This window comes from Pseudanabaena yagii GIHE-NHR1 (assembly GCF_012863495.1).
In the GTDB taxonomy this organism is placed as follows: domain Bacteria; phylum Cyanobacteriota; class Cyanobacteriia; order Pseudanabaenales; family Pseudanabaenaceae; genus Pseudanabaena; species Pseudanabaena yagii.
In genome coordinates this window covers 403,701-1,326,446 of the sequence record NZ_JAAVJL010000001.1, presented here as the reverse complement: position 1 = coordinate 1,326,446, position 922,746 = coordinate 403,701, and the positions used below count along the sequence as shown (strand labels likewise).

Genomic DNA, 922,746 nt, shown 5'->3' with positions numbered 1-922,746 from the left:
GAATCACACTTCCTGCGTAAATATCCTGCGATGGAATGTGGTTTGAGATCTGGTTTAGCAATCCCTGTGAGCGCAGATACTAAAGTTGTGGCGATCATGGCTTTCTTTACCCGATTTCCCAATGATGGCGATCAGCAATTGGTGGGGTTAATCGGCGCGATCGCTATGCAACTAGGGACATTGATGTTGCGGAAACGGGATGAGGAAGCCCTCCGTTTGATGAATGAGGAACTTTCCTTAGCCCGCGATCGCGCCCTCGAAGCAAATCGGACAAAAAGTACCTTTGTTGCCAATATGAGCCATGAGTTACGCACTCCTCTCAATGCGATTATCGGCTATAGCGAAATCTTACAAGAAGATGCCGAAGCATTAGGCTTAGAAGATTTTGTGCAGGATCTTCAGAAAATTTATCAATCGGGCAAGCATTTACTGGACTTAATTAACGACATTCTCGATATGACGAAAATTGAGGCAGGTAAATTAGAAATTCATTATGATGACTTTGACGTTCCCACTCTAGTACAGAACACAACTACATCCATTCAACCCTTGCTTCTCAAAAGCAATAACCACCTAGTTGTCAACTGCGATCAACAACTTGGGATTATTCACACGGACATGACCCGTCTCAGGCAAGTTCTGTTAAATGTTTTAAGTAACGCTTGTAAATTTACAAAATCAGGTGAAATTCAAGTCACGGTTGATCGCCAAATCTCTGAGCAGGGCGAATATTTCTGTTTTACTATTAGCGATACAGGAATTGGAATTAGTCCTGAAAACATCCAAAAACTCTTTCAGCCTTTTAATCAAGCAGATAGCTCCACAACTCGTCAGTATGGAGGAACGGGGTTGGGGCTAGCGATTAGTCATCGGCTCTGTAATATGATGGGAGGAAGTATTACGGTTCAGAGTGAGTTAGGGAAAGGATCAACTTTCACAATCTACTTGCCAGTCGATAGTGAACTAGCTAAATCATCAATCCATAAAAATAGTAGGCTGAATTTATCTAAGCTTCCTTCAGAATCAACAAAGTCTCAACTCAATGCAGAGAATGAAAAGCCAAGCTATCCATCGATTTTAGTAATTGATGACGATCCAACTATCCATCAATATACTAAATCAGGTTTGAGTCATCTCGGCTTATTTGTTTATTCCGCTTTTAATGGCGAAGATGGACTAGAGTTAGCACATCGAATTTTACCGAATGCCATTATTTTAGATGTGCAAATGCCTTCAATGAATGGTTGGGAAGTTCTCAAAGAGTTAAAGTCGCAACCTTTGACTTCAGGGATTCCTATTATTCTGCTAACAATTACACCTGATTACCATGAGAGCTATGAGATTGGAGCTAATGACTATCTGTTTAAACCAATCGATCGCGATCGCTTAGTCTCGACAATTGAGAAATATCGTCATGGCTCAGATTCACCGTTATCAGTCTTGATCGCTGAAGATAATATCAATGTCCAATCAATGCTGCGGCGGATGTTAGAAAAGGAAAATTGCATTGTTTGGGAAGCTCAGGATGGTTATGAGGCTCTAAATTTGCTATCCGATCACGTTCCTGATCTGATTTTGCTTGATTTAATGATGCCGAATATTGATGGATTTGAATTTATCCATCTCTTAAGATTGCGGCAAGATATTCAATCAATTCCTATCATTATTATCACTGCGAAGGATTTAACGGATGATGATTATGTGCGTTTGAGTGGTTCAGTCCAAAAAATCCTGCAAAAGACTAATTTTAGCTATATACAGCTTCTAGAAGAAATTGTGCAACGACTTTATAAGTTTGGCATCTTGAAAGATAGATGAATTCTTGAAAGCTTTACTTGGCAACACTTTCAAAAAACTTATTTGTTCCGATCTTGTCAATACTGATGTTACGTGGAAGTAGGATCGCCCCTCATCACCCAACCCCTTCTCCCGCAGGAGAAGGGGAGCAAAACCTAAATTATTTTCTTGTTCCCCTCTCCTGCTGGAGAGGGGCTAGGGGTGAGGGCTTTAGAAGACTTCCACGCAACATCAGTCGATATTGTTTTGGGGCTACTTGCAATGAATGATTGCTACACTATTGCAATAGACTAATGCTTACTTTGTTTATTTTGTTTGATTATTTTTGCGCCCCAGACTCTAGACCGAAATTTCAATGCCAAATACTAATATTACGATTCATCCCCGCGCCATCGTCCATCCTCATGCCAAAATTGGCGAAGGTACATCCATTGGAGCCGATGCTATTGTTGACGAGTTTGTGGAGATCGGCGATCGCTGCGAGATTAGGGCTAGAGCAATCATTACAGGACATACCAAGATTGGTAATGACAACCAAATTGGTTATGGGGCAATTATTGGTTCGGAACCGCAGGATACTTCCTATAAGGGAGCAGTAAGTTTTGTAGAGATTGGCGATCGCAATACATTGCGGGAATATGTCACCGTCAATCGTGGTACTAAGGAAGGCTCCGCAACAACCATTGGTAATGATAATTTGCTGCTGACAGGCGCTCATGTTGCCCATAACTGTCAAATTAGCGATCGCGTAGTTTTAGTAAATAACGTCTTGCTGGCGGGCTATGTCGAGGTGGCAAATAATGCCTTTATGGGTGGAGACTCGGTAGTACATCAGTTTGCCCGCATCGGAGCCTATGCAATGGTACGTGGTCAAACTCGCCTCGGTGTGGATGTACCGCCCTACTGTATGGCAGTTGATACCAATATGGTGTTGGGACTCAATCGACTTGGTCTACGCCGTAATGGGTTTAGTCCTGAACGTCGCCGCGCAATCCTCAATGCCTATAAGGTACTCTACCTTTCCAACCGCAATCGTAGCCAAGCGATCGAGTTCCTTAATAGCGATCCAGAATTTAAAAATAATCCTGACATTCAATTATTTTGTGAGTTTATCAAATCCAGTCGTCGCGGTATCTGTAAACATTATGAGCGTGGCGCAAGTCGCGTCGAAGACGAGTAAAACTTTGAGCGTTTCAGACCTGTCATACTGCGCTGCTAATCATGGGAATTATTACTAAACGTTCATCGAAAAAAGTTCGGGCTAATGAAATTCTCATTCGCCTGAAACGGCTATATCCCGACGCAACCTGTTCACTGGATTACGAAACCCCTGTGCAGCTTTTGGTGGCGGTAATATTGTCGGCTCAATGTACTGATGAGCGCGTAAATATGGTGACGCCTAAATTATTTGCACGATTTCCCGATGCGATCGCCTTGGCAAATGCCGATCTTGACGAACTCATGGCATTAGTACATTCCACAGGTTTTTATCGCAACAAAGCCAAAAATATTCGTGGGGCTTGCGAAATGATCATGCGAGACTTTGATGGGCAAGTCCCCAATACAATGGAAAAGCTGTTAAAACTACCAGGAGTTGCCCGCAAAACTGCCAATGTGGTCTTAGCCCATGCCTATGGAATCAATGCAGGTGTAACCGTTGATACCCATGTTAAGCGCTTAACGAAAAAATTGGGGCTAACCAAATTTGATGAACCTCTCAAGGTCGAGCGGGATCTCATGGCACTATTGCCCCAACGGGATTGGGAAAACTGGTCGATCAGGATTATTTACCATGGTCGTGCGGTCTGTAATGCTCGTAAACCCGCCTGCGATCACTGCGAATTAGCGGATTTATGTCCATCGGCATCCGTGAACTAAAGCCATTTGCGCCGCGCGAAGCGCGGCGCAAATGGCGATATCGAACTCACGTTAAGTAAAGTGACAAAGGTACTTTCTTAGGTCAGTGGTTGTGAAGTTTTCTAAAGATACTCACTCTTTATGCTGTGACATCAGCGCTTATTCCCTAAAATGAAGACAAAATTCTACCTGCAATCTTTACTTAATAAAGACTTATGACAGATTTTGTAAAACCTTTCAAAAATGATCCCCAACTAGGGAATTTGTCTACTCCTATCAGCGATTCGGCAGTTGTTAGAGCTTTTATCGGTAACCTTCCTGCTTATCGTACAGGCTTGTCTGCTAGCCGTCGTGGTTTAGAAGTTGGCTTAGCTCATGGTTATTTCATCTATGGACCTTTTGCCTATTTTGGTCCTCTTAGAGACACTGAGTTAGGTGGTCTTGCTGGTTTGTTTGCAGCAGCAACCCTAGTTTTGATCTTGAGCGTTGGCTTGTCCTTGCATGGTCAAAGTGTAACCACACTTCAGTCTAGCTCTGCTGTTGATGCACCCGCTGACTTGGGTACACCTGCTGGTTGGAGCGAATTTGCTAGCAGCTTCTTGGTTGGTGGTGCTGGTAGTGTTGCATTTGCTTACTTCCTCAACTACCTAGAGCCATTCCAAAAGTTTATTCCTTTAATTTGGTCTTAAGTAATCTGAGGTGTTGTTAACTGCATCACCGAGATTAATTTCATCCCAAATTAAATTCTGAAATAATTCATATTTACTCAAGGAACCTCATAACCATGACTGGATACTACGCTCACTACTACGTTTCTTACATCTTCGTACCCCTCTTTGGTGTAATTCTCCCGATCGCTGCTATGGGCTTACTCTTCAACTACGTTGAAAACTAACGCATCTTTAGTGCCATTTTTCTAACCTGTCCTTTGTAATTTATTTTTTCATTTTTGCTAAGGTGATCGCCTTACAGCCAAAAGAGAGCTAGTACTAAGTACTAGCTCTCTTTTGGTTAATACCTCAAAATTGGTGGCTCGGCTTTGCCGAGCCACCAATTTTGCTTCTTTATTAAATCGCAGAACCCTTAAGATAGGGACATCCCTCCTGCGCTGCAATATTTTTTACATCTATGTCATACCTACGCTTGGCAATTACGGCTATTTTCGCGATCGCCTGTTTACTGGTTTCTCCGATGAATGCTCAAGCGGAAACCCTCTCCTTCAGCCACGCTCAGTTAAAAGGCAGGGATTTCTCAGGTAGAGTATTAGCGGGTTCAGGCTTTGCCAATGCCAATATGGAGGGGGCAAATTTTGAAAATGCTGATTTACGCGGATCTGTTTTTAGTGCCTCAATTTTACGCAACGCTAAGTTACAAGGGGCAGATTTTTCAGGGGGACTACTAGATCAAGCTGATTTTGCTAAAGCTGATCTTAGTAATGCGGTGCTAGTTGAGACAATTTTATTACGCAGCACCTTTGATTTTGTGAATATTGACGGAGCAGACTTCACCGATGCAATTATGGATGGTGGACAGCGCAAGTGGTTATGCACTAAAGCAAAGGGTATCAATTCTAAAACAGGGGTTAGCACTAGAGAATCTCTAGAATGTGACTAGCATACAAATATAGATAATTCAAATAAGAACTACAGCTTCGACTTCGCTCAGCTAGCTTACACCGATGGCTGAGCGGAGTCGAAGCCCCTCTGCAAATTATTTAAAACAACTATATTTGAAAGCGAGACTTTGTCTCGCTTTCAAATATTTGTATGGTTTTTAATTCAGCGTGTTGCGCTGTAATTGAAAAGCGATCGCCTAAAATCTAAGATTTCGGGAAACCGTCTAGATTTCACCCATGACTACATAACGCATACACCTTAAACTATCCTAGTAAACTGACAGTATTGATATTGCCGATCAAGTTTGTCTTGGTTGAACATATTGAAATCTGGTGTAGATTGAGGCATTGCGCGAGGGTATTAGTATGGTGTTTAACTGGTTTCGGCGAAAGTTTGATGATGACAAAGATGCACAAAATCAACCTGTAGAGCCAGCCCAAACAGAAGAAAAAGCGCCAGAAGCTGCAACCGTAGAATCTAGCCCTGCTCCTTCCCCCGCATCCCAAGATTTACTCAATTGGGCAAAGGCCGCCTATGCCAATGTGCAGCAACAGGCAGAAGTTACTGAGAATAAAGCACCTGAAGCTAGCGAACCAGAAATTGCTGAGCCAGAGGCACAGGCTAAGGAACCAGAGATTGCTGAAGCTATACCAGAAAATATTGCACCAGAAGCTAAGTCCGAAGAGCAGTCTGCTGATCCAGAAATTACTCAACCTGAAGTCGCTGAAGCAGTTGAGCCAGAAAGTCCTGAGTCTGAAGTTCTTGCGCCTGAAGCAAAGATTGAAGAGCCTGAAATTGTCGAAACTACATCAGAAAGCCCTGAGCTAGTTACTTCCACACCTGAGCCATCTTTAGAAATAGCACCCGAAGTAGAATCAACACCTGAAGCTCTTACTCCTGTCCCAGCCGATTCCACTATCGATGAAGAAATCACCCCAGAAGCTGAATCTGTACCTTTTTGGATGCAGTCCGAAAGCGATCGCCTTGCGCGGATCGCTGCCCTCGAAGCCACGGCAATCATTGAGCCAGAGCCAGAGGTTAAACCTGAAGTCAAGGTCAGACGTAAACCCACCATCGAATTTGACGAGAATTTCATCTGGTCAGCCGAGGTCCTCGCCTCCCAAGGTCGCCGCCCCGAAGAAATCTCCGTCGAAGAAATTACATGGCTGAATCGTCTGCGCCAAGGTTTAGATAAAACTCGTTTATCACTAGTCAATCAACTAAAAGCGATCGTCGGACAAGGCCCCCTCAGTGCAGACTCCGTTGATGACATCGAGGCATTACTCTTGCAAGCAGATGTAGGGGTAAAGGCAACCGATCAGATTATCTCGAAGCTGCAAGACAAACTGCGTAAGGAAGTATTGCCCCCCGAAGAAGCGATCGCCTATCTCAAACAAATTTTGCGCGATATGCTCGATGTCACGGCTCAGACTGGTGCATCCAACAAAGGCGAACCAATCCCGATGTTGATCCCCGAAAAGAATCAATTAAATATTTGGTTGATTACGGGCGTAAATGGTGCAGGTAAAACTACAACCATTGGCAAGCTGTCGCACCTCAGTGTCAAGTCTGGCTACAAAACCCTAATCGCCGCCGCCGATACTTTCCGCGCTGCTGCCGTCGAGCAAGTCAAGAGTTGGGGACAGCGATCGAATGTTGACGTAATTTCTAACCCTGCCCAAAATGCTGATCCTGCCGCCGTTGTCTTCGATGCAATTAGCGCCGCCCAAGCCAGAGGCACGGAATTATTACTCGTCGATACGGCAGGACGCTTGCAAAACAAAAAAAATCTAATGGAAGAACTCAGCAAAATTCGCCGTATTGTCGATAAAAAATCTGCTGATGCCAAAATTGAATCTTTGTTAGTCCTCGACTCTACACTTGGGCAAAATGGACTTAAACAAGCCGAAGTCTTTGCTCAATCCGCAGGGATCACTGGGGTAATTCTCACAAAACTTGATGGCACAGCCAAGGGTGGTGTGGCGATCGCCGTAGTCCAACAACTCGGCTTACCAATTCGCTTTATCGGTGCAGGTGAAGGGATTGAGGATTTGCGCCCATTTTCAAGTTACGAATTTGTGGAGGCTTTACTAAGTAATTAAGTAGCTGGGCATAATTAAAACCCAGAGCCAAAACCTGTGGCGCACGCTGTGCGTGCGCCACAGGTTTTGAGGTTTTATATTTAATTGCACCCACCTACTTAACTAATTTTAAAAAGTGAGAGATGCCAAGCGCAGCTCAATTTTTAAAATTAATCGTATTTTTTGCTCAACTAAGGCTAAACTGTTTGACTAAATTAGCTTTCGTAATTAGCTTCCCTATAAACCACCTAGCGTTGCAGCATTGGTATGTCTCTATCATTGCCACCTAGAAATAGATCACTCCCACCACAGCCAGATTTAGATAATGCGTCTGTGATGGTGATGAAAGATCTCAAAGACCTGCTCAGACGCATGAGTCAGGATCAAAATAAAATCCATGAGCTGCTTAGCTTCTTGGGTTACGCTCTCCGCAGCTTTAGTAATCTCAATCAATTTCTTGAATTAATTCCCCTCATCGCCAGTCGTGTAACTGACTCCGATGGTGGTGCGCTGATTTTATTTAAGGCAAGCGGGCAAATGCGTCTAGAGTCGCTGCATTGTCCAGAGCGCAATCAAGGGGGGATGAAAGCACAACAGGTACGAACCGCGATCGAGCGAGCAATTCAACAGGTTTTAACAGGTAGTCCCACAGCCCTTGATGAAATGGTCAGTCGCTATTTGGGGGCAGATGTACATTTATTTGGTACATCGGTATTAGTCAAAAATTCGGTGCGTGGTCGTCTTTATATATTTAGTCGCAAGCCTGATTATGTCTGGACAGATAACAAGCGGACTTTGATGCGTCTTGTTGCCGATCAAACCTCAGTGGGACTCGAAAATCATGAACTCACAACCGAATTAATAAAAAAAGAGCGTCAAGATCGGGAAATGGAGATTGGCGCAGAGATTCAACGACAACTTCTGCCACGCAATTGCCCAAAAATCCAAGGCATTGAGATCGCTGCACGATGTTCGACTGCTAGCCGTGTTGGGGGCGACTATTACGACTTTATCCCGATGCAAAAGGGCGATCGCTGGAGTTTTGTGGTCGGTGATGTCATGGGCAAGGGTGTCCCCGCAGGGCTGATCATGACCATGACAAGGGGGATGCTCAGAGCGGAAGTATTAAATAATCATTCTCCTAGCAAAATTTTGGAACATCTCAATGAAGTGATGTATGAGGATCTCGAAAAATCCCATCGCTTCGTGACCATGTTCTACTCAGAGTACGATCCTGCAACGCAGATGCTTTCCTTTAGTAATGCTGCTCATACACCCGCATTACATTGGCGCTCTAAAACTCGTAGTGTGCACGCCCTTGATACGATGGGCGCTTTAATTGGTCTAGAAGCAGGTTCTAAGTATGAAGAGCGTAGTACCCATCTCAATGTTGGTGATGTCGTCATTTATTACACCGATGGCTTCACCGAAGCCGCAAGTCCTGAAGGCGATCGCTTTGACGAAGAAAATCTCCGCAAGGCGCTAGACTGGGCTTGTCAGAATTGCTTCCCTCTTTCTGACGATGTCACACGTCCTCAGATGATTCTTGACTACATCTTCCAAGAAGTGCAAAACTTTATCGGAGAAGGTCATACTCATACAGATGATATGACCCTAGTAGTTTTGCATATCAATGACAAAGCTACTGTAAATTAACCCAATCCCAAAATATTATGCTTGATTTAGCTCAACATCTAGTGACTAACACTGACCTATCAGTGATTACGCCCTCTTCAATAAATGTTATGGATCTACATTCATACATAAATATGGATTTGATTGCCCAACAATTTAAGCAAGATGTCATGGGTGACATTAGTAAAGGTTGGGATGGTTTTGTGAAATCTGGTCAGATTTGGGCACTTTTGATTGGCACAGTAATTGGCTACTTATTTAGAAGCATCACGTACTCATAAAAGAAATTCATAAAATAAAAGCTCTAGTTATTACATAACTAGAGCTTTTATTTTGTAGTAATGGCGGGGGACGGATTTGAACCATCGACCTTCGGGTTATGAGCCCGACGAGCTACCAGGCTGCTCTACCCCGCGTCGTTTGCGCTTAGCTAATATAACATAATTCTAGTTAAATGCAAGCACTTTTTGGGATTTATTTGAATGTGGTGGGAAATGCCCCTCCGCAACGCCGTCTTACCTCAGTTGTTTGACCCGGTAAAACCAGGTGGAGCCGAAGCGCTGCGCCTAACTTAAAGTGCCCAGATGCAAGTCTGGTTTACTGCGGCGAAGACTGCGAAGACTCCTTAAAAACGATTATCGATCAAGACACATTATCGGTAGTCACGCACGCCACAGAGGAGCTTATTAAAAGTATACATTAAGTAGAGATGACGATAGCCTCCTCTACTTATTAATGTCATTTCGGATTAAGCTAGCAAATTTTCAAAGTCCAAAAGTAAAAGCCTTGCTTAGCAAGGCTTTTACTTTTGGACTTTGAGAGAGAGCTTGCATAGCAAACCCTCTCTCAAAACCCATTTCAAATTATCCCGAACTTGCGTTACTTAATAATATTGTCGGCTAACCAATAGACTAGAGGGGCGATCGCTAAAGCAGGTAAAAAAGAAGCAACTCGGACTTTGGCTAACTCTAATAAATTTAAACCGAGTCCCAATAGCATCAATCCACCGACTCCAGTAATGATCAGTACTGGTTGAGCATTGGCAGGATCGGGTAGGCTTTGGGCTAAGTTTCCTGCAAGGACTGACATAAGCCCTTGATAAAACCCAACAGGTAAGGCGGAGAAACCCACACCGATTCCATAGGTGCTTGCAAATACGATTGAGATAAACCCATCAAGGGCTGATTTCAAGGCTAGCAGGTTGTTATCACCAGTCAGTCCATTATTGAGACTACCAATAATTGCCATTGGTCCAATACAAAACAATAAACTCGCCGCAACAAATCCTTCGGTAAATTTCCCCTTTCCCTTAAATTTTGCTTTTAACCAATCGCCAATATTTTCTAAATGCTTCTCAATCTGACTGAGTTCACCAATTATCCCCCCAATGATTAAGGCAATCAGCGATAGGATCACACCATCTAAAGCCCCTGCTTTGACCTTGAGTAAACTGTTTGCCATGTTGATACTGACAAACATGGTGATTAAGCCGATCGCTTGTTTGAGAATGGGTAACACTTGGGAAAGAAAGCGCCCACGCAAGATCAGGCCTAAACTTGTGCCACAGGCGATCGCAAAGATATTAATCCAAGTACCACTGGTCTTTGTCCAAAAATCTAGCATTGTCTATTGCTACTCGGCATTTCAATTTCAATATTATGAATCAGAGAGGACTTAGATTGTTTGTACTGTAGTGAAGCCACACTACAAAGCTTTTATAGACAAAAATCAATGCTTTAAACAGCTTAAAATCTATGGTTTGAGTATATTTACTGGCGATCCCCACATAACAATTTTAGTTTTTTAATACTCCTGTAAACCTTTGCAACTTTTTAACCAGTCTCTTAGTGTTAGTAAATATAGTAAAGAGAATTCATTTATTTAGATCGTGTTGCGATCGCCCAATTTTTGATATCAGTCAGGGCTTTGCCCTCTAGCCAATTCAGGGCATAGCCTTTTTAACAAATTAGGGATTTAGCCCAATAGGAGAGCAAAACATGGCTCTAGAGCCTTGCACAGAAGTTCCTGCCACCAATATTAAGAAGAGCAATACCGATCTCTCTGTACTTAAAGAAAGAGGACAGAGGGAAGTTTTTTGTGGCTTGACGGGAATCGTCTGGCTACATCGCAAAATGCAGGATGCGTTTTTTCTGGTGGTAGGCTCACGTACCTGCGCCCATTTGATTCAATCTGCGGCTGGAGTAATGATTTTTGCTGAGCCGAGATTTGGTACAGCGATCCTTGGTGAAAGGGATCTAGCTGGTCTTGCGGACGCAAATGAAGAGCTAGATCGCGTTGTCGATCAGTTATTAGAGCGTCGCCCCGATATTGGTACTCTCTTTCTAGTGGGATCATGTCCCTCTGAAGTCATTAAGCTCGATCTCGCCAAAGCTGCTGAACGGCTTAACCATCGCTTTTTCCCAAAAGTCAGAATCCTCAATTATTCAGGTAGTGGCATTGAAACGACCTTTACTCAAGGCGAAGATGCTTGTTTAGGATCGATGGTTCCTGTACTGCCCCATAGTCAAGACGAGCCTAGCCTAATGGTGGTAGGTAGTCTGGCGGATGTGGTGGAAGATCAGTTTCAACGACTATTTGACAAGTTAGGCATTGGTCCTGTTTATTTCTTTCCCCCTCGTCGTGCTGCCCAATTACCCCCCATTGGGAAAGGGACAAAATTACTATTAGCCCAGCCTTTTCTTAGTGATACTGTGCGATCGCTAATTTCCCGTGGTGCAACATTATTACCATCACCCTATCCTTTTGGTATTGAAGGTACTACTGCATGGCTGAAAACAGCAGCAGATGCTTGGAATATTGATCACGAGCGTTTTGAAGAAGCAATCGCCCCTCAAGTGAATCGTGCCAAAATTGCCCTAGAGCGCTACCGTCAAGCACTAACAGGTCGTAAGGCATTTCTCTTCCCCGATTCGCAATTGGAAATTCCTTTAGCACGTTTCCTCTCAAGAGAATGTGGCATGGAACTAGTCGAAGTAGGCACACCTTATATTGATCGCCTGTTAATGGATACCGAAATTAATCTATTACCAGTCGGTACGGCTCTTTCGGAAGGTCAGGACGTGGAAAAGCAGCTAGATCGCTGTCGTGAGGCACGACCTGATATTACTGTCTGCGGTCTAGGACTTGCGAATCCCCTCGAAGCTGAAGGTATGGCTACGAAATGGTCAATTGAATTAGTATTTTCGCCAATTCACGGTTACGACCAAGCCGCCGATTTGGCAGAGTTGTTTGCCCGTCCCCTTGAGAGACGCAGAAGACTCACTGTGTAAGTATTAGAGTACTTTGCGCTCTAATACTTTGTATGTTTTTTATTGAGATAAACTATGGAACTAACCCTCTGGACTTATGAAGGTCCTCCCCATGTGGGAGCAATGCGAATCGCTACAGGCATGGAAGGAGTACATTATGTACTTCATGCGCCGCAGGGCGATACTTACGCTGATTTGTTATTTACGATGATCGAACGACGCGATCGCCGTCCTCCTGTCACCTATACAACTTTCCAAGCTCGCGATCTTGGTGGTGATACTGCCGAGATGGTAAAGACCTCAGTGCGCGATGCTTACGAACGCTTTAAGCCTCAGGTCATGCTAGTTGGCGAAAGTTGCACAGCCGAATTGATTCAGGATCAACCAGGCTCATTAGCGAAGGGAATGAAATTACCGATCCCCATTGTCAGCTTGGAGTTGCCAGCCTATTCCAAAAAGGAAAATTGGGGTGCGAGTGAAACTCTCTATCACCTAGTTCGCACTTTACTTTTACCCCTTGTACCGCCCCCAAATACGCACAAACCTAAACGCGAAGCGCATATTCGTCCGAAAGCAAATATCATTGGACCTACAGCCTTAGGTTTTCGGTGTCGTGATGATATTCGGGAAGTAATTAAGTTATTGGCAGAAATAGGTGTCGATGTAAATGTAGTCGCACCGATGGGCGCAACCCCCGATGACTTGTTACGGATTCCCGATGCTGATTTTAATATTTGTCTCTATCCTGAAATTGCTCTGACCACTTGCAATTGGCTCCAGCGCAGTTTCGGACAGCCAACTATTAAGACTGTACCGATTGGGGTTGGCGCAACCCGTGACTTTATTGCCGAAATTGGTAAGGTTGTGGAGATTGATGTCAGTGAAGCGCTAAAGAGATCGCAATCTGACACTTTGGGGAACTGGGATGTTTCGCGCCTATCTTCAGCAAATAATCCTAATGCTTCACGGTTGCCTTGGTACTCGCGATCGGTGGATTCTACTTATCTGACGGGTAAGCGGGTATTCATCTTTGGTGATGCGACCCATGCCCTCGCCGCCGCCAGAATTGCCACCGAGGAATTAGGATTTACACTCGTAGGCATTGGCACGTATAGCCGTGAATTTGCGCGCGAAGTGCGCGAAGTTGCTAAAAAGCACGGACTCGAAGCCGTGATTAGTGATGACTATCTTGCTGTAGAAGCCAAAGTTGCTGAAGCCGCTCCAGAACTAGTGCTTGGCACTCAGATGGAGCGCCACATTGCCAAACGCTTGGGTATCCCTTGCGCGGTAATTTCTGCACCAATCCATGTTCAAGATGTACCTGCCCGTTACTCACCGCAAATGGGTTGGGAAGGTGCAAATGTGATTTTTGATAGCTGGGTACATCCTTTGATGATGGGTCTAGAAGAACATTTGATTGGGATGTTCCGTGAAGACTTTGAGTTTGCGGAAGGTCATATGAGCCATCTGCATACTGCTCCATCTCAGGATTCACGACGCGAATCATTAGTAACAGAACAGGCGATCGCTGCGACAGGTAGCTCTAACCAAGCTGTACTCACACCTGTTGCTCAAGCAGTTGCCCAAACAGTTGATGGCATTACTTGGAGTGTGGATGGTGAAGCTGAGTTGAAGAAGATTCCCTTCTTTGTACGCGGCAAAATCAAGCGCAATACCGAGAAGTTTGCGAGCGATCATGGCATTAGCACGATCACTCTCGAAACTCTCTACGAAGCAAAAGCAGCGATCGGTAAGTAACTTTATTGAGGCGCTATGCGCCTCAATAAATAAAAAATTATTTTTACATTAGGAGTTTATTTTGGTAGTTGCAAACGTTCGTCCCCCCGTTGTTAATAAAGGCGAAGATGGCGAAGGCAGTCTTCAAGTGCATCAAGACCCATCAATGGTGATTGAAGGAGCTTTGGTTATTGCTGTCTATGGTAAAGGCGGTATCGGTAAATCCACCACTTCCTCCAATCTGTCAGCAGCTTTCTCTCATCTAGGTAAGCGCGTATTACAAATTGGTTGCGATCCCAAACATGACAGCACCTTTACTCTCACCAAGAGAATGGTTCCTACTGTTATCGATATTCTTGAAACCGTTAACTTCCATTCCGAAGAATTACAAACTGATGACTTCATGTTTGAAGGTTATAATGGCGTAATGTGTATCGAGGCAGGAGGTCCCCCAGCAGGTACTGGTTGCGGCGGCTATGTCACAGGTCAAACTGTGAAACTTCTCAAAGAGCATCATTTACTCGAAGATACCGATGTGGTCATTTTTGATGTACTAGGTGATGTAGTCTGCGGAGGATTTGCAGCACCATTACAACATGCCCATTACTGTTTGATCGTTACTGCTAATGACTTCGACTCGATCTTTGCGATGAATCGGATTGTGGCGGCGATTCAATCGAAAGCGAAGAACTATCGTGTGCGTCTCGGCGGCATCATTGCCAACCGTAGCGAAGGAACTGATCAGATTGATAAGTTTAACGAGCGGGTAGGCTTGAAGACTCTGGCGCATTTCCGTACTGTTGATGCAATCCGTCGCAGTCGTTTGAAAAAATGCACAGTCTTTGAAATGGAACCCGATCCTGAGGTTTTAGAAGTCCAGCAAGAATATCTCAAGCTGGCGAAGGGGATGTTAGAAAACGCTGAGCCTTTATATGCTCAACCCCTCAAGGATCGCGATATTTTCGACCTCCTTGGTTTTGACTAATCATCAAAAAAGCCCTCGCTGAGCGAGGGCTTTTTGTTTTAGCAGAGATTTGATTGTTGTCTAACGCTTTTTGATATCTTTTGCCATATTCAGGAAGATATCCATGCTGGAATCCACGCGAGTGTTGCTTAGTTTTGGTTCAAATTTAGGGGTGGGAGCCGATTCAGAAGTTTTGCTGCTCGTAACTTCTAGTTCAGAACCTTCAGTCTTTTCGGTAGCAGAAACGATTTCTACAACTTTTGCTCCCTGAACACCATTAACGGTTGGGAATGTTTTTTTAACAGCCTTGGGTGTACGCATGTAGTCAATATCACCAAAGGTTTTAGCAGAATCTGCGTCTAAGAAGTATGAATCTCCTGATTTCTCAGAGTCATTGCTTTGATCTTTTTTGCCAAATAATCCGAAAAGTGCCATATATTTGTTCCTTTTGCCTAAAGTTATGGGGAATTTGTATTTATATTGCGGTATGTAACATTTTAGCAATATAAATCTATAAAAATAAATAAATTGACAAATAAAGCACGAAAACCCAGAACTTTAGACAACTACTAGATTTTTCTAGGAATTTCTATAGCAATGAAAGAGATAAACAAATCAAAAACAAAAAAACAAGTAGCGGCGCGATCACCGCTACTTGTTTTTTTGTTTAAACTTCACAAGCTTGAACTGACGCTACAGCGCGTTGCGCTGAATTAAAACCTAGAGTAAGTTTTGAAAGCGCAGCGAAGCTGCGCTTTCAAAACTTACTTTAAGCTTCAACAGGCTGTAATGAAATTTCTAATTGATTAGAGTTTGAAAATTCCAGTAATGCTTTAACCATTGCAATAATTCATCCTCATTAGTGGCAATACGTTCTAAAGGGACAAAAATCATCGGATTGAGCTTTGAGCCGATAAATGCAGCTCGTACGTCAGTATGTAAACCAATCAGTAATTTAGTCGGATGTTGAGTTGTTTTATTAGGTATAGGCAATACCAAGTTCAACACAAGCCCCTTCATCTGGAACACGACCATCGAGTACGAACAGGAATATGTCTGACTGATTGCCTGATTTTTGTAGTGTCAAGCTGAAACATAGTTAGCCTACGTTCCTCTTTTGACATTTGTTTATAGGGTGGTTGATCTCCCTTAACACCATCGCGCTGAGGCAAGAAAACTTGATAGCCAATTTGCTCTAACTTTGTAGTTAATGACTGATTAAAAGAGCATTCGGCTTGTGAAAATAGGGGAGCAGCGAAGTAAATGAGCATAGGCAGAATTAAAAATACAACCTATTGAGTAAAGATTTCTTGACCGTGAATCACAGTATGTAATTGCCAAGTGGATTCTGTATCGGGATAATCGAGGCGGAAATGTGCGCCTCGACTTTCAGTACGAAATAGGGCAGATTTGACTAGTAAGTAGGCAAAGTCAATTAGGTTATGGGTTTCTGCCCAGAGGCGCGTTTTGCTCCGCAAGGTGGAAATTTCTTGTTGTAGGTTTTGGATTTGGTCGATCGCAGTTTCCATCGCCTCAGCATTACGACAAATCCCTGCCGATCGCCATGTTAACTCCCGTAATTCTTGGCGAATAGTAGCGATTCGCTCTTGGGATGCCGCATTAGTATTAATGTCTGGAAACTTCAAGGCATCAATGGTGAAGTCAATCTGAGGATCACTGATTTGCTCGCTCTTTCGTTGAATCAAATCCTGAGCTACTTTTTCGGCGAGACGTACCCCAAAGACAAAACATTCTAAAAGGGAATTACTTGCTAGACGATTTGCGCCATGAACACCTGTGCTAGAGCTTTCACCAACTGCATATAAACCTGTAATGGAACTTGCTCCCCATGTGTCAGTCACGATCCCACCCATGCAGTAGTGAGCAGCAGGTGTGACGGGGATCGGTTGCGAGAAAAGATCAATATGCCATTTTTGACAAATTTTGATGATGTTGGGAAAACGATAGGCAATGTGATCGCGATCAATGGGTGACAAGTCTAAAAATACAGTCGGTTCGCCAGTCTTTTGTAAATGTTGAAAGATGGCTCGGCTGACAACATCGCGAGGTGCAAGTTCTCCCTGTGGGTGATATTCAAAGGCAAAGCGATCGCCATTGTGGTCTATTAAATGTGCTCCCTCGCCGCGCACTGCCTCACTAATTAAAAATCTCGGTGCGCCTTCAATGGCTAGAGCCGTGGGATGAAATTGCACAAATTCGAGATCCCGTACCTTCGCGCCTGCTCGCCATGCGATCGCAACACCATCACCAGTACTGGCAGGAGGATTAGTATTTTGTGAAAAGACCTGTGCGCCACCACCTGTTGCCAGAACGGTTACAGGAGCTAATAAACCGATTAATTTGTCAGGATCTTGTTTCAACTCAACGCAGGATACACCGACACAGCGATCGCCTTCTGGAGACTTCTCTAACAATAAATCCAGAACTAAAACCCCTTCTAAAACCTGAATATTAGGACGATCAACCACTCTTCTTGCCAAGGTGCTCACCAGTTCCCGTCCTGTGGCATCGGCAGCATGGAGAACCCTTCGCCGTGAATGCGCCGCCTCTAGCGTTAGGGCAAGCGACTTATCCTGTAAGCGATCGAAATCAACCCCAAATTCTAAAAGTTTATGGATTTGAGGCTTAGCTTTGCTAACTAAAACTTCAACAGCTTCGCGCTCACATAATCCTGCACCTGCGCGTAAGGTATCTTCGATATGAAGATTAATTGAGTCATTGCGATCAATTACTGCGGCAATTCCACCCTGAGCCCAGTCACTCGCGGAAATGGTCAAGTTGTCCTTGGTAATCAGCGCAATTTTCCAATCCTGTTCTTGAGTCGTAGGATGCTCTCCCAACGAGTCAGACAAAGACAGGGCAGTATATAAACCTGCTGCACCGCCACCAATTACAATTGCATCAAATTTTCTAAATTCCACGCTTGATCGCCCTTCATTGCGATCGCTACTATATAGCTTTTTGCAAATCCCTAGATTACAAAAATTTAAAAGCCTTGCTAAGCAAGGCTTTTAAATTTTTTCCTAATTGAATGCTGAATCAGCACTTAGACCTGACTCTTATTGTCTTGAAACAGAAATACAGCCTACAGAACTACAGTCTGTAGTTAGCATTGTTAATGCGCTCACGAACCATCGACTCATCGGGTCTCTTGAGGGTGAATTTGTCAGCGTTAGACTTGAGAATTTCTTTTTGGGTATCGCTCAATCCTGCAATGTTTAAAACCTCATCAAAGGATTGGTAGGGAGCGTTATCAATGATGATGCGTCCCAAAGTGGGATACATACCACGCACTTGACGGAAAGTGTTGATATTCGCATTATTTAAGTCAATTTTGCTAAGGTCTTGCGTATAAAAATTAGTTGGAGGTAATTCGTCGGCAAATGCAGCGTTACTACCAAAAGAACCTAAAAAGCCAGTTGTCCAAATTGACGCGATCGCCACTAATAAAACAGAAAAGCGTATCAGTGCTTTCATGCCTAAAATCTCTCTATTAAAAAAAATAATTTATTCACTTTCGAGATTAGCAGAAAATTGCAAACCCCTAGCCACAGGTTCTCCAAATCGATGATATGTAAACAATTATCTCTATTTGTTAACTTCTCTTTACAAATCTTCAAATAGACTCAAAGCTACTCAAATCAGCTAAATACCTGATGCTGTAATGATCCCAGTCTGAATTATCAGATTTCCTGCAATTGGCTAGGTTTAAGTAACTATAAATAACTGCAAACTCTCTAAGTGACCGTAGGTACAATGACTGTCTAGAAAATGGGTGGGTAATTACAACGGTTACTTTTGATTATGTTAAGTCTCGAAAACTTCCCTTGGCTCACGTTTATCATCGCCTTCCCCATACTTATGTCCCTCTTAGTTGCCTTTGTGCCAGACAAAGGGGACGGCAAAACCATTCGCTGGTTTTCGCTAGTTGTGGGACTGATTGACTTCGCGGCGATCGCCTATGCCTTCTGCACGAAGTATGACTACAGCAACCCCAATCTACAACTCGTCGAGAAATACGCATGGGTTCCCGATCTGGGGCTAAATTGGTCAGTCGGCGTTGATGGACTCTCGATGCCCTTGGTCATGCTGACTGGATTTATCACCACATTAGCAATCTTGGCATCCTGGCCCGTCACACTGAAGCCACGATTATTCTATTTCTTACTTCTATCAATGTATGGCGCACAGATTGCCGTCTTTGCCGTACAGGATATGCTGCTGTTTTTCCTGACATGGGAATTAGAGCTAATCCCCGTTTACCTCTTGCTATCGATTTGGGGGGGCTATAAGCGTCTCTACGCCGCTACCAAGTTTATTCTCTACACAGCGATCGGCTCTCTGTTTATCCTTGTTGCAGGGCTTGCCATGGCATTCTATGGCGATACGATCTCCTTTGATATGCAAACCCTTGCTAACAAAAACTATCCCCTCACCTTCCAGCTACTTGCCTATGGTGCATTCTTGATTTCCTACGGGGTCAAGTTGCCAATTTTCCCTCTGCATACGTGGCTACCTGACGCGCATGGTGAAGCGACAGCCCCCGTCCACATGCTCCTTGCAGGTATTCTTTTGAAAATGGGTGGTTATGCCCTGATGCGGATGAATGCAGGGATGTTGCCTGAAGCCCATGCGTACTTTGCCCCCATCCTCGTAATTTTGGGGATCGTGAATATTATCTACGCTGCTCTTACCTCCTTTGCCCAGCGCAGCCTCAAACGCAAAATTGCCTATTCATCAATTTCCCACATGGGCTTTGTGCTGATCGGTTTAGCTTCATTTACCGATCTCGGAACAAGTGGGGCAATGTTGCAAATGATTTCCCACGGACTCATCGGCGCAAGCTTATTCTTCCTTGTGGGAGCAACCTACGATCGCACGCATACCCTGATCCTCGATGAGATGGGCGGAGTCGGTCAGCAGATGCCGAAAATCTTTGCTATGTTTACCACTTGCTCCCTTGCATCCCTTGCGCTCCCTGGGATGAGCGGATTTGTTGCTGAGGTCATGGTATTTGTGGGCTTTGCCACTAGTGATGCCTATAGCGGCACTTTTAAAGTAATTGCTATCTTGCTCATGGCAGTGGGTGTCATCTTAACGCCTGTCTATCTGCTGTCGATGTTGCGTGAAATTTTCTATGGCAAAGAAAATACTCAGCTCACATCTCATCAAGAACTTGTAGATGCGGAACCTCGCGAAGTGTTTATCATCGCTTGTCTTTTGATTCCCATCATTGGTATCGGTTTCTATCCCAAAATCGTTACCCAAATGTACGATTCAACCACAACTCAGTTAGCTGGTGTCCTCCGTGATGCAGTGCCAGTATTAGCTAATAAACGTGACAACAAACGTTTAGCAGCAATACAAGCGCAACCTGCACCGAGCTTGACTAAATAACAACAAAGAAGGTTCGCTTAGCGAACCTTCTTTGTTTCTAACGGTAAATTTGTTGATCTGCGTACTTGCGCCATGTCTAAGCTGTTGAAATTTCAGTTTAAAAGTATTACCCATCGCTTGATCTTTAGCTGTGTGGTGTCAGCGATCGCTATTTATGGAATTTCCTATTGGCACGCCCGTCAATTGCTGAAAAGTACGTTAGACAATTGGGTGCTGGGGTTTGCTCAATCACGGGTTAATGAGATTGCCCATGAACTTGATAGCAAATTATTAGCGATCGAAAAACAAGCGCTTAATCTCACACGATCGCTTCAAGCTCCAACTGCAAATTTCAATCCTAATTCTCAAAATAATTTAGAGCCACAACTCCAAATTGCCCTAGATCAACTATTCGCGCAACCACAGGTACAGGCGATCGCCTTAGTTGATATTCCTCAAAGTATTACAGATACTGCCAACAAGGGTTGGCAATATAGTCGGCAAGAGCAATTTCGCAATCTCGATCAAAATCTAGCTACCAATTGGTTAGCTCGATGTCAAAGCGATCGCCATACAAATGATCAAATAAATTCTCAGGTTAAGCAGCAGGTTTTTTGGACAAAACCACATTCTCTCAATAATGGTTCAGCGCAATTCAGCACTACCTATTGCATCGTGCTAACCCAAGCGACCAATCCTGCTACGACCAGAATCTTAGCGATCACCATAGATTTGGATTGGCTCAAGGCAATGCTGAACCAGCAACCCTCCGTACAGTCCGATCAAGCATCCTATGAAACATCCGATTTGGAGGTTAGCGAACCTTTTGCGATCGCGCCATTAGCAGCACCAGATCAACAATGGCTAGTCAAACCTAACAACTCAGAGTTATTCAAATCTTTGCAATCTTCGCAACAGGCATTGGTTAATCATATTAATGACGCTCTTCGCCAAAGCTCGCAAATTTCAATCAATAATTTCCAAAATAAGGTTATTGCTAAAACTATCGATTCTACGGATTGGATCGTTGGCATTGTGATTTCTGAGGAAAAGTTAGAGAAATTACGACAGAAACATCTTTGGATCGTCATTTTCTCCATGTCTAAAGATATGGTGCTGATGTGTGTGGTAATTGCTTTGATCTCCCAATTGACCACTCGTCCCCTCCGCGCCTTAAATGCAAGTACGGAGGAAATGGCAAAAGGCAATCTTGATACTAATTTGCCCCCTGTTACTTCCAATGATGAAGTGGGGAGATTAACCCAATCATTTCGCCGAATGCGGGATTCTCTACAGCTTTATATCCATGATTTGCAAGAGACTACTGCTGCCAAACAGAAGTTAGAGAGTGAACTCTCGATCGCAGCTGAAATCCAGCGCACCATGCTACCCCGAACGAGTACTGTTAATAGTGTCAATTCTCCCTATGATATTTCCGCAGTCCTCAAGCCTGCAAGGATCGTAGGTGGCGATCTCTATGATTTCTTTTTGCTCGGTAGCGATCGCCTCTGCTTAATTATTGGCGATGTTGCTGACAAAGGTTTTCCATCAGCTTTACAAATGGCGCGTACCATCACCTTAATCCGCACCCTCAGTAAAGCTTTTAGTACACCCACAGAAATCCTACGGACTGTGAATATCGAACTATGTAAAGAGAATGAAGACTGCCTATTTGTGACAGTGTTTTGTGGTGTATTAGAACTGCAATCTGGTCGGTTTACCTATGCGAGCGGTGGACATGATGCACCGATATTAGTAAGCGATCGCCATGTACAGTATCTTGATTTGGAAACCATGCCCCCCTTGGGACTCTATGAAGATTCAGAATTTACCCAGCATGAATTTATGCTGCTACCTAATGATTTAATTCTGTTTTATACTGATGGGATTACGGAAGCATTGAACTCTGAAGGGGAGCTATTTTCAGATACAAGGTTATTGGAAATGATTACTTCCTATCCACCCACTAACCCCACCAAAGCGGTTCGCACCATTCAGCATTTTTGTCAGCAATTTGTGGGTAATGCTCCCCAATCCGATGATATTACGCTCTTGGCGATGCAGTACCTCCCATCAAATCCTTTTGCGGAAGTAGCTAATGTTATGGAATGGAACTTAACACTGAATAGTGAAATTACGGAACTAGAGGAATTAAAACAAAAGCTTGGACAAATTTTGCATGAGGCAGCGCTGCCAGTTGAGTTAATTGAAAATGCTCAGCTAATTGCTGAAGAAATTGTGGTCAATATTATTCAGTATGGCTATGACAATCGTAGGGATGGTTCAATTGACTTGCGGATTGAAATAACTGATCAAAAGCTAACTATGACTTTTGCCGACAGTGGCAAGCCTTTTAACCCTCTCACTGAGCTATCCACACCCGATTTAGAGCGTGACGATGATCAGCGATCGCTCGGTGGCTTTGGCTTTTTCTTAGTCCAAGAGCTATCTGATCATTTAGATTACGCCTACCGCAGTGGCAAGAATATACTGACGGCTAGTCAGTCAATTTGTAAATAGCCCAGCATAGTTATAAACCAAACCCAAATTGCTGTTTCGCACGCTATGCGAAACAGCAATTTGGGTTTGGGGTTTACTTATACCTAACTACTTTTGCTAACTGGAGTTTAGACTAAAAAAGGTAAAAAAGGCAGAGTAAAAGAGATACAAACTGCCTAAAGTAGATGAAAAGTAAAGAGACATCTACAGCCATGATTATTGATAAACTACAAGACTTTCGTCAACAGGTATATAGATTTTTAGGGAACGGACGGGATGCAATATTTGACTTGATGGATGCAGTATTGACCAGTCCGAGAGTGAAATCATTTGTAGAATTATCGTTATCCGCAGTGTATCGAAGAAAATGGTCAAGTCTGTATGAATCATTAAAAGACAGTCGCCCCAACCGAGGCAGGATAAGACGGTTATGTGTGGAACAAATACCCAAAGACATCCGCCCTTTGCTAGCAGGAGACCATACAGGATGGGGAAGACCCCATGCCAAAACGCTAAAAGACAGGAGTTTTGTGCATCAACCGAATTTGGTAGAAGGGAACAAACCGATCGTGTTAGGGCATGACTACAGCACCTTGGCATGGATACCAGAGATGACAGGGAGTTGGGCAATCCCGTTATGTCACGAGCGGATCAGTAGTTTTGAGACAGCAGGGCAAAGAGCCGCATTCCAACTGAGTCAAGTATGTCGAGATTTAACGGTAAGACCAATCGCTACTTACGACAGTGAATATGGCAGTGCCGTCTTTATGAATTTGACTGAGGATATCCCTGCCGATTTACTAATACGTCTACGTCCTAACCGATGCTTATACAAAGCCCCTGCGCCCTACAGTGGTTATGGTCGTCCTCGTAAGCATGGGGATAAATTCCAACTTGCCAATGCTGATAGTTGGGGAGAGCCATCGGCAACTTTTAGCTTAGAAGATGAGACGGTTGGACAGGTGCAAATCCAGCAATGGTCTAACTTACACTTTCGGCAAGCAGCCCAACGACATATTCAAGTTATTCGAGTTACACATTCTCATTGCTCTGGTTTGTGGTTAGCTTGGGTGGGTGAACAGATGCCGACTTTAGACTCCCTTTGGCGCTTGTACTTACGTCGTTTTGCCATCGACCATTGGTATCGTTTTGCCAAACAAAGATTACATTGGACTCTTCCCCATTTGTTGACTCCTCAGCAAGCTTTGCGTTGGAGTGACCTTATGCCTTTACTCTCTTGGCAATTGTGGTTGGCTCGTCAACTGGTTATTGATACTCCTTTGCCTTGGCAGAAACCTCAAACCAATCTTAATTTTGGTCGAGTCGCTCAGGGCTTTGCCGCACTTTTGGTCAGGATTGGCTCTCCTGCTTGTTCTCCCCAACCTCGTGGTAAGTCTCTCGGTTGGAAATCTGGACGCAAGCGTTCTCCTTTTTCTCGCTTTCCTGTCGTCAAAAAACGAGCTTCTCGCTCGAAAAAGGTCAATCAAGACTACCTTAATTCCTAACTTTCAATATTCTCTTTTTCTCTCTCTTGCTTTTTCTCAGTTCTCCGTTTTCTGGGTCACTTTTTCCTGCTCTTTTTCTGATTCTCTTAATCAACTTAGTCTAAATTCCAGATAGAGAGTTTGCTCAGCAAACTCTCTATCAAAGTCAGTTTTAAATGCGTTAATCTCCCAAATTTTGGGTACAAAAAAAGCCTCGCTAAGCAAGGCTTTGATTTTTTTCTTTTTTGATGGGCCGAGCTGGATTTGAACCAGCGTAGGCGTAGCCAGCGGATTTACAGTCCGCCCCCATTAACCACTCGGGCATCGACCCTTTGCTTAGATGTTTTCCAAGCGAATCTAATCATATACACTTATTGCACTACTGACAAGAGTAATTTCAAAAAAAATTAAAATACTTACCACCTCTATAAACAAAACCGAAAAGATGAGTGGCGGTGCTTCGCGCCGCCACTCATCTTTTCGGCAATCCTCGAAACCCGAGCGCGATCGCACTTAAGAAAATGATCCCCATTAAACCCGCTAGGGGATTACCATTTATCCCCGTCACCCACTCGGGTACAATCCCCGTGGGCTTGAGCAAATGCGTAGTATTGACGATGTAATAACACCAAACCAGACCGCCATGTAAACCGATCGCTACACCTAAACGTCCTTCACATCGCCACCTCGCCAACACCAGCGCAATACTGAGAATTACTAAACCTACAAATTGACTCCATGTAGCCAGTACAACATCTAGAGGTTTGATGAAATGCAGAATGGCAAAAAAAAGGCTTGCCGCAATAAGCGCAGTCTTTTGAGAATAGTCGCGCTCTAGTTCTGACAAGATCCAACCACGAAATAGCATCTCCTCCGCAAATCCCACCCCGATCGCTGTTAATAGTCCGGGTGCAATCGCGCCCTGCCAGTCCACAAAATACATCCCAAGGGTTGGTAACAATCTTGCTGATAAAGGTAGCCAGTTGACTGTTTGCAAAGTTAGCCAACCAAACCCCACTTGCAACGCCATAAAAACACATAAAGTGACGCTGCCCAAGCTCAGACCAAATAAAAAATCGCGTCCGTTTTTGACCGTAAAAGACAATCCGTAATAGCGGAAGGGATGGCTATATTTAGAGATCTTGTGACCCCACCACCAAATCAATCCTAAAAACTCGCAATACAACAAAATGGTCAGTGCTATCCCTACAGACTCTCCCCAAAGCAGATACATCGGTGCAGCGATCGGTAGCCAGATAGCCAGTAAGGTCAACAAAAATAAGATGATCCGCACAGGGGCTTGATAGGAATTTAAGCGAGAAATTAAGCGATCGAAGTTCACAACAAAATAAGGTAGGACTATTACTAAGAACAATCCTACCTTTTGGACAATCAATAAAAAGCTCTGATAAGGCTCTTGCGGATATAAAGATGCCCCACCAAATTTATCTAGCTTCGACTTCGCTCAGCTAACGTTGGCTGAGCGGAGTCGAAGCCATAGGTACTTCAATTAATAGCAAGTCCCTAATCAGCATTTTCCTTACTCTTCTGGCTCGATTGTGCTAGTTAATCCTTTACTTTGTAACCCTTCACAATAAAACTCTGCATGTTCTTGCACACAGGTAATTACTAATGCACAACCGTTAGAATGCGCCGCCATCATAATATCGACAGCCTGTGGTTGCGTTAAACCATTGACAACCTGCATTAAGGTTTGGACAACATATTCCATGGAATTGTAATCATCGTTATGCAGTAAAACTCGATATCTAGGGGCAATTTTGCGTATGGTTGTAGGACGAGTAATAGTTTCGGTAGACATAATCTAGGGTTTGCCTCCAGCAAGGATGAATTTATGGGTTTAAATAATTACGCAATTAAAGTTTGGTGCATTAAGAGGGATGAGAGTGTTTGCATATATGCGCTGTAGATAACACACCAGCCGATCTCATGTCTGCATAGTAGACCTGAACATTGAGATTTTAATAATACTTAATACATGACTACATATTATAAATACGAATCCCAAAAATGTGAAGTACAGATCGAGAGATCAATTTTCTTTAGGAATAGAGCAACCAGTCAAATTTGCCAATCCCTAAGCCAAAATATAAAGCGATCGCCACGATGAATAGCACAACGGAACCAATCATCAACACATAATCAGGGGTGGTTAATGCGGACTCATGTAAATAGGTACGCTGGGAACTCCCCGAAAAAGCTTTGGACTGGAGGACGATTTCTAGCTTTTGGGATTTAGAGAGAGAATTTAAAATTAAAGGTACAGCGACTTTCGCGTAAACCTGCGCCTTTTGAAATAATCCCATCTTCTCAAAATTGAGACCTCGCAATCGCTGTGACTCAATAATTGATTGCACTTCTTCTAAGAGCAATGGCACAAATCGCAAGGTTGACGAAAAAATAAACACAACTTTATAGGGAATCTTGGCACGTACCATCCCTACCGTCATTTGATTCACATCGGTCGTAAAAATTGCTAGGGGAATCACCAAAATCATCGTCAGGGTTTTAAAAACAATATTCAAACCATAGAGTGTTCCTTCTAAACTCATTTTCGCACTACCAATAAGCCACAAGGATTGCGGCAGGCTAAATAAAGGGGTTAATTCTGATTTATGGGCAAGGAGTTTTACCTGTTCCACATTAAAGAAGCCCATGCTTATAATCAGGAAAATATAAAAGGGAATCATCACCTTTAAAATGGTTCCTAAATAGTTGAGTCTGACTCCCGCAAGCACACAAGCAGCAATCACACTCAGCATCAGAATACCTCCCGCAATGGGACTTTCCCAAACGAAGGCAATGATCGTAATTGCAAGTATCGTCACTAACTTAGAGCGAAAATCTAAGCGTGTGAATAGAGAATCATATTTAACAGTTTGCAATTTCATAATAGATTCCTAGAAGCGTTGCTTACTCAGAAGATAGTTGCGGCGCTTCGCGCCGCAACTATAATAGATAATTCAAATAAAAAATAGGGCTTCGACTCCGCTCAGCCAACGTATATAGATGGCTGAGCGGAGTCGAAGCCTCTTTTAATTTATTTAGAACTTCTATATCTTCTGAGTTTTGTTTTTGTCCTAACATAACTGGTTACTCCTATAAGGTCTAATTTGGCATGAAGCTATTAGCGAATTCGGTGGGGGTGATGAGTGGATATTGCCGATCGCTAATTTTACTAAGATATTGCGATAACACAACTGATTGGGGTGGGGTTAGGTAAGTGGATTCTAGGAGATCAACTTGATGGTAGGCTTGACGCAATGGGGCATCGAGTAAAACAGTGCCTTTGCCCATGACGATCGCGCGATCGGCGTAGTCAGGCATCAGATATAAATGATGGGTAATCACAATTACAGTCTTGCCCATTTGGTGGAGTTGGCGACTGACCTCTAAAATGGAAGATGCGCCTTGATAGTCTTGTCCTGTGGTGGGTTCATCGAGAATGATAATCTCAGGATTCATCGCTAGGAGAGCCGCTATGACAATCCTACCGCGTTCTCCTTTGGGCAGAGATAGGGGATGGGCGTTGCGATGTTCCCATAGCTGCATCGCTTTGAGACTGTTGGTAGTTGCTTGCTCGATCGCTTTAGGGCTATAGCCAAGAAAGGGTAAAGCAAAGGAAACTTCCTTCTCAACACTGGTATTAAAGATTTGGTTGTCAGGATTTTGGGCGAGATAGCCAATGGATTGAGCTAGCTCACTCACCGATAGTTGGCTGGTATCGCGATCGCCTACGAGGACTTGCCCCTTAGTGGGTTGTAGCAAATTCAGAAAATGCTTGACTAGGGTGCTTTTCCCTGCACCATTCTGTCCAACAATCAGTACATATTCACCTGCGTGGATATCGATGGAAATATTTTTTAGTGCTTCCGTGCCATCAGCATAAATATGTTGGAGATTTTTCACGGAGAGGATGGGTGGTTTATCTAAGTTCGCTGATGAACTTGCAAAAACTGGTGGCGAAACTAGTTGCGATCGCGATCGCAATATCTCTAAATCTTTAATCCCCGATTCTAAAGTAACGGGAATCCGATCAAGATGAATCCCTGTTTGCTGAATTTTATGAAATGCTTGGGCAACTTCGGGAGGACGGAGTTTATTTTGCTGTAATAGCTCCACTTGACTATAAATTTCCGCAGGTGTGCCAAGTGCTTGCAATTTGCCATCCGCAAGCAAGGCAATGCGATCGCAAAACTCTGCCATCTCTTCCGCTGCATGGGATACCATCACAATCGATACGCCCAGATTCTCTTTTAACTCCTTGACCGTTGCAAACACCTCTTGAGAACCGATGGGATCGAGTTGTGAGGTTGGCTCATCGAGAATTAGTAAATCAGGCTGGAGAGCGAGGGCAGCAGCGATCGCTAATCTTTGTTTTTGTCCGCCTGATAGCTCCTGCGGATTCTTTTTCTCAAATCCCTCAAGGCGCACTGATTTTAAAACGATGGGAATGCGACGGAGAATTTCTTCACGAGGAATACAGAGATTTTCTAGGGCAAAGGCGATTTCATTTTCGACGGATGTGGCGGTAATTTGCACCTCAGGATCTTCAAAGACAATGCCAACATGTCGCGCTAATTCACTTACGGGATGCTCAAGGCTATCTAAACCCGCGATCGCAATTTTGCCAAAAAATCGTCCGCCATAAAACTGAGGAACGATGCCTGTTAAGGCTAAACATAATGTGGTTTTCCCTGCTCCTGTTGCGCCAATGATGCCAAGAAACTCACCTTTGTTAATCGTTAAGGAAATGTCTTTTAATACGGTTTCCTTGGCGTTGGGATAGATATAAGAAACTTTGTCTAAAACAGCGATCGCTTCCATAGAGTTGTGCATATCAGCATTAGGGTTCTGCAAATTTAATTTTTGTGGCATGGCGAAGCTACACCGCAACAATTAAGTTCGCTTAGGCAAAAGCTGTTGGATATCACTAGCTAGCTGTTTTAGTTTAACTGGTTTGGTGATGTATTCATTGGCTCCAGCCGCTAGACATTGTTCGCGATCGCCTGTCATTGCTAAAGCTGTAATTGCAATAATCGGAACATTGACTAAGTTGGGATCAAGCCGAATTTGTCTAGTTGCCTCTAGTCCATCGATCACGGGCATTTGAATATCCATCAAAATTAAGTCGGGACGATGCTCCTTCGCGATCGCGATCGCCTCTTGTCCATTTTTTGCTAAAAGTAGCCGATATCCCTTTGCCTCAAGATAAGCCGAGAGTGTACTGATATTTGCCTCATTATCATCAGCTATCAAAATCAATGGTGGAGCAGCTTTACTAGAATTGTATGTAGAAAGGCTAAATTCGGGATTTGATGATGGAGGAAGATTGGCTAAGGCATATGTCGCTGAGGCTTGGTATGGAAGATCGATCATAAAGCAGCTTCCAACCCCTAACTCACTAGTGAGGCTTACCTTACCTCCATGCAATTCTACAATCCTTTTAACTAGCGCTAGCCCTAAACCTGTACCTACATATTGGCGATTCAAGGCGCTATCGATTTGGATAAAGGGTTGAAATAGTTTTTGCATATTCTCGGCAGAAATCCCTATGCCTGTATCCATTACCGTAATTCTGAGATAATTCGCCGACTCAAGAGCAACAGATTCTGGAGAATGGGACACGGATAGGGTGATGGTTCCACCTTCAGGAGTGAATTTGACCGCATTATTGAGCAGATTGATTAAAACCTGTCTGATCCGCCGCTCATCCAACATCAGTTCGGGCAGGTGGGGGGGGATTCTGGCAATTAGTTTGATATTTTTAGCGGAAGCTTGTTGGTTGATAAATGTCATGCTCGATTGGCATAGATTCTCAATCGATATGTTATTTAGCTCTAGAGTCACTTTCCCTGACTCAATTTTGGCGACATCAAGAATGTCATTAATCAGTGCTAATAGATGAATACCGCTCGATTCCACAGTTTGCAAAGCCTTCATTTGCCGATCGCTCACTGCGCCAAAGACACCGTCGCGCATTCCCTCCGTCATCCCTAAAATGGCGTTGAGAGGAGTCCGCAGTTCATGACTCATATTGGCAAGGAAGTCATCCTTGAGTCTGGTTGCCCTCACCAAGTCTTCATTAGAAATAGCCAGCTTTTGATTGATCTCCGTTAACTTGGTTTCTGCTTGCTGGCGGACGGTGAGTTCCTGTTGTAATTGCTCAAACAGGCTGACCTGCTGAATAGCGATCGCTAACTGATTGGCGATTTGCTTGACAAGATCAATCTCCACATCTTGCCATACGCGGGGACTGGAGCATTGATGGATACAAAGCAATCCCCATAGTCCTTTGGCATTGAGCAGTGGCACTACTAAGTTAGCGCGTATTTGAAACTGAGCTAAAACCTGAACATGGCAATCCTGAAGTCCTGCATTGTAAATATCATGAACTGCTTGAATTCTACCTTGAGCATAGGAAGCCGAGTATTTTTGACCAAAGCAATGATCGTGAATTTTCGCAGCGATTGCGGAGTTAAATCCAGGTAAAACGAATTCCGCGACAAACTCACCATCATCAAAATTGGAGTCAGGATAGAATTTAAAAATACCAACTCGATCTGCATTCAGAAACTGTTGTATCTCCTGCACAGCCGTCTCAAAGGTGGTTTGCAGATTTAAGGACTGGCGAATGCGTTGGGTAATTTCTCTTAACAGAGATTCTCTTTCCGCCTGTTGCTGAACAACTTTATTAATTTGTTGACGCTCTTTCAGTTCGACTTGGAGCTGACTATAGAGATCGGATTGTTGAATAGCGATCGCTAATTGGCTTGATACCTGCTTAAGTAGATCAATTTCCCAAATTTGCCACTGACGAGGGCGATCGCATTGATGGGCAATTAACAATCCCCATAACTTTTGATTCTGGACAATTGGGACTACCAGTTTCGCTCTGGCTTGAATCTCCTTAAGGAACTCTACAAAACAGGGTAAAACAAATTGGTCAGGATCTTCGCTATCGCTCAGGGTATAGATTCTTCCTTGCACATAACGCTCATAGTTTTGTTCTGGAAATACCTCCTCTGGGAAAACAATATCTAAAACTTTGAGCCAATTAGGCGAAACCGACTCAGCAATGGCAGATCCCGTTCCCCCTGCAAACACGCGATAAACTAGCACCCGATCGCATTCTAAAACCTGATGTACTTCCTTAACTGTAGCATTGAGAATTTCTGTGAGATCCAACGATGACCGCATACTTTGCGTAATCGCACTCAGCAGATGTTCCTGTGTTACCTGTTGCTTTAACCGCAGTTCTGTCTGTTTGCGATCGCTAATGTCTTGGATGAGTGCCAGCAAATAGGACTTACCATCCTCGTCTAAGAGGGTCGTTCTAGACATCGAAATTATCAATTTACGTCCATCTTTGTGATAGATTTCCCATTCCTCGTTGCATAGCTGATGCTCTGTGGTGACAATATCCTCGTTATCACACAATGCTTGCGGCGAGACTGGCTTCAGGCTTTGCTCCCAACCTAAACGATTAATTTCGTCTAAGGTGTAGCCCGTGATTGTCTGCATTTGTCGATTCCAAACTGTGAAATGGAGAAAGGGATATTCCTCAATTTCATGGCAAACACATAGCCCTTCCGCCATGCTTTCCACAATTTGCTGACGGAAGTTATTTTCTTGCTGCAATCGCGCTTGCGTGAGCTTTTTAGCGGTTATATCATAACGAATTGCTAAATACTTAAATGGTCGTCCTTGAGCATTGATAAAGGGCACAACAGTGGTATCGACCCAATAGAGACTGCCATTCTTATGTCGATTGCATACTTCACCACGCCAAACCTCCCCTCTGGCGATCGTGCGCCACATATTTTGAAAAAAGCTATAGGGATGATAGCCAGATTTAAGAAGGCGATGGTTTTGCCCCATCAACTCATCATGGGAATAGCCTGAAATCTTACAAAAATATTCATTGGCATAGGTGATTGCGCCTTGAGCATCGGTAGTAGCCACGATCGCTGTTTGATCGAGGGCAAGTTTAAAAGCGGATAATTCTTGAAATAATTGCTGCTGTTGAATTTCGGCTTGCTTGCGATCGCTAATGTCCATCGCAATGCCAAATAAACGGCAAATTTGATTTGCGTCATTTTTAATGACTTCGATTTTGATAAAAATATAGGCTAAAGAACCATCATCGCGCCGAATCTGGAGATCTATTTCATCGGCTTCACCTTCGTTAATAGCGCGATCGATAAATTGGATCAAGCGATCGCGATCGTGACCAACAAAGTGATTGAGAAACTCCTCATAGCTTGGCTCTGGCAGATCCGACTCTAGACCAAAAATCCGAAAGATTTCTGCTGACCAAGTAATTTCTCGGGTTTGCACATCTAGTCCCCAACTCCCAAGATGGGCGATTTGTTGCGCCTCCCGCAATCGCATTTCACTTTGTTTCAACTCGGCGGTGCGGTTCCTTACTCGCTCTTCAAGCGTTTCATTGAGTTGTAGGAGCATCTCGATATTCTGTTTGCGTCCTGTGATATCTGAGTGTGTCCCAATCATACGGATTGGCTGTCTAGTTTCGCCCCATTCCACGACTTTTCCCCTAGCCAATACCCAGACCCATCCACCAATTTTGTGACGCATTCGGAATTCAACTTCGTACACTTCTATTTCATGGCGAAAATGTCGATCCAGCACTATTTCAGCTAGGGGCAAATCTTCAGGATGCACATTGTTCCGCCAAGTTTCTATGCTGATGGGTTGCAATTCATCAAGCGTGTAGCCTAACATCTCCACCCATCGACGATCTAAGGACACTGCTCCAGTTTCTACCCACCAGTCCCATAACCCAATACCTGAATTTTCGATCGCAAGTTGTAGGCGTTCTTTGGTTTGTTCTAGGTCTCGCTCAGCTTTCCGTCGTTCTAAACGGATATTTGCTTCCCTTAACTCGCGCCGTACTACTTCTGAGAGCCTTGCTAAATTGCCCTTTGATAAATAGTCACTTGCCCCCTGCCGCATCAAGCTTACCGCCAAAGTTTCCCCAATCATGCCTGAAACAACGATAAAAGGAACATCGCTCTGCCTTTGTTGGATGATATTGATTGCTGTTGGGGCATCCAGTTTTGGCAAACAATAATCAGAAATAATCACATCCCATCTCTGGCGATCTAAAGCTGCACATAGGGTTGCTTCGGTGTCTACTCGCTCCCAACTCACCTGAAACCCACCATGACGTAGCTCTCTTAACAACAAAAGAGTATCGTCTTCTGAGTCGTCAATGATTAAAGCATTGAGGTGGTCAGCCATAAAAATATTGCTAAAAATTTAGAGATAGGGATGGGTGCTGCTTAGCAGCACCCATCCCTATCTCTAAATTCTAATGGGATTATTAGGCAATGTAAAATAGATTGTTGCACCTTTTTCTACCTCTCCTTCAGCCCATACTTTGCCACCGTGACGATGGATTACACGCTGTACTGTCGCTAGACCAATGCCAGTACCCGGAAATTCATTGGTGTTATGTAAACGTTGGAAGACACCAAAAAGCATCTTGGTATAGTTCATATCAAAACCTGCACCATCATCACGGACAAAATAGACAGACTGCTCATTCTGCTCTATCATCCCAAATTCAATGCGTGTTGTGGCATGATGGCTGGTAAATTTCCAAGCATTTTGGATCAAGTTACTGATGATCACCCGCATGAGGGTGACATCAGCAGAAACGATAATTTCAGGAGCGATAACAGCTTCGACCTGTCGTTGCGGATCTGACTCTTGCAATTCACGGATTTGCTCTTGGACTAGGCTACTGAGATTGACTTTGCTATATTGCATTTCCGATCGCGAAACACGGGAGAGGCGCAGGAGATCGTCAATGAGCATTCCCATGCGTTGAATGTTGCGACGGATGCGCTCAAAGTAGTCACGCCCATCTTCATCAAATTTATCGCCATAATCCTCCATTAAGGCGTTACTGAAGCCATCGATCGCTCTTAATGGTGCGCGTAGATCGTGGGATACGGAATAGGCAAAGGCTTCTAGCTCACGGTTAGAGGCTTCTAGCTGTGCTGAGGTTTGCTGGATTAGGGCTTCTGCTTGTTTGCGATCGCTAATGTCAAAGTTAATCCCTACCATTCGTAGTGGTTCCCCTAGTTCATTACGCTGTACTAGAGAATAGGCCTTAATAAAGCGGCTAGTTCCATCAGGGAGGACAACTCTAAATTCAGGATCATATTCTTTTTCGCCACGCAAGGACTGTTGAATCGCATTTTCGGTATTGATGCGATCATCTGGATGTAAGGTGCTTGCCCAAGCTTCGTAGGCATTCGCAAATTGATCTGGTTTGAGTCCATATAGCTCATACATCCGATCATCCCATTGGAGAACGTTCTGGATAACATCCCAATCCCAAATGCCGATCTCTGCGGATTTAACAGCAAGGGTTAAGCGATCGGAGAGATTACGGAGAGCAGATTCGGCTTGCTTGCGATCGCTAATATCCTGAGCCGTGCCAATGGTCTGTTTAGGACGACCCTGCTCATCTCGACTAAATATAGAATCACGGCTATAGAGCCAGCGATATTCACCATTAGCATGACGCATCCGATATTCCAGTTCAAAGATATCACCATCTTGAGCCGCATTAATCTTTTGGTAATAGCCATAGATTTTGGGAAGGTCATTGGGATGCATCAAATTAGAAAAGAAGTCTGACCCCATAGCTTGAACCTCTGCGGCGGTATAACCAAGTACGGAGGCAACTTCGCGATTACAGTAAACATTGCGATGTTCTTGCAGATCATAGAGATAGAGGATATTGGGAGAGGCATCGGCAATTTTCTGAATAAAGCGCTGTTTTTCTAAAATCTCATCTTCAGCATATTTGCGATTCGTAATATCACGCGCAGCAGCATAGATCGAATTACCATAGGGGCGCGAATACCACTCGATATAGCGATAGGTTCCATCTTTGCATCGATAGCGATTGACAAAGGCGATTACTGCCTGTTGTTCACTTAAATTAGACATGACTTTTAGGGTGGCTGCAATATCATCGGGATGCACAAAGTCTAAGAACTTTTCGCCTTCAAGTTCCTCGAGGGTATAGCCCAAGGTGGTTTCCCAAGAGCGATTGAGCCGACAGAAATTACCTTCCATATCAGCAATACATAGTAAATCCAAAGCCACACTAAAGAAGCGCTCTAATTCTTCTTTAGACGCTCGCAATTGCTCCTCAGCCTGTTTGCGATCGCTAATATCAATATGACAACCAATCATCCGTATCGGATTGCCCTCAAAATCCCATTCGATCACCTGTCCTGAGCAAATTACCCAAACGGTGGAACCATCTTTATGACGATAGCGCACTTCAATAGAGTAAGGGATCTCACCATGACTCTGGACATGCCGTTCAAAGGCTTCCATAGCTTTGGGTAAATCTTCGGGAAAGATGATCTGCTGCCAACTTTCGGGGAGATTGGCGATCTCATGATCCTCGTAGCCAAACATCTGTTTAAAGCTGGGGCTGAGATATTCATAATGTTTAGGGATATCCCAATCCCAATAACCAGCTAAGACAATATCCAAAATATTCTCTAGCAGTTTGAGTTCATTTCGCACCTGCTCAGAGAGTAGGCGTTCTTTTTCTGCCTGCTTGAGGTCACTAATATCTCTAGCGATCGTCGAAAATTGATTGATATTGTTATCACTTCCACGGTGGCAAACAATCATTTGTAAAACAGGGATTTCTGTACCATCTCTGCATCGGAATATGGTTTCACCTGACCAAAATCCCTGCTGAATGCATTGGGGAAGGGCTTCCTGCAAAACAAATTCAGCAATATGGGGCGGATGATAATCAGGTATCTGTGTATTGTAAATATCTGTAGTAGATTCTAGACCCAATATCGACTTGCCAGTTTGATTGAGATATGTAATCCGACCTTCCCCATCTGCCGAAGCAATAATGTCACGGGCGGCTTCGAGAATATCTAGACGGTGTTTTGCTTGTTCTTCGGCAAGTTTGCGATCGCTAATATCGGTATGGGTTCCTAACATACGCAGGGCTTTTCCCTCCGCATCCCATTCTACAATTTTGCCAAGCGAGAGAATCCATTTCCATTCGCCACTATAGGTGCGTTGACGAAACTCTACCTTATATTCGGGAATATTGCCTGCTATATATTCTTGATAGATATTTGCCACCGTTATGTGATCGTCTGGATGTAGACGTTCAATCCAAGCCGCATTAGTTTCTTCAAAGGTTGCGGGATCGTATCCCAGCATGATGGCATATTCAGGGCTGACAATCACTTTTCCTGTTTGCACATTGAGGTCATATAGACCTTGATTGGCTGCCATTAATGCCAATCTCAGTCGTTCCTCACTCTCTTTTAGATTAACTTCTGATATTTTGCGATCGCTAATATCGGTGATCGTACCGACATAGCCGATGATGTCACCAATTTCATTGCGTTGGGACACCGATTGTCCATATACCCAAGTAATTTTTCCTGACTGATTTTGAAATCGATATTCTAGTTGAAAAGGTCGATTTTCTTGAACGGATGTATACCATTCCGCCGATACGAGTTCGCGATCGCTTAAATGTATCGCATTGACCCAACCGAACCCCTGAGCCTCTGATGCTGTTAATCCTGCAATTTGACACCAGCGCTCATTGACGTAGAGGCAATTTCCTTCAGGATCAGTACGAAAAATACCGACTGGGACGGCTGTTGCTAGCGAAGCAAATCGCTGTTCACTATCGCGGAGATTCGCTTCAGTTCGTTGACGCTCTAACAGTTCAGCTTGAACCTGTTGGTAAGCCATCGCTTGTTGAATTGCGATCGCAATTTGCACCGCCATGTCATCTAGTAGTTTGAGGTCATCTTCCATCCATTGGCGATAGTGATCACACTGATGACCGATTAGCAGTCCCCACAATTGACCAGATACTTGAATAGGAACGATGAGACTAGATTTGACCTGATACTTTTCTAGAAGTTGGACATAGCATTTAGGATAATCGACCCCATGGACATTGTTAATTGAGATCGTTCTACCTTTACTATATTTCGAGGTAGTATCACCACGAAAACAAGGATCATCAATTTCATCGTGTAATAATGATCGCCAACCATCTCCCACAGACTCAGCTACGATTATCCCTCTTCCCTCAGATGGGATTTGCCAAATGACTGTGCGATCGCATTCCAAAAAAGCTCTTGTTTCCTGTACTGTTGCTTCTAAAATCTCTGGCAAATGCAATGAATTTGCAATCTTGACAGAGATTTTAGAGAGAATCTTCTCTCGCTCAGCTTTGGCATTGAGCGCGGCAGTGCGCTCTTTTACTTGTACTTCTAGCTCATTGGCATAGCGTTCCATCAATTGGAGCTTTTCTTCTTCTAACTGCGATACCTTCTTCATTAAAATATTAGATAAGGTATATAGTTCTATCGGGTTGAGTGCCTGCAAGAGACTCGTTTGCGTCACCACGCCTACCAATGCACCGCGAGCATCTGTGACTGCCAAGCGACGAATTGATTGCTGCTCCATGATCTGCTGCACGACCATGAGTGAGTCTTCAGGAGACACCGAAAATACAGGTGTACTCATTACTACATGCACTTCAATGCTATCTAGGCTCAGTCCTAATGATTGGAACTGGACGATATCTCTCTCCGTAATGATGCCCAAGGGGATTTGGAAAGGGTTCCCATCGTGATCGACTTGAGTATCCACGATTAAAACTGAACTAATGTGGCGTTCTGTCATTAACTGGGCGATCGCTAGCATTAACGTCGATGGAGCCGCGCATACCACTGCTGCTGTCATCACTTCAGAGACTAAGCGTAAACGCAATAAATCTACTGGGCGAGCCAATTGACGTATGCTCTCATGGGTGACTATTCCCAACAAATGATCATCTTTGTCTACTATGGGTATATGCCGAATATGAAACTGTTGAAGTATATTTACCACCGAAAACAAATCAGTAAACTCTGATTCTTTTAAGGTGATCACTGGTGATGCCATGACCTCACGTACCGTTAAACTACTTAGCGATCGCTGTTGAGCACTTATCCTCACAATATCCCGTTCTGTGACGATACCAATTACTTTGGAGTCGTCCATAACTAAGACACAACTTGATCGCGCTTCTATATGAACATCATTTAGCTTCCCTTCCCCGTGATTTGCTGGACAAGATATTCTGACACTACTCATTTGCGCGATCGCGTCAATCACCATCAGATCAGCATTCACCACCAAGGGATTAGGAATGATTGCCGACTTCAAATCAATGGAAGCGAGAGAAGCTGCTATGGGAGACATAATGTTTGTTACATTTTGTTTAAAAGCTGTCGAATTGTTTGATCTAGCTGTTTCAAGCGTATAGGTTTAGTCAGATATTCATTCGCTCCTGATTCTAAACATTTTTCGCGATCACCTGCCATCGCGAGGGCAGTTAAAGCAATGATGGGAATATGCGCCAACTGGGGATCAAGCCGAATTCTCCTAGATGCCTCTAGTCCATCCATAAGCGGCATTTGGATATCCATCACAATCAAGTCGGGTTGATATTGCTTCGCGAGATCAATCACCTCTTTGCCATCTTTGGCTAAGATCATGCGATAACCCTTGGCTTCAAGATAACCAGAGAATGTAATTATATTAGCCTTATTATCATCAGCTATCAAGATTAACGGCGATTTACCTTCTGGTGGTTGTTCTAAAGCTGCGTTGGATGTCACAGTTTCAGTTGTTGGCGATTCTTCTTGTCTTGGCTCAGACTCATTGAAGGGAAGATCGACGCTAAAGCGACTACCTACATCCACCTCACTCGTTAGCCCGACCTTGCCCCCATGCAATTCCACAATACGTTTTACTAAGGCAAGCCCTAAACCTGTCCCCACATACTGACGGTTCAAAGCACTATCAATTTGAATAAATGGTTGAAAGAGTTTTTGAATATTCTCCTCTGAGATGCCAATTCCTGTATCAATCACCACAAAGCGCAGATAAGGAGGATTACCACTTTCTTTTACATGAGATACCTCTAGGGTGATTGTTCCACCTTCGGGGGTGAATTTCACAGCATTGTTGAGAAGATTGATCAGGACTTGGCGCATACGGCGCTCGTCCAATATTAGATCTGGTAAATATTTGGGAATCTGATGAATCACCTGAATTCGTTTGTTCAGCGCCTGTTGCCTAATAAATGTCAAACTCGATTGGCATAGATTTTCGATGGATGTAGATGCTAGATCTAGGTTGACCTGTCCCGACTCAATTTTGGAAACATCGAGAATGTCATTAATCAAGGCTAATAGATGTGTAGCACTACCTTCAATTGTTCGTAATGTTTTGCTTTGCCGTTCGTTGAGTGTTCCAAAGATCTGTTCCTGCAAGGCTTCATTTAGCCCCAAAATGGAGTTGAGTGGGGTGCGAAGTTCATGACTCATATTAGCAAGGAAGTCATCTTTCATTCTCGTTGCACGCATGAGTTCATCATTAGAAATGGCTAGCTTTTGATTGCTTTCAGTTAATTTCATTTCTGCCTGTTGGCGTTCGGCTAGCTCTTTTTGGAGACGCTCAACTAGGGTTGCTTGCTGAATAGCGATCGTTAGCTGATTGGCGATCTGCTGGACTAAATCAACCTCGACTGCCTGCCAAATCCTTGGTTCGTCACATTGATGAATACAAAGCAATCCCCATAAACCATCTAGATTTAGCAATGGAACTACTAGATTTGCCCTAATCTGAAACTGTTCCAATATCTGGATATGGCAGTCAGTTAAACCTGCCTGATAAATGTCATCTACATCCTGAATTTTGCCATTTTGATAGGCAAGGGCATATTTTTCACCAAAGCAGTGATCATGGACTTTAATGGCGATCGCTGAATTAAAAGGAGGCAATACTGACTCAGCGACAAATTCACCATCATTAAATTGAGCAGACGGATAAAACTGAAAAACACCCACCCGATCCGCATTCAAAAAGAGTCTTATCTCTTTAACGACTATTTCAAAGATAGTTTTCAGCTCAAGGGATTGGCGTATGCGTTGCGTAATTGCTAATAAAATCGATTCGCGTTGCGCCTGTTGCTGAATGAAGATTTCCGTCTGCTTCCGTTCGGCAATATCCGTAATTGTCCCGATCGCTCTGATGGCACGCTCATTTTCATCAAGTACGGCTTGTCCCCGTGACAAAAACCAATGGGGCTGACCATGCACGTCGATTAAGCGATGCTCACAGGTAAATTCTGCAACTTTGCCCTCTAAATGATTCTGTAAAGCTGTGGTAAATGCTTCGCGATCGCTACTATGCACATAGTCTAACCAAGACTGAAATTGGCAGGGACTAGACAAGTCTTGGTTGACATAGCCAAGCCAATGCTGAATACCTTGCTCAAATACAAATTGATCTGCCTGTATATCCCAATCCCACACCCATACTTTGGCGGCACTAGTAGCCAGTTCATAACGTTGGACTGCTTCCTCGTATTTGCGTTCAGCGCTGATCAACTCCATTTGCTTATAACCTTTAAGCTGCTCAAACACCGATGCAAAGGTTGAGCCGAGAAACCCAATTTCATTGGGAGGGAGTTGGGGCAAGTCAAAATTTTCCCTTTGTTCGCTATCTTTGATCGCGAGATGAATCTTTGCTAAAGGCGCGAGGACTAATTTACGGATTAGCCAACCCATAAATACCAAAATCAACCCCATGCTGATTACCATGACCAAAATCGCCAGTAGGGCATTTTGTAAAGCTTCTCGCTCGATTTGTTGTAGATCGAGAATAGCGATCGCGACACCACGGTATTGATTGAGTTCCGATGAAGTCTTACTTAACTTTTTAAATAAAGTGCTACTAAAGGGCAAAAACTGCACAAAAACGGGTTTTCCATGCACGACTGTCCGCAGATTTACTTCTGTACCATTACGGGATGCTTGTTGTAACGATGCTGCGAGATTGGGATGAATATTTGCATAAGTAGTAGTACCGATCTCCTTTATCTCGATGACATTGCTATGGGAAAGTATTAACCCATCGGGATCAACAATGGAGATCTCTAATACTGTGGGCAAGGTGGCATAGTTCTCGACAATGCGATCTAACAAAAATGCCTCTTTGTCTTCAATCAAGCCTTCAGTCGCAAACTCCAAGCCTTGGGTAATTGACATGGCACGTTGTTTGACTTGCTCCTTCAAATTAGATCTTAGATAGGCATAGGTAATCGATATAGCCGCAAAACCAATTACTGCAATGGATACACCAAATCCAATGAGTAATTGATTCGAGAGTTTATTTTTAGGCGATCGAAAGAGACTTTTCATGATTATTTCATGACCATACGGTAGATTGCATTGTAGGTAGGTTGACAACTTCCACCCTGTCCCGAAGCTTTACTTAAGTTTCCGCTTTCATCGGGGAAACTTAAGTAAAAAGCGCTATATTTTCCAGTTTTTAGTTGCTTTGGTGATTGGTGCAGCATTAATTTCGACATCTTCACGAATGTTGCGACCATGACGGGGATCAGATAACAACAATTGACGAGTTTGCTGATAAGCCTCACTTAAACGTCCACCCTCAAACATCCGACGATTCATTGCTAGGTCTCCTTTTTTCAGCCCTTGATAGTCAGTGGTAAATACTTCAGTGGTGACACCCAATTGCTTGGCAACGGAGGCAAAAACTTCCTGTGGCTTAGTTTCTACGGCTTTCATCACATCAAACCAAGTCTCGATAAATCTGACTAACTCATCTTGTTTGCTACTAATGATGCTAGAACGGGTTGCCAATCCATCAATGACAACGCTATCCACATCCGCAGTCGTATGAATCACTTTACCGCCAACAGCTTTTGCCACATCGGTCATGAGCGGTTCCCATAGGGTCGAGGCACTAATATCGCCCTTTTTGAGCATATTTGCGCCCCTTTCATTAATCACATCGACAATTTCAACATCTTCAGGTTTCAGTTGATTTGCCTTCAGTGCTTCCAACAAGACCAAATGAGAAACAGTACTGAGCTTGGCGCTAACTTTTTTGCCCTTTAAATCCTTGACAGATTTAATTTCTGGTCTTGCCGCGATCCCATCAGAGCCAGAGGAAATATCAACTACCATCACAAACACGGGCTTGTCCTGAGCCGTATCTACCTGCATTACCTCAGGTAAAGGGACAAAGCTCACATCCTGTGCGCCCCGCATGGTTGCCCGAATATTGTCTTGCTGATTGATAAAACGGATAAATTCTACATCTAAGCCATGTTTGCGAAATAGTCCTGCTTCTTTGGCATATAAGGCAATTTGATAGCCTGGCCAACTGTTGAGACCCACCTTAAATGGTTTCAGGGTAACTTCATTATTTAAGCTACAAGCTTTGATCGCGATCGCAGTTAAGCAAGTAAATATAATCAGCGAGAATATTCTTAAGAATTTAGATTTCATAGTGCTGTTAATTCTCAATAATGTGGCAAAGAATATCAATTAAAAATAGCGTCACTATAGCGCCACTATTTTTAAATTCATCTTTTAAATTCATAGAGGTTACGTTAAATCTATATAAATAAATTCCGTAAGTCTTTACCCACCCGTGCACCCTTTAACTTTTAAAGAGCTGTAATCATCCTACAATGAATGATATAGACAACTACTGTATAACAAATAATTTTGACAAGTTAAGAATGTCTTCAGTATCCGCCATTTCTATTGTATAGCTATAGCAATCCTAAATGGTTTGTGGAAGCGCACCCAAAAAATCTACAAATGATTTAGGAAACCCAGAAGAGAGTTGCGGCGCTTCGCGCCGCAACTCTCTTCTGGCTATATATCTAAGAAAGCCTGTATCTTTTGGGATAACATTTTTAGTCTCACAGGTTTAGTCAGATATTCATTCGCACCCGCATCTAGGCATTTTTCGCGATCGCCTGTCATTGCTAAAGCCGTCATCGCAATAATCGGAATATTCACCAAAGTGGGATCGCGTCGAATTTGTTTGGTTGCCTCGATTCCGTCCATAGATGGCATTTGAATATCCATCAAAATCAAATCTGGGTGCTGAGTTTGGGTAATTGCGATCGCCTCTAATCCATCCTTAGCAATCAAAACTTGATAACCATCCGCTTCTAGATAGTTTGCGATACTGTGAACATTCGCTTCGTTATCCTCTGCCAATAGGACAATGGGAGAATGCGCTCGACATTTGATGTCAGAGATAGTAGTTGCTTCTATTTGGGGTATTGCCTTTTCCACCTTGATGTGAGGATTACGGAAATCAACGCTGTAGGGCAATTCAATGGTGAAACAACTACCTACTCCCAATTTACTAGTTAAGCTGACACTACCACCATGCAATTCGACAATTCTTTTGACTAAGACTAGTCCTAATCCCGTTCCTTCGTAGCGTCTATTTAAAGCACTATCGATTTGGACAAATGGTTGAAAGAGTTTTTGGATGTTTTCTGGGGAAATACCTATCCCCGTATCACTTATGGAAATCTGGAGTTTATGCTCAGCAGCTAAATCTTGATCTGGAGCAGGCTTGACTGTGAGCGTAATCACTCCCCTCTCTGGAGTGAATTTGACGGCATTATTCAATAAATTAATCAATACCTGACGAATGCGCCGTTCATCAGCAATCAGGTTAGGCAAATTGTGTAAGAATCTAGTCTCTAGTTGAATATTCTTCTTCATCGCCTGTTGCCTGACAAAGACTAAACTAGATTGACAAAGACTTTTAATAGAAAATGATGTGCAATCTAGCTCTATTTGTCCTGATTCAATTTTGGCTAGGTCAAGGATTTCGTTAATTAACTCCAGTAAATGAGAGCTACTACGTTCAATAGTTTTTAATGCTCTGGTTTGACGCTCATTGGCAACACCATAGACTTGCTCCAGTAGCCCCTCAGTCATACCCAAAATTGCATTGAGAGGAGTGCGGAGTTCATGGCTCATATTAGCTAGAAATTCATCCTTGAGGCGGGTGGCGCGAATTAGCTCTTCATTTGTTCTTTGTAATGCTGCTGTGCGTTCTACCACTTTAGCTTCCAGTGCTTGGTTGAGTTGTTGGAGTTGTTGCTCAGCAAGTTTGCGATCGGTAATGTCACGAATAATAATTAGCACTTCTCGATCATTGAGGGGGGCAATGCGAACCTCTTCGTACAGTGGTGTGCCGTCAAAATCAAAGATTTGCTCATAAATCTGTAAGCTTCCAGTAGCGATCGCCTTTTTCGCATAGTCAAGACGTTGTTCTGCCTTGTCAGGTGGCAAAATGCTGAAGAGTTCTGTTATATCAGGTGATTGGCATGGTTCTTTTACATGCACATTTTTACCACCTGAAATCTGAAGATATCGACCCTCCACATCCATCTTAATTAATAGATCTGGCATGGTTTCTACGATAATGCGGTTTGTCAACTCACTTTCCCGCAGCGAGGCTTCCATTTGTTTGCGATCGCTAATGTTACGGATCATAAATAGGACTTCATCTTCGCCACTTTTGATCACTCTGACCTCCTCATATTGGAGGCGATCGCTGATTTGCAGTTGCTGCTCATAGACTTGCAAATCACCTGTAGCTAGGGCTTGGCGCAGGTGATACCACTGCCGCTCAGCTAACTCCTCAGGCAAAACACTAGCCATAGATAGCCCCGTGAGATTAGTTTCTGCGGCAACGAGCGCAAAGTCACGGGGCACAGTAAAAAAATCTCGATAAATCCCATCCTGATCCACACGAAATATCAGATCGGGAAGCGCAGATAGGACAGCACGACTATGGGCTTCGCTCTTTTGTAAGGCGGCTTCTGCTTCTTCGCGCTGTACCAATTGATCTTGCAACTTTTGATAATTGGCAGCCTGCTCAATGGCGATCGCATTACTAATGTATTTAGTAAATAAGGCGGCGATCATCACTGACAGTATCAAGCTCACCATCACTATTTGAATCCGCAGTACCTTAGCTTGCGATAGCGCCAGATCCACTTCAATTTCTCGCTGCTCTAGCAATTGCATATATGGATCTAAGCGATCGCTTAGATCCATAAACTTCACAAAGTTCGCATTCTCAAAGATTTTTTCTAACTGCAATTCTGCCACTCTTAGGGTTTGGGGTGACGCAGCCAATGGCTCTAATTTGGTAATTACTTTTTGGGTATCTTGCTTTAATTGTCTGACGAAAACCTCATTCTCTTCTAATAACGGCTGTAGTCCTACTATCGTCGATGGTTTGCCTGAAGCGTTATGAGTTTCTAAAATGGTCAGAACTTTTTGAATATGCTCAAGCAATTTCTTGCTCTCATCATGCAACTCCTCTGGACGTTGGAAATGCTGGGATAGCTGTTTGGCAGGACGATTATCCAAAATGCTGATTTTGAGAGCATCCAGAAATCTCCGTTCTTGAGATATTGTTTGGTTTCTTTGGAGAGCTTCTTGATGATAGTAATTACCAATTACAAAACCAGTCGTCGAACCCAAGAAGGTCATACTTAGGGCGATCGTATATCCATAAACTATTTTTTTGCTTATATACATGGTAATCGAAGCGCATTGCCCCAAGCTTAAGTTAATAGTTGCTGAATTAAGGTATGTAGTTGCTTTAATTTTACGGGTTTCGTAAGGTAATCATTAACACCTGCCTCTATACATTTTTCGCGATCATCGGGCATTGCCAAAGCGGTCAGTGCAATAATCGGAATATTTACTAATTCAGGATTGCGACGAATCTGCTTAGTTGATTCTAGTCCATCCATCACTGGCATTTGAATATCCATCAAAATTAAGTCAGGATGATGGTTGGTTGCCATAGTAATCGCAGATAACCCGTCTCTCGCTAAGAGAAGTTGGTACCCCTTAGCTTCAAGATAATTAGCGAGAGTATTTATATTAGCCTCATTATCCTCCACGATCAGAATAGTTGGAGATGATGTTGGTGCGATCGCCAAGGTCTCAGTAATTGTTTCAGAAGCTATTTCAGGTTGGCTACCACCATTGGACTCAAAATATATTGTAGGTTGGGTTGCCCCATTAGCTAATTTGGTGTTGGATGATTCAGGAATATAGGGAATGAAGATATCAAAGCAGCTACCCACATCTAATTCGCTAGTTAGGCGTACCTTACCACCATGAAGTTCGACAATGCGCTTGACTAGCACAAGTCCCAAGCCTGTTCCTGCGTACTTGCGATTTAGCGAACTATCAATTTGCATAAATGGTTGAAATAGCCTAGGGATTTTGTCACGAGAAATACCAATACCTGTATCTGCCACCGAAAACTGAATCCAAGAGGCAGGTTTAGTATCTTCTTGGTTTGCTGTTCTACGCACTGCTAAAGTGACATTTCCACCTTCTGGGGTAAATTTCACAGCATTATTTAGCAAGTTGATTAGTACTTGGCGCATTCGTCGCTCATCGACAAGAATATCTGAGCACATGGTCGGAATTTGTACATTAATCTTAATGTTCTTATGATTGGCTTGCTGTCTGATAAAAGCAAGACTGGACTGACAAAGATAAGTGATGGAAGTTGGGGTATAGTTTAATTCGATCTGTCCTGCTTCAATTTTTGCAACATCAAGGATATCATTGATCAATTCCAGCAGGTGCATACCGCTCCGTTCCACAGTCTGTAGAGCTTGGAGTTGGCGCTCATTAACCATTCCAAATATTTGTTCTTTCAGGCTCTCTGTCATACCCAAAATCGCATTAAGGGGAGTCCGCAATTCATGGCTCATTGTTGCCAAAAACTCATTTTTAAGTTGAGTTGCTCGCATTAGTTCCGCATTGGTTTTCTCTAGCCTTTGTTCGTATTCTTTTTGGACTCGCATATCCCGCATAATAAACGAGAAAAACTCGACTTCGCCTTGAGGGGATTTATGGGAGAGAATGAGCTGAGAAACGGGTATTTCCTGTCCTTGGGAATCCAATATAGCAGTCTCTCCCAGCCAACTACCTGTAGCGATCGCCGCAGGAAATCCTTCTTGGAAAATCAAGTCAGCTACCCATTGAGGATGACAGTCAGAGATCTTAAACTGCACGACTTCTTCTGCGTATGGGTCAATTCCACAGAGACTTTTTAACTGGGCATTTTTCCAGAAGACATTGCCATTTGCATCGATCATGCTGATGTAATCAGTTGAAGCTTCGAGAATAGAAATTAGACGATTTTGCTCTTGTTGAAGTTGCTTCCATTCGGTAATATCTTCCGCAGTGCCGATTGTCTGCTTTACCTGTCCATCTGCATCGCGACTAAAGACAGAATCACGGCTAAAAAGCCAACGCCATTCCCCATTGGCATGTCTCATCCGATATTCAGTTTCTATGACTTCCCCATCCTTAGCACCCTGTATGCGTTGATAGTAATTTGGGAGAGTTTCTTTTAAATCATCAGGATGGAGTAACTGTTGGATAAAGTTCGCTCCCATCGCTTGGATTTCTGCGGATGAATAGCCTAAGGTCGTAAAAATCTCGCGGTTAGTGTAGATATTACGATGTTCTTGGATATCGTAGAGATAGAGGATATTGGGTGAGGCATCGGCGATCTGTTGAATAAATCGCTGACTTTCTCTCAAGGCTAGTTCCGATTGCTTGCGATCGCGAATATCCACCATCGTTGCTCGATTATACAAATAGTTGCCCTGCTCATCTTTGACAGCAGTTGCACTGATCATGACGGGGAGAATTGCCCCATCCTTGCAAATCAAGTCATATTCGGCATTTTTGATCGCCCCCTGCTCTAGGAAAACCTGATAATTCCTAAAGAAGGCTTGACAGCTATCTTCTGTAAAAAATTTAATCAGAGGTTGCCCAATCATTTCCTCTCGTTTATATCCTAACCACTGTAACTCTGTCTCATTGACACGAATATATCTACCATTGGGATCGAGTGAATGATATCCACAGGGCGCATTATTGTATAGATCTTCTACTTCATAGGTATATTGCGCCAATATCTCTTCGGCATGTTTGCGATCGCTAATATCCATAACGATACAAATAGTTTGATCATGGGTATCTGGAAGCAGGGCTGCACCAATTAACACAGCAACTCGACTACCATCTTTACGATAATATTCTTTTTCCCAAGGATTGATCACACCATGCTGTTGGAGCTGCTCGATTGCGATTAGGTCATTAGCTACATGTTCAGGAGGAGTAAGATCATCCCAATGAATTGACCCTGAAAGTAATTCCTCTCTGGTGTAACCAATCATTTCTAGAAAGCGATCATTTGCTTCCAGTATATGCCCCTGAAAATCAGCAAATAACATTCCTACGACGCTAGACTCAAACACGCGACGGAAACGGATTTCACTTTCTCGTAACTTGAGTTCGGCTTGCTTCTGTTGTGTAATGTCATAATTGACTCCGATCATTCTGAGAGGATTATCTTGGGTATCTCGTTGAACGATCGCATGAGATTGCAGATAACGAGAACTTCCATCGGGCAATAGTACTCGAAACTCCGAGTCATATTCTTTTGCACCTGCAAGAGCTTGTCTCGAATCCTCTAGAGCATTCGAGATGTCTTCGGGATGGATTCTATTCATCCATGTTTCAGCAGTAATTTTTTTAGCAGGATTTACGCCATAAAACTCGTACATTCGCTCATCCCAGATTAAATCACCAGTTACGACATCCCATTCCCAAATACCGATGCGAGCTGCTTGCAAGGCAACTTCTAGGCGAGTGGAGATATTTTGTAATTGGAGTTCGGCTTGTTTGCGATCGCTAATATCTTGAATTTGAGCTACTAGATAGAGGGGGTTTCTATGTATATCTCTTACTATTGAGATACTGATAAAGCCCCAAACAACCTGTCCTTGCTTAGTGTAATATCGCTTTTCAAAGGAATGATTCTGAATCTCATCTGCAATTAATTTCCTTACAAGTTCCACACTGTTGGATAGATCATCGGGATGGGTTATATCTTGAAATGACAATTGCAGCAGTTCAGCTTCGCTGTAGCCGAAAAAATTACAGATCGCCGCATTGACCTTGATAAATCTGCCTTCGGGGGATACTAATGACATCCCGATAGCAGTCTTGTCAAAGGCACTACGGAACATCTCTTCACTTACTCGAAGGGCTTCCTCGGAATTTTTGCGATCATTAATATCGGTCAAAACACCTTGATAACCAATCACTCTCCCTTCAGAATCAAGAATGGATGTAGAATGGACTTTTACCCATATATACAATCCATTTTGATGAAGATGGCGAAACTCAGCTTTATTTGATCTCTGACCAGCTCTAGAATTTTGGATATAATCAGCTAGCGACGGAAGATCCTCCGCATGTATAAGCCCAATCATTGATTTCCCAATCCATTCACTAGGCTCCCAACCAAAGATATCTTTAAATTGTGGCGATAGATAAGTAAATACACCATCTTGATCCGCAGACCAAATTAAGTCATTAACTCCTTCCACCAAGTGCCGAAACTTTGCTTCACTCTTAGCTAACTCCTCTTCAATACATTTACGCGCACTGATATCTCTAAAAATTGCTTGAACTATGTGCTCACCTTCTAATTCAATGATTCTAGCTGTGATATCGACAGGGATCAGGCTGCCATCTTTCCGAACTACCAAAGTTTCAAGACTTGTAGCTGATTCATTTTGGACAATTTGCGTAAAATGTGCTGTCACAGCTTCGAGAGATTCAGGTGGATGAATCAGGGACATATGCAGATTTTTGATTTCCTCACGGCTGTAGCCTAAGAGAATCTCTGCCTGTTGATTGGCGGTAATGCCGTAACCCTGAGTATCTGACAAAAAAATCGCATCGCTAGCACCATCCATCAGAGCACGGTAACGTTGTTCACTTTTTTGGAGAGCAATTTCAGCCTGTTTGCGCGATGTGATATCTGTTAATGTCCCAACATAGCCAACTACATTATTGTCACTATCAATTTCCTGCACAACTTGCACATAAAACCAATTCGTACTGCCATCTGGTCGTAGATGCCGCCCCTCACTATGCACAATTACGCGATCATTGAAATTAGATTGAGTATAGTCTTGACTCCATTGAGCAAGCAGAGAATCACGATCATCAGGATGTAAAGAGTCTATCCATCCATTTCCCAAAGCGGATTCTTTGGGGCGACCACTCATTTCACTCCAGCGATCGTTAACATAGGTACAGTGAAATATTTCGTCAAATTTGAAAATAGCAACTGGAGCAGCAGCAGCTAAGCTTGAGGACTGGAGATCACTTGCTTGTCTAGATGATTCTATTTTTCTAATCTCCCTATTGTCCAAAAAACTTTGGGCTAATAGATCGGTGAGTCGATTTTTGTCTAATATCCCCACCACGCGATCGCCATCTAACACAGGTAAATGCTGAATGTGATGCTGCTGAAACAACAGAACTACAGCTTGTAAATCATCCAAGCTCGATTCTGATATGGTAATGACTGGCTGACTCATTATTGTCCGCACCGATATTTGCTCGAGCGGAGTAGACTGAAGACTAACGTGAATAATGTCTCTTTCAGTCACAATCCCCAGCAAGTCATGACTAGCGAGGTCAGTGCAATCCGACTCACTACGCTGCAACACCAATACGCAACTTTCCCCCGTTTCCCCCATCATGGTGATCGCAGATCTCACAGACTGATCCGATGTAATTGTCAAAAAATTACGGGCGATCGCAGATTGTAAATCTTGGGGGGTTAAGTGACTTACCTTGCTCATAAAAAGCACCTTACTCTGACCTAACAATACTGGCGATCACTATAGCTATCTCAATTATCTCATTAACTTTAATTCCAAATATCAAGAAAAGATTACACCTATAGCAATATAGTGCTTTTCAAGCAAGCGAGGTACAGAGGGTTGTGTCCCCGCCTTCGGCGGGGACACAACCCTTTACTTCACTAGATTGCTATACGCTATATAAGTTTTGCTTAGGACACAAAACCCAAAAGATGAGTGGCAGCACGAAGCGCTGCCACTCATCTTTTGGGTTCTAGATAACCATATTCTAACAACAAAGCCTTGCTTAGCAAGGCTTTGTTGTAACAAGGATTTATATTTTGGGTGTTGCGATTTAATAAAGAACCTGATTTTTGTTGGCGCTGCTTTGCCGCGCCAACAAAAATCAGTTCCTTATGCTGTGGTTACAGGCTCTTTAGCCAAAAACTTCTCAAGCTCAGTAATCGCTTCTGCATCAACCTTCTCTTGCATTGGACAGAACTTAGGCCCACACATCGAGCAGAATTCTGCGGTCTTATAAATATCCGCAGGCAAGGTCTCGTCATGGTATTCCTTAGCCCGTTCAGGATCGAGAGATAGCTCAAACTGCTTATTCCAATCAAAGTTGTAACGCGCAGTTGATAGCTCATCATCGCGATCGCGGGCATTAGGACGATGACGGGCAATGTCGGCAGCATGAGCTGCGATCTTGTAGGCAATCAAGCCATTACGCACATCTTCGGCATTGGGCAAACCAAGGTGTTCCTTCGGTGTGACATAGCAAAGCATAGCAGTACCATACCAACCAGCCATCGCTGCACCGATCGCCGAAGTGATGTGATCATAACCGGGGGCAATGTCAGTAACCAGAGGACCAAGCACATAGAAAGGAGCTTCGGAGCATTCTTCCATTTGCTTACGCACATTGAACTCGATCTGATCCATTGGCACATGTCCCGGACCTTCCACCATGACTTGAATATCATGTTCCCAAGCACGGCGAGTTAGCTGTCCGAGGGTTTTCAATTCTGCAAGCTGAGCAGCATCAGATGCGTCATGTAAACATCCAGGGCGGAGAGAATCACCTAAGCTAAAGGAAACATCATGCTTCTTGAAGATTTCGATGATGTCATTGAAGTGGGTATAGAGAGGATTTTGCTTGTGATGATGCAACATCCAACGCGCCAGAATACCACCACCACGGGACACAATACCTGTCAGGCGATTCTTTACCAGAGGCAGATGCTCGATCAAAATTCCTGCGTGAATGGTTTGATAGTCTACACCCTGCTCAGCGTGCTTCTCAATGATATGAAGGAAGTCGTCGGCTGTGAGGTTTTCCATTCTGCCATGCACACTTTCGAGCGCTTGGTAAATGGGAACTGTACCGATGGGAACTGGTGAAGCATTAATAATCGCAGTCCGAATCACATCCAAATCACCACCACCTGTGGACAAGTCCATCACGGTATCAGCGCCATATTTGACCGATAGATGGAGCTTGGCAACTTCTTCGTCAATATTAGAAGAGTTAGGAGATGCACCAATATTGGCATTGACCTTACATCGGAAGGCAATGCCAATTCCCATGGGTTCAAGATTGGTGTGATTCTTGTTAGCGGGAATAATTGCCCGACCTCTAGCAACCTCAGCACGTACTAATTCGACGGGAAGATTTTCACGCCATGCTACATACTGCATCTCTTCAGTGATGATGCCTTGACGAGCGCAGTGCATTTGCGTACCGCGATATTCCCCGCGCCTTGTGGGTGCAGAGTTAAGCTTTAGTCCAACTGTCATGTAAATTTCCTCAAATAATTTGCTTTCCTACGCCGATGTCAATCGGTTCAGGTTCTAAGGATTTGCTCTCAGTCTGGTTTTCACAGACACTCCTAGCATTTTGAGATCATAGCACTGTAAAGCTAGTGCTTATAGTTAGAGATAGGCTGGGCTATAAAAATTAATTATTGCCATACAGCGCGTTGCGCTACCAGATAAATTTTTGAAAGCGCCGCTTAGCGGCGCTTTCAAAAATTTATCTGTACTATGTTAGGTTGAAGACGCAAAGCGTCTTCAACCTATAGGGTTAGGTGAAATCAATATTGTCGTAAAGATCGGCTATTTGGATTTGCACATCTGCAAACTTTAGAGAAATCGTCACGGTCGGGTCATCATATTCCGAAAATAACCATTGATTAACCGCAGTTTTGACATGATGCTCTACATGAACACGATACTGATCAATTAATAAATATTCCTGAAAAGTATTAATAGTTCGGTAAGAGGCAAATTTTTCACTGCGATCGTAGTTTTGGGTGGATTTAGATAACACTTCCGTAATGAAGCACGGATTGGTAATTGTATCCTTACGACTATCCTGCATTTCCAAAGGTTTAGGCGCAACCATCACATCAGGATATGTATGCATCTTGAGGTCAGGAATCCAAAGTCGCTGATCGGCAGAAAATAAACGAAAAGGCTTACCGCGTAGGGCAATTTTGATAATTGACAATAAATTGACAGCGATTTCAGTATGGTTTGGTGTACCACCAGTCATTGGAATAATTTCTCCATTACGGTATTCGTTGCGAATGTCTGAAGCTATTTCTAGCTCTAGGTATTCGTCAACTGTGTAAGTTTTCTTGGCGAGTTGAGTAACCATAAATGCTTTAACGCCGATCGCGTCCTGATGAAATTTGTTTAAAGTAAGGCTCTGTCGAGTTAAGACATTCTTGCAATTCTGGTGTTACATCTGTAGCAGCAACGCCATCTTGCTCATAAACAAAACCTTCGCGCACAAAGCGCCCAACTAATTTGCCGAACGTAATTTTATTGGGGCTGAACCCATATTGTAGAATTGCGAAATTATCCAGATTGCCTTTCTTGGGAGCTTGCAAAGTATAAACTTCGTAATCAATCCCAGTCTGATATCGAGGAATTGCTAACTTGAGGGAAACAATTGTCGAGCCGTTGGGTGAAAATCCGTGATAGCAGATCCGCTCTTTGCGATCTTTTGATTCTGCTTGTTTGGCGATGCGAATATATCGCGAACCACCACCCCAATAAAGCCCTTCTTCGATCGCTTGGGCACGATCACTTATCACTAAGCTAGAACCGAGGCAACTAAGAGCGATCGCGGCTATACCGTACAAAACTTTTTTCATGTTTTTTATCTGAGCGCTATTCAAATAAACATCTACAGGCGACGCTTCGCGCCGCCTGTACTATTCAAAAATCTGGGATATTAGACAGGAAAAGTCTGGTAAAAGTGGCGATGTTAGAGTATCAGTTGCAAATAAAGTCATCTCTAATTTGAGAATGCCATTTTCGCGCCGATAAACTTGAATTTGTTTCGCTTGCCAATCCGCAATCCAATATTCCAATACTCCCCTTGATGAATAAAGTTTAAGTTTTACTTCGCGATCGCACTTTTCGTTATCAGTTCCTGCAGATAGCACCTCGATCACCAGCTCAGGCGCACCGCGAAAATGCCCCGTATCATCAATTAAAGCTGCATATTTCTCCTTACTCATCCAGATCACATCGGGAATGACATCATCATTGTCACCAAAGATCAATCCTGCTCCAATTACCGCGTATCCTAACCCCGATACTTTTGACCAAGCTTTAAGCTCATAATGAAAATTGCCACAGGTATCTTGATGTTTATTATGAGGCGCTCTAGTCACGTAAAGTTCTCCATTAATAATTTCATAACGGTTGCTATTGTCGGGCATGAGTTCGAGGTCAGCGCTAGTCCAAAGAAGTTGCCCTTCTGTGACAAGGGGATTGTTAGTGGTTTCAGGTATAGCAACGATCGCTTGAGTCATAATGTAGTCCTACGATGAGCGCGATATCGTAATAGTATAGCAAGGGGCAATTGATGGTAACAAAGATGATTACTCTGGTAACAGGCGCAACTCGCTCAGGTAAAAGTGAATGGGCAGAACATTTAGCAATGCGATCGCAAAAAAATGTAATTTATATCGCCACAGCGACTCGTTATCAAAATGATGCGGAATGGGAAGCTCGATTACAAAAACATAGTGATCGCCGTCCTGAAAGTTGGCAAGTTCTAGAAGTTCCTATTGAATTAGCTGTAACCATTTCAGAACTTGCTAGTAATTCTTCCAATTATATTCTGGTGGATTCACTCGGAACTTGGCTAGCCAATCTTTTAGATAAGAATGAGGACGAATGGGCAAAGATTGAGCATGAACTATTGCAGGTAATTCAAACCTGTATCGTTGAGAATGAGTTGTTACACGCTGTTAAAGGCTGCATCGTTGATATTACCTTTGTTGCGGAAGAAGTGGGTTGGGGAATTGTACCAGCCTATGAATTAGGTAGAACCTTTCGCGATCGCCTTGGTGGTCTCAGTCGCAAAATTGGTGCGATCGCTGATGCGGTCTACTTAGTCACTGGTGGATATGCAGTCAATCTCACTCAAATTGGCGAAAGATTACCCTGACTTTGTTCTCATAGAATGATTAGTCTCTTTAAATGACTTATACCAATTCATGAAGGTGTGACATTTTGTGAATTGCAAACTAAACCCAGTAAGGGTTTTTAAAACTAAAAATGGTTATGCTATTTTTAGTTTTGAGATTAGGACTGTTATAGCTCTGGACTAAATGTAAGGTTGCGTTACTTTCATCACCTATAGCGCGATCGCCCCAAATAAAGGTAGGATTTCCGATGGACAACTAACAGCATCAACAATACCGCAGTCATGGAAAACCCCAAAACCTTGGGCTATGCTCAGCCAGCCGAATGGCAACCCCATAGCGCATGTTGGCTAGCCTTCCCCAGCCATCGCGACCTGTGGTTAGAATATCTCGATATCGTCCAAGCGGAATTTGTTGCCCTTGCCAAAGCGATCTCCACATCCGAGCAGCTAGAGATTTTAGTCCTAGAGGAAACCGCCGCACTTGCTAAGCAATTGCTTGGCGACTTACCTGTGTGCTTCCATCAGATTCCCTTTGGCGATATCTGGATGCGCGACATGACTCCGATTTATATCAAAAATGCCGATGGGAAATTAGGGGCTTTGCATTTCCAATGGAACGGATGGGGGGGCAAATATATGCTCGAACATGACGATCGCGTAGCAGCTAATATTCTCCAAACCCTTGATTTTCCTACATTTGAATTTGACTGGGTACTTGAAGGTGGCGCGATCGAAGTCGATGGCGAAGGAACCTGTTTGACGACCAAGCAATGTTTACTCAATCCAAATCGCAATCCTCACCTCGATCAAGAAGCGATCGAATCTGGCTTAAAAATAGCTTTGGGCGTAGAAAAAGTTCTGTGGATTGAGGAAGGTCTGCTCAATGACCACACTGACGGACATATCGACACGATCGCGCGTTTCATCGCACCGCATACGATCATGTGCATGGAACCAACTTCTGAGGATGATCCTAACTATCAAGTTCTCAAGGATATCGCATCACAGTTAGAAACCATGACCGATGCTAAGGGCAGAAAAATAGATGTAGTGAGAATCCCTTCACCCAATCTTGTTCTCGATGACGAAGATGAAATCATGCCTGCTAGTTATCTCAATTTCTATATCTCTAACGATAGCGTAATTATTCCCATTTACGGTTCTCCTAATGATGAACTCGCAGTGCAAGCAATCGCTAAGCATTTTCCGAACCGCAAAGCGATCGGACTTTCTGCAAAACATATTCTCTTAGGTGGTGGTGCATTCCATTGCATCACCTGTCATCAACCCCAATAACAGATTCAGCGCTTTGCGCTGAATCTGTTACAGATGAAAATTAGTGCATAGCGCTGTGTTTTTAATACTGAGTAATAATTATGTCATGGATAGAACTGAGTATTGATACTACTAATGAAGCGGTAGATTGGGTCTGTACCTTGCTTGCCAAAGCGATCGCTGTTGAAGATATGCATATCAGCGAATATCAGGAAGAATCATCACAATGGACATTTACGATCCAAATGTACTTACCTGAGGATGCACGTATTCATCAACGGATTGATGAGATTGAGAAAATTCTCACACCACTGAATCGCACAGGTATGACTAGTGGATTACAAACCTTTATCCTTGACCATAAGCCCGTCCACATAGCATTGGAATCTCATACGGCAAGTTCTTTAATTAGAAAAATAGGCGATCGCTTTGTGGTTCTATCGGCGACATCAGACTATCAAGCCCATCCCCAAGAGATTGTGCTGCGTTTGCAAAATAGTCTTGCCTTTGGCAGTGGGCTACATCCCGCAACTATTCTCAGCTTGCGCTTACTAGAGCGCCATGTTAAGCCCAATCTCGACACCCTCGATCTTGGTTCAGGCTCAGGGATTCTCAGTGTCGCTATGGCAAAGTTAGGCGCAAAGGTGTTGGCGATCGATAATGATCCCATTGCGGTATCAGCAACTCAAGATGCAGTAGAGCGAAACCAAGTCACACAGCAGGTGACAGTCAAAGAGGCAAGCCTTGGCAGTGCTAGTCAATTGGGGCATTGGATGGGCGGTGATAGCATTGAGTCTGTTCCTGCAATTGCAGCTCAGAAACAATTCGATCTGATCGTTGCTAATATTTTTGCGCGAGTGCATATTTCCCTTGCCCCTGAATTTTACAAAGCGTTACGTTCCACTTCCACCCATTCAGGGATCTTAATCACTGCAGGATATACCAGCGATCGCTCCGAAAATGTATCTTCGGCAATGCTTGAAGCAGGTTTTCTAGAATGCGATCGCGCCCAAATCGATGAATGGATCGCGATCGCCTATCGTTTAGGTTAGTTGATACCCGTCGAAAGCAGTCATAGTGTTTTCCTACGGGTTTATTTTCCCGCCGAAGGCGGGAAAATAAACCCCTGTAACTCTCTTGATTAAAAAGCACTATGAGTATTACCACACTCGATTAAATTGAAATTAGATTAATTTTTTGCTTGTAAAACCAAGTAGCTGGGCATAATTAAAAAAAAGAATCAAAACCTGTGGCGCACGCTGTGCGTGCGTCACAGGTTTTGGGTTTTTATATTTAATTGCACCCAACTATTTATGAAATATCTACAACTATTACCGATTCTGAGTATTTTTGCTTTCCCTGCAATCGCTGTAGCCCAATATCCGATTATTTTTAATCATGTCAAGGATATTTCTATGAGTCAAGATGACTGTATCAGCAGAGCTGAAGAAGCAGTCAAAGAGGCTGGGTTTAATAGAAACTTTGAAACTCTACGCAGTGGAGCATTTGGCGTAAATGGTTCCTATAGCGTGTCTGTACGCTGTGAAGCGAAAAAAGGAATAGTTTTCTTTGCGGTGGCAGGTCCTGATAACAAAACTGCAAGCAATCTTGTTAGACGAGTACAAAAGATTTTCTAAGGTTAATCTTGCAATTGTAATTGAACTTAATAATTTTCTATATCTGGCTCAGTCTCAAAGATTGACTAAAGCACGATAATAGTAATTAGTTAGACCAGTAGTGATCGCTACTAAATCAAATGATGTCTTGTCTAGACTAAATACCAATTAAGAAACGAAATCACGTTTTTTAATTTTCTAACTACATAGAGGAGGTGGAGGATATATGGTGTATACCCCTTTGATTGGTTTCACTCTATTTATGATCCTATTTTTAGGAGTAGCGTTTATGCTCAGTTATTTCTGGTGGGCCGATCGCTACAAAACTCCAGAAGTAATTGCCGCAGAAGTAATGCAGTTTTCTGAGCAAATCACCAACGCATTGTCAGTTTTTGCAGTAGGAATGCTAGCCTTTGGCATCATGCTCATCTTTCTCAATTTTTCGCTTCGTGCTTCCTAAGAATCTACCCTTACAAAAGAATGGCGGCGCGAAGCGCCGCTATTCTTTATCTAAAATTGATGGTGCGGGGCAAAGCATCGCATTACCAATTCGGAATATAGAAAATTTATAAAAAGCCGACTGCTCCACCTAGCAATACACTCATCCCCGCGATCGCGATCGGATGAATTACCAAAGCCCAAATACTGGGAATCTTGATCCCATCGCAAAGGGGAAATACTAAACGGGCGATCGCTGCATTAACAATTAAAAAGACAATTGCCCAGAGGGGAATCAATCGTAAATTGAGAATAGCTAAGGCAAGCCAAATCAAGATATTAGCGATCACGACAGCACCGATACCCTGTACCCATGCTTTGCCCGACTCAATGGGGCGATCAGGCGACATCCAGACCAAGCCTAACCAAGTTAACCCTGCCAATAAACCACAGGCGATCGCATCAGTAAGAAATTGCATATATTTTCACAGCGTGAAACTAATTCAACAGAGTTGATTTTGAGTGGCTTTGCCACCCAAAATCAGTATTGCTACTCAATTCTGGCAGGAATCCCCTGACGACGCAATTGCTCGATCCGTTGTTGAGCCACATTAGGATCGCGATACGAGCCAACCTGTACTTGACCATCACTGGGGCGTACATAGGCATCGCGTTCGATCTGTTGAGCACTAGCCGCATAGCTATTTTCAACAACGACACGATAGCTACTTTGGGCTGGTGGAGTTGTGGCGGCAGATGAGATGGGGGCTGCATATTTCACAGCCGTGTTACTACGAGGCGCAACATATTCAGGAACAGGCGTAGGCGTTGTTGGCACTACCGAGACATTCCGTGATGGCTTGGGTGTAGAAGAAGAGTTAGAGCTAGGAGTACGGCTGGGTGCAGGCTCACTATAGGAACGTGTGGGTACAGGTTCGTTCCTAGGCATAGGTGCAGGTGTGTAACTCCTCTCCAAAGGTGCTAAAGCTGGTGGCAGTGGTGCAACCGACATGGGCGGTAAAGACATTGATGGCACTGTCCGCAATGGTGAACTTGGCACAAAAGCACTATTGGGAGCAAAGACCGATGAGTTTTTGGTTAATGTACTATTTTTGTTTTTATTGACAAAAGTAGGATCAGCGATCGCTTTACTATTTTTAGCGAGGCTATCGACATTAACCTGAGTTTTATCCCCCGCAAAAGGCACAAAGGATAAGTCATTAGATTTCTGCTGATTTTGTAAATTAATATCCTTGCCCAAATCATCATTGTTAGTTTGGGCTGCTTTAGTTTTTTGTTCTGGTTTAAATAACTTCATTACCCCAGAAGGATCGACCATCAAATAACCGATCGCTGCACTAGAGCAGAGCAGTAATAATAGTGAAATTATCCCCACAGGATTCATCAAACTGCGGAGGGCACTCTTTTCGGCTGGCGGAGCAGGATATGGATATTCTTGATTAACTGAATCTTGATAATTATCTGCGTAGTTATTGCTGTAATCATTAGCAAAACTCTGCAAGATTTCATCATCATCAGGGGCAGGAATCTGTGCCATCGTTGGCTCAATATTGGGTGCATCACTTGGCGAATTGATACCCATTGATGCGTCACCATAACCATGCAAACTTTGAGCATATGCAACTGCTCGGTCTAAATCTGCATTAATACCACTATGACTAGGGCTATCTAAGCTATCGAGATCTAGTCCTCTATATTGATGTAATTCCGCATTCGCGATCGCGTCGGTAGTATTTGTACCCAATGGTGGCATCACAGGCATTTGAATCGTGCGGCGATCGCTATTGACTTCTACAGGAGGCGTGAGAGGAGACAAAGCTTCCGACAAACTGGGCGATGTCCAGATGGATTGAGTAGATACTGCGCGAGGTCTAAAAGGATTGAGATAGGAAATGGTTTGACCATTCTCTTGCCAATGGCGGTAGCGATCTAGCTCATCATTGAGGCTCGCATCCAAACCAGCCAACGCTGTTTGCAAGACTGATGATTGAGCGATCGCAGGCAAAAAATCAGTCTCTGCGTCAGTGACCCTTGGGTTAGTTTGAGAAATTTTGGGTGAGATGGTTGGGGAGATGGTAGGACTCAATGTTTGCATAATTCTTTACCTCAGGCAGTAACGGCGGGTTGAGCTAGGTAAATGTCTCGGATATCTTCGGGCAGAGCATCTTCTAGGGCTTGATAGGCTCTGAATAGAAGTTGTTTTACATCGCTAGCAGAAATGCTTTCGCCCTCAGCATGTAAGTAGGCGGCGATGCGTGTATGGCTCCATTGAAAAGTTTGAGATAACAATAGTACCAGACGCAGGTTGCCTGCCATTTGATTTAGGGCTTGATTAAGGTAGCACCAAAATACAGGGGGGGTATCCTTGAGGGAATATTGAATTTCTTCAACGGGAGGTACTTCGGCACGATTAATCATCATCGCGGCAATATTGATTAGCCAACTTTGCAAGGATAGACGCGGCGTTGTCACCCGCAGGTCTAGCACTCGCATTTCGTGGTAGATATATTCCCAAGTTTTGACAAATAAATAGTCTGATTGCACGGGCGATCGCGTTGCCGTGCCAATCAAGGTATACAGCACTTGTCCATAGCGACAAAAAATCGCTGCAAAATATTGACCCTCTTCAGGATGCCTTTGAAATAGTGTCACGAGTTCGCGATCGCTTTTCTGGAAAAGCGCCTGAATCTTAGGGTGATGAATTTCGGGAAGGGGGGGAAGCTGCACGGTCACGGCTATTGCTAGCTCACTTTATAGGTTTTCATTTTTGATGCACACATACTAGCAGCAAAGTATGATAATGCAACCCGTAGTTCGTACTAAATAATTTCAGAGGGAGATCTTGGCATCTCGTGCTGGAAAGTAGGCTTTATGATTTACCGCAGTTTAACTGACATTAATATTTACGATTCCCCAATGCTCGATCGCCTTGCAACACAGATGGCAAAGGGTAGATATTTACAAGTATTAGAGGCTGAGCCAAATTTTCTAAAAATCCAGCTACTCGAAGATGACTATGAGGGGTTGCTTGATCGCCAAGATTTCCAAAAATTAGAGTCAAGCGATCACCAAAGTTTCATCGATAATTTACCACCAGCATTAAGTGCTGCCGAAATAGGCGATCGCTTGCCGCAAGTCATTGCTTTTATTCAACAAGCAATGGCAACACCAAATGAATATCTCTGGGGTGGGACAGTTGCGCCAAATTATGATTGTTCTGGACTAATGCAAGCCGCCTTTGCTTCAGTTGGTATTTTGATTCCCCGCGATGCCTATCAACAGGAAGCCTTTGGTGAACCCGTCTCTCTAGATGAGTTGCAAATCGGCGATCTGATTTTCTTTGGCACACCTGCTAAGGCGACTCATGTGGGTATATATATTGGCGATCGCGCCTATATCCATAGCTCTGGCAAAGACCATGGACATAATGGTATTGCTATCAGTGAAATCTCAGGCTCAGATCAGGTTTCACAATGGTATGCCAGCCAATTACGTGTTGCTGCAAGAATTACCAAAAGCTATAAAAACGAAAGTTCGGGATAATGTTCGGGATAATTATGCACAGCTACCTAAAATCGTAACTGACTAGAATGAATCACTCCCATTGAGCCACATACATCGGTGTAGTACCATTCTCCGTTTCTTCCATAAAGGTCAATGGTTTGAGGTGATTTCACCACACATAGGAGATTACCGTTAGGCGATACTCTCACATTTGATGGAGGATCAAAGACAAAGGCTGTACCTGTACGTGATGTCTGCGAATCGAAATTACAAACATAGTCCAGCATTTTTTCGGTTGCTGCAGATTGAGGACGATGGACAATACGTTCAGGAAAGGTAGTCCATACTAGGTCTTGACAATTTGCTTGGCTTTCAACGCGATCGCTGCCTAAGTAATAGACAAAGTTCACACTGCGATAACTAGCTCTCGAAATTGAACAAGTATCAATATTAATCGCTTGCCCATCCACGGCTCTACCAACGTAGTAGTTACAAGATTGTGCTGCGGTTGGTTCACTTACGATGAGGCTAGCTGCGATCGCTGTCAGTAGGATTAGACCAGAGGATACAAGAGGTTTCATACATACCTCCAAACTCCCACGAGTATATACACAATTGTATCATTTAATACAAATAGTTGTCTTTTGTATTAAGGGACTTGCTATTAATTAAAGTACCTGTGGCTTCGACTCCGCTCAGCCAACGTTAGCTGAGAGAAGTCGAAGCTAGATAACTTTGGTGGGTCATTTTTTATCCGCAAGTCCCTAAGCCTCTTTTTGAAAGCGCAGCTTCGCTTTGCTTTCAAATCAATAGGAGCAATCAACTCCAGTACAAAGTCTAGTAAACCAATTTTTCGCGATGACTCGTAGAGCAAAGTCATGCCCCAATCTGCCACCAGTAACTGCATAGCGCAGAGCAAAATCTAAATTTGAATTGTATTGATCCCTAACGATGGGGCGCAATCCCTTTAAATCAAAGACTGGAATTTTAAAATCGCTAGGAAGTTGCCCTAATTCTGATAACTCTTTGAGTGCAATCCATCGGTGATGCCCAGAATCTAGACGGATTTTGCTAGGATTTTGGCGATCGCGAATCATCAGACTAACAAGGGGGATACCCATCCAGCCATGAGCCAAGATACTCGATTTGTAGTCACTTACTAAATCTGACTTGTATTCGTCACAATTACCATACTGACTAAAAGCATTAAAAAAATCTTTTGGGGTAAACCAATAGGCAGAAACCAACATTTTGTGTACTGTCGTCACTGCATGTAGTTTGTGTTCTTCTGAGAATTTCCCCTCATCTTCCTCTCTAAAATGTTGCCATTGAAAATCAGTCCAATCTGCTGTTTTTAATGGCAATAATTCCTGATCAAAATCAAAGGCATCAGTTTGCGGAATAGCTTCAGACGCAATCGCGTTAAATTTTGGAACTCCCGCAACATTTGGGGATGCTTCTATGTTGACATTAGCCTGTTTGCGTTTAGAAGTTGATGATTGTTTCTTGTTTTGCCATTCAACGAATGAGGGATCGCTCAATACCTTGTTAACTCTTTCCAGACTGTAGAGCTTAAGTGGCGCACTTTTACTTTTAGTGTTTTTCTCGGTCTTATCACATTCACCCAAGAATTTCTTGATTGTGGGATCGGTAAAACCATGCAACTCTTTGAGTTCCTTGGAAGATATATATTCAGTTTCTGTGCCTGCAATAGTCACTTTTTTACCCTTGCCTTAATAATTTAGGAGCGTCAATTAAGTTGGTGGAATTTAACCGTAGGTTGGTTTGGCGATCAGTATTACAGCAACATTTTTAAAAGCGTGGCGAAGCCGCGCTTTTAAAAATGTTGCTGGGTTTCAAGTCATTGCACAGCACTGTAGCTCATGCTTAATATTTATATGTTATATTTAGAGCATAAGGGATCGTAAGGGTTTCGACGTGTTAGTAGAAGCTATCCCTTGATGCAGGTCGAGAGCGGGCTATCTCTCGTAAATCAATGGCTCAAACAAGTACATGCGAACAACATTGTATCTTTCTCTCGTAAAGCAGCTCCAGTAGCAGCCTAAGAACCAAACTTTTCGGTTTCGAGGAGTGGTGTATGACTCCGTTAAATGCCTCACTCAACCAATCAACGGATGCTGTGAATAGCTTTCTCTGGTAGGCTTTTCGCTTAAGACTTTATCAGTGCATCTCCCATTGCTAGAGATAAATAGCAGTTCCCTCCAAGAGGATTAGATTGGATAAACCTGTGAATGACTGGGAGGTTAGGCGCTAGTGCGGACGGCAGTTCGACTCTGCCCGATTCCATTAACCTAATAAAAAAGGCACTTGCTTAGCAAGTGCCTTTTTTATTTCACCATTACTACAGACGTAAAATAAGGAAGCAGATTTTTGATAGTGTGGCTTCGCCGCACCATCAAAAATCTGCTTCCTTATTAAATTGCAGAGCCATAACGTACATTGAAACAAGGATTTACAAGTTCTCAATATTTTAAGCAGCTAATTATTTTAGCTAGCCTGCCTGTGCTCGTTGGTATTAGCTTTGTGCAGATGATCCCCACATGGGAGATGTTCAAACCGATCGCCATATTAGTATTTTTGATCGTGACTATCTGGTTTGCGTTCAGGTGGCGATCGCAGACTGCGCGTAACCAGAGAGTTATCTTATTTCGCCCATTTATCTTTTTTCCATTTTTAGCAATTTTCACTCTAGCCGTTCCATTTTTTTTGTTGGTCAACTTAGCGATCGCCTATCTGGATTACCATCATGTCGCCACGTATCAATTTCAAGACTTACCCACAACTCTGTACATTTACGAAAATACTTGTTTTCCCCCTGATAGTCGGACTGAGTGCAATTATTATTCCACTGAGATTAGGAGTAGGGTATGGATTTTGCCAGTTACGACGACCTTACTCTCTTGTCCTTGCTTTTTTGAGAAGCCAATTCTCCGAGGTGATATCGCAACTTTTCCGATTGAAGCAAGCCGAGACACATCCAAAGTTGCAGTCTCTATAGATATGAGGTATGGCAAAGTAGTAATACCAATTCACAAAAGTGTGACTACACTTTTGTGAATTAAAAAATAAACCCAGTAAGGGTTTTAAAAACACAAAATGCGTAGCCATTTTGTGTTTTGGGATCAAGGTAGCTGATTAGAGATGAGGTAATCTTAATGCTGCAATCAGACTTAAAGCAAAATTTGCAAGGCGATCGCTCTAATACTCTCGTTGGCAATCAATCTATTAATCAATATGAACAAGATTTTTATGCTTGGACACAAGAGCAATCTGAATTATTACGTTTGGGGCAATGGCAGGGGCTAGATATTGAAAATTTGGTAGAGGAGATTTTATCGTTGGGTAGGCTGCAAAAGCAGGAACTCCGCAATCGTTTAGGAATTTTAATTGGGCATTTATTAAAGTGGGACTATCAACCAGAATTGCGTAGTAAAAGTTGGCGAGCCACTATTCGCGAACAACGGGATGAGATTTTAGAAATTTTGCAAGAGAATCCCAGCTTAAAGCCTTACCTTGATGAAGCGGTTCAAAAGGGATTTCGCCAAGGGATTAACTTAGTTTTAAAAGAAACGCCCCTTGATCTGCATGACTTACCCTCAGTATGTCCCTATGCGATCGCCCAAATTCTCGATCTACAATTTCCGTTTGAATAATCTATATAGCAACCGTGGAAGTGCCCCCGAAGGGGTGCGCTTCCTGACCAATCAGAGCATTTAGTGCGAAGCATGACAATTTCTCCCCTATTCCTTAAGGAGTGTCTTGTCATAGTTTAGGCAAATTCAAAAAATTTAAAATAAATTTAATTAATTAATAAAAACCTGAAAATCCTTGCTAAACATTGCGATCGCTCTATTACAAGCATCAGAAAAGCCTGTTAATTTTGCAGAGTTAACTTCTTGACGTTTCTATAAACTTTGCGTCAAACTGTCTAGTAACTCAATAGCTAGAACCAGCATGGAAACTCTGGAATTCATTATTTACCCAGATGGTCGGGTCGAAGAGCGTGTGACAGGCATTGTCGGTTCTAGTTGTGCTGAGGTGACAGCAGCGATCGAAGCAAAACTAGGGATAGTCGCTCATCGAGAGTTAACTTCCGAAAATTTTGCTCAGCAGCAACTTACATCTCAGTCGGCTACGCAACTCGATCGGGTGTCAGATATGGACGCTTCTAGATTTAGTCAATGGTAATAAAGCCCTGAAAATCCAAGTTTTCACCAGATTAAACAAAAAAATTTAAAAATCTCGTCCATTTGCCCATTAGATCGAAGTCAGGATAAACCCTATGTCACATTTTAGCCAAGTAAAAACCCAAATCCGTAGTTTAGAACCGCTTCAAAAGGCTCTAACTGATTTAGGAGTCAATTGGAAATCTGGAGCATCGCCCATGCGCGGTCATCAAGGTGCAACAACCGAGGCTGAAGTGGTAATCGCCCAAGACAATGGTTATGATGTTGGCTTTCAGTGGAATGGTTCTGAATATGCCCTAGTCGCCGATATGCAGTTTTGGCAACAGCCTTGGACTGTGGAAAGTTTCTTGCAAAAGGTCACTCAGCGCTATGCGATCGCTACAGTGATGAGCGAATCGAGCAATCAAGGATTTGCCCTCGCTGAGCAGCAAGTACGTGAAGATGGCTCAGTACGTTTAGTTCTCCAGCGTTGGAATGGATAATTTGCCCGTTCATACAGCAGAACCATTATCTACGGGTTTAGAGCCAGATATTAGTGATCGCTCTGGCTTTGAACCCGAACTGGGTGGTGAGTTGCGACAAAATGCAGTATTTGTCGATGAAACTGTATGTATTGGTTGTGGACATTGCGCCCATACAGCCAGCGGTACTTTCTTTTTGGAACAGGATTATGGACGCGCTAGGGTCATAGCCCAAGATGGCGATGAAGAAGATTTGGTACAGGAAGCGATCGATACTTGCCCAGTGGATTGTATTGCGTGGGTTAGCTACAACGACCTCAACAAACTAGAAGAAGCTAGAAAAAATCAAATTATCAGAAATCTAGGAATCATAGGTGATGGCTCAGCCCTAAGACGCTCCATTAACCAATAAAAAAGAGGGGGGGCTTTGCACCCCCTCTTTTTTTAATTAGTAACGACGACCGCCGCCACCAGAAGGACGACCACCGCCGCCCTTAAATCCGCCTCTGCCACCACCAAAGGAGTCAGAGCTTTCACGAGGCTTAGCCTTGTTCACTTTGAGTGAACGCCCCATCCATTCTGCTTCATCAAGCGCTTCAATAGCTGCATCTTCTTCGGTTTCTGCTGTCATTTCCACAAAAGCAAAACCGCGTGGACGACCTGACTCACGATCAATAGGTAGATGGACACGGGTGATTTTGCCATATTCTGCAAATACGGCTTTTAAATCATCTTCTGTAACCTCGTAAGAGAGATTACCAACATAAATAGACATAATACTTGCTTCAACAATCAGAGATGTGTAGAGATAGAGATTTCGGAAAGAAGCCTGCCACGATGAAACAGAAGACGACTGTCAATACTGAAAACAAACATGCGATCAAGAAATACTCATCCGCACATATTCTAGCGCAGTCATCTTCAATTATTGAATGATCTTAAAAATATTTCTTGAAAATATTATTTATGATTATTTAGGCAAGATGATTTGAGTAAGTAACTGGGTGTAATTAAATATAAAGCCTAAAAACCTGTAGCCTATGCTGTGATTACGCTACAGGTTTTTGATCTTGGTTTTAATTATGTCCAGATATTTATCTAATTAAAAACAAGAATTGGGGCATAACTTTTTGTTGGAAATATTGTTCAGAGTTGATAGTGACGGACTTGAGAGGATACTTCTACAGCATTGTCATCACGACTATGATGCTGAATAAAAAAGTGTTGTCCGATACGTTTTTATATAAATTAAAATAAATTTGGCTTATATATAATTTGCGATCGCCTATTTAGGGTTCTGCAATTTAATAAAGAACCAAATTTTTTGTGGCGCGGCTTCGCCGCGCCACAAAAAATTTGGTTCCTTAGTTTGAGAAATTATCAGAAAGTATCAATAATCTCTGGACTGTCATCTTCCTTAAGACATTATTAATGCAAAGTTAGGATAATTTAGAACAGGCTTTGAGAGAGGGTTTACTTAGTCATTCTCTATAAAATCCCAGAAAAAAAGCCTTGCTATGCAAGGCTTTTTTTCTGGCTTGTAAACTTTGCAAGCCTAAACTGAATTGAGGTTTTGTACCCAGCTATTTTCTATTTGCTGGAAATCTTGACCTTAGCCATCTGTGGGGTAGTGGACTCACCAGACAGTAATTTGCTCAGCATATTGTCAATTAAGGCATCGATCGCATATTTGCCACCACCGTAAATAGCGAAGAAGGCAAAGGATGCTGCATAAATCGAAGATAGTTCAATCGATGGGATAGAAAAACCACCAACTAAAATATGGTGATAGTTTGCCACCAGCATCGTTGTAAATAGCCCTAAAGCCGCAGGTCTAGTCAAAAAACCTAAAGCTAATAGAGGTGAAGCCACTAATTCCGTAATTGCTGCACAATATGCAAAAAAGATGGGAAATGGTAAGCCGATCACTTCGACATAGGCTTCTGCGAAACTAGGAATATCGGACAGTTTATCTAAACCGTTGTGGATCATTACTGTGCCAAGTACCACTCTGAGCAAGAGTAATGAAGCTTGGGTTAATGAGATAGGCGCAGAGTCGGAGCTCACGATGAGGCGACCAATGGAAGCAGCAAAGCGAATCGTATTATTCATTGGCTTACACCCTCTGTTAACAAAAAGTAATTTATTGAAATAATTTATGACATATATACATTAATCTTAACATAAAGATTTTTAGGGTGAATCATTAAGAAATTGCTAGAACTGAAAGCTTACATAGCGTCCCTCTGCTTTTGGTTGTGTTACGATCGCAAAACAATCTGTGTGTATTGCATCTCACATTCAACGTCATCCCAAATTATTCTTAGTAAATTCTTAGAGCAAAGCTTATGTCTGCATTGCCTGCAATTGCCGTACTTGCGATTCTGATATTGGTTCATGAACTCGGACACTTTATGGCTGCCCGTGTACAGGGTATTCATGTAAATCGATTTTCGATTGGGTTTGGACCTGTGCTGTGGAAATATCAGGGCAAGCAAACGGAATATGCGCTGCGGGCAATTCCCCTTGGTGGCTATGTCGGTTTTCCCGATGATGATGAAGATAGCGATATCCCGCCTAATGATCCCAACTTAATGAAAAATCGCCCCATCGTCGATCGCGCGATCGTTATCAGTGCAGGGGTTATCGCTAACTTTGTATTTGCCTATCTAGTTTTATTAGTCATGACCCTGAGCGTTGGTATCGGCACTGTCGATCAACCGGGGGTAAGAATCACGAAAATTCTTGAACCAAATGCACCTGCGGCAGTTTCAGGTTTACGCTCTGGCGATATTATCTTGGCGGCTAACGGTACAAAATTTGACACCAGTTTGACCACCTTGGATCGCTTTCAGTCCTTGATTGCCAAAAATGCCAATCAAACCGTAGATTTGCAGGTAATGCGCGATGGCAAAATGCTGCAAGTACCAATCTTGCCTGATGGTGAAGCTGGTAAAGGCAGAATCGGGGTCAGATTGGACTTTACAGGTAAGCCCCATCGTCGAGCTGTACATAATATTGGCGAAGCAATTGATAATGCAACTCAAAGTTTTGAGCGCTTAGTCGTGATGACTGTTCAAGGTTTAAAACAACTTGCCACCAATTTCCAAAATACGGCTTCGCAGTTGTCAGGACCTGTAGCGATCGTGGCGATGGGTTCAGAATTAGTTAAATCCGACGCGGCAGCATTATTTGATTTCACGGCAATCATTAGTATTAACCTCGCGATTATCAATATTTTGCCCTTGCCTGCTCTCGATGGTGGTCAATTGGTATTTTTAGCGATCGAGGCATTGCGTGGAGGTAAGCCCTTACCCGAAGAGTTACAAAATAATGTGATGCAGGGCGGAGTCGTGATTTTGCTGGGCTTAGGTGTGGTAATGATTTTCAAAGATTCCTTTAATTTGCTGCAACAGAGTGGGTTAAGTCCTTTGTAGTGCAATCACAGTCAAAAATACAAAAAGGCGGTGCATAGCACCGCCTTTTTGTATTGACAATTACTAATGCAAAGTTTTTTGACAAATTCGAGCATAATAGATAAAGAAATAATAAGTTTTTCGATCAACTCGATACATCACCCATGTCTCTCCCCATCCGCAACGTCGCCATCATCGCCCACGTCGATCACGGCAAAACCACTCTAGTAGACGCACTTCTCAGACAGTCTGGCGCTTTTCGTGAAGGTGAAGCCCTTGTCGAATGCGTGATGGACTCCAACGACCTAGAGCGTGAACGCGGCATTACCATTCTTTCTAAAAATACTGCTGTTAAATACAAAGATACGCTGATCAACATTGTTGACACCCCCGGACACGCAGACTTTGGTGGCGAAGTTGAGCGCGTACTGGGCATGGTCGAAGGCTGTTTGCTGATCGTTGATGCCAACGAAGGTCCTATGCCCCAAACTCGCTTTGTGTTGAAAAAAGCGTTGGAAAAAGGCTTGCGACCTTTAGTCGTTATTAATAAGATCGATCGCGAATTTGCTGATCCCCACGTTGCTGTCAGCAAGGTTCTGGATCTATTCCTCGAACTAGGTGCAGATGATGACCAGTGCGACTTTCCTTACCTATTTGCTTCAGGCATGGGCGGCTTTGCTAAGGAACAACTCGAAGATGAAAGTGTAGATATGAAGCCTTTGTTTGAGGCAATTATCCATCATGTATCTCCACCTGTGGGGAATCCTGATAAGCCTTTACAATTGCAAGTTACCACCCTTGACTATTCCGAATATCTCGGTCGGATTGTGATCGGCAAAATTCACAACGGCACGATTACTGCGGGACAGCAAGCTGCTCTGATCACTGAAGATGGCTCGATCGTTAAAGGTAAAATCACCAAACTCTTAGGATTTGATGGCTTAAAGCGCGTTGAAATGCAAACCTCATCCGCAGGTAACATTGTGGCGGTTGCAGGTTTTGCGACTGCCAATATTGGCGAAACCATTACCTGTCCTAATGAGCCTCTAGCACTACCAATGATCAAAGTGGACGAACCCACTTTGCAGATGACCTTCTGCGTTAATGACTCGCCCTTTGTTGGTCAAGAAGGCAAATTAGTCACTACCCGTCAAGTACGCGATCGCCTATTGCGCGAACTCGAAACTAACGTAGCGCTGCGTGTCACCGAAGATCCTGAATCTCCTGATCGCTTTGCGGTAGCTGGACGTGGTGAATTGCACTTAGGTATTTTGATCGAAACCATGCGTCGTGAAGGCTATGAGTTCCAAGTAACTCAGCCTCAAGTTATTTACCGCGAAATCAATGGTCAAAAGTGCGAACCCTACGAAGCTCTAGTCCTTGATGTGCCTGAAGATGCCGTCGGTGGATGTATTGAGCGCTTAGGTCAGCGTCGCGCCGAAATGATCGATATGCAAATGTCTAGTACTGGGCGCTCTCAGCTAGAATTCGTCGTTCCTGCACGGGGCTTGATTGGCTTCCGTGGCGATTTCATGCGTGCCACCCGTGGCGCTGGCATCATGAACCACAGCTTCCTCGATTACCGTCCTGCGGCTGGCGAAATTAGCGCCCGTCGGAATGGTGTACTGATCTCCTTTGAAGAAGGCGTGGCAACTGAGTTCTCCTTGAAGAATGCAGAAGATCGTGGTGTGTTCTTCATTAAACCTGGTACGAAGGTGTACAAGGGCATGATTATTGGAGAAAATAATCGTCCTCAGGATATGGAACTAAATGTCTGTAAGAGCAAGCAGCTTACTAACATGCGTGCGGCTGGTGCTGATGACATCGTGCAGTTGCAAGCTCCGATCGAAATGAGCCTCGAACGAGCCTTGGAATATATTGGTCCCGACGAAATTCTCGAGGTCACTCCTGAATCAATTCGTTTACGCAAAATGACCAAGAAATTTGCTAAGCGCTAATCACTAACTAAAAGGGGCGCATTGCGCCCCTTTTAGTTTGAGTTATTTGCTAGACTATTTAAAAATTTAGGGCTATCCAAACTCTATTCAAGCTATGCACCAAGTTGTCCTCGAAATTGCTGGCAGTCGTAAGGTTCATGTTATTTCTGAGCATGGAACTAAGGAGGAAGCTTTGGATAAATACATCAAGCTTGTAGAAGCTAATAAAGGTTCGCCTGTCACTAGCAAGGGAAAATATACAATTCGCAAAAAGCCTGATTAGCAACTGCGATCGCCTCTAAAATTTTAATGTGATTTAATGTGAGCTATCAAATGTGATCTGCTGTTTATCGTCAAATTTCACTTCATGCACCTATCCGAATGCTATCGACTTTTAGGAGTTCCCCGCAATGCAACCTTAGATGATATTAAGGTCGCCTACCGTCGTTTAGCACGTAAGTATCACCCTGACGTTAACCAGAATGATCCTACCGCCGCCGATAAGTTTCGCCTTGTGCAAGAAGCTTACAAAACGCTCAAGGATGCAGATAAGGGAGATTTAGAAAAAGAACTGTTTTCTAAAAATGTCGCTACGCGATCGCAAGCTAACTCTGCCCCACCACCTCCTCCAAAAACTTACAGTAAGCCACCTCAACCCCATCCCAAAATCAAAATTGAGGTGAAGCAGGTTAGCAATAAAGTCGATCCGATTAGTAGCAATCCAGAGTTAAAACTGAAACTGGATATGTTGCGGCGTGTGCAGGATTTGCTGAAGCAAAAAAAATATGTCGTAGCGATCGCTGTTGTAGAAGGAATGAGCGAGAGATTTCCTAATACACCAGAGGTCATCCATTGGCAAGCGGTAACTTACCATCGTTGGAGCAGTGAGTTAATTTTGAATGGGAAGTTACGGGAAGCAGAAATCTATCTCAATAAAGCACTAACAACCGATCCTAAAAATCGAGAATTAGCATTTGAAGTGAATCGTGATTTAGAGAGAATTAAACAACTTAAAAACAAGAGCTAAATTGATGTACTTTGACATTCAGTAGACTTTATTTGTAAAAAGTGACTACCTCAGGCTCTCATAACTAGCGATCGACTAGTCAATCAAACAGCGATCGCTATACCTTGACAGGGGGTAGACTTTATTTTTTATAAGAGTAAAGATGGAAGAAACGTTAACTTTTCTCCAAGATGCTCCGAATAACATTTACCAAAGAAGAAATAGATGCGCTACATTACGAAAGATTCCATCACCCGCATCCACGAGTGCAGAGAAAAATGGAAGCACTATACCTAAAAAGCCAGAAATACCCACACAAGGAAATTACGAAACTGCTAAGAATCAGTGAACCGACACTGTTGAACTATTTACGAGATTATAAAGAAGGTGGGATAAGCAAACTGAAAGAACTGACCTTTAATCGCCCCCAGAGTGAACTAAAAAAGCATCAAGAAAGTTTAGAGATATATTTTCGAGAACATCCACCTAAAACGCTGGCTCATGCAGCAGCAAAAATTACTGAGTTGACAGGGATTGTCCGTAGTCGAGAACAGGTGCGTCATTTCCTGAAATCGATGGGAATGAGTTGTCGTCGAGTGGGGCTAATACCTGCAAAGGCTGACCCAGCAGCACAAGAGGAATTTCTTAAAAAAAACTAGAACCGCGCTTAGAGGAAGCTAAATCTGGACAAAGAGCCGTTTTCTTTGTTGATGCTGCTCACTTTGTCCTTGGAGCCTATTTAGGCTTTTTGTGGTGTTTTGAACGCTTGTTTCTTAAATCTGGGACGGGAAGACAGCGTTTTAATGTCCTCGGTGCACTTAATGCTGTTACTCATGAGTTGACTGGAGTTTAGACTAAGTTGATTGAGATAATCAGAAAAAGAGCAGGAAAAAACAACTCAGAGAATGAAGAACTGAGCAAAACCAAGAGAAAGAAAACGAGAATATTGAGGATTAGGAATTAGGGTTGTCTTTGTTGGTCTTTTTTGGACGAGAAGGACGTTTTTTGATGATGGGAAAGCGAGGAAAAGGAGAGCGCTTACGCCCAGATTGCCAACCAAGAGACTTACCGCGAGGTTTCGGAGAACAAGCAGGAGAGCCAATCCTAACTAAAAGTGTCGCAAAGCCCTGAGCGACCCGACCAAAGGTGAGATTAGTTTGAGGCTTCTGCCAAGGTAAAGGATTATCAATGACCAGTTTTCGAGCGAGCCACAATTGCCAAGAGAGTAAAGGCATGAGGTCACTCCAGCGCAAAGCTTGTTGAGGAGTCAGTAATTGTGGCAGAGTCCAATGTAAACGCTGTTTGGCAAAGCGATACCAATGGTCGATGGCAAAACGACGTAAGTACAAGCGCCAAATTTGCTCTAAAGATGGCATTTGCTCACCCACCCAAGCTAACCACAAACCAGAGCAATGGGGATGGGTAACTCGCATAACTTGGAAATGTCGTTGGGATGCTTTTTTAAAGTGTAAATCAGACCATTGCTGGATTTGCACTTGTCCAACCGTCTCATCCTCTAAGCTAAAAGTTGCTGATGGCTCTCCCCAACTATCAGACTTGGCAAGTTGGAATTTATCCCCATGCTTACGGGGACGACCACAGCCACTATAGGGAGCAGGGACTTTGTATAAGCATCGGTTAGGACGTAGACGCAGCAGTAAGTCTGCGGGGATATCCTCTGTCAAATTCATAAAGGCGGCACTGCCATATTCACTGTCATAGGTAGCGATCGGTCTTACCGTTAAATCTCGACATACTTGCCTCAGTTGAAATGTAGCTCTTTGTGCGGCTGTCTCAAAACTACTGATGCGTTCATGACATAACGGAATTGCCCAAACTCCCTGTCATTTCTGGTATCCATGCCAAGGTGCTGTAGTCATGCCCTAACATGATCGGTTTGTTCCTTCAACCAAATTCGGTTGATGCACAAACTCCTATCTTTTAGAGTTTGGTCATGGGGTCTTTCCCATCCTGTATGGTCTCCTGCTAGCAAGGGTCGTATATCTTTGGGTATTTGTTCGACGCACAGTCCTCTGAGTCTCCCTCGTCTCGGACGGCTATCTTTTAACGATTCATACAAGCTTGACCATTTCCGTCGATACACTGCTGATAATGATAATTCTGCAAATGACTTTACACTTGGACTGGTCAATACTGCATCCATTAGGTCAAATATTGCATCTCGTCCGTTCCCTAAAAATCTATATACCTGTTGACGAAATTCCTGTAGTTTCTCAATAATCATGGCTGTAGATGTGCTTTTTCTTTTTCATCTACTTTAGGCAGTTTGTATCTCTTTTACTCTGCCTTTTTTCCTTTTTTAGTCTAAACTCCAGTGAGTTGATTACCTGATTGACTGACAAAAGTCTATGAAGCATAGTCGAGAGTAGAAGCATAGAACTCAATGCGGAATAATTTCTGAAGATGTTTTCGACGAGAAGCAATAGCAGGGTGAGAGTCAAGATAAGAAGTAAAAGAGTAGAAAGGCAAGAAAGCCCAGTTTTTAGTGATAGCGGTGTGAATCCAGTTCCAGCCAATCTTGAGATAACTAAGCCACGAAACCAATGAGGATCAACCAAACGACGATAGCCAGAATCAGCAACCGCCAGTCCTTGAGCCGTTAAAAACAAGGTGGTCAGTGCTATCACAAAACAAAGGCGAGAAATGGCAGGAGCCGAACGTAAACGCGAAGATTCTAAATCAAAGCCATTAGATTTATCATCCAAGAAATTCTCCTCAATATCGAATCTCAGACCATACTCCCAAAAAGTTTGGAGTGTGGTAGGTTCAGTACTGAGAATATACCAATACTCTCGGCTCCCAGATTCCCAAGCCGCCGCAATATGCACATCGGTAAGACGCTTGGACTCAGTTTTGTGAACTTTAACATTGTGGATCAACTTAGCTTCACCAAGACGAAGATGTAATTGTTTGACTGTTTGCCAGCCATGCTTGGGGGCATATATCCAGAAATTACCCTTGATCCGAATCCGACATTGCCATTTTAATTCCCACACATAGCGCACCAGTTCTGGATTAGCAAATGCTCGGTCTGCTAATAAAACTACTTTGACATTCACGGGCAACAGTTTCGATGCGCGTTTGAGCATGTCTTGATAGCTACTCATCTCCACACTACTACTGCGATGTTTGATTACACGCCAACATAACGGTAAAGCTCTTCCCTGATGAACTACACACAATCGGATCATGCTGTATTCTTCCCACAGTTGACTGGTATCAAAACTCAGATATATTTCTGGCTCTTTCCATTTAGCGATTAACTCTTTGATTACTGGACTGTATAGCTTAGCTGGATTTATGCGCGGATTGTTCAGCCATCTTGATAGTTGTCTTTGCGTGCTTTGGGCGATCAATGCTTTTGTGTTGATATGGCTTAACCACTTCGTTAAATTCACACTCCCTGTGGCGATCATTCCCACCATCATCCACGCCATTACTCCCAAATGGCGCACATCTGACCACTGGCTGTATTGACTCCCGAATTTTATTAGTTCATTATAGATACGTGAGGCGTTTTGGGTCATTTGTCCTATGCTCCTTTTTCTTCAAAAAACAGCATACGCCTCTTTTTTACTCAAATTCAATCTCTGTATACTTTCTCGCAACTTCTCTTACCACTTTTGTCAGTCAATCAGGTTGATTACTGTGACTAATGATTCTTACATCAATGCTCAAAGTGTTTGTGACTTACTCCACAAACTTGCGGCTTTGGGTTTGACTATACCCATTACTCTTGTCTTGGATAATGCTCGTTATCAAAAGTGTGTTTTAGTTTTTGAGTTGGCTCAGTCATTAAATATCGAGCTTCTTTATTTGACTACTTACTCTCCAAACTTAAACTTGATTGAGCGTCTTTGGAAATTTGTCAAAAAGCAATGTCTCTACTCAGTCTATTATCCTGATTTTGATTCTTTCAAATTTGCTATTGCTTCTTGCCTTGAGAATTCCCACACTACTTCATAAATCTGCTTTGGATTCTTTATTAACTTTGCGCTTTCAGTCTCTTAAAAATATTAAGTCTATTCCCTGTTAAGGTATAGATTATTCTCAATCAACTTCTTACGAATACTATACTCAGTCCCCCCACCCGACAAAGCCCCATTCGCCAAAATAAACCCTGCCACCCCATTCACCGACAGCTTAGACACAATATTCAAAATCCAAGCATAATTCGCATTACCAGTCGGCGGCACATCATAACCACTCCATCGCGGATCATCAACCAACTCATTCGCACCTCTCCATTCCTTCTGATTAAAAGGAGGATTCGCCATAATATAATCCGCCTTCAAATCCCGATGCTGATCCTTCCTAAAAGTATCTTCAGGCACATCACCCAAATTCGCCGAAATCCCCCTAATCGCCAGATTCATCTTCGCCAGCTTATAAGTAGTCGCCGTATATTCCTGACCATAAATCGAAATATCCTTTTGATTACCATGATGGCTCTCAATAAACTTAATCGACTGCACAAACATCCCACCCGAACCACAAGCAGGATCGTAAATTTTCCCCTTGTAAGGCTCGATCATCTCCGCAATCAAATTAACAATACTCTTCGGCGTATAAAATTCCCCTTTGCCTTTCCCTTCTGCCAAAGCAAACTTACTCAAAAAGTATTCATACACCCGCCCCACAATATCCTGTTGCTTATCCTGAAGCGTATTAATGTTATTGATCGTATCCAACAAAGAAGTCAACTTACTAACATCAAGATTCAACCGCGAATAGTAATTGTCAGGCAAAGCCCCCTTTAACGAAGGATTATTTTTCTCCACCGTAAACAAAGCCGTATCAATCTTGAGCGCAAGATCAGCCTGTTTCGCATTCTCCATCAAATAGCCCCAACGCGACAACTCAGGCAGATAAAACACATTCTTCATCGTGTAAAACTCCACCATATCCAAATACTTATCTTTCCCCTCAGCGATCAACTCCTGCTGTCTCTCCTCAAACTTATCACTCGCAAACTTGAGAAAGATCAACCCCAAAACAACGTGCTTATATTCCGAAGACTCCACCGAACCACGCAACTTATTAGCCGAATCCCATAGAGTTTCTTCAATGCTTTTTAGTTTAGTTTGCTTTGCCATATCAGTTTTTAAGCGATCGCATCCCCTAGCGAATAACAAGGATCTCTATTAAACCTCATATTTTGTTCATGGTCTAGCCACACTTTGCATAATATTCATGTCAATCCTGAAAGATGCTCAATAGGAAAGCCATAGCGTAAGGGCAATTCATGAATTGCCCTTACGCTATGGCTTTGCTGTATAATTGCCTAGCGCCTAGATACTCAAGACATAGCCAAATTCATGACCCTTCGCCTTTACAACACACTCAGCCGTCGCAAAGAAGAATTTATTCCCCTCGAAGCAGGGATTGTGAAAATGTATGTTTGTGGAGTAACGGTCTATGACTATTGCCATTTGGGTCATGCTAGAGCCTATGTAGTTTGGGACATGATTCGGCGCTATTTAGCCACCAAATATCAGGTCAAATTTGTCCAGAATATTACGGATATTGACGACAAGATTTTGAAACGGGCGCTAGAAAGAGAGACGACGATGCAGGCGATCGCCAATCAATATATCGCCACCTACGACGAGGACATGGCTAGGCTAAATGTTGAGAAAGCCGATGACTATCCTCGCGCTACGGAAACAATTTCTGAAATTATTGACCTCATTCAGAAGTTGATCGATCGCGATTATGCCTATGCTGCGGGTGGTGATGTCTATTACGCAGTGCAGAAATTCCCTAGTTATGGAAAGCTATCAGGGCGCAAGCTTGAAGATATGCAGGCAGGGGCAAGCGGTCGCGTCGATGAGCAGGAAGAACAAAAGCGCTATCCCTTTGACTTTGCCTTATGGAAAGCAGCTAAACCGAATGAACCATTTTGGGAATCACCTTGGGGGAAAGGTCGTCCGGGCTGGCATATTGAATGCTCGGCAATGGTGCGATCGCGTTTAGGAGATACCATTGATATTCATGCTGGTGGCTCAGATTTACAGTTCCCTCACCATGAGAATGAAATTGCCCAATCGGAAGCAGCTTCTAATCAGCCTTTGGCTAAATACTGGATGCACAATGGGTTTGTGAATATTGATGGCGAGAAGATGTCCAAATCGCTGAATAATTTCACAACTATTCGCGATTTGTTTGGCTATTTCGATCCGATGGCAATCCGTTTATTTATCCTTCAAGCGCAATATCGCCAACCCATTGACTTTACCGAAGAAGCGATTAATGCCGCTACTAAGGGCTGGGAAACAATTCGCGATGGTATGTTATTTGCAGCAGATTTTGGTAAGCAATTAGGTTGGGCAAGTAGTGAAGTTCCCTCAAGAGATGATGTTGCTAATGCGATCGCTTGTTTTGAAGAAGCGATGAATGATGACTTTAATACTTCTGTGGCGATGTCCCATGTATTTGAACTAGCCAAAAAATTACGTGCTGAGCGTAATTCTCTTTCGCATTCAGGCAAGACTGCTGCGAGTTCAGAAGTTCTCTTTCAAGATTGGCAAGCCCTTAGCTACATGGCCAATATTTTAGGTTTTGTGGCAAATATTAGCGATCGCCAAGTTCAAGAAGATAGTATCAGTGAGGCGGAAATTGAGGCTTTAATTCAGCAAAGGATTGAAGCGAAGAAGGCGAAGAACTATAAAGAAGGCGATCGCATTCGTGATGAGCTAAAAGCTTTAGGGATTACCCTCGTTGATCAAAAGGATGGTACAACTCGCTGGCTTAGAGCATAGTGTAAAACCAGCTAGAGAATTGTTTTCCCGCCGAAGGCGGGAAAACAATTCTCTAGCCTGAATTATGGGAGCAAAAAATATGGATAAATATCAACAGATCCGCGAAGTTGGTACAAATGGCGATAACTACGATCTAAGTACTGAAGATCTGATCGAACAGTTCCAATATTGGGATGCTCAGTATGGCATTGAATTGAGTGATATCGAATTTGATACCGTAACTGTGACCTTTAGTGATTTGCCTGAAGACTTAACAAAGCTTGCCGTCGAAATTTATGAGTTCTGTCCAGATGTCATCGATCAACATTTTGGTTGTATGGCTGATGCGATCGCCGTTGCCGAAGAATTTAATCAGCCTCTATCGGTCGAAATTCAAGTTTTGCTTAAAGATATCGATCTTACTGATGAGGACTATGGGTTTGAGCTACTCAAGCGATCGCTCTCTATCCATAAAGCCATTACACTATGGTGGGATTGATTAAATCAACTTTTTTGATTCGCGACTCAATTACATGGGAATCAACGCCATATTTTTCTGCGGCTTTCAACATTTTTAGGCGCAATAGTTCATCTTTTTCTAAAGGAATTGGATCTTGAGGCTGAATGATATTTATTCCTAAAACGGTGTGTAATTGATGGGCAACGGCTCTAGCTAATAGTGGTGGGACGGAATTCCCAATCTGACGAAACCCATGCCATTTCGTACTGTGAAAGCGAAACCAATCGGGATAGGAATGTAATCTCGCCGCCTCGCGGACAGTAATGCAGCGTGGTTGTTCAGGATGAATTGGGCGAGGTGCAGTAAATGCTCCTCGATTGCTAGGTGTGCCAGCCCTGAGGGTATTACAAATGCCTTGAGGATCGAGTTTGAGAAAGCGACTAATTTTCTCGGTTTCTCCATTGGCTGTAGCACTAAAACGGGCAATTGATGTGGGACAATGCGCGGTACTGATGCTAGATGTTAGTAATTGTGGGTTATATTTGCGAGGATAGGATAGGTTGCTCGGTTCTGTCTGTAATCCTCGGAGATATTCACTATAAATACTTTGGGGCTTTCGGTACTCGGCAATGCACCAATCATGATCTTGGAGTTCTTGGTATCTGGAAATATCTGGTAAATCGGCGATCGCATCACTTACAGTCGGGCTATTTGGTAAATTAGCAAGTTCTTTAGAAATGCGTTTAGCTTTAGCAGGTTTGGTAATGGGGAATGGATAACTGGGAAGTGGTAAATCTTGACGACAGCCGACGAGAAATAGTCTTTCGCGGTGTTGTGGTACGCCAAAATGAGAAGCATTTAGAACTTTATAGGGTTTGAGGATTTTATAGCCATGGTTCTCGAAATTGGCAATGACTTCATCTACAAACTGACTATGATTGCCTACGGTCAAGCCCTTCACATTTTCCATCACAAAATACTTAGCTTTTAGTTCTATGACTAACCGCATGAAGTGTGACACTAGCTCATTACGCGGATCGTCAAAGGCGCGTTTGCCCATTAGAGAAAAACCTTGACAAGGCGGTCCCCCGAAGACCACATCAACTTCGCGATCGCCTATGTCCGATTGCTGGCGAATATCATTCCCTGATATATCAGTAACACTAGCGCAAATCACTTTCCACATGGGGAAATTGTACTCATGGGTAGCGCAATGGATGGGATCAATCTCTACCGCCGCAAGGACATCAAATCCTGCTTGCTCGAACCCCAATGTCATCCCGCCCGCACCCGCAAATAGATCCACCGCGATCGGTCGTTGATTTCCCATAGTCTATAAGACATCTATATATCAGCACCTAGCAGTAGCCAATAAACTAATAGAGAGTTGCGGTACGAAGTACCGCAACTCTCTATTAGTTTGTGTTTTAGTTCTAACATTACTGGCTATAGCTATAGATACTCTATCCTATAGCGCTTTGCATAAAAAAACCTTGCAATGCAAGGCTTTTTTGTTTATTCATTTGTGCCTAAGGCTCCCGGTGAACCACTTAAAGTTCTACGGGGTGAACAGGTTGCGATCGTGATAATTAGCGTCATGATGTAGGGCGCAGCATTAAACAAATACCGATAGGAGCTAATGCCCACTGCTTGTAATGAAGGTCCGATCGCTTGAGCGCCACCAAACAATAGGGCAGCCCATAAACAATGGATCGGTTGCCATCTCGCAAAAATTACCAGTGCAACCGCCATTAAACCCTGTCCACTAGAAATACGCTCAGACCATAGTCCGGGGTAATACAGCGATAAACTCGCACCACCAATTCCAGCTAAGAAACTACCTGCCACGATCGCGCCCGTGCGTACACCTACAACGGAAATGCCCATTGCCCTTGCAGCGCTAGGACTGTCACCTACGGCGCGCACGTACAAGCCCCAACGGGTTGAACTAAAGAACCACTGCATTACAGGCGCAATCACAATACCAATTAGTAACAAAGGACTAATTTTGAGCGCATCCTGCACCTGTGGATAGCTACTCCAATTGCCTAGCTCAAATACAGGCAGAGGAATCGCTTTGGGTTGAATAAATGCCTTGCCAAAGAAAAACGCAATCCCACTACCAAAGATAATCATCGCAATGCCAACGGCGACATCACTGACCCTTGGACGCTGTGATAACCAAGCATGAATTAATCCCAGTCCGACACCAGCCAGCCCTGCGGCAAGCACACCCAACCAAGGCGATTTAGTCAAATAGGAAACTGCATAGGCAGTCATCGCCCCTGTGAGCAATGTCCCTTCCAGACCAAGATTGATTTTGCCAGCTTTTTCCGTAAGACATTCACCCAAGCTCACAAATAGAAATGGGGCGCTACCTCGGAACGTTCCTGCAACAATTGCCAGAGGCACGCTCATCCAACCAAGTGTATCGTCTGTCATAGTTTTGAATTTGGCTTTTAGCAATTAGCTGTTAGCATTTGGCTTTTATAGTTTTGATTTGGCTTTTAGCAATTAGCTATTAGCTGTTAGCTGTTAGCTTTGGGTTTGGCGATTAGCGATTAGCTTTTATCGTTTTTAGATATCATTTATGCTCTTTTTAAAAGCTAACAGCTAAGAGCTAATCGCTAACAGCCACTTAAACAACAGTTGCTGAAGCATCAATCTTTACTTCAGGCTCACGATCTTTAAAAAAGTCTAAACGACCGTAAAGAGATTCACTAAAGAGAATTGCAAGGAATACAATGCCTTGGAATAGGAGAACTGTGGCATCGGGTAATCCAAACGATCGCTGTAATGCGCTACCACTTGCCAAAATACCACCCATTAATACAGCGACCAGTACTGCGACTAGAGGATTTTGTCTGGCGATAAAAGCAACCAGAATGCCGCTATATCCATAGTCAGCATTGAGGGAAGCGTTAGCACTGCCATGAATTGCGGCAATCTCTACCATACCTGCTAAACCTGCACAGGAACCACCCAAAAAAGTCACAATTAAAGTGAGTTTACCCACTGGCAATCCCGCAATTTTGGCAGCGCGGATATTGCCGCCTACGGTGCGAACCGCAAAGCCAAAGGTGGTGCGATGAATTAGGAAATAAGCGATCGCACAGGCAACTAAGCCATAAATCAATCCATAATGCACTCGCGAGTTAGGAATGCTTTGCAGCATATTTACCGCCGCAAGAGGGAAACTGGATGGTTTATTTAAGCTAGAAGGATCGCGCATGGGACCTTCAACTAAGGTGTTGAGGACAGCGATCGCAATGTAGTTCATCAATAAACTACTAATGGTTTCGTTTACACCTCGGTAATACTTAATTGCACCGACAAACATAATCCAAAGTCCACCTGCGATCAGCCCAGCCATTGCCATCGCAATCTGTACCATGATTGGCGGTAATGATGACAGGGCTAACCCCATCGCGATTGCTCCTAAACCGCCAACGATTAACGCACCCTCGTTACCAATAATCGTCAATCCCAGCATGGCAGGTAAGGCTGTACATAAAGATGTCAGCATTAGGGGAGCAGCCCGAATTAATGTACCTTGCCAAGAAAAGCTATTACCAAATGCCGATTGATAGATAGTGCCGTAAATAGCGATCGGATTCTTTCCCTGCACAGCGCAGAAAATCCCAAAGACAACTAATGAAGCAAGTACTGCTCCAATCGGAATGAGAATATTCTCAGATGTTGAGCGCCAGCGATCGCGTAAATTCATATGCTTATAGCTGTTTTGCAATTGTTGATATCCCAATTGCAAAGAAGAAGCGCATGGCGCTTCTTCTTTGCAAAGTTGGAGTTAGCTCTTAACGTTACCGATAACTCCTTCCACAAACCAATCCATCTTTTCCAAATCAAGATCAGTTTGCTTATATTCTTTGCCCTTGGCAATTACGACCTTACCAGTATTGTCCTTAATCTCACCAGCATAGATCACCATGCTGCCATCCATGAACTTCGCCAGTACCTTCTCAGCTTCCTTCTTAGTTGCAGCACTGACAGCACTACCAAAAGGCGAAACTTTACAGAACTTCTCCTTGAGACCACCACGTACTAGGTGAGGAATACCTCCATCTGTTACTGATTTACCAGCCTTAAACCATTCCACATACTGAGTATATACACTCGTCCAATCCCATTCTGCGCCAGTCAAATAGCCATTAGGAGCAAGCTTCGACTGATTAGCATGATATCCAGTACAGAAAATCTTGCGTTTCTCCGCAGTTTCCATGACCACCTTGGGGCTGTCTACGTGACAGGTCAATACATCTACGCCTTGATCGACCATGCTATTCGCAGCTTCCGCTTCTTTAACAGGAACTGACCAATCACCTGTGAAAATAACTTGCACTGTTACCTTAGGGTTAACGCTGCGTGCACCAAGGGTATAGCTGTTAATATTGCGAACTACCTGTGGAATTGGCTTTGCTGCCACAAATCCTAACTTACCAGTTTTGGTGGTGAGTCCTGCAACCACTCCCGCAACATATTCAGCTTCGTCGATATAGCCATAGTAGCTACCAATGTTTTTAGGATGTTTCCCTTCCGTATACATGCCTCCACAATGGAAGAACTGCACTTTGGGATTAGCTGCCGCAACCTTCAAAATATGCGGATCGAAATAACCAAAAGATGTTGGGAAAAGAGCTGAGACATTATTTTGATTAATCATGCTCAACATCGTTTCTTGAACTGTAGCAGTTTCAGCAACACTAGCTTCACTCACAGTTTTGACGTTAGGCAACTTGGCGATCGCTGTTTCACCTTCATAATGAGCTTGGCTATAGCCAAAATCATCTTTAGGTCCAACATAGACAAACCCAATAGTTAATAAGGCTGCCGCAGGCGATCCTGAGGTACTTGGCGCTCCTGTATTGGCTGTATTCGTAGGGGCTTGCTCTGTGCAACCAGCCCACAGTTGAGAAGTTGCTCCAAAAGCTGCTGTAGCGATCGCGCCCCGAATAAACTTGCGACGTGGAATATAGATTGGACTCATGCCTTCACACCTTTCAAGGATTGAATGTTCTGGGAGTTAAGAAAAAACTATTAATAGAAATCTACACTGCTTAGAAGTTAGCAAACATCATTTGTAACAAATGTATCACCAACTACCTGAGTCAATACATAGCTATAGCTATAAAAACAGAAGGATACGCAAAGCGCATCCTTCTGTTTTTGGAGATTCTAACCTCTTAAATTAGAAGCTAAAGACTGCCTGCAAGTTACCAACAAAAACAGTTGGATTACTGTTGAAGTTATTGGGGCTGAAAATAGTATAGAAAGAAGGAACAAGAGAAATATTCTTACTGATTGGATAGACGTAGGACAGTTCCAAATCGTACTGTGTACCACCATCACCTGCGCCAGTAGCTAGAGAACCCTTGCCACTAGTAAAGTTAAAGGGCATTCCAAAGGAAATCAGAGCTTGAGCACCTTCCTTGAAGAGGTCAGGGAATGCTGCACCAACTTGGAATGTTTGCATCACGACATTGGTAGAACCGCCAGCAGTCAAGTTAACGTTGGTAGTACCATAGCCATAGCGACCAAACAAGCCAAATCCCTTAGATACCAACCAGTCAAAGTTAGCAACAAATACATCTGACTGACCATTGTTGGCATTAATTACAGTACCAGGAAGAGATGGAGTAAATCCAGCCCCACCAACTACTCCAGCATTAGCAGCAAGGTTAGTACGGCTGTAAAGCAAGCGGAACTTAAATGCATCACTTGGCTTGAAACCAAGCTCAGCAGTTAAGGCATTGTTACCACCAAATAGACCTTGGTTTGGATTAGACGCTGAACCATTGGTTCCAAATTCATTACTCTCAGCCAAGTAACCAATTTTGAAATCAAACTGGTTGCCTAGAGGAGTCAAGAACACAGCACCAGCACCACGCTTGGCGTTAGTCAACAATGTGCTGTTGATAGAGTTAAAGCTGGTATTCCAAGGATAGATAAAGCGAATATTGTCAAAGTATTTGTAGAAGTTGACACGAGGACCAACAACTAAGCTAGCCTTCTCAAATACTGGGAAGGTATAGGACAATTCACGCAATACAAAGAGGTTAGCTCCGGATCCAGCTTGCTGATCGGTGAATGGAACACCTGTAGTATTAAAGAGGCTACCAGCCGTGTAGTTATTAAATGGAGAATTACCATTACCAGCAGCTAGCTGAGTAACCAAAGAATCCTTACCAGTGAAGGATGTGTTTAGAGTCAGCCAAACTAGTCCACTCATGGTTATATTTGGAGTGGCTTGAGGAGCGCCAGCTGGATTTAAAACAGCATTATTACCTGTAGCCCCAGTGACGTTAAAGAATGCTAGACCACTTAATTTGGTAGTTGTGGAGAACTGCTGTGCTTCGAGCTTAGTTACCTTGGCATCTAGAGCATCGACACGACCACGGAGGGTTGCCAACTCGGCTGCAAATTCTTCTTGCAGTTTTTGCAAGGTAGCGAGGTCTTCTTTGCTGACCTTATCAGCTAGACCTGCGGAGATAATTTCGTTGATTTTGTCCAAACAAGCATTCAAACCTGCCGCAAACTCGTAGCGACTGGTTGCTTGTTTGCCACGGAAAGTGCGATCAGGATAACCTGCGATACATCCATAGCGCTCAACTAGAGACTGCAATGCAGTAAAAGCCCAATCTGTAGGCTTTACGTCGCTCAGTTGAGAAACAGAAGTAACATTTTGAGCTACTTCTTGTTTAGGACGGTTTAGTTCTGTATTGATTGCTCGAATAGTTTCCGATTCATTTACCTTTACCTCAGTTGTGGGTAAAGATGCCTGTAATACAGGAGTTGAAGAAGCTTTAGATTGAACTTTAGCTTGACTTTGATTTTCTGCACTTACGCCTGTAGCTGCTGCTAACACACTCAGTCCCAATAGAACTGAGAGATTACTGATTTTTTTCATACCATCACACCAATTAGAGAAGAATCTGCTACGTATGAACAACCTAAGCAAAATAATTATTTTTACAAAAATTGCTCACAGTAACAATACCGTAACTGATGAAAAACTAACAAAATTGGAAAGAAACAAATGTATTGTTAAATACATTCTAGCCCCAGTCATCATCCCAATCATCGTCGAAATCGTCTCTAAAACCTTGTTTTTTCTTTGTAGATGGATTTACAAATGAATTTTTTGATGACGTTTTTTGAGGTTCTGTTTGTCGCTTTTGGAAAGAGGGTTTTGTGTTAGGAACAGTGAATTTTGGAAGACTAGAAAATGAGACTTGGAGGGAGTTTTGAGAAAATTCCATGAATAGACTCATGGTTATTGAGCCTGCTCCTGTACAAAAAATAAGGACTAGCCCTAAAGGTAGTTTGATGGATTCAAATGTTCCTAATTTCACTGTGACAGGATAAATGTTTTGGCTAGCAAAGATCGCTAACCCCACAGAGCCAATCCATAAACAGAAGTAAAGTAATAAACGCAGCATATTTGGTTTTTATTCCATTGAATTGGAGAGATAATGACCAAATTCTGCAACAAAGCGATTATCAATAATTGCTTGACGCATTCTTTGTGTAAATCTGATAAGTTCAGTAATGTTATGGATAGATAGTAATGTATATCCTAAAATTTCCTGCGATCGCACTAAATGGCTGAGATATGCCCGTGAGAAATTTTGGCAAGTATAACAAGGGCAATCGCGATCAAGTTGTTCAAAGTCACGTTTAAATTTTTGATTTTTGAGATTCCAGCGATCGCCTCTTACTAGAGCAACATTATGCCTTGCTAGTCGGGTGGGAATGACGCAATCAAATAAATCTATACCTGCGGCAACTGCCTGTGCCATTTCCTTATATGTGCCAACACCCATCAAGTAACGGGGTTTATTGGTTGGCAATAGTGGGGTGGTCGCTTTCACAATTTTTTCGATGAGTTCGGGTGGTTCACCAACACTCACGCCACCGATTGCATAGCCAGGTAAGTCAAACTCAATCAGTTCTCGCGCCGATTTTTGCCGTAAATCGAGATAGACTCCACCTTGGACAATCCCGAATAGGGCTTGAACATCCTTGCGATCGTGAGCCTTAATGCAGCGCTCTAGCCAACGGGTGGTGCGTTCGCCAGCAAGCTTAACCGCTTCATAGGTGGCAGGGTAGGGAGCGCATTCGTCAAATGCCATGATCACGTCTGCTCCCAGTTGATTCTGGATTTGAATCGATTTCTCTGGGGTGAGATTGATCATGTTGCCATCACGGGGCGATCGAAACTGCACACCCTCCTCGCTAATGGAACGAATTTCGCTGAGGCTAAATACTTGAAATCCGCCTGAGTCTGTGAGGATAGGACCATCCCAATTCATAAATTTATGTAAGCCGCCAGCTTCCGCGACAATATCTTCACCTGGTTGTAGATGGAGGTGATAGGTATTGGCTAAGACCATCTCTGCCTTGCAGTCTTTAAGCTGAGCAGGGGTGACAGTTTTTACGTTTGCCAATGTGCCAACGGGCATAAACCTTGGTGTACTCACCACTCCATGTGGGGTGTGGAACTGCCCAACTCTTGCATCAGTGTGGCAGCACTGGCACTCTAATTTAAAAGTGAAGTTATTCAGAGCTTACAATCCTTATTACAAACTTAGACTTAAATCTATAAAATTCAATCGGTCTCTAATTGTATCCCAATCTCACTTTACAATTAAATGCTTTCTAGCACTTGTCTCATCATTAAAGAAATTTCTGGGAAAACATTGGAGATAATGAGATCGCTTTCTCTATAAACCTTCTCGATATAAACTCCATTCACCAAATTTAAAACCGTAAAAGTCCCCAACAAAAAATCAATAATCCAATATTCAGGAATACCAAACTGAGCATATTCCTCACGCTTTTCAATAGTGTCTACTGTGCGACAGGTTGGACTTACGATTTCAATTACTAGTAAACATGGATCACGCAGAATATCTGGCTGATTTCCCAAGCTTTTTTTCTGAGCGAGGGTCATTACCAAAACATCGGGTCTGCGAGTTCTTTTACCATTGAAAATTTCAGTGCTATTGACCCGAACACAGTATGGATGCTGAGAGCGATTTATTTCTGATTGCAAGAAAAATGCAAAAAACATCATCAAATCGTTATGAAATACTGTCGCAGGGGTCACTTCAACTAACTCCCCATCATTAAATTCATACAGTTTGTCAGTACCATCGTCATAGGTGAGATATTCCTCAAATGTCATTTTTCTAGCAGTAGTGACGGTCATACGTTTCCATCCTTACGATTAAATGGGGCTTTGGTAAGACTCAAGAAATAAGTCTTACCAAAGCGGATTTGATTAGTTCGATTGTAACAAAGCAATTTGCTTAAATTGGGTGTGGTTAGGCGCGATCGCATTTGCGGAACTGCTGATCATGTTAGTCGCCAAGTTGGGAATCAGTCCAAAGAAAACGATGATCAGGGCAAGGGCGATCGCAGGAAATTTTTCTTGCCATTGAGCAAAGGGGATCGAAGTAATAATTTTATCGCTACCATCTTTGCGAACGGAGAAGCGACCAAAAAACACGCGATCGAGCATGATCAGAAAGTAAACTGCGGTTAAGCCTGTACCTAACATGCAGAGAATTGTCTGTACAGGGAAAACGGCAAAGCTACTACGAAAGATCACAAACTCAGCAATAAAGCCCATCATCCCCGGAGTACCTGCACTAGCCATCGCTGCCAAAATCATTAAGGAACCTGTGATTGGTAAGCCCCGTTCAGGATTGAGCAAACCATTGAGGGAGTCAAGATTACGAGTTCCAGTCTTCTTATAGACAATACCCACCAAAATGAAGAGGAGTGCAGAAATTAAGCCATGACTGACCATCTGAAAAGTTGCGCCGACAAGGGAAAGCGGGGTAGCAGTGGCTAGAGCCAAAATAATATAGCCCATGTGACCAACGGAGCTATAAGCAACCATCTTCTTCATGTCTTTTTGGGTGATTGCTGTGAGACATCCGTAAATGACGCTGACTACTGCCCATATTGCTAAGAAAGGAGCGATCGCTTGCCATGCTTCGGGCAGTAAACCAAGACCAAAACGTAATAAGCCGTAGGTTCCTAATTTCAGTAAAACGCCTGCGAGTAAAGTTGAAACGGGAGTGGAAGCTTCAACGTGAGCATCTGGCAACCATGTATGTAATGGCACAATAGGAATCTTGATGCCAAATCCGAGTAACAGGAGAATCAGTAAAATTCCTCTAGTGCTTTTTGATACTCCTTCTAGATTTAAGTCTTGATAGTTAAAGGTGAAACCAGTAACATCGCCACTACCAAAGGCTGCCATTCCAAAGAATGCGGCTAAAATCAATACTCCTGAAATGGCGGTATAAATCAAGAACTTGGTTGCAGCATAACCACGTCTTTCTCCACCCCAAATTGCAATTAAGAGATAGAGAGGAATTAGTTCAACTTCAAAGAATAGGAAGAATAGGAGTAGATTTTGAGCAAGGAAAGCACCATTGACACCACCACCAATGAGTAATAGCAGAGGAAAGTAGAGATTGGGACGCTGAATATCTGTGCTGATATAGATTGCAATGCTTAGTAGTAATCCATTAAGTAGGACTAAGGGGAATGCTAAGCCATCTACGCCTAATCGATAACTAAGTCCGATTTGATCTAACCAAGCTAAGGACTCAGTTAACTGCATGGTGGCAAGACTGAGATCAAATTTTGTCAGTAGAAATAAAGACCACCCAAAATTAGCGATCGCTATTCCTAATGAGATGTTGCGTAATTTTTTGGAGTCAAGTATGCCGCTTAGTAAAGCAACTATTACCGCTCCAGCGATCGGGAACCAAATTAATGTGCTTAACATATTTGAGAAAGAAAAAGGAATTTATGTTATGAGTCCCTCTCATTGGCAGAGGCTATCATGCACACACAAGTCATAAAACCTAGCTAAGTCAACAATTAATTGCCCCCTAGCCCCCAATTCTGGGGGAACAAGAATTTTCAAAGTCCCGCAGAATTGGGGGATTTAGGGGGGGTGATAAATCAGAACGTAGACAGAGAGACTTGTGTGTAAACGTTAGATTGGGACAGGGGGGGGATGATGACGGTTAATTTAAGCCATAGAAGGCGGCGAAACCAATCAGAATCAGACCGATTAAGATTGTTAAAACGTACTGCTGTAATCTGCCTGTAACTGTATATTTCAGGCTCTCACCACTAAAAATGGAAGCAAAGCCCAAAAAGTTAACGGAACCATCAACTAAATAGCGATCGACCCAAGCTAGAAGTTTGGAACCACCACCGACGATTAAGACCACCGTATATTTGTAGATCGCTTGCACATATAGATCATAGGCAAGTAAATCCTGCACAACTTTCCATGCACTGCGAACCAACTTAGGAGGCATGGCAACAGAACTTACGGTTGAGTAATAGGGCTTGATATAGATATATGCACCCACACCAAAGCCAAGCAATCCTGACGCTGACAATATGGTTGTACCCCAGATATCCACTGTATCTAAATCAATATCTACAAATTCCCAAGATGGTAGGAGAATTGGCACAAGCAGTGTAATAACCGTCAGCGCTACGAGGGGTAGTGCTACCTGCCAAGCGACTTCGGGTGCACGTCGGGTTTTCTGCTGTGTAGGTCCTAAGAAGACCAGTGCAAAAATTCGGATTAAGCCAAAGGCAGTAATGCAGTTAACTAATAAAGCGATCGCAATTAGCCAAGGATCGCTATTCCAAAAAGTTTCTTCCCAACGTAGGAGCGTCCAAAATCCGCCAAAGGGCAATAGGGCAACTAGACTGAGGGAACCAATGATAAAGGAAACTAAAGTAGCGGGCATTCGCGTTTTCAGTCCGCCCATTTCCGTAAGATCCTGCGTCATTGTCGTCATCATCACTGCGCCAGAACTGAGGAATAGCAAGGACTTACTGATGCCATGACTAAAGAGCAATCCTAAGGCGAGGTCAGGTTGTTGCATCCCCACAGCGATGAAGACTAAACCTAAATAGCCACTAGTGGAGTGGGACAGGGCACGTTTGAGGTCGATTTGGGCGATCGCTACTAAACTTGCACCGATTGCTGTAATTGCCCCAATAATCACCGAAACTTCGGCGGCCACAGGGAACAGTGATAAAACTGGCTGAAACTTAATTAGTACATAGGCTCCTGCCCCCACAACCACCGAGTTTCGCAAAATCGAAGCGGGGTTAGGTCCCTCCATTGCCTCATCGAGCCAGAGGTGTAAAGGGAACTGGGCGCATTTACCAAGGGGTCCCGCGATTAGGGCTAGTCCTAATAAAGTGCCAAATTGTTGATGTTCTGAGAAATAGGCGATCGTTTGTGGATTAGCCGCCCATTCTTTTAAATCCGAGAAATTTAAGCTGCCAGTTAAGTTAGACAGCGCCACTACACCCATTAATAGGAATAGGTCACCGACCCGTTTTGTCCAGAACGCATCACGGGCTGCCGTGACTACGAGGGGCTGTGCGTACCAGAAACCCACTAATAAATAGGTGGACAGGGTGAGCATTTCCAGCAAGGCATAACTAAAAAAGAGCGAGTCACTAAAGGCAATTCCTGTAATCGCTGCCTCAAAGAAACCAATTAAGGCGCAAAATCTCGCGATCGCCCAATCAGTTTCCAGAGAGCCTAGTCCATAGACCTGTGAAATTAAGCTCATGGTGGCGATCAGTATCGATGCGCCCACACTAATTGTAGAAATATCAAAGGAAAAAACAAGATTTAAATCAAAGGCTTGAAACCAACTAAACTCAACCTGTTGAGCTGGTTCGCCCCAGATCGATGTCAGTAGCCAACAACTATGCACTAAGGCTAGTACAGTCATCAATATATTTAGGTAAGCCGCAGGACGTGGACCAGTGCGCCGCACTAACCTCAGTGACCAAGGTAGGGTGATTCCTGCGCCCAGCAAACCATAGCAAGGAAGTAGCCAAGCTGTTTCTAGGATCATTGATTCTACTATAGAGTTTTTACTATGTTTATATTAAAAAGTATCAAATATTTTAAAAGTTTACATCAAAATGTTTCGTGCCTAAGCTTGCCTGATTAACTAAGAATATTTGATATAAGGCATATCCATAGAGAATAGGTTAGGTTTCCACGCTGGGATTTTGTGGCGCGGCAAAGTCACGTTACAAAATTCGGATTTTAGCAATACCGCTTAATTTTTAGCCATTTGCTCGGCGCGAAGCGCCGAGCAAATGACTGATCGAACTCATGTTAAGTTTGAGTGCATTTGACAGTATTTTTTGAGCAAGACGAAGCGATCGCTAGCCTGTTGATGTCGCTTTTGCCAAGTATCAGGATTACGAGCGGTTTGTAACATGCTTAAGTCCACACCCAGCATTTTTAGCTGTTTATCAATTTCTACTTGCAAAGATAAATTGGGTGGCATGACCTCTAAATTAGTATTGATAATTTTGGATTGAAAAAAAGCTTGGATTTCCCGATGCGATCGCAGCCAGTCTTTAGCAAGTGAGGATGATGGTTCTACCTGTGATGCGATTAACCTTTGCAATATCTCTAACTGACTTTGCAAATCCTGAATTAAACCTACATAGTCTTGTGACACTTGTATCTCCCTAATTGTGCCTTGATATTGATATAGCAGTTCTAGAGATTCGCTCTTCGAGCGAATCTCTAGAACTTTCAGGAAATTTTTATTCTGTAGCTAAGCGATCACTTAAAAAGCGATACCAATTTGAAGCAATATTGACATCGGTAAACCTGATACTAGGCATCTCTCCAGTCTTTAATACCAGCTCCAGAGAAATTTGTTTGCCATTTAAAGGGAATTCTGCATCTTGATCATCAAAAAATTTACTATCAATCCGAAAGCGAATACGAGCAATATCAGCAAAGCTAACTGTTTGTAAATTTTGAGGATCTTTACGTGTCGGTTTGCCCCAAGTCAGGCGATCATCTTTTTGTCCTAACACGGAATAAATGTCATATTTATGGCGCTCAAATTGGCTTGCCCATCTCTTATAGGACTCAATTTTTTGGTATTCATTCCAGCCCGACCACGCTAGCCAAAAGAACACTACTAGCAGAGGCAACCACAAAAGTCCACGTTCCATAAAACCGAAAAGTTTAGTTGATTTGCTAACACCGATGACATCGCATTGTGCTTTATAACCCAATTAATGATAGTGGTGGCGCTAAGCGCCACCACTATCATTAATTGGATTTACGAGTATGGAGGGACTCGAACCCCCGACCCTCAGAACCGGAATCTGATGCTCTATCCAACTGAGCTACATACCCATACTTTGACAAATCATACCATAGGTTTCAGGTTTGTTTACCCGCCGAAGGCGGGTAAACAAACCCATACTTCACTCGATAATTTTATGAATTGAAAGAGAATCGGCGTACAGCTAATAAACTACCTAGCACGCCAATGACTGAACCAAAAATTAATAACACCAGCGGTAAAAGAAGTTGTACGCGGAAATCCGTAGTTAAACCAAGAGTTAGGGATTTGATCAGTTCAGGTTGATTAACGATCGCTTCTCCCAAGAGATTGAGACTTAGCATCAACATTACATAGGCAGTTGCCGCACCCGTAACCCCAAATACTACTCCCTGCAAGACAAACGGGAAATAAATCCATGTTGCCGTTGCCCCCACTAGTTGCATCACCTCGATTTCGCGTCGTCGCGCTAAAACGATGAGACGAATAGTGGTCGTAATTACAGCGATCGCAATAACAGTAAAAATCGCCACGATCGCTACACTGCTATTACTCACCGCACGGCGCAACTGACCAATACGCTCGACCACCTCATTGGTATACCAAACCTCATTGACACCCTTTAAGCCCGAAATTCGTTTGGCAATATCAGGCACGCGATCGCTAGATGTTGCCCGCACTTTAAACTCATCAACCAAAGGATTACCCCCTAATTGTTGTGTCGCCTGAGTCAGATCATTTTTACCGAGATCCTTCATCAAATTTTGCCATGCATCTTCCTTGGGGATCAGCTTTGCCGCAGCGACACCATCAACTAGCAGCAAGCGTGACTGCATCGACTCGCCCACCGTATTTTCATCTAAATACACCGAAATTTCTAATTGGCTGCCTAACTGCCCTAGAACATTTTCCAATTGCCAAGAAATTTGTAAGCTTGCACCAAACAAAAATAACAACACCGCTACCGTACTCACTGCCGCCCAGTTCATCCAACCACCACGCCGCAAACCGAGCAGAGTCTCGCGGAGCAAGTAGTCAATTTTCGTAAAGAAGCGAACGACGTTTTGAACCATAGCGTTAGAGGAGGAAAAAGGAAAAAGGAAAACAGAAAAAAATTTAAGTGATGCCAGCAATTACCAATCACCAAGCTAAAAGCCAATAGCTAAAAGCTAAAAGCCGATAGCCTAAACAATATAACCATTTTGCAAATGTAATACAGGATGATTGGCGGCTCTAACTAATTGCTCATCATGGGTAGTTAATAGGACGGTGACACCAAAGGAATTGAGCTTTTTCAGGATTTTAATGACTTGCCATGCATTGTCAGGATCGAGATTACCCGTTGGCTCATCGGCAAGAACAAGAGGTGGTGTATTAACGATCGCTCTGGCAATACTGGTTCTTTGCTGCTCACCACCAGAGAGTTCTTCGGGGAAGCAATGGGCTTTATGTAATAAACCCACCATTTTCAGGGCAGGCTGCACCCGACGCTGAATTTCCTTATAGGTATAGCCCTGAGCCATGAGTACAAAGGCAACATTCTCGGACACAGTACGACGGGGTACGAGCTTGTAATCTTGAAAGACAATGCCAATTTTGCGGCGCAACATCGCCAAATTCTTGCCTTTTAAGCCATTGAGGTTAAAGCCATTGACAAATATTTCCCCATCCGTGGCTTGCTCAGCGCCATATAGCAATTTTAGTAATGTGGATTTCCCCGATCCTGAATGCCCCGTAATAAATTTAAAATCCCCTTGATAAAGTTCGATACTGACATCTCGTAAACCCACAGCACCATTAGTGTAGGTTTTACGAACATTTTCTAATTTAACGATCACCGACTTTTTAGGATTAGTGGCATTGGTGTCAGGAGGATGATTGGGATTAGAGTTGGTTGCTGTCGGATTTGGCTTGGTTGGCAGTTTTAGCATGGGCGATCGCTTTTTTATTCTGAAAAAGTTGAGCATAGATATACCATGCTCGGTCTTTTGTACTTGAGATTATACAGATCTAGTCAAGGGATCAGCATCAGCTATTGCCCTAATCTAAAGAGTATTGACGCTATCTTTTTTAATACTCAGCGCAAAGCGCTTTATGCTACATTATTGCGGGTTTCCAAATCGTAAATGAGATTGAAAATCTGTAGTTAAAAATTTTTACTCATGGGATATCATGAGCGAAATTTATCAAAAAACTAGTAAGCTTTTATTGATCTGGTACTTTTACCTTAAAAACAAAGGCTTGCGATCGTTATCTTTTATAGAATCAGCTATCCTTGCAGGGACAGTAATGTAATAACTTAAGGAACTAGCTAACTACTATATATGTCCATTCACCAAACCAACTGAGGGGTTATCAGCAGTGGCAGCTCACAAGATACTAGTGATTGATGATAGTCGCGTAATCCGTAATATGGTGCGTGATATGCTCCCGCCAGCAAATTTTGAAGTAGTAGAGGCAGCCGACGGTATCAAGGGTCTGGAAATGATCCAGCAGCAACACCCTTGGATGATCATGCTAGATTTTTTACTGCCTCGGATGAGTGGCTTTGAGGTTTATGAGGCTTTGCAGCAAAATCCAGAACTCAGTCTCATTCCTCTAATTTTGATGTCTGGGCGCAAGGAAGAAGTAACGAGTAAAATCGCGGAACCTTTTGAAGACAAATATTTGGTGTTTATTGAAAAGCCCTTTGAACAAAAGGAATTAATCACAGCGATCAAAAGGGCAAAGGTTTTAGCGGACAAGCGCAAAGTTTCGGTTATTACGCCCAAGTCAGACATTCCTAATACAGAGAAAGATAGTAACTTGGTTAAACGGATTGAGGAGCTAGAAGCGAAGCAGAAGCACTTAGAGCAACAGTTGGTAACACAGCAGAAGCAGTTCCAGCAGCTAGTAGACTTTATCAAGAAGAAGCTAAAGTAAAAACTTAAAACAATGCGAGGCTTTGAGAGAGGGTTTGCTACGCAAACTTATCCAGTAACTGCTCAACCTAGAAGAATCAACAAAAAACAGTGTTCATATAACTGGCAAATTACTGATTATCTTTGTAAATTAATAAATAAAATAGTAATTTATCGTTTACTTAATGAGAATGGAATCATTTAGATGTTTTTTGATGCATCAAAATGGCTGAAACCTTTATTTCTTCTAGGTTGAGCAATTACCTTATCCAAAAGCCCCAAATCAAAAGCCTTGCTATGCAAGGCTTTTGATTTGGGGCTTTTAAAATTTGCCAACTTATAGTTGTTTTAAATAATTTGCAGAGGGGCTTCGACTCCGCTCAGCCATCGGTGTAAGCTAGCTGAGCAAAGTCGAAGCTGTAGTTCTTATTTGAATTATCTATAACTCGAACTGACGTTCTTCATGTGTGAATAGAGCCATCGGGCATCGTTGCCCCACTAAATTTTGTGTGATCGATTTTAGTTAAGCTCAGATCCGCTTTGAGGAGATTTGCCCCCTGTAAGTTGGCACGGCTAAGATCGGCTCTAGTCAAAATTGCTCCCCGCAGATCAGCTTTTTCGAGATTAGCTCGACTGAGATCTGCCCAGCCGAGATCGGCTCCTCGGAGATCGGCTCCACTTAAGTTAACGTGGGTCAAAATGGATTCGCTAAGGTCAATTCCATGCAAAGACACACCCTGCATATCGACATCATGCAAATGGGTTTGCTCAAAGTTACGATCGCCTTTAGCATAGCGATCGAGTAATTCAGCTTTGGTGAGCGCTGCGTGAGAAGGTAATGTCATAATCGGTTTCTGCAAATATTTAGAAGCACTTTGTACTTCTAATATTTATCCTAGAGTTGTATATATTCATTTTTATCATGACGGATTGGTTGCAACGTACAGAATTACTGATTGGTGCTGATGGACTGCACAAGCTCAAGCAAGCAAATGTGTTAGTTGTGGGTATGGGCGGTGTTGGTAGTTTTGCGGCGGAATTTTTATGTCGAGCAGGCATTGGGCGGATGACCATCGTTGATGGCGATCGCGTTGATCCTTCTAATAAAAATCGGCAGATTGTCGCGCTCGATAGTACCGTTGATGTCCACAAAGCAGATGTAATGTCCCAACGAATGGAGGATATTAATCCAGACATTCAGTTGACTGCCATTAAGGAATTTCTCACGCCTGACTTGATGATGGAGCTAGTCACGACCCAATTTGACTGGGTGCTAGATTGTATCGATAGTTTACAACCCAAGCTCTATTTCCTTGGGGCAGCAGTTACTAATGGGGTAAAGGTAGCAAGCAGTATGGGCGCAGGTGGTCGCATCGATCCTCAGAAGATTAGAATTGCCCCAATATTTGAAACGGACTGCTGCCGCTTTGCTTATAAAGTGCGAAAAGGACTAAGACGCAAGGGTTTTGGGAAAGCAAATATTATTGCCGTCTATTCGGAGGAGTTAGTAAATCGGGAGTCTCTGCAATTAACTGATGGCAGTAATTTCAAGCGATCGTATTACGGCACAATTTCTTATATTCCTGCACTATTTGGCATCAATATGGCAAGTATTGTCATTCGCGATCTTATGCAATAACTCTTATGCAATAACTCTTATGCAATAAAAAAGAGACTCGCAAAGCGAGTCTCTTTTTTATGTAAGCGAATGGCGGGAATCGAACCCGCAACATCTGCTTGGAAGGCAGAGGTTTTACCACTAAACTACATTCGCAATTGCATACTTTTCATACGCAGTTATTAACTATAGCAGCGATCGCGATATTGTCAAAGCATTTTTTAGAATTCACAATAGCCTTGATCCATTTCGATGCGATCGAGCACCTTTAATCCGCGTGGATCGCCCAGCTTCCGTAAGGCATTACGTGCATCGGTCTGCACACTGAGATCATCATCATCGAGTGCATAGATCAGCGCATCTACCGCATCATGATAAATTTCATCTTGAGCATCAAATTCACTACGTTTCTGGACAATCAGTTTGCCTAGTGACCATGCACAGTTACCACGCACAGCGGATACAGCATCTTGCGTTAAAGCTTCTACCAATGGCTCGATCGCTTCTATATCGCCCAACTGTCCTAGCGCACTCGCAGCCCATAGGCGTACTGCGGTAATGTCATATTTGAGTGCTGAAATTAGCGGTTTTAAACCTATTGCCGCACGACAAGTTCCCAATGCCCAGACGATACCTTTGCGAACATAACCATTCCAGTCTTGGTTGAGTTGCTCGATCAATGGGGCGATCGCTTTTTCACTCTTGTTGCGCCCAAGCGCATAGGCAACACTGACACGCACAAGAGGACATTCATCTTGAAGTAATTCGATTAGACGGGGGATGGCTCGCTCATCCTCTAATTCACAAAAAGCTCTAGCAGCCTGCATTCTCTCTAAGATTACATCTGAATTGAGAAGAGCTAACATCTCGTCAGGATCAGGAAGAGGCATTTCCTCTTCGGGGGGCAAGTCCAATGGGCTAAGTGGAGATGCTTCAATATCTAAAATTGTTAAGTCGTCATTGCGTGTCATGGCGATCGTCATGGCAAAAAGTCAGGCATAGTGGGGATGCCCCGATGTGTAGTTGTTATCTTACAGTGCTTTGTCCTGCTTTGTTAACTACGATTGTAAACACAGAGAATTGTACTGCCTGCTACGCAGGCAGTACAATTCTCTGTGGGTCACGCTGTGCGTGCCCCACAGCTTTGCTAAATACTAAAAAGGCTTCCAATCGGGCGATCGCAACATTTTAAAGTGTTCGAGACGATGGTGGAAGTAACTCTCGTCCAGTTTGCTGTGATTGTGGACAATTGCCGATTTGACACTAATTGCCCATGACCAGATTTGCGCGGCTTGCATCAATGGCTGCATACATTTTAATTCGATTTCCTCAAGGGGTTGCGCGGTCTGATAACCCTGCAAAAATGCCTTGCGAACACTAGGACTAATCCCCGCTTGCAAAGTCACTTGCAGAAACTTAGCAATATCAAAAGAGCGCCAACCATAGCCACATTGATCAAAATCAAATAGGGTAATCTCGTTAGTTTTCGTAAAATGTACATTGCCACTATGCGGATCACCCCAGCAAACACTCCACAGAGGAAATTCCTGTGGCAGATAACGAATTTGTTCTTTAATTTGGGCGATCGCTTCACTCATATAGTTACGTGCCACTTCATTAAAAAATGGAGACAGGTCGCGGAAGGAATCATCGAGTAAATAGTTAATGGTCAAATGGGGACGCGCCACATGGCATTGAAAATTTTGAGCAGTATTATGTAGTCTGGCTACAGTTTCACCAAGTTTTTGTGCTTGAGTTTTATTGAGATCCCCAACAGCGATTTGACCTTCGGCATGGGTGAATAGTGATGCATAGCGTTTACCCTCAAGGGCGGGAATCTCGATCGCTAATTGTCCATCCTCAGTCTCAAGGGGATAGGCAACAGGAATATAGTTGTTGTGTAAAAAGGTTAATAACTCTAACTCAAACTCAATTTCGGCTCTAGATCGCCAATGGGCGTGGGAAACACGCAAAACATAACGATTATTGTCAGTTTCCACCAAATAGATATCGCTCAATCCCCTCATCCAGAATACACAGCTAGTAATTTCTCCCACTGCGTAACGAGATAAAACGCGATCAACCAATGCTTGCGGGGCAAGAGTGGAATAGGTGATCGGGAAGATATGGTCAGTTGTACTTAGGAACTCCTTGAGAGACCAATCTGCGACAGGCATGGTGATCAACTGGGTGAATTTTGAGCGTTACTTCTAGATATATCGCAGACTCAAAATTGAAAGTGTTTACCAAAAACCAAAAGATATTTTTGTCTTTTACTTAGCAGCAATCAAAAAAGCAGTCCTAAATCATTCGTAGATTTTGGGGTTCATGGAAGCGCTCCCCTTCGGGGAGCGCTTCCATGAACTATTTAGGATTGCTATATTTTGTAGTTTTTGGCTATGCTAAATAATATGCAGCAGAACTCCTCAACCCCTCATAAAATTGTCAATGTCACCAATGCAGGTGAAGTCGTCGTCAATGTCAGCAATGAAAATGTGTCACGACGGGCGCGAGTACGGGAGCATGTCAATCCCCTCGCCAAAAAATACAGTGTCGCGATCGCACCGCCAGTATGGACAGAGATTTACGCTGATTGGTCAAAACCTCTCAGTCTAGATATTGGCTCAGCGAGGGGGCGCTACATTTTACAGATGTCGCAACTAAAGCCTGATTGGAACTTTTTGGGCTTAGAAATTCGCGAGCCACTAGTCGATCGCTGTAATGAAGTGCGTGACGAACTTGGTTTAACTAATTTGCATTACATTTTTTGCAATGCAAATGTATCACTGGCAGGTTTGCTAACTAAAAATTCACTGCATGAGGTCACTGTCCAATTTCCCGATCCTTGGTTTAAACGCCGCCAGCAAAAACGCCGCACTGTGCAACCCGAACTAGTAGCAACCCTAGCAGAGTTATTAGTGCCCAATGCGCCTGTGTTTTTGCAATCAGATATTTTGGAAGTTGCGGAGGATATGCGCCAACATTTTGAAGACAACGAGAACTTTATTAATCTTGCTGGGAAAGGGAATTTTGCCGATGACACTATTTTCCCTGAGCATATTCCTACGGAACGGGAAAGTTCTGTTCTATCACAGGGATTACCTGTATATAGAGCTTATTTAAAACGCAAGTAAAAGCTTGGAGAGGGTTGGCTACGCCAACCCTCTCTCAACAATGATGTTATTTAAATTGCGCTTGGAGTAATAAAGTTGCTTCGTGGGCAGGGACGGGGCGACTGAAGAGATAACCCTGTACTGCATCACAATTATGCGATCGCAAAAACTCTAACTGCTCTTTACGTTCTACACCCTCAGCGATCGCGATCAGATTAAGGTTATGCGCCATCGCAATAATAGCTGATGTAATTGCCGCATCCTCGTTATTTTGAGGGGTTTCGCGCACAAAACTAGCATCAATTTTGACTTTACTAACTGGTAATAGCCGTAAATAACTCAGCGAAGAATAACCAGTACCAAAATCATCGATCGATACGCGCATACCCAAGGACTGCAATTGACGCAGCATTTTGATAACCGTGTTTTGGTCTTGCATCACCAAGCTTTCGGTAATCTCTAGTTCCAGATACTGCGGCTCTAAATCTGTTTCTGCGAGAATTTGCATAATGCGATCACATAAATTTGGTGACTGGAACTGTTTGACCGAAAAATTTACGGCAACTCGAATATGAGGTAAACCATTTTTTTGCCAAGAGCGCGTTTGGCTACAGGCAGTTCGCAAAATCCATTCTCCCAATCTCACAATCAGACCATGCTCCTCTGCCGCAGGAATAAACTGATTGGGTGGAACCCAACCTAATTCGGGATGTAGCCACCTCGCTAAAGCTTCTACACAATCAATTTCACCCGTCGCCAGATTAATCTGGGGTTGATAAAACACCTGAAATTCGGAACGTTCAAGGGCTTGACGAATGCCATTCTCAATCGCCACATATTCCATAACCTGAGCGCCGATCGCATGGTTATACAATTGATAATGATTTCTACCCCGTTCCTTTGCCCGAAACATTGCTGTATCTGCATGTTTCATTAAGGTATCCTCATCCATCCCATCACTGGGATAAAGACTAATACCGATACTTGTGCCAATATATAGCGCCATTTCCTCCACAAAGAACGGAACTTCAAAGGACTGTAATATCAACTGGGCGAATTGCTGAATCGACTCTACACTCTGCAAATCGGACACAAAGATCATAAATTCATCGCCACCCATTCTGGCTAAGAAAGTACTTTCAAACATGCACTCACTCAGTCTTTTGGCGACTTCAATTAAAAGGCGATCACCTGCGGCATGACCCATCGTATCATTGACCAATTTAAAGCGATCGAGATCTAGAAATAAAACAGCAAGTAATGGAGGAATTAGTTTAATTTCTACCTCCTGCATTTGATCTAAATAGGAATGCAACTTTTCAGAAGAATTATTCAGGGCTTTGGAAAGGCGATCGCGGAATAGAACTCGATTTGGCAAATTGGTGAGCGAGTCATGGAAGGCAAGATGTTCAATCTCTGCTTTTGCGATTTTGCTGGCGGTAATGTCCTCCACTGTTCCTTCAAAATAGAGAATATTACCTGCTACATCATGAACTGCATATACATTTTCCGAAGTCCAAATGATTGCCCCATCCTTACGATAAACCTCGGACTCAAATAATTTCACATCCTCTTGTTCCTTCAAAAGGTTAATTAGTTCCAGTCTTCGTTGAGGATCAACATACAATTGGCTGCCAATATCAGTAAGATTCTCAATTAAATCTGTGGATGATTCATAGCCATAGATTTTAGCGAGCATCGGATTGGCAATTAAAAAACGTCCATCCACCGATGATTGAAAAATTCCTTCTATGGCATTCTCAAAAATACTGCGATACCTAGCTTCTGCTCTTTTAAGTGCTTCCTCAGCCTGCATCTTTTGCGTCACATCATTAATTAAAATCAGTTCGCATTTCCGATTGTTATAGATAAGGGTATGTGCTGAAACTGACACGATGATGTGACTTCCATCTTTTTTGCAATGCCGCCATACTTCAGACTCAGTAAAGCCTACCGACACCTTAGAAATCGCCTCTAGCAAACGAGGAATATCCTCAGGTGGACGAATATCCTGCAAAGTCATCGATAGAAATTCGGCTTCACTATAACCATAGTGATTAATGGCAGCTTGATTGACCGCTAAAAATCGCAATGTCTCGATATCATAAATCCACATTGGATTGGGATTATTTTCAAATAGATAGCGAGTCCGATTATCAGCATCTCGCTGGTTCTTCGCTGTTTGTTCCCAATCGGTTATATCCTCAAAGCGGTTAACGAAGTTTGGTTCCTTCGTATTGTCTACAGAGAGATCGGTACTCTGTAATACTTGGACAATTTGCCCATCTTCTCGAATATAACGCACATTCAAATAGCAATGATCGATTTCCCCCGATAGCAATCTCTCTTTGAGGAAGTAGTAGGCTGATAGGTCATCGGGATGGCAGATTTGCTCATATTTGAGTTGAGAGATTTGTGAAGCGCTATATCCTAACAAATCACAAAAGGATACACTCACCTCAAGGATTTGATCATCTAACGTGGTCTCAAAAACTCCAACCGTACTATTTTCGATACATTTAGCAATACGCATCAAGTTCTTAAGACGCTCTGCTTTGAGAATCTCTTGATAGATCGGATTCAGATTTTGATATCTTTCGGCCAACTTTTTTTACCTTGTCGGTCTTACTAAAATTATTGTATGTACTAAGTAGCTAGACATAATTAAAAAACAGAACCAAAAGCTGTGGCACACGCTGCGCTTGCGCCCCAGCTTTTGGGGTTTGATGGATTTTGCGCCTAGCTACTTAGATCATACTCAAAGCTAAATTTACAAGTTGCTCATTTGATAATGGTACTGGCAACTGTCGAATCTGCGCTCGATCGCTATAGGGTTTTAATTTATTCGCGATCGCTTCAGTAATGCCCCCTTCAGTTAAAAAATATGGTAATACGTTGATTCGCTCAATGCCTTGAGCAATCAGATGCTCAATTTGCGTTTCGACTTTGGGTTCAATTCCCCAATAAGCCGCGATCGCTTGACTCGACTTAGCTAGATTCTCCACTACTTGGTTCGCAACGGCTCGACGACTACCGTGGGAAACTAAAATTCTTGCTTGTTTTGCGGGGGAATGCTGATCCGCATATTTCTCAAACTGCTTCGCTAGTAAATCAGGAATTTGCGAATGTGTTCCTAAGTGTGAAAGTATCCGCAAGGTGATCTGATTTTGGAGTTTACTTTGGGCGATCGCTACCTCATGGGGAATATCCTCACTAACATGAATCCCTTCCAATAGTAATAATGGCAAAATAGCAATTGTCGAAACACCATAATCAGTGATTTCATTAGCAAACTTTTCTAATTGCTGAGCCAGTGTGAGGGGCTGTCCCTCTAGGCATCCGCCACTAATGTATAAATTGCTATGGGATCGCGCTACGGTCACGAGATCTTGTAATGCTGACCACGAACGGCGATCGCTACTACCATGCGTTACAAAAAAAAGCGCTGTGGCGTTCATAGTCTCTTGAGTATAATTATAAACACTGCCTTGAGAATCACAGGCAATAAAGAGCCAATTTGATGAGGTGCGACGAAGCTACATCACAACAAATTAAGTTCTTTATGAAATTGCTGAACTCTTAGCGGTGTTTATAATTATATCGAGTAACGCATATCGAAACTATTTACGGAAAAACCCAAGGACTAAAGGCTCATCAATTAAAACAATTGGATCGACTCTATCGATCGCGATTGCCACAAGATAGCCTCACCACTCCCGAACTCGCTCAACGCCTTGCTGTGGTCAGCGCTGAGCTAAAGGAATCTATCTGTATTTATATCAATCGGCGCGGACAGGTGATTCGTGTGGCGATCGGGACACCTAATCAAACCAAAATTCCGCCCTTAGAGTTGCCGCGCTATGGTAGCGATCGCCTCAGTGGTTTACGTTGCATTTGTGCCACTCCCGATACTGAGCCGCCAAATGTAACCGATCTCACCGCCATGTTAATGCAGCGTCTCGATGCCTTGGTAATTTTGCCTGTCAATCTCAAGGGCTATGCCGAACGTGGTTACTTGGCGCATTTATTGCCTGCAACCGATACAGAATTACCAGAAAAGCAGGAGGCTTGGCGCGTATCTAAGCCCATGACATTGGATGCTTTGTCCAAGCAGGATTTTTTAGAATTAGTTGAAGGCTTAGAAGAGGAATTTAGCCGCAATTTTGCGGGTAGGGCGACTGATGATAATCAAGATCGGGTGGTGCTAGTAGGCTTAATGCATCAAAAGGAGAAATCTGACTCGATGCCCTTTGCCCTCATTGAGCTTGGTCATTTAGTGGAAAGTGCGGGCGGCAAAGTCCTCGATGCTCTCTGGCAAAAGCGCGAACGTCCCCATCCGCAAACAGTGCTGGGTGAAGGTAAGGTTTTAGAATTAGCGATCGCCGCTCAAACTAAAGGAGCAAATCTGGTCGTATTCGATCGCGAACTGACAGCTTCCCAAACTCGTAATCTCGAAAGAATGATTGGTCTAAGAGTTAGCGATCGCACGGAAGTGATTCTTGATATTTTTGCTCAACGTGCCCAGACATCTGAGGGAAAGTTACAGGTTGAGCTAGCACAATTAGAATATCGATTACCACGTCTTGCTGGTCATGGGCAGGCGCTCTCTCGACTCGGTGGTGGTATTGGTACTCGCGGACCTGGAGAAACCAAATTGGAAACCGATCGCCGCGTGATCCAAAAACGGATTACGTTCCTGCAACAACAGGTCAATCGTTTGCAAGAACAGCGATCACGTATTCGCCAAAAGCGTATCGATCAGGAAGTACCCACAGTGGCGATCGTTGGTTATACCAATGCGGGTAAATCAACCTTGCTCAATGCGATGACAAGGGCTGATGTTTACGCTGCCGATAAGTTATTTGCCACCCTTGACCCCACTACACGCCGCCTCAGCCTCACGGGTGAAGATGACAAAATTCATACCGTTTTGCTTACTGATACCGTAGGCTTCATTCACGAACTGCCTCATTCCCTCGTTGATGCCTTTCGCGCCACCTTAGAAGAGGTATCCGAAGCTGATGTCTTGGTACATCTAGTCGATGCCTCCCATTCCGCATGGGAAGATCAACTTAAAGCGGTGGATAAAATCCTCAAGGATATGCCGATCGCGGTCGGTCCCACATTATTAGTCTTCAATAAAATCGATGCTGTCCCTGAGCCTCAGGCAATTCTAGAGAAATATCCTGAGGCGATCGCCATTTCGGCATTGAAGCGTCAAGGCTTTGAGCAAATGAGCAAGTCATTGCTAAAGCTAATTGAATATGCGATCGGTGAACTAAACTAATAAAAAAGCCTCGCAAAGCGAGGCTTTTTTATTAGGCGGATTCAGGTTTAGGCATTGATGCAGGATGTTGCAATATCTCGGCAGTTGATAAATTTTCGACCATGTCGCGAGTAATCAGACATTTGGTTACATCCTTACGCGATGGCAACTCGTACATCATGTCTAGCATCAACTGCTCGACAATACCGCGTAATGCTCTTGCCCCCGTTTTACGACGATAGGCTTCTTTGGCGATAGCCTGTACAGCATCGGGCTGAAACTCAAGCTGGACATTATCCATTTTTAAGAGTTTCTGGTACTGCTTAATCAGAGCACTACGAGGCTCAGTCAAGATTGCCATGAGGGCTTTTTCATCGAGAGGATCAAGCACAGCCGTTACAGGCACACGACCGATAAATTCAGGAATCATCCCAAACTTAACCAGATCATCGGGCTGCAAGTTTTTCAGAATCTCGGCAGTACGCTTTTCACGGGGAATCGATTCGCCCTGCTGCACAAACCCCATCGACTTTTTACCGATGCGTTGCTCGATCAGCTTTTCCATGCCCCCGAAGGCTCCACCGCAAATAAACAAAATATTTTTGGTATCAATTTGGATGCAGTCTTGATAAGGATGCTTACGTCCACCTTGGGGCGGCACATTAGCGATCGTCCCTTCTAGCATTTTCAGCAAGGCTTGTTGTACGCCTTCGCCTGACACATCACGGGTAATCGAAGTATTTTCACTCTTACGGGCAATTTTATCGATTTCATCAATATAAATAATGCCCCGCTGCGCCTCTTCGACATCGAGATCCGCAACTTGCAATAGCCGCAGTAAAATATTCTCCACATCTTCGCCGACATAGCCCGCCTCGGTGAGGGTGGTAGCATCAGCGACCGCAAAAGGCACATCTAGCATTTCGGCTAAGGTCTGCGCCAAAAGGGTCTTACCACAACCCGTAGGACCTATCAGCAAAATGTTTGACTTCTGAAGTTCAACCCCATCCTCAGACTGTCCCTTACTAGCTGACTCGATAAAGCTAAGGCGCTTGTAGTGGTTATATACAGCCACAGACAAAACCTTTTTAGCTTCGTCTTGCCCCACTACATTTTCATCGAGATAGCGTTTGATATCGCGAGGTTTGGGAATTTGGTTGAGATTGAGATTTGCCGCAGTTTTGGTTTTACGCTTTTCATTGGCAGGATCTTTACGCTGAGCAGCTTGGGGGGGAGCGCTATTAAATAGCTCCTCATCGAGGATTTCGTTACACAAATCCACACACTCATCACAAATGTATACCCCTGGTCCTGCAATTAGCTTGCGTACCTGCTCCTGCGATTTACCACAGAAGGAACATTTTAGATGAGAGTCATATTTACTGGGCATAAGCTATCTCGCTGTGGCTAGACTAGGGAGAGGACAGATGGCTGAGGGCCATTGGCATTGGTTAAAACGCGATCGATTAAACCATATTGCTGAGCTTCGGCAGGGGACATAAAGAAATCGCGCTCGGTATCTTGCTCGATCTGTTCAAGGGGCTTACCTGTATTTTCGGCTAACATCTCGTTCAGCGATCGCTTAATATACAAAATTTCTCTTGCTTGAATTTCGATATCCACTGCTTGACCTTGAGCGCCACCGAGGGGTTGGTGAATCATGATCCGTGCATTTGGTAGAGACATCCGCTTGCCCTTAGCACCAGCCGCAAGGAGGAATGCTCCCATGCTAGCAGCTAGACCCATACAAATGGTACAGACATCAGGACGGACATGGTTCATCGTGTCGAGGATCGCCATCCCTGAGTAGACAGAGCCACCGGGGGAGTTGATGTACAGATAAATGTCTTTTTCGGGATCTTCAGCTTCTAAGAATAAAAGCTGGGACATGATTAAATTGGCGCTGGTGTCATCGACTTGCGAACCCAAGAAAATAATCCGCTCTCGCAATAGGCGCGAGAAGATGTCAAATGCTCTCTCGCCTTTACCTGATTGCTCAACCACCATTGGTACAACCTGATTTTGGGTTGAAGCGATCGCGAATTGACTCGATGTTAATTGACTAGATAAAGGGAACATTCGTTTTGAATTCACCATAATTTTGACGCATTATCTCAGGCAATGCTTGAGTTTTACCATACCTATTTGAGAGCTATTATGACTCAAAAATCGTATTTGATGATGTTGTCATTCCTATTGTAATCTTTTCTGCAATCTGAATTTCTTAGCAAAGAGGGGGTGCGTTGCACCCCCTCTTTAGTTAACTAAGCTTCTTCAGATGTTGCATCAACCGTTACTACTCCATCAGCATCAATCTCTGGTTCAATGCTTTCGAGGGTTTCATCAGCTGGCGGCTTCAAAGAGCCTTGCTCAACTAGCTCGATCTCAGAATGTTCGATCAACCATGTGAGGGCATTTTCGGTCAAGATTTCTTCACGAATGACGGTTGCCAAGCGATCAGGATCGATATTTTGACCCTTGAGGGCTTCTAGCGCACCAGCAACTCTTTCGTTGAGGGTAGCTTCATCGGCAACAATTTTTTCTTGTTTGACGATTTCATCAAGGGCAACCTTACGTCTGAGGCGTTTCACAGCTTCTGGACGATTGAGGCGGCGCATTTCTTCGACCAACTCCTTGGTGAAGAGTTGCTTTGCCATCGCAGGATCAATGCGCTCTTGCAGATAGCTGGCTTGCTGTCTTACCAAGAAATCTAGTTCTTGCTGCACCAATGTCGCAGGTAAATCTACTTCGAGTTCAGCAGTGAGGGCTTCAAGGATAGCAGTTTCTTTGTTTGCCTTAGTCTTGGAATCAGCCTCATCAATAACGCGCTGTTCTAAAAGCTCACGCAATTCAGCGATCGTTTCCTTATCGCTGATGGATTTGGCAAACTCATCATCAAGGGCGGGTAATTCACGACCCTTAATTGACTTAACTGTAATTACATACTTAATTTCCTTACCGACATATTCTTCGGGGTAGTAGTCTTGGGGGAAAACTGACTCAACTTCCACCACATCGTCGATTTTTGCGCCAACCAATGCTTTGACAACTTCAGGGATAAATGCTTTTTCATCAACATCTACCTGAAAATCGTCTTCACCAGCATCAGGTAATTCTTCACCAGTTTCACGATCAAGTACTTTTAGATCAACTGTTGCGACATCATTTAATTCAATGGCGCGATCTTCGACGGGTACTAAGGTGGACTTACGCACTTGAAATTCATGTAAGGTGCGATCGACTTCCGTAAGATCGGGTTTGATTTCCTCAGCTTTAACGCTAAAACCTTGATACTTTGCAAGAGTAATTTCTGGCTCTACATCGATCGCTGCTTTAAAAGATAAATCTTGCCCAGGGATGAAGGTTTGGACAAGGGTTTCGAGATCAGTAATTAGCTGAAAGCCGCCTAGAGCTTTATCTTTTACTTCTTTATTTTCGGCGAGGGCTTCGTTTAAGGTTTTTTCTAGCAACTCTTCGAGAACATTTGCTTTGAGTCGCTGACTACCAACTTGTCTTAGTACAAGCTGTTGGGGTGCTTTGCCTTTGCGAAAACCGGGGACTTGGATCGTACGTGTCAAGTCTTTGACAACGCGATCGTATATTGCTTGAGACTTTGCCCCTTCTACTTGAATGTCAAAACCAATTTGACTAGCGGGAAGCTTCTCTAGAGTGACCTTCATTATTTAAATATGCCTAGATTAAGTATGCCTAGATTGAATATATCTAGAAATCAAAAAACATTTTTTGGTGTTTTGCCAACTTTTTAGCAAAACTGTCAGCAAGTGATAAGTTATGCCAAGTCTATAATATTACGATATCGACGCTCATATTTGTATAAAAAATAGATCGCCTAGATCGCCAAAAGATTACCAAAGCAGATGTAAAGGTGCTACAGCAAGCCACACCGAATTAGAGAAATTGCGGCTTCGCCACAATTTCTTTAATTCGATGCGTTTTGAGAGATGGTTGGCTTAGCCAACCATCTCTCAAAACGCAGAATCAAAAGCCTTGCTTAGCAAGGCTTTTGATTCTGCACTATTTACGGGGCATAAAAGTAGGACGATTATCGCTTGGTTTCTTGGATGTGACTGGCTGAGTGGCAGCAATCTGTTGGAGAGGGGTGGGAGATCCTGCCCCATCTAATAAAATTTGTAATTTTGGTCCCGTTGCTGCTAGTCGAATGGTGATCCCATCTTGTACTCGTTCTTTTTCGATGGGCTGATCGTTGATATATGTACCATTTGCACCAATATTGACGATTTCCCAATGTAGGGGATGACGGTGGATTTCGACATGGTAACGGGAAACAACTGAGCTATATAAAATAACGTCATTATCACCAGAGCGCCCAATCCGAATCACTGGCTCAGACTCAAATTTCCATGTTTGGATAGGAGTAGCCTCAATAGGATGCAGCAAGTTAAGCGTAATCACAGGCTTTCATGCAGAATTTTTACAGGGATAATCAAGATTTGACGACAAGTGCTCTACAGAATTTGCACTTTTGCAGTTTATTTCAAAAGTCTAACACTGACTTTCTCACAACTCGCTAAAATTTACGCATATCAGCAGCAAAAACCTGTGATGCATTTGCCGCCTGTGCCACAGGTTTTTGAGTTTTATATTTAATTGCGCTCAGCTATAGCAATCCTAAATGGTTTGTGGAAGTCCCCCTGCGGGGTGCGCTTCCACAAACCCAAAAATTTGCAAATGAAATAGGATTGCTATATGCAATGAGTTTTTAAGACATTCATGACAACTGTTACTATTGTTGGCTGCGGGGTAATCGGAGCATTAATTGCCTATGAACTAAGCAAGGATAGTCAGGCAAACGACCTTGATATAACTGTGATTGAGGCGAATAGTCAACCTGCTATGGGAGCAACAGGTGCTTCGTTAGGAGTTTTGATGGCGGCTTGTAGTGCTAAGGCAAAGGGGGACTTGGTCAAATTGCGTTTGGCTAGCTTAAGCAAGTACGATCGCTTAATTGCTGAGTTGACTGCTCAAACTAAACATGATCTTCTCTATAACCGTCATGGCATTTTGAGCTTGTATCGATCGCCCGACGCTGAGATGAAAGCGCGATCGCTGATCGAAATTCGCAAAGAACAGGGATTTGAGTTGCAATGGTTAGGAAAGTCTCAAATTGCTGAACAATTTCCCCAATGGCTCACAGATAGTGGTTTGCTCAGCCCTTGCGATCGCGCCCTGCATCCTCGCAAGTTTGCCCAAGCTCTGGTGGACGCGGCTACGCAAAATGGGGTGAAGTTTCATTGGAATACATCAGTTCAGAACTTAGAAGACCTATCTAGCGATCACCTTGTGATTACAGCAGGTCTTGGTTCTAATGCTCTCATTGCGCCATTGTTAAGAGAGCAGAAGCAAGATTTACTGCAACCAGTTGGTGGTCAAGCCCTGCGTGTAAAAGTCCCAAATCTCAATCTCAAAACGATTGTTCATGCTGAAAATGAGGATGGTTCAGATATTAATATTGTGCCTCTTGGAGATGATCAATATTGGCTTGGTGCAACCGTTGAGTTTGAGTACGAGCAATTACCGCGTGAGGAGAATATTGCCTTTTTGTTAGAACAGGCGATCGCATGGTGTCCTGCTTTTGCTAAGGCGGAAGTCCTAGAAACATGGGCAGGAGAACGACCTAGACCACAAGCGACAAGAGCACCCATTTTAGGATTTATCCCCAATCATCCCCAGATGTTGATCGCCACAGGGCATTACCGCAATGGGGTCATGATGGCTCCCGTCACTGCTCAAATTACCAAAGACTTACTATTAAATGGCAAAAGTGATTTACCTTGGCAACCTTTCTCACTGTAGCTGCTCTATCTGCCTGACCACAGTTAATGCTGAATAACTCACCCCTGCGGTTCCTTCTCCAGGATGAGTGGAATCACCGACTAGCCAAATGTTTTTGAGGGGAGTGCGATTAGCAAAACCGAAGGGTCCAAAGGTAGAAACACGCATTCCTACACCACCAACGATGCCGCGATCGCGTCCTGTATATCGCGCAAAGGTCTGGGGTGTAGCAGCTTCTACATGGATAATGGTTTGCTCATTGAGATGGAAGTAGGCACTCAACTGAGCGATCGCTCGTTCTGTAAATTTCTGTTTGAGAGTTAGGTAGTCATTATCTCCATACCAAATTGCTGCATCCGTAAATTCTGAAGCGATTATTGTTGCCTTGCCTTCAGGAGCACGTCCATCGCCTTCCTTGCTCACTGAGACAAATAGAGAATGGGGTTTATCAATAGGGGAACCTTCATATGCTTCCAAAAACTGCAAATGTGGTGGGCAGTCTTTGGGAATAGCGGCGCGATCTACTCCCAAATAAACGACAAAAGCAACGGAAGCAGGTTTGAGATGATTTACCCTCTGAGCATAACCCTTAGGAGTTGCATCGCCTAAAAGCTGCACAAAATTATTCACCGTCACATTTGCCACAACATGATCCGCCTCATCCCAAAAAGTTTCTGCTGTTTTGAGACTTTCCACCTTTACCTTTTTCCTTTTTCCTTTTTCCTTAATCTCGCTAACCCGATGCTGCATTAACACTTTTCCTCCATCTCGCTCAATACTTGCAACAAGGCGATCGCTCAATACCTGCATACTACCTTGGAGATGGAATAGCCCTAAAGGGGTTTGGGAAACTGCTAGTGCAGTTGCAGCATAGAGTAAAGCTGTTTCTTCAGCGTTGACCTGTGAATAGAGTTTTAACTGTAAATCGAGAAAGGTGCGTAATCTTTTGTCATTGGCTAATCCAAAACCACGTAAGGCATCACCCACTGTCGAAAAGGTATAGGGAACTGTTGCTAAGGTATCGATGCGTAAGGCTTTAATTAACTGCCATGCATCCCATAGATTGCGTGGTGGCAAAATCGGATCACGACTCTGGAATCGCCAACTACGCCAAAATAAGTCTTCGAGAAATTGCCAAAATGGTTCGCTATTGGGAAATTGTCTTTGACGCTCGTGTTTCCACTTTTGGCGATCGCGCCAGACATTAATCGGTTCGCTTTCATCGGGTAAAAATACGGCACAGGCTGGATCGCAATGGGTTGCTTCGGGAAGTTCAATTTCTAACTCACGAAAAATGCGATCGTGAATACCGCCAGATTCTAATCCTGCCACCTGTGTCGCGCCTACATCAAAGGTAAAGCCTCTTCGCTTAAATGTTGATGCACAACCACCTGCAACTAGAGCGAGATCGTAAACAATCACTTCGTAGCCCCGCTTCGCCAATAAAGCTGCTGCCGTTAAGCCACCGATTCCCGCCCCAACTACAATTATTTTCTGTTTGTTTTTACTGAGCACTTGAGATCGCTTAATTGATAAGTCCTCACCTAGTTTAAGCGATCGGCATATTGTCTATATCTATCTAAGTGGAGGGTTTCAAGAATTATTCATCAGCAAAAAAATCGGAATCAATTTTTTTAACTTCATACTGTGAAATGACTGATACGCCTAAATTATAATCAATCATATATTGCGTTAATTGTTCACCATCTAATAACACAATTTTAGTGTCTTTCATGTTGTTGGCATATTCTTGAGCTTCTCTTGAAAAACTAGAAGTCGTTATAAATACACCTTTTTTTGCACCCTGCCCCGCTAATGCGCCAACAAACTTTTGAATTTCAGGACGACCAACCGTTCCCTCCCATTTTTTAGCTTGGATATAAATTGCATCTAACCCAAGACGGTCTTCTTTAATAATTCCATCAATACCTTCATCACCACTTCTGCCAATAGCTTTTCCTGCATCTTGGATAGATCCACCATAACCCATTTTGACCAATAGTTTTACCACTAATCGTTCAAAAAAGTCAGGTGAACATTCTTTCACAAGAGTCAACAGATCTTGAGCTAAAGCTAACTTCAACTTCTGATAAGCGGAAGCTAAAGCCTCTTCTGGAGTGATTTGTTCAGTTAAATTGTCTTGCGGAGCTAAACTAGAATTCCCAGATGTATTAGCACCTGCAAATGCCACATATTCAGGAAACTGCTTAAGAAATTTGGCATTAATTTCTGTCGGATTATTTCTAAGGACTTCTTTGCCACGATCCGTAATTTGAAAGATTGCACGACGTGGAGATTCTAATAATCCTGCTTTGATCAAATGTGTTTTTGTCCAACCAACACGATTATCAAAGGTAGGTTGTTGCCCGCTAGGGAGTAACTCTTTCCTATCATCATCAGACAGCTTAAACAACTTTGCTAAATATTCCACACTATCTCTAAAAGAATGCTCTTTCCCATCGCTAGCCAGTTGCATTAATGGAAGCATAATTGATTGAAAATCTGGAATTGACATCTTAAACACATGAAATTCAAGCAATATATTTAGGATATACCACTGATAGAATAATAGACTCAATTTAGCTACTAAAATCATGAAGACTATTAAAAAATGGTAAGGCAAAGTAAATTTGGGGCAACAAACTATTAAATCAAAAAATATTCTGCTTTGCTAAGTTAGCTTAAAGATTATTAGGAATGAGCAGAAGTTACAATTTAGACAATGATAGTATTGTTTAATTTTATTATATGAACTTAAATTCTTAGGAGTAAAAATGTCAACAATATCCCTAAACGAAGCTCAAGTTAAACTTCAAGATCTGATTAATGAGGTTTCACAATCTCATGAGCCTATAATGATTTCAGGATCAACCTCTAATGCGTTCTTAGTATCTGAAGAAGATTGGAAGGGAATTCAAGAAACAATCTATTTACTTTCAATTCCTGAGGTAGGCACTTCAATTTTACAAGGTTTAGCAACTCCCATTAGTGAATGTAGCGAGACACTAGAATGGTGAAGTGGAAATTGGTATACACAAAGCAAGCTCAAAAGGATGCTAAGAAAATTGCTGCAACTAATCTCAAAGATAAGGTTACTGAACTTTTAGCCATAATTCAGGTAAATCCATTCCAAAATCCGCCACCCTATGAAAAGTTAGTTGGTGATTTAGCTGGTGCATATTCCCGCAGAATCAATATCCAGCATCGACTTGTTTATCAGGTGATCGAATCAGAGCAAACCATTAAAATAATCAGGATGTGGACACATTACGAGTAAGCGCGATCGCTATAATAGTTAAGCAAGATTGTAGTTAAAAGCATTACAATTTAACGCACTAGATATATTTGCCAAAAAGCATCTCAAAAGCACCCGTTATGACTGCAACCGCCACCAAGACAACAACCAAAACACAATACGAAGCTGTCATTGGACTAGAAACTCACTGTCAGTTGACCACGAACTCCAAGATATTTTGTAACTGTTCAACCCAGTTTGGCGCAACCCCAAATACTAATGTTTGCCCTGTTTGTCTCGGAATGCCGGGGGTGTTGCCCGTACTTAACGAAAAAGTTTTGGAATACGCAGTCAAGGCTGGACTAGCACTAAATTGTCAAATTGCCCCCCATAGCAAATTCGATCGCAAACAATATTTTTATCCTGACCTTCCCAAAAACTATCAAGTCTCTCAATACGACTTACCGATCGCAGAACATGGCTGGCTGGAAATCCAATTAGAAGATGGCAGCACGAAGCGTATTGGCATTACCCGCCTACACATGGAAGAGGATGCAGGCAAGTTAGTCCATGCAGGTAGCGATCGCCTCTCAGGTTCTAGTCACTCCCTCGTAGATTTCAATCGTACAGGTGTACCTTTGTGCGAAATCGTCTCGGAACCAGATATGAGATCGGGAGCAGAAGCGGCTGCCTATGCTCAAGAACTGCGACGGATTATGCGCTACCTTGGTGTTTGCGATGGCAATATGCAAGAAGGTTCGCTACGTTGTGACGTAAATATCTCTGTGCGTCCTATCGGACAAGAGAAGTTCGGCACGAAGGTAGAAATCAAAAATATGAACTCCTTTAATGCCATTCAAAGAGCGATCGATTTTGAAATTAATCGTCAAATAGAAGCTCTTGAGTCTGGTAGTGAAACCATCAAACAAGAAACTCGCCTTTGGGAAGAAAATAGTCAACGCACAATCAGTATGCGTTCTAAGGAAGGAGCTAGTGACTATCGCTATTTCCCTGAGCCTGACTTGATGGCGATCGAAATTCCCTTAACGACTTTGGAGAAATATCGTTCCGAACTTCCCACGCTTCCTGTGGCAAATCGTCATCGCTATCGCGATGAGTTTGGACTGACTCCCTACGATGCCGCTCTGATTGCCGACGATCGCAGTATTGCTGAATTCTTTGATGCAACAATTTTGACTGGTGCAGAACCTAAGCAAGTGTTTAACTGGGTGATGGGCGACATTACCGCCTATCTCAATGAGAATAAGCTCAAGATTGGTGACATCGCGCTTACTCCTGCGATTTTAGGCGAAATGATTGCTTTAATTGCCGATGGTACGATCAGCAGTAAAATTGCGAAGGACATCTTGCCTGAATTAATCGTCAAGGGTGGATCAGTCAAAGAACTTGTTGCATCTAAAGGTTTAACAGTTCTTGCGGGTGCGGAACTAGAGAAAATCATTGATGAGATTATTGCTGCGAATCCGAAGGAAGTGGAGCAATATAAAGCTGGTAAAACCAAGCTCTTAGGCTTCTTTGTCGGTCAAACCATGAAGAAAACCCAAGGACGCGCCGAACCTCAATCTACTAATAAATTGATTGCCGATAAATTGGCAGGATAAAGAAAGGCGGCGCAATGCGCCGCCTTTCTTTATTAAATTCCTATTTTTGTACAAGGAATCTGAAGTGGCAAAAGATATTTACCATAATGCTGTAAGAACAGCTTTAGAAAAGGATGGATGGTTGATAACTAATGATCCTTTGACCTTAAAAATAGGTCGTCGCAAAGCTCTAGTAGATTTAGGCGCGGAAAAACTATTGGCAGCAGAAAGGGAAGGTCAAAAAATTGCTGTAGAAATTAAGAGTTTTCTTAACCCATCACCGCTTCATGATTTAGAACAGGCTGTAGGACAATTTGTACTATACTCCAAGGTTTTAGCACAACAGGAGCCTGACAGGATACTATATTTAGCAATAACACGCCTAGTTTTTAGTGAGATTTTCTCAGAAGAAATTGGTCAACTTATGCTCAGCGAGACTGACTTGAGACTAATCATATTTGATCCCAATAAGGAGGAAATAGTCCAATGGAAACTCTAACTGAATATCAAAGTTTGTTACGAAAAATACTTGAGAAGTATACTCAGATACCCTACAGATATGGTGACATTACTACCACATTAATTATTAGTGAAGACCATAACCACTTTTTGTTAATGGATCAGGGCTGGGAAAAAGGATTACGGGTGCATGGTTGTTTATTTCATGGTCAGATTATTAACGATAAAATCTGGATTCATTATGATGGAATAGAAGATAGCGTAACTGAAGATTTGGTTGCTGCTGGTGTTCCTAAAGAGAGGATTGTTTTAGGATTTTATCCACCTGATGTAAGAGTACATACAGGTTATGCTGTTGTTTAGAAAAGATAACTAATTGTATAGCAGTGTAAGAGATAGATAGGACAAATCAAAACCCAAATAAGTGAAGGCGGCACGAAGTGCCGCCTTCACTTAGGTGTTGAGCTTAAAGTTCTGTAGATTCTTGGTTTAGTTAAGTAATTTCTACTAGAGGTTAAAGAAACTACTAATTGAATTCAAATATAAAGGCTCATTGGTGGCGGCATTATTGTTATGTCCGCCATTGGGAATGAAAACAATTTGTTTTTTGGTTGGTGTTGCATCGTATAAGCGCTGACTCATCATGGGGGGAATCAACTCATCGGCAGTACCATGAATATAGAGGACAGGTATAGCTAGCGATCGCACCTTAGCGATCGAATCAAAACGCTGATGAATTAATAGATCAATGGGGAAAATGCGATATTTGGGATCGAGTTGCGCCATGTCGCTCATCGAGGTAAATGAAGCATCTACAATCATGCCCAAGGCATCAGGATGTTTCAGCGCAAGATCGATCGCGATCGCACCACCTAGGGAATGCCCATAAATCATGATTTGATTTGGTTTGTAACCCTTTTCGATTAGATAGTCCCATGCTGTTTGGGCATCGGCATAAACTGAGGACTCAGTGGGGAAATCACCCTCACTTCTGCCATAGCCACGATAATCAATTACTAAGACCGAAAATCCCATTCGCATGAGGCGATTTGCGTGCTTGGCATTAGCACTAATATTTTTACCCTTACCATGCAGATACAAGATCACTTTGCGATCGCTAAGATTACTACTCTGAACCTGTTTGGCATTGGGTAGCCACCAGCCATGAATATTTTCACTTGTGCCATCGGTCTTTTTGACAGGAATTAAGACATCCTCATATTTCGCATTAAACTTGGCTGGCGTGGTCGTCAGTTCTTTTTCAGGAGAAAATACCAGTCTTGTTTGTCCAAACCATAGCCCTGCACAAACTGAACCATAAAAACTAGCGATCGCGATGCCTGTGATCGCGACGGGACGCAACCAATTTTTAGGCGATCGGGTTTGAGTTTGCTGATTTTGTGCTGATTCTAAAGATGATTCAGTCATGGGATTAATTTGCTGGATTTACCTATGAAACCGATGTTAAGGGTACTGTACCTATGGTACTGAATAGAGAGAGATGATGGGCGACGCTTCGCTTCGCCCATCATCTCTTAACTAGGTCAAGCATTGCTATAGTCTCAAAGATCAGGTTTGACTAAAAATATTGCATATTTGCACTATTGCTGTAATATAGTAAAGCACTTAACTGAAAAGCTAAATTGCAGTTGCGGTCATGGTGGAATGGTAGACACGCCATCTTGAGGTGGTGGTGGCGAAAGCTGTGAGAGTTCGAGTCTCTCTGACCGCATAATAAAAATCATAAAAAAAGAGCGCTCAGCGCTCTTTTTTTATTGCTCGTATAGTAGCCTTAAATTTTAGTTTATTCAATCCTTAACCTCATGTCCCGCCAAGTCAACTGTCAAGAAGAATGTACTAATGGCTGTATCCTCGGAGATCAATGCCCAAATTTAGAGTACTTAGCCAAAGCACGTAAGCTTTTACAAGAAACCTCCATTGATAAGTTGATCGAAATTTCCGATTCGCGATTTTTACCACCAGATGCCCCTGCTGCTAAATAAATCAATCCACGAAAGTGATGTCACACTTTCGTGGATTAAAAATCAAACCCAGCAAGGGTTTCTAAAACTAAAAATGGCTACGCCATTTTTAGTTTTGGTATAAGAAAAGCCACACAAAGCGCGACTTTTCTTATTTGAGCTTTTCCTTGGCTTGTTTCCAGAGATTGTCTAACTCCTCGGTAGTAAAGCTATCTATGGGGCGATCGCTTAAAGTCTCAATCGTTTCTAGACGCTGAATAAACTTACGATTTGTGGATTGCAACGCCTCCGAGGGATCAAGGTCATACCAACGTGCCACATTAATCAGCGTAAATAATAAATCACCTAACTCCGCCTGTTGATTTTCCTTTGATTCATGTTCTAGGGCATGGCGCAACTCATCTAACTCCTCATGAAACTTTGCCCAAACTCCATCGGCATTGTCCCACTCAAAGCCATTAGCAGCAGCTTTCTGGGAGATTTTCATACCAGCCGTTAATGGTGGTAGCGATCGCGCATAGCGTTTGAGTTTGTAACTCAGCTTTTGGGTTGCTGCCAAATCTTCACCCTTTTCCTCAGCCTTGATCTTTTCCCAATTTTGATAAATTTCCTCCATATTTTCGGCTTTCACATCACCAAAGACATGGGGGTGGCGACGAATTAGCTTTTGGGCAATCCCCTCGGCAACTTCGGCGATGCTAAAGTCCTGCGATTCACTGGCGATTTGTGACTGCAATACCACCTGTAGCAATAAGTCACCTAACTCCTCCGCGATCGCCTTTTTATCGCCGCCCTGAATCGCATCGACGACCTCATAGGCTTCCTCGATGATATAGGGGATCAAGCTTTCAGGAGTTTGCTCCAAATCCCAAGGACATCCGCCATCAGGCGATCGCAACTTTGCCACCACATCGATCAAATGTTGCAGTGCAACCAAGTTAGCCGAAGAATCAAAACTCATAGGATTTGTAAGATTTGTTTAATGTTAAGAAAAGTAACAAAATGCTATATTGTTTAGTATAAAAATAAATGCCTTTACGAAAATATATATAGCGCTGATAATGCTGCTAGACACTTACCTACATGAGTAATACCGCCAGCCCAGATCCTGAAATGCTCAGACAACTTCTAGAACCTTTGCTAGAAGACTTTACCTATTGGTTTGATCGTGCTCAGAAACTGCTTGCTAATGAACGCATCACTTTCTTAACTGAGGTAGAACAGCAAAACTTGTTGGCACAAGTTGAAAATGCTCTTAAAGAGGTTAGTGCCGCAACCTCTCTGTTTCGAGCTACAGGACATCAGATTGGGGTAGATATGGCAGCAATGAAACCTTGGCATAAACTACTTATGGAGTGTCAGAGCGTAGGGATGCGTTACTATCGTAATCAGTCAAATTAAAATTTTTACTCCTGATCTGCTAGCCTCACGCGGCGATCGCTTATAAAAAACTTTGTTATCACAACCTTGAGAACGTAGATTTTAGACATTCTTAGATCCGCGTTTGATATCTGCCCAATCTTCAAATCTAGACCCACTCACTCATTTTATATACTTTTTTAGGAAAGCAGACATGGTACAAATCATCTACATACTCGCTTTTACTATCCTCTCCATTTTTGCGATCAGCAATCTCATCCGTAGCATGATATCGCTTTCTCAAAATGATGCTCGTAGCTATCAAGACAATCGCCGCCGTGTATCTCCCCAATTTGCTCATCCTGAATTATGGGACAAAGATGGTAAGTATATCGATGAGCCATTAATGGTAATTAAATCAATTAATGTTGATGATGCGCGTTCTCGACTTGATGCTCTCTACAATTCTTCTCCTAATGGCGAAAAATCATAGATTTATCAAAAAATTTATCAAAATTAAGCCTCATTGTATGAGGCTTAATTTTTCTTGTGTATGGTATTGAGGCGTAAATGACCCATAGTTTATTAGTTTGTACTACCTGTGCGAGTACTTGGCAAAACGGCAAAAAGGTAGGTGTGAGTGGTGGCGAAATGCTACTCAAGGAAATTTCTCAGTTACATCAAGATTGGGATCGGCGATCGCAATTTGCCATCCGTCCTGTGTCCTGTATGAGTGCTTGTAGTCATGCCTGTGTGGTTACTTTTGCCTCTGAGGGTAAGTACTCCTATTTATTCGGTGATTTACCCATCGATAATGACAATATTCTCAATACTGCCTCAGCGATTTTGTCCTGTGCAGAGATATATAGCGATCGCGCTGATGGGATGCTGGCATGGAAAGAGCGTCCTGAACCTCTTAAAAGTGGTGTAATTGCTCGTATTCCACCGCTACAAGATAGTTAAGAATTAAGTGGGAGTTCTACTAAAAAAGCCTTAAAATCAGGGAGTATAACGAGATTCTGATAATGTAGACACATTAATCTATATATTCAAAGACACAAAAATTCCCCTTTATAACCACCCATGCAAGGCACGCTCAGAGAAATTGACGTATACACTATTATTCACCTGATTGAGCTTGGGCAGCGAACTGGCGAGTTATTGATTGAGTCAACCGCAGGGAAGTTTTGGTTTTTATTTTTTAGTCGTGGTGAGTTGATCTATGCAACTGATACTAATAGTAATCTGACTAGACTGCGAGATTACTTACATGGTCTAGGTTTAGAACACGCGATTGATCGATTAGCCACCTCCAAGCTAGGGATTAATGTCTTGGAATATGGACAAATTTGGTCACTGCTAGAATCCAACATTCTCAATCCTGCTCAGGCGAAGTCAATTATTGAAAGTACAATGCGTGAGGTACTTTTTGAGATTCTGAGTCTTTACCAAGGCACATTTGTTTTTGAAATTAGCCCTGCCCTGACACCAAGATTAACCCACCTCAAATTTTCTCAAATCAGTGCTGAATTTTCGCGACAGTTACAGACATGGCAGCAGTTTTATCCATTTATCCAGTCGGTTAATCAATGTCCCGTAATGCTATCCAATGATGCGTTGCCACACTTAAGTACTTGGATTGATGGCAAAACTACTATTCGCCAGTTATCCCGATATTCAGGATTAGATATATGCAAAGTTGGTCAGGCGATTTATGAGGCGATCGCTACTGGAGAGGTTACAGTTCCACCTTTAATGCTTAACGTCTTACCACAAGCTAAGGTGGAATCGCCACGGATTTTATGCGTTGACGATAGCATGACGATTTGTCGTGCTGTGGAATATATTTTGCATAATCATGGTTATCAGGTTACGGCAGTTTCTAGTCCTATTAAGGCTTTAAGTGTGATCTTTCAATATAAGCCTGATCTAGTTTTGTGTGATATCACTATGCCAGAGATAGATGGCTATGAGCTATGTGGAATGCTACGCCGCTCCAGTGCTTTTGCCAAGATTCCAATTATCATGCTAACGGGGAAAGATGGCTTTATCGATCGCGTTAAAGCGCGGATGGTTGGCGCGACAGAATACCTTACTAAACCCTTTGGGGAAAAGGAGTTATTAACAACCATCGAGAAACATAGCAAACGCTAAACATAATTTTTGCTAGAGTTATTGCTTTGTCAAAGGTGGAGCAATAACTCTTTTTGGTTAAGCTCGTAATTTTTACAAGACGAGAATTAAAAGCCTTGCTAAGCAAAGCTTTTAATTCTCGTCTTGATAGAGAATTTGCTACGCAAACCATCTATCAAGACAATTTTAAGCGTGTTATGTACAATGCTTGAAAAGTGTTATATAGCAATCCTCAATGGTTTGTAGAAGCGTACCCCAAAGGGAGTGTGCTTCCACAAAACCAAAAATCCACAAATTATTTAGAACTGTTATACACAAACATTAAGTTATATTAAGTCAGATTTAAGATTAACTTAACGATTTACATGCGTTTCAAGTATATTTACTTCTAAAAAATCGATTCTTAACCTTGATATAAACGCAACTTTAACTTGATCTCCTAGGCTTAAACCAAGTTGTGAGGGTTTACTTTGGAAGTTATTTTAGAGTTGATTAAAGCAATTACAGCAACGATGCTGTTACTTCTGTTAGGCGACTTTTTTTCAACATTTTTCTATCATGTACCTGAGCATGTATTTGGCAAGTTTCACAGCATTGTGCATCATGGTAAAAATCGTAGCTTTCTCCATTATGCTGTTTTAACCAGAAATCCTCTCGTGTTACTAGATGGTATTTTAGGTGCTGTTCCCTATTTCATATTTACACCTTGGCTATGGCAATTGTCGCCAGTAGGAACGGTTATTGGACTTTTACTAGGTGAGTTTCATGTAGTATGGCGACATGTTTCTATTCTGGAATGGAAAACACCTGAACCTATTAAAGCTTTTTGTGATTTCTTCTTTATCACTACTCCAGAAAGACATTGGCTCCACCACCAAAATGCTTTTGCAGCTTTCGGAGATATTTTCTCATTCTATGAGTACCCTGCGGAAAAGTGGTTGTTATTCTTACGCTTTGTCCGTCGCAAGTTTAAGCAATTAAACCAAGAGGTTTCACTGAACTAATTCACCAATATAATTAACTGGTTGTTATTAAGTGTAAAACCAAGAAACTGTTGCATACTCAAATTCTATGCAACAGTTTTATAATAATTTTTATTTAATTTCTTCCCCTTATAGCTCAATATACTAAATATTTCTATGGTAGTTTTAGTTGTTGAGCAGGAGTGAAAAATTGGCGTGTAACTAGAGTCGTTAATATTAAGGCTGTGATGAGATTAGCTGTAGTAATAGCGAATAAAATTACTAGCTGGTAGCGCACTGCTAATAATGGTGATGTACCACTTAAAATTTGTCCTGTCATCATTCCAGGTAAAGATACAACGCCAGCTACCATCATCACGTTAATCGTGGGAATCATGGCGGCTCTAATGGCATCGGTTTGATAGTTAGAAATTGCCTGTTGTGGGGTTGCACCTAAACATAAATGGGTTTCGATTTCCCGCGATCGCTTGACTAAATCCTGTGTAAATCTCTCGGCAGCGATCGCTGCACCATTCATCGAATTACCTAAGATCATGCCTGCGAGGGGAATTAGATATTGCGGTGAATACCAAGTATCGGGCTGAATCACTAAGAAAGTGGTGTAGGCAAGAATCGCGAGAGTACCAACAATTACCGATATCCACATAATCGGCAGAACGTAAGGTACTTTTTCACGCACACGGTTTTTGGCTTCACGGGCTGCCATTAGGCTCATTAAGAAAATGATGAAGAGAATGACGACGGGCTGCTTGATCTCAAATACGGCATCTAGCAAAAATCCCACCACAATCAATTGAATGATGCTGCGAAAAGTGGCGATGATTAAATTCTTAGCGATGTCTAATTTTTGCCAAACCGAGAAACTAGTAGCGATCGCAATCATACCGATCGCGATCGCCATTTTCGGAATATTCAGATCAATGACAGTGGTCATGAGTAATTCACCGTAGAAGATTGCAGCACTTCTATTATCCACAGATATCCCTAGAAATAAGAAGCCTCGCTTAGCGAGGCTTCTTATTTCTAGGATTGCAATGCTGCTAAGGTTTGGGAACCGAGGACTCCATCTACAGGCAAGCCATAAAAGGCTTGGGCTTTTTTGATCGCAGCCGTAGTTCGGGAACCTTGAATACCATCGATCGCACCATCATAAAAACCTAAATTGCTTAGGAGAGTTTGACCTTGCTTAATGGAATTATCGGAAACATTACTACTAGGCTGGGTTTCCGCAATCTTGACTTGGGGGACATTAGTATCTGCTTCTAACGCCGCAATGGTGATAGGTCCTGCAACACCATCAGGGATTAAGCCATAGGTTTTCTGGGCAAGAATAATCGCTTCTTGGGTCATGGGACCTTTAATGCCATCAATCGCACCACCATAAAAACCGCGATCACTCAGCAATTGCTGTACATTTTTCACCGCATCTGATGATTTGTGTTCATCTGGTGTTTTGTAATCAGCAGGAAGTGACTGGACAGAACCAGATTCGTAAGTGTCCGATTGCAAGGCGGCAAGAGTACCAGAGCCAACAACGCCATCAGCTTCAATCTTATAAAATGTTTGGGCAGCGACGATTGCCTCTCTGGTCGCAGGTCCCATAACTCCATCAATTGCTCCAGGGTTAAATCCTCGTCTTGCCAATAGTTGTTGAATACTGGCAATTTCTGGCGTATAGGCAAAGGCAGCAATTGGCATAGTGTTAAGAGCGATCGCGCCTGCTGCCAGTCCAACACATACAACGGACTTAGCATGATGGGATGATTTAGCGATCGAGTCTAGTAATTGACAATCTAAGGTTTGATCAATAGATTCGCCTTGCTGTAGGCGTTCAGAAATCATTTCACTGTGGAGATAAGCAACAAGTTCCATACAATTCAGCCTCAATAAAAAACGCCACTAGGCTAATCAATTGGCTCTTTTGTGTTCGTAAAAACATGATTTCGCTAGTTTTTGTAATTTCTCCCAGTTTAGAGTTCCACAATTTAATAGAGAACCAGATTTTTGATGACTTGGCTTCGCTAAGTCATCAAAAATCGATTTCTTATCTTATGGTGAAGCACTAAAGCAAGATTCAAATTACGTTCTTAAAAGAGCCTATGTATTTATTGTATGGAAAAAAGCTAGTAAATGTCAGAAATTGCTTGTTTTTGTAATGTTTAAAAACTGAGGTCAAGTGCTTTTGTACCTAACCTTTAATTAAGGATTTTGGCGATCGCTTCGGCTAAACCGTCTAGGGTATATTCCACAGCCTCACAATCAACTCGCCCCAATAACTCATCACAGGTTTTAGAGGTCTGAGGACCAATAGAAGCAATTTTTGCTGAGGCAATCCAAGTCTGCCAAGTTTCTCTAGCTGTTACACGATCCAGTAATTGACAAAAATACCTCACAGTCTTGGAGCTAGCAAAGGTAATTACATCAAGTTTTTGGCTTTGAATAGCTGCTAAGGCGACAGGATCGATCGCTTCAGGACAGCCCGACTCATAGGCAGGAATCGACTCGATAATTGCCCCATGTTGTTGCAACTGCTCCACTAAAACCTCACGCCCACCCGATTGCACTCGCGGGAATAACAACTTTTTGTCAGTTAAAACATGATTGCCTGTCAAAAAGGCATCAATCAAGGAATCGGCAATAAAATCTACTGGTACTAAATCGGGCGTAATTCCATAATTTGCCAACACTTCGGCGGTCTTGCGCCCCACTACGGCAACTTTCAGGGAATGCAAGGCACGGCTATCTTTGCCAGACTGTTGCAAGCGTCCGAAAAAACTCTCAACAGCATTTGCTGAGGTCAAAATCAACCAATCATAATTTGCAAGATCGGCGATCGCTTGATCCAACATTTCCCAACTGCTTGGAGGCACGATCGCTAAAGTTGGCATCTCAATAACTTCAAAACCTTGATTGGTGAGTAAATCTGTAAATTGGCTAGCCTGTGTCGCTGCCCTTGTCACTAAAATCCGTTTGCCCTGCAATGGTAATTTTTCCTTTTCTAGATCAACACTGGCTTCGACATCGCTCAGCCAACGTTGGCTAAGCGATGTCGAAGCCAACGTACTTTTTATAGGACTTGATGCCAAGTCTTGGAGAACACAATTTTCTAATAATTTCCTGTCAGGACGGGACAATTGCTCATGAAACTTTACGACTTCCCCAATAATAATCACCGATGGCGATAGAGATCCTTCAGGTAATTTTGACTGGATATCTGTCAAAGTACCTGTCCATACCTGCTGCTCAGGTCTCCCACACCAACGCACGATCGCAATTTTTGTATCCCCAGATTTTCCCTCTTGCAATTTTGCCAACAATCCCGCCAGATTATTTGTCCCCATCAAAATTACCAATGTCGGAATTTGAGCGATCGCATCCCAAGGCAGCCGCTCCAAATCATGTCCCGTCATCACCGCAAAACAAGAACTCGCCTCCACTTCTGTAAGTGGTATCCCAGCCAACATGGGAGCCGCGATCGCACTAGAAATCCCTGCGACTACTTCCCAATCACAATTAGCGGCTTGCAATGCTGATATCTCAGGTAGCGATCGACCAAATATCCAAGGATCGCCACTCTTGAGCCGCACTACTTGCTTACCCTGCAAGCAATATTCCACCAGCATTTGATTGATTTCTGCTTGCTTAATACTTTCCTGTCCACCCCGTTTACCCGCAATGATGCAATTACATTGTGGCGGCGCAAGGTCTAATAAAGTGCGATCGACTAGCGCATCACTAATAATCACTTCAGCAGTACATATCAAATCCCTAGCGCGAACTGTCAAAAACTCTACGCCCCCAATCCCTGCACCAACAATAAAAACTTTACCTTTCATTTTTCGGCTATTATGTTTTAAGACTGTATATGCTTTCAATACTAGTTAATACTAATCAATATTTGTACACACCTAAAAATCATTGTTTAGTTTGATTTATATTCATATCAAATCTATATTCTAAATCTAATATAATAGCCTATTAAATCTAGTTAATTTACTATTTGTAACAAGGGATAGTTACCATGAGTACAATCAAAAATCAATCACAAAAAAATGTTGATAATTATAAGCAAAATCAAATTTTTGAGGATGATGTTTTAGATGTTGAGATAGAAGAAGAACAGGAAATTATTGAGCCATTTGATCCTACTAAGATTAAAATTGATACAAGACAAATAACGATAGATTTAGTCCTCAACAGAATTAAATTTGGTGAAATTGAACTATCTCCAGATTTTCAACGTAATTCTACTATTTGGAATCCTGTCGCTAAAAGTCGATTGATTGAGTCCATGCTTATACGCATTCCATTACCAGCTTTTTATATTGATGCAACTGATGAGGATAAATGGAAAGTTATAGATGGACAGCAACGATTAACCGCTATTAAACATTTTGTGTTAGGTAAGGATGAAGAAAAAAATGATGATAAAGATATATTCCGATTGTCAAAATTAGAGTTTCTCACACAGCTTAACGGGAAATCTTATGAAGAGATACCAAGAAATTATCAGAGAAGAATCAACGAAACCCAAATCACCATTCACTTAATTGAAAAGGGGACATCAGAGGAATTTAAATTTAATATATTTAAACGTATTAATACTGGTGGTTTACCCTTGTCACCTCAAGAAATTCGTCATGCTATCAATCAAGGCAAAGCAACAAAATTTCTTGAAAAACTTGCTAAGACTGAAGAATTTAAAAATGCTACAGGAAATTCTGTCCGAGATGAGCGTATGGCAGATCGTGAGACAGTCCTACGTTTTTTGGCATTTAAGATCACTCATTTTTTAGAATATGATGCAGTTGATTTAGACACATTTCTGAATAATGCTATGAAAATAATGAATGATATGTCAGATGAACATCTTGACAATTTAGAATATGATTTTTTCAAGGCTATGTCTGCTGCGATAGATATCTTTGGCAATGAGGCATTTCGTAAACGGGCTGATAAAAATGCTAGGAAAATGCCTTTCAATAAAGCTTTATTTGAGGCTTGGTCTGTAAATCTAAGTTGTTTAAATTACGATCAAATAGAATTATTAAAAATGAGAAAAGATTCTCTTATAGAGTTATTTATTGAAATCAATGCAGATCGTCGATTTATTGATTCTATCTCTGAAGGAACTGGTTCTATTGGCAGGGTTAAATATCGTTTTAGCACAGTCAAATGGTTGATTGATAAAATTTTAAATATAAATATCAAGTAAAATAAGAACTTAATATAATAAAAAAGAAAATTGAACATGATTGAAACAATAGGATTAACAAATTTTAAATGTTTTGAAAAACAAACTCTAAAATTAGGTAATATAACACTTCTAACTGGTCTTAATAGTTCTGGAAAATCCACATTTATTCAATCACTTTTATTGTTGCGACAATCATATTATCAAGGACTTCTTCCTGATTCTGGCTTAGCACTTAATGGTGATTTAGTTACTATTGGCACTGCACAGGATGCACTATTTGAAGGGGCAGCAGAAGATCAAATTGGCTTTAAGGTTAGTTGGAAAGATGGCAAAGAAGGTGTATGGCTATTTAATTACAATAGAGTGGCTGATGTTTTGAAATTAAATTCAAAACCTATTTATCCTAAAATTTATAATACAAGCCTCTTTAATAACTCTTTTCAATACCTTACCGCAGAACGAATTGGTCCTCGTCCATTTTTTGAAACATCAGAATTTCAAGTGCGGCAACTTAGACAAATTGGCACTAGAGGAGAATATGCAGCACATTTTTTGTCAGTTTATAGAGATGAGAATATCCCCAACGTTGCCCTTAGTCACCCAAAAGCTGAATCCGATAGCTTAATTGAACAGGTCAGGGCTTGGATGGGAGAAGTTAGTCCGGGAACAAAGATTGAGAGAAAGTTAAGTCCTGATATGGGTTTAGTCAGTTTGCAATATTCCTATGGACTGAGCAATCCCTATCGAGCAACTAATGTCGGATTTGGGATTACCTGTACATTACCAATCCTTATCGCTATATTATCCGCACCAGCAGGTACACTCCTCCTTCTCGAAAATCCAGAGGCGCATCTTCATCCTCAAGGACAAGCAATGATGGGGAATTTATTGGCTATTGCAGCTAATTGTGGTGTGCAAGTTGTCCTAGAAACCCATAGCGATCATGTGCTAAATGGTGTTCGGCTTGCAGTACATGGAGGCAAAATCAAACCAGAAGACGTTTGCTTACATTTCTTTCAACGCATTGAACAAAATGATCAAGCATCTACTCAAGTATCATCACCTCGCATTGATCGAAACGGTCGAATTGATCAGTGGCCAGATGGCTTTTTTGATGAATGGGACAAAAGCTTAGATGCTTTGTTGGAGCCTGCTCAGGGGTGAAATATGGCTCTAGATATTGTCTTAAATGAGTTGTCTATAGAAACTCCTGCCCCAAATACATCCATAGCTCGTCAATGGATGTCTAACCTAATGCAAACTGTGAGATCTATAAACGCTGAGACTAAAAGTCGAGCTATCCTAATAACGCAATATGATTTTCACTTAACTTTATTAGCATCTGACTATACTTTACGTCGATGGTTGAATGACATTGATGTAGATAAGGAAGAACGGCGATTTATTAGATCTCTTAGTACAAAAGCTCCTTTTTCTGAAGGTGCACCAGATTCTGACGAAGTCCAATTACTTGAAAATAATAGAGGTTCTTATGAATTTCGATATCAGGGTAAACCCGCTCTCGGACTTGGTGTTGCTTACCTACTGGATATTATTTCAGTAAGTTTACTCTCAGAAATCTGTTGGGATTGCAGTTACTTAGATTTAGATGTTATCTCCATTGACGAAGATGATAAAAAAATAGCAATTGTTCATGCAAGTCGAAAAGAACATCTACAAGATCACATTGACTGGTTTAAGAATCGTATTCATAGCAATATTGATGGGAGAGATTTATGGAGCCAGAAAGATGATTTATTCCCAAATCTTCAATTTTGTGGTTCTGTAAAAAATCAGCTACAAAGTTTATCGATTGGTAATTTGATGCTTTCTCCAGTGACAAAAAGATTATTTGAGTTACAAAAATATTCAGAAGGTTGGACAGAAGGCAATTTTGATGCAAAAAAGTTAAGTAAAACTACTCCTGAAAGTGAGGCTACGCTACAAAAATATTCACAAGAACATACTTTTACCTGTCCCGACGGAAAAAACCGCATTTTTAGCTGGCATGTTCGACTTACTCCTTTAGCTTGGCGTATATATTTTTATCCAGAGCAACCACAAAAAATTATCATTGGATACATAGGAAATCACTTACCAACTGTCAAGTTTAATTAAATATCTAGGGGGGCTTAGAAACCTAATGTAATCAGCCATTTAAGATATTTCACTAAATAATTATGTAATGGATGGCTTGCCTTACCTAAATATTTAGCAAGTTCTAGTATGTTTTTGCCCAATGCGCCACATATTAGGACTCTAATCCATACGCTCAAGCGTTAAGATATTGATTGGTTCGTAGATGCGGTTTCTGGGTTTCCCAAATCAATGGCTGTTAAACTTGCGCTGGATGAAAAACAAGAAATACTTCGCCTTTATCGCGACTCTGACGCGACTACGGTTAACTTGGCGAAGCAGTTTGGCATTAGTACGAGTACAGTTTCACGACTGCTACAGGAGCTAATGCCTGCTGAGGAATATCGACAATTGGTAAGCCAAAAACAGGCTAAAGGGAAAAGAGGATCGCGAGTAAATCACGATCTTGGCAATTTTCAGGTAAATCAACTTGCATTGATTCCCGATGATATGTCAATTATTCCCGATGAGATTAACAACTTTGAGCAAGGTGAAGAAACGGCGATCGCAATGGATGACCAGCAGCTAGATGACAACCTGAATATGACCGTGGGCAACTTTGAAGACGTAGATCTAGAGGATGCAGATCTAGAAGATGAAGATCTAGAGGACGATGACGAATCTGAAGATGATCTAGTCGATGAAGATAATCTTGACCTGAGTGAAGATGAGCTAGATTTCTCCGAAGAAGATACCGAATCGAGCCTGACGATGTTTGCCGATTTGCATGGTACTCATAGTGCCAGCGATCACCTTGAAATTTTGCCACTAGACGAAGCTGATTTACCAGTGATTTGCTACATAGTTGTCGATCGCATTGCCGAGATTATCACCCGTCCCCTTAAGGATTTTAAGGATCTAGGTTCAATCCCTCCTGAAGAATCACTATCCAAGACCATCCCAATTTTTGATAACCATCGTGTAGCGCGGCGTTTTTCTCACCATAATCAGCGTGTGATCAAATTCCCCAGCGACCTCATTCATATTACGCGCCCTAAACTTGTGCAGAAAGGCATTACCCGCATTCTTTTTAGCGGTCAAGTATATACACTCAATTAATTTTAATGATCGTGTTAAGTCTTTCCCCCGCAAGGCAAAAGTTTTGGCAAATTGCCCATACGCCTGACTCTGAGATAACCATTAACCATTTGCTCGAAGGAGCATTGGCGATCGCATGGGAAGAATATCCCAAGATGGATCTCGGACATTATCGAGAAATTTTGGAACAGATGGTGGATGATTTGCAACCCCGTTTAGCCAAGACTCGTTATCCTCTCAAAATAGTACAAGAGATCAATCAATACCTATTTATTGAGAAAGCCTTCTGTGGCAATGATACGGACTATTACAATCCACGTAATAGCTTCATCAATGATGTTCTAGATCGTCGCCTAGGAATCCCCATATCGTTATCAATTATTTATATGGCAATAGGCGATCGCCTTGGATTTCCTATCGAAGGAATTAGTTTCCCTGGACACTTTCTGATCCGTCCTCAACATCCAGATCTAGAAATTTTTATCGATCCCTATAATAAAGGTGAAATTTTATTTCCTGAAGATTGTGAGAATAAATTAGCTCAACTATATGGCCAAAGAGTTCCTCTTCAGCCAGAATATCTGGAACCCGTCAGCATTCGCCGCATTCTAGACCGTTTGCTTAACAATTTAAAACTAATTTATTTGCGTCGCCATGAACCCAACAAAGCATTAGCAACTATCGAGCGATCTCTAATGCTGAATCCAAACGTGCCTACACAATGGCGCGATCGGGGTTTAATTTGCTATCAACTCGAACGCTTTACCGAGTCAAGAATAGATCTCGAAAACTATCTACAACATATCCCCTACGCTGAGGACAGCCAAGTTATTATGCAATTAATTAAAGAGATGCAAAATTAAATCTATAGCAATCCGAAATGATTTGAGAGAAGATTATAGTCACAGCAATTTCTAATCAAGTAAAAGCACTGCAGCTTAGTCAAAGTCAAAGATTTTCGCAAATGGATAATGATCGTTATCTCCTATGTTATCTTTTTGTCAAAAATATTCTCGCATTTTCTTCATAAAATCAAGTTAATGAATCTTATAAAATGATTCTGTAACTTAGTAAAAGACTTAGACAGTTAAATAAACTGATAAAAGTAGCAAAGTTCATCTATAACATCAAAAAATTATGATTAAAAACAGTTTTAAGAAACTTCTTCCATCATCTATTAAATATAGATATCGTATGAAGTTATCTCATTACTACAATGGATTATCAAGCTTAGGATCTAGCTACAAGGTCTTTTTAGCAAAGATCAAAAGACAATTTGTTCGTCCTCCTATCCCTGATTTAAATGGAAGATATAATTTGCATCTTGGATGTGGGGATATTAAACATAGTAAATTTATTAATGTTGATGGATTACCTGCTTCACACATCCACTATGTTAGAAATATTGATGATTTATCATTTTTGCCAGACAATAAAGTCGATTTAATTTATGCCTGTCACTGTTTAGAGCATTTTTCACATCATATTAGAGTTGAACTTGTATTGGCTGAATGGTTTAGAGTCTTAAAAAAAGATGGTATTCTTCGTCTTTCCGTACCAGATTTTGATCTGATATTAAATATTTATAAAGACAATGATAATAGTGCGAATTCAATTGTCGGCATACTAATGGGTGGACAAGATTATAAGTATAATTTTCACATGACAATATTTAATCAATCCAGCTTGACGGAAATATTACTTAAAGTTGGTTTTTCTCAAGTAAGAGAGTGGACACCAGGTACGGATGAGCTGACCACTTTTGATGATAATTCAGGACGCAAGCTTTTAGTAAATGGCAAATATTATCCTGTAAGTCTTAATCTTGAAGCTATTAAATAAACTGATTATTCCTATCATACCAATTCCATTATTTGATCTAGACATATTTAGGCTTTACATCTTAATGTGTTGAATGCGGGAAATACAAAAGAATTAAATGAGAGTCTTGATACCTCTAGAGATAATACGTAGCCCCATAAGAGCTTTAAAATGCTTTACTTATTTGTCTAAATCAATATGGATATGATATAAACTTTCTTTACTATTAAATCTTGGGTATCATTTAGTTAATAAATTTATTGATTCAAAAGTGGTGGCAGGTTTTAACTAAAGTCGGATAGCAGCTTGAGACAGATCGCGTACATTAACCTAAATATTCTTAACCACAAGTCCTATGAAGACATTTACCACATCCGTCAAAAATGCAAGTCTACTAGGTGCATTAGTTCTAATTGCAAGTAATACTCTGTCTTTCGGTTCTGCTCAAGCTATTTCACTAGTTAACCCCAGCTTTGAGGCTGACAGTGTTACAACGTTGCCTGTTATAAACGGTGATTCTCAATATGAATCATCTCCTGTAACGAGAACAGGTAGCAATTTTGTAGTTACTACCGAAAACAATATAACGGGATGGAGAACAACTGCAGCAGACGGTGGTATAGAGCTATGGCAATCTGGGTTTAGTGGTGGAGCACTAGTGCCAGTAACTGTAGCTAATACTGCCAATGGCAATCAGTTTGCTGAAATTAATGCAATTACTGCAGCTTCTCTATATCAGGAGATAGTAGCTCCAGTGACTGGCGGACAGACTCAGCTTTACTTCGATTTTTGGCATCGAGCAAGAGAAAATCAAGGTAATACCAATGTTGCTATTAATATCATTCAACTCACGATTACGGATATGACTGGTGCGACAACAGATGCCAATGGTGCAATAACTAGTGGGGGAACAACTCTTTTCCAGAGAGATTTTCTAACTAAGTTGTTAGACCCTGCAAATCCAGGAGCTAACAATGGGTGGTTTAATTATCAGTCATCTGCTTTTTCTGCATTTTTTGTAGATACTAGTACTTCTGCTAAGACTGTTAGATTTTCATATTCAGCATTAACATCAACCAACGGGCTTAATACTACAACGTCTGACGGTTCGACTATTGCTCAGAATGCTACTAATACTACTTCCTATGGAAACTTTATTGATAATGCACAGTTTTCTACCGCTCCAATACCTTTCGATTTTTCACCTAATTTAGGTATCGGTATTCTGGGTGCATTGTATTTAGGTAATAAAGCTATTCACTCCCTGAGAAACAAGAAAGATATTAATTCCTAGTTTCCGATAAATTGCCATACCTTCAACTCAACAAAAAAGCTCACACTAAGTGTGAGCTTTTTTGCTGATAAATCTATAAATTTTTGAGAGCAATTACCAATTTATCTTGATCTTTCCAACCTGTGAAAGCTGTGTAGATACATCGATCGATTGAACCTTGGTCTTCTGCAATACTGTCACTGACAAAAATATGAGTAACTTGCAGATAGTTTTTCCATACCCAAAGTTTTGTGTCATCTGGATAGGTTTTGATTACTTGAGCATATTGAAAACTTTGGTTATTGGTTTCGGTGAGGTCGATCGCTCTTAGTTTGGTTATTAATTGCGAAGCACTATCTGTTGGTAGGGGTGCAATTACTGGTCGATTCCAAAATTGGCGGATGGCTTCCGCAACTCTGGGATGATTTTTAAGTGTGGGATGACGTAACCCATCTAGATAGACAAGGCTTGCATAATTAAACTGCGAACAGCCTATAGGTACTGTGCCATCTGTGTGATTACCTACATTGCCAACGATGGATAATGTGGGGATTTGGGATGCGATCGCTTCAGCAATGGGGCGACGATTTGTGCCTAGGTCACGGGCAATTAGAGGAAATAAACGCAATGGATCGAATAATCTACCCAAATCAGAGCCACCAACAGGTGAGGCAACTAGGACTAGGCTATGGACTTTGTGCCACCATTCCTGATGGCGATTTAAAACTTCGAGCCAGATTAATCCACCCATCGAGTGACCAACAATGCGTAGGGGGAGATCTGGATATTGGGCGATCGCTTCTATTGCAATCCGTTCAACTTTATCGATTAGTGGAGTTATGGTGAGCCAAGTATTAATCCAACCAAGATCAGGCGTATAGATAGGAATATTTGATCTTGATGATTGATCTACTAATGCTTGAGCTAAGTAGTTAATGTCGTGATATGTATCCGCCCACCCATGCTGTGCAAATAATATGAAGTTTTGAGCTTGAGAGCACTCTTGCTGCGGTGAACTGTTAGACATGATTTAAGGGCTACTACCTTCTAATTCTAACGCCGCGATACATTATTGCTGTATCAGACTTAGTATCAACTTTCGGCTTATTGGTGATATCTGACTTTGAGTTTACATTAATTGCTTCAACGGGTGTCACCGCTACTGTCTTCTCTTGTGCCACTGTGGAGACTCCATCCATACTAATGGCTATTGCTTCTAGGGGGTGGGCAATTAATGAACAGCCAATTAAGGCAGTAACTCTTGCGATTTCAGAAATTAAATTATCTCTTGAGAGGCGTGGCAAGACATCAACTGCTCCTCTTCTTAATGCCCAGCTATGTTCGATATCTTTGATTCTTTCTTGACGAGGGTTAAATAAGACAACTTTTGTATCAGACTGTTGTTTTTTTACCCATTGACATACTGATGATGATTGCAAAGTTTCTGAGTTAGGGCTTTTGAGCGCTATATCCATCAGTAGAAGATTGGGAAGATTTTGGCGATCGCACTGCTCTAAATATTGCACAAGATCACAGTTAGGACTTTCCCAAGTTACCTCCAATTGCTGGGTTTCCAAAGCTGCTTGCCACAGTTGCCCTTGATATTGGTCAATGTGCACCATTAAAACAGCTTTTTTTTGCTCAGCCATACGCTCTACTTGCTTTCCTCATTAAGATGAGTTGACAATTTTAAATTTTAATGAAGTCAACTTAACTGATTTTAGGATTCTGATTTGTACCCTAGTTAACTAAAAATTGTGATTGTTGCCATTCCTTCTTGCCAATCAACGGGGCAAACCTCGTTTTCATGGATTTGGGTATGTTGAATTGCCTTGAGGGTGCGGATAGTTTCATCAATGCTACGTCCAAAGGCTAGGTTGTTGATAGTTGCGTGCTGGACAATTCCTGCTTTGTCAATGATAAATAATCCCCGCAAAGCTACGCCTGTAGATGGGTCAAGCACATTAAAAGCAGTGGCGATTGCCTTTGTTAGATCAGACACTAATGGACATTTAATATCTCCGCCCAGTCCACCATCAGCGAGTGGGGTTTGAATCCATGCAAGATGAGCATATTTGCTATCAACGGAAATACCGATTACTTCCGTATTTAATTTGGCAAACTCATCATAGCGATCGCTAAAGGCAAGCACTTCGGTAGGGCAAACAAAGGTAAAGTCAAGGGGATAAAAGAATAAAACAACGTATTTATTCTTTTGATAACTAGAAAGTTTAATTTTGGTGAATTCCTGATCGATGACTGCATCTGCTTCAAAATCTGGCGCAGGATTACCCACCCGTAAGTATTCAAGCATAAGCTATTTAACTAATAAACATAATAAATTTGTTGAGTATTTTGTTGCTAGATACAACATTATTTAGGGATTTTTTGATGGCTTTTAAATTTGATAAATCAAAGTCAAATTAATGATTAATTAAGCTGTGATTTAGGTCATCATGATTATTTGGCTTAGTGCTATTCTAGGAGCAGTTCAGCTTTCTAAGTTGCAAATTATGTCACCAGTAAAAGAAGCTCCTTCCGCGATCGCCAGTCTAGCCAATCTCAATGGGGAATCTGCTCATGCCACCGTAGAGAGACCTTGGGGATCATTTACTACGTTAGAGGAGGGACGTGGGTACAAAATTAAGCGTATTGAGGTTAAACCTGGTCATCGCCTCAGTTTGCAAATGCACCATCATCGTAGTGAACATTGGATCGTAGTTTCTGGTACAGCCAAAGTGACCTGTGCGGACAAAGAAACGATGATTAGTACAAATCAATCGACCTATGTACCTAAATGTACAGCGCATCGTCTTGAAAATCCGGGCATTATTCCGCTTATCTTGATTGAAGTGCAAAATGGCGAATATTTGGGTGAAGATGACATTATTCGCTTTCAAGATGACTATGCAAGGCATGAAAAGAAATAAACATACAACATTACCCTAAATTTGTTGTCGCACCACACAAACATTTGTGCAATGATAAAAGAAAGCCCACTGTTTCCAGTGGGACTAGCATTTTTGTGTTGAGTGCGGATATCTTAGATCATTTTGCGGTCAAAGATATTAAGTTTTTTGCCTGTTTAGGTGAATTTTTCGTGATTTTAGGTCACAAATTTTAAAAGATAAGTAGTAAAGCTCAGCATTGCTACTTATCTTTTAGTTTATATAAGGCATTCCTAAAAATGATTTGAGAGATTGCACACCGAAGGGGTGCAATCTCTCAAATCATTTAATCTCACATATGACTCAAGAAGATGACTGAAGAAGCTCAACTCCCATCTCCGTCTAACGAGACCCCCTCACCTTTTAAAAATCTCACAGGCGCAGCGATCGCTGCCACACTAGCCACCGGTCTCTACGCATTTACAAATATGGTGGCTCATAAGTTAGCGACTGCACCCTTGCAGACCACAAATACGCTAGCGAATCGTCTGTCTACCCTTGTCCGCACAGTCCTATTGGCGCTTGGTTCAGGCATAACGATGATTTTTGCAGTAATTGCCTTGGGACTGGTCTTACTAACGCTTAAGCAGGTATTTACAGCTATTTTTAGCAAACCACAAGATCTCTAATCATCAAGGCGGCGCAAAGCGCCGCCTTGATGACTTACCAATCAATTAATAAACCTTGCGATCGCAAATGGGATTGTAAATCACTAATTTTGCCGCGATCCAGAATTGCTTGAGGTGTTAACGATGGATCATCTTGCAAGATAATCCATGCGGCGGTCGCACCTGCGGCTGAGCCTGCTGCCCATTCGCCAACGTGTATACGAGTTGCGCCATTAACAATATGGCTAACAGCGATCGCCTTGCCGCCCATCAGCAAATTGTCAATGCGTTGAGGAATTAAGCTCTCCAAAGGAAAAATAATTGGACGGACTTTATCCTCATTGGCAGGAGCAGCGCTTGGCGATTTCGATGGTTCCCAGTTACGGTAGCGGCAACCATGCATATCGATCGCATAGTGGGTTAAGCCAATTGAAGTGGGATTAAAATTGCGCCCCCCATCCATATCTTTACGAATATCTTGCTCACGCATGAAAAATTCTTTTTGCCCATAGGCTTGACGCCCCAAAATTCGCCGACCTTCACGAATATAGGGATACATACTCAAACCAGATTGGGTAGGCATAGGACTATCGGGACCCGACATCATGCGTACAGGGAATTGGGGAGAGGCGTATTTGTCCATGATCCATTCTGCAAATAGCAGTGCATGATTTTCGCCATCCTTTAGTGCTGTAGTATTTAAACCACCCAACCAATTTTGTTGCTGTCCTGAATCACGGATTTGTTTATCCGTCAAAATTAAAGGGGGATTCATAACGCCCCAATCATTACCACGATTCCAGTTCACGACGGTCATATCACCTTTAGCAGGAATTGCTTTAAAGGGATCATCACGTTTCAGGCTGATAATACGGCGATAGTTGAACACACTATTTCCTTCAAACATGGGGAATCTACCCAAGTCGTAGTCCTTACGATGTTCTTCCCGTGAATAACCGGGCTGCACTTTGCGTAGTTCCTTCAGCGATTGCCCTTCGTCATCGGCTATTTTCAGCACAAAGGGGAATGTAAATGCTTGAGTACATTCAGGGTTATCGGCAACGGCATGGACTTCACCCGTTGTACTAAAACCTTCTGCACCGAGACGATGGGGTAAGTTTGCCCATGCAATTAACTCTCCTGTGTCAGAGGAATCAATTACGATCATCTGCTTGCCTGCGGGAGCCTGCAAACGAATTGCTTTTTTATCAAAGGTTTCGTCAGAGTTCCAGTTAAACCAGCTTTTCAGTTCGCGAGATAAGCGACCTTGAGGTAAGTAATTAGGATCGCGGGGAATTCTTCTCACACCATAGATAGCCGTAATGCGATCGCCCTTATCGTTAAAACTTGCCCCCTTAAAGGCAACTTGTGTTTCCCAGCGACTCTTAGGTGCAGATCGCTGTGACTCACGCAAAAATTCTTCGGCGGCTAATTCCCCTGAATAGGGAGTAAAGCAAAGATTACCAACCCAGCAACTATTGGTGTCAGCAACTACACCCCCTGGTTTGAGATATGAATATTTTTCGGGTAGGGCAGGCTGACTGGCAATAATATTTTTAAAATGCGTCCAACTGAGGGGAAACTGCTGACGATAGCGCATGAGTAGGGATTCATCGATCGCACTGACCCCTTGCGAACTCACCTGTCCACCGAGCATGGGGGTTAATTCAATTAAACAAGTCGTTGCCCCAGTTTTCATCGAATGATAGGCGGCAGCTACCCCCCCTAGGGAGCCACCAACGATCGCCACATCACATTCCCATACCTCTGCATCAGCAGGTGGTGGTGGAATTAAATTGGGAAAGCCATTGCGATCATATAGGGGGATTGCTGAATTCGGATCTTGAGCGATCGGTTCATTGGCTATTTTTTGCTGACCAATGATTTGCCAAGTTCTTGCGGCTGCTCCGCTCAGTACAACACCAAGAAATAACATCCCCAAAATATGACTGAGCTTTGGCTTCAAAGAGATTTTGGGTTGAACATCTTTGGTCTGATCGTTGCGATCGCTATTATTTTCTGGTTTTTCTGGTTGATCGCTCATAAACTTGCAATTACTACTTCAAGGTTTGCCTATTGTTAAGACAGGCAAGTACAGTCATCTTCCACAGTTTTAAGATTATCTTATATTGTCGATAAATTGACACATTTTAGTGTAAGTAAATTGGCTGACAAATTTATCTCAAATCTTCTTGCGATCGCATCGATTTCTTTCTATCAAAAATATAAGATTAGGCAACAATGTATGCCTAAATTCAAGGTATTTAGTTTGTCTAATAGTGTTTTTTGTCAAGACAACCCGTATACCAATCCATATTGATACTAAGTAATTGGGCATAATTAAAAATCAGAGCCAAAACATTTATGGCAAGCACAGCATGGTCTACAGGTTTTTAGCTTGTATATTTAATTGCATCCAGATATTTAGAAAAAAGATATTGATTAGATAAGCTTAAAATCATTGAAAATCAGAACAACATCCTGTGGTTTATGTGGCGCTTACACCACAGTTTTGGTGATTTTATATTTAATTACATCTAACTACCTATGTGCCAACTGCTCAAACAGCCACCATCTCTATAGAAAGATTAAATACCAATTTTCTAAACAGATTAATTAAGGAGATCCAGAGAAATTTTAGAGATTATTTTAATTGCTTAACAGTATTCTCAACAGTGTAAATACATTATTCCCAAATATCACAATCTTGATTTCATCGTAGCTCTCAAAAGACACTAATTACTCACAAACTGACGTAATTTGCTTAATAGAGCTATAAGATTTGTGATATTGCTAAGTAGATATAGCAGTTCCAAATCCTTGGTAGATTTTGGGTTTTGTGGAATCGCGCCCCGAAGGGGTGCGATTCCACAAACTATTTTAGGATTGTTAGGAACTTGCTATTAATTAAAGTACCTGTGGCTTCGACTTCGCTCAGCCAACGTTAGCTGAGCGAAGTCGAAGCTAGATAACTTTGGTGGGACATTTTTTATCCGCAAGAGCCTTATAAGCATAACTAAACAGGCAATTCTTGACCTAAAAAAGGCAATAGACTCTGGGCAAGGGTTACAGGGTCAACCCCCATTTCCGTGCGCTGTTTAGCGAGCCATATCGCGGCTTGGGAATGCCACAATGTTCCCGCGATCGCAACATCATTAGCTGCCATGCCTTGAGCTAATAAGCCCCCAAGCATACCTGCTAAGACATCACCACTACCGCCTCTAGCTAGGGCAGGAGTGCTTTCGGGATTGATCCATACCTGTGATGAGGTGTTGTGGGGAAAAGCGATCGCCGTCTTTGATCCCTTCAGTAAAATTGTGGATTGCGTGAGGGTTACGGCTCTCTGTAAAGCCTCTATGCGTTCAACTGTGCGTAAGTCAGGAAATAGCCGACAGAACTCGCCCCAATGGGGAGTAAGAATCACAGAATTTTTTCTATTCTGTAATTGGTCAAGCCCAGTGGCTCTGTCTAAAGAGGCTAAAGCATTTAGACCATCGGCATCAAGAATTAGTGGGCGATCGCTATCGATGATTTGCTTGACAACTGGCATAGCTTCAAGGGACAGCCCACAACCACAGGCGATCGCTTGATATTTCGCAAAATCAAGATTCGGTAATTCGGCGATCGCTCCCGCAGTTTCTGGGCAGCCAATGACAAGGGCATCAGGAACTTGGACGAGAATTAGCGGTTTTAGAGAATGGGGAACAGCGATCGATAACATTCCCACACCTGTTGCCTTTGCGCCCATCGCCGCGAGAAGAGCCGCACCACCATATTGTTGAGATCCGACAACTAGCAATAAATGGCCAATTTCATATTTGTGAGCGATGGGATTACGCACAATTGGTAGGCGATCGCGGAGTATCTGTGGCTCAATCCGCCAGAGAGGATGTTGATCCCCTAATACTTGATGTATAAATTGCTCAGGAATGTCAAACCCAATTCTTTCCAGCTTACCAACATAGGGCGTAGCCGATTCTGTCAGTAAACCCCGCTTCCATAGTCCCAAACAAAAAGTATGGGTTGCCCGAATCGCAATACCCATGACCTTACCGTGATCGGTGTGAAGCCCTGATGGTAAATCAATGCTGAGGATAGGAATTTGCCAATTGTTGATGGTGTGTATAGCGATCGCGACATCGCCAGTAACATCCCGTTCTAATCCAAATCCAAAGATGCCGTCAACAATCAAATCGCAATCCTGTAGTGCCTCTAGATCAACAAAGGGAATCCCTAAACTTTTGGCATAGCATCCATGTACTCGCGTTAAGGGTTTAGATTTGGCAAATGGTGTATAGATTCGCACCTGTCGCCCTTGGTGATGCAGTTCTCGCGCCACCACTAAGGCATCACCACCATTATGTCCAGAACCAACTAAGATGCCAATGCGTCTATAATTCCGAGCGGGATAGAGTTCCGTTAATCTTTGGGTAATCCGCAGCGCGACCTTTTCCATTAATGCGGCTACGGGCATTCCTGCTTGGAAGATCAGATTTTCGATCGCTTGCATCTGAGCAGCAGTAGCGATAGCTTGTGAAGAAAGGCAATCGATCATTGAGGAATTTGCCTTAGGAATTTGGTGGCACAAACTTTTTGAAGCTCGCAGGTACATGCTGACGAATCCAATCTTTTACCTGTGGAAACTGAAAAGCCGCTAAGCCACTCCCTAACAAGAGGGCAACTAAGATCAAAATAATCATGAAGGCTTTGTTAGTCTGTCTAGGCACTGCTAGTTCAGTTTTTGCCGATTCCAGATCGCTGGCACTCAAATTATCGGGGACATCTGTGGGTTCGCTAGATGAGCTATCAGCATCAGTAGTTGTGGTTGCTAAAGCACCTGCCTCTTCGTTGACATGATTGGGGTTGGGCAAAATATCTTCAGTATCTACATCATCTTCAGAACCCTCGGAAGAAGTCACCTGATGATCTTCATTTACGTTATCCTCATTAGGATCGGGAGGCGCAAACCGACAACGCATCAGGGCGACCGTAATATTGTCATGCCCATTCAATTCATTGGCTTGATCAATGAGATTTTGGCAACTGAGATTGAGGGGTTTGTCTTCAGTTAAAACTGGGAGCAAATATTTGTCATGGATCTGCTCAACGCGCTCAAAGTCACTCAAACCATCGGAACAAAGTAGTAGCAGACAATCTTCGTCGATAAAGAATCTTTGTACCCTTGGTACTAACATATCGGAGCCTCTAGTTCCCAAGGCTTGAATCAACGCGCCACCATCAATGCGTTGGGATGAATAGGCATAGAAGTTATAGCCCAAGGTAGTCTCGCGAGTTGCCACATCATCATCGAGGGTAACTTGGCGCAAATTATCTTTGCTAATGCAATAGAGGCGGCTGTCACCAACATGCACTACATAGACCTCATTGCTGGGCTGTCCATTGGGACGGGGAATTACTGCCATAACCAGAGTGGTTCCCATCCGTTGCTGGGCATGGCGTTGCTGTTGGTCGTTAATTGCCACAATTTGATTGTTGACAACACGAGCCACCATCTCTAACTGGGCAATAAATCCCTGCGCTGAGAAGTCAGGATCATTCTCAGCTTGATTAAGGAGGGTTTTGAGTTGTTGTTCGAGGGTTTTGATCGCTAGCGAACTTGCGACTTCACCACCATCATGACCACCAAGCCCATCACAGACGATCGCCAGACGATCGCGTAAACTCTCAGCCTGTTCGCTGCGTTTTTGACGCTTAGTGTCAGGATAGCAAGCATCCTCATTATGATCGCGCTGTTGTCCTACATCCGTGGCACTGGCTACGCGCACGGTGAAGGTCTGATCCTGCATCACCTTTAAGGTCAACTTATCGAGATAGGCGATCGCACTGTTTACATCGTATTCACCACGAGCCAAACTGTAGAAAAATTCAGCGATCGGTTCGGCAATTTCAGGCTTAGCCAGATCCAGCCACTGTACCCAAATGTCCCCTAATTGAGAGATATGCACTGCCGATACATCTGCTTGTAATTCCAACAGGCGCACCCACATGCCATCGACCCGCACCAATTTAGGTTCGATCAAGGTGCGCGTCATATTTTGTTCGGCGAGGGGTTCCCAGAGGTTGAGGACTTGCCAGAGTAAATTAATTTGGCGTAAAGCGGAGGCTTGTCCCCAACTCTCAGCTAAGGTCGGACAAAGATTGCCTTGGCGATCGATGGGGACATTTTCTAATAAAAATATTTCTGAAAGATTTAGCTCCTCACCTAATAAAAGCAAACCATAGGGACGGGGCAGGTGCAGGCTCAATCGTGATAGCTTGAGATAAGACACTACATAAGTCTGAAATTCAAGGGGTAGCTCAGGTAGTGTGAAGGCATCGGTATCAACAACAATTTGTGAGGATAGGACACGATAGCGATCGCCCAGTAACGATGCAGGCGGAAAGGACTCGGTATCTAGTCCGACTGCCCAAAGATATTGCTGCTCAACTGCCGTAGTTTGCTCTTGATTTTCCATGAAGATGTTAGTTACTTACCAAACTCAATGGTGAATATATAGGTGAAGCTGAGGTATGTCTAAGCCACTACAGTAAGGACTGTGATGATCGGAGAAACTACAGTATTAAATGTTTGGTCTATTTCTTCAAGAGACATTTGGCTATTGTAGCGAAACCAAGTCACAATTTTAGTGGATTTTGAGCTGTTCTGCGCCTAGCTAATCTCCAAAAATATCAACGTATATACAACTTGATACTGGATTTCTTTAGAATCTAGGTATAGAAATAGTTAAACTCTTAACTTATAGGAGTTAAATTTAACAATAAAAATTTAATACTTATTTAATGCTTGTTTAATACTTATTTTTATTCTGTTTAATTTGCAATTCATTTTGGCAATTTATCTTCGATTTTTATCAAAAAACCTTTATTTATTACCTTTTAGTACTTTTTGAACATTATTACATCGTCAGAGCCTATGAAAACTCAACTTACCCATCGTGAACAAAAAGTCCTTTGGGCAACCATCGATCACTATATCCAAACGGCGGAACCTGTTGGGTCAAAGGCTTTAGTGTCAGAGTATGACTTTGACATTAGCCCGGCGACGATCCGTAATGTGATGCATACATTAGATCGCAGTGGTTTACTATATCAGCCCCATACTTCAGCAGGACGTGTGCCTTCAGACTCTGGCTATCGTGTGTATGTCGATGAACTAATCGATCCTGCCAGCGAGCTGACCTATAGCACCCATCAGTTTATGGCAAGCAAAAGCGATCGCCTTGGTAAGTCCAGCCTCGATGGGGTACTGCGTGATGTTGCCCAAATTTTAGCGACTTTAAGTGGCTGTATCGCCGTGATTACGGCTCCGAATATGCAAACTATGCGAATTAGGCATTTGCAATTAGTCATGGTCGATCAACGCAAAATTATGGCGATCGCGGTTAGTGATACTTACCACACTGCCTCTGTAACGATGGATTTGCCTAGCGAAACTCAGCCTGATGTTTTAGAAGGTGAATTAAATATTCTCAATAATTTTTTAAATGAACATTTACGCGATAAAAGCTGGACAGAACTTGGCAGTGCGCTGCAATGGGATGATCTAGATCGACAGTTTCAGCAATATGCGGTGTTATTACAGCAGTCCTTGCAGCAGTTGATGAAACTATGCGATCGCACGGCTTTAGGGCAAATGTTTATTAGTGGCTTAACGGAACTATTACGTCAGCCCGAATTTTCTAATTTGCAACAGGTTCAGAATATTGTGCAGCTTCTTGAAGCTGATCGCGCTTCGTTAATGGCGTTAATTGTCGATCAAGCCCGATCTGCGACCAGAGCCGTCAGTATTTCCATCGGTTCAGAAATTTCTATCGAGCCAATTCAAAACTGTACTTTCATTTCTAGTACCTATCTCTGTGATGATAAGCCCGTTGGCACAGTCGGAGTTTTAGGTCCTACTCGTTTAGGCTATACCAGAGCGATCGCTTCAGTACAGGCAGCAGCTTTGCATCTCACCGATGCAATCAGTAAATGGTAGTTATCGAATAATCCATGGTAGTTATCGAATAATCCGCTGGCAAAGTGATCGCCTTCCACATCTTATCCATTTATCTCAATTGCGGAACATTTCACTAACTGAGTTAATGGAACAATTACAAATTTCCTTTCAATCAATCTGTTCTTAAAGATCGAGAAGAGATCGCTGCATTAATATAGCTAAAAATCTCATCCAGTTCAGCGATCGCTTCTAGCTCAAGATTTTCTGTAGCCGTAAGAGTATCAGCCTTTTTCTTGTCGAGTAGGGTTTGAAGGCGATCGCCAAGTTCATCAGTAAATTTAAAAAGCGTGAGATGGTTGATTTGCTGGATTCGCATTCCTTTGGGTAGAAGGGATGATAGTTTTAGCACTGTATTCATAATGATTAGATGCGATCTCTCTCAAATTGTACTGAGCCATACGCAAAATCTCCACCAAGCTTTTTCATCAACTTTCTTAGGGCTATCACTCTTGAGTCTACTTCGATGGATTTGGGATTGACGACTCTACTCACAACTGCTCTAGCAAAGACTTTCCCTGTAATTTTATATCTTTCAGTTTGAAAATACTTAATTGTCTGAGTTAGTTGCTCGACAGCAGAAATTAAATCTCGCCCCTTGAGTTCAATAAAGTATAAATCGGCTGATTCAGGACGACGTGACGCTTCAGCCTCACAGATTATCATGAGATAATCGCACTTTCTTTGCAGCAATTCTCATTATGAAAAATTAACTACTGTTGGGAGGGAGATCTAACTCCAAACCTTGAATCATAAAAGTCAAAAGATGATCCCAACTATCAAAAACAAGATATCGAGTCAAGGCGCGTAAATCGTTAAAAAAGGTTTTGCGGGTTGGCAAATGAGAGCGCAATAACTGGTACTTGTCATCGACCAATTCCAATAACGTGTGAAATAGTAGGGACAAAATATTGAGGGTGGCTAGGAATGAAGCAAGATGCTCCTTGCCATGTCCAAAGTTGTGTTCTAGGTTGTAGCCCTTAGTTTTGAGAGTATTGTTATTCTCATTTTCCACTTTCCAACGAGTACGACCAGCCAGCACGATTTCCACCACTGTTTGCTCAGTAATCAGGTGATTGGTGGCAAAAGAGTTTTTGTAAACTACCTTGCCATCAGGTCTAGTCACAGTTAGTTCACACCAGTTAACCAGCAAAGCATCGTCACCATCTTTGATAGCAGCAATTCTCATTATGAAAAATTAACTACTGTTGGGAGGGAGATCTAACTCCAAACCTTGAATCATAAAAGTCAAAAGATGATCCCAACTATCAAAAACAAGATATCGAGTCAAGGCGCGTAAATCGTTAAAAAAGGTTTTGCGGGTTGGCAAATGAGAGCGCAATAACTGGTACTTGTCATCGACCAATTCCAATAACGTGTGAAATAGTAGGGACAAAATATTGAGGGTGGCTAGGAATGAAGCAAGATGCTCCTTGCCATGTCCAAAGTTGTGTTCTAGGTTGTAGCCCTTAGTTTTGAGAGTATTGTTATTCTCATTTTCCACTTTCCAACGAGTACGACCAGCCAGCACGATTTCCACCACTGTTTGCTCAGTAATCAGGTGATTGGTGGCAAAAGAGTTTTTGTAAACTACCTTGCCATCAGGTCTAGTCACAGTTAGTTCACACCAGTTAACCAGCAAAGCATCGTCACCATCTTTGATAGGTAGCCCATTGACATATTGGTAGGTATAGGTCTCTTGAACTTTCCCTGTCCACTTATTGACAACCACCGTTGGCAAAGCAATCCCTTCTATATGCTCATAGATAGTGGGGTGAGATTCGGGCGGCAGACTAAGATGAAGTTGAACTGTTGCTCTAATAGCATTTGGCAGAGGGGTTGGCGAGAATAAAGGTCATCACCCAAAACAGTTACCTTGAATGCACTGTACTTACTGCCATGTTGTAACAACCATCTTTTGGCGGCTGTATTCTCACAGTCTTGCTTGTCATTTCCATCCTGCGGCACAATAAATTCTGGTACTAGGGGAATCACTTGCGATTGATGTGGACTGACGATAACTGGCGTAACTACGCTATGAAAATAATGAATTTCTCCTGATTTCATTTTCCTACTCGAACAATGGTGACAGTGTATTTGTTTTGAACTAAAGTACTCTGTCCCATCTAGCGCCATTAATAGATTGTTGGCGAATCCTCGAAATCCTTGCAGTTTCCCCTTTTGCTCTATCGTCTCCAAGATTGTCTCGAACACTGGAAACATTTCTTTAGGTTGCACTGGGTCTAGCAAGTCTCGGATATGGTTATCCGTTGGTATTTTATGCACCCCAAATAAACTTTGGGCGTTGCTTCGCCCTTTTGTCTGCTCCATTGTCCGCTGGTAAGACAAGAATGATGGACTTTGAGTGAAAAATACACTGAATGCACTCATGGCTGCATCTTCCATGCCATAGCGACTATTTTTGCCTGTCCGCTTGTCTGGCAATGATTCTAGTTGTTGTCGGAAAATTTCTACAATTCTGTCGAATGAGCCTTGTGCTTTCAAAGCTCTTCCCCTAAATCAATCATCATGTTATTTACAATATCCCTATATCAACGGTTTGACTAGCCTTCGTTCATAATGAGAATTGCTGCTTTCTTTGGCTTTGACTAGTAATTACGCAGTTATCAATTTCTACCTTACATACTTTTCTTCTGGATGGATTCTGAAGAATATATTTTATCTTCTTATTCTTCGCATCATATGCTGGAATTTCTGGATCTTGCTTGCAGACTGTACAACTAGAATAATTTTCCTGAAACTCTTGACAGTTCAACTTCATGCCTCAATCCTCAAGATCAAACAGTTGATTAAAGGTATCAACGATAATGTTTGAGGCTCTATCGATTTCGGCTGATTGAATCAATCCCATTTCGCGATCGACAATAGTTCGAGCAGTACCATCTTCTAAAATATAAGCGTCTAGCCTATCAGGATTAATCCATAAATGAGGATCTACAATATTTGCAACTTCTTTTTTATCTTCTTCCACTCCTAATTTATGAGCATAAAGAAGATTATTAAATGATGAAAGGATATAGGGGCTATGAGTAGTTAGAAGGATTTGATTTTTATTATGATTTGCAAAGAGCGATACTAAGTCAATAATTTGCTTTTGCGCTACTGGGAAAAGATGCGCTTCAGGCTCTTCAATAATCATAAACACCTTACGATCATTCAGCATTAGAATAACAATGATTAGTAAAATCCAAACAACTTCTTGCTGTCCTGAAGAAGCAAAATTTATTGCAGTACTCTTGCTATTAGAAAATTCAATTTTTTCAATTCCATTTTGATAACTATATGATCCCTTCAAGATTGAATTTACGAGATCTTGAGCAAGTTCAATTATTTTTACAGATGTATCATTGAGGCTATTTTTTTCTGAAATATAATTTTGGATTAAATTATCTATACCATTTTCACAGACTAGTTTAGCTTGATCAATAAGATTAATAAATTCTCTCATGAGATAATCAAGCTTAATTAAGCTATCTGATTGTAATTTGTTATCAGATAATAGCTCGTCCCCCATATCAATATTGTATCTTTGCTGAGATAGTGTTGTAATCAAACTTCGTCCAGCAGGTAAGTATATAACTTCTCTGTCATCTCCAAAAAGGTTGTCAAGCTGAATATTTATTTCTTCAAATAGAGCAGATTCTTTTGATTTAATAGTAATGGCTTCTTTTGAAGAAGAAAAATTAGATACCTTTCCATGTAGCTCAATTCGCAAATCTTTCAACTTATTGATTGTTTCATTGAAATTTATAGTGAAGGCTGAACTGAATTCACTATAAATAGCTTGACCATATAGACTAGTCCCAATTAATATCTCATTTTGGTCGCTATATATGTAAGTTAGCTTAGTATCAGGAGATAGCTGGGTAGTAGTAGAACCATAGAATTTTGTAAATTTCAGATTTACCAGTTTGCTAAACCTAGAAATAGGATCATCAAATTTATTTTGGTTATAGCAGTCAAGATAATATCGATACAAGTCATCTCTTAAGGACTTAAAAAAGAATATTGCTTTGCTAACAGTACTTTTTCCACTAGCTTGAGAGCCAATGAATACAAGGATATCATTCAGATCAAGCTTGATGTCTGAAACGGGACCAAATTGATGAATGGTTAGTTGTTGTGACATAAGAAAACAAGTAATACTTTCGTGAATTTTTAGGAAAGAAATGGAATATCAATTACTTTTGAAAGGGATCGCCTAGTTCATCGGTAAATTTAAAGAGTGTAAGATGATTGATTTGCTGGATTCGCATTCCTTTAGGGAGAAGGGATGATGGTTTTAAAGATGTACTCATGACATTTTTTAGGTTTGATATTCAGATTTTAACTTTTGTGTTTTACTTCGCAATTTGTTTCAAATATTTCAAGATGATTTTCTTTGAGAGCAATAGTTTTAAATTAGTTAATTATCATTTTTAAGATTTCCTTAATTGTTATTTTATTTGTCTAGTTTTATCTCAAATTTACTCCACCATTCACTTATTTCCGCACTCTCAGTCAATCCTTTAGGAGCATTACCTAAAAGCATTTCAATAATCGAATTTTTTAAAATTCTTGGAGCATGAAGTAAGACTTCTTTTAGTTTTTCACTATCTTTCTGCTTTAAGTCATTAATACTTTTCCCGTGAGCAAGCGCTGAACGAAAGCTATATAAATTTTTCGCGACATTAAAAATTCTTCTCTTTTTATCTAAAGTTTTCCCCAGCAAATTTGAAGCGCGTAAAGCAAGTCGATAATCAGGCTTTTTTTGGTAATTATCATTTAAAATTATTGCTTCAAATGCGAATGCTATATCAAGTAATCTTTCAGGATCATCAGGTAAATAACTCTCATAACTTGCCCTAAATCTTTTGATCGCAACATCCAAACCTTTAATATCATGAATTTCATAAGATGATACAAGGTTAGAAATAAGACTTAATTCTGCTTGCGATAGCGGTTCCGTTTGCTGAGTTTGAAAATAGAATCGTTTGGGAATAAAGATGGAAAGCTCAGGTTGATAGTCTTGTACGTAAGTTTTCCTGATATGTGGAGTAAAATCATCAATTGGAAACATTTCAAGCGCAATCACCCCGATATCTTCATCTCTAACAAGCCTGAGACAATTAACTAAGTCATCTGTATTCATTTCAGCTACAGTAAAACAATTTAAATAATGCTCAGATGTAGCATTTACATTTATTTCCTGCTTATACGTTATGACAGTATTGATTCCATCTAATCTAACGTCTCTATTATTGTTATAAAGCTTAGATAGTAATTCATCAGTTGCATACTGAATAGAAAACATACTTGCATTCCCAAAAAAGGAAATAGATGTATCCATGTCAATTACTGGTGCATTTAGAAAGATTACTACTTCGTAAACGTTATAATTTTTTTCTGCTATGGAATAAATATTTTCAGTAGTTGTATGAGCTATGTTATCCCATGTTTTAAAAGCTAGTTTTTTGCGCGGATCAAATCCTTGTGCATGAAGTTCATTTGCTAAAATTTTTGAAAGGAATAATTGCATCTCATAAAGGTGTAACAAATTTATGTCTTTAGACTTTATTTTCTCAGCTAACACATCTGGATCGTAGTGTTTATAGCCAAGAGATTCAGCAACTCTCTCAAGAAGGTTTGGGATAGTCGCAAATTTGCCAAATAATTTTTCTTCTAAATCTTTAATTCTTGCTTTTATCTCAATACAATCTTCATCAGTTTCTTCTTTGGCAAGCGAATCTATAACAAGCGACTTGATTAAACTCCTTGTCCTGTTATGAGAGTTATTTGTAACAACTACTCTTACTCCATCTGTACCACGAATTGGAAGTTGAGATTTTGGCAAAACTATTGCATTATCTTGTATTCTCGTTTCTACAATAGGTTCTCTATTTTCGTCAGAACAAACATAATTTTTCTTTTGCCAAAGAGACTCCATTTCTCGGCAAAGATCTGCAATTAATGTTTGTACCTCTTGTTTGCTCATCAGTGTTACAAAAGGTTGAAAAATGCTGAATCGATTTCGTAGCCGAGGCTTTGAGTCATTTGCTGTAACTTTGCCGTGCTTTCAATGCCGCGTGACTTGAGCCAGAGAGAAATTGTGAAGACCTTCTGCATTACAAAAAGCTCTAAGGCTTCAGGATTGTATTGCAACACATAGCCATCACCCTCGCGCTTAAACTCGTGGGGGACTAACATCGCGGCATAGCGACTGAGTTCTAAACGCCAGTCTAGGAGATAGCTAAACCAAGGATAGGTCGCATCGAGACGCACAAACCAGAGACGGACTTCCGAGATTTCTGACAATTCGCGAGGGTCGCCATCTTCCTTATCCCATACAAGTTCGATTTGAAATTGGCGATCGCTTTCGGGTGTTTCATCCCAATTGGCTAATAACTTCTCGATCGCAATTTTGGCAGGAGTAATATCGAGGGACTCAATGCAGGCTTGGCTGATATAGATGATGGTAGACATAGTAGTTTCTAGATAGATAATTAATGCGGCACGATGCGCCGCATTAATGGTTATTAATGATTATTTCTTAGGTAAATGTTCACGCGGATCGAAGGATTGAACTTTGAGTAATTGTTCGTAAAGTTCTCGTTCGCGATTGCTGGGATTTTTGGGGACGACGATCTGGATTTCGACATATTGATCGCCAAAGGTTCTGGCATCTTTAGGGAATCCTTTGCCAGAGAGGCGCAATTGTTGTCCCGACTTCACCGCAGGGGGAATCGTCAGTTTGACTAAGCCGCTTAGGGTTGGTACTTCCACTTGCACACCCAAAACAGACTCACTAGGAGAAATGGGTAATTGGCAACGAATATCGGAACCTTCGAGGGTAAAGAAGGGATGAGGTTTGAGGATAATTTTCAGATAGAGATCGCCGCCCGATGCGCCTTGACCCTTGAGGCGAATTCTCTGACCAGAGAGGACACCTGCGGGCATATTGACCTCTAGCGATCGCCCATCTTCGAGGCGGATTCTTTCACGACCACCCACATAGGCGCGTTCGAGGGGTAATTCTAAGACAGCTTCCGAATCGCGGCGAGGATTGGGACGGGGTGGGGCTTGGGTACTAGTGCGATAGGAGGATGCGCCACCTGTATCTTGGGCGCGTTCGTTAGTGCGAAATTTGCCCAGTAATTGATCGACAAATTCTTGGAAATCGTTGTATTGGCTAAAGTCCACATCGCCTGTGTAGCCACCACGTTCAAAATCGGGCGTGTAGGGTTCGCGGGATGAGGGAGCGCGTCCGCCTGATCCTTGGAATCCACCTTGTTTCCAATATTGACCAAAGCGATCGTACTGTTGCCGCTTCGTGGTGTCAGACAGTACCTCATAGGCTTCACCAATATCTTTAAAGCGTTCTTCGGCTGCCTTGTCATTTGGATTCAGGTCGGGATGATATTTCCGCGCTAACCTGCGATAGGAGCGCTTGATTTCGTCAGCCGTAGCTGTCTTCGGTACACCGAGGATTTCATAGTAATTGCGAAAGTTTTGCATATTTCCCGAACTGCAAACAAGGAGATAACTTAGCTTACCCTATGGTTGCTTTTGGAAACGCCGTTGGCGTTTTCAAAAGATTTTTAGATCCAGCTACGCAACCACATTAACATGGGTAAATAACCCGATGAGATCGGTAAACCGATATAAATCGGTAGCCAGAACAAAAAGGCGATCGCCACAATTGCAAAAATCCCACCACCGAGCGCCCGAATATTAGGTAAAGGCGATCGCCACAGGAGCGACACCAACAGGGCAAGGGCAGCAAAGGCAAATACGGAGGCGGGCATATAGTGATACAAAAAAATGCAGCGTTTGCTCAAGCTCCAAGGCAACCAATGTGCCAAAAAGCTAGTCGTCACATAAAACATCAACCAAAACAATTGCGATCGCTCCCGTAATGGTATCTGGGTGATGGCTTGAGGGGGAAACCTAAATTTCGAGGCAATGACAAAACTGAGACAAAGTAGCAAGGCGATCGCACTGAGCCAATACAACAAGGGGTTGCCCATCGCATGGACAAATTCCACCATGCTATTGGGACGGTTTTCAAAAAAGTAAGCGATTGGGCGAATTAATAACACCCAACTCCACCAAGGCGAGCAGTAGGGATGAATTGGTTCAGTTTTACCAACTCCTAAGTTTTGATGAAAGCCAATGATCTGACGATGCAATTCCCAAATATCGCGTTCGGGATTAATCATCAAATGGGGAATCCACTGCAAGAAATAAAAGGCGATCGGGACAATGATTAAGCCAATCACGATCTGAGCGGCATTTAGGGTTTGGCGATAGCGTGACCATGCATAACCAGCGATCGCCACTAGCCCAATAATATAAGCCAAGCCTGTCCATTTCACACTTATGGATGCGCCTAACATCAAGCCTGTGATGATCGTCCAGAACCAACGCTGACGCGATCGCTTTAGAGCCAAGACCATACATAACTGGCTGAGCATCCCAAAAAGCAAGATGTAAATATTGATCAAGCCAAACCGTGACTCCACCAATAGCAACCCATCCATCGCGATAAACCAACCCGTCAGCCATGCCCAACTGCGGCGATCGCTCAATTGCCACACAAATTCATAGGTAATTAAGGGCAACAGCGAACCCGCTAGTGCCGTCATGCAGCGATAGCCCAAGGGCGCATAACCCAAAAGTTGAATCCCTAAGGCAATGATGTATTTCGCTAGGGGCGGATGCGCGTCGAATAGCGTTTCACCACGGAGATAGTTTTGAGCAAACTTCGGATAGTAAACCTCATCAAAAACAATATCTGCCGTGCCATCGATATTCCAAAATCTTGTCCCAAAGGCAACCAATGCGATCGCCATTACTCCAAATACAGGATGCTCCGATAGCCAAATCAAGCGATCGGTGAAACGAGCAAGGGGAGTAATAAATTTGCTGTCTCTCCAATTGCTCATATCAAGGTCATATCAAGGTAATTATTTACCTGCCTTAATTTGAGCAACTAGTCCTTCTAAATCCTGAATATTAGGAACTCCAGAGAAAAACACTCCATTAATCACAAAGGAAGGTGTACCGCGTACTCCCAAAGACTTGCCAAGTTCAAAATCTTTCTTGAGGGATTCCTTAGCTTCATTACTCTTGCGATCGCGATTAAATTTATCGATATCAAGTTTTAAATTCTTGGCTAATTCCACATAAAACTCTTCACCCAATTTGCTCTGTTGCTCAAACAAAGCATCGTGATATTCCCAAAACTTACCCTGCTGAAAAGCTGCCCATGATGCAAGTGCCGCAGGTTCAGCCTGTTGATGAATTTGCTTCAGAGGGAAATGCTTGTATACCAAAGTGACATCATTGCCATTTTTTGCCATGAATTCCTTCACGACCTCATGAGCCTTAGCGCAATAAGGGCATTCAAAATCAGAGAACTCCGCCATGATGATTTTTTGGCTGGTTGAACCTGTGACAGGTGCATTGCGAAGTAATAGGCGTGGTTCTTGGCGAATTTGTGATAGCACCTTGTCGCGAGCTTGCTCTTCCTGTTGAGCTTGTGCCCTTTGATAGGCTTGCACTGAATCCAAAATCACCTGTGGATTTTTGCGAAGAATCTCTAAAACTTTTGCTTCAAACTGAGCATCAGACAATTGAGCGCTAGCGGATTGCCCTGACGAAGCACAGCTTGTCACAATTAGTAAGAGGGCAACTAAGGCTGATAGGAAATAGGGTTTGACACGCATCACAAAAATATCACAAGTAGGAGGTGTAATTCTTTCCGTCTTAGTTTATACCAATTCACCGAAGTGTCATCACCCTTCAGTGAATGGGAGCATCTCTCTTTGGCGCAGTCATTCTAGCAAGCCAAGAACAAGGGGCTTAAGCCCCTTGCCTTTACCCAAGGTTTAATACATTGCCGAAAAGTGCAATGGGCGATCGCTAAAAGCAGCAACATAACTTGTCTGCAAATACTAATGCTTGATTTTGGTAATTGTTCGATATTGGCATTAGCAAATCGACATTAGCAGAGGTATCGCATATGAGAATCGTAATTGGCTTTTTGATGAGCGCCTTGATTGCCCTCACCGTTATGTTTAGCAATCCTGCGATCGCTCAAAATCAACAGCAATTTGGCGATCAATCTTTTAACGAATACGAATCCTATCTCCATCCAGCCCAAGAACCTGATCCAAAACTGACTACTTCCGCAAGGGGCTATGGCAGATTGAAGTTTCCCGTAAATCTGAGTTCTGGTTCCGTAGAAGTCCAACTCTCTGGAATCGATCCTGCAAAAGTCACTGCTTTCCATATTCATTGCGGCACACCCGGAGTACTAGGACCAATCATTGTCAATTTTGGACAATATGGTGACTTCCAAAAAACGATCGCTAATGATCACTTTTCCGCAAATGTCACCAATGACAAATCAACTTTTGTCAAGCAGCCTCCTATTCCCCCAAATCTCTTTGCAGGTAAATTCACCCTGCCACTTCCTGAAGGCTGTCCTAGCGATATTAATTTCCCTGTGCAACAGGTCAATACAGTTGCAGGTTTAGATGCCTTAGCTCGCAAGGGCGCACTCTACTTCAATCTCCACACCGTCGGTCATGAGTTCTTTGGCGAATTGCGCGGTCAGATCTATCCCGTTGCCCCTAAAGTTGCAAGTTCTAAATAGAGTTTAGATTTGCGCTTTTGACAAAAACTTTTCAATTTCAAAAAGAAATTAATAAGAACCATGAGCATTATCGATACATTTACAAAAACCTACAGTGATCGCACCTATAGCTACACCACTACCGTGCGTCATCGTGGGACAGTGATTGCCTTTGCCCTCAGTAGCGATCGCCGCATTTACTACTCAGTCCTCGACTTTAACTCTAACTCCAATAGCTCCGAGCAAGACAGCGAACTAGATGTCAATGCATGGCTGGATGATCCCCTAGAGTTGAAGTTTCCCACGGAGATTGTGGAAGTTGGCGCAGAGATTGTCAATCCCCGAAAGATACCACTGGTCGATCAACTCAAAAATCCTGTTGACAACGCTGATGATGCGGACTCATTTTATTCCTCAACGGCTAGATTGATGGCACTAGCTCCCTTTCAGGTGTTGTCCGACAATCAATATCTGTATGTATTCCGACAGGCGATCGCTGCCGATCATCCTGATAACTTGAAGGTGAATAATCAGGCAATTGTGAATAATACTTTGCTATGCGATCGCTTCTTGTTGGTTGGCAATAGCATCAGCCCGAAAATGGAAGTTAGGTTTCAACGTAGCCGCAATAAGACCAATCCTCAGAGTAACAAGGATACGCTCGGCGCAAAGGATATGGACGAGCAGTTCTTTTATGAACCTACCCAAGAACTCAGTTTTGTTGAGAATATTAGTCGCTTTTCTGTCTTATTATTACCGACTGCGAATACAGAAGTACAACGCTGGCAGATTTTTACCATCAATAGCGTTACCAAAATGATTGATTCCTTCAATGTAGAGCGAGCGAAGGATGGTTTATTTAATACTCAAGGCACACAATTCTATACCAGTCCCGATCCTGAATATCAAAGTGCAGTTTTTGAAAGGGAGCCGGGGACTTGTCCATTTACACAGCAACCTCTCATTCCCATTCTCCAACAGTCCTACTATGCCGAATCCGCATTACAGTTTAATGGTACTAGTAGTTCGGTGAAGCTTGCCACAGCATCGCAGTTAGGACTTACCAATCAGAGCTTTACGGTAGAGGCTTGGATTAAAGGTTTGGACTTTCCTGTGGGGCAATATGCTGACAGCGTGATCATGGCAACAAATGAGAACACCGATAATAATGGATTGCATCTAGTCGTTAGGAACCAAAAAGCCTATATGGGCTTTTATAACAACGATCTGCAAGCAACCACAACATTAGTGAAAAATCGTTGGTATCACATCGCTTGGCGCTATGATATCGACACCCAAGAGCAAGCCATCTTTGTGAATGGAGTTTTAGATGGTAGTACTACTCAACATGGAGCTTTTCAAGGCACAGGTTCGGTATATTTAGGTTCTCGCTCTTGGGGCGATAATAAATTTTTTAAGGGTGTCATTGATGAAGTGCGAATTTGGAATCGTGCCCGTTCCGCTAGTGAACTCGCAAGGGATATGAATTCGCGCTTAGTAGGCAATGAGACGGGATTGAAAGCCTATTGGCGGATGGATGAAGGTAGCGGCAATCAAGTCTATGACCAAACTCGCAATGCCTTGCATGGTCAGATTACGAATCCGATTTGGATCAGTTCCGATGCGCCAGTCAGTGACCAGATCGGAATGCAACGCACGAGTTTTCGGATCGGCGATCGCGATGTGGTGACGGGGCTATCAGCATTGCTCTATTACCAACAGGGAAATGTTGCCATTGGTTACGATCAACAGGAGAAACCACTCAAGCAAAATGCAAGGGTAATGCTGACAATGGCAACCCTCGCGAGTCCATCGCAACCCGACGATAAGCCCTACATAGCGACTATTGATATGGGTATTTCTCGCGAGGGCAAACTAGCGCAACTGCCCGACAATCTCCAATTAGGAAATCCCTTGTCAGGAGCGAACAATAATCTCGTACTAGAAAACCTGCAAACCCTAGAAAGCAAAAGTGAAACCCTACGCGCCGAAATTGCCGAGCTAGAGAAGTTTGACAGTCGGAAACTGATTGCCCCTGATGGTAAAGCTGAGGATCGTTTTGGTGCACCGATCGCTGTGAGTGGTGATTGGGGAATGCTTGGCTCCAGATCGGGAGTCTATATATTTAGCACAAATACCAGTTCTACCAGCAGTCCCATCAAATTGCGTCCCAGCAATGCTGCCGACAATCGTGGATTTAACTCTAAGTTTGATATATCGACCAATTGGGCAGTGGTTGGCAGTTCCAATAGTCTATCAGCTCACTTTTTCCGCTTTGATGGAAGTATGAACAGTTGGACAAGCACGGCAACACAGAAAATCGCCATTTCCGACCAATACGATACTTCCTATGGTTGTGCCAGTGTGGCGATCGCTGGTGACTGGGCAATGGTTGCCAATGCTTTTGCGGATAGACAGGCAGGGATAGTCTATCTCTTGCACTGTGAAAATCAAATGCAATGGGTCACTAAAGGAACAATCCAAGCTTCTGACAAAGTTGCTAATACTTGCTTTGGTCGCAGAATTGCCATGAGCGGTGCATGGGCAATTGTGGCAAGTATCACTTCAGTTTATCTGTTTAATAATGTGAATGGTCAATGGAGCCAATCCGCTAAATTCCCGATTGTCAATGCTTCGGTCGCGATTAATGGCAACTGGGCGATCGCAGGTGATGGGGATAGTGGTGTGGTTTACCTATTCAATTGCCAAAATGGACTTTGGAAGCAGGTGACTAAGCTTAGTGTCGCCGTGGATGGATTTGGTACATCCGTCGCAATTAATGGCGATTATGCCGTAGTGGGAACGCGCAATCAAGCTTCTTATCTGTTCAAGTATAGAGGACAAACTTGGCAGCAGGTGGGTCGGATTGATGCTCCAAGTGATTTCCAGTCCGATGTCTCCCTTGGCTTTGGACAATTTGTAGCCGTGAATAATGACATCGCCATCATTGATGGTTTTCGTGATCGCAATACCAATGGACAAAATGCGGGAGCCGCCTATATCTTCAGTTGTCAATTGTTTGAGCTAAAAGCGGAATTGACCGAGACACAAGCAGCGATCGCCAAATTAAACAATCAGTACAATCAAAAAGCGATTCCTCTAAAATTGCTGCATACCGATCCAATGGGTTTTACGGTTACAGGTGGCTTGTTGAGTTTTGCGACCAGTACCAATACACCCCATTTATTTGATAGTGGTGCAGGCAAATTGGCTCTGTATTTTCGAGGCGATCGCGATCAATTCTATGCCGCCTATTTCGATACCTTGAATACGAAATCGGAATATACCTTAAGTGTCGAAGGGACAAGCAATACTATTTCTCTGCAATCGCGATCGGCAGAAGGCGATCTCAATCAGGCAAGTATCGCCATTAGTAACGGCAATTTCGACCATACCTGTAAAGTAATTATCGAGAATCCCACGACAAAATTTAAAGAAATCTGGTGCGATGTACCCAGACAAGCCGATCGCTTTGCCGCCGTGCTTAACGGTCGAGCAGGCGATGAGGTCTATATCGGTAAGCTCAGTCAAAGCATCTCAGGAGCGATCGCCAATTTACCATTAGCCAATGGTTCACGCCAAATTTTAAACTTGGGTGATGTGGTCAGAGTGGGGCAGAGCTACTTTACGGTTAGTGCCGATACTAGCACCAGTGCAACAGCGATCGCTGTGCAGAGTCAAACTGTTACGGAAGCGATCGCTCAAGATACGGAAATTTATTATGTGCCCTATGACTATCTCCATCAAACCAAGGTACAGCTAGTCAAATATCAATCACTTGCTGCCTTAGGCGCGAGTCTATCGGACATAGTGAATAGCCTCACCCTCTCTAGCACCTTAAAGCAATCTCTCTCGAAGGGTGACGTATTACTGATTGATGGGGTCAGGCTCAAAGTCAGTGCTGCTGTAGCTAAAAATGCCACGCAAATTCCCATTAGCAGTATTACTCTATCCCAACCCATTGCACAGGGAGAAAAGATTTATCTAGTCGGCACAGAGACCACTAGCCTCAGTCATAGTCTTCGCTATGGTTCTCTCAATTTAATTGCCGCTGCCTCAGGCTTAACCGATGCTGTAGTGAATGGGTTCGCGACTCTTACTACTTTGTCCACCCCCTGCGTTTGGGTAGCCGATTCCCCAGGGAGAGCCTTATCCTTTGATGGTGTGGATGATTATGTCAGCGATAAAAACAATGTTGCCGCCTTTGCTACCAATGGCGATCTCACCCTCGAAGCATGGGTATTACCCAAGAGTATCAAAACTCCGAGCCGCATTGTCCATCACTATCTCAGCAATCAATCGGGCTATACATTAGGCATCAGACCACAAATATTGCAATCAGCACTGATGTTCTCTAGTGCGAGTAACTACATTGCGATCAATAATCTCACCTATGAAGGAATGATTGAGGCAATTACGATTGAAGCTTGGGTGAAAATTACTAATCCATCAATGCAATCTGTCATTGCTTCATGGGATCGGAATGAATATTGGGAACTAGCGATCGGTAGTGATAGCATTCAAGGCAAAGTCGCTTGGTCAACAAGAGATAGCAATAGCACCAGTATTGATGAATGTGTTGGCACAACGGTGGTATCAAGTACCGCAGGTGAATGGCATTTTATCTCTGTCACCTATGAGTCGGTCAGCGGCAACAAATTTATCTATGTGGATGGACAACTCGATCGCCAAATTAAAGCCCATAATGGGGCAAAATTGGGTAGCAAGGTCAAGCGTTACGGCTTTATAGGTACAAGTTCCAAAGCAAGTACATTTAATGGCGATCACAATCCCAAAGGATGCCAAGGGGCGATCGATGAAGTGCGAATCTGGAACTATGCCCGCACAGCCAATGAAATCCAAGAGGATATGAGTCGCCGCCTCACAGGTGATGAATCGGGCTTAGTTGGCTATTGGCACTTTGATGATTTCAGTAGCGATCGCACATGGGTCAAGGACTATACCCAACATGGCTACGATGGCAAAGTCACAGGCAGCTTAACACCTATAAATTCACCACTTCCCGCTTACTCAGTCTTTGCGGGTGTAGGCAATGCCATTGGTGGCAAACTCAATAATCAATTCATTGAGTCCACTGCTAAATTAATCGGCAATAGTTGGAATCATCTAGCGATGATTTTCAATCAATCCTATGGCTTGAAATTTAGTGGTTCTGAAAAAGCCTATCTACGCACTGACAAGAATTCCACTCTCGATATTAACAGCGACCTCACGCTCGAACTGAACTTCGCCGTTAACAATCTGAATAATCCAGCAGGATTAATCTCTAAGGGCAAGCTCCAAGATGGCAACAATCAGTACTCTCCCTATAGTCTCTATATTGATCGCAATGGCAAAGTTGTCTTTGCGTTTGAGAATCAAAATGGCGAACTCAAGACCTACACCTTTAAGAATGTAACGGTGAAAACCGATGCCTTTTATAAGCTGGTACTAGTTCGCCAGAGTTTCTCCGAAAATAAGACAGGCAGTTCTACGGAAAGCTTTTCCTATGTGGATGAAAATGGCAATAACAAAACCATCACTGTACAGGTAGATAAACCCACGGGACAGCAAACCAATTACACCATTGATTGCTATCTCAAGGAACAACAAGCAGGTGCTGTCACCAAATACCAAAAGGCTGGTGATTCTTGGCTATTGGACAATACCAAAATTGGTAACAGTAGTGAATCCCTGCAAATTGGTCGTGTTGACAATAAGAATGAAGTCTATCCCTTCAAAGGCATTATCACAGAACTCAGGATTTGGAGCCGCGCTCTGGAAGATACAGAATTTGGTGCAAGTCTCACTGGTTCGGAACAGGGTTTAGTCGGTTGGTGGCAGATGCAAGAAAATGATGGCAATATTGCCTATGACAGCAAGAGTAACTCCCATCTCAAGCTTCAAGGAAATGTCAAATGGACGATTAATCCCGATCCCCTCGCTGCTAGTTTTAAGCTCTATAGCAATGGTGAAGCGATCGCTACGAAAAACATCCCTGCTGAAACTTGGGGCGATCCCCAATTTACCCTCGGCGGATTTTCCAACAATGCCAATTGGCAAAGCCCTTTTAATGGCATCCTCGAGGAAACTAGAATTTGGAAAACCGCACGCACTGAGGAACAGATTCTCGACAATCTCTTTACAAGACTCAAGGGTGAGAAAAAATCCCTGATCGCTTACTATCCCTTTGACCTTGAAAGTAATGCGAGCCAACTCACCGATGCGGGATTAGCAGGACTCAATCTCAATCTCGGCAGTGGCAATAATAGCCCTAGCATTGTCCTATCGACCGCGCCAATTAGTGATGATACGGCGATCGTGCGATCGGCGATCTCGCAAGTCCGCACCTCCTTCCATCGCACGATTAACAGCGCTCCTAGCGTGCAGGAATATGGAGATTTACAAAGCGATCGCACAGGGATGACGGGAGTTTTAAAACGCTGCTATAGCTTTATTCGCAACAATCAATGGCATCTGCTCACAGGCTACAAAGTTGGCAATCTGATCAGTGAATGGATTGGGCAAGTGCAATATGATCCGCAAATTGTGGGTTATGTCGAAGGTGCGCCGCCTGTCCCTAGCGAAAACTTAACGGTGGGTTCCGTGAGTCCTGAAGGTGATGATTATCTGGGCATTACTTCCCTCGAAATTACCGAAGCCGAAAGCGTCACCTATACCTTTGCAACTTCCAAAGAGAGCAGCTTTAATAGTGCCTTTGAATTAGCGATGACCAGTGGCTTTGAGCTGAAAATGGATACTGTGACTGCGCCCCTTGGCTTTGGCGTAATCTTTAAAGACGCAGCCGAAGCTTCTCTCAAAGGTAAGCTAGCAGGCAATCTCTCCACAGAAAATTCATGGCTCTCGGATTCATCCCATAGCTACGGTACAAACACCACAGACAATCTTACGGTTGCTCTTGATGGTACTTGGGAAGCTCCCGATCCTGAAAATGCAAATAAGGGATTAAATACAGGAATGCTCCGACGTTTTCAACCTGCCAATACAGGATTTGCGATCGTGGAGTCAGAAACTGCTGATGTCTTTGCTCTCCGCCTAGAGCACAATCACGCCCTGATCTCCTTAAATCTCACTCCCAATCCCGATATTCCCAAGGATCGCAATCTCATTCCCTTCCCGATCAATCCTCGCTACACCAAGCAGGGAACTCTTGATGGTGCAGTCGGCTATAACCCTCAAGGTCAGAAGCTACTCGATCCCGACTATGCCAATGCTAGCGGCTATGGTGAATATAGCTACTTCAAACCGATGGAAGCCTATGCCCTCAAACAAAAAATTCAGCGTGAGGAGGAAGAACTCCGTAATTATTATGAGAATTACGATACGTCATTTCTATCGAGCAGCAGCATCGCTGGTGGCACATCGGGTGCTGGAGAGATCGCAGGTATTGGCACTGGTGCTGGTTTAGCTAGTGCAGGTGTGGGCGGATTAGCCGCAGGTGCAGGTACGGGCGTTGTTGGTGCAGCAGCTTTCTTTGCCGCCAGTACAACCGCGACAATTACAGCGATCGCTCAAGGATTATCTAAAGACTTAAAACTAGACGATCAGTTTGCTAAGCGGAACCTAGTGAATACCGCCGTATGGACTGCCAGTGGCGGCTTTTACTGCGAGTCTACAGAAATTAGCTCAGTGCGTCAGGAAACCAAACAGGGTACGTTTAAATGGACAGCAACGGGTTCATCATCTTTACAAGCAGACTATAAGGCAGGGCTGTACTTTGGTTTAGAGCTAAATGGCACGATGGGAGGTGGTGCTACTTCAACAAAACAAAAGTCTGCGGAATCCTCTTCTTCCTTTGGCATTAACTTAACAGTGAACACCCCTACAAATATCCAAGCCTACGATGACAATCTAGAGCAGCAATATCAAAATGGGAAACCTGTCATTGCGGCTGGCAAGGTTGACGCTTATCGCTTTATGACCTTCTATCTCGATTCCACGGCTGACAATGGCGCAGATTTATTTAATAAAGTGATTGACCCGATATGGCTAGAACAGAGCAATTCCGCTAATGCCTTTGCCTTGCGCCAAGCTAAAGAAAGTAATGCTGCCCCTGATTGCTGGCGCGTATTCCACCGAGTCACCTTTATTAGTCGAATTCTCCCTGAGTTTAGCGATCCGACCGCACCTCCCGCCAATTTAGAGCAAGCGCTATCAAAATCACAAATTCAGAGCAACTGGCTATTAATCCAAAAGCTCAAGCCCTTTGTGGAAAATAAAACCACTAGCTTTAGTCAATTCCGTGATGCGCTATATCTTGCCCTAGAGCGCTATATGTCCGAATTTGTTGATTTCAAAATCGAGATCTTGGATTTATTGTCGGCATATTTCGGCGTGGTCAATGAGTTATAGCAATTACAGAACTTATGTTGCAGGCTATGTTGCAGGGCTTATTTCTTTTGGGCGCATTAGCAGCCATTATCCACCTACTGCAAAAATGTTGGCATTTGCGGTTACAACTCCTCGCGACCCAGCAAGAACTTCAGCATCAGCAACAAATCATCGCACAAACATCGGCAAATATTCATAATGGTTCGTTGCAGTTGTTGACCTACCTGATCCGAGAAGTCCAAACCCATGAATTACCACAGCAGGAAATGCTCAAGCATTTACATAGTGTTTACCAAGATGTGTTAGCAAATACGCAAAATTTAGAGCCATAGATTTAAGGTCAGTTCGCCAATTGCGCCGCGCTTCGCGCGGCGCAATTGGCGTTATCGAACTCACGCAAAATTTTAGAACCATCGATTTGGGTTCGGGGCAAAGCCTCGAACTCAAATTTTATGCAGCCGCTATTTTTAGCAAAATATCATTAACTACATCTGGCACTTCATCCTGCGGACAATGCCCTGCATTGGGAATATCAATAAATTCTTTAACACAGGCAAATTTCGTAAAAGACTCGCGCCCCAATGTGATCGGTTCCCAAGGATCGCGATCGCCCCACAAGACAATCGCCTCACAGGGCAAAATTGCCAACAAATCCTCTGGTCTGGGGCCTTGTGAATAGCGCACAAACGCCATAAACACATCTACAGCATTGGTATTTTGAGCGGGCTTCACTAATATTTCAATTAATTCATCAGTAATCGCTTCTGAGTGAATATAAGCTTGCGACAAAATTTGGCGCACTGATTTTGGTTGGCGCACTTGATCGAAAAATAATTTGGCGATCGCCCGCACACCCAAAATATTTTGGACGGCCTTCACACCGACACGCTTAAACCAAGGCATCGCCAATTGATTTTGTTCTTGCAATAGCCGCAAGGAACAATTAATTAATACAGTTTTAGTGATTAACTCAGGAGCATAGATCGCGGCTTGCATAGCAACCACTGCACCGATCGAATTGCCAACAAGGATGGCGCGATCGCCTACTACCTCGCGCACAAAATCAGCAATCTGTTGTCCCCAAGTTTCAAAGGTATAGGCTAGCTCACTAGGTTTTGGTTGTGCCGAAGATCCAAACCCGACCAGATCGATCGCATAGACCCTATGACATTCCGCCAAAACTGGGACATTTTTTCGCCAATGCCCCACTGATGCCCCGAAACCATGGATTAAGACAAGTGCAGGGCTATCTAAATTTTTCGCTAATCCTTCAGCACAATAACCAATCTCATAGCCTCGCCACGTCCAAAAGCGATCGGCGAACTTACGATATGCAAAAGTCATTAAGATTACTTATTGTTTACGAAATATAAAAGACTTTAAGATTCTTCTAACTCAATGGATTTTGCCAGTTTCAACGAGCTATCAGCAGACTGAAACTGGCACTCAAGGGTTAAAAAAGGTAAACTTATATGAAGCAAGTAGAACTAGCTAATTTCGCCTATCCTATCATTGACTAGAGGTTAGCCTCTTGTAATTTTATTTAGCTTATTTAGACCTGAACTCATTGTATTGTGGTTTTTACCTTGGCATGGACAAAGTAAAAACCTTAGATACAACCAAAATATGAGTTTTGCAGTTTTTGGGTTGTCTCCAACTTAGAAACTGCGGTAAATTTGGCAATAAGTATTTTTAGAACTTTTCGATAATATTATTTGGAGATTTAAACGTGGCGATTCCTTTATTAGAATACGCTCCAGCATCGCAAAATTCTCGCGTCGCTGGCTTTACAGTAGGTGGTGATGAAACACCTCGCATCTACACTACTAATAACTTGCTCTCTAAAACTGAGCTAGATGATTTGATCGAAGCTGCATATCGTCAAATTTTCTTCCATGCTTTTGCTGTAGATCGCGAAGTTACCTTAGAATCGCAATTGCGTTCTGGAAACCTCACCGTTAGACAGTTTGTGCGTGGTTTAGTGCTCTCTAACACCTATAGAACCAGCTTCTATGAAAAAAACAGCAACTATCGCTTCGTAGAGCAAACTGTACAGCGCGTTCTTGGTCGTGACGTTTACAGCGAACGTGAAAAAATTGCTTGGTCAGCAGTAGTTATGACCAAGGGTATTGAAGGCTTTATCGATGCACTCATCAACAGTGACGAGTATCTTGAAGCATTTGGTGATGACACATTGCCTTACCAACGTCGTCGGATTCTACCTAGCCAATCCGTTGGTGAAAGACCCTTCAACATCAAATCTCCTCGCTACGATGCTTACCATCGTGCACAGTTGGGCTTCCCTCAAATCATTTGGCAAAATCAAGTTCGTGGCTATACCCCTGCCGACAGAAAGCCACAAGCAGGCGATCCAGCTTTGTTCTTGAACTTAGCTCGTAGCCTCAATATTCCTGCATCTGCTGGAAGACTGGTCTCCGCTCAAAATCTTGATTACGAAAAGCTAGTTCCTTACCGCAAGAGCTAAATCAAGTTTTTAAGAGAAGCTGGGTTACAACTCTCTCTTAAAACAAAAAGGGGCGCATTGCGCCCCTTTTTGTTTTGGGAAATTGCTACCCGAATAAACATCAAGATTTGTGTCAAAATTGGTTAAGCCTTACTTTTTGCATTTTTTGCTTTTTTATTAGCTTTTAGATCAACTTTTGTTTTAATGGATATTCATCAATTTCTCGAACTCTTTGTCGGTCGTTGGCGATCGCAACGCAGCGATCATCAATTTGGTCAAGAAAATGGTAATGATGGTCGCTCTTTATTGGAAATCAATACACTAAGTGAGGATGATCCTGACTTAATCGCAATTTGCCAAAAATATGACATTGATCCGCATACCGCTCAACATGCTGTCAGGACATCATGGGAAGAAGAGTCATTAAGCAGCATTAAACCGAAAGGCAGTGCTGTAATCGTCCCAGTACCAAATCCTGACTCCCCACACAAGGGCTTGATTTTAAGTGGGCAAGGCAAAGGTATCTATGAGTTCGCGCAAGATGAGTCCTTGACCATTCACACCGTAACATCGCAAGGGGTAATCGAAGAACGCATTTGGTACGGAAATCCAAATCTGCGCTTCCGCGTGACTACTCTGTCGCAGGGTAACAATGCAGGCGATCGCCGCATTCAATCATCCAAGTTTTATTCAGAGATTCGCATTTCTCCAGCTAAACAATAAAACCAAGAAGGTCGCTTTAGCGACCTTCTTGGTTTTATTGTTTGAGGAAATGGGATATTAAAGTCCAGATTTCTAAACCGATAAAACCTGCCAAAAAAATAAAAATTGCAATATTTAAACCAGTCTTAATTTTTTCCATTTCTTCCCATACAGTTATAGCTTTGGTAATTTAATTAAAGAGGGGCGCAAAGCGCCCCTCTTTAATTTTTATGTTCTGCTATATTACATGCTTAAATTAACCAAATAATTTTGACTAGAAAAAACATCACTTGATCTAGTTGAGTTAAACTTAACCCTTATTACATTCAAGTGTGGGGATGTACTGCTGTGAATTGGCTCAAAAGGTTTAGTATTATCGGAACTACGGCGATCGCTTCCTTAGTGCTCGCGCATTCTGCATCGGCACGTTATGTAGTTTTTGTAGAAGGTAATGATTCTGGAACATTACAAAGAGTTAAGACGGTTTCGCCAACTGCTTTCGCGACCAAAATCAATGGACAACCTGCAATTCAGGCAGGTACTTTTAACTCTGAGACCAGTGCGAATAACTTAGTATCGGCTCTGAGCAACACTGGACTATCACCTCAAAAATATTTCAGTACTTCAGGAGGTAAGGAAAGTAATGTCCAAGCACCTTTTACGGACACAACAACTTTCGTCGCGCCCTTGTCGAATAATCCGCAGCAAGTGATTATTCAACAAACTCCAGCACCTCAGACAATAAATTTTCAAGCAGATCCGCAACCACAGATCTATACCTCTGCACCACAGCAACCGATCGCCTACACTAACCAGTATCAGCAGGTCACAACAAATACGATTGTGCCACAGGTACAGACGCAGCAGGTATTAGTCCCTCGTTGGCAACAGGTATTGGTTCCCGAAACTAGACAGGTTGTAACCCAAGCGGTTGTGCCCCAAACTCAGCTTGTCCAAACTGGTTATACCCAATCAAGCTACGTTCAACCAACTAGTTACGTCCAGCCTCAAACTGGATTTATCCAGCCAACTAGCTACGTCCAACCAACTACTAGTTATGTGCCGCCTCAAACTGGATTTGTACAGTCCTCAACAACAATGCTAGCGCCAGCCACATCCTACGATAGCTATGTTGCACCCAGTAGTAACTTATCGACTTTCCCAACCCAACCAGTAGCAAATGAGGTCACTGCTGAGCAACAATTACCTCAACAAACTGTAAATCCTAATTATCGTTATATTGCCGCCATTCCAGCCAAATTAAGCAATCAGTATTTGCTGACACAGGTACGGCAGTATGTCCCCAATGCATTTTTCACTAATTCTGGTCGGGGCACTTACATTCATGCAGGTGCTTATCAAAATCGTGACTCCGCCGAATCTGTGTCCCGCTATCTGCGATCGCAAGGGATTGACTCACGAGTGCTTTATTTCTAAAACCGATGACAGTAAGTAATCCTCCTGAATCTAAGCAACGAACATCTAAGCGACTGAAATGGCTTGAGCCTTTTGCCCTACTTTTCCCAAGTGGCTTTTGGCTCGTTTCATTTTTACTCGTCCCCACGATTTTTATTTTTATTCAGAGTCTTGTCCCCCTTGGTAAAACTGAGTTTGGCATAGACAACTATCTGAGAGTCTTCGAGTACGTTGGTGGTAACTTCATTTATCTAACCGTCGTATGGCGATCGCTACTTTATGCAGTAATTACCACAGGCTTTTGCCTCATCTTAGGTTTTCCTGTGGCTTACTGGCTAGCGGTGATCGCACCTAAGCGTTGGCGCAATATCTTATTACTATTATTTGTGCTGCCTCTGTGGACTTCATCTTTATTGAGATCCTATGCTTGGATTACAATTTTGCGACCAACGGGCGTTTTAAACACCTTTCTCAACTTCATTGGACTCTCAGGAATCAATGTCTTAAATAAGGCCGAGGGTGTAATCATTGGCATGGTCTATACCTATTTGCCCTATATGGTTTTAGTGCTTTATACCTCGCTGGAACGTCTTGATCTGCGTCTACTCGAAGCAGCGGCCGACCTTGGGGCAAACTCCAAGCAGACTTTTTGGCAAATTACAGTACCGCAAGTGTCCTCAGGCATTATTGCAGGAACGGCTCTAGTATCCATTTCTAGCTTTAGCGATTACATTAATCCCCAGCTATTAGGAGGGCCAGGTAGTCGCACGATCGCCTCAATCATTGAGTTGCAATTTTTAGGCGCAAGCAGTAACCGAGGTTTTGGATCAGCAATTAGCATGGTGCTGATTCTTGCTGTCACCATTGTGATAGCCCTGCTAATTAAATATGGCGATCGCCGCGTAGTCAGTGATAGCTAATCCCTTTTTTCCTTTTCCCCTTTTAAGTGATGGCTAACGCAATAAACGTCCCTCCAATCAAGCGATGGCAAACTTGGTACATGCTACTTGCCTTCTTTTACATGTACTTGCCCATCGGCGTTCTCACCATTTTTAGCTTTAATAAATCCCCATCCCCTTCACAATGGGCAGGCTTTAGTCTGGACTGGTACGCCAAATTCCTTCAAAACGAAATATTAAGAGCAGCATTAAAAAACAGTCTCAGCATCGCCCTAGCTTCTGTGTCCGTATCAGCAGTATTAGGAACCCTCACCGCAGTTGGTTTAGCCCGATATTATTTCCCTGGCAAGAGCCTCTATCGAGGAGTCACCTATTTACCCCTTATCGTGCCTGATATTGCGATCGCGGTAGCAACCCTCGTATTTTTTGCAGCGATTAAACTCCCACTAAGCCTTGGCACAATTGTAATCGCGCATATTGTTTTTTGCCTAGCCTATGTTGCAGTGGTAGTCTCCAGTCGCCTTGCTAGCATTGATCCCAAGCTCGAAGAAGCTGCCCTTGACCTCGGTGCTACCCCAGTCCAAGCATTTTTGCGCGTACTCCTACCACAACTTTTACCTGGTATTTTGTCAGGCTGTCTCCTTGCCTTTATTCTCAGCATGGATGATTTTGTGATCGCCTATTTCACCGCAGGCGTTGGCTCAACCACATTGCCGATCGCTATTTTTTCATCCCTGCGGAGTGGTGGTGTCACCCCTGAGTTAAATGCTCTCAGCGTCTTGCTAATCCTTGCCTCAGCCTCAATTGCCGCGATCGCTGAAGCGATTAGAAGTTGGGGAACTCATGATTAAATAGCAATTTGTGTGGCGTGGTAAAGCTACACAAATTGCTACATTATGTAAATAGGTAAGGATGGACGGCGCTTCGCGCCGTCCATCCTTACAACAATAAATCCTTTCGTTTTTATGTCTACCTATGCATCTCTATGATTGTTACCAAAAATTTATTGGTTTTACCTACATCCGTTGAAAACGTGTGGTATATTACATCTGGCAAAGCTAATCAAAGCTAAAGAATGACTCCCCATGAGTGAGAAGCCTTTAAAGCTGCGAATCTCAATTCCACCCGTTGAGGGAATCGAGGACATTCCCATCGCGGCAGTCGAAGTACTCGCTACAAAAATGGGGTTTAGTCCTAATGCTGTGCAAGACATCGTACAAGCTCTTACGGAAGCTTTAGTGAATGCGGTTCTTTACAGTACATCAGACCTTGACGTGGAGGTTGTTGTTTTCGCAGCGCATACCAGCCTAGTTTTAGAAGTGCATGATCGTGGCTCTGGCTTTGATGTTGATAGTGTGCCTCCGCCTGATTTTGATTTGATATCCGAGATTGGTGTCAAAAACGGCGGTTTCGGCATACATATGATCAAAGCATTGGTCGATAAGGTAGAAATCGAATCTACCGATCAAGGTACAACTGTCCGTATGAGTAAGTTTTTGTCTATCCCCAAACCCATTCTCCAACCATGACTCATTCCTCATTTTTACAAGATGAACTCAAGATCGTTGAACAAATTGATGGCGATCAAGTTATTCTCAAACTGAATGGTGCTTTGAGCGTAACCACTGTTCCATATTTTAGACAAGCAGTACAGCCATTTATTGATCAGAAGTTGGCAGCAATCGTTTTGGATTTTGAAGGTGTTACCAAGATTGTCAGTAGAGGCGTAGGTGCGGCGATCGACATGGCAGTGCAAGCCAAAAAGCAAGGTGGTAAACTACGCTTAGAGAATGTTGGCAAGTATGGTCGTTCTCTATATATTCAAGGTGTACATCTCGTTGCCGAAGTACCTGAACTAGAAGGTTTTGAACCATAATCATCCGTAATTTTTCATAAAGTCCATTAAGATTCAGCGCTTAGGTATAGACACTATATCTGGGTGCTAGTTTTTATTATCTGGGGGTAATTAATAAAAATGAAAATCGTTGGTCGTAAATCACTAGGGTTACAAGCTGTTTTTGATATCGGCTTAGCGCAGGATCACAATTTTCTGCTGGATAAGGGCTATATTGCCTCCAATTGCTTTAATAAATCCCATAGTGTCGCCTATGGCTATGTCACCTACCAGACTGCATATCTAAAGGCAAACTATCCTGTCGAATATATGGCAGCCCTTTTGTCTTCAGTCAGTGGTGATCAAGACAAGGTACAGCGCTATATTGCCAACTGTCGCAGCATGGGGATTCAGGTATTGCCCCCTGATGTAAATAGTTCTGGGGAAGACTTTACACCTCGTGGACAGCAAATTTTATTTGGCTTGGCGGCAATTAAAAATCTTGGTGCAGGACCGATCGCCGCAATTCTACAAGCTAGACAGCAGGATGGAGATTTTACCTCGCTAGCTGATTTATGTAGCCGCCTTGATTCGCGATCGCTCAATAAGAAAGCTTTAGAAGCATTGATCCAAACTGGGGCGTTAGATTTGCTAGAGCCAAATCGTCATCAGTTGATGAATGATCTTGATATCACGATGGAATGGGCATCACGCCGCGCCAAAGAGCTAGCATCAGGTCAGGGCAATCTGTTTGATTTCTTTGGCGAAAGTAGTAATACTAAGACCTTCGACACTGCTCCTACAACTAATCGTGTTCAGGACTATTCCTCTCAAGAAAAGCTACGGATGGAAAAGGAATTACTCGGTTTCTATATTTCCGATCATCCCCTTAGTGTCATCAGTCGTTCGGCGAGGGTAATGGCTCCGATTAATCTTTGCGATATTCCTGATTCCTCAGAAACTAAAACCGTTACAGCGATCGCATTGATTCTTGATATCAAAGCTGTAACTACCAAAAAAGGCGATCAGATGGCAATTTTGCAACTCGAAGATCTCACAGGTAGTACTGAAGCTGTCGTGTTCCCCAAGACCTTTGATAAGGTCAAGCATCTCTTAGAAAAGGATAAACGGGTGATGGTGTGGGGCAAGATTGATCGTCGCGATGAACAAACGCAATTAATTATTGACAATATGCAGCCGATTGAGGCGGTAAGAATGGTGCGGGTCGAGCTAACTCGTGAACAGGCTAGCGATCGCCAAGTCTTGCAGCAACTCAAAACTGCCTTAAATCCTAATCCTAGCTATAGCAACTCTAACCAAGGCAATTCCAACTACGGCAGAAATGAACCTGATACTTCTGCCAAAATCCCTGTAATTGCAGCGATCGAATATATGCCAAAGCTAGTGCGCCTAGGCAATCAATTCTGGGTCGAAGATGAAGAAACTGCCGTTAAAGCTTTACAGCAAGCAGGATTTAAAGCTAGTTACGATGCACTAGTTACTAAGTAACGTCATTTCGGATGAAGCTGGCAAATTTTAAAAAACCAAAAGCAAAAGCCTTGCTACGCAAGGCTTTTGCTTTTGGGCTTTGAGAGAGGGTTTGCGTAGCAAACCCTCTCTCAAAGCCAGTTTCAAATCATCCAGAACTGACGTTAGGAATTTAAAAAGAGGCGAACTCCTCTTTTTAAATTCCTAATTGTCGTCTGGCTTCAAATAAACCGAGGGCAGCACTCACGGAGAGATTGAGACTGCGGACGTTGGGATTTTCCATAGGGATATAAACCGCAGGATTATTGGCAAGGACTTCTTGAGGTAGACCACTGGATTCACTGCCAAATAATAGCCAATCACCATCTTGATATTGAAATTCTCGAAAATGTTTTGCTCCACGCGCACTAAAGCAAATCCACCTTCCCCCTTTGGATGCTTCGCGTAGGGATTCGATATTAGGATGCACAGTCACGTTTACATAGTCCCAATAGTCTATGCCTGCTCGCTTCAGTTGGCGATCGCTAATTTCAAAGCCCAGAGGCTCAACCAAGTGCAAATGGGTATTTGTGGCGGCACAGGTGCGAGCGATATTGCCAGTATTGGGCGGAATTTCGGGATAGATGAGAGCGACTTGCAGCATTGACGATTCAGGAAATTTAAAGACTGTGGTTGTAGCACAGTCTTTAAATATAGCAGTCCTAAATCCTTTGTAGATTTTTTAGTTTGTAGAAGCGCACCCCTTTGGGGTGCGCTTCTACTTAGACTGCTTGAACTAACGCTTTGTCCGTTCTTCGATGTCTTCTAGGGTTTGTAAAACTAGTCGCTTGGCCTGTAGTTGCCATCCCCACTTTTGCAATGCGATCGCGGCAACAGTGCCGATCCCCGTAGCGATAAAATCTAGGGGCTGTTCCATTGATATACCTAATAGCAGTCCTAGCCCTGCGATCCCCCAGAAAGGTAGAGAAATAGTCTGACGATTTTTTTCGACTACTTGGCTAATGTCATCGGTGGGCATTTCCGCAAGTAGTTCTGCTTTGGCTTGCTTTTGTTCAGCAACATTCAGAGATAAGCTGACTTTTTGGCGCAGTTTTTCGATCTTGCGAGTGGTGGTGCTGTACTGCACCAATTCATCTTCCGCCATCACAATGAGGCGTTCTAGCTTGGACATAGGTTACTAATTAAAGTGGCATTGATTGGAAAGCAAGTCTTATAGTAGCCGCCATAGAGTGATAGACATATCCCTCCTATAGTAGTTTTCGCGATGCCCTTGCTGAATTGGCGATCGCGATCAGTTTCTTAAAAAAATATTTGACAAAGAACATGACCGTTAGTTAATATATAAATCCTGAAGTCAGGGCGAATGGCGGAATTGGTAGACGCATCAGACTCAAAATCTGACGACAGCGATGTCATGAGAGTTCGATTCTCTCTTTGCCCATAAAAGCAAGAAAAGGTTTTCACTCTGTGAAAACCTTTTCTTGTTTATAGAGAAAGTTTTTGTAAAACTGAACTTGTAGAAACAATGTGGCGATCTAAGCCAAGTACTTTTGGATCAATGCCGATCGCTAAGCCAATTAATTGAGGTAGGTGCAAAATTGGGATACCCAATTTTTGACCAATGACCTTTTCAACTTCGGGTTGACGCGAATCAAGATTTAAGTGACAAAGAGGACATGGGGTAACAATACAATCTGCACCTGCGGCGATCGCGGCAGTCAAATGTCTTCCTGCCATTGAGAAGGATTCCTTGGGGGCATAGCTGGAAATCGGCCAGCCGCAGCACTGGACACGACCATCGTAATAAATAGGAGTTGCACCAACGGTGCGAAAAATGTTTTCTAAGGATTCTGGCTTAAAGGGATCATCAAAGCGCGTAACTTGCGATCGCAATAAATAACAACCATAAAAGGCAGCACATTTTAGATTGGCAAGCGATCGCGTGACTTTAGCCGCTATATTTTCTAAGCCATAGTCACGAATGAGAATCCAGAGTAAATGCAAAACTTCCGTCGATCCTTGGAAATGATGACCTTGCGTATTCAGTAAGGCATTAACTTCATCTTTGCGGCTAGGGTCAGAGCTTTTGAGCTTGTCATTGACACGACCGAGAACACCCTGACAGGTGCTACATTGCGTCATCACATTAAGATTCAATTCTTCGGCGAGAGAAATATTTCGGGCATTGACCACATCTTCCATTAGCTCATCGGTTTCCTTAAAGGTTCCCGAACCGCAACAGGTTGCCTTAGTTAATTCCACCAATTCAATGCCTAAGGCTTGAGCGATCGCTGTTGTCGATGCGTGGAGTTCTTTGCAAGCACCCTTGGCAACGCAACCAGAATAGTAGGCGTATTTCAATGCTTTCGTCTCTGTCATTACTCTTTAAAAAATAATATTTCCCAGCCTTAAAAAGGATTATCTTTAAAGCTACATATAACAAAGCTAAAAATAGAATGCCATTTTTAGCTTTTAAAAACCTTACTGAGGTTTGTTTTTAATTCACAAAAGTGCGTCAGAATTTTTGTGAATTGGTATTAAATATTCAGCAATTGCCACTGAATTATAACAACATTCTCAAGATTTCTTGAAAAATCAAAGTTTGCCTAGAATGAAAGTCTTTGAAATAGCTGATCAACAGCAAAACTAAACCCATTAATAACATCTTCTCCATCCAGACAATCACCACGTTTAAGGAGGCGATCGGGTTCTTGGGCAGAACGATAAACTAAGACATAGTGTTGGATAGGATTAATTACCCAAACTAACCTTGTCCCATTTTCAAAATATTCCACAAGTTTGGTACTAATTTCTTCGACCGTATTTCCAGGGGATAGGATTTCCACTGCTAGATCAGGTGCACCTTCTAAAAAGCCAATGGGCAGATCTGCAATCCCTTGAAATCTCTCTTTCGCAAAGAAAGAAATATCAGGGGAGCGTTTATTACCATTTTTCATCTTGAAGGCGGTGCTGGAATCAAATAACACGCCCAGCTTTTGCGGTGACACAATTGCAAACAAAGCTGAACTCAAAACAATGGAAATATAGCCATGTAAAGCACCTGAGTTGCCCATGACAACTAGTTCTCCATTTACAATTTCATAACGACATTCATCATCGGGAAGAGCCATGAATGCCCGATCTGTCCAGACTTTTGCGCTTGGTATTATGAGATCTTCTGTAACTGAAGCAGACATATTCTTTGCTCCTTTTCGCTGTTTATTCTCGTTGGGCAGAGCATTACATGACTTTAGCGACTTTTCAAGGATTTGAGAAGCCCACCACAGGCATCGAAGAGGAGATCGATAACATAATTAAAGCCATCCGCACCACCATAATAGGGATCTGGAACTTCTTTGTCATTGTGGGTTTGGCAATAGTCACACATCATTTTCACCTTGTCCTTGAATTTTCCCTGTGGATCAAGGGCAAGGATATTGCGATAGTTGTCTCTGTCCATTGCCAAGATTAGGTCAAATTCCCGTAAGTCCATCGCTTCAAATTGTCTAGCTGAACCAACAAAATTTAAACCACGTTCTTTGGCGGCAGCCCGCATTCGGCGATCAGGTGGTGCGCCCACATGCCAACCACCTGTACCTGCGGAATCACAAATAAAGCGATCGCTTAGTCCTTCCCGCTCAATCAGATGATTCATGATATTTTCCGCAGCAGGCGATCGGCAAATATTTCCGAGACAAACAAATAACAGTTTCTTAGTCATATTGATCAACATCAAAATAAATAGCTAAAAGTGCTGCATAGCAGCACTTTTAGAAGTTAAGCACAGAGCGCTAAAATTTGCTCGACAACTTTGGGTGTGACATCTTGATGTTCACCTAAAGCCACAAAGCCACGCTTCTCGAAGCGATCGGTGATTAAGGGAATGACATCTAAGCCCACACCATAGTCTGAAAGCTTAGTGCGAACACCGACGGATTCAAAAAAGTCGCGAGTTTTCTGAATCGCTTGATCAATTCTTGCGTCTTCATCACCATCGACCAGACCCCAAACGCGCTCAGCATATTGCAGTAGCTTTTCACGCTTGCGATCGCGTTTAATGCTCAGCATATTCGGTAAAACAATCGCCAAGGTTTGGGCATGATCCAGTCCATGCAGAGCTGTGAGTTCATGACCAATCATATGTGTTGCCCAATCTTGAGGGACACCGACACCAATCAGACCATTCAGAGCCATAGTGGCGCACCACATCACGTTAGCTCTGGACTCATAATCACGGAGATCTACTAAGGTTTTGGGACCTTCCTCGATCAAGGTTTGCAGAATTGATTCTGCCATCCGATCTTGGAGTGGGGCATTAACGGGATAGGTCAAATACTGTTCCATTACATGGGTAAAAGCATCAACAATGCCATTACTTACCTGTCTTGGAGGCAGCGAGAAAGTGGTTTCAGGATCTAGTACCGAGAATTTGGGAAATACAAGGGGACTAGAGAAAAATAGTTTTTCTTGGGTTTCCCACTTGGTTACTACAGAACTAGTATTCATTTCTGAGCCTGTTGCTGGCAGGGTCAAAACTGCACCAAATGGGATTGCCGCCTTGATGGGGGCATGTTTTGCCAAGATATCCCAAGGATCGCCATCAAAGGGAACTGCTGCGGCAATAAACTTTGTCCCATCAACGACTGAACCACCACCAACAGCTAGTAAAAAATTAATTCCTTCAGCACGAATCAACTCAACTGCCTTGAGTAATGTTTCCAGATGTGGATTGGCTTCAATCCCGCCGAATTCTAGAAAGGTTCGTCCTGTTAGGGCAGCTTTTACTTGCTCATAAACTCCATTGGTTTTGATACTGCCACCACCATAGGTGACAAGGATTTTGGCATCAACAGGAATTTCTGCTGCAATATTCGCGATTTGACCTTTGCCAAATAGAATTTTGACTGGATTATAAAAAGCAAAATTTTCCATGACTAACTCAAAAAACATTACAGTTGGTGCTTAGCACCAACTGTAATATAGCTAAAATGCCAAATCGTCTGATCGTGAACCAGAATAAATCATGCCTTTGCTGAAATTAATGCTCAGAGGTTCACCATCACGGATAAAGCCTGTGGCATTTTTGACCCCAACTAGGATAGGGATACCTAACCTTCTGCCAATGACCACTGCATGGGAATCAAGGTTGGCATCTTCAGTAATGACTGCTGCTGCCTTACGAATTACATCAATAAAGTCAGCATCAGTGCGATCAATTACAAGGATTTCCCCTTCGTTAAAATCACGCACATCGAGATGATGGAAAGCAACCCTAGCACGACCATGAACCATGCCAGAGCCAATGCTTAAGCCTTTGCCCACTACCGATGATACAAATTCAACCTTAATTAAGTCCGTTGAACCCGCCACATCCTGTAATGTACCTGCTGACATAACTACTAAATCACCTGCGGACAGTAGCTTCATTTCTTGAGCAAGGTTGAGAGCCGCTTCAAAGTTTTGTCGGGCGGATGGCAAGGAAACTAGAACTAAGGGCTGCACCCCCCAAACCATTTGCAAGCGTCTTGCCACTTGGACATTGGGCGTAACTGCCAAAATGGGAATCGGGGGACGGAATTTGCTGACGTTGCGGGCTGTTGAACCTGTTTTGGTCAAGGTCACGATCGCGGCGGCATTTAACTGCATGGCGATACTACCAACCGCTTGACTGATCGCATTAGGAACCGCACGTCCCATGCTTTCAAGGGGTTGCATTTGGAGATCCTGTTCTCTTTCGATACGAACAGCAATTCTTGCCATCGTTTCTACTGCCAAGATCGGATATTTACCGACCGCAGTTTCGTTAGAAAGCATGACAGCATCGGTTCCATCGATGATTGCGTTGGCTACGTCGGAAATTTCGGCACGGGTCGCACGGGGATTGTTCACCATGCTATCGAGCATTTGGGTAGCCGTAATGACGGGAATACCCAAACGATTAGCGGTTTTAATTAATTGCTTTTGGGCGATCGGTACATCTTCAGCAGGGATTTCTACACCCAAATCACCCCGCGCCACCATTACGCCATCACATACCGAGAGAATCGCTTCCATATTGGCGATCGCTTCATGCTTCTCGATTTTGGCAACGACGCTAGCCTTACGCCCCGATGCCGCAATTAAATCTTTAACTTCAAGTACATCTTCAGGTGTACACACAAAACTCAATGCTACCCAATCCACACCTTCCGACAGACCAAAGCGCAAATCTTCGCGATCCTTATCAGTCATGGCACTGACAGATAAGTGGACATTTGGGAAATTGACACCTTTGTTATTAGATAGTGTGCCACCAATAACCACACGACAATAAAGATCGCCTAATTCTGCATTCACAGCTTCGACGACCATTTCTACCTTGCCATCATCAAGCATGATGACCGCACCAACAGGTACTTCCTCAGCAAGGGTTTCATAAGTAATGCAGCTAATTTCAGAGGTTCCCGGAACTTGGCGGCTAGTTAGGGTAAATTTATCGCCTTTATTTAAAGTAATGGGTCCATCTTTAAATACCCCAAGGCGAATTTTTGGTCCCTGTAAGTCTTGTAAAATACCGACGGGTTGGTTTAGTTCGCTAGATACTTGGCGAATATTGCAGATGCTGCGATGGTGATCTGCATGGGTTCCGTGGGAAAAGTTTAAACGAAATGTAGTTGCACCTGCTTCAATAAGCTGGCGAATCATATCAGGGCTACTGGTTGCGGGACCAATAGTAGCGACAATTTTGGTGCGGCGAAATGTTTCTCTAACGGTCATGGATAGTAAGCTAACGGCGGGATCTCAAACATACCAGAATGTCATGACAAAAACTAAAATTTAGGTTTTGTCGCACCTATGGTGCGACAAAACCCAAAATTAGCGCTGAGATCACATCCCAGAATTGTGTCAAAATATTAAGTGTGAGAGTAATATTTGACCCAACCCAGATTTCCCGTCCTACTGCGATCGCCCTCGGTAACTTTGATGGCGTGCATATAGGACATCGCCATGTGATTGCGCCGATTTTGCCATCTGCTTTGAGCAATCACGATCAACATTTAACAAGTACCGTTGTTTCTTTTTCGCCTCATCCTCAAGAATTTTTTAGCAAACAACCGCGATCGCTACTTGCCCCTTTTGACGAAAAAGTTGCCCTACTTGAATCCCTTGGTGTCGAGCAATTAGTTTTGCTACCCTTCGATGCAGATCTTGCTAAACTCACGGCTGCGGAATTTATGCAGCAAATTTTGATTGACTCCCTCCAAGTGGAATTAATCAGCGTTGGTTTTGATTTTCATTTTGGGCAGAAACGCCAAGGTAATATTACCGATCTAAAAAATGTTTGGGGCGATCGCCTCACGGTAATTCCAGAACAGACGATGCTCCTTCATGATCCAACCCCGATCAGAATTAGTAGCTCAAATATTCGTGTTGCCCTAGCTAAGGGTGAAGTTGATCTTGCCAATGCCCTGCTTGGTCGTCCTTATAATCTGGTGGGCAAAGTCGTCCAAGGCAAGCAGTTAGGGCGCACCATCGGTTTCCCGACGGCAAATCTCGATCTACCAGTTCAAAAGTGTTTGCCCCGCGATGGTGTTTATGCTGTACAGGTAAGTATTAGCTCTAGCCCTAAACCCATATTTGGAGTGATGAATATCGGCTTAAGACCAACGGTTAATGGCGATCGGCGATCGGTGGAAGTGCATCTATTTGATTGGCAAGGTGATCTATATGATCAAGAGCTAAATGTAGATCTCGTTAAGTTTATTCGTCCCGAACAGAAATTTGCTTCCCTAGATGCACTCAAGGCACAGATTCAAGATGACTGTCAAACAGCCTTAAAACATTTTGCAGTTTCGGCATAACCCACTCTCCACAACAAATCAGAGGATTATAGGTTACCTAATTACGATTGTATCTATAACTGATTTCAAGTGCATTGCAAAAGCTATTAAGGCTATTCAGTAAAGCATTATAGTAAGGGTAAGCATCTTCTCGTTCTTCTTGGAGAAGAGCATACAAGGTTAGTTCTGGCTCTGATGCTAAGTAATATTTTGGAATATCTAAACCTGCTTCGGTTAAACGTGTTGAGGCGATCGCAACTAGTAAAGCCCCAGTTGTATTGGAATTACCACTATGAAGATCACTTAATCCAGGTAATATTATTTCGGCTCCTGGCAAATCATTGAGATTCATTATGGCTCCTGCCCTTCAAATCGTTCGATGAAGTTTTCGACTCTGCTTCTAAGTACGTCAGGGTTAAGAGAAGGGAAGCGAATTATTTCGGGTGCGATCGCCTCAAAGCAATCGCGCAGCGTACTCAGAGAGAATAATTTCTGAGCGTACATAGCTTCAACATCCTTAATATCACGATCAAATCCTCTGGATAGTTTAGAAAGAGCTTGGGCTGTAAAATCATAGTGATAAAATGAAATCTGCCCCCGTTTACCAATGAATACGCTTCTGTCACGCCATCTTGGAAGAGGTGGCAAGAAGTCCTGTGGAGAGGCAAGTTCAATATTTATGTTTAATTCTTGTTTGAGCTTGGCGATCGCTTGAAAAATTCCTGATGGTTCTGGATCTAGACGAATATCTATATCGACAGTAGAACTACGCCAACCAATGAGTAAAGCACTCGCACCGCCTGTAAAGTAGATACATCCTGAACTACGAGCTTCTTTGCCTAATGCTTCCATAAGTTGTTCGATTTTCTGAGAATCGACATTTAAACGCATAATTTGCCGTTAATGTTGGCTAACTTTTTTAATTTAACAGAGCGTTTGGCTTAGGTGTTTTTCTTGCAAATAATGATCGCTAGTAACTGTAGTAACGAATGCACGATTAATTAGCCAACAAGAGTAGCCTAACCCATTAATAACAAGCCTCAGACAAATCAAAAAGGTACATTTCATTAAAGTAACTCATGCGATTTAGATATAGAACTGCTGGAAGTTCATAGGAAACTGTGACAAGTTAAAGTTATGAAATAAATTATAGATATTTCTATAATTTATTTCATAAGAATTGATAGAATTAATACTAAAGAAAGCATTGATATGTATAGCAATGCATTGGGGAGCATGTCACTTTTGCAAAAAGGGAGAGAAAGGAGGGAAAATAGAATAATTTAGAGACCAGTAAAAGCATGACACCAAAACAAGCCAAGAAATTACAAGAACATGTGCAGGAGATCGCCAAAATACTTTACGCAAATACCGAACTAGAAGCGCTAAAGACATTTTCAGGGATCGAACAAGCCGTGCGAGAACAGATGCAACAGCATGTGATGCCCGAAGTAGGAATTTTTTTGTCTCAACAAGTACAGGAACAACAGAAGGACGAGAACGTAAGCTCAAAAGCATCCTTGGAGAGATAACTGTAACCACGCAACAAGCAGAGCAACTGGGAATTAAGGCACATACTCGTCTGAGTCCATATCTGGAGATGTGTTGTTTGCGAGTCAGTGCAAATAGCTCCTATGAACACACCGAAGCAGATGTGGCAATGTTTACAGGAATTCGAGTCCCAGCCAAGACCCAACAGCGTTTAGTCCATCGGCAAACCTTTGAATTACCCCAAGCAGAGCAAGAGATTACCGAACTGAGTGCAGATGGCGGTAAGATTCGCATCAGAACACCTGTGGGTGAAGAATGTCGATGGCTAGACTATAAAGGAGTGAGGTTGCATGAGTTTGCCACTGGAGCTTGCTTTCAGGACAATCAGCAGTTAGTCGATTGGGTACGTCAGCAACCTTTGAGTACGCCAATAACTTGTCTAGGGGATGGACATGATGGAGTATGGAATTTGATTAAGCCCATGGCTACTGAAGAGCAACGACGTGAAATTCTCGATTGGTATCATCTGATGGAGAATCTAGAAAAAGTGGGTGGTTCAATACGTCGCTTAAACGATGCGAAAGCTTTACTTTGGAAAGGTAATGTTGATGATACTATTGCTCTTATTGAACAGTGTAAACGTAGGCAGGCTGTTAATTTCTGTGCCTATCTCCGAAAACATAGACACCGTATTGTCAACTATGATTACTATCAGCGTCAGCTGATTTGTTCTATCGGTTCAGGTGCAGTTGAGTCTGCGGTAAAGCAGATTGACCGTCGCACTAAAATCTCTGGTGCTCAGTGGAACAAAGATAATGTCCCTCAAGTGCTTGCCCATCTTTGTGCTTATCTCAATGGTTTATTGGCTTGCTAGACTATCCCAAAAAAGTGACATGCTCCCAATGCATTGTGATACATGAAAGCAACTTGAAAAATTTCAGTGTACTTTATTATTCCTTTTACATTAAAGCCTGCACCAATTTTAGGTATATAAAAATCCCTGAAGTTTCTTTCCTTAATGGCTTGACTAAACTCTAAGCTCTGAAGATAATGCTCGATTTCATTATAACGACGAATATAAATTCTTTGAATGCTCCTGTAAGTAGAATCAAGTAGCCAGAAAAGGACTATAGCCATAGCACAAAAAAGCAAAAATAAGGGCTGTTTCTTGTCTGCTGCAAAGAAAATAAAGGTTGAGAAAATAGTAATCGCCCAACCCTTAATCGTAAAAAGGCTACTATCACAGTTCCTTATCCCACTTTGTAGTAAGTCAATTTCTTGTTTAACTAACTCAAATTTATACTGGAACTCATCATTCATTATTGAACTTCCTACCACTTATAAATTTTCAGGTTAATCTTGATGTTCATGGCTTATGACTCATTCGCAACTGTAGTATAATCATCAATTTACTTTCAAAATACTGCAAAATCATATTTTTTTGAGTAAATTTTGAAATGCGAAATTTTAAAATTTACTCAAGATAATTTTATTTCTATTGATATCTTGTCTGCATCCCCAGTGTCACAAATTTTCACAATTTGCAGTACCCACCTCAATTTATTCTCAATCACTACTAAAATTAAACTTAGTTACTAACTAACTTTCTAACTTTTCAAGGTGCTTATTGCTTTTACTGAAAATTCAAAAAGCGATCGCCTAGTTCTTCCCACGATCAAGCCTGTCTAAGTGTTGCAATAGTCAGGTTTGCTATAATCATGAGCACTCAACACCTCGCTTGAATAAGCTATGGTCAACCTCACCTACAGCAAGAACCGAATTCTTCCCACTGCCGAAGAATTGCCATCCTCAGACGAAACACCAGTGGATAATCAGTTACAGAACGACATTCCCAATCTCCTACTGAGTTTGTTAGCTGACATTTGGGCAGATCGCGATGATTGGTACTTCGGTGTGGATATGGCAGTTTATTACAATCCCGACGAACCAGCGATCGTCCCTGATGGCTTTTTAGCGATCGGCGTTAAGCATGATACGGGGGAACGAGGACGATTGAGTTATGTGCTGTGGGCGGAAGAGAATATTATGCCGATCCTGTCTTTGGAAGTTGTTTCCGAAAGATATAACAGCGAATATGAAGACAAGTTAGCCGACTATCAAGCCTTAGGGATTTTATATTATGCAATTTACAACCCTTTCAGTGGTCGCAGAGGAAGGTTTAAGCATAGACAGCGATTAGAAGTTTATCGACTAATTGCAGGAAAATATGAACTTTTGCCGATGCAAAATCATCAGGTTTGGTTGCCAGAAATTGGATTAGCGCTTGGCTATGAAAAGGGAGAGCATATTGCTTGGTATCGGGAATGGCTCTATTGGTACGATGCTTCAGGAAATCGCTATCTGACCGCTAACGAAAAAGTAGCTAATGCTGAGGCGATCGCCAATCAAGAAAGACTAATCGCTAATCAAGAAAGGCTCATTGCTAATCAAGAGCGACTTGCCAAACAACAGGCTGAGGAGGCACGACTTCAAGCTGAACAAAAAGCGCAAAGACTTATGGAAAAGCTCAGAGAGATGGGAATTAACCCTGAAGAAATGTAATTTGTGCTAATTCTAAGGGTTAAATACAATGATTTCTGATTAGTTATGTGCGGCGGCGCGATCGCGGACGGTTGCGTTCGGCTTTATCTCGTTCGTAATTGATCAGCCTACCGTAATATTCATGTTTAGCGAGATTTAGCGATAGAAAAACATGTTCTCTGGCATTGCCGAAACCTTTGCGATTAAAGAAATTAATGGCAGGCGTATTTGCAGGATCGGTATCAACCAGCATGAGTCGTACATTATCCTCAATCATGCGTTCGATGATCTTATCGACTAGGCGATCGGCTACTCCTCGCCGTTGGAAATTGGGATTTACACCCAGCCAAGTAATATAGCCATATTTCCAAGATGCCTTATTGATGATTGTGCCGAGAATGAAGCCTGCAAGCTGATCATCAATTTCGGCAACTAGGCAATATTCCGAATCAGTGTTATACATCCCGATCACCTCCCACTCGTCCCATGTGCGATAGAGGTATGGATATAAGTCACTGGTAAATAATTGCTCGCCTAAGTGAAAAATTGGCGCAATATCATCAATATTCATCTCGCGAATATCAACGCTGTTACCTTCATGGCGATCGCGATCGCCATCTTTCTCAAGGGACTTATCAGGTAAATCATTCATAAATTTAAGTTTTACTAGGTTGCTTGTAATAGAAGAGTGGCGGCGCTTCGCGCCGCCACTCTCTATTGGGTATTGTCCCATTGTAAATAAGTAGCTGGATTGTAAACATAGTGAAAAGATTGGGCTGGCGCACAGGGATTAATCTTAATTGCTACACCTAATTCAAAATGTAAATGTCTGATATCACTGCGTCCTGAGTTGCCCATGGTGCCAAGTACTTGACCACGAGGGATTCTCTGCCCAACTTTTACTTGAATGCTATCAGGGTAGAGGTGAGCATAACGGGAGAATAGTCCATTAGGATGCCGAATCACGATATGGTTGCCCCAATCACCACCACAGTCACGATGTAAACTATTTGGCTCAAAGGAATTTGATTGTGGGCAGTCACGACGCACATACATAACCGTGCCATCGGCAACCGATCGCACCAAAACCTGAGTAATTAACGGATTGCTATGAATAAAATCAATGCCTTCATGCTCCGCTAATTGATAGTCCTTGCCTACAAATGGATCGATTGCCGTAAATTCTGCGGGTAAAGCCCAAGCCAAAGTCAAGGTGCGATCGCTACGAACCGAGGCAACCCTTTGGGTTGGCGGATATTCTTCGTTATTGTTTGCCAGATTTGCCTGAGAATCTTTAGCGCAACCTTGAGCCAATAGAGGAGTCACACAAGAGCAGGATAGAGAAATCACAAAAACTGCTAATCTGAAGCACAAATGTATTTTCATGAAATGTATTTTCATGCAGGGTAATAAGCAGCAAGAAAACTTGCTTGATCTTGCTATATCTTTCTATATATTTAGTGAAACTTGTTAAAAACCGTCTTTAGGTTTGCCTACACTCGATCATAAGTATTAAAATAAGTTACAGCTATCAAAAAATTGTTAACTAGTTCAGCAATCTTGGGTTTTTCAATTACATGAGTAAAGTTTACGATTGGTTTAACGATCGCCTTGAAGTCGGGGCGATCGCCGAGGACGTTACTAGTAAGTACGTTCCCCCCCATGTCAATATTTTTTATTGTTTAGGTGGCATCACCCTCACCTGCTTCCTAATTCAGTTCGCGACTGGTTTCGCGATGACCTTCTATTACAAGCCCTCGGTTACTGAAGCATTTGACTCAGTCCGCTACATCATGACCGACGTTAACTTCGGTTGGTTGATTCGCTCAATCCACCGTTGGTCAGCTAGTATGATGGTCTTGATGATGATCTTGCACGTTTTCCGTGTGTACTTGACTGGTGGTTTCAAAAAACCCCGCGAATTGACTTGGGTTACTGGCGTAATCCTTGCCGTAATCACCGTTACCTTCGGTGTAACTGGCTACTCCTTACCTTGGGATCAAGTCGGCTACTGGGCGGTAAAGATCGTATCTGGCGTACCTGAAGCAATTCCTGTCGTTGGCGGAACCTTAGTTGAACTACTTCGTGGCGGTCAAAGCGTTGGTCAAGCAACCCTTACCCGTTTCTACAGCTTGCACACCTTTGTATTGCCTTGGTTGATCGCTGTATTCATGCTTGCTCACTTCTTGATGATCCGTAAGCAAGGTATTTCTGGTCCTTTGTAAGGTTTGTTATCTTACAACCAAATTTAGGATTTTCGTATTAGATAATTTTAGAAAAAATACATTGCAATAGTAGAGCAATAAAATGGCAAAGACTGAAAAGCTCCCCGATTTGAATGATCCAATCTTGCGCGCCAAGTTGGAAAAGAACATGGGTCACAACTACTACGGCGAACCAGCTTGGCCGAATGACTTGTTGTACATGTTCCCCGTTGTAATTACTGGCACGATCGCTTTGATTACTGGTTTGGCAGTGCTTGACCCCACCTTGGTTGGCGAACCTGCTAATCCTTTCGCGACTCCTTTGGAAATTTTGCCAGAGTGGTTCTTGTATCCTGCATTCCAAATTTTGCGGATCGTACCTAACAAGCTTTTGGGTGTACTACTCCAAAGCTTGATTCCCGTTGGCTTGATCCTCATTCCCTTCATCGAGAATGTCAACAAGTTCCAAAATCCTTTCCGTCGCCCTGTAGCGATGGCAGTATTCCTCTTTGGTACTGCTTTTACCCTTTACTTGGGTATCGGTTCTACCTTGCCCATTGACAAGTCTTTGACCTTGGGCTTGTTCTAATTAATTCAAACTAAGTTGCTTGGTAAACTTTATTTGAATAAAAAAGGATTTCGAGTGCTGCTCGGAGTCCTTTTTTATTGGAGATCGCGCCTTTCTTTTTTATGATGTATCTATGCCACGTTTTCAAAGCCGCCTCTTTAATTGGATCGATCAATCCTTGCCTGCCAAATTAGGACGCAGTGCAAGACGATTAATTGATCGCCAATTAAGGCAGATGCCCAGTGTGAAGGACTTACCGCGTTTGCTTGCCTATCAAGTAGCAAAAGCGGCTTTATATCCTGTGTATCTGGTTGCCTCGACGACTAAGCGGATTTTTCCTACACTGAGTCGCGCTAAAACTGAGGATAGGGAAAAACTGCGATCGCAACCTGAGTCCGTCGGATTATTATCGGAATCTGAAGCAAATACTGAAAATATTGAGCAGGTAATTGAGCAAGAGTTACCAAAGCCTGAAATTACTCCAGAAATTCCTTTACTCTTAAGACCTTTAGTCAAATTCTTAAATTGGATCGATCGCACCAAAATCCAACTAGATCGCAATATTGCTGCGATCGTCAAACGTCAACCTGATAATCTCGCGAACATCGATAATCCTGAATTAGAGCCAAGAATAATTGCTAATCGGATCTTCGCGGAAATCTGGCAGCAACAGGTGGAGCAACGCCAAGCTGAGGAGAATGCCTTAAAAGAAAGTAATGGTTTAGCGGAAAATGTCGCTCTAGGGAAAAATCGCAGTCTAGAGCAATTGCGCCGTTTGCTCGAGGCAGCGATCGCCTATTTCTTTGGTCATGGCAATCAAGCTAATGCTCAAGAACAAAATTTAGCTAGTGATGAAGAATTAACGGATTTATCAGGTACAGAATCTGATGCTTTACCCTCTAGTCCCAAATTGCGGCGACGACGTGCTAAATCAACGGGTGCAATCAAAGAAAATGCAACCTTAACTCAAAATACCAACTTAGAGCGATTACGAGAATTGATTGCTGCCGCGATCGCCTATTTTATCGGTAAGCGCGTTCTTGATGGCGAGGCAGTAACATCTAGTGATGTCCTTGGGGATTTTCAAGAAAAAGCATCAGAGTTTCTCTCGGGAGAAGCAGCCGATAAGCTCCAAACTAGTTCTCAGGACTCTCCAAACAAAGCCAAAAAATATAGTTCTGAAAGTTCTGATGAGCTCAAAGTTGACGATCAACTTGAACGTTTACAGAGATTGATTGCCGAAGCGATCGCCTATTTCTTTGGTAGACAGGTATCAAAACCTTCTCTAGATGAAACTTCTGATATAGCTCCCAGCGAGGAATCATGGCTAACAATGGAAGATGTCTTTGGTGATGATAATGGTCCTTGGCCGCTTCCTTTGGAATATGAGTCTCATGCCTTTACGAAGTCTCAAGATATGGCAGCAATTAACTCTTCAGGAGAGTTACAAAGTTTTGAGACCACAACCACACAAATTTCTCAAGATCGGATCGAAGGTAGTTTACTCTTTGAAGAAGAAACATTAGCCTATCAAAATTCAACTTCAGACACAGAAAATGAGCGCCCGTTAAAAGCATGGATTGAAGCTAAGGCAACGCTTTTAGGCTATGTCTATAATCCTGTAATGACTGTAATTTTTTGGTTAGACGCAATTATTCTCAAAATTGAGAACTTCTTTATTAGGTTGTGGAAGGGCTTGATCGGTTTACCAAAGCGGTTAGTTGATTTTATCCGTTACGGTAATAAACAGTCTAAATAGCTCGATTATAATTTTCATATTTTGGAAGCTCACATAAGTTGAATAATTTCCATTGTCTTAACGCTGACGGTGCAAACTCTTTGTAGTAAATCAATTACTTGTTCTTTGTAGTCAGCAAATTTGTAGGTATTGAAAAGTTTGGCAATGGTGGGATCTTTTGGTTTCTTTTCTTTGTATTGATCGAGTATCCATTCAAGGGCGGAACGGTTGCCGAGTTTGTATTCCCATGCGATCGCTGGTACACCTGTTAACGGGGTATTATCATCAATGCTTTTCACATCGTTAGTTTTATCGCCTTTGAGGTTGGCTTTGGGGTTGTCTTTGATGGCAATTTCGATTCGTTGTAGTCCGTTTAGTTCTATGGTTTCGTAGTTGAGATATAAGTCCATTAGAGCTTTTCCCCATGATGCCCATTGATGGAAGTCTTCGTAAAAGGGAAGTCTAGGAAATTCGCGTTTGAGGTTAAATTCGTATTTGGTGCGGTAGGCGAGATGGTGAAGGACGACGTAGGTGTAATGGACTATGCCGATTCGTGATTTGAAACCTGCCCTCAATTGCTTTGCTATACCTTAACAGGGAATAGACTTAACATTATCAAAAGACTGAAAGCGCAAAGTCAATAAAGAATCCAAAGCTGCTTTATGAGTAGTGCGGGAATTCTCAAGGCAAGAAGCAATAGCAAACTTGAAAGAATCAAAATCAGGGTAATAGACGGAGTAGAGACACTGTTTCTTCACAAATTTCCAAAGACGCTCAATCAAGTTTAAGTTTGGAGAGTAAGTAGTCAAATAAAGAAGCTCGATATTTAATGACTGAGCCAACTCAAAAACTAAAACACACTTTTGATAACGAGCATTATCCAAGACAAGAGTAATGGGTATAGTCAAACCCAAAGCCGCAAGTTTGTGGAGTAAGTCACAAACACTTTGAGCATTGATGTAAGAATCATTAGTCACAGTAATCAACTCATGAGTAACAGCATTAAGTGCACCGAGGACATTAAAACGCTGCCTTCCCGACCCAGATTTAAGAAACAAGCGTTCAAAACACCACAAAAAGCCTAAATAGGCTCCAAGGACAAAGTGAGCAGCATCAACAAAGAAAACGGCTCTTTGTCCAGATTTAGCTTCCTCTAAGCGCGGTTCTAGTTTTTTTTAAGAAATTCCTCTTGTGCTGCTGGGTCAGCCTTTGCAGGTATTAGCCCCACTCGACGACAACTCATTCCCATCGATTTCAGGAAATGACGCACCTGTTCTCGACTACGGACAATCCCTGTCAACTCAGTAATTTTTGCTGCTGCATGAGCCAGCGTTTTAGGTGGATGTTCTCGAAAATATATCTCTAAACTTTCTTGATGCTGTTTTAGTTCACTCTGGGGGCGATTAAAGGTCAGTTCTTTCAGTTTGCTTATCCCACCTTCTTTATAATCTCGTAAATAGTTCAACAGTGTCGGTTCACTGATTCTTAGCAGTTGTGTAATTTCCTTGTGCGCGTATTTCTGGCTTTTTAGGTATAGTGCTTCCATTTTTCTCTGCACTCGTGGATGCGGATGATGGAATCTTTCGTAATGCAGCGCATCTATTTCTTCCTTGGTAAATGTTATTCGGAGCATCTTGGAGAAAAGTTAACGTTTCTTCCATCTTTACTCTTATGAAAAATAAAGTCTACCCCCTGTCAAGGTATATCCTCTTTGAGGATCTTCTACACATCTAGTTTCTAGACTTTACACACTTTCCTTGATAGGCGAATATGGGGTAACAACCATACGCTTCACTAGAATGGGAAACGCTATATTCTCAAAGCTTTAGCAAGTAACAGTTTCGGTAAAAAGTCTTGAGTTTCACATGAGTCCAAATCGCTGTAAAATTCTAAGCAAAGTTAATAAATTTCTAAATTTCTTCTTAAAATGTCATATCCACAGCTACCTACAGTCATTATCACAGGCGCGTCTTCAGGAGTAGGGCTTTGGTCAGCCAAGGCTCTCGCCAATAGAGGTTGGTTCATCGTCATGGCTTGCCGCAATGTTGACAAAACCCACAAAGCGGCAGAATCCGTAGGCATCGCCAAAGATAGATACGAAGTCATTCAAGTTGATCTTGGCTCCTTGGTGAGTGTACGTGAGTTTGTGGCTAAATTCCGTGCTACAGGCAGATCCCTTGAAGCGATCGTGGTCAATGCCGCCATTTATACACCCCTGCTTAAGGAACCACAGCGATCGCCTGAAGGCTTTGAGCTAACCATGACCACCAATCATCTGAGCCATTTCTTACTCGTCAATCTTCTCCTAGAAGATATGAAAAAATCCACCTATGGCGATCGCCGTGTTGTCATCCTTGGAACTGTCACCCATAACCCTGACGAATTGGGCGGCAAGATTCCACCACAGCCAGATCTCGGTAATCTCGAAGGCTTCGAGAAAGGCTTCAAACCACCGATCTCAATGGCAAATGGCAAGAAATTTGAACCAGTTCGAGCCTATAAAGAAAGTAAGGTTTGCAATATCTTAACCATGAGAGAATTGCACCGTCGTTTCCATGAATCCACAGGTATTACCTTCACCTCGCTCTACCCCGGTTGTGTTGCCGATACACCTCTCTTCCGCAATCACTATCCTCTCTTCCAGAAGTTATTCCCCTTGTTCCAAAAGAACATCACTAAGGGCTATGTAACTCAAGAACTATCAGGCGAAAGAGTCGCTGCGGTAGTTGCCGATCCTGAATATCGTCAATCGGGCGCTTACTGGAGTTGGGGCAACCGCCAGAAGAAAGATGGCAAATCCTTTGTGCAAACAGTTTCACCTCAAGCTCGCGATGATGCAAGAGCAGAAAAAATGTGGGACTTAAGCGCCAAGCTAGTTAGACTCGTTTAATCAAGAAAAAGCGGTTCGTTATACGAACCGCTTTTTCTTGATTAGAGTTTGTTAGCTTCTCGACGCTTGAGTATACTTGCGCCTATAGCACCAGCAAAGGCAATCCCAATCAAGGCTGGGGGCACAGGGACAGGTCTAGCGCCTTGTAGTATCAATTCATAGTTACCAGTATGGGAAACCCCGTCATCAGCAGCAACTAGACCAGATGGGGTTGCCTTGAAGTTAAACAGATAGCCAGTCTGTCCGTCATAGCTATATTTGACTAACTCACTAGCCTGTATGGTTTTGCCTGATAATAGAGGCTGGAGAGTAGGGGGGACAATCGGAAAAAGTAGTGGAGTTGCATTGTAATGTCCCGCTAAACCAATACTAATTAAGCCAGTGGTATCATCCTGATTCACATAAGAAATATTAGGATCACTAAATCTTTGGAAACCACCATTACTCACAAACGAATTAAAAACTGAGGTAGCAGTAGCTGTGCCAACAAGAGCACCTAAACCGTTGCTGGTTAGAGCCTGATTAAACCAATATTGCCCTAAGGTTGTACCTAAATAGCTGGAATTCCAGTCTGACAGGGTGAGGCTGCTTAGAATTAGGCTTTTGCTACCAATTGTTCCTTGTAAAGTTGTGTTTTTGGTAAAGTCAAAGGTGCTTTGTTCACTACTTGCAGCTAACTCGACATTACCAGTAGGATTGCTAGCATTACCGTCTAAAACTCTTTGAACATCTGATAGGTTAGGCGATGGTATCCGTACAGTTTGGTTACTAGCATTGACATCATAAACATAAAAATCATTAGCAGCAGTGCCACCGATGACTACTCCTGTTATAGATGCCGCAGATACGGATGCGGGAGCTAGTGCAATTAAACTTGCTAGAGAGAAAGCGCCAAGAGATAGACTTTTAAGTAGTGTTTTCATAGATTAACCAATTTTATAGAGATGAATAAATAGCCAAAATTGAGAAAAGCTATCTTGCGCTTTGTGTAATTACTTTTCTCTAAAGCTGTAGGCACGGTATAAGCATACCCACTAATTTATAAACTACTGCAAGAGATGATCTAAACCTAAATTTTATTGTATAAAATTAACATTAAAATTTTATATTATTTATTTATTTATTTTCTATGCTATATGGACGGTATTGAATTACATAAATCTGATACATTTGGCGTAGTTAAACAGCAATTTTATTGGGTAAGCATCTGAGGTTGCTCTCATGGCACAAAATCCGATGATCGAACAAGCTAAGCAAGGCAATGTTAGTGCAATCACAGCATTAATGAACCGTTTGCTGAAGTCACAGGGAATGCTCGCCAATGTCGAGCGTGAAGGCGATCGCTTGGAAGTGCTAATCGAATCGGATCTGCGATCGCTAGATGATGAAGTGCGCGTTCCCAAGCGCCAAGTACTAGTGAGAATGCTGAAAAAATGGTTTCGTACCCTTGAAGTTCAAACCATCTCTAAAATCACCATTTCTTGGCAGCAGGCAGGATTTGATGCGCCAGCATGGACAGAAGAAATTTCTTTGTTAGATGACGATACTGATATTACTGACATCACCGATATTCCTCAAAATGGCGGAGGGGCTGCATCCCAAGAAAGACCTAGAATACCTCCTTTACCAATCTTTCCCCCCAAGTCTATGCGTAATGACGAACAGCGCGATCGCTCTAGTGAAAAGATATCGTCAACTTCTGAGACGGATCTAGATGAAATATTTGGTGAAGTGAGTCATCCTGTATCCTTACCAAATATTCCTACGAGGCAAAATTTCAGTTCTGAATCGGAATATAAGCAACCCTTTCCAGAAGCAGAACCATTCTTTTTAGCTGATGTCCCTGCAATTCCTGATAGTAGCCCTACAGATGAAGGAATTAGCGATTTTCAGTCTCCCAAATTTACCTTCAATCCTCGTACCTTAACGACCATATTCACTACACCCAGTTTTGCAATTCAACTCATCCAATACGTTTTGATTTGTGGAGTTATTATCCTGACTTTGCGGGGAATTCATGGTGTTTTTGGTGGTGGTAAAGCTCCCAAAGCCGCATCCATTGAAACTCACACTATTGTATGATAGCGATTTTCAAGGGAGATTATTTTGCAACCTCAATTTCATGTCTGCGTCACTTTGGGCACTCGTCCAGAAGCAATTAAGCTTGCACCTGTCATCCATTTATTTAGAAATAATCCTCAATTCCAAACTTCAGTTGTGTTAACTGGGCAGCATCGGGAAATGGTGGAGCAGGTGATGCAATTGTTTGACCTCAAGGCAGATTATGATTTGGGAATCATGCGTCCGAAGCAAACCCTCACTGAGATTACCTGCAATAGCTTAATTGGTTTAGAGAATTTATATAAAGAGATTCAACCCAATATTGTCTTAGTCCAAGGGGATACGACCACTGCTTTTGCGGCGGCTCTGGCGGCTTTTTATCAACAAATTCCGATTGGGCATGTGGAAGCGGGACTCCGCACCGATAATCTCTTTAATCCATTTCCTGAAGAAGCCAATCGTCGCCTAGTTTCTCAGATAGCTCAACTGCATTTTGCACCTACGACTGCTTCCGTGGCAAATCTCCAAACTTCAGGAGTAAAAGAAGGAATTCATCATACGGGTAATACAGTTATTGATGCGTTGTTGTACGTGTCAGGGCGATCGCCAAAGTGTGAGATCAAAGGTTTAGACTGGTCATCCCATCGGGTGATTCTTGCCACTGTCCATCGTCGTGAAAATTGGGGACAGCCTCTAGAGCAAATCATTCAAGCATGGTTGCTGATTTTGGCAGAATTTCCTGATGTGGCTTTAGTTCTGCCTATGCATATGAATCCTGTGGTACGGGAGCCGTTAATCGCTAAACTAGGCAATCATCCACGCATTTTCTTAGTGGAGCCATTGGACTATGAGCAATTGGTCGGCGCAATGCAGCACTGCTATTTGATCATGAGCGATTCAGGTGGCTTGCAAGAGGAAGCTCCTAGCCTTGGTAAACCTGTTTTGGTCTTGCGTACTACGACTGAGCGTCCAGAGGCAGTTGCCGCAGGGACGAGTAAGCTGGTGGGTACGGACACTCAAGAGATCGTGGCAGCAGCTTCTAAATTATTAGGCGATCGCAATGCCTATGAACAGATGGCAAATATTGCTAATCCCTTTGGCGATGGCAAATCGAGTCAGCGTATCCTAGATATAGTTCATGAGTTTTTAGCTTAAACAATCCCTCATATTTTGAGAAAAGATGGCTTTGCTATCTTTTCTCAAAATATGAGGCTATGGATTTAGTCCTATGAATCCACTTTCTCGACGGAAATTTATTGCCACCTTTGGGATTGCCGCCAGTACAGTCTTACTGAATAACTGTACATCTAAACCCTTGGCAAATGATTTATTACAACCAACGCCGATTACAAATATTTCCGATAATCCTGAAATTCAATCGGTGCGTCTAGGCATAATTCCCTCGTTTGAAGTTGCCCCTTTACTAGTCGCGCAACATAAAAAGCTATTTGCGAAATATGGCATGACCGATGTGGAGTTAGTTCCCTTTCAGTCATGGGCAGATATTAGCGATCGCACCGAAATTGGTACGGAACTAGGAACAAACAGCGATGGCATTGATGGTGGACATTTCTATAGTCCTTTGCCTGAGATGATGAATGAGGGAATTAATCCTAACAAGCGCAAAACTGCCATGTATATGCTGATGCGCCTGCATACCCATGGCGGATATATCGTTGTTTCTAAAAGACTAAAACCCTTTGGCATTCAAATACAACGCGCTCCCTTTTCGCCTTGGCAGGATGTGGCGAAGTTATTTGGTAGTCCCATGAATTGCGCGATCGCCGAACTCGGAACTAATTACGATCTCTGGTTACGTTATTGGCTCGCATCAATGAACGTTGTTCCAAAGCTCAATATTGATGTGCTAGCAATTCCCTTTGCTGAGATGAGTAATCAGATTAAGCGGAGTAGAGCCGATTTGCTATGTCTCGATAGCTGGCATATGTTGAAACTACTGGAAGCGAACTTAACCTATCCTGCGATCGCTACTGGGGAGATTTGGCGCAATCATCCGGGGGAATGCTTGGCAATGCGTGCCGATTGGGTGGATAAATATCCCATTGCCACGCAAGCCTTACTTCAAGGAATTATGGAAGCTCAGATCTGGTGCGATAATCCTGCGAATGAGAGAGAACTAAATACATTAATAGCATTGAGCTTTAGTAATGGAGCTAATTTGATTACGGAACCTCTAAAAATGTTCTCTCAGCTTTTTAAAAATAGTCCACAGCAGACTAAGGGAATACTAAGAGCAAATAGTTCTAAAAACTCTCCTAATCCACTCGCCATTAAGTATTGGTCAAATGATGGTATCTCCGTTTCTTATCCCTATAAGAGTCATGATCTATGGTTCTTAAATGAATATAGAAGATGGCAATTACTACCCGACAATTTTGAGATCAAAGAAACTATTGATGCGGTTAATCGCGAGGATCTATGGAAAAATGCAGCGAAAGCGATCGGCGTTCCTGATACGAATATTCCCATATCCACCTCAAGGGGAGTAGAAGTCTTTTTTGATGGCTCAAGTTTTGATCCGAATAGCTCTCAATAAGATTGTCGTGCTTCGCACGCCTCAAAGATGCGATCGCGTAACACAGAATACTGCATAGATTCCTTTTTAATAACACAATCTTTAAGTAAAGATAAAAAATATAAATTTATGCGTAACCAATTACTAGCATAGGAAATCTTGGCGATTTCCTCGTTGTAAGCCTTAGATTGGCATAGACAAGGCGAAAACCATAAATATGTAGGATAAATGGGATTTAGATTGAACAGTTGAAGGATGGAGGTAATACATGAAATTTGAGACACCTGTACAAAAGGCTTGCTATGAGAAGATTCAACCTTGGTTGAAGGACTTATATGACAATGTCTATTCACCTCCATACGACATGCCTGTATTTGTTTTGCCACTAGGTTCCGCAACAGCGACAGTTGAGGTTTTGCCTTGGGGAAGTTCTGAAGCAATTATTTCCACTTGGTCATATGTGGTTACGGGGGCGGAGATTACACAGGACTTAATGCGATTTTTACTTAAAAAAAATTCGGAACTTCAGTTTGGGGTATTTAGTATTGATGATGATGGGGATATTCGCTTTCACACAACTTTAGTTGGCTCGACCTGCGATCGCCAAGAATTACAAACTTTAGTATCTTCAGTCCTAGAAACTGCTGATCAGTATGATGATGCGATCGTCGCAACTTGGGGTGGTGAGCGCTCTTTAGATCGCAGCCTTTAATAAATGAAGGCGACGCGAAGCGTCGCCTTCATTTATTTGGGTTTTATGTCCTAAGCAAAACTTTCATTGCTATAAATAATTATTAAGAGAGGTATGCTCACAAAGGGAGTATACCTCTCAAGTCTTGAAAACTTCTGAGATTGGGTTAAACTTTTAGTGGTTTTGATCAATGGTAAATTTGAAGCGTGAATTTTCAGACAGAGGCACAAAAAAATTGTTATCAAAAAGTAGCTGATTGGCTACCAGAGCTTTGTGATCGCATATCCCATCCCGTCGCCCACAATCCTATTTTTAGCTTACAGTTTGGCTCCGCAACGGTTCTGGTAGAAATTCGACCTTTTTATGAAACAGAATCGATTATTTATATTTGGGCATATGTCGCAACGGAAGTGGAAGTGAGTGATGATCTGATGCTCTATTTGCTCAAACAGAATGATGTATTCTGTTTTGGGGGCTTTAGTATGCCAGAGGATGGGGATGTTAGATTTCATGTGACTTTGCTCGGTGCATCTTGTCAACAAAATGAGTTTAAGCTCGCGCTGACTGAGGTTTTAGAAAGTGCCGATCGCTATGATGATCTGATTGTGAAGCGTTGGGGTGGTAGAAGGGCAGCCGATTCTCTATTTGATATTTGAGGGATTTCATGCTTTTACCTTTACCACAGTCTAGTCGCGATCGCCATCCTAAACACCTTGCAGAGGTTGTGGTAACTTCCACCACAGAATTTCTCGCGCAGTGCCTTGAGCCTGATAATTTAGATTTTCCTGTGATGCCTGCTTTCGGCAGTTGGGTGAAATCCCAACAGGATGAAAATAGCGATATCGTCGCCTATGGGGTGGTTTATCATGCAACGACTGCACCGATTGATTCTGTGCATCGAGCAGTGGCTTTAGGTCTGAGCCTCCAAGAGTTACGCGAACAGCAACCGCAAATTTTTGCCATGCTCCGTTCGGAAATTAAAGTTGTACTACTCGGTTTTAGTACTGTTGGTAATGTCTATCAGCATCTTCCCTCACAACCACCACAAATCCATCAAGCTGTTTATGCTTGTGAAGAAGAGGAAATTGAGAACTTCACGGAAGAGTTAAATTTTTTGAGAACATTAGTCCAAATGACCAATGCTCCTGTCGATGAACTAATCGCCGCAGTCTTACGCAATGTCTATCAGGTGCGTAAATGCGATCGCAATTGGTTAGTCCAAGCAGGACGAAAGCTCAGCATTTTACTTAAAGACGACTACGATCGCCTCGGTGCAATTTTAGGTCAGGTTCATCCTTAAAAGTGAAAATCGCATCCTAGCTGACATAATTTACGCACCAAAGTTGATTAGGATCGATAATATAACAATCCTAGATTGGGTTGTGAGAGTATGCCTCCAAGGGAGCATACTCTCACAACCTATCCCAACTCAACTCAAGAATTAAAAATAACACCGTATGTTATCAGCCTACCGTGACCATGTTGCCGAACGTGCAGCCCAAGGAATTCCCCCTTTGCCCCTCAATGCTCAGCAAGCCTCAGCCCTGTGTGAGCTATTGCAAAATCCCCCCGCAGGCGAAGAGGAATTTTTACTAGCGTTACTACGCGATCGCATTCCCCCTGGAGTCGATCAAGCTGCCTATGTCAAAGCAGGATGGCTAACAGCGATCGCTAAGGGTGAAAGCACATCCCCTCTAGTTAGCCCTGCCTATGCGGTGGAACTGCTCGGCACGATGGTTGGTGGCTATAACGTGCAGACCTTAATTGATTTGTTAAGCAATGATGATTTAGGCGACTTGGCGGCAACGGCTCTCAAAAAGACCCTGCTCGTATTTGATGCCTTTAATCAAGTTCTTGAATTATCCAAAACTAACGCTAGAGCCAAAGCCGTCATTGATTCATGGGCTGCTGCCGAATGGTTTACCAGTCGTCCTGCTTTGCCTGAAACTGTGACCGTGACCGTATTTAAAGTCACAGGCGAAATCAATACCGATGATTTCTCTCCTGCATCTCAAGCTTTCTCACGTCCTGACATTCCTCTCCATGCTCTCTGTATGTTGGAGTCGCGCATTCCCGATGGTCTGCAAACCATTGCCGAACTCAAGCAAAAAGGTTATCCTGTCGCCTTTGTCGGTGATGTGGTGGGAACAGGTTCTTCCCGCAAATCCGCGATTAACTCGGTGCTGTGGCACATTGGCAACGATATTCCCTTCATTCCTAACAAGCGATCGGGTGGCGTAATTTTAGGAAGTACGATCGCGCCGATCTTCTTTAACACTGCCGAAGATGCAGGAGCCTTACCAATTCAGTGTGATGTCACCAAATTGGAAACTGGCGATGTGATTACGATCCACACTCGCGAAGGCAAAATCACGAACGCTGCAGGGGAAACTCTTTCCACATTCAGCCTCACCCCTGACACGATCACCGATGAAGTTCGCGCAGGTGGTCGCATTCCTCTCTTAATCGGTCGTAGCCTCACCGCCAGAACCCGTCAAGCTTTAGGACTTCCCGCCAGCGATGTCTTCATCCTTCCTGCCACTCCCGCCGACACAGGCAAAGGCTACACCCTCGCCCAAAAGATGGTGGGCAAAGCTTGCGGCGTAGCTGGTGTGCGTCCCTATACTTCTTGCGAACCCTTAATGACTACTGTTGGCTCTCAAGATACTACAGGTCCCATGACTCGCGATGAATTGCAGGAACTCGCTTGCTTAGGATTTAGCGCTGACTTAGTGATGCAGAGCTTCTGCCATACTGCCGCCTATCCCAAACCCACCGACATCAAAACCCATAAGGAACTTCCCGACTTCTTCTCCAATCGTGGCGGTGTAGCCCTCCGTCCTAACGATGGCATTATCCATTCTTGGTTAAATAGAATGCTCTTGCCCGATACCGTTGGCACTGGTGGCGATTCCCATACCCGTTTCCCCTTGGGTATTTCCTTCCCCGCAGGTTCAGGATTAGTCGCCTTCGCTGCTGCCCTTGGTATCATGCCTCTGGATATGCCCGAATCGGTCTTAGTCCGCTTCAAAGGCGAATTACAACCGGGGGTAACTTTGCGCGATATCGTGAATGCGATTCCCTACGTTGCCATTCAGCGTGGTTTGCTCACCGTTGAGAAGAAGAATAAAAAGAATGTCTTCGCAGGTCGGATTATGGAAATCGAAGGTTTGCCCGATCTCAAAGTAGAGCAAGCTTTTGAACTCACCGATGCCACTGCCGAGCGTTCCTGCTCTGGTAGCACGATCAAGCTCAGCACGGAGACTGTTGCCGAATACTTACGATCAAATGTTGCTCTCATGAAGAACATGATCGCTCGCGGCTATAGCGATGCTAAGACACTCTTGCGCCGTATCGCCAAAATGGAAGAATGGCTCGCCAATCCTGTATTAATGGAAGCCGATCCTGATGCCGAGTACGCGGAAATCATCGAGATCGATCTCAATGAAATCAAGGAGCCAATTGTCGCCGCACCTAACGATCCCGACAATGTGAAGTTGCTCTCAGAAGTAGCAGGCGATCGCGTGGATGAAGTCTTTATCGGTTCCTGCATGACCAATATCGGACATTACCGCGCCGCCGCCAAGGTTCTCGAAAAGGAAGCCGCCGTCAAAGCCCGTCTCTGGGTCGCACCACCCACCCGCATGGACGAGTTCCAACTCAAAGAAGAAGGAATCTACAGCACCTTTGGTGTCGCTGGAGCCAGAACCGAAGTCCCCGGATGCTCTCTCTGCATGGGTAATCAAGCTCGTGTTGCCGATGGCGCGACGGTCTTCTCTACTTCCACCCGCAACTTCAATAATCGCATGGGCAAGGATGCTCAAGTCTATCTCGGTTCCGCCGAACTCGCGGCAGTCTGCGCCTTACTAGGCAAAATTCCGACTGTGGAAGAATACCAAGCGATCGTCACTAAAAAGATTGATCCTTTTGCCAGTGACCTCTATCGCTATCTCAACTTCGATCAGATTGCCAATTTTGAAGATCAAGGTCGGGTGATTGCGTTGGAGGATATGCCTCGCATTGAGGACATTTTGGGTATGCCTGTGGGTGCAAAGTAGTTAGTTGATTTGCATATAATGTTAGGGTGAGTCTATAAACGGCTTGCCCTAATTTTTACTATTTGCAAGAGAATTGTTATGAGATATTGTGGTTTACATTGTGAAAGCGTTTATTTGGAGTGATGAAAAAAACAAATTGCTCCAACAGGAAAGAGGTGTATCTTTTGAAGATATTGTTGAAGCGATCGCTGATGGATATTTGTTAGATAGTATTGAGCATCCTAATTCTGATAAGTATGCTAATCAATCAGTTTTCATAGTCGCTGTTAAAGAATATGTGTATTGTGTACCTTATGTTGAGAGTGAATCAGGTGTTTTTCTAAAAACAATTTTTCCTAGCCGTAAAATGAAAAAGATATATTTAGGAGATTAGGAACTATGCAACATTTAGATATAGAAGAACAGGAATTACTAGAAAGTATCGAGAATGATGAATGGGTGAGTATTTCCAATAAACAAGAAGGGTTATCCCGTTTTCAAAATATGGCGAGGCAGCAAATTTTAAAGCAAAAGATTGAATTGCAGATGTCAACTCAAGATTCTGACAAAATTTATAGCTTAGCAAATCAACTTGGAATTTCGGTGTCTAACTTTGTTCAGGATATTGTCCATAAATATTTGCAAGGTGAGTTAGTTGAAAAAAGCTAAATCGCCGCTTGTTTGTTGATAGGTTTATGCTCGCCTATTAATTTCAAAAAAATTGTGCGTTACATTTCATTAACGCACCCTACCAAACTCTAATTTTTACAAGTAATTTTTAGAGCTAACTACAGCCACATGCTCCACAGGATGTACATTTATACCAACCGCATTTATTACATTGCATGTCACCGATACCAAGAGTGTCTTGGCAACTCCAGCAGTATGTAAATCTTGTTCTTTTCTCACAACGTCCTATAGCAATTAGTTCACTTATTTTAACCCACTCAAATCCCTCTTTAAAAAAGAATAATTTGCATGTGTGATTCAATACATTTCGATCACAGACTACTGCTACAGAGTAATTGTTTTTATTAAATACTATTGTTCCTAAAGGAATACCAACTCTCACGTAGCTAGTTGCTTCAACGCAATCTTTTCTTTGAAAGAAAATTACTGGTTTAATTCTATTGGGAATATATATCTGATTAATTTTATTAATATCTTCTTTCAAAGAATTAATCAAAAATATTCTTTCTGGCGAGAATTCTTGATTGTTCTCTCTATAGATTTGCCGAAGAAATCTTAAGATTTCTATGTATTTTTCTTTTTGGATTTCAACTCCAATATAATTATTAGATAACTCTTGTAAATCCCGAATAAGCTTTGGAACATTTTCATTACTGTTCATATCGAAACTCAGTAAAAAGTTTTAGATGCCTTTTGATATATTTTATCTAATCTTTCTAGGCAATTCCTAGGCTTGTAATTTTCAACCGCAAACTGAATAAGTCTGACATTATAGCACCTCTTTATTTTATCTAAAAATTAGCACTTAAGGTTGAGACTTGCAAGCAAAAATATTTTGAATGACGGCTAGAATCATGTATTACCAAGACTTTACAAGATCTGAAAATGATCATATAATTAGTTAAGTCAAACAAAATATGGTGAAACAATTGGAATATAAAGACATCAAAAATAACCAATATATTAATCTTGCGTGGGGGTGGATATTTAACAGTGATGGTAGTAGGGTATTGAGGTTGCGTATTGACTCTAATCCTCAGTCTTCAGAAGAAGTTTTTTTGTCTGTTATACAAGATGTAGTGTCAAGCTTGCTCATACAAAATCGATCAAAGATAATTGTAGATGGTTTGACAGCCCTGAGTAATTTTGTTACTACTCTGAACGACAAGTATAACTATCCTCTATTTTTAGAAGAAGTCATGGAAATAGGAAAAAAAGAGATTGAAACCGTAATGGGAAGCGCTCCAGTGGAATTCAAATAATCACATCAGTACTCATATCACACATCAGACTCTAATAAATGTGTAGTAATTAATTGATCTAACTCCAAAATATCTGAGTGGTGATTGCTGGCTAAGAGATGGATAGGTGATCGCTGTTTGACTTGTTTTTTAGAGGGGTGATCGCTGGTTGTGGGGATGGATAGGAGATCGCTGGTTGGTTTATTTTTTAGAGAGGCGATCGCTGTTTATGGGAATGGAGAGGCGATCGCTGGTTGGTTTATTTTTTAGAGGGGTGATCACTGTTTATGGGGATGGAGAGGCGATCTCACCTCACAAATTACTGCAACAAGTATCTATAATGAGAGTAAATTGAGTTTATTCACGATCTTTTTTCTTTTGCTATAGCCATGCCAGCCAAAGACATTTATCACGATGCCGTAAAAAATGCTCTCATCAAAGATGGCTGGTTGATTACGGCTGATCCTTATCTAATTCGATATAAGGATGTTGATTTGTTTGCTGACTTAGCTGCCGAAAAGCCGATCGCTGCTGAACGCCAAGGCAAAAAGATTGTGGTTGAGGTTAAAAGTTTTTTAAGTCCGTCACCAATGCGAGATTTTGAATTAGCATTGGGACAGTACATTCTCTATCGAAATTTAATCCGATTAACTGCTCCTGAATATGGTCTTTATCTGGCAATTAAAGAAAGCAGTTATCAAAACTTTTTTCTGAGAGACTCAATTCAAGATCTGATACGCATAGATTCAATTAAGTTATTGGTTGTGAATACAATGCAGGAGGAAATCTTACAATGGATAGATTAGATAAGTATCGTGATGTTATCAAAAAGATTTTGACCGAATATCATGGATGGGCTACTAACTCTAATATTAGAGAAAGAGAGAGTTGTCTAGTTTTTGACGAGGTTCACGATCAATATTTTTGGTTTTTAATGGGTTGGCAAAATAAGAGAAAATATAGAAATATTCAGGTGCATATCCGTATTAAAAATCAAAAGATTTATATCGAGGATGATTGGACTGAGGAGGGAATTGCTAATGAGTTGTTAAGGGAAGATATTCCGAAGTCTGATATTGTTTTGGCTTTTCATGATCTTGAGACTCGGAAGTTAACTGAGTTTGCGGTAGCTTAGCGATCGCTGTTTGATTTATTTTTGGGAGGGGCGATCGCTGGTTATGGGATGGATAGGCGATCGCTGGTTGATTTATTTTTTAGAGGGGCGATCGCTCTTTGTGGTGGTTGGATAGGCGATCGCTGTTTGGTTAATTTTTAGAGGGGCGATCGTTGTTTGTAGGGATGGATAGGCGATCGCTGGTTGATTTATTTTTTAGAGGGGCGATCGCTCTTTGTGGTGGTTGGATAGGCGATCGCTGATTGGTTTATTTTTTTGAGTGGCGATCGCTGGTTGTGGGGATGGATAGGCGATCGCTGGTTGGATGTTTTTTTGAGTGGCGATCGCTGGTTATTAGGGATTGGATAGGCGATCGCTGGTTGATTTGTTTTTTGAATGGCGATCGCTGTTTATGGGAATGGATAGGCGATCGCTGGTTGGTTTGTTTTTTAGAGGGGCGATCGTTGATTATGGAATTGGAGAGGCGATCGCTGTTTATGGGAATGGATAGGCGATCGCTGGTTGATTGATTTTTAGAGAGGCGATCGCTGTTTATGGGGAATAGATAGGCGATCGCTGGTTGGTTGTTGTTTTGAGTGGAGATCGCTGGTTATGGTTGATTGGATAGGCGATCGCTGCTTATGGGGATTGGATAGGCGATCGCTGGTTGATTAATTTTTAGATAGGCGATCGCTGTTTGATTGATTTTTTTGAGAGGCGATCACTGTTTATGGGGGATGGATAGGCGATCGCTGTTTGATTGATTTTTTTGAGGGGGCATAGAAGTTACGCATTGACAGAAGGGAGAAAATAGGCATAGAAATAGCCAGCAATAGCCATAGCAAAAATGAGGGAAATCAGCAAACCATCAACAGCCAAATGTGACATGAACAAGTACATCTTGTTTTTACTGCCAGAACCAAAGCAGGTAAGTTGTGTGAGGTTAGGCGAGATCATCAAAGAAGTGTCTCATGATAGTGTGAACCGATTTTTGCTACGGGAAAACTATACAGGAAAAGACCTCTACCAAAGTGTAGAGCCAAACATCAAGAAAGAGGGAGGAGTACTGAGTGTCGATGATACAGTGCTAGATAAACCCTACAGTAATACCAGCAAAGCACCGCTAATCAGCTATTTCTGGTCAGGGAAACACAAGAAAGTAGTGAAGGGGATTAATCTCATCACCCTGTACTACACCGATATTGACGGACGTGCTTTTCCTGTCAATTACCGTATTTATAACAAAGAAGAGGGCACTGGTTAGTTAAAGCGTGATTGGCGTATTTGCGTCAATTTTGTCGGCATGAAATGGTCGTTTCAGACCCTATCCCTGCTTAGCTGACCAATGCCAAGAAGAGGGCAAGACCAAGAATGAATATTTTCGGGAGATGCTTGCCGAAGTCATCGCATGGGGACTGAAACCAGCATTTGTCACAGGTGATAGTTGGTATGCAAGTGTCGATAATCTTGAGTACATCAAACACTATGGACTTGGGTTTCTGTTTGGCATTGAAAAAAATCGCTCACTCTCCTTGACCGCAGATGTAACCGTATATGCTCAGGTAGCAAACTGCGAAATTCCCTATACTGGATTAGAGATGCATCTTAAGGGGTTTGGTTTAGTCAAGGTGTTTAGAACGGTTTTCAAAAACGAATTCCGTCACTACATCATCTACCGACCAAACCCTGACAAAATTGCTGAGATTACGCGCACTCAATTTATGGACATCCATGCTCGGCATTGGCAAATTGAATCTTTCCATAGAGCCATTAAACAGGTTGCTAATATTGAGCGTTTTTTCGTTAGACAGACTCTGGCTATCTCCAATCATATCTTTGCGGCTATTTCCGCTTTTGTCCATTTGCAGTTGCGTTGTATCCACAACTTGATTGCGAATTGCTATGCTCTCAAACGTAATTTGTTTAATGATGTTATTCGCTCTTTTATCGTGGAAAATTTAGCTGATTATAGTTATCTCCTACCTGCAAATCTTCTCCCTTCTGTCAATGCGTAACTTCTAAACCACATTGGTGCGATTTGGAATTTTATTCATTACTACAACGCTTCTTTGCCTGCTCGTTCATCCTTTCCTTTTTAGGACTACCAATTATTAAGTCAAGATTGGGAAATTTCTAAAGATAACAAAATCTGAAACAGAGTTGCGCCGCAACTCTTCTATTGTAGATTTTTATCTAAGCTTACTTCGGACATAAAACCCAAGCTAAAGGTGGCGGTGCTTTGCGCCGCCACCTTTAGCTTGGGTTTTGATTTTTAGAGAACTTGAACTTGCATCTTTTCCCATTGAGAGAGGCTATAGGTTTTTAGCTGTAGGGCATGGATTGCGCCAGTGTCGAGATGTTCTTGAATTGCGCCATATACTAATTTGTGTTGCTTAATCATTGATAAGCCTTCAAACTGTTCAGCAACCACGATCGCAGCAAAGTGTTGACCATCATGATTAGGATCTTCAACCTGAACTTTGGCATTGGGTAAAGCAGTACGAATTAATTCGGCAATGTAGTTGTGAGAAATCATGTTGGGCAAACTCAAAATTTACAAAATCTAAATTGGGCTGTTCACATTGTGCCACATTGCTAGATTAGGGGCTTAGCATTTGTGCTACCTTGCTAAATAGCTGGACATAATTATCAAAAACTAAAACCTGTGGCGCACGTTGCGCGTGCGCCACAGGTTTTAACTCTGATTGTTAATTTTGCCCAGACACTTAATTTTATGAAAATTTTTGATTGGCAACAGAGATTTAGGGATTTAATGAAAATCGCAACTTGGAACGTCAACTCAGTTCGCACAAGGATCAATCATGTTTGTGATTGGTTACAGGCAAATCCTGATGTCGATCTGTTGTGTTTACAAGAGACCAAGGTAATTGATGCGGACTTTCCCCATCAGCCTTTTACCGATTTGGGCTATCAAACCTATATTTATGGTCAGAAATCCTATAACGGAGTAGCAATAATTTCGCGATCGCCTTTAGAAAATATTCAAACTGGCTTTGTTTCGGTATTGGGAGAAATTGCTGACCCTAGCCTAGATGACCAAAAGCGTTTGATTGCGGCTAAATTTGGCGATGTCCAAATTGTGAATATGTATGTCCCCAATGGCTCTGAGGTCGATAGTGATAAATATGCCTACAAGTTACGCTGGCTGAAGCTCTTAAAAGAATATTTGCAAACTTTGCTCAGCAAAAATGCTAATGTCCTGATTTGCGGCGATTTTAACGTGGCGATCGCTGATATCGACATTTATGATCCTAAGGGACGCGAGAAAAAGGTAATGTCCACGGATATTGAGCGAGAGGCTCTAGCAGAAGTCTTGAATCTGGGATTTAAGGATGTATTTCGGAAGTTTGAATCGGATGGCGGGTACTATAGCTGGTGGGATTATCGTTCTGGAGGTTTTTCACGTAATCGTGGCTGGCGAATTGATTATCATTTTTTGACGGAATCTCTCTACGAAAGGGCAACTGCTTGTGAAATCGATGTTGAGCCACGTAAGTTAACGCAACCGAGCGATCATACTCCCGTCATTGTGACGATTGATTAAATATGGTGATTTACGCTTTAATCAAAAATATTTTGTGGAAGAGTGATCCTTTGGGGCGATCTTCCACAATACCCAAAATCTCTAAAATTTAACTCTAAGAGAACTTTAGCTATGAAATATCGCATCTATTCGGCGATCGCGCTACTTATCATTTTGCTTTTGTTTCCCTTACCAGCAATAGCCGCGAACCCTAGCCATATTGTCAAGTTACAAACTATGCAAACCTGCCAAGTTTGCGATTTGACTGGGGCATATTTACCCGTTAGCAAATTAGACTATACGTTTATATTGTCTTCTGATCTGAGTAGAGCTAATTTAATTGGCTCTAGCATTACTTTCTCAAATCTGAGTCGCGCTAATCTGAATGGAGCGAATCTTAGCCATGTTAATTTCAAGCATACGAAATTGTTGCTTACTGATTTTACGAATGCAATTTTCGATAAGACTGATCTGACAGAAGCTGATCTCACCAGTGCAACCATTTCGGACTCGCAACTAGCAAAAGCAAAGTTGTGTAAGACAGTTTTACCCGATGGATTAGTTTCTGATCGTGACTGTTAAATGTTTTCATTGCACCATTAAATATAAAACCCCAAGATATGGCGTAAGAGCAACTTACGCCATATCTTGGGTCTATTTTTTAATTGGTTCTATCTACTTAAAGAATAGTCTGGATCTAGATATAGTGCTTTTCAGGCAATCGCGATACAGATCCACCGAAGACAGGCAAACAAACCCATACTTCATGGAAGCACTATATTGTAAAATGAGTTACTAGCGGATTGAAATACTGCTATATCAGCGATGAATAGTCAAAACCTACCAGAAGAAGGGCGTTTTACTCTAGTTACGTTTCCTGAAACTCAAAAAATACTCGAGTTAGTTTGGTGGACGGAAAAAGGAGCATTTCAGGGTTTGTTCTACTACGATAATGATCCCCTAACTCTTTATAATGGGCGCGAATTCATTGAGATTAGTGCCAGTGGAGGCAGTCTTTCAAGAACTAGTCAGCCAAAAAAGGTAAAGAGTATACCTTGCACCCAGTTAGTTCGCGATATTGTAAAACGACCAGCTTATTTCCCAGAGTACTTTAAGAATTACTCTGATTTAGATGGAAAGTTTAGTCTCAACTTAACCATATCCTCCAATATTGCAGAAGCAGACTGTCCCGCAGAATATTTCTCCATTGAAAAAGACTGCTACAACTTTAATTTTGAAGATAAGAGTTGTAGTTATAGTTACTGGGTTTATACGGACACATCTATATAGGTAGCTAGGCATAGGTAGCTAGGCGCAATTAAATATAAAAAAACAAAAGCTATGGCGCACGCTGTGCGTGCGCCATAGCTTTTGAATCTGACTTTTAATTATGCCCAGCTACTTATCTTAAGTAGCTAGTCATGTTAGGACAAAAACAAAAACCAGAAGAGAGTTGCAGTGCTTTGCACTGCAACTCTCTTCTGGTTTTTACTTGGCTAGAGCCATAACAGATGATTAACGGGAAATAAACGTAACATTTAGTTACAATAGGGTACTGACTAATTGCCTAAGTATTCCCCATAGCCCTATGACCCGTGACCTGCGATCGTTTCTCAAACTGCTCGAAGAGCGCAAACAACTACATCGTGTCAAAGCCCAAGTTGATTCCCAGTTAGAAATTGCTGAGATTAGTAATCGCCTATTGCAATCGGGGGGACCCGCACTGCTATTTGAGAATGTCAAAGGCTATAACGTACCAGTTGCTGTGAATTTATTGGGCACAGTAGAGCGCGTCTGCTGGGCAATGGGTATGAAAGAACAATCAGAACTAGAAGTTCTAGGTGAGAAATTGGGCAAATTACAAAGCCCAAAGCCACCGAAGAAAATTTCACAGGCGATCGAATTTGGGAAGATTCTCTTTGATGTGGTGAAGTCACGTCCCCAGAAGCTTCTCTTTGGGAATGCACCCTGTCAAGAAATAGTATTGCAAGGTGATGATGTAGATCTTGATCAGATTCCCATTCTCAAACCCTATCCTAAAGATGGTGGTCGTGCAGTGACGCTGGCGCTAGTGATTACGAAGGATGTTGAGAATGGGATTCCGAATGTGGGGGTTTACCGTTTGCAGCAGCAGTCCAAAAAAACGATGACGGTGCAATGGCTGTCAGTGCGTGGTGGTGCGAGGCATTTACGCAAGGCGACTGAGGCGGGCAAGAAACTCGAAATTGCGATCGCGATCGGGGTTGATCCAGTCTTAATCATGGCGGCTGCAACGCCGATTCCTGTGGATTTATCGGAATGGATTTTTGCAGGACTCTATGGCAATGAAGGCGTACAGCTTACCAAATGTAAAACCCTCGATTTAGAAGTTCCTGCCTGTGCGGAATATGTTTTGGAAGGAACGATTACACCCCATGAAGTGGGAACCGATGGCCCTTTTGGCGATCACATGGGCTATTACGGAGGCATTAATGATCAAGCGCCTCTGATTCGCTTCCATTGCATGACTCATCGCAAAGATCCCATCTATCTCACCACCTTTAGCGGCTTGCCTCCCAAGGAAGAAGCAATGATGGCGATCGCTCTAAATCGGATCTATACCCCCATCCTCCGCCAGCAAGTTTCAGAAATTACCGATTTCTTCCTGCCAATGGAAGCGCTGTCCTATAAAGCAGCAATTATTTCCATTAAAAAGGCTTACCCCGGACAAGCACGCCGCGCCGCTCTTGCCTTTTGGAGTGCCTTGCCTCAGTTTACCTACACCAAATTTGTGATCGTGGTTGACCATACGATCAATATTCGCGATCCGCGTTTAGTGGTTTGGGCGCTCAGTTCCAAGGTTGACCCCACCCGTGATGTGTTTATTCTGCCCGACAACCCCTTCGATTCCCTCGACTTTGCCTGTGAGAAGGAAGGACTAGGCGGACGCATGGGCATTGATGCCACTACCAAAATTTATCCTGAAACCGATCGCGATTGGGGTGATCCTTTAGAGAGCGATCCTGATGTGGCGGATATGGTTACAAGGCGTTGGGCAGAGTATGGTTTAGCTGACATTAAGCTTGATGGAGCTGATCCTAATTTATTTGGTTACGATATACATTAGTAGATATGCGGTGCTTTGCGCCGCATATCTAGATTTTAGGGATTTTTAAATCACCTTGCTCAATTCTTTTTAAGATATCACCAATTCCTTCTTTGCCACTTATCTGGACAGCGCGTAAGATTTCTAAACTGTCTTCCAGTAAAGTCTCGACATCTATGGATTGATAATCTGGAAGATATGCAGGTAAGCGACTTGTACCTTCTCCTAAGAGAATTGTGGCTCCATGCCAATTGTGATTTTGGAGATGATATAGACCGACGGCAATTTGTAAAATCCCCTGATAAAAAGCCCGATCGCTTTGCCAAGCATCATTCCAAATCGCTTCTAATGTATCGTGACAGGCGTAATAATCTCCATTATTAAACTGAGCGATCGCCTCGGCAAATAAAGGATCGACGGTGTTTGATTCAATCATTAGCGCGTACTTGGTCTAATATTTGGGCTAATACATTAGCGATCGCTTGTTTTTGCTCAGCGTCATATCCCCATTTTTCGAGAAAAGCGACATATTCACCAGTATTTGCAAGCGCGGTATCATGAACCTGTGTAGCAATTGCTCGCACTTCTAGAATATCTACCTTCTCAATCAAAAGTGCGGTACGCTTAGCCACGCGATCGGAACCTTCTGCTTGTTCAGTATTTCCTGCTCGGCGGTGGGTAATTGCCATTGCTGTGGACATGGCTAGATTTTTGACAAGGAGTTCCGCGATCGCATCAGGAGTCGATTGCAATGCACGAATTACAGGAGCGCTGGGTGCATCCGCGATTGTCCATTCTCCAGTTAAAAAGCACACAAAAAAACCTCTTGCACCATTAACGGTTTGCACAAGTGCGGCAATTTGGGATTCTAGTTTAGCCTCATCAAGATTGCTGTGGGAGAGTAAATCTTCGGTATATGCGATCGCTTCTTCAAAGGTGATATTTTCCATACATGACCAGCTATAGCGGTTTTCATTTTGCCGATAGCAAAACACAAACAGAGTAATATTTTAGATTTTAGGATGGGTGCAAAGTGCCAACCATCCTAAAATCTAAATATGATCTAAACAATGATTTGGTAAAAATGCTGTCCAGCCATTATCTAATTTGACACGGCAACTGACACTAATCACCTGCTCAACGATTCCCTTATGATTGGCATATTGCTGACGATTAGCATTTACACAGACGCGATCGCCAACTTTAAAAGTTTTATTTTTGGCGACGGCATCCTGTTTTTTGTCGGACACACTGGGGATCGCTGCCTTTTTGAGAGTTGGGGCAGAGTGAAAGGTCAGTGATGCAGCCTGTTGTCCATTCACTTGATAGTTATATCCCCTACCTTGAATAAGCTGTAAACTCCCGATCTGCACATTGGCAAGATATTGGACAAACCGATCAACGGATATTTCCATGATTTCGGCAATATCCTCAAACATGACAGGATAGCTCCAATAATTTTCGCCAACTTGGAGATCCGCTAACTCTTTCCATGCATCAAATAGTTTTTGTCCGAATTGTGGGGCGAGATCCTCAGGTGGCTCACCATAAGACTTGGCGCTAGACCTTGAGGATTCACTACTGGATATCAGGGTTTCTAATGTTTTAAGCAGATTTTGAGCAACGCGATCGCTTGCTTCTGTCCTTGCTCGGAGATATTCGAGAATCTGCTCAAACAAAGATTCACTAACATTAACAGCCATATGACTACTCGCACTAATCTTCTCTAAGAAATCTAAAAAACACTTGTTTTCACGCTGAGCAGATGAAGAATACCGTTTTTAGATAACTTTTGGATATTCTCTAAAGTAACACCAATAAGTTAACACCAATTTGTCATTGATCCTTATGTTGCATTTTTTTACACTTGACTGATTGATGCAGCATATTGTGCGGAATTAAAACCCAGAGAAAGTTTTAAAAGCGCAGCTTAGCTGCGCTTTCAAAACTTTCTCTAGTTTACTTTGGCTTTTATCGTTGATTTATTGAATCGGTATAAACCCCAGAAGAGAGTTGCGGCGCTTTGCGCCGCAACTCTCTTCTGGGGTTTGGTAATGCTATGTTTGCGAGAACTTATGCAAATTATTTAAGCCCAGCTTCCCAATTTTTTGGTAAAGGTTCGTGACAAAGCTGATGAATTTCGGTGATGCGTTCAAACAGCCAAGGATAGTCACGACGATAGGTGGGAATTAAGCCTAAGGGAGAAAGTAATGCTGCTGCCGCTAAGTCAGCGACACTAAAGCGATCGCCTACTAAGTAGCCATCTTGCCAAAACTTACTTAACATTGCGATCGCTTCATCGATCCTTTGAGCTGCTAATTTTGCCGAGTCTGCATTAATGCCATATTGCGATCGGACGATGGCAATTACCATCTGACTCATCCATGAAGGATCGATTTGCTTACCATCATTAGCACGAAACTGGTAATACACAAACCTTGCTGCCGTACCAATGGATTCATCAAAATAATCTTCCAATCTTAAGGCTTCTTGTTGTTGCAGATCATCTTCTAAATAAAGTGGGGGATTAGGCTGATAGGCTTCGAGAAAGCGAATAATTTCAGTGGAATCAGCAACTACGGCAGGACAATTTTTTTGTTGGGGAAGTAATACAGGCACAGTCTTTTTACCTGATAGTGGCTTAACCCTGAAAATATGTAAACCGGGAGTCAGGTTTTCGACTTGATAGGGAATTTGTTTATAGCCAAGAGCTAGACGTGCTTTGCGGCAATAGTGGGAAGTGCTGAACTGTAATAGAAGCATGATTTAATCTCTATTATTTGCCAAAATAAAATCCAACCCTTCAAGCATTAAGTAGCGGAACATAATTAAAAAACAGATTTAAAAACTGTGGTGCATGTGCAGTTTATGCCACAGTTTTTTGTTTTTATATTTAATTTTCCTAGCTACTTACAGCCTGTTGAAGTTTGAAGTAGTAAAGAGAGATTTTTGAAAGCTCGGCGAAGCCGAGCTTTCAAAAATCTCTCAAAATCTCAATACAGCGCTTTGCGCTGTATTGAGATTTTGAGGTGGTGTAAATCTCTGTAAAACTAATTTGGATAATGGTAATTGCTAAATTTTGAGCTTTAGTTAAACAAATCAGTTAATCATATGCTATAGTCGCGACTAAATTTTTTACAGTCTAAGGTGCTATCGCCTATGCAAGCCAATCCAGTCTCTAAACCTACAAACTCTCAATCTGGTTATCAGACCGCCCCATCTGGTTATCAGGCCTCAGTCCCTGTTACTGTGTATCGAGAACTGGCTGCGGAGTTGCAATCGACTCAAGCAAAGCTATCTTTTTTTCAGTTGCAAAATGAGCAGCTAGCTAAGCAAAATCAAATGCTATTGCAAGAGTTTGAGGCGATCGCCCAAGCCACGGATCGAGTGCAGTCGATTCTCACACAATCAAATTTGCCAGAGTCTAAACTCTCAGAAGTTTTAGCTGGTATTCGGGCTTCTTCCCAGATTAATCCTGCACCATCTCGGAGCAATCCACAGGGTCGTCCACCTGCGGCGAAACCCCGCACTGCTGATAAGCCTGCTCCAGCTAGTCCTCGTAAGGCTGCGGTACAGCAAACAACTAATGCTATTCAAGAGGCTATTTCTAGAGCCAGACAACTAGCTACGGACTCAGCGCCGCAAGCTGCTAATGAACCAGTATTAGGTGATACGTTGTATTACGACAGTTCTTTTGCTGCTTTTGATGCGCCGAATCCTGCCCCAACACCCGCACCGATTCCTAAAGTATTACCGAAGCTAGAAATTCGAGAAGAAGTATCTTCTCGACCTCTTCGCACTGAGGCTATGGAAGAGGCTAGTGAATCGACAGGATTAAGTGGTTGGGTTTTAACCTTAACAATTGTCGCGATCGTGCTGACTTCCTTTGGTGCTGGCTATCTGCTAATGCGCCCATTCGTGAAATAAGCTTAAACACTTTTAGGAAAAAGAGTGGAACGCTTAGCGTTTCACTCTTTTTCTGTTTTAATTGAGGAGTTATTAAATCCAGAGAAATTTTGGAAAGGTTCGCTCTCGGACTTTTCCAAAATTTCTCTGGATTTGATTTTTCATTTTGTGTAAGCAAAATGAAAAACTCTATAGTTATGCAAGTGCTGTAGGTTTAGAAGATTCATGGATAGACGTAAGTTTCTAGTTTTAGGTGGCGCAGCGATCGCTTCCATTGGGGGATGTCAATTGTCAAATCCTTTCGATCAACGCGATCGCCTAAAAATTACAGGGCTACTGGGCGCAATCCCTAGCAAGGTAATTAACCAATTTGAATCTACATCGCAACTCAAGACGGAGTTTAAAGCTGAGAATTTACCATCGAAACTTTGGCAAGAGCTACAAAGTTATCCAAATTCTAAAGATAAAGCACCACATCTGACGAGCCTCGGTGATGCTTGGTTGGATTTAGCGATCGCTCAGTCATTGATTCAGCCAATTGCTCCTGACTTGTTAGCCAAAATTCCTCAATGGCAAAAACTTAGCCCAATTTGGCAAAAAAGTGTGACTCGCAACAACCAAGTCTGGGGGATTCCCTATCGTTGGGGCGCAACAGCGATCGCTTACCGCAGTGATAAACTCAAATTTAATATTACGCAATGGTCTGATCTTTGGCGATCGGAACTGAAGCTGAAACTGACCTTACCCGATGATGCTCGTGAAGTGATTGGTCTCGTCTTAAAAAAAATCGGTCAATCCTACCAACAGGAGAACCTAGCAGAAAATCAGGAAATCTTCGCCAAGTTGACCCAAGAACTCAAAAGTCTACATTCGCAAGTTTTAACCTATACCTCTGATAACTACTTACAGTCGCTATTAGCGGATGATGCTTTAGTAGCGGTAGGTTGGACGAGCGATATGTACAAAGCACAACGCCAAAACCCCAACCTTAAAGTGGTAATTCCTCAGGACGGAACAGCGCTATGGAGCGATATGTGGGTAATGCCAACGGGAGAAGTGCCAGTTACAGCCGCCGCATGGATGAATTTTTGCCTGACCCCTGTGATCGCTGCTCAAATTACAGCCTTAACCGATGCAGTCAGTCCATCTAGTGAGCTAGAGCAAGTGCCTGCCAGTGTCAAAGCCGATCCCATCAAATTTTTCCCGCAAGAGATTTTAGCTAAAAGTGAAATACTAGCACCATTGTCACAACCCACAATTCAGCAATACAAAGACCTGTGGACAAAAATGCGAGCTTCGTAGCCATTTGTGCCGTGCAAAGCACAGCGCAAATGACGTGAAATGGTCAGCCTGACGCTACTTTAGACATGATGGGGATAGTTATAGTCGCTGCGTTTGCGCCATTCAAGCTCATGACTCACCGCTTTTTGTAAACATTCCTCAACGATAAAGGGAGCATTGCGCCAGTTAATATCATCACGTTGCAGAATCCAGCGTATTTGCTCTAGAGCTTCCTCTAGCTCTGCTTCAAAACGGGCAAGAGGCAATGGCACTTTTTGTAAGTTGGGAGTTTCGACACAGACAGCGATCGCCTCCTTCAGGACTGCAACCACTTCTTTGCCATACACTTCCCTTGCCCGCAATCGTAATTCTCGATATCCCTTCTCGGTAGTGGCGTACATCGTGGGGAGACGATTTAAAACATAGGCAGTTGCTTCACCTAAATCAACCGTTTCCGCGATCGCAGGATGTAGCTTTTGAATTTGATGATAGGCAAGGGAAAGTACCAGTTTTTCTAAAACATTGCTGAACTGATAATTGACATCCACCATATAAGTTTGAAAGTCTCTTGCCTTTTGAGCATCCTGCGCCAAACTGGTCGATGTTCGCATTTGTCTCCCTTTCCAAGAAATTTCTGGTGGTTTGCGATCAAAAACAGTTTCATCTTTGCCGGTGATCGCCTCTCGCTTACTCAGCACCATGTAAGTGTTACTAACTGAGCTTTTGAGCTTGATCGTTAGTAACGCATTCTCCAATGCTGTGGGAATATCTAACCAAGAAGCATTTTCAGCACCTAAGATTTGTTGGAGATCGGCAAGCGATCGGGCATGATTTGCCACCTCTTGGGATGGCAAAGGGCGAGAATCTCGCAGGGCATCTGGCTTGACGCTAGTAAGGGCGCGACGCACGGCTGACTCTATCTGTGACCGCATTTCCGTGGCGGCTTTTTTGCGTTGTCGCATCCATCCTGATTTGGATGTTGCATACATTGGAGGTAGCCGATTGAGTGCATAGGCAGCAACTTCGCTGACATTAATCTGGTCTCGTCGATATTGTGGTAGATGCGAAATTTGGAAATCAATTTCCGTAATTACCAATTCCTCAATGGCATTCTTGCAACTTTGCATATCAAGCCGTCCCAAACCTAATATGAAACTTTAATATTACTAAATTAAAAAATATCAAATTAAACTATAGCGATTTTCATTTTGCCTAAAGCGAAATGAAAACTCAAAACTATTTCTAGGATTGAGATTGGCTTGCAAATAACTATGTAATCATTTGCAAAATGCTATAACTGGTAACTCTTATAGACTTTTGCAAGCAAAAGACAGACAAAGAGATTTTTGAAATAATAGATTTGCCTAAGTATCAAAAATTCTTAGGCTATTGGATTAATACAAAACGCTGTAATAAATACAATTGCTTTGTGATACAGACAGGATTTATATATATAGAAAACCCAGTTTCACTATAAAAGTTTCACAATGCTAGATGCTCTTTTATAGCTAGTCAAAAACTATGAATTATTTAGGATTGCTATGGTTGCCAAAGAAGGCAAATAGAAAATCCTATTTTAAATTAGATTTCAAAGGAGATTTCTAAATATCCAGACATTATAACAACATGATCTAAAATCATTGTGAGGCAAGATCAAGCATTTTATGGCATTTATACTGCTCCAAATTATAGGAATGGTAATGTTGTACTTGTATTTTTAAGATATAGTTCAGAACTTTTCTATTTACTGCGATCAATTCGATAGAGCCATATCATTAACGCTAGGACACCAATTTGTAAGGTAAGGTTTCCTAAATTGGCTTCTAGCTCGCCATTGCCTGCGATGAGCCTTGCTAAAAAAATAATTGCGCCAATTAGTCCCGATCCTGCAAAAGCAATATATATAAATATGCGTAAACCCCGATAAGGGGATTTGGCTTCACGTCTGAGCCGCTCGTATTGTTGGGGATTGAGCTTTGACATATAGCTGTTTTAAATAACTTGTAGATGGGCTTCGACTTCGCTCAGCCCTCGGTGTAAGTTAGCTGAGCGAAGTCGAAGCTGTAGTTTTTATTGCGATAAAGGATTAAGACGATGCTTGGCATCGCCTCTTCTTTTATGGCTGCTTTTGATTCATGGCTGTACGATCGCATAGCCAAATCGTATTACCAGTAATTAAACGTGAAGGATATTGGTTTACATCCCCACTAGGTGCTAGCACTGCCTTGAGTGCTTTAGCTTTAGCTGCCCCCTCAATCATAAAAATAATTTCTTTAGCCCGATTAATGAGTGGTACTGTCAAGGTGATCCTTGGCTGCCCATCTTTTGAGCCAACTGTGACAAGGCGATCGCCAACTTTAAGGGCGGGGGTGTGGGGAAATAACGAAGCGGTATGACCATCGTCACCCATCCCTAGTAAAACTAGATCAAATTGAGGGATTTCACTTGCACTCACGCCAAAAAATTCTTGAATATGTTGCTCATATTGGGCAGCAGCGATCGCAGGATCATCTTTGTCCGTCGGAATCGCATGGATATTTGCCGCAGGGATTGCTACGCGATCAAGCCATGCTTGGCGGGTCATGCCCTCATTGCTTTGGGGATCGGTTGGAGGGACATAGCGTTCATCTCCCCAAAAAACATGCACCTTTGACCAGTCCCATTCCTTACTGGCTAAGAGTTCATATAAAACCTTAGGGGTGCTACCACCTGCGGCAACAATGGTAAATCTTTCACCCTTTGCGATCGCCTCATCATAGGCGATTTGACATAGCATCAATGATCGGTTGGCAATTTCTGCGCGATCGTTCCAAATTTCTACTTGCCTAGCCATAATTCCAACGATACCTCTCCAAGATGGGTAGTGCTAAAGATAGCAGTTTTTTTATATTAAGAAGGGTGACTCACAGAGTCACCCTTCTTAATATAAAAATCTAGTTTTGATGAAAGCGCAAAACACTACATACGGGGATCACTACAATCACACCCCGATCCTACTGAAGACGACCAATTATGAATGAATTAATGACACGTTTTGTGTAGATATTTATAGAAGTTATCTGCGACACCAAAAGTAAAAACTCTTTGCCAGTATAGTTTCTACGCTCTCTTGTTACTGTCAGGTATCTCAATCAATCTTGGGGGAGGTGTTTTTTATTTCATTTTGTGTGAATTTTGACAGTACTCACGTAGAAATGTACTAACCTATAGATTGTTAGGAAAATATTAAGGTTAAGGTAAACAAACATGTCACCTGCTATTATACGTCTCTTCTGGGACTCAGTTAACCAAGCACAGCCTAATCTCCTTTTGAATCTTGATGATGACGGTCTCATGAGCTGGTTAGTTGATCAAGTCAAACAACGCTCTGCTCTCGATTCTCATCAGCAAAATGATCTCAGTCACTACATTAGCGATCGCCTACCATTGATCCGTGAAATGGCATATCAGAATTAAGCCACTTCAACCTAATTTTCACGTTAATTCGCAAGCTAATGTCAAGCTTTAATTACTGGGGAATCGTTCTCAAGGGGAACATCTAGGGGTTTCTATCGATGTCATGCTCTGAAGTGTTAGGATACTTGCCTGAGCTTTGTAATCATTAATTTCACTGATTAATTTCATAGCTCCATAGCCTATTCACAGTTATTTCTAGCGGTTATTTCTAGCGTATGACATCTGCAAGAATTATTGACCTGTTACGTGATGGTCAGACTAATGACTCATACACACTTCGTGGTTGGGTGAGGACTAAACGAGAAGGTAAGGGAATAGCCTTCTTGGAGTTAAATGATGGCTCGTCGCTACAAGGGCTACAAATTGTTTTACCTCAGACAATTGATGGCTATGAAACGCTAATTAAACAAATAACTACAGGTGCATCCATTGAGGTATCAGGGACTCTAGTGGAGTCTATGGGTAAAGGTCAAAGGGTGGAAATGCAGGCTAATGCGATCGCGCTATTTGGCACTGCCGATCCTGAGACCTACCCTTTACAAAAAAAACGTCACTCGATCGAATTTTTACGGACGATCGCCCATTTACGTCCCCGAACAAATATGTTTGGGGCAGTATTTCGGGTGCGAAATGCCTGTGCTTTTGCCATCCATAAATTTTTCCAAGAGCGTGGTTTTTTGTGGGTACATACGCCAATTGTGACCGCCAGTGACTGCGAAGGGGCTGGCGAAATGTTTGGTGTGACCACTTTTGACTTAAATAAATTGGCGACATCGGGAAAGCCTGTGGATTTTTCGCAGGACTTTTTTGGTAAGCCCGCCTTCTTGACGGTGAGTGGTCAGCTAGAGGCAGAAATTATGGCAACTGCCTTTTCTAATGTCTATACCTTTGGCCCCACGTTCCGTGCTGAAAACTCGAATACTTCGCGACACCTTGCCGAGTTTTGGATGATTGAGCCAGAAGTCGCCTTTTGCGATCTTGAAGGCGATGCGGATCTTGCTGAGGATTTCCTCAAATATATTTTCAATTATGTGTTGGAAACCTGTCCCGAAGATATGGAGTTTTTCCAAGAGCGGGTAAATAATCAGGTGATGGCAAATGCTCGCAAGATTGTCGATGAGCAGTTTGAGCGGATTACCTACACTGAGGCGATCGCGATTCTCGAAAAGAGCAGCAAAACCTTTGAGTTTCCTGTGTCATGGGGCTTAGATTTACAATCGGAGCATGAAAGGTTTCTCGCTGAGGAGCATTTCCAAAAGCCCGTCATTGTGATGGATTATCCCTTGGGGATCAAGGCGTTTTATATGCGCGTAAATGATGAATCGGCAAGCGATCGCCAAACTGTGCGAGCTATGGATATTCTTGCGCCTGGGGTCGGCGAAATCATTGGTGGTTCGCAGCGTGAGGAACGCCTTGAGGTCTTGGAAGCAAGAATTCGCAGTGTGGGGCTAAACCCTGAGGATTACTGGTGGTATCTCGATTTACGTCGTTATGGTACTGTGCCTCACGCTGGATTCGGTCTAGGTTTTGAGCGTTTAGTTCAGTTCATTACAGGCATGGGCAATATCCGCGATGTGATTCCATTCCCTCGTTTTCCTCAAAGCGCAGAGTTTTAAATAAAAGGCGCTTAGAGCCTTTTATCTTTCTTAACGCGAGTTAAAGTGAGCTTTGAGAGAGGGTTTGCTATGGCAAACTCTCTCTCAAAGCTCACCAAAAATAAAAGGCGCATAGCGCCTTTTATTTTTGGTGGGCTAATTCGCCCATGATGTAGGTTGCAGCGATCGCACGATCATCTCCCATAATGAGCGTGGCAAATAACTGATCGGATATTTCCGCGAGGGTGGGTGGATGCTCTAAATCGATAGGTTTATTTCTTAACGCCATAATTGGTGTTGAGCGCAGATTTAGCACTACAAAATCAGCTTCCTTGCCGATCTCGAAATTTCCTAATTTATCCTCAAGACATAATGCTTTTGCGCCGCCCAAGGTGGCGAGAAATAGAGCTTGAAAAGCGGATAACTTTTGCGATCGCAACTGTGCGACTTGATAGGCGGCGCAAGCAGTCTTTAACATTGAAAAGCTCGTTCCTGCACCCACATCAGTACCTAGACCCACTTTTACTGGAGTTTCCTGCGACTTTGCCTTTTCAATTTTAAAAAGCCCACTTCCTAAAAACATATTTGAAGTTGGACAAAAAGCGATCGCTGCTTTTGCCTCAGATAGTCTCGCGAATTCCTGATCAGTAAGCTGCACCCCATGAGCAAAAACCGATTTTTCACCTACTAAGCCTGCCTGATCATAAACATCTAAATAACCTGCACTCTCAGGAAAAACTTCCTCAACATAGGCAACTTCTTTGACATTTTCCGATAGATGCGTGTGCAAATACACATCAGGAAATTCAGTCAATAGTTTGCTGACATTACTTAATTGCTCTGGAGTAGAAGTAACGGCAAATCTTGGAGTGACTGCATAGAGTAGGCGATCGCATTTATGCCATTTCTCGATTAACTGTTTTGTTTCTATGTAAGATGACTCGGCAGTATCGGTCAAAAAGTCTGGGGCATGGCGATCCATCATCACTTTCCCTGCAATCATCCGCAAATTACGTCGCTGTGCTTCTTCAAAAAAAGCATCTGCTGATTGCGGAAAAATGGTTGTAAATACTAGAGCCGTAGTTGTGCCATTTCGCAGTAACTCATCCAGAAATGTAGAAGCGATTTTCGATGCATAATTGCGATCGGCAAATTTCTTTTCAGTGGGAAAAGTGTAAGTACTCAGCCATTCCAATAACTGCTCACCATAGGAAGCAATCATTTCTGTTTGAGGAAAGTGAATATGCGTATCGATAAATCCTGAGACAATGAGGCGATCGGGATAATGGGTAATGGGCAGATCTCTATATTTATCTTGGAGATCCGTATAATTTCCTAGCTCCTTTACCTTGCCCTGTTCAACAACTAACAAACCATCGGGAAAATATCGAATACAGCTAGCCTCTGGGGCATAAAATGGATCGGCGATCGCATCTAAAAAACTGGCTCGAAATCCTTTAATGGTGTGATTTTGCATAAATAGAGGTATAGCTCGTAATCTTGATACAGCAAAATAATTTGACTGCTTTGTCTGAACTAATAATTCTTTATGCTTTTGGTTTTTATCGTAGTCGCAAAAAGTACAATCATAGTTTTACAGACTGTTGAAGCTTGTACTACAGCGCTTTGCGCTCAAAACCAAACCAAGAAAAATTTTGAAAACGTTGCGAAGCAACGTTTTCAAAATTTTTCTTGGTTTGGTTGATCGGAAATTGCCATCCCCAAGGTTTATAGGCGTTGTTTAATGGGCAAACACATCCGCATAGCCGAGCAAGTCTAAATATACGATTGTAGGAATATGAGCAAAACAGGCTTTGGCTAATTCGTAGCGATTTTCGCGAATTAACATGTCGATCAATTTGCGATATACAGGCAAAAGATAGCGCACATCATTAGCTGCGTACTTCAATTGATCCTCAGATAGTGCGTGTACATTCCCCCAGTCCGAAGATTGAGATGTTTTATCTAGTTCCACCTTCTCTAATTCGCGAACGAGTTCCTTTAGTCCATGTTTGTCAGTGTATGTTCTTGCCAGTTTGCTAGCAATTTTGGTACAGAAAATTGGATGGGTGGCAATCCCTAGATGGGCTTCCATCATGGCGACATCAAATCTAGCAAAGTGAAACACCTTAGTCAGCTCAGGCGATTCCATCAAATACTTCAGGTTGGGAGCTTCTTTGATGCCTAGTCCAATTCTGACCAAGCTCACAATTTCTGCATCGTTACAAATTTGGATTAAACATAAGCGATCGCGCCTAGGAATTAAACCCATCGTCTCCGTATCAACTGCGATCGCTTCACAACTGAGATATTCTTGTAGGGTTTCAAAATCAATATCATTATCAAAAATTTTAAAAGCTGGCATCTTAATATTTAGTTTAGATTCTTGAGGTTAGCGATAGCAAAGTTATACAGCTTATATACCGTCTATGTACCTTATTTGGCAAATTTATGGGACTTGAAATAATTTGGTGTAAGTAAGATTGAAACTTTGCAATACTTTCAGTGGTTTTAGCGTGACATTAGATAGTTTGATTTATTATTCTTAAAAATTCTCAATTGATCTAGTAATATTTCGGTAACTATGATAGTAGTATTATTTTTAAGTTCTATGTAAAGTTCATTCGTTTCAAAGAACTTGAAAATTCTTTTTTCTCTTGGTTGTTTAACGCATCAGTGCAATTTTTTTAGGCAAATACATTGAGTAAATACCTGATCATTATTGAATTGTGTTATACAACATATCCTAAGTAGTGCGTCCTCGTAGTCTAGTAGTAAATTTGGCGTAATTTTGTCATAACCACATAGCTATAGCAATTCTAAATGGTTTGTGGAAGTACACCCCGAAGGGGTGCACTTCCACAAACCCCAAAATCTACAAATGATTTAGGACTGCTATAGTGACAAAATCAAAAAGCCATAAACATAATTATTAGATTTTTAATATTTTTGGTTTATCTTCGACAAACTAAAAATATCCAAACCTTATTCTAAGGAAAAGGGTTGCCATTAAAATCTACAAAATTATTGGTTCTAAAATCTTTGCAAGATTTATCCTGTTTTCTTTTGCCTAAAACTTTTAGGAGAATTGTTCTCCCATAATCAAAGAAACTTTTAGATGAATTTTTGAGTCAATTCTTCAACACATCTTTTTTTGATTAGTATAATATTGATCAAACCTAATGTTTGAGAGATTTTACTGTTGCTTAGGAATATATCGGTATGGCACAGTTTTATAACCAATACGAATCTGAACATTTTCAAGAACAAGTTACAGATATAACTTCGGGTAGTCTTGAGCAAGCCCAACAGTATATCTATAATTTCTTTTTGGCAATTATCAAACATTATCAAGTTGATGATATTTTAAGGCAATTTGAAAGGCTGTTTATTAATTATGAAGAGATTGATAATGTTAATGCCTATAATGCTTTAGGTGAAATCATTTTTTATAGCAAAGAACATGAGTTTAAAAATACACTTTTGCGCTGTTGCTATATCCTCAATAACAACTGGGCACTCAATGGTAATATTAGCGCCTGCCAGAAATTAGTTGATCTTTTTTTGTCACATTCTATTAGTATTCCTACTAGGATTTATAAACTCAAAAAGCTAAGGCAATGGCTGCAAAACTTTGTTCAATCTGAAGAATATAAAACTTTGCGATCGCTCTCAGGGAGATCGGGAGTATACAAAAGCTATCATAATTGGAGCGAACGCTTTTCCTCTTACTTGCTCGTTTCAGAATATACAGATTTTAATAAGCCGCCAGAACAACGCCAATATGCAGAAATTTTGGCGCGTAAAATCAAAAAGCAATTTAAGTTTGATTTAGCCCTATATACAGCTAGGATTGAGTCTAAATCTGGATCTTCTAGCCAACGTCAAAATCCGACTACGTTAGGGGATGGCGTGCTGATTTTAATTAAAAAAGTATTGAATAAGCATGGTCATGAAGACTTAAGAGGGATCGCTAAGAGGTTTCGCAACCAAGTTGATGATATGACTTTTGCGGAATTTAAAGATTATCTACTCGACTATTTAGGTATTTCGAGAGATGACTTAGAGATTCCTGAAATCATGCGCTTAACTGTAGTCCAAAAGTTTAGGCGTTTTCAAGAACATCAAAATGACCAATTTATGAAGGGTAGCTTATTGCACGTAGCCTGCAATCGAGTTTTACAATATCTGTTATTAAATGAGCGTCGCCAGCCATCTGAGTTTTTACAGTTGTCCTTAGAGGGCAATAACTTTCTAGGATATGTGGTTCTATTACTGAAAGTTGTACTGATCTGTCCCACAAGTCGTTTGTATCTAGAAAGTTATATCGCGGAACTAATCAAGTTTTATGGTAACTATGATGAAGTTGAATGTCGCTATTTTATTAGCTTTTTAGATGTTTTAAATGTCACCTTGGCAATTTTTGATGAAGATACAGACTATAGCTTAGTGAAAATGAAAAATCTGGAAAATGATTTTCCTGATGTGAATCTAGACAACTATCGTGTTTTTTCGCAGTCAAAACGCTTAGCTGGTTTAATTGCTCAACCAATAGTTGAGCAGGATACTACCAAAACTCTAATTTCTTAAATTCATCTTGCTAATGAAACGTCAGTTCTGGATAATTTGAAATGGGCTTTGAAATTTACCAGCTTAACCCGAACTGACGTTGATGAAAGAGCAACCCGAAGGGTTGCTCTTTCATTAGCAAGATACTCATTCACTGGGAATGGAGTAGGATTCAATCCATTCAAAAATGCGGTTCCATGCCCACCAACGATCGCGATCGCCATATTGGTGTTGACATTTTTTGCTACTGACATAACCAACATGACCACCATATTGTGTGACCATCAGTTTAATCGCAGAATTTTCTTGAGCAATTTTTTCTAAATCTGCAACAATTGATGGGTCAAACATCGGATCATCTTGGGCATATAGGATGAGTGTGGGCTTTTGTAAATGTGGCATGAAATATAAAGGACAACTAGCATCGTAATATTCCTCTACCGTGGAAAATCCTAGTTTTGCGATCGTCAACTCATTATCAAATCCCCAAATACTATTAGCCCGCTCTACGGCATCTCGATCAATTGTTTCAGGATGTATTTTTGCCATACCTCTAGCCAATTTCTTCAGTTCGCGAGCGATCGCCTTTTCTAAGAATCTACCTAATTCATCCTTAACTAAATAAGTAAGCGATCGATTTGAGTCCACACTAGGACAAATCACTGCAACGCCCGCAATATCCTTAGATGTAATTGCTATATCACTACCCCAACTAGCGATCGTTTCACCAGCCTTAATTCCCCATAGAGCCAACTGTCCACCGAGCGAATATCCTGTTAGCCAAAATGGTGATGGACATCCTAATTGTTTCGTAGTATTAGCAATGCGAATAAAATCTTCGCCTTCATAGAGTCCATCTGATGTCAGGGTCGGAGAAAGCTCGGCAGTTTTACCATGGGCGCGCCAATCAAATAAAACTACGGCATATCCTTTGGCAAAAGCCTTACGACCAAGAATTTTGAGAAACCATTGATTATCGAGGTCGCCTGTAATGCCATAGGTTCCCACTATAGTTCCTTTCGCATTGGGAGGAATTGCGTATTTACCAAAAATAGGAACTCCATTTGCACCTATAAAAATATGTTCTTGATAAATAGGTTCTGGTTCAACCGTAAAGTTTTCCCACTTTTGGCTAACTCTTAACGCTACATACAGCGTCATCAGTAACCCATTAGTCAGATGCCAAGGTGGTGTGTAAAGCATATATGCTTCCTCATAATTTAGATGCGGCATTTTGAAATTCTTACTGTAGAATACCAGCGCATATAACGCTTTCCTCTCTATTAAAAGCCAGAGAAAACATTGAAAAGCTTGCTAATCAGGCTTTTCAATGTTTTCTCCAGATTAGATAAAAACTAAATAGACTGTATGGTGTTTTTCATACTAGTGAAGTAAGAGTTTGTTGCCTACAAAAGCCAAAATCTCCCAATACATTAAATTAGGATTGCTGTATACAGATGCAAATAATATTCAGGCTATTTTTTGTGGCTGGGGTAGGTTTACTATACATAGGCTTATCTCTCATGGGATTTGACAAACCAGCGATCGCCCAATCTCAGTTAAAGCCTATCAAGACTCAGAATTTGGAAACTGTGAATGCCCCTGTAAATACAGAGCAAGTGACATCAGTTTCTCAGTTGAGTGATGTGCGATCGCAGGATTGGTCATTTACGGCATTGCAAACTTTAGTTGAGCGCTATGGATGTATTGCGGGTTATCCTGATCGGACATTTCGTGGTCAGCAATCCATATCAAGATATGAATTTGCATCAGGGATTAATGCTTGCTTAGCTAAAATCAATGAGATCATGGCTACAGGTTTTGCAGATAAAGTTAGTCAAGCGGATATCGCTACTATCAAAAAACTGCAAGAAGAATTTGCCACTGAGCTATCGACCTTACGCGATCGCCTAGATAAATTAGCGACCAAAACTACTAAACTAGAAGCCCAGCAATTTTCCCCAACTACCAAACTCTATGGGCAAGCTATCTTGGGTTTACAAGGACGCTTTGCTAACATTTCGGATGTTTTACCTAGAGATGGTATTCGTAATGTTGATGATGAATCTGACAAAGGTATCAATTTAACATTTGGTTATAGTCTTGGGCTAACATTTCTCACTCAGTTTGACTTTGCCAATCGCAATCTTTTATTAGTTAGCTTGAGTTCTAGTAATTTATCCCTTTTCTCAGGTTTGCCCTTACGGGATGCCTATACATTACTTGGCTACGAAGGCAGTAGTAATAATCAATTCTCACTCTCTGATTTGTCCTATAGATTTAAAGTTAGTGATAATGCTGCTTTAATTATCGGAGCCGCAGGAGTAAGTCCTAGTGCTGTATTCCGAGGACCTAACCGTTTTGAAAGTTCTGGAGCAGGCCCGCTATCTGCCTTTGCTCAACGGAATCCCATTTTAGGGTTGGGATCTGGAACTGCGGGTGTAGGATTTGACTGGCAGTTGAGCGATCGCATCAGTTTACAGGGAGTATACGCTGCTGGCGATCCTGCGAATCCTAATGATGGTGGATTATTTGGTGGCTCCTATGTCACTGGTTTACAAACTACATTGATGCCTACAGATAATGTTGATGTGGCGCTTTATTATCTTCATGCTTATACAAATGGCGGTTCTCTTAAGACGGGTATTGGTGATAGTGTAATTACCTCCTCTAGCGCCTTTAACTTTTTAACTGATGCAATTGGTGCAACCCTTAACTGGCGGATCAATCCCTATGTAACCGTAGGAACTTGGGGTGGATATACATCTTCTAGTGCAGTGATTGGAACTTCAGGGACAGTGGACACTAGGAACTGGATGGTTTATCTCAATTTCCCTGATTTATTTAAGCAGGGAAATCTGGCTGGTATTTATGTGGGACAACCTCCAAAAATTACGAGCAGTACTTTAGAAGAAAGGAATCTGCCTAGTGCTATTGGTTTGCCTACTTTCGGTGCAGGTGGTCAGCCTGATACAACTACCCATGTTGAGCTATTCTATCGCTATCGACTGACAGATCATATTACGATTACTCCTGGTTTAATCTTCGTCTTCAATCCTCTCCAAACAGCAACCAGTGATGCAATTACGATAGGTACGCTTCGCACAACTATCTCATTCTAAACAAATATCAAAATGCGCCTTCTAAATAAATTGCGACTATTGGATAGAAGATATTTATGAAAAAAACTTCTTTGTTTGTTAAAGTTGGGTTTATAGCTGCAATCGCTATATTTTGTAGTGTGAATTCCGAGGTACAGCGCAGTATTGCTCAGTACGATTTCCCGATTGATTCAAATCCACCTAAGTTGCCGCAACCACCTATAGTTTTCCCTCCAGATGGGGGACTTTGTGATCGCCTTACTAATAGTATCTGTAGTGGTACGCCGAAGAAACCAATAGATATTGTCCTTCGCAAAATTGACGACCAAGAAACGCAAGCTATTTGTGGCTATGCTGGCATCTGTCCTTCTACGCCTACGATAGATTTTGAGTCTATTCAAAAGACAATTCAAAGCTCCGAGCAAGCAACAGGTAGCCCAACCGCTTTGATCTATCTGGATACTTTTGATGACCATGTAGAAATTGTCATCGTCCCATCTTCAGGGAAGGAAATTCGTAAAAGCGTTCCCCTGCAAGACATTGGTCAAAAACAGTCATTCCTTAAGGAAGGCAGTAAAATTGCTGTCAATGTTACCCAACCTAATTTACTGACGGCTACAGTCCAAGATTTACTAGACGCACTTCAAGATTCTACTAGTCTGGATTACTTACCGCCAGCCCAAAAACTCTACAATTGGCTGATTCGACCAATTGATCAAGATTTACAAGCAACAAATATTAAGACGTTAATCTTTGTAATGAATGGTCCGCTTCGTGCAATTCCCATAGGAGTATTGCATGATGGAAAGCAATTTCTAGTTCAGAAATATGCCACAGCAACAGTACCATCAATGGGATTAGCAAATTTACAAATCCCCGATCGCCGTAATTCAAAAATACTCGTAATGGGATTAACCCAAGCCAAGCAGGGATTTTCGGCTTTGCCAAATGTAGAGGTAGAAACTAATGTAATTACCTCTAAACTTTTGCCAGATGGGGGGGATTTATTTCTGGATGATAAATTTACGATTGAAACTTTAAAGAATCAACAAAACAAGAAAGAATATGGAATTGTCCATATTGCTTCTCACGCTCAGTTTTTGAGTAATACGAGCAAAGGAGCGTTCATTCAATTTTGGAATCAGACTCTATCTCTTGATGATCTTCGCACACTTAGATCTGGTAAAGAGAGAATTGATATGCTAACACTGAGTGCTTGTCAGACTGCGGTTGGGAAAAATCTAGGTCTTGGTGGTACGGCTCTAACTTATGGGGCAAACAGTGTATTAGCTTCACTCTGGTCAGTAAGTGACGCGGGAACCACCCCATTGATGCTTTCTTTCTACAATTATTATCCCAAAGCAAAGAGTAAAGCGATCGCTATTCAGCAAGCACAATTAGATCTCTTAGAAGGAAGGGTTAGAATTGAATCAGGTCAAATTAAAGGCATTAGTAATTTACCATCAATATCCTTAAGTCAGATAACAGGAGATATTGATTTGAAGCATCCATACTTCTGGGCTTCTTTCATTTTGGTTGGTAACTGGTTATAAAAATTAAATTTTCAATACTTTTTTCTTAACTTACAGCCTGTGAAAGCTTGAAGTAATACAGAGAGACTTTTGAAAGCGCGGCTTTGCCGCGCTTTCAAAAGTCTCTCTGTTAATTTAGATCAATGTGCTGTGTTGCTTGATAGTGCTTTAAAAGCGCCATTTTGGATTATTTCCTAAAATACTGGAAAATTTTTGATAAATTTACTGCAACTTTTTATGCGTTTAGATAGTCATATATCACATAAGTTTGATTGCTTCAGTTACTTTGATTTTGACCATATTTCACTGTCAAAAAATAGCATCTATTAATTACGTATCATGATTATAAATAAAACTAAAGGGGGCATACTAAGCATATATATTCCCACAATATGATTGATAATTCATGAGCTAAGTAATTTGAATTTATCTATGTTGTTGTCCAATTTTGGAGGTAAATCGTATGGCTTATCAAATTTATGGGGATAAACGAATACCTTTGAAGTTATTGTCTTTCTCTGGACAGTGTTTATTAACTATAAGTTTAGTGTTAGGCTTTGGAGGAAAGGCGATCGCTCAGAGTACATTTGGTCCACCACCACCGCCACCACCTCATATTCCCACTACTGATATTCCCACTAATACTAATATCCCAACTAATACTGTTGACATTGTTCCTGTCGAGGCAAATTGTGAGCGCTTAGTAGGGGTATTCTGTAATCCTATTGAATTGCCACCTAAGGAGACTAGTGATATTCCTAAAATTGATACAAATATCACTAATGCCCTATGTGCGTATTCTAAAACATGTTCATCAGCCCCTTCTGTCAGCTTTAATTCAATTCAAGAAGATGTACAAACAGCTTCAAAAATCACTGATAGCCAGTCTTGGGTAATTTATCCTATTATTTTTGATGATCACATTGAGCTTATCGTTGTCCCTCCATCTGGTAAAGAGATTCGTAAAGTGAGTCCTAATGTTAAGCGAGATGAACTAACGGAAACAGTCCAAAGTTTTCTAGATTCCATTCGTGATCCTAGTAGCAATGACTATTTAGAGTCCTCTCAGAAACTATATAACTGGATAATTCGCCCACTTGATAGTGACTTAAAAGGTGCAAAAGTTAAAACCTTGATTTTTGTGATGGATGGATCGTTGCGCGCAATTCCCATAGGAGCATTGCATGATGGCAATCAGTTTCTAGTTCAGAAATATGCCACGGCAACAGTGCCATCAATGGGATTAGCAAATTTGAAAATACCTGATCGCCGCAACTCAAAAATACTCGTCATGGGATTAACAAAAGCTACCAAAGATTTTGTAGCTTTACCGAACGTAGAAGTAGAAACCAAGCTTATTTCCTCGAAAATACTGACTGAAAATGCAGATATATTTCTTGATGAGAAATTTACAATTGAAAATCTTAAGAAGCAGCAAAATACAAAAAATTATGGAATTGTACATATAGCTTCTCATGCTCAATTTCTAAGCGATGTCTCTGATGGTGCATTTATTCAGTTTTGGAATGAGAAACTTAAATTAAGTGATCTTCGTACAATCAGAATGGGAGAAGAGCCAATTGAAATGCTTACTCTAAGTGCATGTCAGACCGCAGTAGGAAAAAACTTGGGGCTTAGTGGAACAGCTCTAATTTATCGAGCAAAGAGTGTTCTCGCGTCATTATGGACAGTGAGTGATGCAGGTACAACACCGTTAATGTTGGATTTTTACAATTACTATCCTAAGGCGAAGAGTAAAGCGATCGCTATTCAGCAAGCACAATTAGATCTCTTAGAAGGCAGAGTGAAAATTGAAGGAGGAAAGATCAAAGGGATTGGTAATTTGCCAGCAATCTCTCTAAGTCAGGTTTCTGGTGACATCAATTTGAAGCATCCATACTTTTGGGCTTCCTTTATTTTGGTTGGTAATTGGCTCTAATAAATTGGATTGGTTTTTGATTTGGTGCGAGTTTGTGATAATTGAAATTACATAAGTAAAAGTCTTGGTTAACCAAGACTTTTACTTATGTATGTATAAAATTTACAATTTTACTCAGAATTGACGTTTTTATATTGTTTTATTGTAAATTGTTGTTTTCTAATCTAATAATTCTTGTTAAAATATCTCAATATCTTTTAATTGAGTTGTTAGATTTTTTGACAAAGTGATATAAATCTGCAAATAACTATATAGGCTTTTTGGAGCAAGCAAAATGAATTATGCGCTTGGCATCAATATTTTTCTATTGATTAAGATTTTTTCTAGAGGCTGGCAATGGGGGATAGTATCTGCATTTGTAATAATAAGTCTTTCCTCACAAGTAATTGCTAAGCCAATCTCCACAGAAAAGATAGATGCTAAAGCTCCATCAAAGGTTTTAAAAGATTCTAATAATCAAAAATTAAATACCCAGCTTACTCTAAATAAAATAGCTCCTTTTAATCCCGAAAATAATCTTTCGCAATCTGAGATTACACCAGTGTCTCAATTGAGTGATGTGCGACCAAATGATTGGGCATTTACTGCATTGCAATCTTTAGTCGCACGTTATGGATGTATTTCAGGCTACCCAGATAGTAAATTTTTAGGACAGCGAACAATTTCACGGCATGAATTCGCAGCAGGTTTAAATGGGTGCTTAGATAAAATTAATGAAATAGTCGCTGCTGGTTTAGCCAGTAAAGTCAGCAAAGATGATGTTAATACTATTCAGAAACTGCAAGAGGAGTTTGCAACCGAGTTATCTATTTTGCGTGGGCGAATAGTTTCGTTAGAAGAGAAAATATCTAAATTAGAGACACAACAATTTTCACCAACCACCAAACTATTTGGACAAGCTGTTTTCGGATTGCAAGGAAGATTACCTAATTCTGCTGATTTCAAAACTCGTCCGCAGCTTAACAATGGTAAGCCAGATTTAAGTACAAATTTAACATTTGGTTATAACATCAGTCTTAGTTTATTTACTCAGTTTGACTCTGCAAGTCGTAACCTTTTGGTTGTTGGCTTAAACTCAGCAAACCTCAATCTTGGTAATAATTCTGAGCAAATCTTACAACGTGGTTATACCTTATTAGGATATGAAGGTGATACAAATAACCAAATTAAAATTTCTGATCTTTCCTATCGTTTCAAAGCAAGCGATAATCTATCTTTTATTGTTGGTGCGGCTGGGGTAAGTCCAATTAGTGTATTTCGTGGTGCGAATCGCATTGAGAATTCAGGTACTGGTTCCATATCTGCCTTTGCCCAGCGTAATCCTATCTTAGGGCTTGGTGGTGGATCTGCAGGAATTGGGTTTGATTGGCAAATTAGCGATCGCGTTAGTTTACAAGGTGTCTATGCAGCTAACGATCCTGCAAACCCAGTTAACGGAGGGCTGATAGGAGGTTCTTATGTAACTGGGTTGCAAGCAACTCTCTCTCCCACCAATTCAGTTGATGTTGCGCTCTATTATCTGCATTCATTTTCCAACAACGGTAATCTCAACACAGGAATAGGCGATTATGTAATCACCTTCCCATTTTTTGATCCCACTATATTTTTAACAGATGCGATCGGTGCAACCATCAACTGGCGTATTAGTCCTTATGTTACATTGGGCGCTTGGGGTGGCTATACCAACTCTAATGCGGTAAATATTAGAGATAGTAATAGGAAGTTTTTCAATGACAATTCGGGTACGGTTGAGACAAATAATTGGATGGTTTATCTGAACTTTCCCGATCTGTTTAAACAGGGTAATCTCGCTGGTATTTACATTGGACAACCGCCCAAAATAACTAGTAGCAATTTAATATCTCGTAATGGCTACGATGCTAATATCCCTGGTGCTCTTGGCTTTCCTAATACAAGCGGTGCTGCTATTGGCGGACAGCCTGATACTACTACCCATTTAGAACTTTTCTACGTGCATCGATTGACCGATAACATCAGCATTACCCCTGGACTAATTTTTGTGTTTCACCCTATTCAAACAGCAGGTAGTGACACGATTACGATTGGTACTATTCGCACTACTTTCAGATTTTAGAAACTCATGAAATTATATTCGTTTGCCCAAAAATTAGGACTTGTTTTGGTTGGGGGAATAGGTTTTTTCCTGATACCATCAATTCAGTCAATTAAGTCTCAATCATTCTCTCCGTTTATAGCTCCTAGTCCTGGAACTTCAATTACAAAATCAGGACCTGTTGACACTTTACCCAAATCAGATTCGTTAACATGCGATCGCCTTACAGGCTCGATGTGTAATCTATCTCAATCTACAAACCAGCCTCGCAGTATAGAACAGCTAGATAACTCACAAACTAGCTTAATATGCGGATATACAGGGAATTGTTCTCCTTCTGATTTCCCTCCAATTGACAGTGAGTTGTTACAACAAACAATCGCGAGCATATCAACAGCGACTAATAGTCAAACAGTTGTGATCTACCCAGAGATTTTGGAAGATCGGATAAAAATTTTAGTTGTTCTACCGTCAGGGAAAGAATTCCGCAAAGTTGTTACTAATGTTAATCAACAGGATTTGACAGACACATTAGTCGAGCTTCTGAACTCTATTCGCGATCCTAGTAGTGAAGATTATTTACCATCAGCCCAGAAGCTCTACAACTGGTTGATTAGACCGATCGAAGTAGAATTGACTGAAGCAAAAGCTAAGACTCTCGTTTTTGTGATGGATGGACCATTAAGAGCGATTCCCATAGGAGCTTTGCATGATGGCAATAAGTTCCTAGTGCAGAAATATGCCACAGCAACAGTACCATCCATGAGATTAGTAATAAAGGACTTGCGGGATGACCTACAGTTACGCGATCGCCGACGTTCCAAAATACTCATAATGGGCTTGACAAAAGCAATGCAAGGCTTTTCTGCTTTGCCGAATGTAGCAGTAGAAACTCAAACTGCTTTAAAGATGTTTGGTGGCAATGAAAGAGTCTTTCTCGATGAAGAATTTACGATTGAGAACCTCAAAAAACAGCAAAATGCGAACAATACTAATTATGATATTGTCCATTTAGCAACTCATGCTCAATTTTTAAGTAATACTCCTGAAGGTGCATTCATTCAATTTTGGCAAAACCGCCTATCTCTAGAAGATATTAAAACAATAAGGTTAGGAGAAAACAAAATAGAAATGCTTGCACTGAGCGCATGTCAGACAGCCGTTGGACAAAATTTAGGCTTGAGTGGAACTATGCTAATTTATAGAGCAAAGAGTATTCTCTCATCACTATGGACTGTCAGCGATGCAGGAACACCCGCATTAATGTTATCTTTTTACAATTATTATCCAACAGCCAAGAGTAAGGCGATCGCCATTCAGCAAGCACAATTAGATCTCTTAGAAGGTAGGGTAACAATTGAAGCAGGAAAGATCAAAGGGATTGGTAACTTGCCAGCAATACCTCTAAATCAGGTTTCTGATGACATCAATTTGAAGCATCCATACTTTTGGGCTTCCTTTATTTTGGTCGGTAATTGGTTATAAAAAAATGACCCACGCTTAGCATGGGTCATTTTTTTAACGGAGAGAGAGGGATTCGAACCCTCGTTAAAGTTTCCCCTAAACAGCATTTCCAGTGCTGCGCCTTCAACCACTCGGCCATCTCTCCTCGCTTAATGTCACAGTAACTTTAAATAAGTTGCTTATTTCATCGTGCGGATTTTAATCATACCAAAGCTTGGTACATATGCAAGAGTTGGAATCGTAAAAAAGCAAATTTTTTTGATAATTTTTTTGTTTGCCCATATGGACAAATAAAAAAATTATGCAGCGTGCTGGCGATACCAAGCGATCGTTTGGTTTAAACCTTGTCGGAAACCTACCTGTGCGGTGAATCCAAAGGCTTGTTTTGCGCGTTCAACATCAAGACAACGACGGGGCTGACCATTGGGTTTGTCGGTTTCCCAGACAATCTCGCCCTCGTAGCCCATTAACTCAGCAATTAAATGAATCAAGTCCTTAATCGATATCTCAGAACCAGTGCCAATATTGACTGGCTCAGATTCGTTATAAATACCTGAGGCTAAGACAATGCCACGCGCTGCATCTTCAGAATAGACAAACTCTCTAGTAGGTGTACCATCGCCCCATACCGAAATAGTGCGATCACCTCTTTGTTGAGCCTCATAAACCTTACGAATCAGTGCAGGAATCACATGGGAGCTACGGGGATCAAAATTATCTTCAGGCCCGTATAGATTCACAGGTAGAAGGTAAACACCATTAAACCCATATTGTTGTCGATAGGACTGCAATTGTACGAGCAACGCTTTTTTGGCTACGCCATAGGGGGCATTAGTAACTTCAGGATAGCCATTCCAGAGGTCAGACTCTTTGAAAGGGATGGGGGTAAAGTTAGGATAGGCGCAGATTGTGCCAACACAGACAAATTTTTGGACACCAGCTTGATATGCCGAATGAATTAATTGCACACCCATCATCAAGTTGTCGTAAAACAATTCAGCAGGTTTTTCGCGATTGAGTCCAATGCCGCCAACATGTGCAGCAAGGTGGATGATTAAATCCTGACCTTGAACGACTTTTTCGCAAACTGCTAACGATCGCAAATCATGCTCTTTTGATCTAGGTACGGTGATTAACTCTGGATTAGCGCCTGAGGCAACGAGTTGAGAGATCACCTGCTTGCCTAGAAAACCAGCACCACCAGTGACGAGAATCTTTTGATCTTTGAATTGATCCTTTTTTAGTTGAAAAGTTGCTTGAGGTTCTGGCATAGAAATTTCTTTGAAATGAAAACAATTTGTAAAGATTTAAAGTAATTTAAAAGCCCTACTTTGTAGGGCTTTTAAATTACCAAGTTGAAGGCTGCCCAGCCTTTCTCAAGGTAGCAATGTCCTTAGCTTCAGTACCTTTAGGATTAGGCAAGCCCAATGCTTCTAAATCGGCATCAACCATTAGCTCAACTAATCCCTTGAAGGTTACTTTGGGTTCCCAACCCAGTTTTTGTTTTGCCTTAGTGCAATCACCTAATAACAGATCGACTTCCGCAGGTCGGAAATAACGGGGATCGATTTCTACATAGTCTTCCCATTTGAGATTGACATAGGCAAATGATTCTTCAAGAAACTCTCTCACTGAATGGGTTTCGCCAGTCGAAATCACATAGTCATCGGGTTGATCTTGCTGCAACATTAACCACATTGCCTCAACATAGTCTTTGGCATAGCCCCAGTCACGCTTGGAGTCAAGATTACCTAAATACAGCTTTTTCTGTTGACCTGCAACGATACGCGCGATCGCCCTTGTAATTTTGCGGGTGACAAAGGTTTCGCCACGTCTTGGAGACTCGTGATTAAATAAAATACCATTGCAAGCAAATAATCCATAGGATTCGCGATAGTTTACTGTTTGCCAATGGGCGTATACCTTAGCGCAAGCGTAGGGGCTGCGAGGATAAAAAGGAGTGGTTTCACTTTGGGGGACAGCTTGCACTAACCCATACATCTCAGAAGAACCTGCTTGATAAAAGCGAATCTCCTTATCATTACGTTGCTGATAATCGCGCAGAGCTTCTAAGAGTCTCAGAGTTCCCATGCCTACAGCATCAACGGTATATTCAGGAGAGTCAAAACTGACACGTACATGGGATTGTGCTCCGAGGTTATAGACTTCATGAGGTTGTACAGCTTCTAAAATACGCCCTAATGTTGTGCCATCAGTTAAATCGCCATAGTGCAAAAATAATTTAGTCTCTGGTAGATGGGGATCTTGATACATATGATCAATGCGATCGGTATTGATCGTTGAAGAACGGCGGATGATGCCATGGACTTCGTATCCTTTAGCTAGTAAAAGTTCTGATAAATAAGATCCATCTTGACCAGTAATGCCTGTAATTAAAGCGCGTTTAGATGTACTCATGAAGTATGGTTTGAAAGAACTCTACAAAATTTTACTCGCTAGCATACCTAATAAAATCCCTAATTTGTGAAGATTTCATAGTAATCATTTTTAAAGTACCCAAAATCTCAAAAAAAGCTCCATCAAAATCTAATCAAATAAAGACTCTACAAACTTTTGCCATCAACTAACATCTTTTCAAATTCAGGTGCAGGTAAGGGCGGACTAAAGAAATAGCCTTGCATTTGATCGCACCCATGCTCTTTTAAAAACTGCATTTGTTCCGCAGTTTCTACACCTTCAGCAATAACTTGCAATGACAAACTATGGGCAAGATCAATAATTGCTAAAGAAATTGTGGCATCGTGGCGATCTGTGGTGACATCTTGGATAAAACAGCGATCGATTTTGAGGGTATTCACTGGAAAATGTTTGAGATAGCTAAGGGATGAATAGCCCGTACCAAAGTCATCGATCGCAACTTTGACACCCATAGTTTGCAATTGTGACAACACCCCAATCGTAAATTCAGCATTTTGCATGATGATACTTTCGGTGAGTTCTAGTTCTAAATGTTGTGGATCGGTATTACTTTCTTGCAAAATCTTGCCAATGATTTCGAGCAAGTTGTTATCTGGGCGAAAATGCTGACCTGATAAGTTCACAGCAACAAAACCATAGTTGATCCCACTGTCTCGCCATGATCGCATTTGCTCACAAACTTCACGGAGAATTAACTCACTTAAGCGGAGAATCAAGCCTGTCTGCTCAGCAATGGGAATAAATTTGCTAGGCATAATGATCCCTAGATCAGGATGCTGCCACCTTGCTAGAGCTTCAGCACCAACGATCTGTCCAGACTTTAGATCAACTAGAGGTTGATAAAATACTCGGAACTCATAGCGATCGATTGCGCGATGGAGGCTATTGGCTAAAGCCATATATTCGGAAGATTGGATATTTAGCTCTGAACTATATAACTTGTAGCTATTTCTGCCATGGGTTTTGGCATAGTACATCGCTAGTTCAGCATTTTTGATTAATCCTTCTGCTTCTTGGTGATCATCAGGAAAAATAGTAATCCCAATACTACTAGTGATAAAAACTTCATGTCCATACAAATTGTAGGGACGACTTAACAGATCTAAGATTTTTTGACTTTCAATTTTGATGCTCATCGGATCAGATACATCAGAGATGATCATTGCAAACTCATCGCCCTGTATGCGAGCCACCATATCGCAGGGGGCAGTATAACGCCTCAGTCGTTCAGCGATCGCTTTGAACAGTTGGTCTCCAATATCATTACCAAGGGTGTTGTTAATGATATTGAAGTTGTCCATATCTAAGAAGAGTAAAGCTAGGGACTTATTATTGATTTTGGCGTGCAGTACTGCTTGGGTTAAAGACTCATGAAACAAAATCCGATTAGGTAGCTGGGTGAGTCCATCGTGGTGAGACAAATATTCAAATCTTGCACCAACAGCTTTGATTTCATCGTAATAATGCTCTCTCACAGTGTTGTATTTCTGTAAGCGGGAGGCGATCGCTCCTAATAGTTCTGAAGAGGTAAATGGCTTAGTGAGATAGTCGTCCGCCCCCAATTGCATCGCTTGGCGCATATCCGCCTTATCAGTCATCGCCGTTAAAAAAATAAACGGAATCATTGATGTTTTTGGCTCTTGGCGTAGTGCCATGAGAGTCCCATAGCCATCCAGCTCTGGCATGGCGATATCGCAGATAATTAAATTTGGCAGATAGGTTTTAGCAGTTTGTACCCCCACAACTCCATTTTCCGCCCCTAACACATCAAATCCCTCATAGGAGAGCGTCTCCATGATCTCTTCGCGTAAAGCTTCTACATCTTCGATCACTAAAATCGTTGTCATGATTGTGTTTTTTCTATCAAGTTTTTTAGATTGGAATAAGTAGTATTTGGCTCCACTTCCCCTAACCCATAGATATTGGCAACTTCACTCGGACAGTTGTCCCCTTATTTTCAACACTGGTAAGTTGAACTGTGCCACCGAGAATGTCAATGGAATTTTTGATAATTGCCATGCCTAACCCAGTTCCTGCAATCATACCAACATTATGAGCACGATAAAAATGCTCAAAAACCTTTTCTTGATCAATTTCAGGAATGCCTATTCCATAGTCTTGAAATTCTAATAATAGTTTAGGTACGCGATCGCTAGTTTGCGAAATCGTAAAATTAACTTCAGTACTATTAGGCGAATATTTAATTGCATTTGATAATAGATTAGAAATAATTTGTTTGAAGAACTTAGTATCAATTACGATATTTGTCGGCGCATTAATATTTTTAAATATGACATGATGCTTGCCATTGCCTAATAGCTTTGCTTGCTCAATAATCTCTAAACAAAAAGCTTCTAAGTTAATCGTCTCTCCGCGTAGTTCAAACTTTCCAGATTCAGTTTTACCAATGACTAATACTTCTTCTAAAAGGCTAGTCATCCCCTTGACTTCGCGTTGAATCTTATCAATTCTTTCCAGCTTTTTCTCATTGGACATTTTATGTCCATAGTTGCGTAATAGGTCACTAGCGGTTTGAATGGTAGCAAGAGGAGTCCGAAACTCATGGGAGGCTCTAGAAATAAATTGAGATTTGAGTTCATTTAGTTCTTTTTCTTTGAGTAAAGCTCTTTCAAGCTGGCTCAGACTTTGCTCTAGTTGTTGAGTGCGCTCAGCAACTTGGCATTCGAGATTTTTATTAAGGTCTTGCACGCGCTCAAATAATTTGACCTGCTGAATCGCGATCGCCACATGATTTGCTAATTGCCTTAGTAAATCAATCTCAAATTCTTCCCACAGACGTGTTTCTAAGCACTGATGAGCAATTAGTAATCCCCATAGGGTATCTCCAAAGGAAATCGTAACGACAATATTAGCTTTGACTTGAAATTGCTGTAAAAGATCTTTGTGGCATGGGCTAATTTCGGCATTCTCAACATCATTAATACTTGATATTGGTTGTTTATAATATTTTTGAATATTCTCTTGGTTGAAGCATGGATCATTGATGGTTTTCCCAAGGATTGATAATGATGAATCATTAACTGCTTCAACGACAAATGTACCGCTCCAATCTTGATTAAACTGATAGATCGCGACTCGATCAATGCGTAATAATTCTTGAGCTTCTTTAACTGTGATTGCTAAAATTTGTTCGAGATTCAACTCTCGCTGAATTTTAAGTAAAATTGCATTTAATAACCGTTCTCTTTCACTTTGATAGCGCAGTTGTGTCTCAACTCTCTTCCGTTCGGTAATGTCATAGTAACTACTCAAATACATGCGTTTCCCCTTATAGAGCATGATTCTTGTCGAAACTAAAACATCTTTAAATGTGCCATCTTTATGACAGATTCGAGTTTCAACAGTAGTTGCGCGACCAGTTTCTTGTAATTGTTGTAAGCGTTGTAAAGCCTTGTCATGCTCACTCCGATCAGGATATAAAAAATTAGTAAAGTCATGACTAGCATTTGCCTCAGCGATCGTGTATCCCGTGAGGTTCTCCATCCCAGCATTAAAAATTGAGAAATAGCCTGAGTCATCACTAAAGGTGATCCCTTCCTTAATTGATGTCAGGACTGTCCGTAAACGTTCTTCACTTTCTAGTAATCTTTGCGTGGATTTGACTTGTTCGGTGATGTCGGTTTGAATGCCAATATAGTTGGTTAGATCTCCATGATCGTTAAATACTGGTGCAATATATAAATCATTCCAAAATGGTGTTCCATCCTTGCGATAGTTAAGTAGTACAGCATGACATTCCCGCTGTTCCTTAATAGCTTGGCGTAAATCTAAGAGCCCAATCTGATTGCGATCGCCACCTTGAAGAAATTTACAATCACGTCCAATTACTTCTGCCGCGCTATAACCTGTAATCCGCTCAAAGCTAGGATTTACATAGATCATGGGATTGTCTGGTTGCGTGGCATCGGTAATTACTATCCCATTAGAACTTGCCGCGATCGCCCGTTCGCGTAATTTTAGAGATTCTTCGACACGATTGCGCTCAGAAACATCACGTAAAGAGGCAACTACATATACCCTGCGATCTTCATCAATGGTTTCTGATACTCGCATTTCCGCCGAGGTCGTCTTACCTTGATTGAGAATGTCTATATCTGTACTCTCTCCTGCAACTATAGGCAGGCCAAAACTTTCACCAATAATATCTTCCGACTTACATCCAAACATTTCTTCGGCGGCTCGGTTAACGTAGCGAACAATCCCCTCATGATCAACTACTACAAAAGCATCGGAAACAGAATTTACCAAATGACCGAATTTTTGATCATTGGCATATCTAACATGAGTTTTAGAGCGCGACAAATTTGTGATGTCTTGACAAGTACCGATTATCTTTTGCGTATGATCATTATTGTCAGTTTTAAGTGATAACGAAATTAATAAAACCCGATTAGTAATCAGATCAAGATGTGCTTCATACTCAACTTTTTGTTGCGATCGCAAGCATTGATTAATATGTGTATTTAAGGAATTGACAAATTCTAAAGGCAAACACTCATGAACCGTTAACCCAATCAGATTAACTGTTTGATCGACAATTCGTTCCCCAAATACCAGATGTACAAAAGCAAGATTGGTAGTTTCAAAGCGCAGTGTGAACTCCAGATTGCTGATAGTTGATTGATCTGGATTTGACTCAACGGTCAAAACAAAAATTCCGCATTGAATATGATCTAGGATATTTTGCATAGATAGCCACATCCTTATACCAAATATCGCGGTTGTATTAATTCTACAGTGAAAAGTAAGTTGCTGAGCATATTAAAAAACAGAACAAAAACCTGTGTCATAAGCGCAGCGTGCAACACAGATTTTGAATTGTATAGTTAACGTCAGTTTAAGGGGAAGAAGTAATGTATGCCAACCTGCTTACATAGAGATTTATAATCTAAGAGTATTTATTTTCTTTTAGAGTTCTGCCTTACTATGTCTTTAAAGTTGTCAGTTCCCTCCATCGGTTGTGCTAGTTGTATCGAAACAATTTCCAAAGCGATCCAATCTGCCGATACATCAGCAATAGTTACAGGTGATCCTGCCTCCAAAACTGTCAATATCGAGACCCAATTGCCTGAATCTCAAGTCCGAGAACTAATTGCGATCGCAGGACACAAAACTGCCTAAGAGTTTGCTTTTAAAGATCGCAAAATGCTCCTCTCGGTAAATTGAAGTCTTCTGACTTTCCCCCACTCTTGTGCAGTAACCTTGCATTGGAGATAACCATCGTCTTTTCTAAGGATTTAGCCATATCGTAAATGGTGAGAGCCGCGATGGTAACAGCAGTTAATGCCTCCATTTCTACCCCAGTCTCAGCCTTAGTCTTGACCTCTGCTTCAATTTGATAGCCTGGAATATTTTCATCTAAGATAATTTTGACATCGACACCAGTTAAATTCAGAGGATGACACATTGGGATTAAATTGGCAGTTTGCTTGGCTGCCATAATCCCTGCCAATCTTGCCGTACCTAAAACGTCCCCTTTCGGTAAGTTTCCTGCTTGGATTGCGTCCAAGGTCGTTGTTTTCATGGATATTTCGCATACTGCGATCGCCCGTCTTACTGTTGGTGGTTTATGAGTCACATCCACCATTTGAGCATTACCACTTTGATCAAGATGAGCCAGTGACTGAGGAGTATCCGTATCCATAAAAGCTTTGCCGAAATTCGCACAATAATAAAAAACAAGGTATTGATAGAGTTTGCTTTTAACTAATAGCAATAAACTCTTTCCCTAGTACAAAAGTCTACCTGAATATATGACTGAGACTTTAAAGATTGACCTTTATGCCAAGAATCTAGATGAGACCCAAGCGATCGCAACCCAACTTGCCCAACTTGTTCCCGCAGGTACAATCATTTTGCTAGAGGGAAATCTGGGTAGTGGCAAAACTACTTTTATGCAGGCTTTTGGTCATGCTCTTGGTATTAGCACCACGATCGCTAGCCCTACCTTTACCCTCATCGATGAATATACCGAAGGGCGACTGCCACTGTATCACATCGATCTCTATCGCCTAGAACCATCTCAAGTCCCTAGCCTTCACTTAGAAGAATATTGGCGTGGCGAAGATTTTCCCCTCGGTGTTGTAGCGATCGAATGGGCAAGCAAGTTACCCAATATTCCCCCACAACATCTCAAGATTAATCTCTCAACACCAGTAAGAGCGCTCTGTGACAAAGATATGTATCTATCCCAAGCAGATGCTTTAGATGAAGATTTTATCGATGATCTGCCGAGCGATCGCCTCATTCAACTAATTGCCCAAGGCGAAACTTATGTCGAGCTTCTTAACCAATTTCAAACTACCTCACAGGAAGCTTTTGCTAAAGTCAACTAAAACTTAGGCTCTTGCGGATAAAAAATGTCCCACCAAAGTTATCTAGCTTCGACTTCGCTCAGCTAACGTTGGCTGAGCGGAGTCGAAGCCACAGGTACTTTGATTAATAGCAAGTCCCTTATCGCACACAAACAATTAATTGAGTGCAGCCTATTTAAATTAGTGCAGAGAAACTTTTGAAAGCACTGCTTTGCAGCGCCTTCAAAAGTTTCTCTAATTGTCTTTGTCTGATGTATTTGACACTTCGGCTTCACCTTGTCCCTTTATCTCATCTTGAAACCCTCGGAGAGCTTGCCCCACACTGCGTCCGATCTCAGGGATACGCTTAGCTCCAAAAATTGCTACACCCACAAGCGAAATTACAACTAACTCTGGCCAACCGATTCCAAACATTGCCCTTACATCTCCTCAAGCGTATCTGCTATCCTTTTATACAGCCTTTTGTAAACAAAAGCCCTACAAAGAATTTTTTGAAAGACTGACAAAGTCAGTCTTTCAAAAAATTCTTTGCTGTAATGACAAATAAGCGCACCTAAAAAATAATGGAATCAACCATTACTTGGCAACTTGGCAGCACTGATCCTGATGCTGAGGCAAATCTTGCCCGCATTGCCCAATGGTGGGTATCCCTTGCGGGACAAGAAATTATTTGGCAACAACGCCCCATTAACGACAATACCAATCGCGAAGCGATCGATTGGAGCAAACAAGCTCTCGACGAAACCTTCACGATTCAAAACCCTAGCTTCCGTGGTATTACCCTCTATTGGTACAAGCCCAATAGCCCCGACGAGCGCAATATCTCGGTTGGCTACCTCCAGCTCGATCTATTTAACCAACAGTTAGACGTATTGCCATCATCAGGCAGAAGTTATCAACTTCGTGTTACGTTGCCTAAAATTGTCTATCAAAAGATTCAGTTAGATGATCCACAATTTGGTAGCCTCACTCAACCTAATGGCGACACGGTTTTACTATTTCGAGATGAAAAGCAACGTCTCGAAATTCAAATAAATCTCAGCGCGATCAACACAACTTTACTTCAGCAAAAGATTTCATCAACAAATTCTTAGTTACAGCAAGTTTCGCTGAATTAAAAAACAGATAAATTTTTGAAAGCGCGGCTTTGCCATGCTTTCAAAATAAGCTTCAACAGGATGTAACTGGGGCTGGTCGTTAATATTGATGAAATACGGAATGTTTTAACAAAATCATCCCTATGCTTTGCCCTATGATTTGTCCATATTTGGCAAACAAATTTGACTTGCGGGTAAATCTATGACACTTCAAGAACTCCCACCTCCGATTAGTCCCCGTCAGATGGATATTCTTCGTGCAGTTGCGGCAATGGCTTGGGCTGATGGCAAGCTTGAACCCGATGAAATTCGCCTCATGCTGGATGAATTTGCTGCCTTGTTTGCCAAGACTGACGCAGAGCGTAACTCTCTCAAAAGTCGTCTCAGAGAATATTTAGGGCAAAACATACCTTTAGAAGAAGTTGTGCCACATATTAAGAGTATTGAAGATCGCAAACTAACTCTGAGGCTAGGATACCAAGTGATTCAGGCTAGTCGTCGTAATCCTGATGAGCCAAGGGTCAATCTTGATGAAGCTGCAGCTTACCAAAGATTGGTTAGAATATTAGACCTACCCTCGGAAGTAGTTGCTGATATTGAAGCATCGATTATTCCCCCAGATGAACTTCATCCTCAAGGAATCATCAAAGCCCTCGCATCAAGACTACATAAGATACTGAATAACTAAAATAAATATTTATAGCGATTTTCAAGCAAGCGAGCTATAGAGGCTTGTTCCCATGCATTCGTCAGGTAAACAAACCCGTAATTTACTAGGCTGCGAAACGCTATATCTCAGACTATTAGGAATTACTCATTGAGGAGATTTGGTGCGGGCGAAGCCCGTACCAAATCTCCTCAAAACCCAGTAAACTCATTAGCATTGTATGAGTCCTAACTATAATAATTACTGAGATAGCTAAGTCATTGTGCTGATTGGCAATGTCTTTGTTCCAAACTCAGATAAAGTAGTTACTGACAATGAATTTTTCCAGATAATAACATTTACAGCAAAGTTTTTAGGGGCTACGAGCAGCTACTATGCGGGATGGAACTGATCTTCAGCAAAAAATTATGTCTGCCCCATTTTTTATGGGGTTGCCTGATGAGGCAGTGATAAGGGCCACTGCCCATATGGTTACGCGCACCCATCCAGCCGATCAGGTGATTTTGCTGGAAAATGACTGGGGTAACTCGGTTTACTTTATTTTGAGTGGCTGGGCAAAAATTCGTACCTATAATCTTGATGGCAAAGAAATCACTCTCAACATTCTTGGATTTGGCGAAATGTTTGGTGAGATGGCTCCCCTCGATCAAGTACCACGCTCAACGGATGTGATTACGCTGACACCCACAACAATTGGTAGCCTTCCTGCCTCTGACTTTGTACATTTGATTGAGACAGAACCAGCCGCAGGTATTCATCTGGCAAGGTTAATGGCGAAGCGCTTACGCCAAGTCAATCGTCGTTTACGGTTGCGGGAAGCAGATAGCACTTCACGAGTTGCTGATGTGCTTTTGTTTTTAGCAGAAGGTCAGGGTACTAAGGGGACTAGTGGTGTAGAAATACCCAACTTACCTCATCGCGAACTCAGTAGTTTAAGTGGTTTAGCTAGGGAAACTGTAACTCGTGTACTTGGTAAGCTAGAGCGCAAAAGTTTGATTCAGCGTATCCCCGATCGCGATGTTTTATGTATTCTGAACCCTGAAGGCTTGGAAGCTTTGATGGTTTAACCATAAGCCTAGCTTTGCTGTACCACATTGTAATCTGTTATTATTAGGCTCGTTATTTGGTAGGTAAAAAGTATAAATGCTGAATCCAGTTGATTTCAGCGGTAGACCGTTTCATTTTGTGGGTATTGGTGGGATCGGCATGTCAGCGATCGCCTATATCTTGGCAAAGCAAGGCTTTACGGTTTCTGGCTCAGATCTTAGTAGCAATCGCATCACTCAAAAACTACAGGATCTCGGTGTCAAGGTCTTTAAAGGGCATCACGCAGACAACATCGATTTGGCAAATGCGCCTCAAGTTGTCTGTTCTACAGCAATCAATCAACAGAATCCCGAATTTCAAGTAGCCCTAGCTAATGGACTGCCAATTTTACATCGTTCAGATTTATTGGCAGCTTTGATCGAGCAGTTTCAAGGTATTTCGATCGCAGGTACTCATGGTAAAACCACAACCAGTAGCTTAGTTGGCTTTTTATTACTTAAAGCTGGAGTTGATCCCAGCATTATTATTGGCGGTGAGGTGAGCGCATGGCAGGGCAATGCGCGGCTCGGCAATGGTAAATATTTGGTCGCCGAGGCTGATGAATCCGACGGCACTCTGGTGAAGTTTTTATCTCATATTGGTGTAATTACTAATATCGAGCTAGATCATCCCGATCACTACAACAGTCTTGAACAGGTAATTGAGATTTTTCAAGCCTTTGCAAAGCGTTGTGAAGTAATGATTGGTTGTCTTGATTGCCCAACAGTCAAAGCTCATATCAAGTCTGATATTACCTATAGCCTGAGCGATCCAAGTGCTGACTATACGGTGACGGATGTGCAGTACACTCCGTCTGATACGCAAGCAGTGGTAATTGAGCGTGGGCAAACCTTAGGCAAACTTTCTTTGGGATTGCTTGGTAAACATAATTTGAGTAATGCTCTAGCGGCGATCGCTGTAGCGCGTTATGTTGGTGTGGAATGGCAAGCGATCGCTGATGCGCTACCTGATTTTGTGGGCGCAAGCAGACGGTTTGAGATTAAGGGTATACAAGATGGGATTACCTTTGTTGATGACTATGCTCATCACCCTAGCGAAATTATTGCTACTCTTGCTTCGGCAAGACAGCAAAATACGAATAGCCGTGTGATTGCCATTTTTCAGCCCCACCGCTATAGTCGCACCCTTAGATTTTTGGATGAGTTTAGTCAGTCCTTTGGTGATGCTGATGTAGTAGTGGTCACAGATATCTACGCAGCAAGTGAACCTAATGATGGCAAGATCACGGGTGAGCAGATGGCAAAAGCGATCGCAAATATCCGCGATCAGGTTCACTACCAGCAAACGCTTAAGGATGTGCAAGACTTTTTAGTGGAAAACCTAAAGTCGGGCGACTTAGCTGTATTTCTCGGTGCTGGTAATCTCAATCAGGTAATTGCCCCCACTATGCAGGAAATAGCAACAGCTATCAAAGCCTGAGCTTAAATTCTGAGATTGGTTTGCAGATTGCAAGCTTTTCTATCATTAGAACTAAATCTTTCTATGTCTATCGATTTACCAGACCAACCGCCAATCCGTGCTCATGTTTCCCTTGCGGGATTGACCTCTATGAAAGTTGGAGGCGCGGCTGAATATTTCATCTCGCCACGCTCTAATGATGAGTTGGCGGCTAGTTTGGCATGGGCAAGCGATCGCCAGTTACCGCTCACAATTATTGGTGCAGGCAGCAACCTTCTAATCAGTGACGATGGTTTAGAAGGACTAGTAATTTGTACTAGACATTTGCGGGGCATCGAGTTTGATGAACAAACTGGGCAGGTTACTGCCGCCGCAGGTGAGCCTGTTGCTCGTTTAGCTATGCAAGTTGCCAGTCATGGTTGGGCTGGCTTTGAATGGGCGGTTGGTATTCCGGGCACTGTGGGGGGATTGGTAGTCATGAATGCAGGGGCGCAGGGCGGATGTGCTGCTGATTGTGTTGTGGAGGTGCAGACAGTGACATTAACTGGTGAAACTAAGCTGATTTATCCAAAGGATTTGAATTTCAGTTATCGCACTTCAGCTTTACAAGAATCACTATATCTAGTGACAGGTGCAACCCTCAAATTTCAAATCGGTGGTAAACCAGAAGCGATCGCTGCGGATACTGAAGCCAAGCTCAAGGCAAGGCATACTACCCAGCCATATCATTTACCCAATTGCGGTAGTGTATTTCGTAATCCTCTACCTCAATTCGCTGCCAAGCTGGTTCAAGATGCAGGACTGAAGGGTTATCAAATTGGTAATGCCCAAATTTCGGAGTTACACGCTAACTTCATCGTTAACCTTGGCAACGCAAAAGCCCAAGATATTTTTAGTCTCATAGAACACATTAAAACTGTAATCAGCGATCGCTATGGGGTGGTACTGGAAACCGAAGTAAAGATGCTCGGTAATTTCTAATTACATCTGAATATTTAGGGGTTGCCAAATTGCACATTCAACTATAGATAGATTTAAGATTCCAACTATTTACAATACTCAACACTTACCCTAATCTAATTAATAAGCGCAAGCTTATATATAAATTTTCATAACTTATTCATTCCCAATAGGATTATTTGCAATCATGACAACAGCAGTACAAAGACGTGAAAGCGCGTCACTGTGGGATCAGTTTTGCAATTGGATCACCAGCACCGAAAACCGCCTGTATGTAGGTTGGTTCGGCGTAATCATGATCCCTTGCTTACTCTCCGCCACAATTTGCTTCATCATCGCCTTCATCGCAGCCCCTCCTGTCGATATTGACGGTATCCGTGAACCAGTAGCAGGCAGCTTGCTATTCGGTAACAACATGATTTCTGGCGCAGTTGTACCTTCCTCCAACGCAATTGGCCTGCACTTTTACCCCATTTGGGAAGCAGATAGCCTTGATGAATGGCTATACAACGGTGGTCCTTACCAATTGGTAATTTTCCACTTTTTGATCGGAATTTTCTGCTACATGGGACGTGAATGGGAACTATCCTACCGTCTCGGAATGCGTCCATGGATCGCAGTAGCATACTCCGCACCCGTAGCCGCAGCAACCGCAGTATTCTTGATCTACCCAATCGGACAAGGCTCCTTCTCAGACGGTATGCCTTTGGGAATCTCTGGTACATTCAACTTCATGATCGTATTCCAAGCAGAACACAACATCTTGATGCATCCTTTCCACATGTTGGGAGTAGCAGGTGTGTTCGGTGGTTCCTTGTTCAGTGCAATGCACGGTTCCTTGGTAACTTCCAGCTTGATTCGTGAAACCACCGAAAACGAAAGCCAAAACGCAGGCTACAAATTCGGACAAGAAGAAGAAACCTACAACATCGTTGCAGCTCACGGCTACTTCGGTCGTTTGATTTTCCAATACGCATCCTTCAACAACAGCCGTCAATTGCACTTCTTCTTGGCACTATGGCCAGTAGTCGGCATTTGGTTCACCGCATTGGGCGTAAGCACCATGGCATTCAACTTGAATGGATTTAACTTCAACCAATCTATCTCTGATAGCCAAGGTCGTGTAGTACCTAGCTGGGCAGACGTAATCAACCGAGCAAACTTGGGTATGGAAGTAATGCACGAGCGTAATGCTCACAACTTCCCACTCGATTTGGCTGCTGTTGATGTAGCTCCTGTAGCTATGAGCGCTCCTGCTATCAACGGTTAATCTTCGAGATTTACTCTCTACAAACAAAAAAGCAACCCCTAGGGGTTGCTTTTTTGTGCTTTATGATCGCTTAATTAAAGAATCAAGGAAGCACAAACTTCTTGCAAGATTATTAATTAGGAGTAATATCATGCCAGTTGTGGCAGTGATCGACTACGATATGGGCAACTTGCACTCAGCCTGTAAGGGATTAGAGATTGCAGGGGCAACCCCAATAGTTACTAATGATCCTCTAGAACTATCTAACGCCGATGGTATTGTTTTACCGGGGGTGGGATCTTTCGATCCCGCAATGCATAAATTAAGGGCTAACCATCTAGAGCAACCAATTAAGGAGGCGATCGCTTCGGGTAAGCCTTTTTTAGGAATTTGCTTAGGGATGCAGATCTTGTTTGAAAGTAGCGAAGAGGGACAAGAATCAGGATTAGGAATTATTCAAGGTCAGGTTAAAAGGTTTCTTCATGAGCCAAATGTGACTATTCCCCATATGGGCTGGAATCAGTTAGCGCTTACTCAGGCTGATTGTCCACTTTGGCAGGACTTGGGCAATAGCCCTTGGATGTATTTTGTGCATTCCTACTACACTGCGCCTGTTGATAATAAGGTGACTGCGGCAACGACAACCCATGGTAGCCAGACTGTGACAGTGGCGATCGCGAAAGATAATGTCATGGCAGTGCAATTTCATCCTGAAAAATCATCCACTGACGGGATACATTTACTATCAAACTTCGTCAGAATGCTTAGTGCGTAGCATAATAGTAAAGTATCGTAAGATTTATGAAGATCCAAATGATCAAAAAACTGGGTATTGTTTCCTGTCTAGCTGTGGCTTGTGCAGTTGTTTCGCCGTCGTTAGTACGCGCCCAATCTAATGCTGGATTTATTCTATTCGGTGGCATCAAAGATAATGCACTTGACTACTGCCTTGACAATGGCACCAGTAATCGCACCGATCGCTATTATCTAGAAGTTAAGCCACAAAAGTTTAAAGTTTCTGAAATCATCATTACTTACCCCGATCATTTCAACGGTAGCTTTGATACATCAGACATCAAGTTGCGTGTAACTGATCAATGTCGTGGAGGTAAAGATTTAGAGCTTGAGTCAGTAAATTGGGATAAAGAAACTCGCCGCATTACGATAGTCCCTAAAGAAGCTATTCCTTCCAAAACAGCACTGAGAGCTGTTTTGTCCAATGTACGGAATCCTGACTATAGTGGGTTTTATCAATTTGATGGCAGAGTGATGCGTGCGGATGTACCTGTACCTGTATATATTGGCTCTTGGGTGATTACCCTTGACTAGAAATATTGATTGTGCTAAATAGCAAAAAATTTAGAGGGGGGCGCTTAGCGCCCCCCTCTGTTGATTGAGTGAAACCTTGAACAATTAAAGTATGAATATTCTTATTAGTAATGATGACGGCATTTACGCTCCTGGGGTAAGAGCTTTAGCTGAGGCACTTAGTGATACTGAACATCGGATTACAGTAGTTTGCCCAGATCGTGAGCGCTCGGCAACTGGTCATGCTCTTACTTTACAAGAGCCGTTACGGGTTGATCAAATTTCTGGTTTATATCCTGATGGGATTGAAGCTTGGGCTTGTTCAGGAACACCTTCAGACACGGTGAAACTAGCACTCGATGCGCTTTTAGTTGAGCGCCCCGATCTAGTCTTATCAGGAATTAATCGGGGGGCTAATTTAGGAACTGATGTTTTGTACTCTGGTACAGTATCAGCCGCAATGGAAGGTGTATTGGAAGGTTTACCAAGTATTGCCTTCAGTCTTTCTAGCTTTACCCATTTAGACTATAGCGCTGCGGCTAACTTTGCGAAAAAAATGGTACAGGCGATCTCCGACTATCCTCTCGAAGAACCAATTTTATTAAACGTGAATATTCCTGCGATCGCTGAGGAAGATATTTGTGGTGCGGTCGTTACTCGCTTAGGTATTCGCCGCTATCGCGATCAATTTGAGAAGCGTATTGATCCTAGAGGCAAAACTTACTATTGGCTATCGGGAGTAATTATTGAGGAAGAAGCCGAATCAGATACGGATATTCAAGCAATTAGAGACAATTACATTACAATTACGCCGCTTAAGTATGATTTGACTTTCGCCTCAGCAATTCCTTTTATGCAGACATGGACAGAAAAACTAACCATGCAGCAATATCGCTCAATTTAATTATTAGATTGAAAAATCATGACATGGGAATTATCTGATCTATTACGAGCGATCGCTACTACGATTGTGATTGCTATTCATGCTTCCCATCACTGGTGGTTTGGGGTCAAAGATACAGTTACCATCAATCCTGAAATCTTTATTGACACGTTCATTAATCAAGTTGGACGTTTTACTGTTCCCATATTTGTGATTCTATCTGGATTTGCCCTCGCCAAATCCGAAGATAAACGGTCTTTTGATTTAAAAATATTTTGCCAACGCCGCCTATGGCGAATTATTCCACCTTATATACTCTTCACCTTACTCAATGTTGTTGGGCGATCGCAATTTCTATCGGGTGATTGGCAAGAGAGAACGCAACAAATTTGGCAAGCTCTTTCAACGGGGATGGGTGATTATCATCTTTACTTCTTAGGGGCTTTGTTGCATGAATAAAAAGAAGCCAAAAGATGGAGGATCTTAGAAAATTAACGAACAACAGGAGAGGAGAGAGGTTTAGCCAGTTGAATCATGCGATTAAGAGCAGCACATTTGATGAACAACTCAACCGCCTGATTGTCAAATTTACGAGAACATAAAGTAGCACCAAAGATTTTTTTGAAACGAAACATCGTAGTTTCTGCCAAAGAGCGCCGATGATAACCTGAGTCACGTTTCCATTTTTTACGCCCATGTTTACGGATATAACGGAGATTTTGGTCACGCGGATGTGGTGGAGCATTGGTATTGCCATGCTGCCAGATTTTGGCATCTTTGCGCGGAGGAATCACGGCTTTAGCACCATGTTGGGCAATCTCGTCATAACAATGACGATGGTCATAAGCTCCATCTGCGGAAACTTGAGCAATTTCAGCATCAATCGCATCGAGAATATCGGCGAGTACTTCTCCATCGTGGCAATCATTCGTGGTGACGACCGCAGCCAGTATTTCTCCTGTTGATTCATCGGCTCCTAGGTGTAATTTGCGCCATGTCCGTCTCTTACTAATTCCATGCTGCCGTGTTTTCCATTCCCCTTCGCCGTATACTTTGATCCCTGTCGAATCAACTACTACATGCACTGCTCCCTGTTTCGGGATTACTGGTAAGGTCACACTTAAACTTGCTGTCCGTCTTGACACGGTGCTGTGGTCTGGTACTGGTAAATCTATTCCCATCAAGGCAAATATTGACTCTAACAGTCCTTGCGTTTGTCTTCCTGCTTGCTGATATACCGCTTTGACCGTGATAAATGTCGCTATTGCTATATCACTGTAATCTTTGGAAGCTCCCCGTTTGCCACTTAATGTTTGATTTAACCATCCTTCAATTACTTCTTCGCTCATCCAAAAAGTCAGGCTTCCTCTTTGTTTTAGCCCTGCGTTATACTCTGTCCAGTTGCGGATCTCATGTTTCTGTGTCATTTGCTGGGACTCCATCTCCTGATTTTTATCTAATTTACCTTCTCTTCCCCTTTTTATGCAACAACGCCCTTCTTAGGCATCATTTTGCAATGTTATGTGAGCTATCCGTTACTTCGACATATTGCATTCACGGCACGGCATCTAGGCATATTACTAACTATTACTTTTTTGCTATTTAGTTGCCGATGGCTTTTCGCCACTTTTGACTTAAACATGACCACTTTTTTACCTGATGGTAATCATGTGATTTATTGGTTACCCTATTTTCAAATAGGTATCTGGCTCGCTAAAAATCAGGAATGGATTGATCAGCTTGTCTCAAAATACCAATCGCGTACATGGGGGTATCTATTTGCGATCGCGGCAACTTTGGAGTTAAGTGAATTCTATTGGACTGCCATCTTAAAAAACTCTGCCGAGGCAGTTGGACATTACACCCGTCCTACAATAATTCTGATTACCTTGACCTTCCTACTATGGTCAATTTCGTGGCAATTTCGAGGTCAAAGGAAACATCTTCCTAAGATCTTCTCCAATGCAAGTTTTACCACTTACCTAGTTCATGTATGGATCTTAAGAGCAATTGCACCCCTAGAAATAGTTGGCGGCATCTTGTTTGTGCCCCTTGCTGCAACCATATCATGGCTTATCGGGATCAGCATCTGGAAAATAGTCAAATCAAAACGCTGGATAGCGATCGCTATGGGGGCATAACCATTAAGCAAACTTTTTCAATACAGTTCTTAAATCTTCAATTCGTACAGGCTTGCTAATAAAATCATCCATACCAATTAATAGACATTTTTCACGATCTTCCTTCATTGCATTTGCTGTCATAGCGACAATTTTAATTTTATTGCCTGAATCACTATCTTTCTCGATTAGGCGAATTCTGCGAGTTGCTTCTAATCCATCCATCTCTGGCATCTGTACATCCATCAAGATCACATCATAGGGTTTACTTTCCAGCGCCTTTAAAACTTCTAATCCATTCATAGCACAATCAGCCTGATATCCCAACTTACTCAAAAGTCGCAAAGCAATCATCTGATTAAAGGTATTATCCTCAACTAAAAGAATTCGCAAAGTGCTATTAATGTCAATATTGGACTTTTCTTGTCTGATTTCTGTAATTGGTCTAGGAAGTTTTGAAGGTTCAGTTCTATGATTTATTTCCTGTCCTAAATTAGATACAGGTTGAACAGCAATCTCAAAATGAAAGATAGTTCCTTTCCCTAAAGTACTACTTACCTTAATCTGTCCACCTAGAAATCTGGCAAACTGTTGACTAATTACTAATCCCAAACCAGTTCCTGTCTGTGATTCTCTACCTGAAGCAGTCTGAACAAAAGCCTCAAATAAGTTACTAATTTCTTCGGGAGAAATTCCACATCCAGTATCCTCTACTTCAAAATGGAGCATTACCTTAGAACCTACCATCTCTGGATCACCTAATGTGACACGCAGAATTACATAACCTAGATTGGTAAACTTGAGGGCATTTCCAAGTAGATTTAACAAAATTTGTCGAATCTTCCGTTCATCGGCTTTGACATATTTCGGCAAATTCGGATGAATTGCAAAAATTAGTTGTAAGTTCTTATCTTTTGCCTTGATTTGCAGCATTTCTTGCAGATTATGCAACAACAAGAACAAGTCAAATTCTGTCTCTTCGAGTAGAACCTTACCTGCTTCGATCTTCGACACTTCTAAAACATCATCAATTAAGTTTAGAAGATGTTCGCTACTATAGCTAATGATATTTACATATTCTCCAAGATCGTTGGTGAGAGATTCTTCGTGGGACATTAGTTGAGTACATCCTAAGATCGCATTTAGAGGGGTTCTCAGTTCGTGACTCATTCTTGCCAAAAAGTTGCTTTTAGCTTGACTAGCTACTTTGGAGCGTTCTGCCTCTTGTTTAAGAGCTTGCTGCGAAAACTCTAAGGCGGCAAGCATGAGAGTACTTCTCAATTCTAAAGCTGCTTCCATTTCGACCTCATCCCAAGGTAAAGAGTTAGCTTTTACTGCCTCCTTCCATAGTTCAAAGGAACGTCGTGGTGATGGGTCAAGATCATCATCAATATCTAATAATTTAGTCGGATCTCCTGCCCAATTAACCGTTTGAACTACTTCTGGACGGAACCAAATAATATGATAAGAAGTGTGATTTAGTTTAATGGAAATAGATAACAGTCCACTTGCTTGCTCTTGAAACTCTATTGCCTCAGGGAAGTCTTTACTTAAACAGGTTGTATGAAAAATATCTTGAGACTTAGATTCTAACCACGCGATTAGCGATCGCGTAAAGTTTTGAGTAGGACATTGACCAAACTCCGAGATACAACCATCAAGATAAATTACTGCCCCCTGAGCATTCACTAACTTCAACAAATCATCGATATCTTGAGTGAAAGTGGAGCTAAGGGATTGATAGCTACTCAGAATATTTTGTTTCAGCTTGGATTGAATACTCTTAATTTTTGCTTGGGCTTTCTTCAGGTACTGCTCATGCTTATTAACAATTTCGACCGACATGATCTGTCCCAGAAATTCACAGGTTTTTCTAGTCTCATAGTCAACATATTTAGGAGCATAATGATGGCAAACTACCAATCCCCATAGTTTGTCAGTATTAATTAAGGAGATACTGAAAGATGCTGAAACCCTCATCTTTCGCAAGTATTGAATATGGAATTTAGAGACACTTCTCAAAGTGCTATAACTCAAATCGAGAGGTGCTTGTGTCAGTGGATTATTGAAGGGAATTAGAGGAACAGACTCATCTTCCAAATCTGCAATGAGTCTTAGCCAATTTTTACAGTAAAGGTTGCGAGGGATTTCGGGAATATCAAAAGAAGGATAATGTAATCCAAGTAATGGTTCTAAATTATGAGCTTTAGCTTCAGCAATGACGACTCCACTATGATCAGGATCAAATTTATAGATGAGTACACGATCAAATCCAGTAATCTTGCGAATTTCCTGAACTAGTAAGTTTGACATCTCATCAAAGCCCTCAGCTTGACGAACATTCATCGCTGCCGCCTTCGCTAAGTAGTAAAATCCCAAACTAGAGTCTATATCCTTAGGCAAAGGCTCTAGTTCCAAAACTAATAGCCCATCAGAACGATGCATCACCCCTTGAAATATACGCTTCTTCCTCTTGATAGTAACGGTTAGCTTAATGGGGTTAAAGGCTTCTAGATCTTTATGCGCCCAAAAAGACAATAGGGTATTGATCTGTTCTTGTGAAAAGAGAACATTCAGTGGGTGAGCAATTAGTGAGTTAGCAGGAAGGTTGAAAAATTGAATAGTATTGGCACTAACCTGTGCGATCGTCAAATTTGACTCATTGATAGCTATTAGAACACCATGAGACTGGATATGTCCTAGTAAATGAATTTGTTCGCGATCGCAGTTTTGATAAACCAGTGACGTGTTTCCAGAAAGATCCGAAGATAGACCTTGTACTATTTCCATTTCCTAATTACACCTGTTAAGCCATAGCGTCCATGTAAATAATCAACAAAATCATAAAATCTTGCAGGATGTTGCAAAGAACATTACGTTCCAGATAATTATGAGAAATACTCTCCTAAGCAAATTTTGCCTCGCTATCAAGTTGCTTACCACCTTCACTGAGTTGGGCATCACACCATGAATATAGTACCCAGAAATCCCCAGCCCAGATAACGATCAGAAATTCTTGTGTCTATATGCTACCAAATACTTCCCAAGGGCATTGTAATCTTAGTTTTGCAAAAAACTTTGAAAAACTATAGACAAAACATCTCGCTTAGAGTTAGGATTGCTAATCGTGACTAAAAACAGAAACTGAGAAAAAAGCGTAGGCTTTGTTTCTTAAGTCTGAGTCGCGCAATTGGTATAAGTAAGCTAAATCAAACTTATAGTTCTTTAGCTTATAACGACCACCCAAGAGATTGTGTTTCTCAAGTCTAACAAAATTGGTTAGACATCTGCCGTAAGTCGTCTCGAAGTCCCTTAAACAGTCTTCAACAAAAATACTTCTTACTAAGATCGAAACCGATCTCTTTTGAGCCTGTCAAAAATCTGCAAGAAAAATCCATTTAATTTGCAGCCACAAGCAAGCGGAGCTAACTTTAATGACTGTCGGAATTCTCGGCACAAAACTTGGGATGACCCAAGTATTCGATTCGGATGGCAACGCTGTTCCTGTAACCGTTGTCCATGCAGGTCCCATCACTGTTACACAGGTCAAGACTGATACCAAAGAAGGCTATAAAGCTATTCAAGTTGGTTATGGTAAGACTCGTGAGAAGCTTTTAACTAAGCCAGAATTGGGACATTTGAAAGCATCAGGTGCAGAACCTGTTAAGCACCTACGTGAATATCGTTTGGACGATGTGAGCAACTACACCATCGGACAAACCCTAGATGTAAGTCAGTTCAAGGATGGCGACATCGTTGATGTAATTGGAACTAGCATTGGTAAAGGTTTCGCTGGTTATCAAAAGCGCCACAACTTTGGTCGCGGTCCGATGGCTCACGGTTCTAAAAACCACAGACAACCTGGTTCGACAGGCGCAGGTACAACTCCTGGTCGTGTTTATCCTGGTAAGCGCATGGCTGGTCGTCTTGGCGGTAAGCAAATCACCGTAAAGAAACTAACTATAGTCAAGGTCGATGCAGCGAACAACGTGCTGCTAATTAAAGGAGCAGTACCCGGTAAAGCTGGTGCATTGCTTAATGTCATTCCTACCGTAATTGTCGGCAAGGCTAAGTAAGAACTAAGTAGTTTGTTCGTGAGATCGAGAGAGTTTAAGTTATGCCTATAGTAAAAGATTGGACAGGGAAGGAAATCGGTGAGGTAGATCTGGAATTGCGTGTTGCTAAAGAAGCAACTGCAAAGGGTCTAGTACACCGTGCCCTCGTCAGACAGCTCGCTAATGCCCGCCAAGGCACAGCCAGCAGCAAGACCCGCGCTGAAGTTCGTGGTGGTGGTCGTAAGCCTTTTAGACAAAAGGGTACTGGTCGCGCCCGTGCAGGTTCGACTCGTTCTCCTCTAACCCGTGGTGGTGGTGCTATTTTTGGACCAAAACCTAGAGATTACGATACCAAGATGAACCGCAAAGAGCGTCGTCTTGCTCTTCGCACCGCATTCACTGGTCGCGCAGCAGATTTGATCGTAGTTGAAGATTTTGCCGTAAATCTCTTACAGCCTAAGACCAAGGAACTCACTCAAGCTCTTGAGCGTTGGGGTGTAGTAGCTGGCAGCAAGGTTTTGGTCATCATTGATCAAAAAGAAGAAAACATTGTTTTGTCTGCTCGCAATATTCGTAACTTGCAGTTGCTTGCGGCTGATCAATTGAATATTTTCGACATCGTTAATGCTGAGAAAATTGTGGCAACGCGCTCGGCGATCGCCAAGATTCATGAAGTGTATGGTGGCGATGCGAAGCTAGCAACTGAGATCGTTACGGTCGAAGATGCAGAATAACGGAATCTAAGTAGAAGAAATAAACACCATGGCTAAGATCCCAACCCAATTCGATCCCCGTCGCTTGCCCGATCTCATTCGTCGCCCTCTGCTCAATGAAAAGGCAACCAGACAATTAGAAAGCAACAAGTACACCTTTGATGTTGTGCATGATGCCACTAAGCCTGAAATCAAAGCTGCAATTGAGAGTTTGTTCTCAGTCAAGGTTAAGAAAGTGAACACCCATAACCCACCCGCACAGGCGCGTCGGATTGGTAAGTTCGCAGGCAAACGCGCTCAAATCAAAAGAGCGATCGTCACCCTCGCTGAAGGCAGCAAAATCGATTTGTTCCCAGATGTGTAAAAGTTCAACATGAATAACTTTCAGTTATTCATGTTGAACAAAAAACAAAACCAGAGAACTGTTCTTTAACAACATCAGACAATTATGGGCGTTCGTGCATATAAACCGTATACCGCTAGTACCAGACAAACCGTTGTCTCGGACTTTGCGGAAATCACCAAATCAGAACCCGAAAAGTCTTTAACCACCCATGTCCATCGCAAGCGTGGACGTAATAACCGGGGTGTAATTACTAGCCGTAGACGTGGCGGCGGTCACAAGCGTCTTTATCGGATTATCGATTTCAAACGTAACAAACGTGACATCATCGCTGAAGTCATTGCGATCGAGTACGATCCCAACCGTACCTCTCGCATTGCTCTATTGCAGTACGAAGACGGTGAAAAGAGATACATTCTTGCTCCCAAGGGTATTGCCGTTGGCAATAAAATCCAAGCAGGTACAGGTAGCGTTCCTTTTGAAATCGGCAACGCTATGCCTCTGGCAAACATTCCTCTCGGTACAATTGTTCACAACGTTGAACTAGTACCTGGAAAGGGTGGTCAAATTGTTCGTTCTGCTGGAGCTGGTGCTCAAATCGCAGCAAAAGAAGGTGATTTTGTTACTCTTAAGCTTCCTTCTAGCGAAGTTCGCTTGATTCGTAAGGATTGCTTTGCGACTATCGGACAAGTTGGTAACCTCGATCATAGCAACACCAGTCTTGGTAAAGCAGGTCGTAGCCGTTGGTTGAACCGTCGTCCTAAAGTTCGTGGTATGGTCATGAACCCAGTCGATCACCCCCATGGTGGTGGTGAAGGTTGTGCCCCCATCGGACGTAGTGGTCCTGTTACACCTTGGGGTAAACCAACCTTGGGTTACAAGACTCGTAAGAAGGGCAAACTCAGTGATGCTCTCATTGTTCGTCGCCGTCGCAAGTCCTCGAAGCGCGGTAAGGGCGGACGTAACGCTTAATTTTTTTGCTAAGCAACTGCGAAGTGGTTACTTAGCTCGAAGACTTATTTAGAGAATACAAATTATGACGCGATCGCTAAAAAAAGGTCCCTTTGTTGCCGATCACTTACTGACCAAAATCGAAAAGCTCAACGCCAAAGGCGAAAAGCAAGTTGTTAAAACATGGTCTCGCGCTTCCACAATTCTTCCTCAAATGATCGGGCATACCATTGCCTGCCATAACGGAAAACAGCACGTTCCTGTATATGTCACGGAGCAAATGGTAGGACACAAACTCGGTGAGTTTGCCCCTACTCGCACCTTCCGCGGTCATGCCAAGAGCGACAAAAAGGCCAAGAGATAGGTAGACAGGTAGATAAAAATGATCCTTGCCCAAAACGAAATCCCTGCCGTAGCTAAATACATTCGGATGTCCCCCCACAAGGTGCGCCGAGTACTCGACCAAATCCGTGGTCGTAGCTACCGTGAAGCATTAATGATTCTTGAGTTCATGCCCTATCGCTCCTGCGAACCAATCACCAAGGTATTGCGTTCTGCCGTAGCTAATGCTGAACATAATGCTGGACTTGATCCCGCATCCCTAGTAGTTAACCAAGCCTTCGCCGATATGGGACCTAGCCTCAAGCGCTTCCGTCCCCGCGCTCAAGGTCGTGCTTACCAAATTCGTAAGCCTACTTGTCATATTACGATTACCGTCAAACCATCGGAGGAAGAATAGGTATGGGTCAGAAGATTCACCCAACAGGGTTACGCCTCGGCATCACCAAATCCCACCTCTCTCGTTGGTATGCTGATGTCAATCGTTACGGTGTCTTGGCTGAAGAAGACAACAAAATCCGTAAGTATATTGAAAAGACCTTGAGCAATGCAGGTATCGCTGAGATTTTGATTGACCGCAAAGCCGATCAAGTTGATCTCGAAATCCGTACCGCTCGTCCTGGTGTAGTTGTTGGTCGTGGTGGTGCTGGTATCGAGCAATTGCGTGTCGGTCTAGTGAAGTACCTTGAACAAGATGGTTCCCTCAAAAAAACAGGAACCAGCCAAGTTCGGATCAATGTTACCGAAGTTACCAGAGTTGATGCAGAAGCACCTCTGATTGCTGAATACATTGCTCAACAAATCGAACGTCGTGTTTCTTTCCGTCGTGTCGTTCGCCAAGCAATTCAAAGAGCGCAGCGTGCAGGCATCGAAGGTATCAAGGTGCAAATCAGTGGTCGTCTCAATGGCGCTGAAATTGCGAGAACTGAGTGGGTTCGTGAAGGTCGCGTACCTCTACATACCCTCCGTGCTGACATTGACTACAGCTATAAAACATCCAGAACTATTTATGGTGTCATTGGCATCAAAGTCTGGATCTTTAAAGGCGAAATTATCGAAGGCGAAGAAGCTCCTGCTCCAGCCGCTCAACCCCGTCGTCGCCAGCAACGTCGTCCCCAATTTGAGGATCGTTCTAGCGCTGAAGGATAAACTTCTGTCATCTAGAGTTTTGAACCATGTTAAGTCCTAAACGTACAAAATTTCGTAAGCAGCAACGCGGTCGGATGGCGGGTCCCGCTACCAGAGGAGCTGAAATCAACTTTGGTGATTACGCCATGCAGGCTCTAGAGCCTTCTTGGATTACTTCTCGCCAAATCGAAGCTGCCCGTCGTGCCATGAACCGCTACATCCGTCGCGGTGGCAAAATCTGGATTCGTATTTTCCCAGACAAGCCTGTAACTATGCGCCCTGCTGAAACCCGTATGGGTTCTGGTAAAGGTGCTCCAGAATTTTGGGTAGCAGTAGTTAAGCCTGGGCGGATCATGTTTGAAGTCGCAGGTGTTGCTGAAGAGACCGCAAGAGAGGCTATCCGTTTGGCTGCTGCCAAGATGCCGATCAAAACCAGATTTGTTATCCGTGAGAAGGAGTAAAGATATGGCACTCCCAAAAGTCCAAGAAACCAGAGAACTATCTGATGATGAGTTGAAAGCACAGATCTTGAGCGTCAAAAAAGAGCTATTTGATTTGCGCTTTAAGCAGGCAACTAGACAGCCCGTGCAGCCTCATCAGTTCAAACACGCAAAGCATCGCTTATCACAATTGCTGACTGTCGAGCGTGAACGCCTGTCCAGAGCTTAAGAGAGCTATCTAACAGCAAATTTAAAAACTTAAGATTTAAAGACATAGGAACTAGCAATGGCAGTAAAAGAAAAAGTTGGCGTTGTCGTCAGCGATAAAATGCAAAAGACGGTGGTTGTAGCAGTTGAAAACCGCACTTCTCACCCCAAGTATGGAAAAATCGTGGTCAAAACGACTAAGTTTAAAGCCCACGATGAAGAAGATAAAACCCGTGAAGGCGATCGCGTCAAAATTCGGGAAACCCGTCCCCTCAGCCGTACAAAGCGATGGGAAGTTGTAGAGATTCTCTCATCTAGCTCGGAAGCATAAGCCATGATTCAACAAGAGTCTTATCTAAATGTTGCGGATAATAGCGGTGCTAAGAAGCTCCTATGTATCCGCGTACTGGCAGGCGGCAACCGTGTGTTCGGTGCAGTTGGAGATGTAATTATCGCCACTGTTAAAGACGCTGCGCCTAATATGCCAGTTAAAAAATCTGATGTTGTCCGTGCTGTCATCGTTCGTACCAAAGCATCAATCAACCGTGAAAGCGGTATGAGAATTCGTTTTGACGACAATGCTGCTGTAATCATCAACCAAGACGGCAACCCCAAAGGAACGCGCGTATTTGGTCCAGTTGCGCGTGAGTTGCGGGATAAAAACTTCACCAAAATTATCTCCCTAGCGCCAGAGGTACTGTAATGCCCTTCAAACCCAAGCCCCAATATCGTGGAAACCGTAAATCTTTTAAGGTTCACGTTAAGAAAGATGACCTCGTTCAAGTGATTTCAGGAAGCTCGAAAGGAACTGTTGGCAAAGTTCTCCAAGTTTTTCCTAAAGATAGCACCATCATTGTTGAAGGTGTAAATGTCAAGACTAAACATGTCAAGCCTCAAGCTGATGGCGAGTCTGGACAAATCATCACCCGCGAGTTTCCCATTCACAGTTCTAAAGTTTTGTTGTACTCCGAGAAGGAAAAGACCGCTAGTCGTGCTGCTATTACCTTCACAGAAGATGGCAAAAAAGTAAGAATGCTCAAGAAAACTGGCGAAATCATTGATTCTGCCAAGACTGACAAGAAATAATTCTAGAAACCTGACCAAGCCCAGGAAAATTCATCGAGGAAGATAAAATGCTAACACCGTTCACCGAAGTCTATGCTAAGCAAGCTGTTCCTAAGCTAATGGAACAGTTCAAGTACACCAATATTCATCAAGTTCCCAAATTTGAGAAGGTTGTCATCAATCGCGGTCTGGGTGAAGCTGCTCAGAATGCTAAGTCCCTAGAAGCCTCCCTGACCGAAATCGCGACGATCGCTGGTCAAAAGCCTGTAGTGACAAGAGCAAAAAAAGCGATCGCAGGTTTTAAACTGCGTCAAGGAATGCCTGTCGGGATCGTAGTCACTCTACGCCGCGACAAGATGAACAATTTCTTAGACCGTTTGATCAACTTCTCTTTGCCTCGCATCCGTGATTTTCGTGGTGTGAGTCCCAAGAGTTTTGATGGACGTGGTAACTATACCCTCGGTGTTCGCGAGCAACTTATCTTCCCCGAAATCAGCTACGACAGTATTGAGCAAATTCGGGGGCTTGATATTTCCATCATCACCACTGCCAACACAGATGAAGAAGGACGTGCGCTCCTGAAAGCAGTCGGTATGCCCTTTAGAGAATCATAAGTAGATCGAATTAGGAGATAAGGATGGCTACCAACGACACCATCTCGGACATGCTTACACGCATTCGCAATGCCACACTTGCGAAGCACCAAACAACCGCAATCCCTGCGACAAAGTTGACATTAAGCATTGCTCGAGTACTTAAGCAAGAAGGTTTTATTGCAGACTTTGAAGAAACTGGCGAAAATATTGATCGACGCTTAGTAGTTTCTCTCAAGTACGAAGGCAAGAACCGTCAATCAATCATTAAGCGCCTCAAGCGCGTTAGCAAACCTGGTTTACGGGTTTACTCAAACTCTAAGGAACTACCCCGTGTATTAGGTGGAATCGGCATCGCCATTATTTCCACCTCCAAAGGCATCTTGACCGATCGCGAAGCTCGCAAACAAGGGGTCGGCGGTGAAGTTCTTTGCTATATCTGGTAACTCAGAACTGTTAATTCAGGAATAACACACAAGCAAAGGAAAACAGATATGTCTCGTATTGGAAAACGTCCCATTCCTCTGCCTCCTAAGGTTGCGGTCTCCATCGCAGGGCAAGAGGTGACAGTCAAAGGACCAAAAGGTGAACTGAAGCGCGTATTACCTAACACCGTAGAAGTGGTTCAGGAAGAAAACACCTTGATTGTCAATCGCGTTAATGAATCTCGACCTGCTCGTCAACAGCATGGTCTCTTTCGTACCCTTGTAGCCAATATGGTCGAAGGTGTATCTACAGGTTTTCAGCGCAAGCTAGAAATCCAAGGGGTTGGTTATCGTGCCAACCTGAATGGTAGCAATATTGTGCTAACCGTTGGCTATAGCCATACTGTTGATATTGTCCCTCCTTCAGGAATTTCTCTTGCTGTGGAAGATGCTGCTGGCAAGAAAGTCCCTCAAGGTACATTCATTGTTGTTGAAGGGATTGACAAGGAAGTCGTCGGTAACTTAGCTGCCAAGATCCGTGCTGTACGTCCACCTGAAGTTTACAAAGGTAAGGGCATTCGTTACTTCGGTGAATTCGTCAGACGTAAGGCTGGTAAGACTGGTAAGAAGTAAGATTAGACTTTATTTCAAAAGTTTTTCTGCCTTCTTTATTTAATTTTCTTAATCTTTAATTTTAGATAGAATCGATACAAAGTCGATAGGTTACGAACAATATGAGTGTCAGTCGTAGACAAGCAACCATAAGCCGCCACAAGCGAATTCGTAAAGGGTTAACAGGAACCCCCGAACGTCCTCGTTTAGCTATTTATCGCTCTAACAAGCATATTGTGGCGCAAGTGATCGATGATGTAGCACAGCATACTCTCGTTGCTGCATCTACCCTTGAATCGGATATCCGTGAAAAAGTTGGTTCCACAGCTAACTCTGAAGCTTCGGCAAAAGTCGGTGCTTTGATTGCGGAAAGAGCGATCGCTAAGGGAATTACCAAAGTCGTATTTGATCGCGGTGGCAACCTCTATCACGGTAGAGTCCAAGCTCTCGCTGAAGCTGCCCGCGAAGCAGGTCTCGATTTTTAAGCAATGAATCATCCAGTGAATCAATAGATATAAAAACTATGGCTAAGAATAGAGAATCCAAACCAGGTGGCGGTCGCGACGGCGGCGGCGACAATGGCGATAGCCGTGAAGAAAAACGCAAAGGTAAGCGTGATAGTAAGAAAAACGATCGCGCTCGTACCGAGAAAGAATCTGAATGGCAAGAACGAGTTGTCCAAATCCGCCGTGTAACCAAGGTGGTTAAAGGTGGTAAAAAACTCAGTTTCCGTGCGATCGTGGTCGTCGGTAATGAGAAAGGACAAGTTGGTGTTGGCGTTGGCAAAGCTGCTGATGTTATTAACGCTGTTAAAAAAGGTGTCGCTGATGCCAGAAAACATGCGATCGACGTACCTCTAACCAAAGCTAATTCCATTCCTCATCCCACCAATGGTATTGGCGGTGGTGCAAAAGTAATCATCCGTCCTGCATCCCCTGGTACTGGGGTAATCGCTGGTGGAGCCGTCAGAACTGTACTTGAACTGGCTGGTGTCAAAAATATTTTGGCGAAACAACTCGGCTCCAGCAGCCCATTAAACAATGCTCGTGCTGCTATTAATGCACTCTCGACATTGCGTACCTTTGGTGAAGTTGCCAGATCCCGTGGTATCACACTTGAGCAGTTATTTAATTAATGCAATAACGGTGCGTAGCGCCGTCATTGCACCAACGATAAATGAGAAAAAACTATGAGAATTGACGATCTTCAGCCTCAAGAAGGCTCACAGCATCGTAAGCGTCGAATCGGGCGTGGTATTGCCGCAGGGCAAGGTGCTAGTGGTGGATTTGGTATGCGCGGTCAAAAATCTCGTTCAGGTCGTCCCACTAGACCTGGATTTGAAGGTGGTCAAATTCCCCTTTACAGACGAGTACCCAAACTTAAGCACTTCACAATTGTCAATCCTAAGCATTTTACAATTGTGAACCTCGATCAATTAAGTGGATTACCAAAAGGTACGGAAGTAACACTTGATTCTTTAATTGACGCAGGTATCGTTACTCAAAATGATGGAGCTTTGCGGATTTTAGGAAGAGGTGAGGTTAATGTTGCACTGAATGTTCGTGCACATTCAATCACTGCCTCGGCTAAAGCGAAAATCGAAGCTGCTGGTGGCACTGTAGAAGTTACTGCCTAAGCAAAAGAGAATATGTGGCGAGGTGCTAGACGCTTCGCCACATATTCTCTTTTTTCGTTTTGGATAACTATAGATTGCACTGTTCATCATCGAACTACAATATATTTCATAGCTAGGGTAGGTGGTGCAATGCATCGCCTACCCTAGCCTATAGACCATTAGCCTTGAGGTAAGTTTAGTTATGGTTGTCAGTAAAGGAAAGACCCCGACAGCCCAAGAAACTTTTTTGCAAATGGCTCAAGCCGCAGGATTGCGGGGACGTTTGCTAGTTACTGTGGGCGTTTTGATATTAGTTAGACTGGGAATTTATTTACCCTTACCAGGAGTCGATCGCCTCCGATTTACAGAAATTGTTAAAAATAATGCTGTAGTTAATTTCTTAGATATTTTCTCTGGTGGCGGTTTGTCGCTGTTGGGTATTTTTGCCCTTGGTATTTTGCCATTTATTAACGCTTCGATCATCATGCAACTGATGACATCAGCACTACCTAGCTTAGAAAATCTTCAAAAGAATGAAGGTGAAGCAGGTAGAAGAAAAATTTCTCAATACACACGCTATGTTGCCTTTGTTTGGGCAGTTATCCAAAGTTGGGGTTTAGGAGTTTGGGTGCAAAACTCAGGTGTACTATCCGAAGCTAGTGCGAATTGGATTTCCCTCGGCGATGGTAGGGTTATTTTTTCCAGTTTCATTTTTCAGACTACAGTTGCCCTTGCTGCTGGCTCTATGTTTGTGATGTGGGCTGGCGAATTGATTACCGAAAAGGGTGTTGGTAATGGCGCTTCCCTACTAATTTTTATTAGTATTGTGGCAAACTTACCAAAATCCTTGGGAGACACGATCGCCCTTGCTCAAAAAGATAGCTCGCGAGTTGGTGGTGTCATCTTGTTACTCGCGATCTTCTTGCTCATGATTATTGGCATTGTGTTTGTACAAGAAGGAACAAGGCGAATTCCGATTATTTCTGCACGTCGTCAAGTTGGACGAAAACTCTATCGCGAACAAGCTTCTTATTTGCCATTACGTTTAAATCAAGGCGGTGTAATGCCAATCATTTTTGCGTCATCAGTGATGATTTTGCCTGCCTATCTCAGCCAAAGCATTAAGAATGATTTTTTTAGTCATATTGCAAGTGAGATTTCTCCTAGCGGCAACTGGCATATTCCCGTATACATGCTCATGATTCTAGGCTTTAGTTTTTTCTACTCAACGCTTATATTAAACCCGATTGAGTTGTCGCAAAACCTGAAAAAAATGGGTAGTAGTATTCCCACTGTCCGTCCAGGTAAAGCAACTTCTGATTACATCAGTGGTGTTTTAAATCGCCTAACTTTACTTGGTTCAATCTTCCTTTGTGGAATTGCAATTATTCCTAGTGCATTGGAGAAGGCAACGGGGGTATCTACTTTTAGTGGCATTGGTGCAACTTCATTACTGATTTTGGTGGGTGTGGCGATCGAAACCTCCAAGCAAATCCAAACATATGTAATTTCTCAACGTTATGAAGGTATGGTTAAACAATAATGCCTAGAGTGATTTTGATGGGGCCCCCTGGGGCTGGCAAGGGTACACAAGGTGAAATTTTGGCTACTGAATGGCAAGTACCCAAAATTGCTCCTGGTGATATTTTTCGGGCAGAAATTAAGCAGGGTACGGAGTTAGGATTAAAAGTCAAGTCCTATAGCGACTCTGGTAGATTAGTTCCTGATGCAGTCGTCATTGAAGTAATCGAGTCCCGCTTGCGTCAACCTGACACTCAATCTGGTTGGATTCTCGACGGATTTCCTCGCACAGTTGCCCAAGCGGAAGCCCTAGATGTTCTACTAACAGAGTTGAATCAACCCTACGATTCAGTGATTAATTTGGATGTGCCCGATCAGTTTTTAATCGATCGCCTTAAAGCGAGAGCGATCGATCAAGGACGTGCTGATGACACTGAAGATGTGATCAAAAATCGGTTGGAGGAATACAATGCCAAAACAAGACCTCTGCTAGAATTTTATGGCAATAAAGTTAAACAGATTGATGGCACACCGTCTATGCCAGAAGTAACTGAAGCAATCAAAAAATTCCTTGCATAGGTAGGCTGATAATTTTATGGAGCCAAGCTTCATAAAATTATCTAAAACATACAGAACTTATACTAAATTTTGGAGAGTTTATTTGTCAAAAGAAGATGCTATTGAAATGGAAGGGACGGTAACTGAGTCACTTCCTAACGCTATGTTTCGAGTTGCCCTCGATAATGGCTTTAATGTACTTGCTCACATTTCGGGCAAGATCCGTCGGAACTACATCAAAATTTTGCCAGGCGATCGCGTTAAAGTGGAGCTAACGCCCTATGACCTCACGAAAGGACGCATTACTTACCGCCTCAAGAATCAAGGCGGCGGCAAAAAATAATCTCGAAAAAATAAAAGCCCCATCTGGGGCTTTTATTTTTTATTTTCTGGATGTCTTATAGAGGCGATAACCAATAAATGCAGCGATCGCAACTAGAATACCAACAACAACAATTTTGCTAACTACATCTATATATTTTTCGACTATTGCATAATTTTTCCCTAGTAAGTACCCTGCATAGGTTAATAAAGATACCCAGCCAATCGTACCAATAGTGGAATAGATAAAGAATGGCACAATTGGCATTTTGCTAATCCCTGCGGGAATCGAAATCAATGTCCGAATTCCAGGCACAAGGCGACCCAATAGCACAGCCTTTGCCCCATGTTTTTGAAACCAATGCACTGACTTTTCGATATCTTCGCCAGAAATTCCAATCCATTTACCGTAACGTCCTGCCAAAATCTGCAAGCGTTGTTGCCCTAAAACTAAGCCAGCATAGTACCAGGGAATTGCCCCTAATATTGTGCCAACCACACCTACTAAAATGGCAGGAAGTACTTGAATTTGGCTATTCGGTAACGTTGCGGTATACCCTGCCAGAGGCATGATCAACTCTGAGGGAATTGGTGGAAATAGATTTTCTAAAAACATCAGTAGCCCAATCCCTAGATAGCCTAGGGTATTCATTGTGTTTGTAATCCATTCCTGCATTATGTGTACCAAGTCCTAGAAATCGTAGCTAATATGGCGATCGCTATTATTAATAACCGATATGTTAGTAGAGTATCTTATAAACTGATAGAAATAGGAGCAATTGAAGAGTTACCCCTATTTTTATTTCTTGTTTATTCTTTGAAATTCAGCAAATTTCTGTGAAGGCAATATTGCCTTATTGCTCATGAAAAAGTCTTTAGCCTATCGCACGTTACAAATTGCTGCTGCTGTAGCAGTTTATGCGGCAGCTTCGGTATGGGCATCGGAAAACCATGTAGAGATTGTTTCTCAAACGATTACTCGTATCAATTCGCTGTTAGTCATTTTGGCGATCGCTTTGGTATTCCCTTATATTTGTTTCAAAGCTTTAGGTAAACTCTATACCCCTCCAGCATCAAGGGATCGCGAGGATCCACAGTCAGCTACCGATAGTACAGATAATATTCAGGCTGAGTTCGACGAAACTTGGGAAACGATGCAATATCGAGGAACTCGGTATAAACCTGAAGATTTAGAAACTAAGTCCAGTAATATCGCTGTCCCAAACAAAAAAAATGACACAAAGCCTGTCATTAAATATCGCGGGGCAATTATCAATAGTGATAATAGTTATCAGAATGAAGATATTGCTTCTGGGGAAGCTACAGACAACTTATCAAAAGATCGCCAACCCCAAAAATCTGCTCAGCCTAAGGAAAGAATGAAATATCGAGGTTCATATATTGATTAACGTCAGTTCGAGTTAAGCTTGCAAATTTTATAAGCCAAAAATCAAATTATCTCGAACTCGCGTTGATTAAAAAAAGATAGGCGGTGCGAAACACCGCCTATCTTTTTTAGGGTGACGATAATCGATAAAAGCTTAAAGCTGTTTGTCCATATTGGCGACGATCGCTACAAACCAAATCACCAATCACATCAGGTAGTGGGCGTAAGCGATCGCACTCAGCAATAACGATGGCATCATCAGTCAACAATGGCGGTAGAGCTTGGAGCACAGGTTGATACAGATCGCTTTGGTAGGGTGGATCAAAATAAACTAAGTCAAAAAATTTTGGTTGTAATTTTGGCACAATCTTCAACACATCACCCTTGATCACTTGGACAATCTGTTCCGATTTCGCGATTTTCTGCCAGTTTTCCTTCACAATCCGACAGGCGATCGCCGATAATTCAATCCCCACAACTTGGTGTGCACCACGAACTAAAGCCTCGGCTCCCATAGCTCCTGAACCTGCACAAATATCTAACCAATTTGCACCATAGATGCGACTTTGCAAAATATTAAAGACTGCTGCCCTCACCTTACTCGGCGTTGGGCGCGTAGCTAGTCCTGTTGGGGTTTTAATTGCGCGATCGCCCTTAATGCGAATAGACATGGAGCTTAGAGCTAGATTAAATGATTAGAAAAAGATAATCCCTCAAGCTGATCAATGGGAATCATCCAAATCTTATTTTGATAGGGTCGCCATACTGCACTCATCACATAGTGATTACGAATCGAGATGATATGCACATGGGGAATGCCCGAAAACTTTGAGCAAGAGCGTAAAAAATCCAAAGTTCTAATTAAACGACTGTGCAAGAAAGTTGCCATTTCATCACTACAGTTTTGCCGCAACATCGGCACAACCTGCGGATCACTATCACCCCTTAACTCATAAATAATATGAGTTTTACCTTTAAATTCGATTTTGCGCGATCGCACTTCCCATCCACATAGCACCCCAAAACCGATAACTGCCATACCTAGATCAATATGAAAATCACGCATTTGGAATTTTGTGTTACTACTCATATCAGTATGAGTGTTATATCCAGTCCAAACGTGGAACTTCTCTAAATTATCATCATTAATATCAACGGCAGAACGATAAGGAGAAGTAACAACACGATTGGCTTGTGTGATGTCTGAAGGTGGCTCTGATGTCATACTTGTCTCGTGAGTGACAGCATCTATGGGAACGGTAATTCTAAGCCCAATTAGTATTGCTATAAGCAGCTTAACATTTTTTTTAATTGAGTTCTTAGTTAAATTACTTACAGGCAACAGTACAGATATATATGATTCCCAAAAGTTCTCTTAACTACCAACAGTTACAACCAATTGTTTTGCAACGTGAGTTGTTGCAATATCAGCGTACCTTGCTGGTTAATGTGGGAATTTTAGTTAGTCTAGTGATAATTGGAACCTTAGGCTATCACTTGATTGAAGGATGGAGTTGGTTTGATTCTCTCTATATGACGATTATTACCCTTGCCACGATTGGCTATGGGGAAACCAATCCTTTGCATTTGGAGGGTCGGATATTTACGATGACCTTGATTGTGATGGGGGTAATTAGCATTAGCTACATTGCAGCACAGTTTACGACAGCAATCGCTAATGGTCATATTTATAATATTTTTCAAGCAAGGCGGCAGAGAAAAGTTATGGAATCACTCGACAAACACTATATCGTTTGTGGATTTGGGCGAACGGGGCGACAGGTAACCGCCGAATTTGCGGCGGAGGGAAGCATTCCATTTGTAGTTATTGATAGTGATCCTGTGACGATTGAGCAGGCTGAGCAGGAGGGCTATCCCGCATTACAAGGTGATGCGGCTCTTGATAATACTCTCCTGCTAGCGGGGGTAGAACGAGCCATTTGCATTGTGGCAGCCCTGCCATCGGATGCAGAAAATCTCTACACTGTATTATCCGCCAAAACTTTAAATCCTGATATTAGGGCGATCGCACGAGCAAGCACCGAAGAGTCTATGAAAAAGCTGCGTCGAGGTGGAGCCGATGAAGTGATTTCCCCATATATTACAGGGGGTAAGCGCATGGCAGCAGTAGCACTGCGTCCGCAGGTAATGGACTTTGTGGATGGCATTATTGCAGGCTCAAATCGCTCCTTTTATATTGAGGAATACCGCATTGATGAACCTAGTTACATTGGCATGTCTTTAAAAAAAGCTAGTTTGCGATCGCAAACAGGGGCTTTAGTATTAGCAATTCGCCGCGCTGATGGCGATGTGATCGCAGGTCCCGATGGTAATACTGAAATTTTGCAGGGAGACGTTCTAATTTCGATGGGAACCCCTGAACAACTTCGTGCCCTCAATCAAATTCTCAGTCCACTCTCTAAAAAGCCAAATATTCTCAGATTGCCACGTACTAAAGAAGCGTGAAATAAAAACTGTGAAGTTTACTTCTCCATCCCAAGCGATTCAAATGGCGATCGCTGATGCCATTAAGGCAATATTTCAGACTGCGATCGCTCCTAAGGAAATATCGATCACTGCCTGCTATCCCAAGTATGCGGCTCATTACACATCAGCGATTGCTCTAGCGATTTCTCAACGTTTGAACAATAAGGCAATCAATATTGCTGAAGCGATCGCTCAAACCTGTTCACAAAATCCAGAAATTTCATCGCAATGGCAACTTCACGCCTTTGGTAAAGGTTGGCTCAATATTGTTTTAAGCGATCAATATATATTTACCAATTTACTAGCACTAGAATCTTGGCAACCCTATGGCATGAATTACGATCAGGGATTTTGGCAAAATAATAGGATCTCTAATCACACAATGTTATCTCCTCCCCCAGTCCTACAATATGCCTATGCGCGTTGTTGTGCCTTAATTAGATTAGCTTATAGAGAAAATTTACTATTGCCATCGATATTGATTGATAGTTCGATTATCACCAATGCAATATTCACAGAGCCTTTAGAAATTAGCCTATATATGCAAAATTTAGCGATCGCTGACTTTCTAAATCGTGAACAAGAGCATTCCCTTGTTTCAGATCATGCTCTAAGTAGATCGAAGCTATCGCAAGCACTTGCAAAATCTTTTTTAGATTTTTACGATCACTGCCGCATCTTTGGAGTTGATCGCGACATTGCTTTGAGGCGATTATTACTAATTAGAATCACTCAAAAATTACTACTAGCGATCGCTCCAACCAACATCAGCTACTCAATGTATTTGTAAGCTAACGTCAGGTCGAGTTAAGCTTACAAATTTTATAAGCCCGAAATCAAAAGCCTTGCTTAGCAAGGCTTTTGATTTCGGGCTTTCGTTATTTATTCAACATCAACATGGCATCACCAAAGGAATAAAAACGATATTCCTTGGCGATCGCTTCTTGGTAAACCGACATTAATAATTTACGCCCATCTTTGCCCAAAAATGATGACACCATCATTAATAGGGTTGACTTGGGTAAATGGAAATTAGTCACCATTCCATCTAGTACTTTCCATTCATACCCTGGATAAATCATCAAATTCGTTTTACCCTTAAAAGCCTGAAAGTTTGAGCTTTCTAGCGATCGTGCCACCGTGCTGCCCACACCGATAACTCGGCCACCTCGCGCTTTTGTTGCTTGGATTTTGGCGATCGTTTCCTCAGGGACTTCACACCATTCGTTATGCATGACATGTTGAGTAATGTCCTCAGTCTCGACAGGACGAAATGTGCCAATTCCCACGTGTAGGGTGACAAAAGCCTTATCAATGCCTTGAGCCTGTAATTCCTCAAATAGTCGATCTGTAAAATGTAGCCCCGCAGTTGGTGCAGCGATCGCTCCTGATATCTCTGCATAAATAGTTTGATAGCGATCAGGCTCGGTATGCGAATCAGTCACATAGGGCGGCAAAGGAATTTGACCTAGCTGATCAATAATTTTGTCCAAATCAGCATCATCAGGAATATGAAACTGTAATTCTCTTGCCCTTGTTGTTGTCTCAATCCCCTCAACCGTTGCCTTAACATTTTCCGCAAATATAATTGTGCTGCCAATAGGCAAGCGCTTACCAGGTTTTACTAAAGCTAGCCATCGATCATGCCCAATTGGCTCCATCAACAAAATTTCAACAGGGACACCCGATATTTTATGCCCATACATTCGGGCAGGAATAACCTTGGTGTTATTAAAAACTAATAAATCCCCAGCCTGTAAGAATTTGGGAAGATCGTAAAAGTGATGATGGAGTAGTGCGCGATTTTGATCAATGACCAATAATCGCGATGAGTCTCTTGGTGTAACTGGATCTTGAGCAATGCGATCGCTAGGTAACTCATAGTCATAGGCACTTAACGAATAGTCAGGCTCAAGTTCGGTTACAGGCAATGAAGTCATAGAAAGATTACATTTTGAAATATCGGCATTACTTAAGATTTTTAGATAAATCTTGTAGCACTCTTCTAAGTGTTTGATAAAAAGTGACTAAGTTACAAAAAAATATAAGAAATTTTATATACCAATCGCGTAAACAGTGGTATACAGATGGCAGCAGCAATATGTGCTTGCCGCATATTGCGATCGCTACGCCAAATTTGACTATTACAACGAGGAGTTTATGCAGTACTTAATGTCAGATCTTCATCAACGTTTCATCGGCTCATTGAACTATAACAAACCTCTCGCAGTCGGTGACATATTCCGTGCTGACAACACTAAAACCTATACGGTTGTAAGTATTAACGATACTCGCAACAAGAGTAAAGATGTTAAGTCCGTTACCGTCATTCCTGTACGCGAAACTGCAAATTCTAATTAACTCACCTATTAGTTAGTGTTGATTAATTGATTGTCAGTGATTTAGTTGCGTATCCCAAAACAGTCGAGAATGTTGACTCAAAATAGAGACAGTCCAAAATTAGTTCTAAAAGCATAAATCTGAGAGAGATAGAAGCTTCTACAAACACATGGAATATATAAGAGTATTTCTTACCTCTCTACAGATGCCACAATCATTAGCATTAAACAAATTGAGAACACTATTCTCGATTATAAGAAACAGATTCTTCTCTAGAACATAAAAAGCGTAGTAATCCTACGCTTTTTATATGGCGCTTTTCAAGCAAGCGAGGTATAGAGGTTTGTTTCCGCACCGAAGATGGTAAACAAACCCTTACTTCTATAGCAATGTAAGTTTTGCTTAGCGCATAAACCCCAAATAAGTGAAGGCGGTACTTCGTGCCGCCTTCACTTATTTGGGGTTTGATTTGTCCTAGCTATTAGCGGCTAAATACTCCAAGCAATTAGTAAAGAGCCTGCAATATAGGCAAAAGCTTCAATCAATCCCGCTCCGAGATTGGGAACTTCCTGTCTCACGATTTCATCGGAAATTTTGACCCCCGGAACGAGGATAAGATCGGCAACCCAGCGAATTGCGACGAGCATCAATAGCCCAAAAGGAATTGCTAAGGCATACAAAATAAAACTAATACCCCAATTCTCAAACTCAGGCAAGAAGGCAAAATGCACGACATTACCGATCGCAACTAGCAGACCCGCAAAGGCAACTCCCGCCGCAGGATTGTTATGTTCTTGAATTGCTTTAAATACGTCATAACCAGCGATCGCCGAGTAACAAAAACTCGCAATTACCAATGTGGCTAAACCGATTGCATAACTTACTAAGCCAACTAACCAAGTTCCCGAATCTCCCCCCATCGCCGAACTAATAATAATTCCATTGGCGATATGACAGCCTGATTCGAGTGCCGCCGCACCAAAATTACGTTCTTCGAGAATTTCTCTAGCGCTGTCACAGCGTTCCAAAATTAAGCGATCGCATACTATTGCTCCGACCCACATCAAGCCAATGACCAATAGTCCATAGAGAACTAGATTGATGATTACATTTTGCCAACCTAAGACTGATTTGGTAAGGGCACTTTTGAGCGCGATCGCAATGCCTAAATAGTAACCAACTAGAGCTAATGCCACTGCTGAGTTGTCGCGTACAAATAGCTCAACATTTAGTTCGAGCTTACGGCGAAAGAACTTTTGATAAACAAACTGTCCAATCCAAAACAAGATAAAGCCAACGGTGATCTCGGCAATAATTAAAGGCGATCGCCCAATTTCCTGTAAGACTCGTTCCATAGGGCAGTTAACTCAACGTTGAGAATCCAAATATATAACAAAAATGAAGTGCCTTGCTTAGTAAGGCACTTCATTTTTGTTACTTGGCTAAATTGCGAAGTAGCGATCGCTGTTTTTCATTCATGCTTTGGAGCACTTGGCGGGCATCGCTATTTTGCAGCATCTGTAAAAGTTCTTCGATTTCTTCATTGAGCGATCGGGATACAGGTTCCTGTGTCTTGGTTGGCTCAGGAATATATTGCTCAGCAGGGGTATCAGGCATTACGCAGGTTCCCGTCTCGCAATTCATGCCTAGTTCTTGCCAATAGAGGCTAGGGACTGCTTTGCCTCTTTGTCCTACATGTTCATGCTCGACTAAATCGCTTTGCAAATAGTTGCGAGGGGAATCATGGAATTTGACATCGCGGTTATAGGGAATGGTGTGACAACCAAAGGCGGTGCGATATTCTGCGGAGTCAAAGATTTTATGGAAGAAGACAGCCACACCTTGCTTTGTGAGTATATCGGTATAGAGGCTAATTTCTTCCTTGTCGTGAAGGGTTCTACCAAGAAGGTGCTTAAAGCTAAACTCCATAAACTTCAAGTTAGAACTGTCACGATAGAAGTTATCTAAATATAGATTAGACATTACCAATTCACCAAGGAAATGTCTGACATCCAATTTACCAGCTAGAAAATTCTTCTCTAAATCCGCAATCTCGTGATGTTCCGAAGCGTAGGGTTGGCGTTCTAGCACTTGAGTATAGATTTGCGCCAGTAGGTTTTGACGATCTGCTGCGGAATGGACAGAATGACTAACTGCTGCTGCATTGTGTTGCATTTCCTCAGGCATCACACAGGTTCCCGTTTCGCAATCTAAACCTAGCCGTTGCCAATAGATCATCGGTACGATTTTACCGCGTTGACCAACATGTTCTTGCTTTAAGAGATTGGTCTGGAGATAGTTGCGAGGTGAATCATAAAACTTGACATCACGCGCATAGGGAATTGTAAAACTACCAAAGGCTTTGCGATATTCCTCAGAGCCAAGAATCTCATGAAAAAATGCCGATACCCCCTCCATCATCAGCAAATTCATGTACTTCGCAATCTCCTCGTTGTCTCTTAAGGCTCGACCGAGGATATGCTTAAAGCTCCATTCCACAAACTTGAGATTGGAACAGTCACGATAAAAACTGTTGAGATAGACCGATGACATGACTAGTTCGCCAATAAAATGACGTACTCCCAATTTGCCCTTGAGAAAGTCCTTCTCAATCTTGGCAATCTCCTTGCGTTCAGAAGCATAGGGTTGACGCTCTAGCACTTGAGCATAAATTTGCTGAAGTGCGTTTTGGCGCTCTGCCTCGGTAGAATTACGGTCAATAGTGGTGGGGGTATGAGTATCCATAACAGCTTCTCCTGCAAACCTCTAAAAATTTTTGAAAATACTTGTCAATCTAGTTACCCAGAGTCTCGGAGATTGAAATAATTGATATTTGGCTTAAACTAGGCGTTCATTAATGCAGAAACAGCTAGCTCAGAATAGGGCTTAACCAACATTGCACATTCAGAAGGAAGCATCTCATCAATGACCGTTTGCATTAGTCGATAGCAAGTAGAGCATTCCTTCGCAACTTGATAGGAGTTAATGATATTTGCCAACCAATCCATCAAGGTTTCTCGGAAGAAAAGCTCATCATCACGCAAGATGGATAGTGATGTGTATCGAATCATATTGGTCATGTCATATTTACAACGTGCCAACTGCTTGTGTACCAACTCAGGATATTGCTGAGCCAAGAGTTTAAGGGTCTTGATGGTAATTTCCTCAGCGCGATCGCGCAATAGACCATAGGTCTTGACACGCAGTGAGAAGGTATTAGCAAAACGCTCTAAATTAAAAATGTCGCTGTCAGTAAGATAAACATGCTCAACGTCACTAGTTTTCTCATCTAAAGTGCGATTCATCGTTAGCATAATCTTTTAACCCCTCAATTAACTACCGTAGATATTATATTTATGTGATATTTCGCCCGAACTTAGAAATAACTGCCCCGACAACTCCCCCGTATATAAAAGAATAAAGTTGTATTTGCCCCTCTGTTTAAGAATGAAATTAAAGTTAACTTAACAATATATTTCGACATAAGTAGCTAGGCATAATTAAAAACCAAAAGACTATGGCGCACGCGGAGCGTGCGCCATAGTCTTTTGGTTTTTATATTTAACGCGAGTTCGGGATAATTTAAAACAGGCTTTGAGAGAAGGTTTGCTACTCAAACCTTCTCTCAAAGCCTAAAGGTAAAAGCCTTGCTTAGCAAGGCTTTTACTTTTAGGCTTTGAAAATTTACCAGCTTAAACCTAACTGACGTTACGTTAGAGACGTACCGTAAAATAAGGAATCAGATTTGTTGTGGCGTGGCTTAGCCACGCCACAAAATTGTAAATTTGTTCATGCAAGATTTTATTGCGATGTGAAGAACGTCACGGTTAAAATGCTAAGTTAACAGAACGTAATAATTAGATACCTCCATGCAGTCGGCAGTAAGAATTGAAAATCTCAAGAAAACTTATGGCACAACTATTGCCGTAGATGGAATTTCTCTAAATGTTACACAGGGACAAATCTATGGGCTACTAGGCCCTAATGGAGCAGGCAAAACTACAACCATGCGCTGTCTCTGTACTTTAACTACCCCTGACTCAGGCTTGATTGAGGTGGCTGGGGCAACAGAACCTAGAGCAATCCGCGATCGCATTGGCTATATTGCACAGGAAGTTGCTCTCGATAAAGTTTTAACAGGCCGCGAACTTTTACAATTTCAGGCAGCTTTGTATCATATTCCAGCAAAACAAATTAGCGATCGCATTGACTATGTTCTAGATCTACTCCAGCTTGAAGATTACGCCGATAAACTCTCAGGTACTTATTCGGGTGGTCTCAAAAAACGTCTAGATTTAGCCGCAGGATTACTGCACCAGCCATCGGTACTGATCCTTGATGAGCCAACGGTTGGTCTAGATATTCAGAGTCGTCTTGCCATTTGGGAATTTTTACGCAAGCTGAGAGCTTCGGGTGTCACCATCTTGATCAGTAGTCACTATCTTGAAGAAATTGATGCCCTTGCCGATCGCGTAGCCATTATCGACAAAGGCAAAATTATTGCCGAAGGCACGACATCTGAGCTAAAAACTAAGGTTGGTGGCGATCGCATTACCGTGAGGATCCGTGAATTTGCTGAGCGCCATGAAGCGGAACATGCCCAAAAGATTTTGCAGCAATTACCAATTGTTCAAAGCATCACAATTAATGCTGCTCAAGGCAATGCTGTTAACCTCTTTGTAAAGCCTGATGCTAATGCCATCAGTGAAATCCAAAATATCCTTGCTGCCGTTGATATTGAAGTATTTAGTTTGTCGCAGTCACGCCCCAGCCTCGATGATGTCTTTTTAGCTGCAACGGGGCAAACAATTCTTGATGCTGAAATTGCTCAGTCAGAGTTAACAAATGCAACAAAAGGTAAAAAGAAGCGCTAATTTCGCCAAGTTTTTAAAAATTCCTCTATTGAAGCTGCTGAGCGATTTTTATGTTCTTGAGACGCTTAAAAGTCGCAAATAATTAGGTTTTTCTTTATGTTTAGGAAAAACCTTAATTATTAGTGACTTTTTTTTCGGGATATCTCCACTTAAGATACGGAAGAGGATACTCCTTAATTGTTCAGCTTTGAGGTGTAATATGCACGAATTTCCCTCTTTCCTGTTAGCTCAAACGTCAACAGCGAAAGGATTTGCAATTGAAGATTTGCTTAAACCCGATGGACTAGTATTGCAACTTGTATTTGCGATCGCAATTTTAGTCGGTGGTTGGGTAATTGCCATAGTTTTTGCCTCTATAACAGAAAATTTTCTGAGACGCACAAATATTGACAATAAGTTAGCAAATTGGTTAACAGGCTCTCGTAGCAGCGCCTTCCCTATTGAGAAATGGGCTGGCACTACGATTTTCTGGATTATTTTGCTATTTACTTTAGTCGCATTTTTCCAGTTCCTAAAATTAGATGCAGTTGCCACCCCATTAAATAGTTTTCTAGGTCAAATCACATCATTTTTACCAAAACTTGGTGGGGCAGCACTCTTAATTGGGATTGCATGGGTTTTAGCAACCATCAGCAAATTGCTTGTTGGTAGCTTCTTGAAATCCGCCAAAATTGACGACAAGGTAAATGCACAGGTTAACGGCGATGCTACCGAATCAAAATCCGAGGCTTTACCTCTTAGTGAAACCTTATCTTCGGCTTTGTATTGGTTTATCCTGCTGCTATTTTTGCCTTTAGTTTTGGATGCTCTAGGTTTAGTACAGGCGCTCCAACCCTTGCAAAACCTAGTCAATCAAATTTTGAGTGCTCTACCGAAAATTCTCAAGGCAGTAATTATCGGTGGTATCGGCTGGTTGATTGCTCAAGTGGTTAAGCGAATTGTGACTAATCTCCTAGCTACTAGCGGAGCCGATCAATTCCTACGACGCTGGGCGAGCAATCAAACTGAATATACTCTTTCTCAAGTAGTTGGGAATTTCCTTTACGTACTGATTCTAATTCCCACAGCTATATCCACGTTAGAGGCTTTAGAAGTTGGCGCAATCTCGCGTCCAGCAACAGCAATGCTCGATCAAGTATTGCGATTCCTTCCTCAAATCTTCGTAGCCATCGTTATTCTGACTGTTGCCTATTTTATTGGTCAGTTTGCTAGAGATATTGTTTCGGGAATTCTCACAGGTCTAGGATTTAACAATATATTGCAATGGTTAGGATTTCCTGCGATCGCCGCAATTCCTCCTAGTGACTCCGCAGCAAACGAAGATCCTGAGAATAAAGAAAGTACGACTCTACCTCAACAAACGCCTTCGCAAGTTGTCGGTATCATCGTGTTCATTGCGATTATTCTCGTAGCTATCGCCGCCGCAACCGATGTCTTACAAATTAGTGCTCTTACCCGCATTGTGTTTGGAATCTTGCAAGTTGCAGGTCAAGTACTAAGTGGTGTAATTATCTTTGGTATTGGTTTATATCTTGCCAATCTGGCATTTAATCTGATTTCTAGTACAGGTGGACGACAAGCTAGAATTCTTGGTCATGCGGCAAGGATTTCCATTGTTGTTCTGATTACAGCGATGGCTCTTAAGCAGATTGGTGTTGCTAGCAATATTGTTGATCTTGCCTTTGGGTTACTGACTGGTGCAATTGCCGTTGCGATCGCTGTTGCCTTTGGTCTTGGAGGTAAAGAGATTGCTACTCAACAATTGCGTGAATGGCTAGAGTCATTTAAACGTAACTACTAAATCAAAAAAGATTCGCAATGCGAATCTTTTTTAACGATTGAAGTTAATGATTGAAGCCTTGCTAAGCGAGGCTTTTTTATCTAGGTGGCTAAACTTAAAAGCCTGTGGTGCACGCTGCGCGTGCACCACAGGCTTTTAAGTATCTAGGCTAATTAAACGATTAGTGAGCCTGTGCTATACATACCTGAAGCGATCGCTTTATTGATCAAAGAATTCGCTCCCACTAAAGTTTGAGAAGGAATATGAGAATTCTTACCAATGGAAGCAGCATCTCCTATATAGCAAGGAGCTTCTAAAACTGCTCCATCAGCGATAGTGGCAGTTTTGGAAACCCATACACCTGAACTTCGCTGCTCAGAGCGATCGCCAAAATCATAAGGAACCTTTCCTTCCAACACATCAATCTGGGCTTGGAAATACTTCTCAGGTGTTCCCATATCCATCCAATAGCCATCCCACACAAAGCCCATCATCTTCAAACCACGCTCTAGCACATTTGGGAAGACTGTGCGTTCAAAGCTCAAAGGCTCTCCAGTAGGATAGATATCAAAAATCTTTGGCTCCAGAACATAAGTTCCTGCATTAATCGTATTAATTCCTTGTGCCAGAAATGCTACGGCTTGTTCTGCATTTGGTTTTTCGCGGAAAGCCTGCACTTGATTTTGCTTGTCAATCTCTACTAAGCCAAATGGCGTAATATCGGGGACTCTGGTTAAGGTCAAAGTTGCATCAGCTTTAGTCTCTTGATGAAACTTTATCAATGCCGTCAAGTCTAAATTGGTGAGAATGTCAGCATTGAAGACAATCAATGATTCACCCGTAAAATATGGCTCTGCAAGCTTAATGGCTCCTGCGGTATCTAATGGCGTAGATTCTTCAACATAACGAATTTTTACGCCAAAGCGATCGCCATCACCAAAATAATCGATTACTTGTTGCGAGTGATACTGCACGTTTAACAAAATGTCGGTCACACTAGCTTCACGACATCGATTAATCATCCATTCTAAGAATGGTCGGTCAATCAAAGGTAGCATTGGCTTAGGGCAGCCATAGGTCAAGGGTCTGAGCCTAGTTCCTTTCCCACCAGCAATAATTACAGCTTGCATAGAGTTGTTGACTTGCGGTATATGTTGTTTGTTGAGCATTATAGAAGTATGGAGTGGTGTGTGACCAATAGACCGATTACCGCATCCAAAGTTCGGTCAGACGATACTACTAATCGTGCTGATTTGCCTAGTAATACGCCAGAACAAATGCAAGTCAATGTGGCACAAACCATCTCCAAAATTAAGCGCATTCCCTTTGCGAAAATTGGGTTTACGATATCTTTACTTGTCTCTGTTGGTGCTGGTGCGTTTCTAGGGCGAATTGTCCCGATTAATGCCCTAGACTGGAGTGGTTTACTGTCTGGTCGCAAGCCCGAAGAAGTGTTGATGGAAGGCTTGGGGCGGAAGTTAGAACGTCCTTACCAAATTCTAGTAATGGGAGTAGATCGTGTCCTTGAGGCTCCCCTCGGTTCGCCAGAATCATTTAACGGTCGCAGCGATAGTATGTTGCTGATCCGCTTTGATCCAAGCGATCGCTCTGTGAATATCCTTTCAATCCCTCGCGATACCCAAGTACCAATCCCCAATTATGGCGTAACCAAGATTAATGCCGCTAATGTCTATGGTGGTGCAGAACTCGCTCAGGAAATAGTTTCTGAAAAACTCAATGGCGTAGAAATTGATCGCTATGTACGCTTAGATACCTCTGGGCTATCAGCTTTGGTTGATGCCCTTGGTGGAATTGAGGTCAATGTTCCTAAGCGGATGAAGTACGTAGATAAAACGCAAAAGCTAAATATTGATCTTTATGCAGGAGTACAAGTTCTCAATGGTGAGCAGGCTGAAGGTTTTGCCCGATTCCGTCATGATGAAGAGGGAGATATCGGACGTATTAAGCGTCAGCAAATAGTTTTAAAAGCACTCAAGGCAAAAATTGCTAGTCCTTCGGTTGTGCTACGTCTTCCTGATTTGATCAATATCATGCAAAAGCATGTAGACTCTAATCTCAGCTTTGATGAAATGATGGCGATTGCGACTTTTAGCCTCACTTTAAAACCTGATCAAATCCAAGCTACAAGTCTTAAGGGTAGACCTAGCGGAGCCAATGAGTTTCGCTTTAGCTATTGGATTGTCAGTCCTGAAGATGTCGAGCAAGCGATCGCAGGAAAGTTTAAAACTAAACAAGATACCCAATAAAAAAGCAGCATAAAGATGCCCAATAAAAAAGCAGCACATAGTGCTGCTTTTTTATTCATTTTGGACGGGCCAGGAGGGATTCGAACCCCCGACACCGTGGTCCGTAGCCACGTGCTCTAGTCCACTGAGCTACAAGCCCTTAACTCGCGAATCTAATGATAACATACTATGCAATCTTGACAACCCAAAAATAAAATTTATTTCTCGAAACCGTGAAAGTGTTGATTTACAGTGCTTTCACTAAAATTAACTGGAGTTTAGACTAAAAAAGGTAAAAAAGGCAGAGTAAAAGAGATACAAACTGCCTAAAGTAGATGAAAAGTAAAGAGACATCTACAGCCATGATTATTGATAAACTACAAGACTTTCGTCAACAGGTATATAGATTTTTAGGGAACGGACGGGATGCAATATTTGACTTGATGGATGCAGTATTGACCAGTCCGAGAGTGAAATCATTTGTAGAATTATCGTTATCCGCAGTGTATCGAAGAAAATGGTCAAGTCTGTATGAATCATTAAAAGACAGTCGCCCCAACCGAGGCAGGATAAGACGGTTATGTGTGGAACAAATACCCAAAGACATCCGCCCTTTGCTAGCAGGAGACCATACAGGATGGGGAAGACCCCATGCCAAAACGCTAAAAGACAGGAGTTTTGTGCATCAACCGAATTTGGTAGAAGGGAACAAACCGATCGTGTTAGGGCATGACTACAGCACCTTGGCATGGATACCAGAGATGACAGGGAGTTGGGCAATCCCGTTATGTCACGAGCGGATCAGTAGTTTTGAGACAGCAGGGCAAAGAGCCGCATTCCAACTGAGTCAAGTATGTCGAGATTTAACGGTAAGACCAATCGCTACTTACGACAGTGAATATGGCAGTGCCGTCTTTATGAATTTGACTGAGGATATCCCTGCCGATTTACTAATACGTCTACGTCCTAACCGATGCTTATACAAAGCCCCTGCGCCCTACAGTGGTTATGGTCGTCCTCGTAAGCATGGGGATAAATTCCAACTTGCCAATGCTGATAGTTGGGGAGAGCCATCGGCAACTTTTAGCTTAGAAGATGAGACGGTTGGACAGGTGCAAATCCAGCAATGGTCTAACTTACACTTTCGGCAAGCAGCCCAACGACATATTCAAGTTATTCGAGTTACACATTCTCATTGCTCTGGTTTGTGGTTAGCTTGGGTGGGTGAACAGATGCCGACTTTAGACTCCCTTTGGCGCTTGTACTTACGTCGTTTTGCCATCGACCATTGGTATCGTTTTGCCAAACAAAGATTACATTGGACTCTTCCCCATTTGTTGACTCCTCAGCAAGCTTTGCGTTGGAGTGACCTTATGCCTTTACTCTCTTGGCAATTGTGGTTGGCTCGTCAACTGGTTATTGATACTCCTTTGCCTTGGCAGAAACCTCAAACCAATCTTAATTTTGGTCGAGTCGCTCAGGGCTTTGCCGCACTTTTGGTCAGGATTGGCTCTCCTGCTTGTTCTCCCCAACCTCGTGGTAAGTCTCTCGGTTGGAAATCTGGACGCAAGCGTTCTCCTTTTTCTCGCTTTCCTGTCGTCAAAAAACGAGCTTCTCGCTCGAAAAAGGTCAATCAAGACTACCTTAATTCCTAACTTTCAATATTCTCTTTTTCTCTCTCTTGCTTTTACTCAGTTCTCCGTTTTCTGGGTCACTTTTTCCTGCTCTTTTTCTGATTCTCTTAATCAACTTAGTCTAAATTCCAGTAAAATTAAAGAACCCAATTTTTTGTGGCGCAGCAAAGCTACGCCACAAAAAATTAGGTTTAAGTATAATCAGACTAAAGTTAGCTTGCTTAAAACTATGGTTAGCCCTGCGATCGCTGAAAAAGCAGAAGAAATAGCTATTCCAAAAATTTCCCTTGATGAATGGGTTAACAATCCCTCATTAGGTGCACTGGAATGGGTTAACGGCAATTTAATCGAAAAAACGGGTATGACATTACAATTTACCCACTTTGCCCCAAAGCTTTCCTTTAATTGCGGAAGTAATCTCACCGACTGATGCCGCTAACGATGTATTTGCTAAGGCGCACGAATATTTGCGATCGCAGTGCCAAGAAGTTTGGCTAATTTTTAATGAAGAACGGTTGATCGTGGTATTAACCCAAGATGCTCGCAAAATTTATGTTGCCGATGAGGTGATTACCTCTGTCGTTCTTAATGGCTTTAGCATGACAGTTAATGAATTGCTGCCTGTTGCAGCTTGAAGTAGTACAGAGAAATTTTTGAAAGCGCGGCGAAGCCGCGCTTTCAAAAATTTCTCTGTTTTTTAGCGCTGTATTGGGGTGAAAGAAAAAGGAGCAATGCTTGTTCCCTTTTTCGGATATGGGTTTAAAGTAGAGAAGGCAATGTTCTTAAGTTGATTTCTGTGCAAGAAGATTTTCGGTTAATTGTTGATTTAGTAACGGTTCTTGCAGCAGCCTCCTTTGGTGGATTATTGGCGGCGGCGCTGCGATTACCAGTTTTATTGGGCTACATCTTTGGTGGCATCGTCGTTGGACCGACGGGCTTAGGACTGATCAAAGAATTGATTCAGGTAGAGACCCTTGCCCAGTTTGGTGTTGCCTTCTTACTATTTGCCCTTGGCGTTGAGTTTTCACTAAAGCAGTTAAATAAAGTGAGAGCGATCGCTCTTGGTGGTGGTACTTTACAGATTTTATTGACGATCGCCCTCACCACAGGAGTATCTGTATTGGTGGGATGGGTAGACACACCAACTCAAGGCATTTTCCTCGGTGGAATTCTGTCGCTTTCATCTACGGCAGTCGTGCTGAGAAGTTTGATGGAAACCAACGAAACTGAGTCTGCACAGGGACAGGTGACATTGGGGATGTTAATCATCCAAGACTTGGCTTTGGGATTAATGTTGGCGGTATTACCTGCGCTCGATCATCCTGAATCCGTAGGTATTGAGGTGATCAAAGCCTTAGCGGTGACGGCTCTATTTGCTGGGGCAGCGATCGCGGCGGGAATTTGGGTGATTCCGCCATTTTTGCGCTGGGTGGCAAGTACCGAGAGCCGTGAACTATTCTTGCTGAGTGTGATCGTCCTATGTCTAGGCATTGCCCTACTTACTGAGCATTTAGGCTTGTCGATTGAAATGGGCGCATTCGTCGCAGGTTTGATGATTTCGGAGGTGGAATATGCTGATCAAGCGCTCACCTATGTAGAGCCCTTGCGCGATGTGTTTGCTACCTTGTTTTTTGCGGCGATCGGGATGCTGATCGATCCTGCATTTTTACTGCAAAACTGGGAATTGATTCTGAGTCTGGTGGCGATTGTGATGTTGGGTAAATTCCTGATCGTCGTACCATTGGTGAGTATTTTCCGTTATCCCCTGCGCGTTGCCATCTTTGCAGGCTTAGGTCTTGCCCAAATTGGGGAATTTTCCTTTGTACTCGCTAGCGAAGGTCAAAAATTAGGATTAGTTTCCCGCCGCGTATATTTACTGATTTTAGGTACAACTGCTGTCACCTTGATGGTTACACCCTTCTTGCTGAAGGCAACACCACAGATTTTGCAATTGCTTGAAAAAATCCCAGTTCTCAAGGCATGGATGAACAAGCTAGATATGCCTCAAGAACTTTCCGCCAATGCTGAACTTAAGGATCATGTGGTGGTCTGCGGTTATGGGCGGATCGGACAGGGCATTGTGGCGTTACTGCAATCAAAGGGTTATCCTGTACTCGTAATTGAAGATGCTGAGTCTAAGGTAGAGATCTTGCGATCGCAAAATATCCCTTACCTATATGGCAATTGCGCCAGTCCCTTAGTACTCGAAAAAGCGGAAATCGACCATGCGAGATCGATGCTAATTGCTATTTCTGATCCGATCGCTACAAGGTTATGCGTCCAGAGAGCCATTAGTATTTCCCCAGAGATTGATATCGTTGCTAGAGCCGAAAAAGATGCGGATATCGATACGCTGTATCAACTGGGAGCCAAGGAAGTTGTGCATCCCACCTTTGAGGCAAGCTTAGAACTAACTACGCATTTGCTGATTTGTTTAGGTGAAAGTACTACGGATATTCAGGCAGAATTAATCGGCATCCGCCGCAGCCGCTATGCCAATTTCCGTCCTGAAATTGCCTGTGTTATTCCCATAAATACGCCACTGCTGTTACCACCTAGCCCTAATCTCGCCGAGATCGATCAAGCTTCTTAATCATGCACAATAAGTATTTATAGGATAGATATCTCTTAGAGATGCCTATCCTATAAATACTGAATTATTACCAATCACAGTATGGAAACAGGTTTATATGAGACAGATTTTTATGGTTGGACAATGCAGCAGTCCAAACTTTTAGCATTAGGTAAGTTAGATGGATTAGATGTAGCTAACTTAGTTGAGGAAATTGAGTCTTTGGGTAAGCAAAAGCAGCAGGAGTTATCTAATCGGCTAGGAGTGCTGATTGGACATCTCTTAAAATGGCAATACCAACCCCAAAAGCGATCGCGTAGTTGGCAAGTGACGATCCAGTTGCAAAGAGAGGAAATTCAAGACTTGTTAGCGGACAATCCGAGTCTAAAGTCCTATTTAGATAAAGCTTTGTTCAAGGGTTTTCGCTTGGGATTAGCGTTAGTTTTGAGTGAGACACCAATTAAGAAAAACGTATTGCCCAATGAATGTCCCTATACCTTGGAACAGTTGCTGGACTTGAGCTTTCCTGATGATATTGATGTGGAGTTTTAATGAAGTTCACATTTCGATTAATCCTAGGACTAATTGCTTGTTCCCTCACCGCTTGCCAAGGGTCTAATCTTGGCAATTCCTTAGAAGGGGCGATCGCTCCAGCAAACCCTAACAGTGACTCCAGCCCTGAACCCATTGCTGAACAAAATAAACCTGCTCCCTCTGCCACCCCAACTGTAACTCCCACCACAGAACCTGTCACCACGCCATCTCCTGCTCCCATCGCTTCCCCCAGCGTGACTCCAAAATTTAGCGATCGCCCTAATTTCCCAAATTTTAAAAGTGAAAGCTTATCTAATCAGATGATTGCGATCGCTGTACAAGCTTTACCTAATTCTTCAAGCACTAAAAATCCAAATTCTCTCAAAACCTTTTTTTATATCAATTTTGCAACTGCTCAACCTCAGGCGGGCGAATTTAGTGACATCGAGCAGGCTCCCGTTGCCTTAAGACCTTGGATCAAAGATCTCAATAAATTAGGGACTATTACCGCAAAAACAGGATTGCAATTCCAGCCTAATAACTTAGTAGCAAGGCGAGAATATGCCAGATGGCTACTGCAAACTAATAATCGTCTCTACAAAAATCAACCAAGCCGCCAGATTCGTCTCGCGCAACCCAATGACACGGCAAGTTTTACGGATGTACCGAATAACCATCCTGACTTTGCCATCATTCAAGGCTTAGCTAATGCAGGGCTAATTGGTACAGGCGATCGCTTTCGTCCTAATGATCCCCTCCTCCGTGAAGAATTGGTGCAATGGAAAATACCCCTTGATCTCCGACAGCCTTTACCTAGTGCTACATGGGACAGTATTAGTCAAACATGGGGCTTTAAAGATAGCGATCGCATTAGCGAAAATGCTTTAGGGGCAATTTTTGCTGATGCCCAACTGCGCGATATTTCTAACATTCGTCGTAGCTTTGGATTTACTACATTGTTACAACCCCAAAAGCCTGTTACCCGCGCCGAAGCTGTTGCTTCTCTCTGGTATTTTGGCACAGCAACCGATGGAATCTCGGCGAATAAAGTTGTGGAACTTGATCGCTAGGATTTTGCAACTTTTAAGAGGTCGTTACTGTCTTGAAAATTATTAAGTAGCTGGGCATAATTAAAGACCAAAATTAAAGCCTACAGGGCAAGCTGCTCTTTTTATAGGCTTTATGGTTCCATATTTAATTGCACCTAGCTACTTATTAATTGTTATTACTTATTAGTAAACTTTGGGAAGGCTAATATAGTAATCTCAACATCGTTAATTTTCTCAACGTACTTAAATTAGGTTTAAATCAGGGTATGAAAGAATTTCTATTGCTCCTTACGATTATCGGCTCCTGCATATTTTGTAACTCCGCTATAGCTGCGCCATCAACCACAGAAACTGTTAAAGCCAAATCAACCAACACTGCTACCAAAACTACAAAAGGTAAATATGACGTTTGGATGAGAATCGGTTATAAAGCCTATGACAAAAAAGACTACAACACCGCTCTGATTAACTTTAAGAGAGCTTTAAAGTTGCGCCCCAATGATGTCTATGCCACTAAAGCAATTCAAAATACCGAGAAGCGTTTAGCTGGAAAATGATGATGTGGGCGATCGCTACTAAAAGCTAACTGTAAATTACTGTAAAGGAGTTTTCATTATGCCTGTAACTCTACAAGCCTCAAGGCTCAGCTTGTACGATGTCGAAAGTAAATTGCATTTACGGCAACAATTCACAACTGATGACTTTTTTACACAATTACTACAGTCATCGCCCGATCTGAGTGAATTTGAAAAACAGATTTTAGATCGTACTAAGCAACATTACAGTTATCTGGCTAAGCGTCCACTCTTAGAAGTAACCGTCAAGATGGTTACACTGTCGCCTTTGCTATCCCTCGCAGGATTTTATGACCCGCCATTTTACACAACCCTCGAAGAATCAGTTGAAGTGGAATCTCAAGATGGCTCTGAAACAGTACGAGGACAAATTGATGTCTTAGTGCTGCAAAATTCGATTTGGGTAGTGGTGATCGAGTCTAAGAGTGTTCAGTATGACGTAATGATGGCGTTGCCTCAAGCCCTGACCTACATGAGTGCTAGCCCTAATCATTTGGCTAACCAAAATACATTTGGGATGATTACCAATGGGCGAGAATTTCGTTTTATTAAGCTAGAACCGACTCCTTCACCTACTTACACACTATCTAAAGTTTTCTCACTCTCAGAACCAGAAAACCATTTATACCTAGTGCTGCAAATTTTAAAATCTCTTGGTCAGCTCGTCATATCACAGTAAAAGTCTGCACAAAGAGCTACCTTGCATTTTAGGTTTTTGATCATTTTGATTTAGAAACGCTAGAATATTAGTAATTGTTATTGTTGAGAAAAATTAATAGATTATGTCGCAATATCAACGTATCGAGTACTTAATCGGGAAAGATGGCAAAATCGTTGAGCGTGCGATTGACATGTCTGGTAGTGAATGCGTTGCTATTACTGCCGAAATCGAGTCGAATTTAGGCAAAGTCGAAACTCGCGAATTATTATCTAGTTATTACGAGACTTCTGAGCAAAGCCTTGATCATAATGTGATCGAGCAAGCCCAGTATGGTCAATACGATCAACAGTCCTAAATCCCCTTAGATTGATATACCTATTGCTCTGTTTATTCATCGCATAGGCGAACAAAATTCGTGTATCAATGTCTTAGTATCTGAGAATCTATCTCAATAAAAGTTAAGCTATCTACCCTGATTTGGGTAAAATTGTGGTTAAGAAATTAAGAATTGTTAAAGATCTGCTTATGTAGAGATGTGTCATGGTAACTCAAACTCCGCTATTGATCTCAGAGTCGAGCGCAACCAGTAAATTGCGAAAAATTTTTGCGTCTGTCGATGCCATGAGTTGTCCACATAGGCTGAACTTTCATTTGCATACGGTGCATTCTGATGGCAAGATGCAGGCTGTTGATTTAATTCAGCAGGCGATCGCTTTGCGTCTATCCGATTTGGCAATTACCGATCACCATGCGATCGGCGGTTATTACGTTGCCAAGCAATATCTTGATAATTTTGCTAGCCAAGTCAATGAGCCAGCAAACCTCCCAACCCTCTGGTCAGGGATCGAAGTGAATGCCAGTCTAATTTTTACGGAAGTACATATTCTCGGCTATGGCTTTGATCCTAAACATGGGGCAATGCACCCTTATTTGCAAGGTAAAACCACCGCAGGTTTAGACTATCAAGCAATTAGTGTAATTAAAGCCATTCATTCGGCTGGGGGACTAGCGGTACTTGCCCATCCTGCCCGTTATCGGCGATCGCCTGAAGACCTGATTCCCGCCGCCGCCGCCTTGGGGATTGACGGTGTAGAAACCTACTATGGTTATGACAATAGCGATCCTTGGAAACCTAGCCCTAAGCAAACCGAAGAAATTCGGCATCTTGCGGATATTCATGGACTTATGCACACCTGTGGAACTGACTCTCACGGTTTTAAAATTAGTAAGAGACTTTAATTCTTGGTCATAAGCCTTACTCCGTGAGGTTCGTTACAGAAAATTTGTATTCAAAAAAATAATGACAGATAAACCAAAAGTAATCGTTGTTGGTGCAGGTTGGGCTGGCTTAGGCGCGACCTATCAACTCACCAAGCAGGGCTATGATGTCACCTTGCTAGAGGCAGGGGCGCAGGCAGGGGGCTTAGTCGCAGGTTGGAAAACCGCAGGGGGGCGATCGGTTGAGGCAGGCATTCACGGTTTTTGGTATCCCTATCGCAATATTTTTTCCTTAGTTAAAGAGCTAGAGCTTGATCCCTTCACCCCTTGGACGCGATCGGCACAATATTCCCCCGCAGGATTAGAAGTGGAATCGCCGATTTTTCAAGACTTGCCGCGATTGCCTTCACCCCTTGGCACTTTTGCCTATACACAATTTAAAAGATTGCCACTTAGCGATCGCCTTTCGGCATTGCCTCTAATGTATGCCGTAGTGGACTTTGACAATTCCGATGATGCATGGAAACGCTACGATGGCATCACCGCCAGAGAGTTATTCCGTCAGTATGGTGTATCGGAGCGGTTATATCGTGAATCCTTTGAGCCAATGCTATTAGTCGGATTATTTGCTCCTGGAGAGCAATGCTCGGCGGCGGCGGCTTTGGGAATGTTGTATTACTTCATCTTGGCGCATCAAGCGGATTTTGATGTAGTCTGGTGTCGTGGCACAGTGGGCGAAAAAATCTTTAAACCTTGGTGCGATCGCATTACCAGTTTAGGTGGCAAAATCCTCACCAATAGACGTGTTAGCGATTTGCGCGTTGATGGATCGGGTAAAGTTACAGGTGTAATTTGTGGCGAAGAAACCTTTGATGCCGATGCCGTGGTTTTCTCCGTGGGCATTTCAGGGATGCAGAAAATTGTCTCTAATAGTGCGGCTTTACAAAAAAGGCGTGAATTTCGTAACTTGATGAATTTAGGAGCGATCGATGTTTTAGCCGTGCGCCTATGGTTCGATCGCAAAATCAATATTCCTCGTCCATCCAATGCTTGCTTTGGTTTTGATGCAACTACTGGCTGGACATTCTTTGATCTCAATGCGCTCCATGATGAATATGCAGATGAGACTGGTTCGGTAATCGAAGTGGATTTTTATCACGCAAACCAATTCTTGCCCCTTGACAATCAAGAAATCGTAACAATTGTCCAGCAATATCTCGCCACTTGTTTGCAAGAATTTAGTAATGCAACAGTTGTGGATAGCAGTGTAATTAGGTTGCCTCGCGCTGTGACCCATTTCGCCCCCGGAAGTTACCAGCACCTATTGCGCCCTATTACTAGCTTTCCAAACTTATATATGAGTGGTGATTGGATTATTACGAATCATGGCTCATGGTCTCAGGAAAAAGCCTATGTCACTGGGTTAGAAGCGGCAAATTTAGTGACTCAACAATTTAGTCAGGGGAACATGGCTCAGATTCTCCCAATTGAAGCCGATGAGCCTCACATCCAAATTGCGCGATCGCTCAACCAAAACCTAAGAAATTTGGCAAAATCCATGATCCCTAACTTTTCCTTGCCATAATTAATTAAGTTTTTAGCTTTTAGTGCTGATGCTGCTGAAAATCAAAAACTATGAAACATAATTAGCTAGTAATCAATGTAAAATTGGATACGGTTAGACCAAACCTAATACAACTTTTTTATGCTCTTAACAGAACAGCCTGTCTCAGCTTCTAAAACCACTGTCGGTTGTATCTTGGTAGTGGAAGATGAAGCGATAATTCAAGAGGCGATCGCTCTGGCTTTGCGGGAAGAAGGATATAGCGTTTTCCTCGCTGAAGATGGTTATACAGCTTTACAAATTGCCAAAACTGCGGTGAGGCTAGATTTGGTAATTTTAGATGTAATGTTGCCTTCGATTAATGGTCTAGATTTCTGTCGGATCTTGCGTCATGAAGGTAACAATGTTCCTGTTTTGATGATTAGTGCTAAAGGCAATGAGTCCGATCGCATTGTGGGCTTAGAGGTCGGAGCTGATGACTATCTCAGTAAACCCTTTGGGATGCGTGAACTTGTAGCCCGTTGTCGAGCATTATTGCGTCGTAGTCGTCGTGATTTCGTGGCAACCAATGCCACAGTATATAAATTTGGCGATATCACTATGTATCCCGATGAATGTCGCGTGACAATCAATGATACAGAGATTAACCTTTCGCCAAAAGAATTTCGTCTACTCGATTTGTTTATGAGTCATCCCCGTCGTGTTTGGTCACGGGAGCAGCTACTGGAAAAGGTCTGGGGAGTAGACTTTGTTGGTGATAGCAAAACTGTTGATGTGCATATTCGCTGGTTGCGCGAAAAAATCGAAATTGATCCCAGCGATCCTAAACATATTGTGACTGTACGTGGCTTTGGTTATCGCTTAGGCTAGTTCATTCGAGGTCTGGCTAGTTTAAAACGGTATTTGAGAGAGAATTTGCTGTGCAAATTCTCTCTCAAATACCAGAACCCAACACTTTGCGTAGCAAAGTGTTGGGTTCTATAGCAATGTAAGAGATAGCTAGAATAAACCAAAACCCAAATAAGTGAAGGCGGCACTTCGCGCCGCCTTCACTTATTTGGGTTTTATTTCCTAAGCAAACCTTACATTGCTATACATAAAAAATTCTTGAAAAAGCTTGCGAAGCAAGCTTTTTCAAGAATTTTTTATGTTGGAAACTTTACTTTGATTTGGGGGCAAATCTACGACATTTGATCAGTCCCATTGTTCATATTTATTGATAAGTTAAGTCTAGGCAAAGAGTCTAGAAAAGTAATTATCCGAGACATATAATAGGTTTATTTCGTTATAATAAAGTGCTTTTATTTATAGTGATAAAGTTGCGAGTAATCGCCAATAAATACTTAGCTAAAACATATATCCATCTAGTTTCGCATCTATTCTAATGAGATTTAGATGCTGAATGATGGTGGGGTAATAGGGGGAGGATATCTAGCTATATTCGTTTCACTTATAAAAGCATAAAAAATACAAAAATATTAAATAATATTGCACGAATTTAAGGGCATAGTTATCAACTATTCCTCTTGATTCGCCAATATCATATATCACCAAACTTATAGATTTCTTTGTCTGTTAAAGCTCAATTACACCCTTTGATCGAATGCTAATACAGGTATAAAGCGATGCTTGGATTCGTCAATGTTTTGGAAGAAATTCTAGTTAAGGAAACCTATCATCAAATCGACGAACTACGTCCAGAAATACAACCTAAAGTTAGAGTTGCAGAGGTGGTAGCCTATGCTCTTAACCGTTTACCACCATTATTTGCCACATCTATGAGTGGATGGCATTACCAATATGCCTATGCCGTAAATGAATTACAGCCTCAAATTTCACAATTAGTGCGGCAGGGCATAAAAACTGTCTTATTTGGTGATCCTCTCCATGATGTAACACCATTACCTAATCATTTATTTACCAATAGCGCAGGTGTACTTTATCAGTTAAGCCAAATTTTGGGACGCAAACATTTACGCTGGCGAGACGTTCCCGTTTTAGTTGAAGCAATTACTACGCGATCTACCTATGCAACCAAAATTAATAATCAAACGATAATTCAATCTGAGGAAGAAACTGTTTTACAGGATGCAAGTTATTTGAGTCGGCACACTCAATCATTACTTTCTGGCTCAAAACGTTTTAGGGAAAAGCGCATAGCACAACAAAAAGAACAGGAATCCACTCAGCAATCATTATGTCTGTATGACGCAAGTCTTTGTGTAATTCAAGGACAAGTGAATTATGGAAGTTCTTCTTGGGCTTTGGAAAAGAAAGTCAAGGATGCCGCGGAAATGGAATATAGAGCGCTACAGTCCTATACTTTGCAAGCGCAGTTGGGTCTGGTTAATGTTTTAGATCACCTCATATTTCGTGCTATGGAAAAAATTATGAAACCAGAGCTATATAACCAAATTAACCAAGCTGAGGTGGCTGCCTATGCCCTAAATCGTTTACCGCCCATGTATGCAACTAGCGATCGCGGATTTAAGCACCTAAGACAAAAAGTAGTAAATGAATTTGCTCGTGAATTAGTTGCTGCCGTGCGTACTGGGGTAATGAAGGTTTTACAAGTTTCCTATACCGATGTCCCGCCAATCTATGCCTATCAATTTGAGAAAGAATATACACAATCAATGCAGGTATTAAGAAAATTCTTTAACCGTGAAGATGTTTCTCTAAACAATATCGTGCCAATTGTGCAGGATTTAATCTTGTCCAAGTCTGCCTAAATTTTAGAAATTGCTGCTTCGCGGCAATTTCTAAAATTTAGGCAGACTTTTTAGTTAATGTGTTTTTATTGCTGCCCTTCTATTTGGCAGTTTGCACCGTGCTTTGCACGGCACAAGCAAAACATAGGAAGAATCACAAAGCGATTCTTCCTATGTTTTGCTTGTGTCGAACTAAGGATATTTTATAGAGATTCATCTTTGGGTTGGAGTAATTCAGGTACGGGATCATAACCACCAATATTCCAAGGATGACAACTACAAATTCTCTTTACAGCTAGCCCACCGCCTCTAATTAAGCCAAAGCGCTCGATCGCAGTTAAGGCATATTGCGAACAGGTTGGCTGAAATCGACACCTTGGTGGAAACAGGGGCGAAATGAATAGGCGATAAAACTGAATCAATAAAATGACAAGTTTTTTCATGAATTTTTTCGTGCTGCGGTAGGCTATTGATAAAGCTGTCGTCAACTAAAACCCAGAAATTGGGAGGCGGCGCTCCGCGCCGCCTCCCAATTTCTTACTAGTAGCTATATCTACACTTTACCGTTTCCATCCTAATATTCTGATGTCATCCTCTAAAACTGTCACGATCGCTGTTATTCAAGCATCTTTGAATGCAGATATTGCTACTAACGTCGCGAAAATTTCGGAGTTAGTCAGCAAAGCTGCCCATCAAGGCGCACAGGTAATTTTGCCGCCAGAATTATTTGAAGGTTCTTATTTTTGTCGCGAGGAGCGCGATCGCTTTTTTGATTGGGCGCAACCCGTAGAAAATCATCCGACGATCGCCCATTTTCAAAAGCTGGCGCAAGAACTTAATGTTGTCATTCCTGTGTCATTTTTTGAGCGATCGGGGCAAGTCTATTACAACAGTTTGGCAATGGTGAATGCTAATGGTGCATTGCTGGGCGTTTATCGCAAAAGCCATATTCCCGATGGTCCTGGGTACGAAGAAAAATTTTATTTCCGCAATGGTGATACGGGCTTTAAGGTTTGGGATACGACCTTTGGCAAAATTGGTGTAGGGATCTGCTGGGATCAATGGTTTCCCGAATGTGCTAGAGCTATGGTGCTCATGGGCGCAGAAATTCTGCTATATCCCACTGCAATCGGTTCAGAACCAGAGGAACCCAATTTGAACACTAAAGATCCTTGGCAACGCGCCATGATTGGTCATGCCGTGAGCAATGTTATTCCTGTGGCAGCCGCAAATCGCATTGGCTTAGAGGGCAATCAAACTTTTTATGGTCATTCCTTTATTGCTAATCACCGTGGTGATAAGGTTGCCGAACTAAATGACACCGAAGAAGGGGTAATTCTAGCTGAATTTGATCTGGCGCAGGTAAAACTAAATCGTGCTTCCTTTGGCTTTTTCCGCGATCGCCGTCCTGACTTATATCAAGTTTTACTATCGCCATAAAAGCGATCACCTTGGCTTCGCAAAGATGATTGCTATACCCAAGACCAACGACGTTTTGGGGTATTTGTCTTTTTCACATCTAATCTTTGCGATCGCGTCGGCATTGGCTCAATCACCGTTGTAATTTCTGCTAATGGGCTTGACCTTAATTCATTGGTAAAGGTATTACATTGGTAAACCATTGCCGAATCAAGATCCAATGCCGATAACCAACCACTCTTAGGATGATAAGCACCAGTATCAATATCCAGCCATCCTTTGCCTAAAACTAAGTTTCCAGGTTTTACCCCCGGAAATACAAAGGTAATCGTATGTCCTGTAATAATGATTTTGTCATCAAAAAAAGGCTCAGTAGCACTGTGAAATTCTTCTCGAATCCAACAAAACTCAGCAGCACCTTGTAACTCAAGAGGGATATTAGGATTGAGTCCCGCATGGACTAACCAAGAATCGCCTAGATCTAGATAAAGTGGCAATTGTTGCATCCACTTTAAATGCTCTATGGGTAAGCCTTCCTTGCCATAGCTTTCTAAGGTGTTTGCGCCCCCATTCAGCAACCAACCTTTCCAAATCAGTGAACCCTCATTACTCCCAAAGGCATCAAGACACATTTGCTCATGGTTACCCCTGAGAGCAGTGTGACCATTTTCCATTACCCAGCGCACAACATCGGCACTGCGATTGCCCCGATCAATCAAATCGCCAAGAAAAAATAATTTGTCGCTAGAGCTGTACTTAATAAAGTCTAGTAACTTCATTAAGCCATCAAATTGACCATGAATATCGCCGAATACAAATCGAGTCAACTTATCTCACCCAGTATCACTAATGATGAAGGTAAAAACATACAAAAATTAAAGCTAGCGATAGACCTTTATAAGGCTCGTCAGTTTAACAGGTTTTGAGACTGATATAACTTTTGCCAAATTAGCCTTGTATCTACGTTATCTATTTTATGACAAATTTTCCTTGCTTTCGTTCCATTCACTTAGGGGAAATGTCGTACTGTGCCTCTAGAAATTCCTGAAAGAACCTGTGCTATAAGGCATTAAGCATTATGTATTGTCAATTCTTTAGAAATTCCAAGTTATAGAAACTTAGTCTCATCAGTTTAAAAATCAGTCTAAATTCTTATGTTCAATGGATTTATTAGTATCGATAAGCCGCCCATTATTACTGCCCATGACTGTGTGAGTAATTTGCGAAAGCTGCTTAAACAAAAAAAAATAGGTCATGGAGGGACGCTTGATCCCATGGCTACGGGGGTTTTACCGATCGCAGTTGGCAATGCAACTAGGCTTTTACGATTTCTGCCTGAAGGGAAAGCTTATAACGCCAAAATTCGCTTTGGAATTGTGACGAATACCGATGACATTACGGGTGAGGTGCTGAGCGATCGCTCCTGTCCAAATTTAACTCTTGATGAAGTTGAGAAATATCTGCCTCTTTTTCAAGGCACAATTACGCAACGTCCACCTGCTTTTAGCGCGATTCAGGTCAATGGGAAACGACTGTACGATCTGGCGCGAAGGGGTGAAATTAATGAATCAGATATTCCCATTCGTGAGGTGGAAATTACTGAAATCAAGGTGTTAGGCTGGACTGAGGGAGACTATCCAGAATTAGATGTGGCGATTTCCTGTGGTTCAGGAACCTATATTCGTTCCATTGCTAGGGATTTAGGAGAGAAGCTTGGTTATGGAGCGACTTTATCCTCACTAAGGCGCACTTATAGTAACGGGTTTGCCTTAGAAGCGAGTTTGACCTTTGAACAAGTCGCTGAACTTATGCGATCGCAAAATCTCAAAGTTCTCGCCCCTGATCATGGGTTGCACTTTTTACCCGAAGTTTTACTCGGTGTCGATCTGACAAAACGTTGGTGTATGGGACAAACAATTAAGGATGGATTTGCTCTTACTGTCAACTCACTTGAAGAATCAGCAAAACTAGAAACTCATAATTACGTCCGTACCTATACTGAAGATCATCAGTTTCTCGGTGTGAGTGAGGCGATCGGCTCCGATCTCCAACCAATCGTAGTTTTACACCCCATTAATTAGCTAGCTCACTGCTATAGCTATCCTAAATGAAATGTTGTAAGTGGCTTCGGCTTCGCTCAGCCACCTATAAACCGATGGCTGAGCGAAGTCGAAGCTAATGGTCTTCACAAATGATTAAGGACTGCTATAACCTATTCATGATTCTTCAAGAATTTCAATATTTTTGCTTGCAAGTTCTTCAATAAAAATCTTCAAGCTAGGATTTTTAGGATAGAGATTTATCAAATCATCGTGATTGCGATATCTCTTAGTAATTTCTTGGTAATATTCATGCTTTTTCTTAAAGTTTGGAACAGTTTTTTCTAGGATTTGACAACAGTTTTCTATTTCGTCACTTTTATCATCAGAAGCTAATAGAGGAAATAGCCAACATTCTATCGAGTGAACTGCGATCGCAAAAATAATTCGATGTCCATATTGATTATAAAATTCCTCCCCCATCTGCTGTTTAAATTTATCTACTGTTTTATCAATCAGTTGTTGTGGAGAAAGTGGTTTATCATCTTCGTAATGGGATATACCAAAATTCTCGGATACATCAGTATCGACATGAATAATAATATATCTGTTAGCTAGAAAAGCTCTTTTTAATTTTTCTGGCTTACAGCTTTTAAATACTTTGTCGTAATTAGATGACGCTTTAAAGTTTATAGGGCTAATCGGGTTAATATCAATTTTGCTGTCATTAAAATATCCTATCAAAATACTATTAATGATGGGAAAATCAGTTATTCCTTCTACAATTGTGCCAAATGTGTGCATATTAAAAATTTTTCGGTAGTCCGCCAATATAACCATTTATAAAAGCTTCTGATAAAGGCACGATCTCATCATCCTCTAAAGGTTCTAGAGGAGCAATTTGTCTAGCTTTGGTATGTCCATCCATATTTCGATAAATCACAAAAAGACGCTGCTCATCATCGGTCAAATCTAATCCATCTAAGACCGCAGGATTATGAGTTGTGAATATAACTTGTTTATCATATTTTTTTGCAAGCTCTACTAATTCTTGGATTAGTCTTGTGCATAGTTTAGGATTGAGTGCATTTTCGATGTTGTCAATTGCAAAGAATTTTGGTGTATCATCGCTGACAAACAATGCAAAGTAAAACATCAAAAACAAAAAGCCTTCATTAGAGCTTCTTTGATTAAAGTAAGGCAATTCTTTATCTAAATATCGATCTTTAATTTGAACGTTTCTTTCTAGTTCAGAATCAACAGACATTTTAAAATCATCAAACCAGTCTATTAATTCAAGTCTTTGTTTGATTTCTTTTATTTTATCTGGGCTATCGCTTAAAACCCTTAATAGTTTAAGCAACCCTTCACCCTTAGTACCTAGTGGTTGAACTTGTCCCTCTTCTATAAAATTCCGTAACAAAGAATTTTCTGGTGAGTATATTATAAAACTCATCAAATCAAAACTGTTTTTTTGTAAATCTTGTGATACTTGGAATAAAATAGCTGTTTTGAAACCTTTTGCTATTTCATCAAACAATAATTCAGGTGGTATATTTTCAAATGTCTTTCTTAAATCATTATAGTGTTCTGTAAGTAGTTCTTGAGTACGTCTTGCAATAAAATCTGATAAGTTCTCACCTTTTTGTTTTCTGAAAACATCTTCCATTTCGTTTTTATGCTCAAATAAATCAAACTTTTTCCATTTAGAATAAGGTTGATTGTCATGATTTATCATGAAGTTAAGTGCTATTTCTTCATCATTTACTTTGTCTGTTTCTTTAAAATTTATTGTGATTTCTTTTGTAGTATTTTCTTTGTCAAAAGCCGATCGCATAAATTCTGGTTCAGTAACTCTAATTCCCCTAGAGTAAAGAAATTCATTATCTAATTTATCGGCGGCGGCTGCACCAGCTAAAGCGATCGCTTCTAAAATATTGCTCTTCCCGCAACCATTCTCACCAATAAACACATTAACCCGCCCCAAACCAATCTTGAGACTTTGGATAGACTTGTAGTTCTCGATTTGAACTTCAGTAAACATTGGTTTTATGGCTAATGAGTATCACTCATAGCTTAGCATTCACTTTACTTAAGAAACTAAAGGCGGCTTTTTGAGCCGCCTTGTTGAGCTTAGATTTTGCTAGTCAACGTAGTTAGCAACTGATTAGAACGCTGCAAGAAGCCCTTCATGCTGTCAGCATCAAAGCTCTTTTGCGCCATCAAGGCTAAGTCATAGACATGATTACAAATCAAATTCGCTAGATTTGCCGATTCTGATTTACCATCAACAAGAATTTGACTGGCATCTAAACTGATCAACTTTTCCATCAAAGGATGAGAAGTATTTACCAACAAGATATGGTCTTCTGGGAAGCTAACTGAACCCTGTTGCAGTACAGCAGTCATCTCCTGCATCCGACGAGCAAATTCAGGCAAGAGAATAATCGCAGGTGGTGCTGAAGCCGCATCTTCAGCCTTGATTGCCTCAGTACGAATTGTGAGTTTGGGCTTATTCAGAGCCGCACGGAAGATATCTTGGAGATGATCGCTCTTGGTTTTGTTGGTCTTAGGATCGACGATTTCCGTTTTTGATTCCTTATCAACGAGGCGATCGTCGATTTCTGCATCCACACGCGCAAACTTAATATCCTTAAATTCGCGTTCAAGGAAGTTGATGAAGTGACTATCAATAAAGGAATCAAAGGTAAGCACTTCAATACCTTGGTTTTTATGAAGTTCTACATAAGTCCCTTGAGCAATGGGGTCAGAAGTATAGAACACTTGGTTTTCATGTTCCGCCTTATTGCGCTCTAGATACTCTTGGAGAGTAGTGTAGTTGCCGCTTTCACTCTTGACTTTCTCATCTTCGCTAGTGGTGGGATAGACTAGGATTTCCTTGACCTGTTGGTAGAACTTATCACTATTCATCGAACCAAACTTCATGAAGATGCTGATATCTTGCCAACACTTCAAGAACTCTTCGCGAGAGTCACTATATAGAGAGGTCAAGCGATCGCCTACTTTCTTGGCAATAAAGTCTTGAATCTTGCGAACCTTGGGATCGCCTTGCAAGAAACTACGCGACACATTCAGAGGAATATCGGTACTATCGATCGCCCCACGCAAAGGCATCAAAAACTTGGGAATCACATCGTCGCAATTGTCACTGACAAAAACGTGATTGCAGAATAGCTTGATTTGTCCACGATTGGGGTCGATATCCGCCTTCATCTTGGGGAAATAGAGAATGCCCTTAATTACAAAGGGATAATCTGTATTCAAATGAATCCAGAACAGAGGATCATCTTGGTAAGGATAGAGATAACGATAGAATTCTAGATATTCTTCATTGGTAACTGACTTGGGTGATTTATCCCACAAAGCAGTTTGCTTGTTGATGACTTCATCATTGAGCTTGATCGGCACGGGCATGAAGTCGCAATAGTTGCGAATCATCCGCTTGATTTCAAATTCATTTAAGTACTCTTCAGCGTCTTCTTGCAAAGTGAGCGTGATCGTTGTACCCACATTGGCGCGATCGCTACTATCAAGGGTAAAGGTCGTTGAGCCATCGCAAGACCAATGTACGGCTTCAGCACCCTCTTTGTAGGAACGAGTGTCAATTTCGACATTACTCGCCACCATAAATGACGAATAGAAACCTAACCCGAAATTACCAATAATTTGTTGGTCGCCAGCACCGCTATTAGCGTACTTTGTGGCAAATTCTTGAGCGCTGGAAAAAGCAACTTGGTTAATATATTTTTTAACTTCATCTGCCGTCATGCCGATGCCTGTATCGGCGATCGCGAGCGTCTTTTTGTCTTTATCAATTGTGACTACAATTTCGGGATCAGCAGAATGCGTAGTCTCGCCCGCATAGGACACCATCTTGAGTTTGCTAATTGCATCAACAGCATTAGAAATCAACTCCCGCAAGAAGATATCACGTTCTGAATATAAAGCCTTCTTGATAATGGGAAAGATATTCTCGGTATGAATGCTGATCGTTCCCTGCTCGTGCATATCTTGCAAAGCTCCTGAATATTACTAAATGTTACTGAGTATTAACTAAATCTGATTATATCGAATCCAATGTCAAGCCAGTCTCCAGATGTTGTCGCGTTCTCCGTACCTATAAGCATCTAAAAAGGCGAAGCGCCTTTTTAGATGCTTATTATGTGAAGCTTTGCAAAGCAAATCTATACATTTTCGTAATTCTGATTGAAAAACCTAACTCCCTCATCTATTGTGATATCAACATTTTTATTTGAACATAATAGATATGGCGATCGCAGCAATCATCTACATATCGATATCTGTACTTTTAGTAATTAGTGCAGGTATATTCTTTGTTAAAGCTATCCAGTCTTTAATGTCTAAGAAACAAGTATCTGATCATAATGATCAAGTCATGTTTCTACGCCCTAATACCAAAGACCCATTAGCTATTTCTACCCAACGAGAAGAAATCATTGCTATGCTGGAACGGCAATTTGCTAGTAGCCCATCATCTGACTCCTAGCAACACAAGTAGGTAAGGGCAAAGATGACGCTTGAATTCCCGATCTCCAATGGAGAGGCAGACTATGTGGCTCGCCGCAAACAACTGCGAAAACAACGCCGCCTTCGCATTTTTCAACGTATTTGGCAATTAGTATTTATCACAGGGCTTACAGGTGGGATGTTGTGGGTTGCCATGCTGCCAGAATGGCAATTGCGTAGCTCAAATCAGATTGAAATAGAGGGTAATAAATTGCTCTCTAAAGAAACTATTAAAAAATCCCTGTCAGTTCAATACCCACAATCAATTTTTCAGATTCAGCCACAGGTGATCGCCTCTCAGTTAGAAGCGTCAGCTCCCGTTTCTAAGGTTTCAGTATCTCGTACTATTTTCCCGTCAAAGTTAACTATCCAAGTCCAAGAACGTCTGCCGATCGCTAACTCCACACGCAATAATCAGCAAGGCTTTCTAGACGCTGAGGGAGTTTGGACGGCTGCTAAGGCTTATCCATCTAATATCACTAAGCCAAATCTTACAGTTCTGGAGCCAACTAATCGGATATTTGCCCAATGGTCAACTTTGTATCGACAAGTTAGCCAAAGTCAGGTCAAAATATCGCAAGTGGATATCAGGGATGAATCAAATCTAATTTTAAATACAGAGCTAGGGTTGGTATATTTTGGCACATACAAGCCCTCACTATTTAGCACACAGTTAGAGACACTTGATCGGCTTAGAACATTACCTGACCAGTTAAAATCTAAGAGTTTTAACTATATTGATTTAAGCCAACCTACTACCCCGATTTTAGAAATGAATATCCCATCTAAGGATAAATCTTCGGAAACAAAATCTTAATTAGCCGTTTTAAGGCTATTATTATTTTTTTCAGTTAGGTTTAAATTATAAATCGGACTTCTAGCTCGAAAGGGGTTTAAGCTTAGCGAAATCTAGAGAGCATCAGTAAAAACGATTCTATTTATGACATCCCTCGATAAATGACATCTCAAAACGACTGGTCAGATTTGGACTCAAATGGTTCAGAAAACGGAGAAGTAGACGTGGAAATGGATGAACTTTCTGAGTTTTCAAATAACTCTAGATCAAATCTAAGTCACTCTCACAATCGTATGAAGCAGCAGTTAGGCGTTGATGCAAAAGCGGATAATATCATGTTGGGCAGTGTTGCAAAAATTAAAGTAATTGGTGTTGGTGGTGGCGGCGGCAACGCTGTAAATCGCATGATTGCGAGCGATGTAGTTGGCGTAGAGTTTTGGTCATTTAATACCGATGCTCAGGCACTTCTACAATCTTCCGCCTCTAAACGCTTCCAAATGGGGCAAAAGCTGACCAGAGGTTTAGGTGCTGGTGGCAACCCTGCGATCGGTCAAAAAGCTGCCGAAGAGTCCCGTGATGACATCGCTGCTGCCGTTGAAGGAGCCGATTTAGTATTTATTACCGCAGGTATGGGTGGTGGCACGGGTACTGGAGCCGCACCAATTATTGCCGAGGTAGCTAAAGAAGCAGGTGCATTGACCGTAGGGATTGTCACTCGTCCCTTTACCTTTGAAGGTAGAAGACGTGGACAACAGGCTGAAGAAGGGATTGCTGGCTTACAGAGTCGTGTCGATACACTCATTGTGATCCCCAATGACAAATTATTGTCTGTGATCTCAGAGCAAACCCCTGTCCAAGAGGCTTTTCGGGTTGCAGATGACATCTTGCGTCAAGGTGTACAGGGCATTTCCGATATAATCATGATCCCCGGACTGGTTAATGTGGACTTTGCAGATATTCGGGCAGTCATGGCAGATGCAGGCTCAGCAATGATGGGTATTGGCATTGGTTCAGGCAAGTCCAGAGCTAGAGAAGCCGCGATGACTGCTATTTCGTCGCCATTATTGGAAACATCGGTTGAAGGAGCCAGTGGCGTTGTCTTTAACATCACAGGTGGCGAAGATATGACCCTCCATGAGGTTAATGCTGCTGCTGAGACCATATATGAGGTCGTCGATCAAAATGCCAATATTATTTTTGGTGCGGTAATTGATCCTAAGCTTGATGGTGAAATTAGAATTACCGTAATCGCAACGGGGTTTGCTCCAAAGACGCATCCTGCGATCCCGCCACAAATTTCTAAGCGATCGCCACAGTCTCTAACCTCTACATCTTCTTCAAAATCGGCTTCAGCACCTCCGCCTAGTACATCGCAAAGCACTTCGCAATCGGAAATCAAGATCAGTAAACCAGGATTAGACATTCCCGACTTTTTGCAGCGTCGTCGCCCACCAAAATAGAAACCTTAATGGGTTGTGTTGAGCTACGCAGAGCAAAGCCTCACATAATACATAATTCAGCAATCCCAATTCTGACCATAATTATGAAAAGACGTGGCTTGACATCGTCTTTTATATTCATATGCGATCGCAATCTGCAAAAAATAATCTAATTTAATCGTAAATAGATGCTGAGAATAGCGGATTAGGCGTGACAATAAGTATATGGCTATGTTACCTCCCAATAAATTGCAGTGACACACTTAACGACTACTAGGCACGGACTTCACAGATTACCCTCTCTTAATAGTGGTGAAGATCGACTGAGGCTGTTTGCTGGCTCGGCAAACTTGCCACTTGCCCAAGAGATTTCCCGTTATTTAGGTATAGAACTCGGGCCTATGGTGCGAAAAAATTTCGCCGATGGGGAAGTCTATGTGCAAGTACAGGAATCGATTCGGGGTTGTGATGTTTATTTGCTCCAACCTACCTGTCGCCCTGTTAATGACCATTTGACTGAATTGTTGATCATGATTGATGCCTGCCGTCGTGCATCGGCAAGGCAAATTACCGCAGTGATGCCCTATTACGGCTATGCCCGCGCCGATCGCAAAACCGCAGGACGTGAATCTATCACCGCAAAACTAGTTGCTAACTTGATCGTGCAATCTGGCGCTGATCGCGTCATTGCGATGGATTTACACTCAGCACAGATTCAGGGATATTTCGATATTCCCTGCGATCATGTCTATGGTGCTCCCGTTTTATTAGACTATCTCAGCGAAAAGAAACTTCCCGACTTAGTGGTGGTTTCGCCCGATGTGGGGGGCGTAGCTCGTGCTCGCGCCTTTGCGAAAAAACTCAATGATGCTCCTTTAGCTATCATTGATAAACGTCGCCAGACTCACAACGTAGCTGAAGTGATGAATGTGATTGGGGATGTTTCGGGTAAAACTGCTGTACTAGTCGATGACATGATCGATACCGCAGGAACCATTTATGAAGCAGCTAAGCTGCTTAGAAAAGAGGGGGCTAGACAAGTTTATGCCTGTGCTACCCATGCAATTTTTTCGCCACCAGCAGTTGATCGCCTATCTAGTGGTGTATTTGAAGAAGTCATTGTGACTAACTCCACCCCTGTAAGGCAAGAAAACTATTTCCCCCAATTACGGGTTTTGTCAGTTGCTGATCTATTGGGTGAAACGATTTGGCGTGTCCATGAAGATACTTCTGTAAGTAGCATGTTTAGGTAGCGATCGCCCTAAAATTATCTCTGGTATGGCTCTATCAGGACAGTTTGCATTTCGGAATTATATTTAATCGAAGAAAATGTGCACCATGATACAAACTACAATGATGTAGTGAGTTTAAGTGGAAATAACCGTTTGTTAATTTAGATATTTTGTCTAGATTAAATCTATGTCTTGATGAATTCTAAAAAGGCTAGGAATAAATCTAACTATTTCTCTTTAGCTTTTATGGAATATTTTCAAAGGATAGATTCTTAGGCTATATGCACAGACTAGCTTTTTAATAACGCCTACTTCCAAGTTATATGAAAGCTAACATAAACAACTTAAATTGATTGTGCGCTGGCATACTTTCCTGTAAACCATACCAACTCTTTAGATGTGGCTGGTGAGGTATAGAGATGGTGGTCATTTAGCCTCAAGGCGATGCTTGCCATTATTCGGGTAAACGCTCAAACGATTACTTGTACTTTGCTTTGTTTTATTTTTTATTTTCGGTTAAAGAGGGTGTATAAGATTGGCTGACCGTGCTCTTGTTGAAGTCTTTCGCGAAATGAATGGGGGAATGTTTCCACCCATGACAGAAACGTTTGAACGCGGTAAGACAATTTTCTTTCCTGGTGATCCTGCGGAGCGTTTTTACTTTTTAGTTAAAGGCGCAGTCAAACTTTCGAGAGTTTACGAAGCAGGTGAAGAAATTACCGTTGCTCTACTGCGCGAAAATAGCGTGTTTGGTGTTTTGTCCTTGATTACTGGTAATCGCTCCGATCGCTTTTATCATGCGGTTGCCTTTACGCCTGTGGAGTTGCTCTCTGTGCCAATTGATCAAGTCGAGAAGGCGCTCAAAGAAGATCCTGAATTGCCGATGGTGCTATTGCGTGGTTTATCATCACGGATTTTGCAGACGGAGATGATGATCGAGACGCTGGCTCACCGTGATATGGGATCAAGATTAGTGAGCTTTTTATTGATTCTCTGTCGCGACTTTGGTACGCCTTCTTCAGATGGTGTAACGATTGATTTAAAGCTTTCTCATCAGGCGATCGCTGAAGCGATCGGCTCAACCAGAGTAACTGTTACCAGACTACTCGGAGACTTACGCAAACAAAAGATGATCGCTATTTCCAAAAAACGCATCACTGTGCATAATCCCATCGAATTAGGTCAACAATTTGCTTAAGTGCAAGAGTTATCCACTTAGGGACTTGCTATTAATGAAAGTACCTGTGGCTTCGACTCCGCTCAGTCAACGTTAGCTGAGCGAAGTCGAAGCTAGATAACTTAGGATGGCTATATGTTTCTAATGTAATTGCTGATGCGTTAAGCTGTTTATAGAAAAATACTTAAAGAAAAATATCTAAAATGTACGGAACCTTGAAAGCAATTTGGGCAGTAGTTGCAGTATGCCTAGTAGTTTTAATTTTATTGCATAGCCCTAAGAGTGATGGTCTAGGTGGCTTTAGTGGTCAGGCGCAACTGTTTTCAAGTACCAAGAGTGCAGAAACAACTCTCAATCGAGTGACTTGGTTTTTGACAGCAGCATTTTTAGGCTTAACTGTTGTCCTGAGTGGCGGTTGGTTTACAGCGCCATCAGCCGTAATTGCCCCAGCCCCACAGGTTGCTCCATCGACCAAGAATGTTCCTGATGCTAAGCCCATTCCCCTGAATTTACCTGCGACAACTCCCGAAAAGCCTCAGCAATAACATGAAGGTGTCATGACGGTAACTCTAACTAAATCCAGCGATCGCATCAGTAACAAGATATTGTTGCCATCAATTCGATGGGAGACGTATCGGGCGATCGCCTGTGATTTGGAGTCACAGCCTAACAAGAGACTTACCTATGACCAAGGACTGTTAGAAATAAGGATGCCATCGGAACTACATGAAAGTTATAAGAAGCTTTTAGGCAGAATTGTTGAGGCGTTAACTGAGTCTCTAGATTTAGAGATTTGTAGCTTGGGTTCGATGACCTGTGATCGTGAGGATCTAGCCAGAGGTCTAGAACCCGATCAGTGCTATTACATCCAAAATGAGTCACAGGTTTGGGGTAAAGATCAGATCGATTTACAGATTGATCCGCCACCAGATCTAGCGATCGAAATTGATATTACAAGTAGTTCGTTAAATCGTTTTGCTATCTATGCTCAATTAGGTGTGCCTGAGGTATGGCGTTATGACGGTCAGACGATAACTATTCATCATCTAGTCGGGGATCGCTATATTTTGGGCGATCGCAGTCTTGCTTTTGCTGTATTAAAAACTAGTGATATCCAGAGTTTTTTAGAACTGAAAAATACGCTCAAAGAGAATGCATTAATCCGCCAAGTGCGGGAATGGGCTACTAAAAGATAAGGATAGGTTGCTTGATGCGCTCTTGTACAAGTGCATCAAGCAGCTGGATCACAGATACGAAAATGTACGCCAAGTTGAGAGTTAAACAGAGCATTGTCAACTTGAAAGAATAATTCTTCGGTATTGTCAGAATTAACGATTACCACATCGGCAAGTTCGATTTTTTCCGATTGGGACATTTGACTAGAAATTCTTTGTTTTGCTTCGGATTCTAATAAATGATTGCGATTCATTAGTCTTTTTAGCTGTTGTTGGGGATCACAAGCGATCGCCCAAGTTTCAGTCACTAAATCCTCCATTTTCGATTCAAATAGCAGGGGAATTACCATGACGACAGTTGATGGTGCGAGGCGATTGGCTTCATTAATCAGGCATTCTTGGACATAGGGATGAATTAAGGCTTCGAGCCACTTCCGCTCGCTTACACTCTCAAACACGATCGCACCTAACTTGCGGCGATCAAGGTTGCCTTGCTCATCAAGGATTAACTTGCCATAGCGATCGCTAAGTTTTGCGAGGCGATCACCTGTTAAAGCTTGTCTAGCATAAATATCCGCATCCAGAATTGGTAAGCCATAGGTATCATGCAGATAATTGGAAACCGTGGTTTTACCTGTGGCAATGCCTCCTGTGATGCCGATGATGCGTTGGTTCATGTGTTTAAATTCTAATCTAAGGATATTTTGCTATAAAACCCAATGGAGAGTGGCGGCGCAAAGCGCCGCCACTCTCCATTGGGGATATATCCTCAAATTAGCCTATTTATGTAACCTATGGACTTTACCAATATTCTTGGATTTACGGCTGCATCTCTGACGACCTTTGCCTTTTTGCCTCAAGTAATCCAAGTATGGCGATCGCGATCGACTAAGGATATTTCCTTGCCCATGTTAATTACTTTCATTGCGGGGATCACGCTCTGGCTAATTTATGGACTATTGGTGAATGCTGCACCCATCTATATTGCTAACGGGATCACGCTAATTTTGAATCTTGCCATTTTGCGCTTCAAACTAAAGTATGGCTAGCTGCAATAAAAGTTAAAATTTATTACGCTACCTTCGCTTTTTTAGATCTATTTTCGTAATTAGTTAACATGACCTCTCTTAGTAGTTTCTTCTCAACCTATTTCACTCATTTTGTAATGCTGGGCTTGATTTTGACCTTTGCGATCACCCATAGTGGGCTTGCCGCATTACGGATTTGGGCGGAATCAAAGATTGGAGAGAGGCTATATCGAGTTTTGTTTGCTTTGGTCAGTATTCCCCTTGCGGTCGTCCTCTTTATTTTTTACTTCAACCATCGCTATGACGGGGTGCAGTTGTGGAATTTACAGGGCGTTACAGGAATTCATGAATTTGTTTTAGGTTTATCGGCGATCGCCTTTTTATTCCTCTATCCCGCGACATTCAATCTAGGCGAAGTTGCGGCGATCCAAAAGCCACAGGTGCATTTATTTGAGACGGGGATCACGCGCATCAGCCGCCATCCCCAGCTAATTGGCATGACGCTCTGGTGTATAGCCCATACGCTCTGGCTGGGTACTTCCTTTGCCCTGACCACAGCGATCGCCTTAGTTAGTTACCATTCCTTTGCAGTTTGGCATGGCGATCATCGTTTATTTAAGCGTCATGGGGATGCATTTCTGGCGCTCAAGGAACGGACTTCCGTTGTGCCATTTCTGGCGATCTCCCAAGGTCGCCAACAATTAGTTTTAAAAGAATTTATTCGTCCTGCCTATATTGGTGTCGCCATCACCGTTGTGCTATTTCGCTGGCTACACCCCATTGTGATTACCGCATCCGCAAATTTAAATTGGTAAGATTGATGCTAGCTCGACATAGATATCGACATAGATAAATGTATGTTTCGACTCAAGTACCCCGCCGAACAAAGTGATCCACCCCTGTCGCCTAGGGAAACCCTACCGACAATGTACGATTTGCCTAGTGAAGATCCAGAGGAGTCTGGTTTGCCCGATCAATTTCATGACTTTCAGCCCGAACTATTAGGATTGACTTTTCGCCCAGCCAACTATCCTGAAGATATTGTGTTTACGGCTAGCGATCTCAATCTCTACTACGATGTCCATCATCAAAATTGGCATAAGCGCCCTGACTGGTTTGCCGTTTTGGGTGTGCCAAGACTTTATGATGGTCATGATTTGCGCTTGAGTTATGTGATTTGGCAAGAGGGAGTCAGTCCTAGCATTGTCGTAGAACTCTTATCACCAAGTACCGAAAAAGAAGATTTAGGGGAACTGGAAATCAGCGATCGCAATGGGGCTAATTCCCAAGTCGAAAAGCCACCCTCTAAGTGGAAAGTTTATGAGCAGATTTTGCGGATTCCCTATTATTTGGTGTTTAGTCGCTATACCAATCAGTTGCGTGTATTTACACTGCGATCGGGACATTATGTAGAAATGCCGTTAACTGAGTCGAAAATCTGGATACCTGAAATTGAGCTAGGCTTAGGGATTTGGGAAGGTGAATATCGTGGTATTGATCGATTGTGGCTACGTTGGTATGACTCAGAGGGAAACTGGATACCTACGGATGCTGAGAGCTTAGAGATAGCTAAGCAAGAGATAGCTTCAGTTGAGCAACGCGCTGAATCTGCTGAGCAACGCGCTGAATCTGCTGAGCAACGTGCCGAATCTGCGGAACAGCGTGCCGAATATTTACTACAACGTTTGAGAGAGCTAGGCATTGAACCGTAAGAGATGTTTTGAAGGTGTGGCTTTGCCACACTTTCAAAACATCTCTTGGTTTGGGCGCAAAGCGCCGTAAATTTTAGTAGACAGGTAGGGTAAAGCGGAAACAACTGCCTTTTTTGCCGATCGCATCATCGACCCAGATATGACCATAATGGGCAGTAATAATCCGACGACAGAGCGATAGACCAATACCATAACCCTCAGCCTCCCCATCACGCTCAAGGCGATAGCGCTCCTCAAATACGCGATCACGCAATTCCGCAGGAATCCCTGGCCCGTTATCAGTAATACTAACTTCAATTTTTTGAGCAGTCCGATGCATTACCGTGATCTCAATTTTGCCGCCTTCGGGAGTGTATTTAGTGGCGTTACCTAAAAGATTGATTAAAACCTGTCGAATCTTTTCTTGATCGATATAGACAGGTGGGAGATCGGTGGGGATGTCCTTAATAAGCTTTTGCATTTTCCCCTCCAAACATTTATTGAAATAGAAATCGCTGATGACACTGTGACAAAGTTGATCAAATTGAATTTTTTGGCGTTGAGTCCGAAACTGTGCGTTAGCCCCCCTTCCTGCCTCGAGAATATCAGTAATGAGATTGTCCGCATCCCTCGCTTTATTACGGGCATGTTTGAGTAAACGTGACACCATTTGTGGCTCGATCTTGTCGCCACTTTTTTCGATCGTATCGATCGCTAATAAAATTGCCGTTAAAGGATTGCGTAAATCATGCGCCAACATGCCAAGGACGCGATCCTTAAAGCGCAGTTGCTCCTCGATTTCGGATTTTTCCTGTGACAATCGAAAGACATCATCCGCCAAATGCGCTAATTCAGTCATATATTCAATATTTTGGGATAGCTCAGGTGGATAATTATGGGTGGATTGTTCTAGTACCTGTTGTTTCCATGTATCCCAACAGTTTTCTAGTTGCTTAATGAGGTTTTTGCCAGCGATCGTTTGTCGAGGTAAAGGTGATAGCTTAAGCAATGCAGGAGACATGACCACTTTAAATAGCTCTGCTAATTGTGGTTGCCCTGCGACATTGATGATTTGTAATTCCGATGGACAAGCTTTTTCTCGTTGCAAAAACTCCTCTACTTCCTTGACTAAATCCTTTGCCTTGGGGCGATCGTCAATAAATAGTAGGAGTTGGAGGGTTGATTCAGGTAATGTTGGAATAGTCCTCATTAGTTGTCGGACTCGCAACGGATTTTAAGACATTCTTAACAATTATATTATTGTTCTCATGAGTTTACCTCAACAACGATGGCAGATTTCCGCACCACAGACAGATTTATCAGAAGCGATCGCTAATGCCACAGGACTTTCTCCCATAATCGCGCAGGTTTTACTAAATCGTGGCATTAATACTCCTGAAGCTGCGAGGATATTCCTTGACCCTGATTTAGAGGAGTTACCAGATCCTAAACAGGAATTCCCTGACTTAGTGGTGAGTATTGATCAAATTGAGCAGGCGATTAAAAATGGCGATCGCATTACCATCTGTGGTGATTATGATGTTGATGGTATGACTAGTACGGCTTTACTGATTCGCACTCTGCGCTTATTAGGTGCAAATGTGGAATATGAAATTCCTAGTCGGATGACCGAGGGCTATGGGATCAATCCACGCATTGTCCGAGATTGTCACGAACGTCATGTGAAATTAATTATTACTGTTGACAATGGCATCGCTGCTTACGATGCGATCGCTTTAGCAAAGTCCTTAAATATTTCTGTAATTGTCACCGATCACCACGAAGTCCCCGAAGACCCTAACAAAATCCCCCCTGCAACGGCAATCCTTAATCCGAAATACCAAGTTGATCCCAATTCTCCCTACGCAGCGATCGCTGGTGTTGGTGTTGCCTATGTGTTGGCATTGGAATTAAGCGATCGCTTTGGTAAACGTGCCGAATTAGAAAATCCGTTACTAGAATTATTTACCCTTGGTACGATCGCTGACCTTGCCTCGCTAACAGGCATCAATCGCCGCCTCGTCAAAAAAGGGTTACGCTTACTTTCACAATCAAAAGTAATTGGCATTATCGCGCTAATTAACGAAACGGGAATTGCCAAAGATAAACAAACGGGATTAAAACCTGAAGCGATTGGTTTTGGTTTGGGACCCCGTATTAATGCGATCGGTCGGATCGGCAATCCGCAAACCGTCATCGATCTGCTGACCTGTGATGAGATGGGGCAGGCAATTACTTTGGCGCAAGAATGTGAGGCAACTAATCGTAAGCGTCAAGCTCTTTGTCAAGAAATCGAAGAAGAAGCGATCGCCTATATGCGAAAACGGAAGTCTGAAGGTTTTGACATTACTCAAGAGCGAGTTTTGGTAATAGTGGATCGCGAGGTACAAACTGCCCTCACCCCTAGCCCCTCTCCCGCAGGATCGGGAAAAAAGACTGTGGCTAAACGAAAGAAAGTAACTTCTAAGAGTTCTGAATCTAAGATTGAAGAAGATGTAAATCCTCATCCCTCTGACAATGGGAAAGTGATTGGGGTTAAGGGATGGCATCATGGCGTAATTGGTATTGTTGCCTCCCGTTTAGTAGAACGTTATGGTGCACCTGTGTTTATTGGTAGCTATGAAGATGCTCATGAACAAGAGGGTGATTTAGAAGCCAAACATCAAGATGCGACTGTTCGCTTCTCAGTGAGGGGCATTCCTGAGTTCCATGTCTTCCATTCCCTTGAATATATTGCCAATATTCGGAATAAAGGTGGTGGACATAAGGCGGCGGGAGGCTTTACCCTACCTGCGGCAAATATGGAGAAGTTGCGAAGTGAGTTGAGGGAATTTGCCGATCGCGAAAATATTTTGCCTAGCCATATCATGCCGCTGATCAATGTCGATGTGCGAGCCGATCTCAGCGATATCTCGATGACATTGTTACAAACCTGCGATCGCCTTCAGCCCTGTGGCATCGGCAATCCTGATCCAGTGTTTTATAGCGAAAATGTGCGGGTACTTGCTCAACAAACTCGCGGTAAGGATAAAGTCAAACATCTATCCCTAGAACTGGATACAGGTAATGGCAAGATTAAAGCGATCGCATGGCGGTGGGGAGAATATTGTCCGATTCCTGATCGTGTAGATATCGCTTACAAACTACGGGCAAATCAATGGCAAGATACAACTTCCGTAGAATTAGAAATCGTCGGTATTCGCGAGGCAAGTGATGTAATGGAAAGTTCTCCGAATTCCGCCCAACAGATTCCGTTGCAATACAAAACTGCGCCTGCGATTACCAAGTTTCCCCAATGGCAAAAACTGAGTGAAGCCCCGCGCCCCCTATCCAGACCATTATTACTCTATGGTTGCGATCGCCCTGCCGATAAGTTTCAGGGTGATGTCGATTGCGATCGCCCCATACGCGATCGGGACTATCAAGCGGTTGTCCTATGGACTTTGCCGCCATCCTTTACGCATTTGCTATGGCTAATTGCGATCTCTAAACCCAATTTCATTTATCTCGGTTCTCATATCCCATCTATACCTTCGATTGAAGAATTTCGCGCTAAGATCCAATCCCTTGATATCGAGAATCTGAATACTCTCAATCTCTTAGATTTAGCCCAGCAATGGTGGATTTCTCCCAGTGCGATCGTTGCTGCATTGCGGGAACTGGGCTATAGCTGCGATTTCCCAGATACGCTAGCTCTCGAAGGTGAATTGTTGAGAATGCAAAAGTGGTATGGGATTTCCATAGGAAAGCTTGCGGCAATTCTTGCGGCGTAAACTATAGTTGTTTTAAATAATTTGCAGAGGGGCTTCGACTTCGCTCAGCCATCGGTGTAAGCTAGCTGAGCGAAGTCGAAGCTGTAGTTTTTATTTGAATTATCTATAAATGCTACAAGCCATTGCCGATCGCAAAAAACGCTGACCAGTAACTCGGATGATTAAACTTGTCTGATTTAATCAAAGTGACTTGCGCTCTATGCAAAGCCTCAATCGGTGTGACCTCGCCTTTTTGCAGTTCCCGATAAAAAGCTGCCATCAAAGCTTGAGTACCTTCATCATTGACAGACCAGAGCGAAGCGATCGCTTGTTTTGCCCCTGCTTTCTGCACCTGATAACCAAAGCCTAAAATTTCCACCCCATCCCCCAAACCCGATGCACCTGTTTGACAAGCACTTAATACAATGAGGTCAATATTTTGCAAAGACAGGTCAGAGATTTCACGCAACTTGAGAATATCGCCATTACCAAAGAAGATGCGTGAATTGTCGGGACTGCCTGTATTAAATTCGGCATGGGTAGCAAGATGGAGAATATTATGCTTTTTTAAACCTGCTTCCGTGGCTTGACGACTAAATTCATTTTCTTCGAGAGTGTTAGAGTTTTGGATTGTTTGAGAGATCATACGGACTTCGGTAATTGTTGCTGGCAATGGATCTTGTCCAAACTTTCGCTCACCAGCTTTACCGCCAAAGGCTCCCGCCAGAATACTTGGTTCTATTTTGGACTTAGGACTAAAATCGCCGAGGCTATAGGCGATGAGATTGCTAATCCGATATTTCTCAGTTAGCCATTGTTTACCATCATAAAGAGCCGCAAGAGGAACATAGCGCAATTGTCGGTCGGGGGCATAGAGAATGGTAGTTGCTTTGGCGTTAGTGAGTTCGCTTTCGATGGGCTTAATCAAAAGGCTATAGAGTTTCTTAGCTGGTTCTTTAAAGTCCTCGGAATATTGGTCTTGCAGTCCTGAACGGAACTCTGTAATTAATGCTTCGAGTTCGGTCTGTTTGATGTTGACGGTGCGATGAATGGGTAATGTATTGGGGGCAAAGAGAATAATTTCCAGTCTGTTGCTGAGGATTAGGGGATAGATAAGTACATTTCCCTGCGGGATTTGGTTGAGATAGTCGGGAACTTTGTTGATTTCTGATTTTGGGATTTGTTGAATTTGATTGGCAAGTTGACTGTTGATATCTTTGATGTTGTCAGAACTAATCGCTAAGAGCTTGTCGCTAAGAGCTTTCTCTGGTGCTAAAAGTCGGACACCTTGCGCGGATCTGTCACTGCCTTTGATATTTTTGAGATAGTCTTCGAGTTCTTGGACTTTGAGGAGGTCGAGGATTTGGAGGGCTTCCATGACACGATCTTGTTGAATCAAGATATCGGCGAGGTCACGATAGCTGAATGCAATGCTGGTGATAAAAGACTGCTGTTCTTCTTTTTTCAGTCTCTTAATATCCTTGCGAATGGATTCAAAGGTATTGACAGCTTGCTTATAAAAGAGAATTGATACTTCGGGTTGGTTAAGTTTGTTAAAAGCAAAACCCAAATTATTTAGAGAAAGCGCTTCACCATTGAGATCTCCGATTTGCTGTTCAATTTCTAAGGATTGCTGATAGTATGCAATCGCGTTCTGGTACTGTCCAAGATTGTTGTATGCAAGTCCTAAATTATTGAGAGACCTTGCTTCACCATTTAGAGCGCCAATTTGCTTTGTAATTACTAAGGATTGCTGATAGAAATCAATTGCCTTCTGGTACTGTCCAAGATAATTGTATGCAAGTCCTAAATTATTGAGAGAACTTGCTTCACCATTTAGAGCGCCAATTTGCTTTGTAATTGCTAAGGATTGCCGATAGTAATCAATCGCCCTCTGGTACTGTCCAAGCCTTCTATATGCAGTGCCTAAATTACTGAGAGAACTTGCTTCACCATTGCGATCACCGACTTGCTTTGTAATTGCTAAGGATTGCTGATAGTGATCAATCGCCTTCTGGTACTGTCCGAGACTATCGTATATAAGTCCTAAATTATTGAGAGACGTTGATTCACCATTGCGATCACCGATTTGCTGTTGGATGGCTAAGGATTGCTGATAGTAGTCGATCGCTTTCTGGTACTGTCCGAGACTATCGTATGCACTTCCCAGATTATTCAGTGACCTTGCTTCACCATTGCGATCGCCGATTTGCTTTTGAATTGCTAAGGATTGCTGATAGTAATCAATCGCCTTCTGATGCTGTCCGAGGTTGTCGTAAGCAGCACCTAAATTATTGAGAGACCTTGCTTCACCAATGTGATCACCAACTTGCTTTTGAATTGCTAAGGATTGCTGATAGTAATCAATCGCTTTCTGGTACTGTCCGAGGCTGTCGTATGCAGCACCTAAATTATTGAGAGACGTTGCTTCACCATTGCGATCACCGACTTGCTTTTTAATCACTAAAGATTGCTGAAAGAACTCAATTGCCTTCTGGTACTGTCCGAGACTTCTATCTACTTCACCTAAATTATTAAGAGACCTTGCTTCACCAATGTGATCGCCGATTTGCTTTTGAATTGCTAAGGATTGCTGATAGTAATCAATCGCTTTTTGGTACTCTCCCAGCTTTTCGTATTGTAACCCCAGCCCAAGAAGCGAAGTTGCTTCACCCTTGCGATCTTTGATCTCGCGATAGATTTCTAGAGATATCTCCAATACTGGAATTGCTTCTCGGTAGCGACTGCTTTGATATAACTTATAGGCTTGCTGAATTAGTCGATCCGCCTCTGCTTTGCGGGATTGGGTTGTTTGTGCTTGGACACTTTCAGTAATGATGGGCATAGGTAAACCAGCCAACAAAGCCATCACCATAGACACACCGATTATCCTATTCATCACCAAATAATCCTCACACTGACATCACAATCTGTAATCGTCTTGTAGGTCAGCAAAAGACTGTAAAAGTACAGATCCCCAACTTTTTCTCAGCAAGCAAAGACCATTTGCAAATTCACAAAAAAGTTGGAAACCTCAATCCGTACTTTCTAAATTTTCCTATGCCTAGCTAACTAAAAAGCATAAAACGAGCTTCCCAAAACCAAACCGTAATTACAAAAAAATTAACCAAAAAATCTCACCCCTTCAGATCAACCTCCTCTCGACTCATCTGGGGAAACTTATACAGTTACTCATATCTTCACCTGTGCGATCGCCAAATCGAGATCATCTAGAACTTCCAAATAACCTGCCCATTGACGCAAATAATCCAAATCCAATAACTCCATTTGTACCTTTAGAATCCCCAAAACATCTCGCCATTGCTTCTCAGAAACACTTTGGGTTCTCCAGATCAGCTTATTCAAAATGACATCCTCAGGTGAGGCATAATATAAAACCCGACCCTCCATCACCTCGATTGCCTGTTTACGTTGAAACTGGATCAAATCAAAAGGCTGCTCCCCTGCAATTATCAAATCCGCACGAGATATAGATTCCATATGGATTACCTGCAAAATCTTCGATTGCCCAGATCTTACATCTTCCATTCCCTCAATATAAAAACCAGCCTGCTCTAAAGCGATCGCCAAAGCATCAATTTTTGATAAAGAGATTGCTAAGACTAGATCAATATCTCTAGTCGTGCGCGGCTCACCATAAACGACCGCAGAAGCACCACCAGTAATGTAATAATCCACTTGCAAAGCGATCAAGAGATCATGTAACTGTAAAGCTATTTCTAGCGGATCTTGTATCCACATAGTTTCTGAACTTGAGAGAATAAAGTTGGGAAGGAAATCATCTTGGAGCCAAGCCTGTAAAACTTTTTGCCTAAATTCCATACTTGGCAAAGATCGAAATCTAAATTTCAATCCTCTCAAAGATGATTGCCTTGCACTCTTAGTCAACATCGCCGCCATCTGTAACCGTTCAAGATTAGAAAGCTGACGCAATTGATGGAACTCAAATAGATCCATTTCCACAGTTGTATCAATTGCCTGTGGACGGTATGTCGATATCGTGAATTTGTCTAATATTGGCATGTTATTAATTCATACCGATTTTATGCAGCTAAAATTGAGGCTTAGCAGGAGGTGGGGTAATGAAAACCGCGATCGCATTGTGGACAGGTGCTATTTCCGTAATAGAGCGATTGAGAACATTGCCACCGAGGAACAGAGTCGAAGAACTACCTCCATCGAGATTTAGCGCATCAACTGCACCAATCTTTTTGAGAACTTCCGCAGTTTGTAAAAGATTGGGAGCAATGCCTTCGGGAGCCGCTTGAACTGTAGCGAGAAGTAGTTTGCCTTTTTCCTTGGTGATAGCGATCGCACTGCGATCGGCAGATTGCGTATCAAAACCTGCTTGGAAAGTTTCTAATTTGCCATCTAGGGCTATATTGCCATTTTTCAGCAACAGGGGCCCCGCACCAATCAGGTTAGGGAAGTTGGAAAACTTCTCTGGAACGAAGGCTTGACGACCGCGCACAGTCATTCCCACAGGTAGTTGTTTTGCTGCTTCAGGAGATTGTCTTGCCACTAAAACATAACCATCGCTAGGAATGGCAACCTGTCCTACGCCGACCGCACCACCTTGGTATTGAGCAACTACGCGATCGCCTCGGACTACGATCAGCAATTCATTTTCAGTTAATGGCGTATAGCCACTGCCCCAATTGGGAGTATAACGAGCAATTCCGCGTTGGACATAGCCACTATTGAGATTTGTGAGCGTGATTTTGGTTTGATTAGCAGTAGTAATTTCTTCAGTGAAGTTGAGGCGATCAATCAGAGTTTCTCCTTTCTCATTCCATGCGATCGCGCCTCTGACTAAAGCTGTTCCCGCAATCCAGCGATTGCCTTCACGAATTGCACCTACAGGCAATTGACGAATCCGATTAAAGAAACCTCCATTAATTGCCCCTACAGCTTGAGCCTTTTCCACCATTTGGGGAACTGGTAATAAACCAAGGATGCCATTGGGTGAGCCATCGGGATTACTCCAAATCGGGCGCAATTTTAATCTTGGTTGCTTGAGATCAACTTCCAAAGCTGTAACTGAGAACTTAATCGTTTTGGGATCTTTATCTGTTTTCGGTTTATTGGGAATCTCGACAATTTTTTCAATCCTTCTCAATCCATCTGCCCATTGCACCGTTAAGCTTGGTGGCACATAGTCACGGCGCAGATCAATGACCATGCGGGGCGTGGGACTACTCAGCAATTCGATCGCAGGATGAATAGATTCCTTCGTTTCAATCTGAATTTGGGTTAGTTTGCCCTGTGGTTGCACCGTTACCGATTTCACCAGATTGCCTGCGGTGGTATTTGTGCCAATCGGTTGATCGGCAGCCATCTCTGCTGACACCACGACATTAATCACATTACCCTGATGACTCACTCGCCAAGGAGTCCGCCGATTGAGATCAATCACAAGGCGATCACCCCAAGCCTGCTTACTGCGACGTACTGCCTGTATTTTTGTGTCAGGAGTGTAGATATTTAGGGAATTGCCAATAATTTCTGTTCGCCATTGCTCAGCAAAAGGAGTGAGATCGAGATAGCGAAATCTACCCGTACTATCAAAAGCTACTCGCGAAAAGGTGGGACTAGAAAACCATCGCACCCTTTGGCGATCGGCTTTTTCCGAATCCATCATCTGTACACCTAAGCCACCCGTCAGCCAATCTTCCTGCACATACAGATTTTGTTGTCCCTGTTCCACTCTCCTAATCCAACGCCCCGCCCAAGGCTGTCCATTGAGTTGGATTACATTGCCGCTCTCAGGTATGGGTGCGGAAGGAGCGCTATCCGCAATGAGAAATTGACTAAAACTGACAGCAATAAGGGAGATTAGCGTTTTACGGTATGTCATTTTCATGATGCTAAACGGTGACTAATTTGCATAGTTTTGAGGTCATCAAAATTATGCAGAAATAATTTAAGGAGCAGGATTAAAATAGCGGGCATGAACTTGGTCGATTTCTGCCAAAATCTCAGTATTTAGCTGTACTTTAGCACTGTCGATATTTTCCTTGAGTTGTTCCATCGTGGTTGCGCCAATAATTGTACTGGTAACAAACCAACGACTTCGCACAAATGCTAGCGCCAATTGGGTCGGAGATAAATCATATTTTTGCGCGATCGCTGCATATTCGGCAGTCGCCGCCTGTACATTTACCTTCTTATAGCGCTGCCCAAATTGCGGGAATAGGGTAATGCGGGTATTGCTGGGTGAACCTTGGACATATTTGCCTGAAAGATGCCCAAAGCCCAAGGGACTATAGGCTAGTAGCCCCACCTGCTCACGATAGCAAGCTTCGGTCAGCCCCATCTCAAAGGTGCGATTGATGAGGTTATAGGCATTTTGAATCGAGACAATTTTCGGTAAACCTAACTGCTTGGCAGTATGGCTAAATTCGCTAATTCCCCAAGTGGTTTCATTGCTGACTCCTAAATGACGAATTTTACCTGTTTGAATTAATTCCGCAAATGTGGCTAATTGGTCAGCGATCGCTACCATTTCCCGTTCATTTTGAGGCTCAAATGTAACCTGTCCAAACATCGGTACATTGCGATCTGGCCAATGGATTTGATAAAGATCGATATAGTCAGTTTGCAATCTCTTGAGGCTATCATCGATCGCTTGCAAAATATTTTTACGACTTAAAGCCGCGATCGAGTCATCCCGCAACCAACTGTAATTGCGCCCTGTGCCTATAATTTTGGTGGCAATAATTAATTTATCTCTTTGTTGCTTAATATGCGGTTGGGCTAGCCATTCTCCAATATATTGCTCAGTCCTACCCTGTGTTGCAGCATTTGGCGGTACTGGATACATTTCCGCAGTATCAATAAAGTTAATCCCCTGCGCGATCGCATAGTCTAGTTGCTCATGGGCTTCTGCGATCGTGTTTTGCTGTCCATAGGTCATTGTCCCTAGACATATTTCGGACACCAACAGTTCACTTGTGCCAAGTCTCTTGTATTCCATGTTTGATGCACATATATTGCAAACATAACAATACCAGAAACACAAAAGCACAGAAGTTGTAAAGGTTAGCTCACGGCAAATTCCGTATATTTCCTCAGATTTGGTGGGTCAAAGGCAAGAACGATATCGTGATGAGGAACACCTAAGTCAACTAACTTATTCGCAATCCCGACTTCAGTTCCATCTTGTTGAATCCAAATTTTGCCGTCAATAATATCTACATGCAAAACTATTCCATAAAACCGCTTAGAGTCTCGCCAACCTGTATAAACTAGCAAGTAGCGATCGCTTGTCGTATCAAAAACAGTTTCCGCCGAAATGCGTGTGTCCCAAACAAGGCTAGCTTGGGCTTTTAGGAGTGTTTGGATATATTCACGGTACTGACTGAGGGTATCCATTGCGAAATTATCTCCTTTTCCACATCATATGCTTTTTCAAGTATTGCTATTGAAAATTGAAATTTGACTACTAATAATAGAAAGGCTCGCTAAGCGAGCCTTTCTATTATTTAAGCGTTCTTTTTCAAGATTTCTACTTTGTCTAAGCGTTCCCAAGGAAGATCGAGATCGTTGCGACCTAAGTGACCATAGGCGGCGACATTTTGATAGAAACGACCACCTCTAGTACTAGGTAGATTTTGTAAATCAAAATTCTTGATGATTGCCGCAGGACGCAAATCAAAATTATCCTTGACTAGACGCAATAGAGTTTCTTCATCAACCTTGCCCGTGCCAAAGGTATCGATGTGCATACTGGTAGGACGTGCCACACCGATCGCATAACTGATTTGTAACTCACACTTGCTAGCCAGACCTGCTGCCACAATATTTTTCGCTGCATGACGCGCCGCATAGGCTGCACTGCGATCGACCTTTGTGGGATCTTTGCCAGAGAAAGCGCCACCACCATGACGAGCATAGCCGCCGTAGGTATCGACAATAATTTTGCGTCCAGTGAGACCAGAATCACCTTGAGGCCCCCCAATGACAAATTTGCCTGTGGGGTTAACCAGATAGCGCGTTTGGTCATTAGGCTTAACGGAAGTATCAGCAAAGCTAGGCAAGACTACATGAGTCCAAAGAGCCGCCTTGATTTTTTCTTGTACTTTGGCTTCGTCAGTAATGCCATCGATCGCCGCATCATGCTGTGTCGAGATGAGGATGGTATCAATCGCAACGGGCTTATCACCTTCGTAAACTACAGTAACTTGGGTTTTACCATCGGGGCGTAAATAAGATAATGTGCCATTTTTTCGGACAACCGATAGCTGACGGGCGAGGCGATGGGCGATCGCGATCGGCATCGGCATAAATTCAGGTGTTTCATCACAGGCAAACCCAAACATAATCCCTTGGTCGCCTGCACCTACTGCTTCGAGGGCAGCATCTTCTTCTTCACCAGTACGGGCTTCGAGGGCAACATTCACGCCCTGAGCAATATCTGGAGACTGTTCATCAAGGGCAACGATTACCGCACAGCTATTTGCCGAGAAACCATTATCAGCATTGGTATAACCAATTTCAGCAATTTTTTTACGGGCAATATCGACGTAATTGACATGCGCTTTGGTTGTAATTTCCCCTGTGATCAAGACCAGACCAGTGTTTACTACAACCTCGGCAGCGACACGCGATCGCGGATCTTGAGCCAACAAGGTATCAAGAATCGTATCGGAAATCTGATCGCAAATTTTATCAGGATGTCCTTCCGTAACCGATTCAGATGTAAATAAGAAGCGACTAGCCAACTATGTTTCCTCCTAAACGTAAGAAGTGTAAGGCAAATTTTTGTATCTCTTAAGATTTATCCATCATAGTACAAGGCGTTATTGCTTTATGACTGGTTTAATTGCCGTTGAGCAACCGCGAAAAAGAAGATGGCAATCAGTACCATCTTCTTTTTCTTGGAAAATATTCAAATAATGCTTGGAAAATGTAACTGCCTATGGGTATAGTTCTGATTAGCTTAGCTACTATACTGATTGCCAAAATCGCCCAGTTTGATCAACCTATGGAGGCAAATAACTTGAAATTCCAAACTAGCGCTCAAGAAGCCTGCTATGAAAAAGTAGTAACGTGGATCCAAGAGATTTTTGGCAAATATCCCTGCGCTCGCCAAGATTTTCCCGGATTAGGAATGTTTGTCGGATCAGCCTTAGTAGAAATATTAGTTTTTCCTTGGGACGAAAATGATGCGGTAATTAATACGCGATCGTATGTAGTGGTCGGAGCTGAATTAAAACCTGAACTGATGCGATATTTATTAGAAGAAAATGCCAAGATGATTTTTGGCGCTTTTGGAATTTCACCAGACAATGAAATTCTCTTTGAACATTCCATCGTTGGTTCAACTTGCAGCATGAAAGAATTGGAAGCTTCCGTAAAGGCAGTGATGGAAATTGCTGATGAATATGACGATAAAATTGTCGATCGCTGGGGTGGTAAAAGAGCCTTAGATCGTATCCATGCAGGTACATTGTCTAATAACGGTTGGTCACTGCCTACATTTTGAGTAATGGGAATTTGCTCCACAACTTCTCATTACTCATTAAATTCTTAAGCCCTATATTTCTAGATAATTTCAATTCAGCAAAGTCCTATGCCCCAAACGATCGCCGATATTAATGACAAAATCAAAGCTGGTAAGGCTAAAGTCCTGACTGCGACTGAGCTTAAAACCCTTGTTGCCGAGATTGGGGTTACGCAGGCGACAAAAAAAGTAGATGTGATCGTTACAGGCACATTTGAGCCAATGGAATCATCGGGGGCAATTCTCAATTTAGGACATACCGATCCACCGATCAAGATTCGCACTTGTTGGATCGATGGTGTACCTGCCTATGCGGGATTTGGAGCTGTTGATATTTATTTAGGCGCAACCCAAGAACCAGAGGCTAATGATGAAGGTGTCCAAAATCGTGGCGGCGGTCATGTGATTGCGGATTTAATTGCAGGAAAGACAGTTAACTTTAAAGCGATCGGACATCCTAACGATTGTTATCCTCGTGCTAATTTTGAGACGACAATTACGAAGGATTCGATCAATCAGTTCTATCTCTTTAATCCTCGCAATCTCTATCAAAATTTTATTGTCGGTGTGAATGGAGGTGAAGAAACTCTTTACACCTATTTGGGACCTCTTCAGCCACGCTTAGGAAATGCGGTCTATTCTAATCCGGGGGCAATTTCGCCATTATGGAACGATCCTGATTTGCAATTGATTGGGATTGGTACACGCATCTTTATGGGTGGTGGTATTGGCTATGTGGCATGGGAAGGAACCCAGCATTTTCCACTGCAAAAGCGTTTGGAAAATCGTACCCCGATTGGACCTGCGGCGACTCTGGCGCTAATCGGTGATGCTAAGCAAATGTCTCCTGAATGGGTGCGTGGTTGCTATTTCCGTAATTATGGCGCGTCGCTGATGATGGGTGTTGCCGTGCCGCTACCTGTGATTAATGAAGAAGTGGTTGCAAAGGCTGCTGTACTAGATGAGCAATTGGTTGCACCTGTGATTGATTTCTCGATTCCCCGCAGAGTTCGTCCGATTTTTGGTTCTGTTTCCTATGCGGAACTTAAGTCTGGCAAAATTCCGATCGCAGGTGCGACTGTGCGGACTGCGCCTCTTGCTAGCTTGCATCTATCGGAAGAAGCGGCGAAGACTCTCAAAGATTGGATTGTCAAGGGAGAGTTCACGCTGACAGAACCTGTGGCGATGTTGCCAAGCGATCGCACCTTTTTACCCCAAGATTTACGTGGGTTTTAATTTGCCTCTGTAACAATATTGGCGATGCGATGGACGAGTTATATTTGATATCGTATAGCTATTACCTGCGGTCATTTTTGGAAAAAAGGGTATAAAACTATGATTTCACAAACATCGGAACCCTTACAAATTCTAGACTTACTCTATCGACAGGGCTATCGAAGTAATTTAATTGAGCGTTCCCTTAATAAGATCATCGAGTTAGAGCGAGCTAATAATCTTAAGCAAGCTTCTGATCTTCAAGCAAAGTTACAAGCATACGAACTTCAGTATCAAATACCTTCAGAGATTTTCTATCAACGATTTAGTGAGGGTAGTTTAGGTGATGAGATGGATTATTTTGAATGGGGTGTTATTTATGAGCTTTGGCAATCTGTTCAAGAGCGTTTGCAGGTGTTACAGCCCAAAAGACAATAGACATTATGGAAGCTAGTCAATATCTTGAAAATATTAAATCTAGACTGATTTCCAGCAATGCGATCGCTGCATTTACGATTATTGAAGAATTAGATTTAGGCGATCGCGGTTATTTTCGAGCAAGGGTTACACTCAGTAATGATGATTTCTTGGAAATTGCTGAGTATTTCAAAATTACGGAGAATGTTGTTGCAACGACTAGGTATCGCTATCAGTGGATGGACAGCGATCGCATTATCTTAAGAAAACGTTGGGACAATGTGCCGCATTTCCCTAATTTGCCTAATTTCCCGCATCATATTCATGTGGAGTCGGAAGAAAATGTCATTTCTGGTAATTCTCTAAGCATTCTGGAACTTTTAGATATTCTGGAACAAGAATTTGCGATCTGATTGCTGTAATTTGTCTCAGATGTTTGATGTTGAGGCGATCGCTTCAAACAAAGTCACTAATCGCGAAATATAAGTACTTGTAATTATCTCTAAATCTGACGATAATGTGATAGTCAGTAATTTCTAGCATCATGACCGATCCCTTGGCTGAAAAAATTGGTATTAATGTTCAGGGCGGTACTGTGAATGTGCAGAACCTGAATGTCGGTATTGCGGAACGGTTAGCACAATCAGGCGATCGCGTTAGGATTTTGGTAGTAGCGGCTAATCCGTTAGGCTCATCACCTTTGAAGCTAGATCATGAGGTAAAAACCATCCAAGAGGCGTTAAGGCGATCGCGCAAACGGGATAATTTTGAGGTGGAATATCGGCTGGCGGCTACTCCTTCAGAATTACGTCGGGCTTTGTTGGATTTAGAACCCCATGTTTTGCATTTTAGCGGTCACGGTTCGGGGGAGCAGGGTTTGCTGTTTGTGAGTGATGAGTCGGCAAGTGCGATCTATCGTTCGGAAGGGGGAGAGGTGCGATCGCGTTCGACTAATAACAATGATGAAATTAAGTTTGTACCTGCAAAACCATTAGCAAATTTGTTACAGCTTTGTGAGGAGCATTTGGAATGTGTGGTGTTGAATGCTTGTTATTCGGATGTGCAGGGTGATGCGATCGCGGCAAATATTCTGTTTACGATTGGGATGCGTGATGTGGTTGAGGATAATGTGGCGATTAAGTTTTCACAGGGGTTTTATGATGCGATCGGGTCAGGGAAGAGTTATGAAGAGGCTTTTAAATGGGGTAAGGTAGCAATCGAATTCGATCTTGCCAACGAAGAAGCAACTAAAATTCTCATTTTAAGAAAGAAAGGAGAAACAATCAAAGTTGTGGAAAATGAAAATCTACAATCTTTAGGCATGAAAAAAAATATTTTGAAGGGAATAAGAGATATAAAATTACTCAATTCATCAAGGCTAACTTTAATAAAAAAAATTAGAACTTATTTGTCTCAATCGAATAAATTTAAACTTATTATTGGTTTAATAATTATTCTTCCAATTCCTTTTGTTTTAATTTATATATATGCACAACAATATCAGAATGATAGATTTTTGTTTGCAGAAATAGAAAAAATTGAAAACTTAAAACTAGCAAATAAATATAAAGAGTGTGTTGAACAAAATAATTCTATTTTTGTTAACTCATCTTATGATCAGATAGCACGATTAATTAAGAAAGAATGTCAAGCTGGAATGCTTCAGGAAGATAAATCAAAAATAATACAATCTCAAGAAATGGTAAAAAATGGCAAGTTAACTGATGCTTTCTTACTTATCACTACAATTAGTTCTAATAGCGTTGTTTATCCAGAGTCGAAGAAACTGATTGATAAATGGTCGCTAACAATTTTAGATAATGCCACTAAACAATATCAGGAAGAAGGTAAATTAAATGAATCACTTAATTTGCTGCAATTAATTGCTACAAATAATGATGACATGAGAAATAAATCTCAAGAATTATCATCGAAATGGCAAATAGAATGGAAAAGCAACGAGAAACTAATAAATGAGGCAAATAGAGCTATAGATGAAGGTAGGCTAGATGATGCTAAAAATATAGCCCGAAATGTATCAACTATATTTTGGCAGGAAAAGGCTGATATCATTTTCCAAAAATCTAACTCTGGATCAAATCCAATAAAAACTCTACCATCCTCATCTCCTACACCTACTCTCCCAAACAACACTAAAATCGATCTCCCCCCAATCAATATAGGAAAGTAATACTTGAAGATTATGGCTTAGGTAGTGCTCTTAATGCAGTTAACGCATTCTTATATGAAGGGTTAATCTCAAGAACTTTTCTAAAGCTATCTCTTGCATCTATATATCGGTTGAGCCTAGCATAGGCTGTGCCTTTCCCATAATATGAATCTTCTAGTTTTCTGTTATCTCCTGCACAATAAGCATTAAGTTTTATTGCTTGATTAAATGAAGATATTGCTTCCTCATATCTTTCTAATTCATTTAAAGCTGTTCCTCTCAAATGCCAATCACAAGAATTTTGACTTATTCTTATAGAATTATCTAAAGACATGATTGCTTCCAAAAATTGTTTGTTCTTGTAATGAATATATGCTTTTCTAAGCCATATATAAGAGTTGTAATCAGGGTCAATTCGCAAAGCTTCCTCGTAAGCAGTGAGGGCTTCACCATATTTCTCAATTTTTTTGTCTAAAACAAAACCCTTTAGATACCAAGCTCTAGCACTACCGCCAGCTAATTGAATTGCTTTTTCAAAAGATTCGATGGCATCTTGATAGCGTTCTAATTTTTGAAGCACATCTCCTCTTTCTATCCACGCATTTACATAATCGTTTTTAAGGCTTATAGCCTTATCGTAAGATGACAAAGCATCTTGGTATAGTTTTAGACTTTCTAGTGATAGTCCTCGGTTGTACAAATAAACGCTACTAGGTTGAAGCTTATTAGCTTTATCATAAGCTTGTATTGCTTCTTTATAAAGCTTTAAGTTAGCTAAAGTAATACCTTTCCAATTCCAGTAACTAGCATTATTAGGATTTAACTGAGTAGCTTTTTCAAATAAGACTAATGCCTCTTGATAGCGACTTTCATTATATAATGCTTCGCCTTGCTTGATTAAGTCATCACTTGTTGCTTGAGATAAAATGATTGGTGGCTGTATAAGGGTTTGTGCGTAGGCTTGTGGTGAACCATGAAGATATAGACTAATAAAGTTAACTAATGCTAACTCCAATAGAATATGAAAAGAAAGAATTAGAGATTTGTTTAATGAGAAACTAAATTCTAACTGAGTGTTCTTTTGCATTAACTTAAAAGTTTATTAAACAGTAGATTTTGTATTAAAAGATTAAATTCAATATACAGAAGTAAAAAATAAATATCAATTGCTGAAAAAACTTTGTACAGTTAATTGAATTTATAGATATAGCAATCCTAAATAAGTCGTGAGAAAGAATTCAACTAGATGCTTTATGGTGTGGCAACTTAAAAGTTCAAACTTCTCATAAATGATCTAGGTCTGCTATAAGTTACTTAAAATTATAAAATAACATCATAATTTAGGGTCAGTTAAACGTCAATATAATATAAAAAGAGGAGATAGAACAATGGATCGATTAGAACGTTATCGCCAGATCGTGCGTACCTTTCTCGAAGAATATGCCCAAGAAAGTGTCTCACCCAATGAAAACGTCACTGCTGAACTAATATTCGATGAAAAGCGCGATCACTATTTACTAGTTCATGTTCATGTTGGTTGGCAAGGCGCTCGGCGAATTTATGGCTGTCCTATGCAGATTGATATTATTGATAACAAAGTTTGGCTGCAACACAACGCCACCGAAATATTTGTCGATCAAGAACTCATTGCTAGAGGTATTCCCGAAGACGATATGGTGTTAGGGTTACAATCACCTCGTATCCGTGAACTAGTCGCCGCAAAGAAGAAGAACAATTCAATATCTCAGCAACCACAAAATGAATTTACAAATCTATTGATTGATAAATACCGTAAACAAGGACTAGATCTATGACAAATGAATCAAAAAAAAGCTACCAAAAAGCAGATAGAATCACCTTGCCTCAGGATATTCAAGCCAAAGATTTACCTTTCTTGCCTGAAGAACTAAGAGACAACTTTATCCAGTATCAAAGATTATTAAAGTTAGATCCATAAATCAAGAGCGACCGCCTTTATTCTAAATACGAACACCAATCACTCCAACTACCTGCATAGAGTTTGCCAGTCTCAATTCCCGCAAGTTTCAACGATAATAAATTTACACAGGCAGTTACACCCGAACCGCAATACACAATTACTTCCTCAGCATTTTTGACTGACCGCCAGCGATCGCTTTGATTAGCCACCACAAAACCCTGCTCGTTAGTAACTTCCATCCAAGGATAGTTAACTGCGCCTTCGATGTGACCAGCGATCGGATCGATGGGTTCGCGTTCACCCCGATAGCGATCGCCTTCACGCGAATCTACTAAAACTACTTCTGGTAAATCCTTACGCGCTTTCACGGTTTCGATATCAACTACCCATTCCGTTTGTAATTTGGGGATAAACTTCCCAATTCTAGGATGAGGAATTTCCGAACTAGTTGCATAATTTTGGGCTTTCCACCCTGCAAAACCGCCATCGAGAAGGGCAACGCGCTCATGTCCCATATAGCACAATAGCCACCATAACCTTGAGGCAAAGGCAAATCGCGAATCATCATAGGCAACCACGGTTGTTTCACTCGTTACGCCGATTTGCGATAGCTTTGTGGCTAGCTGCTCGAAATCTGGCAAAGGATGTCTACCGCCATGTTTTTGGACAGGACTAGATAAATCAAGATTGAGATCGAGATAATAGGCTCCTTCAATATGACTCTCTTGATATTGCTTACGCCCAAGAGCTATATCCATTAACGAAAACCGACAATCAACCACGACCACCTGTGGATCATGGAGATGTTCCTGTAGCCAGTTAGCGGAAACAATGTGAGGATTAGGCATAGTTTTAATTTTATCGCTAATTTTTAGGAAAGGGGCTACGAACTAGCCCCCTTTCCTAACTGATCCATAATAAACTGCAATACAAATCGATCTAGTGAAACTATGTTTATAAAAGAGCGATCGCAGGTTTTACAGCCTTACTTAATTACTAAAGCCGAGCGCGGAATCATTGGTAAGAGTCGTTATGCAACGCGACTACGCCATGAAATTAAACAGGCAAGTGAAGATCGAGAGCCAGTATTAATCCTTGGAGAACCGGGGCTGGATAAGGATAATATTGCGGCGTTGATTCATTTTAACTCGACCTATCGACGGGAAGCGATCGCTAAAGTCAATTGCAATTTAGTACAGGTAAGTGGAGCTGAGCTATTTGGGAGAGCAGGGGGGAATGCTGGCTTATTGACCTATTTGGGAACAGGAACTCTCGTTTTAAATAATATTCAAGAACTACCAGAGGAACTGATTCCTAAGATTGTGCAGCTTTTAGAAACGCGCACCTATAGACCCGTCGGTAGTGATGAACAGGAGGAGCCGTTAATCTGTGAAACGCGGATCATCATGGTGACAGAGAAATCTCAACCCACTTGCGAATCCCATGTGAAACATTCCATTAAAGTTCCTGCATTGAGAGTCCGTAAGGCTGACATTAAACCCCATGTGGAATATTACATTAGTCTATTCTGTCGCGATCGCGGTATTCCTAAACCGACAATTACTGCCGAAGCCCTCCGTAGTTTACAAGGCTATGACTTCCCAGAAAATTTAAAGGAACTCCGATTTTTAGTAGGACGGGCGATCGTGCAGTCCTTGAATGAGCCATTTCTAACTGAGGCTGTGTTTTGGTCGCCCCAACCCAAGGGAAAGAAATTTCGGTTTAATCTACTCAATGCCTATCCTAGTTTGCGCCGTTTCTTACGCAGTGAATGGTTCACCGATCGCATTAACTACGGATTTACGCTCACATTTTTTGCGATTGTTGTCGCGACGCTATTTTTAGCCCCCCAAACCCGCGATCGCAATGTTGCCCTTAACTTATTTTGGGCATGGTGGTGGCCATTGATTTTGATCGGATTTCCATTTGTGGGGCGACTGTGGTGCGCGATCTGTCCATTTATGATTTATGGAGAAGTCACGCAAAAAATCTCACTGTGGCTCTTTCCCCGACAGCTAAAACATTGGAATCGGGATCTTTCCGAACGATGGGGTGGTTGGTTTCTCTTTGGTCTATTTGTACTGATTTATCTCTGGGAAGAACTGTGGGATTTACAAAATACCGCTTATCTTTCGGCTTATTTACTACTGTTGATTACGGCAGGAGCAATGATTTGCTCATTAATTTTTGAGCGGAGATATTGGTGTCGCTATCTCTGTCCAATTGGCGGCATGAATGGACTATTTGCAAAACTCTCCATGACCGAGTTACGTGCTCAGCAAGGGACTTGCTCCGCAGAATGCACTACCTATCAATGCTATAAGGGTGGCGCGAAAAAAGGCGAAGGTTTGGAAACTAATGGCTGTCCGTTATATTCCCATCCTGCTCAACTGCAAGACAATCGCGACTGTGTTCTATGTATGACCTGTCTCAAGGCTTGCCCCCATCGTTCCGTAGAGTTCAATCTCCGTCCATCTGCGATCGAGTTATGGACAACCCATGTGCCGCGCACCTACGAAGTCGCATTGTTACTGCTATTGCTAGGCGGGGCGTTTCTCCATCGATTGCCAGAGATTCAAACAGCGATCGCATGGCAAATTAATGCAGATGAATTCTTACCGCATTTAGGACTATCGGTGCTGATTTTGCTGTTTGTAGCAGCAGTTCCTTTAGTTGCCTATGGCATGATGCGATCGCTCCATTTCATCATGGTTAATTGGAAGAAAAGTTGCCAAGACAATCAGTTACCCTATGGGCTTAACACCTGTAAACCCAAGTCCTTTATCCAGCTTGCCTATGGATATTTACCCCTAGCTCTGGGCGCAAATCTTGCCCATTATTTACGTCTTTTCCTACAAGAAGCTGGTCGTGTCTTGCCCGTGACTTGGGCAACTTTGGGAATGGATGGCTCAAGTCTTCCTATTTTGATCGCCCATCCTGCGGTAACAGCATTTTTGCAAGGAACTGTGTTGATTTTTTCAGTGCTACTGACATGGGTTTTAACCCAAAAGATTGCCCGTCAGTCTTGGCGATCGCTCTTACCTCAGCATGTGAGTACGCTACTTTTAGCGATCGCCTTGTGGGTAATTATCCTTTAATAAAAACCCTTTATGGCGCGGCTTTGCCGAGGCATAAAGGGTTTTTATTTAGAAATCAACCCATCTTGAATGCGAATAATGCGGCGAGTTCTCTCAGCGACATCTGGCTCATGAGTTACCAGCACAATCGTAATCCCCTGCTCATTTAAGTCAGCAAGCAAATTCATCACCTCATGAGAAGTATGCGTATCTAAAGCTCCCGTTGGTTCATCGGCAAGAATTAAGGCTGGACGATTGGCTAAGGCTCGAGCGATCGCTACCCGTTGCTGTTGTCCGCCTGATAGTTGATTGGGACGATTTGCCATGCGATCGCTAAGTCCCACTTTTGTTAAGGCTTCGACAGCCAGACGACGACGCTTTTCCTTAGGAATATTGGAATAAATCATCGGTAGCATCACGTTCTCAAGGGCAGTTGAACGGGCTAGGAGATTAAACTGCTGAAATACAAACCCAATGCGACGATTGCGAATATAGGCGAGTTCATCATCGTTATAGGTGGTTAACTCCCGATTTTCGAGATAATATTTCCCTTTGGTCGGGCGATCGAGGCAGCCGATGATATTCATGAGGGTGGATTTGCCTGAGCCTGACATCCCCATGATTGCGGCATATTCCCCAGATTGAATCTCTAAATCAATACCTTTAAGAACGGGAACATCAACTTCACCGAGTCGGTAGGCTTTGCGGATATTTTCTAAACGAATCATAGTTAGTCACTTGCGTTATATTCGAGAGAGCGTAAACCGAAGGTTTACGCTCTCTCATAAATTAGTCGCTTCTAAGCGCTTGAATAGGATCGAGTTTGGCGGCACTGCGGGCGGGAATTACCCCTGCCACTAAGCCAACAATCATTGATAAGCCAAAACCTGCCAAAACTGCCCAAATTGAGATCAGAAATGGGAACTGAAAAATTGTTGCTGAACCATAGGCGATCGCTACTCCTAACCCAATTCCAACTATGCCACCCAGCCCTGAGACTAAAATCGCCTCGGTGAGAAACTGATTGAGAATGGCAGCTCTCGTTGCTCCTAGCGCTTTGCGGACACCGATTTCACGGGTGCGCTCGACCACGGAAACGAGCATGATATTAGCAATACCAATACCACCAACGATCAGAGATATGGCAGCGATCGCGCCGACCATCAGGGTTAGCAATCCGACAATATTTGTAAAAGCGCTGACAATATCCGTTTGGTTGACAATGCGGAAATCATCGGGCTGAGGTGGATAAATCTTATGGCGCAGACGCAGGAGATTGGTTAATTGGAATTGAGCCGCCTCAATTTCGGATTCGTCTAGAGCCTGTACCCAAAAACCACTCACGGAGATGCCTTGCAAAGAATTATTGCCAACCTGTCGCGCTGACATATTTTTTAAAGGAATATATACGCGATCGTCCTGATCGAAACCACCTGAAGCTCCTTTTGATTCCATTACCCCGATGACTTGGTACTGCTCTCCCTGAATGCGAATTCTCTCGCCGATCGCATTTGCCCGACCAAACAAATCAGATTTCACCTTCGAGCCAAGTACTACTAAGGATTTAGCATTATCAATATCTTCTTGCTCAAAATATCTACCCTCAGTTGGGAAAGTATTCCGAATTGGTGAATAATTAACATCCGTGCCAATCACCGTCGTGGAAGTATTTTGATTACCGTAGGAAACCTGTCTATTGCGCTGTAAATATGCGGACATCAACTTGATCGCAGGGGCTTTGGCTACAGCTTGAGCATCTTCTAAGGTCAAAGTGGAAGCAGAACCACCACCCTGATTAATACCACCTGTTCTTGCTGAACCTGTGAGGACGTTAATCGAATTTGTACCAAGCGCCTGTAACTGATTTTCGGTTGACTTCTGAATGCCTTGTCCGATCGATGTAATCGCAATTACCGCCGCAATCCCAATGATTACGCCTAGCATCGTCAGGGCTGTGCGGAGACGATTATTCCACAGAGATTCTGCTGCCATAGTCAGAATCTCTGCAAAAGGAACTTTCGCAACCTGAATACGTTGCCTTGCCAATGTTTTTGCTGGAGGTTTGGCGATTGGCTTTAACTTTTGCATAAATTTATTCTCACCTTTACCCTCGTTGTCTCTGCGGCGTAGAAGGCGTTAACCCCGGAACACCTCTAGGCTCGGTCTTGGGACGGGAACCTTCAGGGAAGGAAACAAAGATTTTCTCATCACCATTCAAGCCTGACTTCACTTCGGTTTTGTCATCCACGGTGACACCTGTTTCAATTTGTGTAAATACAGGAGTTGTATTCTGTTCTGTCTTCACATAGACCCCTGTACTGCCCTGCTGCCGCACGATCGCAACGGTGGGTACGACCAAAACATCCTTTAGTTGTCCTGCCCGAAATTCTAAGCTAGCATTCATGCCCGATCGCAACATTTCCTTGTCCTTAGAAGTGATTTCTGCCTTCACCTCAAAACTGGTGACATTTTGATTAACGATCGCCTGTGGTGAAATCGATACGACCCGCCCGCTAAATTTCTTATTGGGATAAGCGTCAACTTGAAAGGAGACCTCCTGACCGACGGCAATTTGAGCAATATTTGCTTCGGCAACATTGGCGACGACTTGGTTATTGCTAGCAAGGGCAAGAATTGAAGAAGCCGTTGCGGAACTTACTGCACTGCCTGAAGTTGTGGGAGTTACAAAGGCTCCCGGATCGGCATACTTCCTAACTACTACACCATCAAAGGGAGCGCGAATAATCGTATCTTCCAATTGTGATTGCACAGTTTGCAAAGTACCTGCTGCCGCCACAACTTGAGCCTGAGCGCGATCAATATCCTCAGGTCGTGAACCTGCCTGTTGCAACGATAAAGCCTCTCTCGCTTGGGTGACTTTAGCGCGATTTGCTTCCATTGTTGTCCTTGAAGCATCCAGATCCCTAGAAGCGATCGCCCCTTCTTTATATAGCTGTTGATTTTGACGATAAACGATTTCTGACTGTTCGAGGGTAGCTTGGGCATTAGCTAAGTTTGCTTGGGCTTGGGCAATATCTTGAGAACGATTGCCTGCGCGGAGGAGGTCGAGACTTGCCTGCGCTGCCGCCAATTGCCCATCAGCTTGGGTAATTTGTCCTAAGGTATTGGACTCATCCATATAGGCGAGGATCTGTCCTGCGGTCACAGATTGCCCTTCTTTGACTAATAAACTCTTGAGCCTACCTGAACTTTTAGGACTGACGTTGATGGATTTTTCGGGCTGGATCGTGCCATTTGCGGTAACGATGATCGGTAAATCAGTCCGCTTTATCGAAATTACGCGATCGCGTTTACGGCTGCCTTGATTACTGGCAGGGGCAATCATTTGAGTGTAGGCATAGTAACCACCACCGCCAACTAACGCAAGGATTAAGACAATGGCAATCCGCCATTTCCAGCGTCCTAGAAACGATTTCTTGGGCGGAGCAAGCTCGTCGGGAAAATCGGATAGTTCTTCGGGGAGATTATCTTCCTTCGGTTCTAGCTGGTTCTCGGTTTGCATAACAGTCACGTCAATGGTTGATACCTTTAGACTCTTATATACGATAAAACGTTCACATATTCTTAAATCAATAAGCAGATCTCATAAAATATCCACCAAAAACTCACTCCCGCTAGATAATAGGTGGTACGAAGTGCTGCCTATCATCTATGGGTTAAGGATTGGTAAACGTCAATTAGTTCCAGCCATCAATCTTTATACTGGTGTGATTACTACAGTGATTTGCAAAGGTATCCATACACATTTGCAAACAAAAAAGCAATTCTAGTAACTGGTGTTATTTGGAAAGTTGTAAAGCCCTCACCCCTAGCCCCTCTCCCGCAGGAGAGGGGAACAAGAAAATAATATGGGTTTTGCTCCCCTTCTCCTGCGGGAAAAGCAGGGTGGTTTCATTTTCGGAAAAGCAAGCAGGAAGGGAGAAGCAGAAAATTTAGAAGGAGGAAATCAGTAAGAATAAGAGCAGGAGAGAATATCAAAAACTTGATGAACCTGATTCGCGAGAACCCGTTGCCCCTGAGGAATCGTCCGAAAGCCAAGGCGACGAACAGTGGTCATGATAAAACAGTGAATAATTGCCCAAATAGTAGGAGCATTACCACCACGACGTAACCCCGTATCCTCTTGAAAAAGGACATCGCGCACCCAATGTAAGCGATTTTCAATGCCCCAGTGTAGGCGAATCGGGTCAAGAAACTGAGCCGCCTTGAGAGACAAGTCAGAAATATAACCAACTGATTCGACAAAAGGCTTGTCATCACGCCAGCCCTCGCGTTCCACATAAATCAAAGACTGTAGAGACGACCATTGTTTACGTAGGTGAGTCGGCGCAGGATAAACCCAAACGCGACGGCGCACTTGACGGCTATGAGATTTGTCAAACTCTTCAGCATAGCTAAGGGCTTCCGTGGTTTGATGTAAGTTATCCAAAATCTTGAGCAAATTCGGTTGATTATTTTTGAGCGCAATCAAATAATGCTGTTCCTGTTCAACAATTAATTTCACCGTATCTTTTTGGCAATGTAAGGCATCTAGGGTGAAAGAGGCTTTCTGCCCTTGTAAAGAGGTAATCACTTGTTTAACGACTTCGATTTCACTAATTTGTTTGTTTTCGGATACGGCAAGGGCTATTACTTCTCCCGTTTCATGGGTAAAGGCTGATACGGTACTGGTAAAGTTTTGCCTAGAATCAGTCTGATTGGAGACAGTACATTTGATGCTTTTTCCGTCCATCGCCAGCCATTGCCCTGATTCGCCTGTATAGCTATTTCTACACCACTCGTTAAATAGTTTAACTATTGGCTCAATTTCTACTCCTTGAATGACACGACGAAAGGTCGAATATGACGGGATTCGACTCTCTGGTGCTAGCTCTAGCCTTGTTTGTAGGGTTTGCCAATGTTTCTCACAGAAATCTGCTAAGGGTCGATATCCGTGATAATTACACAATACTCCCAGCAAGGTTAAGCACATGACTAGCCATAGTGGATGTCGCTTACCTTTACTTTTCCGATGGTCTGGGATCTGCTTTAATTGTTCTATAAAGTTCATGGTCTGGTTTTGCTTTTTGTTTAGCTCTTAACAGACCATTTTTTACTATTTTGGCTTTGCTGTTTTTCTGTAATCCCTTCTCACTATCACTTCCCGAAAATGAAACCACCCTGCCTTCTCCTGCGGGAAAAGGGGTTGGGGGATGAGGGTTCCACTTACCATCAGCTAGTAAGAGTTTTGAGGTTTCATTTTGCCTACGGCAAAATGAAACCCGATGTATCACTTGGATGACTGTTCTTAGAAAATCTGATATGCAAAATAGATCCGCTCGTTCTTATGCTTTTCTGTCGATTGGAGCCGCCATCCTTACTATCGGATTGAAATTAGGTGCTTATTTATTAACTAATTCCATTGGATTTTTATCCGATGCCCTTGAATCAGGAGTCAATCTCATTGCCGCAATCGGTGCAGTGTGGGCTTTAACCTATGCCGCGAAACCTCCAGACGAGGAACATGCCTTCGGACATTCCAAAGCTGAATATTTTTCCAGTGGGTTTGAAGGCGCATTAATTTTAGTTGCGGCGGTTAGTATTGCGATCGCGGCAATCCCTAGACTCTTGCATCCTCAGCCTCTAGAGCAGATCAGTTTCGGTTTAGTCTTATCCCTAGTCGCATCAGCAATCAACGGTGGACTTGCCCTGATCTTACTCAAAGCAGGGAAACGCCTCCAGTCGATTACGTTACGTGCTGATGCTCATCATTTACTTACCGATGTATGGACTTCTGTGGGGGTAATCCTCGGCATATTATTAGTATCTGTAACAGGATGGCTGATTCTTGATCCCTTAATCGCTCTATTGGTCGCGGCAAATATTGTCTGGACTGGCGTAAAGCTAATACAGGAGAGTGGATCGGCGCTGTTAGATGCTTCTATTCCATTAATGGAAAGGCAAATGATCGATGAGATTTTATCGGCTTACGATCGCCAGAAGATCCAATTTCACGATATTCGTACCAGAATTGCAGGCACAAAGAGGTTTGTCTATTTTCATGTCTTAGTCTCAGGAACATGGACTGTGCAGGAGGGACATGACTTATGCGAAGAGATTGAATCCAAAATTATGGCAACTATCCCCAATATCAAAGTATTTACGCATTTAGAGCCTTTAGAAGATCCTACATCATGGACTGATCAGGGACTGTAGGGACGCTTCTCATCCCTTTGTTTACAATTGATTGGTGGCAAATGTATCACACTGATTCATATCTCCCGTATCCAGACCACGCTTAAACCAAGTGACCCTTTGTTGAGATGTGCCATGCGTAAAGGATTCGGGAACTACATGTCCACTCTTTGACTGTTTTTGTAAGTAGTCATCACCAATTTGCGTAGCTGTATTGAGAGCCTTAGTAATATCTTGATCGGAAATCAGACCACGCTGAGCCGTGAAATGTCCCCATACACCCGCAAGGCAATCCGCTTGTAATTCCTGACGTACTGAGAGTTCGTTAGCTTTGACCTTGTTAGAGCTTGCCTTTAGCTGTCTGACATTACCAGATATGCCGCGTAAATTTTGGATATGATGACCGACTTCATGGGCGATCGCATAGGCTCGCGCAAAGTCCGCATCACTACCAGCCGTAGCTTCTAGATATTTAAAGAAACCCATATCTAGGTATACTTTTTTGTCCGCAGGGCAGTAAAAGGGACCTGCCGAAGTTTTTGCGGAGCCACATGCCGAATTAACGGAACCTGCAAATAGGACTAATTTAGGGGCTTGATAGTTAGTATTTAGTTGTTGTTTAAAAATTCTTCCCCAAGTATCTTCGGTATCACCAAGAATTGATTTGACAAAGGCAGAGTCACGATCTTTGGTGGGTTGTTTGACTAGAGACTGTGGTGCAGGTTGCTTTGTATTAGATAAAAAGCCTAAAAGCTGAGCAGGATTAACTTTAAAAACTAGACCCGCAACTAGGGCGATCGCAATACCACCAAAGCCTAGTCCACCTAGACCGCCGAGCATTCCTAATGGTGATGAGCTTGAGCTAGATGAGCCGTCACGCACATCTTCTACGTTGTCGCTCTCCCGCATTTCATCCCATTTCATATTGTTAATCCCTGCTTTTATGGCAATTTATTGTGGAGAATATAGCATTTCTCACTCTTGTTGAATCAGAAAAGAGGCTTAAGCTTGGTTTTTAGATAGATTTTATGCACCCATTCCCGAATATTGTTTAATGCCCTTACGCCATAGCCAGCGATTGATTACAAAAGTAACTGCCATCCATCCCCCCATTACGCCAATTCCCTGCCAGATATTTACCGCCTTGCCCACTAAAATCGCAGAGGGGAAATAGACCATATAGGGAAATGGAGTCCATAGGACGATATCCCTCGCTAATGGGGGAAACACTTCTAAGGGCGCAATAATTCCTGAGAGAAATATATAGGATAAAAACCAGAGTTGCTCGATCGCACTAGCGCGTTCTGTCCAAAAGGCAAGCATTCCAAAGGTATATTGAATTAGGAAGCGTAATAAAAAGGCGATCGCCACCAGAAATGTTGCGAGTAAACCAGTTGCTAATGAGGGTATCCAAAATGATTGTGGATAGAGAATAAAAAATAGTGCTACCAAAACCACCAACATCGGTAATCTTGCCCAACGCTCGGCAATGTGATTGATTAAATGATGCCAAAAGGGATCGATGGGTTGTAATAGCCGATGGGAAAGTTGACCTGAAATGAGTTCCTTCTCAAAGTCCCAAATCACCCAGACAATATTAAACTGGCGCACGATAAATACGGCGAGAAAGTAACGGATAAATTCTAGCGATGTCATGCCAAAGCTACCATTTTCTGAAGCCTTGAGCCATGCTCCCATCAAAATAAATGGCAAAGAATTAGATAGTAACCAGATAAACAGCTCGGCACGATATTCGAGCATGTAGGCGTAATAGGTTAAGAACATAGTCTTAACAACGCGAAATATATATCTAAGCTGCATAGTTCAGTTTATCTGTTATCGCAATTTGGACTTTTGCCTATGGCAAACCCTAAACTCCAAAACTTGGCTGTGATTGATTTTTGCTTGGCAAATTGAGTATACACGCATTTGCCAAGCGCTTGGTTTTATGGCGATCGCTTAGGGTTCTGCGATTTAATAAGGAACCAAATTTTTTGTGGCGCGGCTTCGCCGCGCCACAAAAAATCGGTTCCTTATTTTCCTGTATGTCCCTTGGCGCAGGTTACTAGTTGAGATATGGAGCGATCTTGGAGAGATTGCGATATTTGCAGAGATTTTTCATATTGTCCTGATTCTGCATAGGCGATCGCAATTTCTTCTAATAACGAAGCCTTGGAAGAAATATCTGGTTCTGAAGACTGAGGCATCTGTTGAGCAAATACCAAGGCTTGCTCCAGATCGCCGACATCAAGAAATTGCTTGACAATTAAAATAAAGGACTCAAGTTGCCAACGAGTTTCCGTAACTTGTTGCAATAGTTTCAGCGCTTTGGTGGTATGCCCAGCTTTTGCGAAACCTTTGGCTAGATCTGCCAAGACAAAATTTCGATAAGTTGGGGATAAACGACCTTGTAGACTTTGGGCGGCTTCTAGCTTTCCATTTTTGAGATAAGCCTGAATTGAGTCGTATACAACTTGCTGCATTAAATTATTTGGTAAATTCTTGATCAGACTGAGAGCTAAATCAGGATTGTCGTTCCGAGCTAGGTTATCTGCCACATCAATCAAAGTCTGTTGCTTTTGCTCCACCGATTGAATCTGCTCAATCATCTGTAGTGCTGTTTGAGATTGACCTAACTTGGCATAGGTCTTAGCAATGACATTCCAAGCTTGATCGCGATCAGCAGTTGATGGAATTGTTCGCGCTAGCGATTCTGCTTCATGTAATAACGGTGCGAGCAGATCGATGTCTTTGCTAGCATTTTCACTGCGAATGTTCGCTAAAATGGGAGATAGACCTTTAAATCGCTCTACTGGATCAGCAATAGTATTGACTATCTGCATTGCCGAGTCCACTCCTGAAAACTGCAACCATTCTGAGGCTAACGCATAGGTGATAAATCTGCTCATCTCAATCGTCGGATGCGAGATTGCAGTCTGTAAAATCTTGCCAAATATCTGCTTCAATTTAGCTTGACGTTCATCGCCAAAATCTAATACAGAAGGAGGTAAGTAAGTTCTTTCGGCAATTATCGATAGCCACCAGACTTTACTTAATGGGTTACCAAAGGAGTTGGCATAGTCAAGAATCTGGGCAAACAACTGCTCAGCTTTACTAACTTTTCCGAACGCACGATATTCCCAACTGAGATTGTTCAATAAATTTAGCCAGTCTTGTCTATCTCTACCGCTATTACTTTTTTTGAGGGATTGGGTGACTTCTAAGCTCTTATCTAACATAGCGATCGCCTGTTCTTGCTTGCCCAAGGCAAACAATCCTCTAGCAATCTTCACCATATACTCAACCTTGTCTCTAGGCGATTCATTGAGTTTTTGTTGTTTGATATTTAGTCCTTGTAAAAGAGCTTTCTCTGCCAGTTCTGGCTGTTTTAATTCGATAAAAAGCATTCCTAAGTTTCCCCAAAGATCATACTTCTCTCTATAAAAAACAAGGGTTTGCCATCTAGATTGCTCATTATTGCTGATTGATGACAAATCATTTTGTAGTAACTGGGATGCTTGATTAAGCACAGAAACTGCTTTTTCAGGTTCATTTACTGCTATGTAATGGTATACAACCTGTATCAATGCCTCTACTTGCATTTCAGGAAATTGCTTCTTGTCCATGCCATTAACTAGTTGCAACACAAGGCGATCTTGATTGGCTTTCTGATAGCGTCTGAGTTGGAGCGCGAAGACTGAGACTTGTTTTGTCGGTTCCGTAATCGTTTTCAACCTTTGTAAATGACAAACAGTAGGAATCCCGCCCATCTTGATGTTACTTTCAATCTCTGGAGTTTTAGCTAAACTAGCCATCGGAAAGCTGGCACATAAAAAAAGAATGCCGAATCCACTTATTAATCTTTCTTTTGTAATGAAGCTCATATAAACTGCCAATATTATTGTTATTGAGAATGACTCAGAGAGAATTAACTTCTTTCGTGACCTTTTTCCGCCGCCATATTTTATAGATAATGAACCCTCCTACAATAATGATGATGACTATCCCAGCAATTTGTAACCCAACGATTAAAGTAATGGCAGGCTGATGTATTGCTACAAAACGATGTTGTGGCACAAAATAGGTTTGGACAACGCGAACAAGATCCTTTGCCGAAACTTTCTCAATTTCTGAGACATAATCTGGGATGGTTTCCGTGTTTGAGAGTATAGCTGACCAAGATATCAATGAGCCTGCGATCGCGCCATTACCTTCTCGTGAGATCAGCCAAGACCGAATTAACGCTGTTTTTGCTTCTGCTAAACGTTTTTCATCTACTTTGCCTTGTCGCACATTCTCTATATAGCTATCAATGAGTTGTAAAATCGTATCTCGATGTTTTTCTTCGGAACGAGTAAAGACTGCGAAATATCCCACATCCTCATAACTATTGTTATAAGCCGATAAACTATAAACCAAGCCCCGCTTTGTGCGAATCTCGTCTGTTAAATCACGATTCATCATTTTCGCTAAAACATCAAGACTCCAGCGATCGCGATGTTTATCACCGACAGTTTGTGCTCCTGTCATTAAGCGAATTTGATCATTGAGCATCGGCCCTGCAACTTTGACGCGATAGGCTCCTTGATTGGCTGGGATTGCGTTTGTAATTGAGTTGGGTTTCCCTTGCGATCGCAAATTACCAAAGTAGGTTGTTACCATGGGTTTCAATTGTGATGGCTCAATATTGCCAACCACGATCAGAGTCGCATTCTCAGTGGTGTAATGCTGTTTGTAATAATCCAGCAACATATTCCGATCAATTCGTTTCAGGGAATCCTCTTCTCCAATCACACTCATTGTCAAAGTGGAATTTGGGAATAGTGCTTTTTCCACTTCTCGACTAAGATCGTAACCATATCCCCATGCTTCTAACTGATTGATCAACCATCCATACTGTCCTCCCTTTTCTTGGAAAACCACATGTCGCTCTTTCTCCACCTTATCCACAGGAAATGTCGGATGAAAGACTATTTGCGATAGCCAATCTAAAGCTGTTGAGATATCGCGATCGGCAACCAGTGCATAGTAACCAGTCTGCTCTCGATCTGTCCAACCATTCCATGACCCACCAATGTTAGAGATTGTATCTTTAACCTGTTCTTCATTCCAACGTTCTGTGCCCGTAAAGACCATATGCTCGACATAGTGAGAAATCCCATTATTGGCAGCAGTCTCATTCCGCGAGCCAGTTTTTATTACCAGATAGACAATCACAGATTGGCTATCTGGTCGATATTGATGCCACACACGCAAGCCATTGGCTAGCTGATAGCGTTCTAGGGGAATTGATGGATTTGATTTAGCTTCTAGAGATTTAGGTATGGTTGTGCTAGCAACGCATAGTAATAGAGGAAATAAAACTAAATCTCGAAGTAAATTCATTGGTTTATGGATGGTTGATGTGATTAATTATCTAGGTCATTTTGCCTTTAACTACCAGATAAACTGACCCTGGCAGCCAAAACCCAATCGTTACGGGAAATCTAGAAAAGTTTCCTTGATGAGCACCTTCGATCAGAGTAAATATGCAAGATGCTATGCCGATCGCACCTAAAATCCGTAAGGTTACAGGACGTGACTTGGGAAAGAAGCAAGTACTAGCGATCGCGCCAAGTACTGCCAAAATTAAAACCCCACCTGCTATAAATGTAGGACGCTGTTCTGGAGTTAAGGCTGCATATCTTTCTGGGGCTAACATGAACAGCAGGATCCCCGCCACAATGGTAAGGATACCGAGAATATTCCAAGTCGTTTTACTCATGATAGTCTCTCTACAAGGATATGGCTAACTTGAGACTATTATCCAAAATCCCTCAATATGAATAGGCGATCGCAGTCCTTGCTTTTATGTGTTTATCAGCATACATATTGTGTGATAGCGATCGCTAAAGTTTCTACGATTTAACAATGAACTGATTTTTTGTGGTGCATATTGCTGCTGCTATGAGGTTTTGAGTAAAGGCTGCATATCCATGAGGACAATGGTTTTTAATGATGTCTAAATTTATGTGAGTGGCAAGATCCCAACGGATTTTTAATGGTCGTTGATTATTTGTTTTCTCATTTAGGTATGTAGAATTTGCGATCGCATCTTCTAAAATCTCTTTTGTATTTTCTAAATCCTCTAAGTTTTCTAACTTGGCAATATCTACGCCTAAAACCTGTGAAATAGTCTGAGTATCGGCAAGTAACCATGTCTCAAAATTTCTAATTGCTAATCCACCCGCACTGCGATCGCTAATTTCCTGTTCATTCTCATCTAAATGATTACTACGAATTTTAGCTAAAGCAATTTCTAAATCATGCTGTCTTTTGGATAAAACGTCGTCGGCATCAACCACTATCAAAATCATATCGATCTCTTCAGGTTTCCATGCGATGACCACTTGGGCAAGATATTTGGGTTGTAAAATTGAGTGCCCAGTCCGCCTCGTAAAAATTCCACTTTCATGATTTGTAGGATGTCTTTGCACAAAGTCACAATCTAAACCAATGGCTTGAAGCTCTCGTCTAATCAGAGTATGCAAAGCACCTTCTCTACATCTTTCGATAATTTTTCCACCATCTTCTGGGTTGATATATGGAATACTTGCACCGAGTTCTGCTTCTCCTTCAGCAATTAACCCAATCCGAATCGCACGATTCATGCAGGATTACCTCCAAACTGGTTGGTAAACCAAAGTTCACCAAGAGAACCATCATAGGCTTCTAGTGCTTTTTGAAAACGGACAGAATCTGTGGGCAAGTTATGAACTTGAGTTTTGCCTTCGTTATCAAGTTCTACAGCGCGGACTTGATGTGGTTCGACATAATTTAGTAGCGTGGGAGAATGGGTTGTAATCAATACTTGAACTGGTTTACCAGTGATTCCTTCCGTGGAAACAAGTTTTAATAGCTCCATCATTTTGTGCAGTAGCCAAGGATGCACGCCATTTTCGATTTCTTCAAAGCAAATAATACTAGGGGTGTTTTCTTGATATAGCGCTGTCAGAAAAGCTAATATCCTCAATGTGCCATCAGATATATCAGAAGCAGGAATATGATGTTCTGAATATTTATCTATCAATTGTAATGAGAAACTCTGATTACTACTACGAGGTAATGAGATTTTTTGTATGTTTGGAACAAGAAATTTTAGCCTCTCTTCTAATTCATCAAAACCTTTACGATTACTAAGTAAGATATCAACTAAAGCATAAGCTATCCCCTCTCCTGTTCTTGCCATACTGCCATTGGATGAAACTTGGTTAGACAAATTTAGTGGAGCAAAATCGTAAATACAAATCTTACGCAAAGCTTCTGCAATTGGAGAAAATTGATAGTTGTTGGCAACCAGAAATGCACTTAAAGAAAGCGTATGTGAAGCCTCTGAAGTTTCCTTGGCAATCTCGTTTTCAAGGATTTTTATTAAAATATTTTGCTGTGGGTAAGCAAAACTCACGAAAAGATCAGTCAGTTTGGATAAAGCGGTTTCATTTTTTTTAAGAGCACTGACTATGAAACAAAGATGATCTAAATTACCATGCCAAAATTTAGACTCAATATTTACTTGGGTTTTACTCACGGCTTGAAGTGATTGGGAAAAAAAATCCTTGGCATTGTATGCGTTATTGATACTCCCTGCCAGTCTATTAAGGAAATCAGATAATACAACTAGAGATTCACAAATATTGGACTTGCCAGAGCCATTTGGCCCAATAAAGACAGTTAGTGGTTCTAGATCTATTTCAGTGTCAAAGAGGCTTTTATAATGTTGGACTTTAAGTTTGGATAACATAATCTATTCTAGGTTTCAACTTAATGAGATAGGAAAATATTAAATGGGAAGTCCCAAGAAAGACTTGATTAAGTTGGTGCTTTCTTGAGCTTTTTGGAACCAATCGCTACTATTAGATAATGATGTCAAGTAAACAGATATCTTTTGTCCTGAATCGAGAACCACATAGACTGGATTTACTGCGATACTATTGCTTGATGCTGATTCTAAAATGATAACATCTGAAATTTGCTCTAGAGGATATTCAGACGATTTGTAACCCAATAAACCTTTTACTTCCACCTTCAATTTTTGAAGATTTTTGTCAAATGTACAAATCCTAACCTGAGCAACAGTAAAGAATATCAATAAAGTAATTGGGACCCATAGGAAAAACCAAATTAGTAAAATTGCACTTGGATATAGAGTGATTGAGACTGATTTCTGTTGACTATTTCGCAAAAAATTATTGATTTGGGCAGCCATTGCACTTTCGCTAAAAGAACTACTTCCGCCTCCCCATCCCTGACCTAATGGAACGATACCCTGCTTGGTATTAATTTCAAGACGGTGGGATATTTCTTGCTTGTCATATTTTTGTCTGACCTCAGCACCTAGCAAATCGTTAAGTGGAATTTGAGTTGTGCGTGTTCCTAGCGTACTAATAGTTGTTTTTTGGCACAAATCATTGCTTGAGCCTTGGCGTTTGCAGCTAAAAGAGTTGATGTCTATGAAAAAAATACCAATCAAAATACCAATCGTAGGGAATATGGCTGTAAATAGCCACAGTCCGATAGGTCTACTGTAGAACACCAGTCTCCTAGGTGTTTGTTCTAATATTTTCATAGCATTAAAATTTTAGCTTTTAATCTCCATAATATAGCAATCTCAAAAAGATTCAGGAACTTTATAAAAAGGCGATCGCACATAAACTCAGAGCTTCTGTCCACTCGACGATCGCACCGTAAGTATCGCCTGTATGCCCACCGAACTGGCGATTAAACCATGCACCAATGAGCCATGCAAGGCTAAAACCGATTATCGTTATACCAATTCCTAAATAGATTGCATGGAAAAAATAGGCGATCGCTAAATTACTCATTGTCAATAGAATTGCCACTAGCCACACCTGCCATTGATGCAAATCCTCTTGATGAAATTTGCCCTTACCGATCGCTTTGAGATAGGGATAAGCCATGATTGCTCGTAACTGTCCCCACCTTGCCCAAGCCCAAACATTGGCTAAAATCCAAAATCGCTGATCTCTAATTGCCGCAAGCGCAACTACTTTTAAAAGCAAAATGGTGATCGCTGCCATTGCGCCAAAGGCTCCCGTATGACTATCCGCCATCACCTCAAGGCGACGATTGGGATCGGTAACAGCAAGCCCGTCGGCAGTATCCATTGCCCCATCGAGATGTAAACCGCCCGTAATCAATAATCCTAATAAAATCGTAAGTAGCGATCGCAGATAAATAAATTCAGGCGTAGGCTTAAGAAGTCCTAACAGGAGATCTAAGCAGGCGATCGCACTACCGATAAAAATCCCGATTAGTGGCGCATAGACAGCAATTCCCCGAAAATCGAGCATTCCCTTGGGACGTAGGGGCAGACAGGTATAAAAAATTAAGGCTGCTTGAAATTTCCGCCAATGCTGCATTTGGATCAAACTCTATAAATTAGAAAAGCCACTTTGTGGGCTTTCTAATTTATAGCTGCTGTCAGCCAGATTAGGACGTAATATCCAGAGAGTTGCGGCACTTCGTGCCGCAACTCTCTGGATATTAAACCTTAGGAACGTTTGCGAGCGAAGAAAGATTAGCTAGGATAGAGGCAATAGTTTTTTGCATCGAGAGTTTGCGTAGAGAGCATGATAAAACAGCGTCGGATTTGGTCTTGGCTTGTGATTGGTTTGATGGCGATCGCCTTGCAATTTTTCTGGATTGGCGGGGCAAATGCTGCGGTGACAGACTATTTGCAAGAACAAAAATTCCTCACTAATGTTTGGCAAATCGTCAACCGTTCCTATGTGGATTCGGATTTTAACCATCAAAACTGGTACAAAGTACGTCGTCAATTTATCAATCGCAAATTTAATAGTCGTGAAGATACCTATGCGGCAATTCGCGAAATGCTCGCAACTTTGGATGATCCCTTCACCCGTTTGCTAGAACCAGACAAATTTAAAAGTATGCAGACCAGCACATCGGGGGAGTTAACAGGTGTGGGCTTGCAAATAGTTGTCGATGAACCTGATAACAAGGTGACAGTGATTGCACCGATTGAAGGTTCGCCTGCGGATGTGGCGGGTGTGAGATCGCGCGATCGCATTGTTGGCATTGATAACATTCCCACTAAAGGCTTGTCCCTTGATGAATGTGCTAACAGAATGCGTGGAGCGATCGGCTCTGAAGTGAAGCTGAGCCTAGAGCGTCCTCTTGCTGATAGCAAAGGATTTGAGCAGCTTGATGTGGTGATTAAACGCGATCGCATTGCGGTTACACCAATCATTGCTAAGCTCAACCAAGAAGAAAATCATAAAGTCGGCTATATCCGCTTAAATCAATTCAATGGTAATGCATCGGCGGATATGGAAAAGACCTTGAAGAAATTTCAATCTCAAGGCGCAGATCGCTATGTACTTGATCTACGCGGTAATCCAGGGGGACTATTTGATGCAGGTTTACAAATTGCGCGGATGTGGATTCCTGAAGGAACTGTCGTTTATACCGTAGATCGTCATGGCGTGCAAGAAAGTTTTGAAGCCAAAGGCGATGCCATTACTAAGGCTCCGTTAGTAGTGCTTACGGATGGTGGCACGGCTAGCGCTAGTGAAATCCTCGCTGGTGCGTTACAAGAGAACGATCGTGCTCAGCTTGTGGGGACAACAACTTTTGGTAAGGGATTAATTCAATCTCTCTATGAATTGGAAGATGGTTCAGGTTTAGCGGTGACGATCGCCAAATACGAAACTCCTAAACATCACAATATCCACAAACGCGGCATCATTCCCGATGTGGAAGTTGAACTTACGCAACCAATCACTCGTAAGCAACTAGGTACTAAGGAAGATCCGCAATATGTGGCGGCGCTATCAGTATTAGATGGAACCTATAAAAGTATGGTCGCCAAATCCTAAGAAAGTAAGCTTAAAAATTTGCTATTAATAAAAGTACCTGTGGCTTCGATTCCGCTCAGCCAACGTTGGCTGAGCGGAGTCGAAGCCATGTGAACATGGTGGGACGTTTTTTCTCCGCTAATTTTTTAGCGTCCCTTTTTTATGACTTCCAAGCTTTCATCTTATCGGGATTCATTAATCCGTAAGGATCAACCATGCGCTTGAAATTCAACTGAGCGTAATCTACGGTTTTCATACCACCATCTTCGAGAATATAGGTATGGGGATTGGCGATGAATACTCCCTGCGATTCGTGGTAGGCAATGATCTCATTGAGGCGATCGCCTGTCGTGAAGCGTACCAATTGAATCGCCGCAGGAATGACCACCCCATTTACCCGAATAAACTCCAAGTGCATAATTACCTCGTCACCAAAATATTCATGCATCCGTTGCACAAGTTCCAATTTCGGATCGTTTAAAAATAGGCTCTGAAGATAGGTAAAAGAGTCATCGGTAGCACGGGCATGGAGTGTCGTGTGATTCCAAGAAAACTCAACAAGGCTGAGTCCTTTACTTGCTTCCTGAGCATTTTTCTCATAGCAAACTTCACCTTGAAATTCCTTAACAAGGCTGAGAAATGGTTCGCGATCGCTTTCAGCAACAAGCACCAATGCACAATGGGAATCCTTGGGAATATAGCTCTGTAAAGCTGTGAAATAATTGCTACTTGGTGCAGCATGGACACTAATCAGCTTTTTGATAATGCCATCACTATTACCAAGAGCCTGCCCAAATCTTGCCGCAGTCATGAAGTCCGTAAAACTAACTACAAACTCTGACCAGCCATAGGCGGTCGCCAAAGGAACTTCTAGTTCTGTAATAATGCCATTTGTGCCATAGGCATGATTGACCTTTTGGACATCATCGCCTCGCAACTCGATAATACGGGGTTCATCTTCGAGGGTAACGACACGCACAGCGCGTAAATTTCCGCGATCGCGCAATTGTCCATATAAAACCGAACCAATACCGCCACTGCCGCCAGCAATAAATCCACCAACGGTAGCAGTTCTAAAAGTTGATGGAACCATCCGCGATTCCCAACCAATTTCTTGGGCTTTTTTATCAAGGGTTACCATTTTTACGCCTGCTTCCACACAGGCTAGTCCTGCTTTTATCCATTTGATTGCTTGTAGGCGAGAAGTTTCTAAAATTATCCCACCACGCATCGGCGTGCATTGTCCATAGTTTCCTGTTCCACTACCCCTGACAGTCAGAGGGATTTTATATTTCACACAGGTTTGGGCAATCCTCAATACTTCACTTTCGTTACTAGGTCGTACCACGACATCGCCAACTTTTCCTGCTAACAATGGAACGAGGACGGGACTAAAGTGTGCATAATCTTCCGAAAGTTTCGCAACTTGTGCAGGATTAGTAATCGTCTCAATACCTGATACTTCTTCTAATAGATTTTCTAAAGATATTTGCATATTTATATATTTTCACTATCCCACTATTCTATAGCGGATCTATAGCGGAAAGAAGTAAAGCTAATGCTAGACTGGAAAGCGCTATAATGATTTTCTATGAACTTAGAGATAATTCCTCCAGAAAATAATCTTAATTTGATTGAAGTTACGTCAGAATTAGCTAAACCAGAGCGCATTGATCGCTTTTTAGCGCAGCATACGGATTTATCGCGATCGCGAATACAAGCCTTAATTGATGAAGGTTATGTCACCGTTAATGACGTTACTTGTAATAACAAAAAGGACTTAATCAAGGCAGGCGATCGCATTCAGTTAATCACCCCAGCAGCAACACCTCTAGATTTAATTGCTCAAGAGATTCCCTTAGATATTCTCTACGAAGACGAGCATTTGATTGTCATTAATAAACCTGCGGGACTAGTCGTACATCCTGCCGCAGGGCATAGTGATGGAACCTTAGTAAATGCTCTCTTAGCTCATTGTAAGGAACTATCAGGCATAAATGGAACTCAACGTCCGGGCATCGTACATCGTTTAGATAAAGACACAAGTGGCGTGATGGTGGTGGCGAAAAATGATCGCGCCCATCAGGATTTACAAGCTCAGATACAGGCAAAAACAGCACGACGGGAATATTTAGGAATTGTGCGTGGAGTTCCCAAAGGTCAATTAGGGGGTGAATCAGGAGTGATTGATGCGGCGATCGCTAGACATCATAGCGATCGCAAAAAAATGGCAGTGGTCGAAAATGGACGCAAAGCCGTTACCCATTGGCAAATTAAGGAACGCTTAGGCAATTACACCCTCGTTAAATTTGATTTGGAAACGGGACGCACCCATCAAATTAGAGTGCATTCAGCATATATGGGCTGGGCGATCGCAGGTGATCCTGTCTATGGACATCCCAATAAAGAAGTTTCGCAATATCTCTCAGGTCAAGCTCTCCACGCATGGCGGTTGACCTTTACGCATCCAGTCTCAGGCGAACTCATTGAAAATATTGCGCCATTGCCCGAAGGCTTTGAGAAGCTACTGACCGTCTTGCGGCGTAAAAGATGAGTAATGTTCTGCGCGGAGCGCAGGACATCATCACTTTATTTGTCCGAGAATTCTTTGTAAACGGCTGCTCACAATTGATAGAAGCGTACTAGACAATAGAGGATTGCGTTGGAGCAGATGCTCAAGATCGCGATCGCTCAGAGTCAAAACCCTAGCCTCGGTACTTTCTACCGACACGGTGGCGGTGCGATTGGTCTGGGTCAATACACCCAACTCACCAATCGTCTCACCCCGTGTACATTGATTAACAACCTTAAGCGAACCATCCTCTTGTTGCATGATCACATCGACTTGTCCATCGATAATAATCAGTAACTCATTACTATCATCCCCTTCCCGACAAAGGACTTCGCCTTGGGCAAAGCTTTGGGGCTGACAATGCCGTGCAATTTCAATTAAGGTATTGATATTGATGTGATGGAAGAAGCGAGTTTCAAATAAATATAGAGCTTTCTCTAAGGTGGTTAAATTTCTAGGCTCAGATTGATTCTCGCCAACTTGCATTACCGCTTGGGCAGTTTCCGCCAAAATTGAAGTCGCATCCATACCTTTTTGTAATATTTCTGTGGCGGCACGCTGGGCTTTAGCCAAATCAATGGTGCTTAGAGCCTGTAGGCTTAAGGCTTGCACCAAAGGCTCAACATCTTCATGTAAGAATCTTTCCAAGACACTAATTAGGGTTCCAGTCACATCTTCAGGCAAGATTTTTGCTGTTGAGATATCTACGCTTGTTTCAGTTGTCTGCTCAATGAGATTGATTACATTCTGATGAAAGCGATCTGACCAAAAATGCTCAGTTCTCTTTTTATCTAAAACTTGTCTGAAGGTAATTGGTGTCAGTAAATTGATCGAGTTGATAATTTGAGAAACCATTGCGCCATCCCCTAATACCTCCACGATCGCCATTAGTTTATTAATGACCGCTTTTTCGCGATCAATCAAAATATTACGGAGTAATTGGTAGACAGAATTACTAGGATCGGTTGGCAAGTCCTCTAAATTAATCACCTTAGAATGGAGATTCCATAAACCTTGCAATAGCTGTTGAGCATTTTGGGCTAAGCTACCTTCTTCACCTAAGATTTCATCAATGATTAGCTCATCCTCTTCATCGCTGATTTGATATTCCTGTCTGAGAGCGGTAACGCGATCTTTTTTCTGGTTTAACGCTTCACTGATGGGGATACCACTATCAACCAAATCAAAAATCAAAAATTCTAAGTTCTTGCGATAGGCATCTAAACGCAACCGTTTTTCCAATGTAAATTGCCGATCAGGATTAAAGAGTGTGGGATCTTCAATACCTAAACTAGCAAGCATTGCATAATGCTGATCGATATCGATCTCTAATTCTTTACGAAGTTCTTTGAGTAAATTCTCTTCCTTAGAGCTGATAGTGCCATCATCCAAAGCCTCAACTAAAACACCACGATATACTTTTTCGCGCTGTTCTCGGTTAACTTCAGGCAGTACTTTTGCCAATACATAGACCTCATCGGGTTTGAGCTCATCCGTACCCCGTTGTAAAAATTTCGACATGTCGAGACCCAATTTCTCCAATTGGCGACGGAGTTTATTTGCTAATCCCTCTCTTTCATACTGTTCAGAAGTGCGCCAGAAAGTTTGAGCAAACCATAAACCGCTTACTAAAACTGTAAAGCCAGTTAAAAGCCTCTCCATCGGTGCAGGTCGGCTGATGAATATCCAAAATATGTTCCAAGCAACTACGGTGAAAATTGTAAAAATTTGGTGCAATATCTGGTCGTTAGTTAGTTTTTTCCCATTCTTGTGGAGATGCTGACGATAGAGCCTTTCACTAAGCTCTCCCAACATATACCCCCCAAAAGTAAATACTGCTAGGGTCAGAGGTGCGGCAATCAATTTGGGAATTGGTATGGCTTGATTGAAAATATAAAATCCTGGGCTGAGAATCCTAGATATCTGTCCATCTTCGTGCGACCAGATGCCAGAGTAGAGGTAATCCCAATTGCCAGCATAGAGAAAGTAATAAAAGAAAAAACCAAATACTAAACCTAAATATCCGTAATAGAGAAGTTTGCGATCGGGACGCTCGATCTGCTCCCAATAGGATCTCTCAGAGTCAATGTCAATGCAAGGATTTTGGCAAGCGACACAGGCACTTTTTTCCTTGCCCGTTGATTTGTCAAATTCGCGGCACATGGACTGAGTAATGCTTAACCTTTGTCCTAAGTGCGATTGGCTATCGAATAAACCTCTGGTTCCTGTGAATACGATTTGGACTGGAGCCATCGGACAAAAATATTGACACCAACTTTTACCTGCAAAGAGATAACCAACAGCGATCGCTGCCAAAATTGTGAGGATTAAAAAGATGGCTAATGCTAGGCGATCAGAATTAACAAATAGAATGCGAATGTTTATTCCTAGAAAAAACAAACCAAATTGGAGATATAAATGATTTTTGCCTAACCAAGAATTCTTATCGACGCTAAATAGTTGATAACGAGTTTTTCCATTAGGAGAGGTGATTTTTTGCTTGCGTTGAATCCCTAATGCTCTGGGAATTTGTGAGAAAAAAGATAAGGGGCAAATACGCCGCCATACCTCATGCCCAAATACAAAAATGGTGATCAGTCCTGCGGGGATAATGACTGACCAGAATAGCCTTGCTCCAACGCCATAGGGAGTTTCAGGTTGACAAATGCCTTGAATCTTGACGCATTGAGATGGATCTAAATATTTGTTGGGATCAATTCTCAGGGGGCTAGTGAGATTACTAGGATCGCTGAAGTAAGGTGAAATCGGATCGTAGAGAAGAGATAAGATGAGGATCAACCAACCAGCCGCAAGAACTAATTTAATGACATGCATTTTTTGTTCTGACAACCTACTGAGCATAAAACCTCCAGATTAATGTGGCTGATTCTCAATAAATAGCATAGATGAGTCTCTACTTTTGTTGATTCTAAGTAATAAAAGTTCAGGCGTGATCTATTTATCCAAGAATAGAATGGCGGCGCTTCGCGCCGCCATTCTATTCTTGGCTTTTGATTTTTGTCCTAACACAAGGCAACGATCGCTATAGCGTCAGTGCTAACTGATAAATTTGGCGACGGGGTAAATCAGCTAGCTCTGCTAATTGCCGACTAGCATCCGATCGCGAAATACCAGCATCAATCAAATTTTGTAACTCTTTTAAAATTACTTCCTCCGTCCATACATGCTTTTCACTAGGTTTCGCGCCTTCTAAAACTAATGTGAATTCTCCTTTGGGGGCATGATCTGTGAAATAGGCGATCGCCTCTTCGATGGAGCCGCGCCAAAATTCCTCATGGAGTTTGGTTAATTCCCTTGCCACCGAGATGCGTCTTTCTTTGCCAAAACTCTCGGCTAAATCTTCAAGGGTACGCAATAACCGATGTGGTGCTTCATAGAGAATCATCGTGCGAGTTTCCGATCTCAAAATTTCTAGGCGATCGCGGCGTTCCTTTTTATCCGTTGGTAAAAATCCATCAAAGCCAAAATACTGGGTCGCAAAACCTGAAGCTGTCAAAGCGGCAATTCCTGCGGTGACTACGGGGATGGGGACTACGCGCACCCCTGCGGCAATGCAACCTTGTACTAGTTCTACTCCGGGGTCAGAAATTGCGGGCATACCTGCATCGGTGACTAGGGCGATCGCCATACCTTGCTGTAATTTCTCGACTAATTCAGGTACGCGCTTATGGGCATTATGTTCGTGATAACTGGTTTGGGGTGTCTCAATCCCAAAATGATGCAGGAGCTTGCCCGTATGCCTTGTATCTTCAGCAGCAATTAAATCCACCTGTTTGAGCGTGGCGATCGCCCGAAAAGTCATATCCTCCAAATTACCAATCGGCGTTCCCACCAAATAGAGAATTCCTGAAGCTTCCATTAATTAATATCCATATATAGCAACCGAATATTTTTGTTAAAAGTGTTGCAATGCAACACTCTTAACAAAAATATTCGGTTTTGATCTAGCGCCACTGTTTATTTTCTAATTCGCGTACTTGACGCTCAAGGCGATCGATTCTTCCCCGCAATTCATCCATTTCATTTTGACGCGGTACACCCAAATCCTGCATCACATTGCGAATTTGACGCTGAATTAAAGACTCTAAATTTCCCTGTTCCGACTTAAGGCGATCGGCAATATCATTAAACATCTCTGCGGCTTGCTCTGGATCGATCTTGCCATCCTTGACCCAATCTTCGCTAGCGTCCTTGATCTTTTCCAGCACAATCGAAGTTGTACCGACACCAAGCATTAATAACTGCTTCAGCAAATTATTGCTATCCATAACCCTACGCGATCCTTAAAAAAGACGATCTATCTCTCCATCATACTCCTCAAATTGAATAAGGGGCTTACAGCAATTTCCTCTCAAACGAACCAGAAGAAAAAATTTAAAAGTGTTGCAAAGCAACACTTTTAAATTTTTTCTTGGTTTGGGTTTGAGCGCAAAGCGCTGTAAAGATCATGCGATCGCAACACTTTTGATGTTTACAGACATTTGCCCCAGCGATTGTTATACTTTAAGCTGCTCTAACCTTGCAAAAAATTTTAGGTAAGTTTATTTATGATCCGTGCTGTAATTGAGACCGCTAAGGGAACCATGCGTGCTGAGCTTGATGACCAACATGCCCCCATCACTGTGAAAAATTTCGTAGACCTCGCCAAGCATGGTTTTTATGATGGATTAACTTTTCACCGTGTCGAACCTGGTTTTGTCATTCAAGGTGGCGATCCTCTCGGTAATGGTACTGGCGGATCAGGCGATCACATTAAGCTAGAAATCTGGGCAGAAGGTGACAACGAAGCAACAATTGGCAATGTTTTGGCTCGCGGTAAAAAGCCTGTGATCAAGCACAACAAGGCTGGCGTATTCTCTATGGCACGTACTAATGACCCCAATAGTGCCACCAGTCAATTTTTTGTGACCCTTGGTGATGCATCATTTTTAGATGGTCAATATGCTGCTTTCGGTTACACCGATGATGTGGAAGTTGCTCAAGCCATTCGTCGCGGCGACAAAATTATCTCAATCAAAATTGAAGATTAAACTCAAAAAGAAAGGGGGCTTAGCCCCCTTTCTTTTTGAGTTTAATAGCCACTATCGGCAACACACATTCCTTGACACTTAATCCCATTGCTAGCAGTACGTAGACAATGTTGGCAGAGGATTTGTTCAGACTTAATTTCTCTAACATTTTCTGTACTTTGCTGTCCTTGAAATTCTAGAACTTCAAGATTAGTCGTAGATGCATTAGAACAGTCAACTTTCATAGAGTCTATGCAGCAACTAAGGTTTGAATGACAGATTGTAAGTCAGCGAGAACTTGTGAAGAATTGCTGCCATTGGCTATGACACCTAGATCCTGAGCCGCAGCTTCTAACTGTGGACGCAAGGTATCCACGATATCCTGTACAGGTCTCAATAGTTGTTCTTGTGCACTAATTTGCCCTAACAACTCTGCCACAGCTCTAATCCGTTCTTGTTGTTGGGCTTCGGCTGTGCGAATAGCTTGCTCCTGTTGCAAATGCTCTTGAGTCTGCTTAGCCAGCATTTCTTGCTGTTGTTGTGTATAGTTTCTGACAGCCTCAATCTGGCTCTCCATTTTCCGCAACTCCTGCTCTTGGTGGTTCTTTTGCGCTTCGATTTGGGATAACAGAGGTAATAAACTTTGAACTGGGCTTGCTTCGACATTAATACCTTTGCGTCGATCTAAAATCGCCTTTTGCTGATTAAGGAGTGACAGTCTCTCTTGCATCCCACGTCTCATCCCTGAAACGCTTTCTTCAAGAAGTTTGTACTGCTCCTCAGCAAATTCTTTATTACTTTCTAATTCGATTTTGGCAAACTGGTCAGCAGTTTCGACCTGACTCTGCAAATCTGCGATTTCTCCCTCTAGTCCCGCTAACTCATCTTCTTGAGCACCAATATAGTTAGTTAATTTATCAAAATCTGCTTGTAACGCCTTAATGGTTGACTCTAGCTCCTCAATTGGCATTGACTGGAGGCGGTTTTCTTCCTCTGGACTGAGGACTTCCATGCTACCAGGACCACCAAATGCCTCGATCGCACTAGATGTTTGCTCATAGAGATCGATTTGAGCATCGAGTTGCACCCTAGACATCGCCATATTATTCTCTTGCAGTTTGAGAATACCGCGTTGAGCCTTTAACTCTGCCTGTGCGTCTGCTAGAGCAATTTGAGTTTGCTGCCATTGATTTTTACGGGCATTCAACTCTTCTGTCGATTTGTTGAGAATGCTCTTTTGCTTTTCGGCTTCATTTTTTAAACTATCTAAGTTTTGCCAAAAGCTCGTCAGTACTTCCTGACGCTTATTAATTAAATCGAGGGCACTATGAATTCGATCCCTAAGAGAATCTGGATTGGTAAAACTAGATGATAATTGACCGATGAGATGTTTGAGATGTTCGGCTTGATCAGAGGTGAGCGCGGCTGCCTTAGCTTCAAACTGTCCGCGCTCAGCTTCGATACTTTTTCTTAACTGTTCAATTTCACTACGTTCTTTAGCAAACTTATCCTCTAACTCCTCAATTTCTTGCCGTCTTGTATCAAGGTGTTCTAGCTCTAATTCCTTTTGTTCTAATTCTTGCTCACGACGATGCAACTCTTGGCTCTGAAAATTGAGAGATTGCTTCCATTGTTCAACTTCTTCTTCCGCAGATTTATATTTGTCTTGCGAGCGCGAAAAAGCCTGCAAGATATTGACAATTTTTTTAGAGGCATCTTGGATACTTTGTACTTGGTTACTTGCTGTAACTTCAGCAATTACCATCTGGCCATCTTTAAAATCTTTAGCTTGACTCGAATCTTGAACCTGTAAAACTTGCTCATTCGTAATCGGCTGCCAAACGTTTTCACCCGTATTACGTGCCAGTAGACGGACAGACGAGTTACCACCTAATCCAAAAGCTGCTTGAGTTTTTTGAAGTTCCGCTAAGTACTGCACGCTGAATATACTCCTATTTTGCTGATGCTAACTTTCAGATTGACATGACGAAAGAGCAAAAACCCGTCATAGAAAATACAAAATAGTCTAGATCCTCATCTCATACTACCTAATTGCATGAGTTTTTTGGCGACATATTTGAAGACTTTTTGGAAATTCTGAGGCTGTTGCAATCTGAAATCATGCTAAAAGTTACTGACTGAAAAACTGATACTAAAACTGTTATGGGTCATAGGTTTTGTCAACCTTATACTTGCTAGAGCAAACTGCCTAAAGCTTATTGCCTAATGTTTTTGGGGTCAAGCGCATCACGCAAACTGTCTCCTAAGAGGTTAAATGATAGCACCGTTAACACGATCGCTAATGCAGGAGTCCACACTAGCCAAGGTTGCAGGATCACAATCGAAGCGTTAGTAGACAAAGATAGCATATTACCCCATGACGGATCGGGAGGTTGGATGCCTAGTCCAACAAGGCTTAAGACAGCTTCTACGACAATAAATCGGGGGATGTCGAGAGTTGCCGAAATAATAATGAAGGTGATGGTTTGAGGTAAAACATGGTTCACAATAATCCGCAATGGACTTGCGCCTGAGGCACGAGCCGCCAAAATAAAGGTTTGCTCTTTGATGGACAATACCTGTCCACGAATGATTCTGGCTAGTCCTGCCCATGACACAAAGGAAATAATCGCAATGATTAACGCGAATCGTTGAGTATTACTGATTTGGGGAGGCAAAATTGCAGCTAATGCTACTAATAAATAAATTGAGGGAACTGACATTAAAATCTCGACGAAGCGCATCAAGACTACATCTAGCCAGCCGCCAATATAGCCAGAAATACCACCAACAAGGCAACCGATCGCATAGGAAATAGTCGTACCGATAAAGCCTATCAATAGACTAATTCTGCCGCCATGCAGTAAGCGAGTTAATTGATCCCGTCCTTGTTCGTCAGTTCCTAGTAAGTTTAGCTTTCCTTCACTAGTAGTCCTAAATAAGTGTCCACCATGGAAAATCTGAATCTGTGATGGTTTGGTATAGTCAACGATCAAGGCGCGATCGCCTGTTTCGAGATCGACCTTACCTTGGGTGGTGGGATAGACATGTGCGCCAATATATTGACCTTGGCGATCATGCCAATGTATTTGCGTAGGTGGGAGCAAAGCGGCATTTTTTACCTGTTCGTTGACTCCGTAAGGCGTTACGAAATCAGCAAATAGAGCCGCCGCATAAAAAATAGTTAAAATCGTGATTCCAATCCAAGCGAGAGGATTGGATCTGAGCCTTTTCCACCAGTTCATTAAGAGCCTTTAAGTGCTTTGAAGAAATTTTTGCGATAGTTACCATTCATGACAAATAGGACTGGCCAGAGTAAAGCAAGTCCAATCTGATTACCCGAAAAATCGGTGCGTTGAAAACCTTGCAAAAATTTCACAACGCCAAATATATAGGCGACTAGTACCAAAATTCCAATTAGCTGTGGCATATATCAATCTCCTGATGATTAACTATCTAATTTAGCATCAACAAATAGGCTCTAGCGTTGGCACATAAATCAAGTCCTTGACTCATTGCATGAGTAGATAAATAAAAGCAGCGATCGCCAGCAATAGCAACAAGGTATAAATAATCACGCGTCCCCACACGGCTACAAATAAACATAGTAGATTCCAAAAAGTGACTCTAGCCGTACCATTCCACGCAGGACGAAATTTTGTGATTTCTGATTTTTCATAGGAAGTGATTTGGCTATCTGCTAAAACCTTGTAATGTAGTCTACCAAAGGGGTGTAGTAACTTAAATTGTTGATAGCGATGATGGTTTGTCTTCCAACGATTGCGGAGATTTTTAGCTTTACCCACATACAGCACGATCCACAGTGCCGTAATGTAATAGACCCCTGCATCTTGAGGTAACTCTTTTAATTTTTTAACGGGCTTTGATGGCAACCAAAAAATACGCATCCTTTCGAGCATAGGTAATTTCTTATCCTAGAGTCCTGATTCCCAGAGATTTTGTTACTTTTGAGTAATTTCACTCATAGTTGAGCTATAACTAAATTGTTTTGCTTAAGTAATCTAAATCAACTAGTTAGGTTTTGCTTATATGTCAGATTTTAATCGCGGCATCATGAAGTTTGAAAATGCCGATAGCCCTTTATCAATCGTGCTATCGAGCGTTGTTGTTCTGAGTGCGATCGGGTTCCTGCTCTGGTGGGGCTTCCAGACTGCTTACGTCTAGTATTTTGACCCTGAATTGACCCTTATTTGTACATTTAATTTTTTGTTTTTAAGGATTTTAGCTTTGCTAATGCCCTTGAAATATTCTTAGAGTCAAGAAAAAGGCGACGCATTGCGTCGCCTTTTTCTTATGTCTTAACTTGTGTCCGTCTGAAACGGTAAGCTAAAACAGACTTCCTCAATAGCTAAAATCCAATCTAAAAAATGACCGAAACTATTTCCCAAAATGAACAACTTGGAGCTGCGATCGGGACAATTCCCAGTGGCTTGTTTATCGTTACTTCTCAACAAAATGGTGCAACGGGTACGATGCTCGCTTCTTGGGTACAACAAGCAGGCTTTAATCCGCCATCTGTAACTTTTGTGGTTGGTAAAGGTAGACCAATTGAGTCATTCTTAACTGTAGGTAGTCCCGTGGTGATTAATGTTGCTGAAAAGGGACAGGGAAAAATCATTGGACATTTTGCGAAAGGCTTCGCACCCGATGTCGATCCTTTTGATGGTGTTGATACGGCAACTGCTCCTAGTGGTCAGCTTTATCTCACCGAGGCGATCGCTTATCTTGATGCGACGGTAACTAGTAGCCTTGATGCGGGTGACCATACGATCATCTTGGCAACAATTAATGCAGGCGATCGCCTCCGTGAAGGTGAACCTGCTGTCCACACACGCAAAAATGGCTTCAAATATTAAACAAACTAAAACTCCCGTAGGGAGTTTTAGTTTGTTTAAAAAAGTAGTTGACATTAGTTGCAATGTTTGGCATATTAATAAAGCGCAAAACGCAAAAGCGCACAAAAACAACACCAAATGCGGGTGTGGCTCAGTGGTAGAGCATCTCCTTGCCAAGGAGAATTCATCCAATCTGTAACGCTCTATTCACAAAGGTTTTACAAATTACAAATATTTTCCGTACCAATTCCGTACCAACTCCTTAATAGTAAAGCATTTCAAGCGTTAAGTAAAGAGAAATGATTGCTAGTAAGGGGTTTTTTAAGGGCTATTTATATAGGTATTTTTTATAATATCCCGTAAATCTATAAGAAAATATTTATGCGAAGATTTCAAGATATTGACTATCTTGATCCTATAGTGAGAAAGCTAGACTCGCGACAAGACTAAAAGGCAACCATAGAAATAAAGTGATGCTTCTAATAATAAGTATAAATACTCATTCAAGCTGTATGTCCTTGTAAAACAAGAGTAGATCGTATTTATTCTATGAGTACTTATACTGAGCAAGGTTAAGATAGGTTACTAAGATGCAAATTAAGATAATAATCAGTTTAATTTTTTATTTTTCGTAACACCGTAGCGTTCTTTTAAAGTTGGTTGTATTGTTTATCTAGGTAAAGTTATACAAAAAGTTTAGGTAAATTATGGTCAACGATGATGCTGTCAGGAAGTCTAGTAAAAAAGCTACAGGTGCTGTGAGTGAATACGTTATCAAAAAGATGACAGAGGAAGATGACCAGAAAAAAGCAAAGCCCAAAGTTGATGAATCCAAATCCATCTAGAGTATTACGCTTGTTTGCTGAGACTCAAGATCGCTTATACGATGGTGACACTATCAAGAAAGCTTTAAGTCAGATTGCTAGACATACTAAAGATAAGAAGGTAATAGAAAACTGTGAGGCGATTGCAGAATTATTACAAATTGAGTTTGACCAAACTTTTGTAAGAAATGATGTCAATCAACATTTTGATGCTGTTAAAAAGCTTCAAAATCATGGTGTTTGGGTTAAGGACAAGTATAAGGAAATTAAGCTATATACGGATAATTGCGATCCTAAGTGGTTTTTTGCACTGCAAGAGGTTACGGATGTTCAGTTAGATAGGCTTGGACAGTTGGTTTCTCTTCTAAGTGCTGTTCCTGATATTTGTGATCTTAACGGTAATGTAATCAGACCCAATGATCTGGTTATTTATCCATCTCAAGATGAGGAGGGTAGACCCTATGAACACTACGGAATTGTGAGGGCAACTCATCAGGGCTATAGCATCGCGCACTTCTTTACAATTGAGACTATTAGACCTCAAGGACGAGTAGCAGAAGTTGGGTTAGGTTATGTCTATTTCTCTCCTTACAAAGCTGAGTGGCTATTTAAAGAGCGTCCTGAATCTGTTTCTGACAGCCAAATAGAGGCGCGTATAGATGAGTCAAGAAAGAAGTTCATTGCAGCTAAAGATAAGCTATGGAATAAGTTGCTTTATAACTGTGAGCATTGGGCTAGAGAGATGGTTTATGGTGAGGCTAGGTCAACTCAAGTTGAAAACTTACGAACTAAGAAAAGCACATAGAAAAGAGACTATGTGAGGATTTTGGAATAAACAGTACAAATAGAATTTGAGAACTAGGATGCTACAAAAAGGACTTATTACATTAGTCGCAAACCCTAACCTAATTGGTAAATTCTGCGAGTATATAGGCTCTATGCCAAATATAGAATCGCCTACTATGGGTGGTCAAGTTTTTTGGGATACTCTAACTTCTTATCAAGGTTGGCGGTTGCAAAAGAATAAACTCACTGGTCATTGTAGATTACTTGATCCTAATGACATTAGAAAAGCTTGGGGATCTTATTCAGCTATGAGTGATGCTTTTAAATGGTTGATAGGTGTTGAACAAGAATCTTTGAATGAAAGTCAAACGGTTTATCTTGAAGCACCAAATAATACTGATATCCCCAACCAAATTAGACAACTTGGTGAACTACTCAAAGATGGTTTATTAACTCAAGAAGAGTTTAATCAGAAAAAGAAAGAGCTACTCAGTAGACTTTAGTTTTTTCTATGTAGATTTAATCACAATCAGCATTTTTGCCTAAACATAGAAGAAAATATTTATTCTGTGTAGCTTTTACTAACAGTTTGTAGTAGTGTTGACATGAATTTAACGTGAATTTTACAATGTCAAAACAACAACTTTCTTTCTATGGTGCTTGTGTATTTGCTGCTTTTGGTATTTTCTTTTTTGTGGTAGGTGGTTGGTCAATTGGGTTAGTTGTACCGCAGCTTATTGAAAATGCTAATATATCCCAGATCAAAGGTCTTCTCTGTTTTATTGTAGCTGCTATTCTTTACTCAAACACATAAAAAGCTGCATAGAAGAGAAGGGGGATTTCATACAACAAACTAATCCTTCTCTTTCTGTATTTGTTTGCATTTTAAGACTTGCACGACTGTTTGCTTATGTTCTTACATTTGAAATATTCAAGAGCTTACAAGGGCTAAAAATAGCTATTTCTGTTAATATTTGAATAGACCATAGAAGAGAAACAAGTTAACCCATTACTTTATAAAGCTTTGAAGTGCTTAATAAAAAATCTAGATATCACCTAGCTTTAGAAGTACCAGATAACAAAACTAGTAACAAGTTGGCTATCACGCTTATTGGTTGCTTTACCCGACTATTTATGTGATATTTACCTTACAGAAATTATATCTACAACACTTCCAATTAATTATGCCTACACCTTCAACAAGTGACTTACCCAAGCCTAAATCATGGGATGAATTCGAGGATATTGTATGGGAAATTTATACTCGTCGTTGGCAAGATCCATATGCACAAAGATATGGAAGACATGGACAAGCTCAAAATGGTGTTGATATCTACGGTAGACAAAGTAATTCAGATAAAAATATCGCAGTTCAATGTAAACGCTTTGAAGATAAAAGTTTTAAGCCTACAACAATTACTTCAGAGGTTGAAAAGACAAAAAAGTTTACCCATCCAATTAGTGAATATCTCATTGCAACTACGACCTCCAGAGATACAGAAATACAAAATTTTGTTATGAAATTAACTCAGGAAAGAACATCGGAAAACAAATTTCCTGTTCATGTAATTTTTTGGGATGATTTATGTAGTTATTTGGCAGAGCCGAGTAATTATGACTTGCTCAAAAAACATTACCCAATCTGGGTAGAAATCTTTAAAAAACCACAGGATGCAGGGTCTGTTACCTTGTCAAACAGAATCAAAAAAATATCTTTTTGGCAGAATGAGATTGATAAATGCAATAATGATGATGATATTCATTCATTCTTTCAATCTCGAACATACGCAGAGCTAAATGAGCTATTAACAAAAGAAGAGAAAGAAGAAATAAGCAAGCTTTCCCAAGTTGAAGCAACAGAAATTATAGAATCTGGGGGTATTACTCATATTCGTACACCATCTTCTAGACAGTTTGATTTTTATAAAAAAGTAATTTTTAGGCTGGAGTGCGAATGGAACATTATTTAGCACTTACATAGACCATAGAAGAGAAAATAGTCAACTCATTACTATATATGGCTTTGAGTTGACTACGATGGCTCTATCTATTTATCTGTCTCACGTCGCAATCTGTCCAAAGCTAACGCCTTCTCATCAGCCGTAACACAAGCTTCAGGCAAAGGAAAATTGGAATAGACATACACCTTGCATCGTTCAGTGTTTACTCTAGATCTACCTATAGCCTGTCTAAGTTCAGTCTGAGCAATGTAAAAGTGGATACTCCTTAAATCCTGATTGTTATAAGTGCTAAAGCGAAACCTAAACCCATTGTGAATGACAATCTGATTCTCAAACTCATAACTGTCAATAGACATATCAAGTAGCTTGGCATACAGAAAGATCGCGATAGGGTTTATAAAGAAAGTTCCCAATACATTAATGTCTTGACCTTTTAGCTCATCATATCCAGACACTTTTCCAAAGTGCATATCATCAACTATATTCACCTCTAGCTCTCCAAGCCTTTTTTTGTGCTTGGCAAGAGTGATTGTAGGCAATGAAGATGTGGGAATTAGCGCTGAAATATCATCAATATCTTTAAGATGTTCTGTAAGTGATGAACTACTAAATGAATATGTTGCGTTTTGCAAAATCACCCCAGTAGGCTGAACATCGCTAAAATTGTAGAACCGTAAACGATTACCACAGAGACGACGATAAATAGCTTCATCTACTGTCGCCGAAAGAATAATAACCTTCTTGTCTGTAGGTAATTTATGCCTGTTACCAAAATGAATGATGTTGTTTTCAACCTTGTCAATCAAGTAACAACTAGATTGAAAGAACTGTAAAACGTTGGTACTGTAGTTATCGCAATTATCAACTACTTCTTTTTGGATAAATTCAAAGTCCTCAAACAGCGACAAATCTACAGGTGTATGACTATTAAGATCGGTTTGCCCAATCTCATTAATCAAATGTGTAAGCTTATCCTTAACAGTTGCATCAACCATCTTATTTCTAAGTTGTCTAAGCTCTGTTAGGGTAGTCTTGCCATTGGACAAAATGGTTTTAAAAGGATCTTCATCAAAAATAATCGTTGTGTGTTGCCATTCCTTATAGTGCAATGCCTTATTATGCGTAGTAAGCACAGTGTCATTAGAGTTATAGCAAGCTGACATATCAACGTTGTAGCGTTTAACTGTAGTGTTTGTGGCTGATACACCTAGAAATCTATTAGCTGCTGAGTATGCACCTATACGGTAAAGAATATCTAGCTTCTTTTTAATCTCTGTAGGTAAGTCCTTAGTGTCAGGTGTCACTTTATGATCTACTTTCATTCTGGTTGACACTTCATCTTTTAGAGCATGATCTGGAAATGCTAGAAGTACGTTTTCTAGAGAAGTGCATAGTTCCGTCTTGCCTATTGCGGTAGCAACCCTGAACACATGGATATTAGTATCTGGTGTTGTAGTTACTTCATTGAACTTGTTTATAAACTCTTGTCTTACTTCATCTACAGGTTTACCTTGATATGGCTCTACTCTTACAACCTGACTCAATGGTGTCAGTAGATTTATGTAAGTCCAGTCATTAGAATGTGGTGAAAAATATTGTAGATCGATAGGTATATAACCATAATGCTTTCCATAGTGATTAATCACTGTAGGCAATACCTTTAACCTGTATATAAAGTTTGGGTTGTCTTGTAAAGCCTGTTGAAACTCAACTGTATCTTTGTAGAGTTCTAACATTGTAGCTAGTGACTTCTTGTAGATAGATACACCACCATGAATCAATACCAGATTAGTAGCTAGACCTCGATAGATATGGTAAGGAAGCCATTTACCTGTAATCAGTTCATCTAGGATCTGAATATGGTTACTAAGTTGACCTATATCAATTTGCTTTAATTCAGGTTTTGTGTGATTTCCGTTATCTTCTACATTATTTATATAGGACTTACCAGATTCCACACAACTTTTGTCATAGCGTGTTAGATCTTGACTGTAATGGTTTGGATCTCTTTTTGTAGAGAGAAAGTCAGTAGCTGCATCTACACACATGATGAAAGATTCATACTTGTGTCCATAGAATAAAAATTCAGTATCAACATTATCAATGTAGTTTTGTGCCATAGTTTTTGATTGTTAAAAACATTAAGGAAGTGCAAAGCTGAACATCATTTGTAAAAAATTGATGTTCTGTGGATATATTCAGTTGATCGGTAAAAAACTTGAAAGCTTATTTACTAATCAAATGAAACTTGTTGATACAAATATCCATACAGCCCTATTTCATAGCTGCTTTATTGGTATTTGCTAAAACTTGATCTACATAGAAAGAGAACAAAGTGACATCAGTTCCATACTTTTTCTTCTATGGTCAAGTGTCTGGTGAGCAGACAGATATTTGTTTGTTTAAAAATATTTGTTTGTTTAAAAAATCCCTAAAATGCTTAATCAACTTTAGAGTAAGCCATGTAGCGCGTTGCCTACAACTTAGGTGACAGGTCTATCTATCCTGTCTTATAGATAATGAGAAGCGTTTTCTCTATCTTCTCTTAGGGCTTCACTTTGCTGCCTTTCAGTGAGTAAACAATAGCAATCCTAATCTTTACTATCAATGTGTGAGAACCGACCATGATAGGGGGAGAACCGATCATTGATTTTATATGCTGTTTGTTTAGTGCGATCGGTAAATTTCTTTGCGATCGATAACATAAAAGACTCACCAGAATTAAACCTAGTGAGCCTTGCTATCAATGTTTAACTAAAGTCAGGTAAAGACGGTCTATTTATAACGTGACCATACGTCTGCATAATCATTGTTGTGTCTGAATGCCCCAGAAGATAAGCTACAGAAGTAATAGGCATATTAGCTTCTAAAGCCATTGATGCGAGTGTGTGTCTAGTTGTATAGGGCTTACGATATTCGATCCCTAGCCCTGCTAAAACGACTTTCCACTGTCTCGTTGTAAAGTTCTTGTCATCAATTGCATTGCCATTGGGAGAAGTAAAAACTAAATCCTCAGGATTAAGATTGCGACATCTAATCGCAAGCATTTCAGTTAACCTAGCTGTCATTGTCAGAAAACGGATAGATCCTGTTTTTGTTTCTTTTCTGACACGATGTTTACTAGCTGTCTGTCCTTGATCTCCTCTAGCTAAGACTGAACTAATGACAATCTCATTACGAGTAAAGTCTACATGTTGACGCTGAAGCCCAATAGCTTCTGAAGGTCTAACACCAGTCAAAAATAAAAACTCAATGTAATCAGCATAAAAACTATGCTTGTACGCTGAAGACTTTGGACAATAAAGGTTATTGCGAAAAGCGTTAACTATTGCCCTTACCTCCTCATGATTAAAAGGTTTAACCTGATTCTTTAATACTTTTCTACGTTTCAACTTTGAAAAAGGGTTGTCAGATATGATTTTTTCAGAGATTGCCCAATTGAGACAAGATACCAAATAGATCAAAGAACTGTTCCAGATACTAGGGGATAAACTCTCAACCGCTTCATACCAAGAAGCATCAGTAGCCAAAGGATCTGCTTTTTCAATGTAGCGCCTAATTCTAGCGTAGTGAGAACAAAGCGTTCTAGTTGGTAAACACAAGCTCTCAACCCATTTATCCCAGATAGGAAGTAAGAGTTCTTGACTTGGTTTTACAACTTCAGGACTTGCAATGACAGCTACTTGCTTGATCCTATATTTGTTTAGAGTGGGGTCAAAGTTGCCAGACAAAATATCTAGCTCGATCTGTCTAGCCTTTTGCTCAGCTACTTTCATGTTGACGCTTGTGTGTGGCAATCCTAAAGCTAAGCAATATCTTTTTGACTCACAAGACCATCTTAACCGTATGCGATTATCATTGTTTTCTATAGCTATAGTGCCTTTTGGAGTTTTCATTCGTACCAATCCCGTACCAATAGTTAGTTTTTGGTTTGGTTTTGGGTTTAGAAAATTTCGTAAGCGTGTAAAGCAATGTGAATAATGCCTGATATCAATAAACTAAGTCTATGTCCTCTATGATTTTTTAAAAACCTAGAAAACCTTGTTATATAAGGCTTTTAGAACAGCTTTCAAAAAAGTAGTTGACATTAGTTGCAATGTTTGGCATATTAATAAAGCGCAAAACGCAAAAGCGCACAAAAACAACACCAAATGCGGGTGTGGCTCAGTGGTAGAGCATCTCCTTGCCAAGGAGAATGTCGTGGGTTCGAATCCCATCACCCGCTTATCCAACAAAAAGAAGAGACGCATAGCGTCTCTTCTTTTTTAATTCGGCTATGATGACAAAATTATATTGAGATCCTACCCACCTATGAAACTTGATGTAAATGCTGATTCTGCATTGGACTTAAAATCTGACTGGAAATTTGATTTAAAAACTGCCCTATCTCATATTGATTTACCCCAAGCGGAATGGATTGGCTTACGCGAAGTTAAAGAGATTAACACTACTCGTTATGTGCGCGATCGCCTTCCTCAGTCCAATGGTCGCAGCTTATCTCATGGTGTGATGATTGAAGTATTAGTCAATGGGCAGTTTGGCTATGCCAGTACCAATCATCTTGATCTCGCCAATATGCAACTCACAGCCCAAAAAGCTTACCAACAAGCAAAAACTGCGGCAAGGTGGGCAGTACATCGCTTCACAATTAATCAAAGACCCAAGGCAGTTGGACAGTATTTCTCACCTTTTCTCAAGCCAACCGATGCGATCGCCCCTAAAGAACTCAATGAATTACTAATTGAGATCTGCGACACCTTAAAGGTCTCCGATAAAATTGTCAAAACCAGTGCCTATGCCGTAATTACAGAAATAGAGACCCAATTTATTAGTAGTAATGGTTCGGATATTTATCAAAAGTTTTTAGTTGTTGCTACCGACTATGCTGCAACTGCCCAAGATGGGGCGATCATTCAGCGTCGTGGTGATAATGGACAACTCGCCCGATGCAATCAAATCGGCATGGAAGTTTTTGATCGCAGTGCCATCTTGCAAAGAGCCAAAGTAGTTGGAGAGCAAGCTGTGGAATTACTTTCTGCCGCCGAATGTCCTACAGAAACTACATCCCTAGTGCTTGCGCCCGATCAAATGTTGCTACAAATCCATGAAAGCATCGGACATCCCCTAGAAATCGATCGCATTCTTGGTGACGAACGTAATTACGCAGGTGGTAGCTTCGTCAAACTGGAGGATTTTGGCAAAATGCAGTATGGCTCCTCGCTGATGAATGTCACCTTTGACCCTACTAGGGCTGGGGAATTTGCTAGCTATGCCTTTGATGATGCAGGTATTCCCGCCACTAAGGAATATTTAATTAAAGAGGGAAAACTATTGCGAGGTTTAGGTAGTTCCGAAAGTCAAGTGCGATCAGGGCTTCAAGGTGTGGCAAATGCTAGGGCTACTTCATGGAATCGTCCTGCGATTGATCGCATGGCAAACATCAACCTCGAAGCAGGCGAACATTCCTTTGAATCAATCATTGCTGATATTGAACATGGCGTATATATGGAGTCCAACCGCTCATGGTCAATTGATGACTATCGCAACAAGTTCCAATTTGGCTGCGAATACGCCAAACTCATCGAAAATGGCAAATTAACCAAAACTCTCCGCAACCCTAATTATCGTGGCATCACTAATCAATTTTGGAGCAGCCTTGCTAAAGTGGGCGATCAACCTACTGTAGAAGCCTATGGTTCCCCATTCTGCGGCAAAGGTGAGCCTAATCAAGTAATTCGTGTCGGACACGCATCCCCCGTCTGTTTATTTGAAAACATAGAAGTTTTCGGTGGCGCTAGTTAAGCGCTAGTTCAGCTAAATAAAAAGGGCGCTGAGCGCCCTTTTTTTAATTTAAGCCTAGCTGTCTCATTTCTTGCTCAAGAATATTTAACAAACTAGTGTCGTTATTAGAACGAGCGACTTCCATACGGCGCTTAATTGAAGCTGATAGATTTGCTTTGTGATTGGCGGCGGCTTCTGCCTTTCTTTGGCTGATATTCATGGCTGGACTATCCTATGAGATTTTACATATTATTTAAATATATGGTTAACATAACATATATGTATAAAAATAGTAGCGTATGTTACTAAAGTTTTATTAAATAAGTGTAAAGAAAAAGACATACTAGATAACGTCAGTTTGGGTTAAGCTGGCAAATTTTAAAAGCCCCAAAATAAAAGCCTTGCTTAGCAAGGCTTTTATTTTGGGGCTTTGAGAGAGGGTTTGCATAGCAAACCCTCTCTCAAAGCTCGTTTTAAATTATTCCGAACTTGCGTTATTTACTAAAAAATTACAAGAGATAAAGTGGTATTGTCCTGCATTTATCTTTTAGAAAATTAAGCTGCTGTAAGAGGGCGATAGGTTCTGTAATTGATGTCAGGGAAGATATTGTCCATATATTCCACTTTTTCTAGCCAGCCAGCATCAATCTTGCCTGACTCAATATCTTCAAATAGTTTTTCCAAACGCATTAAGTGCGATCGCGTTCTTCTAATAGCATAGGGAACCATCGTGCCAGTTCGCATAATGAATGCCCAGTCCGAGGACTGAGCCAAGAGTAACTCTCTAGCGGCTTGATTGAGTGCGCGCCACTCCAACTCATCCGCAGGTTCACGATAGGAGAGATGAATCATCCGCTCAGCACCCTTATGCAAATGCTGATATACCCATGCATTGGTCTCATTGAGCCAATATTCATGGAAACCTTTGTAGCCCCAACTAGATTGGGCAGGACGTGACACCTGTTGCGTAGGATTGCCACGGAGATAATCAGCAAGATGGGTCATTTCATAGGTAGTTTGATCGTAATAGGACTTACGAATCAAGAAATCAATAAACCAAGGACCTTCATACCACCAGTGACCAAACAACTCCGCATCATAGGGTGATACTACAAGTGGTGGGCGACCCATCATATTATGTAAGTAACTAACTTGACTTTGACGATTCTGCATAAAGTTAGTCGCATGTTCAGCCGCCTTTTCCTTTGCCCAGTAAGGATCATAAAGCTGCTTCGCATCTAAACCAAAGTCACGCCCTGTAATACGGTGGTACTTAATACCCGTATTTTTACGTTGACCATTAGGCATGATAAACGGCTTAATATACTCATAATCAGCTTCCCAGCCCAAATCCTTGTAAAATTCCCGATAAACAGGATCGCCAGGATAGCCCACCTTCGATGACCATACTTGCTGCGATGATTCATGGTCTCGAGCAAAGGCAGCTACACCTGTTTCTGTGAATACAGGGGCATAGGTTCCAAATCTGGGGCGGGGCTGACCGTACAAAATACCATGTCCATCAGTGAGGAAATAGCGCAAGCCCACATCGGCAAGCATTCGCTCTAAACCGTTATAGTAAGCGCATTCTGGCAGCCAAATCCCATTAGGAGCACGTCCAAATTCATTTGTATAATGCTCAACTGCCACTTCTAGCTGTGCCCAGACTGCCTCTGGATACATTTTCATCAGTGGCAGGTATCCGTGAGTTGCGCCACAGGTGATGATCTCTAAATTGTTGGTGTCTTGAAATTGTTTGAAGGCGGTTACAAGATCGCCGCCATATTTTTCCCAAATTTCGCGAGTTTCGGCAAATTCTTTGACATAGTACTCAGCAAGATACTTAACATGACCGTTATGTTCATTGTGGATGACCTCTAGCTCAACTAGTTGTTGCAGTAGCGCAAGGTGCTTGTCATAACGTTCTTGGAGAAGTGGATCGCGCAACATAGACACCAATGGTGGTGTCATACTCATGGTCATTTTGAAATTAATGCCATCTCGTCTGAGTCCCTCATAAACCTTAATTAGGGGAATATAAGTCTCAGTGATTGCCTCATACAGCCATTCTTCTTCAAGTACATAGTCACTTTCAGGGTGACGGACGTAAGGCAGGTGAGCGTGTAAGACCAGCGCGAGATATCCAATGCTCATAGATCTTCTTTTCCTAAAAAGTCCTTAATTTAGCCAATGATGCCTGAATTTAATGATTTACGCCTCATAGTGCCACACATCACACTTTTATATTTAGTGAATGCAATGAGTAAAAGTATTGTCCAACAAGGGATAGAGCTACTTATTGCACTTTAGTTATGCTGAAGGCGGCAAACTTAATAAGTGTCGTTTCATTTCTTAATGCATTTTTAAAGTAATTTTAAGCTATTGCTGTACTTAGTACGATTCTGTATCGTTATTTACCAGAAAACAAAGGCGATGGCAGAGTTGTCATCATTGGCTTCTAGCTATTGGTATCTTGGAAAATCAATATCGAGGTATTGCGTAAATTTTTTTATGTAAATTGTTAAAAAAAGATTACATAAGAGGGTATTGTGTATTTCTGCAAAAAATAGAGTAAATCGGCGTAAGAAAGAGCAATTAATAGATTGACTCTATAAAAAACTGTAATGTACCCTCTTGCTACCTACGGAAATGAGAGATACCTTAAGATCGTAGATGAAGTAAAACTACCTGCTAGACTCAAAATCTTGATCGTTTAAGCACTCAATTTTTGAGTAAAAACTATCTTTAGGGGGATATTAGTCTAAGTCTAGTTTTTATGGATTTTGCGAGATTATTTTACCGAATCGATTGTTGACAAAATATGCACAAAGTGCACTAGGGTTGGGGAATGATTGAAATACATGATTAAGGATTTTTTGCTGTTCACCATGAACTTGTTTTAAAGAAAAAAGCAAGGTAACTTAGAATCTGTAATTGCTCCTTAATCGAATTAGTGATTTATGTAATTTGCATAAACACGCTTATGTAGTTCGTCTTGTTCTCACACTTGATTTGTTTTAGGAGCGAAGCTAGTTTAGAGGAGGCAGTTTTTTGAAAAAGATATCTTCCAAAGACGAGGATCTAACAACCAATGTTTCCCTGACATTGGGCGAAAAGATGTCCTCTTTGAAGGTACGTCGTTCGCTTGCAGCAATAGGTTTTGCATTATCCGCAGGGACTGTGGGGGTATTGGTTAGCCAACAATCAGCGAATAACAATCTCAAAGCTACACCTGTCGCTGCTTCGTCTCGTACTTTGACGGACGTGATGGCACAAAATCAGGATCGCAAATATGAAATGGCACGCACAGCGATCGCTTCTGGTACATGGGACAATACACAAGGGGTAATTGTTCATGAAGTGCGTGAAGATGAGACTTTATGGAAACTAACTCAGATTTATCAAGTTGACGCGGCAGCGATCGCGGCTTCCAACGCGATCAGTGCGAATACTGAGTTACAACCTGGTATGAAATTAATGATTCCACCTGTGAATGGGTTAGTTCACAAGGTAAAACCAGGAGATACGCTAGAAGCGATCTCTAGTTACTACAATGTTCCTAAAAACGAAATTATCAAGTTTACATCGCTAAGTTCGGGAGACTTCTTAGCAATCGATCAACCTTTGGTAATTCCAGGTAATGTTGCAACCTTAATGCAAGTAAAAGAAGGTCATGTCAGAAGACAGTTACTTGCAGAAAAAGAGCGTTTAATGCAGCGTTTGCAAGAGCTTGAGGGTAAAAAAGCTACTGCTACTCTTGCTAGCACCAACTCTAAGGCTAATGTTGCGGATAATGCGATCGCCAAGCAGCCGAAGTACATCGCTTACAAGGTGCAAAATGGGGACACTATTGAGACAATCGCTAGACGATATGGCATCACTCAAAAGTCCATCATTGAGGCGAATAAGCTAGAAAATCCTCAATGGTTAGAGCTAAATCAAGAACTAAAGTTACCTCAAGATCGCAGCCTACCTGTAGTCCAGACAGTTGCTTCTGCAAATAATGAGAAGCCTTTTAAAGATGTGCCATCGCCAGTAGGTGATTTATCGGCTAACAACAGTACTGCGAATGTAAATTCTGCGGCTGCGCCAAAAGAGGTTGCACAGATACGTGTTACTGCGGCGACTCCTATGGTCTTGGCAAATAACACAGCAGGTATCAAGGTTGCCGCAGCGAATCGTATATCCCCTTGGGATGGCTTGATGCAGCTTACTGGTAGTGGGGCGAATTTACCTAATGCTCCTGTGCAGGAACAATCTCCTAACTTGCCAGCTAAGGCTACATCTATTCAACCAAGCTTACCTGTAGCTGCTGAACCTGCCCTTAAAGTTGCTGTTTCTCTGTTCCCATTTGCTCCAGATCAGTTATTTGGTGAACTTGGTGGCAATGCTAAGAAAAATTTGGCAACATCAACAACTGCTCTCAATGTGCCAGCGAGATCTATCTCAGCTCCCTCTATCCCTGCATCGATTGCCACTGAGCAATACAGTGTAAATCGTTCAGCACCAGTTGAGGCTAATTCTTCTCAGCCCGTAGCTGAGCCTAAAGTTCAGTTTTCGGCAAAGATTGCTACAGCTTTGTCAATTCCTCAGATTCCTGCTGCTCTGGTATCTGAGCAACGAGTTGCTGTTCGTAATGCGCCGATCGAAGCAACCAGTCAACCTGCATCTGAGCCAACTGTAAAATCAGCACCCGTTGCAGTATTGACCGCACCGAGCGTGCCTGCTAATCGAGCGATCGAGCAAAATGCTAATTCTACGTCTCAGCCTGCTGGTGTAGTTTCACAACCTGCATCTGAGCCAAACGTGCAGATTCCTGCAAGATTAGCAGCAAGCCTCGCACCTAAGATTCCTGCATCTCAGTCAGTAGAACAATCAATGGCTACTAACGGCAAACCTAGCCAAGTTGCTTTATTGCCTGATGCTGAGTCAAGAATGACTTCCTTGGAAGTTAAGCGTTTAGAGACTGAGGTAGACCAACTGAACGCCAAGGTACGTGATGCTGAAATTAAAGAGGCTGCACGCAAGGCAGAGGAAGCGCGTCGATTGGAAGCTGCAAAGATTGCCGCAGCAAATTTAAATGCTTCGCCTAACCCTGATCGCAATTTTGATTCTAGTCGTAGTGCGATCGCTAACCCCGGTGATCGTTCGGGAGTTACCCCTCAGTTACCCCAGTTAACTGCTAGTGCCTATCTGCCCGATGTAAATGACTACGGACTATCTTCTGGCTTTATTTGGCCCGCAGATGGTGTGATCAGTTCTGGTTTTGGCTGGCGTTGGGGTAGACTCCATGCAGGTATTGACATTGCCGCACCAATTGGCACTCCAATTTTGGCAGCTTCTACAGGTGTTGTAGATTATGCAGGCTGGAATGATGGTGGTTATGGCAATATGATCGATATTCGTCATCCAGATGGCACAATCACACGCTATGGACACCTCAGCGAAATCTATGTCAAAGAAGGTCAGAGCGTTGGTCAAAGTCAAGTGATTGCGGCAATGGGTAGTACTGGCTTTAGTACTGGTCCTCACCTTCACTTTGAAATTCGTCCGAATGGTGGTAGTGCGATCGATCCAATGGCATTTCTTGCTAGTGCCAAGAGATAAATACATCTTAATCTTGCTTAAACAAAAGATGAGTGGTAGCGCAAAGCGCTACCACTCATCTTTTGTTTTTGTAGCACAGAGAAATTTTTGAATTTAGCGCATTGCACTGTAGCAATATGAGAATTACATAATAACGGCAGAGTTTGGATGTTTTCTGCTAAAGTGAGGAGAGCAAAAATTCTTCATAAATAAACGGGAAACGTTGATGGCAACGGACTTAGAGAGCTTAAAATCTCAATTGCAATCTCTGGCAGAACTAGCGACAAAATCAGTTGGGGATGTGCAAACTCCTGAAGAATTAGAACAATTAAGGGTTGAGTACTTAGGCAAGAAAGGAACTCTTTCGCAAATTCTGGGCGCGATGGGTAAACTATCAGCCGAAGAGCGTCCTCAAGTCGGTGCGATCGCCAATCAGGTAAAGCAAACCTTGCAAAACCAACTCGAAGAACGCAAAGTTGCGATTCAACAGTTAGTAATTGCTAAGCGCTTAGAATCAGAAACCCTTGATGTGACTATGCCTGGGATCTTGCGATCCTATCAAGGTAGAATGCACCCTATCCAAAGCACCATTGATCGGATGCTCGATATTCTGGTGGGATTGGGTTTTACTGTTGCTCAAGGACCTGAAATCGAAACGGATTATTATAATTTTGAGGCTTTAAATACGCCTGCGGATCATCCTGCCCGTGACATGGCAGATACGCTCTATTTGAGTGATGGTAAATTATTGCGATCGCAGACTTCTTCTGTCCAAATCCGTTATATGGAAGAAAATGAACCACCACTGAGAATTGCTTGTCCGGGGCGGGTGTATCGTAAAGATGATATTGATGCAACCCACTCACCAATTTTCCATCAAATTGAGCTATTAGCCGTCGAAGAAGGATTAACTTTTGGCGATCTCAAGGGCACGGTCAAAACCTTTGTAGAAGAACTTCTCGGTGAATGCCCGATTCGTTTCCGTCCTAGCTATTTCCCTTTTACTGAGCCATCCGCAGAAGTAGATGTCATGTGGAATGGTCGTTGGTTAGAGCTTGGTGGTTGCGGCATGGTCGATCCCAATGTCTTTAAAGCTGTGGGCTATGATCCAGAACTAGTGACTGGTTTTGCATGGGGCTTTGGTGTTGACCGAGTCGCTATGGTTTTGCATAAAATTGATGATATCCGTCGTCTATTTACCAGTGACTTACGCTTTTTGCGCCAGTTTTAACTATTTCTTGAGCGATATCTATCATATGCAGAAAGTCTTCGCGTTCTTCCGAAGCCTCATTCAGGTTACTGCCTTTTGGCAAGAAAACCGTATTTTTCTGCGAGAGTTCAAATATTTTTGGGATATAGCTGTTCTTGCAGTTATATTCTCTTTTTTAGGGGCAGTTTTTGAAGGCGCTGCTCTCGTAGTCATAAATTCATTTCTACAGGTTCTCACCAATCCTGAAACTACTGCTATTAACTTAGGGTTTGACTGGCTCAAGTTATGGATATTTAGTCCAGAATCGAGTACCAACGATCGCATTGCTCGCCTTGGATTTTTAGTGATTCTCTTGGCTTGGATGCGATCGCTATTTGCTTATTTGGGACCTGTTTACGCCAAACTTACCGATGCATCCTTTGCGGATCGCATGAGGAAGTCGATGTTTGAGCAACTAGTTAGTTTAAGCCTCAGCTACTATTCTCAAGCTAGATCAGGAGATTTGGTCAACTGTCTCAATAATGAGATTGCAACTATTCAAAGAGGTTTTGGAGCTGTTTCTGGCTTTGCGATTAGAGGTTCCACCCTGATTGTGTATATTGTTGCCATGTTTTTGATATCTTGGCAGCTATCACTAGCATCGCTTGTTCTCTTTGGGATGCTTTCTGTATTTATCTCTAGCTTTGTTGTCCGAGTGAGGGAAGCTAGTTTTCCTGTGTCACAGGCTGGTGGCGATTTTACATCCGCAGGCATTGAATTAATTAGCGCAATGCGAACAATTCAAACATCTGCTACTCAGAACTTTGAAAGAGTCCGTTTCTATAGGGTATCTGAAAGAGTTAAACAGGCGCTATTTCGATTGAATAAAGCTGTCGATTTGATTCGTCCATTAGCAGAAGCAATTTCTACGACTATTTTGATTTGCGTGATTGTGACTGCCTTTCATGTTTTTGTTGTCAGTGGCAAGCTACAAACTGCTTCATTGTTGACCTTTATGTTCATTCTCTTTAGAATGATGCCTCTAGTAGAGCAGGTCAATGGATTAAGAGTAGAAATCGGTAGCTATGGTGGTTCATTGGCAAAACTTCGAGAAGTTTTAACGACAGAAGATAAGATTTATCTCAAAGATGGCGAAATAGAGTTCACTCATCTTGAAAATTCGATAGAATTTTTGGCTGTTGACTTTAGTTATAACTCTGCTGATAAGCCTGTATTACATGATATTAATTTATCAATTAAACGTGGTCAGACTACTGCTCTGGTGGGGAGTTCAGGGGCTGGGAAAACGACTTTGGCTGATTTAGTCCCCAGATTATATGATCCTACTAGTGGCACAATTTTGATTGATGGAGTTGATTTAAAAGATATTAAAATCAGTTCTTTACGAAGTCGAATGGCAATCGTTAGCCAAAATACTTTCATCTTCAATGCTTCGGTGCGTTATAACATTGCCTATGGTGTGGATCATGTTGATGAACAGACTTTAGTCGAGGCAGCACGTCAAGCTAATGCGCTTGATTTCATTTTGGATATGCCGCAGGGCTTTGATACAGTACTTGGCGATCGCGGGGTGCGTTTGTCTGGTGGTCAATGCCAGAGAATTGCGATCGCTCGAGCGTTACTTCGTAAACCAGATATTTTGATTTTGGATGAAGCTACTAGTGCCCTTGATTCGGTAACAGAGAGGCTAATTCAAGAGTCGCTTGATCGATTATCTAAAGGCTGTACTGTTATTGCGATCGCCCATCGTCTTTCAACAATTGCTAATGCCGATAAAGTAGTGGTGCTGGAGAGAGGCAGGATCGTTGAGCAGGGTACATATCAGGAGCTAATTGATAGAAAGGGTGCTTTATGGAAATATCACCAGATGCAAAATTCCTCTTCTAATTCAGAGAATCCAGAGCATGGACAGTTATAGATAATTACTTCTTTTATCGATTTTTCGATCAATTACAAATATTTAAATTTGAATTTTAAACATATGAACGAACAGAGTAATACAGCCCAGCAAGAACTAGTTCTTGAGGCTGGAAGGACAGAAAAGCAATATTGGAAAGATTTGTGGCGTTATCGAGAGCTATTTTATTTTTTGGCTTGGCGCGATATTCTGGTGCGTTATAAACAAACTGCGATCGGTATTGCTTGGGCATTATTGCGACCATTTTTGACAATGGTTGTTTTTACAATTGTATTTGGACAACTGGCTAAATTGCCTTCTCAAGGAGTTCCCTATCCCATCCTTGTATTTGCAGGGATGTTACCTTGGCAATTTTTTGCTAATGCCTTGAGTGAATGTAGTAATAGTTTGATTGGGAACGCGAATCTGATTTCTAAAGTATATTTTCCCCGTTTGATTGTACCTACTAGTGCCGTAATTGTTAGTTTTGTTGATTTTTTGATTTCAGGGATGATTCTCTTAGGATTAATGGCATGGTATAACTTTGTCCCTGATTGGCGAATTTTGACATTGCCAGTTTTTATTCTTATTTCCTGTGCTGCTTCGATGGGAGTAGGACTATGGCTTGCAGCTTTAAATGTACAATATCGAGATTTTCGGTTTGTAGTTCCTTTTATTATTCAATTTGGTCTCTACATTTCCCCTGTGGGTTTCAGTAGCAGCATTGTCCCTGAGCAATGGCGTTTACTCTATTCCTTGAATCCGATGGTGGGTGTAATTGATGGTTTCCGTTGGGCAATTATAGGAGGTCAATCGACAATTTATCTCCCTGGATTTTTGCTTTCATTGGCTTTGGTGTTTCTGTTACTTTGGAGTGGCATTTGGTACTTCAGGAAGATGGAAAAAACATTTGCTGACGTAATTTAAAAGAAGAGACAACGCAAAGCGTTGTCTCTTCTTTTTAGAACTATAGCCCATATAAAACCCAATAGAGAGTTGCGGCGCGAAGCGCCGCAACTCTCTATTGGGTTTTTTCTTATCCTAATTACTGGCTATAGCTATATTGGCTATGACAGTTCGTTAAAAATCTTTTTAATAAATGTGTTTGAGCACCAAAGTGCAGATGAGTATAGGATGCATGAACTTGATATCTTTGCCAACCTTCATAAGGATATTGTAAATGAGATTCATAGCCCTGTAGAGAATATAAGGGGCGATCGCTAATTTCTTCTAGGGAGGAGCGATGGAACTCATGTCCCCACACCCGATCGCCTTTATTTACTAAGGGACTATCTTGCAAAGCGATCGCCTGTCGGTAGCCTAAAGTTAGTCGCTTACCCATTTTTGCTGCTGTCGGAAAAATATTTACCATCGGAAAAGATTTGTCTTCAAAATCGACAATGCGATCGCATAGGTACATTAAGCCGCCACATTCGGCATAGGTAGGTATTCCTGAAATAATTGCCTTGTGAACAGATTCTCTAGCGGTTTTATTCTCGGCTAACTCAGCAGCAAATACTTCTGGAAAGCCACCACCAAAGTATAAGCCTTGAATATTTTCTGGTAAGGTGTGATCGCTAATTGGACTCCAAGGAATTAATTCGGCTCCCAGTTCTCGAAATAAATCGAGATTATCGGCATAGTAGAAACTGAAGGCGCGATCTTGGGCGATCGCAATACGAATGCCCTCACCCCCCAGCCCCCTCTCCCGCAGGAGAGGGGGAGTAAGAGTTGCTCTCCTCTCCCCATAGGAGAGTGGTTGGGGGTGAGGGCTTTTCATCAATGGTAATAACTTCTCCCAATCAAAGCAAGTTTCGCCTAGATATGCCAATCGTTCGATAATCCCATCAAGATCGGACATTTCAGCAGTGGGGATGAGTCCTAAATGGCGATCAGGGATAGCAATATTATCTTGACGACGGAGAACGCCGAGAATTGGTAGATTTAAAGGCTCTAGGGCTTGAGTTAAAAGCTCTAAATGGCGATCGCTACCGACGCGATTGAGAACTACACCTGCAATCTGAATACGCGGATCGAAAGTACGATATCCGTGAGCGATCGCGGCAATAGATCGTGATGTACTGGCGCAATTGAGAATTAAAACTACTGGTACATTAAGTAATCTGGCGATGTGGGCGGTGCTGGCGGTGTCGTCTTTACCTGTCGCACCATCGAATAGTCCCATTACTCCTTCAATCAGAGAATATGCAGCATTTTGAGAATGTTTAGAAAAGCAAGAGCGCACATAGTCTTCAGAGGTTAAGACGGGATCGAGATTGCGGCAGGGTAGACCTGTGATATAGGCATGGAACATCGGGTCGATGTAATCGGGCCCAACCTTAAAGGATTGCACTCGATCGGATTGCGATCGCGCTTTCAGGGCTGCTAGTAGCGCCAAGGTAACTGTAGTTTTCCCCACACCACTGCGTTCACCTGCGATAATAATTGCCATTGCCTAATTTTCCTAGCTGAACCTAATGCACCGTATTGCTACTATATCAGGGGGCTGGAACCAGTCTACCGACAGCGTTGTTTTTGTCGATCAGCAACCTGCGCCGATAGTGATTATTACTGCTGCGGATACGGATATCCAAACCCTTGCGGCGGCTACAGCGAACTTGACTGAAGATTTTCCACAGATTCGGGTGGTGAATGTATTGCAATTGCAGCAACAAATTGCGATCGATATCTATGATAAAAAGATTTAGGCGATCGCTAAAGTAATGGTTTTTAGATTGTTTGGAAGATGTTTTGGTTTTAGTTTTAGCGATCTCAAAAACAAAAAATTATTAAGGAATTGGTGAATAATCAATGATTACAGCGGAAAATAAATGAGACATTTTGACGTTAAGTGAGATGTGATCGCTTGCCACTAAATTAAGCCGTTTGCTCACTTTCCTATCAATAGAGAAATTTAACTAGTAAGTTTTTTGCAAGTATTGGATTATGGAAAACCTTGGTAGTCAGCATAACGAGTCTAATTTAGCCCAACTCCTTACTGACTATGCGGAGGCTCTTAAAGGTTTACCATCTCAATCCAAGTCATCTTATCGGCAAGTTCTCCAAGTATTGCGATCGCGCGATCGCCTCCAAGATGAGCTTTCCCAAGTTGCACAACTAGATGATGAGCAATTAGTAAAACTAGCTGAGCTAGACCTAGAACTGAAGCAACGCTCAGACATTGCTTGTACTGACAAAGAATTGAAACAAATGCGCCAGAATTTACAGCCGCCAGAATCTGCTTGGTGGTGGTATCTTGACCCAGTTATAGAAGATTCTCAAGCCAAGACTTGGTTAGATAAGTTTGATTGGGTATGGAATGTAGGTACAGTAGTTTGTTTGGTGGTTGCAACATCTTTTATTACCCAAACTGCGAAGGCTTTCTCTAATGAAGGTTTTGATTTTTTAGGTACTCTCAGCACAATCGGACAGGGTGCGGGCTTAGCTTTTGTGGCAGGGGGTGCGCTTACTGATAAAGGCAAAAAAGCTGTTGAAAGTACTTTGATGAGTATGAAAATACCTGCTTCGCTTCATGCTGAAGCTACCTTTGGAGCTTCATTATTGTTAATGGGAGCAGCCTACGGCATCCATCAAAACTTGCCTAAAGTTGGGGATTTTTACTTTGATCAGGCACAGCAGCATGAAAAAAATGGCGAGTGGTCACAAGCGGTGCAAAGTTATAAACGAGCTTTAAACTTTGCACAGGATGACTATAAATCACAAATTGCTATTGGCTTTCTGTATGAGAAATTAGGTAACTTTGATGAGGCTTTAAAAGTATACAAAAAAGGATCTTTCTATGGAGTTCCCCAATTTCTAAATGCTCAAGCAAGGGTGATGCTTATGTCAGAGTTGCAAAAGAATAATTGGCAAGGTGGAATTGATGAAGATGTAGTTCGCGAAGCTGAGAGTTTACTTGAGCGTGCGAATAAAGCAATAACTAACTATAGTCTCAAATGGGATGATCCTAGTAAAGATCATAGGTTATCCGCAGATATTCAGATTAATCAAGCTATTGCAGAGATGGCAAAGCTTAAATATGAGGGAAATATAAGCGAGAAGACAAAAAATTCATTGAATGAAATTGCTGATAACCTATTTTATCTTGAGGATGAAGTAAAAAAATCTCAATCAGCAAAACAAGATCCCGTAACAATTGCATCTACTCTGGGATCTAAAAGAACAAAATGTTATTACCAACAAGCTTTTTTATTGGGCAGAATATCAGGCTCTTCAAGAGTACATGGAAGCGATCCCTTGATGAATGATAAGGATCTATCTGACGACTGTACGTTTGGACTAAGTTTGGGTGTAAATTTCTACATACCATCCGATGTAACTTTGTTCAAAAACTATTATAAAAAATTTATAAGCTCGAATTTAGATGTGCATTCTGCGTCGGAGATTAGCAATATTAGCTCTTTTATGGGATTGGTTTACTTTTATCGCCAACAAGAAGCCATATCTAAATATGGAAACAGAATAGTTCTTATCCAAGACTTTGAGACTTGGTTAGATTTAGCCAATCAGTGGTCTCAGATTATTCAAAAGAACTATGTCAAAGGTTACAAGAAATATACCCAAGATATCATTTGGAGATTATTACTGAGCAAAGATGGAGAATTGATAGCATACTTTGCCTATGATGACCAGTCACGAGAATTGGGAAATACTCAAACTTTCATTACACAAGCACTAGAGAAAAAGACAATCAATACATTAAGTACAGAATTGGCTAAAGGTGGCAAAATAGAATTCGTTGATTTTAAGATTGTGCTTTCTCCAGAGGGAAAAGTGAAGCATATTCTCCCTTGGGCAATGGCATATCCAAACACTTTGAAATATCTTGGAGAAAATTGTAAGGATGAAAATTGCAAAAATCTTATACTTGAACCTCGTATTAGTTCAGTATTTAAAGAATATGTTCCTGATCTTAATAATTCTTCAGAATTAGGTGCACTACAGGCAATTTTACAGTTAAACCACAATTTTTTGGCTCTCAAGAATGATAAAGGTATTTATTATGAAGAACCTGCTATTTTTAAGCTAAAAGTCTCTGCGGATGGTCAAATTGTAGATTATGAAGCAATGAATCAAGTAGCAATACAAAGATTAGAGAAACAACTACCTTATGCTAACTTCAAAACACCTCAGTTTCCAGAGTTGGTAAAAGCATCCTATACTAACTTCAGATTGGAAGTGAGAGGATTCCAGATTAAATTTGCCCCTTGGTCAGATCCGAAATAGTTACTTATACTTAAATTTACAGGATTTTCAAAAGACTCAGTGGATTCAATTTGTTTTTACCCTATAAGCTATATTGGAGATGTCTATCCTTAATTTAGCTAATTAATGCACCGTATTGCCACTATTTCAGGTGGATGGAACCAGTCCACCGACAGCGTTGTTTTTGTTGATCAGCAACCTGCACCGATTGTGATCATCACGGCTGCGGATACGGATATCCAAACCCTTGCGGCGGCTACGGCAAACTTACCTGAAGATTTTCCACAGATTAGGGTGGTGAATGTCTTGCAATTGCAGCAACAAATCGCGATCGACACTTATGCAGAAGAGGTTTTAGAGCAAGCAAAAGTCATTATTGTGCGATTAATTGGGGGACAGTCTTACTGGAGCTATGGCTTAGAGGTGGTTAAGGAAACTGTGGCAAATACGGGCGCAGTTTTGATTGTATTGCCGGGGGATGAGCGACCTGATCCGAGCTTAACGAGTCATTCCACAACCTCGCTAACTTTGGTGAATCAGGCTTGGCAATATTTCATCGAAGCAGGAATATCTAATTATCAGAATTTATTGAAGTTTATTGCTAAGGAATTTATAGAGATACCGATAGAATATGCAATTCCGCAATCCGTGCCTCGGATTGGGATATTTGATCCCCCTCAATCCGCCTTAAAAAGGGGGAAGAAGAAAGAAATTCTCCCCCCTTTCTCAAGGGGGGCTGGGGGGGATCTCGGATTAGTGGCGATTCTTTTTTATCGCGCTCATTATTTGTCAGGAAATACGGGGGCGATCGCAGCTTTATGTAAAGCCTTAACTGAGCGTAATCTTACACCTTTACCTATTTATGTTTCATCCTTAAAAGAACCCGATGTGCAAGCGGAATTAATTCACTATTGCTTGCCTGAATCTGGTCAAAAGGTTGATGTGATTTTGAATACGACTAGCTTCTCTTTGGCAAGTTTAAAAACCGATACGCCACAGGTTGATCTTTGGGAAGCTTTGAATGTGCCAGTATTTCAGGTGATTTTTAGTGGCGGACTTAAGAAAACTTGGGTAAATGGTACACAGGGATTAAATCCTCGCGATATGGCGATGAATGTGGTCTTGCCTGAAGTTGATGGCAGGATTATTACAAGGGCAGTCTCCTTTAAAGCGATGCAGGGTCAGAATCTCGCTTTGCAAACGGAAGTATTGACCTATGAACCTGTGCGATCGCGCATCAATTTTGTGGCAGATCTGGCGGTGAAATGGATACAGCTAAAGCATACAGATATAGGCGATCGCAAAATTGCGCTGATTCTTGCTAACTATCCTAATCGTGATGGCAGATTAGCCAACGGAGTCGGTTTAGATACGCCAGCCAGTTGTTTAAAGATTCTTAAGGCTTTGCGAAGTTCAGGCTATAGCGTTGGTGAACTTCCTGAAACTAGCGATGAATTGATGAAGTTATTAACTACAGGTGTAACCAATGATCGCGAATCCTTTGGAGTACGTCAGGTTAATCAATCTTTAGCATTAGAAGATTATCAAAGCTATTTTCAGAATTTGCCTGAACCCGTCCAAAATGGAATTCAGACAAGATGGAATCAGCCAAAGTGCGAGAAAGAATTTGCGATCGCTGGTATGCAATTCGGCAATATTTTTGTCGGTATTCAACCATCACGGGGCTACGATCTCGATCCTACCCTCAATTACCATGCGCCCGATTTAGAGCCAACCCATGACTATATGGCTTTCTATCATTGGGTGCGCGACAAGTTTAATGCCCACGCGATCGCCCATATCGGCAAACATGGCAATCTCGAATGGCTTCCTGGAAAAAGTGTGGCTCTGTCAGAAAATTGCTATCCTGAAGCCGCCTTTGGTGCGATGCCCCATTTTTATCCCTTTATTGTCAATGACCCTGGAGAAGGTTCTCAAGCGAAAAGGCGATCGCAAGCGGTCATTCTCGATCACCTCACGCCGCCGATGACTCGCGCCGAGTTGTATGGTGGCTTGCAGCAATTGGAAGGCTTGATTGATGAATATTACGAAGCAGAAACCCTAGATCCTTCACGCTTGTGCATGATTCGCGATCGCCTGATCGAAACCATCAAGCAGGAAAATCTCTATCATGATTTAGGAATTTCCCTAGATCGTTTAGAGGATTCGCTGAATACGATTCTCACCACTGCCGATGGTTATCTTTGCGAAATTAAGGAAGCACAAATTCGTGATGGTTTGCATATTTTCGGTCAATGCCCAGAAGGTCGGCAGTTAAGGGATTTAGTCGTAGCGATCGCCCGTAATCCGACGGCTCATCGTTTGGGGCTGACGCGAGCGATCGCGCAAGACTGGGGTCTAGATTTCGATCCATTGACTGCGAATTTAGGCGATTCACTTCCAGCAATTTCTCATCCACGTTTAGCGAATTGTCGGATTATCGGCGATGCAGTAGAAGTTATAGAGGAATATGCAGCGGAGTTGGTGGATGCCCTCACCCCTAGACCCTCTCCCGCAGGAGAGGGGAATAGGAATCTTTTTCTTGCTCCCTCTCCTGCGGGAGAGGGTTGGGGTGAGGGTCTGGTGATTCAAACAGAACTAACATGGATTCGCGATCGCCTCCTCCCCTCTCTCTACAAAACTAGTCAAGAAATTACGAATCTCCTGCGCGGACTCAATGGTGAATATGTACCTAGTGGCGCATCAGGTGCGCCGACAAGGGGCAGACCCGAAGTATTACCCACTGGACGGAACTTCTATTCGGTCGATATTCGCGCAGTACCGACCGAAACCGCTTGGGATATTGGGCGTAAGGCTGCGGATGTGCTGATCGAAACTTACACGCAAGAGCATGGCGAATATCCACAAACCTTAGGGCTATCGATTTGGGGAACTTCCACAATGCGAACGGGTGGTGATGACCTAGCTGAAGCGCTGGCTTTATTAGGCGTGCAACCTGTTTGGGATGGCGTATCGCGGCGCGTGGTGGATTTTGAGATTTTGCCTTTATCGATCCTCAGTCGTCCCCGTGTGGATGTGACTTTGCGGATTTCAGGATTCTTTCGAGATGCATTCCCAAATCTCATCGATTTATTTGATAGTGCGGTGAATGCAGTGGCGAATCTTGATGAACCTGCTGATCAGAATCCCCTAGCGGCAAAAGTTCAAGCAGAATCCGTACAATGGCAAAGAGAAGGATTAACTTTAGAACAAGCCCAAGAGCGATCGCGTTATCGGGTATTTGGCTCCAAGCCAAGCGCCTATGGTGCAGGTTTGCAAGGTTTGATCGAGTCGCAAAACTGGGAAAGTGAGCAGGATTTAGCGCGAGCCTATATCAATTGGAGTGCCTACGCCTATACCAGTAAATCCGAGGGTAAATCCGCCCCTGAAGCTTTTAACCAGCGACTCAGTAATATGCAAATCGTACTGCAAAATCAGGACAATCGCGAGCATGACATTCTCGATTCCGATGATTATTATCAATTTCAGGGTGGGATGACAACGGCTGTCAAATCCATATCTGGTAACGCTCCAGAAGTGTACTTTGGTGATAATTCACGGATGGCACAGCCCAAGGTTCGCAAATTGAGTGAAGAGATTGCGCGAGTCTATCGATCGCGTGTCGTTAATCCCAAATGGATAGCGGGAGCAATGCGTCACGGTTACAAAGGGGCTTTTGAAATGTCGGCAACCCTTGATTATCTGTTTGCCTATGATGCTACGACTGACTGCGTTTCTGACTTCATGTATGAGGGTGTTGCGGAGGCATATATTTTTAATCCTGAAGTCCAGAATTTTATTAAGTCTAGCAATCCTTGGGCGTTGCGAGATATGTCAGAACGTCTACTAGAAGCGAATCAGCGTGGGATGTGGCAAGATGTGACTGCGGATATGTTGGATCGCTTAAAGGCGATCGCCAATGATGCTGAAGGGGCGATCGAATCGCAAACAGGTTAATACTAAAGCTTAGTTTTTTGCTAATCAGACCTTTGACTCGAAATCATCGGGATCGTAGCCGATATCACCGACAAAGCAGAAGGAGAGCATGAGGTTAAAAATTTCGCGATCAACTTTGATTTTGGTGGGGTGAGCTTGATCAGGTTCAAGCATTCGTTTAATGTCGTTGGTAAATTTGCGCCATTCTCTCTGGGCATAGCGATCTCTTTCTTTCGCTGTGGGCTTGATGGGTTCGAGTAGTTCTTCTAGGTAAATTTCAAGGGGAGATTCTTCTGAAATCATTTCTTCAAAAAGTAAGTCAATTGAAATCATTTCTTCAAAAAGTAAGTCAATTTCTTCAAATAGGTTTCGCATATAGGTGGGGTAGCGTCCTGAAAGCGCCAGAAATGACATAACGATGCGCTTGTCTTGATCTGTGGGGGCTTTTGCTCCTTTTTGACTGCGCGTTGACCAGATAATTTGCAAGATCTTGTAGATGTTGATCAGTCGTTTGGCGGTGCGGGGTGTGATGTCAACATGTTTGCAGCAGTTGACTAACAGTTGAAATTCTGATTCTTCAAATTCGATGGTTTGGGCGATGGTTTCGAGGAATGTAGTCTCATCTGTGAAAGTTGGGGCTTGTGGGGTTTGAATGGTCGATGCTTGAGTGGTTTGAGTGGGGATGGATTGTGGATTTTCTAAGGATTCTGGGGTGTCGATCGCAGATGCTTCAGGTTCCATAACTTCGGAAGTTTGAACACTTAGATCTGATAAAGGTGCGATCGCTTCTTGTGTTTCTTCCTGTGGTTTTATTTTTGTGGGGATGTCGTCTTTTTCAACAGGTGTTGATGGGGCTTGGGGCTTGGCTATTTTGGTTTGGGCGCGAAGGTAACTGTCAATCTGTGAGGATGAAATGGGGCGCATTCTGTAGGGAATCTGGATGATTTTTTCGAGATAGTCAAGTCCAGAGGGTTTGCCGCCACGCTTGAGAACGCCTTCGTAGACTTGTTCTAAGGCACGGGCGATATAGCGATCATCGATGCCTAACACGACAATGAATAATTTTGTGTTGAGCAGGAGTTGGACTGATTCTAGGACTTCGACAACGCGATCGGGTGGACAACGATCTAGGTCATCGATGTAGAGAACGACTCGCGCGGGACCTCTTGGGAAGAATTTTTTTAATTCTTCGCGGTTATGTTGCCAATCGGTAAGGCGATCGGAGAGGGCGGCGAGATCTTGCTTGACCTGTTGCATTAGTCCTAGTCGTTTGCCATAGTCGTCAACTTGGAGCCGATCGCTTACAAAGTCCATGAGTGAAGCATAGTTGGCGGTGAGTCCTACGCGCTGTTTTTGTTCTGCGACTTGGAGCTTGAGTTGGGCAACTTCTTTGACAAGGCTTTCAGAATCGCTTTGCTTTTGTTTTAGTAAGAACTCGCGATCGCTTTGAATTTTTGCTTGTTCTTTTTGGACGGAGTTGAGGTAATTGTTGAGGGTTTTGAGGATTGGGATGAGGGTGGTGACGGCTGCGACGATCGCTGTGATTATTTGTACACCTGATGGAATTTGAGTGCGGATTGATTCAATCCATTGAGGGAAATTGGCGAACCAGTCACGAATTATGTGGCTAAGTTCGGTGAAGTTGTTTTTGGCTTCAGTGGGAATTATGCGATCGAATAGGCTTGCTAAACCAGTTTGTTCTAACAGGTTTTGAGTTGCGGTGAAGATTGCGGTGCGGGTTGCGGGATCTAGGGTGAGGACGATCAAGAGAGTCATTAAGAACAGGGCAATTAAGCCTTGCCAACTGGTGACGACTTTCTTTATTAAAGCGATCGTTTCGTTGGTGGTTTTACCTGCTTCGGCTAATTTTTCAATTTCATTTTTGTATTTTTCAATTTCTTCTTTAGAAAATAGGAGTCGAGCAATCGCTTTGACAATGGGTGTCCAGAGTGCTGTCGCCTTGCGGTGGTTGAGTTGTTGTTTTACTTCTGCTTCGGCGCTTTTGAGTTGGCGTTGCAGTTCTTGTTCTTTTTTCTGGAGTTCCTGCTCTTGCTGTTTTAAACGCTGTTGTTCTTCCTGTTTACTTTTATCGAGGGTATTCCACAAGTAGTTAGAATTTGAGGTGGGGTCTTTCCAGTCTTTAAATTTTTTGAGGCGATCGTTGGATTCAATAAAAGCCCTGCGTTCTTCGTCATTTGTCAGGTAAAGCACTCGCCAAAAATCGCCTCCATTTAGCAGAGTTTGCTCAAACTTTTTCTGTTGGTATGGATCGGTTTCAGGGTCAGGATTTGTTGCAGGTTTAGGATTTTTACTTTGTTTGACTATTTCTAAATTCTTTTTGCTATCTTTTAAACGCTTAGGGAAGCTATCGAGGAGTAGAAATAACAAATGTTCTATGACGGACTCAATCCTCTCATTCCAAGAATCATAGGACTTTTTTAAGTTGTTGGGAGAGTAGTAGGCTCTAAACTGTTTACTCAGCCATATGATAAATGGGGATGGGGGATTGCCAATTTTTGATGCGAGATGGAACAGGTCAACAAACAAAGCGTAAATCAGAAAAAGAATGATTAAAACAAATGTAATGATATGCAGAATAAATTGAACGAGCCAGAAGTTTAGAATTTGTTGGCTGAATATTGCAAGGGCTGTTTGGGATCGTTCTATGCTCGTCTGAATAGTTTTATTTATCTTCTTGAAGGGATTATAGATAAGGCGATCTATATTGCGAGTTGGTGAAGATTTTTCTAAAGAGCTAGATTCTGGTTTCTCTTTTTTATTCTCTTGATACGCTGTAGAGGAACTTAGGAAAATACCAATCTGCCGTTCCAACGTGATTTGACGGTTTAATTCATAGAAAATCTCCTGCATCAGGCTTGCCCAAAGGTCTGACTTGGCATAAGTCCAAGCATTGAAGCTAATTTGATAGATGTGACCCACATAGGGAGACATAATCTGCGTGTCGTCGGGAAAATTTGTATCGCCCCAAGCTTGTAGCCTAGTGAGTTTTTGTTTGCGAATTGCCTCAATCCTTTGCTGAATTAGATACATTCCAAAGGACTTACCACTGCCCCAACTGCCCAAGATTCCCACAGCCATAGGCGGTTGGAGACTGCGGAGCATCAACACCGTTGCCATAGCCTCGATTTCATCCTGAACGTTGAGACAATCCTCACCCTGCGCCGAATCATTAGCAACACCCTGCGGAATCTCGATCTGTCTGCTGCGATCTGCCAAGTTAAGTAGAGGATTACCATCTAGAGTCCACAGGCGAATCGTCTTGTCATTACTGCCTGAAATGATCGTCTTGCCATCAGGACTAAAAGCAACTGAACTAACCCTATCCTCATGCCCTCGGAAAGTATTGTGGATTTTGCCATTCAAATCCCACAAATGCAGTGTCTCGTCATTACTGCCTGAAATGATCGTCTTGCCATCAGGGCTAAAGGCAACTGAATTGACGGTAGACTCATGCCCTCGGAAAATGTTGTGGGTTTTGCCATTCAAATCCCACAACCGTAGTGTCTTGTCATTACTGCCTGAAACGATCATCTTGCCATCAGGGCTAAAGGCAACTGAATTGACGGTAGACTCATGCCCTCGGAAAATGTTGTGGTTACCATTCAAATCCCACAACCTCAGCGTCTTATCAATACTGCCAGAAACAATCTTTTTGCCGTCGGGGCTAAATGCGACTGAATAGACCGCCTGTTCATGTCCTTGAAAAGAATTGTGGTTGCCCTCTAAATCCCACAACAGCAGTGTATTGGCAATACTGCCAGAAACAATCTTTTTGCCATCAGGGCTGAAGGCAACAGAATTGACATAATTCTCTTCTTGTCTTATAAAAAATTTTTCGTCTTGGCTGCCTTGCAAATCCCACAACCGTAACGTCTGGTCATAACTGCCTGAAACAATTTTCTTGCCATCAGGGCTAAAAGCCAATGAACTGACCCTAGACTCATGCCCTTGAAATGGTTTCCTGATGGGTTTGCCAGAAGTGGCATTAAATAGTTGCAAAGTGCCATTTTTCAGCCCTGCAATTATCTTGCGCCCATCGTCGGGAGAGAATGCGACTGATAACACCTCGCTCTCAAGGCGAGCAAAAATCACGGGGTTAGCAATATCCTCGGCTACCGAGTCAGATTCATCAGGAGCTTCTTCTTCAAAATACATCTCCTGCACCTCCTGTTGCATCTGCTGCTGCATTGGTTGCACTTCTGACAAAAATTCAGCATCCATGAAATTCTATTGCGGCGAAGCCAGATTAATAATTTACAACAACAAACCCGTCGTCTAGGTTTCGATTATCTAAGCCCCCTAAATCCCCCAATTCTGGGGGACTTTGAAAGCCCTTTATTTTCTTGTTCCCCCAGAATTGGGGGCTAGGGGGCGATTAATCTTCATAAATTGTCCCTGCGTTACGAGTTTAGGGCAAAGCATTCTCAAATTCAAACAATCTCAAAATTTATGTATTTCCGTGGGAATGCAATGCCCCTACAGTTTTAATCTATAGACGCGAATAAATAATAATAAATATGCGCGATCGCCTTGCCAATTCGTGATGATGGATATAGGCGATCACCCTAACTAAAACCTTCTTTGATAATTGAGTTCAGAGAAAGAAACAACTACCCTCGTACCTGACTCACGGAATAGCTGCACATCACCTTCGAGCTGCTCAGTCAGCAGACAAACTAACTGCCAGCCCAAACTCTCAGTTTGACGAAAATCAACCCCCTCAGGAAACCCTACCCCATCATCAGCCACCATGAGAATAATTTGGTCTTTTTCATCATGACTGAGACTAACAAAAAGCTCACCAGAGCGATTTTCAGGGAAAGCATGTTCTAAAGCATTAGAAACAAGTTCATTGATAATCAGTCCACAGGGAGTAGCCGTTTCAATATTTAAGAAAATCGAAGTCACTTCACAGCGTAACTGCACTCGATCATGGCTAAGGCTAAAGGTTGCAAAAATCTGATGAACGAGACTATGGAGGTATTCACCAAAATCAATTTTGACTAAATCAGGGGAACGGTAGAGCTTTTCATGGATGAGGGCAATACTATTGATGCGCTTTTTACTATCTTCGAGGATGCTGAGGAGTTTGGGGTCTTGAACTGACTCACCTTGCCAATTGAGGAGACTGATAACAATCATGAGATTGTTTTTGACGCGATGATGGATTTCCTTAAGTAAGATTTCTTTCTCATGGAGCGCATTTTGGAGTGAGGCTGTCTGAGCAGAAACTTCCTTTTCGAGACTAAAGGTTAATTTTCTTAACTGTAAATGGGTTCTAATTCTGGCGATGACTTCACGATATTGAAAAGGCTTCGTAATATAGTCTATAGCTCCTAGTTCAAAGCCCTTCATCTTACTATCCAAATCAGTTAAAGCGGTCATAAAGATGATAGGGATTTGGCAAGTTCGAGAATCAATTTTGAGCTTTTGACAGACCGTAAAACCGTCCATATTTGGCATCTGGATATCCAGCAAAATCAGGTCTGGTAAGATCTGTTCCATTTGCTTTAATGCACGTTCCCCACTAGTAGCGATTGCCACATCATAACCTTCTGCATTCAGTGTTTCCGAAAGAACAGCTAAATTGCTAGGTATATCATCTACTATGAGAATAAGTTCAGGTGCATTCACTAATTTAGTACCTATTTTAAAACCTGTCCGTTAGCATAATTTGATCTTAATCGATTAGTTCGAGAGCAACAAGTACGCGATTCCGCCCTTCCATCTTGGCTCGATAAAGAGCATCATCAGCAGATTTGAGCAAAGCCGTTTCTGTGCGAGCGTGCTTTGGGAAAGTGGCTACCCCAATCGATACAGTGATTTGCCCTAAGTGGCGATCTTGATAAATGGGATCGAGGGCTTGACATTCTGCGCGGACATGATTTGCAATCACTTCTGCTTGAATCTCGTCGCAGTTAGGAATGAGAATGAGCATCTCTTCGCCACCATAGCGACAGACGATATCAGAGGCACGTACTAATCTTTTTAGTAGTGCTCCTACTTCTCTAAGGACATAATCCCCTGCATCATGTCCGAACGTATCATTAAAGCGTTTGAAGAAGTCAATATCAAGCATCAGTAAACTAAGGCAACTAGATTGGCGCTCAGCTTTGAGGCGCTCTTGATATAAAGCCTCTTGGAAATAATGCCGATTATAGAGAGTGGTAAGTGCGTCTCTTGTACTTTGATACTCCAGTGCTTTGTACTTCTGAGCCTTGTGCAAAGCTAGCTTAATCGAAGCATGAAGTTCCCTATCATTGAAAGGTTTGAGAATGTAACCATAGGCTCCAGATTTTTCGGCGCGATCTAGTGTGGCATCATCGGCATAGGCGGTGATGTAGATAACAGGAATACCAAATTTTTCATTGATAACTTGGGTCGTATCAATGCCATCACGATCGCCTTTAATGACTATATCCATGAGGACTAAATCAGGAGGATTCTTATCAATCACATCTAAGGCAGCCTGACCCGACGAAACTATCGCTACAATCTGATACCCAATTCCCTTGAGTTTTTGGGATAAATCCCGAGCAATGAGTAACTCATCTTCGACAATGAGGATTTTCTCATTCGTCATAACTCAAAATCTCCTCTGTGATTGATACTTGGATAGCTGGTATTCTTGGGACTTTTTCAGGGCGAGGTCGATGGAATCACGAAGGGCTATTTCATCGACGGGCTTCAAGATATAGCCATAGGCTCCAGTCTGTTTGACGCGATCTATGGTGGCATCATCAGCATAGGCAGTAACGTAAATAATGGGAATGTGAAATTTTTCCTCGATCACTTTGGCTGTGTCAATGCCATCATGGTTGCCTTTGATCACAATGTCCATCAGAATTAAATCGGGAGGATTATCAGCGATCGCATTAAGTGCCGACTGACCCGAAGAAACGATATCAACGACTTGATAGCCCATATTTTCTAGTTTTTTGGACAAGTCTCTAGCGATAAGAAACTCATCTTCTACAATTAAAATTTTTTGCTCACTCATGACTAAAACCTCCATTGATAATTGAGTTCAGAGAAAGAAACAACTACCCTTGTACCTGACTCACGGAATAGCTGCACATCACCTTCGAGCTGCTCAGTCAGTAGACAAACTAACTGCCAGCCCAAACTCTCAGTTTGGCGAAAATCAACCCCCTTAGGAAATCCTACCCCATCATCAGCCACCATGAGAATAATTTGATCTTTTTCATCATGGCTGAGACTAACAAAAAGCTCACCAGAGCGATGCTCAGGGAAAGCATGTTCTAAAGCATTAGAAACAAGTTCATTGATAATTAGCCCGCAGGGAGTAGCCGTTTCAATATTTAAGAAAATCGAAGCGACTTCACAACGTAGTCGCACCCGATCGTTACTAAGGCTAAAGGTTGCAAAAATCTGCTGAACGAGACTATGGAGATATTCACCAAAATCAATTTTAGCTAAATCAGGGGAACGGTAGAGCTTTTCATGGATGAGAGCAATACTGTTGATGCGCTTTTTGCTATCTTCGAGGATGCTGAGGAGTTTGGGGTCTTGAACTGATTCACCTTGCCAATTGAGGAGACTGCCAACGATCATGAGATTATTTTTGACGCGATGGTGGACTTCTTTAAGCAAAATTTCTTTTTTGCGCTCTGCCATTGTCCGCGCAGATTCTGCGATATTGCGTTGTCGCTCTAATCGATATCCTTCTATCAAGTTGCTACAGGTAACTAAAAATGGCTGAAGATATTCTATTAATTCTTGGTCATATCCATTAGGGCGATTGGCAATGCCCACCATGCCAATTAATTGGGAACCTTTATAAAAGGGTAATCCTAAGAAAGCGTTAAGCGGAGGATGTCCATCGGGAACCCCACCACGCCGAGGGTCGGTGCTGGGGTTATTGGCAATTACAGGCTGCCCTGTCATAATTGTGGCTCCAAACAGGGTTTGCATATTGGTAAATTCCATGCCAATTTTATAGTTTTCCTCATAAAATTTTTGGGTGGTATCATCCCAAGAAATGTTAGTAATACCGTGGGTTTTGAGATAGGGGACACCTCGGATTTTCATTAAGCTGTCCTCCATAAAGGCGCTACCGTCTTGACGAAAGAGAACTTCGCCGATTAAGCCATATTCGCTATTAGTTAAATCCAATAAACTGCTCAATAGATCTTCAAAGATAGTCAAGCGATTAGCCGCAGTAATAAATTGAGACTGTGCTTTACTAATACAGGAAAGTAGGTCGTTGCTTCTTTTTAAGGAAACTTCTGCGATGATGCGATCCGTGAGGTTTCTTACAATTATGGATATACCGATTGCCTTTCCTCGCTGGTCTTTTAAAGGAGATAAGGTCAGAGAAACATCTATTTCTGTAGCATTTTTATGGATTAAGACAGTGTTGAGGTTTTCTAAGCCTTCCCCCTGTTTAATTTGTGCTAATAGTTGAGAATGCTCACTTCGCTCTAGTGTAAAGAGTATAGAAATATTTTTTGTGATCGCTTCATCTTGGGTATAGCCAAATAGCTTTTCGGCAGCAGGATTCCAACTGTTGATGACACCTTCTAGGGTCATGGTGATAATCGCATCACTCGAACATTCGACTACAGCAGTGAGCAATTGCGAATTTTCCTGCTTGATTCTTAGCTCTAATTGGCTAATGACGAGATTACTGAGGGATTCTAGATGCTTTATCTGTGTTGGAGAAAGGGTTTTGGGTTCTAGATCAATGGTGCATAGAGTTCCTAAAACAAATCCATCGGATGTAATGAGGGGTGCGCCTGCGTAAAAGCGTATTTTCGGTTCTTGAAGTACTAATGGATTATCAGCAAAGCGTGTATCTTGAGTTGCATCTTCAACAATTAACATTTTTGAACTGGCGACTACATGACCGCAAAAGGAAATATCGCGTGAAGTCTCTTCCGCATCAATACCTACCTTTGCCTTAAACCACTGGCGATCGCGATCGACTAGAGAAATTAAGGCAATTGGTGTTTCACAAATTAAGGATGCTAGTTGAGTTAATTCGTCAAATTCGCGTTCGGGTAGAGTATCTAAAACTTTGTAGCGTCTTAGTGCTTTTAGGCGTTCGACTTCATTATCTAAAATTTCTGGCTTCTGCATAGCATCGTAGTTGTAATGATTGTTTTAATGATTAGAGATTGTGATGGCGAAGTGACAAGGCTGAAAGTCTAAATATCAAATTTGTCTGATTATCTAATACAGCCTGTTAAAGGTTGAATTAGTACAGAGAAATTTTTGAAAGCGCGGCTTAGCTGCGCTTTCAAAAATTTCTCTAGGTTTTGCTGTATCTACACTAAACTGGGAAAGGCTATATATGGGTTTGTGGAAGCGCACCCCTTCGGGGTGCGCTTCCACAAACCATTTAGGGTTGCTATAGTACATTGCTATTAATTAAAAAACTGCTCACAATTCCCATTTTGGTGAAGTATTGTCTGGTATCCCGTCCATTTTGGCAGGAAGATAAAAACCTACTTTAACAGACTGGCAAATGCTAGAGCATAGAGCTATATATTTCCAATGCTAATATGAGAAAAGTCCTAATTTTAGGTGGCACGGGTGATGCCGTAAAGCTGGCTACCAAACTGGAAAGTATTCCCAAAATAGAAGTGATTAGCTCCCTCGCGGGACGTACCAAAAAGCCTTCTGCTTTAGTTGGACAGGTTCGTATTGGTGGGTTTGGTGGTGCAGAAGGATTGGCGAATTACTTACGAGAGAATGCTATTGATTTTCTCATCGATGCTACCCATCCCTGTGCGGGACAAATTACGATAAACGGTGCGATCGCTTCTCAGATTGCCCAAATTCCTCACCTCATGCTCGTGCGTCCTCAATGGGAAAAGATATCTGGTGATCATTGGATTGAAGTAGAATCTGTGGAAGCCGCCGCTCAGGTAATTCCTGCATCTGTACATCGCGTATTTATTACATCGGGTAGACAACAACTAGAGCCATTTTTGCAGCGATCACAAATTTATCCAGATACTTGGTATTTGATGCGTTCCATCGATCCACCTGATATTGAACTTCCCAATAGTCAAGTTTTGCTGGATCGGGGGCCCTTTAGTTTAGAACAAGAACGAGCATTATTACGTGAATATCAGATTGAGGCGATCGTGAGTAAAAATAGCGGTGGTAAGGCAACCTACGCCAAGATTATTGCCGCAAGGGAATTAGGAATTCCGATTGTGATGGTGCAACGTCCTGAGATGCCTGAAGGTGAGAAGGTGACAAGTATTGAAGAAGCAATATTATGGTTGAGTTCTCAATTGGCTAAGTAACTGGCAACCCCTATGGCACAAGCTGCGCTTGCGCTATAGGGGTCTGTTTATGCCCATGCGATTAGATTTTTGCTATGGGCGATCGCTAAGCGGTATATTAGGCAACAAAGCCAGCTCAAAAATTATTTGTCTTGCAAAATTCATCACAGTTACAAATTTTAATTGTTGACGATCATCGCTTGCTGCTGAATGGCACGATCGCTTTGGTGCGCGATCGCTTTGCCGATGCTGAAATTAGATCTGCTCAAACTGTGCAAGAGGCAAAGCAAAAGGTAGAGGAATGTTTGCCAGATCTGGTAATCGCTGATCTATCAATCCCAGAAACATCGGGGACAGATGCCCATGTTGAACATGGCTTAGCGATGTTGAGAGGATGGATGGCTGAATATCCCTATTTGAATTTGATGGTGCAAAGTAGCAATATTAAGGCGTTGATTCGGCTCGTGCCTGAAATTGAAGCGCATCAGGGCGGCTTTACCCTTGCGGACAAAAGTTTATCGATTGATGTGTTATTGACGCGGATTGAGTGGGCAATACAAGGCTTGACCCATACTAAGGATCTGAAAATGGGCTTGGAAATCAAACCTGAATGGATTGAGGTATTAACATTAGCTTTTCAAGAAGGGCTTCAGGACAAGGCGATCGCCCAAGCGATGCACAAATCTGAGCGAATGATTCGGCACTACTGGTCTAAGATCCAAGATGCGTTGGAAATATATCCTGAAGATGGTAAAAATATTCGAGCCTTAACGCAAATTCGCGCCCGTGAAAAAGGGCTACTTGATTGATGAAATTGTAGACAACGCAAGCCTGAAGTTTCTAGAAAAAGTCGGAAAACTACATGTTTAATGTTTTAGATTCCCAAAATAGCCTAAAACGTCGGGTAGCGCTCGCGATTTTAACTTTGACTACGATTGGAGCTACCATTGCCTCAATTCTCCATCGTCTTCAGCCCGCACCGCATCTGATTGATCTGTTTGCGTCAGTATTTTTAGCGATCGCTTCTCTGAGTTTGTTGGTCTATCTATATTTCAATCCAGCGAGTTTAAGACTGGTAGTACGAATTGCTTTATTTGTGACAGTATTTTTTTTAGTATTGCCGAGTTGGCTATTTACATTCCAAGCCTTTAGTTCACCGCATTTTTCCCTCGCAGGCAGTTTACCTCCGATTACTTCAGCACTATTTCTGTTAACCATGATAATGCTGATTTTTTTGCGCCCACAGCGCTTACTATATACGGCGATCGCTGCTTGGGTTGCGATCGCTGCGCCGATCTTAATTTATCTAATTCTGCATCCTGTGGAAATGTTGACGGCACGAGGAATGGATTTGTTAATTTCCCTTGGACCTGCAATGGGAGTGCAGATAGTGTTGATTTTCTTTTATAACCGTCTCCAAAATATTATCGATCGCCTCTATGCGGAGCGGCTTCAGTACTACAGCCAAATTATCGAGCGACAGTCAATTCGGCAACAGGCGATCGAGCAAGCTTTTACGCAAATTCATAATGGACCTTTGCAAACTCTAGCTGTATTACTACGAGAAGTTCAAAAAGAGCAAACAATTCCTAATTCAGAACTATTGCAACGCTTAACGGAGCTAAATACAGAAATTCGTTCTGTTGGACAAAATCTCAGAACCGATGAAGACCCCGCTCAGCCCTTAGCGACTTCCTTTAGTTTAGAACCTACAATATCTGAATCAGTTCTCCGCCTCGGTGAAGGAACTTGTGTTAATCTCACATCACCACTACATCAGTTATTCCATGAGGTTTATGTGCTGACCCTCAAGCGCAATTTGCCCTACTTCCAAACCATTCAAATAAAGGTGCGAAACTTTGCTCCCATTGATAATTTTCCCTTCACATTAGAACTCAAGCGCGATCTTTGTTTATGGTTAGAGGAGGCTTTGTGTAATGTTGGCAAACATGCGGAGGGGGTAACGCGCATTGTCGTCACAGGTGAACAGCTTAATAGTTGCTACATTCTTAAGGTCGAAGATAATGGTATTGGTTTAAAGACTGCTGAAGAGAATTTAAAAGACCAGCAGGGTACGCAACTTGGTTATGCTCTTGCGGAAAAACTGGGTGGTAGATTTCAGCGATCGCCTTTGCCTAAGGGTGGAGTACGTTGTGAACTTTGTTGGTCAATTAAACGCTAAATAGACTGTCTGAAAAATATCCTCGGCATTTGTTGAGCGTTAATCTCCCCACGATCTAATACGCTGAGATGGTCGGTATCGAGTATGTACATCTATTTTTTGCGGGACTTTGTTGATGTCTTACGCAATGACTCACGATATTTTTTGCCTAGTTGCATAGCTTTGTCATAGTCTGGGATATCAGCAAATGTTCCTGTGATTTGCTCCCACCAAGGTTTTACTGTAGTAGTTGAATTTTCCACCTTGTTTTTAATCAAGTTGATTTCAGCTTCTAGGATTGCGACTCTTTCTTCTAGGGTTATTGACATTAGGGTTAGAACTCACTCATAATGATTATAACAATTGAGTCACTTTGTTAATACAGACTGATCGCCCCATCATCACACAAAATCACGATCTCCACTCCACAAAAGTTAAATAGCGATCACATCCTTAACACGATAAACATTACGATCTCTTTATTTCAAAAAACTAAATTTTTGTTTGTATTTCTAGATTAGTTATTTTCACTTTTATATAAAATTGTTGTGCTTGGAGAGTTAGCTCGCCTAAAGTGATATTCCTTGCTAGTAGAGATAATTATTTGATCGTCAAGACCAAAAGCTAATTTTGAAATACTAACAGGATGTCCTTTAAGTATTTGCTCTAATCTAGGCGTTCCGTTAACTATATTCCAAAGCCCAATAGTCTTATTAGAGTTTCCGCTTAGTAGAAAACTTTTATTTTCGCTAATAGCAACAACTGAAATAATATAGTGGAAATTATCACTAGTATACAATTTCTTATCTTCAAATCTAAAAATATGAAGTTTTTTACCTTGATGATAAGCTACTAATTGTATATCTTGACTAGTACAAGCACAATTAAACGATTGAACTGAATGAATAGACTGATTAGAGGTAAGATCAAATATATTTAAATCACTTAAACTATAACTTCCAGCAGAGTCTAAAAATTCTTTTGCATATCCTATAAATACCTTAGAATCTGGACTGATTTTTCCATATAGATAGTCAGCATAATCAACCTCTATAGATCCTAACAAATCAGAATAACTAAGTAAATCATCTTGTTGTATCCAAATTTTAAATCCATAAAAAGGAGATTCAGTTTTACCTGTAATTAAGTATTTCTTGTCTAAACTAAGAATGCTTTCTTGACTGAGTATACTAGTATAGCCATCGGCACTATTAAAAGTTTGTTTGTTAAAACCAATACTTATTAAAAATTCTTCGTTAACTTTATCGAATATATTTCCGCTATCAAGATTAACAGCAATATAATTATTGATAGGCATATGTGAATCTTCTTGAAGAATGGCAATCTTCTTGTCAGGAGTAAGTGAATGAAAACACCATCCATTAAAAGTTTGAATTAGCTGAAAATTATAGTTCATATTCTAAATTAAAGGCTTAGAGCTTTGATCATGTCATCTCTACACTTCACTTATTCCCAGAGTCTCTTAACTGGATAAGCATCAAGTTTTTTGTCTGCACTAACTAGAGTCAGCGATCGCCGCATTGCCTGAGCAACAATCATCCGATCAAAGGGATCTTTATGTTCCTTTAAGATAGGTAAGTCAATATAGGTAAGGCTATCGTCAAATTCAATTAGCAACTCTTGAATATTCAGAGCATTCATATTCTCTTTGATTGCTTCAAAAGATGTCAGGATATTTAATTTGCCAATATTAATTTTGATTGCTATCTCCCAAATAGAAACAGAACTAACAAATACAAGCTCAGTCTCTTCAATTTTTTGCTTTACGCTTACGGGCAAACGTGAGTCATTATTGAGAAACCAAAGTAGAGTATGCGTATCTAAAAGCATAGGAATTAATCCATATACTCGCGCATTTCTGCCAATGGCTCATCAAAGTCATCTGACATTGCGATCAGCCCCACCATTGTTCCAGCTTGTCTATACTTTTTCTTGGATATGTCATCACTTGCGAGCGCAACACCAGATGATTTTTCAGTTCCCTTATTCAATATATATTCCGCATAATGCAGAACCTCGACCTTGAGAGCATCTGGCATTTTCGCAAGGATTTTTAGCACCTCATCATCTAAGGAAATATTGGTGCTAGATTCTTGATCTTTAGTAATAGTTTGTTGCATTGACTTTCGCTCTAGCGTAGTTGCAGACAGCAATATTAAAATTATGACCTATACGCTCTCAACAGGTTCTGGCTTCCAAGTTTCGCTGTACTTGTCTTTGAGAGCAGCCCATGCTTCGACTTGACCTTCGGCATATTCCCCCGGTTTACCCCATTGTAGGAAAGCACTCATTTGGGGCTTATCATCGGCATCGAGAAAACGGATCGCGTAGGTGGTGAAATTACCGCGTTTGGCTTCGGCGGTTTCAAAGCGGACATCGGTGATTTTGTCCATATTGAGGTGAAACTCGATATGTTCGGAGTGCATATTCGCATACTTGCCCTTGGGGAGTTCCGCGTAAAAAAGTTTCTCGATATTTACCCTTGCTTCTAGCACACCCGCATCACTGGTGACGATTAGACGCACTAAGCCGAGAGTGTGACATTCTTCTAAAAAATCTTTTAAAGTAGCAGCCATAGTTTAGTTAATTAATAAGTTTGTGATGATGTTGTGAAATTTTTTTGCGATCGCAATATCCCTATTAAACTCGAAAAGAGTTAGTGTGTGTAGCTTTTGGGGCATAAAAGTAGCGATCGCCTGATTTGGCTACAAGCTCCAAATCCCTCAAAAATGCTCTAAAGTTGACTACAGACTCATTTACCAGCACTCATTTAAGCTTTTACCTATGAAAATTGCTAATAATATTACCGAATTAGTCGGACGTACCCCCTTAGTTGAATTGCAACGCATTCCCAAGGCTGAAGGCTGTGTGGGAAGAATTATCGTCAAACTTGAAAGCATGAATCCTGCTGCTTCCGTTAAGGATCGCATCGGTGTCAACATGATTCAAGAAGCGGAGGAGCAGGGCTTAATCTCCCCAAGTAAAACTATCCTAGTCGAGCCAACTTCAGGCAATACAGGTATCGCTCTAGCAATGGTAGCAGCAGCCAAGGGATATCGCTTAATTCTGACCATGCCAGAAACCATGAGTTTAGAACGTCGATCAATGTTACGAGCCTATGGAGCCGAACTCGAATTGACTCCCGGTAGTGAAGGTATGGGGGGCGCAATCCGTCGGGCTAAGGAAATTTCAGAAACTACGCCCAATGCCTATATGTTGCAACAGTTCCGTAATCCTTCCAATCCTTCCATTCATCGCAAAACTACTGCCGAAGAGATTTGGGAAGATACTGATGGACAGATTGACTTCTTGATTTCGGGGGTTGGTACTGGTGGCACACTTACAGGCGTTGCGGAAGTAATTAAATCCCGCAAGCCATCATTTAAAGCGATCGCAGTCGAGCCAGCGAATAGCCCCGTATTGTCGGGTGGTCGCCCTGGCCCTCACAAAATTCAAGGTATCGGTGCGGGGTTTGTGCCTGAAGTTTTGAAAACAGAATTGATTGATGAAATTATCCCCGTTGATGACACTCAAGCGATCGCTTTTGGACGCAGACTAGCCCGTGAAGAAGGCTTGCTTTCAGGGATTTCCAGTGGGGCAGCTCTCTATGCAGCAATTCAAATTGCTAAGCGTCCTGAGAATGAAGGCAAAATTATTGTGATGATCCAGCCTAGCTTTGGCGAACGTTACTTAAGTACACCACTATTCCAAGATCCTGAACTGCTAGCACTTAGCTAGAAGTAAGGATGGGCGGCGCTTCGCGTCGCCCATCCTTAACCAAATATTTAGTTAGGCAAAATGGAAGCTTCTATCAAACTAAGAAATTTCACGAATTTGAGGCTTGCCGTCTTTAAATTCGCCAACAAGAATTAGATCGGTAACGCCAACAAAGAGACCATTTTCAACGACACCAGGGATATTATTTAAGGTCTTTTCCAGTTCTGCCGCATCAGCGATCGCATCAAAGGTGACATCTAAAACCATATTGCCTTGATCCGTAATTACGGGACCATCTTTTTTTACACCCATTCTCAGTTCAGGCTTACCACCCAGCTTTTCTACAGCTCTAGTTACAGGCGCAACAGCCATAGGCAAAACTTCGATGGGCACAGCAAAGGTAGAACCTAGCTTATCAACTAATTTCGATTCATCGACTACAACGATAAATAGGCTTGCGAGGGAATCAACTACCTTTTCGCGAGTATGGGCTGCGCCACCACCCTTAATCAAGGTCTTATGAGGATCAACCTCATCAGCGCCATCGATCGCTACATCTACGCGATCGACATCATCAAGGCTACGGATGGGAATACCATATTTTTTTCCTAATACGGATGCTTGGAATGAGGTGGGGATGCCAACGATGTCGGTTAGCTCTCCTGCGCTAATGCGTCTACCTAACTCCTCGATTGCAAAGGCAGTAGTTGATCCAGTACCTAAACCTACGACCATACCTGACTGCACTCGTTGCGCCGCCGCAATTCCAACTTCTTGTTTTAACTTTTTAATATCTTCAGCAGAAATACTCATTTATAAACTTTAAAGCAGCACTTTTAATCCTATCGCACCAAGCGAAACAAGAAGACACAACTTGATAAGGAGGTCGTTATATCGCGCTTCCTTCCTGAACTTGGGATTTAGTGCTATATGATGCAAATAGTCGAAATCTATACATTTAAGGCATATTTAAGCCAATTACGCCTTATTGCTGATTACCCTTGGGGTATTAATTGAGCTAAAAGATAGTTAGGGAAGCTTCATTTTACAAAAAATCACTGGGACATTCTGACAGTGATTGATCATTTTTTTAATTAAAATATTGCAATTCTATGAAAAGGCTAACCTATATTAGTAATTTCTCACGCTCATTAACCAGAAAGGAAATAGAAAATATTGAAATTGTTTCACAAACAAATAATGTTAGGGATGGGATTACAGGTGTTTTACTGAGTTGTAGTGGTATTTTTTTTCAGATTTTGGAAGGGGACGATCATCGAGTAGATCTACTGTATGAAAAAATTTTAAAAGATGATCGTCACCATCAGGTTTTATGTCTGAAGTCTGAAGTGAATATCACTGAGAGATTCTTTCCCGAATGGTCGATGAAAGCAATTTTAATAGATGAAAACAACGAGTTTTTATTAAAGCCAATTAAAATATTGCTGCAAAGCTTGGGAGAGTCAAAAATGGCTTTGGCGAACTACACTCATTCAGGGATTTTACAAGCCATCGAAAATGGAGTTAATCCGCTTACCCTGACTCCACGCTATACCGAAAAGATTATTTTCTTTGCGGATATTATGGGCTTTGCCAGTATGACTGAGAAATTGCAAGTGACCGAAGTTGCGGAGTTACTCAATCAATTTTTTACAATTTGCACGTCAGAAATCGCAGCTAAAGGCGGTGAAGTTACGAAGTTTATCGGCGATTGCGTGATGGCATATTTCGATGGTGATCGCGCCAATGAAGCTTTACAAGCAAGTCTGGACATTCTTTCAGAGTTAGAGATTTTACGCGATCGCTCCCCTGTTAATAGTCCGTTGCGAGTTCTCTATGTGGGGATTGGTCTATCTAAAGGAACAGTTTTAGAAGGAAATATAGGTTCTCAAACCAAAAAAGAGTATGCAATCATCGGTGATGCTGTTAATGTTGCGGCAAGAATCGAATCGCTAACTAGAAAGTTAAATAGATTTTTAGTGTTTTCGGCAGCCGTAAGAGAGGGACTTAGCGATCGCTGGAAATTGTTAAAAATGGGTGATTTCTATGCTAAAGGAAGAGAAGCGATCGTGGAGGTATACTCGATTGACGATCCCTTGGCATCTCAAAAATCAGATTTTCACCATCTCAAACAAGAGATTAATGAGCAGCTTGAACTCATAGGGAAGCAAACCCTAGTATCTTACAAACAACGCAAAACACTATTTAAGCTGTACGATCGCTAGACATAAAGCCCAGAAGATAAAGGTTTATTGCCTCACCAAAGGCGGGAAACAAATCCATACCACTAGACTGGGAAACGCTATATACGCTCAGAAGCGTTACTATAGAAGATGTGAAGAAACATACGCCGTATTGCTTATAACCCTTCTTTCCTTATTTGCGTTACAAGTAGTAAAGAAGCTTAGGCTTTTTCGCTTTTACAGCAATTTTTGATCCAATTAACCACAATAGGTTTTTTGAAGGTATTGGCAACTCATACTTGTATCTATTGCTTTGGGCTTGAGTGCCAAGCGCTACAACTAATCGCTAATATGTCTCAGATCGGATTCTTTCGTGTAAATCAATTCTCAATTTTATGAAAAGGCTAACTTATATTAGTAGCTTCTCGCGATCACTTACCAAAAAAGAAATAGAGAGCATTGGTAGTATTTCGCAGACGAATAATTCTCGTGAAGGAATTACAGGGGTTTTACTGAGTTGCAATGGGATTTTCTTTCAGATTTTAGAAGGGGAAGAAGATAGGATTGATCGTCTCTACGAAAAGATCTTGAAAGACGATCGCCACAATCAAATTTTATGTCTCAAAACAGAGCTAAATATTACTGATCGTCGCTTTCCTGAATGGTCGATGGAAGTAATTTCGCTTGATGAAAATAATGATATTTTGATGCAACCAATCAAGATTTTATTGCAAACTTTAGGCGAATCTCAAACGATTTTAGCCAGCTATACGCAGTCAGGAGTGCTACAGGCGATCGAGCATGGCATTAATCCCCTGACACTGAAGCCTCAATATACCGAAAAAATAGTTCTATTTAGTGATGTAATTTCCTTCTCTAGTATTACTGAAAAATTACAGGTTGCAGAAGTAGTAGATTTGCTCAATCACTTTTTTACCATTTGTACAAATGCAATTACCGCAAGAGGAGGAGAAGTCACGAAATTTATTGGTGATTGTGTGATGGCTTATTTTAATGGTGATCGCGCCGATGCCGCCTTGCAAGCAAGCCTTGATATTCTGGCAGAACTAGAGGTTTTACGCAATCAAGCTCCTGCAAACAGTCCATTGCGTGTGCTTTATATTGGCATTGGTTTATCGAAAGGGATTGTTTTAGAAGGAAATATCGGTTCGCAAACTAAGAAAGAATATACAGTAATTGGCGATGCGGTAAATGTTGCCGCTAGAATAGAATCTCTGACTAGACAGCTCAATCGATTTCTCGTGTTTTCAGCCTCCGTACGCGCAGGATTAAGCGATCGCTGGAAGCCTGTAAGACTTGGTGATTTCCATACTAAAGGTAGAGAAAGTATTGTAGAAGTGTACTCCGTTGACGATGTGTTAACCTTCCAAAAATCAGACTTTCATAAACTTAAGCAGGAAATTAAGCAACATTTGGAACTAATTACTTGTCAATCAATTAGGTAGTTAGGCATAAGTGAAACCTAAAGCCAAAATTGCTGCGACGCACGCTAGGCATGCGTCGCAGCAATTTTGGCTTGGTTAACAACTACGCTGAAGTACTTAGCTCAGCGTAGTTATTTGTGCCTTCAAGCAGGCGACACAAATAACCATACTGAGTTACTTTATAGTCTCGATATGCTGTACGATCCCTAATAATGATGAATAGGCGATGAATAGGCGATTAATTAACTCCATGATGTCAAACCTTTTAGATAACCGCTATCGCGTCACTAGCGTCCTCAGTAGTGGTGGCTTTGGTGAGACCTATTTGGCTGAAGATACCAAAATGCCCTCTAATCGTCGTTGTGTGATCAAGCAACTCAAGCCCGTTGCGGATAATCCTCAAATGTATGAATTATTACAGCAACGATTTCATCGTGAAGCAGTGGTGCTCGAAACCTTAGGGGAGGAAAGTCGCTACATTCCTAAACTCTATGCTAATTTTGTAGAAAATGGATTGTTCTATTTAGTCCAAGAATGGATTGATGGTTTAACTTTAACGGAAACTATAGAAAGGAATGGTAAATGGAATGAAGATGCTGTTCGATACTTAATGAGTAGCATTCTTCAAACGCTGATCTATGTTCATGAACGGGGCATTATTCATCGTGATATTAAGCCCGATAATATTATTTTGCGATCTGGTGAACCTGTACTGATTGATTTTGGCGCAGTCAAAGAGACTTTAAATGTAAGTACAATCCGCAGTTCTGCTCAACAGGCTCATTCGATTGTGATCGGGACACCCGGATTTATGGCTTCAGAGCAGGCGGCAGGTAGACCATTTTTTGCTAGCGATCTCTATAGTCTCGCCTTAACTGCGATCTTTGCGCTGACGGGCAAATATCCACAGGAATTGGGTACTGATCCCCAAACTGGTGAAGTGCTTTGGCAAAACCAAGTTACTGGTATTAGCTCTGATTTAAGAGCTATATTCACGAAGTCGCTCCAGTTTGATCCTCGCGATCGCTACAGTTCGGCGCGAGAAATGTTGAATGCTTTGCAAGTTGGTCAATCCCCAAATCCAGTAAATGTAGTCAAGGCTCCCGTCCAGCCCGCTATGTCTAATATGCAGACAGTAGCGGTAACGCCAAGAGGCTATGCCCCACCTGCGATTCAAAATCAACCTGATATCTATGTCTATCAGCCCCAAAATGATCCTAAGAAAAAAATCTTTGGTCAAGCCGTAGCAACGATGATTGTTGGCGGTGCAATTGGTGCAGCGATCGCCTTAGGTGTTGTCGTTTCTCAAAATGGTGGCATCGTCGCCTTCTGGAATAAAATCTCTCCATTTAATAAATCAGTCGATAAGAAAACCTTCTATTTTCTTGCAGATTCTGCTTTTGATGATAAGAACTATGCCAACTTGAGGGTGCAAGCTCTTGTCAATGATGGATTTAAAGAAGCAGGGGCTTTTTGGATACCTGACTATCCGAATCTTGGCAATAGTAAATATTATCAGGTCTATGCAATTCCCTTTGCTGATGCTAATAGTTGTACGACTAATCTCAAAACTTACGTGAAGAAAGTTCCTGATGCCTATTGTGCCTTTGCAAGTCTAAATGCCAAAGATCCTGTTAATCGTATTACTGGTGAGCAGTTACAAGTATCCACTTCTCCTTCTGCTTCTCCTTCGGTAACTCCCACACCTTCACCAACTCCAACTCAAAAAGAAAAACCTTCTCCTACACAATTTGTCAAGAACTATTATAGTCTGGTCAACTCTCGCCAATATGACACAGCATGGAAAAATCTTACCCAAAGCTTCCAAACTGATCGAGCAAAGGGACGTAGTGTTTTTAATGATTTTTGGAATACTATCGATCAGGTTTCTGTAACTGGATCGCGTTTGGTGGAAATCAAAGGAGATTCAGCAATTATCGATGTTGATATTACTTATCAAAAAATAGATAAGAACAAAAATAAAGTCATTATTCCTGAAACATTAAGAATGAGCTTGATATGGAATGAATCTTTAGAGCAATGGCAAATTTCTTCTACTCAACCACAGTAAAATTTTATAGAGAGTGGCACTATGAAGATTATAGCGATCGCACTTTCGGGGGGTAAAAGTTTGCGGATGGGAAGCGATAAAGCGTTATTAGAAATTAATGGAGAAACGCTCCTATCACGAACTATTCGTATTGCCTTGCAAGTAGCTGATTCTATATATATCGTAGCGAGGAGTCAGCAACAATATCAACATCTCACTACTAATCAGAAAGCATCTACTCATTTAGTTCTCGATCAGAAATTTGATGGTGCATTAGTTGGGTTCTGGCAAGGACTTAATGCGATCGCTGATTCTCTTCCCGATTGGATACTATTATTAGCCTGCGATTTACCCAATCTTCAAAGTGACATTCTGCAAACTTGGGTTAGTCAATTAGATGATTTACCTAAAACTGCGATCGCCTATTTACCTCGCCATGAGGAAGACGATTCTGATCAATCGAGAAAGCAATGGGAACCTCTCTGTGGCTTTTATCGATGGCAATGTCGAGAGTCACTGGCAGAGTTTATAGAAAAAGGACAGCGATCGTTTCAGAAATGGCTAGATACTCAAGAAGTGATAGAAATTCCCCACGTACCATTAACAATGCTTTTTAACTGCAACACACCCAATGATTTCCTAAAAGCCATACAGAATTGAATCACGGAGTGATTCAATTCTGTATGGCAATCCTAAATTGTTTGTGGAAGTTTACCCCACAGGGGTGCGCTTCTACAAACTCAAAAATCTACAAATGATTTGCGACTGCTATATGGATTTTAGGATTGAGCGGAAGTTAAATCTTTTCTCCACTAATAATAAACATTGGACTAACAGCAGCAAAAACTTGACGATTGCCACGGGTTTCTAAGCGGTTAACTGAGGACTGCACCACTTCCACATTACGGGCATGGAGTTTCGCAAAGCTTTCAGAAATTGCATACAAACCTTCGAGACTATTGGTAGTAGCGATCGCTCTGCCATCAACTTGCAAGCGCTCCCAACCATATTCCAGAATTTCTGATACCGATCGCCCACCCTCGATACAAATGCAATCGGGATCTGCGGTCAAGTCGGTTAAACATTCAGGCGCACTGCCAACCCTAATTTCGACATTATTCACCCCAAATTTTTTGCAGTTTGTCGCAATTAAGCCCGCTACATCTTCATCACGCTCGATCGCCACAATTTTTCCCTTAGGACAGAGTAAACCTATCTCCACGGGGATCGTTCCTGTGCCTGCGCCAATGTCCCACAGAATTGAATCTACCTTTAAACGTAGTTGCCCCAAAATTAACAAGCGAGTTTCACATTTGCTCATGGGAATACCTGGCAGGCGATCGAAGAGTTCGTCAGGAATGCCAGGAGTGACATATGACCAGATGGGTTCAGACATGAGCTTAGCGCACTAGATGATTAAACATGCTAAATATAGCGTTTTTCCAACCCAAAAACTAACTAAGCTGGAGTGGCTAGCCACTCCAGCTTAGTTAGTTTTTAAGAAAGTACAAAGCGCGATAAATTTTATTCAATATTCACTAACTTATTGCGACCAGACAACCCCACCTGAATTGAAATGTGAGATTTCGGTACATCAAACTTTTTCGCCAAAAGTTCTACTAACTCTTTATTTGCCTTACCATCAACAGGTGGTGATTTCAGATGCACCGTCAGGCTACCATCTTCCTCTTCGATAATGGCTTGTTTTTTAGAATTAGGCTTAACTTTAATGGACTTTTTCATGCTTTAACATGCTCTTAAGTAGTTAAACCGCGCATAGCGCGGTTTAACAAAGAAATTTAAACAGTTGCGGCCGTGCGTCTACGCCTACCAGTACTTGCTGTAGCTGCACCTGTAGCTGTTGTTGTTGTCGTAGCAGATGCTGCACCATTGCCATTACTTGCCCCATTGTCCTTAGCAATCACTTTGACTGCTCCTGACTTGAGGGTCACTCCTAAAGCATTGGGTTTAGCAGCAGGTGCAGGTTCTGCTTGGGTAGAATTTGGTGGTGTCTGCAAGAGGAAAACAATCATGGGTTTGCTTTGCATTTGCTGACGCAAGACACGGGTGAGATCCCGCTCAAGCTGACCACGCAATCCGATCCAATCTACCTCTAAGGAGCCAACGTTACGGGCAAAGTTACCCCAGCAATTCGCCAAGGAATTATCGATCGCTTTAGAAACTGTAGCAATAATCTGTGAATGTTCCATCGGTAGGACAACACCACTGAGTTGAATATCAGGTGTGGTAGAGAGCTTACCATCGAGACCAACGGATACGGCGATCGTGAAGATGCCATCACCCGCAATTTGTTGGCGATCACGCAAGACATCGCCCTTAACCATGCCATCACGAGAGGAGTCAACTAATTCAACCCCAGAAGGAACCTTATCTACAACTTTGATATAGTCTTGGCAAACTTCAACTACATCACCATTTTCGGCAATCACAATATTTTCACTAGGAATACCCATTGCTTCCGCCATCTTCGCGTGTTGCTTCAGCATTCTCAACTCACCGTGAGCAGGGAAGAAGAACTTCGGACGAACAAGGGCAAGCATCATCTTATGTTCTTCTTGAGAGCCATGTCCTGAAACGTGAATACCTTTGTCATTACCGTAAATCACATTTGCTCCCAGCGCCATCAAGCGATCAATCGTCCGTACAACAGGAATAGTGTTACCTGGAATTGGATTAGCAGAGAAGATTACAGTGTCGCCTTGTCGTACTTCTAATTGACGATGGCTGCAAAGCGACATCCTTGTTAGCGCTGACATTGGCTCACCTTGAGAACCAGTGGTCAAAATCAAAATTTGATCATCGCGATAATGACGTAGATTTTGCAAAGGTTGGAAGAGGTCATCACGGCACTTGATATAACCGAGATTACGCGCATGGGCAATCACATTCAGCATCGATCTCCCAACGACACCAACGACACGACCTTGTTTATCGGCAATATCCAAAATCATGTTCACACGATGAACGGAAGACGCAAAGGTGGTAATAATCACGCGACCTTTTGCCATCATGATGTATTTCTCAAGGTTAGGATATACAGCTCTTTCCGAAGGCGTAATGCCGGGACGTTCCGCATTAGTTGAATCACTAATTAAGGCAAGTACCCCTTTTTCACCATGTTCCGCTAGACGTGCAAGGTCAAAGAACTCGCCATCAACAGGGGTATGGTCAATTTTGAAATCACCCGAATGGATGACTACGCCAGCAGGGGTATTAATGGCGATCGAAAAACTATCAGCGATCGAGTGGGTATTACGAATGAATTCCACAAAGAAGTTTGTCCCCACACGTACCACGTCACGGGGCATGACTCGACGGAGTTCAGTACGATTTAAGACACCTGCTTCACGAAGTTTGTCTTCGAGCAAAGCCATAGCTAAGCGAGGTCCATAAATTACAGGAATTTCAAACTGCTTTAAGTGGAAAGAAATCGCGCCGATGTGATCTTCATGCCCGTGGGTGACAATCATGCCTTTGATCTTATGTTTGTTGTCACGTAGGTATGTCATATCAGGCAATACTACGTTGACCCCCGGCATCATATTGTCGGGGAAGGACAAGCCGCCATCGAGGAGCATGATTTCATCGTTATATTCAAACACCCATGTGTTTTTACCAATTTCATGCAGTCCACCGAGGGCAATAATTTTGAGGGCAGGAGCTTTAGATGTAGTCATAGGTTATCTCTATAATTTGAAGGAAAAAGTAAAAGGAAAAAATTGAATATTGGAATTAATTCAATTGAATGGGTTATGGAAAAATCTGTAGTTATCAGTACTTAGATAGAATGACTAAAAAGGTGTGATTCCCCCACAAGTTCATTCTTATCAGTAGTAATCAAACTCTATGTCTCTAGATTGAAATTGCTAAGCCATCACTAGGCAAGGATTCCCACTTCTGTTAGGACAGCTTTGAGCTTTGCTTCGAGTTCAGCATTACCCATAACTAGAGGCGATCGCACTACGCCTGTATCTAATCCCACCAAGCGCAAAGCTAACTTGAGAGGAATTGGATTGGTGGTTAAGAATAAAGCTTTAAAGAGAGGGAAAAGCTGAAGATGAATTTGCAATGCTTCTGAAAATTTGCCTGCGGCAAAAGATTGCATCATTGCTTGTAGTTGATTGCCAACTAGATGGGAAGCAACACTAACAACTCCCTTTGCACCCACTGCCATTAAAGGCAATGTCAGAGAGTCATCCCCTGAGTAGATCGCAAATTCGGCAGTTGTGAGAGCGCGAATTAGGCTAGCTTGATCTAAATCACCTGTTGCTTCTTTTATCCCGATAATACTCGGAATTTCCGCTAATCTTGCTACAGTTTCAGGTTCTAGTTTACAACCTGTACGTCCGGGCACATTATAAAGAAGAATTGGTAGCTCTGGAGCCGCTTCTGCGATCGCACGGAAATGTTGGTACAGTCCCTCCTGTGGAGGCTTGTTGTAATACGGTGTTACTTGCAGTGTACCATCTAATCCGAGATGTGCAGCTTTTTGGGTTGCAGATATAGCCTCAGAAGTAGAATTTGATCCCGTGCCAGCCATAATTTTGGCTTTACCAGCGATCGCTTGCTGGATTACCGTAAACAACTGATATTCTTCGTCCCAGCTTAGGGTAGGTGATTCGCCTGTCGTACCGCACACGACAATCGTATCAGTGCCTGTTTCCACAAGATGATGGGCGAGCTTTTCGGCTTGTGCATAATCGACATTCCCTTCTTTATCAAAGGGCGTAATCATTGCTGTTAGTAAACGTCCGAAATCGATTTCACTCATAGATACTCATAAATAGAAGCTTTCTGAAAGCAAGCATGGCTTTCAACTTAAAGAAGAGACTTAGCAATTAGTAGTTCAGCGATCTGGACTGCGTTTAGCGCTGCACCCTTACGGATTTGATCTCCACATAGCCATAATTCCAGTGCATTGGGATGAGAGATATCTTGGCGAATTCTACCTACGAGGACATCATCTTTACCGCTTGCCTCGATGGGCATGGGGAAATAATTTTTACTGAAATCCTCAACTAACTGTACCCCAGATGCTGAGGCAAGAATTTCTCTAGCCTTGTCAGTACTAAAAGGTTGAGCAAACTCTAGATTAATCGCTTCAGAATGTGCTCGCAATACGGGAACCCGTACACAGGTCGCTGTAATCCGAATTTCTGGATCATCAAAAATCTTGCGAGTTTCATTGACCATTTTCATCTCTTCCTCGCAGTAGGAATTATCCGTCATCGGCGAATTGTGTGGGAACAGATTAAATGCAAGCGGATAGGGCAAAACTTCTGCGATCGCTGGCTCACCATTGAGAATTGCCTGTGATTGCAGCTTTACTTCTTCCATAGCACGTGCACCTGCGCCACTTGCTGATTGATAGGTAGCCGCCACAATGCGCTGGATGGGTTGTACTTGATGCAGAGGATAAATTGCAACACTCAACAAAATGGTCGTGCAATTAGGATTGGCAATAATTCCTTTATGTTTTGCGGCAGCTTCAGGATTGACTTCAGGAACGATCAAGGGCACTTCAGGATTCATCCGAAAGGCGCTGGAGTTATCAATGGATACTGCCCCTGCTTTAGTGGCGATCGGTAGCCACTTTTTGGAGATGCTACCCCCTGCTGAAGCTAGCACAATATCCACATCATCAAATGATGATTCGGTAACAGCTTCAATGATTAAATCTTCATCTGCGAACTTAACCGACTTACCTGCCGATCGCTCTGAGGCAAGAACCTTTAACTTCCCTAGAGGAAAATTTCTTTCTTCCAGTAAAGCTAAAAGTTCTGTGCCAACTGCGCCTGTTGCTCCGAGAATGGCAACGTTATATTTCCTACTCAATGAACCTCCAAAATAAAAACATCAAATATAGGGTGGGAAACTTGTGTATAGCCGATAAGCGCCAATAAACAATGACTTATGTGTAGCTTTGTCATTAGTGGCACTCAAATGGCAGTTACTAATCTATGAATTATAAACTACGACTTATTTAAGCATTATCTCAGCAATTAGATGTGAATACCAAGAAGTCCGTCTAGCTTAACCACATATTAACAAACTTTACTCACAAACTTGTGTGATATTGCTAATTTTGGAGCTAAATTTGTGACTATGGACCTGTAAAAATTGCATCTTCTACATCTTGGCGGCTGAGGGAATAGGGAAAAGCCCTTTGAATTTCTTTACCGCCATAGGCATCTTGAATATATCGCACCCTGATATCTTCAACATCCATGATAATTTCAGCTTGCCATGAAGGACGAGTGACGCGCCAAACATTGGGATTTGACTGATCCTGATAACAACCTTGCTCATCTAACCATGCTTCAAGTGCTGGCAAAGGGTGATTGTAAAGCGGGGTAGTTGGTGATGGAAGCGCCATAGGTGACGATTTACGATTATGGGAATTATTTATGGTGGTTAACGAAAAACAATTGATAAAGGTGTGATCGCTTCTGGTAAAAGGCGATCGCCACGCAGCCAAGCAACTAAGATCGCTAAAACTAAACAGGCAACTAGCGTAGCACCAATTAACAAGAGTGAAAATAGTTCTCCCCCAGATAAGGGGCGTTCTGTAGGCAGTCCATCATCATCAATTGTCTGGAGATTGCTTGGTGCTTGATTTTGCGATTTTACACCATTGTTTGAATTTGTATATTGAAATCGCGAAAATTGGATTAGGCGATCATAGGCACTACGGCGATCGGCATTACTAAGCGTTGCGTAAGCCTCATTAATTTTTCGGAAATTCTCGATCGCCACCTCTTTAGATAACTGAGTCGTGTCAGGGTGATAGAGCTTGCTGAGATCGCGATAGGCTCGGCGAATTTCAATTTCACTCGCCCAAGGACTGACACCTAATAGGGCATAGTAGGTTTTGTCTACCTTGGCAGCAAATTGAGGATTATTTGGCAATTCGTTACTGCCATTTGCGGTTTTGTTAGATGGTGGCTTAGAGTTAGACATGGACTTCCCAAATTTGCATAACGATTTTGTTGCTGGCACATTTGATGGGAGTATGCTGAAAGTGCAAGTTATTAATGAATATGAAACCTAATCTCCTAATCTTAAGTATCATATTGCCTAACTTTGTGTAAATTGCCCCTGTCCACTTTTTTATTTGTGCCATTTCCATGCCTTCTTGGACTCGCATTATTAGTGCTTTATTAGTCGTTCCACTTGCATTAGGCGCGATCGCGCTAGGTGGTTGGGCGTTCACAGCCGCTTTTGCGCTGTTAGTGGTTTTGGGTCAGATGGAATATTTCGCACTAGTAAGAGCTAAAGAGATTGTTCCTGCTAGCAAAATTACGATCTTTGTCAGCTTAGTGTTGCTGATCGCATCGCAATTACAGGTTGGGCTAGCGGATGCAATGATCCCGATCGCAGGCACATTTATTTGCTTTTATCTCCTCTTTCAGTCCCGCATTGCCACTATCGCTGACATTGCCGCTTCGATTTTAGGTTTATTTTATGTTGGATACTTACCTAGCTTCTGGATTCGGATCAGGGGCATTGATGATGGCGTACTTTTTCAAGTAAGCGATCGCCTACAGCAGTTTGATATTTTTAATTATTTACGCAATATCGAGTTTTTAAGCTGGTTGCGAATTACGTTTCCTGTCACCAATGGCAGTGTTTATGTCCTGATGGGCTTTTGTTGTATTTGGGCTTCAGATGTCGGTGCTTATATCTTTGGCAAGATCTGGGGACGGACTCGCCTCTCTGATATCAGTCCGAAGAAAACCGTCGAAGGCGCGATCGCAGGTTTGTTATGTTGCTGCGCCACTGCGATTATTTGGGCTTTTAGTGTAGGTTGGCACAACTGGTTGATATCTGGATTAATTTTAGGGCTACTGATTGGGATCGCAGGTTTGTTGGGTGATTTAACTGAATCAATGATGAAACGTGATGCTGGTGTCAAGGATTCTGGACAAATTATGCCCGGACATGGTGGCATTCTGGATCGTGCTGATAGCTATATGTTCACTGCACCTTTGGTGTATTACTTCTTTACTTTAATTTTGCCAATCATTAGCTAGAGATTAAAGAGGCTTGCGTTGCAAGCCTCTTTAACCAAAACCGAGAATGGCGGCGCGAAGCGCCGCCATTCTCTTAGCTATTTACTTTGAGGGTGAGACGCATTGTGCCTTGAGCAGATGATGGTAGGACTACATTCTGTAGCGATCGCTTGATCGACTCAATTAGGTTTTGATCCTTAATGCTTGAAGCCACATCATCCAATACAAATCTAGTGAGTCGTCCATTTTGAATGGGGATTTCTAAAATAATTACACCATTGACACCAGTGGGAACATTGATGGAGCTTAACTGTTGTGTAATTAACTGTTGAGCCGTTACTACGTCTAGCCCAGTTAAGCCTGTAATGCTCACCACTTGAATTTGGGCACTAGGTAATTGATTCGCCACCTTGGCATCTTCCATAGAAGCGTTGGCATTGCCTCTCAGTCTAGGTTGCAATTGATCTTTACCTGAGTAAATTACGGCTCCTTGTAACCTTCCAGAAGTGTTAAAGGATGGTGCTACAGGTAAAGGTGCGGGAGCATTGACTGATGAGAGGGCAGATGGTTTTGGAACGCCGTCAACAGTAGCATCGTAGCTTACACCTTCAGGAATTAAGACAGGTACTTGAACTGTTACTTTTTCGCCTTCAGGATCTACGCGCACTTCTTCGCTGACAGCAACAAAGGCGGTGTATTGAGATAATAAGCGATAGTTGAGAGCTGTTTGCGTAACCGCATCCACTAGGGATTTCACTTCGCCGCCGAACATCTGATTCATCAGATCCTTAATGCGGGCGCGTCCCCAGAGTTGAGCAATTCCCAGATTGCTATTCTCGCCACCGAAATTAATATCAAGGGTTTGCTCGTAGCGTTCACCACCTGCGGCGATGCCTGTGATTTTGACCTTGCCATTAACGCGATCACCTTTTTTCCCAAAGAGGACTAGGGGTTGTTCAGCGAATAAATCAGGCGCATTGCTGGGATAGATTTCTGGGGCGGAACCCTCACCTTCCCATTTCACTTGGATATTAGTGAGAACGGGATTGTTAATTTGACGGAAGAACTTTTCGGCAACTTCTTGAGTGGGTTCGTCCTGACGCACGACTCGCGCTGTGCCGCGTCCCATTTCTGCAACTCGCTCTAGCAAATAGCGATTAACAGAACTACCGACTCCAAAACTATAGAGGCGATTTCCTTTCTTTAATCTCTTTTGGACATTGGCTATGACTTCATTATCATTGCCAATGTAACCATCCGTAATCAAGACAATACTGCGAATCCTGCCATCAGTGGGAGGTGGAAAGCTTGTAGCCACATTGATGCCATTCATTAATTCCGTACCGCCATTGGCATCAATCTGATTGATATAGTTCAGAGCCTTTTGACGATTGGCGGCAGTATTGGGCAAGGGATAGCTAGAAAGCTGACGGGTGGTGCTAGAGAAATCAATAATCGTGAAGGTATCATTGGCATTTAAGCCATTGATAAAGCGAGTCATTAACTCTCTAGATTTGATAATCGGATCGCCCGATTGTGAACCCGATGTATCCATCAAAAAGACGACATCCTTCGGCACAATTTGATCGGCACGATAGGCGATCGCGGGAATTAGGTAAGTCGCAAAGTGTCCGCCTTGGTTAGTAGTTGTGGTGAGAACCGTGGGCGTTGTGCGATCGCCACTAACCTTGTAGCGCACGATCAAGTCTTTATTGGGAATATTGTCGCCATTGGCAAGCTTTAGCTCTACCTTTTCGCCATTGTTTTTCACATCAAGGCGATGGGAAGTGGAATAGAGATTGCGAATGGGAACACCTGCATCAATTTGTAAACTGACGCTAATATCGTTGCCCGATCGCGTTTCGGGACGGAGTACAGGCGGCTTAATCCTTGAAGCATCGGGGACTTGGTTAGTATTGCCCTTAGAATCGATCGCTTGTCCGGGAATGTAGCGAGGACCTACGACCATTGGGAACACAAATTCGTAATCGCCCTTCTCAAACTTCAGGCTCTCGGTATAGCGAATCGTTACCTTGATTTGTTCCCCTGGTTTAATATTCGCTAGGGATTGCGTGAAAATATTATCGCGTTCCTGTTCTAGCAAACCTGCGGTGCGTCCCTCTTGACGGGCGCGTTCATAGATTTCTTTGGCTTCCTCACGCTTTTTGATATCTCCCTTAATCACGCGATCGCCGATCTTAATTTCCATATCATCGACAGCCGCTTGATCGGGTAGGGGAAATACATAGATCGCTTCTAGGGGCTTATCGTAGGGGTTTTGGAAGGTTTGGGTAACTTCTACTCGCGAGATGTTCCCTGAGATCTTGCCCTTAACATCGGTATTGGTGAGGGTAAAGGGTTGCTGTTTGCGATCGCGTGTTTGCACATACAGCCCACCCACAGGGCGCTCTTTAAGGTTTTGCGTAGACTCTGAGGGATTAGTTGAGCGATCGCTAACTGGTTCAATAATTCCTGAAGTAATCATAGAGGTGGGAGTACTTAGAGGTTTACTCATGGGATTAGACTGGGCTAATGTGCGATGGGCAACCATTCCCGCAAGGGCGATCGCCACAGGGATCGCTATATAAATCGGCTGAATTAATTTCATAACAATGCGCTCCTCAGCACCTACTGCTTCCTTAAATGAGGCAGTTGGCAAGCTGTTAATATTTCCTGATACTGAGTTTCCCAGCATTTGCGAAGCTTGATTAGTCAGTTGCATTTTTTGTAACAAAAAAAGATCTTCTACAAATTCGTTCGGTTTGCGAAAGTCTTATTAGTGTGAAGTAAAATTTAAAAAGTCTAAATCGCTAGTTTGTCATGCCAGCAAAAGATCTATTTCACCAACTTGTTAAGACAGCCCTTGAAAAAGAAGGCTGGACAATCACACATGATCCTTATCATATTGATTTAGGCTTTGTTGATTTGTATATTGACTTGGGTGCAGAGCGGTTAATTGCTGCAATCAAAGATAATGAGAAAATTGCGATTGAAATCAAAACATTTTTATCAGCGTCAACAATTTCTGAATTTCATACTGCCATTGGACAATTTATCAACTATCGCATTGCTCTAGAGGCAGAGGAATCAGACAGAATACTATACTTAGCGATACCATCAGAAGCTTACAAACGCTTCTTTCAATATCCTTTTATTCAAACCGTAATTCACCGTAATCAGATTCCTTTATTGGTGTATGACCCCACAAAACAGGAGATTGCAAAATGGATAAGATAAATTTGTATCGTCAATTCATCCAAGAATCACTCATCAAAAGGGCAAAACTACGCTCAATCAACGATCCAGTTCAAAGTCAACTAGCATTTGACCGCGAAGGCGATCACTATCAACTCATCAATTTAGGCTGGAAAAATAACAATACCCGTATCTATGGCTGTGCGATCCATGTTGATATTATTGGTGACAAAATATGGGTGCAACATGACGGAACTGAAGATGCGATCGCCGATGAGTTAGTAGCCAAGGGTGTCCCCAGTAAAGATATTGTGCTTGCCTACCATTCTCCATATCTCCGCCAATACACAGAATTCGCCGTAGGATAAGGATAGGCGGCACAAAGTGCCGCCCTACGAAAGATCGCGGCATAGTTGTTGGGGCAAATACTCAAGGACACGCTGAAATAGAGTGAAATCTCTCAGACCGTGCGACACAATTAAAGCTCCTTGAATCGTAATTATTGCATCTTCCCCCCTTTCCCTCGCCAGTTTCTCATCTAAGCCTGCATCAATGAGAACTTGAGCGATCGCCCCAATCCATCGTGAAAAAGCTGCACTAATTTGCTGGTGAAACAGGTCATCGCTTGATTTTTCGATGACCAAAACAGCTAACAGACAAGAATTCTGCCCCTGATTAAAAAAGCGATTCGACTCCTCGCACATGGACTTAAATCTGTCGATAGGGCTTTCTTTACGCTCAAGTATTTGAAAAATGCTTTTCTCTAGCCACTGATTAACATGAGAGAGTGCAGCCTCAGCCATCTCCGCCTTGCCTCTAGGGAAATGATGATAGAGACTCGCTTTACCCAAGCCCGTTTCTTGGGAAATTTTGGAAAGTGTCACTCCCTCATAACCAAACTGCCGAAACAGTTTCAGGAGAATCGGGACATAGGTTTGTTTAGACATAGGTTTATCTGAGTGGCTACGCAAAGCGTAGCCACTCCTCTTTTTTAATTTGTGGCGGATGTATTTACCTATTGACAATTATACCGAACGAACAGTACAGTAACAATATACCGAACGAACGGTACAAAAATATTCAAGGAAAAATCAATGATTAAGCTCCATGGTCACGAAATCTCTGGCAATAGCTACAAAGCCCGTTTGATGTTGTCGCTACTTAATCTGGATTATGAATGGGTCAGGGTTGATCTGATGAAAGGTGAACATAAAACGCCCGAATACTTGGCAAAGAATCCCTTTGGTCAAGTACCTTTACTGATCGATGACGAAACCATAATTGCTGATTCACAGGCAATCTTGGTGTACTTAGCGAGAAAGTATGGCGGCGAACAATGGCTACCCACCGATGCTTTGCCAATGGCTCAAGTAATTCGCTGGTTGTCCACGGCTGCGGGTGAGGTGCGTCAAGGAACTGAGAATGCGCGTCTTTTCCATTTATTCGGAGCAGGAACAAAGATTAATATCGATCGCGCCACAGAGAAATCGCATTTTATTCTCAAACAACTCGATCAGCATTTGAGTACTCGAACTTGGCTAGAGTGCGATCGCCCCACGATTGCCGATGTCGCCATCTATCCCTATATTTCCTTAGCTAAGGATGGCAAAATTGAACTTGATGCATATACCCATGTTTTGAATTGGATGGAACGCTTTCAAAAGCTTGCGGGTTATGTCCCCATGCTAGGAGCCTAAAGCGATGCCTAGACAATTTGGCACGATCGCCTTCACTCCAGCCGTGAAAGCGATGCAAGAAAAAATGGGTTCCCGTGAGAACTACGAGCGCTTTGTGGCAAATGGAGCCGACAATAACACCGTCACTCCCGACGTTGCTCAATTCATTATGAGTATGGAAGGATTTTATTTGGGAACTGTCACTTCTAATGGCTATCCTTATATTCAATTTCGTGGCGGCAAGGCGGGATTTTTAAAAATTCTCGATGATCAGACCTTGGGATTTGCCGATTATCGCGGCAACGTGCAGTATATCTCAGTCGGAAATCTCTCCGAAAATGATAAGGCTTTTCTATTTTTAATGGATTATCGGAATCGTCGCCGCCTGAAAATCCTCGGTCGGGCAAGGATTGTTGAGGATGATGCTGAAATCCTTGCTCAAGTCCAAGATCTCGACTATGCCGCCAAGGTAGAACGAGCGATCGTCTTTACCATCGAAGGCTATGATTGGAACTGTCCACAGCATATTCCCGTGCGCTATTCGCAAGCGGAAGTGGAAGCATTGCAAGCTAGAATTACTGAATTAGAGCAACTTCTAGCAGAGGCTAAAAACGCATAATTTATGAAACTCCATGCAGATTTGAGCCAGAGGGTTGTGGTCGAGAGTGAAACCCTCGATTGGGTAGATTCTCCGATGATTGGTGTGCAGCGCCGAATGCTCGAACGCGATGGCGAAGAAGTGGCAAGGGCGACTTCTATTGTCCGCTATGCTCCTAACAGTCATTTCTCGGCACATACCCACGGCGGCGGCGAAGAGTTTTTGGTCTTAGATGGCATTTTCTCAGATGAATATGGTGACTATCCTGCGGGAACCTATATTCGCAATCCTGTGGGTTCGACCCATACGCCTTTTAGCAAAGATGGTTGCACGATTTTAGTTAAGCTCTGGCAAATGCATCCCGATGATCAACAACGGGTCGCGATCGCCACAAAGGAAATGCCTTGGGCGAATGGCTTGGTCAAAGGCTTGCAAGTTATGCCTCTGCATAGCTATGCAACCGAGAATGTTGCCCTAGTCAAATGGGATGCGGGTACATATTTTCAGCCACATCTGCATTTAGGCGGCGAAGAAATCTTTGTAGTTGATGGAATCTTTGAGGATGAGTTTGGTACTTATCCTAAAGGTACTTGGCTACGAAATCCTTGTGGCAGTCGGCATACACCGTTTAGCGAGTCAGGTTGCCTAATTTATGTCAAAGTTGGACATCTGAGCTAATCTATTTTCTGTGGTTGTCACTGCTTTTAAAAATATGAAGACCCAAAGTATTTTTTCTAACTTGATTCTATATGGTCGCTCGATATGGCAGATAGCGCGATCGCGTCTAAGTCCTAAAAGAGGCATTGAGGACATTCTGAACTATCGCTATATCTCGGACAATATAGCTACAAGCGGTCAACCAACTGCTCAAGAATTGGAATTAATTAGTCAAGCAGGATATAAAACAATTCTCAATTTAGCACCACCAAATGCGTCCAATGCTCTGCCAGAGGAAAAGGTGATCGTCACTAATTTGGGAATGGAATATATTAACATTCCCGTAGTTTGGGATAATCCTATAATGGCAGACTTTAAACAGTTTTGCGATGTAATGGAAAATCATAAAGAGCAACCAATTTTTGTCCATTGTGCGATGAATATGCGAGTGTCAGCATTTGTGTATCTCTATCGTCATTTAAAGATGGGAGTCCCTGCGCTAGAAGCATATTCAGCGATGAAAACTGTCTGGGAACCCAATGCAACTTGGCAAAACTTCATCGAAACTGCGATCGCTTCTAAATTAACCTAATTTAACTATTACCTAAATCCTAAAAATCATGGAAATTAAACCACCGCTTCCACCATTTACCCTAGAAACTGCGAAAGCGAAAATCCAAGCTGCCGAAGATGCTTGGAATACGCGCAATCCCGATCGCGTAGCTCTTGCCTATACCGAAGATTCGGAATGGCGCAATCGCAATGAATTTTTGAAGGGACGCGATGAGATCAGAGAATTTCTCAAACGCAAATGGGCAAAAGAATTAGATTACCGCTTGCGAAAAGAACTCTGGTGCTTCATGGATAATCGGATTGCGGTGCGTTTTGAGTATGAATACCACGATCAAGATGGTAATTGGTATCGCGCCTATGGCAATGAAAACTGGGAGTTTGCCGAAAATGGCTTGATGATGCGCCGCTTCGCTAGCATTAATGATCTTGCGATTCAAGAAAGCGATCGTAAATTTCGTTGGGAACGCAATTAACAAAAAAGGACTGCGATCGCAGTCCTTTTTTTGTACGAGTTTTGGTACGGAGAGAGGGAGATTCGAACTCCCGTTAGGTGTGACCCTAAATCTGATTTCGAGTCAGACGCATTCAACCACTCTGCCATCTCTCCAAATATGCTGTTTTACTGTCTTTGATTAGCAAAGCAGTTGACACTATATCACAGTATGTGTACTTTGGAAATCCCCAGATCTGGGTTTTACAGCAATTAGTGAAGTATGGGTTTGTTTCGCCATCGACGGCTGGGACATAAACTTCTATACCTCGCTTGCTTGAACAGTGCATTACTATAGCAATGCAAGTTTTGGTTAGGAAATACAACCCAAAAGATGAGTGGCGGCGCGAAGCGCCGCCACTCATCTTTTGGGTTTTGAAATGACCTAAACTGTAGTGCTAATCTCGATTAGAGGTGTTAGTACTCCATTTTGGATTTGTCCATTTGTGCTGAGTTCACTATGGCACAGATACAGGCGATCGCCAGAACGATCTAGTAGATCCTTGAGTAATCTTTGTAAACGTTGCATATCTGCTTGATTTTGATGTTCGACCGTCCATTTCTCTCCTGTCCAACCCTTGAGAAATAGTGGTGCGCCGAAGAGAGAAGCGGCTCCACCCTGTAACCACAGGTCAGAACTCGCATCGAGCCAAAACTGCCACCGATGCGAAAGTCTCGCCATACGGTACTGGAAGATCGTCGCAAGCACAACGCTATCTTCAGGCGGATTGGGAGCGTAGGGATTCGCGGTGACAGTGCCTTGGCGAATTAATTGAATAAAATTTTCGAGAATTAATGGATCTTCTCGATCAAGACGATATCCTAGTTGCCAGTAGTATTGAGCAGTTTCGATGAGGGATTGTAATGTCGCAGTATGCTCATAGCTGAGTTTACGGGGTTTGAGAAAAGCTTGAATGGCGCGATCAATGAATAGTAGTGGTGCATCCTTAGGAGATTGTTGTTCTATCCATTGGCGCAACTTTTCATAGGCTTGGGTCGCTTCATAGCCGAGGCGATTCCATTGATTATAGGTTTCGGCAGCAAGTAGATGGGGAGTCTCAGGATGTGGCGCAAAACAATAGTCAGCAATCATTCCTGCGCGTGCAGGATCGATCGCATCCGTGAGTACGACCAGCATCTCCGCAATGTGATCGCGACTGACGAGTTTACCGAGATTGGGATAAACCAATGTAATTAAAGTTAGCAGCGCTCGCACCTGCGCTGAATAGGATAGCGGACGTTGCTCATTAAGGGGCAGAATATTAATCTCTTTTTTACGCAGGATTTCGGCGATCGCATACTTAGCGATGTTGTCTAAACCGGGGGCAATAATGGCAATATCACTAGCTTTAACCTCACCAGAGGCGATCGCCTCAGCAATGGTTTCAGCGACATTGCGAAATAATTTGGCACGGGAGACGGACTCAATTGAATGAACCATGGCATAGGGTTCGATAAATTGCAAAATTGGTTCATTGACAATGGTTAAGACTGACTCGGAGATTTCTGCTCCTAGGGTGTCTTGAGCAGGAGAGAGTTTGACAACTTCACATTCGGATTTGATTTCTTGCCAATATTCAGGATCTGCTCCTAGTCCTAACCTCGCAGACCCATGAGGATTAAAGGTAAAAATTCCTTGGGCCTTGTGTTTGAGTAGAAACTTACATAAATCACAGGCGATCGCAGGCATCTCATCGGCGCGATCAATCACCACATAGGTAAATCGCTGCTTGAGTTGACGTTGATATTGAGGATTAGGCAATAAGTGATGGACAAATAAGTCGGTGATGATCCCATAGGTCAATAAACCATGTTCCCAACAATATCCTCGCCATTCTTGCAGGGCTTCACCGATTTCCTGCCACTGTTCTAATATTTCCGTTTCGTCATTAACTTTCTCAGAAGTTTCGAGTAAATTAGTCTCAATACCCGCATTCAAAATTGTCGAGATTTTACGAAGATCATGACTACCATAGGCTGCCAATAGGAATAAATCGAGTAACCTTCGCACAAGGCGATCGCGTCCTATGCCCTCCATTTGCAAAGTTCCCATTTCCAAGCGATTTTTCCAAACTTGTGCGGCTAATTCCTGCTCATTCTCTACCCTCAGCAATAGCGGAAACTGCGCTTTAAAATCGAGCTTCTTCACTAATAATGTCCAAAAGAGCCGAATTTCATCCCGAAAGAAACTGAGAGGTGTCACCGCAGTGACGGGATATTGTCCATGAGTTGCGCGAATTAGGTGATCGCTTAGATTTTGTCTTTGTTGGGAATCAACTGCTAAAACTAAGACTTTTTGAGAAGCAGCTTGAGGATTAGCCTGTTGAGCAAAGTCTGTTTCCGCCCAATCACAAAACTGCTGAATCATGTATTCAGTTTTGCCGCTACGACTACCACCCTCAATCCACAAATTAGTCATGATCCTTTTTAGAATAGAATTGTGCGAAGCACAACCCTATTTTAAGCATTTTTATGTGGCGATCGCATTTAGCTCGAAGTTTACATCAACACCGCAATCAGCCTGAGGCTAAGTTTTTGCAATTGGCAACGGTGGGGCTAGATCAGCGTCCACGTAACCGCACCGTTGTATTTCGTGGGTTTCTCGAAAATGGCGATCGCCTTCAAACTCCTTTACAGGATTGTCTTAAATTTGTCACGGATCTGCGTAGTCAAAAACCTGCTCAAATTGCTGCAAATCCTTGGGCGGAGTCAAGTTGGTATTTTACAAAAACGCGATCGCAATTTCGGATTTTAGGAAAATTGCAATTGATTGATCACGAATATCCCAATCAAGAACTCCAATCGGCTCGGATTGAGACATGGCAAGCCCTATCTGACCCTGCCAGAATTCAATTCTCTTGGCCGCATCCTAGAGAATCACGGATTCATTTTCCGAAAACTGAGCCACCTGATGCGGAACTGCCTCTCGATTCTTTTTGTTTGTTGTTACTAGAACCGATAGAAGTTGATCGTTTAGAATTACGAGGTAATCCCCAAAATCGCTGGATCTATTTACGCGATGACCAAGGCAATTGGACAGAACAAGAAGTTAATCCTTAATAGTAAGTAGCCGCACGAAGTGCGGCTACTTACTAAAAATCGCCATAGTCAACCTGCAAGCAAGTTAAGCCCAAATCTCGCCATAGTCTCACTACTTGGTCGCGATCGTCTAGCACAAAAGCAACATTGTATTTATCTAGAATAAATTCATCATAGATTTCCTTCTTGACGATACTATCCTTTCGCAAATCGCCAGACTTTCGCATATATATGCCATCAAAAGAGATATTGTGCTTTTCCAGCCATGCTAAGGTTTGGGGCTTAAATTTATCCTCTCGACCTGATACAAATAAAATTGCTTTACCTGATGTTGCAAGAATAGAACGCACTGGTTCATTGACGATGTCTCGCTCACAGTTCGCCGCATCATAGGGACTGCGATCGCCAATCAAAGCGAGAGTCCCATCTAAATCACAAATAATTGCCTCGGGTAGCTCAGGATTGTAAGTTGGTTTTGGCACTCGTGGTGGGGCGATGAATTGGTTATACATGTCACGAATTACTTTTTCGCCAACTGAGTTCATCCTCTTTAAATCTCTCTCAATGCAAGTTTCGAGTGGTATATGGCGAAAGTCCACTATTTCCAAAACTGCTAAACCCTTGATTAATTCGCGAATTCTGGCTTCATGTTTAGGGGCAAGATGCGTATTATCGACAATGACATGTTTACCATTCTCTAGAGCAGCTTTAATAATTGAGTCTTGGATATCTAGCACAAACTTCTCATTACCTTTAGAGAAATAGGAATTGTCTAGCATCGCTCTCAATTCATCTTTATTGACTCTCTTAATACTATTAGGAGATTTATTGACTTTTTCCTTTGCCCATGTGGATTTGCCCGAAGCGGGAAGCCCAATTGTAAAATAGACTGTCAGCATATTAAGGTTCCTCTAGTTATCTTGATTAAACGCCAGTTTGCCGCGCGAAGCGCGGCAAACTGGCGTTTAATTATCATCATCCATAAAAGGCTTCTCATGGGCAGGTTTGATCGTCCTCCAAATGTAATCACTATAATCTTTTCCATCGAGCATAGAGAACAAAATTGTATGATTTTGGCAAGTTAAGACATGTTTCGCCATTTCTTTACGATCGCTGCGATCTACAACTGCCACAATCCTCTCGAAATCTGCTTTAGCTTGATCTTCAATCTGTTGATATTGACCTAAGAGCGTAGCTTTTGTTGACTTTACCCAATCATAAAATTCGTCAGGAACATGCTCTAAAATGTCTTCAAATGGCATTTGATCGCGCAACATTTCCCAGATTACCTTACTAGTTACCTGTGTAAGCACACGATGTAACTTCACATAGTCCGCAAACTTAAACTTCAGCCGCAATCCGCTCTCAAAGCGAATTACAAACCCCTCTTGATTTTGTTCATTGAGTTTAGCGATCGCCTCTAAGTTTTTTAAACCATCATATTTTTTGGCAATGGGGAAACCTAAATGACTGAATTCCTCAATAGAATATTCACGCCCTGAGGCAGTTTCGATGACAGCTAACAGCACTAAAGCTTCATAGTCACCATAATTGACTACAATCCGATTAGCGGGATAAATAATCTCAAATAAATAGGTAAGCGATCTGTCTAATAAGGGAATTGAATCTGCATAAAGAGAATAGAGGATTTGATTAGCTTTAACAGCTTGATCGGAATTAAAACTACCTCTAGAGGCGATATAGGGCTGATCTTGATACCAATAGAGAATTCCTAATGATCCATCTAATTTCTCATAGACATCAAAGGGTTCTGAGGGCAAGGATTCTTGATGTTCTTGCAAATTAAAAAACTTGATTAAAGGTCGAGATGCGATCGCGCCATTACGATCTAAAATTAAGCCTCGGCATTGCATTGTTTCTGGTGTCCAAAGGCGATCGTACTGAGCCTTGGCAGTGTAGTTATAGATAAACAGTTCACCACTAGAATGAGGACGCTTGGTGATATATCCTTCTGTAATTAATTGATCAATTCTCTCCAAGTTGATTTCACTCATTCTCTTTCCTACAACTCACTCAGTCCTTATCGTATCTAGAATTTCCCAACCTGTTGAAATACGAGTTGGTTTCGCCTCTGTACTTCGTTTGCTTGAAAAGCACTATATAGGGATAGTATAACAATCCGCATATCGTTTATAGATTTTAAGTGTCACAAAAGTCCTAAATCATTTGTAGGTTTTCTCGTTTGTGGAAGCGTACCCCTTCGGGGTGCGCTTCCACAAACAATTTAGGACTGCTATAGCTGAATCTAATAGAGTCTAATAGAGAGTTGCATCGCAACTCTCTATAGGTTTTTATGTCCTGATTTGAGTGGCTACAGCTATAGCTCTTCCACAAAACATTTAGGCTTGCTATATAATCTAAGGCAAACACACTAAACTGAGGGAAATTTAGAATTATGACTGTGGCAGAAACATCAAAACCTCTAAGAGTTCTCATTGTTGAAGATGATCCACTAATCCAACTCGGTTTAGAGCAATCCCTATCTCAACAACCCCATGTGACGGTAGTTGGTATCGCCGAGGATGGCTATATCGGCGTAAAAATGGCACAGGAATTAATTCCTGACATCATCGTGATGGATATTGGTTTACCGAGACTAGATGGAATTTCGGCAACTCAGAAAATTAAAACGAGCTTACCTAATGTTCACATTGTGATGCTTAGCTCCCATACAGATGATACAGAAATCATCGCTGCGCTCTCTAGTGGGGCTGATGCCTATTGCGTCAAAGGAACAAGTACTGAAAGCCTACTAGCAGCTTTTGCCGCAGCTAAAGATGGGGCAACCTACCTCGATCCTCAAATTGCGCGTAAAGTAATGGATCACCTCAAACCACCCATCCCAACTGAAAATACTTCACATTTATCTCAAAGGGAATTAGAAGTACTGAAACTAATAGTTGATGGCAAAAGTAACCCTGAAATTGCCAAACTGCTGTACCTCAGTCCTAACACGATTAAAACCCATGTCCGTGGCATTATGAATAAATTATCGGTGGACGATCGCGTACAGGCGGCAGTGATTGCTTTGCGATCAGGATTAGTCAATTAATGTAAATTCTTGATCATGTCACTGTTGTGGGCTTTTTGGGATGTTAGGTTTTGTAATGACAATTGCTAACGAGATATATAATAGGCAGTAAATTAAGCTGATAAACACTGTGGCGCATACCTTTTTAGTTCAACCTGGTAAATGGACTCTCGAAGGCAACTGGATAGAGCGAGACTCAATGCCTATTGAAGTTAAGGGTAGAACTTTAGTAGGTTGGTCTAAAGATAATTACTGGTTTACGATGGTCACAAAATTGACCTTTCCCAATAGCGATCGCGACGAGTTAACCATGGCTTATAAAGGCAGAATTGACTCCGATGAGCGTCGATTTACCTATGTAGTGGATGATAGCTCTCTGGGGAAAGTAGAAGGCGAGGGCATAATCGGACCTGACTCAATCATTCAGCGCTATTGGGTCATGGGTGATAAAAGGATGCGAACAGGTTTTCAAACTATGTATCGTCGCGAGAATAATATCTATTCTTTAGCTGGTGGCATCATTGCTGGACAAAATCTAGAAAGCACTATCGAAGCAATCTTGACTCGCCATCCCGACTCTTAATAAAAAAGCAGCCCTAGGGCTGCTTTTTTATTGCTTTTAACTAGCGGGAGCTAACGTTTTTCAGTTCGCTCGAAAGAATATCGATCGCTTTGGCAAATTGTGGGTCAGCAACTGTACCAACGAGATCTCGATTCTTGTTAAGTTTTTCTAGATCCTCTTTAGTCAACTCAACCACCCGATCAGGCACGATACCCATGTGGTTAATATCGCGTCCATTGGGGGTGTAGTACTTCGCGATCGTCACTGCCATCCCTGAACCATCGCTCAAAGAATGTACTGACTGCACTAGACCTTTACCGAAGGTTTTTGTACCGACAATGACAGCCCGCTTGTTATCTTGCAAAGCACCAGATAGAATTTCGCTGGCACTTGCGGAGCCGCCATCTACTAGTACCACCAGAGGCTTATTGGTTAGAGATTGACGATTAGCAGTCAGTCGTTCACTTTCGCCCTTACGGTCAATTGTTGAAACGATTGTAGCGTTATCGAGCCACATTCTGGCAATCTCAGCACTGGAGTAGAGTAAGCCACCAGGGTTAGATCGTAAATCGAGAACAAAGCCAACTGCGCCCTTGCTGACGTGATCTTGGATCGCCTTACGCATATCGCTAGCAGCATTAGCATTAAACTGGCGCAAGCTGATATAGCCGACCTTGCCGATATTGGTGTCACGCAATTCTGCCTTGACTGGATGAATTTCAATCTTGGCGCGTTCTAGTTCGACATCAAATTGGCGATCGCCACGCTTGATACCCAACTTGACCTTTGTACCAGCAGGACCACGAATCAGGGCTACAGCTTGGTTGATATCCATGCCATCCGTAGATTTATCTGCGATCGCCGTAATGATGTCCTTAGTTAAAAGCCCTGCACGAGCTGCAGGTGAATCCTCAATCGGTGCAACTACTGTTAGCTGTTTCGTGGCATCATCCATGCCCAATTGAATACCGACCCCTGTAAGTTCCCCCGAAGTATCAATTTGCATACTCTTGAATTGCTCAGGATCCATAAACCGAGTATAGGGATCATCAAGCAACTTAAGCATTTCCCGAACTGATCGATATGCTTCAGCCTTGGATGCGTAATCACGGTTTTCGACATATTGTCGTCTAACTTGCCGCCAGTCTACTTTGTTAAAGGAACCATCGACATATTCCCGATTAATAAGCTGCCAAGCTTCGTCAACAATTTCTTTGGGGCTGTCCCGAAATGCGGCGATGCTAGGATTTGCTAGCTGAAAACCAACAACTGCGACAGCCGCCGCTAATGCTGCTGTTGTACCAAGTACAAGTCCGCCTTTTGCCATGTCAACTTCCTGAAAGGTGATGTGAGTGAGGAATGCGAGATTTAAAAGTACATCAACTCTAGCACAGGAGTTTTTAAGCGTGTGATGAAATTAGCAAAAGTAACAAGAATTACTACTTTTGCCCCATCTGTCAACTTAGCAGTACTCAGAGAAATTATCAAAACCTGACAAATTCGTTCTGATTGCGATCGCAAATACCAGATTTTGCCTCTTCTAGGTTGTGAATGTAACTTCTAATACAAATTGATGCCTTATAAGTTGATGAAATCATTCTTGAATAAATTCTCTATGGTAACTATAAACAAATGAGTACTGAGCACCATTAGTTTTTAGCTTTCAGTGATGGAATGCTCTCGGAAACGGTGCTTAACTGAACTCATGTCGCCTTATTGTGATGACAAGAAAACTTTGTGAAAGGATAGAGTCTGTGATCAAAAAATTTCTACTGAGTGCGTTGCTAGTCTTGTGGTTAGTGAGTTTCCCTTTTACAGGTCAAACTTGGGCACAAGCAACCACTTCTCCTTCTCCTACAGCCAGCCCTACGGAAACCACTTCTCCTACGGCTACTGCTTCTCCTAGTCCTACAGCTACTGCTTCTCCTAGTGCTTCTCCTTCCCCCAAGGCAGCCCCATCAGGTGATGTTGTCACTTTAAGCAAGGAGCAGAAAGAAGCACTTGACAAACTTTTAGCCCCCTCACCTCCTGCTTCGCCAATCAATTCAGGTGATACCGCTTTTATGTTGGTAGCGGCAGCTCTTGTATTGTTGATGACTCCTGGTCTTGCCTTTTTCTATGGTGGATTGGTTAGAACTCGTAACGTACTGAACACGATGATGATGAGCCTATTGCTCATGGCAGTTGTCGGTGTTACTTGGGTACTTTGGGGCTATAGCTTAGCCTTTGATGTAACAGCCAAGGTTTCTGAGTTTAGCTATGGTCAGGGCATCGAAAAATTTATTGGTGGGCTTGATTGGACTTTTCTAAATAAAGTTAAGTTTGATGATGTGGATCCTATTGGCTATGCAGGAACAATTCCCCATGCAGTGTTCATGGTCTACCAAATGATGTTTGCGATCATTACACCAGCGCTGATTTCTGGTGCGATCGTTGAACGCATGAGCTTCAAGGCTTACTTCTGGTTTATTTTGCTCTGGTCAACTTTTGTTTACGCACCTCTCGCGCACATGGTCTGGGGACGTGGTTTCCTAGGTGAACTTGGTGCTTTAGACTTTGCTGGTGGCACGGTTGTCCACATTAGCTCTGGTGTGGCGGCAGTTGTTGCTGTTTTAGTAGTTGGAGCAAGAAAAGACTTTGCTACAAGACCACATACTCCCCACAACGTTCCCTATGTCTTGTTAGGAATTGGGTTGCTTTGGTTTGGTTGGTTTGGATTTAACGCAGGTAGCGCCCTTAGTGCAGGCCCTCTTGCTGCTGTAGCATTTGTGGCTACTAGTGTTGCGACTTCGGCTGGCGGTCTCACTTGGCTATTGGTTGAATGGGTTCTTCGTGGTAAGCCAACTGCCGTTGGTATTGCTAGCGGATTTCTAGCTGGACTAGTTGGTGTCACTCCTGCTGCTGGTTTCGTTACTCCCATTGGTGCAATTTTGATTGGTTCAATTACAGCAGTATGTTGCTTTATCGCTGTAAGCTTGCGTGCTAAGTTCAAATTTGATGATTCTCTTGATACCTTCTCAGTACACGGTGTTGGTGGAACTGTTGGCGCAATTTTAACTGGTGTATTTGCAACTAAAGCTGTCAACCTGATGAAGGACGCTAAGGGTGCAGAAATCAGTTTAGGTTTGTTAGACGGTAATCCTGGTCAAATTTTGATTCAGTTTTATGGTGTAGCAACTACCTATATATTTTCGGCAGTTGCTACATTTGTGATCCTGTTCATTCTCAAGTTATTTATGGATTTGAGAGTAGCCCCTTCGATCGAAGAACAAGGTATCGACTTACCTATTCATGGTGAAGAGGGTTATGGTAGCGAGTTTGGTTCTGGAGTATTCATCAGCCAAGGATCTTCTTCTGAAGGTTAACCTTACTAGCTAATTACAGTTTCTAGGAAGTATATTTAAATACTTAACTAAGGATGGGTGGCTATATTAGCCACCCATCCTTAGTTATTGGGATAGTAATTAACGTCAATTCGGTTTAAGCTGGCAAATTTTCAAAGCGCAAAATTAAAAGCCTTGCTAAGCAAGGCTTTTAATTTTGCGCTTTGAAAGAGGGTTTGTGTAACAAACTCAAAGCCCTTGTGTCTGGGCTTGTAAAGTTGGCAAACCAGAACTGACGTTAATTATTTGATTAGTTTTTGTTATCGAAACTCAATACGGCATAGATAGAGTTAAATGATTATCTATGGTCTTAATTGTATTTTTTCGTTGCTTTCTTATCTCTGAAGAATGCATATACCACAGATTTCCGTATAAGCCTATACAAAATAGGGGTACTTAAATCTGATGTGATTGATTTCATTAATCTTTGCATTGGCATGATTGCATTACTTCAACGAGGAGAACTCTAAAGTGTTGGTTTACAAGTCAAATCACAAGAAGAGGCTCAGGAGTTCAGTCAACTGGACTGCTTGTGTACCTCTAGCAGCGATTATTGGTGTTTTTTGGATTTATGCAGCCACTGCTCAGACTACGGCTCCTCCTGCTGCACCGACAATAGATGATGTTAAAGCTAGTGTAAGTGCTCTCGATGCAACTCTAGACACCCTTTGGGTCGTTATTGCGGCTTTTTTAGTGTTTTTTATGAATGCTGGTTTTGCATTGGTCGAGTCTGGTTTTTGTCGCCGAAAAAATGCAGTCAATATTCTTACTAAGAACTTAGTTGTATTTGCGATCGCTACGATTGCCTATTGGGCGATCGGGTTTGGATTTATGTTTGGTAACGATGATGGTAATGCCTTCATCGGTTTGAAAGGCTTCTTTATTTCTGGGGCTGATAATAGTCCTGCGATCGGTGATGCCTATAAAGGAGACTTTTCTGCTCTCAACTGGACAAGTATTCCCCTAGAAGCCAAATTCTTGTTCCAACTGGTATTTGCAGGAACCGCCGCAACGATCGTTTCAGGTGCTGTTGCTGAGCGAATTAAGTTTGTTGCCTTTTTGATCTTTAGCTTTTTACTAGTAGGGGTTTCCTATGCAATCACAGGTCACTGGATCTGGGGTGGTGGCTGGGCAGCCAAAATGGGATTTTATGACTTTGCAGGCTCCACTGTTGTGCATACTGTTGGCGGCTGGGGCGCTTTGGTCGGTGCGGCTGTACTTGGCCCTCGATTAGGCAGATATAGTGCGGATGGAAAAGTAAGAGCGATCCCTGGTCACAATATGGGTTTAGCAACTCTAGGTTGTTTGATTCTATGGTTAGGATGGTTTGGGTTTAACCCAGGTTCCACAATGGATGCTAATGGTAAGCTCATTGCTCATATTGCTCTAACCACAAACATGGCAGCTTCCACAGGTGGGATTGCGGCGACGATTGTAGCTTGGCTTTACTTAGGCAAACCAGATCTTTCAATGATTGTTAATGGCATCTTGGCTGGATTGGTTGGTGTTACTGCATCATGTGCTTTTGTTGATATGCCTAGCGCTGCAATAATTGGTGCTGTTGCTGGTGTGATTGTTGTTTTTGCAGTTGGATTTTTTGATTCTCTCAAGATTGATGATCCTGTAGGTGCGACATCTGTTCACCTTGTTTGTGGAGCTTGGGGAACTTTGGCTGTAGGACTATTTAGCAAAGCAGGAGAGTTTGGTGCAGCCCCTGCCCCTAAAGCTGGACTATTCTTTGGTGGTGGTTTTGAGCAACTGTGGTATCAGTTTGTTGGATTTATTGCTGTTGGTGGCTTCACAGTTTTATTTAGCTTCATTGCTTGGTATGTAATTTCTATCATTACAGGTGGTATTCGAGTATCCGAGGAAGAGGAATTTAAGGGTCTGGATATTTCTGAACATGGTATGGAAGCTTATCCAGGTTTTGGTAAGGAAAGTGAGAGTTAATTTATTGAATTAGCTACTTATTGCAACTATTTAAAAAGACGATGCTTAGCATCGTCTTTTTTTGGATTGCTTTTTGTAAACTTCATCCTAATTCCGATAGGATTATCGGGGTATAATGGTGGGGCAAAGAAAACTAAATTACATTAAGTCTCGATAGTTGAACCATGACAAATAATCTGATTAATACTGGCAAAGTATCAAAGGTTGAAGTCCTCAAGCAAAAAAGTAACTTTTTGCGAGGTCCTATCGACACTGAATTAAATGATGGCAATCCATTTTTCAGTCAAGATGGGATTCAAATCTTAAAGTTTCATGGTTCTTATCAACAAAAAGATCGGGATTTAGAAAAGGCAAAGGCAAAAGGGGAAGAAGCCCAATACAGTATGATGTTGCGGACTCGTAGCCCCGGAGGGTTTATTCCTTGGCAGTTGTACGTCGCTTTGGATAAATTAAGCGATCGCTATGGCAATCACACTTTACGCGCCACGACTAGACAGGGATTCCAGCTTCACGGGATTCTTAAGGAAAATCTCAAGGCGGTAATCGTTGATATCACCAAGAATATGGGATCGACTGTGGGTGCTTGCGGTGACATTAACCGTAACGTAATGGCTCCACCTGCCCCATTTAAAAATAAGCCTGAATACGACTATGCGCGGGAATATGCAGTTAAGCTTGCCGATTTGCTAGCACCACAGGCAGGAGCCTATTACGATATTTGGCTTGATGGTGAAGTGGCGGTGACAGCATCGGAAGCACCAGAGGTAACTGAAGCAAGAAAGCGTCAAGGTGCAGGAACTGCGAAAACCAATATCAGCGATATTGAGCCAATCTATGGCACACAGTATTTACCCCGCAAATTTAAAATTGCGATCGCTGTTGCTGGTGATAACTCCGTTGATCTCTATACCAATGATTTGTCGTTGGTGGTAATTACCAATGCGGCTAATGAGTTAGAAGGCTTTAACGTCTATGTTGGTGGTGGTTTAGGTCGCGCCCATAATAATGATGCGACGATTGTGCGGATTGCCGACAGCATTGGTTTTGTCCCTGTCGCAAAGGTTTACGATCTGGTGAAGGCGATTGTTGCTTTGCAACGTGACTATGGCGATCGCCATAATCGTCGTCACTCCCGCTTCAAGTATATTTTGGAAGAATGGGGCGTGGAGAAATTCAAGCAAGTTTTGTTGGAGTATTATCCAACAAAACTTGCAGATTCCCGTGAATTGCCTCCTTTCAAATATCAAGATTATCTGGGTTGGCATGAGCAGGGTGATGGCAAGTATTTTGTCGGAGTCTCCATTGAAAGTGGTCGTGTACTTGATCGCGAAGGTTTACAACTAAAAACGGCCTTGCGAGAAATTAGCGAAAAATTCCACCATGATTTTGTCTTGACCCCTAATCAGAATTTACTGATTACCGAAATTGCTGCCGATGAGAAAGAAGAAATCCAGAAAATCCTCGATCGCTGCGGTATTTTAGCCCCTGACCAGATCGATACCTTGGTGCGTTACTCGATGGCTTGTCCTGCTTTCCCAACTTGTGGACTAGCGATCGCGGAGTCAGAACGCGCTTTGCCTGATATTTTGGCAAGGATTCGTAAATTGTTGGTGCGTTTAGGTTTGGAAGATGAAACCTTTGTCACTCGCATCACAGGCTGCCCCAATGGTTGCGCCCGTCCCTACATGGCAGAACTTGCCTTTGTTGGTAGTGCTGTCGATGAATATCAGGTTTGGCTAGGTGGTAGTTTTAATTCCACTCGTTTAGCTCAGCCCTATGTGCAACGTCTCCATATCAATAATCTGGAGAAAGGTTTAGAACCTCTGTTCTTCTATTTCAAGAAGGATCGCGTAGAAGATGAAAGCTTTGGTGATTTTTGCGATCGCAAAGGCATCGAGGATCTTCGCCAGTTTGCAGAAACCTATGTATCGGAACTGCCTGAGGAAAAAGCCAAAGGTAAGCGCCGCGATGTTCGCCATCGTGTCACTCTTTCTGCTAAGTCCTTTGAGCTTCTCAAGAAAGCTGTCGAAGAACAAGGTTCATCGATGAAGGATATTGTGGAAGCGGCTTTGGAGAAATATTTGGCTTAACTACTGAGTGTTGTACCAATCTATATCGATTTGTCAATACTGACCCAGATCCCCGATTTTTTATGGCTGACAAAAGGAATCTATGCTAGCAAAGAAAAAAGTCGGGGATCTCAATTTCTTGCTTCCCCCCACAACTTAGTCCAAATGCGGTGGAACCAATTAAAGATTTTCTGAAAGAGATTTTTGCGACGGGGACGTTTGCGGGGTGTGGGTTTAGGAGCTGGTAGCGACTTCTTATACCAGTCTGGCAATTCCTCTGGTTCATCTTTAATTTGGAAACGCTTAGGTTCTTTGGCAACAGTTTCTAGCGGTGCAAAGGATTTACCTGAATCCTGAATCTTATGATAAAGTCCCAATTCTTCAAATATTTTTCTTGAAGCGTTGAAAGCCTCTATGGACTCACTTCTGCGACCTAATGCTTGGAGAGCAATTCCCAAGTTATTGAGAGCATTTGCTTCACCATTGCGATCATCAATTTCTCTACAAATTTCCAGTTGCTGCTGATAAAACTGAATTGCTTGCCGATACTGACCTAGTGAATCGTAAGCAAGCCCTAGATTGCCAAGAGCATTTGATTCACCATTGCGATCACCAATTTCTTTTTTGATTTTCAGAGACTGCTGATAGATCTGAATCGCTTGCTGGTATTCCCCTAGGAAATGATAAGCAATGCCTAGATTGACAAGAGCATTTGCTTCAAAGTCTAGATTCCCAATTTCTCTGAAAATTTTCAGAGACTGCTGAAAAAACTGAATCGCTTGCTGGTACTGCCCTAATGAATTGTAAGCATCTCCCAGATTACAAAGAGAAGATGCTTCACAATTGCGATCACCAATTTCTTTGGAAATGTCTAGAGATTGATGAAAAAACTGAATCGCTTGCTGGTACTGTCCTAGTGAATTGTAAGTAAGCCCTAGATTATTGAGAGAAGCTGCTTCATCATTGTGATCACCAATTTCTCTAGAAATGTCTAGAGATTGATGAAAAAACTGAATCGCTTGCTGGTACTGCCCTAATGAATTGTAAGCAAGCCCTAGACTATTGAGAGAAGCTGCTTCACCATTGCGATCACTTATCTTTCGAGATAGTGCTAATGCTTGCTGATGAAACTCAATAGCTTGATTAAACTCACTCAAACTACGGTAAGCAATTCCTAATTCAATCAAAATATTGATTTGACTTGCAGCATTGCTATTAGACTCTGGCTTCGAGCCAGAGGGTTTAGTTTCCATTAAGAGCCGATGTAATAGATCAATGCGTTCTTGTTTTTCAGGTTTAATATAACTACCAATAATTCGATCTGAGTTAATAGTTTTTGCTTCTGCAAACTCTCTTGCTTCCTGCGTAGTCTGAAACTTAAATACCCCCGATCGCCATGCCCAAAAATCCCCTGCAAACTGAGCAAACCTAGTAATTGCATAGTCAGGTAACACAAACAGCACAGGATACGGCACATTCTTGATATAGGCATCCCGCACAAAATTGAGATCCACCAAAAATTTAGGATAATCACCCACTACCCCGATCGCATTTTCCAAACCTCGCAACACCAAGATTAACTTCTTCCCCTCCTGTCGCGGTAATGTCGCCAAACGCTGCGTCAACTCATCCAACAAATACCGCAACTCAGGATCATTAAACTCCCAATCCACAATCTGCAACTCTGCCCACTCAGGATCAGCCGCAATCTCTTCATTCAGCGCCGCCACCAACGCCACCCCATCCTGCCAAAAATTACATTCCGCCAGCGCAACTGTAAACCCATCCGACAAATCCAACAAAGACAACAATTCCTGAATCTCTTGACGATTCATCACCGCAAAATCAGGCTTATTATTATTCTCGTTATCAAAATCGTTCATAGTTTAATTATTTGTAGGATGCGCCAATTCAAAGATGAAGTGCAACGTAATGCATAAATTTTGAGCAAGATGATGGGTTACGCGATCTCCAACCCATCCTACATTTTAATTCCAACAAACTAATTACTACGGATTTTTAGATCGATAATCCTCTAAAGCTCTCTGGAATAAACGGCTTCTAATCACCACTGGATTAGGATAATTCCATCGACTTAGACCATTATATTCAAATACCGAAATATTAAATAACATCAATTGTCCCATCTCATCTCTTGGTGCATCCTTAGTTAGATAAATTTGTGCTAAAACTGGATAATGCTCAGTTGGGATTAGCCTTTCAAAAGTAAATTGCAATTGATTAATTGAATAATTTATATCCTCTAAATTAACCTTAGAACGACGATTAGTTCTTGCGTGTTGAATTGCACCACGTACCAGTTGCATGACTTGACGAACATGACCGCCACTATATTTTGCTAATTCCAACAACTCATTACGCGACTCAAAAATGGCATCTACTTGTAATCGCTTCTCAATTAGACTAGCGACCGCATCCAATCCATTTTGATTATATTCAAGTTCAACATTGCCACTACTAGGATCATAATTGTAAATATTGATCATAGGAATTACATGGAAATTCTCAAAGAAATTACTAGCATTCTTTGGGGAATAAACCACAGAAATAGGCGCAGTATAAACAACTGTACATTCCAAGCTCTTAAGAAACTTGGCATTATCAATAAATAATTTTTCTGCCACAGCCGAAGGACATTTATCCAATCCATCAAAAACAATCAAAAATCCTTTGCAACTTGGAAACTTACGCCGCCATTTTTTTAGCCCATCATTTAACAATAAATTAATGTCAAATTTTAATCTTGAAATATCTTGAGTTAAAGTTTGTCTAATGACTCGTTTACGCTTATCAGAACCTTTGATTTGAGCCAAAAGTTTAACTAATAATTTCGCCAAAAAAGGCGGTACAAATGGAATCTCTGACTGCAAAGTTAACTCGCCCTGCATTGAAACTGATTTTTCTACAGATTCCTCTGTTTCCTCGATAACCTCTTTAAACCAATCTTCAAAATTTTTGAATAATTGTGCATCAAACTTCAAACCTTCTTTTCGTAGTTCAAATTCGATCCATTTAATCGCTAATAAATAAATTTCAGTATACTCAAAATCATTAGGATCAGCATCGACCTCAATGTCAACATACATGACCTTATAGTCAGCTTCCCATTGTTTTTGAATATGATTTAGCTCTGTACTCTTACCGCCGCCACGATGCCCTGTAAACAAAATTGTGCAAAAATCTTCTGCCTGTTGATCTTCTAAAATTTGGCTAATAGCAGAAATTGCATTATTTTTGCGTGTCCCTGACAGATCGACATAATACTGCTCAAGAGCTAAATCTTTAAGTGGAACTACATCGCAAACACGATAGGCATCCTTGAGATTATCAGCTAATGGATAAGATGAAGTGGTCATAGGTTTCTGGGATTTATAGCAAGGCGATCGCTAATTATCGCTAATTTATGTAACTTAGCTCTAAACTTAGCATTGAATATAGCAAGTGAAAGCAAAACGCGATCGCTAGAAATCCAAGATTTTAATGAATCAGCATTCAGTTCCATTACTAGAAGCGGCGCGGCGATATCTTGATATCGATCACGCGCCGTTTTATATGCCCGGTCACAAGCGTGGTCAAGGCATCGATCGCGAATTTGTAGATCTACTTGGCGAAACGTTTTTTCGACTCGATTTACCTGAAATGCCCGATCTCGAAGAGCCTGTTGCCGAAGCTGAGGAATTAGCCGCCGCAGCCTATGGTAGCGATCGCGCATGGTTTTTAACAAATGGCTCTACCTGCGGGGTACAGGCAATGTTACTGGCTACCTGCCAAGCAGGTGACAAAATCTTGATTGCCCGTAACTGCCATAAATCAGCCTTTGCGGGCATGATCTTAACGGGAGCAGTTCCCATCTATTTACCCACCGAATATTTATCGGAATTCGATTTGGACTTGGGTGTTAGTCCTGCTACCCTCGAAGCATTTTTACAGCAACATCCCGATGCTAAAGCTGTACTAGTAGTCAGCCCCAATTATTTTGGAGTCTGTGGCGAAATTGAGAAGCTAGTAGCGATCTCCCATGCCTATAACGTGCCTCTATTAGTCGATGCTGCCCACGGCGCACATTTAGGCTTTCATCCAGATTTACCGATTTCCGCATTACAGGCAGGAGCCGATCTGGTGGTGCAGTCCACCCATAAGGTCGCAGGTAGCCTTACCCAATCTTCGATTTTGCACTTACAAGGCAATCGACTTGATGCGGAACTAGTCAATCGTGCAGTGCAGATATTGCGATCGACTAGTCCTAACTTCCTACTCATGGTGTCGCTAGATGTGGCAAGGCGACAAATGGCAATAAAGGGCAAAGCACTCTTAACAGAAACGCTCCGACTTGCCCATGAGGTGCGATCGCAAGTACAGCAAATTCCTAATCTACGTACCTTTGACCAAACTCTAGTACCTACCCTTGATCATAGTCGCCTGACGATTATGGTTGATCGCATAGGCATTACAGGTTTCGATGCCGATCAGTACCTTCATTCTCATTGTGATGTGGTCTGTGAGATGGCAACCCTTAGCCAATTAGTGTTTATATTTAGCCTCGGTAATACTCAAGCAGACGTTGATCGACTCATCCTTGGATGTGAACGATTGGCTAAGGAAAAAGGAAAAAGGAAAAAGGAAAAATTAATTACGAATTACGAATTACGAGTTACGGATTACCAATCTCAACTTACTCCCCGTGAAGCCTATTTTGCAAAAAGCGATCGCCTACCCCTAGAGAAAGCGATCGGACGCATTAGTGCTGAATCTCTCTGTCCCTATCCTCCGGGAATTCCCTTAATTTGTATAGGAGAGGAAATTACAGCCGAAGTGGTGGAGATGTTGCAATGTATTTTGAGATCGGGCGGCATCATCAATGGTGCGAGTGATGAAAGCCTAGAAACAATTCTTGTTGTCAAAACATAAAGATGGGTAGCGCGAGTTCGAGATAATTTAAAACAGGCTTTGAGAGAGGGTTTGCTACTAAAAACCTCTCTCAAAGCCCAAAAGTAAAAGCCTTGCTTAGCAAGGCTTTTACTTTTGGGCTTTGAAAATTTGCCAGCTTAACCCGAACTGACGTTTAGTTACCAACCTTTGGTGATGGCGTTGTTGTTTGTGGCTGTGCTGTTACTTTTGGAGTAGCGGCTGGAGTCACGGCCTGTGGTGGTGTAGTTGCTGCAGGTGCAGGAGCTACCGCAGGTGGTTGTGTGATCGTCACAGGAGGAAGATTAATTTCCACTGTCGGAGTAGGTTGAGGTGTTGCAGGACTAACCTCTCTAATAGTGGTGTTATTCCGTTCGATCACCGTTGACTTATTCTCTTTCACCGTATCAGTTGCGCTAGGAATTAAGACAGGTGTTGGAGCTGGACGAGTGTTTAGAAAATAAGCGATCGCTCCTGCGCCAACCGCTAAGCCAAGCAAAACAATAATTGCTACTCCAGTCATACTACTATCATTAGTTACTTTAGTAGTACGCTGCTCAGAAACTCTACTTCCATTTACAGAATTATTGGGAAGTGATGTTACTTTTTTGGATGTAACTTCTCTTTCAATTTCATCGGACATAATAATTAATCCTTCATATAGGAATTGATATTCAAGAAATTTCGGACTTACACAATAGACCTGTAATAAATTACGGGCTGAAAGCTTAAACACGTTGAGACGGGTTGATCATAGAAGTTCTTCAGTCTGCTTTAGCTTTGAGCCAAGAACTCCAGTTCTTGGTCATTTTGCGTAAGTCCTGTCTATTAAGCTGACTTGATCAGGCGTAAACCAAATAACAGCACAACTGCACCAATGGTGGCGACAATCAAACTGCCAAGTAATCCACCCCCACTAGATAAACCCAAAGCACTAAATAGAAATCCACCAAGTAATGCGCCAATTACGCCAACAATGATGTCTCCTAGTAGTCCAAAACCGCCACCTTTAACCAGTTGACCCGCTAGCCAGCCAGCAGCTAAACCGATCAAAATAAACCAAATAAAACTCATATACTTCCTTCCTGATTTAGAAACTTATTCAAACAATTCTTGGACTTTATCTTTCGCATCTTCTATCAAGTTGCGAGTCTTAGATTCCACTTGCTTACCTTTGCCAACAATTTGATCTTGGCGATCGCCTGTCACCTTACCGATCGCTTCTTGAGTCTTGCCTTCAAGATCTCGCGCACCAGCCTTTACTCGTTCTGGCAGTTTCACATTGTCTTTAACATCTTCAGCCGCATTGCGAACATCTGCTTCCGCTTGTTTAGCTTTGCCAATGACTTGATTTTTAGTGTTACCTGTGACATTTCCGATCGCTTCTTGAGTCTTACCTTCAAGATCTTTTGCCCCTGCCTTCACTCTCTCTATCGAAGCGATCGGAGTAAATGAATTTGCTGCCCAACCTTTATTAACAGGTAGCCCAAAGACAATGACAGACGATAAGAATAAAATGCAGCCGATAGTTAATAAAGATCTGTAAATTTGTGAAATCATTTTAGCTACCCTAAAGTTTATCGAGCATAAATTTTATTTTGATATGACCAAGAATCCATAGAGAAAGATATACAAAATAGAATTCTTTTTAAGGAAGAATCAAAATAAAATCAAAAAAACAAATATTTGAGCAATCCAATCAAATAAAATCAAATCACTCAAATATTTTTCAAGACTATTTGTCAATTAGATATGTAGCAATTAACTATTTAATCGATAGCATCTTTTGCTTTTTTCTTGATATCGTTAGCCACATCTTTAGCCTTGTCTTTTACATCTTCAGCAGTATTGCGAACACGGGCTTCAGCTTGCTTAGCTTGACCTTCAACCTGTTTGCCAGTGTCTCCTGTGACATTACCTACTGCCTCTTCGACCTTACCTTCAAGATCCTTAGCAGCAGCTTTAGCACGTTCTTGTAAACTCATAATAAATGCCCTCTATTTGTGTTGGTATTTAACGAAATGCTATAAAAGACAAAATCGAATTTACAACTTCTTTTCTAACATCTTCATTATTATTTATTTGATTAACTTATTCATCCATCTCAAGACATAAGATATAAATATATATCGATGATCTTAATAGGCAAACAAACAAAGTTGTAATTTTGCTTGTTTGTATGATATGTATTATTTGATAAATAAAAAATAAAAAACTATCTATTTAAATAGGCTTCATTGCAATTGAAGCTCAAATAAAAATCTAAACCGAAATTTATATTTTTATATTTTGTTTTTTATACAAGATTATTTTTTGTCGAAAATTAATCTCTTTGATTTTTTATTCACCTGACTATCTTGATCGGGGGGTGATTGATTTATTGAATGAATTGATGAATTACGACACAAAATGTAACAAAGAGAAATTTATCAAGCCAAAACCCTTAGTAAGGAACTAAAAATGTTTCATCAAAACGGTGTCATGATGCAGTACTTTCACTGGTATCTGCCAGATGACGGTAGTCTGTGGAACCAAGTAGCAGAGAAGGCTGAAGACTTAGCTAAGGCTGGTATTACATCTCTATGGTTGCCCCCAGCCTACAAGGGAAAATCAGGTGGTCTGGATGTAGGCTATGGCATTTATGATCTATTTGATCTGGGTGAGTTTGATCAAAAAGGCTCGATCAGAACGAAATATGGCACAAAAGATGAATACATTCAGGCGATTAAACTGGCTCATCAAGCAGGGCTTAGTATTTATGCTGATGTGGTTTTTAATCACAAAATGGGAGCCGATCACTCGGAAGAGGTAGAAGCCACACCGATGAGTATGGACGATCGCAATCAGGCGATCGGTGATTATCAAACCATTCAAGCTTGGACTCACTTTACGTTTGAAGGGCGTAAAGGCAAATATTCTGAAATGGAATGGCATTGGTGGCATTTTGATGCGATCGATTACAATGCCTACAATGAAGGAGAAGATGCAGTTTATTTACTTAAAGGCAAATCCTTTGACAAAAATGTTGACCTTGAGAAAGGCAATTTTGACTATTTGATGGGCTGTGACCTTGACATCCAGAACTCAGAAGTACAGGGCGAACTCAAGTATTGGGGAGAATGGAACTATGATTTGACCAATGTTGATGGATTCCGCTTTGATGCAGTTAAGCATGTTTCCGCACAGTTCTTTCAGGAATGGCTAGAACATATGCGTAACTATGCCAAGCGCGATCTATTTGCTGTCGGTGAGTATTGGTCCTATGAAATGGAAGCTTTGCATAATTTTATTGATGTTACCAATGGCACAGTTAGTCTATTTGATGTGCCTTTGCATCAAAATTTTCATGTCGCGAGCCAATCGCGAGAAGACTACGACCTTAGCCAAATCTTTGAAAATACATTAGTTCAACATCAACCATCTCTGGCCGTCACCTTTGTCGATAATCATGACTCTCAACCATTGCAGTCCCTAGAGTCAATTGTTGAGGCTTGGTTTAAACCTCTTGCCTATGCGCTGATTTTGTTGCGCCAAGAGGGATATCCTTGCATTTTTGCTGCCGATTACTATGGCGCGCATTATCAGGACTATGGCAAAGATGGTAATGAATATGAAATCTGGATTGATAGTCATCAATGGCTACTCGATCAATTTCTATCAGTACGTCAAAACTATGCCTATGGTCAGCAGCTTGATTATTTTGACCATCCCAATACCATCGGCTGGACAAGACTAGGAGATGATGAGCATCAGGGAGGAATGGCAGTGGTATTAAGCAATGCTGAGGAAGGAAGAAAATGGATGGAAATTGGTCAGCCTAATTGTACCTATATCGACATCACCAAGCAGGTAGAGCAATCAATCACAACGAATGATGATGGCTGGGCAGAATTTTGTTGCAATGGTGGCTCTGTTTCAGTTTGGATTAAGACCACAACTTAGAGTTGTGTCACTTTGCGCCATAACTCTAAGTTATTTTTTAGTCAACGCACTGAATTACGCTTTTGAAATCACAGCTTTGCCGTGCTTTCAAAAATTTCTCTGTACTAATGCTGCATATAGCTGTCAACCATTTGTAGATGTGGAAGCGCACCCCTTCAGGGTGCGCTTCCACAAACCATTTAGGATTGCTATATAGCGTTTTACAAATGAGTGCATACTCATTTGTAAAACAAAAAAGAATCACAGTAAGGATTTGCGGTTTTCATTTTGCCGTAGGCAAAATGAAAACCGCTATATGACACAATGGGCTGAAATCAATTCACAAAATTTATGTCTGATCTCGTACCTGCAACAATTTTGCAAAACCGTCTCAGCTATCAAGGTCGTAAGTTCTCTTTTCATACCGATCGCATTAAGTTACCCAATGGCGTTATCGGAGAATATTCCTATATCAAACACCCTGGGGCAGGAATGGCGGTTCCTGTCACTGCCGATGGCAAGTTTGTCTTAGTAAAGCAATATCGATTTGCAATTCAGCGCTATTTACTAGAATTTCCTGCGGGAACTTTAGAAGTAGGCGAAAATCATGATGTGACGATTAAGCGGGAAATCGAAGAAGAGACAGGCTACAGTGCTAGTAAATGGCAATATCTCGGCGGATTCTACATTTGCCCCGGCTATTCCGATGAGATTATCCATGCTTATCTCGCACAGGATCTCACCAAATTGGAACAACCTCCTGCTCAAGATGAAGATGAAGAGATAGAAGTAGTACTGCTCAGTCGGGAAGAAATTGATAATTTATTGCGATCGCAAAGTGCAGATACTAGCCTTGATGCTAAGTCCATCACTGCCTTTCATCTAGCTTTGCAAGCTTTACAAGCCTGATGTAGTTTCATAAATTTTTTGTAGTGCGGCAAAGCCGCACTACAAAAAATTGGAATTTTCATCAATGGGTAGTGGATGGGTGGTACTTCGCTATGCCCATTTTCAAGCTTATATATGGGAGTAGGGCAATCGCGTTTAATAATTTTCTCTGATCGCGCTGTAGTATAGAAAAAGCCTCTATGCGATCGCCTTTAGAATGAATCGTAACTTTTGGATTATTGCTCTTATTTCTTTCATTAATGCGCTGAGTTTTACGATTCTCATCCCTGTTTTGTACCAATATGGTAGACAGTTTCAATTAAATGATTTTCAGACGAGCTTATTATTCGCAATTTATGCAATCTCGCAATTTTTTGCAACTCCAATCATCGGGAAACTTAGCGATTGCTTTGGACGAAAGCCTTTATTAATACTGAGTTTAGCGGGAACAGTGGTTGCCAATCTGATGGCAGGAACCGCCGCTAGTGCCGCAGTATTATTTTTTGCGAGATTTTTAGATGGGATTACGGGGGGGAATGCTTCGGTTGCTCAAGCCGTTATTTCTGATGTCACTACACCCGAAACTCGCGCTAAAGCCTTTGGGATCAATGGAGCCGCCTTTGGGATGGGCTTCATTCTAGGACCTGCGATCAGTTTGCTAGCTCAGAAAGCTGCCCTCAATACTCCTTTAGGTAAATCCTTTGGGGCTTCGTTTTTGGTGTCAGGGGCGATTGCGGCGATCGCTTTATTTTTAACTATTTTCTTCTTGCCAGAGACACTGAAAACTAAAGCGGAAAAAGCGCAAAATATATTTGATCTTGGTTTAGAGAAACTAGTTACAGGATTATTGATGCCCAAAATTGGCATTTTACTGATTATTAATTTCCTGACAGGCTTGACTTTTAATATCTTTACCTTTGCCTTTCAGCCTTACTTTCTCAAAGTTCTCAACCAAAATAGTGATGGGCTTGCCCTCATGTTTTTACTATTTGGCGTACTCGCAGTCATTATGCAAACTGCGGGTATTTCCCAAATGACCAAACATCTGCAACTAGCGCAAATATTATTTTTAGGACTATTGATCCGTAGTTTATCTTTTGTCTTAATGCCGATATGGAAGGATATCTATTACTTTATCGCTGTTTGTGTACTCTTCTCATTACTCAATTCGGTTGTACAACCGATGATTAGCGCCTTACTCTCTCTCAATGCCCGTCCTGAGGAACAAGGGACTGTACTAGGTATAAATGCCTCATACCTCAGCATTTCCAATGGATTTGGCCCCGTCATTGCAGGCTTACTTGTCAATCAAGAGCATCCTGAATCCTACGGCTATCCACTCTATTTAGCAGGTATTTGTACCTTCCTTGTTTTAGGTTTAGCCTTTGTCAAACGCAAAGATTACGCAGTCAAAGTGGTGAGGTGAACCCTACCAAAAAAGTTCGGTTCCCCTTCTGTCCATAGCTTTGCAGCTATTTCATAATAAAGCTGTGAACGAAAGGGAAGTACAAAATATCAACTAAATCCTAAACCTACTTCTAAATGTTCATAGTTGTTTTGAAATAGCTCAAGGTGATATTTATGTTAGTACGTTGGCAACCTTTACAAGAAATCGAAGAAGTTCGTCGTCAGTTTGATCGCATGTTCCGTGACATCACTACCCTAGATCAAGAAGCCGCCAAAGGCTGGGTTCCCGCCAGTGAATTGCGCGATGATGGCGATCATTTGACCCTCAGACTCTCCATTCCTGATATCGAAGCTAAGGATCTCGATATTCAGGTAACTAAGGATTCTTTGACAATTGCTGGTGAACGTCACCTCGAACGCAAAGAAGAATCTGCGGAAAAGGGTTACTACTGGAGTGAAATCAGCTATGGCAAGTTCCGTCGTGTATTTGCGTTACCTGTCGCGATCGAAAATGAACAAGTGAAGGCTGAATACACCAATGGTATTCTTACTCTCACCTTGCCAAAAGCTAATGAAGTCAAGGCTTTCAAGGTTGATGTTGCTACGGAGTTACCTGCTTCCTAATTAATCAAAAAGTCCCAATTAGCTAGTTAATCTAAGAAGGGCGGCGCTTCGCGCCGCCCTTCTTACTATGGTAATCTGATTATCAACACAACTTTATCGAGGTTTCCAAGTTTTGATTTCAACGACACCATCAAGCTTTGTTGCCTCTGATTTTCCTGCTATTTGTGGCAATGAAGAATTAATTCAACGGGCAGTACAGGATGATGCACCTGTATTTCTAAATAGCAATCTAAATAGCAATAACCTCAAACTAGAAGAGATTACTTCCGCTTTTGCCTGTGCCTTGCATATGCATCAGCCGACTATTCCCGCAGGTGCGAATGGGGCTTTAATTTGCAATCTTCAGCATATGTTCGAGCATCAAGGCGAAGGTGATAATCACAATGCTGGAGTATTTGCTTGGTGCTATAGCCGCATGGGCGATTTCATTTCCCAACTTGTCGCACAGGGTAGCAATCCTCGGATCATGTTGGACTATTCTGGAAACCTGCTCTGGGGCTTGCAGCAGATGCAACGCCATGACATTTTAGATAATCTCAAACGGATTACTTGCGATCTCCAATATCAACCCTATGTGGAATGGCTCGGCACAATGTGGAGTCATGCAGTGATTCCCTCCACCCCGATTCCTGATATCAAACTGCATATCCAAGCATGGCAAAGTCATTTTGCTTCTATTTTCGGAATTGATGTTCTCAAGCGTGTGAAAGGGTTTTCGCCACCAGAGATGCACCTTCCCAATCATCCTGATACACTCTATGAATATATTAAAGCGCTCAAGGAATGCGGCTATCGCTGGCTAATGGTACAGGAACATTCCGTAGAACGTTTTGATGGTTCGGGTTTAACTCAAGATCAGAAATATTTGCCTAATCGCTTGGTAGCAATGAACTCCAAAGGTGAATCAATTAGTATCACAGCACTAATTAAAACCCAAGGTTCTGATACCAAATTGGTCGCACAAATGCAGCCCTACCACGAAGCTAAAGGTAGAGGTAAACAGCAACTTGGTAATGTTTCCATTCCTTCTCTAGTCACTCAGATTGCCGATGGCGAGAATGGCGGCGTAATGATGAATGAATTTCCCCGCGATTATCCTTTGGTATGGGATCAACTGAAAAATAATGGTCGTGGCACTGCGGGTGTTGTTGGTTTAAATGGTACTGAATATTTAGAAATGATCGAGGCAGCAGGTGTGAGTCCCCTTGATTATCCAACGATTCAAGCAGTACAGCAGCATAAGGTCTGGCAAAAAGTCGAGCAAATCGGCGATCGCCAAAATCTAAATGCGGCTATGGTCGAACATGCAATTACTGAACTCAAAGCCAGTGATCATCAGTTCCATATGGATGGTGCATCATGGACAAATAGTATGAGCTGGGTCAATGGTTACGAAAATGTCTTGGAACCGATGAATCAACTCAGTGCTAAGTTCCATGAGAAATACGATCCACTGGTAGCTCAAGATCCATCGATTACTAAGCGATCGGACTATCAGCAAGCCTTACTCTATAACCTGCTAGTTCAAACCAGTTGCTTCCGTTATTGGGGACAAGGCACATGGACAGACTATGCCCGTGAACTCTACCGAAAAGGAGAGCAAAGTTATTAGGACATAAAAAATGCCGCTTTGCGGCATTTTTTATGTCCTAATAAGAAATAAGCCTTTTATCTCCAATCAATAACTGCTCAATCTTATGACAAGGCAAAGGATTGCTAAATAGAAAACCTTGCATCATGTCGCAATTATAGGTTTTCAAGAAATTAAGCTCTGCTACGACCTCTACACCTACTCCAACTGCTTGACAATTTAAGTTGTGAGCCATTTCCACTAATGATTTTACGATTGTGGCATTGGCTAGGTTGACATCAATATTGTTGACAAAGCATTGATCCAGCTTAATAAAGTTTGGCAAAAACTTTTGCAGACAAATTAATGAAGAATGACCAGTACCGAAATTATCAATAGCAATCCGAACACCTAGACTTCTGAGCTTATTCAGTCGATCAATTGTCAGATTAGAATCTTGAATTACAATATTTTCTGAGATTTCTAAATTCAGCAAACTAGGTTTAAGTTCCTGCTCAATAAGGGTTTGTTGAACGGTTAAATAAAAATCTGGATTTCTAAATTGATTGGCAGAAATATTAACTGAAACTGTTAGATTTTCTTGAATACTTTGCCATTGGTGAGCATTTTGACAGGCTTGTTGCAAGACCCATGTATCCAGTCGTCTAATCAGCCCTGTGGTTTCAGCAATTGGAATAAATTTGCTTGGTGTAATAAATCCATACTCTGGATGTTGCCAACGCACCAAAGCCTCAATCCCGCTAATCCTCCCTGATTTTAAATTAATTTGAGGTTGATAGAAAATAAATATTTCTCTTTGCTTGGGATCTTCTAGTTTATCGAGCGATCGCTTAAGTGCTTCCAAGAGTGTTAAATCTACTGAACTGAGCAAAGATACCTTAGCACCATCAATTTGTTGTTGGATTTGTTGGATTTGCTCATGTTCCCATAGATATAAATGATCTTGAGATTGCTCATTTAAATAATTGGCGGCAAATGTCTTCTTGTGCAACCGCACAGATATCGCTTTTAAAAGATCATTAGGTGAAAAAGGTTTAGTTAAATAGTCATCGGCTCCTAATTCAAAACCCTGACGCATACTCCTATATTCAGCTTTAGCTGTTAAAAATATAAAAGGAATATGTCGGGCTATGACATCTTTTTGTAATGTCTCTAGTACACCATAGCCATCAATTTCTGGCATCATGACATCGCAAATGATTAAATCAGGATTCTGACGTTGGGCTAACTCGATCCCAATACGTCCATTGATAGCAGTAATTACATTAAAATCTTCTAATTCCAGAATTTGTTGGATATTATCACAAACTTCCTTAGAGTCTTCTATTACTAAAATCTTTTTCATGTCTAATATTTAGAGGAATTCACAAAGGTGTAATTTGAACAGTTTAATGAGTTAATTAATTAACATTTCATGGATTCGCTTAGGACTGTTAGAAATGTTAGGACTCTTAGGGAGAATTACAGTAAAAGTTGTCCCTTCATTGATGGCACTTTCCACTCCAATTACGCCGTTATGTAAATCAACACATTTTTTGACAATAGCTAATCCCAGACCAGTTCCAGATATATTGCCGACATTTCCAGCTCGATAAAACGAATCAAATAACTTTGTTTGATCATCAATAGGAATGCCGATGCCATGATCTTGTACCTTTAAAACTGCATTGTTATCCTGCTGCATTAGCCATAGATATATCATTCCCCCATCTGGCGTATATTTAATCGCATTGCTTAAAAGATTTGTAATAATTTGCCGCATGAGTTTAACATCACATCGAATATTTAGAGTTGTTAAATCAGTCTCATCAAGATTATTTGATATGGCAAAGAAACTAATACTATGTTCTTTAGTACTTAGTTGGATTTCTTCAGTGATATTTTGGCAAAAAGTAACAAGATCAACTATTTCTGGATTGAAGTCTAATTTGTTAACTTCAGCTCGATTTACAGTAAGCACATCATCTAGTAAATTCACCATATGATTGACGCTAGATTGAATGCGTTGCAAATGGCTACTTTTCTTGTCTTCAGTTAAGCGATCGCTATAATTTTCTAGAATTGAGGATGAAGATGAAATAATCGTAAGTGGAGTCCGAAACTCATGGGATGCTGTCGAAATAAAGTTAGAACGGAGTTGACTGAGTTCTTTTTCTTTGGCTAATGATTGACGAATACCATTTTCCATTTCTTTGCGATCTGTCACATCCCTACATACGCAGATTAGCCCCACACCTTGAACCATCGTCAGTGATAGTTCTTCGATAAATGTGCTGCCGTCCCGTCGTTTCGCGATCGCCTCTCCCCGCCATTTTTGAGTTTCACCAATGATGGGGAAAACTTCTTGCTCAATGCGCTGTACCTCGTCAGGATAGTAAAATACTTTCCAAGTTTCACCAATCAGCTCGCTAGGATGTTGATAGCCAAACAAATCAAGATGGGCAGCATTAATATAAATATATTTGCCTTCTTCATTAACAACAGCGATGCCATCAATGCTAGCCTCGATCGCTGCCATGAGTCTTTGTAGAGTCTGAGTACGTTCCGCTACTCTATTTTCTAGCTCAAGGTTGAGTTCATGTACTGTTTTAAGAGCTTGTTGCAGTTCTGATTCCTTTTGCTTCCAAGCAGTGAGATCGCTATTAGTACCAGAGATACGGATCGCTTTACCCGTATCATCTCGTTGCAAAAGTGCCCTCGCATAAATGGGCACATAATGCCCTTGTTTATGCAATAAACGATATTCAAATTCAAGGAGATGTTGCTGACTATTACTTTCAGTAGTAATTATTTGGGCATTTACGCGATCGCGATCGTCTGGATGTATTAACTTTTGCCAATTCTCGAAGGACGATTCTATCTCCCTATCTGTATATCCCAACATATCCCACCAGCGGGGAGAGTTATAAGCCTGATTTTGTAATAGATCAAAATCCCACCAACCATCGTTAGAACCTTTTAAAACTAGGGATAATTGTTCTTTTACCTTTTCTAAGTTTTGGGTGACTCTGGTTAACTGTAAATGGTTCTTGATCCGTGCTAATAGCTCTCGGACATTAAAAGGCTTCGTAATATAGTCTACAGCTCCCAATTCAAAGCCTTTGACTTTATTGTCTATATCGTTTAAGGCTGTCATAAAAATGACAGGAATTGCAGAGGTTCTCTGATTTTCTTTGAGTTTTTGACAGACAGCAAAACCATCCATATCAGGCATATGGATATCTAACAGGATTAGATCTGGTAATTGTCGATTGACTATCGTTATCGCTCGCTCCCCACTATTAGCAATAGCCACATCATATCTCTCAGCAATTAAGACATCTGAAAGAACGTTAAGATTGGCTGGCTCATCATCAACAATAAGAATTAATCCTTGTTGGCTCATTGACTCTATCAACATAGGTATATTTCTTGTGAATTTGTTCAACAGATCAGATTGCGTTACAAGACTGTCTAACAAATGTAAATAAATGCGAATATATCTAATACTTATGTATCTATTTATAAATTTTGAATAAAGTTTTAAAAATATCTTAGTTACTGATGTTACGTGGAACTAGGATCGCCCCTCATCCCCCAACCCCTTCTCCCGCAGGAGAAGGGGAGCAAAACCTAAATTATTTTCTTGTTCCCCTCTCCTGCGTGAGAGGAGCTAGGGGTAAGGGCTTTAGAAGAGTTCCACGTAACATCAGTTAGTTATAAAGTTGACATCTAAAAAACTATGAATTCAATAGTTTTAAAAAATTAGTCATATATTTCTAATTCCTTTCTTTGCAACAATGCTGAAGCTTGAAGTATTACAGATAAGCTTACAAAAATGTGGTGAAGCCACATCTTCCAAAACTCCTCTAGTTTTTAACTCAGCTCAACGCACTGCAAATGCTCTAACTTTAGATAAAATCTATAAAAATTCAGATAACAATTTGTGTAATTACTAGATATAAGCCTACCCCCACCAAACATTTGTTTGAGTTCATGAAACTATCAATCAATTACCATTGATTGACTATGCAGAAAATTTTTAGGATTCCAACTTATCACAAAACAAAAATACAACAAACTATAAGTTTGAGTAATTCGTTGTATTTTTGTAATAACAGTTTTTATCCTATTCCCTGTAACAAGAATAACATAGACCTTTTGCAAAAATATATGTTTTTACGTATTTACGTTTAAAGATTTATGGCATTTTTGGTGGTTATAAATTGCTGAAATCGCACGATATTCCCTAATAATTACTACAATCTCTTTATATCGAGACTAATTGATTAATTACTGCAATTTTCAATTTCACGGTAGATCAAGCACTTTTTAAGCACTATAAAAGTTTCCTTCAACCCAAATACTTAAGGGATAAAGATGATTGTCATTCCATTCCCCAAATATCATTACAGGATGTCCACCACTTAAAGCCAAGATTGTCCAGACTCTCTCAAACCTTGGATCGATCGCTAACAGATTATTGGCGCGATCGCGAATAAACCATTTGCCATCCCTATGTAATGGGATGACCTGCTGAAGGGTGAGGGGAAATCTTTCTAACCAAGGATTTTTAACTAGGGCGCTACTGTAAGAGGTGATCGCTAAATCAATAGTTTCATATCCAACAATCTCGCCTACGGATACAAACGATGACGAGTTCTCTCTAGATTTGATAATTGCACGAAGCGGATAGGCACTCTCGAAAAATGCAAGTTCTGCTTCTAACGAAGTCCCTAGACCGAAATTTACCTCAAAAGCTTGAGTCCCATGAGCAAATTGTAGTAATAGGGCATAACGGTGACTGTGCTTACCCCAAAGCCAAGTCCGACTAACGCGCAGACGTTCCTCTGTTTCTATTTGCTGTCCCATGACTAGCCAGAGATCCTGCTGTAAATATTGAGATGATTGAGATGAAGTTGAGGAATTTTCCAGAGCAGTTATCAGTTCGGATTGGTTTTGCGTCCAGCCGATTTGATTGCGAATATCAGCTTGATTGGGTAAGGGAAGAGACTCTAGACGCTGAAAACTTTCCAAAAGTAAATATAATTTGCCTAATTTCGCTAATAGTCTCGATTCCCAACCTGTACCCGAATTAATGATACTGGGAATCTCCCGCAACTGTCTGGCTAAACTCGGCGCTTGAGCATCGACCATCCGCGCCGCAGGCTGTTCCCAAAACTGGTAAGACTCTGTTCGTACTGAGGTTAAACCCTGACGGATTAAGTCATTGAGCCACATTTGTAAATCCTGAACTCCTGCTTTGACCTTGTTGAGTCTGGCATGAGCACGTTTGGCTTGAGCCTCAGGATCGATCGCTTTTTCAAGTTGATTTAGCTTTTGCTTTTGTTTCTCTTCGCGTTTCGTCCGTGATGCAATCCAATCAGCTACCCAATCAGGCGGGGTTCCCTCAGTTAAAACTGTGGGTTGGCTGACCATCAAAAATAGTAATCCCAAACCATGCTTGCAAGGGAATTTGCGGCTAGGACAACTACAGCGAAATGCAGGCTCAGACAAGTCAACCTGTATGCGATAGGGATCTTTCCCACTACCTTTGCATTCACCCCAAATTATTTGTTGTTCCTTGCCCAAATTGCTCCATTTATTTAATGTTGCTAAGCCTTTACCATTCTTTGCTGATGAAGGATCGGGGGCTAGAGCTACCACCCGATCTGCTGTCCAAGTATCTATTCCTAGAGTAGGAGAATCATGATTTGTTTCGACCATTTTCTTCTGATGGGAATTGAGTTAAGAGTTATGTAAAACTAAGCTACCGACTTCGCAAGTTGCATTGTGTCTAGCCATTCGATTAGGCTATCAAGCTGCTTGTCGTGGGAAAGTGTACCTAAGCCACGCACGGTGACATTACCTTTGCTATAGACAAAGCGCGATCGCAAATGGCTAGGGAGATGCTCATGGAGTAATTTCCAAGCAGGTTCTTCCATCTTTGATTCGAGGACAACGTGTTGTTTGCCGTCGGGTTTGATGCGCGAGAAACCGATGCGTTTGGCAATCAGTTTCAATTCCATCACTTTAACCAGTTGCATCGCTGGTGCAGGTACTTTGCCATAGCAATCATTCCATTCTTCAATGATTTGGGCGAGTTCGCGGCGTGAGGTTACAGAAGATACGGAGCGGTAGGCACTCATCTTGCGATCGCCATCGGGGATATATTCTGCAGGGATAAAGGCGGTAATCGGTAGATCTACCTGTGTATCATCGACTTCAGGAATTTCCGAGCCACGTATTTCGGCGATCGCCTCTTGGAGCATCTCCATATAGAGATCAAAGCCGATCGTGTTAATTTGTCCCGATTGCTCAGCACCGAGGAGATTGCCGACACCTCTAATTTCCATATCACGCATGGCTAACTGATAACCTGAGCCAAGATGGGTAAATTCTTGAATTGCCTTGAGGCGTTTCCGAGCCACATCGGTAAGTTCCCCTTTTTCTTGATAAAAGAGCCATGCATGGGCTTGGATACCTGCACGACCGACACGACCACGCAACTGATAAAGCTGAGCAAGTCCAAACCTTTGGGCATCTTCGATAATGATGGTGTTTACCCTTGGAATGTCTAAGCCTGATTCGATAATCGTGGTACAGATCATCATGTCCGCTTCGCCACTACTAAAGCTAAGCATGGTTGACTCTAGCTCTGATTCGGGCATCTGGCCGTGGGCGATCGCCATGCGTACCGATGGCAGCATTTCATGGACTTTTGCCGAAACCTCCTCGATATCATCAATGCGTGACACCACATAGAAAATCTGCCCACCGCGATCGAGTTCTTGCCGAATCGCAGCGCGAACTAATTCGAGGTTATAGCGGGATAAATGGGTCATGATCGATCGCCTCGATGGAGGTGGTGTCGTAATTAGACTCATTTCCCGCACGCCAGACATTGCCATATAAAGGGTTCTGGGAATTGGTGTTGCCGAGAGAGTTAGCACATCCACTTCCGTTTTCATGGTTTTGATTTTCTCTTTTTGCGCCACTCCGAAGCGTTGCTCTTCGTCAATGACGAGTAGCCCCAAATCCTTAAATTCCACATCCTTGGCTAAAAGCTGGTGCGTACCCACGACAACATCTAATTCACCTGTTTTCAGCTTGCGGATAATTTCTTTCTTTTCGGAAGTACTCTTAAAGCGGTTCAGTAGGGCAATATTGACGGGATAGGCAGCATAGCGCTCTTGGAGGCTGTGGTAATGCTGCTGCGCGAGAATGGTTGTCGGAACGAGGAGCGCCGCCTGTTTACCAGAAGTTACTGCTTTAAAGATCGTCCGAATCGCAACTTCTGTTTTCCCGAAACCGACATCACCACACACAAGGCGATCCATAGGGCGGGAACTTTCCATGTCTTGTTTGACATCTTGAGTTGCCTTTAATTGGTCAGGTGTGGCTTGATAGGGAAAAGAATCTTCCATTTCCTGTTGCCAAGGATTATCGGGCGGGAAAGAATAACCAACCTGTTGCGATCGCTTAGCATAGAGTTCTAGCAAATCAAAGGCAATTTTCTTAATTGCTTTCTTTGCTTTGGTCGTGGTATTTGCCCAAGCCTTGCCCGTCATTTTATGCAGTTCGGGTTTTGCCTCATGCATTCCTCGATAGCGTGACAGGATCGACATCTGATCGACTACGACGCGCAATAATCCATCCGCATATTTCAGAACGAGATATTCGCGAGTTTCATTATTAACGGTCAACTTCTCTAATTTGACAAACTGCCCCACGCCATGATTTTTGTGGACGACGTAATCCCCTGGGGAGAGCTTATTTAAGTCAACCTGCTTAGACGCAGCCCTGCGGCGCTTTCGCACATAATTGGGTGTCCCAAGGGCGTGTTGTCCAAAAAATTCGCGATCGCTAATGACGACAATGCGATAAGTCGGCAACACAAACCCTTGGATCTCCGCAATACCTGAATATTTCAAAGCTACGGCTATTCGCAGGTTATGGGTTTTCTCGATCGCAGGATAATCACGAACATTGGGAATGAATTGCGCTTGGCAGTCATGCTCCTGTAATAGGGCAACTGTACGTGATGGTTGTGCAGAAATGAGAATGATCTTGTACTTCTGTTCGCGATAGTCACGGATTGTTTGAGCAATCTTCCCGAACTGATGGGGAATTGCTGGCACAGGACGACTTGACATATTTATGCCACGATTTTCTTCGGCAAGTTCAAACAAATCAAGGCGATAGAATTTAGTAATTTCTGCTAAACATTCAGCAAAGGCGCGATGGAGTTTGCCCTCCCCCCCAGCCCCTCTCCCATTGGGAGAGGGGTGTAAGAAAGCTGGGAAAAGTTCTTCGGCGGATTCGTACCAGCGATCGCAATGGGCTTGACATTGCTCTAATTCATCAATGACCACTAGACATTGCTCTGGTTCGGGCAAATAGTCTAAAAGCGAAGCGCTAGACAGTGGATGTACCGCAAAGCCCTTGCTGCTAAATTCATCTTCAGCATCCTGATCGGAAAATTCTAAACTACCTAAAATATGACCGTAACTAATGGGAGTTAGTAAAACTGAAGGAATGCTATCTAAGGCTCGCTGCGTTGCAGGATCAAATTCGCGAATTCTCTCAATCTCATCACCGAACCAATCAATCCGCACAGGCATTTCGCTAGATACAGGGAAAATATCGATGATGTCCCCACGCCTTGCCCATTGCCCCTCAGTCTCAACGGTAGAAGCATTTTCGTAACCCATGATGGTGAGATTTTCGGCTAAATCCCGTAACTTGATCTCACAACCAACTTCTAGTTGGACACAATAGTCATTAAATTTTTGGGGACTGGGTAAATGTTTTTGAAGAGCGCGATCAGTTGCCACGATCACCATTTTTTTCTTTTCCCCTTCCTGCTCATGCCAATCCGCTAAATCTGCCAATACCTGCATCTGCCCCCAGATTACCTCTGACTCAGGTTGATATGGCTCATAGGGCAACATATCGGAATTGGGATAGTAATGCACCGTATGCCAGCCCATGGTTTCAAGCTGCACCGCCCAGCGTCCTGCCTCCTCGATTGTGGAGGTAATCACCAGCATTAATCTTTCTTGGCGCTGGCTTAGGGTTGAGCTAACTAAACCTTTGCTTACGCGCGACAAGCCTGAAAGCGTTAGTTGATGATTCCTCGCCAGTTTACTCTCTAGTTCATCAGTGAGTGGCGATCGGATTAATGAACGAATTACAGATGAAAATGGCATGGACTAGATAATTGATAATTGATGGTTGAATTTAGATTGAGAGATGGTAATAAGCATCTATGCCTAAGTCTAACAATAATTTTAGGGAGGGGTTACACTCAGTCAGACACGCATTATCCAGCATGATCGTCTCGAAAACACAGCTATAGCAATCCTAAATAGGTTGTGAGATTGTGCCCCGCAGGGGCACAATCTCACAACCTATTCAATCTCGTAAATGAAATATGGTTGCTATAGCAAAAAAAGAGTTCGCTAGTACACACCAAACCCAGAAGATGAGTTGCGGCGCTTCGCGCCGCAACTCATCTTCTGGGTTTATGTCCTAAGCAAAACTTGCTTTGCTATATATGGCAATTTTCAAATAACAGACATCAGTTGGCATAATCCCGTTAAAAATAATCAAATATTATTCAATAGAAGAAAACCATAAAATAAACCTATTAGTAATTATCGATAATTTTTTAGTTTATTGCGAACTATTCTCACTTGGATAGTGTATAAGTATAGATTAAGGATTAAATTTCTTATCTATTTGCCTAAAGACTAATGCCAAGGTCACTGTCTAAGACTTTGTGTAGCCTTTTGACAATTAATATCTTTACGTTTGGATCATGCATGTGACTAAATCTACCTTTTCATTTACTCATATATTACTTTCTGGATTTGTTTTGGCATTAATAGCGGGTGGCTGTACAACGACCCCAGAGGCAACTAAACCTGAAGCTGTCAAAACTTCGCCATCTGCCGCACCTACTTCCGCAGAGCCAAAAGCATCTCCCTCTGCTGCCCCTGATACCGCAGCACCAAAGTCTGCGAAATCCAGCAAAATCAATATCAATACAGCCACCAATGCTGAATTGGACAAGCTAGAGCTACCAGGAACAAAGCCTTCGTTATCAGAGCGAATTGAAGGTGGTAGACCCTATAAACAAATTGATGATCTTGTAACCAAAAAGGCAATCTCTGCCGAAGAATTTAAATTAATTCAAAATCTAGTTACCACTGAAACCAAGTAGGGAAACCAAGTAGGGAAAGTATGGATTTTAGTAGCGCACTGCCGACCTTCTTAATCACCCTTAGAGAAGGTACAGAGGCAACTTTGGTTGTGGGGATAGTATTAGCTTACTTGATACAAGCAAAACAATCTGTCCTCCAAAAATGGGTCTATTTAGGAGCGGCGGCAGGGCTATTCATCAGTAGTATTATGGGCGCGATCGCTCAAAAGTTGATTGGTGGCTTTAGCGGTACGATCTATTATTTGACGAAAGGTATTTTCTCGGTTGCGGCGATCGTGATGCTGAGTTGGATGTTGATTTGGATGACGCAGCAAGCCAAAACTATGCGCCATCAAGTTCAATCTAGTCTTGAAAAAGCCATCAGTTCAGCAGAAATTCGCAAAGCAGGTTGGGGGGTATTTACTCTCATCGCCGTGGCAGTTTTACGGGAAGGGGCGGAAACTGTTCTTTTTATTACAGGTACATTAACCCCCGACCAGACGCAATCAGGATTAGCGCAATATGCACCAGCGATCGGTTGTTTTGCTGGAATTGTTGTAGCGATCGCGATCGGGATTGCTATGTTTAAATTTGGTGTGAAACTGAATATTCGTGCTTTCTTTCAAGTTTTGGGAGTAATTCTCCTGTTGATTGTGTCAGGACTAGTAATTACTTCTCTTTCTGCTTTTGATCTGGCTAATACCGTTGATAAAGTCTTCAATCCCATAACTCAATCCTATGAGTTCCTCGATCCCCCCCATCGTGTAGTTGAGTGGTTTACCCTCGGTTCTCAGATTACAGATACTTCATCAATCTTACCTGCTGATAAATTCCCTGGAATTATCTTCTCAACGCTATTTGGCTATTCCGATAAGTTATACACAACTCAGATTGTTAGTTATTGCATCTTCCTATCAACGATGGGAACTCTTTATTTCCGTTCCCTAGAAGGCAAAAAACTATTCCGCTAAAATCATCATTTCGTTATATCTAACCTTCCCTTGAGCGGCTGTAATTTACCTTGAGTTTAATACCAAGGTTTTTGGCAGTTCGCTTCAGCTAATTGTTAGAATTTCATCGTGAGCCACTCCAGCGAAATACTGGTTCGGAACCTATTTCTCCCCAATAGCCATTAAAACTAGAGAAATTCTCCGAAAAGGTCACTTCAAGATTCCCAGTTCCATATTTATCATTCCAAACACATCGCATAACACGAACCTGCATTACTTGGCATTGAGACAATGTGCCGAACACCACTTTCCCTTGCTCATCCATCGTGTAGCTACCTTCTAAAGAGTCTTCTCTAGTTTTCCTAAATTCTGTTGTTCCAGATACTAAACTACCTGCACTCAAAATTCGGCTTTGATAGTTTCCGAGAGCTTGATCTACCCAATCACTTGAAGACTGAGCACTTGCATTTAGACTGCATACAATAGTCAGGGAAAAGGAAGCAACTAAAGAGCTAAAAAATAATCTTGAGCTTTTCACGGATTTTTCCTTGAGATGATCTGTTATTCAACGTTTGTTCTGAGCCAGTCTTAATCATCTAGGAAAGACTCATCCTAGATTTAACCTTCGTTACGACTAACAGACTAAAAAGAAGTCTAACTATGATATTAGACGAAAAAATTCTGTTTAACTATGACTATTTGATCTTGTGAAGTAAAAATTTCTAGATCGTCACCAATCACAATATTTGCTTGAGCCAATATCTCTGTGCTTAACCTGATGCCTTAGCTATTAACCAATTTTGCACCTTGGCATACATAGATTTACAATCCAAGACTCTTTGCATACTCACAGTCAGCATTCGCGCCTTCAGCATCGCCGATTTTTGCTTTTGCCATGCCGCGATTGAAATAGGCTGGGGCAGCATCAGGAGCTAACTCGATTACCTTGGTGTAATCCTCGATCGCACCCTTATAGTCCTTAATTTCTGAGCGATCGTAGGCGCGGTTGTAATATGCCTCAGCATAATTGGGATTGATCGCGATCGCCTCGGTATAGTCAGCGATCGCCCCCGCATAGTCGCCATTTTCCGCCCGTTCCATGCCGCGATCATTATAGGCTTCAGCAGAATTTAGTTTTTCCATTTCCTTTTGCCTTTTCCCTCAAGATGTCAAAATAACTTTACCCTAAGTTCAAATATGCTGATCGATCTATGAATTCTAAGCTCAAACTACCTATGCCCAAGTTTTTGCAACCCATGCGATCGTGGTGGCTCAGCAGTCAAGCTAAATTTTTTCAACTAATTACCCCCTTGCAAGCATGGCGCGAAGGTAGTCGCTTGTTAAGTGCTAAGTTTTTGGGTGGATTGCTAGTGGTGATGCTGGCGACTTTGCCCTTTTTAGAAAATGCTCAGACAGGGGTAATCGGAGCAGCCGTAGCGATCGCATGGTTATTACTATGGCTTAGCGATCGCCGAGATGAACAGGATCAAACAGTACCGATTTGGACTGCCATTCATACACCTTTGATTGCCTATTGGGCGATCGCTTTAGTTGCCACTTTGGTCTCACCCGTGCGGGTAGCGGCTGCCGATGGCATGGTGAAGCTAACGCTGTATATGCTTGCCTTTGTGTCGATGAGTCGGTTAATGCGCTTGGGATGGCGCTCGATTTTCATTGGCGCATATTTAGGCTCAGCACTGATTGCCAGTGCCTATGGCGTGCAGCAATGGTATCTCGGCGCACCCGAACTCGCTACATGGACAGATCCTACTTCTGAGACCGCAGGCGTGACCCGTGTTTATAGTTTCTTAGGCAATCCTAATTTATTTGCGGGTTATCTAATGCCAGCGTTACCCTTGGGCGTGATCGCCGCTATTCATTGGCGTGGTTGGGGATTGAAGGCGTTAGGAATTATTACAGCGATTTTTGGGACATTTTGCATTACGCAAACCCAGAGTCGGGGCGGACTCATGGGCTTAGCGGCAGCAAGCTTGACGCTGGTTTTGTTATTAGTATATTGGTGGGGCAAACGGTTGCCGAAGTGGACTTTTCCTACGGTTTTTGGGGGCATGGCTGGGGCGATCGCTATCGGTACAATTCTCGTACCGACATTGCGTAAACGGGTATTTAGTATTTTCGGAACCGATGATAGTAGCAATGCCTTTCGGGTCAATGTTTGGCAAGCGGTTTTCAATATGATTAAGGCTAAGCCAATCTTAGGAATTGGTCCGGGAAATAAAGCTTTTAATCAAATCTATCCCCTCTATCAGCGGTCGGGCTATAGCGCCTTAGGGACTTATTGCGTACCGCTAGAAATTACCGTAGAAACAGGAATTGTCGGCATAATTTGCTATAGCTGGCTAGTTTTTACCATCTTTCGTCAAGGATGGCTGGGGCTGAATCGTCTGAGAAGCGATCGCGATTCGAGTGGTTTATGGATTATCGGGGCGATCGCCACTTTAGTGGGAATGCTCGTTCACGGTCTAGTCGATACAGTCTGGTATCGCCCCCAAGTGCAGTTACTCTGGTGGTTAGCGATCGCCATCATTAGCAGTTTTTACATTGCTCCTATCGAAACTAAAATTGAAGAATAAAAAGAGAGGCGCTCTGCGCCTCTCTTTTTATTTGGAATATAAGCTCTGTAGAGTTGGAATAAAGGAAGGATAGGAAATTGCGGCGGATTCGGCGCGGTTGATGGAGGTTTTGCCTTTGGCAACTAGCGCCGCGATCGCTAAACTCATCGCCACACGATGATCGTCATAGCTATCTACTTCAGTACCCGTCAGCGCTTTACCTCCGACGATTTCCATCCCATCGGGACGCTCAGTTACATTTGCACCGAGTTTGGTTAATTCCTTCACCATTGCCACAATGCGATCGCTTTCCTTAACCCGCAGTTCTTCGGCATCCTCGATGATGGTTGTTCCTTCTGCACAACTAGCGGCGATCGCTAAAATGGGAATCTCATCAATCAATCGAGGAATGACCGCACCACCGATGCGACAAGCCTTGAGAGATGCCGAACGCACATGTAAATCAGCAACGGGTTCGCCTGTAACTTCGCGTTCATTTTCATAGGTGATGTCGGCTCCCATTTCCGCAAGAACTTCTAAAATTCCTGTGCGAGTGGGATTGATTCCCACATTCTCAATTACTAAATCAGAATTGGGAACGATCGATGCAGCAACTAGCCAAAAAGCGGCGGAACTAATATCTCCGGGGACGGTTACTTCTTGACCAACTAATTTTGCACCACCTTTAACAGAGACCGTATTGGTGTCAACATCGACACTGACATTCGCGCCAAAAGCTGCCAACATTCTTTCACTGTGATCGCGCGATCGCTCTGGCTCGGTGATAATCGTTTCGCCATCGGTCATCAAGCCTGCCAACATGATGCAGGACTTGACCTGCGCCGAAGCAACGGGAGATTGATAGTGAATTGCTTTGAGATTTTGTCCTGAAATGGCGAGGGGTGCACGTGCTCCATTTTCTCTACCCCAAATACTGGCTCCCATTTGGCGCAAAGGATTGACCACACGGGACATGGGACGCGATCGCAAGGATGCATCGCCTGTGACTGTAAAGAAGCGATCGGGATGGCTCGCTAAAATGCCTAACATTAACCGTAGCGTAGTGCCTGAATTACCTGCATTGAGTACATCTACGGGTTCCTTGAGATTGCCTAGCCCGATCCCCTTGACGATCACTAAATCTGAATTTAGCTCAGATATTTCCGCACCCATTGCCGCAAAACAGGCTGCGGTACTACGAGGATCTTCCCCCAATAGTAGCCCGCGAATTCGCGTTTCTCCTTCGGCAAGGGAGCCAAGCATCAACGCCCGATGCGAAATGGATTTATCCCCCGGAATCGTAATTCTGCCCTGTAACCCCTGAGGCAACTGGCTAGAGTCAATAGTGAGGATATGGTTGGGGTGCGTAGTGGCAAGGTCAATCATGTTAAAGTCAATTAGCAATTACTATTAGATTACAGTGCTTTGCGCTCTCCGTAAAACATAGAGTTTTGTTGAAAGTGTTGCCAAATAACCCTTTCAAGAATAGTTGCTCATAGGAAGAAACCATGAATGCCACGCCCAATCCTGAAGATATTAATGCGATCGCACCCGATAGCAGCACTGATAGCAATACCAATGCTGAAAGTGTTACGCCTCCCCCACAAAATTTAGGGACATTTCTCGATCGCCTATATGGGACATTGTTTTTGCCCCAAGTAACCTTTGAGCAACTCAAGACGCATCCGTCCTTTGTGCAAGCAGCGATCGTGATTGCTTTAGTCAATGCTTTGGAAACTATTCGCCTTGATCATCTATCGATTGTGAGAATTATCGGTGCGGTGATTGGTGGCAGCATTGGCTGGGTATTTTTCACCTTTTTATTGAAACAATTGGCTGGTGTGTTTCAAAAAAATGTGGAGATGCAGGAGTTACTCACCCTCACGGGGTTTGCGAGCTTACCTTGGATATTTATGGCTCCTGCCCTCAGCTTGCCGCCCCAATCCCGTTTTCTTGGCGCGATCGCTGTGATCATCTGGTTTATCTTCTGGCAGGTATGGAGCGCATCGGTAGCCCTAGGCATTAAAAGCTGGAAAACTTTAGCGATCATTCCTTTAGCGATCGCTGGTGGTATCGTTGCCCTGATTTGGCTCGGTAACATCATCAAATTGCTAGTGAGCATTAGCTTTTAAGTAGCTAGGAGTAATTAAAATCTGTGGCGCACGCGTAGCGTGCGCCACAGATTTTGGCTTAATCTACTTAAAAGCTTTTAAACTAATGCTGGCTGCGAAGCCTCGATCGTTTGTTCGTAATATTTTTGTAACTGGCGCGTGGCAGCATCCCATCCCCATTTTTCTGCTTCGAGACGGGCTTCAATGCACATTGCTTCATGGCGATCGCGTAATAGATTTTGAGTAGCTGTCACCAAGCCATCGCGATCGCTTGGCTCAAATAAATAGCCATTAACGCCATTAGTGACAATATCAGGGATGCCACCTGAGTTCGCGGCAACAACAGGACAACCAGCCGCCATTGCTTCTAATAGCACTAAGCCGAGGGTTTCGGTACGAGATGGGAATAGAAAGGCATCGCTAGAAGCAAAGGCAGATGCGAGATCATCACCTCGCAGATAACCGACAAAATTAGTATTTGTCCCTGCAAAGATTTTCTCTAGCTCCTGACGATAGGGACCATCACCTACAAGGGCAAGACGACTATTGGGAATAGCCTGTAATACGGGCAGGATTTGCTGAATCTCTTTCTCCGCTGACAGTCTACCTACATATAAAAACAAAGTATCTTCGGGATGTCCTTGCGTAAGGCGCGATCGCATTTCGTCACTTTTAAACCTTGGGTGAAACTGCACCGTATCCACACCACGCTGCCATAGGTCGAGCCTCTCTACACCATGCGATCGCAATTCATCGATCATTGCTGTGGAAGTACAGAGATTTAAAGCGGCTCGATTATGCGTATTTTTTACCAAGTCCCACATCACCCCTTCAAGAAAGCCTAAACCGTAATGCTGCAAATATTGTGGTAAATGCGTATGGTAAGAAGCCATCAAGGGATAATTCATCTTTTTGGCATAATAAATCCCAGCCATCCCTAGAATTGCAGGATTGACGACATGGATCAGATCAGGATTGAACTGCTCTAAAGCATGACCAATCGAAGGGCGCGGCAAGGCTAGTTTTAGTTCTGGATATAGGGGAAAGTCAAAGGCAGATACCCCGTAAATCTGAGCGCCGCAATATTCCGTAAGTCCCCCATCGGGCGAAAATACGAGGACTTGATTACCGAGCTTGACCAAATACTCAACGGTATATTTGAGGCGGGTGACGATGCCATCGATTTTTGGCAAAAATGTCTCGGTAAATATGGCGATACGCATAGATAGTTATACACGTTTGCAAAGCTGACAGGATCATACAGCGCTTTGCACTCAAATCTAAATGAAGATATTTTTTGAAAGTCTTGCTTAGCAACACTTTCAAAAAATATTTTGTAGTTCGTTTAATAAAAAAGCACCCATTGGGTGCTTTTTCTTTTGCTAGAAGTTAGAAATTGGATTTTTGAACGTATCCTTGGCAATTTTCAGATATTCAGTATTAACCCCTGATTCACGGGTGAGCGAAACCTTGCCAGTACGGGCAATTTCGCGAATGCCAAACTTGTTTAACATCTTTAGGATCGCAACCATCTTACCGGGGTCACCCACTACCTCGATAGTTAAGAAATCATCGGCCACGTCAACGATACGGGCACGGAAAATTTGCGAGATTTCAATAATTTCGGAGCGCACGTTGGGAGCGGCATTCACCTTAACGAGCATCAACTCGCGCTCAACACAAGGAATATCGGTAAAGTCAAGAATAGTGATCACGTTGATCAGTTTGTGCAACTGCTTAGTGATCTGCTCAATCGTGTGATCGTCGCCTGAGACAACCATCGTAATGCGCGTAAATCCATCTTGCTCAGCCGTCCCGACTGCAAGGCTCTCGATATTAAAACCTCGGCGGGCGAACAAGCTAGCAATACGGGTCAGTACACCTGCCTCATCTTGGACGACAACGGAGAGAGTATGTTTCATGGTGAAAAATTCGGCAAATAAACAGCACAGTAGACTATATTAATGACTTTGGTTACTTTATTGCGACTATCAAGCTACATATTGCATAGCCAATTATCTTAGATTGCTAAATTACGCACCAGATTTTCAAAGTCATCACATAATTTATTGACTAAATCTTCTATTTCTTTGAAGAAGTAATCTCCAACTTTTTTACGGTATAAGACTTTGTACTTACGATAGATTTTAGAAAAATCGTCATAAATCTCTTCTTCTGAGACGTTAGATTTTATTTTGGTAATCAATCGTTTACCATCATCAGAGGAAATAATATAGGCAAAAAAGTCATCTATCTTTGCCTTAAAGTCACGAATACGCTCTCCCTTTAATTCTTCTTGCTCATTCCGTGCTTCGAGGATGGCAAGAATATCAAATTGATGAACTGTATAGGGAGATTTGCCTTCAGCTATTTTGATTGGAGGTTTTGGTTTATTCTCTTTGGGCTGGGTTTGGACTTCGATAATGCCGATTTGATTGTCAAAATAGACCTCGATCGCATCCTTAATGTCATCGGTGCGATGTAGCTGGTTATAGATCTTGTTAAACAGGCGCAGGAAATTTAAAAAATTTGGTTCGCTGTATTTTTCTTCTAGCGCAATCACATATTCGATGCGATTGAGAATGGTGAAATATTGGGCGGTTTTGGCTTTGGTGTCGGCAGTAGACTTAGGATTAGCTTCAATATATTTTTCGATGTTGCTTTCGAGATCTAGGTAGTTTTCGGGATTGTTGGGCTTTGTGTCATCGTGGGCGATCGCCACAAATATATTGAAAAACTCTTCGTACACCTCAGATTTTTTCAGCATCGGGAAGAGCAGTTCTAATATGCGTTTGTCACTGAAAGGATCGAAATCACTAACGACAACATCGGAGAAATGCTCAAAAGCTTCTTTGATATTTTGGACGTTGACATTGTTGTAGGAGAAGTCAACGATTTTGCATTCATTTTTATGTTTGGCGGTGCGATTGACTCTGGAAATTGCTTGAATGGCGCTAATGCCTTTGATTTCTTTGTCTAGAAAGAGGGTGTGCAATCTTTTTTCATCGAAGCCTGTTTGCAGTTTGGCAACCACGATAATTAAGCCATTTTTCTTGAGGGCAAAGTTTTCTAAGACTTTTTCTTCGGTGAGTCCGTCATTTAGTCCTGTGGCGCTTTGCTCGTCTTGGTTGCTGGAGTAGACGATGTGAATAGGCGCTTCGGCATATTTGGCGAATTTAGGCTGTTTGGTGATTTCTTGGAAATGTTTGGTGATGGCTTGTTTATAGGCGATCGCTGCCTTAATCGAGTACACGGCAAGCATGGCTTTTGCCGTGCCGCGAATTTTAGGATAGACATCTTTTACGAGGAGATCAGCGATGTATTTGGCGATCGCATTAATTCGTTCGCGTTCTTCATAGATTTGCTTTTTATCAATATCTTTGTAATTAGGTTGCTCGAATCCTTCCATTTTGTTTTGAGGAAGATCAAATAGCATTTTGGAAGCAACAGGAATAATATTTTCGATAGGGTTATGAATGAAGCCGTCTTTAATTGCTTCGTTCATAGTGTAGGAGTCGAAGGGAACCCAGAGCTTTTCGCTTTCGGCATAGCCGCTAAATTCACCGAAGCGAGCGAGGGTATGGTCATCAGGGGTGGCGGTGAAGCCGATAATTAAATTCTTTTTGGTACGGAATAGGCTGGTTTGAGTGTCAAAGGGTGTTTGCAGTTCATCAAAGATATTGACCATTTCTTCATGTTGTTCGCCACTGTTGGAACGATGAATCTCATCAATTAGGAAGACAATACGCAACTGCGAGAGTTTTTGCATGGTGTCAGGGGTAAGCATTTCTGCAACTGCACCGAATTTTTGCAGGTTGACGATCACTAGGCGGGTATCGGATTCAAGGGCTTTTTGGAAACTTGCCTTATTATTTGCTTCCACATACATCCGATTATCGATGTTCATGTTTAGCATTTTGGAGTCGATCTGGCTGCGGAGTTGCAGGCGATCGACGACGATCATGATTTTGTCATAGACATATTCACCATTGCGGCGGAGGTCTTTGAGTTGCAGTGCTGTCCAGCCAATGATGTTGGATTTGCCAAATCCTGCGGCATATTGCAGTAAGAGCGAATAGATATTTTTGTTGTTGGCGTAGGCTTTGCGCTTTTCGATGAGTTCGGCGCGTTTGCTAGGGGCGACTTGGGCGAGTTGTCGCTCTAGTTGCTTGATGAAGTAATCATCTTCAGTTTCATGGTCGAGAAATTCATCGATTTTGGCGAGAATTTTGTCTGTGCCAAATTTTTGTTTGGGGCGTGGCGAGATTAGGTGTCCTTTTTCGTCTTTGAGTTCTTTTTTGCCATTAACAAAATAGACATCACGTTCGATGAAGTTGTAATAGAGTATTTCCTTTTCGATGAAGCTTTTGCCGTAATGGTATTTGAATATTTCTTTGAGTTTGTCTTTTTTGTCGGCGTTGGGATTGAGCAGGGGATAGGGTTTAAATACTTTGATGGCGTTTTTTTCGTATTCTTCGCGATCGCTTTTGCCTTCGCGGCAGGTGGTGAGGATTTCATCAAAGAAGTCGGATATGGTGCGGATCACGTAGGTTTCGCCGAGGTCTGTGCTGGTGATATGGATTGCTTTTTCAAATATTTTTAAGAAGTCTTTGCGATGAGATTCTTTTTCTTTGTCGCTGAGGTAGAGATGGCGATCGAAGTTTTCGTAATAGGCTTTGACGGCTTCAAAGTAGTCTTTGATGACTTTACCTCGTCCGTTCTTTTTGGCGGTTTGGTTGCTGAGGTTAGATTTTAGTTCGCTATAGCCGAGGTAGATCCCATTCACAAATAGGCAAATATCGGGTCGAAAGGAGAAGATAATTTTGTTTTGATATTTGTATTTGTAGGGTAGTTCTTGGACTACAGAAAATATATTTTGATTGAAGAGGTTACTATCATGAATTACGCTGTCATCGGTATAAAACAGATGTAGTTTTACACCTTGGAACGTAATCGATTTATTGGCATTAATAAACAGTGCCATGTTGCGACTACTGGCAATCCGTTCTTGGATTAGTTCGATGAGTTCTGCTAATAGTTTTTTGCGATCGCCACTATATTTTTTGAGCAGGAGTTCGTAATTTTTTTGATTGAGTTCAGTCTCAGAAATGAAGGTTTGAAGGTCTTCTTCGATAATCAGGGAGTTGGTGACGGTGTTGGCTTTGACTTCTTGATAGCCTAGACTTTCACGAAAGAAGGGGATTAGGAATTTGTCTTGAAGGTGAGTTTCGTTCATGAGAAGCTTTAACTAGTAAGAATATGATAAAGTAAGGATTCCTTACACTGTATTTAATCGAGTTAGGAGGTTTGCGATGCTTGCTAAGTTAACTGCAAAAAATCAGCTTACTTTACCTAAAAGTATCACACGAGAAATTGGTGATTCTGAATATTTTGATGTGAAAGTTGTGGATGGACAAATAATTCTTACGCCTGTGAAAATTCAAAGGGCTGATGCTGTAAGGGCTAAACTGGCAGCTTTAGAGTTAAGCGATCGCGATATTGACGATGCGGTAAATTGGGCGCGGAAGTGATGACCGATCGCATCCGAGTTGTGATTGATACTAATTTATTGGTGTCGGCTTTGATATTTGGGGGGAATATGGCGAAGCTACGTTTTGCATGGCAAGGCGATCGCGTTATTCCTTTGGCTTCTAAGGCAACGGTTACGGAGTTAATGCGAGTGCTTGCTTATCCCAAATTTGAGCTTACGAGGACAGATCAAGAGGATTTATTAGCTGATTATTTACCATTTTGTGAAACGGTTTTGATGCCTGAGCAGTTGCCTGTTATTCCGCAATGTCGCGATCCTTTTGATGAACCTTTTCTAATTTTGGCACTGGTGGGTTGTGCTGATTATTTGGTGACAGGCGATCGCGATTTGTTATGTCTTGCGGATAGTTTTGCTTGTCCGATTGTGACGTTTGAAGAGTTTTTTAAAGTTGTGAAAATTGTTTGAACACGGATTTTTGAGATTACACAGATTTCACTGATGTTTGAACACGGATTTTTGGGATTACGCTGATTTCACTGATGTTTGAACACGGTTTTTTGAGATTACACAGATTACACTGATTTTGTAATCTGTGTAATCCTGTAATCAGTTTAATCTGTGTTCTAAGGTTGTGTGAGTGTATGGAGAATTTTAAGTATGCGGATATTACTCAGAAGATTATTGGGGCTAGTTTTGAGGTGCATAAGTTTTTGGGTAATGGGTTTCAGGAGGTGATCTATCAGAGGGCTTTGGCTTATGAGTTGGGTCAGGTGGGGTTGAGTTTTGCGCGGGAGATTGAGCAGCATATTTTTTATAAGGATTTGCCTGAGCCGATTGGGACTCGTCGGGCTGATTTTGTGGTGGAGGATAAGGTTTTGGTGGAGTTAAAGGCGGTTATTCAGCTTGAGGATGTGCATTTGGCTCAGGCTTTGAATTATCTGAAGGTGTATAAGTTGGAGGTTGGTTTGCTGATTAATTTTGGTAGCAAGAGTATGACGTTTAAGCGGTTGGTGAGGTGAATGTTTGAACACGGATTAGATTGGATTACGCCGATGTTTGAACACGGATTTGATGGGATTACGCTGATTTCACGGATTTTTTTGGATACTCTCAAGAAAGTTAAAATCTGTGTAATCCTTTAATCCTTCTAATCTGTGATTCAGACTTTTATTTTTCCTGTGACGACATCATTGATTAGGGTTTTACGCAATTCTTTGAGTTTTTCGATTTGGGTGTTGATGGTTTGGATGATTTGGTCTATTTGTGCAGTTTTCTTATCAAGATAATCCGCGATCGCATTTTGTTTGGAGACTGGAGGTAAAGGAGTTTCAATTTGAAAAAATTCTTTTGCATATAACCGTAGACGAGAAGAAACAATCCCTTTTGAGTTTCTAGTCATCTCAACTATTGCGTTAGGAGTTCTGTAAAGATAATCAAAATATCTATAATCATAAGGGACATTATTTACTGGCATATACACGTTATAAGCAGGGCTACAAATACCAAAATACTTGCTAGTGCCAAGTGCGCCCATCCAAGCCCACATAGTATTTATAATCAAGTCTCCTTGATGACAAATTTTATAGCCTTCCATTGTCTCAGCCATAAACATATTTACATTTTTTTCGCTGCGAGGAGTAACACCCGTAATATGTGAAACCGTAAGTAATGTTTCTTTACCTGTAGAACTTAAAATGCTACGTTCTTGGAATATTTGCTTATTTCTGACAACTTCCCAATGTTCAGGAACATCCCCAATCCACTCAACGCCACTGTCTTTCATCGGCACAGACTTATCAAGCCCACGAGTCACGGTTTCATTGATGAGAGACTGTTTGAGCTTGCCGTATTGTGTTGCTTTTTGGGTGAGTAAGTCAATTTTGCGATCGCATTGCGCCGTTTTTGTATCTAAATAGTCAGCGATCAATTCTTGTTCAGATAGACGAGGAATAGGAATTTCTATTCGCAAAAAGTCTTCTTGTGCAAGATTTTTCATGCTTGGACTTGAACCCGTTGCTGAGCAGGAAATAACTCCTTTTAAACTACTTGCTAATAAGAGATAACTTAGCCATTTAGAATTTAATTTTGAGTTTCTATAAAAAGCTGTTTGCCATAAACGGTCAGGTAAAAAGAGATTAGGATAATCTTCATTAATATATCCACTAGCACCAACTAACTCAGGGGTATTCATTCTACTAATGATAATACGTCCTTTTTTTGGACTACATTTTACCCTTGTGAATTCTTCAGGAAGTATAGCTTTATTCTCATTTGGATTAAATCCATATTCATTTACACAACTTGTTTTTAGTACACCATATAAATGATTTTGTGCTGGCATATTTTCAGCATTAACACTTACGCCAGATTCAAGATTTTTAATTATATCTTTTAATCTCTTCAATTCCCAATGCTCAGGCACATCCCCCAACCACTCAACCCCACTATCCTTATAAACTGGATACTTTTTAACCGACAACTTATAATTATTCATTAAATACTATATCCTCATAAACCTGTTCAATCTGGCAGGTGAAATTAACACTTTTTAGCTCGATCGCATCCCCTGTTTGATAATTAATAATCCGCCAGTCACCCGTTTCAGTTTTGCGGAATAACTCGATCTCGATCGCATCTACACTGACTAAGACATATTCCTGCAAACTGGGATTGCGGCGGTACATTTTAAACTTGTTGCCACGGTCATAGGCTTCTGTACTGGGCGATAAGACCTCAATGATCAGACAAGGATAGGTAATGTATTGGGTTGTGTGGTCTTATCGCGATCGTCACAGGTCACGCTGATATCAGGATAGACATACTTCGTCGCGCCCACAATACTGACTCGACAATCAGAATTAAGAGTTTTACAGCCGCTTCCGCGCAGATGAGCTTTAAGTAGAGCCAGAAAGTTTCCCGCAATATCCCCATGATCGATCGAGCCACCACTCATCGCATAAACTTCGCCATCAATGTACTCATGGCGTTCTAACTGTTTTTCCTCCCATGCGAAGTATTCTTCAGGAGTAAACTTCGGAAAATGTTCTTTTAAAGCAATCATCTAAAAAACTTTAAATATTTACTCAAGTTTTATTCTGTATGGCAATCTGTAGAACCACAAACATGAAATTTAAACATTTAAATATGCCTTATTTGCCTCAGCATAAATCTTTAAAGCCATCGCCATCTGACGCTCTGCCGAATCACCCTGAGATTTAAACCACACCAATACATCTTGATCAATCTTTAAAGTTATCGTTGCCTGACTCTTAGGAGCGCGACGTACTACAGCCTTAGCAAACATCTCAGACGTAGCTTCTGGACAATCAGAAAAATCAATATCCTCATCGGACATCGCATCAATCCGCGCCCAGTCAGTTTCAGATTTGTTCAAAATAGATTTGTTGTTCATATTTACTAGCCTTTCTTACAGAAATAATACGGACTAAATCATCATTCTCAGTATGTACAACAGCGATTATCCGCCCTTGCAACAAAGCAAGCGTCATAAACCTCTGCTCACCATAATTATAGCGATCGTCCTCAACTGTTACAGTGTCACTATCAAAAATAGATGAAATATCCGCAAAGTCAAAACCATGCTTACGAATATTAGCTAAACGCTTATTCTCATCCCATTCAAATCTCATAGTTAATTGTCAATTATCAATTTTTCTAATTTTTGCAGCTCCTGATCGAGAGATGCAATTTCTCCTAAAATCTCCTCAACCGATCGCAACTTTTCAGGCTTATAAAACACCTTATTAAAATTAATCTCCACACCTACCACATTCTCCAAATACTCAAACGGCTTCGTAATATATTTCGCCATAAACGCCGCGATCGCCTCCCGATTTGCCACCTCATCACGATGAAAGGGAATAATCTCATAATCCTTCTGATAGTCAGGAGTTAACTCCACCGTAATCTCAATGCGTTCTGCCTGAGTTTTAGACGCTTTTTTAAAAGCCGACTTCACCACAATCTTTCCGCAGCCCAACTCCTCACGCTTCGAGCCAGATTGTTTGATAATTGTTTCGCGATCGCTATCAAAACTATAAACAGCCTTATCCGTCGTCACCACCAACGGCTGATCCTTATAGTCCAACGAGTCCACAAACGGCTTAATGTCCTGCTCATACAAGTCAGCTAACGAGTCAAACTTAGCCGCGTCATAATCGGTGATTGTAAACTCAGTCAGCGATCGCACCCCATTGTCTAACGCGATCGGCGATAACTTCAGACTAGTCTTACCATCCTTGAGATGACTCGCAAAACTCCTGCCCTGCTCATCCACATTCGTGAGCATAATCCCCTGCTTATTGAAATAGAAAAACTCCTTGTCAAACACACGCGCATAGTCATTGTCCACAAACCGCGCCAAGGTTTCCACAATCTCTAAACGACTAGTCTCATCAATTTCCTTACGCTTTGAGCCTTTATTTTTCTTGAGCGGCTTAAACTTTTCACTCGCATTAATCAGCATCACCTTATTCAGGCGATCGCTTGACTTCCGCTTATTCAACACCCACAGATAAGTATAAATTCCCGTATTAAAAAACTCATCCGTCGGCAACTGGATCACCGCCTCCACAATATCGATATCCAACATCCACTTGCGAATATTGCTCTCAGCCGAACCCGCATCGCCACTAAACAGCGTCGAGCCATTGTGAACCACCACACCCATACCCTGCTCACTCAGCTTCGAGATCAAATGCTGCATAAACAACAACTGACCATCGGAAATTGACGGCACATACTGAAAACGCTGCGTCTTATCGTCCTTAATTGCTTTTTCGTAACCCTTCCAACTCACCCCATAGGGTGGATTCGCAATTACCACCTCAAATTCATCATTATAAAACTTGTCATCGGTGAGCGTATTGCCATGCTCGATCTTAGAATCCAACCGAAACCGACTCTCAATCTTGGCAAGCGCATACAGCGCATCATTCCAGTCCTGCCCAAAAGTCTGAGTCAGTCGCTGCACCTTGGCATTAATTCGATCCTCTACCCCAAACAGCAAATTTCCGCCACCACAGGTGCAGTCATAAATTTTTAAAAGGCGATCGCTGTCCTCAATTTTCGATGCAATAATTTCCGCAATCAGCCCAATCACATCATCAGGCGTATACTGTTCCCCCGCCGTCTCAGCCGAAATATCCGCCCAGCGCCGCTTAATATGCTCCTCTAAAGTCGTGATTGCCGAGTTATCAAAGGGCTTTAGGTCAATGCCACTCCATTCCTTGGTATAGCCCAGCAAAACTTTTTTCGCCTTTAGTTTCGCAATTACACCCTTGATATCCAGAAACTTTTCCCCATCCGTCGCCTCAACCCCTAATAAATCCCTAGTTTCTCCATCAAAACCCTTTAGGTATGCTTCAAAATCATTATCAAAAGATTTATCGTTTTTGCAAATATCCTTTAGAGTCAGATTCCTCTCAAAAATAAACTTGTTATAGCCCTGACCGCGATCCTGAATTAGCGTCATTCGATCCTCTGCATCCAGATCCGCCAACTCAGCCTCCCCAATTTCGGCAGTCAGTTCATCTAGCATCCTGATCAAACGACTTTCGATCATCACCAAAGCAAAAAAAGGCATCATGTAAGACGGCCATTCTGACTCCTTAATCCCACAGCCGCGCAGTAGATCCGCCGTTGCCCAGATCCTTGATTCGTATTGAAGAATGTTATTGTTATCAGTCATGCAAAATTTTTTAGCTACAGCTTTTGAAAGTATAGTAGCTACAAGCCACCAAGAAAGATTCGCCCAAAAATTCGATTCAGCTAAACATCAAAAGTATGACTGCTCAGTTTCATCATGTCCCCGTCCTTGCCGAACCCACGATCGCAGGTTTAGAAATCGTTTCAGGTGGAATATATCTCGATTGCACAGTGGGTGGTGGTGGTCATAGCGCCTTGATTTTGCAAGCGGCGGAGAATGTGAGCTTAGTGGGAATCGATCGCGATGAAATGGCGATCGCTGCGGCTAGTGAAAATCTCAAAGAATATGCAAATAGAGTCACCTTTTGGCGAGGTAACTTTTGTGAATATAAACCCGCACCAGATTTAAAGTTTGATGGCATTCTTGCAGATTTGGGAGTGAGTTCAACCCAGTTTGATGTTGCCGAGCGAGGCTTTAGCTTTCGAGAATCTGGAGATCTCGATATGCGAATGGATAATCGCCAAACCCTTACAGCCGCCGAAATTATCAATCACTACCAAGAAAAAGAACTGGCGGATATCTTTTTTACGCTTGGAGAAGAAAGATTATCGCGCAGAATTGCCCGTCAGATTGTCGAGAAGCGTCCCTTTAGAACTACCTTAGAACTTGCTAATGCCATCTCCGCCTGTGTTCCCGCCAGCTATCGTCATGGCAGGATTCACCCCGCAACCCGCACCTTTCAAGCTTTACGCATCGCCGTTAACCGTGAATTAGAAAGCCTTGAAAAATGGCTAGCTATTGCACCCAATTGGTTAAAAGCTGGTGGCAAAATTGCGGTGATTACCTTCCATAGTTTAGAAGATCGCATTGTCAAGCATACTTTCCGCGAAGACGATCGCCTCCAAGTAATCACCAAAAAAGTGATCATTGCCACCGATGCAGAAATTCGCGCCAATCCGCGATCGCGATCGGCGAAATTACGCATTGCACAGAAAAAGGAATAATCGCAACACATTGCGTTGTGATTACTTTGCCTCCATCCAATTTTTGCCAGTGTGAATATCTACTTCTAGCTTGACGGAAAGCTTCAAAGCATTTTCCATTGCTAATTTGATCTTTGGTTGCAATTCCGCCACTTCTTCAGGAGGAACCTCGAACACTAATTCATCATGGACTTGCAGCAGTAGTCGTGCTTGATAATCTTTAAGAAGTTCATGCACTCTGAGCATCGCAAGTTTCACAATGTCAGCGCTGGTTCCCTGTATCGGTGCATTGACTGCCGATCGCAACAAGGCTGCTTTTTGATAGCCGCCCATATCTTTAAGATTGCGGAAATAGCGTCTTCTGCCTAGCACAGTCTGCACATAGCCATCCCGTTCGGCTTCTGCTTCCACGCTTTGCATATAGGTAAAGATGCGTTCATAGCGCTGGTTGAATTTCTCAATGAATTGCTTGGCTTGTTTTACTGGCACACCAATATCACGGCTAAATTTCTGCGCTCCCATGCCATAGATCACACCGTAGTTAATAATTTTGGCGAGGCGACGTTCTTCACTATTTACTTCTTCTTTTTCTAGCAGCAGTTGCGCTGTGACTGTATGCACATCCTCACCAGCGTTAAAGGCTCGCATTAATTCAGGCTCTTGGCTTAAATGGGCAAGAATCCGCAATTCAATTTGAGAATAGTCGGCAGCCATTAAAATCCAATCTTCCTTGGGCAAAAATCCTGCACGAATCCGCTTACTAAAGGCAGTGCGGATGGGAATATTTTGCAAGTTGGGATTGGAACTGCTTAAGCGTCCTGTAGCGGTAACAGTTTGATTGAAATCGGTATGCACGCGCCCAGTTTTTGGTTGAATCAGTGAGGGTAAAGCATCGACATAGGTAGATTTCAGTTTAGCAAGGGTGCGGTTTTCGAGAATGGTGTCTATAAGTGGATGAACACCTTCTAATTTATTTAGAACAGTAACATCAGTGGAATATCCTGTCTTACTTTTGCGTGATTTTCCAGTAAATTTGTCACCAAGCTTTTCTACTAAAATTTCGCTTAATTGCTTGGGGGAATTAAGGTTAAACTCTTGTCCTGCCTGTTGATAGGCAGCGATCGCTAAAGCATCTAGGTCTTTCTCTAATTCCTTGGAGAAAATACCTAAATATTCTTTATCGATCCTAATACCGCGCCATTCCATTTCCGCAAGAATTGGCTCTAGGGGCATTTCTAAATTTTGGAACAATTCCCACAATTCAGGAACAGATTTTAACTTCTCTTCTAAAATCGGTTGAATATGATAGGTGATATAGGTATCCATGCCGCAATATTGAGCGACATCGGGAATATCTACTTCGGCGATCGATTTGAGTTTGCCGACAAGGGTTTTATAGCTTACAGTGCGGATTTGCAGCAAGTCCATCGCCAGATCATCAAGCTTATGGCTTGCCTCTGGATCGATGACATAGCTAGCGATCATTGTATCGAATGCCACACCTGCTAGTTCGATGCCTGCGGACTTAAACATCAAGCGATCAAATTTGGCATTTTGCAAATATTTAGGATAGCTAGGATCTTCGAGAATGGGCTTGAGAATCGCGCTTACTTCTTCCCATTGTAGGTTTTGCCCTGAATTATGGCTTAAAGGGATATAAGCAACTTCACTAATAGAATCGCCCCAACAGCAACCTATACCCACTAACTCCGCCTCAAAGGGATTTAATGCCGAGGTTTCCGTATCCCATGCGGCTGGTTGCTTATTACTCAGGATTTTGCATAAATTCTCTAATTTAGGAATTGTGTCAATAATCTGTACATCTAATTTTAAAGAAGCGGTTGCGGCGATCGCTTGATTCTCCTCTTGCTTAGCAAAATCAAACCACAACTCCTCATCCTCCCCATTCGGAGCCGATGTTTTGTTCCCCTCTCCCACTGGGAGAGGGGCTGGGGGTGAGGGCTTCTTCTCATAATTCCCCGACAATTTCGCCTGAATTTGATCGACGCGCTTGATAAAGTCTTTTAGCTCAAGTTCCTCTAATATCGGAACTAACTGCTCCGTATCAAAACCTGTCAACTTACAATCAGCGATCGCTACAGGAAGCGGCACATCGGTTTTAATCGTCGCCATAAATTGCGAGTGCTTTGCATCCTCAATCCCTTGCTCTAGCTTGGCTTTAACTGCTCCCTTCATACTAGGCAAAGCTGCCAAAACATTCTCTAACGAACCATATTCGGTAATTAACTTAACCGCCGTTTTTTCACCAATCCCTCGCACCCCCGGAATATTGTCGGAAGCGTCACCGCAGAGAGCTTTATAGTCCACAACCTGCGTAGGTAATACGCCTAACCTCTCTTTTACTTGATCGGCATGGTATTCTACAATCTTATCTTTTTGTCCCAAGTTCAATACCGAAATCCGCTTTTCGGCATCAATTAGCTGAAACAAATCGCGATCGCCACTTAAGATCTTGACGGTGTAACCCTCCGCACTCGCCGCCTGTGAGAGCGTTCCCAAGACATCATCCGCCTCAAAACCTGCTTGGGTAATCGCGGGCAAATTCATTGCTGCTAATACTTTTTGTAAGTTCTGAATATCAGGAATAAAGCTCTCAGGGGTTTCCGAGCGATTTGCCTTGTAGGTATCGTCAATTTCATGGCGAAAGGTGGGCTGAGCAAGGTCAAAGGCGATCGCTACAGCCGCAGGTTTTTCGCGATCGAGCATCTCAATTAATGCCTTCAAAAAGCCAAAACAAACACTGGTGGGGATTCCTGTCGAAGTTCGCAAGCCGCCTTCGGGATGTTTACCAAAGGCATAAAAGGCGCGAAACGCGAGGGAATGTCCGTCAACGAGTAAGAATGTGGGGTGGTTTTGTGCGCTTGAAGTCATGATGCTCGTTTTAAAGTTTTGGCGATCTTTTGGCGATCGCTAGTCTTAGGTTAACCGATCGCTGATTATAGTGCGATTATTACCACAAATTGTATGGATATTATTTAGCTTTTGAGCGCAGGTAGCCCTTCAACCTCTGAGCTTTGTTCTGTTTCCCAATGACTAAGGATGATGGCATTTACACTATTACCAATGATATTCACCACGGTTTTTAAGCCATCGGTAATGCGATCGATGCCCGCCACCAGTGCGATCGCTTCTAAGGGCAATCCTGCGGCTGATAGTACCGTTGCCATCGTAATTAATGCGGAACCCGGAACCCCCGGAGTACTAAAGGAAACTAATAAACTACTAACAGCGATCGCTGTTAAGAGAGAAGGCGTTAAAGGAACCTGATAAATTTGCGTGACGAATAGCGCATTAAATCCCTGCAAAATAGCAGCCCCATCACGTTTGAGAGCAGTTCCCAAGGGAATCGCAAAACTGGCAATCTCTTCTCGCAAGCCATAGTTCTCTTGAATATTCTGCAATACTACAGGTAATGCAGCATTCGAGCTAGCAGTGCCAAAGGCTAAGGCGATCGCCTCCGAGAGACTACGCAAAAACTTAGTAGGATTAGCTTTGAGCAGCAGCAGTACAATCATATCGAAACTCAACATGATCGAAGAGGCAATCACTAGTCCTAGAACATAGAGAAATAATTTAGCGATGAGGTCTAGTCCTTGAGTGGCGATCGTCGAACTCATCAAGGCAAAGACTCCTAAAGGAGCCGCATACAGAATAACCGAAAGCGTTTTCTCGCTGATGTGATAGATACTTTCAATAAATTCTACAAATGGCTTTGCTTTATCCGCCGCAAGTTGTACTCCAATACCTAAGAATACTGCCGAAAAAATGATTTGTAATAGATTACCAGTGCTGAGTGCTTCTAAGGGATTGACAGGAATGAGACTCACTAACCAAGTTACTAGTGAAGGAGCTTCAGTGACATTAATTTCTGTGGACACCGTAAAACCAGTTACACCACTCCCTGGTTGTAGTAAGTAGGCTGTTCCCATACCCACACAAAGAGCGATCGAGCTAGTCACAACATAGCTCGTCATTAACTTGACTGTATACCGTCCGACTTGTCCTGCCCCTTGGATGCGCGTTAATCCCATAATTAATGAAGAGAAAACGATGGGAACTACGACAAATTGAATCAATCTTAAAAAGGATTCACCAATAGGAGCCAGAATATTTTGATTAATGATGGCAATATGTTCAGGGAAGGTTGTATTTAGTACTGTTCCAAATACAACACCAATCCCAAGGGAAAGAAGAATAAACGTAGATAGATTCATATGCTAATTGGCTAGGGTGAGAAGCGCTGGCTAGTGATGCGGAAATACAGTTTGCTGAGACAGTGGTGAACCTAGCTTAAGTTAGCTTAATAGGGAATAACAGAAAGTCCAGTGTGAACGACGATCCCCGTCATACGGGGCTTTAAAATTTTTGAAATTGCGGCTTAGCCACGCTTTCAAAAATTTCTCTGTACTACTTTGAACCTCAACAGGCTATATCAATAGGAATCAATAGGGCTTACGCAATGCTAACGAGTTTACTGGGTTTTTAGGAGATGTGGTGCGGGCAAAGCCCACACCACATCTCCTAAGTTTGTTACGGAGTTGCTAGTTAGGTGGGGCAAAGTGCAAATCCTTGAATCTAGGTTTATTATGGCGATTGCTATATAATCAATGCTGCTAGATTAATGCAGTTAAGTTACCCCTCTCAAAATTTAAATACGAAAAAAAGATGTTATGGCGGATCGTTATGTTCGCGTAAAAACTACTCAAGGACAGGTTTATTACGGACTACTAGAGTTAAATCAAGCCGTAAAGGTACTTAGTACCGCACCTTGGTTAGGAGGGGAGCCAAATGGTGAATTACTTGCTCCAGATACTTATCAGCTTTTATATCCCTGTGAGCCAAGCAAAATTGTTGCTGTTGGTAAGAATTACTCTGCCCATGCTGCGGAAATGGGCGGAGAAGTCCCTAAGGAGCCGATTATATTTTTAAAGCCGACCACTACTTTAATTTCTCCTGATGCTGAGATTGCCTTGCCGCCACAGTCTAAACGGGTGGAGTATGAAGGTGAACTAGCTTTAGTAATTGGTGAGCGTTGTTTTAACCTGACCCCCAATCAGGCGATCGCTGCTATTTGGGGCTATACGATCGCTAATGATGTCACTGCTAGAGATTTGCAAAGAAGTGATAGTCAATGGACAAGAGGCAAGGGTTTTGATACTTTCTGTCCTCTTGGTCCTTGGATTGTGCGTGAGATCAATCCATCGGCAATGCTGCAAACTTTTGTGAATGAAAGTAAAAAGCCTGTCCAGTCGGCGGCGATCGATGAAATGGTCTTTTCTCCAGATTATATTGTTTCCTACATTAGTCAGATTATGACTTTGCTACCCGGAGATATTGTGATTACGGGAACACCTGAAGGTGTGGGTCCCATTCAAGAAGGCGATCGCGTTTATATCGAAATTGAAGGTATTGGTAAGTTGCAAAACACGGTGATTCTGCGAGAGCCTTTACCAATAGAAGTAGATCCTGAAGAAAGTGAAATTAATTAGACTAATCAAAAGGGGATGCTTTAGCATCCCCTTTTGATTAGTTCGATTTTGGAAGAAGGCTAAGGGACGCGCAGTAAAATCAACGCGAGTTCGGGATAATTTGAAACGGGCTTTGAGAGAGGGTTTGCGTAGCAAACCCTCTCTCAAAGCCCAAAAGTAAAAGCCTTGCTACGCAAGGCTTTTACTTTTGGGCTTTTAAAATTTGCTAGCTTAACCCGAACTGACGTTAAAATCAGCAACCAATTTTTGTAGCACAGCTTAGCTGTGCTACAAAAATTGGTTGCTGATAAATCGCAGAAACGTAAGGGAACATATTTGTTAAAACTGATGTCATTAATAGGTGGTTAGCCTCATAGTTGCACAATAATAGTTGCATGATCATTGTCTATAGAAATCTCATACAATGCTGCAAGAGATCTAAAAATCGGCAATAAATTTTTGGGGGATTTGCGTTTTCATCCATCACCACTCCTTACACACACTAATCCTATGAATTACCATCTTGATAAATCATCAAAATTGCGACCTGTTGGCTGCTTATCAGTAGCGATCGCCTTAGCTTTACCTTGGGGTATGGCTGCGTTGCCTAGTTTCGCCCAAATTATTCCTGTAGAAACTAAGCCTAGTACGACAACTTCGCCAGCACCTAGTAATCCACCTGCATCACAACTCCCATCAGATAAACCCAACGATAAGGCAGCAAATCCTAGCGATAACAAAAATGCCAGATTTAGCTGCCAAGTGCGCGATGGGCAATATATCGTCGTCTATCAACCTAAGAGTCAACCTCAAAAATATTTCCCTTGGGCAGCACCCAGCGCTATGGGAGATGGCTGGTCGCCTGAGCGTCGTTGTAATGAAATTAGTCGCCGCCTTGAATCCTACCGTCCCGATGGTTTGCTAGAAATGCGAACCAGCACAGAAAATGGATACAACGTTATTTGTGCCACAACTGATAAAAATTCTGCTTGTCGGATTGTCTTGACAGTGCCCAATGGTCAAGATCCGATCGCTACTCGCGATAAGGTTTTTGGTAATCTCGCCACTGCTGATAGCGGTCAAACTACTACTGCTGTTAATACTTATCGAGGACGCGATCGCTCTTTAGGTGATCTCACAGGCAACCTTGGTTTAGGTGGCATTGATCTCTCAAGCATCAATGGTGTTCTCGGATCAGTTCTATCAACGAATCGCCCTGCACCTACTGCGTCAAATATTCGTGGTGGCAATATCTACTTGAAGCCATTTCTCGATCCTAGTGATGGCGGTACTGGTGCTAGCTTAGGCACTAGCAACTTCAACGGTGGTAGAAGACTTAATCCTGATAATTTTCGCTAAATAAAAAAGGGTCGCGAAGCGACCCTTTTTTATTTAGCAAGGCTATTTGAAAAATTAAGCTTCGTTCAAAGCAGCAATACCAGGGAGGATCTTGCCTTCGAGCAATTCTAAGCTTGCACCACCACCAGTGGAGATGTGGCTCATCTTTTCAGCAACGCCAACTTTCTCAACTGCGGCTACGGAGTCACCACCACCGATGATGGTGATTGTGCCTTTGCCAGTCAAGTCTGCGAGGGTATGGGCGATCGCTTCAGTACCAACGGCAAACTTATCAAATTCAAATACACCCATAGGACCATTCCAAATTACGGATTTGCAATCTGCAAGCGCATCTTGGAATACCTTAACGGAGTCAGGACCAATATCTAAGCCCATCCAACCATCGGGAATAGCGTTAATGCTGACGGTTTGAGAATCAGCATCGGGCTTGAAGTTGTCGGCAACTACTACATCGGTAGGAAGTAAGAACTTAACACCACGTTCTGCGGCTTTCTTTTCGAGAGCGCGAGCTAGGTCTAGCTTATCTTCTTCAACGAGAGACTTACCAACACTTAAGCCACGAGCTTTGTAGAATGTGAAGATCATGCCGCCGCCGATGAGCAGTACATCAACCTTATCGAGCAGGGTTTCGATAACGCCGATCTTGCTGGAAACTTTGGAACCACCAACGATCGCTGCGAGAGGACGCTGAGGATTGTCGATCGCACCACTGAGGTATTGCAATTCCTTGTCGAGCAAGAAGCCAGCAACGGAGGTGCTGATGTACTTGGTTACGCCTTCGGTCGAAGCATGGGCGCGGTGGGCAGTACCAAAAGCATCATTTACATAGATGTCAGCCAAGGAAGCTAACTTTTGAGCAAATTCAGGATCGTTCTTTTCTTCTTCAGGATAGAAACGAACGTTTTCTAGCAAAGCCACATCACCATTGTTGAGGGCATTAACTTGAGCTGCGACCGCATCACCGATACAGTCATCGGTCTTGACTACAGACTTTCCGATCAACTCTGACAAACGAGCAGCTACAGCATTGAGGCGAAGACCTTCAGTAACACCCTTGGGTCTGCCGAAGTGACTGGTGAGGATGACACGCGCACCAGCATCGGTCAAATACTTAATCGTTGGCAAAGCTGCACGGATACGGGTATCGTCGGTAATTTTGCCAGTTTCGTCTTGAGGAACGTTGAAATCGACTCTGACTAATACCTTTTTGCCTGCCAAGTCAGCAGCAGTCAAGCTTGCTAGATTCTTTTTTGCCATAAAAATTTAAGTTTTTAGTATATAAAGTTGCTTTTTTACAAAGTCTTAATAATTTTACACAAATCTGTCCACTTCAAACTAGTCATAAGTAAAAATACTTACCGCTAAATTAAGTGATTATTTTGTGATTACTAACATCCGTTCAGGTTAAGGACTTTGCTATTAATTAAAGTACCTGTGGCTTCGACTCCGCTCAGCCAAAGTTGCTGAGCGGAGTCGAAGCTAGATAACTTTGGTGGGACATTTTTTATCTGCAAGAGCCTAAGCTGGCAAATCCTTTCTCATAGCCTGTTTTAAATTATCCCGAACTCGTGTTACCTAGAAGCGATCTCTTGTAAGGTTTTAACCAATTCTTGCTCTCGATAGGGCTTGCTGAAGTAGGCATTAGCACCCAGCTCTAAGGCGAGCTTTTGATCATTTTCATTATTGCGGGCTGTGAGTACCACAATCGGTAAATTGTGTAATTCTGCATCGGAGCGGATACCAGATAGGAGCTTAAACCCATCCATTTGAGGCATCTCCAAATCTGTAATCACAATATCAATATCTAATTTGTCCTTGAGTCGATCCTTCAGAAATGCGATCGCGGCTTTACCATCCTGTACCTGTTCAGTGAGAAAACCTGATCTTGCTAAGGTCATAGCAAGATAGCGTCGCACATTGGCTGAAGACTCAACGATCAGTACCTTTGGCTGGCTAGAAGTTCTTTTCTGACCATCATGTAAATCACTCATAAAAATGCCAGAGCTTTCGAGATTTTCTGGCTCAGATGTTTGGTTCAAAGAACGTACTGGTTGCTCCAAAAATTCTGATATATCCGACTCGTTAGATTGATCATTGACGGTGAAGAAATCCGATAGACTTTTCAAATTCTCTAGCTGAGGGGTATTATTCTGTAAATCAGGAAAACTGTCATGGTCAGACTGCGAATCTAATACACCGATATTAGGGTGCGATCGCAAGCATTGATTAACTAACTCTGTCTGATTAATTAAAGCTACTGCCTGATTGTCTCCTAGGATTACAGAGCCGCTAAAGATTGATGGTAGGGCAATATCTCCCTCAATTTGATGAAATGTCGCTTCTTGCTCATGCCAGCAACCATCGGTTTGCAGTGCAAATAAATTATGATCATGCTGAATAATTAGGTATGAAGGGACAGCGATCGCAGGTCTATAGTTTTGTGTTTGATTGGTGAATGTTGGGTTTTGATTATTAAGTGGTGCATTCCTCTGATAGGAATTACGCTGACAATTGAGCTTAAGTAAAGAATTGAGACGCACAATAGGCACAATGTGATCATTCCATGCTAGAGTTTCTGGCTCTTCATTGACATTAGCTTCGTCTTCATTGATGGGTATAACTTCGCGAATGCTTCTGCTCGCGATCGCTAAACACATTTGATCAATATCAATTAGCAATACCCTAAGTAAGGAAATCGTAATGGGCAAAGTTACGGTTACTTGAGTGCCTTGACCTAAATGTGATTTAACGGAAATCTTCCCTCCGACATTCCACAACTTCTTACGAACATTACTTAACTTTGCAATATTTTCCAAATAGGAAATGCTACTGGTCTGATTATCAAATCCTCGCCCATCATCACTAATTCTAATAATTGTTTGATCATCGGTTTGAGTGGCGATAATTTCAATCTTGCCTTGTAATGATTTACCTTGTTGATGACGCTCACTAGTCGGTTCTATACTATGCTCAAAAGCATTACGAAGTAATAGCTCAAGGGTCTCACCTACTAGAGTTACAATTTCTCGATCTATGCCAATTTCCGAACCTTGGACAATTAACTCAACTTGCTTCCCATGCTCTAAGGAAAGGTCATGTAAGATGCGTGGAAACTTTCTTACCAGACTAGATATTGGGTATTTAAGAACTTGTCGAAAGTTTTTTCTTAAATTACGAACATCATGGCTAATTGCATAGGATTGCTTTTCGGTATGCTCAAGGATGCCAGTAATCAGTTCTAAGGTATTTTGTAAAGTTGCGATCGCCTTTTGATTGCCAGTAGCTTGTGGCTCTAACACCTGCAATTGTTTTCGAGCTTCGTGGGACAACACACGCATTTCACTTAAATAAACATCTAAGTTTCCCTTTCTTACCAACAATTCCTCTGATAGATCTTCCCAAAGTTCTAAATAATTAAGAGGAACTCGAATATTAGCCTCGTGATAATCAATATTTGTCAGATGCGTATCTAATGGCTTAAGAATTCCTAAATCTGAATCTTCAGAGGAATGTAAGTCTATCTTGATCTCCTTTGTCATGTTTAGCGATAAAGGCGCAATATTCTCAAGATCCTTATCAATAGCTGTATCCGCACTTAAAGCTGGATATTCAATTTCTTGATGATGACTATCTACTAATGCCAAATCATCAGGACTAGGTATAGTTTTGTTCTGATAAATGGGTGATTCTTCTATGGCGGTATCCACATCTGAGCTAGAAAAATCCTGAGATTTGATCATATCTAGCCAGAGTAAGTCACTCTCTTTTTGTGACTGATCAATGCTACTAAGTTGAGATTCATACTGCTCTTCTAAACTACTAAGTTGAGATTCAGACTGATTTCCTAAACTACTGAGCTGAGATTCAGCCTGATCTTCTAATTCTTCTACTTGTTGTGAGTCTTCAAGAAAATCTAAAGAATCCATAGACTCTAAAGAATTCCAAAATGCAGCTTCATCTTCATCTAATGGTAACGGCTCAAAAAAACTATTAGCAATCTCGTCGTCTATGTCTATAAGTTTGCTTTCATCAGCAGGGAAAGGAAAAGGTTGACTTGATACAGTTTCAACTTCGTCAAGATCCTCTGCGCGATCGTCATTATGGGCATTTAGCTCTGCCCAAGACTGTAACGCTCCAAATTGGTGCCAATGATTATCTAAGTCATCTTCCCCATTTTCCCAGTTAACCCCCTGTAGTGTAGTCTCGTCTTCATTCCCCAATAGATGCTCAGTATTATTTGATGGAAAGATATCCTTAAGTAATTCTGGCATTGGTAATCTTTGTTGGTCTCTCAAATTAATCAGATTATCAAGTTGAGCATCAAAATCTTCAGATATTGCTGGTATTTTCTGATTGGCTGCGACATGGGTGACTTCTTCGCTAGCAATTTGAGATGAGTCTTGATTGAGATCTAACGATGATTGAAATGGCTCTATCTGAGATTCCTCGAAATCCTGTTCTAGCGATTGCGGCACATCTAGATCCTCTAATTGCAGCAAAAAGAATGTGTCGGCATTTTCTGATTGATTCATTTGATTAAAAGATAGAAAATCATCGAAGTTTTCAGTCTCGCTATCTTCTACATCAAATAAATGCAAACCCTCAAAGGTGTCATTTAGGTTAAAAGGTAAATTTAATGACTCAATTTCTTGATCATTAAGCTCATTACTATCAATATTATCTTGGTTAGTAATTATGGAACTGGGATGATAGTCATAGCTCTGTTTCTTGGCAGCTAAACTATTATTTATTTGCGTAAATAAATTATTTTGTAAGTCAAGCCAGTTAGGGTTTGGTGCTGAGGCAAAGCAATATTCATTGATAATTTGACGCAGCATAATGATTACTTCTATAAGTAATTCTTTAAGATGCTGATTAATACAATCTGAGCGATCGCCTAATACCTTGATCGCATCATCAAAGCGGTTGGTGATATTTGTAAAAATAGGGCTTTGGCTATAAAAATCTGCCTTAGTTGCAGATTCCCTAAGTTGGCTATAGGTAGTGAGTACTTGATCAATCTGTTGATTGAAATTTGATAGACTCGGATCTAGTTCTGAAATTTGCTTTTCTAGATCACTAGTATAAAGCTGGGCTTCTTCAGAAAAGATTTGTTTGGTTTGTTGTGATTCTGTTTCAATCATTGCAGGAGTCATTATATGTAGCTCTAGTGAACTTTTTCCCTTGACGCTAGATGGCTAGCTTTAATCACTTATCGAGTCTTAAATTGAGCCAAAGCTTGTTGTAAGTCCCCAGAATATCTTTTAGTTGACTTGAGGAACTTTGATACTTCCGAAGAAGCCGCTAGATTCCTTTTGGCAATATGTGAGATATCCTTCATTAAGTTGGCAACACCTTCTGAGGTTTGTACCTGTGAAATGGTGGCATCGGAAATCGACGATACTAACTCATCAATTTGTTGAGAAATATGAGAGATTTGCAGCAGACTATCTTTTGCTGAGATTGCTAATGTGGCGCTCTCAGCAGCTTGGTTGCTACCAGATTCAACTGCCATCATGACGGCATTCGCCTCAGTTTGAATACTATTCAGTAAACCTTCGACTTCTTTGGTCGCTGCTACTGAGCGTGCTGCTAGTTCCCCTACTTCTTCTGCGACCATCGCAAATCCATTACCCATATCTCCTGAACGAGAGGCTTCAAGGGTGGCATTAATCGCTAGAAAGTTAGTCTTTATAGCGATTTCATTAATTGCGGAAATTGCCTTGGCAATTTTTTGCGAGACTTCACCTAAGTGCTTGACTCGCTTGGCGGTATTGGCGACAGTACCTTGCAATTCCCCGACTTTTGTCATCACTGCATCAATAGATCGATCACTTTCAGAGAGCTTTTCCGCAACCATTTGCGATGATTTCAGCACATTCTGGCTGTTGGTTGTGATGGAGTTAGCGGATATCTTCGCCATTTGCACTGTATTTAGCGATCGCGTCACCGTATCGACCTGTCTCTGAGAAACACTTGTCAGATTGGCGATCGCCTGTTCATTTTGCCCAAGCGACAAGTTAACTTGACTAGCAGAGGATTTAACTTGCCCAACGATGTTTTGCAATCCACGGATGACATCATCAAAGAATATGGAGACATTATTGAGATTGCCGTCAATGGATTTGGTCGCAACAGTCAAATCACCATCAGCTAAAGCCTGTACATCCTTCAGCATTTGCATCAGTTGAGCTTGCAGATCAGATTTCTGCTGACGATAGCTCTCAACTTCAGCATTCCGTTGTACCATTTCCCCACGAATTTTTTTACCCAATTGCATGATTTTTTGATCGGATAAATCATCTTCTTGCACTTCTTGTTTTTCTTCCCTTGCAAGCTTAGATAAAACCTTGAACATTTTAACCACTTGCGCTTGGAGCCTTTGTCGTTCCTGTTCTTGCTTTTGCATCATGACTTGGAACTGATCAGACATTTTATTTATGCTTAAGGAAATATCAGCTAGTTCATCATTTCCTTCTACGCTGAGGGTTCCAAAGCTAATATCAGTATTGCCTCGGCTAAGATCGCGTAAAGCTGAACGAATATCCTTAAGTCGGTTACTTAATCGTCGTGATAGCGCATAGGCGATCGCTGCGACCAGCAAAGGTGTCGCCGCAATGCCAATACCGATCACCAGCAGCAGATTTTGATTCCCCGAAATGGCTGTGGCTTTATCGATAGTGGTGACTATATCCCAAGCCATGCCATAACTTTGCATATTAGAAATGGGGGCATAGGCAAGTATTTGGGGATTGCGGTCACCCTTTACAATTTCTGGGAGATCATTGGATGGCAATGAACGTAAGCTCGGGAGCATTGCAAAATCTGTTAATGCATCCTCGGCAAGCGTAACAGGCTGAGAACTAGCAATATATTTGTTCGCATTATCAATTACATAGAAATTGCTACCTCCATTACTATTTCTATTATTGCTTAACTCACTTACTAAAGACTTTACGGGGATTTCCACCTGTAAAATCATGCCTACTTTTTGAGAAACTGAACTCTTAACGGATGTTACTGCATATAAATAAGTACCATCCTTATCAACCACAGGATTCCCAATTAATACATTGTCAGCCGTAGCAGCTTTATTGAGAAGATTAGGATTAATTGTTTGAAGCGTTTTAGAGTTATTGGATTGTGCTAACAGTTCTCCATTGGTGCTAAATATCGCAATGCTCGTATATTGTGGATAGGCTTGACTATAGAGATTTAAGCGATTAGTTAAGAGTTGCTTATATTGACGTTGTTGGTTGATCGGTAAAGATGCTAATAGCTTAATTGTCTTATTCGATTCCGATGGATTTGTCGTAATAGTATTCTGTCCAGCATTTTGTAGGGTGTTTTGTCCTACCTCTGCTGAGACCAACAATGTCTTCAGTACCCCGACATCACTTGTTTGTCTGTGTAAGAAATTTTCAGTGGTTTTAGCAAGTGAGATCGCTTCCGACTGTTGTCCTTGCTTGACCTTTGTGAGTAACAAACCATCACCGACCTTGTAGGCTGTTACCCCTAAAATAACTGCAGGGATAGTAGCAACTAAAGCCCCCCATAAAGTGATTTTTTGTCCCACTGTAGAAAATTTCAGCATATCTTCCAAAGCGATCGCTGAATTTGCGGAGGTTGCAGACTTATTGCTCACAACCTCCGCAAGGTTCCCTTGCTCACCAGCATCTATAAATACTTCTGATTCTAAGGGTGGAAATTCAACTTGGGGCTTTTTCTTTTTGCTCTTCTTTGTCTTTTTGTCTTGTGGATTGCTATTTTGCAGATTAGCGATCGTGTCCTGCAAAATTGATGCTGTTATTGATGGTGGTGCGGAAGAATTAGTAGACCTTTCCGTTGGCTCATCACTGAAAATAAACGACTCACTGGCAGGTTCGTCGGGAATGATTGTCTGTTGCTTATTTTCCAATAGAGCGGCAATCGCAGGTGGTGGTGGCACTAGTCCATTGCTAACTTTGATGGCGGTTTGAGGCTTAGACACGTTGTTATTACTAAGAATACTAGAATTAGAAGCTAATAGAGTTTCATCCCCACTACTCTCAGCTAAATCAGAATTAGATGCGATCGCATTATCTACTAGACGACTTATCCCCAATATCGCATTACTTTGAGGATGCATGACTTGGGTGATTTCTTGTTGCGAAGATGAATCATGCAATTTATGGGAGCTATCTAGATCTTTTGGGATAGCCTTTTGGGATTCAGTTTTTTGAGCGCTATGAGCTAACTTATTTTGAATTTGAGCAAGGGATGTACTAGCCAGATCAAGCAAATCAGGATCGTCCGTAAGGGTCAATACCTGTTGATATTGCACCTTAGCGTACTCAATTTTACCCGCTTTACGAAAGGTTGCGCCCAACCAAATATGCAGTTTGGGATTGCGAGGATCTTCATACAACAATTCTGAGAACTGCTGCATTGCCTCTTCATACCGCCCCTCTGCATAGGAGTGTAGAGCCGCCTGATACTGCGCTGTCATCATGATCGTCCCTGTATGAAATACGTCTATACTTGTTTCAAATAAGGAGTCTTAGGTCTCTACAAGCCTCCTAATACACAATTAAACGCATTAATATGTAAATCCTCTAGCGCCATTTTGCTTGTGTTTATTAAAAAAAGTGCTATTGTATTTAAGGACTTGTTACTCTCAGTTATACAGAAATTGAAAAAGCTGGTTTTATTGCTTGGATGTGATTGGCTCCTCAACGAGAAGCTAGGCGACAGACGTGAGTCTGACCCTACTCTTTCTTGGGATGATGCCTGTGAAGGTCCCAGTATGTTCCGATCGACCTTCTAACTATTAGGGTTGTAACAACCGTTAACAGCCTAGGTCGATCGCTTCTCAACGAATGGGAAGAATAAATATTTTCAAAACTGAATATCTAGCATAAAGAACTGTTTGGACAGGGATTTTCTCATGTTCAGGTTTTAGCTTGGCAGTAATTGGTGTTTTGACTAACATACAAGGCTGTCAATATTTAACTTGTGACATATCAAAAAGTTTCGGTTCTACGATGTTCGATTTTGCTTGTTCAGTTTTTGAAGCTTGCTCAATTTTTATTGCATACATTTGCATACATCTACTAACACACAAACATCTAGGACTATAGAGAACCATGAAACGCGAACTACTTAAACAGACTGTTGAACATATTGACATCAAGGCTTTTGATGTTGTGGGATTGGTTGATGCAATGGCAAATACCGCTTTTCAAGGACGTAATCTTGGACGCGCGGCTCGTATTTACGACAACATGATCCAAGATAAGGATTGTGCAATCATCCTATGTTTAGCAGGTTCTTTATTTAGTGCAGGACTTAAGGGAGTCATCTACGATCTGATCGTCAACAACATGGTAGACATGATTGTCTCTACAGGCGCAAATATCGTTGATCAAGACTTCTTTGAGGCTCTCGGCTTCCGTCACTATGTGGGTGATACCTTCGCAGATGATACGGTACTCCGCGAAAATGCGATCGATCGCATCTATGACACCTACATCGACGAAGACGAACTGCGCGTTTGCGACATGACGATCGCGGAAATTGCGAATTCTCTTCCTCCTCGTGCTTACTCCTCTCGCGAATTTATCCATGAAATGGGGGCATATCTAGATAAGAATGCCAAAAATCGTCACTCTGTCGTTTTGGCAGCTTATGAGCATCAAGTTCCTATCTTCGTTCCTGCCTTCAGTGATTGCTCCGCAGGTTTTGGCTTAGTACATCATCAGTGGAATTCTCCCGAAGAGCATGTCAGCATTGACTCGGTAAAGGATTTCCGTGAATTGACTCAATGCAAGTTGGCAAGCCCTCACACTGGTCTATTCATGATCGGTGGTGGTGTTCCTAAGAACTTCGCTCAAGATACTGTCGTTGCCGCAGAATTGCTCGGATTCGATGCAGCAATGCACAAGTATGCAGTCCAAATCACTGTTGCTGATGAACGTGATGGCGCTCTATCAGGTTCTACTTTGAAAGAAGCACATTCTTGGGGCAAAGTAGATATCGTCCAAGAGCAGATGGTGTTCTCGGAAGCAACTGTAGCTCTACCTCTGATTGCAGGCTATGTCTATGGGAAGAAGAACTGGTGCGATCGCGCTCCTCGTCAGTTAGCCCAAGTTTTCAACAAGCCATCTGTTACTAGTTTCAGTAATATTCCTACTCCTGTTAGCGTATAGAAAAAAAGCCTCGCAATGCGAGGCTTTTTTTACGTCAGTTCGGGTTAAGTTGGCAAATTTTAAAAAGCCCAAAAGTAAAAGCCTCGCAATGCGAGGCTTTTACTTTTGGGCTTTTAGAGAGGGTTTGCGTAGCAAACCCTCTCTAAAAGCCTGTTTCAAATTATCCCGAACTCGCGTTTTTTAGGACTGGTAGCACATGCTACCAGTTCTTTTATTTTTGTTTGAGAACTAGCAATGTGATGTCGTCATAGATTTTTTGTGTGCCAATATGCGATCTCAAATCATCAATAACTGCCTGCCGAATGCTACTTGCCGATTCCTCTACATGTTGACGAACTACTTCACATAAGCGATCCACACCATAGAGTTGACGAGATTCATTTTCTGCTTCCGTAATCCCATCGGTATACAGCACCATGACATCGCCTAAATCTAAATGAATCTGTTTTTGAGCTAGAAAATCAGAAATCTCTTCCTCTAGACCAATGGGAAATCCCAGATCGATAGTATCAAAGCGTTCTAGATTTCCATTTTGACGCACCACAATAATTTCTTCATGCTGGCCACTTAAGGTCAATTTGCCATGTTCATAGTCAATGAGAGAGAGAGTTAAATTTTTGTCCGATGACATTCTCTGCACATTGCCATAAATAGTACGGTTAAGGGTATCTAAAAAACGAACAGGATCATTTTCTTCGCTTTGCAATAAAGTCCTTACGGCTGTCTGCACCATGATCATTAGCACACCACTTTCTAGCCCATGACCAGTAACATCGCCGATGCCGATTTTGATGCGTCCATGCTGTTGCAGTACATCGTAATAATCGCCACCCACCTCAGCAGCAGGTTCCATAAAGCCAGCAATATCTAGACCTAAGATTAACGATAGTTCCTGCTCTTTTGGTAGGATCATCTGCTGGAGTTTGCGCGTGACTTCTAGCTCACTACTCATCCGCATATTCTCATGCTTGAGGCGATTATTTAGCGCCAGAATTTGCTGATTAGCCTTCTCTAAGGCTATTTCTGCAATCTTGCGTTGATTAATGTCTTCAACAGTTCCTTCGTAATAGATGATGTTGCCTTGCCGATCGCGAATGGCTCGGACATTTTCACTGATCCAAATAGTGCTGCGATCTCGTTTATATATTTGTGATTCAAAGTTAGTAATTTTGTCATTTACTTCCATGAGTTGCTGAAACTGATGGCGGCGATCGCTATCCACATAAAGATGTGTTTGGATATCAACTATTTCATCGAGCATTTGTGCTACCGAATCATAGCCATAAATCTGAGCCAGCGCGGGGTTCACACTGATATATTTGCCATTGACCGTAGTTTGAAAGATGCCATCGACAGAGTTTTCAAAAATACCTCGATATTTAGCTTCAGATTCCCTCAGCGCGATCGCAACATTATTAAATGATTGAACTACCATCGACAATTCATCTTTACTATTGAGATTGACCAAGATTTCACCCCCATTAGTCATTTGTTTAGATGCGATATCTAACTGATTTACAGTTTGCATTACTGCTAGGTAAAAACCGATAAATAAATAGATGATAGTGATGAAAATCACTGCTATAAAAATCAAGATAAATTGTTTGCGTTGCTCAAATCCTTGAATGCGATAAGTCAATAGCTCATCGAGACGATCAACAACCTGTTGCCAGAGTGTAAAGCTATCATCTAGAGTGCTTTCCATCTCTTGCCGATAGAAACTATCTGTAAAATTAAATTTATTTTCTTGTCTTACTAACTCATTGGTATAAGCGTTGAATTCACTAACACTAACAACAAAATTACGCAGAGGAATATTGAGAGAGTTACGGAGATTTTGGCGCGGATTATTGTTAAAAGCTCTCTCTAGATTTGCGGCGATCGCATTATTGTAATTATTTAATAAGCTAATGCAAGCAATTAATTTCTCTTTATTATCATTGCTAATTTCTTTTTTAAAGATAACTTCTGCCTCTATCTGCATAATTTGATGCAGGAGCTTTTGCATCTCTGGCAACTTCACAGCACTCGCATCCATCAGATAGTAAGTATCAAGATCTGGATCGAGAATCAAATTGGAGAAGTCAACTATATGGATACGGAAGCGATCGAGTTGTTCGAGGAGAGCATCATGATTCCGAAAAGAAGCAAACTCTTTACTATCTCTGAGACTAATCCATGCAAACTTGATATCTTGCAATTTATCGCTAGTTTGGACGACCTTACCTAATTGGCGATCAACATTTGTGAGCTTGATAAATGCTTGATCAATCTTATTTTGTAAATCGATTAATTCCTGTGACTGGGAATGTAATATTTGACCGAAACTTTGGGTATCTTTATAGAACTGGCGCTGTAAAATTAACTGTCTGCGGGGGATATGCTGCCAGAGTTGGTTTAGAGGACGGAGGTAAGCATTGCCATAGATTTCTTTTTGAGTAAATTCAATGCGGCTATTGATTTCCGATAGTAGTAAGTTCATTACTAGTGCTAGCGGCAAAACAAATAGCAAGCTAATCAGAAAAAATTTCTGGGGATATTTCAGACGGTTCATAAGTGCGATCGCAGGTTTAAATAGCGTCATAACCTTGCTGAAAGTGCTTTTCTAGACTATTTCGTTGCATAAGACCTGTTAAAACTTGGAGCCCGCTAGCTGGGAAACGATATATAGATGATGCACTACATTTATGTTTTTATGTTTTGCCATCGCTCCAGAAATAATTACTTCTTTAGCAATTGGTCATAGATTTCCTTAAATAGAAATTTCAACTATGTCGGGAACTTATCACAAACTGACCCATCATAATAAGTTAAATCTAGGTTAAGATTAGGTTAATAAAAATCGCTCACGCCTATCAAATTTAAATAGCTGCCAAAAAAGGTTATAACCCGCACTAATGTGCCATCTCACCTTTCAGGATTTTAAGGCTACCTAACATCTAGTCACCCTGAGTTGCCATCCAAGGAGGGAAAATCATGTCTACCGCAACCAAAGTTATGTTTCCCCGTTCTCGTTACTACGGTAAATTTACACCCGAGAACTTAATGTTTAACTCCAATTTGCAAGAGTTTTCGCATCGGGTCAGTATTATTTGTGCCTTAGAAACGGGCGGTAAGCTTTCATCTCAAGAGGCTTATACGCAAATTGCAGAACTATGGCAGCAACTCGAAAAGTCTAAACAAAACCTCGCAATATAAAGAAGGCGGCGCAATGCGCCGCCTTCTTTGTTTAACGTCAGTTCGGGTTAAGCTGGCAACTTTTAGGCTTTGAGAGAGGGTTGGCTACGCCAACCCTCTCTCAAAGCCCGTTTCAAATTATCCCGAACGCGCGTTTGCTTAGGTATGTATGTGTGGATTTGCCAACAATTAGTCTAAACTTCTGGTTTAAATTCCGCGCTTAGTGCTAATCTTGTTAATGGCTCGGATCTATGCGATCTTAACGCCCGAATCGTGTCAGGGTCGGAAGACAGCAGCACTAAGGGATGCTTGAGGTAGGCGTAGTACCCGGGCTACTTTTTTTAGGTTTAGAAATCGGTTTAGGAGAGATCCATGGGTCGGGCGAAAAAAGTCGTACTTGCGTATTCGGGCGGCGTTGATACATCTGTTTGCATTCCTTATCTCAAGCAAGAATGGGGTGTTGAAGAAGTCATTACCCTTGCAGCAGATCTAGGACAAGGCGATGAATTAGCACCGATTAAACAAAAGGCTCTAGATTCAGGAGCTTCGGTTTCTCTAGTTAGAGATGTTACTAAAGAATTTGTTACAGACTATGCCTTTCCTGCGATTAAAGCCAATGCGCTTTATGAAAATCGCTATCCTTTAACTACGGCTCTAGCACGTCCTCTCATTGCCAAGATTTTGGTTGAGGCAGCCGAAGAATATGGTGCAGATGCAGTAGCCCACGGCTGTACAGGTAAAGGTAATGACCAAGTGCGCTTTGATGTGTCGATCGCTGCACTTAACCCTGATATTAAGGTGTTAGCTCCTGCCCGTGAATGGGGGATGAGCCGCGAAGAAACAATCGCCTATGGTGAAAAGTTTGGAATTCCTTCCCCAGTAAAGAAATCTTCTCCTTTCAGTATTGATCGCAACTTGCTCGGACGCAGCATCGAAGCAGGTCCCCTTGAGGATGCTTGGAATGAGCCACCTGAAGAAATTTATGACTTCACCAAGGCGATCGCGGATACTCCCGACGAGCCAACCTATACCGAAATTGGCTTTGAGAAAGGTCTACCCGTATCGCTCGATGGTCAAGCCCTTGAGCCAGTGGAGTTAGTCACCCGACTCAATGCGATCGCTGGCGGTAATGGTTATGGACGCATCGACATGGTAGAAAATCGTCTCGTCGGGATCAAGTCTCGCGAGATCTATGAAGCACCTGCGATGTTGGTCTTAATCCATGCTCACCGCGACCTCGAAAGCCTCGCCCTTCCCTCTGACCTAGCTCAATACAAGCGTGGTGTCGAGGAAACCTATGGCAAGATCATTTACAACGGCTTGTGGTATAGCCCTCTCAAAGCTGCCCTTGATGCTTTTATTGATAAGAGCCAAGAGCGCGTGACAGGTGTGGTTCGCGTTAAATTCCATAAAGGTAACGCCACCATCGTTGGTCGTAAATCCGTTAATTCTCTCTACGACGAAGAGTTGGCAACCTATACTAGTGCTGACCAATTCGACCATAAAGCAGCCGAAGGCTTTATTTATGTTTGGGGTCTGCCAATCCGTGTATGGGCGCAGAAAACCAGATAAACTAAAAAGGAGCGCTTAGCGCTCCTTTTTAGTTTATATAGCCACTATGACAAAAGCTCCTTTACACGAAGAACGCATTCTGTTTAAAGGTCATCCTGCTGTAATTGGTAGTGTGACTAGGTTAATGATTTCTGTGTTTACTTTAGGAATTGGAGCACTTTGGTTTTGGCTAAAATCGATTAATACTCAATATTTAATTACTTCCCAGCGAATTGTGATCGAAACTGGGATATTTTCTAGAGCGATCGAGACCTTAGAAATTTATCAAATTGATGATATTCATCTCGAAAAGCCATTAAATCAAAGGATTATGGGTAGTGGCAATATGCTCTTGATTACCCGCGATCTATCAGCTCCAAAGATATTATTAGAACGCTTACCCATAGATGTAAGGGAACTATACGAGCAGATGCGCCCATGCATTCAAGAAGCGAGATTTCGCTTTCGCGTTCGTGATGAAGAAAATCCTAGGGAGTTTAGCTAAGGAGATTTGTTTTAGACTCATGATGATATGAGTCTAAATTTTATGAGTCCAAATCTTCTTATGTAGAAAGTGGCAAGAATCACTTAGCGATTCTTGCCATTTTCTGCCATTTATACTCTGCAAAGCATATTGCAAATGAATATATCAAAACTTATATAGATCTCAGAAAGTTATATAAAATTTGCGCCTGACAGCCCAAAAAGTGGAAGTGATTGTCAATATTGATGGGTTGACCCAAATTGCAAATCATCGATGCTTTACTGATCGCTTAGAGAAAGAATGGCTGAGACTATGCCGAGAGTATAAACCTATTACTTTGATTCTGAGCTTAGACAAAACTATCGAAATTCCTGATTAATCAAGCACATCAATCACTCTAGAACGCACAGCAACAAGGATGTAACCAAACCGCAATATAACGGTAAAGTTCGAGAGAATCCCCTACTCTCATTTCTGGCTTTAACAGGCTAAACTAGGAAAAACGATAACTAGTGCCAAGCTTAGCAAAAATGACTTCATCATCGATTTCAGTTAGAGAATTGCCACTGTTCCCCTTACCTGAGTTGGTGTTATTTCCGGGACAGTCTCTGCCGCTTCACATTTTTGAGTATCGCTATCGCATGATGATCAACACTGTGTTGGAGAGCGATCGCATGTTTGGAGTACTCATGTGGGACTCGGAAACAGGTAAGCCCGCCAATGTTGGATGTGTCGCTCAGATTTTGCAATATCACCGTTTGCCAGACGATCGCTTTAAACTATTGACCATCGGACAACAACGGTTTCGAGTATTAGAGTATGTTCGCGAAACCCCCTATCGTGTGGGGCTAGTGGAATGGATTGAGGATGAGCCTAGTAGTGACGCACCATATTTACTAGCTACTGAAGTCCGTGAACTGCTCAATGATGTAATTCGTCTTTCTCAAAAGCTGACCGATCAGGAAATCGAATTACCCAAAATTCCCCGTGGTCCTATCGAATTGTCCTATTGGGTAGCGAGCAATTTTCAAGGGGCTAGTCTAGAACAACAATCATTACTAGAAACCTGTGATACTGCGGCGAGATTGCGGCGTGAAGCAGAAATATTATCTTCAACAAGAAGTCAATTAGCAGCTCGTACAGTTTTGAAGGATACTTTTAAGGAGATCTAAAAATAACTGATAATTTTTATTAGTTATTTATACTGATAGGCTCCTGCAAAATTAAGAGTCCATCAAATCATCTAATTTACAATCTCTACAATACGCAGGTATGGGAAAAATGTTTGTTCTTTCGCAGCAACGACTAAAGACATTCCCTCGTTTTGTAGTAATTGTAATATTGGCACTTATTTACTATGGCATAGCGGAGATTTCCCGTCATATAGCCTCTACGCCACAGTCAGTCACACCCGTTTGGCCACCTGATGGCTTTGCTTCTGCTGCGGTTTTAATTTTTGGCTATCAGATTTTACCAGGGATCTTAATTGGCTCATTTCTTGCCAATATCTGGGCATTTTTTAATGCGGATAGTTGGTATATGGCGATCGCTTCAGTTCTTCAGGTAGTAGGAATTGCGATCGGGACAACGCTTGGTACTGGCTTTGGTAATTACTTGTTTCGACAAATCATGAAGGGGAGAAATCTATTTAGGCGTTTGAATGACGTTTATAAGTTTCTTCTTTTAATAGGTTTGATTGCACCCATGATCAACGCTACCGTTGGCGTAGTTTGTTTATGCTTAGGAGGCAAAGTTAGTTGGTCAGGTTTTGGTACAGTTTGGCTAACTTGGTGGATTTCTAATGTTGCAGGAATATGTATATTTACACCTGCAATTTTAAGCTGGTACGAATTCTATTTAAAACATCTCAATACTATTAGAGATACTAAGCAATTCCCCTTTGGCGATCAGACTCAAAGTTCACGATTAAATCCATGGCGAATTTTTGAGGCAATTACCTTAATTATTATTGTGGTTTGTCTTAGCTTAGCTTCATTTTATGAAGAATACGACTTGGAATATATGTTACTTCCTTGTCTAGTATGGACAGTGCTAAGATTTGGTATTTTGGGAACCACAAATTTAATTGTTGTGATTACTATGATTGCCGTTTCAGGGACTGTCAAGGGATTAGGTGCATTTGGTAATGATTCGACCCATTCATTGATTTCTTTGCAATCTTTTATTGTGGTAATGGTTGTCACGACTCTTAGTCTAATCTCGATATTAGCAGAGAAACAACAGGCGATCGCTAGCTTACAGCAATCAAAAATAAGACTAGTGAATAAATCGATTCAGCTTGAAAGTAGTAAGACAAGTTTGAATGAAACTGCTTTAATGTTAGAAAAACAAAATCTTGCATTAACAGAAGCTAAAAAAGCTGCCGAAGAAGCAAATCGGACGAAAACAGAATTTCTCTCGAATATGAGCCATGAATTGAGAACACCTCTCAATGCTATTTTGGGCTTAGTGCAACTATTACAAGAATCTAAAAATATTGACTATCAAGAGAAATTAGATATTCAAACAATTTATCAATCAGGGACACATCTACTTAATTTAATTGATGATATTCTCGACATCTCTAAGATCGAAGCTGGCAAGATGGAGCTACATCTGCAAGATGTTTATTTGCTCAGATTATTACAAGAATTAGTGGACATCATCCGAGTTCAAGCCAATCAAAAAAATATTGAATTTATTTACTTGTTTTCCCCTCGTTTACCGAAGATAATCCATACTGACAGTAAGAGATTAAGACAAATCCTCTTAAATTTACTTAGCAATGCCGTTAAATTTACAAATAAAGGCCATGTCATATTTCGCGTTTATTTTCCTCAAGTGATAGGAGAGAATATTACAGAAACGTCAACAAATATATTAATTAATTTTGAGGTTGAAGATTCGGGTATAGGTATTTCTGTAGATAAATTAGAATCTATATTTCTAGCCTTTGAGCAAGTTGGCGAAACCCATTTTAAGAATCAAGGTACTGGTTTGGGATTGGCAATTAGTCAAAGAATTGCAGAAATGATGGGTAGTAAAATCATTGTCAGCAGTCAACGTGGTGTTGGGAGTGTTTTTCGATTTAGTGTTAAGTTTCAAGTTCCTGAATCCAATTTATCTGTTAAACCAAATGTATCGATTATTAGTGGTAAATCAGTTTTTGAGCAAAACTTATCACAGAGGCTACCGTTAAAGATTCTAGTTGCTGAAGATAATATTGTTAACCAAAAAGTTGCCCATAAAATTTTGAGTAGATTGGGGTATGAAATTGATATTGTTACTAATGGTTTAAAGGTTTTAGATGCATTGAATCGTCACAGCTATGACTTGATTTTTATGGATGTGCAAATGCCTGAAATGGATGGGTTAGAAGCTACTAAGAGAATTGTGAATGATCACCAACGATCGCATCGTCCCTATATTATTGCGATGACAGCCAATGCTATGGATGGTGATCGCGAGATTTGTCTAGATGCGGGTATGGATGACTATATTAGCAAGCCCGTTAATGTAAATTTGCTGGTAGAGGCACTATTGCGATCGCAATGTAGCACACACAAGGCTTAGACAATGGGTTTTACAATTGTAGTAGGTTGTAGATTTTGTATTTTGTAGAAGCACGGGATGTGCTTCTACAAAATACATGGATATAGTCAAGTTCTTGATTTTTGAGGAGAGATAATAGTGAAAATTGGCGTGCCAAAAGAAATTAAGGATCTTGAGTTTCGGGTGGGTCTAACACCTGCGGGGGTAGGAGCTTTAACTGCGCGATCGCATCAAGTTTTTATTGAGACGAATGCGGGGCTTGGTTCGGGATTTAGTGATGAGGAATATATCAAGGCAGGTGCAAAAATTGTGGCTACTCCCCAAGAGGTGTATGCCCAAGAAATGGTAATCAAGGTGAAGGAACCTTTGCTCAGTGAATATGACTTACTGCATCCGCAATTGATTTTATTTACCTATCTGCATCTCGCGGCCGATCGCCAATTAACGGAGGCTCTGATCAAGTCGGGGGCGACCTGTATTGCTTACGAAACTGTGCAGTTAGATAATGGTCAATTACCTTTGCTCGTACCTATGAGCATCATTGCAGGAAGGTTATCGGTGCAGTTTGGGGCGCATTACTTAACTAAACAACAGGGCGGTAGTGGCGTTTTACTAGGTGGTATTCCGGGGGTGCGCTCTGGTCATGTGGTGGTGCTAGGTGGTGGCGTAGTTGGGACTGAAGCTGCCAGAATGGCGATCGGGCTAGGTGCTAGGGTGACAATTTTAGATGTCAATTTAACTCGCCTTGGCGAACTCGAATCCCTATTTGGCTCAAGAGTACAACTGTTATATAGCAATGCCAGCAATATTTCTGAATCCGTGATTTCGGCGGATCTGGTGATCGGTGCTGTATTGATTACGGGCAAACGTGCGCCCACTTTGGTTAAGCGTGAATTAGTGCGTCAGATGCGATCTCATTCCGTCATAGTCGATGTGGCAGTTGATCAAGGTGGTTGTATTGAAACAGTGCGCCCAACTTCTCACACACAACCAATTTATGAAGAAGAAGGGGTTTTGCATTATGGTGTCCCGAATATGCCAGGGGCTGTACCTTGGACAGCGACCCAAGCTTTAGTTAATGCCACATTGCCCTATGCCTTAGCTTTAGCGGATTTTGGATTGGAAGCATTGAACTGCGATCGCACTTTGGCAAAAGGTGTCAATATTCAAAACGGTAAAATCATCTATCCTGCCGTAGCCGAAGCATTCCCCGATTTGTAGCTGTCGCCATTCTTGTCAGGCAAAGCGTAAGGCGGCGCAAAGCGCCGCCTTACGCTATTTAGTACAGGTGACTATAGCTATATAAATAAGTAAGTGACGCAAAGCGTCACTTACTTATTCTTTGATAGTGTTAAAAATCCGCATTGGTTTGGGTAACATCGTCAGTGTTACAAACAGAGCAACTACATACTTAAAACAGTTGCTAGAGACTGAGACCAAGTTAGGGTCTAAGAATGAGGATAAATCATGAAAGCAGTGCGATTAAATCTTGAAGACAGACAAGCGTGGCAGAAACTACAACATGTTCTGACTAGCCTTGCTTCCGATTATATGGATCTAGTGGCTGCTGAACAAACGGAATTTAAGTTTGAACAGCAAGTTCTATCCATTGCTTTTACTTTGATTGCTGCTAATTCCGATCGCGATCGCCTCAACGAATTTACTCAAAGCATTGACCGTTATTTCAATCGGTTGCAATTGGTGGGTGTACGCCGCATTGAATGGGAATTTTACATCATTGGGGAAGATGTTCCAGTCTTAACACAGGGAAGAGATATTCCATTAATCGCCGCACCTGCTCCCCTTCCCAAAAGTGCTCTTGCGCGTTCAGAGGATAGACAATCGCTTACTCGGAATTCTCCACAAGGAGCTTTATCTAGAGGCAGATTTAAATCAGGCAATCTGGTTCGTCGTTTACGTGGTTGGTTGCTTGATCCGAAAACCATTGCTGCTGCCCGTACTACGAGTCGCATCACGATCCGCGATCCTAAGGGAGCCTTAGAAGCAATTCGGACTAGTGCGATCGCCAAGTTTAATGACACCATTCAATGGGTTGACACTTTCCCTTGGGAGACTTGGACTAAGGAAAAAGCACAACAGATCAAACGCCGTCACCAACGCAATCTAGTGCGTGCCGTGATTGAAGATGTATTGGTGCTGGGGGTAGTACTGATGTGTCTATATTGGCTGACCGAAGCTCTATCGGGTCCAACTATTAATCTTGCACTGTTGCCTCCCCGCCATTATGACAACAATATTACTAATGTGCAGTATCGTTGTGGCAATCCCGGAGTCACCCTCAAAAACTATGTCTGTCTAGGAAGGGGAATGCGTTATGACCAAGTGGCTAGCATCTTGGGAGGAGAAGGCAAGCCTCTCGGTATCGATCACAAATATGGCGATCGCGCAGTGATTGTGAGCTGGACTAACAATGACTTAAGCATGAATGCCACCTTTGTCGATGACAAGCTAGTTACCAGAGCCTACCGTCAACTGACTGCTAGCAAATAAATTTTGCATTTATTTTCAAGAAATACCGATGGGTTGGTTCTTGAATAACTAAAATAAACAAGGTTCGCTTAGCGAACCTTGTTTATTTTAGGGATCATACTTGCTTTGAAAAGATTGTCTAAAATTTTTAGCTTGTTAAATTTGCTGACATTCATAAGCTTGATAACAGCATCAACGGCGATCGCTGCGAATCCGAAAGCAAATTCATCACGAATTAACCAGATCTCTCAAGCCGATCAACGGGCAGCCGATGAATATCGTCAACTAGGGCTTTCCTATCGGAATCAAGAACGTTTTGATGATGCGATCGCCGCTTTACAGCAATCTGTCAAACTCGATCCCCAAAATATTGATGGGCGCATTATTCTTGGCTGGACACAACATCTCGCGAAAAAGTATGATGCCGCCGCCACATCACTCTGGGAAGCAATTTACCGATCGCCCACATCTCTACAGGCTTTTAATGCGATCGGCATTGTCTATCTCGTGCGGGGTGATCTACCCCAGTCGGTGGTTTTACATAGTTGGGCAGCACTTCTCAAAACTGACAACGAGATAGCTCACTACAATCTCAGCCTTGCTTATCAGCGTTTAAAACAATATGATCTCGCGATCGCCTATGCCCAAAAAGCGATCGAACTAGAACCTAGTAATCCGCATCCCTTTGTTGCCCTAGCGATCGCCCAATGGACATCTGGTGATCAGACTGGAGCCAAAAAAACATTTCGGGATGCGATCGGTGTGGATGCGCGATATCGTAGTTCCGACTTCTTAAATTTTCTCAACGAAGCAGGTTTTAGCAATGAGCAAATTCAAATTGCCAAACAAGTTTTAGCCAGTTAATAGTAATTTTTCTTTACAGTGACCTATCTAAATCGCTAATTTGCAATTCTTTGAGTTTTGTAGTTTTATATAGCGATCGCCACTTTCGTGAAGTGAGCTAGCCTAGAAATCAAAGACGCTATTAAGCACCAACCTTGATTTCTGTGGATTTCTTTGTTCTAGTTAAACTGGAAGTCGCATAACCAATATGCATGAAATTGAGATAAAATAATTTGTAAATTTTCAATGTTTTACCTATGGGAAATGTGCGATTGTTGCGATCATAACTGTATTAATAATGGGTAGGTTATTATTACTTATCTAGTTTAAAATCTAAAAAATTTTGTTTGGGTCGCGAAAAGCCGAGGATAGATAGTGGAAAACCCAAGAACATTCCGTATAGAGCGTGGCATTGGTCAATATGACTTTAATGATTACTATGCTGTATTAGGCTTACCACTGACAGCAGAGGCTTCCCAAGTGCGTAGGCGATATCTCTTAATTGCAAAGTGTTTGCATCCAGATATTCATGGGCGTACTCCGTCAGAGAAGCAAGTTGCTACTCAATATCTATCTAAGTTAGTGAATCCTGCCTACGACGTGCTGTCTCAAGAACGCGAACGTACAGAATATTCAGCGATTTTAAAATTATTGGGCAAACGTTTAATGAAGCGTAACCAGACATTTACGCCTCAGTCAGAACTTGCCAAAAAATATTTAACTGCGGCTACAGATATCAATTACGAACAAACAATCCAGACTATTGCGAAAGTTCAGTATCAAGATCTTGATCAAGTCTTAGAGCACATTGGGTTATTAAGCGAACTAAATTTAGTGCATATTCTCTTGCAAGAAGGCTATAGACACAAATCCCATGAGGCTGTGAATTCAGGAATTAGTACGCCTAAAGTTGCTGTAACCAATGGATTGGCAAGCAACATAAATAGCAACAGTACAAGTAATACCAGCAATACTAGTGGTAGTAGAGTCAGTTCTACTTATCCCAATAGTACAAATAGCACCTATCAAATGCGGAGTGAAGCACAAGTTTCTCCCCGTAGTGGGGCGGGTAATGCGAATAACACCGCATCTAATGCGAATAATACTGCCTCGAATAGTACAGGGCAAAACCAAGCTGCGGCTAGTAATAATGCATCTGGTTCGAGTAATCAATATATTCGCCAAGCCGAAGCCTTCATCAACCAAAAGTTATGGGCTTCAGCATTAAAGGAATTACGCAGTGCGATTCAAGTGGATTGTAACAATAGCAAATGTCATGCTTTGTTAGGTTTTGTCTATATGAATCAAAAATTATCAGGCATGGCAAAGGTGAGTTTTCAGCAAGCCCTGAAACTCAATCCAGAGGAGCCTTTAGCGCTACAGTACATTAACCAAGTTAGTGGCATAACACCAAATGTAGAAAAAAATCAAGCTAAGCCTAAGGACGAAAAGAAAGGTGGATTTTTTGGTTGGCTAGGTGGAGGCTAAAAGTATCAAAAATATGATGCTTCGCATCACATTTTTGATTTGTAGTATGAACGATCATCAATTATCTCCGCAAGAACTCAAACAAGCGATCGCGCAAAAAGCTTTAGAACTAGGATTTAGTAAGATCGGAATTGCAAAAGCGGAATCTGGACTAGAAGCAGAGCGTCTACAAGAATGGCTCTCTTTAGGCTATCAAGCCGATATGGACTGGATGGCAAATCCCAAGCGCCAAGATATTACTCAGGTGATGGCAGGAGTGAAGTCGGTTATTTGCGTAGCGCTGAATTATTACACTCCCCATCAACATTCAAGCGATCGCCAAGTGGGGAAAATTTCTCGCTATGGCTGGGGACGTGACTATCATAAGGTTCTGACTAAAAAGTTAAAGGCTTTGGCTACTTGGTTAGAGTCACTGGGTGAGTATGAGGGGGAGAAGATTCAAACTCGATATTATGTGGATACGGGGCCGATCGCCGAAAAAGCCTTTGCTCAAAGGGCGGGGATCGGTTGGATTGGCAAACATAGTAATGTGATCACTCGCGACTATGGCTCTTGGTTATTTCTCGGAGAAGTTCTCACCAATCTTGAACTAGAACCTGATCGTCCCCATACCGAACATTGCGGAACTTGTACCCGCTGTATTGAGGCTTGCCCAACGGGGGCGATCGCCCAGCCTTTTGTGGTAGATGCTAATCGCTGTATCGCTTATCACACCATTGAGAACAAAGCCGAACAGATTCCTGATGCGATCGCCGCTAATTTACAAAACTGGGTTGCAGGCTGCGATATTTGCCAAGATGTTTGTCCTTGGAACCAGCGTTTTGCTCAAGAGACCTTAGAAACTGATTTTCAACCCTTTCCCCATAATGTCGATCCCAAATTAACAGATTTAGTAAATATGACTGAAGAAGAGTGGGATCAGCATTTTACAGGTTCGGCACTGCGAAGGATTAAACGCGATCGCTGGCAACGTAACGCCCAAACATTAATCGATAAGGGACGAGCAGTAGAATAGCAGAACTCAATTTTTGGGGCTTGGCTTTGCCAAGCCCCAAAAATTGAGTTCTGCTATAGACGCTTGCATAAGCTAAACGGCTGATATAAATTTGTTTAATAAGAAGCTTAGATTAGAATGATATCAACAGTAAATTTGAGTAATTAAATCATTTTGGCTGACCTAAAGATTGTTCGACATATTAAAGATGGCGCAGAGCGCTGGAATGCTTGGCGTGAAAAAGCTCTACCTGAAGAGATTGATTTGCAAAAAGTAGACCTCTCTGGTCTCAAGCTTAGTGGTGTCAATTTAAGTCAAGCTAATCTCAGCAAAGCTAATTTTAGTAGAGCTGACTTAAGTAACGCTAATCTGACGGGAGCTAATCTGAGTGGTGCTGTATTTCCCAATGCCAACTTAAAGGGAGCCGATTTGCGTGGCGCAATTTTGGCTCAGGCTAATATTAGCCAAGCGAATGTCCAAGATGTCAATTTGGCTGGTACTGACTTGAGATCGCTAGAACTTAGGGGCATCAATCTTGGCTCAGCGAACCTCAGTGGTGCAGATCTACGGGGAGTGAATCTCAGTGGAGAGAATTTCAAAAAGATAAATCTTAGTGGTGCTAATCTCAGTGGAGCTTATCTTCAGAATACCGATTTTAGCGGAGCCAATTTGAGTAATGCGAATCTAAGCAATGCCAAGATGAGTCGGGCGAAACTGCGAGGTACATTACTAACTCGTGCAAATTTATGTGGAGCATTGCTTGATTTTGCAGATATCAGTATGGCTGGCTGCTTGATGGCAAATTTTAGTGAGGCGATTTTAAATAAAGCAGTTCTCAATAAAGCTAATTTAGGTAGTGCAATTTTCAGTGGAGCGCAGCTAGTCGGTGCAGAGTTGTGTGACGCTTTTCTAGAGGATGCTTTTTTGAGCATGGCTAATTTAACGAAGGCAAATCTTAGCCATGCAGATTTTAGCCGCACTTACTTATATAAAGCAATTTTGGCTCAGGCTAACTGTATCGAAACTAAGTTTCGTCATGCCGAACTCAAGGAAGTTGATCTCAGTATGGCAATTCTCAAACAAGCAAACTTTGCTGTGGCGGATCTTCAGAACTCATACTTAGGTGGTGCAGACTTGAGTGGCGCAAATCTCATGGGTGCAAATTTACAGAATGCAAATTTTGCAAATGCTAACTTAACTGATGTAATTGTAGAAAGCACTATTTGGGAAGGAGCTAATCTGCAAGGAGTAATCGGCTTTTTACTCCAGCAAAAATGAACTCTTTTAGGTTTTCATTTTAACTACGGTAAAATGAAAACTGCCATATCAAATGCTAGGATGCACATAGGCGCATTTTGATATTCTCTATAGTGATTGAGTATGGGAACTATTGCATATTTAGATTGCCCGACAGGCATCGCAGGTGATATGTGTCTGGGGGCGCTAGTGAACGCAGGTGTCCCACTAGAATATCTACAAGATATTGTTCATAAATTGGGACTCGATCGCGAAGTGAAGCTATGGACAGAATCAGTTTATCGTGGTGGCATTCAAGTGACAAAACTCCATGTGGAGTTATTGAATTATGTCGGTAATGAGCCACCAACCGTAGCCGCCACCGATTCCCATGATCATAGCCATGATCATACCCATAGTCACTCCCACGATCATGACGCGCACGCTCATGGAGAACATTCCCATAGCCATGATCATCATGAAACCCATACCCATAGAGAGCATCGGCATTTGCCTGATATTGAGAGAATCATTCGTCATGCTAAATTACCAGCGCAGGTTGAGAAGTGGAGTTTAGCGATATTTAAAGAACTAGCGATCGCCGAGGGAGCCGTGCATGGGATTGCGCCAGAGGCTGTCCATTTTCATGAAGTAGGAGCGATCGATGCGATCGTCGATATTGTCTGCACCTGTGCAGGCTTTGCTTGGTTAGCAGTCGAAAAAATCTATTGTTCGGCTTTGCCTGCGGGTGGTGGCTATGTCAATTGCGATCATGGCAAGATGCCCGTGCCTGCCCCTGCAACCTTGAAACTATGGGAACTACATAGTGTAACTACCTTTGATAATGGTATTCGTAAGGAATTAGTCACCCCCACAGGAGCAGCGATCGCTGTTACCCTCAGTGAAAAGTTTGGCGAAGTTCCCTTAATGAAAATCAAAAAAGTGGGTTTAGGTGCAGGTTCTCAGGATTTAGAAATTCCTAATGCCTTACGGTTGTGGGTTGGGAAAAGTAAGTCCAAGGATAAAAAAAAAGATTAGAGATTAATGCTGCTTTTATTCAAGAAATTGACAAACAGCAACCAATCGCAAGCATTACTGAAACCATCGTCATTCTGGAAACTCAAGTTGATGATATGTCTGCTCAAGCGATCGCCTACACGATGGAGCAGTTATTGCAAAATGGCGCTCTGGATGTGTATACCCAAGCAGTGGGCATGAAAAAATCCCGCAACGGAACACTCATTACTGTTATTTGCCATTGCGATCGCCAGTCTATTTGTGAGCAAATTCTCTTTCGGGAAACTAGTACTCTCGGTATTCGCTATCGTTGGCAAGAGCGCAAAATCCTCCATCGTGAGATTCATGAAGTCGCAACGGAATATGGCAAGGCGCGAGTGAAGATGGCATGGCGGGATGGCTTCTGGACGATTCAACCAGAATATGAGGACTGCGCGAAGCTAGCGCGATCGCATCATGTGCCATTAACGCGCATTCAAGAAGCTGTAAAGCTTGCAGGGGAAAGTTTGCTAGAGATTAGCAAAGCTAATCTCTAGTTAAGAACTGATGTTACGTGGAAGGAATTCCTACAATGGTTGAAGTATGGGGCTGGCACGGGGGCGCAGCCCCTACAAGATATAAAATTTACAGGTCGGGGCAATCCCCCCGTGGTTGCCCTGCTTCGCTAGCAGTAAGAGATTTATCATCTGCGTTCCACGTAACATCAGTTAAGAAGCTGATTTATCGCCTGAAGTTAGTAATAACTTTAATTTGAGATCGATTAGGTTAATATCGGCGAGTCCAATCTGCACATCACCTTCGAGGACAATTCCTGTACTAATCAAGCGATCGAGTAATTCCAAAATCGATGACTCACTAGAGGACTGATCTGGATAATAGGCTCCGCGTCTAGGGAGCAGTTTCCCAAATTCGCCGAGATCGAGATTGAGATCTTCGGGATCAATTTCTAAAACTTCACAAAGATTGAAAATCTGTTTCTCTAGAGCTTGTAGGCTATCTGCGGCTCTCTCGATTTCCGACTCAGTTAATTTTTCCGCATCCATTCGCCGAATTACCTGCGCTTCCATTAACTGGCGCAACAATTCCACCAAGGTGAGAATCAATGGCGCTAGTCCAGATTTTTTGGGCTTGACGATTAAACTGTCATTGCTATCGGTCATTATGTTTTTGCAGAATTATTTAGCGGAAGGGATCATAGAAGTTTAATCTGCCATAGCCCAGAAATTGCGTGTTAGGGCGATCGCCTTGCGGAGATGCAGAGACTCCAAATAAATAGACCCCATCATAACGGGGATTGCGAATTGGTCTTAGCCCGACTACTAGTTGGCGATTAAGCTCACCATTAGCAGGAATTGGGGGATCAAAAGTAATGACAATTTTCCTTTGATCGCGATCCTGATTTTGGATAATTTCAGCTTTACCCGAAATAGGAAGGCGATCGCCTGAGGGTGCTTGCAAATAGGCAATTGTTTCTTCAAGCCGAAAGTCAAGCGTCTCAAAACCTTCTGATTGAACTATTTCCAGCCTTTGTAAGTTTTCTCCCATACTCTGGGGAAGCGCGATCTTGAAATAATAAGTGGCATTCCGTGCATAGATCACATCTATGGTTGACTCAGCCTCTAGGAATGTTGGTAAATGCAAGAAATACGTCTTACCATCGCGTAACTGCACTGCTCCTGCTTCTAAAGGTGGAAATCCTAAAACTGGAAACCCTAAAACTGGTAACAATGCGATCGCTATCATAACTTTTTTATACATAAACACGTACCATTTTGCTAGCATTGTACGAATAGCTACTTTTTTCGCAGCGATAGGCTTAACGAAAGCCTGACACTCTCATTAAATGCTATCTCATTAAGATAGAGGTATCTACTGTGGTTTCTTCCCCCCCAACATCATCGAATGCCGTACTCAATCTTGAAGGTGCGCTTTCATCTAGTATAGATTCAGCTAGCACAAGTTCTGATAGTACCACAGCCAATAAAATCACTCGTTCCATGATTGCTATTCTTGATTTCGGGTCTCAGTACTCGGAGCTAATTGCTCGACGTATCCGTGAGACACAAGTTTATTCCGAGGTTTTACCCTATCACACTTCAGCCGAAAAATTGCTGAAATCAAATATTAAAGGGATTATCTTGTCAGGTGGTCCTAGTTCTGTTTACGATGAAGGTGCACCACAATGTGACCCTAAGATTTTCGATTTAGGTATTCCTGTTTTAGGCGTTTGCTATGGAATGCAGCTAATGGCGAAACAGCTCGGCGGCACTGTCGAACGCGCTGATCGCGGGGAATATGGCAAAGCAGAATTACAAATCGATGATCCCACGGATCTACTCACTAATGTGGATACAGGGATCACCATGTGGATGAGTCATGGCGACTCGGTAGTGGATTTGCCTAAAGGATTTGAAGTGCTTGCCCATACGGCAAATACTCCCTGTGCTGCGATCGCTGATCATGTCAAAAAGCTGTATGGTGTGCAATTCCATCCTGAGGTAGTACATTCCGCAGGTGGCATGGCGATGATTCGCAACTTTGTTTATCACATTTGCCAATGCGAACCAAGCTGGACTACCGAGACCTTTATCGAAAATGCGATTCGTGAAATCCGCGAACAGGTTGGGACTAAGCGCGTTTTGTTAGCCCTTTCAGGTGGAGTGGACTCTTCCACACTTGCCTTCTTGCTACATAAAGCGATCGGCGATCAACTCACCTGTATGTTTATCGATCAAGGCTTCATGCGGAAGCTAGAACCTGAACGCCTTGTCAAACTCTTTGAAGAACAGTTCCATATTCATGTGGAATATGTCAATGCCCGCGAAAGATTCCTCGAAAAGGTAAAAGGAGTCACCGATCCCGAACGAAAGCGCAAGATCATCGGTGGTGAATTTATTAATGTCTTTGAAGAAGAATCCAGCCGTTTAGGACCTTTTGATTTTCTTGCTCAAGGTACGCTCTATCCCGATGTGATTGAATCTGCGGATACCAACGTCGATCCTGCCACGGGTAAACGTGTTGCCGTCAAGATCAAGAGTCATCACAATGTCGGTGGATTGCCTGAAAATCTGCGTTTCACGCTTGTGGAACCTCTTCGCAAACTGTTTAAGGATGAAGTGCGAAAGGTTGGTACTGCTCTCGGTCTTCCTGAAGAGATTGTCAAGCGTCAACCTTTCCCCGGTCCTGGGTTAGCGATTCGGATTATTGGTGAAATTACCAGCGAGAGATTGAATACTTTACGCGATGCCGATCTGATCGTGCGTCAGGAAATCAATCGCGCAGGTCAATACAATAATCTCTGGCAAGCCTTTGCGGTGCTATTACCAACGGTTCGCAGTGTTGGCGTAATGGGTGACAAGCGTACCTATTCTCATCCTGTGGTTTTGCGTCTGGTAAGTAGTGAGGATGGCATGACTGCGGACTGGGCGAGAGTTCCATATGAGCTATTGGAAACTATTTCCAATCGCATTGTGAATGAAGTAGAAGGTGTCAATCGCGTAGTGCTAGATATTACGTCTAAGCCCCCTGGCACGATTGAATGGGAATAGATTAAATAGAAGGGGGCGCATTGCGTCCCTTTTTTATTGCGATCGCAATACAGATATTGTTTTTAATACAATCAATCTACTGTTAGAATTTGCTAAGATTTTAGAAGCTAAAATATGCGAGAGATGTAAATTAAGGATAAGCAATGTTAGAAGTTACCTTGTCGCCACAGTATCAAGTTCCTATCCCACAAGAAGTTAGAGATTTATTGAATTTAAAGGCGGGACAAAAATTTTCAGTTTTATTGCAAGGTGATTCAATTACGCTTGTCCCTAAATCTTCTGTCCAGTCATTTCGCGGTGTTTTGAAGGGAGCTAATATTAATAATGTTCGCGATCGCACTGAAAGAGTATGAAATTTCTTATTGATACTTGCGGATGGATAGAGTGGCTTACGGACGGTGTATTAGCTGATGAGTTTGCACCCTATTTGAGCGATCTCGATAATGTGATTGTTCCCACTTCCATACAGTACGAACTTCATAAGTGGATATGTCGCGAACGAGATTCTGTATTGGCTATGGAAATTATTGCACTTACGCAACAATCTACAGTAGTGCCTTTTACAGAGTCTCTGGCGTTGCTTGCTTCAGAACTTTCACAAAAGTATAAATTAAGCTTTGCCGATTCAATTATCTATTCAACAGCAAAGCAAGAAAAAGTCAAACTCATTACTTCTGATAACCATTTTGAAAATTTGCCTGATGTAATTTATTTTCCTAAAATTGGACATTCTTAACAAGTATTTGGCAAATCTGTTTACTGATTAAGCAGATTCTTCTAAATTTGTACCTGTAATTAATTCCAAAGGGATCTCTAACAATTCGGAAATTTCATCATTGGTTAAGCCAAGATCTTGCAATTTTTTGATTTTGGATATTTGCTTGTTCTGTTGAGGATCAGACTGTTCTAATGGAACTTTATCTGTTTTTGGTTTAGTACGATCGCTATTAAAATTAACACAATTTATAACATTAGCAATACTTCCATTATTTCCATCACTAATATTAAAATTGATATCTCTCTGTCTTTCTAAAACAGATTTAAGGTTCCCTTTTTTAACTGGTTCTTCAAAAACCTCTGAAAGCATTTGTAGAAGCTCATAACCAGTATCTTTAACATGACCTTCACTCCTTTCAAAAGATTCGGCTATATCCACATATTTTTGGTGATTTAGCGCCCCCTCAATCACTTTTCTTTGTAAATCATTAAGCCTTTTCCCCGTCTTCGCAAACATACTCTCATCAACAAAATTCAGCAATTCTTTAACGTCCATACTTACAAAGTCATAAATCCACAAGCCCGATTATAACCGTCTTTATCCGCTTTTTTTCGTCTTAAATTAAATTTTCAGCGATCCGTCTTTTTCCGCTTTTAAGTCTTTATAAATTCATCTAATATGCTTTTATATACAAATAAATTTAATCTAAGTAAGGAAAAGCTCATGTCACAAGATAATCAAGACGGCAAAAACGAGTTTACAAATATTACTCCTGAAAAAGTTGTCAAAGCTGCCGTTGTTAGTGCAGGAGTAGTTGGAGTCGCTTTGATTGCCCCGATTGGGATAGCTGGTGTAGTAGGAATGGGGCTTATAGGAGCCGCCGCAAGTTGGTTTACAGATAGTGCAGGGGACGCTATCAAGAAAGATAATAAAAAATAATAATATCAATTAGATTTTTCTGATTTTGATATGCATCTTGGAAGAGTCCTGATATGCAAATGCATTCTATTTTATAATACTGATGTTTAACAGAGTAATTCCATCTTTGGATCATATCGAAAATTTTAAGCAACCTTTAACTGAAGGGGAATTACATCTATTAAAATTTTTAGACAACACTTTAAAGAAAGACGAAGTGTTTAAAGATGGTGGTGACTTAACTCAATACAACGGTTGGTTGATTTTTGTCCAGCCTTTTTTAAATGGCAGCCGACCTGATATTATTATTTTTAATCCTAATGTTGGCGTTCAAATCATAGAAGTTAAAGACTGGAATCTAAACAATTATTCTTTTAGAGAAAACAGTACAGGTAAATGGGATTTTTACTTTACAAATAGCAAAGGCAGTTATCCTGAAAAATCTCCTGTCAAACAAGTTGATTATTACAAAGAGAAATTGACTGGTCAGCTTATCCCACAGATAGGAGAAGAGATTGACAAAAATGATAAAAGATATGCACTTATAAAAACATCGATCTATTGCCACAAAGCAACTACAGAGCAAGCGCAAGATTTATTTAGAACTCAAAAAAAAGACTATAAATATTTTCCCGTATTTGGAATAGACTTATTGACAGCTTCCAATTTAAGGAAAATAGTCCCTTATAGCTATTTGCCACAGAGCTATTATTGGAAAAAAGCGTGGAATAAAGAAATTTTATTTTGGTTGTACCCACCTTTGCATTCTATCGAACAATGTCTTGAACTTACATTAAATATTCATCAAGAGAAATTTGCAGAGCCTCAAAAGGGTCATTTTAGAGTTAGAGGTGTTGCGGGCAGTGGGAAAACACAAGTGTTGGCTTATAGAGCTGGCAAACTTGCTTCACAAGGTTACAGAGTTTTAATACTCTCTTTTAACATTACTTTGTGGCATTACATAAAGGATATGGTGCAAAGAAGCCCGTTTGAATTCCGTTGGGATAGGTTCACTTTTAGTCATTTTCATGGATTTTGTAAAGACATATTGAATGAATTTGGCGAAAACTGGCCGAATCAAAATGGAGATGATGAAACGGTTTTCAGAGAAATAGTCCCCAATAAAGTTCTTGAAGTGATTAAAGGAAAGAAATACGAGAAGTATGATGCAATCTTGATTGACGAAGGACAAGACTACTATATCGAATGGTACACTATGCTTCGTCATTTTCTAACTGACAGAGATGAGGTGGTTGTTGTATGTGATAAAAAGCAAAACATTTACAGCCGTAAAACAGAATGGTTAGATAAAAGACGTGCTGGCGTTGAAAAATTTGGTGATTGGATAGAATTAAGAACTATCGTTAGATTACCTGAAAGAATTGCAGGTATTACGAAAGAGTTTAGCGAAAAATTTAACTTAAATAGAGACGTAAAATTTGGTGAGGTTGAACGCTCAAATCTCTTCAATCAGTACATTGAGCATTCTGTATGGTGGAATATCGAAGAAAAAGAATGGTTAAGCAAAGTAAATGAAGGATTTGAAATAATTAAAGAGAAAGGAACGTCAAAACACGTTTCAGATACAGTTATTTTACTTCCGAACAAAAACTTTGGACTTAAATGTGTAAAGTTTTTTGAGACAACCAAAAATATGGAAGTAAATCATGTATTTGAAAATGAGGATGAAGAGCGACACCATAGACACAAAAAAGCATTTTGGATGGGTGACAGTAGATTGAAAATTTCTACAATTCATAGCTTTAAGGGTTGGGAAGTTTTAAATGTGATCTTATACATACCTGAAAACTACTATGAAAGTGATGATGTCTACGACCAAATTGTTTACACTGCAATGACAAGAACAAGACAAAATTTAATAGTAATAAATGCAAATAAGAGGTATTGGGAATTCGTTGATGGACTCTCTAAAACATGGAAGTAAAAAACAGATTACAACGTTTCCTAATCACTGAAGGAGTTGAATCACCAAGTTATACAGTCATTTTGCGGCTAGTGTGATCGCCGAGCTTATAGGATGCATTACTGAAATTTAATGCACCTAATTTTGAATGAAATTGGTGGCTTTAGCGAGCAATAAATTTATTGGTGATGGCGCGATCATTATCTAATTTGGGTGAGGAATTGGCAGTAAATCATTGTAATTCTAGATGTTAATCATAAAATTCTTGAATAATTTTCTTGATTTCCAATGACGTTACATTGTCTTCATCAGATTTTGAGTAAATCAAAACACATAAAATATTCTCAGAGGTTTTAATATAGTAAATTAACCTATAGCCACACTACTTTTACCTTTCTGAATATCACTATTTTTAATGCGAACTTTAAACACTGTATATCCAGTACCTTGAACTTGATCGCCAACTAAGTCACCACTTTGGAGTTGATCTAAAACTGGTTGAAGATCTAATTTAATCCGTCTATAGCGCTTTGCGAAATCTCGAACTTGACGCTTAAAAACATCCGTAAACTGAATCTTCAATTTGGAATGGCGTTGTTGCATAAAAAGGGGAAGAGAAGGTAAATTAGATAAAAATCAGGAGATGGAGTCCCAGCAAATGACACAGAAACATGAGATCCGCAACTGGACAGAGTATAACGCAGGGCTAAAACAAAGAGGAAGCCTGACTTTTTGGATGAGCGAAGAAGTAATTGAAGGATGGTTAAATCAAACATTAAGTGGCAAACGGGGAGCTTCCAAAGATTACAGTGATATAGCAATAGCGACATTTATCACGGTCAAAGCGGTATATCAGCAAGCAGGAAGACAAACGCAAGGACTGTTAGAGTCAATATTTGCCTTGATGGGAATAGATTTACCAGTACCAGACCACAGCACCGTGTCAAGACGGACAGCAAGTTTAAGTGTGACCTTACCAGTAATCCCGAAACAGGGAGCAGTGCATGTAGTAGTTGATTCGACAGGGATCAAAGTATACGGCGAAGGGGAATGGAAAACACGGCAGCATGGAATTAGTAAGAGACGGACATGGCGCAAATTACACCTAGGAGCCGATGAATCAACAGGAGAAATACTGGCTGCGGTCGTCACCACGAATGATTGCCACGATGGAGAAGTACTCGCCGATATTCTCGATGCGATTGATGCTGAAATTGCTCAAGTTTCCGCAGATGGAGCTTATGACCATCGTCATTGTTATGACGAGATTGCCCAACATGGTGCTAAAGCCGTGATTCCTCCGCGCAAAGATGCCAAAATCTGGCAGCATGGCAATACCAATGCTCCACCACATCCGCGTGACCAAAATCTCCGTTATATCCGTAAACATGGGCGTAAAAAATGGAAACGTGACTCAGGTTATCATCGGCGCTCTTTGGCAGAAACTACGATGTTTCGTTTCAAAAAAATCTTTGGTGCTACTTTATGTTCTCGTAAATTTGACAATCAGGCGGTTGAGTTGTTCATCAAATGTGCTGCTCTTAATCGCATGATTCAACTGGCTAAACCTCTCTCCTCTCCTGTTGTTCGTTAATTTTCTAAGATCCTCCATCTTTTGGCTTCTTTTTATTCATGCAACAAAGCCATTTGGAATCATTACTAGACATCAATGCCATCCCAAAGTTCAGAAATATCGTGAACTCGACCTGCTTTAGCATCTTCTAAAGACTGACGCAGATCCTCTAAGATTTTTTCTTGAGGATCATCATAATCTTCTACTAATTCACCAACATCTGTTTGTATTTCCATCTGTACTGGCGAATGTTTAGCTCTAATAAACAAAAGAAAGTCTAGAACTTCGCTTAAAAGATAATCTGAAGTCTGATCAATTTCTTGGATTAACGCCTGTCTAACATTTATTTGTTTAGAAGTCTCTGTAGTTAACATGGCTTAACCTCAGTTCAAAATTACATATAAAGCTAACATACTTAGGAATATAGTGCGATCGCCGATCTTTTGTAGGTTTTCTTACCTTAGCAAGCAGAAAATTTATTGGTGATGGCGCGATCTCTTTGGAGTGCTTACACCTATTATAAAATTCAGTGTTCTTTACTTTTTGAGAGCATTACGAAAAGCATTTGCTGCTTCTAAGCGAGAAGTTTGTGCCATTGTGACACAGCGAGTTAATAACTCTATATCTAAATCTACAAGCTCTGGAATCTCGCTCTGGGAAATCACTTCATAGGTGCGATCGCGTAAACGATAGAGACTAAATATGCCATCTTGCCAAAACCATACTTCAGGAATCTCTAAAGCTTGATAACGTTGTAACTTCTTAGGACTGCCACTAGTAAAAACAACTTCTATTACCAAGTCAGGAGTGGGCTTTGATGTTCCAAAACAGTACGATTCATCTGGTTCAACCGAAACTTCCCCCTCGCGCTGTTGAGTCATTGAACCTGTTGGCTCAAACTCGATATTATTTTCTAAACAAAAAAGTTCGATCAGGAAACCAATAATTGTTTTATAGAATTCGTGGGTGTATCCTGGCATGAGAATTTCGATAGTATCTTGATAATAAAAAAGCCTTACTCTATTGGAATCAGCAAAACCTGCTTGGATGAGCTTAAACTGCTCCCAAGTGATACCTGAATAGATAAGGTGTTGATCGTGATCTTGTTCGCTAGATGTAATGGGACGACTTAGGGCTTGGGTCATAGTGACACCTCAAAGATTAACGTAAAGCCGAAATGTTTTGGGTAGTGCTAAGGTCTCGTGCTGAAGGCGATACCTTAGCATTTAGTATATAGCGCTTTTCAATCAAGCGAGATACAAAGGATTGTTGCCCCACCGAAGGCGGGGCAACAATCCCGTACTTCATAGCGCTTTTTAAGCACTGTTGTGGAAGGAGCGTAAACAGCCGCCAAGTGGCGGTTACTTTTACCCATATTTTTATTGATAAAATCAACTGAATCGCCCTTCGCATTTAGGATTACAGATATGAGTATTCAAGGCTCTCAACAACAGAATACTGATAATGAAGACTTTTATGCGAATCTACCTGTGCTTGAAAATTTTGTAGATATTACTCATAGTGAAAATTTTTATGCGGTTCCTAAAGACTGGGCAGTAATTATTACCGATATTGCCGACTCCACAAAAGCGATCGAAGCAGGAAGATATAAGGATGTCAATCTTTTAGGAGCTTGCTCGATTATTGTTATTTTGAACCTAGTTGGAGACTTAGAGATTCCTTTTGTATTTGGTGGTGATGGAGCTTCGCTTATGATACCTCCCAAATTTATTCCCGATGCTGAACGTGCCTTATTAGCAGTTCAAAAAATGGCTTCCGAGGAATTTAACCTGATCCTACGCACTGGCATTGTTCCATTGGAAGTAATTACCTCAAGCTATGATGTCAAAATTGCTAAGTTGCGAATCTCAGATAACTATACCCAAGCGATCATTAGAGGTGGCGGTATTAGTTATGCCACAAGACTAGTTAAGGACAAGGCAACAACAGATTTATACAGCCCTAAGCTGAATCATAAATATGCGATCGCCGATTTCTCTGGTTTAGAATGCCGATGGCAAGATATCCCCACCCGCCACGAAGAGATTTTGAGTTTAATTGTGCAAGTGACTGCACCAAGCCAGACACAAATCGACAATCTCTATCGTGAAGTAATTAACCAGATCGATCGCATCTATGGGCAAGGTACAGAATGTCATCCTGTTGTGACAGAGAATCTACAACTTGCTTTTCGAGGGAAAAATTTATTATCGGAAACGAGAGTTTTTGAAGCTTCTCAGGGGTGGATCAAACAAACTTTATATCTATGGAAAATCCGCATGATTAATTTGTTAGGACTACTGCTGATGACTTTTAATATCAAGACAGGAAACTTTAATTGGGGTGATTACAAGCAGATTGTTTCGGAAGCCACGGACTTCAAAAAATTTGATGATGTATTGCGGATGGTTATTTCTGGTAGAACCAAACAGCGTCAAAAATTAACTGATTATTTAGAGAAAAAATTTCAAGAGGGGCGACTAGTATATGGATTTCATATATCCGATCGCGCATTGATGACCTGCTTAGTTTTTGAACGCGATGGTCGTCAAGTGCATTTTGTGGATGGCGCTGATGGGGGCTATGCCCTAGCCGCCAAGCAGATGAAGGAACTGATGAAAAGTTAAAGCACAAAGTAATGTCAAAAGTTGTATACCCTAAGGCATCTTTAAAGTGATCGCATTGCAGGGTACGCTAATAGATAGTGTCTATAGCAAAAGGAAACCTCCCGTGCTTTTATCTAAAGGCTTTGAAGTAGAAATATATACCTCTACACCAACGGGGGATGTGATTGGCTTTAGCGATCGCATCGTGGCAAATCTGCATGGGTTTGTGCGCGAACCCGATAGCCGCAATGTCGAATACATCACTCCACCTTTTCTCAAATATGAGCCATTACTGATGGCTTTGGTGGAACCACGCCAAAAACTACGCAGCTATTTGCGATCGCTAGGCGATTATACTTTGATGCCGGGGAGTACGCTGGCTCTGGGGGGAACCGATCATTTCTATCGCTCCGATCCTAATAATCCCTATCACACCTATATTGAGCAGACCTATGGTACGGATGTAGTCACTGCTAGTATTCATATTAATGTTGGGATTCCTGATTTAGAGCTGTTAATTGCCGCCTGTCGCCTCATTCGTCTCGAAGCACCCCTGTATCTAGCTCTCAGCGCCGCTTCTCCTTTTCTCAATGGCAAAGCAACTGGTTTCCATTCTTCCCGTTGGCAAATGTTTCCCAAAACACCAAAGGAAGTTCCCCTCTTCCGTAATCATCATCATTTTGTGGAATGGACAGAACAGCAATTGCAATTGGGAACGATGCAAAATGTGCGTCATCTTTGGTCATCGGTGCGCCCCAATGGTGACAATCGCCCCTATAACCTCAATCGCTTAGAATTACGAATTTCCGATCTAGTGATTGATCCTGTGGCTCTATTAGCAATCACTTCACTTTTAGAAATGCGCCTCACTCAGTTTCTGGAAGCAGGAATTGGCTCATCTCTCGATCCACTTGCACCTAATTCTAGTAAATTTACGCCGAGTGAACTTGCGGAAATTGCCGATCGCAATGAAATCGCCGCAGCTACCAATAGTCTTGATGCTGTGCTAACTCATTGGCAGACAGGGGAAGAGATTACGGCACGGGAGTGGGTGTCCAATCTCTACGAAGAATTGCGATCGCGGGCAAAGGATTCGGGTGTTTGGTGTTTCCTCTCGCCCTTGAAGAAAATCCTTGAACAGGGCAACGAAGCACAACGTTGGTTAGCGGCTTATCACAATGGCATTAGTCCTCGCCAAATCATGACCGATGCGATCGCCAGTGCCGAAAAAATGGATAAGGAACTAGCAGAAGCTCTATTGTTGGCTTAGGTAATTTTCAAGGCAGCACAGGTTGCTGCTTTGAAAATTATGAAAAAACTAGAGCCTTCGGAATGGCGCTGATTAGCTTTTGGGTATATTCCTGTTGAGGATTGGTATAGATTGCTTCGGCGGTATCTAGTTCGACGATCGCGCCTTTGTTCATCACCATAATGCGATCGCTCATAAATTTGACTACACCGAGATCGTGGGAAATGAAAATATAAGTTAACCCAAATTCCGCTTGCAGTTCCTTTAATAAATTGAGAACCTGCGCCTGTACGGATACATCAAGGGCGGAAACAGGTTCATCGGCGACAATTAATTTGGGGTTGAGGGCTAAAGCTCTAGCGATGCAAATGCGTTGGCGTTGTCCACCTGAGAACTCATGGGGATAGCGGCGCATCGCACTTGCGGTCAATCCCACCCGCTCTAGCAAATAGGCAACCCTTTCTTTTCTAGCTTCGGCTTTACGATAGCGATGAAAGCGTTCTTGATGACTATGGACAATCAATGGTTCGGCGATCGCATCACCAACGGACATCCTTGGATTGAGGGAACCATAGGGATCTTGGAATACCACCTGCAAATCACAGCGTAAATTCTGGAGAGCCTCACCCTTAAGCTTCGAGATTTCTTTCCCTTCAAATTTAACGGAACCCATCACAGAATTGGTTAAGCCTAAAATTGCGCGTCCTGTCGTTGTTTTCCCACAGCCAGACTCGCCCACCAGTCCAAGGGTCTCTCCGGGGTAGACATCAAAGCTAATATTATTGACAGCGACGAGATACCGTTTTTTTAAGCCTAAAACACTGCGAATGGGGAATTCAATTCTTAGGTTTTGCACAGAAAGAAGTGGTTCTTGCTTTTGGAGTTCGCTCAAACGCGCCGCCGTTTCCTCGGGTGGGACAACTTCTAAATAGCGAGGATCGGATGGTTCTTTCTCAACGATGACACCATTCTGCAATTCCATAAAGTCGCTGACCGTTGGTAACAAACGCAACTGGCGATCGGGCTGAGGACGGCAAGCGATCAAGCCTTTGGTATAGGGATGCTTAGGACTTTGGAAAATGGATTGTGTATCCCCTGATTCCACAATTTCCCCTTGGTTCATCACGATCGCGCGATCGGCAATCTCTGCCAAAATCCCTAAGTCATGGGTAATAAAAATCATCGACATCTGACGCGATCGCTGAATTTCCTTGAGCAGTTGCAAAATCGCCGCCTGTACGGTCACATCTAGCGCCGTAGTCGGTTCGTCGGCAATAATCAACTGAGGATTGCAGGAAATTGCCATCGCAATCATCACCCGTTGCAATTGTCCGCCAGAAAGCTCATGGGGATAGCGTTCGATTAATTGCTCAGGATTGGGTAATTGCACCTCATTAAATAACTGGATCGTGCGAGTCTCTGCTTCTTCCTTAGAAACTTTCTGATGCATTTGAATCGCTTCGATGACCTGATAGCCGCAGGTAAATAGAGGATTGAGCGAGGTCATGGGTTCCTGAAATACCATCGCCATGCGATCGCCGCGATATTGCAACATTTTTTGAGGTGATACGCGCACCAGATCTACGGGATGGCTGCCCTTGGGATGAAATAGCACCTGCCCGTTGGTAATTTTGCCTGATTCTCCTAGCAATCCCATAATTGCCAAAGCTGTTGCCGATTTGCCAGAGCCAGATTCGCCGACGATGCCAAGAGTTTGACCTTGGGCAAGATCGAAGGAAACATTTTTGACAGCATGGACGAGGCTATCATCGCCACGGAAGCTAACTTGCAAGTTAGATACCGCAAGCAATAAATCTGTAGTCTGGTTCGGGGCTTGGTCAGAAGCTGGAGATGGTGACATAGATTATGAATTAGCAGCAGAATTAATCATTATTATAGGAGGGTGATTCGCAATAGGAGATAATTTGCCCGCTTTGTGAGCAAATTATCTCCTATTATTTTAGAAAAAGTCAGGAAATATGCGTCTTCCCTATTCTCAACTTCCCATTCCCGATCTGAGTAAAGCCGCTTTTATTGCCAATGATGCGGTGGTGGTTGGCGATGTGCATCTCAGCGATCGCGTGAATATTTGGTACAAAGTCGTCATCAGAGCCGATGTCAACCGTATGGATATTGGCTACTGCACCAATATTCAAGATGGCACAATCATCCACGGTGATCCCGATAAACCTTTAGTAATTGGCGATTATGTGACTATCGGGCATCGAGCCGTAATTCATTGTTCCGAAATAGGCAGAGGTTGCTTAATTGGGATGGGCGCAATTCTACTTGAAGGGGTAAAAATTGGTGCGGGTAGTATTGTCGGCGCGGGAGCCGTAGTAACTAAAGATGTGCCTGCGGGTGTGGTGGTGGCAGGAGTTCCTGCCAAAGTGATGCGCGAACTTTCAGAAGCAGAACAACAAGATGCGATCGCCCATGCCGAAAATTATTACCAGCTATCGCTGTTGCACAAATAAACAAGAAGCGCCGCATTGCGGCGCTTCTTGTTTAGACTTTAGCAAGTTGTTTGCTCTTAATTACTTCTGCCGCGCACATCCTACCCGATAGCGTTGCGCCTTCCATACTATCGATGTAGTCCTGCATCGTGTAGCTACCTGCAAGGAAGAAGTTCTTCACAGGAGTTGCCTGAGCGGGACGGAAAGGATCTTTGCCGGGGGCTTCACGATAGAGAGACTGGGCGAGTTTGACCACACTTGACCAAGTAACATTCAACTTATTAGAAGATGGGAAAATCTGATGTACTTGAGCAATCATCTTCTCGACGATCGCTTCATTGCTAAGCTTAATGTAATCATCCGCAGGGGTAATTACTAACTGCAACAGTGAACCTTCGCCTTCTTTGTAATAATCAGTAGGACTGGTAATCGCTAAATCCGCAAAGGTAGAGAAATCCACTTTCACAGCATAGAGCAAGTTATCAATATCCGTTACCCAACCATCGAAGCGCAGTTGCACCGTAATGACTGGCACAGCATCAAGCTTATAGATATTGTCAAACTGCGACCATGCTCGCCATTTCTCAGGGATAATCCGCTTCACCCCTGGAATATCCGTGGCGCAAATATAGACATCAGCAGTGACGATTTCTTCGCCATCTTCTTTACCGACAATTAATCCAGTGACGCGAGTATCTTCACCTTCGCCTTCAAATAGAACTTCGCGCACACCACGACGCAAATGAAACTTGCCGCCTTTAGATTCAATATGCTTCACAATCGGCTGATGTAGAAACACTTCGGGAGAACCTTCGAGCATTCTCAAAATGGAAGCTTCGGTGCGGGATGCAAAGAATTGGAAGATGGTGAGCATACATCTTGCCGAAATGTTTTCGCAGTCGATGAAACCTAAACCATAGGCGATCGCATCCCACATCAGGTCAAGGCTCGCTTGCGATCCACCCATGCCTAAAAACCAATCTTTGAAGCTGATGTTGTCAAGGGCGCGGATTTCTTTCATTGCGCCAACATGATCGACTAAGCCGCGAATTAGAGGACTGCGCCCGATCGCGATCGCATTTTGGATTTTGTCCTTAAGCGGTAACTGTCCTGTGGTCACAAATGCCTTTAAACCATGAAAAGGTGCGCCACCAAAGTTACGAAAATCTAGGGCAGCCTGTGCGCCACCAGGATTAACGAAAATATGGGTATGTTCCTTGAGGCGGAGATGCTTGAAGGCTCCCGTCTTTTTCATCAGGGCAAAGAGGTTGTAATAGCAGCCAAAAAATACATGCAAGCCCATCTCGATATGGTTGCCATCTTTGTCTAGCCAACTGCTGACCTTGCCGCCGACAAAGGGACGGGATTCAAAAAGTTCTACTTCATAGCCCTGCTCACTGAGTTCTACGGCAGTACTCATACCAGCTAAGCCTGCACCAATAATCGCTGCTTTCATGTTTTGTTATGCTCGACCCTTACCGTCGTTATCTTGTAATAAATTTGCTTAACATATTGTAATCTTGTTTGGAGCCTCTCGTGGGAAATTCAGTCAGGCGATATAGCTGCGTCTTTGATTGCTTTACGAGAAATGTTGGTGACATATAGCGTTACTAAAACTGTGGCAATTAATCCAATGATGCGAATAGCCCATTGCCATGTGAGACTGGGAGACTGCGGAGCGCTGCTACCAATACGTGCAAGATCGCCAGCAAAAGAGCCAATATAAACATACATCACTGTTCCCGGAATCATGCCGATGGAAGCGATCGCATATTCCTTCAATCCCACACCAGTGATGCCAAAGGCGTAATTTAATAAATTAAAGGGAAAAGCAGGAGATAGGCGCGTTAATAGCACTATTTTGAAACCCTCATGGGCAACAGCGCGATCAATTGCCACAAACTGCTGATTTCCCTCAATCTTTTTGCCAATCCAATCACGGGCTAAATAGCGTCCAATCAAAAAGGCAGCGATCGCCCCTAAAGTTGCGCCGATAAATACATAGATCGAACCCCAAATCACGCCAAATAATGTACCTGCGCCTAGGGTCAAGGCAGAACCGGGGATAAAGGCAATGGTCGCGATAATGTAAATCAGAATGAAGGTAATTCCACCAACATAGCCTAAGCCTTCAATCCATTTCAGGATATTGAGAAATAGTTCTTGCGGCTCGAAAGTGCTGATGTTTATATTTTGTTGGGCAAAGGCTGGACTAGAGATGATCGCATTGGTAAATAAAAAGGCGATCGCGATTAAACTCACCATCCAAACTTTGGATAGCGCTTTCCCATAAGAAGAGAACTTCAGGAAATTCTGTGTTTCCATTAGCAACATCCACCTCCGTTATAGTGCCAATTAGAGTCAGTCACAATGACTTCTTGTGGAAATTTATGTGCTAGTTTTGCTGCTGTTTTATCACATACGGAGAGAGGATTACCCCGTTGTAAATTATGCCCTGCATGATCATCAAGATATTCCTCAATACCGCTATATATGGCGGTTTTACCTGTAAAGACACAGGCTCCATCATTGGGAATGGGAACTTTAAACGATACAGTATCTAAACTTTCTAATAGTAAAGGCGTTTCCAATTCAAAGCTATGGGTATCGAGTAGGCGATAGGGGCGACGAGCGCGGACTTCGATTTGTCCGAATCCAACATCGATGAGATGCTGAATATAATCAGCGTAGGTCATTGCTCCCGATAAGCACATAGCCCGCAACCGTTCATCTGCTTGCAAGTTGGCAGGGATAGGACGAGTGGCGATCGGGTCACTCATGATCAATCTTCCCTTAGGTTTGAGAACTCGATAAACTTCCTTCAGCGCTCTAGTTAAATCCTGTGGCTCAAAGATATTAAAGAGACAGTTTTGAGCAACTACATCAACCGATGCATCGGCTACGGGCAAATTGAAGGCATCACCTTCGAGAATTTCCACAAAATTGCGATCGAACCAAGCATTCTCTTTTGCGGCTAGTTTAAGATTTTGATCAGCAGCTTCTCGCATCGCAGCTACAGGATCGACGGCAATAATACTGCGTTGACGACGGCAGAAATAGGCAAATTGCAGGGCTTCTAAACCACCACCAACACCAATATAGAGAACGGTAGGATTGTTGCGTAATTCCGTAGGGTGGATGGTTGTACCACAGCCATAGTTCATTTGCTGCATGATTTCAGGAATCTTGAGATCGGGGTACTGCAATGGTGGCGTGCTAATGCAACATAGTCCCACCTGTGGTTTTGTGGCTGCTTCTGTATAAAATTCGGCGGTGGTTTCGAGATAGCTCATGGAGATAGGCAGTGATTTGGGATAGTCAGCGCTATGCACTGACTATCTTATGTTAAAGCAATTCTGTAGAACGTTCGGCAAGTGGCGATCGCTCACCCTTGCTGAGAGTAATGTGACCTGCTAGCGGATCATTTTTAAATCGTTCCACTACGTAGGTGAGACCATTACTTGCCGCATCGATAAAAGGACTATCGATTTGTTCTGGATCGCCTGTCAAAACTACTTTAGTGCCTTCCCCAGCACGGGTGAGGATGGTTTTGACCTCATGGGGAGTCAGGTTTTGGGCTTCATCGACAATTAGAAATTGTTGGGGAATTGTCCGCCCACGAATATAGGTAAGTGGCTCAATCTGTAGCAGACCACGCTCTATTAAGTCTTCATGTCCGCGACGCACATGGGGATGGAGGCTGCGTTTTTCCTTTGTGTCTTTAGGAGACTGTGCGCCGAAAATCAAATCAAAGTTGTCATAAATAGGCTGCATCCAAGGGGTGAGCTTTTCCTTGATGTCCCCTGGTAAATAGCCGATGTCTTTACCCATAGGAATGACAGGGCGCGAAATGAGTAGTCTGGTATAGCTGTGTTCATCGCTGACTTTATGGAGTCCTACAGCGATCGCTAATAAGGTTTTGCCAGTACCCGCTTTACCAACGAGGGTAACAAGAGGAATGGCATCATTTAATAAAAGATCAAGGGCAAATTTTTGTTCGCGATTGCGAGCTTTAATTCCCAAAACACCTGCGTTGGCGATTTCATTAAGGGCAACCAATTTGCTGGAATGTTGGTGACAATCTTTGACGATCGCTAAAGCTGTATGGGAAGGATTGATTTCATCCACTAGCATGACAGCTTGATTGGGACAAAACTCACCCTCAAGGGTAATCGCATCATGTTTAAAAAGCTGATCGATTTTGTCCGATCGGACAGTTACTTCGGCAAGCCCTGTATAGAGTTCGGAAATATCAACCTTATTGGTTTCATAGTCCTCCGCCTCTAGTCCTAATGCATCAGCTTTAATCCGCAGGTTGGTGTCTTTGCTGACCATCACCACACGACATTGGCAATGTTTCTTCAATTCGAGTGCCACAGCTAAAATGGCGTTGTCATTGCGATCGCCTTCTAGCTCAATTGGCAAGGTTTTCAAAGTTTCGCGATCACAGAGAGCGACTCTGAGCAGTCCCCCATTTTCTAAATCAATACCCTTGATAATATTCCCCTGACTTCGCAAATCATCCAGTTCACGAGAAACCTGTCGAGCGTTGCGTCCGATCATTTCAGGTTGTTTCTTAAAGCGATCGAGTTCTTCAATAATGGTCATCGGCAAGACTACTTCATTATCCTCAAAGCGCCTCATGGCAGTTGGGTCATACAACAGCACATTAGTATCAAGTACAAAAGTCTTTTTCATATCGTTAACTCTAAAATATAGAGTTTTGGCAGTGAGTTCATGCTCATTTCCAAAACAACAGTCAATTGCATTAAAGATTTTGGGAATTTGATTTTGCCTTAGACAAAATCAAATTCGTTATAAGTAGCTGGATGCAATTAAATATAAAGCCCCAAAACCTGTGGCGCACGCGCAGCGTGCGCCACAGGTTTTGGTTCTGGTTTTTAATTACACCTAGCTACGTAGATGTCTAAATCTTGACACTTTTGCGGTGGTGATGACGATTATGTGTAGCGATCGCCATAATGCTTAACGCAATGCAATCTAATAAAAAGAGGAAGTCGGCGCGAAGCGCCGACTTCCTCTTTTAAAGTTTCCTTTTTTAGTTAGAAAAGAGTAGAACCATTGGGAATCAAGTCTTTGAGGTCAAGCATCTTACGAACTACATCAAAGGTAGACTGGCTATCATTGATGGGAATCAATGAGCTTAATTGTCCTGGGAGAACCTGCATCACAGGAGGCATATCTCTGGTGAATACACTGACTGTGCGCTCAATTAGAGATTGTTCACCTCTAGAGAAGGCATTGGTATAGGTGCATTGAGTTGGAGCTGGTGGCAAGCCTCCGACGTTAAATAAACTTGTCGAAATTCCTTGAGATGTCGTCAAGAAACGCGCCACAGTTTGGGTGACAACGGTGGTGGTGGTGATTTGGGTGAAGTAGTCGTAGGTTTTTACATCACGATCAATACGACCAATGCGCTGAGAATCGATACCAGCAACAGTCCGCAATGTGCCATATGCCAATGGATCGCTAGGCAAAACCAGACTAATCGCAGCAAAGTTTTTGAGCAACTGTACTTCGGTATAGCCCAAGGGACGATTTTGTAGATCAAACAGACGCACAACTATGCGATCGCCAGGATTTAAACCACGAATAAAGGTTGCCCGTTGATTAACTGTAAAGCGGTAATCTCCCACAAAACGTTCCTTAAGGAAGCCATTGGGACGCTTAGACTTCAGAGATATACGTGCAATTACCTGAGACAGACGTTGTGGCGACTGCAACACTGCAAGGCTGAAATGTCCGCGATGAGGATTCTTCTTGGACTGTTCAACGCCATCACGATATTTACAGTTCTTACTGTCGGTGCGGCGACTGTCTTTATCATCGTCATCGCGATCTCGGCGATCAGCTCTACGGTTATCGTAGTGAATATTGCCACCGTTTTTGTCATCGGTGCGGCGATTGTCATGACCATTGGAGCGATCCTTGTTATCGGTGCGACGGTTGTCTCGATGCTCTTTGCGATCCTTGTCATCATCACGACGATAATCGCGATAATCACGACGATCTGACGCATCGCAATCGTAGTCATCATCTTCGTCATCATCATTTTGGGTGACGATGATCGGCTTCATTTGCTGAGTCTGGACAGTTTGGGTGGTTGTCGTTTGAGTGGTTGTTGTTTGACTGATTTGCGAATCGTTGGAAATACCTAAATCGCGATCGGTAAGAATGGTATTACCAGAGGTATTGCTGATTGTGGTTGTAGAGGTGCGTCTAGCAATTACTTCAGAGGCAGTCACCGTTGTAATCGATGAGAAGGATTTAATTTCCTCGATTTCAAAGCGAGCGTCTTTAATCCCGTTAGGCAAATCATAGCGAACACTTGTAATCGCTTTGAGATCGCCATTGTAGATATCGTCTAGAGAAATCCTTTCACTTAAGCTGCTTAGAGAAATTACTTCAACAGGCGGGAAGAATTTTCCTGCTTGTTTAGAGAGTAGTCTTGCCCCAGAATTGGTATAAACTTCACGCCATTCCCCTGCACGACGTACATAAAGTTGGTAAACCACGTTGGCGTAGTTTGTGTTTGGTTTGTTCAAGACATCAAACAAAATGCCAATGCTAGAAAGATTCCCCGAATTGTCTAAAAGCTTTAATAGTTTTACCCCCGTTTGCCAGTCTTGAGGGACTTGGGCAACGATTTGAGGAACAGATGGTGCAGCGATCGCTTCTAAGGTAGAGATAAAGGGGGCAGTGGCGAGAGTTGCTGCCAGTACAGATAATGAAGTTCTATGAAAAGTTTTACCCAGTTGCTTCCGAAAATTTTTCTGAAAAATATTCATCGTAATTTGTTCCCTAGCGTAATTTACTGCATGATTTACTAGTGTTCACCTAATCTGCGTTGGCGCAAGACTATACAAGCACTCAATGCGCCACAATATTTCAGTACACAAGCCTCTAAAATGCAGACGATCTCGTGAGTTTTTTGTTTCAGGTTTTTCCAAAAAAAGAAAAAAAGATTCACCTGTATGAAGCTTGTGCTTAAAATATTTTTTGTGTCATGGCGAAGCCATGACACAAAAAATATTTTAAATAGCTAGGTTTTAAGACCTAAAGTGCTGTGCCGCACAGCACTTTGCTGAGTTACTTAAAGAAATCTGGAGATTTGAATTTGTGCCCAGAAATTTTGCAGCCGATCGCTAATAGTGGCGATCGGAAATCTTGGTTGCTGTTGCCACTTATCTAGTAAAAAATGCCCCATTGGTGTGAGTCGAAAACTATCAGTGATGCCTTGCCCGTCAACTTCACGACGTAAAACCCCGACTTGGATCAGCCATAGCAGAGAATTTTCGGTAATGATTAAATTGCTAGCGCGAGTGAGATATTGATTTTTGAGTCCTTCATTACCTGCGATCGCTCGTAGATTTACGCCTTGGGTTGCCATATCCGCAAACAATTTCACTGTAAATGGTGCACAGCGCAAAGCAATTTCGGCTCTTTGCAGGATATGTGCTTCATACTCCGCAAAATTTTTATGATCACTTTGGGATGATTGAGGCAGGGTTTGGCTAGACATTTTTATCGCAAGGTTTAATTTTTTATTTAATTGCTTAATTATCAGCGAATTTCATATTTTGTGACTCTGGCAATGTGTAGAAATAACTAGACAAAAGCTCAAAATAATGAAGCACCTCACTAAGTGAGGTGCTTCATTACAACAATTATTAGCAAATTTCTATTTTATAAGCCCGAAAGCAAAAGCCTTGCGTAGCAAGGCTTTTGCTTTGAGATAGGGTTGGCGTAGCTAACCCTATCTCAAAGCCCGTTTTAAATTATTCCGAACTTGTGTTGTATAGAGAGTTTTAGATGAGTATGTGCTCATTTAAAATTCAAAAATTGATCCCAGTAAGAGTTTCGAGTTTTCATTTTGCCTTAGGCAAAATGAAAACTGTTATAGCTGTTGAGGATTAGTTGTATCTATTAGGATCTTTCTTTTCTTTTTTTTCGGAAGGATCTTTTTTAGGCTTCTTTGCCTCTTTATTGCCCTTTTGTTCTTTTGCCATGATTTTCTCCAGTGCAGATTAAAGAGGATACGATAAGTAGATTTTTTGTCACTTATTTCTCTCCATTCTACCTTGATTCTAAATAATCTGTGAGCTTTCTCTGCATTCACTCCTAAGAAGCTTCTATTCCCACAATGCTCACTATTCAAGCAATCCATTAGGGTGAAGCGATATTTAGAGCGATCGCCTTATATTAAATTCAATAGCTAAAAACGCTAGAAGTCCAGCTAGAGAGCGATTGCAATGATGTCCACTAACCCAAAAATTCACTCTCCCATCAGTAATGCCTTCGCGAGGGGAATCGCATTAAAGAAGATGTATGAACTGGGGCGTAAGGATTTTGATTCCGAAAACTTTTCAGGACTGAAGCTATCTTGCTGCAAACTCCCAGCTATTAATTTAACAAGTTCTGATCTGCGAGATGCTGACCTTGACCTTACTGATTTAAGTGGAGCCGATTTGCGGGGGGCAAATTTAGAGCGATCGAGTCTGAGTTTTAGCAATCTTAGTAATGCTGATTTGAGTAATGCGAATTTAAGGGGCGTAAATCTAGGGGGAGCAGATTTAAGTGGTGCGATTCTTAGGGGAGCGATTCTCAAAAATGCGAATTTACGGGGTGCGAATTTAAGTAATGCTCATTTGGAATTTGCTGATATGCAAGAGACAGACTTAACGGGGGCAAATTGTTTTTCTTGCAATCTAAGTTATACCAATCTCAAAAAAGCGAATTTGACGGAAGCTAATCTGAACAATGCAAATTTGCGGAAAAGCGATCTAACTGAAGCAATATTAGAGGGAACAGGTTTAAACAATGCAAATTTGGAAGGGGTAAATTTGCCAAGTATTACTGAACAATTTTCATAGAGAAACAAAAAGCCCCTAAAGGAGCTTTTTGTTTCTCTACAATGTTTGTTCGCTATTGGGACGAGGACGAACACGGCTGGGGGTTACGTCTGGCTCAGGCAGAGGGGTGTATTGATTGCCTGTAAAATCCTTGCTGACTCTGAGTCTTTGACTAGTGATTGTGATTCCTGACTCACGGACTAGAACTACAGAAATCCAGCGATCGCCTGATGTAAAAGGAGCCTGTCCGATCTTAAATAAACCACCAGCTCGCAAAGGCTTGAGATTGATCGTGTTGTCATTAAGATAATTTTTAGCTTCGACGGGTTCCTCGATCGCTGCACCTAATAACAGATTTGTGCCAAGTGGCTCAGTGACGATCGCATCAAGGACATACTGACGACCGACACCAATCAGTTCAGGAACCTTCAGTTTTACCATTGGCGGTGCTTCACCTGTACTCAGCGAAGATTGCTCTGAGAGAACTTGCTGTGAGGTGACTTGCAATTGCCCATTGATATTTTTATAGGTTTGGGTAGAAATCAACCTTGCGTCTAGCTTAAAGTTATCGTTCTCTACGCCCTTTGTGCCCTGCACCATCGTTACTGTTTCCGCAGTAATCGTGTCGCCTTGCTTATCCCATTTGGAGATTTCGGTGCGATAACTAATATTCTTGTAACGTTGCCAGAGTTCACGCAGTACCTGCTTATAGCGATCGCGGTTTAGCCCATCAGCATGATTAAAAGTTGGGGCATAGTATTTCATCACCGCTTCAATGTCTTGACTACTGGCAGCTTTATCCAGTGCATACACGATATTTGCTAGCTCAGGTGGGGCTGGCTTCGATGATTGGGCCGCAAGTATAGGATTAGCGATCGGTGCGATCGCTGTAACTGTGGCAGAAACGAGGAACAGAGCAATTCGTTTGAACATGCGTAACTCTAAGTCAATAACCTGATAATGATGAGATTTAGTTGATGAAATTGGGACTAGCCCAATTGGCAACCCTGATGATGTTTGATAGCAATTTCCGATCAAATGAACCACAATAAATTTTTTGAAAGTGTTGCTAAGCAACACTTTCAAAAAATTTATTGGTTCGGGTTTGAGTGTAAATCGCTAGAAGAATGGGACAACGCAAGAAATTGTTTCTCATTTATACGCCCTGATTGGTACAGTGTCTCATTTATTTCCGAGATTTTTAACACCGCATGGGGTGAATAGCCACTTTGTTGAATGCGATCGCGTACTCCTGCCTCATGATCAATAAATACAACAATATCGCGTACCTTTAGACCACAGCTTTCGATTTTTTGTGCCCCCTCGATTGCACTTTTGCCAGAAATCAAAATATCATCGACGACCACAATGGTTTCACCTGCCTCATAGTTACCCTCGATCAAGCGTCTCGCGCCGTATGCCTTGACCTCCTTGCGTGGAAAAATCAGCGGAAAATTGAGCCGTAAGGCAAGCCCTGAGGCTGTTGGCAGAGAACCATAGGGAATCCCTGCAATGCGGTCAAATTGTAAATTTTGCAAGATCTCAGCATAAGTACCAATCACCGCATCAAACACCTGTGGATTGGAGATAATCTTGCGTAAATCGATGTAATAGGGGAAAACTTGACCAGAGGCTTGCACGGTTTCTTCAAAAGTAATGCAACCAATGTCGAACAGTTGCAAAATTAAATTTGTATGTGAATTTGAGTCGGGATGCCCTTGGCGATCCAGTAAACATACATTCGGAACCCATAGCTCACAGCTAGGTCGTTGATGAGCAGTTAAGGCGATCGCTTGATTGACCTCATCCCTTAGCGATCGCACAAATTGAGCAGGTTCGCCGATGGCTAGCGCATCCTGATTGACTGGCAAAATTAAGCCATCACCATTAGCATCTAGCCCCGCATTGAGAATTGCCGCTAAGTTATCAATCTTGTATTGATTTTCCTGACTGTTACCCTGACTATTTGCCCAAATACTACGGGCGAGAATTAATCTTTCAGGCGCAAGCGATCTCACTTTTGCTAAAGCCTCGATATTTGCTGCCCCCACTTCTAGGGCTAAAGTCTCCATCCCTGCCCAAGCTTGACAGTTTTGCACCACATTTAGATATAAAGGCTGATCTCGGTTGGGGTATTCCTGAAAATCTTGAGCAGTGGTGTTTGAGGAATAGCAACTGACAAATATTGCTCTATCGGGATACATCAAAAAACGTGCCGCTAAATCTTGCCCACCATAGGGGCTTAAAGTGATTGCATCCACCCCCCATTGCTCAAAGGCTGTCTTTGCCATCACTGTGCTGCTATTGATGTCAGCGTGCTTAGCATCGAGAATAATCGGTATTTCAGGAGGAATGGCAGCGAGTGTCTTGGCTAATAGCTCTAAGCCTGCGGAACCCAAGGCTGTATAAAATCCCAACGTGGGCTTATAGGCACAGACTAGATCGGCAGTGGACTGAATTATGAAATTCATCCATTCCCAGAGATAAGCAACGGCATGGTCGTGATGGGTTGCCGACTCAGCATCATACTGCGCCTTATATTTAGCAGGCATCACTTCAGGATTGGGATCTAGCCCCAAACACAAAATACTTTGATTAGTGGCGATCGCTGCCCTGAGTTTCGAGGCAAAGCTCATAAATTTAGCGGTTATTTAGCGGCTTGGTAAGAAGCATCGATTTGCAGACTGCAACAAATATACTGCTTCGGTATTCATTATTTTGAAGTTTATCGCGTATACCAATCAGGGTTATGTCTCCGCCTTCGGCGGAGACATAACCCCTTAATAAGCGCCTTATAGTGATTTAGGTGACGGTGTGAAGTACTGTCATTTAGGAAGTAAAGAAGGTGTAGATTTGCGATCGCTCTCCCACCTTTGTCCTTGCAAAAGCTTGTTTTTCCTAATAATTTCTTGCAAGAAAAAATAATTTTTTGTCTGGTTCATGATCGCGAGTTGTCATATTTTCTCGAAATTGATGTAGAATCTCCCTCGTTCTCGTTACGCAAATTCCCAGAGTATTTATTCCTAGTCTTCTACAAGTAATTTAGAAATTAGGAAAGTCGGCTTAGCCAAAACTTTTCTAATCCTGCAACACCTTTTGTGCATTTTTGTACTGCTTGTAGCTTGCCCTTAACCCTCCTATAGCGCAACGTTCCAATGCAAAATTTTATTTCTCGCTCCCTCTACATTTTTCATCGATCGCCTAGTTCTCTGCCAAATGGTAAAGCTAGAGCTGTGAATATGCATCTCATGTTATTAACCCTTGGTGGTTTGGCTAGCAGTTTAGTGATCGCTGCACCTATCGCTCATGCTAATCGTCTCGAAACCTTTGTCTACGATTTGACCGATAGCAAGATTGAGTTTTCCCTCAAAAATGACATTGAGCCAAAGGGTTCAGTAATCAGTAACCCCACCAGAATCGTGATTGATTTACCAGGGATTGTCTATCAAGGTCCAACGGTACGCCGCAGGGTCGGTCGGGGAGTACAGGCTGTGCGTGTAGGACAGGTGGATGCCAATACCACCAGAATGGTGGTCGAATTTTCCCCTGATGTCACGATTAACCCACAGCAATTAAAGCTCAAGTCTCGGCAACCGGGGAAATGGTCAATGCAGTTGCCTCAAAATATTGCAGCGATCGATTTGAATAGTGTTTCTAACTTTACTTTACCGATCACGGGCGCAGTCATTAGTTCAGGTTTTGGTTGGCGAGTACATCCTGTCACAGGCGAGAGAAGATTACATAAAGGCGTAGACTTTGCTGCTCCCACTGGCACGCCAATTTTTGCGGCGGCTGATGGTATGGTGACTGATGCAGGTTGGACAGATGGTGGTTATGGCAATATTGTCGAACTACGCCATAGTGACGGGTCGGTGACGCTATATGCTCATACCAATAGGGTTTATGTATCTAAGGGACAGGTTGTAAATAAGGGACAAGCGATCGCTGAGGTTGGCACAACGGGACGCAGTACTGGTCCCCATCTACACTTTGAAGTGCAGCCCGATGGTAAAAATGCCGTCGATCCAATGGATTATTTGCAAATGCGCCAAGTCACCCTCGACCTCGCTTCTAATAGTTTCAAAGATTAAAGAGAAAAGTACTCTTATGGGTGCTTTTGTAGATTTTTGTGGTTTGTGGAAGTGCCCCCCGAAGGGGGTGTACTTTCACAAGCTATTCAAAACCCAAAAGATGAATGGCGGCGCGAAGATCTGCTAGTCATCTTTGGGGTTTATGTCCTAAGCAAGGCTTTCATTGCTATGGATAATTCAAATAAGAACTACAGCTTCGACTTCGCTCAGCTAGCTTACACCGATGGCTGAGCGGAGTCGAAGCCCCTCTGTAAATTATTTAAAACAACTATATATCTAAATTATGGGAGATCGTCTTACAGAGTATTGAGAGAAACATGTTTTTAGAAATTAACTGATTATAATTCAAGAGTAATCTAATCAAAACTCTCTACAGAGTCAATCAACATGAGTGCAGAGCAAAATTCAGGTCTTGGTGGATTCGTTAGTGGTTTACAACAGAAGGCTAGTGAACTATCTGAAGGGCTGAAGGATCAAGTTGAGAAAGTTGTTGGTGAAGAAAATGTCAAAAAAGTCACTGATGTCTTAAATACAGATGTTGGTGCGATCGCTAAAGATTCCACTGGTAAAGCCATTGATGCTTTAGAAACTGCTACTGGTCGTGATATTGATGGCGATGGCGATATTGGTGGCAAGCCCCAATCTTAATGTCTAGATAGGAGCGACAAAAAATGTCGCTCCTATTTAATCTAGATAACTACGAATTGAGAGAAGATCTAGATGTTCTTCTAGTAGATCTGCCATGCTGTTATAGAGATTTTGTTGATGCTCTTGCCAAGAAATAGCGGCAGGTTGATGTTGAGATATATTGGCTAATTGAGTCAAAGCCTGACGTGCATGGGCTGACTCAAAGAGACCATGTAAATAACTGCCCCAAACGCGATCGCCTTTTATCCCTTCATCGTAATATTCGCGATCGCCATCTGTTTGTAGCACCCGTAGCAAAGGCTGTACCTGATGAGATTCCATTCCATCAATTAATTTCGTTACGCCCATATGGATTTCGTAAGCCATCCATTGATCAATAGATTGTGCTGATTTCCAGATCGCTTGGACTTGACGTACCTGTTTTGATGCGAGAAATTCTGTACTAATTGGTAATAGCCCTAGCCCTGCTACTTCCCCTGATGTCCCAGCAACACCTTCGCGATCGCCTAGATATTTTCCTAACATCTGATAGCCTCCGCAAATGCCGACTATCGTTATGCCCTGCTGGTGAGCATTGAGAATTGCGCGATCTAATCCCGTAGTTCGCAACCATTGCAAATCGCTCAGAGTGTTTTTGCTACCAGGGAGAATAATAATCCGCGCATTCTCTAGTTCTACAACCGTTTTTACCCAAACAGTTTCAATTCCTGAATCCAATTGCCAAGGCTGACTGTCTTGAGAATTTGATAAATGAGGAAATCGAATCCATGCAATTTTTGCTCCTTTGCCTTTAGATTCTGCTTCACTACAAAGACTATCTTCGCTCTCAGGCTGAAGGTCTGTGGCATAGGGAAGTACACCCAAATAAGGGAAGTGTGGCATATGCTCACGAAAGTGTTTCTTGGCATCGCTAAAAAGGCGCAAATCTCCCCGAAATTTATTGACAATGAATCCTAAACCTAATTCCTTCGCAGGCTGAGGAATCAAATGATGCGTACCAATAATCTGGGCGAATACACCTCCTTTTTCAATATCGCCAACTAATAGCCATCTTCCCTGTAAATATACAATCGGTCGTAAGTTGACGAGATCGCGCTGCATGAGATTTAGCTCTACGGGACTACCTGCGCCTTCTAACAACAAAACATCGCAGCGATCGCGCCAAAATTCGAGAGTATCGCGCACAGTTTCCCAAAGAGCTTCGATATGCCGATAATAATCAACGGCGGCGATATGTTGACGGGCTTCTCCTAATAGAACTAATTGCGAAGTTCCATTCCCCGATGGTTTTAACAGAATTGGATTCATCTCGGCGATGGGACGCATTCCACAGGCGATCGCTTGAACTGCCTGCGCGCGACCGATTTCTCCTCCTTCCAATGTTACATAGGAATTATTCGACATATTTTGGGCTTTAAAGGGAGCAACTTTTATGCCATTGCGTCGCAGCCATGCCCCTAACGCTGTCACCATCCAGCTTTTACCAGCATTTGATGAAGTTCCTAAAACAGAGATGGCTTTCATAAGATTATTACGATAAGTTAGGATAGGCAGCGCTTTGCATCGTCTACCCTAACTTATCATTGACTTTTAGTGCTAGAACTATCTCCTAATTTTCTGATTTTAATTTTTGCGGCGATTCTCGATCGCTTAATTGGTGATCCTGTTAATTGGTTACATCCCGTACAGGTTATGGGTTGGATGATTGCCCAATTCACTAATTTGGTAATCATTCAAGATACTGCTACTAATAAGCGGATTCCTCGATTTTCACCATTGATTATGAGAATTGCAGGAGTTGTCTTAGGTGTCAGTATGGTTTTAGGAAGTGGGGCAGTAACTTGGCTGATGCTCATCATTGCTTCCCAAATTCACCCATTATTAGCGATCGCCCTATCTAGTATTTTATTAGCCTCATGTTTTGCGGAGCGCAGTCTCCGAGATGCCGCAGAATCCGTTTTAAAAATATTACAAACAGGAAATCTTGAGCAAGCTCGCCAAGAACTCAGTCGCTATGTGGGGCGTGATACTAATGACTTGTCAGAATTGGAGATTTTACGAGCAGTGCTGGAAACGGTCACTGAAAATGCGATCGATGCCGTGACATCACCCTTGTTTTATGCCTTGATTGGTTCCTTCTTGTTTCCCTATGGTGGTGTTGCCCTTGCGATCGCTTACAAAGCATCTAGCACCCTTGACTCGATGGTGGGCTATCGCGAATTTCCCTATAGTGATTTGGGGTGGTTTAGCGCCAAAACCGATGATGTGTTGACTTGGATACCCTGTCGGTTAACAGTAATTACCTTAGCCCTAGTTTCAGGAAAACCTTATGCTGTCTGGAAAGTTTGCCAACGCGATGCCCATCAAGATCCTAGTCCCAATTCTGGCTGGAGCGAATGTGTATATGCTGCCATTTTGCAAGTGCAATTGGGTGGTGAAAATCGCTATCGCGGTATTGTCAAATATAAGCCCTTGTTAGGCGAAGCAATTGAGGCGATCGCGCCGCCTAAAATTCAACAGGCTCTCAACTTAACAAAGACTTGTTTCTTGATATGGCTTAGTCTAGCAATCTTCTTCGCAATTCTATTTACTGATTTTTCGACATTCCTCAGCAGATATGGCTTGGGCTTTGCCATTCGGTAAAATCTTGACACAGGTAAGATCGGCTTTGGGAGCAAATACTGCATAGGCGATACTACCACTCGTAATTAGTAGTAAAAATGCAGGAATCAAAATTTGCCATGATAGCCAAGCAGGACGAAGCTTTCTCTTGACATTAGCTAATTTCTTTTGTAATGCAATAATATTTGGATGCCCATTATCCAGCGATCGCTTATAAATTTTGATGGCTTTTTCGTAGAGGTTCTTGACTTCTGTATAGCGCTTTTGGGGATAATAAACTGCGGCTAGATCAATCATGTTTGTAGCGATTTCTGGATGAGTATCACCTAATAACTTTTGTTTGATTTCTAGTACTTGTAAAAGGATTGCTTCAGCTTTAGCATATAACCCCTGATTATTATAAATTGCGGCTAAATCTAGCATGATACTGGTAACATCTAAATGCTCTATGCCCAGTGCCTGTTGACGTAGAGCAATTACTTGCAAAAACAAAGGCTCTGCTTTGGTAAAGTTATTTTGTGAATAATAAAATATTGCTAATTCGAGTAGACAGTCTGCAACACTAGCATGATCTTTGCCATAAAACCGCTCGGTTATTACCAAAATTTGTTGAAGAGTTGCCTCTGCCGCATCTTTATAGTTTTTGGCTTTAATATAGGTCTTTGCTAGTTTTTTTAAAGCATCTAAAAAAATATCAATTTTGCCAGTTACATAGGGTGGTTCTGGCTCAATTCGATAATAGGCACTACTATCACTGCTAAAAACAATTTCATCGCCATGCATGAGTATCCAATGATCGCGACGCTCTCCATTAATTTGCAATCCATTGGTACTTTTGCCTACTTCAGGGTCACCATCACTCAGTCGAAATAACTGAAACAAAGGAGGATCGGTGATGATTCCTGTTAAGGTGGCATGTTCGCGAGAGACCATTTGCGATCGCAACACGATATCATTTTTGGGCGCTCTACCAATCTTGTAGAACCGATCATCTAGTAATATGCCCTGTACTCCTTCAGGATCTTTAATCACCAACGAATGCTCGAATTGACTACCTTCAACTACAGTGGCATCTTTTGAATTCATGGCTTGATCAGTCATAGGAGTAGTCAATATATTTTAGAGTTTATAGCACGCAAACTTTTGATGAGCTAAAACATCTACTAATGTTGCGTTATCTATCCATAACAAAATTTCCATTCCAGCAAGATACGCTATTTTACTGAATTTAAGCATTTTTAAAGAAACGAATAATTTCACGAACATGTTCTAAAAATTGACTGTCAGTACTAAGTTGCGCGATCGCTTGCCGAGATTCCCGTGACAGGCGATCGTGATCGCGATCATTGGTTGCGCGTAAGTCTTCAATATTTGCCCCTAATTTTGACAAGTCTTTGCGGGTCTCATCGACAAACTGCTCATATTTTGATAGCCATGAATAGGGATTTTCTTTGCTGAGTAATTCATCGTTAATTTGTCGCACTGAGTTTTCTAAATTGGCAAAACGCTGACGCAATTCGGTTATATCTTCGCGAGGATAATCAATTTGTTGGGAAATCGCTCGTAAACGCTGAGATATATACTCATAGGCGCTAATTGCAGGACGCAAGACTGTTAACAATAAAGCTGCGATCGCGCCAACATAACCCACTGTCCCCACGCCACTTGACGCTAAAGCATATAGAGTGATCGCTGAAATTACATGCAATCCAAGGGCTAAGCCAAGCGATCGCTGTGCTAGCGATCGGACATAGGGGAGTTGTTGTTCATCAATATTGATGCCACGCTCTTGAGAAAGTTGGGCTTGATTTAGTACAGATTTGGACTGAAAGTAGAGATTCCAAGGTACTGTGACAATGATAATTAACCATACAAAAATGCTTGCCCCAATTACCCAATCAAGGAAATTCCCAAAGGGTAAATTTAACCATTGAGTTAGTCCAAATCCAGCTAAAAAGATCAGCAGTAAAGCGCCAAGCCAACCAATAAATTTACTCATCAGTTTATTCTCATAAAGTAGAGGGGTGAGTGCTTAGCACTCACCCCTCTACTTTATGAGAAATATAAAGTTTTGGTCTGGTATCATTACCCAGAATATTTTAAAAGTGCTACTTGGCAGCACTTTTAAAATATTCTGGGTTTTAACTCAGCTCAAAGCGCGTTAAGGGACTTGCTATTAATTAAAGTAACGTTGGCTGAGCAGAGCCGAAGCCAACGTTAGCTGAGCGAAATCGAAGCTAGATAACTTTGGTGGGACATTTTTTATCCGCAAGAGCCTAAGAGGAATTAATTAGGGAACTTTTGAGGGAATTGAGCTGCTTCGACATTAAGCGCTACGGTTTGCCCATTCCGTTTCACTTCCATCCGAATTTTGTCACCAACAGCACGATCTTCTACTAGTTGAGTAACTTGATCCGCAGTAAGGATGTCTTGATTATCAAACTTGACGATCACATCGCCACGTTTAGCTCCTGCTTTTGCCGCAGGCGAATCTTCCACAACTCTAGTAATCAATACTCCCTTATCTTCGGAGATTTGAATACCTAAATTAGAGTCTTGGTTGACTTGCTTTTTCACGCTAGGATCGACCGTTACCATTTGGATACCCAAATAAGCACGGCTGACCTTGCCATTTTGGATCAGTTGCTTGGCAATGCGTTGGGCAGTTTCGATGGGAATCGCGAAACCTAATCCCTGTGCGCCTTGAATAATCGCTGTATTTACGCCGATGACTTCACCGTTCTGATTGAGCAAGGGACCACCTGAGTTACCGGGGTTAATTGCCGCATCGGTTTGAATGAAACTAACGCGCTTGTCTACGCCAATTTGTCCGCTCTTGCGACCGATCGCACTGATGATGCCCGCAGTTACGGTATTGTCGAGACCGAGGGGATTGCCGATCGCGATCGCCCAGTCTCCGGGTTGCAAACTCGAAGAACTACCGAGGCTGACTGTAGGTAAATTATCGGATTTAACTTGGATAACAGCGACATCGGTTAGTTCATCGCTACCAATTACCTTACCTTCAATTTGGCGACCATCCTTGAGGATGACGGTTACTTTATCAGCTCCACTAACAACGTGAGCATTGGTGATGATATCGCCTTCTTTGTTGATGATAAAGCCTGAGCCAGTGCCCCGCTCAACTCTCTCCTTAGGCATCCGTTGTAATTGATCGCCAAAGAACTGACGAAACATCGGATCGTCTAAGAAAACATCGGGTATTTGTTGATTGTTGGCAACGGTGCGTGATGCATTAATTCTGACTACAGCAGGACCTGTGCGATTTACAGCATCCACCACATAATTGCGAGGTACAGGGATAGCTTTTGTCTTGTCGCTATCTTGCGCGATCGCAGGGGATACAGATGCAACTTGAGGTAAAGGCGTAATGGCTGTCATATTTGGCGATCGCACTCCAGATACAACTGCCCATGCACCTAAAATCACGCCTAGCAGCAGCATCGAAGCATAGATCAAGGGTTGCTTGTAACGAGATTTTTTATTTGAGTCTCTCATAGCTATTTCCGCGACCAATAATATTTAGATTCTACAAAAAATTTCCTATGATGTTAATTTCCACAATTAACGGAAAACCGTCAATCTCGATCAAGTCAATTTAACTAAGATCGAAAAAGCGTGCTCAGCACGCTTTTATAGTTGCGGATTTTGACAAGTAAACCGAAGCGTCAGAGTTATTTACAAAGGTTTACCAAGCCAGTCTTTCAAAATTTTTTTAGGTTGACTCAATAAGGAATTCGTTGGTGTGGCTTTGCCGCGCTAACGAATTCCTTATTTTACTACGCATTATTTAGGGGTGTTTTAGTGCAAAGTGCTATGAAATTACTTAGTATTCATTGATTTAGGCAATGGTACTAGCGGTTCTTCCATGGCAATTAGTACTGGTTCCTCCGCAACTGGAGCAGGAGATTTTACACTGTTGGCAACGGGGCTAAATTGGGGCGATGAATTGAAGGTAAATAATGAACCAAATACGCCAACTACAGCCGCCACAGATATACCAATACCTGCGAGTTTCCATTTGCGGCGCTGCGATCGCTTGTCAATTTCTGCAAAGACGCGATCGATCATGACCTCTGTTTCTTTCTTCGCAGAGGAATTGGCAGCTACTGGTACAGGTAACTCAATTAGCGATTGTCTCAGTTTCATTTGTTGCTGGTAGAGGCGACGAAAATCAACATCGTCTGATAGCCATTGCTCGACGAGTTGTTCTTCAGTCTCTGTTACTTCACCATCTATATAAGCACTGAGTAACTCAAAGCGCTCATTTGGAGTAGTCATAGAATTATTAGAAATTTGGTTAGCACTCATAACTTAAATACACCCCCTTACATACTAGACAAATAGGGTTGTAGTTGCGCTTGGAGCTTCAATCTTGCTCTTGCTATACGTGATTTTACTGTACCAAGCGATACACCTGTTAGTTCAGAAATCTCTTCATAGGATAAGCCTTGAATTTCTCGTAGCACAATAGTTTCGCGGAAACTAGAAGGCAAATCTTCAATGGCTTTACGGAGTTGTTCATAAAACTCCTGTGTAGACATATTGTCGATGGGGCTAGGGGCTGAGCTGGGCAAGTCCCAAGACATTTCATCGCCATCGCCAGACATAAATGGAGCATCTAGGGAAACAGAATTTCCTACCCTTTTACGTTTACGCAACTCGTCATAAAACAAGTTGGTGGCAATGCGACTAAGCCAACCGCGAAATTTTTCAGGTTCTTGCAAACGCTTGATATTACGATAAACACGCAACCAAACCTCTTGGGCGAGGTCGGCACGATCCTGCCAGTCAGGAGCGAGCTTATACAAAACTTGATCGACATAAGATTGATTACGTCGCATAAGTTCTGCAAACGCAGACCTCTTGGGTTGCGCTTCTTGCTGGCACATTTGCACCAATTCAACGATGGGGAGCTTATCAACGGACACGGAGTTGGAGGGCGTGTACCCTCCGATGCTGGTTGACCAAGATAGGCTGTAACTCATCAATCAATCGCTCCTACTGGACTTTAATCAGCAGTAGATTTAGCAGAATTTATTAAAATTCAATAATCTGTATCTCTAATGCTCAAGTTTTAGGACGATGATCGAAAAAGTTTGTTCCTACCAAAAACATATTTCAAGAGGGATAATAGCAGTTAGTTTGTGTGTTTTTGCTAATTCATAGATTTCCTTAGATTTTTTACTTGATTCTTTTACTTAAATTTACTTATGCAGCGATCGCAGTGGATATCAGTACTTACAGGCGTTATCGCCGTAATTTTGGGTTTAGGCTATTTGATTTTGGTTCAGATACTAGATTGGCGTGGTGGTGAGATGTTACCTGCCCCCGTTGATTTATCCTTTCTTTTTTAAAATTCGTCGATAGCGACGCTATCTAAATTCGTAGATATATTTAGCCAAGCTTTGCTCTGCAAAGCTTGGCTAAACTTAAGTGGGTTTTATGAAACTAACCAGAAAAGGTCATTACAGTGTGAAGGCGATGCTCGATCTGGTGGTTTGGGCAAAGCGTAAGCCTGCTTCTGTAAAAGAAATTAGCGATCGCCAATCAATTCCTGCTCCCTATTTAGAAAAAATTTTAATCGCGCTACGCCAAGCGGATTTAGTTGAGTCCGTGCGGGGCGTACAGGGGGGATATAAGCTGAAGCGATCGCCCAAAGATATCTCTCTCGGTGAAATATTATCTGCCGTCGGTGAAGATACCCACCCCTTACCAAGATTAAAGCCACAGGAAAAACTAGCCTCCGACTGGGTCACATTTGCCCTCTGGCAAAGACTTGATCGCAAGCTTAAGGATGCACTCTATGGAATTTGTTTAGAAGATTTATATTACGATGCCCGCAGTTGGCAAGCCTCCCAAGGACAAAGCGCTGGATTTATAGTTTAGAGAGGGTGTCGCAAAGCGACACCCTCTCTAAACCTTTAGGCAGATTTACTGCGAATTTGACGCATGAGGTTAGCCATTTCGATCGCACCCATGCCAAACTCCCAACCCTTATTGCTCTTGATGCCAGCGCGTTCGAGAGCTTGCTGCATCGTGTCAGTCGTCAATACCCCGAAAATAATTGGCACGCCTGTTTGAAAAGAGGCGGCAGCAACACCCTTAGAAACTTCATTGGATACATAATCAAAGTGGGGTGTATCGCCACGAATGACCGCACCTAAGCAAATAATTGCATCATAGCGTCCTGAAACGGCTAGTTCCTTTGCCACCATGGATATTTCCAAACTACCAGGAACCCATGCGTAGTCAACTTGACTGCCATTTTCAGAGACATCAACGCCATGGCGCAATAGTGAGTCTTGACATCCTTGGAGGAGCTTACCAACGATCAGGTCATTAAACCGAGCAACCACGATCGCAAAACGCAAACTATCAGTATTGGTAAAGCTACCTTCAAAAACTGCCATAGAGTTAAATTTAAGTCAAAAGTAAAGTCAAAAATGAAAATTTAATTATTTGATGGAGCGCTTGGCGCTCCATCAAATATTGATTAAGCTACAAAAGAATTTAAGATGCCGATAACAATGACAAAAGCTACCCAAATTAGGGAGCCAAGAAACAAGAGGGGCTTGGTTTGATTCCAAGAGCTAGGAGATGCGTATGCGACGGGTACGCCAATCACCAAAACGAAGGAAAACAGCACAAATGCAGCTAATAAAAGCTGAAATAAAATAGTCATTTTTTTAACTCCAAGTACTAAAACAAAATACCAAAATAAATCCTTTACACCAAATTAGCAGAAAATGCGTCTCTCTTAAGGGCTGAAGCAAATAGGGCATATGCCCTATTTGCTTTATAAAGCTCCTGCGGCAGTGCGATCGAGAATGCCTTCAGAGAGGTGAGTGGTGATATTGCAAGACTGTAAAACTGGTTTACCCTGTGCGCCTTGAGGATAGTCAATTACACTCACGCCGCCATTACCTTGTTTAAAGATCCAAAATTGCTCTGGTGTAAAGCCAAATAATAAACAAAGAATTGCTTTGTTCACAGCATCATGGGCGACAACTAGAGCTGTCTCTCCTGCGGGAACTGACTCCACAATTTTTTGCCAAATTACCGCGACACGATCCCATACCTGCTGTAAATTCTCACCTTCAGGCATTTGCACAGTTTCGGGTTGTGACTGCCAGAGGGCTAGTTGCCCCGCAAATTCGGCTTCGATTTCATGCTCAAATTTGCCTTCCCAGAGACCATGAGAAATTTCCTTGAGTTCATCAAATAGCTCCAGTTTGATATTAGGATGCTTGCTTAAAATTTCTAGCGCTGTATCCTTGGGACGGAGCATTGGACTGCTGAAAGCCTTGTCGATTTTGACTTTGGCGAGAAATTCACTAGCGCGTCTTGCCTGAGCATGACCATTGTTATTGAGGGGGACATCAATTTGTCCTTGGAAGCGTTTTTGGCGATTCCACTCGGTTTCACCGTGGCGCACTAGCAATAGACGGGGACCATTGTGTTTTTTCTTGAGGGGGGGCAATGGTGATTCTGTTAGATCTTGGAGATGGCTGACGAGATTCAGCGATTCTAGTTGGACACCATCGTTAATGCTTGAGCCTTGGAAATTGAGGACGCTGATCGCGCAGTTGGCTTGATGGATATTGTGATAGAGACTGACAGGGATACCGATCGCTGAGCAAATTAGAGCCCGATTAATGCCACTATGCCCCACAAGCAAAATGGTTTTGTCTTCATGCTTAGGCAAGATTTCTGCCCATAGAGCCTTAGCTTGCTCGAAAAGATCAAGAATTGGATAGCGATCGCCTAGTTGAAATTTTTCTGGTTCATTTTGCCAAAAATGATATTTTTCAGGAAATTGCTCTTTGACATCACTCGCAATCATAGACTCCCACTCTGAGAGATCTATTTCGAGTAGACCTTCAGTGGTATTTAGCACTGGAGGTTGAAAATTTTCGGACAAAATGATCTGGGCAGTATGCTGAGCACGAACTAAGGGACTAGCATAGGCAACATCAATACCTAAGTTAGATAAGGCTCTACCTGCAAGTTTGGCTTGATGCTTACCCTTGTCAGTCAACACAGACTGCAATTCTGGGCGATCGTAATTGCCCCGTCCTTGGATTTTGCTCAGGATATTGAAATTACTTTCGCCGTGACGGACGATAACTACTCGCGTACTCAGAACCTTACCCTCATCTTCATTTAAAGTTGGATAGTTGGGACAACCAGCATATCCAACACAACTACCTAATATTAAAACACTATTAAGAAATAGTAACGCTCAATGCTGCGCTATAATACTACGATAGGCTTAAGATAGCTGCTAGCTAAAGTGCATCTAGCTAAAGTGCATCTAGCTGTTAGTTAAGCGCTCAAGCTTACCTACCATAATCATAAACTTGAATCATCAAGTACGCTGTTTTACCTATAGGCTGAATGCTGTAGGCAAATGGTGTAAGCACCTTCTAGATAGTTTAATAAAAGTCAGTCTAAGAAATAAACTTAGCTTTTAACGAAACCCCACCAAACTTCCCAACAACTATATTCATACTGCATTGCCATAAGTATTGCTATGAGTATTGCTCGATTAGGTTGCTGATGATAGGCAAAGCTTAGCGTCAGTAGTCTGCAAGGTTTTAAAATTTAGTTTTTACACAAAGTAGATAGAAAAAACTACCTATTTTGTATAGAAACTAGTTTATTGAAAACCTAAGAGCGTCATAGTTTTTGGTATCTAAACCATTCCGAACAAAGCAATATGTCTTAACTATCGTGATGTCAGAGCAGACAAATCGCCCAATTACTAGCTCGGTACATAGCTAAGTAATAGGTTTACGATAAGGGCTATTTGTAATCGAAATTTTTTCTTACTTTCGTTATTGGTATGTTCTGGATAAAGCTCCCACTATGACTCTTTGAGGCTTTTAAGCAGGGGTCTGAAAATATTTTTCTAAACATTTTTCTAAAGTTTATATAAAAAAGTATTTTTCAGATAAGTTCTTAGACTGGCTCTTTTGAATCGAAGAAATTCTGAGGAAATTGAATGCCAAAGCAAATAATTATTGCCGAGCAGTATCGAATTGCTGCCGTATTTAGTGAAGATCAAATTGAAGAAATTGTTGTTGCCGCAGGAACTCACCAAGTTGGGGATGTTTACTTGGGCGTTGTTGAAAATGTTTTAACTAGTATTGATGCGGCATTTGTAAATATTGGCGATGGCGATCGCAATGGGTTTATTCACATTACTGACCTTGGCCCCTTAAAAATGCGGCGATCGTCTGGCTCGATCAGCGATCTGGTCGTACCGCAACAGCGCGTGTTGGTTCAGGTTATGAAAGAACCAACGGGTAATAAAGGTCCCCGTTTGACGGGAAATATTTCGCTACCTGGTCGATATGTGGTGCTACTGCCCTTTGGTCGTGGGGTGAACCTATCCCGACGTATTCGCAGTGAGGCTGAGCGTAATCGTCTGCGGGCACTGGCGATTTTGGTCAAGCCTGCGGGTATGGGCATTTTGGTGCGGACTGAGGCGGATGGGATGCCTGAGGAGCAGATTATTGAGGATCTCGATAATTTGCAACGTCAGTGGGAAGGCATTCAGCAGGATGTGGCAACCACTCGCCAGCCAACCCTGCTCGATCGCGAAAGAGATTTTGTCCAACGGGTACTGCGTGACCTCTATAGCACTGAGGTAAATCGCATTGTAACCGACTCTAGTGATGGTTTACGCCGCATTAAGCAGCATTTACTCAACTGGGGTGATGGCAAAATTCCTAGTGGACTGTTACTCGATCATCACCGTGAACGCACTCCGATTTTGGAATATTTCCGCGTTAATGCGGGTATCCGTGAAGCGCTGAAGCCCCGTGTTGATTTGCCTAGTGGTGGCTACATTATTATTGAGCCGACTGAGGCTTTGACAGTAATTGACGTTAACTCTGGCTCCTTTACCAAGTCCCAAACCTCTCGTGAGACGGTGCTTTGGACAAACTGTGAAGCGGCTGTAGAGATTGCCCGTCAGATTCGCTTGCGAAATATTGCGGGTGTAATCGTGGTGGACTTCATTGATATGGACACTCGCCGCGATCAGTTGCAGTTATTGGAATACTTTAATAAAGCTTTGCGATCGGATAAGTCACGTCCGCAAATCGCGCAGTTGACGGAGTTAGGACTGGTTGAGTTGACCCGTAAGCGCCAAGGTCAGAGCATTTATGAATTATTTGGTCGTCCATGCTCTACCTGTGGTGGTCTTGGACATTTGATGCATTTACCCGGGGAAGCCGCAGGTCAGCCCGTAGACTCAACTTCACGGACTTGGGAATCGAAGCAGTCTAACCAACTCGACTTTACCTCTGAGTATGAGGATGGTGATTCGGAGTTGGGTGGCGGACTGGAGCCCAATTTGGTCAATCATCCGAGCTATCAAGAGCGGGGCAATTTACGCAGACGTAGCAAGCGGACGTTACTCAATAAGGATTCTCGCGAGTTGCGTGAAGTGGAAAAGGTTGCACCTGTGGATGTGCGATCGCGGGTTGAGGCAAGGTTTGAACCACGTTTTGAGCCTCGTGTCGAGCGCGAGATTGTTGAACGTGCTATTCCTAGCAAGATTGCTTTACCGAGCATTTCGCCCACCAAGCATATTGCTGAACCTGTCGAAGAGTTAGTGGAAGTGATCGAGCCTGCACCGATCATTGCTGCTCCTGAAGTCTCTATCCCTGAACGTCCTAATAAGCGAGAATTACGGACTAAGGTTGTGGAGCCACCAGAGGTCATTGTGGTGGAAATGACTGAGGAGGAGCAGGATGTATACTCTCTGATCGGGGTTTCTCCCTTGGTCTTAGTTGATCGGGAAGTGAAAGATCCTCGCAATGTAATCGTCACCGTAGCCCTACCTGGACAAGCACCTAAAAATGCCATTAAGCCAAGTCCTGAAGTACTAAATGAGGAGAGTATTTCTGAAGATGCCATCGAGACAGAAATTGCTGAGGAAATAGAATCTGAGGTTGTGGTCAATGATTCGCCCATTGTAACTACTAACAATGGGATTACTAACCCTAATGGTGTGATTCTGAAAGTTAATCGGGCGCAACCATCAGAACCGATTGATGATGAGGCGAATGACTCTAAAAATGACTTTTTAGATGGTTCTAAAGAATTTGTGCCAATTCAATCCCCTGAAGCCTCGCGTCGCAAGCGTTCTTCTGCTTCACAAGGCTAATTTAGAATAATTTTTGAGAAAGGGGTTGCGTAGCAACCCCTTTCTCTTATCTCAAGTCCTAGTTGATGTTAAAAAACTAGATCTACATCCAATTTTTTTAGATTAATGACATAGAGTTTGTAGCCTGATATGTCCGAAGTAGCGATCGCTAATAAATTAATATCAACTGGAGCGATCGCTGTAATTTCACCATCAATAATTAAGTTGCTAATGTTATTACCACGTAAATCTAAAAGCATCAAAATTGTTTGATAAGCATTGTAAGTAGCTGTAATTGCGTAGCCCCAAGGCGTTGCTGTCATTAATAGGACTTCATACTCTAACGGTATTCGCACTAAGCGATAGGGTTTGAGATCGAGTAAATATAGATTGCGGCGATTGTCTGCTTCTAACAACATGACGCGATCGCTTGTAAAGGTCGCAATACCTGTCTCGATTGGTATAGGCAAAGCTAGCCGATACATAATATTGCAACGGCGGGAAATGACGATTGCTCTACTCTCACTTGTTTCTGGCTTATTAGCGATCGCCACTAAATGATGTTGATCAAAAGCAATAATGCAGCTTAAGTCCCTTGTTGCGAACTCCAAGCGCATCGCTCGCCCATAAACAATATTTCTAATTTCGAGTTGTTTGCCCGTAGAGACAGCGAACCAATCGCCATTCGGTGAAATTATCGATTTAAAAGGTTGAGCAGATTGATATAAAGATTTGGGTTTTCCCTGTACAAATTGATAAAGCGATCGCTTAGTCAAGGCAAATAAAGACTTTTTCGTAAAGATAATTTCCTCGATTTGCTGCTCAGACTTGGCAATTTGTTCTTCTTGATCGAGGGATAAACTATGCCAATGTAAATGTAGATTTGACGTGCTATAAAATCGTGATTTCCCAGCACCCACTAGACTCACAATTCTTTCGGGCATATCTTTTTGATCAAAATAAGCTGCCTTCTGAGCAAATAGAGTTGTTGCACAGGTATCGACATCAGCAGCTACCTTAGTTTGACCAAAATTAAGTGCGTTGAAATCTTCGGAATTAATAGTTGCTAATAAATCTAAACGCATCTCTTGTGCTGAGGTGTAGCGTCGCTTCGGTAACTTTTCCAGTGATCGCGCAATTACATTTTGTAGCGATCGGGGCAAATTGTCAGGAACAATTACCCTCTGATTTAAATGAGCATTCATCAATTCTGTAGGCATCCCTGAAAAAGGTCGCTTACCCACCACCAATTCATACAAAATAATCCCCACAGCATAAAGATCTGACCCTGCCGAAAATTGCCCATAAAAACGTTCAGGAGCCATGTAACCGGGGGAACCTGTGTTACTACCATCCGAACCAATTTCTTGACTGAGACGGGCAATCCCAAAATCTGAGATCTTTGCCTGCCAACCCTTAGCTGTGATTTTCAGCAACACATTTTCAGGTTTAATATCGCAATGGATAATATTCGCCGCATGGGCATGTTCTAATCCCAGCAAAATATCATTTACCAACTCAAAACATTGTTGGATCGATAAAGCTTTGGGATAGTTCATCAAGTCTCGTAATGTGCCACCCTCGCAATAGTCCATGACCAAATAGCGATAATTTTGGTGATGGACTAACGCCGTACAAGATACGATATTTTCATGCTGTAGAGTCAATAAAAACCGTAATTCTCTCAGGAGCTTACTGGTAGGAAATCTTTTGTTTTCTAGCTCTTTGAGTGCTACCAATTTGCCCGTATCTCTCATACGCGCACACAAAACTTTGCCAAATTGACCTCTGCCAACCAAGCCTAAAATGCGATATTTAGAGAACTGCGAAGTAGCTTTTACATTCATACGAGCAACATCAAGTCTCACAAACTGCTTTATTCATACTTTGAAATAGGGCAGTTGTCTCACTCCTTTTAACTTTAATAATATTTCCCGCAACGACGCTACGACAATCATCAACCTAAAAGCCCAAAAACAGTGAGATGTTTTATGTATCTTGTTATACCGATTAGCTAATATAGCGTTTTTCAAGCAAGCTAGGTATAGAGGTTTGTTTCCCCGCCTGTGGCGGGGAAACAAACCCATGCTCTACAAATGCTTTATATAGGTTTCCTGATCTACTCATTTAGAGCAATTTTTGAAAGGACAGCGAAGCTGTCCTTTCAAAAATTGCTCTGTACTACTTCAAGCTTCAACAACCTTATACATCATGCGTTAGAAAAGCGCTATATATCGCTATACTTTATGCAATCAAAAACAATAGCCGGTAAAGCTTTTGGCTGTATGCAGTGGCTCTAACCTATCGAGAATTGGGATTACTTTTAGGTTTTACGGATGTTGGCGATCGCACTGCTTAACATTTCGTTGCAAAACATCTAGAGAGATGTCCAAAGATTGTCGATATCATGGTAGAGATTGATATATAAAACGTAATATTTCTCAGCAAAACCGTTATTCAAATTTATGAGTCAAGCTTCTGCATCCGCCGATGTCCCTAGCATTGGTCGTCGTCGATTTCTAAACCTAGTTTTAGGGGGGTCTGCTGCCGTAACCACCCTTGGTGCTGCCTACCCCTTCTTGGCGTATTTTGTACCTCCTTCTCGCGGTGGTGCTGGCGGTGGTGTTTCTGCTAAAGATGCATTGGGCAAAGATATACTTGCTTCGGCTTTCTTGGCGAGTCATCAACCTGGCGAACGCGAACTTGCTCAAGGACTCAAGGGCGACCCTACCTACATTGTCGTCACTGAAAATAGAGAAATTGCCTCCTACGGCTTGAATGCAGTTTGTACTCACCTTGGTTGCGTTGTACCTTGGAATGCTGCCGAGAACAAATTTATTTGTCCTTGCCACGGCTCTCAGTACAACAACGAAGGCAAAGTTGTGCGTGGACCCGCTCCCTTGTCCCTTGCCCTCGCTCATGCCACTGTTGAGGATGACGTTGTGCAATTTAGTCCTTGGACGGAAACCGACTTCCGCACCAATGAAGCTCCTTGGTGGTCTTAGTAGTTTGTCAGAAACCTTTGCAATTGGTCTTTAAATCACATTTGAACTCATACATGAAAAAAGCTTTATCCCGTGCTAAACGTCTGCTTGTCGGCGTTAGCCTATGTGTCCTCACCAGCTTGACTTTGTTATTTGGACTGAATAACCAGTCAGCCTTTGCTTATCCTTACTTTGCCCAAGAAGCTTACAAAACCCCTCGTGAAGCGACTGGTAAAATTGTCTGTGCTAACTGTCACTTAGCGAAAAAGGGTATTGAGTTAGAATTGCCTCAATCTGTTAAGCCCGATTCCGTATTTGAAGCAGTAGTAAAGGTTCCCTATGACCACACCAAACAGCAAGTAGCTGCTGATGGTAGCAAAACAGGCTTGAATATTGGTGCAGTTTTAGTATTGCCTGAAGGTTTTAAGATTGCTCCTGAAGAGCGCTTATCTGAAGAACTAAAGGAAAAAACCAAAGATATTTATTACCAACCCTACAGCGACGATCAAGAAAATATCGTTCTCGTTGGACCTATCTCTGGTGATGAGTATTCCGAAATTGTATTCCCAGTCCTATCTCCTGATCCTGCAACGGACAAGAATATTCACTTCTTGAAGTATTCTGTATACGCAGGTGGTAACCGTGGTCGTGGTCAAGTTTACCCCACTGGTGAAAAGAGCAATAATAATGAATACACATCTTCTGTTTCTGGTCTAGTTACTCAAATTAGCCCGATCGCTCCTAATGAAGATGAAGGTATCTATGGTGGTTATGAAATCTCTATCCAAACTACCGATGGTAGCATTGCTGTAGAGAAGGTTCCTGCTGGTGCTGAGCTAGTTGTCGAGCCAGGTAGTGAAGTGAGAGCGGGTGCACCTCTAACTACTAATCCTAACGTTGGTGGTTTTGGACAGCAAGATGGCGAAATCGTCCTTCAAGATCCTCGCCGCATTCAAGGTTTGCTAGCATTCTTTGCCGCAGTAATCGTCACTCAAATTCTGTTGGTATTGAAGAAGAAGCAAGTTGAAAAAGTTCAAGCTGTTGAAATGAACTTCTAAATCAAAGTTATATGGTCATTGAAACCTTGCAAGGTTTCAATAATCTATAAAAAAAGGAAAGATGGATTAATCCATCTTTCCTTTTTTTATACATCCCTATGGGTAAAAGCTTTGGCATTAGTTCCCGCATAGTCTGCGACAATATGACCATTACCGACAAGACGATATTTATAGGTAACAAGTCCTTCTAAGCCAACGGGACCCCGTGGGGGCATTTTATTGGTACTGATGCCTACTTCTGCCCCAAAGCCATAGCGGAAACCATCGGCAAATCTAGTGGAGCAGTTGTGATATACCCCTGCTGCATCAACATCACTGGTGAAGATATCCGCGATCGTTTGATTTTCAGTGACGATCGCTTCTGTGTGCTTGGAGCCATAGGTGGTGATATGGGCGATCGCTTCCTCTAAGGTATCAACAATTTTGATCGATAGGATCAAATCCGAATATTCCGTTGACCAATCTGATTCGATGGCGGGCAAAACATCAATGATTTTTTGGGTGCGATCGCATCCCAGTAATTTCACGCCACGTTCTTGAAAAGCAGTTAAAGCTAAAGGAAAATATTGAGGTGCGATCTCGTTATGTACTAACAGAGTTTCGATCGCATTACAGGCGGCAGGATATTGGGTCTTGCTATCGACGGCGATCGCTACTGCTTTATGGAGATCCGCAGCCGCATCAACGTATAAATGGCAAATTCCATCAGCATGACCAAGTACGGGAATATTCGTATTGTCTTGAATATAGCGGACAAATTGATTGGAACCTCTAGGAATAATCAGGTCAATTAATTTATCCATGTGGAGAATTGCTAAAGTCTCGGCACGGGTGGTTAATAGCTGTACTACATGAGGTGATACTGCATGACTTGAGGCATCTTCAGTATTTTCGTATAACTTCTCTAAAGCCTCACGCATCACGGCAGCGATCGCTTCACAGGAATTGACCGCTTCACTCCCACCTTTGAGAATCACCCCATTGCCCGATTTAATGCCAAGGGCAGCAATTTGGGTGACGGCATCGGGGCGCGCTTCAAAAATGACTCCTATCACACCTAGTGGGCAGGAAAGACGTTCGAGAATTAAGCCTGCATCTAATTCCCGATGAATTTGGCGATCGCCAATAGGATCGGCAAGGCGAATCACATCACGAACGCCAGCAACCATACTTTTGAGCTTACTCGGATCGAGCTTAAGACGAGCGATCAAGGCGCTAGGCAATTGGGCAGCATTCGCCGCCACGACATCCTTTTGGTTAGCCGCCAAAATTGTTTCCGAATTTTGCTCTAGGGCGATGGCGATCGCTTCTAGGGCAGCATTTTTGGCAGCAGTCGGCAATTTCGCCAAGGCGATCGCGGCAGTGCGCGTATGTTGAATCGAAGCTACCAAATTCTCTGCCAAATTCATAGATACATTCCCAGACACTTGATTCCCTATCACTTTTTGTAGATTGCTGTTTTGAGGTAAAGATATCAGTCACAGAAACTAGCAACTCTTTACCTACTTTCTCTTATGGTAATACGAAATCAATTAAGTAGCTCAGCATCACTATCAACCACTGCCAGATTGTTATGCTGACAGCTATGGGGGCAGCTACTTACTCTTGAGCAATTCTTTAACTGTATCAACTAGGTCTTCTGGTGGAAAAGGCTTACTAATGTAAGCATTTGCGCCTTGTCGCAAGCCCCAATGCCGATCAACTATTGTAGATTTGCTGGAACACATGATGATGTTGATATCCCAAGTATCGGGATTATCTCTAAGCTTCCGACAAAGTTCATAGCCATTCATTTTCGGCATAATGATATCTAAAATCACGAGATCAGGATGGAGTAATTCTGCTTGAGACAAAGCTTCCAAGCCATTGTTAGCTGTTACCACTTCAAATTGATTATTGTGGAGTAAATTAGCAATCATTTCCCTTTGGGTCTTGCTATCTTCAACAACGAGAATCTTGGACATGATAGGAACCTCCTCATTTCGATATTCCTATCCTATAGTTGAGCTAGAAATAGCACATGAAGCTGAAGTCCTGAATTTGTCTAGTACTTTAGTCCTATGCCAAATTAGGACTATCGCCACTTGATTCCTATCAGAGAAACCGCTAACCTGCTCTTAGAAGCCATCGATTTATAGCAAAACAAAAAATAGCATAGCCATTTTTTGTTTTGCTATAAATCTTACTGGGATTGGATTTTAGTTCACGGAGGTGTTGATACACTTTCATGAATTAGTATTACAGCCTGTTGAGGCTTAAAGTAGTACAGATAAATCCTTGAAAGCATTGCTTTACAAAGCTTTCAAGGATTTATCTGGATTTCAAGTCAGCGCAAAGCGCTGTAATAGGTAGCTCCCATGAAAATCCGCGTTTTACTTGTTGACGATCATTCCTTTATCCGTCGTGCTCTGCGAATCTCTCTCGGTGATGAATCGGCATTAGAGATTGTCGGCGAAGCGGAAAATGGACAATTAGCGATCGCCCAAATAGAAAACCTTAAGCCCGATGTGGTGCTAATGGATATTCAAATGCCAGTCATGGATGGAGTGGAAGCAACTAAACAAATTGGCGATCGCTTTCCAGAAACGAAGATATTGATTCTTACGGTTGATGATACTGAAGAATATATATCTCAAGCTTTGAAATATGGTGCATCGGGATATATTTTAAAAAATACACCACCTGAAGAATTATCCTTTGCGATTCAGGCAGTGTATCGGGGCTATATGCATTTAGATTTGAACTTAGGACGCAAGGTGATCGCTCGAATTCCCGAAAATGTGGAAGTTTCTACAACTGATTGGGATAAACTTACTCCTAGAGAACAGCAAATCGTGAAATTAATCGCTACAGGGGCAAATAATGAAGAAATTGCGAGTCAGCTTTACATATCCACGAAGACTGTAAAAAATCACGTTACCAATATTTTAAGTCAGCTAAATTTACGGAATAGAACCCAAATAGCCATTTTAGTGACTTCCATTCTTAACTATTCGTAACTCATAAAACATCAACCAAAATCTACAATAAATGCCAATGGACTCCTGTTAGAACTAATTTAAGAATTTTCTTCTTCCCCTTAAAAAAGGGGAAGAAGAAAATTCTCTCCCCTTTTTTTACCTTGTACACACAAGTCATAAAACCTAGTCAAGATCACAATTAATCTCCCCCTAGCCCCCAATACTGGGGGAACAAGAAAATAAAAGTCTTTCAAAGTCCCCCAGAATTGGGGGATTTAGGGGGGGCTTAGATAAATCAAAACTTAGATAGTTGTGTGTACACCGTAGCCTTTTAAGAGGGGCTGGAGGGGATCTCTTAGATCTTTTGATCGTAGAAAGTATTCTTAAATGGTTTCTTACTCAACTCTGAAAATGGGTTACAGCAGTTATCACATGCGTACATATGCATGTGATAACTGGAAATCAATCCTAGCAAGAGTTTTAAGTTTTTATTTTGTCTTTGGCAAAATGAAAACCGCCATAGCATCGCTGGAGGTTGTCATGGATCATCAAAATATGGGCTTCATCGCACGAGAATCTACACAGCGTTTCCGTGAATTACAAATACAACTACGCGATCGCTGGCAAAATATCGAACAATTCGAGCAAAGTGATTACGATATTCTCGTTGTGCCATCCTTGACCCTTGACCCATCGGAACTGAAAAAAGTTGAAGGTAGCCATCACTACGAAGAGCGTTTATTATTTTCGCTAATTCGCCTGCGTAACCCTCGCAATCGCTTGGTTTATCTGACTTCGCAGCCCTTAGCCCCGATCATCATCGATTATTATCTGCAATTATTACCGGGGATTCCCTTTTCCCATGCAAGGGAACGCTTAGTCACACTTACTACCTATGATGCCGCCGAGAAGCCACTATCCCAGAAAATTCTCGAACGCCCACGTTTAATCGAACGGATTCGACAATCATTACGCCTTGATAAGGCATATATGATTTGTTTCAATTCCACACCTTTAGAGCGGGAATTGTCAATTCAACTGGATATTCCTCTATGGGCAGTCGATCCCGATTTATTACATTTGGGAACCAAAAGTGGAAGTCGTCAAGTATTTGCCGAAACAGGAATTCCTCATCCTGATGGCAGTCAGCTCGTATGGACAATTGGAGATTTAGCGATCGCTGCCGCTGAACTGTGGCAAAGACAACCAGATCTGAAGCGGATGGTCGTTAAGCTCAACGAAGGCTTTTCTGGGGAAGGTAATGCAATTTTATGTTTAGATACGATCGCAGAAATTAATCAAAATGGAAAAACGAGTCTCGCTGATCGGAGTGCCGCTATTTGTGATCTCTTTGCCTCTATGCGCTTCCAGTCCAATCATGAAACATGGAGCAACTATGCGCGGCGGATTCCTGAACTAGGAGCAATTGTTGAGGCATTTATCGAAGGTGAAGAAAAGCGATCGCCTAGTGTGCAAGGTCGGATCACGCCAACAGGTGAAGTAGAAATTCTTTCTACCCATGATCAGATCTTAGGAGGTTCCGATGGACAGGTATATCTAGGTTGTAGCTTTCCTGCTGATGCTGCCTATCGCCTAAAATTACAAGAAATCGGTTTGGCAATTGGTAAAAATCTAGCGAGTAAGGGTGCTTTAGAACGCTATGGGGTGGATTTTGTGGCAGTGAAACAAGCGAATGGAAATTGGGATTTACAAGCGATCGAGATTAATCTCCGTAAAGGTGGCACAACCCATCCATTTATGACACTGAGGTTTCTCACTAATGGTAAATTCCAACTTGAAGATGGAAAGTTCTATAGCCGCCAAGGTCAAGAAAAATATTATGTAGCAACAGATAACCTCCAAAAGCCTCAATACAGAGGATTGCTACCCCATGATCTAATGGATATCATTGCTTACCATCGGTTACATTTTGATAGCAGCACAGAAACAGGAACGGTATTCCATCTCATGAGTTGCCTATCGGAATTTGGTAAATTAGGACTCACTAGTATCGGTAACTCTCCCGCAGAAGCACAGGCAATTTATGCACAGGTCGAACAGGTTCTCGATCAAGAAACTAATCGTATGTAGAGCAGCTTAGCTGCTCTACATACGATTAGGCATATCATGACAGGATATGAATCTTCAGGAAGTTTGTGCCGCCTTGCACACCCATAGGAATGCCTCCCACAATCAAAACGCGATCGCCTTGGGATGCTAAATTGCGTCCAATTAAATAGGACTCTACCTGTTGGATTACCATCTCAAAGGAATTTACCTCTTGTTCTAACAACAGAGGCTTAACTCCCCAGACTAAATTAAGACGGTGGTACACATTAATACTGGGAGTGAGCGCAATAATAGGGAGTTTGAGTCGCTCCTTTGATGCCAGAATCGCAGTATAGCCAGTTGCGGTAAAGGCAACAATGCAACGAAAGTCGATGACATCAGAAATGGCATGGAGTGCTTCACTAATGGCATGGACTTCATCGGTTCTAGAGGCAGGATAATTGATAAATGAGGCATCCTTTTCCACTTCAGAGGCAATCCGCGTCATCATCTCTACAGCTTGCACAGGATAGTCTCCTACTGCCGATTCACCTGAGAGCATGACGGCATCTGTACCATCCATAATTGCATTGGCGACATCACTTGCCTCGGCTCTAGTTGGACGTGGATTTTGGATCATGCTTTCTAGCATCTGTGTTGCCGTAATCACAGGAATACCAACTTCATTGCAACGACGAATGATATGTTTCTGAATCATGGGTACTCGCTCGGGAGGCATTTCTACGCCTAAATCCCCCCTTGCCACCATGATGCCATCGACTACAGCGATGATTTCTTCAAGATTAGCGATCGCCTGTGGTTTTTCGATTTTGGCAATAATCGATATATCTGTCTTTCCATGTTCTGCAATTAAGGATTTAAGTCGCTTGACATCTGCGGCTTGGCGGACAAAGCTTAACGAAATCCAATCCACACCCTGTGCTAGCCCAAATGCGAGATCCTGTTGATCTTTTTCGGTCATGGAAGGCAACCGTAAATTTAAACTGGGAAAGTTTACGCCTTTATGACTCGTGAGGATACCGCCTTTAATGACTTCGCAATACACAGCATTACCTTCAAGCCCAGTGACCTTGAGTTCAAAAATGCCATCAGCTAAGAGGATTTGAGTGCCAATCGTCGCTTCTTCAGCAACGTATGGATAATCAATTGTGATGGCATCTGCATAATGGCGATCGCTTGTCTGGTTTGGATCTATGGGAATGAGTGTAATCGAATTGCCTTCAATCAGCTTGATCCCAGTTGGAGGTAGCTCACCAACGCGAATTTTGGGACCCTGTAAATCTTGTAAAATTGTGATCGGAACATCCATTTCTTCCGATACTTCTCGAATCATTGTAATAGTCTTGGCATGGTCTGCATAGCTGCCATGGGAGAAATTCAATCTCGCAACGGTGACCCCTGCTTCTACCATTCTGCGAAATACGTTAGGGGATCGGCTTGCTGGTCCAATTGTGGCAACAATCTTGGTTAAATGCTGAGGAATTGCCATATACATCAAGCTCTAGAGTAATTTAGATGACTAGAATTGATGCTAGTTTGACACAATAAATCAATATGTCAATCGTAAGTCTCAAAGAGCTACTCATCTTTTTTGGGGATTTCCTAAGCACTTGCATTGTCGCAGGCAAAATTAAAATTCTATATTGACTCTCCCCCTAGAGGAGATGTTGTAATCACAACAAGAGGATTCAAGAGATTAACGAAATGCTCAAGATTGGAGATTTTTCTAAGCTCAGTCAGGTGTCTATTAAGGCGCTACGCCTCTACGACGAAATGGGATTGCTTAAGCCAATCTCAGTCGATCATTTTACGGGTTATCGCTTTTACTCAGTCAGTCAATTACCTAGATTGCATCGCATTCTTGCCTTCAAAGATTTGGGATTCTCTTTAGAGCAAATTTTGCAATTGCTAAATGAAGAGATTTCTATCGAACAGATGCGCGGTATGTTGCGGATCAAGCAAGCTGATTTGCAGCAACTAATTGAAGAAGAACAAGCAAGACTGATTAGAGTAGCCGCCCGACTTAGACAAATTGAACAGGAGAATGTTATGTCTGATTACGAAGTCATCATTAAAAAAAGTGAACCAATTACTGTTGCTTCAATTCGCGAGATTTTGCCCAATTATTTTGCGATCACACAACTGTTTCAAGAGTTGTATCAATTTCTCGGTCAGCAAGGCATTACTAAGTTTGGCTATGATGCTGCCATCTGGCATGACCTTGGTTACAAGGAAAGTGATGTGGATGCTGAGGCTGTCTTAGCTGTGCCATCAGGTACTAAAGGTAATGACCGTATTAAGGTCTATGAATTGCAAGGCTATGAGGCGATCGCCTGTGTAGTTCATCATGGCAGTTATCAAGATTTTCCAAAGGCTTATGAGCATTTGTTAACTTGGATTGAGAACAATGGCTATCGCTGCATCGGTGCAAACCGTGAGTTCTATATTCAAGGTGGTTCTGAATTTGATAACGAATCATATATTACAGAGATTCAGTTCCCTGTAGAAAGGGTCTAATCAAGAAGAGGCTGTCTATTGGACAGCCTCTTCTTGATTATTCTTCCTCGATGCCAAATACTTGGTTGAAGGTTTTGAGAACTTTATAGCCTGAATCAATTGATTCCAGAGGATCTTTGCGGAGACGGTGACGCAGACAGAGACCAATTACCGCTTTGATATCATCTACTTCTACTTCTTTTCGTCCTTCCGAAGCTGCATAAGCCTTTGCTGCACGGGTGGTCACAATATCACCACGCAAACCATCAATATTTAGGTCAGCACAAACTGTGGAGATTTTTAAACGGAGATCCCGCTCAATATTGACCTCATTCAGAATTTGCTGTGCTCTCACAATCTGTGCCTGCTTTTCAGATTGTTGAGCAGCTTTTTCAGCCAGAAATGCATGGGGATTGTTATCAAAGGTGGTGCGATTTTCTACAATTTGCAAGCGCAGTTCAGGATCGCGGGCGGTCTTAATTTCGGCATACATCCCAAAGCGATCGAGTAACTGTGGACGTAACTCGCCTTCTTCAGGGTTGCCTGAACCAACTAGCACAAATCGGGCAGGGTGGCGAATCGAAATCCCTTCACGCTCAACGGTATTCCAACCAGAGGCGGCAGAGTCTAGTAATACATCAACGAGGTGATCGTCGAGGAGGTTAACTTCATCAATGTAGAGAATGCCACGATTTGCCTTAGCAAGTAGACCGACTTCAAAGGCTTTGACCCCTTCGGATAGTGCTTTTTCGATGTCAATTGTGCCGCAAACACGGTCTTCTGTTGCACCGAGAGGTAAGTCCACCATGATTACTTGCTTCGTAGTCACAGGTAGTTTTTCACCATTAGCAATGCGTTGGCGGACTTCTTCGCTTTGTAAGTCACCATCGGTAGGATGGCTACTAAAGGGATCATCGGCAACAACTTCAATTTCAGGTAGGAGGTCGGCAAGGGCGCGAACGGTGGTGGATTTGCCCGTACCGCGATCGCCCATTACCATGACTCCACCGATTTTAGGATCGATGACGTTGAGCAACAGGGCGAGCTTCATCTCTTCCTGTCCGATCACAGCGGTGAAAGGAAATACAGGTCGTCTTGTCGTTACAGTTGGTTTAATGGGAGTTGCAATCAAGGTTTTTTAAATTTTGTATCGATAAATGTGTCACTCTAGCCAATATACAGCTTTTCATAACCCAAAAGAATAGGGGCTTTGCAAAGCACTGTTTCTAAGCCTAGAAGAATTTAAAACAAGCTTTAAGAGAGGATTTGCTATGTACATCCTCACCTCAAAAATTAATCGCCCCCTAGCCCCCAATTCTGGGGGAACAAGAATTTTTAAAGTCACCCAGAATTGCTTGATTTAGGTAGTTTGTAAGCTTTGCAAGCTTATGAAATGGCTTTACAGTGATTTGCTGAATTGAGGTTAAGTTAATCTCAGTTCGGGTTAAGCTGGCAAATTTTAAAAGCCCAAAAGTAAAAGCCTTGCTTAGCAAGGCTTTTACTTTTGGGCTTTGAGAGAGGGTTTGCTACGCAAACCCTCTCTCAAAGCCCGTTTCAAATTATCCTGAACTCGCGTTAAGTTACTTGCTAATTTTCTGAAAAAATACAGAAAGGTTATTGGCTGGCATTGATTGTACTTTTTGGAGTACGAGGTTTTCGGCGGCGGCAACCTCTATGACTGCTTCGAGATCGCGAACGCCCCACTCTGGGTTTTGATAGCGCAAACTAGCATCAAAGTCAGCATTGCTTAGGGATATATGTTTACCATTTTGTTTATAAGCACCGTAAAGATACAGAATGCCACCTTCTGGCAAAATCCTATTTGCTCCAGCCATTAATCCTAGGCAAGCTTTCCAAGGCGCAATATGGAGCATATTGATATTGACGATCGCCTGAATATCTTGACTTTTTAATTGATAGCGATCGCTCCAATCCGCCGCAGTTACATCAATATTTAACGGCTCAACTAAATTTGGCGATGGCTCGTGTTGCTGCCAAGCGATGATACTAGAAATTGCGATCGGATTAGGATCAGATGCAATCCATTGGCGAGGATGGAGGTGTGGCGCAAAGTAGACAGAATGTTCGCCAGTACCACTCGCAATTTCTAGAATATTGCCTGTGGTGGGCAAGTTTTTGAGTAGGACTTCTAAGATTGCTTCACGATTTCTTAGAGTAGCTGGAGCATATTGTCTAGCATCTTGCATAATTTCTGTTAATTTAAGTGGCACTTGGAGTTTTGCAGTTCAATAAAGAATCAATTTTTGAGGTGTGGCTTTGCCACACCTCAAAAATTGATTCTTTATTTATGAATTTTCCCATCAGGTAGCGTTGCGCCAATGAGAATTGCACCGACAAGATTGGCACTGCTGAGTTCAGCACGGTTGAGAATGGCATCCGTTAAATTCGCATTTGCTAGATTTGTTCTTGCTAAATAAGCCTCAATGAGATTTGCCCGTACCATAATCGCTCCTCGCAAATCAGCACGACTCAGATCGGCACGGGAAAACTTTGTATCAGTCAGATCTGTGCCCTGCATCTGGACTCGACTTGCCTTAACATCTGCCATGACCGCACTTCGTAAGTTCACACCATTGAGATCGGCATCGATCAGGATGGCACGTTCTAACTTTGCATTACTTAAAACCGCACCTGACAATGTGGCATTACTGAGATTTGCCTCGCTCAAAAATATGCCCTGCATATTGGCATTATTTAGTTTTGCCTCACTGAGATTAGCGCCATTGAGAGTTGCTTCTTGGAGATTGGCTCCCCGCAGGTCAGCTTTATGTAAATCTGCGCCAGATAGATTGGCTCCCCGCAGATCAGCACCAGATAGGTTAGCACCATGCAGACTGGCAATGCTCCGCTTTTTTTGACTAGGAGCAATATCATGCTGATCGCCAATAGCCCTTTCTTGTCTTAGGTTTGCTCCTCTTAGACAGGCTCCGACTAGGTTCGCTCCATTTAAATTTGCCGTTCGCATATCTGCTTCAATTAAGTTCGCATCCATCAGGTTTGCCAAACTGAGATTAGCTCCAAATAGAGTTGCACCTTGGAGGCTTGCACCATGTAAATCTGCATTGGATAGATTGACATTACTGAGGCTCGCTTGGTTGAGATTTGCTCCGCACAAATGTGCGCCCATCATCACGGCTCCGCGTAAATTAGCACGGGTGAGACAGGCAAAGGTTAAAACGGTACTATTGAGATAGGCTTTTGATAAATTGACATCTAGCCAATCGGTACGGCTTAGGTTTGCACCACTGAGTTTGATGCCATTGAGGTTAATGCCACTAAAATCGCGATCGCCTTTAGCGTAACGGCGCAAAATATCTTGAGGGGTAAGTGCTGCTTCCATATTTAAAGTCTCTATTTAAAATCTCTTGCTTAAATCTCTTACTATTTCTTTTCTAGACAATTTGCAGATTTTTAGAAGTTGCTTGTCTGGACTATGCAAATTGACAAGTATCGTCCTCATCACCTTGATGGAAAATGGCACTTGGCTGCGTGAAATCAGTATCCTGTGATGGCTGTAAGCCGCCTTCGGCAGGATGCTGCATTGATTTGGCTACAAGTTGCTCATAGAGAGTCTTGATCACTTGGAGAATGTAGTTGGCAGACTGCTCATAGGCACTTGATTCATTAAGCGATCGCGCTACTTGCCAGAGCGTATGTTCTACTTTGTCAAAGGAGGGATAGGCATAAAATAGCTGTCGGAGTAGCCCGTCTAACTCATGGGTACGCAAATCCTGCCAATTGTCGTGATCGGGATCGAAGGGATAATAAAGAGTAGAAAATAGTAAGATTTTGGTTCGCATAGAGTTGGTGAACCGCATTAACTCTAAACGTAAATCAAAGAGATCATGGACGATTTGAGGATCAAATGGAACTTTCGATTGCTCATAACTTGCGATAGGCTCTATAAAGCCATTGTTTTGATAAACAGGTGGCGCAACTACTTCCGCAATATTTGGGTAAGCGCTATCAGGATAAAGAGGTTCCAACTTTGCAAGTAACATATTGCCAATTACTGTATATTCCGCAGGTTTAGAAACTCTTTGCACTGCTTCCTGAATCAAGGCTCTTAATTGTGGAAAAGTGGGCATAAAGGTGACTAATTCCTTTAGCAAACCTATCCAATCAATGCTATTTAATTGACGGAGATCGCTTTCCCATACATCTTGATAGGTATAGAATAGAAGCTTTTTTAAGCGCATTTGTTGAGCATCTGTATCAATATCATGGGCAACCCATGCGTAAATATCATTATCTTCACTAGGGTAGGAGTTAAGGAGCGATATCTCATCTTGAGTGAATCCCAATTGACTCTCTGCTGACGGCAAATCTGGATGAAGATCTCCATTGGGTAATTTCTCTTCTAAAACACTTTGACTGTTTGGAGAATGCTCAATTGGTGCAACTATCTGCGCGGAGCCAGCATTAATGACTAAGTTACTCACTTGATAGGAAATTGGTTGGCTCATTACCTGAGCACTAGAACTGACTGGCTCAGAACTACTGGAAGGAGCTTCGGTTGTTGATGGCTTATAGAGTTGAGAAACTATATTAAAGACTGTTTTGGCAACGATGAGATACTGGCGTTGCTTGGGTACGGAGATTGTCTTCACCGCTTTGACCAAGTTCTCTTTTAGTGATTCTATCGTTGGATATTGCTGATATAAATCTTGAAGTAGTTCTACAAAACTGAAGTTATCTAAACGCTGGGCATCATTCTCTAAGATACCAGTACATACTAGGCATACTAATTTCTTTGCTCTAACTGGATCTTCACTCATTTCCAGATCATCGGAAATGTCATCAATGAGAAGGTCGAGAGGACTCTTAGTAATGTTATTGAGGTTGGGATTTTGAAGATCAGAATTGTCAGGACTTAAAGATAAATCATCAAGCAATGATGGGGTAACTGCGCTAAAGATAGTTTGAGCGAGAGACTTGGTTAATAATGGCTGGAGGGCAGCTAATACTTCATTGGCGGATTGATAGCGCTGACGGAAATCAAACCGCACCATCTTGTCGATGACATCTGCTAAGGTCGGTGTTACTTTTGCGCGATCGCGCCAACGAAACTCACTGGTCATTGGATCTTCAGGAATTTGATTGGGCAATAGTCCTGTTAAGGCTTGTACCGCAATAATACCGATCGCATAGATATCACTAGCAAACATGGTTTTGCCACTATATTGCTCATTGGGCATATAGCCGGGGGAACCAATCACTAGACTCGAAGTATGCCCTAGTTGACTAATGGGTTGGGTACTGACTTCTTTAACAGCACCAAAATCGATTAAAACAATTCGGCGATCGCTGATGCGACGAATTAAATTACTCGGCTTAATATCCCGATGAATGACCTGTTGCCGATGCACAAAGTCTAAAGTCGTTAAAATATCTGTCAAAAAATCAATTGTGTACTGCTCTCCTAAACAAACCCCCTTTTTAATTTCTTGAGTCAAAACCTCGCCTTCGATCAATTCCTGTGCTAGAAAAAACTCTTCATCCTCTTCAAAGTGAGCGAGTAGGCTGGGAATGCACTCATGCTTACCAAGTCGATAAAGTACCTTAGCTTCTTTGTCAAAGAGTTCACGCGAAATTTCTAATACTTCTATTTGTGATGATGCAGGTTTGAGTTGCTTGATCACACAAGAAGGTCGATCAGGCAAATATCCATCTTCAGCAATAAATGTTTGGCTAAAGCCGCCGCCACCAAGTTGTTTGACGATCTTATAGCGCCCAGTCAGGGTTTTACCGAGCATAGTCATTTGAGCCAGTACCAACGGGATATTTACTAGGATGGGCGGCAATGAGCTGTATCTATCCTAGGTCTTAATATTTTGACATCGGATTAACCTGATAGCAAGTTAATTTTCGTATTGCATCACTAAGTTCGTATATTGTGCTTATAAGTAGCTAAGGCTCTTGCGGATAAAAAATGTCACATCTAGCTTCGACTCCGCTCAGCTAACGTTGGCTGAGCGGAGTCGAAGCCACAGGTACTTTAATTAATAGCAATTCCCTAAATAGAATTTATACTCACGCGATCGTCAAAGACAAAGCACTCACCTTCCCAAATGCTTTCTTCTGGTGGAACCTCCTCTAAATATTTGAGAATTCCTCCCTTTAGATGATAAACCTCAGAAAAACCCTGAGACAGCATATAGGAACTAGCTTTCTCGCAACGAATTCCACCCGTGCAGAACATGGCAACTTTCTGATGTTTCTCAGGACTTAACTGCTCTTGGACATAGTGAGGGAATTCACCAAAGGTTTCGATATTGGGATTAATTGCTCCTTTAAAGGTTCCAAACTCGACCTCATAGCTATTGCGTGTATCAACGACAATCACATCAGGATCAGCAAGTAACTCATTCCAATCCTTAGGATCAACATATTTACCAACTCGATAGCGAGGATCGATATCAGGGACTCCTAAGGTCACAATTTCCTTTTTGAGTCTTACTTTCATCCTTTGAAATGGAATTCCTTGGCAATAGGATTCCTTATGTTCTAAATTCTGAAGGCGGGGATCGCTACGCAAATGGGCTAGTAAAGCATCGATCGCTTCGCGACTACCTGCGATCGTCGAATTGATGCCTTCTTTGGCGAGGAGGATCGTACCCTTGAGTTGGTGAGCATCACAAAATTCCTTGAGAGGAGCGCGCATCGCTTCATAGTCAGGCAAGTCAGTAAAATGGTAAAACGCTGCAACTACACAAAGCTCAATATTTGCTTGTTTATTGTCTTGAGCCTTTTCCTTTGCTGCTATAACCTGTGCTTGCAGACGATTGATTTGCTTAATCCTACTCATTTGCCCATTCATTTTTGCTACAAATCAAATATAGCGCTTTGCGTTCTAGTTGTCCCAATCGTAGGCTAGAGATCCATCATCAATTTTATCTTTCACAAGTTGTCGCACCATCGTCAGTTCTTCTACAAAAACTTTGCCATCAGCATAAATAGAGCGATCAATTTGCTCCATTTCGTATTTAGTAATTCTGCCATCGGCGATCGCGCGATCGATGATTGTATGAAGTTTTTGTAAACTTTGTAACTCTTCGGAGGTTAACTCTTTATGGTTAGGACGTTCAACTAACATTTGTCCAAATCCAAACTCATCTATTCCCACGATATCTAAATTTATTGCTTTTGGGTGGCTCGTGATACAAGCTGTTACATTTATAGCGTTTTTCAAGTATTTAGAGCGAGTTCGGGATTGAAACGGTCTTTGAGAGAGGTTTTGCGTAGCAAAACCTCTCTCAAAAGCAAAAGCCTTGCTATGCAAGGCTTTTGCTTTTGGGCTTTTAAAATTTACCTGCTTAACCCTAACTGACGTTACTTAGAATGGGAATCTCTATATAACCTTCTATATAACTATATTGAGGTTTCAAGGAAAAGTTAAACCCAGTAAATGTTTTGAGGTTTAATATTACCTATAGCAAAATTAAACCCATGATTAAGGTGGCGCTCTACATCACCTATTCGTGCTAATTGGGATTTGGAGGACACCAAAAGAGATTTTGGCTGGATATACCCAGTGACTCTAAAATCTCTTTCATTTTGCTGGTGCATTCCATCCAGTAGTCGAGACTGTCGTACATCCAGTCAGGGCTAAAATGCAAATCATAATGGAGTAAATTGGGAATACCTGAAAATTCATCGGATGTTTGCTTAGAAATGAGTAATACTCGAAATGGCTTGTCAGCACATTTGATTTTGAGCTTTTCAATTAAATCGACAACATAGTCACGATTAGTTACACCAGTACGGATGAAGAGAATCTCATCACTATGTTTGAGGGTATATAAGAATCTCTTAGCACGAGCTGAATAGCGAACACGCATCCTTTCGTGAATAGTCTGGATGTTATTTACTGGGTCATCGGAATCTTCGACTTCATGCCCAAAGGATAGCCCAGACCATTTGGAATGATAGATGCGGCGATCCGTAGGATTGTAATGAAGATAGGCAGGATTCCACATATCTTGAAAGTCATTGACAACCAGGTCGGTAACATCACCGAGATTTGTAGAACGGGCTAGGTCAAATGGAAATGCTGGTCCATCATATTCCATTTTGTATAGGAGCATTCGGGCGGCACAGCGATCGCCTAGTGGCAAAATTGCAATCCGATTTAGCTCTGATAATTTGCACTTATATTTTAGCAGCATCGTGGACTTGGCAGGGGCTTTGACCCGACTTTCTAAACCGCGATCGCCAATAATCATTGTCCGAAATGGCGCATTAGGATTGGCAGGATCGTGATATACCGCCGCGGGCATTTCGGCTAGGGCTGTCCGAATCTCTTTCCACATTGGATGAATGTTATATTCTTCGTCAGATTCGTTGATGATCCGAATTGTGCGATCGCCTTCCTTCAGAATTCCTAAATATCCATCGTAGTAGATGATTTCAGAATTTTGGGGTGCAAAAAATTTCAGTGCTGAGCAATATTGTAAATCTGACCCAGTAGGTATTGCGACAGTATTCTCAATCGAGCCTTGCAGACCAACGGTCAACAGCGGTAACGTTCCTAACTCGTCATTTTTGGAAATATAAGTTCCAGAGGTCAGTTCAGCTTTGCGCTTCAAAGCTGTTTGTAATTCGAGCCAAGTGGGAGTGATATTGTAGGAATGTTCAGACTTGTTAATAATCCGTAAAGTCTGGACTTCGGGACAGGCGAATATTTTAAAGCCATACTTATCTTCATAAATAGAAATCTCTTCTAGCTTTTGGACTTGCAAAAGAGATTTTTGTTCTTTCAGGCGCTCTTCTTTCCTAATGTTAAATAGCTCTAGATTAATTGCCTCAAACATCACTTGATGTCCCGCAGTATTGGGATGAGCTACATCAAGTGATAGATGGGACTTCCATCCTCCATAGCCATTGTCCAAACTATCTAACCAATTGAGCATGGGAACGCCCCAATTCATCATCCGATGGTGAGTATCGCGCAATAGCCAGTTATGTTCTGGGTTATAGTCACCATTTGGGTAGAGACCACCAATGATTGGAATAGCACCCAAATCTCGAACCATTTTAACTAGTTGCAATAAGCCGCTCTCAAAACGACGTTGCACGGCACGGCGATCGTGGGGGCGACTATAGGCTAAACCTTCATTGCCTAGTGATAGAGAGATGATGACAATATCAGGCTTTTCGGGGACAACTGCTGCGGCAAAGCGCTCAATTGTACTAGTGACATTTGCCCCCAATTGCGATCGGTTAACCAATTGATGCCCATATTTTTCCTGTAATGCTTGTCCTAGATGACTTGCCCATCCCTTGAGTAGCCAAGCACTACAGCCCATCGCAACAGAACTGCCCAAAACTAGTACTTTGAGTCCACTAGGTGCACTGCTGATGCTAGGAGTAGAAGCGATCGCATTTTCCAGATATCCATAGGGGAAAGGTTGAATATAGCCAAATGCTCCATCATCAACAATTATTGTAGAGGTGGTTGAATCGAGATGCTCTGGCTCAATGGGAACCCAGCGATTTTCACCAAGATCTGACTCCCACTGTACTTTTCCATTGGCAGCAATCCGCACATATTTATATTCAATGCGTTCTTGCGGATTCGGCAATATTAAAGGATCGATGGCAATATCTACAGACCAAATAGGGTAGCGATCGCTAGATGTATTTAGAGGTAGATATTTTTTCACATCCCACGATCCCAGTTGAGGAATCGCGCCAACTATACCAATCATTTCCCCATCTTGGGTGGGAGCCTTTACCTGAAATCGATACATAGAGATGTCTTCTCTGGATAAGGAGGGAGTAATTATGCCTAATAGAACTTCCACAGTCTTTATATAGCGACTTTTAAATGAGTAGGTACTCATTTAAAAAAACAAAATCAATCCTAGTAAGAGTTTCGCGGTTTACATTTTGCCGTAGGTAAAATACAAACCGTGATAGGCATGAATCTTTTTTTAAACTATCACCTAATGCACTCTAAGTGTGTTTTAGAAATTACAGCCTTAAATCACAAAGTATTGCAATTTTCAAATGAGTACCTACTTATTTGAAAATTGCAATACTTTGTGATTAGGGACTTGAGAAAAAAAGTACCACCGAGTTTGTATGGCTTCGACTTCGCTCAGCCAACGTTGGCTGAGCGAAGTCGAAGCCGTAGGGACTTTAATTAATCACAAGTCCCTTAGGTACATACAAGCGAACAAGGAAGCTATTTTTCGTGTCTTCGCCACGAAAAATAGCTTCCTTATTGAGCATAGTAAGCGCGTGTGCCTTTAGCCTCGATCGCTTCACTTAACCTTGTTAGCGCATGAACATAGGCGGCAGTTCGCATGGAGATCTGTTTTTGCTCAGCAATCTTCCAAATTCTGAGGGTTTCAGCAACCATACTTTGCTTGAGGCGATCGTTTATCTCTTCAATTGTCCAATAAAATCCACTACGATTTTGTACCCATTCAAAATAACTAACGGTGACACCACCCGCATTGACTAAAATATCTGGGAAAACCATAATTCCTTGTTGCTCTAGAATTCGATCCGCCGCAGGAGTCACTGGTCCATTGGCAATCTCGAAAATATACTTAGCGCGAATTTGATGGGCATTAAGTTCCTTAATTTGATTTTCCAATGCCGCAGGAATCAAAATATCCACATCTAGCTTTAACAGTTCCTCATTAGTAATCTTGGTATGTTCGACAAGATTACATACAGAATCCTGACAGTAAACTGCCTGAAAGCTGCGTGTTGAATTTTTGTAACTGATAATGCTCGGCACATCTAATCCCTGTGGCGTATAGATACCGCCCTTAGAGTCACTTACCGCCACAACTTTATACCCTGCTTTGCTGAGCAGATCGGCGATCGCTGCACCAACATTCCCAAATCCTTGGATCGCTACTGTGGTCTGTTCCCTTTGCTTATTGAGTAATGGCAGCAAAGTCTCAATCACAAAAAATGCTCCTAAGCCAGTTGCGGTTTCTCTGCCAACACTTCCACCCATCGCTAAAGGTTTTCCAGTAATTGCCGCAGGACAGAGCCGACGTTGAATATTGCTATATTCATCTACCATCCAGCCCATAATGGTCTGATTAGTCTGTACATCTGGGGCGGGAATATCCACATCGGCTCCCATAAAATCCGCGATCGCATCAATATAGCCGCGACTGAGACGTTCTAGCTCGAACTTCGATAATTGCTTGGGATCGACAGCAACACCACCCTTTGCGCCCCCAAAGGGTAAATTCACGGCTGCACATTTAAAAGTCATCCAAAAGGCTAGGGACTGTACCTCATCCATATTCACATTGGGATGAAACCGAATTCCGCCTTTAGTCGGTCCCCGCAAATCGTTGTATCGTACCCGATAGCCTTGAAAGACCTTTAAGGTTCCATCATCCATTCGCACAGGAATAGAAACCTGTAAACTTGCTTTGGGCGATTTGAGTCGTTCGATCGCATCTTCGGAAATATTAACATGGGCGATCGCATCGGCAAGCCTGATACTTGCTTGATCAAATAAAGATTCTGACACCGATAACTCCAGCGTATTGTGATAAAACAACGCTCACAAAAATCTTATACCAAATTTGGTAGTGAACAAAATTTTCAAGATAGGCGGCGCTTTGCACCGCCTATCTTGAAAATTTATAGCAATGCTTGAGTTAGTTGGGACAAATCATTTGTAGATTTTTAGGTTTGTGGAAGCGCACCCCTTCGGGGTGCGCTTCCACAAACCATTTAGGATTGCTATATTTTTAGAAGTTCAAATCTTATTAAATAGTTTTTGCAAAGGCTTGTTTTATAAGTTTTTGCAAAGGTTTGCAAAAACTACTTAACTCTTGATACTGTTATAATTTCTATCTATTCTTAAGTTCTATCGGATATATTCATGCAGTTAAGGATTAAGGTTCCATTACTAATTACGCTGATCACTTTCATTGCTTCTCTTCTACTGACCTTATTCTTTTACCAAACATCTCTGCAATCAATTGAGAATAACCAAAAAGAGGAACTAGCAACTACAGTTACTTTAATTCAGAAATATACCGATGAACAGACTAAAAAAGCCTTGTCTAGGGCTGAGCTAATCGCTTCTCTACCATCAGTTCAACAGGCTTTTCGAGCTAAAGATCGTGACCAACTAGCTCAGATTCTTGTTCCTACGTTTTTAATTCAACGCGATCGCTACGAAGTCCGTGACGCTCATTTTCATTTAGCACCAGCGACATCATTCTTACGCTTATTTTATCTGAAAAATTATGGTGAAGACATGAGTAGTTTTCGAGAAACAGTAGTAATTACCAATCAAAAACAAGAACCACAAAGTGGCGTAGAAATCAGTCGGCATGGACTAAATATTCGAGGTGTTGTCCCTATCTCTGATGCTCAAGGCGCGATTGGGAGTTTTGAGGTCGGCATGAGTTTTAATGGTGTTTTAGAAGCGGTTAAACAGGTAACTGGATTTGAACTAGGAGTATTTGTTGACAATGAACTGATGACTAAAGTCGCTACAGGATTGCCTGCACCTGAAAGCGATCGCGTAATTGGTGGCTTAAGACATGAGAGTTCTACTAACTGGGGATTTATCCGTCCATTGCTCACACCTGATGTATTGCGTAAGGTCAATGATGCGACTGTAAAGGTTCAGAAAATTGATGGCATTGATTATGGGATTGCCTTAGTTCCTTTACTAGATTTTAAAGGTAAAAAGATTGGTGTAATTGTTGCTGGCAAGAGTTTTCAGGTTTTGATGGGTCAAGCTAATGCGATTTTAGTCAATTCTTTAGTGATTGCTCTATTTGAGGTGGTCGTCTTAGCAGGAACTTCAACAATTCTATTTAATGGCTTACTGATGCGCCCGATAGTTGTAGTTGGCAGTTATATTACCAGTTTAGCGATCGGTGATGCCGTTGCAAAATCGATAGAAGATCTGGCTATTCGTAAGGATGAGGTTGGCAAAATTGCGAGGGGATGCGAGTTACTCCAACAAAAATTGAAAGAAGAGAGCAAAGGTTAGAATCACAATGCTTAAACTCTATCGGTTCCTTATTCTGTTTGGACTTTGCGTGCTGCTAATTCTGACAGGTGCAAAGATTGCCTATGCTCAAGAACAATCTGCGCCTCCAGTCACGCCAGTTCCGAAACCCACTGTGATTGCTAAACCAACCAATGAGTTTCCCTCCAATGTTCCCAAGCCGATCAAGGTAGAAGTTGCTCTCGTCATTAATAATATCTCGAAGATTGTGGATGCGACGGGTACATTTACCGCAGATATTGATTTGCGCCTGCGTTGGTACAATCCAAATCAAGCCTTCGACCCGAAAACTACTGGCACTAGTGAGCAAAGTTTTGTCGGTGACGATGCTATTAACAAATTAGCGACGATATGGAACCCAAAAGTTGCGATCGCCAATTTAGCAGAGAAACCACTAAAGCAAGAATCAGAGCTTTATTTGAATGCTAATGGTACGGTGATCTATCTCCAGAGATTAACGGTCACTTTAGAGGCGAAGTACAAGCTTGCGAATTTCCCCTTTGATATTCAAACTTTACCGATCCGTCTGATCTCCAAATACAACAGTAATAAGATCGTCTTTTGGCAAACCCAAGACGACATTGATTTTTCGGGTATTCCACAGGAAATTCGCTTGTCAGGTTGGAATACGGGCGGAGTTAGCTTTGTGCCGTCAAGCTTTAAGGGTTTAGATGGCGATCTCCATCCCCAACTAGAAGCGCAGATTTCTATGAAGCGCAATCCTGCGAGTCATTTACCTAACGTATTTATCCCCCTGTTTTTAGTGTTATTAGTACCCACAATTGTGGCGCTATGGACTAATACGGATCTCGATAAGCGCATTTCGGCATGGGCAGGTAGTATTTTGACTATGGTTGCCCTTAGTTTCACCCTATCGGTGCGTTATCCTGCTTTGGGAGTGGAAAATGTCTTTTTTCAAGTGATATTTCTAGGATTTGCCTTCCAGTTTCTTGGACTAGCCGCTAACGCAACGATTATGAATCCATCCCTCGAAAAGCTATTTGGTGGCAAATACATTGTGGCTGAGATCTCTAATTTCCTCCGTTGGAGTTTACCTCTAGGTCTAATTATCTTAATCACCCGTGTAGTTTTACTCGCTTTGCCATAGCTTTGCCATCAATAACACGAGTTCGGGATAATTTGAAACGAGCATTGAGAGAGGGTTTGCTACGCAAACCCTCTCTCAATGCTCAAAAGTAAAAGCCTTGCTTAGCAAGGCTTTTACTTTTGAGCTTTTAAAATTTGCCAGCTTAACCCAAACTGACGTTAAATAAAAAATTAGAGCCGCTAGCGGCTCTAATTTTTTTATGCAATCTATATCCGACTAATTTAGTCTGGTATATTTGACGACTATAGACCCATATGTTAAGGTTCATTTCAATCAAAGAAATCAAAAAAACTTTTAGCGACTAAAAGGGCGACCAAGAACATGACAGCAACCATTGCTACTCCTTACACCAGCGAGCGTGTTGATACCTTCAGTAATCTCAAATGCAAAGAGTGTGGTGCAGAGTACGAAGCCAAGGCAATGCACGTTTGTGAATTGTGCTTTGGTCCTCTAGAAGTTGCCTACAATTATGATGCGATCGCTGCTAGAGTCAGCCGTGAAACTATTCAAGCTGGCCCCCTCTCCATCTGGCGCTATCGTGATTTTCTACCCGTCAAGACTGACAACTATATCGATGTATCCACAGGCATGACTCCCTTGATCAAGGCAAACCGCCTTGCTAAGCGTCTCGGCATCAAAAATCTCTACATTAAGAATGATGCTGTGAATATGCCCACCTTGAGCTTTAAGGATCGTGTGGTTTCGGTTGCTCTCAGCCGCGCCCGTGAACTTGGTTTTACTACCGTTGCTTGTGCAAGTACTGGTAACCTTGCCAACTCCACTGCGGCGATCGCAGCCCATGCAGGCTTAGAGTGTTGTGTCTTTATCCCCTCTGACCTCGAAGCAGGTAAAGTTCTTGGTACAACCATTTACAATCCTAAAGTTTTCTCCGTCCATGGTAACTACGACCAAGTAAACCGTCTTTGCTCAGAAGTAGCGAATACTCACGGTTGGGGCTTTGTGAATATTAATCTCCGTCCTTACTATTCCGAAGGTTCTAAGACCCTTGGTTATGAAGTAATCGAACAACTTGGTTGGAAGCTTCCCGATCACATCGTCGCACCTTTGGCTTCTGGTTCTCTCTTCACCAAGATCTACAAAGGCTTCAATGAGTTTGTAAAGGTAGGCTTAGTCGAAGACAAGCCCGTTCGTTACAGTGGCGCACAGGCTGAAGGTTGTTCTCCGATCGCTTCAGCATACAAGGAAGGTCGCGATTTCATTACCCCTGTTAAGCCTAAGACAATTGCTAAGAGTTTGGCGATCGGTAATCCTGCTGATGGTATTTATGCGATCGACATTGCCCACAAGACCAATGGCAACATCGAATCGGTAAACGATGATGAAATCATCCAAGCAATGAAGTTACTTGCGGAAACCGAAGGTATCTTCACCGAAACTGCTGGCGGAACCACAATCGCTGTACTGAAGAAGCTAGTGGAAGCAGGCAAGATTGATCCTGAAGAAACCACTGTGGTTTATATCACTGGTAACGGTTTGAAGACTCAGGAAGCAGTTCAAGGTTATGTTGGCGAACCCTTCTTGATTGAACCTAAACTTGATAGCTTCGAGCGTGCGCTAGAGCGTTCTCATACATTAGAGCACCTCGAATGGCAAACTGTCTCTGTTTAATATTTATAGCGCTTTGCGCTGACTTGAAGTTGTTGAAAGGTTGGCAAATCCACTCTTTCAACAACTTTCTTAGTCTAAGCATTAACTAAAAAGCAGCGCAGGGCGCTGCTTTTTAGTTTTTTAGAGATCTAGTTTTTAAGCATATGGGAAGGCAAAACCACTCTTTCTTCTTTAAACAATTTGCGATCTATCAAGATCAATGTGCGATGAAAGTGGGGACGGATGGAATTTTATTGGGAGCATGGGTGAATATTCCTGAGAATGCCCAAATCTTAGATATTGGCACTGGTACAGGATTACTCGCCTTGATGCTGGCGCAGCGATCGCAAACTTCGGCGATCACCAAAATTGATGCAATCGAAATTGATGATGCAGCCTATCGACAGGCTCAGGATAATATTCAAAATTCACCTTGGGGCGATCGCATCAATATCTATCATGGAAAAATTCAGGACTTTGCGATTACTTGTCCCCAACAATACGATCTGATTATTTCTAATCCGCCATTTTTTGAAAAAGCCTATAAAGCCTTAGAAACATCGCGAACCTTAGCAAGACATGGCGACAGTCTGTTACAAACGGATATTCTCCACATAGCTAGTCGCTTACTCAAACTAGATGGACATTTAGCAGTAATTTATCCAACAGATTTAGCACATAAGTTTTTGAGTAAGGCTAGAGAGTTTGGTTTGTGGTGCGATCGCCAAGTAAATATCAAACCAATGCTACATAGTTCTATCAAGCGGATTGCCTTAGAACTAAGCAAAACACAATTTCCTCCGCAAGAAACTACGCTTACAATTGAGGAAAGTAAACATATTTATACAGAAGATTACATCTCTTTAGTTAAAGACTTCTATCTAAATTTGTAGGTAAAAGCCAGAGAAATTTTTGAAAGCGCGGCTTCGCCGCGCTTTCAAAAATTTCTCTTTACTACTTCAAGTGTAATATCGCTACCTATTGGTCAACCTAGCTAGAGCTAAATCCCATGCCATCTAATAGTTCAACTATGCCATCTACGCACCCTGCGATCGCGCAGGGTGCTTTACGAAGAGTGCATCACATTGCTTTGAATGTGCGGGATATGCAGGCTTCCTGTGATTTTTATGGCAATATTTTGGGACTGCATAAACTTGTTGGGGATGAGGTTCCCAGTACGCTGATCGATTTAGTCGCAGCAGGCAAAGTGGCGAATTTTAGAACTCCCGATGGCACGATTCTCGATTTATTTTGGGAACCAGAACTTACGCCGCCCGATCCCGATCCACAGCGACAATTTACTCGTGCTAATCATCTCGCCTTTGATATTGCACCTGAGTTGTTTGAGCAAGCGGTGGCAGTATTGCGATCGCACCAAGTCCAAATCGAGGGTGAACCTGTTACTCGTCCCACTGGTAGAGGTATTTATTTCTATGACCCCGATGGATTTCTGATTGAAATACGCTGCGATCCTAGTTGATACAGAACTCACAAGGTGAGTTTTGTATCAATGAAATTTTGCCAAGTCTCATTGGGTTTCCAGATTTTATGTAAATCACCGATCGCCTGTTCATGTTCACAATTTAAGTGCAGGCGGCGATAGAGATAGATAAAGGCAGAAACGCGCATATTCTTAGCACAATGGACAAAGATTTTTTGATTTTGGCGTTGTTCCATTGCCTGTAGGAATTCATCTAAATCTGCCATCGTGGGACTTTCCCAATTCACAGGAATGGCAATATATTCCATCCCCAAGGATTGCACTAGTTGGTCTTCATTGGCGATCGCACCGTCAGAAGTCGGTAGCGCCAGATTAATCACGGTTTCGTAACCAGCATCAGCAATTGCTCGCAACTGCTGGACAGTTGGCTGTCCTGCCGTAGCGAGTTTGTCTGAAATTTGCAGGAAGTTGGTAATTTCTGCTAGGCGATCGCTGTCTTGATTCATAAATCGGTTCATAAACAACTTAGTTCCCATTTCTGTCTTAGCTGAGAAGATGAGGTATAGAATCAAAAATGTGATTCCTCCCAAAAGTTGAAGCCAACCATTATCCATTACATTTGCTGTAAATATTTTTCGCTACCCAGCGACTCTAATTTCTCTTGCTTTTCCATCACCATATCTTTGAGGGATGTGCGATAGGCAATCACCTGTTCGAGCAGTTCAGGATTATGACTAGCTAGGATTTGGACGGCTAGTAGTCCCGCATTATCGGCATTACCGATCGCCACAGTTGCCACAGGAATTCCCTTGGGCATCTGCACGATCGAATAGAGGGAATCTACGCCACTCAATTGACGAGTAGTAACGGGTACGCCAATTACGGGCAAAGGTGATAACGCGGCAACCATCCCTGGTAAATGGGCGGCTCCACCTGCACCTGCAATAATTACCCGAATACCGCGAGTATGGGCAGTTTTGGCAAATTCCACCATCCGTTCTGGTGTGCGATGGGCGGAGATAATTGCGACTTCGTGGCGAATATTAAACTGTTGGCAAATGGCGATCGCGCCTTGCATAGTGGGTAGGTCGGAATCACTACCCATGATGATGCTGACTTGGGGTTGATTGTTCATTATTGTTATGTGATCGGTGTCGTGAACTGAAGCAAGGGGCTTAAGAGACTTGCTATTAATTAAAGTACCTGTGGCTTCGACTCCGCTCAGCCAACGTTAGCTGAGCGAAGTCGAAGCTAGATAACTTTGGTGAGACATTTTTTAGCTGCAAGAGCCTAAGCCCCTTGTTCTAAAAAGTTGAGGATGGCTTGGGAGGTAATAGTGGGACGTTCTAAATGGGGAACGTGACCGCTATTATCAATCCAAACTAGCTTGTTATTGGGAATGATGGATTGGAACTTTGCTGCGTCTTTTGTGCCGAGAATGCGATCGCAATCGCCCCAGAGAATCAGCGTTTCTTGCTGTAAATAGGCTAACTGCTCAGCATAGGAACCATAGCCGCCACTCTTAGTAAAGGAGATTAGCGATTCATTCCAGCGTGGCATTGCTAAATGGAGTGCGGCGCATACCTCAGCATCACTAGTGACAAAACTAGGATCAGCATAGGCTTTGAGACTCACTTCTCGCCGAACTTTGGGACTTCGGAGAAAATCGGTTGCCATCCGATCTAAGGGTGGTACAAGGAACTTACCTGCGGCAGTTCCCTTTCGCATTCCTGCACTACCGATGAGAACTAGCTTCTTGACAACTTCAGGATAGGTGAGCGCAAAGTCAATGGCGGCAGCTCCACCCATCGACGCGCCCACGAGAATGATCGGCTTAGCGATCGCCGTTTTCCAGAAATAATAGAGATGGTCTTTGATCGTTTCAGGGCTTACTTGACCATCGACAAGGCGCTCGGTTAAGCCAAAGCCAAATAAATCCATCGCAAAGGTTTGATGTGTTGGCGCAAGCATTGGAATGAGGCGGCGAAACTCAAATAGAGAGCTATCAAAACCATGCAATAGCAAAATAGGCGCTCGATCATCTCTTGGCTGACCATCACAAACATAGCTCGTCAAAATCACTTCACTTGTAAAGGAGGTTGAGACTAAGCAAAATTGGATTTGGTCAGCAAGGGCGATCGAAGTCGCTTCTGTAAGTTGCGATCGCAGTGGGATCACTTCAGGGGGTAAATTGGACATTAACTATCTACAATGATTCCGAAATCTCATTACTTTCATTATTTAAAGTGAGAGCAGGTGGGGCTGCCTCTACTTTAGCTTGGCGATGTAAACGCATTTTTGCAAGGGTTGCTCCTGTAATCGTGGCATAAAAAGGGGTAAATCCTAGGAAAAACCAGAGAATCCCTCTCAAACTGCCCATGCCTCGAAAAATTAACATAATGGCGATTGCGCTAAAGAAGACTAAAGCGACATTCACGACAATCCACCAAAATAATCGTCGCTTAGGGACTGTATTACCTATACCATTCCAAAGAATCAGCCATTGTAAAATCCCTAATAAAAGCCCTGCTGCAACTAACCATAGGGAATTAGTGACTAATACGGGAAGGCGATCAATGATATTACTCTCAGCGAAAGACCCATCGGCACTGATCACAAATCCAAATTGGGCAGTATGGGCTAAACTCGTTGCCGCAAAGCCAATCCAAGACCAACCGAAGGTACTTGCCATAATCCACCATGCAGGCGATCGCAGAAAACGGCGCAAAACCAAATATTGCATTAAGCCTACAAATGCACCGACAACCAGAGAACCACTGACAATGCCAGTTGTAACGGGACAGGTAAGACTGCCAAAGCCTGTATGACAAATTTTTAAATCGATGAGGCGATCGCTTAGGTAAAGGACTCCTACAATGCAAGCGGGTATCCCTAAAATATTACCGATCGCAGTACCGACAAAGGTTGCAAGTACCCAGCGCCACCATAGACCTACAGCAGATAAAGGACGTTTTTTTTGCATTGTGTATTCTCATTCCGCCTTGATTTTGCTTTAGACAAAATTAAACTCACGATGATTCCTAGATTAGCTCTTCCGTTACAATCCTACGCAAAATTTCCGTAACTGTAGCAGCCATGCGGGAATCAATTTCTAAAGCTTCGCGATCGGGATCTTTGAGATCAAGGGCTGCCCTGAGGGTCATATTCACGGAACGAAACTTTGGTAAGGGCTGATCGTGGGATGTCGCAAGGCGATCTACAAATTGAATACAGGCAGTATAGGTCAGTTCTGAGCGTTTCCGTTGATCGCTATAGCCAAATCCCATTTTCGAGATCACGACGGGATCGCCAATAAAATATTGCAATCCCAAAGCGGCGATCGCCGCATCCACATATCTTGCCGTATCTTGCCCCATCGCATTGATTAAATTACTGAGGCTATGCCATTGAGCATAGGGTAAGCGATTGGTTGGCGGAATATGGCGATGCCATGACACTAAAGACATAACTCTAGTTAGATCGTATGCCGAAATTAAATTATCACCCCGATGCGGTTCCTTAGTGGGTGGAATTATGCTGTTACCGACAACATCTAGTAGTACGGGCTGCTCAATATAGGGCTTTTCGCCATAACGACCTTGAAAAGAGAGTTGATTATTGCCTGTAAGGGATATTAACCAGTTTTGTAATTCTAGAGGAGTTGCAAATTGCTTAAACATGGCAGCTAAAGAGTTAGAGGTCATCCCCTCCGAATCAACATAGTTACAAATACGCTGCGCTAGTTCTGAGAAAGAACGTGTTTGTTGCTTGCTACTCGGATCAGTGACCGCACAGTTTGAGATCGCCTGATTGGGTTCGGCTTGGTTTGCCTTACAAATGGTATATAGCAGGGGCAAGATCTTGGTCGAACTCCAAAACTGGGAATTTCTGAGAGGATTTTTGCCGATCCAACGGGCAAGCATCTGACCATTGACGACACTACCAATGCAGATACATGCCTCTTGAATGCTTTCATGGAGAAACTCTAACCCAATATTTTCGATATTCGGGATTTGTCCAAGGTTAGGATAGGGGCGAAAGCGCACCCTAATCTGAGTTCCCGCCAACATCGCAATTTCGCCATAGGAAACGACATTGACCCCATCAGGCAAAGTAGAGAGACGGGTAGAATAGGCAGGAATATGACCTAATAAAGGCGATGGGGCAAAGTTGCGATTGGGTAGGCTTTTCATCGATCCCGCCGCACAGCCCGTCACACCGCGATCGAGAAAGCCAAGGTGATTGGAATCGGCTTGCCCCATATTGACGAAAATGCGCTGGGAGTTGGTAAATTTTTGTAAGAGGCGATCGCCCTGTCCTAAAATTTCTAGCAAATGTCGGACTACCGCAGGAATTTGCAACAGGCTATTGGTAATTGCTTGGGAATTGGCATCTAAAATGGTGTCGATACTGAGGGCATTGGCAAACTGCACAAATGCAGCTTCGGTTAACTTGCCATAGATGCCATCTACTTCGCCATCGTATAACCCTAACTGGAGCAACCCTGCTTGAGCCTTGGTTAGTTCATCCAGCGAAAGCTTGATATCTGTCACCGCCATTAAATTCCTCTACAAAAAAAGCCTTAGTTTGATCGTAATAGTGGGACTTGACACATTACTATTACTAGTTTATCGAGAAGATTGACGATTTCAATGTGTTCCCAGACTCATTTGAGAATTAGGACTCAGGGGCAGGTTTTCCGAAATTACCCATACCTAAATACAGTTCGGCAACTTCAGGATCGTTTAGTAAATCAGTTCCCTTGCCTGTAAATTCATCTTTGCCCAAGTGCATCACATAACCCCGATCCGCGATCGCTAGAGCCTTACGGGCATTCTGCTCCACCAAAATAATTGATGTCCCCGTTTGATTGATCTTTTGGATCAAATTAAAAATGTCCTGTACCAAGATGGGTGATAAGGCTGCCGAGGGTTCATCCAAAATCAATAGCTTTGGTTCTAGCATCATCGCTCGCCCCATCGCCAACATTTGCCTTTCCCCACCTGACAATGTGCCCGCTCTTTGATTGCGCCGCTTCGCTAATACTGGAAATGTTTCATAAATTTTGTCCTTGAGATCCTTGATATTGCCATCACGGGTGTAAGCCCCCATATCTAAATTGTCGGAAATACTCAGCGACGGAAACACATTAGCAATTTGGGGGACATAGCTAATCCCTAGGCGCACAATTTGCTCTGGCTTCAGACCAATTAAGTTGCGATCGCCAAATAATATTTCCCCAGATCGCACTGGCACTAGCCCAAATATGGCTTTGGCAAAGGTGGATTTCCCTGCACCGTTGGAGCCAATCACCGTGACCAGTTCGCCTTCATAGACCGATAGATTTGCCCCTTGCAAAATATCTACGCCTTCCACATAGCCTGCCACAACATTACGGGCTTCAAGGATCAGGTTTTGGGAAATTTGGCGATCGCTTAGATCAGCAGATTGACTGGCATTCATAATTGGGATTAAACAATTGGCATTAAACGGCTGCAAGGTTAATATTATCTTTTATATTGCCGAAATGACCACACGGAAGCCGATGTCATTGTAGCGATCGCCTTGCCAATGCCAATCACGACTCGCTGAGCGACATAATTTTGCCTCGTTACTCCATGAGCCGCCTTTCCGCACGCGCCTGCCTGAATTTCCCTCAATCCAAGCTGAACCATCCGCAGGTGTGCCCTTAAAATTATCGTGCCAAGCATCCTCGCACCATTCCCATACGCCGCCGTGCATTTCGTAGAGTCCCCAAGGATTAGGAACTTTCTGTCCAATCGGTTGCGATCGCTTGTTGGAGTTATCGACAAACCATGCGTAATCTGCGAGTTGAGCAGGACTATCACCGAAATGGTAAGCCGTATTTGTGCCAGCACGACAGGCATATTCCCATTCCGCCTCACTGGGTAGACGGTAAGCATAGGCATGGGGCGATCGCGCAGTTAACCGACGACAAAAATCCTGTGCTTCGATCCAAGAAATATTTTCCATAGGCGCTTGCAAACTTTCGCGGAAATGGGCAGGATTGTTGCCGATAATCGTTACCCATTGCTCTTGAGTAACAGCAAATTTGGCGATATAAAATGCAGCCACTTGCACTTCTACTAATGGTGTTTCGTTATCCCGTTTGCCAATTTCATTAGGTGGTGCACCGAGCATAAATTTCCCTGATGGAATTCGCACCATTTCCAAATAAAGCCCATTACCAAAATCATCGCGAAAGGCTTTATCGCCTCTCTTGAGGGGATCGCTTGGTGGTTCAGGAGTTTGAGGACTTTCCACAATCACAATTGGTTTCGGCTGTGGTTTCAGTCTTTCTAAAAAGACCGCCAAGCTAAATCCTGCGATCGCTGAGCCAATATTGATCAGCAGTTGACGACGATTGAGCTTAATGGGGATTTGGGCTATGGACTTCACCAATGATTTAGCGATCGGGAGAGCCTTGAGTGTAGAAATATCGGAATCCTGTGGAGTTTTGTGGTCTGGTTTTAATAAATTCGGATCATTCCCAACTTGCTTAAACTTCTCACCAAATTCTTGATTAAATTCATCCAAATAGGCGTAACCTTCCAAATATTCACGCACTACGCAGTAATAATCATCGTCATTAAAAAAAGCCTGTACCTTCGGTGCAAGGGTATAGTTCTGTCCAATTTCATAAAGCTTAGTGGCGATCGCCTCATGCTGAAATCCATGCTCATTCGGTTCTGTAATTTGCCAGCAATAAATCACACATAGCGGCTTAGGCGTAACAGGGAGTTCCAAATTTTCCGCAAGATAAATTGATAAAGCGATCGCCCCAATTTGCTGACTACCAAGGGTTTGCTGAATGTGATAACGATTGCGGAGAATGGCATCTAAATTCATGAAATATATTTTATCGCAAATCAAAAAAACAGAGATGAGTGGCGGCGCAAGCGCCGCCACTCATCCCTTAGATTGCGATCCGTCGTAATTGGCGATGTAAATTTGCTCATTGGCTTTAGCTGAGGCAAATAGATCCACTACAGGATTGGGGTAATCAACGCCAAGGCGTACCTGAAAGCGTTTTTGCTCAATAGGTAAAAGTTTCCAAGGTTGATGTACTTTATTGGCTGGTAAGGCGGCAAGTTCTGGTAGCCAATGTTTGACATATTCCCCATGCGGGTCGTAGTCCTGAGATTGTTTATGGATATTGAAAAAACGGAAGCCTCTCGCATCATTCCCAATCCCTGCGGTATAGTTCCAATTTCCCCAATTGCTACAGGGATCATAATCAATTAGAATTGATTCAAACCATTCTGCTCCCATACGCCAATCAATGCCAAGATTTTTAGTGAGAAAACTTGCCACATTTTGACGACCGCGATTGGACATAAAGCCTGTAGCTGATAGTTCGCGCATATTCGCATCGACGAGAGGGAATCCCGTTTGTCCAGTTTGCCATAGTGCAAATCGCTCCCAATCTTGCCGCCAAGGGAGATCCATGCCACGTAGCCCTGCGCGATGGAACAGCTTATTTCCATGTTTTGCTGCCACAAAGCGGAAATAGTCTCGCCATAGCAGCTCAAAAATCAACCAATAGGTTGAGTCATTGGCAAGGCGATCGCTTTCATATTGTTTGACTTGAGCATAAATATAGCGAGGACTGAGACAGCCCAAAGCTAGCCAAGGCGAGAACTTTGAGGAATCATCAGCATTTAACATCCCATTGCGGGTTTGCTTATAGACCTGTAGGCGATCGCTTTGCCAAAAGTAATGCTCTAGACGTTTGATTGCGGCAGATTCGCCACCACAAAATTTTAAAACAGCGCGATCGCATGGCTGAGGTTCAGATAGTCCTAAGTGGGCTAGGTTCGGAATATCACCAACATCCAAATTATCAGGAAGAGGATTGAGACTATTTGGGGTAGGGAAGATTGGGAGTAATGTAAAATCAAGTTCTACCTGTTTTCGGAAATTAGTAAAGAGTTCAGGAAGATTTGCGATCGCAAAGGGTAGATCTTCAGGATGCAATAATGTACTTCCCCAAAAGCTGTGGATAGCGATATTCTGCTTTTTTAAGATCTTGCTAAGCTTGGTTTCTACAGTTGTTTCTTCTGAGGTGATTTCAGTATGGTAGTAGATTGAACTAATTCCCCATTGCTGGATGAATTCGGGTAAAACATCTTCAGGTTTGCCAATGCGGATAATCAGATCGGAGTTAAGCGATCGCAAGTTTGCGCGTAGATTTCCCACACTCTCGATTAAGAATTGGGAGCGAAAGGCTCCCGTTTTGGGGAAGCCAAAGGAAGTTTCGCCAAAGTGTCGTGGATCAAAGCAATAAATGGGAAATACATTTGCCCCCGTTTGCTGAGCTTGTTGGAATGCTCGATATAGAGTTTCGCAGTCATGGATTCGCAAGTCATTACGGAACCACACCAAGATATTTTGATTAGTCATACTTACCTGTCGGTAACAAGGGGCTTAGATTCCTTGTTACTAAAATTTATCTTTCTTCCCTAGCAGTAGAACAAGGGGCTTCAGCCCCTTGTTCTACAAACATTTATCTTTCTACGATTTGGAATTGACGATTAAGTAAGTTCATACTGGCGGAAATCGTGAGGCTAATCGCCAGATAGGTTCCCATGATAATTAAGATGACATTGACAGGTCTACCCGTTTGATTAATCGTGGTAGAGGCAATGCGATAGATATCTGTATAGCCGATCGCGATCGCTAGACTAGAATTTTTAGCAATATTCACATATTGACTGGTAAGTGAGGGGATAATCACCCGCAAAGCCTGTGGCAGGACAATTTTTTGCATGGTTTGGAAACTGCTTAATCCCAAAGCCTTGGCAGCTTCCGCTTGCCCCTTAGGGACTGAGAGAATCCCACCACGCACGATCTCCGCAATAAAGGCACTGGAAAACATGGTCAGTCCTAGTACAAGGGCGCAAAACTCAGAACTAATGGTCATTTTCAGTGCAGCAATCGTTAGTCCATCCTTCGCAAGAGTGGCAAAGCCAAGGGAGATGCGATCGCTAGCCGATGGCAGTGATAAAAAGATGGCGGAATACCAGAAAAAGAGTTGCAGTAGTAGTGGGGTATTGCGGAGAATCTCCACATATACACGCGCTAACTGTTTGAGTAACCAGTTATTCGAGAGTCGCGAAATGCCAACGGTGATGCCGATGACTGTCGCGGAAATGATACTAACCGCGATCGCTTTGAGGGAGTTAATCAAACCCACCTGTAAAGCGCGAGTATAACTGTCTGATGCACGGTAGGGGAAAGGTGTGTCGGCAATGTCAAAGGAGGCAGGATCGTTTAAAAAATCAAAACTAATGGCAAGTCCTGAACTTCGCATATTTCTAGCGAGGGTATTCCAAGCCAAGATGCTACAGGTGATAACAATTGCTAAAAAAATCAATTGTGCGAGGGTGCGCCAATTCCAGAACTGATTTTTTAAATTTGTGATGAACTTCCCATTACTAGCAGACATTGCTGGCATCGCTCCCAAAATGGATTAGATTTTAAGTTTAGCACTATCAAAAAGCGCTGTATACTTTAGATTGAATATCTTGCCCAATTCTCAGACTGGAAACTATGCCTAGGTCATCAATCAAAATAGCTGTAGTAGGTGATGTGCATGACTTATGGCAACCTATCGAAGATCGTTTGGCTCTGCATACATTACAAGTTGATTTAGTTCTATTTGTCGGCGATTTTGGGAATGAGGCAATAGAAGTTGTAGAAGCGATCGCTAATTTAGACTTGCCGAAAGCGGTCATTCTCGGCAATCATGATGCTTGGTATAGTGCTGTTGATCCTTATAGCAAAAGTCCTAACAAGAAACAATGTCCCTACGATCGCACTAAAGAAGATCGGGTGCAACGACAATTAGATCTTCTAGGCGAGTCCCATGTGGGTTACAGTTGGATTGACTTTCCCGAATTCAATCTCTCGGTGGTTGGTGCACGTCCCTTTAGTTGGGGAAGTTCTAAATGGAAGAAGAAATTTTTTTATCGTGATCGCTTTCAAGTTAATAGTTTTGCTGAATCGACGCAGCGCATTACCGCATCCGTCAGCAATGCGAAACATGACAATGTTATCTTTTTGGGACATAATGGTCCATCTGGACTAGGGGAAGAAGAATATTCGATTTGTGGTAAGGATTGGAAACCCATTGGCGGCGACTATGGCGATCCCGATTTTGCGGAGGCGATCGCGAAAACCTATCAAATGGGTAAATCTGTTCCCCTAGCTACTTTTGGGCATATGCATCACCATTTACGACTAAATAAAGATCGCCGACGTGAGGCGATCGCGACTAATGACATGGGGACAATTTTTTTCAATTCGGCGTTGACTCCCAGAATTGTCCAAACTAATGATGGATATTATCGGAACTTCTCGATTGTCACTTTAGAAGCTGGACAGGTCAGCCAGATATCGATTGTCTGGCTTGATGCGCTCTTGAAAGTAATTAACGAAGATATTCTATTTGTAGCAGAGCGACAACAAAAAGAGTGAGGTGCGAAGCACCTCACTCTTTTTGTTGTCGCTATAAAACTAGAGAAATTTTGATAAACTAATTTAATTGAAAATCTGGTGAATTATGGCTGTTAATGTTTGCGTTAACTTGGAAGTAGTCGATCTCTCATTGGATGCTGAAGATTTGCAAGGGGCGACACGTAATTTGCTAAAACAGGTTAGGGCAGTTGATGGTGTCGAAGAAGCCGATCTTGTTGCTGTAACGGACGTTCCTGAAGGGGCGATGGCTTTGGGTGGATTTGTGGTAGGACTGCTGACCGCAGAGGTGAGTGCGGCGAACTTGCAAAAGTTGGGCGGATTTCTCAAGGATCGGATCGTTGGCAAAACCTTGAAGATGTCGGTTGAGGCTTGTGGCAAGAAAATCGCGATCGAGGGTAGTAGCCAAGTAGAATTTGAATATGTGCTCCAGAAAGCTAACGAACAGATCGCGCGGTGGGCATCAGAAAGTCAATCAGGAAATTAGGTCTGCATGAAACGTTTGGCTTTGTTGGTTGGTACAAGTGAATATCCTGACTGTGAAAACCTTCCACCCTTGCATGGCTCTTTGTTAGATGTGGATGCGATGCAGCGCGTATTAGTGGCAAATGGTGAGTTTGCCGCAGAGGATGTTGTGGTTTTAAAAAATGCTTCGAGACAGGTGATCGAGGATGCAATTTACAATTTGTTTAATGTGCGCGATCGCCAAAAGGATGATCTGGTGCTGTTTTATTTTTCGGGACATGGGGTAGTTGATGAGGCTAATAAACTATTTTTAGGTACGCCTAGCACTCGTAAGGAGGGCAATAAAATCGTCAAACCAACGACTGTGGCGGCGACATATTTGCAGGAGGCGATGAATGATAGTAAGTCCCAGCATCAGGTGTTGATTTTGAACTGTTGCTTTAGTGGGGCATTTGCTCAGGGCATGACGGTGATGGATGATGGTTCGGTGAATCTCAAAAATCAGCTAGGTGGCAAAGGAAGAGCGATTTTAACTTCTTCGAGTTCGACGCAGTTTTCATTTCAGCCTGATGGGGAGATGTCGATCTATACACGCTATCTCGTGGAGGGAATTGAGACGGGAGCGGCGGATCGCGATGGCGATCGCAAGATATCCATTGATGAGTTGCATGAATATGCGGCGTTAAAGGTGTCGCAAGAGTCGCCAAATATGACTCCTGCGTTTTATCCAGTGGAGCAGGGTGGCAAGATTTATATCGCGAAGGTGGCTCAATCGAAGGATGATCCGCGACTGGTCTATCGGCGTGAGTTAGAGAGTCGGATGGTGGATGGTAAGTGGTCGATTCCTGCTAGACGCTTGTTGGACTCATTGCGAATTAATTTAGGATTGTCGGCAGAGGATGCGGAACAGCTTAAGACAGATGTGTTGAAGCCGATCTTGGCTAGGGCGCGTAAGCTCCAAGAGTATGAGGAGCTACTAAAGGAGATGCTAGCCGAACGGAATCCGCCAACGATGCAAGAGTTAAAAGATTTGCGGGACTATCAGAAGGATCATTTGAAATTGCGCGATGAGGATGTTGCGGATATAGATCGTCAATGTGGCTTGAAAGTGGTTGCTAGCCCAATAATTTTGATATCTAAAGAAGCTGATAAACCCAAAAAAGAATCTAATAATCTAGTTTTGGACTTGCCCAATGGCGTGAAACTAGAATTAGTGGATATCCCTGCGGGAAGTTTTATGATGGGAAGTGATGAATATGAAGATGAGAAGCCAATTCATCAAGTTACTTTGAAGGCTTTTAAGATGGGCAAATATCCGATTACCCAAAAGCAGTATCTTGCCGTCATGGGAAAGAATCCATCAAATTTCCAAGGTGATGAAAATCTTCCTGTGGAGAAGGTGTCATGGGATGATGCTGTTGCCTTTTGCAAGAAGCTTTCGGAAATGACGGGGCAGAAGGTGAAGTTACCGAGTGAATCGCAATGGGAATATGCTTGTCGGGCTGGAAGTACTGGAAAATATTGTTTTGGAGATGATGTTAGTCAATTAGAGAACTATGCATGGTATGCTAACAACAGTGGAGATAAGTCTCTGGATGCATTGGGAATCTGGAAAACTGATCAGGAAAATTACTGGAAACGCATTAATGATAATAAGTGTAGAACTCATATAGTAGGTGAGAAGCTACCAAATCCTTGGGATTTGTATGATATGCATGGCAATGTCTGGGAATGGTGCGAAGATGTATGGCATGAAAATTATAACCGTGCACCAACAGATGGATCTGCTTGGTTGAAAGATGGTGACCAAAAATTACACGTCTTGCGTGGTGGTTCGTGGGGCAACGTCGTTGTCGCTTGTCGTTCGTCGAATCGCTACAGGTTCCTTGCAGACGCTCGCGTCATCAATGTCGGTTTTCGAGTTGTAGTTTGAGTTTCTTTGTACTTGTTTGAGTGCGTGAGGACTTAATTCTTTACACTTTTTTCTTTTTTCTTTTCCCTCTTCATTAGCCCCCATTTAAAAACTGGTATTACGTGGAACTCAGGGTATGAATTTCTTGCTGCTAGCACAGCAGGGCAACCAAGGGGGGATTGCCCGTACCCGAATAATTTAAATTTGGGGTAGGGGCTGTGCCCCCGTGCCAGCCCCGATCCTGCAACATCGCAGGAATTCCTTCCAAGTAGCATCAGTTAAGAACTCAAGAGTTGCCCCCTAAATCCCCCAATTCTGGGGGACTAGATTCAAGTCCCCCAGAATTGGGGGATTTAGGGGGCTTAAATCAAACGCTTAAGGATAAATCACAGGCATATCCTGCACATATTTCCCATCACATTCATATTTTGCGCGAAACTCCTGTAAAACCATGCGATCGCCTTCTAGCTTATAAATCGCTGACGAGCCGCAGTCACCGACACCACGAAACTTAGTGAAATTGGTGAGAGTCTGCGATCGCACATTAAACCTTGGTAAACCAGCGATCGAGCGATCGGTAGTCCGTTTGGGCTTTTCGCCATTCTTTCCTTCTTGGAAACCATCAAAATCTAATGGAATCACACGGGGTTTAGGAGCGTCATCAATCCAAAGCACATATTCAAACGCGCCCTGATAAGCCGCTAAAAAGCATTGAATCTGGACTAGATACTTCTTGTCAGAGATCTGGAAAGCTTTAGAACCAATACCTCTTTTTCCATCCTCAGCACGGAAATTATCTTTACAAACTCCCAAACTTTCGCGATTATCAAGAACATATTGCAGAGGTTCAGCCGTAGAAGCATTAGCCGTAGTCGTATTAGAATTACCATTTCGCGCCAGATATCGCAACAACTGCTCCTCACTCAGCTTGCCATTTGGGAAGGTTACACGCAAGACAGGTTCAGGGTTTTGAGTGGTTGGCGCTTCGAGCGTATAGATATAACCATCATTCTTAAATTCGATCGTCCCAGACTTTTGGGGATTGTAATTCATTGCTTCCATATCCAAGCCACCGCTACCATCTTTGTTGCGACTGATGTAATAGCGAGGACGTTCTGGGGCACTAGCATCCGCACAAATATAAACTCGATAATTAGAAGTTTCACCATAGGCATAAGTTATCTTGGACTTGCCACAGGTACTATTATCGTCAAGCTCTTTGATATCACCAACAGCGATCGCCTTTGCCGCAGTCGCTTCAGCACTTACTTTCGGTGATGCTGAAGTAGTCGGGGATGGGGTTACAGCTTTAGTAGTTGTGGCGCTAGCACTAGGTGTTGGTAACGAATTAGTCGTCTCTGGACTACCACATCCCATAACGGTAAGACTTGCGAGCATCGCCATTAAACTGATTCGATTGGGCAACATGAATGCTTCTCCTTATTTCTTGTTAAGCTTCACTAAAACGATCATATAGTTAGATATAAAGGGTTTCGTTTTGCCTACGACAAAAGGAAAACTCAAAAACCTTACTCAGATTGATTTTTCATTTTCAAATAAGCATATAGCGTATACCAATCTAGTGAAGTACAGGTGTGTCCCTACCGAAGGCGGGAAAAATCCTCTACCTCGCTTGCTTGAAAAGCGCTACATGGTCATTTGAAAACTGCTATAGTGCCAAAAAAGTAATACATTGAGGGGTGATCATGCATGACAAACGTGATCACATTCTTAAGACTACGCAATAGTAAAGCTATCCTCAATATTCTCTATTACTTATAGGGAAATTGACATTTACCTGAAGAAATAAGTTCCTACAGCGCTTTGCGCTCAAACCCGAACCAAGAAAATTTTTGAAAGTGTTGTAAAGCAACACTTTCAAAAATTTTCTTGGTTCGTTTGATCGGAAATTGCTGTAATTTCAGGCAATGAGCCAACAGGTCAATGCTGCCGCGATCGCATCAGCAGCATCATCAGGTCGAGGAATATTTTCTAAACCGAGTTCTCGCTTAACTGCTTCCTGCACATCACTCTTATCCGCATTACCATGCCCTGTCAGAGCTTGTTTGATTTGCGGTGGTGAAAATTCGACAGGTTCAATATTGTGTTGATTGAGAACTAAAACGATTACTCCTCGCGCTTGAGCAACATTTACCAAGTTTCCCATCCGATAGAAAAAGAGCTTTTCCATTCCCACCACTTGCGGCTGAAATTGCTCGAGCAGCGTATGCATATCTTCATAAATAGTCTTTAAGCGATCGCCTATTGGTGTCTGCTTCGGCGTAACGATCGTGCCAAATTCTAATAATTTTGGTGAAGCAGGTTTTTCGACTTCAATCAAGCCAAATCCGACAATTGCTAGACCAGGATCGATTCCTAAAATTTTCATATAAATCATCCTAGCAGAATTTTAGGGCATCATTTCACGGTTAAGTTAAGAGTTTTGTTTTTAAGTGGGAAGAATCCCCAGACAGTTTAAAAACGATATATAGATAAAGACTAAAAAACTCGTTTTTTGTGATCACAAAAAACGAGTTTTTTTAGTTTGATTTTTAACTAAGAAGAAGCGGCGCTGAAGCGCCGCTTATTTGTGTGTAGTTAAAAATTAAAGGGATAAAGAATTACCTGTCTGTAAACCTAGCTTATTTGCTAGTCCTGCTCTAATCTCTAGTACTTTATCTACAAATATAGGCTGACTAGGATAAACAGGGCATGTAGGCAATTTACAAGGCTGAACATCATTGGCTATAAAAAGTACTTTGCCTTGGTTGAGAAAAATAATGTCAAGGGGAGCGATAGTATTTTTCATCCAGAAAGTTACTGGTCTAGGTGGATTAAAGACAAAAAGCATACCTCGGTTATCTGGTAAGGCTTCTCTAGACATTAAACCTTTTGATAGCTGCTCTTCAGTAGATGCTACTTCTAAGTCAATTTTATGATCGGAAATAGTTACTGATGATGATATGGGCAAAAACTGAGGGGGAACTGTTGGAAGTGGTTGCGGAAGATGAGGGGCGCAGGATACAAGGGATATGGACAACAAGGCAACGGGAACAATTTTAGAGGAGTACATCAGTTATTTACCTTTCGCACAGATATAAATTTGGCAACAGTGGGGGGACTCTGGACAGATCGGGAAGGTGAGAGGGGTACAAAAAGGTGAGTAACATTTGAAGTAGGTACAGCAATGGCTTTTGAACTATCAAAACAGGCAAATAACAGGGTAAATCTATCACTGTTTACTAGTAGATAATCCCGTACTTTAGGGATATCCCAGTTACGAGGGATAAGAAAAAAAAGAAAAATAAGCTTACGAAGTTCTGCCAGTAACCAAGCGAGAGGGGGAAGGTCAATGCCGTAGTTAAGTGCTGCAAGCTTAGGCTTAATAGGATGATGTCTAAAAGGTAGATCAGTTTCATATTGCTCGAATCTTCTTCGATTAAAGTGGTATCTAGACCTAAATAACAATTGAGGAAGGTTTAACTTTTTGCTGTATTTTGTCTCAGCAAAGCAAAATACAAAGTGTTGAGTTTGTTCTCTAAAGGTTTTGTCAATTTGCTCTACATATTGATATGTAAGTATCAAATGTATGTTTAGTTTCCTTAGCTGAGATAACTTTAAAAGAAAGTCTTTTGTAGTGCTTTTCCAAAATCTGGCATGAAATAGGCTGCCAGCTTCATCACAGATTACTACTGAGTTACGGAAGTCTAGTAAAGATGAGGGTTCAAGGTTGCCATAGTAATAAAATGGTCTATGTTCTAATAACCAGTTCAAACCTTGAGAACGACAATAAACGATAAGTGCTTCATAGTTAAGAAGCATATTTGTAGCTATTCGCTTATGGTATTTGTTGGCAAGATATAGACCAAGTTCTAAGGAGTATAAGGATTTACCTGAACCAAATTCACCAATGATTGCTGTAAGGTTTGGTACTTGTAGTTCTTTAGCCATTAATTTCTTAATTAATCGTTATACCATCTACATTTTTCATCAATACACCAGCTAGGAAATACCTTATTAGAGCAGTGTTCAAAATTACCACAAAGACAATCAGATGGAGACATCGGTACATAAGGCTTGAAATATTCCCGAGCATATTGAGGGAAAGTCCAAAAATAAAGAAAAATATTGCGAGAAACAAAATAAATGCGATAAACAAAAAGAGGAAATATCAAACGAATAGATAAAAAACGCATAATTTTATTCACCATCTATACAAAGGGTAAAAGTTTCCAAATTTTGAAAATCATCAATAATGAAATCATGCCTAAAACGCCGTTGATAACCTCTACCAATACCTCACCACCTATCATTGGGTATGATTGCTGAAATGATGTAACCCAAGAAGCTATGGTCATTCCTTGCGGTGTGTCTGGAAATACTCCTTTAACAAGATCAATCAACATGATCATGAAGGTGTTAACTGCACCATTTGGATCGATGATGCAAGCCAATATCAAAAAGAAGATTATGGCGAAGGTGGCAAACCACCAATCTGCTAAAAAGCTCATAAGTTTACAAAGCAGTAAATTGCAAAGTTAGTCCAAACTATCCATTTGATAACGCGAACAATATCCCTAATAAAACAAAGCTGAGCAGATGTGCCCCAACTTGTAATAACTGGACAAGCCATCTGAGTATTACTTGCAGGTAGTGGCGCAAACATGCCAAAGGGGAATTTGTTACCAAATCCTTGAGCACTTACTGCATAAGCCAAAAAGTTAGTACGGGAAAATACAAAACCCGGATTTTGTGGTGTAGTAGGTGCTTTAGTTGGATCTGCTGCATCGGCGGCGGCGGCGGCGGCAGCGGCGGCGGCTCCATTGGCTTTATCTTTATCTGCCTGTGTTGCAGCAGGATTACCATTTACAAGTCCTGCTGCACCTGCGGCTGCGGCGGCTGCGGTTTGTGCACCTGCTACATCTTTCTTATTTGCAAAGTCCCGGGCAGCAGCGGCGGCGGCGGCGGCGGCTTCTGCATATATCTGAGGATCTGTTAAACCTTGCGCGGCAGATTGGGGAGTAGCTGGAGATGCTGTACAGGAGGGAGAGGGAGCCATATAACAACCTGAAGGATCTAACCGAGCACAAAAAGCTAATCCAACAGGGTCTGTTGCTGAGGGAAAAGAACCCGAACCCATCCAAGGAACTCCAGAAAAGGCAGGAACAGGATACCAAACTGTACAGGATGAATAATCCGCAGGAGCTTGGGACATTGCCTGATTTTGGAGGTTCTGCATAGCCTGAGAACCTAAGTAACCTAAAGCTGCAACACCACCCGCAATAGTAATTGCTTCTTTACTAGGAAGAGTTCCAGCAAAAAAAGGATTTGTAGGATTTGGATTAACAATTGCACCACGAACGGCGCTAGCAGCATTAGAGGGAGAAATTAAACCATCTCTAACACAACTCTGAGCATTTGCTGCATTAGTAAGACAACCATTCAAAGAAGTTTGAGAGTAAACAGGTTCTAAAAACTGTAGTAATAAAAAAAGTACTCCCATCACTACAGCTGTGGCTCTTCGTTTCAAGGAGTACTTTGTCATAAAGTTTTAGTTGGATACGGTGTAGGTGTTAACTCTACGAATAAAGGTAGCGTTTAAATAGCAATGCGGCAGCGGCAAAGACTACGGCAGCTACGGCAATAGGCTGAATTACTCCAACCAATGTACCGATGGCGGCGGCATCAGTGTTCATCTGGGTGATCGCTGTTGATGCGGTGGACTGTGCATTACTTGGTTCACCAAATAAGGTGATTGCACCACCTGCTGTAGATGCACCTGCTCCTAAGAGAATTAGGCGATTGGTTTTAAATTGTTTTTCGGTCAATTTTGTGTCCATAGATTTAGACTTTCCTTTTTCTATTGATAAAGTGAACGGATTACTCTGGAGATTAACCAGAGGATGCCTTGCATTCCAAAGACCACTACTGCAAAGCCGACTGCCCACTGAACGGCGATTTGGGCATTTGCTGCAATGTTAAATTGCACTGTTGAGATGATTAGCGAGGTAATCATTTTTTTAATGAGTTTAGATATTTGATAACTAAGGTCACTCCTAGGTAAACTAAGGCTAGTACTACTGATTGCACGAATCCTTCCTGTAACTTTCCATAAAAGGAAGCATCCATATAATTAGGAAGAGTCGCTATAATGCCACCACTTGGTACTGAAAAATTTGGATAGACTAAGGTAGGAGAAGAACCATTTATAACAATATTGTTAGCCCGACATTTAAAGTCTGAATCAAGATTGCCAATTGGACAGTCACTAGGGAGGTTCCAGTAGTAGGGTTAGACTGAGCTATTAGAGTACGTTCCATATTAATAACCAGCTAGCATTTTAGTTATTACCCAACAAACAGAATGGAACATTAATGCCCATATTGCCCACATGAGGCATTCTGCTAAGGCTGGATGTATGTCTATATAGGTCATGGTCTGGATTAATACTTGAAGTATCTTCTAAATAGCAATATGCCCCACAATGTCGGATACATCTTTGCTCCAATATCTATCGACCATTTACACAGGGTTATAATCTGTGTATATATCTCAGCGCTTGGTGATGGATCCATAGTTGACCTACTAGGCTTTTACCTGTTCTTTTGCAAGTAAGGCGGGAAAGTCTAGGTCAACAGAACGAATAAATTTTGCATTGACAAATACCTGATCAACTCCCCCAGACCGACGCGGTACTAGAGCAAATTCAACGTCATAAACAGCAGGTAGTTTGTCAAATAGATTCTTTTGAGATAGTTCGATACGTGATTCAATAGGAATCCATCCATTACGGCTACTGCTTCCAGATGAAGCTGCTCTAGAAAGATATGTGAAGGATGCGCCCTGCTTGCGCTCTCCTGTATCTTGCTTAACGTAGTCGTAAGATGAAATCCCTATGCAGGTTACTAAGGGCATAAATTTAGTCTGAACGTTATATGTTCACTTAAGCATTTACATACTTACGTTTCAAGAACGGGAACCGTATGATAACTTTATCTATGGTTATCATTAATACCATCAGAGTTATTCAATAGTTCTGAAATGTATTGATATTGCTTTGATGTAATCCTGAATTGATACGGAACAGTGTCAATGGGCGGTACTTGCTCCAGACATAAACCCTGACTAGGCTCATGAGGAAATCTATATGCAGAACAATCACATACCAATTGACGATTTACTCTGACTGAGAAATAGATTGACATTTTTTAGAATGGTGTTAGTGGTGGCAATGGACGAGGATCTATGTATCGGTCATATAGTCTTAATGCTTCGTTGATTGCGCCGCGGTGAACTGATTTCATTCTTTGCCGTCCTGATGCAATTCTTTCTTTTAGCCAGTCGTCAAAGTTGCAAGTTATGCGATCGCAAAATTCTTCAACTACTGCTAATGTCGTTTCAACTTGATGCTCTATCCAGTTCATGGATGCTTCAATTGTTGGCTTTGCTCGCCGACATAGTAGGTGGACTGGGTGCGCTTCAAGTCTTGTAATGAAGGCATTCCACCACAGAAGCTGTATGTCATTGTCTCGAAAGTCGATGGCGGATACTACTAAGTTTGCGATCGCTTTTGCAAAACTCTCGGCGGAGAGTAAATAGTCAAGAACGTTTTTGGTGTAGTCGTCTTTATATTCGACTTCTAGTCGGTAAGCATCAATCTCGCCTTTGCTTTCTACGGATTTGTTGTAGAAGCGGGTTAGTTTGTTGCCGTTGCGACGACCCATGTAAACGGTGAAGCCTTGCTCTTCTTCTGAGTCAGAACTCTCGAAGTTTTCAATGAAGCTCATCTTGCGGAATCCGTGATGATGTCCTCTTTGATAGGCGGTTTTGAAATATTGGGGCTTTAATGATTTGCTGTAGTCGTCAATTGCTAGGTCAATTCTGGTAAATCTTGTTTCTAGGGTGATTAGAAATAGGAGGAATTGGCGCAGGTTGTCGAAGTTTGCGCCGATCAGTGTTTTTCCTGTGAGACTTAGCCAACAGTCTAGTTTATTGTCGTCGTCAATATTCCAGCCGAGGATTGAGCCTCTTATGGTGCGGATTGAGTGGGTGAAGTGTCTACCTTTATAGAGGGGACGATCATCGTCTCTTATCCATTCGTCGCTACAAATATCGGTTACTAAACTTAGAAAGTATTCAAACTCTCCATAGTCAGAGAGTTTGAAACATCCTTGGAGCCAGTCCAAGACGGCTGTAAATTGGTTCTCCATAGCTGGAGCTTCTGAGAGAACCGACCCCGTATTACCTAACGGGGTTTGATAAATTTCCATCAGCAGTCCTTATTCAGTTTTAGATTGAGTGATATCCGTTTATATCAATTTGGGTTATGGATTGATATCCTTATCAGAATTACTGATAAGCTAAAATTGCTAAAATTTCCTAACTACCTATAAACAATACTTATGATTCGCGGAGCGTGCATTGCTTTAACTTGCCTCTTTATTGGTGGTTTCTTCGGATACCAGTTTGCATCAACAGAAATTAATAGAAAGTTGTCAGAGATTGAGAGAAAAAGCTCAGGAGGAAAATAGTAATGATTGCTAAAGGATTTACAATCGGTCTTATCTGCCTTGTATTGGGAGGAGTGATCGGGTTCAAGGTTAAGTACCTTGAAGTACAGACGGAAGCCAAAGGAATAATGCAAGGAATTGAAATGGGGAAAAAGTCTAAATAATTGATTTTGATGAAATGGCGTAGATTGTTCTGCTTAGTTACATAACCCGACGCTCATACGCCGCGAGGCTCAGAAACAACGGTTGCTCGAACAGATTTTTTGCTTTCTCTTCTCCTAAAGCGCACAGATCGGCGAGTCGCACCGCAAAAAATAACTCGCTTTTTGTTTATCGGATTTTTTTGCAGCACTATGCGCTAGGCATTACCCGTCATGCAAAAAAATCCGCCTGATATACCTATATCTCTCTACGCTCCTAGCCGCGAGGCTGCATCAAAACATTTTAAGCATTCATTGCGCTATGACGCGCGACCCATGAATACTTAAAATTTTTGATGTGACTGCTTTAGTTTTTAATCCCTATTAGGGTTTTAAGGTGTTGCCAACCCCGCCCACCCACCAATACTATTCTGGCAAATGTATCAACGACAAAAATAATACAACAAGCAAAGGAAATCTTTAAAAAGGATGCTACGCGAAAGGAATTAATTTACTGGGGAATTTTTTTGCACAGAAATTCTAGTGAAAAGCAAATATTGGATAGAGTGCAAAAAAATTCGGTGCAATCGCCAGCCACGTTCCGCGAAAAAAAGTAGGAGGAACGCGATTGCACATGTCTGCAAAAAGGAAAGTGGAACAACCCACCAATACTATTCTGGCAAATGTATCAACGACAAAAATAATACAACAAGCAAAGGAAATCTTTAAAAAGGATGCTACGCGAAAGGAATTAATTTACTGGGGAATTTTTTTGCACAGAAATTCTAGTGAAAAGCAAATATTGGATAGAGTGCAAAAAAATTCGGTGCAATCGCCAGCCACGTTCCGCGAAAAAAAGTAGGAGGAACGCGATTGCACATGTCTGCAAAAAGGAAAGTGGAACAACTCACCAATACTATTCTGGCAAGTGTATCAACGACAAAAATAATACAAAATATATGTTCATCGACTCGTAATCTAATGCTGCTATATAGTCTGTAGTAAGTGTTATGTGAACTATATAATCTGGTATTCCATAATATTTTGATAGCGATCGCACCTGTGACTTCATTGATCGCCGAGCCATTTCTAATGTTACTTTTGGCTCTATTTCTATTTCTATCTCTGATTCTGGAAATATCGCTAATTGACAGTATTTCATTTAGTGTAACTAGTCTCCAATAAGACAGCAAAGGTAACCTTGTTCAGTTTTTATGCCCCAAGTAGAGCTATCTATCCAAATTCTACGATGTGGGTTGGAGCTAGTATGCATAGATATTGCTTCTAATTCTGATAATGCTAGCGTCCAGTGAACGGACATAGAACCATTAACAATAACTGGGAAATAAAATCGTTCAGAATTTACTTTGACTTCTGGCTCTATTTCTATTTCTATCTCTGATTCTGGAAATATCGCTAATTGACAGTATTTCATTTGCTTTCAGTCACCTTGCCGTGATTGATCTATAGGTTGTGGTGCAAAGGTATTCGGGAGCTTATCAATAGTAGTACCTAACAAAGTAGCCAAAGTTCGCCACTCATCAAGAGTGAGACGAGCAGGAGTTTTTCCTGTAAACCAATTACTCACAGTATTTTTAGTAACACCGAGAGTTTTTGCTATTTCAGTCTGAGTAACACCACGAATAGCCATGAGAGGAATATAGGGGGATTGAATATCTTTAGTCATTATTATACAAACAAAATATTACTTTGTACAAAATGATTGTGTTTTTTGCACAAATTGATTTACACTAAATTCAACAAACGAAAAGCAGCGCTTAACCATATTTAGTTAAACGCCGCCCCAGTTGTATTAAGCCAATTGTCGCATATACATCACCACAGGCTAGAGACTCCCTACACCGTAGGTAGCTGTTGATTTTGAGACATTGGCTTCTAACTAAAAATTGAGGTAGTTATGACAAAACCGATCAGCTATTACTACAGTTCTCGCATCAAGCCTATGCCTGAAGATGTCGAAAATTGGCTCGAAAATCTTCCCGCTATTCACAAGTTGAAGATTGCAAAGGCTTTACTTAGCCAGATTGATGACTCTTTCAGTGCACCATCCAAACCAGTAGCAGGAATTATTTACGAGGTGAATTAATCATGGCTGAGTTCCTAATCAATGAACGGTCTAGAGCTTTACTACATCTTATTGATGCCTTCAAGTTGTCTGAGTCTGAACTTAGAGATGTTTGGGATGGTATCTTCAATCGAATCTCTGAAATTGCAGAGATTGTAAGGGATGAGGAAAAAGGAAAATTTCCTAGCAAAAAACCACTAACTAGTGAAGTAGTTGAAGAGATGATAGAGGATTATCCTGATTATCCAAACAGTGTATTTAAACCTATTGGTTTTGATGACCCAATGATGTATGCATGTGATATGTGTCAAGGAAGTGGATACATTGAGTCAACTGATGATACAGAAGACTGGGAATGTCCTAAATGTGATGGAAGCGGTGTACTGAGTGAAGACTATATAGTAAGCCAAGAGTTAAAGGATGAGGAGGATAATCTCGAAGAGCTAGTTGATGATGAAGAGGATAAAATGAGCCTCTGTCCTAGATGTCATGGAAATGGTGAACTTGAAAGCTTTCACGAATTGAGAAAATGTGATATGTGCGGAGGCACAGGAACATTAGATCATGATGTAGAAGAGCTAGTTGATAGTGATGAGTTTGAAGAGTTAATGGAAGAGTATATAGCAGAGGTAGAAGAAAAAGGCGGTATACCTTTCTAAATGACTAATCAGCACCTGTCTAGTTCTTAACTAGGCAGTATGCTGATGTGTCCAAAGCATCAGCAGGTAGATGAGGGTCTAGGGGAAGAAACAAGCCTCAAAGCTTAATTTTATTCAAAGACCCCGTTAGCCTTATTTCGGTTTAGATTGAGTGAATCGAACCCCGATGTAGTGAGGGTTCTAGGGTGATTCTTAAACCTGCCCGTAAGGGATTGGAATTTAAACACTTAGCCACAATGGAATATCTTTATGCGTATTCTTGGGATTGATATCTGCAAGGGTAGCGTTGTCGCTTGCCTTCTTACAGAGCGTCCAAATGAACCTCGACAATTTTTATTTAAGACTGAGTTCTTTAATTGCAAAGCTGATGTTACTGGTCTAAAAACTTTATTAGACCTAAAGCCTGATATAGCAGTCATGGAACCCACTGGAGTTAATTACTCTAAGTTGTGGGGAACTCATCTAGTTAGAGCTGGATGTCGTGTAATGCTTGTTTCACATAACAAGTTAGCCAGACATCGGGAACATCTAGATATGCCTGATAAATCAGATGAATCTGATGCCTTTGCTCTTGCTTGCTATTGGTGGGACTATCACGATCAACCTCGTAGATTTCTACAAGACCGGGACCAAGTATCTGCAAAGATTAGAGAAAAGGTGCTGAGATTAGGACATCTTGCGAGAGTGCAAAGTCCTATCATTAACCGAATTCGGCAAGATCTTGCTTGGCAATTCCCAGAGGTTGCTATGAGTCAAGGTGTAGTGATGTGGGAATGGTTAGCACTGGAAAAGGAAAGCAAGAGATACGACAGGATTTACAGCGAAACTGTAGGTCTAGGTATTGAAACCAGTACACACCGTCATGCTAAACGCCTGATTGATATTTGGGCTGAAGAGAGAGAAATTGAGGCGGAACTTGAAGAGTTAATGGCTGATTCTAGGTTTATTAAATATCGTCAGGTGTTTGATAAGTGGGGATTTGGTCGAAGGGTTCAAGCTATTCTTTTAAGTCAGATTTTCCCGATTGAAAGTTTCCTCGATGATGATGGTAAACCTATTATTCAATGGGGCAAGTCTCGCAGGAAAAAGGATAAACGTATTAAGCGTCATATCAGCTTGAGACGGTTTACTAAAGCTCTTGGTTGTGCTCCTACTGAAAGAAGCTCTGGTGACAAGGAGAGTAAAAAAATTGTTGGCGGATCTGATGTATGCCGAGTTGCTCTATGGCAGTGGTTATTTACGAGGATTGAGCCGATAAAATACAGACCGAAAAATGATATCGGGGAAACAATAGGCAGAATCGTGGACGATATGAAACAAGGAGGTAGACCAATTAGACTTATAAGAATGACTGCGATCGCTAAAGCTACTAAACTATTATTTAAAGACCTAGTAGATATACTGGAATAAATTAAGAGGTAATTTTCATATTGTTTGAGAATTACCTCTTAAAAAATCTAGGTAATTTACTAGAGTGAATAAAAAAATCTTAGTATTGTGTTGCTATAGGGATGAACGATACGTCGCATAGGGGATCAGTTTTAACTAAAGAACAATGGTTCTGTAGAAATGCTTTGCCATGCTGCAAAACAATGATTTCTTGGTTGTACTGCTAAACCCTATTAAATTGCCGAACTCTAAGTTAGATAGTGTTTATTCTCAATAATTTTGGAGAGCATATGAAAAAGTATCTAGGATTTATTGCAGCCACATTTCTTTTAGTTGAGGGATTTGGTGTTGGTGCAGCAATGGCTGGCGACAAGTATGGGGCGGTAGCCACTGGAGCCAATGGCGCTTATGGCTATTCCTATAACTATGACACTAGAGAAGACGCAGAAAATGCTGCCCTTTATGAATGTGGCGGTACTTGCTCAGTTCAAGTTTGGTTTGCGAATGCTTGTGGAGCCGTAGCTAAAGGTGATGGTGCAACTGGTTGGGCTTGGAATGTCAGTAAAACTGCGGCTCAAAATAATGCTGTAGCTAGTTGTTATGATTACGGCGGCTCTAACTGTCAAGTTGTCGCTTGGGCTTGCACAGATCGTTAAAAATGCAAATCAAACCTTAAGAAGCATACTTTGTAAGCTTCTTAAGGTTTGCAGTTTTTTAGGTTTGTTTAAGCACACCCCTTTGGGGTGCGCTTAAACCATTTTGGGGTGCTATATATCCAGACATTTAGGGAATGATTAACTTATTTAGACTATTAGGAAAACCATGAAAAAGTATCTAGGATTTATTGCCGCCACCTTTCTTTTGGTTGAAGGCTTTGGGATTGGAGCAGCGATCGCTGGTAGCCAATATGGAGCAGTCGCCACTGGTCCCAATGGAGCCTATGGCTGGGCTTATAACTTTGATAGTGCAGAGGGCGCAAAACAATACGCACTTTCTGCTTGTGAAGGTAGTTGTACAGAAGTAGTTACTTTTAGTAATGGCTGTGCTGCCGTTGCTAAAGGTGGTGGCTATTTTGGATGGGCGGCGGCTACAGACGAAACAACTGCTAAAAACAATGCTCTTGGTTACTGTGGCAATGATAGCTGTGCAATTCAGGTATGGGCTTGCACAGATCATTAGGATTTACATTTCCAGCATTAAAGACTTTTTGTAAAAGCTTTGTTTAGCAAGGCTTTTTAAGTTATTCCGAACTCGTATTTTTCAACGTCAGTTAAACAAATAGCGAAAAATGGTAAGAAGCACTTAGTGCTTCTTACCATTTTTCGCTATTTGCGTTGTGCTTCTCATAGTGCAAATAGCTATATCGAACTCACGGTTTTTTACGCGATTAATGGAGGTACATAAAAACTTATTCTGAGATGGTCTCGACATATCTGTAAGGCTTTTAAGCTATAATGGCAGAGTGTTTTTTAATCTTGACTCAAAAAACACCCTAAAACACTATCAAGAGCGCTTGTAAAGTTTTTCTTTAAAGCACCCTTGAAGACGACATAATTTCTGGAGTTGTTTACCTTCATGCCTGAGATCGTTACAGAAACTTATAATGCCAATCAGATCCAAGTATTAGAAGGTCTAGAAGCAGTTCGTAAGCGACCTGGGATGTATATCGGTTCAACGGGACCTAAAGGATTACATCATCTAGTATTTGAAGTTGTTGATAATAGCGTTGATGAAGCCCTTGCAGGACATTGCGATCATATCTTAGTTGAGCTAATGCCCGATGGATCTGTATGCGTGTCAGACAATGGTCGTGGTATTCCCACCGACACCCACCCCAAAACTGGTAAATCTGCCCTTGAAACTGTATTAACCGTTCTCCATGCAGGGGGCAAATTCGGTGATGGTGGGTACAAGGTATCAGGTGGTTTGCACGGTGTTGGTATTTCTGTAGTTAATGCCCTTTCCGAATGGGTAGAAGTCTCCGTATGGCGACTGGACAAAGTTTACAAACAGCGCTACGAAAGGGGCTTTCCCGTTACCGAATTAATTGCGAGTAAGAGTGAAGAAGTCAAACCTCGTCGAGGTACACAGGTGCGTTTCAAGCCTGACTCCCAAATTTTTACCACGCAAACAGAATTTGAATATGATATTCTTGCCAGCCGCCTTAAAGAGCTTGCGTATCTTAATGCTGGCGTAAAAATCGAGTTTTGCGATCGCCGCAGTGAAGAACTACGCACCGATATCTATTGCTATGAAGGTGGCATCCGCGAATATGTCGCTTACATGACTCGTGATAAGGAACCAATTCATCCTGACATTATTTATGTCAATGGTGAACGCGATAATGTTGCTGTTGAAGTAGCATTGCAATGGTGTATTGATTCCTATAATGACAATGTGCTGGGCTTTGCGAATAATATTCGTACCATTGATGGTGGTACGCACCTAGAGGGTCTGAAGACTGTTCTGACCCGCACTATGAATGCCACAGCACGCAGACTGAAGAAGATTAAAGAGAATGAATCAAATCTTGCTGGCGAAAATGTTCGTGAAGGCTTAACTGCGGTTATCTCGGTTAAAGTCACCGATCCCGAATTTGAGGGACAAACTAAAACCAAGTTAGGTAATACGGAAGTACGCGGTATTGTCGATTCCTTTGTAGGTGAAGTTCTCAATGAATATCTAGAGTTCCATCCTGCGGTTGCTACTTCAATTATCGAGAAAGCACTGCAAGCATTTAATGCGGCGGAGGCAGCGCGTCGCGCCCGTGAACTAGTTAGACGTAAATCCGCTTTAGAGTCTTCCACTTTACCAGGGAAACTCGCTGACTGTAGTTCTCGTGACCCTAAAGAATCTGAGATTTTCATCGTTGAGGGAGACTCCGCAGGAGGTTGTTTTGATGGTGATACCCTCGTTGCATTAGTTGATGGACGCAATATTAGTTTCAAGCAATTGGTAGAAGAAGAAAAGGCTGGTAAGCAAAACTTCTGTTACACAATTCGTAATGATGGCACAATTGGTGTTGAGCGGATTATCAATGCCAGAATTACTAAGCAAAATACTGAAGTAATTCGCGTCACTTTGGATAATGGTGAGCAGCTAATTTGCACACCTGATCATCCTTTCATGCTTCGCGATCGCACCTACAAAGCGGCGGCTGAGCTTACCACTGATGATTCATTGATGCCTCTCTATCGCAAGCTTTCTAGTAAAGCAGATAAGGGCATCACCATCGATGGGTATGAAATGGTATGGAATCCCAAATCTGATGGTTGGTTATTCACCCACATGATTGCAGATTGGTACAACCGTTATCAAGGTATTTACCAAGTCGAAGATGGTGATCATTGTCATCATCTTGATTTCAATAAACTTAATAACAATCCAAGCAACCTCAAACGTTTGCCAGCTTCAGAGCATTTGCAATTGCATCAAATTCACGCAGCCAAAACTTTGCATCGTCCTGAAGTGATTGAAAAGTGCCGTCAGTTAAGAACTACTGAAGAATTCCGCGATCGCATGAGTCAGAGAATGCAAGAACCTGCAACCAGAGAAATCCTCTCGCAACAGGCAAAAGCTCAGTGGGAAGATGCTGATTACAAAGCCTATATGACAGCAAAGTGGCGTGAATTTTATGAAAGCAATCCTGATTATCAACAACAAAATCACCAACATTTAGCTCGGTCTCAGCGAGAATATTGGAATAATCCTGAACATCGTCAGCAGCAGTCTATAAGAACAAAAGAATTTTTTGCCCAAAATCCTGAAGCAAGACAACGCTTATCAGAAATTGCACAGCAACAATGGCAAAATCCTGATCTGATCGATTGGCGACGTGTGAAAACTCAGGAGCAATGGACAGATAGCTTTAGAGCAAAACGTAAGGCTGCTTTGCAACAAACCTATTACCGCAAAACCCTAGCTGCTCTTAAACAGATTGCAGTTGAAAATGGGTGTCTTGATTTAGATGCTTATCGTGCTTATCGCATTGATACTCGCGATAAATCTCTACTCAAGTTTGAGACATTTTGCGATCGCTATTTTGAAGGTGATTCTGACCTTGCAGTTGAGGCAGTTGCTAATTACAATCATCGCATTGTCAAGATTGAGAAACTAACCGAGCGCATTGATGTTTATGATATCGAAGTGCCAAATAGTCATAACTTTGCCCTTGCTAGTGGTGTATTTGTGCATAACAGCGCTAAGCAAGGACGCGATCGCCATTATCAAGCAATCCTGCCATTGCGCGGTAAAGTTCTCAATATCGAGCGAGCCGACGATAGCAAGATCTACAAAAATAATGAAATCCAAGCCTTAATTACAGGCTGTGGTCTTGGTATTAAGGGTGAAGACTTTAACGAAGCCCAACTGCGCTATCACAAAATTATCTTGCTAGCTGATGCGGACGTTGATGGAGCGCACATTCGGACATTGCTCTTGACCTTCTTCTATCGCTATCAAAGAGAACTGCTCGATCGCGGCTTTATCTATATCGGTTGTCCTCCACTATATAAGGTGGAGCGTGGTAAAAACCATACCTATTGCTATACCGATCGCGATTTGCAGGAGCTAATAGCTTCTTTCCCGCCTAATGCCAACTACAGCATTCAGCGCTTCAAAGGTTTAGGTGAAATGATGCCGCAACAGCTATGGGAAACAACCATGAACCCTGCCACGCGATCGCTAAAACGTCTCACCATTGAAGATGTTGCCGAAGCTGATCGGATCTTCACAATCTTAATGGGTGATAAAGTTGCACCACGTCGAGAGTTTATCGAGACCTATGGCTCGAAACTTGCCCTTGCAGAACTGGATATCTAAAAGAAAAAAGGCAGCGTTGCTGCCTTTTTTCTTTAGAAAGCACCTTAAGATTTAGTCTTTTCTAGAACAAAATTACTGAGCGATCGCTGGATTGAAACGACAGGAATTTGCGAAATTGCTTCCGTTGCAAAGGCATAGGTCAGAAGTTTCGCCGCACTCTCTGCATCGATCGCCCGACTTTGGAGATAGAAGATTTCTTCGGCATCCAATTGGCTGACCGTTGCACCGTGAGCGCATTTGACATTATCCGCAAAAATTTCTAACTGCGGTTTGGTATCCACTCGCGCCTTGCCCGACAGCAACAGATTTCGGCTTAGCTGGGCAGAATCTGTTTGCTGGGCTAACTTCGCGACTTGAATCTTGCCATTAAAGACCGCATGGGAACGTCCATCGGCAATACATTTGTGCAGTTGCTTGCTCGATCCGTGCGGATAATTATGGGCAATGCAAGAATGGGTATCGGCTAATTGTTCATCATCAATAAAAGCTAAACCTGTGAGCGAAGTTTCCGTTTGTTCCGCCATTTGATGCACAATCAAATTTTGACGGGAAATCTTTGCGCCAAAGCTAATCGCTTGATTTTTATAGACACTATTGCGAGCTTGAGCGATCGCGGTAGTGTTGATATGAATCGCCTGATTACCCTGTCTTTGCACCTTGGTGTGATTGACCTGAGCGCCTTCCGCTAGCCAAACTTCCGTTACTGCATTAGTGAAATAGAGGTGATGATTCTCACCCACAAAGGTTTGCACAAAGGTCAATTGGCTATGGCTTTCCGCGATGATCAAACAACGAGGTTGGGTGATTAAAGTTGCTTTGCCTGATTGGGGAGCAGAGATAAAGAGCAATTGCACAGGATTCTCAACCACCAAATTTTTCGGCGCGAGAATTATCGCCACATCTTCCATGCAAGCGGTATTGAGACTCGCAAAAAAATCATTAGCATCGGGATGCTGTGCGAGGTGCGATCGCAACTTCGGCAAAATGCGATCGCCTAGAGATTCTAATGTGCCAATGACCAAGCTTTCCGTGACATCGCTAGTATCGGATAAGTCCTTACGATACTTTCCATTCACAAATACCAGACAATTACCTAAAGATTCTGGCGCGATATTATTGGCGATTAGGGCTTCAAGATTAGCACTACGGGAAGCGATCTCAGGTTGATTGGCAAAAGTCAAACTCCCCAAAGCGGAAACATCGGTATATTTCCATTCTTCATCTTTAGTAGTGGGGAACGATAAGGTTACTAGGCGATCGCTAGCCAACTGACGCAGATTACCCACAAAATCACTAGTATCTTGATCAGGACTGGCAATATCAGAGCGCAAACCCACAACCTGAGCGACAAACTGTTCGCTATTGACAGCCAACTTACTGCGCGTACTTAACGCACCCTTAAATTCCGCTTGATCTTCCAATTGTTCAGAAACTTGAATAGCCATTATGCCAACACCGCCTCTTCTTCTTTGAGCCAGTCATAGCCCTTCTCTTCTAGCTCTAGCGCCAAGTCCTTACCACCCGTGAGAATGATCTTGCCATTCTCCATCACATGGATGAAGTCAGGAATAATGTAATTGAGCAATCGCTGATAGTGGGTAATCACTAGAGAAGAATTATGAGGTGTGGAAAGCTTATTCACACCACCCGCCACAATCCGCAAAGCATCAATATCTAGCCCTGAATCTGTCTCATCTAAAATTGCTAAAGTCGGATCAAGAATTGCCATTTGCAAGATTTCATTGCGCTTCTTTTCACCACCCGAAAATCCTTCATTGACGCTACGGCTCAAGAATGATGGATTCATTTCCACAATCTCTAACTTTTCTTGAATGAAGTCATCAAAATCAATAATATCTAATTCTTCTAAACCCTTATGCTTTCGCAAATTGTTATAGGACAATCTCAAAAAATCAGAATTAGTTACCCCCGGAATTTCCAGTGGATATTGAAAAGCTAAAAATATGCCTTCTCTAGATCTAATTTCAGGTTCTAAATCTAAAAGATTTTTGCCCTTATACCAAATCTCACCACCTGTGACGGTATAGGCAGGATGTCCCGCTAATACTTTGGAGAAGGTGCTTTTGCCAGAGCCATTGGGTCCCATAATCGCATGGACTTCTCCAGCTTTAATCTCTAGATTTAGTCCTTTAAGAATCTGGACTCCATCCACTTCCGCAGTCAAATCTTTGACCGATAAAATTACTTCACTATTTTCGACAATCATCTCTTTTCTTTTAACAGTTACTTAATATTGTATAGCGTTTTGTATGACTGTGTACTCATTTGCAAAACAAAAAACAATCAGAGTAAGGGTTTGCGCTTTTGATTTTGCCGTAGGCAAAATCAAAAGCGCTATACTTATGTAGTAGATAGATATTGACAGAATAAGAGTGAGAAACTATGTCTTACAGTGCTTTTACGTTACGCAAAGCGAAGGAAGAACTAAATCTCAATTTTATCGAAGGGGTCAGATTTTTACCTGATTTAGATGTAATTACTCCTAGCACTAACCTAACTGAATTTTTACAAGAAAGTATTCCTCTAGCGATCGCTATGGGATCAGAAAAAGCCCGATCAGAGTTAATTATTTCACCCATTCTATTTGAAGTGAGAAAACAGCTTGATCGTCAAATCAGCTTTTTTTCGGGAGAAGAGTTTAATGTTGATGAAAGTATTGGTTTAAATGGGGTTTGTGACTTCTTGGTTAGTCGTTCAACCGAGCAACTTTTTGTAGAAGCGCCTGTAGTTGCGATCGTGGAAGCGAAAAAGGATGACTTGAAATCTGGTTTAGGTCAATGTATTGCCGAAATGGTTGCTGCACAAAGGTTTAACTTGAGTCGAGAAAATGCGATCGATGTCATTTATGGCTGTGTGACTAGTGGTAATCGCTGGCTATTTTTGCAATTGAAAGAACAAAACTTGACCATAGATTTAGAAGAATATGTCGTTCCTCCTGTGAATTGGTTGCTAAATGCTTTGGCATGGATGTGCAAACCAAATTTTGGCGATCGCGATCTCTGATAAACAGTTCACTTGATTTACAGAACTCCTTGAGCTTTCATCCTGATATAAAAGGGCGATCGCACTGATTGGCTACTACTTCCTTGGACTTGATCCCATTCTTCTTTGATTTCTTGGTCAATTTCTTTTTGATGATCGAAGTAATAACCCATTGCTGCATGAGCTTCTGCGGCTGTGAGGTAAAGGTGCTGACGGCATATTTCTTCGACTGACCAACCATAGGCGAGGTAATCCATGACAATTTGGGCTACGCGAATGCGTGGTAAGCGTTGCAGTTTGGCGGGTTGGTTGTCGCTTTTTTCGATATGTGGATAACTTAGGGCTAACATGATTATTTTTACCCTGATTGACTGACAAAAGTCTATGAAGCATAGTCGAGAGTAGAAGCATAGAACTCAATGCGGAATAATTTCTGAAGATGTTTTCGACGAGAAGCAATAGCAGGGTGAGAGTCAAGATAAGAAGTAAAAGAGTAGAAAGGCAAGAAAGCCCAGTTTTTAGTGATAGCGGTGTGAATCCAGTTCCAGCCAATCTTGAGATAACTAAGCCCACGAAACCAATGAGGATCAACCAAACGACGATAGCCAGAATCAGCAACCGCCAGTCCTTGAGCCGTTAAAAACAAGGTGGTCAGTGCTATCACAAAACAAAGGCGAGAAATGGCAGGAGCCGAACGTAAACGCGAAGATTCTAAATCAAAGCCATTAGATTTATCATCCAAGAAATTCTCCTCAATATCGAATCTCAGACCATACTCCCAAAAAGTTTGGAGTGTGGTAGGTTCAGTACTGAGAATATACCAATACTCTCGGCTCCCAGATTCCCAAGCCGCCGCAATATGCACATCGGTAAGACGCTTGGACTCAGTTTTGTGAACTTTAACATTGTGGATCAACTTAGCTTCACCAAGACGAAGATGTAATTGTTTGACTGTTTGCCAGCCATGCTTGGGGGCATATATCCAGAAATTACCCTTGATCCGAATCCGACATTGCCATTTTAATTCCCACACATAGCGCACCAGTTCTGGATTAGCAAATGCTCGGTCTGCTAATAAAACTACTTTGACATTCACGGGCAACAGTTTCGATGCGCGTTTGAGCATGTCTTGATAGCTACTCATCTCCACACTACTACTGCGATGTTTGATTACACGCCAACATAACGGTAAAGCTCTTCCCTGATGAACTACACACAATCGGATCATGCTGTATTCTTCCCACAGTTGACTGGTATCAAACTCAGATATATTTCTGGCTCTTTCCATTTAGCGATTAACTCTTTGATTACTGGACTGTATAGCTTAGCTGGATTTTATGCGCGGATTGTTCAGCCATCTTGATAGTTGTCTTTGCGTGCTTTGGGCGATCAATGCTTTTGTGTTGATATGGCTTAACCACTTCGTTAAATTCACACTCCCTGTGGCGATCATTCCCACCATCATCCACGCCATTACTCCCAAATGGCGCACATCTGACCACTGGCTGTATTGACTCCCGAATTTTATTAGTTCATTATAGATACGTGAGGCGTTTTGGGTCATTTGTCCTATGCTCCTTTTTCTTCAAAAAACAGCATACGCCTCTTTTTTACTCAAATTCAATCTCTGTATACTTTCTCGCAACTTCTCTTACCACTTTTGTCAGTCAATCAGATTTTTACCTAACTAAGCTGTCATGTCCTTACAGTATAGTCTTTACTGACTTTTACAAGTAGCTTTTAATAACAGATAAAGATTAGTGAATTCTATTTAATGCAATTAAGCCGTTACTGCTTCTTTAACCTGATCGCGTACTTGAAACTCTCTCAGGAATTTAAAAAACATTTCAAACCCTGTCTTTTCATCGTGACAGGAAAGCATAATTAGCTTTGCCCATGAGGTAACGGATCTTACGCCTAGTTTTTGCTGTAGCCAAGGCTGAAACTCGTTATAAAAGTCTTCTTCTTCTTGGGTAAGTTCTTCATTTATCTGACTTCGCGCAAATTCATATCCAGCTAAAAACATAAATAGATCGCTAACGGATTGACGACCTAAATACATTCCTGAGTTCTTCTCAATTTTTTGTAAAAGCTCAAATAACCCAATCATTTTATACCTCTCAAAAAATATTACAAAGTAGTTAGTTCATCGACTATAAAAGAGCCACTCAGACAACTAAAATCTTTTATCCAATCTTCACGAGATAAGCCTTCAGCAGACAAATTATCAAATACTTTTCCCATGACTTCTACTCCATAATGAGTCCCATTTTCGGTTATTGATTCTTCTAATCCATAGCGATTGCTTGTTATAAAATTTTCACTACGGCGTTTGGTTCGTAACCGAAGAATCTTTGCTTCGATACCACGCTTTTTGAGCCAACGCATTACGGTTAGAGCGCATTTATCACATTCTAGCAATGGAAAATTAATCGTAATCCTACCGATTGCTTGCCAGATTTCCTCCTGTCTTTCCATAGTTAAGGTAAATTTTTGTTGGGTATACTGATAAGTTAAGCTAAGTTATCATCTATCCTATTTTTCTTGTTTTATTAGTCTTAAAAGTGATAAGCCAGAAAAAAAGTTAGTATTATAATTGTTGAAATATAGGAATTTATCCATAATTAACAATATCTTAGAAAGCATATATCTATGAATCAGTCCATCTTAAATACAAAATCATTAAAAATCTTAGTGCTTAGTATTTCCTTATTAACGACGCTAGGGATTGATTTTCTTGTCTCCAATAATATAAAAAAATCATTTGTATTTTCGCCATATGTTGAGGCACAGACAATAAGCAAAATAAATGAAGCTAAAGTGTTCTTTGATAGGGCAAGTATGAAGTATGGCGATAAAGCTATTGCTGATTATACCGAAGCTATTCGACTCAATCCTAAATATTATGAGGCATTTTTCAGACGAGGTCTAAGCAAGTCTATATTGGGTGATAGCTATGGAGCGATTTCTGACTACACTGAAGCCATTCGCATCAACCCTAAATATGGTGACGCTTACTTTGCAAGAGGTCTAAGTAGGTCTTTAAAAGACAACTATGGAGCTATTGCTGACTATACTGAAGCTATTCGATTTAAGCCAAAACATACTGTGATGGAAAGTATTTATGAATCTCGTGGTAATGCAAAGTCTAGATTAGGAGACTATTACGGTGCTATAGCTGATTGGGATGAAACCATTCGTCTTAATCCTAAATATTCATTTATGGTTTACTTGAATCGTGGTATCGCAAAGGCTGAGACAAAAGATACTTATGGAGCAATTTTTGATTACACTGAAGCTATTCGACTTTATCCTCAGTTTGCTGATGCTTACTTTTATCGTGGATTAGCAAAGTTTAGTTTGTTAGACAAGCGGGGCGCAATCAATGACTAAACTGGAGCTGCTGAATTATATGATCAGCAAGGAGAAACAAAAAAACTGCAAACTCTTTTACAAACAATTAAGAAGTCAATTCAATAAAAATATTTTCCCCGTAGTTTATAGTGAGATTGCATTTTCTAAAGCTTTTCCAAGCAGCCTCATTACCAGTTTTTTTTGCCTTTGTAGCAGTGTTGATTAGGTAATCACAATTATGTCAAAATCTTCAAACTATTGTTAACAATTGCATGGCATGGTTCAATATCTCCGACTGATTTACCATTTTACCAAGGGTGATCGCATCATAAGCACCACCAAAAGCCTCTAGTCTGGCATTGTCTAAAGCGCGATCATATGCCTCGTCGAGAATTTCTTGAAGTTCGCGATCGCTTAGATAATTGCCACCAGCCTTACGGCGTTTGTTAGTACGTTGAATTGAGAAAATAGCATTACTGATTGATACATCCCAAGAACTTGTAGAACGCTTTTCGGCAGACTGCTTGATTAGATGTAGCAAGAGAATCACAGCATAACTTTCGATCTTATTAATCTTGTCGTCTTTGCTCATCTCTTCTAGCTCATCGATCAGCATCAGAGCAGATTGGGTATCTCCTCTCTGAATTAGCGATCGCAGTTCTATGAGTTCTTCCATATTTTTGGGCTATTAGCGGTTAGCAGTTAGCTTTTAGCTTTAATCTACTGTATCTAAACATCTACTAGAGCTAAAGACTAATAGCTAATAGCTAACCTCTCTAAACTATCCAACACTATTTTCTAACTTCAAAGCCAAGAGCTTATCTGCCTCAACTGCAAATTCCATAGGCAAAGCGTTAAACACTTCCTTACAGAAGCCGCTAATAATCATGGAGACTGCATCTTCTACGGCGATACCACGTTGTTGGAAATAGAAGAGTTGTTCTTCACCAATCTTAGAAGTTGAGGCTTCATGCTCAACTCTGGCGGTATTATTTTGGACTTGAATATAGGGGAAAGTATTCGCCTGTGAACAATCACCAATCAGCATTGAGTCGCATTGAGAATAATTTCTCGCGCCTTCCGCTTTTGGGGAAATCTTCACTAAGCCACGATAGCTATTTTGGGAGCCACCTGCGGAAATACCTTTAGAAACGATTTTGCTACGGGTATTTTTGCCGATATGCACCATCTTAGAGCCAGTATCAGCTTGTTGCTTGTTATTGGTGAGCGCTACCGAGTAAAACTCACCAACGGAATTTTCGCCGACTAAGACACAGCTAGGATATTTCCAAGTGATTGCCGAACCAGTTTCTACTTGTGTCCAAGAGATTTTGGAGTTCTTGCCTTGGCACAAGCCACGCTTGGTTACGAAGTTATAGATTCCACCCTTGCCATTTTTATCGCCAGCGTACCAGTTCTGCACGGTGGAATATTTGATTTCGGCATCATCTAATGCGACTAATTCCACAACTGCGGCGTGCAGTTGATTGGTATCAAACATTGGCGCAGTACAGCCTTCGAGATAGCTCACATAGCTACCTTCTTCAGCAACGATGAGGGTACGCTCGAACTGTCCAGAATCGCCATTATTAATGCGGAAATAGGTGGACAAGTCCATCGGGCATTTCACGCCTTTGGGGATGTAGACGAAGGAACCATCGCTAAATACGGCGGCGTTCAGTGCAGAAAAGTAGTTATCAGCGATCGGGACAACGCTTCCTAAATATTTTTTGATTAGTTCGGGGTATTCATGCATTGCTTCGGAGATCGAGCAGAAAATTACGCCGACTTTGGCTAAATCTTTTTTAAAGGTAGTCGCCACGGAAACGCTGTCAAAGATTGCATCGACAGCAACGTTGGCGAGACGCTTTTGCTCAGATAGAGAAATACCTAATTTCTCAAAGGTATCGAGCAATTCGGGATCGACTTCATCGAGGCTTGCCTTTTTCTTGGACTGCTTGGGGGCGGAATAGTAAACGATATCTTGATAATCGATCGCAGGATAGTCCACATGCGCCCAAGTCGGTTCTTGCATCTTTAACCATTGGCGATACGCTTTGAGGCGAAATTCCAGCATATATTCTGGCTCATTTTTCTTAGCCGAAATCATGCGGACGACATCTTCGCTAAGCCCGCGAGGAATCGTGTCCGACTCAATAGACGTAACAAATCCGTATTTGTATGGTTGGTTGACAAGTGCTTGAACCGTTGCAGTCATGTCAGTTAAGGCTCCTAGTGATTAACTTTTGAATATTTTTTATGCGTAGCATAGAAAATATTCTTACTAAAACAACTTGCTTGTTTCTTTACTCATTGTACGGTACATTAGCAACATACAAGTTGTCAAAGTCAATTTTTTTATAACTTTACAACTTCAACACTTAACTATGGTCATTAACATCAGGCAAAACCCAAGAGAAAGTTGCGATGCTTTGCATCACAACTTTCTCTTGGGTTTTGCCTATATGACCAACTGCTCGAATTGCCATCAGGAGCTTATTTCATGAAAACTCCCATCGGCGTTGCTGAGATGATTACGCCAGACTTAAAGCTAGATCAACTAGATCATAAGTCGGATAAAAGCGTGGATAAAAGCGATGCCAAGCCTGAAACTAAACATGACACTAAGCAAGATATTTTGCAGCATTTGCTAAAGCGTGGCGAAGTAACCGCCCAAGATTTAGCAGATCGGTTAGATATTAGCCCCCAAGCAATTCGGAAGCATTTAAAGGATTTGGAGGCTGAGGGGCTGATCTATCACACTGCTGAGCAGGTGGGCATGGGCAGACCGCAGTTTATCTATGCTTTGACGGTGGCGGGACGCGATCGCTTTCCCGATAGCTATAACCAATTTGCCGTAAATTTCTTAGATACGCTGATCGATACGTTAGGCAAAGAGCAAGTATCTGAGGTGTTGCAAAAGCAATGGCAACGCAAGGCGCAAAATTATAAATCGCAACTTGGAGGAGGTTCGCTAAAACAAAGACTAGAGAAATTAGCCGAAATCCGCCGTTCTGAAGGCTATGTAACGGAGTGGTTTCCCGTAGAAGGGAATAGTCAAGACCAGCAAAGTTTTATTTTTACGGAATATAATTGCGCGATCGCCCATGTGGCGGAATCTTTTCCCAGCGTTTGCGGACATGAATTAGAAATGTTTGCTACAGTTCTTGATTGTCCAGTGGAGCGAACTCACTGGATGGTCAATGGCGAACATCGTTGTGGATATTTGATTCAGGAACTAGCTAATAGCTGTTAGCTATTGGCTTGATGTTCACAATCACGGCTAATTCGATTAGCATAGTTATTAGTTTTCAGATAAACAAAGGAAAATATAGAAGGGTAAAAATATGAGTTTGACTTTAACTAAAGATAATGTTGAGAATGTTCTTGATGAATTGCGTCCCTATTTGATGTCTGATGGTGGCAATGTGGAACTTGTCGAAATCGAAGGGCCAATTGTGAGATTGCGCTTGCAAGGTGCTTGTGGATCTTGTCCTAGTTCTGCTATGACTCTAAGAATGGGAATTGAGCGCAAATTGAAGGAAGAAATCCCTGATATTGCTGAAATTGAACAGGTTTTTTAAGTCTCTATATATTCCTAATAAAAAGCGCCGCAATGCGGCGCTTCTTTGGTTTTAAAGATGAGTGGCGGCGCGAAGCGCCGCCACTCATCTTTTTATGTAAGAGAAATCTTTTGAATTTGAGCAAATAGATCTTGCATTCTGTTAAATAGAATTGTTGCGTTATCCAATTGTTGATTGCGTCCCATTTGTTCTAATTCGTGAGAGATCTCAGCAATTGAAGGGATACCTAAGTTACTAGAGGAACCTTTAATGAAATGAGCAACCTTTTCTAGTTCGCGATAATTACTATCAGCGATCGCCTTTTCGAGCTTTATTAAATTTTCGGACATCGATTCGCAAAAAGTTTCGAGTAGTTCTATCTTAAATTCTTCACTACCTTCAGCGATGCTATCAATATATGTCCAGTCAATTAACGGCAAAGATTCAGGTGTAGTCTCTGGAATTTCTAAGCTAGCAAGCATGGCAAGGCTCTCTTCACTATGGCTATGGCGATTCTCTGGAATTATATTCTCAGGCGGACAGATGATTAAATTCTGTCCGAAAATCTTAATCTCCCACTCTAACAGCTTTTGTGCGAGATCCTCTTTGCGGATGGGTTTGCTGAGATAGTCATCCATACCACAGGCGAGGCAACGTTCGCGATCCTCTTTCATTGCATTGGCAGTCATCGCAATAATCACTGTCTTAGATTTGTCTGAATTGAGATTGCGAATAGCGATCGTTGTTTCATAACCATCTAGCTCTGGCATTTGGCAATCCATCAGAATAACGTCGTAGTGAATATGTTCTAATAAATCTAGAACTTCCTTTCCATTCCCCACAACATCCGCTTCATAGCCAATACTATGTAATTGATGCAAGGCAACCTTTTGATTAATTTGACTATCTTCGGCAATGAGAATCCTTAACTTAGACATCTTTATTGCTTGATTGTCATTGTCAGGATACAGACTTGCGGTTGAGGTAATTGCTATGGGATCGTAAACTAATTCATTCTGGGATGCTGCAACTACCTTGGTTAAGGCATCAAGTAAACGAGATTGTTTGACGGGTTTAACTAAATAGTCAGAAAATCCAATTCCCTTGATGTAATTTAAGCCAACTTTCTGATTGATCGATGTCAGCATGATCAACTTGAGGGAATTGAAAATGGGATCAGCTTTAATTTGCGCTCCTAGCATTTCCCCATCGATTTCAGGCATTTGCATATCGAGAATTGCTAACTGATAGCGATCGCCTTCAGCAATTGCTGCGTGTAGGACGGGGATCGCATCCACTGCATTTTGGACAGCATCAACCCGCATTTGCCAAGCCGTAAGCTGATAGGTCAAAATTTTACAGTTGGTTTCATTATCATCAACCACTAACACCCGTATGTCTTTGAGATTGGTTTCACGACGTGTTTTTAGTTCCGCGATCTCACTAGCAGTTTGCTTAGTAAATGGAACCACAAACCAAAATTGAGAACCCTTGCCTTCCTCACTATCAATCCCAATTTCTCCGCCCATCAAATCCACAATTTGTTTGCAGATTGCTAGTCCTAAACCTGTGCCCCCATATTTGCGTGTCGTCGAAGCATCAACCTGCGTAAATGGCTGAAAGAGCCTCTTCTGTGCTGGAGCACTGATGCCAATACCTGTATCAATAACTCGAAACTCAATAGTAGTATCTATGTCCGTTTCATCGACTAGGGAAACTTTAATAATCACTTCCCCTTTAGTTGTAAATTTGATCGCATTACTAACTAAATTGGTTAATAACTGTCTTAACCTTGTGACATCACCACATAGATACAGCGGTACATTTTTATGAATGAGTGCAGCAAGTTCTAAGCCCTTAGCTTGGGCTAGCATCGCTAGGAGATCTGTGACTTCCTCAACACATGTATTAAGATCAAAATTGATTTCCTCTAATTCCATTTCATTAGCTTCAAGCTTAGAAAAATCAAGGATTTCATTGATCAGTGTTAATAAGTTTTCGCCACTAATCCGAATCGTATCTACAAAATCTTTTTGTAACGGAGAAAGTGCAGTATCGGCAAGTAAACCTGTCATTCCTAAGACGGCATTCATTGGAGTACGGATTTCATGGCTCATAGTGGCTAAAAAGGCACTTTTCATCTTCGTAGCAACTTCAGCCTCATTGCGAGCTTCTTGTAAATCAATATTTTGTTGAAAGAGCTGTTCGCGACGTTTGGTTTCTTGTTCTAAGAGCGTGGCTTGATAGATAGCGATACCAACTTGATCGGCTAGCTCTTTTAAAAATACAACTTCAAAGTTGCGCCAATGTCGGGTATGACTGCATTGATGAACGATTAATAGTCCCCACAGTTGTTCACTTTCAAGAATAGGAACTACTAAGTTCGCCTTCACTTGAAATTGTGACATTAATTCCTTATAACAATCAGGCATATTTGAGTTAGAAATATCATCATTGATAACCTTATTTCCCTCTCGATATTTTTGCCATAGTCCCTCACGAAAACATAGATCTTGGACATCTATACCCATTGATGGCATCCAAGGTGATTCAACCGATTCAGCGATAACTGTCCCTTCCCACTCACCATTAAATTGATAGAAAACTACCCGATCAGCTTTGAGGAATTGTCTGACTTCATTGACAGTTGTATTTAAAATTTCATTAATATTCAGTGATTGACGAATGCGTAAGGTGATTTGTGATAAAACCAGTGATCGCCAGTTCTGCATTCTGATTTCTTCTTCTACCTGCTTGCGATCGGTGATGTCTAGCCCTGTACCAATAATAAAATCAATTTCATGATCTGGGCTTAGCAAATTCGTGGTTGACCATGAAATTAATCTTTTTTCTCCAGATTTAGTCTTCCAATATTGTTCATAGGTATTAACTAAATTCTGATGAACAGATTGAGTAATCTTATTTCTTACTGATTCTCTATCTTCAGGTAATAGGAAGATTTTGTAGAAGCTTTGGTGGCGAACTTCTTCATAATGATATCCTGTCACTCTTTCACATTCACGGTTAAAGCGAATGATTTTGCCGTCGGGATCTAAAACAATTACTAATGCTCCTACGGTATCAAGCACCGCAATTGTAAAATCTCGTTCTTTTGCAAGATTCGCTTCTAAGCGACGACGGGCAATAATTTCATGATAGATCGAATAAAATAGGATACCTAGAACACTTAATGTTGATAATAATGTAATTAGAGAAATACTTGTTGCATAAGTGATAGAAGTTTGCTTTTTTTGGAGCCAATTTGCCAGATTCATCTTCTCAAGATTGATTAAGTGATCCAACTGAACATCCGCAAGATCTAAATTGTTTTGGTTAATTTTGTCAAATAGTTGTTTTTGTGTCTCTTTAAAGCCACTAGTTTGATATAAAAGTACAGCTTCCTCTGAACTGACGAGTTCTTTTTGGATGTATTTGATTAATAAATTAGTTATTTCTTTTTGACGATCAATATTTTGAGAACTATATAAAGATGTCTGGGATTTTCTTTTGCTAGAGGATACTATCTGAAGTGTTTGTAATTCTTGTTTTAATTGAATAGTTAAGTCCTGATACTTGTCTAAGCTTTCTTGGTTGCCTGAAATTAAATATTGCATTAAAGCAACTTTTAAATCACGCAGATGATCAATAGGACGACTAATTATCTCTAAAGATTCTTGTTGCTGTAAAAAAGCTTGGTTTGTCTCTTGGAGCTTGCTAAAACTAACATAGGAAATGATGCCCATGCCGATGACCATAGATGCTGCGATCGCAATGCCAAAAGCAATTCTTTTAATAAACTTGCCTTTAGGATATTTTGCTTTGATCGATGATGAGGATATGGATGTGTTATTAACTTCCTTTAAGCTACGTCGAGTTTCGATGAGATAGCTAACTTGGTCACTTAGAGCCTTGAGGGCAGCAATTTGATCCTGTTTTAATTTTCGAGGTTGATTATCAATTACACATAAAGTTCCCAATGGGTAGCCTTCGGCTGTTTTAATGGGAACACCTGCATAAAAACGAATATTTGGGTAATGGGTAACTAAAGGATTATCTGAAAAGCGGTCATCCTTTAAGGTGTCTGAAACAATAAAGATTCCATCTTGGAGAATTGCATGGGCACAAAAAGCTAATTCTCTCGGTGTTTCAGTGTTAGTAAGACCAACCTTGGATTTAAACCATTGGCGATCGCTATCAATCAAACTGACCAGCGCGATTGGTGTTTGGCAAATATAAGCAGCCAATTGCGTAATATCATCGAAGCCTTGTTCTGGCTCGGTATCTAAAATATTGCACTGATGCAGAGCAGCGACTCTCTCCAGTTCATTAGGTGGCTCTTGTGCAGGAATCATTTAAGTTTCAGTTTTAGAATATTGAGTGAGGGGTTCCCACGAAAAATGCTCTTACTAATTCCAGTCGATTAAATTTTGGTAATCTTTAATCTTTATGTCTACAATCTATACCCACCTACCCCTGTATATCTAATAATAGCTTAAAGTCGTGCAACCGATTTTGGGGGTGCAGCATCGCTGCACCCCCAAAATCAGTTTAGTTCTAGGGGGAGAATTTAAAGAAGTGTTGCGATCGCTCTTTAAAGCGGTATTCCTTCACAGTACAATGGCGATCGCTATCTCTTATGTTGTAAGCATATATACTCTCTTGATTTCACTTGAATCCGTTACCAAGATTTACCATCAGTCCTTGTTGTCTCTGATCTTTGAGGCGCAATCTGTACATCGCCAGCATCATCAAACTGACACTGTGCAAATGTGTACACTTTCCAACATTAAGTCGGGGCGTTGTCCTGAAGATTGCAAGTATTGCCCTCAGAGTGCGCGTTATCCAACGGGTGTAGAGAGCTACCCTTTGTTACCGCTAGAGGAAGTAATTAACCAAGCGCAGGAAGCGAAACAGCATGGTGCAACTCGTTTTTGTATGGGAGCTGCATGGCGTAACGCTCCTGATGGGGAGGAGTTTGATCGGGTGTTACAGATGGTAGAAGCTGTAGCTGGTATGGGAATGGAAGCCTGTGTAACTATGGGCATGTTACGTCCTGATCAAGCTCAACGCTTAGCTCAAGCAGGTTTAACTGCTTACAATCACAATCTTGATACCTCTGAAAGCTTCTATCCTGAAATTATCACGACCCGCACCTATCGCGATCGCCTCGAAACGATTCAGCATGTTTCCGCCGCAGGGATTCAAGTTTGTTGTGGGGGCATCGTCGGCATGGGCGAAACTGATAGCGATCGCATTGAGCTTTTGCATACCTTGGCAAATCTCACCCCACAGCCTGAATCAGTTCCTATTAACGCCCTTTCACCTGTCAAGGGAACTCCCTTTGGTGATCTCGCACCCATCGATCCTTTAGTGTTAGTACGGATGGTGGCAACGGCAAGAATTCTGATGCCTAAGGCAGTTGTGCGACTCTCCGCAGGACGCGATCGCCTTAGTGTTTCTGACCAAGCGCTATGTTTCCTTGCAGGGGCAAATTCGATCTTTTCTAGTGAGAAGTTGTTGACTACTGCTAATCCAGATTGGCAAGATGATGCGGAAATGTTTAATCAGTTAGGGATTGCTGCTAAAGAGTTAAGTAGATAAGTTAAATAAAAACTACAGCTTCGACTTCGCTCAGCTACCTTACACCAAGGGCTGAGCGAAGCCGAAGCTCATCTGCTACTTCTGCCATAAGTTGTCTTAATTTAATCTGAACTGTTTAAAAGTTTTAAGATTATTGATTTTAGTGGTTCAAGATGTTGTTGTGTGACATCCCAAACTGTCTCTAGGTCTGCATCCCAATAATGATGTATGAGAATATCGCGCATTCCTGCGATCGCTTTCCAAGGGATTTCAGGATTTTGCATCCTTGCAGATTGCGGAATCTTTTTGACTGCTTCGCCAATTAGCTCAAGGGATCTGATGACTGCATAGGTAGTTTTTTCATCCTGCTCAAATTGCTGAAGGCTTTTTACGCCAGCTATAAAACGTTCTATTCTTTCAATTTCTCGGAGTATATCTTGCAAGAAATCGTTAAGGGGACGCTCGGTCATAGGTAGATGACCTCTGCTAAGATTTTTTCTTTGATTTGAGGCTTGAGTCCTTCTTTTGTGACTAAATCGACTTTCATTTGGAGGCGATCGCTTAAGTAGTCTTTTAGCTCGATTAGGTCAAATAAGCTTGGTTTCTGAGCATATTCCACTAGGATATCTATATCACTGGCTGAGTTGTAATCACCTCTAGCGTAAGAGCCAAAGATTCCCAGTTGGCTAACGTGATATTTATCTGTTAGTTCGGGTTTTAGCTCAGTGAGTATATTTTGGATTTCAATTAGTGTTTTGAGTGGTGTGCCTATGGAATGATTAGGTACTTCCGCAGCACGATCTAGAACGCCGAGTATGTAGCTCTCAACGGTGACATTGCTTTGATTGGCGATCGCAATCAGCTTTTGTTGCAATGGTTCAGGAATTTCTACGGTTAATGGTTTCATAAATCTATTCGTAATGTGACCACATTCGCAAAACTTCAACAGTATTGCTTTCTTTAACTACGCGATATACCAAGCGATGCTTGATGTTTATACGCCTTGAGTAGAAGCCTTGCAAATTCCCGACTAATTTCTCGTAAGGTGGTGGATTTGTGAATGGATTTTCTCTGAGTATGGCAACTAGCTCTTTGGTTTTATCAAAAAGTCCAATACTTTTCAATTTTTTTAAATCTTCTTGGGCTTTTTTACTGAGGATAACTTCCCACATGATTACAATCCTAGTTCTTGAGCATTTACCCATTCACTTCTGGGGCTAGTCATGACCTCTTGGAGTGAGTCGATATATCCCTGTATGGAGTTTAGATAAATAGTCTCTTCGATCGCTGCCCAGTCTTCTTTGGAAATCACAACTACGTCATTGTCTGAGCCTTTAATCATGACTGGTTTATGGGTTGTACTGACTTGATTAATTAAGTTATTAAAGTTTGCTGTTGCTTCTTGAAGTAGTAAGTAATCCATGTTGTTCCTCTATTTGATTGATGTGATTGTGTGGTAGTAAACTTTTAGGAGCTGCTCGGTATTTCAGGATAAGTCTTTCCATGCTTCATTTTCTTCTTCGCTAAGCCAATCTTTTGCTAGTGATGATTCACTTGTCATAAGAAAGTTATTGCGAATCATCCGATTTACAAAACTGAGATAGTCATCGATCGCTGCAAAATCATCTAGTTCTTGTTCTTCTGTTTCAGTGAGTGGAGCTTCTTCACGTTTGTCGAGTAAGTTCTCGATGCGTTGTTGTATGTTTTGCGATGCGCGAAAGATCATTACTCCGTCTTGTAGGGTTATGGCGATCGCGCCATAAAGGGGGAGATTTTTGGGTAATGCGGTAAGTGGGGCAATTGTTGAGGTATTCATTGTATTTCTTCTGTCATAACATTATCGAGCATATATTTCATGAGAATAGTTCCTCTCTTTCTTACAATGGAGGTTGTTCTCTACTTTCCATAAAGTCATCTGAGAAGAGATCGAGGCTGTTCCAAAGGGTTTGCCAAGGGTTGTTTTTTGGGATAAGGACGATCGCATTGCCGACTTTTTTGATGTAGACTTCTTCGCCGACTAGTTGGAAGCCGTCTGGTAATATGGCTAGTTGTTCGTTGCCTTGCATTCTGAGTTTGGCGGTGTTCATCGGTTTGTTCTCCTAGTTGTATTCTAAGTTAATTCTTCTAAGCCAAGCTTTGACTTCCTTTGTGAGTTGTTGTGTACTTTTTTCTCCTGTGAATGGATATATGTGGATTGAATCTGTTATTAGGTTTTGGCAGAGTCGATTAATCGCCTCATTAGCATTTTTGCCATAAAGGGCGATCGCTAATTTCTCAACACCAAGAACGCGCTTGAGGTTAATTAGTTCGCGCTTCAGGTTAGAGACACGATTTATTTCTGGAATCTCACGCCCTAACGAGTCAAAGATTTTGATAGCGATTTCTTCGGCGATTACATTAGGATCGCTTTCTTGTTCGAGTTGGCAGATATCGACAACTAAACGGCGTATTTCGGGATGATCAGTATTGCGATCAAGTTCTTTTTGTATGGCTTCGCAATCCATGAGTTGACCTTCTAAATTGCGATAGAGATGCCACGCTTTGTAGAAAGCTGGATAGCTCATGTTTTGAGCGCAGCACCAAACTGTATTGTAATAATCCTTATATTTAACAATATTTTCTTTGTAGTTATCAAAAGTAAGTTTATTGCTGAAATTAGCAACTATAGATTGTGAAAGTTCTGAGGATGTGTCTTTTAAAAGATTTCCTAATTGCCATAAAGTACTCCCACCTATGTCTTCTCCATTAGATTCGAGAAATAACTTATTAAGAGTAGATATTACTAAATTTTTACATTCTATATTTATGGATACATTACCTAAACATCTAGCAATATTTTTAAGCGTAGATTGGCAATTAGTTTTTTGTAAAAGACTAATAAGCTCTAGCCCTACAAATTCCATCATCTCGCTATCATTTGCAATCTTTTTTAAGCTCCTAATCGCTTGCCAATTTGTATATTCATCTTCGGATTTATTGATGATTTCAATCAATGAAGATACTATATTTTTTTTACCTTCTTTATCAGTATCAATGCGTACTATCCTATTAGCTATAAGCTCAAGTGTTACATCGTTATTAGTTTTTTTAATTATTTTAGAAATCGCTGGTAGTACTAAAGGATTAAAGTTACTATCTTCAGCAATTAATATTAAACTTTCAACCACATCACTTAGATCAGAATCATCTTGATATTTATCTATAAGACTAATTAGCACTTGCACTGATATTGCTCTGCTATCACTATCACAAGCAATATTACCCAAACTCCAAGCCCCTAAACTTTTAACATCTTCATCGATTGATGTTTTTATCAAATTAATAATTGTAGACAAAGCAAACATTTTTTCATCATTATCAGTACTTATTAAAGCTAAATTATTTGCCGCAAAAATTACTATTCCATTATCTTTAGATGCTCTTATTAGAAATAGCAGTTTTATGATTGCAGATTGCTTACTACTATGATCAATAGCTATTTGTCTTAAGCTGTCTATAATAGCAATATCCAACCATTCGTCTTCTAATTCGTCTAATAGTTGAATAAGACAAGGCAATGCAAGCTTTCGACTTTCATCATCATTCGCAATTATCCCTAAACTGTATATAACATTTCTGAGAATATCTTCATCTTCTGTTTTGTTTATTAAATTTATGAGGTGTTTTGTTGCAAATATTTTGCTATTACTGTCAGTAGCAATTTCTTGTAGGCTTTGTACTGCTTGACTAATAGTTTCCTCATACGTTGCTTTTTTCATCAAATCAATTAAGCATAAAATTACTATGTTTTTTTCATCATCAGTTATTATTCCACTTAATACTCTTGCAGCTTCTGTACAGGTGGATTCGCATTTTAAGTCCTGAATTAGCTCAATAAGAGCATAGACTATTAATCTTTTAATTTCATTATCAATATTTATAGATTTTAGCTCTTCTAAGTCATCTATTAGATATCCTAAACTTTCTATAGATGCCAAACGCATATCTTTACATTCAGAATTATTCATCAAGTCAATAATTTCTTTTATTGCTAATTTCTGAGTTTGTATATTGTTAGAAATTAGTACTAAACTTTTTGCGAAGTCCCACCTTAACCACTCTTCAGATTGATAAGTTTGAATAAATTCAAGTAAAATCTCCTCAGTTAAATCTTGTTGGATTTTTTCTAAAATAAACCTTGCATCACCGCAAATTGAGTCTTGAATTATTTCAATTAATTCGTCACACTCTACTAATCTTTCAATAATTAATGCCCATTCAATAATTTGCTTGATAATTAGCTTGGAATTTCTACATTTTCTAAATTCTTGTAAACAAATTGCTGCATAAAGATAAGCTCGAAAGCTATAGAAACCTCTATTGATAGGCTCTGGAAAATCACCACACCCATCATCAAAATCAATTAAAGCACTAATAAAATCCTCTTTCTCTTCTCTCTCGATATCCTCTCGCCCAAACCACAATAGAATAACCTCATCCCATCTAGCATCAAAAATAGGATAGTCATAACTTTTCAAATCATTCAGAGAACTAGGTAAAAAGAATCGCCAATCATTGATCGCTAAAGCAGCAAAATACTCTTGAAATGATGGGTGATAAAAAGCATAAACCGACTCTAGAGAATTTTCTGCGGCATCACCAACCTTATTTAACCAGTTCAGCTTATCTGCAAGATCGAATAGAGCAGGATTCATATTATTTCTAATAAATGTCTCAGTCAGTCGAAAGCGAGAACTTTCACTATCTATAGCTGCTTTAGCTAATTCCCCTAAAGCCTTATTAAGTTCCTTAATTTTGCTGCTATTAATTTCAACTCCTGTTACTTTCTCAACTTCTTCTCGTTTCCAGTCATAAAAAGTATTCACAAACCATTCATACAGTCCTGCCTTAGTTTCAGGAAGTCCACCTTGTAATTTCTGCCAGCTAAAACAAAGCAAAGTCAACCGCAAAGGATTTTTCACCATATCGCGGATGCGCTCTTTCCCTGACTGTTCCAAAGCTTGCGTTAAACTCCCTGCCAACTCTGGAGCGCGAGCAAACCACTTACCAATGAATTTATATACATCATCAGGATAATCAAAATCTAAATTTCGATAAACATCAAAACCTGTCAGCGCATTTTTCCCGCCATCCCAAACATTTACCCGACAAGTCAAAACAACTCGCACATTCTTGAGCCAGCCTTCTTTTAATTGAGTTGACAGATAGGAAAGCGGATTGCTAACCGTCATCTCATCAACACCATCCAGCAATAACCAAACCTTTCCAGACGCGATCGCATCTCCTAGTGAATCTTTCCATGCTTGCGGTGCAGCCTCAATCTCTCCCGAAGCCTCACGCACCCAGTTTTCAAATAGATATTCCCTTAGACTTTTTGCTCCCAAATCTGTTAAAGAAATCCAAATTGGAATATCATCACTTTTTTCCAGCAACCAAGAACCAATTTTCTGTAACTGCGTAGTTTTTCCTGCTCCCGCCTCCCCAATCACCGCAATCCGTTTACCATCGCTGTATCTCGTATTACCCCGTAAAAGCACATCTTCAAAAAACTCATCATGAGTAATCGGCGTTACCTTTTCCTCATACAACTCAGATCCGCGATCGGGCGCACCATCATTTTCTTTCCGTTTAGTTCTTTCTTGACGCTCCACCACGCCTAAAGGCACAAAAACATCATCAAAGTCAAAGCGAATCCCATCTCCAGCAGTTAAAGCCTCAGTAGTCAGCCTCTTCAAATTCTCTAACATTCCCTTACTTACGCTTCGCCAATCTACTAAATTTGTTTTTGTCTCACTATCTTTAGTTGATGAAGTCCATTCATCAGGATTGACTAGATCAATTGGCTTAAGTCCCAATCGCTTTGCGATGATCTCTATATTCTTTCTTTGAGGAGGACGCTCACCCCGCAAGTACCTACATATTGATTCATAGGAAATTTCTACTTGTTCCGCAAGTTGACTTTTATCCCAATCTTTTCCTTGCATCGCTTCTTCTATGAGAGCAATACCTTTGGGCGTGAAATGTAAACTGCGATCTCGTAGTTGTCCCATAGTTGCTGTAGAAATTAACAAACTAAATCAATAATCAAAGCTTGTCACAAGTGACTTAAACATGGAAGGACGAATAACGACAGTTAAGGACAAATAAGCAATATCTAAGGTTTAACCGTTACCGTTAGCTTTAGCCCCAAACTATCCAACCACGCCGCCAACTCATACACCGCTTGAATTTTACCACTCGCACCAAAATCTTTCACCCATTGGCGATCGCCTTCACCACCCAATGCGATCGCCACATCATCAAGCGCCAAAGCCAACAACTCAGGCTCAGGATCGGGTTCCTCCAAAATCGCCGTAATATATCCAGCCGCCCTTTCAGGATCTTTGAGCGAATTAATTAAATACTCTTGATAGTCTCTACTAGTCGGAACCTTCACGCTTTGCATAATCTCTCCAATACTCCTTAGCTAACTTAATATCACGATCCTGCGTACTCTTATCACCACCACACAACAACAGCACCACCACAGAGCCAATTTGCCCAAAATAAACCCGATAACCCGCACCATAATCGATCTTGAGTTCGCATACACCCTCACCAACAGATCTGAAATTGCCTAAATTTCCTAGCGTTACTCTTTTAAGCCTAGCCGCTATTTTAGCCTGTGCCACCCGATCTCGTAAGCCATCAAGCCACTGAGTAAAAGGACTCGAACCATCAGATTTAGTATATTCACGAATTTGCTTGGGCTGTGACTCCATAAAATAAAAGCTTGAGTAAGGACAGATAAAAATATTTAAGATAGCTACTATCTTCTATCAAATGTCCTTCATATTAACTAATCTCTAATCTGACAAATTCTCAACTTCTTTTAAGCATGAGATTGAGTGACCAAGTATCTTAAATATCACGGCGAATACTTTCAAAAGGCACAACATCACCATTGGCAATATCTTGCTGAGCCTCCTGAAAATCTGCCATAAACTTCTCGCTATACTGCACATCCACCGTCAGCTTTAGCCCCAAACTATCCAACCAAGCCGCCAACTCATACACCGCTTGACTTTTATCACTTGCACCAAAATCTTTTACCCATTCGCGATCGCCCTCACCACCTAACGCCGCCGCAACATGACCTAAACATAAAGGCAACAATTCAATCTCAGGCTTTTCCTCTTCAAAAACAGCCGACACATAAGCTGCCGCCTCTTCAGGATCTTTTAGAGACTCAATCAAAAAATCTTCGTGAGTTTTAACCTGTACCTTTACGCTTTGCATAGTCCCTCCAATAAGACTTAGCCGTTTGAATATCACGCTCCTGAGAGCTTTTATCGCCACCGCACAACAACAGTATAACCCTTGACCCAACTTGCCCAAAATATATGCGATAACCACCGCCATAATCGATTCTCAGTTCATACACACCCTCACCCACAAACTTAGAATCACCAAAATTACCCAGCGATAATCGCCCCAATCTAGTTTGAATCTTAACTCTTGCCGCACGATCGCGCAGTCTAGCAAGCCAATCTTCAAAGGGATAATTACCATTAGCGTCTTGATAAGGCAGGATTTCTCTGGGTTGTGGCTCCATAAAATAAAAAGATAAAGGGGGACAGATAACGACATTTAAGACAGATATTATCTTCCCTCAAATGTCCTTCACTTCCACAATTACAAACGCTAAGTTAAGCACATCGAATTTAACTTAGTTATGAACACCCACAAACAAATCCAACAAATCGCCGCAACCGACGAACTCCTCGATCAAGCGATCTCAATTACACCCATCCGCAAACCCAAAGACCGCAACCACCTCCAACGCCGCCAACAACAACGCGCCATCAGCAACGACATGATCCGCGTCGCGATCGCCTACGGACAACAACGCAGCGATCGGCATGGCGCGATCGTTTACACACTCAGCGATCGCCAACTCAAAACCAGTCCCTACGCCAAATTCACCGACACCCTCAGAGGCTTGCAAGTCATCTGTTTACAAGACCTGCAAACCCTGCAAATCCTCACCACCTATTGGAACTTCGACAGCAAGCGCAAAGCCAGAAAATAAACCTATGCAAAACGCCAAAGACCACAGAGCCACCTATCAACTGCTCAAACAAGTCCAAATCATGATCGACAAATACAATCTTCCACCGCAAAAGACTCTCCAAGATTTGGGATTGCTGCAATCTCAACCCGAAACCGAAATCGTCTTTGAGAAAACTGGCGGAAGGTTCCATCTCTTCAAAGCACTTGAAGAAGCCAAAGAAAGAGTCGTCATCAAATGTCCTTGGGCAAGCGATCGCGCGATCGACAACGACCTCATGCTACGGCTTAACTATGCCCTCGACCAAGGCGTACAAATCGATCTCGGCTGGGGCTACCAATACGACCTCGGCACGGTCATCAAAAAAGACCATCACGGCAACCTTACCTTCGCCACCGAAGCCCAATATCGCTATAGTGCCATGTCCAAACTCTTCCAACTCCAAAAATGCTACAGCGATCGCCTCCACCTTAAACTCACGGGCGGACATAGCAAATACTTTGTCTGCGATCGCCAATTCGCCTATGTCGGCAGTCACAACATCCTCAGTTCCACCATTCCCAATCTCAAGGTAGCCTATCCCGACCTCCAAGGCGATGAAACAGGCACGATTCACCGAAATCTAGACATCATTCAAAAACTGATTACTCGCTACGACCAAGCGATCGATCTCACAGCTTCCCTAACCACGCAAAATATGAGATTTACTGCATGAAACCATCGCTATAGTTTAGATTTTTACTCTCGCATAAAGATAGGGACTGCTAATGAACTACCTCATCATTGCCTAGGCATGATTGCAGTAGTCCATTAGCCCGAACTTCAGAAAACGTGACGATTACGCAAATTCAGGTCTGCCCTGTGACATGAAATGCTTTTGCGAACTCATCTCAGGCTCACCATCTTTGGGAACTCTCTGCACATATGTACCATCGGCGTGAAGATCCCATGTTTGACGGTTATCCGCTAAGACAATTTCCAGAATCTGCTTTAATTCTTGGACTAGGGATGGTTCCTCCACGGGAGTAACTACCTCCACACGGGCATCCAAATTGCGCGGCATCCAATCGGCACTACCGATATATACCTCTTCCTCGCCACCATTGCTGAAATAGAAGATGCGAGAATGTTCGAGAAAGCGACCAATTACACTAATCACCCGAATGCGATCGCTTAATCCCTTCACCTTAGGACGTAGACAACACATACCGCGAATAATTAGGTCAATATTCACGCCCACCTGTGATGCTTCATACAGTGCCGAGATAATTTCAGGATCAACCAGTGAATTCATCTTGGCAATTATGTATGAAGGATATCCCTGCTTTTGATGTTCGATTTCCCGATGAATCAATTGCAGAAACCTATCGCGCATATTCACAGGTGCAACTAAAAGCTTGCGATATTCGCGCTGACGGGAATAGCCAGTGAGATAGTTAAACAAATCAGTTAAATCTGCTCCCAAATCATCACAGCAGCTAAATATACCGAGATCACTGTAAAATCTAGCCGTTTTAGGATTGTAATTACCAGTGCCTATATGCACATAGCGCACGAGGCGATCGCCTTCTTGCCTTACCACCAGAGCCGTTTTGGTATGGGTTTTGAGGTTCTTTAGTCCATACACGACATGAACACCTGCATTTTCCAGTTTTTTTGCCCAGAGGATATTATTCGCCTCATCAAACCTTGCCTTGAGTTCCACTAGGACGGCAACCTGTTTGCCATTCTCCGCCGCCCGAATCAGCGCATGAACAATTGGCGAATCTCCCGAAGTCCGATAGAGGGTTTGTTTAATCGCTAATACCTTAGGATCATTAGCCGCCTCTTCGATAAATCGCTGCACTGTGGTTGTAAAAGATTGATAGGGATGATGAACTAAAAAATCTCCTTCCTGAATGATGTCAAAGATGTTTTTTTCATTAGGGGACTCTTTGAGCCTCGGATGGGTCACTGATTTCCAAGGTTGATCCTGATGTTTAGGCAAGGGCAAAAAAGCGAGAGCCATCAAGTCTCCCAACCCAATTAGCCCCGGAATATCATAAACATCTGTTTCCGTAATCCCCAATTGAGAAATCAATTCTTGGCGGATAGCATGGGGAACATCATTAGCAATTTCCATCCTCACGACTGATCCAAACTTCTGCTTGCGTAATTCCTCTTGCAATGCCGAGATCAAGTCATCAGCTTCTTCTTCTTCGATGTCTAGCTCCGCATCGCGAGTAATCCGAAATGGATAATAACTGAGAATCTCCATGCCTGGAAATAATGCGTCAAGATTGTGAGCAATTACCTGTTCTAAAGGCACAAATGTATGATCTTTGGTCTCAGGAATTCTCACAAAGCGGGGCAATACACTGGGTACTTTGACCCGCGCAAAATTTTCTTCACCTGTCTCGCGATCGCGCACCAATACAACTAAATTCAAGCTGAGATTGGAGATGTAAGGAAATGGATGGGCTGGATCAACCGCCAAGGGGGTAAGTACAGGAAAGAGTTTTTCGCGAAAATAGGTTTTAAGATAATGCTGATGCTTTTTATCAATATTTTTATAATCAAGAAGCTTGACCCCCTGCTTATGCAGTTCTGGACGCAAGGTATTCTCAAAAAAATCATGCTGCATCGTCACTAATGGCAGTAGCGCATCCCGAATTGCCAGCAACTGCTTATCGGGTTTCAGTCCATCATCGGTAATGATATCAAGCTGTTCTGCGAACTTCTTCTTGACCCCTGCGACCCTCACCATGAAGAATTCATCAAGGTTTGTGCTAAAAATGGCACAAAATTTAGCTCGCTCTAGCAAAGGGGTACGGGCATCAATCCCTTCGTGTAAAACTCTTTTATTAAAGGCAATCCAGCTTAATTCACGATTAAAGAAATATCGCGATCGGTCAATCGTCTTGTCTGCTTTTTTATTAACTGGTTGTTCTAGTTCTAATAAACTTTTATCGGATTTCCCATCAATCTCTGGAATAGCTAAGGGCTCAACTCCTACATCAACAGGTGTTTCTGTAACAATTTCTCCATTTTTCTTAATCAAATCTTTTTTAGTTCTAGTCATAGCCAGTAGATGTTTATTTCCTAATAACTAGATTACCGACATATCGACGATTACAGTGTGAGTTGAGACACCTACAGCACTTTGTGCTGACTTGAAACTTGGAGAAAGTTTTGAAAGAGCGGCTTTGTCACACTGTTAAAACTTTCTTCGAGTTTCCATAGGCTGTTGTAATAAATTAGGGAAAGTAAGGATTTACCAAGCAAACCCTTACTTTCTGTTGAAACTTAATCTAACAGAGCTTCAATGTCTTTACGCAGTCCAGCATCTTCAGGCGCAACACTAGAAGGATAGTACTTCACGACTTTACCTTCTTTATCGACAAGAAACTTATTAAAGTTCCATTGCACTTGACTACCTGTTGTTTCGGTAAGGTATTTATACGCATCAGTCATGTCAGCACCTTTCACCTTCACTTTGCTAAACATATCAAAGGTGACATCGTAGGTGAGAGAGCAGAAACTCTTGATCTCGGCTTCAGTGCCAGGTTCCTGTGCGCCAAAGTCATTGCTAGGAAAGCCCAAAATCTCAAAACCTTTATCTTTATACTCACGATAAAGAGCTTCGAGTCCCTTGTATTGCTTGGTGTAGCCACATTTAGAAGCAACATTGACAACTAGAGCAACCTTGCCTTTGTATTGGGCGAGATCAACTGGTTGACCATTGATGTTAGTAATTTTGAAATCGTAAAGTGTGGACATATTTTGAGTTTTTTAGGTTGGTTTTGAGGATGGGGTCTGAGCGGTTTATCCCTGTGGGATAAACCGCTCAGACCGATTGAGGATTGCTATAGTTGAGAAGATCTATTTAGCATTTTGCAGCGATTTGAATGGCAAGTGTAATTATCCTGATTGGTGTACCTGCGAGTGGCAAATCTAGCCTTGCTGAGCAGATGTTGCGTACTTCTAATCAGAACTCTGACCAGAACAGCAGCAGCCTCACCTATGGGCAAACGCAGCTCATCAGTCCCGATCGCATTCGTGCCTCGCTGTATGGGTCAGCCGATATACAGGGAGTTTGGTCAGAAATATGGGCGCAAGTACAACAAGAATTTGCAAATGCTGCCAAATCGCAACAATCTGTAATATATGATGCCACAAACTATAAGCGCGAATATCGCAAAAATATTATTTCTCTAGCAAGAGATTGTGGATTTAGACCAATTACGGGGCTTTGGTTAAATGTGCCGCTTTGGATTTGTTTGTCGCGTAATGATCATCGCGATCGCCAAGTTCCTGACGATATCATTATCGAAATGCACCGTACCCTCTCCTATAGTCCGCCTAGCCTGAGTGAAGGCTTTGACCGCATCCTCTTTCGTGATGAAAAATCTGATAATGAGTGGATTGATTAAAATAGTTTTTTATTTCCATGCCTTTAGCGGCAAGTAACCCAGAGAAAATTTTGCAAGTGGCGCTTCGCGCCACTTGCAAAATTTTCTCTGGGTTTTTAAGTCAGCGCAAAGCGCTGTATTGTGCTTTGCAAGACATATAAAAAATAATTTGTGTTTGTCTATTTCTCGTTTTGTGCTAGCTTAAATAGACGCAATCTCTAAGGGGTACAACAGTTTAAAATGGCTAAGCGCCGCAACCAGAAAAAAGAAAAAGCTCTTCGCAACCAAGCGTATGCGCGTAAGTTTCGCAAGCGCACCCCTCTGGGTCGCTTTGGACGCAGAAGACCAATGGGCAACTACAACGATCCTGAAGATTCTGAATCCAATGGAGCTGCGGATACAGGTGCAGCCGATACTGGCGCTGCTGATACTGGCGCTGCAATTGGCAAGTTCTAACTTGAATTCTGGTGAGCAATTCCCAGTATTCTACAGATCATGACCATAAGTTTTGCCCTTGCGTTACATACAACCACCACAAAATTAGAGCTTGTGATCGCTGAAATTAACCAAAATTCAGATCGCAATTCTCAAATTTATAACATCTATAAACAGCAGTCATGGGAACTAGGCAGAGAGCTATCTGTGCAGTTGCATGACTGCTTAAGTATGTTTGTAGGTGATCTTCCATGGACTGACTTTGCTTTTTTGGCGATCGCTACAGGGATTGGCAGTTTCACTGGCACAAGAATTGGCGTGGTGGTAGCAAGGACATTAGGCGAACAGCTTAATATCCCTGTATATGGAATTGACTGCGAGACGATTATCACCAAATCGCAGCAATCTAGTCCACCCATGCCCTTGAGCGAAAGCTTACTGGCGATCGCCTATGAGCAATGGCAAGCTAGCATTTATCCAACTTGGCAAGATGTATTGCCACTCTATGAATCCTGACAGAAGGTGCGCTTAGCGCACCTTCTGTTTTTTTAGGCGGTTAGCACACTTACGTTTTGGTATTTCAAAGTGTTAGAATTGCGATGCTGAAAGTATATACAAGGTTGAATTTGCTCAGCTAGCGATCGCTCGTTAGAATTGCAGGGAATCCTTTTATTACCTAGGCAAATACATCTAGGACGGTAGTTATTCCAGCTTGACCTATGCTTCAAGACGCGATCGCCATTCGTCATTATCAAAAGATTACAGACTCACTCGTAGAAATGTCAGAACGAGGCTATCGTTCGACGGACGAAATGAGACTCTTTTTAGACGGTTACTTATCGGCTCTGCGCGTTACTAATGCGATAGAAGTTCATAATATACATCGTCTCGAAGAAGAGGTAATCAGATTTCTGTATGATACTTCTAACTTTGAATCTCCCTATGAATTTGAGATGGAGGTCGAACGGGGTGAAAGGTAAACGCTATGGCGGATACCTTCAGTCAGAGGGGTTTGAAAACGATCTTGCTTAACCACTTGCAGTCCTTGCTGCTCACAAAACAAGTCAATTTGCTCACTTTCTTCGGGTAGCCATTGACCACGGTAGAGAATGGCTGTGCCACTTCTTTTGAGAAATGGCAGGCAGTAGCTAGCGCAAATATCTGGCTTGCCTACGGCTCGGACAACCGCTAAATCATATTTTTTCTTATAACCAGAGGTTTGGTTAAGCTCTTCGACGCGACCTGCCTGTGCGATCGCATTCGGTAATTGCAAATCTTGGATCGTTTGTTGCACAAAGGCAACCTTTTTTTGCTTGCTATCGACTAAGGTGACTTGCCATGATGGCTTGGCGATCGCGATCGGTAGTCCGGGAAAGCCCGCGCCTGTACCAATATCAATCAATTTAATATTTTCACGATCCCAAAAAGCGAAAACTCCTCTTAATGAGTCCCACAAATGCTTTTCCCAAAAATCGTCAGGGGCTGTAATTCTTGTCAGGTTTTGCTTACTATTCCCCTCTAAAACCAATTCGTAGAGCTTTTCAAATTGTGCGAGTTGATCTGGGTTTGGCAACCAGTTGAGGGTAGATTGCCATTGTTCAATTAAATGGGAAAAGTGGGGCATAGGGAACATCAAATAAAAATGGCGCACAGCGCGATCTTTACTTTACTAGCGATCTGACGGATTTAAAAGAAATGTACCTTAAGGACTTGCTATTAATTAAAGTACCTGTGGCTTCGACTTCGCTCAGCCAACGTTAGCTGAGCGAAGTCGAAGCTAGATAACTTTGGTGGGACATTTTTTATCCGCAAGTCCCTTAAGGTCGCATTTCTTTTAAATCTATAGCAGTCATAAAACCTAAGAAGATGAGTTGCGGCGCGAAGCGCCGCAACTCATCTTCTTAGCGAACTCTTTTTTTGCTATATGTTGAAGAATTTTGGCATTAGGGGATAAGATTAAGGAAAATTAAGATTCATGTAGCATTGCTAAGCAGTTTATGTTTGCATAGCCCTGTAAAGTGCTTTCACTCATTGCCGCATTGCTGTTGATATAACAAAAAAATATAAAAAAGTATAACAAGGTAAAATTTAATGGCTGAGCAAACTCAAACTCGTACTGCTTTTACTAAAGATGAGCGTGGGATTTTAAATAACTGGGCGATCGAACCCAAGATGTATGTTGATGAGCAAAGTGATAACCGCTTTGGGATGACAGAATATGCTGAACTGCTTAACGGTCGTTTGGCGATGGTGGGTATCACTGCTATTTTCATCTTTGAATTTGTAACTGGTAAAGGATTCTTACAAATTCTCGGTTTCTAACCTCATACAGAGAAATTTTGAAAGCATCGCTTCGCGATGCTTTCAAAATTTCTCTGGTTTTTCAAGTCAGCACAAAGCGCTGTAATCTAGTTTTATGTCAACATCTCAAGATCCAATTCAGTTTTTAACCTTAGCGGAAGCCCATGCGATCGATGGAGCTAAGCTATCGACGATGGAAAAATTTATGACCCGTATCACCATCTCTTCGATGCGGATCATTACCAAAATTGCTCAAGAGCTTAGCATTCATGCAGAATCACTTTCGGCGCAGCAAATTGTGCAATGGATAGAGCATGATTCCCAGATTCGTAAAGAGCAAGGTGAAGATGCTGCCTTTCTGAAATGGACTTCGCCTCATCCTGATTTAGATTTTGAAGATACCAGACAGGATGAAGTAACGCCTGCCAATCTTTCCAGTCATGAGAAGTTTTTAACCCGTATGGTGATTTCGGCGATGCAAGCACTAGTAGCGATCGCGAAAGATTACAGTATTCATCTCGAAGATTTGACCGCAGAGCAAGTAATTGCTTGGGTAGAACGTGATGCGAAGGTCAAGCGTGAGCAGGGCATCGAGGCAGCATTTCTATCTTGGTAGCATGAGAAATCGCCGACTCAACTGTTAAGGGCTATATAGGCGATCTCACGCTTAATCTATGAAATGCTACAACAAGATCGGCGATCGCACGGCTTGATTATTGTTTGCTAAAATCAACATAACTAAGCTGTGAGCAGAAATATCATGCAAGCAACTGTAACTGAAACAGAACAAGAACAAGAACCTCAAATTCATCTTTGGTCGATCTCGGACTATCACCAAATGATCGAGGCGGGAGTTTTGGATGAGGATGATCGCGTAGAACTGTTGGAAGGAAAAATTGTTTGTATGAGTCCACAGAGACCATTTCATGCGGCAAGTGTGCAACGTAGTAGTAGATTGCTATTTAAATTGCTAGGTGATCGCGCCGAAATTCGCGTACAGTTACCCGTGACATTAGGGAATGATTCTGAGCCAGAACCAGATATTGCTGTTGTCAGGTTTGAGAATCATGAATATTCCTTTAGACATCCTGAAGCCCCTGATATTTATCTGTTGATAGAAGTTGCTGATTGGACTATCTCAAAAGATCGCAAGCAAAAAGCGCGTATTTATGGCAAAAATCAAGTTTTAGAATATTGGATTCTCGATTTACAAAAGCGACAAGTTTACGTTTTTCGTCAGCCAGAGGATGGAAGCTATCGTGAAGAATTGATTTTGAATAGCAATGATACTTTGACTATGCAAGCTTTTCCTGATGTGGCGATCGCTTTAGAGGGTTTGTTTGCGATCGCACAAAACTAAATTGACTCAGTAGTAGCAATTGTTAGCGCAGTGTAACGCATTAACAACAATCATCAAAAGAAATTAAAAATGTGCGTTACATTTCATTAACGCACGATACAAGAACGGCGATCGCACTCAAAGTATGTGTCTAGGGAGTCACTCTAATGTCGATGACCCAAGGACGGAAGCATTCTTTCATGACATAATCCCCTCCCTGCTTAATGACGCTTTGATCTCCATTTACTGCTGCTGCGTTGACAAAGAGAATCCCCAATTCCTCATCCCAAAATACACCTCTAGCGTCATGCTCATGCCCAAAAATATGGAGTCGGGGACGCTCATCTGGGAGCATTCCTCGCAGACGCTCTCGCAGAGCTACACTGCCAATCGCAATCGGCTTTTCCCGCAGAACTCCACCATACTGCACACTGGAGTCGAGAATTCCTAGGGGTGGGCTATGGGTGATTAGCACATCCAGTCCAGAGGGGATATCTGCGTAAAGTTCCATTAAACGCTGAGGGTCGCGAGCAAAACCCTCATAACGCAGAGGATTATCTTGAGTCATTGCCTGTCGGCGAGGTGTCAAACCTATGTATGGTGAACCAAAAAATTTCAAACCTGCTATCTCTTCCGCAGAATGCTGAAGTAGACGCATGGGAGTATAGAGACCATCAATTTCGTTGTCCTTGAACAAGTTTTGTGCAGTAGTCATCAATTCACTGCTCCATTGCTCTTCTGGATGCGAAAGGAAGGCAACTTGGAGCCATGTCTCTACGTCTAGTGGCTTGTCATGATTTCCTGCGATCGCTACAACGCCATAGGTGAAACGAGCTGCTAGCGAACGTAGCCATGTTGCTGCATCAGTAAGCTCAGCAAGAAGTCCATTCTTCGTGTGGTCTCCTGCATGAATCAACAAATCCCCTTCAGGGAAAAGAGAAATAGGTATATCAACATTATGTGTGTCAGAAATGATCACTAACCGCAACCATCCTAGAGTACGGGGTGCATCAGCGGACACTATCGCGATATCTCTCATTTCCACCATGACTCGCTCTTGGGCAGTTATCCTATTTCTTTTTGATGATGATTAGCATATTTTGATAGCTAAACTATGGATTAGACCAAAAAATTCAGTCTAGTCTAACTATAAAGTGTATAGGCTGAAAGTCAAGTTTCGAGACGCATACTCCATCTTGCTTAAGATTCTACTTTGTGGTTAACAAATACGCGATCTCTCAGTCTTAGCATGGGTTAGTGCAGCTTAGGCGAGAGCGAGTGTGATGCTTATCTCTCTAACTTGTAAATCTATTTATCGTAGGGAATATCGGATGGCTTTTTGCCAACTGTGGCGGTAAAACTCGGAATTTTTTGCAAGTCAGCAGTCAGTTTTTCATCAAAAGTCAGAGCATATTTGCGATCGGACAATAAAACAACTGGGCACTGGTCAGTTAAGGCGTGAGAGAAGTAAAGCCTCGTAATGTCAGCAACTCCAACATCGAAATCGGTCGATGATATAGCCCGATCGCCATAACTGGAGTCTTGTTCTTGCCTAAGCCCCCATGTGGTCTTACCCAGTTGTGTACCAATCTTTGCACAGTGACAGCCCGTTGTAATCCTTCAGTATTTTTCGCATACAGGTTTTGTCTACGGCGATAAGCGCTACATCTCCTTCTCAATGCACTGTTGTTTGCTTCATTGTGATTAGCATGAACGTCACTCTTGTCGCTAATCGCTGTATAGGGATGTTCTAGCTTTACCCATTCGACACGACGATTACCTTGTGAACCTTTGATTTTGATTGCCACTTCTAATCCATGTCGCCATACCTTGCGATGTCCATACTCACGACTTACTTCGGTAGCTTTGAGGTAGACACTTGCCATTTGCCACAGTTGTTGGGCATATCTCCTTTCGCCATCGCTAAACCATCGGATGTATTGACTTGCCTTTGACCATTGCCATGCTGTTTTTGTTGCTTTTGCAAATAGTTCAGTGGTTTTAATTCCTACTCTTGCTTCAATCCAATAGCGACTGTTGCGTTCGATAAATACTACTGTCCACCCTTTTGATTCACTGGGGGGAAGGTTCTCGCCTACGCGAGTATAAATTTCATCTCCTTCGATGGTGACATCTCCTCCTACTGGGGCTTCTGGACTCCATTGCTGTGCTTGATTTGCCAGTTTTTGCTCCCATCTCATGATGCTGGTGTGCGATTTCTCTAGCACTCTCCCACTTGCTCTGATTCCCATCCCCTCTGTCCTCATCTTCAGGGCATAGGACACGATACTTGCGGGTGTTCTTAGCCTTGACATCGCTGTTCCTGTCCGTTCGTTGAATCGCTTGCCACATCCTTTGCATAAATAATTTTGGATTGCTTTGCCGTCTTGGTGGTAATCTTTGCCATTCTTGACCACCTTTTCGCTTTGGCAGTGCGGACATTCCATTCTTTCTTCCGACTCTACCTCTTTATTTTACCCCTCACTCCTTTACTGACCAGTGCCAACAACTGGGATATGTTCTCTATCTTCAGAGTTAGACATTAATTTTCTTTTTACTTTGTTTGTAAAATATTTCTGCTTAAATTCCTTGATTTGCTCGTTACTAATTCGATTTAATCGACCTTGCTGGGTTAATAGGTTAATAATTACAGCAATGTTATTTCCTGATGCGGCATGACCCATCGTTCGGTAATATTCGGCTATGAGTTTTTGAGAAACAACTAAGTGAGCGTTATCATCATATTTTTTGGGATTAGAGTTAAATTCTATTAGCCATTTAATAAGTTGCTTGTACTCAGGATCGAGAGGATTCGAGAAGTTTTTGGCTATATTGTTATCGATAAATATATCTTTTCTAGTCATTAGAAATTTTTAAAATTTAAACCTATCAAGCATTAAGAGCAATATCCATTGTGTCAATCATATATGTCTCAAAAAATCCTCTCGGAGCATTTAAGATTTGTCCATCTTTGGTGAATTCAATTCGATGAGCAATACTGCCATCTTTAATCGAGTTTTCAAAATAATACACTGCTACATCTTCAGGTTTAATTTCTCCTTTGACAATTAGCAATCTCATTCTATTAAGTAAGTATTCACTATGAGTTTCAACAATATAGTTTTTATTTCTCTCTTTAACTTGCTTAACTAAATAGTTGCCTAAGTTTGCTTGTACAGATGGATGCAAATGAATTTCTGGCTGAGACATTATCAATGTTGAATCATCTGACAACTGCAAATCAGCAACAATAATCGGTAAAAACTGGCTAATTCCAAAGCCAACATCAGCTAGTGACTCCCACTTACTCTTACTTTTTACCTTTACTTTTATCTCAAATCTACCGCCTGACAATTTATGAGTCTTAATATCATGCAATATTTTTAAAGTTTTCAGCAGAAGAACTAAACTGTATAATTCTTCTGATTGGTTATCATTCCAATCTAAAATTTGATCAATATAACCAACACCAAATTTGTCAACTTTACCACTTGACTTTGACTGATAGTATGTGCGATCTGGATATAATCTAAAAGAGCTTATAAAACTAAATTGCTCATCTAAACTATTGTAAAAGCTATCGCAGAATGCGTCATTTATTGGGTATGTATCATAAACTCTCTCTGTTATATCGTCTACATTTTTAGTTCGTAAGTTTACTGAATTTACTACAGCACCTCTTTTTAGATTTAAGTTCGCAACATAATCACCGTTAGATTCCTTAGCTATTTCTATTTGTTCTAATCTAGATGACATTTTCAAACTGTTTATAACTGGATATTTGCTTTTTGTATCAAACCCCCAGTAAGTATCAAATATAAATGTTTCAAAGTCAGTTGTCAGATTTATATTTATTCCTATTTTAGTATTTATATTATGATTAAACGATACATCTTCTCCCCCACCCATATTTACAAAATCTCCATTAAGAGATAGATATAAAGGGAAAGAGTTGCCAAACATTTTTACACTTTGAAGAGGAGCCAATATTCCGTATATCAGAGAGCTTTTACCACTGCTGTTTTCACCTGTAAGCAAAGTTATTTTTGAGAAGGAAACATCTACTTCTTTAAAGCATTTAAAGTTTTTTAGAGCTAATCGATGAATTCGCATAATTGTTTTTCTGAAAATATTTTCTTTAAATAGAGGTTAGTTTATATCTGTGATTTTATGATTTGGCGATCGCATTAAGCTATAGCAAACCCAGTATACTCGCGTATCTTAGGATAACGAAAGCCGAGTACTATATCTTCTTTGGGAATACCTGCTTCCACTAAATCAGTAGCTATACCTTCCTCAGTATCATCACATTGAACCCAGACTTTATCCACAATCAAACAAAGGTGAATTGGTGTTGCATGGAGATACTTATTGCCACTCCAGCCAACATCTAAAACTAGGTACTGTCCTCGTTCATCATCAAACACAACTTGAGAGGAATAACCATCAGGCAAAGTAGCACGATAGTCAGCATGACTTTGGAGAACACTCTTAATGATGCTTTGATATTTTAATCGGTTATCCATTTTACAATTACCTCCCTTTCATCATTAATTCTCTTTCAGCGCTGATTAAGCGTTCTGCTCCCAAATCTGCCGACAAACGCTTCTTAAAGATTTGAAGTGGAAATGGATCATGAGTGATTGTCCACCCATCCTTTTCCAAAGCAAGCCTTACGGTGTTATGGTAAATATCTCTTGCAGACACTAAAATTTAGCAGTGAATTTGATCTCTAGTATAGCAAATTTCGCTTTTTTCACTAGGATTGACGGCGCTCTGAGCTGCCAATCCTACTCTTATCATTAAGCCTGTTATATATTTAAACAATGGCAAAAGCAAAAAGTCGATATGTATGTAATAACTGCGGTGAAGACTTCCCGCAGATGTATGGGAAATGTCCCGCTTGCTCCAGTTGGGGAACATTGCAAGAAGAACTAATTCCTGTCATCTCCACAAATACCAATGCGATCGCTACATTCTCGCATCTCAGTACAGCCAAATCTACAGGTAAGGCAAAACCTAGAGAATCCTTAACCCTCTCGCAAATTACCGACAACGACCAAGCGAGATCGCCTTCTGGTTATGAAGAACTCGATCGCGTATTGGGTGGAGGCATTGTCGCAGGTTCCCTTGTGCTGATTGGTGGTGAACCGGGGATTGGCAAAAGTACGCTATTGCTGGGCATGGCGCAAAAATTGATGAGCCGCTATCCCACGCTCTATGTCTGTGCCGAGGAGTCAGCGCAACAGGTAAAACTGCGATCGCAACGATTGGGAATCTTAGAAGAGAATTCTGATGCTCTCTATTTGTTAGCGGAAACGGATTTAGAAACAGTCTTGAGAGAATTGCAATCTCTTCGCCCCAAGGTTGCTGTAATTGATAGTATTCAAGCACTCTACTTCTCCAACTTAAATGCTGCCCCCGGTTCTGTTTCCCAAGTACGGGAATGTACGGCGGCGTTGATGCGTGTGGCTAAGCGCGAGAATATCTCACTATTTATCGTTGGTCATGTCACGAAGGAAGGCTCGATCGCGGGACCAAAGGTTTTAGAACATATGGTCGATACGGTTCTTTATTTTGAAGGCGATCGCTTTGCAACTCACAGGTTATTGCGATCGGTCAAAAATCGCTTTGGCGCAACGCAGGAAATCGGCGTATTTGAAATGATCGATCGTGGCTTGCGTGAAGTTTCTAATCCTTCGGAATTATTTCTCGGCAATCGCGATGAATCTGTGCCCGGAACTGCCACGATTGTAGCCTGTGAGGGAACGCGCCCGATTGTGGTGGAGTTACAAGCCCTCGTCAGTCCTACCAGTTATTCCTCGCCTCGCCGCACGACAACGGGTATCGAGACTAATCGCTTTCTACAAATTCTTGCCGTTTTGGAAAAAAGAATTGGGATTCCCTTATCAAAACTCGATGCCTATGTAGCGGCGGCGGGTGGTTTGAATGTGGCGGAACCTGCGGTGGATTTGGGAGTAGCGATCGCAGTGGCGGCAAGTTTTCGCGATCGCACAGTCGATCCGCGCACAGTGATGATTGGTGAAGTGGGTTTGGGCGGACAGGTGCGCCCCGTATCGCAATTAGATATGCGATTAAAGGAAGCGGCGAAGTTAGGCTTTAAACGGGCGATTATTCCTAGTATGCAGGTGATGCAAAATTACGGCATGGAAATAGTGCCTGTAACTAAGGTATTAGATGCGATCGTGGCAGCTTTACCGCGCACCAAGTTTGAAGTTGCCACGTCAAGTGATGAATCTTATGCAACCTGACTAATTGTTCTTGGCTCTGGTAATCTTTCACCTGAGGTTTTGTAAGCTATAATCAAAGCCTCTAGAGCTTCAAGCCCATTATGAAAAGCTTCTTCATAGGTATCGCCATGCGATCGCCATTTTTGGTTGGGGAAATCAGGAAAGCCAACTAAAAAACAGTCATCTTCATTTGACCACTGGATAATCATTTGGTATTTAAGGCTATTCATTTCTCTTATTCCTTCTTATTTCCATTAAAGCTTCTTCTACAGCCTTTTCTAAATAACGTTTTGCATCATCTCCATCTTTACCTGATACCGTTAGTTTACCACTATACAAAGGATGAATCCAGTTAGTATGGCTGCCTTTGCCATCAAGCTCTACAAAGCCCTCTTTCCTTAAAATTTGCTTTAGCTCTCTTACCTTTTTAGGCATAGCAATTCTCTATATTTTTAAAGTTTTTTATCAACTCGATCGCAGTTCTAAGCCCAATACTTGAGTATGCTCGCCTCGTGCTTGAGTTACCCCGATCGTGCGTTCTGAAGCTTCGATCATGGGGCGGCGAAGGCTGACTACGATGAATTGAGCGAGATTGGCTTGCTTGCGTACCATTTTTGAGAGACGTTCTACGTTTGCGCCATCGAGGAACATATCCACTTCGTCAAAGGCATAGAAGGGGGATGGACGATAGCGCTGGAGAGCGAAGATGAAACTAAGCGCCGTGAGGGATTTTTCGCCTCCAGACATGGATGAGAGATGTTGTACTTGCTTGCCTTTGGGGTGAGCAACAAGCGTCAATCCACCACTGAGTGGCGCATTGGGATTTTCTAATTGGAGATAGCCATCACCATCGGAGAGTTCCGCAAAGATTTCTTTGAAATGTCCGTTTACGGCATCAAAGGCTTGCATAAAGGCTCGTTGACGCAGCGTCGTAAAGTTCTCAATTCTAATTAAGAGTTCAGTCCGTTCTTGATTGAGCGTTTCCAGACGACTACTGAGTTCTTCTAGCCGTTCAGAAGTTGCTTCGTATTCAGAGATCGCCATCATATTGACGGGTTCCATCGACTGAATTCGTTTGAGTAAGCGACGTTGCTCTAATTGCAATTGCTCAAGAGTCATGCCTTCAGGAACTTCAGGAACAATATCTGGTAGTTCAATTTGCTCAAGTTGTTCTGTAAACTGGGCAATCTGTTGCTCTAGTTCTACCTGACGTTCGCGATTTTTTTGTAACTGCCATTCCTGTTGTTGTTGCTGTTGCTGTTGAGCACGTAGCGATCGCTCACAGGCATCACGCTCCTGCTTAGCCGCACCGATAATTTGCTCTAGAGCATCAAGACGTGATTGGTAAGAGGCGATCGCATTTTCAGTCTGTTTGATTTGATTTTGAATTTGGGCAGTGTTGTTAATCAGTTCCGTTTGTGTACTACGCAGTTCTTGCAGGCGAGTTTGGCGTTGTGCCATTTTTTCTAATGCAAGTTTATGCTGATTTTCTAACTCACCCAATTGTTGTTTAGCAGTCCGCAATTCAATTTCCGCACTGTTGAGTAAAGCTTCCTGCCCCTGCAAGGCATCTTGAGCCTGTAGCCAACGGGTATGAGTTCCCGATTTCTCTAATTCCGCAAGTTCGGCACGTTTGACCAGTAGCTTGGCTTCTAGTTCGGCAATATTGCCATCAAGGGTATTTAACTGTGCTTGACCAATTTCGATGGCAGCACGGGTTTGTTGAATTTGATCCTGTAGGCGAGAGCGATCGCGACTGTTGCGTTCGATTTGTTCGTAAATGCGATCGCGTTTGAGTTGTGCTTCACGATGGGTGGTTCTGGCGGCTTGCAATTGCTCTTCATATTTAGCAATACCCGTCAAAGCGCCGCGCAAGCGTTGATTTAATCGCGCTAACATTTGGTCAATTTCCAAAAGGCGATCGCGCAGTTGCTTAGTTTCTGAAGACTCCGCAGGCTTAGTATTACCGAAGTGAAGGCTGGTATGTAAGGGAGCACTACCGCCCGTCATTGCTCCAGAAGTTTCTAAAATTTCACCCTCTAGCGTCACCATCCGATATTTACCAATATGGAAACGTGCTTGGTCGAGATGCTCAAATACCAGCGTATTGCCAAAGACAAAATAGAAGACATCACGATATGGCTCTTCGTAGGTAACGAGATTGAAGGCGTAATCAATTGCCCCTAATTTTTGGGCTTCTACCCGTGAAGGTAACTTGGCAGATTGCAGCTTGTTTAGTGGCAAGAATGTGGCGCGTCCCGCACGCTCACGCTTGAGCAAGGCGATCGCTTCCGCCGCAACCTGATCACTCTCAACCACCAGATTTCCTAGGCGACCACCTGCACAGATTTCGAGAGCTAGCTGATAGCGAGGTTCCACCAGTCCCAACTGGGCAACCAGTCCGTAGACTCCCGATAGCTCAGATTCGATGATGACCTGCGATGCTTTAGTCCCTTGCATCTCACGGCTTGCCTGTACCTGTGCTTCTAGCTTATCCAGTTGACGGGTTTTGACTCGCTGCTCTTGATTGAGGCGATCAATAGTTTCATTTTGCAGTTGTACTTCTAATTGGGCTTCCGATAGATTTTTGGCAAGGGTTTGCACTAAAGCCTCTGCGCCATTTACCTCTGCTTCTTGTAAACGTAGTGCATCTTCTAAAGACTGATTGGAGAGCATATCCACAGCATAGCGCCCTTCCCCAGCCATGATTTCTTGGAGTTCCTTTTCCTGTGATTCCAGTTGGAGCGATCGCTGATTGAGGACTTCTCTAATTCTGGTTTGTTCTTGCTTTTGGGGATCTAGCTCTGCTTGGGTATTATCGACATCTTGACGCAACTGTGTTTGCTGACGTACCCATTCCGATGAAGCTGAAGCGATCGCTTGCACTTCTTTACGATATTGGGAAACTATCGAAGCCTGTTGATCGCGTGCTTTCTCTGCTGTAGCTACTGCTTCTTCTTTAAGTTGCTTTTGCGATTCTAAGTGTTCAGATTCACGGAGGAGCTGATCGATTTCCTCTTGGGTACTGACAATGTGATTTTGATTATTTTGATAGGAACTAGTCAGAGATTGCTGCTGCCGTTGCAGACCTCGCAATTCCGCCTGTTGTGCTGATAGATTACTGGAAACTGAGAGATATTCTTCTTCGCCGAGGGTATGGACGCGATCGCTCAATTCATTAAGCTGAACTGTCCCCATCTCAATTACCTGAGACAGTTCAAGCAAGGCATTCTCAATATTGCCGCATTGTTCGCGATTATTGACTAGCTCGACATTACGCAGCGACTGTTGATAAGTAATCTCGCGCTTTTGCAGAACTGCCTCCGATGCTTCCATGCGTTCATATTCTAGGCGCAGGGCTTTATATTTTTCTGCCTTAACGCGATCGCCCTTCAGTTTTTCTTTGTTGGCAATTAATTCCTGTTCAACAATCCGAAATCGCTCTTCTTGAGTCTTCACATCATCGAGTTTATCCTTTGCCGTAGCAATTTTGCGATCGAACTCACCCACACCTGCCAATTCATCAATGATTTCCCGACGTTCCCGCGAATTCATGGAAATAATCCCCGTAACGTCCCCCTGTAGTACAACGTTATAGCCTTCGGGATAAATACGGAACTTCGCTAACTGTTCATGAAGTTCGCTCAAATTGCAAGGAGTTCCATTAATGTAATAAGTGGAAGTATAGGTTCCCTGTGTAGTCACACGTAACTTCCGCATGACTGTCCATTCCCCCACATTCTGACCTTCGGCTGTGGGGATTTCGATCCCTTCTGACTGCATTGCTGTGACTTCTGCTTCCTCTAGAGCAAAGGTTACAGTCACGCTCGCCTCTACCATCCGCCCCTTTTTACTATGGGCTTGGTTAACTAAATCTGGCAAGCGATCGGCACGCATCCCCTTTGAACCTGCTAGACCGAGCGCAAATAGCAAAGCATCTAAAATATTTGATTTGCCCGAACCATTAGGTCCCGAAACCACTGTAAATCCCTGCAATAGGGGGATCGATGTGGTCGAGCCAAAGGACTTAAATCTGGTGAGTTCTACATTTTTAATGTACATATGCAATATACGCAGTAGCGATCGGGGGGCAGCTCAAACAAAAAGTAGCGATGCTATGCTTTTGTTTTCTCTAGGATGTCAGTTTTTGACAGCACGAAAGTGCCAATACGTTATCATAACTTGGCAAAAATGGCGTAGTATCCTCAAGATTTTTTGTATAGCAAAGCAAGTTTTGCTTAGGGCATAAAACCAGAAGATGAGTTGCGGCGCAAAGCGCCGCAACTCATCAATAGCTAACTCTTTTTTTGCTGTAGCTACCCAAGAAGAGAAAGGTGGCGTGAAACGCCACCTTTCTCTTCTTGGGTTTTGATTAAACAAAAAAAGCCCACTCTTAGAGTGGACTTTTTTGTTTTGGAATTTAATTTAAGCGATGGATTTTGCCTTTTCCACGATCGCAGTAAATGCGTCAGGATCAAGGATCGCAATTTGCGAAAGCATCTTACGGTTAATATCGATGTTTGCTTTCTTAAGTAAACCAGCAAACTTGCTATAGCTCAGACCTTGTTGGCGAGCCGCAGCATTAATGCGGGTAATCCAAAGACTACGGAAATCGCGCTTCTTCTTGCGGCGATCGCGGTAGGCGTTACGAAGAGCTTTCATTACCTGCTGGTTAGCAGTGCGGAACAGCTTAGAGTGCGATCCGCGAAAGCCTTTGGCTAATTTCAATACCTTATTGCGGCGCTTTCTAGCTACGTTACCGCGTTTTACTCTCGTCATGGCTTCGTTATTATCGTGATTTGTTTTTATTTAATTTTTTACAGGGTGGTTTACACCCTGTAAAAAGCTCTTACTTAGGCGTAAGGCATCATTGCACTTACTCTGTCATTATCAGTTTCATCAACTATAGCCATTTGACCTAATCTGCTCTTGCGGGCAGTAGGTTTATGCTCTAGTAGGTGGTTGCGACCAGCGTGGCGGCGAGCAAACTTGCCGCTACCCGTCACCTTGAATCGCTTGGCGGCAGATTTACGAGTTTTGAGCTTAGGCACTTCTTTCTAGTCCAAATTTTTGACCTTTACGAGTGTACCATAATGAAATGCGATATGTTGAATTTTGGAGTGAAATAATATGACACAAACTATCACTCAAAAAACAAAAGATGATTGGCGGCGCGAAGCGCCGCCAATCATCTTGAGATAGAAAGCAAAATTAGCGATATCTTGAATGTGTAAGTCATAGGGCGATCTTTGCCACCAACCGATCTATTTGTATGGAATCTAGCTCAGAAATCAACTCAGAAATTAAAATGAAACGCCGCATATTTATCAGTACAGGCGAAGTGTCAGGTGACTGGCATGGGGCGATTTTAATCGAAGCTTTGCAAGAACGGGCTGCCCTCAAGGGGATTGAGCTAGAAATTCTGGGACTAGGTGGCGATCGCATGGAAGCGGTGGGCGCAAAGCTACTTGGTAATACCGTTGGTATTGGTTCAATTGGTGCTGTTGAGGCTATACCCTACATTTTGCCAACGATTCGGCTACAGGAAAATGCCAAGAAATCCTTAAAAAATTCGCCGCCCGATGTTGCTGTCCTGATTGATTACATGATGCCCAATCAGGGTATGGGTTACTTTGCAAAGCGTGTGCTAAATGTACCTGTAATTTATTACATTGCCCCGCAGGAATGGGTGTGGTCATTTAATGACAAAAATACCAAGGCGATCGCTGCCTTTACCGACAAATTATTAGCCATCTTTCCACAGGAAGCCGTTTACTACGAGAAGCAAGGAACCAATGTGCTATGGGTGGGGCATCCCTTTGTCGATCTCATGTCAAAAGTGCCCGATCGCATGGTGGCGCGTCAAAAATTGGGGATTGCCGTTGATGATCTTGTCGTCACCCTATTGCCAGCGTCGCGTACCCAAGAACTACGGGATGTCATGCCGATCATTCTCAAGGCAGCAAAGATTATTCAATCCAAACTACCCCATGTAAAATTCTGGTTGCCGCTCTCCCTAGAGCGCTACCGTCCTGCGGTGGAGAAGTTACTAGCAGAATATGAGATCAACGCCACAATTATCTCAGGACAATCACAGATTGCGATCAGTGCCGCCGACTTAGTGCTCAGTAAATCAGGAACCGTAAATTTAGAAACAGCTTTGCTCAATGTGCCACAGGTAATCTTGTATCGCGTCAGTGCAATTACCGCTTGGATCGCCCGTTATATCGTGCGCCTGCAATTGCCCTTTATTTCACCAGTCAATTTAGTGAATATGGAAGCAGTTGTGCCTGAGTTTGTGCAGAATGAGGCGATTCCCGAAGCGATCGCTGACAGTGCCTTGGATTTATTGATCAATCCCCAAGCAAGGCAAACTATGCTTGATGGATATACCAGAGTCAGAAAAAGTTTGGGAGAAAAAGGGGCAATTAATCGCGTTGCCGATGCCATTCTTGATTATTTATAGATAATTCAAATAAGAACTACAGCTTCGACTTCGCTCAGCTAGCTTACACCGATGGCTGAGCGGAGTCGAAGCCCCTCTGCGAATTATTTAAAACAACTATATAGATCAAAAAGCCGCCTTTGGCGGCTTTTTGATCTATAAACGCTTGTCTTCGGTTACAAAGGCGCAGAACTTGTCAAAGGGAAGTGGGCGGCTATAGTAATAGCCTTGAATACTATCGCATCCCAAATCTTGGAGAACCTTGAGTTCGCCTTGGGTTTCCACACCCTCGGCAACGGTTTTGAAATCGAGACTCTTTGCCATCGTGATGATGGCTTTGGCGATCGCCCGATTTTGAGCATCAGTATCAATATGTTGCACAAAGCAGCGATCAATTTTGAGAGTATCCAAGGGAAACTTTTTGATATAGCCCAATGATGAGAAGCCCGTACCAAAGTCATCAATTGAGAGCTTGACCCCGATCGCTTTGAGATCCATCAACTTTGCTAAGCTGGCATCAATGTTATGGACAACCGTAGTTTCCGTAATCTCTAATTCTAAATATTGAGGATCAAACTGAGTTTCCTCCAAAATATCTAAGATCCGTTTATTGAGATCCTGTTGCTGAAACTGCCTACCAGAAAGGTTTACCGATACTTTAAGGGGGGGGATGCAATTCTGGATATCCCCGTTAGCATTGTGAAGTGCATTTTGGGAAATCAGCTTCTGCGTCGCCTTGACCTGCTGACAGGCAGTTTTGAGAACCCATTCACCAATCTCTATAATAGAGCCATTACTTTCAGCGATCGGGATAAACTTCATTGGCGAAATTAGCCCCTCAGAGGAATGATTCCATCGAATGAGCGACTCGGAACCAAACATTTCACCCGTAGCAATGCTGACCTGTGGCTGATAGTAAAGCTCAAATTCTTGATTATCAAGCGCATGATGTAAATCGGTCTGCAACTCTAGACTTAGAGGCAGCTTGACTTGAATTTCATCAAAGAATTGATAACAATTGCCCCCGCGACGCTTTGCTTCTTGTAAGGCGAGATTTGCCTGCTGCATGATGCCATTAGCATCTTGCGGATAGAGAGAAATGCCAATGCTCGCGGTAACGTAAACTTCGGTGATTCCTACGATAAACGGAGTGGCAAAAGACTCTAACAATGACTTCGCGACATTATTAGCCTCTGCCTTGGGATTAGCTGTCGATAGGATAATCGCAAACTCGTCACCACTGAGGCGACAAATCGTATCATCATCCTGAACTGCATCAATGATTCGCTTAGCGATCGCTTGGAGTAGCAGATCCCCAAATTCTTCTCCCCGTGAGTCATTGATCATTCCAAATCGATCAATATCAATTAAAAGAATTGGAATTGGTGCTTCTGGAGAAGTATCAGAAATAACACTATCTAAGCGCTCACGCAATGCTAGGCGATTGGGAAGCTGCGTTAAGGTATCAAAGTACAAGAGACGTTCTAACTGCTCTTGAGCAATATCTTGGGCAATATTTTGAGCAACTTCTTGGTAATGTTGATCAACTTTTTCTTTTTTGCTAAGTTGTGCGGCGATCGCTTCTAGTAACTCCTCACGATTCAGCGGCTTAGTGAGATAGTCATCGGCTCCTTTGAGCATCCCTTGGCGTAAATCTTGGCGATCGGCTAAAGATGTTAAAAAGATGAAGGGAATAACCGTCAGCTTCGGATCTTGACGAATGGCGGCTAAGACACCATAGCCATCCATTTCTGGCATTTGTACATCAGACAAAATTAAATCTGGTATTTGCTGTCTAGCAATTTCTAATCCCTCCCGTCCGTTTGATGCCGACATAACATGATATTTTGACAGTTCTAGAACGTCACAAATGTTATCTCGAATATCATCATCATCTTCTATAACTAGTAAGGCATACATTTTGTGTAACCTCTGCAACATTCCATGGATTTTACAGCTTTTGCAAGCAAAAGGGGCATAATTAGAGACCTTTAAAAACTCATCGCGATCTTTTCACGTGAGGTACAAGGTTTGTTTTCCTGATACAGGCTAGAACATAACCCTAGCATTCTAGAAGCATACCGTACTTTGCAGATTTCCTCGATTTAATAAAGAAGCAGATTTTTGTGGTACAGCCACAGTACAAAAAATCTGTTTCTTTTGCTTCTTTATTTTAAGTGGCTAGGCATAATTAAAAATCCAGAGCTAAGACCTGTAGCACACGCGCAGCGTGCGCTACAGGTCTTGGGGTTTTATATTTAATTGCGACTGACTACTTATGAAATAAGACATTAGTAATATGTCCGGGAAATAGATCGATCCCCAATGAAGACTTGATCAGATAGATAATTAAAATTGTTACTGAACTAATTAACAGACTCATCGCAATAATCAATACAACTGCCATAACAATATTGGCAACTTTGGTAATTCCATTAACTTGATATTGCCTTTGTTGTTTCCGCATATCCCGCCCGATTAGCAACACCACAAAGTAGCGAAGGAAAATCAGATCAACAATAAAACGTAAGTCAATAATTTTAGGTGATGGACGAGGAATCGCTGATTGAATTACTGATTTAATACCTTCTCTTTCTTGCTCATTGAGTTTATCTAGAATCTGATCGGGGATTTGATGCATATAGTAGTTAGCATCTCTGTCGTTATAATTCCTCTTGATTTTAGTCATATAAATAGTTTGGAGTGAATAGGATTAAAGCCATTGATATATGCACCATCCAAGAATCATTGCCCCCCAGACAATAATTATTAATCCATAGGTAGATTGCCTTTTATTGAGTCCTAATTTATACATACGCAGATTCGCGAATCCTAATAGGAAAACAACACTAATGGCAATCGTCCAAGATAGAAGTAGCCATAGGGCGACGGTTGGTCCATCGTTTGCCACTAGTTTATATGGTTTTGCCCATATGAATACACTAGCCCAAAACCACATTGATAGCCATGCGATCGCTAAGCTAATCGAAGCACTTCCTGTTTGAGCTAACCTTAGCGTGACTATAGAATTACCTAACCAAATAAACTGATTAGCATTATAAGCTGCAAGAAGAATCCCACCCGATAAACATCCTATCAACAAAACTATCAGATAAACGATTGCATCATAAGCTATGGTTTTAATCTTCATGATTTTAATTAACAAAGCAAAAAATATATGCTTAGAATTAAAGTCTATAAGATTTTAAAACATAAAATATATTTATTTCTTGATCTAAGCATAAACACTGACATTGCTTTTCAATAACATAAAGCAAGTAAGTTTTTACAACTGTCATTTTGTGATGCTTTTAAAAACTTACTTGCTTTATAAAGGTTGATTAATTGTTAGTGCTAAATGAGTCAGGATGGACAGCGCTTTGCTCTGCCCATCCTGACCCAATATCCTAGGACTACCGATTAATTGAGTGATGATCGATTTATCTATTTCAAGATTTGTTCATCTGTAGAGAAATCGATATCAGCTTGATGGCGATTGGATGGGAGGTAATCCTGCTCGAAGGAAGTTTTTAAACCAGATAAGAGATCGTATTTGGGCTGCCAGTTGAGATCTTGGGTTGCCTTGGTGACGGAGGCGAAAAAATGCTGGAGACGGAAAGGAAATGCTTTCTTTTTGCCAAAGTCAAAATCCTTAGGATTGTAATAGACAAAATTCAATGAGCTAGGATCTTTGCCTGCGGCGATCGCACATTGTTTGGCAAGTCCGATAAAGGTGACATAGCGCGTATCGGAAATATTGTAAATTTCGCCGATCGCTTTTTGATTGCCTAGAACTGCTGCCATTGCGCTAGCAAGATCTGCAACATGACCAAGTTGGGTAATAAATTTGCCATTTCCGGGGATCGGGATTGGGCGATCGCGCACAATGCGATCAAAGAACCAAGCTTCTACATCGTTATAGTTTCGGGGCCCGTAAATGTAAGTGGGGCGAATGGAAGTATAGGGAAAGCCAGATTCAGCAAGGACTTGTTGCAAATATGCTTCTGTATCGAGCTTGCCTTTGTGACGACTCTTGGGATCAACGGCATCGGTTTCGTGGTAGGGCAGGATGTCGCCATCGAGATAGACACCCGCCGAACTCATATAGACAAAATGCTGGAGGCGATCGCGAAAAATTTCGACGAGGGGCTTGGTATCGCTAAGTTCACGCCCATTGTTATCAAAAATTGCCTCGAAGGATTCGCCACTAAGTTTGTCTCGTAGTTGTTGAGGATCTGTGCGATCGCCAATAATTGTGCGGAGTCCTGCAACGGGTGAAGGCTTTTTACCACGGTTAAAGAGGGTTACTTGATGTCCTTGATCAACCAACAATTTGACCAGTGACACACCAATAAATCTTGTGCCACCCATTACTAAAATTTTCATTTTTGAATTAGTTTAATTAGTTTTCTTGAAATTTACTAAATTCAGAATATAGCGTTTTGCGCTGTAGATTCTGCTAAGTACATCTGCTTAATGAACTCTAAGAAGCGGATTCGTCCACTTCGCGGGCAAATTAGCTGGGGCTATTTAATTGTGACTGCCTAGTAGGTTGTTGGAATTAAATGTAGGATGGGCTAGCGATCTCGTAGACCATCATCTCTAAGCCATTGATGCGTTACGTTTTACTAATACATCCTCCAAATAATTAAGCCTAGCTCTTTACTTATGAATGCGTTACGTTGCACTAACGCATCCTACAAATAATTAAGCCTAGCTCCTTACTTATGGGGATAGTATTAAATAGCGATGCGTTAGATCTCTATTTTTAGATAAGCACTAGGAATTATGCGGCGACAGATAGGAATTTTTCTAATTGGGATGTTGAGCTTTTTTATTGCTACCGCAACAAGCGCCCAAAACTTTATCCCACCCACACAACTACATCTCACCTATCCGCCGTTACAACATACCACCACCGACGATCGCCTATTTTTTATTGGTACTGCGCCCAAGGATGGTCAGGTCAGTATTAACGGCAAGGTGATATCACGGAGTAACGCAGGGCATTTCGCCCCAAGTTTGCCGCTTCGGATTGGTGAAAATATTTTTCAGCTCAAGTACAGCAATCCTACGGGCGATCGCAATAGTAACAAGGAAATCACGGTGAAGGTTGTGCGGGAATCAAGAATTACCTTACCACCCAAGGACATCGGCTTTATCGGAAATTCTCTATTCCCCACTGTCAATATTGCGCGACAGCCCAATGAAAGAATTTGCTTTGATGCGATCGCCACACCTAATGCCCAAGTTATCGCTAGAATTGGCGATCGCGAAATTCCTCTCTTACCTCGCCGCCGTAATATTCAACTACCCCCGAATTCATCGGTACTAACAGGGAATAACGCAGCTAGTGCCGAATCTCCTTCAGGTTATTTCCGTGGCTGCGCTACCTTTGAAACGCCTAGCCAACTTGGTCAGCCTGAATATGAAATGCGCCTAGGCGATCGCATTGTTAAACAAAAAGCGCAAGGCTCCGTCGAAATTCTCTCGCCGAAAAAACTCCAGATTGCCGAAATTACGGCAACTGCTGATGCCAGAACTGGTGCAAGTACTGACTTCTCGCGCCTTACTCCCTTACCCCAAGGCGTTAAAGCTCTAGTCACAGGTAAACAGGGAGAATGGCTGCGGCTTGATTATGGTGCTTGGGTGAGAGAACGCTTTGTGAAAGTATCTGATACTGATACACAGCCGCGATCGCTAGTGCGCGGAATTAGTACAAGGGCTGCGATCGCTAAAGACGATCCGCAGAATATTTGGACAGAGATCGTCATTCCCCTTGAATGCAACGTCCCAATTTCTGTTAGTCAAGGCGATCGCACCTTTACATTGACTCTGTATAACGTCACGTCTCAAACTGATACTATTTCCATTGCCCCCGAATCCATCATCAATAAATTGGAATGGTTGCAGTCTGATCCTGATAAAGTCATCTATACAATTAGCCTCAAGCCCAAACAACAATGGGGTTATAAGGTTCGTTATCAAGGCACAAATCTGATTGTTTCTCTCAAACATCCACCAGTTCTATCTACTGCAAATAAAGAACCTCAACTTCTCAATGGTGTTAAAATTCTCTTAGATGCAGGACATGGTGGTAATGAAGACTTAGGCTCGCGAGGTCCAACGGGATATCCTGAAAAAGATGTCACCCTGATTGTTTCCAAACTCCTACAAGAGGAATTACAAAATCGTGGGGCGAAGGTAGTAATGACTCGTACCGATGATATTGATCTAGATTTAGCCCCCAGAGTTGCCAAAATCGAACAGGAGGAACCCACGGTCTCCATCAGCCTGCATTACAATGCCTTGCCCGATAATGGTGATGCGATTAATACATCAGGAATTGGGGCTTTTTGGTACAATCCACAGTCTCAGGACTTCGCTAAGTTTATCCATAACTATGTTTCCCAAAAGTTGCAGCGTCGTGAATATGGCGTTTACTGGAATAACTTAGCATTAGTTCGTTCTACGGTGACACCAGCAGTACTTCTAGAATTAGGTTTTATGATCAATCCCGATGAGTTTGAATGGATTATCGATCCGCAACAGCAAAAGTTACTTGCCAAAACCCTTGCTGATGGTATTACCGAATGGATGCTGAATGCTGCTAACTAATTCTGATGACTTCTGGTCTATCTTCCATTTTGGTGATCTGATCAATGCCTATATTCCTCTAATTCTCTGGACAGGGGTTGGTTTATTAATTTCCCGATTTGCTCCCATCAATACTTCCAAATTTCTTGGAGTTGGTCTTTATTGGATAGGAGTCCCATTACAACTATTTGTCCTTGCTAGACATACGCAGTTTTCGGATACACCCTACATTCCCTATGTGGCGATCGCCGCTTTAGTGCTTAGTTGGCTACTCGCCCTCATCGGTTGGCAATTTGCCAAGCAGGAACATAGCGATCGCTCTAGTTTGGGCAGTTTTATTTTGGCGACGATGCTTGGTAATACGGGTTTTGTGGGCTTGACTCTGACCAATTCCCTTGCGAGTTCTAGCTATGCCGATTGGGCAGTTTTATATAGCATTGCCAGTAATGTAGCGGGAAATTATGGGATTGCCGTATTTATTGCCAGCTACTTTGGGAAGAGCGAGGTCAAACCACCTTGGTGGAAATTGTTGCTCGATGTAGCCACAGTACCGAGTTTATGGGCTTTTGCGATCGGTTGGTATACGCGCCCCATTGGTTTACCCGCAGCGATCGAGTCGGGATTAGATATGGGTGTATGGGTGACGATCGCCTTTGCCTTGTCTCTCGTCGGTTTACGCCTTGGCAAAATCGAGAAATGGGAGAGCCTCAAACCTGCGGCGATCGCCGCTTTTTTGCGAGTGGCGATCGTGCCTTTAGCGATCGGGTTAGGTTCGACTGCTTTCGGCTTAAGACATGATCCGCGTTTAATTTTGACCCTGATGTCTGGAACTCCCACAGGGCTATCGGTATTAATTCTGGCGGAAGTCTATAACCTTGATCGTGATTTGCTAATTAGCACGATCGCCTTCTCCTTCATTGGTTTATTTTTGATGCTTCCGATTTGGATCATCTTTTTTGGTTAATTGGCGATCGCCACAAAACAAGCTCTGCCCCTAGATTTGGCTGCATATAGTCCTTGATCGGCTATTTTAATGAGATCATTGACAGTGGTTTCATATTGAGGAATACAAGCACAAATGCCTGCGCTGACTGTCACATAGGGACTAGCCTGTGAGTAGGCGTGAGGAATCTTTAAATCAGCGATCGCCTTGAGAGTAATTCCCACAAGTTTTTCGGCATCAGTCAAATTGGCTTCGGGTAGTAACAGTACAAATTCTTCGCCCCCATACCTTGCTGCCATATCAGTTTTGCGCTTAGCTATGTTGTTAATCGTATGGGCAACCATTTGAAGACAATGGTCACCCGCCAGATGCCCATAATGATCGTTATAGCTTTTGAAATAATCGACATCAAACATAATCAAAGCAAGGGAATGCTTATGGCGATAGGCACGTCCTAATTCCCTGTCGATCGCAATATTGAAGGCTCGACGATTAGGGATTTCGGTTAAGCTGTCGATATAGGATAGTGTTTCTAATTGTTGATTCAGTTCCAAAATTTCTGCTTGGGCAAGTCGCAGCGCTTGTAACTGCTCATAGGATCTCGCGGCTAACCACACAGCGATCGCAATTACAATTGAGAAAATCCCTCCAAAAATCAAAATACCTTCAGCAACAAAATTGGAAGTGGTAATCCCATATCGGGTCATCACATACAACTGCGAAGAATAAAGCGCTTGCCACAGACAAATCGTAATCGTAAAACCTAAAACAATGAGACTCAGGGGTAAAAATAGAATTGGCAATTTTTGCTTAATCTGCAAACTTAAATAGCGAGCTTCGAGCATCAGCATCAGCCCAGTCGCCATAAAGCCAACGGAAGTATGGAGCGCCATCTTTGTTAGTTTTCCCCACCCATAGGCTGTTTCCACATGGGACAAATATCCCAGAAAAGCAACACTACCTAAGCCCATTGTTAAGGCTCCCAATACACTCCCAACCAAATATTGGTTGAGGTTAATATTTTTGACTGACATGACTAAGAGCGAAATTCCACTGAGCAGGAATGCCAGAGCAGTATTAGGAGCCATACGTCCGGGTTGTGAAGTGTCAGTGACGATGTAATGTTTCATAAACAATTCATCAATATAGAAATTCACCCCTAAAATTTGTTGGGTTAGGGTTAAACCACCCAGCAATACCAACAATATCCCGATATACAGGGATATTTTCCTGTATTGATTATTCAGTCCTATGAGCGCAAGACTAGCACCAATAAAACCTAACGATGTATTAAACTGCATGGGTACAAATCGGGTATTAATCTGAATTAATTGATGTGAGCCTGTATACCAACCAAACATCACCGTTAATCCCAGTACAAGTAGCAGACATGCACCGAAATTGATACAAAATCTCAAGGAAATATATTTACGCATCGTTGGTGATGATTTAGTCAATAGAGCGATCAGTCCGCTCATTTTTAATTGTTTCTCAAATAGAAAAGACGCGCTATGCACGTCTTTTCTATTTGCTTCTATTTTGTTTTGCTGGCAAGGCGATGTTGAATCTCTAGATAAACAAGTAAAGCATTGACATCCGCAGGGTTTACACCACCAATACGACTTGCTTGTCCAATCGTCATGGGGCGAATTTTACTGAGCTTTTCCCTTGATTCTTTAGAAAGAGTCTCGATCGCATTGTAATCAATATCTGGTGGTAACTTGCGATCGCTATGTTTGGCAACTTCCTCAATCTGATGTTCTTGACGTTGGATATAGCCGACATACTTTACTTCAATTTCGGCGGCGAGACGTTCAAAGCGATTCAAATTGTCATCGGCTAAGCCATAGTGAATTAATTCCGCATAGTTAAACTTAGGACGACGCAAGAGGTCAGAAAGGGTAATTGCCCCACGAATTACTTCGCCAGTCTCAGCAGTAATCCTTTGACCGAGTTCATCCTTTTCCTTGACGCGAGTTTCATTGAGGCGTTGCACTTCCGCATGGACACGCTCTTGCTTGTCACAGAACATTTGCCAACGGCGATCATCGACTAGTCCGATTTCACGACCGATGGGTGTCAGTCGGCGATCGGCATTGTCCGATCGCAAAATCAAGCGATATTCAGAACGGCTCGTCAACATCCGATAGGGTTCGCGCAATTCCTTTGTACATAGATCATCGATCAGCGTACCGATATAGCTACTGGCGCGAGGCAATACCACCATCTCTTTCCCTTTCGCATAGAGAGCAGCATTCATCCCTGCAATTAGTCCTTGCGCGGCAGCTTCTTCGTAACCCGTGGTTCCATTAATCTGACCCGCACAAAATAGCCCTTCAATCAATTTGGTCATCAAAGTGGGATAACATTGTGTCGCAGGAATATAGTCATATTCTACTGCATAGGCAGCACGGAGCATCTGGCAATTCTCTAATCCGGGGAGAGTCCGCAACATTTGCAATTGAATATTTTCAGGCATTCCCGTGGAGAATCCTTGAATATACAGCTCAGGAATAGTCCTCCCTTCGGGTTCGATAAAAATCTGATGGCTCTCTTTATCCGCAAAACGGACAATCTTATCCTCGATGCTGGGACAGTAGCGGGGACCCTTAGCATCGATGAAACCTCCATATACAGGCGTAAGATGTAGATTTTCGCGAATGATGCGATGGGTTTCTGCAGTGGTGCGAGTCAAGTAGCAGTTCATCTGCTCTCTTTCCACCCATGCCGAAGGATCAAAACTAAACCAGTTCTGTTCTTCATCCGATGGCTGAGCTTCCATTTTGCTATAGTCTACACTGCGGCGATCGACTCGTGCGGGTGTTCCCGTTTTTAAGCGATCGGTGACAAAGCCCAAGGCATTCAGGGTTTCCGTAAGTCCTGTGACCGCAAATTCTCCTGCCCGACCTGCTGACATCGAGCGATTTCCCACCCAGATCTTGCCATTGAGAAATGTACCTGTCGTTAAGATGACCGCTTTACAGCCATAGCCCACTCCAAATTGAGTTTCAACGCCATAAATCCCTTGATTCGCATCTAATAAAACATTAATGACTGTTCCCTCACGCACCGAGAGATTTGGTTCATTTTCTACCACCTGCTTCATTTCGGCGGCATATTCGCGCTTATCGGTCTGCGCTCGCAAAGCCCATACTGCGGGTCCCCGCGAACTATTGAGAATTCTTTTTTGTAAATAGGTGCGATCGGTGATTTTGCCAATTTCACCACCGAGGGCATCGACTTCATGGACGAGTTGTGATTTGGCAGGCCCCCCAACGGCGGGATTACAGGGTTGCCATGCAATGCGATCGAGGTTGAGGGTGAGGAGTAAAGTTTTGCATCCCATTCTCGCTGAAGCAAGGGCAGCTTCACAACCTGCATGACCTGCACCAACGACGACGACTTCAAATTCGTCTAGAAACTGGACTTGATTAGCTGAATTAATCGAATTCTTTATCTCGCTCATTGCCTGACAGACCTGACCAACAAAACATTATTCTAGCCTAAAACCCTTAAACATACGATGAAGCACCGTGCTTTGCACAGTGCTTCATCTGCTTGTGCTATCCGTTACGTGGGTAGCACAAGATCTATCTGCTTCAAAGCTACATACGACCACGCAACATTTGCGCCATTTCGTTGGGCTTCGGCGAGTTCTCTACGGCTGTTTCTTCCGTAATGCGTCCATCCTCATAGAGCTTATAGAGAGACTGGTTCATATTGACCATTCCCTCATAGGTGCATTTAGGAATGATTGCCTCAATCTCGTCTACTTCACCACGTTTGATATAGTCACGCACCGCATCAGTATTGATCATGATTTCATGAACTGCTGCACGTTTGCCATCGGTAGTCCGCACCAGAGACTGAGCAATAACACCCACCAAGGATTCCGCCACCTGAATTCGCATTGGTCCCTGTTGTTCAGGTTCATAGAGATTCAGAATCCGCTCAATGGTTTTAACTGCACTATTCGTGTGGAGTGTTCCGAATACTAAGTGACCAGTTTGGGCGGCTTTCAGCGCTGTGTTCACAGTTTCTTTGTCGCGCATTTCCCCAATCAGAATGATATCGGGATCTTCACGCAAAGCTGCCTTGAGTGCATTATCGAACTTGAGAGTATGAATACCTACTTCCCGTTGTTTGATCAGCGCTTTTTTACTTTGGTGGACAAATTCAATGGGGTCTTCGATGGAAATTAAGTGCTTCTGCATTTCCGTATTGATAAAGTCCACCATTGCCGCTAGGGTCGTAGACTTCCCTGAACCAGTAGGACCTGTGACAAGGATCAAACCTTTGTGGGTGTAACAAAGCTCTCGGAATACTTCAGGTAAACCAAGTTGATCGATGGACAGAATCTTGAGGGGGATCAGTCGCAAAACCATCGCAGGGCCCCGTAACGAATCAAAGATATTAATCCGACAACGGGCAAATTCGTACTGGGTTGCACCATCAAATTCTAAGGTGTCGCGAAATTGCTGGATTTGTTTATCATCCATAATTTCGGTCAGCCATGTATCAAAAGTTTGCTTGTCGGGAACGGGATATTGCTCCTGTGTCACCATCAAGCCACGACTCCGAAAACGCACTGGTTCATTTACGCCAGCATGAATGTCAGAACATCCTTGCTCATGGGCATCCTTGACAATTTGAGCAAGGGTGGGTTGCCCTGAACTACGCTGTAAAATCGCTGGCACACCTAACCCTGGTAAGTTTGGAGGTGGACCTGGACGAATTGGAGGGCGGGGGTTAGGAGGTGGGGGAACGCTTGTAATCTGGGTATCTGTGGGGATTGCCATTTGGGCTTGGCGTGCTGCTGCTGCCGCCTGAGCCTGTTTTGCTTGTAGTTGAGCCTGTTGTAGTTGAGCTTGCTGTGCAGCCTGCTGTTGAGCAGGATTTGGAACCGCACGCACTTGACCAGCAGCTCCTTGAGCAGTGGGAGCAACACGCTGCTGAGCTGCGGGATTAGGAGGTATTTGAGGATTGTTGGGAGGAGCGACACGCTGCTGGGCGGGTGGTGGTGCGGCGGGATTACGTGGCTGTTGTGGTACACCACCCCCAGAGGAAGGTGGCGGTACGGGAGGCATCCCAGATTGCGTCATAGTTGAACCTCGTTCTTAAACATTTTGGTTAGGCAGCAGGCTTAGTGATGAGAGTTTTGCTAGTCAAATTGTGCGATTTGACCTAAAAATAACCAATCCTGTTACCTCATAGGCTAAAAATATATTAGCTGTTGTAAATACTATCCTCAAATAATTAATGAATATTCTTAGTGCTCTGCGATCAAAACCGAGCGCAGAAAGCAAAAAAGCTTCTAAGCAAGCTGCCCCTAAGCAAACTAAAGGTATTGAAATCAAGTCGCAACGTGAGTTGGACTATATGCGTGAATCATCTCGCATTGTCGCTACGGTACTTAAGGAGATTTCCGAAATCATTGCTCCTGGGATGACGACGATGGATCTCGATGCTTATGCCGAGAAACGCATTCGGGAAATGGGTGCTGTTCCTAGTTTTAAAGGATATTGTGGTTTTCCTGCCAGCATTTGCTCTAGTATCAATCACGAAGTCGTCCATGGTATTCCTAACGCTAAAAAGGTCATTAAGCTAGGTGATCTGGTCAAGATCGATACTGGTGCTTTTAAAAATGGGTTTCATGGCGATTCTTGCATCACGGTGGGTGTAGGCACAATTAGCGAAAAGGCTGCTAAGTTGATGCGTGTAGCTGAGGAAGCACTATATAAGGGTATTGAGCAGGTCAAACCCGGTAACTGTATGCTCGATTTAGCTGGGGCGATCGAGGATCATGTCAAGGCTAATGGTTTTGCAATCGTTGAAGACTTTACAGGACATGGTGTTGGTCGAAATCTCCATGAAGAGCCATCGGTATTTAATTTCCGTACCCATCAATTGCCTAATGTGCGTTTTCGTCCGGGGATGACCTTAGCGATCGAGCCAATCTTGAATGCGGGAACTAAGCGAGTCAGAATTTTGGCTGATAAGTGGACGGCTGTAACAGTGGACAATCAGCTTTCGGCTCAGTTTGAACATACGGTTTTGGTGACTGAGACTGGCTATGAAATTTTTACCGATCGCAACAAAATCTAAACAATTTCCAAGGCGCTGCAACGCAGCGTTTTGGGATTAGTAAAACTCAAGATTATGCAGAATATTTTTTTAGCAGGTTCGAGTCGCGGTGTTGGGCGAGAAGTTGCCAAGCTTTTGCTGGAAAATGAACCACCATCGGTAAATTTAACTGTCCTTTTACGCAATCCTACCTATGCGGTGGAGCTAGAAGCTCTAGGGGCAAAGGTTGTCTTTGGTGATGCGCTCAATGCTGCGGAACTAGAAGCGGCGATCGCGAAAGTAGGGGATATCGATATCGTGATTACGACGATGGGTGGTCTGCCTAGCGATCGCGGCGAAAGAGCAGATTGTGAAGGCAATAAAAATCTGATCGATCTGGCTGTGAAGGCGGGAGTTCAGAAATTTATTCTCGTTTCTTCGATTGGTAGCGGCAATAGTGTAGTGGCGCTGGCTCCACAGGTTTTAGCGACCTTGGGGGCAATTCTCAAGGAAAAGGAAAAGGCGGAGCAGCATCTCGTGGCAAGTGGCTTGACCTACACGATTATTCGTCCAGGAGGGCTAAAATCGGAGCCAGCGACGGGTAATGCTGTGCTTACGGAAGATCCTACGATATCGGGGATTATTCACCGTGCGGATGTTGCTAAGCTGGTCTGTAAATGTGTAAATTCAGAGAAAACGAATCATAAAGTTTTTTCAGCGATCGATCGCAATATGCTCTTTAAGCCAGTAGAGTTTGAGACGTTCAATTTTTAAGCTAATAGTAATAGAGTGAGTGAGTGAGCTTGCTCGCTTTGTTAAAAATACAGTGAGGCAGCCATGCAGGAATATATTGTTCAAGCTGGAGACACACTTTCTAATATAGCTAGGCGATTTTTGGGAGCAAATGGAGATTGGCGCGAGATTGCAAGGATTAATAACATTACGAATCCTGTAAGTTTGCAAATTGGTCAGCGCTTACTGATTCCTAACCCTGCTACACCACCGATCGCCCAAAATCCTGAAGTGGCGATGGTGCGAAATACCTTGCAGGGAGTTCATCCACCCAATAAGATTGCGATTTCCTTCACGACGGTGGGCAGTGATCTGATTGCAAATTTGCTCAATACTGGTCAGCAGGAGCGATTTGCTAAAACTAAGGATCTGGGACTATATCGGTTCGGCATTTTTAAGCTGCGTGATTTCATTATCTATGGCTCTGGGTTGCTGCAACAGTTGCAAATGAGTCCCTCAGAAATCAATGTGATGTTGGTAACGTCTGCTAATGAAGGAAGTCTCGATGCCATTAATACTTGGGACAATCAATATTTGAGTTTTGGTATCTTTCAATGGACATTAGGCTCCGCAGGGCAAGCAGGTGAGTTACCTGCTTTGTTGAGTAATTTAAAAAGACGGTATCCTACGGAATTTCAATATTATTTTGGACAGTTTGGGGTAGATACCATATCGATGGATGGCGTGACGGGTTGGCTTTCCCTCAATGGCAAGCAACTTGTTAATGCTGCTGATAAAAACATTATGCGTCAACCGATTTGGGCGTTACGCTTTGCGATCGCAGGTATGGATGCGCTAGTGCAGTCCGTCCAAGTTCTCCATGCAGTTTCCCGACTCGATCAGTTCTATTTTCGACCCTCCCAGACTTTGCAGGGCTTTGCGCTTTCGCAGTTACTCACCTCCGAGTTTGCCGTTGCTCTGTTACTCGATCACCATGTCAATCGCCCCAGTCATGTGATTGGTTGTGTTGCTGATGCGATCGCGCGATCGGGGTTAACGGCTGCTCAGATTGCTCAAGGTTCTGGCGATAATGAGGCTTTAATTATTCAAAATTATTTGATTTTGCGCGAAACCTATGGTGGGGCAAATGCAATGACCAAATCGAGAGAACGTGCGGAATCAATTAGAAATGCGATCGCCACTGGTAATCTTTCACCGCAAAGGTTTTCGTTCCGTTCTAATCGCCAAGTAAGAGTTTAAGCTCTTAGCCTACAATTTATTGCAAAGCTAAACTTCTCAAACACACTTTTACATTGCATTAACTCGCCTTACGCGATCGGCGATCAGACTGCTTAGGAAATTTTAGTCTAACGCCCCCAATCACCCGCCGCAGGTAACCCAGAACATCAACCGATAACTTCTGTGCGGTCGGTGTGCATTGGGCTTGTTAGCCTGCGGGAACTTTATATATTCTATTCAACTAATCGAGAAGACTGATCGAGAAGAAACTCACGAATAGCAAGACCCTCGGTTAAGCCGATCGCCCGTGAGTAAGCTTGCTGAGCTTCAGATTTGTACCCTAGTTGCTTCAGTAAATCAGCTTTCAGTGCCCAATAGGGTTGGTAGTTCTTTACAGCTTCGGTCGGCAATGCATCGAGCCGTGCTAAACCCTGGTTTAATCCTTTGGCTTGAGCGATCGCCGCAGCATGACTTACGAATGCACCGAGCGTAGGTGAAAGCTGAATCAATCCTTCGTATAACAATGCCAGTGTTTCCCAATTAACCTCTTGGGTGACGGTGCGTTGGGCGTGGAGCGATTGAATCGCAGCTTCAAGCTGAAATCGTCCCAGTTGGTTACAAGTAGCTGCCTGAAAGAGTTCGCGTTCTGCTTCATCGATCATTGGCTTTGACCAAAGCTGCGTATCTTGCTGCAATAGGGGGATGTAAGCACCGTAGACGCGACGAGCATCGCGTCGAGCTTCGCAATACAGCATGAGAGCCAGCAATCCTCGTGCTTCCGGTTCTTGAGGCATTAACTGAATACACAAACGGACTAACCAAATCGCTTCTTCCGCCAACCCTTGATGCCGAGGATCACCGCCGTCTATCATTTCCCATGCATTGGTATACGCGGCGTAAATCGCTTCTAACACAGCCGCCAGTCGGGTCGGCAATTCTTCCGCTTCTGGCACTTCAAACGCGATTCCGGCATTCCGAATCTTTGCCTTTGCCCTGACTAGGCGTTGGCTCATGGTGGCAGGTGCAACCAGAAACGCAGAAGCAATTTGTGCTGCGTTCAGACCAAGCACCGTCTGTAACATCAACGGAGTATGAATGGTGGGATCAATCGCTGGGTGAGCACAAATGAACAGTAATTTCAGGCGCTCATCGGGAATGTTCGTCTCATCAAAAGAGAATTCAGTTGGCGATTCCAATGCACTCAACTTGAAGGTATTGAGGATTTTATCCTGAACTTGCGATCGCCGTGCGGTGTCAATCAATCGGTGTCTCGCTGTGACCAGCAGCCATGCTTCAGGATTTTTGGGAACTCCGGTCTCCGTCCAAGTTTTTAAGGCCGTCAGGAAAGCCTCGCCGAGGGCATCTTCGGCAGCCGCCACATCTCGTGTTTGGGCTGCTAGATACGCCACCAACCTGCCATAGGAATTGCGGGCTGCCAATTCTGCCGCTCGACGTGCATCCATCTGTGTTTAACCTCTCGGTGCTGTCTGTTGCCAAGCGGGTAACTGCTCAATTCGACTATACCAAGTGCGAATATGAGGATAATCTTCTAGGGGGAATCGCCCAGGCACCGCATAGGTTAAATCACTGGCAACGGAGAAGTCAGCCAATGTCAAGGTGGCATTGACTAAGAATTCACGCTCTGCCAGGTGCTGATTCAGGATGATCGCTTCTGTATGAAAGCGTGCAGTTGCCGATTGCACGACTTGCAGATCAGGCTCTCCCAATTGCAAGAGAGGCTTGACGAAGTTCTCGTACTGCAAGGGTTGACAGACCTGATACCAGTGGGCGAGTTGCCAACTTTGCCAGCGCATGATGTCCGCCCGAATCTGCGGAACTTCTGGCCAAAGAGAATTCGACCCCTGACTTGCCAAATATTGCATAATCGCAGTGGATTCCCACAGGATAAACTCGCCATCTTGCAAGACTGGAGTGCGCCCCGTTGGATTTAACTGCACAAACTCTGGGGTACGTTGTTCACCTTTCTGCAAATCCACCAATCGCAGTTCGAGCGGTAGTTCCAGATGAATGGCAACAGCATGAACTTTGCGGGTGTTTGGAGAGGGTGGAAAATAATAGAGTTTCATCAAGTAATCTCCTATTCTTGGGTTGTGGGTAGCAAAGGACGCACTTCAACAGCGCAATTACTTGCAGCAGGACAACGAGCTGCCCAATCTAGAGCCACGTCTAGATCTGGAACATCAATGAGAAAAAAGCCACCCAGTTGTTCTTTTGTGTCAGCATAGGGGCCGTCTTGAACGTTTCGTTGTCCGTTTTGCAGACGGATGGTTGTGCCTGTATGACTAGGATGAAGTGCTGCGCCACCTACCATGACTCCCGCATCAATGAGGGCCTGTGAGTAAGCGTTGTATGCAGGCATCTGCATTTCTCGGTTAGCAACATCTTGCTCAGTCTCGTAAACCAGAATCGCGTATTTCATAAGAACTTGTCCGTTAGGGGTTTGATTAGATTACAGAAGTTTTCTCTGCTCTCTACTGCTATGACGAACAAGAGTCTGGCATTTCGACAGGGGTTTGTATTTATTTTGAGAAAAATTTAAACAAGGCGCTGGTGGAGTGGCAATCGAATCCAACCAAACATCACCCATCCGACCATGATCGATTACTTGAGCAGGCTAACAGTCTAGTTGATCTGCCACAGTTAAGTTTTGACTTTTACAGATCGATTTTGGTTAGGTCGGCTCCAACGCAGTGTTAGACTGCTTTCGGGGATGCGGGTTAGCGAGAAGGTGATGTTATACTGGAATTGAGTGCAAGAAATCAAGGTCTATAGCTTTCTTAAAATCTATGCTGACAACTACTCAATTTGTTCCCATGATTAGGCAATTGTCTCACTCCGATAAGCTCTTATTACTTAACTTTCTTGTAGCCGAGTTGCTGAAAGAGTCTGGTATTGTACCGATGTCTATTCAAGACGATCTTCCTAGACAAGGTTTACATGACTCTTTTGAAGCTGCTGCAATTTTAGCTCAAGCATTGAAAGAGAAACAAGAATTGACTCATGGCTAGTAAAGTAAGATTTGCTTTCACTGAGGTAGATCCTAGTCTTGGAGCATTAAGCACTCTTCCATATTTACCACTGACATTAACTTATCAAAGTCAATCTTTGAGTGTTTCGGGTCTGTTGGATACTGGCTCTAGTGTTAATGTCTTGCCGTATGAAATGGGTTTAGCATTGGGTGCAGTCTGGGAAAATCAAAGGCTGTCTTTACCATTAGGAGGGAATTTAGCTAGATTTGAAGCTCGTGCATTGGTTGTCAAAGCCACTGTTGAACAATTTCCTGCTGTAGATTTGGCTTTTGCTTGGACTCAAGATAAATATGCGCCGCTAATATTGGGACATATGAACTTCTTTCTTGCATTCGATGTGTGTTTTTACAGATCCGAATCAGCATTTGAGATTAGCCAAAAATAGTTTACTAAGGAAAAAGGAGGTGCGTTACATTGTATTAACGCACTTACAAGATCGCGCGATCGGGCTTAACGGCTGCTCAGATTGCTCAAGGTTCTAGAGATAATGAAGCCTTAATTATTCAAAATTATTTGATTTTGCGTGAACCCTATGGTGGAGCAAATGCGATGACTAAATCACGGGAACGTGCTGAGTCAATTAGAAATGAGATCGCCACTAGTAATCTTTCACCGCAAAGGTTTTCGTTCCGTTCTAATCGCCAAGTAAGAGTTTAAGCTCTTAGCCTACAATTTATTGCAAAGCTAAACTTCTCAAACACACTTTTACATTGCATTAACTCGCCCTACGCGATCAGCGAGCAGACTGCTTAGGAAATTTTAGCCTAACTATGTATTAGATGGAAAGTTTCTGTCTAATGTCACTATAAGCAATATAGGCTGAAAGTCAAGATTCTGTCTAATCACCCTATAGGGGGTGTTATGCAGAAAAATTCTGGCTATTTAACCTATACAGGATATTAGACGGAAAAATTCTGCCTAATCACCCAAATGGCGTGTTAGCCTGACAGCATAGTATATTATTTAGATTAGTTTCTGGATAACTTCATTATGCAAGCTGAGCCGCCGCCTCGAAAATTGTTAGATCGCGTTAGAGATCGCGTACGGGTGAAGCACTATTCTTACCGCACCGAAGAAACCTATGTGCAGTGGATTAGACGGTTTATTTTGTTTCATAACAAGCGACATCCTCATGAAATGGGTGGCGATGAAGTCAATGACTTTTTGACCCATTTGGCAGTTAATGAAAATGTGGCTGCATCAACACAAAATCAGACTTTGAGTGCGATTTTATTCTTGTATCGAGAAGTCTTAGAACTTGAGTTAGGTCTTAACCTTGATGCAACGCGATGTGCAACTAAGAAAAGGCAAAAAAACTCACAGCCGAAAGTGTTAGAAAACAGAACTAACGCCATTAGCGGTGAGCATTATGTTTTCTAAACGCGATGTGCAACAACTATATATATATAAGGAAGTAGCGAAGTATTGCAGTGACAGAAAAGGGAGCGCTTAGCGCTCCCTTTTCGTTGACTTTTTGATTATGTTCCTTCAGTCCAAGAATTGAGGTAGTGAACTTGCTCAGGAGTGAGGGTATCAATGGTGATACCCATAGCTTGCAACTTCAAACGTGCAATCTCTTGGTCGATATCCTTAGGAATTGGCACAACACCAGCAGGCAGCTTGCCCTTGTTCTTAACAAGGAATTCGCAAGCAAGAGCTTGATTAGCAAAGCTCATGTCCATCACACTAGCAGGGTGTCCTTCGGCAGCCGCAAGGTTAACTAGGCGACCTTCACCGATGACGATGACCGACTTGCCAGACTTCAGCTTGTACTCTTGAGTGAAGTTACGCACGAAGCTTGCAGATTCGCTGAGATCGTTAAGCGCAACGAGGTCAATTTCTAGATCGAAGTGACCAGAGTTAGCCACGATCGCACCATCTTTCATATTTTCAAAATGTTCGCGACGGATAACATGCTTGTTACCAGTAACGGTGATGAAGATATCGCCAACCTTAGCTGCTTCCGACATAGGCAATACGCGGAAACCATCCATTGCTGCCTCGATCGCGGCAACAGGGTTGATTTCGGTAACAACTACGTTTGCACCTAAGCCCTTAGCACGCAAAGCCACGCCCTTACCACACCAGCCATAGCCAGCGACGACAATCACTTTACCTGCCAATAGGATATTGGTAGCGCGGATGATCCCATCGAGGGTGGATTGACCAGTACCATAACGGTTATCGAAGAAATGCTTGGTTTCTGCGTCATTAACAGCGATCGCAGGGAAGGTCAACTTGCCATCCTTGAACATCGCATTAAGGCGAACTAAACCTGTGGTGGTTTCTTCGGTAGTACCGATGATTTCAGGAATTTGATCGGCGTGGTGTAGTACCAAGGTGGTGGTTACGTCGCTACCATCATCAACGATGATGTGGGGACGGTGGGCAAGGGCAAGTTCAACGTGACGATGGTATGTAGCGTTATCTTCACCTTTGATTGCAAATACCGAAATCCCGTGATCGTAAACCAAGGAAGCAGCAACGTCATCTTGAGTCGAAAGAGGATTGCTGGCGATCAATACGGCATCTGCGCCAGCCGCTTTGAGGGCGATCGCAAGGTTTGCGGTTTCGGTGGTGACGTGGCAGCAAGCAGCGATGCGGATACCTGCAAGGGGCTTTTCGGCAGCAAAGCGATCGCGAATTTGACGCAATACGGGCATTTCGCGGCTAGCCCATTCGATGCGTTGTTTGCCTAGAGGTGCAAGAGTGATGTCCTTAATCTCGTGCTTAACGGTCACGGTTTCGGGCGCAATGGTAGTGGTCATGTATTGAGTTGAATTTTTTACAAAATTTAACCTCATTATATGCTAATCCCCATCACTGAGTTGCGGATCTTGCCCCTGCTTTTTTGAGGATGTCAATAATTTCGAGATGGCTTTTTTTGATAGCGATCGCTAAGGGTTTCGCAAAGCTATTACCAAAATTGACATCCGCACCATGTTTGATCAGCAAACGGACGATGTTGGTATATCCACGACTAGCAGCGTCATAAAGCGGCGTATATCCCTCCACGTAATAGTTAGGGTTCATGCCACGTTCTAATAAAAATTGCACCACCTCAGCCCGATTTTCAGCGATCGCTTCATCAAGAGCCGTATATCCGCCATCAGCCGCCAGCTCCAGTTTGGCTCCTTTATTAACTAACAGTTTCACGATTTCTAGATGCCCCATAGCTGCGGATGTAGATAAGGGAGTACCGCCAACATAGGTATATTTGGGATTACCATTCACATTTGCCCCATAGGCAATTAATAGTTTGGCAATTTCCAGACTATTGTTCTCAGCCGCAATTTGTAAAATAGCTCTACCGTTTAAGGCTTCTTCCTCATTTTTATCAAGAGTGTTAGGGTCAGCGTTTCGAGATAAAGCCAGTTTCGCTAAATCCAGATCCTCATTCTTAACCGCTTCCAGTAGAAGCGCATTCTGTGGAACGGAATAGACTGGGCTTGTTTGAGACTGCTTAGTTAAGGATGCGTTTAGAGTCAGATTACTTTGCGTTTTCTGTAGGCTGAGCCTCGGTAGAGCTTCAGAAGCTCTTGGGGAAAATGTGGTAGCGATCGCGATCGCTACTAAGACCGAAGAAGTTAATTTCATTATCAAAAATGATGTTGATCCAAGTATTTTAAATTTAGTCTCTGAACGGGTAGTCGGCTAAAATAATTAAATTTAAAAACGATCATCATCGCGTTTAAAACAAAGATTTAGAGAGGACTTCGAGAAATGGCAAGATCGAAATCAAGATCAAAGTATGAATGGGTATATTCTCCCAAAAAAGAGCCAAGTCCTAAAATACCCGAAGCTCTGAAAAAATTAGTGCAAGAGCGTTTCCAAGAAATTATTGACAACGATCTCAAACCTAATTGCATTCATCCGCCATCCCCAGAAGGCAAGATCATGTACTTGGTAGATATTTTTGGCAAGTGGTATCGCAATTACTTTTACATTTGTGGAACCTATAAATATAAAAATCCCTTGACAGGTGAAGAATCTTCATCTGAACACAAGTTCTCTCGATTTGAGTATGTGGGAAGCGATCGATTTAATGTTGCTTACATGCGCCACACAGAAAAGTTTTGGGAATTTATGCAAGATGTCACCCTAGAACAATGCCTTGAATCATTGCAAACTCTTCCCCATTTGCGTCCGTTTTAGTTTGTCTTCTCCCATAGAGGCTTGTTTTCCCCTTCAAAAGTGAGGAAACAAGCCTCTATACCTCACTTACTGGGAAAGCGCTATATACTTGGGAAATAATGTAGAACATAGTGACATGATCGAGCCTATTGGATATATCTTGGGAACCAAAGATGCGACCCCCCTTGAGTTTTGGGTGGCGGTAAGTGATGGCAAAGTCCTACGTCTGGATGATGTCGTGCAGGTGAAAACCGATCGCCCCGATAAAAAAGGTGTCGTCAACTTCTATGGTGTCGTCGATCATGTGCGAACTATCCACGAAGGAACCCAATTTGATACGGATACATTTCTCGTTACCACTGGCAGTATGCCCGTAAATGTCTCCTATGCCGCGCATATCCAAGTTACCCGCATTGAGCCTGAAGAATATTTACCACCACAACCCAGCGATGCTGTCTATTTAGCTGAAGATGAGAACCTTCGCTTTGCGCTGAACTTCGATGGTATGGAGCAACGTATCTCCGCAGGAATTATGCGAAATGGTAGTCCCGCCTATTTGAATTACGAATTTATTGATGGCACAAAGGGCGCTCATGTCAATATTTCAGGCATCTCAGGGGTGGCGACAAAGACTTCCTTTGCCCTGTTTATTCTCCATTCCATTTTTAATTCAGCAGCATTAGGTTCTAAGAGAGCGAATACGAAGGCACTAATTTTTAACGTTAAGGGGGAAGATTTATTCTTCTTAGATAAACCCAATAACAAAATGCGGGCAGAGGATCGGGCAAGCTATCACATTCTCGATCTGCCCGTAGAGCCATTTCGTGATGTTAGGTTTTGCGTTGCACCTAAGAAAAACACACAGGAAATCGAACCCCATCTCGATCAACGTTCCGATAATATTTCCGCCTATGTGTGGGGAATGCGTGAGTTTTGTCGCGATCGCCTATTTCGGTTCCTGTTTGCAGGTGATGATCTAGAGCGGGGAAATATTGGCTTTTTAGCGAGTATTGTCGAGGAGCGCTTAGCCAGACTAGCTGCGGATAATGACAAATATGATAAGAAGTTAGGATTTTTACCGAGAACTAGTCTGGATTTAGATGATAGCTATGGTGAAGATGGCAAGGATAAGGTGGAAACCTTTCGAGATTTGATTGAATTTCTCGAAGATAAGTTGGTAGAGAATCCCGATCAAAAATGGCTAGGACGCAATGCTCCAGCGACTGCCGAAGCACTCACTCGTCGAATGTGGGGTATTGCTGATGAAATGGGGCATCTGGTGCGCGGCGATCTACCTGCGGAGGAGTTGCAAAAGTATAAGCTCGATCCTCTGGCGGCGGAATATCAATTAACGATCGCGGATATCAATAAACTCGGCAGTAAAGCACAAAAGTTTGTGGTGGGCGTATTGTTACAAAAGCTTTTCATGGAAAAGGAAAAGCGCGGACAATATCCCGTTGTCTTTATCGTTCTTGATGAATTGAATAAATATGCGCCCAAGGAAGGTCGTAGCCCAATCAAAGATTTGTTAGTGGAAATTGCCGAACGCGGGCGATCGCTAGGCATCATCTTAATTGGCGCACAACAAACTGCCTCTGAGGTCGAGCGTCGCGTCGTCGGGCAAGCAGCCGTACGTGTAGTCGGTCGCCTTGATTCCGCCGAAGTAGAACGTCCTGAGTATAACTTCTTAACAGGAGCCTGTCGGAAGCGATCGCTTCTTTTAAAATCTGGCAGTATGTTCATCCATCAGCCTGAAGTTCCATCACCTCTATTAGTTGGATTCCCATTCCCAGCCTATGCAACGCGCTTACGAGAAGTCCAAATCAATGAAGTTGAGAAAAAAGTTATGGACAAAAAAGTTAAGCGCCTATAAGTTCTGAATAATGATGATATGCCTCGCTAGGCTCTGCACACCGTCACCCAAAAAATCCCCCTATGGCTAACCTCAAACATCGGCGATCGCAAAATATTTCTGGTGACTTTTATGTAGATAGTAGTTGTATCGATTGCGATACCTGTCGATGGATGGCTCCAGAAACATTTAACTGGCAAGATGATCAATCGGCAGTTTACCAACAACCACAGAATGATTTGCAAAGGATCAAAGCCATGCAAGCTCTTTTGGCTTGTCCCACGGCATCGATTGGGACTGTGGAGAAACCGACAGATATCAAGTCGATTCAACAACAATTCCCTCTGTTAGTCGCCGAAAATGTCTATCACTGTGGTTATCACGCTGAGAGTTCCTACGGTGCGGCGAGTTACTTGATTCAACGTCCCGAAGGAAATATTTTGGTGGATTCTCCTCGCTTTGCACCACCGCTTGTGAAGCAAATTGAGAATATGGGTGGAGTGCGCTATATGTATCTCACCCATCGTGATGATGTTGCCGATCATGAGAAATATCATCAACATTTTCAGTGCGATCGCATTCTGCATACTGATGATATTTCTACAGGAACCAAATCTGTAGAGATTCAATTGCAAGGTGTAGAAAATTATCAATTAGATACCGATTTACTGATTATTCCTGTTGCGGGGCATACTAAGGGACATACGGTTTTACTCTATCGGGATCAGTTTCTATTTAGTGGCGATCATTTGGCATGGTCAGATCGCTTACAACAGCTTTATGCTTTTCGGAATGCTTGTTGGTATTCGTGGACGGAACTTGGTAAGTCGATGGCAAGGTTAGCAACTTACAATTTTGAATGGGTGCTTCCGGGACATGGCAGAAGATTTCATAGCGATCTCGCAACTATGCAGCAACAAATGCGTAAATGCCTCGAATATATCGATAATCATGCCTAAGGAACATATAAGAAGATTTTTTGTAGTATGGCGAAGCCATACTACAAAAAATCTTCTTATTAAATTGCAGGACTCTAATCTCTATCACACAAGAAGATACGTGATGGCACTTTCTAGGTTTCTGAGATTGGATATAATCACAAAGAATGAGAAATGAAAGAGCTTAGATAAAAACATGGCAGCGATTGGCATCATGACCGCACAGGTGCGTCCCGAACGTGAGATCGGACAAATCCATGTTTATGACGGAACTGGCAAAGGTAAATCACAGGCAGCTCTCGGCGTAGTCCTGCGATCGCTGGGCTTAGGCATGTCTGATAACTCACCATTTGGCACAAGGATTTTACTATTGCGCTTTCTCAAAGGTTCCGAGCGTGAATATTCCGAAGATGCCGCAATTTCTGCATTACAACAGGGATTTCCCCATCTGATCGATCATGTTCGCACTGGTCGTGCCGAATTTTTTGATGCCGAACATGTTACCCCCTTCGATCGCCAAGAAGCCGAACGGGGTTGGGCGATCGCTAAAGGCGCAATGGCATCAGGACTATATTCTGTAGTAGTTTTAGATGAAATTAATCCCGTGCTCGATTTAGGTCTAATTCCTGCCGATCGCGTTGTTAAAGATTTAAAAAATAAACCACCCCACCTTGAAGTAATTTGTACAGGACGCGGCGCACCCCAAGCATTAATTGATATCGCCGACCTGCACTCGGAAATGCGATCGCACGATGATGCCCATGCTGAAAAATATGATGTGACAGGTATTGAGATTTATACAGGTGCAGGTAAAGGGAAAAGCACCTCAGCTTTAGGAAGATCTCTAAAAGCGATCGGTACTGGTATTAGTCGCGATTTATCCCACCGAGTTCTGATTATGCAATGGCTCAAGGGCGGTGCTGGCTATACCGAAGATGCGGCGATCGCAGCGCTCAAACGTGGCTATCCCCATGTGATCGATCATCAACGCTGTGGACGTGATGCGATCGTTTGGCGTGGTCAACAGCAGGAAATTGACTGCATCGAAGCGCAACGTGGTTGGGAAATTGCTCAAGCAGCGATCGCTTCAGGACTGTATAAAACGATCATTCTTGATGAACTCAATCCTACTGTTGATCTCGATTTATTACCCGTAGAGCCAATCTGCCAAGCGTTACTTAAAAAATCTCGCGATACGGAAGTAATCATTACAGGACGCTGCCTCAACAACCCCGCCTACTTCGATCTCGCGTCAGTCCACTCAGAAATGGTCTGCCACAAACATTACGCCGAGAAAGGTGTAGATCTCAAACGTGGCGTAGACTTTTAACAAAAAAGACTCACAGAGTGAGTCTTTTTTTGTTTAGGGTTTAGCAATTTCAATTGCGGTTACTTCTGGATCTGGTTCGATTTCTTCTTCCTGTCCTTTAGGATTGAGGTAATACTGATCGTAATATCCGTAGTGGTACTCACTATCCGAAGAGCCAATCATATTAATCAATAAACCAGACACATTTGCTCTAGCGATCGCTAAGACTTCTAAAGCACGAGCAATACCACCTCTAGTAGAACGATTAATAGCAGCAACCAGAATAAATGTATCCACCTTAGAAGTTAAACATTGAGCATCAGTTATGCCAATCACAGGCGGAGTATCCACTAACACATAGTCATAAGCTTGTCTCCATTCCTGTAAGAGTGCAGTCATCTTTGTTGATTCCAACAACAACATTGGATTTGGAGGTAACGAGCCTGATGCTAAAACATGCAAATTACCCTTCTCATCTGCAATCTGTACTAGATCTTGCCAAGGGCTTGGTGTTGCGAGGGCAGTGGATAAACCAAACTTATTACTTAACTTAGATAATTTATGAACCGTTGGCTTCCGCATATCCGCATCCACCAAGAGAACCTTATATCCTAGCGCAGCTAAAATTGTCGCCAGATTATAGGTCAATGTACTCTTACCCTCAGACGGTACTGATGAAGTAAAGGCAATTACTTTCATCGTATTGTCTGTACCTAAATAGCGGAGGTTTAAAGCTAGCGAACTCAATGCTTCCTTAAAAGCATAGTAGCTACTAGTCGGCAAAATTCCTTGACTTACCATGGCACTTAAAGAAGCTACTTCAGTCAGAGGAACTGAAGCCAACAAGGGAATATCAATGATTTCCTTAACTTCCTCAACTTCACGAATACGTTGATCAAGGCGATTAAATAGCAATGCACATAAGACACCTAGGGTTAACCCAATAAAGGTTCCAGCAATTAAGCTTTTCTCAATATCTGGTGATGATGGTCGGGTAGGAATCAAGGGTGGTTCTAAAATTCGCCATGAGGAAATCTCTTGAGCTTCGGAAATTCTCAATTCCTCTAATTTTTCAGTTAACTTTTCATAGGTAGAACTATCCAAAGCTAATTTCCTTTGGATTTCTATATATTTTTGTTGAATTTGGGGAATTTGTGAAAAAGCCTTGGCAACTTCAGCCTGAGCACCTCTGATACTTTCTAACTGAGCCTGATTCACCGCAAGAGATGTCTGGGCTTCAAATAACTGAGTGGCTAAAGTTTGTTGAATGGGACTATTTGGCTCGTTGGTAATGTTAGTACCCTTAGTGCCAACCACCGCCTGAGCACGGGTTTCCAATAATTTATAGAGTTCATCGCGACGATCTTTGAGAGCTTTGACCGTAGGATGATCTTCACGAAATCTTGTCCGCTCCAGAAAATAGTTAGTTTCAACTTCCTGAAATTGTTTAACTAGGGACTGATAGGGAATATCTTGTTGTAAAATTGCGCCACTAATTGCAGCATCTGGTGACTTACCAACTTGGCGGCTAAGAGATTTATATTGCTGTTGGGTTTGCGCGATCTTAACTTGCAATTCTTGAGCTTGAACCTCTAAAGCCTCACGCATTTTAAAAACTGCGGCAGCATAGGTTTCAGGATCAACAATATTATAGGTTTTGCGAAACTGGGTAACAGCAAGGGCGGACTTGTCAAGTTGCTGTTTGACTTGCGGTAATTTATCCTGAATAAATTTAATTGCAGTACTGGATTTAGTCCGTCGATCTTTTAAGCTATATTCGACATAGGTTTGGGCTAAGGCATTGAGAACTTCCCTTGCGCGCTTGGGATCGCTGTCGGTATAGTTAAGGCGCAGAATCAAAGCGTCTTTTTCAGCACGAATCTCTAAGCCACTCATAATCGTCCCAGCATCGATATCTTTGACAGTGCTGCTGGCGGAAGATTGTTTTATCTTGGCAACTGCGACTTCGATTAGAGGTCGGCTGCGGAGAATGCCAATTTCTGTACCAAGATTAATTAATGAGCTACCTGGTAAACCGGGAACTTGAATATCAGATACCGCGATCGTGGAGTTGTTAATTAGAAGAGAGGCACTGGATCGATATTGGGGAGTTCTGGTAAATGTATAGTAAGCATTACCAACAAATACAGTGGCAGAAACAGCTACGATGACAATCCAACGTTTGCGTAGTACTCGGAAGAATTTGGCAAGTTTAAACGAATCATCGACATACTTGCCTGCATAGGTCGCTTTAGGATATTCAGTCATCGTTTTATTTTTACCTAAGTAGCTCTAATCATCACAGGCTGAACAGCTAATGTTTATATCAAAACCAAGGAAATATAGCAATCAAGAATGGTTTGTAGATGTTTAAGAATTATGAGAGGTAACTTTTGGGGTGAAAGCTCTCAACTATATTTGTGAGCAGACCAAAGCATTGGATATCAAATTAAAGATATGAATGCTAGTGAATTTCTAGATTTGCCCTAGATTTGGTATTTATAATAGGCAGTTATAGCGGCTTTCATTTTGCCGTAGGCAAAATGAAACTTCCAAAACCTCTGCTGTGATTCATGTTTTGATTTTGCAAATGAGTATATATGCATTTGCAAAACGCTATAACAAAATCAACTAACAGATTGTACCCAAACCTATAAAATTTCAGTCCGAATGCCTGCAACTATCCCTACAATATATTCCACACTCCTCTTAACAATTCTGCTGTTTTTGGGACTGATTTCTTTTTTACGTGGTTCGATTCGCGATCGCACTACTGATGCGCTTTTTAATGTTGATAAACTTACGGACGATCGCTTATTAATGCAAGTCCGCGATCATTTCCAGCAAAGGGCTTATAAGGTTGTGGAGATTGATCCAGAACGGGATATTGCCATTTTGCTGGGTCAAGTCAGACCAAGTGTTTTCTTAGCAATATTTTTGACAATCTTGGCGGCTATTGGTTTGATTTGTCTAGGTCTAGTACTAGGTATTTTAATTCCCGATTTAGAAAATCTCTGGTGGTGGTTGACAATTGCATCACCGATCGCAGGTGTGTTTTATTGGCGTGGAGTTCCCCGTGAGCATAAAGTTAGCTTGCAACTTTTGCCTGAAGCCAGACTGAAAGTGCGCGCCCATAAAGATGAAATTGCAGAATTACAGCGATCGCTAAATCTTGAAAAAATTGAAAATTAAAATATTCATGAGCCACAAAGCGCTCGACGGTATTTTATAAAATAAAAATGCCGCTATTTTTTATAATAGGTATTAGATAAAGGTTTACAACAAATTATTGGTACTTCATGACTACTGTTTTAAATAGTCTCAGACAAGAGGCTGTTACGACGAATTCACCACAGGATAATGCTACGAGTTTAAATAGCTTGTCGCCCAATCAACAACTGTTACCACTAACGGCTGTAGTTAATGCCAATGATCACTTAGAAATTGGTGGTTGCGATGTGGTGGAATTAGTCCAGCAATATGGTTCACCACTGTATATTTTGGATGAAGTAAGTTTGCGAACTGCTTGTCAGCAATATCGCGATGCTTTGGTCAAGCATTATCAAGGAGCCTCTCAAGTTTTATATGCTTCTAAAGCTTGGAGTTGCCTTGCCGTTTGTGCGATCGTTGGCTCGGAAGGCTTAGGTATTGATGTGGTTTCCGCAGGGGAAATCCTGACGGCAGTGCGTGCAGGTGTTTCACCTAGTTTGATTTATTTTCATGGCAACAATAAATCCCTCGATGAACTGAGCTATGCCCTAGAGGTTGGCTGCACAATCGTAGTGGACAATTGGCATGAGCTAAAGACTCTAGCCAGTCTTGCCAAAGAGCAAGCGCTCTCGGTCGCCTTTACAGCCCCAAGGATCATGTTGCGCTTGACCCCTGGTATTGAATGTCATACCCACGAATATATTCAGACAGGGCATATTGATAGCAAGTTTGGCTTTGATCCCAATGAAATTGAGGCTGTATTTGCTTTTGTGGCAGGATCTAGCCTGAACTGCATTGGTATTCATGCCCATATTGGTTCCCAGATTTTTGAATTGCAGCCTCACCAAGATATTGGCGGTGTGATGGTGCAGTGGTTTAAACTCGCTGGCGAAAAATATGGCTTGCAATTCTCAGAGCTAAATATCGGTGGTGGCTTAGGAATTCGCTATGTCGAGTCCGATGATCCCCCTAGCATTGAAGAATGGATCAAAGCTGTTAGTGCAGGTGTGACTGAAGCTTTTGTTACCGCAGGTTTAGCTTTGCCTAAATTACTCTGTGAACCAGGGCGATCGCTAGTTGGTGCGACCTGCGCGACTGCTTACACCATCGGTGGTAGCAAGACTGTGCCTGATATTCGTACCTACGTGACCATTGATGGTGGTATGTCTGACAATCCTCGTCCGATTACCTATCAGTCCAAGTATCGCGCTGTGGTAGCCAATCAGATGAGCGCGCCCCTATCGCAAACTGTGACGATCGCAGGTAAGCATTGCGAATCAGGTGATATTTTAATTAAAGATATTAAATTGCCTGAAACCAAGGCAGGCGATACTCTAGTTGTATTTGGAACAGGCGCATACAATTACAGTATGGCTTCTAATTACAACCGTTTGCCTAAACCTGCGGCAGTAGTTGTCCAAGGTGGTGACTCTAGTTTGATCATTAAACGTGAAACTCGTGAGGATCTATTACGTCAAGACTGTTTGCCAGAGAGACTACGCAAGTAGTCACGAAATGCGTTGCCAAGTGAGTTGCGAAATTAGTTGTGAATGAGAGGGTTATGAATGCAGTGGTTTGCCAATATCAACTCAATTGCATTCATCATGAGGGCGATCGATATCCTTGCATTGTTTGGATTGATCTACCTCATGCTGTCCCTCAGCAACGATCGCCGCACTTTGTTGATGGTGCGGGGCATTATCTTTTTACTGATTGCTAGTGTTGTTAGCGATCGCCTTGGTTTACGATTGCTGAATTTTGTTCTTGATAAATTATTAATTGGTTCCGCTGTAGCGATGGCAGTGATTTTGCAGCCAGAACTGCGGCGGTTTCTCGAACGTCTTGGACGCGGGGATTTACTCTCCCTATTTCAACCAGCCAGCAGTCGGCGTTCGCCTGTAGAAGCTGATTCAGTAATTGAGGAAATTATTGAGGCGGTCATTGAGCTATCTCAAAATCGTACAGGTGCATTAATGATTATTGAGACTGGTGAACCGATTGATGATCGCGATTTTTCTGTACCTGGTGTCAGACTCAATGCCTTGTTATCCAAAGAGCTACTGCATACCATTTTTCAAACATCAACACTTTTACATGACGGGGCAATCCTGATTCGCGAAGATCGGATTGTAGCGGCAGGCGTGATTTTGCCTATTTCTGATCGGGCCGCTTCACGGGAAATTGGCACAAGACACCGAGCTGCTATGGGCATTACCGATCGCGTTAGAAATTGTTTTTGTGTAGTAGTTTCCGAAGAAACAGGTTCGATTGCGATCGCAGAAAATGGCATATTAGATCGTCCTCTCGCTAGTAGTCGGCTCCGAGAAATATTAGAAACTAAACTAGGTAATTATCGTCCGACTCCTTTAGGAAGAACAGTGCCCAAGTTTAATTGGCTCTGGTCAAGCGTGAATATCAAAAATATGGTAAGTCGAAAATCGTCAGAAAAGAAATGACTGCTAAGCTATTGCAAACTTTGCCACCAGATCTAGATCGTCAGCGATTGCCTAAACATGTTGCCGTAATTATGGACGGGAATGGTCGTTGGGCGAAGCAAAAAGGAATGCCCAGAATTGCGGGGCATAGACAGGGGGTTGATGCGCTCAAGGACTTGTTACGCTGTTGCAAAGACTGGGGAATTGAAGCGCTGACAGTCTACGCTTTTTCTACGGAAAATTGGAGTAGACCTGCACAGGAAGTTGATTTCTTGATGGTTTTGTTTGAGCGGATGTTGCGCCGTGAATTAGACGAAATGTGCAGTGAAGGGGTGCGGATTTCCTTTGTTGGTGATCTGGATTCTCTTTCCAATTCCTTGCGTGCGGAAATCGAGCGATCGCAAATTGCTACAGCAAATAATCAAGCGATTCATTTTACGGTAGCGATTAATTATGGTAGTCGCCGTGAGATCGTGAAAGTCTGTCGCCAAATTGCGGAAGCTACCCAATCAGGGGAAATCAAGCCTGAAGATATTGATGAAAATCTGTTTGAGCAGCATCTCTATACTGCGGGAACCCATAATCCTGATCTGCTTATTCGCACTAGTGGCGAGATGCGATTAAGTAATTTCTTGCTCTGGCAAATGGCATATACAGAGATGTATTTCACTAATACGCTTTGGCCAGACTTTGATCGCCGTGAATTTCACCGAGCATTGATGGATTATCAAGAGCGCGATCGCCGTTTTGGCAAAGTATAAAAAAGGAGGCGCTTTGCGCCTCCTTTTTTATACTTTGTGATCGCTAGGAAAAGCACATAGCGCTTTTCTTTATAGCCAGTGTTTGGGATAAGTACGCTCTTCTGCGAGATTATTAAAAATAACAGCACATAGCACCAAAATTACTGAGCCTTCAAAGGTTGGTGTCACCAAAAATTGCCAATCGGGTTTAGTCATCATCACCACAAGAGCAACGGCTCCCGATGGCGGATGTACAGTATGGGTAATTTGCATGGCAGCGATCGCTGTCGCTACGGCTAAACCCATTGTCCAAGGAGAAGAGCCAAACAGGTGCAAAATTGTTAAGGCAATCAGTGCTGATAAGAGATTGCCTCCAATAACATTCCGCGGTTGGGCTAAGGGACTTTCAGGAACACCAAAAATTAGGACGCTCGTTGCGCCAAAGGGAGCCATGATCAACGGCGAGTTCGTGACTGTTGAGAGATAGGCAGTCATGGCGATCGCAATACAACTTCCTAACCAACTCCAAACAACATGTTTATGATGCGGTCGATCAATCGGACAGGTGAGGGGACAGGATTGCCATCTACCGAAGAGTTTGAACCAATAACTTTGCCACTTTGATCGCGCTTTTTGAAAATTCAACATGAACAAAAACAAATAAAAATTGGGAGTAAAATGTCATAGGTTCTTGACATTTTACTCCCAAAAACGAGAGTTTGGTTGTGAAATTGTAGCTATTTTTACAGATATTTTACCCTTTATTGCCATTATTAAAAAGACAGGGCGCAAAGCGCCCTGTCTTTTTAATAATGGTTGCCAATTTTGCGATGGTGGGCGGCGGTAAGCGCATCGGGTTTAGAAACACGACCTTCTTCAGCGATCGCATAGATAATCCAGTGATCGGCACATTCCATCCGACTCATTACTTCACATTCCATAAAGGCAAGTGCCTCCGTGAGAATTGGTGCGCCAGAGCTAGATATTTGCGTTTTCACACCCTCGAAACGATCTGCCCCAGGTGCAAATCGCTTGAGGAAATGTTGCATCAGTTTGGAATAGTTGCCATCTTCTAGCACATTCAAGACAAAGCGATCGCCTACTTGCATAAATGACTCGATCGCCCGATCCTTTGCCACCGCAACTGTAAATCCAAGGGGTTTGAAGCTTGCCTGTGCGACCCAAGAGGCTAACATCGCACTCCGAGCGCCACCCTTCGCGGCGGAAATAATATATAAACCACCTGCTAAGCGTCCCAAAGCTTTATCGAGATCAGCGTCGATCGCCTTGAGTTGTTTGATATTTTGCTTACGAGTGAGCAACTGTCCTAAGTCAGTTCCCGCTTCATCACAGGTCTGATAGGTCGCCTCGTTGGGATTTTCGCGAACCCGAATTGGTGGAAAGGCGGTCACTACGCCAAGATCCTTAAAGCGATTATTCAGTAAATCAATGGAAGAATCTTCATTCCCGTGCGGCTCATACAAGCCAATTACTTGCTTTTCAGTTGCGGCGGCAAGAATCGCCCCAATCGCAGTTTCTGCACGACTATTGGATGCAGGTGGTGTACATACAATCAATCCCGAAGCATGACCCACTAGTTCCCGCAATTCCTGCAAATCAATCGCCTTGAGATCCGCCATTTCCACGGCGACACCTGTTTTGGCGATCCCACGAGCGATCGCTTGCGAGAGGCGATCGCAATAGCCATAGTCCGACACATAGCAAACCACAACGTTAGTTTCACCTTTGGTTTGGGCTTGACTCCATTGGCGATAGTTTTCGGTCAATTCCTTAACGTTGTAGCGCAGCAGGGGACCATGTCCATTAGCGACGATTTCCGCTTGAGGTAACTCATCCATTCGCTTCATCGCTGAGATGACTGATCGCGCATTGGGAGCCATCAAGCATTCATAGTAAAAGCGATAGTCGGGCGTAATCTTTTGCAAGTCCTCATCGTAGGTTGCCTCACTGCAATAGTGCATTCCAAAAATATCGCAGGTATACAAAATCGAGGTGGCATGGTCAAAGGTCATCATCGTGTCGGGCCAGTGCAAGTTTGGCGCATTCACAAATTGCAAAATGTGACCCTTACCGAGATCTACTTGATCGCCATTTTTGACAACTTGCTGTTTAAAAGGTCGGTTGATCAACTCACCCAGAAATTGCAATGCTACCTTTGTCGCTACTACAGTGACATTGGGGGCGAGTTCTAAAATTTCCTTTACTAATCCGCTATGATCTGGCTCTGTATGACTGATGACTAGGTAATCAATCTGAGAGGGATCGATTTGTTCCTTGAGGGTTTTAAGGTATAGTTCGCGAAACTTCGCATGGGATGTATCGACTAGGGCTAATTTTTCGCCACGAATGATATAGGAGTTATAAGTTGTCCCATTTTGCAAGCCAAACTCAATATCAAAGCGATCGCGATCCCAATCTAGCGATCGAATGGTAGTAGTGTCAGCCGCAATTTCCGAAACCTGCACGGTCAGACGGCGTTCAATAGGCTTCTCTAAAATTTTGCCAATAGATGGAATCTCAGTAACAGCTACCACGCTTTTGTCTCCCTATCTCATTTTTTCTTCCTCTAGTCTAATCCCTACTTTTGGACAAGTCCAATTGAATGTACTAATTGATACTATAAGCACACAGCAAAATTTGGATATTTGCTTGAGATTTATTTATCAAAGCTGCCACTATGTCTGATCTATATGTTTCTTGGGACGAATATCACGCCAAAATCGAAGGACTGGCAGCCCAAATTTATCGATCGCAATGGGAATTTGACCAAATTCTTTGCCTTGCTAGGGGTGGTTTACGCATTGGGGATATTCTGTCGCGGATTTTTGACAAACCTTTAGCGATTCTCTCGACCTCTTCCTATGGAGGTAAAAACTTTCAAGAACGTGGTGATTTAAAAATTGCCCATAGCATCACCATGACTACGGATACCCTCGGTAAGCGGATCTTGTTAGTGGATGATTTGGTGGATTCAGGTGTCACATTGGCACAAATTCTTGAATGGCTCAAGCAACATCCAGAATTTGCAATTACAGAAGTGCGATCGGCAGTTCTTTGGTTTAAGGCTTGTTCTATAGCTAAGCCCGATTATTACATTGACTTTTTATCCGACAATCCTTGGATTCATCAGCCCTTTGAGAAATATGAAAAAATTAATCCTAGCGATTTATAACAAAATAAGGAACCAATTTTTGATGGTGTAGCGAAGCCTAACCATCAAAAATTGGTTCCTTATTAAATTGCAGAGACCTAAGGGACTTGCGATTAATTAAAGTACCTACGGCTTCGACTTCGCTCAGCCAACCTTGGCTGAGCGAAGTCGAAGCCATACAAACTCGGTGGTACTTTTTTCTCACCAAGTCCCTAATTACTATTTTTTTGAAATACCCATCGCTTTAGCTAATTCAACGCTGTTCTCTAAATTTTTAAATGAACTATCTTTATTTACATGGCTTTGCTTCTAGTCCCAATTCCTATAAAGCTAACTATATGCAGCAAAGGTTTGCGGAATTAGGACTAACCTTGCATGTGCCAGATCTGAATCTTACTGATTTCTCCAAAGTTACCCTTTCTGAGCAGCTAGCTTACCTCGATCGCACCTATCTCCAAAACCATGAACCGATCGCTGTAATTGGATCGAGTCTCGGTGGATTTTTGGCAGTACAACTCGCTGCGCGAAATCCCTTAGTACAGAAATTGGTACTACTTGCCCCAGCTTTTGGCTTTGGTGAACGCATTACCCAAAATATTGGTGCAGAGAATGTCGCACAATGGGAGCAAGATGGCAGCCGTGAGTTCTACCACTACGGATTAAAACGTAATGTAAATTTACAATTTCAGTTTTTAGTTGATGCTCAAAAATATTCAGAAGCACAACTCACGCGATCGCTACCAATTCTAATCTTTCATGGCATCCACGATGATGTTGTACCAGCATCACTGAGCGAAGAATTTGCCAAAAGGCGATCGCAAGTAATCTTAAAATTACTCAATGATGATCATGCCCTTGGTAGTGATTTAATAAATATTTGGCAAGATACCAAACAATTCTTGGAAATCAGCTAGAGTTTAAATACTCATTCCAAAGGGTAGTTTCCTTTGATACAAAATATCCGTTAGGATTCTAAATAAGCAGTTGCATTTAAGAAAAAAGGTTTAAAAACCGTTGAAAAATATCATCAAAACGCTGCAAGCCGACTTCAAGATCATTTTTGAACGTGATCCTGCTGCCCGTAACTGGCTAGAAGTCCTCTTATGCTATCCCGGACTCCATGCCATTTGGCTCTATCGCTTTGCCCATTGGCTAAATATGCTCAAGCTACCTGTGATCCCTCGAATGATCTCACAGATGGCAAGATTCTTCACAGGTATTGAGATTCACCCTGGGGCAAGAATTGGTAAGGGTGCATTCATCGACCACGGTATGGGCGTAGTAATCGGCGAAACAGCGATCGTTGGTGAATATGTGTTGATATACCAAGGTGTCACCCTCGGCGGCACAGGTAAAGAATCAGGTAAACGTCACCCCACCCTTGGCGACAATGTCGTTATTGGCGCTGGGGCTAAAGTCCTTGGCAATATCGAAATTGGTAGCAATTCACGGATTGGTGCTGGTTCTGTCGTTGTCAAATCCGTTCCTCCCGATTGCACGGTAGTGGGTATCCCCGGACGGATTGTGCATCGTCATGGTGTCAAGGTTTCGGCTCTCGATCATAGTCAAGTTCCCGATCCTGAAGGCGATGTCATTCGTTCTCTGATTGGTCGTGTGGAGCAACTAGAGAGAAATGCTGAGCTGCATAGTTTACATCCTGTCAATAACTACATTATTGATTCAGAACTGCTCAAAAATGTCCGCCCTCGCCATCTCGTACCTTCCGATCATTCTCCACAACCATTTGACCGTCCTCAAGAGTATGAAGGATTTTCCGAAGGCGGCGGTATTTAAAAAATATTGTCCAAAATTCATAATAAAAAGGCTCGCATTGCGAGCCTTTTTATTATGAATTTTGGACAAGCCGCTATAATGCACTCAAAAATGCATTACTAACAAATTCTATGGATCACCAGTTTCGATCGCGTCGTCAAGATTTTCGGCACTTCTGGAAAAATCTCTGGCTCAGAATTTTGTCTAACAAAATGTCCAAGCAATTCTGGCAACGTCCGATCGCTTGGTTGATCACAGGATTATGTCTATTGTTGTGTTTATTTACTCTCGCCGCCTGTGAGCCAGTCCCCACTCCCGATCAAGTCAATGGAAACAGTGCTGGAAATCGCGACTACCTCAAAACTGTGTTGAAACGAGGCAAATTAAATTGCGGAGTTAGTGGTGAGTTACCCGGATTTAGCTTTGTTAATAAAGAGGGCAAATATTCGGGGTTAGATGTTGATATTTGTCGGGCGATCGCTGCCGCACTATTTGACAATCCCGATGCAGTGCAGTTCCGTAATCTCAATGCGAAGGAACGCTTCACAGCTTTGCAGTCGGGGGAAGTGGATGTGCTGAGTCGCAATACCACATGGACATTGAGCCGTGATACGAGTTCGCGCCTATCGTTTATGCCCGTAGTTTTTTATGATGGGCAGGGGCTAATGGTTCGCAAAGATAGCAATATTAAGGAGATCGGTGATCTTAAAGATGCTGATATTTGCGCTCAAACAGGGACAACTACTGAGCAGAACCTCGCTGATCAAATGCGTAAGCGCAACATTTCCTATAAGCCTGTGGTATATGAAGAGGTCAACGCCACCTTTAATGCTTACCAATCAGGACGCTGTAAGGCAATTACCGCCGATCGCTCAGCTTTAGTAGTACGCCGTACTCGTCTCGCCGATCCTGAGAATCATCTAGTTTTAGATTTTGTAATTTCTAAGGAACCACTTGCGCCAGCCGTTAGTGATGGCGACTCGAAATGGTCAGATATTGTGAAATGGATTATTTTTTCAGCGATCGAGGCAGAGGATTTAGATATTTCTTCAGCCAATTTAGCCACTCAATTACAAAGTAAAAATGCGGAAGTGCGCCGATTTTTGGGTGTGGATGGCAGCCTTGGCAAGGATATGGGTATTAGTAATGACTTTGCGGTAAAAGTGATCAAGCATGTAGGTAACTATGCCGAAATCTACGATCGCAATCTTGGTAAAGACAGTGCCTTTAAATTACCGCGAGGACAAAATGAACTCTGGCGAAATGGTGGTTTAATGTACGCTCCACCATTTCGCTAATTAGTTATAAACAAAACCCATATTCTTGAAACGATCGCGTAGCGATCGTTTCAAGAATATGGGTTTTGAGTTTACTGATGCTTGACTAATTACCAACCAAAAACTGAAGCGATCGCTGGTTGAGAAGTAGCACTTGCTGCAACCTCAACTTTATCTTCACTAATTAGCTCTTCGGTACAGAAAGTCGCTTGACTAAATCCACCAAAGCGTTGCACCGTGCTAGCCCGTACCCTTACATTGGGTGCAGGGAACCAGAAACGCTCATAGGAACTCATCGATGGATAATCAGTAATGAGTACGAGTGCTTCTTCGTCATCAATTTCGTAACGACCAATTACAGGCATTACTTCTGCATAGCCCACTTCCCGTAACAGCTTGCCTTTGCGACCTGTCTCATCATCTGGGACAAGGGCAAATACTGTTTCCCCTGAGTGGGTTTCCCCATCATCTTTATCCCATGCCATCGTGCCATCCCATTTCACATAGGCTCCACCGATCGCATTAGTGGGTTCAATTGCGTGCATTTGGCAAATTTCGATGACCTTAGGATCGTCGGCATTTAAGGGATTAACCAAAATTTCGGAGCCACCTCGCTCAGCACGACGGAAGGCAAGGTGATGGGTCGTACGTTGCGATCGCCATTTGCCTGCGCTCTTTTGAAAAAATTCTAATGCGTTCATGTTACTAAATCAAAAATAAATCAAAAATCAAAAATCTAATTATTCCTATGGTATAGCAATGAAAGCTTTGCTTAGGACATAAAACCCAAAAGATGAGTTGCGGCGCGAAGCGCCGCAACTCATCTTTTGGGTTTTGAAGTGTTATAAAGAGTTCCAACGTTCGGCAGCCGAGGCGATCGCTTTTTCGCTAGGCTTTTCCTTGAGCATCGCTAATTGCAATTCCTCATAGATAATCTTCCGCAATTTCTCAATATCCTTGGCTGGGGGAATCAAGACTTCAGATTGCGATAGTTGTGAGGCACTGATGACTCTGGCGCGATCGAGTAATGGCGCATCTTTAGGAGCCTCTGTAAAATAGCGATCGCTCACACTCTTAATCGTCGAGGGTAAGGAATTTTCAATTTTGGAAAAGGTAAGCTGATTTTCCGCATTAGTTAAATAAAGCGCAAACTTAACCGCAAGGGCTTGATTTGAGGATGTCGCTGGTACGGCAACATTCATCACCGCCGCACTCTTTTTACCCGTTGAGCCAGTAATTTGTGCGCCCACATCGGTGACTTTGGCGACCTCTGGCGCATTCAGAGCCACTGTTTTTAAAAACTGCGGGCCAGTCAATAAAATTGCTAACTCGCCCGATTGATAAAGTTCGATCGCTTTGCGGTGGCTTTCCGTCAAAATTTCACGGGGAATCAATTGCTTCTCAAATAGATTTACCCAATAGTCAAAGGCAGTTTTACCCGCCGCATCATTAAAGGCAGCCTTGCCATTGGCATCGAGCAACTTCATGCCCATTTGTACCATTGCTTCGAGAACCTGACCACCATCCATCGTCAATAGGAAAGCATATTTACCAGTCTTTGCTTTAATCTGTTCTGAAACCTTAGTAAGTTCCTCAAAAGTTTTAGGAGGCTTGGCGGGATCTAAACCTGCTTTCTCAAAAAGAGAACGATTGTAAATGGTGATATCCGTTGCCACATACCAAGGCAAGCCAAAAGTAGCGGTATCCAATTGATTTGCTTTCCAGATATTTGGGAAATAGCTCGATTTATCAGTTTCGGAAATGGTTGCCGCCATATCTACTAACGCCTTCTTCTCCGCTAGTTTTGATGCAAACTGAGGATTGAGATTTACCACGTCAGGAGCCGTTTTAGCAGCTACAGAACTCAAAATCTTAGTTTCCATTTCGCCCCAAGGTACATCCACCCATTCCACTTCCGCCGTCGGGTTCTCTTTGACAAAGGCAGCAATTAAGTCCGTCATGTATTTATCAAATTGCGGCTTTAATTGCATTGTCCAAAAGACAATTTTACTTTTACCTGAAGTGCTTGTAGATTGTGTAGTCTGCGCTCCACAGGCTCCGAGTAAAAATAGAGTAGAGAATCCAATAAACTTACGGCGGTTGAGATTTTGCATGGGAATTAGGTGATATATCAAAATAATAAGATCATCTCATGGTAAGCGATCGCTTAAGATTTAGCGTCACATTATTATCTTTAGGTGGCACATCGCTAAAGGCTTCAAAATATTCTTGAGCTACTTTGGGGAAATGGGGAAAATGGAAATCAGCATCACCATCAGCGATATATGCCCAAAAGTAACGTAGGTCAGGGGTAAGTTTCTCTGCAACCTCTAGAGGCAAATTGAGTGGTGGATGCGTCAGTAGCCGCAACACAAAGGGGTGCGAATGATTGCCCATCCATTCCCGTGAGAAATGTAAGAAATCAGCCTGTTCAGGAATTGATTTCACGCGGAAGGATTCTACTTCTAAGCGATCGCCTAAATTATCGGAAATATAATTCAGAACGCGGTAGGGATGGGGATAGCTCACGAGGGAGCCAGTAGTAATGTCATAGAGATCATAGCGATCGCTATAGGCAATATCCTGTACATGCAGATGTCCAGTGAAAACCATCTTCACATTAGCTCGATGCAAAATCTCGCATAATTGCTGATTATTACCCAGCATATAGCGCTTTCCGAGGGCATTGCGTGACTGGTCATGCATATGTTCCAACACATTATGATGAATCGTCACCAAGTTCAATTCGTAATCTTGGCGATCGAGAACAGTCTGCAACCAATCTAACTGCTCGTCATCAATCCAACCAATCTGCTGACCTTCCTCATCAAAGCGATTAGAATTCAATCCAATTAGCCTTACATTAGGCAATACTTCGCATTCGTAATAGAGTTTGTTAGGTTCGCTAATTCCTTCGTTGAATCCAAACTTCGTATAGTGCGGCGTAAACTGGTCGAAGGTTTCGACCCTTGGTACATCATGGTTTCCTGCGATGACGTAGACAGGATAGGGAAGCTTTGTAAGTCGCTCCGCTAGCCATTGGTGGTTTTCAGGTTCGCCATGCTGAGTGAGATCCCCGGGTAATAGTAAAAAATCTAAGTCTAGGGTAGCCAGATGGGACAGCACCTCTTCAAATGCGGGAATGCTGTACTCGACAAGATGAAATCGCGCAGGATGTTGCCAAATCGTGTGGGGCAATGCAATGTGCAAATCCGAAGCGATCGCAAATTTAAACTTAAGTGCCACCTAGATCCAAACCATAAATAATTACTTTTTGATTATAGGCTATACCTAGTTATAGTGCGATCGGTTTTCTGATATCACACATAGGGCTACAGTATCAAAATTTGTCTTGATACTTAGCACAAGAGATTAAAATCCAATTCTCATTAAAAGCTTTCTGTAGAATTACATCATCATCAGTTCCTCTTGCCTGCTCATCGAGAAAGCCTCATGAACTATCATATTCTTCCAAAACTCCGTTTGGGATTTGCGGAAAAGCAACCCGTTTGTTCTTCCATAAGTCTTTTAGAATTGCCACATCATAAAATAATCAAATCTTTGGACATTAATTCTTTCTTAAATTATTTGGATCGTAATCGCTTAAAACGCCAGAAATCAATAAGTAAATTGCATCCGTAGACTAGCTTTATACAAACTTAGATCGCGATCGCGGTTATCATCAGTGATAATTTCTGGAAAGGAGTAAGCATTCGATGTCCGCAGTCAATCAGCAAGAAGTTTTAGCAAGCTTTAAGGTATTGGTAAGCATGGCAAAAGCCGACGGCAAACTGCTCGAAGAAGAGTTCGCCAGCCTCGCCGACACTTTTGAAGAAATTCGTCTGCCTGAAGGAGTTACCGTCGATCGCCTATTGAACGAAGAAGACGAACCCATCGACACATTACTTTCGCAAATCACCAGCGACATCGCACAGGAAATGGTTTACCAGTCAGCCTACGCGATGGCAAATATCGATGGAGAATGTAGTTCTGAAGAACAAAATCTTTTAGACAAAATTGGTACAACCTTTACCAGTTCTAAATTATGGGGGAAACAAGAATGGCTCGAAACCCTAGAACGTCGCTCTACGAGATCGTCAATCTCTGAGCAAGTGCGCCAAATTGATGATCCCGACAAACGCGCGATCGAAGTGGAGAACGCCATTACCGATACCTGCTTCCTCAATGCCGTGCTAGGTGCATTTCCCTTACCGGGGATCGCGATCGCTTTCGATATGTTGATCTATTGGAACCAACTCGACCTCGCCCAAACCATCGGTCAAAGCTGGGGCTACGATCGCGACAATGAAAACCTTCGCAAGGCACTCTTTGGTAGCTTGGGGATCACAGGAACCCGTATCGCCGTCAGCAATCTAGCCAAGCTCGTTCCCGTTTTTGGCATGGTCGTTGGCGCGACCACTGCCTATGCCAGTACATGGGCGCTCGGTAAAGTCGCTAACGAATATTTTGCCTCAGGTGGTGAAATGGATGCTTTTAGCCTCCGCCAAGCCTTCAAGAAAGCCAAGAAAGAGGGTGAAGCAATTTACAAAACTAAAGCCGAAGAAATTGCTGAGAAGAAACAAGCGATCGAGCCTCAAGTGCAATTGCTCAATGAGGAACTAAAGGCGGGTAGCATTACCCCTGACGAATATCAAGCGAAGTTGAAAGAACTTCTCTAATTAATTGCCCCCTAAACCTCTAATTTTGGGAGAACAAGAAAATAAATTTTTTTCAAAGTCCCCCAGAATTGGGGGATTTAGGGGGCTTGGTAAATCTAAACGAAGATAGAGAGACTTGTGTGTAAAGGCAATTCTTTAAAGATGAGCAGGTAGGAGAGAAATCGATACAATCGTCACGAAGATTATTGCCGAAAGGGTTTCAATGATCGCCACATTTTGAATTTGCGTGGTCTGATACCATTCACGCATTCCTAAAATTAATCTAAACTTAAGTAGTACTATTCCAAACGCTAAAGCCGAGAATGCATTCAGCCAATCGTAATACCAGAGTCCTGCAATAACGAAACTAGCGATCGCATGATAAATCAAACTCGGCATCAAGGAGGCAGTTTTCGGTTTACGCAGTTTCACCGTAAAAATCGCACTGCTAAAAAAGAGCGTATTCAATAGCCACAATACCAATACAGGCATAGCGATCTGGTCACTAGCGACGGCATCGGCAAAGAGTGCAGCGAGACAAACAGCAGCAAAGGTGAGGATTTCATTAGCGATCGCTTTTTGCTGACGATAGAAAACGGAGAAGTTGTCATGCTAGTTTTGATTAGATTTAGATTGCTCTAAAGCGATCGCCTTAGGAAACAGCACATTGTTTTCCTTATGAATATGTTGGTACATATCCCGCTCAAAGTTCAGTAGTCCATCCAGCATGGCGCGATAGGAGTTACAAGCCCATTCAGGTGGAGTGTAATTGTCAGTGAGTTGACTCAATTGCTCTAGTGCAACGCCTGCATCATCATGTTCAAATTCCATTTGACGAATGGGATTAGCAATCGTGCCACAATGGGAAGAGGGAATCACAGTGCTAAATTCTAACTGGCGAATCATCGGGAATAAAATCCGTTCTTCCTTCTGCAAATGTGTTGCCAGTTCTTGGGATACAGCTAAAAAGATATCCTTAATTTGAAGTAGACGCGGTTCCCGTTCGCCATGTACTGCCGCAACTTTTGTGACCATTCTTTCTAAACGAGGTAGTTCGGTATGGAGGTAAGCATGGTGGGTTTGCTCGATGTGATCAGCTAGTTCCGTCAGAGATAAAGTTGTGATGTTTAGTTCTGGTTCCTGACTTGAGGTAGCGATCGCTTCTAACTGTGTGAGAAATACTTGAGGATCAATCCCTTGTTTACGACATGCCTCATCAAGCGTTTTCTTACCACCACAGCAATAGTCAACCTTGGCTTGCTCAAACAACCGTGAAGGGGAAGGGCGATCGCGAACGATTTTGCCTACGGTGTCACTAATTTGAAAAGTTGTCATATCTTTTGATACCTCCAAAGTTTTGCAAAGCAAAACTTTGGAGAAGAAATTTAGCCATTCAAAACATCTTTCTTATGTTGTGGAGCCGCCGCTACTGCCGCCACCTCTGCCAAGAGTTCATCGGAAACTCCCATCTCCTTGAGCGTAATCATTAAATCTTCGGCAACCGCATCAAAGTGACTACTGTTTAAACCCTGCTTTTCCACTAGCTCCTTGTGAGCTTCACGCATATAGCGACCATCGTATTTATCAGTACCACCGAAGGCATAGGTGAGAAAGGCTTTTTGGTGCGATCGCTGTGTTGCCATATCGGTATCCGCAAAAAAGTGTTTGATGCGATCGTCTTGCAACACTCTTTCATAAAACCGATCTACTGCTAGGTCAACAGCCTTAGCGCCGCCGAGCTTTTCAAACAATGTTGCCATGGGATTTCCTTCTGTCTTGTGAGGACAGCATAGGAGAATATCCACTAAAATCCTTTGATTTAAGTCAAAAGCAAAAAGAGAGTTGCGGCGTAAATCTCTTTTTGACTTTGAGAAAAGATAGATCAATCACTAATCTTTTATGAAAACTTACGCTAGCGATCTCATTGAGGCAGATAGTGCATAAATCCGAATTAAGTCAATGGTTACAAACAACTCTAATTTTTCAAGGCTTATCCCTAGAGCAGCTTGAGCCACTAGTCCAAATTTCGCAACTACAAAAGTTTCAAAAGGGAGAGATGATTTTTATCCAAGATAGTGAAGCGACGGGATTTTTTGTGGTGCAAGAGGGGAGAGTCAAGGTGTTTAAAATGGCATCAAACGGTAAAGAACAAATCATGCATTTGCTAGGTGGGCGTGATTACTTTGCCGAAGTTCCTGCACTCGATGGAAAATGCTTCCCCGCATCGGCGATCGCTTTGGAATATACAGAATTAATCTTTTTCCCTCGATTAGCTTTTCTAGAACTGCTCCATCAATATCCTGCGATCGCCATCAATATGTTGATGAGTCTGGCTACGCACTCGCGTAAACTGGCGCATATGGTTGAGGAACTGTCATGCAAAGATGTACCGCAAAGATTAGCTTCTTACCTATTAGATTTAAGCGATCGCGACCATCAGGCGAATATCATCACTTTAGATGTCACCAAAACTCAACTAGCTGCGACTTTAGGAACAATTCCCGCAACTCTATCTAGGGCTTTGTATCGACTCAGTAGTGAAGGCTTAATCGCTATCAATGGCGCACAGATAGAGTTACTAGATCGTGATCGCTTACAAGAAACTAGCGATTAATTCTAGACAAGGGGCTTAAGCCCCTTGTCTAAGGTAAAAATCAAGCATCAAAAATCGATCTAACTAAACTCTTCACGACCCATACATCAATATCTTCGGTTCTGACGGCTTCAGCGATTTGATGGGCGCGATCCAAATCGGCGGCGATTGCAAACATCGTTGAGCCAGAACCTGACATCATTGCACCGAGACATTCTTGCTCTAGTAATTTGTTCTCCAAATCAACGAGTTCAGGATACTCAGGCAATACCGCCCGTTCTAAATCGTTGTATAGCAATCGCCCAATTTTAGCTGGTGCAGATTCACCACCAGAAGCGATCGCGGCAACCATTTGGCTAGAGAGAGCTTGATGTTTAGCGGGATTGTGCGCCAGCAAGCCATGCGATCGGAAAGTTTGATAGGCCCAGACAGTGGAGATCGAAATATGGCGAGGTTTGCAAACTACTAGGACTAAATCCTTGAGATCAGGCAGAGGTGACAAAATTTCCCCACGACCTGTCGCTAGAGCTGTACCACCAACTACACAAAATGGGATATCAGAACCTAACTGGGCAGCCAAATCACAAATCTGTGACTGGGTAAGTCCTAAATTCCATAGGCGATCAATCCCCACTAAAACCGCCGCCGCATTTGCCGATCCCCCAGCTAAACCAGCTCCCATCGGAATTTGTTTGTCGATCGCAATTTCGACTCCCCCAATTTCTGGAAAAGCACTTTGCATTAATGCTGCTGCTTTGTATGCAAGATTACTGCGATCGCAAGGTAATTCAGGATTAGTACAGCTTACTTGAATCTCGTCTGTACCAAGTTTCCGAAGATCAACGCGATCGCATAGATCAATACTCTGCAAGATCATCACCAAGTCGTGATAACCATCAGGACGATTGCCCGTAATCTCTAGGTAAAGATTAATTTTCGCAGCAGCCTTGAGAGAAATACGCGATGTCATTGGGAAAAAGTGCGCTTGTAGATATGTTGGAGATTTTTTTGATCAGTATCAGAACCCATACGGCGAAGCGATCGCATTTGATTTTCAACCATGAGCTTTGCATCTGCTCGCGAGACAGGCTCAAATTGAATACCTTCGGGACTATTGGTAATTAGGAAAAATAACCTTTGGGCATAGAGGGTAGTGAACAAACTACGAAACTCATCTACCCTACATAGGCGAGATAGCAAGCCAAAAGTAGGATGATTCAGATAATGTTCGGACATTTGGCGGGCTGGGAAATTTAATAATTAAGACGTGTGAATTTTTTCTGTATCGCAAACAACACAAGTTTAGCGAATATTTCATAAAAAAGTATTTAAGCCGAGACTTAGAATACTCCTAGAAATTAGACAATACAACCTATTCGACAATATTGCGATTACTATTTTGATATGTTTGGTGCGATTAATCAGGAAATGTTATCAAACCTTAATGACTTTTTGTTCAAACCAGCTTAATTGCCAAATTTCTTAAAATAGATTGCATTATCGTCTCTACAGCCCAGCTAGATCAGTTCAAGAAACCATTTTTTCTTGGAAATATGTGGATGCTGAGACTCCCAATATTACCTCTTTGCGTAAATTTCGAGCAAATTATGAGTCGATTTCTTAGTTTTCATGACTTAGCTAAATTTTTATTAGTTATTTTTATATTTACAACTGTTTTCATGACAAATAGTCAAGCGATCGCATATGAGCGTCGTCCTGTGATCCCCGCTAACGGACAACCAATTCTCAGTGGCAATATGCATGGCTCAGATTGGATAGCTGCTTCCCGTGATTCTAAGCAAGCCTATTGCGAAGAAGCCTTTGCAGCCTTCCGTGGTTCGGCTGCCCAAAGCTATATCATCAGCCATAATATCCAAAGCCTTAGCCCAGAAGGACTATGCGATCGCATGGATCAGTACTACAGTCTCGAAGAATATCTTGATGATCGCTTGGGATCAGCAGCAGCGATCGCCCCCATTTTGTTTGCTGATACACCTCTTGGAACCAAATATTAAGCTTTAATCATAAGCTTCAACCACGTCACACCTAGAGGAACAATAGTTTTCTGCAACCTGTCTGTTTAGCTACAGCTTGTCCCTAGGTATCTCTAGGTATAAGTGTGGCGCAAGCGACAGAGAAAATCATTCAGATCCGTATAATTACTCATTAGATATGTTTATGGGTATACAAAAATACACATAACATAGGCTAGAATCTGATTCATAAATATTTTTGTGGTGTGATCGCAACGTTTTAAAAGCGTTTTAAAGGAAAGTATGAGCAAACAAACTGAAGCCCCAACAAAAGAGATTTCTACATTGAACGTAACCGCCAAAAAGTTATATTCCGAAGAAGTTCAAGCTGAACTAGCGGAATTGCAATCCGACATTGATGTTCTTTTTCAGCAATTGCAAAGCTTGAGCCGTCAAAGATTGACCACCGCAGGGAGTGCTCAGTAGTGGTTGCCATACAAAACTCCTCACACACTCTTACGCCTGAGACCACCCTCCGCGACATCATTAAAACTATCCCCTCCGAATACTTTGAGAAAAAGCCTCTCAGAGCTTGGTTTGGTGTATTGTTTTCCTTAGTAGCCGCTGCGCTTGGTTATGCGAGCATTGCCTTCTCGCCTTGGTATTTGTTACCTTTCGCTTGGATTTTTACAGGTACTGCCCTAACGGGTTGGTTCGTAATTGGCCATGACTGTGGACATCGCTCCTTTTCTAACAAGAGTTGGGTAAATGACCTTGTAGGTCATATTGCATTTTTACCACTGCTCTATCCTTTTCACGGTTGGCGCTTCAAGCATGATTACCATCACCTGCATACAAATAAAATGGGTGAAGATAATGCTTGGTATCCCTTCACTGTCGAAGAGTATGAACAAGGTAAGGGACTGATTTCTGGTGTATATCGTCTAATTCGTACCCGTTTTTGGTGGATTGGATCGATTATTCATTGGGCAAATTTACACTTCGATGCCAGTCTTTATCCTGAGCGTCAACAAGAACAAGTAAAGTTCTCCTATCGCTTAGTGATCGTGTTTGGTGCGATCTCGATTCCTGCTTTGATTTACACCACTGGTTTATTAGGATTTATCAATTTCTTTTTGATGCCTTGGTTGGTTTATCACTTCTGGATGAGTACCTTTACCATCGTTCACCATACGATGCCAGATATTCAGTTTAAGAGTCCAGACAAATGGCACGCTGCAACTGATCAGCTAACTGGAACTGTTCATTGTGACTATCCAGCTTGGGTGGAATGGCTATGTCACGATATCAATGTTCACGTTCCTCACCATGTTTCTACAGGTATTCCTTCCTACAACTTGCGTCTAGCACACAAGTCTCTAGATGAGAATTGGGGGCAATATCTATACAAGACTAAGTTCTCATGGGAACTGATGAAAGATATTGGCGATCGCTGCCATATATACGATGCAGAAAAATGCTACAAGACTTTCGCTGAAGTCGATCCTGCTAAATCAATTTAGATAGAGTCGCATAAAAAAAGAAGGATACTTTGTATCCTTCTTTTTTTATGCGATAAATTTCCATTGTATTATTTATGTGAAGTAGTTATAGCCAGTAATGTTAGGAAAAATACAAAACCCAATAGAGAGTTGTGGCGCAAAGTGCCGCAACTCTCTATTGGGTTTTATGTCATGATTTGAGGGGTTATAGATATATTGATGTGCTTTGCCAATTTTTAGGAGTAAAATTTACTAGCCAATTGTTTGAACAGATTTAAGATTGGCAATATGTAACTCACTTGTGATAATAATATGAGAGACAGAAATGGGGTTTGTTTTTGCAGATTTGTTTGCTGGTATTGGTGGATTTAGAATCGCTCTAGAGGCAATAGGTGGAACTTGTTTATTTGCTTCTGAATGGGACAAATATGCCCAGAAAACCTACCAAGCTAATTTTGGGGATATTCCACATGGAGACATTACTAAGATTGATCCATCTACAATTCCAGATATTGATATATTAACGGCTGGCTTTCCTTGCCAACCATTTAGCTCCATTGGCAAACGTGAAGGCTTTGAACATCCTACTCAAGGAACTTTATTTCATGATGTGGTTAAAATCTTAAAAAAGAAAAAACCGAAGGCATTTATTTTAGAAAACGTTGAAGGATTAGTAACTCATGATGGTGGCAATACATTAAAAATTATATTAAATACTTTATCGGTATCTATCAATGGACAATATCTTTTTTTTAGTCAATCTGATGTTAGATACCATGTCTTTTGGGCTATTTTAGATGCTAAAGACTATGCAGTACCACAAGTTAGAAAAAGGATTTTTATAGTAGGAATATCTGAAGATATTTCCCAAGATGTACCTGACTTTAGTTTTCCTACCCCTATACCAAATCAAGAGTTTATTGGCTCTTACGTAGAACAAAACATCATTGGTTATTCAATATCTAAACATTTACAAGACTCATATCTATTTAAACTAGATGATGGAAAACCAGAGCTGATTGATCGAAATTCTCAGATTCAAGTAAAAACACTCTGTTCTACTTATCATAAAATTCAAAGACTAACTGGAACTTTTGTAAAAGATGGAGAAACAGGAATTAGGTTGCTTAGTGAAAATGAGTGTAAAGCAATTATGGGATATCCTCAAAGTTTTACTATTCCCGTCTCCAGAACCCAGATGTACAGGCAATTTGGTAACTCAGTTGCAGTTCCTGTTGTTCGTGAAGTCACTAAAAGTTTAATTAATTGTTTAGTAAAATATAAAGCTATTACAATGACTTCTGCTCAAAAGCGGAGTTTAATAAATGTCTAATATTAATGATGAATCTCTAGAAAAAAGTACAGTTCAACTTAATATTATTAGAGAATATTTTAAAATGCATCCCAATATTGAAATACAAACTAAAGATGTTGTCGATTGGGTGACTTCCAAGTATTTTGAACGTACTGGAAAAATATTTAGAGATCCTGATCGAGGAATTAGATCTTTATATCAGAGAGGATTTCTACAAAAAATATCCAAGGGAGTTTATAAATACGATCCCAGATATGCTCAAAATAGAGATCAAGAAGATTTTACAATCACTCAGAAGAATGAGATTTTAAAGCGTGATGGATATAAATGTGTAATTTGTGGTGCTGGTCGCGAAAATGGAGTGGATTTGCATGTTGATCATATTAAACCAAAGGATATGGGAGGTTTAGCCACAGTTGAGAATGGTCAAACTTTGTGTAGCCAGCATAATTTTCTTAAGAAAAATCTTAAACAAACTGAAACAGGCAAAAAGATGTTTATTCGGCTATACGATCTATCTAAGAAAGAAAATAATCAGGAGTTGCAAGAGTTTTGTACAGAAATTCTCCAGACTTTTGAGAATTTTAATATTAACGGACATATTGAATGGAAAAAGTGAAAAGTAGTGTCAGATCTACTTATATTCTGCAATTACTAATTGCAAAATATTTCTCAAATTGAGCATTAAATGCATCATAGTATTTTCGATTTTCTCATTAATCTTTTGTTTGGATTGTCTGCTTATTCCTATCGCGAGACTAAACCTACTTTGGAGCTTCAGATCAAAGGTTTGACTGTTCCTCTCCCGTTATTTTTTAGCTCGTCGAACTTAAGCTCACTCTGCTTGTTTGGCTTGCTGTAACTTCTTGGAATTACGGTAAACTCCTAAGCCACTAGATACTAGCCTTTTCTTTCTATCTATGTGCGAATGAGATTGCAATATTCCCGTTATTTCCCAAAACTGCTATCTTTCTCTCCAAGGATTATGAGAGTTTTAAGCAATGTGATTTTTACTAAGCATTTTGACCTTTCTATACAGGTATTAAACCCTTAATCAATCGGAATGTTGGGATTTGAACCCAAGACCCCCACTACCCCAAAGTGGTGCGCTACCAAGCTGCGCTACATCCCGCTGCATTTTTGATGCTTTTCTATCATAACATAACGGTTAGCAAAATTTGCACACTAACAAAATAAATTGCTCAAATATTCTCTAAATAGCTATGCGTAATTAAATATAAAACCCAAAAAGCTGTGGCACATGCTGCGCGTGTGCCACAGCTTTTTGGGTTTTAATGATGCCTAACTACTTACTTTCCCAAATTACGTTTGAGACGCTCAAGTTCTTCATCCATTTCCCAACGACGAAAGGTTTCTTCTAACTTGTCATTAGGATCACGGAAGGGAGGTGTGTAGAGATTGTCCCAGTTTAAGGGTGTGCTAGCGGGAGACTTTGCCTTAGCAGCTTTGGCAGCCTCAGCAATTTTCGCTTGTACCTCCTTACGTCTTTCTTGAATTTGGACTTGCAAGGCTTGGCTATCGATCGCCCGTTTTTTAACTATTTCCATCTGCGCCCAAATTTGATTGCCCTGCCGTAGCAAAGCTGCTTCACGCTCTTTGGCAAGATTTGCCAAGTCAGGACGATCAAAGGACTCAGCTTTAACCGTGCGATCGTGCCAGACACGAATTTCTTCCGCTATTTCCAGTATTCGATCCTGTAAATTTTTTTCCTCTTGCTTTGAGCTAACGATTAGCTTCGTGATTTCTTCGTCTTGTTGGCGTAACTTATCTTCGAGGATTTGCAATTCAATTTGGGGATTATTGCGAATAAACTCCTCTAGACGAGTTTCTAAAAAGCGAGATATATCCTCTAGCAACCCCATATATATTTTCCTTAGATAGTTAGATTTTGGAGACTTTTAGAACTTTTGCCCAACAAATATAGTTTTTGTTTCTCTACCACGTTTTGCCACCACCTCTTGCTGACTAACGCGAGCTAAAAACCAGCCTGTATTGCCGATCGCTTTACCTAATCCGACTGATTGCACTGAGCCATTCATATCAAACATAGCTGTGGAGCGATCGCCTAAATCCAGCACACCAATTAATGTATATGATGGCATAGGTGCAGCCGCTTGTGTGAATGTAGAGTTGGGCTTAGCACTCGTAGGCGGATTAGATGCGTCAATGGAATTGTTTGCTGTGAGAGGGGGCAAAGCTAATGGGGATGGCGCATTGCTAGTATTACTACTAGCGAGGTTAGGTGGTTGATATACAGGTACATACATTGGCTGATTCCCGTTGGCAAAGGGATTCGGTGCAACGGATAGAGGCATATTCCCTACCAAAGGTGCTGCCATCAATGGCAAATTGCTACCAATATTGCCGTTAGAATTTGCGGCGATCGCTCGATTTTTATCCGTTATATCAGACAGCATCCGCTTGATTTCATCGGCAAAGGGCTTATTGTCGGGCGCAATTTTAGAATTTGCTGGGATAACAGCTACTGATTGCCGTCCTAACCAAATACCATGATTAATTGTCCACATCACTGCCGCTAATAGGGCTGAGCTACAGGCAGCAACTAACAAAATGCGATCTAATAAATTAGGTTTTTGAACTACAGATTCAGGTGGTGTGGGTGGAATATTAGAAGGTGGTTCTGGATTCCGCATGATGTAGGGTTGAATCCAGAGAACATCTTGTTTAGAAATCGGTGGTAAAGAAATATCTGCCAGATTGAGCTTGGTAATATTAACAGTATCTTTGGATGTGGCAACATCGCGATGTTCTGGCTCAATTTTGGATATGGCAACTATATCTGAACTAGATGCTTTTGCTGAGGCATAGGGAGCAGATTGTTTCTGTGCTTTTTTAGCTTTTGGCGATCGCTGCTTGGCGTAATCAACATGAAGAGTACTTTCCACCTCTCCAAATAGATCATCCATTAAGTTATCTACGTTGTCTGTATAGGCATCAACGTCTTGCGTTACATAAAATTGATTTTTATCTGTATCTTGCATCATATGCCGACCTTACTCACTCCATGATTCACACGCACTCACCACAAAAACTGCCATACTCAAAAAAGTGCTGTTGGAATAGCTATTTTAGCCAAATTAGAATACTTGAAAGTTGTCTCTCACAAAACAAGAAGAAATAACACTGGTAAGTGATACCACAGATCGACTCTGAAAGCTACAACTTTAGGCTAGATTTCGCAAATCTTTTTATAGTATTGAACAATAAAGGCAGCGCTTGGCGCTGCCTTTATTGTTCTTTTGAAAGTGCTGCGAAGCAGCACTTTCAAATTTTTATTGGAAATTTTAAATTCTGACTAGATCAGGGTATATGGTCAAAACTTCATCATTAGTGAGAGTGTATTCTTCAGATTGGGGCTCCCAGAGGATTTCCACAGCTAAGAGATTATCTTCAGGGACGGAACCGATCGCTGATAGTGCAGATGACAAATCCTCTGAGGAGCGTAAAGTCGGTAACTTACTGAGGGAGTCGCCAGCGACTGCTAATAGGATAGTGACTACAATATATTCGCTAGGATCTTCAAGGCTCAAACTACCTTCACTAGGTAAAGCTGCCGAAGTTTTGCCTTGAAGTACTCGACCACCAACATTACTTAAAACTTCTGTGTTGAGCTTGCTGCGCTCAGACATAACTAAGCTATTAAATTTTTGCTCAGCAAGGGCAAACTTTGTATTTTCGCTAGCACTGCTGACGTAAACCCAATACTCAGGATGACGCATCAAGGAAACTGCTGTTTCGCGAGTAACGACAGCTAAGCCTTCAACGGATGAAGTATCCGACTCTAGCGCCAAACGGGTTAATTCTTGTTGTAGCGATCGCGCTGAAGAAAGTAGACCTACTTGGATTTTGGCAACGCTCACTTTGCTGTCCATACCTGTAATGCCTTCGCCATCACCACGCCCACGGAAGGCTTGCATGATTGCACCTGCAACAATTACCAGCAATAACAGGCTAAATAATCCGCCACCGAAGCCACCACCAAAGAACATGGGGAAAAAGAAGAATCCACCACCAGTGTTAGGGCTATATAGGGTGTTGCCGCCACTATAGTTGCTATATGACCGAGAAGGGCTAGAAGGCATTGAACGACTTGGAGCTGATCGAAAAGCACTACCGCCAACGCGACCACCTGCACGCTTAGCCAACGCTTCATGGGCATTGCCAAAGATTGTCATTGCGACTAGAGCAACGACTAAAAGCGATCGCGTCCAGACTTTGACGCTAGCTTTTGCTTTTTTCGCAACTTCTGGGCTAAAAACTTTCATGGGTAAAAGCGACATAACTAAAAATTTTATTCTGAATGTTCTAATAGCTATTCTAACTCTAGTCAAGAAAAGTCAAAATTTCTAAATCTTACAAATGTAAAGCCTACAGAAAAAATAGTATTTCCCAAAAGCTCAATGGTTGACTTGAAAATACTATTTATTGAAAAATTACAATACTAGATTTACCTAATCCTCTGGGCATAATTAAAAAAATAGAGTAAGCAATCTGTGATGTGTGTTGTGCGTGAACCAAGTTTTTTTATATATTAGCTTTAATTGCACTCATCTATTTCAAGCTTCAACAGGATGTATATAAATCATTAAAAAGACTGTTTTTTATTACAGCCAATATAGTTGTTTTTATATTCTCTTGAACCCTCCATAATATTTCCGCCATATAGAAATATTATGAAATATCCATTTCGTGAATCAGATCAATATTTTCTAATATTTTGTCTGGAAAATATTCTAGTAATATTCCTAAATCTGGCGACCCCAAAGGAATGACGGCAGATACATGTCTTGAAAGAGTAGATAATAAATAACCATCATTAACATGAATAGAAAGAAAATTAGGCTCTCCATTACTTACATCAATATCTTGTTCAATGATCAATCCTAACGCAATATCCATTATCAAAGAATTAAGTATATCTAGTTCTGAACTGTCACCTACTATGAGAATAGTCATCAAGTTCTTCTGAGGATGAGATAAGATTATTTCAAGACAGCTAGTTAAATATTCAGAAATCTGTTCTTGTGGTTGTAGCCAATTGGGAACAATTAATAGGTTTATAGGTCTTAGGTTGTCTAAATATTCTTGATATTTAACTTGTACATCTTTTTTAATAGCCTTTAGGACAGCATGAACATGTACAACATTATTCTCAGATTGCTGTTCTAAACTCACTATGCTAAATTTACCTTGAAATCCATAGCTGTGACAAAGCTTCAGATATTCTGGATATTCAATACAGTAATATAAAAAGGAATTGAGATTCCAAAAGCTTACATGGGTAGGATCTTGGAATGCACCTCTACCATCTGTAGATGGTACACGAATATCAATTAGGGCATTAGGCTTCGATATTCTCCATATTTCATTCATCGTGTGAATTTTATTATCTAAATGCTCTATAACATCATGCGCTCGAATGATATCAGCGCTGTTATCGCTAAAAGGAAACCTGCGGTTTAAATTAGCTACTACATCAATATTTGGACTTGCATAGATATCAACACCAATAAATCCTTCTGGTTTCCATATTCCACAACCAAGATCGATACAAAGAGGATCAGGCATATTTTTTACTGATGAATTAATTTTAAAAATCATATCTTCTACTATAGATAAATAGCTATATTTACGACTAACATCTTGATGTAATGCTTCAGCAATATCTATACGTTCTTGATAATGATCTGGATGTAAATAATATGAGATCTTTTCGTTTAATTCTTCGATAGACTTATATGATATTTCTTTGTGAACTCCAGTTAGCGATTCTAAGTCTGAACGCCAATCTGTCAGAACAAAGCCTCCACTAGCAGCAATATCAATTACACGATTAATAACTGCACTATCAAATTGAAGAGATGTTATATTTAAATTGATTTGTGAATTTCGATAAATATTCTGAGCAAAAAAATCTTCTTTTTGAGGAGGATAGTATCTAATATTCTCCTTATCAATTATTAAACTACTATCTTTTCCATGTATATAGGAAGGATCTCCACCTATAATATCTAAGTTGGCATTATCAATTCTTTTAACGATTTCCCCCCTAAATCCGTTAGATTGTATATGTAGATTAGAAATATAGAAATATTTGATACTTAAAAAATCGATTAGCTCACTAGATCCTTTCAACTGCATATTTGCAAATTCTGAAGCATAATCACCTAGTTTCGTATCTAGATTAACAATTCGCCTCCATACATGAGACTGTATAAAGTGGGAAAAGGGGTTTCCCTCAATTGTATTAGATAGGCTAGGTAGTAAGTGACCTAAAAATGATAATTCATGCCTATAATTTTGAATTGGAGAGGAATATTTGATAAATTCTGAAGCATGAGAAATAGAAAAAGTATTATCAATTCCTAAGCTCCTCAAATCCACAAAATTATCATATTCAAGGCAAAAATGATAGCTTTTATCTCTTGTTCGATAGAAAGATATAAGCTTGTTTTGAATCATTCTTGAGTCATATAAATCACTAAAAATATTGTTATGGTGGATAAAAATTATAGGTGTATCGACTTTCTCAAATAGAAATCCATCTATATGTTCCTGATAGCTTGCTAATAAACTACGAGGATCTGTTAAGAGAATAAAATCTGGATTTTCTTCTCTTATTAGTAATAGGTAATCTTCTATAGATGAAATATGCTCTAAATCGGCAACAACTAATGTGTGTCCAAGTGTTAGCAACACTTGTTTGAATGCATTTTGGATTCTTTGATAGATGGGAGTACGAGATTTTTCTAGTAAAAACTTAGAAGAGTTTGAAATAATCACAAAAGTAAAAATATTATCTGTTTACTGTAGTTTATATTTTTTCTGTTCTCATGGTTATAAGCACAGAAAAAATAGATAATAGGCAGAACTCTAGCACAACATTTATTTCACAATTGTTAAGCCTTTAATATCATATCAAGTTATATGGAACTGCTACCCTAAAATATTCTAGCTTATATAGCAACTCTAAATGGTGTGTGGAAATGCACCATTTAGAGTTGCTATGATATTGTCATTTTAATACTTCAAGTAAGCTATTAGGTGGCAATCTCCGATATAAAATCATGTATATGTTTATTAGACAGATTTTTTCTTTCTAATAAACATTAGAGGATTAGAGGAATGGATAATTAGGCAGAACCTTGACTTTTGGACTATATCCCCTATAGTCAGATTAGGTAGAAAAGTTCTGTCTAATACATAGTTATATATATTTATTGACATACGATCTGAGGATGTTTTATGAACCTATGGCAAGATTTCTTGACAAACGATCAAAGAATCATTCATAAATGGGTTCATTATTTCCCAATTTATGAAAGGTTTTTTTCATCTTGGAGAAATAAGTCGCTAGTATTCATTGAGATTGGAGTTAGCCAAGGCGGATCATTACAAATGTGGCAACGTTTTTTTGGTCCTATGGCAAAAATAGTTGGAATCGATATTGATCCCAAATGTAAAGATTGTGAATCACCAGGTATCTTTGTTCGTATTGGAGATCAATCCAATCATATGTTTCTTGCAGAGATTATTGATGAATTTGGAGTGCCAGATATTGTTTTGGATGATGGAAGTCATCAAATGGCAGATATAGAGAGTAGTTTTCAATTTTTTTATCCATTAATGTATAAAAATGCAATATACATGGTTGAGGATTTACATACTGCGTATTGGGAAGAATATGGGGGAGGGATTGACAAAAGTGAAACTTTTATAAATTTCTCGAAAAACTGTATTGATAGGCTAAACGCAGATCATACAAGAGGAAAGCTTGAGCCAGATCTGATTACAAGAGAAACATTTGGGATCAGCTTTTTCGATAGTATAGTTTGCTTTGAGAAAGGTGATGTGTGGTTGAAGAATGCGCCTATGATCGGGAGAAAAAGCTAATCCAAATCACGGCAATTGTCTAAACTATTAGGTATATAGTTAAAGCATGATCGACGTATTTATATCTTTTAAGTTGTCATAAAATGAGCATTTCAGAACCCATCTTCTATTAATTTACAGGGCTATCTCATAAAAAATTGGAATCCTTGCTAATCAAGAGCTTTAAAAAACTATGAGTAAAAATACTTGTAGCTGAACTCCTTACAGACTAAACGATTTATTTTCTGTGTGGTAGCTATGATTCGGTTGTACTTTTTATCTCAAGAATAAGAATCACCATTCTAAAATTTCCGTCTAAGAATTATGGTTATAGGCAACGTTGTATTTCTGAATTTTATTGTTGCTAGTATTCCTGCGATTCAAAGCAAACGCATCCTATTTTGGTAGTCCTAAAAAGGAAAGGATTTAAATAGGTAAGGATAGGCGGTGCGCCGCCCATCCTTACCTATTTAGCACTACCCCTATTTTTTAGTATGGATTTTATGTTGAATTCAGTGATTATGTGCTTTTTTCCTAAGTACAGGACAAAAATTTAATGGAGTTAAAGAAGGCTTGAGAATTGAGATGTAAGTCAAAGATGATGTGACGAAGGAAATCAAAACCAAGGCGAAAAATGCTTTTAGGAAGACGACCGTGTTTTTTAGGCTTGAGGGGATTTAGTTGAGCCAACCAAAGCCCAGAAGAAAAAGCCCAACATAAAGCCAGAGTAAGCAAAGCAATTAGTTTGGAAAGACGTTCAGGATCTTGAAGATGAGTGGACTCCAAACAAAAGCCACGGGTTTTAAAGCACCCGAATAAAGTCTCAATAGCCCAACGCTTGGCATAGTCAGCAATAGCCGTATCAGGGTCATGAGTCGTCGCGACAATTAATAAATCGCCATCATCAAGACGCATAGCGGCTATACGAAGCCAATGGTTCCAAACCTTTCTGGGCTTGGACAATACTTTGGACTGACCAACTTGGAGGTCTTGAAAACAAATGTCGGCACGCAGTTTTTTCTGCCCGTCATTGAGCAAAGTATTTTTACGAATGCGGATACGAAAACGGTTACATGGTTCACACAACAAGTAATCTAACCAATCCTCACCGACAAACTCTCGGTCTGCACTCAAAAAGTCGATTTTGCGGTCTCCAAATATTTCCAGAAATCGATTACACAATTCACAGCGCTCACGGGTGTTTGAGTTACCTTTTTTGTCCAGCATCATCCATACCAACGGGAATGCAATACCGTAATGCACTATTCCCAATGTCAGCACATTAAACACGGTTTTACCGAATTCCCAATCGGTGCGGTCGATAGAAATTACCCAAGGTTCGGGGATTTGCATGACTTTGACGACCATGAGTGCGATCTTTTCATAGTCCACTTCAAAGTCTCGAAAAAATCTCTGTAACCTCTTATAGTGTGATTCGACTTTGGCATAACCACTAAATCCTGTGGCAATTTCAGCTAGGTTTACTGTCTTTACTCGCATTAGCGCGATCAAGAACATGGACACAAAGGCTAGTCTTGCTCTATTCCATTGCAGATGTTGCTGCAACTTTTCTCGGAATAGGTTAATCTCTTTCATAGGGGTTTTATTTACGATGTGGTTATCTTTTATAAAACCCCTCCCTGCCTACTTTTGCAACTTTTTGTCCTGTACTAAGGCTTTTTTCATAAAGTATTGAAATCATTACTAGTTAAACATTCTAGGATTTGCATGCGTTTACCTTGGTGAAAATTAGTTGTCTAACTTATTCATGTTTGCTAGCCAATCCATCACGCGATCGCCGAGCGAAACACCATCGAGGCGATCGATTTCGCGGACACCTGTGGGGCTAGTCACATTTACTTCTGTAAGATAGCCGCCGATTACGTCAATACCAACAAACATTAAGCCATCACGTTTGAGGGTGGGTGCAAGCTGTGTGCATATTTCCCTTTCGCGAGGCGTAATATCTACTTGCACTGCACTGCCGCCTGCTGCCATGTTGCCACGAAACTCTCCTGATTTAGGAACCCGATTTACTGCACCAATTGGTTCACCATCAAGGAGAATGATCCGTTTATCACCCAATTGAGCATCGGGCAAATATTCCTGCACCATCACAGGTGTTTTACCAATATTGGTACTGATTTCGATCAGTGAGTTAATATTGCGATCGCCTACTTCGAGAAATAAAATTCCTTCACCACCTTTACCTCCCAAGGGTTTCATTACGGCTTTACCTTCCGCTTTCACAAAGTCGATGATTGTACCTTTATCGGCAGTGACAATTGTTTTCGGGATTGCTCCTGTAAACTGCAATGCATACATTTTTTCATTTGCTGCACGAATGCCCTGTGGTGAGTTGAGAACTTTGGTTTTACTGGTATCTACATAATCGAGAATATAGGTTGCATAGAGATATTCCGTTGTTACGGGTGGATCGGGGCGCATCCACACAAATTGCATAAGCTCTAACGGCTGAAATGCTCCTTCTGCAACTTCATACCAAGGATATGGAACTTGCCATTTGCCATCTACAAGAGGAATAGGATTAATCTTGGTCGCTTGGAGAAAAGCCCACGCTTTACCGTTCTTGACACTGAGCGTATTCATATCCGTGATAAATACTTCATAGCCCTTGCGACAAGCCGCTTCCATAAGGGCAACGCTGGTATCGTGAGCGGGATCGAGTCTAGCGATCGGATCGATAATAAATGCAAGTTTCATTTTTAGTGATTTTTAGTGATTAACCGTAAGCAGAGTTAGTGCAGGCTTTACCTGCACCAACTCTAACAAAAACCTATAGGACTTACGCAATGCTAACGAGTTTACTGGGTTTCAAGGAGATGTGGTGTGGGCTTTGCCTGCACCACATCTCCTTGATGCGTAAGTCCTATAATAAATGAGCCTTTGGCAATAGGAGATGACATTCATGGCTGTAAATCATGTACTAATTGGAATATCTGGAGGTATTGCTGCTTATAAAGTTTGTGAAGTGGTTTCTAGTTTGGCAAAGCGTGGCGTTGAAGTACGAGTCATCCTCACGCGATCGGCTGCCGAATTTGTCACTCCCCTGACCTTTGCTACCCTGTCACGCCAACCTGCCTATACTGACGCTGATTTTTGGCAACCAATAAATGGAAGACCTCTACACATTGAACTAGCGGAATGGGCAGATGTATTTTTGCTTGCACCTGTGACGGCAAATACTTTAGCGAAGCTAGCCTATGGTATGGCGGATAATTTGCTGACAAATACTGTCCTTGCTTCCAGTTGTCCAATTCTTTTTGCGCCAGCGATGAATACAACCATGTGGCTACAACCCACTGTGCAGGAAAATTGGCAGAAGTTATTAAAAGATTCTCGCTATACCGCGATCGCACCGACGGATGGTATTCTCGCCTGTGATGCTGTGGGTACTGGGCGCATGGCAGAACCAGAAATAATTTTGGAATATCTCGAATCTTTTCTATTTACTCAAGGCAAACGGGATTTACAAGGGAAAAAGATTTTAGTTAATGCAGGAGGAACTCGCGAATTTATCGATCCTGTTCGCTTTATCGGTAATCCATCGACAGGTAAGCAGGGTATTGCGATCGCTAAAGCTGCAATCCATCGTGGCGCAACAGTTACCCTCATAACTACATCTAACTCCCCTCTTCCTATGGGAGAAGCGCCACCATCGGTGAGGGTAGTCCGCACTTCCGCAGAAATGCACCAAGTCATGCTCGAAGAGTTTCCCTTTGCCGATATCACGATCGCCGCTGCCGCAGTTGGGGATGTGCGGTCTAAAATAACCAGCGATCGCAAGTTGCCAAAATCAGAATTGCCCTTAAATCTAGAGCTTGAATATATTCCTGATATCGTAGCTGATCTATCTAAACGTAAACGTCCTGACCAAATCTTAGTAGGATTTGCCGCACAAACTGGAACAGAGCAAGAAGTTATGGTTGCGGCAAAAGATAAATTAATACGGAAAGGATTAGATGCGATCGCTGCTAACGCGGTGAATAGTTCTCAAACTGGGTTTGGCACAGATACTAATCAAGCCACATTTATTAATAAAGATGGCAAGTTTCTCTCTACACCACTTTGTTCTAAATTAGAACTTGCTCACCGATTGTTAGATTTTCTCCTATAAAAATGACGCGAAGCGTCATTTTTATATCAAGCTATGCTGCTCCGTTTGCGAGATTCTTTGTATGAGGTGGTGATATTACGTAAACCTGACTTCACCATTTGCTGTTCTAAAATCGCGAAAAAGCGGCGGCGATCGCTACCTGTGACCACAGCTTGATTATGTGCCTCCGCAAGTGCTACAGGATAGCCATAGCCTTTCTGGACTTGGGCGAGAATGATTTGCAAAGCTTGCGATCGCAGTTCTCCATCAAGAGCAGTCCAAGCTGGCATCTCGATTCTGGCAATTTCTGTCCCCACATGGAGATAACAAAAATAAATCTGATGTTCGCCATATTCCTGTAAAATCCTTGCCTGACTTTGCCATAGAGGACTGCATTCGCCAACTTTTAATAAACGGCTCCATAATGTACCATCGCGCAAGGGTTGAATTTGGCTACAAGGAGCAGCATCGAGTGGTTTTGTAGAACAGTGCGTATGACAATCAGGTTGCTCGAAAGGACAAATTTGCAAGCGCAAAAAATTAGTCGCTTCCGCAGCACGGGGGGCGCTGATATATCCTGCAAGAGGAATCCGTTGAGATTTTAAAGCATCCCATGCGGTGAGAATATCTGGTAAAAGCTGCGATCGCGCATCGGCAGGAATCTCATCAAGCTCCCAATGAACTAAGGCTCCATCGCTAAAAGCTATCATTGGTGACTGAGGATAAGTCGAAATTGTCGTGATCGCTAAATTAGCTAGAGCGACATTCTCGGCAACGGTACGCTTTAGAGTCATCCATTGTTCTGTCTGAATTCCCCATTGACGTGCTTTATAGAGATCTTCTGTTTTATAAAAAACTTCAGGAACATTATCGAGTAAGGGATAGATGCCAGAATTATAGTAAATGGCAACTCGACCAATATTAATCAAATAGCAATAGGCGATTTCATGGCGGCTAGGGGCAATCTGTGAGCCATCGGTGGCAAGAACAATATGTGGTGTGGTTATGGGAGATATTGCTTGGATTTGCCCTAGAGGTTCTACTGGTTCCGCGCAATTAAATATGAAGCGATCACGCCATAGTTCACTATGCTGACAAAGATGAGATTGATTGGTAATGGCTTGAGTAAATATAGTTTCTGCGCGATCGAGTTTGTCTGTCAATTGCTGAGCTTCCTTCTGCAATTGTTCAGACATCCCTTGCATCTGTCCCATCAATTTCTGTAAATCCAGCATAGTTATCTCTAAAGTTCAAGAGAACAGGAAATGCAATCATCTCACTTTGAGCATAATTTACATCAATGTACTACTTAATGAATAGGTTGTAACTTTTTTGGCGATCGCTATTGCATTCTTGTAGTACGCGTAGTATAAATGTAGTGCAACATAGTTCAAGCGCGTAGAACGCCTAGTCTAATTGCGATTACAGGTACTACTCCAGTATTTGTGTAGCAATTAGAAAAGGAGATGCAGCCTCGCAAACTGCTGAATTCCTTTATGCAATGACTTGCCTATTTGGGCTGAAGCATTCAGGGTTATTGCTACCAAACAGATGCTGCTTGTTCGCATGTAGCATCTATCCCCAAAACAAAACTCTCAATTTGAATTCTGCCTATGGCAAAATTCAAATTCGATAAAACTCTCAATTTAAATTTTGCCTATAGCAAAATTTAAATTCGATATATTGACGGGTAGCTCAGTGGTAGAGCATTGAAAACATCCTTTTTCGTCACTTACCTGCAAAGGTCGCAGATTTAGGGTTATCGCCTGAAACGCCAAGTGTCGAGGGTTCGAGTCCCTCTCCGTCAATTGGGAGTTTGATTTTGAGTAATGTTTTGGAGAGATAGTTATGCGATCGCAATCGAAACTTCTCTTTGCCCAAGATAAAAATGTGTTGTGCGAAGCACAACACATTAATTCAAGGGACGAATTGGCTAGGTTTATCGCTTTGGTTGCATCACCTCCATGAGGTGATTGGGTTCAATTCCCATCCCTTCCTAAACTAGATGTTTTGCCTGCGGGTTGCCATCTTTCCTTAACAAAGCACAAAATCAAAATTCCAAATCGGTAGTCCTAAAGAATAAATGAAGTGTTGCGCGTAGTGTGGCACTTGATTACTTAAAATCGCTACTTCTTTAGCTCTACCCCCAATCTTGGGGTGGATAGTTCAACTGGTAGAACACACTTTTGCCCGAAAGGGACGCAGACTTTAAGGTTATCGCTTTTAACGATTCCCCCCTTTATGTCGCGAGATGTGGGTTCGAGTCCCATTCCACCCCCTCTAATAGCTTTTGGCAGTTAGCAATTAGCTTTTAGCTTTTTAAAAATTTTAATTGCACTTGCAGTGCAATTAAAATTTTTAAAAAATATCCTTCTTTTTGGTCGAGGCGAAGGAAGTTCTCTTTAACTTTTCCCTTACGGGACGGAGAATGTCATGTCTTATAAATTTTTATTCCAGAAACCCAAAGGTACTCCTCAAACTCAAGCGATTGCAGGTCGTGAAGCTGAAATGATCCAAGGGCGATCGGGTGGCTTTGCCTTTGATGCGGGGATCTGGCGCATGTTGCGTCGTTGCTTGCTGATTGGTACGGCTCAAAGCGCCTACTACGCTAGCAAGCACGAACTGTCCGCCGATTTCATCGATACGGTACAGAAATGTGTCGCCGAAGATGCCGATCGCGTGGCTAGCGAAATTCTCTATGCTAGCGATGGTCGGGCGGTGAATAACAGCGCTCCGATTCTGGCTCTAGTTTTGCTATCGATGGGTGACAGCCAAGCAGCGAAACGGAACTTCATGGAAATCTTTCCGCAAGTTGTCCGCACGGGTAGCCACTTCTATGAATGGATAAACTACACCAAGTCCATGCGTGGCTTCGGTAAAGTCATTCGTGAAAGCGGTAAGACATGGCTCTCCAATCCCGACACCAAGGCGCTCGCCTATCAATTGCTGAAGTACCAACAACGGCAAGGCTTCTCGCACCGTGATGCGTTGCGTTTGTTTCACGTCAAGCCTGAAACTGACGATCAACAAGCGCTCTATCAGTGGGTGGTCAAGGGTTGGGATGAACTTCCTTCAAAAATTCCATCGGACGCGCTGGCGCAAATCTGGTGGTATGAATGGCTAAAGCGTCACCCTGACAAGACCCATGAAGCGATCGCGAAGGGTAAACTCACCCATGAAATGGCGGCTCCCATCGGACAGATGGATGTGCGTGCATGGCAGTTGCTCTTTAACGAAATGCCTATCGGTGCATTGTTGCGGAACCTTGGCTCCTTGACCGAAATTGGTGTCTTGACTGCGAAAAACAAGGATAACTTGAAGCATGTTGCCAATGTGTTGAACAATCGCGATCGCCTGAAGAAGGGACGCATTCACCCCATTGATGTTTTGAAAGCTCTCAAGACCTATCAATCGGGTGGTGCGCTCGGACGTAGCCAAAAGACTTGGGAACCAATTCCTCGCATTGTCGATATTCTGGAAACTGCTCTGGAAATGTCCTTCGATGCGATCTCGCCTACGGGTGCGACTTTCCTCCATGCGATCGATGTGTCGGGTTCGATGTCTTACTACACCGTTAGTTCTATTGGTCTGACCTGCTGCGAAATTGCGGCAACGATGGCTTTGGCAACGGTGAAGGCGGAAACCAACTATGCGATCCGTGGATTTGCGACCGACTTCCGCGATTTAGGAATCACTAAAAAGGATTCCTTCACATCGGCAATGCAAAAGGCATCGAACCAAAACTTCGGTGGTACGGATGCATCGGTGGCCTACGATTGGGCGATTAAGAATAAGTTCTATGCGGATGTGTTCTGCTTCTGGACTGATTCCGAATCTTGGGCAGGTCGTCGTCATCCTAGTGAAGCCTTGGCTGAATATCGCCGCAAGGTGAATGCTAATGCGAAGGCAATCTATGTGACCTTGGCTCCCTATAAGCTTTCGCTAGTCGATCCTAAAGATCCTAATTCTTGGGATATGGGCGGTTTCGATCCCGCAATGCCCCGTGCGATCCAAATGGTAGCAATGGGTGAAGTCTAAAAAAAAGGAGTCGCTTTGCGACTCCTTTTTTTGTATTTGGGAATTCTTGCGATGTTTGGAGGCTAGGGCTGGCACAGGGGCGCAGCCCCTACGTCCACACAATTTAAATTTGAATTTCTTATGTAGGGGCAATCCCCCCGTGGTTGCCCCTCTTGGCTAGCAGCTTAGGCAACCTCTGCTGGTTCCCTTGTTTCCAAGGAAAGACCACCTGCACGGATTCCTTCCATTTCCTCTAATACCTGTAAGTATCGACCAGTAATAATTCTCGCGCCACGACGATGGGTAAAGTAGTTCCATCCCCATTGAACCATTACAAGAAGCTTATTATCAAATTCAATCAGATAATAAACATGCACAAATGTCCAAATAAACCACGCTAACCAACCCTTTAGACGGATAAACTTAAAGTCCACAACCGCCTCATGGCGACCAATTACAGCTAGGCTACCAAAATCCCAATACTTGAATTTTGTAGGTTCCTTTTCTTGTACCTTCGCCTCAATATGATGCGCGACATATTCACCCTGCTGCATCGCCACAGGCGCAACCCCTGGAAGTGGGCGATCGCCTTGATGGGGATAGTTCGCTAAGTCACCAATCACATAGACATTAGGATAATTGGCGATCGACATATCAGGCTGGACAACTACACGACCAACGCGATCTAGTTCAGCATTCAGGCGATCGCCTAATACTTTCCCCATCGGTGAAGCCTTGACACCCGCCGCCCAGAGAATGGTTTGGGCTTGGATTTGCTCAACTTGCTCACCCAATTTAAAGGTAACGACATTATTTTCAATATTCGTCACCATCGCGCTAGTTTTAACTTCCACGCCTAACTTCAGCAGAGATTGTTTCGCCGCCTCAGAGAGTTCCGCATGGTATGGAGGCAATACGCGATCGGTTCCTTCAATCAAGATGATTCGCGCTTTTTTTGTGTCAATATTGGTGAATTCATCACTGAGGGTGCGATGGGCTAGTTCGGCTAAGGTTCCTGCGAGTTCCACGCCAGTTGGACCTCCACCGATGACCACGAAGTTCATCAATGCTTCTTTAAACTTAGGATCATGGGTCTTTTCGGCAGCTTCAAACGCACTCAGGATGCGACGACGCATATTAATCGCATCTTCAATGGTTTTTAATCCAGGAGCTTGCTCTGACCATTGATCGTTACCAAAGTAATGGTGACTAACTCCTGTTGCCACGATCAGCGAGTCATAGCTTATGTCTAAGTGATTTTTTAATTTAACTACCTGCGCTTGAGGATCGATATCTAGCACTTCGCCCATGACGACGCTGGTATTTTTGTTTTCGGCGAGGACTGCCCGCAATGGTGAGGCGATATCGGCGGGGGAGAGGCTACCTGTGGCGACTTGATAAAGTAGGGGCTGGAAGAGGTGAAAGTTACGTTTGTCGATGAGGGTGACTTTAACAGGAACCTTTGATTTACCTAGCTTTTGGGCGGCATATAGTCCCCCAAAGCCGCCGCCAATAATAACAACATGATGGGGTGCGCTTTCATTTTGAGTACTTAGAGACATGGCAAGTTTTTAAGTTGGGTGTGATGTTTTTGCTGGTGGCATCTTTAAAAAATTATTACATATGTAAATAAAAATATCTTTTTGTATCTTTTTTGTTCTGGATGGTAGCGATCGGATAGTAAATCTGCAATGAATTACGAGACTCAAAGTTTACGCAAGATGAGAAAACTATTGATGCCCATTTCATCAGGGTGTGGGTAGTGGCTTAGGTTGTATTTCTACATATGTATTTTTCAACTTAGAGACGTGCAGCTAAATAATAGACTAAAAAAGTAAATCTAAAAATTTAATGTTTTATAGATTTGGTGGTATTTTAGACTTCTCCTGTATCTTTATATCTGTCTTGTAGTTCAGGCTAGGTAAAAGTTTTTTCTAAATTACGATAATTTAAATGGCTTCAATTCATACCTAAGGAAGTAGTTTAACGTTGAGCTGTGAGATTAGTTTTTTCTAGCCAAGCAAAGTGTCTCGTCAAAAAATCGCGTAAAATAGAAAAATATTTCCTCAGATTACATTTCTTTCTCTGACACCCAAAAATTAGACGTTATGCCTCCGATTAAAAAACGACTCACTGACCTAGAAGATTTGCTGGAAAGGTACTACGAAAAACTTGCCGAGCATGAACAAGAACTATCGATAAGTGCCAGTCCAAATGTCCGAAATGAGGCTAACCAGAGAATCAATCGGGAAATTATGCCGAGCATTCGGAAATATGAGGCAGAGTACTGGTCTTTATTAAGACCATTTGCAAATGCAAGAGAAATTGCTGAACCAGAAGCTCAGACTGCAATTGCAAGCATCATTCAAAATGCTGAAATTATTCAACATTATCAGATGCTAGATGAGGTTTTGCAAAAAGTTCAGGAACTTATAAATAAGTTGAACGAACCAGGAACAGCAGCCACAGCGAAGGCAGAGTTCGCGTTAACCGTTATTCCAGGAATACTATTGTATAAGTTTGAGCTAGATACAGAAAACTTCCTAAGGCAAATGTTTCGCCCGTTAATGCGGCTATTTGGTGCATCCGCAAAAAAGTAAATTGCTCCGATATTTCGCCTTATCGGGGCTTAGATTCTTTTAGAGAGGAACACGAACAGTGGTTTTTCGGGCGCGAGAGCATGGTAGCAGATCTATATGAAAAGTTGCTTTCTCGATCTCTGGTCGCTGTAATGGGCGCTTCGGGAAGTGGCAAGTCTTCATTGGTATTTGCTGGATTACTGCCTCGGTTGAGAGTTGAGGGATGGTTGGTTGAAAATTTTCGCCCAAAAACTAATCCATTTTATGGTTTGGCAGAAGCATTTGTAAGATTGATTGAACCAGATTTATTAGGTAGTCAGTTGGTAAAGGAAGCTAGCGATTTATCTGAATTCATTAAACGTAAAGGCATAAGCGAAGTAGTCGCAAGCCTGACGCACAAGTACGCTAGAAAATCTCTTTTGATTGTAGTTGATCAGTTTGAAGAAATATTTACATGTAAAAAGCAAGAACAAGAACATTTTCTAAAAGTTTTATTGGATGGACTGACGAAGATATCAGGTTTCAAACTAATTGTTATATTGAGGGCAGATTTTTGTGGTCAGGCTTATGGAGAAAGAACTTTAACCGATGCATTTCAAGATGCACAATTTCTCGTGGGACCGATGAACTTGAAAGAGTTTCAAGAGGCGATCCAGCAACCTGCAAAGCTAGAAGGGCTAGAGCTAGAGCCAGGATTGATAGATAGGTTATTACAAGATGTAGGAGAAGAAGGGCAAGAGTCTAGAAATTTACCTCTATTGGAGTTTGCCCTGACTAAATTATGGGAACGGCAGAAAAATGGACGGCTGACGCATCAAGCCTACACTGATATCCATGGTGTTAAGGGAGCGTTGGTACAACATGCCAATCAAGTTTATGCTCGATTGTCTAGAGATCAACAACAGCAAGCTTCGCAGCTATTTACAAGGTTGGTAAGACTTGGATCTGGAACAGAAGATACAAGAAAAATTACCACCCGATCAGAGATAGGAGATTGGGAGTTAGTGACAATTTTGGCGAATGAGCGACTGGTGATGACGGGACGAGATGAACAGCTTCAAGAAGACACAGTGGAGTTGATCCATGAGGCGTTGATTCGAGAATGGAAACTATTGGAGCAATGGGTAAGTGAAAATCGGAATCTACGGCAGCTGATCCAAACCGTTGAAGATGCACGCAAAGTTTGGCTAGTTGGAAAGAAAAGAGAAAATTTGTTGGAAGGGCGTTTACTTAAAAATGCCAAGCAGTTATTGGATAACAGGATAGATATAGGCATATCTAAAGGTATACAATCTTTCGTCCGATGGAGTTTGTTGTGGCGTAGATTGCAAATTGTTGCATTATTATTAATTCCACTCTTAATAGTGGGTATGCCAATAGAATATTTCTCGCGTGAGGACTCTGTGAAGCAGGATTATTTTCGGATGGAGATTTCTTCAGAACAAGCAGATCGGGAAGCTGTATTGAATCTTGCAGGTGGTTGTTGGGCAGAATGGCAGTACCCTGAAATGCCTAGCTATTTGAGAGAAAGGCTATTTGGGAACTGTAGATCTCTCCGAGCCGCAAACCTTAAAAAGTCGTATCTTCAAAATTTGAATTTAAGAGGTGTCGATTTACATGAAGCAGATTTAAGTGGTTCCAGATTAGGAGGTGCAGATTTGAGTGGTTCTGAACTAGAGAGTGCAAATTTGAGTGGTTCTGACTTAAGCATTACAAATTTGAGTGGTGCTAATCTCTGGGGTGCAAATTTGAGTAATACTGGTCTCTTCGGAACAAATTTGATTAATGCTAGTCTCATTAGTGCGAATTTGAATAATGCTCGTCTCGTTGGTGCTGACTTACGTGGTGCCGACTTACGTGGTGCAAATTTTGAAAGAGTTACGTTCTCATGTGCCGATACTGTTTATCGTGCATATCCAGAATTTATTGTTAGTAAAATAAAACAATGTCCAAATCTGAAAGATATTAAATGGGATAAAAATACGAATTGGAAGGGTATTGAAGTCTGGGGAACGTGGGATATCGTTGAAAATATTCCCCCAGAATTAAAAGAGCAATTTAAAGATAAATGATGCAAAATGATGTATTCAAGAATTGTGAATTAAAAGAGCAATTTGTTAGAAATATGTCCTTGCAATTTTTAAAGTCTCATTAAACAAACTGGCTAAAGATATTGTAAGAATCTGCAAATGTTTAGATCCCCAATTTTTTGTATGATTGGCAAAAGCTACTTACAGATCGCGCAGAAAAAGTCGGGATTCTTTGTCTCTGAGTCTTAACTCCTAGACGGACAAGCGATCGCTTAAAATATTTACATAAAGAGTAGCCAAAAACTTTATGACCGCAGCACCAACCTTAGCAAAACGATATATCGAGCAACGCGATCGAGGATACTGGATCGAAGGAACCCGTATTTCTCTTGATTCAGTTGTTTATGCCTTTTTGAATGGTAAGTCACCTGAAAGCATTGCCCAAGACTTTCCATTACTCTCACTAGAACAGGTTTATGGAGCGATCGCCTTTTATCTGGGCAGCCGCGAGTTAATTGACGCATATCTCAAAGAAGGTGAAGAAGAATTTGAGAAACTGCAAAAATCCTGTAGACAAAAGAATCCACTTCTGTATCAGAAGTTAAAAACTGCTCAAACCCAGAAGCTAAGCAAATCATGACGGTAGTTCACTTTCAAGCAGATGCTGACCTTAATCAAGCAGTTGTCACTGGTGCGTTACGCAGACAACCCAATCTGAGTTTTCAATCAGCTTACACGGCAAGACTTGAAGGCAAGAAAGATCCAGAAGTATTAGCAATAGCGGCGCAAGATGGGAGAGTACTTGTAACCCATGATCGCAAAACGATGCCTGCTGAATTTGGCGAATTTATCCTGACAAAAAACAGTTCAGGGGTTTTGATTCTTTCCCAGAAATTGCCAGTTAGTGACGCAATTGATGCAATCCTCCTAATTTGGGAAGCCTCTACTGCTGAAGAATGGGTCAATCAAATAATGTCCATTCCATTCTGAGGAGCTAGAAGATTTAGGATGAGTGCGATCGCATATTTTTAGTGCGATCGCTGATTGCTCAATAGGCTGAATCATGCTCGGAATGCAAGGATAAAAATCTTAGATAATCACCTTCCCGCACAGCAACGGCTCGACATTTTTGAGTAATTCTCAAACTATAGATTTTTTCACCATTTTTTCCTTGCTTAGAACGAATCAATTCCCATTTTAAGCCCTGATCTTTGTACAATTGCTCCCAAGTCAATTGAGAAACCTTTTTGAGGATTTTTAAGACTGCAAGAGCCTCAGATTTCTGCAAAACAAACAAGTCTTGTTGAAAAATAGGATTATTTAGATCAAGTAAAATTCTACTCATTATTCAATAATTGAGCTTCTAATGAGCCTAGGTTCGATAACTGAGGGGGATGATTATGATTCCATTGGAGAGCTTTATCTAGTTTCTTGGAGAAAGAATCTTCATGCACCCAACTTTCAGAAGGAAATGATTGCTTCAATAGAAGATTGTAAAAGGCTTCCCATTCCTTACCCCACTGCTCCAAATTAATGACAACAGCAGTCTTCTCTCCTTGATCATCTATGATATATTCAATGCCTTTCATAGGAAAAAACAGCAGTAATTTCAATAAATTATATCATTTTTCACTAAAGAATCCTCATAATTTAAGCCGCAATAGCTAACATATCAAGCTCATAGTTTAATACAGCCTCGACCTGCGATCGCTGTACAGGCGGAAACGATTCTAAAAAATCATCCACCGTAGCACCATCGCGCAAATTTTCAAATAATGCCGAAACTGGAACTCGTGTCTTCCGAAATACCCAAGCATCACTCACTTTATGAGGTTCCCTTTCGATGGCATCTAGACTTTCCCATTGCCTCATATACAATACTTCTGTAAAGTAAAAATGTACTCAACAACCTGATTATAAACTAATTTGAAAGTGTGATCGCCAATTTTGTAGTGCGATCGCTGTAATATCCAAAATGCTAATATCTAGATTAGTAACCCAAAATACTTGTTATGAATGTATCGGATAAACTGCGATCGCTAACTTATAGCCTAGATATCCAAATGGTTGGGGTATATTTTTGGTTCGGAAATTTTGTGATTCAGTTTGGTGGTACTGAGGTGGATGATGAGCCTTTTTACTAACCTTTTGTGGTTCCTACGTTTATTGGGTTTGGGTTTGTGCTTCCCAATTATTTTTCATGGCATACTCCGTTTGATCAGTTAAAAAACATAATAGTGTGATGGCTGTCTATAAACCTGCGAATGATAGAATCGTTACGGCTTATCAGTTAGTCTGAGATTTGCAACGTACAAGTACAAAAAAACTATGGTTACTGTAACTTCTCAATACCGTTTGCCAACTGCGGAAGACCTACCCGATTCCGATGAAACGCCTGTGGATAATGAACTCCAAAATGACATTCCCAATCTTTTATTGAACCTATTGCGAGAGATTTGGAGCGATCGCTCTGATTGGTTTTGGGGTGTGGATATGGGAGTATATTACGAACCAAATATTGAGGAGCCAGCCAAGTCTAAGGCGATCGTTCCCGACGGATTTCTCGCTTTGGGTGTACCGAAGCAAACTGGTGAAGGTGGTCGCTTGAGCTATGTGGTTTGGCAGGAAAAAGTAATGCCAATTCTGGCTTTAGAAGTTGTTTCTAAAAAATATAATGGTGAATACGACACAAAGTTAGCCAAGTATGCCGAGATCGGAATTCTCTATTATGTGGTTTACAATTCCACAACTGGTCGCCGATTGTATCAGGATTATCAATCTTTAGAGGTGTACAAGTTAGTTGATGGAAAATATCAACTTTTACCTGCGGTGGCGCTTTTAGCAGAGGGCGGGAGAATGATATGGATTCCTGAGATTGGTTTGGGAATTGGTTGTGAGCAGGGTATTTATGATGGTTGGCAACGCGAATGGGTCTATTGGTACGATCGCTCTGGTAAGAGATATCCTACTGCTCAAGAACGTGTGAACCTAGAGCGTCAGGCGAGACTTGAGGCTGAGGCATTATTACAAAAGTATCGCGATCGCTTCGGGGATATTTCTGAATAATCAAGAAAATAATTAATCAAAAGGGCGATCACTGAGAAGGTAAAGATCCGTAGGGTGAATTGATGAAATGTAACGTACCCTTTTCTTTTAATATCTCAATTAGTATGTAGGAGTCGCAAGAATCAGATGCTAATTTTTTGGACTATAAACATCTTTTTCATTATCAGTGCGATAGTTTCCTTTTATATAGCAATCATACCTCTAACACATTACAGAGCAGGCTATATCGTTTTGGGAATGTTCATGTTGGGAATGGCAGCATATTCCTATGCTACAAGATCAAGTTTTTACTATTATCTTGCATGTCAGTCTTATCAAGGCGGTAAACTCAAAGAGACGTTTGACAACCTAGATCTTGCGATTCTCACCAATCCTCGTAATTTTAATGCCTATTATTTGCGCGGAATTTTTGCCTATGAACATCAAAACTTATCTAAGGCAATCGAGGATTTAAGTCGTGCAATTAAATATAATCCAAGTTCTGAAAAAGCTTTTTACCATCGCGGTCTCTGCTATTGGAGACAGAAAGACAATACTGCTGCTCTAGCGGATTTTGACTATGCTATTACTCTCAACCATAGATATGAGCCAGCCTATTTCTATCGAGGTATTCTACAACTCATAGAGCATCGTTTGCCAGAAGCGATAGAAGATTTTACTCAGTCCATTAGGATGCAACCAGATCGTGCCAAAGCTTATCAGTATCGGGGACAGGCTCTCACATATCAGGGGCAACAAGAAGAAGCGTTAGCTGACTTTGATGAATTCGTCCGTCTCAATCCCACGTCCTTTGAAGGCTACTACAACCGAGCTGTCTTATGTTATAACTTGGCAATGTTTCAAGAGGGAATTGCAGACTTTACGAAAGTATTAGAACTTGACCCTAATAATGCCTCAGCATACTACGGACGCTCCAATACATATATCAACCTTAATCACTCTGATACAGCAACTCTCGATTTTGAACAAGCCCGTGTATTAGAACCTGAATATCCTATTGATCGTGTTGACCAACATGGCTTTTTTCATGCGGGTTTAGCTCATTACCATCATGGGTATTCACAGGTTGCTTTAGAATATTTGAACAAAGCGCTACGTCTCTGTCACAAAAACCATGATAATTCAATGCATAAAATCGTGGCAGATGCTATTCAAACAATAGAAAATACAGCAACTTGAATGAATTCAACCTGATCGCCGATCTTGTAGAATGCGTTAATGAAATGTAACGCACCTTTTTAATGACAAATTTAATGACAGATATTTGTGCTTTAGTGACAAGTATTTGTGCGTTATGCTCCGCTAACATACGCTACGGGATTGGTTATTTATTTCAAATTTCTTGAGTTTGATCGCTAATTTTGTAATGCGATCGCCACTCTCATAGATTAAATGTAACGATCCTTATTGTCTATGCCAAGATCTCGGACTTTTTGTATGGCTAGTAAAAGCTATCTGCGATCGCGAGATCTTACATTTGTTGCTTCACCAAAACCATCACCCGATTTACCGCATCTTGCACAAAAGCCTTAAGAAACTCATCACGGCGATTTAATTGGAACTGGCGCTGTACTACTTCCGCAATACCACCATCTCCCCAATCGCGATCGCGACTAAAGTATTCGATAAAACTCTTGCCAGCAATACGGGTCAGGTAAGCTGCCGTTACCGATTGAATTGTCGCTTTGAGAACTAAACCCACCACCGTTACAGAAATAGCCGTCGTCACGATCTGGACTACACCCTTGACGATGCCGAGACTGACTAAAGTACGAGTAAGGGAATTCGCTAATTCCTTACCGCGATCAATATTGATTTCACAGCCGTAAACCCTGCCAATTTCCACAACCATTTGGGCATTGATCGCCGCAGTAGCCAAGAGATCGACTACAGGCAAAGGTGTCGCAAAGACCACACCGACTACTAACCATTGGAACTTCTCAACGACCTTTTCCGCTTCCGCTTGTTGCTGTTGAGAGAGAACTTCGCGAGTCTCTTCCGTTAGCCTTTGCGATCGCAATAACACATTATCCGCTACCAGTTCATCGCCTTCATAGCTGAGAATATCGAGAATCCGCGCTAGCAATGGCTGAATTTTGGGCTTAGGGGTGACGACTTCGCCATTGTCGAGGGTAATCGGACTGGGGCTAGCGGCGATCGCCACCACATCTTCAGGTGCGATAAAACTCAAAACCCGCGATCGCAAACTGGTGTGAATCATTTCGCGATCGCTTTTGGTGAGGCGATCGATTTTATTAAAGGCGAGAATTGTGCGCTTGCCAATTTCCGTCAGCGCTTTCAGGACTTCAAATTCTGAGCGTCGCAAGTCATCGTCAACCACAAACACGATCAAGTCTGCCTCAGTCGCAATTTTTCGTGCCTCTTGTTCGCGATCGTTACCCAAGGCACTTGCCTCTAAAATCCCCGGACAATCGGTAAATTGAATCGGTACTTCCAGATTCTGAAACTGTACGGGGGCATAGACCTTCCCTAATTGCGTAGTTCCCATCGTTGCGCCGACTTCCCCTTTGCTAGCGATATCTTGTGATGATAAATCCAGCAATCCATTCACTAGCGAAGTTTTGCCTGCGGAGCCAACGCCGAATACAACAACGCGCAATTCTTGACGGACAAAGTTCTGTTTTAATTGTTCAGTTTGCTCAGCTAGCGATCGCCGCATCACCTCATCTTGAATCTGCTCAACCTGACGTTCGAGGGCTTCGAGACTATCTTGAGCCGCTTCGATTTTGTCGGTGGGTGCTTCAGGGATGGGGTGCGGTGGCGTTGGTTCCGAGTGGAAGAGATTGATATAGCGCCAAGTTACAAAAAACAAGCCTGCCAACACGCCCATCACCAACAGCACCACAAATCCACCCAAAATTGGCGATGATTTGGCGACGAGTTGATAGATTTGGATAATGCGATCGAGTAAGGGAATAACAAAGGAAATGACTAGACCGAAACAGCCTAAAACAATTAGCGATCGCAACCAAGGGAACTTTCTTCTCATAGCTTCTAGGGCTTAGGGCTGATTCTTGACAATAGATTTTGGTGTACGACGCTTACCCCACCATCTTGACACCAGTTTCTCAGATTCCGTCCAGAGGACTAGGAGCATACTAAATCCAAAGCATAAACCCAATTCTGACGCTGTGAGCGCATCTGTGCCAAAGAATTGCCGTAAAGATGGTACATAGAGCAATGACAGTTGCAGAATCGTGGTGAAGATTACAGAGACTAACAGATAGGGATTGGAAATAGGATTTAATTCAATGAGTAATTTGGAATCTGAACGACAGGAAAGCGCATGACCCATTTGAGCAATGCAGAGCGTCGTGAAGGTGATCGTCTTCCAATGCTCATGCCATGAGGGATTGCTAGAGTTATAGGCGATTTCCATTAAGGCGATCGTCTGTAATCCAAAGACAACTCCAATTCGTAAAATATACCAACCCAAACCCCTTGCAAAAATATTCTCTTGGGGGTTAAAGGGAGGTCGTTCCATCACATCGGCTTCGGCAGGCTCCACTGCAAGGGCAAGGGCTGGTACGCCATCGGTAACGAGATTCATCCATAATATTTGTAATGGAGTCAAAGGCACTGCGCCAAAGCCTAAAAATGGTGTAGAAGCAATCGCAATGACTTCACCGACATTACTACCGAGAATATATTTAATAAAGCGGCGAATATTCGCGTAAACTGTGCGCCCTTCCTCCGTTGCCGCCACAATCGTCGCATAGTTATCATCGAGCAGAATCATATCGCTCGCTTCCTTGGACACATCCGTTCCCGTAATCCCCATCGCAATGCCAATATTCGCCTGTTTCAATGCAGGAGCATCATTCACGCCATCCCCTGTCATCGCCACGATTTCGCCTCGACGTTGCAAAGCTTGGACAATGCGTAATTTATGCTCAGGTGAGACTCTGGCATAGACAGCAGTTTGTCGCGCAACTTCTGTTAATTCATCATCATCCATTAATTCAATTTCTTGTCCTGTCAACACCTTATCGTTTTCAGGACAGAAGATATTCAAATCACGGGCGATCGCTTGAGCCGTCAGTTGATGATCGCCTGTAATCATAATCGTGTGAATTCCCGCATGGCGGCTCACCTGCACAGCAACTGCTGCTTCGGCTCGTAGTGCGTCACGGATACCCACTAGTCCCAGCCATACGAGTTTATTTTCAATGCGATTAAGTTCCGATTCTGTTGGCAGATGATCTAAAGGTAAATAGGCAAAGCCTAAAACGCGCATTCCCTTCGTGGCAAGGAGGGTATTTTGGATATTGATCGCTGATCTTTGGGAAATCGTAATAGAGCTAATTTGCCTTTCAAGTTGAATGCGATCGCATCGTTCGAGAATCAATTCGGGTGAACCTTTACAAAATAAGAAGTAGGGACTATTTGGCAATAAACTTGCGATCGTTCGCATCGATTCGGGTGTATCTTCAGCATCCATACTTTGAATGGCAGCGATCGCACTCATTAACTTGCGCTCAGAGGTAAAGGGAATTTCGGCAACCCTAGTAAAATAGTTGCTAAATTGCGCTTGCCAGAGATTTGTCTTACCCGCCAGAGTCAATAATGCTCCTTCCGTCGGATCACCGATGATTTTCCATTGGGAATGATGATTATTTTGATTTTCTGTAGGTGGCTTTTTCTGCAAATAGGCATCATTACAAATCGCACTTGCCGCTAGCAGCAGTTGCATCTCAGGGCATTGATAAACATTCAAATCACTGGCAAGCATATCTCCTGCTAAACGGGAAATCGCAAATTCGCCAATGGGTTCATAGCCAGTGCCGTTAATTTGCGCCGCATAATTCGCCGTAAACAGGCTTTCGGCAACCATTTTATTTTGGGTCAGTGTTCCCGTCTTATCGGAACAAATGGTTGTAACGGAACCGAGGGTTTCGACCGCAGGTAATTTACGAATGAGAGCATTGCGCTTCACCATTCTTTGAGTTCCTAGCGCCAGAGTCACCGTAATCACCGCAGGCAAGCCTTCGGGAACTGCCGCTACTGCCATACTGAGGGAAGTATTGAGTAACTTCACAAAGTCACCATGTCGCCATAGTCCCACGGCAATTACCAGAGCCACTAGGATTAAGGAGGCAATTACCAAAGCCTTCGATAGCTCTGCCATCCGCTTCTGTAATGGCGTTTCTTCCAATTCCACATCTTGCAGCAGATTGGCAATCTTTCCTAATTCCGTCTGCATTCCCGTAGCCGTAACTACCATCATGCCGCGCCCCTGCAATACCTCAGTTCCCTGAAAGACCATATTGCGCCGATCACCTAAGGACTCATCCTCTCCAAATACTTGATCGGCAATCTTATTTACGCCTTTGGATTCCCCCGTGAGTGCCCCTTCGCGTACCTTCAGCTTTATAGACTCCAGCAAACGCCCATCCGCCGCAATCTGCATCCCCGCATCGACAAATACAATATCGCCAACCACCAATTCCGCCGATAGAATTTCTGCAACTTTACCTTCGCGCAATACCCGCACATTTGGAGCCGCCATTCTCTTTAGTGCGGCAAGAGCCTCTTCTGCACGGCTTTCCTGCACATAGCCTAAAATCCCGTTGAGGATTACAATTGCCGCGATCGCTACCGCATCCTTGGGAAAACTGCCTACCCGCAAGTCCAACACCGCCGACACCACTGCTACGCCCATCAGCATCAACAGCATGATGTTGGTAAACTGATCGACAAAAATACTGAGCTTGGTACGTCCTGCTTTACCAGTCAACTCATTGCGCCCATAGACCGCACGGCGATCGCTAATTTGCCATGACTCTAGCCCAAACTCTGGATTAACATCCAAAGCCACGATCACTTCTTCGGTTGTAAGTGTGTGCCAAACTTGCTTTGTCGGTAAATTGGTCATTTTTGTTACAAACGATCAGGATGCTAGAGTCTCAATTTAAGCCTATCAGAGTCTATGGCGCAAATATAAAACCCCAAAACCTGTGACTCACGCACTGCTCAAGCCAAAGGTTTTGGGGTTTTATTATTCTTCTTACAACACACCTTTCGAGCTAGGAATTACAGTGGCTCGTCTGGGATCGACTTCTACTGCCATCTTGATCGCACGGGCAAAGGCTTTAAAACCCGCTTCGATGATGTGATGTGAATTGCCGCTTTCTAATAACCGAATATGCAATGTCATTTGTGCATGATTGACAACCGCCTGAAAAAACTCCCGCACTAGCTCGGTGTCGTAAGTCCCTACCCGTTGATTAGGAATCACTAAGCCATAGACTAAATAGGGACGACCCGAAAAATCAAGGGCAACCTGCACCAAAGCTTCATCCAAAGGTGCAACAAAGTGGCCAAAGCGATTAATTCCTTTGCGATCGCCTAGAGCCTGTCCTAACGCTTGCCCTAACACAATACCAACATCCTCATTGGTGTGATGGTCATCGATATGTAAGTCCCCTGTCGCTTGGACATCCAGATCGATTAAACCGTGGGAGCAAATTTGATGCAGCATATGATCTAGAAAAGGAATACCTGTATTAATATTTCCTTTACCAGTGCCATCCAGATTTAGCGCCACAGTGACATCGGTTTCGCCAGTTTTGCGATGGACTTTAGCAATGCGAGGGGTATCGTAGGACATGGAATTCAAGTTTATAAATTAGTTACAGAAAATCAATTTTACCAAGGGTTTTAAGTTTTCATTTTGCCTACGGCAAAATGAAATATGGTCGTAAGGATAGGCAGCAGCGCTTTGCGCTGCTGCCTATCCTTACCTATGAAGTAGAGAGAGGCAAAATGAGACGACTGAGAATACGGTTGTCTTCTAATTGATAGAGAGATAGCTCTCCACCTGCTTCTAACATCAGATTTTGACAGATCGCTAAATGTAGCCCAGGGGGTTGATCTAGTAATGATGGAGATAAAGGATCGATCGCCCTACCTTGGTGTAACTCTTGGAGCAAAGCCGCATCCACCACGCCATAATCCGTAATCGATAATTCTAATAGTTTCTCATCGATTTGGCGACACCAGAGATCGATGCGACCACCGACTTCTGAGCGTCCACAGGCAAATAGCAATAACTCATTGAGGATCATTTCCATCTTGGCAATGTCACCACCAACGACGACATTGGCTTGATTATGCACCTGTGACCATATCTGCCGTTGCTTCACGAGGGAATCGACTCTCTCTAAGGCTCGTTTGAGCATCCCTGCAAGTGGTGCAGTCTCATAGTTAGGTCGCAAGCGCCATTGCTCTTTGCGGATGATCTGGGGCAGGGATGAGAGCGAACCCTGCAACTGTTTGAGAGAACTTTGCAAGGTGACGTTATTAATGCCACCCGTACCATTAGCGCGGGCATCGGCATCTAGTAATCGCTGTACACCACTACTGACGGTACGATAGATATCTTCTAAACGACGATGCTTGTACCAATTGAGACGTTCTAGCTCTTGACGGTTATGTTTGAGATGCTCAACGAGGATCAAATGACGACGCGACCATGCAAGCTGATTAGTCAACATATTAAAGGCTTGCAACTGGCGATCGACCCAGCGCCGCCCTACGCGATCGGCAACTAAAATCATCCCTGTTGGTTGATGATCGGGGGTTGTTCTCAATGCTGTCACCATCAAATGACCAAGAGCAGGAGCATTGAGCCAAGCTCTAGTCTGTTCTGGCAAATCATGGATGCTGAGTGGCAAAATCCCCTCACTTTGAATTGTCCATTGCACGAGGGGATCTTCCTCGATCGCAATCAGCGTTTCGTTAACTGTGAGTTGATATTCATCTCTACTGCTAAAAACCGAGGCAATTTGCCCCCCTTGCCTTCCGGGGAGCCATACCACCAATACTGCAAGGGGCGATTGGGTTACTTGAGCCATTAGCTGGGTTGCTGTGTGATGCAATTTATCGAGGGAGTTCGCCTGCTGTAAAGCAACTAGCCCAAATTGCACCGATTGATGCGACTTTTGCCGCTCATCGGATAAGCGTTGCAATTCGTTTTGGTGGACGATTAAACCGATTTGTTGAGCAACTGCCTGCACCATCTCGCGTTCTGGGCGCGACCATGTGCGTGGGGCTTCATGGGCAACTGCTAAAACAGCTTCTAGGGATTTGCCTGTTGAAGTGCTGCTGACGATCATCGATCGCACATCGAGATCAAGTAATGAAGTTCGCCATGACAAGAACTTGAAATCGCTATCGAGATTTTCCACCGTTGCCGCATCGGGGGACTGCTCGAGCATCTGGAAATCGACGGGTGCTAAGCCAGGCAATAAATTGGGAATAGGGCGACGATTTTTGGGATGATACTGAAAGTCAACCCGAAAAACCTCATTATCTGAATCATAGGTCGCAACCCAAAAGCGCTCTAGACCAAGACGTTGACATAGTTGCTCCGCCGCTTGTTCTAGCGCCTGTTGCCAATCATTGTTGGAATAAATAGCTCTTGCAATTCCAGCCGTCAAAATTTGATCGGAAGCAATGCGATCCACCGTTACTTCCATTTCCTCTAAGGGAGCCGTAATCGCGGCTAACTGGGCTGCACCAAGCACAAAATTACGCTCATCATCTGTCCAGAGACGCGGCTCATCACCTTCTACAGATAAAAAGCCCAATAGCTCTGATTGAAAAAAGATCGGCGCAATAATAATCGAAACTGCACCAAACTGTTCCATCACACGATTGTTAATTTCGCTTTTGGTCATGGATTTGGCATCGACCACCACCACAATCTGATCTCTGGACAGAGCCTGATATAACCCCGGAGCATTTTGTACAGTCACACCTGCGGTATTATCGATGGCTTGCTTTGACTTAGGGCCTGGTTGGCGATTGGCAACCCTACGCCAAAAATATTGATGTTCGCGCTCAAACCAATAGATATTGGTGTGATCGGGCATCACAAAACTATGGGTTTCCTGCACAATCTCTTCAAGGCGCTCGGTCAAGGTCGGAATATTGCGGATTTTGCCAAGAATTTGCAGTAGGGGTTCGTCGGGGCGTTTGGCGTTGTGGTAGTGCCATTCGGCATCAAGACGGCTGAGGGTCGAGCCAAGAGTGCCTAAGACGACCGATAGCCTTGCTCGTTCTTCATTGCGAGGAGTCACATTCCACTGTGTTGAGCCGAGTAACACAACACCAAAGCTGCGATCGCGATGATAGATCGGCCAAAGCAAAGTACCTTGAATATCAAATTTTTGAGCGACTTTTTGCCATTCACCACTACGTTTCTCTTGGCGCAGATCGGCGATCGGGACAGGTCGTCGTTGCAAAATCACCTGATCGAGTAAATCTCCCGCATTGAGGGGAAAGCGATCTTTTAAAAACTTAATTTCTCCCGCAGGAGTAGTACCACCTTTTCCTGTGAGGCGATGGTTTTCTTGGTCATACAGCCCAATCCAGATCAGTTTGTAATCAAAATTGTCCCGAAGATAATCGAGAGTAGCAGTTAATAGATTGTCGATACTATCTTCATCACGCAAGAACTGCATGATTCGCCCAAGGTTAACAAACTGGCGATCCCATGGGTTAGCTCCTGCTTGACTCATATTTTTGCCCTGACGTTTTTGACTTAGGTATGGTTAGCGGCGTACCGTAGAAAAGTTTCAGTTTCCTGAATGTGATTTATGGAAATATATTTACAAATGACTTTTCATCATAAGCGTACAATCTTTAGCCCAGAAAGTCAGCAACAGGTCATACTTTTTCCACACTTTGATCGACTTTTGATTAACTTTTATAGCATTCTTCATCGAAATGAGACGTAATGTTAGGTACTTTCAAGCTACTCGACTAGCCATTCTAGCGATCGCTCACCAATTTGGAGAGGGATACTTACAGCTTTACCAAGGCGTGGGCGTTCTTTGGTATTAGCAATAAATGTTTGTACCTGATCGACTACACCCCAATCGCTTAAGTAAGAAGCGATGGTATCGAGATGTTGCAGAAATTCGACTTCACTCATCGAAAAGGACTGCTGCTCTTGATAGCGCCACATTACTTGCAAAAAGATTTTGCCTTGAGTTTTTCGTAATTGTACATCATAGGAAAAATTCCATTTATTCGCGATCGCTTGACGGAGTTGTATGCCTGTCATAGTCTCTACATTTTTTGCTTAACACATCTTATCTCAACTGTAATTTATAACCTACAGCGCTTGGTGCTCAAACCATTTCAAAAAGACCTGTGGTGATCGCGCTGCGATCACCACAGGTCTTTAGTTTGTATAGTTAAGGCTCTTGCGGATAAAAAATGTCCCACCAAAGTTATCTAGCTTCGACTCCGCTCAGCTAACGTTCGACTCCGCTCAGCTAACGTTCGACTCCGCTCAGCTAACTTTGGCTGAGCGGAGTCGAAGCCACAGGTACTTTAATCAATAGCAAGTCCCTAAGCGATCGCTTGACCTAGATGCCCATTAGTAGCTTGGAGCATTTGCGTGGCAATGCTTGCATCTACACCTTTCCAATGCATTAATAAGGCTAGTTTCACACTTCTACCCGATCGCTCTAATAACTCTGCTGCCTCTGCACGGCTGAGGGATGTGAGGTCACGGATGATCCGAATGGCGCGATCTTCAAGTTTGCTATTGGTGACAGAGACATCAATCATCCGATTACCGTAAACTTTGCCTAGTTGCACCATTACACCTGTCGAGATGGTGTTTAGGACTAGTTTGGTGGCTGTCCCAGCCTTGAGGCGGGTCGAGCCAGCCAAAATCTCTGCACCGACAAGGGGACGAATCTCGATATCGTACTGTATCGGAAATTGCTCGGCAGGGACGCAGCAAAAAAAGATCGTCTTTGCCCCCCGTTGTTTCGCTTCTTTTAAGGCTCCATGCACATAGGGAGTTGTGCCCCCTGCGGTGATCCCAAAGACAACATCGCGATCGCTAATATTTCTCTCTTGGATGGCGGCGGCTCCATCATCCTCACGATCTTCGAGAGCTTCGGAACTGCGTACCATCGCATTCATTCCACCCGCCAAAATCCCTTGGATTAACTCAGGATCGCTGCAAAATGTGGGAGGACATTCCGCCGCATCGAGGACACTAAGCCTTCCACTCGTTCCTGCCCCAATGTAAAACAACCTGCCGCCATTGGTAATTGCTTCAGCAATTACCGTAATCGCTTGGGCGATCGCCTCTTTTTCTTTCCCAACTGCCTCAACTGCCTTGAGATCTTCTTGATTAAACAGTTCCACGATTTCTAGAGGACTGAGCCGATCCAAATTTTGGCTATGGGGATTTGCCTGCTCTGTTAACAAATAACCGCGATCGCGATTTTGACTCCCTAGCCCATTGTCCTGCAATCCCACAGCTGATTCACTAGCCATCAAAACTTTCCTTTCCTTATATCCTCTACCTTGTTCCTTCTATTGCCCAAACTCAACTCTAGCTTTTTCGACAATTTCAGCAGTAATCGTATCACTCCCTGCCGCCTGTGCAAGTTGCTCAATTCTTTGGCGAGCTTGCGATCGCACAAAGTAGGGAATGTTTTTATATTTGACCTTGGCTTCTGCTGTCCAAGTTAAACCTTCAAAATAATCAGATTCTGGCATAGCTTTGTTTGATGTATTGATTTTGATATTGTTTAGGACTCAGGCTCTTGCAGATAAAAAATGTCCCACGTTGATCTAGCTTCGCCTTCGCTCAGCTAACGTTGGCTGAGCGGAGTCGAAGCCACAGGTACTTTAATAGCAAGTCCCTTAGGTTAGTATGCCATCACCTCAGATAACATCAAGCCTTGCTTCGCGTAGATTTACAATCATATGCTTTTTGTAATTATTGCTCTAAAAGCAAAGTCATAAATTCGTGGTAACTTTAGATTCAGGAAGGTTACGGTAATCTCTATAACAAATAAGATATTTAAAAAGTCACTAATATATCCGTAGTTTGAGCAAAAATAGGAATATGAAGAATAATTTCTTCTAGTATGCGAGTAGCCAGCTTGTTGAGTTTAAGCATATGCTTCATCATCACCACCCAAAGTATTTACAGGTAAATCCTCAAAAGCATCAATTTCTTGCGAAAGTATTGTTTCTTTCTCTAGCGATCGCAATAGTGAGTATTCTTGGTGGTGGGTGGTTAGCATTTCAATGGTTTGGACAACGCATCAACCAAAATACAAAAGAAGCTCTTTTGGCGATCGCCGATTTAAAATCTAAGCAGATCCAACAGTGGCTATCTGAACGCAAAGCTGATGCACAAATATTTGCAGGCATCCATTCGTTAGAACAAGTTCTCAAAGCAATTCAGAATCGGGATAAAGCTCTAGCTGTTCATCAAAACGCTTTGCAAGAGGCAATCAACAAGACTAAAGAAGAATATGGCTATAGCCGCATTATTGTGATAGATCTCACAGGTAATATAGTTGCCCCAGTTCTTAATCAAGACTCAGACTTAGCTCCTGAAGTTTTGTCTGTTTTTCGGCAGAAACTAATTCCATCACCATACTATTTGGGTAAAGCAGAATTAATAGACCTCTATTGGCGAGAAACTCCAACAGGGAAATCGATTGTGCATGGAGTAATTGCGCCTATATATGATCATTCCAATGCATCATTGCCATTGTTAGGGGCTGTTTACATGGAGTTTGATGCTTCCAAATATCTATTTCCACTCCTCCAGACATGGCCAAATTCTAATTTGACCACAGAAACATTATTGGTGCGCCAAGAACAAAACTTTATAAGGTACTTGACTCCTCTTCGATACAAAAACAATGCCCCCCTAGAACTTATCAAATCATTTGACAATCAAGAAGTATTAGCGATTCAAGCAGTTCAAACCCATCAATCATTATTGCAAGGGATTGATTACCGAGGTAATAAAGTCATCGGAGCCTCATATTTGGTCAAGGGAACTCCTTGGATCATGATCTCTAAAATGGATCAAATAGAAGCTGATGCTCCGTTGAACCAACTGGCGACTGTTATTAGTGCTCTAACGTTCTTATTCATTGCGAGCGTGCTCTATATTGCGAGACAACTATGGAGAAATAGTGAATTAGCGCTACTTGCTTCACAGCAGCAATCTGCTATCGATCATGCAGCCATTATTGAGCATAATGCGAAGCGTTATAGCACTGCGATCGAAACTTCCATTGATGGTTATGCTCTATTCGATCGCCAAGGCAAGTTTATCCAGACCAATGATTCTCTAGCCAAAATTACGGGTTACAGCACCGAAGAACTACTAAATCTCAGTGTTTTTGATCTAGCAGTAGATGATTCCTTTGAGATCACAAACTTTATCGCTAACTCTGACGCAACCCAAAAGCAAAGACTTACGCAAAAATGGCAGCGCCAAGACAAACAAATCATTGATGTTGAAATTGGCATTTCCTATTTTACCGAAGGTGAAGGTCAATTTTTTATTTTTGTACAGGACATCACTAATAGCCTGAAGACTCAAAGGCAACTTGAGCAATCTACACAACTACATACTTTTTTGAGTCGAGCCAATGAAGCGATCGTGAGAACTCGCAATCCACAGGAGTTATTACAAAAAATTTGTGAAATTGCGATCGAGTATGGAGGATTTCGATTGGCTTGGGTGGGTATTCCTAATCCTGCTACGAAAATGGTCAAAGTCACGGCGGCGGCAGGTTCAGCAACCTATTATCTCGAAAATATCCAAATCTCCATAGATCCTGAGCTAGAAATTGCTCATGGCCCCACAGGTAAAGCTATCCGCGAAATCCGCCCTATAATTATCAATGATTTTTTAGCAAATTCAATTACTGCCCCTTGGCATGAAATCGCCCTTAGTCATGGCATTAAAGCTAGTGCTACCTTTCCCCTACGAATTGACAGACACACTATTAGCGCGATTATGTTTTACTCGTCAGTAATCAACTACTTTACTGATGATGTCATCGCTTTACTGAAAGAATTAGCCGAAGATGTGGAACTTGCTCTAGCCTTAGCTGATTCTGAAAGATTACGGCAACAAGCTGAAAGCTCTCTCAAAAAAAGTGAGGAGCGGTTTCGCTTAGCACTGATTAATGCTCCCTTCCCGATCATTCTCTATACAGAGGAGAATGCGATCTTGCAGATCAATCGTGCTTGGATTAATCAATCTGGTCATGCTGATTGCGATATTCAAGAGATTAATCAATGGACAGAGCAATTTTGTCGTGACTATTTACCACTAATTAGACCACAACCGAACCTGGATAGCGATCGCTATCTAGATCAGGAAATTACATTGACTATTGCCGATGGCTCACAGCGTATTTGGCGATTTGGCTCAGCACTATTACCCAACCACACAGATGGTAAATCTGCCGCTATTGCAATGGCAGTGGATATTACAGAACAAAGGTTAATAGAAGTAGCGTTAAAACAGAATGAAAAAAGATTTCGGCACGCAATCATCAATGCGCCTTTGCCGATCATGCTTCATGCAGAAGACGGAGAGGTATTAGCAATTAATCGCGCTTGGACAGAACTGAGTGGCTACGAACTTAACGATATTCCTACGATTGAGGAATGGACAAAAAAAGCCTATAGCGATCGCCATCTACAGATGCAAGATGTGATTAGTCACCTTTATGAAACTGAGGGCATTCAAAACAATGGGGAATTTTCTATAATTACTAAAGATGGCTCTAGTCGGATTTGGGACTTTGGCTCGGCAAACTTGGGACGAATTGCCGATGGGCGCAAAACCTTAATTTCGATCGCTACAGATGTAACTGAGCGCAAAGCCAACGAATTAGCCTTACAAAAAGCGAAAGAACTCGCCGAAGAAGCCAACCATGCGAAAAGTGCTTTCCTCGCCAACATGAGCCATGAATTGCGGACTCCCCTCAATGGCATCCTTGGCTATGCTCAGATTTATTTAACTGATCCTGACTTTTCTCTCAAGCAAAAAGAAGGTTTTCAGATCATTTACCAATGTGGTAGTCATTTGCTTGACTTGATTTCTGAGATCCTTGATCTATCGAAAATAGAGGCACGCAAGCTAGAGCTTAGTCCCACAGAAGTAGAATTTCCCAATTTCTTAACTGGCGTAGCCCAAATGTGTCAAATTAAAGCGGAAGAAAAAAATTTACTATTTCATTCTGAAATTTCTGATCGCTTACCTTTTTTTGTATTAGTGGATGAACAACGCTTACGCCAAGTCCTACTTAACCTGTTAGGCAATGCGATTAAGTTCACTGACTTTGGCAGTGTAACCATGAAAGTCGAGGCGATCGCCAAAGAATCTACCGAAGGTGAAACCGCATCTCCATCTCCAGAGATGTTACCAGACACCTTAAAAGACGAATCAGTGGTTACAGGAAAAATTCGATTCACGATTAGCGATACAGGTCGAGGTATTGCTGCTGATAACCTTACTCAGATTTTTCTACCCTTTGAGCAGGTTGGCGATCGCCATGATCGTCCCGATGGTACAGGTTTAGGACTAGCCATCTCTCAGAAATTAGTAACAATGATGGGAGGTAAGCTCTGTGTTGAAAGTGAACTGGAGAAGGGCAGTCGTTTCTGGTTTGACTTGGAATTACCTGAAACTAGTGCTACGATCTTTACTCAAGGGACATCTAATTTGACAAATAATCGCGTAATTGGCTATGTGGGGCAAAAACGGACGATTTTAGTTGTAGATGACAAATGGGTAAACCGTAGCGTCATCGCTAAGTTGCTAGAGTCATGGGACTTTAATGTGATCGAAGCGGTCAACGGACATCATGGTATTACCATGGCAACCTCTAACTCCATTGATGCCATCATTACCGATTTAATTATGCCTGTGCTGGATGGATTTAAAATGGCTCAGATGCTTAGAGGGATGCCACAATTTCCACGTATTCCTATTCTGGCAATTTCTGCTAGTATCTTGCCCCAAGATCAAGCAAAAAGCCTAGAAGCAGGCTGTAGTGACTTTTTAGTGAAGCCAATTGAAGCAACAACTTTACTCAACAAACTAGCTCAGCATCTGAATCTATCTTGGATTTATGCCGAATCTCTGCCTTCTCCTCCATCTCTTGATTTGTATAATGCAGATCCTATCCGTCAGACTATTCCTCCAGATAGAGAACTCACGATCATTCGTGATGCCTTAGAGGTTGGAGATTTTAAGGCGATCGAGCAAGAAGCCCAGCGAATTGTTCAACTAGACACTCAATACCAGTGGTTTGTTAATCACCTAGTAACTTTGGCACAGGATTTTGACGAAATGAGCATTTTGCAGCTTATCAACTCGAATAATGGGCAGGAAAAGTCATGAACGGTAGTCAATCAGCAGTTATTTTTATTATCGATGACAATCCTGCCAACCTCAAAGTACTGTCACAGGTGCTAGAGATGTCTGGTTATAAGATTTTGATTGCGATGGATGGTACAAGTGGGCTTCACAGGATTCATAAAGCTTTGCCTGACTTGATTTTGTTAGATATCATGATGCCGGGGATTGATGGGTTTGAAACTTGCAGACAACTCAAAGACTCAGAAAAAACCCGTGATATCCCAGTGATCTTTATGACTGCTTTAGCTAGTTCTGGAGATAAAGTAAAGGGACTAAGTTTGGGGGCGGTTGACTATATCACTAAACCTTTTCAACAAGAAGAAGTAATTGCAAGGATTGAACTACATTTAAAATTACGCAGACTGACTCAGACTCTTGCTGAACAGAATCAACAACTGAAAGCAGAAATCAATCAACGCCAAAAAGTAGAAGAACATTTGAAAATTCTCTCTAGAGCTACGGAACAAAGTCCTTCTTCTATTGTGATTACTAATGTAAATGGCGTTGTTGCATAAAAAGGGGAAGAGAAGGTAAATTAGATAAAAATCAGGAGATGGAGTCCCAGCAAATGACACAGAAACATGAGATCCGCAACTGGACAGAGTATAACGCAGGGCTAAAACAAAGAGGAAGCCTGACTTTTTGGATGAGCGAAGAAGTAATTGAAGGATGGTTAAATCAAACATTAAGTGGCAAACGGGGAGCTTCCAAAGATTACAGTGATATAGCAATAGCGACATTTATCACGGTCAAAGCGGTATATCAGCAAGCAGGAAGACAAACGCAAGGACTGTTAGAGTCAATATTTGCCTTGATGGGAATAGATTTACCAGTACCAGACCACAGCACCGTGTCAAGACGGACAGCAAGTTTAAGTGTGACCTTACCAGTAATCCCGAAACAGGGAGCAGTGCATGTAGTAGTTGATTCGACAGGGATCAAAGTATACGGCGAAGGGGAATGGAAAACACGGCAGCATGGAATTAGTAAGAGACGGACATGGCGCAAATTACACCTAGGAGCCGATGAATCAACAGGAGAAATACTGGCTGCGGTCGTCACCACGAATGATTGCCACGATGGAGAAGTACTCGCCGATATTCTCGATGCGATTGATGCTGAAATTGCTCAAGTTTCCGCAGATGGAGCTTATGACCATCGTCATTGTTATGACGAGATTGCCCAACATGGTGCTAAAGCCGTGATTCCTCCGCGCAAAGATGCCAAAATCTGGCAGCATGGCAATACCAATGCTCCACCACATCCGCGTGACCAAAATCTCCGTTATATCCGTAAACATGGGCGTAAAAAATGGAAACGTGACTCAGGTTATCATCGGCGCTCTTTGGCAGAAACTACGATGTTTCGTTTCAAAAAAATCTTTGGTGCTACTTTATGTTCTCGTAAATTTGACAATCAGGCGGTTGAGTTGTTCATCAAATGTGCTGCTCTTAATCGCATGATTCAACTGGCTAAACCTCTCTCCTCTCCTGTTGTTCGTTAATTTTCTAAGATCCTCCATCTTTTGGCTTCTTTTTATTCATGCAACAAAGCCAATGTAAATGGTGAAATTGAATATGTTAATCCCAAATTTGAGGAAATCACAGGTTACACCTTAGCAGAAGCTAGAGGTCAAAATCCACGTATCCTGAAAACAGGCTATACCTTACCCGAAGAATATACATCTATGTGGGAGAGGCTAGCAGCAGGCGAGAAATGGTATGGCGAGTTCCAAAACAGGAAAAAGAATGGCGAACTATATTGGGAATTTGCCTCTATTTCGGGGATTAAGAACAGTGAAGGTGAAATTACTCATTATGTAGCAGTTAAGGAAAATATCACGCAACGGAAGTTGGCAGAGCAAGCCCTAAGGGAGCTAAACCAAGAGTTAGAAGAGCGCGTACAACGCAGAACAGAAGCTCTGCAACAAAGTGAAAAGCAATTGCAGCAAACTAATGAGCAGCTCATGCTTACCAATCTTGATTTAGCCCGTGCGACAAGGCTTAAGGATGAGTTTCTCGCAAATATGAGTCATGAGTTACGCACTCCTCTCAATGCAATTTTAGGACTGTCCGAGGCTTTGCAAGATGGCTCCCTTGGTGAATTAAGCGATCGCCAAAAGCAATCTCTACATACAATCGAAAGTAGTGGTCAACATTTACTCCAACTGATTAATGACATTCTCGATATTGCCAAAATTGAATCAGGCAAATTGGAACTGCATATTGAAAATGCTTCTGTGAGGAGTCTCTGCGAAGACAGTATGACCTTTGTGAAGCAGATTGCACTTAAAAAGAATATTAAACTAATATCGCTAGTAAGCGATCGCTTTAACAGTCCACAAAGTTCTCAAATTCGCGTTGATGAACTAAGAATGCGTCAAGCCTTAATTAACTTACTGTCTAATGCCGTCAAGTTTACCCCTGAAGGCGGTAGCATCACACTAGAAGTTTCAGTTGAAAATGATAGTAATCAAATACCCGCAGTATGTTTCGCCGTCATAGATAATGGTATTGGTATTGCTCCAGAGAATATTACCAAGCTATTTCAGCCTTTTATCCAAATCGATAGTGCGGTCAATCGCCAATATACAGGTACAGGATTAGGTTTATCTTTAGTCAAAAAAATTGCCGAAATGCATGGTGGCAGCGTCAGTATTGAGAGCGAACTGCATCATGGTAGTTGTTTTAAGATTAAGCTGCCTTGTCAGCAAGTTGCTGTGGCTCTGTTAAATGATAATCAAGGGAATTCGAGCCAAGCAAATCATCTAGAGCATTCCCAATCAGCAAATCAAGCAGATATTGCACAGGTCAATGTTCTAAACGCAGAGTCTCGAGAGTTGCGATCGCCGCCGCGCACAAGTCCTCCCAAAATTTTAATTGCCGAGGATAACCCCAGTAACGTCCAGAGCATTTGGGACTATCTAGAAAGTAGAGGATATCAGTTGTCATTGGCTAGTAATGGACAAGAAGCATTAGATGCAGCGATCGCTGATCACCCCGATATCATTTTGATGGATATTCAAATGCCCCAAATGGATGGACTTACGGCAATTAAACATATTCGGGCTAATTCTGAATTGGCAAAGATCCCTGTGATTGCTCTGACGGGTTGTGTGATGGTCGGCGATCGCGAGAGGTGTTTAGAAGCAGGCGCGAATGAATACCTAACTAAACCAGTCAAACTTAAGAACTTAACCAATGTAATTCAGCAATTTTTATAGTTTTGCCCCGCAGAGCGTGACAAAACTATAAAAATTGCCAGATCTTATTGATAACGCTGAAGTAATTCCTCAAGTTTCGTCACAGGCGATCGCGGGGGAAATCTTGGTAATTCCTGTTCCTGTTGGCGATCGTTAAGTACACACAGGACAGGAATTTCATACTGGTAGCGATCGAACCAGTCTGGGTTACTAGTGATATCTCTAATTTCTAGCTCGAAGGCAACTTGCTTTACCTGTTGTAATTTTGTCAGCAAACCTTCACATAGGCAGCATCCCTGCTTGCTATACAAAATTAGTTTCATAGATTTTTTGTTGAATATAACTCCACTATGTTATATTATTAATCCGTCAGAACGCATAGCTCAGTTGGTTAGAGCACCACGTTGACATCGTGGGGGTCGGTGGTTCGAGTCCACTTGTGTTCATATTTTGATAAAGAAGCAGATTTTTAATGTTGCGGCTTCACCGTAACATTAAAAATCTGCTTCTTTGTTTTTTTTGAAAGCACGGCTTAGCAGCGCTTTCAAAGTGCTATCTGATGTCCACTCGCTTTGGGAAGTAGCGTCATAATACTGGCATCAAAGGCTCGCTTAAAATCGGGATCGGAGACATAGCGTTTATATGTCTCCAAATCTTGTTTTCGTTCTTTATTCATAGCTTCTCTGATTAACTGCTCGAAGGCTAGATGACGGTTCTGCTCATCTTGGTTGTTGACTACTTGAGATTCGTAATTAGGACTTTGGGTTATATGACGCACAATGTTCATAAACTTGACTGCATTCCATCCTGTAAAGAATCGGGTATTAAAGGCGGCAATAATTTCATCGAGGGGATCTTTTTGGATTTCATCGTGAAAACCTCGCAGGTTAGGGTTTTGCGGATCGAGTTCTGATGCGTTTGCATCTAGGGTAATTGCATGATTTAGTTTCACGCGCTCTAAGCCATAGGTAGATAGATCGATGCTTTCTAGTAGCTGATCGAGATGTTCTTGTGTAGGATCTTTGACTATCAGTTTAGGAATAAGGAATTTGAGAAACCAGTGCAACATTTCCCATTGCATATTATTGAAGGGAATGATACAAGCGACTTGAGCGTATATTTTGACAAATTGTTTGGCTTTGATTTTGAAGTCGATTTTGGCTTCGTTGTCTATTTCTAGTTCGAGATCGAATCTATGGGCGGCAGTGTCAATTAAAGGGCTAAGCTGATCGGCTTCAGCCTTATTAAAAAAGAGTTGGTTAAATTGCTGAACTTCATTCCATTCATATACGCCAACACCGTCTAATGCTTCTTTGAGGTCGTGGAGAATATTGATATCAGTGGGTTGACTGAGGGTTGTAGAAGTATAGAAAGGGTCAAAGGCTTTTTTAATTTCATCAATGGTATTGAAGAAATCAAGGATGAAGGTATCGTTTTTGGCTACGGATGCATTGCAACGATTCAGGCGCGATAGGGTTTGGACGGCTTGAACGGATTGCAGCTTTTTATCGACATACATTGTGTGCAGTAAGGGTTCGTCAAAACCTGTGAGGAACTTATTGGCAACCACTAAAATTTTGTAGTCATCCTTCGCAAATTCTGTGGGGATATCTTTGCTAGGAAATCCGTTAAGGATGTCTTCGGTATATTTGATACCATCGACAGTTTTTTCGCCAGAAAAGGCGACGATCGCTTTAAATGGCATATTAGCGGCAGTGAGAGCGTCACGAATCGCAAAGAAATAACGAATCGCAGTTTCAATATTCCGACTGACGATCATGGCTTTGGCTTTGCCCTTGAGCTTTTTCGGTTGCCAAACCTGTTCGATAAAATGGTTGAGCATAATATCGGATTTGGTAGCGATCGTTTCCTTGTGACCTTCTACATAGGCGCGGAGTTTTTTCTGAGCTTTGGCGGTATCAAAAAGGGGATTATCTTGAATGGATTTCTGGATTTCGTAATAGCTTTTGTAGGTGGTGTAGTTGGCTAAGACATCGAGAATAAAGCCTTCTTCGATCGCCTGTTTCATGGAGTAGAGGTGAAATGGCTGAAATTTACCATCGGGGAGTTTAATGCCAAATTTTTCGAGGGTAGCTGGTTTTGGTGTGGCGGTGAAGGCGAGATAGGATGCGTTTTTACTTAACTTGCGTCCTTCCATGACCTTCAGGATTTTGTCTTGGTTATCCTCTGGATCTTCTTCATCCATGCCGATCGTCATGCTGAGTTTATCGGCAGCTTGTCCGCTTTGAGAGGAGTGCGCCTCATCGATAATCACGGCAAAGTTACGATCGCTAAGATTTTCAATACCATCAACGATGAAGGGGAATTTCTGGATCGTGGTGATAATAATTTTTTTGCCAGTTTCTAAAGCGGTTTTGAGTTCTTGGGAGTTGCTGGCATGGGCGATGATGTTTTTAACGGCGGCAAAACCTTGGATGGTGTCCTTTAGTTGTTTGTCGAGAATGCGGCGATCGGTGACGACGATGACGGAATCAAAGAGGGGTGTGGATGCACCTTGGGCATAGAGTTCGATCAGTTGATAGGCTGTCCATGTGATCGAGTTGGATTTGCCTGAACCTGCGGAATGCTGGATCAGATATTTATGTCCTACGCCGTTTTGTTGGGCATGGCTGAGGATTTGGCGGACAACATCGAGTTGATGGTAACGGGGAAAAAGTAGGGTTTTCGATTTGGTGGAGAGGGTGGCGAAATGCTCGATGATTTTGGATAGGCTTTCACGGGTGAGGGTTTCTTGCCAGAGGTAGGCGGATTTGTGTCCGTTGGGGTTAACTGGATTGCCTTTACCATAGTTGTCGCCTTTGTTGAAGGGTAAGAAATAGGTGCTTTGGCGATCGAGTTTGGTAGTCATCCAAACTTCATCGGTATCAACGGCAAAGTGAACGAGGCAACAGGCAAATTGAAATAGCGGTTCTTTAGGGTCGCGATCGCTGCAATATTGTTGTTTAGCGTGGTAAGTGGTTTGACCTGTCCAAGGATTTTTTAATTCGAGGGTGGCGATCGCAATGCCATTGATAAATAGAACGATATCAATGGAGAGTTGGGGGTTACTTTCGGAATAGTAGACTTGGCGCGTTAGGGAGAAGATGTTGCGATCAAAATTGGCTTGAATTTCGGGGTTGTTGTCGTTGTGGGGAAGGCTATAGAGCAGGGTGAGGTGTGCATCATCGATCGCTAGTCCTTTTTTCAAAACTGAGATAATGCCATCTTTTTGAATTTTGCGATGAAGGCGTTCGAGGATCAGGCGTTGCCAATTGGGGCGATCGCGTAGTTTGTCGAGTTGTTGTGATTGAGTGGTTTCAAGAAATTGCCAAAATTTTTGTTTGTCGATCGCAAATTCGCGATCGTAGTCAGCCGAATCCCCTTTTTCATAGCGTGAGTTGGTAATTAGCGATCTCTCGATGAGGTCTTCTAGTTTTTTTTCGTTGGTTTGGCTGACCATAATTTGATATTTCTAAAATTTATGATGGCAAAGATAAGCGGCGCAACGCGCCGCCTATCTTTACGGTTTTCCTGCTGCAAAGATTTGATCGGCGGTGAGTTCTAGGCTTGGGAATGTGGGAGATTGCAGCCGATCGCTATTTCTAAATAGTTGTCGATGGTAGCGATCGCCTTGCAATGTGCAGATCGTGAGGGTGGGTTGTTTGGGTGTGCCGATATATTCTCTGCCACCAAGTCCAAGATAGTCAGCGATCCAATATTCGGGGATGCCTAGTTGAGCGTAGTCTTCGGCTTTACGAGCATAGTCATTTTGCCAGTTGGTGCTGACAACTTCAACGATCAGTTTGATCGATTGACCTAAGCAAATGATCGGTTCTTGTTGCCACAATGGTTCTTGGTGGAGTTGGCTTTGGTCAAGGACGATGACATCAGGACGAAAGGCGGTTTCTGTGCCTAATAGTTTGATCAAGCAGCGATAGGGAATAAAAAATGGTGCGTTTTGCTGATCGATCGCGATGTTGAGTTTCCGTCCGATGAGGGCGGCTACTTGTTCATGTAGTCCTGTTGGTTCCAAATCAATTAGTTCTCCATCAATTAGTTCGTATTGCGTTGTGTCGCCATATTTGGCGATAAAGGTATCGGTGCTGAGTAGTTTTGGGGCAAGTTGAACCATTTTGATTACCTTATGAGTAAAATTTCGTTTTCGCTATTGGTTGCAAATTCGGTGAGGTGTCTTTTGCTGGGATGTTGAAAGCCGAGGATGATGTCTTGTTTAGGTATGTCGGCGTTGAGCAGATCGTCAGCAATACAAAAGTTGGTACTGTCTTCTTCTATCCAGATTTTACCGTTTTGGATTTGTAAATAAAGGATGATATGTTGAACTCGTTTTTTGCCATCCCATCCAGTGCGAAGCCATAGGTATTGATCTCGTTCTGGGTCGAGGGCTAGGCGATCGCAAATTGGATTGTTTTGGTTTTGCTGTTGGTTAAGGTTGTAGTAGTCGATGAGCAGGGTTTGGATTGTGTCGCGATAGTAGGTCAATTTATCCATAACTGTATGCGCTCCTGTTGAGTATCTACAACGATAATTTTTAAGTTGTTTTGTTTGGTGATTAATTGAATTGAGGCACGTTGAAAAAAGTTTTCGTAGGTGAGGTCGTCGATCGCTAGATAAAGATTATATTCAGGTTCAGTGATCTGGATGAGGTTACGGTAAACGATGTACTGCCCGATAGCGTTGTGAAAGTCATACATGGGAGATCTACCAATAAAGCTTTTGATCTCGACAACGATTTTCTGTTCTTGACGTTGTGCGGCGATCGGCTTTTGGGCGGCGAGGTCTGCATAAAGTTCAGCGTCTTCGTACTTAATGAAGTAAGGATCGGCGGTAATTTCCCATCCGTCTTGAATAAGCGCGTTTTTGACCGCATCATGGTAAATGTCTTTTGCAGGCATATTTACGCAACTTAAATTTTTCTAATTTTTATTATATGTTTAACGAAGGCTCGCCTTTACTTTACTTATACTTTGATTTTGCCTGTAACTGCTTCACTAATAAAAACTTGTTTTAGAGAATTAAGCTTTTCAATACCTTCCAATGTCTTTTGGCTAACTTCTTCTATATCTTTAATCCGATTAGAAGTCACATTTAAAATGTTTTTCTGCTCCTCTAATGGAGGAACTGGAATTTTATATTTTTTAATGTCATCACAAGTTATAGCTCCTTTTGTACTGCCATTTCCCGAAGAACTAAGCCTTATCAATTCATACATTCCTTGAAGATAAAGATGAAGAAATTCTGGCAGGATGTCTTTATCCAATATTTCTATATAAGCAAGGTGTTGATTAATAGTTGTTTCTATTTTGCATATTGCTGAATTCCCTCTAGTTTTTCCTTCGCCAGTGATTGCTATGACAATACTATTTGGCTTAACTAAAGGAAGATGACACTCACGAACAGCTTTTGGGGTGACAAACTGTTCAGCTGATTTGATAATAATGTCATTTACTTTTGAGCTATTAAGCCAAGGAATTGCCCCATTATTCCAATAAGAAGCATTTGATCTGTTAGGCGTACTTCCATTTCCTATCTTACCGATAAAACTAATTCGAGAGACTCCCCAATGCTCAGGAATTTCGCCTATCCACTCAATACCACTATCACGCATAGGGACATTAGGGTTTAGCCCTTTAGTGACAGCGCGATTGATGAGGATGGCTTTTTGTTCGTTGAGGAGTTCGATTAGGCGTTGTTTTTTGGCGATCGCTTGGTCTATGGAGGTAGTGGTGCGATCGAGAAAATCAACAATTCTATTGACTTCATCATGAGGTGGTACTGGTGAATAAAGGGTTTTAAAATCTTCATACCGCAAACTATTCATATCACTACATAGTCCATAAGAATGTCGATTAGCTTCTTTAATAAATAGTTCTGTACGGTAGAGATAATGGAAGAATTTAGCGTAATTTTTGTTGCGCGTATTCAGAATGATATAAGCTGGACTGACGATACCAGTAAAATCTGACATACCGATCGCACCCTGCCACATTCTCATTTTGTTATAAGCTAAATCGCCTCGATACACTACCTTGTATTTAGCCTTATCTTCGTTTGACGAATCCTTTTTGATTGAAATCTCACTTTGTCTAATAACACCTTGATCGATGGTTACTGATAACAGCTCCATATCTGGGCGATTAGTTTCTTTTCTTTCATCAAATAAACCAAGATTTCTCTTAGCTTCCCAATGACTAGGAATCTCTCCTAACCATTCCACACCACTATTTTTATAACTCTCATACTTAGGAAAAGCCATAACCATTTATTTGTCCCCCTTACCATAATTATCTAATAACTTTTCTAAAACCATCTCCTTATCAACATCAGACAGCAAACCATACACCTTTTGCACCAAATCAGGAGAAGCATTTTCTCGAAACCAATCATCAGTCGGATCTCCAGAAAGATCGAAATAATAAATTAAAGTTTGATTAATCTCTTCCTTATCATCCAAAGACAACTGCCCCATTCTTACTAACCAATCCCCATTACCATCCTTAAAACAATTACCATCAACCGTACAAATTTGATGCACCAAAGCATAAGAATTAGCTGTTAAACCATTAGCCTTTGTCTTTGTAATTGGATAAACACTCGGCAACCCCGCAGAAGTCTGTTTAGAAGTTAAAGGAATTACTGTAAAAGTCTTGATGTAGTCCGTATCATCCTGAAACTCATCACTTGACCAAATAATATACGGATGCGCTCCTCTAAAAACTCGACTAGAATTAATAACCTCATCGCAACCTGAATGTTTGCAACTAACCTCATCGGGTTCAGTCAAATCATAAAAATACTGATGCCTTCTACCACAAGACAAAGAAACTCGATAAGGGTTAATCATATAGATCCAACCCTGTCGGGGACGCTGACCCGCCATTCTACACACCTAACTCAGCAACTACTTTTTCATGCTCTAAAAAAAGATTTAAATGCGCCTTCTCTTCAGGTTGATAATGTTTTTTAGCCTCTAGCATTGGCTCAGTTTGATAAACATAAGCTAATAGATCATCTAACTTAGCCCCAATCCATTCCTTACGGATATTTCTCAACATCAACTCCAGCCCCTTAGAAAATCTCAAATCATTAACATCTGGGCAATTTTCACGAGGTTCAATCAAAACAGCTTGATTATTTTGAACCTCACCTAAAACGCCCTGCGTATAGAGAGCCGTCAAACAGCTATCAATATCCTCACTCCAAGGACCAAAGCGATAATAACGCCAATCTAAATTTGTAAGTTGTTTCTTTGTCCACTTCACCGAATACAAATCAGCAAGATACAGAAACTTCACCAACTGAGTTTTGGTAATGTATCCCTTGCTCTTGCACACAAAGAATAAAATCAGTTTTTCTAACATTGAAGTTTCCATAAAATTAACAGCTTTGACTGTCCCAACCTAAATATTATCAGAAATCTTGACCTCAAGCCACACCATAATCAGTATATTTGCGTTTATAAGGCGGCTGTAAACCCAAAATAATATCCTCCTTCGGCACACCCAACTCCACCAATTCCTCAGCAGGATCGAGATCCGTCATATTGCGTTGTAGCCAGATTTTGCCATCCCGAATATCAAAATGCATCACACAAGAATAGACCCTTACCGCCCCCTCCCAACCAATATCTAGCCATTGATAATGATCGCGATCGCAATCAAAAATCAACTGTGTTTCCAAACCATCTTTAGGATTACCCCAAGAAGCGTAAGTGGTCAAAATATCTTGAATATATTTACGATAAATACTTAGTTTATCCATTTTACAATTACCTCCTCAATAGGTTCATAAACAACTAGCAAAACCGCATATTGATCGACAACAACCTTGGCAAACTCAGTCTGAAAAAAACTATTGAAAGCATCATTTGGTACTGCTAAATAGAGTAACCGATCTGGCTCCACTTGCTGCAACGCCAAACGATAACTTATAAACTGCCCCAAAGCTGCATAAAAATCTGTTATCGCCGAAGGTCTTAAAAAGCTCTTGACCTCAACCGCTATTTTCTCATTACCTCGATCTGCCACCAGTAAACGCTCTGCGCCCAAGTCAACCTGAAAGGTAACATCACCATAATCAAACCGTAATGGATCAGATGTAATAGTCCAACCATCCTTTTCTAAACCATTTCTAACCGCATCATGAAAAGTATCCTTCGCTGACATTATCCTACCTCACCAAAACTAACCAACCGCTTTAACAAACCCTCAGTCTCCTGCTCTAACTGCAAAATCTCCGAGGTCACCTCCTCCAAACTTCGCAAAGGCTTATGTTGATAAAAATACTTGTTAAAACTAATCTCATAGCCGATCTGCGTCTTATCCAAAGCAATCCAAGCATCCGCCACATGAGGACGCACCTCCCGCACAAAATAAGCGTGGATCTTCTGCTCCCCTCTCCCAGTGGGAGAGGGGCTGGGGGTGAGGTTCTTCTGCTCCCCTCTCCCACTGGGAGAGGTGCTGGGGGTGAGGGCATAATTTAACGGCACATTCTCATTATCCCGTAACTCACTATCCGACTCATACTCAACCCACTCACCACTAACCCCTGTAGCCCAAAAGCCATAATCCTGTAAATGCTCCTGCACCGTTCCCAAAGACTCAAGCAACTCATTGAGCTTATCCCCCTTGAGTTTATGCAACTTCTTCACCACCTTAGCTGCCGACTCATCGCGCCAACTAATCACATTTAAAACTTGATTCTTCTCACTCGATGACAGCTTGATTTCTAACTTTTTCAAAGCCTCATCAAACATAATCGCAAACTGATTAAAGTCTAGATATAGCTCCCCGCCAATATGCCCCATTAACTTCTCAGCCGATCGCATCAAATCTCTTTGAGTCTCCCAAGTCTTCACCGATAGCAAATCCTTACGATTCTTAGGAGATATAGCAAGCTCTTCTTTATCGATATATTCCTCGATCGCTTTTTTGTACTTAGCATCTGTCTCCAACTCAGCATATAGGCGATCGCCCCATTCACCATAAGCCCATTCCATCACCTCCCGCAAAGCAGGGACAAACCGCAAACTCTCCACCCGTTCCGCCGTAAACTGAGCCGCCAACCGCAAAGGACGCTCCACCGTTACTTTGTAATAGCCAAAATCCCGATTATCAAAAACCTTAGAAATCTCTCTCTTACTCCCCTCTCCCTCTGAGTCATATTTAGCGAATTGTGATCGCATTCCTAAATATATTTCCGTAATCTTCTCAATATGTTCAGGCGCAAACTCACAATTCTTCGCACCCAAATTTTTACGCAACTTGCGATACATCTCCGAAGCATCAATCAACTGCACCTTACCCCGACGCTGGGGCGCTTTATGATTCGCCAAAACCCAAATATAAGTAGTAATCCCTGTGTTGTAAAACAAATTATTCGGCAGTTGAATAATTGCCTCTAACCAATCATTTTCGATAATGTAGCGGCGAATATTACTCTCACCACTACCAGCATCCCCCGTAAACAAAGACGATCCATTATGCACTGACGCAATCCGTGAACCCAGAGGACTATCATCTAGCCGCTTCATCTTGCTGACCATATCCATCAAAAACAATAGCTGTCCATCCGAAGATCGCGGAATCGCAGGAACTATTTCCGCAACTCCTTTAAAATTGGGTAACGATACTTGGAAACGTGGATCGATAACATCCTTGCCATCCAAAATCGATTTCTGTTCCCCCTTCCAAGACTTCCCATAGCAGGGTGGTTTCATTTTCGGGAAGTGATAGTGAGAAGGGATTACAGAAAAACAGCAAAGCCAAAATAGTAAAAAATGGTCTGTTAAGAGCTAAACAAAAAGCAAAACCAGACCATGAACTTTATAGAACAATTAAAGCAGATCCCAGACCATCGGAAAAGTAAAGGTAAGCGACATCCACTATGGCTAGTCATGTGCTTAACCTTGCTGGGAGTATTGTGTAATTATCACGGATATCGACCCTTAGCAGATTTCTGTGAGAAACATTGGCAAACCCTACAAACAAGGCTAGAGCTAGCACCAGAGAGTCGAATCCCGTCATATTCGACCTTTCGTCGTGTCATTCAAGGAGTAGAAATTGAGCCAATAGTTAAACTATTTAACGAGTGGTGTAGAAATAGCTATACAGGCGAATCAGGGCAATGGCTGGCGATGGACGGAAAAAGCATCAAATGTACTGTCTCCAATCAGACTGATTCTAGGCAAAACTTTACCAGTACCGTATCAGCCTTTACCCATGAAACGGGAGAAGTAATAGCCCTTGCCGTATCCGAAAACAAACAAATTAGTGAAATCGAAGTCGTTAAACAAGTGATTACCTCTTTACAAGGGCAGAAAGCCTCTTTCACCCTAGATGCCTTACATTGCCAAAAAGATACGGTGAAATTAATTGTTGAACAGGAACAGCATTATTTGATTGCGCTCAAAAATAATCAACCGAATTTGCTCAAGATTTTGGATAACTTACATCAAACCACGGAAGCCCTTAGCTATGCTGAAGAGTTTGACAAATCTCATAGCCGTCAAGTGCGCCGTCGCGTTTGGGTTTATCCTGCGCCGACTCACCTACGTAAACAATGGTCGTCTCTACAGTCTTTGATTTATGTGGAACGCGAGGGCTGGCGTGATGACAAGCCTTTTGTCGAATCAGTTGGTTATATTTCTGACTTGTCTCTCAAGGCGGCTCAGTTTCTTGACCCGATTCGCCTACACTGGGGCATTGAAAATCGCTTACATTGGGTGCGCGATGTCCTTTTTCAAGAGGATACGGGGTTACGTCGTGGTGGTAATGCTCCTACTATTTGGGCAATTATTCACTGTTTTATCATGACCACTGTTCGTCGCCTTGGCTTTCGGACGATTCCTCAGGGGCAACGGGTTCTCGCGAATCAGGTTCATCAAGTTTTTGATATTCTCTCCTGCTCTTATTCTTACTGATTTCCTCCTTCTAAATTTTCTGCTTCTCCCTTCCTGCTTGCTTTTCCGAAAATGAAACCACCCTGCTTCCAAGACTTCCCATAGGGAGGATTCGACAACATAAAATCAAAGCGCATCCCCGCAAACTCATCAGTCGCCAAAGTCGAACCAAACTTAATATTTGCAGGATCATTCCCTTTAATCATCATGTCCGATTTGCAAATCGCATAGGTTTCTCCATTCACCTCTTTCCCATAGAGATAAACCGCCGCCTTAGATCTGATTTTCCCATCAGGATCGATCATAAAATTCTGCGATTCCGTCAGCATCCCTCCCGATCCACAAGCGCCATCATAGACCGTAATTACAGGCGGTAAACGCTCCTTCACAGGCTCAAACAAAATATGTGTCATCAAATCAATTACTTCACGAGGCGTAAAGTGTTCACCCGCCTCTTCGTTGTTCTCTTCGTTAAACTTCCGAATCAACTCCTCAAACACATAACCCATACCCAAATTGGTCAAAGGTGGCAACCTACGCCCATCAGGATCGATCGCCTCATCAGGACTCAAGTTAATACGCGGATCGATAAACTTCTCCAACACCCCCAACAATACATCCGCCTCCACCATCCGCTTGATCTGGTTGCGTAGCTCAAACTTCTCAATAATCTCCTTAACGTTCTCACTGAAACCATCCAGATAAGCCTTAAAATTTGCCTCCAAAATCTGACGATTATTCGTAGCCGTCTTGACTAACTTCGTCAGCGTCCAGTCAGAAATATTGTAAAAAACATAGCCGCTTGCCTCCTGCAAACCTTGCTGATCCAGATCAGTTAATCCTGCATCCTCTCGCTGAAACCGCACCTCTTCTAAAACCGCCGCCTTGCTTTTCTCCAACAGGCAATCCAGACGACGCAACACAAACATCGGTAAAATCACATCGCGATACTTGCCCCGCACATACACATCCCGCAAACAATCATCCGCGATCGACCAGATAAAGGAGACGATTTTATTATTGATGGTGTAGTCCATAGCCAACGAAAAAATTATGAAGATTCTTGATCTTACACAACTACAGGCGGTTTGAGTTAATCAATCAGAGGCGATCGGCATATATCTAATACTATTTTTATTTCACTTTAATGCCCGATTAATCCCTGATTTGCAAATGTATAATTGCTTATAAGGAAAAATCAATTACCCCGATTTTTACCCCGTCACCTTGTTGACAATACCCAAAAGCCTTACTCTACAAATTTTCCAGCAAATAACGATACCACGTTGACATCGTGGGGGGCGATGGTTCGAGTCCATTTGTGTCCATAGTTTTTCTAACGGCTTTTATCGCCAAGTATTTATAAAAACAGTGTCATATGCTTGGTGCAAAACGCTAACCATATAACATTATAAATCCTGAAGAATGTAATATCATTTTTGGTAACTAGCCTGTCAAAAGCACAAACCTAGTGAGTATTCTCATTGAATTGATAGTAATTGACAGTAATATTTAACAAGGCTTATACACATAGAATTTCTCGTAGCACAAACTTATGACTAGCCTCAAAAATGCCCTTGAGGAAATCGTTGTCGTAGAAGTACAGGAGCAACTAAAGCAACTGAACAAGGCATCACGTGAAACAATTAACCTTAGTGAAGTAACTGCCTTTGCTCTGAATCGTTTGCCAGCGCTATACGCTAGTACTAGCCGAGGTTGGTTGCAACAGCGCAAACGTGCCCACAATGAATTGAAAAATCAAGTTGTAAGTGCTGTTCAACATGCATTATTGGGGGTAAAGCGTGATCCACTCCGAAAAGCTACTCAGATTGCGGCTAGCAAAGTTGAAACCCCTGCCCATGTTTTAGCCAAACTCCAACAACTTTTTAGTAAGCCATCTCTGGTATGGCAAGATGTCCCACAAGCTTTTCAAGAAACGCTAACCTTAGTGACGCACTCCCCAGAATATGCGGGATTGAGCATCTACGATCGCAATCGCATTCGGGAAATCAAAGGTTATTTACAGCGTAAGGGGCATTATCATGACCATGAAAACTGGCATCAGCAAAATACTGAAATACCTGATCCTGAGCTAAATTCCTATATTATTTCTGCTTCTTATTCCCTCACTAATGTTCTCGAAGATTTAGTACAGCAGGAAGTAAAAAATCAATTAGTACATATGGCAAATGTGTTGCCGCGCAAGGTCGGTATTGATGATGTATCTGCCTATGTTCTCAATCGGTTACCACCGATGTATGCCACGACTGAGCAAGGGGTAGCTTGGCAAACCCAAAAGGCAAAAGAGCAAATAGCAAGTCAAATTGAGTCAACGGTGATCCAAGCAATGATGACATTAAGTAAAACGCCTCGTCGTCTTGCCGATCCACTTCCATTGCTCAAGTTTGAAGAGGATTGCGAACAGGCAATTAAAGAGTTACGCCTCATTTTTCAACGGGATGATATTACATGGCGAAATATTGCCATCCTTGCAGAATATGCGATCGCCCATGAGCGACAGGGGATGACCTATTGGCGGCAGCAGTGGCGGATGCTAGGACAAATTTATAGCGAAATGTATTTGAAACCGGGGGATGCGGAATTATCGTTAAATCAAACTCCTGAAGGCGAAATTTTAATCATCCAAACCCATACTCGCGAAGCTTTTGGATGGCTTGCGGATAATCCTAAAAACTTAGGAATTAGTACATTGCGACTTTTTCCTGCGGTTGCTGAAATTGAACTTCATTCGTCTTTCTTAGATTTTTCTGTTAATTACACCCGTGAAGAAATGGCAGCAGATGGAATTATCTGATAGCAGTTTTCATTTTGCCTCACCCCCCTAAAGACTTTGGTGCACGCGCAGCGTGCACCAAATACTATTTAAATGCGTCCAGCTACTCAAATAGTATTTCCCAGTCTGGTGAAGTATGTTTTTGTTTCCCCGCCAAAGGTGGGGAAACAAAACTCTGTAAGACGATACATAAGGCGGTAAAGTAGAGCCAGATCTAAAAGCTTTTGTATTTTGTGTATGGCTTTTCAACGTGCTAGTGGCGTTTTGCTGCATCCAACCTCATTACCCAGCAAATTTGGGATTGGGGATTTAGGAGAAACGGCTTATCAGTTTATTGAGTTTTTATCCCGTAGTGGTCAGAAGCTTTGGCAAGTCCTGCCCCTTGGACCTACAGGATATGGTAATTCTCCCTACATGAGTTTTAGTGCGATCGCAGGTAATCCCTATCTCATTAGTCCAGAGCTTTTAGCGAAGCAATATTTACTTAAAGAAGAAGATTGGGAAGATATTCCTGATTTTGATCAAAATCGTGTTGATTTTGAAGCGGTGATACCTTACAAACGCAAGTTACTAGAGATTGCCTATACAAGATTCAAACAGGGTTATGCGGATCAAGATCCCCAACATCATCATGATTTGTATTTAATCCAAGAGCAGTTCAAAAAGTTTTGCTACGAAGAAGCCGATTGGCTCGAAGACTATGTGCTGTTTGTTGCATTGCATGAAGAAAATCCCGAAATCCTTTGGAATCAGTGGGAACCTGCGATCGCCAAACGGGAACCCCAAGCATTACAACAAAAACGCGAAGAGTTACATGAGCAAATCGAGTTTCAGAGATTTGTGCAGTTTCTCTTTTTCGATCAATGGTTGAAACTCAAGCAATATGCCAATATGCGAAATATTCGGATTATTGGCGATATTCCCATCTATGTCTCTCATAACAGTGCTGATGTTTGGGCAAATCCTGAAAACTTTGCGCTCGATCCTGAAACCTACGAAGTCACACAGATGGCGGGAGTCCCACCCGACTATTTCAGCGAAACAGGTCAGCTCTGGGGAAATCCTGTCTATAACTGGGATTATCTTCAAGAAACTAATTTTGCTTGGTGGATCGATCGCTTCCGATTTTTAAATCGTTATGTAGATATTATCCGCATCGATCACTTTCGAGGTTTTGAATCATTTTGGCAAGTTCCCGCAGGTGAGGAGAATGCCATCAAAGGTGAGTGGAAGCTTGCCTTGGGAGATGAGCTGTTTACGAAGCTCAAGGAAGTAATGGGTGATCTGCCAATTCTTGCCGAAGATCTTGGGGTAATCACTCCTGAAGTCATCAAATTACGGGATGATTTTGGCTTTCCAGGAATGCAGGTACTACTGTTTGCTTTTGGTGGTGACTCTGGCAATTTTCATTTGCCCCACCACTACAGACACAATAGTGTTGTGTACACTGGGACTCACGATAATGACACCGCAGTGGGTTGGTGGCAGCGTTCCAGCAATTATGAAAAGCAACTGTTTTATAAATATGTAGTTGGTTTTGCCTCAGGAGAGCCAATTAACTGGGCGCTAATCCGCATAGCAATGGCATCAGTAGCTGTAATTGCGATCGTTCCGCTACAGGATGTTCTTGGTTTAGACAATAGTGCGCGGATGAATGTCCCCGGAACTGCCACAGGCAATTGGGGCTGGCGCTATAGCGATCCCGATTTACTCAACCAAGATTTGAGCGATCGCTTGTTGGATGTGACCCAACTCTATAGCCGTTAAAAAAAAGGTGTGACACTTCTGGTCACACCTTTTTTTGAGTCTTAGGAAACTTGACACAAAATTTGGTATGAGAATATATAACTATCATTAAACAAATTTCTCAAACGATTCCCATAAGGTCGTTCTGCTCTAAAAACAATGTCTTCCCTCGCTTTTGAAGCTTTATTCATTATTTTGCTGATTATTGCCAATGGTGTATTTTCGATGTCTGAGCTAGCCATTGTCTCAGCTCGAAAAGTACGCCTAGAACAATGGGCAAAAGAAGGAAATGCTAAAGCTAGAGCTGCTTTAAGGCTAATCAGCTCACCCAACAATTTTTTGTCAACCACCCAAATTGGCATTACTTTAATCGGAATTTTGAGTGGCGCTTTGGGTGGTACAACCGTAGCAAAAAGTTTGAAAGAGTTGTTGGATACGATCGCAATTATCAAGCCCTACAGCGAATCCCTCAGCTTTTCGATTGTTGTTGGAATTATCACTTATTTATCTCTCGTTGTCGGAGAGCTTGTGCCCAAGCGATTGGCGATGAGTAATGCTGAACAGATTGCCTGTAATGTTGCCCCACCGATGCGATTTCTTGCCAATATTGGCACACCGATTGTGTACTTACTTAGCGCCTCTACCGAAGCATTGCTGAGTATGTTAGGAATTCAAGCCAATGAAGAGGCGCAGGTTACTGAAGAAGAAATTAAGGTGATGATTGCTCAGGGTGCAGAGTCGGGGATGTTTGAAGAAGCTGAACAAGACATGGTAGAACGAGTATTTCGTCTAGGCGATCGCCCTATTAAAGCCCTCATGACTCCCCGCACTGAGATTGATTGGATTGACATCGATTCTCCATTTGAAGAAACGCAACGCGAAGTTCTAGAGAGTGGTCATTCAAGATTTCCAGTAGCTAGGGAAAATCTGGATGATTGTGTGGGAATTGTCGATATTCGAGAATTTCTCAACGCCAGTATTCATGGTGTACCTATAGATTTATTAAAAGTTAGTAGTCCTCCCCTATATGTTGCGGAAACTGCCAGTGCTTTGAGCGTATTAGAGCAATTTAAACAATCAGGCGATCGCGTTGCTATGGTGACTGATGAGTATGGTGGTGTCGAGGGAATGGTAACTCTCACTGACCTACTTGAGGCGATCGTTGGTGATTTGCCATCAAGCGATCGCCAAGGTGATCCCGATGCAATTCAGAGAGAAGATGGGTCTTGGCTAATTGATGGGATGATTTCTAGCGATCGGCTCAAAGAGATTCTCGAAATTGAAGATTTACCCTATGAAGAAGAGCGCAATTACCATACGCTGGGGGGATTGATGATGACTTATCTCCGACATATTCCGATGGTTGGTGAGCACTTTACTTGGCAAAGAATCCGTTTTGAAGTAGTTGATATGGATGGAAATCGAGTAGATAAAGTGCTAATTAATTTGTCCCCATTATTACCTCTAGATGAAGAACCTAAGGGTAATTTAAAAAATAGATAACCCTAGATAAATGCACCATGCTTAGCACGGTGTATTCTCAGACCAAAAGTAAAAACCTTACATAGCAAGGCTTTTACTTTTGGTCTGAGATAGAGGGTTTGTTACGCAAACCCTCTATCTCAGATCGTTTTAAATTATCCTGAACTTGCGTTAGCCAGATTAAAAAGATGTTAGACAAAGAGAATATTAGCTTCTCTAACATTTCTGCTAAATCTCTGAATGTCTAAATAAAACTAGACAGATTTTATTTGTATCTCAAAGGAAAGTATTGTATGGTATTTAAACACGGTATTCCCATCAAGATATCGTAGATTACTTTCTTGGAGATATCTCATGAGTTTAGGACAACATCCCTTAAAACGTTCACAATCAGCGGTCAAGGCGATCGCCCAATTATTTAGCAATACATTTAAAAACATATTCAGCCATAAATGGGGACGCAAATTTGTCTCCTTCTTTTTGGCAGGTGCATTGATTAGTGTCACGATGGCAGCTTGCACTGCAACGACTGACACTAAACCCACAGCAACAACCCCAACTACAGGTGGCAGCCCCGCCGCTCAAACCACACCTGCCGCAGGCGCACCTAAAAAAGATGTTGAATTAACCCTTGTGTCTTTTGCTGTTACCAAGCAAGCTCACGAGAAGATCATTCCTAAGTTTGTGGAAAAATGGCAAAAGGAACAAAATCAAAAAGTTACCTTTAAACAGAGCTATGGTGGCTCAGGTTCGCAAACTCGCGCCGTTATTGACGGACTCGAAGCTGATGTTGTCCACCTCGCCCTTAGTGCTGACACTTTCAAACTAGAAAAAGCAGGACTAATTGAGTCAGGTTGGGAAAAAGAATATCCTAATGATGGAATTGTCTCGAAGTCCGTACCAGCAATTATCGTTCGTGAAGGCAATCCCAAAAATATTAAAACTTGGTCTGATCTCGAAAAACCAGGGGTTGCGCTAATCACTGCTGACCCTAAAACTTCAGGTGTTGCTAAATGGAATTTCTTGGCAATCTGGAATGCGGCTCTCAAGGCAAATAATAAGGATGAAGCCAAGAGCATCGATACCTTAGTGAAAGTATTTACCAATGTGCCAATCTTGACTAAAGACGCTAGGGAAGCCAGCGACGCTTTCCTTAAGCAAGGGCAGGGCGATGTCTTGGTTAATTACGAAAACGAAGTAATTCTTGCTACTCAGAAGGGCGAAAAAGTCAGCTATGTAATTCCCGATGTGAACCTCTCCATCGACAATCCGATTGCAGTTGTTGACAAAAACGTTGCTAAGCATGGCACTAAGGAAGTAGCCGAAGCATTTGTAAAGTACCTCTACTCCACTGAAGCACAAACCGAATTTGCCAAGATCGGTTTCCGTCCTGTCGATGAAGCTGTTGCCAAAGAGAAGCAGTTTACTGAACTTTACCCCGCAGTTAAAGAGCTTGCAACCATTAATAAAGATTTTGGTGGTTGGCCAAATGCCGATAAGAAGTTCTTTGCCGATGGTGGAATCTTTGACCAAGTTCAATCCAAAATCAAGCGCTAGAGCTTAGCTATAGCTAATTAATCAAGTCATCAACAAGTGGCTTAAGCCCCTTGCCTAAATTAATAACTAAATTCTATAAAATCGTAGCTTTGCTGCGGTTTTATAGAATTTAGGCTAAATGCCCAAGCTTTTTGAAAATTTAAAGACAATATGGTCACGACAACACCTCTGCCTGACAGAAAGCGCCAATCTAATCCTGTTTTAAAATTCCTTGGCAAAATTCCTTGGACATGGGTAATTACTTTTGTCTATCTCGCATTCCTGCTAATTTTGCCAATCATCGCTATGATTGTCAAAGCTTCTCAAGAGCCTTTTGAAAAGTTTTGGGCAACTGCGACATCACCCATTGCCCTCTCTAGTTACGAAGTTACCTTTGTGACTGCCTTTGCTGCTGCCGCGATTAATGGCATATTCGGCACATTGATCGCTTGGGTAATCGTGCGTTACAACTTTTGGGGCAAGCGCTTTGTCGAAGCTGTTGTTGACTTACCCTTCGCACTCCCGACAGCAGTCGCAGGTTTAACCCTAGCCACAATGTATAGTAATAAAGGTTTTATTGGTGCATATTTTGCTCCCTTTGGCATCAAAATTGCCTTTAGTCGCATCGGTGTATTTATAGCGATGACCTTTATCTCATTACCCTTTATTGTCAGAACGGTTCAGCCCGTCCTTAAAGAATTAGAAAAGGAAATCGAAGAAGCCGCATGGTCATTAGGTGCTTCTCAATTCCAAACCTTTATCCAAGTAATTTTGCCACCACTTACACCTTCGATCTTGACAGGGGTTGCCTTGGGTTTTTCCCGTGCTGTTGGTGAGTATGGCTCAACCGTAATCATTGCGTCCAATACTCCTTTTAAGGATTTAATTACACCAGTTTTGATCTTTCAACGCCTAGAACAGTATGACTATGTTGGCGCAACTGTGATCGGCGTGGTAATGCTGGCTATTTCCTTTGCGAGTCTATTGGCGATTAATCTATTACAAGCATGGAGCAAGCGATATGGCTAATTTAAATTCTTCTGCCAGCAAATATCCTCAAAGCGCTCCCGAACCAACCCAGATCAAAGAGAAAAAAAGCTTTGCCCCTGCAATCTTAATTACGATCGCTATTACTTATCTCTCCTTAGTATTACTCATACCCGCCGCCAACGTATTTTATGAAGCCTTTCATAAAGGACTGACTCCATTGATCGATGCGTTTAAGCGGGAGGATTTATGGGTAGCGATTAAGTTAACCGCAGGTCTAGCAGCGATCGCCTTACCGCTAAATACGATCTTTGGCTTGAGTGCGGCTTGGGCGATCGCCCGTAATAAATTCCCTGGTAAAGCCTTATTACTCAGCATCATCGATTTGCCCTTCTCGATCTCGCCCGTAGTTGCAGGTTTAATGATCGTTCTACTCTATGGTCGCCTCGGTTGGTTTGGTTCATGGCTCGAAGCAAATGATATCAAAATTATCTTTGCTTTCCCAGGAATGCTGATGGCTACCATCTTTGTCAGTATGCCCTTCATTGCCCGTGAAGTAATTCCTGTATTAGATGAAATGGGAACCGAGCAGGAAGAAGCCGCCCGTACCCTTGGCGCTAACGACTGGCAAATTTTCTGGAAAGTGGTCGTTCCTAATATCCGTTGGGGGCTGCTCTATGGCTTGGTTTTGACTAACGCTAGAGCCATGGGTGAATTTGGTGCTGTATCTGTTGTATCAGGCAATATTGCTGCCAAAACTCAGAGCTTACCTCTATTTGTAGAAGAGTCATATAAGAACTATGAGAATGAAGTCGCCTATTCGGCGGCGGTATTACTAGCGTTGTTAGCAGTAGTAACTCTAGTTCTCAAGGAAATCTTGGAACGCAAAACCCATAATCCTAATGAACGGGAATAGCGAAAAATAATCTTTGTGTTGCGCGAATGGCAACACAAAGATTATTACCAATGCAAAGTCATAATCCAATTTTGCCCTCTATCCAATTACTTACCCTCATCGCTGCTTTCCTTGTTACCAGTATTATCAGTGTGATTACAGGTAGTACTTCCCTAATCACCGTACCTGTGATGTTGCAAACAGGAATTGAACCGCGCACCGCTTTAGCCACAAATATGATGGCACTCACATTTATGAGCATTGGTGCAACTTTACCTTTCCTCAAGCAAAAGACGATTAACCTTAGTCGCTTACCCCTATTGATATTACTAACTTTGGTGGGATCAGGATTGGGAGCCGCCTTACTGTTATTCGTGCCATCAAAAGTGCTGCCGCAGTTAGTCTCCGTATTTATGATTGCAATTGTGATTTTCTCCTTGCTCAATCATCGTGCTGGAGTTATATCTAAAGGCCATCCATCTAAAATTAAAAAGTTTATGGGCTATGTGGCAACACTTATCCTTGGCATCTATGGAGGATTTTTTAGTGGTGGCTATGTAACTATGCTTACGGCTGCCTACGTTGGATTATTTCAGATGACCTATGTAGAAGCGATCGCCACAACCAAACTGGTAAATATTTTCTCTTCTTTATTCGCAACTTGCCTCTTTACCCTAAGCGGGATTATTGACTATCCCTTGGGAATTGTCTTGAGTATCACTATGTTTGTTGGTGGAATTATCGGCTCTAAGATTGCCCTCAAGCTCAATAACCTCTGGTTACGCCGAATTTTTTTAGTGACAGTCATCATCCTTGCCATCAAAACCATGATGGCATAAAGAATTGTAGTCTACGAATCCTTGAAAATTTCGTAAATCGTGTTAAATGGAAGTGACAATTAGGACTTACGCAATGCTAACGAGTTTACGGGGTTTTGAGTGGTGCGGGAGAATCTTGCACTACATCGCCTCAATGCGTAATTCCTAAACAATAAAGACTAGTAAGGAGTTTCTCTAAATGACTATTGATACTCGTTCTATAATTCAAGATATTCGACTTCGGATTCCTGAAGATCTTCATGGTGAGCCTGTAATTTCGCAGTTGACCTCCCGCTATGGATTGGTTGTCAATATCGTATCGGCAACTCTAGGTGTAAATGCTGGTAGTGGATGGTTTCACCTTAGCCTCAAAGGTACTCATGCCCAAATTCAAAATGCGATCGCCTATCTTAACGACCTCGATATTGAGATTTGGGAAGATAAACATGACTCCAATACAGGTTTGTAGCTAAAAGGATAATTGCCATTATATGGGAGCTTGGCTCAAGACATAATGCAAAAAATCCTCAGTTTGTTTGCAACTAGTTACCTAATTTGTTATATTAGGTATCCGTTCGTTCGGCGGCATAGCCAAGTGGTAAGGCAGGAGTCTGCAAAACTCTCACCCCCAGTTCGAATCTGGGTGCCGCCTTAAAAAAAGACTGATTGCAATGCAATCAGTCTTTTTTTTACCAAGCTGATGTTTCTTCCGCAATTTGTTTGCCTTCAGTTTGCAAATATTCCAAAAAAGCTTGGGCAACGACTGATAGTTGTTTGCCCGCAAGGTGGATCACATACCAATTGCAGGGAATCGGGAAATGCTCAACATCTAATACTGCAATCTGTCCTGAAGCTCCCTCTAAAGCGATCGTGTGGCGCGATAGGATAGAAATCCCTAAACCACCTGCGATCGCTTGCTTAATTGCCTCATTACTTGATAGTTCCATCTTGACTTTGGGCGTAATTTTATGGTCATCAAACAATTTTTGGACATATCCTCTTGTCCCCGAACCAGACTCTCTAGTGATAAAAGGCTGATCGGCTAACTTCTGAATCGGAATATTTTTTTCATTTGCCAAAGGATGATCATGATTGGCAAGTACAACTAAAGGATTTGCCAGGAATGGATGAGCTTTAACATCTGGCTCATCGGGAACTTGGCTGAGAATATATAAATCATCTTTGTTCTCAGACAATCTTTCTAAAATGCCACTATGATTTGTCACTTTCAGAGATATTTCTACACCAGGATAGCGCTGACAAAATGGTCCTAGCAAACGTGGGATCACATATTTTGCAGTTGTTACTACCGTAATTTTTAAATATCCCTGCTTCAAGCCCTTCATATCCGCAACGCTCATTTCAAATTGTGATATGCGTCCAAAAATTTCTTGACAGGTGGCAAATAATTCATGCCCCGCCTGAGTGAGAAATAGTCTTTTTCCAACTTGCTCAAATAAAGGCATTCCAATTGCTTTTGTCAAATGCTTAATTTGCATAGAGACGGTGGGTTGGGTGAGAAATAGCTCCTCAGCAGCACGGGTATAGCTACCATGTCGAGCCGCTACTTCAAAAACCTGTAACTGGTGTAGCGTAATGTGGCTTGCTAATTGCGAATCTGATAGGCGGTAAGTCATAGTAAGCTGCAAAATCATAGACTATATTCTATGATTTTAGCACCAATATATATTTTTATTCTATGTATTTGGTTTATATAATCATTTAAGGAATATGCAAAATGTCTTCTTAAGGAAGACATTTTGAGGTTTCTTTTTGCCGTAGGTAAAAAGAAAAACGTTATATAAGGCTTTAAAAGTAGGATCACAATGAGATTTAGGCAACGGATTACAAATTTATGGCGTTATCTGGCGATCGCTGCAAAAGATGACAGTTTTTTAAAAGCTATTAGCACTATCGAAAACATTGTCTCTAAGGTGTTAGCGATCGCTCTAGTATTTGTGATCTTCATTGCTCTATTTGATCTACTTAAACTTTTGACGATTGACTTATTCTTCACTGATCCCAAAGGATTCTTTACTGCACCACTTCTAAAGATATTTGGGATGTTCCTCAATGTGCTCATTGCTTTGGAACTGATGGAAAATGTCACAGCTTATCTACGTCAACATGTAGTGCAGCTAGAACTAGTCATAATTACGGCACTGACGGCGGTTGCCCGTAAGATCGTGATTTTTGATAGCAAATCCGATGGAGATTTAACTGGTTTAGCGATCGCCGTTCTATCCCTCTCCATTAGTTACTGGATCGTCCGCAGTCAAAATCAATCGAGGAAGCACTAATCCAAAAGAGTTAGCTAGTACAAACCAAAACCGAAGAAGAAGATTTGCGGCGCGAAGCGCCGCAAATCTTCTTCTGGTTTTATAACTTGCTTTGCTATATGTGGTTTGCGGAGTTGCGATCTCCTGATGCTGCCAGATGTTAAAATTATGCTAAGTATTTAGTCTGTAATATAAAAAACTTACCTACGAAGCTATATGACACAATCATTAACAAACTTTCTAGGCAGCCTTGTCGCAGGCGGCGTAGTTCTTGGACTCATCTTCGGAGCATTGTATTTCGTTAGCCAAAAGGACAAAATTGTTCGTCGCGGTTAATATAAGCTTATAGACAAAAAGAGCCTCGCCTTGCGGGGTTCTTTTTTGTGGTTTGTTTGACTCAGCCGATAGCGCTGTATTGCTATACTGGTTGATAAAGCTTGTCTAGCTCACTATTATCAGCATTTTGTTAAGTGAGTTACTCATTTACAAAATACGAAATCAATCACGGCAAAGTTTTATTTTTTTATTTTGCCTATGCCAGAATGAAAATCACTATACTTTAGTGGCAAAATAGCGACCAATTAATAGCTACTTAATAGCAACCAAAATTCAAGTCTTTAGGAGAAATATAGAACCATGATCAACATCGGTGGCAACCCGCTAATGATTCTTTTGGCAATCGTTGCCGCTTTAGGAGGTGTGGGTTTATATTTTGTGCGAAACTTTCGACCTGAATTAGCCCGCGACCACGATATATTTTTCTCCGCGATCGCCTTGGTCTATGGCATCATCCTGCTAGCCTTTAATTTTCGGATGGAAATTACCACACAGCTAGCACAGGTACTAGTTGTGGGATTTGCAGGTTGGTTTGCTGTCGAGTCTTTAGTACTGCGTCAAGCCCTTGCCAATCAAGCACGCAGAGCGCCATCAAGTCCATTAGTCGATGACGAAGAACCAATTGGTTCAGACTATCGGGTGGAAATTGATCCCACTCGCGAAATTGCGCCCCGTCCCACTCGCGATTCAGCCCGTCGGATGCGTGGAGCAGTTCCTAGTGGAGCAGAAGCCAGTGAGCTAAGAGGAGATACTACCGATGAACGTCGGTCGTCACGTCGCCCTAAGAGAGGCACTAGCACCAGCAACAATGATTCAGTAATCGATATCGACGAAAATGATATTCGTCCTGTAAGCCCTAAGCGTCGTCCACGTCCTAGCAGTGATGGTAGCAATGGCGATCGCCCCAGAAATCGTAATAGTGAATCCGATGGGTTTAACAATGGCGATGGATCTAGCAAGGACAATTTTGCTTCGGGAAGAAGAAGGAGACCATCAACTCGCCCATCATATCCAAACAATGAAATCCCTGACACTGACGATTTTTAGATTTATTTGCTAAAGTTAATATTAAAGTGTTTGTTTTAAGGCAATATCTTAAAATTATTGCTTTAATGTATGGAGCAAAATCACCTGAATCGTCTCTCTAGGGCAGCCGAAACGGAAAAAAGCTACCAGCAAATAAACTTGAGCGATTACGAATCAATGCTACGATCAAGAAGTCTTGACCGTTTCCCCACAGCCAAAAATCAAGCTGAATGGGGAGGAAGAAAAAGTATGGGTCTTAGGAACTAGGACTCCTGCCTGTGGAGGGACAAGCTAGTTATCTTTTTGCAGATAAGAGTAAAGCCCATTGAGACAGGAAACCTTAGCCTTACTTAAGGAGGTTGGGGTAGTTTACGATATTAAGTCTAGGCAAAAGACAATCCCAAATGTCATCAAAGCCTTGCTATTTAATTTGATCAACCATTACTTGGGCTTTCGATCAACCGTGAGTTATTGCGTTAATCCGAACTGTGCTAATCCAAATAACGAACCATTTGCTACTAATTGTGCTAGCTGTGGTTCTAGTTTGAAGCTGAGAAACCGTTATCGGGCAAGTCGTCCACTGGGAAAGGGTGGATTTGGAGCAACATTTCTTGCTGCCGACGAAGGACTACCGGGGTTTCCATCTTGTGTCGTTAAGCAATTACGCCCAAATACCCAATCGCCTAGTGTGATGAAAATGGCAAGGGAATTATTTGAGCGTGAAGCTTATACCCTAGGCAAGATTGGTAGTCATCCTCAGATTCCTCGCTTATTAGATTATTTTGAAGAGGATGGTAATTTTTACCTAGTCCAAGAATTTGTTGATGGGGAAACGTTAAAGCAAGAGTTTGAGAGGCGTGGTCCTTTCAGTGAAATTGAGATTCGTAAAATTTTGGCGGAAATCTTTCCCGCCCTTGGCTTCATGCACCAAAATGGGGTGATTCACCGTGACATTAAGCCTGCGAACATCATGCGCCGCAAACAAGATGGTCAATTGGTCTTAATTGACTTTGGTGCGGTTTCTAGTCAGCTTAATAAGCCTTCTGCCGATGATGATCCAAGTGGTCTCTTAACAAATTTTGCGATCGGCACGCCTGGATTCGCACCACCAGAACAGATGGCGATGCGTCCTGTATATTCCAGTGATTTGTATGCCACGGCGATGAGTTGTCTGTACTTGATGACAGGACGATCGCCCAAGGATTTACCCCATGATCCCTATACAGGGGAGATTAACTGGAAAGCGGGTGTTAAATTCAGCGATCGCATGAGAGTTGTCTTTGAGAAATTGCTTCAGCAGTCCGTATCACAGCGCTTTCGTTCTGCCGAAGAAGCTTTAAAGGCTTTAGAATCTGGTGGTATATCTGAGGAAGCCCCTAAAGCTACTGCTATTCCTAAAATTAATGGTCAAGTACCATCAACACCTTCATCTGTGACGATCAAAGCCGCGAATACTCAGCCACCAAACTCGCGTATTCAAGCACAAAAATATAGCAGTACCCAAGGATGGGATAGTGGAATGCTGACAGCTGGCAATACCCGTGCTGGTGCGACGAGTCGGCTTGGAGGTGAACTTAAAGGTGGGCGCAAAGTTATTGTTGAGTACAGTCAAGGTAAACGTAATTTTGCCAACCAAGACTATTCTAAAGCTGCCTTTGGTAGCGCGACTCTTTCAGGAATTGTGATGAGTCGCTCGAAATTAGTTGAAGCAGATTTTTGTCATAGTGATTTAGTTGGGGCAAGTTTTCAAGGTGCAAATCTGTCTCAAGCAAAGTTAAATAGTGCTAATTTGCGAGATGCCAAAATGCAGCGTGCAGTTCTAGTTAAGGCTGATCTAGGTAGTGCTTCGATGATATCTGCGGACTTGCGTGAGGCAAATCTTCAGTCAGCCTATATGAGTAAAGCCGATCTAGCGGGTGCTAATTTAAGTGGGGCAAATTTAAAGGGAGCTTACTTGAGTCAAGCTAATCTCAAGGGAACAAATCTTTGTAATGCGGATTTGAAAGGAGCTAAGATTTCTGATGAACAATTATCTCAAGCAAAAACCAATTGGGGTACAATTCGCCCCGATGGCAGTAAGCGGTTTTTATAACAATTAAGAAATTTTTAAAAGTGCTCCTTCATAGTACTTTCAAATTACTAATTGGATTGAGAGGCGGCGCACAGCGCTGCCTCTCAATCTTAAGGGTTTGCTATAGAATTGGTGTTTAGTATATTTATGTACGGATGTTAACTTTGTGAGACTTACAGATCATCAATTAGTTGCACTATTTACAGAGCTTTTGGGAGCCGATCGCGTTCTTGCATTTGCAAGCCTCAATTCCCATTTGCATGATCGAATTGTGCAGAGTCTCACACCTGATAGTCTGTCACCAGCTTGCGTAATCTATCCACAAACTATTGATGAGTTATCTAAGGCGATCGCTTTAGCCTATGAACAGCGATTGCGAGTACTCCCCTGCGGTAATGCTACAAAGTTGGATTGGGGTGGTTTAGTTAGTCGAGCTGATGTGGTGATTAGTACCTCACGGCTAAACCAAATCATCGAGCATTGTATTGGCGATCTGACTGTGACAGTGCAAGCGGGAGTGACATATCAGGATTTACAAGCAGTCTTATCCAAACAAGGGCAATTTTTAGCGATCGATCCCCCCTATCCCAATGCAACCATTGGCGGCATTTTAGCAACGGGAAGTGCGGGTTCGTTGCGACATCGCTATAACAGTGTCCGCGATATGTGCTTAGGTATTGAATTTGTTCGCGCCGATGGGAAAGTAGTCAAGGCTGGTGGGCGCGTTGTGAAAAATGTGGCTGGCTATGACCTGATGAAACTATTAACGGGTTCCTATGGAACTTTGGGCATTGCCTCCAGCATTACCTTTAGACTCTATCCTTTACCTGAATTCACGCAAATTGTAATAGCAACAGGGGCAGCCGAAGTGATCGCTCAATTACAACAAAAACTTAGTACATCGGTGTTGACTCCCACAGCTTGCGATTTATTGTCGGCTTCATTAATTACCAAGTTGGGATTAGGCGATAGCCTTGGCTTAGCGGTGCAATTCTCTAGCCTCAAAATTAGCGTTCTCGAACAATGCGATCGCCTTGCAGTACTTGCAAAAGAACTGAATTTACAAGTGCAGGTTGTTGATGCAGTGACAGATTTTTGGCGATCGCTAGAAAATTTACTTTGGCAAAATGAACTGCGTAATGCATCATCAGCATCCACTAATCATCCTGTTATCTGTAAATTAGGTATCTTGCCCTCAGCCAGCGTTTCCCTCACGCAGCAATGCCAACAAATTTTTAGTCAGCAATCCTATTTCTTACAAATTCATGCTGGTAGCGGTTTAGGTATCTTGCGAATAGAAAATGGAACCGCCCCTCAAATTGCAGAGCAGTTAGCGAAGGTGAGAAGTATTGCCGAAGCCCAGAGTGGATTTCTAAGCCTTCTCGAATCGCCTCAAGAGTTGAAATTTAATAACAAAGTTTTCGGAAATGTTTGGGGATATACAGGTAATGTCCGTGATCTTATGGTCAAAATTCAACAACAGTTTGATCCGCGAGGTTTACTCAGTCCTGAGCGACTTGTTTAGTTCCCATCTCAAATTCCTTTTGTCCATTTTCTAGAAATTTTCCATCAATCTTTTCATCACCATCAATATGCAAGTTTCTGATCAGCCTAACTCTAATAACCTCGTTCCTAATTTGCTTACTTCCCTAACCCCAATAGGTTCAGAAACATTTGACAGCAAGAATCCTCCTAGCCCTGAACTCATTGATGCCTGTGTGCATTGCGGCTTCTGTCTATCCACTTGTCCCAGTTATCGCATTATCGGCAAAGAGACGGATTCGCCAAGGGGAAGAATCTACTTGATGGATGGAATTAATGAAGGTGATATTCCCTTATCTCCTGCGATCGCTCAGCATTTCGATACTTGTTTGGGTTGTCTCGCCTGCGTGACCACTTGTCCCTCTGGTGTGCAGTACGACCAGTTGATTGAGGCAACTCGCGCCCAAGTTGAACGAAACCATCCGCGATCGCTACCTGAGAAATTATTACGCCAATTTATCTTTGCGACATTTCCCTATCCTAACCGCCTGCGAGTCTTGCTTGCGCCCCTATTGGCTTATCAGAAATTAGGGTTGCAAAAACTATTGCGATCGACGGGTTGGCTAGAGAAATTCCTGCCTCAACAGCTAAAGGCAATGGAGTCAGTACTACCCGATCTTACGCCCGAATCCTTTAAAGATCAGCTACCAGAAGTAATTCCTGCTAAGGGAGAGAAGCGCTATCGCGTTGGCATGATCCTAGGCTGTGTGCAGCGTGTATTTTTGCCAGAGGTGAATAATGCGACTGTGCGTGTATTAACGGCAAATGGTTGTGAAGTTGTCATTCCTAAATTGCAAGGCTGTTGTGGTGCTTTGACTCACCATCAAGGACAGGAAGCCCAAACCCTAGAGCTAGCGAAGCAAACTATTGATACCTTTGCCCATCTCAATTTGGATGCAGTACTCATTAATGCTTCAGGTTGTGGTCATACGCTCAAGGAATATGGACATATTCTCAAAGATGATCGCCAATATGCTGCAAAGGCGAAGGAGTTCTCTAGCAAGGTTAAGGATGTACAGGAATTTCTCGATCATGTGGGCTTAACTGCTAAGTTGTCACCATTGCAAGATCAACCTTTAGCGATCGCCTATCAAGATGCTTGTCATATGCTGCATGGACAAAAGATCAGTCTTGAACCTCGCCGCCTCTTGCGCCAAATTCCCAATGTCCAGTTAAGAGAGTCTATTGATGCTTCGCTCTGCTGTGGTAGTGCAGGAATTTATAATATTTTGCAGCCAGAGGTTGGGCATGAGTTGGGAGAAATGAAGGTGACAAATCTGACTGATACTGGCGCTGAGGTGATTGCATCAGCAAATGTGGGATGTATTACCCAAATTCGCAAACATCTAAAGCTCCAAAATAAGAATGTTCTGCTCATGCATCCAATGCAGCTTTTAGACTACTCCATTCAAGGTAAAAAACTGAATTGAAATAAAACCTATTTCAATTTCACAAAAGCGCTTCCAATGCGGGAATTGCACATATTTAGTTGCAATAATTTAGAACATTAGGAGTGAGTATCTTCACTATAGCTTCGCCAGCCTGTGTGAACTCTCTTTGTGGTTAATGTTTTTAAATCTCCTATGACAAGAGATGCCATCAAATCAGCAACAACATCATTACTCCAATAACCACCATGAGCATCTGCCATTGCTAAAGCCATGCCAGCATGAGCCTGCCCAAAACGCAAAGCCCCTGATTCTGCTCCATTAGCGTGCATCCACAGGAATTGATCGGTGAATAGAAAATAATTATCAGATTTGTCATGCTCAATTGCGTTACCTAAAGGATAAGCAATTAGGTCTGAGGCATGGATTATATTTAACCAAATGAGGTTTTTATTACTTGTTTCCACAAAATCGTCAACATAGGAAAAGTCAATATTTTGCCTTAATCGCATAAATAAAAGTGGTGAACCCATCGTTACGATGCCACACAATTTCAAAGCAAATTTATTAGAATTAAAAAATTCACGAAATTCATGAGCAGGATCATCTTCAGGTAAATCTTTAGCAAAGAGGAGATCCCATAAGACTATTGTGCCAAGAGAATGTGAAACTATTGCTATTTCCTTGTCTTCAGGATGGCTTTTAATAAAATTTTGAAATTGGCTCAGGATTTCTCCAGCAATTCTCATTATGAAAAATTAACTACTGTTGGGAGGGAGATCTAACTCCAAACCTTGAATCATAAAAGTCAAAAGATGATCCCAACTATCAAAAACAAGATATCGAGTCAAGGCGCGTAAATCGTTAAAAAAGGTTTTGCGGGTTGGCAAATGAGAGCGCAATAACTGGTACTTGTCATCGACCAATTCCAATAACGTGTGAAATAGTAGGGACAAAATATTGAGGGTGGCTAGGAATGAAGCAAGATGCTCCTTGCCATGTCCAAAGTTGTGTTCTAGGTTGTAGCCCTTAGTTTTGAGAGTATTGTTATTCTCATTTTCCACTTTCCAACGAGTACGACCAGCCAGCACGATTTCCACCACTGTTTGCTCAGTAATCAGGTGATTGGTGGCAAAAGAGTTTTTGTAAACTACCTTGCCATCAGGTCTAGTCACAGTTAGTTCACACCAGTTAACCAGCAAAGCATCGTCACCATCTTTGATAGGTAGCCCATTGACATATTGGTAGGTATAGGTCTCTTGAACTTTCCCTGTCCACTTATTGACAACCACCGTTGGCAAAGCAATCCCTTCTATATGCTCATAGATAGTGGGGTGAGATTCGGGGCGGCAGACTAAGATGAAGTTGAACTGTTGCTCTAATAGCATTTGGCAGAGGGGTTGGCGAGAATAAAGGTCATCACCCAAAACAGTTACCTTGAATGCACTGTACTTACTGCCATGTTGTAACAACCATCTTTTGGCGGCTGTATTCTCACAGTCTTGCTTGTCATTTCCATCCTGCGGCACAATAAATTCTGGTACTAGGGGAATCACTTGCGATTGATGTGGACTGACGATAACTGGCGTAACTACGCTATGAAAATAATGAATTTCTCCTGATTTCATTTTCCTACTCGAACAATGGTGACAGTGTATTTGTTTTGAACTAAAGTACTCTGTCCCATCTAGCGCCATTAATAGATTGTTGGCGAATCCTCGAAATCCTTGCAGTTTCCCCTTTTGCTCTATCGTCTCCAAGATTGTCTCGAACACTGGAAACATTTCTTTAGGTTGCACTGGGTCTAGCAAGTCTCGGATATGGTTATCCGTTGGTATTTTATGCACCCCAAATAAACTTTGGGCGTTGCTTCGCCCTTTTGTCTGCTCCATTGTCCGCTGGTAAGACAAGAATGATGGACTTTGAGTGAAAAATACACTGAATGCACTCATGGCTGCATCTTCCATGCCATAGCGACTATTTTTGCCTGTCCGCTTGTCTGGCAATGATTCTAGTTGTTGTCGGAAAATTTCTACAATTCTGTCGAATGAGCCTTGTGCTTTCAAAGCTCTTCCCCTAAATCAATCATCATGTTATTTACAATATCCCTATATCAACGGTTTGACTAGCCTTCGTTCATAATGAGAATTGCTGGGATTTCTCTGCGAATTGCTGCACCTGTACTAACATTCAAATAAGTTAAAAAATCACCGAAAAACTTAGCGATAAAATCTTCGCGAGCTTCTTGATAGCGATAAATATCTTTCTCACTGCCTCGAAGTTCCTTGCACTTATCAGACAAATCTTTTACATCAGCACGAACCCAATTAAATAATTGATCGGTTTTGTTCTTAAATGTATGCCCCCAAAAACTTGAATAAAAAACAGGTGAGGCAACATTCTTGTTAGTCAAGTTTTCTTTAACTTTTCTCTTAAACTGATCCCCGTAACCAGCATCTTGAGTTGCGACACCGTGAATTAGAAATACAAGCATGAATATTTGAAAATATTTTTTGCCAGAAGATATTAAGATTTAAATCCCAAAAAGTAAAGGGAATGCATAGCATTCCCTTTACTTTTTAACGAATGTACTCTTTTAAAACACTATTGCGGTTTGGATGGCGCAACTTGCGGAGAGCTTTAGCTTCGATTTGGCGGATACGTTCACGGGTAACGTTAAAGATTTGTCCAATTTCTTCGAGAGTCTTCATCCGACCATCATCTAAGCCATAGCGAAGCCGTAATACATCACGCTCTCTAGGGCTGAGAGTTCCCAATACGCTTTCAAGATCTTCGCGCAAGAGGCTCTTAGCAACTTGATCGTCAGGGGTTTCACCTTCAGACTCGATGAAGTCACCAAGGCGAGAATCTTCTTCCTTACCGATAGGAGTTTCGAGGGAAATTGGCAACTGTGCAGATTTGGCGATAAAGCGGAGCTTTTCGATCGTCATCTCCATACGAGTAGCAATTTCTTCCTCGGTAGGCTTACGCCCCATTTCTTGAGAAAGCAACTTAGTTGTTTTCTTAATTCGGGAAATAGTTTCGTAAAGGTGGACGGGAAGACGAATAGTACGCGATTGATCGGCGATCGCACGGGTAATTGCCTGACGAATCCACCATGTCGCATAGGTCGAGAATTTGTAACCCTTTTCATGGTCAAACTTCTCGGCGGCACGGATTAAACCTAAACTGCCCTCTTGGATCAAGTCTTGGAAGGACAAGCCCCGATTCATATATTTTTTGGCGATCGATACCACTAGACGGAGGTTCGACTGCACCATTTTGTCTTTGGCTCGGCGACCAGAATGAAGACGCTTGCGAAACTCACCAAGGGGCATCCCCATTTTGACAGCCCAATCTGGCTCTCTGACATCATCGGGATGGCAGTCGATTTCATTCGCTATTTCTTCACGCTTTAGCTCTAACTCCAGAAGATCAGCAATCTTACGTGCTAGCTCAATTTCTTCATCAGCCCTGAGCAGACGGATACGACCAATCTCTTGCAAATAGAGACGAATTGAGTCTTCGGTAAAATGCTTTTTCTTAGTTTGACTGGCTCGTTTTGCTTTAGCCCCCTTTAATTTGCCAGCTTTATCGGGATCATCGTCAAGGTCTGGATCTTCATCTGAATCATCAAGTAAGTCATCCTTGTCAAGATCAATATCATCATCTAAATCTTCAAGGTCTTCTTCAATTTCATCAAGATTTCCGCCAAGTTTGCCAATAGGCAACTTGATGTCAATAGGTAGGTCGATGGCTGCTTTGCTCATGCCAGATTCCTCAGATCCGTACTGTCTAAAACTTGTGTCTACGGGGATTTACACCTAGATGATTGTAGCTTGACAAACACAAAAATGGTGATTGTAGCTACTCAGAATCATGAAAACAACTTCTAAAAGTTAGTTAATAGGGGTGCTGCCATTTAATAAAGAACCCGATTTTTTGTGGTGTAGCTTCGCCGCAGCACAAAAAATTGGCTCTTTATTCTACTGCAAATCCCTAATACTTGAAAGTTGTCCGACTGGTGTAATTCCTACTTATATATTTATAGTCTAACGATGCTCTGCTTACTTTTGAAAGAATTTTAGTCATTAGCAAATAAATTTATGGTCATGGGGCTTTAATTACAGCCTGTTGAAGCTTAAAGATTTTTGAAAGCGTGGCGAAGCACCGCTTTCAAAAATTTCTCTGTTTTTTAATTCAGCGCAACGCGCTGTATGCTCAACTACTTATTTCCTAGGGATCACAATATTTTGCGAAAAAGCGGATACATTTATTAAGTATTATTAATTTTTGATTATGCTTAAGCTTAATAAAATATCACTTGCTTCAATTGGCTTGTTTGTTGGTGGAATTCTCTTTTTAGTTGGTTTTTGGGCTTATGCCAAGGGAAACTCGACCTTAAATCTAGTTGGCTTTTTCTACGGGTTTCCGATTCTCTTAGGGGGGTTTGCTTTTAAATCATCAGAGGTCGCACCAGTACCTGTAATTGTGCCTGAATCTGAAGAGGTTGTAGCGCTCCGCAAATTACAAGAGACATCAACCCAGAAGCAATTACGCAGAGATGTCACTCGCTATCGTTACGGAATTAAGGCTCATTTAGATGAAGTTTTAGAAAAATTAGGAATGCGTCCCACTGATGAGGAGCGCCCCCTTTTAATCGGCATCTATGAAGAGATTTCTCAGGCTGAAGAAACTAAGGGGGCTTACAGTCTAGTTTTGCGGTTTCAATCTCCCTTGATGGGCTTTGATGTTTGGCAACAAAAACAAGACAAGTTAACGAGATTTTTTGGACCTGGAATTGTTGCTGTTGTCACTGAGTTAGCAAATAAGGAAGTTGACCTGCGTCTCATCTCCCAGAACGCAGCAAGTTAGAGCTAATAGCTGTTAGCTATTAGCTTTTAGAAATCCATATTAACAATTACAAAAATGCAATCATAGCCATGAGTTTAGTGTCTTTAGCCGCTTTAGTAGCAGGTGCAAGATCGGGGCAATTGGTTAGCTTTCCGACTGATACTGTGCCTGCTTTAGCAGTACGACCCGATCGCAGTGCTGATATTTTTACCCTCAAGCAGCGATCGCCTGATAAGCCATTGATTTTGATGGCATCGAGTTGGCAGGAGTTTTTACCATTTATTGATATTGGGAATCCTGCTTTAGAAATTTGGGAACAAACTGCTGCGAAATATTTTGCAGGAGCCGTAACTTTGGTTTTGCCTGCTAGCGATCGCGGCGCAAATTTAAATCAAGGTTTTACAACTTTAGGGATCAGAATTCCTGATAGTAAAATTGCGATCGCGATTTTGCAGCAAACAGGAGCAATGCTGACTACTAGCGCTAACAAAAGTAATCAGCCACCACTCAGGAAAATGCGAGATATATCTACTAATTTCCCAAATGTATGGACTTTAGGCGATGGTCTTGATATTGATGAGCCAATAGGAAGTGGTTTGCCGTCAACGGTCGTGGAATGGACAGCAGAAAATTGGTTGGTTCGTCGGCAAGGGGCAATCAAGTTTTAAAAAGGTGACGCTTAGCGTCACCTTTTTTTAGGCTTGCCAATCGCGTGAAAACTGCGCTAACTGAGCAGAGGTCAATTCCTTTTCTAGCCATTGCAAGGCAGTAACTTGACTCGGAAATTGCTGGCTGTTGTAGTCTTGAAAAACATCTAGCAACGAAATAGCGATCGCACTTTGATCGGAAGCCGTTGACCAGCGTTGGAAAAACTGCTGCAAGGTTAGGTCAGGCACAGATGATTGCAGATTTTCGAGAGCAGTTACTTGACTAGGTGTACGTTTGTAAACTTTGACAGCATCAGTGAGATTAATCAACTGTAGCGTTGGAGGAGTTGTGGTTGGCGCAGGCTGAGATGGAGTAAAGGGTGTACCTGTGCTTATACCCACAGCTACGTTGAGATTTGACCAATCCTGACGGAACTGATCTAGGGTTTGAGGGAGTAGTTGGTTCTGTAACCATTGCAAAGCCAAATTTTGGTTAAGCATTTGGCTGCTGTTATAGGTACTGAGCGCATCCTGTAATGATGGAGCTGTATTTGCCTGGCCAGAGGCGATTTGCCAACGTTGCAGAAATTGCTGCAAGATTTCAGGGGAGATATTTGCTTGTAAGTTATTAAGCGCCACAGTCTGATTGGGCAACCTCGCGCGACTATAACTATTAGCTGCATCCACTAAACTAATCGCACTAGCTGGAGGGATTGAGGTAACAGGTGTTGTGTCAGTACTAGTAGTGCCAGTTGGAGCAGGTACAAAAACTGAAGATGGGGGTGTCGGTGTTGGTGTTACTGATGGAGTAGGCGTTGGCGTTGGCGTTGCCACTGGTGGGCGCACAATCACGACATCAGTTGGCGGTGTGACTGAAGGTTGGGAAGTAACATCCGCGATCGCAGGTGCTTGTAATTTTTGCCATGTTTGTGCCCCTACCTTGCCATCGACAGTTAAACCATTCGCCCTTTGAAAAGCAGCGATCGCATCCCTTGTGCCCACGCCAAAATCACCATCAATGCGTCCTTGATAATAGCCCTTTGCTTTGAGAAGTTGTTGAGCTTGAGCCACAGCTTGTCCCTGAGAGCCGGGCAATAGAGTTGGTAAGGCTTGGGTTGATGGAGTAGTTTGTGGGTTACTTGGTGATGGGCTGGCTTCTCGCAGTTTTGACCAACTAGCATTGCCCACAATGCCGTCAGCAGTTAGCCCATTAGCTTTTTGAAATTTTAAAACTGCATTGGCAGTACCAGCACCAAAATCACCATCAATTTTGCCAGTATAGAATCCCTTAGCTTGGAGTAGTTGCTGCAATTCAACTACCGCATTACCCTTGCTACCTTGTCTTAATGTTGCGTCCATAATTAGCCTAATTTTCTCAAATTAATAGTTCGCGGTTGTGTTTAAAAATAAAGCACACGGGCATCTAGTCCCTGAGATCGCAAGAAATGTTTCAAGGATTCAGCCGCATCACGGTTGTTATACCCACCAGCATAAATGTAGTCACCTCGAACTGATTTAGAAACAAAGGCTTGCGGGATCAATCGCTGTACTTGCGCTAAAGCGCTCAAACCTCCTGAACTCATTGGTACTGCTGTCACGTAGCGATATTGTGCCAAGTTATCCCCATTGGAGAGATTTGTAGGGAGATAGCTTGGCAAGTTCACATAGGGTGAATTAGGCGTAGGAAGCGGTTGTACATTTTGGGCTGTTTGATAAGTTTGTTGAGCCACGACACCACGCCGTTGTAGCTCTCTAGTGACATAATCTGCGGTGGGAGCATCAAAAGCACCTGCAACAATCGCAGTTTGTCCATTGACTGAGGCAACTACAGGATTTGTGACAACTTGCCTTGCGATATTTAGAGTTACAGGATTATTGCCTGCGACATAAACAAGAATATTTCCTAGTTGGGCATTGGCGCTAGCGATCGCCAAGTTCCATGATCCTAAGCTAGCGATCGCGAAGCCCATAGCTTTCTTTGTCCAGTCGGGCATTTTCATCATTTTTAACCCTTTAACCCTAAAGCAACTTAATTGTTCTGAAACCTAAATTAATTCTATAGCAATCCCTTGATTATTTTTTCACCCCATATTACGAGTTGTCGCACTAAGGGACATGCAGCAAAATAAGGAAACGATTTTTTGTGGCGCGGCGAAGCCGCGCCACAAAAAATCGTTTCCTTATTAAATCGCAGCCCCCTTAGTGCGACAACTCGTAATACTTTTACAAATTCCATCCCTTAACTAATAAATTTAGAGATATTGACTCATGCCAATGCTCTAGCAAAATTCCAAATTCTGGCGTATGGATGCCTTTGCGCCATAGCATGAGGGCATCTTCATTTGTAACCTCGTAGTAATTAGGTCTTCTCCCAATTTCTTGAAATCCAAAGCTTTGATACAGGGCGATCGCTACGTGGTTAGACTCACGGACTTCGAGGGTTGCCCATTCCAAATGGCGATCGCGAGCTTTTTTGAGTAAGCCCCAAACAATAGCTTTACCCAACCCTTGACCTTGATATTCAGGACGTACCGCTAAAACCGTAATATGTGCTTCTTCCATAACAGCCCAAAGGCAACCAAACCCCAGTAATTCATGATTTTCCGTTGTTAAGCCGAGTACGCAACTACTAGGGTTATCGATTTCACGTTGATAAGCCTCTAAACTCCAAAAATCACCTAGGCACGCACAGTCAATAGCCCTTAACTGCGCTAAAAATTTTTGATCAATCTCACTTAGATAGATTCGGGTCGATAGGCTCATGTGTTGTAATTATCTAAACATTCATAGGATTTGCGGCACAAAGCGCCGTAACTAGCCTGATACCAACGGATTATCGATCAATGTCAGAACTCATGCCAATTGTATATCTCAGTGTGGTTAGCTTTTTTGCTTGGATTGTTAGCACTCTAGCGGGTGGTGGTAGTCCATTCATCTTAATTCCATTAGTTAACCTGCTCATGGGAGCCAATGCCGTACCACCTGTAATCACAATCGGCATGTTTTTTGGCAATGCCCACCGAGTTTTCCTGTTTTGGCGAGATATTGATTGGGTATTGACCGCTTGGTATGCACCGGGGGCGATCGCAGGGGCAATTTTGGGAGCCTATACCTTTACCCAAATCCATCTCGATTGGTTGCAAATCGTGATTGCAATTTTCCTAATTGTGAGTGCTGTTTTATTTGAACTAGAAAAAAGTCCCGAAAAAAACGTTGCTCAGGATCAAGCAAAACAGATCAAACTGGTCAATGATTCCAAGGAGTTAGAAGAGATTGAAGAACTCATCGAGATCAATCAGCTAGGTGAATTAAGTGAGTTAAGCGCTCTAGAAAAATCAGATTTAATTCCTCAAGAAGTAAAGCCCAAATTTAAACTTCAGGCTTGGCACATTATGCCTGCGGGTTTCCTAAAAGCATATGTATCGGGTTTAGTCGGCACAACTGGTCCTGTCTTAAATCCCTTTTATCTGGGCTATGGCTTAGTCAAGGAGAAAATGCTAGCAACCAAAGCAACTCACATGACGATTATCCATGTCGTGAAAATCATCACCTACGGAGCGCTAGCAGTAATGTCGAAGGAGCAAATTGTGGCAGGATTAGCGATCGGCTTAGCCGCAATACCTGCAAATCTCATTGGTAAATATCTTCTCAATCGCATGAGTCCTCAACAGTTCCGCCAAGTGGTGCTTGCTTTTATGGCACTTGGTGGCTCCTGGATGCTATGGCAACAAAGAAGTCTGTTTTTAAATATTCTGTAGTTAGAGCTAAGTCTTGAGGCGATCGCCTATTCACCAAAACCAAAATAAGGCGATCGCCTATCCATCAAACATTACTATTTAAGCTGATTTTAGGTGAGTGACTGGAATTTGCTCAGTTCTTTCAGGAGAACTTTTTCCAGTTGCAACGGCATGTACAGCATGAAGGATATCGGCTGAATAGTAGCGATTACGGCAGTTATCACACACACCAATCGTTACATCTTCGAGGATAACAAATCCATCTCTATGTTTGAAAACCTGTTGTTTAACGGTTCGGGGTTGGACTGTTCCTTGACAATACTCACATTGATATCCATACATAAGATTTAGACCTCAAGTTCAGTAATTTCATAAACTGTGATGATTAGATAGCGTCCGTTACCAAGAAACCGTCCAACTACTCCGACAGGTGTTTGTTGATCTAGTGCAGTGCCAGCTACGACATATTTTGTGCCTCTTGGATCATCTTTTTCTGCTCGAATAATACGACCACTTAAAACTGCTTCCTCAATATCCAAGATAGTTAGTAGATCTTCCGCCATTTCTTCCATTGCATGGGCGGTCATATCATACTGACAGAGGCGAATTTTTTCTCTGATGCGGTAAATGTCGTTTGGTGGCACTTGCTAGTTGCGATCGCTAATCTAGCTAAATAATAGCAATTTAATTCATAATACCTGCCTCATTATCTATTCACAAAAATTAAAACAATGCGATCGCCACATCATTCAACTCACCAAACAGCGATCGCCTATTTACCAAAAACCAAATAAGGCGATCTTGACAATTCAAGATTTGGGTTTAATTTCAAAGTTGTAGTGTTAGTGAAACTCTCGGAAGACTATCAAATTCGTTTTGATTTGGGCTAGTGGTGGAATACTGAAAGCGCATAGATTATTGATGATTTGTGTCTGCCTGTTTGAGTGTTTCCATTAAAATTGCACCAGCACCAAACATATCGTAAGGAGTCAGCAGGTCATAGGTTTTAAATGGTTCTATTGGTGCAATATCTTCAGCTATGTCTAAGTCTTCTACCAGAACACGAATTAGTTTGAGCTTTTCGATCGCACTGAGTCGCCGTGCTGCTGGAATTACTTCGGCTAATGTCATGTCAGTCGCTCCATAATCTGAGATCTTGTGTTTCTAGCTTACTTGATCAAATGCGATCGACCCACCATTGGACATTACAAAACAGCGATCGCCTATTCACTAAAAATCAAAATAAGGTGCTCGCCATATCATTCAAATCACTAAATATAGATCGCTTATTTATGGAAAATTTAAAGCAAGACGATCACCTCATCAACATTTAAGTTATTCATATAAACACAAATGTTTTAAAACTCTGTAATCTAAGGTTCTGAATGTCTTATAAATGATTGATAATTCTCACTACATTTTTTCTCAAACCATGAGTTAGCAACTTGTAATGTAAAAAGCCTAGCCTCATCTAAATACATAGGTTCATTTTCAGGAGGCTTATCTTTTTTTGCTATGTGTCTAGCATCATTCCCAAAGACATATGGATGATTAACTGACTCATAAAATCTTGTTAATTTTGTCTTATTAATACTCAAGATCTTGGTCAAAAGAGATCTTCCTCTACCATGGAGTCCCTCACTTATCTCAAGCTCTTCTTCAATTAGTTGAATAATGTTATACATATGATAAGCGTTTAATTCTTGATGTAAGAATTGGTGAATTTTTCTTGCACGTTCATCTTGGAGAATAAGTAATATACGAGATGAATCTTGAACTAACTTATCTTGATATGCATCTTCTAATTTTTCTTGTTCTAGTTTTAATATTGAGATCTCTTCTTCTGAAGTAGGAATCTGTTCAGTGACAGTAATACTTCCATAAGCTCTCGCGGGCTGTGCTTGTGCAACAATATGACCAAATACAACAGGAAGACATAAGCGATTTTCTTTGTATTCACAAATGGATTTCAAAGTAAAGCTTAGGCTATTATTTATTTCGGGTATAAGGTTCTGGAGGAACGCAGCTTTCTGCCAAGCTTGCCAAGATTCTAACGAGTCCCATTGATTACTAGTTATGTAAGTTTCATCAGCTTCAATATGTATTGAAATATCAAGTTTCTTGAGTAAGTCTTCTAAATATTGGTTTTCAGAAACTCCCTCTATTGCAATAAGCCATCTCACAACAAATTTCTCCAAATTTTATAAACGAAGCTGCACAGAGTACATGTAGTAATTTATTGATAATTTATCTCTAAAACTCCTACTTTTCTTTAGCGTGTTCAATCGTCATACTGCAAAGTTGACCATCCTCATCTAAATCCAATAAGGTATTCTCATCTAAATCTCGCGTTTTCGCAGGCGTTTTTTGAGAAAAGAATGATGTAAAGAGTATCTGCTTCTGCAAAATACTAATTTTTATGTTTCTAGATCCTTGAAATTTCTATCAAAAAGGCATAACGTTTATACTAGTGTTTAAACATTTCTCTTTTGAAATACTACTATGGCTGAAGTAATACTCGATATCAAAACATGGGGCAATAACTTAGGTGTTCGGCTACCCGCAGCGATCGCTCGTGCTGCCCATCTCCACGTCAACCAACGAGTAAAACTGTCTGTTATTGATAATCAAGTCGTTATCACACCTGTAGATGAGCCGTTAACTCTTGAAGAACGGCTAGCTAAATTTGATCCAGTCCGACATGGTGGCGAAGTGATGGCAACATCGCAAAGACTTGGCGCAGAGCGATGGTAAAAAAACTATGGATACCTGATCGCCAAGACATTATCTGGATCGACTGCAATCCACAGGTTGGACAAGAAATGAAAGACGTTCATCCTTTCCTAGTGCTATCACCAAGCATTTTTAATGATAAAACAGCGATCGTAATTGGCTTACCGATGACAACAGCCGCATACAATGCCGACAATCCTTTTGCAATCTCCGTAGGAAAAGTTTCAGGACGTAAAGCCAGTAAAACTAGTTATGTTCTCTGTCATCAGCCCAAATCTTTTGATTGGCGATTACGTGGTGCAAAACCCCATCCTTTAGGAAAGTTGAATAATGATTTGTTTGATCAAGTATGCGATCGCCTTAATCAAATAATCCAGTTGTAAGATTTACTCAAAGTATTGCTAAAAACATTTTGCTACATCAAAGAGGCTCTTTAATCGGTTGCACAGGCAACAAAAAGCTAAAAATATTGAGTTAAAACGCCCTATAAAAAACCAACATAATCCCTAAGAGAGATCTTAACAATTTGGGTAAAAAGGAGTGAAAGCCGTACACACAGAATGCTGCTAATGCTGTGCTAGTATTAACTTTAACCAGAACGCAGCAAAGTATGGGGAAACGCCATGTTTGAACGCTTTACAGAAAAAGCAATTAAAGTCATCATGCTGGCTCAAGAGGAAGCTCGCCGCCTCGGTCATAACTTTGTCGGCACAGAGCAAATCCTATTGGGTCTAATCGGAGAAGGAACTGGCGTTGCCGCCAAAGTACTTAAGTCCATGGGTGTAAACCTCAAAGATGCCCGCATCGAGGTTGAGAAAATCATCGGACGCGGCTCTGGTTTTGTCGCAGTTGAAATACCTTTCACGCCTCGCGCCAAAAGAGTCCTAGAGTTGTCGTTAGAAGAAGCTCGCCAGTTGGGACATAACTATATCGGGACTGAGCATCTATTGCTAGGACTAATTCGCGAAGGCGAAGGCGTTGCCGCTAGAGTTTTAGAAAATCTCGGCGTGGATCTCTCCAAGGTTCGCACACAAGTAATCAGAATGCTCGGTGAGACTGCCGAAGTATCCGCAGGTGGCGGTTCATCGGGACGCACCAAAACACCTACCCTTGACGAATTTGGCTCAAATCTGACTCAGCTAGCCCAAGATGGCAAACTTGATCCTGTTGTGGGTCGTGAAAAAGAAATTGAACGAGTAATCCAGATCCTCGGTCGCCGTACCAAAAACAACCCTGTTTTGATCGGTGAACCTGGCGTAGGTAAAACCGCGATCGCTGAAGGTTTAGCTCAGCGCATCTCTAACAGTGACATCCCCGACATTTTACAAGAAAAGCGGGTTGTCACCCTCGATATCGGCTTGCTCGTAGCGGGTACAAAGTACCGTGGTGAATTTGAGGAACGCCTCAAGAAAATCATGGAAGAAATCCGTACGGCTGGTAACGTGATCTTGGTAATTGATGAAGTCCATACCTTGATCGGTGCTGGTGCTGCCGAAGGCGCGATCGATGCCGCGAATATCTTGAAACCAGCCCTTGCTCGTGGCGAATTGCAATGCATCGGCGCAACTACTCTCGATGAATATCGTAAGCATATTGAGCGAGATGCAGCCCTTGAGCGTCGCTTCCAACCCGTCATGGTCGGTGAACCTAGCGTTGAAGAAACCATCGAAATCTTGATCGGTTTGCGTCAGCGCTACGAAGAACACCACAAGCTGAAGATCGATGACGAAGCCCTTGTTGCCGCCGCAAGATTGTCCGATCGCTACATTAGCGATCGCTTCTTGCCAGACAAAGCGATCGACCTGATCGACGAAGCTGGTTCTCGCGTACGCTTGATTAACTCGCAGTTGCCCCCTGCCGCCAAAGAACTTGACAAAGAATTGCGTCAAACCCTCAAAGATAAGGATGATGCCGTTCGCAAGCAAGACTTTGACAAGGCTGCGGAATTGCGCGACAAGGAAATCGACCTCAAGCAACAAATTCGCGCCCTTAGCCAAACTAAAAAAGCCGAAGCCCCCACCGAGGATGCTCCCGAAATTCGCGTTACCGAAGAGGACATCGCCTATATCGTCAGTTCTTGGACTGGCGTACCTGTCCTCAAGATCACCGAATCCGAGTCCGTTAAGCTCATGCAGATGGAAGAAACTCTGCATAGCCGCGTAATCGGTCAGGATGAAGCCGTTAAAGCGATTTCCCGTGCGATCCGTCGTGCCCGTGTCGGTCTGAAGAGTCCTAACCGTCCGATCGCAAGCTTTATCTTCTCTGGACCTACAGGCGTTGGTAAGACTGAGCTAACCAAGGCACTTGCGTCCTACTTCTTCGGTTCCGAAGATGCGATGATTCGCCTTGACATGTCTGAATACATGGAGCGTCACACCGTATCTAAGCTGATCGGTTCACCTCCAGGATATGTCGGCTACAACGAAGGTGGTCAGCTTACCGAAGCCGTCCGTCGCCGTCCTTACACGGTGGTACTATTCGACGAAATCGAAAAAGCTCACCCCGATGTCTTCAACTTGCTCTTACAAGTCCTTGAAGATGGTCGCTTGACTGACTCGAAGGGGCGTACCGTTGACTTCAAGAATACTCTGCTGATTATGACCTCCAACGTTGGTTCTAAGGTCATTGAAAAGGGTGGTGGTGGACTCGGCTTTGACTTCGCTGCTAGTCAAGAGGATGCGCTCTATACCCGCATTCGCTCTCTAGTTAACGAAGAACTGAAGCAGTACTTCCGTCCAGAATTCCTCAACCGTCTTGATGAAATCATCGTCTTCCGTCAATTGACCAAGCCCGAAGTCAAGGAGATCGCCGATCTCATGCTCAACGAATTCTTCAAGCGGATGCTCGATAAGAACATTGTTCTGACCGTGACTGAGCGCTTTAAGGATCTGTTAGTCCAAGAAGGCTATAACCCTAGCTACGGTGCACGTCCATTACGTCGAGCGATCATGCGCTTGCTCGAAGATTCTCTTGCTGAAGAGATCTTGACGGGCAAAGTCCGTGAAGGCGCATCGGTACAGGTAGATGTCGATGACGATGGCAAGGTCAAAGTCATTGAACAAGAAGCTTTAAGTGGTTCTGATAACAACCTTCAGTTACTGCCTTCAGCCTAGAATAAACAAGGGGCTTAAGCCCCTTGTTTCGTGATATTTAGATTTTTCAGCTTGACCAAAGCTTCATGAATGTAAACGAGCGTAATATAGCCGTGAGAACTAATCCTCTGTCGCCTAGCAAACTCCAGTCAGGTGCAGGGGATTTGTCATCTGCGGAGATGCCTGAAGTGATTGTTATCCCTGACAATCAGGAACCTGTGGGCAACATTCCTGCACCTTTAACTCTTGCGGATGTCGAGGGTGGGGAGCTTAAGCCGATTCCGATCAAACCATCTAAGCAACCGCAATCTGAACCGAGTAGCGATCCTGAGGTTTTTCAAGTCAGATTTAAAACCTTAGATGGCAAGCTAAATCTGCTATTGCCGACAGAAAACAAGACAAGTATCACGCTTGACAAAGTATCTACCAGTGCGGATCAAGCAGTTGCGAATGCTGGTAACGATGGCAATGTTAATGCCTCGGCAACTCCATTATTAAGTCTAACTTGGCAAGAGCTACTCGCCCAGCTAGAACAAAGAATGGCGGCAAGTGGACATGACTGGAAGCCCCGCACACAGGTATATTTGCAAGCAGGCGATCGCTTATTAGATACGCGCCAACTCCAAGAATTATCCGAGTCATTACAAAATCATCAATTGCTGTTACATTGTGTGGTGACAAATCGCCGCCAGACGGCAATTAATGCTGCGAGCATGGGCTTCTGTGTAGAGCAGGGAACCATCTTTCGTGAAATATTAGGTTTCAATCCGATTCCTGATGCGCCTCTAGATGATCCCCTATATATTAAGGCGACCGTAAGATCTGGTACAGAAATTCGGCATTCTGGCAGTATTATTATCTTCGGTGATGTCAATGCTGGTGCAGAGCTAATCTCTGAAGGTGACATTATTGTATGGGGCAAGCTGAAGGGCATGGCTCATGCAGGTGTTAAAGGCAATGCCCAAGCGGTGGTTATGGCTTTGCACCTCGATGCTACCCAAATTAGAATTGCCAGTTTGATCGCCCGTGTTGAGAGTCCGAGTACTTATTTTTGTCCAGAAGTTGCCTTTGTAAGTACGCAAGGTGTACCTGCGATCCAAATTGTCCAAGCTGTTGATTATTCTAAGAAATAAGTATTTAGTCGCGCAAAGCGCTATTAATCGTCAAATAGTAACCTATAGTAACCTGTAAACATGAGTCGCATTATCGTTGTTACCTCTGGTAAAGGTGGTGTCGGCAAGACCACATCTTCCGCAAATCTCGGCATGGCGATCGCTAAGCTCGGACGCAAAGTGGTTTTAGTGGATGCTGACTTTGGCTTGCGAAATCTCGATCTGTTATTGGGATTAGAAAATCGCATCGTGTATACAGCCCTAGAGGTGATTGCGCGTGAGTGTAAACTCGACCAAGCCCTAGTCAAAGATAAACGCCAACCGAATCTATCTTTATTAGCAGCACCGCAAACTCGTAATAAAACGGCGATTACTGCCGCGCATATGAAGGCTTTGGTGGAAGTTTTAAGCCGCTATTTTGATTATGTCTTGATCGATTGCCCCGCAGGGATTGAGTCAGGATTTCAAAATGCGATCGCTGGTGCAAAAGAAGCAATTATTGTCACAACTCCCGAAATCTCGGCGGTACGTGATGCCGATCGCGTCGTTGGGCTTTTAGAAGCTAATCGAATTACGGATATTAAGTTAATTTTGAACCGTATTCGCCCAGCTATGGTAAAAAATAACGACATGATGAGTGTCGAAGATGTGCTGGATATTTTGTCAGTTAAATTAATTGGCGTAATACCCGATGACGAACAGGTGATCGTTTCCACCAATAAAGGGGAACCATTGGTGTTGTCAGATAAAGCTTCACTCGCAGGCACTGCATATATGAATGTGGCAAAACGACTGGAAGGTAAAGAGGTTGAGTTTTTGCAACTCGAAGTCCCGCCTAAAGGAATCTTTGCCCGTCTGTCAAGCTGGATTAGTGGGAACTCCTGAGGTTTGAGATGATTTCAACACTGCTCGATCGCCTTTTTCAACGCCAAAATGTTACTAGCGGAACGCAAGTCAAACAGCGTTTGAAGTTTATCCTCGCCCATGATCGGGCAGCGATCGAGCCACAGGTGTTTGATAATATGCGCCACGAAATTATGCGCGTTGTCTCTAAATATGTTGAGCTTGATGAGGGTTCTTTAGATATTCGCCTAGAGTCCGATAAGCGGATGACCGCATTAATTGCCAATTTGCCCATTAGGATGGTGCGCGAAGAGCTACCAGATCTGGTCGCGCTTTTTGATGAGACTAGCCAAGAAACAAATTCTGAGCAAACTGACCCATTAGCTTTAGAGATGGATCAATTTGCCGACGAGGCACTTGATGCGATCGCAGCAAAAGAAAATACCAAATTAGCTCCAGAAAATTCGAGTTTAGAAAACACTACAGAACTTGCTGAGCGGACTACTGAAGTAGCGAACAAATTAAGGAACGCGGCAAATAAATCACAAAAACAAAATTTAGAAATAGATGCTCCTATTGCTGATATACCTAAGGAGCAAGTTACAAGTAATGCTAGTGATTTAGTAGAAAGTTCTATTATTAATGAGCCTGAACAATTAGAAGAACAAGCAAGCGATCAATTAGAGCTATCGTTCAATTTGACAGACTCTGAGGAATCTTCAGAAACCTCTAACCAAGTCTCAGAGTGAAGGAAATTTTGAGTTAAATAAAACCTTAGTTATTGCACGCGCACTTTTTAGATTTAGGGTGCTTTTTAACTTTGGACTAGGGGCATGCAGGAAAATAAGGAAACGATTTTCTGTGGCACGGCGAAGCCGCGTCACAGAAAATCGTTTCCTTATTAAATCTTATAATCCTTATCAGAGAATGTTTCTATAGTTTTTCGATTTGTTTTAGGGTCAGATCTGTGACTTAAGAAATTCAAACGAAGTACGATCGCTTATATTGTCAGTGCAATGATCGGATAACATAGCTTAAGTCATCAAAACCTTATAAAAAGCGGAATATAAATCGATTTTGCAGCAGTTTCCTTTTGATTTTAATGATTTGCCTACACCAACTTATCTCGTGGGGGGATGGGTGCGCGATCGCCTATTAAAGCGTCAAGGTAAATATCTTGATCTGGATTTTGTATTACCTGAGAATGCTGTGGAGACAGCCCAAGAGATTGCTCGTAAATATAAAGCAGGCTTTGTCGTTCTAGATGCTGAGCGCAAAATTGCGAGGGTTGTTTTTAAGAATGGTACGGCGGATTTTGCTCAGCAGATGGGCAGTAGTTTGGAGGAAGATCTGGGGCGGCGTGATTTCTGTATGAATGCGATCGCAATGGAATGTCATCAATTAATTGGTGATCGGTCTATTGGTGATCGGTTGGCAGGAGAAGATTTTATAGATCCTTTTGATGGAATTGGGGATTTAAAAGCGAAGAGAATTAGGATGGTTGCTCCTGAGAACTTGGCGGAAGATCCTTTACGGATTTTGCGGGGGTATCGTCAATCAGCACAATTGGGCTTTGCGATCGAAGATTTAACGCGACAGGTTTTGATTAAACTTGCGCCAAGATTAAAGTCTGTGGCAGCAGAACGAGTACGCACAGAATTAGGTTATCTATTGTCAATTAACAACGGTAGCCAATGGATGATGGAAGCAATTAGTGATCGCATTTTAGAGGATTGGCTACCAAGTCAGCATTTAAATTTGCCCAGATTTGCAGAGATCGAGAGAGTAATCTCCAGTTTGCTAGCCCAGTTTCCTAATTTAGAATTATTTTTTAGTAAACATTTATCAGGCGATCGCTATGCCATTGTGATCGTCAAATTGGCAGCTTTAAGCAATAGTGCAACTGCTCTTGAGTCTCTGGGCTTAAGTCGTGCTGAGCAACGCTGGTTAGTAGGTATTTTGAGATATTTGCCTCAATTTATTAACTTGCTAGATCAAGCTACCCCTAAGGAGCAATATAAATTTTTTCAATCAACTCTAGAGTTTTTTCCAGCGATCGCTACTTTAACTCTCGCAAGTGGTTATGAGTTAGAGCGGATTAGCCCTTGGTTAGAGCGTTGGCTCAATCCGAATGATGCGATTGCCTATCCGATTACATTAATTACAGGTGATGATCTTCGTAAGGATTTAGGAATACCGCCTAGTCCACAAATTGGAGAGTTTCTCGAAAGTGTGAAAATTGCTCAGGTAGAAGGCAAAATTAGCTCTAGAGCAGAGGCGATCGCTTTTGTAGAATCAATTCTTATGCAAGATTTGTAGGGACAAGTCTAGAATCTCTCTTTGTAAGATTAACCTGAACTGACATTATTTAACAAATTCAAGGTAACCTTATGGCTAGCAAAAAACAACGTTTTTCCCAAATTGATTTGCGTAGTGCTTTGCAAATTATCGGGATTAATGAATTAAAAGAATGGCAAATAAACTTTACGCCTAAACAAGCTTCGGAATATTATTTGACAAGTACACAAAAACTCAAAGCACATTTTGATTTGTCCTTATCTGAATCAGCTAAATCATTATTAATTGATGCTATTTTACTCGAAGCAATTGATAGTTATTCGACCTTGAAAATCTGGAAAGAAGCGAAATTACAAACTGAACAATTAACAGGTGTAGTTGATTATTTAATTGCTGGACAGGGGAAGGTATACCAATCACCTTTATTATGTATTGTCGAAGCTAAAAAAGATGATTTTGAACAAGGATTAGCGCAATGCTTAATGGAAATGTATGCCTGTCTCACATTAAATCAACCGCAATATTCATTTCCTATATATGGCATTGTCACTAATGCTACGATATGGCGATTTTATCAATTAAGCAAACAAGAATGCTATGAAAGTCTTGCCTATTCAGAAACCCAATTAGCCGATATTCTCGGAATTTTAAATTATTTATTTGCGGATTGTCAGGCGAAACTTTTAAATCATAGTCAATCTTGAAATGTCAATTTATCGAGATAGCCATGCGATCGCCTCTTTAATCCATGCTTCGATATCTTGAGTTTTCGCAAGAATTGGTAAACTGACGATCGCATTGAGCGCATTACTAATTTCCGTAGGTGTATAGCCTAGAGCTAGCAAAGTCATCTCTAATTCTTCTTGGAGCGCCACACTTAAAATACTGCTTGGCGATCGCGTTGAGCCAACCTGAGCTAGGCGACCATCCGCAAGTTTCGTTTTTAGTTCTAATGCAAGTCTCTCAGCAGTCTTTGTCCCTACCCCTGGCGTTAAACTCAAAACTCTGGTATTGCCCGAAACGATCGCTTTAACCAGATCTTGAATTCCTAAACTATTTAATAGAGCTAAGCCCACTTGTGTGCCAATCCCTGAAACACTGATTAATTGGCGAAATAGCTCACGCTCGGCGAGAGTGGGAAATCCAAACAGCACCATTTGATCCTCACGGACAAGCAAATGGGTGAATACCTGTGTTTCTTCGCCTACAGGCGGTAACTTACCCGCTGCACTAGCTGTAATTTGAATATCATAACCAACACCCTGAACATCAAGGGTGAGCCAATAGCTAGGCGTATTTTTGCGAGAACTGTCAGCAGCTTTGCAGGCAGCGATCGCACCACGTAAAAACCCAATCATCGGCGCGGCAAGGGAGGGAACTGGGGAAGCTGCACTGCGGCTAACGATGTCACGGCTTTACGAGAAGCTGAATTGGCGATCGCTAGTTGCGGTGGCTCTTCCTCTTCATGGTTAGCATTGCCGTACAAAGCCTGCATAAACTTAGGTGCAGCTACTGTAGACATTACTGTCGAAGTTTTTAATGTTGGTGCTGAAGAAATTGCTGAATCATTGGCAACATTGCTTTCTTCATTGAAGGAGCTTTCTTGCTCTGATTGGTAGATACTGTGGCTATTTGCCACATCAACTGAGCGATCATCTATATTTTTAACTTCAGATTTCACGTCAGGCACAATGCTTGGCTGCCACTTGGGTAAATTTGGGGCGATCGGTGAACCTTGAGAAGCCTTGTGAGGTCTAACAATTAGAGGTGAAATTGGCTGATTTTTAGCAGGAATGGATAATCTCAGTGGTTCTTCAATAGCTTCAGGTTCTTCAGATTGCTTAATCGGAGTAACTAACTCTGGGGTTTCAGGTACAGCAATAGGCTGGGGAGTAGGCACAATTTTGACTACATTTTGCAAAGGAGAATTACTAGCAGCTTCTACTGGTGCAATTTTTTCATCAGCCATCTTGGCGATCGACCAAGACTCTAATGCCGACAGTGCCATATCCTTGGGGGCAGGGGTCGATGTATCGAGGCAACGTTCGAGGGCAGCCTTTAACTGTGATGTGTGGTGCTGTTGACGCTTGAGGCGATCGCGCAACTCATCGCAATTAGTATGCACATCTTGTAACTCACGCTCTAGCTGGTCAATCCTTGCTTGGAGAGTTTGAGTTAAAGTTTCCTGTCGTTGGATTACTAATTGTGAAAGCTGTAATTGCTCTTGAGCCTGACGCAACAAAACCTGAGCCTGTTGACTGCGCTCGTTGCAAAACTGTAGCTCTTGCTCTAAAACTTGACGGGGCAAGGTATTAAGCAGAGTAGACGAATCTCCGAGTACATTAGAAGACAAACTCTGAGATTGGGATTGCGGTTCCGTGATCAATGGATTGATGCTCTCTTGTGATGATGAATCGCTAAATCCTGCCTGACTCATGACTTACCCTTCACACAAAGAATTTTACTTAGTGTCAAATCTTATCTCAAAAATTTGTTTTTTGTATCATTAATTTTCATTAATTAAACAAAGATTATGACAATAGCAGCAAGAACCAACAAAAAATAAGACAAATTCTGCCATTTACCTCTAATAGCAAGATACAAAGCTTTGTAGAGAAATTGTTGAAAGCGTTGCTAAGCCTCACTTTCAACAATTTCTCTTAAACTTCAACAGACTGTAACCATAAACCTGTGGCTCACGCACAGGGCAAACCACAGGTTTTGTGATTGTGCCCAGCCACTGAGTAGAGAAAAGATGCCAATGTGCTCTTTGTCCCATCTTTAAAAATGACAATTGATATAACATGAAGGCATTCCATCCAGAGATTTACAGCGCTTAGTGCTGCCTATCTTGCTAATCATTACGTTCCCACTTGAGAGATATTCGTGAAGATTCGTAAAGCAATAATCGCCTATAAGTCGGGTAGTCAAATTGGCAAAATGTGGGCGGAGCGATGTAGCTGTGAGCTAGAAGAACTTGGTGTCAAAGTCTTAATTGGTCCAACGGGAGCTACCGATAATCCCTATCCTGTGTTTCTGGAATCCATGCACCAAGAAATTGATCTAGCCGTTGTCTTGGGTGGTGATGGGGCAACTTTGGGGGCGGCGAGATATTTGGCAAGATTGGAAGTACCGATTTTAGCGATTAATGTCGGTGGACATTTGGGCTTTCTGACCCACTCGATCGAGGAATGTGGCAATACCAAGGAAATCTGGGAAAGGCTATTATCCGATCGCTTTGCGATCGAGCGGCGGATGATGCTCGAAGCGCGGGTCATCAATGTTGATGAAGGTTTAGGGAGCAGAATGGGGCAGCCCTGCGGTCCTTTTTTATGTCTCAATGAAATGTGTGTTAAGCCTGCTTCTCCTGATCGCATGGTGACAGCATCTTTAGAACTAGAGATCGATGGTGAAGTGGTCGATCAATATCATGGTGATGGGCTGATTGTGGCGACACCTACTGGCTCGACTTCCTACACGGTGGCGGCAAATGGTCCCATTGTGCATTCAGGAATGCATGCGATCGCGATTACACCAATTTGTCCCTTGAGCCTATCGAGTCGGGCGATCGTGATTCCGCCAAAACTAACGGTGAGCATTTGGTCACTAACTACCGATGATTTTAGTTTGAAATTATGGACAGACGGAGTGATCGCTACTTCAGTGTTCCCCGGACAGAGAGTTGATATTCGGATGTCAGATTGTCAGGCGCAGTTTATCGTTTTACGTGAAGAATATTCCTATTATCAGGCGCTACGTCAAAAGCTTTTATGGACAGGAGCAAGGGTTCGTTATCCCAATCAATATAGACCATAAGAAAAGCCTCGCATTGCGAGGCTTTTCTTATCAAGAATGTGTTACAAATCGCCACCTTTCTTTACAGTCTGTTGAGGCTTAAAACCGAGAGGGATTTTTGAAAGTACGACAGGCAAAGCCGCACTTTCAAAAATTTAAGTGAGCGCAAAGCGCTGTAATACAAATTAGTCACGAAATGCGATTCTGCCTGTTTTTGGCAGACTAAAGGCGAGAAAGGAGAATAGGTATAGACCATAAACAATTCCCCCAACTGCTCCAAAAAATGCCAAGTTTTCTACAGGCATTCCATGATGAAATGTAGCGCTAAAACTTAGAGGTGGCTCGAACCAAATTTTGCAAGTATCGCTAAGTTTATCAATTGAGGTAAAGGCACAGTTAGCAAATAATGCTCTTAATACAATACTTACACCACAATAAATAGTGGTTGCCCAACGCCATCCTAAATAAACTGGTCTCAGACTTTGGCGAGAAGCTTCAATATCTTCATTAAGATCTTGCCAAAACCACAGTGCTAAGACAATGAGAATCTCCGCAACGATACCTGAAATAAAGGATATTGGTAAACTACCGATCGCTAAATAGATCGTAATGAGAAAGAGGCTGGCGACGCGCCAATATAAAAGTAGCGATCGCTTTACTGCCTCACTGCCACTGCGAAAAGCCCAGCATAACAATCCAAAAGGGACAAAAACAACAAATAGCAGAGCTAATCGATAGTCTAGCCATACAAGTTGACGAATAAGGGTTGCATCCATAAAAGCAAAAAATTTCTGACCAGATCTCTCAACTTATGTTACTATATTGACTTGCAATAAATAATCTTAAAAACTAGTAGGGCGCTAGTAATCAGGTTATTGATGTTGATTGCAAACTGATATTCCTAAAACAAAACACAAAAATAGCGAGACTCAAACCTTTCAGTCTAAATCTCGCTGCAAATGGGCTTAACGAAACATCTATGTTGCTGTGTTTAGTTTCTCAAAAAAATCTGATTATTGCATCAGCAAAATAGCTTATCTAAGTAGCTGAGCGTAATTAAAACCCAAAACCTGTAGCTCACGCTGCGTGTGAGCTACAGGTTTTGGGGATTTATATTTAATTGCACCCAGTTACTTAAGAACAGAGTGTGTGTGATACATCCCCTGTTTGATTCATAGCCATTCTCCTCCATGAAATCGCCAACGGGGAAAGATGACTCGCATGATCGTTTGAGAGGCAGTAAAGACAGCTAGCCATATACATATGTAATGTAATAAAAATTTGTCGAAGGGAAGGTCTGAGTTGAGCCAAGGTAATTTCAAGACATTACCGAGTAGAAATTTAAAGGGAACATAAAAGAAAAAAGCTTCCCAAATCCCTGCGGCTAATTGCCACAATGCTGACCAATCATGATCCCAACGTATTTGCTGAAGTAGATTGTAGACAATATCCCAAATACATCCTAGAACTGCAATACATAGTAAAACTTGAAAGTAAATCGCGTCACCATTGATCAGAGAAAAGGGAATGGTAATGAGTACTCCCAAGGTTCCCAAAAGTAAGAGGCGAGTTTGCCATCGTCCAAGTAATGTCGGAGTCATGGAAATTAATGTTAGGTCTTTTTAGGATGTTTGTATTCTTACCTTCGGCAAGAATACAAACATCCTATCGGGAAAACGCTATATTTAGAATCAAGCATTAAGGACAATTATGTCTGAATTAACACTAACTTGGGTGGAATCTGACATTACGAAACAATATAAAATTGGTCTCACGATGGTGCGGGTTGGGCGTGACCCTGCAAGGTGTGATTTAGTTTTATCCGATCCCACAGTGTCAGGCTTGCATGTGGTGATTTATTTTGACCCGCAGAAGCGAAAATTTTGGCTTAGGAATATGCGTGAATCCAATCCGCCAGTTGTTGACGGTAAGCGGTTAGTGCAGGGAGAAATCGAACTTCAGCAAAATAGCGCGATCGCATTGGGACATCAAATTTTGCAAATTACGGAAATCGTCACTCAATCCCCCCCCAAATCTGTACCAAATCCTCATAGCAATAATCCCAACCAAGCCTATGGATTGCAATGTCCAAATCTCAAATGCGCTAAGATTTCTAGCTATGAGAAGATAACCCTCGTATGTCCTTGGTGTGGTACTTCCTTAGCTGGTGCTGCCAGTAGTATTTTGCCTCTTGCTTAGGGACATACAGGGAAATAAGGAACCGATTTTTTGTGGCGCGGCGAAGCCGCGCCACAAAAAATCTGGTTCTTTATTAAATTGCAGAACCCTTAGGTAAAGAATTGCGCTGTAAATCTCTTAACACATGATTTTGAATAACATGCAAATTTTTGTTCAGTTAAGTTGGCTGGAAATCAATACAAATCAGCAGCAGAGCTTACAGTTGAGTTTACCAATCGCGATTGGCAAGGAGCAAACTTCTTTACCAAATGACCTTGATGGGAATCAGGTATCGCCATTAGTGCTAAGCGATCGCTCGGTGTCGCGATACCATGCTTTGCTGGTATTCGAGCAGGGTAACGTAGTAGTAATTGACCAAAATAGTACCAATGGGATTTTGGTAAATGGGGCATTAATTGAACAGGGGATGGGATTACGGAGAGTGCTAGCGAGTGGCGATCTCTTAACGATTGGACGCTATGAAATTGCGATCGCCTTTGATTTGCCATCAACGAGTCAAACAATTATTACGGGATCGCCCCATAATTCATCAAGTAATACCGTTAAGCTCTCTTCTTCTGTTCCTACAATTCTCTTTCATCCTGAAACGGGATTGCTCAAGTCTGAAACAAGTCCAGCTATTTCACAGCCTGTTAATACTGGACAAAGCCTAGAATCTACTCAAACATTCCCTCCCGATTTCTTTCAATTACCGAATGTAGAAGTTCAATCTTTGTATAGTTTGGGGCTACCAGTGCATGAGACAACCTACGGAGCGCTCGGTGGCGGATTAGGAAGTTATATCTGGACTGACTATCTCAGGATTTTTGGTGTGGCGGCGGATCAGATTGTTGCCCTTGGTTTAGAACCACAACCCTATGCTCGATATAAGAGACTCTGCCTTAATTCCCAAATTCCTTTACATGAAAGACTGCGCTCTAATTCTGATTCCTGTCCCGATAATATTTGGGGATTTCCGAGTTACGCATGGCGCGAGGCATGGCATGACTTCACTCACGGCAAGGTTAGTGCAGCTTGTAGATATCTCTGGCAAGTCTTTGCTGAGCCTGATTTAGCCGAAACCTATACACCGAGATCGGGCAATGTGTTTGATTCCATCGATCGCGAAGCGAGCCGTATTGGGTGGGATAAAATCTATCGCTATGGAAGAGTCCGTTCCATTCGCAAAACTACCGATGGACGCTATGCGATCGCCTATTCCCTAGGACGGGGGAACCATGCTTTTTTAGTCGCCAAATATCTCCATTTGGCGATGGGCTATGCGGCGATTCAGTTTTTGCCCGATCTCCAAACCTATCGCAGTGAAACTGAGGATTTTCGAGCGGTGGTGAATGGCTATGAGGAACATGAGCATATTTATGAGCATTTACAAAATCATGGCGGTACGGTGTTGATTCGTGGACGTGGAATAGTTGCTTCGCGGATTGTGCAGCGCATTTATGAAGTACGACAGCGATCGCCACAGCAAAAAATTAATCTCTTACATTTAATGCGATCGCCCAAAGCCCAAGGCAATAGCTACGGAAGCGCCCACCGCACCGTGAAAAATCATTACGAATTTCAGCCCTTCAACTGGCCTAAAGCTTGTTGGGGTGGAGATTTACGCGCAGTATTAGAGGAAGCTGATCCACAGACAAGGCAAGCTTTGCTCAAGGATTGGGGTGGAACGACAACAGCCGATCGCCATGACTGGAAAAGGATCGTCCAAACAGGGCTGAATGAGGGTTGGTATCAGATTACCTTTGGTGATGTGGAGAAGGTGGAACAACTGAGCGATCGCCGCACAGCCACATACATTCGTCCGCGTCAAATGGAAGGAATCTTGCAATTAACGGCAGATTTCATTATTGATGCGACGGGTTTAGATGCGAAGGTGCAGACTAATCCTCTATTCGCTGATTTGCTCGATTGCTATAACATTTCTACCAATGCTTTGGGGCGCTTGAGTGTGACTAATGATTTTGAAATTGCGGAATTGCGGAATAACGAGGGAAGGGTATATGCCGCAGGAGCCGCAACTTTAGGAGGTTCCTATGCGGCTGTTGATAGCTTCTTGGGTTTACAGTTTGCAGCTTTGCGATCGGTTGATAATTTGGTAAAAGCTCACGCTCCCCAGTTACAGCATCTCAATGGATGGAGTTCGGTGCTGCAATGGCTTAAATGGGCAAGAAATCAGTCACCCTAATAAATTGCTAATAACTTGCTCGCATTGCGAGCAAGTTATTAGATCTGAATCATGTCGGTGTATTCAGTGAGTAGCTCGTCATAGGTGAGACTGTCAGAATCCGCTTGGGGAGACCAGAGCAGCTCAAATACTAGTAAATGCGTGTCAGGTATAGCAGCGATCGCTTCTAAAGCGGTGCGTAGCTCTTGAGTATTTCTAATTTCGCCAAAGAGTGGCTTGTCATGTTCTGTGCCGATCAGCAAGGTGACGACAATATATGCCGATGGGTCTTTATCAGGAGAAGCGATCGGGGCTTGGCGTTGGGAAACCCTACCGCCGACATTAACTAAAGATTCATGGCTAAATTTGCTACGTTCGGCGAGAGAAAGTTTTTGAAAAACTCCTTCAGCTTGATCGCGCTTTACCGATTGAGAACTACTGCAAACATGCGTCCAATTTTCGGGCGTGCGAATCAATGCGAGGGCAGATTCTTGTAATAGAGTCAGTAAGCCTTCGGAAGTATCCGTATCCACTTCTAGGCTTAACTCAGTTAACCGAGATTGGACTTCACGCGCTTGAGACAGGAGTGCAACTTGGAGCTTAGTAACGGTAACAGTGTCATTCTCTAACTCTTTGGCAACACTAGGCTTAGATCCAAAAAATAGCGCTCGAATAATAAAGTAAGTAATCGTGCCGCCAATTAGTAACAGAATTAGCCAGACATACCAAGGCGTGCCAGTTGAACTAGAGCTATAGGGTGCGTAATAGGAATTAGGGTTGGAATAGTTAGGACGAGAATAACCATTATCAATAATTACAGGAGCAACGATGGTATTACCTGATGATGGTCGCTGATTTGAGCTAAAGGAGTCTTTATCAGATGAACTGCTAGGGCTTGATGGAGATGATGAACTAGATGAATTGCTGGGACTGGAAGGTTTAGAGGTACTACTGGAACTGGAAGACGAGGATGACTTACTGCTAGAGCTCGAAGGTGCTGAACGAGTAAAAGAGCCGCCACTACTGCGTCCCGCACTACTTTTAGCGTAGGCTTGTTGATCTTGCTGAAGCAATGCATCTAGCTGGCGATCTCTATACCCCAGAGCGATCGCCTGAATTGTCGCAAATGTCAGTAATGTAGTAGCTAAAAAATGGAAGCTTGGCTTACGCATAGTAATTGCATAAATAATGGTAAATAGTAAAGATAAATAGGACTATCTCAAATTTCTCTATTGCAAAGATTGAACTCATACTGCGCCTCTAGACTTCCATCATAGCAAATTAAATCTTAGTCCCACATACCTTGCAAAACTGAGCATCGGCATCGTGTAAAGATAAGCCACAACCAGAGCAGGTAATATCCTTCATTTCACCAAAGCGATCGCTTTGATTAGCAGTTTTAATCAAGCGCTTAAACAGTTCCCCTAACTGTACAGGAATGAGGGCAATCCCCGTAAGTACCATGATTACAGTTGTAAGTTTCCCTGCATCGGATTTGGGCATCACATCACTATAGCCCACGGTTGTCATTGTAAAAATGGAGAAATAAAAGGCATCAAGGAAGTTATGAAATTTGGGATTAGTCGGATGCTCGATCTGGTAAATCAATCCTGAAAAGACAAAGACGATCGCAAATAGCGTAAACAGTATTCTCAATAAAATCGCGATATCTTCGGTCTTGTTGACAAATAGCGATCGTGACTCCACTAAGCGAATGAGACGCAAAATCCGAAACCACCGCAGAAGCCGAATGAAGGTCACATCGATCGCGCCTAAAAAGAATGGCAAAATCGCTAAAAGATCGACGATTGCATAGAGACTAAATAAATATTTCAGCTTTTCTTCGGCGCACCACAGGCGCAGAAAATATTCAAAGACAAAGATCCCCAGAATGATGTCATCTAGTAAATTGAGTCGATAGCGCGTAACATCAGGAATTGGGTAAGTTTGAGCGACAAAGCTGGTGGCGGAGGCAAGAACGAGCAAGGCGATCGCAATGTTAATTAATTTGCCAATCGGGGTGGCAAGGTCATCAAGATAAAAGCTGATTTTCTGTCTTAGCATAGACAACCAGTAAGCATAATGTCGCGGTTTCTACTAAAGTTACATTAGAGGAGCTATTCCCAGTATCCAGATCCTAGATTAGATTTTTTTGGTAAAACGTGGAAATTTTATGTATTAGTAACGGACATGGTGAAGATCTCATCGCTGCCCGTATTTGCATTGAACTGGAAAAATTAGGATTTTCAGCGATCGCTTTGCCACTTGTGGGCGTGGGTCATGCCTATACTAAAGCCAATATCCCAATTGCCGATCAAGTTACTCAGGCAATGCCATCGGGGGGATTTGTCCGCATGGATAGCCGTCAACTCGCCCGTGATGTCAAAAGTGGATTAGTGGGACTAACTAGTAAACAATTAGGCTTTGCATGGAAATGGTCACGGGGAGGACGCAGGGGCAAGAGATTGATTTTAGCGGTGGGTGATATTGTGCCATTGCTATTTGCATGGTTACCAGCCAAGTTGGGTGGGTGCGATTTTGTCTTTGTCGCCACCGCCAAGTCTGAATATTTTTGGCGCGATCGCCAAGGCTATTTGCCCCATGTCAAAAAGCCCTTCGGCGGCTCCAATTTTTTCCCTTGGGAACGCACTCTAATGAGCAGCAGTCATTGCAAGGCTGTATTTGTCCGTGATTTGCTCACTGCGGAAATACTGAATAAAGAGTTTAAATTGCCTGCGATTTATCTTGCAAATTCGATGATGGATGGGCTAGAACCAAAGGGAATTGATTTTGGCATTGGCGAAAATGACTGGGCTGTGGCGATTTTACCTGGTTCGAGATCGCCAGAAGCCTATGAAAATTGGATGACCCTGATGCTTTGCGCTCAGGTTGTAGCAAGAACAATTCCCCATGATGTGCATTTTTTAGTAGCGATAGCCCCAGATTTAGATCTAGAAATAATCGGACAGAGCATCATTCAAAAAGGTTGGCTACGCATTGATGAAACTACTTTTAAAGTCCAAAATGCGCGGCTAATTTTATTGCGTGAGGGGTTTAGCGATTGCTTGCATCAATGTCATTTGGGTTTGGCAATGGCAGGTACAGCAACGGAGCAACTAGTGGGCTTAGGCAAGCCAGTAATCACGATCGCAGGAAATGGTCCTCAATTTACGCGCAAGTTCGCAGAAGAACAGGCTGATTTATTAGGATGCTCAGTAAACCTGATCGATAAACCTGCACAAGTTGCCGATGTCCTCAATAGCATTCTGCAAGATCCCGACTATTTTCAAGAAGTTAGTCGCAATGGTTTGGAAAGAATGGGGCAAGCTGGAGCATCGGCAAGTATTGCTAAATATATTGCCGAGAAAATTTACTAAGTAACGCGAGTTCTGGATAATTTGAAACGGGCTTTGAGAGATAATTCAAATAAGAACTACAGCTTCGACTTCGCTCAGCTAGCTTACACCGATGGCTGAGCGGAGTCGAAGCCCCTCTGCAAATTATTTAAAACAACTATAAAATTTGCTAGCTTAACCCGAACTGACGTTGAATTAAAAGCTATAGAAAATTTTGAAAGTGCGGCTAAGCCATGCTTTCAAAATTTTCTATGGAATACTTTAAAGCTTCAACAGAATCTAAAGAAGTATTGATATATTTATTTTTAAAAGTGCTACCAAACAGCACTTTTAAAAATAAATATTCTTACCATAGACCCTGAACTGGAGTTTGTTCAATAGGTGTTTCTATTGTATTCGGAACTGATGTTGGAGTTGTGGCAGGAAGAGATGCGCTGCTATCAATCGGCGTTACAGAAGCGACTGTTTTCGGTTGATAAAATGACATCGAACCGACGATAGGAATAGTCGATGGACAATCTTTTGTTTTAAACCAAACTCGTTTGCCCGATGCCAAGCCTTCAGTTGCATAGCGTGAGGAAATTAGACAATCACTTCGAGAATCGTTAAGTGAAAAAGCATCCGTATTAAGTAAACTGGAGCTTGCCCCATCAATATAGCGATCGTGATAGATTCCCTGAACTATATTGCGATTGTAGAGATTTGCCGAAGTCCCTACTTGGAGATTGTATTTAGAAAACATCCAATTAGGAACATAGTAGTTGTGTGCCTCTCCTAATGAATTTTTAAAGGTAACGATATTACCATCAATCTTCTGGATGACTTGAGGTGAAGTGCTGTCTAGATATTCATCAGCAGATTGAGCTTCGATAGATGCTACGGCTGTAGTTGCTGTGATCGCGATCGAACAACCAGTAATTAAGCAATTTATAAGTAGTTTTTGCATGAGTTAAAATCTCCAAATATATAGTTTCGATGAGATGAGCTTTTCCTCTTACTTCACTACTATATGAAGATGCATGATTGATTTAATCAGTTAGTTGATTAATTACATTACAAAACGTATTAATGTTGTAATTTAAGTCAACTAAATATTTAAAACTAGTTTTTACAAATCCATTACAATGGCTTTTAATTAATTTGCTTGTTGATCCTTAATACGTTTTCATGCTAATCCCACAACTCAACCATTTACATATACATTATTTCAAACACACTCCTGAATTAAATCTAATAGCTTTAAATTAAATGATAAAGTTTATTTGATGATGTTGTGCACCATAAATTCAATTAAAAAGCATCAGTATTTTTGCTAAATAATTTAACTCAATCTTTTAACTCAGTTTTTTATTTTCGCGAGATTATTAGATGCTTGCAATTTATTTTCAAATGTTTTACATATAGCAATCCTAAATGGTTTATGGAATCACATCCCGAAGGGATGTGATTCCATAAATCCAAAAATCTACAAATGATTTAGGACTGCTATATTTTATAATTAGTCTTAAACAAAAAGCTTCACTGAATCGTAATAGAAATTCAAATATTATTTAAATTTCTGTTATAGAAATAATCACAATAGAGTAAGTAGCTGGGCGCAATTGAATATAAAACCCTAAACCCTATGGTGCACACTGAGCGTGCGCCACAGGGTTTGGCGCTACTTAGGTACGATGATTATATTTATGATTTTTTTGAGGCTATTACTTCACTAGACTGGGAAACGCCATAAACTAACCAACTAGGTTTAAGAGCTATGAAATTAAAAGCATTGACAAAGTATGTATTGATTCTCCCCTCATTAATAGTTGCTGTAGCAGCAGCAGAGGCTGATAGCCCAATATGTGGAGATCCTAACCAAAAAGCTGGGGAAATCTGCTACACAGAGCATAAATTCCCAAATAATGATCAGATCGGATTAGGGGATGTCCTTGGTGAGATTCTTGGAAGTGGTAGTAAAACCCAAAGCCTTGTAGTTGATCGAGCATCACCAAATCATGTCATCCTTGACTACCAAGAGTTTCGGGATAAGGTGATTGGTAATGTTTCCCCATTGACAGCCAAGATCATTAGTTCCTCTGGCAATGCGGCAATAATCGATCTTCTGCAACGTGAGACCCAGCGCTTAACCGATGCGAAAGCGGAATTGCAAGTTAAAGGAGCAATTTGTAGCCCTTCTGTCTGCACATCACTGCAAAATCAAATCAGCTCGATTGATGAGTTGCTTGGCAGGATCGCTAAATACAAGAGTGAAGTAGTTGCAAGCGGCGGGAACGAAAAGATTTCGTTTAGCTATACCAAATCACCTGCTGCGAGTGCAGATATCAGGATTTTGCTCAGACAGCGTTATCTAGGTGATGCTAGTAAAATTACAGAGCAGACAACTAAATTAGTAGATCAATCAAAAATCTTGGCTAATAGCATTGCGCCTGTGCCTACTACTAGTTCAATCCTCCCGTCTACTAATTCCGTTTTACCGACCACTACTTCAGCGATCGCTAATTCAGATTTGCCGACCACTACAAATAATGCCGCTTTGCCGACTACTAGCGCCCAGCTACCAACTAATAATTCTGGTTTCCCAACTACGACTAATTCGGCATTACCGATTTTCATCGAAAATCGTTGTAACCAACCTTTAAGAATTTTGGTTCGCTATCAAAGACCTAATGGTAATTGGCAAATTGCTGGTTTTCCAAGGTATAACTTGCCTGCTTTGAAAACGACTCAACTTGAGCAACGCAGCGGTAGAAATGCTACATCTATGAATGGGGTGTTTTACTATATTGCTGAAACCGCTGACAGAAGTGCTTCTTGGATTGGTAATGACAACTTTTCTATTGAGGGTTATGGGACTTTACCAATGAAAAAAGTTGAACTTCAGCCAGTAAATGGCAAATACACTATATCCCTGCGATGTTCTTAATAAGACACAAGAGCGCCTTGGAGTAGTTGCACTCCCTAGTTTTTGAATGTGCAGCGAAGCTGCACGTTCAAAAACGTAACAAATATAAATTCCAGAATGAGTGGTGTGGGGCAAAGCCCGCGCCACTCATTCTTAAGGAGGAAGAAGAAGGCTAGTAACACTTGTCTTCTTCTTTTTGGCTTTTGGTTGCGGTATAGTACAGATCATTAGCTTCACCAAAATTCAAGATGCTGAATTTAAACGAAATTATGTCACTGGCTCGCCCGATCGCTTGGGGCGCAGGGGACATTCTGATGAAGTATTATCAAGCGCCACAGGATTTAAAGATCACATTTAAGGGTGTTGAAGATGGTAACGTCACATCCGCCGATTTAGCCGCTAATGATTTTATCTTGGGGCAGTTAAAGCAGACCTTCGGCACAGAAAATTTTGCCTATCTCAGCGAAGAAACCGAAGACAGTACCGATCGCCTCGATCATGAATGGGTATGGATCATTGATCCGATGGATGGTACGAGCGACTTTATTCGGCGGACTAATGAGTTTGCTGTACATATTGGGCTGAGCTATCGCCAACGTCCTGTACTGGGATTGGTGGCAACTCCTGCTCAAGATCGCCTATTTCAAGGGGTTTTGGGCAATGGTGCATATATGGAAACAAGAGATGGCACAAAGCAACGTATCCATGTCTCTGATAAGGTTAATCTCGAAAAAATGGTGGTGGTGGCAAGTCGTAGCCATCGCAATTACCAGTTAGAAAGTATTCTTCAACAATTGCCCAAGGCAGCAGAAATTGCGGTGGGTAGTATCGGTGGCAAATTTGCGGCGATCGCTTCAGGTAATGCTGATGTTTATATCTCTGTTTCAGGTAAGTCTGCCCCCAAGGACTGGGACTATTGCGCTCCTGAAATTATCTTGACTGAGGCAGGGGGACAGCTTACCCACGCAGACCTATCGCCACTGTCCTACAACAATCTCGAATTGCGGCAATGGGGAACCATCGTAGCTAGCAATGGTCATTGTCATGATCAGATTTGTCAAATTAGCCAAGATGCGATCGCGCCAATCAAAAAGTGAAAGAATTATTGGTGCGTGGCTTTGCCGCGCACCAATGATTCTTTCAGTGAGAAGGGAGTATGAAATTACAAATAGTTTTAATTGGGATTGCCGTAGTTGCTGTCGGTATGGCAATCACTAATCCCAGTAAAGATCGCTACATCGAATATGCAACGGAGCAGTTTTCGGAAACAGGTAAAACCTCAATTTGTGCTGGTGAGAATATGCCGATCGCTGCTCAACAATCCTGTAAATTTGTGATCTCTCAAGGCAAAGGTGTAATCAAGAGAATTGTTAACAACTCCACAAAGCAGCAAAATTATGTATTGTTCAGCCTTTACGAAACTGATCTACCGAATAAAAAAGTAACGACGATCGCAGCCTTTGGTAATTTTCATATGCTCAAATAAAAACAAGGGGCTTAAGCCCCTTGTTTACTAAGGATTGTCTTGATCAAACTGCTCCAATAGTTTCCAGACTGATTGCAAGAGCTTGTCTAGCCCCTTTTTCGAGGCAGCCGAAATCGCGAGAATCGGGATATCAAACTGTGAGGAAATTGCCTCAACATCTTCAGGCAACATTGCATCGATTTTATTGAGAACTAGAATCTGAGGCTTTTCGTCTAAGCCATGACCATAGGCAGCTAACTCTTCTTGAATCGTATGGTAAGCCGCTAAAGGATCATCTTGAGTCACATCTATTAAGTGAATTAAGAGCTTAGTGCGTTCCACATGGCGCAAAAAGTCATGTCCCAAGCCAATGCCATCGGATGCACCTTCAATAAGGCCAGGAATATCCGCAAAGACAATACCATCACCTGAAGGCTTAGACACTACACCTAAATTTGGTACTAGTGTGGTGAAAGGATAATCTGCAATTTTGGGACGGGCTGCCGAAACGACTGAGATCAGCGTTGATTTACCTGCATTTGGCAACCCAATAATCCCCACCTCAGCAATAAGTTTTAGTTCTAGATAAAGAGATAGCTCCTCTCCGGGTAATCCAGGTAAAGCATAGTCAGGGGCACGATTTTGATTGCTCAAGAAATATTTATTACCTAAGCCGCCTTTACCGCCTCTAGCTACTACCAAGGTTTGATCAGTATCAGTGAGATCACCCAAAACTTCTCCTGTTTCCGCATTCATTACCACCGTACCCAATGGCACTTTGATAATGCGATCGCTGCCGCGTTTGCCAGTCATGTTGCTAGGACCACCACGTTCGCCATCTTCTGCTTTAAAAATATTCTCGAAGCGAAAGTCTAGAAGGGTTTGCAGATCGGTAGTTGCCTGTAAAATCACCGAGCCACCATTACCGCCATTACCACCTGCAGGACCACCCGCAGGTACATATTTTTCACGGCGAAAGGCAACTAGCCCATCTCCACCATTTCCTGACTTTACTTGTATCGTAACGTGATCGATAAAATGCATTGCTAATCCGATTAATTGCTCTGAGGAGTTCAAGGAAAGTTTAGAAAGGATGGCAGCCATCCTTTCTAAACTTTCCTTGGGTTTTTAAGTAAGCGCAAAGCGCTAAGCAAGATAACGCAATTTACTTGCAGCGTTATCTTTATTTAGTTTTATATCTATTATGCTATAGCAGTCCTAAATCATTTGTAGATTTTTGAGTTTGTGGAAGTGCACCCCGAAGGGGTGCACTTCCACAATATATGCCTTGACAAAGTGTAAAAAACAAAAGAGAGAGGTCGCGCTTTGCGCGACCTCTCTTCTAGACTGTTCGAGCATCTCGAATAATCCTAATTCCTCCCCAAATCACTAAAATTGCAATCCCAAAACCAGCAACTAAATCGGGAATGCGAGAGCTTAACCAAGAAACTAGAAAGCCTGCAAGGATCACACTGATATTGGCGATCACATCATTTTGCGTAAAAATCCAACTTGCTCTCATATGAACTTCCCCTTGACGATGCTTAGCTAGTAGGTACAACCCATAACTATTTGCGATCAAGGCTAAAAAAGCGATGCCCATCATCCAATGGGATTCAGGGGCGCTTCCCCAGATAAATTTTTGAATGACATCAATCAAAATCATGGCAGCTAAGGTGATTTGCAAAATCCCACTCAACATTGCAGCACGGTTTTTGGAATGAGCAGATTTGCCAACAGCATAGAGAGACAGCATATACACCGATGCATCAGCAAACATATCCAGTGAGTCAGCAATCAGGGCTGTAGAATGTGCCAAAATCCCCGCAATACAACCAACTACAAACATCGTGCCATTAATAATGAGGAGTATTCGCAGAGTTTTTCTTTCTGCGGCATTTTTAGCCTCCATGTGGCATCCACAGTCTGACATGGTTCCTCCTGAGCCTGATTTAGATCGTCGCTTGAACAGCATGGCGCAAAGCCCCAACCTATGCTACTTGGATTCTTGGATAGTTTGGGCTTGGCATTTGGTTTCGAGAACACAAGGATGATCGCGATCGCCTGTTTCGATTTGCAAAGTGCTATGGGCGATCGCAAAGTGCTGTTGTAAATCTCGACTGATCTGAGCAAGAAATTCATCACTATTGCCTGTGGGCATCACTAAATGTGCAGTTAGAGCCGTTTCCACAGTACTCATATTCCAGATATGCAAATCATGAACTCCTATTACCCCATCCAGTTCCGATAGATAAGTCCGCACTGCTCGCTCATCAATATCATTAGGCACGCCATCGATCGCTAAGTTAAATGAATCCTTTAATAGCTCCCAAGTACTGAAAATAATCAGAGCGCTAATCACTAAGCTAAAAACGGGATCAAGCCAAAACCATTTGGTGAATATAATCGCGATCCCCGCAAGGACGACTCCAAGAGAAACTAAGGCATCGGCTGCCATGTGCAGAAATACAGCCCTAATATTCAGATCGCCTTTACTACCAGAGGCAAACAAGAGAGCCGTTGCCGTATTAATCACAATCCCGATCGCCGCCACAGCGATAATCACACCACCTTCAACCTTGCTTGATGGCTCCAACAATCGCTGAATTGCCTCCCAGACAATCCCCCCTGTAGTGACTAGCAAAAAAATGGCATTGAGAAAAGTAGCCAAAATCGATGACTTGCGCCAGCCATAGGTATAGCGGCTAGAGGGTTGGCGGCGCGATACTAAAATTGCTACCCATGAAATGACTAGCCCCAGGACATCGCTGAGATTATGGGCAGCATCGGCAATCAATGATACGGAGTTAGAGAAAAAGCCAAATCCAAACTCCGTAACCACAAACCCCACATTCAGAATAAAGCCGATGATGAAGGCTTGACTATAGTTAGTTGGAACCGCATGATCATGCCCATGATGGGAGTGACTATGCCCTTTATGCGAGTGGTCATGGTGTTTATGGGAATGCTGATGGGGCATTGTGGCAAAACCTCCAATATTAAACTTTTATACCAAATCACGAAAGTGTGACAACACTTTTGTGATTTGAAAACCAAACCCAGTGAGGGTTTTTCAATGAAGAAATGGCAAAGCCGTTTCTTCATTTGGTATTGTATTAGCTATGACGCGATCGCCCAGTCTGCAAAGTCTTGAGAACTACTGCCATATCATTTCGACTGAGGCGATCGCCATTTTCGAGGATGGTTAGTGGTGATGGATAGTTGGCAATAACCATAGCCTTTAGAGGTTGCGCTTTTGTTGATCTTAGCAGTCTTAACTTTTGATGCAGCAATTACCAGATCACCCAAACAAGAATAATTTTGAAAGTAACGCTTTCAAAATTATTCTTGTTTGGGTTTGTGGATGATTACTATGATCTTGGCGCATACATAATTACTAATACCCCCAAGAAGGCGATCCCAGCCCCAATTAGATCAAATTTATCAGGAATAACTCGATCCACTAACCATCCCCAAGCGATCGATAACACAATGAAGATGCCTCCGTAAGCGGCATAGGCTCTGCCAAAGTTAGCTGTTTGAAGGGTTGGCAGAACTCCATATAGCCCCAAGATCACCATCCCAATTATCGCTAACCAAAAGCTTTTGCCTTCTCGCAACCATAGCCAAAATAAATAGCCACCACCAATTTCACAGAGTCCTGCTAAGAAGAATAAAAATAGTGACCGAATCATGAGTGTTCTTGTTTATATGGAGTAAGTGCGGATCTTTACGCCGCACTTACAGCGCTTTGCGCTTTCTCGACCTAGATAAATTTTGAAAAAGCTTGCGAAGCAAGCTTTTTCAAAATTTATCTGTATTACACAAATCCTAAATAGGATGTATCTATTGAATAAAAAATGACATAGCCATTTTTTATTCTTTGGTGATATTGCCAGATCTAACCCAACCTTCTTCTTTGGTGTTTTCGTTACGAACATATACCCATTCGCGATCGGGGGCTTCTCGAATTACAGAAACTTTAGTATTAAAGTCCGCACCACCAACGCTCTTAGAGGCTTGGCTTGGATCAGCACGAAATACTAGACCAATGCTAGCGTTAACCTTACCTTGATACTTAGCATCATTAGTTTTAGGTTTTGCCTTGACCGTAGGTTGAGGCATAGGCGCAACTTTAATTGCAGCGATCGGTGGTGCTGGTGCTGGAACCGACTTTAGATCATTGGAAAATACAGGTCTTTGGGGATGTTTCTGAAATGGCAAAATGACGTAATACCAGCCTGTCGCCACGATCGCCACAATTATCCCTAGGCTAAAAGCTAAACTTGTACTCGATTTTGCAGTTTCGGGAAATCTCATTCAGGCACACCTATCTCTATCAAAAATCACTAGCAAAATGGATGAGAGATTTACTAAATGAAGATCACTTAGTGATCTTCATTTAGTAAATCTCTATCTACGCAAATTTGATGATTGGTTGAATAGATTACCTTAAGTTCTCCAAATTTGACCAATATTTTTAAATAAAAAAGAGAGGTGCTGCTTAGCAGCACCTCTCTTTTTTATTTAAATAGCTGTTGTTTCTGAAGCGATCGCTCCATCACTACTTACCCATGCAATCTGGGGAATACCACGCGATCGCGCATGGTCACGCACAACATCAGCATCACGAAACTCTAGCTCTAGCTCGATCGCCTCTATTTGTGGCTCTTGGCGCAATTTTGCGGCATGGGCAAAGGCGGCTTGCATCGCATCGGGAGTTTTGGCGACAACTAACCAGCTTGATGTGGTGAGGGTTTGTGGTAATTGTTTTTGCAGAGCTTGTTGCAGGTCTTCGAGATTAATGCAAAAGCCGATACTGGGATAACTGACATTTTGTGGATGGTAGACACCGAGCAGGCGATCGTAGCGTCCGCCTTGGGCAACGACATAGTTATTACAGGCAACATCAAACACAATCCCTGTGTAATAGTCGAAGGTTTGCATAAAGCTGAGATCGAGGATGAGGCGATCGCTAGCATTTTGATTGGTACTTTCCCAAAGATCTATCAAGGATTTGAGGTAACTAATTTCTCCTGTCAGTCCTGATGTCCATTTGCTTGTGGAGAGACGGCTCAAGACATCCTTGGGCTTGCCACGTAGGTCAACCAATTCAAGGGCATAGCCTTTGACATCTTCGGGTAAGTCCATTTCGGTGATGGCAATGCGATCAAGTTTGGCAAGGCTTTGGCGGACTTTGGCGCGATATTGTTCTGGCAATAGATCGAGCAATGCACCTGTGAGTCTGGCATCGCCGAGGATGATTTGCCAATCTGGTAGTTCTACGCGATCGAGGCTTTCGGCTAAAAGCAATAAAATTTCGCCATCGGCTAACAATCCTGAAGCGCCCAGTAATTCTACGCCAGCCTGAAAGGATTCCTCGGAGGTGCTATTGGCTCGCCGCCGAAATACATTGGCATTGTAATAAAGTCGCTGCGGACAGGTTGCCACATGACTACCCAATCGGGCAGCATAGGCACGGGCGATCGAGGCGGTAAATTCAGGACGTAATCCTAAAATATCGATGCTGTTGCTATGCAGTTGGATTACGGATTTGGGATCGACGGCTCCGCCTGCGGTTAGCGATCGCAAATGTTCTACAGTTGGGGTAATGATGCGTTGATAGCCCCATGACTGAAAAACTTGTTGAATGCGGCTCTCGATCCAACGCTTTTGAGCAACGTCTAGGGGAAGTAAGTCTTTTGCGCCAGTCGGCAGTTGATGCACCATACAATTCTCTCAGTCTTCGCCTTTTATCCTACCGTGAATGCTTGCCGATATTAAGCGATCGCTTTTTAACTTGCTTGCTAGATTGAGATATATTTGCAGCAGTATTTGATTTGTCTGCCTTGATTACATTGTGCTGTTAACGTCTTTAAACATTCATGTAAGAATTAGAAGCAATCGTAAAACTCAAGTGCTGATATGAAGCGAGTAGAAGTTTTAGGAATTTTGGCAAAACATAGAGACCAAATCAAAGGTTTAGGAGTTGTATCTCTTGATTTATTTGGATCTGTTGCAAGAGATGAAGCGCGTCCTGATAGTGATGTAGATCTGTTAGTAGAATTTGCGATCGAAGCGACATTATTTGATTTGTTTCGTGTGCGGCGTTACTTAGAAGATATTTTGCAATGCAAAGTGGATTTAGGAACTAAGTCGGCACTTCGTCAACATCTTCGTGAGCCTGTGCTAAGGGAGTTAATTCGTGCCATTTAGAGATTTGAAAAAGCGGATAGAAGATATTTTGGCTGCGATCGCTAATTTTTTGCATCTAGCGATCGCAGAAAAACATATCAATCCTGTTCCGATGAAGGTAATCGCCGACGTGCTGAGGCGATCGCTTGTTGGAGTTTTGCTTGGAGTAGTTCTTTGGGTGGTAATACGGTGAGGTATTCAGCAACATGGATACCGCTTTTGTCTAGTTCGAGCAGTTCAATCTGTTCTTGTTTTTTACCTGCACATAAAATGATTCCCAATGGTGGAAGTTCATCGCTCTCTTGGTCATATTTGGCAAGCCAACGTAAATAAAGTTCCATTTGACTTTTATATTCGTGGCGAAAGTTGCCGAGTTTGAGGTCGATCACAACAAGGCGTTTGAGCTTGCGGTTATAGAACAGCAGGTCAATATAAAAGTCATCGTTATCAATTTGGATGCGTTTTTGTCTTGCGATAAAGGTAAATCCAGCTCCAAGTTCTAATAACAATTTCTCGATATCGCGCAGGATGGCATCTTCGAGGTCTTTTTCATAGTAGCGATCGCTTATATCTAAAAAGTCTAGGATGTAGGGATCTTTTAGCAGTAAGTCTGTGGATATTTGCTGCTCTTGACGCAGTTGTTCTAAATGATGCCGAATGGGGTCTTCAGATTTGTGTACAAGTTCGGCATTTCTAATAAGATCAATGGCGGCGCGTTGTTTAGCTGCGTCAATAAGCCGACTTATTTCGCTAAATAGTTTTTGTGCTGTTTCTTGGATATCTGGATTAATCTGTGGTGAGTTGCGATCGGCTTCGTTCATTGTTGCTACTAGTTAATATGCTTTAGCATTTGGTACAATATACTCAAATTTTCAGTAAAAGATAGGATAATTCGCTTGTCTCAAGAATATTTAATCTATTGCGATGAATCAATTGATAATGGCAAATATTTCTCTAATTTTTATGGTGGTGTCTTAGTACGTTCTTCGGACTTGGATCAAGTGCGAAAAATTTTGCAGGATCGAAAAATAGAACTAAATTTATTGAAAGAAGCAAAATGGTCAAAGGTTACAGATCAATATTTAAGTAAATATCTGGGGCTGATGGAAACATTTTTTGACCTAGTGGAAGCGGATAAAATTAAGACTAGGATTATGTTTACGCAAAATAGCATTGTTGCTAAAAGCTTACGTTCTGAACAATTAGAGAATGAATATTTTTTGCTGTATTATCAGTTTGTAAAACACGCTTTTGGTTTGCAATATTCTAATCCAACAAATTTACCTATTCAAGTTAGGCTCTATTTTGATGATTTACCTGACACTAGAGAGAAGGTTGCAAGTTTTAAGGCGTATATTGCTGGGCTGAATCATTTCCGCCAATTCGAGGATGCAAATATTAAAATCTCGTTGGATCAAATAGCGGAAGTAAAGTCTCACGATCACGCAATTATGCAGTGTTTAGATATAGTTTTAGGTTCAATGCAGTTTCGGCTAAATGATAAGCATAAGGAAAAGCCAGAAGGTTCAAGGTTTCGGGGTAAGAGAACCATTGACAAGGAGAAGCTATATAAGTACATTAGTCAGCGCATCCGTAAAATATATCCAAACTTTAATATTGGGGTAAGTACGGCTAGAAGTGATGTGAGAAATACTTGGTTGCATCCCTATCGTCATTGGCTATTTAAGCCGAGAGAACATGAAATTGATGTATCGAAAACTAAGTAATTTAGACAATCAAAAGCCCCGCCTTTGCTATGTCATTGGACTAATCTTTTTAGGGATTGTTTTTAGACGTATCCCAAGTGGAACTTGAGACTTCGCGAAAGGAAGGGCTATCTATACGATAGCACGTTTTATATTTAACTTGCTTGCTGTGTTTCGATGTGTTGCCAGTATTTGATTTGACCGTCTTGATGGCAGTGCAGGATGCCGAACCATTCTAGGCGTTCGAGGTTTTCGGAAATTGCATTTTTATATCTACCACCGTTTTTGAATTGGGCGGCGATTTGGGCGATCGTCCAAGGGTTGTTGCTGGTGCGGAGGAGGTCGCGGATGGCGGCGAGTTGGTCTTTTGGTTGTTTGGGGAAGGTTTTGACTTCGGCTGGGGCGATCGCTACTTCTTCACTTTCGCCAACACCTTCGATGATGGTTTGAGTGCGGACTTCGTTAGGTGCTTGGTATTCGGGACGTAGCCAGCGTATGTGTCCGTTCCGTTCTTCTTCGGCGCGTTGGGCGTTGAGGGTGACGAGGCGATCGAGGATGATTTCGGTGAGACTTTCACCCGATAGTTTATCAAGCCCCCTAAATCCCCCAATACTGGGGGACTTTGACTGATTAGACTGTTCGGTTCCCCCCAGAATTGGGGGGCTAGGGGGGCTATCAGTGGTCTGATGGAGAGAAGATGGCTTCAAGTCTTCCCATCCGTAGGCTTCTAGTACGGCGTTGTCTAGGTCGTCGTGGATTTGTTTGAGGGTGGAGACTAGGGCTTTGTTGTTGTATTCTCTGTCTTTGTCGGTGAAGTCTTCGCCTTTGCGGAGTTTTTCGAGGAGGTTATACATTCCTGTAATCGTGATTTCGGGATGTTGGGCTTGTACTTGTTTGCGATGGCGATCGAGTCTTTCCCCTAGTTGTCGAATTTTTTCTTTTTGTTCTAATGTTGCATCTGGGAAAGGAAACTTTCCAAAGCACTCGGAATGATTGTAGTTAGAATCATTACCAACTCCAAGCCATGCACCACTTTTTGAAGCCCATATTAGATGACAGCTAGATGAAAGAATCCCAAGATAAAAAGCATCATTTAAACCGAAAGCAATTAATTTCGCATCAGGCAAAATATCACCTTCTGCAAATACAAAAACACGATGCTTTGCAGTTCGGCAGGTAATAATATATCGGTCAAGTTCATTGATTGCATTACGGATTTCTTGGTTAGATCTCCCAAAAAGCCACCATTGCTCACGGCGAGCTTTGTCTTTCATTTCTAAGCGTTTTGGTCTTACAAGCTCATAAATTCTTTGATATATGTATGGATATTGCTTAACTTGCAATTCTGTTAAACCATACAAATCTATGATCCTTAGATTACGGGGTTTGTCAGTGATATCTTTACCATTACGATATCGTTTAACTAAATGAACGCCTTGAGGTTCTTGCTTCAACAGTTTTAGATATTCTTCTTCATTTAACTGAAAGCCTTCTCCTAAGACGATAACACCTTGTCCACTAAGTATAGAATTTGCTCTCAATTTCTTTGCTGATGCAACATCTGCACCAACACTTAAATCAGAATTAATTAATCCCCTTGACGAAGGTGTGAATATGAGAGAGATTTCATTCTCACCTTCTATTTCTTTTGCTACTTTTATTAGATTCCCCTCATGTTTTCCAAGTTTGCCTACAGTTATAGCAATTCTAACTGCGGCTCCATCTGCGCTGTCTATCCAAGGATGATCTGGAATGGCAAATGTCAAAGATATTGGATTAGTTCCTGATAGATATTCATGTAACACTTTTCTGTTGAAAGTTTGAGTAATGCTATTAGTCGTAATTAACCCAAAGCTCTTTAGTTTATTATCAATCACCAATTTGGCTGACTGATTCCACCAATACATTACAAAATCAACCGTATCTGAAATATCGCCATGAGTTGCCCGTAGCGCGTCAACATAGCCATCACCTAATCTATCTCTCATTCGTTTATTCCCAATAAAAGGAGGGTTAGAAACAATGTAATCAGCCTCTTGCCACACCGCAGGACGCGGATTAATGTAGCGATAGATGGGAACCTGATCCGACGGATCAGGCACATCCTCACCCGTCACAGGATGCCTCATCGTCCGCCCACCCCAACGACTCCGCACCTTACCCGTCTTCGCATCAACATCAAGCTCCCGCCCATCATAAGCCAACACCGCATCCCGAAACTCGATATTATGGAAATCCTGCAAGATTGGCTCAGGCGGTGGCGTAGTGCCATAACGCTTAAAATGCCACTGCAAATAACCAATCCAGATTACTAACTCCGCGATCGCCGCCGCCCTTGGATTAATCTCAATACCCAAAAACTGCGAAGGATTCACCTGCTTCCGTCCCGCCAAACGGGGATCGAACTCCTCCAACAAATCTGTCGTCACCTTCCCCAACACATCCAACAACCGCATCTGCACCTCCTGCTCCAACGTCTTGATCAAATCCAACGTCACATACAAGAAATTACCCGAACCGCAAGCAGGGTCAAGAATCCGCACCTGTTGCAAACGCTCCAAAAACGCCCGAATCTCTACCGCCGCCTTATCTCTTTGCGACTTCGTTGGTTCCTCCTGTCCATCCTTCAGCACCAAAAGCCGATTAACCTCAGTCTCAACTAAAAGCCACTCCTCGCGCAAAGGTTCCATCACCACAGGACGCACCAACCTCTCCACATAGGATCGCGGCGTATAGTGCGCCCCCAATCGACTGCGCTCCTTCTTCTCTAACGCCCGTTCCAACAAAGTCCCAAAAATCGCAGGTTCCACCTCGCGCCAATCCTTTTGGGCAGCATCATACAACACCTCTAGCTGCTCCTTCGGCAAATCAAAGGCGATCGCATTCGCAAAGAAACTGCCATTAAACTGCGGAATCGCATCAAAATTGAACTTCCCACCCGTATTCATCACCTTCCACAGATCCTCAATCTCAGCCTTAAATCGGCTCGGTTCAGGAATCCAACGCTCCTGTAACGCCCTCGTAAAAATCTCCCCCTGCAACAACCGCACATCCTCCGCAAACATCGTAAAAATGCAGCGCATCAAAAAATTCGCTACCTCCTGCGGTTCCTTACCCTGCTCCTCTAGCCACTTCGCCAACTTTGCCAAAGTCCCCGCCACCTCTCGCGTCACCCGCGCCCGATACTTCTCAGGATTCAGACTTTGCGGATCGCTAAAAATCGCCACAAAGCGATCGAAAACCTTCTCTTTAAGAAGATCCTCAAGGGGAATTACTTCCCGCGCCCCATAGCCACCATAGTTGCCACTAAAACTCATCCAAAGCTCAAAATGCGAACCAATATCGCAAGTCATCAAAAACGGCGGCTTGCTATTTAAAAACGGCGTATAGCTCAAAGCCTGATAAAAAGCCTTCTCCATCATCCGCAAATAGCTCTCAGTCCCGCGCTTCGGCGAACTTTGTTTAGGCTTATCACTCCCCTGTTTTGCCTCAATTAAGAAATGCCCCTCCCGATGGAAATCCACAAAATTTGTCTTAATTCCCTCCTTATGAAAAACTTTAATCTCCTTATCAAAACAGTAAGGATCACCCTGCATAGTCCCCTTCGGAATCGGACGCTCCACCCCCAACGCCCCACACAAATCATCAAAAAAAGTCTGATAATTAGCTCGCTCATTTCCCTGTGAGCCTTGCCATTTAGCTAAAAATGCTTGAATATTCGTGCGATCGCGGTCATCCATAACATCTACTGAAACTTTCGGATAATTCTAGCATTTTTGCATCCAAATCAAAGCGATTGCAATTTTGGGTGATGGATTTAGCGATCGTCTTTACTACTAGGGTTTTGCTAAACTAAAACTAACTTGAACGTGGATCGAGAAAAGTAGTATGAACACAATTAAAAACGAGATAGTGCAACGCTTAGAAATTATCCCTGATGACAAACTGCGAGAAGTGCTTAGCTTTTTAAACTATCTCGTATGGCAAACTGAAAACTCACGCACTCAAGAAGATACAGACTGGCTAGAGAGCGACCTGTCAGGTTTAGATAATTATGAATCCTATGAATGGCAAGAAGGAGAACTACAAGAAGGGCTACCCGTTAAATTTATCGCGGCATCTTCACACCTCAACAATATGAAGCGATCGCTAAGGCACTTCAACAAATAATAGAACCTGATTAAAGTTCCAAATACCTAACTAAAATCTGTTGTATCTCTTGCAATTGATTCGCTTCTACTTGACCAAGACATTGAATCAACCTACGTTTATCAAAAGTCATCGGATCGATACAGACAACAAAACTATTACTGCTAAGACCATTATTAATAGAAGGAATCAAAGGCACAATCACTGGCAGTAATCGATCGCTAGGATTAGCAGAAGTAATCGGTAACACAGTTACCTTACTACGCTGATTAAAAGCAGTTCCAGAGATAATCACCGCAGGACGAGTTTTGCGAATTTCTGTACCAATCGAAGGATCGAAACTTACTAACCAGATACTTCCCAATCGATAATCGCCGCTTGCTGCCATGCCGCATCCTCATCATTTGACAACTCATCTAATAACAAACAAGCTTCAACCATCGCCTGCTTTTCCTGCTGCTTCCGCCATGCTTGCAGTAACCCCTCAATGAGCCGACTGCGATTTTCTACGCGATCGTCAACGTAGTGGACTAACTCATCTGGAAGAGAAATAGATATTTTCATAGCTATTTTATACTACTCATAATGCTACTGATGGTAGCACACACGTCGAATTGCGATCGCCATTTGTAGAGATTATTGTTGCGATCGCCGTCGAACTCTTCTGCACTTGGGGCGTTAAATACAAACCGAGAGATTAAATAACATCAGTTTCCGCAAGGAGTTGTTCTAAATTCTCAGGGAAATCGCCATTATGCACCATCCGCGAAAAAACTTCATAACAATCATTTTTATCACCTTCCTTACGCGGAAATCCCAACCAGAGAACAATCAAAACCTTTCGATTTTCTGCCTCAAAAGCTCGAAAAAAGAGCCGATAGCGATCGCTTAGCCCCATTCCCTTCAATCGTCCATAATGCTTCAGCGCACCCTTGAGTGCAAATTGAGGTGCAAACGGATCGATAACTATTTTTTCCTTAATCCCCACCATTACAGCAGCAAGCAATTTAACCGTAGGATGTTTAACAAACACTTCAGGCGGTAGATTCGCCTTTAATTGTCTGACCTGTTCCTTTAGTTGCCGTCTTTGTTCACCAAAAAAATTTCGATGGAAGTAATTTCCCAACCATTGCGAATGATTGCACTCATCAATCGATTTCAACCCCTTCAAGGAGTTCATCATCATCTTGAGCCATCACTTCTGTATAAGCTTCAAGGCGATCACTATTTTTGAGAGCATCCTTAGTGATAAAGTCCAAAAACAAACTAAGCATTAATTCGTTATTTTCTTCATTACTTTCTGACTCATTTGTAACTGGTTCCAACTTAACCAAAAGCGTATCGTCAGTTAGAACCTCTACCCATCCTGTTGCATTAGCAAACCGAGGATGATCGCGATAAAACGATACTGGCAACCTAAAGCCAAGAGAATTGCCAATTTTCGCAGGAGCAAGTGAGTAGGTTTTGGAACCCATAGATGTTAATACAAATTGTAATAACGACAATATTATCCTAGCAGTTTTCACCATAATTGGCAGCTTATTATGGGGATTGATATTGATATGGTGATATGTCTGCTAGAAAGTGTGATGCTAAAACTCTATTTTGTCCGTCATGGTGAAAGTATTGCTAACCTGCTCCATGAGTTTTCTAACACTGGCTGCAAACATCCTCTAACTGAGAATGGAATTAATCAAGCTAAATTATTAGCCGATCAATTGTCTGGTTTGCAGATTACTCAGATTTATTCTAGTCCTATCTTGAGAGCCTGGAATTTAGACTAAGTTGATTAAGAGAAACAGAAAAAGAGCAGGAAAAAGTAACCCATAAAATGGAGAACTGAGCAAAACGAAGAGAGAGAAAAGGAGAATATTGAAGGTTAGGAATTAAGGTTGTCTTTATTGACCTTTTTCGGACGGGAGGCGTGTTTTTTGATGACAGGAAAGCGAGGAAAAGGAGACCGCTTACGCCCAGAATTCCAGCCAAGAGACTTACCACGAGGTTTGGGAGAACAAGCAGGAGAGCCAATCCTAACTAAAAGTGCAGCAAAGCCCTGAGCAACACGACCAAGAGTAAGATTGGTTTGAGTTTTTTGCCAAGGCAAAGGAGTATCAATAACCAGTTGACGCGCCAACCATAACTGCCAAGACAATAGAGGCATGAGGTCACTCCAGCGCAAAGCCTGTTGAGGAGTCAGTAATTGAGGCAGAGTCCAATGTAAACGTTGTTTGGCAAAGCGATACCAATGGTCGATGGCAAAACGGCGTAAGTACAGTCTCCAAATCTGCTCTAAAGATGGCATTTGCTCACCCACCCAAGCTAACCACAAACCAGAGCAATGGGGATGGGTAACTCGCATAACTTGGAAATGTCGTTGGGATGCTTTTTTAAAGTGTAAATCAGACCATTGCTGGATTAGCACTTGTCCGACAGTCTCATCCTCTAAGCTAAAAGTTGCCGATGGCTCTCCCCAACTATCAGCATTGGCAAGTTGGAATTTATCCCCATGCTTGCGGGGACGACCACAGCCACTATAGGGGGCAGGAGCTTTGTATAAGCATCGATTCGGGCGTAGTCGCAGTAGTAAATCTACGGGGATATCCTCGGTCAAATTTATGAAGGTGGCACTGCCATATTCACTGTCGTACGTGGCGATCGGTCTTGCTGTCAAATCGCGACATACTTGCCTCAGTTGGAATGCACCTCTTTGGGCTGCTGTCTCAAAACTACTGATGCGTTCATGACATAACGGAATCGCCCAACTCCCTGACATTTCTGGTATCCATGCCAAGGTGCTGTAGTCGTGCCCTAACACAATTGGTTTGTTCCCTTCTACCAAATTCGGTTGATGCACAAAAATCCTGTCTCTTAGCGTTTTGGCATGCGGTCTTCCCCATCCTGTATGGTCTCCTGCTAGTAATGGGCGGATGGCTTTCGGGATTTGTTCCACACATAATCGTCTCAGCTTTCCTCGGTTTGGACGACTGTCTTTTAATGATTCATACAGGCTTGACCATTTCCGTCGATACACTGCTGATAATGATAATTCTGCAAATGATTTCACTCTTGGACTCGTCAATACTGCATCCATCAAGTCTAATATGGCATCTCTTCCGTTCCCTAAAAATTTATATGCCTGTTGACGAAATTCCTGTAGTTTATCAATAATCATGGCTGTAGATGTCTCTTTACTTTTCATCTACTTTAGGCAGTTTGTATCTCTTTTACTCTGCCTTTCTTACATCTTTTAGTCTAAACTCCAGTAAGTTTTGCTTAGGACATAAAATCCAAATAAGTGAAGGCGGCACGAAGTGCCGCCTTCACTTATTTGGGTTTTAATTTAACGCACAACTCAAAAAAAAGCGGCACGAAGTGCCGCTTTTTTTTGAGTTGTCATTAGGCTAGTAACTTCTCAACTGCTGCAATTACATCTTCAGGTTGAGGAATTGTTAGGTTCTCCAATCCGCCATTATAGGGAGTAGGTACATCCAAAGCGGCAAGACGGACAATTGGCGCATCCAACTCATCAAAGTAATGGTCATTGATCGAAGCGATGATTTCGGAACCGATACTGGCGCAACGCATTCCTTCTTCAACGATGACAATGCGATGGGTTTTCCGTAAGGAGGTGACGATGGTTTCCAGATCGAGAGGCTTCAAGGAAATCAAGTCAATTACTTCAGGATCGTAGCCCTTATCAACGAGGGTCTCAACAGCCTTGAGAACGTGATAGCGCATTCTCGAATAGGTGAGAATCGTCACATCGCTGCCTTCGCGCACGATTTCCGCCTTATCTAGGGGCAGTAAATACTCCTCATCGGGAATATCTTCCTTGAGGTTATATAGCAACACATGCTCGAAGAATAGGATCGGATTATCGTTGCGAATCGCCGATTTTAGTAAACCTTTAGCATTGTAAGGTGTGGAGCAAGCCACCATCTTAATCCCCGGAACTGCTTGGAAATAGGTTTCAAGACGTTGAGAATGTTCTGCACCGAGGTTGCGACCGACACCACCAGGACCACGAATGACGATGGGGATTTTGAAGTTACCACCAGAGGTATAGCGCAACATCCCTGCGTTGTTAGAAATTTGGTTAAAGGCAAGGAGCAAGAAGCCCATGTTCATGCCTTCAACGATGGGGCGCAAGCCTGTCATGGCTGAGCCGATCGCTAAGCCTGTAAAACTGTTTTCGGCGATCGGGGTATCGAGGAGGCGCAAGTCACCGTATTTCTTGTAAAGGTCTTTGGTTACTTTGTAGGAGCCGCCATAATGCCCCACGTCTTCGCCTAGAACATAAACGGCTGGATCGCGCTCCATTTCCTCATCGATCGCCTCTCTGAGGGCGTTAAAAAAAGTAACCTCTGCCATATTTATCTATTTATTATTTACATAGTTATTGGGGCTAACGCTCAATTATAACTTTACAAAGCGTAAATCTTGCACCAAAACTTACACCAAAAACTTGAGACTAAGCATAATTTGGGCAAAGCTACGACTTGCCATCATTCACATTAGTTTAGTTAGGATGTAGGCAAACCTTAAGATAGCAAGTTATATCTGATGAAACAGACTAAACCATCAAAATCTAAAAAAAAGAGCTTCTCTAGCTTTGATCTAGCATCTGCTTATAAGCAATTAGGTATCAAAACTTTAACCCATTGGGAATTACCAGATTTAGCGATCGCTCCTAGCGAATTTTTTATCAAAAGATTGGAGCGCTTGCATCGAAATTTCGATTTGCGGAGTTATGAGGAATCTAAAAAGCTGCTGATCGATGCTTTTTGCGAAGAAGCAATGGATAGTATTGACAAACTCAAAATATGGAAAGGCGGCAAAATAGAAAGTGATATTTTAATTGGCAATGCTGACTATTTAATTGCCGCTAGGCAAGACTATTTAGATACACCATTCCTATGTATTGTCGAAGCTAAACGCGATGACTTTGAGCAGGGTTTAGCTCAATGCTTAGTAGAAATGCAAGCTTGTCAATGGGAAAATCGGCAAGCAGGAAAAGAGATTGATGTTTTGGGAATTGTTACTAATGGGCAAGGATGGATATTTTATAAACTTACCCTTACCAACGAAGTCTATGAAACAGGAATGTATAGTTCTAATGATATTGCTAAGACTTTGGGAGCTTTACGTTTAGCTTTTCAGGAATGTGAGAATAATTTATAGATTTTTAGGAGTTGCTAAGCAACTCCTAAAAATCTATAAATTATTCTGCTGCACGGATTTTAAATGTTTGACGATGGAGGTCGGTGTAACCAAGGTTCTTAATCGCTTCTCGATGTTTAGGAGTTCCATAGCCTTTATTAGTGGCAATGTCATATCCTGTATAGGTTTTGGCAAGTTCGATCATTTGGCGATCGCGCCATACCTTTGCCACAATACTCGCCGCCGCAATGGAAATCGATAAGGAATCACCCTGAACTACGGTTGTTTGGGGAATAGGCTTAATGAGTTGAAAGCGTAAAGGCTGATTACCATCAACTAAGCAATGCTTCGGCTGTGGATTGAGTTGAGAAATTGCCCTTTCCATTGCTAATAAACTGGCGGCGAGAATATTGATTTGATCGATTTCTGCAACCGAGGCAGTCCCAATTGCATAGGCGATCGCTATTTCACGAATGATCTTGTCTAACTGATCACGCTTTGATGCCGACAGTTTTTTGCTATCAGTTACACCTAAATCTGCTAAATATGCCATTTTCTCGATAGGCAAAATTACTGCTGCGGCGACCACTTCACCAAAAAGGCAACCTCGACCAACTTCATCAACTCCTGCAACTGGATAGTTGGCAATTTCTAGCGATCGCAAATCTTCTCGGTTCATAATGGTAAATATAGCGCTTTTACAGCAAGCAATCGGTATTCCCGCCTTTGGCGGGAATACCGATTGGTATACGCTATGGCAGGTTTCATCGCAAATTGCTTTAGGAATTATAACCATGACCTTGATCAAAATTCTTCCTGATTGGTTTCTGCCCGAAAGTCAAGCCACGTCAGAATCGGTGTACCTGAATCGCCGCCGATTTTTAAAGAATGCTGGTCTAGGGAGCCTGAGCATGATCGGTTTGCTGGCAGGTTGTCAAACCCTCGAAGAGAAAAAAGCGATCGTCAAGCAACAGATATCTAATGAACGACTGAAAGCAATTACTGCCTCTCGCAATCTTGCCTTTACCCTCGATCGCCCAATTACGGAAGAATATAGTGCGGCTGTCTATACCAATTTCTATGAGTTCAGTGGTGATAAAGATGTATGGAAATATGTGGATAAATTTCAGCCCCATCCTTGGACGATAGAAGTCACAGGACTGGTAGCGAAACCTCAGAAATTTGCGATCGAGGACTTAATCGCCAAAATGCCCATCGAGGAGAGGCTCTATCGCCATCGCTGTGTGGAGGCTTGGGCAATGGCAGTACCTTGGCTGGGCTTCCCTTTAAAGCGATTAATCGAGTTAGTGGAACCGAAAGCAAATGCTACTCATGTCAAGTTCACCACATTTTTGCGTACTGAACAGGCAAGCAGACAGATTTTGCACAATCAGCCTTGGCCCTATACGGAAGGATTAACGATCAAAGAAGCGATGAATGAATTGGCTTTTATGGCTGTGGGTATTTACGGTCATGAATTACCGAAACAGCATGGTGCTCCGATTCGATTAGTTTTGCCTTGGAAATATGGTTACAAGAGTATCAAGTCCATTGAGAAAATCGAATTTAGCGATCGCCAGCCCGCAACATTTTGGAACACTCGTATTCCCGAAGAATATGATTTTGCTGCGAATGTCAATCCGAATATCCCGCATCCACGCTGGTCTCAGGCGAGTGAAAAAATGTTAGGAACAGGCGATCGCTATGCTACGCAAATGTATAACGGCTATGCGTCCTATGTTGCTAGTTTGTACTAAGTAGATTGTTGTTTCGACTGCGTAGCGATCGGAGCAACGGTTTGCTTGCTAGCGATCGCTAAATTTTTACATCTAGCGATCGCTGCAAAACATATCAATCCTGTTCCGATGAAGGTAATCGCCGACGTGCTGAGGCGATCGCTTGTTGAAGCTTTGCTTGGAGTAGTTCTTTTGGTGGTAATACGGTGAGGTATTCAGCAACATGGATACCGCTTTTGTCTAGTTCGAGTAGTTCAATCTGTTCTTGTTTTTTACCTGCACATAAAATGATTCCCAATGGTGGAAGTTCATCGCTCTCTTGGTCATATTTGGCAAGCCAACGTAAATAAAGTTCCATTTGGCTTTTATATTCGTGGCGAAAGTTGCCGAGTTTGAGGTCGATCGCAACAAGGCGTTTGAGTTTGCGGTTATAGAACAGCAGGTCAATATAAAAGTCATCGTTATCGATTTGGATACGTTTTTGCCTTGCGATAAAGGTAAATCCTGCTCCAAGTTCTAATAAGAATTTCTCAATATCGCGCAGGATGGCATCTTCGAGGTCTTTTTCATAGTAGCGATCGCTTATATCTAAAAAGTCTAGGATGTAGGGATCTTTTAGCAGTAAGTCTGTGGATATTTGCTGCTCTTGACGCAGTTGTTCTAAATGATGCCGAATGGGGTCTTCAGATTTGTGTACAAGTTCGGCATTTCTAATAAGATCAATGGCGGCGCGTTGTTTAGCTGCGTCAATAAGCTGACTAATTTCGCTAAAGAGTTTTTGTGCTGTTTCTTGGATATCTGAATTAATCTGTGGTGAGTTGTGATCGGCTTCGTTCATCTTCTTGAGGTTTGCCTGCATTGTATTCAGATATTGCTTCTTTAGCTAGTTTTGCGAGTAGGTCTTGGGAACTTTCAAATGAATTATTCCATTGAATTTCATCTTCGAGTTCTTCTAAAATTATCATGGCGATCGCGTCTTGTTGCTCGACAGATAGTGTTTTTAGTTTAGTAATTGTGCGATCGAGTAACTCTGTCATAATTGCTACGTTCCTTCGTGAGAGTTAGTTATAGCTGTATTGTAACTTTTATATTTTTAATATGATCGCTAAATTTTTACATCTAGCGATCGCTATCAAGCAAGCCTTACAAGTAAAACTAATCGCTCAATTTTTTGGAGCTTTTTCTTTTTCTAGGTGCTTGTTTGACATTGGGTTCCTTGTTCAATTGTAAAAGCAAATGATGACAGCGAAATTTGTCTGGATATGTTTTATCTTCTGGAACTACACGCTGATGATCTGAAATCTTGTGATCGCGTTCCACAAAATCTGGATGATCGGATAAAGTACAGGAAATTGCTATTTCAATATTTTTAAAAGCTATTTTAGAACTTCCTTGAAGAAGATAGCCAAGCAATCCTCCTTCACTTGAGAATGGAGCGTATCTAAACTTTAAAAAATTTTCAGCAATTTCTTCGACATAGGCTTTAACCCCAGTATTACTATCAGATTTTAATACTTTCGCTTCGATAGGATAAGTAATCCTACGATTATCAAGCCATACAAAGGACAAATCACATTGTTTTGGTCTTGCTGGAGCTACAGTTCTTAATTCTCCTTCAAATCTCTCATGTTGAATTGTAAAAGGTTCATATCCTGACATTACACGACGAATATCTAGTTCCAGATCTTGTGTAATCATCCTTTCAATCTGCTCGTCAGCTTCTAACAAATCGATTTTTGATAGGATTTCTGTAGAGTAACAGTCCCAGCCTTGCCAAACATATTCCCAAAGAGTTTTAGTTGCATCATTCTTCCAAGCTAAAGCCAATTCCACAAAATCTTCCGTTTGAGACCATCTAGCTTCGGGTATTGTTTGCCTTCGTTTAACCATACTACTAAGGTAACGCCCCCGACTCTTGGTTTAAATTTGCTTTTCCCAGCATGATATCTGCGGAAACTTCATCCGCATCGCGCAAAGCCATAGAACGAGTCCAATAACGAATTTTGTCTGGTTTAACCAAATACACTGTTGGTACTTGCTCACCATTCCAAATAGTCGAGGTATATATTCTGGCTACACGCTGATAAAAAATTCCTCCATTATCAGAACTAGGTTGTGCCATAAATAATTTATTCAATTGCTCCAATCGATTGAGTAAGTCTTGAGAGTTAATAGGTTCTATCTTGATTCCATCATGAATTGACTTGTTTAGATATATTGCTACTAACCTAACAGGGAGACGATGATTTGTTTCTTCCTGAAAGATATCTGCACATACCTTCTTATCCTGTCCAAATCCACCCTTAATTACACGCAAAAAATAGTCACAATATTCTTTAAGTTCTGGTTCTTCGTTATTATCAAGTAAAGTTTGACCAAAACGCTGAGTTTTCAGTCTTCCTGGAGAAAATTTATCCCCTTTGAAATCTGCTAGTGTATAGTTTATAAGATCATTAATTAGTACATATTCACTATCTTTAAGAGCAAATAATTCACCTGCAATTCTGTCAACATCATCATAAGTTTTGACAACATCTAAATTTAATCCTTCTCTTTGTACAATTGGCACACTTAACAAGTTTCCCACAGTAACTTTTGGGCGCTCAGAAGCAAAAGAAGCATTTAATAGAAATAAGTAATATACTGCTATTCTACTGTTGTAAATTAGACATGCAGTCTTAAGAAGATCAGCATAATCGTCAGGTATATGAACGCTCACACAAGTTTCAGAACAAATAACACCTTGATGACTATCTTCATCAGGTTCAATAATAGCAGCTCGAAATCGCTTACTTGAAGCCTGCCAACTTTGCTTAAGAATAAGCTGCGGAATTTCAAACGCTGAGAAATTCGTTGAATCTCTTGAGTGAGTCATTGGATCTTTATTAATAGGTAGATCTTTAGCATTTAGCTTTAGAAAAGTATTTTGAGGGAACTTGGCTTGCCATATTCTTCTTCTTCCAAGTAGTTCTTCTTGATGCTTTTTCCTATCTCCTGGAATTACGCCTTGTCGCGTTTTCACAAGACCTTTTTCCTCATATTTAGATAAGCTTTCATGTCTAGCTAAATGTTGTATCAGATTTAAATCTCGTCTACCTCCCCACATTAAAACAGTCCATACCAAAGGTTGACATATAGCTTCTTGTAAATATATGGTGTTAATATCTTGCGGCTCAATTTTTATGTAGTAGTTATCTTCATTGCTGCAACTAGGTTTAGGGCATATATAAACAATTAAATGTTCAATATTAGGCTTTTGTACAGAAAGAGTAATAATACAAGCTGGAGAAATTGCATTTTTAAAAATCTCAAATCGTAAAATTGCTAGATTAATAATCTCTTCAACACAATATTCTGAAAATAAATTATTTCTAAACTCCTTTGCAGTACCTAGTTGACTCAAAATTAGTATGAATACAGGTTGCATCATCGATATCTGCCCACCTGGTTTGGTCAAAACAGCCGCTTTGGGTAAAAATAGCGGACCAATATTTTTATCAGGAACAAACCACCGACCTTTATCTCTCTTTTGCCATTCAGACGCTAAGGGTGTAAGTGTCCCATCGCCCCAAGGCGCATTACCCAACACCAAGTCATAAGTCTCAGCATCTTGATCGGTACGAAATCCTTCTTTATCTTCTGCAAAAAAATCTGAATGAATTAGTCTTTGGTTCCTTAATCGAGGAAACCGAACTTGGTTTTCCCAATATTTTAGAGGATCAATACTATCTACCATCGTCATATAGAGACTAAAAGATGCAACCCTAACCGCTTCTTTATCAATATCAACACCAAAGATATTATTCTCAAGCAAATATCTTAAAACATTTGCTGAAATTCTTTCATTATCATGAGCTAATTCCCATCGGTAAATCAATCTCTGGAAAGCTTTTACCAAAAAGATTCCAGAACCACAAGCAGGATCTAAGATTTTGAGATCCCATTCTGTTTGCTCCCAAGGAAGAACGCCATCCAAGATAAAATCAACAATATATTCTGGGGTATAGTGAACACCTTCTCCTGCTTTTTTATTAACAAACTCTTCATAAATACTGCTAATGAAGTCAAGCGGAATAACATCAAAAGAATAATATTTCCACAAGCAAAATTGTCCATCTTGCATCTTTAGATCTCCTCTGACAAAATCTGCAAGCTTTTTTAGATATCGGTTTTCTTCTACTCTAACTTTTTGTATTTCTTCTTGCCATTCAGATTCACGTTCTTCTTCTGTTTCACCTTTCCCTGGAAATAAATCTCCATTAAACTTGTCATTCAACCAACGAAAAAGACTGTAAGTATCATCAAAGTTATCAAGAATCTCAGATAATTTCCTATAAGATTTAGATAAAACTTCTTGTGAATGCAAATCTTGCAAAATCCTTTCATTCAGAGCAGGTTCACCTTTAGAATCTTGCTTCTGAAATAAGAACTGAATAAAAATAATTCTTGCTAGTAGGTCATGGATAGTTTCAACATCCAAACCATCAACCTCAAGCTGTTGTCTAACTTCCTTGAGATTGTCCAATAGCATTTGGTCGGCAGCACCACTTCTTTTAAACCGATTCTCATGGTTTTGGAAAAAATTCCCAGAGACTAACTCAACCCATTGCAGAGCATTTGCTGCTTGCTCAGAAAGATCAGCTTGTTCAGAAAGATGAGCCTTAGTTACACTTGCAACCTCTTTAAGTTCCTCTTCTTCTGTAGGTGGTTCACAGCAAGACCAAACTCGAATTAAGCTCGGTTCTATTGTGATTAGTGATCGCGCCCGACTAAAGCTCCATGCTAATCTATGTACTTCTTTAATTGTTACTGAAGAGACAGATCTAGTAAATTGACATATAATTGCAATCGGTGATTCTGTTTCATCACCTTCTGGGTTAGCCGCCAAGACACTAACTTTTGCACCTTTTGCATCTGGGAATTTTTGCTTGTCTCTCGTGATTTTTTCTTCAATTTTTTCTTTAGCCAATTGAGCATAAACCTTTGGACCAGAGCCACTAGGTTCCCAGATCTGCTCAGGTTTCGGCCAATAAAGTTTTTTGTGAGCTAGTTCTAGCATCCCAGACTGCGACATAATTCCAAACCAATTGCACTCAAGATCAATTTAAATTAAATAATCAATGAGCTATTTCTTGAAAAATCTAGATTTAGTTTAGCTATCTAGATTAAAGCTACTTTACAAAGATAATATCACTTCAAATGTAAATTCTAATCAAATGTATTATAAACTTGTCAAAAGGTAATACATTAATACTGCCCTTCAACTTATGGTTCTTATAGAAGGTTTTACACGATCAGAAACTCTAGCTCTTACCGAAACTACATCAAATCGGCTTCAGTATTTAGAAATGAAAGAGCTTGTGATACCTCAAAGGATTGGCAAGTCTCGCAAACCTACCGTTATTTATACTTGGGAACAAATTCTTGAAATTCGTGCAATCAAGCACCTTCGGCAAGAAATATCACTTCAGACCGTCCGCAAAATAGTGGAATTTCTGAACAAGAGTGGATTTGACGATAATTTAAGGGATAAACAGCTTGTCGTAATAGATGATGAAGTATTTTGGATTCAACAAGACTGGCAAGATTTTTCAGAAAAAATGCCTTCTGCGATGAAGGTTGGAGGCAGAAGTGACAAAGGCGTGGGGCAATATATTTTACTTGTAATACCAGCATTGACTGAGATCGTCAACGAAATTTGGGAAGCCGCAAGAACTTCAGAAGTTATTGACTTTGCTAGTTTTAAACAGAGAGCAAAGGTTCAATATACAAAAGTTATTTCGTCTTTTTAGTAAAAGTGTGATCGCTTTTTAAAATATCGTTTCTAGTTAAATTTCTAAATACCTAACCAAAATCTGTTGTATTTCTTCCAATTGATTCGGTTCTACCTGTCCAAGACATTGAATCAATCTACGTTTATCAAAAGTCATCGGATTGACACTGACCACAAAACTATTACTGCTAAGCCTATTCGTAACAGAAGGAATCAAAGGCACAATCACTGGCAGTAGGCGATCGCTAGGATTAGCAGAAGTAATCGGTAACACAGTTAACTTACTACGCTGATTAAAAGCAGTTCCAGAAATAATCACCGCAGGACGAGTTTTGCGAATTTCTGTACCAATCGAAGGATCGAAACTTACTAGCCAGATACTTCCCAATCGATAATCGCCGCTTGCTGCCATGTCGCTTCCTCATCATTTGACAACTCATCTAACAACAAACAAGCCTCAACCATCGCCTGCTTTTCCTGCTGCTTCCGCCATGCTTGTAGTAACCCCTCAATGAGCCGACTGCGATTTTCTACGCGATCATCAACGTAGTGAACTAACTCATCTGGCAGAGAAATAGATACTTTCACAACTATTTTATACTACTCACAATACTACTGATGGTAGCACTCATCGAATAGCGATCGCCTTTTGCAGAGATTATTTGATGCGATCGCTTTTAATACTGATTTTTACCAAACTAAAGCTAAAAGTATTCTAAAACTCACTAGATAGCAACAATGCTGCCAAACGGAAAGAATCGCAAAGTGAATCCTCCCATTTGGCAGCATTTGTCGAGCTGAGCTACTTATTAGATCGCAGTATTATCAATCTTGCGAATGGCAACTACCGCAGGTTTTGGTGAATCATTAGGCTTGCGTGATGGCCAGTTGGAACCGATGGGGACTTTGCGAGTTTGCATAAACTCCTTACCATTTGTGGTTCGCATCGCAAATTTTCGCGACTCAAATGCCATGTCCTTACGAACGCCTGTCACTTCCCCAGGGTGTTGTACCGAGAGGAAAAGCGTCTGCTGATCGCGAGAGAAAAATGGTCCCGTCGTTTCACATTCCATTGGGCCAAAGCCGAATAGATAAGCCTTGCCCATATCTTTGCCAGATGTTGGCATAACCCAAATCGAACTGTTGCCATAGAGACCACGTAGATTAGACTGACTAACAGGCTTGTCAGACTTATCCTTGCGATTGGGGATGGCAAGATTGTACTTATCGCTAGAGATATCTGTGACCATCCAGATATTGCCACCACGATCGATCGCTAAGTTATCAGGATTGGTAAAGCCCAGACCACCCTCGGCAGGTTCGCCACCTGTGGCAACCATCGACCATTTAAAATTCATGGCTTCAGGTTTATTCGCATCTTCATTGAGGCGCATGATCCAGCCATATTCATATGCCTTGCCATCGGCTCCCTTAAAGATGCGTAGATCGGGACTACCATCACTGGAACTTGTAGAACCAGAGGTAAAGGCAATAAATAGAGAACCATCAGGAGCGATTTCGGTATCTTCGGGACGAGCGGTACAGGTTGCACCAACAGCATTAGCAGCATAGTGAGCATCGATCAGGATTGCCCCTTGCTTTTCGCGATCGCTACCCGTATAAAGATCACCTAAAGTCTTAAACTTAGACTTAAATTCCGCAATCTCTTCTTCTTTAGTGGCTTTAAAAACTCCACCTTCAGGACGTTGGGGAAGCGGTAACATCTTGCCACCCAGAACATCCAATTTATGAGGATTAATCGCTGTCGAAGTTTTCAGCGCAATCCAGCTACCACTGCCATCAGCATTAAACTTGGCGGCATAGAGCATTCCTGATTCCAAAAGTTTAGAGTTCGCTTTATCTTTAGGATCTTTGACAATACCTGTGCTGACAAATTTATAGAGATGTCCACCTCGGCGATCGCAACCAGAATAAAACACTAAGGGTTTACCTGCTTCGGCGCGAATACCCACTGCTTCATGGCGGAAACGTCCTAACCATGTGTGCTTAGTACCGTAGTCATTGGGATTGGCGGGATCGATTTCGACCATCCATCCATACTTATTACCTGCCAAGCCAAATACACTAGCAACACCAAATAGATCAACATTATCTTGAGAAAATTTCTTTTTGCTAGGGGATAAAGAGGTTCCATCAGCCATCACCGCCTCTGGTACGAACTCTTGATAATTTTCTTCAGCACTAAATACTGTTCCCCAAGGGCTAGTTCCCCCTGCACAGTTATGAAATGTCCCAATAATGCGATCGCCTAGTTGATCGGTATAGCCCAATCCTTTCTCTTTGCGGAAAATAGCGACGGCGGGGCCAGTTGATTTGAGATAGCGACCATCTTCTAATCCAGAGAGTCCTGTAATACGTCGATCCGCAGAGGAATTTGTACGTACCCATTTACCATCAGGATTACGGCGTACCGAAATCACACCAATACCCACATCAGTTAAAGCTTCCTTCGCAATTAAGGCAATTTGAGATTTGAGAGGATCGCTATCTGCAAGTGACCATACATCAATCTCCTGTTTATCTGCCGCCTTAAGTGCTGCATCGACTTCCTTAAAAGGCAAAGACTTGCCAATTACCTTCTCATAGGCTTGTTCCCAAGGAGTGCGACTAATATATTCAAAATTGACGGTTAAATAACCTTCGTTATTGCTGGTTTCAACGAGGGAGAGATAGTCATTGTTATAGCCAAAACGTGAATCGCCAACGCGATCGCCCCATGCCGCAATTACATCGTAAACAAAGCCCTCAGGCAAAACGAGATCGTCAACCACTTCCACATTTTTGTAAGCTTGACTCTGCCGTGATGGCGCGATCGCATCTGTGACTAATGGCATCACACCCTTAATTGGTTTGAAGCTCAGTTGTGAGGAGTTTGCCGCAAATGCTTGATTGCTTGACTCAGAACCCATAAAGGGCATGGAGAATCTAGGGATATTAGGATTGCGAGGCACTGCATCAAATAGCATCGCTCCGCCCATACCACCTAAGAAAGTTAGGAAGTCTCTACGTTTGATCGTCATATTTTTGAGTAATGATTAAAGATTTTTTTAGATGGGCATATGCCCTGCAAAGTAGGGCATATCCTGCGGATTAGTTATTCCAAGTAATGTCGCCGCGATCGCGAATGGTTGTAGGGTATTTTTCGCTAGGTGCAAGGTAGCCTTCTTTGGGAACATCACGCCCATAACTTGTCACCATTATGTGATTGTCTTTCATCACACTGATGACCGTAAAACCAAAGGCATTATTTTTTGATTGGTCAATTAACTTGTCGAGCTTGCTGCCACCGTTACCAGCGATGATTTGCCAAGTATTGCCCTTAGGCTTGGCGCGAGAATAAACATGATTATGCGCCGCCAGCATAGCTTCTGCTTTATTAGCGACCAGACTTGTCCAAAACTGATCCCGATCCTCAGGATATAACCTGCCTAATCCATCTTCCTTATCTTCTGGCTGACTGTACAGATTGTTGGGATAGGCATAGGCGGGCTTATGTCCGATCGCAAAAATATGCTTAGCAAAACGAGACTTAGCTGTCGCCAGATCCTTGGCAATCCATTCCTTTGGCACGCTCCAATCACGACCAACGGGGTCAGTATTAAGAACAACGAAATGGGTTCCTTTGTAATCAAAGGAATAGGTCAACTTACTTTGATCAGTTTTGAGATTATCTTTACCACCAGCGTGAGGACCATTTCCCGCATACTTCAAGTAGGGAGCCATGACCTTTAACCAAGCTTTTTCTGCACCTTCATAGGATGCCTTCTTCTCGTTTTGGGTTTCATGGTTGCCTGTAATTGGAATCAAGGTAGTTTTACTCGATGCCAAGGGCGAATTCTCATAGAGATCGCGCCAACCTTTTAATTGGGATTCAAGGGTCTTCACATCAGAGGTATAACCCATGACGAGATCCCCCGCGAAAAACAGAAATTTCGGGGGAGGCGATAATTCAGACACCTCCTTAAAAGTCCGCTTGAGTTGTTCGATATTGGCAGTGCTAGGACTAGTTTTAGCAATATCTGCTTTATCGACACGGTTACAGCCAACGACAACAAACGAAAAGTCCACATCTTTATCAGAAAATACTGACTCATCGTTTTTTGAGAAAACAGGCTGGTTTGTCAATAAAACAATCAGACTACAACTAGCGATCGCAAAGACAATAAATCGAAATAAAGAGGAATTAAGAAGGCGCTGAATTTTCATGGATTTAGAAGCTCAAGCTAGAAGATATAGCTGTTTTCAAATGAGCCTAGGCTCATTTGAAAACAAAACAATCAATTTCAATAAGGTTTTTGTTTTTTGCCGTAGGCAAAATGAAAACCGTTAAGTTAGAAATTGTTGTTACGTAGAAGTTTCTACAGCCCTCACCCACTTCGACTGGCTCAGTGCATCGCCTAGCCCCTCTCCTGCAGGAGAGGGGAACAAGAAAATAATATGGGTTCTGCTCCCCTTCTCCTGCGGGAGAAGGGGGTGGGGGATGAGGGTTCCACGTAACATCGGTTAGAAACTGAATAGAGTTCTAACAGTTGCTACCCAAGTGGTAGGGTTTAAAGCATTTTGATTGGGGTTAAATACCGCAAAGATGCCAGGGGTAATCGAGATATTTTTGCTAACACGGAAGTTGTATTGCAATTCCAAAATGTATGAAGTATCTGGATCAATCCGTGCGGCATTCGTGTTAGAAGTTACCTTGGGAGGCTGTCCAAAAATGATACCGCCTGTATTGCCAGTAGCAAATAGGTCTGGGAATGCAAGGGTAACTCCCCAGTTAAATAAATTAGCAGTGTTACCTACACCTGCGCCTGATTCTTGGCGAGCATTAGCAAAACTAACCCAGCCGCCTAAGTTAAAGCTTTTGGATGCTAGCCAATTAAATTGAGCACCATAGCGATCAGCAGATGTATCAAATCCAGTACCATTACCAGTACCAGTAGCAAATGGCTTGTTGCCAAAGTTACTGCCAGTGTTTTGAGCAAAATTGACGTTACTTCCAGGCTCAAAACTACGGGCATATGCCAATCCAAATTTCAAATTTGATGTTGGAGCATAAACCATTTGCAAGTTAGCAATGTAGCCACCACCAAATAAGCCAGCCTGTCCAGTCGCATTAGCAGCAGTGTCAGAATTAGCTAAATAGCTAGCTGCAACTGTAAATTCTGGTGCAACTTTATAGGAGAATCCAATACCTGCTCCTGAAGGACCACGGAAAATCAATGGATCATAACGACCAAATCTTGATAAAGCACCTTTGTCACTACTCTCATAATATGGATTGAGAGTATCGGCGATATCATCTGGATCTAATTTGCTGACACCAGCGTAAGCAGTTGCGCTATTGCCAATTGGGAATCTGTAGTAGAACTTATCAATCTGAAATACATTAACTGTATCTTGGGCAAAGGCTAAACGCGCCATTTGGGTATTAGTTGCATTACCCAAGTTTGGATTGTTACCAGCTTGTAAACGGGTACGCAGTAAATCTTTCCCTGTAAAGCTGGTGTCAAAGTTCAATCTCGCACGATAGGAGAAATTGAGGTTAGTCGCATCAGTAGTTTTTTGAGGATTTTGAGCGTTAGTTCCTGTTCCTACACCGCCAAAGGTATCAGCAAGGGCAAAAATTACTGTGGCATTGAGTTTGGTAGTTGTCGAGAATTGCTGAGCTTCCAGTTTAGTTACTTTGGCATCCAGAGCATCTACCCTTCCTCGCAAGGTAGCAAGCTCAGCAGCAAACTCTTCTTGAAGTTTTTTAATAGCTGCTAGGTCATCCTTGCTAACTTTGTCAGCTAAACCAGCAGAAATAATTTCGTTGATTTTGTCTAGACAAGCGTTGAGACCTGCTGCAAACTCATAACGAGATAGGGCTTTTTTGCCACGATAGGTGCGATCAGGATAGCCAGCGATACATCCATATCTTTCTACTAAAGATTGTAAAGCGGTAAATGACCAATCGGTGGGCTTGACATCTGTAAGTTGAGATACAGATGTAACATTTTGAGCGTTTTTATCAGACTCTAAGGTTGGAGTTTCAACAAGAGTATCTTTTTCGATTTTTTGCAGGATATTGGCTGCATTGCTTGCATTTTGGGAAGTTGAACTTGATTTTAGTTCAACTGCATTGGCGTTCCCAATATTGAAGATTGCTAGTAGAACTGATGTTGCTACGAGTGGTTGTGTTACTGACTTTTTAATGTAAACCATGATGCCTATTTCTCACACTGAAGGTCATCATACGTTCCAATTTGCTTCTATAATTTAACTTACGGTTAAGCTTCGTTTATGCTTTTGCAAAAGAATCACAAGGAGCAAATGTTAGATATAGCAACCCTAATGAGATATGAGTGGTCTCGACTTCGCTCAGCTAAAGCTTCATTATTGCTGGCTGAGCGAAGCCGAAGCCAATGCTTTTGGCAACTGATTTAGGACTGCTACATGCCATACTTTTTGTTGTCTTTTCATTATATTTAGATAGATAAAGCAAATTAGCATCTATAGCAGTCCTAAATCATTTATGAGAAAAATAGGGCTTCGACTTCGCTCAGCCATCAGGATACGATGGCTGAGCGAAGTCGAAGCCTCTCTCAACTTACTTAGGATTGCTATAATTCAATCCTGATAGCTTTAGCAATCACCCATTTAATACAGCTAAAACCCTTGAAGAAGATTATTTCTAAAATTCGTTTCTCTTATTACACGATTTTTACGGGAATCGCATTAGCGATCGCACTAGTTCCTCATGCGATCGCTAATACCCCAAACCAAACTTCTATTCCTCGCAAAGTCGATCAGACTGAAGATTGTGAAATCCTGATTGTGGGTGGAGGTGTAGCAGGTACAGCCGCCACCTATGAGGGATTACTCGCAGGGCGAACTGTTTGCATGACAGAGATTACCGATTGGATCGGTGGACAGATTACATCTCAAGGTACTTCGGCTCTGGATGAAGCGAAGAAACAGCGTAGTCTCTGGTACTTCCCTAAGGGCTATACCGAATTTCGTCAGAGGATCGAACAGAAATATGGCAAATTAAATGCAGGAGACTGTTGGGTAAGTGTTTCCTGTTTTATTCCTAATACTGCACAGCAAATATTAGTGGAAATGTTGCAGGAGGCGGAACGTAAAGGTAATGGCAAATTAAAATGGTTTCCCAATACAGTTATTAAAAAGTTAGAAATTAGCGCTGATGGCAAATTAATTGATAGTGCGATCGCCATTCAACATCGACCTGCACCAAACACTGCCCCATTAAATAGTGAGCCACTTTCGCAAATCATCGACGATGCCTATCGCTACGAAAATTCATCGCGATTACAAAAACAAATTATTCGTTTTGTGCCTTTAACCAATTCTTCAATCCCAAATTCTCAAAAGCGTCCTAGTGATTGGTTTGTGATCGATTCCACAGAAACGGGTGAAATTATTGCTTTAGCAGATGTGCCCTATCGTCTCGGTATCGATCCGCGATCGCACCTGAATCCATCATCCCCTGTCACCGAAAATGATGCTTACTGTACACAGGGCTTTACCTACACCTTTGCAATGGAGCAGTCAAGCGAGGCACAACCTCAACAAAAGCCTAGTTTTTACGATCGCTATTTGCCCTATTACGGCTCTGACCCGAAACCAAGTCTCGCCAATTTTGACAATATTTTTACCTATCGCCGCATTTGGAGTACTGCAACTGATCAGCCCAAAAAGAATGCCTTTGGCGTTTCATCGATGAAGGCAGGTGATATCTCCATGCAGAACTGGGTCTGGGGCAATGACTATCGCCCCGGCACGGACAAAGATAATTTGATTTATTCCAGAGAGCAATTATGGCGATCGGGGCAATTGGAACCCAATGGCTGGATGGGCGGCTTGAGGCAATCAACCCTCAAAAGTGGTGAAGAAATTGCCATCGGTTTTTACTATTGGCTAGTGGCTGGCACAACCGACTCCCAACAAAAAACTAATTGGAAAAAGCCTTTCCCAAATCATCGCTTACTGACGGGCTTTGACTCGCCAATGGGAACTCTGCATGGACTATCCAAATATCCCTATATTCGTGAATCAAGAAGAATTATCGGTCGTCCTTCCTATGGCTATTCTGAAGGCTTCAGTATGTCTGAAATCGATGTGTCACAGGTGGACTTTAGTACGGAAACCTATCGCCAAAACCTCTCACAGGAAGCCTATCGCAATTTATGGAAAGCTTTAGCAGGTTTAGAGGCAGCTAGTGCGATTCGGAATAATACGGAGCCACAAAAAATCTCCCGCCGCACCCGTTCGACCATTTATCCCGATGCGATCGGCATTGCCCAATATTATCTCGACTTCCATCCCTGCCTCAGTGAATATCCCGTCGAAAAATCAGGCAATACGGAACGCGCAGGAGTTCGTAATGGTCATGGAGCCGCATTCCCCGGACAAATCCCTTTGCGATCGCTCATTCCCCAAAAGATCGATAATTTAATCGTCTCTGGCAAAAATATTGCCTATAGCTACATCGTCGCCGCAGGTTATCGCGTCCATTCCTACGAATGGTCAGTGGGAGCCGCCGCAGGCACAACTGCATCTTTTGCCCTGACAGAAGGTATTTTACCCTATCAATTAGTTGAGAGCTTGCCGAGAGTTAACCCACTACTCACCAAATTACAGCAAACTCTAGTGCAGAATGATAATGCGATCGCTTTCCCAGACACTTCTATTTTCAATCTCAATTGGAGTGACTGGAAAATCTGGTAATTAGAGTACAGAGAAATTTTTGAAGGCATAGATTCGCCGCACTTTCAAAAATTTCTCTGTACTACAAAAACCAGTGTATTCTTATCCTTTAGGAAGTGCAGTCCTTCCTAAGATATTTAGCTAACAAGAAAATTATGGAACAAAATTGGTCCCAACTATTAAAACAGCTTATTGATCGACAGTCCTTAACTAGTGAACAAGCAACATCTCTGATGCAGGGCTGGCTAGAAGGTGCGATCGCTCCAGAGTTATCGGGAGCAATTTTGATCGCTTTGCAATTAAAAGGAGTTGAGGCTTCAGAATTAGCAGCGATGGCGAATGTGCTGCAATCTCAAAGTGAAGGGCAGAAATCCCATGATCAGTTTGGTCATATTGTTGATCGCTCAAAACCTTTAATTGATACCTGTGGGACAGGTGGTGATGGCGCTTCTACTTTTAATATTTCCACTTCAGTTGCTTTTGTGGTAGCAGCAGCAGGGATACCTGTCGCTAAACATGGAAATCGTGCGGTTTCCAGTCGTTCGGGTTCCGCAGATGTTTTAGAAGCGATCGGCATTCATCTCGCCTCTCCCATCGAAAAAATTTATGAAGCACTCTCGGCAGTAGGCATTACATTTCTATTTGCTCCGAATTGGCATCCAGCAATGAGATCCGTAGGTGCAATTCGCAAGAGTTTAGGAGTGCGTACTGTTTTCAATTTAATAGGACCTTTAGTGAATCCACTCCATCCCACGGGTCAGGTTTTAGGAGTTTACAATAAAAGCTTAACCCATACCGTAGCTGAGGCGTTGCGGTTGCTCGATCGCCAACAAGCGGTAGTTTTGCATAGCCGCGAAGGTCTAGATGAAGCAGGTTTAGGTGATCTTACGGATATTTCATTTTTGAGTAATGGTCAGGTGACAGAGGAGGCAATTAATCCTCAATCTTTAGGATTAACTCCTGCACCATTAGCGAGTCTCAAGGGTGGGAATGTCCAAGAAAATGCAGATATTTTAAAAGCTGTTTTGCAAGGAAAAGGCGATCGCGCTCAAGCGGATTGTGTAGCTCTCAATAGTGGTTTAGCTTTGCGGATTGGTGGTGCTGCAAATAGTTGGAACGAAGGTGTGGAAATTGCCTCACAGATCATCCAAAGTGGCGCAGCATGGGATAAGGCGGAAGCATTAGTTCGATTCTTGAAATAAAAAAAGCGCCCAAAGGGCGCTTTTTTAAGGTGTTTAGTGTAAGAAGTGGCGAATGCCTGTAAGTACCATCACTAAGCCAAGTTCATCGGCCGCCTTGATCGAGTCAGCATCGCGTAAGCTGCCCCCCGGTTGCACGATCGCAGTGATACCTGCTGCCGCCGCAGTCCGCACCGAGTCATCAAAGGGGAAGAAGCCATCGCTAGCGAGAAATGCACCTTGAGCCTTTTCGCCTGCTTGCTCTAGGGCAATTTTCGCAGAACCGACGCGATTCATTTGCCCTGCGCCGATACCGATCGTGGTGGAGTCTTTGGTAATGACGATCGCATTGGACTTGACATGACGGCTCACTTTCCAAGCGAAAATTAGTTCCTGTAACTGTTCGGGGGTAGGTTGCTTTTGGGTAACGACTTTCCATGTGTCAGGCTTGACCGATTCATCATCGGATCTTTGGACGAGCATTCCCCCTGCGATCGTTTTTACGGTCTCATGGGAACCTTGATGGAAATCGGATAGAACTAGTACCCGCAGATTTTGTTTTTTGCTGAGAATGCTTGCCACACTAGGCACACAGGCAGGCGCAACTACACATTCCAAAAAGGTTTTGTTGAGAAGTTGGGCTGTCTCTTCATCAATGGGGCGATTGAGGGCAACGATACCACCAAAAGCGGAAGTGGAATCGGCTTCAAAGGCTTTTTGGTAGGCTTCGGCAATGGTTGAGCCGATCGCTACGCCACAGGGGTTATTGTGTTTGATGATCACGGCAGCAGGCTGATCATCACCAAATTCGGCAATAATGCTGCGAGCTGCTTCGAGATCGAGGAGGTTATTAAAGCTGAGTTCCTTTCCTTGCAATTGCTGAGCGGCTGACCAACCTTTAGGAGTTGCTCCCACTTGATACCATGTGGCAGGTTGATGAGGATTCTCACCATAGCGCAAGGGCTTTGGATTGTTACACAGTAAGGTATAGGAAGAAGAAAGGGTATTGGTAGACTTCTCTTCTAAACTCTCAAGATTAGATACTAAATCACCACTCAAGTATTTAGCGATCGCCGTGTCGTAGGACTGGGTATGTTTAAAGGCGGCAACTGCTAATTTTTTACGGAATTCTAGGGTCGTTTCACCATTGTTTGCTTTGAGTTCTTCAAGCAACTCGGCATATTGGCTAGGATTAGACAGTACCGCCACATGTTTATAATTTTTTGCCGAAGCGCGGATCAGAGTGGGTCCCCCAATATCAATATTTTCGATCGCATCTTCGAGGGTGACATTAGGCTTCGCGATCGTTTCTTCAAATGGATAGAGGTTCACGACCACAATCCGAATTGGCTGGATGGCGTTATCATTCAAGTCTTGCTGATGTTCGGGCAGGTCGAGTCTCGCTAAAATGCCACCATGAATGCGCGGGTGCAAAGTCTTGACCCGTCCGCCCAAAATTTCGGGTGCTCCCGTATAGTCAGAAACCTTAGTAACTTCAAGCTCTGCCGCCTTGATTGCCTTTGCTGTGCCACCGCTACTGATTAGCTGAAAATTGTAGGTGGTGGATAGCTCACGGGCAAGGTCGAGTAGTCCTGTTTTATCAGAAACACTCAAAAGGGCAAGGGGTTTCATTCGATTAGCTCCATATTCATTCAACTTTATTTTATACCTACAGCGCTTTGCGCTGAGGCGAGAGCCAAGATTTTTGTTAAAAGTACTGCAAAGCAGTACTTTTAACAAAAATCTTGGCTGATAATGACTTTTTCTTGTTCTGGTGTCCATACAGGAAATTTCTGCATGACAAACTCAAAGATTTCGCTGGTTTCATGCCAATGGAGCCACTTTTGGAGATAGGTATAAGGGCTGGAATGAAACCAATCGATATTTACATAGGCAAACTGTCTCACAAAAGGGAAAATTGCCATATCTGCAAGGGTTTGGCGATCGCTAATCAAGAAATTATTTTGCTGAAGTTGATTCTCTAATACTTGCAGAACTTCTTCAGCTTGTTGACGATAAAACTCCTGTGATTGCTCAGGAAAGCGATTGGGATATTTGTAGCGATCTAAAGCCTTCTTAAACTCGCCATCATTAGTTTTAATTAATTGTTGAGCGATCGCCAAATCTGCATCCGATAGATTTTGCCAATTACAGGGATCATTTTGCTGGACAGCCCAATTCATAATGTCTAAGCTCTCTTCAAGAATTAAAAAACTTTGATCGAAATCTTGAGCAGAGTTCTCAACATCCTGAAAAATCTGCATTACTGGGGTTGTCCCCTTAGGCGAAATCTCTAGCATTTCCTTGGGTTTGTTTTTGAGCGAAACTTCCCTCAGTTCGTAAGCAATCCCTGCATAGGCAAGCGCCATTCTTGCCCGAATTGCATAGGGGCAGCGTCGAAAAGAATAAAGAATTGGCAAGGTCATAGTTCAAAAAGATGATATTCAAAATAGAGTTGAGGCACTTTGCGCCCCAACTCTATTTTCCTAATCTAGCTGAGTAAGGCTAATAAGGGCAAAATTAAGATTACGATATTGCTCAGCAGTTAATCGATTTTAATAACATCTAAAAATATTAAGAGTATATGAATTATTTGGTTAGTGTTTGGAGCGATCGCTTGAAGGCTGAGGAAGTATATACCCAGCTAGAAGCGGCTAATTTTCCGATGGAAGCAATTTCGATTTTGGGTAAAGGCTACAAAAGTGCCGAAGAATTTGGTTTTATCGATCCCCTTGTCCAAGGTCGCAAACAAGCCTTTTTTATGTCCTATTGGCTAGTTCCCTTTGGCTTTTTAGCAGGCATCGGGTTTAGCCTTGTTACCGATTTACATACCTTTGCTTGGGCTGGCAGCATCGGTAATCATCTAGTCGGTGGTTTGCTCGGTGCATTTGGTGGTGCGATGGGCAGCATATTTATCGGCGGCGGTGTTGGTGTTGCTACTAGTAGTGATTCTGTGCCTCTCCGCAATCGTCTTGATGAAGGCAAATATCTGATCGTTGTCCAAGGTACAGATCAACAGGTAGTCCGTGCGAATCAAATTATGCGTCCCTTACGTCCTGAGAATATTCAAGGCTACGTTGCGCCCTAGTTATTACTTAGTTGTTTCAAAGGCTTGCATTGCAAGTCTTTGTGGAAATTATTAGGTTTAGCGCTCCTGCCGCATACCTCAGTTAAACCATAAGCAAATATGAAATCACGGCGAATCTTTCACTATATTTGGCGCGTTAATGCTGTCATTATTTTGATGGCAGGACTTCTGGCAATGCTCTCATTATCAGCCTCAGCAATTTATGTCATCGTACAAGCTACGAGAACCAGAGAAGTTGATAGTGTCATTAACATCGCGAAAAATGAGCAAGTTAAAGCAAAGACGGAAATTGGCACATTTACACCGATCGCAGGCTCAGAAATCCTACAAGCGCCAATATATCTAATTCAAGACTATGACTACAGGGCGGGTTCTAAAGAATCTAGTTCCATTCAAAACTATATGTTCTTTGACCCTAATCAAAAGCGCTCCTATTGGTTGCGACCCAAAAATGAAGGACTATTCCTATCCGCGATCGCCTTAGCTGCAAATGGCACTCCCATTGTCAATAATCCTATTGTGAATATTAATACTGAAGAGAAGCAAGTTCCTGTAGTTGCCTTTCTGTATGTGTTAGTGGATAAAGACACCAACAACGATAAACGTATCAATGATAGCGATCAGAAACAAATTGCAATCGCTAACGCCGCAGGTACGACTTTTAAAGTGTTAGTCGATCAGGTGGATCGATTTAACGGTTATTCCGCAATTAAAAATAATCGGTTGTCGGTTTTATATACCTCTTCCAATAAACTTAAAGTCGCCGAAATTGATTTGCGATCGCAAGAAATCGTCAGTAATTCTGAATTTAGCAATCAACCATAGATTAAGACATAAAACCCAGAAGGGAGTTGCGGCGCGAAGCGCCGCAACTCCCTTCTGGGTTTTAAAGTAGCTACACAGCTATAGCAATCCTAAATGAGTTGAGAGAGGCTTCGACTTCGCTCAGCCATCGTATCCTGATGGCTAAGCGAAGTCGAAGCCCTATTTTTCTCATAAATGATTTAGGACTGCTATATATGAATGATCTTTATAGACTTTTATCGAGATTGTTAATTAGAGTAGGAGGTATCAAAAATTTCTGATCTCGGACTATAATTCTAAATAATATAACTAATATTTAGATTAACAAATAAGTAGGAATCAGCATCTACGTAAGGACATCACAATTATGGGAATGACACTCACCGAAAAGATTTTGGCAAAAGCTTCGGGAAAAAGCTACGTTAGTCCAGGCGAAAATATTTGGGTGAATGCTGACCTGCTGATGACCCATGATGTCTGTGGTCCGGGTACAATTGGCATCTTTAAAAAAGAATTTGGTAGTGATGCGAAGGTTTGGGACAGAGAAAAAATCGTTTTAATTCCTGATCACTATATTTTCACTAAGGATGCAAGGGCGAACCGCAACGTCGATATTTTGCGAGATTTTGCCAAAGAACAGGACATTAAATATTTCTACGACATCACCGATCTTTCCAACTTTAAAGCTAACCCTGATTACAAAGGGGTGTGCCATGTTGCCCTAGCTCAAGAAGGTCACACCAGACCTGGAGAAGTTCTATTCGGTACTGATTCCCATACCTGCAATGCGGGAGCCTTTGGGCAGTTTGCTACGGGTATTGGTAATACTGACGCTGCCTTTGTGATGGGTACTGGCAAATTGTTGATCAAAGTACCTGCATCAATGAAGTTTGTCTTTGATGGCGAAATGCCTCCTTATCTCTTGGCAAAAGACTTGATCTTGCATGTCATCGGTGATATCAGCGTTAGTGGGGCAAACTATCGAGCCTTGGAAATTAGCGGTGAGGCAATTTCTAAGCTGACGATGGAAGAGCGGATGACTCTTTGCAATATGGCGATCGAGGCGGGCGGTAAAAATGGCGTGATTGCGCCTGATCAAACTACCTTTGACTATGTGCGATCGCGTACCGATAAGCCATTTGAATCGCTCTATGCTGACGCTGATGCCCCCTACTATTACGTCAAGCATTACGATGTATCTAAGCTAGAGCCTGTAGTTGCTAAGCCTCACTCTCCTGACAACCGTGCCCTTGTCCGTGAGGTGACAGATGTCAAAATCGATCGCGTTTACATCGGTTCTTGCACTGGTGGTAAAACTGAAGACTTCTACCATGCTGCCAAATTGCTGAAGGGACAACAGGTTAAGGTTCCTACCTATCTTGTACCTGCGACGCAGAAGGTTTACAACGATCTATTTAGCATCAAGATTGATGGATTAACCCTTTCTGAGATTTTCTTGCAAGCGGGTTGCATTGAGCCAGCATCACCTTCCTGTGCTGCTTGTTTGGGCGGACCACAAGATACCTTTGGACGAGTGAATGAAGCTGAGGTTTGCGTTTCCACCACTAACCGTAATTTCCCTGGACGGATGGGTAATAAGCAAGCGCAAATTTATCTTGCTTCGCCTTATACTGCTGCTGCATCTGCCTTAACAGGTCATATTACCGATCCTCGTGATTTTCTATAGCATTTTCCAGTCTAGGTTTGCTTTCTTGCCGAAGGTGAGGAAGCAAACTCTTACCTAGCTTGCTTGAAAAGCGCAATATAAGTTCTATTTAACTTACAACTTTTAGTAAGTAACGTCAGTTCGGGTTAAGCGTGCAAGTTTTATAATCCCGAAATCAAAAGCCTTGCTATGCAAGGCTTTTGATTTCGGGATTTGAGAGAAGGTTTGCTATGCAAACCCTCTCTCAAATCCTGTTTTGTGTTAATTACATAAAGAAGTAAGAGATATTACTGTCACCATACTTTTTAGAACACAAATCAAGAATTTGAGTAGTATCACAAAGTACCGCCACTCGCTTCTTGTTTTTGATGCGTTCTAATATAAAGTAGCAACAGAAATATCTTAAAAAATTTGTGATGTCATGTTTTTTAGATATTTCCCATATTTTTGTTGGTAATTTGTGCTGTATTTGAGTAGTTAAGTCTAATGACTTTACAAATTTAGAAAACGTTATCATTAGAGAAGAGATTGTGCTTTGTATATCACCATCTCTATGGCTAATTGTTAAGGCTATTGTGGGAATTCTCAGTGATGAATACCAGATATGTTTTTATATAACTTTCAATATTTGTTTAATAAACTTAAAAATATATGATAAGTCTCAATCATTTGTAGATTTTTGGGGTTGTCAAAGCCCAACTTGAGTGGGTTTACTTCTATAAACTATTTAGGATTGCTATATCTAAATTAAGCTTAGTAAAATATAAATGATAAATGTGTGTAGATAGGATCAGTATTAATAGCTTGCTCAAACAAAAAGTTTCTGAATGCTATATTTCTCAAGGATATGAGGTGATTCAACATCCTCATATTCATCAATTGCCTTTTGCTTTGAGCCTTGATTTAAGTTCATACGCTCCAGATCTACTGGTGAAAATATCTGACCAACATGGGTTGGTAATTACGATCGCTGATTTCGCGACGAATTTACCGATCTCTAGTTATTGCAAAATCGCAAGAGCGATCGCTGAACATAGTGGTTGGCGATTTTTATTAATTACGGGTGAAGATGCTACCCCGATTGCTGAAGAAGATATTGCCGATCCGAAATTGACGCGATCGCAAATTTTGCATCGCAAAGAACGCATCGCTAAATTGATCTCGATTGGTGAGCATGAACCAGCTTTTTTGGCTCTTTGGATTTTTGCGGAAGTATTGATGCGAAGACATGCTCGACAGGTCTCAATTCCGATTGATCGTATGCCAACGATTTTGATGATTCAACATCTCTATGCTCAGTCAGAAATTTCTGGGGATCAATTTGAGAGAGCGATCGCTTTAAATGAAATTAGAAATCGTGTCGCCCATGGATTTCCTGTGAAGTCTGTCAATCTCAATGAGGCAATTGAAAAGCTTTTAAATTTAGTAGATGAATTTATTGCTGCTGAAAAGCATTAGAGAGGGAATGCTTAGCATTCCCTCTCTAATTTACTAATCGTTAGCTAAACCTTGCTGGCGAGCAACTGCCTGAACGGCGGCAGCGACAGCATGGGAAACGCGCGGATCAAATACGGACGGAATGATGAAATCAGGAGCAAGATCGCTGGCGCTGACTAAAGAGGCGATCGCTTGAGCAGCACCTAAATTCATTTGAGTAGTAATTTGATGGACTCGGGCATCAAGTGCTCCTCGGAAAATTCCAGGGAAGGCAAGGACATTATTGATTTGGTTTGCGTAGTCACTACGACCTGTGGCAATTACGGCAACATCATTGACCACCAGTTCAGGTTGAATTTCAGGGTTAGGGTTTGCCATTGCGAACACAATTGGCGCAGGAGCCATACTTCTGACCATTTCAGGGGTCAATGCTCCCTTGACACTTAAGCCAATAAACATATCGGCTCCCTTAATTACATCAGCTAAGGAACCAGAGAAATCACTGACAAATTCTAATTTCTCCGCAGTCAGATCGGTGCGCTCTTTGTTGAGACATCCTTTAGAGTCACACATCGAAATTTGCTTTACACCTGCTTCACGCAAGAGTCGGGCTACGGCAATACCTGAAGCTCCTGCACCGTTCATCACGATCCGAACTGTATCGATGGGTTTACCAACGACCTTGAGGGCATTGATGGTGGCAGCAACTACGACAATTGCTGTGCCATGTTGGTCGTCGTGATAAACAGGAATATCTAATTCCTCTTTGAGGCGCTTTTCGATTTCAAAACAGCGTGGGGCGCTAATGTCTTCTAGATTCACACCGCCAAATGTTGGTGCAATCCGTTTAACTGTTTCCACAATTTCATCAACATCTTTGGTGTTGAGGCAAATTGGGAACGCATCCAATCCTGCAAATTGTTTGAAGAGCATTGCCTTACCTTCCATTACAGGCATGGCAGCTTCAGGTCCAATGTCACCGAGTCCTAAAACTGCTGTGCCATCGGTGACAACAGCAATCGTATTGCATTTAATCGTGTAGTCATAAACTTTACGCTTATCTTCAGCGATCGCCATACAGACTCGTCCCACCCCGGGAGTATAGACCATGGCGAGGTCATCTTGACCTTTAACAGCAACTTTGGCTTCGAGATGGATTTTGCCACCTTGGTGAACTTGGAAAGTGCGATCGTAAACATCGAGTACGCGAATTTCGGGAACTGCTTTGACAACGGCAATTAACTTATCCATATGTTCAGTGCTATAGGCATTGACCGTAATGTCACGCACCGAAATTTTGCGAGTCTGTTGGATTAAATCAATCTGTCCTAGATTCCCGCCCGCTTCAGCTAGAGCGCTGATCACAGAAGACAGCATTCCTGCGCGGTTGAGGAGTTGCACACGGAAGGTCAAGCTAAAGCTAGGGTTAGGTGTTAGTTTTGGCATCTTGAGAAGTGAGTAATTGCATAGAATCAGGCTTTGCCCGATTGATGCAATATTACCTGATTGTCTGTAGGCTTAGCGTTACAAATCACACATCATAAAAGTTAGCCCTAATTCAACAAGTGTCGCGCGAAGCGCGACACTTGTTGAATTAGGGCTTTTGAGAGAGGGTTTGCGGAGAAAACCCTCTCTCAAAAGCCCGTTTCAAATTATCCCGAACTCGCTTTCTTTAGGACTCGATCAGTTGACGGGCAATGTACCAAGTGAGGATGCCTGTAAATAGCGCGATCGCACTGAGAGCAAAGATTACTTGCTGCAATCCGAAATAGGACTCGGCGATGCCTGCGACCGATAGGGGCAAACTGAGGGCAATATTTACAGCATTATTTTGTAAGCCGAAGACTTTACCGCGTACATCTTCAGGAGTTTCTTCTTGAATTACTGTTTGCATAGGGATCACGCATAGACCTGCAAAAATCCCTGTACCTGCGATCGCGATTAGTCCTAATCCAAAGCGATCGCTAAAAAATCCTAGCATTGTTAAAAATACAGCCATACCAATCGAGCCAACGAGAGCAAGGGTTTGGCGACTACAGCGATCGCCTAGTTTTGCCACAATGCCAGCACCGATCGCCATCCCTAAACTAGCCACTGCCAATAAAAAGCCAAACTGCTCAGACTTAATTTCGGGCATGACCTCCGCTAAACGCACAGCCAGTACGGTTAACGCCGCAATAATCGAAAAGGTACAAATCAACTGAATCAAAGCTGATAGCGAAGTTTTTTTATCCTTGAGATATTGTAAACCCTCTTTAATGTCATTCCAGAGATGAAAGCTATCACGGTGCAGATCCTCTTTCGTTTCACCCGTTTTTAAGAGGATTAAGATGATCCCTGCGATTAAGTAACTACCACCTACAAGCACTTCTTGCCCAAAATTGTGCCACAGATGATCGGATAGAGCGAGGAGGGGTTCACCGAGAGCAAAGCCTAAAATTAGCGCTGCCATAATCGTCGTTGTGTAGAGCGAATTTGCAGATAATAGCTTTGGCTTCTCGACTACGAGTGTAATCGCAGACTGTTCCGCAGGTGTAAAGAACTGCGTAAAAGTAGAGACTAAAAACGTAATACATAATAATCCCCAAAATCCAGTCGGTGCGCCCCAAGGTAACACACTATTTTTGGTGATCCAGAGTAATAGCGGAATGCTCAGCACCAAGGCTCCGCGCAGAATATTGGAGCTAACTAAAACTGTTTTTTTCTTCCAGCGATCGACATATACACCTGCGATCGACCCAAATAGAATCGCAGGAATTGTAAATGCCACCATAACTGCGGAAACCCAACCGCTAATAGTCTCGCCTTCATGCTGAAATTGTGTAGAGACGATCGCAATGACGAGTACGAGAAAAATCTTATCGGCAATCTGGGAAAAAACTTGACCACTCCACAGTGATAAAAAGTTAGGATTGCGAAGGACAGATTGGGAATCAACGGGATCGACACTAGTAGTATCAATCTGCGAATCGCTGGTTTCTATGGTCTGCTGGTGATCGGCATGATGTGGATCAACGTGGTGGGGATCGTGATGTTCAGGGAAATTCGGTGTGGGCGGATCGAATAAATGGGTCATATATTAAAAAAGCAGTTGTCAATCAGTGCCGAAGACTGGATTGGTCTATCAAAATGATACTGTGCGTAGGCTCGTAACAATCTTTCGACTGTAAGCCAATCTGTTGTCTGTGACTTTAAAATATTATCGGTTAAATCGGTTTGTGCAAGTTCCTGAATCGCCAAGAGTTCAGGAGCATTTAGGTAATGGCTAATCCGATTATGGATCGCGTCATTGCCGATGATCTCCATGCCATTGATAGGGCGATCGCTATTCGGATTACCGTCACTAGGAGGATCGGTTATTTCCAGATTAATCACCCCACCACCAACGATACTAAATCCAGCCTTCCATTTCGGAATTTCGCGATTGGCAATTACAGGACGTTGCGAAATGCAGCAGCTATGTACCTGCGGGGCAAAACCTGCGATCGCGAGCAAGTGATAAGTACCATGCGCCAAGCAAGCCAAGACATGGTTATTTTCGGCATCCTGAATGCGATTGAGATGCTCAACTAGTACTAAAAATAATTCCTCTTGAGGTTGTGCTGATAGCGCCTGCATCAGAGCCAGTTCCGATAAATATTGAGCAGCCGTGAGCTTAGCCAGAGTTTTCCCCAAACCTACAAAAGATTGCACCATTTCCGCATTTTTAATCCGATCCATCGATCGCCCCACGGAAATTTGCAGATCATTGACGACAAATAAACCAGAGCGTCCTGCCATTGCCGAGCGATGTTTACGTGCCCCAGTAGCTACTGCTTTGATCAAGCCATATTCCTTAGTAAGGATCGTCAATAGGCGATCGTGCTCACCCAAGGGCATTCCCTTAAGATTAATTCCTGTAGCTTGATATTCTTTTGGCAAGATTTTGACTCGCTACTAAGTAAAAAAACTCATATCTAAAGTATAGCTTTTTTTAATAGGAATAAAGAGACTTAAATCTTAAAAGCCTTACTAGAAAGGTGTTTTAGACTCTGTTGCGCCATATCCACAACAGATATAAGTATAAAGAATATTTCTTGGTATCCATATCTTGCTATTTTTTTAGTAAGCATTGTTATATGTACTGCACACAAGATTAAAATTAGAAACTATTAAAAGATATGGCAGAACCTGCGACAACTATTCAGTGTCCTTGATATTAAATAAATACAGACTTTTAGGGTTTTGTATAGTACAAATAAATTTTCCAAGAGATTACCTCGCAAGCTTTTTGAGAATTTATTTGGGACTTAAGAAAGCACAAAGGATGTCTTATTCAGCAATTTTCGGATTTTTAACCTTTTTCAGCTTTATTTGTTATCTCTTGCAATGATGAATCCTGCCAATCGCGGTTTGAATTCGGTTTTAACTCGAATTACCAATAAATTACAACAAGACTCCTTGGTTCATGATGCCTTACATGAACTGCGGGAGTGCTTAGATGTTGATCGCGTGGCTTTGTATTATTTCTATTCTCATTGGAAGGGACAGGTAACCTTTGAAGCTTTGAGCGATCATAAGTATTCGATCATTTGTTCAACGGGTGCTGATGAATGTTTTAAACGAGAGTATGCGGATTTGTATATAGCTGGGCGTATTTATTGGGCAGATGATATTGAAATTGCTCCTATCAGTGATTGCCACCGTGATTTCTTAAGAAGTTTGCAAGTCCGCTCCAATTTAGTAGCCCCTGTGCTTAATAATGGCAAGCTATGGGGGCTATTGGTAGCCCATCATTGCCAAGACGTGAAAAAATGGGAGCATTCGGACATTACCTCCATGCGTTTATATTCTCAAGGTTTATCGGCTGCACCATCTATTCAAAGCGAAGTTTTAGACTTTGACTAAATTTTGTAGTTGGTGATGAGTTGCTCAAACCATTTCTCTAAGCGATCACCCCAGACTTCTAGGGAATATTCCGCTTCTAATTGCTGACGACAGACTAAGCGATCGATTTGATCTAACTGAGAAACTGCCTTAATCAATCCTGCGACACTTCCCATATCCACAAGAAATCCTGTCTTACCGTGGCGCACAATTTCCGTCAGTCCACCGCTACGATAGGAAATCACAGGTACTCCACAGGCAAACGCCTCGATCGCCGCATTACCAAAAGCCTCGATCCAGCGTGGTGTCATTAACAAAGCACTCGATTGACCTAGTTTTTGCTGTAACTCATGGGTAGATAAAAATCCTTCATAATGGATTTCTGCCTTCGGGAAATCGGTTTGAATCTGTTGCCAATAGGCTTGATCTTGAATGAGTCCAAATACTCGTAGTGGTAAACCTGTCGCTTGAGCAGTTTCGGCGGCATCCTCTAGTCCCTTTTCAGGAGAGATGCGTCCTACCCATGCCAGACTAGGTTGTTCAGGCTTTGCCACAAAATTGTATTGGGTGACATCAATGCCTTTGCCCATAATCATCAAGCGATCGCCATCGCTAAAGGTATTAGCGCAGGCTCGAGTATTGACAGCGATCGCCTGAGGACAAAGCTTGACTGTTTTGCTGACCATCGCATCGATCACAGGCGAGAGGGATGACATACTAATCCAATGGGCGATCGGGCGATGGAAGAATGGTGTGAGATATAGAGGTAGCCAATCGTAGGCAAAATTGAATAATAAATCAAACTGATCTTGGACTTCTCTCGCGTAACTCCACATATTTTCGAGAACAGAATCTTGGGGCAATACGACCATATCTGTTCCGACTTGAGTTTGGGCGGAAACTTGGCTATTGCCTGCTATTGGGGTTAGTTTCGTGACATTGGTAACAGAACCTTCAGGAGCAACTATTTCCACTTCATGACCTTTTGCCATGAGTGCCTTAGCTGCATTCTGAAGAGTTAATTCTACGCCGCCCCCAATTCCAGAACCTAATGCACCTACGGGAGTAGATAAAAACAGTAACCGATATTTTTTATTCATCTCTTTATTCTTACAGTAATAACCGCAAAGAAATTTTTAAAAGCGTTGCGAAGCAACGCTTTTAAAAATTTCTTTGCGCCATAAAATAAGAGTCGCGCAAAGCGCGACCCTTATTTTATTTTATACCCATTAATCCTTTCGTGAGGCGCTTCACCGCAGCCCCTGCAACATCGCGATAACGCAACTCACCACAGAGAATCTTACCCATACGTTGACTAGCACTGGGGCGCTTCACTCCCATTTTGTAACCGAAACTGGGAATGCGATAGAAAATATTGGCAATGCGCTGTGCCCACACCATATCTTCACCCCATTCTTCATGGACTCTCTGGGTATATTGCTTTAGAGCATCATTATTACCGCCGATCGCTTCATCGATCGCTTGCCCTGCAAACATGCCTGTTAACAAGGAAGGACGGATTCCTTCGGCAGTAAAGGGATCGACAATACATGCCGATTCACCAGTGAGGAGAGCATTTTGGGTGTGTAGCGGTTGGTTTCCATCCCATAAACAGAGAGGATGCCCATATTGCTTAATGGAAGTGATATCAATGCCAAACTTTTCCGCGTAGGCAGCACCAAGCTCTTTAAGATTTTGCTTCTCACCACCAAGGAATGTACCTGCACCAATGGAATAACCGTCAGGTTTAGGGAAGTTCCAGATATAACCATTTTGGACAGAACCAAAATCAAAATGGGCGGCACTCACATCGGGCGCAGAGTGAGGCGCTTCGACTTCGAGGGCGGCTCCCATGCGGCGTTTTCTTTCTTTAAATCCTAGCCATTTCGCCATTGTGCCTTTTGCTCCATCGGCAGCAATTACATACTTAGCTTCAAAGACATCATTTTCAGTTTTGACTAACCAGCGATCGCTTTTCCATTCAATTCCTGTAACGCCAGTATTGTCGCGGAGTTCTACGCCTAATTTTTGGGCTTGCTGGACGAGATAATGATCAAAGACATCGCGGCGCACCATCCACACTGGTTCTTTGGTAGTTAGTTCCACCAGTTCAGGATCGCCCATTTGCCATGTGTAGCGAATATTGCTGACGGTCAATGCAACTGCTGGCGAAAAGTCAAAGTCAAACCACTCTTGTACCATCGGCGAAACGCCACCACCACAAGGCTTGTATCGAGGCAGGCTTTCTTTTTCGAGTAACAAAACCGAACGTCCTCGTTTTGCCAAATGATAGGATGCTGAACCACCAGATGGACCTGCTCCCACAACAATGCAGTCGTACATAGGAAAATTTCTTTTAGGTAAAGGTAAGAAAATCTTTTAGATTCTACCTTTAAACGTAAATTATGGGTCAATCGCCAATTCATAGAATCAACCAAGGGCAGTGCTTGGCACTGCCCTTGGTTGAGATTACAAAAAGTTACGCTTAACTACCTTGGCAGGAAATTCTTTGTCACGGATTTGGACTTGGACGATTTGCCCCATCTTGGCGAGATGGGGTGGTACATAACCAAAGGCGATCGCCTTTCCTAATGTTGGTGACATCGTGCCACTGGTGACGATCCCCACAGTTTCGCCTTCAAAGCGAATCGGATAATCATGACGAGCAATATTGCGACCTTCCAATTCCAAACCAACTAATTTACGAGGCACTCCATTCTGTTTTTGATCTTCAAGAACAGCACGTCCGTAGAATTCTCCCTTCTCTTTGAGATGAATAATCCAATTGATATCCGCTTCCCAAGGTGTAGTGCTATCGTTCATGTCCTGCCCATAAAGGTGCATTCCTGCTTCGAGTCGCAGGGTATCGCGACAACCTAATCCGCAAGGAACAACACCGAGGTTGAGAAGTTTTTGCCAAAGTGCCTTACCAGTTTCGATATCGGTCATAATTTCGCAGCCATCTTCGCCTGTGTAGCCTGTGCGTGCTACGAAGCTACGAACGCCTAGTACTTCTGTATAGGTATGCCCAAAGCGCAGTCTGGGTAATTTCATCAAGTCCGCACCGACTAGCTCCTGCAAAGTGGCGATCGCAGTTTTTCCCTGTACAGCAATTAATGTTTGAGATGCGGAGTTATCAACTAAGCGATCGCCTAAATGTTGTTGTAACCATGCCTTATCCTTTTCGGTGGTGGAAGCATTGACAATTACTGACCAATTTTCGCGATCGCCATCTGGCTCATGGTGATAAAAAATCACATCATCGATAATCCCACCTTGCTCATTGAGTAAGACTGTATATAGAGCCTGTCCTACCTTGACTCGACCTAAGTTCGATGGCACAAGTTTGTTTAAGGTTTCGAGAACGCCTTCCCCAGAAATGGCAAATTTACCCATGTGGGACACATCAAACATCCCCACCTGCGATCGCACGGCATTATGTTCGGCAATGATGCCTTTGTACTGCACGGGCATCTCCCACCCACCAAATTCTACTAATCGCGCACCAGAGCTAACATGAAGATCATACAAAGGGGTGCGCTTGAGAGAGTTGCTCATGATTGCCATTGAAAAAATTGGTTACATCTATAGATTATGCAATCTGAAGTGACGATTGTTATTGACCATACCCAAACATCATGCAGGCTTGCTCAAACTGCGATCGCCAGAACAAAAGACGACTCAATGTCCAATCCCAATCCCCAAGGTTGAGCATCCTTCGATTTTATGCAGCTTGCAAAATTGGAATTGTTTGAAACTTTTGGCGCTTGGGCAATGGTTCACCTTTTTCTATAGCAGATTCTACTAGCAGTTCAATCACTTCTTGAGCATTTTGAATTGCTTCTAAGTAAGTATTCTCTGCAAGGTTGCATCACATCTGTAAATTCAGGTAAAAAGACAACAAAGCAGTTATCTTCATCAGACCATTGAATGAGAATTGTGTAGCGCATCGATTGATGATTATTCATTAATTTTAGCTTCTACGAATCCGAATTTTTTGTTTTGAAGCAATCACAACGGCTCCAGCTTCTAAATCTTGACCATAACTAGACAGTACTTCTTCAAATAGTGACATTCTTTCTGAGCGAGGCAAATTTTCCAATCTTAAAACTCCACAATGTTGTCTTGCCTGTAGCCAAATCATTTGCTCAAAATCAGAATCCGTCGTAATGATAATGCGTCTTTCTCTTACCGCCCAATTCAGAATCTCACTATCACTCATTTTGCGATCAACATCGCGTACACAAACAACATCATGACCAGAATCCAGCAATAAACTCAATAAAGCTCCACTTGCATTCATATCAAGTAAAAATCTCATGACTATGATGCAACCGACCTTTCAAAAATTTCCTCATTAGCTACTAGACGATAGGCATAGAGTAATGCTGCATAAATATCAGCAATTTCTAAATCTGGATAATCCTCCAAAATTTCCTGCATTGCCGATCCCTTAGACAAAAGCTCTAAAATCATCGCCACAGAAATTCTCATACCGCGAATTGTGGGCTTACCACCCAAAATATTGCGGTCAAAAGTAATTCTTGATAACAAGGATTCATTAGTTGACATAAATCTATCCTGTCCTATCTCTTGTTGTTTTAGATATTACTTACTTGTTGTAATTGCACCTAACCGATCGCCAAAAGGAAAGAATCTAATAGTTGCTTTACCAATGACATTTTCTTTTGGTAAAAATCCCCAAATATGCGAATCATTACTGTGATTGCGATTGTCGCCCATCATCCAGTAATGACCTTTGGGAACGACTACTTCACGCATCGTATATTTTGGAGCTTCTGCAATATAGGACTCATCAAGAGCTTCACCATTGCGATAGACCTTGCCATTCTTAACCGCAATGCGATCGCCTTCCACACCGATCAATCGCTTAATGTAAGCCTTGCTCGTATCACTGGTTGCAGGTGTAGCAGGCGGATAGAAAATTAAAATATCGCCGTATTGAGGTTCTTGCCAACGTTGCGAAATTTTGTCTACTAAAATGCGATCGCCCACTTGCAAAGTCGGCTCCATTGAGCCAGAGGGAATGAAGCGTGGCTCAACGATAAAAGCACGGAGGAAAATAGCGATCGCAAGGGCAACAGCAAAAATCCGAATCGTTTCACCATGTTGTTGCCACCAAGGTTTGACGGTCACTTGCGAATCGAGCTTATTTTCTGTGGACATGAATCAATATCTATATATATTTGAGCTAACTAAAACTATGTGCGCGACCTGCCCATAGTTTTAATATTTAGGAACAGTCAAGTTACCCGCACGACTATCAAAGGGCCAGTAGCGAAACATCGCACGCCCAACGATATTTTCCTCTGGCATGAAGCCCCACGCATGGGAATCCAAACTGTTATTGCGGTTATCACCCATCACCCAATATTTACCATTGGGGACAGTGAAATATGGATAATCCTTTCCTGATTGCACATTAGAGGGACGGAAGCAATTAGGACAGAGGGCATCATCTTGGGTCGGCAAGGTGTAATTTGGTGGAGCAGCAATGTATGGCTCATTTAGAGGCGCATCATTTATAAAGACTTTGCCATCATGAATGCTAATGCGATCGCCTGGTAAGCCAATGACGCGCTTGATATAAACCTTAGTGGCATCAGGCACTACAGGAACATTGGGTGGATTAAAGACAATGATTTCGCCACGTTCAGGTTTGCGCCAGCGAAAGGAAAGTTTATCAATAATTAGGCGATCGTCAATTAATAAGGTTGGCTCCATTGAGCTGGAGGGAATATAGCGTGGTTCTGCCACAAATATTCGGACTCCGACCGCTAATAAGATCGCAACTGTCACCGTCGGTAAATTGTCCGCCAAAATAGTTTTGAGCGAACGTTCCTGTGCTGGTGGCACTTGTTTCGGATCAGATGGCGGATTTACTGGAGACTGATCTGGGCGATCGCTAGAATTATCAGATGACATAGAAATGCTCGCGGAATATGTACTTATCTTAAAGCGTCTTTAGTAAGTGTGGCGCAAAGCGCCCACTTACTACTTTTTCAAGACACTGGGAACTTCGATCGCGCGATCGCCAGAAAGGTTAAATTCTTGATGAATTAGTTTTAGTGCTTGTTCCGCTTGATTATCGCGTACTACACAGCTAACTTTAATTTCAGATGTGGCGATCATCTCAATATTAATGCCTGCATCTGCTAATGCTCCAAACATCCGTGCAGCAATACCAGACTGATTGATCATCCCTGACCCCACGATGCTGACTTTACTAATATCGTCATCACAGGATACTTCGCCATAACCGAGATCGGTCGCGACCTGCTTCAGTGCGGTTTCTGCTTTAGCCAGATCCGTAATTGCTACTGTAAAGGCAATCTCATTGACATCGCGATCGGACTGGGACTGCACGATCATGTCTAAGCTAATATTTTGCTCAGCTAATTGCTCAAGGATCTGCGCCGCCATCCCCGGACGATCAGGTACTTTTTGGACAGCGATTCTGGCGCGATTGCGATCGAGGGCAACGCCTCTCACTGGTGGGTTATTGGCATTACCGATGTTTTTTTCTTGGGAGGTTTCTGTCTGTACAGGCACATCAAAGGCTTTTTGGAGAGCAGCGATCGCCGCTTCGCCATCGGTTGCGGCAATCACACAGCTAATTTTAATTTCCGAGGTAGAGATCATCTGAATATTAACTCCAGCCTCAGCCAGTGCCGAGAACATTTTGGCCGCAACTCCCGGACGACCGATCATCCCAACTCCAATAATGCTGATTTTGGCAACATTGGAGTCAATAGTAACTGAGCTTGCGCCAATCTCTAGGCTACGGGTGACTAATTCCGCTAGCTGCAATTGATTTTGAGGAATCGTAAAGGCTATATCATTAACACCCTCAGTTTCTTGCACCGCTTGGATGATCAAGTCCACATTTACGCCTTGCTCAGCAAGGGGCTTGAACAATTGCGAGGCGATCCCCGGACGATCAGGGATTTGCAAGAGGGCAATTTTGACTTGATCGTAATCAATGGAAACGTTTTCCACAAAACGATTTACTTCTAATGTTTTCAAATCGCCTGTCCCAATGCGGGGTGAGGTAATTACTGTCCCGGGATCATCGAGCCAACTCGATCGCACACACATTTTTACGCCAAAGTTCCGCGCAATTTCGACCGATCGCGGATGCAAGACCTTTGCACCTAAGCTAGCCAGCTCTAACATTTCATCGCAAGTAATCTCATCGAGCATTTGCGCCTTGGGGACAATGCGGGGATCGGTGGTGAGAATTCCCGGAACATCGGTATAAATCTCACAAACATCTGCCTCAATCGCCGCCGCGATCGCCACTGCTGAAGTATCCGAGCCACCCCGTCCTAAGGTCGTGATTTCTGTACTTGGTAAACCTGTTGCTGCATCAATCGCCACCCCTTGGAAACCTGCGATCACCACAACCTTACCCCGAGCCAACTCTGATTTAATTTGGTCGGGTTCTACATACAAAATTCTGGCGCGAGTATGGTTTGGCTCGGTGACTACCCGTACTTGCGAACCGTTCATGGCGATCGCAGGTTGACCCACTGCTTGCAGAGCCATACTCAACAAAGCGATCGTTACCTGTTCACCCGTTGCCAAGAGCAGATCAGTCTCACGCTCTTTAGCAGCAATTTCTTCAAGGGTTTGGGCATGGGTTGCGGATACAGATTCCGCAAGGGCAACCAGACCATCCGTGGTTTTGCCCATCGCCGACACTACAACTACGACTTGATTACCCGCATCAACTGTCCGCTTAATGCGATCGCGTACTGCTTTAATGCGATCGGCATCGGCTACGGAGGAGCCACCATATTTTTGAACTATTAGCGCCATTCGTGGGGAAATTTTGTAAACCTGAGAGAATTTCTGAAGATGTTCTGCCCAATAACCGAAGTCCAGTCAACTCACTCAAGTTAACTAATTCAAGTCAAAGCATTACAGCTTATCTATAATACATTTCATCTAGGCGATCGCCATACAAGGTCTTTACCTAAAAGATAAGTGACGGTGTTTTGCACCGCCACTTATCTTTTGGGCTGATTACTTTTTTCAAAGTAGCAATCTATACATTTGGGACATTGTTAAAAGTTTTTTGCGATACATTGCGATCGCGCTAATTGCCAAGTATTGTTAAGATAATCCGTAAATTTGCTCTGATGGTATTATTGCCAAGTCAGGAGTGAACGTGTACTTAACAAGGAACTGTCTTTTATGCAAACGGGGTCTGTTTCTCCACTGGTTCTGATCATTTTGGACGGCTGGGGATATAGAGAAGAAACCGAGGGCAATGCGATCGCCGCAGCAAATACTCCTGTCATAGATAGTCTGTGGAGTACTTACCCCAAAACTCTCCTCCAAGCCTCTGGCAAGGATGTCGGCTTACCCAAAGGTCAAATGGGCAACTCAGAAGTTGGTCATTTGAATATTGGCGCAGGTCGAGTCGTCCCCCAAGAATTAGTTAGAATTTCTGATGCTGTAGATGATGGCTCACTATTAGCCAATCCTGCACTAGTCAATGTTTGCGACCAAGTCAAAGCTAATAATGGCAAGTTACACCTAATTGGGCTTTGCTCTGACGGTGGTGTACATTCTCATATCGAGCATTTATTAGGTTTGATCGACTTAGCAAAGGCTCAGGGTATCCAAGATGTCTGTATCCATGCCATTACTGATGGTCGCGACACCTTGCCCCAGTCTGGAATTAACTTTATTAAGTTATTGCAAGCATATCTTCATAAAACTGGCACTGGGCGCATCGTTACTATTAGCGGTCGCTATTTTGTGATGGATCGTGACAAGCGTTGGGATCGAGTCCAAAAAGCCTATGAAGTCTTGACTAATGATCAAATCACAACTGAGCTAACTTCAGCAGTCGATGTGCTAGCTGCGGCTTATCAGGAAAAAATCACCGATGAGTTTTTGCCGCCAACAAGAATTGCTCATGGTGCGGTCGCTGCAGGTGATGGTGTCATTTGCTTTAATTTCCGACCCGATCGCTCCCGTGAGATCACTCAAGCATTTGTATCTCCAAACTTCACGGGATTTGAACGTGAGCGCATAGAGCCTCTTGCCTATGCCACCTTCACCCAGTACGACAGTTCACTATCGATCCCTGTTGCCTTCTTGCCCCAAAACTTGACTAATCTCCTAGGTCCAGTTGTAGCCAGTCATGGACTTAAGCAATTACGTCTAGCCGAAACTGAAAAATATGCCCATGTCACATATTTCTTTGATGGTGGTATGGAAGAAGCCAGCGAAGGTGATGATCGTATATTGGTCAATAGTCCAAGGGTATCGACCTATGACCAAGAGCCAGCTATGTCGGCAACTGAAGTAACCAGAATTGCTTCAGAGGCGATCGCCAAGCGGATTTATTCGCTGATCGTGATCAATTACGCGAATCCTGACATGGTTGGACATACTGGTAACTTTGAAGCAACCATCAAGGCTCTGGAACATGTAGATCGATGTTTGGGCAATCTCCTGTCTAGTATCGCGAATGCAGGTGGCACAGCTCTGATTACCGCCGATCATGGTAATGCGGAATGTATGTGGGATGAAGATGGCAATCCTTGGACAGCCCATTCCAGCAACCCTGTACCATTTATTCTGGTTGAGGGCGAAGGACGCAAGATTCATGGTCATGGTGCAGATGTCAAGCTCAAGCCCACAGGTGGTCGCCTTGCGGACATTGCACCAACTATTCTAGAAATCCTCCAAATTCCCAAACCTCCAGAAATGACTGGATTGTCTCTCTTGGAGCCAGCCAATTATGAAGTCAAAAAACTCAAAACACCAGTAAAAATCGGTAAATAACAAACAAGGGGCACAAATTGCCCCTTGTTTGTTATTTGGCAACTATAGCAATCCTAAATGGTATGTGGAAGCGCAACCCGAAGGGTTGCGCTTCCACATATATAAGAAGGCGAAAGCTGCAATACATCTATTTTCATTTTTAGGATGCAGAATATTAAGAGGCGATGAGCATGGCTGATCGTCTTATTTGTTTTTAACGAATTTTCTAAGCAAGCGTAAAACGGAAAAAATTATAAAGCGATTTTTTCGTTTTACACCATGTGCGTGACACACGCGCACATGGCTATATCAAACTCACGTTGTTTTTAAGGATATTTCAAGGGATTACAGCAATGTCAAAACTTACAAGGCGCGAGTTTATCGCCGTTAGTAGCCTAACTGCTGGATTTGCGATCGCTGTTCAGCCCATTTCCGCGAAAGTAATTACCACCACTAGTAAGGGGCTAATTGCAGGAGAAGTGAAAATCCCTGTCAGTGATGGCACGATTCCCGCCTATCGAGCACAACCCGCCAGAGGAAAAAATTTCCCCGTAATTTTAGTAATCCAAGAAATTTTTGGTGTTCATGCTCATATTCAAGATGTATGTCGTCGTCTAGCCAAATTAGGATATTTAGCGATCGCCCCCGAATTGTTTTATCGCCAAGGCGACGTATCAAAACTCGCCGATATTGCTCAAATTAGACCGATTGTGAGCAAGGTTCCTGATGCTCAGGTATTTGCTGACCTTGACGCAACCGTAGAATGGGCAGCCAAATCTGCACAGGGCGATATTCAAAAGTTGGGGATTACAGGATTCTGCTGGGGTGGCAGGATTACATGGCTCTATGCAGCCCATAATCCTAAGGTCAAGGCTGGTGTAGCTTGGTATGGCAAACTGGTGGGTGAATCGACAGAACTCACACCAAAGCATCCGATTGATATCGCCAAAAATTTACAAGTGCCAATTTTAGGACTTTATGGTGGTAAGGATACAGGTATTCCCCTAGAGACAGTTGAGCAAATGCGCGAGCAACTTAAGGGTTGCAGTGTTACCTCCGAAATCGTTGTCTATCCTGAAGCTCCCCATGCTTTTAATGCTGATTATCGCCCCTCCTACCGCCAAAAAGAAGCCGAAGATGGCTGGAAACGATTGAAAGCTTGGTTTAAGAAAAACGGAGTTTAAATGTGCATAGAGGATTGGCGTAGCCAATTCTCTATCAAACTTTAGAAGTAAAAGCCCTACTTCTGGACTTTGTAAAATTTATAAGCTTAACCAGACTTGGCATAAAAAAAGAACGCTATGCGTTCTTTTTTTATGCCAACTAGCTGTACGGCTCTTGCGGATAAAAAATGTTCCACCAAAGTTGATCTAGCTTCGACTTCGCTCAGCTAACGTTGGCTGAGCGGAGTCGAAGCCACAGGTACTTTAAGTAATAGCAAGTCTCTAATTACGAGAAAGTCTTATCGCATATACAAATCTCGTGAAGTACGGGGTTGTACCCAAGCCATAGGCTTGGGTACAACCCTATGTAACTCGCCTACTTGAAAAGCGCTATATTATGTAAAGGAATATAAAGTATTGTAAACAAATTGTAATTTTCAGATGCAAAACAAAGTTGTTGTCGTTGTCGGTGCAACAGGTGGGATTGGTTCAGCGCTTGTACCGAAATTAGCAGAAGCAGGTGCAAAATTAGTTCTCGTAGCCAGAGATATCCATAAATTAGAGGAACTCGTTAACAATCTCGAAGATGATTACGATGCTGAAGCGATCGCTATTCCTACAGATATTACGAAATATGCTCAAGTTGAAGGAATGGTGCGACAGGCGATCGCGCAGTTTGGACAGATTGATGTCTTAGTTAATGCCGCAGGTGCAGGTATTCTCAAACAATTCAATCGCATTGAGCCACAGGAACTTGATTACCTACTCGATCTCAATCTCAAAGGGAATTTTTATACGAGTCAGTTAGTTGCTAATGCGATGAAGGATCGCAAGATTGGACATATCTGTAATGTGATTGGCATTTTGGGTAAACATCCGATGGCAATGGCAGCCGCCTATTGTGCTTCTAAATTTGGAGCCGTTGGCTTTAGCAAATGTATGGCGGATGAGTTACGTCGCTTTGGAATTAAGGTAACTCTGTTTTATTTTGGGGGAATTGATTCGCCATTTTGGGATAATGTCAGTCTCAAAGTCGATCGCAGCAAAATGCTGACTCCCGAAACTGCGGCAAATGCAATTATGTTTGCCCTCTCGGCAGATCCTCAAGCTGTACCGATGGAAATCAATATTCAACCTGAAAGTCATTTATTCTTTTAAACACGTCAGTTCTTAAGCTTATAAATTTTACAATCCCATAAGTAAAAGTCTTGCTAAGCAAGGCTTTTACTTGAGAGAGCGTTAGCTATGCCAACCCTCTCTCACATCCTGTTTCTCGAAATCCCCTTAAGAAAGAATTGGTGCAATGCGCCGATTCTTTCTTAAGGGGATATTTGTTGCAAATTGCTGAGAAGTATTTCTATCTCGCCTAAATCACATTTAATGATAGATAGCCACTTTTTCTGGGGAAACCAGTCCTATAGCTTGGAGTTTGGAGAGCAAAATGAAAAAGCGACATCTATATATATTAACGATATTCATCACGATCGCCTCCTGTGGTGCAGCAATCAAAGCAGCAGAAGTATTTCAATCACGCACCGTCAAAATACCTAGTCCTGCGGAAATGTCAAAACTAGCGGACTCCTTCAGTGCCCAAGAAATTTCCCAACTGGAAATCGATGATGTCCTTCGCGATCGCCTCCGCTTCGATCCACAGTGGCAAGAAATCGTTCAAGCTATCCGCCAAGATATTATCGTTGCCAAATGGGGAAAAGATCCTGTCGCCAATCCCGCATGGAAAAAGTACGGAGCTAAAGCATATCCATTGCTGAGCTATTATGCGCGTTCCCGTGATGAAACTAGACAGAAGTATGGTATTGAAGGTATTCGCAATCTTGGTAAACCCTATACGACCATATGGCTCCGTGAACAAATTCAACGCCGCTTGACCTATCCTAGTTTGTACGAAATCGCTCCCTATGTCTCCGAGGATAAAAGTAAAGACTGGGAGAAAGATTTCGGATTAGATGATCCTCAAGTCCGCAAAGAGCTAATCAGTCTCGCCAAAGCTAATCTCGAACCCAAAAATTCTCCGCAATATTATAGTCAATTCAACTTGGAGTTTTTGACGAGACTCCTAGGCTATGAAGCCGTATATGGTAAATCCCCATACGAAAAAGATAAGAACTTCGCAGGTTTATCGGAATGGGTAAACTATGAGCAGTTATCAAAACCGACAGATAGTCAAATCAAGGCGGCGATCGCACTCTATCAAAAACTACCGAGTGATGCTCAGGAATATATCTTGGTCGAGCGACTTGGAGCGATTAAAGCGGGAGAAATTAGTCCCTTTGGTCGTGCCTTCTTCCGTTCTTTGATTAATGAACCAAATTCTAATGATCGGATTTGGGCGATCTCTGAACTAGATCGTCATGGGGATGCTCAAGGGACAGAACTCCTTCAAAATATTTTGAACAACGACCTATCCCAGCTTCATTCCCTCTCCAAGATCGTTAGTTATGAGAATTTCGCGAGTAAAGGTGATTATGCTTATTACCTACTCTTAGGGATGGTGACAAAATATCCGCAATCCAAATTTGTGATCGCCTGTCGTGAGTATGGAGATTTAACAGGACGCTCCTATTTTGATGGTGAGCCGCGTAGTCAAGACATCCTCTCGCGTAATGCTAACCGCACAGAGAAAGAACGCCTCAACGCATGGCAGGACTGGCTCAAGAAATATCCTAATCATTCTGGAGCCGATGATGCTAACTATTTCCTCGCCCTCAGTCTCCAAAACAACAATGACATTGTGGGAGCAATGAGACTGTGGATCAAAATCATGGTGCAATCCATGGGCGATCGCGATGCTCTCTATCTCGCTTTCCCCCATGTGCGGACTCTCCTCGATGTGGGACTGTCTATCGAACAAATGCAAACCCTCTTGCAAGAACCAGATAATCAACCCCTTGCACCACTGCTGCAATATGCGATCGCCATTCAATATGCGCGATCGCACAATTATGCGAAAGCCTTAGAAACCACTGCCAACTTAAATTTAGATACAATTCCCGACCGCATCCTCGAAGAATACTATTATCCTCAAGGTCGCTGGTGGCGTGAGGATAATCGAGTGGTTGATTTTAAGAAAGAAGCGCAATCACTCCTGAGTGAACAAAAACTACGCTGGCAAAAACTGCGCCAATGGCAAATCGAAAATACTCCCGAATCTCGCTACCAAATCGCTTCGGATTGGGCAGGAATGGGCGGATGGAAAAATGGCTATCTACCAATCTGGGATGGATTTCGCGCCTATCGCATCCCTACGGACTGGGAATGTGATAAGTGGTGGGTATGCGATGAATCCAAACGCAGTAGCTCTGAGATTTTGGCTAAATATCAAGGCGGTAGTCAAAATGCGATCGCCCTTTCCCTCTATCAAAATTTACTCGACGACAAAAATCTCTCTCCTGCGATTCGTGAAAAATCTTTGTATATGCTTGCCATGACCCTACTTGCCCAGTGGGAAAACCACACTTTCGCAGAAACCCAACGTATCCATCCCCCCGCAGGATTGAGTGCTAGTGGACAATATCGCCAACTCAGCAGTAGACGTAGGCTTTGTTGCATGAATAAAAAGAAGCCAAAAGATGGAGGATCTTAGAAAATTAACGAACAACAGGAGAGGAGAGAGGTTTAGCCAGTTGAATCATGCGATTAAGAGCAGCACATTTGATGAACAACTCAACCGCCTGATTGTCAAATTTACGAGAACATAAAGTAGCACCAAAGATTTTTTTGAAACGAAACATCGTAGTTTCTGCCAAAGAGCGCCGATGATAACCTGAGTCACGTTTCCATTTTTTACGCCCATGTTTACGGATATAACGGAGATTTTGGTCACGCGGATGTGGTGGAGCATTGGTATTGCCATGCTGCCAGATTTTGGCATCTTTGCGCGGAGGAATCACGGCTTTAGCACCATGTTGGGCAATCTCGTCATAACAATGACGATGGTCATAAGCTCCATCTGCGGAAACTTGAGCAATTTCAGCATCAATCGCATCGAGAATATCGGCGAGTACTTCTCCATCGTGGCAATCATTCGTGGTGACGACCGCAGCCAGTATTTCTCCTGTTGATTCATCGGCTCCTAGGTGTAATTTGCGCCATGTCCGTCTCTTACTAATTCCATGCTGCCGTGTTTTCCATTCCCCTTCGCCGTATACTTTGATCCCTGTCGAATCAACTACTACATGCACTGCTCCCTGTTTCGGGATTACTGGTAAGGTCACACTTAAACTTGCTGTCCGTCTTGACACGGTGCTGTGGTCTGGTACTGGTAAATCTATTCCCATCAAGGCAAATATTGACTCTAACAGTCCTTGCGTTTGTCTTCCTGCTTGCTGATATACCGCTTTGACCGTGATAAATGTCGCTATTGCTATATCACTGTAATCTTTGGAAGCTCCCCGTTTGCCACTTAATGTTTGATTTAACCATCCTTCAATTACTTCTTCGCTCATCCAAAAAGTCAGGCTTCCTCTTTGTTTTAGCCCTGCGTTATACTCTGTCCAGTTGCGGATCTCATGTTTCTGTGTCATTTGCTGGGACTCCATCTCCTGATTTTTATCTAATTTACCTTCTCTTCCCCTTTTTATGCAACAACGCCGTAGACGTAGCTACTCTTATCAAGATTACGAACAACGGGAAAAGAGTATGCTCTCTGACTACCAGCGACGAATCGATAGCATTATCACCGAGTTACAGGTCAAATTTCCTCAAAGTCCTTATATCGATGATTTACTATTTTCTAGCTTCTTTCTCAGTGAGCAACCCAGCTATTTACAAAGGCTACTAGAGAGATATCCTAACAGCGATCGCGCTGCTGAAGCCAGATTTCTGTTAGACCTAAAGAAATAAAGAGAGGGTGGCTCAGCCACCCTCTCTCTTTTAGAAAAACAGATAATGGTGAGAATTCTTTCTAAACTATTGCGAGTTCTCTCAAAACGTGATAGAACGAAATGATGAGTTTATTCCATCATAAGCAAATGTATGAGGAAACAAACTAATCAAATCAATCAATCATTATTATCTCTTTGGTTCCCATAATATGAGTATAGATCTACCTGTAAGTCTACAGCCAGATGGTTTTGGCGCGTCTTTACAAGCTTTGCAATCCCATTTGCAAGGTTTCCTCGCAGAATATGAAGATAAAGTCGCTCAAGCCCGCGCTCAACTCGCTCACGTTGAAGCCCTCCTTGGCAGCCTCCCTGCCGAAGCTCCTAAAGCCAAAGGTAAAAAGAAAGAAGCTGTAGTTGCTCCTCCTGTTGTAGTTGCTCCCGTAATTGCTGAAGTTCCCAAAGCCGCCCCTACCAAAGGTCGTAAACCCAAAGCCGCCGCTAAACCTGAAGCAGCTCCTGCCGCCACACCTGCTGCTAAAGGAAAAGGAAGAGGACATCGTCGGGGTTCATTGACAACTCGTCCTGCTTACGAAGGACTAACCCTGACAGAATCGATCGAAAAGATTTTGAATGAGCGCCAAGGACAAGCAGTTAATGCAGATGATGTAGTCAATATCCTTTATGGAGATCTCCCTGAAACTGTTTTCCGTGTAGCCAAAGAACGTGTCACTAAGAACCTATCGAAGGGTAAAGGTGAAAATAGATGGAAGCGTGTTCCTAATCAGCTCGGTTACTACACACTTTCCCTCGAAAGTTTGAAAACAGTTCCTACATCAACCATCAAGAGAGGTAGAGGTGCGGCTAAGGCTGCGGCTCCTGCGGCTAAGGTAGAGAAAGCTCCTAAAGCTGCTGCCAAGGCTCCTAAAGCTGCTGCCAAGGCTCCTAAAGCTGCTGCCAAGGCTACCAAGGCTCCTAAAGCTACTGCTAAAGCTGCTGCACCTAAGACTCCTGCTAAAGCAAAAAAGTCTGAGGCTGCGGCATCCAAAGCTGCTCAGCCCAAAAAATCTGGTCGTTCTAGCTCCTTGGCTTTCCGTCCTCTTTATCAAGGTAATACTTTAACCGATGCGATTGAGAAGGTTTTACAAGAGCGTAAGGGTGAGTTCGTTAATGCTGATAGCGTCGTCAAGGCTTTGTATGGCGATCTTTCGGTTGAGAATTTCCGCCAAGCCAAGGATCGTGTTACCAAAAACCTGTCTAAGGGCAAGCTAGATGGTAAGTGGGAAAGAGTTCCTAATCAGCTAGGTTATTACACCTTGTCGATGTCTGCGGTTAAGGCATAAAACCTTTATCCAGAGATAGCAATATAAATTTTGCTTAAACCCAAATAAAGGCAACGCATCGCGTTGCCTTTATTTATTGGAAGCTGTTTTTTAATGTCATTTCTGGTTAAGCTGGCAAATTTTCAAAGCCCAAAAGTAAAAGCCTTGCTAAGCAAGGCTTTTACTTTTGGGCTTTGAGAGAGGGTTTGCGTAGCAAACCCTCTCTCAAAGTTTCAAATTATCTCGAACTTGCGTTAATTATAAAAAAGCTCTCTTTGCGAGCTTTTTTGCTTGTATTGTGCGTATTGATGCTTTAGAATATCCAACGGGAGAGATGGCAGAGTGGTCGAATGCGTTCGACTTGAAATCGAATGTTGTGAAAGCAACCGAGGGTTCGAATCCCTCTCTCTCCGTAAATAAACAAAAAAAGCTACCGTCAGGTAGCTTTTTTTGTAATGAAGTATTGCTAGGAATGCCCTTTTGTTTTAGTCATTTTCGATCGCTTGTTTAACCATTACCTTATCCTCAGCGATCGGTAATAATACAGGTGACTCTTGCCCTGCTTGTAGATGTGGATGACTAGGGTTAGCATTTTGAGGCTTACGGGAAGTGCGCCAATCAATGAACTTGGCTTTTAGGAAACGAAATGCGGGTGGTGCGCCAAACCACAGGACAACTGCACTTAAAATGATAGAGCTAATTTTCACAACTCCAGATACTAGGGTTTCAAGGGGAATTAGCGTGCCTGCATAGTAGGCAACACCTGTAGTAACTACACCCCAAACCAAAGCACCTGTAGCGTTAAAAAAGAGGAACCTTGAGTAGGACATCCCCGACAGCCCTGCCATTGGACCTGCAAAAATCCTCAAGATGGCGATAAACCTTCCAAAGAAAACTGCGCGATCGGCACTACCACGGAATTTTTCACGGGCGATCGCAATCTCATCGGTGGGCATCCGAAATAATTTACCGATTTTTTCTAGAACTGGTAAACCACCCCAACGACCTAACCAATAGCCTGCACTATCTCCGAGGATTGCTCCTGCTACAGTACATAGCAAAACTAATGGATAGCGCAATTCACCATTTCCTGCTAGGAAGCCGCCTACCAGCGTAATCGTTTCCCCCGGTAATGGGATGCCAGCATTCTCAAGCATAATGCCCAAGAAAACGATCCAGTATCCATACTGTTGCGTCCATTCTTGAATAATTTCTAGCGAAAAAAACTCAAAATGCATGAGTTGTAACTCAAAGTCTAGTGGGCTAAATTTGTATATAAAAAATTGTTACTTTTTGTATCATTATAGGCGCTTGTCCGTCAAAAAACAGACCTATACGTCAGCCCTTAGACTGGATTTTCAGCTAGCGCAGGTAAAGATACTACTAACTATAGATTAATCGAGATGGCGTTTACAGGACAAGCCGCTATACATTGTTCGCAAACTACACATCGCGATCGCGTAAAGGTGAGTTGAAAGCTCTTAGGATCGAGGGTCAGAGCTTCAGTGGGGCATACACCAGTGCATAAGCCACAGTCAACACAGGCAGTATCGTCAATTACAATTTCGCGCCCATGTAATGAAACCTCGATATCTTGCGATCGCATCCATTCGATGGCTTCTTCGAGCTGGTCGATATCCCCTGATAGCTCTAGTACCATCTTGCCGACTTTATTGGGAGCCACTTGAGCGCGGATGATATTTGCTGCAATATTAAAATCTTTGGCAAGCCGATAGGTGAGGGGAATGTTGATCGCCCGTTTAGGGAAGGTGAGATTAACTCTTTTTTTCATAGTTGGTATTTTTGGGGTATTACCCGCCCTAATCAATCAGCAATACTAATTATGAAACTAATGCTGGGATTTTTATCATCGAAAATATCGAAAGGATCTGTTTCCCGCCTGAAGGTCTGGAAACAAATACTAGAGAGGCGGTGCGAAGCACCGCTTCTCTAGTTGATAAATAAATAGTCAAACAGGACAAAAGCTGATAAACTCACGGAGACTTTTTTGCTTGCTGAAATGGACTAGCAGATAGGGATATGGGCAAAATATTTATTTCCGCAGGTCATAGCGTTTTTGAAGGTTCGTTCCGCGATCTCAGTGAAGGAGTTGGCGGCATAATCGAAATGGCTGAATTGGTAGCTACTAGAGATCTATTAATTGCTGAATTACGATCGCGGGGGATTGCGATCGCTGTACCTAGTGATGACCTGACCTTAGAAGAGACGATCGCATGGATTAATTCAAGGGCAACTAGTCAAGATGTGGCTCTATCCCTCAATCTCGATACAGTTACTTCACCAGAATTACGAGGAGCCACAACCTATTACATCGCCAATAATACGATTCGCAAACGTCAAGCGGAAATTATTACCAATGCCTTAACAAAGCGTGTTCCTGAAATTACTAATCGAGGCGCAAAAGCGGACACGATCGCTAGTATTGGCAATTTGAGCTTTTGTCGCCAAATTGTCATTCCTTCAATTTTGTTGGAATTAGTTTTTGCAAATACTTCACAGGATCGCCTACTAATGCAAACAAGGCGGCGGGACTATGCGATCGGTATTGCCGATGGCTTACAGGCATGGATTAATGAAACGGCAACTACGATTCCTGTATTCACTCCCGCAAACCGTATCCCCGTCACTAAGCCTGTTACCTATCCAGAAATTAATATCAATCTCAATGGACAGAGTTATGAAGAAAAGGGGATTTTAGTTGCAGGCAATGTCTTAGTTCCAGCCGATTTAGTCGATCGCCTCGGTTTCGATCTGAGTCAAATTCCTTTAACCTGTCGTCTGCGCTATCAAAGTATTGTCTATGTACAGGCGATCGCCCTACGTGAACTGAATACTTCTGTATCTTGGGATAGCACCACCCGCACCCTCTATCTAAAAACGATTTTTAAGGTATTCACGGGGCAAATTGATCAGATCATGGGTGTGGGTAATGCCTCTGAAGTGCAGTTGCTGATGTTCCTAAAAAATAATAATGAGACTGCCCTCACAAACTATGGCGATTTACCACATATATATCGTGAGGAAGCAGAGATTGAAGGCGTAAATCATGATATTGCCTTTTGTCAAATGTGTATTGAGACAGGATTTCTCCGATTTGGTAGAGGTATTGAACCTGAACAAAATAACTTCGCGAGTCTTGGTGCTGCACCTTCAGCAAGTGCAACGGCTAAAATATCAGGAGCGAGTTTTGCCGATCAGCGCACAGGTGTAAGAGCGCATATCCAACATCTCAAAGCCTATGCGAGCAATGCTCCTCTATTTCAACCTGTTGTTGCACCGAGATTCCATTTAGTGGCGCGAGGCGTTGCCCCAGTCTTAAGTCAACTCACAGGACGCTGGGCGATCGATCCTCTCTACGATCGCAAAATCCTCGCCCTCATTCGTCGTCTCTATGAATCTGCAGGCATTTTCTAATTGCCCAAAGAGAGTTGCGGTGCTCTGCACCGCAACTCTCTTTGGGATTTTATGTCCTGATATACTTTTGGTGGTAGCTATATCTAAAATGTTAGGCTACAGCGATAAGATTGATGTACGCATTTACGGACTTATATGACAGTTCAATTAGCGGTACGGCAGCTAGAGATTCCTGAAGGTCAAAGATTACGCCTACACGATCTTAGCTGGCAAGAATTTGAATCAATTCTGGGAGAGCTTGGCGAACATCGTGCTTCTCGAATAGCTTATTTTGATGGAATATTAGAGGTAAGGATGCCTTTACCAGAGCATGAAGTTGACAAAGAGTTGATTGGGGATATTGTCAAACTGATTTTAGATACTCTTGGTGTCGAGTTTGAATGCTTTGGCTAAACTACATTTAAACGTCAGGATATGAAAAGTGGTATTGAGCCTGATACCTGCTTCTATATCGCCAATCATTACAAAATGGTAGGTAAACGGAGACTCGATCTAAATGTCGATCCACCACCTGACTTATCTATAGAAATAGATGTAACTTCGATTACTCAGTTAAAAGCTTATGAAGCTTTACAAGTTAAAGAGCTATGGTGCTACAGCGATAGCCAATTATTGATTTACATTTTGCAAGGTGATCGCTACATCGCCACCGCAATGAGTCCCACCTTCCCAAATCTAAAAATTACCGAAGCAATTCCCCAGTTTGTAGCGATCGCTCTTCACCAAGGTCGAAGTGTCGCTATGAGAGCTTGTCGGCAATGGTTGCAAGATGTGGTTTAAGAAAACCCTACTCAATCTAATAGCCATGCAAATAAATCTTTGACTGTAAGTTGTAAGCCATTAGCAAAATCTGGAACGGGAAGAATTGCCTCTGGTTCGTCAAAAACTTCGATTTCTTGTTTTTGCTGATAGACAAATACCGTTTTTTCATCTGGATCGATTAGCCAACCCATTTGTGTGCCGTGCTTTAGGCAATGCAGAATATTTTTGGTTACTTTAGTTTGACTTTGATCGGGTGAGAGGATTTCTATTGTCCAATCTGGTGCGATCGCAAAAGTATTAGAGACCTCACCATTAGCTTCACGGGGAATTCTCTCCCATTTGAAAACAGTAATATCGGGCACTGTTGAACGACCACCAAAGGTACAACGCAATTCAGGATAAGCACGACCAATCCGATGCGGTTTCAAGATTCGATTAATCTCTGGGACAAGTTCGCCTTGCAATGTACTATGTTTTCCCTGTTGCCTTGGCTTTTGGATGATTTGATTGTCAATATATTCACTAGCAGGCTTAGTCTCAGGCAGTTGTAAAAAATCCTGTAGCGTGAGTTGTGACTGATTGGCTGGGAATGTACTTTTCATATTTGAGTCCCACAGGTTATTAAGAGGGATTGTGCATAGCACAATCCCTCTTATTTATTTTTTGCAGAAGCGATCGCCTCAATTAGAGCCTTGGTTTCGGCAGCTCCTTCCGACTTTTTGAATTGCCAAGGATAGGGGATTTTGCCACTTAGCAACATCCGAATACCGACGGGAAAAATACCCAGCAATGCTTTTAAATCTTTGAAATCGTCACTGACTAGTCGTACCGCAAATTTACTTTCATCGATCCAACCATCTTCTTTGACTAAATCGAGCAGAGTGTGGCGATGACGCTGTGGCATGGATTCTGGTAGATCACGATTAGCGAGAATCTCATGCTTGATTTGGGAAATCCGATCTAGGGGTTGCACTTCTACTGGACAAACTTCATTGCAGTTATAGCAGCGCGTGCAGTCCCAAACAAAGCCCGACTCATTATATTTTTCGACTCGTTCCTCAGTGCGATCGTCACGATTATCTGCCATGACGCGATATGCCTTAGCTAGGGCATGGGGACCCACAAAGCGATCGCTGACTGCTGCGGAGTTACATTCGGAATAGCAGGAACCGCAGAGAATACAGTTAGCGGCGGCTTGGAGTTTGGCGCGTTGAGCAGGGGTTTGCAGATATTCAGTTTTGCTAATTTGTCGTGATGCGGTGGAGACATAGGGATCGACTTTGTGGAGGTTATCCCAAAACTTGGTCATGTCCACGATTAAGTCCTTAATCACAGGCAGATTTTGCATCGGCTCAATTACCAATTCCGTATCATGCTCTCCCATCACTTCACTAATATGTTTCTGACAAGCCAAGCCTGATCGCCCATTAATTCGCATTGCACAGGAACCACAGATCGCATTGCGACAGTTACGCCGAAAACCAACGGAGCCATCCTGTTCACTTTGAATCCTAATCAATACATCTAATACTGTAGTGCGAGTTGGATCGGCTTCAATTTCAAAGGTTTGATAGGTAGGTTCGCTAGTACGTGATGGTTGGCGGTGAAGCTTGACGGTAATATTCATAGATATATGCGATCGGGCTTTGAGCATTAAGTTTAACTTTAACGCAATGTTTGATAGATGGTGTGATTAACTGAAGAGACTTCAATTCTGAAAATATAAAGTTTCTACCTGATATAATTTTGAAATAATTGAGTATATAGCAGTCCTAAATCATTTATGAGAAAAATAGGGCTTCGACTTCGCTCAGCCATCGTATCCCGATGGCTGAGCGAAGTCGAAGTCTCTCTCAACTCATTTAGGGGCGTTGCATAAATGAGGGATGAATGAGTAAATATTAAAGATAACGAGTTTAAGCAATGAAAAACAATGAAATGTCCAAAGTGTGGTTCAACACATATTCGTAAAAATGGGAAACGAGGAGACAAACAAAATCATATTTGCGCTGATTGCGGTCGTCAGTTCATTGATCATTACTCAGTGCTGGGATATTCCCAAGATGTCAAAAAAATATGCCTAAAAATGTACTGCAACGGCATGGGATTTAGACAAATTGAGAGATGTACCGATGTTAGTCACAACTCAGTCATCAACTGGGTTAAGGAAGCAGCCAAGCAATTACCAGAACATCCACCGATTGAGACTATTCCTGATGTTGGTGAACTGGATGAACTCCAGACTTTTGTTGGGTCAAAAAAAACTTGATTTGGCTATGGACTGCGGTGAATCATTTTAGCCAAGGTATCTTGGCTTGGGTATTAGGGGATAGGAGTAGCAAAACCTTTGAACCTCTATGGACATTGATTAAGGTTTGGCAATGCTATTTCTGGGTTACCGATGGCTACTGTGTCTACAAAATGTTTATCAACTCGGAAGATCAAATTATTAGCAAAACCTACATGACCAGAGTTGAGGGTGAAAATACGAGACTGAGACATTATCTTGCCAGATTGCATCGCAAAACTTTATGTTATTCAAAATCTGAACAAATGTTGCGGTATTCAATTCGTCTGTTAATTCATTATCTCAAGTACAAATCGATTCCCACCTTTTCTTGATTCATCCTTCATTTGTGCAACGCCACTGAGCATCAATCCAAATAATCATGCAGTGAGCCTAGGAAAATCAGTACGCCGCGCCGCAAAAACTAAACAAGCTTGAATATCAGCAAGCTCTAAATCAGGAAAATCTTCTAGAATTTCAGTAATACTTACATTTTCCGATAGCATTTCCAAAATATCAGTTACCCGAATTCGCATCCCACGAATACAAGGACGACCACCGCATTGCCCAGCAATTTGGGTGATACGATTTAGTAGACTATGTTTTAAGTTCATAGGTTTTTCTTTGAGCTGATCTACTTTAATCTTAACGCCAGTTGAAAATATTTGATGTGATTAAGTAATTGTAAAAAAACTCTCAATATCGATTATAGATATAGAAATATTGTCAAAGGAGCAACCACAATGACAGTCATAACTACTCCCTCCCCTTTAAATACAGTCTACGAACAAGACTACCTAATGTGGTTAGAAATGACTAGCGAACAACTCCGCACAGGGAAATTAGAAAATCTAGACATTGAGAACCTTTTAGAAGAAATTGAATCAATGGCGCGAAAGGAAAAAGTTGCTTTAGAAAGTAACTTAGAAGTTTTATTGATGCACTTACTCAAATATCAATATCAAGTCAATAAACGTACTTCGAGTTGGCGATATACCATTGATGAACATCGTAGCCGCATTCTCAAAGCCCTAAAAGTAAGTCCCAGTCTAAAACCATACCTAAAACAAGTCTTTGATGACTGCTATCAAGAAGGTCGCAGAAAAGCCGCTATTGAAACAGGATTAAATATCTCTACTTTCCCAATGCGATCGCCTCTTAGCCAAGAAGAAACTCTAAATCCTGATTTTCTACCTGAATAAGTCAAATTGCGAAAAACTGCTCAACTGTCACAATCGGACAAGCAAAACTATCAACAAGACAGAGCAAATCGCGATCTATGTCAAAATATTAATAGTTAACTACAAGCTTATATTTACAAGCTAATTGGCAATGTCTGCAATTTCTATCAAAGTCCCCAAGCAAAAAGTCAGTAACCCTCCTTTACAGGTGCATACTCTGGGCGATCGCGTATTACGTCAGCCCGCTAAACGCATTAGTAAAGTCAACGACGAAATTCGGCAGATCATTGTCGATATGCTGATCACCATGTATAGCAACGATGGAATCGGACTAGCTGCACCTCAGGTGGGGATTAACAAACAACTACTCGTGATTGATATCGAACTCAAGGATGAGAGCAAACCACCTTTAGTGATGATCAATCCTGAAATTAAGGGTTCGGGTGGAGACTTGATCACTGGTGAAGAGGGATGTTTGAGCATTCCTGAAGTGTTTCTTGATGTTGTCCGTCCTGATCAAGTAGAAGTTTCCTATCGCGATGAAGATGGTAGACCTCAAAAGCTTGTAGCAAGTGGTTTGCTAGCAAGAGTAATTCAACATGAGATGGATCATTTGAATGGTGTATTATTTGTCGATCGCGTCAAAAATGCAGTTGCTCTCAACAAAGAATTAACCGCCCATGGTTTTGCTCCCAAGGATGTCCAAGCAATTAACTAAGATTAGGGATTTAATAAGGAACCAAATTTTTTGTGGTGCGGCTTCACCGCACCACAAAAAATCGGCTCCTTATTTGCATTTCCATTAAAGCAGCGCTCAGTGCTGCTTTAATCACAAATTAAGAGAATCTATTTATGCTGATCCAAAAATTGCTTGATTGTCCAGAGTTTATTGCGGGTGACTCGACTATATTGCGCGAATTATTACACCCTGATAAACAAGCGATCGATCTTCGCTATAGTCTTGCCCATGCAATTTTGCCAGTAGGAGAAACTTCGCAACCACATTCTCTTACTACTTCTGAGGTATATTACATCCTGAGCGGTATTGGCGAAATGTATATTGATGGGGAAGTATGTGCGATCGCATCAGGTGATGCCGTATATATTCCCCCCAATGCAAAGCAATTTCTCAAAAATATTGGCGATGAACCAATTGTATTTATCTGCATCGTCGATCCTGCTTGGCGAAAGGAAGATGAGACTATTTATGAATAGTTAGCGAACTACCATGCTTAAAACTGTTGTTGCTAGTAACCAAAAGCGACTGAGTTACGCACCATATGGATAATGCATATCTGTACCTGTGTCTTGGGAAATACAGTTTCAATCGCATTGGGAAACCCAGTTAAACTATTGAAGATTTAGCAGATTTTTCTAGCTGTTGCCATAGTTCTGCTAACTGCGAGTAAGCTTCTTTTGACGAAATTTCTCCATTAGTTTGAAGATTGTAAATAATGCTGACCCGCAAAGAAAACTCTTTCAAAACTGTATTAAACATAAGGTTTTCATTGTTCGCCTCCCCGTACTGTCGAGATCTTGGAAATAAGTGAGAAGTGTTTAACATAGTCTTTTAGTAGTAACACTACAGATAGAAATCATTTGGTATCTTTCTCGTGGAAACGTAGTTTTTTCGTGTAATCAATCAACCGCGCCAACCCAACTGCTGAATACGACATTAATACTGCATATAAATTTTGGATAGACCTGAAAGTTACTTATTGGTTACACAAAAGTTACAATCTCCTAAACATCATGATATCCTCACAAAAATCTATAGCAATGCTTGAGAATTAAGACACAGAGGGCGCTTAGCACCCTCTGTGTCTTAATGGACAGTACCAGCCCGAAAAACACTACCGATGACTTCCTCGATCGCAGGTTCATTTACCGATAAATCCAAGATTTCTAACTCGGCAAGAATCTGAGAAACTGCCTTTGTCAAATTTTCGCGTGGCACTAAAAAGCAAACCGCTTGACCATCGATATTCAGGATTTGACCATATTTCTGTAAATCATTGCGATCTCCTATTGGTTGAGCTAACTCCACCCGCACTTCTCGGTAGGGCGCAAAGTTATTATGCAAGCCATCCAGACTGCCATCATAGATCAGTCCCCCTTGATGGATCAGCAATACTCGTTTACACAAAGCCGTAATGTCTGCCATGTAGTGACTGGTTAACAAAATTGTGGCCTGATAGCGCTGATTATACTCCCGCAAAAATTCACGTACACTTGCTTGAGCATTGACATCTAGCCCCAAGGTCGGCTCATCCAAAAACAAAACCTGCGGTTGATGCAATAGCGCCGCTAGTAATTCTGCCTTCATGCGCTCACCGAGGGAAAGTTTCCGCATTGGTTGCGACAGTTTCCCTTCGAGAGATAGCATCTCGGTCAATTCGCCAACACGATGCTTAAATATTTTGTCGGGAATGTCATACACCGCCGCATTCATGCGTAATGAGTCCAGAGCTGGCAAATCCCAAATTAGTTGTTGTTTCTGCCCCATCACCAAGGTGATTTTTTGAAGAAAGCCTGCATCACGCCGAAAGGGGATATGCCCTGCGACTTGCACATTGCCCGATGATGGATGAATTAACCCCGTTAGCATTTTTAGCGTTGTGGTTTTGCCTGCACCATTTGGCCCTAAAAATCCCACCATTTCGCCAGAGGCGATCGCAAAGGAGATATCTTTAACAGCAGCGATCTCGCGATATTGACGATGCCAAAAATGCTTAAGAGTACCAAACAGTCCTGAATCCTTGACCGCAATATTGTAAATTTTGCTCAAACCTTCAACCGTAACCATCGCCATAGCACTCTAACCAAGATGCATTCTGATATACTGTCAACAATAACGATGCTTTTCATTGATATTGTTCATTGATCAGCTAGAGTTGGGTCAACAATTCTGTAAAGACGCAATCAAAAAACAGTTAATGTTGATTAGCTAATATTCTTAACCTTATCTCATTTTTAAGGTTTTAGAAATTTTATGATTGCAATAGTGATTGATCTTTGGAAATTGCATTAATTCTTTTGGGAGTTGAATGCTAGCAAAGATCTTGGCTAATGCACAACTGGAAAAGCAGGAAGGCAGTTATGGTAAAAGTCCTCGTAGTGGACGATAGTTCGATGGTGTTGGAGATGGTCTCGGCACATTTAAAACAGCATGGTCTAGAAGTTATAGAAGCCCATGATGGTGCTGACGCAGTTGAAAAACTTAAGGTTGTTACTCCCGATCTCGTTGTCACCGATGTGGTTATGCCTCGGATGAATGGCTACGAGTTATGCCGTTGGATCAAAAATAATGCCTCTACGAAAGATGTACCCGTAATTATGTGTACAACCAAAAGTGAGGAATTTGATAAGTACTGGGGTATGAAACAGGGGGCAGATGCTTACTTAACTAAGCCTTATCATCCACCTGAATTAATCAAAACTATTAAGCAGTTACTTAGTCAGGTCAAATAGATATAAAAAAGGGGGGCTAGCCCCCCTTTTTTATTTACGCCCCTTGAAGCGTAGTGATGCTTTTTGTTCGGGATCGATCCCTTCAAATGTGGGGGGCAGCCAAACTCGGACGATCAAGAGTAACGCTAGGGCAACTAAAAAGGCGCAAGTTGCTAATACCTGTTTCCATTCAACTTCTAGCAACCCTTTAACAATTACTTCCCGCAATACCGATACGATGGTTACTTCGACAGAAACCCCTATCGATACTCGTTGTTCTTGAAGGTAAATAATTAATAGCCGAAATAGTTCTACTAAGATGAGAATAAATAAAATATCAGCGGTAATTTCATGAAAGCGTAAGGTTGTAATTAATGATAAGAAAATCTCCTTAAGTTGCAACACCATGACGCAGAATAGCCCAATACATAGAGAAATAGCGATCGCGTCTTGGACTAGCTCTAAAGTGTGGACAATCCGATAACGTAAAGTATTTTTGTCTTGATTGGGATTGATTTGTTCATCAACAGGAGCATCAATGAGTTTATTTAACTGTTGCATATCTAGATTTCATCCACTAAAAAACATGGACTCAAATTAACATAGGCTGTATTTATAACACAATCATAATTTCATTAGTTTTTATAATGTCTAACATATTTTATCTAGGTTGTGCGGTTTGGGCTTTTAAGGGTTGGGTTGGTGATTTTTATCCAAAAGGAAGCCGTTCAACGGAATTTTTGCCACTTTATAGCGATCGCCTGATGACGGTGGAGGTAAATTCCACTTTTTATGTGATCCCCGATCGCCAAACCATCCAGCGTTGGGCAAAGGATACACCCACAGAATTTCGCTTTTGTCCAAAGTTTCCGAAACATTTCACCCATAATGGTTTGCTGATGCCTTATATCGAGCAAGCCTTCCAGTTTTTAGATTTGATATCGGGTTTTGGCGATCGATTAGGTGTGTCATTTATCCAGTTACCGCCCAGCTATAGCCCTGCAAATTTTACTGATCTCGAAAACTTCCTCAAAGCATTACCAACACAGGATTATCAAATCGCTTTAGAAGTACGTCATGCCGATTGGTTTAAACCAAATCATAGCGATCGCCTCAATCAGTTATTACAAAGTTTAGGGATCGGACGGGTATTACTAGATTCGCGCCCCATATATGATTTGCCCTTTGGTGATGAGATTGATCCTGCTTTATCGATCCCAGTCCAACAGGAGCGCGCAAACCCAATTTGCCTTTGCAACCTGTGGTGACAGCACCTTTTAGTATTGTGCGATTTATCAGTCATCCTGATCGCGATCTGAATATTCGCTTTTGGCAAGAATGGGAAACTTATTTACGAGCATGGCTCACACAGGGGACGCAAATATACTTCTTTATGCACTGCCCGATCGAAGAGCAATCGCCCCATAATGCAAGGTACTTTCAGGAAATGTTAGAAAAAGCAAATGTGCCAGTACCAGCATTGCCTTGGGATGCTCTCACTCCGCCACCTCAACAATTAACCCTCTTTTAAATTTCCTTTATTAGAATTGCAATTGATAGTGAGTCAATTCCTAAATGGTATGCTCACAGTAAAGCAACTTCCTCGACCGATCTGACTGCTCAGTTCTATATCCCCCCTGTGCAATTCAACGATTTTCTTTACTATTGCTAGCCCAATTCCTATACCTTCGTAACTGCGGCTAAGCCCACTGTCAATCTGGATAAATGGTTGAAATAGGCTGTTTTGATCGCTAGGTGCGATGCCAAGCCCAGTATCAGTAACTTCAAAGTAAATCCAAGAGTGAGTATTCAAAACTTCCTGATTATCAGCTATCTGATTTAACGAATCTGATGTCTTAGCTACATTAGAAGAGGTTACAAGCTCACCAAGTGGAGGAGCTGTCTTTACATTCAAACTGACTTTACCGCCGATGGGAGTAAATTTGACTGCGTTATTGAGTAATTCGACTAATACTTGTCTCATCCGAAGTGGATCGGCTTTAAAGACTTCTACTTCTGGGGATATGTTTATCGTAATTTGAATTTTCTTTTTGAGAGACTGTTGTTTCACAAATTCTAGACTAGAATTGCATAAATCGGCGATCGCTACCGATTCGATATCCAGTTTCACTAAATCTGTTGTAAGTTTTGAGAAATATAAAATGTCATTAATCAATTTCAGAAGATGGTTACCACTACTTTCAATGATGGAGATCGCCTCTTTTTGACGGGGGTTGATCTGACCATAAATTTCTTCAAGCAAACATTCTGACACGCCTAAAATCGAGTTGAATGGTGTCCGTAATTCGTGACTCATCATGGCAAGAAACTCGTCTTTTAATTTAGAAACGCTCTTGAGTTCCACATAAGCTCTCTCAAGATTTGCATTTAGCTCGATTAGTTCTAGATTATTTTGCTCAAGGGCTAACTGATGCTTGGCAAGTTGTTTATCTTGTTCAAATCTCCGCAAAGCCTCCACTACTGTTAGCCTCAAATCAGTTTCGTCCCAAGGTTTAGATATAAAACGATAGAGATTTCCGCGATTGACGACATTGCCTATATCTTCAACATTGGCTTGTCCTGTCAGCATCACCTTGAGGATCTGAGGATAGCGGTGATGGAGTTCGATTAAAAATTCATCCCCTTTCATCTTCGGCATAATCTGGTCGGCAATTACTAGAGCAACATCCCCCCCGTTAGATAATATCTCCTCAATAACTTCTAGAGCTTCATCTCCACTTTCAGCAATTTCAATCTTGCAATCCGAGAAAAAATGCATTAACTGATTTCTCAGCATCAGTAGGACATTGCGTTCATCATCAACACAAATAATAGTCAGTTTATTCGTCATCAGTTTCTACGGTTGGAATTGATATTACTCGGAAATTAAAAATCCGTTAGTTGTTTAATTTAGATTTGCAGTGGGATTAATTCCTGATCGCTAGTTTGTATATTCAGATACAGGAATAACAACTGAAAATGTGACCCCTCCGCACTGATTTCTGACATAAATACTACCACCATGTTTCTGCACAATTTGGCGCACTATATCCAAGCCCAGTCCACTGCCTTCTCCTCTCGGCTTGGTTGTAAAAAATGGCTCAAACAGTCGCGGCATTATTTCTTCGGGAATTGCAGCGCCCGAATTTGTAATTTCAACTATTACTTTTCCATCTTGAGAGGCGATCGCTATTTCTAAAGTCCCCGTTTTACCGATCGCATAGATAGCATTGTCAATTAAATTAACCCACACCTGTGTAAGCGCATCTGGATTACATAGGAGATCGGGGACTGGCGCATATTTACGAATCACCTCTATTCCTTGTTTCAAACGATTTTGATATAACGTTAAGACGATTTCGATGCCATCGCTGATTTGGATCAGACTTTTCTCTTCAGCGTCACTGCTGCAATGGCTGTATGTTTTGAGTGCAAAAACAATCTTTGCGGCGCGATCAACTTCCTGCTGAATGCTGCTAATACTCTGATGTTGCAAAAACAGTTTGTAAGCCGCCTGTAAAATTTCATAACATTTCGGAGATTGCAGAATAGATTGATAAAGATGTAGATCGGAACCTAATTGCATCTGACTAAGTTGATTAGCAATGCCTCTAGCATCAGCAATACCTTGGCTGTCTAGTTCGCTTTGCAGTTGTCGTCGCAATTGTCGTTCTTCTTTGGTAGATAGGGATTGAGGTTTCTGAATTGCTGCCTTGACTAGAGCGATAAATTCTACTTGCTGTTGAGAAGTTAAGCTTTGCATAATTTGGGGCAGTTGCTGAAGGGAGGCATTGCTTGCCTCGATGATATTGCCCGTTGCTGCACGAATTACGCCTAGAGGAGTATTGACCTCATGGGCGACGCTAGCAGTGATTTGTCCCAAGGCGGCCATCTTTTCAGATTGAATTAGTCCTGCTTGGGTGGACTGAAGATTGGATAGAGCCTGCGAAAGTTCTTGGGTGCGCTCTTCTACTCTCTGTTCTAGAGTCTGAGTATATTCTTCGAGTTGTTTGGCTTGTTGTTGGAGTTGGGCTTCCGCAGCTTTGCGATCGCCGATGTCTGTGTGAGTTCCCAACATCCGTAAAGGTTGCCCAAGCCCGTCCCATTCGACAACTTTGCCTAAGGAAAGAATCCATTTCCAGTCACCATTTTTAGTGCGTTGTCGAAATTCTACGATGTAATTAGTAATTTCTCCATTCACATATGCTCGATAATTATCAGCAACTCGCTCTAGATCGTCTGGGTGCAGCCGTTCGATCCACTTGGCGTTTGTTTCATGAAATTCGGCTGGCTCGTACCCCAACATGGTGGCATATTCAGGGCTGACGATCGTTTCGCCAGTTTGCAGATTGAGATCGTATAGTCCCTGATTCGCAGCCATTAGTGCTAGACGCAGGCGTTCTTCGCTATCTCGCATATCTTCTTCTGCTTTTTTGCGATCGCTGATATCGCGAGCCACCCAAATGACCGATTGCTCACTCAAGGGAGAACATCTTGCACTAAACCAGAATTCTGTATCTTGGATCAACAGGCTATATTCATATTCTTGAGTTTTTTGCTTGTCTAGAGTGTTCCTGATTACTGATAGAAATTGCTCAGATTGTTCGGGTGGAAAAATCTCTTGAATACTTTTGCCAATGAGTCTATCAGGAGATAGGTAGAGCTTGTCTGCATTAGTTGGGGCGACCTTGAGATATGTTCCAGTTCGATCTACCACAAAGACAACATCATCCATTCCCAAAAACAAGCTGCGTAGTTCTAATTCAGATGCTTGTAAAGCTGCCTCTGTTCTTTTTTGCTCACTGATATCACGCATAATCGTTGAGAGGTATTCCAGTTCGCCTGATGGAGCTTTATGTACCATCAAAACTTGCGATACAGGAATCTCTTGTCCTTCTGGAGTCAATATTGCTGTCTCTCCAGTCCAATAACCTTGTTGAACTGCTTGAGGGATTGCTTTTTGATAGATTAGATCTAAAGCCCATTGAGGATGGAAATCTTGTATCCGATGACATGCTAGAGCTTCGTTTTCCTCCAGTTTTAGAAGTTGGCGTAATCTTTGATTTGTCCAAGTAATTTCACCATCTGGACTAGCAGTACCAATATAGTCTGAAGATGCTTCTAGAATTTTTAACAAACGTGTTTGTTCTTTTTCTAAATTTTTGCGATCGCTGATATCATGCAAAATCCCTTGCAGCCCGATCACACTTCCATTGACATCAAAGATGGGGGACATATTTAGTGTTACCCATAGATAACTACCATCTTGGCATAGGTGACGGAATTCTATGTTTTGATGCTTCTCTCCTTGCTCTAGTGCCAATCTAGCAGGCGCAATAGCCTTGTCTAAGTCATCAGGATGAATCAATTTCATTACGGACTGTCCTATCCATTCATCAATGGGTAAACCAAACATGGTCTGAAATTGGGGAGACAGATAGGTAAATATGCTATCAGAATTTGCAGCCCAGATCATGTCATTGGCTCCTTCCACTAGCGTTCTGAATTTATTTTCGCTCTCATACAGTGTTTGATAGAGTTGGGCATTTTCTAAGGAAATTGCAGCTTGAGAACAAATTAGGTTTAGCAATTCAAGGCGATCGCTGGTAAATGCTCCTATGGTCAAGCTATTTTCTAAATATAAAATCCCGATTAACTTGCCTTGTTTGAGAATGGGCATACATAGAACGCTTTTTGGTCGATATTTGAGGATGTAGCGATCGCTTGCAAATTGGACATCTTGTCGGGCATCACTCAAAACTATGGGTTCTAAACTATGCTTGACCTGATTGACGATACCAATCGCCATATCTTCACTGTGTTCTAAGGATAGGGGGGATGAGAAGATTTGCGAAGGTTTTCCAGATTCCACGAGCGCGACAATTTGCAACTCTTGTTCTGATTGCAAGAGTAAGACACATTTATCAGCTCCAGAATTAATATTGGCAATATTTAGGAGCGCATCTAAAAGTTTTGAAAGCTCTATCTCTTCAGAAATTGCTTGTGATGCTTTTAGCAGAGTCGTTAAATCGATTGCTTCAGAGGTATTGCCAGAAGAGCTTATAGATTTTTTCTGGAAAGCGCCAAGGGAGTCTCGAAGAATCGGCGCGAGTAGTTGGGGATAGCGATTTTCGAGGTCGGTGACTTTGGCGGATGCACCCCAATGCACATAGCCGTAATAAGCCTCAGTCATATAGACTTGAGCGATTTTTTCTTTGCCCCACTCAAGATAAAACTTCGCGGCGAGTTCGTTGGCAAGCGCTTCTTCTTGGATGTAGCCGTTAGTTCTTGCGCCAGCGATCGCGCGATCGTAATATTCAATAGCCTCTATTTTATTGCCCAAAATGCGATATCGCTCTGCTTCCACTAAATGCCATTTATGCAAATAGTTCATTGGCGCATTAAGAGACATTTTCTTGAGAAAGTCTTGATGTTTCTGCACCATTAAAAGAATTTCCGATTGCTCTACTTCCATTTGAGCAGGAAACTGTCTTAGATGCGTTAGGGCTGCAAAAAAATGAAAAATAGGAACAAAGAATGATCCTGACACGGCGATGAGACATTGCTCTGCTTGCTTAACGTAGTGAATGGCATCCGTATAATTACCAAAATAGTAAGCTAATAGCAGTTTATAAATATAGGTTTCAGCGATCGCGGTTTGATCATTATCCAGTTGCTGTTTAGGCAGCATTACCGCTTCATTGTAAGTATCGCCGATTAAGATATGGGGATGATTGACTGGTTTAATCAAATTTTCGGCTGTTTGTTTTCCTAAATTAATATAGGCTTGTGCAGAAGATTGTTTGATCTGAGCCAATTTCACGCTGTAGGTAGCCATGTCTTGAACAAAAAGTTCCAGTTCTCCACCACTAAAAAATATTGAATTACTGTAGGTAGCCAGAGAAAATCCAGCGTGCATAAAATCGCCAATTTCGATCCCAGCATTGTAAGCAGCTTTCAACATTGGAATTGTCGCTAGCAATGGCTCGTTGTGAGGCTGAACAAAGTTCCCAAATAGAAACATCACAACCGACTTAATCTCGGTGCTATTAAATTTTTCAAGTAAATTTAGAGCTACCTTTCCAAAAGCGTAACCTATAACTGTTTCTGTCAGAAATGCCGACATTACTAGACCATGAATGGCATATCCGATCGCTGAGGCTATCGTGTTACCAGATTGGATAGAAAGACTTACCATTGTTGCGCCAAGCCAAGGTAATAAGCTCGGCATCCCTTGAATGATTGGGGAAAACAAGATTCCCATAATTCGCATAGCAAATTGAGTTTGGGCATCGTTTGTAGAGGGTAGATCAACCAAGTCTGCAATTTGGATGTTTTCAAGTTGCTTAGCCAGAGTTTGCATCGCTTGAGCAACTTCAACTTCATTGGATTCATTCGGGAGATTAATCCCCAATAGGAGTAATGCTTTTCTACCAATTTCAATGGCTTCTAAGACATGACTTTGTAGGGTTTTTGCCGCAATTTGGATTTCGTAGATTTTTACTTCATCAACAATAGTTTGCGCCTTCTGTAATACCAAATCCGCTTGTTGTTCCATCCCTGCAAAGTCTCCACTCAAATAACTTGCCTCAACGGATGTAAGATACAAATCCACAGTCAATTCATACTGATACTGCCAGCTATTCTCCTGTAGCAGACCAATTCCTTTTTCAAGATAAATCCTTGCGGCGGCGTAGGCTGTAGACATTCTCGCCCTCTTTGCGGCTTTAAGATTTAATTTTGCCAAGGCTTCTCGCTCCATTGCTTCAGTAATTAATGATTGACCTTGATTTAAGTGTCCAACTAGATCAAACAGCCTTTCTTCAAGTTCTATTTTTGAGTAACTTTGTTGAATTAATTTACCAATTTTTAAATGGATTTCTGCTTCGCGCTCCTCTGGAATCAGCGAATAAGCAGCTTGCTGAACGCGATCGTGCAGAAATTTATAAGTTGCATTCGCATCAGTTGGCGTATCAACATTCGTATCAGTCTGCGTAAAGAACTTATAGTCTTCCGTCGTAGGAATAATAAAACCTTCTTCTAAAGCTTGCCATAGTGCTTGTGCTGCACTTTCTAGAGATTGTTGAGAGGCGATCGCTAGGGTCTGCAAATCAAACTGAGCGCCAATGCAAGCAGCCACTTTGAGGACATCCTGAGTTTCTAAAGGCAACTTCTGTAATTGGCTTGCCATAAATTCAACCACATCATCGGCATGAGTCAGTCTAGCTTGAGCAATATCGCAATGCCAATTTTGCAAATCCCAATTAAAAGTAATACTCTGTTCTTCATATAAAGCTTTGAGCAACTGCATTGAGAAAAAGGGATTTCCTGCGGTCTTTTGATATACCAATTCTGTCAAAGGTAAAGCGCTGGGCAAATCACAAATCAAGGTATCAGCAATCCATTGATGTATATTGGCTTGGCTCAATGCTTGCAGAGTAATTGTGTTCACGGTTACGCCTGTCTTGATCATTTCTGATATTGTCATCATCAATGGATGAACTGGCGATACTTCGTTATCTCGATAGGCTCCCACCATCAATAGATATCTTGCATCTTGCATCAATAGTTGCATTAACCTTAATGAAGATAAATCAGCCCATTGTAAGTCGTCCAAAAACATCACAAGGGGATGTTCAGGCGTGGCAAAAACTTGAATGAATTTTTGCATCAGTAAGTTGAAGCGATTTTGAGCCGCATTTCCTGATAGTTCTATAACGTTGGGTTGACTGCCGATAATTCCTTCTAGTTCTGGGATCACCTCAACGATGACCTGCCCGTTCTCTCCCACTGCGTCAAGGATTTTGGTTTTCCATACTTTCAGTTGATGGTCGCTTTCACTCATCAGTTGTCCGATTAAGTTGCGAAAAGCTTGTACAAAGGCGGAAAAAGGGATGTTGCGATTGTATTGCTCAAATTTACCTTTGATGAAGTAACCATGTTTCTGCACTATGGGTTTATGGATTTCATTTATGACTACGGTTTTGCCGATGCCCGATGATCCCGCTACTAGCATTAGTTCGCTATTACCTTCGGAAACTCGATCAAAGGTGGCTAAGAGACTCCCTACTTCGGCTTCCCTTCCATAGAGTTTTTCGGGGATCGTGAAGCGATCGCTGAGATCCTTTGCGCCAATTGTAAATTCAGTGATGCTTCCAGTTTGGTTAAGCTGATTTAGACAAACTTCGAGATCGTGCTTTAAACCCAATGCGCTCTGGTAACGTGCCTCTGCATCTTTTGCCATTAGTTTAAAGACGATTTGGGCGATCGCTTCTGGGATCTCTGGTTTCAATTCGCTGACAAGTGGTGCGGGCTTAGCAAGATGACAATGCACTATTTCCAAGGGATCGTCTGACTGAAATGGCAATTGTCCTGTCAATAGCTCAAACAAAGTTACGCCTAGAGCATAAAAGTCACAGCGATAGTCGATTCCCCGATTCATCCGTCCTGTTTGGCAGGGAGCCATATAAGCGAGTGTACCTTCTAAGATATTTGTACTAACTAGGATCTGCGTCTGGTGGGGCAGTAATGTCGCTAGTCCAAAATCAGTTACTTTAATCTGTTTCGTAATCGGTTCAATCAGAATATTGCTGGGGTTGATATCTTTGTGGATCACGCACTGATGATGGAGATCGTCCAAAATTGTTGCCAGTTGGATCGCGATCGCTAAAACTTCGGTTAGATCCAGAGGATTACCTGAGATGTAATCTGAAAGAGATATATATCCCTCATCAGGCATTACTAATACATAGCCATTGCCATAGTTTTCTAAGCCTATAGGTTTAGCGATGCCTTGGGAGTTAAGTCTTTGGGCGATTGTGTAATGGTTTCGCAGCCGTAGCAAATCTTGATGGGTCGGGCGATCGCTTCTCAATATTTTCAGCACGACAGGCTGTCTGTCTGCGATGCTTATGCCTCGATAGACAATTGTTCTGCTACCTGCATAAATTTGCTGCTCTAGTTGATAGCCTTGAATTGGGAGAAAGCGATCGCTACTAGCCATAATTGATTGAAGTGTCCTAATCCGCCTTCTTGTATATTAACGTGAATTCGATATAGCAATTTGCATCATGCGAAGCACAACGCAAATGGAAAATGGTAAGAATCGCTTAGTGATTCTTACCATTTTCCATTTGCGGCGAACTGACGTTATATTAGGACTTACTCAAAAAAACGAGATCTAGAGGCAATTCATGAATTGCCTCTACGGTAAAATTAGACTTTCGGGGCATTTTTGCGTAAGTACTATAGCAACGATGGTTTCCATATCGTTATTTAAATATGCCCTTTTGTTCACATCTCTCGTCTTTTCACAACCCCTTTTTAGAAGGGTGCAAGATTTCAGTTATCTCAACAATTATTTATCATTATCTCCCTAATATCAAGTCATGACTCAATCCTCAGAAAATTCCAGTGATCGCTATGCAGAATTCATTCAGCCAGTGGATGCATATAATCGTGATTTGATTGCAAATGTGCATCCTTTAGATTGGGTCAATCCTCAACCTGCGGCGCTTTATGATTTGGTCGTAATTGGCGCAGGAACGGCGGGATTGGTTGTCGCAGCAGGAGCGGCGGGATTAGGTTTAGGTTTGAAAGTGGCGCTAATTGAGAAGAATCTCATGGGAGGGGATTGTCTCAATGTTGGTTGCGTTCCTTCTAAATGCGTAATTCGTTCATCGCGAGTGGTAGCCGACATCCGTGATGCTACAAGATTTGGCATTAACTCACCTCAGAATATTGATATCGATTTTGCTGCCGTAATGGAGAGGATGCGAAAAATCCGTGCTGGCATTAGTCACCATGACTCGGCGGAGCGATTTCGGAATCTTGGTGTTGATGTATTTCTTGGTTCCGCCAGTTTTATTGATGGTAATGCGATCGCTGTTAATAACATCAAATTAAACATCAAATTAAATTTTAAAAAAGCGGTAATTGCCACAGGTGCAAGAGCCTCTGATCCACAAATAGTAGGACTTACCGAAGCAGGATATTTAACCAATGAAAATGTATTTTCACTCACTGAACGACCCAAAAGACTAGCAGTCATTGGTGGCGGCGCAATTGGTTGTGAATTAGCACAGGCTTTTCAACGCTTAGGTTGCGAAGTGACATTACTGCACAAAAATTCGCATTTATTCGATCGCGAAGATGCGGATGCTGCTGAAATTGTGCAACAGGTGTTTCTGCGTGAAGGTGTGCATTTGCTTTTGGACTGTGCGATCGCTCAAATCACCAAAACTAGCACTGGCAAAATCATCCATTATCAACAAAATGGAATTAACCATCAAATAGAAGTCGATGAAATTCTCGTCGGTGCAGGGCGATCGCCAAATGTGGAAGGACTAAATTTAGAAGCTGTGGGTGTGGAATACAGCAAACAGCGTGGTGTAGTCGTCAATGACTATCTGCAAACGACCAATCCCCGAATTTTCGCCGCAGGGGACATTTGTATGAATTGGAAGTTTACCCATGCTGCGGATTCTGCGGCTAGAATCGTAATTAAAAACACGCTCTTTTCTCCCTTTGGTTTGGGCAAAAGTAAGCTCAGTGATTTAGTCATGCCTTGGGTGACCTATACCGATCCCGAAATTGCTCATGTGGGTCTATACGCTAAGGAAGCCAAAGCACAAGGCTTAGAAACCGATGAAATTAAGATTCCTTTTAGTTCCGTCGATCGCGCAATTTATGATGGCGAGACTGAAGGCTTTGTCAAAATCTTGCATCAACGCGGCTCCGATCGCATTCTTGGGGCAACAATTGTGGCACGTCATGCAGGGGAAATGATTAGCGAAATTACTTTAGCGATCGCCTCAAAACAGGGATTAAATACTCTCTCTGGTGTGATCCATTCCTATCCCACCCAAGCCGATGCCATTAAAAAAGCTGCTGATGCCTATCGAAAAACTTTGCTTACGCCACGTACTCAGACTATTTTAAAACTTCTCAGTAAATTTAGCTAGAAATTACAGATATTTAAGCGAAATCTGGAATATATCGTGAAATATAACTTTAGTTCATATGGTAAGTCTATTAATGGGGATTTTTGAGACCCTATGGCTCGCTATGTTGAAAAATTTTGCTTGGCAAAATTTTTCAACATAGCGATCTGTGAGAACTTTACACAGTGAATAATGAATAATAATCTTGTCGATCAATCAGTCTTGATCACACAGGCTGACTATGCCAAAAAATTGCGTCCATTTCTTCCCGCAGAGGCTTTTCTCCCAGATTCCAACAAAGTTTGGATTTTATTAATTAATTTGATGCTCTTGATCGTGGGGTGGGCGATCGCATCTTATCTAGATCGGTGGGCTTGGCAATATCTCTGGCTATATTTACCAATTGCGATCGTTATGGGGAATAGCATTGCGACTTTGGGATTTAGTTCCCACGGGTTACTACATAGTTCTATAATTACTGCACCTTGGCTACGTCAAACCCTTAGTCTCTTAGGCTTTGCGATGCTATGGATGTCTCCAACTTTATGGAAAGCTGTGCATAATCGCGAACATCATAATAAAACTAATTCTGAACAAGATCCCGATCGCAACTATTCACATTCACAACCGAATACTTGGGGCAAATGGCTGCAAAATGTGTTTCTTCCATCATCGGAAGTTAATCCAATTCTATTAGTAATCGGATTAGGGCATATTTGGGGAATGTACGTGTTTCGCCATCTAACTTCGATCTTATTTTTTAATAATCGTGCTGCCACATACCCTGTAGCAACATTCAGTGTTAGTGATAAAGATAGAATTGCGATCGCTGGTGAAACTTTAGTAATCTTTGGTATCCATATAGCGGTTTTAGCTAGCTTACATCTTTCTCCTCTGAAGATACTATTTGGTTACTTCTTACCAATTTGGATAGGATATGCGATCGCCATTTTCTATATTTTGACCCATCATTTGTTGTGCCGTATGACTAGTGTCAATGATGTTTTAGTCAACACTGTTTCTATTCGTGTACCCAAAATTTTGGATATCCTCCATGTCAACTTTTCCTATCACACGGAGCATCATATTTTCCCTGGCATGAATCCAGATTATTATCCGATGGTACAAAAGTTATTGCTGACGCATTATCCTGATCGCTTTAATCTGATAGATGCTAAGCATGCATGGAAACTGCTCCTGCAAACACCCCGCCATTATCTTAATGAAACTACATTTACTGATTGGTCAGGACAAAAGATCGTTAATTGTCCTGAGTTAGGTATAGCTGCGACTAAAATATAGCAATCCTAAATGTTTTAAGGAAGTGCACCACTTCGGGGTGTGCTTCCTCAAAACTAAAACAGGAGCTTGTGCCGCCCGATATGCCCGATATACAGTTGGCATAAGCTCTCGTTTTGTATCAGATGAAAAGACAATTTTAAAAAATTATTGTGCTTTCAGAAATTACACACTCAGCGTGCAATTCTAACTACTGTTACCTTCGCTACGGAAGTAATGTTGCTTTTGAAGTCAGATCAAAATTTGTGGAAAGTCCAGCATCTTTCTAAATCACCAGTCAAACCACCTGCCTAATACCCTATGCCTAGCTTACCAAGCACGATTTATCCCATTGGCGCTTATAACCTTCACGGTTTAGTGTGGCAAACCGATGCGAATAATAATACAAATCAGGGCAAACCCTACGCAATTTGTGTTGATGCCTATCAAGGACATCTCCTCAAAATCGATCCATTTTCCGAAGGCGCAACGGTAATGAATAATTACACGGCAGCACAGTTTCGAGACGCAACAGGTTTAGCGATCGCAGGAGATACCCTGTGGATTACTAAGGACAATGGGATTTATTATTGCGATCTAGTTGACTTTGATCTACAGCCATTTATGGAATTACCAAATCGGGTTGATGGTATTGCCGTATCCGAAGGTGGTGTGTATGTAAGTTCTAGCGAAGTTGGCAAGATCTTTGTATTTGGGCGTGCTACCCGCACCTTACTGCGAATTATGGATGCTCCCGGAGCAGGCTTTGAGGCTCTTACCTTGGTTGGTGAAGAATTATGGGTAAGCGATCGCACAGAAGAAACTGTCTATCGTCTCAAGGCAAAGTCTGGCGAAATTTTGCAACGTGGCTTGACACCTTTCCCCAATCCGATGGGATTAGGATTTCTAGGAGATGATTTATATGTGGTTTACTCAGGCGATGAGAATTACATTCGCGAAAGTCCTAACGATTTAGATGAGCCATTTTCCGTGGCAGCCCGTGAAAAAACCTTTATTCATCGATTGAGGTTTGATCAGTACCAAGATGGGAAGTTAAATTACACGCTCACCTCTGGTTACAAGGTGGAAATGATCTATCTCGAAGAACTCTCTTCTGAGGAACCGACTTCTGTCTATAACCTCACATGGCGAGTTGCCTATCCTACTGATACCTATCGCCAAAAGCTATTAGCGATCGAGCCAATTGGCATTCCCTTTGAGGAAGAAATTGTCGATGGACAGAAGGTTGCTGCGTTTAAACTTGGCAATCTCAAACCCGAAGAATCACGTATGTTTGGGTGGAAAGCGACTTTGGAACTGCATGGTATCAAATATGAACTCAAGGATAGTGAAGTGGAATTTGTACCAGATCTATCTCCTGAAATGCAGAAGCTCTATCTCATTGATGATGATGGCTTGAGCATGGACAATCCGATCATTCAAGCCGCCGCCAAGGAAGCCGTCGGTGATGAGACTAATATTTTGCGAAAAATGTTGCTAATTCGCGATTATGTGTATGATAAACTGTCCTATCGTGTCACACCATATATTGCGGCTCCAGAAGAAGTTTTGCTTAGAGGTACAGGTTCCTGCGGGGAATATGTCGGGCTACTGCTCGCTCTTGCAAGATTGAATGGAATTGCCTGTCGCACCGTCGGACGCTATAAATGTCCCCATGATGGCGACTTGATGTTGAACGTTCCCTTACACCAATACTATAACCACGTCTGGATTGAATTCTATATTCCTAGTATCGGTTGGTTGCCAATGGAATCAAATCCTGATGATACAGGCGATCGCCCCTATCCTACGCGCTGGTTTATGGGACTTCCTTGGTATCATGTGGAAATTGGCAAAGGTATCTTTTTTGAAACGATTCAACCTCAGCCCTATTCCATTGGTGAATTAGCTCTCAATCATGTTCGCTTTAAAGTACTAGAAGAAATCTAAATAGAATCAAGAGAATCAAGAAATTCACAAAGTGAATTTCTTGATTGACTGTAAACGATTACTAAGTTTAATGAATTTAACTTAAGAACAATTTCCTGATGTCTGTACTTAACTTTAGGATTATGGCAGTTAAAAAAAATTTTAATAGGTAATTAAACTCAGGAAATCAAATTTATGACACATCTAACTCTTAACTTACTTGCCGCAGTTCCCGCTACCCCAACATGGTCTGCTGGTGTTGGTTTGATCATGGTAACCGCTAACTTGTTTGCATTAGTTGTTGCTCGCTACGGCATCAAAGTCAAAGGTGTTGGTCCCAACTTGCCTATAGAACTACCTGGTTTGTTTGAAGGCTTTGGTGTTCCTGAATTGCTTGGTGTAACTTGCCTAGGACATATCCTCGGTGCAGGTTGGATTTTGGGCTTGTCTCAAGCAGGTTTGCTATAAGCTAAAAAAAGAGAGTTCGCACAGCGAACTCTCTTTTTTTAGTATTGTTGGCTGAGCGAAGCCGAAGTCAACAATACTAAATAAACGTAGCCGAATTTCCCCATTCGCCTGTAAAGACGATGCTTGATAGGGGATTACGCGAACGAGGAGCAGTTTCTCGCTCTTGCAATTCTGCTGGCAAATTACTAGGTTCTCCTGCATAACCGATCGCGATCGCGGCAATTGGTTTGGCAGTTTCAGGGATATTGAAAGTAGCGATCGCCTTATCAGCGTCAAAACCTCCCATTTGGTGCGCGACTAGATCTAAAGCTGTAGCTTGCAATACTAGAGTTGCTGCTGCTTGACCTGCATCATATTCACCCCAAGCATTGGGCTTGTCATTGTGTTTAAAGTTTTTCTGAGCAATCACTAATCCTAATACTGGAGCCACTTGCGCCCACGATGCATTAAAAGGCACAAGGCAATCCAGCATTTTCTGATAGTTCACCGTATCGTCTTTGGTCGCTACGATAAATGCCCAAGGCTGATCGTTAAAGCAAGAGGAAGCCCAGCGTGCGGCTTCAAACAACTGGGCAAGTTTTTCAGGTTCTACAAGTTTGCTATCAAAGGCACGAGGACTCCAACGTTGAGCGATTAAGGGATGAATTTCGTGATTGGTAATTGCAGGATTTTCCATATTAAATATTTAGCGACGTGTTTCTAGAATTCATAATTTACAACTATTTTATCCCTTCAATAATTGTTTAGTGCTCTAGAGCAAGACTAAAGAGTTTGTGGAAACGTCCTCCTTCGGGGTGCGCTTCCACAAACCCCAGAATTTACAAATGATTTAGGACTGCTCTAGAGAATAAGTGATGTTTTGCACCGCTTATTCTCTAGATTATTAGATCCAAATAATTAACTAGTGGTACATATTTAGTTGATCATCGCTATTTTGTTAGATAATTAGTGTCTAAAAATCATCTTTGTATTGTTTTCCTATTAGGGCTAGTCATCCTACATCTACAAAACTACGAAACATTACAGTGACTTGTATTGTCATAAAAACCAGTGAAATTTATGAAAGTAATGTAAGTCACTACTTTCATCGGTTCGCTATTTCTGGTTATGCAAGCTGCTGCATCAGATTAATATTTAGACTAAGTGAGAGGTAACATTCATGGCTTCCAAGTTCAAAATTCTGGCTTGTGATGGTGGTGGTATTCGTGGCTTACTGACAACAGTAATTTTAGAGCGATTAGAACAGAAACTGGGTTCTCCTCTAAACCAGCATTTTGATATGTTCGCAGGTACTTCGACAGGTAGTATCATTGCTTGCGCGATCGCTAAAGGGATGTCGGCAAAAGATCTGCGTAAGTTTTATGAGGATAGGGGCAAAGATATCTTTCCTGATTTGAAAAGTCTTAGTTTTTTGTGGAACAGCCTGCTTGACAGGATTAAAACTGGAGATTTGTCCCTTCCTCTATTTCCTGGTGATGGACTAGATAGAGTTTTGCAAGACAAAGATATTTTTGGTGACATTCTATTTGGTGGATTACCAAAACCAACTCTGGTAGTTTCCTATGATGCCTACAATCGTACTGCGGTAGTTTTCAAGAGTAATCAACCTGAGTTTTCGCAAATTCCAATTTGGGAAGTTTGCCGATCTTCCTCGGCTGCTCCTACTGCTTTTTCAGGGCATATCTTAAGCGACCCCACCTACATTGCTAGCCTCAGACAAAATCCCGACCATTCAATTATTAAAAACCCTCTAAGAATTCAAATCCCACCAGAAAGCAATGGTGTCCCCTTAATTGATGGCGGCGTGGTTGCTAATAATCCATCACTTTGCGCGATCGCCGAATGTCTAAATTTAAAAAGGAGTAGCGAACCCGTGAGTCTAGAGAATATTCTAGTCGCATCCTTTGGAACAGGACAGATGGAAGATCGGATTAGTGCTGATTCAGTCAAGACGTGGGGCGTACTAGATTGGCTGAATATTAAAAAGGGCATTCCACTCCTTGAAGTATATGCTGATGGTTCCGCAGATTTGATTGATTACATCTCTGCCCAATTGCTGAAGGATCAATATAATCGCTATCAGCCTCTAGTTCCCAAAAACAAACACATTTCGACTTTCCAAGCTGATCCTACTAATTTAGTAAGTCTGGTAGAGGTGGCGAATGATTTTCTAAATCAAGGTGGCGATGGTCAACTGGATGCACTAGTCTCTGCTATTCACTCATAAAATAAAAGCCCTGCAATTGCAGGGCTTTTATTTTGAATTAGGCAGCGATCGCTACAGGGCTATCGAGCTTTTTCAATTGCTGAACGAGGAGACTGAGGAAGAGACCGACATCGGTGACTACGCCGACGGACTCTACAGAACCGCGATCGGAGAGTTTCGTCACAACGGCAGGGTTAATATCTACGCAAACCATCTTCACACCTGCGGGAGTCATATTGCCCACACCGATAGAATGCAGCATTGATGACAACATCAAGATCATATCGGCATTGCGAATTTGTTCGCTGTAGAGGCGTTGAGCTTCTAGCAAATCCATCACCGTGTCAGGCAAAGGTCCATCATCGCGAATGGAACCAGCTAGAACAAACGGAACATTATTCTTGACACATTCGTACATTACGCCTGTCTTCACAAAGCCTGCTTCCACTGCTTTGTGGATGCTGCCATAGCGACGGACAGAGTTAATCACTTTGAGGTGATGGCGATGTCCACCCTTGACGCTGACACCACGCTTAAGGTCAACACCGAGGGAAGTTCCCATGGAGGACTGTTCCATATCATGAACAGCGATCGCATTACCACCGAGCATCGACTGCACATAACCTTCACGAATCAAGTAGGCAAGGTGAGGAGCACCACCCGTGTGTACAACTACGGGACCACAGGAGACAACTAACTTGCCGCCGCGATCGCGAATTTGGCGCAGTTCCCATGCAATCTGTTCGACCACAAGTTCGACACGACGTTCGCTAGATACACCTGCACCCATGAAGGAAAATTCTTCTTTCTTGGCATTGTCTCTGGCTTCAGGTTTACGCACTGTCCGCACGCCATCGTAACCAACTACAACGCGATCGCCAACAACTAAATCACGCAAGAGCTTGCAGGTTGCCGTTTTGCCATCGGGACTAATCGCGATCGCTGCATCCATCCGTTGATTGGTGCAACGAATCCATTCACCATCGACACAGGCATCGGTGGGATAGATGGTGGTGACATAGAAGTCATCGGGTGCAACGCCATCTTGGAGGACTGGCTCAAGATTGGCATCGGAGGTATCGCGATCCTGTAGGACTGCACCAATTTCAATCAATTCGCCCATGATGGTTTCCATGA

The 922,746-nt window shown here is 42.3% G+C and carries 822 protein-coding genes, 17 tRNA genes, 3 other RNA genes, 23 pseudogenes and 1 riboswitch (2 of these 866 running past the window's edge); of the genes and pseudogenes, 426 read left to right on the top strand and 439 right to left on the bottom strand.

The window, feature by feature from the left end:
• The 9 genes from HC246_RS06300 to HC246_RS25800 form a co-directional block, all read left to right on the top strand.
• Nucleotides 1-1,818: the 3' portion of a response regulator gene (locus tag HC246_RS06300; protein WP_169362637.1), read on the top strand. The gene continues 1,113 nt to the left of window position 1, outside the view; the window shows 1,818 of its 2,931 coding nt (coding positions 1,114-2,931); the start codon falls outside the window, past its left edge; its stop codon occupies nt 1,816-1,818.
• Nucleotides 1,819-2,152: 334 nt separating this feature from the next.
• Complete coding sequence (lpxA, locus tag HC246_RS06295) at nt 2,153-2,977, top strand: acyl-ACP--UDP-N-acetylglucosamine O-acyltransferase (RefSeq protein ID WP_169362636.1); 825 nt, start codon at nt 2,153-2,155, stop codon at nt 2,975-2,977.
• A 41-nt stretch (nt 2,978-3,018) separates the two neighbouring features.
• Nucleotides 3,019-3,675, top strand: coding sequence for an endonuclease III (nth, locus tag HC246_RS06290; protein ID WP_169362635.1), 657 nt, complete (start codon nt 3,019-3,021; stop codon nt 3,673-3,675).
• A gap of 194 nt (nt 3,676-3,869) precedes the next feature.
• A complete protein-coding gene (locus HC246_RS06285; protein WP_169362634.1) occupies nt 3,870-4,343 on the top strand; it encodes a photosystem I reaction center subunit XI in 474 nt (157 codons plus the stop codon).
• 95 nt (nt 4,344-4,438) lie between these two features.
• Nucleotides 4,439-4,549, top strand: coding sequence for a photosystem I reaction center subunit VIII (locus HC246_RS06280; protein WP_169362633.1), 111 nt, complete (start codon nt 4,439-4,441; stop codon nt 4,547-4,549).
• A 233-nt stretch (nt 4,550-4,782) separates the two neighbouring features.
• Nucleotides 4,783-5,268: a pentapeptide repeat-containing protein gene (locus HC246_RS06275; protein ID WP_169362632.1), complete on the top strand. Its 486-nt coding sequence runs from the start codon at nt 4,783-4,785 to the stop codon at nt 5,266-5,268.
• Between the two features lie 367 nt (nt 5,269-5,635).
• Nucleotides 5,636-7,372 (top strand): signal recognition particle-docking protein FtsY, encoded by a 1,737-nt coding sequence (gene ftsY, locus HC246_RS06270; RefSeq protein ID WP_169362631.1) that lies wholly within the window; start codon nt 5,636-5,638, stop codon nt 7,370-7,372.
• 246 nt (nt 7,373-7,618) lie between these two features.
• The gene (locus HC246_RS06265) at nt 7,619-9,007 is read left to right on the top strand and encodes a PP2C family protein-serine/threonine phosphatase (RefSeq protein ID WP_169362630.1); all 1,389 of its coding nucleotides are present in this window, start codon (nt 7,619-7,621) and stop codon (nt 9,005-9,007) included.
• A gap of 113 nt (nt 9,008-9,120) precedes the next feature.
• Nucleotides 9,121-9,267, top strand: coding sequence for a hypothetical protein (locus tag HC246_RS25800; protein ID WP_225902922.1), 147 nt, complete (start codon nt 9,121-9,123; stop codon nt 9,265-9,267).
• Between the two features lie 61 nt (nt 9,268-9,328).
• Here the strand turns inward: HC246_RS25800 and HC246_RS06255 are convergent.
• The 3 genes from HC246_RS06255 to HC246_RS06245 form a co-directional block, all read right to left on the bottom strand.
• Nucleotides 9,329-9,402 (bottom strand) — tRNA-Met (locus HC246_RS06255).
• 79 nt (nt 9,403-9,481) lie between these two features.
• A non-coding RNA gene (gene ssrS, locus HC246_RS06250) (6S RNA) lies at nt 9,482-9,669 on the bottom strand.
• A gap of 196 nt (nt 9,670-9,865) precedes the next feature.
• Nucleotides 9,866-10,609: a DUF554 domain-containing protein gene (locus HC246_RS06245; RefSeq protein WP_169362628.1), complete on the bottom strand. Its 744-nt coding sequence runs from the start codon at nt 10,607-10,609 to the stop codon at nt 9,866-9,868.
• 374 nt (nt 10,610-10,983) lie between these two features.
• On the opposite strand from HC246_RS06245, the gene HC246_RS06240 reads away from it, so the two are divergent.
• The 3 genes from HC246_RS06240 (at nt 10,984) to bchL (ending at nt 14,977) form a co-directional block, all read left to right on the top strand.
• Complete coding sequence (locus HC246_RS06240; RefSeq protein ID WP_169362627.1) at nt 10,984-12,276, top strand: ferredoxin:protochlorophyllide reductase (ATP-dependent) subunit N; 1,293 nt, start codon at nt 10,984-10,986, stop codon at nt 12,274-12,276.
• Nucleotides 12,277-12,330: 54 nt separating this feature from the next.
• Nucleotides 12,331-14,013 carry a ferredoxin:protochlorophyllide reductase (ATP-dependent) subunit B gene (gene bchB / locus HC246_RS06235; RefSeq protein WP_169362626.1) on the top strand — a complete coding sequence of 561 codons (1,683 nt, stop codon included), beginning with the start codon at nt 12,331-12,333 and terminating at the stop codon, nt 14,011-14,013.
• 61 nt (nt 14,014-14,074) lie between these two features.
• Nucleotides 14,075-14,977, top strand: coding sequence for a ferredoxin:protochlorophyllide reductase (ATP-dependent) iron-sulfur ATP-binding protein (bchL, locus tag HC246_RS06230; RefSeq protein WP_169362625.1), 903 nt, complete (start codon nt 14,075-14,077; stop codon nt 14,975-14,977).
• 60 nt (nt 14,978-15,037) lie between these two features.
• Here the strand turns inward: bchL and HC246_RS06225 are convergent, their stop codons facing one another.
• The 5 genes from HC246_RS06225 to psbU all read right to left on the bottom strand — a co-directional run bounded on the left by HC246_RS06225 (nt 15,038) and on the right by psbU (nt 18,454).
• Nucleotides 15,038-15,391, bottom strand: a complete 354-nt coding sequence (locus HC246_RS06225; protein ID WP_169362624.1) for a hypothetical protein — start codon at nt 15,389-15,391, stop codon at nt 15,038-15,040.
• A 363-nt stretch (nt 15,392-15,754) separates the two neighbouring features.
• Nucleotides 15,755-15,964 (bottom strand): hypothetical protein, encoded by a 210-nt coding sequence (locus HC246_RS06220; protein WP_169362623.1) that lies wholly within the window; start codon nt 15,962-15,964, stop codon nt 15,755-15,757.
• An 8-nt stretch (nt 15,965-15,972) separates the two neighbouring features.
• Nucleotides 15,973-16,227: a TIR domain-containing protein gene (locus HC246_RS06215; RefSeq protein WP_169362622.1), complete on the bottom strand. Its 255-nt coding sequence runs from the start codon at nt 16,225-16,227 to the stop codon at nt 15,973-15,975.
• Nucleotides 16,228-16,248: 21 nt separating this feature from the next.
• Nucleotides 16,249-17,898 carry an L-aspartate oxidase gene (gene nadB, locus HC246_RS06210; RefSeq protein WP_169362621.1) on the bottom strand — a complete coding sequence of 550 codons (1,650 nt, stop codon included), beginning with the start codon at nt 17,896-17,898 and terminating at the stop codon, nt 16,249-16,251.
• A gap of 172 nt (nt 17,899-18,070) precedes the next feature.
• Entirely contained in the window at nt 18,071-18,454 is a 384-nt protein-coding gene (gene psbU / locus HC246_RS06205; RefSeq protein WP_169362620.1) for a photosystem II complex extrinsic protein PsbU, read from the bottom strand.
• A 327-nt stretch (nt 18,455-18,781) separates the two neighbouring features.
• Between psbU and HC246_RS06200 the strand changes: the two genes are divergently transcribed.
• The 3 genes from HC246_RS06200 (at nt 18,782) to HC246_RS06190 (ending at nt 24,357) form a co-directional block, all read left to right on the top strand.
• On the top strand, nt 18,782-20,374 hold the full coding sequence (locus tag HC246_RS06200) for an NAD(P)H-quinone oxidoreductase subunit 4 (RefSeq protein WP_169362619.1): 1,593 nt from the start codon (nt 18,782-18,784) through the stop codon (nt 20,372-20,374).
• A gap of 72 nt (nt 20,375-20,446) precedes the next feature.
• Nucleotides 20,447-22,873, top strand: coding sequence for a SpoIIE family protein phosphatase (locus HC246_RS06195; RefSeq protein ID WP_169362618.1), 2,427 nt, complete (start codon nt 20,447-20,449; stop codon nt 22,871-22,873).
• Between the two features lie 191 nt (nt 22,874-23,064).
• Nucleotides 23,065-24,357, top strand: coding sequence for an NF041680 family putative transposase (locus HC246_RS06190; protein ID WP_169364407.1), 1,293 nt, complete (start codon nt 23,065-23,067; stop codon nt 24,355-24,357).
• A gap of 228 nt (nt 24,358-24,585) precedes the next feature.
• Here HC246_RS06190 and HC246_RS06185 read toward each other — a convergent pair.
• From HC246_RS06185 to HC246_RS06115, 15 genes are all read right to left on the bottom strand, one after another.
• A tRNA-Tyr gene (locus tag HC246_RS06185) sits at nt 24,586-24,667 on the bottom strand.
• A gap of 141 nt (nt 24,668-24,808) precedes the next feature.
• Nucleotides 24,809-25,732: a CPBP family intramembrane glutamic endopeptidase gene (locus HC246_RS06180; protein ID WP_225902921.1), complete on the bottom strand. Its 924-nt coding sequence runs from the start codon at nt 25,730-25,732 to the stop codon at nt 24,809-24,811.
• Nucleotides 25,733-25,876: 144 nt separating this feature from the next.
• Nucleotides 25,877-26,158 carry an ATP-dependent Clp protease adapter ClpS gene (gene clpS / locus HC246_RS06175; protein ID WP_169362617.1) on the bottom strand — a complete coding sequence of 94 codons (282 nt, stop codon included), beginning with the start codon at nt 26,156-26,158 and terminating at the stop codon, nt 25,877-25,879.
• Nucleotides 26,159-26,399: 241 nt separating this feature from the next.
• Nucleotides 26,400-27,248, bottom strand: a complete 849-nt coding sequence (locus tag HC246_RS06170; RefSeq protein ID WP_169362616.1) for an energy-coupling factor transporter transmembrane component T family protein — start codon at nt 27,246-27,248, stop codon at nt 26,400-26,402.
• Between the two features lie 217 nt (nt 27,249-27,465).
• Entirely contained in the window at nt 27,466-29,184 is a 1,719-nt protein-coding gene (locus HC246_RS06165) for an ABC transporter ATP-binding protein (RefSeq protein ID WP_169364502.1), read from the bottom strand.
• A gap of 72 nt (nt 29,185-29,256) precedes the next feature.
• Entirely contained in the window at nt 29,257-33,621 is a 4,365-nt protein-coding gene (locus tag HC246_RS06160) for a PAS domain-containing protein (RefSeq protein WP_169362615.1), read from the bottom strand.
• A gap of 63 nt (nt 33,622-33,684) precedes the next feature.
• On the bottom strand, nt 33,685-38,655 hold the full coding sequence (locus tag HC246_RS06155) for a PAS domain-containing protein (protein WP_169362614.1): 4,971 nt from the start codon (nt 38,653-38,655) through the stop codon (nt 33,685-33,687).
• 8 nt (nt 38,656-38,663) lie between these two features.
• Complete coding sequence (locus tag HC246_RS06150; protein WP_169362613.1) at nt 38,664-41,663, bottom strand: ATP-binding protein; 3,000 nt, start codon at nt 41,661-41,663, stop codon at nt 38,664-38,666.
• 114 nt (nt 41,664-41,777) lie between these two features.
• Nucleotides 41,778-42,779 (bottom strand): ABC transporter substrate-binding protein, encoded by a 1,002-nt coding sequence (locus tag HC246_RS06145; protein ID WP_169362612.1) that lies wholly within the window; start codon nt 42,777-42,779, stop codon nt 41,778-41,780.
• A gap of 375 nt (nt 42,780-43,154) precedes the next feature.
• Nucleotides 43,155-45,860 carry a PAS domain-containing hybrid sensor histidine kinase/response regulator gene (locus tag HC246_RS06140; protein WP_169362611.1) on the bottom strand — a complete coding sequence of 902 codons (2,706 nt, stop codon included), beginning with the start codon at nt 45,858-45,860 and terminating at the stop codon, nt 43,155-43,157.
• Between the two features lie 26 nt (nt 45,861-45,886).
• Complete coding sequence (locus HC246_RS06135; protein WP_169362610.1) at nt 45,887-51,025, bottom strand: PAS domain S-box protein; 5,139 nt, start codon at nt 51,023-51,025, stop codon at nt 45,887-45,889.
• Nucleotides 51,026-51,439: 414 nt separating this feature from the next.
• Nucleotides 51,440-52,825: a phosphomethylpyrimidine synthase ThiC gene (thiC, locus tag HC246_RS06130; RefSeq protein WP_169362609.1), complete on the bottom strand. Its 1,386-nt coding sequence runs from the start codon at nt 52,823-52,825 to the stop codon at nt 51,440-51,442.
• Between the two features lie 7 nt (nt 52,826-52,832).
• Nucleotides 52,833-52,929: riboswitch (TPP riboswitch) on the bottom strand.
• A 182-nt stretch (nt 52,930-53,111) separates the two neighbouring features.
• Nucleotides 53,112-53,687, bottom strand: coding sequence for a Uma2 family endonuclease (locus HC246_RS06125; protein ID WP_169362608.1), 576 nt, complete (start codon nt 53,685-53,687; stop codon nt 53,112-53,114).
• 7 nt (nt 53,688-53,694) lie between these two features.
• Nucleotides 53,695-54,189, bottom strand: coding sequence for a hypothetical protein (locus HC246_RS06120; RefSeq protein ID WP_169362607.1), 495 nt, complete (start codon nt 54,187-54,189; stop codon nt 53,695-53,697).
• 60 nt (nt 54,190-54,249) lie between these two features.
• Nucleotides 54,250-54,855: a Uma2 family endonuclease gene (locus HC246_RS06115; RefSeq protein ID WP_169362606.1), complete on the bottom strand. Its 606-nt coding sequence runs from the start codon at nt 54,853-54,855 to the stop codon at nt 54,250-54,252.
• Nucleotides 54,856-54,920: 65 nt separating this feature from the next.
• On the opposite strand from HC246_RS06115, the gene cobU reads away from it, so the two are divergent.
• From cobU to HC246_RS06090, 5 genes are all read left to right on the top strand, one after another.
• A complete protein-coding gene (gene cobU, locus HC246_RS06110; RefSeq protein WP_169362605.1) occupies nt 54,921-55,496 on the top strand; it encodes a bifunctional adenosylcobinamide kinase/adenosylcobinamide-phosphate guanylyltransferase in 576 nt (191 codons plus the stop codon).
• 261 nt (nt 55,497-55,757) lie between these two features.
• Nucleotides 55,758-56,771 carry an agmatine deiminase family protein gene (locus tag HC246_RS06105; protein WP_169362604.1) on the top strand — a complete coding sequence of 338 codons (1,014 nt, stop codon included), beginning with the start codon at nt 55,758-55,760 and terminating at the stop codon, nt 56,769-56,771.
• Nucleotides 56,772-56,851: 80 nt separating this feature from the next.
• Nucleotides 56,852-57,802, top strand: a complete 951-nt coding sequence (locus HC246_RS06100) for a 50S ribosomal protein L11 methyltransferase (protein WP_169362603.1) — start codon at nt 56,852-56,854, stop codon at nt 57,800-57,802.
• 261 nt (nt 57,803-58,063) lie between these two features.
• Nucleotides 58,064-58,387, top strand: coding sequence for a hypothetical protein (locus HC246_RS06095; protein WP_169362602.1), 324 nt, complete (start codon nt 58,064-58,066; stop codon nt 58,385-58,387).
• Between the two features lie 205 nt (nt 58,388-58,592).
• Nucleotides 58,593-58,826: a hypothetical protein gene (locus tag HC246_RS06090; protein WP_169362601.1), complete on the top strand. Its 234-nt coding sequence runs from the start codon at nt 58,593-58,595 to the stop codon at nt 58,824-58,826.
• Between the two features lie 106 nt (nt 58,827-58,932).
• Here HC246_RS06090 and HC246_RS06085 read toward each other — a convergent pair whose 3' ends face one another.
• The 3 genes from HC246_RS06085 to HC246_RS26695 form a co-directional block, all read right to left on the bottom strand.
• Complete coding sequence (locus HC246_RS06085) at nt 58,933-59,283, bottom strand: hypothetical protein (RefSeq protein WP_169362600.1); 351 nt, start codon at nt 59,281-59,283, stop codon at nt 58,933-58,935.
• A 71-nt stretch (nt 59,284-59,354) separates the two neighbouring features.
• Nucleotides 59,355-60,920 carry an SPOR domain-containing protein gene (locus HC246_RS06080; RefSeq protein ID WP_169362599.1) on the bottom strand — a complete coding sequence of 522 codons (1,566 nt, stop codon included), beginning with the start codon at nt 60,918-60,920 and terminating at the stop codon, nt 59,355-59,357.
• Nucleotides 60,921-60,931: 11 nt separating this feature from the next.
• Nucleotides 60,932-61,552, bottom strand: a complete 621-nt coding sequence (locus HC246_RS26695; protein ID WP_169364501.1) for an RNA polymerase sigma factor — start codon at nt 61,550-61,552, stop codon at nt 60,932-60,934.
• A gap of 144 nt (nt 61,553-61,696) precedes the next feature.
• Here HC246_RS26695 and HC246_RS06070 point away from each other — a divergent pair, with 144 nt between their 5' ends.
• Nucleotides 61,697-62,368: a C40 family peptidase gene (locus HC246_RS06070; RefSeq protein ID WP_169362598.1), complete on the top strand. Its 672-nt coding sequence runs from the start codon at nt 61,697-61,699 to the stop codon at nt 62,366-62,368.
• 26 nt (nt 62,369-62,394) lie between these two features.
• Here the strand turns inward: HC246_RS06070 and HC246_RS06065 are convergent, their stop codons facing one another.
• Both HC246_RS06065 and HC246_RS06060 read right to left on the bottom strand, forming a co-directional pair.
• The gene (locus tag HC246_RS06065) at nt 62,395-62,910 is read right to left on the bottom strand and encodes a hypothetical protein (protein ID WP_169362597.1); all 516 of its coding nucleotides are present in this window, start codon (nt 62,908-62,910) and stop codon (nt 62,395-62,397) included.
• Between the two features lie 225 nt (nt 62,911-63,135).
• Complete coding sequence (locus HC246_RS06060) at nt 63,136-64,047, bottom strand: hypothetical protein (RefSeq protein ID WP_169362596.1); 912 nt, start codon at nt 64,045-64,047, stop codon at nt 63,136-63,138.
• A gap of 200 nt (nt 64,048-64,247) precedes the next feature.
• Between HC246_RS06060 and ssrA the strand changes: the two genes are divergently transcribed.
• From ssrA to HC246_RS06030, 6 genes are all read left to right on the top strand, one after another.
• Nucleotides 64,248-64,639, top strand: a transfer-messenger RNA (tmRNA) gene (ssrA, locus tag HC246_RS06055).
• A 150-nt stretch (nt 64,640-64,789) separates the two neighbouring features.
• Nucleotides 64,790-65,407, top strand: coding sequence for a hypothetical protein (locus HC246_RS06050; protein ID WP_169362595.1), 618 nt, complete (start codon nt 64,790-64,792; stop codon nt 65,405-65,407).
• Nucleotides 65,408-65,505: 98 nt separating this feature from the next.
• Nucleotides 65,506-66,003, top strand: a complete 498-nt coding sequence (locus HC246_RS06045) for a DUF29 domain-containing protein (RefSeq protein ID WP_211167639.1) — start codon at nt 65,506-65,508, stop codon at nt 66,001-66,003.
• Between the two features lie 301 nt (nt 66,004-66,304).
• Nucleotides 66,305-66,538, top strand: coding sequence for a DUF2997 domain-containing protein (locus HC246_RS06040; protein WP_126388868.1), 234 nt, complete (start codon nt 66,305-66,307; stop codon nt 66,536-66,538).
• A 94-nt stretch (nt 66,539-66,632) separates the two neighbouring features.
• Nucleotides 66,633-67,019, top strand: coding sequence for a DUF1257 domain-containing protein (locus tag HC246_RS06035; protein WP_126388866.1), 387 nt, complete (start codon nt 66,633-66,635; stop codon nt 67,017-67,019).
• Nucleotides 67,012-67,410: a ferredoxin gene (locus tag HC246_RS06030; RefSeq protein WP_169362594.1), complete on the top strand. Its 399-nt coding sequence runs from the start codon at nt 67,012-67,014 to the stop codon at nt 67,408-67,410. Before HC246_RS06035 ends, HC246_RS06030 begins: the two co-directional genes overlap by 8 nt.
• Before the next feature lie 36 nt (nt 67,411-67,446).
• Here the strand turns inward: HC246_RS06030 and HC246_RS06025 are convergent, their stop codons facing one another.
• Nucleotides 67,447-67,773: an RNA recognition motif domain-containing protein gene (locus HC246_RS06025; protein ID WP_169362593.1), complete on the bottom strand. Its 327-nt coding sequence runs from the start codon at nt 67,771-67,773 to the stop codon at nt 67,447-67,449.
• An 815-nt stretch (nt 67,774-68,588) separates the two neighbouring features.
• Nucleotides 68,589-69,110 (bottom strand): DoxX family protein, encoded by a 522-nt coding sequence (locus tag HC246_RS06020; RefSeq protein WP_169362592.1) that lies wholly within the window; start codon nt 69,108-69,110, stop codon nt 68,589-68,591.
• A gap of 236 nt (nt 69,111-69,346) precedes the next feature.
• Between HC246_RS06020 and rseP the strand changes: the two genes are divergently transcribed.
• The 5 genes and pseudogenes from rseP to HC246_RS05995 form a co-directional block, all read left to right on the top strand.
• Complete coding sequence (gene rseP / locus HC246_RS06015; RefSeq protein WP_169362591.1) at nt 69,347-70,435, top strand: RIP metalloprotease RseP; 1,089 nt, start codon at nt 69,347-69,349, stop codon at nt 70,433-70,435.
• 143 nt (nt 70,436-70,578) lie between these two features.
• Complete coding sequence (typA, locus tag HC246_RS06010; RefSeq protein WP_169362590.1) at nt 70,579-72,372, top strand: translational GTPase TypA; 1,794 nt, start codon at nt 70,579-70,581, stop codon at nt 72,370-72,372.
• 94 nt (nt 72,373-72,466) lie between these two features.
• A complete protein-coding gene (locus HC246_RS06005) occupies nt 72,467-72,634 on the top strand; it encodes a hypothetical protein (protein WP_169362589.1) in 168 nt (55 codons plus the stop codon).
• A gap of 84 nt (nt 72,635-72,718) precedes the next feature.
• The gene (locus HC246_RS06000; RefSeq protein ID WP_169362588.1) at nt 72,719-73,378 is read left to right on the top strand and encodes a J domain-containing protein; all 660 of its coding nucleotides are present in this window, start codon (nt 72,719-72,721) and stop codon (nt 73,376-73,378) included.
• Nucleotides 73,379-73,548: 170 nt separating this feature from the next.
• Nucleotides 73,549-74,198 (top strand): annotated as a pseudogene (locus HC246_RS05995) (helix-turn-helix domain-containing protein); the annotation flags it as partial.
• A gap of 112 nt (nt 74,199-74,310) precedes the next feature.
• On the opposite strand, the pseudogene HC246_RS26690 reads toward HC246_RS05995, so the two are convergent.
• Together HC246_RS26690 and HC246_RS25425 are read right to left on the bottom strand one after the other, a co-directional pair.
• Nucleotides 74,311-75,602, bottom strand: a pseudogene (locus HC246_RS26690) (NF041680 family putative transposase).
• A 28-nt stretch (nt 75,603-75,630) separates the two neighbouring features.
• The gene (locus tag HC246_RS25425; protein WP_211167638.1) at nt 75,631-76,905 is read right to left on the bottom strand and encodes a transposase; all 1,275 of its coding nucleotides are present in this window, start codon (nt 76,903-76,905) and stop codon (nt 75,631-75,633) included.
• Nucleotides 76,906-77,017: 112 nt separating this feature from the next.
• Between HC246_RS25425 and HC246_RS05980 the strand changes: the two are divergent.
• A pseudogene (locus tag HC246_RS05980) lies at nt 77,018-77,414 on the top strand (transposase); the annotation flags it as partial.
• A 4-nt stretch (nt 77,415-77,418) separates the two neighbouring features.
• Here HC246_RS05980 and HC246_RS05975 read toward each other — a convergent pair.
• A pseudogene (locus HC246_RS05975) lies at nt 77,419-78,474 on the bottom strand (type I restriction-modification system subunit M); the annotation flags it as partial.
• A 222-nt stretch (nt 78,475-78,696) separates the two neighbouring features.
• Here HC246_RS05975 and cysS point away from each other — a divergent pair.
• On the top strand, nt 78,697-80,139 hold the full coding sequence (gene cysS / locus HC246_RS05970; protein WP_169362586.1) for a cysteine--tRNA ligase: 1,443 nt from the start codon (nt 78,697-78,699) through the stop codon (nt 80,137-80,139).
• Between the two features lie 79 nt (nt 80,140-80,218).
• Complete coding sequence (locus HC246_RS05965) at nt 80,219-80,617, top strand: DUF4253 domain-containing protein (RefSeq protein ID WP_169362585.1); 399 nt, start codon at nt 80,219-80,221, stop codon at nt 80,615-80,617.
• Here the strand turns inward: HC246_RS05965 and HC246_RS05960 are convergent.
• From HC246_RS05960 to ftsE, 15 genes are all read right to left on the bottom strand, one after another.
• Nucleotides 80,598-81,908, bottom strand: coding sequence for a DNA cytosine methyltransferase (locus tag HC246_RS05960; protein ID WP_169362584.1), 1,311 nt, complete (start codon nt 81,906-81,908; stop codon nt 80,598-80,600). The two genes, HC246_RS05965 and HC246_RS05960, sit on opposite strands and share 20 nt — an antisense overlap.
• Nucleotides 81,909-82,093: 185 nt before the next feature.
• Nucleotides 82,094-83,020: an ABC transporter permease gene (locus HC246_RS05955; protein WP_169362583.1), complete on the bottom strand. Its 927-nt coding sequence runs from the start codon at nt 83,018-83,020 to the stop codon at nt 82,094-82,096.
• Between the two features lie 196 nt (nt 83,021-83,216).
• Nucleotides 83,217-84,305, bottom strand: a complete 1,089-nt coding sequence (locus tag HC246_RS05950) for an ABC transporter permease (protein WP_169364499.1) — start codon at nt 84,303-84,305, stop codon at nt 83,217-83,219.
• 81 nt (nt 84,306-84,386) lie between these two features.
• Nucleotides 84,387-85,583: a BMP family ABC transporter substrate-binding protein gene (locus HC246_RS05945; RefSeq protein WP_169362582.1), complete on the bottom strand. Its 1,197-nt coding sequence runs from the start codon at nt 85,581-85,583 to the stop codon at nt 84,387-84,389.
• A 201-nt stretch (nt 85,584-85,784) separates the two neighbouring features.
• Nucleotides 85,785-87,503 carry an iron uptake porin gene (locus HC246_RS05940; RefSeq protein WP_169362581.1) on the bottom strand — a complete coding sequence of 573 codons (1,719 nt, stop codon included), beginning with the start codon at nt 87,501-87,503 and terminating at the stop codon, nt 85,785-85,787.
• A gap of 148 nt (nt 87,504-87,651) precedes the next feature.
• Nucleotides 87,652-88,035 (bottom strand): LapA family protein, encoded by a 384-nt coding sequence (locus HC246_RS05935; protein WP_169362580.1) that lies wholly within the window; start codon nt 88,033-88,035, stop codon nt 87,652-87,654.
• A gap of 9 nt (nt 88,036-88,044) precedes the next feature.
• Nucleotides 88,045-89,160: a tRNA guanosine(34) transglycosylase Tgt gene (tgt, locus tag HC246_RS05930; RefSeq protein ID WP_169364498.1), complete on the bottom strand. Its 1,116-nt coding sequence runs from the start codon at nt 89,158-89,160 to the stop codon at nt 88,045-88,047.
• An 83-nt stretch (nt 89,161-89,243) separates the two neighbouring features.
• On the bottom strand, nt 89,244-89,807 hold the full coding sequence (locus HC246_RS05925) for a Uma2 family endonuclease (protein WP_169362579.1): 564 nt from the start codon (nt 89,805-89,807) through the stop codon (nt 89,244-89,246).
• Nucleotides 89,808-89,879: 72 nt separating this feature from the next.
• Nucleotides 89,880-91,403, bottom strand: coding sequence for an NADH-quinone oxidoreductase subunit M (locus HC246_RS05920; protein WP_169362578.1), 1,524 nt, complete (start codon nt 91,401-91,403; stop codon nt 89,880-89,882).
• A 244-nt stretch (nt 91,404-91,647) separates the two neighbouring features.
• Nucleotides 91,648-93,522, bottom strand: a complete 1,875-nt coding sequence (locus HC246_RS05915; RefSeq protein ID WP_169362577.1) for an NAD(P)H-quinone oxidoreductase subunit F — start codon at nt 93,520-93,522, stop codon at nt 91,648-91,650.
• Nucleotides 93,523-93,786: 264 nt separating this feature from the next.
• Complete coding sequence (gene patD / locus HC246_RS05910) at nt 93,787-94,143, bottom strand: heterocyst frequency control protein PatD (protein WP_169362576.1); 357 nt, start codon at nt 94,141-94,143, stop codon at nt 93,787-93,789.
• Between the two features lie 88 nt (nt 94,144-94,231).
• Nucleotides 94,232-94,651: a hypothetical protein gene (locus HC246_RS05905; protein WP_169362575.1), complete on the bottom strand. Its 420-nt coding sequence runs from the start codon at nt 94,649-94,651 to the stop codon at nt 94,232-94,234.
• Between the two features lie 113 nt (nt 94,652-94,764).
• Nucleotides 94,765-94,838 (bottom strand) — tRNA-Arg (locus HC246_RS05900).
• Nucleotides 94,839-94,922: 84 nt separating this feature from the next.
• Nucleotides 94,923-95,840 (bottom strand): cell division protein FtsX, encoded by a 918-nt coding sequence (locus HC246_RS05895; protein WP_169362574.1) that lies wholly within the window; start codon nt 95,838-95,840, stop codon nt 94,923-94,925.
• Nucleotides 95,841-95,951: 111 nt separating this feature from the next.
• The gene (gene ftsE / locus HC246_RS05890; RefSeq protein ID WP_225902920.1) at nt 95,952-96,734 is read right to left on the bottom strand and encodes a cell division ATP-binding protein FtsE; all 783 of its coding nucleotides are present in this window, start codon (nt 96,732-96,734) and stop codon (nt 95,952-95,954) included.
• A 394-nt stretch (nt 96,735-97,128) separates the two neighbouring features.
• Here ftsE and HC246_RS05885 point away from each other — a divergent pair, with 394 nt between their 5' ends.
• The gene (locus HC246_RS05885) at nt 97,129-97,689 is read left to right on the top strand and encodes a response regulator (RefSeq protein WP_169362573.1); all 561 of its coding nucleotides are present in this window, start codon (nt 97,129-97,131) and stop codon (nt 97,687-97,689) included.
• 439 nt (nt 97,690-98,128) lie between these two features.
• On the opposite strand, the gene HC246_RS05880 is transcribed toward HC246_RS05885, so the two are convergent.
• Nucleotides 98,129-98,512 carry a pentapeptide repeat-containing protein gene (locus HC246_RS05880; protein WP_169362572.1) on the bottom strand — a complete coding sequence of 128 codons (384 nt, stop codon included), beginning with the start codon at nt 98,510-98,512 and terminating at the stop codon, nt 98,129-98,131.
• A 77-nt stretch (nt 98,513-98,589) separates the two neighbouring features.
• Here HC246_RS05880 and HC246_RS05875 point away from each other — a divergent pair, with 77 nt between their 5' ends.
• On the top strand, nt 98,590-99,306 hold the full coding sequence (locus HC246_RS05875) for a tRNA threonylcarbamoyladenosine dehydratase (RefSeq protein ID WP_169362571.1): 717 nt from the start codon (nt 98,590-98,592) through the stop codon (nt 99,304-99,306).
• A gap of 64 nt (nt 99,307-99,370) precedes the next feature.
• On the opposite strand, the gene HC246_RS05870 is transcribed toward HC246_RS05875, so the two are convergent.
• The 3 genes from HC246_RS05870 to HC246_RS05860 form a co-directional block, all read right to left on the bottom strand.
• Nucleotides 99,371-99,441: transfer RNA gene (locus tag HC246_RS05870), tRNA-Gly, on the bottom strand.
• A gap of 65 nt (nt 99,442-99,506) precedes the next feature.
• Complete coding sequence (locus HC246_RS05865) at nt 99,507-100,268, bottom strand: HEAT repeat domain-containing protein (protein ID WP_225902919.1); 762 nt, start codon at nt 100,266-100,268, stop codon at nt 99,507-99,509.
• 171 nt (nt 100,269-100,439) lie between these two features.
• Complete coding sequence (locus HC246_RS05860) at nt 100,440-101,462, bottom strand: phosphotransferase (RefSeq protein ID WP_169362570.1); 1,023 nt, start codon at nt 101,460-101,462, stop codon at nt 100,440-100,442.
• Between the two features lie 222 nt (nt 101,463-101,684).
• Here HC246_RS05860 and trmB point away from each other — a divergent pair, with 222 nt between their 5' ends.
• Nucleotides 101,685-102,419, top strand: coding sequence for a tRNA (guanosine(46)-N7)-methyltransferase TrmB (trmB, locus tag HC246_RS05855; RefSeq protein WP_225902918.1), 735 nt, complete (start codon nt 101,685-101,687; stop codon nt 102,417-102,419).
• Nucleotides 102,420-102,465: 46 nt separating this feature from the next.
• On the opposite strand, the gene HC246_RS05850 is transcribed toward trmB, so the two are convergent.
• The gene (locus tag HC246_RS05850; RefSeq protein WP_169362569.1) at nt 102,466-105,003 is read right to left on the bottom strand and encodes a sensor domain-containing protein; all 2,538 of its coding nucleotides are present in this window, start codon (nt 105,001-105,003) and stop codon (nt 102,466-102,468) included.
• Nucleotides 105,004-105,145: 142 nt separating this feature from the next.
• Nucleotides 105,146-105,856 (bottom strand): sirohydrochlorin chelatase, encoded by a 711-nt coding sequence (locus tag HC246_RS05845; RefSeq protein ID WP_169362568.1) that lies wholly within the window; start codon nt 105,854-105,856, stop codon nt 105,146-105,148.
• Nucleotides 105,857-106,011: 155 nt separating this feature from the next.
• Between HC246_RS05845 and hflX the strand changes: the two genes are divergently transcribed.
• Nucleotides 106,012-107,685 (top strand): GTPase HflX, encoded by a 1,674-nt coding sequence (gene hflX / locus HC246_RS05840; RefSeq protein WP_169364494.1) that lies wholly within the window; start codon nt 106,012-106,014, stop codon nt 107,683-107,685.
• Nucleotides 107,686-107,716: 31 nt separating this feature from the next.
• Here the strand turns inward: hflX and clpX are convergent, their stop codons facing one another.
• The 4 genes from clpX to HC246_RS05820 form a co-directional block, all read right to left on the bottom strand.
• Entirely contained in the window at nt 107,717-109,054 is a 1,338-nt protein-coding gene (gene clpX / locus HC246_RS05835; protein ID WP_126385534.1) for an ATP-dependent protease ATP-binding subunit ClpX, read from the bottom strand.
• Nucleotides 109,055-109,071: 17 nt separating this feature from the next.
• Nucleotides 109,072-109,761 carry an ATP-dependent Clp endopeptidase proteolytic subunit ClpP gene (clpP, locus tag HC246_RS05830; RefSeq protein ID WP_225902917.1) on the bottom strand — a complete coding sequence of 230 codons (690 nt, stop codon included), beginning with the start codon at nt 109,759-109,761 and terminating at the stop codon, nt 109,072-109,074.
• A 167-nt stretch (nt 109,762-109,928) separates the two neighbouring features.
• Nucleotides 109,929-111,344, bottom strand: coding sequence for a trigger factor (gene tig, locus HC246_RS05825; protein WP_169362567.1), 1,416 nt, complete (start codon nt 111,342-111,344; stop codon nt 109,929-109,931).
• Between the two features lie 355 nt (nt 111,345-111,699).
• Nucleotides 111,700-112,098 (bottom strand): FHA domain-containing protein, encoded by a 399-nt coding sequence (locus HC246_RS05820; RefSeq protein ID WP_169362566.1) that lies wholly within the window; start codon nt 112,096-112,098, stop codon nt 111,700-111,702.
• A 318-nt stretch (nt 112,099-112,416) separates the two neighbouring features.
• Here HC246_RS05820 and HC246_RS05815 point away from each other — a divergent pair, with 318 nt between their 5' ends.
• Nucleotides 112,417-113,499, top strand: coding sequence for an NAD(P)/FAD-dependent oxidoreductase (locus tag HC246_RS05815; protein WP_169362565.1), 1,083 nt, complete (start codon nt 112,417-112,419; stop codon nt 113,497-113,499).
• On the opposite strand, the gene crtD is transcribed toward HC246_RS05815, so the two are convergent.
• Both crtD and HC246_RS05805 read right to left on the bottom strand, forming a co-directional pair.
• Nucleotides 113,491-114,993, bottom strand: coding sequence for a C-3',4' desaturase CrtD (gene crtD / locus HC246_RS05810; RefSeq protein WP_169362564.1), 1,503 nt, complete (start codon nt 114,991-114,993; stop codon nt 113,491-113,493). The two genes, HC246_RS05815 and crtD, sit on opposite strands and share 9 nt — an antisense overlap.
• Before the next feature lie 85 nt (nt 114,994-115,078).
• Entirely contained in the window at nt 115,079-115,993 is a 915-nt protein-coding gene (locus HC246_RS05805) for a restriction endonuclease (protein ID WP_169364492.1), read from the bottom strand.
• 259 nt (nt 115,994-116,252) lie between these two features.
• On the opposite strand from HC246_RS05805, the gene HC246_RS05800 reads away from it, so the two are divergent.
• The 5 genes from HC246_RS05800 to HC246_RS05780 all read left to right on the top strand — a co-directional run bounded on the left by HC246_RS05800 (nt 116,253) and on the right by HC246_RS05780 (nt 119,136).
• On the top strand, nt 116,253-116,495 hold the full coding sequence (locus HC246_RS05800) for a type II toxin-antitoxin system Phd/YefM family antitoxin (protein WP_169362563.1): 243 nt from the start codon (nt 116,253-116,255) through the stop codon (nt 116,493-116,495).
• The gene (locus HC246_RS05795; protein ID WP_169364491.1) at nt 116,492-116,755 is read left to right on the top strand and encodes a Txe/YoeB family addiction module toxin; all 264 of its coding nucleotides are present in this window, start codon (nt 116,492-116,494) and stop codon (nt 116,753-116,755) included. Before HC246_RS05800 ends, HC246_RS05795 begins: the two co-directional genes overlap by 4 nt.
• A 98-nt stretch (nt 116,756-116,853) precedes the next feature.
• Nucleotides 116,854-118,335 carry an Asp-tRNA(Asn)/Glu-tRNA(Gln) amidotransferase subunit GatB gene (gene gatB / locus HC246_RS05790; RefSeq protein ID WP_169362562.1) on the top strand — a complete coding sequence of 494 codons (1,482 nt, stop codon included), beginning with the start codon at nt 116,854-116,856 and terminating at the stop codon, nt 118,333-118,335.
• Nucleotides 118,336-118,399: 64 nt separating this feature from the next.
• Nucleotides 118,400-118,813: an element excision factor XisH family protein gene (locus HC246_RS05785; protein ID WP_169362561.1), complete on the top strand. Its 414-nt coding sequence runs from the start codon at nt 118,400-118,402 to the stop codon at nt 118,811-118,813.
• Nucleotides 118,801-119,136, top strand: coding sequence for a XisI protein (locus tag HC246_RS05780; RefSeq protein ID WP_169362560.1), 336 nt, complete (start codon nt 118,801-118,803; stop codon nt 119,134-119,136). Before HC246_RS05785 ends, HC246_RS05780 begins: the two co-directional genes overlap by 13 nt.
• 144 nt (nt 119,137-119,280) lie before the next feature.
• Here the strand turns inward: HC246_RS05780 and HC246_RS05775 are convergent, their stop codons facing one another.
• A complete protein-coding gene (locus HC246_RS05775) occupies nt 119,281-120,201 on the bottom strand; it encodes an alpha/beta hydrolase (protein WP_169362559.1) in 921 nt (306 codons plus the stop codon).
• A 223-nt stretch (nt 120,202-120,424) separates the two neighbouring features.
• On the opposite strand from HC246_RS05775, the gene HC246_RS05770 reads away from it, so the two are divergent.
• Nucleotides 120,425-120,505, top strand: a tRNA-Leu gene (locus tag HC246_RS05770).
• A gap of 91 nt (nt 120,506-120,596) precedes the next feature.
• A complete protein-coding gene (locus tag HC246_RS05765; RefSeq protein ID WP_169362558.1) occupies nt 120,597-120,776 on the top strand; it encodes a hypothetical protein in 180 nt (59 codons plus the stop codon).
• 130 nt (nt 120,777-120,906) lie between these two features.
• On the opposite strand, the gene mazG is transcribed toward HC246_RS05765, so the two are convergent.
• Nucleotides 120,907-121,716: a nucleoside triphosphate pyrophosphohydrolase gene (mazG, locus tag HC246_RS05760; protein ID WP_169362557.1), complete on the bottom strand. Its 810-nt coding sequence runs from the start codon at nt 121,714-121,716 to the stop codon at nt 120,907-120,909.
• Nucleotides 121,717-121,838: 122 nt separating this feature from the next.
• Between mazG and HC246_RS05755 the strand changes: the two genes are divergently transcribed.
• From HC246_RS05755 to HC246_RS05735, 5 genes are all read left to right on the top strand, one after another.
• Nucleotides 121,839-122,156, top strand: coding sequence for a DUF2605 domain-containing protein (locus HC246_RS05755; RefSeq protein ID WP_169362556.1), 318 nt, complete (start codon nt 121,839-121,841; stop codon nt 122,154-122,156).
• Nucleotides 122,157-122,328: 172 nt separating this feature from the next.
• Nucleotides 122,329-122,607, top strand: coding sequence for a DUF2973 domain-containing protein (locus tag HC246_RS05750; protein ID WP_169362555.1), 279 nt, complete (start codon nt 122,329-122,331; stop codon nt 122,605-122,607).
• Between the two features lie 77 nt (nt 122,608-122,684).
• Complete coding sequence (locus tag HC246_RS05745; protein WP_169362554.1) at nt 122,685-123,077, top strand: DUF1636 domain-containing protein; 393 nt, start codon at nt 122,685-122,687, stop codon at nt 123,075-123,077.
• A gap of 120 nt (nt 123,078-123,197) precedes the next feature.
• Nucleotides 123,198-124,268 (top strand): response regulator, encoded by a 1,071-nt coding sequence (locus HC246_RS05740; RefSeq protein WP_169362553.1) that lies wholly within the window; start codon nt 123,198-123,200, stop codon nt 124,266-124,268.
• A gap of 449 nt (nt 124,269-124,717) precedes the next feature.
• Complete coding sequence (locus tag HC246_RS05735; RefSeq protein WP_263972443.1) at nt 124,718-125,251, top strand: sterol desaturase; 534 nt, start codon at nt 124,718-124,720, stop codon at nt 125,249-125,251.
• Nucleotides 125,252-125,384: 133 nt separating this feature from the next.
• Here the strand turns inward: HC246_RS05735 and HC246_RS05730 are convergent, their stop codons facing one another.
• From HC246_RS05730 to cobA, 3 genes are all read right to left on the bottom strand, one after another.
• On the bottom strand, nt 125,385-126,206 hold the full coding sequence (locus HC246_RS05730) for an ABC transporter permease (RefSeq protein WP_318655907.1): 822 nt from the start codon (nt 126,204-126,206) through the stop codon (nt 125,385-125,387).
• A gap of 47 nt (nt 126,207-126,253) precedes the next feature.
• Nucleotides 126,254-127,102: a peptidoglycan-binding domain-containing protein gene (locus tag HC246_RS05725; protein ID WP_169362552.1), complete on the bottom strand. Its 849-nt coding sequence runs from the start codon at nt 127,100-127,102 to the stop codon at nt 126,254-126,256.
• Nucleotides 127,103-127,425: 323 nt separating this feature from the next.
• Nucleotides 127,426-129,066: a uroporphyrinogen-III C-methyltransferase gene (gene cobA / locus HC246_RS05720; RefSeq protein WP_169362551.1), complete on the bottom strand. Its 1,641-nt coding sequence runs from the start codon at nt 129,064-129,066 to the stop codon at nt 127,426-127,428.
• Nucleotides 129,067-129,251: 185 nt separating this feature from the next.
• On the opposite strand from cobA, the gene HC246_RS05715 reads away from it, so the two are divergent.
• The 7 genes from HC246_RS05715 to HC246_RS05685 all read left to right on the top strand — a co-directional run bounded on the left by HC246_RS05715 (nt 129,252) and on the right by HC246_RS05685 (nt 136,716).
• Nucleotides 129,252-130,445, top strand: a complete 1,194-nt coding sequence (locus HC246_RS05715; protein ID WP_169362550.1) for a DUF262 domain-containing protein — start codon at nt 129,252-129,254, stop codon at nt 130,443-130,445.
• Nucleotides 130,446-130,481: 36 nt separating this feature from the next.
• Complete coding sequence (locus HC246_RS05710) at nt 130,482-131,591, top strand: AAA family ATPase (RefSeq protein ID WP_169362549.1); 1,110 nt, start codon at nt 130,482-130,484, stop codon at nt 131,589-131,591.
• A gap of 3 nt (nt 131,592-131,594) precedes the next feature.
• Complete coding sequence (locus tag HC246_RS05705) at nt 131,595-132,545, top strand: hypothetical protein (protein WP_169362548.1); 951 nt, start codon at nt 131,595-131,597, stop codon at nt 132,543-132,545.
• Between the two features lie 210 nt (nt 132,546-132,755).
• Complete coding sequence (locus tag HC246_RS05700; protein ID WP_169362547.1) at nt 132,756-133,622, top strand: helix-turn-helix domain-containing protein; 867 nt, start codon at nt 132,756-132,758, stop codon at nt 133,620-133,622.
• Nucleotides 133,623-133,627: 5 nt separating this feature from the next.
• On the top strand, nt 133,628-134,464 hold the full coding sequence (locus tag HC246_RS05695) for a SirB1 family protein (RefSeq protein ID WP_169362546.1): 837 nt from the start codon (nt 133,628-133,630) through the stop codon (nt 134,462-134,464).
• Nucleotides 134,465-134,738: 274 nt separating this feature from the next.
• Nucleotides 134,739-135,443, top strand: a complete 705-nt coding sequence (locus HC246_RS05690) for a class I SAM-dependent methyltransferase (protein WP_169362545.1) — start codon at nt 134,739-134,741, stop codon at nt 135,441-135,443.
• Nucleotides 135,444-135,777: 334 nt separating this feature from the next.
• The gene (locus HC246_RS05685) at nt 135,778-136,716 is read left to right on the top strand and encodes a PFE-CTERM domain-containing protein (RefSeq protein WP_169362544.1); all 939 of its coding nucleotides are present in this window, start codon (nt 135,778-135,780) and stop codon (nt 136,714-136,716) included.
• A 73-nt stretch (nt 136,717-136,789) separates the two neighbouring features.
• Here the strand turns inward: HC246_RS05685 and HC246_RS05680 are convergent, their stop codons facing one another.
• The 3 genes from HC246_RS05680 to HC246_RS05670 form a co-directional block, all read right to left on the bottom strand.
• Nucleotides 136,790-137,722 carry an alpha/beta hydrolase gene (locus tag HC246_RS05680; protein ID WP_169362543.1) on the bottom strand — a complete coding sequence of 311 codons (933 nt, stop codon included), beginning with the start codon at nt 137,720-137,722 and terminating at the stop codon, nt 136,790-136,792.
• A gap of 13 nt (nt 137,723-137,735) precedes the next feature.
• Nucleotides 137,736-138,344 carry a response regulator gene (locus tag HC246_RS05675; protein ID WP_169362542.1) on the bottom strand — a complete coding sequence of 203 codons (609 nt, stop codon included), beginning with the start codon at nt 138,342-138,344 and terminating at the stop codon, nt 137,736-137,738.
• A 95-nt stretch (nt 138,345-138,439) separates the two neighbouring features.
• On the bottom strand, nt 138,440-139,009 hold the full coding sequence (locus HC246_RS05670; protein ID WP_169362541.1) for a peroxiredoxin: 570 nt from the start codon (nt 139,007-139,009) through the stop codon (nt 138,440-138,442).
• Between the two features lie 199 nt (nt 139,010-139,208).
• On the opposite strand from HC246_RS05670, the gene HC246_RS05665 reads away from it, so the two are divergent.
• Together HC246_RS05665 and HC246_RS05660 are read left to right on the top strand one after the other, a co-directional pair.
• Nucleotides 139,209-139,625 (top strand): phosphomannose isomerase type II C-terminal cupin domain, encoded by a 417-nt coding sequence (locus HC246_RS05665; protein WP_169364488.1) that lies wholly within the window; start codon nt 139,209-139,211, stop codon nt 139,623-139,625.
• A 329-nt stretch (nt 139,626-139,954) separates the two neighbouring features.
• Nucleotides 139,955-140,272 carry a DUF3082 domain-containing protein gene (locus HC246_RS05660; protein WP_169362540.1) on the top strand — a complete coding sequence of 106 codons (318 nt, stop codon included), beginning with the start codon at nt 139,955-139,957 and terminating at the stop codon, nt 140,270-140,272.
• Nucleotides 140,273-140,306: 34 nt separating this feature from the next.
• On the opposite strand, the gene HC246_RS05655 is transcribed toward HC246_RS05660, so the two are convergent.
• From HC246_RS05655 to HC246_RS05645, 3 genes are all read right to left on the bottom strand, one after another.
• The gene (locus HC246_RS05655; protein WP_169362539.1) at nt 140,307-142,295 is read right to left on the bottom strand and encodes an FAD-dependent oxidoreductase; all 1,989 of its coding nucleotides are present in this window, start codon (nt 142,293-142,295) and stop codon (nt 140,307-140,309) included.
• Between the two features lie 972 nt (nt 142,296-143,267).
• A complete protein-coding gene (locus tag HC246_RS05650; protein ID WP_169362538.1) occupies nt 143,268-144,806 on the bottom strand; it encodes an NAD(P)H-hydrate dehydratase in 1,539 nt (512 codons plus the stop codon).
• A 13-nt stretch (nt 144,807-144,819) separates the two neighbouring features.
• Nucleotides 144,820-146,727 carry a protein phosphatase 2C domain-containing protein gene (locus HC246_RS05645; RefSeq protein ID WP_169362537.1) on the bottom strand — a complete coding sequence of 636 codons (1,908 nt, stop codon included), beginning with the start codon at nt 146,725-146,727 and terminating at the stop codon, nt 144,820-144,822.
• 458 nt (nt 146,728-147,185) lie between these two features.
• On the opposite strand from HC246_RS05645, the gene hrcA reads away from it, so the two are divergent.
• Nucleotides 147,186-148,250: a heat-inducible transcriptional repressor HrcA gene (gene hrcA, locus HC246_RS05640; protein WP_169362536.1), complete on the top strand. Its 1,065-nt coding sequence runs from the start codon at nt 147,186-147,188 to the stop codon at nt 148,248-148,250.
• Between the two features lie 133 nt (nt 148,251-148,383).
• Here hrcA and HC246_RS05635 read toward each other — a convergent pair whose 3' ends face one another.
• The 10 genes and pseudogenes from HC246_RS05635 to HC246_RS05590 form a co-directional block, all read right to left on the bottom strand.
• Nucleotides 148,384-148,629: a hypothetical protein gene (locus tag HC246_RS05635; protein WP_169362535.1), complete on the bottom strand. Its 246-nt coding sequence runs from the start codon at nt 148,627-148,629 to the stop codon at nt 148,384-148,386.
• Nucleotides 148,630-148,634: 5 nt separating this feature from the next.
• Nucleotides 148,635-148,934, bottom strand: a complete 300-nt coding sequence (locus HC246_RS05630; RefSeq protein WP_169362534.1) for a hypothetical protein — start codon at nt 148,932-148,934, stop codon at nt 148,635-148,637.
• 43 nt (nt 148,935-148,977) lie between these two features.
• Nucleotides 148,978-149,442: pseudogene (locus HC246_RS05625) on the bottom strand (ISNCY family transposase); the annotation flags it as partial.
• A 24-nt stretch (nt 149,443-149,466) separates the two neighbouring features.
• Nucleotides 149,467-150,746, bottom strand: a pseudogene (locus HC246_RS05620) (ISNCY family transposase).
• Nucleotides 150,747-151,053: 307 nt separating this feature from the next.
• Nucleotides 151,054-152,418 (bottom strand): AAA family ATPase, encoded by a 1,365-nt coding sequence (locus tag HC246_RS05615; RefSeq protein ID WP_169362533.1) that lies wholly within the window; start codon nt 152,416-152,418, stop codon nt 151,054-151,056.
• Nucleotides 152,419-152,730: 312 nt separating this feature from the next.
• Nucleotides 152,731-154,263: a HEPN domain-containing protein gene (locus tag HC246_RS05610; protein WP_169362532.1), complete on the bottom strand. Its 1,533-nt coding sequence runs from the start codon at nt 154,261-154,263 to the stop codon at nt 152,731-152,733.
• 5 nt (nt 154,264-154,268) lie between these two features.
• Nucleotides 154,269-154,751 (bottom strand): CRR6 family NdhI maturation factor, encoded by a 483-nt coding sequence (locus HC246_RS05605; protein WP_169362531.1) that lies wholly within the window; start codon nt 154,749-154,751, stop codon nt 154,269-154,271.
• A 60-nt stretch (nt 154,752-154,811) separates the two neighbouring features.
• Nucleotides 154,812-155,783: a DnaJ C-terminal domain-containing protein gene (locus HC246_RS05600; RefSeq protein WP_169362530.1), complete on the bottom strand. Its 972-nt coding sequence runs from the start codon at nt 155,781-155,783 to the stop codon at nt 154,812-154,814.
• Nucleotides 155,784-155,866: 83 nt separating this feature from the next.
• A complete protein-coding gene (locus HC246_RS05595; RefSeq protein WP_169362529.1) occupies nt 155,867-157,213 on the bottom strand; it encodes a phospholipid carrier-dependent glycosyltransferase in 1,347 nt (448 codons plus the stop codon).
• 21 nt (nt 157,214-157,234) lie between these two features.
• Nucleotides 157,235-157,996: a DsbA family protein gene (locus HC246_RS05590; RefSeq protein WP_169362528.1), complete on the bottom strand. Its 762-nt coding sequence runs from the start codon at nt 157,994-157,996 to the stop codon at nt 157,235-157,237.
• Nucleotides 157,997-158,292: 296 nt separating this feature from the next.
• On the opposite strand from HC246_RS05590, the gene HC246_RS05585 reads away from it, so the two are divergent.
• From HC246_RS05585 to HC246_RS05575, 3 genes are read left to right on the top strand one after another with little or no spacing between them, the layout of a single operon-like run.
• Nucleotides 158,293-158,928, top strand: a complete 636-nt coding sequence (locus HC246_RS05585; RefSeq protein WP_169362527.1) for a CHRD domain-containing protein — start codon at nt 158,293-158,295, stop codon at nt 158,926-158,928.
• A gap of 60 nt (nt 158,929-158,988) precedes the next feature.
• The gene (locus tag HC246_RS05580) at nt 158,989-167,280 is read left to right on the top strand and encodes a LamG-like jellyroll fold domain-containing protein (RefSeq protein WP_169362526.1); all 8,292 of its coding nucleotides are present in this window, start codon (nt 158,989-158,991) and stop codon (nt 167,278-167,280) included.
• A 14-nt stretch (nt 167,281-167,294) separates the two neighbouring features.
• Nucleotides 167,295-167,591 carry a hypothetical protein gene (locus HC246_RS05575; RefSeq protein ID WP_169362525.1) on the top strand — a complete coding sequence of 99 codons (297 nt, stop codon included), beginning with the start codon at nt 167,295-167,297 and terminating at the stop codon, nt 167,589-167,591.
• 118 nt (nt 167,592-167,709) lie between these two features.
• Here HC246_RS05575 and HC246_RS05570 read toward each other — a convergent pair whose 3' ends face one another.
• The gene (locus HC246_RS05570) at nt 167,710-168,603 is read right to left on the bottom strand and encodes an alpha/beta fold hydrolase (protein ID WP_169362524.1); all 894 of its coding nucleotides are present in this window, start codon (nt 168,601-168,603) and stop codon (nt 167,710-167,712) included.
• 385 nt (nt 168,604-168,988) lie between these two features.
• Between HC246_RS05570 and HC246_RS05565 the strand changes: the two genes are divergently transcribed.
• From HC246_RS05565 to HC246_RS05530, 8 genes are all read left to right on the top strand, one after another.
• Nucleotides 168,989-169,744: a phycobilisome rod-core linker polypeptide gene (locus tag HC246_RS05565; RefSeq protein ID WP_169362523.1), complete on the top strand. Its 756-nt coding sequence runs from the start codon at nt 168,989-168,991 to the stop codon at nt 169,742-169,744.
• A gap of 183 nt (nt 169,745-169,927) precedes the next feature.
• The gene (locus HC246_RS05560; RefSeq protein WP_169362522.1) at nt 169,928-170,446 is read left to right on the top strand and encodes a phycobiliprotein lyase; all 519 of its coding nucleotides are present in this window, start codon (nt 169,928-169,930) and stop codon (nt 170,444-170,446) included.
• Between the two features lie 327 nt (nt 170,447-170,773).
• Nucleotides 170,774-171,862 carry a hypothetical protein gene (locus HC246_RS05555; RefSeq protein ID WP_169362521.1) on the top strand — a complete coding sequence of 363 codons (1,089 nt, stop codon included), beginning with the start codon at nt 170,774-170,776 and terminating at the stop codon, nt 171,860-171,862.
• A 5-nt stretch (nt 171,863-171,867) separates the two neighbouring features.
• Nucleotides 171,868-172,761 (top strand): ABC transporter permease, encoded by an 894-nt coding sequence (locus HC246_RS05550; protein ID WP_169362520.1) that lies wholly within the window; start codon nt 171,868-171,870, stop codon nt 172,759-172,761.
• Nucleotides 172,762-172,790: 29 nt separating this feature from the next.
• On the top strand, nt 172,791-173,591 hold the full coding sequence (locus HC246_RS05545) for an ABC transporter permease (RefSeq protein ID WP_169362519.1): 801 nt from the start codon (nt 172,791-172,793) through the stop codon (nt 173,589-173,591).
• A 234-nt stretch (nt 173,592-173,825) separates the two neighbouring features.
• Complete coding sequence (locus HC246_RS05540; protein WP_169362518.1) at nt 173,826-174,269, top strand: ATP-binding protein; 444 nt, start codon at nt 173,826-173,828, stop codon at nt 174,267-174,269.
• Nucleotides 174,266-174,616, top strand: coding sequence for an STAS domain-containing protein (locus HC246_RS05535; RefSeq protein ID WP_169362517.1), 351 nt, complete (start codon nt 174,266-174,268; stop codon nt 174,614-174,616). The genes HC246_RS05540 and HC246_RS05535 overlap by 4 nt, the downstream gene beginning before the upstream one ends.
• 99 nt (nt 174,617-174,715) lie before the next feature.
• Complete coding sequence (locus tag HC246_RS05530; RefSeq protein WP_169362516.1) at nt 174,716-176,083, top strand: helix-hairpin-helix domain-containing protein; 1,368 nt, start codon at nt 174,716-174,718, stop codon at nt 176,081-176,083.
• Nucleotides 176,084-176,258: 175 nt separating this feature from the next.
• On the opposite strand, the gene HC246_RS05525 is transcribed toward HC246_RS05530, so the two are convergent.
• Together HC246_RS05525 and HC246_RS05520 are read right to left on the bottom strand one after the other, a co-directional pair.
• Nucleotides 176,259-176,705: a tRNA (cytidine(34)-2'-O)-methyltransferase gene (locus tag HC246_RS05525; RefSeq protein ID WP_169362515.1), complete on the bottom strand. Its 447-nt coding sequence runs from the start codon at nt 176,703-176,705 to the stop codon at nt 176,259-176,261.
• A 132-nt stretch (nt 176,706-176,837) separates the two neighbouring features.
• Entirely contained in the window at nt 176,838-177,233 is a 396-nt protein-coding gene (locus HC246_RS05520) for a hypothetical protein (RefSeq protein ID WP_169362514.1), read from the bottom strand.
• Nucleotides 177,234-177,419: 186 nt separating this feature from the next.
• Between HC246_RS05520 and HC246_RS05515 the strand changes: the two genes are divergently transcribed.
• Nucleotides 177,420-177,503: transfer RNA gene (locus HC246_RS05515), tRNA-Leu, on the top strand.
• A 44-nt stretch (nt 177,504-177,547) separates the two neighbouring features.
• On the opposite strand, the gene HC246_RS05510 is transcribed toward HC246_RS05515, so the two are convergent.
• The 5 genes from HC246_RS05510 to pyk (HC246_RS05490) form a co-directional block, all read right to left on the bottom strand.
• Nucleotides 177,548-178,441 carry a CoB--CoM heterodisulfide reductase iron-sulfur subunit B family protein gene (locus HC246_RS05510; RefSeq protein WP_169362513.1) on the bottom strand — a complete coding sequence of 298 codons (894 nt, stop codon included), beginning with the start codon at nt 178,439-178,441 and terminating at the stop codon, nt 177,548-177,550.
• A gap of 227 nt (nt 178,442-178,668) precedes the next feature.
• Nucleotides 178,669-179,259: a Uma2 family endonuclease gene (locus HC246_RS05505; RefSeq protein ID WP_169362512.1), complete on the bottom strand. Its 591-nt coding sequence runs from the start codon at nt 179,257-179,259 to the stop codon at nt 178,669-178,671.
• Nucleotides 179,260-179,312: 53 nt separating this feature from the next.
• The gene (locus tag HC246_RS05500; protein ID WP_169362511.1) at nt 179,313-179,783 is read right to left on the bottom strand and encodes a low molecular weight protein-tyrosine-phosphatase; all 471 of its coding nucleotides are present in this window, start codon (nt 179,781-179,783) and stop codon (nt 179,313-179,315) included.
• Between the two features lie 56 nt (nt 179,784-179,839).
• Nucleotides 179,840-180,994 carry an iron-containing alcohol dehydrogenase gene (locus HC246_RS05495; protein WP_169362510.1) on the bottom strand — a complete coding sequence of 385 codons (1,155 nt, stop codon included), beginning with the start codon at nt 180,992-180,994 and terminating at the stop codon, nt 179,840-179,842.
• A gap of 51 nt (nt 180,995-181,045) precedes the next feature.
• The gene (gene pyk, locus HC246_RS05490; protein WP_169362509.1) at nt 181,046-182,818 is read right to left on the bottom strand and encodes a pyruvate kinase; all 1,773 of its coding nucleotides are present in this window, start codon (nt 182,816-182,818) and stop codon (nt 181,046-181,048) included.
• A gap of 143 nt (nt 182,819-182,961) precedes the next feature.
• Between pyk (HC246_RS05490) and HC246_RS05485 the strand changes: the two genes are divergently transcribed.
• Nucleotides 182,962-183,903 (top strand): bifunctional riboflavin kinase/FAD synthetase, encoded by a 942-nt coding sequence (locus HC246_RS05485; protein ID WP_169362508.1) that lies wholly within the window; start codon nt 182,962-182,964, stop codon nt 183,901-183,903.
• A 37-nt stretch (nt 183,904-183,940) separates the two neighbouring features.
• Here the strand turns inward: HC246_RS05485 and HC246_RS05480 are convergent, their stop codons facing one another.
• Both HC246_RS05480 and HC246_RS05475 read right to left on the bottom strand, forming a co-directional pair.
• Nucleotides 183,941-184,234: a hypothetical protein gene (locus tag HC246_RS05480; RefSeq protein WP_169362507.1), complete on the bottom strand. Its 294-nt coding sequence runs from the start codon at nt 184,232-184,234 to the stop codon at nt 183,941-183,943.
• Entirely contained in the window at nt 184,234-184,773 is a 540-nt protein-coding gene (locus HC246_RS05475) for a DUF6036 family nucleotidyltransferase (RefSeq protein WP_169362506.1), read from the bottom strand. Before HC246_RS05475 ends, HC246_RS05480 begins: the two co-directional genes overlap by 1 nt.
• A 433-nt stretch (nt 184,774-185,206) precedes the next feature.
• On the opposite strand from HC246_RS05475, the gene HC246_RS05470 reads away from it, so the two are divergent.
• Entirely contained in the window at nt 185,207-186,247 is a 1,041-nt protein-coding gene (locus HC246_RS05470) for an ISKra4 family transposase (protein WP_169364487.1), read from the top strand.
• Here the strand turns inward: HC246_RS05470 and HC246_RS05465 are convergent.
• Nucleotides 186,244-186,693, bottom strand: a complete 450-nt coding sequence (locus tag HC246_RS05465; protein ID WP_169362505.1) for a hypothetical protein — start codon at nt 186,691-186,693, stop codon at nt 186,244-186,246. The genes HC246_RS05470 and HC246_RS05465 overlap by 4 nt on opposite strands.
• 429 nt (nt 186,694-187,122) lie before the next feature.
• Between HC246_RS05465 and HC246_RS05460 the strand changes: the two genes are divergently transcribed.
• A complete protein-coding gene (locus HC246_RS05460) occupies nt 187,123-187,935 on the top strand; it encodes a Uma2 family endonuclease (RefSeq protein WP_169362504.1) in 813 nt (270 codons plus the stop codon).
• A 43-nt stretch (nt 187,936-187,978) separates the two neighbouring features.
• On the opposite strand, the gene HC246_RS05455 is transcribed toward HC246_RS05460, so the two are convergent.
• The gene (locus tag HC246_RS05455) at nt 187,979-188,566 is read right to left on the bottom strand and encodes a GNAT family N-acetyltransferase (protein WP_169362503.1); all 588 of its coding nucleotides are present in this window, start codon (nt 188,564-188,566) and stop codon (nt 187,979-187,981) included.
• 62 nt (nt 188,567-188,628) lie between these two features.
• Nucleotides 188,629-189,300, bottom strand: a complete 672-nt coding sequence (locus tag HC246_RS05450) for a M23 family metallopeptidase (RefSeq protein ID WP_169362502.1) — start codon at nt 189,298-189,300, stop codon at nt 188,629-188,631.
• Nucleotides 189,301-189,491: 191 nt separating this feature from the next.
• Between HC246_RS05450 and petB the strand changes: the two genes are divergently transcribed.
• The 3 genes from petB (at nt 189,492) to HC246_RS05435 (ending at nt 192,445) form a co-directional block, all read left to right on the top strand.
• Entirely contained in the window at nt 189,492-190,139 is a 648-nt protein-coding gene (petB, locus tag HC246_RS05445) for a cytochrome b6 (protein WP_126386220.1), read from the top strand.
• Between the two features lie 82 nt (nt 190,140-190,221).
• Nucleotides 190,222-190,707, top strand: a complete 486-nt coding sequence (gene petD / locus HC246_RS05440; protein ID WP_126386221.1) for a cytochrome b6-f complex subunit IV — start codon at nt 190,222-190,224, stop codon at nt 190,705-190,707.
• A gap of 112 nt (nt 190,708-190,819) precedes the next feature.
• A complete protein-coding gene (locus tag HC246_RS05435) occupies nt 190,820-192,445 on the top strand; it encodes a hypothetical protein (protein ID WP_169362501.1) in 1,626 nt (541 codons plus the stop codon).
• A gap of 29 nt (nt 192,446-192,474) precedes the next feature.
• Here the strand turns inward: HC246_RS05435 and HC246_RS05430 are convergent.
• Nucleotides 192,475-192,981: pseudogene (locus tag HC246_RS05430) on the bottom strand (type ISP restriction/modification enzyme); the annotation flags it as partial.
• A gap of 33 nt (nt 192,982-193,014) precedes the next feature.
• Nucleotides 193,015-194,057, bottom strand: a pseudogene (locus tag HC246_RS05425) (IS630 family transposase).
• A gap of 294 nt (nt 194,058-194,351) precedes the next feature.
• Here HC246_RS05425 and HC246_RS05420 point away from each other — a divergent pair.
• Complete coding sequence (locus HC246_RS05420) at nt 194,352-195,314, top strand: protochlorophyllide reductase (protein ID WP_169362500.1); 963 nt, start codon at nt 194,352-194,354, stop codon at nt 195,312-195,314.
• A gap of 41 nt (nt 195,315-195,355) precedes the next feature.
• Here HC246_RS05420 and HC246_RS25420 read toward each other — a convergent pair whose 3' ends face one another.
• Complete coding sequence (locus tag HC246_RS25420; RefSeq protein WP_211167634.1) at nt 195,356-196,237, bottom strand: NF038130 family PEP-CTERM protein; 882 nt, start codon at nt 196,235-196,237, stop codon at nt 195,356-195,358.
• 298 nt (nt 196,238-196,535) lie between these two features.
• Here HC246_RS25420 and HC246_RS05410 point away from each other — a divergent pair, with 298 nt between their 5' ends.
• The 9 genes from HC246_RS05410 (at nt 196,536) to HC246_RS05370 (ending at nt 205,308) form a co-directional block, all read left to right on the top strand.
• Nucleotides 196,536-197,396, top strand: a complete 861-nt coding sequence (locus HC246_RS05410; RefSeq protein ID WP_169362499.1) for a hypothetical protein — start codon at nt 196,536-196,538, stop codon at nt 197,394-197,396.
• Between the two features lie 24 nt (nt 197,397-197,420).
• Nucleotides 197,421-198,530 (top strand): non-hydrolyzing UDP-N-acetylglucosamine 2-epimerase, encoded by a 1,110-nt coding sequence (gene wecB / locus HC246_RS05405; RefSeq protein ID WP_169362498.1) that lies wholly within the window; start codon nt 197,421-197,423, stop codon nt 198,528-198,530.
• 73 nt (nt 198,531-198,603) lie between these two features.
• A complete protein-coding gene (locus HC246_RS05400) occupies nt 198,604-199,932 on the top strand; it encodes a CmpA/NrtA family ABC transporter substrate-binding protein (RefSeq protein ID WP_169362497.1) in 1,329 nt (442 codons plus the stop codon).
• Nucleotides 199,933-200,179: 247 nt separating this feature from the next.
• The gene (locus HC246_RS05395; RefSeq protein WP_126384156.1) at nt 200,180-200,623 is read left to right on the top strand and encodes a T3SS (YopN, CesT) and YbjN peptide-binding chaperone 1; all 444 of its coding nucleotides are present in this window, start codon (nt 200,180-200,182) and stop codon (nt 200,621-200,623) included.
• Between the two features lie 185 nt (nt 200,624-200,808).
• Nucleotides 200,809-201,258 (top strand): T3SS (YopN, CesT) and YbjN peptide-binding chaperone 1, encoded by a 450-nt coding sequence (locus tag HC246_RS05390; RefSeq protein WP_169362496.1) that lies wholly within the window; start codon nt 200,809-200,811, stop codon nt 201,256-201,258.
• 8 nt (nt 201,259-201,266) lie between these two features.
• The gene (locus HC246_RS05385; RefSeq protein ID WP_169362495.1) at nt 201,267-201,902 is read left to right on the top strand and encodes a hypothetical protein; all 636 of its coding nucleotides are present in this window, start codon (nt 201,267-201,269) and stop codon (nt 201,900-201,902) included.
• A gap of 157 nt (nt 201,903-202,059) precedes the next feature.
• The gene (acnB, locus tag HC246_RS05380) at nt 202,060-204,660 is read left to right on the top strand and encodes a bifunctional aconitate hydratase 2/2-methylisocitrate dehydratase (RefSeq protein ID WP_169362494.1); all 2,601 of its coding nucleotides are present in this window, start codon (nt 202,060-202,062) and stop codon (nt 204,658-204,660) included.
• A 100-nt stretch (nt 204,661-204,760) separates the two neighbouring features.
• Nucleotides 204,761-205,033, top strand: a complete 273-nt coding sequence (locus HC246_RS05375; protein WP_169362493.1) for a BrnT family toxin — start codon at nt 204,761-204,763, stop codon at nt 205,031-205,033.
• Nucleotides 205,034-205,038: 5 nt separating this feature from the next.
• Nucleotides 205,039-205,308, top strand: a complete 270-nt coding sequence (locus tag HC246_RS05370) for a hypothetical protein (RefSeq protein WP_169362492.1) — start codon at nt 205,039-205,041, stop codon at nt 205,306-205,308.
• Between the two features lie 115 nt (nt 205,309-205,423).
• Here the strand turns inward: HC246_RS05370 and HC246_RS05365 are convergent, their stop codons facing one another.
• Nucleotides 205,424-205,990, bottom strand: a complete 567-nt coding sequence (locus HC246_RS05365; RefSeq protein ID WP_169362491.1) for a hypothetical protein — start codon at nt 205,988-205,990, stop codon at nt 205,424-205,426.
• A 256-nt stretch (nt 205,991-206,246) separates the two neighbouring features.
• On the opposite strand from HC246_RS05365, the gene HC246_RS05360 reads away from it, so the two are divergent.
• The 6 genes and pseudogenes from HC246_RS05360 to HC246_RS27110 all read left to right on the top strand — a co-directional run.
• Nucleotides 206,247-206,591: a hypothetical protein gene (locus tag HC246_RS05360; protein WP_169362490.1), complete on the top strand. Its 345-nt coding sequence runs from the start codon at nt 206,247-206,249 to the stop codon at nt 206,589-206,591.
• A gap of 368 nt (nt 206,592-206,959) precedes the next feature.
• Nucleotides 206,960-207,376: a XisH family protein gene (locus tag HC246_RS05355; protein ID WP_169362489.1), complete on the top strand. Its 417-nt coding sequence runs from the start codon at nt 206,960-206,962 to the stop codon at nt 207,374-207,376.
• Nucleotides 207,364-207,705 carry a XisI protein gene (locus HC246_RS05350; protein WP_169362488.1) on the top strand — a complete coding sequence of 114 codons (342 nt, stop codon included), beginning with the start codon at nt 207,364-207,366 and terminating at the stop codon, nt 207,703-207,705. The genes HC246_RS05355 and HC246_RS05350 overlap by 13 nt, the downstream gene beginning before the upstream one ends.
• 242 nt (nt 207,706-207,947) lie before the next feature.
• The gene (locus HC246_RS05345; protein WP_169362487.1) at nt 207,948-208,214 is read left to right on the top strand and encodes a hypothetical protein; all 267 of its coding nucleotides are present in this window, start codon (nt 207,948-207,950) and stop codon (nt 208,212-208,214) included.
• Nucleotides 208,215-208,531: 317 nt separating this feature from the next.
• Nucleotides 208,532-209,699: pseudogene (locus tag HC246_RS26860) on the top strand (IS701 family transposase).
• Nucleotides 209,700-209,783 (top strand): annotated as a pseudogene (locus HC246_RS27110) (IS1 family transposase); the annotation flags it as partial.
• 173 nt (nt 209,784-209,956) lie between these two features.
• Here HC246_RS27110 and HC246_RS05330 read toward each other — a convergent pair.
• Entirely contained in the window at nt 209,957-210,220 is a 264-nt protein-coding gene (locus HC246_RS05330; protein ID WP_126385673.1) for a BolA family protein, read from the bottom strand.
• A 237-nt stretch (nt 210,221-210,457) separates the two neighbouring features.
• Here HC246_RS05330 and xth point away from each other — a divergent pair, with 237 nt between their 5' ends.
• The 4 genes from xth to HC246_RS05310 all read left to right on the top strand — a co-directional run bounded on the left by xth (nt 210,458) and on the right by HC246_RS05310 (nt 214,334).
• A complete protein-coding gene (gene xth / locus HC246_RS05325; protein ID WP_169364485.1) occupies nt 210,458-211,249 on the top strand; it encodes an exodeoxyribonuclease III in 792 nt (263 codons plus the stop codon).
• A gap of 111 nt (nt 211,250-211,360) precedes the next feature.
• Nucleotides 211,361-211,810 carry a pentapeptide repeat-containing protein gene (locus HC246_RS05320; protein ID WP_169362486.1) on the top strand — a complete coding sequence of 150 codons (450 nt, stop codon included), beginning with the start codon at nt 211,361-211,363 and terminating at the stop codon, nt 211,808-211,810.
• Between the two features lie 243 nt (nt 211,811-212,053).
• On the top strand, nt 212,054-212,518 hold the full coding sequence (locus HC246_RS05315; protein WP_169362485.1) for a hypothetical protein: 465 nt from the start codon (nt 212,054-212,056) through the stop codon (nt 212,516-212,518).
• A gap of 298 nt (nt 212,519-212,816) precedes the next feature.
• Entirely contained in the window at nt 212,817-214,334 is a 1,518-nt protein-coding gene (locus HC246_RS05310; protein ID WP_169362484.1) for a UbiD family decarboxylase, read from the top strand.
• Nucleotides 214,335-214,362: 28 nt separating this feature from the next.
• On the opposite strand, the gene HC246_RS05305 is transcribed toward HC246_RS05310, so the two are convergent.
• The 4 genes from HC246_RS05305 to HC246_RS05290 all read right to left on the bottom strand — a co-directional run bounded on the left by HC246_RS05305 (nt 214,363) and on the right by HC246_RS05290 (nt 217,076).
• A complete protein-coding gene (locus tag HC246_RS05305; protein WP_169362483.1) occupies nt 214,363-214,749 on the bottom strand; it encodes a DUF309 domain-containing protein in 387 nt (128 codons plus the stop codon).
• Nucleotides 214,742-215,263 carry a hypothetical protein gene (locus tag HC246_RS05300; RefSeq protein ID WP_169362482.1) on the bottom strand — a complete coding sequence of 174 codons (522 nt, stop codon included), beginning with the start codon at nt 215,261-215,263 and terminating at the stop codon, nt 214,742-214,744. Before HC246_RS05300 ends, HC246_RS05305 begins: the two co-directional genes overlap by 8 nt.
• A 102-nt stretch (nt 215,264-215,365) precedes the next feature.
• Nucleotides 215,366-216,016, bottom strand: a complete 651-nt coding sequence (locus HC246_RS05295; RefSeq protein WP_169362481.1) for a hypothetical protein — start codon at nt 216,014-216,016, stop codon at nt 215,366-215,368.
• A 379-nt stretch (nt 216,017-216,395) separates the two neighbouring features.
• Nucleotides 216,396-217,076: a glutathione S-transferase family protein gene (locus HC246_RS05290; RefSeq protein WP_169362480.1), complete on the bottom strand. Its 681-nt coding sequence runs from the start codon at nt 217,074-217,076 to the stop codon at nt 216,396-216,398.
• Nucleotides 217,077-217,472: 396 nt separating this feature from the next.
• On the opposite strand from HC246_RS05290, the gene HC246_RS05285 reads away from it, so the two are divergent.
• Together HC246_RS05285 and HC246_RS05280 are read left to right on the top strand one after the other, a co-directional pair.
• Entirely contained in the window at nt 217,473-218,240 is a 768-nt protein-coding gene (locus HC246_RS05285; RefSeq protein WP_169362479.1) for a hypothetical protein, read from the top strand.
• Between the two features lie 204 nt (nt 218,241-218,444).
• The gene (locus HC246_RS05280) at nt 218,445-219,521 is read left to right on the top strand and encodes an ABC transporter substrate-binding protein (protein ID WP_169362478.1); all 1,077 of its coding nucleotides are present in this window, start codon (nt 218,445-218,447) and stop codon (nt 219,519-219,521) included.
• 59 nt (nt 219,522-219,580) lie between these two features.
• On the opposite strand, the gene HC246_RS05275 is transcribed toward HC246_RS05280, so the two are convergent.
• The 3 genes from HC246_RS05275 to pgl form a co-directional block, all read right to left on the bottom strand.
• Nucleotides 219,581-220,627 (bottom strand): late competence development ComFB family protein, encoded by a 1,047-nt coding sequence (locus tag HC246_RS05275; protein WP_169362477.1) that lies wholly within the window; start codon nt 220,625-220,627, stop codon nt 219,581-219,583.
• A gap of 613 nt (nt 220,628-221,240) precedes the next feature.
• Nucleotides 221,241-221,483: a DUF3493 domain-containing protein gene (locus tag HC246_RS05270; RefSeq protein WP_169362476.1), complete on the bottom strand. Its 243-nt coding sequence runs from the start codon at nt 221,481-221,483 to the stop codon at nt 221,241-221,243.
• A gap of 133 nt (nt 221,484-221,616) precedes the next feature.
• Nucleotides 221,617-222,333 carry a 6-phosphogluconolactonase gene (gene pgl / locus HC246_RS05265; protein ID WP_169362475.1) on the bottom strand — a complete coding sequence of 239 codons (717 nt, stop codon included), beginning with the start codon at nt 222,331-222,333 and terminating at the stop codon, nt 221,617-221,619.
• A 413-nt stretch (nt 222,334-222,746) separates the two neighbouring features.
• On the opposite strand from pgl, the gene HC246_RS05260 reads away from it, so the two are divergent.
• Together HC246_RS05260 and asnS are read left to right on the top strand one after the other, a co-directional pair.
• Nucleotides 222,747-222,956, top strand: a complete 210-nt coding sequence (locus HC246_RS05260; protein WP_126385449.1) for a hypothetical protein — start codon at nt 222,747-222,749, stop codon at nt 222,954-222,956.
• A gap of 215 nt (nt 222,957-223,171) precedes the next feature.
• Nucleotides 223,172-224,572, top strand: coding sequence for an asparagine--tRNA ligase (asnS, locus tag HC246_RS05255; protein ID WP_169362474.1), 1,401 nt, complete (start codon nt 223,172-223,174; stop codon nt 224,570-224,572).
• A 121-nt stretch (nt 224,573-224,693) separates the two neighbouring features.
• Here asnS and guaD read toward each other — a convergent pair whose 3' ends face one another.
• Both guaD and HC246_RS05245 read right to left on the bottom strand, forming a co-directional pair.
• The gene (gene guaD, locus HC246_RS05250) at nt 224,694-226,028 is read right to left on the bottom strand and encodes a guanine deaminase (RefSeq protein ID WP_169362473.1); all 1,335 of its coding nucleotides are present in this window, start codon (nt 226,026-226,028) and stop codon (nt 224,694-224,696) included.
• 264 nt (nt 226,029-226,292) lie between these two features.
• Nucleotides 226,293-226,922, bottom strand: a complete 630-nt coding sequence (locus tag HC246_RS05245) for a ribonuclease D (protein ID WP_169364484.1) — start codon at nt 226,920-226,922, stop codon at nt 226,293-226,295.
• 851 nt (nt 226,923-227,773) lie between these two features.
• On the opposite strand from HC246_RS05245, the gene HC246_RS05240 reads away from it, so the two are divergent.
• Nucleotides 227,774-229,141, top strand: coding sequence for a hypothetical protein (locus HC246_RS05240; RefSeq protein ID WP_169362472.1), 1,368 nt, complete (start codon nt 227,774-227,776; stop codon nt 229,139-229,141).
• A gap of 126 nt (nt 229,142-229,267) precedes the next feature.
• Here HC246_RS05240 and HC246_RS05235 read toward each other — a convergent pair whose 3' ends face one another.
• Nucleotides 229,268-230,353, bottom strand: a complete 1,086-nt coding sequence (locus HC246_RS05235; protein ID WP_225902915.1) for a YheT family hydrolase — start codon at nt 230,351-230,353, stop codon at nt 229,268-229,270.
• Nucleotides 230,354-230,577: 224 nt separating this feature from the next.
• On the opposite strand from HC246_RS05235, the gene HC246_RS05230 reads away from it, so the two are divergent.
• The 5 genes from HC246_RS05230 (at nt 230,578) to HC246_RS05210 (ending at nt 239,251) form a co-directional block, all read left to right on the top strand.
• Nucleotides 230,578-232,242 (top strand): iron uptake porin, encoded by a 1,665-nt coding sequence (locus HC246_RS05230; protein WP_169362471.1) that lies wholly within the window; start codon nt 230,578-230,580, stop codon nt 232,240-232,242.
• A gap of 56 nt (nt 232,243-232,298) precedes the next feature.
• Complete coding sequence (locus tag HC246_RS05225; protein WP_169362470.1) at nt 232,299-233,774, top strand: CHAT domain-containing protein; 1,476 nt, start codon at nt 232,299-232,301, stop codon at nt 233,772-233,774.
• A gap of 442 nt (nt 233,775-234,216) precedes the next feature.
• A complete protein-coding gene (locus HC246_RS05220; RefSeq protein WP_169362469.1) occupies nt 234,217-235,692 on the top strand; it encodes a CHAT domain-containing protein in 1,476 nt (491 codons plus the stop codon).
• Between the two features lie 274 nt (nt 235,693-235,966).
• Complete coding sequence (locus tag HC246_RS05215; protein ID WP_169362468.1) at nt 235,967-237,787, top strand: iron uptake porin; 1,821 nt, start codon at nt 235,967-235,969, stop codon at nt 237,785-237,787.
• Between the two features lie 6 nt (nt 237,788-237,793).
• The gene (locus HC246_RS05210) at nt 237,794-239,251 is read left to right on the top strand and encodes a CHAT domain-containing protein (RefSeq protein ID WP_169362467.1); all 1,458 of its coding nucleotides are present in this window, start codon (nt 237,794-237,796) and stop codon (nt 239,249-239,251) included.
• A gap of 37 nt (nt 239,252-239,288) precedes the next feature.
• Here HC246_RS05210 and HC246_RS05205 read toward each other — a convergent pair.
• From HC246_RS05205 to HC246_RS05185, 5 genes are all read right to left on the bottom strand, one after another.
• Nucleotides 239,289-239,375 (bottom strand) — tRNA-Ser (locus tag HC246_RS05205).
• A gap of 154 nt (nt 239,376-239,529) precedes the next feature.
• Entirely contained in the window at nt 239,530-240,501 is a 972-nt protein-coding gene (locus tag HC246_RS05200; protein ID WP_169362466.1) for a GDP-L-fucose synthase family protein, read from the bottom strand.
• A 76-nt stretch (nt 240,502-240,577) separates the two neighbouring features.
• A complete protein-coding gene (gene gmd, locus HC246_RS05195) occupies nt 240,578-241,648 on the bottom strand; it encodes a GDP-mannose 4,6-dehydratase (RefSeq protein WP_169362465.1) in 1,071 nt (356 codons plus the stop codon).
• Nucleotides 241,649-241,794: 146 nt separating this feature from the next.
• Entirely contained in the window at nt 241,795-243,516 is a 1,722-nt protein-coding gene (locus HC246_RS05190; protein WP_169362464.1) for an EAL domain-containing response regulator, read from the bottom strand.
• Nucleotides 243,517-243,577: 61 nt separating this feature from the next.
• Nucleotides 243,578-246,379, bottom strand: a complete 2,802-nt coding sequence (locus HC246_RS05185; RefSeq protein ID WP_169362463.1) for a PAS domain S-box protein — start codon at nt 246,377-246,379, stop codon at nt 243,578-243,580.
• Nucleotides 246,380-246,616: 237 nt separating this feature from the next.
• Here HC246_RS05185 and HC246_RS05180 point away from each other — a divergent pair, with 237 nt between their 5' ends.
• Nucleotides 246,617-246,811 (top strand): heavy-metal-associated domain-containing protein, encoded by a 195-nt coding sequence (locus HC246_RS05180; protein ID WP_169362462.1) that lies wholly within the window; start codon nt 246,617-246,619, stop codon nt 246,809-246,811.
• A gap of 10 nt (nt 246,812-246,821) precedes the next feature.
• Here HC246_RS05180 and moaC read toward each other — a convergent pair whose 3' ends face one another.
• Complete coding sequence (moaC, locus tag HC246_RS05175; protein ID WP_169362461.1) at nt 246,822-247,334, bottom strand: cyclic pyranopterin monophosphate synthase MoaC; 513 nt, start codon at nt 247,332-247,334, stop codon at nt 246,822-246,824.
• 109 nt (nt 247,335-247,443) lie between these two features.
• Here moaC and tsaE point away from each other — a divergent pair, with 109 nt between their 5' ends.
• Entirely contained in the window at nt 247,444-248,025 is a 582-nt protein-coding gene (gene tsaE / locus HC246_RS05170) for a tRNA (adenosine(37)-N6)-threonylcarbamoyltransferase complex ATPase subunit type 1 TsaE (RefSeq protein WP_169362460.1), read from the top strand.
• 213 nt (nt 248,026-248,238) lie between these two features.
• On the opposite strand, the gene tatA is transcribed toward tsaE, so the two are convergent.
• The gene (gene tatA, locus HC246_RS05165; RefSeq protein WP_169362459.1) at nt 248,239-248,418 is read right to left on the bottom strand and encodes a twin-arginine translocase TatA/TatE family subunit; all 180 of its coding nucleotides are present in this window, start codon (nt 248,416-248,418) and stop codon (nt 248,239-248,241) included.
• Nucleotides 248,419-248,567: 149 nt separating this feature from the next.
• Here tatA and HC246_RS05160 point away from each other — a divergent pair, with 149 nt between their 5' ends.
• The 10 genes from HC246_RS05160 to HC246_RS05115 all read left to right on the top strand — a co-directional run bounded on the left by HC246_RS05160 (nt 248,568) and on the right by HC246_RS05115 (nt 257,132).
• Nucleotides 248,568-249,098 carry a hypothetical protein gene (locus HC246_RS05160; protein ID WP_169362458.1) on the top strand — a complete coding sequence of 177 codons (531 nt, stop codon included), beginning with the start codon at nt 248,568-248,570 and terminating at the stop codon, nt 249,096-249,098.
• A gap of 205 nt (nt 249,099-249,303) precedes the next feature.
• Nucleotides 249,304-249,789, top strand: coding sequence for a tellurite resistance TerB family protein (locus HC246_RS05155; protein WP_169362457.1), 486 nt, complete (start codon nt 249,304-249,306; stop codon nt 249,787-249,789).
• A 386-nt stretch (nt 249,790-250,175) separates the two neighbouring features.
• Nucleotides 250,176-250,835, top strand: coding sequence for a Crp/Fnr family transcriptional regulator (locus HC246_RS05150; RefSeq protein WP_263972440.1), 660 nt, complete (start codon nt 250,176-250,178; stop codon nt 250,833-250,835).
• 76 nt (nt 250,836-250,911) lie between these two features.
• Nucleotides 250,912-252,294, top strand: coding sequence for a UDP-N-acetylmuramate--L-alanine ligase (gene murC / locus HC246_RS05145; RefSeq protein ID WP_169362455.1), 1,383 nt, complete (start codon nt 250,912-250,914; stop codon nt 252,292-252,294).
• Between the two features lie 63 nt (nt 252,295-252,357).
• On the top strand, nt 252,358-253,254 hold the full coding sequence (gene murB, locus HC246_RS05140; protein WP_169362454.1) for a UDP-N-acetylmuramate dehydrogenase: 897 nt from the start codon (nt 252,358-252,360) through the stop codon (nt 253,252-253,254).
• Nucleotides 253,255-253,420: 166 nt separating this feature from the next.
• A complete protein-coding gene (gene psbA, locus HC246_RS05135; protein ID WP_169362453.1) occupies nt 253,421-254,503 on the top strand; it encodes a photosystem II q(b) protein in 1,083 nt (360 codons plus the stop codon).
• A 130-nt stretch (nt 254,504-254,633) separates the two neighbouring features.
• A complete protein-coding gene (gene hisH, locus HC246_RS05130) occupies nt 254,634-255,257 on the top strand; it encodes an imidazole glycerol phosphate synthase subunit HisH (RefSeq protein ID WP_169362452.1) in 624 nt (207 codons plus the stop codon).
• Nucleotides 255,258-255,295: 38 nt separating this feature from the next.
• Nucleotides 255,296-255,811 (top strand): DUF2808 domain-containing protein, encoded by a 516-nt coding sequence (locus tag HC246_RS05125; protein ID WP_169362451.1) that lies wholly within the window; start codon nt 255,296-255,298, stop codon nt 255,809-255,811.
• Between the two features lie 91 nt (nt 255,812-255,902).
• A complete protein-coding gene (surE, locus tag HC246_RS05120) occupies nt 255,903-256,694 on the top strand; it encodes a 5'/3'-nucleotidase SurE (RefSeq protein ID WP_169362450.1) in 792 nt (263 codons plus the stop codon).
• Nucleotides 256,695-256,712: 18 nt separating this feature from the next.
• The gene (locus tag HC246_RS05115; RefSeq protein ID WP_169362449.1) at nt 256,713-257,132 is read left to right on the top strand and encodes an acyltransferase family protein; all 420 of its coding nucleotides are present in this window, start codon (nt 256,713-256,715) and stop codon (nt 257,130-257,132) included.
• A gap of 32 nt (nt 257,133-257,164) precedes the next feature.
• Here HC246_RS05115 and HC246_RS05110 read toward each other — a convergent pair whose 3' ends face one another.
• Complete coding sequence (locus HC246_RS05110) at nt 257,165-258,100, bottom strand: IS5 family transposase (RefSeq protein ID WP_169364403.1); 936 nt, start codon at nt 258,098-258,100, stop codon at nt 257,165-257,167.
• A gap of 78 nt (nt 258,101-258,178) precedes the next feature.
• Here HC246_RS05110 and HC246_RS05105 point away from each other — a divergent pair, with 78 nt between their 5' ends.
• The gene (locus HC246_RS05105) at nt 258,179-258,814 is read left to right on the top strand and encodes an acyltransferase family protein (protein ID WP_318655958.1); all 636 of its coding nucleotides are present in this window, start codon (nt 258,179-258,181) and stop codon (nt 258,812-258,814) included.
• Between the two features lie 3 nt (nt 258,815-258,817).
• Here the strand turns inward: HC246_RS05105 and HC246_RS05100 are convergent, their stop codons facing one another.
• Nucleotides 258,818-261,583 (bottom strand): response regulator, encoded by a 2,766-nt coding sequence (locus HC246_RS05100; RefSeq protein WP_169362447.1) that lies wholly within the window; start codon nt 261,581-261,583, stop codon nt 258,818-258,820.
• Between the two features lie 644 nt (nt 261,584-262,227).
• On the opposite strand from HC246_RS05100, the gene rplC reads away from it, so the two are divergent.
• The 21 genes from rplC (at nt 262,228) to infA (ending at nt 273,701) form a co-directional block, all read left to right on the top strand.
• Nucleotides 262,228-262,869, top strand: coding sequence for a 50S ribosomal protein L3 (rplC, locus tag HC246_RS05095; RefSeq protein ID WP_126385438.1), 642 nt, complete (start codon nt 262,228-262,230; stop codon nt 262,867-262,869).
• Nucleotides 262,870-262,910: 41 nt separating this feature from the next.
• The gene (gene rplD, locus HC246_RS05090; RefSeq protein ID WP_169362446.1) at nt 262,911-263,582 is read left to right on the top strand and encodes a 50S ribosomal protein L4; all 672 of its coding nucleotides are present in this window, start codon (nt 262,911-262,913) and stop codon (nt 263,580-263,582) included.
• A 28-nt stretch (nt 263,583-263,610) separates the two neighbouring features.
• The gene (locus tag HC246_RS05085; protein ID WP_126385436.1) at nt 263,611-263,925 is read left to right on the top strand and encodes a 50S ribosomal protein L23; all 315 of its coding nucleotides are present in this window, start codon (nt 263,611-263,613) and stop codon (nt 263,923-263,925) included.
• Between the two features lie 84 nt (nt 263,926-264,009).
• Nucleotides 264,010-264,876 carry a 50S ribosomal protein L2 gene (gene rplB, locus HC246_RS05080; RefSeq protein ID WP_169362445.1) on the top strand — a complete coding sequence of 289 codons (867 nt, stop codon included), beginning with the start codon at nt 264,010-264,012 and terminating at the stop codon, nt 264,874-264,876.
• Between the two features lie 64 nt (nt 264,877-264,940).
• A complete protein-coding gene (gene rpsS, locus HC246_RS05075) occupies nt 264,941-265,219 on the top strand; it encodes a 30S ribosomal protein S19 (RefSeq protein ID WP_009625486.1) in 279 nt (92 codons plus the stop codon).
• An 18-nt stretch (nt 265,220-265,237) separates the two neighbouring features.
• Entirely contained in the window at nt 265,238-265,594 is a 357-nt protein-coding gene (gene rplV, locus HC246_RS05070) for a 50S ribosomal protein L22 (RefSeq protein WP_009625485.1), read from the top strand.
• Between the two features lie 2 nt (nt 265,595-265,596).
• Nucleotides 265,597-266,343: a 30S ribosomal protein S3 gene (rpsC, locus tag HC246_RS05065; RefSeq protein WP_126385434.1), complete on the top strand. Its 747-nt coding sequence runs from the start codon at nt 265,597-265,599 to the stop codon at nt 266,341-266,343.
• 26 nt (nt 266,344-266,369) lie between these two features.
• A complete protein-coding gene (rplP, locus tag HC246_RS05060; protein WP_169362444.1) occupies nt 266,370-266,783 on the top strand; it encodes a 50S ribosomal protein L16 in 414 nt (137 codons plus the stop codon).
• A 4-nt stretch (nt 266,784-266,787) separates the two neighbouring features.
• Nucleotides 266,788-266,991, top strand: coding sequence for a 50S ribosomal protein L29 (rpmC, locus tag HC246_RS05055; RefSeq protein WP_169362443.1), 204 nt, complete (start codon nt 266,788-266,790; stop codon nt 266,989-266,991).
• Nucleotides 266,992-267,048: 57 nt separating this feature from the next.
• Complete coding sequence (gene rpsQ, locus HC246_RS05050; protein WP_094530969.1) at nt 267,049-267,300, top strand: 30S ribosomal protein S17; 252 nt, start codon at nt 267,049-267,051, stop codon at nt 267,298-267,300.
• A gap of 3 nt (nt 267,301-267,303) precedes the next feature.
• On the top strand, nt 267,304-267,672 hold the full coding sequence (gene rplN / locus HC246_RS05045) for a 50S ribosomal protein L14 (RefSeq protein ID WP_169362442.1): 369 nt from the start codon (nt 267,304-267,306) through the stop codon (nt 267,670-267,672).
• A complete protein-coding gene (rplX, locus tag HC246_RS05040) occupies nt 267,672-268,055 on the top strand; it encodes a 50S ribosomal protein L24 (protein WP_169362441.1) in 384 nt (127 codons plus the stop codon). The genes rplN and rplX overlap by 1 nt, the downstream gene beginning before the upstream one ends.
• 47 nt (nt 268,056-268,102) lie before the next feature.
• Nucleotides 268,103-268,648, top strand: coding sequence for a 50S ribosomal protein L5 (gene rplE, locus HC246_RS05035; RefSeq protein WP_169362440.1), 546 nt, complete (start codon nt 268,103-268,105; stop codon nt 268,646-268,648).
• A 23-nt stretch (nt 268,649-268,671) separates the two neighbouring features.
• A complete protein-coding gene (gene rpsH / locus HC246_RS05030; protein WP_126385428.1) occupies nt 268,672-269,073 on the top strand; it encodes a 30S ribosomal protein S8 in 402 nt (133 codons plus the stop codon).
• A gap of 48 nt (nt 269,074-269,121) precedes the next feature.
• Nucleotides 269,122-269,685, top strand: coding sequence for a 50S ribosomal protein L6 (rplF, locus tag HC246_RS05025; protein WP_169362439.1), 564 nt, complete (start codon nt 269,122-269,124; stop codon nt 269,683-269,685).
• A 101-nt stretch (nt 269,686-269,786) separates the two neighbouring features.
• On the top strand, nt 269,787-270,149 hold the full coding sequence (gene rplR / locus HC246_RS05020; protein ID WP_169362438.1) for a 50S ribosomal protein L18: 363 nt from the start codon (nt 269,787-269,789) through the stop codon (nt 270,147-270,149).
• 38 nt (nt 270,150-270,187) lie between these two features.
• A complete protein-coding gene (gene rpsE / locus HC246_RS05015) occupies nt 270,188-270,799 on the top strand; it encodes a 30S ribosomal protein S5 (RefSeq protein WP_169362437.1) in 612 nt (203 codons plus the stop codon).
• A 54-nt stretch (nt 270,800-270,853) separates the two neighbouring features.
• Nucleotides 270,854-271,300: a 50S ribosomal protein L15 gene (rplO, locus tag HC246_RS05010; RefSeq protein WP_169362436.1), complete on the top strand. Its 447-nt coding sequence runs from the start codon at nt 270,854-270,856 to the stop codon at nt 271,298-271,300.
• A gap of 181 nt (nt 271,301-271,481) precedes the next feature.
• Nucleotides 271,482-272,822, top strand: a complete 1,341-nt coding sequence (gene secY, locus HC246_RS05005; protein WP_169362435.1) for a preprotein translocase subunit SecY — start codon at nt 271,482-271,484, stop codon at nt 272,820-272,822.
• Entirely contained in the window at nt 272,822-273,379 is a 558-nt protein-coding gene (locus HC246_RS05000; protein WP_169362434.1) for an adenylate kinase, read from the top strand. The genes secY and HC246_RS05000 overlap by 1 nt, the downstream gene beginning before the upstream one ends.
• 82 nt (nt 273,380-273,461) lie before the next feature.
• Nucleotides 273,462-273,701 (top strand): translation initiation factor IF-1, encoded by a 240-nt coding sequence (infA, locus tag HC246_RS04995; protein ID WP_009625470.1) that lies wholly within the window; start codon nt 273,462-273,464, stop codon nt 273,699-273,701.
• A 39-nt stretch (nt 273,702-273,740) separates the two neighbouring features.
• On the opposite strand, the gene HC246_RS04990 is transcribed toward infA, so the two are convergent.
• Nucleotides 273,741-274,355 (bottom strand): DedA family protein, encoded by a 615-nt coding sequence (locus tag HC246_RS04990; protein WP_169362433.1) that lies wholly within the window; start codon nt 274,353-274,355, stop codon nt 273,741-273,743.
• A gap of 187 nt (nt 274,356-274,542) precedes the next feature.
• Between HC246_RS04990 and HC246_RS04985 the strand changes: the two genes are divergently transcribed.
• Nucleotides 274,543-275,088, top strand: a complete 546-nt coding sequence (locus HC246_RS04985; RefSeq protein WP_169362432.1) for a hypothetical protein — start codon at nt 274,543-274,545, stop codon at nt 275,086-275,088.
• Between the two features lie 106 nt (nt 275,089-275,194).
• Here the strand turns inward: HC246_RS04985 and rsmD are convergent, their stop codons facing one another.
• Nucleotides 275,195-275,737 (bottom strand): 16S rRNA (guanine(966)-N(2))-methyltransferase RsmD, encoded by a 543-nt coding sequence (gene rsmD / locus HC246_RS04980; RefSeq protein ID WP_169362431.1) that lies wholly within the window; start codon nt 275,735-275,737, stop codon nt 275,195-275,197.
• A gap of 11 nt (nt 275,738-275,748) precedes the next feature.
• Nucleotides 275,749-276,291, bottom strand: a complete 543-nt coding sequence (locus tag HC246_RS04975; RefSeq protein ID WP_169362430.1) for a hypothetical protein — start codon at nt 276,289-276,291, stop codon at nt 275,749-275,751.
• A 131-nt stretch (nt 276,292-276,422) separates the two neighbouring features.
• Between HC246_RS04975 and HC246_RS04970 the strand changes: the two genes are divergently transcribed.
• The gene (locus HC246_RS04970; RefSeq protein WP_169362429.1) at nt 276,423-277,532 is read left to right on the top strand and encodes a potassium channel family protein; all 1,110 of its coding nucleotides are present in this window, start codon (nt 276,423-276,425) and stop codon (nt 277,530-277,532) included.
• 10 nt (nt 277,533-277,542) lie between these two features.
• Nucleotides 277,543-278,343, top strand: coding sequence for a DALR anticodon-binding domain-containing protein (locus HC246_RS04965; protein ID WP_169362428.1), 801 nt, complete (start codon nt 277,543-277,545; stop codon nt 278,341-278,343).
• 88 nt (nt 278,344-278,431) lie between these two features.
• Here HC246_RS04965 and queA read toward each other — a convergent pair whose 3' ends face one another.
• Nucleotides 278,432-279,493 (bottom strand): tRNA preQ1(34) S-adenosylmethionine ribosyltransferase-isomerase QueA, encoded by a 1,062-nt coding sequence (queA, locus tag HC246_RS04960; protein WP_169362427.1) that lies wholly within the window; start codon nt 279,491-279,493, stop codon nt 278,432-278,434.
• A 136-nt stretch (nt 279,494-279,629) separates the two neighbouring features.
• Between queA and HC246_RS04955 the strand changes: the two genes are divergently transcribed.
• Nucleotides 279,630-279,914: a hypothetical protein gene (locus HC246_RS04955; protein ID WP_225902913.1), complete on the top strand. Its 285-nt coding sequence runs from the start codon at nt 279,630-279,632 to the stop codon at nt 279,912-279,914.
• Between the two features lie 467 nt (nt 279,915-280,381).
• Here HC246_RS04955 and HC246_RS04950 read toward each other — a convergent pair whose 3' ends face one another.
• From HC246_RS04950 to HC246_RS04940, 3 genes are all read right to left on the bottom strand, one after another.
• Nucleotides 280,382-281,248 (bottom strand): DUF350 domain-containing protein, encoded by an 867-nt coding sequence (locus tag HC246_RS04950; protein ID WP_169362426.1) that lies wholly within the window; start codon nt 281,246-281,248, stop codon nt 280,382-280,384.
• Between the two features lie 79 nt (nt 281,249-281,327).
• Entirely contained in the window at nt 281,328-282,638 is a 1,311-nt protein-coding gene (locus tag HC246_RS04945) for a phycobilisome rod-core linker polypeptide (RefSeq protein ID WP_169362425.1), read from the bottom strand.
• Between the two features lie 98 nt (nt 282,639-282,736).
• Nucleotides 282,737-283,207 carry a globin family protein gene (locus HC246_RS04940; protein WP_169362424.1) on the bottom strand — a complete coding sequence of 157 codons (471 nt, stop codon included), beginning with the start codon at nt 283,205-283,207 and terminating at the stop codon, nt 282,737-282,739.
• 555 nt (nt 283,208-283,762) lie between these two features.
• Here HC246_RS04940 and HC246_RS04935 point away from each other — a divergent pair.
• Entirely contained in the window at nt 283,763-284,767 is a 1,005-nt protein-coding gene (locus HC246_RS04935; protein ID WP_169362423.1) for an ABC transporter ATP-binding protein, read from the top strand.
• Nucleotides 284,768-284,966: 199 nt separating this feature from the next.
• Nucleotides 284,967-286,568 carry a mechanosensitive ion channel gene (locus HC246_RS04930; protein ID WP_169362422.1) on the top strand — a complete coding sequence of 534 codons (1,602 nt, stop codon included), beginning with the start codon at nt 284,967-284,969 and terminating at the stop codon, nt 286,566-286,568.
• Nucleotides 286,569-286,720: 152 nt separating this feature from the next.
• Here HC246_RS04930 and HC246_RS04925 read toward each other — a convergent pair whose 3' ends face one another.
• Entirely contained in the window at nt 286,721-287,677 is a 957-nt protein-coding gene (locus HC246_RS04925; RefSeq protein WP_169362421.1) for a sugar phosphate nucleotidyltransferase, read from the bottom strand.
• 60 nt (nt 287,678-287,737) lie between these two features.
• On the opposite strand from HC246_RS04925, the gene HC246_RS04920 reads away from it, so the two are divergent.
• Nucleotides 287,738-288,814 (top strand): LCP family protein, encoded by a 1,077-nt coding sequence (locus HC246_RS04920; RefSeq protein ID WP_318655904.1) that lies wholly within the window; start codon nt 287,738-287,740, stop codon nt 288,812-288,814.
• Nucleotides 288,815-288,879: 65 nt separating this feature from the next.
• On the opposite strand, the gene HC246_RS04915 is transcribed toward HC246_RS04920, so the two are convergent.
• Nucleotides 288,880-288,953: transfer RNA gene (locus HC246_RS04915), tRNA-Arg, on the bottom strand.
• 202 nt (nt 288,954-289,155) lie between these two features.
• On the opposite strand from HC246_RS04915, the gene HC246_RS04910 reads away from it, so the two are divergent.
• The 13 genes from HC246_RS04910 (at nt 289,156) to HC246_RS04855 (ending at nt 301,332) form a co-directional block, all read left to right on the top strand.
• Complete coding sequence (locus tag HC246_RS04910; protein WP_169364407.1) at nt 289,156-290,448, top strand: NF041680 family putative transposase; 1,293 nt, start codon at nt 289,156-289,158, stop codon at nt 290,446-290,448.
• Between the two features lie 196 nt (nt 290,449-290,644).
• Nucleotides 290,645-290,857 (top strand): hypothetical protein, encoded by a 213-nt coding sequence (locus tag HC246_RS26250; RefSeq protein ID WP_211167631.1) that lies wholly within the window; start codon nt 290,645-290,647, stop codon nt 290,855-290,857.
• Nucleotides 290,811-291,062: a Uma2 family endonuclease gene (locus tag HC246_RS26245; RefSeq protein WP_211167630.1), complete on the top strand. Its 252-nt coding sequence runs from the start codon at nt 290,811-290,813 to the stop codon at nt 291,060-291,062. Before HC246_RS26250 ends, HC246_RS26245 begins: the two co-directional genes overlap by 47 nt.
• A gap of 161 nt (nt 291,063-291,223) precedes the next feature.
• Nucleotides 291,224-293,020 carry a cation:proton antiporter gene (locus HC246_RS04900; protein ID WP_169362420.1) on the top strand — a complete coding sequence of 599 codons (1,797 nt, stop codon included), beginning with the start codon at nt 291,224-291,226 and terminating at the stop codon, nt 293,018-293,020.
• 81 nt (nt 293,021-293,101) lie between these two features.
• Nucleotides 293,102-293,551, top strand: coding sequence for a DUF29 domain-containing protein (locus HC246_RS04895; protein WP_169362419.1), 450 nt, complete (start codon nt 293,102-293,104; stop codon nt 293,549-293,551).
• Nucleotides 293,551-294,603: an S-layer homology domain-containing protein gene (locus HC246_RS04890; RefSeq protein ID WP_169362418.1), complete on the top strand. Its 1,053-nt coding sequence runs from the start codon at nt 293,551-293,553 to the stop codon at nt 294,601-294,603. Before HC246_RS04895 ends, HC246_RS04890 begins: the two co-directional genes overlap by 1 nt.
• Nucleotides 294,604-294,848: 245 nt before the next feature.
• Nucleotides 294,849-295,139: a tetratricopeptide repeat protein gene (locus HC246_RS04885; RefSeq protein WP_169362417.1), complete on the top strand. Its 291-nt coding sequence runs from the start codon at nt 294,849-294,851 to the stop codon at nt 295,137-295,139.
• A 58-nt stretch (nt 295,140-295,197) separates the two neighbouring features.
• Nucleotides 295,198-295,836 carry a type I restriction enzyme HsdR N-terminal domain-containing protein gene (locus HC246_RS04880; RefSeq protein WP_169362416.1) on the top strand — a complete coding sequence of 213 codons (639 nt, stop codon included), beginning with the start codon at nt 295,198-295,200 and terminating at the stop codon, nt 295,834-295,836.
• A 103-nt stretch (nt 295,837-295,939) separates the two neighbouring features.
• Nucleotides 295,940-296,173 carry a DUF2997 domain-containing protein gene (locus HC246_RS04875; protein WP_169362415.1) on the top strand — a complete coding sequence of 78 codons (234 nt, stop codon included), beginning with the start codon at nt 295,940-295,942 and terminating at the stop codon, nt 296,171-296,173.
• 185 nt (nt 296,174-296,358) lie between these two features.
• Complete coding sequence (locus HC246_RS04870) at nt 296,359-297,057, top strand: PHP domain-containing protein (RefSeq protein ID WP_169362414.1); 699 nt, start codon at nt 296,359-296,361, stop codon at nt 297,055-297,057.
• A 61-nt stretch (nt 297,058-297,118) separates the two neighbouring features.
• Nucleotides 297,119-298,621: a hydroxysqualene dehydroxylase gene (locus tag HC246_RS04865; RefSeq protein WP_169362413.1), complete on the top strand. Its 1,503-nt coding sequence runs from the start codon at nt 297,119-297,121 to the stop codon at nt 298,619-298,621.
• A 120-nt stretch (nt 298,622-298,741) separates the two neighbouring features.
• Entirely contained in the window at nt 298,742-299,470 is a 729-nt protein-coding gene (locus HC246_RS04860) for a winged helix-turn-helix domain-containing protein (protein WP_169362412.1), read from the top strand.
• Nucleotides 299,471-300,225: 755 nt separating this feature from the next.
• On the top strand, nt 300,226-301,332 hold the full coding sequence (locus HC246_RS04855; RefSeq protein ID WP_169362411.1) for a late competence development ComFB family protein: 1,107 nt from the start codon (nt 300,226-300,228) through the stop codon (nt 301,330-301,332).
• Nucleotides 301,333-301,514: 182 nt separating this feature from the next.
• Here the strand turns inward: HC246_RS04855 and yidD are convergent, their stop codons facing one another.
• Nucleotides 301,515-301,754 carry a membrane protein insertion efficiency factor YidD gene (yidD, locus tag HC246_RS04850; RefSeq protein WP_169362410.1) on the bottom strand — a complete coding sequence of 80 codons (240 nt, stop codon included), beginning with the start codon at nt 301,752-301,754 and terminating at the stop codon, nt 301,515-301,517.
• 142 nt (nt 301,755-301,896) lie between these two features.
• Between yidD and aguB the strand changes: the two genes are divergently transcribed.
• A complete protein-coding gene (gene aguB, locus HC246_RS04845) occupies nt 301,897-302,751 on the top strand; it encodes an N-carbamoylputrescine amidase (protein WP_169362409.1) in 855 nt (284 codons plus the stop codon).
• Between the two features lie 32 nt (nt 302,752-302,783).
• Here aguB and HC246_RS04840 read toward each other — a convergent pair whose 3' ends face one another.
• A complete protein-coding gene (locus HC246_RS04840) occupies nt 302,784-303,557 on the bottom strand; it encodes a metallophosphoesterase family protein (RefSeq protein WP_169362408.1) in 774 nt (257 codons plus the stop codon).
• Between the two features lie 327 nt (nt 303,558-303,884).
• On the opposite strand from HC246_RS04840, the gene truB reads away from it, so the two are divergent.
• Nucleotides 303,885-304,811, top strand: coding sequence for a tRNA pseudouridine(55) synthase TruB (truB, locus tag HC246_RS04835; RefSeq protein ID WP_169362407.1), 927 nt, complete (start codon nt 303,885-303,887; stop codon nt 304,809-304,811).
• Nucleotides 304,812-304,946: 135 nt separating this feature from the next.
• Here the strand turns inward: truB and HC246_RS04830 are convergent, their stop codons facing one another.
• From HC246_RS04830 to htpG, 3 genes are all read right to left on the bottom strand, one after another.
• The gene (locus tag HC246_RS04830; RefSeq protein WP_169362406.1) at nt 304,947-305,573 is read right to left on the bottom strand and encodes a phage tail protein; all 627 of its coding nucleotides are present in this window, start codon (nt 305,571-305,573) and stop codon (nt 304,947-304,949) included.
• Between the two features lies 1 nt (nt 305,574).
• Nucleotides 305,575-306,813 carry an AAA family ATPase gene (locus HC246_RS04825; RefSeq protein WP_169362405.1) on the bottom strand — a complete coding sequence of 413 codons (1,239 nt, stop codon included), beginning with the start codon at nt 306,811-306,813 and terminating at the stop codon, nt 305,575-305,577.
• 89 nt (nt 306,814-306,902) lie between these two features.
• On the bottom strand, nt 306,903-308,798 hold the full coding sequence (gene htpG, locus HC246_RS04820; RefSeq protein ID WP_169364480.1) for a molecular chaperone HtpG: 1,896 nt from the start codon (nt 308,796-308,798) through the stop codon (nt 306,903-306,905).
• A gap of 244 nt (nt 308,799-309,042) precedes the next feature.
• On the opposite strand from htpG, the gene HC246_RS04815 reads away from it, so the two are divergent.
• The 7 genes from HC246_RS04815 (at nt 309,043) to HC246_RS04785 (ending at nt 315,157) form a co-directional block, all read left to right on the top strand.
• Complete coding sequence (locus HC246_RS04815; RefSeq protein ID WP_169362404.1) at nt 309,043-309,297, top strand: hypothetical protein; 255 nt, start codon at nt 309,043-309,045, stop codon at nt 309,295-309,297.
• A 24-nt stretch (nt 309,298-309,321) separates the two neighbouring features.
• On the top strand, nt 309,322-310,134 hold the full coding sequence (locus HC246_RS04810) for a cell division protein FtsQ/DivIB (RefSeq protein ID WP_169362403.1): 813 nt from the start codon (nt 309,322-309,324) through the stop codon (nt 310,132-310,134).
• Between the two features lie 272 nt (nt 310,135-310,406).
• Nucleotides 310,407-311,573: a cell division protein FtsZ gene (gene ftsZ / locus HC246_RS04805; protein WP_318655903.1), complete on the top strand. Its 1,167-nt coding sequence runs from the start codon at nt 310,407-310,409 to the stop codon at nt 311,571-311,573.
• Nucleotides 311,574-311,806: 233 nt separating this feature from the next.
• Nucleotides 311,807-312,805, top strand: a complete 999-nt coding sequence (locus HC246_RS04800; RefSeq protein ID WP_169362401.1) for a ribose-phosphate pyrophosphokinase — start codon at nt 311,807-311,809, stop codon at nt 312,803-312,805.
• Between the two features lie 550 nt (nt 312,806-313,355).
• Nucleotides 313,356-313,982 (top strand): global nitrogen regulator NtcA, encoded by a 627-nt coding sequence (gene ntcA / locus HC246_RS04795; protein WP_169364479.1) that lies wholly within the window; start codon nt 313,356-313,358, stop codon nt 313,980-313,982.
• Between the two features lie 182 nt (nt 313,983-314,164).
• Nucleotides 314,165-314,506, top strand: a complete 342-nt coding sequence (secG, locus tag HC246_RS04790) for a preprotein translocase subunit SecG (protein WP_169362400.1) — start codon at nt 314,165-314,167, stop codon at nt 314,504-314,506.
• Between the two features lie 12 nt (nt 314,507-314,518).
• The gene (locus HC246_RS04785; protein ID WP_169362399.1) at nt 314,519-315,157 is read left to right on the top strand and encodes a Uma2 family endonuclease; all 639 of its coding nucleotides are present in this window, start codon (nt 314,519-314,521) and stop codon (nt 315,155-315,157) included.
• 35 nt (nt 315,158-315,192) lie between these two features.
• Here the strand turns inward: HC246_RS04785 and coaE are convergent, their stop codons facing one another.
• Complete coding sequence (coaE, locus tag HC246_RS04780) at nt 315,193-315,813, bottom strand: dephospho-CoA kinase (RefSeq protein ID WP_169362398.1); 621 nt, start codon at nt 315,811-315,813, stop codon at nt 315,193-315,195.
• A 117-nt stretch (nt 315,814-315,930) separates the two neighbouring features.
• On the opposite strand from coaE, the gene HC246_RS04775 reads away from it, so the two are divergent.
• The 3 genes from HC246_RS04775 to HC246_RS04765 all read left to right on the top strand — a co-directional run bounded on the left by HC246_RS04775 (nt 315,931) and on the right by HC246_RS04765 (nt 317,876).
• A complete protein-coding gene (locus HC246_RS04775; protein ID WP_169362397.1) occupies nt 315,931-316,185 on the top strand; it encodes a SemiSWEET transporter in 255 nt (84 codons plus the stop codon).
• Between the two features lie 68 nt (nt 316,186-316,253).
• Entirely contained in the window at nt 316,254-316,979 is a 726-nt protein-coding gene (locus HC246_RS04770; RefSeq protein WP_225902912.1) for an NnrU family protein, read from the top strand.
• Nucleotides 316,980-317,021: 42 nt separating this feature from the next.
• On the top strand, nt 317,022-317,876 hold the full coding sequence (locus HC246_RS04765) for a Uma2 family endonuclease (protein ID WP_169362396.1): 855 nt from the start codon (nt 317,022-317,024) through the stop codon (nt 317,874-317,876).
• Between the two features lie 73 nt (nt 317,877-317,949).
• On the opposite strand, the gene HC246_RS04760 is transcribed toward HC246_RS04765, so the two are convergent.
• Nucleotides 317,950-319,065 carry a histidine kinase gene (locus tag HC246_RS04760; protein WP_169362395.1) on the bottom strand — a complete coding sequence of 372 codons (1,116 nt, stop codon included), beginning with the start codon at nt 319,063-319,065 and terminating at the stop codon, nt 317,950-317,952.
• A gap of 58 nt (nt 319,066-319,123) precedes the next feature.
• Between HC246_RS04760 and HC246_RS25785 the strand changes: the two genes are divergently transcribed.
• On the top strand, nt 319,124-321,628 hold the full coding sequence (locus HC246_RS25785) for a single-stranded-DNA-specific exonuclease RecJ (RefSeq protein ID WP_225902911.1): 2,505 nt from the start codon (nt 319,124-319,126) through the stop codon (nt 321,626-321,628).
• Nucleotides 321,629-321,740: 112 nt separating this feature from the next.
• Here the strand turns inward: HC246_RS25785 and HC246_RS04745 are convergent, their stop codons facing one another.
• The 6 genes from HC246_RS04745 to metK all read right to left on the bottom strand — a co-directional run bounded on the left by HC246_RS04745 (nt 321,741) and on the right by metK (nt 330,351).
• Nucleotides 321,741-324,506, bottom strand: a complete 2,766-nt coding sequence (locus tag HC246_RS04745; protein WP_169362394.1) for a CHAT domain-containing protein — start codon at nt 324,504-324,506, stop codon at nt 321,741-321,743.
• 293 nt (nt 324,507-324,799) lie between these two features.
• A complete protein-coding gene (locus tag HC246_RS04740; protein WP_169362393.1) occupies nt 324,800-325,651 on the bottom strand; it encodes a hypothetical protein in 852 nt (283 codons plus the stop codon).
• A gap of 28 nt (nt 325,652-325,679) precedes the next feature.
• Entirely contained in the window at nt 325,680-327,491 is a 1,812-nt protein-coding gene (locus HC246_RS04735) for a phosphodiester glycosidase family protein (RefSeq protein WP_169362392.1), read from the bottom strand.
• Nucleotides 327,492-327,551: 60 nt separating this feature from the next.
• Entirely contained in the window at nt 327,552-328,604 is a 1,053-nt protein-coding gene (locus HC246_RS04730; protein ID WP_169362391.1) for an NADP(H)-dependent aldo-keto reductase, read from the bottom strand.
• A gap of 65 nt (nt 328,605-328,669) precedes the next feature.
• Nucleotides 328,670-329,002, bottom strand: coding sequence for a XisI protein (locus tag HC246_RS04725; protein ID WP_169362390.1), 333 nt, complete (start codon nt 329,000-329,002; stop codon nt 328,670-328,672).
• 110 nt (nt 329,003-329,112) lie between these two features.
• Entirely contained in the window at nt 329,113-330,351 is a 1,239-nt protein-coding gene (gene metK, locus HC246_RS04720; protein ID WP_169362389.1) for a methionine adenosyltransferase, read from the bottom strand.
• A gap of 263 nt (nt 330,352-330,614) precedes the next feature.
• On the opposite strand from metK, the gene HC246_RS04715 reads away from it, so the two are divergent.
• From HC246_RS04715 to HC246_RS04695, 5 genes are all read left to right on the top strand, one after another.
• A complete protein-coding gene (locus tag HC246_RS04715; RefSeq protein WP_404822264.1) occupies nt 330,615-331,115 on the top strand; it encodes a T3SS (YopN, CesT) and YbjN peptide-binding chaperone 1 in 501 nt (166 codons plus the stop codon).
• Nucleotides 331,116-331,202: 87 nt separating this feature from the next.
• Nucleotides 331,203-332,369: a homocysteine biosynthesis protein gene (locus HC246_RS04710; RefSeq protein WP_169362388.1), complete on the top strand. Its 1,167-nt coding sequence runs from the start codon at nt 331,203-331,205 to the stop codon at nt 332,367-332,369.
• 99 nt (nt 332,370-332,468) lie between these two features.
• Nucleotides 332,469-332,786: a hypothetical protein gene (locus HC246_RS04705; RefSeq protein WP_169362387.1), complete on the top strand. Its 318-nt coding sequence runs from the start codon at nt 332,469-332,471 to the stop codon at nt 332,784-332,786.
• Nucleotides 332,787-332,791: 5 nt separating this feature from the next.
• The gene (locus HC246_RS04700) at nt 332,792-333,178 is read left to right on the top strand and encodes a toxin-antitoxin system TumE family protein (protein ID WP_169362386.1); all 387 of its coding nucleotides are present in this window, start codon (nt 332,792-332,794) and stop codon (nt 333,176-333,178) included.
• 251 nt (nt 333,179-333,429) lie between these two features.
• Nucleotides 333,430-334,956, top strand: a complete 1,527-nt coding sequence (locus HC246_RS04695; RefSeq protein WP_169362385.1) for a CHAT domain-containing protein — start codon at nt 333,430-333,432, stop codon at nt 334,954-334,956.
• A gap of 10 nt (nt 334,957-334,966) precedes the next feature.
• On the opposite strand, the gene HC246_RS04690 is transcribed toward HC246_RS04695, so the two are convergent.
• Nucleotides 334,967-336,022: a tetratricopeptide repeat protein gene (locus HC246_RS04690; RefSeq protein WP_169362384.1), complete on the bottom strand. Its 1,056-nt coding sequence runs from the start codon at nt 336,020-336,022 to the stop codon at nt 334,967-334,969.
• A 301-nt stretch (nt 336,023-336,323) separates the two neighbouring features.
• Here HC246_RS04690 and HC246_RS04685 point away from each other — a divergent pair, with 301 nt between their 5' ends.
• Together HC246_RS04685 and HC246_RS04680 are read left to right on the top strand one after the other, a co-directional pair.
• Nucleotides 336,324-336,749, top strand: coding sequence for a XisI protein (locus HC246_RS04685; RefSeq protein ID WP_169362383.1), 426 nt, complete (start codon nt 336,324-336,326; stop codon nt 336,747-336,749).
• Nucleotides 336,746-336,892 carry a hypothetical protein gene (locus HC246_RS04680; protein ID WP_169362382.1) on the top strand — a complete coding sequence of 49 codons (147 nt, stop codon included), beginning with the start codon at nt 336,746-336,748 and terminating at the stop codon, nt 336,890-336,892. The genes HC246_RS04685 and HC246_RS04680 overlap by 4 nt, the downstream gene beginning before the upstream one ends.
• A 17-nt stretch (nt 336,893-336,909) precedes the next feature.
• On the opposite strand, the gene HC246_RS04675 is transcribed toward HC246_RS04680, so the two are convergent.
• A complete protein-coding gene (locus HC246_RS04675; RefSeq protein ID WP_169362381.1) occupies nt 336,910-337,722 on the bottom strand; it encodes a sulfurtransferase in 813 nt (270 codons plus the stop codon).
• 102 nt (nt 337,723-337,824) lie between these two features.
• On the opposite strand from HC246_RS04675, the gene HC246_RS04670 reads away from it, so the two are divergent.
• Nucleotides 337,825-339,972, top strand: a complete 2,148-nt coding sequence (locus tag HC246_RS04670) for a sigma 54-interacting transcriptional regulator (RefSeq protein ID WP_169362380.1) — start codon at nt 337,825-337,827, stop codon at nt 339,970-339,972.
• 44 nt (nt 339,973-340,016) lie between these two features.
• On the opposite strand, the gene HC246_RS04665 is transcribed toward HC246_RS04670, so the two are convergent.
• The 4 genes from HC246_RS04665 to HC246_RS04650 all read right to left on the bottom strand — a co-directional run bounded on the left by HC246_RS04665 (nt 340,017) and on the right by HC246_RS04650 (nt 345,022).
• Nucleotides 340,017-340,679: an ABC transporter ATP-binding protein gene (locus tag HC246_RS04665; RefSeq protein ID WP_169362379.1), complete on the bottom strand. Its 663-nt coding sequence runs from the start codon at nt 340,677-340,679 to the stop codon at nt 340,017-340,019.
• Nucleotides 340,680-340,740: 61 nt separating this feature from the next.
• Nucleotides 340,741-342,039: an ABC transporter permease gene (locus HC246_RS04660; protein WP_211167628.1), complete on the bottom strand. Its 1,299-nt coding sequence runs from the start codon at nt 342,037-342,039 to the stop codon at nt 340,741-340,743.
• A 16-nt stretch (nt 342,040-342,055) separates the two neighbouring features.
• On the bottom strand, nt 342,056-343,474 hold the full coding sequence (locus HC246_RS04655; RefSeq protein WP_169362378.1) for an efflux RND transporter periplasmic adaptor subunit: 1,419 nt from the start codon (nt 343,472-343,474) through the stop codon (nt 342,056-342,058).
• Between the two features lie 444 nt (nt 343,475-343,918).
• A complete protein-coding gene (locus HC246_RS04650) occupies nt 343,919-345,022 on the bottom strand; it encodes an ISAs1 family transposase (protein ID WP_169361865.1) in 1,104 nt (367 codons plus the stop codon).
• A gap of 251 nt (nt 345,023-345,273) precedes the next feature.
• On the opposite strand from HC246_RS04650, the gene HC246_RS04645 reads away from it, so the two are divergent.
• Nucleotides 345,274-346,167, top strand: coding sequence for a cation diffusion facilitator family transporter (locus HC246_RS04645; RefSeq protein ID WP_169362377.1), 894 nt, complete (start codon nt 345,274-345,276; stop codon nt 346,165-346,167).
• Between the two features lie 21 nt (nt 346,168-346,188).
• On the opposite strand, the gene ypfJ is transcribed toward HC246_RS04645, so the two are convergent.
• The 9 genes from ypfJ to cobS form a co-directional block, all read right to left on the bottom strand.
• A complete protein-coding gene (ypfJ, locus tag HC246_RS04640; RefSeq protein WP_169362376.1) occupies nt 346,189-347,070 on the bottom strand; it encodes a KPN_02809 family neutral zinc metallopeptidase in 882 nt (293 codons plus the stop codon).
• 102 nt (nt 347,071-347,172) lie between these two features.
• Complete coding sequence (locus tag HC246_RS04635; RefSeq protein WP_169362375.1) at nt 347,173-347,967, bottom strand: ABC transporter permease; 795 nt, start codon at nt 347,965-347,967, stop codon at nt 347,173-347,175.
• Between the two features lie 212 nt (nt 347,968-348,179).
• Complete coding sequence (locus HC246_RS04630; RefSeq protein ID WP_169362374.1) at nt 348,180-349,961, bottom strand: tetratricopeptide repeat protein; 1,782 nt, start codon at nt 349,959-349,961, stop codon at nt 348,180-348,182.
• Nucleotides 349,962-350,064: 103 nt separating this feature from the next.
• Nucleotides 350,065-351,531 carry a M16 family metallopeptidase gene (locus tag HC246_RS04625; RefSeq protein ID WP_169362373.1) on the bottom strand — a complete coding sequence of 489 codons (1,467 nt, stop codon included), beginning with the start codon at nt 351,529-351,531 and terminating at the stop codon, nt 350,065-350,067.
• A gap of 31 nt (nt 351,532-351,562) precedes the next feature.
• Nucleotides 351,563-351,910: a hypothetical protein gene (locus tag HC246_RS04620; protein WP_169362372.1), complete on the bottom strand. Its 348-nt coding sequence runs from the start codon at nt 351,908-351,910 to the stop codon at nt 351,563-351,565.
• Nucleotides 351,911-352,043: 133 nt separating this feature from the next.
• Nucleotides 352,044-352,796 carry a DUF4276 family protein gene (locus tag HC246_RS04615; protein WP_169362371.1) on the bottom strand — a complete coding sequence of 251 codons (753 nt, stop codon included), beginning with the start codon at nt 352,794-352,796 and terminating at the stop codon, nt 352,044-352,046.
• Nucleotides 352,793-353,926 (bottom strand): AAA family ATPase, encoded by a 1,134-nt coding sequence (locus HC246_RS04610; protein ID WP_169362370.1) that lies wholly within the window; start codon nt 353,924-353,926, stop codon nt 352,793-352,795. Before HC246_RS04610 ends, HC246_RS04615 begins: the two co-directional genes overlap by 4 nt.
• Before the next feature lie 39 nt (nt 353,927-353,965).
• Nucleotides 353,966-354,751, bottom strand: a complete 786-nt coding sequence (locus HC246_RS04605; protein ID WP_169362369.1) for a hypothetical protein — start codon at nt 354,749-354,751, stop codon at nt 353,966-353,968.
• Nucleotides 354,752-354,812: 61 nt separating this feature from the next.
• On the bottom strand, nt 354,813-355,565 hold the full coding sequence (gene cobS, locus HC246_RS04600; RefSeq protein ID WP_169362368.1) for an adenosylcobinamide-GDP ribazoletransferase: 753 nt from the start codon (nt 355,563-355,565) through the stop codon (nt 354,813-354,815).
• A 210-nt stretch (nt 355,566-355,775) separates the two neighbouring features.
• On the opposite strand from cobS, the gene HC246_RS04595 reads away from it, so the two are divergent.
• Nucleotides 355,776-357,044, top strand: coding sequence for a S41 family peptidase (locus HC246_RS04595; RefSeq protein ID WP_169362367.1), 1,269 nt, complete (start codon nt 355,776-355,778; stop codon nt 357,042-357,044).
• 139 nt (nt 357,045-357,183) lie between these two features.
• Here the strand turns inward: HC246_RS04595 and HC246_RS04590 are convergent, their stop codons facing one another.
• Nucleotides 357,184-358,518 (bottom strand): FAD-binding oxidoreductase, encoded by a 1,335-nt coding sequence (locus HC246_RS04590; protein WP_169362366.1) that lies wholly within the window; start codon nt 358,516-358,518, stop codon nt 357,184-357,186.
• Nucleotides 358,519-358,614: 96 nt separating this feature from the next.
• On the opposite strand from HC246_RS04590, the gene HC246_RS04585 reads away from it, so the two are divergent.
• On the top strand, nt 358,615-359,577 hold the full coding sequence (locus HC246_RS04585; RefSeq protein WP_169362365.1) for an RluA family pseudouridine synthase: 963 nt from the start codon (nt 358,615-358,617) through the stop codon (nt 359,575-359,577).
• A 30-nt stretch (nt 359,578-359,607) separates the two neighbouring features.
• On the opposite strand, the gene HC246_RS04580 is transcribed toward HC246_RS04585, so the two are convergent.
• The 3 genes from HC246_RS04580 to HC246_RS04570 form a co-directional block, all read right to left on the bottom strand.
• Entirely contained in the window at nt 359,608-362,457 is a 2,850-nt protein-coding gene (locus HC246_RS04580) for a cyclic nucleotide-binding domain-containing protein (RefSeq protein ID WP_169362364.1), read from the bottom strand.
• A 181-nt stretch (nt 362,458-362,638) separates the two neighbouring features.
• Complete coding sequence (gene rsmI / locus HC246_RS04575) at nt 362,639-363,475, bottom strand: 16S rRNA (cytidine(1402)-2'-O)-methyltransferase (protein WP_169362363.1); 837 nt, start codon at nt 363,473-363,475, stop codon at nt 362,639-362,641.
• 85 nt (nt 363,476-363,560) lie between these two features.
• Nucleotides 363,561-363,884: a phasin family protein gene (locus tag HC246_RS04570; protein ID WP_126387680.1), complete on the bottom strand. Its 324-nt coding sequence runs from the start codon at nt 363,882-363,884 to the stop codon at nt 363,561-363,563.
• A gap of 279 nt (nt 363,885-364,163) precedes the next feature.
• Here HC246_RS04570 and HC246_RS04565 point away from each other — a divergent pair, with 279 nt between their 5' ends.
• Nucleotides 364,164-364,646 carry a peptidylprolyl isomerase gene (locus tag HC246_RS04565; protein WP_169362362.1) on the top strand — a complete coding sequence of 161 codons (483 nt, stop codon included), beginning with the start codon at nt 364,164-364,166 and terminating at the stop codon, nt 364,644-364,646.
• Between the two features lie 41 nt (nt 364,647-364,687).
• Here HC246_RS04565 and HC246_RS04560 read toward each other — a convergent pair whose 3' ends face one another.
• The 5 genes from HC246_RS04560 to HC246_RS04540 form a co-directional block, all read right to left on the bottom strand.
• Entirely contained in the window at nt 364,688-364,870 is a 183-nt protein-coding gene (locus tag HC246_RS04560; protein ID WP_169361591.1) for a hypothetical protein, read from the bottom strand.
• A gap of 5 nt (nt 364,871-364,875) precedes the next feature.
• Complete coding sequence (hmpF, locus tag HC246_RS04555; RefSeq protein WP_169362361.1) at nt 364,876-366,564, bottom strand: pilus motility taxis protein HmpF; 1,689 nt, start codon at nt 366,562-366,564, stop codon at nt 364,876-364,878.
• Between the two features lie 277 nt (nt 366,565-366,841).
• Nucleotides 366,842-367,870 carry an ABC transporter permease gene (locus tag HC246_RS04550; protein ID WP_169362360.1) on the bottom strand — a complete coding sequence of 343 codons (1,029 nt, stop codon included), beginning with the start codon at nt 367,868-367,870 and terminating at the stop codon, nt 366,842-366,844.
• Entirely contained in the window at nt 367,870-368,055 is a 186-nt protein-coding gene (locus HC246_RS04545; RefSeq protein WP_169362359.1) for a hypothetical protein, read from the bottom strand. The genes HC246_RS04550 and HC246_RS04545 overlap by 1 nt, the downstream gene beginning before the upstream one ends.
• Before the next feature lie 82 nt (nt 368,056-368,137).
• Nucleotides 368,138-368,545 (bottom strand): GIY-YIG nuclease family protein, encoded by a 408-nt coding sequence (locus tag HC246_RS04540; RefSeq protein WP_169362358.1) that lies wholly within the window; start codon nt 368,543-368,545, stop codon nt 368,138-368,140.
• Nucleotides 368,546-369,013: 468 nt separating this feature from the next.
• Here HC246_RS04540 and HC246_RS04535 point away from each other — a divergent pair, with 468 nt between their 5' ends.
• The 7 genes from HC246_RS04535 to HC246_RS04505 all read left to right on the top strand — a co-directional run bounded on the left by HC246_RS04535 (nt 369,014) and on the right by HC246_RS04505 (nt 373,061).
• Nucleotides 369,014-369,502: a flavin reductase family protein gene (locus HC246_RS04535; RefSeq protein WP_126387694.1), complete on the top strand. Its 489-nt coding sequence runs from the start codon at nt 369,014-369,016 to the stop codon at nt 369,500-369,502.
• A 119-nt stretch (nt 369,503-369,621) separates the two neighbouring features.
• Nucleotides 369,622-369,727: transfer RNA gene (locus HC246_RS04530), tRNA-Gly, on the top strand.
• Nucleotides 369,728-370,188: 461 nt separating this feature from the next.
• On the top strand, nt 370,189-370,326 hold the full coding sequence (locus HC246_RS04525; RefSeq protein ID WP_169362357.1) for a hypothetical protein: 138 nt from the start codon (nt 370,189-370,191) through the stop codon (nt 370,324-370,326).
• On the top strand, nt 370,307-371,110 hold the full coding sequence (locus HC246_RS04520; RefSeq protein ID WP_169362356.1) for a hypothetical protein: 804 nt from the start codon (nt 370,307-370,309) through the stop codon (nt 371,108-371,110). The genes HC246_RS04525 and HC246_RS04520 overlap by 20 nt, the downstream gene beginning before the upstream one ends.
• Nucleotides 371,111-371,243: 133 nt before the next feature.
• Entirely contained in the window at nt 371,244-371,594 is a 351-nt protein-coding gene (locus HC246_RS25405; RefSeq protein ID WP_211167627.1) for an SHOCT domain-containing protein, read from the top strand.
• A 125-nt stretch (nt 371,595-371,719) separates the two neighbouring features.
• Nucleotides 371,720-371,905 (top strand): hypothetical protein, encoded by a 186-nt coding sequence (locus HC246_RS04510; RefSeq protein ID WP_169362355.1) that lies wholly within the window; start codon nt 371,720-371,722, stop codon nt 371,903-371,905.
• A 370-nt stretch (nt 371,906-372,275) separates the two neighbouring features.
• Nucleotides 372,276-373,061: a restriction endonuclease gene (locus HC246_RS04505; RefSeq protein ID WP_169362354.1), complete on the top strand. Its 786-nt coding sequence runs from the start codon at nt 372,276-372,278 to the stop codon at nt 373,059-373,061.
• A 77-nt stretch (nt 373,062-373,138) separates the two neighbouring features.
• Here HC246_RS04505 and HC246_RS04500 read toward each other — a convergent pair whose 3' ends face one another.
• Both HC246_RS04500 and HC246_RS04495 read right to left on the bottom strand, forming a co-directional pair.
• Nucleotides 373,139-375,172 (bottom strand): hypothetical protein, encoded by a 2,034-nt coding sequence (locus tag HC246_RS04500; RefSeq protein WP_169362353.1) that lies wholly within the window; start codon nt 375,170-375,172, stop codon nt 373,139-373,141.
• 630 nt (nt 375,173-375,802) lie between these two features.
• Nucleotides 375,803-376,948, bottom strand: a complete 1,146-nt coding sequence (locus HC246_RS04495) for a site-specific integrase (RefSeq protein ID WP_169362352.1) — start codon at nt 376,946-376,948, stop codon at nt 375,803-375,805.
• Nucleotides 376,949-377,205: 257 nt separating this feature from the next.
• On the opposite strand from HC246_RS04495, the gene HC246_RS04490 reads away from it, so the two are divergent.
• Nucleotides 377,206-377,277, top strand: a tRNA-Gly gene (locus HC246_RS04490).
• An 86-nt stretch (nt 377,278-377,363) separates the two neighbouring features.
• A complete protein-coding gene (locus HC246_RS04485; protein ID WP_169362351.1) occupies nt 377,364-378,854 on the top strand; it encodes a TldD/PmbA family protein in 1,491 nt (496 codons plus the stop codon).
• Between the two features lie 43 nt (nt 378,855-378,897).
• Here HC246_RS04485 and HC246_RS04480 read toward each other — a convergent pair whose 3' ends face one another.
• Nucleotides 378,898-379,053, bottom strand: coding sequence for a hypothetical protein (locus HC246_RS04480; protein ID WP_169362350.1), 156 nt, complete (start codon nt 379,051-379,053; stop codon nt 378,898-378,900).
• 335 nt (nt 379,054-379,388) lie between these two features.
• On the bottom strand, nt 379,389-380,987 hold the full coding sequence (locus HC246_RS04475) for a glycoside hydrolase family 57 protein (protein ID WP_169362349.1): 1,599 nt from the start codon (nt 380,985-380,987) through the stop codon (nt 379,389-379,391).
• An 897-nt stretch (nt 380,988-381,884) separates the two neighbouring features.
• Here HC246_RS04475 and HC246_RS04470 point away from each other — a divergent pair.
• The 4 genes from HC246_RS04470 to HC246_RS04455 all read left to right on the top strand — a co-directional run bounded on the left by HC246_RS04470 (nt 381,885) and on the right by HC246_RS04455 (nt 388,453).
• Nucleotides 381,885-384,440, top strand: a complete 2,556-nt coding sequence (locus HC246_RS04470) for a peptidoglycan DD-metalloendopeptidase family protein (RefSeq protein WP_169362348.1) — start codon at nt 381,885-381,887, stop codon at nt 384,438-384,440.
• A 205-nt stretch (nt 384,441-384,645) separates the two neighbouring features.
• Nucleotides 384,646-385,650, top strand: coding sequence for a phenylalanine--tRNA ligase subunit alpha (gene pheS / locus HC246_RS04465; protein WP_169362347.1), 1,005 nt, complete (start codon nt 384,646-384,648; stop codon nt 385,648-385,650).
• A 25-nt stretch (nt 385,651-385,675) separates the two neighbouring features.
• Complete coding sequence (gene hepA, locus HC246_RS04460; protein WP_169362346.1) at nt 385,676-387,547, top strand: heterocyst formation ABC transporter subunit HepA; 1,872 nt, start codon at nt 385,676-385,678, stop codon at nt 387,545-387,547.
• 63 nt (nt 387,548-387,610) lie between these two features.
• Nucleotides 387,611-388,453 carry an ABC transporter permease gene (locus tag HC246_RS04455; RefSeq protein WP_169362345.1) on the top strand — a complete coding sequence of 281 codons (843 nt, stop codon included), beginning with the start codon at nt 387,611-387,613 and terminating at the stop codon, nt 388,451-388,453.
• Nucleotides 388,454-388,571: 118 nt separating this feature from the next.
• Here HC246_RS04455 and HC246_RS04450 read toward each other — a convergent pair whose 3' ends face one another.
• The gene (locus HC246_RS04450) at nt 388,572-389,978 is read right to left on the bottom strand and encodes a cobyrinate a,c-diamide synthase (protein WP_169362344.1); all 1,407 of its coding nucleotides are present in this window, start codon (nt 389,976-389,978) and stop codon (nt 388,572-388,574) included.
• A 25-nt stretch (nt 389,979-390,003) separates the two neighbouring features.
• Between HC246_RS04450 and HC246_RS04445 the strand changes: the two genes are divergently transcribed.
• From HC246_RS04445 to cobN, 3 genes are all read left to right on the top strand, one after another.
• A complete protein-coding gene (locus HC246_RS04445) occupies nt 390,004-390,234 on the top strand; it encodes a hypothetical protein (RefSeq protein WP_169362343.1) in 231 nt (76 codons plus the stop codon).
• A 361-nt stretch (nt 390,235-390,595) separates the two neighbouring features.
• Nucleotides 390,596-392,773, top strand: a complete 2,178-nt coding sequence (locus HC246_RS04440; protein WP_169362342.1) for a tetratricopeptide repeat protein — start codon at nt 390,596-390,598, stop codon at nt 392,771-392,773.
• A gap of 105 nt (nt 392,774-392,878) precedes the next feature.
• The gene (gene cobN / locus HC246_RS04435) at nt 392,879-396,709 is read left to right on the top strand and encodes a cobaltochelatase subunit CobN (protein WP_169362341.1); all 3,831 of its coding nucleotides are present in this window, start codon (nt 392,879-392,881) and stop codon (nt 396,707-396,709) included.
• A gap of 24 nt (nt 396,710-396,733) precedes the next feature.
• Here cobN and HC246_RS04430 read toward each other — a convergent pair whose 3' ends face one another.
• The 5 genes from HC246_RS04430 to HC246_RS04410 form a co-directional block, all read right to left on the bottom strand.
• Nucleotides 396,734-400,930, bottom strand: a complete 4,197-nt coding sequence (locus tag HC246_RS04430) for a P-loop NTPase fold protein (RefSeq protein WP_169362340.1) — start codon at nt 400,928-400,930, stop codon at nt 396,734-396,736.
• A gap of 348 nt (nt 400,931-401,278) precedes the next feature.
• Nucleotides 401,279-402,343: a response regulator gene (locus HC246_RS26685; protein ID WP_169362339.1), complete on the bottom strand. Its 1,065-nt coding sequence runs from the start codon at nt 402,341-402,343 to the stop codon at nt 401,279-401,281.
• Between the two features lie 46 nt (nt 402,344-402,389).
• On the bottom strand, nt 402,390-403,292 hold the full coding sequence (locus HC246_RS04420) for a GGDEF domain-containing response regulator (RefSeq protein WP_169362338.1): 903 nt from the start codon (nt 403,290-403,292) through the stop codon (nt 402,390-402,392).
• Between the two features lie 3 nt (nt 403,293-403,295).
• Entirely contained in the window at nt 403,296-403,709 is a 414-nt protein-coding gene (locus tag HC246_RS04415; protein ID WP_169362337.1) for a response regulator, read from the bottom strand.
• Nucleotides 403,710-403,711: 2 nt separating this feature from the next.
• Nucleotides 403,712-405,811, bottom strand: a complete 2,100-nt coding sequence (locus tag HC246_RS04410) for a histidine kinase dimerization/phosphoacceptor domain -containing protein (protein WP_169362336.1) — start codon at nt 405,809-405,811, stop codon at nt 403,712-403,714.
• 425 nt (nt 405,812-406,236) lie between these two features.
• Between HC246_RS04410 and HC246_RS04405 the strand changes: the two genes are divergently transcribed.
• From HC246_RS04405 to HC246_RS04395, 3 genes are all read left to right on the top strand, one after another.
• A complete protein-coding gene (locus HC246_RS04405; RefSeq protein WP_169362335.1) occupies nt 406,237-406,989 on the top strand; it encodes a cobalt-precorrin-6A reductase in 753 nt (250 codons plus the stop codon).
• A 131-nt stretch (nt 406,990-407,120) separates the two neighbouring features.
• Nucleotides 407,121-407,777: a response regulator gene (locus HC246_RS04400; RefSeq protein WP_169362334.1), complete on the top strand. Its 657-nt coding sequence runs from the start codon at nt 407,121-407,123 to the stop codon at nt 407,775-407,777.
• 53 nt (nt 407,778-407,830) lie between these two features.
• Nucleotides 407,831-409,150, top strand: a complete 1,320-nt coding sequence (locus HC246_RS04395) for a sensor histidine kinase (protein WP_169362333.1) — start codon at nt 407,831-407,833, stop codon at nt 409,148-409,150.
• 92 nt (nt 409,151-409,242) lie between these two features.
• Here the strand turns inward: HC246_RS04395 and HC246_RS04390 are convergent, their stop codons facing one another.
• From HC246_RS04390 to HC246_RS04370, 5 genes are all read right to left on the bottom strand, one after another.
• Nucleotides 409,243-409,458 (bottom strand): hypothetical protein, encoded by a 216-nt coding sequence (locus HC246_RS04390; RefSeq protein WP_169362332.1) that lies wholly within the window; start codon nt 409,456-409,458, stop codon nt 409,243-409,245.
• Nucleotides 409,459-409,646: 188 nt separating this feature from the next.
• The gene (locus tag HC246_RS04385) at nt 409,647-410,546 is read right to left on the bottom strand and encodes a WD40 repeat domain-containing protein (RefSeq protein WP_169362331.1); all 900 of its coding nucleotides are present in this window, start codon (nt 410,544-410,546) and stop codon (nt 409,647-409,649) included.
• A gap of 50 nt (nt 410,547-410,596) precedes the next feature.
• Nucleotides 410,597-410,980, bottom strand: a complete 384-nt coding sequence (locus tag HC246_RS04380; RefSeq protein ID WP_169362330.1) for a type II toxin-antitoxin system VapC family toxin — start codon at nt 410,978-410,980, stop codon at nt 410,597-410,599.
• 5 nt (nt 410,981-410,985) lie between these two features.
• Nucleotides 410,986-411,270, bottom strand: coding sequence for a type II toxin-antitoxin system VapB family antitoxin (vapB, locus tag HC246_RS04375; protein ID WP_169362329.1), 285 nt, complete (start codon nt 411,268-411,270; stop codon nt 410,986-410,988).
• A gap of 48 nt (nt 411,271-411,318) precedes the next feature.
• Nucleotides 411,319-411,726: a ChuX/HutX family heme-like substrate-binding protein gene (locus HC246_RS04370; RefSeq protein ID WP_169362328.1), complete on the bottom strand. Its 408-nt coding sequence runs from the start codon at nt 411,724-411,726 to the stop codon at nt 411,319-411,321.
• A gap of 208 nt (nt 411,727-411,934) precedes the next feature.
• Between HC246_RS04370 and cysK the strand changes: the two genes are divergently transcribed.
• Complete coding sequence (gene cysK / locus HC246_RS04365) at nt 411,935-412,888, top strand: cysteine synthase A (protein ID WP_169362327.1); 954 nt, start codon at nt 411,935-411,937, stop codon at nt 412,886-412,888.
• A 78-nt stretch (nt 412,889-412,966) separates the two neighbouring features.
• Here cysK and rpiA read toward each other — a convergent pair whose 3' ends face one another.
• Nucleotides 412,967-413,680, bottom strand: a complete 714-nt coding sequence (rpiA, locus tag HC246_RS04360) for a ribose-5-phosphate isomerase RpiA (protein WP_211167626.1) — start codon at nt 413,678-413,680, stop codon at nt 412,967-412,969.
• 299 nt (nt 413,681-413,979) lie between these two features.
• On the opposite strand from rpiA, the gene HC246_RS04355 reads away from it, so the two are divergent.
• The 4 genes from HC246_RS04355 to HC246_RS04340 all read left to right on the top strand — a co-directional run bounded on the left by HC246_RS04355 (nt 413,980) and on the right by HC246_RS04340 (nt 419,205).
• Nucleotides 413,980-415,092, top strand: a complete 1,113-nt coding sequence (locus HC246_RS04355; RefSeq protein ID WP_169362326.1) for a BLUF domain-containing protein — start codon at nt 413,980-413,982, stop codon at nt 415,090-415,092.
• 353 nt (nt 415,093-415,445) lie between these two features.
• Nucleotides 415,446-416,516, top strand: a complete 1,071-nt coding sequence (locus tag HC246_RS04350) for a BLUF domain-containing protein (RefSeq protein ID WP_169362325.1) — start codon at nt 415,446-415,448, stop codon at nt 416,514-416,516.
• A 205-nt stretch (nt 416,517-416,721) separates the two neighbouring features.
• Complete coding sequence (locus tag HC246_RS04345) at nt 416,722-418,566, top strand: serine/threonine protein kinase (protein WP_169362324.1); 1,845 nt, start codon at nt 416,722-416,724, stop codon at nt 418,564-418,566.
• 21 nt (nt 418,567-418,587) lie between these two features.
• The gene (locus HC246_RS04340) at nt 418,588-419,205 is read left to right on the top strand and encodes a molybdenum cofactor guanylyltransferase (protein ID WP_169362323.1); all 618 of its coding nucleotides are present in this window, start codon (nt 418,588-418,590) and stop codon (nt 419,203-419,205) included.
• Nucleotides 419,206-419,341: 136 nt separating this feature from the next.
• Here HC246_RS04340 and cbiT read toward each other — a convergent pair whose 3' ends face one another.
• From cbiT to HC246_RS04305, 7 genes are all read right to left on the bottom strand, one after another.
• Nucleotides 419,342-419,941 (bottom strand): precorrin-6Y C5,15-methyltransferase subunit CbiT, encoded by a 600-nt coding sequence (gene cbiT / locus HC246_RS04335; protein WP_169362322.1) that lies wholly within the window; start codon nt 419,939-419,941, stop codon nt 419,342-419,344.
• 128 nt (nt 419,942-420,069) lie between these two features.
• A complete protein-coding gene (locus tag HC246_RS04330) occupies nt 420,070-420,288 on the bottom strand; it encodes a DUF167 domain-containing protein (RefSeq protein WP_169362321.1) in 219 nt (72 codons plus the stop codon).
• A 56-nt stretch (nt 420,289-420,344) separates the two neighbouring features.
• Nucleotides 420,345-422,243, bottom strand: a complete 1,899-nt coding sequence (locus HC246_RS04325; protein WP_169362320.1) for a ribonuclease J — start codon at nt 422,241-422,243, stop codon at nt 420,345-420,347.
• Between the two features lie 200 nt (nt 422,244-422,443).
• Nucleotides 422,444-423,337: a 4-hydroxy-tetrahydrodipicolinate synthase gene (gene dapA / locus HC246_RS04320; protein ID WP_169362319.1), complete on the bottom strand. Its 894-nt coding sequence runs from the start codon at nt 423,335-423,337 to the stop codon at nt 422,444-422,446.
• 47 nt (nt 423,338-423,384) lie between these two features.
• Nucleotides 423,385-424,401, bottom strand: coding sequence for an aspartate-semialdehyde dehydrogenase (locus HC246_RS04315; protein WP_169362318.1), 1,017 nt, complete (start codon nt 424,399-424,401; stop codon nt 423,385-423,387).
• Between the two features lie 268 nt (nt 424,402-424,669).
• A complete protein-coding gene (locus HC246_RS04310; protein ID WP_169362317.1) occupies nt 424,670-424,942 on the bottom strand; it encodes a DUF3143 domain-containing protein in 273 nt (90 codons plus the stop codon).
• Between the two features lie 38 nt (nt 424,943-424,980).
• Nucleotides 424,981-425,526 carry a J domain-containing protein gene (locus HC246_RS04305; protein WP_169362316.1) on the bottom strand — a complete coding sequence of 182 codons (546 nt, stop codon included), beginning with the start codon at nt 425,524-425,526 and terminating at the stop codon, nt 424,981-424,983.
• A 167-nt stretch (nt 425,527-425,693) separates the two neighbouring features.
• Between HC246_RS04305 and HC246_RS04300 the strand changes: the two genes are divergently transcribed.
• A complete protein-coding gene (locus HC246_RS04300; protein WP_169362315.1) occupies nt 425,694-426,599 on the top strand; it encodes a phosphatidate cytidylyltransferase in 906 nt (301 codons plus the stop codon).
• Between the two features lie 73 nt (nt 426,600-426,672).
• Here HC246_RS04300 and HC246_RS04295 read toward each other — a convergent pair whose 3' ends face one another.
• The gene (locus tag HC246_RS04295; protein WP_169364473.1) at nt 426,673-429,186 is read right to left on the bottom strand and encodes a VIT domain-containing protein; all 2,514 of its coding nucleotides are present in this window, start codon (nt 429,184-429,186) and stop codon (nt 426,673-426,675) included.
• A 212-nt stretch (nt 429,187-429,398) separates the two neighbouring features.
• Between HC246_RS04295 and HC246_RS04290 the strand changes: the two genes are divergently transcribed.
• Together HC246_RS04290 and HC246_RS04285 are read left to right on the top strand one after the other, a co-directional pair.
• The gene (locus HC246_RS04290; RefSeq protein ID WP_169362314.1) at nt 429,399-429,815 is read left to right on the top strand and encodes a XisH family protein; all 417 of its coding nucleotides are present in this window, start codon (nt 429,399-429,401) and stop codon (nt 429,813-429,815) included.
• On the top strand, nt 429,803-430,141 hold the full coding sequence (locus HC246_RS04285) for a XisI protein (RefSeq protein WP_169362313.1): 339 nt from the start codon (nt 429,803-429,805) through the stop codon (nt 430,139-430,141). The genes HC246_RS04290 and HC246_RS04285 overlap by 13 nt, the downstream gene beginning before the upstream one ends.
• A gap of 24 nt (nt 430,142-430,165) precedes the next feature.
• On the opposite strand, the gene HC246_RS04280 is transcribed toward HC246_RS04285, so the two are convergent.
• A complete protein-coding gene (locus HC246_RS04280; protein ID WP_169362312.1) occupies nt 430,166-430,720 on the bottom strand; it encodes a TetR/AcrR family transcriptional regulator in 555 nt (184 codons plus the stop codon).
• 147 nt (nt 430,721-430,867) lie between these two features.
• On the opposite strand from HC246_RS04280, the gene HC246_RS04275 reads away from it, so the two are divergent.
• The 5 genes from HC246_RS04275 to HC246_RS04255 are packed head-to-tail and all read left to right on the top strand — an operon-like array spanning nt 430,868 to nt 433,750.
• A complete protein-coding gene (locus HC246_RS04275) occupies nt 430,868-431,470 on the top strand; it encodes a glutathione S-transferase family protein (RefSeq protein ID WP_169362311.1) in 603 nt (200 codons plus the stop codon).
• 4 nt (nt 431,471-431,474) lie between these two features.
• A complete protein-coding gene (locus HC246_RS04270) occupies nt 431,475-432,068 on the top strand; it encodes a pyridoxamine 5'-phosphate oxidase family protein (protein ID WP_169362310.1) in 594 nt (197 codons plus the stop codon).
• A gap of 3 nt (nt 432,069-432,071) precedes the next feature.
• Entirely contained in the window at nt 432,072-432,725 is a 654-nt protein-coding gene (locus tag HC246_RS04265) for a cupin domain-containing protein (protein WP_169362309.1), read from the top strand.
• Nucleotides 432,726-432,759: 34 nt separating this feature from the next.
• A complete protein-coding gene (locus HC246_RS04260) occupies nt 432,760-433,296 on the top strand; it encodes a protein tyrosine phosphatase family protein (RefSeq protein ID WP_211167625.1) in 537 nt (178 codons plus the stop codon).
• A gap of 28 nt (nt 433,297-433,324) precedes the next feature.
• Nucleotides 433,325-433,750 (top strand): nuclear transport factor 2 family protein, encoded by a 426-nt coding sequence (locus tag HC246_RS04255; RefSeq protein ID WP_169362308.1) that lies wholly within the window; start codon nt 433,325-433,327, stop codon nt 433,748-433,750.
• Nucleotides 433,751-433,797: 47 nt separating this feature from the next.
• Here HC246_RS04255 and HC246_RS04250 read toward each other — a convergent pair.
• A tRNA-Ser gene (locus HC246_RS04250) sits at nt 433,798-433,884 on the bottom strand.
• A 268-nt stretch (nt 433,885-434,152) separates the two neighbouring features.
• Nucleotides 434,153-436,186: a PD-(D/E)XK nuclease family protein gene (locus HC246_RS04245; RefSeq protein ID WP_169362307.1), complete on the bottom strand. Its 2,034-nt coding sequence runs from the start codon at nt 436,184-436,186 to the stop codon at nt 434,153-434,155.
• Nucleotides 436,187-436,239: 53 nt separating this feature from the next.
• Here HC246_RS04245 and HC246_RS04240 point away from each other — a divergent pair, with 53 nt between their 5' ends.
• Nucleotides 436,240-436,827: an Npun_F5749 family FMN-dependent PPOX-type flavoprotein gene (locus tag HC246_RS04240; RefSeq protein ID WP_169362306.1), complete on the top strand. Its 588-nt coding sequence runs from the start codon at nt 436,240-436,242 to the stop codon at nt 436,825-436,827.
• Between the two features lie 32 nt (nt 436,828-436,859).
• Here HC246_RS04240 and HC246_RS04235 read toward each other — a convergent pair whose 3' ends face one another.
• Together HC246_RS04235 and HC246_RS04230 are read right to left on the bottom strand one after the other, a co-directional pair.
• Nucleotides 436,860-437,705 (bottom strand): phosphatase domain-containing protein, encoded by an 846-nt coding sequence (locus HC246_RS04235; protein ID WP_211167624.1) that lies wholly within the window; start codon nt 437,703-437,705, stop codon nt 436,860-436,862.
• Nucleotides 437,706-437,771: 66 nt separating this feature from the next.
• A complete protein-coding gene (locus HC246_RS04230) occupies nt 437,772-438,821 on the bottom strand; it encodes an RNA ligase (protein ID WP_169362305.1) in 1,050 nt (349 codons plus the stop codon).
• A gap of 401 nt (nt 438,822-439,222) precedes the next feature.
• Here HC246_RS04230 and HC246_RS04225 point away from each other — a divergent pair, with 401 nt between their 5' ends.
• Together HC246_RS04225 and HC246_RS04220 are read left to right on the top strand one after the other, a co-directional pair.
• Nucleotides 439,223-439,879 (top strand): response regulator transcription factor, encoded by a 657-nt coding sequence (locus HC246_RS04225; RefSeq protein ID WP_169362304.1) that lies wholly within the window; start codon nt 439,223-439,225, stop codon nt 439,877-439,879.
• Nucleotides 439,880-439,988: 109 nt separating this feature from the next.
• Complete coding sequence (locus HC246_RS04220; RefSeq protein WP_169362303.1) at nt 439,989-440,441, top strand: hypothetical protein; 453 nt, start codon at nt 439,989-439,991, stop codon at nt 440,439-440,441.
• A gap of 40 nt (nt 440,442-440,481) precedes the next feature.
• Here HC246_RS04220 and ctpC read toward each other — a convergent pair whose 3' ends face one another.
• On the bottom strand, nt 440,482-441,747 hold the full coding sequence (ctpC, locus tag HC246_RS04215; protein ID WP_169362302.1) for a carboxyl-terminal processing protease CtpC: 1,266 nt from the start codon (nt 441,745-441,747) through the stop codon (nt 440,482-440,484).
• Nucleotides 441,748-442,459: 712 nt separating this feature from the next.
• Here ctpC and HC246_RS04210 point away from each other — a divergent pair.
• The 3 genes from HC246_RS04210 to sir all read left to right on the top strand — a co-directional run bounded on the left by HC246_RS04210 (nt 442,460) and on the right by sir (nt 447,843).
• Nucleotides 442,460-443,785 carry an ammonium transporter gene (locus HC246_RS04210; protein ID WP_404822263.1) on the top strand — a complete coding sequence of 442 codons (1,326 nt, stop codon included), beginning with the start codon at nt 442,460-442,462 and terminating at the stop codon, nt 443,783-443,785.
• 489 nt (nt 443,786-444,274) lie between these two features.
• On the top strand, nt 444,275-445,753 hold the full coding sequence (locus tag HC246_RS04205) for an ammonium transporter (protein WP_318655901.1): 1,479 nt from the start codon (nt 444,275-444,277) through the stop codon (nt 445,751-445,753).
• Nucleotides 445,754-445,917: 164 nt separating this feature from the next.
• On the top strand, nt 445,918-447,843 hold the full coding sequence (gene sir / locus HC246_RS04200) for a sulfite reductase, ferredoxin dependent (RefSeq protein ID WP_169362299.1): 1,926 nt from the start codon (nt 445,918-445,920) through the stop codon (nt 447,841-447,843).
• 110 nt (nt 447,844-447,953) lie between these two features.
• Here sir and HC246_RS25400 read toward each other — a convergent pair whose 3' ends face one another.
• Nucleotides 447,954-449,705, bottom strand: coding sequence for a tetratricopeptide repeat protein (locus tag HC246_RS25400; protein WP_211167623.1), 1,752 nt, complete (start codon nt 449,703-449,705; stop codon nt 447,954-447,956).
• Nucleotides 449,706-449,831: 126 nt separating this feature from the next.
• Nucleotides 449,832-451,199 carry an AAA family ATPase gene (locus HC246_RS04190; RefSeq protein WP_169362298.1) on the bottom strand — a complete coding sequence of 456 codons (1,368 nt, stop codon included), beginning with the start codon at nt 451,197-451,199 and terminating at the stop codon, nt 449,832-449,834.
• 124 nt (nt 451,200-451,323) lie between these two features.
• Here HC246_RS04190 and HC246_RS04185 point away from each other — a divergent pair, with 124 nt between their 5' ends.
• Nucleotides 451,324-452,751 (top strand): aminotransferase class I/II-fold pyridoxal phosphate-dependent enzyme, encoded by a 1,428-nt coding sequence (locus tag HC246_RS04185; RefSeq protein WP_169362297.1) that lies wholly within the window; start codon nt 451,324-451,326, stop codon nt 452,749-452,751.
• Nucleotides 452,752-452,905: 154 nt separating this feature from the next.
• Here HC246_RS04185 and HC246_RS04180 read toward each other — a convergent pair whose 3' ends face one another.
• The 4 genes from HC246_RS04180 to HC246_RS04165 all read right to left on the bottom strand — a co-directional run bounded on the left by HC246_RS04180 (nt 452,906) and on the right by HC246_RS04165 (nt 454,733).
• The gene (locus HC246_RS04180) at nt 452,906-453,391 is read right to left on the bottom strand and encodes a hypothetical protein (protein ID WP_169362296.1); all 486 of its coding nucleotides are present in this window, start codon (nt 453,389-453,391) and stop codon (nt 452,906-452,908) included.
• 185 nt (nt 453,392-453,576) lie between these two features.
• Nucleotides 453,577-453,822, bottom strand: coding sequence for a GlsB/YeaQ/YmgE family stress response membrane protein (locus HC246_RS04175; protein WP_169362295.1), 246 nt, complete (start codon nt 453,820-453,822; stop codon nt 453,577-453,579).
• 24 nt (nt 453,823-453,846) lie between these two features.
• The gene (locus tag HC246_RS04170; RefSeq protein WP_169362294.1) at nt 453,847-454,308 is read right to left on the bottom strand and encodes a CsbD family protein; all 462 of its coding nucleotides are present in this window, start codon (nt 454,306-454,308) and stop codon (nt 453,847-453,849) included.
• Nucleotides 454,309-454,517: 209 nt separating this feature from the next.
• Nucleotides 454,518-454,733 carry a CsbD family protein gene (locus HC246_RS04165; protein WP_169362293.1) on the bottom strand — a complete coding sequence of 72 codons (216 nt, stop codon included), beginning with the start codon at nt 454,731-454,733 and terminating at the stop codon, nt 454,518-454,520.
• A gap of 475 nt (nt 454,734-455,208) precedes the next feature.
• Here HC246_RS04165 and HC246_RS04160 point away from each other — a divergent pair, with 475 nt between their 5' ends.
• The 5 genes from HC246_RS04160 (at nt 455,209) to HC246_RS04140 (ending at nt 461,200) form a co-directional block, all read left to right on the top strand.
• Nucleotides 455,209-456,690, top strand: coding sequence for an alpha-amylase (locus HC246_RS04160; RefSeq protein WP_169362292.1), 1,482 nt, complete (start codon nt 455,209-455,211; stop codon nt 456,688-456,690).
• A 330-nt stretch (nt 456,691-457,020) separates the two neighbouring features.
• A complete protein-coding gene (locus tag HC246_RS04155; protein ID WP_169362291.1) occupies nt 457,021-457,578 on the top strand; it encodes an NUDIX hydrolase in 558 nt (185 codons plus the stop codon).
• A 196-nt stretch (nt 457,579-457,774) separates the two neighbouring features.
• Nucleotides 457,775-458,983 carry an MFS transporter gene (locus tag HC246_RS04150; protein WP_169362290.1) on the top strand — a complete coding sequence of 403 codons (1,209 nt, stop codon included), beginning with the start codon at nt 457,775-457,777 and terminating at the stop codon, nt 458,981-458,983.
• A gap of 155 nt (nt 458,984-459,138) precedes the next feature.
• The gene (locus HC246_RS04145; protein ID WP_169362289.1) at nt 459,139-459,588 is read left to right on the top strand and encodes an Hsp20/alpha crystallin family protein; all 450 of its coding nucleotides are present in this window, start codon (nt 459,139-459,141) and stop codon (nt 459,586-459,588) included.
• Between the two features lie 112 nt (nt 459,589-459,700).
• On the top strand, nt 459,701-461,200 hold the full coding sequence (locus HC246_RS04140) for a glycosyl hydrolase family 57 (protein ID WP_169362288.1): 1,500 nt from the start codon (nt 459,701-459,703) through the stop codon (nt 461,198-461,200).
• Nucleotides 461,201-461,237: 37 nt separating this feature from the next.
• On the opposite strand, the gene HC246_RS04135 is transcribed toward HC246_RS04140, so the two are convergent.
• The 4 genes from HC246_RS04135 to mfd form a co-directional block, all read right to left on the bottom strand.
• Entirely contained in the window at nt 461,238-462,524 is a 1,287-nt protein-coding gene (locus tag HC246_RS04135) for a two-component system response regulator (protein WP_169362287.1), read from the bottom strand.
• A 51-nt stretch (nt 462,525-462,575) separates the two neighbouring features.
• Nucleotides 462,576-464,579 (bottom strand): response regulator, encoded by a 2,004-nt coding sequence (locus HC246_RS04130; RefSeq protein WP_169362286.1) that lies wholly within the window; start codon nt 464,577-464,579, stop codon nt 462,576-462,578.
• 911 nt (nt 464,580-465,490) lie between these two features.
• Nucleotides 465,491-466,885 carry an SWIM zinc finger family protein gene (locus tag HC246_RS04125; RefSeq protein ID WP_169362285.1) on the bottom strand — a complete coding sequence of 465 codons (1,395 nt, stop codon included), beginning with the start codon at nt 466,883-466,885 and terminating at the stop codon, nt 465,491-465,493.
• 38 nt (nt 466,886-466,923) lie between these two features.
• Nucleotides 466,924-470,370, bottom strand: a complete 3,447-nt coding sequence (gene mfd / locus HC246_RS04120; RefSeq protein WP_169362284.1) for a transcription-repair coupling factor — start codon at nt 470,368-470,370, stop codon at nt 466,924-466,926.
• 668 nt (nt 470,371-471,038) lie between these two features.
• Here mfd and HC246_RS04115 point away from each other — a divergent pair.
• On the top strand, nt 471,039-471,386 hold the full coding sequence (locus tag HC246_RS04115; RefSeq protein WP_225902908.1) for a ComEA family DNA-binding protein: 348 nt from the start codon (nt 471,039-471,041) through the stop codon (nt 471,384-471,386).
• A gap of 20 nt (nt 471,387-471,406) precedes the next feature.
• On the top strand, nt 471,407-472,336 hold the full coding sequence (locus HC246_RS04110) for an FTR1 family iron permease (protein WP_169362282.1): 930 nt from the start codon (nt 471,407-471,409) through the stop codon (nt 472,334-472,336).
• Between the two features lie 103 nt (nt 472,337-472,439).
• Here HC246_RS04110 and HC246_RS04105 read toward each other — a convergent pair whose 3' ends face one another.
• The gene (locus HC246_RS04105; RefSeq protein ID WP_169362281.1) at nt 472,440-472,853 is read right to left on the bottom strand and encodes a hypothetical protein; all 414 of its coding nucleotides are present in this window, start codon (nt 472,851-472,853) and stop codon (nt 472,440-472,442) included.
• Between the two features lie 284 nt (nt 472,854-473,137).
• Nucleotides 473,138-473,458: a tetratricopeptide repeat protein gene (locus tag HC246_RS04100; RefSeq protein ID WP_169362280.1), complete on the bottom strand. Its 321-nt coding sequence runs from the start codon at nt 473,456-473,458 to the stop codon at nt 473,138-473,140.
• Nucleotides 473,459-473,526: 68 nt separating this feature from the next.
• Here HC246_RS04100 and HC246_RS04095 point away from each other — a divergent pair, with 68 nt between their 5' ends.
• Nucleotides 473,527-474,909 (top strand): IctB family putative bicarbonate transporter, encoded by a 1,383-nt coding sequence (locus tag HC246_RS04095; protein WP_169362279.1) that lies wholly within the window; start codon nt 473,527-473,529, stop codon nt 474,907-474,909.
• Nucleotides 474,910-474,936: 27 nt separating this feature from the next.
• On the opposite strand, the gene aroA is transcribed toward HC246_RS04095, so the two are convergent.
• The gene (gene aroA / locus HC246_RS04090; protein ID WP_169362278.1) at nt 474,937-476,274 is read right to left on the bottom strand and encodes a 3-phosphoshikimate 1-carboxyvinyltransferase; all 1,338 of its coding nucleotides are present in this window, start codon (nt 476,272-476,274) and stop codon (nt 474,937-474,939) included.
• A 122-nt stretch (nt 476,275-476,396) separates the two neighbouring features.
• On the opposite strand from aroA, the gene HC246_RS04085 reads away from it, so the two are divergent.
• Nucleotides 476,397-477,020 (top strand): Yip1 family protein, encoded by a 624-nt coding sequence (locus HC246_RS04085; RefSeq protein ID WP_169362277.1) that lies wholly within the window; start codon nt 476,397-476,399, stop codon nt 477,018-477,020.
• A gap of 77 nt (nt 477,021-477,097) precedes the next feature.
• Here the strand turns inward: HC246_RS04085 and HC246_RS04080 are convergent, their stop codons facing one another.
• The 3 genes from HC246_RS04080 to HC246_RS04070 all read right to left on the bottom strand — a co-directional run bounded on the left by HC246_RS04080 (nt 477,098) and on the right by HC246_RS04070 (nt 482,235).
• Complete coding sequence (locus HC246_RS04080) at nt 477,098-478,222, bottom strand: glycosyltransferase (protein WP_169362276.1); 1,125 nt, start codon at nt 478,220-478,222, stop codon at nt 477,098-477,100.
• A gap of 159 nt (nt 478,223-478,381) precedes the next feature.
• The gene (gene ilvN, locus HC246_RS04075; protein WP_169362275.1) at nt 478,382-478,921 is read right to left on the bottom strand and encodes an acetolactate synthase small subunit; all 540 of its coding nucleotides are present in this window, start codon (nt 478,919-478,921) and stop codon (nt 478,382-478,384) included.
• Between the two features lie 98 nt (nt 478,922-479,019).
• Nucleotides 479,020-482,235, bottom strand: a complete 3,216-nt coding sequence (locus HC246_RS04070) for a DEAD/DEAH box helicase family protein (protein ID WP_169362274.1) — start codon at nt 482,233-482,235, stop codon at nt 479,020-479,022.
• 76 nt (nt 482,236-482,311) lie between these two features.
• Between HC246_RS04070 and HC246_RS04065 the strand changes: the two genes are divergently transcribed.
• From HC246_RS04065 to HC246_RS26230, 4 genes are all read left to right on the top strand, one after another.
• On the top strand, nt 482,312-482,530 hold the full coding sequence (locus tag HC246_RS04065; RefSeq protein ID WP_169362273.1) for an AbrB/MazE/SpoVT family DNA-binding domain-containing protein: 219 nt from the start codon (nt 482,312-482,314) through the stop codon (nt 482,528-482,530).
• Entirely contained in the window at nt 482,530-482,955 is a 426-nt protein-coding gene (locus HC246_RS04060) for a putative toxin-antitoxin system toxin component, PIN family (protein WP_169362272.1), read from the top strand. Before HC246_RS04065 ends, HC246_RS04060 begins: the two co-directional genes overlap by 1 nt.
• Before the next feature lie 176 nt (nt 482,956-483,131).
• On the top strand, nt 483,132-483,509 hold the full coding sequence (locus HC246_RS04055; RefSeq protein ID WP_169362271.1) for a GxxExxY protein: 378 nt from the start codon (nt 483,132-483,134) through the stop codon (nt 483,507-483,509).
• A complete protein-coding gene (locus HC246_RS26230) occupies nt 483,510-483,632 on the top strand; it encodes a hypothetical protein (RefSeq protein WP_263972437.1) in 123 nt (40 codons plus the stop codon).
• Nucleotides 483,633-483,649: 17 nt separating this feature from the next.
• Here the strand turns inward: HC246_RS26230 and HC246_RS04050 are convergent, their stop codons facing one another.
• The 5 genes and pseudogenes from HC246_RS04050 to HC246_RS04030 form a co-directional block, all read right to left on the bottom strand.
• A complete protein-coding gene (locus HC246_RS04050) occupies nt 483,650-484,984 on the bottom strand; it encodes a restriction endonuclease subunit S (protein ID WP_169362270.1) in 1,335 nt (444 codons plus the stop codon).
• A pseudogene (locus HC246_RS26855) lies at nt 484,977-485,551 on the bottom strand (Uma2 family endonuclease). The gene HC246_RS04050 and the pseudogene HC246_RS26855 overlap by 8 nt, the downstream one beginning before the upstream one ends.
• Nucleotides 485,552-485,620: 69 nt before the next feature.
• Entirely contained in the window at nt 485,621-485,902 is a 282-nt protein-coding gene (locus HC246_RS04040; protein WP_169362269.1) for a BrnA antitoxin family protein, read from the bottom strand.
• Nucleotides 485,871-486,140 (bottom strand): BrnT family toxin, encoded by a 270-nt coding sequence (locus tag HC246_RS04035; protein ID WP_169362268.1) that lies wholly within the window; start codon nt 486,138-486,140, stop codon nt 485,871-485,873. Before HC246_RS04035 ends, HC246_RS04040 begins: the two co-directional genes overlap by 32 nt.
• A 2-nt stretch (nt 486,141-486,142) precedes the next feature.
• A complete protein-coding gene (locus HC246_RS04030; RefSeq protein ID WP_169362267.1) occupies nt 486,143-488,200 on the bottom strand; it encodes an HsdM family class I SAM-dependent methyltransferase in 2,058 nt (685 codons plus the stop codon).
• A 95-nt stretch (nt 488,201-488,295) separates the two neighbouring features.
• On the opposite strand from HC246_RS04030, the gene rsmH reads away from it, so the two are divergent.
• The gene (gene rsmH, locus HC246_RS04025; protein ID WP_169362266.1) at nt 488,296-489,162 is read left to right on the top strand and encodes a 16S rRNA (cytosine(1402)-N(4))-methyltransferase RsmH; all 867 of its coding nucleotides are present in this window, start codon (nt 488,296-488,298) and stop codon (nt 489,160-489,162) included.
• Nucleotides 489,163-489,183: 21 nt separating this feature from the next.
• On the opposite strand, the gene polA is transcribed toward rsmH, so the two are convergent.
• Together polA and HC246_RS04015 are read right to left on the bottom strand one after the other, a co-directional pair.
• Nucleotides 489,184-492,033 (bottom strand): DNA polymerase I, encoded by a 2,850-nt coding sequence (gene polA, locus HC246_RS04020; RefSeq protein WP_169362265.1) that lies wholly within the window; start codon nt 492,031-492,033, stop codon nt 489,184-489,186.
• Nucleotides 492,034-492,137: 104 nt separating this feature from the next.
• Nucleotides 492,138-493,376 (bottom strand): dicarboxylate/amino acid:cation symporter, encoded by a 1,239-nt coding sequence (locus tag HC246_RS04015; RefSeq protein ID WP_169362264.1) that lies wholly within the window; start codon nt 493,374-493,376, stop codon nt 492,138-492,140.
• 456 nt (nt 493,377-493,832) lie between these two features.
• On the opposite strand from HC246_RS04015, the gene HC246_RS04010 reads away from it, so the two are divergent.
• Entirely contained in the window at nt 493,833-494,651 is an 819-nt protein-coding gene (locus HC246_RS04010; RefSeq protein ID WP_169362263.1) for a fumarylacetoacetate hydrolase family protein, read from the top strand.
• Between the two features lie 489 nt (nt 494,652-495,140).
• Complete coding sequence (locus HC246_RS04005) at nt 495,141-495,989, top strand: COP23 domain-containing protein (RefSeq protein WP_225902907.1); 849 nt, start codon at nt 495,141-495,143, stop codon at nt 495,987-495,989.
• 54 nt (nt 495,990-496,043) lie between these two features.
• Here HC246_RS04005 and HC246_RS04000 read toward each other — a convergent pair whose 3' ends face one another.
• The 3 genes from HC246_RS04000 to HC246_RS03990 form a co-directional block, all read right to left on the bottom strand.
• A complete protein-coding gene (locus tag HC246_RS04000; protein ID WP_169362262.1) occupies nt 496,044-497,246 on the bottom strand; it encodes a phosphoglycerate kinase in 1,203 nt (400 codons plus the stop codon).
• A gap of 314 nt (nt 497,247-497,560) precedes the next feature.
• Entirely contained in the window at nt 497,561-501,145 is a 3,585-nt protein-coding gene (locus HC246_RS03995) for an ATP-binding response regulator (protein WP_169362261.1), read from the bottom strand.
• A 56-nt stretch (nt 501,146-501,201) separates the two neighbouring features.
• Nucleotides 501,202-504,480 (bottom strand): methyl-accepting chemotaxis protein, encoded by a 3,279-nt coding sequence (locus HC246_RS03990; RefSeq protein WP_169362260.1) that lies wholly within the window; start codon nt 504,478-504,480, stop codon nt 501,202-501,204.
• 634 nt (nt 504,481-505,114) lie between these two features.
• On the opposite strand from HC246_RS03990, the gene HC246_RS03985 reads away from it, so the two are divergent.
• Nucleotides 505,115-506,176, top strand: a complete 1,062-nt coding sequence (locus tag HC246_RS03985; protein WP_169362259.1) for a 1,9-bis(guanidino)-5-aza-nonane synthase — start codon at nt 505,115-505,117, stop codon at nt 506,174-506,176.
• Nucleotides 506,177-506,387: 211 nt separating this feature from the next.
• Here the strand turns inward: HC246_RS03985 and HC246_RS03980 are convergent, their stop codons facing one another.
• A complete protein-coding gene (locus tag HC246_RS03980; protein ID WP_169362258.1) occupies nt 506,388-508,760 on the bottom strand; it encodes a PP2C family protein-serine/threonine phosphatase in 2,373 nt (790 codons plus the stop codon).
• Between the two features lie 392 nt (nt 508,761-509,152).
• Here HC246_RS03980 and HC246_RS03975 point away from each other — a divergent pair, with 392 nt between their 5' ends.
• The 14 genes and pseudogenes from HC246_RS03975 (at nt 509,153) to larC (ending at nt 523,544) form a co-directional block, all read left to right on the top strand.
• Nucleotides 509,153-509,374 carry a DUF7219 family protein gene (locus HC246_RS03975; RefSeq protein ID WP_169362257.1) on the top strand — a complete coding sequence of 74 codons (222 nt, stop codon included), beginning with the start codon at nt 509,153-509,155 and terminating at the stop codon, nt 509,372-509,374.
• 219 nt (nt 509,375-509,593) lie between these two features.
• Nucleotides 509,594-509,690, top strand: an RNA gene (ffs, locus tag HC246_RS03970) — signal recognition particle sRNA small type.
• 35 nt (nt 509,691-509,725) lie between these two features.
• On the top strand, nt 509,726-510,925 hold the full coding sequence (locus HC246_RS03965; protein WP_169362256.1) for an argininosuccinate synthase: 1,200 nt from the start codon (nt 509,726-509,728) through the stop codon (nt 510,923-510,925).
• Between the two features lie 46 nt (nt 510,926-510,971).
• Nucleotides 510,972-511,409 (top strand): PH domain-containing protein, encoded by a 438-nt coding sequence (locus tag HC246_RS03960; protein ID WP_169362255.1) that lies wholly within the window; start codon nt 510,972-510,974, stop codon nt 511,407-511,409.
• Nucleotides 511,410-511,590: 181 nt separating this feature from the next.
• The gene (locus HC246_RS03955) at nt 511,591-511,767 is read left to right on the top strand and encodes a diguanylate cyclase domain-containing protein (RefSeq protein WP_169362254.1); all 177 of its coding nucleotides are present in this window, start codon (nt 511,591-511,593) and stop codon (nt 511,765-511,767) included.
• 151 nt (nt 511,768-511,918) lie between these two features.
• Entirely contained in the window at nt 511,919-512,560 is a 642-nt protein-coding gene (locus tag HC246_RS03950) for an LON peptidase substrate-binding domain-containing protein (protein ID WP_169362253.1), read from the top strand.
• Between the two features lie 169 nt (nt 512,561-512,729).
• Nucleotides 512,730-514,961 carry an MASE1 domain-containing protein gene (locus HC246_RS03945; protein ID WP_263972436.1) on the top strand — a complete coding sequence of 744 codons (2,232 nt, stop codon included), beginning with the start codon at nt 512,730-512,732 and terminating at the stop codon, nt 514,959-514,961.
• Between the two features lie 117 nt (nt 514,962-515,078).
• Nucleotides 515,079-516,161 carry an alanine dehydrogenase gene (ald, locus tag HC246_RS03940; RefSeq protein WP_169362251.1) on the top strand — a complete coding sequence of 361 codons (1,083 nt, stop codon included), beginning with the start codon at nt 515,079-515,081 and terminating at the stop codon, nt 516,159-516,161.
• Nucleotides 516,162-516,407: 246 nt separating this feature from the next.
• Nucleotides 516,408-517,451, top strand: a complete 1,044-nt coding sequence (locus tag HC246_RS03935) for a hypothetical protein (RefSeq protein WP_169362250.1) — start codon at nt 516,408-516,410, stop codon at nt 517,449-517,451.
• 159 nt (nt 517,452-517,610) lie between these two features.
• Nucleotides 517,611-518,294: a tetratricopeptide repeat protein gene (locus tag HC246_RS03930; RefSeq protein WP_225902906.1), complete on the top strand. Its 684-nt coding sequence runs from the start codon at nt 517,611-517,613 to the stop codon at nt 518,292-518,294.
• A gap of 354 nt (nt 518,295-518,648) precedes the next feature.
• Nucleotides 518,649-519,761, top strand: coding sequence for a DnaJ domain-containing protein (locus HC246_RS03925; protein WP_169362249.1), 1,113 nt, complete (start codon nt 518,649-518,651; stop codon nt 519,759-519,761).
• A 46-nt stretch (nt 519,762-519,807) separates the two neighbouring features.
• Nucleotides 519,808-520,776 (top strand): tRNA epoxyqueuosine(34) reductase QueG, encoded by a 969-nt coding sequence (gene queG / locus HC246_RS03920; protein ID WP_169364467.1) that lies wholly within the window; start codon nt 519,808-519,810, stop codon nt 520,774-520,776.
• Between the two features lie 153 nt (nt 520,777-520,929).
• Nucleotides 520,930-522,033, top strand: coding sequence for a pentapeptide repeat-containing protein (locus tag HC246_RS03915; protein WP_169362248.1), 1,104 nt, complete (start codon nt 520,930-520,932; stop codon nt 522,031-522,033).
• Between the two features lie 102 nt (nt 522,034-522,135).
• Nucleotides 522,136-523,544 (top strand): annotated as a pseudogene (gene larC / locus HC246_RS26850) (nickel pincer cofactor biosynthesis protein LarC).
• A gap of 171 nt (nt 523,545-523,715) precedes the next feature.
• Here the strand turns inward: larC and HC246_RS03900 are convergent.
• Together HC246_RS03900 and HC246_RS03895 are read right to left on the bottom strand one after the other, a co-directional pair.
• A complete protein-coding gene (locus tag HC246_RS03900) occupies nt 523,716-524,168 on the bottom strand; it encodes a gas vesicle protein K (RefSeq protein WP_169362246.1) in 453 nt (150 codons plus the stop codon).
• Between the two features lie 19 nt (nt 524,169-524,187).
• Entirely contained in the window at nt 524,188-524,766 is a 579-nt protein-coding gene (locus HC246_RS03895) for a DUF2808 domain-containing protein (RefSeq protein ID WP_169362245.1), read from the bottom strand.
• A 239-nt stretch (nt 524,767-525,005) separates the two neighbouring features.
• Here HC246_RS03895 and guaA point away from each other — a divergent pair, with 239 nt between their 5' ends.
• From guaA to HC246_RS03880, 3 genes are all read left to right on the top strand, one after another.
• Nucleotides 525,006-526,556: a glutamine-hydrolyzing GMP synthase gene (gene guaA, locus HC246_RS03890; protein WP_169364465.1), complete on the top strand. Its 1,551-nt coding sequence runs from the start codon at nt 525,006-525,008 to the stop codon at nt 526,554-526,556.
• A gap of 143 nt (nt 526,557-526,699) precedes the next feature.
• Nucleotides 526,700-526,909: an AbrB/MazE/SpoVT family DNA-binding domain-containing protein gene (locus tag HC246_RS03885; RefSeq protein WP_169362244.1), complete on the top strand. Its 210-nt coding sequence runs from the start codon at nt 526,700-526,702 to the stop codon at nt 526,907-526,909.
• Complete coding sequence (locus HC246_RS03880) at nt 526,906-527,292, top strand: type II toxin-antitoxin system VapC family toxin (protein ID WP_169362243.1); 387 nt, start codon at nt 526,906-526,908, stop codon at nt 527,290-527,292. The genes HC246_RS03885 and HC246_RS03880 overlap by 4 nt, the downstream gene beginning before the upstream one ends.
• Before the next feature lie 27 nt (nt 527,293-527,319).
• Here the strand turns inward: HC246_RS03880 and HC246_RS03875 are convergent, their stop codons facing one another.
• Nucleotides 527,320-527,829 (bottom strand): hypothetical protein, encoded by a 510-nt coding sequence (locus HC246_RS03875; RefSeq protein ID WP_169362242.1) that lies wholly within the window; start codon nt 527,827-527,829, stop codon nt 527,320-527,322.
• 168 nt (nt 527,830-527,997) lie between these two features.
• Here HC246_RS03875 and HC246_RS03870 point away from each other — a divergent pair, with 168 nt between their 5' ends.
• Both HC246_RS03870 and HC246_RS03865 read left to right on the top strand, forming a co-directional pair.
• Entirely contained in the window at nt 527,998-528,213 is a 216-nt protein-coding gene (locus HC246_RS03870) for a hypothetical protein (RefSeq protein WP_169362241.1), read from the top strand.
• A 106-nt stretch (nt 528,214-528,319) separates the two neighbouring features.
• Nucleotides 528,320-530,137 (top strand): UvrD-helicase domain-containing protein, encoded by a 1,818-nt coding sequence (locus tag HC246_RS03865; protein WP_169362240.1) that lies wholly within the window; start codon nt 528,320-528,322, stop codon nt 530,135-530,137.
• Nucleotides 530,138-530,482: 345 nt separating this feature from the next.
• On the opposite strand, the gene HC246_RS03860 is transcribed toward HC246_RS03865, so the two are convergent.
• A complete protein-coding gene (locus tag HC246_RS03860; RefSeq protein WP_263972434.1) occupies nt 530,483-530,719 on the bottom strand; it encodes a hypothetical protein in 237 nt (78 codons plus the stop codon).
• Nucleotides 530,720-530,774: 55 nt separating this feature from the next.
• Here HC246_RS03860 and HC246_RS03855 point away from each other — a divergent pair, with 55 nt between their 5' ends.
• The gene (locus HC246_RS03855) at nt 530,775-531,710 is read left to right on the top strand and encodes an IS5 family transposase (protein ID WP_169364403.1); all 936 of its coding nucleotides are present in this window, start codon (nt 530,775-530,777) and stop codon (nt 531,708-531,710) included.
• A gap of 65 nt (nt 531,711-531,775) precedes the next feature.
• On the opposite strand, the gene HC246_RS03850 is transcribed toward HC246_RS03855, so the two are convergent.
• Together HC246_RS03850 and HC246_RS03845 are read right to left on the bottom strand one after the other, a co-directional pair.
• The gene (locus HC246_RS03850) at nt 531,776-532,063 is read right to left on the bottom strand and encodes a hypothetical protein (protein WP_169362239.1); all 288 of its coding nucleotides are present in this window, start codon (nt 532,061-532,063) and stop codon (nt 531,776-531,778) included.
• A gap of 162 nt (nt 532,064-532,225) precedes the next feature.
• Complete coding sequence (locus tag HC246_RS03845; protein WP_169362238.1) at nt 532,226-532,834, bottom strand: Uma2 family endonuclease; 609 nt, start codon at nt 532,832-532,834, stop codon at nt 532,226-532,228.
• 282 nt (nt 532,835-533,116) lie between these two features.
• Here HC246_RS03845 and HC246_RS03840 point away from each other — a divergent pair, with 282 nt between their 5' ends.
• Together HC246_RS03840 and gshA are read left to right on the top strand one after the other, a co-directional pair.
• Complete coding sequence (locus HC246_RS03840) at nt 533,117-534,316, top strand: DUF3095 domain-containing protein (protein WP_169362237.1); 1,200 nt, start codon at nt 533,117-533,119, stop codon at nt 534,314-534,316.
• 103 nt (nt 534,317-534,419) lie between these two features.
• A complete protein-coding gene (gene gshA / locus HC246_RS03835) occupies nt 534,420-535,565 on the top strand; it encodes a glutamate--cysteine ligase (RefSeq protein ID WP_169362236.1) in 1,146 nt (381 codons plus the stop codon).
• A gap of 37 nt (nt 535,566-535,602) precedes the next feature.
• On the opposite strand, the gene HC246_RS03830 is transcribed toward gshA, so the two are convergent.
• Nucleotides 535,603-537,405 (bottom strand): ABC transporter ATP-binding protein, encoded by a 1,803-nt coding sequence (locus tag HC246_RS03830; RefSeq protein ID WP_169362235.1) that lies wholly within the window; start codon nt 537,403-537,405, stop codon nt 535,603-535,605.
• A 118-nt stretch (nt 537,406-537,523) separates the two neighbouring features.
• On the opposite strand from HC246_RS03830, the gene HC246_RS03825 reads away from it, so the two are divergent.
• Nucleotides 537,524-538,021, top strand: a complete 498-nt coding sequence (locus HC246_RS03825; RefSeq protein ID WP_169362234.1) for a gamma carbonic anhydrase family protein — start codon at nt 537,524-537,526, stop codon at nt 538,019-538,021.
• 31 nt (nt 538,022-538,052) lie between these two features.
• Here HC246_RS03825 and zds read toward each other — a convergent pair whose 3' ends face one another.
• From zds to HC246_RS03795, 6 genes are all read right to left on the bottom strand, one after another.
• A complete protein-coding gene (zds, locus tag HC246_RS03820; RefSeq protein WP_169362233.1) occupies nt 538,053-539,456 on the bottom strand; it encodes a 9,9'-di-cis-zeta-carotene desaturase in 1,404 nt (467 codons plus the stop codon).
• A gap of 89 nt (nt 539,457-539,545) precedes the next feature.
• Nucleotides 539,546-540,325, bottom strand: a complete 780-nt coding sequence (locus tag HC246_RS03815) for a TVP38/TMEM64 family protein (protein ID WP_169362232.1) — start codon at nt 540,323-540,325, stop codon at nt 539,546-539,548.
• The gene (gene arsM / locus HC246_RS03810; protein ID WP_169362231.1) at nt 540,325-541,293 is read right to left on the bottom strand and encodes an arsenosugar biosynthesis arsenite methyltransferase ArsM; all 969 of its coding nucleotides are present in this window, start codon (nt 541,291-541,293) and stop codon (nt 540,325-540,327) included. The genes HC246_RS03815 and arsM overlap by 1 nt, the downstream gene beginning before the upstream one ends.
• 52 nt (nt 541,294-541,345) lie before the next feature.
• Nucleotides 541,346-542,698, bottom strand: coding sequence for a PhoH family protein (locus tag HC246_RS03805; protein WP_169362230.1), 1,353 nt, complete (start codon nt 542,696-542,698; stop codon nt 541,346-541,348).
• 365 nt (nt 542,699-543,063) lie between these two features.
• Nucleotides 543,064-544,809, bottom strand: coding sequence for a hypothetical protein (locus HC246_RS03800; RefSeq protein WP_169362229.1), 1,746 nt, complete (start codon nt 544,807-544,809; stop codon nt 543,064-543,066).
• Between the two features lie 305 nt (nt 544,810-545,114).
• The gene (locus tag HC246_RS03795) at nt 545,115-545,543 is read right to left on the bottom strand and encodes an Npun_F0494 family protein (protein ID WP_169362228.1); all 429 of its coding nucleotides are present in this window, start codon (nt 545,541-545,543) and stop codon (nt 545,115-545,117) included.
• A 730-nt stretch (nt 545,544-546,273) separates the two neighbouring features.
• On the opposite strand from HC246_RS03795, the gene HC246_RS03790 reads away from it, so the two are divergent.
• The gene (locus tag HC246_RS03790; protein WP_169362227.1) at nt 546,274-546,894 is read left to right on the top strand and encodes a pentapeptide repeat-containing protein; all 621 of its coding nucleotides are present in this window, start codon (nt 546,274-546,276) and stop codon (nt 546,892-546,894) included.
• 36 nt (nt 546,895-546,930) lie between these two features.
• On the opposite strand, the gene HC246_RS03785 is transcribed toward HC246_RS03790, so the two are convergent.
• On the bottom strand, nt 546,931-547,920 hold the full coding sequence (locus HC246_RS03785; protein WP_318655897.1) for a Cif family virulence factor: 990 nt from the start codon (nt 547,918-547,920) through the stop codon (nt 546,931-546,933).
• 44 nt (nt 547,921-547,964) lie between these two features.
• Nucleotides 547,965-549,509, bottom strand: coding sequence for a bifunctional orotidine-5'-phosphate decarboxylase/orotate phosphoribosyltransferase (locus HC246_RS03780; protein ID WP_169362226.1), 1,545 nt, complete (start codon nt 549,507-549,509; stop codon nt 547,965-547,967).
• 519 nt (nt 549,510-550,028) lie between these two features.
• On the opposite strand from HC246_RS03780, the gene HC246_RS03775 reads away from it, so the two are divergent.
• The gene (locus tag HC246_RS03775; protein WP_169362225.1) at nt 550,029-550,964 is read left to right on the top strand and encodes a peptidoglycan DD-metalloendopeptidase family protein; all 936 of its coding nucleotides are present in this window, start codon (nt 550,029-550,031) and stop codon (nt 550,962-550,964) included.
• Nucleotides 550,965-551,351: 387 nt separating this feature from the next.
• Nucleotides 551,352-551,612 carry a hypothetical protein gene (locus HC246_RS03770; RefSeq protein WP_169362224.1) on the top strand — a complete coding sequence of 87 codons (261 nt, stop codon included), beginning with the start codon at nt 551,352-551,354 and terminating at the stop codon, nt 551,610-551,612.
• Between the two features lie 36 nt (nt 551,613-551,648).
• On the opposite strand, the gene HC246_RS03765 is transcribed toward HC246_RS03770, so the two are convergent.
• The gene (locus HC246_RS03765) at nt 551,649-553,136 is read right to left on the bottom strand and encodes a cobyric acid synthase (protein WP_169362223.1); all 1,488 of its coding nucleotides are present in this window, start codon (nt 553,134-553,136) and stop codon (nt 551,649-551,651) included.
• Nucleotides 553,137-553,205: 69 nt separating this feature from the next.
• Here HC246_RS03765 and cbiB point away from each other — a divergent pair, with 69 nt between their 5' ends.
• The gene (cbiB, locus tag HC246_RS03760) at nt 553,206-554,255 is read left to right on the top strand and encodes an adenosylcobinamide-phosphate synthase CbiB (RefSeq protein ID WP_318655896.1); all 1,050 of its coding nucleotides are present in this window, start codon (nt 553,206-553,208) and stop codon (nt 554,253-554,255) included.
• Here cbiB and HC246_RS03755 read toward each other — a convergent pair.
• The 5 genes from HC246_RS03755 to HC246_RS03735 all read right to left on the bottom strand — a co-directional run bounded on the left by HC246_RS03755 (nt 554,196) and on the right by HC246_RS03735 (nt 559,243).
• On the bottom strand, nt 554,196-555,335 hold the full coding sequence (locus HC246_RS03755; RefSeq protein ID WP_169362222.1) for a tetratricopeptide repeat protein: 1,140 nt from the start codon (nt 555,333-555,335) through the stop codon (nt 554,196-554,198). The two genes, cbiB and HC246_RS03755, sit on opposite strands and share 60 nt — an antisense overlap.
• 127 nt (nt 555,336-555,462) lie before the next feature.
• The gene (locus HC246_RS03750; protein ID WP_169362221.1) at nt 555,463-556,233 is read right to left on the bottom strand and encodes a coiled-coil domain-containing protein; all 771 of its coding nucleotides are present in this window, start codon (nt 556,231-556,233) and stop codon (nt 555,463-555,465) included.
• 287 nt (nt 556,234-556,520) lie between these two features.
• Nucleotides 556,521-557,753 carry an HhoA/HhoB/HtrA family serine endopeptidase gene (locus HC246_RS03745; RefSeq protein WP_169362220.1) on the bottom strand — a complete coding sequence of 411 codons (1,233 nt, stop codon included), beginning with the start codon at nt 557,751-557,753 and terminating at the stop codon, nt 556,521-556,523.
• A 324-nt stretch (nt 557,754-558,077) separates the two neighbouring features.
• Nucleotides 558,078-558,536 carry an anti-sigma factor family protein gene (locus tag HC246_RS03740; RefSeq protein ID WP_169362219.1) on the bottom strand — a complete coding sequence of 153 codons (459 nt, stop codon included), beginning with the start codon at nt 558,534-558,536 and terminating at the stop codon, nt 558,078-558,080.
• A 47-nt stretch (nt 558,537-558,583) separates the two neighbouring features.
• Entirely contained in the window at nt 558,584-559,243 is a 660-nt protein-coding gene (locus tag HC246_RS03735; protein WP_169362218.1) for a sigma-70 family RNA polymerase sigma factor, read from the bottom strand.
• A gap of 225 nt (nt 559,244-559,468) precedes the next feature.
• On the opposite strand from HC246_RS03735, the gene HC246_RS03730 reads away from it, so the two are divergent.
• Both HC246_RS03730 and HC246_RS03725 read left to right on the top strand, forming a co-directional pair.
• Nucleotides 559,469-559,612, top strand: coding sequence for a hypothetical protein (locus tag HC246_RS03730; protein ID WP_169362217.1), 144 nt, complete (start codon nt 559,469-559,471; stop codon nt 559,610-559,612).
• Nucleotides 559,613-559,700: 88 nt separating this feature from the next.
• Nucleotides 559,701-560,144 (top strand): RrF2 family transcriptional regulator, encoded by a 444-nt coding sequence (locus HC246_RS03725; protein WP_169362216.1) that lies wholly within the window; start codon nt 559,701-559,703, stop codon nt 560,142-560,144.
• 35 nt (nt 560,145-560,179) lie between these two features.
• Here the strand turns inward: HC246_RS03725 and ribH are convergent, their stop codons facing one another.
• From ribH to HC246_RS03710, 3 genes are all read right to left on the bottom strand, one after another.
• Nucleotides 560,180-560,668 carry a 6,7-dimethyl-8-ribityllumazine synthase gene (gene ribH / locus HC246_RS03720; protein ID WP_169362215.1) on the bottom strand — a complete coding sequence of 163 codons (489 nt, stop codon included), beginning with the start codon at nt 560,666-560,668 and terminating at the stop codon, nt 560,180-560,182.
• A gap of 83 nt (nt 560,669-560,751) precedes the next feature.
• Nucleotides 560,752-560,940 carry a photosystem II reaction center protein PsbZ gene (psbZ, locus tag HC246_RS03715; RefSeq protein ID WP_126387395.1) on the bottom strand — a complete coding sequence of 63 codons (189 nt, stop codon included), beginning with the start codon at nt 560,938-560,940 and terminating at the stop codon, nt 560,752-560,754.
• Between the two features lie 114 nt (nt 560,941-561,054).
• Nucleotides 561,055-562,401, bottom strand: a complete 1,347-nt coding sequence (locus HC246_RS03710) for a histidine phosphatase family protein (protein ID WP_169364462.1) — start codon at nt 562,399-562,401, stop codon at nt 561,055-561,057.
• An 861-nt stretch (nt 562,402-563,262) separates the two neighbouring features.
• Between HC246_RS03710 and HC246_RS03705 the strand changes: the two genes are divergently transcribed.
• Nucleotides 563,263-565,437, top strand: coding sequence for an Rne/Rng family ribonuclease (locus HC246_RS03705; RefSeq protein WP_169362214.1), 2,175 nt, complete (start codon nt 563,263-563,265; stop codon nt 565,435-565,437).
• Between the two features lie 68 nt (nt 565,438-565,505).
• Here HC246_RS03705 and HC246_RS03700 read toward each other — a convergent pair whose 3' ends face one another.
• The gene (locus tag HC246_RS03700; protein ID WP_169362213.1) at nt 565,506-567,263 is read right to left on the bottom strand and encodes a serine/threonine protein kinase; all 1,758 of its coding nucleotides are present in this window, start codon (nt 567,261-567,263) and stop codon (nt 565,506-565,508) included.
• A gap of 618 nt (nt 567,264-567,881) precedes the next feature.
• Here HC246_RS03700 and petC point away from each other — a divergent pair.
• Together petC and HC246_RS03690 are read left to right on the top strand one after the other, a co-directional pair.
• Complete coding sequence (petC, locus tag HC246_RS03695; RefSeq protein WP_169362212.1) at nt 567,882-568,421, top strand: cytochrome b6-f complex iron-sulfur subunit; 540 nt, start codon at nt 567,882-567,884, stop codon at nt 568,419-568,421.
• Between the two features lie 53 nt (nt 568,422-568,474).
• Nucleotides 568,475-569,458, top strand: a complete 984-nt coding sequence (locus HC246_RS03690) for an apocytochrome f (RefSeq protein ID WP_169362211.1) — start codon at nt 568,475-568,477, stop codon at nt 569,456-569,458.
• An 86-nt stretch (nt 569,459-569,544) separates the two neighbouring features.
• Here the strand turns inward: HC246_RS03690 and HC246_RS03685 are convergent, their stop codons facing one another.
• Both HC246_RS03685 and HC246_RS03680 read right to left on the bottom strand, forming a co-directional pair.
• On the bottom strand, nt 569,545-570,867 hold the full coding sequence (locus tag HC246_RS03685; protein WP_211167622.1) for a glutamate-5-semialdehyde dehydrogenase: 1,323 nt from the start codon (nt 570,865-570,867) through the stop codon (nt 569,545-569,547).
• 186 nt (nt 570,868-571,053) lie between these two features.
• A complete protein-coding gene (locus tag HC246_RS03680) occupies nt 571,054-571,422 on the bottom strand; it encodes a response regulator transcription factor (protein ID WP_169362209.1) in 369 nt (122 codons plus the stop codon).
• A gap of 393 nt (nt 571,423-571,815) precedes the next feature.
• On the opposite strand from HC246_RS03680, the gene HC246_RS03675 reads away from it, so the two are divergent.
• Both HC246_RS03675 and HC246_RS03670 read left to right on the top strand, forming a co-directional pair.
• Complete coding sequence (locus HC246_RS03675) at nt 571,816-572,457, top strand: response regulator (RefSeq protein WP_169362208.1); 642 nt, start codon at nt 571,816-571,818, stop codon at nt 572,455-572,457.
• Between the two features lie 501 nt (nt 572,458-572,958).
• Nucleotides 572,959-574,509 (top strand): peptide ligase PGM1-related protein, encoded by a 1,551-nt coding sequence (locus HC246_RS03670; protein WP_169362207.1) that lies wholly within the window; start codon nt 572,959-572,961, stop codon nt 574,507-574,509.
• A 34-nt stretch (nt 574,510-574,543) separates the two neighbouring features.
• Here HC246_RS03670 and pyk (HC246_RS03665) read toward each other — a convergent pair whose 3' ends face one another.
• Nucleotides 574,544-575,977: a pyruvate kinase gene (gene pyk, locus HC246_RS03665; protein WP_169362206.1), complete on the bottom strand. Its 1,434-nt coding sequence runs from the start codon at nt 575,975-575,977 to the stop codon at nt 574,544-574,546.
• Nucleotides 575,978-576,192: 215 nt separating this feature from the next.
• Between pyk (HC246_RS03665) and HC246_RS03660 the strand changes: the two genes are divergently transcribed.
• The gene (locus HC246_RS03660) at nt 576,193-577,005 is read left to right on the top strand and encodes a MerR family transcriptional regulator (protein ID WP_169362205.1); all 813 of its coding nucleotides are present in this window, start codon (nt 576,193-576,195) and stop codon (nt 577,003-577,005) included.
• A gap of 37 nt (nt 577,006-577,042) precedes the next feature.
• Here the strand turns inward: HC246_RS03660 and bchI are convergent, their stop codons facing one another.
• From bchI to HC246_RS03620, 8 genes are all read right to left on the bottom strand, one after another.
• Nucleotides 577,043-578,116: a magnesium chelatase ATPase subunit I gene (bchI, locus tag HC246_RS03655; RefSeq protein ID WP_169362204.1), complete on the bottom strand. Its 1,074-nt coding sequence runs from the start codon at nt 578,114-578,116 to the stop codon at nt 577,043-577,045.
• 448 nt (nt 578,117-578,564) lie between these two features.
• Nucleotides 578,565-579,191, bottom strand: a complete 627-nt coding sequence (locus HC246_RS03650) for a DUF938 domain-containing protein (RefSeq protein WP_169362203.1) — start codon at nt 579,189-579,191, stop codon at nt 578,565-578,567.
• 95 nt (nt 579,192-579,286) lie between these two features.
• On the bottom strand, nt 579,287-580,345 hold the full coding sequence (locus HC246_RS03645) for a pentapeptide repeat-containing protein (RefSeq protein WP_169362202.1): 1,059 nt from the start codon (nt 580,343-580,345) through the stop codon (nt 579,287-579,289).
• A 91-nt stretch (nt 580,346-580,436) separates the two neighbouring features.
• Nucleotides 580,437-582,809, bottom strand: a complete 2,373-nt coding sequence (locus HC246_RS03640; RefSeq protein WP_225902905.1) for a serine/threonine-protein kinase — start codon at nt 582,807-582,809, stop codon at nt 580,437-580,439.
• Nucleotides 582,810-583,021: 212 nt separating this feature from the next.
• Nucleotides 583,022-583,813: an oxygen-dependent tRNA uridine(34) hydroxylase TrhO gene (gene trhO / locus HC246_RS03635; RefSeq protein ID WP_169362201.1), complete on the bottom strand. Its 792-nt coding sequence runs from the start codon at nt 583,811-583,813 to the stop codon at nt 583,022-583,024.
• Nucleotides 583,814-583,858: 45 nt separating this feature from the next.
• A complete protein-coding gene (locus HC246_RS03630; RefSeq protein ID WP_318655895.1) occupies nt 583,859-584,131 on the bottom strand; it encodes a hypothetical protein in 273 nt (90 codons plus the stop codon).
• A gap of 358 nt (nt 584,132-584,489) precedes the next feature.
• A complete protein-coding gene (locus HC246_RS03625) occupies nt 584,490-586,811 on the bottom strand; it encodes a DUF1796 family putative cysteine peptidase (protein WP_318655894.1) in 2,322 nt (773 codons plus the stop codon).
• Nucleotides 586,812-587,230: 419 nt separating this feature from the next.
• Entirely contained in the window at nt 587,231-588,514 is a 1,284-nt protein-coding gene (locus HC246_RS03620) for a Glu/Leu/Phe/Val family dehydrogenase (RefSeq protein WP_169362200.1), read from the bottom strand.
• 357 nt (nt 588,515-588,871) lie between these two features.
• Here HC246_RS03620 and HC246_RS03615 point away from each other — a divergent pair, with 357 nt between their 5' ends.
• The 5 genes from HC246_RS03615 to HC246_RS03595 all read left to right on the top strand — a co-directional run bounded on the left by HC246_RS03615 (nt 588,872) and on the right by HC246_RS03595 (nt 594,213).
• Nucleotides 588,872-589,999: a cache domain-containing protein gene (locus HC246_RS03615; RefSeq protein ID WP_169362199.1), complete on the top strand. Its 1,128-nt coding sequence runs from the start codon at nt 588,872-588,874 to the stop codon at nt 589,997-589,999.
• Between the two features lie 49 nt (nt 590,000-590,048).
• Nucleotides 590,049-591,125: a ligand-gated ion channel gene (locus HC246_RS03610; RefSeq protein WP_169362198.1), complete on the top strand. Its 1,077-nt coding sequence runs from the start codon at nt 590,049-590,051 to the stop codon at nt 591,123-591,125.
• Nucleotides 591,126-591,446: 321 nt separating this feature from the next.
• A complete protein-coding gene (thrC, locus tag HC246_RS03605) occupies nt 591,447-592,754 on the top strand; it encodes a threonine synthase (protein WP_169362197.1) in 1,308 nt (435 codons plus the stop codon).
• A 143-nt stretch (nt 592,755-592,897) separates the two neighbouring features.
• Nucleotides 592,898-593,626 (top strand): tRNA1(Val) (adenine(37)-N6)-methyltransferase, encoded by a 729-nt coding sequence (locus tag HC246_RS03600; RefSeq protein WP_169362196.1) that lies wholly within the window; start codon nt 592,898-592,900, stop codon nt 593,624-593,626.
• A 137-nt stretch (nt 593,627-593,763) separates the two neighbouring features.
• A complete protein-coding gene (locus HC246_RS03595; RefSeq protein ID WP_169362195.1) occupies nt 593,764-594,213 on the top strand; it encodes a VOC family protein in 450 nt (149 codons plus the stop codon).
• 8 nt (nt 594,214-594,221) lie between these two features.
• On the opposite strand, the gene HC246_RS03590 is transcribed toward HC246_RS03595, so the two are convergent.
• From HC246_RS03590 to HC246_RS03550, 9 genes are all read right to left on the bottom strand, one after another.
• Nucleotides 594,222-594,788, bottom strand: coding sequence for a protein tyrosine phosphatase family protein (locus HC246_RS03590; RefSeq protein ID WP_263972433.1), 567 nt, complete (start codon nt 594,786-594,788; stop codon nt 594,222-594,224).
• A complete protein-coding gene (gene purE / locus HC246_RS03585) occupies nt 594,788-595,309 on the bottom strand; it encodes a 5-(carboxyamino)imidazole ribonucleotide mutase (RefSeq protein WP_169362194.1) in 522 nt (173 codons plus the stop codon). Before purE ends, HC246_RS03590 begins: the two co-directional genes overlap by 1 nt.
• A 155-nt stretch (nt 595,310-595,464) precedes the next feature.
• Entirely contained in the window at nt 595,465-596,373 is a 909-nt protein-coding gene (locus HC246_RS03580) for an alpha/beta fold hydrolase (RefSeq protein WP_169362193.1), read from the bottom strand.
• A 7-nt stretch (nt 596,374-596,380) separates the two neighbouring features.
• Nucleotides 596,381-597,157 (bottom strand): hypothetical protein, encoded by a 777-nt coding sequence (locus HC246_RS03575; RefSeq protein ID WP_169362192.1) that lies wholly within the window; start codon nt 597,155-597,157, stop codon nt 596,381-596,383.
• A 58-nt stretch (nt 597,158-597,215) separates the two neighbouring features.
• Complete coding sequence (locus tag HC246_RS03570; protein WP_169362191.1) at nt 597,216-598,727, bottom strand: peptidoglycan-binding domain-containing protein; 1,512 nt, start codon at nt 598,725-598,727, stop codon at nt 597,216-597,218.
• Between the two features lie 124 nt (nt 598,728-598,851).
• The gene (locus HC246_RS03565; protein WP_169362190.1) at nt 598,852-599,637 is read right to left on the bottom strand and encodes an ABC transporter ATP-binding protein; all 786 of its coding nucleotides are present in this window, start codon (nt 599,635-599,637) and stop codon (nt 598,852-598,854) included.
• Nucleotides 599,638-599,688: 51 nt separating this feature from the next.
• Nucleotides 599,689-601,044: a formylglycine-generating enzyme family protein gene (locus HC246_RS03560; protein ID WP_169362189.1), complete on the bottom strand. Its 1,356-nt coding sequence runs from the start codon at nt 601,042-601,044 to the stop codon at nt 599,689-599,691.
• Nucleotides 601,045-601,104: 60 nt separating this feature from the next.
• Nucleotides 601,105-602,598: a DASH family cryptochrome gene (locus HC246_RS03555; protein ID WP_169362188.1), complete on the bottom strand. Its 1,494-nt coding sequence runs from the start codon at nt 602,596-602,598 to the stop codon at nt 601,105-601,107.
• A gap of 103 nt (nt 602,599-602,701) precedes the next feature.
• Complete coding sequence (locus HC246_RS03550; RefSeq protein WP_169362187.1) at nt 602,702-603,643, bottom strand: amino acid ABC transporter permease; 942 nt, start codon at nt 603,641-603,643, stop codon at nt 602,702-602,704.
• A 104-nt stretch (nt 603,644-603,747) separates the two neighbouring features.
• Between HC246_RS03550 and HC246_RS03545 the strand changes: the two genes are divergently transcribed.
• The 3 genes from HC246_RS03545 (at nt 603,748) to HC246_RS03535 (ending at nt 607,069) form a co-directional block, all read left to right on the top strand.
• Nucleotides 603,748-604,674, top strand: coding sequence for a TIGR04168 family protein (locus HC246_RS03545; protein ID WP_169362186.1), 927 nt, complete (start codon nt 603,748-603,750; stop codon nt 604,672-604,674).
• An 85-nt stretch (nt 604,675-604,759) separates the two neighbouring features.
• Entirely contained in the window at nt 604,760-605,158 is a 399-nt protein-coding gene (locus HC246_RS03540; protein ID WP_169362185.1) for a sugar ABC transporter permease, read from the top strand.
• 6 nt (nt 605,159-605,164) lie between these two features.
• Nucleotides 605,165-607,069, top strand: a complete 1,905-nt coding sequence (locus tag HC246_RS03535) for a caspase, EACC1-associated type (RefSeq protein WP_169362184.1) — start codon at nt 605,165-605,167, stop codon at nt 607,067-607,069.
• 354 nt (nt 607,070-607,423) lie between these two features.
• Here the strand turns inward: HC246_RS03535 and HC246_RS03530 are convergent, their stop codons facing one another.
• The 10 genes from HC246_RS03530 to HC246_RS03485 form a co-directional block, all read right to left on the bottom strand.
• The gene (locus HC246_RS03530) at nt 607,424-608,476 is read right to left on the bottom strand and encodes a DUF1176 domain-containing protein (RefSeq protein WP_169362183.1); all 1,053 of its coding nucleotides are present in this window, start codon (nt 608,474-608,476) and stop codon (nt 607,424-607,426) included.
• Between the two features lie 493 nt (nt 608,477-608,969).
• On the bottom strand, nt 608,970-609,437 hold the full coding sequence (ruvC, locus tag HC246_RS03525; RefSeq protein WP_169362182.1) for a crossover junction endodeoxyribonuclease RuvC: 468 nt from the start codon (nt 609,435-609,437) through the stop codon (nt 608,970-608,972).
• 216 nt (nt 609,438-609,653) lie between these two features.
• On the bottom strand, nt 609,654-610,121 hold the full coding sequence (locus tag HC246_RS03520) for a DUF192 domain-containing protein (RefSeq protein ID WP_169362181.1): 468 nt from the start codon (nt 610,119-610,121) through the stop codon (nt 609,654-609,656).
• Entirely contained in the window at nt 610,121-610,999 is an 879-nt protein-coding gene (locus HC246_RS03515; protein ID WP_169362180.1) for an ATP-binding protein, read from the bottom strand. The genes HC246_RS03520 and HC246_RS03515 overlap by 1 nt, the downstream gene beginning before the upstream one ends.
• Nucleotides 611,000-611,259: 260 nt before the next feature.
• Nucleotides 611,260-611,559 (bottom strand): hypothetical protein, encoded by a 300-nt coding sequence (locus HC246_RS03510; RefSeq protein ID WP_169362179.1) that lies wholly within the window; start codon nt 611,557-611,559, stop codon nt 611,260-611,262.
• On the bottom strand, nt 611,556-612,551 hold the full coding sequence (locus HC246_RS03505) for a hypothetical protein (protein ID WP_169362178.1): 996 nt from the start codon (nt 612,549-612,551) through the stop codon (nt 611,556-611,558). The genes HC246_RS03510 and HC246_RS03505 overlap by 4 nt, the downstream gene beginning before the upstream one ends.
• Before the next feature lie 76 nt (nt 612,552-612,627).
• Nucleotides 612,628-612,888, bottom strand: coding sequence for a hypothetical protein (locus tag HC246_RS03500; RefSeq protein WP_169362177.1), 261 nt, complete (start codon nt 612,886-612,888; stop codon nt 612,628-612,630).
• Between the two features lie 20 nt (nt 612,889-612,908).
• A complete protein-coding gene (locus tag HC246_RS03495; protein ID WP_169362176.1) occupies nt 612,909-613,064 on the bottom strand; it encodes a hypothetical protein in 156 nt (51 codons plus the stop codon).
• A gap of 569 nt (nt 613,065-613,633) precedes the next feature.
• On the bottom strand, nt 613,634-613,963 hold the full coding sequence (locus HC246_RS03490) for a hypothetical protein (RefSeq protein WP_169362175.1): 330 nt from the start codon (nt 613,961-613,963) through the stop codon (nt 613,634-613,636).
• Nucleotides 613,964-614,256: 293 nt separating this feature from the next.
• Nucleotides 614,257-615,318, bottom strand: coding sequence for a replication initiation factor domain-containing protein (locus HC246_RS03485; protein ID WP_169362174.1), 1,062 nt, complete (start codon nt 615,316-615,318; stop codon nt 614,257-614,259).
• 263 nt (nt 615,319-615,581) lie between these two features.
• On the opposite strand from HC246_RS03485, the gene HC246_RS03480 reads away from it, so the two are divergent.
• Nucleotides 615,582-615,722: a hypothetical protein gene (locus HC246_RS03480; RefSeq protein WP_169362173.1), complete on the top strand. Its 141-nt coding sequence runs from the start codon at nt 615,582-615,584 to the stop codon at nt 615,720-615,722.
• Nucleotides 615,723-616,332: 610 nt separating this feature from the next.
• Complete coding sequence (locus HC246_RS03475) at nt 616,333-616,560, top strand: hypothetical protein (RefSeq protein ID WP_169362172.1); 228 nt, start codon at nt 616,333-616,335, stop codon at nt 616,558-616,560.
• A gap of 309 nt (nt 616,561-616,869) precedes the next feature.
• Here the strand turns inward: HC246_RS03475 and HC246_RS03470 are convergent, their stop codons facing one another.
• Both HC246_RS03470 and HC246_RS03465 read right to left on the bottom strand, forming a co-directional pair.
• Nucleotides 616,870-617,133 carry a hypothetical protein gene (locus tag HC246_RS03470; RefSeq protein WP_169362171.1) on the bottom strand — a complete coding sequence of 88 codons (264 nt, stop codon included), beginning with the start codon at nt 617,131-617,133 and terminating at the stop codon, nt 616,870-616,872.
• A gap of 6 nt (nt 617,134-617,139) precedes the next feature.
• Entirely contained in the window at nt 617,140-617,385 is a 246-nt protein-coding gene (locus tag HC246_RS03465; protein ID WP_169362170.1) for a helix-turn-helix domain-containing protein, read from the bottom strand.
• A gap of 231 nt (nt 617,386-617,616) precedes the next feature.
• On the opposite strand from HC246_RS03465, the gene HC246_RS03460 reads away from it, so the two are divergent.
• From HC246_RS03460 to gyrB, 6 genes are all read left to right on the top strand, one after another.
• A complete protein-coding gene (locus tag HC246_RS03460) occupies nt 617,617-617,805 on the top strand; it encodes a hypothetical protein (RefSeq protein ID WP_169362169.1) in 189 nt (62 codons plus the stop codon).
• 2 nt (nt 617,806-617,807) lie between these two features.
• Nucleotides 617,808-618,443 carry a hypothetical protein gene (locus HC246_RS03455; protein WP_169362168.1) on the top strand — a complete coding sequence of 212 codons (636 nt, stop codon included), beginning with the start codon at nt 617,808-617,810 and terminating at the stop codon, nt 618,441-618,443.
• 249 nt (nt 618,444-618,692) lie between these two features.
• Nucleotides 618,693-619,853, top strand: coding sequence for an IS110 family transposase (locus HC246_RS03450; RefSeq protein WP_169362167.1), 1,161 nt, complete (start codon nt 618,693-618,695; stop codon nt 619,851-619,853).
• 269 nt (nt 619,854-620,122) lie between these two features.
• Nucleotides 620,123-620,488 carry a DUF4189 domain-containing protein gene (locus HC246_RS03445; protein ID WP_169362166.1) on the top strand — a complete coding sequence of 122 codons (366 nt, stop codon included), beginning with the start codon at nt 620,123-620,125 and terminating at the stop codon, nt 620,486-620,488.
• Nucleotides 620,489-620,654: 166 nt separating this feature from the next.
• Nucleotides 620,655-621,011 carry a DUF4189 domain-containing protein gene (locus HC246_RS03440; protein ID WP_169362165.1) on the top strand — a complete coding sequence of 119 codons (357 nt, stop codon included), beginning with the start codon at nt 620,655-620,657 and terminating at the stop codon, nt 621,009-621,011.
• Nucleotides 621,012-621,407: 396 nt separating this feature from the next.
• A complete protein-coding gene (gyrB, locus tag HC246_RS03435; protein ID WP_169362164.1) occupies nt 621,408-624,653 on the top strand; it encodes a DNA topoisomerase (ATP-hydrolyzing) subunit B in 3,246 nt (1,081 codons plus the stop codon).
• A 44-nt stretch (nt 624,654-624,697) separates the two neighbouring features.
• On the opposite strand, the gene sufD is transcribed toward gyrB, so the two are convergent.
• Nucleotides 624,698-626,098, bottom strand: a complete 1,401-nt coding sequence (sufD, locus tag HC246_RS03430; RefSeq protein ID WP_169362163.1) for a Fe-S cluster assembly protein SufD — start codon at nt 626,096-626,098, stop codon at nt 624,698-624,700.
• A complete protein-coding gene (gene sufC, locus HC246_RS03425; RefSeq protein WP_009627519.1) occupies nt 626,098-626,880 on the bottom strand; it encodes a Fe-S cluster assembly ATPase SufC in 783 nt (260 codons plus the stop codon). The genes sufD and sufC overlap by 1 nt, the downstream gene beginning before the upstream one ends.
• Before the next feature lie 176 nt (nt 626,881-627,056).
• On the opposite strand from sufC, the gene HC246_RS03420 reads away from it, so the two are divergent.
• Entirely contained in the window at nt 627,057-627,677 is a 621-nt protein-coding gene (locus HC246_RS03420; RefSeq protein ID WP_169362162.1) for a hypothetical protein, read from the top strand.
• A 17-nt stretch (nt 627,678-627,694) separates the two neighbouring features.
• Here HC246_RS03420 and HC246_RS03415 read toward each other — a convergent pair whose 3' ends face one another.
• The 5 genes from HC246_RS03415 to HC246_RS03395 form a co-directional block, all read right to left on the bottom strand.
• Nucleotides 627,695-628,006, bottom strand: coding sequence for a DUF433 domain-containing protein (locus HC246_RS03415; RefSeq protein ID WP_169362161.1), 312 nt, complete (start codon nt 628,004-628,006; stop codon nt 627,695-627,697).
• A 32-nt stretch (nt 628,007-628,038) separates the two neighbouring features.
• Nucleotides 628,039-628,944 (bottom strand): transposase, encoded by a 906-nt coding sequence (locus HC246_RS03410; RefSeq protein ID WP_169362160.1) that lies wholly within the window; start codon nt 628,942-628,944, stop codon nt 628,039-628,041.
• Nucleotides 628,945-628,980: 36 nt separating this feature from the next.
• Nucleotides 628,981-629,220, bottom strand: a complete 240-nt coding sequence (locus HC246_RS03405; RefSeq protein WP_169362159.1) for a hypothetical protein — start codon at nt 629,218-629,220, stop codon at nt 628,981-628,983.
• 216 nt (nt 629,221-629,436) lie between these two features.
• Complete coding sequence (locus HC246_RS03400) at nt 629,437-629,766, bottom strand: hypothetical protein (RefSeq protein WP_169362158.1); 330 nt, start codon at nt 629,764-629,766, stop codon at nt 629,437-629,439.
• Between the two features lie 20 nt (nt 629,767-629,786).
• Entirely contained in the window at nt 629,787-630,134 is a 348-nt protein-coding gene (locus tag HC246_RS03395) for a papain fold toxin domain-containing protein (protein ID WP_169362157.1), read from the bottom strand.
• A 174-nt stretch (nt 630,135-630,308) separates the two neighbouring features.
• Here HC246_RS03395 and HC246_RS03390 point away from each other — a divergent pair, with 174 nt between their 5' ends.
• Nucleotides 630,309-631,049 carry a tetratricopeptide repeat protein gene (locus tag HC246_RS03390; RefSeq protein ID WP_169362156.1) on the top strand — a complete coding sequence of 247 codons (741 nt, stop codon included), beginning with the start codon at nt 630,309-630,311 and terminating at the stop codon, nt 631,047-631,049.
• A 211-nt stretch (nt 631,050-631,260) separates the two neighbouring features.
• Here the strand turns inward: HC246_RS03390 and HC246_RS03385 are convergent, their stop codons facing one another.
• Nucleotides 631,261-631,686, bottom strand: coding sequence for a DUF29 family protein (locus tag HC246_RS03385; RefSeq protein WP_169362155.1), 426 nt, complete (start codon nt 631,684-631,686; stop codon nt 631,261-631,263).
• Between the two features lie 105 nt (nt 631,687-631,791).
• Nucleotides 631,792-633,228: a Fe-S cluster assembly protein SufB gene (gene sufB, locus HC246_RS03380; RefSeq protein WP_040688473.1), complete on the bottom strand. Its 1,437-nt coding sequence runs from the start codon at nt 633,226-633,228 to the stop codon at nt 631,792-631,794.
• A gap of 285 nt (nt 633,229-633,513) precedes the next feature.
• Between sufB and sufR the strand changes: the two genes are divergently transcribed.
• Both sufR and HC246_RS03370 read left to right on the top strand, forming a co-directional pair.
• Entirely contained in the window at nt 633,514-634,266 is a 753-nt protein-coding gene (gene sufR, locus HC246_RS03375) for an iron-sulfur cluster biosynthesis transcriptional regulator SufR (protein WP_169362154.1), read from the top strand.
• 91 nt (nt 634,267-634,357) lie between these two features.
• Nucleotides 634,358-634,594 carry a NifU family protein gene (locus tag HC246_RS03370; protein ID WP_169362153.1) on the top strand — a complete coding sequence of 79 codons (237 nt, stop codon included), beginning with the start codon at nt 634,358-634,360 and terminating at the stop codon, nt 634,592-634,594.
• A gap of 92 nt (nt 634,595-634,686) precedes the next feature.
• Here the strand turns inward: HC246_RS03370 and HC246_RS03365 are convergent, their stop codons facing one another.
• Complete coding sequence (locus HC246_RS03365; RefSeq protein WP_169362152.1) at nt 634,687-638,925, bottom strand: response regulator; 4,239 nt, start codon at nt 638,923-638,925, stop codon at nt 634,687-634,689.
• A gap of 307 nt (nt 638,926-639,232) precedes the next feature.
• On the opposite strand from HC246_RS03365, the gene bioB reads away from it, so the two are divergent.
• Nucleotides 639,233-640,174: a biotin synthase BioB gene (gene bioB / locus HC246_RS03360; protein ID WP_169364457.1), complete on the top strand. Its 942-nt coding sequence runs from the start codon at nt 639,233-639,235 to the stop codon at nt 640,172-640,174.
• Nucleotides 640,175-640,275: 101 nt separating this feature from the next.
• Here the strand turns inward: bioB and HC246_RS03355 are convergent, their stop codons facing one another.
• The 11 genes from HC246_RS03355 to HC246_RS03305 form a co-directional block, all read right to left on the bottom strand.
• Nucleotides 640,276-640,623 carry a HepT-like ribonuclease domain-containing protein gene (locus HC246_RS03355; protein ID WP_169362151.1) on the bottom strand — a complete coding sequence of 116 codons (348 nt, stop codon included), beginning with the start codon at nt 640,621-640,623 and terminating at the stop codon, nt 640,276-640,278.
• Nucleotides 640,620-641,060 carry a nucleotidyltransferase family protein gene (locus tag HC246_RS03350; protein WP_169362150.1) on the bottom strand — a complete coding sequence of 147 codons (441 nt, stop codon included), beginning with the start codon at nt 641,058-641,060 and terminating at the stop codon, nt 640,620-640,622. Before HC246_RS03350 ends, HC246_RS03355 begins: the two co-directional genes overlap by 4 nt.
• Before the next feature lie 4 nt (nt 641,061-641,064).
• Entirely contained in the window at nt 641,065-641,325 is a 261-nt protein-coding gene (locus tag HC246_RS03345) for a Txe/YoeB family addiction module toxin (protein WP_211167621.1), read from the bottom strand.
• Between the two features lie 2 nt (nt 641,326-641,327).
• Nucleotides 641,328-641,576: a type II toxin-antitoxin system Phd/YefM family antitoxin gene (locus tag HC246_RS03340; RefSeq protein WP_169362149.1), complete on the bottom strand. Its 249-nt coding sequence runs from the start codon at nt 641,574-641,576 to the stop codon at nt 641,328-641,330.
• 63 nt (nt 641,577-641,639) lie between these two features.
• On the bottom strand, nt 641,640-641,969 hold the full coding sequence (locus HC246_RS03335) for a hypothetical protein (RefSeq protein ID WP_169362148.1): 330 nt from the start codon (nt 641,967-641,969) through the stop codon (nt 641,640-641,642).
• A 61-nt stretch (nt 641,970-642,030) separates the two neighbouring features.
• A complete protein-coding gene (locus tag HC246_RS03330; protein WP_169362147.1) occupies nt 642,031-642,240 on the bottom strand; it encodes an antitoxin in 210 nt (69 codons plus the stop codon).
• Between the two features lie 12 nt (nt 642,241-642,252).
• Nucleotides 642,253-646,203 carry an NACHT domain-containing protein gene (locus HC246_RS03325; protein ID WP_169362146.1) on the bottom strand — a complete coding sequence of 1,317 codons (3,951 nt, stop codon included), beginning with the start codon at nt 646,201-646,203 and terminating at the stop codon, nt 642,253-642,255.
• Between the two features lie 104 nt (nt 646,204-646,307).
• Nucleotides 646,308-646,598: a helix-turn-helix domain-containing transcriptional regulator gene (locus HC246_RS03320; protein ID WP_169362145.1), complete on the bottom strand. Its 291-nt coding sequence runs from the start codon at nt 646,596-646,598 to the stop codon at nt 646,308-646,310.
• Nucleotides 646,573-646,914 (bottom strand): type II toxin-antitoxin system RelE/ParE family toxin, encoded by a 342-nt coding sequence (locus HC246_RS03315; protein WP_169362144.1) that lies wholly within the window; start codon nt 646,912-646,914, stop codon nt 646,573-646,575. The genes HC246_RS03320 and HC246_RS03315 overlap by 26 nt, the downstream gene beginning before the upstream one ends.
• Nucleotides 646,915-647,053: 139 nt before the next feature.
• The gene (locus HC246_RS03310; protein ID WP_169362143.1) at nt 647,054-647,431 is read right to left on the bottom strand and encodes a helix-turn-helix domain-containing transcriptional regulator; all 378 of its coding nucleotides are present in this window, start codon (nt 647,429-647,431) and stop codon (nt 647,054-647,056) included.
• Nucleotides 647,406-647,747, bottom strand: coding sequence for a type II toxin-antitoxin system RelE/ParE family toxin (locus HC246_RS03305; RefSeq protein ID WP_169362142.1), 342 nt, complete (start codon nt 647,745-647,747; stop codon nt 647,406-647,408). Before HC246_RS03305 ends, HC246_RS03310 begins: the two co-directional genes overlap by 26 nt.
• A 120-nt stretch (nt 647,748-647,867) precedes the next feature.
• Here HC246_RS03305 and HC246_RS03300 point away from each other — a divergent pair, with 120 nt between their 5' ends.
• Both HC246_RS03300 and HC246_RS03295 read left to right on the top strand, forming a co-directional pair.
• Nucleotides 647,868-648,224 carry a hypothetical protein gene (locus tag HC246_RS03300; RefSeq protein ID WP_169362141.1) on the top strand — a complete coding sequence of 119 codons (357 nt, stop codon included), beginning with the start codon at nt 647,868-647,870 and terminating at the stop codon, nt 648,222-648,224.
• A 4-nt stretch (nt 648,225-648,228) separates the two neighbouring features.
• Nucleotides 648,229-648,918 carry a phospholipase D-like domain-containing protein gene (locus tag HC246_RS03295; RefSeq protein ID WP_169362140.1) on the top strand — a complete coding sequence of 230 codons (690 nt, stop codon included), beginning with the start codon at nt 648,229-648,231 and terminating at the stop codon, nt 648,916-648,918.
• 123 nt (nt 648,919-649,041) lie between these two features.
• Here HC246_RS03295 and ppk1 read toward each other — a convergent pair whose 3' ends face one another.
• Together ppk1 and HC246_RS03285 are read right to left on the bottom strand one after the other, a co-directional pair.
• Complete coding sequence (gene ppk1, locus HC246_RS03290; RefSeq protein WP_169362139.1) at nt 649,042-651,264, bottom strand: polyphosphate kinase 1; 2,223 nt, start codon at nt 651,262-651,264, stop codon at nt 649,042-649,044.
• A gap of 224 nt (nt 651,265-651,488) precedes the next feature.
• Nucleotides 651,489-651,962, bottom strand: a complete 474-nt coding sequence (locus HC246_RS03285; RefSeq protein ID WP_169362138.1) for a glutathione peroxidase — start codon at nt 651,960-651,962, stop codon at nt 651,489-651,491.
• 128 nt (nt 651,963-652,090) lie between these two features.
• On the opposite strand from HC246_RS03285, the gene HC246_RS03280 reads away from it, so the two are divergent.
• The 4 genes from HC246_RS03280 (at nt 652,091) to HC246_RS03265 (ending at nt 654,009) form a co-directional block, all read left to right on the top strand.
• Nucleotides 652,091-652,615: an AAA family ATPase gene (locus HC246_RS03280; RefSeq protein ID WP_169362137.1), complete on the top strand. Its 525-nt coding sequence runs from the start codon at nt 652,091-652,093 to the stop codon at nt 652,613-652,615.
• Between the two features lie 219 nt (nt 652,616-652,834).
• Nucleotides 652,835-653,050, top strand: coding sequence for a hypothetical protein (locus tag HC246_RS03275; RefSeq protein ID WP_169362136.1), 216 nt, complete (start codon nt 652,835-652,837; stop codon nt 653,048-653,050).
• Between the two features lie 39 nt (nt 653,051-653,089).
• Entirely contained in the window at nt 653,090-653,545 is a 456-nt protein-coding gene (locus tag HC246_RS03270; protein WP_169362135.1) for a hypothetical protein, read from the top strand.
• A gap of 203 nt (nt 653,546-653,748) precedes the next feature.
• Nucleotides 653,749-654,009, top strand: a complete 261-nt coding sequence (locus HC246_RS03265) for a DUF6761 family protein (protein WP_169362134.1) — start codon at nt 653,749-653,751, stop codon at nt 654,007-654,009.
• On the opposite strand, the gene rsmG is transcribed toward HC246_RS03265, so the two are convergent.
• A complete protein-coding gene (gene rsmG / locus HC246_RS03260; protein WP_169362133.1) occupies nt 653,970-654,653 on the bottom strand; it encodes a 16S rRNA (guanine(527)-N(7))-methyltransferase RsmG in 684 nt (227 codons plus the stop codon). The two genes, HC246_RS03265 and rsmG, sit on opposite strands and share 40 nt — an antisense overlap.
• A 467-nt stretch (nt 654,654-655,120) precedes the next feature.
• Here rsmG and HC246_RS03255 point away from each other — a divergent pair, with 467 nt between their 5' ends.
• From HC246_RS03255 to HC246_RS03245, 3 genes are all read left to right on the top strand, one after another.
• Entirely contained in the window at nt 655,121-655,351 is a 231-nt protein-coding gene (locus HC246_RS03255) for a chlorophyll a/b-binding protein (RefSeq protein ID WP_169362132.1), read from the top strand.
• A 94-nt stretch (nt 655,352-655,445) separates the two neighbouring features.
• Nucleotides 655,446-655,946, top strand: coding sequence for a hypothetical protein (locus tag HC246_RS26215; protein ID WP_169362131.1), 501 nt, complete (start codon nt 655,446-655,448; stop codon nt 655,944-655,946).
• Between the two features lie 144 nt (nt 655,947-656,090).
• Nucleotides 656,091-656,690: a Uma2 family endonuclease gene (locus tag HC246_RS03245; protein WP_169362130.1), complete on the top strand. Its 600-nt coding sequence runs from the start codon at nt 656,091-656,093 to the stop codon at nt 656,688-656,690.
• Between the two features lie 130 nt (nt 656,691-656,820).
• Here HC246_RS03245 and HC246_RS03240 read toward each other — a convergent pair whose 3' ends face one another.
• The 6 genes and pseudogenes from HC246_RS03240 to HC246_RS26845 all read right to left on the bottom strand — a co-directional run.
• Entirely contained in the window at nt 656,821-657,690 is an 870-nt protein-coding gene (locus HC246_RS03240) for a metallophosphoesterase (protein WP_169362129.1), read from the bottom strand.
• Nucleotides 657,691-658,120: 430 nt separating this feature from the next.
• Nucleotides 658,121-659,116, bottom strand: a complete 996-nt coding sequence (locus HC246_RS03235; RefSeq protein WP_169362128.1) for an IS1 family transposase — start codon at nt 659,114-659,116, stop codon at nt 658,121-658,123.
• Between the two features lie 42 nt (nt 659,117-659,158).
• A complete protein-coding gene (locus HC246_RS03230) occupies nt 659,159-659,533 on the bottom strand; it encodes a hypothetical protein (protein WP_169362127.1) in 375 nt (124 codons plus the stop codon).
• A gap of 25 nt (nt 659,534-659,558) precedes the next feature.
• Entirely contained in the window at nt 659,559-660,782 is a 1,224-nt protein-coding gene (locus tag HC246_RS03225) for a DUF3696 domain-containing protein (RefSeq protein WP_169362126.1), read from the bottom strand.
• 74 nt (nt 660,783-660,856) lie between these two features.
• Nucleotides 660,857-661,195, bottom strand: a complete 339-nt coding sequence (locus HC246_RS03220; RefSeq protein ID WP_169362125.1) for a XisI protein — start codon at nt 661,193-661,195, stop codon at nt 660,857-660,859.
• Between the two features lie 25 nt (nt 661,196-661,220).
• Nucleotides 661,221-661,376: pseudogene (locus tag HC246_RS26845) on the bottom strand (element excision factor XisH family protein); the annotation flags it as partial.
• 119 nt (nt 661,377-661,495) lie between these two features.
• On the opposite strand from HC246_RS26845, the gene radA reads away from it, so the two are divergent.
• The gene (gene radA / locus HC246_RS03210) at nt 661,496-662,941 is read left to right on the top strand and encodes a DNA repair protein RadA (RefSeq protein WP_169362124.1); all 1,446 of its coding nucleotides are present in this window, start codon (nt 661,496-661,498) and stop codon (nt 662,939-662,941) included.
• Here the strand turns inward: radA and HC246_RS03205 are convergent.
• The 5 genes from HC246_RS03205 to rpmI form a co-directional block, all read right to left on the bottom strand.
• Nucleotides 662,929-663,150 (bottom strand): type II toxin-antitoxin system HicB family antitoxin, encoded by a 222-nt coding sequence (locus HC246_RS03205; protein ID WP_169362123.1) that lies wholly within the window; start codon nt 663,148-663,150, stop codon nt 662,929-662,931. The genes radA and HC246_RS03205 overlap by 13 nt on opposite strands.
• Entirely contained in the window at nt 663,143-663,355 is a 213-nt protein-coding gene (locus tag HC246_RS03200; protein ID WP_169362122.1) for a type II toxin-antitoxin system HicA family toxin, read from the bottom strand. The genes HC246_RS03205 and HC246_RS03200 overlap by 8 nt, the downstream gene beginning before the upstream one ends.
• 30 nt (nt 663,356-663,385) lie before the next feature.
• Complete coding sequence (smc, locus tag HC246_RS03195; RefSeq protein ID WP_169362121.1) at nt 663,386-666,982, bottom strand: chromosome segregation protein SMC; 3,597 nt, start codon at nt 666,980-666,982, stop codon at nt 663,386-663,388.
• 363 nt (nt 666,983-667,345) lie between these two features.
• Nucleotides 667,346-667,699: a 50S ribosomal protein L20 gene (gene rplT, locus HC246_RS03190; protein ID WP_169362120.1), complete on the bottom strand. Its 354-nt coding sequence runs from the start codon at nt 667,697-667,699 to the stop codon at nt 667,346-667,348.
• Between the two features lie 74 nt (nt 667,700-667,773).
• The gene (rpmI, locus tag HC246_RS03185; RefSeq protein WP_169362119.1) at nt 667,774-667,971 is read right to left on the bottom strand and encodes a 50S ribosomal protein L35; all 198 of its coding nucleotides are present in this window, start codon (nt 667,969-667,971) and stop codon (nt 667,774-667,776) included.
• Between the two features lie 221 nt (nt 667,972-668,192).
• Between rpmI and lpxB the strand changes: the two genes are divergently transcribed.
• Complete coding sequence (lpxB, locus tag HC246_RS03180; protein ID WP_225902903.1) at nt 668,193-669,386, top strand: lipid-A-disaccharide synthase; 1,194 nt, start codon at nt 668,193-668,195, stop codon at nt 669,384-669,386.
• Nucleotides 669,387-669,521: 135 nt separating this feature from the next.
• Here lpxB and HC246_RS03175 read toward each other — a convergent pair whose 3' ends face one another.
• The 4 genes from HC246_RS03175 to HC246_RS03160 all read right to left on the bottom strand — a co-directional run bounded on the left by HC246_RS03175 (nt 669,522) and on the right by HC246_RS03160 (nt 673,751).
• Nucleotides 669,522-671,285 (bottom strand): EAL domain-containing response regulator, encoded by a 1,764-nt coding sequence (locus HC246_RS03175; protein ID WP_169362118.1) that lies wholly within the window; start codon nt 671,283-671,285, stop codon nt 669,522-669,524.
• Nucleotides 671,286-671,637: 352 nt separating this feature from the next.
• A complete protein-coding gene (locus tag HC246_RS03170; RefSeq protein ID WP_169362117.1) occupies nt 671,638-672,054 on the bottom strand; it encodes a hypothetical protein in 417 nt (138 codons plus the stop codon).
• A 24-nt stretch (nt 672,055-672,078) separates the two neighbouring features.
• A complete protein-coding gene (locus tag HC246_RS03165; RefSeq protein WP_169362116.1) occupies nt 672,079-672,516 on the bottom strand; it encodes a hypothetical protein in 438 nt (145 codons plus the stop codon).
• Nucleotides 672,517-672,809: 293 nt separating this feature from the next.
• Complete coding sequence (locus HC246_RS03160; RefSeq protein ID WP_169362115.1) at nt 672,810-673,751, bottom strand: NAD-dependent epimerase/dehydratase family protein; 942 nt, start codon at nt 673,749-673,751, stop codon at nt 672,810-672,812.
• 402 nt (nt 673,752-674,153) lie between these two features.
• Between HC246_RS03160 and HC246_RS03155 the strand changes: the two genes are divergently transcribed.
• Together HC246_RS03155 and HC246_RS03150 are read left to right on the top strand one after the other, a co-directional pair.
• A complete protein-coding gene (locus HC246_RS03155) occupies nt 674,154-675,983 on the top strand; it encodes an N-acetylmuramoyl-L-alanine amidase (RefSeq protein ID WP_169362114.1) in 1,830 nt (609 codons plus the stop codon).
• Nucleotides 675,970-676,926: an AEC family transporter gene (locus HC246_RS03150; RefSeq protein WP_169362113.1), complete on the top strand. Its 957-nt coding sequence runs from the start codon at nt 675,970-675,972 to the stop codon at nt 676,924-676,926. Before HC246_RS03155 ends, HC246_RS03150 begins: the two co-directional genes overlap by 14 nt.
• Here HC246_RS03150 and HC246_RS03145 read toward each other — a convergent pair.
• The 3 genes from HC246_RS03145 to HC246_RS03135 form a co-directional block, all read right to left on the bottom strand.
• Entirely contained in the window at nt 676,923-678,383 is a 1,461-nt protein-coding gene (locus tag HC246_RS03145) for a GGDEF domain-containing protein (protein WP_169362112.1), read from the bottom strand. The genes HC246_RS03150 and HC246_RS03145 overlap by 4 nt on opposite strands.
• A 56-nt stretch (nt 678,384-678,439) precedes the next feature.
• The gene (mnmG, locus tag HC246_RS03140; protein ID WP_169362111.1) at nt 678,440-680,371 is read right to left on the bottom strand and encodes a tRNA uridine-5-carboxymethylaminomethyl(34) synthesis enzyme MnmG; all 1,932 of its coding nucleotides are present in this window, start codon (nt 680,369-680,371) and stop codon (nt 678,440-678,442) included.
• A 139-nt stretch (nt 680,372-680,510) separates the two neighbouring features.
• Nucleotides 680,511-682,007 (bottom strand): type IV pilus twitching motility protein PilT, encoded by a 1,497-nt coding sequence (locus tag HC246_RS03135; protein WP_169362110.1) that lies wholly within the window; start codon nt 682,005-682,007, stop codon nt 680,511-680,513.
• 157 nt (nt 682,008-682,164) lie between these two features.
• On the opposite strand from HC246_RS03135, the gene map reads away from it, so the two are divergent.
• The 3 genes from map to HC246_RS03120 all read left to right on the top strand — a co-directional run bounded on the left by map (nt 682,165) and on the right by HC246_RS03120 (nt 684,960).
• Nucleotides 682,165-683,010, top strand: a complete 846-nt coding sequence (gene map / locus HC246_RS03130) for a type I methionyl aminopeptidase (protein ID WP_126386235.1) — start codon at nt 682,165-682,167, stop codon at nt 683,008-683,010.
• 54 nt (nt 683,011-683,064) lie between these two features.
• Nucleotides 683,065-683,742, top strand: coding sequence for an SDR family oxidoreductase (locus tag HC246_RS03125; RefSeq protein WP_169362109.1), 678 nt, complete (start codon nt 683,065-683,067; stop codon nt 683,740-683,742).
• 63 nt (nt 683,743-683,805) lie between these two features.
• Nucleotides 683,806-684,960, top strand: a complete 1,155-nt coding sequence (locus tag HC246_RS03120; protein ID WP_169362108.1) for a LysM peptidoglycan-binding domain-containing protein — start codon at nt 683,806-683,808, stop codon at nt 684,958-684,960.
• A gap of 212 nt (nt 684,961-685,172) precedes the next feature.
• Here the strand turns inward: HC246_RS03120 and HC246_RS03115 are convergent, their stop codons facing one another.
• Genes HC246_RS03115 through HC246_RS03105 form a run of 3 tightly spaced genes read right to left on the bottom strand, consistent with a single transcriptional unit; the run spans nt 685,173 to nt 687,379 of the window.
• Complete coding sequence (locus HC246_RS03115) at nt 685,173-686,402, bottom strand: RNA polymerase sigma factor (protein ID WP_169362107.1); 1,230 nt, start codon at nt 686,400-686,402, stop codon at nt 685,173-685,175.
• Between the two features lie 6 nt (nt 686,403-686,408).
• Nucleotides 686,409-687,026 carry a glutathione S-transferase family protein gene (locus HC246_RS03110; RefSeq protein ID WP_169362106.1) on the bottom strand — a complete coding sequence of 206 codons (618 nt, stop codon included), beginning with the start codon at nt 687,024-687,026 and terminating at the stop codon, nt 686,409-686,411.
• Nucleotides 687,027-687,037: 11 nt separating this feature from the next.
• Nucleotides 687,038-687,379: a YciI family protein gene (locus HC246_RS03105; RefSeq protein WP_169362105.1), complete on the bottom strand. Its 342-nt coding sequence runs from the start codon at nt 687,377-687,379 to the stop codon at nt 687,038-687,040.
• A gap of 367 nt (nt 687,380-687,746) precedes the next feature.
• Here HC246_RS03105 and HC246_RS03100 point away from each other — a divergent pair, with 367 nt between their 5' ends.
• The 3 genes and pseudogenes from HC246_RS03100 to HC246_RS03090 all read left to right on the top strand — a co-directional run.
• Nucleotides 687,747-687,968: a hypothetical protein gene (locus HC246_RS03100; protein ID WP_169362104.1), complete on the top strand. Its 222-nt coding sequence runs from the start codon at nt 687,747-687,749 to the stop codon at nt 687,966-687,968.
• Complete coding sequence (locus tag HC246_RS03095) at nt 687,961-688,374, top strand: hypothetical protein (protein ID WP_169362103.1); 414 nt, start codon at nt 687,961-687,963, stop codon at nt 688,372-688,374. Before HC246_RS03100 ends, HC246_RS03095 begins: the two co-directional genes overlap by 8 nt.
• Before the next feature lie 605 nt (nt 688,375-688,979).
• Nucleotides 688,980-689,294 (top strand): annotated as a pseudogene (locus tag HC246_RS03090) (phage integrase N-terminal SAM-like domain-containing protein); the annotation flags it as partial.
• A 173-nt stretch (nt 689,295-689,467) separates the two neighbouring features.
• Here the strand turns inward: HC246_RS03090 and ahcY are convergent.
• Both ahcY and HC246_RS03080 read right to left on the bottom strand, forming a co-directional pair.
• Nucleotides 689,468-690,757 (bottom strand): adenosylhomocysteinase, encoded by a 1,290-nt coding sequence (ahcY, locus tag HC246_RS03085; RefSeq protein ID WP_211167620.1) that lies wholly within the window; start codon nt 690,755-690,757, stop codon nt 689,468-689,470.
• A gap of 52 nt (nt 690,758-690,809) precedes the next feature.
• Nucleotides 690,810-691,586: an ankyrin repeat domain-containing protein gene (locus HC246_RS03080; protein ID WP_169362102.1), complete on the bottom strand. Its 777-nt coding sequence runs from the start codon at nt 691,584-691,586 to the stop codon at nt 690,810-690,812.
• Nucleotides 691,587-691,712: 126 nt separating this feature from the next.
• On the opposite strand from HC246_RS03080, the gene HC246_RS03075 reads away from it, so the two are divergent.
• From HC246_RS03075 to HC246_RS03060, 4 genes are all read left to right on the top strand, one after another.
• A complete protein-coding gene (locus HC246_RS03075; RefSeq protein WP_169362101.1) occupies nt 691,713-692,144 on the top strand; it encodes a DUF3024 domain-containing protein in 432 nt (143 codons plus the stop codon).
• A 115-nt stretch (nt 692,145-692,259) separates the two neighbouring features.
• Nucleotides 692,260-693,996, top strand: coding sequence for an ATP-binding protein (locus HC246_RS03070; RefSeq protein WP_211167619.1), 1,737 nt, complete (start codon nt 692,260-692,262; stop codon nt 693,994-693,996).
• A gap of 62 nt (nt 693,997-694,058) precedes the next feature.
• Nucleotides 694,059-694,934 carry an MBL fold metallo-hydrolase gene (locus HC246_RS03065; RefSeq protein ID WP_169362100.1) on the top strand — a complete coding sequence of 292 codons (876 nt, stop codon included), beginning with the start codon at nt 694,059-694,061 and terminating at the stop codon, nt 694,932-694,934.
• Between the two features lie 175 nt (nt 694,935-695,109).
• Complete coding sequence (locus HC246_RS03060; protein WP_169362099.1) at nt 695,110-696,243, top strand: cob(I)yrinic acid a,c-diamide adenosyltransferase; 1,134 nt, start codon at nt 695,110-695,112, stop codon at nt 696,241-696,243.
• Nucleotides 696,244-696,276: 33 nt separating this feature from the next.
• Here the strand turns inward: HC246_RS03060 and HC246_RS03055 are convergent, their stop codons facing one another.
• Entirely contained in the window at nt 696,277-698,490 is a 2,214-nt protein-coding gene (locus HC246_RS03055) for a GumC family protein (RefSeq protein WP_169362098.1), read from the bottom strand.
• Between the two features lie 402 nt (nt 698,491-698,892).
• On the opposite strand from HC246_RS03055, the gene HC246_RS03050 reads away from it, so the two are divergent.
• The 4 genes from HC246_RS03050 (at nt 698,893) to uppS (ending at nt 702,628) form a co-directional block, all read left to right on the top strand.
• Nucleotides 698,893-699,414: a cofactor assembly of complex C subunit B gene (locus tag HC246_RS03050; protein WP_169362097.1), complete on the top strand. Its 522-nt coding sequence runs from the start codon at nt 698,893-698,895 to the stop codon at nt 699,412-699,414.
• Nucleotides 699,415-699,521: 107 nt separating this feature from the next.
• Nucleotides 699,522-700,940 (top strand): diaminopimelate decarboxylase, encoded by a 1,419-nt coding sequence (gene lysA, locus HC246_RS03045; RefSeq protein ID WP_169362096.1) that lies wholly within the window; start codon nt 699,522-699,524, stop codon nt 700,938-700,940.
• Nucleotides 700,941-700,997: 57 nt separating this feature from the next.
• Nucleotides 700,998-701,888, top strand: coding sequence for a diadenylate cyclase CdaA (cdaA, locus tag HC246_RS03040; protein ID WP_169362095.1), 891 nt, complete (start codon nt 700,998-701,000; stop codon nt 701,886-701,888).
• On the top strand, nt 701,885-702,628 hold the full coding sequence (gene uppS, locus HC246_RS03035) for a polyprenyl diphosphate synthase (RefSeq protein WP_169362094.1): 744 nt from the start codon (nt 701,885-701,887) through the stop codon (nt 702,626-702,628). The genes cdaA and uppS overlap by 4 nt, the downstream gene beginning before the upstream one ends.
• A 69-nt stretch (nt 702,629-702,697) precedes the next feature.
• On the opposite strand, the gene HC246_RS03030 is transcribed toward uppS, so the two are convergent.
• Nucleotides 702,698-703,255 (bottom strand): HPP family protein, encoded by a 558-nt coding sequence (locus HC246_RS03030; RefSeq protein WP_169362093.1) that lies wholly within the window; start codon nt 703,253-703,255, stop codon nt 702,698-702,700.
• Nucleotides 703,256-703,413: 158 nt separating this feature from the next.
• The gene (locus HC246_RS03025; protein WP_318655892.1) at nt 703,414-705,162 is read right to left on the bottom strand and encodes a diflavin flavoprotein; all 1,749 of its coding nucleotides are present in this window, start codon (nt 705,160-705,162) and stop codon (nt 703,414-703,416) included.
• A 143-nt stretch (nt 705,163-705,305) separates the two neighbouring features.
• Between HC246_RS03025 and HC246_RS03020 the strand changes: the two genes are divergently transcribed.
• The 4 genes from HC246_RS03020 (at nt 705,306) to HC246_RS03005 (ending at nt 708,850) form a co-directional block, all read left to right on the top strand.
• A complete protein-coding gene (locus HC246_RS03020; protein ID WP_169362092.1) occupies nt 705,306-705,800 on the top strand; it encodes a phosphoribosyltransferase in 495 nt (164 codons plus the stop codon).
• Nucleotides 705,801-706,057: 257 nt separating this feature from the next.
• The gene (locus HC246_RS03015; protein ID WP_169362091.1) at nt 706,058-706,693 is read left to right on the top strand and encodes a YqiA/YcfP family alpha/beta fold hydrolase; all 636 of its coding nucleotides are present in this window, start codon (nt 706,058-706,060) and stop codon (nt 706,691-706,693) included.
• A gap of 109 nt (nt 706,694-706,802) precedes the next feature.
• Nucleotides 706,803-707,573 (top strand): serine O-acetyltransferase, encoded by a 771-nt coding sequence (gene cysE, locus HC246_RS03010; protein ID WP_169364446.1) that lies wholly within the window; start codon nt 706,803-706,805, stop codon nt 707,571-707,573.
• 110 nt (nt 707,574-707,683) lie between these two features.
• Nucleotides 707,684-708,850, top strand: a complete 1,167-nt coding sequence (locus tag HC246_RS03005) for an amino acid ABC transporter substrate-binding protein (protein ID WP_225902902.1) — start codon at nt 707,684-707,686, stop codon at nt 708,848-708,850.
• Between the two features lie 89 nt (nt 708,851-708,939).
• Here HC246_RS03005 and HC246_RS03000 read toward each other — a convergent pair whose 3' ends face one another.
• From HC246_RS03000 to HC246_RS02990, 3 genes are all read right to left on the bottom strand, one after another.
• On the bottom strand, nt 708,940-709,530 hold the full coding sequence (locus HC246_RS03000) for a phycobiliprotein lyase (RefSeq protein WP_169362090.1): 591 nt from the start codon (nt 709,528-709,530) through the stop codon (nt 708,940-708,942).
• A 141-nt stretch (nt 709,531-709,671) separates the two neighbouring features.
• A complete protein-coding gene (locus tag HC246_RS02995) occupies nt 709,672-710,943 on the bottom strand; it encodes an ABC transporter substrate-binding protein (RefSeq protein ID WP_169362089.1) in 1,272 nt (423 codons plus the stop codon).
• Nucleotides 710,944-710,974: 31 nt separating this feature from the next.
• Nucleotides 710,975-712,075: a metallophosphoesterase family protein gene (locus HC246_RS02990; protein ID WP_169362088.1), complete on the bottom strand. Its 1,101-nt coding sequence runs from the start codon at nt 712,073-712,075 to the stop codon at nt 710,975-710,977.
• 470 nt (nt 712,076-712,545) lie between these two features.
• On the opposite strand from HC246_RS02990, the gene HC246_RS02985 reads away from it, so the two are divergent.
• Nucleotides 712,546-713,508, top strand: a complete 963-nt coding sequence (locus HC246_RS02985) for a hypothetical protein (protein ID WP_169362087.1) — start codon at nt 712,546-712,548, stop codon at nt 713,506-713,508.
• A gap of 135 nt (nt 713,509-713,643) precedes the next feature.
• Here the strand turns inward: HC246_RS02985 and HC246_RS02980 are convergent, their stop codons facing one another.
• The 3 genes from HC246_RS02980 to HC246_RS02970 all read right to left on the bottom strand — a co-directional run bounded on the left by HC246_RS02980 (nt 713,644) and on the right by HC246_RS02970 (nt 715,247).
• A complete protein-coding gene (locus HC246_RS02980; RefSeq protein WP_169362086.1) occupies nt 713,644-713,979 on the bottom strand; it encodes a hypothetical protein in 336 nt (111 codons plus the stop codon).
• 120 nt (nt 713,980-714,099) lie between these two features.
• Entirely contained in the window at nt 714,100-714,822 is a 723-nt protein-coding gene (ric, locus tag HC246_RS02975; RefSeq protein WP_169362085.1) for an iron-sulfur cluster repair di-iron protein, read from the bottom strand.
• A 50-nt stretch (nt 714,823-714,872) separates the two neighbouring features.
• Nucleotides 714,873-715,247, bottom strand: a complete 375-nt coding sequence (locus HC246_RS02970) for a group I truncated hemoglobin (RefSeq protein ID WP_169362084.1) — start codon at nt 715,245-715,247, stop codon at nt 714,873-714,875.
• 173 nt (nt 715,248-715,420) lie between these two features.
• Between HC246_RS02970 and HC246_RS02965 the strand changes: the two genes are divergently transcribed.
• Nucleotides 715,421-716,101 (top strand): Crp/Fnr family transcriptional regulator, encoded by a 681-nt coding sequence (locus HC246_RS02965; RefSeq protein ID WP_169364442.1) that lies wholly within the window; start codon nt 715,421-715,423, stop codon nt 716,099-716,101.
• Nucleotides 716,102-716,141: 40 nt separating this feature from the next.
• On the opposite strand, the gene ispE is transcribed toward HC246_RS02965, so the two are convergent.
• Nucleotides 716,142-717,050 carry a 4-(cytidine 5'-diphospho)-2-C-methyl-D-erythritol kinase gene (gene ispE / locus HC246_RS02960; protein WP_169362083.1) on the bottom strand — a complete coding sequence of 303 codons (909 nt, stop codon included), beginning with the start codon at nt 717,048-717,050 and terminating at the stop codon, nt 716,142-716,144.
• Complete coding sequence (gene pipX, locus HC246_RS02955; protein WP_169362082.1) at nt 717,047-717,316, bottom strand: transcriptional coactivator PipX; 270 nt, start codon at nt 717,314-717,316, stop codon at nt 717,047-717,049. Before pipX ends, ispE begins: the two co-directional genes overlap by 4 nt.
• A gap of 443 nt (nt 717,317-717,759) precedes the next feature.
• On the opposite strand from pipX, the gene HC246_RS02950 reads away from it, so the two are divergent.
• The 5 genes from HC246_RS02950 (at nt 717,760) to HC246_RS02930 (ending at nt 721,489) form a co-directional block, all read left to right on the top strand.
• Complete coding sequence (locus HC246_RS02950) at nt 717,760-718,095, top strand: hypothetical protein (RefSeq protein WP_211167616.1); 336 nt, start codon at nt 717,760-717,762, stop codon at nt 718,093-718,095.
• A gap of 261 nt (nt 718,096-718,356) precedes the next feature.
• Complete coding sequence (locus HC246_RS02945) at nt 718,357-718,539, top strand: hypothetical protein (RefSeq protein WP_126386423.1); 183 nt, start codon at nt 718,357-718,359, stop codon at nt 718,537-718,539.
• Complete coding sequence (locus HC246_RS02940) at nt 718,539-719,576, top strand: fatty acid desaturase (RefSeq protein ID WP_169362081.1); 1,038 nt, start codon at nt 718,539-718,541, stop codon at nt 719,574-719,576. The genes HC246_RS02945 and HC246_RS02940 overlap by 1 nt, the downstream gene beginning before the upstream one ends.
• 304 nt (nt 719,577-719,880) lie before the next feature.
• Nucleotides 719,881-720,888: a DNA cytosine methyltransferase gene (locus tag HC246_RS02935; protein ID WP_169362080.1), complete on the top strand. Its 1,008-nt coding sequence runs from the start codon at nt 719,881-719,883 to the stop codon at nt 720,886-720,888.
• Nucleotides 720,881-721,489 (top strand): HNH endonuclease, encoded by a 609-nt coding sequence (locus HC246_RS02930; protein WP_169362079.1) that lies wholly within the window; start codon nt 720,881-720,883, stop codon nt 721,487-721,489. The genes HC246_RS02935 and HC246_RS02930 overlap by 8 nt, the downstream gene beginning before the upstream one ends.
• 439 nt (nt 721,490-721,928) lie before the next feature.
• Here HC246_RS02930 and HC246_RS02925 read toward each other — a convergent pair.
• The 5 genes from HC246_RS02925 to HC246_RS02905 form a co-directional block, all read right to left on the bottom strand.
• Nucleotides 721,929-722,002, bottom strand: a tRNA-Pro gene (locus HC246_RS02925).
• A 178-nt stretch (nt 722,003-722,180) separates the two neighbouring features.
• Nucleotides 722,181-722,753 carry a TIGR04376 family protein gene (locus tag HC246_RS02920; RefSeq protein ID WP_169362078.1) on the bottom strand — a complete coding sequence of 191 codons (573 nt, stop codon included), beginning with the start codon at nt 722,751-722,753 and terminating at the stop codon, nt 722,181-722,183.
• A 36-nt stretch (nt 722,754-722,789) separates the two neighbouring features.
• A complete protein-coding gene (locus tag HC246_RS02915) occupies nt 722,790-723,896 on the bottom strand; it encodes a hypothetical protein (protein ID WP_169362077.1) in 1,107 nt (368 codons plus the stop codon).
• A 300-nt stretch (nt 723,897-724,196) separates the two neighbouring features.
• A complete protein-coding gene (locus tag HC246_RS02910; RefSeq protein WP_225902901.1) occupies nt 724,197-725,192 on the bottom strand; it encodes a DUF1517 domain-containing protein in 996 nt (331 codons plus the stop codon).
• Nucleotides 725,193-725,583: 391 nt separating this feature from the next.
• Nucleotides 725,584-727,695, bottom strand: coding sequence for a glycosyltransferase family protein (locus HC246_RS02905; protein WP_169362076.1), 2,112 nt, complete (start codon nt 727,693-727,695; stop codon nt 725,584-725,586).
• Between the two features lie 462 nt (nt 727,696-728,157).
• On the opposite strand from HC246_RS02905, the gene HC246_RS02900 reads away from it, so the two are divergent.
• Nucleotides 728,158-728,805 carry a class I SAM-dependent methyltransferase gene (locus tag HC246_RS02900; RefSeq protein WP_169362075.1) on the top strand — a complete coding sequence of 216 codons (648 nt, stop codon included), beginning with the start codon at nt 728,158-728,160 and terminating at the stop codon, nt 728,803-728,805.
• 513 nt (nt 728,806-729,318) lie between these two features.
• Here the strand turns inward: HC246_RS02900 and HC246_RS02895 are convergent.
• The gene (locus HC246_RS02895) at nt 729,319-730,380 is read right to left on the bottom strand and encodes an IS4 family transposase (RefSeq protein WP_169362074.1); all 1,062 of its coding nucleotides are present in this window, start codon (nt 730,378-730,380) and stop codon (nt 729,319-729,321) included.
• A 153-nt stretch (nt 730,381-730,533) separates the two neighbouring features.
• Nucleotides 730,534-731,508 (bottom strand): glutathione synthase, encoded by a 975-nt coding sequence (gshB, locus tag HC246_RS02890; RefSeq protein ID WP_169362073.1) that lies wholly within the window; start codon nt 731,506-731,508, stop codon nt 730,534-730,536.
• 196 nt (nt 731,509-731,704) lie between these two features.
• Here gshB and coaBC point away from each other — a divergent pair, with 196 nt between their 5' ends.
• Nucleotides 731,705-732,922: a bifunctional phosphopantothenoylcysteine decarboxylase/phosphopantothenate--cysteine ligase CoaBC gene (gene coaBC, locus HC246_RS02885; protein WP_169362072.1), complete on the top strand. Its 1,218-nt coding sequence runs from the start codon at nt 731,705-731,707 to the stop codon at nt 732,920-732,922.
• 26 nt (nt 732,923-732,948) lie between these two features.
• Here coaBC and HC246_RS02880 read toward each other — a convergent pair whose 3' ends face one another.
• Nucleotides 732,949-734,136, bottom strand: coding sequence for a DNA double-strand break repair nuclease NurA (locus HC246_RS02880; RefSeq protein ID WP_169362071.1), 1,188 nt, complete (start codon nt 734,134-734,136; stop codon nt 732,949-732,951).
• Between the two features lie 449 nt (nt 734,137-734,585).
• On the opposite strand from HC246_RS02880, the gene HC246_RS02875 reads away from it, so the two are divergent.
• The 3 genes from HC246_RS02875 to HC246_RS02865 all read left to right on the top strand — a co-directional run bounded on the left by HC246_RS02875 (nt 734,586) and on the right by HC246_RS02865 (nt 736,939).
• Nucleotides 734,586-734,709: transfer RNA gene (locus HC246_RS02875), tRNA-OTHER, on the top strand.
• A gap of 347 nt (nt 734,710-735,056) precedes the next feature.
• Nucleotides 735,057-735,179 (top strand) — tRNA-OTHER (locus tag HC246_RS02870).
• 155 nt (nt 735,180-735,334) lie between these two features.
• The gene (locus tag HC246_RS02865; RefSeq protein ID WP_169362070.1) at nt 735,335-736,939 is read left to right on the top strand and encodes a TROVE domain-containing protein; all 1,605 of its coding nucleotides are present in this window, start codon (nt 735,335-735,337) and stop codon (nt 736,937-736,939) included.
• A gap of 164 nt (nt 736,940-737,103) precedes the next feature.
• Here the strand turns inward: HC246_RS02865 and HC246_RS02860 are convergent, their stop codons facing one another.
• A complete protein-coding gene (locus tag HC246_RS02860) occupies nt 737,104-738,480 on the bottom strand; it encodes an NAD(P)/FAD-dependent oxidoreductase (protein WP_169362069.1) in 1,377 nt (458 codons plus the stop codon).
• A 546-nt stretch (nt 738,481-739,026) separates the two neighbouring features.
• Between HC246_RS02860 and HC246_RS02855 the strand changes: the two genes are divergently transcribed.
• The 4 genes from HC246_RS02855 to HC246_RS02840 all read left to right on the top strand — a co-directional run bounded on the left by HC246_RS02855 (nt 739,027) and on the right by HC246_RS02840 (nt 742,517).
• On the top strand, nt 739,027-739,518 hold the full coding sequence (locus HC246_RS02855; RefSeq protein WP_169362068.1) for a hypothetical protein: 492 nt from the start codon (nt 739,027-739,029) through the stop codon (nt 739,516-739,518).
• Entirely contained in the window at nt 739,494-741,569 is a 2,076-nt protein-coding gene (locus HC246_RS02850) for an nSTAND1 domain-containing NTPase (RefSeq protein WP_404822262.1), read from the top strand. Before HC246_RS02855 ends, HC246_RS02850 begins: the two co-directional genes overlap by 25 nt.
• Nucleotides 741,570-741,834: 265 nt before the next feature.
• The gene (locus tag HC246_RS02845; RefSeq protein WP_169362067.1) at nt 741,835-742,167 is read left to right on the top strand and encodes a DUF433 domain-containing protein; all 333 of its coding nucleotides are present in this window, start codon (nt 741,835-741,837) and stop codon (nt 742,165-742,167) included.
• Nucleotides 742,164-742,517, top strand: coding sequence for a DUF5615 family PIN-like protein (locus tag HC246_RS02840; RefSeq protein ID WP_169362066.1), 354 nt, complete (start codon nt 742,164-742,166; stop codon nt 742,515-742,517). Before HC246_RS02845 ends, HC246_RS02840 begins: the two co-directional genes overlap by 4 nt.
• Before the next feature lie 58 nt (nt 742,518-742,575).
• On the opposite strand, the gene HC246_RS02835 is transcribed toward HC246_RS02840, so the two are convergent.
• From HC246_RS02835 to HC246_RS02825, 3 genes are all read right to left on the bottom strand, one after another.
• Nucleotides 742,576-742,872 carry a hypothetical protein gene (locus HC246_RS02835; RefSeq protein ID WP_169362065.1) on the bottom strand — a complete coding sequence of 99 codons (297 nt, stop codon included), beginning with the start codon at nt 742,870-742,872 and terminating at the stop codon, nt 742,576-742,578.
• Nucleotides 742,865-743,116: a hypothetical protein gene (locus HC246_RS02830; protein ID WP_169362064.1), complete on the bottom strand. Its 252-nt coding sequence runs from the start codon at nt 743,114-743,116 to the stop codon at nt 742,865-742,867. The genes HC246_RS02835 and HC246_RS02830 overlap by 8 nt, the downstream gene beginning before the upstream one ends.
• Before the next feature lie 61 nt (nt 743,117-743,177).
• On the bottom strand, nt 743,178-743,399 hold the full coding sequence (locus HC246_RS02825) for a DUF433 domain-containing protein (protein ID WP_169362063.1): 222 nt from the start codon (nt 743,397-743,399) through the stop codon (nt 743,178-743,180).
• Between the two features lie 140 nt (nt 743,400-743,539).
• Here HC246_RS02825 and HC246_RS26210 point away from each other — a divergent pair, with 140 nt between their 5' ends.
• From HC246_RS26210 to HC246_RS02815, 3 genes are all read left to right on the top strand, one after another.
• Nucleotides 743,540-743,671 (top strand): hypothetical protein, encoded by a 132-nt coding sequence (locus HC246_RS26210; RefSeq protein WP_263972430.1) that lies wholly within the window; start codon nt 743,540-743,542, stop codon nt 743,669-743,671.
• A gap of 184 nt (nt 743,672-743,855) precedes the next feature.
• Nucleotides 743,856-744,593 carry a Uma2 family endonuclease gene (locus tag HC246_RS02820; RefSeq protein ID WP_169362062.1) on the top strand — a complete coding sequence of 246 codons (738 nt, stop codon included), beginning with the start codon at nt 743,856-743,858 and terminating at the stop codon, nt 744,591-744,593.
• A gap of 237 nt (nt 744,594-744,830) precedes the next feature.
• The gene (locus HC246_RS02815) at nt 744,831-745,772 is read left to right on the top strand and encodes a tetratricopeptide repeat protein (protein ID WP_225902982.1); all 942 of its coding nucleotides are present in this window, start codon (nt 744,831-744,833) and stop codon (nt 745,770-745,772) included.
• Nucleotides 745,773-746,064: 292 nt separating this feature from the next.
• On the opposite strand, the gene HC246_RS02810 is transcribed toward HC246_RS02815, so the two are convergent.
• The 7 genes from HC246_RS02810 to HC246_RS02780 form a co-directional block, all read right to left on the bottom strand.
• Complete coding sequence (locus HC246_RS02810; protein WP_169362060.1) at nt 746,065-747,603, bottom strand: YcjF family protein; 1,539 nt, start codon at nt 747,601-747,603, stop codon at nt 746,065-746,067.
• Nucleotides 747,604-747,615: 12 nt separating this feature from the next.
• The gene (locus HC246_RS02805; protein ID WP_169362059.1) at nt 747,616-750,489 is read right to left on the bottom strand and encodes a cation-translocating P-type ATPase; all 2,874 of its coding nucleotides are present in this window, start codon (nt 750,487-750,489) and stop codon (nt 747,616-747,618) included.
• A gap of 132 nt (nt 750,490-750,621) precedes the next feature.
• Nucleotides 750,622-751,224 carry an imidazoleglycerol-phosphate dehydratase HisB gene (hisB, locus tag HC246_RS02800; protein WP_169362058.1) on the bottom strand — a complete coding sequence of 201 codons (603 nt, stop codon included), beginning with the start codon at nt 751,222-751,224 and terminating at the stop codon, nt 750,622-750,624.
• A 133-nt stretch (nt 751,225-751,357) separates the two neighbouring features.
• Complete coding sequence (locus HC246_RS02795) at nt 751,358-754,138, bottom strand: sensor histidine kinase (RefSeq protein WP_169362057.1); 2,781 nt, start codon at nt 754,136-754,138, stop codon at nt 751,358-751,360.
• 236 nt (nt 754,139-754,374) lie between these two features.
• Nucleotides 754,375-754,686, bottom strand: coding sequence for a DUF3067 family protein (locus HC246_RS02790; protein ID WP_169362056.1), 312 nt, complete (start codon nt 754,684-754,686; stop codon nt 754,375-754,377).
• Between the two features lie 290 nt (nt 754,687-754,976).
• Nucleotides 754,977-755,921 (bottom strand): N-acetylmuramic acid 6-phosphate etherase, encoded by a 945-nt coding sequence (murQ, locus tag HC246_RS02785; RefSeq protein WP_169362055.1) that lies wholly within the window; start codon nt 755,919-755,921, stop codon nt 754,977-754,979.
• 39 nt (nt 755,922-755,960) lie between these two features.
• Nucleotides 755,961-756,146 carry a PCP reductase family protein gene (locus tag HC246_RS02780; protein ID WP_169362054.1) on the bottom strand — a complete coding sequence of 62 codons (186 nt, stop codon included), beginning with the start codon at nt 756,144-756,146 and terminating at the stop codon, nt 755,961-755,963.
• Nucleotides 756,147-756,552: 406 nt separating this feature from the next.
• Here HC246_RS02780 and HC246_RS02775 point away from each other — a divergent pair, with 406 nt between their 5' ends.
• The 4 genes from HC246_RS02775 to HC246_RS02760 are packed head-to-tail and all read left to right on the top strand — an operon-like array spanning nt 756,553 to nt 764,062.
• A complete protein-coding gene (locus tag HC246_RS02775) occupies nt 756,553-760,821 on the top strand; it encodes a PAS domain S-box protein (RefSeq protein WP_169362053.1) in 4,269 nt (1,422 codons plus the stop codon).
• Nucleotides 760,818-761,354, top strand: a complete 537-nt coding sequence (locus HC246_RS02770) for a response regulator (protein WP_169362052.1) — start codon at nt 760,818-760,820, stop codon at nt 761,352-761,354. The genes HC246_RS02775 and HC246_RS02770 overlap by 4 nt, the downstream gene beginning before the upstream one ends.
• Nucleotides 761,355-761,407: 53 nt before the next feature.
• Nucleotides 761,408-762,343 carry an IS5 family transposase gene (locus HC246_RS02765; protein WP_169364403.1) on the top strand — a complete coding sequence of 312 codons (936 nt, stop codon included), beginning with the start codon at nt 761,408-761,410 and terminating at the stop codon, nt 762,341-762,343.
• 21 nt (nt 762,344-762,364) lie between these two features.
• Nucleotides 762,365-764,062 carry an ATP-binding response regulator gene (locus HC246_RS02760; RefSeq protein ID WP_169362051.1) on the top strand — a complete coding sequence of 566 codons (1,698 nt, stop codon included), beginning with the start codon at nt 762,365-762,367 and terminating at the stop codon, nt 764,060-764,062.
• Between the two features lie 44 nt (nt 764,063-764,106).
• Here HC246_RS02760 and HC246_RS02755 read toward each other — a convergent pair whose 3' ends face one another.
• Complete coding sequence (locus HC246_RS02755) at nt 764,107-764,364, bottom strand: glutaredoxin family protein (protein ID WP_169362050.1); 258 nt, start codon at nt 764,362-764,364, stop codon at nt 764,107-764,109.
• A gap of 49 nt (nt 764,365-764,413) precedes the next feature.
• Here HC246_RS02755 and HC246_RS02750 point away from each other — a divergent pair.
• Nucleotides 764,414-764,487: transfer RNA gene (locus HC246_RS02750), tRNA-Val, on the top strand.
• Nucleotides 764,488-764,585: 98 nt separating this feature from the next.
• Here HC246_RS02750 and HC246_RS02745 read toward each other — a convergent pair.
• The 10 genes and pseudogenes from HC246_RS02745 to HC246_RS02700 form a co-directional block, all read right to left on the bottom strand.
• Entirely contained in the window at nt 764,586-767,501 is a 2,916-nt protein-coding gene (locus tag HC246_RS02745) for a type I restriction endonuclease subunit R (protein WP_169362049.1), read from the bottom strand.
• Nucleotides 767,502-767,561: 60 nt separating this feature from the next.
• Entirely contained in the window at nt 767,562-768,173 is a 612-nt protein-coding gene (locus HC246_RS02740) for a Uma2 family endonuclease (protein WP_169362048.1), read from the bottom strand.
• Between the two features lie 5 nt (nt 768,174-768,178).
• The gene (locus tag HC246_RS02735; RefSeq protein WP_169362047.1) at nt 768,179-768,550 is read right to left on the bottom strand and encodes a XisI protein; all 372 of its coding nucleotides are present in this window, start codon (nt 768,548-768,550) and stop codon (nt 768,179-768,181) included.
• The gene (locus tag HC246_RS02730) at nt 768,538-768,954 is read right to left on the bottom strand and encodes a XisH family protein (RefSeq protein WP_169362046.1); all 417 of its coding nucleotides are present in this window, start codon (nt 768,952-768,954) and stop codon (nt 768,538-768,540) included. Before HC246_RS02730 ends, HC246_RS02735 begins: the two co-directional genes overlap by 13 nt.
• 65 nt (nt 768,955-769,019) lie before the next feature.
• A complete protein-coding gene (locus HC246_RS02725; protein WP_169362045.1) occupies nt 769,020-770,315 on the bottom strand; it encodes a restriction endonuclease subunit S in 1,296 nt (431 codons plus the stop codon).
• A 6-nt stretch (nt 770,316-770,321) separates the two neighbouring features.
• Nucleotides 770,322-770,903 (bottom strand): type II toxin-antitoxin system PemK/MazF family toxin, encoded by a 582-nt coding sequence (locus tag HC246_RS02720; RefSeq protein WP_211167613.1) that lies wholly within the window; start codon nt 770,901-770,903, stop codon nt 770,322-770,324.
• 37 nt (nt 770,904-770,940) lie between these two features.
• Complete coding sequence (locus tag HC246_RS02715; RefSeq protein ID WP_169364439.1) at nt 770,941-771,420, bottom strand: type II toxin-antitoxin system antitoxin SocA domain-containing protein; 480 nt, start codon at nt 771,418-771,420, stop codon at nt 770,941-770,943.
• Between the two features lie 64 nt (nt 771,421-771,484).
• Nucleotides 771,485-771,820: a XisI protein gene (locus tag HC246_RS02710; RefSeq protein WP_169362043.1), complete on the bottom strand. Its 336-nt coding sequence runs from the start codon at nt 771,818-771,820 to the stop codon at nt 771,485-771,487.
• A complete protein-coding gene (locus tag HC246_RS02705) occupies nt 771,808-772,224 on the bottom strand; it encodes a XisH family protein (RefSeq protein ID WP_169362042.1) in 417 nt (138 codons plus the stop codon). Before HC246_RS02705 ends, HC246_RS02710 begins: the two co-directional genes overlap by 13 nt.
• Nucleotides 772,224-773,792: pseudogene (locus HC246_RS02700) on the bottom strand (HsdM family class I SAM-dependent methyltransferase); the annotation flags it as partial. The pseudogene HC246_RS02700 and the gene HC246_RS02705, both read right to left, overlap by 1 nt.
• Before the next feature lie 84 nt (nt 773,793-773,876).
• Here HC246_RS02700 and HC246_RS02695 point away from each other — a divergent pair.
• On the top strand, nt 773,877-774,980 hold the full coding sequence (locus tag HC246_RS02695) for an ISAs1 family transposase (protein ID WP_169361865.1): 1,104 nt from the start codon (nt 773,877-773,879) through the stop codon (nt 774,978-774,980).
• A gap of 68 nt (nt 774,981-775,048) precedes the next feature.
• On the opposite strand, the pseudogene HC246_RS02690 reads toward HC246_RS02695, so the two are convergent.
• Nucleotides 775,049-775,996, bottom strand: a pseudogene (locus HC246_RS02690) (type I restriction-modification system subunit M); the annotation flags it as partial.
• Nucleotides 775,997-776,514: 518 nt separating this feature from the next.
• On the opposite strand from HC246_RS02690, the gene HC246_RS02685 reads away from it, so the two are divergent.
• From HC246_RS02685 to HC246_RS02645, 9 genes are all read left to right on the top strand, one after another.
• On the top strand, nt 776,515-777,774 hold the full coding sequence (locus HC246_RS02685) for a late competence development ComFB family protein (protein ID WP_169362041.1): 1,260 nt from the start codon (nt 776,515-776,517) through the stop codon (nt 777,772-777,774).
• 216 nt (nt 777,775-777,990) lie between these two features.
• A complete protein-coding gene (malQ, locus tag HC246_RS02680) occupies nt 777,991-779,520 on the top strand; it encodes a 4-alpha-glucanotransferase (RefSeq protein ID WP_169362040.1) in 1,530 nt (509 codons plus the stop codon).
• 138 nt (nt 779,521-779,658) lie between these two features.
• Nucleotides 779,659-781,002, top strand: a complete 1,344-nt coding sequence (locus tag HC246_RS02675; protein WP_169362039.1) for a hemolysin family protein — start codon at nt 779,659-779,661, stop codon at nt 781,000-781,002.
• 333 nt (nt 781,003-781,335) lie between these two features.
• On the top strand, nt 781,336-782,538 hold the full coding sequence (locus HC246_RS02670; protein ID WP_169362038.1) for a sulfate ABC transporter substrate-binding protein: 1,203 nt from the start codon (nt 781,336-781,338) through the stop codon (nt 782,536-782,538).
• 150 nt (nt 782,539-782,688) lie between these two features.
• A complete protein-coding gene (gene cysT, locus HC246_RS02665) occupies nt 782,689-783,546 on the top strand; it encodes a sulfate ABC transporter permease subunit CysT (protein ID WP_169362037.1) in 858 nt (285 codons plus the stop codon).
• Complete coding sequence (gene cysW / locus HC246_RS02660; protein WP_169362036.1) at nt 783,539-784,420, top strand: sulfate ABC transporter permease subunit CysW; 882 nt, start codon at nt 783,539-783,541, stop codon at nt 784,418-784,420. The genes cysT and cysW overlap by 8 nt, the downstream gene beginning before the upstream one ends.
• 50 nt (nt 784,421-784,470) lie before the next feature.
• Nucleotides 784,471-785,238, top strand: a complete 768-nt coding sequence (locus tag HC246_RS02655; protein ID WP_211167610.1) for a sulfite exporter TauE/SafE family protein — start codon at nt 784,471-784,473, stop codon at nt 785,236-785,238.
• A gap of 178 nt (nt 785,239-785,416) precedes the next feature.
• On the top strand, nt 785,417-785,686 hold the full coding sequence (locus tag HC246_RS02650; protein ID WP_169362035.1) for an NIL domain-containing protein: 270 nt from the start codon (nt 785,417-785,419) through the stop codon (nt 785,684-785,686).
• Between the two features lie 112 nt (nt 785,687-785,798).
• Nucleotides 785,799-785,869: transfer RNA gene (locus tag HC246_RS02645), tRNA-Cys, on the top strand.
• 37 nt (nt 785,870-785,906) lie between these two features.
• Here HC246_RS02645 and HC246_RS02640 read toward each other — a convergent pair.
• Entirely contained in the window at nt 785,907-786,854 is a 948-nt protein-coding gene (locus tag HC246_RS02640; protein ID WP_169362034.1) for a LysR family transcriptional regulator, read from the bottom strand.
• 189 nt (nt 786,855-787,043) lie between these two features.
• Here HC246_RS02640 and HC246_RS02635 point away from each other — a divergent pair, with 189 nt between their 5' ends.
• From HC246_RS02635 to HC246_RS02610, 6 genes are all read left to right on the top strand, one after another.
• Nucleotides 787,044-787,517 (top strand): phosphate-starvation-inducible PsiE family protein, encoded by a 474-nt coding sequence (locus HC246_RS02635; protein ID WP_169362033.1) that lies wholly within the window; start codon nt 787,044-787,046, stop codon nt 787,515-787,517.
• Nucleotides 787,518-787,712: 195 nt separating this feature from the next.
• On the top strand, nt 787,713-787,832 hold the full coding sequence (locus HC246_RS02630) for a photosystem II reaction center X protein (RefSeq protein WP_169362032.1): 120 nt from the start codon (nt 787,713-787,715) through the stop codon (nt 787,830-787,832).
• A gap of 300 nt (nt 787,833-788,132) precedes the next feature.
• The gene (locus HC246_RS02625; protein ID WP_169362031.1) at nt 788,133-788,879 is read left to right on the top strand and encodes a Ycf66 family protein; all 747 of its coding nucleotides are present in this window, start codon (nt 788,133-788,135) and stop codon (nt 788,877-788,879) included.
• Nucleotides 788,880-789,183: 304 nt separating this feature from the next.
• The gene (locus tag HC246_RS02620) at nt 789,184-790,950 is read left to right on the top strand and encodes a serine/threonine-protein kinase (protein ID WP_263972428.1); all 1,767 of its coding nucleotides are present in this window, start codon (nt 789,184-789,186) and stop codon (nt 790,948-790,950) included.
• A gap of 145 nt (nt 790,951-791,095) precedes the next feature.
• Complete coding sequence (locus tag HC246_RS02615) at nt 791,096-792,454, top strand: FAD-binding oxidoreductase (protein ID WP_169362030.1); 1,359 nt, start codon at nt 791,096-791,098, stop codon at nt 792,452-792,454.
• A gap of 67 nt (nt 792,455-792,521) precedes the next feature.
• Complete coding sequence (locus HC246_RS02610; protein ID WP_169362029.1) at nt 792,522-793,901, top strand: (Fe-S)-binding protein; 1,380 nt, start codon at nt 792,522-792,524, stop codon at nt 793,899-793,901.
• 77 nt (nt 793,902-793,978) lie between these two features.
• On the opposite strand, the gene HC246_RS02605 is transcribed toward HC246_RS02610, so the two are convergent.
• The 4 genes from HC246_RS02605 to rpoD all read right to left on the bottom strand — a co-directional run bounded on the left by HC246_RS02605 (nt 793,979) and on the right by rpoD (nt 797,629).
• Nucleotides 793,979-794,608 carry a hypothetical protein gene (locus tag HC246_RS02605; protein ID WP_169362028.1) on the bottom strand — a complete coding sequence of 210 codons (630 nt, stop codon included), beginning with the start codon at nt 794,606-794,608 and terminating at the stop codon, nt 793,979-793,981.
• Between the two features lie 9 nt (nt 794,609-794,617).
• Nucleotides 794,618-795,898 (bottom strand): ISNCY family transposase, encoded by a 1,281-nt coding sequence (locus HC246_RS02600; protein ID WP_169364411.1) that lies wholly within the window; start codon nt 795,896-795,898, stop codon nt 794,618-794,620.
• An 86-nt stretch (nt 795,899-795,984) separates the two neighbouring features.
• On the bottom strand, nt 795,985-796,353 hold the full coding sequence (locus HC246_RS02595; RefSeq protein ID WP_169362027.1) for a hypothetical protein: 369 nt from the start codon (nt 796,351-796,353) through the stop codon (nt 795,985-795,987).
• A gap of 85 nt (nt 796,354-796,438) precedes the next feature.
• Nucleotides 796,439-797,629, bottom strand: a complete 1,191-nt coding sequence (gene rpoD / locus HC246_RS02590; RefSeq protein WP_169362026.1) for an RNA polymerase sigma factor RpoD — start codon at nt 797,627-797,629, stop codon at nt 796,439-796,441.
• 529 nt (nt 797,630-798,158) lie between these two features.
• Here rpoD and HC246_RS02585 point away from each other — a divergent pair.
• Together HC246_RS02585 and HC246_RS02580 are read left to right on the top strand one after the other, a co-directional pair.
• Nucleotides 798,159-798,734: a DUF2854 domain-containing protein gene (locus HC246_RS02585; protein ID WP_169362025.1), complete on the top strand. Its 576-nt coding sequence runs from the start codon at nt 798,159-798,161 to the stop codon at nt 798,732-798,734.
• Nucleotides 798,735-798,802: 68 nt separating this feature from the next.
• Nucleotides 798,803-799,381, top strand: a complete 579-nt coding sequence (locus HC246_RS02580; RefSeq protein ID WP_169362024.1) for an L-threonylcarbamoyladenylate synthase — start codon at nt 798,803-798,805, stop codon at nt 799,379-799,381.
• Between the two features lie 27 nt (nt 799,382-799,408).
• Here the strand turns inward: HC246_RS02580 and HC246_RS02575 are convergent, their stop codons facing one another.
• From HC246_RS02575 to rimI, 3 genes are all read right to left on the bottom strand, one after another.
• Nucleotides 799,409-800,719: a peptidoglycan-binding domain-containing protein gene (locus HC246_RS02575; protein ID WP_169362023.1), complete on the bottom strand. Its 1,311-nt coding sequence runs from the start codon at nt 800,717-800,719 to the stop codon at nt 799,409-799,411.
• A 41-nt stretch (nt 800,720-800,760) separates the two neighbouring features.
• Nucleotides 800,761-801,363, bottom strand: a complete 603-nt coding sequence (locus HC246_RS02570; protein WP_169362022.1) for a hypothetical protein — start codon at nt 801,361-801,363, stop codon at nt 800,761-800,763.
• A 220-nt stretch (nt 801,364-801,583) separates the two neighbouring features.
• A complete protein-coding gene (rimI, locus tag HC246_RS02565) occupies nt 801,584-802,123 on the bottom strand; it encodes a ribosomal protein S18-alanine N-acetyltransferase (RefSeq protein WP_169362021.1) in 540 nt (179 codons plus the stop codon).
• Nucleotides 802,124-802,203: 80 nt separating this feature from the next.
• On the opposite strand from rimI, the gene HC246_RS02560 reads away from it, so the two are divergent.
• On the top strand, nt 802,204-803,118 hold the full coding sequence (locus HC246_RS02560) for a sulfite exporter TauE/SafE family protein (protein WP_225902900.1): 915 nt from the start codon (nt 802,204-802,206) through the stop codon (nt 803,116-803,118).
• Between the two features lie 78 nt (nt 803,119-803,196).
• Here HC246_RS02560 and HC246_RS02555 read toward each other — a convergent pair whose 3' ends face one another.
• The 3 genes from HC246_RS02555 to HC246_RS02545 all read right to left on the bottom strand — a co-directional run bounded on the left by HC246_RS02555 (nt 803,197) and on the right by HC246_RS02545 (nt 804,228).
• Nucleotides 803,197-803,439 carry a YgiT-type zinc finger protein gene (locus HC246_RS02555; RefSeq protein WP_169362020.1) on the bottom strand — a complete coding sequence of 81 codons (243 nt, stop codon included), beginning with the start codon at nt 803,437-803,439 and terminating at the stop codon, nt 803,197-803,199.
• Between the two features lie 5 nt (nt 803,440-803,444).
• Entirely contained in the window at nt 803,445-803,741 is a 297-nt protein-coding gene (locus HC246_RS02550) for a DUF4258 domain-containing protein (RefSeq protein ID WP_169362019.1), read from the bottom strand.
• Between the two features lie 271 nt (nt 803,742-804,012).
• Nucleotides 804,013-804,228 carry a hypothetical protein gene (locus HC246_RS02545; protein WP_169362018.1) on the bottom strand — a complete coding sequence of 72 codons (216 nt, stop codon included), beginning with the start codon at nt 804,226-804,228 and terminating at the stop codon, nt 804,013-804,015.
• Between HC246_RS02545 and HC246_RS02540 the strand changes: the two genes are divergently transcribed.
• Nucleotides 804,222-804,431, top strand: a complete 210-nt coding sequence (locus HC246_RS02540; RefSeq protein WP_169362017.1) for a hypothetical protein — start codon at nt 804,222-804,224, stop codon at nt 804,429-804,431. The genes HC246_RS02545 and HC246_RS02540 overlap by 7 nt on opposite strands.
• 39 nt (nt 804,432-804,470) lie before the next feature.
• Here the strand turns inward: HC246_RS02540 and HC246_RS02535 are convergent, their stop codons facing one another.
• Together HC246_RS02535 and HC246_RS26840 are read right to left on the bottom strand one after the other, a co-directional pair.
• Entirely contained in the window at nt 804,471-805,280 is an 810-nt protein-coding gene (locus HC246_RS02535; protein ID WP_169362016.1) for a hypothetical protein, read from the bottom strand.
• A gap of 79 nt (nt 805,281-805,359) precedes the next feature.
• Nucleotides 805,360-805,503: a DUF2283 domain-containing protein gene (locus HC246_RS26840; protein WP_225902899.1), complete on the bottom strand. Its 144-nt coding sequence runs from the start codon at nt 805,501-805,503 to the stop codon at nt 805,360-805,362.
• Nucleotides 805,504-805,599: 96 nt separating this feature from the next.
• Between HC246_RS26840 and HC246_RS02525 the strand changes: the two genes are divergently transcribed.
• The 8 genes and pseudogenes from HC246_RS02525 (at nt 805,600) to HC246_RS02490 (ending at nt 813,879) form a co-directional block, all read left to right on the top strand.
• Complete coding sequence (locus HC246_RS02525; RefSeq protein WP_169362015.1) at nt 805,600-805,851, top strand: AbrB/MazE/SpoVT family DNA-binding domain-containing protein; 252 nt, start codon at nt 805,600-805,602, stop codon at nt 805,849-805,851.
• Nucleotides 805,845-806,213, top strand: coding sequence for a type II toxin-antitoxin system PemK/MazF family toxin (locus HC246_RS02520; RefSeq protein WP_169362014.1), 369 nt, complete (start codon nt 805,845-805,847; stop codon nt 806,211-806,213). The genes HC246_RS02525 and HC246_RS02520 overlap by 7 nt, the downstream gene beginning before the upstream one ends.
• 240 nt (nt 806,214-806,453) lie before the next feature.
• Complete coding sequence (locus HC246_RS02515) at nt 806,454-808,943, top strand: ATP-dependent Clp protease ATP-binding subunit (RefSeq protein WP_169362013.1); 2,490 nt, start codon at nt 806,454-806,456, stop codon at nt 808,941-808,943.
• A gap of 65 nt (nt 808,944-809,008) precedes the next feature.
• On the top strand, nt 809,009-810,055 hold the full coding sequence (locus HC246_RS02510; RefSeq protein ID WP_169362012.1) for a septum site-determining protein MinC: 1,047 nt from the start codon (nt 809,009-809,011) through the stop codon (nt 810,053-810,055).
• Nucleotides 810,056-810,115: 60 nt separating this feature from the next.
• Complete coding sequence (minD, locus tag HC246_RS02505) at nt 810,116-810,919, top strand: septum site-determining protein MinD (RefSeq protein ID WP_169362011.1); 804 nt, start codon at nt 810,116-810,118, stop codon at nt 810,917-810,919.
• An 8-nt stretch (nt 810,920-810,927) separates the two neighbouring features.
• Nucleotides 810,928-811,230, top strand: a pseudogene (minE, locus tag HC246_RS26835) (cell division topological specificity factor MinE); the annotation flags it as partial.
• Nucleotides 811,231-811,954: 724 nt separating this feature from the next.
• On the top strand, nt 811,955-813,196 hold the full coding sequence (locus HC246_RS02495; RefSeq protein WP_169362009.1) for a CCA tRNA nucleotidyltransferase: 1,242 nt from the start codon (nt 811,955-811,957) through the stop codon (nt 813,194-813,196).
• 71 nt (nt 813,197-813,267) lie between these two features.
• Entirely contained in the window at nt 813,268-813,879 is a 612-nt protein-coding gene (locus tag HC246_RS02490) for a hypothetical protein (RefSeq protein WP_169362008.1), read from the top strand.
• 9 nt (nt 813,880-813,888) lie between these two features.
• On the opposite strand, the gene ruvA is transcribed toward HC246_RS02490, so the two are convergent.
• Together ruvA and HC246_RS02480 are read right to left on the bottom strand one after the other, a co-directional pair.
• Nucleotides 813,889-814,533, bottom strand: coding sequence for a Holliday junction branch migration protein RuvA (gene ruvA / locus HC246_RS02485; protein WP_169362007.1), 645 nt, complete (start codon nt 814,531-814,533; stop codon nt 813,889-813,891).
• Nucleotides 814,530-815,612: a hypothetical protein gene (locus tag HC246_RS02480; RefSeq protein ID WP_169362006.1), complete on the bottom strand. Its 1,083-nt coding sequence runs from the start codon at nt 815,610-815,612 to the stop codon at nt 814,530-814,532. Before HC246_RS02480 ends, ruvA begins: the two co-directional genes overlap by 4 nt.
• Nucleotides 815,613-816,061: 449 nt before the next feature.
• Here HC246_RS02480 and HC246_RS02475 point away from each other — a divergent pair, with 449 nt between their 5' ends.
• Nucleotides 816,062-816,991: an NAD(+) kinase gene (locus tag HC246_RS02475; protein ID WP_169362005.1), complete on the top strand. Its 930-nt coding sequence runs from the start codon at nt 816,062-816,064 to the stop codon at nt 816,989-816,991.
• A gap of 164 nt (nt 816,992-817,155) precedes the next feature.
• Here HC246_RS02475 and HC246_RS02470 read toward each other — a convergent pair whose 3' ends face one another.
• On the bottom strand, nt 817,156-817,746 hold the full coding sequence (locus HC246_RS02470) for a DUF3177 family protein (protein ID WP_169362004.1): 591 nt from the start codon (nt 817,744-817,746) through the stop codon (nt 817,156-817,158).
• 396 nt (nt 817,747-818,142) lie between these two features.
• The gene (locus HC246_RS02465) at nt 818,143-818,571 is read right to left on the bottom strand and encodes a hypothetical protein (protein WP_169362003.1); all 429 of its coding nucleotides are present in this window, start codon (nt 818,569-818,571) and stop codon (nt 818,143-818,145) included.
• Between the two features lie 109 nt (nt 818,572-818,680).
• Between HC246_RS02465 and HC246_RS02460 the strand changes: the two genes are divergently transcribed.
• Nucleotides 818,681-819,169 (top strand): FHA domain-containing protein, encoded by a 489-nt coding sequence (locus HC246_RS02460; protein WP_169362002.1) that lies wholly within the window; start codon nt 818,681-818,683, stop codon nt 819,167-819,169.
• A 139-nt stretch (nt 819,170-819,308) separates the two neighbouring features.
• Nucleotides 819,309-821,354 carry an FHA domain-containing protein gene (locus tag HC246_RS02455; RefSeq protein ID WP_211167609.1) on the top strand — a complete coding sequence of 682 codons (2,046 nt, stop codon included), beginning with the start codon at nt 819,309-819,311 and terminating at the stop codon, nt 821,352-821,354.
• A gap of 38 nt (nt 821,355-821,392) precedes the next feature.
• Here HC246_RS02455 and HC246_RS02450 read toward each other — a convergent pair whose 3' ends face one another.
• Nucleotides 821,393-822,505, bottom strand: coding sequence for a DUF1517 domain-containing protein (locus HC246_RS02450; protein WP_169362001.1), 1,113 nt, complete (start codon nt 822,503-822,505; stop codon nt 821,393-821,395).
• 109 nt (nt 822,506-822,614) lie between these two features.
• Complete coding sequence (locus HC246_RS02445; RefSeq protein WP_169362000.1) at nt 822,615-823,403, bottom strand: ion transporter; 789 nt, start codon at nt 823,401-823,403, stop codon at nt 822,615-822,617.
• A 92-nt stretch (nt 823,404-823,495) separates the two neighbouring features.
• On the opposite strand from HC246_RS02445, the gene HC246_RS02440 reads away from it, so the two are divergent.
• The gene (locus HC246_RS02440) at nt 823,496-824,710 is read left to right on the top strand and encodes a lipid-A-disaccharide synthase-related protein (protein WP_169361999.1); all 1,215 of its coding nucleotides are present in this window, start codon (nt 823,496-823,498) and stop codon (nt 824,708-824,710) included.
• A 325-nt stretch (nt 824,711-825,035) separates the two neighbouring features.
• Here HC246_RS02440 and HC246_RS02435 read toward each other — a convergent pair whose 3' ends face one another.
• Nucleotides 825,036-825,635 (bottom strand): hypothetical protein, encoded by a 600-nt coding sequence (locus tag HC246_RS02435; protein ID WP_169361998.1) that lies wholly within the window; start codon nt 825,633-825,635, stop codon nt 825,036-825,038.
• Nucleotides 825,636-826,445: 810 nt separating this feature from the next.
• Between HC246_RS02435 and HC246_RS02430 the strand changes: the two genes are divergently transcribed.
• The 3 genes from HC246_RS02430 to HC246_RS02420 all read left to right on the top strand — a co-directional run bounded on the left by HC246_RS02430 (nt 826,446) and on the right by HC246_RS02420 (nt 829,080).
• Nucleotides 826,446-827,615: a hypothetical protein gene (locus tag HC246_RS02430; RefSeq protein WP_169361997.1), complete on the top strand. Its 1,170-nt coding sequence runs from the start codon at nt 826,446-826,448 to the stop codon at nt 827,613-827,615.
• Between the two features lie 248 nt (nt 827,616-827,863).
• Nucleotides 827,864-828,691: a 3'(2'),5'-bisphosphate nucleotidase CysQ family protein gene (locus tag HC246_RS02425; RefSeq protein ID WP_263972427.1), complete on the top strand. Its 828-nt coding sequence runs from the start codon at nt 827,864-827,866 to the stop codon at nt 828,689-828,691.
• A 59-nt stretch (nt 828,692-828,750) separates the two neighbouring features.
• Nucleotides 828,751-829,080: a DUF4359 domain-containing protein gene (locus tag HC246_RS02420; RefSeq protein WP_169361995.1), complete on the top strand. Its 330-nt coding sequence runs from the start codon at nt 828,751-828,753 to the stop codon at nt 829,078-829,080.
• Between the two features lie 27 nt (nt 829,081-829,107).
• On the opposite strand, the gene obgE is transcribed toward HC246_RS02420, so the two are convergent.
• From obgE to HC246_RS02390, 6 genes are all read right to left on the bottom strand, one after another.
• Nucleotides 829,108-830,103: a GTPase ObgE gene (gene obgE / locus HC246_RS02415; RefSeq protein ID WP_169364429.1), complete on the bottom strand. Its 996-nt coding sequence runs from the start codon at nt 830,101-830,103 to the stop codon at nt 829,108-829,110.
• Nucleotides 830,104-830,401: 298 nt separating this feature from the next.
• The gene (locus HC246_RS02410; RefSeq protein WP_169361994.1) at nt 830,402-830,992 is read right to left on the bottom strand and encodes a cation transporter; all 591 of its coding nucleotides are present in this window, start codon (nt 830,990-830,992) and stop codon (nt 830,402-830,404) included.
• Nucleotides 830,993-831,055: 63 nt separating this feature from the next.
• Nucleotides 831,056-832,039, bottom strand: a complete 984-nt coding sequence (locus HC246_RS02405) for a cation diffusion facilitator family transporter (RefSeq protein ID WP_169361993.1) — start codon at nt 832,037-832,039, stop codon at nt 831,056-831,058.
• 391 nt (nt 832,040-832,430) lie between these two features.
• Nucleotides 832,431-832,754 (bottom strand): YnfA family protein, encoded by a 324-nt coding sequence (locus HC246_RS02400; RefSeq protein ID WP_169361992.1) that lies wholly within the window; start codon nt 832,752-832,754, stop codon nt 832,431-832,433.
• Between the two features lie 181 nt (nt 832,755-832,935).
• The gene (locus HC246_RS02395; protein WP_169361991.1) at nt 832,936-833,379 is read right to left on the bottom strand and encodes an SH3 domain-containing protein; all 444 of its coding nucleotides are present in this window, start codon (nt 833,377-833,379) and stop codon (nt 832,936-832,938) included.
• 207 nt (nt 833,380-833,586) lie between these two features.
• Complete coding sequence (locus HC246_RS02390) at nt 833,587-834,789, bottom strand: ATP phosphoribosyltransferase regulatory subunit (RefSeq protein WP_169361990.1); 1,203 nt, start codon at nt 834,787-834,789, stop codon at nt 833,587-833,589.
• Between the two features lie 195 nt (nt 834,790-834,984).
• Here HC246_RS02390 and HC246_RS02385 point away from each other — a divergent pair, with 195 nt between their 5' ends.
• Nucleotides 834,985-835,275 (top strand): nucleotidyltransferase family protein, encoded by a 291-nt coding sequence (locus HC246_RS02385; protein WP_169361989.1) that lies wholly within the window; start codon nt 834,985-834,987, stop codon nt 835,273-835,275.
• Between the two features lie 77 nt (nt 835,276-835,352).
• Here the strand turns inward: HC246_RS02385 and HC246_RS02380 are convergent.
• Nucleotides 835,353-835,880, bottom strand: a pseudogene (locus HC246_RS02380) (PDDEXK nuclease domain-containing protein); the annotation flags it as partial.
• Nucleotides 835,881-836,150: 270 nt separating this feature from the next.
• Between HC246_RS02380 and HC246_RS02375 the strand changes: the two are divergent.
• On the top strand, nt 836,151-836,981 hold the full coding sequence (locus tag HC246_RS02375) for a DUF3800 domain-containing protein (protein ID WP_169361987.1): 831 nt from the start codon (nt 836,151-836,153) through the stop codon (nt 836,979-836,981).
• A gap of 134 nt (nt 836,982-837,115) precedes the next feature.
• Here HC246_RS02375 and HC246_RS02370 read toward each other — a convergent pair whose 3' ends face one another.
• Nucleotides 837,116-840,700, bottom strand: coding sequence for a class I SAM-dependent DNA methyltransferase (locus HC246_RS02370; RefSeq protein WP_211167607.1), 3,585 nt, complete (start codon nt 840,698-840,700; stop codon nt 837,116-837,118).
• Between the two features lie 148 nt (nt 840,701-840,848).
• Between HC246_RS02370 and HC246_RS02365 the strand changes: the two genes are divergently transcribed.
• Nucleotides 840,849-841,130 (top strand): hypothetical protein, encoded by a 282-nt coding sequence (locus HC246_RS02365; RefSeq protein WP_169361986.1) that lies wholly within the window; start codon nt 840,849-840,851, stop codon nt 841,128-841,130.
• A gap of 10 nt (nt 841,131-841,140) precedes the next feature.
• On the opposite strand, the gene HC246_RS02360 is transcribed toward HC246_RS02365, so the two are convergent.
• The 4 genes and pseudogenes from HC246_RS02360 to HC246_RS02345 all read right to left on the bottom strand — a co-directional run bounded on the left by HC246_RS02360 (nt 841,141) and on the right by HC246_RS02345 (nt 842,584).
• Nucleotides 841,141-841,497, bottom strand: a complete 357-nt coding sequence (locus tag HC246_RS02360; protein ID WP_211167606.1) for a type II toxin-antitoxin system PemK/MazF family toxin — start codon at nt 841,495-841,497, stop codon at nt 841,141-841,143.
• Nucleotides 841,455-841,673 (bottom strand): ribbon-helix-helix domain-containing protein, encoded by a 219-nt coding sequence (locus tag HC246_RS02355; protein WP_169361985.1) that lies wholly within the window; start codon nt 841,671-841,673, stop codon nt 841,455-841,457. Before HC246_RS02355 ends, HC246_RS02360 begins: the two co-directional genes overlap by 43 nt.
• Nucleotides 841,674-841,806: 133 nt before the next feature.
• Nucleotides 841,807-842,249, bottom strand: a pseudogene (locus HC246_RS02350) (type II toxin-antitoxin system YhaV family toxin).
• Nucleotides 842,250-842,257: 8 nt separating this feature from the next.
• Entirely contained in the window at nt 842,258-842,584 is a 327-nt protein-coding gene (locus HC246_RS02345) for a hypothetical protein (protein ID WP_169361984.1), read from the bottom strand.
• Between the two features lie 69 nt (nt 842,585-842,653).
• Here HC246_RS02345 and HC246_RS02340 point away from each other — a divergent pair, with 69 nt between their 5' ends.
• On the top strand, nt 842,654-842,893 hold the full coding sequence (locus tag HC246_RS02340; RefSeq protein WP_169361983.1) for a histidine phosphatase family protein: 240 nt from the start codon (nt 842,654-842,656) through the stop codon (nt 842,891-842,893).
• Nucleotides 842,894-842,988: 95 nt separating this feature from the next.
• On the opposite strand, the gene HC246_RS02335 is transcribed toward HC246_RS02340, so the two are convergent.
• Complete coding sequence (locus tag HC246_RS02335) at nt 842,989-844,281, bottom strand: NF041680 family putative transposase (protein ID WP_169364424.1); 1,293 nt, start codon at nt 844,279-844,281, stop codon at nt 842,989-842,991.
• Nucleotides 844,282-844,505: 224 nt separating this feature from the next.
• A complete protein-coding gene (locus HC246_RS02330; protein WP_126387672.1) occupies nt 844,506-845,480 on the bottom strand; it encodes an alpha-ketoacid dehydrogenase subunit beta in 975 nt (324 codons plus the stop codon).
• Nucleotides 845,481-845,672: 192 nt separating this feature from the next.
• Here HC246_RS02330 and HC246_RS02325 point away from each other — a divergent pair, with 192 nt between their 5' ends.
• The gene (locus HC246_RS02325) at nt 845,673-846,290 is read left to right on the top strand and encodes a hypothetical protein (RefSeq protein ID WP_169361982.1); all 618 of its coding nucleotides are present in this window, start codon (nt 845,673-845,675) and stop codon (nt 846,288-846,290) included.
• A gap of 40 nt (nt 846,291-846,330) precedes the next feature.
• On the opposite strand, the gene HC246_RS02320 is transcribed toward HC246_RS02325, so the two are convergent.
• Nucleotides 846,331-846,948, bottom strand: coding sequence for a ribonuclease HII (locus tag HC246_RS02320; protein WP_169361981.1), 618 nt, complete (start codon nt 846,946-846,948; stop codon nt 846,331-846,333).
• Between the two features lie 115 nt (nt 846,949-847,063).
• On the opposite strand from HC246_RS02320, the gene msrP reads away from it, so the two are divergent.
• On the top strand, nt 847,064-848,026 hold the full coding sequence (gene msrP, locus HC246_RS02315; RefSeq protein ID WP_169364423.1) for a protein-methionine-sulfoxide reductase catalytic subunit MsrP: 963 nt from the start codon (nt 847,064-847,066) through the stop codon (nt 848,024-848,026).
• A gap of 94 nt (nt 848,027-848,120) precedes the next feature.
• Here msrP and HC246_RS02310 read toward each other — a convergent pair.
• The 4 genes and pseudogenes from HC246_RS02310 to HC246_RS02295 form a co-directional block, all read right to left on the bottom strand.
• Nucleotides 848,121-848,648, bottom strand: a pseudogene (locus HC246_RS02310) (PDDEXK nuclease domain-containing protein); the annotation flags it as partial.
• A gap of 160 nt (nt 848,649-848,808) precedes the next feature.
• Complete coding sequence (locus HC246_RS02305; RefSeq protein ID WP_169361979.1) at nt 848,809-849,042, bottom strand: hypothetical protein; 234 nt, start codon at nt 849,040-849,042, stop codon at nt 848,809-848,811.
• A 118-nt stretch (nt 849,043-849,160) separates the two neighbouring features.
• Nucleotides 849,161-849,838, bottom strand: a complete 678-nt coding sequence (locus tag HC246_RS02300) for a hypothetical protein (RefSeq protein WP_211167604.1) — start codon at nt 849,836-849,838, stop codon at nt 849,161-849,163.
• A gap of 61 nt (nt 849,839-849,899) precedes the next feature.
• Nucleotides 849,900-853,079, bottom strand: a complete 3,180-nt coding sequence (locus HC246_RS02295) for an HsdM family class I SAM-dependent methyltransferase (protein WP_169361978.1) — start codon at nt 853,077-853,079, stop codon at nt 849,900-849,902.
• 193 nt (nt 853,080-853,272) lie between these two features.
• Between HC246_RS02295 and HC246_RS02290 the strand changes: the two genes are divergently transcribed.
• On the top strand, nt 853,273-853,797 hold the full coding sequence (locus HC246_RS02290) for a MerR family transcriptional regulator (protein ID WP_169361977.1): 525 nt from the start codon (nt 853,273-853,275) through the stop codon (nt 853,795-853,797).
• A gap of 36 nt (nt 853,798-853,833) precedes the next feature.
• Here HC246_RS02290 and HC246_RS02285 read toward each other — a convergent pair whose 3' ends face one another.
• From HC246_RS02285 to HC246_RS02265, 5 genes are all read right to left on the bottom strand, one after another.
• A complete protein-coding gene (locus HC246_RS02285; protein ID WP_211167603.1) occupies nt 853,834-854,190 on the bottom strand; it encodes a type II toxin-antitoxin system PemK/MazF family toxin in 357 nt (118 codons plus the stop codon).
• The gene (locus HC246_RS02280) at nt 854,148-854,366 is read right to left on the bottom strand and encodes a ribbon-helix-helix domain-containing protein (RefSeq protein ID WP_263972423.1); all 219 of its coding nucleotides are present in this window, start codon (nt 854,364-854,366) and stop codon (nt 854,148-854,150) included. Before HC246_RS02280 ends, HC246_RS02285 begins: the two co-directional genes overlap by 43 nt.
• Nucleotides 854,367-854,587: 221 nt before the next feature.
• A complete protein-coding gene (locus tag HC246_RS02275) occupies nt 854,588-856,819 on the bottom strand; it encodes a PhoX family protein (protein WP_169361976.1) in 2,232 nt (743 codons plus the stop codon).
• 70 nt (nt 856,820-856,889) lie between these two features.
• Nucleotides 856,890-858,005 (bottom strand): metallophosphoesterase family protein, encoded by a 1,116-nt coding sequence (locus HC246_RS02270; protein WP_169361975.1) that lies wholly within the window; start codon nt 858,003-858,005, stop codon nt 856,890-856,892.
• Nucleotides 858,006-858,302: 297 nt separating this feature from the next.
• Entirely contained in the window at nt 858,303-860,000 is a 1,698-nt protein-coding gene (locus HC246_RS02265) for an iron uptake porin (RefSeq protein WP_169361974.1), read from the bottom strand.
• Nucleotides 860,001-860,453: 453 nt separating this feature from the next.
• On the opposite strand from HC246_RS02265, the gene HC246_RS02260 reads away from it, so the two are divergent.
• Both HC246_RS02260 and trpD read left to right on the top strand, forming a co-directional pair.
• Nucleotides 860,454-862,526: an FAD-dependent oxidoreductase gene (locus HC246_RS02260; protein ID WP_211167602.1), complete on the top strand. Its 2,073-nt coding sequence runs from the start codon at nt 860,454-860,456 to the stop codon at nt 862,524-862,526.
• A 134-nt stretch (nt 862,527-862,660) separates the two neighbouring features.
• Nucleotides 862,661-863,707, top strand: a complete 1,047-nt coding sequence (gene trpD, locus HC246_RS02255; RefSeq protein WP_169361973.1) for an anthranilate phosphoribosyltransferase — start codon at nt 862,661-862,663, stop codon at nt 863,705-863,707.
• A 33-nt stretch (nt 863,708-863,740) separates the two neighbouring features.
• On the opposite strand, the gene purH is transcribed toward trpD, so the two are convergent.
• Both purH and HC246_RS02245 read right to left on the bottom strand, forming a co-directional pair.
• A complete protein-coding gene (gene purH / locus HC246_RS02250) occupies nt 863,741-865,315 on the bottom strand; it encodes a bifunctional phosphoribosylaminoimidazolecarboxamide formyltransferase/IMP cyclohydrolase (RefSeq protein WP_169361972.1) in 1,575 nt (524 codons plus the stop codon).
• A gap of 101 nt (nt 865,316-865,416) precedes the next feature.
• Nucleotides 865,417-866,109 (bottom strand): glutathione S-transferase, encoded by a 693-nt coding sequence (locus tag HC246_RS02245; protein ID WP_169361971.1) that lies wholly within the window; start codon nt 866,107-866,109, stop codon nt 865,417-865,419.
• Between the two features lie 158 nt (nt 866,110-866,267).
• Here HC246_RS02245 and HC246_RS02240 point away from each other — a divergent pair, with 158 nt between their 5' ends.
• The 4 genes from HC246_RS02240 to HC246_RS02225 all read left to right on the top strand — a co-directional run bounded on the left by HC246_RS02240 (nt 866,268) and on the right by HC246_RS02225 (nt 870,699).
• Nucleotides 866,268-866,771: a hypothetical protein gene (locus tag HC246_RS02240; RefSeq protein WP_169361970.1), complete on the top strand. Its 504-nt coding sequence runs from the start codon at nt 866,268-866,270 to the stop codon at nt 866,769-866,771.
• Between the two features lie 99 nt (nt 866,772-866,870).
• On the top strand, nt 866,871-867,596 hold the full coding sequence (locus HC246_RS02235) for a hypothetical protein (protein WP_169361969.1): 726 nt from the start codon (nt 866,871-866,873) through the stop codon (nt 867,594-867,596).
• Nucleotides 867,597-867,942: 346 nt separating this feature from the next.
• Nucleotides 867,943-869,262 carry a 3-isopropylmalate dehydratase large subunit gene (locus HC246_RS02230; RefSeq protein ID WP_169361968.1) on the top strand — a complete coding sequence of 440 codons (1,320 nt, stop codon included), beginning with the start codon at nt 867,943-867,945 and terminating at the stop codon, nt 869,260-869,262.
• A gap of 753 nt (nt 869,263-870,015) precedes the next feature.
• The gene (locus tag HC246_RS02225; protein ID WP_169361967.1) at nt 870,016-870,699 is read left to right on the top strand and encodes a hypothetical protein; all 684 of its coding nucleotides are present in this window, start codon (nt 870,016-870,018) and stop codon (nt 870,697-870,699) included.
• Nucleotides 870,700-870,732: 33 nt separating this feature from the next.
• Here HC246_RS02225 and HC246_RS02220 read toward each other — a convergent pair whose 3' ends face one another.
• From HC246_RS02220 to recO, 3 genes are all read right to left on the bottom strand, one after another.
• A complete protein-coding gene (locus HC246_RS02220) occupies nt 870,733-872,124 on the bottom strand; it encodes an NAD-dependent malic enzyme (RefSeq protein ID WP_169361966.1) in 1,392 nt (463 codons plus the stop codon).
• A gap of 226 nt (nt 872,125-872,350) precedes the next feature.
• A complete protein-coding gene (locus HC246_RS02215; protein ID WP_169361965.1) occupies nt 872,351-873,754 on the bottom strand; it encodes an MFS transporter in 1,404 nt (467 codons plus the stop codon).
• Nucleotides 873,751-874,599 (bottom strand): DNA repair protein RecO, encoded by an 849-nt coding sequence (recO, locus tag HC246_RS02210; RefSeq protein WP_169361964.1) that lies wholly within the window; start codon nt 874,597-874,599, stop codon nt 873,751-873,753. The genes HC246_RS02215 and recO overlap by 4 nt, the downstream gene beginning before the upstream one ends.
• A gap of 447 nt (nt 874,600-875,046) precedes the next feature.
• Between recO and HC246_RS02205 the strand changes: the two genes are divergently transcribed.
• Nucleotides 875,047-875,565, top strand: a complete 519-nt coding sequence (locus HC246_RS02205; RefSeq protein ID WP_169361963.1) for a GAF domain-containing protein — start codon at nt 875,047-875,049, stop codon at nt 875,563-875,565.
• Here HC246_RS02205 and HC246_RS02200 read toward each other — a convergent pair.
• The 9 genes and pseudogenes from HC246_RS02200 to HC246_RS02160 form a co-directional block, all read right to left on the bottom strand.
• Nucleotides 875,562-876,644 carry a glycosyltransferase family 4 protein gene (locus tag HC246_RS02200; protein ID WP_169361962.1) on the bottom strand — a complete coding sequence of 361 codons (1,083 nt, stop codon included), beginning with the start codon at nt 876,642-876,644 and terminating at the stop codon, nt 875,562-875,564. The two genes, HC246_RS02205 and HC246_RS02200, sit on opposite strands and share 4 nt — an antisense overlap.
• Nucleotides 876,645-876,759: 115 nt before the next feature.
• Nucleotides 876,760-877,887 carry a geranylgeranyl reductase family protein gene (locus tag HC246_RS02195; protein WP_169361961.1) on the bottom strand — a complete coding sequence of 376 codons (1,128 nt, stop codon included), beginning with the start codon at nt 877,885-877,887 and terminating at the stop codon, nt 876,760-876,762.
• Nucleotides 877,888-878,013: 126 nt separating this feature from the next.
• A complete protein-coding gene (gene gcvT / locus HC246_RS02190; RefSeq protein ID WP_169361960.1) occupies nt 878,014-879,102 on the bottom strand; it encodes a glycine cleavage system aminomethyltransferase GcvT in 1,089 nt (362 codons plus the stop codon).
• A 166-nt stretch (nt 879,103-879,268) separates the two neighbouring features.
• A pseudogene (locus tag HC246_RS26830) lies at nt 879,269-879,494 on the bottom strand (type II toxin-antitoxin system HicB family antitoxin).
• A 23-nt stretch (nt 879,495-879,517) separates the two neighbouring features.
• On the bottom strand, nt 879,518-879,865 hold the full coding sequence (locus HC246_RS02180; RefSeq protein ID WP_169361959.1) for a DUF5615 family PIN-like protein: 348 nt from the start codon (nt 879,863-879,865) through the stop codon (nt 879,518-879,520).
• Nucleotides 879,866-879,867: 2 nt separating this feature from the next.
• Nucleotides 879,868-880,116, bottom strand: a complete 249-nt coding sequence (locus HC246_RS02175) for a DUF433 domain-containing protein (protein ID WP_169361958.1) — start codon at nt 880,114-880,116, stop codon at nt 879,868-879,870.
• 36 nt (nt 880,117-880,152) lie between these two features.
• A complete protein-coding gene (gene lepB, locus HC246_RS02170) occupies nt 880,153-880,731 on the bottom strand; it encodes a signal peptidase I (protein WP_169361957.1) in 579 nt (192 codons plus the stop codon).
• Nucleotides 880,732-880,791: 60 nt separating this feature from the next.
• A complete protein-coding gene (gene lepB, locus HC246_RS02165) occupies nt 880,792-881,490 on the bottom strand; it encodes a signal peptidase I (protein WP_169361956.1) in 699 nt (232 codons plus the stop codon).
• A 69-nt stretch (nt 881,491-881,559) separates the two neighbouring features.
• Complete coding sequence (locus tag HC246_RS02160; protein WP_169361955.1) at nt 881,560-883,386, bottom strand: aspartate kinase; 1,827 nt, start codon at nt 883,384-883,386, stop codon at nt 881,560-881,562.
• 378 nt (nt 883,387-883,764) lie between these two features.
• On the opposite strand from HC246_RS02160, the gene gpmI reads away from it, so the two are divergent.
• The 4 genes from gpmI (at nt 883,765) to HC246_RS02140 (ending at nt 890,112) form a co-directional block, all read left to right on the top strand.
• Complete coding sequence (gpmI, locus tag HC246_RS02155; protein ID WP_169361954.1) at nt 883,765-885,369, top strand: 2,3-bisphosphoglycerate-independent phosphoglycerate mutase; 1,605 nt, start codon at nt 883,765-883,767, stop codon at nt 885,367-885,369.
• 332 nt (nt 885,370-885,701) lie between these two features.
• Nucleotides 885,702-886,532, top strand: a complete 831-nt coding sequence (locus HC246_RS02150) for a dienelactone hydrolase family protein (RefSeq protein WP_169361953.1) — start codon at nt 885,702-885,704, stop codon at nt 886,530-886,532.
• Nucleotides 886,533-886,952: 420 nt separating this feature from the next.
• Entirely contained in the window at nt 886,953-887,669 is a 717-nt protein-coding gene (locus tag HC246_RS02145) for an SDR family oxidoreductase (RefSeq protein ID WP_169361952.1), read from the top strand.
• Between the two features lie 283 nt (nt 887,670-887,952).
• On the top strand, nt 887,953-890,112 hold the full coding sequence (locus HC246_RS02140; protein ID WP_211167600.1) for a hypothetical protein: 2,160 nt from the start codon (nt 887,953-887,955) through the stop codon (nt 890,110-890,112).
• A 4-nt stretch (nt 890,113-890,116) separates the two neighbouring features.
• Here HC246_RS02140 and HC246_RS02135 read toward each other — a convergent pair whose 3' ends face one another.
• Entirely contained in the window at nt 890,117-891,052 is a 936-nt protein-coding gene (locus HC246_RS02135) for an IS5 family transposase (protein WP_169364403.1), read from the bottom strand.
• Between the two features lie 55 nt (nt 891,053-891,107).
• Here HC246_RS02135 and HC246_RS02130 point away from each other — a divergent pair, with 55 nt between their 5' ends.
• From HC246_RS02130 to HC246_RS02120, 3 genes are all read left to right on the top strand, one after another.
• A complete protein-coding gene (locus HC246_RS02130) occupies nt 891,108-891,371 on the top strand; it encodes a hypothetical protein (protein WP_211167599.1) in 264 nt (87 codons plus the stop codon).
• Between the two features lie 190 nt (nt 891,372-891,561).
• Nucleotides 891,562-892,692 carry a hypothetical protein gene (locus HC246_RS02125; RefSeq protein WP_169361951.1) on the top strand — a complete coding sequence of 377 codons (1,131 nt, stop codon included), beginning with the start codon at nt 891,562-891,564 and terminating at the stop codon, nt 892,690-892,692.
• A 307-nt stretch (nt 892,693-892,999) separates the two neighbouring features.
• A tRNA-Ser gene (locus HC246_RS02120) sits at nt 893,000-893,084 on the top strand.
• 72 nt (nt 893,085-893,156) lie between these two features.
• Here HC246_RS02120 and HC246_RS02115 read toward each other — a convergent pair.
• Both HC246_RS02115 and HC246_RS02110 read right to left on the bottom strand, forming a co-directional pair.
• Nucleotides 893,157-893,909, bottom strand: coding sequence for a DedA family protein (locus HC246_RS02115; RefSeq protein WP_169361950.1), 753 nt, complete (start codon nt 893,907-893,909; stop codon nt 893,157-893,159).
• A gap of 149 nt (nt 893,910-894,058) precedes the next feature.
• Nucleotides 894,059-894,463, bottom strand: coding sequence for an NIL domain-containing protein (locus tag HC246_RS02110; protein WP_169361949.1), 405 nt, complete (start codon nt 894,461-894,463; stop codon nt 894,059-894,061).
• Between the two features lie 248 nt (nt 894,464-894,711).
• Here HC246_RS02110 and tftA point away from each other — a divergent pair, with 248 nt between their 5' ends.
• From tftA to HC246_RS26200, 3 genes are all read left to right on the top strand, one after another.
• A complete protein-coding gene (tftA, locus tag HC246_RS02105; protein ID WP_169361948.1) occupies nt 894,712-896,106 on the top strand; it encodes a hormogonium tapered terminus morphoprotein TftA in 1,395 nt (464 codons plus the stop codon).
• 135 nt (nt 896,107-896,241) lie between these two features.
• The gene (locus HC246_RS26205) at nt 896,242-896,499 is read left to right on the top strand and encodes a hypothetical protein (protein WP_263972422.1); all 258 of its coding nucleotides are present in this window, start codon (nt 896,242-896,244) and stop codon (nt 896,497-896,499) included.
• A 21-nt stretch (nt 896,500-896,520) separates the two neighbouring features.
• Nucleotides 896,521-896,886 carry a Uma2 family endonuclease gene (locus HC246_RS26200; protein ID WP_263972421.1) on the top strand — a complete coding sequence of 122 codons (366 nt, stop codon included), beginning with the start codon at nt 896,521-896,523 and terminating at the stop codon, nt 896,884-896,886.
• An 11-nt stretch (nt 896,887-896,897) separates the two neighbouring features.
• On the opposite strand, the gene HC246_RS02095 is transcribed toward HC246_RS26200, so the two are convergent.
• Complete coding sequence (locus HC246_RS02095) at nt 896,898-897,470, bottom strand: Uma2 family endonuclease (RefSeq protein WP_169361947.1); 573 nt, start codon at nt 897,468-897,470, stop codon at nt 896,898-896,900.
• A gap of 50 nt (nt 897,471-897,520) precedes the next feature.
• Nucleotides 897,521-898,495, bottom strand: a complete 975-nt coding sequence (locus HC246_RS02090) for a succinate dehydrogenase/fumarate reductase iron-sulfur subunit (protein ID WP_169361946.1) — start codon at nt 898,493-898,495, stop codon at nt 897,521-897,523.
• Between the two features lie 306 nt (nt 898,496-898,801).
• Between HC246_RS02090 and HC246_RS02085 the strand changes: the two genes are divergently transcribed.
• Nucleotides 898,802-899,490 (top strand): IS1 family transposase gene (locus HC246_RS02085; RefSeq protein ID WP_169361945.1). Its coding sequence is split into 2 segments (ribosomal slippage): nt 898,802-899,134 and nt 899,137-899,490, totalling 687 coding nucleotides; the frame shifts between segments, so codons are not numbered across the junction.
• A gap of 45 nt (nt 899,491-899,535) precedes the next feature.
• On the opposite strand, the gene HC246_RS02080 is transcribed toward HC246_RS02085, so the two are convergent.
• Nucleotides 899,536-899,769, bottom strand: coding sequence for a DUF433 domain-containing protein (locus HC246_RS02080; RefSeq protein ID WP_169361944.1), 234 nt, complete (start codon nt 899,767-899,769; stop codon nt 899,536-899,538).
• Between the two features lie 129 nt (nt 899,770-899,898).
• Here HC246_RS02080 and HC246_RS02075 point away from each other — a divergent pair, with 129 nt between their 5' ends.
• The 3 genes from HC246_RS02075 (at nt 899,899) to HC246_RS02065 (ending at nt 901,551) form a co-directional block, all read left to right on the top strand.
• Complete coding sequence (locus HC246_RS02075; protein ID WP_169361943.1) at nt 899,899-900,357, top strand: DUF29 domain-containing protein; 459 nt, start codon at nt 899,899-899,901, stop codon at nt 900,355-900,357.
• 130 nt (nt 900,358-900,487) lie between these two features.
• Nucleotides 900,488-901,054 carry a peptide deformylase gene (gene def / locus HC246_RS02070; protein ID WP_169361942.1) on the top strand — a complete coding sequence of 189 codons (567 nt, stop codon included), beginning with the start codon at nt 900,488-900,490 and terminating at the stop codon, nt 901,052-901,054.
• Between the two features lie 134 nt (nt 901,055-901,188).
• Nucleotides 901,189-901,551, top strand: coding sequence for a cupin domain-containing protein (locus HC246_RS02065; RefSeq protein ID WP_169361941.1), 363 nt, complete (start codon nt 901,189-901,191; stop codon nt 901,549-901,551).
• Between the two features lie 41 nt (nt 901,552-901,592).
• Here HC246_RS02065 and HC246_RS02060 read toward each other — a convergent pair.
• The 3 genes and pseudogenes from HC246_RS02060 to HC246_RS02050 all read right to left on the bottom strand — a co-directional run.
• Nucleotides 901,593-901,691: pseudogene (locus HC246_RS02060) on the bottom strand (transposase); the annotation flags it as partial.
• A complete protein-coding gene (locus HC246_RS02055) occupies nt 901,682-901,900 on the bottom strand; it encodes a DUF7219 family protein (protein WP_169361940.1) in 219 nt (72 codons plus the stop codon). The pseudogene HC246_RS02060 and the gene HC246_RS02055, both read right to left, overlap by 10 nt.
• Nucleotides 901,901-902,161: 261 nt before the next feature.
• Nucleotides 902,162-903,148 (bottom strand): ABC transporter ATP-binding protein, encoded by a 987-nt coding sequence (locus HC246_RS02050; protein WP_169361939.1) that lies wholly within the window; start codon nt 903,146-903,148, stop codon nt 902,162-902,164.
• Nucleotides 903,149-903,435: 287 nt separating this feature from the next.
• On the opposite strand from HC246_RS02050, the gene HC246_RS02045 reads away from it, so the two are divergent.
• Nucleotides 903,436-903,807, top strand: a complete 372-nt coding sequence (locus tag HC246_RS02045) for a response regulator (protein WP_169361938.1) — start codon at nt 903,436-903,438, stop codon at nt 903,805-903,807.
• A gap of 30 nt (nt 903,808-903,837) precedes the next feature.
• Here HC246_RS02045 and HC246_RS02040 read toward each other — a convergent pair whose 3' ends face one another.
• Nucleotides 903,838-904,347, bottom strand: a complete 510-nt coding sequence (locus HC246_RS02040; protein ID WP_169361937.1) for a phosphate-starvation-inducible PsiE family protein — start codon at nt 904,345-904,347, stop codon at nt 903,838-903,840.
• A gap of 86 nt (nt 904,348-904,433) precedes the next feature.
• Between HC246_RS02040 and HC246_RS02035 the strand changes: the two are divergent.
• Nucleotides 904,434-905,317: pseudogene (locus tag HC246_RS02035) on the top strand (DUF72 domain-containing protein).
• Nucleotides 905,318-905,350: 33 nt separating this feature from the next.
• Here the strand turns inward: HC246_RS02035 and HC246_RS02030 are convergent.
• Together HC246_RS02030 and HC246_RS02025 are read right to left on the bottom strand one after the other, a co-directional pair.
• Nucleotides 905,351-906,637 (bottom strand): hybrid sensor histidine kinase/response regulator, encoded by a 1,287-nt coding sequence (locus tag HC246_RS02030; RefSeq protein WP_169361936.1) that lies wholly within the window; start codon nt 906,635-906,637, stop codon nt 905,351-905,353.
• A gap of 90 nt (nt 906,638-906,727) precedes the next feature.
• A complete protein-coding gene (locus tag HC246_RS02025) occupies nt 906,728-913,789 on the bottom strand; it encodes a PAS domain S-box protein (RefSeq protein ID WP_169361935.1) in 7,062 nt (2,353 codons plus the stop codon).
• A gap of 385 nt (nt 913,790-914,174) precedes the next feature.
• Between HC246_RS02025 and HC246_RS02020 the strand changes: the two genes are divergently transcribed.
• The 4 genes from HC246_RS02020 (at nt 914,175) to psaK (ending at nt 919,403) form a co-directional block, all read left to right on the top strand.
• Entirely contained in the window at nt 914,175-915,749 is a 1,575-nt protein-coding gene (locus HC246_RS02020) for a mercuric reductase (RefSeq protein WP_169361934.1), read from the top strand.
• Nucleotides 915,750-915,920: 171 nt separating this feature from the next.
• Nucleotides 915,921-917,030, top strand: a complete 1,110-nt coding sequence (locus HC246_RS02015) for a fatty acid desaturase family protein (protein WP_169361933.1) — start codon at nt 915,921-915,923, stop codon at nt 917,028-917,030.
• Nucleotides 917,031-917,327: 297 nt separating this feature from the next.
• Nucleotides 917,328-918,956, top strand: coding sequence for a transglutaminase-like domain-containing protein (locus tag HC246_RS02010; protein WP_169361932.1), 1,629 nt, complete (start codon nt 917,328-917,330; stop codon nt 918,954-918,956).
• Nucleotides 918,957-919,130: 174 nt separating this feature from the next.
• On the top strand, nt 919,131-919,403 hold the full coding sequence (gene psaK, locus HC246_RS02005) for a photosystem I reaction center subunit PsaK (RefSeq protein WP_169361931.1): 273 nt from the start codon (nt 919,131-919,133) through the stop codon (nt 919,401-919,403).
• Between the two features lie 76 nt (nt 919,404-919,479).
• Here the strand turns inward: psaK and HC246_RS02000 are convergent, their stop codons facing one another.
• Entirely contained in the window at nt 919,480-920,079 is a 600-nt protein-coding gene (locus HC246_RS02000; RefSeq protein WP_169361930.1) for a nitroreductase family protein, read from the bottom strand.
• A 483-nt stretch (nt 920,080-920,562) separates the two neighbouring features.
• Here HC246_RS02000 and HC246_RS01995 point away from each other — a divergent pair, with 483 nt between their 5' ends.
• Nucleotides 920,563-921,630 carry a patatin-like phospholipase family protein gene (locus HC246_RS01995; protein WP_169361929.1) on the top strand — a complete coding sequence of 356 codons (1,068 nt, stop codon included), beginning with the start codon at nt 920,563-920,565 and terminating at the stop codon, nt 921,628-921,630.
• 37 nt (nt 921,631-921,667) lie between these two features.
• Here the strand turns inward: HC246_RS01995 and argZ are convergent, their stop codons facing one another.
• Nucleotides 921,668-922,746: the 3' portion of a bifunctional arginine dihydrolase/ornithine cyclodeaminase gene (gene argZ / locus HC246_RS01990; RefSeq protein WP_169361928.1), read on the bottom strand. The gene runs 1,033 nt beyond the window's last position; 1,079 of the gene's 2,112 nt are visible here — the last part of the coding sequence; its start codon lies off the right edge, out of view; the stop codon is at nt 921,668-921,670.

Excerpts from the sequence above, each read along its gene's own strand:
- HC246_RS04650 (WP_169361865.1), bottom strand. The coding sequence starts at position 345,022 with ATGAACTTTATAGAACAATTAAAGCAGATCCCAGACCATCGGAAAAGT.
- HC246_RS05705 (WP_169362548.1), top strand. The coding sequence starts at position 131,595 with ATGGCTCTAGATATTGTCTTAAATGAGTTGTCTATAGAAACTCCTGCC.
- HC246_RS02630 (WP_169362032.1), top strand. The coding sequence starts at position 787,713 with ATGACACAATCATTAACAAACTTTCTAGGCAGCCTTGTCGCAGGCGGC.
- HC246_RS03220 (WP_169362125.1), bottom strand. The coding sequence starts at position 661,195 with ATGGATAACCGATTAAAATATCAAAGCATCATTAAGAGTGTTCTCCAA.
- HC246_RS05525 (WP_169362515.1), bottom strand. The coding sequence starts at position 176,705 with ATGCTGCAAGTCGCTCTCATCTATCCCGAAATTCCGCCCAATACTGGC.
- HC246_RS03645 (WP_169362202.1), bottom strand. The coding sequence starts at position 580,345 with ATGGAAGCAGCACTTACCCCTCAAGATATTTTGCGCCGTTACGCTAAA.
- HC246_RS04940 (WP_169362424.1), bottom strand. The coding sequence starts at position 283,207 with ATGCTAACGATGAATCGCACTTTAGATGAGAAAACTAGTGACGTTGAG.
- HC246_RS04545 (WP_169362359.1), bottom strand. The coding sequence starts at position 368,055 with ATGCCACAGCTAATTGGAATTTTGGTACTAGTCGCCTATATATTTGGC.
- HC246_RS04165 (WP_169362293.1), bottom strand. The coding sequence starts at position 454,733 with ATGAGTTTACAAGAACGTGCTAAAGCTGCTGCTAAGGATCTTGAAGGT.
- HC246_RS03415 (WP_169362161.1), bottom strand. The coding sequence starts at position 628,006 with ATGTTAGCCCTAAGTTATCCACATATCGAAAAAAGCGACAACCAACCC.
- hisB (WP_169362058.1), bottom strand. The coding sequence starts at position 751,224 with ATGTCCTACGATACCCCTCGCATTGCTAAAGTCCATCGCAAAACTGGC.
- HC246_RS03095 (WP_169362103.1), top strand. The coding sequence starts at position 687,961 with ATGGCTAGTAAAGTAAGATTTGCTTTCACTGAGGTAGATCCTAGTCTT.
- HC246_RS04670 (WP_169362380.1), top strand. The coding sequence starts at position 337,825 with ATGTTTATAAAAGAGCGATCGCAGGTTTTACAGCCTTACTTAATTACT.
- ctpC (WP_169362302.1), bottom strand. The coding sequence starts at position 441,747 with ATGGCAAAAGGCGGACTTGTACTTGGTACAACAGCAGCATTAGCGGCG.
- HC246_RS05155 (WP_169362457.1), top strand. The coding sequence starts at position 249,304 with ATGACACTTCAAGAACTCCCACCTCCGATTAGTCCCCGTCAGATGGAT.
- HC246_RS04095 (WP_169362279.1), top strand. The coding sequence starts at position 473,527 with ATGAATTCTAAGCTCAAACTACCTATGCCCAAGTTTTTGCAACCCATG.
- HC246_RS05945 (WP_169362582.1), bottom strand. The coding sequence starts at position 85,583 with ATGAGTCCAATCTATATTCCACGTCGCAAGTTTATTCGGGGCGCGATC.
- polA (WP_169362265.1), bottom strand. The coding sequence starts at position 492,033 with ATGACTTCAAGCGCACAAAACCACCCCACATTCTTACTCGTTGACGGA.
- tig (WP_169362567.1), bottom strand. The coding sequence starts at position 111,344 with ATGAAGGTCACTCTAGAGAAGCTTCCCGCTAGTCAAATTGGTTTTGAC.
- HC246_RS04030 (WP_169362267.1), bottom strand. The coding sequence starts at position 488,200 with ATGACTGATAACAATAACATTCTTCAATACGAATCAAGGATCTGGGCA.
- lysA (WP_169362096.1), top strand. The coding sequence starts at position 699,522 with ATGACTACTGTTTTAAATAGTCTCAGACAAGAGGCTGTTACGACGAAT.
- HC246_RS06150 (WP_169362613.1), bottom strand. The coding sequence starts at position 41,663 with ATGAAAAGTCTCTTTCGATCGCCTAAAAATAAACTCTCGAATCAATTA.
- HC246_RS03070 (WP_211167619.1), top strand. The coding sequence starts at position 692,260 with ATGATCGAGCCTATTGGATATATCTTGGGAACCAAAGATGCGACCCCC.
- HC246_RS03840 (WP_169362237.1), top strand. The coding sequence starts at position 533,117 with ATGAGTATTCAAGGCTCTCAACAACAGAATACTGATAATGAAGACTTT.
- HC246_RS03145 (WP_169362112.1), bottom strand. The coding sequence starts at position 678,383 with ATGAGCGGACTGATCGCTCTATTGACTAAATCATCACCAACGATGCGT.
- tftA (WP_169361948.1), top strand. The coding sequence starts at position 894,712 with ATGGGCAAAATATTTATTTCCGCAGGTCATAGCGTTTTTGAAGGTTCG.
- HC246_RS02595 (WP_169362027.1), bottom strand. The coding sequence starts at position 796,353 with ATGCTTGTATTTCTAATTCACGGTGTCGCAACTCAAGATGCTGGTTAC.
- HC246_RS04715 (WP_404822264.1), top strand. The coding sequence starts at position 330,615 with ATGGAGGCAAATAACTTGAAATTCCAAACTAGCGCTCAAGAAGCCTGC.
- HC246_RS02000 (WP_169361930.1), bottom strand. The coding sequence starts at position 920,079 with ATGGAAAATCCTGCAATTACCAATCACGAAATTCATCCCTTAATCGCT.
- HC246_RS03600 (WP_169362196.1), top strand. The coding sequence starts at position 592,898 with ATGGGAAGGCAAAACCACTCTTTCTTCTTTAAACAATTTGCGATCTAT.
- HC246_RS02365 (WP_169361986.1), top strand. The coding sequence starts at position 840,849 with ATGAACACAATTAAAAACGAGATAGTGCAACGCTTAGAAATTATCCCT.
- HC246_RS03515 (WP_169362180.1), bottom strand. The coding sequence starts at position 610,999 with ATGGCTAAAGAACTACAAGTACCAAACCTTACAGCAATCATTGGTGAA.
- HC246_RS02725 (WP_169362045.1), bottom strand. The coding sequence starts at position 770,315 with ATGGCTTTTCCTAAGTATGAGAGTTATAAAAATAGTGGTGTGGAATGG.
- HC246_RS05765 (WP_169362558.1), top strand. The coding sequence starts at position 120,597 with ATGTCCCGCCAAGTCAACTGTCAAGAAGAATGTACTAATGGCTGTATC.
- rpoD (WP_169362026.1), bottom strand. The coding sequence starts at position 797,629 with ATGAGCAAAGCAGCCATCGACCTACCTATTGACATCAAGTTGCCTATT.
- HC246_RS02790 (WP_169362056.1), bottom strand. The coding sequence starts at position 754,686 with ATGACAGGCATACAACTCCGTCAAGCGATCGCGAATAAATGGAATTTT.
- HC246_RS02305 (WP_169361979.1), bottom strand. The coding sequence starts at position 849,042 with ATGACAGAGTTACTCGATCGCACAATTACTAAACTAAAAACACTATCT.
- dapA (WP_169362319.1), bottom strand. The coding sequence starts at position 423,337 with ATGAGTGAAATCGATTTCGGACGTTTACTAACAGCAATGATTACGCCC.
- HC246_RS04635 (WP_169362375.1), bottom strand. The coding sequence starts at position 347,967 with ATGCAGCTTAGATATATATTTCGCGTTGTTAAGACTATGTTCTTAACC.
- HC246_RS06200 (WP_169362619.1), top strand. The coding sequence starts at position 18,782 with ATGTTAAGTCTCGAAAACTTCCCTTGGCTCACGTTTATCATCGCCTTC.
- HC246_RS03885 (WP_169362244.1), top strand. The coding sequence starts at position 526,700 with ATGTTAGAAGTTACCTTGTCGCCACAGTATCAAGTTCCTATCCCACAA.
- msrP (WP_169364423.1), top strand. The coding sequence starts at position 847,064 with ATGACCTTGATCAAAATTCTTCCTGATTGGTTTCTGCCCGAAAGTCAA.
- HC246_RS05635 (WP_169362535.1), bottom strand. The coding sequence starts at position 148,629 with ATGAATACAGTGCTAAAACTATCATCCCTTCTACCCAAAGGAATGCGA.
- HC246_RS02635 (WP_169362033.1), top strand. The coding sequence starts at position 787,044 with ATGAGATTTAGGCAACGGATTACAAATTTATGGCGTTATCTGGCGATC.
- HC246_RS06245 (WP_169362628.1), bottom strand. The coding sequence starts at position 10,609 with ATGCTAGATTTTTGGACAAAGACCAGTGGTACTTGGATTAATATCTTT.
- HC246_RS06005 (WP_169362589.1), top strand. The coding sequence starts at position 72,467 with ATGCACCAAGTTGTCCTCGAAATTGCTGGCAGTCGTAAGGTTCATGTT.
- rsmI (WP_169362363.1), bottom strand. The coding sequence starts at position 363,475 with ATGGAAGCTTCAGGAATTCTCTATTTGGTGGGAACGCCGATTGGTAAT.
- HC246_RS03275 (WP_169362136.1), top strand. The coding sequence starts at position 652,835 with ATGGCTAAGCGCCGCAACCAGAAAAAAGAAAAAGCTCTTCGCAACCAA.
- HC246_RS03225 (WP_169362126.1), bottom strand. The coding sequence starts at position 660,782 with ATGCGAATTCATCGATTAGCTCTAAAAAACTTTAAATGCTTTAAAGAA.
- HC246_RS03990 (WP_169362260.1), bottom strand. The coding sequence starts at position 504,480 with ATGATGACAGCGCAGTATCAGGCGGCTCTACACTCCTATGCAGAGGGG.
- HC246_RS04760 (WP_169362395.1), bottom strand. The coding sequence starts at position 319,065 with ATGAGGACTATTCCAACATTACCTGAATCAACCCTCCAACTCCTACTA.
- HC246_RS05755 (WP_169362556.1), top strand. The coding sequence starts at position 121,839 with ATGAGTAATACCGCCAGCCCAGATCCTGAAATGCTCAGACAACTTCTA.
- HC246_RS03315 (WP_169362144.1), bottom strand. The coding sequence starts at position 646,914 with ATGGAGTCACAGCCCAAGCAAATTCGTGAATATACTAAATCTGATGGT.
- HC246_RS04810 (WP_169362403.1), top strand. The coding sequence starts at position 309,322 with ATGACGCTTGAATTCCCGATCTCCAATGGAGAGGCAGACTATGTGGCT.
- HC246_RS06105 (WP_169362604.1), top strand. The coding sequence starts at position 55,758 with ATGGAAAACCCCAAAACCTTGGGCTATGCTCAGCCAGCCGAATGGCAA.
- HC246_RS05690 (WP_169362545.1), top strand. The coding sequence starts at position 134,739 with ATGATTAAAAACAGTTTTAAGAAACTTCTTCCATCATCTATTAAATAT.
- queG (WP_169364467.1), top strand. The coding sequence starts at position 519,808 with ATGAACGATCATCAATTATCTCCGCAAGAACTCAAACAAGCGATCGCG.
- HC246_RS02065 (WP_169361941.1), top strand. The coding sequence starts at position 901,189 with ATGCTGATCCAAAAATTGCTTGATTGTCCAGAGTTTATTGCGGGTGAC.
- HC246_RS03480 (WP_169362173.1), top strand. The coding sequence starts at position 615,582 with ATGATTGCTAAAGGATTTACAATCGGTCTTATCTGCCTTGTATTGGGA.
- lpxA (WP_169362636.1), top strand. The coding sequence starts at position 2,153 with ATGCCAAATACTAATATTACGATTCATCCCCGCGCCATCGTCCATCCT.
- HC246_RS03255 (WP_169362132.1), top strand. The coding sequence starts at position 655,121 with ATGGCTGAGCAAACTCAAACTCGTACTGCTTTTACTAAAGATGAGCGT.
- HC246_RS02770 (WP_169362052.1), top strand. The coding sequence starts at position 760,818 with ATGAACGGTAGTCAATCAGCAGTTATTTTTATTATCGATGACAATCCT.
- rsmD (WP_169362431.1), bottom strand. The coding sequence starts at position 275,737 with ATGTCTATTCGCATTAAGGGCGATCGCGCAATTAAAACCCCAACAGGA.
- HC246_RS03230 (WP_169362127.1), bottom strand. The coding sequence starts at position 659,533 with ATGACTAGAAAAGATATATTTATCGATAACAATATAGCCAAAAACTTC.
- HC246_RS04235 (WP_211167624.1), bottom strand. The coding sequence starts at position 437,705 with ATGCTGACAGTCTATTTTACAATTGGGCTTCCCGCTTCGGGCAAATCC.
- HC246_RS03815 (WP_169362232.1), bottom strand. The coding sequence starts at position 540,325 with ATGGAAACACAGAATTTCCTGAAGTTCTCTTCTTATGGGAAAGCGCTA.
- HC246_RS03390 (WP_169362156.1), top strand. The coding sequence starts at position 630,309 with ATGAATCAGTCCATCTTAAATACAAAATCATTAAAAATCTTAGTGCTT.
- coaE (WP_169362398.1), bottom strand. The coding sequence starts at position 315,813 with ATGAACCAACGCATCATCGGCATCACAGGAGGCATTGCCACAGGTAAA.
- HC246_RS03660 (WP_169362205.1), top strand. The coding sequence starts at position 576,193 with ATGCTCAAGATTGGAGATTTTTCTAAGCTCAGTCAGGTGTCTATTAAG.
- HC246_RS04155 (WP_169362291.1), top strand. The coding sequence starts at position 457,021 with ATGTCTGATCTCGTACCTGCAACAATTTTGCAAAACCGTCTCAGCTAT.
- htpG (WP_169364480.1), bottom strand. The coding sequence starts at position 308,798 with ATGCACGAGCAGGGAACGATCAGCATTCATACCGAGAATATCTTTCCC.
- HC246_RS06145 (WP_169362612.1), bottom strand. The coding sequence starts at position 42,779 with ATGAAATCTAAATTCTTAAGAATATTCTCGCTGATTATATTTACTTGC.
- HC246_RS05550 (WP_169362520.1), top strand. The coding sequence starts at position 171,868 with ATGACAGTAAGTAATCCTCCTGAATCTAAGCAACGAACATCTAAGCGA.
- HC246_RS02915 (WP_169362077.1), bottom strand. The coding sequence starts at position 723,896 with ATGATGCAAGATACAGATAAAAATCAATTTTATGTAACGCAAGACGTT.
- HC246_RS05285 (WP_169362479.1), top strand. The coding sequence starts at position 217,473 with ATGCAAGCCAATCCAGTCTCTAAACCTACAAACTCTCAATCTGGTTAT.
- HC246_RS04870 (WP_169362414.1), top strand. The coding sequence starts at position 296,359 with ATGGTAACTCAAACTCCGCTATTGATCTCAGAGTCGAGCGCAACCAGT.
- truB (WP_169362407.1), top strand. The coding sequence starts at position 303,885 with ATGTTCAATGGATTTATTAGTATCGATAAGCCGCCCATTATTACTGCC.
- HC246_RS04015 (WP_169362264.1), bottom strand. The coding sequence starts at position 493,376 with ATGAATCTATCTACGTTTATTCTTCTTTCCCTTGGGATTGGTGTTGTA.
- HC246_RS03405 (WP_169362159.1), bottom strand. The coding sequence starts at position 629,220 with ATGACCCAAAACGCCTCACGTATCTATAATGAACTAATAAAATTCGGG.
- HC246_RS03950 (WP_169362253.1), top strand. The coding sequence starts at position 511,919 with ATGACTTCATCATCGATTTCAGTTAGAGAATTGCCACTGTTCCCCTTA.
- HC246_RS04590 (WP_169362366.1), bottom strand. The coding sequence starts at position 358,518 with ATGCAAATATCTTTAGAAAATCTATTAGAAGAAGTATCAGGTATTGAG.
- HC246_RS04010 (WP_169362263.1), top strand. The coding sequence starts at position 493,833 with ATGGCGGATCGTTATGTTCGCGTAAAAACTACTCAAGGACAGGTTTAT.
- mnmG (WP_169362111.1), bottom strand. The coding sequence starts at position 680,371 with ATGAGCGAGATAAAGAATTCGATTAATTCAGCTAATCAAGTCCAGTTT.
- asnS (WP_169362474.1), top strand. The coding sequence starts at position 223,172 with ATGACATCTGCAAGAATTATTGACCTGTTACGTGATGGTCAGACTAAT.
- aroA (WP_169362278.1), bottom strand. The coding sequence starts at position 476,274 with ATGATTGACCTTGCCACTACGCACCCCAACCATATCCTCACTATTGAC.
- HC246_RS02775 (WP_169362053.1), top strand. The coding sequence starts at position 756,553 with ATGCTTCATCATCACCACCCAAAGTATTTACAGGTAAATCCTCAAAAG.
- HC246_RS03410 (WP_169362160.1), bottom strand. The coding sequence starts at position 628,944 with ATGGAAAGAGCCAGAAATATATCTGAGTTTGATACCAGTCAACTGTGG.
- HC246_RS25425 (WP_211167638.1), bottom strand. The coding sequence starts at position 76,905 with ATGACCCAAAACGCCTCACGTATCTATAATGAACTAATAAAATTCGGG.
- HC246_RS03110 (WP_169362106.1), bottom strand. The coding sequence starts at position 687,026 with ATGAAACTCTATTATTTTCCACCCTCTCCAAACACCCGCAAAGTTCAT.
- HC246_RS04500 (WP_169362353.1), bottom strand. The coding sequence starts at position 375,172 with ATGGCACAAAACTACATTGATAATGTTGATACTGAATTTTTATTCTAT.
- HC246_RS04510 (WP_169362355.1), top strand. The coding sequence starts at position 371,720 with ATGTCAAAACAACAACTTTCTTTCTATGGTGCTTGTGTATTTGCTGCT.
- HC246_RS05420 (WP_169362500.1), top strand. The coding sequence starts at position 194,352 with ATGTCATATCCACAGCTACCTACAGTCATTATCACAGGCGCGTCTTCA.
- HC246_RS03745 (WP_169362220.1), bottom strand. The coding sequence starts at position 557,753 with ATGAGAGACTCAAATAAAAAATCTCGTTACAAGCAACCCTTGATCTAT.
- rplC (WP_126385438.1), top strand. The coding sequence starts at position 262,228 with ATGACTGTCGGAATTCTCGGCACAAAACTTGGGATGACCCAAGTATTC.
- HC246_RS02545 (WP_169362018.1), bottom strand. The coding sequence starts at position 804,228 with ATGACATTAGCCGAAGTAATTCCAGCAGCACGGCGACTCAGTGCGATC.
- HC246_RS06115 (WP_169362606.1), bottom strand. The coding sequence starts at position 54,855 with ATGACTCAAGCGATCGTTGCTATACCTGAAACCACTAACAATCCCCTT.
- HC246_RS02610 (WP_169362029.1), top strand. The coding sequence starts at position 792,522 with ATGCAAGTTTCTGATCAGCCTAACTCTAATAACCTCGTTCCTAATTTG.
- HC246_RS05240 (WP_169362472.1), top strand. The coding sequence starts at position 227,774 with ATGGCACAGTTTTATAACCAATACGAATCTGAACATTTTCAAGAACAA.
- HC246_RS03350 (WP_169362150.1), bottom strand. The coding sequence starts at position 641,060 with ATGAAACCATTAACCGTAGAAATTCCTGAACCATTGCAACAAAAGCTG.
- HC246_RS04990 (WP_169362433.1), bottom strand. The coding sequence starts at position 274,355 with ATGCAGGAATGGATTACAAACACAATGAATACCCTAGGCTATCTAGGG.
- HC246_RS02735 (WP_169362047.1), bottom strand. The coding sequence starts at position 768,550 with ATGGATAAATTGACCTACTATCGCGACACAATCCAAACCCTGCTCATC.
- smc (WP_169362121.1), bottom strand. The coding sequence starts at position 666,982 with ATGTACATTAAAAATGTAGAACTCACCAGATTTAAGTCCTTTGGCTCG.
- clpS (WP_169362617.1), bottom strand. The coding sequence starts at position 26,158 with ATGTCTACCGAAACTATTACTCGTCCTACAACCATACGCAAAATTGCC.
- ahcY (WP_211167620.1), bottom strand. The coding sequence starts at position 690,757 with ATGACCACTACCATTGCGCCCGAAACCGTGACCGTTAAGCACGAGATT.
- def (WP_169361942.1), top strand. The coding sequence starts at position 900,488 with ATGTCTGCAATTTCTATCAAAGTCCCCAAGCAAAAAGTCAGTAACCCT.
- HC246_RS03985 (WP_169362259.1), top strand. The coding sequence starts at position 505,115 with ATGAAACGCGAACTACTTAAACAGACTGTTGAACATATTGACATCAAG.
- zds (WP_169362233.1), bottom strand. The coding sequence starts at position 539,456 with ATGAAAGCAGCGATTATTGGTGCAGGCTTAGCTGGTATGAGTACTGCC.
- HC246_RS06070 (WP_169362598.1), top strand. The coding sequence starts at position 61,697 with ATGATTTACCGCAGTTTAACTGACATTAATATTTACGATTCCCCAATG.
- HC246_RS02390 (WP_169361990.1), bottom strand. The coding sequence starts at position 834,789 with ATGGTGCATCAACTGCCGACTGGCGCAAAAGACTTACTTCCCCTAGAC.
- HC246_RS03650 (WP_169362203.1), bottom strand. The coding sequence starts at position 579,191 with ATGCAAGATGCTAGACAATATGCTCCAGCTACTCTAAGAAATCGTGAA.
- HC246_RS04395 (WP_169362333.1), top strand. The coding sequence starts at position 407,831 with ATGTTTAATGTTTTAGATTCCCAAAATAGCCTAAAACGTCGGGTAGCG.
- HC246_RS02525 (WP_169362015.1), top strand. The coding sequence starts at position 805,600 with ATGGCTGAAGTAATACTCGATATCAAAACATGGGGCAATAACTTAGGT.
- secY (WP_169362435.1), top strand. The coding sequence starts at position 271,482 with ATGGTTGTCAGTAAAGGAAAGACCCCGACAGCCCAAGAAACTTTTTTG.
- HC246_RS03005 (WP_225902902.1), top strand. The coding sequence starts at position 707,684 with ATGGATCACCAGTTTCGATCGCGTCGTCAAGATTTTCGGCACTTCTGG.
- HC246_RS04160 (WP_169362292.1), top strand. The coding sequence starts at position 455,209 with ATGTTTCATCAAAACGGTGTCATGATGCAGTACTTTCACTGGTATCTG.
- HC246_RS25785 (WP_225902911.1), top strand. The coding sequence starts at position 319,124 with ATGAGTTTACCTCAACAACGATGGCAGATTTCCGCACCACAGACAGAT.
- arsM (WP_169362231.1), bottom strand. The coding sequence starts at position 541,293 with ATGAGCTATCTCGAAACCACCGCCGAATTTTATACAGAAGCAGCCACA.
- HC246_RS05355 (WP_169362489.1), top strand. The coding sequence starts at position 206,960 with ATGCCAGCCAAAGACATTTATCACGATGCCGTAAAAAATGCTCTCATC.
- HC246_RS04265 (WP_169362309.1), top strand. The coding sequence starts at position 432,072 with ATGAAACTCCATGCAGATTTGAGCCAGAGGGTTGTGGTCGAGAGTGAA.
- rimI (WP_169362021.1), bottom strand. The coding sequence starts at position 802,123 with ATGAGCCTATCGACCCGAATCTATCTAAGTGAGATTGATCAAAAATTT.
- HC246_RS05520 (WP_169362514.1), bottom strand. The coding sequence starts at position 177,233 with ATGTCCAAGCTAGAACGCCTCATTGTGATGGCGGAAGATGAATTGGTG.
- HC246_RS04495 (WP_169362352.1), bottom strand. The coding sequence starts at position 376,948 with ATGAAAACTCCAAAAGGCACTATAGCTATAGAAAACAATGATAATCGC.
- HC246_RS04935 (WP_169362423.1), top strand. The coding sequence starts at position 283,763 with ATGCAGTCGGCAGTAAGAATTGAAAATCTCAAGAAAACTTATGGCACA.
- HC246_RS03355 (WP_169362151.1), bottom strand. The coding sequence starts at position 640,623 with ATGACCGAGCGTCCCCTTAACGATTTCTTGCAAGATATACTCCGAGAA.
- HC246_RS06025 (WP_169362593.1), bottom strand. The coding sequence starts at position 67,773 with ATGTCTATTTATGTTGGTAATCTCTCTTACGAGGTTACAGAAGATGAT.
- HC246_RS26200 (WP_263972421.1), top strand. The coding sequence starts at position 896,521 with ATGAAAAGTGGTATTGAGCCTGATACCTGCTTCTATATCGCCAATCAT.
- sir (WP_169362299.1), top strand. The coding sequence starts at position 445,918 with ATGACAAATAATCTGATTAATACTGGCAAAGTATCAAAGGTTGAAGTC.
- HC246_RS02075 (WP_169361943.1), top strand. The coding sequence starts at position 899,899 with ATGACAGTCATAACTACTCCCTCCCCTTTAAATACAGTCTACGAACAA.
- HC246_RS03775 (WP_169362225.1), top strand. The coding sequence starts at position 550,029 with ATGCAAAATTTTATTTCTCGCTCCCTCTACATTTTTCATCGATCGCCT.
- HC246_RS05150 (WP_263972440.1), top strand. The coding sequence starts at position 250,176 with ATGTCTGCCCCATTTTTTATGGGGTTGCCTGATGAGGCAGTGATAAGG.
- HC246_RS02575 (WP_169362023.1), bottom strand. The coding sequence starts at position 800,719 with ATGGACGCAACATTAAGACAAGGTAGCAAGGGTAATGCGGTAGTTGAA.
- HC246_RS05100 (WP_169362447.1), bottom strand. The coding sequence starts at position 261,583 with ATGGAAATAGTACAAGGTCTATCTTCGGATCTTTCTGGAAACACGTCA.
- vapB (WP_169362329.1), bottom strand. The coding sequence starts at position 411,270 with ATGCAACAAACTATTACTAAAGATCAAGAATCTAGCACCAATATTTCC.
- HC246_RS04785 (WP_169362399.1), top strand. The coding sequence starts at position 314,519 with ATGACGGTAACTCTAACTAAATCCAGCGATCGCATCAGTAACAAGATA.
- HC246_RS02275 (WP_169361976.1), bottom strand. The coding sequence starts at position 856,819 with ATGACGATCAAACGTAGAGACTTCCTAACTTTCTTAGGTGGTATGGGC.
- HC246_RS03825 (WP_169362234.1), top strand. The coding sequence starts at position 537,524 with ATGCGTCTTCCCTATTCTCAACTTCCCATTCCCGATCTGAGTAAAGCC.
- HC246_RS05660 (WP_169362540.1), top strand. The coding sequence starts at position 139,955 with ATGACTGAAGAAGCTCAACTCCCATCTCCGTCTAACGAGACCCCCTCA.
- HC246_RS02345 (WP_169361984.1), bottom strand. The coding sequence starts at position 842,584 with ATGGGTTCCAAAACCTACTCACTTGCTCCTGCGAAAATTGGCAATTCT.
- HC246_RS05655 (WP_169362539.1), bottom strand. The coding sequence starts at position 142,295 with ATGAGCGATCAACCAGAAAAACCAGAAAATAATAGCGATCGCAACGAT.
- HC246_RS02910 (WP_225902901.1), bottom strand. The coding sequence starts at position 725,192 with ATGTCGCTTTTACCCATGAAAGTTTTTAGCCCAGAAGTTGCGAAAAAA.
- HC246_RS26205 (WP_263972422.1), top strand. The coding sequence starts at position 896,242 with ATGACAGTTCAATTAGCGGTACGGCAGCTAGAGATTCCTGAAGGTCAA.
- HC246_RS05225 (WP_169362470.1), top strand. The coding sequence starts at position 232,299 with ATGAAAAAAACTTCTTTGTTTGTTAAAGTTGGGTTTATAGCTGCAATC.
- HC246_RS03795 (WP_169362228.1), bottom strand. The coding sequence starts at position 545,543 with ATGTCTAGCCAAACCCTGCCTCAATCATCCCAAAGTGATCATAAAAAT.
- gcvT (WP_169361960.1), bottom strand. The coding sequence starts at position 879,102 with ATGAGCAACTCTCTCAAGCGCACCCCTTTGTATGATCTTCATGTTAGC.
- HC246_RS03420 (WP_169362162.1), top strand. The coding sequence starts at position 627,057 with ATGTCTTACAGTGCTTTTACGTTACGCAAAGCGAAGGAAGAACTAAAT.
- HC246_RS04730 (WP_169362391.1), bottom strand. The coding sequence starts at position 328,604 with ATGGAATACAAGAGACTTGGCACAAGTGAACTGTTGGTGTCCGAAATA.
- HC246_RS02935 (WP_169362080.1), top strand. The coding sequence starts at position 719,881 with ATGGGGTTTGTTTTTGCAGATTTGTTTGCTGGTATTGGTGGATTTAGA.
- mazG (WP_169362557.1), bottom strand. The coding sequence starts at position 121,716 with ATGAGTTTTGATTCTTCGGCTAACTTGGTTGCACTGCAACATTTGATC.
- HC246_RS03385 (WP_169362155.1), bottom strand. The coding sequence starts at position 631,686 with ATGGAAGAACTCATAGAACTGCGATCGCTAATTCAGAGAGGAGATACC.
- lepB (WP_169361957.1), bottom strand. The coding sequence starts at position 880,731 with ATGTCCACAGAAAATAAGCTCGATTCGCAAGTGACCGTCAAACCTTGG.
- HC246_RS05215 (WP_169362468.1), top strand. The coding sequence starts at position 235,967 with ATGAATTATGCGCTTGGCATCAATATTTTTCTATTGATTAAGATTTTT.
- HC246_RS06165 (WP_169364502.1), bottom strand. The coding sequence starts at position 29,184 with ATGGAAGCGATCGCTGTTTTAGACAAAGTTTCTTATATCTATCCCAAC.
- HC246_RS02920 (WP_169362078.1), bottom strand. The coding sequence starts at position 722,753 with ATGGGGTTGCTAGAGGATATATCTCGCTTTTTAGAAACTCGTCTAGAG.
- HC246_RS03995 (WP_169362261.1), bottom strand. The coding sequence starts at position 501,145 with ATGACTCCTGCAATGATTGAAACAGAATCACAACAAACCAAACAAATC.
- HC246_RS05480 (WP_169362507.1), bottom strand. The coding sequence starts at position 184,234 with ATGAATCTCAATGATTTGCCAGGAGCCGAAATAATATTACCTGGATTA.
- HC246_RS02880 (WP_169362071.1), bottom strand. The coding sequence starts at position 734,136 with ATGCTGGATTTACAGAAATTGATGGGACAGATGCAAGGGATGTCTGAA.
- HC246_RS05310 (WP_169362484.1), top strand. The coding sequence starts at position 212,817 with ATGACCCGTGACCTGCGATCGTTTCTCAAACTGCTCGAAGAGCGCAAA.
- HC246_RS04605 (WP_169362369.1), bottom strand. The coding sequence starts at position 354,751 with ATGAAAATATTAGAACAAACACCTAGGAGACTGGTGTTCTACAGTAGA.
- HC246_RS03895 (WP_169362245.1), bottom strand. The coding sequence starts at position 524,766 with ATGTATAAAAAAGTTATGATAGCGATCGCATTGTTACCAGTTTTAGGG.
- thiC (WP_169362609.1), bottom strand. The coding sequence starts at position 52,825 with ATGACAGTTGGACTAAAGCTTAACTCTGCACCCACAAGGCGCGGGGAA.
- HC246_RS05300 (WP_169362482.1), bottom strand. The coding sequence starts at position 215,263 with ATGGAAAATATCACCTTTGAAGAAGCGATCGCATATACCGAAGATTTA.
- HC246_RS03855 (WP_169364403.1), top strand. The coding sequence starts at position 530,775 with ATGACACAGAAACATGAGATCCGCAACTGGACAGAGTATAACGCAGGG.
- HC246_RS02835 (WP_169362065.1), bottom strand. The coding sequence starts at position 742,872 with ATGAGTAGAATTTTACTTGATCTAAATAATCCTATTTTTCAACAAGAC.
- HC246_RS04230 (WP_169362305.1), bottom strand. The coding sequence starts at position 438,821 with ATGAGTGAAATCAACTTGGAGAGAATTGATCAATTAATTACAGAAGGA.
- HC246_RS05700 (WP_169362547.1), top strand. The coding sequence starts at position 132,756 with ATGGCTGTTAAACTTGCGCTGGATGAAAAACAAGAAATACTTCGCCTT.
- queA (WP_169362427.1), bottom strand. The coding sequence starts at position 279,493 with ATGACTTCATTGCCTGTAACCGAACTTGAGCCTGACTATTCGTTAAGT.
- HC246_RS05125 (WP_169362451.1), top strand. The coding sequence starts at position 255,296 with ATGATCAAAAAACTGGGTATTGTTTCCTGTCTAGCTGTGGCTTGTGCA.
- HC246_RS05505 (WP_169362512.1), bottom strand. The coding sequence starts at position 179,259 with ATGTCTGCTTCAGTTACAGAAGATCTCATAATACCAAGCGCAAAAGTC.
- HC246_RS03705 (WP_169362214.1), top strand. The coding sequence starts at position 563,263 with ATGCCAAAGCAAATAATTATTGCCGAGCAGTATCGAATTGCTGCCGTA.
- sufB (WP_040688473.1), bottom strand. The coding sequence starts at position 633,228 with ATGACTGCAACGGTTCAAGCACTTGTCAACCAACCATACAAATACGGA.
- HC246_RS02720 (WP_211167613.1), bottom strand. The coding sequence starts at position 770,903 with ATGATTAACCCTTATCGAGTTTCTTTGTCTTGTGGTAGAAGGCATCAG.
- HC246_RS04050 (WP_169362270.1), bottom strand. The coding sequence starts at position 484,984 with ATGAATAATTATAAGTTGTCGGTTAAAAAGTATCCAGTTTATAAGGAT.
- HC246_RS03545 (WP_169362186.1), top strand. The coding sequence starts at position 603,748 with ATGCCTAGGTCATCAATCAAAATAGCTGTAGTAGGTGATGTGCATGAC.
- HC246_RS05965 (WP_169362585.1), top strand. The coding sequence starts at position 80,219 with ATGGATAAATATCAACAGATCCGCGAAGTTGGTACAAATGGCGATAAC.
- HC246_RS04430 (WP_169362340.1), bottom strand. The coding sequence starts at position 400,930 with ATGGATGCTGAATTTTTGTCAGAAGTGCAACCAATGCAGCAGCAGATG.
- HC246_RS03105 (WP_169362105.1), bottom strand. The coding sequence starts at position 687,379 with ATGAAATACGCGATTCTGGTTTACGAGACTGAGCAAGATGTTGCTAAC.
- HC246_RS03000 (WP_169362090.1), bottom strand. The coding sequence starts at position 709,530 with ATGAACGCATTAGAATTTTTTCAAAAGAGCGCAGGCAAATGGCGATCG.
- HC246_RS25400 (WP_211167623.1), bottom strand. The coding sequence starts at position 449,705 with ATGAACGATTTTGATAACGAGAATAATAATAAGCCTGATTTTGCGGTG.
- surE (WP_169362450.1), top strand. The coding sequence starts at position 255,903 with ATGAATATTCTTATTAGTAATGATGACGGCATTTACGCTCCTGGGGTA.
- HC246_RS04445 (WP_169362343.1), top strand. The coding sequence starts at position 390,004 with ATGCACCGTATTGCTACTATATCAGGGGGCTGGAACCAGTCTACCGAC.
- HC246_RS04665 (WP_169362379.1), bottom strand. The coding sequence starts at position 340,679 with ATGATTCGTTTAGAAAATATCCGCAAAGCCTACCGACTCGGTGAAGTT.
- HC246_RS03870 (WP_169362241.1), top strand. The coding sequence starts at position 527,998 with ATGTCACAAGATAATCAAGACGGCAAAAACGAGTTTACAAATATTACT.
- HC246_RS05535 (WP_169362517.1), top strand. The coding sequence starts at position 174,266 with ATGACTCATTCCTCATTTTTACAAGATGAACTCAAGATCGTTGAACAA.
- HC246_RS06285 (WP_169362634.1), top strand. The coding sequence starts at position 3,870 with ATGACAGATTTTGTAAAACCTTTCAAAAATGATCCCCAACTAGGGAAT.
- HC246_RS04370 (WP_169362328.1), bottom strand. The coding sequence starts at position 411,726 with ATGGCTGCTACTTTAAAAGATTTTTTAGAAGAATGTCACACTCTCGGC.
- HC246_RS04770 (WP_225902912.1), top strand. The coding sequence starts at position 316,254 with ATGACCTCTCTTAGTAGTTTCTTCTCAACCTATTTCACTCATTTTGTA.
- HC246_RS04005 (WP_225902907.1), top strand. The coding sequence starts at position 495,141 with ATGAATTACCATCTTGATAAATCATCAAAATTGCGACCTGTTGGCTGC.
- HC246_RS02135 (WP_169364403.1), bottom strand. The coding sequence starts at position 891,052 with ATGACACAGAAACATGAGATCCGCAACTGGACAGAGTATAACGCAGGG.
- HC246_RS03320 (WP_169362145.1), bottom strand. The coding sequence starts at position 646,598 with ATGCAAAGCGTGAAGGTTCCGACTAGTAGAGACTATCAAGAGTATTTA.
- HC246_RS04620 (WP_169362372.1), bottom strand. The coding sequence starts at position 351,910 with ATGAGTAAAACGACTTGGAATATTCTCGGTATCCTTACCATTGTGGCG.
- sufC (WP_009627519.1), bottom strand. The coding sequence starts at position 626,880 with ATGATTGTCGAAAATAGTGAAGTAATTTTATCGGTCAAAGATTTGACT.
- HC246_RS04285 (WP_169362313.1), top strand. The coding sequence starts at position 429,803 with ATGGATAAGATAAATTTGTATCGTCAATTCATCCAAGAATCACTCATC.
- HC246_RS02460 (WP_169362002.1), top strand. The coding sequence starts at position 818,681 with ATGTCTGAATTAACACTAACTTGGGTGGAATCTGACATTACGAAACAA.
- HC246_RS05365 (WP_169362491.1), bottom strand. The coding sequence starts at position 205,990 with ATGAACAGTAATGAAAATGTTCCAAAGCTTATTCGGGATTTACAAGAG.
- HC246_RS04150 (WP_169362290.1), top strand. The coding sequence starts at position 457,775 with ATGAATCGTAACTTTTGGATTATTGCTCTTATTTCTTTCATTAATGCG.
- HC246_RS02395 (WP_169361991.1), bottom strand. The coding sequence starts at position 833,379 with ATGAGATTTCCCGAAACTGCAAAATCGAGTACAAGTTTAGCTTTTAGC.
- HC246_RS04725 (WP_169362390.1), bottom strand. The coding sequence starts at position 329,002 with ATGGATACCCTCAGTCAGTACCGTGAATATATCCAAACACTCCTAAAA.
- HC246_RS02670 (WP_169362038.1), top strand. The coding sequence starts at position 781,336 with ATGAGTTTAGGACAACATCCCTTAAAACGTTCACAATCAGCGGTCAAG.
- HC246_RS03615 (WP_169362199.1), top strand. The coding sequence starts at position 588,872 with ATGCAGTTAAGGATTAAGGTTCCATTACTAATTACGCTGATCACTTTC.
- HC246_RS02970 (WP_169362084.1), bottom strand. The coding sequence starts at position 715,247 with ATGGCAACATTGTTTGAAAAGCTCGGCGGCGCTAAGGCTGTTGACCTA.
- pyk (WP_169362206.1), bottom strand. The coding sequence starts at position 575,977 with ATGGCAATTCCTCAGCATTTAACCAAGATTGTTGCCACAATTGGACCA.
- ypfJ (WP_169362376.1), bottom strand. The coding sequence starts at position 347,070 with ATGAAATGGGATGAAATGCGGGAGAGCGACAACGTAGAAGATGTGCGT.
- HC246_RS02195 (WP_169361961.1), bottom strand. The coding sequence starts at position 877,887 with ATGTACGACTGCATTGTTGTGGGAGCAGGTCCATCTGGTGGTTCAGCA.
- HC246_RS04970 (WP_169362429.1), top strand. The coding sequence starts at position 276,423 with ATGATTCCCAAAAGTTCTCTTAACTACCAACAGTTACAACCAATTGTT.
- HC246_RS06095 (WP_169362602.1), top strand. The coding sequence starts at position 58,064 with ATGAAATATCTACAACTATTACCGATTCTGAGTATTTTTGCTTTCCCT.
- cobU (WP_169362605.1), top strand. The coding sequence starts at position 54,921 with ATGATTACTCTGGTAACAGGCGCAACTCGCTCAGGTAAAAGTGAATGG.
- HC246_RS02225 (WP_169361967.1), top strand. The coding sequence starts at position 870,016 with ATGTGTGTAGATAGGATCAGTATTAATAGCTTGCTCAAACAAAAAGTT.
- HC246_RS03535 (WP_169362184.1), top strand. The coding sequence starts at position 605,165 with ATGAAACGTTTGGCTTTGTTGGTTGGTACAAGTGAATATCCTGACTGT.
- HC246_RS06090 (WP_169362601.1), top strand. The coding sequence starts at position 58,593 with ATGGTGTATACCCCTTTGATTGGTTTCACTCTATTTATGATCCTATTT.
- HC246_RS03160 (WP_169362115.1), bottom strand. The coding sequence starts at position 673,751 with ATGAAAATTTTAGTAATGGGTGGCACAAGATTTATTGGTGTGTCACTG.
- HC246_RS03790 (WP_169362227.1), top strand. The coding sequence starts at position 546,274 with ATGATGTCCACTAACCCAAAAATTCACTCTCCCATCAGTAATGCCTTC.
- HC246_RS04415 (WP_169362337.1), bottom strand. The coding sequence starts at position 403,709 with ATGAGTGAGCAAAAAATTTTAATTGTAGAAGATGAGTTTCTTATCGCT.
- HC246_RS02240 (WP_169361970.1), top strand. The coding sequence starts at position 866,268 with ATGAATTATTTGGTTAGTGTTTGGAGCGATCGCTTGAAGGCTGAGGAA.
- HC246_RS06085 (WP_169362600.1), bottom strand. The coding sequence starts at position 59,283 with ATGCAATTTCTTACTGATGCGATCGCCTGTGGTTTATTGGCAGGGTTA.
- HC246_RS05845 (WP_169362568.1), bottom strand. The coding sequence starts at position 105,856 with ATGAACGCCACAGCGCTTTTTTTTGTAACGCATGGTAGTAGCGATCGC.
- HC246_RS02230 (WP_169361968.1), top strand. The coding sequence starts at position 867,943 with ATGGGAATGACACTCACCGAAAAGATTTTGGCAAAAGCTTCGGGAAAA.
- HC246_RS02520 (WP_169362014.1), top strand. The coding sequence starts at position 805,845 with ATGGTAAAAAAACTATGGATACCTGATCGCCAAGACATTATCTGGATC.
- rplB (WP_169362445.1), top strand. The coding sequence starts at position 264,010 with ATGGGCGTTCGTGCATATAAACCGTATACCGCTAGTACCAGACAAACC.
- HC246_RS02695 (WP_169361865.1), top strand. The coding sequence starts at position 773,877 with ATGAACTTTATAGAACAATTAAAGCAGATCCCAGACCATCGGAAAAGT.
- rplE (WP_169362440.1), top strand. The coding sequence starts at position 268,103 with ATGCTAACACCGTTCACCGAAGTCTATGCTAAGCAAGCTGTTCCTAAG.
- HC246_RS05460 (WP_169362504.1), top strand. The coding sequence starts at position 187,123 with ATGGTCAACCTCACCTACAGCAAGAACCGAATTCTTCCCACTGCCGAA.
- HC246_RS03700 (WP_169362213.1), bottom strand. The coding sequence starts at position 567,263 with ATGAATGTAAAAGCTACTTCGCAGTTCTCTAAATATCGCATTTTAGGC.
- HC246_RS02855 (WP_169362068.1), top strand. The coding sequence starts at position 739,027 with ATGCCTCCGATTAAAAAACGACTCACTGACCTAGAAGATTTGCTGGAA.
- HC246_RS02115 (WP_169361950.1), bottom strand. The coding sequence starts at position 893,909 with ATGCATTTTGAGTTTTTTTCGCTAGAAATTATTCAAGAATGGACGCAA.
- HC246_RS05575 (WP_169362525.1), top strand. The coding sequence starts at position 167,295 with ATGTTGCAGGCTATGTTGCAGGGCTTATTTCTTTTGGGCGCATTAGCA.
- HC246_RS03205 (WP_169362123.1), bottom strand. The coding sequence starts at position 663,150 with ATGAATAGCCTTAAATACCAAATGATTATCCAGTGGTCAAATGAAGAT.
- HC246_RS02470 (WP_169362004.1), bottom strand. The coding sequence starts at position 817,746 with ATGGATGCAACCCTTATTCGTCAACTTGTATGGCTAGACTATCGATTA.
- HC246_RS02095 (WP_169361947.1), bottom strand. The coding sequence starts at position 897,470 with ATGAAAAGTACATTCCCAGCCAATCAGTCACAACTCACGCTACAGGAT.
- HC246_RS04170 (WP_169362294.1), bottom strand. The coding sequence starts at position 454,308 with ATGATTTCACAAATTTACAGATCTTTATTAACTATCGGCTGCATTTTA.
- HC246_RS05915 (WP_169362577.1), bottom strand. The coding sequence starts at position 93,522 with ATGATCCTAGAAACAGCTTGGCTACTTCCTTGCTATGGTTTGCTGGGC.
- HC246_RS02215 (WP_169361965.1), bottom strand. The coding sequence starts at position 873,754 with ATGACCCATTTATTCGATCCGCCCACACCGAATTTCCCTGAACATCAC.
- HC246_RS06120 (WP_169362607.1), bottom strand. The coding sequence starts at position 54,189 with ATGAAAAAAGTTTTGTACGGTATAGCCGCGATCGCTCTTAGTTGCCTC.
- bchB (WP_169362626.1), top strand. The coding sequence starts at position 12,331 with ATGGAACTAACCCTCTGGACTTATGAAGGTCCTCCCCATGTGGGAGCA.
- ppk1 (WP_169362139.1), bottom strand. The coding sequence starts at position 651,264 with ATGACTAGAACTAAAAAAGATTTGATTAAGAAAAATGGAGAAATTGTT.
- ispE (WP_169362083.1), bottom strand. The coding sequence starts at position 717,050 with ATGACATCGCGTATTTCTCTCAAGGCTGCTGCGAAAATTAATCTTTAC.
- HC246_RS03450 (WP_169362167.1), top strand. The coding sequence starts at position 618,693 with ATGCGTATTCTTGGGATTGATATCTGCAAGGGTAGCGTTGTCGCTTGC.
- mfd (WP_169362284.1), bottom strand. The coding sequence starts at position 470,370 with ATGCCATTTTCATCTGTAATTCGTTCATTAATCCGATCGCCACTCACT.
- HC246_RS03150 (WP_169362113.1), top strand. The coding sequence starts at position 675,970 with ATGCTGCTAACTAATTCTGATGACTTCTGGTCTATCTTCCATTTTGGT.
- HC246_RS05465 (WP_169362505.1), bottom strand. The coding sequence starts at position 186,693 with ATGAATGATGAGTTCCAGTATAAATTTGAGTTAGTTAAACAAGAAATT.
- rplT (WP_169362120.1), bottom strand. The coding sequence starts at position 667,699 with ATGACGAGAGTAAAACGCGGTAACGTAGCTAGAAAGCGCCGCAATAAG.
- HC246_RS02765 (WP_169364403.1), top strand. The coding sequence starts at position 761,408 with ATGACACAGAAACATGAGATCCGCAACTGGACAGAGTATAACGCAGGG.
- HC246_RS05110 (WP_169364403.1), bottom strand. The coding sequence starts at position 258,100 with ATGACACAGAAACATGAGATCCGCAACTGGACAGAGTATAACGCAGGG.
- HC246_RS05875 (WP_169362571.1), top strand. The coding sequence starts at position 98,590 with ATGACGGATTGGTTGCAACGTACAGAATTACTGATTGGTGCTGATGGA.
- HC246_RS02465 (WP_169362003.1), bottom strand. The coding sequence starts at position 818,571 with ATGACTCCGACATTACTTGGACGATGGCAAACTCGCCTCTTACTTTTG.
- rpmC (WP_169362443.1), top strand. The coding sequence starts at position 266,788 with ATGGCACTCCCAAAAGTCCAAGAAACCAGAGAACTATCTGATGATGAG.
- gatB (WP_169362562.1), top strand. The coding sequence starts at position 116,854 with ATGACTGCAACCGCCACCAAGACAACAACCAAAACACAATACGAAGCT.
- HC246_RS02160 (WP_169361955.1), bottom strand. The coding sequence starts at position 883,386 with ATGGCGCTAATAGTTCAAAAATATGGTGGCTCCTCCGTAGCCGATGCC.
- HC246_RS03580 (WP_169362193.1), bottom strand. The coding sequence starts at position 596,373 with ATGTCCAATTTACCCCCTGAAGTGATCCCACTGCGATCGCAACTTACA.
- gpmI (WP_169361954.1), top strand. The coding sequence starts at position 883,765 with ATGCAAACGGGGTCTGTTTCTCCACTGGTTCTGATCATTTTGGACGGC.
- HC246_RS04645 (WP_169362377.1), top strand. The coding sequence starts at position 345,274 with ATGCAAAATAGATCCGCTCGTTCTTATGCTTTTCTGTCGATTGGAGCC.
- HC246_RS05000 (WP_169362434.1), top strand. The coding sequence starts at position 272,822 with ATGCCTAGAGTGATTTTGATGGGGCCCCCTGGGGCTGGCAAGGGTACA.
- HC246_RS03490 (WP_169362175.1), bottom strand. The coding sequence starts at position 613,963 with ATGCCCTTAGTAACCTGCATAGGGATTTCATCTTACGACTACGTTAAG.
- HC246_RS04865 (WP_169362413.1), top strand. The coding sequence starts at position 297,119 with ATGACAGATAAACCAAAAGTAATCGTTGTTGGTGCAGGTTGGGCTGGC.
- HC246_RS04130 (WP_169362286.1), bottom strand. The coding sequence starts at position 464,579 with ATGTTGATAGAGTCAATGAGCCAACAAGGATTAATTCTTATTGTTGAT.
- HC246_RS02450 (WP_169362001.1), bottom strand. The coding sequence starts at position 822,505 with ATGCGTAAGCCAAGCTTCCATTTTTTAGCTACTACATTACTGACATTT.
- secG (WP_169362400.1), top strand. The coding sequence starts at position 314,165 with ATGTACGGAACCTTGAAAGCAATTTGGGCAGTAGTTGCAGTATGCCTA.
- HC246_RS03805 (WP_169362230.1), bottom strand. The coding sequence starts at position 542,698 with ATGAAAAAGACTTTTGTACTTGATACTAATGTGCTGTTGTATGACCCA.
- trhO (WP_169362201.1), bottom strand. The coding sequence starts at position 583,813 with ATGAGTAGGATTAAGCAAATCAATCGTCTGCAAGCACAGGTTATAGCA.
- HC246_RS05695 (WP_169362546.1), top strand. The coding sequence starts at position 133,628 with ATGATCGTGTTAAGTCTTTCCCCCGCAAGGCAAAAGTTTTGGCAAATT.
- HC246_RS05950 (WP_169364499.1), bottom strand. The coding sequence starts at position 84,305 with ATGAATTTACGCGATCGCTGGCGCTCAACATCTGAGAATATTCTCATT.
- HC246_RS04035 (WP_169362268.1), bottom strand. The coding sequence starts at position 486,140 with ATGAGATTTGAATGGGATGAGAATAAGCGTTTAGCTAATATTCGTAAG.
- HC246_RS05295 (WP_169362481.1), bottom strand. The coding sequence starts at position 216,016 with ATGGCTGTTAATGTTAGTGAATCTTTGTTTGAGCAGATTCTCGAATAT.
- lepB (WP_169361956.1), bottom strand. The coding sequence starts at position 881,490 with ATGTCATCTGATAATTCTAGCGATCGCCCAGATCAGTCTCCAGTAAAT.
- HC246_RS03850 (WP_169362239.1), bottom strand. The coding sequence starts at position 532,063 with ATGTTAACTACAGAGACTTCTAAACAAATAAATGTTAGACAGGCGTTA.
- HC246_RS02205 (WP_169361963.1), top strand. The coding sequence starts at position 875,047 with ATGATGAATCCTGCCAATCGCGGTTTGAATTCGGTTTTAACTCGAATT.
- HC246_RS02845 (WP_169362067.1), top strand. The coding sequence starts at position 741,835 with ATGACCGCAGCACCAACCTTAGCAAAACGATATATCGAGCAACGCGAT.
- HC246_RS03455 (WP_169362168.1), top strand. The coding sequence starts at position 617,808 with ATGGCTGAGTTCCTAATCAATGAACGGTCTAGAGCTTTACTACATCTT.
- hrcA (WP_169362536.1), top strand. The coding sequence starts at position 147,186 with ATGAAAACTCAACTTACCCATCGTGAACAAAAAGTCCTTTGGGCAACC.
- HC246_RS05400 (WP_169362497.1), top strand. The coding sequence starts at position 198,604 with ATGAATCCACTTTCTCGACGGAAATTTATTGCCACCTTTGGGATTGCC.
- HC246_RS06065 (WP_169362597.1), bottom strand. The coding sequence starts at position 62,910 with ATGAAACCTCTTGTATCCTCTGGTCTAATCCTACTGACAGCGATCGCA.
- rpsS (WP_009625486.1), top strand. The coding sequence starts at position 264,941 with ATGACGCGATCGCTAAAAAAAGGTCCCTTTGTTGCCGATCACTTACTG.
- HC246_RS04875 (WP_169362415.1), top strand. The coding sequence starts at position 295,940 with ATGTCGCAATATCAACGTATCGAGTACTTAATCGGGAAAGATGGCAAA.
- ruvA (WP_169362007.1), bottom strand. The coding sequence starts at position 814,533 with ATGATTGGGTTTTTACGTGGTGCGATCGCTGCCTGCAAAGCTGCTGAC.
- HC246_RS05500 (WP_169362511.1), bottom strand. The coding sequence starts at position 179,783 with ATGACTAAGAAACTGTTATTTGTTTGTCTCGGAAATATTTGCCGATCG.
- HC246_RS05495 (WP_169362510.1), bottom strand. The coding sequence starts at position 180,994 with ATGGAAAATTTTGCTTTTTATAATCCAGTCAAAATTCTATTTGGCAAA.
- HC246_RS04680 (WP_169362382.1), top strand. The coding sequence starts at position 336,746 with ATGACAAATGAATCAAAAAAAAGCTACCAAAAAGCAGATAGAATCACC.
- HC246_RS02180 (WP_169361959.1), bottom strand. The coding sequence starts at position 879,865 with ATGAGATTTTTACTTGATATGAATGCAAGTGGAGCTTTATTGAGTTTA.
- HC246_RS02895 (WP_169362074.1), bottom strand. The coding sequence starts at position 730,380 with ATGAAAGAGATTAACCTATTCCGAGAAAAGTTGCAGCAACATCTGCAA.
- gshB (WP_169362073.1), bottom strand. The coding sequence starts at position 731,508 with ATGAAACTTGCATTTATTATCGATCCGATCGCTAGACTCGATCCCGCT.
- HC246_RS04700 (WP_169362386.1), top strand. The coding sequence starts at position 332,792 with ATGGAAGCTAGTCAATATCTTGAAAATATTAAATCTAGACTGATTTCC.
- HC246_RS05670 (WP_169362541.1), bottom strand. The coding sequence starts at position 139,009 with ATGCTTGAATACTTACGGGTGGGTAATCCTGCGCCAGATTTTGAAGCA.
- HC246_RS05435 (WP_169362501.1), top strand. The coding sequence starts at position 190,820 with ATGCCACGTTTTCAAAGCCGCCTCTTTAATTGGATCGATCAATCCTTG.
- guaD (WP_169362473.1), bottom strand. The coding sequence starts at position 226,028 with ATGCAAAATCACACCATTAAAGGATTTCGAGCCAGTTTTTTAGATGCG.
- HC246_RS04185 (WP_169362297.1), top strand. The coding sequence starts at position 451,324 with ATGAATCAGCATTCAGTTCCATTACTAGAAGCGGCGCGGCGATATCTT.
- HC246_RS02705 (WP_169362042.1), bottom strand. The coding sequence starts at position 772,224 with ATGTCAGCGAAGGATACTTTTCATGATGCGGTTAGAAATGGTTTAGAA.
- sufR (WP_169362154.1), top strand. The coding sequence starts at position 633,514 with ATGAAAACTCCCATCGGCGTTGCTGAGATGATTACGCCAGACTTAAAG.
- gmd (WP_169362465.1), bottom strand. The coding sequence starts at position 241,648 with ATGAGTACATCTAAACGCGCTTTAATTACAGGCATTACTGGTCAAGAT.
- HC246_RS04860 (WP_169362412.1), top strand. The coding sequence starts at position 298,742 with ATGCTCTTAACAGAACAGCCTGTCTCAGCTTCTAAAACCACTGTCGGT.
- HC246_RS03590 (WP_263972433.1), bottom strand. The coding sequence starts at position 594,788 with ATGGATAATGGTTGGCTTCAACTTTTGGGAGGAATCACATTTTTGATT.
- HC246_RS02540 (WP_169362017.1), top strand. The coding sequence starts at position 804,222 with ATGTCATGTCAGTCGCTCCATAATCTGAGATCTTGTGTTTCTAGCTTA.
- HC246_RS05780 (WP_169362560.1), top strand. The coding sequence starts at position 118,801 with ATGGAAACTCTAACTGAATATCAAAGTTTGTTACGAAAAATACTTGAG.
- HC246_RS03735 (WP_169362218.1), bottom strand. The coding sequence starts at position 559,243 with ATGAGTTACAGCCTATCTTGGTCAACCAGCATCGGAGGGTACACGCCC.
- HC246_RS02945 (WP_126386423.1), top strand. The coding sequence starts at position 718,357 with ATGAGCAAACAAACTGAAGCCCCAACAAAAGAGATTTCTACATTGAAC.
- HC246_RS04630 (WP_169362374.1), bottom strand. The coding sequence starts at position 349,961 with ATGGCTAGTTTAGCTAAAACTCCAGAGATTGAAAGTAACATCAAGATG.
- HC246_RS04615 (WP_169362371.1), bottom strand. The coding sequence starts at position 352,796 with ATGAATCGTGCGATTCGGATTGGGTTAATTGCTGAAGGAGAAGCAGAA.
- HC246_RS02980 (WP_169362086.1), bottom strand. The coding sequence starts at position 713,979 with ATGCCTGTATTGGTATTGTGGCTATTGAATACGCTCTTTTTTAGCAGT.
- radA (WP_169362124.1), top strand. The coding sequence starts at position 661,496 with ATGGCAAAAGCAAAAAGTCGATATGTATGTAATAACTGCGGTGAAGAC.
- HC246_RS04300 (WP_169362315.1), top strand. The coding sequence starts at position 425,694 with ATGCCTTCTTGGACTCGCATTATTAGTGCTTTATTAGTCGTTCCACTT.
- HC246_RS02810 (WP_169362060.1), bottom strand. The coding sequence starts at position 747,603 with ATGAGAAGAAAGTTCCCTTGGTTGCGATCGCTAATTGTTTTAGGCTGT.
- HC246_RS04580 (WP_169362364.1), bottom strand. The coding sequence starts at position 362,457 with ATGCTCAGTAGGTTGTCAGAACAAAAAATGCATGTCATTAAATTAGTT.
- HC246_RS02290 (WP_169361977.1), top strand. The coding sequence starts at position 853,273 with ATGGTTCTTATAGAAGGTTTTACACGATCAGAAACTCTAGCTCTTACC.
- purH (WP_169361972.1), bottom strand. The coding sequence starts at position 865,315 with ATGAAACCCCTTGCCCTTTTGAGTGTTTCTGATAAAACAGGACTACTC.
- HC246_RS02270 (WP_169361975.1), bottom strand. The coding sequence starts at position 858,005 with ATGAAAATTCAGCGCCTTCTTAATTCCTCTTTATTTCGATTTATTGTC.
- lpxB (WP_225902903.1), top strand. The coding sequence starts at position 668,193 with ATGGAATCTAGCTCAGAAATCAACTCAGAAATTAAAATGAAACGCCGC.
- HC246_RS05680 (WP_169362543.1), bottom strand. The coding sequence starts at position 137,722 with ATGTCTAACAGTTCACCGCAGCAAGAGTGCTCTCAAGCTCAAAACTTC.
- typA (WP_169362590.1), top strand. The coding sequence starts at position 70,579 with ATGTCTCTCCCCATCCGCAACGTCGCCATCATCGCCCACGTCGATCAC.
- HC246_RS06225 (WP_169362624.1), bottom strand. The coding sequence starts at position 15,391 with ATGGCACTTTTCGGATTATTTGGCAAAAAAGATCAAAGCAATGACTCT.
- rpsQ (WP_094530969.1), top strand. The coding sequence starts at position 267,049 with ATGGCAGTAAAAGAAAAAGTTGGCGTTGTCGTCAGCGATAAAATGCAA.
- HC246_RS02090 (WP_169361946.1), bottom strand. The coding sequence starts at position 898,495 with ATGAATATTACCGTCAAGCTTCACCGCCAACCATCACGTACTAGCGAA.
- HC246_RS02340 (WP_169361983.1), top strand. The coding sequence starts at position 842,654 with ATGGGGATTGATATTGATATGGTGATATGTCTGCTAGAAAGTGTGATG.
- HC246_RS04145 (WP_169362289.1), top strand. The coding sequence starts at position 459,139 with ATGTTAGTACGTTGGCAACCTTTACAAGAAATCGAAGAAGTTCGTCGT.
- HC246_RS05645 (WP_169362537.1), bottom strand. The coding sequence starts at position 146,727 with ATGGAAAATCAAGAGCAAACTACGGCAGTTGAGCAGCAATATCTTTGG.
- uppS (WP_169362094.1), top strand. The coding sequence starts at position 701,885 with ATGACTGCTAAGCTATTGCAAACTTTGCCACCAGATCTAGATCGTCAG.
- HC246_RS02420 (WP_169361995.1), top strand. The coding sequence starts at position 828,751 with ATGAAATTACAAATAGTTTTAATTGGGATTGCCGTAGTTGCTGTCGGT.
- HC246_RS02780 (WP_169362054.1), bottom strand. The coding sequence starts at position 756,146 with ATGCCAGAATCTGATTATTTTGAAGGTTTAACTTGGACAGCAGAAGCC.
- HC246_RS02265 (WP_169361974.1), bottom strand. The coding sequence starts at position 860,000 with ATGGTTTACATTAAAAAGTCAGTAACACAACCACTCGTAGCAACATCA.
- HC246_RS02335 (WP_169364424.1), bottom strand. The coding sequence starts at position 844,281 with ATGATTATTGATAAACTACAGGAATTTCGTCAACAGGCATATAAATTT.
- HC246_RS03175 (WP_169362118.1), bottom strand. The coding sequence starts at position 671,285 with ATGTATGCCTTACTAGTTATAGAAGATGATGATGATATTCGAGATAAC.
- HC246_RS04535 (WP_126387694.1), top strand. The coding sequence starts at position 369,014 with ATGACCGAAACTATTTCCCAAAATGAACAACTTGGAGCTGCGATCGGG.
- HC246_RS03055 (WP_169362098.1), bottom strand. The coding sequence starts at position 698,490 with ATGACTGAATATCCTAAAGCGACCTATGCAGGCAAGTATGTCGATGAT.
- HC246_RS03170 (WP_169362117.1), bottom strand. The coding sequence starts at position 672,054 with ATGACTAAAATCAAGAGGAATTATAACGACAGAGATGCTAACTACTAT.
- HC246_RS03595 (WP_169362195.1), top strand. The coding sequence starts at position 593,764 with ATGCCATCTACGCACCCTGCGATCGCGCAGGGTGCTTTACGAAGAGTG.
- HC246_RS04055 (WP_169362271.1), top strand. The coding sequence starts at position 483,132 with ATGGAGAATTTTAAGTATGCGGATATTACTCAGAAGATTATTGGGGCT.
- tatA (WP_169362459.1), bottom strand. The coding sequence starts at position 248,418 with ATGTTTGGAATCGGTTGGCCAGAGTTAGTTGTAATTTCGCTTGTGGGT.
- HC246_RS02675 (WP_169362039.1), top strand. The coding sequence starts at position 779,659 with ATGTCTTCCCTCGCTTTTGAAGCTTTATTCATTATTTTGCTGATTATT.
- HC246_RS04345 (WP_169362324.1), top strand. The coding sequence starts at position 416,722 with ATGAATAGGCGATTAATTAACTCCATGATGTCAAACCTTTTAGATAAC.
- HC246_RS03690 (WP_169362211.1), top strand. The coding sequence starts at position 568,475 with ATGAAAAAAGCTTTATCCCGTGCTAAACGTCTGCTTGTCGGCGTTAGC.
- HC246_RS05595 (WP_169362529.1), bottom strand. The coding sequence starts at position 157,213 with ATGAGCAATTGGAGAGACAGCAAATTTATTACTCCCCTTGCTCGTTTC.
- HC246_RS05580 (WP_169362526.1), top strand. The coding sequence starts at position 158,989 with ATGAGCATTATCGATACATTTACAAAAACCTACAGTGATCGCACCTAT.
- HC246_RS04775 (WP_169362397.1), top strand. The coding sequence starts at position 315,931 with ATGGACTTTACCAATATTCTTGGATTTACGGCTGCATCTCTGACGACC.
- murQ (WP_169362055.1), bottom strand. The coding sequence starts at position 755,921 with ATGGCTAGTGAATCAGCTGTGGGATTGCAGGACAATGGGCTAGGGAGT.
- HC246_RS02325 (WP_169361982.1), top strand. The coding sequence starts at position 845,673 with ATGAAACAGACTAAACCATCAAAATCTAAAAAAAAGAGCTTCTCTAGC.
- acnB (WP_169362494.1), top strand. The coding sequence starts at position 202,060 with ATGTTATCAGCCTACCGTGACCATGTTGCCGAACGTGCAGCCCAAGGA.
- HC246_RS02330 (WP_126387672.1), bottom strand. The coding sequence starts at position 845,480 with ATGGCAGAGGTTACTTTTTTTAACGCCCTCAGAGAGGCGATCGATGAG.
- HC246_RS05455 (WP_169362503.1), bottom strand. The coding sequence starts at position 188,566 with ATGAATGATTTACCTGATAAGTCCCTTGAGAAAGATGGCGATCGCGAT.
- cdaA (WP_169362095.1), top strand. The coding sequence starts at position 700,998 with ATGCAGTGGTTTGCCAATATCAACTCAATTGCATTCATCATGAGGGCG.
- aguB (WP_169362409.1), top strand. The coding sequence starts at position 301,897 with ATGTCATCCTCTAAAACTGTCACGATCGCTGTTATTCAAGCATCTTTG.
- HC246_RS02410 (WP_169361994.1), bottom strand. The coding sequence starts at position 830,992 with ATGTCAGACTGTGGATGCCACATGGAGGCTAAAAATGCCGCAGAAAGA.
- HC246_RS04565 (WP_169362362.1), top strand. The coding sequence starts at position 364,164 with ATGATCCGTGCTGTAATTGAGACCGCTAAGGGAACCATGCGTGCTGAG.
- HC246_RS05185 (WP_169362463.1), bottom strand. The coding sequence starts at position 246,379 with ATGCAAAATATCCTAGATCATATTCAATGCGGAATTTTTGTTTTGACC.
- HC246_RS04040 (WP_169362269.1), bottom strand. The coding sequence starts at position 485,902 with ATGAACAACAAATCTATTTTGAACAAATCTGAAACTGACTGGGCGCGG.
- HC246_RS02640 (WP_169362034.1), bottom strand. The coding sequence starts at position 786,854 with ATGACTTACCGCCTATCAGATTCGCAATTAGCAAGCCACATTACGCTA.
- HC246_RS02860 (WP_169362069.1), bottom strand. The coding sequence starts at position 738,480 with ATGTCTCTAAGTACTCAAAATGAAAGCGCACCCCATCATGTTGTTATT.
- HC246_RS02025 (WP_169361935.1), bottom strand. The coding sequence starts at position 913,789 with ATGGCTAGTAGCGATCGCTTTCTCCCAATTCAAGGCTATCAACTAGAG.
- HC246_RS05925 (WP_169362579.1), bottom strand. The coding sequence starts at position 89,807 with ATGACCGTCACTACTGCTAGAAAAATGACATTTGAGGAATATCTCACC.
- HC246_RS04270 (WP_169362310.1), top strand. The coding sequence starts at position 431,475 with ATGCCTAGACAATTTGGCACGATCGCCTTCACTCCAGCCGTGAAAGCG.
- HC246_RS02400 (WP_169361992.1), bottom strand. The coding sequence starts at position 832,754 with ATGATTCGGTCACTATTTTTATTCTTCTTAGCAGGACTCTGTGAAATT.
- HC246_RS05600 (WP_169362530.1), bottom strand. The coding sequence starts at position 155,783 with ATGCAAAACTTTCGCAATTACTATGAAATCCTCGGTGTACCGAAGACA.
- HC246_RS05200 (WP_169362466.1), bottom strand. The coding sequence starts at position 240,501 with ATGCCAGAACCTCAAGCAACTTTTCAACTAAAAAAGGATCAATTCAAA.
- HC246_RS05315 (WP_169362485.1), top strand. The coding sequence starts at position 212,054 with ATGAATAGTCAAAACCTACCAGAAGAAGGGCGTTTTACTCTAGTTACG.
- HC246_RS05775 (WP_169362559.1), bottom strand. The coding sequence starts at position 120,201 with ATGACTGAATCATCTTTAGAATCAGCACAAAATCAGCAAACTCAAACC.
- HC246_RS03935 (WP_169362250.1), top strand. The coding sequence starts at position 516,408 with ATGAAAGCAGTGCGATTAAATCTTGAAGACAGACAAGCGTGGCAGAAA.
- HC246_RS05450 (WP_169362502.1), bottom strand. The coding sequence starts at position 189,300 with ATGAAAATACATTTGTGCTTCAGATTAGCAGTTTTTGTGATTTCTCTA.
- HC246_RS05370 (WP_169362492.1), top strand. The coding sequence starts at position 205,039 with ATGCAACATTTAGATATAGAAGAACAGGAATTACTAGAAAGTATCGAG.
- cysW (WP_169362036.1), top strand. The coding sequence starts at position 783,539 with ATGGCTAATTTAAATTCTTCTGCCAGCAAATATCCTCAAAGCGCTCCC.
- pipX (WP_169362082.1), bottom strand. The coding sequence starts at position 717,316 with ATGTCCGAACATTATCTGAATCATCCTACTTTTGGCTTGCTATCTCGC.
- HC246_RS03370 (WP_169362153.1), top strand. The coding sequence starts at position 634,358 with ATGAGTTTGACTTTAACTAAAGATAATGTTGAGAATGTTCTTGATGAA.
- ftsY (WP_169362631.1), top strand. The coding sequence starts at position 5,636 with ATGGTGTTTAACTGGTTTCGGCGAAAGTTTGATGATGACAAAGATGCA.
- HC246_RS04085 (WP_169362277.1), top strand. The coding sequence starts at position 476,397 with ATGAATGCCACGCCCAATCCTGAAGATATTAATGCGATCGCACCCGAT.
- HC246_RS05895 (WP_169362574.1), bottom strand. The coding sequence starts at position 95,840 with ATGGTTCAAAACGTCGTTCGCTTCTTTACGAAAATTGACTACTTGCTC.
- HC246_RS04475 (WP_169362349.1), bottom strand. The coding sequence starts at position 380,987 with ATGAGCATTGGATATCTCGCGCTGGTCTTACACGCTCACCTGCCTTAC.
- HC246_RS02985 (WP_169362087.1), top strand. The coding sequence starts at position 712,546 with ATGTCCGCAGTCAATCAGCAAGAAGTTTTAGCAAGCTTTAAGGTATTG.
- rseP (WP_169362591.1), top strand. The coding sequence starts at position 69,347 with ATGTCTGCATTGCCTGCAATTGCCGTACTTGCGATTCTGATATTGGTT.
- HC246_RS03505 (WP_169362178.1), bottom strand. The coding sequence starts at position 612,551 with ATGGGAGTACTTTTTTTATTACTACAGTTTTTAGAACCTGTTTACTCT.
- HC246_RS03135 (WP_169362110.1), bottom strand. The coding sequence starts at position 682,007 with ATGACGCAATCTGGGATGCCTCCCGTACCGCCACCTTCCTCTGGGGGT.
- hepA (WP_169362346.1), top strand. The coding sequence starts at position 385,676 with ATGCAGAAAGTCTTCGCGTTCTTCCGAAGCCTCATTCAGGTTACTGCC.
- HC246_RS03235 (WP_169362128.1), bottom strand. The coding sequence starts at position 659,116 with ATGGAATGTCCGCACTGCCAAAGCGAAAAGGTGGTCAAGAATGGCAAA.
- HC246_RS03115 (WP_169362107.1), bottom strand. The coding sequence starts at position 686,402 with ATGGATGCACGTCGAGCGGCAGAATTGGCAGCCCGCAATTCCTATGGC.
- HC246_RS02995 (WP_169362089.1), bottom strand. The coding sequence starts at position 710,943 with ATGCAAAATCTCAACCGCCGTAAGTTTATTGGATTCTCTACTCTATTT.
- HC246_RS03965 (WP_169362256.1), top strand. The coding sequence starts at position 509,726 with ATGGGTCGGGCGAAAAAAGTCGTACTTGCGTATTCGGGCGGCGTTGAT.
- HC246_RS02200 (WP_169361962.1), bottom strand. The coding sequence starts at position 876,644 with ATGAATAAAAAATATCGGTTACTGTTTTTATCTACTCCCGTAGGTGCA.
- HC246_RS05115 (WP_169362449.1), top strand. The coding sequence starts at position 256,713 with ATGACATGGGAATTATCTGATCTATTACGAGCGATCGCTACTACGATT.
- HC246_RS03400 (WP_169362158.1), bottom strand. The coding sequence starts at position 629,766 with ATGATTGGGTTATTTGAGCTTTTACAAAAAATTGAGAAGAACTCAGGA.
- HC246_RS04295 (WP_169364473.1), bottom strand. The coding sequence starts at position 429,186 with ATGAAATTAATTCAGCCGATTTATATAGCGATCCCTGTGGCGATCGCC.
- HC246_RS06135 (WP_169362610.1), bottom strand. The coding sequence starts at position 51,025 with ATGAGCAAGGTAAGTCACTTAACCCCCCAAGATTTACAATCTGCGATC.
- HC246_RS03475 (WP_169362172.1), top strand. The coding sequence starts at position 616,333 with ATGTCTGCAAAAAGGAAAGTGGAACAACCCACCAATACTATTCTGGCA.
- HC246_RS05330 (WP_126385673.1), bottom strand. The coding sequence starts at position 210,220 with ATGATTTCTCACAACTACATTGCCGAATTAATTCGTACTGCTTTACCC.
- HC246_RS04735 (WP_169362392.1), bottom strand. The coding sequence starts at position 327,491 with ATGAAAATGACATACCGTAAAACGCTAATCTCCCTTATTGCTGTCAGT.
- HC246_RS02795 (WP_169362057.1), bottom strand. The coding sequence starts at position 754,138 with ATGAGTCAAGCAGGAGCTAACCCATGGGATCGCCAGTTTGTTAACCTT.
- HC246_RS06080 (WP_169362599.1), bottom strand. The coding sequence starts at position 60,920 with ATGCAAACATTGAGTCCTACCATCTCCCCAACCATCTCACCCAAAATT.
- yidD (WP_169362410.1), bottom strand. The coding sequence starts at position 301,754 with ATGAAAAAACTTGTCATTTTATTGATTCAGTTTTATCGCCTATTCATT.
- HC246_RS05160 (WP_169362458.1), top strand. The coding sequence starts at position 248,568 with ATGGAATCAACCATTACTTGGCAACTTGGCAGCACTGATCCTGATGCT.
- HC246_RS04880 (WP_169362416.1), top strand. The coding sequence starts at position 295,198 with ATGCCTGTAACTCTACAAGCCTCAAGGCTCAGCTTGTACGATGTCGAA.
- HC246_RS04855 (WP_169362411.1), top strand. The coding sequence starts at position 300,226 with ATGCTTGGATTCGTCAATGTTTTGGAAGAAATTCTAGTTAAGGAAACC.
- HC246_RS04330 (WP_169362321.1), bottom strand. The coding sequence starts at position 420,288 with ATGAAAAAGTCCATTAAAGTTAAGCCTAATTCTAAAAAACAAGCCATT.
- HC246_RS02370 (WP_211167607.1), bottom strand. The coding sequence starts at position 840,700 with ATGGATGACCGCGATCGCACGAATATTCAAGCATTTTTAGCTAAATGG.
- HC246_RS04910 (WP_169364407.1), top strand. The coding sequence starts at position 289,156 with ATGATTATTGATAAACTACAAGACTTTCGTCAACAGGTATATAGATTT.
- HC246_RS05955 (WP_169362583.1), bottom strand. The coding sequence starts at position 83,020 with ATGACAGACGATACACTTGGTTGGATGAGCGTGCCTCTGGCAATTGTT.
- HC246_RS05290 (WP_169362480.1), bottom strand. The coding sequence starts at position 217,076 with ATGCTTCTATTACAGTTCAGCACTTCCCACTATTGCCGCAAAGCACGT.
- HC246_RS02355 (WP_169361985.1), bottom strand. The coding sequence starts at position 841,673 with ATGAAAATATCTATTTCTCTTCCAGATGAGTTAGTCCACTACGTTGAC.
- HC246_RS03065 (WP_169362100.1), top strand. The coding sequence starts at position 694,059 with ATGGCTAACCTCAAACATCGGCGATCGCAAAATATTTCTGGTGACTTT.
- HC246_RS04975 (WP_169362430.1), bottom strand. The coding sequence starts at position 276,291 with ATGACATCAGAGCCACCTTCAGACATCACACAAGCCAATCGTGTTGTT.
- HC246_RS05220 (WP_169362469.1), top strand. The coding sequence starts at position 234,217 with ATGGCTTATCAAATTTATGGGGATAAACGAATACCTTTGAAGTTATTG.
- HC246_RS04385 (WP_169362331.1), bottom strand. The coding sequence starts at position 410,546 with ATGAACTATAATTTTCAGCTAATTCAAACTTTTAATGGATGGTGTTTT.
- HC246_RS04480 (WP_169362350.1), bottom strand. The coding sequence starts at position 379,053 with ATGAATATCAGCCAAAGAAAGGCAGAAGCCGCCGCCAATCACAAAGCA.
- ntcA (WP_169364479.1), top strand. The coding sequence starts at position 313,356 with ATGAATGGGGGAATGTTTCCACCCATGACAGAAACGTTTGAACGCGGT.
- HC246_RS03765 (WP_169362223.1), bottom strand. The coding sequence starts at position 553,136 with ATGAAAGCCATCTCTGTTTTAGGAACTTCATCAAATGCTGGTAAAAGC.
- HC246_RS04405 (WP_169362335.1), top strand. The coding sequence starts at position 406,237 with ATGAGAAAAGTCCTAATTTTAGGTGGCACGGGTGATGCCGTAAAGCTG.
- HC246_RS02715 (WP_169364439.1), bottom strand. The coding sequence starts at position 771,420 with ATGTTAGAAAAACTGATTTTATTCTTTGTGTGCAAGAGCAAGGGATAC.
- HC246_RS02020 (WP_169361934.1), top strand. The coding sequence starts at position 914,175 with ATGACTCAATCCTCAGAAAATTCCAGTGATCGCTATGCAGAATTCATT.
- HC246_RS03305 (WP_169362142.1), bottom strand. The coding sequence starts at position 647,747 with ATGGAGCCACAACCCAGAGAAATCCTGCCTTATCAAGACGCTAATGGT.
- HC246_RS05685 (WP_169362544.1), top strand. The coding sequence starts at position 135,778 with ATGAAGACATTTACCACATCCGTCAAAAATGCAAGTCTACTAGGTGCA.
- gyrB (WP_169362164.1), top strand. The coding sequence starts at position 621,408 with ATGCCTGAGATCGTTACAGAAACTTATAATGCCAATCAGATCCAAGTA.
- HC246_RS04065 (WP_169362273.1), top strand. The coding sequence starts at position 482,312 with ATGCTTGCTAAGTTAACTGCAAAAAATCAGCTTACTTTACCTAAAAGT.
- HC246_RS05880 (WP_169362572.1), bottom strand. The coding sequence starts at position 98,512 with ATGACATTACCTTCTCACGCAGCGCTCACCAAAGCTGAATTACTCGAT.
- HC246_RS06125 (WP_169362608.1), bottom strand. The coding sequence starts at position 53,687 with ATGGTTACTCAACTCGCCAAGAAAACTTACACAGTTGACGAATACCTA.
- HC246_RS04245 (WP_169362307.1), bottom strand. The coding sequence starts at position 436,186 with ATGACTAATTTGTGGATTGAGGGTGGTAGTCGTAGCGGCAAAACTGAA.
- HC246_RS02730 (WP_169362046.1), bottom strand. The coding sequence starts at position 768,954 with ATGCCTGCAAAAGACATTTACCATGATGCGGTCAAAAACGCGCTTATT.
- HC246_RS03530 (WP_169362183.1), bottom strand. The coding sequence starts at position 608,476 with ATGTTGCCCAATCGAATCAGTTTAATGGCGATGCTCGCAAGTCTTACC.
- HC246_RS05750 (WP_169362555.1), top strand. The coding sequence starts at position 122,329 with ATGGTACAAATCATCTACATACTCGCTTTTACTATCCTCTCCATTTTT.
- HC246_RS05610 (WP_169362532.1), bottom strand. The coding sequence starts at position 154,263 with ATGAGCAAACAAGAGGTACAAACATTAATTGCAGATCTTTGCCGAGAA.
- cysS (WP_169362586.1), top strand. The coding sequence starts at position 78,697 with ATGACCCTTCGCCTTTACAACACACTCAGCCGTCGCAAAGAAGAATTT.
- rplP (WP_169362444.1), top strand. The coding sequence starts at position 266,370 with ATGTTAAGTCCTAAACGTACAAAATTTCGTAAGCAGCAACGCGGTCGG.
- HC246_RS05180 (WP_169362462.1), top strand. The coding sequence starts at position 246,617 with ATGTCTTTAAAGTTGTCAGTTCCCTCCATCGGTTGTGCTAGTTGTATC.
- HC246_RS03495 (WP_169362176.1), bottom strand. The coding sequence starts at position 613,064 with ATGATTACCTCGCTAATCATCTCAACAGTGCAATTTAACATTGCAGCA.
- HC246_RS02360 (WP_211167606.1), bottom strand. The coding sequence starts at position 841,497 with ATGGCAGCAAGCGGCGATTATCGATTGGGAAGTATCTGGTTAGTAAGT.
- HC246_RS03680 (WP_169362209.1), bottom strand. The coding sequence starts at position 571,422 with ATGTCCAAGATTCTCGTTGTTGAAGATAGCAAGACCCAAAGGGAAATG.
- psbA (WP_169362453.1), top strand. The coding sequence starts at position 253,421 with ATGACAACAGCAGTACAAAGACGTGAAAGCGCGTCACTGTGGGATCAG.
- HC246_RS05725 (WP_169362552.1), bottom strand. The coding sequence starts at position 127,102 with ATGGAACTTGTTGCTTATCTCCACAGTGAAATGATTTCTGAACGCCTA.
- HC246_RS04420 (WP_169362338.1), bottom strand. The coding sequence starts at position 403,292 with ATGACGAATGAGAAAATCCTCATTGTCGAAGATGAGTTACTCATTGCT.
- HC246_RS05605 (WP_169362531.1), bottom strand. The coding sequence starts at position 154,751 with ATGTCTACCATCATCTATATCAGCCAAGCCTGCATTGAGTCCCTCGAT.
- HC246_RS04890 (WP_169362418.1), top strand. The coding sequence starts at position 293,551 with ATGAAGTTCACATTTCGATTAATCCTAGGACTAATTGCTTGTTCCCTC.
- HC246_RS04895 (WP_169362419.1), top strand. The coding sequence starts at position 293,102 with ATGGAAACAGGTTTATATGAGACAGATTTTTATGGTTGGACAATGCAG.
- petD (WP_126386221.1), top strand. The coding sequence starts at position 190,222 with ATGGCAAAGACTGAAAAGCTCCCCGATTTGAATGATCCAATCTTGCGC.
- HC246_RS04585 (WP_169362365.1), top strand. The coding sequence starts at position 358,615 with ATGAACTTAGAGATAATTCCTCCAGAAAATAATCTTAATTTGATTGAA.
- HC246_RS05940 (WP_169362581.1), bottom strand. The coding sequence starts at position 87,503 with ATGAAAAAAATCAGTAATCTCTCAGTTCTATTGGGACTGAGTGTGTTA.
- HC246_RS04410 (WP_169362336.1), bottom strand. The coding sequence starts at position 405,811 with ATGCAGAAGCCAGAAATTTTAGATAATGAAGTCGAACGCCTAAAAGCA.
- HC246_RS04350 (WP_169362325.1), top strand. The coding sequence starts at position 415,446 with ATGAAAAGGCTAACTTATATTAGTAGCTTCTCGCGATCACTTACCAAA.
- HC246_RS04110 (WP_169362282.1), top strand. The coding sequence starts at position 471,407 with ATGGATTTTAGTAGCGCACTGCCGACCTTCTTAATCACCCTTAGAGAA.
- HC246_RS06035 (WP_126388866.1), top strand. The coding sequence starts at position 66,633 with ATGTCACATTTTAGCCAAGTAAAAACCCAAATCCGTAGTTTAGAACCG.
- HC246_RS05920 (WP_169362578.1), bottom strand. The coding sequence starts at position 91,403 with ATGTTAAGCACATTAATTTGGTTCCCGATCGCTGGAGCGGTAATAGTT.
- HC246_RS04485 (WP_169362351.1), top strand. The coding sequence starts at position 377,364 with ATGAAACTTGATGTAAATGCTGATTCTGCATTGGACTTAAAATCTGAC.
- HC246_RS05815 (WP_169362565.1), top strand. The coding sequence starts at position 112,417 with ATGACAACTGTTACTATTGTTGGCTGCGGGGTAATCGGAGCATTAATT.
- HC246_RS02040 (WP_169361937.1), bottom strand. The coding sequence starts at position 904,347 with ATGCAACAGTTAAATAAACTCATTGATGCTCCTGTTGATGAACAAATC.
- HC246_RS02605 (WP_169362028.1), bottom strand. The coding sequence starts at position 794,608 with ATGAGAATTGCTGGAGAAATCCTGAGCCAATTTCAAAATTTTATTAAA.
- HC246_RS04240 (WP_169362306.1), top strand. The coding sequence starts at position 436,240 with ATGTGGCGATCGCATTTAGCTCGAAGTTTACATCAACACCGCAATCAG.
- ftsZ (WP_318655903.1), top strand. The coding sequence starts at position 310,407 with ATGAAGCAGCAGTTAGGCGTTGATGCAAAAGCGGATAATATCATGTTG.
- HC246_RS01995 (WP_169361929.1), top strand. The coding sequence starts at position 920,563 with ATGGCTTCCAAGTTCAAAATTCTGGCTTGTGATGGTGGTGGTATTCGT.
- HC246_RS03310 (WP_169362143.1), bottom strand. The coding sequence starts at position 647,431 with ATGCAAAGCGTAAAGGTACAGGTTAAAACTCACGAAGATTTTTTGATT.
- HC246_RS03510 (WP_169362179.1), bottom strand. The coding sequence starts at position 611,559 with ATGAGCTTTTTAGCAGATTGGTGGTTTGCCACCTTCGCCATAATCTTC.
- hisH (WP_169362452.1), top strand. The coding sequence starts at position 254,634 with ATGCCAGTTGTGGCAGTGATCGACTACGATATGGGCAACTTGCACTCA.
- HC246_RS05275 (WP_169362477.1), bottom strand. The coding sequence starts at position 220,627 with ATGCAAAGTTGCAAGAATGCCATTGAGGAATTGGTAATTACGGAAATT.
- HC246_RS02950 (WP_211167616.1), top strand. The coding sequence starts at position 717,760 with ATGACAAATAGTCAAGCGATCGCATATGAGCGTCGTCCTGTGATCCCC.
- HC246_RS26230 (WP_263972437.1), top strand. The coding sequence starts at position 483,510 with ATGTTTGAACACGGATTAGATTGGATTACGCCGATGTTTGAACACGGA.
- rplF (WP_169362439.1), top strand. The coding sequence starts at position 269,122 with ATGTCTCGTATTGGAAAACGTCCCATTCCTCTGCCTCCTAAGGTTGCG.
- HC246_RS04540 (WP_169362358.1), bottom strand. The coding sequence starts at position 368,545 with ATGCTCGAAAGGATGCGTATTTTTTGGTTGCCATCAAAGCCCGTTAAA.
- HC246_RS04380 (WP_169362330.1), bottom strand. The coding sequence starts at position 410,980 with ATGCTTTTAGATACGCATACTCTACTTTGGTTTCTCAATAATGACTCA.
- rplX (WP_169362441.1), top strand. The coding sequence starts at position 267,672 with ATGCCCTTCAAACCCAAGCCCCAATATCGTGGAAACCGTAAATCTTTT.
- HC246_RS03330 (WP_169362147.1), bottom strand. The coding sequence starts at position 642,240 with ATGAACACCGCCAAACTCAGAATGCAAGGCAACGAACAACTAGCCATA.
- HC246_RS02570 (WP_169362022.1), bottom strand. The coding sequence starts at position 801,363 with ATGATGAAAATGCCCGACTGGACAAAGAAAGCTATGGGCTTCGCGATC.
- HC246_RS02805 (WP_169362059.1), bottom strand. The coding sequence starts at position 750,489 with ATGACCAATTTACCGACAAAGCAAGTTTGGCACACACTTACAACCGAA.
- HC246_RS02125 (WP_169361951.1), top strand. The coding sequence starts at position 891,562 with ATGAGTATAGATCTACCTGTAAGTCTACAGCCAGATGGTTTTGGCGCG.
- HC246_RS03365 (WP_169362152.1), bottom strand. The coding sequence starts at position 638,925 with ATGATTCCTGCACAAGAGCCACCTAATGAACTGGAGAGAGTCGCTGCT.
- HC246_RS02050 (WP_169361939.1), bottom strand. The coding sequence starts at position 903,148 with ATGGCGATGGTTACGGTTGAAGGTTTGAGCAAAATTTACAATATTGCG.
- HC246_RS04550 (WP_169362360.1), bottom strand. The coding sequence starts at position 367,870 with ATGAACTGGTGGAAAAGGCTCAGATCCAATCCTCTCGCTTGGATTGGA.
- HC246_RS05710 (WP_169362549.1), top strand. The coding sequence starts at position 130,482 with ATGATTGAAACAATAGGATTAACAAATTTTAAATGTTTTGAAAAACAA.
- trpD (WP_169361973.1), top strand. The coding sequence starts at position 862,661 with ATGGAACAAAATTGGTCCCAACTATTAAAACAGCTTATTGATCGACAG.
- pheS (WP_169362347.1), top strand. The coding sequence starts at position 384,646 with ATGGCAACGGACTTAGAGAGCTTAAAATCTCAATTGCAATCTCTGGCA.
- HC246_RS05740 (WP_169362553.1), top strand. The coding sequence starts at position 123,198 with ATGCAAGGCACGCTCAGAGAAATTGACGTATACACTATTATTCACCTG.
- HC246_RS02820 (WP_169362062.1), top strand. The coding sequence starts at position 743,856 with ATGGTTACTGTAACTTCTCAATACCGTTTGCCAACTGCGGAAGACCTA.
- HC246_RS02480 (WP_169362006.1), bottom strand. The coding sequence starts at position 815,612 with ATGAGTCAGGCAGGATTTAGCGATTCATCATCACAAGAGAGCATCAAT.
- HC246_RS05715 (WP_169362550.1), top strand. The coding sequence starts at position 129,252 with ATGAGTACAATCAAAAATCAATCACAAAAAAATGTTGATAATTATAAG.
- HC246_RS02015 (WP_169361933.1), top strand. The coding sequence starts at position 915,921 with ATGAATAATAATCTTGTCGATCAATCAGTCTTGATCACACAGGCTGAC.
- HC246_RS03470 (WP_169362171.1), bottom strand. The coding sequence starts at position 617,133 with ATGAAATACTGTCAATTAGCGATATTTCCAGAATCAGAGATAGAAATA.
- coaBC (WP_169362072.1), top strand. The coding sequence starts at position 731,705 with ATGACATTCATGGCTGTAAATCATGTACTAATTGGAATATCTGGAGGT.
- HC246_RS04705 (WP_169362387.1), top strand. The coding sequence starts at position 332,469 with ATGATTTCACAAACATCGGAACCCTTACAAATTCTAGACTTACTCTAT.
- cysK (WP_169362327.1), top strand. The coding sequence starts at position 411,935 with ATGAAAATTGCTAATAATATTACCGAATTAGTCGGACGTACCCCCTTA.
- HC246_RS03755 (WP_169362222.1), bottom strand. The coding sequence starts at position 555,335 with ATGACTGATCAAGCCATGAATTCAAAAGATGCCACTGTAGTTGAAGGT.
- HC246_RS03280 (WP_169362137.1), top strand. The coding sequence starts at position 652,091 with ATGGCAAGTGTAATTATCCTGATTGGTGTACCTGCGAGTGGCAAATCT.
- HC246_RS06275 (WP_169362632.1), top strand. The coding sequence starts at position 4,783 with ATGTCATACCTACGCTTGGCAATTACGGCTATTTTCGCGATCGCCTGT.
- HC246_RS05805 (WP_169364492.1), bottom strand. The coding sequence starts at position 115,993 with ATGTCAATTCCAGATTTTCAATCAATTATGCTTCCATTAATGCAACTG.
- HC246_RS04080 (WP_169362276.1), bottom strand. The coding sequence starts at position 478,222 with ATGCGTATCGCCATATTTACCGAGACATTTTTGCCAAAAATCGATGGC.
- HC246_RS05360 (WP_169362490.1), top strand. The coding sequence starts at position 206,247 with ATGGTGAAACAATTGGAATATAAAGACATCAAAAATAACCAATATATT.
- HC246_RS02145 (WP_169361952.1), top strand. The coding sequence starts at position 886,953 with ATGCAAAACAAAGTTGTTGTCGTTGTCGGTGCAACAGGTGGGATTGGT.
- HC246_RS04325 (WP_169362320.1), bottom strand. The coding sequence starts at position 422,243 with ATGACTACATCTAAAGCTCCTGCCCTCAAAATTATTGCCCTCGGTGGA.
- HC246_RS02045 (WP_169361938.1), top strand. The coding sequence starts at position 903,436 with ATGGTAAAAGTCCTCGTAGTGGACGATAGTTCGATGGTGTTGGAGATG.
- map (WP_126386235.1), top strand. The coding sequence starts at position 682,165 with ATGAATATTCTTAGTGCTCTGCGATCAAAACCGAGCGCAGAAAGCAAA.
- HC246_RS05260 (WP_126385449.1), top strand. The coding sequence starts at position 222,747 with ATGTCACCTGCTATTATACGTCTCTTCTGGGACTCAGTTAACCAAGCA.
- HC246_RS25405 (WP_211167627.1), top strand. The coding sequence starts at position 371,244 with ATGCCAAATATAGAATCGCCTACTATGGGTGGTCAAGTTTTTTGGGAT.
- HC246_RS06040 (WP_126388868.1), top strand. The coding sequence starts at position 66,305 with ATGGAAACTCTGGAATTCATTATTTACCCAGATGGTCGGGTCGAAGAG.
- ric (WP_169362085.1), bottom strand. The coding sequence starts at position 714,822 with ATGACAACTTTTCAAATTAGTGACACCGTAGGCAAAATCGTTCGCGAT.
- HC246_RS03800 (WP_169362229.1), bottom strand. The coding sequence starts at position 544,809 with ATGAATATTTTTCAGAAAAATTTTCGGAAGCAACTGGGTAAAACTTTT.
- purE (WP_169362194.1), bottom strand. The coding sequence starts at position 595,309 with ATGAACAATCAACCCCAAGTCAGCATCATCATGGGTAGTGATTCCGAC.
- HC246_RS05590 (WP_169362528.1), bottom strand. The coding sequence starts at position 157,996 with ATGCGTGTCAAACCCTATTTCCTATCAGCCTTAGTTGCCCTCTTACTA.
- HC246_RS02080 (WP_169361944.1), bottom strand. The coding sequence starts at position 899,769 with ATGAACTTAAAACATAGTCTACTAAATCGTATCACCCAAATTGCTGGG.
- HC246_RS04455 (WP_169362345.1), top strand. The coding sequence starts at position 387,611 with ATGAACGAACAGAGTAATACAGCCCAGCAAGAACTAGTTCTTGAGGCT.
- HC246_RS06100 (WP_169362603.1), top strand. The coding sequence starts at position 56,852 with ATGTCATGGATAGAACTGAGTATTGATACTACTAATGAAGCGGTAGAT.
- cobA (WP_169362551.1), bottom strand. The coding sequence starts at position 129,066 with ATGAAAGGTAAAGTTTTTATTGTTGGTGCAGGGATTGGGGGCGTAGAG.
- HC246_RS05320 (WP_169362486.1), top strand. The coding sequence starts at position 211,361 with ATGAAATATCGCATCTATTCGGCGATCGCGCTACTTATCATTTTGCTT.
- HC246_RS02425 (WP_263972427.1), top strand. The coding sequence starts at position 827,864 with ATGTCACTGGCTCGCCCGATCGCTTGGGGCGCAGGGGACATTCTGATG.
- HC246_RS03050 (WP_169362097.1), top strand. The coding sequence starts at position 698,893 with ATGCCTGCAACTATCCCTACAATATATTCCACACTCCTCTTAACAATT.
- HC246_RS05865 (WP_225902919.1), bottom strand. The coding sequence starts at position 100,268 with ATGACGATCGCCATGACACGCAATGACGACTTAACAATTTTAGATATT.
- psaK (WP_169361931.1), top strand. The coding sequence starts at position 919,131 with ATGACACATCTAACTCTTAACTTACTTGCCGCAGTTCCCGCTACCCCA.
- HC246_RS04175 (WP_169362295.1), bottom strand. The coding sequence starts at position 453,822 with ATGAGTTTTATTTGGTTTATTTTGATCGGTTTAGCTGCTGGCTGGCTA.
- HC246_RS04525 (WP_169362357.1), top strand. The coding sequence starts at position 370,189 with ATGGTCAACGATGATGCTGTCAGGAAGTCTAGTAAAAAAGCTACAGGT.
- HC246_RS04570 (WP_126387680.1), bottom strand. The coding sequence starts at position 363,884 with ATGGATAGCAATAATTTGCTGAAGCAGTTATTAATGCTTGGTGTCGGT.
- HC246_RS06265 (WP_169362630.1), top strand. The coding sequence starts at position 7,619 with ATGTCTCTATCATTGCCACCTAGAAATAGATCACTCCCACCACAGCCA.
- HC246_RS03900 (WP_169362246.1), bottom strand. The coding sequence starts at position 524,168 with ATGACCGATAGCAATGACAGTTTAATCGTCAAGCCCAAAAAATCTGGA.
- HC246_RS05530 (WP_169362516.1), top strand. The coding sequence starts at position 174,716 with ATGAAAATCGTTGGTCGTAAATCACTAGGGTTACAAGCTGTTTTTGAT.
- HC246_RS02150 (WP_169361953.1), top strand. The coding sequence starts at position 885,702 with ATGTCAAAACTTACAAGGCGCGAGTTTATCGCCGTTAGTAGCCTAACT.
- HC246_RS06155 (WP_169362614.1), bottom strand. The coding sequence starts at position 38,655 with ATGTCTCCCATAGCAGCTTCTCTCGCTTCCATTGATTTGAAGTCGGCA.
- HC246_RS02755 (WP_169362050.1), bottom strand. The coding sequence starts at position 764,364 with ATGAAACTAATTTTGTATAGCAAGCAGGGATGCTGCCTATGTGAAGGT.
- HC246_RS03300 (WP_169362141.1), top strand. The coding sequence starts at position 647,868 with ATGAACACCCACAAACAAATCCAACAAATCGCCGCAACCGACGAACTC.
- HC246_RS02580 (WP_169362024.1), top strand. The coding sequence starts at position 798,803 with ATGAGTTTAGTGTCTTTAGCCGCTTTAGTAGCAGGTGCAAGATCGGGG.
- psbZ (WP_126387395.1), bottom strand. The coding sequence starts at position 560,940 with ATGACTATTTTATTTCAGCTTTTATTAGCTGCATTTGTGCTGTTTTCC.
- HC246_RS02220 (WP_169361966.1), bottom strand. The coding sequence starts at position 872,124 with ATGCCAAAACTAACACCTAACCCTAGCTTTAGCTTGACCTTCCGTGTG.
- HC246_RS02235 (WP_169361969.1), top strand. The coding sequence starts at position 866,871 with ATGAAATCACGGCGAATCTTTCACTATATTTGGCGCGTTAATGCTGTC.
- HC246_RS03125 (WP_169362109.1), top strand. The coding sequence starts at position 683,065 with ATGCAGAATATTTTTTTAGCAGGTTCGAGTCGCGGTGTTGGGCGAGAA.
- HC246_RS03540 (WP_169362185.1), top strand. The coding sequence starts at position 604,760 with ATGGCTGTTAATGTTTGCGTTAACTTGGAAGTAGTCGATCTCTCATTG.
- HC246_RS03395 (WP_169362157.1), bottom strand. The coding sequence starts at position 630,134 with ATGGAAAGACAGGAGGAAATCTGGCAAGCAATCGGTAGGATTACGATT.
- HC246_RS03575 (WP_169362192.1), bottom strand. The coding sequence starts at position 597,157 with ATGCAAAAAAAACGTCCTTTATCTGCTGTAGGTCTATGGTGGCGCTGG.
- HC246_RS02515 (WP_169362013.1), top strand. The coding sequence starts at position 806,454 with ATGTTTGAACGCTTTACAGAAAAAGCAATTAAAGTCATCATGCTGGCT.
- rpsH (WP_126385428.1), top strand. The coding sequence starts at position 268,672 with ATGGCTACCAACGACACCATCTCGGACATGCTTACACGCATTCGCAAT.
- HC246_RS04180 (WP_169362296.1), bottom strand. The coding sequence starts at position 453,391 with ATGTCCGATGAAATTGAAAGAGAAGTTACATCCAAAAAAGTAACATCA.
- HC246_RS03015 (WP_169362091.1), top strand. The coding sequence starts at position 706,058 with ATGAACTATCTTTATTTACATGGCTTTGCTTCTAGTCCCAATTCCTAT.
- HC246_RS05585 (WP_169362527.1), top strand. The coding sequence starts at position 158,293 with ATGAGAATCGTAATTGGCTTTTTGATGAGCGCCTTGATTGCCCTCACC.
- obgE (WP_169364429.1), bottom strand. The coding sequence starts at position 830,103 with ATGCATTTTATCGATCACGTTACGATACAAGTAAAGTCAGGAAATGGT.
- HC246_RS03030 (WP_169362093.1), bottom strand. The coding sequence starts at position 703,255 with ATGTTGAATTTTCAAAAAGCGCGATCAAAGTGGCAAAGTTATTGGTTC.
- HC246_RS04740 (WP_169362393.1), bottom strand. The coding sequence starts at position 325,651 with ATGCCAATATTAGACAAATTCACGATATCGACATACCGTCCACAGGCA.
- HC246_RS02930 (WP_169362079.1), top strand. The coding sequence starts at position 720,881 with ATGTCTAATATTAATGATGAATCTCTAGAAAAAAGTACAGTTCAACTT.
- HC246_RS04125 (WP_169362285.1), bottom strand. The coding sequence starts at position 466,885 with ATGGTCGAAACAAATCATGATTCTCCTACTCTAGGAATAGATACTTGG.
- HC246_RS03285 (WP_169362138.1), bottom strand. The coding sequence starts at position 651,962 with ATGTCCACACTTTACGATTTCAAAATTACTAACATCAATGGTCAACCA.
- pyk (WP_169362509.1), bottom strand. The coding sequence starts at position 182,818 with ATGACCGTTAGAGAAACATTTCGCCGCACCAAAATTGTCGCTACTATT.
- HC246_RS05860 (WP_169362570.1), bottom strand. The coding sequence starts at position 101,462 with ATGCCTGTCGCAGATTGGTCTCTCAAGGAGTTCCTAAGTACAACTGAC.
- HC246_RS04355 (WP_169362326.1), top strand. The coding sequence starts at position 413,980 with ATGAAAAGGCTAACCTATATTAGTAATTTCTCACGCTCATTAACCAGA.
- HC246_RS03340 (WP_169362149.1), bottom strand. The coding sequence starts at position 641,576 with ATGGATTACTTACTACTTCAAGAAGCAACAGCAAACTTTAATAACTTA.
- HC246_RS04825 (WP_169362405.1), bottom strand. The coding sequence starts at position 306,813 with ATGTTTACTGAAGTTCAAATCGAGAACTACAAGTCTATCCAAAGTCTC.
- HC246_RS04275 (WP_169362311.1), top strand. The coding sequence starts at position 430,868 with ATGATTAAGCTCCATGGTCACGAAATCTCTGGCAATAGCTACAAAGCC.
- HC246_RS05560 (WP_169362522.1), top strand. The coding sequence starts at position 169,928 with ATGGATATTCATCAATTTCTCGAACTCTTTGTCGGTCGTTGGCGATCG.
- HC246_RS05510 (WP_169362513.1), bottom strand. The coding sequence starts at position 178,441 with ATGACAGAGACGAAAGCATTGAAATACGCCTACTATTCTGGTTGCGTT.
- HC246_RS02655 (WP_211167610.1), top strand. The coding sequence starts at position 784,471 with ATGCAAAGTCATAATCCAATTTTGCCCTCTATCCAATTACTTACCCTC.
- HC246_RS03560 (WP_169362189.1), bottom strand. The coding sequence starts at position 601,044 with ATGAATTTAGATGCCATTCTCCGCAATCGTTATCACATTCAGCAAACC.
- HC246_RS02840 (WP_169362066.1), top strand. The coding sequence starts at position 742,164 with ATGACGGTAGTTCACTTTCAAGCAGATGCTGACCTTAATCAAGCAGTT.
- psbU (WP_169362620.1), bottom strand. The coding sequence starts at position 18,454 with ATGAAAGCACTGATACGCTTTTCTGTTTTATTAGTGGCGATCGCGTCA.
- HC246_RS02585 (WP_169362025.1), top strand. The coding sequence starts at position 798,159 with ATGCTTAAGCTTAATAAAATATCACTTGCTTCAATTGGCTTGTTTGTT.
- HC246_RS02560 (WP_225902900.1), top strand. The coding sequence starts at position 802,204 with ATGTCAGAACTCATGCCAATTGTATATCTCAGTGTGGTTAGCTTTTTT.
- HC246_RS06030 (WP_169362594.1), top strand. The coding sequence starts at position 67,012 with ATGGATAATTTGCCCGTTCATACAGCAGAACCATTATCTACGGGTTTA.
- HC246_RS03565 (WP_169362190.1), bottom strand. The coding sequence starts at position 599,637 with ATGAATGCCAGTCAATCTGCTGATCTAAGCGATCGCCAAATTTCCCAA.
- HC246_RS03740 (WP_169362219.1), bottom strand. The coding sequence starts at position 558,536 with ATGACTACTCCAAATGAGCGCTTTGAGTTACTCAGTGCTTATATAGAT.
- rpsC (WP_126385434.1), top strand. The coding sequence starts at position 265,597 with ATGGGTCAGAAGATTCACCCAACAGGGTTACGCCTCGGCATCACCAAA.
- HC246_RS25800 (WP_225902922.1), top strand. The coding sequence starts at position 9,121 with ATGGATTTGATTGCCCAACAATTTAAGCAAGATGTCATGGGTGACATT.
- clpX (WP_126385534.1), bottom strand. The coding sequence starts at position 109,054 with ATGCCCAGTAAATATGACTCTCATCTAAAATGTTCCTTCTGTGGTAAA.
- tsaE (WP_169362460.1), top strand. The coding sequence starts at position 247,444 with ATGACTGAGACTTTAAAGATTGACCTTTATGCCAAGAATCTAGATGAG.
- pgl (WP_169362475.1), bottom strand. The coding sequence starts at position 222,333 with ATGGCTAGGCAAGTAGAAATTTGGAACGATCGCGCAGAAATTGCCAAC.
- HC246_RS03080 (WP_169362102.1), bottom strand. The coding sequence starts at position 691,586 with ATGAAATTAACTTCTTCGGTCTTAGTAGCGATCGCGATCGCTACCACA.
- rpsE (WP_169362437.1), top strand. The coding sequence starts at position 270,188 with ATGGCTAAGAATAGAGAATCCAAACCAGGTGGCGGTCGCGACGGCGGC.
- HC246_RS04100 (WP_169362280.1), bottom strand. The coding sequence starts at position 473,458 with ATGGAAAAACTAAATTCTGCTGAAGCCTATAATGATCGCGGCATGGAA.
- rsmG (WP_169362133.1), bottom strand. The coding sequence starts at position 654,653 with ATGCCCCACTTTTCCCATTTAATTGAACAATGGCAATCTACCCTCAAC.
- HC246_RS04710 (WP_169362388.1), top strand. The coding sequence starts at position 331,203 with ATGCCCCAAACGATCGCCGATATTAATGACAAAATCAAAGCTGGTAAG.
- HC246_RS04310 (WP_169362317.1), bottom strand. The coding sequence starts at position 424,942 with ATGGCGCTTCCATCACCAACTACCCCGCTTTACAATCACCCTTTGCCA.
- thrC (WP_169362197.1), top strand. The coding sequence starts at position 591,447 with ATGACAGCAACCATTGCTACTCCTTACACCAGCGAGCGTGTTGATACC.
- HC246_RS02405 (WP_169361993.1), bottom strand. The coding sequence starts at position 832,039 with ATGCCCCATCAGCATTCCCATAAACACCATGACCACTCGCATAAAGGG.
- HC246_RS05190 (WP_169362464.1), bottom strand. The coding sequence starts at position 243,516 with ATGACAACGATTTTAGTGATCGAAGATGTAGAAGCTTTACGCGAAGAG.
- cbiT (WP_169362322.1), bottom strand. The coding sequence starts at position 419,941 with ATGTCTGAACCCATCTGGTCATATGTCACTCCTGGCATTCCTGACGAA.
- rplN (WP_169362442.1), top strand. The coding sequence starts at position 267,304 with ATGATTCAACAAGAGTCTTATCTAAATGTTGCGGATAATAGCGGTGCT.
- HC246_RS04985 (WP_169362432.1), top strand. The coding sequence starts at position 274,543 with ATGAAAAAGTCTTTAGCCTATCGCACGTTACAAATTGCTGCTGCTGTA.
- HC246_RS03770 (WP_169362224.1), top strand. The coding sequence starts at position 551,352 with ATGAGTGCAGAGCAAAATTCAGGTCTTGGTGGATTCGTTAGTGGTTTA.
- HC246_RS03465 (WP_169362170.1), bottom strand. The coding sequence starts at position 617,385 with ATGACTAAAGATATTCAATCCCCCTATATTCCTCTCATGGCTATTCGT.
- HC246_RS05410 (WP_169362499.1), top strand. The coding sequence starts at position 196,536 with ATGGCACAAAATCCGATGATCGAACAAGCTAAGCAAGGCAATGTTAGT.
- HC246_RS03555 (WP_169362188.1), bottom strand. The coding sequence starts at position 602,598 with ATGACTAATCAAAATATCTTGGTGTGGTTCCGTAATGACTTGCGAATC.
- HC246_RS03980 (WP_169362258.1), bottom strand. The coding sequence starts at position 508,760 with ATGACGCTATTTAAACCTGCGATCGCACTTATGAACCGTCTGAAATAT.
- HC246_RS04280 (WP_169362312.1), bottom strand. The coding sequence starts at position 430,720 with ATGTCTAAACAAACCTATGTCCCGATTCTCCTGAAACTGTTTCGGCAG.
- HC246_RS02295 (WP_169361978.1), bottom strand. The coding sequence starts at position 853,079 with ATGTCGCAGTCTGGGATGCTAGAACTAGCTCACAAAAAACTTTATTGG.
- murB (WP_169362454.1), top strand. The coding sequence starts at position 252,358 with ATGTCTATCGATTTACCAGACCAACCGCCAATCCGTGCTCATGTTTCC.
- HC246_RS03830 (WP_169362235.1), bottom strand. The coding sequence starts at position 537,405 with ATGTCACCATCTCCAGCTTCTGACCAAGCCCCGAACCAGACTACAGAT.
- sufD (WP_169362163.1), bottom strand. The coding sequence starts at position 626,098 with ATGGCTATTCAAGTTTCTGAACAATTGGAAGATCAAGCGGAATTTAAG.
- HC246_RS04950 (WP_169362426.1), bottom strand. The coding sequence starts at position 281,248 with ATGGAACGAGTCTTACAGGAAATTGGGCGATCGCCTTTAATTATTGCC.
- HC246_RS04660 (WP_211167628.1), bottom strand. The coding sequence starts at position 342,039 with ATGCAAAAGTTAAAGCCAATCGCCAAACCTCCAGCAAAAACATTGGCA.
- HC246_RS04560 (WP_169361591.1), bottom strand. The coding sequence starts at position 364,870 with ATGAAAGTTGACTGTTCTAATGCATCTACGACTAATCTTGAAGTTCTA.
- HC246_RS03500 (WP_169362177.1), bottom strand. The coding sequence starts at position 612,888 with ATGGACACAAAATTGACCGAAAAACAATTTAAAACCAATCGCCTAATT.
- clpP (WP_225902917.1), bottom strand. The coding sequence starts at position 109,761 with ATGGTGAATTCAAAACGAATGTTCCCTTTATCTAGTCAATTAACATCG.
- HC246_RS02490 (WP_169362008.1), top strand. The coding sequence starts at position 813,268 with ATGGCTAGCAAAAAACAACGTTTTTCCCAAATTGATTTGCGTAGTGCT.
- nth (WP_169362635.1), top strand. The coding sequence starts at position 3,019 with ATGGGAATTATTACTAAACGTTCATCGAAAAAAGTTCGGGCTAATGAA.
- HC246_RS06215 (WP_169362622.1), bottom strand. The coding sequence starts at position 16,227 with ATGCTCATTTACTTCGCTGCTCCCCTATTTTCACAAGCCGAATGCTCT.
- HC246_RS04390 (WP_169362332.1), bottom strand. The coding sequence starts at position 409,458 with ATGTCAATAACCCTAGAAGAAAGAGTCGCAATCCTAGAAGCTGAAATC.
- HC246_RS04930 (WP_169362422.1), top strand. The coding sequence starts at position 284,967 with ATGCACGAATTTCCCTCTTTCCTGTTAGCTCAAACGTCAACAGCGAAA.
- HC246_RS04505 (WP_169362354.1), top strand. The coding sequence starts at position 372,276 with ATGCCTACACCTTCAACAAGTGACTTACCCAAGCCTAAATCATGGGAT.
- HC246_RS04190 (WP_169362298.1), bottom strand. The coding sequence starts at position 451,199 with ATGACCACTTCATCTTATCCATTAGCTGATAATCTCAAGGATGCCTAT.
- HC246_RS04135 (WP_169362287.1), bottom strand. The coding sequence starts at position 462,524 with ATGAAAAAGATTTTAGTAATAGAAGACTCTAAGGAAGTTTGTGATAAT.
- HC246_RS03245 (WP_169362130.1), top strand. The coding sequence starts at position 656,091 with ATGCAAGCAACTGTAACTGAAACAGAACAAGAACAAGAACCTCAAATT.
- HC246_RS02740 (WP_169362048.1), bottom strand. The coding sequence starts at position 768,173 with ATGGTTCAACTTGCCCCAAAACTACTCAGCACCGATACCTTTATCGCC.
- HC246_RS03460 (WP_169362169.1), top strand. The coding sequence starts at position 617,617 with ATGACAAAACCGATCAGCTATTACTACAGTTCTCGCATCAAGCCTATG.
- HC246_RS03730 (WP_169362217.1), top strand. The coding sequence starts at position 559,469 with ATGCAGCGATCGCAGTGGATATCAGTACTTACAGGCGTTATCGCCGTA.
- HC246_RS05570 (WP_169362524.1), bottom strand. The coding sequence starts at position 168,603 with ATGACTTTTGCATATCGTAAGTTCGCCGATCGCTTTTGGACGTGGCGA.
- HC246_RS03200 (WP_169362122.1), bottom strand. The coding sequence starts at position 663,355 with ATGCCTAAAAAGGTAAGAGAGCTAAAGCAAATTTTAAGGAAAGAGGGC.
- HC246_RS03270 (WP_169362135.1), top strand. The coding sequence starts at position 653,090 with ATGACCATAAGTTTTGCCCTTGCGTTACATACAACCACCACAAAATTA.
- HC246_RS03960 (WP_169362255.1), top strand. The coding sequence starts at position 510,972 with ATGACAAAAGCTCCTTTACACGAAGAACGCATTCTGTTTAAAGGTCAT.
- HC246_RS04340 (WP_169362323.1), top strand. The coding sequence starts at position 418,588 with ATGAAGATTATAGCGATCGCACTTTCGGGGGGTAAAAGTTTGCGGATG.
- HC246_RS05615 (WP_169362533.1), bottom strand. The coding sequence starts at position 152,418 with ATGTCACAACAACTAACCATTCATCAATTTGGTCCCGTTTCAGACATC.
- HC246_RS03880 (WP_169362243.1), top strand. The coding sequence starts at position 526,906 with ATGAAATTTCTTATTGATACTTGCGGATGGATAGAGTGGCTTACGGAC.
- HC246_RS03100 (WP_169362104.1), top strand. The coding sequence starts at position 687,747 with ATGCTGACAACTACTCAATTTGTTCCCATGATTAGGCAATTGTCTCAC.
- HC246_RS02435 (WP_169361998.1), bottom strand. The coding sequence starts at position 825,635 with ATGCAAAAACTACTTATAAATTGCTTAATTACTGGTTGTTCGATCGCG.
- HC246_RS02285 (WP_211167603.1), bottom strand. The coding sequence starts at position 854,190 with ATGGCAGCAAGCGGCGATTATCGATTGGGAAGTATCTGGCTAGTAAGT.
- HC246_RS05545 (WP_169362519.1), top strand. The coding sequence starts at position 172,791 with ATGGCTAACGCAATAAACGTCCCTCCAATCAAGCGATGGCAAACTTGG.
- HC246_RS04260 (WP_211167625.1), top strand. The coding sequence starts at position 432,760 with ATGAAGACCCAAAGTATTTTTTCTAACTTGATTCTATATGGTCGCTCG.
- rplO (WP_169362436.1), top strand. The coding sequence starts at position 270,854 with ATGAGAATTGACGATCTTCAGCCTCAAGAAGGCTCACAGCATCGTAAG.
- HC246_RS03295 (WP_169362140.1), top strand. The coding sequence starts at position 648,229 with ATGCAAAACGCCAAAGACCACAGAGCCACCTATCAACTGCTCAAACAA.
- HC246_RS05475 (WP_169362506.1), bottom strand. The coding sequence starts at position 184,773 with ATGCGTTTAAATGTCGATTCTCAGAAAATCGAACAACTTATGGAAGCA.
- HC246_RS26210 (WP_263972430.1), top strand. The coding sequence starts at position 743,540 with ATGAATGTATCGGATAAACTGCGATCGCTAACTTATAGCCTAGATATC.
- HC246_RS04945 (WP_169362425.1), bottom strand. The coding sequence starts at position 282,638 with ATGGATACTCATACCCCCACCACTATTGACCGTAATTCTACCGAGGCA.
- HC246_RS02685 (WP_169362041.1), top strand. The coding sequence starts at position 776,515 with ATGACTAGCCTCAAAAATGCCCTTGAGGAAATCGTTGTCGTAGAAGTA.
- HC246_RS03875 (WP_169362242.1), bottom strand. The coding sequence starts at position 527,829 with ATGGACGTTAAAGAATTGCTGAATTTTGTTGATGAGAGTATGTTTGCG.
- HC246_RS04675 (WP_169362381.1), bottom strand. The coding sequence starts at position 337,722 with ATGCCTAATCCTCACATTGTTTCCGCTAACTGGCTACAGGAACATCTC.
- HC246_RS06020 (WP_169362592.1), bottom strand. The coding sequence starts at position 69,110 with ATGAATAATACGATTCGCTTTGCTGCTTCCATTGGTCGCCTCATCGTG.
- HC246_RS03445 (WP_169362166.1), top strand. The coding sequence starts at position 620,123 with ATGAAAAAGTATCTAGGATTTATTGCAGCCACATTTCTTTTAGTTGAG.
- HC246_RS06195 (WP_169362618.1), top strand. The coding sequence starts at position 20,447 with ATGTCTAAGCTGTTGAAATTTCAGTTTAAAAGTATTACCCATCGCTTG.
- HC246_RS05230 (WP_169362471.1), top strand. The coding sequence starts at position 230,578 with ATGCAAATAATATTCAGGCTATTTTTTGTGGCTGGGGTAGGTTTACTA.
- HC246_RS03155 (WP_169362114.1), top strand. The coding sequence starts at position 674,154 with ATGCGGCGACAGATAGGAATTTTTCTAATTGGGATGTTGAGCTTTTTT.
- minD (WP_169362011.1), top strand. The coding sequence starts at position 810,116 with ATGAGTCGCATTATCGTTGTTACCTCTGGTAAAGGTGGTGTCGGCAAG.
- HC246_RS05630 (WP_169362534.1), bottom strand. The coding sequence starts at position 148,934 with ATGATAATCTGTGAGGCTGAAGCGTCACGTCGTCCTGAATCAGCCGAT.
- HC246_RS04745 (WP_169362394.1), bottom strand. The coding sequence starts at position 324,506 with ATGAATAGGATAATCGGTGTGTCTATGGTGATGGCTTTGTTGGCTGGT.
- malQ (WP_169362040.1), top strand. The coding sequence starts at position 777,991 with ATGGCTTTTCAACGTGCTAGTGGCGTTTTGCTGCATCCAACCTCATTA.
- HC246_RS06240 (WP_169362627.1), top strand. The coding sequence starts at position 10,984 with ATGGCTCTAGAGCCTTGCACAGAAGTTCCTGCCACCAATATTAAGAAG.
- HC246_RS02110 (WP_169361949.1), bottom strand. The coding sequence starts at position 894,463 with ATGAAAAAAAGAGTTAATCTCACCTTCCCTAAACGGGCGATCAACATT.
- HC246_RS04520 (WP_169362356.1), top strand. The coding sequence starts at position 370,307 with ATGAATCCAAATCCATCTAGAGTATTACGCTTGTTTGCTGAGACTCAA.
- HC246_RS06160 (WP_169362615.1), bottom strand. The coding sequence starts at position 33,621 with ATGGCTGACCACCTCAATGCTTTAATCATTGACGACTCAGAAGACGAT.
- HC246_RS03075 (WP_169362101.1), top strand. The coding sequence starts at position 691,713 with ATGGCAAGATCGAAATCAAGATCAAAGTATGAATGGGTATATTCTCCC.
- HC246_RS02555 (WP_169362020.1), bottom strand. The coding sequence starts at position 803,439 with ATGTATGGATATCAATGTGAGTATTGTCAAGGAACAGTCCAACCCCGA.
- HC246_RS03780 (WP_169362226.1), bottom strand. The coding sequence starts at position 549,509 with ATGAGCTTTGCCTCGAAACTCAGGGCAGCGATCGCCACTAATCAAAGT.
- HC246_RS02865 (WP_169362070.1), top strand. The coding sequence starts at position 735,335 with ATGTCTTATAAATTTTTATTCCAGAAACCCAAAGGTACTCCTCAAACT.
- HC246_RS03165 (WP_169362116.1), bottom strand. The coding sequence starts at position 672,516 with ATGAAGATTAAAACCATAGCTTATGATGCAATCGTTTATCTGATAGTT.
- HC246_RS02055 (WP_169361940.1), bottom strand. The coding sequence starts at position 901,900 with ATGTTAAACACTTCTCACTTATTTCCAAGATCTCGACAGTACGGGGAG.
- HC246_RS05960 (WP_169362584.1), bottom strand. The coding sequence starts at position 81,908 with ATGGGAAATCAACGACCGATCGCGGTGGATCTATTTGCGGGTGCGGGC.
- HC246_RS04060 (WP_169362272.1), top strand. The coding sequence starts at position 482,530 with ATGACCGATCGCATCCGAGTTGTGATTGATACTAATTTATTGGTGTCG.
- guaA (WP_169364465.1), top strand. The coding sequence starts at position 525,006 with ATGATTGCTATTCTTGATTTCGGGTCTCAGTACTCGGAGCTAATTGCT.
- HC246_RS02825 (WP_169362063.1), bottom strand. The coding sequence starts at position 743,399 with ATGAGGCAATGGGAAAGTCTAGATGCCATCGAAAGGGAACCTCATAAA.
- HC246_RS02140 (WP_211167600.1), top strand. The coding sequence starts at position 887,953 with ATGAAAAAGCGACATCTATATATATTAACGATATTCATCACGATCGCC.
- HC246_RS05210 (WP_169362467.1), top strand. The coding sequence starts at position 237,794 with ATGAAATTATATTCGTTTGCCCAAAAATTAGGACTTGTTTTGGTTGGG.
- HC246_RS03520 (WP_169362181.1), bottom strand. The coding sequence starts at position 610,121 with ATGTACTCCTCTAAAATTGTTCCCGTTGCCTTGTTGTCCATATCCCTT.
- HC246_RS02130 (WP_211167599.1), top strand. The coding sequence starts at position 891,108 with ATGCAACAACGCCGTAGACGTAGCTACTCTTATCAAGATTACGAACAA.
- HC246_RS02030 (WP_169361936.1), bottom strand. The coding sequence starts at position 906,637 with ATGACGAATAAACTGACTATTATTTGTGTTGATGATGAACGCAATGTC.
- cysT (WP_169362037.1), top strand. The coding sequence starts at position 782,689 with ATGGTCACGACAACACCTCTGCCTGACAGAAAGCGCCAATCTAATCCT.
- HC246_RS02900 (WP_169362075.1), top strand. The coding sequence starts at position 728,158 with ATGAACCTATGGCAAGATTTCTTGACAAACGATCAAAGAATCATTCAT.
- trmB (WP_225902918.1), top strand. The coding sequence starts at position 101,685 with ATGCTAAATAATATGCAGCAGAACTCCTCAACCCCTCATAAAATTGTC.
- HC246_RS05350 (WP_169362488.1), top strand. The coding sequence starts at position 207,364 with ATGGATAGATTAGATAAGTATCGTGATGTTATCAAAAAGATTTTGACC.
- HC246_RS02455 (WP_211167609.1), top strand. The coding sequence starts at position 819,309 with ATGCAAATTTTTGTTCAGTTAAGTTGGCTGGAAATCAATACAAATCAG.
- HC246_RS02710 (WP_169362043.1), bottom strand. The coding sequence starts at position 771,820 with ATGGATAAACTAAGTATTTATCGTAAATATATTCAAGATATTTTGACC.
- HC246_RS03325 (WP_169362146.1), bottom strand. The coding sequence starts at position 646,203 with ATGGGACAACTACGAGATCGCAGTTTACATTTCACGCCCAAAGGTATT.
- murC (WP_169362455.1), top strand. The coding sequence starts at position 250,912 with ATGCTGAATCCAGTTGATTTCAGCGGTAGACCGTTTCATTTTGTGGGT.
- petB (WP_126386220.1), top strand. The coding sequence starts at position 189,492 with ATGAGTAAAGTTTACGATTGGTTTAACGATCGCCTTGAAGTCGGGGCG.
- HC246_RS04655 (WP_169362378.1), bottom strand. The coding sequence starts at position 343,474 with ATGCAAACCGAGAACCAGCTAGAACCGAAGGAAGATAATCTCCCCGAA.
- HC246_RS25420 (WP_211167634.1), bottom strand. The coding sequence starts at position 196,237 with ATGAAAACACTACTTAAAAGTCTATCTCTTGGCGCTTTCTCTCTAGCA.
- HC246_RS03485 (WP_169362174.1), bottom strand. The coding sequence starts at position 615,318 with ATGGAAATTTATCAAACCCCGTTAGGTAATACGGGGTCGGTTCTCTCA.
- HC246_RS04610 (WP_169362370.1), bottom strand. The coding sequence starts at position 353,926 with ATGTTATCCAAACTTAAAGTCCAACATTATAAAAGCCTCTTTGACACT.
- ruvC (WP_169362182.1), bottom strand. The coding sequence starts at position 609,437 with ATGAAAATTTTAGGAATCGATCCTGGTCTAGCAATTGTCGGATTTGGC.
- HC246_RS03975 (WP_169362257.1), top strand. The coding sequence starts at position 509,153 with ATGTCTACCGCAACCAAAGTTATGTTTCCCCGTTCTCGTTACTACGGT.
- HC246_RS05905 (WP_169362575.1), bottom strand. The coding sequence starts at position 94,651 with ATGGAACGTGGACTTTTGTGGTTGCCTCTGCTAGTAGTGTTCTTTTGG.
- HC246_RS02010 (WP_169361932.1), top strand. The coding sequence starts at position 917,328 with ATGCCTAGCTTACCAAGCACGATTTATCCCATTGGCGCTTATAACCTT.
- HC246_RS02320 (WP_169361981.1), bottom strand. The coding sequence starts at position 846,948 with ATGAACCGAGAAGATTTGCGATCGCTAGAAATTGCCAACTATCCAGTT.
- HC246_RS05270 (WP_169362476.1), bottom strand. The coding sequence starts at position 221,483 with ATGTCAAAGCTCAATCCCCAACAATACGAGCGGCTCAGACGTGAAGCC.
- HC246_RS03440 (WP_169362165.1), top strand. The coding sequence starts at position 620,655 with ATGAAAAAGTATCTAGGATTTATTGCCGCCACCTTTCTTTTGGTTGAA.
- HC246_RS03335 (WP_169362148.1), bottom strand. The coding sequence starts at position 641,969 with ATGAATACCTCAACAATTGCCCCACTTACCGCATTACCCAAAAATCTC.
- petC (WP_169362212.1), top strand. The coding sequence starts at position 567,882 with ATGAGTCAAGCTTCTGCATCCGCCGATGTCCCTAGCATTGGTCGTCGT.
- HC246_RS05745 (WP_169362554.1), top strand. The coding sequence starts at position 122,685 with ATGACCCATAGTTTATTAGTTTGTACTACCTGTGCGAGTACTTGGCAA.
- HC246_RS04885 (WP_169362417.1), top strand. The coding sequence starts at position 294,849 with ATGAAAGAATTTCTATTGCTCCTTACGATTATCGGCTCCTGCATATTT.
- HC246_RS05085 (WP_126385436.1), top strand. The coding sequence starts at position 263,611 with ATGGCTAAGATCCCAACCCAATTCGATCCCCGTCGCTTGCCCGATCTC.
- cobS (WP_169362368.1), bottom strand. The coding sequence starts at position 355,565 with ATGCAGCATTGGCGGAAATTTCAAGCAGCCTTAATTTTTTATACCTGT.
- rsmH (WP_169362266.1), top strand. The coding sequence starts at position 488,296 with ATGACTGCTCAGTTTCATCATGTCCCCGTCCTTGCCGAACCCACGATC.
- ftsE (WP_225902920.1), bottom strand. The coding sequence starts at position 96,734 with ATGCTCAACTTTTTCAGAATAAAAAAGCGATCGCCCATGCTAAAACTG.
- HC246_RS04625 (WP_169362373.1), bottom strand. The coding sequence starts at position 351,531 with ATGAATTTACTTCGAGATTTAGTTTTATTTCCTCTATTACTATGCGTT.
- HC246_RS06280 (WP_169362633.1), top strand. The coding sequence starts at position 4,439 with ATGACTGGATACTACGCTCACTACTACGTTTCTTACATCTTCGTACCC.
- HC246_RS02830 (WP_169362064.1), bottom strand. The coding sequence starts at position 743,116 with ATGAAAGGCATTGAATATATCATAGATGATCAAGGAGAGAAGACTGCT.
- HC246_RS06140 (WP_169362611.1), bottom strand. The coding sequence starts at position 45,860 with ATGTATATAAGCAAAAAAATAGTTTATGGATATACGATCGCCCTAAGT.
- HC246_RS03725 (WP_169362216.1), top strand. The coding sequence starts at position 559,701 with ATGAAACTAACCAGAAAAGGTCATTACAGTGTGAAGGCGATGCTCGAT.
- HC246_RS04685 (WP_169362383.1), top strand. The coding sequence starts at position 336,324 with ATGGATCGATTAGAACGTTATCGCCAGATCGTGCGTACCTTTCTCGAA.
- HC246_RS03345 (WP_211167621.1), bottom strand. The coding sequence starts at position 641,325 with ATGTGGGAAGTTATCCTCAGTAAAAAAGCCCAAGAAGATTTAAAAAAA.
- HC246_RS06000 (WP_169362588.1), top strand. The coding sequence starts at position 72,719 with ATGCACCTATCCGAATGCTATCGACTTTTAGGAGTTCCCCGCAATGCA.
- HC246_RS02625 (WP_169362031.1), top strand. The coding sequence starts at position 788,133 with ATGATCAACATCGGTGGCAACCCGCTAATGATTCTTTTGGCAATCGTT.
- HC246_RS02385 (WP_169361989.1), top strand. The coding sequence starts at position 834,985 with ATGAAGCGAGTAGAAGTTTTAGGAATTTTGGCAAAACATAGAGACCAA.
- HC246_RS04255 (WP_169362308.1), top strand. The coding sequence starts at position 433,325 with ATGGAAATTAAACCACCGCTTCCACCATTTACCCTAGAAACTGCGAAA.
- HC246_RS03845 (WP_169362238.1), bottom strand. The coding sequence starts at position 532,834 with ATGACCCAAGCCCTAAGTCGTCCCATTACATCTAGCGAACAAGATCAC.
- HC246_RS05385 (WP_169362495.1), top strand. The coding sequence starts at position 201,267 with ATGCTTTTACCTTTACCACAGTCTAGTCGCGATCGCCATCCTAAACAC.
- HC246_RS04000 (WP_169362262.1), bottom strand. The coding sequence starts at position 497,246 with ATGGCAAAAAAGAATCTAGCAAGCTTGACTGCTGCTGACTTGGCAGGC.
- HC246_RS03685 (WP_211167622.1), bottom strand. The coding sequence starts at position 570,867 with ATGAATTTGGCAGAGAATTTGGTAGCTTCGATTCAACATACGCGCACT.
- HC246_RS04450 (WP_169362344.1), bottom strand. The coding sequence starts at position 389,978 with ATGGCAATTATTATCGCAGGTGAACGCAGTGGTGTGGGGAAAACTACA.
- rplD (WP_169362446.1), top strand. The coding sequence starts at position 262,911 with ATGCCTATAGTAAAAGATTGGACAGGGAAGGAAATCGGTGAGGTAGAT.
- HC246_RS03750 (WP_169362221.1), bottom strand. The coding sequence starts at position 556,233 with ATGAGTAAATTTATTGGTTGGCTTGGCGCTTTACTGCTGATCTTTTTA.
- HC246_RS03265 (WP_169362134.1), top strand. The coding sequence starts at position 653,749 with ATGCTTCAAGACGCGATCGCCATTCGTCATTATCAAAAGATTACAGAC.
- HC246_RS03675 (WP_169362208.1), top strand. The coding sequence starts at position 571,816 with ATGAAAATCCGCGTTTTACTTGTTGACGATCATTCCTTTATCCGTCGT.
- HC246_RS03670 (WP_169362207.1), top strand. The coding sequence starts at position 572,959 with ATGGATCATCAAAATATGGGCTTCATCGCACGAGAATCTACACAGCGT.
- HC246_RS05395 (WP_126384156.1), top strand. The coding sequence starts at position 200,180 with ATGAAATTTGAGACACCTGTACAAAAGGCTTGCTATGAGAAGATTCAA.
- HC246_RS03550 (WP_169362187.1), bottom strand. The coding sequence starts at position 603,643 with ATGTCTGCTAGTAATGGGAAGTTCATCACAAATTTAAAAAATCAGTTC.
- HC246_RS04225 (WP_169362304.1), top strand. The coding sequence starts at position 439,223 with ATGACTGTGGCAGAAACATCAAAACCTCTAAGAGTTCTCATTGTTGAA.
- HC246_RS04830 (WP_169362406.1), bottom strand. The coding sequence starts at position 305,573 with ATGCACACATTTGGCACAATTGTAGAAGGAATAACTGATTTTCCCATC.
- HC246_RS02430 (WP_169361997.1), top strand. The coding sequence starts at position 826,446 with ATGAAATTAAAAGCATTGACAAAGTATGTATTGATTCTCCCCTCATTA.
- HC246_RS04595 (WP_169362367.1), top strand. The coding sequence starts at position 355,776 with ATGATAAAACAGCGTCGGATTTGGTCTTGGCTTGTGATTGGTTTGATG.
- HC246_RS03020 (WP_169362092.1), top strand. The coding sequence starts at position 705,306 with ATGTCTGATCTATATGTTTCTTGGGACGAATATCACGCCAAAATCGAA.
- HC246_RS06190 (WP_169364407.1), top strand. The coding sequence starts at position 23,065 with ATGATTATTGATAAACTACAAGACTTTCGTCAACAGGTATATAGATTT.
- ribH (WP_169362215.1), bottom strand. The coding sequence starts at position 560,668 with ATGGCAGTTTTTGAAGGTAGCTTTACCAATACTGATAGTTTGCGTTTT.
- HC246_RS05540 (WP_169362518.1), top strand. The coding sequence starts at position 173,826 with ATGAGTGAGAAGCCTTTAAAGCTGCGAATCTCAATTCCACCCGTTGAG.
- HC246_RS05650 (WP_169362538.1), bottom strand. The coding sequence starts at position 144,806 with ATGATCGATTGCCTTTCTTCACAAGCTATCGCTACTGCTGCTCAGATG.
- HC246_RS05280 (WP_169362478.1), top strand. The coding sequence starts at position 218,445 with ATGGATAGACGTAAGTTTCTAGTTTTAGGTGGCGCAGCGATCGCTTCC.
- rpiA (WP_211167626.1), bottom strand. The coding sequence starts at position 413,680 with ATGAGTATTTCTGCTGAAGATATTAAAAAGTTAAAACAAGAAGTTGGA.
- HC246_RS04765 (WP_169362396.1), top strand. The coding sequence starts at position 317,022 with ATGTTTCGACTCAAGTACCCCGCCGAACAAAGTGATCCACCCCTGTCG.
- HC246_RS02510 (WP_169362012.1), top strand. The coding sequence starts at position 809,009 with ATGAATGTAAACGAGCGTAATATAGCCGTGAGAACTAATCCTCTGTCG.
- HC246_RS02245 (WP_169361971.1), bottom strand. The coding sequence starts at position 866,109 with ATGACCTTGCCAATTCTTTATTCTTTTCGACGCTGCCCCTATGCAATT.
- HC246_RS02815 (WP_225902982.1), top strand. The coding sequence starts at position 744,831 with ATGTTCATGTTGGGAATGGCAGCATATTCCTATGCTACAAGATCAAGT.
- moaC (WP_169362461.1), bottom strand. The coding sequence starts at position 247,334 with ATGGATACGGATACTCCTCAGTCACTGGCTCATCTTGATCAAAGTGGT.
- rplR (WP_169362438.1), top strand. The coding sequence starts at position 269,787 with ATGAGTGTCAGTCGTAGACAAGCAACCATAAGCCGCCACAAGCGAATT.
- HC246_RS02650 (WP_169362035.1), top strand. The coding sequence starts at position 785,417 with ATGACTATTGATACTCGTTCTATAATTCAAGATATTCGACTTCGGATT.
- cobN (WP_169362341.1), top strand. The coding sequence starts at position 392,879 with ATGCACCGTATTGCCACTATTTCAGGTGGATGGAACCAGTCCACCGAC.
- HC246_RS05235 (WP_225902915.1), bottom strand. The coding sequence starts at position 230,353 with ATGCCGCATCTAAATTATGAGGAAGCATATATGCTTTACACACCACCT.
- HC246_RS05305 (WP_169362483.1), bottom strand. The coding sequence starts at position 214,749 with ATGATTGAATCAAACACCGTCGATCCTTTATTTGCCGAGGCGATCGCT.
- HC246_RS04690 (WP_169362384.1), bottom strand. The coding sequence starts at position 336,022 with ATGCAAAAGAACACTCAGTTAGAATTTAGTTTCTCATTAAACAAATCT.
- HC246_RS04925 (WP_169362421.1), bottom strand. The coding sequence starts at position 287,677 with ATGCAAGCTGTAATTATTGCTGGTGGGAAAGGAACTAGGCTCAGACCC.
- HC246_RS04305 (WP_169362316.1), bottom strand. The coding sequence starts at position 425,526 with ATGTCTAACTCTAAGCCACCATCTAACAAAACCGCAAATGGCAGTAAC.
- HC246_RS03860 (WP_263972434.1), bottom strand. The coding sequence starts at position 530,719 with ATGCAACAACGCCATTCCAAATTGAAGATTCAGTTTACGGATGTTTTT.
- HC246_RS02175 (WP_169361958.1), bottom strand. The coding sequence starts at position 880,116 with ATGTCAACTAATGAATCCTTGTTATCAAGAATTACTTTTGACCGCAAT.
- xth (WP_169364485.1), top strand. The coding sequence starts at position 210,458 with ATGAAAATCGCAACTTGGAACGTCAACTCAGTTCGCACAAGGATCAAT.
- HC246_RS05935 (WP_169362580.1), bottom strand. The coding sequence starts at position 88,035 with ATGCTGCGTTTATTACTTTACTTCTGTTTATGGATTGGCTCTGTGGGG.
- HC246_RS05675 (WP_169362542.1), bottom strand. The coding sequence starts at position 138,344 with ATGGCTGAGCAAAAAAAAGCTGTTTTAATGGTGCACATTGACCAATAT.
- HC246_RS06045 (WP_211167639.1), top strand. The coding sequence starts at position 65,506 with ATGCTGCAATCAGACTTAAAGCAAAATTTGCAAGGCGATCGCTCTAAT.
- HC246_RS05800 (WP_169362563.1), top strand. The coding sequence starts at position 116,253 with ATGTCAACAATATCCCTAAACGAAGCTCAAGTTAAACTTCAAGATCTG.
- HC246_RS04290 (WP_169362314.1), top strand. The coding sequence starts at position 429,399 with ATGCCAGCAAAAGATCTATTTCACCAACTTGTTAAGACAGCCCTTGAA.
- HC246_RS03120 (WP_169362108.1), top strand. The coding sequence starts at position 683,806 with ATGCAGGAATATATTGTTCAAGCTGGAGACACACTTTCTAATATAGCT.
- HC246_RS04070 (WP_169362274.1), bottom strand. The coding sequence starts at position 482,235 with ATGAACGAAACTCACCTTCAAGACAAATTCCTAATCCCCTTCTTTCGT.
- HC246_RS02745 (WP_169362049.1), bottom strand. The coding sequence starts at position 767,501 with ATGGTCAGCCAAACCAACGAAAAAAAACTAGAAGACCTCATCGAGAGA.
- ilvN (WP_169362275.1), bottom strand. The coding sequence starts at position 478,921 with ATGAAACATACTCTCTCCGTTGTCGTCCAAGATGAGGCAGGTGTACTG.
- HC246_RS05665 (WP_169364488.1), top strand. The coding sequence starts at position 139,209 with ATGTCACCAGTAAAAGAAGCTCCTTCCGCGATCGCCAGTCTAGCCAAT.
- HC246_RS03060 (WP_169362099.1), top strand. The coding sequence starts at position 695,110 with ATGGCAGCGATTGGCATCATGACCGCACAGGTGCGTCCCGAACGTGAG.
- HC246_RS06170 (WP_169362616.1), bottom strand. The coding sequence starts at position 27,248 with ATGAAATTGCAAACTGTTAAATATGATTCTCTATTCACACGCTTAGAT.
- HC246_RS26215 (WP_169362131.1), top strand. The coding sequence starts at position 655,446 with ATGTCAACATCTCAAGATCCAATTCAGTTTTTAACCTTAGCGGAAGCC.
- rplV (WP_009625485.1), top strand. The coding sequence starts at position 265,238 with ATGATCCTTGCCCAAAACGAAATCCCTGCCGTAGCTAAATACATTCGG.